This window comes from Yoonia sp. GPGPB17 (assembly GCF_037892195.1).
GTDB lineage: Bacteria > Pseudomonadota > Alphaproteobacteria > Rhodobacterales > Rhodobacteraceae > Yoonia.
The window spans coordinates 1,090,341-1,996,933 of record NZ_JATACI010000002.1 but is presented as its reverse complement, the minus strand read 5'-3'; the positions used below and the strand labels follow the sequence as shown (position 1 = coordinate 1,996,933).

The window sequence follows — 906,593 nt, the reverse complement described above, 5'->3', positions numbered from 1 at the left end:
TGCTGCGGGGGCCTATCTCGCATTCTGCAATCGCACAACCAAATGGGAAGTCGAGGGGCTGGATGACCTGTGCGCCGCCTTAGCCGAAGGACCCGTCTTGCTGGTCATGTGGCACAGCCGGTCCATTATGGGCGCGCTTCACTGGCCTGTGGCCGATGCCCCCCTTTCCAGTCTTTATGACAGGTCGCCCATTGGGCGCGTCTCTGGCGCATTGCAAAGACGTGCAGGCCTGCAACCCATGGAGATGTCGCGCAAGCTATCAAACCGGGCGGCGTCACGCACGGTACTGAAACGTGTCAAAGAAGGCGTCAGCATTGGCATGACCGGCGACGGGCCCTTGGGGCCTGCCCTGATCGTCAAGGACGCTCCACTGGACTGGGCGCGGGTGACGGGTGTGCCAATCTACTGTTACGCCTTTTCAACGAGCAAAGGGCGGCGCCTGCAATCATGGGATCAGATGCTGGTGCCAAAACCGTTTGGCAAGGGGGCCTATGTGTTCAAACGGTGCAACAGTGACGTGGTACGCAAACCAAACGCGGCCGAGATTACGGCCCTACGCACGGCACTGCAAGACACCTTAACCGAGGTTGCACATCGCGCCGATGCGCTTGTAGGCCTCCCTCCGGGGCCCTGACATTAGGCCGCAGCGGCCCGCATCAATGCACCAATATCCGCGCCAACGATGGCCGCTTCGTTTTCAAGGATGCGTTCAATATCCCAATCCCACCACGCAACCTCATTAAGCGCAGCAATTGTAGCATCATCAAACCGCATACGCTGCACCGTGGCCCGGTTGCCCGCCACGATTGCGTAGTCCGGCACGATGCCGCTCACCACGGCACCAGCACCAACAATCACGCCGTTCCCTATTTGGGCACCAGCCAAGATACGCGCGCCAGTCCCGATCCAGACATCATGCCCAATCCGAATATCGCGCCCCGGTCGCAACGTGGCGGCATAGGTCAGAAAGCGATCCAGGTCGTGAATAGCAAAGGGGAAGGTCGAAAAGCCTTCGCGTGCATGATTGGCACCATCGGTGATGAACTGAATACCGTGGGCAAACTGGCCAAACTTACCGATGATGATCCGATCTTGCGCGCTGGGAAACAGGTAAGGGGCCAGCCGCATGGCCCAGGCCTCGGGATCATCCGGCGGGTCAAAGTCATTGGCATATGTGTAGTCACCAATCTCCCAGTTTGAGTGCTTGATTGCAGCGTTCAGAAAGACGTTGGCCTTATGGACCGTGCCATCAGGTAGCGTGACGGGATGTAGCGTATTTGCGGATGGAAAAGGCATGGGCACTCCAGATTCTTCACGGTCCGAATACCTGCCCGCTGACAGGATCGCCACATCAATCGCAAGGTGAAACGATGTAAGCTTAGACCCGACTTCCCTCCAGCCCTTGGGATAATCCGTCGGTCAGTGTCTGGCCTCATGTGGCCTTGGTTTCCAGTGTCGATTTCATCGCAAATTCCTTCGGCGTGAGTTTGCCGAGCAATGAAGGAGATCAAAATCATGGGATGCGTTGGGCGGTGAACCGTATTGATGGTGGAGATCATACGGTGCTATCAATGATAAGGCAGGTCCGATCCGCTTAAGCAACCGGCATATGTTGGCTATGAGCCCTGACCCTAGTCAACTGAACGAAGGCTTAAGCATTGCCTGATTTCTGATGGGAGCTCTGTTTCCGCCTCCGCAACGACCAAGATCTGTCCGTCAGTCTCATAGTCCGCGACAACATCGTCGGCGACTGGTGGGGTCATCGGGGCAAGGCCAAGGACGTTGTAGCCCTGCAGTTGTTCGACTTGCGTAGAAATGACATTGCGAGACCTATCGACGTTTGGGTCAATGTCATGAAGCAAGACCGGCAGATGACTGTAGTACTTAATGGCAATTTCATCGGTCTTGCTGACCGCGCCGTAGTGGACGCCTGCGCCCATGTCCCACCAACGTATGTGTTCGCGCACTTTCAGCGTGCCCGTCATCTGGTGTGCGCTATCGGCTGGGAACCCCGCGAGGTAGAGCTCTGATATTGGCGGTATGCTTTCAAGCAGCAGCCTCACATACCGCAAGAAACTGATGTTGTCGTGTGTGAATGTTACGTTTCGATGCCACCCTAGCGCCGACATCAGATCTGCTCCCGCGTTCTCAGAGATAAGGATGACGTTTATGGGTTGGGGCAAATGTAGCCCTGTATGCCCCGGCTCAACGAGGAATGGGCCTGCCACAGCATCACAGATTGAACGAAATGTTATGCGCGGAATGTTTGGTACCTGATGACTATTCAGGACAAAGAAGTACAGCATGTTGGATGCCAGAAAGACAGACCCGGCCATGAGCATGGCCTGAAGCAGTTTGAACATCGCTCTCCGTTCGCTACGCTGCCACACCAGCAAAGCGGAAAGCAGCATACACAAAGTCAGTAGAATGAGAGCAAGATGATCCAGTATGAATGGAAGAAATGTCCCCGCAAGTTGTGCACCAATCGCGCCATAGATTAAGAATTGCCCGACACCAAGAATAACCCCTAAAGCCGCGGCTGGCAGGAAGGTTTTTCGCGGCATCTCAAGGGTTCCGGCAAGAAACGGTGTTACCCATGCGACAGGTCCAAGAAACCGAGAGAAAACGATAAAGAGTACACCGCGGCGGGTAATTTCGGCCTGTGCGCGTCGCCATGCGCTGCGACGTTTATGGCGTTTGAGAAAGCGCACCGAAAACCGCGCACCATATCGACGCCCGATTACGTAGCTGGTCACGTCACCTGCCCAAGCTGCGACTAGAACGATCAGGGCTTAAGCAGGGCGGCCCCGCTGGCTGAAAACGCGGCGCCAGCCGCGAGAAATGCCAGCTCTCCAAAGATAAAAAAGCCGACGCCAATCAGCGTGTCGCCAAAAGCAACTGCCCCGAGTACTAAAAGTCCGAAAACACTATCCAGTGAAGCAAAGAAATCTTGCAAGGGGCGCCTAATGATAGTGACCGAAACGGTACGTGATTTCCTGATTGCGCAACTCACCCCGTAGCGCCCTTAACAGGTTCGCTTTGAGGTATATCAAACCTGTGGCGAAGAAGCCGTCTTGCTCTAATCTTCGGGGGTCAAAGCAGAATTTCGGCTTTAAGATTAGCAAGTTGGCGTCCGGTGTATGGGAGGCCCGCAGCACATAGTCACAGTCTTCGCAGAGCTCGATCGTTTCGTCAAAGCCACAGATGGATCGGTGGACGTCAGGTGTTGAAAACAAACAGGCCCCGATGGCCGTTGGGAAAATGGGCTTGGTGAGCCGGATGCCAAGGTTGAATGCGCCAAAGCCAAGTCTGTAGAGCAATGGCAGTCCTTCGGCTGACATCAGCGCGATCCCAACATCGGCTGCTGTTGTATCGAGATCGCGCATGGCGCTTCGTAGGAAATCGGGCGGTAGCCGGGTGTCCGCGTCCAGAAAAAGAAGCCGTTGTCCTGTCGCCACAGCCGCCCCTGTGTTGCGGCCCAAACTGACCCCGCGCGTCGGCATTCTTATCACTTGGTACTCCGGAAACTGTGCCGCGTGCTGCTGAGATACCGCAATGGTGGCATCATCGCTGTCGCTATCAACATGGATGACCTCAAAGCCTTGCCAGCTTTGTGCTGCCAGATCATCAAGCAGCCTTGGCAAACGACGTTCTTCGTTCAGGGTGATGATGATGATTGAAAGTTGACAGGCACTCATGACGATCTCCGTTCCGCGTTGGTGACCAAAACTTACGGATCCTGTCTGCCCCGGGGGTCTCACCAGACTTACAGTTTTGTAAGTTTCGGAGCAGGCGTTTATAAGGATGCCAAGCACAGACGATTTTGGGTTTTTTTGAAGCTCCTTCGATTCCCAAAAAACCGGTCAAGTTGGAAATCCCACCACCGTTCTTTCTCGATCGTCACAGGCGATCTCTGATCTGCGATGACAATGCCCATTGGTCAACCGCCATTCGCTAAGCCGGGCAGACGGAGATGCACCACGATCCAGCGTCTGCACCTCGCCGTTCAATCTTTGCGCCGATGAAACACGCGGATCACAGCATGTCTATTTGTCCTGATCTTAAACTACTTTGTGTCATGGGCGTAGTCGCGGCAGACCCCCGCCTTGGCGTGAAAGCTATCCGTCGCTGTCGTGACGGCCGCGCTAGCGCCGTTGTCGTAGGTGAAGTGACGGTCAATCCAATCTGCCATTTTTGTGATTAGCGCGCCGCCGGATAAGTCTCCGAACTGCATGGGTACAAAGGTCAGGAATGCCTCCGGGTGACAATAGCGCGATGGCATCAAATAGGGTGTGACATGGGCTTACAGTGTAACAATCGGACTGGCTTGCCTTGAAGAAAGTACAAGGTCCGGTCGGTCAACACGCACGACGGCGGAGTAGGTGCAATCGAAGATACCCTCGACTTGGCCCCATCGCCGCTGTCCAACGTCGTCTTGTCCGGCAATAGAGTTCCATAAGACCGGGTGTGTGCAGCGCAGTTCGCTTGTTTCAACGAGTTGGCTGGCGTCCTGCATTGATTCAATCTGCAACAGCAAGCTGCATGGTGCAGCGGTCCGGTACTTTAAATGTGTCTGGATTGCTAAGCGCACGCGCTCCCCCCGAAATTAAGAGAACAACGCTCTCATCATCGGGCCAGCTTGTCGAGACACCTTGGAAAGGGAATGCAGTGCTTGAAAGAGTGGGCAACGCACGCTTGTCTTGTGAACAAACTCGAAAACACCCAAACTCCGCTGAGTGCAGGATTGATAAGCTAGGCAGAGCAATGAAAATTCTCATTGTTGAGGATGACACTGAAACAGCAAACTACCTGACGCGTGGTCTGCGCGAGGCGGGATGGGAAGTCACGTGGCACAATGCCCCGCAAGAGGCGATGCTGACGCTCGCCGGACGTAGCTTTGATGCTATTGTCCTTGACCGCATGTTGCCGGGTATGGACGGCGTAGACGCTTTGCGCTTAATGCGTGGTGCCAAGATCACGACCCCGATCTTGATGCTGACAGCCCGCTCCGGTCTAGAGGATCGGGTTGAGGGGTTGGAGGCCGGGGCCGATGACTATCTGGTGAAGCCCTTTGCGATGTCAGAGCTGGTTGCGCGCCTCCGAAGCCTTGCCCGCCGCCCACCAATGGCCGTCAAGGCGACAAACCTGCATCTGGGGGACCTGCATTTGGATCGTATTTCAAGGCAGGCGATGCGCGGTGGTGACAGGCTGGATTTGTCACCGCTAGAATACCGGTTGCTTGACTACTTGATCCAGCGCCCGGGTGAGGTGGTAACCCGCAGCATGCTGTTGGAACAGGTCTGGGGGTACCGCTTTGATCCAAAAACCAGCCTTGTCCAGACCCATATGAGCAGACTGCGCGCGAAGGTCGACAAACCCTATGCGCAGGAGATGATACGCACGATCAGGGGGGCAGGCTATGTCATCGACGCGCCATAGCATTCTGGGATCGTCGGTCTTCCAACGGGTGCTTGCGGCCGCGGGACTATTTGTTCTGATCTCGCTCGCGGCGCTTTGGATGCTGACCTGGGTGACAGTGGTAACAATCACGAACAATCAGGAGGACCGGATTGCCGAAACTTTAGCGTATGGAGAAGAGCTGTTCTACGGCGAGAGCGAGCAGGCACTGATTGATCGGATCGCCGTCGAGGACGGGGTGATTTGGCCGTCAGATGAGATTTACTGGATCCTTGAAGAAGAACAGCAAGTTTTCACCTTTCGCAATGCGCAAGGAGAGGTGCAAGCGGGCTATTCCGACCTGTGGGCGGACGCAGAAGTAGAGCGGTTTATCCTGCCACATCCCGAGATCGCGGAAGAGGTCCGCGCGCAAACAGTTCAGTTGCGCGGCGGTTCAACAATCACTGTAGCTGAGTTCATCCCGCAGAGGCACTACGAAGCGTTGAGTTTTGCAGCTTTTGGCACCTTCGCGATGATCATGATCGTGCTGCCGCTGGCGCTGATCACCGGGTTTTTTCTGAGCCGGGGGTCTTTAACCGGATTGAAGGTGTTTCACAAACGGCAGCGGCTGTGGCGCGGGGTGAAATGGCACGCCGCGCGCCTGTAACCGGGCGGTTTGATGAATTCGATCGGTTGTCGCTGGGGATCAACCAGATGCTGGATCGGGTGGATACGCTCAATAGCAATATCGAGGCCGTTTCTGGCGGGGTTGCCCATGACCTAAAAACACCCTTGGCCAATGTTGCCGGACGTCTGGAACTGATCCGCCGCGACATGCAAGACAGCGCGGCAGTCGCCGAACATGTCGAGGCGGCCGAAAACTACCTGTCTCAGGTGTTGCGGATTTTCAATGCGATCCTGCGTTTGGGCGAAGTTGAAGCAGGCGGACGCCGCGCCGCCTTTGTGGACGTCGATCTATCCCAACTGGTCCGTGATCTGGGCGAGGCTTACACGCCGGTGTTTGAGGATGCTGACAAAGCACTTACCGTTGATATCGCGCCCAAAGTGCATCTCCGTGGTGATCCAGAGTTGTTGCAGCAACTTTTGGCGAACCTTCTGGAAAACGCATTGGAGCATAGCCGCGATGCGGCCAAGGTGCATCTGCGATTGCGTCGCGACGATGATATCAGCCTGCATGTCCAGGATGATGGGCCGGGAATAGCGCTCCCGGATCAGGGCCGCGTCTTTGATCGCTTTTTCCGTGCCGATCGTAGCCGGACGTCACCGGGCAACGGTCTGGGACTGAGCCTTGTGAAAGCGATCGCTGATCTGCACGATGCGCAGGCGACAGTTGAGTCTGACGCCAAGGGTGCGCATTTTCGTATTATGTTTCAAAGACCTGATTGAACCATACAGGATCGTATGAAAACCGACCGGGACATGTAACACGTCAATTCCTTTTTAGGTGCTAGACACAACAAGCAACCTCGATTGGAGTATTGAAGATGAAGTGTTTGCCTGCTGCCCTAGCTGCATCAGCCATTGCCCTGTTTGCGGGCCCCGCTGCCGCAGGCCCCGCTGCAATGACGCCCGAGGAAGCACGGCACCTGATTGGCCGCACCGGCTTCGGCGCGTCGCCACAAGAGATCAAGGCGCTAACAGGCAAGTCTTACGCAGAGGGCGTTGCTGCCATCCTTGGCACGTTGTCGCCCGACCCGTCGATCCCCATGCCTGACTGGGTAAATGCACCTGACTACCCCGCCGAGTACATCTGGACGCTGGGTCAAACAGCGGATGAGCTGTTTTTCGCCAACCGCTGGATGGAAATCGAAGAGTTGAGCGGCTGGTGGATGTCAGAAATGGTCGCGACGCCAAGCCCGCTTACGGAACGCCTAACGCTTTTTTGGCATGACCATTTTGCCACCTCTTATGAGGGCGTGGAGAACCCGCAATGGATGGGCCGCCAGAACCAGTTCTTCCGTGCGAATGCTGCGGGGAACTTCTCGGACCTTGCTCATGGCATTCTCCAAGACCCCGCGATGCTGGTCTATCTATCCAACACCGAGAACTTTGCAGATAGTCCAAATGAAAACCTTGGCCGTGAGTTTCTGGAGTTGTTCACCCTTGGAGAGGGGCGCGGCTATACGCAGGCCGATGTCGAAGCGGCAGCACGCGCGCTGACTGGACATTCTATCGCTGAACTAAGCGCCCCGGTCTATGCGTTCTACCCGAACGACCATGATCCGGGTATGAAAACGCTCTTGGGTCAGACCGGCAGGTTGGGCGCGGCAGATGTCGCCAGGATTGCCTTGGCCCATCCCGAATTTGGCCCCTACATTGTCGAAAAGCTTTGGAAGACCTTCATCTCTGATCAACCCGACCCCGCAGAGGTAAGCCGCCTGAGCGCGATTTGGCGCGAAAACCATTTAGAGCTTGAGCCGCTTCTGCGCGAGATGTTCCTGTCTGGGGCGTTCTGGGCACCAGAGAATCGCGGGCGTCTGATCAAGTCCCCTGTGGAACTGATTGTGAGTACCCTGCGCAGTCTGGGAACGCCGGTTGAGAATTCAACAGGTCTCGCATGGTTGTCCCATGACATGGGGCAGGCGTTGTTTTTTCCACCAAATGTAGGCGGGTGGCCCCAAGGCGTGTCGTGGCTGAACGATGCCAGTGCGACGGCACGTGCCACCACGCTCAGCTATTTTGCCTTTGGCGATTTGGATGATGAGGCAGTTTCGGCTCCGATGATGACGTCTGGCAACAGTTTGGCTGGTCCTCTGGCTGCGACGACAGACGGTCTGCGGGTCGGCCAGGTCTTTGCCATCGAAGTGGAACAAAGTGCTGTTGGGACGGGCGGGTTGTTCATTCTGTATGATGTGTCCTTTGAGGGGCATACTTGGCGATCCCTTCCTGTTTGGATCGAGGTGAATACGGAAGAGGATTACGCTGGTTACGGCATCTTGAAGGCTGACTGCCGTCCCCGTTGCTTCCGCGAGATCGAAGGTGAGGACGGGTGGGTTTGGTACAGTCCATGGGAGGGTGCGCGGGAAGAGGATCTTACAGGCGCGTCCCGCGAAGATATCGCGCTTTTGCAAGCTATCGCCGCGCATCTACCCACGTTGATCGGGACCACGGCACAACAGGTCATCTGGCAGGCGGAGGCGGAAGAGGAAAGCTACACTATACCGTCCATTGATAAGGTGGTGGCAATAGCCGAAGATCTTGGCCGTGACAGTGAAACTGCGATTGGCCCAACGGATACCGAGCTGGTGCAGGGGTTGCGCGCACCGGGTATTTTGGGGCTGCAGGGCTATGCCGCAGTGCGCGACTTGGATGATATTGACAGCTATTTAGAGGCGGCCGAACAGGCCCGCATCAGGCCAGCGATCCCATCGGTCATCTATGAGGAGGCGGGCGCGTGGCTGGCTGATCTGCCAGCGGGTGGATTGGATAGTAAACGCGCGGCGGCGGCTTTGCTCTCTGTGCCACGCCAGAGCCGTGGCCAACGAGAAGAACTAATCGCCCAGGATGTTGATGCGCTGATCCGAGCGCTGATCTTATCGCCAGAGTATCAAGTCAACTAATGTACCCATGCCCAGGAGCCCGATCATGAACACTCTCTCACGTCGCCGTTTTCTTTCAGCGCTTGGCACCGGTCTTGGTAGCCTGCCATTGATCACAATACCTGAATTTGTGGCTGCGCAGCGGCGGACACTGCCACATGGTAAAACATTGGTGTTGATCGAGTTGGCCGGTGGCAATGATGGGTTGAACACTGTCATTCCAATCACGGATACCGCCTACCGCGGCCTTCGGCCCGAAATCGGGATCGCGACGGCAGATGGTCTACGTCTTGACGATGACACTGCACTGCATGGCGCGATGCGCGCTTGCGCGGATCTGTGGGAAGAGGGTGCGCTCAGGATTGTTGAGGGCGTGGGATATCCGAACCCGAACCGTTCGCACTTTCGTTCCATTGAAATCTGGAATGCGGGGCAGGGGGCCGATAGCTTGGCCCGTGACGGGTGGATCGCAAGTGCTTTCGCGGATGGACGCGCGCCGCAAAAAGCCGATGTTTCCGGTCTGGTGTTGGGAGGGGAGATGGGCCCGCTGTCAGGGGAGGGTCGTTTCTCGGCGATGCGTGATGAAGATGTTTTTCTGGAAACCATCGAGAACCTGCCCGGCATGCGCCACGCGATCAGACCCAATGAAGTCAAGTCACCGCTTGAGCATGTTTTGCGCACTTATGAAAGCGCGCAGGTTACTGGTGACCTGATTGTGCGCAAGTTGGAACGCTCCGCGGCCCGACGTTTTGATTTCCCGCGTAGTGAATTGGGAAGCCAACTTCGCACCGCAGCGCGTTTGCTTGATGCGGGGGTTGATGTCCCGGTGCTGAAGGTCGTGCAGGGCGGTTACGATACACATGACAACCAGCCTGATGAGCATGCTTTCTTGCTTGGTGACCTCAGCGCATCCCTGGGGGCCTTCGCAGATGCTTTGCGTCAGATCGGACTGTGGGATGATGTTACCATCGTCACCTATTCGGAGTTTGGCCGAACAGCCCGTGAAAACGGGTCCTATGGCACGGACCACGGTACCGCTGCGCCGGTCTTTGTGGCTGGTGGACATGTTGCTGGTGGCTTTGGTGGTCGCCGGGTCGCGTTGGACCGGCTTGTTGACGATGATCTTGTACATACCACTGACTATCGGCACCTCTATGCCGGGCTATTGCATGATTTATGGGGGATTTCCTCGCCTGAGGCCTCGCAGGCGATCAGATTGCACCGGGTAGATTGACCACAAAACGATACCATCTGATTTTTCTTTTGCGATATATCTCGCTCCCGCACTACAATAAGTTGTGTCTGCCTTGCACCTGGCGCAGGGTGTAGTGAGGGTGCGCGAGGAGATCAGGTGTTTGCCTGATACAGCGTCTCTCGGCAGATGGCGGCGAAAAGGAACATCCCCATGCTTAGCAAGATTTTTGTGCCTGTACGTGGTGATGGTATGATCGAGACGGTTATTGGTCACGCGGCCGCTCTCGCGATACGTCACACGGCGCATATCGCCGTCGCTCATTGCCGGGCCAGAACTGAGGACCTGATGCCTTACGGTGTGCAGCTTCCGGCATTTGCACGCGAAACGTTGGCCAAACAAGCCCGTGAATTGGCCGATCAGGAAGAACAAGGGGTGCGAGATCAGGTGCAGACATTGACCGTATCGCTCGGCCTGACCAAAGGGGATGGGATGCTGCACGATGTGGCCTCAATCGACTTTAAGGAAGAGAATGGGCTGATGGCGGATGTCATCAAACGCAATGGGCGGCTTGCCGATCTTGTCGTCGTGGCCAAGCCAGACAGAGATCGCAATCTGGGGGCCAATTCGCTTAAGTCGGCTTTGTTTCGCACCGGTCGTCCGGTCATGATGTGCCCGCAACGCCGTCATGTTCCAGCTGACTTCGGCCAACATATCGCGGTAGCGTGGAACGGATCACTTGAGGCGTCGCGCGCCGTAGCAATGACCTTGGATATGGCCCGATCAGCCGAGCTTGTGACCGTGCTTTGCGGTGGTTCGGCGGAAACCAAGGGCACCACCTCAGATGAGCTGGTGAGCTACTACCAGTTACATGGTATTGCGGCCCAGGTTCATCGTTTTGAAGGGCGAAACCCCGGTGAAGAGCTGCTGACAAAGACCGTTGAGCTTGGTGCCAGCCTGCTTGTTATGGGGGCTTACGGGCAGAATCACGAGCGGGAAACGCTGTTTGGCGGAAACACGCAAACCGTTGTAGATAAAGCAGAAATACCCGTTATCTTTGTACACTGAGGTGTACATTGCGGGTGCAGAAAAGTTTTACTTGAAATACACCTTCAACCAAGTAGTTTCTAAATCATTAAAGATGAATATTTTTTCCAAGTACAGTCTTCGGTTGTATGCAATTGCATCCGAATAAAAACACTCGCGTCCAAATTAGGGGGAAAACTCGATGAAATTGACGAAACGTACGTTTATGGGGATTGCCGGTGCAGCGCTTTTGGCCACGGCGCCAATTCAGGCTGCGGCCCAAGACTGGCAGCCGCGCAAACCGATTGACTTTGTGATCATGGCAGGCGCAGGTGGTGGCGCTGATCAGATCGCACGCTTTATTCAGGCGGTGGCCGAACAGGAAGATTTGACCACGCGGCCACTTGTACCCAACAATAAGGGTGGCGGTTCGGGTGCCGAGGCGCTGATCCACGTCAACACTGCAAGCGACCCTGATCACACGATCCTTGTCACACTGAATTCCTTCTTCACAACGCCGCTGCGGCAGCAGAACCTGGGTATCGATATCCAGACGTTCACACCCGTGGCCATGATGGGCGTCGATCCTTTTGTTTTGTGGGTGCACAAGGACAGCGGGATCACGACGTTTGAAGAATACGTTGCCAAAGTCCAGGAAATGGATGGTGAGTTCGTCATGGGCGGTACTGGAGCCGGTCAGGAAGACAGCATCGTGATCGCTTATATGTCCGGCGCCTATGACCTGGATATCAAGTACATTCCCTATGATGGCGGTGGTGCCGTCGCCAAGGATCTTGCAGGCCAGCAGATTATGGCAACTGTGAACAACCCAGCAGAAGCAAAAGGTTTTTATGAAGCGGGCGACTTCGTACCACTTCTGGCATTCTCGGACGAGCGGATGCCTACCTATCCTGATGTGCCAACCATCAAAGAGCAGGGTCATGATTTCTCGTACTACAACCAGCGGGCTATCGTTGGTGCGCCAGGCATGTCTGACGAAGCCGCAGCCTATTATCAGGCTCTGTTCACACAGATCTACGAAAGCGAGCAATGGCAGGGCTATCTGACCTCCGAAAGCCTGTCGCCACTTTGGATGGATGCCGCCGAGCAGCGTGACTATTGGGCGCTGCAGGTCGAAAACCACCAAGCTTTGCTGGCCGCTCTGGGCGAGTAACCCAAGCGAACACAGACTAAGGCCCCTTAAGGGGAGTTGAAGAACAAGGAGGGCCAGATGCGCGTCGGCGAACTTCTAACCGCGGGTTTTCTGGCCCTTCTTTCGTTGTACCTGATGTGGAAAAGCACCGAGCTGCCCATTGGCTACATCTCGGGTACGGGTCCGGGCGGTGGTGCCTGGCCATTCTGGCTCTCAGCAATCATGCTGGTGTGCTGCATCTGTATCGCCTTCAACTGGTGGCGCGGCACCAGCCCGCCCTCGCAATCAGAAGAACCGGTTCTCGATAGCCATGGCTGGCGGTCCCTGATCTTTGTCGGCGGCGGGATCATTGGCTTTGTCGCGTTGATCAGCATCATTTCGATGTATGGCGCCATCGCGGTGTTCTTGTTCTACTATGTCTGGTTTCTGGGGCGGCACGGGTTCATTCTGAGCTTGTCCATCTCGCTCATTACACCGATTGCGCTGTTCTTCTTTTTCGAAGGGGCCATGCAGATCACCATGCCCTCCGGGTTGCCGTTCACGGACCCGGTTTTCAACTTCTTGTATGAGATCATTTACTAAGGCAATGGCACGCCGCGAAGAAAGCTTCTGACCATGGACGTCCTACTTTTGCTTGGCGATGGCATGCTGTTGTCGCTTCAGCCCCTGAACCTGATGATGATCCTGATAGGGGTTACGCTGGGCCTGTTTATCGGTGCAATGCCGGGCCTTGGATCGGTCAATGGGGTGGCGATCTTGCTGCCTGTGACGTTTCTGGTGCCACCGGGCTCGGCGATTATCTTTCTCGCCGCCATCTACTATGGCGCTATGTATGGTGGTGCGGTCTCTTCGATCACATTGGGGATTCCGGGCGCATCAACGGCGGTGGCCACGACCTTTGACGGCCGACCGCTGGCCAAGCAGGGCCGCGCCAGCCTCGCGCTTGTCACAGCCGCCATCGCCTCTTTCATTGGCGGCACTGTGGCCAACGTTCTGTTCACACTCTTCGCGCCTTTGCTGGCGTCTGTCGCCCTATCCTTCGGACCGCCCGAGGTTTTTGCCCTGATGCTGCTGGCTTTCGCGACCTTTGTCGGCCTGGGCGGCGACGATATCCCGAAAACCGTTTTCTCGATCTGCTTTGGCCTCGTCCTTGGCGCGATTGGGTTTGACCAGATTTCAGGCGCACCACGCCTTGTGCTGTTCGACTACAACGGTTTCCTGCAAGGGATCGGTTTCCTTGTTCTTGCCATCGGCGTCTATGGCATCGGCGAGATGCTGTGGACCATTGACCAGACACGCGGTGATGTGACCGCAACAACACCGAAAATGACGGTCAAAGGCATGGCGTCTGATACAAAAGAAGCGGCCAAGCGTGGCTGGAAAGGGACGATGATCGGATCGTTCCTCGGCTTCTTCGTTGGCGTTTTGCCAGCAGCAGGCGCAACACCCGGCTCTCTGATGTCCTATGGCGTGGCCAAGATGGTGTCGCGGAAGCCCGAGGAGTTCGGCAAGGGCTCACCCGATGGTGTGGCCGCACCGGAAGCTGCCAACAACTCTGCCTCGACCGGGTCGATGCTGCCGATGCTGACACTGGGGATCCCCGGATCACCCACAACTGCGATTTTGCTGGGCGGCATGGTCATCTGGGGCTTGGTGCCCGGCCCCCGCCTGTTTGTGGATGAGCAGGAATTCGTCTGGGGTTTGATCGGGTCATTCTACATCTCGAACATGGCCGCCCTTTTGATCAACCTTGCCTTCATCCCAGTGTTCATACGGATGCTGCGGATGCCATTCACCATCCTTGCCCCGATGATTTTTGTCCTGTCGATTGCGGGCGGATATGCGGCAACGCGGGATATGTTCGATATCTGGCTGATTGTGCTCTTTGGCTTGGGGGCGTTCTTCATGCGCAAGTTCGACTATCCCCTCGCGCCAGCTGTGCTGGCGATCGTGCTGGGACCAATCGCTGAGCCGACGCTGCGGCAGTCACTGCTCTTGTCCTCGGGCGATCCATCGATCTTCTTTACGCGTCCGGTGGCCGGGCCAATCACGGTTATCGCGTTGATCCTGATCTTCATGCCCGCAATCAAGATGCTGCGCCGCATGCGCGACAAACACGAAAAGCCAGCGTCCTGACGCCGGCTTTTGTCATTGCATCGCAGTGGTAGACGGCTACCCGTAGAGGCCAGCCGTTTTGCCGCGTAGCTGAACGAGCGCGAGTACCGTATCGATCGTTGGCGTCGGTGTCCCGGTCACGCGGCCAAGTTCCTGCACAGACCCGACCAGCGCGTCGATCTCCATCGGGCGGTTCGCGTCAAGGTCTTGCAACATGGAGGTCCGGTGCGCACCGACATCTGCACCGCCCTGAATGCGACGATCCACATCAATGGGAAACTTGACGCCCAGCTTTTCAGCAATTGTCTGGGCCTCCAGCATCATATTGCGCGCAACCTCACGTGTGCCAGGTTCGGTGCAAAGCACATCCAGCGTGGCGTGAGTTAGCGCAGAGATCGGGTTGAACGACAGGTTACCCCAGAGTTTCACCCAAATCTCATCACGAATCTTGGGACGCACAGGGGCTTTCAACCCTGCCGCGCTAAGTGCCTTGGACAAACGCATGGCCCGCTCGGACTTTTCACCGGATGGTTCGCCGAGTGAAAAGCGATTGCCTTCGATGTGTTTGATCACGCCGGGTTCAATCACCTCTGCCGCAGGATACACCACGCAGCCCAGCACACTGTCCGGCCCAAAACCATCCCATTGCGCATTGCCGGGATCGACGCTGGCCAGACGTGTGCCTTCCAGCTCGGTCCCGATCTGATGGAAGTACCACCACGGGACACCATTGACGCCCGACACAATGGTCGTGCTTTCGCCAATCAGCGGTTGCATCTTTGGCACGACAGGCGGCACCGAATGCGCCTTGAGCGTGACAATGACATAGTCCTGCGGGCCAAGATCGGCCGGATCTTCCGACACGGTGACAGGCAGCGTTTTGCTGTCGCCCTCTTCGATCAAAGTCAGACCGTTTTCGCGCATCGCCGCCAAATGAGGGCCACGCGCCACAAGGCTGACATCAGCCCCCGCCTCGGCCAGTTTTGCGCCCATGTAGCCGCCGATGGCACCCGCTCCAAAAATGCAAATCTTCATGATGCGGTATCCACAAGACCCAGCTTTTCGGCCAAACCGATGCGCTGCAACTTGCCAGTGGCCCCTTTCGGTATCTCGTCAAGAATGATCACTTTGCGCGGCACCTTGAAGTCAGCCAGGCGTTCGGATGCAAAGTCGCGCACATCGCGTTCGCTGATGTCTTCGCCATCGCGCAAGACAACGGCGGCGGCCACTTCTTCGCCCAGTTTAGGTGCGGCAAAGCAAAGGTGACAACCTGCCCAATCGCGGGATGCGCGGACAACACGCCATCGACCTCCAGCGGGCTGACCTTTTCGCCGCCGCGGTTGATGATTTCCTTCAAACGACCTGTCAACGTCAGATAGCCATCTGCATCAAAGGTGCCTTGGTCGCCGGTGCGGAACCAGCGTTTGCCATCTGCATCAAAGAAGTTCTTTGCGTTGGCATCCGGGTTGTTTTCATAACCCGGTGTCACGTTGGGGCCAGAGATGACGACCTCGCCCACGCCACCGTCTGTCAGCGTCGGTTCAACTTCATGCGCAATCCTTACCTCGGGGCTTAGCGGGCACGCCAACCGCACCGGGTTTCTGCGCGCCGGGTGTCAGCGGGTTCGAGCACATCTGATGCGCGGCTTCGGTCATGCCGTAACCTTCGATGACAGGCGCGCCGAAGGTCTCGAACAGTTTTTCCATCACGGGACCGGGCAAGGATGCCGAAGACGACCGCAGGAACCGCAAGCGCGCGGCTTTGATGATATCGGCATTGCGCGGGGCACGTGACAAAATCGCCTGATGCATCGTCGGAACGGCCGTATACCATGTTGGGTCACAGTCACGCAGCCAGCCGAAAAAGCGCAGCGCATCAAAGCCCGGTGCGCACCAGACTTGACCACCGGTTGACAGTGTGGCCGACACGGCGGCCAGCAGCCCATGAATATGGAACAGCGGCATCACATTCATGCAGCGATCATCCGCCGTAAGCGCGAGCGAGGTCGCGATGTTCTGTGCGGAGGCCGCCACATTCGACTGTAGCAACGGTACGATTTTCGGGCGCGATGTGGTGCCAGAAGTATGCAGGATCAGCGCGACGTCATCCGCTGCGGGGGCTGTCGTATCACTGGTTCCAGTCACATCCGTTTGCAGGCTGAACGCACCTGCTGGCGCACCTTCTTCGACCGAAAGACGCAGGACCGCAACACCCAGTTTTTGGGCCGCCGCATAGGCAGGACCTTCATCATCAGCCATCAAAATAACGGCTTTGGCTTTCAGGTCGTCAATGTAAAAAGCAAACTCGTCTTCGCGGTACGCGGGGTTCAGCGGTGCCGTCACCGCTGCCTGAGCAACCGTGACAAAAGCGGCTGCCATTTCAGGGCCATTGGGCAGCACAATCGCCACACGATCCCCGCGTCCGATACCGGCTTGGTGCAGTGACCCTGCGACCGTATCTGCCAACGCACGCAGGCCACCATAGCTGAGCCAATCACGCTCTGGCGCGCCAATAGCAGGTGCATTTTCAGGATGGTGCGCGAGTAAGCTTTTTAGCGTATCTGACACTTCAATTCTCCGATTATCTGAATAACACAACCATAGCGCACATGCCGCACCTTGCAACCATTCCAGGCGCTTGAAAGCAGAGAAGAAATGCAATTGCGCATGTCCTCCGAGCTATTGCCCCGTGGGCAGTAAACTGGCCAAAACGCTGGCTTGAGAGGTCACACTTTTCAGTTGCCAAAAACAGTTCAATGATTTTGCGTCCCGCATCTGGCGAAGGGTGCCATTATCTGGCGCTACGCGGTATTTAACGGAAATGGCAACGGCTCGCGACGCGACCGGGACATTCAGATATCGCTTCTACTGACGCCTTGTGAACAGTAACGTGCTTGTTCGTGTTCTGGCCGCAGAGGCGATAACAATCACCATTTCCATTTTGCCAGCTTCGGTCAGGTGCATTGTCAGACGGGTTTCTTCCGCGCCCTGCTGACCCGATAACTGCAAACCGTTGTCTTCCAAGACACCTTCTAGCACGACAGGCCTGCGCAGACTGTTTGCGTTTTCCTGACGCGACATCAGGCGACCATCGGAGGTGCGCATGATGCTGAAATCCACATCTTCATTGCGGCGCGCACTTGCGCAGATCCCCACAACATCAGTCTTGGCATCAGTTGTGGTCACGCTGATCCGGCAGCGGACATCTTCTTCTATATTGCGGTCCAGATAGGTTCCCGCACCGGCCCAGTTGCCGGCAAGACCAAACAGAGCATCCTGCGCAAAGGTAGGGTGAGAAAGAACGCTGAAACCAAGCGTTAGTAGAAACCGCATTAAATCCACCCCTTTCGTAGCAAGACCAGCAATAGACTAGGGAAAATCAAGAGGTCCGCAAGAAGTGCAATGATGATCGCCATTGCTGTTAGCATCCCGAACAGGCTGACGGCAGGCAAGGCGCTGAAGGCCGTCATGGAGAACCCGACAATCAACAATATGCTGGTCGTCATCACTGGTGACACCAATGCGTCAAGCGCGTGTTCAATGACCTGTTGTGGCGCTGGGTTGTCCCGCTGCAACAACCGGACCCGATTGACGATATGGATCGTGTTATCAACCGCGATCCCGAAGGCTACCAAAAGTGCAACAGCACCTGTGATCGTGACAGTTTGACTGGTCAGGACCATCCAGGCCTCGATCCCAAGGATGGGCAAAAGATTGGGCACCAGCGTGACCAACGCGATAGGTAATGAACGCAGGATCAAGGCGATCAGCAGCGTCATTACAACAATCGCGATGTAAAAGGACAGGCGTAAACCGTCCACCAGAACGGGCATTTGCGTCGCGGCCAGAAAGGAATAGCCGGTGACGGTGGCAAAGTCGCCAACACCCGCTGCGTCCAAACGCGCCTTAATCTGCGACACCTCGGTGCGGATCGTATCCGGCCCGCTAAGCAATGAGGTGGGTACGGGCAGTGAAAAGCTGCTTGCACTGTCATCAACCAGTCGTCCGGTAACCCCTTGTGATGCAATCTCGGGCGCGAGGCTGATGGGTTTCCCCAATGCTGCTTGTGACGCCAGCTGAAGGCGCTGCGCATTCTGGGCGCTTTGGTCGGGCCCGTCGGTGACCCCTTCAATGATAACATTGTAGCGACCGCTGCCGGGTAAACCCGCCTCAAGGGCGGCGATATCGTCTGCGAAAGTGGACGATCTTGGGATGTGTTGGAGGGGGTCGTAGCCGGTAACAACATGGCGCTGGGCTGCGCCCAACAGCGCAATCAAGACGATCGAGGCAATGGCCAAGGGCTTTGCATAGGCCAGCATCGCGACCGACATTTGCGATACACGTCGGAATGTCGCCGTTGCCAATGTCGTTTCATGGGGGGTCAGCAGCAGGCGTGCCAAGACCGGCACCAGTGTTGCCACGACAAACAACATGATCAACATACCGGCAGACCCGACAAGTGACAGTTCGCGCAGCGCGGCGGAATCGATCAGCAGCATTGCCAGAAAAGCCAGAACTGTCGTCAGCGTTGTAGAGGCAATCGCAGGCAGAATATGCCTATGCGCAGTGGCGACAGCCGATGGAACATCTTCGGTGCGACCTTGCCTGCAAATCGCATAAAAGAAGTGAATACTGTCAGCAAAACCCAGCACCACAAGGATGATAGGGACCAGCGACAACATCGGGGACACCGGTATACCCAGCGCTGCCAATCCACCCAGGAACAGCGACATTGCCACGATGATGGGCGCACCGCAGATCAGCACGGCGCGCCATGATCGAAACACCAGCAGGATTAGTATAAGACCAAAGATGACAGCGATGGGCGTGATTGTTGTTTGGTCACGCACGAGGGCGGCATTGATCTCCATTTCCAGCCGTGGCGTGCCGACGCGGTTAAGCGCAAGTTCAGGGGGTGCCAGCGATAGCGGTTCGGCCAGCGTGGATGCGTATGCGCTTAGCTCCAAGCCCTCTTCAAAAAGCACCATGACAAGGGTGAGACGCCCATCAGATGAAATCAGATCGGCACCAAATGGGATGGTGTCCCGCATGAGCGCGAACTGTTCACGCGCAGGCCGATCTACGATGTCGGCGCTATTGAGAAAGCTCTCGCCAGAGCCATCGGATGCGGGCAGCGACAGAACGCTCAGGACGTCATCGACACCCGGGGTCAGTTGCAATTCGATTACCAGGTCCTCAAGCGAGGCCACCGACAAGACAGTTTCAGAGCGCACGGCGATCACGGCATCCCGCGTATCATCGCCAAATCTGTCACGGTGCTCGATGAAGGCGCTGTACGCCTCTGATGCGCTTTCGAACGTGGCAATCAGATCCGCATCTGTGGTGAGTTTTGCCCATGAGAGCGCAAGTGCGACGATCGCAGCCATTGCGAAAAGGGTAAGGGCAACAATGTCCCGGCGGAGCATCATCATACCGCCTGTATCTGTGACAGCGTGAAATGGGGCAACATGGTTTTTATCAACCCAGCGTGCGTGACAGGACAAGGGTTGCGCATTGCTCAGGCCTCGGTCAGCATAGCCGTCAGCGTGTTTGCGACGGTCTGTGACAAGTTGGACTGGGTCTTGCGCCCCGGTGCATGCGCCACGACCGTCACGTCAAATCCATCAGCCAGCCGGGTCGCGGTAAGCGCGATCAGGGGACGCCCCATGTTGGGTGCTGCGGCGTGCACCGCCGCCAGTGGCAGCCCGAACAATGGTTTGGGCAGCCGCGACACAGGCACAATGGTCATGATGATCCCGGGCTTCGAAAACTCAGCCTGAACCAGATGCCGCAGGATGGCGGTGGGCAGAATGCGCGCAAAAGCCATCCGCAGGGTTTCGTGCAAAGGGGCCTTGTGACGCGTGAACATTGCAGTCTCACTCAGTGACGCGGGGCGGGAAAGGTCTGTCTTGATCATCCGCGCGTGATTGCCCAACTGGCCAGCATTGTTCAGCGCAACAATTCTGGCGACCGTTGCGTGGTTCTTGCGCCGCGCGCTGGCGGAGCCAAACGCGGAACATCTATCCAGAACGGTGCGCGTCAGCCGCAGTAAGGCATCTCCATTGTTGGCAGCCTTTGGCATACGTGCGCGCAGTTGATCAAAAGGGATACGACACGTCGCAATCGGTGCAGATTGTTGGGATGGGTCACCCAACTCTTGAAGTTGATCAAACGATAGCACCGGCAAGTCATCAATGGCGGCCAGATCGTTCTCTTGCGGAAGCACTTTGGTGACGATCAGACGGGCCATGCGCGTCCCGTCAGCAATTGCATGATCAAAGTGTAATATCAGGCCGGACCACCCGGATCCGTCGGGGTTCACAAGAATCACCCGCCAGGGTGGGTGACCCTGTGGAAATGCCAGATGCCTTGCCAGATGCAGTATCTCTGCCGATTGCGTGATTGTCGGGTCCTGCACGATAGCGACATGCGCGGTCCAATCAATCTGGACCTTATCCGTGAACTCATTTCCGGCGATGCATCTTTGGAACCGCTCAGACGCCATAACCATGGATTTTACACCAAAGAAGGCGCGCTTTGGGTCAAACCCGCCGGGAGCGTGCAGAAGTGCCGTGATGTTGTTGGGGCCGGTGCGATGCAGGATTGCCTCTGCCGGGGTCAGTTTCAGGCACATCTATTCGGCTGCAGCGCGCATAGTTGCGTTGGTCACGGATGCGATTGCCTCGAGCAGATAACTGACATCCTGTTGGGTGTGATGTGTTGTCAGCGTCATGCGCAGCCCCACGTCGCGCAGGGCAACTGCTGGCGGGGCCACGGTTGCTACGAAGATGCCGCATGCGGTCTGTAGTGCGCTGGCGGCCATACCTGTCGCATGCAAGTCGCCGATACGGATATAGCGCATTGGCGTGACGGCATCGCTCGCCATGTCAAGTCCCAAGCGCAGCGCCCCTTCGTTGAATTGTGCAATACGGTCATGCAGCATCTGTTGGCGCGGTGCCAAATCTGGGCCGAGATGCAGCCTTGCTGATGCGATGATCGCCCCCAGCATCGGCGGCTGAACTGGCCCGGAGAATGTCATCGCTGGCCCGAAGGCACGAACAGCATCGGCTTGATCTGTGCTCGTCAGCACCAAGGCACCGCTTAAGCGCAGGCAAACCCTTTATTGAGCGACAAGGCCACAATCACCCGTGGATGATCGGGCCATTTTTCAAGCGCCAGCCCTTTGCCGTTTTGCCCCTGCCAACTGACAGCATGGGCGTCATCGACATAGAGCATCAAGCGCGGGTCTTTGCGCAACAGCGCGTCAAGGTCGTCAAATGGCGCGACGTCGCCGATCATGGAATAAACACCATCAATCAAAAGCCAGATGCGCGGCGCATCAGAGGCACGCATCTTACGGGCGATGTGTCGGGCATCGGAATGGCTGACGGTTTGAACGTTGCGACCTTTCCCTTTCAGCAACTCCGCGGCGACCCTCAGGCTGGCATGTGCTTGCACATCAATCAGGACCAGATCATTGGGGCCCACCAGCACGGGCAAAGCGGCTTGATGGCCCAACGATGTTGAAGGAACAAGCAACGTGGGCCTGCCGGTGATGTTCCCCAAAAGTGCCTCGGCGTGCCGGTAGGGTGGTGCCGAGACAAATGCGCGTGACGCGGAAAACTGCGTGCCAAAGGCCCGCGTGGCGGTAACCGCGCCCTCGATCAGGGCAGGTTCCATCTCAAGACCCAGATAACTGCAAGAGGCAAAGTTCAGCAGCTTGCGACCGCGTAGCGTGATCTCGCGCCCGGATAGTTGCGTATCTTCCGCGACTTGCTGCAACAAACCAAGGTCATGACCAACCTGAATTGTAGAAAGATCGTGTGACCTCATATTTCTCTTTGCCCATTGCATAACGGCTGTCTGGCTCAACAGCACCGTGATATCATGCAATGGCCAACTTTCTTTGTTATGATTGTGCCGTCTGTAGGATGTCTTACCTACATTACGCGCCAGGGCCGATTTCATTCACGGAAATATTCATTCGGCCAGCGCCGCTACGTGTTGTCATCGGTTTGGGTGGTGGGAAATCTGCATCTTGCAGCCCCGCTTGGATCTGTAGCCACGCGCGGTTGCCATCCGCACCGCCCGCCATTTCATTGACGGTGAAACGCGCCACACGCGGCGCGGCGACGCTCGTCCCATTCAAACGCACCATGGAACCGCTGCGCGAACCGGCGCTGATGACGCCTTGCATGACGACACTGTCGTCACCCCGCGCTGACGCATCTGGCCCTTCGCGATAGGCGACGGCCGCGCCGCGCGGCGGCGTGATCGGCCCGGCCGCGGAGTAATCTGACATCTTGCCATTGCTTTGTGTCAGCGCGCCAATCACCAGCGGTGAAGGCCCACAGGCAAAGCCGCTTAATGTGCCAGCCCGTCTGATCAGGCTGTTTGTGCCGGGGGGATCAACGGCAAGTGGCCCACCAAATCTGTTAAAGCGCTGGTAGTCCGCGTTGTTGAAATAGGACTGCCGACCGCCCGTTTTGAAGCCGGGCAGGGTATCGTCCCGTTCAATCCAGACCTGCACGCTTTCATCAGCGGCGATCTGATCTGGTGTGACTTCAATCTGCCAACGCCCCGCCGGAGCCAGAGGGGCCGGTTTTAGGTTCGCCGTTGGATTCAGGCTGAGTGTAATAACGCCGCGTGCCGTTGGCATCGGGGCGAAGGCAAAGGACAAACGGGCCACTTCGATGTTATCTTGATTGAGCAGCGATTGATATGATCCGGCCGCGATCTCTACCGGTCCGCTTTGCAAGCCATCGGGGGTTGTCGCGCGCACAGTGACAAAATTGGGCAGAGGGCTGGATGCGCTATATGGCATCCATAACTGCACTTCACTGACAGTGCGGTCATCGGGCATCGCCACAAAGTCTAGCACCTTGAGCGGTCTGCCGCTGCCCCCGCTGCCAAACTCCAGCATTGCATGGGTCCGTGACAGGTTGCCGTTGCCCGCCGGCAAGACAATCCGCAGTTCCTGATCAGCGTCACAATCCGGTCCGAAATAATCTTCGATCACGCGGGCAATGGGGCTGGTGCCGTCATGCGGGCCACCAAAGTTGCCATAGCTGAAGTTGAAAACAGCGGGTGGGCACGATCCATCCGCGCAGCGGAAACGTGCTGCTTGGCGCGTCAACCGGAGCAGTGCCAGAACAAGACTGGGCAAGATGCTGCCGCCCGACACATCTTCGGTCACGCGGGTTGGCAATATCGCAAAAAGGATCGGTCGGTCATTGGGGGCGGTATCCATGGGATAACCCGCTGCCAGGCCTGCGATATGCGTGCCGTGAGAACGCCGCAAAGAGGTTGGCGAAAAAGTCCCGTCCGCATAGTCGATCAGACCAGCTTGCTGATAAAACCGATCTTCATCCAGTAGCATCGACGATGTGTTTGCCACCAAAAGCGCATCAATCTGCGGCTTTTCTAACTCAACACCCACCGAAGCCAACCCGGGCGCCGTCCCCGGCATTGTTGGCAGAAGGGTCGCATACTGCACCCGGGTGGATGTCAACCCATCGCGGAAGACATCATTGGCAAAGGCAATCCCATCATCAATCACTGCCGTGATCACCGTCCCGTTCGGGACATTGATGATCGGCAAGGCTGCAATTTGACCTTGGGCTTTCAGGTTTATGAAATTCGGGTTGATAATGGCGCCAAGGATCACGGAAGCGACGTTGAGCTCTTTACCTGCCAGATTCAACGTGGCGAGCAGATCGGTGGTTGCAAAGACCACGACAAGCTTGTCTTCAAAAGTGACCTCTTGGTCTTCGGGCGTGTAATCCGTGGGGATGTGGATTTGGCGTCTCAGGTCTGCATCAAGGCGATTGACGAAGGCGGCAATGCTGGTGTCGCGCAGATCAAGCAGTGCTGACCACCAGATCGTTTCACGCTTGTTGCCCTTGTCGGGGTCTTGTGGCGCGACAAACCTTTCTTGCTGCCCAAGTCGAAAATCCAGAGCGCTGCTGGTAGCCCCTTTTTCGATCATGCCTTGCCATCTGAGACCGGGGGTGGGCGTTTTGCCACCCCTTTTTGGCATCTATTTGCATGGCAGGTCCTGCCATTCTGCAACGGCTTTGCCCCATAGCCATGCCAACGGGGCAGAGTGCACTTCGTTTTTCGATGGTTTGCGCGTGGTTGTAGCCCATGGATTTCCACTTGGTCCTGATTTCTTGGGCTGCAGATCGTCTTGCGCCACGTATAGTTGATGCCAATCAAAATCATCTGCCGCATCAAAGCGTGTCCCATAGAACGTTGCACTGGTGCTGTTTTGCGCCGCGGGGTCGCAATGCTCGTGAATGAATTCGGCCAACGTCAGGCCCAGCAAAGACCCGGCGACGCTGTCCATCGGGAAATGCACGCCTGCAACCGTGCGGTTGATGGCAATGCGGGACGCCAGCCGCATCATCATTTCGCCCCAGACGCCATCTTGCTGATACTGTGGCGTCCCCGATGCGCGCAGCAATTTCCAAAGCAGTCTTGCGGCGATAAAGCTTTCGGTCGCATGCCCACTAGGCAAAGTACCGTGGGTCGGCGTCTGGATCATCGGCTGGACCTGCGGCGAAAACTTCGATCGGGCGCTTAGCGGCCAACGTGTATTTGATCCGCATGTGGTTATAGTTGGCAAAGCGCAACGCCGCATTCAGCAATTCAATCGTAAAGGGGGTGCGGGCTGGATCAATAAAAGCGATTGACGCAAGGAACGGCACAGGTGTGGCCAACTGCTCCAGTATCTCAGGCCCGCGGTCCTGCCGGATGTCTGCATAGCCGGACAGATACCCCATCTGATCCTTGAACTGTTCGATCGTGGGCGCTGTCATTTCAACAAGAGGCCGCGCCTGCACTTTGGGTGGTTGGTTTGGTTTTGAATCCACGCGCCAGAGATATGCTGTCGCTGTTTCATCACAGCTTGCAGAATAGGTGACGCGTGTTCCCAACTCGAACATAAAGACACTTGCGCGGACCTCGGGCGAAAGACGTTTGAGGTTAGCGGGGTCTTCACAACAGCCCTGAACAATGTTTGGGTCCAGATTAAGTGGTGCGCCGACAATGCCGTCCCGTGTCGTCAGAAGGGATTCCGCACCCAATGGGCTTTGCGCCCCAGCCAAACCGGCAAGTCCTGCCAAACCAGCAAGTCCTGCCGACCCGCCCAGCCCTGCCAAACCAGCAAGCCCCGCCAGCCCGGCAAGTCCTGCCAAGCCTGCCTCTGGTCCACCACTATTTGTCATATGCAAAGTCCTTTTTTAGAATCACGTTTCACTAGTTCAGTCGGGCACTCCGGTTTCCCGCAGCGTCGCAGCAAAGTTGCGCCCCAGCTCGAAGCTAGCACTAGGTGAGTTCTTTAGCCAAGCACTGACACTTAGATTGGGTTGCAAACGTAGCAGCTCTTGTGTTGTCTTGCGTGCCGCTTCTTCCTCACCAAGCCGCATCTGTGCAACCGCCTTGACCCGGAGTGTGGATGTGTGTGTCCTGTTCAATCGGATCGAAGCTTTGGCCAGTTCAATTGCACGCTCGTACTCTTCTGCGGCAATGCTGGCCGTCGCCGCCAATGACAAAAAGAAAAACCGATGCGGATCAAGGGGGCCAGATGGAGGGCGCGTTCACAATCGCGCTTCGCCTCTTCGCCGCGGCCTTGGAAGGCGAACAAGGTACCGCGCAGCAACCTGCCGTTTGCGTCATTGGGATTGACGTCAAGGGCCGCATCATACCGATCTTCGGCTTCCTCAAGCTCATGCGACAGATTGGTCAGCACAAGACCTTCGCTAATCAGGGCCAACGCGTTCTCTGGGTCAATGTCCAAAGCCTTGCGCGAGAAGCCGAGTGCGAGTTGCGCTTCTTCTTGCGGATTGTCTGACCATCCCTGTTGCACGCGCAACACATGCCATCTGGCCATCCACGACAGCGCGGCTGGATGATTTGGGGCGCGTGCGATCAAGGTGCGCAGCATCTCACCTGCCATGTTAAAATCAACAGGAGCCAGGCGGTGCATCAACCCGACGGCCCCAATCAACAAGGTGTAGTTGCGCAGCGTCGATATGGGTTTTGATCGGGCCCGCTCAATTTCATTGAGCGCTATGGCCTTGCGAATTTTTGCGATGATTTCTTCGACCGCCTCCAACCCGTTCAGCATATCTGTCACTTCGATCTGAACGCGTTCGGCCCACAATACCTTGCTTGTGCTGATTTCGGATAGCTGAAGCATCATCCCGATCTTGGCATCATGGGTCAGGATAGTGCCGGACAAGACGAAATCAGCGCCGAGCGTGTCACCTATCTTGTCCAGGCTGGTGGTTTGGGTCCGAAAGGCGGTCGTAGAAAGGCGGGAGATGACGTTGATGTCAGCAGACCGGGATATTGTGGCAATCAAATCGTCTGCAACGATCTCGCCGATTACATCTGTATCGGGCGATGATATGCGCGCCCGCAGAGGCACGACTGCGATGGTTGGCAAAAGATCCTCTGCCGCGATATCGGGCATGATCCGCACGCCCCCGGTATTGGTATGAATCCGAAACGCGCGAACGTCTTCCTGCGTTGTTTTTAGCCTGTGTTGACCCAGATCCTCAAAATCAAAGTCGCGTTCAGCATAACACTGATCCTGAACCTCGACCGACACGACAACCTGTGCTTCCCCAGCGATGGCGGTTAGTCCCGAGACACGCAGATCGTCGGCACTGGCATGGTCCGGTTGGGCCAGATCAACGCCGATGCAGAAGTTGCTCCCATTTGGCGTCGTACTGAGCCAGAGCGCAAAGCGTACTGCGGCGGTGACAGCCGCAAACGAAAAAAGTGCGGTCCCGGCCGTCACTGGATCGCGGCTGTCGGCGCCCCTGCTGATAGCCTCTTGCTCTATGGTTTTTGCGTCCGGTTGATCCTGAGGGTTCGCGGTCTGAATGCACACCAGAGCCGGTACTTCATCCGAGGTTGTTTCTTGAATAGGGGTAGCGGTGATCTCGGGTTGATCCGTGTTCACCTGTGTCGGGCTAAGCATGTACCCGACCTTTGGTCGGGTCTTGAGAATGCGGCGATCCACGTCGCCCAACGCGCGTCTGATATCGGCAATACACTGCGTCAGGCTGTCGTCTGTCACACTGAGGTTTTGCCAAACAGCCGAAATCAGTTCTTCTTTTGTGACGGTCCGACCAAGGTTTTCAACCAATAGTGACAGAACCTGTGCGGACTGTGGCCGCAGGCTGACATGTTCGCCAGCCAGATCCAAAAGGCAATCTAACCCTTTGTCATACGTAAAAAGGCCCAAGCGCACCTTTACTTCACGTGTCACCGATATCTCCCAACAACGCGCTTCAGGCCGCAACTGAAGGCGAAGTACTTATTTCCCGCAGATAGCTTACCGTGGATCGTCCATCGTGCAAGCCAAATGGTTAATGTTTGCAGCCCAGAGCGCGTTGTATGCACACAGTAATTTTCAGAAAATTTCAGGAAAACCTTCAGGACTTTCATGTGCCACAAAAGTTAACGTTAGGTCACTGCTTCACGGCGTGGGCAATGATCTAGACGATGACCTCTTCCAGTCAAAATCGTCCTTAGCCCACAAGGTGAGCGCAATGATGAGAGGAGAGATCGCCATTATTATACGGTGAGTTGTTTAAGAGTGGTGGTCGAAACAGCCAAACGGCACCGTCACAATGCAGGTAAGCCGCAAGCATGCCTGTGTGGGGTTCGTGAGTGCACCTTTGGTGCGGTTTGGCAGGGTTTCGATATTCTTCGTAGGTCTGAACGGTCCCGGTTTGGTCCCAATCATCGGTATGAGATGCGGCTATTTGTTCGTTAGAGCATGCGTCTAGTGGTTAACGAGTGAAACAATAAATGAGCCTTTAAAGCGGCCCAGTTTATCGGGTCGTGGTCAAAGGGGAAGCGACAAGACATTTTAGAAAGTCATTTCAGTACCAAAGGGACTCGGCACAAGTTGTGTCGGGTCCATTTCTTTTTTGTATTGCCTGCCACAAGGCTTTCCGTGGCAGGGTAGCCGCGTTGATGGGCAGACCCTGACATTAAACCGGCAGCGAGCCGGTCATACTTTCCAGCACCCCATCACGACGCACGACTTTGTGCCACAGCGCGCCCGCAATATGCGCGAACAGCAATAGCGGCATGGCCGTCAGCACCGTTTCATGCGCTGCAATCATTGACGACAGAAAGAGACCACTCAGCACTGGCGTGGCGTAGCCTAACGCGATCAGCAAACCGGTTATCACGATACCGAACACACTGGCGTAAAGTCCGATGTGGACCATCCGCGAAGCAAAATGCTCCCACTTCGGTGCATCCTGTGGCAGCCGCGTTGGGCCGCCAAATTGCTGGGTCCACAATAACCTTACAAGGAACAGTGCCCCTAGTGCGATAGCGAAAGTCACTTCAAACTGCAGCAATGCTGGATCGGCCAATTGTGAGACGTTGTCCAAGCCCTTCAGATAGCCATAACCGATGAGCCCGGCTGACAGCCAATGAATGCTTTTTGTGACAAAGCCATGTGGTCGTGCGTTCTGATCCATATCCGGTTCTTCCATGTAAGTGCGTGACTTTAGGCTACTGCCGTCGCATGGGCGGTTTCGTTCATTTCATCGTTGGTGTGCCGTGACATCGCAACAAAAGGTGCTGTGAGGATCGCGATACCGATAGCGGCGAGAGCGAAGAGCGCGAGCACGCCGACTACAGCAAAGCCAAGACCCGCCATCACACAACCAAAGGCAAAGAGGACAACACCGGACAGGATAGATGTGGTTTTGTTGATCAGGTTTTTCATTTGGGTTTCTCCAGTTTCATCAATTTTTGATGACACTGATATGGGTATCCGCGCTTACAGACGCCTGACCCGAACCTTACAAATCTGCAAAGTTCAACATGACGCGTAGACCGCGCTTGTCGCCACCTGCGTTTTGTGGTGCCAGTGACAGATGCGCCAAGTGCCGATCAGCGACCGCCCGCACCAACCCAAGGCCAAGCCCGGTGCCTTCAGTGCTACGCGCGCTATCAAGGCGCACCATTGGTTTGATGATTTCGCCATATTCTGAGGGATCGACGCCGGGGCCGTTATCGGCAACGCCGATTGACCGCGACCGTCCAATGAGTGTGATTTCGTCCCCACCATGCACCAGTGCATTCTGGATCAGGTTCGCCATCGCCTGCACCAGCATCTGGCGGTCGCCCTGTACCGTTGCCGGAGCTGAGAGTGCGACCTTTAAAACTTTGCCGTCGTCTTCGACCACAGGTCCGAAGATTTCTTCCAATTCTGTGATCAAATCGCCTAGCGGCACCTCTGTAAAACCATCACGCCCCTGTCCGGCTTCGATACGGGCAACGCGCATGATCGTATCGAATACGCCCGACAAATGGCTTGCCTCTTCCAATGCTGCACTGCGCTCGTCGCCCTCTGGCAGCATTTCCAACCGCGACCGCAGCCGGGCCAAGGGTGTGCGCAGATCATGCGCAAGGCTGGCGCTCAGGTTGCGAGTCTGCGCGACTAGGCTTTCCAGTTCTGCCGCGGTTCGGTCCAGTTGGCGTGCAATGTCATCAAGATCATCGCGTGACCGTGCATGCCCAGTACGGGCCGTCAGATCGCCCGCGGCCAACTGCGTAAGCGTCTTATTGACCCGTGCGAGCCGCCGTTGCGCGAGAACGCCTGCAAACGAACCGATTGCCAAAGTAATTGCGATGACCAAACCTGCGGTGCTCCACAAGATACCGGCCAATAACTCCTGCGCCTGCTCGCTATCTTCTAAAGAAACGGCAACCATCACAGGTGTTCCTGCGCTATCCTCGGAAATCAGAACGCGCCATATGTCTGAACGCAGATAATTGCGTTCAAGCTCAATCGTACCGCCACCGCGCGCTGCGGCACGCTGAAAGGGGAGAGGAAGACCGGCTAGATCGTCGGTCCCTCGCAGGATCATCGAGGGACTTTCGCCTTTTGCGCTTTCTAGCAGGGCCGTGCTGGCCAAAGCCTCAAGTGTCGTGTCAACGCGTCGCTCGACCGCGTTTTGCCCCAAGGCCAGCGCAACAAAGATGGTTGCCGCCATGCCAAGCGCGAAAATCACCGAAAGCAGCAATGAAAGCCGCACCATCGATGACCGCCGCAACCAGGCAATCCTTTGGGTCAATCTATTGACCAAAGACATAGCCCTCACCCCGCCGTGTGCGCAGCAATGCGCCCTCAAAGGGTTTGTCTATCTTGGCGCGCAACCGGCTGATGTGAGTTTCCACAACGCTGGTCGTGGGGTCAAAGCTCATGTCCCACACCTGTTCAAGCAGCATCGTTCGGGTCACAAGGCGACCCGGACGGCGCATAAAATACTCCAGCAGTTTGAATTCTTTCGCCATCAATTCGATCGGCTGCCCCTGCCGTTCGCATCGGCGGGTCAACAAATCAAGGCTGAGGTCTGCATAGCGCAGAATGGTCGATGCGGCTTCACCGCTCTCGCTGGTTTCCCTGCGGCGTCCCAATGCGTTGACCCGGGCTGACAGTTCGACAAAGGCGAATGGTTTGGTCAAGTAGTCGTCGCCGCCTGCCTCAAACCCTTCGACACGGGCATCAACCTCGCCAAGAGCCGTCAGAAACAATGCAGGTGTCGTGTCTTTGGACGCGCGCAGGGATTTCAGAACCGCCAGACCGTCCAGACCAGGCACCATCCGGTCAAGGATCAGCAGATCGTAGTCCTGCCCCATTGCTGCGATCAATGCATCTTTGCCGTCATCAAAGTGATCAACAACATGGCCTTCCTCGCGCAGACCGCCAGCGATCCAAGGGCCAAGCTGATTGTCATCTTCCAAAAGCAGAATGCGCATCGACGACCTCAAACCGGGCAGGGGCGGCCGGGGCAGGCAGCGTCTTTGTCTGGAAGCACTGATTCTGGATCATGCCGCGTCGTCACCATCGTCTTCGTTACAGTCATGATCGTTACCTTCGGCCTCAGTCTCCAGAATGTCGCCTGTCTCTATGTTAATCTCAACCTTCATCTCTGCCCATCCTCTGGCATCATTGCGATTTCGATTAATTGTTGCTTGGTCAGGTTTGTTTGCATTTCAGCCGTTTGGACCGAGCGTAAGATACGATACGACCTGTCAAGACCAACCCGGACAATGGAGCAGCGTGCGCACCACGCCGCTGGCTACTCCACTCAGGGCAAGCCCGTCGAGATCTGAGCACAATACAGATCGCTGCGCCCGTCCATCAAGCGATGGAAGACGACGCTCGTGACCCGCATTCGCTATCTGATCTTGTCGGGTATCTGGTCATCGCCTAGACACTGGGCGGTCATGTAAGGATGCGACATGCCCGAGGTTTCCTGCCTGGGCTTCTCCATGGTGCGGATCAGTGATATCGCCTTGGCAAGCATGACCCGCGACGCGCCGACACTTTTTTCGACTGTTTCCAGCCAGTTCATCGCGGATTGGCTGGTCGCGTTGCGTTCTTTGTGTACGCAGAAACACTACCTCTCCTTACTTGAACGTTCTGATCTGCCAAGCGACCTGCATGAGAGACAGGTGCGCATCACGCTGGATCAGATTGTATGTCTCTACCAATTGGCTGCGGTCGAAACCGGCGATGAAATGATGGGTCTTTGGTCGCGCCCGGTTCGGCCACGCGCATTGCAACATCTCTTGACCTCGGTGCGCGAGGCAAGGTCGTTGACGTCAGCACTTTACCGGTTCTCAACGTTTTGGAACCTTATCCTTGATGACTACCAATTCGTATTGACTGAGGCAGAGAACGAGCTGGAACTAAGGTTGGTCCCACGACAAGAGGACGCCGTGCAGCGGTTCGGCCATATGTTGATCCTGAAGCTTGCACATGGGCTTTTGTCGTGGCTTGCGCGCCACGAAGTGCCGATAAACGGGGTGGATTTTGTATTCAGTCGCCCAGCTTTTGAAGAAGACTACACGTTGATCTTTCCTGCACCGATACGGTTTGACAGTGAAACAACAGCGATCCGTTTCGATGCAAAGGTATTGGGTCCAGTACAGGTGCGCAGTTCTGCTGATCTGGATAAGTTTCTCGAAAACGCCCCGCGCGATTGGATATTCACCCTGTCACAGCAACATACTCAGTCGCTTCGGGTGCGCGCCTATCTCAGCCAGATTGACTGGTGCGATGCGCATCTTGGCGGGGCGGCAGAGGCCCTGCATATGACGCCCCGCACCCTGATCCGGAAACTTGAGGCGGACGGGACGTCATTTCAGGCCATCAAAGATGCCCTGCGGCGTGACATCGCAATCCGTCGGCTGCAGGTCGGTGAGGCCAGTATCGAGGCGATTGCGCAGGATGTTGGATTCACTTCCGCCGCGAGTTTCCACAAGGCCTTCAAAAGGTGGACCGGGGTGACCCCCCGCGCTTATCGGCGCAAGTCGCCCTAGCGGGCTCAATATGTCACTTTCGGACAATCGACTGTCACCGTGTGAGATGGCGACCTGTCCGCTGTGGGTGATATATTCAGTAAAAATCAACTTCAATCAATGCGCTGTCCGTGCTGCTGTGGCATCTATTTGGCATGTCTGGCTGGCTGTGACAGTGCCTGCCTGGAAAAGGATCGCCAATATGTCTGAACAGCTGGATACAATCCTTGCCGCTGCCCGCGACCACGCAGCGACTGTGATCTCTCCGAATGTCGACGCATGGAATAAAGCAAAGACGTGGCCCCGTGATGCATCGAACAAGGCGGGAGCGGCCGGGCTGACAGGCCTGTACGCGCCAGAAGAATTCGGTGGCCAAGGCTTGCCACTATCCGAAGGTATCCAGGTTTATGAACAGCTGGGTCTGGGCGATGGGGCCTACGCCTTTGCGCTGTCGATGCATAACATCTGCACGTTCGCGGGCTGCGGCTATGGCACTGAAGCCTTCAAAGAGAAATGGGCTCGCGATTTGACATCTGGCCGCAAGCTTGCAAACTTTGCCCTGACGGAACCGCAGTCTGGCTCTGATCCGATGCAGATGTATACCCGTGCCACGATCAACGATGATGGCACTTGGACGATCAGCGGGTCCAAAGCGTGGGTCAGCTTAGCCACCGAGGCCGATATCTATTTCACCGTCGTCAAAACCAGCGACGCGCCGGGGCATAAAGACATGGCCATGATCGCGATCCCGGCTGACGCGCCTGGTATCAGCTTTGGCCCGCTTTATGAAACACCATCTTACAACTTCTTACCAATGTCCGAGATGTACCTCGATAAGGTGGTGGTCAGTGAGGACAACGTTATCCTGCCTATCGGTCAGGGCCTGCAAGGCTCGCTCATGGCGATTGATATCGCGCGCGTGTCTATCGCGTCGGGGTGCTGCGGGTTGATGCAAGCGGCGTTGGATACGGCCCTTTCTTACGCGAAGAACCGGAAGATGTTTGGTGGCAAGAACCTTGATCTGGATGGAATCCAGTGGATGCTGGGTGAGGTCGCGACAGATCTGGAAGCTTCAAAACTGCTTTATCGCAAAGCGGCCGAGGCACTTGGGACACCTGAAGGTCCACTGATGGCCGCTCACGCCAAACGTTTCGTGCCTGATGCCGCCGTCAAAGCCGCGAATACCTGCACACAGGTTCTGGGTGGTATGGGGCTTTTGCAGCCGTATGGCCTTGATCGCTTGTCGCGCTTGGCACAGATGCTGCGGATTGTTGATGGCACAACGGAAATCAGCAGGGTCGTGATCGGCCGTGCGCTGCAAAAGCGCGCAGCAGGCCTGCCTGACTTGCCAGTTCCCAAGGGGTTTGGGGAAGCAGATGAGCAGACGGCTCATGTCGCCGCTGAATAACTCTTGCGGTTACCGTGCAAAAGGTCAGATGGTGAAGAAATGCCCGCGTGCACCTGTCGCGTGGGCATACCACAATGACATGAAGAGGTTGCAATGGATGCCGTCACTTACACTGAACTGGGCCCAGCTAAACGAAGTTCTGAAGCTGCAAGAGTTGGACACCCAGACGCCAGATTCAGGTGAAGTGCGTGTTTCGCTGCATTTTTCTGGCGTAAACCCCTCTGACACCAAGTCTCGTGCGGGTCGTCCGGGTATGTCGCGCCCCGCCTTTGATCTGATAGTGCCCCACAGCGATGGATCGGGTGTCATTGATGCCGTCGGCGCGGGTGTCGATCCCGCGCGTGTTGGTGAACGTGTCTGGGTTTGGAATGCGCAATGGCAGCGGCCGTTTGGAACCGCGGCCAGCCATGTGACGCTGCCTGCTGCGATGGCGGTGCCCCTGCCTGCCGATGTCAGTTTTGAGACTGGCGCAATTCTCGGCATCCCGGGGCTGACAGCTGCCGAAGCGGTATTCGGCGGTGGCGATATCGATGGCCAGACAATCCTGATCCAAGGTGGCGCGGGCACGGTTGGTTTTCTGGCGGTGCAACTGGCCAAATGGGGTGGAGCGCGCGTGATTGCCACATGCAGCCCAAAGGACATGGCGCGGGTCAAGGCAGCGGGCGCAGAGACCGCTCTTGACTACCGCGCACCTGATTTGGCGGCGCAGGTCATCGCTGCAAACGACGGTTTGCAGGTGTCGCGGGTGATCGAAGTTGAGCTTGGTAAAAATATTGAGGTGGATGCGCAGGTCATTGCGCCCAACGGAACTTTGGCCGTATATGGGTCGGCCTTGGACATGACGCCGACGCTCCCCTTTATGCCTTTGTTATTTAAGGCGGTGACGATCGACATCATTCTGATCTATCTGCTGCCCAAAGCGCAGCGGGACGCGCGTATTGATCAGCTTCATCGTGCGCTGGTTGCAGGGGCGCTGACATGCCCTGTCGCGCAAATCTATCCGCTTCAAGGTGCTGCGTCTGCGCATGAAGCGGTTGAATCAGGTGGCCGACACGGCGCGATACTTCTCGATTGCAAATCAAGGGAAGACCAATGAGCGCCCCCATTATCCAGCACTGGGCGCTTCATGAACATCAGATAGCTACCGATAATTGCCTGCCTAGTCGAAGTATTGCTCACGATCCATCAGGTAGTGCCAAAGCTCAACCTTGTCGTAGAACCGTTCATATAGTTCGGGAAGCAAAGCCTTGGCTTCATGCCGGGCAGGGCTGTTCACACCGATTTCCATAGCGGCTTTGTCGGCATAGGTGATTGCCAGAATTAACGGGATGTTTGGTCCATCAGGGTCCTGGTCGATGCCATAGAGCACACGTACTTCTTCGGCGCAGGCAAACTTGCGCCAAAGCGGGGTGAGGTGTTCCGTCACCCACTCTCGCATTTCGTCCTCTTTGCCGTCTTTGACTTTGCCGCCAAATATCGCATAGCGCGTTATCATCTTAGCCACCTCTGTGTTTGAAACTGTCACGCCGGAACGAATACAGGGCATTGGGATCGACCGCGACATCGACAACTGCCGGTTTTCCGCAGGCCAAAGCCGCCTCGATCGCCGGTGCCACATCTGCGAGCGTATCAGCGCGATACCCCTGCGCTCTGTAGAGTGCTGCCAGTTCATCAAAACGCGGGCTTGAGACGTCAGCCCCAATGTAGCGTCCGTTGAAAAAGTCGCGCTGATAAGCCTTCTCGGCCCCCCAACATTGGTTGTTCATGACAACTGTCACGGTGTTGATGTTATGGTCTACTGCCGTCGACAGCTCGCTTACGGTCATGCCAAAGCCGCCATCGCCCATAAGGCTGACTACGGGACGGTCTGGTTGCGCGCATTTTACGCCCATCCCGCAGGCCATCGAGAACCCGACGAGGCCAAAATCAAGGGGCGTAAACAAACTTCCCGGTGTCCAATAGTTCAATGCATCCGTGGCCTGCAGGCACAGTGTACCCGCGTCCATTGTAATTGCAGCATCCTTTGGCAGCACACCACGTAGTGCTTTGAAAAGGCCCGATGGTTGGGTCGGGGATGTCTCTATGGAGTCTGCATCGCGCTGGGCTAAAAAGGCCTTTCGTTCTGCCATGAAACCTTCGGTCCATTGTTTTGCCAAAGCACGGTCACCGATCCCCTTTAGCGCGTCGGTCAGTTGCTGTGCGGTTGTTGGTGCATCGGCCCATATCCCCAGTTCTACGGGGAAAAACCGTCCGATGGCGGTAGGCTCCAATTCGACCTGGATGATCGCTGCATCGCGATTGATGTTGTCGTAAGTGTAGAAGGTGGCGTTGAACCCAAGACGTGTTCCGAGCGCCAAGATCACATCAGCTTCTTTTACAAGGCGCGATGCAACGGCATTGCCGCGTGGTCCCATTTGACCGGCATTCAGATGATGGCCAAAGGGTATTGCGTCGCCGTGCCCGGGTGAGGTGACGATAGGGCAGTTCAATGCCTCGGCCAACGCAAGTGCTGCATCATGTCCGCGCGTGTTTTTGATACCACCGCCTGCGATGATCACGGGCTGGACGGCCCCGGCAAGCATTTTTGCAGCTTTGGCAACATGATCAGGATGGCCAGCAGGCACCGACATGTTGCGGTATTTTTGCGGGTCCTGCATGGGGGGAAATCTGCCTGCGCCGATAGCACATCGCGCGGTAGGTTCAGTTGTACGGGTCCTTGGCGTGGCGAAAGGGCGGTGCGGAAAGCCTCACGAAACAGTTCGGGCACGCGATCAGCAGAGGGCGCCGTCCAGGTTTTCTTGGTTACTGGTGTAAAGAGCGATTGTTGGTCAACCTCTTGGAAAGCATCACGATAGATGTGTCCTTGGGCCAGCATGCCCGCGATGGAGACGACGGGCGAAAAGGCGGCTTTTGCCTGGCTTAGACCTGTTACAAGATTGGTGGCGCCCGGCCCGTTCTGACCCGCTAGGACGACACCGGCTTTGCCAGACGCGCGCGCAAAACCGTCTGCCATATGGGTCCCTGTGCGTTCGTCGTGAACGCCAATGAAATTGATGCTTTGGGCATCGTAGAGGGCGTCAAACATCTCCATTGTGGCCGAGCCGATTAGACCAAAAACATGGCTGGTTTTTTCGACTTTCAGAGCTTCGATTGCGGCTTGTCCGCCGCTCATTTGCATAGTCATTTCGTGTGCTTTTCCAGAAAATTCAAAATGGCGGTGGTAAAGGCGTCAGGATCTTCCATCAGCCCCAGATGTTGCAGATGCGGGACAATGACTGTTTCCGCGCTTAGCGATTTCAGACGCAATGTCGTGTGACATTTGTGGGGTTGAGCCGCTGTCGTTTTCGCAGGTGACGACAAGGGTGGGTGCGGTGATGTCTCCGTCGCGCCCGGTCAGCTCGCGCACACCATTGGCCAGCACCCAAGCCGTTTGCGCATAGCTTTCGGCATCGACCTGTTCGCGCCAGGACCGCACAAGTGCGGGACCTTTGCCTGTTTGAAGGTAGGACGGTGTGAACCAACGCTGAAGAGCGGCATCAAAGGTCGAAAATGCACCCTGATCACGCACTGATTGCGCACGTAGTTCTACTGCTTCCTGTGCCGCAGGACCGCGATCATGCGGAGAGTTAAGGATCACTAGCGACTTGACATAACTGCCATGATCCAGCGCAAACCGCCGGTTGATCATCCCACCGATTGAAAACCCCACGATATGGATCTCCGATAGCTCCAGATCATCGCAGATATCGACGAGTTGATCGGCAAAAACCTTAAGAGTTGCTGTGCCGTCAATAGCGTCGGATTGGCCATGGCCGAACAGGTCGTAGCGCAGAATACGGTATTCACAGAACGCAGGAAGCATCGCATCAAACACATGCTGACAAAGGCCCAAGCCATGAATGAACGCGACCACAGGTGCATCTGCTGGGCCAGTTAGCGAAAAGGCTGTGCCTTGGGCATTCTTTTCAGACACCTGCGGGGTTATCCACGTCATGCCCCATTTCCTTAAGGTCTTCATAGCGGTTGCCAATGCGGTGGTTTGGGTGACCGCCGATTGATGCGCCAAGTGCCACGATGATCTCGTCCTCGGCCGGGGCATCCGGAACAGAGGTGTGGATGGTTTGGTAGTGGCTCCGCAACCCGCCATCATGTTTATGCATCAATGGGATCATCAGTGATGTGCCCGCAGCACCACGTGTATTGGCAAAAACGAGGTAAGTCTTGGCATCAACCGCGTTGCGGAATTCATTGCCGAACCACAGGGTATGGGTCAGCGCCTGCGCATGCTCGGTCTCGCCGCCCATACCAACGACAGAGGCTTTTCCATAACCTTCAACATCGCCACCGGTTTCCTTGAGGATCATCTCGGTCAGCTTCTTTCCAAGGACGGGTCCATGCTCACGGATCTCCGGCCGCAGGTTTTCAACATAGCCACGTCCGGCCCAGGGGTTGCGGATGATCGCCATTGCCGCAACAAGCAGGGTCGGTGTTTCCACAGACCGGCCGCCTTCGACAAATGTGTGTTGGACGGTCGTCAATGTACGACGAATTTCGATTGTCATCAGGCAAACTCCGGCATGACTTTGTTGATAAACAGGTCCATGGAGCGTTTTTGCACAGCCATATCGAGACCCATTGAGGCATAGTAAATGAAGCTGTCGACACCCAATGCTTCATATGCTTTCAGCTTTTTTACCACCTCGGCAGGTGAGCCGAACATCAGGTTCTGCTCAAGCATCTTTGGGTCAACCCGCACATTGCCTTCGAGTTCTTCGAGTGGCACCGGATCAGGAAAGCCATTCACGACATCGCCTTTTTTCATCATCAGGTTGCCAAATTGGCCCAACACATTGCGGACAGCATCCATAGTGGCATTGCGATCATCTTCGTTGTCGTAAACGCTTGTGTGACGCATCATCGCGAAATTGCCCGCCCATGTGCCGCCTGCCTTTGCTTTGGCTTCTGCCAGAAGAGCCGCGTATTTCTCGGCTTCTTCCATGCCCATGGTCAAAGGCCAGGTCATCACGTTGCAGTCGTTTTCTACCGCGTAATCAAACGTGCCCGGAGACCGCGCCGCGACCCACATCGGCACTTTGTCTTGTATTGGTTTGGGACATGACGTGGCTTTGGGAAACTGCCATTTCGTTCCATTGTGCTCGACGTCGCCTTGCCAAAGAGCACGCACCAGTGGAAGCGCTTCTTGCATGTATTCGTGGCCTTCTTTCTGGCTCACGCCGGGTGCCATGCGGTCAAACTCGCGCTGGTAAGCACCTGACCCCATGCCCAACTCAAGTCTGCCGCCCGAGATCAGATCAACCATTGCAGCCTCACCGGCCAAATTGATCGGGTGCCAGTAGGTTGCATTCGCCACGCCGCAGCCAAGGCGGATATTCTTGGTATGGTCGGCCCACCATGTCAGGATTTGGAACGGGTTCGGGGCGATTGTCATCTCAAGTGCATGATGCTCTGCGGCCCAAGCCACCTCAAAACCAGCCTGATCAGCCATCTTGATCATCTCGATGGTGTGGTCCCGCACAGCTTTCATATCTGTGGCGTCGGACATCCGCTCAAGATTGATTGCGACGTGAAATCTCATGATAACCTCCGAGAATTAGCGTGGTTTAAAGGGGTTCGCGATGGGATCATCGCTCAGGTTCATCCAGACCGTCTTGGGGCGCGTGTAATTGTACACCGCCTGCAGACCCGCCTCGCGGCCATAGCCGCTGGATTTCATGCCGCCAAAAGCCGCGATAGGGCTGATCGCGCGGTACGTGTTGACCCAAATGATCCCGGCTTTGATGCGTTTGGACATGCGCAATGATCTGGCGGAATCGCGGGTGAAAATACCCGCTGCCAGACCATGTTTGGTGTCGTTGGCAAGCGCCACAACCTCATCCTCGGTCCGGAACCGATGAACGGCAAGAACGGGTCCAAAGAGTTCGGTATCTACAATCGTCATATCGTGGCGCGGACAATCAATGATGGTGGGCTCAAAGAACAGGTCGCCCGCCTCAGACCGCTGGCCACCTGTCAGTACCGTTCCGCCTTCCTGGACGGCCAACGCCACTTGCGCTTCGATGTGATCCATCTGGCCTTGGGTGCACAACGGGCCCATCTCGGTTTCATCTGCCTGTGGATCACCGATGCGGATATTCCTTGCGATGGCGATCATCTTTGCAAGGAACGCATCGGCGATATCTTCGTGTAGATATAAACGCGAGCCCGCCACACAGCTTTGTCCTGTGGCCGCAAAAATACCGGCGACGGAGCCGTTGACGGCACTTTCCAAATCGGCGTCGTCAAAGACGATAAAGGGTGATTTTCCGCCAAGCTCAAGTGAGACTTCAGCAAAGTTTTCGGCCGAATTGCGTACGATGTAGCGCGCCGCAGATGGGCCGCCCGTGAATGCTATTTTTGCGACAAGTGGATGTGTCGTCAGTGCCGTTCCGCAGGTCGGCCCACCTGTGACGATATTGATAACTCCATCGGGAATACCGGCCTCTGCAACCAGCCTTCCAAAGGCAAGAAGCGGGGCAGAGGCATGTTCAGATGCTTTCAGGACAATCGTATTGCCAGCCGCCAAGGCGGGGCCAATCTTGACCGCACTCAAAAACATCTGGCTGTTCCATGGGATGACTGCGGCGACAACACCAATGGGTTCGCGGTCGGTAAAGACAAACATGTCGGGCTTGTCGATTGGGAGCGTTTCGCCTTGGATTTTGTCGGCGGCACCCGCGTAGAAGTGCAGATACTCGGCAATGTAGGTGGCTTGCCAGGCGGTTTCCTTGAACATCTTTCCAGTGTCGGTTGTTTCAATCCGCCCAATTGCTTCAGAATTAGCCGCCAGAAGATCCGCCAGTTTTGCAAGGCATTTGCCGCGCGCGGTAGGGGTCATCTGACCCCATGGGCCAGACAAGGCCTGCTCTGCCGCACGCACCGCTTGGTCTACGTCTTGTGGTGTGGCCTCGGGTATTGTCGCCCAGACATCACCGGTTGCTGGGTTGAAGCTGTCAAACCGCTCCCCATCGGATGCATCGACCCATGCTCCATTGATCAGCATCTGATAGCGCTCAACACTCATCGACAAATCCTCCTCGGCAAAAGACTAGCGTGAAAGTTGAAAGCAAGATATTGAATAATATTGCACTTTCAATTCGAATATGTTAAATTTATTTATGAATCTTCATGCCCTTCGTACTTTTCTTGTGATTATTGACACCGGCAGCCTTGTGCGGGCTTCTGAAGTACTGAACGTCACCCAATCGACAGTCACCGCCCGTTTGAAGGCGTTGGAAGATGATCTTGGGCAGACCCTGCTGATCCGCAACAAGTCAGGTGCGACACTGACTGCGGCGGGGGTAAACCTGCAACGCTACGCCGATACGATTGTGAACCTGTGGCAGCAGGCACGGCAGCACACAGCCTTGCCTGATGGAATGTCCGGCATTTGCAATCTGGCCTGTGAATTCGACCTCTGGCCCGGACTGGGCGACAGATTCGCGCGTGATCTGATGGAGCAATTTCCCGACTTGGGTGTTTCCATCTGGCTTGGTAGCCAGATGGATGTGGCGAAATGGCTATCGGAAGGAAAATCAGATGTCGCCTTCACCTACCGCTCAGCCTACCCATCAGAACATGCGCAAATAGCTTTGCCAGATGATGAATTGGTTTTGGTTTCGACGGATCAGAAAAGCCCGATGCGCTTCGATCCCGGGTATGTCTACGTTGATGCAGGTCAGGCATTTGGCCGCGATCATGCAGTTTTTTATGCCGATGCGGACACAGCGCGGATCAGCTTTGGCAACGCGACCACCGCGTTGGATCACATTTTAGGACAGGGCGGCAGCGCCTATTTGCCGTGGCGGACCGTGGAGGACGCCGTCAAAGAAGGGAAACTCTTCAAGTTGCCGAAAGCACCCACTTTCAGCCGACCTGTGTTCATGACATTTAACAAGCGGCTGAAAGGCGAATCTGACTGGTTCCATAAGGCTCTGGGATGGTTGCATGACGGCAAGACCCGTTCCATTTAACGCTAAGAAAGCGACCAAGGGCACCGAAAACACTGAAATTACGATATGCAGAGAGCCGCAAAACCGTGGGCTGGCAATGCTGCGGTTTGGAAACTTAAACGTGACAGTTCTGCAAAGCCATCCCACCGTAACATGGGAAGCAATAACACCACTGTTCAATAGGCACTATTTTCCGGCTCCAAGAACCCAACCATGATCGCCGAAAGCGCGACCATGATCGCGGCGACACCGAGCATCATTGCCAGCCCGCCAACCTGATAGGTGAGGCCAGACAGGAGTGTTCCGGCCAACCGTCCGGCAGCATTCGCCATGTAGTAAAAGCCTACATCCATTGTAACGCGCTCTGCCTTGGTGAAGGCTAAAATCAAGTAGGAATGAAGCGATGAGTTCACGGCGAAAACAGCACCGAATGCCAGCAGCCCGACCACCAGTGCAATCGTCAACCACACGTGCGGCTCACCTGCTACGACAGCAATGGCTGTCAAAATAGCCGGTACGATGGCCAGAGCCCAAGCCCAACCGCGCGCCGCGGCGATCAACTCATGTTCCGGCCGCGTTTTTGCGCGCAATATATGTGGGGCATTGGCTTGCACCAAACCGTAAAGGATCACCCAGCCCGCCATGAATGTACCGATCAAAAAAAAGCGGTTCGATTGCCTTCGGTCGTGCCGTTCGACAGGACCGCATAAAAGTAGATGGGAATGCCGACAACAAACCAGACATCCCGTGCACCGAACAAAAATACCCTTGCAGCACTCAACCAGTTCACATTGGCCGATTTTGAGAACACCTCAGAAAACTTGGCGCCCTTGCGACCCTTTGGCAGGCTTAAGCGGGCATGGCGACCAATACGGCAAGTAGGATCGCGCCAAGAATAGCGGCCATACCCAGTACGGCCCAGACAAAGCCTAACGTGCCCAGTAGTGCTGCGCCCAGAAGAAAGCCCAGGCCCTTCACCATGTTTTTGGAACCGGTCAGAAGCGCGACCCAGCGGAACAGCCCTCCGTCGCCCGACGGCGCAAGCAACTTGACGGCGGATTTGGACGACATCTTGGCTAGGTCTTTGGCCACGCCGCTCGCACCTTGTACCAGCATGACATAGACAACCGACGCGCCGACCGCCCATGCAGGATCAAGTTGCGCCAAAGCCAGCAGCGCCAGCACTTGTAGCCCCAAACCGGCATAGAGTGTCGACGTTAATCCGAACCGCGCGGCGATCCAGCCCGCGCAGAGATTTGTCACGACACCGGCAATTTCATAGAGCACAAACAAATAGGCCAGTTGCACCGGCGAGAACCCAAGCGTGTGGAAATGCAGCAGCACCAGCATGCGCAACGCGCCATCGGTCAGCATAAAGGCCCAATAGGCCCCTGTGACGGCGATGTAGGCCGACAGGCCCTCAGGCCGCGCGTCGGTGTTGGTCACAGACCATCTCCGACCATAAAAGCCACATCAACCAACCGGTGGGCGTAGCCCATTTCATTGTCATACCAGGCATAGATTTTCACCTGCGTGCCGTTGATGACCATTGTGGACAGGGCGTCCACGATGCTGGAACGTTCATCGTTGGTGTAATCGGTCGAAACCAGTGGGCGTTCCTCATAGCCCAAGATGCCTTTCAGCGGGCCTTGTGCCGCTGCCTTGAACAGTGAATTGACCTCTTGCGCGGTCGTTTCACGCTCTACTTCGAAGACACAGTCCGTCAGGGACGCGTTCAGCAGCGGAACCCGTACCGCGTGGCCATTCAGGCGACCGGTCAGTTCGGGATAAATCAGCGTGATGGCGGTGGCACTGCCTGTTGTTGTCGGGATCAGTGAGTTCAGGGCGGACCGGGCGCGCCGCAGATCCTTGGCCGGACGATCCACAATGGTCTGGGTGTTCGTCACATCATGGATGGTAGTGATTGAACCATGTTTGATTTTCAGGTTTTCGTGGATCACTTTTACGACAGGGGCAAGGCAGTTAGTCGTGCAACTGGCTGCAGTGACGATGTTATGTCGATCAGGCGCGTAGATGTCATTGTTAACGCCATAGACGATGTTGGCCGCGTCCCCATCCTTGACAGGCGCAGACACGACCACTTTTTTTACGCCAGCCTCAAAATAAGGCGCGAGCTTGGCCTCCGTCTTGAAAACACCCGTGCAGTCGATGACCACATCGACACCGTCTAAGGGCAAATCCTTAATGTCGCGTGCGCCAATGAAGGGCAGGCGTACGCCATCGATTGTGACACTATCTGCATCATGGGAAAACTGCGCATCCCAGCGACCGTGAACTGTATCAAACTCGAACAAATGCGCGTGCATCTCTGGATCGCCGACGGCGTCGTTGATCCATGCGATTTTTGCGCCGCGCGCCAATAGCGGCTTAAGGGCAAGCTTGCCAATACGGCCAAGGCCATTGAGCGCATAGACGGTCATTCAACTATTCCTTCTTCTTTGGATTGGCCGATCTGATCGACCGCATTTTGCAGGGATATCCGGTCCAGAGAGGCAATGGGCAGATTGGTAAAACCAGTCATACGGTTGCGCAGCGCACCATAGGTCTGTTGAAAGGCGAGGCTCTTTTCAGCGTCTGATCCCTCAACCTTTACCGGATCCGGCATTCCCCAATGTGCCGATATCGTCTGTCCAGTCCAGGCGGGGCACTCTTCGTTGGCGGCCTGATTGCAGACCGTGAAAACAAAATCAAAGTCCGGGGCATCGGCGCTTTGGAATTCCGAGATGTGTTTGGAACGCAGGACTGCAATATCATGTCCTTTCTGCTTCAAAACCTCGAGCGCAAACGGGTTCAACTCTGACTGCGGTTTTGTGCCCGCGGAATAGGCCACAAAGCGATCCCCGGCGAGGTCACGCAGAATGGACTCTGCAAAGATCGAACGGGCAGAGTTTCCGGTGCAGATGAATAGAACATTGTACTTTCGGTCGGTCATTGGGCTGTCTCCGGCTGGTGCGGTATAGGTGTTTGGGGTGCAGATTTCGGGGCGACCTCTGCAGCAGTCGATCAGGAGGTAATCGACAGTCTGACGGGTCGCATCCATGTCAATGGCATAGCGTAAAGACGTCCCGACACGTTCCTGGCTGACCAACCCGGCCTGCATGAGCGCGTTGACATAGGTGGAAAGTGTGTTCGGCTTAAGCCCAAGCGCCTGCGCCAATTCGGTCGCGGGAATGCGATCCGGATAGCGGCGCATAAGGAGCCGAAACAGGGCCAGCCGTTGTGGATGGCCAAGTGTCGAGAGGCGGTTTGGAATCAATATTTCCATAATTCATGAATATGTGAATTAATGCATGATGCAAAGTGAAGTTTTTGTAACGGCCAGCTGCTGACTGCTGGCTGCGCGTCATTTTGGGGAACGTACCATTTGTGCATTGTTTGATCCCGGAGTTTGATGACACGATCTGTTTTTTGAATGGAAAGAACCCGCAGCTCATCTTCTGGCGGTGCTGGTGAATGATAGTGATCAGCCTGTCAGGTCGTAGCGCCGGATCAACTCAAACTGGCCGTCTTGTCGCTCGCCACACAGGGCAATTGCATCAATGATAAACGGTGCGGGCAGGGAGGGAAGGTGCTGTTGTACAATCTCTTTCCAGTGGTCGATGTCTGCCGCGTCCAGCGCCCCACTTAACGTCAGATGAAAACGGAACTCATCCATCACATATGGGTATCCCCAGGTTGTGAGCATAGCAAGTTGCCGAGGAGTCAGACCAACACTGCGCTTTTCGCGCTCGGCGCTGCTGGGTGATGCGCGAAATGCATCAAGCGTGATCACGCAGGTTTCGGCTAGCTTGCGCAAACCGGCGGTATCTCCAACGGGTGTCAAAGCCAGAAACTGGCCAAGCGTTGTCAGCGTCAAACCGGCGCATTGCGTCACGCCCTGGCTGGCCGCCATCGCTGTTACCGCCTTCTCGAGGTCTTGGGGTGTTTTGCCCTGGGCCAGCCGGAACGGCGCTTTGAGTGTACCGTGGAACCCGTATTTGCGTGGCTTTGTCGTTATGCCGCCAAGGCCAGGTACGTTAGGCTGGTTAGTCGCGCATCCCCGCACAACATCCCATCCCAGCCAACGGGCACCAAAGTCGGCCAATGCACCGTCCGGCGCAACATAGTAGATCGCATAGCGAGAATACGTCATGATGTCCCCAATCGTTTACCCTCTTTTGCAAATGCACATGACGGTTCTGTGTCAGGCCATCTGCGATTTGCCGATCCCGTCCAGCGTCATCATGACCGGGGCGGTTAGGAATGAAAAAGCGCGGGTCATCAATGCCGCGCACGGCGGTCTTACGTCATGCGTCACCGTTGCCCAAGTAGCTTACAATTGCTGCTTTAGGTGAAAGTCTGTGCAACTGGGCTGTGTTTGCTATGCGGCGTGGCATACAGCTTCGATGGCATCGCTGATTGGACGCGTGTTTTGCCCCAAAAGGCCCCATCAAGTGTTGATCTGTATGGATGTTCAATGTTGCCGCCTTCGGTCATCTATGGCATCACGAAGTAAACATACTGAACGAAAGAGTTTAGATCGTGACAGAATTTACCTCCCGCCGCACAATGATGGTAGATACGCAAGTGCGTCCGTCCGATGTGACCAAGTTTCCGATTATTGACGCTATGCTGGCTGTGCCACGTGAGGACTTTGTGCCGGATGCAAAGCGAGAAGCCGCTTACGTCGGTGAGAACCTGGATATCGGTGGCGGTCGGATAATGCTTGAGCCGCGGACATTGGCCAAGATGATTGATGCGCTTGAAATCGCGCCGGATCATGTCGTGTTGGATATTGCCTGTGGGCTTGGTTATTCAACGGCGGTGCTGACGCGTATGAGCGATTTTGTTGTCGCTGTCGAAGATGACGAAGCGCGCGCCCAAGAAGCGCAATCCATTCTTTCGCAACAGGGTGCTGACAATGCAGCCGTAATGACCGGTGCCTTGTCAGAAGGCGCGGCAAAGTCTGGTCCGTATGACATTATCATTTTGCAAGGCGGGGTCGAGCAAGTACCTGATGCCCTGCTTGATCAGCTTCGTGAAGGTGGCCGTATCGCGGCTGTCTTTTCGGAAGGTACGCTTGGTGTCGTACGTATCGGACACAAGATTGATGGGGCCGTAAATTGGCGGTTTTCGTTTAACGCCAGTGCGCCAGTTCTTGAAGGTTTTGAGAAAAACGCAGCTTTTGCGCTTTAGTGAATGATCGTTTGCGCGGGCTTTCGCGTATCAACAACAGAATATGCAAGGGTATCACATGATGAAACGTAAGGGATTGGCCGCAGTTGCTATTGTGTTGTCTATCATGGCCGCACCCGCACTGAAAGCAGACACACTCGCCGATGCTTTGTCTGCCGCTTACAATAATTCTGGTTTGCTCGAGCAGAACCGCGCGCTGTTGCGGGCTGCGGACGAAGGTGTGGCACAATCGGTGGCCGCAACGCTGCCGGTGATCAACTGGTCGATTTCGGCAGACAGAACGCGCGCTGCGTCGCCAGTGACGGGCGCTATGACGACGACGGACTCTGCACTGGCGCGGGTCACCGGTGATTTGACGCTTTATGATTTCGGCGTAAACCGATTGGGGATCGACGCGCAGAAGGAAGTGGTGCTTGGTACCCGCCAAGCCTTGCGCGGGGTCGAGCAGGATGTCCTCTTGCGGGCGGTGCAGGCCTATATGAACGTTCGCAGCGCAGGTGAATTTGTACAACTGCGCCAAAACAATGTCCGACTGATTATACAAGAATTCCGCGCAGCGCAGGACCGTTTCGAAGTGGGTGAGGTGACCCGCACCGATGTTGCCCTTGCCGAAGCGCGGCTTGCGGGCGCGCGCAGTGAATTGGCAGGCGCGCAGGGCGATCTTGCGCAGGCAATCGAAGAATACCTTGTAGCGGTTGGTCGCGCGCCTGGCGGGCCGCGCGCTGTGAGCCCGGCACCTGTGTCGCGCAGTATTGACGACGCCAAAGCATTTGCTGTTCGTAACCATCCCGCCATTCTGGAGGCGCAGCACAGTGTATCCGCAGCCGAGATCAACATCATGCGCGCCGAAGCGGCCACACGACCCCGAGTGTCTTTGAACGGTTTTGTGAGCACTGACAACGACTCGAATGAATCCGCACAAATCGGCGTGAGCATCGGTGGTCCCATCTATCAGGGTGGACTGATCCTCAGCCAGTTCCGTCAAGTTCAGGCCAATCGCGATTCAGCGCGCTCTGCCTTGCATCTTACAACGATTGCGATTGAACAGCAGGTGGGGAATGCATTTGCCTCGCTTCAGGTTGCGCAGGCATCGCGTCAGGCATCAGAGCAGCAAATTCGTGCCGCGCGCGTCGCCTTTGAAGGGGTGCGCGAAGAGGCCACATTGGGGTCGCGGACCACGCTTGATGTGCTGAATGCCGAACAAGAGTTACTGGACGCCGAGACAAACCGCATTGCCGCGCAATCCTCTGAGGTTATCGCCTCCTATTCCCTGCTTGCGGCGATGGGGCTTTTGACGGCTGATCACCTTAACTTGCCAGTGCAGCAATATGATCCGGCGGAGTACTACAACCTTGTGAAAGATGCGCCCTCTGTATTGTCTTCGCAGGGCGCAGCGCTTGATCGTGTTTTGGAAGCGATTGGAAAAGAATAACGACGCTGTTGTTCGGTTTCATCCTCTCCGCTAAAGTCTTGAGACTTGGTGGAAATCTGGGATGAACAGGATGTCGAAGATGGCGTCGACCGATGACATTGATGAACTTGTCTCGTCAGTGCGCGATTTCGTTTCTCACAAGGAACCGCCGCGCACGCGATCTCGTATTCTTTTGGATCGGCTTATCCTGACGCCTGAACAGCGCGTGCATGATGCCGAAATCGCCAAAACACCAATAAATGCTGCGTCTGCGAATTTGATGCCAGCGACGCCCGCAGCAACGATGCCAGCTGTAAAGAGGTTCGACAAAGCCGGACTGGAGGCCACCATTGCCGAGTTGGAAGCGGCTGTCACCGCGCAGTTCGACGACTGGGAGGCCGATGAAGGTGAAAGCTTTGGTAAAGGCGCGTGGGCCGCAAGCGCTTTCCCCGTTTCGGCGAACGATTCGGTGCAGACTGCGCAAACGCCCCAGTCATCAGCCGATTTGTCAGCGTCGGATGATGCAGATACGCCACAGTTACCTGGTGCGCAAAAAACCGCTGAACCTGCGGTTGCTTCAGCAACCAATAATCTATCCGGCCCTGATGAGCGCGCGCTGGCGGCATCCGTCATGTCCGGTTTTGACGACAAGGCTTTGCGCAGTCTTGTCGTGGAAATTGTACATGACGAGCTAGGCGGCGAACTGGGCGAACGGATCACCCGCAACGTACGCAAAATGGTCCGGCGCGAAATCAACCGTGTCCTGACCAGCCGCGAGATGGGCGAAGGCTAGCTTACCAGCGTGAGTAGCTGGTCGATATCCATATGTGTTTCAAGGTGATCGGCGAGCGTGTCCAGCGTGTCTTCCACGCTTTGGGCGTAGTCATAAGCGGTGACTTTTTTACCGATGCTTGCCAGAAATGCCGCGCGGAACGAATCTGCCGCAAACAGCCCGTGCAGATAGCAGCCCATGATCCGGCCATCGACCGATGCAGCGCCTTCGTTACGTCCATCAAGGGACAACCAAGCGCGGTCGCAATCGGGGCCCTCGGTAACGCCGATATGGATTTCATAGCCGCTGACTGTGTCGCCTGTCGCAAGATAGGTGGCGTTCGATAATGCCAATCGCTTTTGCGGCACCATTACTGTGCGAACATTCAGCAGGCCAAGACCGGGTACGCGCGACGGTGCGCCTTCGATCCCGTCCTCATCGATAATCTCGGTGCCCAGCATCTGATAACCACCGCAGACGCCCAATACATGCCCGCCGCGCCGGATGTGCGCGCTCAGGTCGAGATCCCAGCCCTGCGCTTTAAAATGCGCCAGATCAGCGATGGTCGATTTCGACCCGGGAATGATCACGAGATCTGCATCGCCGGGCAGTGGGCGACCGGCCTCGATGATTTCAACGGTCACATCGGGGGTCGCAGTGAGGGGGTCAAGATCATCGAAGTTGGCGATGCGGTTCAGGCGGGGCACCGCAATCTTGATCGCACCCCCCTTGCGGTTGGCAATATCCATCACGTCTTCTGCGGGCAGTTTCCATGCATCCGCAAACCAGGGGATGATGCCCAGCGGTGCCCAATCCGTACGATCCGCGATGATATCCATCCCTTCAGCAAAGAGCGTGGGATCGCCCCGAAATTTGTTGATGGCGAAACCTTTGATCAGGGCCCCATCTTCTGGTGGTAGAACGGCATGGGTTCCCACCATCTGAGCGATGACACCGCCGCGGTCGATATCGCCGATCAGCACGACAGGAACGTTGGCCGCTGCGGCAAAGCCCATGTTCGCAATGTCACCGGCGCGCAGGTTCACCTCTGCCGGGCTGCCCGCCCCTTCGACGATCACCATATCATGGCCTTCACCAATACGGCGAAAGCTCTCTAACACCGGTGGCATCAGCTTGGATTTCTGTTTTCCATAGTCGCGGGCTTTCATCGTGGCAAAGCGTTTGCCTTGCACGATGACCTGGGCGCCAATCTCAGATTCGGGCTTTAAAAGTACGGGGTTCATATCAACCAAAGGCTCCAACCCGCAGGCCAGCGCCTGCAATGCCTGCGCGCGCCCGATCTCGCCACCATCCGCAGTCACTGCAGCATTGTTGGACATATTTTGCGGTTTGAACGGCGCGACGGAAATGCCGCGCCGGACACAGGCGCGCGCGATCCCGGCGACCAGCATCGACTTGCCCACATTCGAGCCTGCACCCTGGATCATGATTGCTCTGGTCATTGCTGTCCCCTTCGTTAACTTCATAGGGGCGCAAAGGGCGCGGGGAAAGAGTATGAATACGCCAGCGCATCTGATTTTCGGGTTGACCGCATTTGGCAAAGCCGGGCGGCCTGCAGTGACGATGGCGGCCCTTGTCGGTGCTATGATCCCGGATGCGTCGTTGTATCTGATGGCAGGCTGGCATTTGCAGGTGCTGGGGACGTCGCCCGATGTTGTCTTTGGTCAGCTTTATTTTTCCGATGCCTGGCAAAGCATCTTTCGGATCGACAACTCTATCATCCTTTGGGGGATCTTGTTTGCGCTGGGCGCGATGCTGCGTTCACCCGTGTTGATTGCACTTTGTGGTGCCGCCCTATTACACCTGGGACTGGATTTCCTGCTGCATAACGATGACGGGCGCGCGCATTTCTGGCCCTATAGCAATTGGATATTCCAAAGCCCCGTTAGTTATTGGGATCCCGATCACTATGGCAATGTTGTGGGGGCGATTGAGGTCGCGTTGTCCTTGCTGTGTTGCGGGGTCCTGATCCGCCGGTTTAATGGTACCGGGATGCGCGTTCTGATTGTATCGCTGGGTCTGGCTGAGTTTGCCCCCTTCGTCATATTCGCGATCATGTTCTCGGGTGGGTAAAGAAAAAACGCGGCCCTCGGTGGGGCCGCGTTTTTTAGCGCAAAGCTCTTTGTTGTCTTACGCAGCGCGCGCTTCCTGCTCGGCCGCGTTCCGGCGTTCGCTTTCTTCGCGTGACAAAGCAACAGATGTACGCACACCTTTGCCGACGAACTCCATCAGTCCACCGACAACCCGCTCGTTCGGGTCGATACCAGCGCAAGACAACACTTCACGGCCATCGCGTGAGCGGGCCCAACGGGCAATCTGCTCAGGGCCGTTGCCGTATTTCTTGTCATCCGCAATTGCATCATCAAGTGCAGCCAATACGACCGCTGCAAAGAGTTTGCGGGCACGGTTACCTTGTTCATTGTTGAATGCAGTACCGTCGACGAAATCTCTCATCATACTTCCCTTTTTTGCTCTTGTAGTTCCCGCGTGAGGGCCTTTATGCCTGTTCTTATCCGATTCGGGGGTTCTCTTTTGGAATGGCAGCCATGCAAAAAATGCATACCTAGCGCACCAAAAAAGACGTCATTTTGTTAAACTTGCCAGACTCCCACCGCACAGATATAGGCGGCGGTTGAAACCATTCAACCTTTGTTAAGCATATGAGGCGCAGTGACACATGCCCAAAATAAACGGTAACGAAATCCGCCCCGGTAATACGTTGGAGCATGAGGGCGGCCTCTGGGCCGCTGTAAAAGTTGACCATGTGAAGCCCGGCAAGGGAGGCGCCTTTGCGCAGGTCGAGTTGAAGAACCTCCGCGACGGCCGTAAGTTGAACGAGCGTTTTCGTTCTGCCGACAAGGTTGAACGCGTTCGGTTGGATCAGAAAGATCAACAATTCCTGTTTGAAGACGGTGACATGTTGACCTTTATGGACAGTGAAACTTACGAACAAATTGCCCTGCCTGCCGATATTTTGGGCGATCGCCGTCCTTTTTTGCAGGACGGTATGATCGTCCAGATTGAATACTACGGCGAAGAAGCATTGAACGTCAGTTTGCCGCAAAAGGTCACTTGTAAAGTGGTCGAGACAGAACCGGTGGTGAAGGGTCAGACGGCGGCGAATAGCTTTAAGCCGGCGATGCTGGATAACGGAGTACGCGTCATGATCCCGCCGTTTGTGGGGCAGGACGAAGATATCGTCGTGAACACAGAAACGTTTGAATACGCCGAACGGGCCTAAGGCTATTTCAGTCGTTTGAGGGTTGCATTGCCTGCCTGCATTTCGCTGGACGCGCGATCAAAGCGCAGGAAGGCAAGGGCCTTGTCGCCGGACACGGTGTAAAGTGTGCTTAAGCGGGCTTGCCATCTGTCGTGATTGCGTCGCCGACTGCGGCGTCGCCATTGACCGCCACTTGCGCCAGTCCCTTCTTCAGCTTTGTCTTGTGTTTCATTCTGGCCACGATCTCTTGCCCGACAAAGCAGCCTTTCTTGAAATCCACCCCGTTCAGCGCCTCGAACCCGGCTTCAAGAACATAGGTATCCCCGGTCAACTCAACCCCGGTTTGTGGGATCAGGTGTGCAACGCGCAGGGCATCCCAATCAGTACCGTCGCTGATATCTGTTTCACCATATGCGCGCCATCCCATCGCATCATGCCGCGGATCGTCAAATGCGCCATCTGGTTTGGGTCCAGTCCCACGCGACACAATAAGGTCAGTCTGCGCGATTTCGACTGCGGCCCTTAGCCGGTACATCATCAGGCGTTGACCCAGCGTTTGTGCGTGTGAAGAAGCAACGTCAACCAACAAACGTTCCTCTTCGCCAATGACGAAGAAATCCGCGATGAACTTGCCTTGTGGCGTCAGCAAAGCGGTATAGACGATCGCCCCATCGGCCTTGGCCACATCATTGGTTACAAGCCCTTGCAGAAAGGCGATACGGTCATTGCCGCTGATCGAAAGAACGGTCCGTTCATGCATCACTCTGGCTTTCTGATTGTGAAAACTGGAGGCGGTGAAGATCAGCATAGATCCCACCACGTGCGATTAATGTATCATGATCCCCCTGATCGACAACGCGTCCCTGATCCATCACCACGATTGAATCTGCATTGCGTATCGTTGACAGGCGGTGTGCGATTACAAGGGTCGTGCGCCCAGTCGACAGCTTCTCTAGCGCTGACTGCACAATCGCCTCGGATTTGGTATCAAGTGCGCTGGTCGCTTCGTCGAGCAATAAAATGGGTGTGTCCCGCAGCAGCGCGCGCGCAATTGCCACACGCTGACGCTGACCACCCGATAGGTTCGATCCGCGCGGCCCAGCGGGGCTGTCCAGCCCATCCGGCAGCGAGGATAAAAAGTCGGTCACATGGGCCGCATCCAACACCGCCTTCAGATGGGCTTCATCAATGTCGTCACGCCCCAGCAGGATATTGTCACGCAACGTTTCGTCAAACAGGGCCGCGTCTTGTGTGACCACAGAGAACAAACTGCGCAGATCAGTGAGGTCAAAATCAGTGATCGCAGTGTCGTTGATCCGCACGCTGCCCTCATTTGGCTCAATCAACCGGGTCAGAACATTGAAGACTGTGCTTTTGCCTGCGCCAGATGCGCCGACAAGCGCCGTTGTCTTGCCCGCCTCCGCCACAAAAGAGGCCCCCCGCAAAACAGGCAGCTCACCATAGTTGAGGTGCGCGTTCTCAAGCACGACAGTTGGTGATCCTTCGGGCAAGGCTTTGGCCTGCGCTGGTGATAGAATGGTGGGGTGCAGGTTTAGAACATATTGCAGGCGCTCTACACTTGCCGCTGCCATCTGCCATTGCCCGCTCATCAGGCCGAGACGGCGCAGCGGATCGAAGGCCAGTGACATCGCTGTAAAGAAGGCCATAAACTCGCCATTGGTCTTTTCGCCTGAAATAATCTCGGACCCGCCATAGATCATAACACCAAGGAATCCGATACCTGTCATAATGTCGATCAGGGCTGGGACGGCGGCTTGGCCATAAGAGGTCCGCATGCTGGCTTTGACGCCTTGTTTGATCAACTTGTCGTAGCGCTGGGTCTGATAGGCCTCAAGTGCGTTGAGCTTGATGGGGTTGATGCCGTGAAACACTTCATCAAGGCGGGTTGAGACGCTCCCTGCGATCTCACGTGCACTGCGCGAACGGCGACGGATATACGCCTGCACAAGCAATGACGGCATGATCAACAAGGGAATGCCGATAATGGCAATAAGCGTCCACTGCCAGTCGATCCAAAGGGCAACGGCCAGCAGACCAATCAGGGACACCATATCGCGGGCAACAGCCGTCAGCAGGCTACTCCAGACGCCATTGATCACGTTCACATCGCCCTGTACGCGTTCAATCAACTGCCCTGGCGGATGGATTTGAAAAAACCACTGTCGAGGGACATCAAGTGCCGCAACATGTGCTTACGCATATCGGCAGCGGCAAGCTGTTTGATTAAGGCCATCAGGATGCGCTGCCCAGACGATGTGAGCGCCCGTACAAAGAAAATCCCCATGATAGCAAAGCCAACAAAATAAAGGGCGTTACGGTCCCCCGCCGCAAAGACGTCATCAAACATCGGCTGGATCATACGGCTGATCAGCGCGAGCATGGACCCTTCGATCATCATCAAAAGCGTCGCTGCTACCAACAGCCACTTGTATTGATGTAAGTAGTCGCGCCACAGCCATGCGAACAGCTTGAACGCTGATTGGTCTTTTTCAGAGCCGGGTTTGGGGATCGGAGGGGGCATCAATGGCCTTTTGCAATCTGTGCTCTGCTTCGTCTACGCGTAAATGGGGTGGCAGAGCAAGTTGAGCAAGGTTGACGTCAAAAAGCCCGGCATTAATGTCCGCTTCAAGACACACATTTGAAAGCCCCCGTTCATGTCACTCTCGCAAGGTCGCCCCTATCTGGCCATTCCTGGTCCGTCCGTTATGCCTGACGCTGTTTTGCAAGCAATGCACCGTGCGTCACCGAATATTTATGAGGGTGAGCTGCACGATCTGACCGACGGGCTTATCCCTGATCTCAAAGACATCGCGATGACAGATAGCAATGTCGCGATTTACATCGGCAATGGGCACGCCGCATGGGAGGCGGCGCTGGCAAACACCCTGTCGGCTGGTGATACGGTTCTGGTTCTGGCGACGGGACGGTTTTGTGTCGGTTGGGGCGAAATGGCCGAAGGGTTGGGGGCGAAGGTTGAAACCATTGATTATGGTGACGCCGCTCCAATTGACCTAGCGCGCGTCGAAGAGGTGCTGGCGGGCGACAAGGAAGGGCGCATAAAAGCTGTCTTGGTTGTGCACGTCGACACCTCTACCAGCGTAAAGAACGATATCGCCGGTGTCCGCGCCGTGATAGACCGTGTGGGACACCCGGCATTGCTCATGGCCGATTGCATTGCCTCCTTGGGGTGTGACCGGTTTGAGATGGACCCCTGGGGTGTCGATGTGATGGTCTCGGCCTGTCAAAAGGGGCTGATGACGCCAGCGGGCATCAGCTTTGTGTGGTTTAACGCAAAGGCAGATGCAGCGCGCGGTGACCGCGTGACGGCATATTGGGATTGGCGCCCGCGTGTGAACCCTGACTACTATTTCAAGTATTTCGATGGAACCGCGCCGACCCACCACCTGTATGGCTTGCGTACCGCCGTTGATCTGATCAAGGCGGAAGGGTTGGACAACGTGTTTGCCCGCCACGAAAACCTGGCTCAGATCATCTGGGCGGCCTTCGACCAGTGGTCAAAGCAAGGGCCGATGCATCTGAACATTGCTGATCCTGCGCATCGGTCACATGCGGTGACATCCGTTGGCATTGGCTCACCTAACGGGGATGCCTTGCGCAAATGGTGCGAGACAGAATGCGGTTTGACACTTGGTATTGGATTGGGGCGTGATCCTGCGGATGCCTATTTCCGGATTGGCCATATGGGGCATGTGAATGCGCATATGATCATGGGCGTTCTGGGTACGATTGATGCCTAGCCTGAAGGCTTTGGGTATCCCGCATGGTGAGGGCGCACTTGCCGCCGCGGCCGCGGCTCTTGCGGCGCGTACCTAGGCGTTCCGACGTTGACCGATCCATTTGAAAACATGGTTCAGGCTGTATGCGGTGACGACGACCCATAGATAGCCAAAGGCAGCGGCGATGACCCAAAAGCCCATGAAGAGGAAAACCCAGAGTGTCCCCAAAAAGGCATCTGTGTAGTCTTCGACGGCTTGAATCGGGCGGTGGTGCGACATCATGAATCCTTTGCTTGGGTAGAAGACTAGCCAGACAAGAACAAAAATCACCCTAATTTTTCGTGCGCCTGCGTGAGCGCGCCGGGAAGCGCCTGTGCGAAGGCGTCAATTTGCTGTTCCGTCCCGCAACTGACCCGGATGCAACGATCCTGCGGCGTCACAAAAGGCATCCGCACAAATATGCCGTCCGCAACAAGCGCCGACAACACAGCACGCGCAAAATCGCCGCCCTGGCCACAGTCAATCGCGACAAAGTTTGTGGCAGACGGCAGCGGCGTGAGCCCGTTCTGCGTTGCGATCATGCCAATGCGCTGACGGGCTTTGTCCACTTCACTTTGGATGTGCTTCAGCCATGCGGTGTCCCGCAAGGCTGCAAGCGCACCGGCTTGACTAATTCGGCACATGCCGAAGTGGTTGCGGATCTTATTGAAACCGCTGATCACCTCGGCCGAACCAAGCGCATATCCTACACGCGCGCCTGCCATCCCATACGCCTTCGAGAACGTGCGCATGCGGATTACGTTGGGGGTTTCGGGATCGATCTTGGGTGCGGTGCCGTCCGGGGCCAGATCGATGTAAGCCTCGTCAAGGACCAGCATGCAACCTGTGGGCAGCCGATCAATCATGTCCTGTATGACGTTAGCGCTGTGCGAACTGCCCATCGGGTTGTCGGGGTTGGCGATGTAGATCAGCTTGGCACCAACTTCGGCGGCTTTCACAATCAGTGCGTCCGGATCTTCATGGTCATCCTTATAGGGAACGGTGTGCAGGATGCTGCCAAATCCTGCCACATGGTAGTTGAAGGTCGGGTAGGCCCCGGCTGAGGTGACAACCGTATCTCCCTTGTCCACGTAGAGGCGCACCAGGAGACCGAGCAACGTATCGATACCTTCACCCACCATGACGTTTTCGGGCGCAACACTGTGGTGTGCCGCAAGTGCCTGACGCAGGTCGTGGCTTTCGGGATCGGCGTACATCCAGACCTCTGATGCGGCCCGCTGCATGGCCGCGATGGCTTTGGGCGAGGGGCCAAAGGCGCTTTCGTTTGCGCCAAGGCGCGCCGCAAAGGGACGGCCCATCTGGCGTTCTTGTGTCTCTGGTCCGACGAAGGGAACGGAGGCGGACAGCGATTGGGCGAGGGCGGTCAGGGCTGGTTTTGTCATGGCGCCAGATAACCGGGTGCTTGAATTCGGCGCAACCGTTCATATATGAGAATCTTTCGCAAAAAGGAGCGGCCCCGATGAAGATCAGTCGACGCGGATTTTTGGTGAGTACAGGGGCCGCCCTTGCGGTGCGATCCGTGCCGCAGGTGGCGGGCAAAACCGGCGGGCGGCGGATTTTGACCTTGGTCTATGACAAAGCGCTAGGGATGATGCGCGCTGTTGAGCGTGTCGTGCCCTGACGGGTGACGCGCGTCTGCGACGACGCCCCACCCGCCATCCCTTAGGTGGTTAGCCGATCTCAGCCAAGCGCGCGATGGCGGCCTTGAGTTGGGCCTCTTCGTTTTCGCGCAGCGCGAGATTGGCTTTGGCTTCCGCCACGACTTCATCCGGGGCGGAGGCCACGAATTTGGGGTTGTTTAGACGTCCGCGCAAACCACCAAGCTCCTTGCCCAGTTTTTGCATCGTCTTTTCAAGCCGTGCGATTTCTTCACCCACGTTGATTAGATCGGCCAATGGGATGCCAAAGGTGCCGCCTACCATTGGGATCGTGACGCAGCCCTTTGGGAAATCATCGATATGTGACAGGCTCTCGATCCGAGCCAACCGTTGGATCAGTACATGGTTGTTGTCCCAAGCGGATTGCCCTTTCGTGTCCAGCCCCGTGACCAGCAGCGGTACTTTCGCACCCGCTGGTACATGCACCTGCGCGCGGGCGGAACGGACGTTGTCGATCAGATCGATGACCCAGTTCATTTCGCGATCCGCATCGGCATCCACCAGCTCAGCCGCCGTGTAGGTCGGCCAATCGGCGTGGACGAGCATCTTTTCGCGGCTGTCCGCCTGCTGCCACAGTTCTTCTGTTATGAATGGCATGATCGGGTGTAGCAGGATCAGGCATTGGTCCAAGACCCAGCGCAGCGTCTGTACCGTCTCGGCCTTCGCGTCCGCATCATCGCCCTGCAGGATGGGTTTGGAGAACTCCAGGTACCAGTCGCAGACCTTGCCCCATGTGAAGGCATAGAGCGCGTCGGCGGCATCATTGAAACGGTAGGCTTCCATCGCCGCATCCACCGTTTCACGGACCTTGCCGGTCTCGCCGATGATCCATTTGTTCAGCGTCTGGGTTGCCTCCGGTCGCGCTGCATCACCGGGGTAGGCGATTTGGTAGTGGTCGGCAAAGCTGAAGGCGTTCCAGAGCTTGGTGCCGAAGTTGCGATAGCCCTTGATCCGGTCTTCGCTGATTTTCAGCACACCGCCCAAAGCCGCCATCTGCGCATTTGAAAAGCGCAGTGCGTCGGCGCCATAGGCGTCGATCATATCCAGCGGATCGATCACATTGCCCTTGGTCTTGGACATCTTCTCGCCCTTCGCGTCGCGGACAAGTTGGTGCAGGTATACGGTATGGAAGGGTTCCTGGCCCAAGATCGCCTCTGACATCATCATCATGCGGGCGACCCAGAAGAACAGGATGTCCTGCCCGGTGACGAGGACGTCGCCGGGGAAGTACTTCATCGCCTCATCCTCTGCGGGCCAGCCGAGGGTGCCGAACGGCCAGAGGCCGGAGGAGAACCATGTGTCGAGGACGTCGGGGTCGCGCCAAACGTAGATTCCAACTCCCCCAAGGGCAGCCGTTTCGATCAAGTCATCTAAGGCCGTTTGTGCATCGGCAACTTCATAGATTTTCTTTGGACCGTAGTATTCGCTGATCTGCCGTTCGATTCCGGCGAGCGAAGATCCGCAAAATGCCTTTGGCTTGTCAAAGTCTGTTGGAAACCCTTTCTCGTTCAGGCTCGGCCCATACCAAACCGGAATCTGATGCCCCCACCACAGCTGGCGCGAGATGCACCAAGGCTCGATGTTCTCCAGCCAGTGGTAATACACCTTCTCGCCGCTTTCCGGCATGATCTTGGTGCGGCCTTCCTTGACCGCATCCAGCGCAGGGCCGACGATTTTGGCGGTGTCTACGAACCATTGGTCGGTCAGCATCGGTTCGATAACGACTTTGGAGCGGTCGCCGAAGGGCTGCATGATCTTTTTCGCTTCGACGTACGGGACGGTTGTTTCAACCTCTTCGCCTTCATCGTTCTTGACCATCTGCGTGGTCATCACCGCGTTGCCCTCCGCCGTGATGTCGGCAACGACACGCTTGCGTGCCTCGAACCGGTCCAGCCCGCGGTATGCATCCGGCACGAGGTTCATTGCCGCGATCATCGCCTCGTCAAAATCCTGTTCGCCATTGGCGATGGTCTGGGCGACCGCGGCCTCCTCCGCGTAAGGTTTCCCGTCGGCCCGCATCGCGCCTTTGGTGTCCATCAGGTTGTACATCGGGATGTTGCCGCGCTTGGCGACTTCATAGTCGTTGAAGTCATGCGCGCCGGTGATCTTCACAGCACCGGAGCCGAAATCAGGGTCGGGGTAGGGGTCCGTGATGATCGGGATCAGGCGGCGGTGCTCGTTGGGGCCGACAGGGATTTCGCAGAGCTTGCCAACGATGGGGGCATAGCGCGGATCATCCTTGTGGACGGCAACCGCGCCGTCACCGAGCATGGTTTCGGGGCGGGTCGTCGCGATAGAAATGTAATCCCGCGTCTCGCGCAGGGTGACGTTGCCGTCTTCATCTTTTTCGACGTATTCATAGGTTTCGCCACCAGCCAGCGGGTATTTGAAGTGCCACATGTGGCCGTCGACTTCGATATTCTCGACTTCGAGGTCAGAAATGGCGGTTTCAAAGTGCGGGTCCCAGTTGACCAAGCGCTTGCCGCGATAGATCAGGCCCTTGTTGTACATCTCAACAAAAACTTTCAGCACAGCATCGTGGAAGTTGCCGGGCTTTTCGGTCGCAGGCGCACTTTCGGCACCCGACATCGTAAAGGCCGAGCGGGACCAATCCATGCTGTCGCCCAGACGACGGGCTTGCTGTTCGATGGTGCCGCCTTTGGCGGCTTTCCATTCCCAGACCTTCCCCAGAAACGTCTCGCGTCCCATTTCGGTGCGCTTGGGCTGCTGGGTTTCGGCCAAGTCCTTTTCGACCATCAGTTGGGTGGCAATCCCCGCATGGTCCAGCCCCGGTTGCCAGAGCGTGTCATAGCCCTGCATCCGTTTCCAGCGGGTCAGCATGTCCATGATGGTGTGGTTAAAGGCGTGGCCGACGTGCAGGTGCCCTGTCACATTGGGGGGCGGCAACATAATGCAAAAGGTTTCATCACGCGAGGCATTGGCCCCGGCTTTGAACGCACCGGCCTGTTCCCACATCTCATAGATGCGTGGTTCTGCTTCGGCGGCGTTGAATGTCTTTTCCATGGCCTTTGGTCCGTCTGGCTGAAGGTTCCTGTGGGCAACCGCCTAGCAAAGCGGCTGGTAAAGGAAAAGCACTGATTGTGCGGTAGGACACAGATGGTTGTTGGCGGAGCGTCGTATTCTACCGTGGCGTGAATTTTCAGGAGATCATATTATGCGTATGCAGATGTTTATTGCCGCTGCGGTTTCGCTGGTTAGCACAACCGCAGCCATGGCGCAGTCAGACCCCAATAGTTTGCAAAAGATGATGCTGTTCCGCAGCATGGTGCAGGATGATCCGGCCTGTGCCGTTGATGTGACGGACGGTGTTGCCTCAATTGCGGGCGGTCTGAGCACTTCCGGCGCATCAAGCTGTCCGGATGCTTTCGCATGGATGCAATTTGGTACGGCCATTCAGGGTGAGTTCTGGGACTGGGCGATTGATACAACGGTCTGGCGGGGGTCGCCCCTGCCTTTGTGTTCAGCGACCGTGACCAGTGATTGCTGTGATCTCAATGCCGCGCCCGACCCGGCGAACCCGTCAACCCAGTGTCCGATTTTCCGTGCCGACTACGACCCAATTCCCGCATTGCCTGCCGTGCCCAACGGCGCACCATCAGGTGCCGTCGTCAATCACCGTGGCATTTTGCCTGCTGACCAGTCCGATCCTGGCCGACTGTTGCGTGATCTGGAACTTGAACTGGTGTTTCGCAACCGGCCCATGTTTGACTACATCTATCACAATGATCTCTACTCCAAAGAGGGCTTAGGCGCCCGCAACCGTGCGCAGAACGCAGCAATTTCGGCGGGCGATATCGGTGCGGCGCAACGCTGGACGGTGCGCTTTCCGGTTGATGCGGTCATGGTGAAAGCCGATTTCATTCATCAGGATATCATGCTGGATCAGGGGCTCATTGAGCTGATCCCGGATAGTCCACCCAACAACCCGGAGTACCCTTATCTGACCGTCAATCTGGATGGTGACGGCAGCCAAGGTACCGTGCCGGGCATGTATTACATGGTGGCGATGACCAATGCCTCCAAAGATATTCCGATCTGGCATTGGTACGCGATGGAGCATGTCGCCAACCTGGGCCGGTGTGACTACATCGGGTGCAACGACAGCTTTGGCTACGCGGTCAATGGCTCTGCCCAGCCGGGTGCTGATTTTGGCAGCACGTTCATTCCGCCGCACATTGTGCTGAACGATGACAAGACATCGGGCAACGATCCGCTGTTTAACAACGGGTTGGTCTATGACCCGGCTGACACGGGCGAGACGATCACACCGGCCCTGGCGGCCATGCTGGATGCGATGGGTGTCGGCACTGCGGCCAGCGACCCCGATCCAAACCAGATCACTGTGGATGATCCCGCCTGGCGGAACTACCGCCTGAAAGGGACGCAGACGACATTTACCCATGCAACTGGTGTGCCAAGCGGGATGGGTGCTACTGTGACAGAGGGTGGGTTTGTGAACTCCGCCTCCTGCACAACGTGTCATGCGCAAGCATCGGTTGACCAATACGGCAATTCGGGCATTCAGGGTGTGGGTGCGACATGGCGGCCGAACCTGCAAGGCTATGGTCAGGTAGCGATGGGCAGCCCGGATGCAGACTGGTTCTACAACTTTGGCAACTCATCGGTGAACGCGACTCAGATCGATTTTATCTGGGGTATTCTGCTGGCAAACTGTCAGCAGAGCGGCACCAACGGGCAATGCGCAAGCTACCCTGACGCGCCAACGATTGTCGCTTACTAGTAAACGCTCCGGCCCTGTATCGCAGGGCCGGGATGTACAACTGTCAAAGGCCCGGATTGAAGGTGTCCCGTATCATTGGGAAAAGGGGGCACCGGACGCCGGGCCTGATCACGTCAGGATCATAGGGTTTGCGGGCAAATACCTCTTCCACGCGGCCCGCAAAATGGGGCAAGGGCAGGGTATCATAGTCAGGGTCGAAGGAACTCTGATCCCACCGTTCGCAAAATGCTGCACAATCGTCAAAATAGGGGTGCCCCTTATAGGCGTCGCGTTTAAGCGGGTCTGCGCCGACGTGTTCGCCGTAATAGACCAGTTGGAAATCACCGTGCTTTTCCACAACCCATGTGACCTGCTCGCGCACGAAGGGACGCAGGATCGTGGCGGCGTATTCGTCATGATTATAAGGGGCATAGATGTCACCGATATCATGAAGCAGCGCGCCAACGATCCAATCGGTATCGGCCCCATCACGTTCAGCGCGGGTGGCCGATTGCAAAGAGTGACCAAGCCGCGTGACCTGATAGCCTGAAAGCCCTTCATCAAGGCTGACCATCGCATCCAAAAGGCGTTTGGCGGTGCCTTTGGTATATGCGACTTCGTGCTTGGTCAGGAAATCATAGTCCTCTTTGTCGCCGTCTTTCATTGCGGTGAATTTGACCTGATCCATGGCTGCGCTCCTGTTTGTCGTCCGCCGTTCCGCAACGTTACAGAGGTTTTGGAATGTGTCACGTGTCGAAATTGCACGTTAACTTGATCTGGGTAGACTGGGGGACTGACGCGGTTAGGCTGAAGGCCATGCGAGCGAGAGACAAGATGATGATATGCGTTAGCTTACAATCTGTCACCGGGCGAGGTGGATTGAATGCCGCTGCGTGACTGGTTCTTTGGCCTTTTTGGACGGCGCGCCCGGACCGAAGAAAGTGGGGTGCGTGGGCGCGGACCTGCGACACATGTGGTCATTCTTGACGGAACAATGTCGTCGTTGGCGCCGGGATGCGAAACCAATGCAGGTTTGACGTTCAAACTTCTCAATGAAGTAAGCAACTCGGCCAATCTGACGGTGCACTATGAAGCGGGAATTCAATGGCGGGATTGGTCAGGCACATGGGATGTTATGACCGGGAAAGGTATCAATAGGCAGATTGAGCGGGCCTATGGTGTGGTGGCAACGCGGTATCGGGTTGGGGATCAGATCATTCTGATCGGCTATTCGCGCGGGGCCTATGCGGTGCGGTCTTTGGCCGGTGTCATTGATATGGTTGGATTGGTGAAATCCGACTGCGCGACCGTCAGGATGATCCGTCAGGCCTATCGCCATTACAGGGCTGGTGCGCGCAGTCCGACGGCGCAGGCGTTTCGCGATCACTATTGTCACCCCGGTGTAGAGGTCGAGGCCGTTGCCGTCTGGGATACCGTCAAGGCATTGGGGCTGCGCCTGCCGATCATCTGGCGCTGGGCGCAAGCGCAACATGACTTTCACAACCACGCTTTGGGTAGCCACATCCGCAATGGCTTTCATGCGGTTGCAATTGATGAACGGCGCGCGGCCTATGCCCCTGTCATGTGGCAATGCCCGGTCGGGTGGAAAGGGAATATGGAACAGGTGTGGTTTCGTGGCAATCACGGGGATGTCGGCGGGCAGGTTTGGCAGCACCCCGAGGCGCGGCCTTTGGCAAATATACCCTTGGTCTGGATGCTGGACCGCCTTTCTGCCTGCGGCGTGCCCTTGCCCGATGATTGGCGCAGCCGTTTTCCGCAGGATGTCACCGCACCCTCGATTGGGAACTGGCGGGGCTGGGCGAAAATCTTTCTGTCTCGCCGTAAGCGCGTTGTGGGTAAGTGCCGCTCGGAAAGCCTGCACGAAAGCATCGGCGGTGAGGTGCCCGAAACCTCAGTCGCCCCGCAGCTTCATAATCAGACAAGTGGCTGACCCAGTGGCATAAAGCTTGTTGGTCACCACATCACGTATCTCGCCCTGTGCCACGCCGGTGGTGCGGCCTGCATGATTGATCGTGCCGATGGCGCGAATTTCACACCCCAGCGGGATCGCGCCAACCATGTTCACCTTGTATTCAAGCGTCGTATAAACTGACCCTTTGGGCGTAACGGTCATAACGGCGCAGGACATACAGGAATCCAGCAAAGTGCCGTACCAGCCGCCATGCACGCCACCAGCCGGATTGGTGTGCTGAAATTCTGGTGTGCCGCGAAAGACGACTTCTCCTGCCTCCACCTTCTCAACACTGTAGTTCATCAGGGCCGATATTGGAGGGCGCGAGATTGTCCCGTCGCGCATCGCTTGCATGAACTCCAGACCCGACATCGAAAGCGTGGTTTCAAGGTCAGGCATTTGGTCGGGGGAGGTGGCTGTGAACATGAGGCCAAAGCTGGCCTCTTATGCCACGTTTTGCAACCGGACTTTCGGTGTGACGCCAAGGGCGTGACAGACATCGCGTGTCAGTTCGGGGCGGTTAAGTGTATAGAAATGCAACTGCTCGACCCCGCCTTGCAGCAGATCATCGCAAAGCTCGGTTGCGATCGCGGTGGCAAGCAGTTCGGTTGTGCCGTCACGCATTGCGTTTTCGAAGGCATCCTGCACCACCTGCGGAATGTGTGTGCCACATTGCTGCGCAAAGCGCTGCGTGCCGCCCCAGTTCTCAATCGGCAAAATGCCGGGAATAATGGGCGCATCAATGCCCTCTTTTATACAGGCATCGCGGAAGCGGAAGAATGTTTCAGCCTCAAAAAAGAACTGTGTGATGGCAGATGTGGCCCCAGCGTCAATCTTGCGCTTGAGATAGGCGATATCGGCGGCCTGATCTGTCGCTTCGGGGTGCTTTTCGGGGTAGGCACCTACGCGAATGTTGAACGCATCAAGGCTGGCCAACGCTTCGATCAAGGCCACTGAACTATCGAAGCCTTGGGGATGTGCGACAAATGCGTGGGACCCTTTGGGTGCATCGCCACGCAGCGCGACCACTTCGCTTACGCCAGCGTCGATGTAGCTTTGTGCGATCTCTAATGTCTCGGCTTTGGTTGCGTTCACGCAAGTCAGGTGTGCCGCGACATTCAATCCTGTGGCCTTGTGAAGGGTTGTCACGGCCTCATGGGTCAATTGCCGTGTTGTGCCGCCCGCGCCATAGGTGACGGATACAAAATTCGGATCCAGCGGGGCCAGTGTGTTGACACAATCCCACAGCCGAAATGAGCCCTCCAACGACTTGGGCGGAAAGAACTCGAATGAGACGGTCGGAATGGTCATCAGTGTACCTCTTGCTTGCGCCGTCCTTTTCACACGGCTATGAAGTTGAGGCAAATTCATAAACTTCACTATGGTAATGAAGCGCGCTCACATATGCATATTGAGTTTCGACATCTGCGCACGATCAAGGCGATCCACGACACCGGCGGGCTGGCCCGTGCCGCTGACCAGTTGCACATCACGCAATCGGCCCTGTCCCACCAGATCAAGGGCATCGAAGATCAAGCTGGGGTGGAACTGTTTGTTCGGCGCTCAAAACCGTTGAAATTGTCGGCGGCGGGGATGAAGATGCTGGCAGCGGCAGAGCGGATTTTGCCGCAGGTTGCGGCGCTTGAGGCGGAGTTTTCAGGATTGGTTGCCGGAAGCGCCGGACGTTTGCACATCGCGATCGAATGCCATGCCTGTTTCGAATGGCTTTTCCCGGTGTTGGAGCAGTTCCGCAAGGCATGGCCAGAGGTGGATGTCGATATCCGCCCCGGGTTGGCTTTCGATGCGCTACCGGCATTGCGCAAGGAAGAGGTCGATTTGGTCATATCGTCTGATCCGGAAGAACTGCCAGAGACAGATTTCACGCCGCTATTCGACTATGAACCCGTCTTTGTTGCTGCAGCGACCCATCCATTGGCGCAAAAGGCGGTCATCGAAGCAGAGGATTTTCGCGGAGAAACATTGATCACCTATCCCGTGGACCGTGCGCGCCTTGATATCTTTTCGCAACTGCTGACACCTGCAAAGGTGGAACCGGCCACGGTACGGCAGGTGGAATTGACGGCTGTGATCTTGCTTTTGGTGGCCTCAAATCGTGGTGTTGCCGTACTGCCTGACTGGGTGGTCCGACAAGTGCGTTACAATTCTGATTACGTGACACGGCCGCTGACGAAAGCAGGGATTACCCGCAGGCTCTTTGCGGCCACCCGCCAAGAAGACACTAGTCGCCCTTACATGGCGCATCTCATCCGTCTGGCCCGGCAGGAGGCGGTAAAGCTGCGACGCGCCGTGTAAGGCACACCTATATGTTTCTGTCTGCCGTGAAGCGCTGTCTTGCCCCTTGTGACGCGTACAACTTGGGCCTATACGCCGCGCTTAATCCCCAACCAAGGACCAAGCAGATGGCTGGCAGTGCAAACCTGAACGTAATGATGAAAACCGCCCGCAAGGCGGGGCGTGGTTTGCTGAAAGATTTTGGCGAGGTTGAAAACCTGCAAGTCAGCGCCAAGGGCCCCGGTGACTTTGTCAGCCGCGCCGACAAAACCGCCGAGGCGTTGATCAAAGAAGAACTGATGCATGCGCGCCCGACCTATGGGTTTCTTGGTGAAGAAGGAAAAGAGATTGAAGGCGACGATCCAACGCGCCGCTGGATCGTTGACCCGCTGGATGGGACGACGAATTTTTTGCACGGGCTACCCCATTGGGCCGTTTCAATCGCGCTGGAACATAAGGGTCAGATCGTCGCCGGCGTGATCTATGATCCGGTCAAGGATGAGATGTTCTACGCTGAAAAAGGCGCTGGCGCCTGGATGAACGAAAGCCGCATGCGTGTCTCCGGCCGCCACCGCATGATTGAAAGCATTTTCGCGACGGGGATGCCTTTTGGTGGGCGAGCTGATCTACCGGAATCGCTTCAGGATCTTGCCCGCTTGATGCCAACTTGCGCCGGTGTGCGCCGTTATGGCGCTGCCGCGCTTGACCTCGCCTATGTGGCCGCAGGCCGCTACGATGGCTTTTGGGAACGCAATCTGCATGCATGGGATATCGCAGCCGGTATCGTGATCGTCCGCGAAGCGGGCGGTATTATGGAGCCACTGCACCCTGACGGTGACATCCTTGCCGATGGTCATTTGATTTGCGCGAACGAACCGATCTTTGAGACCTTCGCCAAGGTCATTCGCCAATCCTAACGCCGCACGGTGGGAATGTTGCTGCGCCCGTAAGTCGCCTCTGGGTGCGGGGGGTGTCCGTGTGTTTGTCGCCAGAATAATCCACCACCCAGTTTGAACCAAAGCGGTAAGGTCAGGATCAATCCGATCACAAACCCACCTGCGTGCGCCCAATAGGCCACGCCGCCGCCCGAGGTATCAATGCTGACTCCGTTGAAAAGCTGCAATGCGAACCACAGGCCCAACATGACCCATGCAGGGATCGGAAAAATACGAAAGAACACGATGAAGAAGATGAAGATATCAACCCGCGCTTTGGGAAAAAGCAACAGATAGCCCCCCATGACACCGGCAATTGCGCCAGAGGCCCCCACGGTTGGGATGTTGGACAACGGATCGACCACGAATTGCGCCAATGACGCGCCGATCCCGCAGGCAAGATAGAAAATCAGGAAGGGGATATGCCCCATCTCGTCTTCCAGATTGTCGCCGAAAATCCACAAAAACAGCATATTGCCTGCCAGATGCATAAATCCGCCATGCAGAAATATCGATGTCACAAGTGATGCGTAATTTTCGCCATTCGACAGGCGGACCGGTAAAAGCGCGTAGTCGTAGTAGAGTTGTGACAAAGAGCGTTGGTCCTGAAACAGCACCAGCCCTGTTAGAAAGACCGCCACATTGATGGCGATCAAGGCGATTGTCACATAAGGGACGCGTTCAGACGGGTTGTGGTCGCGGATTGGAAACATGCCGCGACCGTCCCTGAACCTGCGCTGGCGGTCAAGTCAAAGCTGGACCTGCAACCTCTGCCAGCAATGCTGCGTTGCCACCTGCTGCCGTTGTGTCAATGCAGACATGGCGTTCATGCAGGACATTGGCGGTATCAGGCATGCCGGTGATCAATGCGGTGATTGGGCCAGCACGTTGGCTAAGCGCAAGTTCAATCGCGCGCCCGCTGTCGACATCGCCCCACCAGAACACACCCCCAAGCGGCCCCATTTCGATCAATTTATCAGGGTCAAGGTCTCCGGCGGTGCTGACCGCAATACCCCCCAGCGCTGTCACCGCCGTCATCTGATCTTGTGCCGCTTTCGCGCCGGGACCCATACACAAGATTGGACCGCGCGGGTGGGTGCTATGGCGGTTTGACTCTCCGGTCGGACCGGGCAGGTCGTTGGGCGTTGTGATGGTCGGTTCTGTGGCTTCGGCCAGTTGGGTTTTAAGCGATTTGAAATCTGCCGCTCCTGCCCAAAACCCATCCGCCTGCGGTGCGGGCCGGGCGGCAAAGCGGGGCAGGTAATGTGGGCCACCAGCCTTAGGCCCGGTCCCTGACAGACCTTCGCCGCCAAAGGGCTGGCTGCCAACGACCGCGCCAATCTGGTCGCGGTTGACGTAGATATTGCCTACCTGCACCTTTTCGATAATCGTCTGGACGCGGTCATCAATGCGGGTGTGTAGCCCGAATGTCAGGCCATATCCGGTTGCGTTGATGGTGTCGATCACATCGTCAAGATCGGAGGCTTTGAATGTCACGACATGTAGAACCGGGCCGAAGATCTCTTTTGTCATTTCGGCAATGCCGGAAACCCAAATGGCCGTGGGCGCAATGAAATTACCGGAGGATGGCGCGGCAATCTGATGGATGATCCGGCCTTCTGCCCGCGCGGTTTCAATGTGATCTGCGATGCCTTGATGCGCCGCGGCATCAATGACTGGTCCGACGTCCGTAGACAGATGCCAAGGATCACCCACATGCATCTCATCCATCGCTCCTTTGAGCATGGTCAACAGGCCGTCTGCGATGTCTTCTTGCACATAGAGGCAGCGCAGGGCTGAGCATCGTTGTCCTGCGGACCGGAACGCACCGTTGACGATATCCCGCACGGCGTGTTCAGGCAGGGCAGTACTGTCGACGATCATTGCGTTCAAGCCACCGGTTTCGGCGATCAATGGTGTGCCGGGTGCGCAATGGGGGGCCATGTTACTGCGGATTTTGAGGGCCGTTGCGGTGGACCCGGTAAAGGCCACCCCATTGATCCGAGGATCTGCCGTCAGTGAGGCACCAACATCGCCGCTACCTGGCAGTAATTGCAACGCGTTAGTCGGAACGCCTGCAGCGTGCAAGAGTGCGACCGCGCGTGTCGCGATCAAAGGCGTCTGTTCTGCTGGCTTGGCAAGGACCGCATTGCCCGCAGCCAGTGCAGCGGCGATCTGGCCCGTAAAAATAGCTAGGGGGAAATTCCAAGGGCTGATGCATGTCCAGATGCCGCGTGCTTGCGTGCCAGGATCTGCCTGCGATGCATAGTAACGTAGAAAATCCACAGCTTCACGCAGCTCAGCAACGGCATCGGGCAGACCCTTGCCTGCTTCGCGGGTCAAAATCGCAAACAGCTCAGCTGCGTGGGCCTCATAGGCGTCGGCAGCGGCATTGAGGACTGTACTTCGGGTTTTGACATCAGCTGCCCAGTGGGTGGCAGTATCGAGTGCAGTGGCTATGTCCTGTTCAGATGCATTTTGGACCATCCCAACCGTGTCGTCAGGTGTTGCCGGGTTGGTTACCGGCAGCGCGTCTTGCAACGGTTCGCGCGGATAGACGTGATCTGCGGATGTGAGCGGGTGCCCGACAAACGACGCCTGCAAGTACGGCGTGCGCCCCTTGTTGATTGCCGCCAATGTTGGCGCATGCGTCAGGTCCCATCCACGCGAGTTCACGCGCTCTGGCAGGAACAGGTTCGGGCCAGTTTGCAGATCTGGGCCTTGGCCGATGGCTTCGAATGGGCAGGCGGCCACGACGGTGGGTGGCACATCCTCGTCCACAATCTGATTGACGAAGCTGGAGTTCGCGCCGTTTTCCAACAACCTGCGTACCAGATAAGCGAGCAGGTCTTCATGCGCGCCGACGGGGGCGTAAATCCGGCAGCGTGTGTTCTGCGCTTGCAACACGATGGTATGCAACGTCTCGCCCATCCCATGCAGACGCTGAAATTCGTAGTCATCTGCGCCACGACCCATCTGATCAGCAATGTCGAGAACCGCAGCAACGGTATGTGCGTTGTGGGTGGCAAATTGTGGATAAATACGATCAGTCATCCCAAGCAGTTTGCGTGCATTACTGATATAGCTGATATCGGTGTGTTGCTTTGCGGTGAACACCGGGAAACCGTCAATGCCTTCAACTTGCGCGCGCTTGATTTCGGCATCCCAATAAGCGCCTTTCACAAGGCGGATCATGATCTTGCGATCCAGGCGGGTGGCCATGTCGTGCAAGCAATCAATGACCAGTGGTGCGCGCTGGCCATAGGCCTGTACAACCACGCCAAAGCCGTCCCATCCGGCAAGGGCGGGTTCGGATAGCACCGCGCCGATGACATCAAGAGAAAGCGAGAGGCGATCAGCCTCTTCTGCATCGATGTTGAACCCCATGCTTGCCGATTTGGCGAGCATTGCGAGCGCGCGAACACGCGGCACCAGTTCCTGCATCACCCGGGCCTCTTGTGCGACCTCATAGCGGGGATGCAGTGCGGATAGTTTGACAGATATACCGGGGTTTTCGGCCACGCTATCATGGGTGCAGTGTTCAGCAATCGCGCTGATCGCCCGAGAGTAGGCGAGGTGATACCCTTTGGCGTCAGCATCCGTGCGTGCCGCCTCACCCAGCATGTCGTAGCTGTAGGTGAAACCCTTGGCCTGCATTCCTTCGGCGCGCTTCATGGCCTTGCCGATATCTTCTCCCAATACAAACTGACGGCCCATTTCACGCATCGCGCGGGCCACGGCGGTGCGGATTACCGGCTCACCAAGCCGTTTCACTGCGCTGCGCAAATGGCCTGTCAGACCTTGTTGATCGTCATCCAATACGCGACCAGTCAGCATCAATGCCCATGTCGAGGCATTCACCAATGACGATGCAGAATGTCCCAGATGCTTGCCCCAATCAGATGGTGCGATCTTATCTTCGATCAATTCATCCATTGTCTCGGCATCTGGCACACGCAAGAGCGCCTCTGCCAGACACATCAGCGCAATGCCTTCATCTGTAGACAAGCCGTATTCAGCTAGAAAAACCTCCATCAGGCCAGGATCTGAGCTGTTGCGGATCTGCGTGACAAGGCTGGCCGCGCTGTGCAAGATGCGAGCCCGGTCCGCCTCTGTCAGCTTGGTTGAAACGACGAGGGCATCTACCGCATCGGCTTCGTCCATGTACATGAACTGATCAATCTGATGACGTAAATCTGGGCTATGATCACGGGGCATGGCGCGGTACTCCAATAACTCAGCCTATCATAGCTGAATTGAAGTAGGCAATTTTACTGCAGTTTGCTAGTTTAGAAGTCAAATGGACTTAAATTGGTGTTTGTAGGTGGTCGAAACGATTTCTGAACTTGATGCATTTGACCGAAAGATTCTTGATATCCTTACGGTAGAAGGGCGGGTGAGTGTGACGGAACTTGCCCGCCGGATCGGACTGTCAAAGTCGCCCACACAGGCGCGTTTGAAACGGCTCGAGGATCACGGTGTCATACGCGGCTACCGCGCGCTTTATGATCCGATCCGACTAGGGCGGGATCATGTCGCATTTGTTGAAGTCAAACTGACAGACACGCGCGAAAGCGCTTTGGCGGCATTCAATGATGCGGTCTTGCGGGTTCCCGAAATTGAGCAGTGTCATCTGATCGCCTAAGCGCGTTTGACTATCTACTGAAGGTACGCACGGCAGGCATGCCGGGATATCGTGCTGTTTTGGCAGAGAAAATTTCCACGTTGCCGCATGTGGCGAACACATCGACCTATGTGGCGATGCAGGCCGTTAAGGAAGAAGGAGTCTCTCCGGTCGCGCCGGGTACGGCGAGTTGACTTGACCCATGGGGTTTACGCCGCAAATATTCGTCAATGAAATGGATTTTACCTCTTTGCCTTTGTGCAGCCCCGGCCTTTGGCCAAACCTGCCCGCCGGTCACTGACAATAGCCAGCGTATTGCCGAAATCGTTGTTGCTCTTGGCGCTGCGCGTGGAGAAGGCGATGCACGCGTGCTCACGCAGGAATTGTGGGAAATGTGGACCGATGCGCCGGACGAAATCGCGCAAGCCATGCTGGATGAAGGCATGTCGCGACGAGCGAGCTTTGACTTTTTGGGCGCACGCGATGTGCTGGATCGCCTGATCGCGTACTGCCCGGAGTATGCGGAAGGGTATAATCAGCGCGCCTTCGCCAACTACCTGAGCCAGAATTTCGAGGCGGCTCTGGTTGACCTTGAACGCACGCTTGAGATTGTGCCGAACCACATCGCAGCTTTATCGGGCAAGGCGCTGACCCTCATGGGGCTGGGTCGCAACGATGAAGCGCAGTTGGTTTTACGCGAAGCAGTGAGGATGAACCCCTGGCTGCAAGAACGCGCACTTTTGATCGAACCGATTGGCACTGACCTCTGATCATCGCTTGCCCACCCGCCCCGGGCCGCATAGGAATGACACGTTTACACTTGGTGGATTGGTAGACACTTGATACTTATACGCTTGCGTCTACTTGGCATTCTCCATACGTAACAAGGCGTTATGGCGATGAGACTGCTTTCAGGTTCAAAAAATAGGCCCGATGGTGAAAATTGAAGACGGCGCCGGATGCGGGCGTGATGGAATGGTAGACATACCAGACTTAAAATCCTTGTGTCTGCGCCAAGTTGTGCATACGGAACAAGGCGTTGTGACGAAGAGACTGCTTTCAGGCCCAAAATAGGCCCGATGGCGAAAATTGAAGACAGCGCCGGATGCGGGCGTGATGGAATGGTAGACATACCAGACTTAAAATCTGAGGGGCGTATGCCCGTGTGGGTTCGAGTCCCACCGCCCGCACCATAACTGACCTTAGGGTCTAAAAATCCACCTATCTCACTGAATATAAACGCCTTTTCTGCGGTTCTAGCTCCCTCATTTCTGCAGTATGCGATGCGCTCGGTAAAGCAGAGCTTAAGTACGAGTCGCCGCGCTTCAATCTGGCCTTTTTCCCATATTTTCCATGGGTTTGAGAGGAATGTCAGGGCCGGTTCTAGTTTTTCCTCGAACGTGCCCGATGGTTCGACCTGATTTGCGATTTTCTCATTCAGTACCGCACGCTGTTTTTCGATATCAGAGAGCTTCGACTCGTAGGCATCAATCACAGCGGGATCACTTGCATCTAGAAGCCGGTTGATGAGCGCTTGCTTTTGCTTCTCGATGTCTTTGAGCTTGCGTTTTGAACGAACAGTAATCTGCTGTGCCTGGTCCTTTCTTATAGCCCATGCTTTGCGGAACATCTCCGTTGCCAGTTTAATCAGACCAGGTGTTGGTAGGAGGTCTCTGACTAAGTCACCAATCTCGCTTTCGATTTTGTCTCTTGCGATGGACTTCCCGTAATGCTCGCAGCCTTTGGTCTGGCAAAGATAGTAGGCGTAGCTCTTATGACGTCCCTTGGAATAGGAGGAGCGCAGCGGGACATGACATCCTGCACATTCGACCATACCGCGTATCTCCCGGCAGCTCATAGCGCGCGTGGTAGGCATAGCTGACACGGAACGGGCCAAAGGAGGCACTGTTGTCGGGCATGGTTTAGCTCCCTTCGATATAGGACCACTGTCCTGAGGCATATTGCGGGTAGTGGGCGAACACCTCCGGCACCGGTTCGGTGATAACTTTGCGCCAGCGCTGTCCCCAGCGGGTCTGTACACGGACCTTGTCATAGGGCTTGTGATAGGGGTTCGGGTGAAACCTGCCCGCCATGAAGCGCTGTTCCCAGTAGGGCGTGCGGGTACCGATCACACCGCCTGAAAGTCCGTCGGCAAACAGAAAAAGCTCATTCTCAGGGCCGTATCGCACCTCATCTGGCGTGCGAATAGGGCGGCGCACCAGATGCTGATGTGTGCTCTCATAGGAAGCCTGCGCCATCCTGCCAGCCGCTTCAAACGGATCAGCGCCTGAGAAGATAGAGCGAACACTCTCCAGCACCTCCCGCTCCGCCCGGTGCTGGACCAGCGGATCGTCATAGCGCAGAGTCTGATAGCCGAGCAGATTGGAGACCATCTTCGCAGTGACATCATCCCGCACGCCAAAGAAGATTTTGACGGCGGCGCTGGAGGAAATCAGTTGCGCACCGCCTTTCATTAATTGATCTGCCTGCAAAAAATCCTGCAGAACAATAAAGGGCCTCACCCCTATGCCAGCGCCATCGGTAAATAAGCGCACGATCTGGCTATAGCCAAACAGCCGTCCGGCCTCATCAATGAACCATGTCTGGCGCGGCGCATCAGGAGAGCGGCGCTTGAGTGTCTTCGCGCTGGCAAGGATGACCTTCACCATCGGAGCCCAGGGCTCAATCATGTCTTCCGGCACCATCAGGTAGACCTGGTAGGCTTGATCTCCCCGACAGAAGTCTTCCGGCGACGCATCAAACGGCCCGGACAGTGCCTCCCGCAGTCGGTCATCGGAGAGGCATCCGAGCGCCGCATCCAGTTCCCCGATGATACCTCGAAAGCCGCCGCTGGTATCGCTGCGTGCCTCATTGATTTCAGCTTCAACGCTGACACATTCCGGGATGCCGGAGCGATACATCTGGTAGGCAAAGTCCAGCCACGCCTCACCTCCGCTTTTGAGCAACAGCAGGGCGTCATAGAGATCAGGCATCGTAAGAGTGCCGTTGAGCTTAGTGAGGATTACGCACAGAGCTTCCGCAATCCGCGCGGCATTCAGTTCAAAATATTTGGCTTGCGACGTGCCGGATTGCGGTAGCAACCCTTCCAGCATCACCTTGATATCGGAGATCAGGGTCTCACTTGACCAGCGGATGTGAGGAACCGGGTTAAACTTATGCTGCGGCATGCCGTGCAGGGCGTGGGGATTGAGAAAGATGCAGAATTTTTCGTCAGGCGTCTGGTTCTGCGATGTGACCGCCAGCTCGCCCTTGATATCAAAGATCAGCAGGGTTTCGTTTGGCAGAACGCCGGAGCAGATATTCTGCATCAGGATATCGCGCAGTTTCCCTGTTCTAGCGCCCGCCGTCAGGACATAGCCGCCCGCGAAATCTGCCCAGATTCTGCGACCGTATGCTTTGCCGCAATAGATCGAGCCCTCCGTCCACTCGAACAGGCCCGCCGTTTCCATCTCCGCTTCGCTGGCAAGGCTTGCCGAGCCAAAGGGATTGACGGCATTGTCAAATGCAAGGGCATCATTGCCAAACGGGCAGGACATAGCTCCTCCGTCGCCGGAAACGGCCTCCGGCGTTTAATTCAACAGTCTTGGGATTGTTCAGATCGGCTAGGGCTTCGGTGCCGCAGACACGTCACAGAACAGCGGCTCTCCCCTGCACCCCATCGACTTGAGGGCGTTCCTGCCCCCAAGACCCCTGACCATTTCATGGAGACGATTTCATCGAGACCAAAGACGGGAGCACTTCTTAGCTGCCCTTCCTTGAAACCATCCCATCGACCAACCCGGCTTGGTATCTCTAGAAATATTTGGTTGACCGTTCACGCCCTAGCCGCTTCAAGCCTCTAGAGGATGATCATATATGTTGTGCACAGGTCACTGATCTGTCGTATAAATTGTATATGTACTCGTCGATTCAGATTCCCAGACCAACAGATGAGCAAGTGCTTGAGCGCGGGCCCGTCGAGCTGTTCAGAAAAATCCTCAACGATCCCAATGCCAACACCTATGGGACTCGCGGGAATGCACAGCAAGGCGTTGATATTGTCGGCAAACGCAATGGCGACCCTGACCACTATGTCGGAATTCAATGCAAGCTAAAGAAGGAAGACAAAAAGCTAACAAAGCGGATCTTGCGCGATGAAGTCAAGGAAGCGCTGGCGTTCAAGCCATCACTCAAAGAGTATTTTGTTATCACGACTGCGGCAGATAGCGCTGAAATTCAACAATATGCGCGTGAGCTTGAGCTGGAAATTAAGAAAGAGCATTCGCGCCTCGTCTCGGTTCAAGTTTGGGGTTGGGACACGCTTCAGCGTGAAATCCAAAAGTACCCTGATGTAACTAAGATTTTTTACCCTGACTTCACGCCACATTCAGAGGCGATCCAAAGGGGTGTTGGTGATATCTCATTGGGTCAGCAGGCTCTGGCGGAACAAGTATCCGACGGCTTTGAGCGTATTGAGTTTGCGCTAAGTGCAGAATCTCGCGGTGTTCCAAATGTTCTGGATCTCGACCGAATGCGCTAGCCCTCTTGAGCAACATATTGATCAAGAAATTGATAACTACCGCGAAATTGCAAACACGGGCAAACCTATCGATGCAATGGATTTACTGTCGTCGTTGAAAGATAGATTGCCCCAGAATGTGTCAGGTAGATTGCTTTTCCGTGTTAAGGCCAATATTTCCGCCTGCTTGTTTGCTCTTTCCAGAGACAAAGAGGGAATAGCCTTGCTGTTCGAAGCATGTGCGCATGCTCCGAGCGAACCAAAAGCTCAAGCAAATCTTGCAATGGCTTATTTGATGAATGGCGAGTGGGAACGGACAGTTGAAATCGGCCAAAATGGGTTAGAGTCCGATCCCAGCAACGAGGAACTGGCGGGTTACTTAGTCCAGGCTCTAAGATTTAGAGAAACCGAACATAGCCCTCTTGACGCCGTTCCAGAGGCCATTCGGTCGACGAAGCCTGTACAGATCGGTTACCTATTTTTTCTGAGGCAGCGAGAAGTTAGGCCGAATTGGTGGACATTTGCGCATGAACTGGCTGAACTCTACCCAGATGATGAGTTTGTCGTTCAAGCTTCCGCGGAAGCAACATTAGATCGCATACTAATTGATGAAAAGGTTGTCAGCCGCCACGGCGTACCTGCATCTGAAATTGATGAGTTGAATGCTGCAAAATCTGCTCTTTTGCGGCTGTGGAGAAAATTTGACGAAAGTCAACGGGAGTTGAAGTCCGAGTATTTTGGGTTGGCCACAAACTTAGTGCTGTGCTGCGATCTGTTGAGCGATGTTGAAACCGTCAAGAATTTGGTTGAAGGCAAACACGCTGCTCTTCTTCTTGACGATGCTTTCGCTATACGAGTTGCCCAAATGGCTTTCAATCTTGGGGAGCACGACCTCTTTGGGCGCTCCCTCGCTTCCGTCCAGTCGGAGAGGCCCAAATTTCATTTCACCTTCTACAACGCGCTCCAAAAGAAAGATTGGGAGCAAATCCTAGAACTAAAGCCCAAAATCAATGACTTGGCAGAGGATCACGAGAGGGAATTATTTTCATTCGCAGCCGAAATTGCCGAAGTTATGTCATTCAAAGGTGAGATTTCGGTTTCAAAATTTGTAACACTCAGCAACAACATCAAAGATGATGCTCGTTCCTTCATCCTGCTCCTCAATTCAATGGATGAGAAGGGATTTTTTGAAGAGGCTGAGCTCATATTTTTGAAGGCCAGAGAACGGATAGCAGCATCAGAAGAAGGTGCTGCACGAGCTATGTTCGCCCACTTCGCCTATAAAAAACGCGACTGGCATACCATAATTCAGATGCTCAGTGGTCACATCGATCAAGAACGAGACAACGACGAACTGCGCCTTCTAGCGACCGCATTTGTTAATGCCTCGCCAGCAACTCGTTCCGCCGTCGCATTCTTTAAGCGTCTTCCAGATGACATTTCTGAGACTAACTATTACGTCGAACGAGAGGCGGTCTTTCATTTCAATAGGGGTGCTTTGGCTCAGGCAGAGCGATGCTACAGAAACGCTATTAATCGGTCGGAAACGCCAGAATTAGGTTACTATCTACCCCTTCTATCAGTCTTATTGCGTGCGCAGAAACATAAGAAGATCGAAGAGACAATCGACGAAATGCTCAATCTTGAATTGCGGGGTGAAGCTCAAGACAAGGCAACATTCGCGCATGCATTGATGTCTCATGGACATCCAGAACGAGCCATGAGGCTTGCCTACGAAGCGCTATCAGAAAACGCCGGGTCACCAGAAGTTCATGCAGCATTTTGTACACTTGTGCTGATGAACACTAGAACCGGTAAAAACGAACTCGTTGTTCCGAGTGCCACCAAAGTTGGTTCTGATGTTTGGGTAATGCTAAGAAGTGATAGCGGCGATCACCTTGAATTTCTCGTCAGTGATAGTCCTGATCAAGAAGCTAAACACCTGTTTTCAAAAATATTTCCACACGATCACCTATTTACAAATGCGTGTCTTGAGCAAGGTTGCGGCCATACGTTTAAAGGGGCCAACGCGTTTGGAGGCCCAGATATTTCTTGGGAAATTGTCGAGGTGCAACATAAGTACGGCCGCGCGTGTCGGACGATTATGGATGAATTTTCAAGGCGTTTCCCAGGCTCAACCATCATGGGCAGCCTTCAGTCTGTCGGCGAGAATGTACAGCCCATTTTAGATTTCATAAGGGAACGTTCGGAGAGAATTCAGTCGCAAGCAGATTTCTACGTGAATCAAGGATTTCCAATTTCCGTTGTAGCATCAATGCTAAACAATACCGCTATCGAGTTTGCACATGGCGTCCGCAACGACGGTCACCCGATCAAAACTTGCAATGGAAACAATGCCGAACGACAGAATGCAATGCAACTCATTGATGAAAAACGCATGCATGGAGTTGTGATAGATGCCTATACGGCATGGACGATAGCCACATTGAAAGCTTTCGAAGTCGTGAAGAGTGTCTTTGGGCAAGTACATATTGCGCAAAGTTGTTTTGATGAAATTACAAAGATGCTCGTTGAAGCGGAAAACAATCAAGATGACAGCTTTGGAGTCCACTGGAAGGATGGGAATTTCTATAAAGAGGAGCGCACTGCCGAGGAAGCCTTGGGTCAGGCATGCTTCATTCGGGACGTACATGAGCAGGTAAACGAGAATTGTGAGATTCTTCCAGGGGAAGCGCCCGATGAAATTCCAGAAGTATCAAGAGAACTGATAGAGAGCTTTTCCCCAGACTTGCTAGACGCCGCATTCTGTGCATCTGATGATAAGTTGCTACTGACTGAAGATCTGGCATATCGCTTGTTGGCCAAGCAGGAGATCAACTGCGAAGGCGTTTGGCTCCAATCTGTTTTTATGTATGCTGCCGCTCACGGCATGTTGAATGCAAACGATTACTGTAAATTCACAGTTGGCCTAGCCTATCGCAATCACAGTCACTTGTCTGTGCAAGGGGCTGTACTTGCGCAAATCGCGATCAACCGAGCAGATTTTGAGCTAGCTGATTTTTCCGCCATAGCCAATTTCTTAGGAACAAAGGACGCGGATGTCTTTTCTCATTTTAGCGTTGCAAGCGACTGCATCGGTTTGATTTGGGCGGAAAGATCGCTTTCACTTCCGGAGAAGAAAAGCACTTGCAGTATTGTATTGCGCAATTTGATCCGGTTTAGGAAAGAAGACTGGCAAGATATTTTGGCCGTTATTTACATCAATGCGACCAGAAATCTGAGAGCATTCATTACTAATTGGGTCTCAGGCCACTTTCTTCCTGCTGAAAACTTTTCCGATGCTGTGTCGACGGCTTTGTCAATCCGTCACAATGAGAACTAGAGAGCTTGTTTGACGTGGCAGTCTTGCTTTGACGAGCCACTATTCCTTGGGGCTTCGCCCCGGCGCACTTCAGGCAAAACAGATCGAACAGATTATGATCGTTGTCGGCTCCCCCTGAAGGTCTCCCCCAACAACGACGATAATCTTTCGCCGATTTTACCTTCCGTTTGCACCCCCATTCTCGCCGAAGGGCAAGGTTGCATGAGCAACCCATACCCAAGAGAAAGGGGAAGAAAATGAAACAGTTTGAAGGAGATATCAGAGTCTATGTTGCCTGTCTGGCGGCATACAACAACGGCATCCTGCATGGATGCTGGATTGATGCGGAACAGGATGCCGATGTCATCTATGACGATGTGAAAGCCATGCTTGCGGCCTCACCAATGGAAGACGCCGAAGAATGGGCGATCCATGATTATGAGGGCTTTGAGGGTGTGCAACTGTCCGAGTGTGAGGGCTTTGCCGCGGTTTCAGAACTGGCGGCGTTCATCTCGGAACATGGTGAGATTGGTGGGCAGCTTATCAACCATCTGGGCAGTTTAGATGAGGCCAAGAAAGCCATCGAGGATGCCTATGCAGGGGAATACAAATCTTTGGCTGAGTTTGCTGAAGAGCTGACCGAGCAAAGCACCGAAATTCCTGAAAACTTGCGCTACTACATCGACTATGAAGCGATGGCGCGGGATATCGAAATCAATGATGTCTTCACCATCGATACATGCTCCCACAAAGTCCACGTGTTCTGGAGCCATTGATATGAGGGAAGAAACACACAGACTGACATGGCAGGGCATTGAGATTGAACTGACCTATAAGCCAGAGGACTTTGGCGGTCATATCGCCCATCTTGAGATCAAAAGCATCAATCCAGAGCGCGCGCCGCTACCGATCACAGAGTCGGGCTATCGTTCCCATTTTCACCCTGTGGGAACGGTCGAGGCCAATGAAGGCACGTTGGTCGATCAGGTCACGGCGTGGCTGGATGAAGAAGCCAGATCAAAGTCGTGGAAAAAGTACATCGAGGACAGCCGTCAGCTTTGCTTGTTTTGAGACATGTTAACGTCCATATTCTTGACTATTCTGGCTGTTTTAGCTATTATAGTGAGAAAGGAGATATGCCATGTCAGACGTTACAGTCAGCTCGACAGAGTTTCAGACCCGTGCAGGGCAGTACATTGATGAAGCGGGCAAAGCCCCTGTCTTCATCACCAAACATAATCGCCCGCTGCGCGTTCTGGTAGATGTTGATGAATATGAACGGCTTAAGTCCTTTGACACACGCCGCGCTTACTACCCCGACGAGTTGCCCGAGCATCTAAAGGCGGAACTCGAAAAAGGCTTTCAAGGCGAAGCAACACCAGACCTTGACCACTTGATGGAGTAACGCTTGGCACTTACTCCTAAGGCAGGGCTGGTTATCAGATACGATTTTCTCTGGAAAGACGAAGCAGACCAAGGACAGGAGCACGGGCGAAAAGATCGCCCTTGTGCCATCATCCTTGCGACTGCTGAAAACAAGGATGGCAGCCGCGAAGTCATCCTATGCCCAATCACCCATACGCCGCCCTCAAAAGAGAAACACGCCGTTGAGATGCCCGCAAAGGTCGCTGCTCATCTTGGCCTTGATCCAGATAAATGCTGGATTAAAACCCATGAGGTCAACACGCTGATTTGGGAGAAAGACCACATCCCGTTCGGCGTGACAGAGGCGCGCAAAGGGCATTGGTCATTTGGTATGCTACCACAGCAACTCACAAAACGTGCCTTTGAACAGGTCAGGTTTTACGGGCAACGCCGCATTCTCAAAACCGTCAAAAGAGACCAGGACGACCGAGGGCGCTGATTTTCAACGCAGCGGTTAACTTTACCGGGTTACTAATATCGATCTAAGCTACAAATCAAAGTCTATCTTCAACATATTTGTGCAGTTCCACAAAAGAAATCTTCGACTCATCGTATAGGAGCTTCGCGGACAGCAACTTTTTCTTTGTGGACGAAATATCCAATTCTCTAATACAAATGCGGAGGCTTTCTGCCCATGATTTCTGAAGAGTCAGGTCTATCTGTGATCCTGGGTATTTATCGAGCAATTTAATGAGCTTGGATCGATCTGAATTCCTTCTAGACCAGTATTCGCGTAGATATACAATTCCTAACCGACTAGCTGCGCCTAGGCAAAACCCACCAACCGCATAAACAACTTCAATCAAATTGGGTAACATGTGACTACCCTTGAATGTTAGCTAGAGAAGAACGAATGAAATCTAAACGTTTCTGAGAGCCAATTTGCTGGGATGCGATATCATCAATCATCGCATCTATCGGCTCTTTGAGGCTACTCACAATATCAGAAAACAAGAAAATCTTATCATACTTGATCGGGGTTAGGTGCTTATCTTTTATGGCTGTTTGATAGTTTTTGCGCTCTTCGGATTCGTGAAGTCTAATATATTTCAAGAATGCGGCCATATTGATAATCGCATTTGCTGCTATGTCCCTCTTATTTGATACATTCCCGGTAATTCTCAGGTGCTTGTTTACAAATCCTGGGCAAAGGCTTTTTACCGCAACGGTCTCCAAATAGACGCTATTGAACAAAACTTTATCCAATAAGTAGCGCCCATGGCGCTCGATCCTGAATGATGATGTTGAAAAGTCCGGGGCACCTATTCGATTGATTTTTACATATCGAGCTCTCGTTAAGACGGCCATTATTAATATGATATCTTCATCGGTAATTTTATAGCCAAGGTTGTTGAGGAAATCCGTAATTTCTGCCCCGGAGGAATCCCCTTGATCTTTAGAAACTGCGTCACTCTCAAAGGGATAAGCAGACAGCTCAACTTGTCTCCGTCTACGGCATTCGCAAATGGGTACTTTGGATTGAAGGGGTCATCCAAATAGTAGTTGAAAATATTGTCAAACCTACTAAGAAAATTCTCTATTTTCGTTAGATGGCGAACTTCATCAAGCCCACTTCCGTTTCGATACTTGTCAGCAATATCTTTGATATATTTGGAGGTATTTTCTTCGGGATTCGCCTTCGCGTATTAGTGCTTACCAAATTTTATACGGCCTACGAATAATCGATTTCCAAGTCCGATCAGAGAAGGCTTGCTTGATCAGGTTTTTAGTATTGAGGCCTTCGCCACCAAATGCTCTGAGACGTTCCTCTAGTGCTACGCAAAGCAGAATCCCAAAAAACCTTTTTGCCTTACGGGCGTTAAAGTTAAATGTGCTGAGAATGCTTGCGCTTTCTCCGAATTCAAGTTCCGTACTTAATTCGTCACTGTACCGCTGAAAGTTTTTCTGAAACCCTCGGCGCTCATCCTTGTTGAAGGCCTTGGTTGACTTCAAGAACCGGTCAAGGACACCACCAGCTAGAAAATTAAAGCTTGGTGGCGCGAGAAGTTGCAACCGTGGATTAATTTGATCGAAGCCACTTTGATTGAATTGCGCAAAATAAGCGCTGGTCGTATCCCGAAGAAACAGGACAAAATGCAATTGGATACCATTTAACGTATTTAGAGCAGCACTACCTGACGCGCTCCGGACAATGCCAGAACGTCTGTAAATTATTGCTGCAATGATATCGAAGAGCTCCTTTTGCTTGGATGGCTGATAGAAATCAATGCAATTTATGAGGTCAAATCCATCGAGTGAGACCAAGAACCGAAAACCGATCGAGTGAACCACAGACAGAATTTCCAGCTTTACTGGTTCGCTTAAATTACCAATGTCAAATGACAAGTTTTTATTGCAGAGCACCAGATCCTGCGAAGCATCTGCGAATGCTCTGGCATGGTCGTGAGCAACGGCTCGTAACTCGTGAAGGGCACCTGCCTTAGCTTCATCTTCAAACGCGAGGGCATCTATGGTCTTTCTGAAGGACTGGTCCACAATGTAGGACAAGGCAACATCACGCGTCAAACAAGTGACCACTCGCCCGTATGCATATCGTAGAGAACCCTGGGAGGAAATTTCATTGTCAATCTCTGAAAATGCAATTCTTGAGCAAATAATGTTCGATTTAAGGAAATATGACCTTCTACAAGAAAATAAGAAACGGCTGAAACAGGATTTTCCGCTACCTACCTTTCCTACTACAGACATCACCAACCGCTGATTAAGTGCGTCGCTTTCATTGACAGCATTTCTGACCAGCTTGGCTGATCTATCAATGGATTTTGGCCCGCTTGGCCTTCCGTTTTCCAGAACAGGGAAGTTTAGGAACCGAGATGCGGCTTCCTGTTCCTTTTCCAATTTGCCATTATATGGGTCGTTTACAATGTCGGCGTAAGAAGCGCGAATATCCTCAAATGTAGGCCAGATGTAATAGTCGAACCACTCGCGGTTCTTGGTTCCAAATCGAAGCTTTTGCTGTTGCTTAAGAATTGAGTTGAAGATTGGGCGCCTATCGGGAAAATCTTCGATAAGTCGTTCAATATAGGTTGGAGATGGAGTTGCCGATGCGGCTGGTATGCTTAAAAAACGTTCATCCCTGGTTACTAGCTTGAAATGTGAATTGCTGGCTCGCTGAAAATCTGAAAACAATATGCTCCTCCCATTTCAGGGGAGCGTACCGTAACGTTGGAAGCAGTCAACCGATTCAAAACAATATTCTCACAGCTGACGACACCTACTGGCAAGCGACAACTACAATTGTGCTTCAAGGGCCTCACGTGCGGATGAAATATCTTCGATAGTCACGCCGGAAATACCTTCTGGACCAACGAAGTTGCTTAAGTCACCGCCCTTAGCGGCCATAAGGGTTTCTCGTACCATGGACTCGGCTTCACCATGCTCAAGGTCTCTGGAGTTGTCGACGTCATCAATCAATTTTCTGAACTCTGAACTTACTGTACTCATAACACTACTTTCTTTAGAAATTTTAAAATAATATAATGAAAATATAGCCTTACGGCAAATTTTTGTGTGCGATTTCTATCGCTCTTAGTGAAGCATCCCCGGAAGATTGATCTTAAAGCGGCAAGCGCAAGCTAATCAGCGCACAAAACCTGGCCCATCGCGGGGGCGGGTACTTTTGTCATGGCGCAGTTCGTTGAAACGTTCTCGATCCTGCGCCAAATCTCTGGCTTGATCGTTGAGGGTTGACCGTTCGACCGACTGAGCACGTTTGAGATGGCGGCGTTCTTCAAGATCACGGAATATCGTCTCATCTTTGATCTTCTGATCGCGCAGATGGGCTTGCCATGCTTCTCTCTCATTTTGTTCTCTGATCTGCCGATGCTCGCCGCGAACACGATCCCACAGACCTTTGAGACCTGTGCGGAACCGCTCTTGCCGCTGTTTGGCTTCGAAGATGCGGCGCTGTTCTAGTTTCTTTTCCAGCTGGCTATGCGCCTGTCGCTGTTTTTCGACAAGCTGATTTCTTTGCTGTTCCTGCTTGACCTTGAGCGCACGTTTTCTCTCAGCCAGGTCCTTTTGCCAGCGAGATAAAGCATGCTGCATTTTCTGAGAGATGTGGTCTTTGGCTTCTTCAACCGAGCGCAACACCTTTGGATCGCCAAGCTTTTCTTTAACCTGTTTTGTCTTCAACCCTATCCATTTCGGTATTGCATAAACTTCGCCGTGAACATCTACAGCGACAAAGCCGCGTCGATCACCGCGCGCCAGCACATAGCCTTTTTCTTCAAGCGCATTGGCAAAGGCCTCCTTGGTGTCGGAGACAGCCCATGCTTCTCGGAATGTGCGCTTGATCTCTCTCGCATCTTTGCCCTGCCGCTTGGCTTGTTGCCACTCAGCAAGTGTGAAGTTGCGCGGATCACGTTGTTCCCGATCACGATACCCGTCAGGCAATCGCCAACCATGTTCGAGAAACAAGTCTTTTGAGACCTCGTTCAATCGGGTCTTATAGAACGGCAGGTTGATGGCTTTCATCTGATCAATGTCGATCCGTGACCAAACTACATGAGCATGACGGCGACCTTCTTTCTCATGAAAGACAATAGCGCGCGATTGCCCCGTCAGGCCGAGCCGATCTTCGGCTTGCGCAATGGCTTTCTCGAAATCTGCGGCAGAGACCTTCTCTGTTTCCGGCGGACTGAGACTCAAAGAGAATAGATACTTTTGGCATTTGGTGCCTTTGGCGATGGCATCCGCTTCCTGAAATGCACCGTGCAGATCATCTGCCGTAAACCCGCGCAACTCATGCACCTCGACGTGATCATTGTCGCGCATGTTCATCAGATGCGCTGCCAGCTTCAATGCCTTGTCGAATTCAGTGGTGTTCATGCGTCATCTCTCTCTGGTCCGGGGTAAATCGTCGCCAGCGGACGGATGTTGCGTGCTGTGCCGGGTACCGCCCTTAAGCCCAGACGCTTGGCCAGCGGCCGGGCGGAGTGCCAGGCCGCGGCCACGAGAGCGCCCGACCTGGCGTGTCCGGCGATGACGGGGCGCCGACCGTCGCCGACGCCCAACTCACGTTCCAGTCGTGCGGTCTCGCTGGACAGAAGTTCGAGTTGCTGGAAGGCGTCGTTTGCTGCCGCCAGTGCGGCGTCGTAGGAAAGTGCCGCCGTGTACTGCTTGGTCTTGATTGCGTTCAGTTCCTCGCGCGTCTGCGCCGCGCGCTGCGCGCGTAGGGCCTCCGCCTCCTCGGCCGCCTGACGCTCGCGCTCGTCGGCCTCCAGGGCGTCGAGTTCGGCGTCGATCTCGTCCCGTTCGTTCTTCCTGATCTCGTCGGCGAGCGCCTTTCGCGCCGCAGTCCTGTCACTTAGAACAAGCCGTCGGGCCTTCTCGAACATGCAACGCCTCCTTCTCGTGTTCATCGGTTCTCGCGCATGTTGCGAGAAAATGAGCCTCAAAGTAGACCAGCAAATGTGCGATTGCCGGTTTCGCGCTAATTAAACATGCATGGATGACTTGCACTGCAGCAATTTGAGATTGCGGCCGACGCCGTGTTCACCAATAGGTTTGCTCACTGCTCGATTTCCAAACGCTGGCGCGACCACAACACTTGCGCAGCTAGAGAATGGGTTGACTAAAATGCCTGAACAATGAAGCTAGCAAATAGTGTGGTGCGCTACGCTGCGGTGAATTTGGAGCAAAGAATATGATTGAGATTGGGCCTTTTAGGTTTATTTCAGATGAAATTAGCACCAGCAAGCTAGTTGAAATATGCCTTAAAAATATCAGTGCTCCAAGTGCTGCGGCCTTGGGCCTTTCTGAAAAGTCATCGCTGAGAACCGATGAATTGGTTCAGCGCTTCGAAAACTTGACCATCTCTGGAGAAACAAAGATTCAATTCAGTGATAGTTTGCGCGAAAGTACGCTTACCTTGATCGTCGACAACGACCTTACCTTTGAGCGCGGCGCAGTACTGGAAACAAATATCAATCTGAGAATTCGGGCGCAAAGAGTTATTGGAGAGCTCTTGGTCAAGTCTTTTGGCGCAAAGGCTGGCGACCATGGTAGGGACCGTGAGGGTAGAGCGGCTGACGGTCCACATGGGGAGAACGATGGAGCAAATGGTCTGCATGGGTCCGACAAGACTGGTTCAGATGGTGGGGACGCGGACGACGGAAAAGACGGTTTGCCAGGTCAAAATGGAAAGTCGGGTGGCAACGCGACGAATGGAGAAAGTGGTCGTTCAATCTCTATCTTTGCTGGATCATTCACGTTTGGGTCAAGCGCGGTTGTCGAGTCTAGTGGCGCGGACGGTGGGAACGGCGGCAATGGCCAACACGGTGGAAATGGCGGAAATGGGCGGAATGGTGGTCGCGGTGGAGATGGAGGGAAAGGCAATCTATTTCACAGAGCGGGTAACGCGGGTCGCGGCGGAGATGGGGGTGATGCTGGACGAGGTGGTCATGGTGGCTCCACAGGTCGAAACGGCAACGGTGGAGACGGTGGCGACGTTTCTATTTTAGTTGAGAGCTCAGCCGGTTTGCCTTGGATTGGAGACGCGATCAGCGAGCCAGGAATAGGCGGCAACAATCCCTTTGGATATGGGCGCCGCGGAAACCATGGAAAGGCCGGAAAAGGAGGGGGGCCGGGATATCCCGGTTCAAACACTGTTCCAGGTAGACGGCAAGGTAAAACCAATGATCCTGGAGAAGACGGTTTCGTACCTAAGACACCAGCAGAAAACGGCGCTGTTCGGAGACCTGGAAGAAACGGTTTGCAAGGTAAAGAAGATGGTCCAAGGGTGGCCACGCAATTTGATGTAGTTGAGTTCTTTGCGGAAGTAGTCGAGGGCACCGTGGATGTTTAAGATCGGACTACTTCCGTTAGGAGTGCCGCGAACGATCAACTTCGCACAGTATGGCCACAACATTGATTTGGGGAAATCTGTAGCCATCGGACGAACAGATACTCAACTCTTTGTCACAGGTGAGTATTCACTCCGTACGGCGACAATAGGTTCTGTTGGCACTGGACTATCGCTCTACCATGAGCAGTTTGAGTTTGGACTTAGTTTACCAGGTGAAAACTACACCGTCGCGCTGACAGTAAGCTCTTTGGTGCATGGTTCAGAAATCAGAATCTGCAAGTCAATTGACTATACCGACCTAGTGCAAGACGACTTTCCTAGTGTACTGAGAGTTCCGGAAGGCATAGACTACTATGATGTAGCGACCCCGGTAATCCCTTGCCGTCAAGGCAGGTACATCTTCTTTGAAAAGGGTGCCGGAGAAACTTTGATCCATGGTGTGTCGGTGCACTCGGCAATGGGGTAAAGACTCTACAAATGTGACTGCACTTAGTGATCCCTTCATACTGAAGGTTGCGAAGCTTTTTCTGCTACAAGACTGACCGCTAGGTTATCCTGGGTTGCTGCGAGCAAAGGCGTCTAGTCTATCAAGCCCCATTATCCGGCTGCTCAATTGCATTGCTAATCAATCACGTACCCAAATAGATCGACTACGTTTGGAACTTGGTGAGCTTGAAGTTGACCAGTTCTGTTACTTGCTGTCTCAAAGCCATCGGGCAAGTCGTCCCGTTCATAGTCTTCTGCTGGCACACCTATGCGCGTTCTCGCTTCGCCTGGCTGCGGGTGCTGTCACGCCTGGGCTGACCTAGCTCGCGCACGCGGCTACGCCGTCATCGTCGAGGAACTGACCGACCCCGATGCGCAGAAGTCAGAGCGTGGCATTCCGCTTGAGCTCGCCTCCTGTCACACCATTGAAGCGGATGGATATGTCTTCGAAGGGCATGTGCCATTCGAAGCACTGGAAGCCGTTTTGCAGGACCGTCCGGACATTACTGGGCTTGCTGTTCCGGGCATGCCGATGGGCTCTCCTGGCATGGGCGACGACCCGTCCGCCCGCTACGATGTCATCGCATTTGGTGGAGAGGCTGACACCGGCACGGTGTACTACCGCGCTGGCACCGCGCAGCCGTTCGACACCTGATGGTAAGTCGGAAAGCCGCTTTGCTAACCGGCGGGCTCGCGCTCGCCGGTTTGGCCGCCGCATTTGTTCTGGCGCAACCCTCCCAAGCGGTTGGTATTTTGAAGCCTGACGACGCCGAAGTGATCGCCGTGGGCCAAAGCATCTACACAGACCAATGTGCCGCTTGCCATGGTGCGCGTTTGGAGGGGCAGCCAAACTGGCGGATACGTGGCGAGGATGGATTGCTGCCAGCCCCGCCGCATGATGCCACTGGGCACACATGGCACCATGATGACGAAACGCTTTTCACCCTGACCAAGTACGGGCTTGCAGGTCTGATGGAGAACGCGCCACCGTCCGGCATGCCTGTCTATGGTGGCATGCTCAGCGATGACGAAATCATTGCAGTGCTCTCCTTCATCAAGTCAACTTGGCCCGACGACCTTCGTCAGTACCACTACGAACTGAACGCCCAGTCCGAATAGAGGAATACTCAGATGATCAAACAAACTCTTCTCGGCTTGGCCGTTGTAGTTGCTCCCGGTCTTGCCTTTGCCCATTCGAAGTCTGAGGCAACAACACCCGCCGACGGTGCGACAGTCACAGAAGTGCCGGAGCTTTCAATGCGGTTCGATGATCCGATGCGCATCATATCAGTCACGCTTACCTCTCCAGACGGAGATGTCGAAATCGAACGCGAGACAGGTATGGACCCCGCTACAGAGTTCCGGGCTTTGCCATCGGAAGAGCTTCCGCCCGGAAGCTATCGCTTCGATTGGCGCGGTATGGCGTCGGACGGTCATCCGATGCAGGGCAGCTTCTCCTTCACGGTCACTGAGTGACCGGACTGGCCCCCATCGATAGCCTTGCCGTTTTGGCCATCTTGGCCAAAGCAACTGGCTATGGCGCGGCACTCGTCGCGATGGGGGGCGTTCTGTTTTCCTTTGTCTTCGCAAAGCGTGCCGACGGGTCCGTCCTCCAGCTGGCACGGAAGCTCGCTGTTGGTGCGGCCCTTGTCGGTCTCGTCGTCCTAGCCGTCCGCTTCGGCATTCGTGCGGCACGGATATCCGGCATGGGCCTTGAGGGCGCGACCGACCCAATGATGCTCGGCTTTGTTTGGGAAAGTCCACTTGGGACCGCCGCGATTTGGCGCGGGATAGGCGAACTTGCGTTACTGGCGATCTTAGTCCCCCGTATAGGCCACTGGATCGCTTTGGTAGGGACCGTTGCCGTGGCGATATCCTTTGCTCAGGTAGGCCACGCTCTTGGGGAGCCCAAAGCAGGACTCGCAGTCCTGCTGGTGCTACATCTTCTAGCCGCTGCTTTCTGGGTTGGTGCGCTTGTGCCATTGCGTCGGGCGGCACTTGTCCCTGATGGTGCTGATCTGTTGCACCACTTTGGAAACCTCGCCGCTATCGGAGTGGCCGTCCTGATCATTGTAGGCACAACGCTGGCCTTCCTCCTTTCAGGCTCTGTGACTGCGCTATTTGGAACGGCCTACGGCTCGGCCCTTTTGGTCAAAGTCGCTATTGTCGCAGTCCTCCTGGGCTTTGCGGCTTGGAATAAGGTGAGGCTGGTCCCTGCCTTGCGTGCTGAGAAGCCCGGCGCAACCCATGCCCTGCGGCGTTGTATTTCAATGGAAATGCTGGCCGTCGTGATGATCCTGTTGGCAACGGCAACGATCACAAGTGTAACGACACCACCCGTAAATCTTTGACGACTTAGCCGCGCGCCTTGTCGAGCAGTTCTAGGAGTTCGGTGAACTTCGCCCGCTGGTCCTCACGATCACCCGAGGCAAGTGCATCCTCGATACAATGCGACGCATGATCATCGATCACGAGCTTTTCGACGCCTTTCAGCGCAGCGCGCACCGCCGCAATCTGCGTTAGGACGTCAACGCAATAGCGGTCCTCTTCGACCATCCGGGCGATCCCACGGACCTGTCCTTCCAAGCGTTTTAGACGTTTCAAAGTAGCTTCGCGGTTTTCGTGCATGGCTCTCTTTTCGCATGGTAGCAGACAAAAAGTCGAGTGCGTGCGGAACCAAAGCTCACACTCCTGATCATATACCCTATGGGGGTATATAGAATTGAGAAATGCCCACGCAAGTAGATCGTCGGAGAAGCCAATGCCCAAAGACACACGCGACGTTGCAGACATTGATACAAACCCGGCCGAAGTGGCGGTGGGCAAGATAGCTGTGCTGTACCGGATGGCTCTACCAGATCATCTGTGCCCATCCGGTCAAAAGGCGCGCTGGCTGCTGGAACGTCAGGGATATGATGTCGATGACCGGCTTTTTCGAACCCGTGCTGAAGTTAACGCTTTTAAGGCCGAGCACGACGTTAAGACGACGCCCCAAGCATGGATCGAAGGCGAACGCGTTGGCGGCTAGGAGCGGTTCGATGTGTGAGTTGTTCTTGCAAGGAGAGTTTGTTGCGTTGTAGGGCTGCGATTTTGTTTTCATAGGCTTGAATGGAGGTTGGATTCGCGGCGTCGATGATGCGGGTTAGGAGTGCTTCGACCTGTTTGTCGGCAGACCGGATTTGTTCCTTGAGCGTTGAGACGGCGTCACTGGCTTGAAGCCGGTCCAATTCGATCAGTGCATCTTTGGCAGAACGCCACGCACGGTCCAAGTCCCAAACGACCAAGGCATCCCCCGCGTTAAGACGTTTGCGTATGTGCGACAAGAAATCAGCCCCGTTAACGATTTATTCACAATTTTCTGCGATTATTGGGGTAGTGATATTGCTTCTTGCCTCGCGGCAAGAAGCGGCGTTGGCTACAGATCCGACAGCACAGCATGCAACATCAGCCTTTGAGCGCATGCCAAGCCACAGTACGGTGATAATCCCGAGCGCATTCAGATAGAGCCTCCTATTGGCCGCTGGCGTCCGCTTCAAAGCCTTGAGAGAAAAATCGCTATCAGACTGCGCAAACCCAACCTTATCTCACAAAAACAGGGAACAATTGATCTTTGTAAGATATTTCAAATTTTAGCCATAATCGGCTAATACCGAACTCACGCATAGGTGGTATGGATTCGGTTTATGATAGTGAGATGGTTGGCGCTGATCGCCGCTGGACTTCTTTTCACAACGTTCGCTTCAGCTCAAGGCGCAGTTGATGCTGATACTGCTTAAGCACTAACGCACCAACTGTGCTCTCAGAGGCTTTCGAGGATTGGCAGTATCGGTGCATCCTGACGCAAGAGTTAGGTGAACCCATTGGCTGTGAGTTGTCACAGTCTGTACTGGTCGAGCAGGATGGTCGGCAGGTCGAAGTATTGAATATTGCGTTGTCGCGTGCTGTTGATCAAGCAAGCGATGTTGACTGGGCGCTTGTCATTCTCACACCAAAAGATGTGCATCTGCCATCGGATTTTGGCCTTTCATTTGGTAGCGCAGAGCCGCAGCTCATACGTTACCGCAACTGTAACGAAGTTGGCTGTTGGGTCATTGTGCCTGGGAATGCTTCGCTTATCGACACCATGAAGCGACAAGTTGAGGGCACCGCATATCTCCGTTTGCTGGATGGCCAAGTTGTACGGATCGTATTTTCGCTACGCGGTTTTACGCGCGGCTTCGATGCGATGTCACAAGCAGAGTTGCCAGTTGACCAAAGAGGTGTCAGCGAATGAGGGCAACGGGGCTAGCCGCGACGTTTGTGGTTTGTGGTTCATCCGTGATCGCACAAACAGCAATCGATGATGCTGCTGCTCAGGCAGCGGCAATTGAGCGAGAGAGATCACAACAACAGGTTGAGAGCCCGCTGCGAGCGCCCTCGGGTGTACGTCCCCAACCGCCTGTGCCAGCACGCACCCTTGATGGGCAGACGTGCATAGATGTTGATACGGTAGATGTCCGCGACGTGACGCTTATCCCGTTGAACCGGATTGAAGAGCTGGTCGCTCCTTTTGAGGCCCAATGTCTGGGTTTGGCAGAAATCAACTCAGTACTTGAAGCTGTCACATTTGCCTACGTCGAAACAGGCTACGTAGCTGCACGCGCTTTCCTGCCCGAGCAAGACCTGTCTGATGGAACGCTCAAGGTTGTGGTCGTCGAAGGTAAGCTCGAAGCGATTGTCATGAACCGCGATGAACAAAGCCTTCGCGGGCAGCGCGCCACCGCCTTCCCAGCGATGATTGGGGAGCCAGTCAACCTTCGGGATATTGAGCAGGGATTGGATCAGCTAAGCCGATTGCGTTCGGTTGATGCGACAATGCAAATCGCGGCTGGCGCTGAACAAGGTGGGTCCATTTTGGCGGTGAGCCGTGAGGCAGGCCGCCCCTGGCATGGCTCACTCAGTTTCAATGATCTGGGCAGCGCCTCTACCGGCGAATTTCAGACGCGTTTGAGCTTAGGTTTTGATGATCTGCTAGGGCTCAATGATACGATTGCGTTCAGCTATCAAAGATCTATGGACGATCATCCGCTGGCATTTTCCAATGATCGGCCAAACGGTGACACGTGGACGGCAAAATTTGAGGTTCCTTATGGTTATTGGACTTTTGCAATTGATGGAGATCGCAACGCTTACCGGTCCGAGATTGAAGGTGCACTTGGGCCAATTGAAACATCGGGGAACTCAAGCACCGCTGGCCTGACGGCATCACGCGTGTTGCATCGCGACCAAATATCGAAAACCACCCTGACCGGAACACTGACCGCCAAAGAAACTGAAAGCTTTATCTTGGGCAGCCGGGTCGATGTCTCGAGCCGTCGATTGTCCATCTTTGACTTTGATATCTCCCATAGCCGACAAGTCTGGGGCGGCCAGGGCTCTGGTTCAATCAGTGTATCTCGTGGATTGGACATTTGGGGCGCTCTTGATGACGGTGAGGCAGCCGATGGCTCACCCCGCGCGCAGTTCACGAAGTACGATTTGTCTGTGGGGTATTCACGTGACTTCATGGCAGCGACGCAACCGGTCAACTATGATGCACGTTTGACCGCGCAATGGTCTGATGATTTGCTGTTTGGCTCTGAGCAGATCTCACTAGGTGGAGACAGCAGCGTGCGTGGATCAGAGTCATCGCTTATGTTTGGCAATCGCGGCGTGATGTTGCGCAATGAGTTTGCCGCACCACTCAATGCATTTTCTGATCCCGCTTACGCCCGCACATTTGGCCAGCTCGTCCCTTATTTTGCATTCGATCTGGGGCGGATTGCGCCACAACCGTCATTTGACATTGCTGGCGGAACTTTGAGCGGCGCTGCCTTTGGTCTGCGCTCACAGGGTGGCCGCCTCGCCTTTGACATTAGCTATGCCGACATCCTGAGCCAACCGACTGACCTGCCAGAAAATGGCCCCGAAACCGGTGTCTTTGCGGCATCGCTGACCATCACATTTTAAGAATGACCCGCCGAACCCCGTGGAGACTGAAATCATGACAAAGCGTTCCAAGACTTACACATACGGTTCGTACAGCCAGCCCACAGGGCTGACAAAATTGGCGCGCAATACCATGAGCGCATTCATGAGTTTGCTGGTGGCCGCGCAGCCGATCATGGCCCAAACAGCGAATATCGTCGCCGATAGTGGTGGCACAGTCGTTTACGAAGCAGGCAATGGTGTGACGACTGTCGATATCGCTACACCCAACGCCGCTGGATTGTCACAAAACACCTATGAGCAATTCAATGTTGGTCCTGGTGGGGCGATCCTCAACAACTCAGACCAGTCCCTGGCACAATCGCAGCTGGGGGGTTGCTGCAAGGAAACGGCAATCTTGCGACAAGTGGTCATGCCACAGTGATCCTCAATGAGGTCAGCGGTACGACACGTTCTGTCTTGGAAGGTGCATTGGAAGTTCACGGTGCGTCCGCAGATGTCATCGTGGCCAATCCAAACGGCATTACCTGTGATGGGTGCGGGTTCATCAATACGCCGCGCGTGACGCTCACGACTGGTTTGGCCGAGATTGGTGCGACAGGGGCGTTGTCCGGATTTGCGGTCACAGGCGGCGATGTCTTGATCGGCACCAACGGAGCTGATGCGCGTGCGACAACGATCTTCGATATCGTCTCCCGTCGCATCTCTCTGCAAGGCCCAGTCGCAGCCGGGGGCGACTTGAGCCTCATCGCGGGTCAGAACGACTTTGACTATGGCAGCCGGTCAGCGACGTCACGCGGCAGCGATGGCAATGCACCCGGGATTGCCATCGACAGTTCTTTGCTTGGCGGGATGTATGCGGGCCGGATCAGCATTCTGGCGACGGAAGCTGGTTCTGGTGTGAACATGCAAGGTCAAATGGCCGCGAATGCAGGTGAGATGACCCTCACGGCTGATGGCCGATTGGTGATGGGTCAGGTTCAGGCACGCGGGCCTCTACGCGCGACATCTCAGTCTTCAACCGTCCGCGCAGAGCGAACGATTTTTTCTGACGAAGCTATCACGCTTCAAGGCCTGACGGCAGTCGAGATTGCCGAAAATACCCTTGTCGCCTCGCAATCTGATGTCGCGCTCGTTGGAAGTAATATTAGCCTTGAGACTGGCGCAATCGTTGCTGCTGGTGTGACATCTTCCGGCGCGCAAACGACGTCCGGTTCTCTTACGCTTTCGGGGACAGCAATTGACGCCGGAGAAGGTACTTTGGTTGCAGGCGCGAGAATTGCGCTTGAAGCCGCAACGGTTGACCTTTCTCGTGAGAATGCAGCAACCGCAGACACCGTTCGATCTCTAGGTGATGTGGACATCACAACCGGTACGCTCACGGCGACAAATGGGCAAATCCGTGCTGGTGATGTGTTGACCATTTCCAATTCTGGCGATGTAGCAATCTCAGGGGGTGATTTTGCGTCAGTCAGTGGCCTTGATGTGACGGCAGACAGCATCTCAGCAAATGCCACCCTGAACACGCAAGGTACCGCCAATCTCCGCGCAACTGTCGGGTCGGTCGTCAATGAGGGACGCGTGGCCGGTGATGCGGGTGCTAATCTCACGGCAGAAACAAGCATCACCAACGCCGGTGATGTTCTATCTCAGACGGTGGCGTCCCTCACAGCGGGTATGACGATAACAAATGCGGCAACGGGTCAAGTCGTCAGCGCGGCATCCCAACTCAATGCAAATGCGGTCGACAATGCTGGTTTGGCTGCATCGCAAACAGGTGCACTCTCGATTGCTTCTGATCAATCTGTGACAAACACAGGAACGCTTGTTGGTGTTTCTGCATTAGATCTGACTGTGGGCGGCCCGGTGATCAATTCTGGCGACATGGTGGCGCAGGGTGCTATCACAATCACCGGTCTGAATAATGGTGCGTCTGGTGCAATCACGAACCAAGCGGATGGTTTGATCAATGGTGGCAGTGTCGTCAACTTAAATGGTGCTTCACTCAACAATGGCGGTGCCATTGGTGCCGCATCAGGCGCTCTCTCTGTTGATGTGACAGGAGACATCACAAACACTGGATTGCTCTACTCTGGCACGTCTTCGAACTATCGTTTGGACGGCAACTTCACGAACACCAACGCAGATGTTCTCGCAGAGGCTGACATTGCAATCGTAGGCCTGACGGGGCCACGCGCCGGAAGTGTGAACAATGTATCGGGCACAATCGAATCTGTCGCAGGCAATCTCACGATCACTGCTGCGGATATCACAAACGAAAGACCCGCTCCGACAATCACAACATCTTCCACATCAGTTGTAACCGGCTCAAATAATCCTCCGAACCCAGGCCGGGGTGACACGACCTCCGCGACGCAAACAACCACAACGACGACGGTTGAAGAAGCGGTCCACAGTAGCGCGCCTGCGCAAATGCTGGCAGGATCATCAATCACGCTTGATGCGACGACCGTCACGAACGATTACAGTCAAATCGCCGCAAACAGAAACGTCACAATTCTTGCTGGGACGGTCACAAATACTGGCCGGGATCTGATTGAAACGACCGATGTTCGGGCGACAACATATTATGAGCAGCGGTATTGCGACACGCGTATCTTCGGTTTCTGCATCGACTGGGATACACGTCGGTGGAACACGACGCAAACCAGCCAAACAACCGCAACAGTTGATGCTGAGTTTGCCACGATTGAAGCAGGCGGCGCGTTGACGGCGCTGATCAGCGGCTATCTTGATAACGACGCCGTACGTGATGGTGCCGATCAAATCGGACTGACGTCAGGTGACCGTGCTTTAGCGGCAGCAGATGTCACGGCATTGGGCGGCGATACACTTTCTGATCTGACGTTGAGCATTGATACTGTCCTGGATCGTGGTGCACTCTTCGATCCCGCATCCGATCCGAATGCGCCGTATCTTGTCGAAACGCGCGCAGAGTTCATCGACGCCAGTCAGTATCTTGGATCCGACTACTTTCTGTCTCAGGTTGGTGGATTTAACCCCGATGAAACAATGCGCCGGTTTGGCGATGCTTATGTCGAAACCCGGCTTATCCGGGAGCAAATCTTTGCGCTGACGGGCGGTCGCTACCTCGCGGGCTCGCTTGATGACCTTACTCAGATGCAGGCCCTCTACGATAATGCGATTGATGCGCAGCAAGCATTGAACCTGACGGTTGGTGTGGCGCTGACACCTAGCCAAATTGCGGCACTCACATCTGACATTGCTTGGCTCGAGACACAAATTGTACAGGGGCAAGAAGTCCTCGTGCCGCGTCTCTATCTGTCTCAGGCAACGCTCGCCAATGTGGACCTCAACAGTGCGCGCATTGTTGGCGGCCAAACCACAATATTGGCTGGCGCAATTGCGAACTCAGGGATTATCTCGAGCGCAACAAATCTGGACTTGACGACGACGACTGCCTTCTCCAACGAGGGTGGTAGCCTGTTTGCCAATGCAGACATCACAATTGATGTAGGTAGTCTTTTTGCAAATCAGTCAGGTCAGGTTGTTGGTGGTGGCAATGTCGCCATTGACGCAGAGAATGTTCTCAACAACACGCTGATCTCTCGTGATGATATGCCTTCCGGCTTTACGGATAGAGCGCAGCAAACAGCACGTATTGAAGCTGGCGGAAATCTGCAAATCAACGCCTCTGGTGTTGTTGGCGCAATCGGTGGCGACTTTGCATCGGGTGACAATCTGACGGTCACCGCGGGTGACGGGATCGAGATTGGCGCACTTGTGCTCGAAACCAATCGCGAAGACACCATCAACGGCGGATATGACAACGCCTATAGCCGCACAAATACGCTGGCCAACATTGCTGCCGGGGGTGACCTGAACATCGCGACGGGCGGCGATCTGACAATCGAAGGCGGCAATCTCAACGCCGGTGGGGATGCCACGCTCGTTGCCGACGGAGCCGTCAATGTTACATCCGTGCAAGATGTCGATCAGCGCGATCTCAAACTGAATATCGACAGTGGTGGTCTCTTTGGGGTGGAAACAAACATCCGGCAGCAGGAGGCTGAGGTCGAGACGCAGCGCACAGTGATCTCATCTGGTGGCGGCCTGACCATTACCGCGAACACCGGTGATCTCACCATAGCTGCTTCCACACTCGAAAGTGGCGATGAAACACGCCTGACTGCTGGTGGTGAAGCCCGGCTTCTCACGGAAACCGACAGCACGTTCTCGCAAGACTTCTTGCGTGAGGAAGACCTGTTCTGGTGGAATGAGGGCGATGAGGGCGAAAGCATCGAGACTATTGAGATGGTGGAGATCCATGCTGACGGCGGCTTCACCATCGATGCAGGTGCAGGCATCATCATCGAATACGAAGCGCACGCCAATCTAGATGAAGCTTTGACCACAATCTCATCCCAGCCTGGACTGGAATGGATGGGGGACATGCGCACCAATCCGGATGTGGATTGGAACGCTGTCCAAGCGACAGTCGAAGAATGGGACTATGAGCAGCAGGGTCTCACTGAAGCCGGTGCGCTGCTTGTCACAGCAATTGTAACCTACGCAACCGGCGGTGCGGGTGGGCTGGTCGATACGCTCGCAACACAAGTTGCATCTGGCCTCAACGTAGCTGCAACAAATGTTGCGATGAATGCCGCAATCAAAGCAGGCATCAGTAATCTTGTCACGCAGTCTTCGGTGGCGCTTGTAAACAACCAAGGTGATCTGGCCGCTACGCTGGAGCAATTGGGATCAAGCGATGGTCTGCGGAGTCTGGCGACCGCTATGGTCTCTGCTGGATTCACAGCACAGCTTACCAACGCCGCAGGTCTCGGTGACTTTGACCCCAAGACTGCGACTGCAATGGAGAACACAGTCTACAGGGCGCAAACCGGTCTCATCAGTGCATCAGTAAACGCAACGGTTTCGACCGCTATCAATGGTGGTGATATCGGCGACAACCTTACCGCTGGCTGGACCAATGCCATGGCGATGGCTGGCCTTGCTGGGGTGCAGCATAGCATCGGCGATTTTGGTGAAGCAAATGGCCTGCCCGAAGGTAGTCTGCCAAAGATGCTCGCACATGCTGTCGCAGGAGGTTTGGCTGCAGAAGCTGCAGGCGGTTCATTTGCTGACGGCGCGATGGCTGCCGCATTGGCAGAAGCGCTAGGACCCGTAGTGGGTGGCAGCGGTCTTAGCAGCGATCGGCAAATTGAACTCCAACGTCTGCTCGGGACTACCGCAATCTTGTTGGCAAACGACGGGGATGCAGAAGGCGCAGGAATCGCGGCTGGAATCGCCGCTTCGGCTCATGAGAACAATTATTTGAACCATGAGGAAACTGTGCTTAGGGCGCGTGCGAAACGTCAGCTCGAAGAGTGTCAAGCAGAGACGATTTCTTGCACCGACGAAGTTTTTCTCGAATTGCAAGGAACCATTGCTCTGATGGATCTGCTCGACCAGGCGAGAGATACTGAATACTTGACTGCGTGCGGTGGCATGGGACAACTCCAGTGTCTTGCCGCACGTAGTCGTTATATTGAAGCGCAAGCCACCTTCATGGAGGCGAATTCAACTCTTGGAAATGAAGGTTATCTCAGTGCGTTTGGCGATGTATTTGACGACGTACAGGTGGAGTTCCAATCTGGTTTAGCGGTTGATCGGCAAGCAATGATCAATGGCGTACAAAAGGGCGTCGATTTTACGCAAAGAAACCTAAACGCGTTGGGTGGAGGCGCGGCGGGCGGTGCTCTTCTTGCAACCGCATATTTTGGTGGTGCTGCTATCGCGCAATGCGCAGCTAATCCAATTTGTCGAACTGAGTTGTCTGTTGCAATTGGTGAGGCTGCAGCTGGCGATGCGCTTGCGGCATCGACTCTGATGCCTGTCGTCGCGGTCGCTGGAAAAACAGCTATCGTGGTGGGTGATGATGTTGTCGGGTTTATTGATGAAGCAACCGGTGCTTTTGCCCGTAGTATCGATGTTCCTTACGATGCTCGCGTGATACGCAATGCTCTCGAAGAGAGCTATGGCACCGACAACGTCTTGTCGACGACAATCCCTCCACTCAATAAACCGAATGTTAGATTGGCCAACTCGGCTGTTGAAACCAGTGCTGGAGTAAATATCACATTCAATTCCAGAGGGTTCCCAGTTTTTGATGATGTGGCATTGTTTGATACCAGGTTTACGGCGGCGGATTATCGAACTCTTTCTTCAACAGCCCAAATGAGGGCCGCTACACAGAGCTTAAACGCCCAGATCGTTCTCGATCAAGGGCTATCCAATCGCTTTACTTCTGAACAGCTGTCCGCCATTCGAGCAGGCAATGCGCGCATACCCGGTCTTACTTGGCATCACCATGAGGATACTGGACGGATGCAGCTTGTTGCTGCTGACATTCACGGAGAAATACGGCATATTGGGGGAGATGCTATGTGGGACGGACGATGAAAGGGCTTAGGCTAAGCAAAGCGGATAGTTTTGATATTGCTCTCGCATTAACCTGCTTGGGCAAAGCTATCACTTGGCATGAATTCAAGGAATGGTCAGAAAAAATCATTCTGGAAAATGATGTTGATGATTTACCTGAGTACTTCTTTGAAATTCCAAGTCTAGATGTAGCGTCAGGGCTTTGGAAGGAAGACAAGCGACTGGGTATCTTTGGGTTTATACCTAACCACGACCTCAATGACAGCGAGGTCACGGCGCTTTATGCAATAGGTTACGAACGTAGGCTTGCTAACTTGCTACAACCGGAGCAGGCGCTCAATATCCCTTCTGAGTCTGAGGCTATTGCAGCTTCAGAAAAAAACCCGCGATCAAGACTTGAGTTTGAAAGAGTCTTCGAATTCCTGATCGCCAAGTAGTGTCCAGTGGGAACCATCAACTGCCGCAAGGTCGGGTTGGTATCATAAAGTTCGGCTCCCACCTTAAACTATAAAAATTGCAATGCATTAAGAACCTATTGAAGATGGTGTGGGTAAGGTCACATCAGGACAGACGCAGAACGTTGTCGTGAACTTGGCCGACACGAGTGTGACCCCTGCTCAGGTAATACAGCAATTGACTGACTACCCGATCCCCGGATTACAGAACGTGATCATAATTGACAGGAACGGCGTGGTTCTGACACCATTGACTTTCGACTAAGGCTAAAAAATGAAAATGGATATTCAGATACACTCCAAGCTTTCTCCCGAAAATGTCACGGTGAAGTTATCAGACACACTTGTGAAACTAAAAGTTAGGTTTGGACAACGATTCTGGTGTTCTGACGTGGCGCCGACTGGAGATCTTACCAAGGAAATCGTAATGGATGACTTTGGATTCCACAGTGTAAGCAGCCTACTTGTAACAGACACCACCAAACAATTTGATGACTTCGACACAGTAACAAGGTTGCTGAGAAGCGCTATCGGTGAAGAAAACTCCATAGTAATCTACGCTGACACCGGGAGACTCTTTCCTGAAATAGACTATGACTAGCCACGTTAGCTCTTGCATTCTACAGAACGAGATTGACTATAACTAATACCACCAATGAAGTCTGTTGTTCATAAATCGAACTGATCCAACTGCAATCTGATTGCTTCTATTCGCTACCGATCAAAACCAATATTCTTTGCTTTGCGTCGCTTGTTTTCTGCCCGATTTACTTCGGATTGTAACATGTAAAGCCGTATGGTCTTCGCCATCTGCTTGCATTCCTGCTTATGCCTATTGCGGATAACATGCGCACGTTCCAGCAGCATCCCTCGCTCTTCCATCTGCGCCAAGATCAATTCGTCGCGCTGTTCTTGATCGCGATGCGCGCATGAAAGCGCTTCGCGTTCGTTCGATTGGATCATCTTGCGACGCGCACCCGTCATCCGGTCAAATAAGCCACGAAGGCCTTTGTTGAGGCGATCAGATCGTTGTTTGGTTTCTGTGATTGGGAACGCAGCTGCACTCGGCGACCTTGATCGTGCAACGCAGCTGATTGCACATACTGCACTTGGGTGCGCCACAGGGGAAATAGGGTCTGGCGATTGCTCATCAGGGGCAATTGGTGCCTTTGCGGGTGAGCTATCGGCACTCCTCTACACTGACGCCGCTTTGAACAATCCGGAACTGGTTGGCGACAGCATCGCGGATTGGGAAAGCCGTGGCATCTTGATCGCTGAGCTTTCGGGGGACTCCTTACCGCAGCAGCTGGCGGAAGCGCAGATGTCGGTGCCGGAACGGCAGTCAATGCAGCCGAGAACAATGCGTTCTGGATCCCGGTCATTATTCTCGCCACGTATTTGACCTACGAAGGCGAAGGAAACCCGGTCGATGGGCTCATTGCAGTTGGCCGGGGTGAGGACATCGCATCGCAACTGATCGGAGCAACGGCTGAGCAGGCGGTGACGCTCTCCTCAGAATACTTCCCCGAAGGAACGGCTGCGGTGCTCAACGCAGCAGCAGCTGCAGGTGAAACGGCGGGGCTGATTGTTACCTACGTGGATGACACGACTGGCAACCGTGTGAGCGCGGCTTGGGATAGCCATCATCTAGGCCCAAAACCGGATCGCCGCAGCGCCGCAAGTCTGCTTTGAGCCCAGAGTGACAAGTGCTGTGCTGAGCACAAGTGTCCGCTTTCACGACGCTCACAGATGGGAAACGGGGCAGGTGAGGGGCGAAGTCATGACGTGGTAGAAAGTGGTCGAGCGGGTGGTCCCCCGCGCCGGTCGTTATCCCGCAACTTGGATGGACCACGATATGTCCGGGCATCTTCTCGAGGGTCCTCACTGTAACACCTCAGTGTAACAACCCACAAAAATGCCCCATGATTTCATAAACTTACTGTACTCACTCTGTAATATGATGAATGGTGGAGCCTAGGGGAGTCGAACCCCTGACCTCTTGCATGCCATGCAAGCGCTCTCCCAACTGAGCTAAGGCCCCATCCTGACAACGTTTCGCTGTGCAACGGTTGTCTATGCAGCGCACCGGGCGAGATCAAGTGCAAATCGCGCCCGCGCGGTTTGTTTATTCGTCGTCGTTTGTCGCGACGTCTGCCAGTTCATCCAACGACACCGTGTCATCGTCGTCATCTTCCAGCACATCATCGCCCAGATCAACGTCATCGCTGTCGTCGTCATCGTCGAGTACCAGATCCTCTTCATCAGAGGCTTCTTTTGCTTTCGCTGTCTGTGCGTCTTCGGCATCCGCGACCATTGTGCGGGTCTTGGACGTATCCACAGTCACCTCATTGCCCGTGTAGGGGCTGATGATTGGCGTGGCGTTCAGGTCGTAAAAGCGTTTGCCGGTTTCGGGGCAAAGGCGCTTTGTGCCCCACTCTTCCTTAGGCATAGGCTATCCCTTCAAAAATGTCGTCTTCCCTTGCGGGTGATCGGTGCCAACTGCCATAAGCAGGGGGCGTGTCAAAGCCTTTGGCACAGGAATGATAAGAAGTTGGATATGGGCCGTCATACGCTTGAAGGCAACCCCCCGATCGATGTGATTATGCGCCATTCCGCACGGGCCAAGCGGTTGTCGCTGCGAATCTCGCGGCTCGATGGTCGTGTGACCCTGACGATGCCGCATAGCGCAGCGAAACGCGAGGGAATCGCCTTTTTGCGCGCAAAAGAGGCGTGGCTGCGCGGTCATTTGCAGGAGATGAAGCCCGCGGTCCCAGTTGCTGTAGGACAGTCAATTCCGGTGCGCGGCGTCCTGACACCCGTCGTTTTAGGGCAGGGCAGGAGTGCGCGGATCAACACCGATCATATCGCCGTATCCGCGTTTTCGCCCGTTGCACCGCAGGTCAAGGCGCTGATGCGCCACGCGGCGCGCGATGCACTGGCGGCTGCCTCTGACAGATATGCCGGTCAGCTGGACAGAACCTATCGGCGCCTGTCGATCCGCGACACCAGATCGCGCTGGGGATCTTGTTCAAGCGAGGGTGTCTTGATGTATTCTTGGCGCCTGATCATGGCCCCGCCTGCGGTGTTGGATTACGTGGCCGCACATGAGGTCGCGCATCTGGTTGAAATGAACCATCAGCCTGCATTCTGGGATATCGTGGCGCGGCTTTGCCCGGATTTTGAAATCCACCGGCGTTGGTTGCGTGCTGAAGGAGATATTCTGCACCGCGTTATCTTCGATGATTGACCAACCTGAAATTTGTGATCACAAATAGCCTATGATGATCCAGCCGCGCCCACAAGATAGTACTACCGCTGCACATGAGCGCGTTTACCGTGCACTGCGCACGCAGATCATGCACGGAGAAATCGCACCCGGAGAGGCGCTGACACTGCGTGGCATCGGCAAAACCTACGACGTGTCAATGACCCCGGCCCGCGAAGCCGTGCGCCGTTTGGTGGCGGAAGGTGCGCTTTTTCTGTCGTCATCTGGCCGGGTCTCGACCCCTGCATTGTCGAATGAGCGAATTGAGGAGTTGGCTACACTACGCGCGCTACTTGAACCAGAGTTGGCATCACGCGCCCTGCCACGTGCGCACTTTGCGCTGATTGATCGATTGGAAGCGATCAACCAAGGCGTCAATCAAGTTATCACACGGCATGACGCAACGGGATACATTCGCATGAACCTGGAGTTCCACCGCACGCTTTATCTGCGCGCGCAGGCACCGGCGATGCTGGCGATGGCTGAAACTGTTTGGCTGCAATTGGGGCCGACAATGCGGGCGCTGTATGGGCGCCTGAATAGGACAGAGCCACCTTATCACCACAAACTGATCCTATCGGCGCTTAAGGCCGGGGATGAGCCCGGGTTGCGCCTTGCTGTACGGGCAGATGCCACGCAAGGCCTGCGGATGCTCAAAGGGTAGGTTGATAGATATCAAGGTCTTCGAGGGAAAGGCTCATCACACGCCGGAAATCTTCACCTGGCATGCCAATGCCATGCGCTAGATTTGTCAGAAAGTCGTACTCTGGCGGGATGATCCGGCCGCTGGCCAGCCCCACAAAGAATGCACCGCGCATCATCGTATCTTTCTCTGCGTCTCGCAGGCCTTTGCCAAAATCAAGAAAATCCTGCGGTGTCAGATCCATATCGATATGATCTGATATGCGTACGACTTCGGTCGATTGGATGTTCTGGCGGGTTAGGCGACTGGCTGCTTTTGTGATCAGCGTAATCTCATTCGAGGCAACGATACCGTCACATTTCGCCATGTAGCACATGGCCGTCAAAATGCGTTGTGTCGCCTTTTTGCGCATCGGTGATGACGGGTCCAGACCCATCAGCGATTTTAACCGACGCAGAATGACAGCAAACAGGGCAAGGCCCAGCGCGACCCAGATGCCATAGTTCTGGATGGTGCGCTGCATACTATTACGCGCCTCTGATGGCAGGCTTGCATCAATCAGGTTCAGCGATTGTGCCGTTTCCATTTGTTGGGGGCTGAAAGGCCGCTCAGCTTCTCCGGCGCATTGATCGATAGCAAGCACATAACCAACAATGCTGCTCGACATGGTGTATCCCAGAATGCGCAGATCGCTTGTTTGATGGCATAGGGATAATGGTGCACCACTGGGGGCTGTGATCTCGGTATCCGCGACATATTCGAGGCTGGTGAACATACCTGAATTGGCCGTAAAGGCTTGGGCCGGGCCAGAGATCAGAACACTCATCAATAGGGCAACAATGAAACGCTTCATGCGGGTTTCTCGAACTTGGTTAATCAACGGTGCAGCCAAAAAAACGCATAATCGTGGCGCAACTATGGTTTTATCCGCGTCTGATCGTGAAAAAAGCAAGCTTTAGACAAGGCAATGTGTTGTTTTTGCTACGAGTGTTCCTTCGGTGCCGCAAAAACAGCAGTCAGCCCGTCACATGTGACAGGCTGTGCCGAACACGAGCCGAGCCGTGGTTATGCATGAATAGCCCCATCGCCACAGGCGAGTGCGGCTTCACGCACGGCCTCGGAATAGGTGGGGTGTGCGTGGCATGTGCGTGCAAGGTCTTCGGCTGCCGCCCCGAATTCCATCGCGACGCAAATCTCATGGATCAGGTCGCTTACCATGGGGCCAATGATATGCGCACCCAGCACACGGTCGGTCGTGGCATCGACGAGGATTTTGACGAAGCCGTCGCCAGCGAAATTCGCCTTGGCGCGTGCGTTGCCCATGAAGGGAAATTTGCCGACCTTATAGGCACGGCCTTGTTCTTTCAGGCTTTCTTCGGTCTCGCCGACATTGGCGACCTCGGGGTGCGTGTAGATCACACCGGGGATCACGCCGTAATTCACATGCGGATGTTGGCCAGCGATGCCTTCGGCAACGGCCATGCCTTCGTCTTCGGCTTTATGCGCCAGCATAGGCCCATCGATGGTGTCACCGATGGCGTAGATACCCGCAACATTGGTTGCGTATTTGGCATCCGTCTTGATCTGGCCACGCGCTGACATCTCAATGCCCAGCGCGTCGAGGCCAAGGCCGTCGGTGTAAGGTTTCCGGCCCGTGGCGACCAACACGGTATCAGCTTGCATGGTGTGTTCGCTGTCATCTTTGCGCAACTTGTAAGAGACGGTGGCCTTGTTGTTCTTCACGGATACGCCTTGGACAGCGGCACCAAGCGTGAACTTAAGCCCCTGTTTTTTCAATGTTCTTTGGAAAACCTTGGCAATCTCGGCATCCATACCGGGGGTGATGGCGTCGAGGAATTCGATCACCTCAACCTCTGCGCCAAGGCGGGCATAGACAGAACCCAGTTCTAGCCCGATCACGCCTGCGCCGATCACCACCATCTTCTTGGGCACCTTGCCCAGTTCCAGCGCGCCGGTGGATGTGACGACTGTCTTTTCGTCGACTTCGACGCCCGGCAGGGAAGACGCTTCTGAGCCGGAGGCGATGACGATATGCTTGGCGTCATGCACCTCGTCTCCGACCTTGACCTTGCTTGGCTTCGGGGATGGAGCCCCAACCTTTCAGCCAATCTACTTTGTTCTTTTTGAACAGGAATTCGATGCCACCGGTGTTCTGGGCAATTGTCTCTTCCTTGTAGGTCAGCATCTGCTTCCAGTCGACGGACGGTGCTTTGCCCTTCAGACCCATGGTTGCGAAGTTGTGTTCTGCTTCATGCAGCATATGCGTCGCGTGCAGCATCGCCTTGGACGGGATGCAGCCCACGTTCAGGCAGGTGCCGCCAAGCGTTTCCCGCCCTTCGACGCAAGCCACTTTCATACCCAGTTGGGCGCAGCGGATCGCGCAGACATAGCCGCCGGGGCTTAGCACCGATTACGATAACGTCATAGCTGGACATGAAGGTCTCCTTGGGTGGCACAGCCAGTGCATATGTTTGTCATATTATTGCTGACAGTATCATCAGCATGGTTGAGAGAAACCCCACAAACCAGATCAGCGAACGCCAGGGGGCGAGGCCGAGATAATAGGCGGGGATGTAGAGGATGCGGGCACCGAGATAGACCCAAGCACAAGCGGCACTAAACCCGGTGCCCTTGTCACCAAGTGTGATGACGACGACGGCGATGGTGAAAAGGATCAGTGCCTCGAAATGGTTGTTCATTGCGCGGATCAGGCGGCCGGTCTTGTCGCTGACCTGTTCGACCATGGGTTTACCCATGCGGCTGGTGTCGCGGGGTGAGAGGGTCTTGCCGGGGCCAAGTTCGATGTTAGCTGGGACGGCCATGAGGCAGAACTGGACGCCTTGGAGGAGGGCGGCTAGGCCTAAGACGGTGAGTTCGGGGGTCATGGGGTTTGCACGCTTTGACTTTTCATTGCGCAATACCAATTGCCGCAAGAATCTCTACTTTTGAGAAAACAAGAAAGATTGCTGCTAATATCAATAAAAACAGTTGACCCTTCTCATATCTATTTTGTTTCAAGCCAAGTTTGCTCTTCTCGTTCTCTAACATCGTCTTGAATTCTGCCTGAAACTCGGGCCGAGTTTGAGCAACCTTAGATGCGTCCTCTGCAATTGTCTTGCTCATAACCATCGCGGTGCCAACGCCATCAAGAAACTTCAACCCTAGTAAAAAACTGACTGACCAAAAGAGTAATGAAATGAGCAACAAACGAGTGTCCAAAGTGGTGATGTTTGGATCAATGGTCGCAAGGGCGTATCCAATTCCAGCGCCTGCAGAACTCATCAAAAAGTAGCAACGTCGCTCATTGGCTCGCCACATCTCGAATACGATTTCTTTTGATGTACTCATGAATTATGAACCCCGCCCGGCTTGCCGGGCAGCGCCCGCCCCGAGGTCCGGGCGCTGCCCTATGTTGCATTAGAGGTCCATCAACAACCGCCGTGGGTCCTCAAGCGCTTCTTTCACGCGCACAAGGAAGGTCACCGCCCCTTTGCCGTCCACGATCCGGTGGTCATAGGAGAGTGCGAGATACATCATCGGTCGGATCACGATTTGACCGCCAATCGCCATCGGACGGTCCTGGATTTTGTGCATCCCAAGGATGCCCGACTGTGGCGGGTTCAGGATGGGCGAGGACATGAGCGAGCCATAGACCCCACCGTTGGAGATGGTGAAGGTGCCGCCCTGCATTTCGGCCATGCTCAGCTTGCCATCACGCGCTTTGGCGCCTTTTTCGGCAATCGTTTTTTCAATCGCGGCAAAGGACATCTGATCAGCATCATTGATCACCGGCACCACAAGACCCGTGGGTGTGCCTGCGGCGATCCCCATGTTGACGTAGTTTTTGTAAACCACGTCGGTGCCGTCGATTTCGGCATTCACCTCTGGCACCTCGTTCAGGGCGTGCACGCAGGCCTTCGTAAAGAAGGACATGAAGCCGAGTTTGACGCCGTGCTTCTTAAGGAACAGGTCTTTGTATTCGTTCCGCAGCGCCATCACCTCGGTCATGTCGACCTCGTTGTAGGTGGTGAGCATCGCGGCGGTGTTCTGACTGTCTTTCAGACGCTTGGCGATGGTCTGGCGGAGGCGGGTCATTTTCACGCGTTCTTCGCGCTCCGCCTGTGACGCAGCGACCGGTGCGCGTGGGGCGGCAGCAGGCGCAGGGGCAGGGGAGGCCAGTGCGTTCAGCACATCCTCTTTCATCACGCGGCCATCTTTGCCCGTGCCTTTGACGTTGGATAGGTTGTTTTCGGCCATCAGTTTTTTGGCTGATGGGGCGTCTTCAACGTCTTTCGCGGCTACCGCGGGTGCAGGTGCTGCTTCTGCCTTGGGCTCTTCTTTCTTGGCTGCGGGTGCTGGCGCTGCATCGCCTTCGGCGATTTGGGCCAACAACGCGTCAACGCCGACGGTTTCGCCCTCGGCGGCCACAATCTCGGACAAGGTCCCGGCAACCGGGCTTGGTACTTCAACCGTCACCTTGTCGGTTTCCAGCTCGCAGAGCATTTCATCAACGGCCACGGCATCGCCGGGTTGTTTGAACCATGTGGCGACAGTGGCCTCTGTCACGGATTCGCCAAGGGTTGGGACGCGGACTTCGGTGCTCATTACTTTGTTCCTTTGATAGTCAGCGCATCATCGACGAGGGCTGTTTGTTGGGCTTTATGCTGGCTGGCCAGACCTGTGGCGGGCGAGGCGGCTGCCGCGCGCCCTGCATAGACGGGCCGTGTGTGTTTGGCTTTGATCCGGGTGAGGACCCATTCAATGTTGGGCTCCATGAAGGACCATGGGCCCTGATTCTTGGGTTCCTCCTGACACCAGACCATTTCGGCGTTCTTGAACCTTTGCAGCTCGTTGACGGCCGATTGTGCGGGGAACGGATAGAACTGTTCGAACCGCATGATGTAGACGTCTTTGATGCCGCGCGCGTCGCGTTCTTCCAGCAGGTCGTAGTAGACCTTGCCCGAACACATGACGACCCGTTTGATTTTGTCATCAGCGACCAGTTTGGTGTCCGAGTTGCCTTGCTGCGCATCATCCCAGAGAACACGGTGGAAGGAGGACCCAACGGTGAATTCTTCCCGCTTGGACACTGCCAGCTTGTGCCGCAGCAGTGACTTGGGCGTCATCAGGATCAGCGGTTTGCGGAAGGTCCGGTGTAGCTGACGGCGCAGCAGGTGGAAGTAGTTCGCTGGCGTCGTACAGTTCGCCACGATCCAGTTGTCGCCGCCGCACATGGTCAGGAACCGCTCCAGACGGGCGCTGGAGTGTTCGGGCCCTTGTCCTTCGTAGCCATGTGGCAGCAGACAGACGAGGCCAGACATGCGCAGCCATTTGCTTTCGCCCGAGCTGATGAACTGGTCGAACATGATCTGCGCGCCATTGGCGAAATCGCCGAACTGGGCTTCCCACAAGGTCAGCGCGTTGGGTTCTGCCAATGAATAGCCGTATTCGAAACCAAGGACCGCGTATTCGGACAGCATCGAGTCAATGACTTCGTACTGTGCCTGCCCGTCGCGGACGTGGTTCAGCGGATAGTACCGATCTTCGTTTTCCTGATTGATCAGGCCGGAGTGCCGGTGGCTGAACGTGCCGCGTGTACAGTCTTGGCCGGACAGCCTGACAGGGTAGCCTTCCGTCAGGAGAGAGCCGAACGCAAGCGCTTCGCCTGTTGCCCAGTCGATCCCTTCGCCGGTTTCGAACATCTTCGCTTTGCTGTCCAACAGGCGGCCAACGGTCTTATGCAAGGGGAAATTCTCGGGCGCTTTCGACAGCGCCTCACCGATGGCATTGAAGGTCGCGTCCTCAATTGCGGTCACGCCGCGCTGGTAGTCTTCGTCCTTGCGATCCAAGTGAGACCACTTGCCGTCCAGCCAATCGGCCTTGTTGGGTTTGAAGTTCTTGCTTAAGCTTTCGAATTCTTCATTCAGGTGCGCCTGGAACGCGGCCTTCATGTCTTCGATTTCGCCTTCGGGGATCAGCCCATCGCTGACCAGCCGTTCGGTGTAAAGCGTCAGCGTAGTCTTTTGCTTTTTGATCTTCTTGTACATCACCGGGTTGGTGAACATCGGCTCGTCGCCTTCGTTGTGACCAAAGCGGCGGTAGCAGATGATGTCCAGCACCACGTCTTTGTGGAACTTTTGACGGAATTCTGTGGCGACACGGGCTGCGTGCACCACCGCCTCTGGATCGTCACCATTCACGTGGAAGATCGGCGCTTCCACCATCAGCGCGATGTCGGTGGGGTAGGGGCTGGAGCGGCTGAAGTGCGGTGCCGTCGTAAAACCGATCTGGTTATTCACGACGATATGCATGGTGCCGCCGGTCTTGTGACCTTTCAGGCCGGAGAGACCAAAACCTTCGGCCACAACGCCCTGACCTGCAAAGGCCGCGTCTCCGTGCAGTAGGATGCCCATGACGCGGGTGCGGTCCGTATCTTTCTTTTGGTCTTGCTTGGCGCGGACCTTGCCAAGAACGACGGGGTTCACGGCCTCAAGGTGCGAGGGGTTCGCGGTCAGTGAAAGGTGCACGGTATTGTCATCAAAGCTGCGGTCTGAGGACGCACCAAGGTGGTATTTCACGTCACCCGACCCATCAACATCCTCAGGCTTGAACGACCCGCCCTGGAATTCGTTAAATATCGCGCGGTAAGGCTTTTCCATCACGTTTGCCAGTACCGACAAACGACCCCGGTGCGGCATGCCGATAATGATCTCATCAAGGCCCAGCTGGCCGCCGCGTTTGATGATCTGCTCCATCGCCGGGATCAGGCTTTCGCCGCCATCAAGGCCGAAACGCTTGGTGCCCATATATTTGACGTGCAGGAATTTCTCGAAACCTTCGGCCTCGACCAAGGAGTTCAGAATCGCCTTGCGCCCTTCCTTGGTGAAGGCGATTTCCTTGCCGTAGCCCTCAATCCGCTCTTTCAGCCAACCGGCCTCTTCGGGGTTGGAGATGTGCATGTATTGCAGGGCGAAGGTGCCGCAATAGGTGCGCTGCACGATGGCGATAATTTCGTTCATCGTTGCCATTTCGAGGCCAAGGACGTTGTCGATAAAGATCGGGCGGTCCATGTCTGCAGCAGCGAAGCCGTAGGACGCCGGGTCCAGCTCAGGGTGCGGTGTGTTTGCGCGCATGCCCAGAGGGTCGAGATTGGCAATCAGATGGCCCCTGATCCGGTAGGCACGGATAATCATCAGCGCGCGGATACTATCGAGCACGGCGGCGCGGACCTGCGCTTCGCTGAGTGCGACGCCTTTCTCGGCGGCTTTCTCCTTGATCTTTTTGCCAGCTGCTTCCGGCTCGGCGGGCCACTGACCATCGAGGGCGGCGGTCAGATCATCGGCAGGGGTAGGGGGCCAATCGGCGCGGGCCCAAGAGGGGCCAGCGGCCTCGGATTTCGCATCCGCTGGCGCATCGCCCAAGGACCGGAAGAACGCCTGCCAGCTTTCATCGACTGCACCGGGGTTATCGGCGTAGCGGGCGTAAAGTTGCTCCACATACTCCGCGTTATGGCCTTGCAGGAAAGAGGAGGCGTGGAAGACGTCGTTGGGGGAATGATCGTTCATGAGGGGACCTCATTGCAAGGAAAGTCGGTTGATGGGTACTCAGGGTTACTGATGGCAAAGTAAGCATTGGGGAGTAGATGTGGTTCTGCCGGGTCAAGCAGTTCTTCTTGCGAGGATGCGTCTGGCAAGACCAGTTCAACGAAAGTGGGTTTTTCGCCATCGCAAACGTGCCATGACAACAAAGGCCAATCAGGACCGTAGGTTGATCTTGCTGGGTGTTCTCCAAACCGCTGCTCAAAAGTTTTGACCAGTTCAGTCGGCGATTCCTCTCTGATAGCCGCGCTACAGCCTACGCCTAGCGCTTCAATACTGAAGTCTTTCATTACAGTAATGTGGCCACCAACAAACTGCCTTTTGAAATTGCCGCCAACTTCCTCAGTTGTCGCAACAATTTCAGTTCGGTAAAGCCGATAGCGTTCGGCGTAGGAACCTCGGTCAGGCAGTTGGGCATAATTGGTCATCACATTGCCTGGACTAAGAAACATGACAGTTGCAGCCGCCGAGAATAGAACTGCCGTCGCATTGGAGACAGGCGCTTCTATCCGCTCAAAAGAACCTTGTGCGTCAAGTGCCTCAAGAGTGAGACGCGTGTTCGTTGCACCCACGCAAGCATCAAGTAGGTCGGAAATTACCTGCTCTTGCTGGTTTGCGCTCGATGGCTTCGGAATGGGCGACAGGCACAGCGCGAGAACGCCAACTTTGCAAGTCGTCAAAAGCCCACCGAGCAAACGTGTGACGTCACAGTTTGATAACTGAAACGACGTCGCAAAACCGGTCTTGATGGCTGTCGCGGGTCCCATGTGTTTCTCCGTAGGGCGGGGGCTCCCCCGCCGTTGTTTGTGTGGGGCAGGCCCTGACCTACCCAATCGCTTCCAGCACAGCCTCGCCCAGTGTCGCCGGGCTGTCGGCCACCACGATCCCCGCGGACTTCATCGCTTCGATCTTGCTTTCCGCGTCGCCCTTGCCGCCAGCAACAATCGCCCCGGCGTGGCCCATGCGGCGGCCGGGAGGGGCTGTGCGCCCGGCGATGAAACCGGCAACCGGCTTCCAGCGCCCCTTTTTCTTTTGGGCGGTCAGGAATTCGGCGGCTTCTTCTTCGGCCGATCCGCCGATTTCGCCGATCATGATCATCGAATGCGTCTCGTCGTCATCCAAGAACATATCCAGCACGTCGATATGTTCGGTCCCTTTGATCGGGTCGCCGCCGATGCCAACGGCAGTGGACTGGCCCAAGCCGCTGTCAGAGGTCTGTTTCACTGCTTCATAGGTCAGCGTGCCGGAACGTGACACAACGCCAACCGATCCGCGTTTGTGGATGTGGCCGGGCATGATGCCGATTTTGCAAGCGTCGGGTGTGATGATGCCGGGGCAGTTGGGGCCGATCAGGCGCGAGGTGGAGCCTTCCAGCGCCTTCTTCACACGCATCATGTCCAAAACAGGGATGCCTTCAGTGATGCAGATGATCAGTTCCATTTCGGCATCGATGGCCTCAAGGATTGAGTCTGCTGCAAAGGGCGGGGGCACGTAGATGACAGAGGCATTGGCCTCGGTCACGGCTTTCGCCTCATGCACCGAGTTGAAGATCGGCAGGTCGAGGTGGGTCTGCCCACCTTTGCCGGGGGTCACGCCGCCGACCATTTTGGTGCCGTAAGCAATCGCCTGCTCAGAGTGGAATGTCCCCTGCGAACCGGTGAGGCCCTGGCAGATGACTTTGGTGTTTTCGTTTACGAGAATGGCCATGTTGTTTGGTCCTTGAATTTGCTTTCTTATGCCGCCGTTACTGGGGCTGGATTTAGGTCAGGGGCTTTTGCAGGCCCTCAATTGCGCTTCGGACGAATTGAGTGTGCGGCCGTAAATCTGTGTCAGGTCGTTGGCTAGCACGTGCATCACAATTACTTGCATATCAGCGTTAGGGAACGCTATCTGCCATTCGAATTGTACGGCATCACTGTTCCGCCGCAGCGGTGTGGGTGCTGGCAAATCCCAAAGATCGGCAAAGGCGTTAGTTAGGTCTGGTCCAAACTTATCTCCGGCGCCATAGACGCTGACCGAGAGAGCCGACTGCATTCTTCCGTTTCCAATCTCGTACGAACCGACCAGATACGAGGAACCGCTTCGATCGCCGTATTCGAATGATGTGTACCCTTCTCCCACCTCACCCTGTCCAGTTGGCAAAAGGTTGTACGCTGCCGCACTGGTCTCTGCGTTCTCTAGGCAAGGCATTTGAGATCGCACTTTTTCGAATAATTCCGCTGCTTCCTCTGGGCTAAGTGCCAACACAGAGGAACCTGACAACCCAACCATCAGAGCAGTTGCAAAGAGGAATTTCAACGATCTACCCCTTCACCGCCTTCACGATCTTCTGTGCGCCGTCTTTCAGGTCGTCCGCCGCGATCACGTCGACGTCGGAGTTGTTGATGATGTCCTTGCCCTGCTGCACGTTCGTCCCTTCGAGGCGGACGACTAGCGGCACTTGCAGGCCGACCTCTTTCACCGCTGCCACCACGCCCTCGGCGATCACGTCGCAGCGCATGATGCCGCCGAAGATGTTCACGAGGATGCCTTTGACGTTGGGGTCAGAGGTGATGATCTTGAACGCCTCGGTTACTTTCTCTTTGGTCGCACCGCCGCCGACGTCGAGGAAGTTGGCAGGTTCGGCACCGTAGAGTTTGATGATGTCCATTGTCGCCATGGCCAGGCCTGCACCGTTCACCATGCAGCCGATTTCGCCGTCGAGTGCGATGTAGTTGAGATCAAATTTGGACGCAGCGAGTTCTTTCGGGTCTTCTTCTGTCTCGTCCCGCAACGCGGCCACATCGGCGTGGCGGTAGACCGCGTTGCCGTCGAAGGCGACTTTGGCGTCGAGCACTTTCAGGTCACCACCGTCGGTCACGATCAGCGGGTTGATCTCCAGCATCTCCATGTCTTTCTCGACAAAGGCTGTGTAGAGCTGGCCCATCAGTTTCACGCATTGCTTGACCTGATTGCCCGACAGGCCGAGTGCGAAGGCCACGCGGCGGCCGTGGAACGGCTGGTAGCCCGTGGCGGGATCAACGGTGAAGTTAAGGATTTTTTCAGGGGTTGAGGCCGCGACCTCTTCAATATCCATCCCGCCTTCGGTGGAACACACAAAGCCGATGCGGCTGGTCGCGCGGTCCACAAGCAGGGCGAGATACATTTCTGTTTCAATGCCGGAGCCGTCTTCGATGTAGATACGGTTGACCTGCTTGCCTGCGGGGCCGGTCTGGTGCGTGACCAATGTGCGGCCCAGCATCTTTTTGGCTTCCTGCGCGGCTTCCTCGACCGATTTGGCCAGACGCACGCCACCGGCTTCCCCTGCGTCAGCCTCTTTAAACTTACCCTTGCCCCGGCCACCTGCGTGGATTTGCGCCTTCACGACCCAAAGCGGTCCGTCGAGTTCGCCAGCGGCGGTTTTGGCATCCTCTGCGCGGGTCACAGGGCGACCATCCGACACGGGCGCGCCATAGCTGCGCAAAAGAGCTTTGGCCTGGTATTCGTGAATGTTCATGGGGACAATTCCAATTTGGCTACAGTTGGTCGCAGCTAAACATGGAAAAATGCGCGGTTATAAGCGAAAAATGCCAAATCATCCGAAATTCGCACATTTGTGATCACACTAAAAATTGCTGTGATCACAAATTAGCATGTCGCTTGGTTTTTATTGGCTTTATTCAGTTTTTAAAGATTCGTGTTGATGGTAGCAAAGATGCTATGGCGAAAGACGACACAACTTGGGCCGTTGTCGCGACGGTGGATGAGCCGCCCGCATTGGTGCAGGCGTTTGTGGCGTGGCATCTGTCTTTGGGTGCCGCGCAAGTGTTCATCTATTGCGACCGCCCCGACGATCCTGTGCGGGATATGCTGGCGCATCTGACCGCGGTCACGGTGGTCCCTTGTGATGAGGCGCATTGGCTCAGGGTCGGCAGGAGCCGTCCGCGTCGGCATGAAGTACGGCAGGTCCGCAATGCGCGCGACGCCTATGCGCGCACCAAGGCGGATTGGATTTTGCACTGCGATGCGGATGAGTTTATCTGGGCCGGTCGTTCTGCCTCATCGGCGCTTGGAGACGTTTCAGAAGAGGTTGAATGTCTGGCCGTTCCGGTGGCAGAGCGCCTTGGAGTACCGGACGAGAGCATCTTTGACGGTGCATTTCGGCGTCCCTTTCGCGAACCGACCAAGACGGGGCGTCAGCTATTTGGTCCCGACTATGACCTGACCTATCGTGGCCTGACAGGCCATTCGCAGGGCAAGGGTTTTGTGCGCTGTGGCCGATCTTTGCAGATGTCGATCCATCGTCCACGCCCATTGCAGATTGATGGGGAGGTGGTGGTAGCACGTGCTGATGTGAACGCGCTTGAGCTGTTGCATTTCGAAGGTCTGACCCCGGTACAATGGACCTTTAAACTGTCTCGCATGGTGCATGCCTTGGCCGAGATGGATGGCATGCCGCCGTCAAAACACCGACGCCGTCAGGCAGATGCGTTGATCGCGGACCCAAATGACAGGTTGGGGCTGTATCAGCGCTTGAAATGCCCAGATGATGCGACCGTTGCGCTGTTGAAGCGATTTGATCTTTGGGCTGATCCTCCATTCGATCCCACCGCAGCCATTCAACACTACTTCCCGGATCAAGCCGTCGATCTGACGCCGCAGGCCATTGATGCATGGCTGCGACGCAAAAAGGCGCGGGTTTTGTCGTTTCTGCACAGCGACTGATAGCAGGAGCAAGGTGATCTAGTTGAAAACGATCATGTAGAGCCCCGCGTCGCCACCGAGCATCCGGCTGAACTGGTTGAGGCTTTGACCCGACATGCGTGTCCCTTCTTCCAGATAGGGCAGAACACCTTCGCCTTGGATGATTGCGATGATGTCGATCTCGGGTGGATTCTGCATAGCTTTGGCAAGATTGATGCCTGCACCGCTGCCCAATCGCCAGTGCGGGATCAGCAGGTCACCTTTCAGGACGGCCTCGGCCTCTGCCAGGACCATGCGCCATTGGCTGCCCACGTCAGCGGGAAACTCGAGCGGCAGGACACTGGTCTGGTTAGGGTTCGGGATCCATTCCAGCTTGTCGTCGGTTTCGGTTGCGACGCGCGACCAGAAGGTCTGGTTGTCGGCGATCATGGCAAGGAAGTGGGCATGCGCGTTGCGTGACCGTTCCACATCGGGCTGGCCTTCAATGGCGTGGATGAACATCGCCACGACGTCGACCCAATTGTCTTCATCCGGCATGAAGATCATTTGACGGCTACCATCGTTAAGGGCTTCCATGGCCGCGGCACTGTCGGTGACGCGTTGAATAGCGGTGGTGGGATCAAGGGCCAGAACCGTTTCGCTGACCCCGGACAGCAGGTGCGCATAGGCTGACAGCCATGCGGCGTCCGAGGTGTCAAAGCGCACGATGGGTGGCGTGGCTGTGCCATCCAGCCCGCGATTGAGCTGTGAGGCGGCCACTTCCAACATACCTTCGCCAGCTTCGCGCGTCCCATTGGCGTTGATATCGAACCATAGATCAGCGGTGTTGATTGTCACGCCAACATCGTCGGCATCGGTGATCGTGTCGAGCGCGGCGAGGCTGCCCGCAAGATCGTCAAGGGCGGTTGCGAATGTATCGGCGATAGCTTCCGGCTTGAAGGGGACGGCATCCGGGTTTGGTGGCAGGGGCAAGCGCAGAAAGGGCAGGTCGCTCATCTCAGCCATGTCGCGGTTGATTTGCGTGGCGTAAAGCGTTTGCAACGCGCCTTCAATGGCGCCTAAGAAGCGGACGCCGCCGAGTGCAAACTGGTCAGACGCGGTTTGGTTGGTGATTGCGGACAGGTTGGCCTCGGTCGCGGCGAGACCGTTTTGTGCGATCATCGCAGAATAGTCCGTTTCGGCATTGGCGGTCGTGGCAATGGTGATACTGGCCAAAGCGATGGCAGTTGGGAAACGCATGTGATTACTCCTTCTAGCTATTTGAACATAATTCATGAACATTGTTCAGTCAAGATGCAAAAAGAAGAGTGCTAGCGTAGCACCCTTCTTCGATCTGTTTTAAGACAGGCTGTCGTCGATGCCTTTGCAGGCCTCAACCAAACCCTTCACGGCGTCGACGGATTTATCGAACATCGCTTGTTCTTCTTTGTTCATCTTGATCTCGACCACGCGTTCGATGCCACCGGCACCGATGACGGTGGGCACGCCAACGTAAAACCCATCAAGGCCGTAAGCGCCATCAACATGAGCTGCACAAGGCAGCAGGCGCTTTTGATCTTTGAGGTAGGCTTCGGCCATTTCGATGCCGGATGTGGCAGGGGCGTAGAAAGCGGAGCCAGTTTTCAGCAAGCCAACAATTTCGGCACCGCCATCGCGTGTACGCTGCACAATCGCGTCGAGCTTTTCCTGTGTCGTCCAGCCCATGTCCACCAGATCTGGCAACGGGATGCCCGCCACTGTGGAATAGCGTGTCAGCGGGACCATCGTGTCCCCGTGGCCGCCCAGAACGAAGGCTGTGACGTCGCGCATGGAGACATCGAATTCTTCGGCAAGGAAGTGACGGAAGCGTGCGCTATCCAGAACACCGGCCATGCCGCAAACCATATGGTGGGGCAGGCCAGAGAATTCGCGCAGCGCCCAAACCATCGCGTCCAGCGGGTTCGTGATGCAGATAACGAAGGCGTTCGGCGCGTGGGCTGCGATGCCTTCGCCAACGGATTTCATGACTTTCAGGTTGATGCCCAGCAGATCATCGCGGGACATGCCCGGCTTACGGGCCACGCCAGCTGTGACGATGCAAACGTCTGCGCCAGCGATGTCTTCATAGCTGTTGGCACCTTTGAAGCTGCCGTCGAATTTGGCAGCCGGGCCGCTTTCGGCGATATCAAGCGCCTTACCTTGTGGGATGCCTTCTGCGATATCGAAGAGGACAACATCGCCGAGTTCTTTGACAGCTGCGAGGTGTGCAAGCGTGCCGCCGATTTGTCCGGCGCCGATAAGGGCTATCTTGGGTCTGGCCATTGAAACAGGTCCTTTGGTGATTTGGTTTCGGCAATTGGGGTAAGGGTTTGCGGCCCTGCGCGCAAGAGTGCCGCATCGCGGCATCGGCCAATGCCTGGTGGCCAAGCTGACGTCAAACCGCTAACGAGACGTGAATGAAGGACAAATCGGTGTGCTCAAGTGATTGACTTCGGATGGGAATTTTTTGTGGTCGGCATCCCAGCTATCATATTCGGCGGGATTTCGAAGGGTGGTTTTGGGTCAGGTGCGGCATTTGTCGCTGGCGCGATTCTAGCGCTTGTTGTGCCGCCGGGCGTCGCTTTGGGCATCGTTTTGCCACTGTTTATGCTGGTCGATGCGGCGACGCTGAAACCCTATTGGGGCAAATGGCACTGGCCATCTGCCAAGGGGCTAATGATTGGCGCGATACCAGGATGCATCATTGCCGCGTGGTTGTATGCGTCGGTGGATGCAGATGTATTCCGGGTGTTGATCGGGCTGATTTGCCTGGCCTTTGTCGCCTTTCAATGGTCGCGCGCATTGGGTTTGCTGACCGTCAAACAGATGCCGTTTTCGACACCTCTGGCTTGGTTTGCAGGTATGGTGAGCGGATTTACCAGCTTTGTCAGCCATGCGGGCGGGCCGCCCTCGGCGGTGTTTCTGCTCTCACAGGGTCTTAGTAAGACGGCATATCAGGCGACCACCGTTGTCGTCTTTTGGGCGATCAATTGGATGAAGGCGGTCCCCTATGTGTTTCTGGGCATCTTCAGTTGGGACACAATCATGGGCAGCTTGGTCTTGGCGCCCTTCGCACTGCTTGGGGCATGGATCGGCGTAAAGGCCCATCACCTTGTCCCCGAGCGTCTGTTCTTTGGTCTGACCTACGTGTTGTTGGTGCTAACCGGTGTCCGGCTTATCTGGATCGCATTGGCGTAAGCCGGACCGCCGACGTCAGCTTTGGCTGTCAAAGTTCGCCAAAGGTTCGTTCACATATTGATAGGCTTGCCCGGCGGCGACCAGACAGGTTGGCCCGCCCGGGCGCGTCACAGTGATCGTCCACGATCCGGTGTCCATCGAGGCAAAGACCTCAACCACCGCATTGTCGCTGCCCAAACCGATGGATTGCTTGCTTTCACCATAGCGTTCGCCCAGCCGTTCGACCACCGTCGCGTGGTCTGCACAATTGCCGGTTTGCGCCTGTGTCTGTTGTGCTGCGATAATCATCGCGCCAATCCCGAAGGACATCAGAAAGAGTGTGCGTCTCATTTGGTTTCCCTTTTGCGAAGTCGGTCACAGCGAAGTGCCGCGACCTTGCAAGTGGATCAAATTGTCCGGGCAACATGCGCTAAATTGGTTAACACACCGTAACGATGCATCCCGTCGCTGCGTTGCGGCATTTTTGCCTTGAATGATCCGCTCAAATCTGGCGTTCTCAGCGCAACTTTATTGCGAGGAAGATTCGATGCATAACCGCCCTTACCGTTCCGCACTTTACATCCCCGGGTCCAAGGATCGGGCGTTGGACAAAGCGCGCGGGCTGCCGGTTGATGTGATCCTCTTTGATCTGGAGGATGCGGTCGCGCCCGATGCCAAAGTTGCGGCACGCGATACGCTGTATGCCGCCTTGGCGGATGGCGAGTATGGTCAACGGTTGAAGGTTGTGCGGATCAACGGGCTTGATACTGAATGGGGTGCCGCTGATGCCGCCGCCGTTGCGGCGATGGAATGCGATGCGATATTGCTGCCGAAGGTAAATGGCCCCGCAGATGTGGACGCGCTGGCGGCCTTGGTCCCTGATCTGCCGATGTGGGCAATGATGGAAACGCCGCAAGGGATTTTGAACGCGCAAAGCATCGCGGCGCATCCACGGATTGCGGGGTTTGTGCTGGGGACGAATGATCTGGCGAAGGATTTGAATTCGCGGACCCGCGCCGCGCTGATGACATCCTTGCAGCTTTGCATGTTGGCCGCGAAGGCTGCGGGGATTGTGGCGCTTGATGGCGTCTATAATGCGTTCAAAGATGAAGATGGGTTGCGGGCTGAATGCGCCGAGGGTCGGAACATGGGCTTTGACGGTAAAACACTGATCCACCCGGCGCAGGTCGCGATTGCGAATGCCGCCTTTGGCCCGACCGAAGACGAGATTGATCTGGCCCGCCGCCAGATTGAAGCCTTCGAGGCCGCCGAAGCGGAAGGGCAGGGGGTTGCTGTGGTCGATGGTCGCATCGTTGAGAACTTGCATATTGTCACTGCGCGGGCGACGTTGGCGAAATCCGCAGCTATCGCCACGTTGGAGACTTCATGACACTTCTTGTTGCAGGCGTTGCCCTTTGGTGGGCGGCGCATTTGTTCAAACGACTTGCACCGGGGCCAAGGGCCAAGCTGGGTGAGCCCGGTAAAGGCCTGGTCGCCATTCTGATTGTGGTCAGCATCGTGCTGATGGTGCTGGGGTATCGCGCCGCTGATGGTGCGGTGTACTGGGGTCGTGATCCGATGTGGGTTGGGATCAATAACCTCCTGATGATCTTGGCCTTCTATTTCTATGCGGCCAGCGCGGCGCAGGGTGCGAAAATCTGGCTGGGGACGAAAGTACGTCACCCGCAACTCACGGGTTTTTCGATCTGGGCGATTTCGCATTTGCTCGTGAATGGTGACACACCGTCATTCGTTCTGTTTGGCGGTCTTCTGGCTTGGGCGGTCGTTGAAATCTTGTTGATCAATGCGCAGGACGGACCTTGGCAGCGGCCTGACCGTGCCCCGGCGAAGAAAGAGGTTGTGGCGATTGTTGTGACGGTCGTTGTGATGATCATTGTGATGGCCATTCACTATGCGCTGGGCGTGACACCTTGGGGATAAGCGAATGAAGATTTACAGATTGCTGACCGAGGACGATACCTCGGACTTCTGTCACAAAGTGTCTGAAGCGCTGTCCAAGGGTTGGGAACTTTATGGCGATCCGACTTATGCCTATGACCATGCCAATGGCGTGATGCGCTGTGGGCAGGCGGTGACCAAGGATGTCGACACACCGTATTCCAAAGACATGAAACTGGGGCAACAATGAGCAAGACAAATGCAGGCCGGTTTTTTGAAGACTATACCGTCGGCGATGTGATCACCCATGCCGTGCCGCGTACGATTTCGGGTGGAGAGCGGGCGATGTACCATGCGCTTTATCCGGCGCGCGGGGCGCTTTATTCGTCGGATGAGTTCGCCCGTGCCTGCGGCCTGCCTGCGTCGCCAGTGGATGATCTGGTCACCTTTCATATGGTGTTTGGCAAGACAGTACCGGACGTGTCGATCAATGCAGTTGCGAACCTGGGCTATGCGGAGGGGCGTTGGGTGCGCCCGGTTTATCCGGGCGATACGCTGACCTCGCAGTCTGAAGTGATTGGGGTGAAGCAGAACTCGAATGGCAAATCCGGCGTTGTCTGGGTCCGCACCACCGGGCGTAATCAGCACGACGAAGAGGTCCTGAGCTATGTGCGCTGGGTGATGGTACGTAAGCGCGGGGATGGCGATGCGCCTGAGACAGTTATTCCAAAACTAACAGATGCGGTTGCGGCAGCGGATATTGTTGTGCCGGAGGGGCTGACCTTTGCTGACTATGACTTCACGCTGGCGGGTGAGCCGCATCGCATGAGTGATTGTGCAGTGGGTGAAGTGATCGACCATGTCGATGGCGTCACCATCGAAGAGGCTGAACATATGTTGGCCACCCGCTTATGGCAGAACACTGCGAAGGTGCATTTTGATGCGACCAACCGGTCCGATGGGAAACGGCTGATCTACGGTGGTCATGTGATCTCGCTGGCGCGGGCCCTGTCCTTTAACGGGTTGGCCAATGCACAGATGATTGTTGCGCTGAACGGCGGTGCGCATGCGAACCCCTGTTTTGCGGGGGATACCGTACGCGCTTGGTCAGAGGTTTTGGATATGGCTGAAACTGATGCCCCGGGTGTAGGCGCAATCCGACTGCGGCTTGTTGCGACCAAAGGCGATGCGGATGTCTTGCGCGGCGATGATGGCAAGTACAACCCCGATGTACTGCTTGATCTGGATTATTGGGCACTAATGCCGATCTAGCCGATCAGTTGTGATTTGCGCGCAGCTCAACCGCCGCTAGGGTGACCCTATGCGTGCGATCCTTTGCGCCAGCCTGATGAATTTTGCCACGCCGGCGCCTGCCTGCGAGGTTGCTTTGATGTTGGCGGTGGATGTTTCGGGGTCGGTCGACCCGGACGAATACCGCATCCAGATGGACGGGCTGGCAGCGGGACTGCTTGATAGTTCGGTTTCTGCGGCGCTGGTTGGTGGACAATCGAAACTGGCGCTCATGCAATGGACTGGGACCAGCCGCCAAGAGGTTGTGATCGGTTGGTCCACCATGCATGACGATACAGATGTCTTGGCCTTCGCCAATCAGGTGGTTGTGACGCCCCGCATCTGGCGCAATTTCTCGACCGCGATTGGCGAGGCCTTAGTGTTGTCACTGCCCTACTTTGCGCAGGTCCCAGAGTGTGAACGTTATGTCGTCGACATCTCGGGCGATGGGCCGAGCAATGAAGGACGAGTTCCCAACGCGGTCTGGCCAGAGCTTAGGGCGGCTGGTGTGACGGTGAACGCGTTGGTGATCGAGGCAAGTGTGCCGGGGCTGACGAGGTATTTCGAAAGTGACGTGATCACAGGGCCCGCCGCGTTTGCAGTGACTGCGAATACCTTTGAGGACTATCCAGCGGAAATCAGGCGCAAGTTGTTGCGCGAACTCACCAAGCCATTGGCGGCGCTTGATCCTTAAGTTTTCAAAATTTGTGATCACGCTTTTCAAAAGTGTGATCACAAGCTCCAAAAACTCAACGTCTCGTGACCATTTTTCGCACGATTGCAGGCTTGCCGTGCGTGACTCTGCGGAAAGAATGGTGCAAAAAGAAATCAAAGGCGTCGTCTTGCCGGGCGGCACAAGCCAACGAAGGGAACTGTTATGGCTGACGTGAACCGGGGCAATCGCCCGCTGTCACCGCATTTGACGATCTACCGTCCGCAATGGACGTCCATGTCCTCAATTCTGGTGCGGATCACCGGGAATGCACTGATCGTTGCCGCATTGATGATTGTCTGGTGGTTCGTGGCTGCAGCGGCCGGACCAGATGCATTTGCGACAGCGAACGGGTTTGTCACCAGCTGGTTTGGCGATCTGGTCATGACGCTGTCTGTGTTGGGGCTCTGGTATCACTTGCTAGGTGGTTTACGCCATTTGGTCTGGGACAGTGGCCGTATGCTGGACGTCGACAAGTCTGAGATGGCGGCGCAGATGATGATGGTGCTGTCGATGCTGCTGACCATTTTCACGATCATCGTCGTATAAGGGGGCGCATCATGGCATTTTTGACTGACCGCAAGCGCGCTTCTGGCATGGGTTCTGCAAAAACCGGGACCGAACATCATTGGCAGATGATGGTGACCTCGGTCGCGCTGTTGATCCTGACGCCACTGTTTGTCTTCACCTTTGGGTCCATCCTCGGCTCTTCCTATGAAGAGGTGATCGCCTATTACCAACGTCCGTTCCCGGCGGTGGTTGCGATCCTGACCTTGCTGGTTGGCTTTTTTCACTACCGGTTGGGCGTGCAAACCCTGATCGAAGATTATGTCCACGGTTTCGCCCGCAAAGCGGCCATCATCGGCATGATCTGTGTGTCTTATGCAGCGGCGGCTTTTGCGATTTTCGCAATCATCCGCATCGCCTTTTAATTCTTTCGGAGCAACCTCAAGATGGCAGCCTACGAATACGAAACACATACCTATGACGCGATTGTTGTAGGGGCCGGTGGCGCTGGGCTACGGGCCACTTTGGGTCTGGCCGAGCAGGGGTTGCGCACCGCCTGTATCACTAAGGTCTTCCCGACCCGCTCGCACACTGTGGCGGCTCAGGGCGGGATTGCCGCATCGCTGGGCAACATGGGCCCGGATAGCTGGCAGTGGCATATGTATGACACGGTGAAGGGCTCTGACTGGTTGGGTGATACCGACGCGATGGAGTATCTGGCGCGTGAGGCACCCAAAGCGGTTTATGAGCTGGAGCATTATGGTGTGCCGTTTTCCCGCACCGAAGCGGGCAAGATTTACCAGCGTCCGTTTGGTGGTCACACGACCGAGTTTGGAGAAGGCCCTCCGGTACAACGCACCTGTGCGGCTGCTGACCGAACTGGCCACGCGATTTTGCACACCCTTTATGGCCAGTCGCTGAAGCAGCAGGCCGAATTCTATATCGAATACTTCGCCCTTGATCTGATCATGTCGGATGATGGCATCTGTCAGGGTGTGATCGCGTGGAAGCTGGACGATGGCACTATGCACGTCTTCAACGCCAAGACTGTTGTTCTGGCGACAGGTGGCTATGGCCGCGCGTATTTCTCTGCCACATCCGCCCACACCTGCACGGGTGATGGCGGCGGTATGGTCGCCCGTCAGAGTCTGCCTTTGCAGGATATGGAGTTTGTGCAATTCCACCCAACCGGCATCTATGGCGCTGGGTGCTTGATCACCGAAGGCGCACGTGGCGAGGGTGGTTATCTGACCAATTCCGAAGGCGAGCGGTTCATGGAACGCTACGCGCCCAATTATAAAGACCTCGCACCACGTGATTATGTCAGCCGTTGTATGACGATGGAAATCCGCGAAGGGCGCGGGGTTGGTGCCAATGGCGATCATATTAGCCTGAACCTGAACCACCTGCCGAAAGAGGCTTTGGCCGAACGTCTGCCCGGTATTTCAGAAAGCGCGCGTATCTTTGCGGGTGTGGACGTGACGAAAGAGGCGATCCCAGTGCTGCCGACGGTGCACTACAATATGGGCGGGATCCCCACGAATTATTATGGTGAGGTGCTGAGCCCTACCAAGAAAGATCCTAACCGCGTTGTGCCCGGCCTGATGGCAGTGGGTGAAGCGGGTTGTGCCTCTGTGCATGGTGCGAACCGTCTTGGTTCAAACAGCTTGATCGACCTTGTGGTGTTTGGCCGCGCGGCTGCGATCCGTGCCGGTGAAGTTGTCGACCGGGAAGCGCCAAATCCGACGCTGAACCAAGCGTCAGTGGATCAGTGCTTTGATCGCTTCGATGGGTTGCGCCATGCGAAAGGCACTGTCAGGACCGCCGAACTGCGTCTTGAAATGCAAAGGGCGATGCAGGCGGATGCGGCGGTTTTCCGCACTGACAAGACGCTTGGCGAAGGCGTCAAGAAGATGACAGCAATTGCGGAAAAGATGGATGATCTGACTGTCACCGACCGCAGTCTTGTCTGGAACAGCGACCTGATGGAAACGCTGGAACTGACAAACCTGATGCCAAACGCGCTGGCCACCATTGTGGGGGCTGAGGCGCGGAAAGAAAGCCGTGGCGCGCATGCGCATGAGGATTACGCGACGCGGGATGATGAAAAATGGCGGGTCCACACCATCAGCCATATTGAGGACGCGAAGGTAAAGCTGAGCTATCGCCCTGTCATCACCGCAGGGCTGACCACGGAAGCGGAAGGCGGCATTTCCGAAGCCAAGATTGCGCCGAAAGAGCGGACGTTCTGATGCGCTTGATGGCCGCCCTTGGTGCTGCTTCAATGATGCTGGCGGGTTGCATGCAAGACCTTGGCCCTGCGGGTGATGTGCTGGCACGCGACGCGGCAAAAGGTGTGGTCAACACAGCGGTGCAGGCGCGGTTCCCAGGTGTCGATGCGCGGCCTTTGACAGACTGCATCATCGACAACGCATCTTCTGCTGAGATTATCCAGATTGCTGAAGGTGCCATCGTCGGTGCCAATGCTGCGACAACAGACCTGATTGTCAGGATTGCGGAACGCCCCGATACAATCAGATGTACGGTGAACAATTCTCTTGGATTGAACGGGCTGACCCTATGATGCGCATTGCGATCGCTTTGAGTTTCGTGCTTGCCGCCGCATGCACACCGATGACACCAGAGCGGGCCGCAGACCGCTGCGAGGAACGGGCACGCGCCGCGCAGGGGCCCGAAGTGGGCGTGACGGTTGGCGCCAATAGCAACTCTGGCCCATTTGCAAGCGCCGGTATCAGCGTCAGTCTGGATGCGATCCGTGGGCTTGACCCGATTGCAGTCTATGAAAGCTGCGTTTTGAATTTGACCGGCGAGCCGCCTATCAGGCCGAAGCCCGCTTACGCGCGATATAAAGGTTGAGGCCCGCGCCTCAGACGGAAGGAATGACAAGATGGTACAACTGACACTTCCCAAGAACTCCCGCATGAAAGTGGGTAAGACCTGGCCCAAGCCGGACGGTGCCACGAATTTGCGCAAGGTCCAGATTTATCGCTGGAACCCTGATGACGGGAAAAATCCGCAGTTGGATACGTATTTTGTGGATATGGACACCTGCGGCCCGATGGTTCTGGATGCGCTGATCAAGATCAAAAACGAGATAGACCCGACGCTGACTTTCCGCCGGTCCTGCCGTGAGGGGATTTGCGGGTCTTGCGCGATGAATATTGACGGGATCAATACGCTGGCCTGTATCTATGGGATGGACGAGGTGAAGGGTGATGTGAAAATCTATCCACTACCTCATATGCCAGTGATCAAAGATTTGATCCCGGACCTGACCCATTTCTATGCGCAGCACGCGTCTGTCATGCCGTGGCTTGAGACCAAGACCAATCGTCCAGCCAAAGAGTGGAAGCAATCAATCGATGACCGCAAAAAGCTTGATGGCCTGTATGAATGCGTGATGTGCGCATGTTGTTCGACCTCCTGTCCATCATATTGGTGGAACGGTGATCGGTATCTGGGGCCAGCGGCACTACTTCATGCGTATCGGTGGATTATTGACAGTCGTGACGAAGCGACCGGCGAGCGTCTGGACGACCTTGAAGATCCATTCAAGCTCTACCGCTGCCATACGATCATGAACTGTGCCAAAACTTGCCCGAAGGGTCTGAACCCGGCAAAGGCGATTGCGCATATCAAAGGCATGATGGTCGAACGGGTGGTTTAAGGCACCTACCGCATTGCTGGATTCCGTCGAAAGGAGGGCTGTCGTCCGCTGCTGACGCTCCCCCGGAGGTTATGCGTATCGCATCACCATATATTTTTATATCTGAGAAGATGAAGAGGGTCGGTTTCTCGTATGATCGTCGGGGAAGCGCGCGGCGGATATCCGAATTTCTGTAGACGCCGCTACATGTGCGGCATTTTTTCTCCCCGCGCTGTGTAGTCAACGATTTGAGCAATCCGCTTGAGCCGCGTTGATTGTGTTTTGGCCAGTTTCAACCAACGTAACAAGTTACGCCTGTAAGACGGCGCGCTTTGATCGAAATTCTGCGCAGCAATCGACAAGCTATCAAGTGCTGTGCGCAAATCGTCGGGCACGATCAGTGCATCAACATCGGCCCAATAGTCCCACAGCCCATGTTCTTTTGACGCGGCAATTGATCGCAACCCTGCGTTGGTCATCCGTCCGTCCGCAATCAGCCGCGCTGCCCGGTCTTTGTAGCTTTTGGCCCAAGCTTGCGTGTAGCGTGGTCCGATAACTTGCATTGTCCGGTCGTGGTCCAACTTACGCCGAATACCGTCGATCCACCCAAATGAGATGATCTCATCCAAGATGTCCTGGGTTGATATGAATTTGTCAGGTACGCATCTCTTGAATGTCACCAGCCAGATGTTCTCAGCTTGGGTGTGATGAGTGATTAGCCAACAGCGCAGTTCCGCAACTGAACTCACGTGCACTTTTTCAAAGCGCTCCGTGGGGATACGGGCCACTACGCTACCGCCATCGCGAGAGCAGCGCGTTTGTCGATGCGGCGCTCTTTGCGGAGATAAGTATGATATAAAACCGGAACGCCGATCAGTGTCAGGATTGATGCAAAGCCCAAACCGCCCATAATCGTAACCGCCATTGCGGCGAAGAAACCGTCCGCCAGCAACGGGAGCATCCCGAGGATTGTGGTGCGCGCAGCCAAGACCACCGGACGCAGGCGGCTAACGCTAGCCACCACAATTGATCTATCCTGTGGCAGCCCTTCAGCCTTTTGGGCGTCAATCTCGTCAACGAGTACAATCGCGTTTTTGATCAACATACCCGATAGCGACAAAAGTCCCAGCATCGCTGTAAAACTGAACGCCAAGTTCGCATAAAGCAGCCCAACGGCGACACCATTGATTGCCATCGGCACGATTGTCCAGATCACCGCCGTTTGTCGGAGTTTACCAAATAGCAGCAGGGTGATCAGCAGCATGGTGCCAAAGGCCAGCGGCATTTGGCGACCCAGCGAGGCTTGTGCCTCGCCCGCACTTTCAAACTCACCACCCCATTCCAAACGGTAGCCTGTTGGCAGGTCAATCGCTTCGACCAGAGGGCGGATATCCGCAAAGACAGTTGGTGGTGTTAGCCCTTCAATGACATTTGCCTGCACTGTGATTGTCGGAACACGGTTCCGGCGCTCGATGACGGGATTCTGAGCCACTACAGCAAACCCGTCGATGACTTGGCTAAGGGGAAGGTATCCGCCAATGGCGTTGGAGTATACGATCTGATCCAAGAGTTGACCGTCACGTGCGGTCTCTTCACGCGGCGTGCGTACAATGATGTCAATTAAACGATCACGCTCTCGGTAGGTGCCAGCTGGAATGCCGTTGGTGGCCAAAGCGATGGCATTTGCAATGTCGCCACGGGCGATACCGGCTGCTTGCGCGCGGTCCTCGGCATAGATAGGGCGGGTTATGATCTCCTGTTCACGCCAGTCGCTGTGTTCACTATGCAGAAGTGGCGTCGCGTCACGCAGGATATCGGTCGCTTGTCCGGCAAGTTCGCGCAAAACCTCGGGGTCGGGGCCCGAAAAGCGCACCTCGATGTCGGAACCGACAGGCGGGCCATAGATGATCCGCTTGGTTTGAAGTTCTGCCCAGGGCAGCGCTTTGATTCCGAATTGATCCAGTTCTGCCCGCAGTTCTGGGATCGCTTCTGAGGCCGTCGCGTGGATCACCAATTGACCGTATGAGCTGTCGCGACGGGCCGGGTTATAGGTGAGTATGAAGCGAGTCAGACCTTGCCCGATGGTGGCTGTGACGGCTTCGACATCGTCGCGCGCCAATAGCCACTCCTCGATTACCGCCAAGTCATTGGACACTTCGTCAATTGCGGTGCCTTGGGCAGCTTTATACTCGAGATAAAACAAAGGGGTGTTGGCAGGCGGGAAGAACTGTTGCCTGACCTGTGCAAATGCAATGACGCAGGCGACAGTCGTCCCGATCAGCCCAAAAATTACGAGCCAGCGAAATTTCAAAGCCTGTCGCACCAGACCGCCGTAGGCGCGAAAAACGGCACCGTTGTAGCCAGTGTCATCCCCTATGAGATCACCAGTTCTGAACAGGTAGTGACCCAGAAGCGGGGTGACAGTCACTGCGACAAACCATGACAGCAGCAGAGAAATCGCAATCACGGCAAATAGAGAGAACATGAATTCGCCCGTCGCGTCAGGTGATAGGCCGATACCCGCAAAGGCCATGATGCCGATGATCGTCGCCCCCAGCAGTGGAACTTGGGTTTTCTTTGACGCAGTATCTGCAGCCTCGCGGGATGTGCGCCCTTTGCGCATTTCTTGCTGCATGCTTTCGGCGATCACGATACCGTTGTCGACTAACATGCCCATTGCAATGATCAGTGCACCAAGACTGATACGTTCGACTTTGACATCAAGCAGATACATAAAAAAGAAGGTGGATGTGACTGTCAGCAACAGCGATACACCAACTACAACTGCGGCGCGCCGTCCCATGAACAGTGCCAAAACCCCGATCACGACACTCACTGACATCGCTAGCGAAACAAGGAAGCTGCCGTTGGCATCGTCCACCACGCGATGTTGTTCGTAGATGGGTGTGACCGTAACGCCCACTGGCAACAGGTCTTCAAGGATATTTAGTTCAGCCTCAACGCGCTGACCGACGGCCACGATGTTCTCAGATAGCAATCCAGATACGCCAAGAGTAAACACCTCTTGCTCGTTGTGACGCACAATGTGTTCTGGATCATCGACACGACCCCGGCTGACTTGAGCGATATCGAGCAGGTTCAGAACCTCACCCTGAAACCCGAATGTGAGGCCGCTTATCTCGCTTACACTGTCCTCTGCCGAGGGGCCTTGAATCCGCAGATTTGCGCTTCCGTTGCTGACAAAGCCTGTTGGGTTTATTGCCGTTGACGCATTGATCACGCCAAAAATCAGCCCTGGATCAATGCCAAGAGATGACACGATCTGAGAGGATGGTTCGATAAAAATCGCCTCCTCCGGGAGCCCCTGAATTTCGACGTTTGCGACGCCTTCGACGGTCAGCAAATCCCGGCGCATGAAGGTGGCGATATCCCAGATTTCGGCATCTGAAAACCCAGGGGCCGACACGGCGTAAAGAATGCCAAACACATCGCCAAAGTCATCGTTGACGATGGTAGGCAGTGCATCAGAAGGTAAAGCCGCGCGCGCATCCGCGACCCGGTCACGCAGGTCGTCCCAGATTTGGGGCAATTCATCGCCGCCAAACTGGTCTTTGACTTCAACCTCGATCACCGAACTGCCCTGGGTGTTGCGCGATGTGACCGTCTTGATTTCGTCCATCTGCTGGATCTCAGCTTCCAGTACTTCCGAAATCTCCGTCGCGACCTCTTTCGCTGTCGCACCGGGATACGGCGTAATGACGAGCGCGGATTTTAGCGTAAACGTTGGATCTTCTAGTTTCCCGACTGACACATAGCCAACTACGCCACCGACCAGTGCGAATGCCATGAAGAGCCATGTGTAGATTGGATATTCAATCGAGAAACGCGCAATTTTCATGGCTTACTCCACGCTCATGCCTGTGAATGGAAGTACGGTTTCGCCATCGCGCAGCATTTGAACACCTGCGCCGACGATCCATTGATCCGGGCCAAGCCCGGTCACAGTAAGCGTTGTGCCATTGGCAGAGGTTACACTTACAGGCACCAGAGCAACCGTCCCGTCTTCATTGTCGGCATTGGGAACGTAAACCATGACCTGTGCGCCATCACTGGTAACCTGAACCGCTGACGGGGGTAGAGTGATCGCGGTAGTGTCGGTGTTGCGTAGCCGCGCGGTCACGGTCATTGACGCACCAGGAATAATGGCTTTGGGGACTTGGTTGGAAGGCAAGGCAAGGGTAACGCGGTAGCTTTGGCCGATGTTTTGAGTTTCTGCGTTGAATTCACGCAAGGCCAGAGGTACTTCACCATCAAATAAAGGAGATGTGCCAACAAAACTAAGGCTGGCGACATCGGTTAGGCTCTGGAATAGGCGCTCTTGCACGTCGATTTCAACACAGACCTCGGACATGTCGTGCAGGCGCACGATGGGTTGACCCGGCGTTACGTTGGCAAAGTTTGGCGTTAGGCGGGATGCCACGAGTGCGCGAAAAGGCGCATGAAGTGTGGCATCTTCAAGGGCATCTGTCGCTTCACGCCAAGACACAACGGCAAGATCACGGGCCGTCTCGGCGTTTTCTGCCTGTGTGGCCGATGCGACATTTGATTGTGCCAGTGTTTGTGCGCGTGTCAGGTCACGATTGGCTTTCGCAAGCTGCAGCGTTGCACGCTCTACCGCTCGTTCAAATGGTGCCAAATCCATCGCGGCAATTTGGGTGCCTTCGTCCAGAAACTGGCCTTCTTGGGCATCAAACATGATCAATCGCCCACCAACTTCAAACGACAGGTCAACCGTTTCGCGCGCCACGACCTGACCGAAAAAGACCCGTTCCAGCTGTGCTGCTCCGCCCCCAGCCTGGATCAATTTGACTGCCCGTATTGGCGCGGGATCGCCCGACGGTGTCAAAACCCGTGTGTCTTGGGCATGCAATGGAAAGGCCAAAGCAAGAGTGGCTACTGTTAAGATCGTGGGCTTCATCTGTCGGCTTTCTGTTGGGTACTGTACCGTACCTAGAGTGTGCCCGGGAGACGGCAAGGCAAAAGAGTACGATCCAGTACTTTCCATTTGCCATTTTACTGGTTAGGTACGTTTTATGAGCAAACGACCATCATATGACCGCATTCTATACACGGCACGCCTACTGTTTTTTGAACGCGGGTTTGAAAAAGTGTCGACTGATTTGCTCGCACGCGAAGCTGCGGTCTCCAAAGCGTCAATCTACCGGCATTTTGATAATATGGCAGATATCCTGCGATGTGTGACCGAAGCCGAGGCTGCGAAGTTCCGTGAACTGACGCCGCCCAAGACCGAAACGATTCCGGAACTGCGCGAGGCTTTGGTCCACTATGGCACTAAGCTTCTGACGTTTCTGAACGCTGCCGACACGATGGAATTCGCGCGTTTGATGCATGAAGAAGCGCGTGGCAATCCGCATATTGGGCAAACGTTCTTTGACGCAGCCTACGGTCAGACTCAAAGGGATTTTGCCCTGATGTTCCAGTTGGCACAAACGAACGGCGCTTTGTCGGATGCAACTCATCCAATGGACATCGCCGAAGACCTGATGGGCTTGCTTGAAGGCTTAGGCATGGTGCGTGTTCAATTGGGCGTCATAAAGGTACCGTATGTCGACATCCAAAAGCGTACAAAGCGCGCAGTAGCCACGATTTTAAGCATGCATGAAGTGATAAAGCAAACCGGCACCTGATAGAGGAAGGCGCCCTATAACTGTGATCTCACGCAAATCATTTAGTCTGATCGGCAAGCTTGTGCAGAACAGTAACAAGGAGTGGTCTGCTGCGCAAAACGGATATTGCAACCCACTGTTGAACTCGTCTTAGTGAGATGCTTGAGCAGTTATCAAATCGTTTGCTGGACAGCCCACTTCCCCTTGAAGAAAGTGTCCAGAGAATGTCGCGTATGACCCGCGACCTCCGGTTTCCAAAGACAAGAGCCGCTGTAAGACATCCGTTTTCGGGCTCTTCACGCAACGCGGGACAAGCTGAAATGGCGGGCATGGTCTATGTCGAATTGAACGCCATAAGCGGGTGGGATTGTAGGCTTCCGACAGCTCGTCTTGGCTTCATCAGACAGCGTACTATCGATGGACGGCAGTATTCCAATTGATGCTAAATGGGTTTGTGGGCACAGGAACAGGGCTTGCCGATATTGATTGTCTGACACAGATGCCTAAGAATTTAGCGAACATTACGACCGCCCCAATGCTGAAAACATCAAACGAAAGAGGTTTGTTGTAAGGGCCGACCCGGCACAGGGTAGGGAAAAGCCCCGCATGACATCTATGAAAATGCAGCCGTCAGTGCGATCTCGACCATATCCCCAAAGGACCTCTCGCGGTCTTTCGCTGGCAGTGCTTCATGTGTGATCAGGTGATCACTAACTGTCAGGACCGCCAAGGCACGTCGTTTGTGGCGCGCTGCGAGATTGTAGAGTTCAGCCGCTTCCATTTCGACACCGAGAATGCCGTGGCGGATCATTTGTTCGGTCAGGTCCGGGCGTTCATCATAGAACACATCCGAAGAATAGATGCCTCCGACATGAGTTGGTACGCCTTTCGCTTTTGCTGCTGCCTCTGCTGATGATAGCAACCCGTAGTCGGCGCAGGGGGCGAAGTTGAGTTCTTTGAAGATGCCGCGTGATGGTGTCGACAATGTCGATGCCGTCATCGCCAAGATCACATCCCGAATCCCGACATCATTCTGCATACCACCGCAGGAACCAATACGGATTAGTGTTTGGACATCATAATCTTTGATTAGCTCGTTGGCATAGATCGACAATGACGGCATGCCCATGCCTGACCCTTGTATCGTCACCGGATGCCCATTCCACATACCGGTAAAGCCCAGCATACCCCGAACTTCGTTGATGCAACGCGCGTCGGTCAAAAATGTTTCTGCCGCCCATTTCGCGCGGTAGGGATCGCCCGGCATCAGGACGGTTGGTGCAACGTCGCCTTTTTCAGCGCCGATATGGATTGTCATGGCTGGGCCTTTCTGTGTTTTGGCCCAGCCTAAGCGCAGTCGCGCAAAGGGGAAAGCTAGATTTCCATTGCGTCGGGCGATGTTCCTGCCTTGATGGCCGCCTTGAACCATTCAGGCTGACGCCCTTTACCTGTCCAGGTTTGGTTGGCATCAGCAGGGTTTTTGTATTTTGGTGCTGAAGCGGTCTTGAGGCCTGCTTTGCGCTTGCGGGTTGGTTTGGTAACTGCGCCATCTGTCAGTTCAGCCAAAGAAAACCCATGCGATGCAGCTGCTTTTTGCGCGGCAGCAAGTGCTGCTTTCTTATCTTTCTCAGCGAGTTTCACCAGCGCCTTTTCGATATTCACCTGAAGCTTTTCAAGCTCTTTACGCGTCATTGATTTCAGATCGGGTTTCATATTGACCACTCCTATTCATTTCAATGGTCAGTATACCCTGGCAAATAGGAGTTCACGCCCTATTCAAGTGCAACTATACAAAAGCGCAGGTTTTTGCCGCCTATTCGGCTGCGACTGACCGCGGGTCGACCAGTGTCACGATATCACTCATGATTTTATTCAACTCAAAATCTTTCGGCGTGTAAACCTGCGCGACACCCATGGCGCGCAATTCATTTGCGTCATCATCGGGAATAATGCCACCGGCAATTACGGGAATATGGGCAATACCCGCGGCGCGCAGTCTGTTCATTACATCCCGGACCAATGGGATGTGTGATCCTGACAGAATGGACAGGCCAATGACGTGGCAATCACCATTTTGGGCAGCCGTGACGATTTCTTCTGGCGTCAAACGAATACCTTCGTAATCGATATCCATGCCACAGTCGCGCGCCCGCGCCGCGATCTGTTCGGCCCCATTTGAATGACCGTCCAGCCCCGGCTTGCCGACCAGGAATTTCAATCGGCGGCCAAGTGCCGTGCTGACCAGATCGACCTGCTCGCGCAGGTCTTCAAGCCCCTCAGTCCGGTTGGACGGATTGCTGCTGACGCCCGTGGGTGCGCGATACTGGCCAAAGACGTTTCGGATCACGTCCGACCATTCACCCGTTGTCACACCCGCACGGGCACAGGCGATAGACGGCGGCATGATATTGCTGCCATCTTTTGCTGCCGCACGTAGCGCCGCGAGCGCTTCGTTGACAGCTGCACTGTCGCGGTCGGATTTCCATGCATTCAGGCGGTGCAATTGATCAGCCTCTGCCTCGGGATCAGAAACCATGATGGCATCATCGCCTGCGGTCAGTGGCGAAGGTTCCCCGGTCTGCCATTTGTTGACGCCAACGACGGTTGTGTCGCCCTTTTCAATGCCACCGATCCGGGCGGCATTGCTTTCAACCAATCGCGATTTCATATACGCAATCGCGCCGACCGCGCCACCCATCCCGTCGATTTGCGCCAATTCAGCGCGTGCACCGTCTTTGAGTTCATTTACTTTGCGATCAATTGCGGGATTGCCGTCAAAAAGGTCATCGAATTCCAGCAAATCCGTTTCATAGGCCAAAATCTGCTGCATGCGCAGGGACCATTGCTGGTCCCAAGGGCGGGGCAGGCCGAGCGCTTCATTCCATGCGGGCAATTGGACAGCACGGGCCCGCGAGTTCTTGGACAACGTGACGGCGAGTGTTTCCAGAAGAATGCGGTAAACGTTGTTTTCGGGTTGCTGCTCGGTCAGCCCAAGCGAATTGACCTGAACGCCATAGCGGAAACGGCGGTATTTGGCATCTTCAACGCCGTAGCGATTGGCGCAAATTTCGTCCCACAATTCAACGAAGGCCCGCATTTTGCAAAGCTCTGTGACAAAACGAATGCCGGCTGTTCACAAAGAATGAAATGCGCCCCACCATCGCTGGAAAGTCTTTGGCGGCAACTTTGCCTTTCAGGTTATCCAATACCGCTGTCGCTGTCGCCAACGCAAAGGCGAGTTCTTCTTCTGGCGTGGCCCCCGCTTCTTGCAGGTGATAGGAGCACACGTTCATCGGATTCCATTTGGGCAGATGTTCGCGGGTGTATGCCGCTACGTCGGTGATCATGCGGAGGGATGGCTCGGGCGGGCAGATGTAGGTGCCGCGCGACAGGTATTCCTTGATGATATCGTTTTGAACGGTGCCTTGCAGGGCGCGGATATCTGCACCCTGTTCTTCTGCAACCGCGATGTAGAGCGACAGGAGCCATGGGGCGGTCGCGTTGATCGTCATCGAGGTGTTCATCTGATCAAGCGGGATGTTATTGAACAGGGCGCGCATGTCACCCAAGTGGCTGACGGGGACGCCCACCTTGCCAACCTCACCTTTCGCCAAGATGTGATCGCTGTCGTAACCCGTCTGCGTTGGCAGATCAAAAGCGACGGAAAGACCGGTTTGCCCCTTGGCAAGGTTACCACGGTAGAGCGCGTTCGACGCCGCCGCGGTCGAGTGACCGGCATAGGTCCGGAACAACCAGGGGCGATCTTTCTGCGACTGCGACATTTGCGGCTCTCCTGAATCAGTATGCGCAATTTAATTACACGAGTTGCTGTTTATCGGACATTTTATGGCGCTGTCAATTCGCTGCGTTGCGGCATGATGGGATTTACCTATCCGGCGTTCCCTGTCACCCTCAAACTATGACGCAAACCGTTTCTTTGCCACTCTGGGCCTTCGTTCTTGTGGTCCTGTTCGCTGCCGTGACCTTTGCGTCGCATTTCTTGTTCCCGTCTGTGCGGTGGTTTTTTCGCAAACGGGCTGAACGGGTCATTGCCCAATTGAACGAGCGGCTCCAACGCCCCATCGAGCCGTTCAAGCTTGCGCGTCGCTATGACATGATCCAGCGCCTGATCTACGATCCGGAGGTAACGCAGGCCATTGTCGAACACGCGCGCAAAGAGCAGATCCCAGAGAATGTGGCTTTTGAGAAGGCACGCCGTTATGCGCGCGAAATCGTGCCGGGGTTTTCTGCGACGGCTTACTTCAGCATTGGCATCAGGTTGGCGCGTTGGCTATCCAAATCTCTCTATCGGATCAAGCTCGGTACGTTTGATCGGAAGCGTCTGGAAGAGATTGATCCTGATGCGGCTGTTATCTTTGTCATCAACCACCGCAGCAACATGGACTATGTTTTAGTGACGTATCTCGCGGCAAATGCGGGCGCATTGTCCTATGCTGTTGGTGAATGGGCCCGGGTGTGGCCGTTATCAGCGATTATTCGGGCAATGGGGGCTTACTTTATTCGGCGTAAGTCCCGAGGGGCCCTGTATCGCAAGGTTCTTGCCCGCTATGTGCAGATGGCCACACGCGGTGGCGTTAGTCAGGCCGTGTTTCCGGAGGGTGGGTTGAGCCTTGACGGGCTGCTGGCTAAGCCACGGATGGGTTTGCTGAACTATGTTGTCGAAGACTTTGATGCTGACGCCCGCGAGGTGATCTTTGTGCCTGTCGCGGTGAACTACGACCGTGTTTTGGAGGACACGATCCTGATCGCCGCCGACAGGTCGGGTACACGCAAGTTCAAACCGCCTTTTACGAATGTCTTTCGGCGTGTCATGCGGCACGTCGGTTTGCGGATCACGCGGCGATTCCGAGGGTTTGGCGTGGCCTCAGTGAGTTTTGGCGAACCACTTGAACTGTCAAAGTTCCATGCCGACGGCGTTCATGATCTCACTGAGCAGATTGCCAACGAGCTGATGAAGCGGATTGCAGAGGTCATGCCCGTTGTCGGCGTGCCACTGGTATCGCGCCATCTTCTACAGGCATCTCCGATGATGCGGTCTGATCTTGAGGCATCCGTCTCGCAGTCGCTGATATTTTTGAAGGAACACAAGCTGCCTGCCCCCAATCGGTCGGTGCAAGACGTTGTCGATGATGCGCTAAGCCGCCTTCTTGCCCGCAAGCTTATTGTTGAATCTGAGGCAGGGATAGCTGTGACTGAGCTGGGGCAAGACATCCTGAGCTTCTATGCGAACTCGATCGCGCATCATTTTGATGCAGGTGCAGCAAATTCAGGCACGGTTTCTGCGCTTGCAGAGTAATTAAATTACAAAATTATCCTTATAATGGTTGCAAAGTTACTTTACTGTCGCTTATTTAGGTTCCAACGCGACCGATTCTGCGGTGCGGCAACACTGGAACCTGAGTAATGGAGACTGAGATGGCCCTCGACCAAGCTGGATACACGGCACCAGAAAAAGACCTCTATGAAGTGGGCGAGATGCCACCGATGGGCCATGTGCCCGCACAGATGCATGCCTGGACCATCCGTCGCGGACGTCACGGCGAGCCTGATAAGGCGTTCCAGCTTGAGGTCGTAGATGTACCCAAGCCTGACAGCAATGAGGTTCTGGTCCTCGTGATGGCGGCCGCGTGAACTACAACGGTGTCTGGGCAGGACTGGGTATACCGATCAGCCCGTTTGATGTGCACAAGGCCGAATTCCATATTGCCGGGTCTGATGCGGCAGGCATCGTCTGGGCCGTAGGCGACAAGGTTAAGCGCTGGAAAGTGGGTGATGAAGTCGTCATTCACTGCAATCAGGATGACGGCGATGATGAGCACTGCAATGGCGGCGATCCGATGTATTCCGAAAGCCAGCGCATTTGGGGGTATGAGACGCCAGATGGGTCTTTCGCCCAGTTCACCTGCGTGCAGTCCCAGCAGTTGATGCATCGCCCACAGCACCTGACATGGGAAGAAAGCGCATGTTACACGCTGACGCTCGCCACTGCATATCGCATGCTGTTCGGCCATGAACCGCATGACTTGAAGCCGGGCCAGAACGTTTTGGTTTGGGGCGCGTCTGGTGGCCTGGGCTCTTATGCGATCCAGTTGATCAATACGGCAGGTGCAAACGCCATTGGCGTGATCAGTGACGAAAGCAAGCGTGAGTTTGTCATGTCGTTGGGTGCGAAGGGCGTGATCAACCGCAATGACCTTAACTGTTGGGGCCAGTTGCCCACGGTGAATACGCCCGAATACAACACATGGCTGAAAGAGGCCCGCAAGTTCGGCAAGGCGATCTGGGAAATCACTGGCAAAGGCGTGAACGTCGACATGGTGTTTGAACACCCTGGTGAAGCAACCTTCCCGGTGTCCTCATTGGTTTGCAAAAAAGGCGGTATGGTGGTGATTTGTGCAGGCACGACTGGTTTCAATTGTACCTTTGACGTGCGCTACATGTGGATGCACCAAAAGCGCCTGCAAGGCAGTCACTTTGCGCACCTCGCCCAAGCGAGTGCTGCCAACAAGCTAATGCTGGAGCAGCGCCTTGATCCGTGTATGTCAGAGTGTTTTGAGTGGGGTGCTATTCCCGCAGCCCATACCAAAATGCGTAAGAACGAACACAAGCCCGGCAATATGTCCGTGCTGGTGCAAGCACCAAAAATGGGCTTGCGCACGTTTGAAGATACTCTGGAGGCATCCCGAGACCGCTAAGAGCAACCTCAACCTCATTCCCAAGCTGGGCGCAGTGATCGTAACTGCGCCCTTTTTTATTGCTATATTTTCTCATTCATTGGATACACGTATAGGTTGTTAATACATCTTTAACGAATTGTGGGGACGGTGGCGCATGGGACGAGATTGGATCATTGATGTGTTGGCCGATCTGCGCAGCTTTGCGCGCGACAATGATATGCCCCTTCTATCTGCACAGTTGGAAGAGGCTGGGCTTGTTGCCCAAGTCGAGATCGCGTCAAAACCTGATAAGTCTTGTCCGAAAAAACATAGCGAGGTTGATGTCGCTCCAGGGATATCGGCCAAGGTTGGATTGGCCAGACGGACCTAAGGCGAAGCCACCTTGCGAATGCGCTAGCAGCACCTGAACTGTCCAGATACAGTCGCAGACATGAACGCGCCTTCCATCACATTCTCTGACGATCAGGCCGAAGCCTGGGACAATGTCACGGTTGCTTTGCGCCAGTCCGGTATTGATCTTGATGATAGCCTGCTGCAACCGCCGCGGTCTGACACCACATCGGTGATGGCTGTAATCGGCAAGGCCGGATCAGGCAAGACAATGCTGCTGGCCAAGCTCTATCACGCACTTGATGAGGCGGGTGTCGATGTCATTTCCGGTGACTGGGAGGGGCGCAAACGCAAGGACCGGCGGACCTTGGCGATCCTGGCGCCAACCAACAAAGCCGCAAGTGTGCTGCGCAACCATGGTGTCCCTGCGACGACAATCCACCGGATTCTTTACACGCCTGTTTATGACCCTGAATATGAAAAGGTCGCTGAATGGCTGGCCGGGCAGGGCGAAAAGCCAGAGATTGACGGGCTGACAGAGATTGCTCTGGACCGCGCCTTTGCCTCTTATCAGGCGAATAAATCGGTTCCCGCGGCGTTGGCGGCAGCAGGATTGCGCGGCAGCGATTTCATCACCGGATGGAAACGTCGCGAAGAACCGCTGGATATTGGCTTTGTCGACGAAAGCTCGATGTTGGATGAAAAGCAGTTTGAGGATCTGAAAGAGATTTTCCCGACACTTTTGCTTTTTGGAGACCCGGCGCAGTTGCCGCCTGTGCAGTCCAGTGGCGGCATGGTGTTCGAAACCTTGCCTGCGCCACGGGTCTTGACGCTCAACCGCATTCACCGGCAAGACGCAGACAACCCGATCCTTGATTTGGCTCATGCGCTGGCTGATCCGCAACTGGATTTCCACGGATTTGAGCGGATGGTCGAAGAGGCCGCAAAAGACGATGAGCGTGTTGTGATGGCCCAGCGTGTCGAGGCCGATCTGATGGCCCGCTCACCGTGTTTGGTCTGGCGTAACGCGACACGTATTCGTCTTATCCATGCTTTCCGCGCCGCCTTTGGCGCGCCGGGGGATGAGTTACTGGCGGGCGAGCCGCTGATTTGTGACGGGATCGAACTGCCGCTCAAGCACCGCAAGAAGCGTCTCGACCTCGAAGCGCGTGGCCTCATCAAAGGCGCGCAGGTCATCTACCTTGGGCCGGGGCGCAAGCCGGGGTTTTCGCGCTTGCACGTGATGGGGGCAGAGGACCCACAGGTCAGTGCCGCGAGTATCGTGAAGATTGAGCAGGAAGGCGATGAAGAGCCGTTCATACCCTTTGCTGCGCGGATGGGGGCGACCTTTCTGCACGGCGCTGCCGTGACGATCCATAAGGCGCAAGGGTCACAATGGGACACGGTGCAGGTCTTTGCGCCTGATATCTATGCCGCGTCGCGCATGGGGCGGGTTGAAGCGGGTCAACCGCTTTGGAAGCGCTTGGCCTATGTCGCGATTACGCGAGCGGAAACGCAGCTGCGCTGGGTTGTTAGAAACCGGTTGGCGCGTCCCCAAGGCGCGTTACGCGTTGATGATCTGGAGGTCCCTGCGGCCCCGCTGGAATTGAAGAGCGAAGAGATATGAAATCAATCATTATTACAGGGGCCAGTAGCGGAATTGGCCGGGTGACGGCAGAGCATTTTCTTGGTCAGGGATGGCGCGTTGGGTTGATTGCGCGGCGTGCCGATACGCTGGCGGAGGTGACCCATGAGAATGCGGTATCAATGCCTTGTGATGTGACCAGTGAAGGTGCGGTCGACGTGGCATTTGCTGAATTTGGGCATCTGGATGTGCTCTTCAATAACGCGGGCATGTTCGGCCCGCAGACGACAATTGATGAAGTCGCTCTGGATGACTGGACGCAAGTCGTTGAGGTGAATCTGACGGGCATGTTTCTGTGTGCCCGCGCGGCCTTTCGCCAAATGCGCGCGCAGACACCACAAGGGGGTCGGATCATTAACAACGGATCCATTTCAGCCTTCACGCCGAGGGAAGGTTCCGTTTGTTATACGACAACCAAACATGGCGTCAGCGGGTTGACCAAAACGCTATCTCTGGATGGCAGGGCGTTTGATATTGCCTGCGGTCAGATTGATATCGGCAATGCGCGCACGGACCTTGTGATTAACCTTGAAAAAACCCGCGCGGCACAAGGGCTGAACCCGTTGCCCAGCATGGCAGTTGAGGATGTCGCGCGATCAGTGTTTCACATGGCCACCTTGCCGCCAGAGGCGAATGTCCAGTCGATGATGGTGATGGCCACAAAGATGCCGCATATCGGCCGCGGCTAACGGCGGAGCAGGCTGAACGCTGCGGATGCGCCCCAACCGGCGGCAATGGCGATCGAAAGTGACATCAGGCCGTACAGAAATGGGTTGTCGTGCGCGAGGTTGTAGAGCCAGCGCTCGAGTCCGACCTTTTGAACAGGAATATCTGTGACATAGAAATCAACGATCTCACGCCCTCGGGTCAGGTAAATCTCTGCCTTGTAGTCGCCCTCTGTCAGGTTTGCAGGCAGCGGGATCAATGTGCGGAACAATGTCTCCTCTTCCACGGACACCCCGGTTGGCAAGGTCTGATAAAGCCCCTGACCCTCGCGAATGCGGATCAGCGCATCGGTAAAGCTTTGGGCGCTATCGACCGTTGCTCCAACCGAACGGATCGCCCGTTGCGTGCTGATGCGGGTATTGAGGTCTTCGGTGAATGTCAGGATCTCTTCCAGCGGACGGTTTGTCGCGACGGCGTAGAAGGTGGGGGCGACATCTACATCTACGGATTCGGTGTTCACCCAGATCCCAAGACGGCGGTCCTTCTTACGCACTGTGACGGGGCGGTCCGGTCCGGCAACCGTGACGATTACGCCTAGGTCGCCTTCGGCTTGCACCGGGCCCTCGCGTTTGATCGCGCCAAAGATCAAGATTTCGGACCCTTCAAAGGTTGCTGTAATCGAGACTTGATCACGGCTCAGACCAAGGACGATTTCCTCCGCTTTGGCAGGCATCGCCAGCAACACGAAGAGCGCAATGAGGCGGATCATGAGTGGCCTCCCGCGCCGAGCGAGTAGAGCTCTGTCGGCATGACCAGCAAGTCGAAGGCCAGCTTTCCGCAGACGGCAAGCACCATGATGGCCAGCCAGATGCGCAGTTCTTCGGCTTTCATTCTTACCCCGATACGTGTGCCGATCTGTGCCCCGATGACGCCGCCCACAAGCAGCAGGACCGCGAGAACCACATCAACCGTGAAGTTGGTGGTCGCGTGCAACATGGTGGTGAAGGCGGTCACGAAGATGATCTGGAAAAGCGACGTGCCAACAACAACTTTCGTTGGCATGCCCAACAGATAGATCATTGCAGGCACCATGATGAAACCGCCGCCGACACCCATGATTGCCGCCAGAACGCCAACAAGAATGCCGACCATCACTGGCGGGATGACCGAGATATAAAGACCAGAGACCCGGAACTTCATCTTGAAGGGTAGGTTATGCACCCAGTTGTGCTTGCGTCGTTCGGGCACCGCGCCGCCGGTTTTAGAGGCGTTACGGATCGCCTTGAGGCTCTCGACGAACATCAAAGAGCCGATCATACCAAGGAAAACCACATAACAAAGCTGAACCAGCAGTTCGACCTGTCCCAGTGATTTGAGATAGTTAAAGAGCAGGATACCAAGGCCCGAGCCGATCAGACCACCGATCAAAAGGACGGTGCCCATCCTCAGGTCCACGGTCTTTCGCTTCAGATGCGCCAGAACGCCAGAGAAGGACGACGCCACGATCTGGTTTGCTTCCGTTGCAACCGCGACTGCCGGGGGAATGCCAATAAAGAACAAAAGCGGTGTCATCAGAAAGCCGCCACCAACGCCGAACATCCCCGACAAAACGCCCACGATTCCGCCTAATCCCAACAAAAGGAAGATGTTCACCGAGACTTCGGCGATGGGAAGGTAAATCTGCATGAACTAAATCCGGGCGCTTGTGCCGTGTCGTGCACCAAAAACCTATCCGGCCTTCATGTCAAATGATGTGATGAAAATTATAATGCAAACGCAGCAATTCCGCCACGTGGACTTATCGGTGCGCGCAATTTGGACTTAATAAATCCCGCGCAGATATCCGCGCAATACTTTCTCAAGTTTGGCGGCCCCGATGGGCGCCATGGCTTTGGTGTGTTCATGGCTGATTGATTCAACGCTCATGCCCGCCGCCATGTTGGTGATGGTCGAGATTGCGGCAGTCTTGAGGCCGAGGAAACGGGCGACGATGACTTCGGGGACCGTGGACATGCCGACGGCATCCGCGCCCAGCATCGCGATAGCTTTGATCTCCGCCGGGGTTTCAAACGACGGACCGGAGTACCAAGCGTAGACGCCGTCTGCCATTTCAACCTTGGCAGCATCTGCGGCTGCGCGAAGCCCGGCGCGGACCTCCGGGTCGTATGCGTCTTTCATCGGCACAAAACGCGCATCTGTCGGCTCACCAATCAGAGGGTTCAGGCCTGAGAAGTTAATATGATCTGACAGACACATGATCGACCCGGTTGGCATATCGGTCCGCATGGACCCGGCCGCGTTGGTTGCGATCATTGTATCTGCGCCGAGTTCTTTGAGTACTTCGAGGGGGAGGCGCATCGCGTCGCCACGCCCGCTTTCATAGTAGTGCGCGCGGCCACCAAAGACGGCAACACGCACGCCTTCGAGATCACCAATGACGAGATTGGGGTTATGTCCCGATACACCCGCGTGCGGAAAACCGGGCAGATCACTGTATGGGATTGCCACACCATCAACCTCTTTGGCGATGTGCCCAAGGCCTGATCCAAGGATTAGACCGATTTGAACAGGTGCTTCGCCCGCTATCGCCTCAATCTGCGCGGCGAGCTCTTTAGCGTTCTTTGACATAAGGCTCGCCCCCGGCGCGTGGCGGGATCGCCTTGCCGACGAAACCAGCCAGAATAACGACTGTCAGGATATAGGGCAGTACGTCAAGGAACTGACCATTCACCTGGAAGCCAACGACACCTTCAATCACATCTGGACGCAGTGACATTGCCTGCAGAAAGCCAAAGAGCAGGCAGGCATAAAGCGCGTACCATGGCCGCCATTTGGCGAATATCAGGGCGGCGAGGGCGATAAAGCCGCGTCCTGCGCTCATGTCCTTGACGAAACCAGCTTGCAGGGCTGTCGCGAGGTAGGCCCCGGCGATGCCGCAAAGGATGCCGCAAATGCCCACGGCGGCAAAGCGCAGCCAAATGACCGACACGCCCGCCGTATCAACGGCAGCCGGGTTTTCACCGACCGCGCGCAGGCGCAGGCCAAAGCGGGTGCGGAACAGGATCCACCATGTCAGGGGCACCATCAAAAGGGCGACATAGACAAGGATCGTGTGCCCGGAAATGAGTTCGTAGTAGATTGGTCCAAGGATGGGCACATTTTGCAGCGCCTCAGCGAAGGGCAGATCAATCGGGTTGAAACGGGCGTCACCTGTCAATTGCGGTGTCCGCCCGCCTTGGGCGAACCAGCTTTGCGCGATGACAACGGTCAAACCTGCCGCCAAAAAGTTGATTGCCACACCCGAGATCAGCTGGTTACCCCGGAAAGTGATTGACGCCAGCCCATGCACTGCTGACAGCATCATCGACGCGCCAATACCCGCGAAAAGCCCGAGCCAAACGTTGCCGGAAACGGCGGCGACGGCTGCGGAAAGGAAGGCGGCTGCCAACATCTTGCCCTCTAGCCCGATATCAAAGATACCGGCCCGCTCGGAATACAGGCCTGCCAGACAAGCCAGAAGAAGCGGGGTCGCCAGACGCAGTGTTGCGTCCAGCATCTGCAAGAGGGTCGCGAAGTCCATTTAGGCGGCTTTCTCCATCAGGAATGGGAAGAGTGCAAAGAAGCGATCCGCAACCTCTGGATTGGCATTAAGGGCCGCTTCGGCCTCTTCCTGGGTGATATCCACAGCCTGCGTGCGATCATTGCGCAAGAAGAACTGCAAGCCCAGCATCGCGTCAAACCGCTCATCCGTGATGAATGGGTCATGGGGGACCCGGGACATCACGTTTTCGGCGGGCATCAGCACGCTCGTTGGTTTTTGCAGCGCCAAAAGCGCCACAAGATGCGGCGGTACTTCGGCTGTGGGGGTATGGTCGATCACATGGTGCACCCATTGGTGCAGTTCTTCCATCGTGATCATGCCTAGTGCGAGACAGCTGAGCACAAAGCCCAGATCTGCGCCGGTGTCATCTTCGACACCCACTTTAAACGGTCCTGCCATTTTTTGCTCTCCTCATTGATAGGAATAGCCGCTCGAGCGGCATGCGCACCATATTGTCCAGTGCGCCCGTGAAGAGGATTACCAATGCCTGTATTACGATAATCAGCTCACGGGGGATCGACGTCCATAGGGCGAGTTCTGCGCCGCCTTGATATAGAAAGCCGAAAAGAAGGGCGGCCAGCAACACTCCGAAAGGGTGGCTGCGCCCCATCAGTGCGACGGCGATGCCGATAAAGCCCGCCCCCTCCACTGCGTTCAGGACCAGCCGTTCGGCCTCGCCCTGTACGTTGTTGATGGCCATCATGCTTAAGCAAGAGCGCCTGAGATAAGCATGGCAACCATGATAATTTTTGTCGGGCTGATGCCCGCGTATTTTGCAGCCGATTCCGAATGCCCGAAGGACCGGATTTCATAGCCAAGACGTGTTTTCCAGATCAGGGCCCAGAGGAACACGCAAGCTGCGAGCGCGACGAAAAATGTGATGTTGGCGGGCGCACCACGAAAGAATGTGGTTTCGCCGAAATTGAACATATCCTGAAAGGACGGCAGGTGTGTCGCTTCGGGGAACTTCGCGGTCGCAGGCTCCATACCGGGCGCCTTCAACGCGCCGATCAGGAAGTAGTTGAGGACTGCCGCTGCGATGAAGTTGAACATAATCGTGGTGATCACGATGTGGCTGCCGCGCTTGGCTTGCAGGAATGCAGGGATCGCGGCCCATGCCGCACCAAAAATTGCGGCACCAATGGCTGCACCCAACAAGGCCAATGACCAATGCGGCCAAGGAATGAAGAGGCAGATGATTGCAACGCCAAGGCCACCGATCAGCGCCTGGCCTTCGCCACCGATGTTGAACAACCGTGCATGAAACGCGATGGAAACAGCGAGACCGGTGAAGATGAAGTTCGTTGCGTAATAGAGCGTATAGCCCCAGCCATAAGTGGACCCCAAAGCGCCACTGACCATCAGTTTGAGGGCTTCCCAAGGGTTTTCACCGATGGCAAGGATCACCAAGGCAGACAGGATTGCGGCCAGCAGGATCGAGATCAGAGGGATCAGGATGACATCCGCCCACTTTGGCATCACATCCATTACGCTGCCTCCCCGCTCATGCCCGCCATTAGCAGTCCGAGTTCTTTTTCATCTGTTTTATCAGGCATCCGCTCGCCCATCATTTTTCCGTCAAACATAACGGCGATGCGGTCCGAGAGCGATAAAATCTCTTCCAACTCGACAGAAACAAGCAAAATTGCCTTGCCCTGATCCCTAAGTGCAACAATTTGCTGGTGAATAAACTCGATCGCACCGATATCAACGCCGCGTGTCGGTTGACCAACCAGCAGCAAATCAGGGTTGCGTTCGATCTCGCGCGCCAGCACGATCTTCTGCTGGTTGCCGCCGGAAAAGCTCTTGGCGGCAAGGCTTGGATCAGGGGGGCGGACGTCAAAGCGCTCCATCTTTTCAGCCGTGTCCTGGCGGATCGCCGCGTTGTTCATCAGCAGCTTTGAGCGCTGGTAGCGGTTGTCATGATGATAGCCGAAGGCGGTGTTTTCCCACGCTTGGAAATCCATGATCAAACCTTCGCGCTGCCTGTCCTCTGGTACATGGCTGATCCCGCGTGCACGGCGGCTTTGGCCATCTGACTTTGCACCCGTCAGGTCGATCTCTTCGCCATTCAGTTTGACCGAGCCGGTGGCCTTTTCATAGCCGCCCAAGACTTCCAACAACTCTGATTGGCCATTGCCCGCCACCCCGGCAATGCCAAGAATTTCGCCAGCGTGGACGTCAAAACTGACGCCTTTCAGGCGATGCACGCCCTTACTGTCGGTGACGTTTAAGTCTTTGACTTCGAGAATTTTCTTGCCGATCTGGGCGGGGGCCTTATCGACACGCAATAGAACCTTACGCCCTACCATAAGCTCGGCCAGCTCGGCTGGACTGGTGTCTGATGTTTTCACCGTCGCAGTCATCTCGCCGCGGCGCATGACGCTGACCGTATCGGTGATTTCCATGATCTCGCGCAGTTTATGCGTGATCAGGATAATGGTTTTACCCTCGCGCTTGAGGTTCTCAAGAATGCGGAACAAGTGGTCAGCCTCGGCAGGTGTCAAAACGCCGGTGGGTTCGTCCAGAATCAGGATATCGGCTTTGCGGTAAAGCGCTTTGAGGATTTCGACACGCTGCTGCATCCCCACACCAACATCCTGGATCACCGCATCAGGATCCACGTTCAGCTCGTATTCCTCTGCAAGGCTTTTCAGCTCGCGGCGCGCACGTGCCAAAGAAGGGCGCAATAGACCGCTGTCTTCTGCGCCAAGAACGACGTTTTCGAGCACCGTGAAGTTCTCGACCAGCTTGAAGTGCTGAAACACCATGCCGATGCCTGCCGCAATGGCGGCCTGGCTATCTGGAATGACCGTTTTCTGACCCGAGATGAAGATTTCACCCGCGTCAGCCTTATAAAACCCGTACAAAATAGACATCAGTGTCGATTTGCTTACACCGTTCTCGCCAATGACCCCGTGGATTGTGCCGGGCATGACGCGAATGGAAATATCTTTGTTCGCTTGAACAGGGCCAAAGGCTTTGGATATTCCTTTCAACTCAATGGCGGGGGCTGTGTCGGGCATTGGGGCACCTGTTCCTTTGCATACAAAAGGCCGCGCGGATTTCTCAGCGCGGCCCTCTATCAGTTGGCCTAAGCGTCGCCTTAGAAGTCGAGCGCTGGGCAGGTTTCGTCAGATGTGTAGTCGTGGACCACCAAGCTGCCTGCGGCCATTTCAGCGGCCGCTGCGTCGACCGATGCTTTCATTTCGTCCGACACAAGCTCTGCGTTGAATTCGTCAAGCGCGTAGCCCACGCCTTCGTTTGCAACGCCCATGACGTTGAAACCAACTTCAAGATCTTCGCCCTGTGACATCGCCTCATACACCGCGTTGTCCACGCGCTTCATCATGGAGGTCAGAACCTCGCCGGGGTGCAGGTAGTTCTGGTTGGCGTCCACGCCGATGGACAGGATATCTTCGTCTGCTGCTGTTTGCAGAACACCAACGCCTGTGCCGCCAGCCGCAGCAAAGACCACGTCAGAACCCTGGCTGATCTGTGCCAGTGTCAGCTCAGAGCCCTTTACCGGGTCGTTCCAAGCAGCAGGTGTTGTGCCTGTCATGTTAGCGATGACAGTCGCATCGGGGCTCACGGCCTTAACGCCCTGCGCATAGCCACAGGCGAACTTGCGGATCAATGGGATATCCATACCGCCAACGAAGGATACGGTGTCGCTCTCAGATGCCATCGCGGCCATCATGCCGACGAGGTAGGATCCCTCATGCTCGTTGAAGACAACTGAGCGGACATTTGGCGCTTCGACAACCATGTCGATGATAGCGAATTTGGTGCCCGGGTAGTCAGCCGCTACTTCGGCCAATGGTGTCGCCCAGGAGAAACCAGCCATGACAATCGGGTTCGCGCCGGATTCAGCGAAGCGACGGATCGCTTGCTCGCGCTGTGCGTCGGACTGGATCTCAACTTCGGCGTAAGAGCCGCCAGTCTCAGAGGCCCAACGCTCGGCCCCGTTGTAGGCGCTTTCGTTGAAAGACTTGTCGAACTTGCCGCCAAGGTCGAACAGGATGGCGGGATCTGCAACAGCAGTACCGGCGGTCAAAGCCAGCGCAGCAGATGCGCCGAGGAATTTGTGCATAGGTGTCATTTTATTTCTCCCAGGTCGTTACGCGAGGTCTTTTACGGGCGCGACGCACCCCCTCAGTTAAAGGCTGAGCCGATCTGATGCCGGTCATCAATTGATAAGGCCTTGCCTCGCGGGGAAGATCAACTGCTTTTTGGGTATAAATAGCCGGATTTGATCCAAAACACAGTGTTATCCACAGGCGAACGCCGGGTTAGGTTGTGGTCAGTGGCTTGCGCAGGACCAATGCGGCGATAGGCGCCCCATCTTTGGGCAGATAGTAACCCGGCCGCCTGCCGATTTGGCCATATCCTGATGTGCTGTAAAGGCGAATTGCCGCCATATTGTCCTCTGCCACTTCAAGGAAAACGGCTTCCGCACCTTGCGACTTTGCCAGAGCTTCCGCATCATCCAGTCTCTTGCGTGCAAGACCCTGCCGTCGCTTCGCAGGGCGGGTCGCGACGGTTAGAATCTCGGCTTCATCCAGAACTGTGCGAACAAGGACAAAGCAATCCGCGTTGCCGACAGCCGTCGTTTGCCCGTGCGACAACAGATCAGCAAACTCTGCTGCTGACCAGGCGCGCGTTGCACTAAAGGCAGCGCCATGCAGCTCCGCCAATGCCTCGGGGGTCATGATAGCAGAACAGGTGCCGGGTCACGCGGGGGGGCTGCGTCGGCACTGCGGATGTAAAGCGGGGCAGGGCGCGGTACATCATCACCAAGGCGAGATGCAGCGATGCGCGCAACCGCCACAATCAAATCGGTTGCTGGCTTTTGCTGCCCGGCGGGTTCAGGCCGTTGCGTCGGATCGGATATGCCGTCTGCGCGAAACTCTTGAATGTAGGACTGATCACGCGGCGCGGGAATTGTCGCCGTAAATGGCAGCGCCTCACCAAAAGCGCGCACCTCAAACCCGTTTACACCGATCGCGGGCTTGTCCAGTCCAAGGGCCAAGCCACGCGCCGCTGACAAAGAAATCCGAATGCCGGTGAAATTGCCTGGGCCGACGCCAACGCCAATGCCGTCAAGGTCGGCCCATGTCAGGGTTTCGTTTGCCAGCATCGCTTCCAGCATTGGCATCAAGTGTTCGGCTTGGCCTTTGGCCATTTCATCTACCCGGGTCACAACCCTGTCGCCCAATAGCAAAGCGGCGGCGCAATGCGCCGCCGACGTATCAAATGCCAAGACGATTGGGCTAGGCTGCAACGGGCCGTACCTCGACCACCTCTGGGATGTAGTGGCGCAACAGGTTCTCGATCCCCATTTTCAAGGTCAGGGTCGAAGATGGGCACCCGGCACAGGCACCCTGCATGTGTAGATAAACGATACCACGCTCGAACCCGTGGAACGTGATGTCGCCACCGTCCTGGGCTACGGCCGGGCGAACACGTGTATCAAGCAGTTCTTTGATCTGGCCCACGATCTCGCCGTCTTCGCCAGTGTGTTCTGCGTGACCACTGGCCGGTTTATGGTCCTCTGCCATCACAGATTGACCGGATTGATAATGCTCCATGATCGCGCCAAGGATACCTGGCTTGATGTGGTCCCATTCGACATCATCGGCCTTTGTTACCGTGACAAAGTCGATACCGAAGAACACGCCGGTCACGCCGCCTGCACCAAAGATGCGCGTTGCAAGAGGCGAAACTTCAGCCGCTTCCACGTTTGGGAAATCTGCCGTACCAACCTCCAGAACGTTCTGACCGGGCAGAAACTTGAGCGTTGCAGGGTTTGGTGTTGATTCAGTCTGGATGAACATGGGGCAAACCTTTTTTGTCAGGCTTTAAATATGCGGTCTGGATAGGCGAGAGTCAAGGGTTTGGAATGATTCTAAACTAGTCGGTAGCAGCTATCACAGGTTGTGTGTCGCCAATTCAGTGAAGGCAACTAGATTAAGTGCAACATGACATATCGCGCCGAAACCGATGCTGCCAGTTTGCACGCGTGCCAATGTCCAGAGTGCGCCGCCAATTGCCGCACCACCCAAGACACCTGCGGCCCCACCCGTCACCACCACACCAGTCGCGAAGAGCAAGGCAACATGCCAACCGGTAAAGAGCCCAAGTTGGCCGATTTGTTGGGCTGGTGTGGCGTCATCAAGTAGGACGGTGCCGCGCCAGAACACCTCTTCCAGGGTGCCATTCATCAATGCGCCCAGCGCAATGACCCCACCGACCCAAAGCGGAATTGGGTGCGCCAGTAACGCAAAGAGGGCGGTGATTGCGACGCCTAAGCAATCATGCCAATGTTTAGAAACGTGAGCCATGATCTTGGCAGAACAGGCCGCAATTTCATATGCCGCCATGTGCCGCGCCACAAGATGAGCGGGATCAGGACACAGACCCAGTAAAACGCCAGCGCAGCACCGTACCCCCAGAATGGTGGCAACAGTCTTGTGAGAAGGTAAAACGCTGCGGCAAGAACGGGAACTGCGGCTGCAATCGCCATCGCTGCAGTGCGATCCATTAGGTGATCGCTTCGAGCCGTTCTTTGGACAAATCGCCCGGTACAATGGTGATCGGAATCGGCAGGCTGCCCGATTGCTTGCTGAGTTGTGTGACCAACGGGCCCGGTCCTTTGCTGTCATCGCCAGCGCCTAACACCAGCACACCAATTTCAGGGTCTTCATTCACATGGGCGATAATCTCATTCAGGGGTTCGCCTTCACGAATGATTAGCTCTGGATCGACGTTTTGCTTGTCGCGCATCCACTTGGCGAAAACCTCATAATGCACTTCGATCCGCTCGCGCGCCTCGGCGCGCATGATTTCACCTACGCCGATCCAGTGGTTAAACTCATCCGGCGGAATAATGGAAAGAACAGCAACGCCGCCACCTGTATGCGATGCCCGCATCGCAGCAAAGCGCATGGCATTCAGGCATTCGCGGCTATCATCCAAAACGACCATGAATTTACGCATATCGGTCTCCCCAATTTGGGTTAAGTGTGGCGTATCATCGGAACAGTGGCAACGACAGATTGTCGCGTTTGTTGGGTCCAGTGGTCAGGCGTTGCTTGCGGCCCAATCCCAATACAACTCGCGCGTCTGTCTTGTGACGGGGCCGACCTGATACTGGCGATCTTCAAAGGCTGTCACCGGCGTGACTTTGGACATATTGCCCGAAAGGAACACTTCATCTGCGTTGCGGAAATCATCGAACGTCAGAACTGTTTCATGGACGGTGACGCCCTCCGACCGGAGGTTGGTGATATGACGCGCACGGGTGATACCCGACAGGAATGTGCCGTTTGGAATTGGGGTGAATACCTCGCCGTCTTTGACCATAAACACGTTGGCAGTGGCAGTTTCGGCCACGTTTCCCATCGCGTCGGCGACCAATGCGTTTCCAAACCCGCGGCCGCGGACTTCCGCGAGCATCCGGGCGTTGTTGGGATACAGGCACCCTGCCTTGGCGTTTACGACGGCGTCATCAATCACAGGGCGGCGGAACTTTGTCAGAGCCAAGGTCGTCGACGCGGTTTCCGGTGCAAAGGGAATTTCTTCAAGGCAGATGGCAAAGCCAGTCTCTTCTACGCTGGGCACAATTGCGGTGGGGTCACCATGAATAGCCCAGTACATCGGGCGAATATAGACGGCGGCACCTTGGCTGTACTTCGCCAGACCGTCTTTGGTGATCGCTATCATGTCTTCGGTGCTGACGGTGGGTGTGATCATCAGCGCCTCGGCAGATCGGTTAACGCGGGCGCAGTGCAGGTCAAGATCCGGCATCAGCCCGTTCACAAACCGCGCACCATCAAACACGGTGGTTCCCAACCATGAGCCGTGGTCAGCCGCGCGCATAACGGGCACATCGCCTTGGTGCCAAGTGCCTTCAAAATATGTGCGGATGTTTGTGCCGGTGGCCATAATACGCCCTCCCTTTCGGGCTGACACTAGGCGCGACAATCGGCAAGGTAAAGCAGGAGTGGCGCCCGATGCCGGGGAACATCGGGCGCCGAAGTATGCCAAGGTGACGAGTGGGACGTGGACCACCTAGGCGGGCAGGCAGAGCGAATCTATGCCGCGCGCAACAATGATTCCATTTGCGGGATTCAGATTTGTGACGGTTCCTGGGCGAGGGCAAGCAGGGCCGCAATATCAAGGCGGTCATTGACCATTTGCAGCTTACCATCTTCACTGCGTGGCCAAGCGGTCATTGGTTTGTCGACGTAAAGCTCAACCCCGTTTTCATCCGGATCGCGTAGATAAACAGCTTCGCTCACACCATGGTCAGCAGCACCATCGAACGGGATACCGGCGGCAACGACGCGTGCCATGGCTTTCGCCAAGGACTGCCTGTCGGGATAAAGAAATGCGGAATGATAAAGCCCCGTGTGACCGGCGGGTGGCGGTGTAGCACCAAGGCTTTCCCATGTGTTCAGTCCGATGTGGTGATGGTAGTCACCAGCAGCCAGAAAGGCCGCGCTGGTGCCATAGCGTTGTGTGACCACGAACCCCAGAATGTCCGCATAGAATGCGATAGACTGGTCAAGATCGGACACGCGCAAATGGACATGGCCAACGCGTGGGGATGGTGTTGCGGACATGATCTAGCCTTTCACGATTGTGCCCTGAAGGTGGCAAATCAAAAAGGCGCACACAACACAGATCAGCGCATGGGCTGTGTGCAATAGTTCACATAAAGCTCAGGAGCGGAGCATGCCTACGATATCGTAAGTGTCGCGTAGGATAGGGTTCGCAATCGCTCGCGCTTTTTCAGCACCCTGACCCAAGATGCGGTCAATCTCTGCCGGGTCCGCCATGAAACGCGCCATCTCATCCGAGATAGGTGCAAGCTTGGCAACAGCCAGATCAGCCAAGGCCGGTTTGAATTTCCCCCACTGCGCGCCGGGGTACTCTGCGACTACTGCCTCGGGCGTCAAATCTGCCAAAGCGGCGTAGATATCGACAAGATTGCGCGCCTCGGGGCGGCCCGAAAGGCCGTCGATGGTTTCGGGCAGCGGTTCTGGGTCAGTCTTGGCCTTTTTGAACTTCTTGGCGATCTTGTCGGCATCATCGGTCATGTTGATGCGCTCCATGTCACTTTCGCCGGACTTGGACATCTTCTTTGTGCCGTCACGCAGGTTCATGATGCGCATCGCAGGGCCTTCGATGACTGGTTCAGTCAGCGGGAAGAAATCGGTCTTGAAGTCATGATTGAACTTTGCCGCAATATCGCGCGTCAGTTCTACATGCTGTTTCTGGTCGTCGCCCACAGGGACGTGCGTTGCGTGGTACAACAAAATATCAGCGGCCATCAGTGCAGGGTAAGCGTAAAGGCCCAGCGACACTTTCTCGGCGTTGCTACCTGCTTTGTCTTTGAACTGCGTCATCCGGTTCATCCAGCCGACACGCGCGACACAGTTGAAGATCCACCCAAGCTCGGCATGTGCCGCGACCTGACTTTGATTGAACAAGATCGACTGCGTTGGATCCAAACCCGCAGCCAGATATCCGGCGGCGACCTCGCGCGTCATATTGGCCAGCTCTTTTGGGTCCTGCCACACGGTGATCGCGTGCATATCAACGACGCAATAGACCGTCTCCATCTGACCCTGCATGCCGACAAAGCGCTTGATCGCGCCCAGATAGTTCCCAAGCGTCAGCCCACCCGAGGGTTTGATCCCGGAGAAAACGCGCGGAGTAAAAGATGTCTGGGTCATGGTGCAATGTCCGGGGTGGATTTCGGGGCAGGGGTCGCATACCCATGTCCGAGCGACCCGTCAACGTCAACTGCCCAGCGAGACCCAGATGAAGCCTGAAAGCCCGTTCAATGCTTTGCCCCCGGTGGTGATTATGTTGGCGCTTTTGATCGTTGGGATCGAAGCCGTCTTCCAATTGGCAAACTACGGGATCATTGGCGGGCCGCGCGGAGTTGGATGGCGCATCGCCGCAATCGAGCAATATGGCTACTCACCAGTTGTTCTGGATCGTGTGCTGGTCAACGCGGACTATTCATTTGATATGCTCAAGCGCTTTGTGACCTACACCTTCATCAATGGCCAGCTGACGCAGGTTGCCTTTTGCGCAGCGCTGGTTCTGGCACTGGGCAAATTCACTGCAGAGTACTACGGATCACTTAAAGTGGTGTTTCTTTACGTCGCAACCAGCGTTGCTGGTGCTGTTGTTTTTGGCCTGCTGATCGACAGCCGTTACCCTCTGATAGGTGCGTTCACGCCGGTTTACGGACTAATTGGTGCCTATACCTATGCGTTATGGCTGCGATTGGGTGAGGCGGGTGACAACCAGATTATGGCGTTTCGACTGATCGGGTTTTTGTTGATGTTGCAGCTGATTTTCGGACTGATTTTCGGCGGCAATAACCAGTGGATATCGGAGCTAACGGGATTCCTTACTGGTTTCCTGCTGGCCGTGATCCTGGCACCTGGCGGATGGAGTGGACTTGTTGCGCGGATGAGGCAGCGATCCTAACCACGCAAGTTGCGCCGAAATTCGGAGAGTTTAAAAGCGCCGATCAAATGGCCGATCCCAAAATAGCTGACGATGCCAATCGCGATCAATACGAGCAATGCCAGATAGCGCTGAATGCCAGGACCAAAGAACGGCGTCATCGTTGTTGAGGTCAGCACTAGGATGCACCCCATACTGCCCGAGGCGAGAACAATCCGGCCCAGACGGCGCTTGAACCGGCCATCGAACTTGCCCGCATCGCCCATGGTGCGTGTCCCACGTATCAAAAGTAGCACCATTGCCCAGCCTGTTAGCGAAGTTCCGATTGCCGCCGCTGCAAAGCCAATGACAGGGGCTAGACCAATCGCCAGAGCGGCGTTCAACACCATCGCAATCAGTGCGTAGTAAAAGGGGCGTTTTGTGTCCTCACGGGCAAAGAACAGCGGCTGGAGCGTCTTTTGCAGCACAAATGCAGGTAGGCCCAACCCATAGATAGCAACAGCCAACGCCGTAGCTGCTGTATCGTCGCTGGTAAAGGCACCCCGTTCGAACAGCACGCTGACCAGTGGCAGCGGGATTGTAAGCAGGGCGACCGAGGCCGGGACGGTCAGCGCAAGGCTGATCTCGGAAGCGCGATTGAACGCGTCCCTCCCGCCAGCGTCATCGCCCGCGCGTAAACGTCGCGACAGGTCAGGCAAGAGCACGACACCAATCGCAATACCCACAACACCCAAAGGCAATTGATAAAGCCTGTCCGCATAGCTTAACCAAGCGACAGCGCCATCAAAGAAACTGGCGACCTGCCTGCCCACCAACAAGTTGATCTGTACCACGCCACCTGCAAGGGCTGCGGGGGCTGCGATAATGGCGAGCCGTTTCAACTCAGGTGTCATCTTCGGCATGCCGACGCGCAAAGCATATCCGGCCCTATTTGCCGCGAACCAGACAACAGCCAATTGAGCGATACCTGCCAGCGGTACAGCAAATGCCAGCGATTGACCGATGATGTTCTGTCCTTCCGACCCGGTGCAGTCACAGGTCACGCCAAAAATCGCCAGCGTAGCAACAAAGACGACGTTCAAAAGGATCGGCGCTGCTGCTGCTGCCGTAAAGCGGCCGGTGGCATTTAACACGCCAGACAACAGTGCGGTTAGCGAAATGAACAAGATATAGGGGAAAGCGATGCGCCCATAATATACAGCCAGATCAAAACGCTCGGTTCCGAGAAAACCGCTGGCCATCAGCGTTACGAGGGCCTAGCATGAAGATGATGCCAAGCACGGTGAAAACGGTCAGGATGCCGCCAAGGCCGACGAAGGCATCTTGCGCAAAACGGTGTGGGTTATCGCCGCCTTCGACTTTCTTGGAAAACATAGGCACGAAAGCCATGTTGAATGCGCCTTCGGCAAAGAACCGTCGAAACAGGTTCGGCAGGGAAAAGGCGATCAGAAAGGCTTCGGCCACGGGTCCGGTGCCAAGAAACGCTGCAATCATGATATCGCGCACAAAGCCCATTATGCGGCTTAGCAGTGTCCAGATGCCGACCGTGAAGAAGCCTGCCATCAATCGGATGGGTTTCATGCGTTGCACCCCAGAGTTTTGGAAAACTCTGGCCCAATTTTTTTAAAAATTGCGGACCTTCATCCTGACACCGCGCGTTCTGCACCCTGTGCAATCGCTGCGCGCAGTTTGCGTTCTAGCCCGGCACGTTTGGCCTCGGAGTGATACTTCAATCCGACAATGTCTTTTACATAGAATGTATCGACGACCTGTTCCCCATAAGTCGCAATGACGGCTGAGGCGATGTAGACGTGATTATGTGCAAGTGTTCGTGTCAAATCGTAGAGAAGTCCGGGACGGTCGCGGGTATCGACCTCGATAATCGTATAGATTTCTGACCCTTCATTGTCGAAGCTGATATTTGTTGGAACCTTGAAGGCGCGTTCGCGTTTCTTGATCTTGTCTTTGTCTTTGAGTGCATCTTTCGCAACGACTTCGCCCCGCAAGGTCCGCTCAATCATTTGGCGCAGGCGCGGTAGGCGCGCAGCTTCATATGGGTTGCCGTCATTGTCCTGAACCCAGAATACGGCGGTAGCATAACCGTCGTTAGACGTATAAGTGCGCGCATCCACCACGTTTGCCCCCACCAATGCCAGTGCGCCCGTCATACGACTGAAAAGCCCCGGATGATCGACCATGGCGAAGCAGGCCCGCGTCGCATCGCGGTCTTCGTCCAACATCAGGTCGATTTTGATCTCGTCATCAGCAATATCGCGCAGAAGTGTTGCAAAGACCGTCTGCGCCGCCAGTGGAAGGCCTTGCCAATAAGGCCCATAGTGTCGCCCGATTTCGGCTTTCAGCGTCTTGTTGTCCCAATCGGATAGTGCCGTACGTAAGGCACGCTTGGCCTCGGCCTCGCGGGTTTCACGGTTGAGGTCTTCCAGACCGGTCTCCAACGCGGATTTTGTGGCCTTGTAGAGGTTGCGGATTAGGACCGCCTTCCAGTTGTTCCATGTCCCTGGCCCAACCCCGCGAATATCGCAGACGGTCAGCGCGGTCAGCAAATCCAACCGTTCGACAGATTTCACGGCCTTGGCAAAACCGCGCACGGTGCGGGGTTCAGAGATATCGCGCTTCTGGGCCACATCGGAGAGTAGCAGATGATAGCGGATCAGCCATTCTACCGTCTCGCACTCCTTCTTGTTCAGCCCCAGTCGTGGCGCAACCTTGCGCGCGATCTGTGCACCAAGGACAGAGTGATCTTCGTCGCGCCCTTTGCCAATGTCATGCAGCAGTAGCGCCACATAAAGGACCTTGCGATTCACGCCACGCTCCAGAATGCCAGACACGACTGGCAGTTCCTCAATCAACTCATTGCGCTCGATCTGGGCAAGCGTGCTGATGCATTGAATCGTATGTTCGTCCACTGTGAAGTGGTGGTACATATTGAATTGCATCATCGCGACAATCGGTGCGAATTCAGGAATGAACGCGGCTAAGACGCCCAGTTCATTCATCCGCCGCAAAGCCCGTTCGGGATTGCCGTGCTTGAGCAGCAGATCAAGGAAGATGCGGCGTGCCTCCTTGTCGTCGCGCATATCGGCATCAATCTGGTCGAGATTTGCCGAGATCAGGCGCATCGCGTCGGGGTGTAACAGCGTGCCAGTGCGCAGCGCCTCTTCAAACAGGCGAAGGATATTCAGTTTGTCAGCCAGAAACGCCTTTTCGTTTGCGACGGTGAGCCGGTTCTGTTTGATGGCGTAGGGCGGTTTGGCCTTCTTGCGCCGCTTCAGCAACCGCGCCAGCATAGGTTCTTGTTTGGTGTGGCTTGCTTCCAGTGCCGTCAGAAAAATACGTGTCAACTCTCCGACGTGAGTCGCCTGCCGGAAATAGGCCTGCATGAAATGCTCGACCCCGCGCCTGCCGCCGTGATCAAGATACCCCATCGCCGACGCCACTTCGACCTGCATATCGAACGTCAACTGGTCGGTCGGCTAACCAGCAATAAGATGCAAGTGACAGCGCACCGCCCAAAGGAAATCCTCGGCTGTGACAAAGGTTTCGAATTCTTCCGACGCAAAGACCCCGAGGTTGACCAGTTCAGCCGCATCTTTGACGCCATTGACGTATTTGCTGATCCAGAAAAGCGATTGCAGGTCGCGCAACCCGCCTTTGCCCTCTTTGACGTTGGGTTCAACCACATAACGCTGCCCGCCCTGTTTGCGGTGGCGGGTCGCGCGTTCTTCCAGTTTTGCTTCGATGAAATCGCTCGCGGTAGATTTGAACAGCTCTGACCAAAGCCGGTCACCCAGTTCTGTCGCGAGCGCGGCATCTCCCGCTAAATGCCGATACTCTACCAGCGAGGTGCGGATCGTATAATCTTCCCTGGCCAGCCGAAGGCAGTCTTTGACGGTACGGCTGGCGTGGCCAACCTTTAGCTTGAGGTCCCACAGCATGTAGAGCATCGACTCGATCACACTCTCAGCCCAGGGCGTGATCTTGTAGGGCGTCAGGAACAACAAATCGACGTCTGATTGCGGGGCCATTTCTCCGCGCCCGTAGCCGCCCACCGCAATCAGCGAAAGCCGCTCACTTTCAGTGGGGTTTGGTAGCGGGTGCAAGCGGTCGGTCGCAACTTTCAGAACCGTTTTGACGATTTGATCGGTCAGCCAGCTATACGCACGTGTTGTGGGGCGTGACGCAAATGGTTGCGCGCGGAAAGCCGTGGCGATCTGCAGCATGCCCGCGGAACGTGCGGCAGCGAGCGCACCCACGGTTGCCGCGCGAATGGCCTTTTCGGACGTTGCCTCTACAACGGCGGTATCGATCTGTGCGATCACCACGTCGGCATCAAAAATAGCAGACGCCGGACAGATCAAACCGTCCGGCGCACCGTCGTCTAGCGGTGAAGTCGGGTCAGAGGCCGGGGCCACCAAAGCTTCTTGGGGCTTGTTCAAGGATCACAACCTGATTGTTTTGAATGGTGGCAACAGCCAACCCGCGTTGGTTGAGGCCATTTGGCAGCAGGCGAAACACGCCCGATGTACCACGAAACCCCTGCGGTTGGGTGAGTGCGGATTTGGTCAGTGCTTCGGTGTTGCCTGCGGCAGCCAACGCGCCGATTGCCGCAATGCCATCATAGGCCAGTCCTGCCAGAGGATGCGGTGTATCCCCATATGTCGCAGCATAGCGATTGGCGAAAAGGGCGGCTGTCCCCGGATCAGGAAGGGCAAAGAGCCCACCTTCAAGCCCAGGCAGGGCGGCCAGTTGCGGTAGCGTATCCCAACGGGTCAGCCCGATGAAACGGCTGCGGTCGGTGTCCATACCGGCATCGGGCAGGGCTGTTGCGATGATCGGCAAATCCGCATTTGCCCCCGCCGTCGTGAAAACGGCCTGTGCCCCCGAACGGCGCACATTCGATACAATCCGGCGGGTGGATGTGAAGATGCCTTGCTGCGACAGCGGATAGCTTTCGACGCCTACAACCTCACCGCCATTACCCTGTACAGCCGTTGTAATAGCATCACGCCCAACACGCCCGGGCAGATCGTCACCATGCACAACCATGTAGCGGCTCACGCCCTGGCGCGTGCCAAATTGCACAAGGCGTGCGGCCGTATTGTCAAAAGTCGAGCCAAGGATAAAGATATTCCCGCCTGCAAATGCGCGATTGTTTGAGAATGCCAGCACATTCACATCTCGGCCTGCAATGGCCACGCCAGCGGCATTTGCGGCCTCACCGTAAAGCGGACCAATGATGATTTTTGCGCCTTCGTTGACGGCCTGTGTTGCCGCTATCGCTGCCTGTTCAGGATTTCCGCCTGCGGTGTTGTAGACGCGCAAGTCAACGGTTGCACCGTCGAGATCAGCAATTGCAAGGCGGGCTGCGTTCTCGAAGTTCTGAGCCAACTGATTGTCCGTTGACTGCGCAGAACCACCCGGAACCAGCAAAGCGACTTCAATGGGGTCGCCGGTATCAATCTGACGGCCCACATTGGCGTCGGGCGCAAGCGTGACGTCGCATGCAGCAAGCCAAAGCAGAGCGGTGAAAGCAAAAAAGCGAGCCATCGGCTTGCGGGCGTTGCTGAAACGAGCAAACATGCGCGGTATCCTTCCTGTTTCGCGGCAGTGATGGAAGACGTTGGTCAGACATCATCCGCGATGTTGGGGGCTATCATAAAGCAGGGGGCTGGCGGGTCCAGAGATGAATTTTGTAACCAAGCCACTCTCTGCCGGTCTTTATTTTGTGGCGACACCAATTGGATCGGCACGGGATATGACGCTGCGCGGTCTGGATATCCTTGCGTCAGCCGATCTGATTGCGGCAGAGGATACGCGAACAGCGCGCAAACTGATGGAAATTCATGGCGTGCCGCTGAATGGGCGCAGCGTGGTTGCGTTTCATGATCATAGCGGCGAGGGGGCCGTCGCTCGCCTGATTTCAGCAATGAAGTCTGGCAAGTCAGTGGCTTACGTATCGGAGGCCGGGACGCCGCTGGTCGCGGACCCGGGCTATGAGTTGGGGTGCGCGGCGATCAAGGAAGAGATCGCGGTAACCTCTGCCCCGGGCGCATCGGCTGTGTTGGCCGCACTGACGGTATCAGGCTTACCGACGGACCGTTTCGCCTTTGTGGGGTTCCTGCCAGCGGCAAAGGCCCAGCGCAGATCCGAGATTGCAGCATTGCGCGATGTGCCGTTCACGCTGGTATTTTATGAAAGCCCGAAACGTATTGGTGAAATGTTAGGTAATTTACGCGATGTCTTGGGGGATGAGCGGCAAGCCGTGGTTTGTCGTGAACTAACAAAGAAGTTTGAAGAGGTGACGCGCGGGTCATTGCAGGAACTGGCCACTAATTTTCAAGGACGATCTGTGAAGGGCGAAATCGTTGTTCTTGTCGGGCGCGCGGGTGCCGTTGATGTGGCTGATGATGACGTCGGCGCAGCCTTGCGCGAAGCGATGAAAACGATGCGCGTAAAAGACGCGGCCACGGTTGTTGCGGGTGCATTGGGTCTGCCCCGACGGCAGGTCTACCAGATGGCATTGCATATGAGAGATGACGAATGAGTGGCACAGTTGGATACCACGCAGGATTGGCAGCCGAAGATATTGTGGCAAATGATTACGCTAAACGCGACCATGTTGTCGCCGCACGTCGGTGGCGTGGACAGAGCGGTGAGATTGATCTGATTGCACGTGACGGTGAAACCGTTGTCTTTGTCGAAGTCAAAAAGAGCCGCAGTTTCGCAAATGCTGCGGCGCGTCTTGGACGCAGGCAGATGGAGCGGATCGTCGCGAGCGCGGCAGAGTTTTTGGCGGATGAACCGCGCGGTCAGTTGACAGATGTGCGCTTTGATCTGGCGATTGTAGATGGGGTTGGTGGCCTGAATGTGATTGAAAACGCCTTCATGGAAGTATGACTGCCCATTGCACATGATTTCATGCTGCGTCATTTAGTGGCGAGTTATTGCATGCAGGGGGCCCACCATGTCGCTCAAAATCGCTTTCCAGATGGACCCGATCGGGCCAATCGACATTGACGCCGATAGCACGTTCCGTATTGCCGAAGAGGCACAGTCGCGCGAGCACTCCCTGTTTTACTACACACCTGACATGCTTGCCTATGACCAGGGCCGGGTGATCGCCAAAGGGTGGCCTTTGACAGTGCAACGGGTGAAGGGCGATCATTTTCGCCTTGGTGAAGAACAAACTGTTGATTTGGCGGACTTTGATGTCCTGTGGCTGCGTCAGGATCCACCATTCGATATGGGCTACATTACAACGACCCATGTTTTGGACATGGTCCATCCGGATACACTGGTCGTGAATGACCCGTTTTGGGTGCGCAACTATCCTGAAAAACTCTTGGTGCTGAACTTTCCTGATCTGACACCTCCAACAATGATTGCGCGCGATCTGGATACGCTCAAGACCTTCCGCGCGCAGCACGGTGACGTGATCCTCAAGCCGCTCTATGGCAATGGCGGTGCGGGTGTTTTCAAGCTGAGGGAAGGTGACAGCAATCTCGCCTCACTGCATGAGCTCTTTACAGGCATCAATCGCGAGCCATTGATTATGCAGCAATTCCTGCCGGATGTCGCGAAAGGCGACAAGCGCGTGATCCTTGTGGATGGCGAACCAGTAGGTGCAATCAATCGCATTCCAGCCGCCGGTGAAACCCGCTCGAACATGCATGTAGGTGGCCGCCCCGAGAAGGTTGATCTGACGGACCGCGACCGTGAGATATGTGCGCGGATCGGTCCGCTTCTACGTGAAAAGGGTCAGATATTTGTCGGGATTGATGTGATCGGTGATTGGCTGACCGAGATTAATGTGACGTCGCCCACCGGCATTCAGGAGCTTGAACGATTTGATGGCGTAAACATCGCTGAAAAAATCTGGCACGCGATTGAGGTCAAGCGCTAGACCTCTTTCGCCATGGCGAGCCGATAACTGACGGCTTCCGCAACATGCGGTTGGCGCACCTCTGCTGCCCCCTCAAGGTCTGCGATTGTGCGCGCGACGCGCAACACCCGGTGGTAGCCGCGCGCCGACAGCCCGAACCGTTCGGCCACTTTCACCAGTAGCGCGCGCCCCTCTGTATCGGGCGTCGCGATTTCTTCCAGCAGGTGGCCTTCCATGTCCGCATTCACGCGGACTTCAGGGTGATCGGCAAAGCGCTTGGTTTGTGCTTTGCGGGCATGATGAACGCGCGCGGCAACCTCGGCCGAGCTTTCACCGGTTTCCGGCAAGTCAAGGTCCGTGAAGGCAACGGGGGGCACTTCGACACGCAAATCGAAACGGTCCATTAACGGGCCAGAGATCTTGCCCAAGTAATCCTCGCCACAGATTGGGACGCGGGCGCAAGCGCGCGCAGGATCGGCAAGGTAGCCACATTTGCATGGGTTTGCCGCTGCAACGAGCATGAATCGGCATGGGTAACGGACGTGTGCGTTGGCGCGGGCCACCACAACTTCGCCGGTCTCAATAGGTTGCCTGAGCGTCTCAAGGACCGTACGCGGAAACTCGGGGAACTCATCCATAAAAAGCACACCATTGTGCGCGAGGCTGATTTCACCCGGCTTGGCGTTGCGCCCACCGCCGACAATTGCGGCCATTGATGCGGTATGGTGTGGTTCACGGAACGGGCGTTCGCGGTTGATGCCCCCTTCGTCCAACAACCCTGATAGCGAGTGGATCATGGATGTCTCCAGCGCCTCTGCCGGTGTTAACTGTGGCAGGATACCCGGAATGCGCGCGGCCAGCATGGATTTGCCTGACCCGGGCGAGCCGACCAAGAACAAGTGGTGGCGCCCAGCGGCAGCGATTTCCAGGGCCCTTTTGGCCCGTTCCTGCCCTTTCACCTCTGATAGGTCGCGCGCCCCGGTTTGCCTCAGGACCTCACCCGGTTCCGCGGGTTGCAAGACCGATTGTCCGGTAAAGTGTCGGACCATGTCGGCCAATGTCCGAGGTGCGATGACGTTGGCCGCACCGACCCATGCGGCCTCGGCCCCGCAGGCCTGCGGGCATAGCAGCGTGCGGTCTTCTTGTGCAGCGGCCATTGCCGCAGGCAAGGCACCAACGACAGGCACCAGCGTGCCATCCAATGACAACTCGCCCAAGGCGACGGTCTGCGCGGCGTCGTCTTGTGGTATGATCTCAAGTGCGGCCAGAAGCGCCAGCGCGATGGGAAGGTCGAAATGTGACCCTTCTTTGGGCAGATCGGCGGGCGATAAGTTTACCGTGATTCGCTTGGACGGCAATGCAATGGCCATCGCCGTGAGGGCGGCCCGTACCCGTTCGCGCGCCTCGGACACCGCCTTATCTGGCAGCCCGACGATCGAGAATGCTGGAATGCCCGGTGTGACCGCGCATTGGACCTCGACCAAGCGCGCTTCAATCCCTTCAAATGCCACCGTATAGGCCAGCGCAACCATCGCGTTCCCCGTTTTCTTGGTTAACGCGTAGGCGGTGGGTCTTTAAGAAAGGTTAATTTGTATCACCGGGCCATGAGCTGCGTGCGAGCGGCAGTTCGTATGGGAATGGTTCATACACATCTTCCATTGCAGCTTTGCGCCAGGCCAAAAATGCAGGATCGCTGAGATGCGCGGAAACATAAGCCTGCGATTCATCACTGACAGACAGTTTGTAAGCCGTGATGCGCATCGCAACAGGTGCGTAGAATACATCCGCAAGTGAGTATTCACCAAAGAGCCAAGGCCCATTTGCCCCGTGGCGTGCCCGGGCGAGCGACCAGAGGTCTTCTATTCTCAGCAAGTCGTCTTGCACAGCCTGCGAAGCTTCGAAGCCTTCCCAACAAAAGCTAAGCATCATGGGGCAGGCTTCGCGCAAGGCTTGAAAACCGCTGTGCATCTCTGCGGTCATGGATCTGGCAAGCGCACGAGCGCCGGGCCCTGCTGGGTAAAGGCTAAGCCTGAGGGTGGTTTTCCACCAGCGTTTCGGCCATCGCAAGACTGTCGGTCAGGACATGACCATCGCTTGTCTGCATGACCGGAACTGTGCGGGCCGGTCTAAGATGAGCCAAATCAGCCTTCATGGTACCCGCATAAAGCCCGACCATATGCGTCTGATAGGGTAGTCCAAATTTTTCCAGCATCAGCCAGCCTCGCAAAGACCAACTGCTGAAAGTGCGATCACCAATATAGAGTTCATAAGCCATGGATTAACCCTAGCCGAGGAAAACCTCCTCGGGCCAACGATCATCTGTGACGCGCCCCATCACGGGTTGTGATTAATCTGTTCTGCCGTCCAGTTATCATCGCTTGTATCAATGACGGTCACAGACAGATTGTTGATGCGGTGGCTGAAGGCCTCATAGGCGCCGATGCCAAGTGCGCGCTGGACTTGTGTCAGAATGACGCCGAAGTGGGCGACGACAATCAAGTGTTTGTAATCACCAAGTAGATGCACGTCGATTGCGTCATCAACGCGTTTCCGTACAGCGTTCCAGCTCTCACCCTTGGGTGGGGCAATATGACCAGGCGTTTCCCAATATGCACGTATACGGTCAGGGTCTTCCGCCTCAACATCCCCGAATGTCCGCAGTTCCCAATCGCCGAAGTTGATTTCGCGTAGGCTCTGGTCATTCGGCAATCGGTGCTCGGGTCTGAGGGCATCCGCGGTGGCGGTGGCCCGGATCAGATCAGATGACACGACCGGCGCATCAGGCAAGAAGTCCCGTAGACGCGCGATAGCTGCGGTATCGGACAGATCAGCCGGGATGTCCGACCAGCCAACCATCGATTTCGCATGCGTGGGGCCGTGGCGTACCATCCATAGTTTTGTCACGGCAACTGACCTTTGAGTGCGAGAGGAAGACCCGCCATGACGGCCACAACCAGATCAGATTTAGTCGCGATTTCTTGGTTCAAACGTCCTTGCGCGTTTCGGAATGTCCGAGACAGCTTGTTTTCAGGAACAATGCCTTGGCCAACTTCGTTTGAGACGATCACAACTGGACCCTTGCATCGTTCGAGCGCGGCCATCAGTGCGACGCTTTGCGCCTCAGTGCCATGCTCACCCAAGATCACATTGGTCAGCCAGAGTGTCGCGCAGTCAATCAGGACCGGCTGGTTTGCATCTACCTTGGCGAGGGCATCAGCCAGATAGAGCGGTTCTTCTATCGTGCGCCATCCGGTGCCGCGCATTGCGCGGTGTTTTGCGACTTTTTCAGCCATCTCATTGTCAAAAACCTGTGCTGTCGCGATGTAGATTGGATCACCGTCCCCACCCTTTAAAACAAGGCTTTCCGCAAAAGATGATTTGCCCGAGGCGGCACCGCCTAGGATGAGAGTGAGTTTGGGCAATACCATAGCAGCAACTTTTAGTGATCCATCTCGTTCAATCCTGCGTAACCATTTTATACAACAAAGTTAATGCATCACGATGCTACTTGGGAGAAATACAATGGGTGTCACCGGTTTTTCTGATCAAACTTTGTCTCGGACGGCGATGAAGGCAGAACTGCTGGATGCCGAGACCGAGCTGGCGCTTGCATATGCCTGGCGCGACCACCGTGATGAAAAAGCTTTGCACCGTTTGATTACTGCCTACATGCGACTGGCCATTTCCATGGCGTCCAAATTCAAGCGCTATGGCGCGCCGATGAATGACCTTATTCAGGAAGCGTCTGTTGGCCTGATGAAAGCGGCAGATAAGTTCGACCCGGATCGGGGCGTTCGTTTTTCAACTTATGCCGTGTGGTGGATCAAGGCGTCCATTCAGGATTACGTGATGCGCAACTGGTCGATGGTGCGGACCGGTTCCACCTCGTCCCAAAAATCACTGTTCTTCAATATGCGCCGTGTTCAGGCCCGGTTGGAGCGCGAAGCGGCTGCCGAAGGTCGTGTGATGGATAAGCAGGAGATGCGTGAGTTGATTGCTATCGAAGTTGGCGTTCCACTGCATGATGTGGAGATGATGGAAGGGCGTCTATCTGGGTCCGACTTTTCGCTGAATGCCACCCAATCTGTCGAGGATGAAGGCCGCGAGTGGATTGATGCGCTGGAAGATGATGGTCCACAAGCCGCTGAAACCGTCGAGCATACCCATGACAACGATACTCTGCGCCAGTGGCTTTTGACGGCTCTGTCCAACCTCAATGATCGTGAGCAGTTCATCGTACGAGAGCGCAAGCTGCGCGATGACCCACGCACCTTAGAGAGCCTTGGGACCGAACTGGGTTTGTCGAAAGAGCGCGTACGCCAGCTTGAGGCGGCTGCCTTTGGCAAGATGCGCAAAAGTCTTGAGTCGCAAAGCTCTGAGGTTCATGCATTCTTTGCCTGAACCCGGACATTGTCTTTCCGGTCTGATCTGACCTAGTGTCGGGCAACCCCCGACCGGAGACCTCAGATGCTGGCCAATAAGCATATTCTCTTAATCGTAGGAGGCGGCATTGCCGCCTTCAAATCGTTAGACCTCGTGCGTCGTTTGCGCGAGCAGGGCGCGCAGGTCACGCCGGTGCTGACCAAAGCCGGATCAGAGTTTGTGACCCCGCTCAGTTTGGCGGCCCTATCCGCGTCCAAAATCTATCAGGATCTGTTCAATCTCACTGATGAAGCTGAGATGGGACATATCGAATTGTCCCGCGCGGCTGATCTGATTGTTGTCGCCCCAGCAACAGCGGACTTGATGGCGAAGATGGCAAATGGGCATGCAAACGATCTGGCATCAACGTTACTCTTGGCCACCGACAAACGTGTGCTGATTGCGCCCTCGATGAATGTGCGCATGTGGGATCATCCGGCGACTCAGCGCAATCTGGCGGCGTTGCTGGGTGACGGCATCTTGGTTGTCGGACCCAATGAAGGTGATATGGCGTGCGGCGAGTATGGGCCGGGGCGGATGGCAGAGGTGCCCGAGATCATTGCCGCCGTAGATGCGGCTTTGGCCGATGGGCCGCTAAAAGGGCGTCATGTTGTGGTAACCTCTGGTCCAACCCATGAACCGATTGATCCGGTGCGGTATATCGCAAACCGCTCATCCGGTGCGCAGGGCACGGCCATAGCGAAAGCTTTGGCCGCGCTGGGCGCTGATGTGACTTTTGTGACCGGTCCGGCAGATGTGCCGCCGCCGATGGATGTATCTGTTGTGAAAGTGCAGACAGCGCAGGAGATGCTGGATGCGGTGCAGGCAGCAGGGATGGCGGATGCCGCTGTTTTTGCTGCAGCCGTTGCAGATTGGCATGTGGTCAATGCGGGCGACAGCAAAATCAAGAAAGACGGGTTGGGCCTGCCGCAACTCGATTTTGCAGAGAACCCGGATATCCTTGCCACCGTGTCACAGATGACCACGGGGCGGCCAAAGCTCGTCGTTGGTTTTGCGGCTGAAACGGATGATGTGATCGCGAATGCGACCGCCAAGCGCCTGCGCAAACAGTGCGACTGGATCGTCGCGAATGATGTGTCCCCGGAAACCGGCATTATGGGGGGTCCGAGAATGCGGTGACGTTGATTTCAGCGCAAGGCGCGGACAGTTGGCCCCGCATGACAAAAGACGCGGTCGCGGCGACATTGGCTGCGCGTATTGCCGAGGCACTCGCGTGAGTGTGACGATCCAGTTTCAGTGGGAAGAGGGGGCGGATCAGAGCGTTGGCCTGCCCGCCTACGAGACCACAGGCGCGGCTGGCGCTGATCTGCGGGCGAATTTGCCTGATCGGCAGAGTGTCGTTCTGCTACCAGGCGCTCGGACGCTTGTGCCGACGGGTTTGCGCTTGGCGATTCCCGAGGGCTTCGAGGTTCAGGTCAGGCCGCGTTCGGGGCTGGCTTTAAAGCATGGTGTCACGCTGCTGAATACGCCGGGTACGATTGACAGCGACTATCGCGGGCCGCTTGGGGTGATCCTAGTGAATCTGGGAAATGACGATTTTGAGATCGCGCATGGCATGCGGATTGCGCAAATGATTGTTGCACCCGTCGTGCAGGCGCACTTCGAGGCGGTCACATTGCTCGGCGAAACAGCCCGCGGTACAGGCGGATTTGGGTCCACTGGCCAATGATTATGGTCGGCACCATGGCCATCACCCTTTGGGTGATTGGATGGGCGATGAAGGTGCCCTACGCGGTGCGCTGGAATATGATGGCGATCCTTTTGGTCGGCGTTATGACGATCCATGTGATCCTGCCCGATGGTCACCCGCTGCGGATGGCGACGGGCGGTGATGCCCGGCTTTGGGCGATATTCTTTGGTTTTGGCGTGTTGATTTGGGGGTACCGCAAGTTTCTGGGTGCGTTACGTGCGCGCGTCAAACAGCAACAGGCACCTGTGCCGCAGTCCGATAGCTTTTCACCGACTGAGTTGGATCGGTATGCCCGCCATATCATCCTGCGCGAGGTCGGTGGGCCGGGCCAGAAGGCGTTGCGCGATGCCAAGGTCTTGGTCGTTGGGGCCGAAGCGGTCTGGGCGCGCCCGCGCTGGAGTATTTGGCGGCGGCAGGTGTGGGAACGATTGGTGTGATCGATGATGATGTTGTCGAAAACGCCAATTTGCAGCGACAAGTCATCCACCTTGATCGCAACATCGGCATGCCCAAGGTGCACTCCGCGGCCGAGGCGATGACGGCGCAGAATCCCTTTGTGACCGTGCGGCCCTACCACCGCAGGCTGGATGCAAGTATCGCGGCTGAGCTTTTTGCGGATTATGATTTGATCCTCGACGGAACCGACAATTTTGAAACCCGCTATCTAGTCAATAAAACAGCCGTCGCGACGGAGAGGCCTTTGGTCGCTGCAGCCCTTACCCAATGGGAAGGGCAAATCAGCGTCTACGATCCAGCAAAAGGGACACCGTGCTACGCTTGTGTGTTCCCCGACGCGCCAGACCCTTCCTTGGTCCCTTCCTGCGCGGAGGCTGGGGTGATCGGACCATTGCCGGGCGTGATGGGCGCGATGATGGCCGTTGAGACCGTGAAACTGATCACCGGTGCGGGCGAGGGTCTTGGTGGTCGTTTGCTGATTTATGATGCGCTCTATGCCCAAACGCGCACCATTGCCGTGAAACCGCATGCGGATTGTAAGGTTTGCGGTGGTAAGGGGCTCGCGTTCACTTAGTTTGGCTATGGTGTTCTGTCACCGCGACACTATCTGTTCCTCAAAGGAGAACCCCCATGACGAATCCGCTGTTGCAAGACTGGACCACACCCTTTGGATTGCCGCCCTTTGATCTGATCACCGATGACGATTTCGCTCCTGCCGTTGATGCCGCTTTGGCAGAATCGCGCGCCAATGTCGCGGCCATAGCCGACAATGCGGACGCGCCAGATTTTGCGAATACGGTCGAGGCGTTGGAACGGGCAGATGAAATGCTGAGCCGCGTTTTGGGCGCGTTCTACAACGTTGCTGGCGCGGATAGTAACCCCAAGCGCGAAGCATTGCAGCGCGATTTCGCACCGCTCTTGAGCGCTTATGGGTCCGAGGTATCCGAGAATAAGGCGCTCTTTGCCCGTGTTGAGGCGGTTTGGGAACAACGTGCCGCATTGGACCTGACGGATGAACAACAGCGGGTGTTGATGCTGACCCGCCGTGGCTTTGTGCGCTCAGGCTCAAAGCTGGAGGGCAAAGCGGCTGAGGGCTTGCGCGCCGTGAAATCCCGTCTGTCGGTGCTGGGAACGGAGTTCACGCAGAACCTGCTGGCCGATGAGCGTGAATGGTTCATGACGCTGAGCAAAGACGATCTGATTGGTTTGCCGGATTTTGTGGTTGCGACCGCAAAGGCGGCTGGCGAAGAGAAAGAGGCAGGCGGACCTGTTGTCACTCTGTCCCGCTCGCTGATCGTGCCCTTCCTTCAATTCTCTGAACGACGCGATTTGCGCAAGAAAGCCTATGAAGCGTGGGGCGCGCGTGGTGCCAATGGCGGCAAGACAGATAACCGTGGCATCGCCGCTGAGACGCTGAAGTTGCGTGAAGAGCGTGCCAACCTGCTGGGCTATGATACCTTCGCTGACTTCAAGCTAGAGACGGAAATGGCTAAGCACGCCCAGCGCGGTGCGTGATCTTTTGATGAAAGTCTGGACGCCTAAGCAAAGGCAGCGGCGGAAGCTGATGCTACCGTCTTGGAACGTATGCTGCATGCAGATGGGTTTGACGGGCCGCTGGAACCTTGGGACTGGCGTTTCTATTCTGAAAAACGCCGCAAGGAGTTGCACGACCTCGATGAAGCCGAACTCAAGCCCTATTTGCAACTCGATCGCATGATTGAAGCTGCATTTGCCTGCGCCAATCGCCTGTTTGGTCTGGAGTTTGCGGCAATTGAGGGACCTATCTATCACCCGGATGTGCGGATGTGGGACGTCACCCGCGATGGTGAACATGTTGCGGTATTTATCGGTGACTATTTTGCCCGTGGGTCGAAGCGTTCCGGTGCGTGGTGTTCGGCGATGCGGTCTCAGCAGCGGCTGAGCGGCGACATTCGCCCTCATGTTGTCAATGTATGTAACTTCGCCAAGCCGGAAGAAGGTAAGCCTGCGTTGTTGTCATACGATGATGCGCGCACGCTGTTTCATGAGTTCGGTCATGCGCTGCATCAGATGCTGTCTGATGTGACCTACGAAAGCATTTCGGGCACATCAGTTGCACGTGATTTTGTCGAACTGCCAAGTCAGCTTTATGAACACTGGCTGGAAGTGCCGGAAGTGCTTGCTGAGTTCGCGACCCATGCTGAGACCGGTGATCCGATGCCAGAGGATCTGTTGAATCGGATGCTAGGTGCAGCCACCTATGACATGGGTTTCCAGACCGTGGAGTATGTGGCTTCGGCGCTTGTTGATTTGGGCTTTCACAATGGCCCGGCTCCGGCGGACCCAATGCAGCGTCAGGCGGAAATCCTGGAAGATATCGGAATGCCACATGCCATTCGGATGCGCCACGCGACGCCGCATTTTGCCCATGTCTTTGCGGGCGATGGCTATTCCAGTGGATACTACAGCTACATGTGGTCCGAGGTGATGGATGCAGATGCTTTTGCTGCATTTGAGGAAAATGGCGGCCCCTTTGACAAGGAGACGGCAAAACGATTGGAGAAGACAATTTTGTCTTCAGGCGGTTCAGTCGATGCGGCCGAGCTTTACAAGGCGTTCAGGGGGCGTTTGCCCGGGGTTGAGGCGCTGCTGAAAGGGCGGGGTCTCGACAAGGCGGCCTAGTCGCGGATTTCGGCGTCGGCCACGCCCCAAAGCGCCGCTTTGGGCGCCCATCCCCGATAGCCACCGGCGGTCAGTTGACACCATTCGGGATTGCAGTCGCCCAATCGGGCAACAACGCCGGGTTCCAGCATTGCATTCTCAAGTGCATCTGGTTCCGGCCGCGTCCGAAGCGCGGTTTCAGATACTTCAATCACCACGGTGCGTGCGCCTGACAACATCCTATAATGGACCCAGCCGCCCTGACCATCGCGGTCAATGACACGTCGCCAATGGCCGTATTCGGCAATGACTTGCAGTGGCATACTCTGTCGTTGAAAGACCCAGTCGATCCGGTGTGAAAGTGACGGACCACGGCGCACGTTGGCCTCGCTGGCGCGCAGCGACACGTAACGGGGAAGGGGCAGATTTGTTTCAGGGCCGATGGCCGGACCAGTGTCACTCTGCTGTGCGTGACCGGTACTCGTGCCAAGAAAGATCGCAAAGGCTGCGACCTGAAACACGCGGACCCAATGCGCGATTGCACCCATTGTTTACCCTTACTGCTCACTTTTGCGGCGCGCGGTTCTTGTGCTGCGCGTCCCTTTGGCGCAACCTGCCATGACAAGGCCGATTTGAAAACCCGTGGGAGGGCATTGCATGCCAGGTAAGCATCTAAGTGTTGTTGTGACGCGACGGTTGCCTGAGGTGGTAGAAACCCGACTGAAAGAGCTGTTCGACGTCGAGTTGCGCGAAGATGACACGCCGATGACTCAAGAAGAACTGGCGGATGCGATGGGTCGTGCTGATGTTCTGGTCTGCACAATCACGGATCAGATTGACGCAAAGCTGTTGGGACGTGCAGGTGAAAAGTTGAAACTCATTGCGAACTATGGTTCAGGCGTAGACCACATTGATGTGGCAACGGCCCGCCAGCGGGGCATCCATGTCTCGAATACACCCGGTGTTGTTACCGAAGACACCGCCGATATGGTCATGGCCCTAATTCTGGGGGTGACCCGCCGCATGGCCGAAGGATTTCGCGTGGCTCAGTCAGATAACTGGGGTGGATGGGCGCCAACGGCAATGCTTGGCGGACGGATCAAAGGGCGCCGTCTGGGTATTCTGGGCATGGGGCGGATTGGTCAGGCGGTGGCGCGGCGTGCGGCAGCGTTCGGGATGCAGGTCCATTATCATAATCGCAAGCGGTTGCGGCCCGAGATTGAAGAAGAACTGGACGCGACCTATTGGGAGAGCCTTGATCAGATGGTGGCCCGCGTTGATATCCTGTCAATCAACTGCCCGCACACACCATCGACCTTTCACCTGATGAACGCGCGGCGGCTAAAGTTGATGAAACCTGATGCGGTGATCGTGAATACGTCACGTGGAGAGGTGATTGACGAAAACGCCCTGACACGGATGTTGCGTGCGGGCGAGATTGCGGGTGCGGGTCTGGATGTGTTTGAGCGCGGGCACGAGATCAACCCACGTTTGCAAGCGCTGCCGAATGCGATCCTGCTGCCGCATATGGGGTCAGCGACCCTCGAAGGGCGGATCGAGATGGGTGAAAAGGTCATCGTGAACATCAAGACCTTTGCCGATGGGCACAGGCCGCCTGATCTGGTCGTGCCAGCGATGCTCTAGCCGCCCCACGTCTCGGGCAAGACTTTGAACTTGTCGTCTTCTGCGATGATGTTGATGTAGTGCCGCATTGAGTGGGCGAGGAAACTTTTGTGTTTGACTGACTCGAACAGCGTGGCCTTGCCCATGTGATGATAGGCGGATGGCACCTTCGGAACAGGATCATCGGTCCGGTTCACCAGCAGGCAACGCCCGTCTTGGACGACCCCGTGTTTGCTCCACTTCGGGCGTGGGGCGGCAAATCCGAGGGCTGGTGTGTTGTATGTCTTGGACAGGATTTGCGCCGCAGCCGCGCCCAGCGAATGACCGATGATGTAGTTGGGTGTCGCACCTTCACGTTTCAGCCATTCGAAGATTTCGATGGAATACCGCAAGAACCCCTGATGCCATCTGGTACCTGACGCCCCTTTTTCGCTGTTGGTCGCGTGCTTGAGCACCAAACGCTGGTTGCCCAATCGCAAGGGGCGCAAGTTGAACTTGACGTAATCCCTGACCGAGTTTGACCCCGGCAGCAGCAAGATATTCCCATCCAAAAGATGAGCTTGCACATCGTCATGATCCAAAGACTTGATCACACGCGGGCTGACAATACGGCCCGCTTTGTAACTGGCGTCGGCCAAGGTTGCGGCATCTTTCAATCTGTAAATCGTCATCGTCTTACCCCTAAATTGACGTAAGGGAACATGTTTGGCGCGTTCTGCCTAGTCGGGAAACCCTGATCCTTGTCGGTTTTGCGCCGTATCCGGTCGGCTGGTTCTATCGCCGCTGCCAGGTTTCGCGCAAGTTACCGCCAAAGATGCCAAGGAGTCGTCATCATGAAAACGCAAGTCAAAGCATTGGTTGTCGGTGGCGGTGCAGTTGGTACGTCAATCGCGTATCACCTGGCCAAAGCAGGCTGGGACGATGTGATGCTTTTGGAGCGCGATGAGCTGACGTCCGGCTCCACTTGGCACGCAGCGGGTCTCTTGCCTTTGTTCAACATGTCCTTCGCCACGACCCATATCCACAAATACTCAGTCGACTTCTACAAGTCGTTGGAAGAAGAAACCGGTCTGAACGCTGGTTTCGCAGTCGTGGGCAACCTGCGCATGGCGCAGACACAAGAGCGGATGGATGAGTATATGCTCTATGCGTCAACCGCCGAAACCTGTGATGTGCCTTACGTTTGGATGACGCCTGATGAAATCAAGGCGAAGTGGCCGTTGATCCGCACAGAGGATCTGAAAGGCGCGCTGTATCATCACACGGACGGCTATATTAACCCCGCCGATGTGACGCAGGCGATGGCCAAGGGCGCACGCCAGCGTGGCGTGATGATTGAACGCAAGTGGCAGGCCGATGCGTTTGCATGGAACGGTGACGCATGGGAGATCACCTGCACCAAGATGGTCGAGAAGGGCGGCAACCTTGTGCCCTCTGACGAGCAAATCGTGATCACGGCCGAACATGTTGTCACGGCTTCGGGCAACCACGCACAGACGACGGCCAAGAAACTGGGCATCAAGATCCCCGCAATCCCGGTCGAGCACCAGTTCATCGTCATGGACAAGGACCCCGCGCTTGAAGCGTTCCGTGCCGAGGGCAATGTCGAGCACCCGGTTATTCGCGATGCCGATGCGCAATCATACGTGCGTGAGGAGCGCGGCGGCTGGATTTTGGGTGTCTATGAAAAAGGCGCGCCAGCGGTCTTTGAATATGGCGTGCCGGATAGTTTCCGCGCTGATCTTTTCCCGCTCGATCTGGAGCGGATCGAAGAGCAGTATATGGCCATGATCCATCGCGTCCCATCTTGCGAGGAAAGCGGTCTGAAAGACGATTTCAACGGCCCGATTTGCTATACGCCTGATGGCAACCCGCTGGTCGGTCCGGCACCGGGTTTGCGCAATATGTGGCTGGCCGAAGGGTTTTCTTTCGGGATCACGGCCGCGGGTGGCACCGGGTACTACCTTGCGCAGATGATGGTTGATGGCGAGGCCGAGATTGATATGGCCTCGCTCGACCCCAAGCGCTACGGCGATTGGATGACGACCGAATTCGCGGCACGCAAGAACGAAGAATGCTATGATCACGTCTACATTCTTCATCACCCTGATGAAGAACGCCCGGCCTGCCGCCCGCTGCGCACGTCACCGGCCTATGATCGGCAGGCAGCGCGTGGCGCGCAGTTTGGCTTCGTGAATGGATGGGAGCGCCCGAACTATTTCGCGCCTGAAGGGTTCAATGACCATGATAGCCGGTCATTCCGTCGCGGTGGCTGGTGGCAATATGCTGTGGATGAAGCCAAAGCGATTCGTGATGGTGTGGGCTTGATTGATGCCACCGCGTTCACCAAACATATCGTCAAAGGCCCCGGCGCAACGGCGTTCCTTGACTGGTTCACCACGAACAAGCTGCCGCGTGTTGGTCGGATTAACCTGACTTATGCGCTGACCGATCACGGTACGACCCGGACCGAATATACCATCGTACGGTTGAAGGATGACGAGTATTATCTTGTCTCGGCTGGCGCATGGACGGACTATGACGCGGATTTCTTACGTAAAGCAGTCGAGGACAAAGAGGCGGAGTTTGGGCGCATTGACGTACAGAACGTCACGACCCAATGGGGTGTCTTCGCGATTGCCGGACCAAAGTCGCGCGATGTCCTGAACGCTGTGATCAAAGACGCTGATCCTGCAACGGCGCTGACCAACAAACGTTTCCCATGGCTGTCTGCCAAGCAGATCGAGCTGGGGATGTGTCCCGTCAATGCGATCCGTGTCGCTTACACGGGCGAGTTGGGTTGGGAACTGCATCACCCAATTGAGATGCAGAATTACCTGTTTGATCTGTTGGAAAAAGCAGGCGAACCGCATGGGATGAAACTGGTGGGTGCACGCGCGCAAAACTGGTTGCGGCAAGAGAAATCCTACCGTGCGTTTGGCACAGAGTTGGGCCGCGATGCGACGCCATTGGAGGCCGATCTGCCGCGCTTTGTGGACTTGTCGAAGGACTTCAACGGCAAGGCCGCGATGGAAGAGAAGGGTATTCGTGCCAAATGCGTCACGCTGCTGATTGACGGCCCAGAAGATGCTGATCCTTGGGGACGCGAGGCGCTTTATGCAATGGATGGCACGCGCGTTGGTCGTTTGACCTCGGGAGGATATTCAGTCGCCTTTGAGAAGTCGATTGGCATGGGATACGTAAAGCCGGAACTGGCAGACGTGGGTACAAAGCTAAAGGTCAAGATGCTTGATCAGTTGTGGGATGCCGAGATCGTTGAAGACAGTCCCTACGACCCCAAAAACACGACAATCCGTGTGGATGGTTGACAGGCGTAGCCTTGTAAGGTGGGTTTGAACCCACCTTACACTTTAGAAAGGTCCGCACATGTCAGAGAAGATTGCCGTTGAGAACATCAACACGCCCGGTCGCACCACCAATGTCGACAAGGCCAAATATGTGGCCATGAAACAGGCGATGCTGGCCACTCTGCCTAAATCAGCCCCAGGCATGACAGCCAATGAAGCCAAAGAGGCGGCCAAGCCGCTTCTGCCTGAGGATCTGTTCCCTGGCGGTGCTACTTCGGGCTGGTGGCAAAAATGCGTTCAACTGGATCTAGAGGCAAAAGGCGTTGTCGTCCGTGAAGATAGCAAACCCTTACGCTTTCATCAGATCTAGTTGTTGTCGGGGACCGTCGATCCTGCGGCCATCATCGCTTCCATAAAGCCAGAATTCTTGCTGGCTTCGATTTGCAATTCCATCATGCCGCATGCGCCGTTGATCTCTAACATGCGTTCGTCGGTGATACCGTCCGGTGTCATTGCGTCAAATACACCGTTATCGGTCGCCTCAGTCATTGTCATCGATGACAATGTTGGCAGCATAGCGTCCATTTCAGTCAGCATGTCGTCGACATCGCTTGCGCTGGTTTCGTCAATATAAGTGTCAAGAATGCACCCTGCGGCTGCGCGAATTTCATCGGTCCATGGCGGCACCATGCCATCAAGCGCGCGCAGGGCTGTCGCATCACCGCCTTGTTGTTCGATTTCATTGGCCATCATGTCGATCATCACGACATTCATTTTATCTGACAATGCCTCAAAACGCTCAAGCTGGGTTTCGGCGCTGACAGTGATGGGCAAAAGACAGATCGCTGTGGCGAGGGTCAAACGGGTCATCGGTATGCTTTCTTTTGTGACTGCAGGTGCCGTTAGTTTGAGGCATTTACGAAGGCTTACCAGTCTGGAAAACCTGCCTCTTGTATTAATCGGTCATCTTCATGCGTAGTGTAGTTTTTTGTTTGCCACTAGCATCAAAATTATTGGGGTCCAGCCATCTTGCGAACTCTGCCTCCAGCTGTGGCCAATCGCGATCAAGTACCGAAAACCACGCTGTATCCCTGTTGCGCCCCTTGTATACCAGCGCTTGTTTGAACAGCCCGTCATATTGAAATCCCAGCCTTGCGGCAGCGACCCGCGATGGCGCATTCAGTGCATCACATTTCCATTCGTACCGGCGGTAGCCCAATTCGCCCAGTGCGCGCTTCATCATCAGATACATGGCCTCTGTCGCCATGACCCTGCGTTGCAGGGCGGGGGCAAAGGTGATGTATCCCACCTCGACCACGCCATTCTCGGGCTGGATACGCAGAAAGCTGGCAACGCCAACTGGCTTACCAGTGGACATGTCGATGACTGCAAAAAAGAGAGGGTCTTTGCTGTGCACGGCTTGGGCCACCCAATCGGCGTAGTCCGCCTCTGATGAGAAGGGGCCATTGGGCATATAGGTCCAAAGCGTTCCGGTGGTATCTTGCGCAAAGGCTGTATGCAAATCAGCGCTGTGCTGGGTCGTTAGAGGGACCACTTCGCAGGTGCGCCCCTGCATCGCCGTGTGCGGGATTGTCGCGCATCCGGTCCAGTTTGGCACCAAGTCGCCGATGGGTTGCCCTTGGGCATTCAAACGTGCGGTCATGCAAACCTCTGGGGAGAGAGTGCTGTGACAGCGTCCACTGGCAGGTCCGATGCCGCCCCGCTGAGCAAATCAGCCAGCAACTGGCTGGCTGCGGGTGCTGATTGCATGCCGTATCCACCCTGTCCTGCGCACCAGATAAAGCTGGGTTCTTGTGGATCTGGCCCCAGAACAAGGTTCCGATCCGGTGCAAATGTGCGCAGCCCCGCCCAAGAGCTGAGCAGTCGTGTAACCGGCTCGGTCACGTTGGCCTCATACCGCGCCAGCCCTTCCGCCAAAACCATGTCATCAGCATAGGCGTCATGGGGCGTTGTCGGGTCTTCTTCTGCGGGCGAGACGATCAGCGCACCTGCGTCGGCCTTAGCATACCAATCTTCCCCGGGGCCAAACAGCATAGGCCATGTACTGACGTCATGACCTCCGGGCGCGGGAATACGGGCCATAGAGCGGCGCAGTGGTGTGAAACCCAATGTGGCGACACCTGCCAAACCCGCAACATGATCTGCCCAGGCCCCCGCTGCATTCACCAGATGACGCGCCTCAAAACTCAGCGGGCCTGCGCTGACAACCCAACCGGTGCCAGTGTGTTTGATATCGTCGACCTGCACCTTTGTACTGACGGTCGCGCCATTGTCGCGGGCCGTGCGTGCGAAGGTCTGGATCAGCTTGTCGGTATCAATGTCCCATGCTGCCGCGTGATAGGCGGCGCGATCCAACACATCCTCATTCAGGATAGGTACCATATCCTTGGCCTGTTGCATGCTGATCCGGTCAAGTTTCATCTGCCCTACATCTGCAGCGAAATGATCAGCCGTGCTTGCACTTCCAACCAACAGTAGCCCGCGTGGGCTAAGCACACCGGCAGCATCGTGAAAGGCACGGCTTGCCTTGTTCAGCGCGACCGTCGAGGGCTTACCGTAGTTCTGTTCAAACAGCGCGGCGGACCGGCCAGAGGTGTGATACGCCAGCGCATCTTCGCCTTCCAGCAGGGTGACGGTGCCCAATTCCGACAAGCGCGCCGCGGCGGAAACGCTTAAGCAATGCCGCCACCGATAACCAGAAAATCGATCATCCTTCTTCAAGCCGGTCGGTTGCTTACGGCGGTGTGATGCTAAGTGCGGTGATCTGATCATATAGCGCAGCACTCATCTTGAATGACATGGCATCAAGTGACGGTTGCAACTGTGCGGCAGATCTGGCCGAAACAATGGGCCTTGGTGCGACGCGATGCTCTGCGGCCCATGCTACCGCCAGAGTGGCGGCGGGCACGCCCATGTTGGCACCAAGCTCTGACAGTTTCCGAGCGGCATTATGCATCCAATCCTGATCATAACGGGCCTTGTAGCGGTCATCTTCGGTCAGGCGGCCGGTTGCGCCTTGCGCATACTTGCCCGTCAAAAGGCCCCCGCCCAAAGGCGAATAGGGAACAACCACGATATCTTGATCTGCCGCCATCGGAAAGATTTCGACCTCGCTTTGGCGCTTCACAAGGCTGTACATCGGCTGAACAACATCAATCTTTGTGTTCAGTGATTTTGCCACGGCCTGCGCCTTCATCACCTGCCATGCGGCATAGTTGGAAACACCGATATGGCGGATCAGGCCCTTCGATTGCAACTCTGCCAGGGTGCTGAACGTTTCTTCCAGCGGTGTGCGGTCGTCAAAGCGATGCATGTAAAGCAGATCGACCGCATCTTCGTTCAAGCGTTTGCGTGAAATGTCAAAGTGCTCAAGGATTTGGGCGCGCGAGGCGCCAGCGGTATATCCGGCCTTGGTGGCCAGATAGATATGCTCGCGCGCGGGTTTGATCAGCGGGCCAAGGATCGTCTCGGATGCACCTTCTGTATAGATATAGGCCGTATCAAAGTGGTTGATGCCGCTTTCTCGTGCGGCCTCAAACATGGCGTTGCTTTCGGCTTGGTCGGCTTTGCCGCCAAACTGCATTGTGCCGAAGGTGAGCTTGGAAAGCGGTGCACCGCTGCGCGTTGTCAAATCTATCATTTTTCGACTTTGGCATGCCTGTGATATGATGAAAAGATATCCTTACAAGAGTTGCGTTAAATGGGTCGCGAAGCCGTAGCTGTGTGTCATTGGAACGGGGAAACCGCCGAAGCAAAACTGCATCTGGATTCCGCATATTTGCAACTGCGCGGAGAGATGCGGGCTGACATTCCACGTGCGCATATCAGGGATGTTGTGCTTGTGGATGCCGGTGTGCGGGTTATCACCGATGGCCCGGAACTGACCATGGAATTTGGCGCGAGTGAAGCAGCACGCTGGCAAAAGGCATTGTTGAAAAAACCTCCGACTTTGGCGGAAAAGCTGGGTGTATCTGCGGATACACCCGCCTTCATCCTCGGCACCTTCGATGATGCACCGCTGAAGGACGCCTTATGCGGCGCGACTGTAACCGAGGCGCGGGATGCGGCCATTCTGCTTGCGATTCTCGTGGAGGAAGCAGATTTGCAGGCTGCTTCGGACATGGCCATGGCCCACCCTGACAAGCATATTTGGATGATCCATCGCAAAGGTAAGACGGCTATGGTGAATGACTCAATGATCCGCAGGCATATGCGGGGCCTAGGGTTTATTGATAGTAAAACCAGCGCTGTTTCGGATCAGCTGACGACGACACGGTATCGCATGCGTGCCAAATAGTGGCTGATGCATTGACAGTCTTGGCAATGGAATGGCTACTACGGCGCAAGTGAAATCAACCCGCGACCACAACATAAGAATGCTGTCTTTTCCTCTTAGATGCCGTAAGGCGCGCCTGTTATGAATGGCGGATGTCCTGTGGGGAAGCCCGGTCAGGTGATTGGCTTGCTGGGCGGGTCCTTTGATCCGCCGCACGCCGGGCATGTGCATATCTCGAAGGTCGCCTTGAAGCGTTTTGGTCTGGATCGGTTATGGTGGCTTGTGTCGCCCGGAAACCCTTTGAAAGAGAGTGGTCCGGCCCGTTTAGCGGACCGTATGCAGGCCGCGCGCGCCATGATGCAACACCCGCGCGTAACCGTCACGGATATCGAAGCCCGGATTGGCACCCGTTATACCGCGCAGACGTTGGTCGCACTGCGGCGGCGCTATCGAGGGGTCCGGTTTGTCTGGATCATGGGCGCGGACAATCTGGCACAGTTTCATCGTTGGCAGGACTGGCGCTGGATTATCGAAACAGTGCCTATTGGCGTGCTGGCGCGACCCGGTGACCGGATACCGGCCCGGATGTCAAAAGCGGCCAGGCTGTATGCGCGAGCGCGGCTTTCTGGGCGGGCAGCCCATATCCTCGGGCAGGCGGATACGCCCGCCTGGACATTTATCAATTTGCCTATGTCGGATCAATCATCGACTGCCATCCGCAAGCGGGGGGAGTGGTAATGCGTCTATCCCGAAGAGCCATGTTGGCAGGGGCTGCTTCCACGTTGGCTGCAACTGCGTTCGCGGATGCTCCGCTGACGTCGCCTCGTCCACGGGCACGCGCGCCTGTCAAGGATGCAATTGCCAGAATGGTCGCCGAAAAAGGGTTTTCTGGTGATTTTGGCGTTGTGGTCGCTGACCTGCAAACTGGCGAAATACTCGAAGATATCGGGGGCGAAAATGCGCAGCCGCCTGCGAGCGTTACCAAGGCTTTCACTGCACTCTATGCGATCGAGGCATTGGGCGAGGGACATACATTTGAGACCCGCATTTATGCCGATGGCGACATAGAAGACGGTGTTTTAAACGGAAATTTGATTCTGGCAGGGGGCGGCGATCCCAATCTGGTTACTGACCAGATCGCAGAATTGGCGCAGCGATTGAAGGACACCGGTCTGCGCGAAGTCAAAGGTGACTTTCTTGTCTGGGACAATGCGTTGATCAACCAGGATGAGATTGATGAGAGCCAGTTTGACTACCTTGGCTATAATCCAACAATCACCGGGCTGAACCTCAACTACAATCGCGTGCACTTCGAATGGAAGCTGGACGGCGAGGACTACGTCACAACCATGGATGCCCGCAGTGAGAACTACCGCCCAGCGGTAACGACGGCGCGCATCAGGGTGATTGACCGCGCATCACCTGTCTTCACCTACAGCGATGTAGGCGACGTCGACCAATGGACAGTGGCCGGATCGGCCTTAAACAAGGAAGGGTCACGGTGGTTGCCGGTGCGGCATCCCGCGCTTTATGCTGGTGAGGTGTTTGCGACGTTTGCGCGTAGCCATGGCATTGTGCTCAAAGCTCCCAAAGAAACGCAAGCGGTGCCGAATGGTACGCCCATAGCGCGTTTTCAAAGCGCGTCGTTGCGGGACATCATGCGGGGTATGCTACGGTTTTCAACGAACCTGACGGCAGAAGCTGCCGGCATGGCTGCGACAGCAGCGCGCGCTGGCATGCCCCGGGGTTTGCGTACCTCTGCTTTGGGAATGTCGCGCTGGGCCGATGCCCGCGCCGGTGGTATTGCGCCTTCCTTTGTCGATCACTCGGGTCTGGGCGATCAGTCGCGGGTGTCACCTGCCGATATGGTGCGGTTATTGGTTGCGCCCAATGTGATGCCGACCCTGCAACCGATTATGCGCGATATTCGTCTGGTCGGGAACGATGAGCAGGTGATCAATGATCCGAACGTTTCGGTGAAAGCCAAGACGGGAACATTAAACTTTGTGTCATCACTTGCTGGTTACGTGCGCACCAAAAACGGTCGTGATCTGGCGTTTGCCTTCTTTGCGTCCGATCTGGAGGCGCGCGAAGCTGGCAAGTTGACCGGAGCTGAAAGCCCACCAGGTGCGCGCGGCTGGAACAGACGGGCGCGGCGGTTACAGCAGGATATCCTCAAGCATCTGGCGTTCAGGCTGACCTGATCAGAGGGTCATGTGACGCGCACGAGACCCGCGCTCGATCGCTGCTGCGTGCAATCGGTCAAGGTCGAGTTCATAGCGAATCTCTTCCAGCATCCGCACTTCGGGGCCAACAACGCGGCCATCAGCCGCCGCGACATCGCATGAGAGCGCATATGCTGTCTCATACAGGTGTTCTGGCAAGGCATCGCGGATCAAGCCGAACAACGCCTCCAAGCCATCTTCCTGCTCGAAGAGATCGAACACCATTTTGGACATACGTGGCAGACGTTCGGCATCGTAGGCATCAAAAACCGGCAGGTTGTTGATTGCATTGCTTATTTTCACCAGCTCCGCCGTGCGGATGTTCTCATCTGATGCAGAGACAGCGATCATCAGGGCGGCAAGCGCATCTTGCGCGGTCATTGGGGCATCTTCGAGCATCATCATTTCCTTTGTTCTGCCTCACATTTATTGACGCCTTGCCTGTCTCGCAATAGGGAGTGCGCGTTGTGGCGGTCACAATGACGCCCTCAATTGAAGCGAGAGAACCATGAGCACGATGCGTGAAGCTGCGATGACGTCGAAGGCCTGGCCCTTTGTTGAGGCGCGCGCATTGCTCAAACGGTATGAAAACAAGGCGCCCGAGAAAGGGTATGTTTTGTTTGAGACCGGCTATGGTCCGTCAGGCCTGCCGCATATCGGGACGTTTGGAGAGGTGTTGCGCACGACAATGATCCGTCGCGCGTTTGAGGTGATTTCTGACATCCCGACCAAGCTGATCTGCTTTTCTGACGATTTGGACGGGATGCGGAAGGTCCCGGGCAATGTGCCGCAGCAAGATATGCTGGCGGAGCACATGCATAAGCCGCTGACGTCTGTGCCTGATCCGTTTGGGACGCATGAGAGCTTTGGTCATCATAACAATGCGATGTTGCGGCGCTTCCTCGATACGTTCGGGTTTGAGTATGAATTCTATTCGGCGCGCGAATTCTATCAGACGGGCCAGTTTGACGAGATCTTGTTGCGCGCTGCTGCCCGCTATGACGATATCATGGCCGTGATGCTGAAATCTTTGCGTGAGGAACGCCAAGGAACCTATTCGATCTTCTTGCCGATCCATCCCGAAACGGGCCGTGTCCTTTATGTGCCAATGAAGCATGTTGATGGTGAGAAAGGCGAGATCACCTTTGATGACCCGGACGGTCGCGAATGGACGCTGCCGGTCACTGGCGGCAATGTGAAACTGCAATGGAAGCCGGACTTTGGTGCGCGCTGGGCGGCGCTGGAAGTTGATTTTGAGATGTACGGCAAGGAGCACGCCACCAACACGGCGATCTACGACCGGATTTGCGAGATTTTGGGTGGCAAGAAACCAAACCATTTCTCTTATGAGTTGTTCCTCGATGAGAACGGGCAGAAGATTTCCAAGTCGTCCGGTAACGGTATCTCCATCGATGAATGGCTGACCTATGCGTCGACCGAGAGCTTGAGCTACTTTATGTACCTCAAGCCGAAAACGGCCAAACGGATGCATTTTGACGTGATCCCCAAGGCCGTGGATGAGTATCACCAGCAATTGCGCGCTTACGCTGATCAGGATGATGCGGGCCGGGCTAACAACCCGGTGTTCCACATTCACGGACACAATGTACCAGCGTCGGATATGGTCGTGCCATTCGCGATGTTGCTGAATCTCGCGTCGGTCTCTGGGGCCGAGGACAAGGACACGCTGTGGGGCTTCATCCAGCGCTACGCGCCAGAGGCGTCTGCCGAAAAGAACCCGCAGATGGATCAGGCTGCTGGCTTTGCAGTGCGTTACTACAATGATTTTGTGAAGCCCACGAAGGTTTATCGTGCACCAACTGATCGGGAGCGTGCTGCGTTGACCGACCTGGCTGACCGCTTGAAAGCCTGGGATGGTGGTTTGGACGCGGAAGAATTGCAAACGATGGTCTTTGCCGTCGGCAAAGAGCATGGCTTTGATCCGCTGCGGGCCTGGTTCACCGCACTTTACGAAGTGCTTTTGGGCGCATCACAGGGCCCGCGCTTTGGTGGCTTCATCGCACTTTACGGTGTTGAGGAGACAATTGCGCTGATCGAGCAGCAATTGGCCGGGTAACGGCTTTTGTGTTAGGTTGCGGCATGGACCGTGACGCTGTTCTTGAGATCTATGATCGTCTGATCGCCAAACACGATGGCCTTGCCCGGAAAGGCAAGGCAACCGCATACACGGCCGTAAATGGCAATATGTTCAGCTTTGTTGGCCCCGATGGTGAAATGTGTATCAGATTGCCAAAGGACGAAATTGTTGCTTTTGGCAAAGACTATGCCAACGACCCGGTGATCCGGCACAACAGCGTGATGGACGGCTATGTCGCTGTCCCAAAAGACCTGCTGCATAATTATGCAACGCTTACTGTTTGGTTTGCGAAGTCTGTCGCCTTCGCCAACGGCCTGAAATCCAAACCCACAAAGAAAAAGAACTGACCGCCGTTTTGGTGCGTATCTACTATGACCTTAGACAGGTGGAGGGTAACAGATGCGTTTGATTGGACTGATACTGGGGATCTGGATAACAGCGACTTCGGTGTTCGCTCAGGATGCGGATGCAATTGAAGATGTGATCGGCAACCAGTTGGATGCCTTCAATAACCGCGACGTTTCAGGGGCTTGGCAGTATGCCAGTCCAAATATCAAGCGCTTGTTTGGCAATCCCGGCAACTTCGGCATGATGGTGCAGCAGGGCTATCCGATGGTGTGGGACAACGCCGATGTGCGGTTTCTGGAGCTACGCGACATCCGTGGCAATCTTTGGCAAAAGGTGATGGTGCGCGATGCCCAAGGTGGTTTGCATATCCTTGACTACCAGATGATCGAAACCGCTGATGGTTGGCAGATCAACGGCGTGCAACTGCTGCCCGCGCCTGATGTGGGTGCCTAGAGCCGTTGCGTCGGTGACCGTCACGGTGCCGTCAGCCCCTCTTTAGATTGAGAAGATACCTCTGACACAGGTGGCCCAGCTGCGCGTTGGGCCTTTTGCATTTCTCAAGCTTCAGGGGCTCTTTCATGAACAAAGCTATCACCGACGGGATCGTTTTTGACCCATTGCCTTTTTCCGCTGGTCTTTCGCTGTGGTCGAGCGAGGATGGCACGCCGGGAACGAACACCTATGCGGGCAGCGGATCAGGTGTCTTTGTGGCCGCTGATCAGGATTTTGCGGGTTGTCTTGAGTTGTTAAAGAACGAGGCGACCCAGCGCGTTCGCTATAAGGGTGAGACGCCCATATTGCCGGGGTGCTATTTGCAAATCACAGCGCGGGTCAAGGCCGTTGCAGGTGCATTGCCTGCGGTGCGCATCGCCGGTTATGCCGGGTTGGGTGGCGGTGTTCAGCTGACGGGCGTGACCGAAGTGGGGCCGTCGGCACAGCTGACAACCTATGGCGAGGTAGTCGAGGTCACGGCCATCGTGGCGACAGCTGATCGCAGCGGTGTTGATCTGGTGTGGACCGGGGCCGCATACGGCCACTTTGGCATTGATCTGACCGGGCCGACGGGCGGTGTTGTGCGTCTGGATGATATCACGATCACGGATGTGTCCTCTGCCTTTCAAGGTGATCTGACAGGGCTGGTTGATGTGCGCGACTATGGCGCGAAGGGTGACGGTGCGACCGACGACAGTGCCGCCTTCAACGCGGCAGATGCGGCGGCGAACGGCCGGACGGTGATGGTGCCAGAGGGCGACTACCTGCTGGAAAGCAATGTGACGATGGACAATCCGGTCCGTTTTGTCGGGCGCATTTTGCAGGAGCCTGCGTTTCGCTTCATTCTGCAACAGGACTATGACTACGACAGCTATCTGGCTGCGTTTCACGACGAAGAGCTCGCGTTTAAAAAGGCCTATCAGGCGCTTATTAATTTTGCTGATCACGACAGTTTGGATCTTTGCGGGCGTCGTGTTCTGCTGACCGAACCTGTTGATATGCAGGCCGCAGACCCCAGCCGCACAAGGTTTGAAACCCGCCGCGTCATTCGTAATGGTCAGTTTCAACCCGCAGATGGTGCCGCGTGGGACACGGTCGAGGTGACATCACAGGCGACCTATGCGGCCAATGACGACAACCGGCTGACCAATGTGGCAAATGCGGCAAACATCGCCGTGGGATCATTGGTTCAGGGCAATGGTGTGGGCCGGGAGATCTATGTCACTGCGGTCAACGAAAGTGCACAAACGCTCGAGATCAGCCGCCCGCTGTATGATGCGGAAGGCACGCAAATCTTCACCTTCTCGCGCTTCCAGTACATGCTTGATTTCTCGGGCTACGACAAGCTGAGCCAGTTCATTCTGGATGATATTGAGTTTCAGGGCCGCGGGATTGCGAGCGGCATCATGATGGCCCCTGACGGGTTTACGTTCCACGTGCGTGATTGCTTTGTGAACAATCCCAAAGATCGCGGCATCACCTCCCCGGATTGGGTTGCCAAGGGATGATGCTGGACCGGTGCCAACTGATTTCAGATGAACAAAGCATACCTGCCCAAAATCGCGTAAGCATCGGGTTCAATGCCAACGCCAATGACGTCAAGATCAGAGACAACCGTGTCAGCCGGTTCAAGCATTTTTGTGTGTTGGCGGGATCGGGCAATCTGATCACCGGCAATCACTGGTTTCACGGCGACGATCAAACCAATGGGTTGCGTTTGGGTGGTGTGGTCATGACCCTTCCCAATCCCAAGAGCATCTTTACCGGCAACTATGTCGACAATAACTTTATTGAATGGACGAATGAGCATGATGCCACCCCAGCTCTGGGTGCGCAGTTTTCATTTGGTGGCCTGACCATTACGGGCAACATGTTTACGGTCAATGATGTGACCGATGCATTCAATTTCATTGTGATCAAACCGTTTGGCCCCAACCATTTTATCAATGGTTTCTCGGTGACCGGGAATGTGTTCCGTTCGCTCAATGGTCGTATTGACCGGGTTGAAAGCGTGGATACAACATTTGCGGATCTTGATTTTAGCCGGACCCGCGATTTCGAGTGTACTGCGAACACCTTCCACAACGTGAACGACCCGGTGTCCAACCCTGCATCACTGACACATGTGCAGGCGACAGAAGCGACAACATGGGTGATGCAGACAGGTGCTGTGCTGCCATTTGGCGGTCACGCGCTGAGTGTTGAGAGTATTATGCCGACTGGTGCGGTGACCAATACAGGTGGAACCACTGTGCATGACCTACCGTGGTCAGAGGGCGGGCAGGGCGCCGCACTGCGCAACGTAAACCTGAACTGGAGCCAGCCGGTCAAAGGGCAGGTCCGCTATGTGGTCAGGATGGACCGAACAGACTAGCCGCTATTGTGTGTGAGAATAAGAAGGCACCCTTCAAAGGGTGCCTTTTGCATTTGTAGGCCTGCCTTTTGCAACGAGTCCAAGGGCTTATGCTGCAATGCAGAAAAATGCTGCATCGGCAAAATAAATCCTCTATAATCATACCAGATTTCAATTCTATTTCAGGGGAACAGCATGACGCCCGCATTTACTTTATCACTCACTGCGCAAAGTTTGCAGGTTGCCAGCGCGGTCATAGGCCAGCAAATGCGGTTTGCTGATGCACTGATTGATCAGACATCTGTCGCGCAGCGCGCTCTTGTGTCCCCTTACTATGGCGCGCCCAAGACCAAGGCGAAGGTCGCACCTGTTGCAAAGAAAGCGCCGGTCAAGAAAGCAGTGGTTGCAAAAGCCAAACCAAAGGCAGAGCCGCCAAAAATTGCTGTCGTGGCGACACCTAAACCGGCACCGAAGGCGCCGGTTGTCGCTGAAGCAAGACCAGCGGTCGCTAAAAAAACGGTCGCTCCAAAACCCACGCCTAAAACTGAAACCGTGACGGCAGAAAAGCCTACTGCCAAGGCCACCAGACCAAAGCCAGCCTTAGATACTGCGAAGGCCGCGAAAGTGGCTGACGCCGCACCATTGGCAAAGGCAAAACCCGCTGCGAAAGCCAAAGCCGTACCTGCCCCCAAAGTGACGCCCGCTGCGGCAAAGGCACCTGCAAAGGCGAAAAAAACCACGCCGAAAGCCGCACCGGCCAAGAAGGCGGTTTCAAAAGCCAAACCTGTAGCCAAAGCGAAGGTGGCTTCAGGGCCAAAGCCACAAGCAGAGGCCAAGACGGTGAATGCCGCTGCCTCCAATGCGCCTAAGCGCGGCAAAACGATCACGGTTGCCGATGCGCCTTGGGACGGCAAAGCGCCGTCCTGATTGTCTGAAAAATGTGCCGCCGTGACGCGAAACTGAGCCCATCATGCACTATATGCATGGTGGGTTTGCAATTGTGTGTATTGTTGCGGAGCTTGCGCTGAATTACGTGTCCGGTGGGAGGACGAACATTTATATCTGCGAGGCTTAAGATGTCACTCCGTCCCGACAATACATTGATTTCCAACCGTGAAATGCTGCTTGAATTGCTGTCAGTGCCTTTCCGTGCGTTGGGATCGGCACTCCAAACTATCGCGTCAAACACAGCGCGTGCCCAAGCCTTGCGCGAATTGGCTATGATTTCCGATGAAGAACTGAAGGCTCGTGGCACGACTCGGGCGGAGGTCATCAGCATGACATTCCGTCACGACGGCTAGTCTTCAGATAGGCCGCAACGCCACGTTGCGGCCCTATCGCACCCTTCCCTTGACCAATGTCAAAGCACGAAACAACGGCGGCTCTATTAATTCTAGGGTTCGTGCCGTTGAAGGCTTGGATTCGGCTGTGTTTTCGCCATGATGCGGCCTGACGATAAAAGATCAGGGGGGAACCACCGTGAGCGACCAACCAGCCGGGACCTATGCGCCATCAGCCGACATGGCCTCAAACGCACATGCGGACAAAGCCAAGTACGAGGAAATGTATGCCGCATCCATCAATGATCCAGAGGCGTTCTGGGGCGAGCATGGTAAGCGGCTGGATTGGATCAAACCCTACACGCGGGTCAAGAACACCAGCTTTGCCCCGGGGAATGTCGATATCAAATGGTTCGAAGACGGCACGCTGAACGTCAGCGCCAACTGTATCGACCGCCATCTGGCAACCCGTGGCGACCAAACCGCCATTATCTGGGAACCGGACAGCCCTGATGATGACGCGCTGCATATCACCTACGCGATGTTGCACGAAAAGACGTCGCTGATGGCCAATGTGCTGAAAGAAATGGGTGTGGGAAAAGGTGACCGGGTTGTCCTCTACCTCCCCATGATCCCGGAAGCCGCCTATGCGATGCTGGCCTGCGCGCGGATTGGTGCGATCCACTCCATCGTTTTTGCAGGATTCTCTGCCGAGGCATTGGGTGCGCGGGTGAATGCATGTGATGCAAAGGTTGTCATTACATCAGATGGGGCACCGCGCGGTGGCCGCGTGACCAACCTCAAAGACAGTGTGAACCAAGCGCTGCTGAATGATTTTGATGAAGTGAAATGCCTTGTCGTCAAACGTACTGGCCAACAAATCGCATGGCGCGATGGGCTGGATTACTGGCTGCACGAAATGGAAGAAAAGGTCGATGCTGACTGTCCGCCCGAAGAGATGAACGCCGAAGACCCTCTATTTATCCTCTATACCTCTGGTTCCACTGGTCAGCCGAAGGGCGTTGTGCATTCCACGGGCGGTTATCTGGTCTATGCGGCGATGACGCAGCAGTACACGTTCGACTATCACGATGGTGATATTTTCTGGTGTACCGCAGACGTTGGCTGGGTCACCGGCCACAGCTATATCGTCTACGGGCCGCTTGCGAATGGGGCCACGACAATCATGTTTGAAGGTGTGCCCACATATCCTGACGCAGGCCGTTTCTGGGCCGTTTGCGAAAAGCACAAGGTCAATCAGTTCTACACCGCGCCGACAGCCATTCGGGCCCTGATGGCGCAGGGCAATACGTTTGTTGAGAAGTACGATCTTTCCGACATCAAGGTGCTGGGTACCGTGGGCGAGCCGATCAACCCCGAAGCGTGGAATTGGTACAATGATGTGGTCGGCAAGGGCAAAGCCCCCATCGTCGATACATGGTGGCAGACCGAGACGGGTGGTCACCTGCTGACGCCACTTCCCGGTGCGACCGCGACCAAACCAGGTTCGGCAACCTTGCCGTTCTTTGGCATTCAACCTGTTATTCTAGAGCCCACCTCTGGCGAAGAGATACATGATACAACCGCCGAAGGTGTCCTGTGCATCAAAGACAGCTGGCCTGCACAGATGCGCACGGTGTGGGGCAATCATGAACGGTTCGAGAAAACCTATTTCAGCGACTACAAGAACTATTACTTCACCGGCGACGGCTGTAAGCGTGACGAAGACGGCTATTACTGGATCACCGGTCGCGTTGACGATGTGATCAACGTCTCTGGTCACCGGATGGGCACCGCTGAGGTCGAAAGCGCCTTGGTCGCCCATGCCAAAGTCGCGGAGGCCGCGGTGGTCGGCTACCCGCATGACATCAAGGGTCAGGGCATCTACGCTTACGTCACGCTGATGAATGGGGAAGAGCCGTCCGATGAGCTGCGCAAAGAGCTGGAAGTATGGGTGCGCGCCGAGATTGGCCCGATTGCCAAGCCTGACTTGCTGCAATGGGCACCGGGCTTGCCGAAAACCCGGTCGGGCAAGATCATGCGCCGTATCCTGCGCAAGATTGCCGAGGATGATTTTGGTGCGCTCGGCGATACATCCACGCTGGCCGATCCGTCGGTCGTTGACGATCTGATCGAAAACCGGATGAATAGAGCCTGAAAATCGGCTAAGTCAAAATGGCCGCGCAGCGTTCTGCGCGGCCATTTTCATGTCTGACCGAACGGGTCAGCTGCGGCTGGTCAGCAATTTCAACCCGGCAAAGGCAAAGAACGTGCCAAGGATGCCTTGAATGACCCGCCGTGCCTTGCCGTACATCCGCACCATGAAGGGCGTCGAAAATGCAAGCGCATAGAGCAGGTGGCAAATAATAGACAAAATGAACGTCCCTCCAACAATTGCCGCTGCGACCCAGAGTGGCGCACCATCCTGTAGACCGAGTGAGATGATCGCGATCCATGACAAAGCGGCCTTGGGGTTGGTCATCTGGATGATGTAGCCACGTCGCAGATATCCGAACTGGCTGCGCTGGCCGCCCCTGAGCTCTTTTGCTTCGATATCATGTGGTGAAGCTGCGGACTTGAAAGCTTTATACGCAAGCCAAAGCAGGTAAGCCCCGCCAAACACTTTGATGATCAACAGCGCCGACGCGTAGGTTGCCAATAGCGCGGACAATCCAAAAGCCGTCAAAACGGCCCAGGTGAAGGACCCAATCGCGACCCCCATGGCCAATGCAATACCCGAGGCGCGGCCCACGCTCATCGATGTGCCCATCACGGCCAGTACATTCGGTCCTGGGCTGGCGATACCCAAAAGAAACGCGGAATACGCGAGGAGAATACCCGGAAGGTAGAGAGCAATATCTTGCATGGCTCGCCTTTCATTACAATCAATGTTCGCACTATGTTCTCAATGGCCAGATTTAGCAATTGATTTAATGCGGCGATGGTTTCTAAGCTTTCTGAGTATGATCTGTGGGCATGTCGGCCGAGTCACTGTCCAGCATTTTCACTTCCCTTTGCGGGAATGGAATGCTGATGCCGTGTTCTTTGAACGCGTCCCAAAGCGCCAGATAGACGTTGCCGCGAATGTTGGTCAGACCACCTGTCGGATCACGGATCCAGAACCGCAGCAGATAGTCCACGGAACTGTCGCCAAACCCTACGATATGGCATACCGTGTTGCGGTCACCGAGTACACGATCAACGCTTTGGGCCGCCTCAATCGCGATGCGCCGCACCTCATGCGGGTTGTCGTGATAGGCTGTGCCAAAGTTGATATCGAGGCGCACGAAATCGTTTGAATGCGACCAGTTCACCACTTGTCCGGTGATCAGGTCTTCATTCGGGATCAGGTATTCGCGCCCATCGCGGGTAACGACCGAGACATAGCGCGCACCCAGCGAATTGATCCAGCCAAAGGTATCGCCAAGGCTGATCACATCGCCGGGTTTGATTGACTTATCCAGCAGGATGATGACGCCAGACACAAGGTTGGACACCACCTTTTGCAAACCAAAGCCAAGGCCCACACCGATGGCACCGGACAGCACCGCAAGCCCGGTTAGATCAATCCCCAGCGCGCGCACGCCGACGAAAAATGCGGCCCCGTAAAACGCAATCTGCACGCCTTTGACAATCAACACCTGCATTGAAGGGCTGATGTCTTCGTTTGACTTGATCCGGCTTGCGGTTGTCGTTGTAAAGAAACGGGCCAGCGCGATCAGGACCCCCAGAATAACCAGACCCTGTATGAGCAGGAGCATGGAGAACCTGATTTCACCGATGCTGAACCCAATGCTGTCCAGCAGGCGTTCGGCCACGTCCAAGAGCCCGAGGATTTGCAAGGTCGCCCATGTCCATGCGCCATACCTGACAAATTTGCGCAGCGTCGGGCTTTTGATCAGGCGTGTGGCGAAAGCAATCAACAGCCATGCCAAGGCCAGCGTGCCGATCACACTGAGCAGGTAGCTGCGGCTTGGCCAGGTTGTTTCGCGCATCACGAAGATGACGGTCCACATCAGCACCACAAAGAATATGGCACGCAGACGTTGGTGAACGACCACAAGGATACGCATCCGCCATTTAGGCCAGTTTTCGCGCGACCCCATCCAGGCGCGAATGCGCGGGCCCATAACTGCGCGCAGCACATGCGCTGCGGCAAAGATGCCAATGGCAATAAAGAGTTGATACAGGTTCCACGTGCGAAACATGTTCTCGACAAACAGCTGTCCCTGCATCAACAGATCGCTGCCAATCTCAATCACCTCCTCAAGCGGCGCATCGGCCGGTGTGGGGTCGGTTGTTCCGTCGTGTGCGGCCATGGCCTTCCTGATCAAGTCATGTTGCCTGACAAGGTGGCACGCAGATGCCACGCAAGCAAGCAAGGCTTATGTGTGGGCAAATACACAGACGATTTGCGCGAACAGTTTGTATCCTTGTGAGCTTCGGATCGAACCGTTACGGTCTCAACAAATTGTTAACGGAAAGCTTCGAATATGGATATTACCCTACTCTTGCTGTTAGCGTCAGGCGCACTGTTGCTTCCACTTATCGGTGGCGGCGAAGATGGCGATGATGAGGATGAGATCCGTGGCACCCTTGGTGATGATGAGGACCTTCGGGGCACAGAAGGGAACGATCGCATCCTCGGATTTGACGGCAACGATATCATCAATGCTGGTGGTGGGCTTGATTTTGTCAATGCGGGCCTTGGCAACGACACTGTGAATGGTGGCGACGGTCGGGACGAGATCGAAGGCCGCGCGGGCGATGACACTCTGAATGGTGATGAAGGCGGCGACATCATCAGAGGTGGCGCGGGGAATGACACCATCAATGGCGGCTATGGCAACGATAAGGTTGAAGGCGGCGAGGGTAACGACGTCATCTTTGGTGGACCAGCCGCGCGCGCGATCGGCCCTGATGGCGAGTTGGTCAACGCGGCAGACCGGACCGACACCTTGCGTGGCCAAGGCGGTGAAGACACGATCTATATCTGGGGCGGTGACGGTCAGGCCTTTGGCGGCATCAACCGTGATGACCCCGGTATTCCCAGCGTTGATGAGAAAGATGAGCTCATTCTGGTAACTGGCGAAGCCCGCCTTGAAGATGGGCAGGGCACAACTGATTTTTATGCTCTGGCGAACATCGAGGATGCCGAAGAAACCTTTGCAACCATCGTCGAATTCGATGAATCAGAGCATCGGATGATCCTGACCGTTGATATTGATCTGGATGGTTCGGCGGTCACACCGCAGGTTGGGTTTGAGGCGACCGAGAGTACGATAGATGAAGACGGAGATACCGTTAACGGCTTTTTGATAACGGCAAAATTACTGAATCCAGAGGATTTTCCAGGTGTCGAATTCGAGGAATCATCTGCTTTCTTCCGTGGAGAAGCCAACCCGACAAGCGACGACCTGCAAACTTTCGTTGAAAATAACTACGACATTGAAGTTGTTTACACGGACGCGGCGACCAATGATTACTTTACTCCGCAAGATACAGTCGCAGCAATCAAAGATGTCATCCCCGCGAACCCGGCGATACCTGGCACTTAAGTTACTTGGCGACAGATCAAGCAACACGTGTTGCAAGGCCGTTCTTGGCTTTGTGCAGCGCTCTTGCGAGCTGTGCGTTGCGCGTGTATCTGTCAGTCCATGAAAAAGGTTTTCGACATGGACGATCGCGCGCGGCTGCCTTGGCGGTTCTTTGGTGCGCGCGGCACGATCCTAGCCCGCGGATAATCCAGCGACGTTTCCGCACGCCTGACGACCACTGACAATTTATGATGGGAGAGGACAATGTCCCCCAAAACGCTCTATGATAAAATCTGGGACGCGCATGTAGCCCATGAAGCTGAAGACGGCACTTGCCTGCTGTATATTGACCGCCACTTGGTGCACGAGGTGACCAGCCCGCAAGCCTTTGAAGGGCTGCGCATGGCGGGCCGCAAAGTGCGTGCACCGGAAAAAACGATCGCCGTGCCGGATCACAACGTCCCCACGACGCCGGGCCGTGATGACCCCAAGAACATGACCGAGGACAGCGCCATTCAGGTGGCGGCACTCGACAGCAATGCCAAGGAGTTTGGCATTCACTACTATCCTGTGTCGGATGTGCGTCAGGGCATTGTGCATATTGTTGGACCGGAGCAGGGCTGGACCTTGCCGGGTATGACCGTTGTCTGCGGTGACAGCCACACGGCGACCCACGGTGCCTTTGGCGCCCTGGCGCATGGTATCGGGACATCTGAGGTGGAGCATGTTCTGGCGACACAAACGCTGATCCAGAAGAAATCCAAAAACATGAAAGTCGAGATCACAGGCAAACTGCGCCCGGGCGTGACGGCAAAGGACATCACGCTGTCTGTCATCGGGGCCACAGGCACGGCAGGCGGCACGGGCTATGTGATCGAGTATTGTGGTGAAGCGATCCGTGATTTGTCGATGGAAGGCCGCATGACGGTCTGTAACATGGCCATTGAGGGCGGCGCACGCGCAGGTCTGATCGCCCCTGATGAGAAGACCTATGAATACTGCAAGGGCCGCCCGCATGCGCCGAAAGGGGCGGCTTGGGAGGCGGCCGAGACCTATTGGAGAACACTTTTCACCGATGAAGGCGCGCACTTCGATAAGGTGATCACGCTGAAAGGCGAAGATATCGCACCTGTTGTAACATGGGGGACATCACCTGAAGATGTCCTACCGATTACAGCAACCGTGCCTGCGGCTGATGATTTCGATGGCGGTAAAGTGGGTGCGGCGCAGCGCTCGCTTGACTACATGGATCTTACGCCGGGCACACCATTGTCTGATATTGCGATTGATACCGTGTTCATAGGGTCTTGTACCAACGGACGTATTGAAGACTTGCGGGCAGCGGCGGCCATCTTGAAGGGCAAGAAAAAGAAGGACGGGCTGCGCGCGATGGTCGTGCCGGGGTCCGGTCTTGTGCGTGCACAAGCCGAAGAAGAAGGGTTGGCACAGATTTTCATCGACGCTGGTTTTGAGTGGCGCCTTGCGGGTTGTTCCATGTGTCTGGCAATGAATCCTGACCAATTGGCACCGGGTGAACGTTGCGCGGCCACATCCAACCGGAATTTCGAAGGGCGACAAGGGCGGGGTGGACGCACCCACCTGATGTCGCCTCAGATGGCGGCGGCGGCGGCGATTACTGGCAAACTGACTGACGTACGCGAGATGATGTAAGCGGCGCGCTCATCAAGCCCTTGCGGGGCTTTCTTCGCGAAGAAGGCCCAAAGGGGCTGATGAGCAGCCCGAAAGGATAAAAGATGCAGAAATTCACAAAGCTCAGCGGCATCGCCGCGCCCTTGCCGCTGGTCAATATCGACACCGATATGATCATCCCCAAACAGTTCCTGAAAACGATCAAGCGTTCCGGTCTCGGTGTGAATCTCTTTGATGAGATGCGCTATGACAGCGACGGTCTGGAAATTCCTGATTTCGTCCTGAACAAACCCCAGTACCGTGAGGCGCAGATCATCGTCGCTGGCGATAACTTTGGTTGTGGTTCCTCGCGCGAACATGCCCCCTGGGCCATTGCGGATTTTGGGATCACTTGTGTCATTGCGCCGTCTTATGCGGACATCTTTTACAACAACTGCTTCAAGAACGGCATCTTGCCGATTGCTTTGCCGCAAGAACAGGTCGATGTGCTGATGAAGGACGCCGAGAAGGGGTCAAACGCGCGCATAGAAGTGGATCTGGAAGCGCAGACGGTCACGACATCTGATGGTGAAACATTCAGCTTTGAGGTTGACCCTTTCAAAAAGCACTGCCTGATGAACGGGCTTGATGACATCGGCCTGACTATGGAAAAGGCCGCGTCGATCGATACCTTTGAAGCTGAAGCAAGCGCGGCGCGTCCCTGGGTTTAGTGCAACAAACAATTGTTGTTGTTGGGGCTGCTTTCAAAAGGAGCAGTCCCCGTGCCGTGAGGTGTTGCCAATTTGTTGCGATTCGGTGGCATTCACGCATCACTTAGTCCCCAATGTTATGCATTTATCCTCTTTCCTGCCTGCATTGGTTGATGCAAGGGGCTGGATTTGTTCAGAATTATCTCAATAATAAAATAACCTGTTGTATAGTGCGGGCGACCAGAACCAATCGTGCAAGGCATGTGGTAGCCCAGTAGAGGAAAAGTGCAGTGCTCGCTCGATTGCCATCAGCATTGGTCAGAGCCGTGATGGTCGTGATATTGATCATCATGCCATATGCGCTGCTGCCCAATTCGGCGACGGACAATGCACAGATCATTGTTTTGGTGGCGATCTTTGGTGCGCTCTTCACCATCGTTGAATATAGCTCCAGCAGCCCCAGTCTAGTGGAGTTTCGTGATGCCCCCCGTTCAATCGGGTTCGGTTCTCGGCGCTGTTTGCGACGGTTTTCTGCCTGTCGATGATTTTTAAGGGCGTCGATTCGCCGTCGGCCATTTCCGAGTACTTTCAAAACAGCGGAAGCGTCATCGGTAAGACGATTGATTTTCCCTATTCGCCGGTCCGCCTGATGGTCATCATGATGCCCGATGGCACGGATCCCGTCGTGATCCAGCGTTTGCGCGATGCAGCGGGCCTGAGCTATCTCGTCTCAGTTTTCTCGGTCATCTGGTTTGTCGTCCTGTTGCGCCTTTACCGCTGGCCGCGTCGCGCGGGGGCCTTCAATGTCTGGATCAACCTGCCCACGTTCGACCCCACGGCCGGTGGTGATGTCGTTAAACGCCTGCAACGGGATGGGCGCGTTAACATTATATTAGGGTTCTTACTGCCCTTCTTGGTTCCAGCGGTTGTCAAATTGGTGGCGGCTTTGGGCACGCCGATTAACCTAGATAACCCGCAAACGTTGATTTGGACGGTCTCTGCATGGGCATTCCTGCCAGCCAGTATCCTAATGCGCGGAGTCGCCCTCAGCCGGGTGGCGCAGATGATCGAGGTGCAACGGCGCAAAGCTTACGACCGTACTGGGCCGACGCACAGTGCTACCTACTAGCCACCTTTTGTCTGGCTGGCGCGGCGCATGCAGACACATATCGCATTGCCACCTTCGCTGCGCCACTTAGCCGGGATGGTCCGGGCTTATTGCTGCGCGATTTACAGCGTGGGGAGGACCCACAGATCGCCGCGATCACGGGCGTGATTGCGCATATCAGTCCTGATGTCCTTGTTCTGACTGATTTTGATTTTGATCGGGACAGCATTGCGCTGGACCAGTTTGCCGATGGTTTTGGCGCGAGCTACCCGCATTACTTTGCACTGCACCCGAACGCTGGCATCGCGACCGGGCTTGATCTTGATGGCAATGGCCGCCTAGGCGATGCGCGCGATGCGCAGGGTTATGGTCGTTTCGCTGGTGATGGCGGCATGGCGATCCTGTCGCGCTTTCCTGTGGTTGACGACCAAGTCAGTGATCTGTCGATGACGCTTTGGCGTGATTTACCGGGTGCCACATTACCGCAGAAAGATGGTGCGCCGTTTCTGAGTGACAATGCGCAGGATATCTTACGCCTTTCGTCAACGGGGCATTGGATTGTCCCCATCGCATTGCCGGATGGCAAGCCGCTGTCTGTGATGGCCTTTTCGGCAACACCGCCTGTGTTTGACGGTCCAGAGGATATGAACGGTTTGCGCAATCGTGATGAGTTACGGTTGTGGGAGGTCGTACTTGATGGCGCGTACGGGGCCGTGCCGGATAGCTTTGCGATCACCGGAAACGCCAATCTGGATCCAAGGGATGGCGACGGCATTTCTGGCGCGATGGCCAGTTTCCTGCAACACCCCCGCTTGCAAGACCCGCTGCCCGGCCAAGACACCGTAGATTGGCCAGAGGACGGTCCTGGCGATCTGCGTGTCAGCTATGTCTTACCTTCTGTTGACTGGAGGGTGACCGATGCGGGCGTTTTTTGGCCCGCCTCGGATGACCCTGAACGAGCGCTAATTGGCGACGACGGCCTTACCGCCGGGCCGCATCGCCTTGTCTGGGTCGATATCAGCCGATAGCCCGGCCAGCATCACCTGTTCCAGATCAGTTGGTTCAAACTCTGGCACCAGCCGGTCAAATTTTGCCGATCCGATCCGGTGCGGCATCGCATAGAGATAGCGCATCTCACGCATCTCTCGGGCCAGCTCCCAAAACGGGCTAAGGATGGTCATCATCCACCACGGAAAGCGGTTGATCTTGATGCTCCGTTTCGTATGGTTTTCCACACAACGTTGCAGGTCTGTCGTTGTAAAGGCGTGCCCGGGAAATGGTACATCCTCGAACATTGCCAATTCCGCCCGCTTCTCGGCCAGTCTGACGGCCGCCCGCCCCCAATCAGGGACGTAGGCATAGGACTGCAGCGTATCTGGGTCAGCTGCCGCGGTGATCTTGCCTTTCTTGATATCGCGCATGATCAGCATGCTCATGATGTCGCCATTGCCGGCAGGATCAATGAAGTTGCCTGCCCGCAACACAATCGTCTGCACACCAGAAGCGCGATAGCTGTCTTCCATCTCTATACGCACACGGCCCTTCTTGGTATGCGCGTTCTGCGGCGTATTTTCGTCCAAAACCCCGGGCTGATCACCATAGATATAGACATTGCCTGGAACGATCACCGTCGCGCCGCTGGCTTTGGCCGCTGCGATCACCTGCGTTGTGATTTCGGGAATGGTCCGCTCCCACTGATGATAGGCAGGTGGGTTCAACCCGTTGACAATCACATCGACACCATCAGCAGCCGCCACCATATCACCTGTCTTGCGGTCATAGTGGCGGACCTCCCAACCAGCGTCCCAGAATGCGTCAGCCGAGCGGCTTCCGATCTTGCCGGAACCACCCAGAATAAGGACCGTCTGTTTCATCTCGTGTCTCCCACGTTAATGCTGATGGCAGGTTGCGCCATTCAAACGATGAAATGAATTGCCTGAATTCGCAGGTCATGTATTCAATAGTGAATGGATAAATCGCTCAATTCTCTCGATTGGTCGCTCGTTCAGGCGTTCCTGGCTGTCGCGGAAACGGGCAGTCTTTCGGCCGCTGCACGTCACCTGAGCACCAGTCAGCCCACCTTGGGGCGTCAGATCAAAGCAATCGAAGCACAACTGGGCGCCGAATTGTTTCGGCGGCAACCACGCGGCTTTGCACTAACGCAAACCGGTGCAGATTTGATCGGTCCGGCAAAGGCTATGCGTGATGCCGTCCAGCAGATCACCCTTACGGCGGCGGGACAACAGGCGCGATTGGAAGGAACGGTGCGGGTCACCGCCAGCGTTGCGACATCAGCGATGCACCTGCCGCCCATCATCGCAAACATCCGCAGGCTTGAACCCCAGATTGCGATTGAACTGGTTCCGAGCGACGATACTCGGAACTTGTACTACCGAGAGGCGGATATCGCGGTCCGTATGTATCGTCCCACCCAACTTGATCTGATCACACAGCACATTGGCGAGATTCCCTTGGGTGTGTATGCCGCGCATTCCTATCTTGCAGACCGGGGTACGCCCAAATCCTTGGGTGATCTACAAGAGCATGACTTTGTCGGCTACGACAGCAACACGTCCATCATCGAAGGGTTTGCCGAAACAGGGATCAAGGTGGATCGTGATTATTTCAAGACCCGCTGTGATGACAACATCGCTTACTGGGAGTTAGTGCGCGCTGGCTGTGGTATAGGTTTCGCGCAGTCGAATGTTGGTGACAACGATCCCGCCGTTGCAGAAATCGACCTTGGTATCTCTTTGCCCACACTTCCTATCTGGCTGACGGCCCATGAGGCCATGCGCCAGACCCCCCGTATTCGCAGGGTGTGGGAGCTATTGGCGGAAGGTCTGAAGCCCTTGGTATCTTGAACCCGGACGTCCTTCGCGCTAGGGCCTTTGCAACCTCTTCAAGCAAGGACCTGACCTATGGCAAACCCTTCCCTTTTGATCCTCGCCGGTGACGGCATCGGCCCCGAAGTTATGGACGAAGTGAAGCGGATTATCGGATGGTTTGGCGACAAACGCGATCTGACATTTGATGTGTCCGAGGACCTTGTCGGTGGTGCCGCCTATGATGCACATGGCGTCCCTTTGCACGACGACACCATGGCAAAGGCGCAAGAGGTGGATGCGGTTCTGCTGGGCGCAGTTGGCGGCCCGAAGTACGACGACCTAGATTTCAGCGTCAAGCCAGAGCGCGGGTTGCTGCGCTTGCGCAAGGAGATGGACCTATTCGCCAACCTGCGCCCCGCACAGTGTTTTGATGCGCTGGCCGATTTCTCATCGCTGAAGAAAGACGTGGTTGCGGGCCTCGATATCATGATCGTGCGCGAACTGACATCCGGGGTTTACTTTGGCGAACCGCGCGGCATTCACATCGAAGACAACATGCGTGTCGGCGTGAACACACAGCGCTATACCGAAGCCGAGATTGAGCGCGCCGCCCGTGCGGCCTTTGATTTGGCCAAGAAGCGGAATAACAAGGTTTGTTCCATGGAAAAAGCGAATGTCATGGAAAGCGGCATCCTATGGCGCGATGTGGTCACCGAAGTGCATCAGGCGGATTATGCCGATGTCGAGCTCAGCCATATGTACGCCGACAACGGTGCGATGCAGTTGGTGCGTGCGCCCAAACAGTTTGATGTGATCCTGACCGACAATCTCTTTGGCGATATCCTGTCGGATTGTGCGGCGATGCTCACAGGTTCGCTCGGCATGTTGCCGTCAGCGTCTCTTGGGTTGCCCATGGCAAATGGTCGTCCCAAGGCAATGTACGAGCCGGTTCACGGCTCTGCCCCGGACATCACAGGGCAGGGCAAGGCGAACCCGATCGCGTGTATTTTGTCCTTTGCGATGGCGTTGCGTTACTCTTTCGATGAAGGCGCAGAAGCGGACCGTCTGGAAGCCGCCATTGAGAAAGTGCTGGCCGATGGTGCACGCACGTGCGACCTGATGGGGCCAGAAGGCGGCACATCGCTGAGCACTACTGAAATGGGTGACGTGATACTAGCCGCACTGGATGCGTCGACATGAAAAAGCTGATCGCCATTATCTGTGCGGGAGCCGGGGTAGGGGCGTTTGCCCTCCTTGGCGGTTGGGACATCGTAAAGATTGGGGCAATGAACCTTATCGAGACGACCGAGTTCACCGTCGCGGGCGAGGCGCTCTATATGAGTGGTGAGATCAACAGCAAAACGGCTGCACAGTTCGCAGCGGTGATTGCGGCAAATCCGCAGATCGAGACAATTGTTGAATGCGATGTGCCGGGGTCGATCGACGATGATACGATGATTGCATTGTCTTATCAGATCCGTGAGTTGGGTCTGAACACGCATCTGACATCAACCAGCGTCATTGCATCGGGGGTGTTGATCTGTTTTTGTCGGGGGTCACAAGAACCATGGAAGATGGTGCGCAACTGGGCGTGCATTCATGGTCCGATGGCACCAACGAGGCAAAAGATTTTCCGCGTGATGCGCCCGAGCATGATGCGAACCGCACCTATATCGAAGACATGCTTGCCGACGATTCCTTTTATTGGTTTACGATTTATGCAGCACCGGCCGATGATATTTACTGGATGCAGCCAGATGAGATTGCGCAGTACGGAGTGCTGACCGCGCCGGTGATGTCAGAAAGCCCCTACAGTTGTCCGCAGGCCGGTTAGGTTCAATAAGGAAAAACCCATGTCCCCGAATGCCAAAGGTGCTCTCATCGCGTTACTGGCTTTTGGCATCTTCTCGACGCATGACGTGGTGGTGAAAATTCTGGGCGGGCTTTATTCGCCGATCCAGATCGTGTTTTTCAGTGTTTTGCTGAGTTTCCCCTTGGCCATGGTAATGTTGATGCGGGATGCGACACCCGGTACGTTGGTGCCGGTGCATCCATGGTGGCTGGCCTTGCGGACAGTGGCGGCCGTGGTTACGGGCGTTTCGGCCTTCTATGCGTTCTCTGTCCTGCCATTGGCACAAACCTACGCCATCCTTTTCGCGGCCCCTTTGTTGATTACGATTCTGGCCATTCCGGTTTTGGGTGAACGTGTGCGCTTGCGTCGCTGGATTGCGGTGCTGGTGGGCCTCGGCGGCGTAATGGTCGTGTTGCGCCCCGGTCAGACTGATCTGTCACTGGGTCATCTTGCGGCGCTTGCGGCAACCGTCGGCGGTTCACTTGCCTCGATTATTGTGCGCAAGATCGGATCAGAGGAACGGCCCGTTGTCATGCTGCTTTATCCGATGATGGTAAACTTTGTCGTCATGGCCTGCGCTTTGCCCTTCGTATACCAGCCCATGCCAATTGAGCATCTGGGCTTGCTCGCAGTTATTGCGACATTTGCATGGATCGCCAGCCGCCTTGTCATTGCCGCCTATCAGGCGGGCGAGGCCGCCATCATCGCACCCATGCAATACAGCCAGATCATCTGGGCCAGTCTTTTTGGCTACCTCTTTTTTCAGGAAACCATTGATCAGGCCACGGCCATTGGGGCGGGTATCATCATCGCCAGTGGACTTTACATCGTGCTGCGCGAAAGCAAGAGCGGCAATTCCGAGAACACGCCGGTTCTGCGCACAAGATCGCGTTCGGAAACTGGCACCACGCCGCGTGTTTCGCTCTTTATGCGCACGGCGGGCAAGACCCCGCCTCGCCCTGACGACCCTTAGGTCGCGGCCTCGGGCGGGGCAAAACTATGCGGATTGGCCCGCTTCCACCGTTCGCGGTAGATGGGATAGTCATCGCCATCATCAAGCAGGAAACCTTCGCGCATATAGGTGTAGACATCCGCAGCCTCAGTCATCTGCCCGTCGCCTTTGCGCGTCATAAAGTGGTAGGGCAGGAACCCGCAAGGATCTTCCAGACCTGCGGCACCCGCCATTTCGCCCAGAGCTTTCAGCGTATTGGCATGGAAGCGCGCGACGCGCTTGCTTTTATTGTCCACGTCTAACGCAGCTTGACGCAGCGGATCCTGCGTCGTCACACCTACCGGGCAGTGGTTGGTGTGACAGGCCTGCGCCTGAATACAACCGATCGCGAACATGTAGCCTCGTGCAGAGTTACACCAATCAGCACCGATAGACAGGGCCTTCGCAATGTCGAACGCGCTGACAACCTTGCCCGCGGCACCAATCTTGACCTGATCGCGAATGCCCGCACCACGCAACGTGTTGTGTACAAAAGTCAGCCCTTCAACCATTGGCATGCCGACGTGGTTGGCAAACTCCAAAGGTGCCGCACCTGTTCCACCTTCGGTGCCGTCGACCACAATGAAATCAGGAATAATCCCGGTTTCCAACATCGCTTTCACCATGCACATAAATTCACGCCGGTGACCGATGCAAAGCTTGAACCCGATTGGTTTGCCATCCGATAGTTCGCGCAGTTGACCGATAAACTGCATCAGCTCCATCGGGCCTTCAAACGCGCTGTGACCTGCGGGTGAAACGCAATCAACGCCCATAGGGATATCACGCGCTTCTGCAATCTCCGGCGTAATCTTGGCGGCGGGCAGCATGCCGCCGTGGCCCGGCTTGGCCCCCTGGCTGAGCTTGATTTCGATCATCTTGACCTGATCTTTTGCAGCCTGTTTGGCGAATTTTTCAGGATTGAATGTGCCGTCATCGTTGCGGCAGCCAAAATAGCCGGACCCAACTTCATAGATCAGGTCACCTCCACCGTCGCGATGATAGCGGCTGATACCACCTTCGCCAGTATCATGGGCAAACCCGCCCATCTTGGCCCCTTTGTTGAGGGCCGAGATCGCATTCGCGGACAAAGAGCCAAAACTCATCGCTGAGATGTTGTAAAGGGATGCATCATAAGGCTGTTTGCAGTTATCGCCGCCAACTTTGACGCGAAAATCGGTGTTGTCGAAATGCGTCGGTTGCACCGAATGTGTCAGCCATGAATACCCAGCCTCGTATACCCGTTCGTGGCTGCCGAAGGGGCGTTTGTCTTCAGCACCTTTGGAACGCTGATAAACGAGCGAGCGTTGTTCGCGGCTAAAGGGTTGTTCTTCCTGATCACCCTCAATCAGGTACTGGCGAATTTCTGGTCGGATCTTTTCAAATAGAAACCGGATATGGCCCAATACGGGATAGTTGCGCACAACGGCATGGCGGGTTTGTCTGACGTCATGAATACCCAACGCTGTAAGTGCTGCGAAGATAACGAAGGGAACAAAGACCCAAGTCGCCCAAAAGCCCGCGATAAAACAAACGACGGCCAAGACAGCCACTAACGCAAACGTTGCATAACGTTGCAACGAGATCAGTTCACGCACAACATGCCCTCCCTTTTGGAAAGTACACTAGGCCGCTGATGTCGTTAACGAAAGACTGATGTGATGAAGTTTTCATCACAAAACGAAAACGACTGGGTTAGAAATCTGCCGTGACACCGGGCAAGTCCAAAGCTTTGATCAATTCGCGCAACTCTTGTCGGGCGGCGACATTCGAAATATTCATCCCCTTCACCCCAATATCACGCAGATCCAGCAACGTCAGGCCGCGCGGAAAAAGCTCTCGGAATATGACCCGTTCGTGAAACCCGGGCGCCGTCCGAAACCCGATCCGCGACGCGAGTTTTGCAATCGCGCGTTCCATCTTGAGCTTGTTCAGCATAGCCTGTGAGCCCAACCGATTGCGGACCACAATCCAATCGATCGGCTTGAGCCCCGCTTGGCTGCGCAGCTGGCGGGCATTCCATACCATCTCGGAGTAGACCGAGGGGCCTGTGATATCCTCGCCGTCGCTGTCCACATGGGCCAGCAGATCGAAGTCGATAAAGCTATCATTTAAGGGCGTGATCAGCGTATCGGCCAGCGAATGAGCGACCTGGCTCAACCGTGTATGCGAGCCGGGGCAATCGATCAGGATGAAATCAGCATCAGCCTCCATCCGAGCGACGGCCATAGATAGTCTGTGATCAAAGGCATTCTCGCCGGGTTTCAGCAGTTCTTGGTCGATGTCCGGCAGTTCGTGATAGGATGGCGTCGCGAGATCCAGGCCCTTCTTTTTCAGGAAGTCCTGTCGGTTGAGGATGTAACGTCCCAGCGTTTTTTGCCGCAGATCCAGATCAAGTGTGCCTACTTTGTGCCCCATGCGGGCGAGCGCTGTCGCCACATGCATTGAGACCGTCGATTTGCCCGCACCGCCCTTTTCGTTGCCGACCACGATGATATGCGCCACTGACCGATTCCCCGTCTTTTCATGCTTTGCACCTCTATATGATGTGGCTGATATGAGGGGAAGCACATGCAACACCCCTAGCGACATTTTCAGCAGCCCTTGACAGATGCAGTGCAAAGGCGCATCTGCCACCCAACCGACGCAAGCTGCCGCGTGAGCAGAGCGAGACCTGAACGGTCTATCCGCAAGGCGTCGCTTAAACTTCAGGTTCCCACATCACGCAGGGGGTCCCGCGCCACATCGGCGCCCGGACAATGCGGTCTTGGCTGTCAGCATATTGGCGCAACCTTGCATCGGTTCATCGTATAAGGCGGTGGGCCAAATGATATGTGCGGGATAACTGCCCGCGAGAAATTAGGATATCCATTCATGGATTTTGACATGCTGGGCCTCGCGCCCCGATTGATTAACGTACTCAAAGAACAGGGGATCACCGATCCCACCCCGATCCAAACCCAAGCCATCCCGCATGCCATGAACGGCCGTGATGTCATGGGCCTTGCCCAGACAGGCAGTGGTAAGACCGCCGCCTTCGGTCTGCCGATGATCCACGCGCTAATGAAGGCGGGCGTAAAGCCGAACCCCAAAACAGCACGCGGCTTGATCCTTGCACCTACACGTGAGTTGGCCAAACAGATCGCTGACAACCTGACCGCCTATACCAAGGGCAGCCACCTGAAAGTGGCGCTCGTTGTGGGCGGGGCGGGGATCGTCGCCCAAACCAAACGCCTTGCTGGCGGTGTTGATCTTTTGGTTGCTACGCCGGGTCGTTTGATCGATTTGCTGGATCGTCGCGCGGTGCGTCTGGATGAGACGATCTATCTGGTCCTCGACGAGGCTGACCAGATGCTCGACATGGGTTTTATCCACGCCTTGCGCCGTATCGCGCCGCTTCTGGCCAAAGACCGCCAAACCATGATGTTCTCGGCGACAATGCCGAAGCTGATGGGGGAATTGGCGAACACTTATCTTACAGACGCGGTTCGGGTTCAGGTGAACCCGCCCGGACAGGCGGTTAAGAAGATCAACCAGTCGGTGCATTTCGTGGCACAAGCGGCCAAGACAGACCTGCTGATCGAACTTCTGGACAAGCACCGCGACGAGTTGGCGATTGTCTTTGGGCGGACCAAACACGGCTGTGAGAAGCTGTATAAGGTGCTTGAGAAAAAGGGCTTTGCTGCGGCGTCGATCCACGGCAATAAATCGCAAGGTCAACGGCAGCGGGCGTTGGAAGCGTTCAAGGCCGGTAAGACCCGTGTCTTGGTGGCCACGGATGTGGCCGCCCGCGGTCTCGACATTCCAGATGTGCGCTTTGTTTACAACTATGACCTGCCGAATGTGGCTGAAAACTATGTGCACCGCATCGGCCGGACCGCGCGTGCCGGGGCCGACGGAAGCGCCGTGGCATTGGTGGCACCCGATGAGATGATCGAACTGCAGGACATCGAAAAAGCGATGAAGGAAACCATCCCCGTCGCATCCGGGCGTCGGTGGGACATCCAGCCGGGTCAGAAGAAGCGGCCCAATGGCGGTGGCGGGCGTCGCGGCGGTGGTGGCAATCGCAGTGGTGGGCCACGCGCAGGCGGCAAGCCCGGCGGTCAGGGTAAACCCGGTGGGCGGCGGCGCGGTGGTGGAAGCCGATCACGCGGAAAATCCGCAGCTTAGGACACTAAGAGTTTTAAAAACTCTTGGCCAAAATCTTGCAAGATTTTGGGCCTAGCCGTATTTGCGAAACGCGTCCATCTCAATGGCAAGCTTTGTGTGCAGCTCAGACAGGCGCAACTGCTCGGCCTTACGGTCGGCTTCATCTGTCAGTGTTTTCAACCTGTCCTGCGCCTCGATGATCTGACGGCGCAGGACGACAACGGGTGATTTCGCATCCGCTGCCTGCATCATCCGGTTCAGCACTGCATTCTGTGGATCATCCAGATGTGCCAATGGTTTGCCCGCGCCTGGAAGGTCGTTAAACTCCCCGCGCTTTTCAGCATTCTGGACGATTTGGTCGATCAAGCCGCTGAGTGGATGGTGCATCGCTCTATCCTGTAAGGTGAATCTTGATCCACCTTACGTCCATCAAAGTCAAAACAAAACGCCGCCCCGAAGTCGGAGCGGCGTTTTGATTTTCATCAGTGCGAGGTATCTTAGAAACCAAGACCCGCATATTTGTTCTTAAACTTGGACACACGGCCGCCAGCGTCCATCAGACGGGTGGAGCCACCGTTCCATGCAGGGTGCACAGAGGGGTCAATATCCAGCGCCATTGTGTCGCCTTCCTTGCCCCATGTGGATTTCATCTGCACCACGGTGCCATCGGTCATTTTGACGTCGATGATGTGGTAGTCTGGATGCGTATCTTTTTTCATCGGTGTGATCCTTACGCTTCAGCGCCCTTGGGCGCTTTGTAGTTGGTGACCTCTGCGATACGTGCGGACTTACCACGACGTGACCGGAGATAGTACAGTTTGGCGCGACGCACGCGACCACGGCGAACCACGGTGATGCTGTCGATGTTAGTGGAGTGCAGCGGGAAAACACGCTCCACACCTTCGCCAAAGGAAATCTTGCGCACTGTGAAAGACCCGGCAATGCCTTTGCCGTTCTTGCGGGCGATGCACACGCCTTCGTAGTTCTGCACACGGCTGCGTGTGCCTTCGGTCACTTTGTAACCGATGCGGATGGTGTCACCCGCTTTAAAGTCGGGGATTTTCGCCCCAAGTGCGGCGACTTGTTCCGCTTCGAGTTCTGCGATCAGGTCCATCTGAAACGCTCCTTTTCATACTTGCGGTTGTCCGCAATGTTCATTTGCGTGGCCCAGAGCTCTGTGTCGTTACCGGGTCCAGTGTCCTGCCCGCCAGAGATGCGTCATCATTTCTTTGTTGTGGTTACCCGGCCTGACTGGTGAGGGGTGCACCAACGAAGGTACGCTCAATATCCAGACGGTTCCATAAACCAACACCCGGAATCAGCGAGGCTGGCCGGGAATGCTGCCGTATAAGCGGATGCCCCTAGCGGATCAAGGGTTTTTGGTCGCATAAGGGCGTTGGGGCTCTTATTTCTTGGCCAATTTTTCCCAAAGATCAGGACGTCGATCCCGTGTGATCTTTTCGGCCATCTCGCGGCGCCATTCCGCGATCTTGGCATGGTTGCCCGACAACAAGATCTCGGGGATGGGATGGCCCTGCCATGACGCTGGCTTGGTGAACTGCGGATGTTCCAATAGGCCTGATGAAAAGCTCTCTTCAACCGCGCTTTCTGCATTGCCCAACACCCCTGGCAATAGACGGACAGTCGCATCTATCATGGCTTGCGCGGCAATCTCGCCCCCGGTCATGACGAAATCACCCAGGCTGACTTCCTGAATGCCAAAGTGGTGCAGCACCCGCTCGTCGACACCCTCAAATCGGCCACAGAGCATCGTAACGCCATCCATCCGCGCCCAATCGCGCGCCATCGCCTGATCAAAGCGGCGCCCACGCGGGGACAGATAGACCAGCGGAGCAACCCCTTGGTGCCTTGGCGTGCATCCATGATCGCCTTTTCCAGCACGTCGGCACGTAGCACCATGCCCGCACCACCGCCTGCAGGGGTGTCGTCGACATTGCGATGTTTGCCGATGCCATAGTCGCGGAGATCATAGGTCTGCAGCTGCCAGAGACCGTCTTGCAGGGCTTTGCCAGTAAGGCTCTCGCCCAGCACCCCCGGAAAGGCCTGTGGAAACAGCGTAATGATCTGCGCGGTCCAGGACCCGGCGATATCGGGCGTATCTGTCAACAGTTCACGCGGTTTCAGCGTGGGTCGGACGGCAATGCGCCCAGCGGATTTTGGCGTCTTTTCAGCCATCGGAGACGAACAACCCGTCCGGTGGATCGGCGATGATCCGTTTCGCCGTCAGATCAACCGTTGGCACGGCGGCCCGCGTAAATGGCAAGAGCACCGTGTCAGATGCGCCGGGCACGATGATCTCAAGCAGATCCCCAGCCCCGTGATCCATGACAGTCTTGACCGTTCCCAAGGTGATACCACCGGTATCGACAACGGTCAGGCCAATCAGGTCGGCATAATAGTATTCGTCGTCCGGCAATGACGGCATCACATCGCGCGCGGCATAGAGGTTCACATTGCGCAGCGCGTCGGCGTCTTCCTTGGTGACAACCCCATCCATACGGGCTGTGAAACCATTCTTGAGTTGCCCGGTCAAAACGACCTGCGCAAAAGCGCGCCCATCCTCGGCATAAAGCGGGGTGTAGTCAGCAATCGCTTGGGGATCGGCACAATAGGACTTCAGGCGCACTTCGCCCTGAACGCCAAATGCGCCGCCAATGGCCCCCACAATGACACGATCGCTCATCAATCAAACTCCGGTCCAACGCAGATATTCTCGATCCATAGCCCGCCACCCTCTTCGCAGATGCTCTGGTTGCCCTGACGTTCAAACAACATGCCCGCCACAAAGGCAAACATCACCAAGATGATCGTGCGCAGCAAGCGGAACATATGGGGCGTCCCAAAGGGTAAGGGTGTTGCCCCGGCGCAAACCGGGGCAACGCTCAGAGGTCTTACTCTTCCGCAGCAGCAGCTTCTTCAACTGGCGCTTCTTCCACAGGGGCGTTTGCGGCTTCTTCAGCAGCGGCAACCTTAGCAGCTTTTTCTTCAGCGCGCGCCTGAGCAGCCTTGCCCGGTGTGCCCTTCTTGGGGTTGCTGCGGTCTTTCTTTGGCAGCTCGCCTGCGGCTTCCAACATGCGCGAGATACGGTCAGTCGGCTGTGCGCCTTCGCCCAACCAATACTTCACGCGTTCCATGTTCATTTTCACGCGCTCTTCGCTGTCTTTTGGCAGCATGGGGTTATATGTGCCCAGCTTTTCAATGAAGCGGCCATCGCGGGGCATGCGGCTGTCAGCGGCCACAATTGCGTAGAATGGACGTTTCTTTGAGCCGCCACGGGCCAAACGGATTTTCATAGCCATCAGAGTTTCTCCTTAAAGATGGGTGTGAGGGCTATTGCCCTCAGGATTGGTGTTGTTTGTGGTGTTGGATGACTTCCTCAATAATGAAGTTGAGGAATTTCTTGGCAAATTCCGGGTCAAGATCGGCCCGGGTTGCAAGGTCGGTGAGCCGTGCGATCTGGGTCTCTTCACGCGCGGGGTCAGATGGGGGCAGATCGTGTTCGGCTTTCAGCTTACCCACGGCCTGTGTGTGCTTGAACCGCTCGCCTAAGGTATAGACAAGGATGGCATCAAGCCGGTCGATGCTTTCGCGATGTCCTTTCAGGATCTCGGCGGCACGGGTTGTTGTGTCGGTCATTGGACATGTCCTTGTGCGGAGGGAATGCGTGTATGGCGCGCGATCATCCGAGCCCCTCCACTGATGTCGGGTGCCGCCAAATATGAAGGGTGCCATGAACCTCGTGTTGAAACGGGGCTTCCTGCGCACAGTCGAGGCGTTTGGCCAGCGCGACTGAGCGAGTATTGTTGGGATCTACTGCGCTGATCAATGTGGACCAAGCCAACGTGTCGTACGCATAAGCACGGGCGTCGAGCGCTGCTTCATATGCATAGCCGTGACCCTCTGCGGCATCAAATACAGACCATGCGAGTTCCGGCTCGGGCCAACCCTCCGGATAATACAGCCCCACGATGCCAACTGGCGCGTCTGTCTCACGATCCGCGACCATCCAACGACCATAGCCACGTAAGGCCCAGTGACCTAGAATGGCGCATAGCTGCGTGAATGCTTCACGGCGATCAAAAGGTCCGCCAACTGTTGCCGTGCGCGGCGAGGCCCGAAATGCAGCGTAAGCTTCAAAGTCGTCCCAACGTGGCGGACGGAGAGTTAGTCGATCAGTGTGCAACGTCGGGATCATGCGATGGCCCCCGCAGCCTGCGTGACGGCACGGCTGTCGTCATAGTTGAGGTGCCGGAAGATGATGCATTTCTCGCCATCAATGATATCGCGGCGCTCCTCGACAGCGCCCAGCCGGGTGGCCAGCGCGATAGAGCGGAGGTTCTGCGGTGCGATGAGAGATATTAGGGGTTCCAGCCCGAGCGTGCGACCGGCCCAGTCACGGACGGCGCACGCTGCCTCGAACGCAAAAGATCGCCCCTCATAGCCATCAAACATATGCCACGCCAATTCGGGCTGCGGCCAACCGGCATGGTTAATGATACCGACGCGACCCGTCGCAACGCCAGTCTCGCGTTCTGTAACAGTAAAAAAGCCGTAGCCGTGCCAGTGCCAATGCCCGACACCAGAGATGAAGCCGTACCAGGCTTCGCGTTCCGACCCCGATCCGCCCACAGCATCCATGCGCTCAGATCCGGTGACCCAAGCGGTGAAAGCCGCAAGGTCCCGTTTCTCTGGGCCGCGCAGGATAAGCCGCGCTGTTGTCAGGGTAGGGGCGGGGGTCATGGGTTACTTCTTCTTCCCAAAGCCAGAGAGGCCGGGTGGCAGTTGCATGCCGCCGCCGCCCAGACCGGGCAGGCCACCGGGGGGCATTTTGCCTTGCAGGGCTTTGGCGGCTTCCGCCATCGCCTTGGGGTCGTTCATGTCGGGCATGCCGCCTTCGGGGCCACCCTTGCCGAACATGCCTTTCATGGCCTGTTTCAGCATGCCGCCTTTGCCCATCTTCTTCATCATATCCGCCATCTGGCGGTGCTGTTTGACCAGTTTGTTCAGTTCAGACACTTCCATGCCTGCACCCTTGGCAATCCGTTTTTTGCGGGATGCCGCCAGCAAGTCCGGGTTGGCGCGCTCTTTCTTGGTCATTGAATTGATCAGCGCGATCTGACGTTTCAGGATACTGTCATCCATGCCCGCCGCAGCCATCTGTTTTCCCATTTTCGCGGCGCCGGGCATCATGCCCATCATGCCCTCCATACCGCCCATCTTCATCATCTGCTCAAGCTGCATCTTCAGGTCGTTCATGTTGAAGCGGCCCTTCTGGAAGCGCTTCATCATGCGTTCGGCTTGTTCCGCCTCGATCGTTTCCTGCGCTTTCTCGACCAGCGCGACAATGTCGCCCATGCCAAGGATACGGCCTGCGATCCGCTCTGGTTCGAACGTCTCAATCGCGTCCATCTTTTCGCCAAGACCGACAAAGCGGATTGGCTTACCGGTGATGGCTCGCATGGAAAGGGCGGCACCACCGCGCCCGTCACCGTCCATCCGGGTCAGGACCACGCCAGAGACGCCGATTTTGTCGTCGAATTCCTGGGCGACGTTCACTGCGTCCTGACCGGTCAGGCCGTCAACGACCAGCAACGTCTCGCGTGGGTTCGCCACGTCGCGGACGGCCGCGGCCTGCGCAATCAACTCCTGATCGATGTGCAGGCGGCCTGCGGTATCGAGCATATAGACGTCATAGCCGCCGAGGCTCGCTTGGGTCTTGGCGCGCTTTGCAATCGACACGGGGTCTTCGCCCTTCACGATGGGCAAAGTATCGACGCCAATCTGCCCGCCCAAAATCGCCAGCTGTTCCATCGCCGCTGGGCGGTTGGTGTCCAGCGAGGCCATCAGAACCCGCTTGCCTTCTTTTTCTTTCAGGCGTTTGGCGAGTTTCGCTGTTGTCGTGGTCTTACCGGAACCTTGCAAACCGACCATCAGGATCGGGGCAGGTGGGTTGTCGATTTTCAGCGCGCCGGGGTCTTCATCGCCGGTCAGCACATGTTGCAGCTCGTCATGGACGATTTTTACGACTTGCTGGCCGGGCGTGATCGATTTGGTCACGGCCTGACCTGTTGCCTTTTCCTGCACGGCCTTGATGAAATCGCGTGCGACGGGCAGCGAGACATCAGCCTCAAGCAGTGCCACACGTACTTCGCGGAGCGCTGTTTTGACGTCATCATCCGTCAGCGCACCTTGCTTGGTCAGCTTGTCAAAGACACCTGATAGGCGTTCGGATAGATTTTCAAACATTGGCCAAGGCCCTCGTCTCGTTTCGGTTGCCTGACGTATATAGGGACGCGCGGCGAAAAGCAGTAACGCCCCCGTGGGCGCAACGCGCTGACGGAGGGCGATCCCCTAAAAATGGGGACCGGAAAGCTGACGCTATCCGGGTGTTAGTGGGCGTCTACGCCGAGATGTTTTCTGAGTCAACGGTTCTCGACAGCCAAGCGTTGATGGCATTCGCTGTCTCAATGGTTGCGGTGTCGCTTTTGAGCCAGCCAGGAATTTTTTCGATGCGGGGTGAGTCTTCATCGGAAAAGATCAGTACTAGGCGTGATGGTGATCGACCCGCACGGTTAACTGCTGCGTAAAGAAGCGCACTTGGAGAAAGATCATCCCAGACGTTGGCCTCGATTAGGTCGGACAAGGTATAGGTGTTTTCTTGACTACTGAATGGGTCCGAATAACGGATCACAATACTATCTTGGCGCCGATCAAAGATAACGGTAACGAAATTAAGCCGCCAATTCACCAAAACGAATAGCCAAGAACATAAAAGAAGAAACGCAAACGATACATTCAGTCGCATTTCGCCGACCGAAAAGCCAAAGGATATGGTGAACACCATTGCAAAGAGGACAATGCAGACGCTGAAAACTATGGGCCATGGTGTTGCGCGAGCGATCAAACGTTCGGGTGTGATTGAAATAGTTTGCATCCAGCGAAGATAGAATGCGGGAACACCCGCTTCAACTGACTAGATTGATACCTTGAGCAAGCCAATCATTGATCGTCTTAACCCCACGTTTGGCACCGTTGCCGCCGGTGTAGACTGGTGTGACGGGATGTGTGCCTGCATCCATGCCGCCATTCAACACAAGCGCTATCCGATAGGTCGTGCCGCCTTTGCTGGTTCGGCTGCTCTGAACCATTGCTCGTTCGAGATGTTCCAACTTGTGTTGTATGCGCGTACGCCCTCGAAAGGTCGAATGACGCAGTTCGAGCAGGTTGCGGCTGCGATCAAGGAGCAGATCGTCACGACGTACAAAGACCGCCAGAAAGAGTGCAAGGAACAGCGGGATGGCAATAAGACCCCAGAATGTGTCTGTCATGTTGCCTTCGAACAGGGCGTTCAGGCCAAATGCGATGACGGCGAGAAAAGCCGCGCTGAGCGTGATTGCGATGAACCACGGGACAGATCGCAGCACCAATTGTTCTGGCGTGTTTCGGACAATTTTCATGTTTTTGGGTGTAGGCGGGCAGGCCTACGGGATCAAGCGCGTGATCTGGTCGCGATATCCCCATGTCACAGTCCCGGTGCCGACGATCAGCAGCAGCATGTGCCAGTAGGGTGGGCCAACCCATATCAGCAGCGCGCTGAGCCCGACGATCATGGTACCCAGCAGCAATAGCCCCGCACGCCCTTCCCAGCCCCGCACCCACAGCAGGCCCGCGCCGATCACCTCAATGGAGCCAGTAATATAGCGCGGAAACTGTCCGAACCCGATAGCTTCGTAGATCGCAACATCTGTGCTGAAACTGCCCAGTTTGCGCAAACCGAAATAGAGAAAGGCCAGTGTGAGTGCTGCCCGTAAAACCGTCATGAATGGAGATATCTTTGTCATACCCAGCGACATAGCGCGCCGGGTATGAAGTCCAGTTCATGCGGCGGCTTTGGCAACGATGTCTTTGGCCGTTAGCACAGTGATGTCTTCAATGCCGACAAAGCGCAGCACCTGTTCCATGTGCGGTGTGGCGAAATCCATAGGTGCGCCGACAGGAACACCACCTGAAGCTACGGCAACAATGGCTTTCTTGTTGGTGAGCAGGCCAACGGGTCCATTCTCGGTATAGCTAAATGTCACCTTGGGTCGGGCAATCAGGTCAATCCATGCTTTGAGGGCGGCGGGCATCCCGAAGTTATACATCGGCATCCCGATCAGGATGATATCAGCCGCCTTGATCTCTTCAATCAGAGTATCAGAGAGCGCCAGAACGTCACGGTCTGCTTGCGTTAATTCATCCTGTGGGATCAGGCGCGTGGTGATCCAGGTCTCGTCAATCTGCGGCAAGGGTGCCTCGGCCAGATCGCGGGTGATGACTTGGGTTGGCGATAACTCCTGCAACAGGGTATCGGTAGCGGCGCGGCTTACCGAACCTTCCTTGGTGCCCGAGGCGTTGATGTGAAGAACAGTGGTCATATGTGTGCTCCTGAATTGGCGTCGGGATGAAACTATGCCCTTGCATTGGCGAACGATATAGTCGAATTTCAACATGATATGTTTGTCAGCGCACAGGATTGCCAATGGATAACTGGGATGAAATCAGGACCGCTTTTCAGGTCGCCCGCAAAGGCACCGTCAGCGGCGCCGCCGATGAGTTGGGCGTGCACCATGCGACCGTCATCCGGCACATTGATGCATTAGAGCAGCGGTTGGGCGTCAAGCTATTCCAGCGCCATGCGCGGGGATATACGGCGACCGAGGCGGGGCAAGATTTGCTGCAGGTCGCCCAAGCGACTGACGATCAGTTCACGCAATTGGCTGGCCGGATCAAAGGGCAGGGCGAAGGGGTATCCGGTGATCTGGTCGTCACATCGCTGGGCATGGCATCGCGGATGCTGACGCCAATTTTGGTTGATTTTCAGGCGGAGCATCCAGAGGTCCGGGTCCGCTACCGCACCGGCGACCGGGTGTTTCGATTGGAGTATGGCGAGGCGCATGTTGCCATCCGGGCCGGGACCATGCCGGAAGAGCCGGACAATGTGGTACAGCCGTTTTTGCAGCAGCATATGGCTTTGGTGGCGTCAGATGCTTATGCGGCGCGCCATGGGATGCCAAAAGATGAAGACGATCTGAAGAACCACTACTTTGTCACGCATGATAGCGATAAGAGCCGCGCGCCCTTTACCCGCTGGCTGCGTGATATGGTCAGCGATGATCGTTTCATTTACCGCGCAACTGAGAACCGGAATATGCAGGATGCGATTGTCGCGGGCGCTGGCATTGGCTTTGTGCTGGCACAGGAATTGCGGGCGCATCCCGAACTGACCGAGGTGATCCCGCGGCGCGAGGAATGGTCAGCACCGCTTTGGATTGTGACCCATGTTGATTTGCACCGCACGACCAAGGTGCAATCCTTTCTGCGGTTCCTCAAAGATCGTATCAAAACGTTGGAGTGCTAATGTCCGCCTCTTACGCCGGGCATCTTGCGATGCTGGTGTTCTCGATGCTTGTGGCGGGCTCCTTTGCTTTGGGATCGCTGGCCGCCAATGAAATGTCGCCCAGTGCCCTGAATGCCATGCGGTTCTGGATAGCCACCTTGATCATTGGCGGTGTGGCCTTGGCGACAACCGGTGTCTCGCGCAGCGCTATGCGCGCGCCGTGGCGATATGCATTGCTTGCCTTGTTCTTCACGACCTACTTTGTCTTGATGTTTGAGGGGTTGAAAACGGCCCCTCCGGTCAGTGCCGCGGCCGTCTTTACCTTGACGCCAATCCTGACGGCGGGTTTTGGATGGCTCTTGCTGCGCCAGATGCTGACGTCGCGCATGGCGCTTGCATTGTTGATCGGAGCGGTGGGTGCGATCTGGGTGATTTTCCGGGCGGATGTGGCGGCGATCCTACGGTTTGAAGTCGGGCGTGGTGAGATCATCTATTTTTGGGGTTGCATGGCCCATGCGGTTTATACGCCGTTGGTGCGCAAGTTGAACCGGGGCGAAACGGCGGTGGTGTTTTCCTTTGGCGTGCTGCTGGCCGGGTCACTTTTGCTGACCGCTTGGGGTTGGAATGATCTTGTGAGCACCGATTGGGCGGCTTTGCCCGCGATTGTCTGGATTACGATCCTTTACACGGCGGTCTTTGCAAGTGCGGCAACATTTGTACTGTTGCAGTTTGCGGCCTTGCGCCTGCCAAGTTCGAAGGTCATGGCGTACACCTACCTCACCCCGTCATGGGTGATTGTGTGGGAGCTGGCTTTGGGTGGTGTGCCGCCGCCAGCCTTGGTTCTGCTAGGGTTGCTGCTGACGATTGCGGCCCTGGTTTTATTGCTTCGCGAGGAGTGACACAGGACGGACCATAAACCGCCTTACGTGTTCAACTCTTGCGCCAGAAAACTCTCAAACGCGTCCAGATCAATCGCATCCATCTGACCAAAGGCCTGCATCCAGACCGATGCCTCACGCAATGCGTCTGGCTCCAGCTTGCACCATTTGACGCGCCCCCGCTTCTCTTGCGAAATCAATCCGGCAGCCGTCAAAACTGTCAGATGCTTGGATATGGCGGCCAGTGACATCTTAAACGGTTCGGCCACATCCGTGACGGCCATATCATCCTCAAGCAGCATCGACAGGATCGCACGGCGGGTCGGGTCGGCCAGCGCCGCAAAAATCGTGTCGAGGTGTCGGGTCATGGCCGCAACTTCTAGCAACCAATGCAACATCAGGCCAGCGTTTCATAACAACGGGCGGTCCTTTGATTCCGAAGGCCAGACAAAGCGATGCCGCTCCAACTCCGCCTTTGTCATGCCAATATCCTGTGCCACATGGTCACTGATTGGTTTTGGCAGTTTCGTGGGGTCGCGCTGAACCCATTTGGCAAAGCGTAACCATATGCCTGCCAGAGCAGTCATTATTTTCATGGCTTTTCCTTACTTATACCTGAAGTGTTGCGTAGGATGATGCAGCAGGCCCTGCGCAATATCAAAGTCAATTCCTTGACATGGTGTGTGCAAAAAAGGCACGCTTTATACATGCCGCGCGCTTTACCTCCACTCAATGCCCTGCGTGCCTTTGAAGCCGCCGGTCGCCATCAAAGCTTCTCTGGTGCTGCGGAAGAGCTTGGGGTCAGTCATTCCGCCATCAGCCGACATGTGCGCGGGTTGGAAGACCGATTGGGTGCACGGCTGTTTCGTGATCTACCGCGCGGTGTGGCGCTGACCCAGGCGGGTGCGCGGTATTTGGCAGCGCTCAGCCCATCATTTGACCGGATTGCTGAGGCCTCGGAAGTGTTTGACCAGCGGCCTGCGGGCCAAGTAACTGTCGATGCCGAACCGCTTTTTGCAATGAAATGGCTAATCCCCAAACTGGGTGACTTTTATCAGCGCTACCCGAATATCGAGTTGCGGCTGCAGGCGAGTAGCACGATTGCAGATTTGGACCGATATGAAGCAGACCTTGCATTGCGGTTCTCAAAGGCCGGGCCCGAAGGTCACGATGCGCCGCTCTTAAGTGACGCGCCGCTTTTTCCCTTCGCTGCGCCCAGCCTTGTGTCGGGGTGTATACCGCCAGAGCAGATATTGTCACTGCCGCTGCTGCGCGATCGTCACGAAGATACCTGGCGGAAGTGGGCCGGGCTGGCGGGGTGCCCACCTCCTGCCAGTGCCCCATCCGATTGGCGAATGCGTGCGCGGTTGGCTTATGAGACGGCGTTGGCCGGTCATGGCGTCTTGCTGATCTCAAGTGAGATTGCCGAAATTGACGCGGCTGCGGGCCGGTTGATCCAGTGTTCTGATATCGGCTTCCGTATGGGAAGCTATCATCTTGTGTCTGCCGAAGGTGTGATGCGCCGCAGTGCGGTGCGCCTGTTTCGAGACTGGTTGCTGGATCAAAGTGCGGGGCTGCGATCCGTCAATCGTTAGTCAACCATTTGGTTGAACATTGCTTTGCGCGTTTTGCGCACTGCCGATCCCTAATTTTGCACGATTGGGAATATATAACATATTGTTTTTATTCCATAAATTATGCTCCATGCCGTACTTGACTCTAAGAGGGTCAGATCATAGACCCAACGCAACCTTGTGAAGGGTGCAAACCAATGTCCGATCCGGATGACGCTGATCGCCTGAGGGCACTTGAAGCGAAAATCGCGGCGCTCAAAGAGCTGCATGGAGGTCAAGCACCACTCAGAAGAACACTACTCTCAGGCGCAATTGGCTTGGCGGATGGTGATAGAGCTTGTGGCCGGTCTAGGGATTGGCTTTGGCATCGGATACGGGATCGACACCCTGTTGGGCACAACCCCGATTTTCCTGGTGCTGTTCATATTCTTTGGCCTCGCAGCCGGTGTTCTGACCATGATGCGATCCGCCAAAGAGGTGCAAAAAAGCAGCAAGAGGCTGCGAAAGAAGAGGGCGACGCACGTGGCTGAAGAAAAAGAAGGTGGTTTGGTTTTTCACCCGCTGGATCAGTTTATCGTCAAACCATTGTTTGGTGACGGCCCTGTGCACTGGTACACGCCAACGAACCTGACACTTTGGATGGCGATTGCGCTGTTGGCAATCGTTGCCGTCTTTGTTCTTGGCAGCCGCGGTCGTGCTGTTGTGCCGACGCGTTTGCAGTCTATCGGCGAGCTGATCTACGGCTTTATCTATAAGATGGTTGAGGGTGTCTGCGGCAAGGATGGTGTGAAGTACTTCCCTTACATCATGACGCTATTTTTGTTCATTCTGTTCTCGAACTACCTTGCGCTGATCCCGATGTCTTACTCGCCAACATCCATGATTGCGGTCACTGCGATCCTCGGGTTTGGTGTGTTCTTCGCGGTCACGATCCTCGGCTTTGTCAAGAACGGCCCGGCATTCCTTGGCCTGTTCTGGATGTCAGATGCCCCAGCGATCCTACGCCCGATCATTGCGGTGATTGAAGTTATTTCTTACTTCGTTCGCCCGGTCAGCCACTCTATTCGTCTGGCCGGTAACATCATGGCGGGTCACGCGGTTCTGAAAGTGTTTGCTGGCTTTGCGGCGCTCACACTGGTCAGCCCGGTTGCCATCTTCGGCATCGTCGCGATCTACGGTCTTGAGGTGCTGGTTTGTGGCATTCAGGCTTATGTTTTCACAATTCTGACGTGCGTTTATCTCAAGGACGCGCTTCACCCGGCACACTAACAACGGCGGGATCGCCCGTCATACTACTCAACTTCCAATCGTAAGGAGAATTCACATGGAAGGCGAACTCGCACACATCGGCGCTGGTCTGGCTGCAATCGGTTCCGGCGCTGCCGCAATCGGTGTTGGTACCGTTGCTGGTAACTATCTGGCAGGCGCACTGCGCAACCCATCTGCTGCTGCTGGTCAAACAGCAACACTGTTCATCGGTCTGGCATTCGCCGAAGCCCTGGGGATCTTTGCATTCCTCGTATCGCTTCTGCTGATGTTCGCTGTTTAAGAACACGACCCATATCCTTACGGCTGACTGACGCGTAACATCGCGTCAGTCGGTAAAACATCAAGGTATTCGGGGGCCATCATGGCAACAGAAACAACAGACGCCGCAGGAGTATGCGTTGATGCAGGGGGTTCTGCCCTTGGCATGCCGCAGCTTTGCGCCGATTGGATGCCCAACCAGATTTTCTGGCTGCTGGTCACGCTGATCGCACTTTACTTTGTGATGTCACGCATCGCCTTGCCACGCATCAGCGCGGTTCTGGCGGAACGCTCTGGCACGATTACAAACGATATTGCTGCAGCCGAAGAGCTGAAGAACAAAGCGGCGGAAGCTGAAGCTGCTTATGACCAAGCCCTTCTGGATGCCCGCGCCGAAGCCCACAAAATTGTGGCCGAAGCGAAAGCAGAAATTCAGGCAGAACTGGATGTCGAGCTACAGAAAGCTGACGCGCAGATTGCTGCCAAGACAGCCGAAAGCGAAGCAGCGATTGCCGAAATTCGCGCGGGTGCTGTAAAGAGCGTGACAGCCGTCGCCAAGGATACCGCCAAGGAATTGGTTGCGGCCATGGGTGGCTCTGCTGATGCAAAGACAATCACCGCTGCGGTGACCGCACGGATGAAGGGATAAGATCATGCGCGCATTGCTCACATCCCTATTTGCTATTGCCGCCAGCCCTGCGCTGGCTGCAGGTGACAAGCCGTTCTTCTCGCTCGCCAACACCGACTTTGTTGTCACGATCGCTTTCCTGATCTTCATCGGCATCTTGGTTTACTTCAAGGTCCCCGGCCTTGTCGGCGGCATGCTGGATAAGCGTGCCAACAGCATCAAAGCTGAGTTGGACGAAGCCAAGGCGCTGCGCGAAGAGGCACAGTCATTGCTGGCCACCTATGAGCGCAAGCAAAAGGAAGTGCAGGAGCAATCCGCACGGATCGTTGCTGCTGCCAAGGAAGAGGCAACCAATGCCGCGACTGCTGCAAAGGACGATATTGCCAAGTCCATCACCCGCCGTCTGGCCGCCGCTGAAGAGCAGATCGTCAGCGCTGAAGCGTCCGCGGTCAAAGAGGTGCGCGATCAGGCGATTGCAGTTGCCGTAGGTGCGGCAAAGGACGTGATTGCCAAGCAGATGGACGCGAAGTCTGCTGGTGCGTTGATCGACGACTCCATCGCAACGGTTGCTGAGAAGTTGCACTAAGCCTTCCTTTGGACCAGAATTGAAAGCCCGGTTACGTTCAGCGTGACCGGGCTTTTTTATTGCGGGGACCGAGCGGTCTTTGGCCGCGTAGCGTCGGCGGCCAAAACAATGGGTGCACGCCGTCTTGGCAATCGGTGGTCGTTGATCATCTGGCATTGGTTTTGGAACATCGCGGTGATCCGTGGACAAACCGCCGATGTTCTACACCTGCCTGCATAGGCAGGCATCGCCATTCAGGCTGCGGTGTCGACTTGGCTTGGGGCCGAACTGCGCGTAGGCCGCTAGCGGTTTAGCGCCCTACTTCGTGTTCTAGCCGCTTTTGCGCAAAGGCTTCATTCCGATCCGCCTTTTGTTGATCAGACAACGCACCTTCGACGAAATTCAAGTGCGTCTCGACGGCCTGACGTGCGCCGACCGGATCGCGGTTTTGTAGCGCATCGTTTATGACGCGATGTTGGTCGAGCAACGTGTCGCGTGTCATACGTTGTTTGAACATAACGGTACGGTTGTAGAACACCCCTTCGCGCAGCAGTTCATACATGGACCGCATCATATGCAGCATGATCACATTGTGGCTGGCCTCGATAATGGACAGGTGGAAATCAGCGTCCAGATGCGCTTCATCCGCTGGGTTTCGCTTTTGATGGGCCAGTTCCATCTTTTCATAGATCGCGTCGATGACTTTCAGGTCCGTATCACTTGCCAGGCGCGCGGCGCGCTCCGCCGCCAGCCCCTCCATATCGCGCCGAAAGCTGATGTAATCAAAGACGGCCTCATCATGCGTGGCAAAGAGGGTCACAAGTGCCGGGGCAAAGGCAGAGCCGAGCACGTCAGCGACATAGACCCCGGCGCCCGCCTTTGAGGTCAGAAGGCCGCGCCCCTGCAGGTCAGCCAGCGCTTCGCGTAAAGAGGGCCGCGAAACGCTCATGCGTTCGCTAAGCTCCCGCTCAGAAGGGAGCCGTTCACCAGGGCGCAGGATGCCGCGTAGGATCAAGCCTTCGATCTGGCGGATGACGCTTTGGGACAGTTTTTCTTGCTGGACGGGTTCGAATGGCATGAGGTAAATCGCTTTATATTGGTCAAATGATATGACCAAACCAGATGGTTCACAATAAAAAAGGGGCCGCACCGCTGCGCCCCCTTCATGCGATCGTTCGAGCGCCTTAGTTTGGCGTGATTACAATCTCGACCCGGCGGTTCATCTGGCGGCCAGAGGCGTTCAGGTTTGAGGCAATCGGATTGTTCTCGCCTGCGCCGATCGAGCGGATCCGGCGTGGTGATACGCCACCGCCGATCAAGACAGAAGATACAGCGGATGCACGGCGCTCTGACAGGCCTTGGTTGAAAGATGCATCACCGACGTTATCGGTGTGTCCGATCACATTGACGGTTGTGTCAGGGTACTGTTGCAAAGAGCTTGCCACGATCCGCAGTTCCCGTTGTGCTGTGCCAGAAAGACTTGTGCTATTGGTTGCGAAAAGCAGGTCTTCGCTGAGCACAACGCGCAGATCGCGACCGTTGTTGGATACGCCAACATCGTTACGCAACTGACGGCGCAGATCTTCAGCCTGACGATCAAGTGAGTTGCCAATGCCTGCACCGACGCCTGCACCGAGTGCGGCACCGATCAGTGCAGCTTGGTTGCGTTCGCGGACGGAGCCGTCGTTATTTGCAAGCGCGCCAACCAATGCACCTGCACCTGCGCCGAGCAACGCGCCTTGTTGGGTGTTTTGGAAGTCGTTCGGGCCTCCAGGTTCGCATGCGGCGACAAATGTCAGAGACGCAGCTGCAAGCACGAGGGGGAATTTCGTAAGTGTCATGGTCATGGTTCCATTTTGTATGAGCGCCTGAATTGCGCCTGTTTGATGGGTCAGCTTATGCCTATTTCCGCCATGATATCCAATAACGCCCCCGCGACCAGCAGGGTTTTGCCTACTTTATACTTGCTCAGGTCGCACGTCTGCCCTTGCGGACTCCCATGCCAGCATGGCCCGTTTGACCGGCAAACCCCAATGGTATCCGCCCAATCCACCGGATTTGCGCAAAGCACGGTGACAGGGGATCAACCAACTAACAGGGTTGCGTCCAACCGCCGTACCCACAGCGCGCACGGCCTTGGGGTTGCCGATAGATTGCGCAATCTCCGAGTATGTCGTGACGTGGCCCGAAGGGATCGTTAGCAACGCTTCCCAGACCTTTAGCTGAAAGGGCGCGCCGATCATATGCAGCCTGGTCTCGCCATTCATCCCCAGTGCGGCTTCGGCCCAAGGGCGTAGGAAGCTGGGGTCTTCGACAAAGTCCGCCTTGGGCCAGCGCGATTTGAGGTCGGCCATCGCGGGTTCTGGTCCTGCTTCTGCTGCGAAGGCCAGACCGCAAATCCCGCGATCCGTGCCCATGACCAACGCAGGGCCAAAGTGGCTTTCAAACCAGCCCCAATAGATCGTGAGGTCAGCACCATCGCGCGCAAAGTCGCCGGGGCTCATCGCTTCCCAACGCACAAAGAGGTCATGCAACCGTCCACTGCCGGACAGCCCGACGGCATGTGCGGTCTCTAAGGTAGTGAACCGGTCACGTAAGAGCGTTTTGGCATGTGCCAGCGTCAGATATTGCTGATACCGCTTGGGCGACACCCCAACCCAAGAGGAAAACAGCCGCTGGAAATGTGCAGAGCTCATGTTCATCTCTGCAGCCAGATCGGCCAGGGTTTGGGGGTGTCACCTGCGGCGTCTATTGCTTCAATCGCCCGACGCATGACTTGGTAGTGGTATGTTTGTGTCTGTTCCATACCATTCAAATTAAGGACAATGCCGCAACGATGCGACCCGGAAATTGCGCATCTGACGCTTGCCCCGCGGGGGCTTCGCGGCATACGGGATCGCATGGCAAAACAGCTCGACTATCATACCATACGCGAGATTTTCACGCGCTTTCAGACCGCCGAGGCAGAACCGAAGGGCGAGCTAGAGCACGTGAACGTCTATACATTGGTCGTGGCGGTCGCCTTGTCGGCGCAGGCGACAGATGCGGGCGTCAACAAAGCAACGCGCGCATTGTTCAAGATTGCCGATACACCCCAGAAGATGCTCGATCTCGGGATTGAAGGGCTGACCGAGCATATCAAGACAATCGGCCTGTTTCGTCAAAAGGCAAAGAACGTCATTAAAATGAGCCAGATCTTGGTCGATGATTACGGTGGTGAGGTCCCCAATTCCCGTGCGGCGCTGCAATCATTGCCCGGTGTCGGTCGCAAGACGGCCAATGTGGTGCTGAACATGTGGTGGGGCCAGCCAGCGCAGGCCGTCGATACCCATATCTTTCGGTTTGGCAATCGCAGTGGCGTTGCCCCCGGCAAGGATGTCGATGCGGTTGAACGCGCCATAGAGGACCATATCCCGGCAGATTTCCAACTCCATGCCCATCACTGGATGATCCTGCATGGTCGCTACACCTGCGTGGCACGAAAACCCAAATGCGCGGCCTGTTTGATCCGTGACTTATGTATGTTTGAGGACAAGAACCTATGAGTAATTATGACGTTATTGGCATCGGCAACGCGATTGTCGATGTGATCGGCCATGCCGCCGATACATTTCTGGATCACATGGGGATCGAAAAGGGCATCATGCAACTGGTCGAACGGGACCGGGCCGAGCTGCTTTATGGCGCGATGACGGACCGGACGGAAACGCCGGGGGGTCGGTGGCGAATACTGTTGCGGGTTTGGGCAGCTTGGGTCTGTCGACCGCTTTCATCGGCAAGGTCAAGGATGACGCGCTGGGCCGGTTCTATGCCAAAGGGATGCAAGAGGCAGGGACCGCCTTTCCAAACCCACCATCCCCTGTGGCTGAGGCCCCGACGTCCCGGTCGATGATCTTTGTCTCGCCAGATGGTGAGCGGTCGATGAACACCTATCTGGGCGCTGGCGCTGATTTGGGACAAAGCGACGTGGAAGAGGCGCTTTTCCAAGGCGGTAAGGTCCTGTTTCTCGAAGGATATCTCTTTGACAAAGACGATGGCAAAACCGCTTTTGCGGCTGCTGCGCAGTCTATGCGCGCCGCCGGAGGACGGTCTGGTATCACCTTGTCTGACCCGTTTTGTGCGGACCGGCATCGCGCCGACTTTCAGCGCCTGATCGCAGAAGACATGGATTTTGTTCTTGGCAATGCTGCCGAATGGACGACGCTTTATGAAACGACTGACCTGTCAGCGGCTTTGGCGCAGGCCCGCTCTGTGTGTGAAACAGTCGTTTGCACGTGTTCCGGTGATCCGGTGATCCTGCTTCAGGGCGACACAAAAGTGGAAGTCCCGGTGCACAAGGTCGTACCTGTCGATGCCACCGGGGCTTATGATCAGTTCGCGGCTGGTTTCCTTTACGGCTTCACCACCGGGCAATCGCTTGAAACCTGCGGGCGTATGGGTGTTGTGGCCGCGGCCGAGGTCATTGGCCATATCGGGCCGCGCCCGAAGGCTGACCTTAAGACCCTTTTTGCGGCGGAAGGGCTGATTTAAGCCAAAGCGCATCCAGCGCATCAATGGCGGCTGGATCAAAGCTTGCCTCTTCCTTCCAGTACTTGCCGGAAGGTACGAAGTAGTCGAGCCGGGCCTCTTCAGCCAATGCGGCGTCAACAGCGTCCTGATTCAGAGCAACAGGTTGTGTTTGCCCGACGGTGGCGCGTTCGGCACGTGGAAAGACAAGACGGCTTTCATCGGCAGACAAGTTCACCATCGCGCAGTTTTGGCGTGCCGCGATGGCCAACAGGCGCGCCGATTTCGCCTCAAGTGAGCGTAACGTGACATCCTCCCGTAGGGGATCGGCGGTTCCTGCGCCGTAGAAATGCGTTTTGCTGGCACCCGCATAGACCATATCGCACCCCAAAACCGCAATCACACTGGGCTTCAGCGCGGCCAATGCCCAATAGGATGCGGTGAACGCCATCGTGCCGCCAGCATAGACAAAGCCCCCCAATGTGTTTTGGCGCGGTACATAGTCTGCCGCCCGAATGATGCGCTGATGCGCAGCAATATCCACCGGCATCCGCTCGACGGGGAAATCATCGGGATGGATCAGATCATCCCAGTCAGGACGCACCGCCCACGCGTTGTTGATCGCCACGATCCGATCAAACGGATCGCGCGTCCAGTCGCGGCACCGGACAACATTTGGGCCACTGCCAAGTATAAGAACGACAGACAAACCGACAGCTCCTTGGTCTTTACGATCAGATACTTAGGGTGATCCATACCCGTGTCGACCACCAACTTCTCATGGTGCCGAAGGCGCAACGCCTAGCCGAGTTTCGCGTGCACCTCATCAAGGTCGATCTCGCCAATGGGCATTTTGTTGGCCGGGTTCTCAAAATCATACTTGAAGATGCGGAAATCGCGTTTGTAGATTTCGTAGACAATGTGCATCGACAGGTCGTCGAAGTAGTCTTCAACCGGATGCACGCGCTTGGGTCCGTGCCCCTCGCTTTCGTTGAACCGGGGTATCTGGGCCAGATCAACGGGATGCGCGGTTTCAATACCGTCCAGCACACGCTGCATGCCATCATTGAACCTTTCCGTCCAAAAGATGTTGTCATACCGCCCACCATTCACAATGAAAGTCGAAATATGGCCGGACATGGCCGACCAATGGATGTCCGGCTCCATCGGGCGGCGCCAACGAATTGTGTCGCGGGCAAACAGCAGGAAGCGACGGAAGCTTTTGATCTGGTCGAACTCAAAACCACTCTCAGGATCGCCAACTTCGATTCCATATTTCTGTATCAATAGAGGAACGAGGTTTCCCCTATAGTACTTCCCATTGCGCTGCACACCGCAGATTTTATCGAAGAACGATGACAGAATACGGGTGTAAGGATTGCGCACGCAAGTGAAGGCATGGCTTTGGTGTGCTTTGACGTTGGCCTCGATCAGCGCCTTGCTGTCATCAAGCGCCCATTTATGAATCCCCGTCTTGGCATCATGGATATCCCCGTCGAAGAACGCACCATGGTCGGAGAAATACATGATCTGACCAATAGAAGAACAGGCGCATTTCGGCACGACACGATAGACCACACTTTCGCTTTGGGTCATCCATGTTCCGGGAAAATTCGCCACACGTACTCTCCTGCTTGTTTTCAGTTCCTTTCAAAGCAAAGAAACCCTGTCACTTCAATGTCTGTTCGCGCTATGACAACGTCGAACGCAACTGAGGTCGCTTAAAAACACATGGCACGTGTCGCCTTTATCCTGCTTTGTCACAAAAACCCGGCTGTAATCATCCAGCAGGCCGAACAGTTGACGGCGGCGGGTGATTACATCGCGATCCATTTCGACGCTTCTGCGTCGGCGCAGGATTATCAGACCATTCAAGAGGCCCTAGGTGACAACACCAACGTCGCCTTCGCCAAACGCAGGGTCAAATGTGGTTGGGGCGAATGGAGCCTGGTGCAAGCCACATTGCATGCGGTCGAGGCCGCGGTTGCTGCATTCTCCCGTGCGACCCATTTCTACATGATTTCCGGCGATTGCATGCCCATCAAATCCGCTGGTTTTGCCCATCGGCTGCTGGATGAGAATGACGTGGACTATATCGAAAGCCACGATTTCTTTGACAGCAACTGGATCAAGACCGGTTTTCGCGAAGAACGCCTGATCTATCGTCATTTCTTCAACGAGCGCACGCAGAAACGACGCTTTTACACCGCGCTAGAGCTGCAAAAACGTTTCAAAATGACTCGTAAGATTCCCGAAGACTTGCAGATCATGATCGGCAGCCAATGGTGGTGCCTGCGCCGACAGACTGTTGAGGCGGTGTTGGAATTTGCTTACGCCCGCCGCGATGTGATGCGGTTTTTCCGCACCACGTGGATTCCGGACGAGACATTCTTTCAAACACTTGTGCGCCACCTTGTGCTTAGCCCGTGAAATCGAGAACCGGACGCTGACGTTCCTGATGTTCACTGACTACGGGATGCCAGTGACGTTCTACAACGACCACTATGATCTGCTTTTGGGGCAAGGATCACTTTTTGCCCGCAAGATCAGCGCAGAGGCGGCAGATTTGCGCGAGCGCCTGGGCGCGCTTTATGCCAGCGATCAGATGGATTTTGTGATCTCGGATGAGGGGCGCAACCTGTTTCAGTTTCTCACTGGGCGAGGCCGGATCGGTCGCCGTTTTGCGCCACGTTTCTGGGAAAACGAGACGACTTTGGGCCGCAGCCGTGAGTTGATGATCATTGCCTGTAAGAAATGGCATGTGGCCAAACGTCTGGTTGCCGCGATCCAGCATCATACGAATGTCCCTGCCATTGAGTATTTGTTTAACGAAGATGATACAGATTTACCGGACCTTGGCGGGATTGAGAGTTCGCTGCAAAAGCGTGGCCGCCACCGGCGCGCATTGATGCGCATGCTGTTTGATCATTATGACAGCGATCGGCTCGTGATCTGTCTTGATACATCAAGCCTCGATCTGATGGCTGATTTCTTTGCCGATCGCGCGACAGTGCGTCTGCTTGAGATCGAGTGCAGTTTCGATGACGACTATCTGGTTGGTCATGCCATGCGCGTTGGCCTTGCCGGACCACAGACCAGCGATGCAACATTAGAACGGCTCTTGCCAACAATCCGGCATGATATGATCTACGAGCGTGATGCGATACGGGATGCAAAATTCGCGCATACCAGCCGCATTAAGGAAACCGCCACGTCGGATGAAAACGCTCATGCGATTGCGCAATTCCTGAACGCGTCGCCAGAAGTGGCCCGCACACTTGCCGACACCCCCCATCTCTTTGTTGATTGAGGACCCTATGCAATACACCTACGACGACCAGAACATCTTTGCCAAAATTCTGCGGGGGGAAATCCCTAATAAGACGGTGTACGAGAATGACTATGCTTTGGCGTTTGAGGACATTGCCCCCCAAGCGCCAGTACATGTGCTGATCATTCCGAAAGGGGCCTACGTCAGCCTTGATCACTTTGCGCGCGATGCGTCACCGGAAGAGCAAGTGGGCTTTATGCAGGCCGTCGCCGAGGTCTGTCGGACAACAGATGTGAAAGAAGGGTTCCGCAGCATCGCGAATACGCGCGCCCATGGCGTGCAGGATGTGCCACATTATCATATGCATATTCTGGGCGGGCGTCCGTTGGGGCGCATGCTGCAAGGGTGATCCAAATTCTAAAATTTTGACGCTTTCGACGAATCTGACTGGACGACGAAAACGGGGGCTAGCGTGCTGATGTCAGTGAGAGAAACACGTCTTCGAGGTCAGCTTCTTCGGTTTTAACGTCTTTGATCGTGATCCCGGCATCGCGGACCAGCGATAGGATTTGATCGGCGGGCGTTGTGCCGCTTTGATAGGTGAAGGTCAGCGTGCCATTGGCTTGCTTGTGGCCCGTGATGTTGTCGGGCAGGGCTAAGCAAATCAGCATCGGTTTCGGGCGTGATCACCAGCGTTTTACTGTCCAGCCGCCCGAGTAGATTGGCCGTACTGTCTTTGATGATCACTTCACCATGATTGATAATGGCAATGTCGTCGCACATCTCTTCCGCCTCTTCGAGGTAGTGGGTCGTGAGAATGATCGTCATGCCCTGTGCATTCAGCTTGCGCACGTTTTGCCACAGCATGTTGCGTAACTCGATGTCGACGCCTGCGGTGGGCTCATCCAAGACGAGGATTTGTGGTGAATGCACCAGCGCCTTACCCAAAAGCAGCCTGCGCCGCATCCCGCCTGAAAGAGACCGCGCGTAAGCGTCTGCCTTATCCGTCAGTCCAATCAGCTCAAGGATTTCCGCCGTCTTGCGCTGGCCTTTGGGGACGCCATAGAGGCCTGCCTGCACATCGAGTGAGCCAGCGGGTGTGAAAAACGGGTCAAGATGCGGTTCTTGCGGCATAATCCCGATTGCAGCCCGCGATTGACGTGGGTTCTTGTCCTGATCAAATCCCCAGATTTTCACCGTGCCTGCGGATTTCACAACTAAACCCGCGAGGATGTTGATCAGCGTGGATTTCCCGGCACCATTTGGGCCCAAAAGGCCGAAGATCGACCCGCGCGGGATTGTCAGATCGATCCCTTTCAACGCCTCTTTCGCGGGGCTGCGACCGGTGGCGGCATAGGTCTTTTTCAGACCATGAATTTCTATCGCATTGTCGGTCATGCCGTCTTTCCCCTCGTCCGCGTCTGCGGTATGTCTGTGTGCAGACTTAAGGCGGGCTGCACCCCGCGGCAACCAGATGAGAGTGATCATGTCCACACCGGCACCTGAGACAAAGATTGTACATGATTGGCGTGTGGCCTGTGACGGTGGCGAAGGCGCGTTGGGGCATCCCCGCGTCTGGCTGCAAATCCCGCAAGAACATGGTTGGATCGAGTGTCCTTATTGCGACGCCAAACTGGTGCACAAAGATTTTGAAGGCAAAGTCTGACGGGTTCGCGCAGCGCCGCACAAAGCCTGTTCGCCGTTCTGCGTTTGCGTGATGGTTTGTGGGGGCTATCTGTCTTCTTAAGCAATTGAGGAGCATGCCATGACATTCCGCCCTGTGACCCAGACAACTCATGCCCAGCCCGCGATGGAAGGGGCAGGTGTGCACCTACACCGCGTTTTCGGTTTTGGTGATCCGGCCGAGAGCGATCCGTTTCTGCTGCTTGATGATTTTCGCAATGACGATCCTGCGCATTTTGAGCGCGGTTTTCCCTGGCATCCGCACCGCGGGATCGAGACGATCACTTATGTGCTGGAGGGTGAGGTGGAGCATGGCGACTCGCTGGGCAATCACGGTGTTTTGGGTGCCGGGTCTGTGCAGTGGATGACCTCTGGTTCCGGTATTCTGCACCAGGAGATGCCAAAGGGAAACGCCAAGGGCCAGATGCATGGGTTTCAACTGTGGGCGAACTTGCCTTCTTCGCTCAAGATGACGGCCCCGCGTTATCAGGATATCGCGGGTGATGATGTGCCCGAGATTATTGATGATGATGGCACGCGGGTGAAAATCATCACGGGCAAGTTTTGGGGCAAGGCTGGCCCTGTGGATGGGATCGCCGCCGACCCGCTTTATCTGGATGTCTCAATCCCGCCCAATACCCGCAAGAGCCTGCCGGTGGATACGCGCGCGAATGCTTTCGCCTATGTTTTTGCAGGCACGGGCCGCTTTGTCGACGCGGCTGATCCGGTCGGTGTGCGCGTTGAGAAAGAGGTCGCCGGGCAAGAGTTGAACATCCGCGATCTGACCGGCAATCGGACGCTGGTTCGCTTCGGCAATGGCGATGATGTCACCGTGCAAGCTGGCCCGGAAGGTGTCCGCTTCTTGTTGGTTGCGGGGCGCCCTATAGAGGAACCTGTGGCATGGCACGGTCCGATTGTGATGAACACGCAAGCGGAACTGCATCAGGCCATGAAAGACCTCCAAAACGGGACCTTCATTCAGGCCGCCCACTAGACCATGCGCGCCCCGCAAGATAGGTGTTGAAAACGCATCTGAGGGGGTCCGCTATGTCGTTTGGAAAAGGCTGTCATCTGCATCTGATTGATGGATCGGCGTTTATCTTCCGCGCCTATCACGCGCTTCCGCCACTGACGCGCAAGTCCGATGGCCTGCCGGTGGGCGCGGTCAGCGGGTTTGTAAACATGCTCCAACGCTATGTTGAGGCCAACAATGGCGCCGATGCCGCGACCCACGTGGCGGTGATCTTTGACAAAGGCAGCCATACGTTTCGCAACGACATGTATGATCAATACAAAGCGAACCGCGAGGCGATGCCCGAGGACCTGCGCCCGCAGATCCCGCTGACCCGTGTGGCCACCAAGGCGTTCAATATTGCCTGTGAAGAAATGGAAGGGTTTGAAGCGGACGACATCATCGCAACTTTGTCGCATCAGGCCCGCGATGCCGGGGGCCGTGTCACGATTGTGTCGTCTGATAAGGACCTGATGCAGCTGGTTGGGGACGGTGTCGAGATGCTGGACCCGATGAAGAACAAGCGCATCGACAGCGACGGCGTGGTCGAGAAATTTGGTGTCGGTCCAGAGCGGGTTGTTGATGTGCAGGCCCTCGCTGGGGACAGCGTAGATAATGTGCCGGGTGCGCCGGGGATCGGGATCAAGACAGCCGCTTTGTTGATCAACGAATACGGTGATCTGGAAAGCCTCTTGGACCGGGCAGGGGAAATTAAACAACCCAAGCGTCGTGAAACGCTGATTGCGCACCGCGCGCAGATCGAGCTGTCCAAGAAACTGGTGCAACTGGACTGTGACATGACGTTAGCGTTTGGGCTGGACGATCTGGAAGTGAAGGACCCTGACCCTGAGGTGCTGATGGGGTTCCTGGCCGAGATGGAGTTCCGCACGGTCACCAAACGGATTGCCGAAAAACTGGGTGTTGAAGCGCCAGTGATTGAGGCCGCGGCGCCAGCGGCAACCGAAGTAGCGACGCCGGAGGCTGTTGGCTTTGACCCCGAGGCCTATGAATGTGTGCGCGACGCGGCTGCCTTGCAGGTCTGGATCGACCGCATTCGTGAACGCGGTTACGTGGCCGTCGATACCGAGACGACAGGGTTGAACGAAATGATTGCCGAACTGGTTGGCATCTCGCTCTGCGTCGAGGCGGGGCAGGCGTGCTACATCCCGTTGACCCATAAATCGGCGGCCTCCGATGATTTGTTTGGCTCGGATGAGATGGCCGAAGGGCAGATGGACCTTGATGAATGCCTGGCCATGCTCAAACCGGTTTTGGAGGACCCTGCGGTCATCAAAATCGGCCAGAACATGAAGTATGACACCAAAATATTCGCCCGCTTGGATATCACTGTCGCACCAATTGATGACACGATGCTGATGTCCTATGCGATGAATGCGGGCAAGCATAATCATGGGATGGATACGCTGTCAGAGCGGTATTTGGGGCATACGCCTATTCCGATTAAGCCGCTGTTAGGCAGTGGAAAATCCGCGATCACCTTTGATCGCGTGCCTGTGGATGAGGCGGTGAAATACGCCGCTGAGGACGCCGATATCACCCTGCGCTTATGGCAGCAATTCAAGCCGCAACTGCATGTGAACCGGGTCACGACGGTTTACGAAACAATGGAACGTCCGCTGGTGCCGGTGCTGGCGCAGATGGAGCGGCATGGGATCAAGGTGGATCGCGATACACTCAGCCGGATGTCGAATGCCTTTGCGCAGAAGATGGCGGGACTGGAAGCAGATATTCAAGAAATGGCCGGGCGGCCTTTCAATGTCGGTTCGCCCAAGCAACTGGGCGAAATTCTGTTTGATGAGATGGGTTTGCCGGGCGGCAAAAAGGGCAAGACCGGAGCCTATGCGACGGGTGCCGATGTTTTGGAAGACCTCGCGACAGAGCATGAATTACCCGGCCGAGTGCTGGATTGGCGGCAACTCTCGAAACTGAAATCGACGTACACCGATGCTTTGCAAGAGCACATCAATGCAGACACGGGGCGTGTGCATACATCTTATTCCATTGCGGGTGCGAACACCGGGCGCTTGGCCTCGACCGATCCGAACTTGCAGAATATTCCAGTGCGTTCAGAAGAAGGGCGTCGTATTCGCGAAGCATTTGTCGCCGAAGAGGGCAAGGTGATTGTCAGCCTCGATTATTCCCAGATCGAGTTGCGGATTCTGGCGCATATCGCCGGGATTGATGCGCTGAAACAGGCATTCCTTGATGGCATCGATATTCACGCGATGACGGCGTCCGAGATGTTTGATGTGCCCCTGGATGAAATGACGCCGGACGTGCGCCGACAGGCCAAGGCCATCAACTTTGGTGTGATCTATGGCATCTCCGGCTTTGGTTTGGCCCGTAATCTGCGCATCCCACGGGGCGAGGCACAGGGGTTTATTGACCGCTACTTTGAGCGCTTCCCCGGTATTCGCAAATACATGGATGATACCGTCGCCTTTGCGAAAGAGCACAACTATGTGCAGACCCTCTTTGGGCGCAAGATCAATACGCCCGAGATCAATGCGAAGGGCCCTCACGCCGGCTTTGCCAAGCGCGCCGCGATCAATGCACCTATTCAAGGCACCGCGGCAGATGTAATCCGGCGCGCGATGATTCGGATGCCGAGCGGCGATAGAGGGGATGCCTGCGAAGATGCTGCTACAGGTCCATGATGAGTTGATCTTTGAGATCAATGAAGGCGCGGTTGATGATTTGATTGCGACGGCGCGCGGCGTGATGGAGAACGCCAGTGAGCCAGCGGTGAAGTTGGATGTGAAACTGGCGGTGGACGCAGGGCAGGGTGCGAACTGGGCGGAAGCGCACTAGGGAACGGAGCGGAGTACTGCTAGTGGCGGCTTTGCCGGTTGAAACTGCCGTTTGTTAACGGGGGTCCTTCGATTTGTGGTACACTCGAACACCTCAGAACGCTGTACAAAGCAGGATAGCCGCAACCGGCGCTTCTGTCGTTACCGACTGCGATCAAAGATATCCGCCAAAAGCCATTTTCTTAATTGATTTGTTGCGTTTGCTGTCCGATCTATTCGAACTTCAGTCGCCAGAACGACATGGCGCGCTGATCGACAAGTGCTTCGCCCCAAGGGGTATCATCCGGCGCGCTGCAACTGTCCCCGCCCGACGGCATACTATATGCAATGATCAGGACGTCTTCACCGGGCACTAGCGCTTCTTTGCGGTCATTCGAGAGGTCGATGATGCCCTGAACGGTGATTTGCGGATCGTCCGGATCAGCTACGTTATCGTCCTGCAAACCCACAAAGCCGACACTGCCCGAGGACGAAGAAGGTGCATCCAAAAAGAGCAGAGTAGCTGGCCCCTCTCCCAAGGCGTAGCGGCCCCCGCCACCGGTGAAGAATGGCCCCTCTATTCTAACCTGGCAGGGCTCGACCAGTGGCAGAAGGACATTTTCCCGACCGGCAGTCAGTTGAATGCCATTGCGAGCAAATTGTTCTGCGTCAAATTCGATGGTGAAAGGTGCGGCATTCAGCGAGACCTCGGCGATTGTCCCCGCTTGCTCAACGGCCGCAGGCTTGCCGTCCTGTACAAAACGCAGGTCCGGGCCGCTTGGGTCATCGCCTGAAAGAATACCGCACAGCAGGCAAAGGACCGGCGTAAGTGATGAAATGGTGAATGTTGGCATAGCTCTCTCGTGTTGTGGCTTCTGGTAGCGGGCTATTAGAATTTCAGGCGCCAGAATGACATGAGGCGCCCATCGATAAGGGGTTCGATGTCTGGCGTGCCTTCTGGCGGCGTGCATCTGTGCAGGTTGCGAGGCGCGTCATAGGCGATGACAAACACATCTTCCTCTGGAGCAATCAGGTTTTCGCCCGTCACCTCGTCGGTAATCCCAGTGATGCGAATTTGTGGGTTGGACGGATCCAATACGTTGTAGGAATCGGCGGCATACCACCACACATTGCCTGTTTCGTCGGCTGGTTCACTGCGGACCAAATGCCTGTCCAGCCCTACTTGATCGGGGTAGCGCGACAATGCGCCGAAGAAAGGACCCAGGATGGCAATGTCGCAGGGAATAAGCAGAGATGCCGCGAGTTCTTCGCGTAGAACGGTCAACTGCACACCCTCGGGCAAGTCAAAGTGGAACAACTCTGGATCAAAGGTCATGGTGAATGGGGCTGCTTGCAGGCTCACCTCGTTGATGTCGTCAATCAACTCCGCCGCGACAGGCTGTCCGTTTTGTGTGAAGATGATGCTGGGGCCGTCGACCTGTTCATCGGCAAAGACGTCGCAGAACAGGCATAGGACGGGCGAAAGCAAGGCCAGAGTCGAGATATACATAGGGATTTATCCTTGTCGGGTTTGATCGTAGTGGCTGACTTGCATCTGTGTAGGTTGCGAGGCGCGCTCATAGCGCGCGACATCGGGATCGGCATGGCTTTGTGTCACGTCTTTCTGCTTCGATGATCTAACGGCGGCGCACGCCCCTTTCTTCTTGGCTACGGCACTGTCCGGTCCCAGTTCAATGTTTCCGAACGCCATTCTGTCCGGCCCCGTTGGGACGGACGCAGGAAGGTGCAACATTGAGAGACTAGGTCAGATCGTTGGTACAGAAACCACCCGCCAAAGTGCGTTCGAGCCGATCGTGCTTTGGTGCAGAGCATAGGCTGATTTCGTCAAAAACTCTTTCTTGATCAAGGCACGAACTGCTGATTCAATTCTCTTGTTGAGCGGGAGAATTGGCGGTGATGGGACCCAAGCAGGAAGCGTTTCAAGGGCCTCTCCTACGAAATCGTCTCAAAGACATTATTCGGGCGCCATCTTCAAATGCACTAACAAAAGCGCCACCCAAGTGGGTGGCGCATTCGTTTTCTAGGATGCTGTTACTTAGTTCACCGATTTCGCCTCAACAAGGTTTGCATCAGTCTTTGCAGACGACGAAATCTCAATCCGGCGCGGTTTCAGCGCTTCTGGCACTTCGCGCATCAGGTCGATATGCAGCATGCCATTTTCGTGGGCCGCACCTGTCACACGTACATGATCGGCGAGGTGGAAGCGGCGCTCGAAGGCGCGTGTCGCGATGCCGCGGTGAAGGTAGTTACGCTCTGTCTCGTCTGCAGCTTTACGGCCGGTGATGTGTAGCGAGCGGTCCTTGACCTCAATCGCGAGGTCATTTTCGGAAAAACCGGCCACGGCGATCGAAATGCGCCATGCGTCATCATCGGTTTTTTCAATGTTGTATGGGGGGTAGCTGTTTTGGCCGACATCATTGGCAAGGGCGCGATCCATCAGATCAGCAACTTGGTCAAAACCAACGGTGGCACGGTAGAGGGGTGTCAGGTCAAACGCACGCATTTGGGTCATCCTTTTCTTAAGCGATAACAATATGATAGCCTTTCCAGCTGGGACAGGCCGGTTTGCAGGGACCCATCATTGGCATCCCCGTGCTTTCTATTTGGGAACGTCGTTCCGCGCTTTCAAGAGGTTTAGGGGCGGATGAACTTTGCGCCTGTGTCGTTGCGTTCATCCGCGTTGATCAGCCGCTGCGTGCCACCGGGGCGCGCGGGGCCCAGTGTGGCGAAGTGGCTGAGCAGGGCATTCAATGGCCCCTCCAGCGACGTGCCGAGCGATACCTTCTGTCCATTCACATGTGCCATTGCCGATACGACCGATGCAATGCGTGTTTCGCCATCATTCATCATGAAAACCGGTGATCCGCTGGAACCATATTCAACATCGCAGGTCATGACGATCACACCCGTCTGCCGCCCCAGAACGTTGCAGACTTGTTGCAGGCTTGCTGCATCCTCGCGCCCGCGTCCGTATGACACAACGCCAACCTGATCACCTGTGATGGGGCGTTCAGCAATGCGGTAGGGCCGCATGCGGGTGTTGCGAATAGGCCTGTCAAGTTCCAGCACGGCGATGTCAATGGCGACTGCGCGGGCGTTCGTGGCCTCACCGCTGTGGGTATAATCAGGGTGCGCGATCCCGCGGATAACTGATCGTGTCGTTTGTGCCAGCCCGTCGCGCAGCCCTGCCTGAAAAGAAAACCGACTGGGGTCGATCAAAGTGCCATCAATGTCATAAAGGCAGTGGGCTGCCGTCAAGATCAGGCGGTCGCGGATCAAAGCGGCCGTGCAGAACCCCTTGCCACGAATATCTAAACGCCCGACGGCTTCCCAACCCTGGCTTTCCTGACGGGTTTCAAGCGTCACTAATCCGCTGTCTTGCGCCTGCGCACCTAAGGTAGTTGCGATCACCAAAACCGCCGAACGTGCCAGTTGCCGTATCATCTGTGTCCGCTTCATCATGCTAGGTTCGCTGACAGTTGGGGCAGGATTATGACGTTAGCGCAAAATCGGGATTTGCGGCTCACGTTTTCCCGGTGCGGTCAGTGCCGGTGGCTGCGGACCGCCGGTCGCCCAATCCAGCAACTCGACCGTGTGCACGATAGGAACATCGGTGCCACCGCCGATCTGCATCATGCAGCCGATGTTGCTTAGCCGAGATGATGTCAGGCGTCAGTGCCTCAAGTGTTTGCACCTTGCGGTCCTTGAGTTGCTTTGAAATCTCGGGCTGCATCAGGTTGTAGGTGCCTGCAGAGCCACAGCACAGATGGCTGTCGGCGGGCTCCAGCACAGTGAAGCCTGCTTTTTTGAGCAAGTCCTTTGGGAAGGTCTTGATCTGCTGGCCATGCTGCAACGAACAGGCTGCATGATAGGCGACTTTGGTGTCCTTTTCTTCGCCTTCCGGCATGTCCAGCTTCATCAGAAGCTCAGAGACATCCATCGCGATGGCCGACACGCGTGCCGCATCGTCGGCCAGCGCGTCGCTGCGGAACATGTGCCCGTAGTCTTTGACGGTCGTGCCGCAGCCCGATGTGTTGATGACGATGGCATCGAGGCCTTCGCCGTCCATCTCCTTGGCCCAGGCGCGGATGCTTTTCGCCGCTGTCGCGTGGCTTTCCTTCTCTTTGCCCATATGGTGCGTAAGCGCGCCACAGCAGCTTCTACCCCTTCGGCGACAACAACCTCGGCACCCAGACGGGTGAGCAAGCGGATGGTCGCATCATTGATATCCGTGTTCAGCGCCTTTTGTGCGCAGCCTGTCATCAGGGCGACACGCATTTTCTTTTCTTTCGCAGGGAAGGTCTGCGGGTCGTCGTTGCGGCTGACCGGCGGGATCGTCTTTGGCGCCATTTCCAACATCGCGCGCAGGCGTGCATCCGGCATCAGACGCGCAAAGGGACGGCCGATTTTTGCGGCGAGCAAGGCTACGCGGAACCGCATAGGATAAGGCAGGATACGCGCCAAAATCCAGCGCAGCGCACGATCAGAGAACGGCCTGTCGTAGTTTTCTTCGATGTAGGCGCGCGCATGGTCGACGAGGTGCATGTAGTGCACACCCGATGGGCAGGTGGTCATACAGGCCAAACAAGACAGGCAGCGGTCGATATGTTTGACGGTCTTTTCGTCCGGTTTACGGTCGTTCTCAAGCATATCCTTAATCAGGTAGATACGCCCGCGGGGGCTGTCGAGCTCGTCGCCCAGCACCTGATAGGTGGGGCAAGTCGCGGTGCAAAAGCCGCAATGCACACAAGAGCGCAGAATGTCGTTAGAGCGCTGAGTTGCAGGATCGGTGAGTTGTTCAGGGGTAAAGGTCGTTTGCATCAGCTCATGATCCCAGAGTTAAGAATGCCGCGTGGATCGAATTTGGTGCGCAGGCCAGCGGTGATGGCAGCCAGAGCAGGAACCTCGGGTTGGAAGGTTGGCACATCAGCCTTGCCCCGGATCAGTGTTGCGTGACCATCGAAGTCACCCAGCGCAGTGCGCAGATCGCGGCCTTCATCGGTCAATGCCCAGATCAGGCCGCCGCCCCAATCGTATTGCACGGCTTTGGCGTCCATTCTCGCGGCCAGTTCAGCCGCATCAGACGGTTTGGCAGAGATGCGCCAGACATCACCGGTTTGGTCGGCGAAAGCCGTGGCATCACGTACCCATGCCCACCCCTCGGCAGAGCCCGGACCTTCCGTGGCACCGACTTGAATCTCTGCATCACCGTAGGATTTCAGCAGATCGCGCAGTTTTTCTGCACGGTAGGTTACCGAGGACTCAAACCCTTCGACGCGGATCATCGTCAATGGATCGCCGAACTTGCTCTTTGGGAAATGTGCAACACCAGTTGCCTCGAAGGGCGATCCGAGGGCGGCTGACATCGCTTCAATGGCTTTCGCGTCAGTTAGGCCGTGCAGCATCACAGTGCCAATGGTTTCCACATTCGGCAGCACCTTCAGCGATACTTCGGTTAGGACACCCAAAGTGCCATACGACCCCGTCATTAGTTTGACCAGATCATAGCCCGTGACATTTTTCATCACGCGGCCACCGTTTTTGATGATGTTGCCCTGCCCATCAACGAACCGCACACCCAGCATAAAGTCGCGGCAGGCCCCGACGGAAATCCGACGGGGGCCAGAGACGTTTGCGGCCGCCATACCGCCTAACGTCGGCTCTCCCGTTGTGCCAAGCAATGCCCGGTGATCCATCGGTTCAAAGGCCAGGCGCTGGTTCTCCGCCGCCAGCACTTTTTCGACCTCTGCAATCGGGGTGCCAGCGCCCGCAACAATCGTCAGTGCACCGGGTTCATAGAGACTGATCCCACTCATCGCAGAGGTGCTCAATGCATCACCGTCGCAACGCCCGATGGGCCGGGTGCCACCGCCTTTAATCCGCAAGGGACCATTGGCCCCGGCGATCATCTGGGCAAGCTCTTCTTCGGTTTTGGGCGTCATGACTGATCTTCTTACGTTCAAAAATAATACCTTGGGGGAGCCCCGGAATTCGGGGCTGGGGCAAAGCCCCTGACTAGGCGGCGCGTCTGGCCTGAGATGTCTCAAGGGGAAACACCTTGGCTGCGTTCAACAGCCAGGCGGGATCAAAGATATCCTTGATCGCCATCTGCGCTTCCAGATCAGCAGGATCGTACTGCACATTCATCAGGTCGCGCTTTTCAATGCCGACACCATGCTCGCCGGTCAGGCAACCTCCGACCTCCACGCAGAGTTTCAGGATTTCAGCGCCAAAGTCTTCGCAAAGCTCCAGATCGCCGGGCTTATTGGCATCAAACAGGATCAGCGGGTGCATGTTGCCATCACCGGCGTGGAACACGTTGCCCACATCAAGGCCGAATTCCTTTGACATCTCGCCAATCCGTTTCAGCACGAAGGGCAGAGAGGACACAGGGATCGTGCCATCAAGGCACATATAGTCGTTGATTTGCCCCATCGCGCCGAAGGCTGATTTGCGGCCCAGCCAGATGCGACCAGCCTCATCAGCGTCTTTCGCTTCGCGCAGCTCGACCGGGTTATGGCTGGCCGCGATCTCCATGATCAGCTTTAGTTGCGCGTCAATTTCAGCGTCAGAGCCTTCGACTTCGACGATCAACAAGGCCTCGCACATTGGATACCCGGCTTTAGCGAAGGCTTCAGTCGCCTCAATACAGGGACGGTCCATGAATTCGATTGCAACGGGCAAGATGCCAGCCTTGATGATATCGGTCACAACCTGTCCGGCCACTTCGGAACTGTCATAGCCCATCAGGACCGGGCGGGCGCCTTCTGGCTTGTGCAGGATGCGTAGCGTTGCTTCGGTCACAACGCCAAGCTGGCCTTCGGAGCCGCAAATCACGCCTAGGATGTCCAAACCGCCAGCATCCAGATGCGCGCCGCCAATCTCGACCACGGTGCCATCCATAAGGACCATGGTCACACCCATGAGGTTGTTGGTTGTCACACCGTACTTCAGGCAGTGTGCCCCGCCAGAGTTCATGGCGATATTACCTGCAATGGCGCAGGCCAATTGGCTGGATGGGTCCGGGGCATAAAAGAAGCCGTTTGTTTCGACGGCGCCAGTGACGGAAAGGTTTGTGCGTCCGGTCTGCACCCGCACATAACGGTCATCATAATTCGTTTCGATGACGTCGTTCATTTTCGCCACGCCAAGTATCACGCAATCGGCAGTAGGAAGCGCGCCACCAGCGAGGGACGTACCAGAACCGCGTGGCACAACGGGCACGCCCATTTCGTGACAGATGCGCAAAACATCCGACACTTCCTGTGTATTCGCAGGCAAAACCGCGCAAAGGGGTGGACATTTGTAAGCTGTCAGCGCGTCGCATTCATAGGCCCGTGTTTCGTGTTCATCCGAAATCACCGCGTCGCGCGGCAGGACTTCGTACAAGCGCGCTACGATCTGCGCTTTGCGCGAAAGAACGCTGGCATTTGGTGCTGGCATTTCCATCTGACGATTCCCCTGAATGGCTGATTGGTAAAAATATATTACCAATTTTGAGATATAGCAAGTCTCAACTGTTGGGGTTAAACAAGCGTTTATGCAAATACTTGATCATATGGCACTTTTAGGCCCGCTCGATTTAGCTGCGGCAGGCGCAATTCTGATCGCTTGGTTCGTCATCAGTTGGATGATCGAGCATGCGGGCGCAAAACGGCCTTCTGTCACCGTCCTGATGTCAGAGCGGCGGCGCGACTGGATGAAGGTTTTTGTGACCCGTGATCCGCGCATCTTTGACAGTCAGATTTTGGCCAGCCTGCGGCAGGGGACATCGTTTTTTGCCTCGACCTGTTTGTTAGCTGTCGGTGGGGTCTTGGCCCTGGTAAGCAATACCGAACCGCTGCGTGGTGTGGCAGCGGAGGTAACAGAGATGGCGGTACCGGTTGTGATCTTTCAACTAAAGCTCGCTTTCGTCGCAATTTTTCTGACCAATGCTTTTTTGAAATTCGTCTGGGCCAACAGGGTCTTTGGATATTGTGCTGTGATGATGGCTGCTGTGCCTAATGACCCACGGGACCCAATCGCCTACCCGCGTGCTGCACAAGCGGCAGAGTTGAATATACGTGCTGCGATTAACTTTAACCGCGGTCTGCGTGCGATGTACTTTGCCTTGGCAGCACTCGCGTGGCTTTTAGGGCCGATTGCCTTGATGATATCGACCGTTTTGGTGGTCTGGGTCGTCTGGTCACGGGAATTTGCATCGCTGCCACGCAGTATTCTGTTACAGGAGAAAGCATGAGACTTGCATTTGCTTTTGCCCTTCTTGCCGTGCCCGCTTTTGCGGATGGCCCTGTTATCGAAAACGTGACGGTTGACGGGGACCGCTTTAGTGTGACGCTGTCCCATCCTGATACCGGCTGGGACCACTACGCCGATGGGTGGGAGGTGCTGGATGCAGATGGCAATAGCCTTGGTATCCGCGAACTGTTGCATCCGCATGTGACCGAACAGCCGTTTACGCGATCATTGTCAGGTGTTGTGGTGCCAGAGGGCGCGACGGTCGTTTATGTCCGCGCGCGCTGCAATGTGGATGGCTGGTCCGACGATCTGTTCGAAGTTGTGCTTGATAACTAGCGGTCCGCGCCAAGCAGGTAGTCGGCAACAACCGGATAGTGGTCGGTCGGCCATTCGCCATCAAACTTTTGACGCAAAACGACAGGTTCATTAACCAGTTGAGCGGTTCCGGTGGTTGCAATGTGGTCAATTGCGCCAAACAGGTTGATGCCGCTATTGAAATGGAACGTTGATCCCTGCACGGGGGCAAAATCCAGGCCCATGTCAGCCAGAATATCGACAACGGTATCACCAATACGTCCGTTGAAATCTCCGATAACAAAGAGCGTTTCGTTTTCATTCATCCAAGGTTTGATGCGGTCTGCCACCAATTCAATCGATTGAATACGATTGGAACGGCTGCCGAAGTCCGTATGCAGATTGACCACGCGAAAGACTTCGCCGCTGCGGTCATCCCTGAACTGCGCCCAAGACGTGAAAGCCGGAAATGAACCGTTGAAGGTACGTGAGTAAATCACATCCGGGGTGTCCGAGAAAAAGAACCAACCCTGATCAAGCAAGGTCAGCCGCGCAGGGCGATAGAGTATTGGCTGGGTCGATGGGAAAGCAGAAGGATCCCCGACTGCGGCGGCCGCATAGTCGGGGTTGTTTTCCAGCAGCCAGTCAAGCGTCAGATTGATGCGACCCCCACTGCCACGCCCAAAGCTCTCCATCTCTTGAAACCCGATGACATCGGCGCCCACTGCTTTAAAGGCAAGATCGAGTGGCGTCTTGCGTCGTTCCCAATCACCCACAGACCAAGCGCCGGTATCGCGCTCAAGGATGATGTAGTGCACATTGTAGGTCGCAATGCGTAACGTTTCGGGTGACGGCGCAGCTAGTGGGATATTGCCCGAATTGCGGATGGTTTGGCACCCGACCAATGTGAGCAGAGCAAAAGTGATGACGCCCAGCACTTTCAGGATCGTAACGATCATTGGGCTATCGCCGCCCTTCACGAAGCCATGCGCCGACCATCAGAAGCGACGCAAGCAAAAGAAACGCCCATGCAGGCAGAAGTGGATTGATACTGATCTCGGCGGTGCGGAATGCGTTGCGTGGGGTGATCCCGATCCAGCCGCGTCCGGCGGCAGGGCGGCCTTCGCGCACGGTCCGTATGTTGATATCGCCTGCTGAGATCGGCAGGATCGCGCCGCGCGTGCTTTCCACGACGGGCGCCAATAGCCCACCATCCGCGATGGTTTGTTCGAACTCCCGCGGTGCGGCAGGGCCCAAAGCAATGACGGCGGTCTCTTCGCCATCGTCCAATCGGTAAAGGCCAATCTCCGGCGCTTCCCAGAGTGTTTCAAACCGCCCGGGCGACACTTCTTCCAATCGCAGTGTTGTTTCGGTCCCGTCGGGATGGGTCACAATGACATCGCCTGTTTCCAAAGAGAGCGTGCGCCGAATAATACGCATCGTCTGCCCGGCGGGTTCAACCCAAAGCGCCTCTTCCTCAAGCTCGGGTTCTTTCATCATCCAATGTGCAAGGCGGCGCAGCAATTCAAGCTGTGGCCCGCCACCCTCATAGCCCCGATCCCAAAGCCATGAATGATCCGATGCAATCAAAGCCACGCGCCCTTCACCAACGCGGTTCAGCGTTAGAAGCGGGCGATTATCGAGGCCGGACATCACGGTCATTGCATCTTGCGGTACAAGGACATCGACCAACCGGAACCAACGGCCCCAACCGGCACCTTCGCCCTCAGGGTTTGGGGATAGTGCGTCAAGCCCCTCTGTGACGGGATGACGTGCGCCAAGGTCGGTGATCTGTGGCACAAAGCCCTCTTCAAAAACCCGCGCTGTCGGCGCGCCGGGCAAGATTTGACCAAGAGGAGAGCGATAGATGCTTTCGGCTGAGCCGTACTCTGGTCCCGATGAAATCAGGACAGCACCACCCTGTTCAACATAGCTGCGGATGTTGTCGAGATAGACAGTGGGCAGGATGCCGCGACGGCGGTAGCGGTCAAAGATGATCAGGTCGAAATCATGGATCTTTTCCAAAAACAGCTCGCGCGTTGGAAAGGCGATCAGAGATAGCTCGTTGACGGGCACGCCATCTTGCTTTTCAGGCGGGCGCAGAATGGTGAAGTGCACCAGATCAACCGAAGAATCGGATTTCAGCAGGTTGCGCCACGTGCGCTCTCCGGGGTGTGGTTCACCTGACACAAGCAGAACCCGCAAACGGTCCCGCACGCCGTTGATCTGCACGACGGCGGCATTGTTGCGATTGGTCAGTTCGCCCTCGGCCTCTGGGATCGTGAATTGCAGGACGTTCATCCCCCCATGCGGCAGGGTGATGGGCAGCTGGACATCCTCACTCACGGGGACCGGCACGGTCAATGGCGCGTCGCCATCAATGGAAATCGACAGCGGCACCGAGGCCGCTTCGGGCGCGGCCCCTTGATCTTCGATCCGCAGTGTCAGGTTTACCTCTTCGCCCAAAATCGCAAAGGCCGGTGCGTTTTCGACGACAAGGCGGCGATCCCAGTCATCAGGTTGCCCTGTGAGCAACGTGTGTACAGGTGCGGGCAGGCCCGGAGTGCGTTCAATGTCGTGCAGCCGCCCGTCCGTCACAAGGATGATACCCGCTATCCGTGCTTGCGGCTCTTCGGCCAGCGCCGCAGAAAGGGCGGTCATCAAGGTCGTCCCAAGGTCGCCCTCGCCGTCGCCCAGCGTAACAGTGCGTAATTCCGTGTTTGACTGACGCGCGACTTCGGCCTCGATGTTCGCGATGGCTGCTGCATTCTGTGCAGGGCGATCGCCGATGCGCTGGCTGGCGCTTTCATCTACGACCATCATCACAATGTCGCTGAGCGGTTCGCGGTTTTCCTGCTGGATACTGGGGTTTGCAATGGCGGCCAGCAAAGCAAGCCCTGCCAGACCACGCAGCCACCACCCCGGCAAACGTCGCCAGACCGCCAGGATCAAGGCGAACAAAGCCAAGGTCGCGACGCCGTAGAGCAGTACGAGAGGGATCAGTGGATCAAGGATAAGCGTTCCTGTCATGTCACTGCCCCAACCGATCCAACAGGTCCGGCACATGGACCTGATCGGACTTATAGTTGCCCGTCAGCACATGCATGATCACATTCACGCCAAAACGTAGCGCGATTTCGCGTTGCCGCTCACCAGACATGCCGCGCCCTACGGGGAACATGCGTCGCCCGTTGCCATCAACAGCCCAGGCCCGCGCCCAGTCGTTGCCGCCGATGATCACCGGCGTGACTCCATCGTTGAGGTTGCGGAAGGGCATGCCTTCGACCTGCTGGGCGTTGATTGGGGCTGCTTCAACCCACACATCACGGCTGGCATAGCGACCCGGGAAGTCTTGGAGCAGATAGAACGTGCGGGTCAGCACATGATCAGGCGGGATAGGTTCGATCGCGGGAATATCAAGGGACCGGGCAATGGCTTGCAGGCGTTGCCCTTCTGGCGAGCCAGACCCAAAGCGGGCGGTGTCCGCGTCGCGGGTGTCAAACATAATCATCCCACCAGAGCGGAGATAGCGGTTCAGCTTGGTATAGGCCTCACGGCTGGGCAGTTGTTGATCGGCGGTGACGGGCCAATACAGGATAGGAAAGAAAGCCAGTTCATCCGTTTCGATGTTCACACCAATGGGGGCCGCAGGTTCGATGGACGTCCGCCGGAACAGCGTTTGCGACAGGCCAAGCAATCCTGCTTCGGCAGTCTCGTCGATCTCGGTATCGCCGGTCAGGACGTGGGCCAGAACAACCTCGGTCGTGGCGCGCAATGCAAAGTCTTCGGTCGGTTGAGCCTGTGCCTCCGACGCCCACAAAAATAATACTGCCAAGGCCGCGGCCACATCAGCGCGGGGCCCTTTCAGCCTGCCGCCGACGGCCAGCGACGCAATGACGTCAATAAGCAGCAAAAGTACGGCGGCACTGAGCAGCCAGCCTTTCAACGCAGTTTCACGCACCACATCCATCCCCTCGATCGCGATACGGGCGGGCCATTGAGCCACGTTCAACACGGTGTCTGCGCCGATGACATTGATGGCGAGTTGGCGGTCGTCGCCGACGTAAAGTCCGGGCAGAAGGTCGGGCCCGGGGACACCATCGACCAGAACCTCGCCTGCGACGCCGGGCAGTGCGCTTCCGTCTTCAAGCCGCCCATACGCATCGAGTACCTTGTTGGGTAGCCACGTTGTACCGGCTAGTTCCGCTTCATCCGGGTTTGCGGGGCGGGTTGAAACGGCAAGTCGTTCCAGCATTTGCACGAAAAGACCCGACAGTGGCAGGCTCGACCATTCAGCGTTGGCAGTGACATGCACCAGAACGATCTGGCCTTCGCCAGTGATGTTGCGGGTGACAAGCGGAGTGCCATCGGTGAGTTGCGCAATCACGCGGTCGGCCAATGTCGGGTCGGGCTGGGCCATGACCTGGCTGGTGACGGTGACGTCATCGGGAACGGGCAATCCAAAGAAGGGGCTGTCTTCGGCAAATGGCGCCAGCGTTTTGGGTTCACCCCAGCTCATCGCGCCACCAACAGAACGCCCGCCGGACCGCAGGCGGACGGGCAAAAGCGGATCAACCTCATTGCGCCCTTGATCTGATGCGGCAAGCCGAGGACCAGCAAAGCGCAGCAGCATGCCGCCGTTTTCCACCCATGCCAACACCGTCTCTGCTTCGCTGCCCGCAAGATTGGCGACATCAGCAAGGATCAGCACATCCGGGTTGGCCAGCAATAAATCATCAAGCGTGCCATCGATGATATCCGCGGTCGGTTCTAACGCTTCGCGAAGATAAAACAGCGGTGACAGCAGTTCGAGCCCCTCGCGATCATCGCGTCCGGCAATTAGCGCAACCTCGCGCCGTCTTAGCGCGTCATCAGTCAGGCTGACCGCACCGGCGGACCGGTTGCCAGTGATCTCAAACCGGGTGATCCGATTGCGTAGCTCCGGAGGCAGCACCATCGCGGTTTCTGCGATGGGGTCGCCGGGGGCAAAGCTGAGAGGCACCGAAGCCAACTGACGTTCCGCCCCGGCCGGGTCGAGGCCCACCGCAGTGACCGTGGTTTCGAGTGGATTGCCGATAGGTGAACGGGTGGCAGACACCAGAACTTCGCCGTTCTCAAAACGCGCGGGTCGCATGCCAATGGTCTGACGCGGGGTCTGGAAGACGGTCACATTGCCGCGGTTTTCCAGCGCGGCCAACAGCTCTTCGCGTCCGGCCCATTCCAATCCGTCGGAGATCCAATAGGTTTCGAAAGTCTCAGCGGTCTCTGCAAACCATCCGGCGGGATCTATCGGTTGCCAAGGTTGTGGCTGTATGCCCGGCAAACGGTTTTGCCATTCGGCTGGGGCCGCAAACGGAATGTCCCCGACCGGCAGTTCATTGAGGTTGATAACGGCTGTGCGTCGATCTGCAAGTGCGGCCTCGGACAACAACGTGTCGACACGATCGATGCGTGCTTGCCAGCTGGACGCACCGGCCCATGATCCATCCATCAGGATCACAAGATCACCTGAGCCTTCACGCGCATTTTGGCGGTTCAGCACAGGGCCAGCAAATCCGATGATGACAGCGGCGACGGCAAGAATGCGCAGCAGTAGCAGCCACCAGGGCGTGCGGTCGGTTTGGTTTTCGTCGTCGGTCAATCCCAACAACAGGGCGACACCCGGAAAACGGCGCCGGATCGGTGCTTAAGCGGGACAGCGCGTAGCAAGATCCACAGGATCGGCAAGGCGATCAGACCCAGCAAAAGCCAAGGGGCCGCGAAACCTATGGGGCCGATGGTCCACATCAGCGTTGATGCTCCAAAGCGCCATAGAGCCAGAGCAGCGCATTTGTTGCGCTTTCTCCGGTATGGTGGGTCTGGAATTGCCAACCTGTGATACGTGCAAGGCGTTGCAAGCGGTCTTTGCGTTCTGCGAGACGATCAAGGTAGCGGGATTTCAGGTCGCCGGCTTTTAGTGTTTCGTGTCGCAGCGCACCTAACATGCTCTCAAAAATGGTCCGCCCGTCAAAAGGGAACGCCTCTTCTTGCGGATCGAGCACTTGCAAAAGCGCCCCACCGACACCGCGATCCGCGGCGCGTAGCAGGGCCTCTTCAATGGGTTTGATATCGCCCAGAAAGTCGCTGATGAACAATGCGCGGGAATGCGGCAGCATCCCTTGCGCCTCTGGCGCCCCATAATCAGAGTCGTCTTGCTGCGACAAAAGCTGTGCCATTTGCATGAGCTGCGCTTCGCCACGGCGGGGGGCAAGCGCAGACCGGTCAACCCAACCCTTTCACCGCCGCGGATGAGCAGAATGGCGCAGGCAAGGCCAAGCGTGCGTGCCCGCTGGGCTTTGGTGGGCAAGTTGTCGTCTGAGCCAAAGGACATCGACGCCGCCCGATCCACCCAGAGAATGATCGATTGGGCGATCTGCCATTCTTTGTCTTGCACGAAGTTCGCATCCGATCGGGCAGACCGCCGCCAGTCAATACTGCGCGCCTCATCATGTGGCTGTGCGGGCCGGTACTGCCAGAACGTGTCACCTGTGCCCGCCCGTCTGCGCCCATGATCGCCCAAGAGAACCGCCGTCGCCAAATGCTCTGCTTCCGCCAGAAGCGGCGGCAGCGGGCGGCAAGCGCCTCGGCGTCGGATCTCAGGGCGAGGGGGTTGGTCATGCAGCGCTGGCCACAGTCGTGATCTGATCGGCGACGGTGTTGATGACATGATGGATGCTTTCGCCGCGTGCACGCGCCGCGAAAGACAGCGCCATGCGGTGTTCAAGGACGGGAACGGCCATCGCGCGGACATCTTCGGCAGAAGGTGCCAAGCGGCCTTCAAGCAGTGCTTGAGCGCGGACCGTCAACATCAACGCCTGCGCGGCACGCGGGCCGGGCCCCCAGCTGACGTTCTGGCGGATGATGTCTGGGGCGTTCTCGTCATCGGGGCGACAGGCCCGCACCAAATCAAGGATCATTTCCACGATGTTGTCGCCAACTGGCATGCGGCGCAACAGGGTTTGCGCGTCCAATAGGTCTTGCGCGCTGAACACGGCCTTGGACTCGGCTTCTTCGACACCGGTTGTCGCGATCAGAATGTCTTTCTCGGTATCGCGATCCGGGTAGGGGACATCAATTTGCACAAGGAAACGGTCAAGCTGCGCTTCGGGCAGCGGGTAGGTGCCTTCCTGTTCAATCGGGTTTTGCGTTGCAAGGACGTGGAATGGGACACCAAGGGGCCGGTGTTCGCCTGCGATGGTCACTTCCTTTTCCTGCATGGCCTGCAAGAGAGCCGACTGCGTGCGCGGCGAGGCGCGGTTAATCTCATCGGCCATCAGAAGTTGGCAGAACACCGGGCCTTCGATGAACCGGAAGCTGCGTGAGCCATCATTGGTTGTTTCAAGCACTTCGGAGCCAAGAATATCGGCGGGCATCAAGTCCGGCGTGAACTGAATGCGGTTGCCCTTGAGACCCATCACCGTGGACAGCGTATCAACAAGCCGCGTCTTGCCCAGACCCGGCAAACCGATCAGCACAGCGTGGCCGCCACAAATCAGCGCGGTCAATGTCAGGTCCACAACGCGTGGCTGGCCAATGAAACGGGCCGAGATACTGGTCCGCGCCTCTGCCAGCTTTGCGCCCAGATTTTCAATCTGAACGACGAGATCGGCATTGTGGGCCATGACTTTCCTCCGGTTGAACTATATTCTGCATCACAACAGATAATCCCATCACACCCAATGGCAAAAACAATGACCACACAAAAGATTGTGACACCAAGCGCCGAAAGCATCGCCAGCAGCGCCCGTGCGGCCCAAAAGGGCGGTTTACCACCGGTCCATCTATGGAATCCGCCGCATTGCGGGCATATCGACATGCGGATTGCCCGGGATGGGACATGGTTTTACATGGGCACGCCGATTGGACGGGCGGAACTGGTCAAGCTCTTTTCAACGATTCTCCGCAAAGATGGCGACGACTACGTGCTTGTGACCCCTGTCGAGAAGGTGGGGATCACTGTCGACGATGCGCCATTTGTCGCCGTGGATTTTAACCGCCGCGGTGATGGGTTGAAATTTGAGACCAATATTGGCGACCGGATGATCGCTGGCCCCGATCACCCTATTCGCGTTGAACGTGACCCTAAGACGGGTGAGCCATCGCCATACGTACTGGTCCGTGCCAATCTGGAGGCCTTGATTGACCGCAAATCATTTTATCGGTTGGTCGAGATCGGCGAACACGCCTCGCATGAGGGCTCACAGTGGTTTGGAGTGCGGTCAGAGGGTGTGTTTTTTCCGATTATTCCCTCGGCGGAACTGGAATAGCTTAGAGGGCACCGTCGCTCGCCCAGAAAAACAGGAACAGCCCCCATAAGACGCCAGCGGCGATCATCCCCAGGCCGATCCAGACCATGATATCCCAGTCGTTTGTGAGCCCCCATCCGGCAACCGTCCCACCGCCACCGATCAGAATAAGTGGCATTATCAGCGTGACAACAAAGGCAATCAGGCGTCTCATTTTGGTCTCCCCATCGTTCCGGCCCCGCTGATGAGATAGGCATTCTGGCCTTAACTTGCAAAAACTGATGGTTTTCAGTCTTGTGCAAGCAAACACACAACCCGCTTTCAAGGACCCCTCATGCCAAAATTCTGCGCTAACCTGACGTGGCTTTTTACCGAACTGCCTTTCCTGGAAAGGTTCGCGGCGGCGAAAGAGGCGGGCTTTGATGCGGTCGAGGTGCTGTTTCCTTACGACGTGAATGCGCAGGACATTGTCAATGAACTGAGTAAACATGAGTTGCAGATGGTTTTGATCAACTGTCCACCGCCGAATTACACGGGTGGCGAGCAGGGATTCGCCGCCGTGCCGGGCTTGGAACAGCGATTTCGAAAGGACTTTCTGCGTGCGCTGCGATATGCAAAAACGCTGGGTGCCCAACACCTGCACATTATGTCCGGCGTGGCAGAGGGCGCGGCTGCCAAAGAGGCATTCGTGACCAACTTGCGCTGGGCGTCCATTGAGGCGCCCGACCAAAGTCTGACAATCGAACCAATCAACAACGAAACCATGCCCGGCTACTTTCTGAATAGTTTCGATCTTGGTCGCGACATTGTCACGGCCGTTGATGCGCCAAATCTCAAACTCCAGTTTGATACCTTCCACGCAGCGAAGATCACCGGGGATGTCTTGGGCACATGGGAAGCGATGCGCGATGTGACCGCCCACATACAGGTCGCGCAGATCCCTGACCGGGGTGAACCTGATCAGGGTGAGGTCGACTATCCGGCGTTCTTTGAAAGCCTGGATGCACAGGGGTATCAGGGATGGGTCGCCGGGGAATACAAACCCCGGGCCGCGACAGCTGATGGATTGGGGTGGATTGCGGGTTGACGTGTTAGCCGCCGTGGATGTCTGTTTGGCGGCCCGCATCGGGTGTACGTCGCGCCATCTGTGTAGAGAGGTTTGATCAGATCATGAAGCTTTCCGATACCTCAGGTGACGCCGCAACATACGCTGATCGCGTGGAACGGCAGGTGCCGGGGCTGCGTGATATGCATCATATGGCGGGGCTCTTACTGGCCGAACACGTGCCCGAAGATGGCCGGGTTTTGGTGCTTGGCGCAGGCGGGGGGCTTGAACTGGACACCTTTGCGCGCCTGCATCCAACATGGCGTTTTGATGGCGTTGACCCATCGGCCAGCATGATTGAACAGGCGCGTGTCACGCTTGGCGACCGGGTGCAAAGGGTCACTTTTTACGAGAGCTATATTGATGATGCCCCAGATGGCCCATTTGATGGTGCCGCCTGTCTGTTGACCTTGCATTTTCTTGAGCGGGCAGCGCGCCTGCGTACATTGCGCGCGTTGCATAGCAGGCTGCGACGCTGCGCGCCATTCGTTGTTGCCCACCATAGTTTTGCGCAAAACGCGCCTGAGCGCGATCTATGGCTGCAACGCAATGATAATCTGCTTGTTTCATGGGGACTTGAGGCCGCGAAGGCGGAGAAAGGCATCGCGGCCATGAAGGAGCATCTGCCGGTCCTTTCGCCCAAAGAGGATGAAGCGCTTTTGATCGAAGCCGGATTCAAGGATGTTCAGCAGTTCTATGCAGGTTTCACATTCAAAGGGTGGGTCTGCTACGCGGCCTGAAGGTATGAACCTGATATAGGTCGAAGTGGTTTTTGACGCCGACTTACAAAACTGACAACTCCTGAAAACATGCTGACACAATGCTGTCAGTAGGGGTATGCTTAAAGATGTCCATCAACCTCAAACAAGGAGATGAGACATGACTGATCGTGCAATTATGGTCTGGGGCGAAATCCCGGTCACTGACATGGATAAATCCGTTGCATTCTACAACGCAGTCTTCGGCTATGATATGAAGATCGACAATTCTGGCCCCAACCCGATGGCTGTTTTGGGTAGCTTGGAAAACACCGCTGGGGCCCACCTCTATCCTGGCAAACCTGCCCCTGACAGCGGCAATACCATTCATCTTGGGCTGACCGATCGCCTTGAAGCCGGGATCGACCGCTGCTGGAAAGCAGGCGGGCAGGTGCTGAGCCCGCCAATTGATATCCCCGCAGGGCGTTTTGCTTATGCCAAGGACCTTGACGGCAACTCCATCGGTCTGTTTGAGGCGACAGCCTAGATGCGCCGCGCTGACCGCCTGTTTCAGATCTTGCAGTTTCTGCGGGGCGGTCGGCTGACCACAGCGGCACAACTGGCCGAAAAACTCGAAGTCACGCCGCGGACGATTTACCGCGACGTGGCCCATTTGATTGGGTCTGGTGTACCCATCGAAGGCGAAGCAGGCGTGGGGTATCTGATGCGGGATGGCTACGATCTGCCGCCGCTGATGTTCACCCATGATGAAATCGTCGCCTTGGTGTCGGGCGCGCGAATTTTGCAGACATGGGGTGGGACGAAGATGGCCGCTGCCGCCCAAGAGGCATTGGTCAAGATTGATGCGGTTCTACCTGATGACGCGCGCAGGCAAGCCGGTCAGGTGAATGTGCATGTGATGGAAGGGGCGGAACAGCGGGGCCATTGGCGCGACTATCTGGACCGGTTTGAATCCGCGTCCGAGGCGCATATCCGTTTGGAAATGAACTATGCTGACGAATCTGGGAACCAGACATCGCGCGTTGTGCGCCCCTTGGGGGTTTGGTTCTGGGGCAAGGTCTGGACGGCCGTGTGCTGGTGCGAGCTGCGGGAAGGGTTTCGGATGTTCCGGCTGGACCGGGTATCAGATTTGCGTGAACTGGACCGCTATCGCCCCATAAAGGGCCAGACTTTGCGCGAGTTTTATGAGACTGCTGCCTATCGCCACTGATCTCACGCAGTTTTTTGTGGTGTGCTTCTCCGTTTGATTTATCCTCTGCGTGATGTTTTTGTGAGCTGGATAGGTCAATGAAACGGCGTGGATTTCTTGCCGCAGGAGCGGCTACTCTTGCAACCCCGATGTTGGGGCAGACGGACATTTGGGCAAATGTTTCGGACCGGGCGCGTGGGTTTGATCAATGTCACGCGCTGATGATCCGGCAATCTGGGCAGACCGTACTGACCGAGCGGTATCGTGGGCCGCGGCTAAGTCGTGCGGTACCGATCAAATCGGTTTCAAAGACGATTGTTGCCGCTTTGACGGGGGCGTCACTGGATCGCGGGGAACTGCCCTCTTTGACAGCCACATTGGGCGAGGTGGCGCCGCGGTTGATCCCGGCCAGTGCAGACCGGCAAGTGGCACAGATCCGCGATCGAAAATCTGGTGACAATGCAGGCCGGACTCGAGCGAACGTCGGGTGCCAATTATGGTGGTTGGGTGAGTAGCGACAATTGGGTCGCAAATGCGTTAAGTCGCCCTTTCGTGGCAGAGCCGGGCGTGCGGATGCTATATTCGACGGGGTCGTTTCATATCCTGGGTGCCGTGTTGAGCGAAGTGACCGGGCAGTCATTGTTGTCACTGGTGCGCGCGCGATTGGGTGATCCTTTGGGCATAGAGATCCCCGCTTGGACCCGTGATCCGCAAGGCCGCTATATGGGCGGCAACGAAATGGCGCTGACATTGGATGCGATGGTGCGCTTTGGCGAAATGTATCGCTTGCGCGGTCAGTTTGGTGGCACTCAAGTGTTAAGTGCAGATTGGGTTGCGCGGTCTTTTGAGCGGCGCACGCAGTCGTTTTTCTCGGGATTGGACTATGGTTATGGTTGGTTCCTAGGGCGGGGCGGTGGTGTCAGATACGCCTTGGCGCGGGGTTATGGTGGACAGATTATTTGTGTCGCGCCGGAGATTGAGTTGACCCTGGCAATTACGTCCGACCCTACACTGCCAGCACGCAGTGGTGGATACTTTGGGGACTTGCAAAGACTGATCGAGCAGCAGGTTCTGCCCCTCGCAAAGTCGCAGATCAGTTGATCAGGTAAGGTGGATCAAGATCCACCTTACGCGCCACCTCTTACTGCGACAGACTTTGCGCCAGGCGCATCAGTTGCACCGCTTCGGTGCGATACCCAAATGCATCCTCACCACGGCTTGCATTGGCGAGCGCAATCGCGTCGTCATAGCCCCAATCCCCCAAATACTGTGGGTTGCGCAGCAACTGGCCAAATCCGGCGATTGCGGCGGCAAAACTGGCTTCGCTTCCGGGGATGCTGCTGCCAATGATCGGGGTCTCGATCAATTGGCTTACATCCGCGCCCGCCTCTTTGTAGCGCAGTTTCAGGAACCCCAATTCGTCGGAGGTTTCGGCCACAGTATTGGGCACATAGCGCAGCGGATCACTCAATTGCGCGGGGCTACCAACGGGCGTCACTTCGTAGATGGCCGTGACCGCATGGCCTGCGCCCAACTCGCCTGCATCCACCGCGTCATTGTTAAAATCTTCGCGATTCAGCGCGCGTGTTTCATACCCGATCAGCCGATACTCGGCGATCTGAGCGGGGTTGAACTCGACCTGTACTTTGACATCGCCCGCAATTGGGAAGAGCGCGCCTGATAGCTGATCAACCAGAACTTTCTGCGCCTCGGACAGCGTATCGATGTAGGCCGCCGTCCCGTTTCCGTTCTGGGCCAGCGCTTGCATCGTGGCATCATCAAGATTGCCGCGCCCAAAGCCAAGCACGCTAAGATAAGTGCCTGTGTCACGTTTGTCCGCGATGAAGTCCTTGAGCGCATTTGGATCGCTGAGACCCACATTGAAGTCACCGTCCGTCGCAAGGATCACGCGGTTGACCTCACCATTTTCACGCATGGTTTCAGCAACGCTATAGGCTTGTTCCAGCCCGCCTTGGCCATTTGTCGATCCACCTGCGCCAAGTGACTGGATCGCTTGCAGGATTGTTGTCCGCTCGGACGCATTGGTCGGTGCCAGCACTTGGCCTGCGCTGCCAGCGTATTCTACGATGGCCACCTGATCTTGCGGGCGTAACTGGTCCAACATCAGTCGGAACGATTGCTTGAGCAAAGGCAGCTTGGTGGGATCATCCATCGAACCCGAAGTATCGATCAGAAAGACAAGGTTCAGTGGCGGCCGTTCGGCAATCTCAGGCATCTGCCCTTGCAAGGCGATGTGCACCAGTTGGGTATCCGTATTCCATGGTGTCTGGAATGTCGTGACGGTTGGGCGGAAGGGGGCCGCGCCCGCATCGGGTGTTGGGTAGTCGTAAGGGAAATAGTTGACCATCTCTTCGATCCGCACGGCCTGTGCCGGGGGCAGTTGGCCACGCGACAGCGATGAGCGGACGACTGCGTAGGACGCAGTGTCAACGTCGATTGAGAAGGTTGAAACGGGGTCGTCTGTGGTGATCCTGAGTGGGTTCACCACGTCATTGGCGAAGCTTTCCGTGTCCGGGGCCGGGGCAATCACGACATCATCAGCGCTTGGTGGCGGCGCAACGATAAGGCGCTCTGCCGTTAGGCCGCCCGAAGCTGGGTTCGGTGGGGCTTGAGCGGGGCCGCGTTCAGCGCCTGACGGCGCTCAACGGTCGTGGCCTGAGGTTCTGGCATGCTCTGCGCAATCTCGGCCTCTTGCATTTGCGGGGCCATCGCGTCGTCTGCGATTTGTGGCAACTCTTTTGTTGCGGGACGCGACCGATCTGCGAAGTCGAGGTCTTGCGTTGGTGCCTCCAGAGGGCCCAACAACAACTCTCCTTCGGCACTTGCCGGTGCATCCTGAATGATCGCGTTTTCAGCCAGTTCCTCGGTAGTCAGTGGGCCGCTTTCGATTTGTGGCTGCGTAATGGTTCCATCAAACTCTGTCATTGTGATTTGTGGCGCGGATGGAGGGCGCAGAATGTCTTGTCCTTGTGGGGTCAGAAACAGAAATCCGCAGGCGACCAGTGCGGTTGTCGTGGTCAGCCCAGCTTTTGATGTTATTGTGTTCAGCATTGTCTTCACTCCTGTCCAAAGGCCCTTTGGCCCGGTTACAGCAGTGGGACGCGCAGCATCGCGCGATCCTTGGAGATCGGCAAAGTTTTTCTGTGCCAGCGCGATATTTTCCGCGCGTCGTGCGGCATCTGGACGCGGCGTTGCCCTATCCATCATGGCTTTGAGGTCATTCAGGTCGTCAGTCATACCATGTCCTCCTGTTCCTTCATCGCGCGGAGCGCCTTTTTCGCTTCTGAGACGCGCCAGCTGATGGTGCCCTCCGATACGCCCATCACCTCAGCGGCCTGCGCATGTGTCATGTCGTCCAACACAAGGGCGAGTGTGTCGCGCAGGTCTTCCGGCAGTTGGTTCATCGCAGCCGTCAGCCAATCCAGCTTTTCCAGCGTGTCTGCGTTGGCTGCTTTGCGGTTCACTTCCCAATCGCCCCAGCCATTGGTTGCCTTGGCATAGGTCGCCCTTTTTCGGCGGCGGTCGTGGGCGGCGTTCACAGCGACGCGGTAAAGCCATGTCGTGACCTTGGCACGCCGATGATAGCTGGCGAGTTTCGTAAGCAGCGCCGCGCAAATATCCTGTGTCAAGTCTTCGGCTTCGCTACGCAAGCCGGTGATCCGAAAGCAAAAGGCAAAGAGCCTGTCATAGTGCCGATCAAGCAGGCTTGCGAAAGCAGCGCCATCACCGGCAGCCGCTGCTGTTGCAAGGTCTTCATCGCTTGTCATCATGCGCATCACGGTGGTTTGACGTAGGCGCAAGGTCAATCCTTGGAATTATTCCGAACTTTTTTCAGATGTATCTGTTCAGCGCGCTAGATGGCTTTGAAATGCCACGGCAAGCCTGTCGCGATTGTTCAGTCCAACCATCCTGTCTGTCAGGTTCCCGGCTGAATCAAAAAACAGCAAGGTGCTGTGGGTCGCGCCAAATCGCGATGCGAAGGCGATGCCATTGGCGGTCTTGATGTCTGCGACCCGATACTCCAAACTCTCATCGACCTCCGCCAGCGCCGCGCGTACCTCGCGTTGCAGGGCGATGCAGGTCTGACATTGGGTGTCGTGGACCTGCACGATTGTGGGTGACCCTTGGCCAACAACGCTAAGGTCCCTTTCGGTGACCGCCGCTTGCACCGTGCGCACGCCCCAAAAACCGACGCCGCCCAAAACCAAAGCTGCCCCCGCAACGGTTCCCGCCAGAGACAGAAACGACCTGCGGCTTTTCTTGACTGGTTGTGCTGCGGTCGGTTGCTTGCGCTTGGATTTTGTGGGGCGCGGTTTGTTTTTGGACTTCTTCATGGACTGCACCTTGGGCTTTGCATTGCGACTATACATACACAACGCTTGGGCTTAGCTGCCTTCACATTGGCTTGAAAACCTCTTTTAGACGCTTGTGCAGATGTATTTCATTTCCAGATAGTCCTCGATCCCGTGGCTGGATCCCTCGCGGCCAAGCCCCGACTGTTTGACGCCGCCAAAGGGTGCGACCTCCGTCGAGATGATCCCGGTGTTCACACCGACGATCCCGTATTCCAGCGCTTCGGCGACTTTGGTCACACGGCTCAGGTCGTTGGCATAAAAATAGCAGGCCAGACCGAAGATCGTGTCGTTGGCCTGTGCGATCACATCGTCTGCGTCCTCAAATTTGAAGAGCGGGGCGAAGGGGCCAAAGGTTTCGTCGGTGCTGACCAGCATTTCTTTCGTGGCATTGGCGACGATTGTCGGTTCAAAAAACTGACCACCAAGGTCGTGGGGCTTACCGCCGGTGAGGATTTCAGCGCCTTTCCAGAGAGCGTCGTCCAAGTGGGACTGCACTTTGGTCACAGCCTTGGGCTCAATCAGTGGGCCCAAAGTGGTGCCCTCAGCCATGCCGTCGCCCACGCGCAGTGCCTCAACGGCCGTTTTGAACTTGGCGGCAAAGGCATCGTAGACCCCAGCCTGCACGTAGATCCGGTTCGCACAGACACAGGTTTGCCCGTTGTTGCGGAACTTGCAGGCGATGGCGCCTTCGACTGCGGCATCAAGATCGGCGTCGTCGAAGACGATAAAGGGCGCGTTGCCGCCCAGTTCCATCGAGCATTTGATCACCTGATCAGCAGCTTGCGCCAGCAGGATGCGGCCCACTTGGGTTGACCCTGTAAACGTTAGCTTACGGACGGCTGGGTTTTCGCAGAACGCCTTACCGACCGCAGGAGCATCTGACGATGTAACAACGGAAAACAGGCCATCAGGTACCCCGGCCTCTTGTGCCAGCTTTGCCATCGCAAGGGCGGAGAGCGGTGTCAGCTCCGACGGTTTGATGACAAACGCACAGCCAGCGGCAAGGGCCGGGGCGACTTTGCGTGCGATCATCGCGTTGGGGAAATTCCACGGCGTGATACCTACGGCCACACCGATAGGCTGTTTGATCACGGTGATCCGCTTGTCTGCCATATGCCCCGGGATGGTTTCGCCGTAGATGCGCTTTGCCTCTTCGGCGAACCATTCCACAAATGACGCGCCATAGGCGATCTCGCCGCGCGCTTCGGCCAGTGGTTTGCCTTGCTCAGCCGTCATGATGATAGCGAGGTCTTCCTGATTGGCCATCATCAGTTCAAACCACTTGCGCAGAATGTTTGCGCGCTCTTTTGCGGCACGGGCCGCCCAGGGCTTGCGAGCCGCGTCAGCGGCGGTGATGGCTTTTGCAACCTCATCAACCGACAGGTCAGGCACCTTTGCAATCACATCACCGCGTGCCGGGTTTGTGACATCGAATGTTTTGCCACTGGCCGCTTGCACCCAATGCCCGGCCAAAAGTGTATCTTCGCAAACCAGATCAGGACGCGACAGCATGGATTTGAGATTTGTGGTTTCGTCAAGCATAGTGGCCTCCCTAAGGTTTCGGCGCTATCTGACCCATGCAGGGCGGTGGCGTAAAGGGGGGACATGATGGAATTGGATGATGCCTATGCAAATGCGGCCTATATTCCGGGCGCAGATGCATATCCAGAAAAATGGGCGCAGGCGGCGGCGACGTTTCGCGCGCAAACGCTCTGCGAACTGGACCTGGCCTATGGTGAAAGTCCACGTCAGCGCTTTGACTTGTTCCACCCACCACGTTTGTCCAAGGGATTGGTTGTCTTTGTACATGGCGGATATTGGCTACGCTTTGACAAATCTTTTTGGTCGCATCTGGCTGCCGGGCCACTGGCCCACGGCTGGACTGTTGCTATGCCGTCGTATGATCTCTGCCCGGATGTGCGTATCGCAGATATCAGGCGTCAGATTGTGGCTGCTATTGTGTCGGTTTCACAGCGCGTCCCTGGGCCGATCCGTCTAGCGGGCCATTCGGCTGGGGGGCATCTGGTCGCAAGAGCCAGTGTTCCAACCACGGGTGCGCGTTGGCAGGACCGGCTTGTACAGACTGTCGCGATATCACCGGTTGCTGATCTTGCGCCGCTTTTGCGAACGTCGATGAACGCTGATCTGAATTTAGAGGCCGCAGAAGTTGCAGCGGAAAGCCCCATACATCAACCTCAGCCAAAAGTGCCTGTGACAGTTTGGGTGGGATCGGATGAGCGTCCTGCATTCTTGCAACAAGCCAGTGCACTGGAGACAGCATGGCAATGTCAAAAGGTTGTGGCGGCGAACAAGCACCACTTTGACGTGATCGAGGAACTGGCAGAACCGGATAGTGCGCTGACAAGCACCGTATTGGCCTAGTTGGTGCGTGGGTTGGTGGTAGACCTCAACCCAATCTCAACATATGGTGTTCAGACTGGGTAAAACGCGCGAATCGCGCATAAGTGGATGGTATCTAAGATGGGTATTGCACGAAGTGCCATGATTGTTCTGGCCGCTGGCGCGCTGGTTGCTTGCGAACGAACCGGCGATAACAACGATGTCACCGATGGCGGTGTCGATGGTGGTTTTCTGCGCGATGGTGTGGCGAATGTTTGGGTTGACCCGGATGGGTGTCAGCATTGGTACATTGATGACGGACTCGAGGGCTTTATGACCCCACGCCTGAACCGCGACGGCACGCCAAAGTGTCAGGACAGCCGTGGTGAAATCACTCTTAAGGATGGTAGTCGCGTTCCCGCGGAGGTGGAGCCGACAAATTCTTAACGGTCCAGACCTCAGTACCTGACGATCTGAAAAGGCATTGGTTTGCTGATGCCTTTGTCGTTTCCAGAATCATCGCATTGGATCGAATTGCGCGTTCGTCATTGTGCAATCGCGGATCACATCTTGCCCACAATCACGGAATTCCAGATCGCGGGTCAGGCAGATACGCGCCTCTTGAATATAACCGGATTTGCAGGTGATCGTGATCTGATCGGCCTCTAGGCTTGGGTTGTCTTCCAGAAATGCCTCTTCGATCAAGGACGCTGGAAGCGTCACCTCTGTCGTCAATGAGCGCAACACGGCGGGCCGCGTAATCCGGCCATAGGCTGCGCGCGACAGGGCGTAGTAATCGTCAGAAGATAGCCCCGAGCACACCCCATGCTTGCGCCATTGGTGCCATGCCAGCCCTGATGTACCCATGATGTCTGCCATAGCACTGGTATCGCTGCGGCTGGGTGGTCGTTTGCTTGTTGTACAGTTGGCGGGGTAACCACGTTCGTATTGCGGCCAGAGCCCATGCAATATCCAGCCGAATTCCGCTGAGGGGTCGCATTGGGGTGAATTGCGCGCGTCGCCTTCCAAAGCACACCAGTTGGCCGACCACGACAGTGACATGACGTAGTAGTCAAAGTCGCCTGCGCGATCCTGCGCCGAAAGCGGTGATGCCATTAGGCCCAACAGTGCAAACACACGATGCATTTTGATCTTTCCAAATTTCATATGCGTCACTATATACGCCCCAAGTTCCTCGACAATGCGAACCCGGCTGCCACCGCAGTCTGCCCAGTTCAAGGGCGCAGGAGAGGCTTGTCTGTTGATATGATGGAGATGAAAGATGTCCGATAAACCGATTATGGCCAAAGCCACCGCGGTCTGGCTTTGCGATAACACCACTTTGACCTTTAAGCAGATTGCCGATTTCTGCGGCTTTCACGAGCTGGAAGTACAGGGCATTGCCGATGGGGACGTTGCGACGGGCGTGAAGGGGTTTGATCCTATCGCCAACAACCAGTTGACCCAGGAAGAGATCGACAAGGCCGAGGCCAACCCGCTGCACAAGCTGAAGCTGAAATTCTATGCTGCTGCTGCTTACGAAGAAAAGCGCCGTGGTCCGCGGTATACGCCCCTGTCCAAGCGTCAGGATCGGCCCGCTTCGATCTATTGGTTGGTCAAGTTCCATCCGGAGCTGTCAGATGGTCAGATTTCCAAACTGGTCGGTACAACCAAACCGACCATTCAGGCGATCCGCGAGCGGACACACTGGAACATCAACAACATCGAACCGATTGATCCGGTGGCTTTGGGCCTGTGTAAGCAGTCTGAACTCGACGCCGCTGTGCAAAAAGCCAACGCCAAGAAAGAAAAAGAAGGCGCCGTCATGTCAGATGACGAGCGTCGCAAACTGGTCAGCACCGAACAGTCACTGGGCATGCCGGCTGAACCCAAAATGCCAAGTGCAATGGCCGGGCTTGAGACGTTCAGTTTGAACGATCCGCGTGATGAAGAAGGCGAAGAAGAAACCGATGATCGTGACGTTGCCGATGCGGACAGCTTTTTCAATCTGCCCGACGATGATGAGAGCAAGGACTAGGTCAGTCACTACGCTGTGAATAGGGCGTCCACTGAGGGCGCCCTCTTTCGTTTACCCGGGGCGCTGCGCAACGATAAAACGTGCTGATCTGTTCTTTCCAAAGTATCCGGTTTCGACGACCTCAAGCCCGGCATCGCGGAACGCATTTTCAAGTGTTGCCGCATCAAACAACAGAACATGCGGCGCTTTGCCAAAGACCTTCATGAGTTTGATCATGGGCGGAATGAACATATTCATGTCGTGTAGGCAGGCTGTTTTTGAGATGACGTAGCCGCCAGGTTTCAACTGGCTGTAGAGATGAGACAGCGTTGCTGGCAGATCATCGACCAAATGCAAAATACTGAAGGCGCAGATTGCGTCAAAAGGTGCATTGTTGAGGGGTTCGGTGATCTTGCATTGCTGAAAGCGGACGTTTGCTACACCCCTGTCTGCAAGCTTGCCCTTCGCAATTTCAAGCATTTTGCCCGACAAATCGGTCGCTGTAACCTGCCTTACCGCACCTGCTAGCGTCAGCGCTGTCGTGCCAGTGCCGCATCCGACCTCAAGCAAATGGTCAGTGCGCTCAAGGTAATGCCGCGTCCGACCCAGCGTCTCTTCATATGCTGCCATATCCTTGATGGGCGAAGCCGCATATTTCTTTGCGGCTTTGTCCCAGAACGATGGGTCAGCCATCATATCCTCCTCATGCGGGGCCATCGGCCTTAAGAATTTAAGTGGCGTTCATAAGTGACGCGACCAGATCGGCAAAGGCGGTGTCATCTAACTGTGCCGGATCCGCATATACTGTAAACTCTGCTGTAGCGGTGAGGCGTTGAGGGTTTGTCCCGGCGGGCAGTGCCTCAAGGTCGGTGATCCACAACTCTTGTAAGTCAAATGCCACAAGGGTCAGCACACAGTTTCCCAATTGCGCACGCAGCCTGTCACAAACCGATTGCGCGCGTTGCAACATGTCAGTGCGTGTTTGCGCATCATTCGGCGGGCGCAGGTCACCCTCAAACGGAAGCATGGCCTTCGTGCTGATCAACTGTCCGTTCGCAACAGTTTCCGGGGTGCCAAGGTCCGCAATGGGGATGTAGGCAAGATGGCCGTCCAGTACCCATTTCCCTTCACGGTTCTCGCGTGCCTCAGTACGGATCACATCGCATGAGGTGCCAATTGTTGCCAGGATATCCGCGCAATACTCAATCAATTGTGCGGGCGCACGGGCCGCGGCATAGAGTTCGCGCAAATTGTCGGCGGGCTGCGCCTCTCCGAACACCAGCAGTTCCTCGTGGCGGATGATCTTTTCGACACCGATGTAGCGCGCTGCCGTCAATTCATCCGGGATGAAAACCTCCCGCACAGCGGGCCTGTCGCTAAGCCATTGAAAAGGATCTTCCGGCGTTGGTTCGGCTGCGATTTCCTGCGCACTAGTTGGCGGTTGCGGGGTGAAAGCTGCGGTGCGCTCGCCCAACCACCCAAGAGTATTGGTTCCGCCAAAGTTCAGAGCGATCACTGGCCCGATTAGGATCACCAGAAAGACAACAAAGGAAAGATACCCCCGTTTCATCGGCTATTCCTTTCCATTGCGGGTGGGTCGAGGGCCGTGAGATCACCGCCAGCGGCCGCACGCAATAGCGTTTGTTGCAATTGGGTGACTGCGGCCGTGCGAGTCGTGAAATCACCCGTCATCAAATGATCTGTTTCTGCCATGCGAATGTCTTGCCCAGCCAAAGGGCTATAGTCAAAGGGCGCATCGGGTTTGGGCCCGAGCAACACATGTGCGGCATCGCGTGCTGTGATGGTGTTGGCGCTTGCGTTGACGCCAAGCGTTTGTGTGTACCAGCGGTCATAGGCTTCGTATCCTTTGGTGTAAGAATACATCAGGTTCTGATATCGCAGACTGCCAGCTTCGGATTTTCGTGACCCGATCCATTCGGGTTGTGGCCTGCGCCAGGGGCGGATCATGCAGTCACGCGGGATGTCATCCGCCCCATATTGATGGGGAGGCAGGAAATCGCTGACCAGCAGCGCTTCGGTTGTCGCAGTGCCGGGCAGATTGGCCACGCCGGAAAAATCTGACCCGATAAGGGCCACATGTGCGATCTCGACCCCAGGGCCAGCGTTTAGGTTCCAAACGATGCCCGGCCCTATATTTTGCAGCACAAGGTAAATCGGGGCGGATGTATCTGTGACAAACACATCAAGTACGGTCTTTTCGCCGCTAAGGGTCATGTCGGCAATGGGATCGGCGCCCTGCTGGGTCACAGCTGTGACATTTTCGAGTAACTGATCCACCAGCTGTTCATCGGAAAAGGCGTGCAGCGGTGCAGGTAACAGGGCGTTTTCAATGCGCACGCCCATGACCTTCTCACCAGCGGCCGGGTCGCGTAGATTACATTGGTCGTTGCGGCTGATGGGTACAATATCGCCGGTGGCCGTGTTTTCGGTCGGCAGGCTGACCTGCGTTACAATATCGCTCAAGACGAGCGGGTCGGCCCCACTATGCGCAATAGCGGGAGACGCGAATACTGGCCCCTCATCGGACATGGTGTCCGTCGCAATGATCTCTTCAGGGGGGAGCGTCGCATCATCCACTCCGTCGCCCGATATCAACGCCTTGAGATCTGGTGGCAGCGCTTGCCAGCCGTAAAAGCCGCCTGCGCCAAGGGCTGCGAGAGCAACAACCCAGATGATACCGTTGCGCACAGGGTGCGCTTCGCGCGGGACGTTGTAGTCAAAGTCTGAAACATCGCGCCCGGCTGGGTCCGGCTCTGCCCCTCCGCCGCGCTCTTTTGAGATACGGCTCAGCCGTTGTGCAAAGTCTTCTTGGCGTCGATCATTTGTCATTTCAGGTAAGACCCCTCGTTACAGTGTCCGCGTATTGGCTGATTGGGGCAAGCCCTGTGCGAAGATATGGCAACATCTTGATAACGGACCTGTGTGTCAAAGCGCTTTGCGCGCATTGAGAGCGGCAGTAATGGTGCCATCATCAAGGTAGTCCAACTCGCCCCCGATGGGCACGCCTTGTGCAAGCGATGTCACGCTGATGCCAGGCAGTTGGTCTGCGATGTAGTGGGCTGTGGTTTGGCCGTCAATTGTAGCACCCAGCGCAAGGATCACCTCGGTGACATTCTCAATCTTAATGCGATCAATCAGCTTGGGGATGCGCAGCTCATCCGGGCCGATCGCGTCAAGCGCCGACAGTGTGCCGCCAAGCACATGATAGCGTCCCTGAAAGACCTGCGCGCGTTCCATTGCCCAAAGATCGGCCACATCTTCAACCACGGCGATCTGGCCCGTGGCGCGCTTTTCCGCACTGCAGATATCACAGATATCGGTCGTACAGACATTGCCACAGTTCAGGCATTCGCGGACTGTTGCACCGACACGCTGCATTGCATCAGCCAGCGGCAGCAGAACCAGAGACCGTTTCTTGATCAGGTGCAGCACGGCGCGTCGTGCCGAACGCGGCCCCAGCCCCGGCAGTTTGGCCATCAGCGTGATCAGATTATCGAGGTCTTCGGTGCCGTTTGTCATTCTTTGCTGCTTAGAAGGGCAAGTTCATACCCGGAGGTAGGCCAAGCCCTTCGGTCATCTTGCTCATCTCTTCCTGCGCGCGTTCGGTCGCTTTGCTCTGCGCATCCTTGATCGCTGCCAAAATCAGGTCTTCGACCACTTCTTTGTCGTCACCGTTGAAGATGGATGGATCAATATCGAGGCCTTTGAGCTCGCCCTTAGCGGTCGCCGTCGCCTTGACCAGACCAGCGCCACTCACACCTTCGACCATGATGTTTTCAAGGTCTTCCTGCATCTGGGCCATCTTGCCCTGCATTTCCTGTGCTTGCTTCATCATCTTGGCCATATCACCAAGGCCGCCAAGTCCTTTGAGCATGTTACTGATCTCCTTATTTATTGTCCCGTTTCAATGGCGCAGTGTAAAGCACGACGCCGACACACACCAGTGCGGCAAAGACGATGAAGAGTGCGGAATTTCCGACGCATCCCTCGGCCATAGCTGCTGCTCTGATGTCGCCAAAGTCACCCCAGCCGGTCGCAAGAAATGTGGATAGGCTCCAGCCAACCACGACGGCCAATCCGCCCCATTCACTGCGGAACCGCACCGCCAAAGCCGTTGCAACAATAAGGAGCAGAACGACTGGCGTTTGCAACAGGTAGATCAGTTCACCAAAAGCAGTGACCGGATCGCCGGACCAGTTGGGACGTTCCTTGTCACAGACCTCGGCCCATGCCGGTGCAGGGGTAACAAGGAGCGCTGCCCAGATTAGTCTTCGTCGAACGGGTCCCATTCATCATCCACTTCGGGCAGCGCATCTGCCAATGCGTGCTGTTCTTTCTCGGCCTCTGTTCTGATTTCGGTGATCTTTGCCTTTGGGAAGGTGGCAATCACGGCTTTGACCAGTGGATGTTCCTGCGCCTCTTGCAGCAGTGCGTTTTCAGCAGCGTCCCGTGTTTCGGCAATTGTAGGCCCGCCGCCTTCGGCGACGCTGATTGCCCAACGATTGCCTGTCCAAGCTTGCAGCCGCGCCCCGAGCCGACCAACCAGATCGCGGGCCGCGTCCGGGGTCGGGTTCACTTCGATGCGGCCAGGTTGATAGCTGACAAGGCGCAGCCCGGTTTCGACCTCGACCAGCAGTTTCACATCGCGATGGGTGCGGATCAGTTCGACCACATCTTCGAAGCGGGCATAGTGTTGCAATGCATCGGTTTGCAGGGCCACCGCAGTTTGTGCGCCTGATGCGGAGGGTCCGGTCGGGCCAGAATGCGTCGGGGCAGGGGTGTTGCTCATCGCGGTTGTGCTGCCTGCTTGCGGCGCAGGTCTGCCGCCGGATGGCCCGCCGGGTGGTGGCGTGGCATCTTGCAGTTTGCGCACCAGTTCTTCGGGGCTTGGCAGGTCGGCGACATGGGTCAGCCGGATCACGGCCATTTCGGCGGCCATCATCGCGTTGGGGGCCATGGCAACTTCGTCCAGCGCTTTCAGCAGCATCTGCCACATCCGCGATAGTACGCGCATTTGCAGATCAGCGGCCATCGCCTGACCGCGCGTGCGTTCATCGGGGCTGATGGTGGGATCTTCAGCGGCCTCTGGTGTGATCTTGATCACGCTGATCCAGTGGCACACCTCTGCCAGATCACGCAGCACCGCCATGGGGTCGGCCCCATCAGCATATTGACCCGAAAGCTCAGTCAGAGCAGCAGCAGCTTCGCCCCGCAGGATCATATCAAAGAGGTCCAGCACACGACCACGATCCGCGAGGCCAAGCATGGCGCGGACCTGATCAGCGGTGGTCTCTCCTGCGCCATGGCTGATGGCCTGATCCAATAGTGATTGGGCATCGCGCGCAGAGCCTTCGGCAGCACGGGTGATCAGAGCAAGCGCCTCATCCGTGATCTCAGCGCCCTCTGCCGTGGCGATCTTGCGCAGCAGCGCAATCTGGGTTTCCGGCTCGATCCGACGCAAATCAAAGCGTTGGCACCGCGACAGGACGGTCACCGGTACTTGCCGAATCTCTGTTGTCGCAAAGATGAACTTCACATGCTCTGGTGGCTCTTCCAGCGTCTTCAACAGCGCGTTGAAAGCGTTCTTTGACAGCATGTGCACTTCATCGATGATGTAGATTTTGAACCGGGCCGAGGCCGCCCTGTAGTGCACAGAGTCAATAATCTCGCGAATATCGCCGACGCCGGTCCGAGAGGCGGCGTCCATTTCCATCACATCGACATGGCGGCCTTCCATGATGGCAACGCAATGTTCGCATTCACCACAAGGCTCTGTCGTAGGCCCACCTTTGCCATCTGGGCCAATGCAGTTCATGCCCTTGGCGATGATGCGTGCGGTTGTTGTTTTGCCGGTGCCACGGATGCCGGTCATGATAAAAGCCTGCGCGATCCGGTCTGCTTCGAACGCGTTCTTCAACGTCCGCACCATCGCGTCCTGGCCCACCATATCGGCAAAGGTTTCGGGCCGGTATTTGCGGGCAAGTACTTGGTATTGCGGCTGATCAGTCATGGGGGCCTTGGATTGGGATTCGGGCGTTGCGTCAGACTAGGGGCAGTGATGCCAGAGGTCTACCTTATCAAACCGTCCAACGCATGTTGAAAGCAAAGGTGGCGGGCAGGCGGTTGCGTAAGACGCGCCGCTTGGGTAATTTGAAGGCGCTGCGTTGGGCAGCATCCTGGTTCGCGGAAAGCGTGACGCACCCAATAGCGACCTTGAAGACCCACATCTGTGGTCTTTCTCATTTGCCTCCGTGAAGCGAACCAAGGGGCGTATCTGGTGAGGAAGCCAATGACACATCCTTTGGATGACCTGCGCAGGCAGGCAAAAACCCTTCAAAAATCTTACGAACGCGGAGAGCGCGCGGCGATTGAACGCATTGAACTGGTGCGGCTACGACGTACGGGGGCGCTCAAACGGGCCGATTTTCTGCATGTGATCGCAAGAGAGCATAGTTTTGCGAGTTGGCCCTCGCTGAAAACATCTGTCGAGTTGCGGGGCATGGACCGCGCTGCCAAGTTGCAACGGCTCAAGATCGCACTGGCCCATGGGCAGGCGCAAGTCGCCCGCCAGATCATTGCGGATAACTCTGATTTGGCCGATGGTGAATTCGGCTTGCAGGTTGCCCTCTATGATTTGCCAGCTGTGCAAGCTGCTTTGCGCCAGAACCCTGATGCGGCGACCCAAAGCTGGGGTGGCAAGACGCCGATCCTACATCTGACCTATTCGCCAATGCTGCGCGTTTGGCCTGATAAAGAGGATGATATGTGCGCCATTGCAGCGCTTTTGGTGGCCAATGGCGCGGACGTGAATGACGGCATGTCTGCCGAGCCGGGCAGCGATCACATGCTCTCTGCACTCTACGGAGCGATTGGCCATGTGGGGAACCTGCCTATGGCACAGTGGCTTCTGGATCAGGGGGCTGATCCGAATGACAATGAAAGCCTCTATCATGCGACAGAACTTGGGCATGCCAAGGGCGTCAGGATGCTGCTGGCTGCGGGCGCCAATCCGACGGGAACGAATGCACTTTTGCGGGCGATGGATGCTGATGATGCGGAGATGGTGAAGCTGCTTCTTGCTGCGGGCGCTGACCCCAATGAAGACAATGGCGGGATGACCGCCTTGCATCATGCGGCGATCAGGCTGTGCTCGGCTGAGGTCTGCGCACTTCTGCTGGAGCATGGCGCCGACCAAAGCATCGTTCGCGGTGGGGTCACACCCTATGCCTGTGCGCGGGTCTTTGGTCATGATGCTTTGGCGGGCATGTTGGCCTCAGAGCCTTTGACTGAAATTGAAGAGAAGTTGGCGCGGGCCGCCGTAGGTGATGTTGACTCAGGCGTATCGTTGGATGTATCGGCGCTGCCCAAACCATACGCAAACATCGTAAGAGACATCTTACACCTGCCGGGTAAACTGCCCCATGTGCAGGCGCTTGTCGCTTTAGGCATGCCGTGGAATATGCCGGATGAGATGGGTGTGACCCCGGTGCAAACCGCCGGGTGGGAGGGATTGCCAGAGGTGATGCGCTTTTTTCTGCACCTCAAACCTGATTTGGGGCATGTGAACGGCTATGGCGGGACCCTGCTGTCGACCGTCATTCACGGATCAGAGAACAATCCCAATCGTGCTGGGCGCGACTATCTGGGGTGTCTCGAACTTGCCTTGCAAGAAGGTGTCGCATTGCCCCGGCGCGCGATAGAATTGGCCGGAGAGCCTGAAGTCGCGGAGTTTCTGGCGGAGTGGGCGGCCCGCTATCCGGGTCAGTTCGTGGAACACGGTGTTGCTTGAATTTGTGATACACAGTCTGAAACTAGGGGGCGGGGAGATTGCGATCACCCCGATCCCCGGCAGGACGCGACACTACTACGCCGACTGGCTGCGGTTGATGGAATGGCGTCCTGATCTGGTATTGAGCATGACCTCGCAAGCGGAACTGGACCGCAAAGGTGCCGGGACGCTGGGCACGGATCTGGCAAATGAAGGGATCGGCTGGTTGCACCTGCCGGTTCCTGATTTTGGCGTACCCGACAATTTGGACTGGCCGATTGTGCGGGATCAAGCGCTGGAAGTGCTGGGGCAAGGTGGCCGCGTGCTGGTGCATTGTTTCGGTGGATGCGGCCGGTCAGGGATGATGGTCCTGCGGTTGATGATTGCCACCGGAGAAACCCATGATTTGGCTTTGGCAAGGCTGCAGGCCGTGCGTCCTTGTGCTGTGGAAACCGATGCGCAAATGCGCTGGGCGTGCGCAGGGTAAGGTGGATCATGATCCACCTTACACGCCGGGCTATCTGCCCTTTTTCTGGGTCGCCGAGCGATAGACCTTACCCAACTTGCGATAGCGGTCACGTGCCTGCGCAATTGTTTCCGTCGCATATTGGTTTTCGCGCTTCAGTTTTTTGAACCGTTTCAACCGGTCGGGATCAATGTCACCCGCTTCAATGGCTGCCTGAACAGCACAACCGGGTTCGGTTTCATGCTCACAGTCCCGGAATTTGCACTGTTCTGCCAACTCCGAGATTTCTGCAAAGGTTGCGTCAATCCCGTATGCAACTTCGGCAACCCCAAGCCCACGCATGCCCGGCGTGTCGATCAGCCAGCCACCGCTGTTCATTCGGTGAAGCGAGCGGCCCGTTGTGGTATGGCGCCCACGCGCGTCATCTTCGCGGATCGCTTGGGTTGCCGCATCGCCACCCGTCAAAGCATTGGCGATAGTGGTTTTGCCGACACCGGAAGACCCGGCCAATGCCACTGTCTGCCCCTTGCCGCACCACGGCGATAGCAATGCGGCGATGTCATCGGTTTTGGCATCCATGACGACAACCTCAAGATCGCGTCCGAGTACGCGCGCCTGATCGACATAGGTGTCTGGATTGTCGGTTTGATCCGCCTTTGTCAGCACAATCACAGGTGTGATCATTGCGTCATGGGCTAGCGCCAGATAGCGCTCCAAACGCGCTGGGTTGAAGTCGTTGTTGCATGATGATGTGATAAAAAGCGTATCCAGATTGGCGGCAATCAGTTGCTTTTCACCGGTGTGGTATTCGGTCCCGCGTGTCAGTTCGGTTTGCCGGTCCAATACCCGGACCAGCCGGTGCTGTTCCGGCGCACAAAGCACCCAATCACCGACGCCGACAGCGGCGGTCGTGATGCTTAGGCGTCAAGCGTCAATTCTAACGTGCCGATTTCTGAAAAGCCCACAACCCGGTCGCGGTGGACGGTGGCGATGCGGGCAGGGGTAAGGGTTTCCAACTCTTCGATTTCGAGTTGGGACATATAGTAGGGCGACCAGCCAAGGGCGGCGCGTGTCAGTTCTGTCAATGATCTGTCCTCGTCAAAGGTATTTGTGGCGCTGGCGGCCATGCGTCAGCGGGAACCGGACGAGGGGGCGGAAATAGCTTCAGCGCACCCGGACCGGGAGGGTGTTTCTTGCGACAATCATCAACATCCTCCTTTGCTGGATGCGGCGGTGAGGTCTTCAATTTGCTGTGCAAATCGAAGGTGAGAGGCTGGACATCGACCCAAGCGGGGCTCGTTGTGGCTGCTTCCTTCCGGACCTGACCAGGTTGGCGAGGCGCTCGCCCGCGCCAACCTCTCACCCGTGATATAAGCCGGTTGGCACGCCTTCGCAAGACGTCAGAAGCTGATCTGGTATGTCTCAAACCCATCAGGGCCCGGGCCGATGTGGCTGATCGGACCGAACATGTGTTGGCGCGCGGCGGGTGCGCTGGTGAATCGGGCAGCTGTCTGAGGTATCGGCGCAAAGGACCATGTCGCGTGGACCGGGGTTGCGATCGTCCCGGTTTGCGTGAGGTATTCGATCAAATGTGTGCGGACAGGATGCGCTGAGGTGAAAAGAACATCCTCAGACGCGATGGCAGGGAAACCCCCACCACCCTTGGCGCGAAAACTGTTGGCTGCGACCAGAAACACGTCCTCATCCGCAACGGTTTTCCCTTGGTATCTGATATCTTGAATACGGCAGGCGTCGGTATTGATTTCAACGCCATTGGCATTGAACCGGGCGGGCTGGGACAGGTCGATCTGATAAGATAGTCCGTAAATAGTATCGCAATTGTAACCTGCGCTGTGAGGGTTGATAAGCGGTTGATCCAGAATACCGGGGCGCACCTGATTGTAATGTGCTGACGCCCGTTCCAGCCAAAGCCGCAGTTGCTTTCCCGTACGCCTTACCGCGCAAAGTGCGTCGGCGAAGGGAAAAATTGCGGCCGCATCACGCAGTGTAATCGGCCCCGGTGGGATGTCGATGTAGTGGCCCAGCCCGCTGCGGCCCCCAAAACGGAACGATGATTTTGCTGCAAGCAAAGGCAGCGCGGCTTGTTCGGTGTCTTTCAGCGCCGTTGCCACGCTGTTTTGCATGGCCCGCGCCAACAGCTGCTGGCTCAGGTCGGGTTGGATGGTCGCAAAGTAGCTTGCGATAGGGATCTGCGTTTGTGCTATGGGCGCACGTAATTTGGAAACTGTTGCCCGATGTGGCACGCTGACAAGGTCACGCAATCGCTGACGCAAAGGGCTTTCTGCAGCCGTTCCCGCCGTATGTCTTAGTGAGGCCTTTTGGCCTACAATCCCCCATCCGTCCGCAACCCATTGCAGGTCCAGCTCGAGCACACCAAGTGATTTGCCGCAGAATGTCGCCATCACGGCCGGTTTGCCATAAAGACGCCCTGTCGCATAATCTGCATCGGTTGCAGACCGGCCTGCGGGGTCGGGAAAAGCTTCATGTGTGTGCCCCAGCAGAAGGGCATCAATGCCGCTCACCTTGGCCAGCGGCAGGGCCGCGTTCTCCATCTGTGGCAAGTATTTATCGTCACCGATCCCGGAATGGCAAAGGGCGATAATCACATCAGCCCCGGCTGCTTGCATCTGAGGAACGACTTCAGATGCAGTTGCGACAATGTCATCGACTTTCACACCGTTGTTGCCGAATGCATTGTCCCCATCTGAAATCTGAGGGGGGCAAAACCGGTGATTCCGATTTTGATCTCCCGTCGCTGCGCATCATCACAAAGGATTTCACGTTCCATAATAACAAAAGGGTTCGCCAGTGTGCCACCATCCAAGCAGCTGATATTTGCGCTGACAATCGGAAACGCGGCGTTGGCCAGCGTATCACGCAGGAACTTCAACCCATAATCAAATTCGTGATTGCCGAGCGTCATTGCGTCATATTGCAGCGTATTTAGGGCGGCGATCATCGGATGTGTTTCGCCCGGTTGGGCGTGGGCTGCGATGTGATCTGCCAGCGGGTTGCCTTGCAGCAGGTCGCCATTGTCAAACAAAAGCGTTGTTACACCCTTATCTTCACGCAGAGCCTTTATCTGATCGGCCAAACCAATCAATCCGATGCTGGGATCGGGTTTGTCTGCAAAATAGTCATAGTCAAGCAACTGCATATGCAAGTCGGTCGTCTCAAGCACCTGCAGTCGCCCAATCGGGTAGTCAGGCATAGGGGGAGACTTAGTCTGCATTCTGCAACCTTAACGAGCGCTTAGCGCATCTACCATGCCAAGATGACGGAAAAAATTGCACTTACGCAAGGTCCATGTCATGCGGGCGCGATGAAAATTGCAGAAACAGTGACATTCGGTGGATCTGGCCTTGATCGTGCAGCGGAAATGCGCGTGATGGCCGATGAGTTAAAAACACAAAACGGCGCGTGCGCGATGCTATTGTGGCGTGGTAAACCTATGATTTGTGGTGATGATTTGATGCGCGTGCCATTGGATCACCCCGTGATGGCAGATGCATCGGCGTCAACTATTTTTCTGGGGCGTGAAGCCGATACACCAGTTTTTTCAGCCGATCTTTCTGCATGGGAACCTGCGGACCTGGATACAGAAACGCTCAATAGCTTTCTCGACCCGTCCGAGCAGCGGCACCCGGCGGTCCCGAATGCTGTATTTGCGGAATTGCGCGCCGTTATGACCCGCCTGTCGCCGCGTGATGCAGAATTGGCAGCGACAGCTAAGGCGGTCACCGAATGGCACCGGACACATCGCTTTTGTGCGCGTTGTGGGACGGAAAGTGTGATGGCTATGGGCGGATGGCAACGTGACTGTCCAGCTTGTGGGGGCCATCACTTCCCGCGTACCGATCCGGTAGTCATCATGTTGATCACGCATGGCAACGCCGTGCTTGTGGGCCGTTCGCCGGGATGGCCGGATGGGATGTATTCGCTACTTGCTGGCTTTGTAGAGCCCGGTGAAACGATTGAAGCGGCGGTGCGCCGCGAGGTGTTCGAGGAGGCGGGCGTGCGGGTGGGTGCAGTATCCTATTTGTCCAGCCAGCCGTGGCCTTTCCCTGCATCTTTGATGTTCGGATGCGCGGGTGATGCCATCAACACGGATCTGACGATTGATCCCGAAGAAATTGAGGATGCGATATGGGTGACCCGCGAAGAAATGGTGGATGCCTTCGCGGGCAACCACCCCAAGCTTTTGCCGGCACGCAAGGGTGCGATTGCGCATTTCTTGCTTGAGGCCTGGCTGTCTGATCGGCTTGACTAGACGGTAGGTTAGGAATCAACACCCATGAAGTTCAGCACGCGCGAAGATATCGAAGCCCCGATCAGCTATGTTTACGGGCGGGTCACCGATTTCGCGAACTTCGAACGCCGGGCCATGCGTCAGGGAATCGATGTGAGTTGCCGCACAACAGGTGACGCGGCGATGGGGACGGTTTGGGACATCAGCTTTGAATTTCGGGGCCGTTTGCGCAAGGTCGCTGCAGAGCTCACCCGGCTTGAACCCGAACAGGCCGTGGAAATTGAAAGCCAATCGGATGGTCTGACCGCAATCACGCAGGTGGAACTTGTTGCATTATCCGCGACAAGGACCCGTGTTTTGGTCTCTTTTGACATGCGCGCCAAGACACTGACTGCGCGTTTGCTGTTGCAATCGCTCAAACTTGCAAAAACCAAGATGACCAAACGGTTTAAGGCACGGGTTCTGGAGTATAGTGAAACCGTCGAGGACGATTATCGGCGCGGACATTAGATCCGGCAAAGGTGTTGCAATCGTGATCAGGTGGCGCTTCCTGCTTTTTCGTGCCGCCGGGCCGCAGCCGGGTAGGTGCCCATCACATGCAAGAGGTCGGTAAAGTACCCCAGTTCTTCCATTGCCAATTTGACGGCGTGATCGTCTGGATGCCCTTCAATCTCGGCATAAAACTGTGTGGCTGTGAACTCACCGCCAACCATATAGCTTTCCAGCTTGGTCATGTTCACGCCATTGGTCGCAAACCCACCCATCGCTTTGTAGAGAGCTGCGGGAATGTTGCGCACCCGGAATACAAAGCTGGTCATCATGCCATGCGGGCCGCGGCGCGCATAGTCTGGCTCACGGGCCATGATCAGAAAACGCGTTGTGTTGCGTGCATTATCTTCGATGTTATGCGCCAGCACCTTGAGACCATAGATTTCGGCGGCCAGCTCTGACGCGAGTGCTGCGATACCGGGATCATCGCCAGACGCGACTTCGCGCGCGGCGCGGGCATTATCTGAACTGCTGCGGGGGGTGATCTTGTGGGTACGCAGGAATTCACCGCATTGTGGCAGAATGACGGGGTGACCACGGGCTTGCTTGATGTCCGATAGTACTGCGTCCACCTTGCCAAGCAGATTGATGTGCACCCGCACAAAAGTCTCATCCACGATATGTAAACCACTTTTGGGCAGAAGAGAGTGCACATCGGCCACGCGGCCATAGGTGGAGTTTTCGACGGCAATCATGCCCAGATCAGCAGAACCGCTGCGCACTGCTTCAATGGCATCCTCAAACGTCCCGCAGGGCAGGGGCGTGTATTCGGGGCGTGCGGTCACGCATGCTTCGTGCCCATATGCACCCAACTCGCCCTGAAATGCGATTTTTTGCGGCATCACTGTGACCTCCGTGTTGTCACCCAGAAAAAATGGGCGTTTGGTCGCGGCAGTACACCTTGCAACCGGGTGTGGGAAGCGGATAGATAGCGACGAAACTTGAACTGAATGGAACGCGACATGTTCGACACAATGACAATGACCAAATTGATCGGTGGTCTTTGCAGCACTTTCCTTGTCTTCTTGCTGGGTGCCTGGCTTGCCGAAGAGATTTACCACGCGGGCGGTCATGGCAAATATCACGAGCAAGCTTACGTCATTGAAGTCGAAGAAACTGACGTAGAAGACGAAGAGCCTGTCGAAGAAGTACCCTTCTCGGTCGTGTTTGCCTCTGCAAGTGCAGAGGACGGTGAAGGCCTGTGGCGTGGATGCCGGTCCTGCCACGCACTTGAATCGGGCGAGCATGGCACAGGACCTGCGCTCTACGGCGTCGTTGACCGCCCTGTAGAGTTCTACGAAGACTTCGGTTATTCCGGCGCTTTGATCGCAGCGGCGGATGTATGGACCCCGGAAAATCTGAACGCATTCCTTGAAAACCCGCGCGGATATGCGCCGGGCACAGCGATGAGCTATAACGGCATGCGCGATGTTGAAGACCGTGCGAACCTGATCGCCTATCTGGCGACAATCGGCGGATAAGCTTTCAGCGGGTTCAAAGACAAAAAGCCGTCCGATTGGGCGGCTTTTTTGTTGGAATGTTACAGTGAGATCACTGCCTGTTCACGCAAACTCAACTTGAATGTTTGCCAAACTGTCCATTTACTTCATTAATCAGGATAACATGACGTTCAACCCGGAGCCCCGAATGCCAAATCGACCGAATGCCCTAGCCATTGCAGCCAAGCGCGACGCAAAAGCAAGCTTGCTCAAACAATGGCTGCTGGGCTCGATTGTTGGCGTTGGTGCATTGTGGTTGGCATCGGAGGTATTTGCGGATGGTCACGAAGTGATCATAGAAAGCCACGGCTATACCAACTTTGGTGACTTGAAGTATGGGCCGAATGCTGTGCTTGACTACGTCAATCCCGACGCGCCAAAGGGCGGAGAGTTTTCCCAATGGGCGCAGGGGACTTTCGATAGTTTTAACCTGTCAACGCGCAAAGGGGTGCCAGCGGCCCTTTCTACGATCGGCTATGAGTCGATCCTGACATCGACGGCCGATGACCCGTATGGAGCATACTGCTACCTTTGTGAGACACTGGAATACCCAGAGAGCCGCGATTGGGTCATCTTCAACCTGCGCGATGATGTGAAGTTCTGGGATGGCTCCACGATGACGGCCAAGGATATCAAGTTCACTTTTGAATTATATCTTGAGCAAGGCATCACGGAATACCGCAATATCTATTCGCAGTTCATCGAGTCCGTTGAGGTCTTGGACACCTACAGTATCCGCTTCAACTTCACTGAAAGTGCCCCGCGCCGTGATGTTGTGACTTGGGTTGGTGGCACATCTGCTTTCTCGAAGGACTGGTTCGAAGAGACCGGTACCCGTCTTGATGAGTCATCGGATGAACCGTTTATGGCGACAGGCGCCTATCGCTTGGACGAAGTTGATATCGGACGCCAGATTATTTACCGCTATGACCCAAACTGGTGGGGCGCCGACGTGCCAATCAATCAGGGCCGCAATAATTTTGAGACAATCCGCATCGAGTATTTTGCCGATAGTGGTGCGGCTTTTGAAGGCTTTAAATCTGGTGTCTATGCATTTCGCAGCGAAAACAGCTCGATCCAGTGGGCGACGGGCTATGATTTTCCGGCGCGTGATCGGGGGTGGGTCAAAGTCGAAGAACTGCCCGATGGGTCGATCGGCTCGGGTCAGGGATTTGTCTTCAACCTGAATCAAGAAAAGTTCCAAGACCCCTTGGTGCGCCAGGCGATTACCTTGATGGTGAACTTCGAATGGATGAACGAGTCGCTGTTCTATGGGCTTTACGAACGCCCAGAGTCGTTCTGGGACAATTCTGATCTGAAAGCGGTTGGCCTGCCCTCCCCCGAAGAGATCGCTATATTGCAACCGTTGGTCGATGAGGGCCTGCTGGCTGCTTCCATCCTTACTGATGAAGCGACAATCCCACCGGCCTCTACCACCTCGGAACGCCCACTTGACCGCCGACAATTGCGTGCCGCCTCTGCCTTGCTGGATGAAGCAGGTTGGATTGCCGGAGATGATGGCATGCGCCGCAAGGATGGCGAATTGTTGGAAGTGACCTTCCTTGAGCGTTCGCCGCAATTTGACCGGATTATCAACCCCATCGTTGAAAACCTGAAGCGCCTTGGCATCGCGGCGGAATTGGAGCGTGTCGATACGGCCCAATACATCGAACGCCGCCGCGCTGGGGCTTTCGATATCGTGAATGCTTCTCTTGGGCAGGGGTATGAGCCGGGTCAGCAGTTGGCACAGTTCTTCGGATCGGAAGCCGCAGAGGATAGCTCGCGTAATCCAATGCGTTTGAAATTGCCAGCCGCAGATCGGCTGATTGATGAGATAGCGGCTGCTGAATCGCTGGAAGAATTAACTATCCGTACCCGCGCCCTTGATCGTGTCTTGCGCGCAGAACGTTTCTGGATCCCGCAATGGCAGAAGGGTGTTCACACGGTCGCCTATTATGACATGTACCGGTTCAAAGAAATCCCGCCACTGGCTTTGTCGCCGCTCGACAACTGGTGGTATGACGCCGAAGCAGCCGAGGCGCTCCGCGCCGCCGGTGCGTTCCAATAGGGCACTGACGTGGGAGCTTACATTCTTAGGCGTTTGCTGCTGGTGATCCCCACCCTTTTGGGGATCATGATCATCAACTTTGCGCTGACCCAGTTCGTTCCTGGCGGCCCTATCGAACAGATTCTCGCCGAGCTTGAGGGCGGTGGTGATGTGTTCGAAGGCATCTCTGGCGGCGGCAGTGAGTTGGTTGAGAGCGGCGACAGTGACTACATAGGCGGGCGTGGTTTGCCTGCGGATTTCATCGCAGACCTTGAACGCGAGTTCGGTTTTGACAAGCCGCCTTTGGAACGCTTTCTGAACATGATGTGGAACTACATGCGGTTCGACTTTGGCGAGAGCTATTTCCGTTCGATCAGCGTGTTTGATCTGGTGATGGAAAAGATGCCGGTGTCGATTACGCTGGGGCTGTGGTCGACCTTGATTGCCTATCTGATTTCGATCCCGCTGGGCATCAAGAAGGCCGTCAAAGATGGCACGCCCTTTGATACATGGACATCGGGGGCGATCATCGTCGGCTATGCGATCCCAGGCTTTCTTTTTGCGATCTTGTTGATTGTGCTTTTCGCTGGCGGATCGTACTTCCGTATTTTCCCGCTGCGTGGTCTGACGTCGGCTAATTTTGAAGACTTGTCACTGATAGGGAAGGTGCTTGATTATTTCTGGCACATCACGTTGCCTGTGCTGGCCTCGACCATCTCGGCTTTTGCAACGCTGACATTGCTGACCAAGAACAGCTTTCTTGATGAGATCAAGAAGCAATATGTGATGACAGCGCGTGCGAAAGGCCTGTCTGAAAGACGCGTGCTTTATGGCCATGTGTTCCGCAACGGGATGCTGATTGTGATTTCGGGCTTTCCTGCGCTGTTCATTGGCGTGTTTTTTGGTGGCTCGCTCATCATCGAGACTCTGTTCTCGCTGGATGGTCTTGGTAAGCTGGGGTTTGAGGCGGCAGTGGCGCGCGACTATCCGGTGGTTTTTGGCACGCTCTTTGCGTTTTCATTGATTGGTCTCGTTGTGGGGATCATCACGGATTTGACCTATGTGCTGATTGACCCGCGCATTGATTTTGAGGCGCGAAACTGATGGCCAAGCGTCCTTTCCTGTCCCCGCTGAACCAGCGCCGCCTGCGCAATTTTCGCCGCAACGGACGTGCATACTGGTCGCTGGTCATCTTCAGTGTCCTCTTTGGCCTGTCGATCTTTGCTGAGTTTATCGCCAACGATAAACCCATCGCAGTCAGCTATCGCGGCGAGATCAAGATGCCGATCTTCAGCTTTTATTCCGAGCGCGACTTTGGCGGTGATTTCCCGACCGAGGCGGGCTATGGTGAGCCTGAAGTGGATTGTCTGATCGTCACGGGCGGTTTGGAAGAGTGCTTTGACAACCCGGAAGAGTTGATTGCAGCCGTGGCCGATGGCCAAACGCTGGATGGTAATTTTCAGGCGGGCTGGATGCTTTGGCCCATCATTCCCTATTCATACAACACAATTGTCGATGTCTCGGGCGTGGCCCCCGCGCCCCCAAGTGCCGAGAACTGGTTAGGCACGGATGATACCAAACGAGACGTGACCGCACGCGTCATCTATGGCTTTCGATTATCGGTGACCTTTGCGCTGACGGTGACCATCGCTGCTTCGATCATCGGGATCATGGCTGGTGCTGTGCAGGGCTATTTTGGTGGTTGGACCGATCTGATCTTCCAGCGTTTCATTGAAATCTGGACCGGGATGCCGTCGCTTTACGTCATCATCATTGTCTTTGCGATATTGGGGCGAAGTTACTGGCTCCTTGTATTCCTGACAGTGCTGTTTGGCTGGCCCGCCCTTGTTGGGGTGGTTCGGGCCGAGTTCCTGCGCGCGCGCAATCTGGAGTACGTCCGCGCGGCCAAAGCGCTAGGCGTGCGCGATCGAACCATCATGTTTCGGCATATGTTGCCCAACGCGATGGTGGCGACATTGACGATGCTACCGTTCCTTGTGACCGGCGCGATTGGTGGTCTGGCGTCGCTTGACTTCCTTGGCTTTGGTTTGCCATCGTCCGCGCCGTCGCTGGGCGAGATGACGTTGCAGGCGAAACAAAACCTCCAGGCCCCATGGTTGGGTTTCACAGCGTTCTTTACCTTCGCGATTATGCTGTCGCTCTTGGTCTTTATTTTTGAAGGGGTGCGCGACGCCTTTGACCCGCGCAAAACCTTTGTCGCTGATGGCAATGTCATCACCGATGAGTCCGTGTTTGAAACCGCCCCAGAGGCGCAGGCGACAGGAACCGACGCCAGATGAAAAAAGCTGTCCTTGATGTGCAAAACCTACGCGTGGCGTTCAGGCAGGACGGTGATACGACCCATGCGGTTAAGGGTGTATCTTTCCAAGTGCATAAAGGTGAAACCGTCGCCATCGTGGGTGAAAGCGGGTCAGGTAAGTCAGTAACGGCCCTATCGACCGTGCAGTTATTGGGCGATAGCGCGGTGATGGCCGGATCTATCAGATATGATGGCGCAGAAATGGTTGGTGCGGACGAACCATCCCTGCGCCGTGTACGCGGCAATGACATCAGCTTCATCTTTCAAGAGCCGATGACCTCGCTGAACCCGCTGCACACGATTGAAAAACAGCTGGCAGAGAGTATTGAACTACATCAGGGCTTGCGCGGTGCCGCCGTACGAGTACGCATTGTAGAGCTGTTGGAACGTGTTGGCATTCGCGATGCCGAGAGCCGCCTTGGATCTTACCCGCATCAGCTATCTGGCGGTCAGCGACAGCGCGTCATGATCGCGATGGCGCTGGCGAATGGGCCGGAGTTGCTGATCGCGGATGAGCCAACAACAGCGTTGGATGTCACCATTCAGGCGCAGATTCTGGATCTGCTGGCCGACCTGAAACGCGATGAAGGTATGTCGATGCTGTTCATCACGCATGACTTGACAATCGTGCGCAAAATTGCGGATCGGGTTTGCGTCATGAAAGATGGGCTGATCGTCGAAACTGGCCCGACCGCTGAGTTGTTTGAGAACCCGCAGCATCCTTACACACAGATGCTGTTGGCCGCGGAATCAAGCGGTGTGCCGCTACCTGTGCAGCCCGATGCGCCTGTTGTGTTAGAGACAGACGCCGCGCGGATTTGGTTCCCGATCCAACGCGGCTTGCTGAAACGGACGGTGGGCCACATCAAAGCGGTCAATCAAGCAACCATAACGGTGCGGGCTGGCGAAACACTTGGTATTGTGGGCGAAAGCGGGTCCGGCAAAACCACACTTGCGCTTGCTGTCATGCGCCTGATCCGGTCCGAGGGGCGGATCGCCTTTCAAGGGGCGGATATTCACCACCTGAACCAGCGCCAGATGCGCCCTTTGCGCAGTGATATGCAGATTGTGTTTCAAGACCCCTACGGCTCGCTCAGTCCGCGTATGACGGTGGCCGAGATCGTCGCTGAGGGGCTGGGCGTACACGGGGTCGCGCCGGGTCGCGACCGGCGCGATATGGTGGCCGAGATCATGGGAGAGGTTGGTCTTGATCCATCCCTTATGGACCGCTACCCGCATGAGTTCTCAGGTGGGCAACGCCAGCGGATCGCGATTGCGCGGGCGATGATCCTGCGGCCCAAGTTGCTGATCCTAGATGAACCGACCTCGGCTCTTGATATGACCGTACAGGTTCAAATCGTGCAGTTACTACGCGAGTTGCAGCAGAAAAACCGGCTGGCCTATTTGTTCATCAGCCACGATCTCAAGGTTGTGCGGGCATTGTCCCACAAGGTGATGGTGATGAAGCAGGGTGATGTGGTTGAAGCTTGCGACGCCGACACCATTTTTGATGCACCCGAGACGGACTACACGCGCGCCCTGATGGCGGCTGCCTTTGAAGGTAAGGTTGCCTAAGGCGTCGACCCTATCTTAGCTGTCTGAACCGATCATGAAGCAGGTGGTGCCGCGTGCCTGTAGTCTGCGGCAGGCAAGATCTGCGCCTTCACGGGACAGGCCCATGAAGTTTGCATCAAACCCGCCAGAGCGCTGCACGACACGGCGCAAGGCACCGTCTAGTGTGCTCATCTCGTTCAGTGCGACGCGCAGCAAGACGCGTTCGGCATCGTAACGTGTGTTGTAGCGTCCGACGTTCACGCCCCAGTGTCGCCCGCCGGAGGTTGAAATGCGGGTCACGACCTCGGGTCCGGTGTCAGCGACGGTCGTTTGCGGGGCTAGTGCTGCGACCAATGTTTCGGTGGCAGGGCGGGGCGCAGGTGTCACGGTTGGTGGGATCGCTGTCGCAACCTGTGTCGGTGCAGGGTCTGCGACGCCCAAAGCTTCGGCGAGCGCTGCATTGACCGAGTCCGCAATTGCTGCGTTGATCGCATCGGTGTCGGCGTTTGCAACAAGCACCTCTTCTTGAACTGGCGCAGCCGTCGGCCGCGCCGATGGCCGTATGCTGCGGTTGATCAGGCCGCTGACCCGGACGATCTTGCCAGGGTTGACCTGACCACGGCTGTTCGAACTTGTCAACATGGCCGCGGGCGGGTTTGGTCGGCGGATGGTGGCGCGCGATGGCGCGCGATTAAAGCCCATATCCATCAGCTCAGTGATCCGTGCATTGCGGGCAGATGTGGATGAGCCGCCAAAGACGGTGGCGATCACACGTTCCTGCCCACGCTGGGCAGAGGCGACGAGGTTGAATCCGGCAGCGCGAGTATACCCTGTTTTGATGCCGTCACCACCTGCATAGCTGTCCAGCCAGCGGCGGTTCGTGTGACGCACGGTGGCGATGCCTGCATCAGCAGAACGACGGGAGAAGAGATTGTAGTATTGCGGGAAATCATAGATCACATGGCGCCCGAGTACGGACATATCCCGCGCTGTGGACAGGTGTCCGGATTGTGTGAGACCATGTGCATTGCGGAAATTGGTGTTACGCATGCCCATGGCGCGCGCGGTGCGGTTCATGCGTGTGGCAAATGCCTCTTCTGAGCCAGAAATCGCTTCGCCGATGGCAGTCGCCGCGTCATTGGCCGATTTGACGGCGGCGGCACGCAGCAGAAAACGCAGGCGGATGGTCTGGCCAGAGCGTAGCCCCAGCTTTGAGGGCGGCTCTGACGCGGCAAGACGGCTGATACGCACGGGCGTATCAAGCGTGATCTCACCACGCTCGATGGCCTGGAACGCCACATAGAGTGTCATCATTTTGGTCAGCGATGCAGGGTGCAACTGCGTGTCAGCATTGCGTGAATGCAAGACCTCGCCGGTGCGCGCATCCATCACCATCGCCGCATAGGGTGCAGCGGTCGACCGCATTGGCGCGACAAGCAAAGATACCAAAAATACACAAAGAAATAGCCCGTGGAGGGCCCACTGTCCCGTACGACTAGTCACGTCGCTTGCCTCTTTTTCTGCCTCAGTGACCCCGAATTTTTCCGGTGGCCTTATTCTTATGATGTGACGCTAGCACAAGTCATGTTCTCGGAAAATACCCTAAATTCAAAGACTTTCGGCGCGTTTATCGTGCGCTTTGTCAATATCTAGTGAGCTGGCTTAACGGGTGCGCTAGATGATTGATTTGCACCCCCTTCGTACTCATTTTCCGATTGTGATTTGATGGGGTTTTCATGTGGCACCTGTGCCTTATATATAACGCCAACCCAACAAGGCGTACCGAATGCTGGCAGAGTTTTACATGATGGCTGAGAAAGAAGGCGATGGCGACGGTGACGTCGGCGTCGCGCTTGAGACCAAGCCAAAAACAAAACGCCCGCCGATGTATAAGGTTTTGATCCTGAACGATGATTTCACGCCGATGGAATTCGTGGTGCATGTGTTGGAGCGCTTCTTTGGCCTGTCCCATGCGCAAGCCTTTGAGCTGATGCTGACCGTCCATAAGAAGGGCGTTGCTGTCGTAGGCGTCTTCAGCCACGAGATCGCTGAGACGAAAGTCGCCCAAGTGATGGATTTTGCGCAGCGCCATCAACATCCATTACAATGCACGATGGAGAAGGAATAGCGCGCCGCCGCTGTTCGCCTAAAGATGTCCCAATCCCGCCTTAGCACCGCTCTTTCAGACGGCTTGATTGCGTTGCCATCCGGCAACATTGCGGTGATGCGGCCGCCTGCGACCTATGATGTGTCGGCTTTGCCGCGCGGGCAAACGCAGATCGTACATGGGTTCTTTCCTGATGTGGCGGCTTGGCAATCGGGTGGGTATGCGGTCAATCAAGCTTTGCCAGAGGTTGCTGTGGCGATCGTCGTTGTTCCACGTGCCAAAGCATTGGCACGTGCGATGGTCGCCGAGGCATGCGCCAAAGCAGACTTCATCATCATCGACGGGCAAAAAACAGATGGTGTTGATAGCCTGTTCAAGGCATGTCGAAAAGCGTTGGGCGATCTGGCGTCGGTGACAAAGGGCCACGGGCGGATATTCTGGTTTGCGGCCACCGATGCTTTTGCGGAATGGGCCGCCCCTGCGTCAGAAAAAGGTCCGCACGGCTATTTTACGACAGCAGGTGTATTCTCTGACGGCGCGGTTGATGCGGGGTCAGCTTTGTTGGCCGAGTCACTGCCCGGCAAACTGCCAGCGCGTATGGCCGACTTGGGTGCTGGCTGGGGCTATCTTGCAGGCCCCATCCTCGCACGGGATGGCGTGAAGGCGTTGGACATGATTGAAGCAGAGGCCTTGTCGGTTGAATGCGCCAAGCGCAATGTCAGTGACGCGCGTGCGGTATGCCATTGGGCCGATGCCACCCGGTTTGAGGGGGAGGCTTACGACGGTATTGTCATGAACCCGCCGTTTCATACCAGCCGTGCTTCTGATCCTGGTCTGGGCCGGGCCTTCATTCAGGCTGCAGCCCGCCTGTTGGCCCCACATGGTAAGCTTTGGATGGTCGCGAACCGCCATTTGCCTTATGAGGCAACACTGACTGAATGTTTCCGCAATGTGGACATGATCGCCAGCAATGGTGCATTCAAAGTGTTCCATGCCAACCGGCCGCTCCGCTGAGCGGACCAAGGGAGAATTCTGATGTCGTTTTCGATTTCCGGAAAGACTGCGATTGTGACCGGTGCCGCCAATGGCGTTGGCCTGGCGGTTGGGCGCCACTTTGTGAAGATGGGCGCGAATGTGGTTTTCGCGGATATGGACGAAAAGGCCCTGTGCCATGAGATCGGTGAAGAGGCGGACAAGGAAGAGAACATCCGCGTTTTTGCGGGTGATCTGCGCAAGAAACTGACGATTGCGAATTTGCTGTCTGCGACCATTGATGCGTTTGAACGGGTGGATATTCTGGTCAACGCCTCACGCCAGGTGATGGCGACTGACCCGCTTGATCCCGATGACAACTCGGTTGAAGAGCTGTTGCAGCAAAACGCTATGACGGCCTTGCGGGTCAGCCAGGCTGTGGCGCGTCGCATGATCAAGCAGGCCGATGGTGCGACGGGTGAGCCGATTGGATCCATCGTTAACCTCAGTTCCATCGCAGCCCGCCGGACCCATCCTGATTTGCTGGCCTATTCGGTCAGTTCTGCGGCCTCTGATCAGATGACCCGATCATTGGCCGTCGCGCTTGCCCCGCATGGTATTCGGGTGAACGCCGTGGCCTTTGGCAGCGTGATGAGCGCGAGTTTGAAGGGATCATTGAAGGACCAAGACGACCTGCGCGAAGCCATCGTCAACAATACCCCGTTGCAGCGCATCGCCAACCCCGGCGAGGTGTCAGATGCGGTACAGTATCTGGCATCAGATGCCTCGGCCTTTGTCACCGGTCAGATCATCACGGTTGATGGCGGGCGTACCTTGCTTGATCCGGCTGCCGTTGCGGCCCACTGATCACTCAGGGTGCACCGCAATGCACTGTGCGACCGCTTGATTTGAGGCTGCTTGGGATTGTGCAAACCGCTCTTCGAGCGACGCCAGCTTTGCGCGTTCAGCATTTAGATCAATGGCCACGGGTGTGACGATTGTATCGGTCCGGGTTTCATCGCAGCGGAACCGGAAAGTATTTCCATCCGCATCTTCGCCCCGGCACGTCTTAGGGATCGTGCGCACTTGTTGTTGCCGGTCCAGCGCATAGCCGCGCGCCAGATTGCCCCGGACCTCGTTGATCAGGTTGCTCAGTACCTTTGTATCGCGGGTGACATTGCTGATGCATTGCTCGCGCGGCGTTGCGCAGGCCGCGACAAGAACAAGAGGAAGGACGATTAAAGCAGGGCGCATGGCTCTCTCCGGTTTTGAACTGGATCATCGTTGCACGATGTCTATGGTGTATAAAGGCAAGGGCAGTATGTTATTCAATATCAGGGGACACAGACCAGGAATGTCAGACGGGTTTGAGGCGGAAAAAAGTAAAGCATCATCATGGTTCCGCACGTTGCGCGACGAGATTGTCGCAGCATTTGAGGGGTTGGAAGACAGCTATCAAGGTGAAGGCGCGGCGGGGCGGTTTGAAGTCACCGAGACCAAGCGGACATCCGATGATGGATCAGACGCGGGCGGCGGTTTGATGTCCGTGATGCGTGGCGGCCGGGTCTTTGAAAAGGTCGGCGTGAATGTCTCGACCGTTTATGGCCAATTGGGTGCGTCGGCGCAAAAGGCGATGGCCGCGCGCGGTGTGCCGGGCATGGCGGATGATCCGCGCTTTTGGGCGTCGGGGATTTCATTGGTGGCGCACATGCAAAACCCGCATGCCCCGGCGGTTCATATGAACACGCGCATGTTCTGGACGCCTCATGCGTGGTGGTTTGGCGGTGGCTCAGATTTGAACCCCTGCATTGAGTATGAAGAGGACACGGCACATTTTCATGCGACCCAGAAAGCCCATCTCGACCCACATGGCGAAGCGCATTACCCAAAGCTGAAAGACTGGGCGGACGAGTATTTCTACATTCCCCACCGCAATCGGGCGCGCGGTGTTGGCGGTATCTTTATGGATGACTACTGCACTGGCGATTGGGCGGCTGATTTCACGCTGACCCAAGATATCGGCAAAGCATTTCTGCCCGCCTATGTTCCGCTTGTTGAAAAGCGCCGGGATACAGCTTGGACAGATGCCGATAAAGACACGCAATTGATCCATCGTGGTCTCTATGCCGAGTATAACCTCGTGTATGACCGCGGGACGAAGTTCGGGCTGGCGACCGGGCACGATGCCAATGCTGTGTTGATGAGCCTGCCGCCATTGGCAAAATGGGTCTGATCTAGTCGACTTTGATAAAGCGCGGACCTTCAATGTCCCGGTCACTTGAGGGGCGGATCTGGCATCAACGCGGGTGGATGCAGGAAGGACGTAGCCAGCGGCCATCTGTGTTATCGCGATGCGTATCATTAAAGGCGAGATGTCTTGTGGCAACCCAATAGCGACCAGCTCGTAGGCACGCGGCGGGGCGACGGCCACGATCACCTGTGCTGACCGCATTGCGCGCAAGCCAGCGGGATATGTTGTGCCCTGTCTGGCACCAAGGGCGGTCACCTCATCTGCTGAGGCCGGGATCAGGAAAATCCACGCCAATAGGAAAAGCAGGCCCGCACGCACGACAGCACGGAAACCATGGTAGGCCAATCGCAATGTGAGCGGTATTTTCAAGCCATATTCCTTATCTGTACAGCTTATCCTAACGCTCTATTGCGGCAAATGTGGGGTCAGGACTTGCGCACGGTGTCGATCATCAACTGCACATTTTCGGGGTCCGCATCCGGTGTGATCCCATGCCCCAGATTGAAGATATGCGGCCCACCAGAAAGAGCATCGCAAATGCGTCGTGTCTCGGACACCAGTGCATCGCCACCCGTGACCATATGCGATGACTTCAGATTGCCCTGCACGCAGCCATCCTTTTGCACATGCTCTGCGACCCAAGCGGCATCAACGCCATCATCCACAGCCACGCAATCGGCGCCGGTTGCGGCATGCACACCTGCATAGTTTGTGCCTGCACCGCGCGGGAACGCAATGACCGGAATGCCCGGGTGCTTTTCTTTCAACGCAGCCGTGATCTGCTGCATCGGCTTGATTGAGTAGTTCACGAAATCTTCGCCCTGCAGCGAGCCTGCCCAGCTATCGAAAAGCTTGACGCATTCGGCACCGGTCGCGATTTGCTTGGACAGATAGGCGATTGTGCCTTCTGTCAAGCGGTCAATAATGCCATCAAAAACGACGCGGTTTTCGGCCTTTAGGGCATGGGCTAAGCCCCTGATCAGGCGTGCCCTGGCCCGCGATCATATAGGTGGCCACAGTCCAGGGTGCCCCTGCAGATCCGATTAGTGTTGTCTCGTCCGGAAGCTCGCGCGATAGGATTTTCACGGTTTCATAAACCGGGTTCAGCGTCTCGTGTATGGCTTCGGTCGGTTTCAGCTTTGCCAGCTCATCGGGGGAGGTGATTGTAGACAGGCGCGGACCCTCGCCGGTTACAAACCACAGATCAGCACCCAGCGCTTGTGGAAGCAGCAAGATATCGGCAAAAAGGATTGCTGCATCAAAGCCATAGCGGCGGATGGGTTGTAGTGTGACTTCGGCCGCCAGTTCTGAATTATAGCATAGCGAAAGGAAGTCACCGGCCTGCGCCCGCGTGGCTTTGTACTCTGGCAGATAGCGCCCGGCCTGCCGCATCATCCAAATCGGGGGGTGGCAAGAGTTTCGCCCGCGAGGGCCCGAAGGATGGTCTTTTGCTGCGCCATGAGGTGTCCTTTTTTGTCGCCTCCGTGGTCCCAATTGCAGAAGATGATGTCAAGGCAGTTGTCAGGCTAGCTTGACACGTCTAACAATCCCAACATGACACGAAATTTGCCGACCGCCGCCTCACCCTTCAACATTGGAACCCGTGGTTCGCCCTTGGCGCTGGCCCAAGCGCACGAAACCCGGTCGCGGCTGATGGCGGCGTTTGATCTGCCCGAAGACGCCTTTGCGATTTGTGTGATCAAGGTAACGGGGGACGCCATTCAAGACCGCCCATTGAAAGAGATTGGCGGCAAGGGTCTGTTCACCCGCGAGATTGAAGAGGCGCTGTTGGATGGCTCTATCGATATCGCGGTGCATTCGATGAAAGACATGCCGGTTGAGCAGCCCGGTGGATTGTTGCTGGACACCTATCTGCCGCGTGAAGATGTGCGCGACGCTTTTGTGTCTTTGACTGCGAAGGGGCTGGATGATCTGGCCGAGGGTGCCACTGTTGGCACATCATCCTTGCGCCGTCGGTCACAACTGCTGGCGAAACGGCCCGACCTGAACATTGTCGAGTTTCGGGGCAATGTGCAGACCCGCCTGAAGAAGCTGTCGGATGGCGTGGCAGAGGCGACGTTTCTGGCGATGGTAAGCCTCAATCGTCTGGATATGCAGGACGTACCGCGCACGGCCCTCGCGCCAGAAGACATGCTGCCAGCCGTGGCGCAGGGTGCCATTGGGATTGAGCGCCGTGGTAACGACAGTCGCGCCGCCGAAATGCTTGAAGCGATACACCATGGCCCTACTGGTCAGCGCTTGGCCGCAGAACGTAGCTTTTTGGCGCATCTGGATGGATCATGCGAGACACCCATTGGTGGCCTGGCAGACCTTGATGGCGGATCAATTCGCCTGCGTGGAGAGATTTTGCGCACCGATGGCACCGAGGTCTATACCGATGATATGGACGGCGTGATCGAAGATGGGGCAGAGATGGGCCGTGCGATGGCGGCCAAGCTGCTGTCACAGGCGGGGCCAGATTTCTTCTGAAACGCGCCGGAATACCCGGCACTCTTTTGCTCTTTAAGCGCTTGGTATCACTTTGCCGGGGTTTAGAATGTTATGCGGATCCAATGCCGCCTTGATGGCCCGCATTGCATCCAGCGCAACCGGGTCTTTGCGCCGTTTCATCGTCTCCAGCTTGGAGACACCAATCCCGTGCTCTGCGCTGAATGAACCGCCAAGATCCTGCACGACGTCTTCAACCGCTTCGACCAGTGCATCCATCACGGCAGGATCATTGCGGCTGATATAGGTGGTGTGATGGATGTTACCGTCGCCAAGATGGGCGACGATCACCTCATCGGCATCTGGATCGATGGCTTTGATGCGTGGGGTCAGTGCCTTTTCGAAGGCCTCAACCCTATCAAGTGGCACAGCGACATCGGTGTTCACAAAAACGCCGCCGAAGAAAGCAACCTCGCCAGCGTCCTCTCGCCGCTTCCATATCTCGCGGCGTTGGCCGTCACTTTGCGCGATGACGGCATCCAGCACCAAGCCGTCTTCCAGCATCGCGCCAAGCGTATCCTCTACCATGCGCACCACGGGAAGGCTGCCATCTTCATTTGGAACGGCATCCTTGGTTTGCGTGGCGGCTACCTCGATCATGATGTTGACGTCATAGTTGGCGTCAAATGGTCTGGTCACGCCGGGAAACAACTGCATGTGTTTGTCGATGTAGCTGCGCGGCATGTACTCAAAGGCTTCAACACCACCACCGGTTTCGTCCTGCAACTGATGCAACAAGGTGAGCGCATCGGGCAAAGACGGCACCGCAACCATGGCCGTCGCATAGGCTTGCGGTTTGGGGCGCAGTTTCAAAACCGCTGCGGTGATGATCCCCAGCGTGCCTTCGGCCCCGATGATCAGGTTTCTCAGATCAAGCCCTGAGTTGTCCTTATGCAGGGCGCTCATCAGGTTCATGATCCGGCCATCCGCCATAACAACCTCCAGCCCGAGGCACAGACCCCGTGTGCTGCCGTAGCGGACGACGTTGGAACCGCCCGCATTGGTTGAAAGCAGCCCACCGATCATCGCTGACCCGCGTGCGCCAAGGGTGAGGGGAAAGATCAAATCATGCTCTTCCGCTGCATCATGCAGGTTGGACAGGATGACGCCTGCGCCAACAGTTGCCGTGCGACCGGCGACGTTGATTTCCGTGATCTCGTTCAATCGTTCGACCGAGAGCATCAGCGCGCCTTCCGCCAAGGTTGCCCCGGTGAGCCCAGTCCGCCCCGACGCCGGGACAACCGGGGTTTTCGTCTCATGCGCGATCTTCATGATGGCCGCGACTTCGGCCGTATTGGACGGGCGCAGAACGGCCAGGGGTGTCGATACATAGGCACCTGTCCAATCTTTGCCGTAGGCCACAGCATCTGCGCCAGTCAGGACATTGGGCTGTCCGATGGCATCAGCAAGTTTTGAGAGAAGTGTCATATAACCTCGAGCGATTGTTCGCCCTACGCTAGACGGAAAGTCCAGAAGCGAAAAGATGCAGCTTTGTTAAGTCGCATGATCTGACTTGTGCAACACGTAAGTCGTGCAAGGCTCGTTGTAGTGTGTCTCTATCCCGCGATAGGTCATGCCAACCCGCTGCATGACTTTGTGTGAGGCGACATTTTTGGGGGCCGCAACCGCAACAACATGATCCACACCGATGGCATCAAAGGCAAATGAGGCAGCGGCCTTACCAGCTTCGGTTGCATAGCCGCGGCCAGTGGCGCTTTTGGTCAGCCGCCAGCCGATCTCGATCTCTGCACCGACTTGATTGGCGACGTTTTGTGCGCAAGCCGCACCAATCACCGTATCGGTGGTGATATCCAAGATGGCCCACCAACTATAGCCAAGCCGATGCCAACGTTCACGGACGCGCGCCACAACTGCGTTGGTTTTTTCCATCGTTTCGGTCACGCCATCACTCAGAAACTCCATAACCTGAGGCTCATTATTGATGGCGTTGAGAGATGGTGCATGGATTGGCGCGAAGGGCTCCAGTCTGAGGCGCGGCGTTCTGATGATTGCGGCAGTGAAGATATCTGTCATGGAATGCAACTTTGCATGTCCAGTGACGGACGAAAAGAACGTGTTTACGTCTTAGAAAGTGGTGGTGGCGTGGGGGAGATTTGAACTCCCGACCTAACGATTATGAGTCGTTCGCTCTAACCAACTGAGCTACCGCGCCAATCCACGAGCGTCCGATTACGCAATGGGGGCTGGGGTGTCAAACCGATTCTGCGATTCCAGCGGGTTAAAACCCACCCGCCTTTAATCATACCGCAGCTCGGTGGCTTTGCCGCGGAAAATTGTATAGGATAGCACCGTGTAGCCCATGATTGTGGGCAGCACGACGCATGTCCCGATCAGGATGATAAACAGGCTTTCCGGCGCGCTGGCTGCATCGTAGATCGTGATTTGTTCGGGCACCACATAGGGGTAGAAACTATAGGCCATGCCCCCGAAAGCCATGATCCACAGCGCTGTGGCGGCCACAAAGGGCAGCCACGAGCGGCGGTCGTCTACAAATGGCATCTTGCGCAACATCGCCCACAGCCAAAAGACAAGCAGTGCTGAGAGGATCGGGAGCGGCGCCAGATAAAGCGCGTCGGGCCAGTTGAACCACTTCTCGAAGATACGCGTGCTGACAAATGGTGTCGCAACCGAGATCGCGCCAATCCCCAGAACAAGGCCCCAGATACCACCTTTGGCCCATTCAACAGCCTTGATTTGCAAGGCGTCAGAGGTTTTGTGGATGACCCATGTTGCGCCGATGAAACTATAACCGACGGTCAGAAAGACAGCCGTCAACAGTGCAAAGCCGACGTTAAGCCAAGTCCATTCCAGCCCCATGACGTACATGCCCAGCATGAAACCTTGGCTGAGTGATGTCATCAAAGAGCCAGTGAAGAACGCGTTGTTCCAAAGGCGCTTATGCGGGGCCGGCGCCTTGGCGCGGAACTCAAACGCGACGCCGCGCAGGATCAGCCCGATCAACATGATCGCGACCGGCAGATAGAGCGCGGTCAGAATGGCCCCATGTGCTGCTGGGAACGCCACCAGCAACAGACCCACCGCCAAAACCAACCAGGTTTCGTTGGCGTCCCAGAATGGCCCGATTGACGCAATCATACGGTCCTTTTCATCATCGGTCGCGAACGGAAACAGCACGCCGACGCCGAGGTCAAAACCGTCCAGCACAACATAGATCAGAATGGACACACCCATCAGTGCTGCGAAGACGAAGGGCAGCCAGATAGCGGGATCACCAAAATAATGCATCTTACTACTCCGCAGGCTGTGTTGTGGGGACCGTAGCTGGCGATGGTGCGATCGACGTGCCGATGCTTTCGCCGCGTGCGGTTTTACGTGCCAGATAGAAGATGACAAAGATGTAGGCCGCCAATAGCGCAGCATAGACCGCGAGGTAGGCAATTAGCGTGGACAGAACCATTGGCGCAGGCACATCGGCTACAGCCTCTTTCGTGGTCATCACGCCCTGAACCAGCCATGGCTGCCGCCCGATCTCGGTGGTGTACCACCCGGCGAGCGTCGCCAGCCATCCGCTGAAACTCATCGCGACAAGTCCATAGAGTACTGGCCTTGGCAGCCCTTCGATGCCGCGCTTACGTCTTAAGATCATATAGGCCGCCGTCCAACTGATGATCAGCATCAACAAACCCGTGCCCACCATGACGCGGAAAGACCAGAAGACCGGGGAAACGCGAGGATGCAGCACCTCACCATCTTCGGTCACAAACTCGTTGAGACCTTTTACCTCGCCGTTCCAGTCGTGGGTCAGAATGAAGGACGCAAGCTTTGGAATGCTGATCTCAAAGTGGTTTTCACGCGCCTCTTGGTCGGGAATCGCAAACAGGATCAGCGGCACGCCGCTATCGGTTTCCCAATTGCCTTCCATCGCGGCCACTTTGGCAGGTTGGAATTCTTTGGTGTTCAACCCGTGCATGTCGCCCACGAAAATCTGCACCGGAATCAGCAGGGCCGCAGCGATGATCGCGGTTTTCATCGCCACGCGCACGCCCTCGGTCCGCCCGCCGATCAGCCAGCGGAAGGCGCTGACACCGGCAATCAGGAAGCTGACGGTCAGGAAGCTTGCCAGCACCATATGGGAAAGACGGTACGGCATGGATGGGTTAAAGATGATCGCGGACCAGTCGGTTGCATGGGCGACACCATCAATCATCTCAAACCCTTGCGGCGTATGCATCCAAGAGTTCAGAACGATGATCCAGAAGGCCGACATCAACGTGCCGAATGCCACCAGAAAAGTGGCCAACGTATGCAACCAGTTCGGCACACGGCTAAAGCCGAACAGCATGATGCCGAGGAAAACGGCCTCAAGGAAGAAGGCGGTCAGCACCTCATATGCTAGCAAGGGTCCGGCAATGTTGCCCACGGTTTCCATGAAACCGGGCCAGTTGGTGCCGAACTGGAATGACATCGTGATGCCCGAGACAACGCCCATCGCAAAAGATAGGGCAAAGATTTTCACCCAGAAGCGATATGCCTCCATCCAGCGTTCTTCGCCGGTGCGGTTGTAGCGCAGTTTGAAGAAAAGCAGCACCCAGCCTAGCGCGATGGTGATGGTTGGGAACAGGATGTGGAAGGAAATGTTAGCCGCAAATTGGATGCGGGACAGAAGTAGTGTTTCAAGTTCCATCAAGAGCCTCAGTTTCCGGGCATTTGTGTCCTTGACCTTAATATAGCTGCACTGCAGCATTGAACATGGGGGTGCGACAGCAAGGCGCGGTGCGTCGGCTGTGGACCGCTTGTGGGCAGTGGCTGAAATGATGCCCAATCGGGCAGGACCGCGCAGTATTGGCTGAGAAGCGCGTTGCTAACGTCAGCGCGAGAACCGCCAGCTTGTGGTCTGGTGATAGGGTTGATCAGCCGTGACCGTGATTGATCCAAAGCCAAGGTGGTTTGGCGCATCGGGCCAGCCTTGTGGTTCGATCACGATCCCCTCGTAGCACGGCTTGCCCGGGCGGCGCGAAGTTGCAGCGTCATGGATTTGCAGACCAGCCTCTGTCGTGGCCAGTGTCATCGTGACACCCGACTGCCCGGTCAACCACAAAACATCGCGCAGCGCCTGCTTTCCATCAGATAGGCAGAAATTGTGATCAAGGGCAGGCGCGCCGATCTGCGGCTTGCTTGTTTCGCGGAAATCCATCTGTGTTCCGGCGACAGAGGCAATCTCGCCGGTTGGGCATGTCCGATCATCAATTGGCAGATAGCGATCTGCCGCGACTTTGAGCGCATGCCCGTCCCATGTTTCCGTCCCGTCGAGGTTCCAATAGATGTGGCTGGCAAAATTCATGCAGGTTGCAGTATCCGTGGTACCATCAATGGTCTTGGTCAGCATGGCGGGTGCGCTGACTTGATAGGTGACACGGATATCACGTTGCCCCGGCAGGCCTGCGATCCCGTCGTTCAGGGTGAGTGCGAGCGTCACGCTGTCGGGCGTTTGTGACGCGACCTGCCAGACCTTGCGGTGCACACCGTCCGCACCGGAATGCAGATGGACCGCATTGTTTTCATTGCGCTCCAGCTCATACATCATGCCGTCCAACCGCACCCGTGCATTACTGATCCGATTGGCGATAGGGCCGACGATGGTGCCAAAATACCCCATCGTTGTTTCATAGTCATGCAACGCATCCGACCCGAGTGAGAGTCCGTGTGCGACACCCGCCAGCCGGACATCCTGAACCATTGCGCCAAAGGTCAGGATGCTGACAGTCAGATCATCCGTCGAGATGGTGACTTTCTCAACGTCCTCGCCGGTTTGCGTTGTTCCAAAGTATGCCACTACAACACCTCCCAGTGCATGCCAGCTGCGGGGATGGTTATCCCTTGCCAATCCTGCGCATGATTGGCGTAGTTAAAGACAAAACGATGCGTCGCCGTATCGCGGATGCGCAAGCCTTCGGGAAGAGCCTCCGTTTTGATGTCCAAGGTGGCGCAGACGCCGCGGATGATCTGGTCGAAGGTCAGGTCATCAGGCCAACCTGCGAGATACCGCAGATTGCTTAGCGCCCATAATTGCGGGTTGGCCGTTGGCCGTCCGGGCAAGCACATCGGCGTTGCCTTCAAGATGTTCAAACCAGTGCACAAATTGGCCGCCATCCTGCAATGAAATGGCATCGTCGGGTGGCATGCTTTCGGTTAGGCTGACGCTGATATCGACGCTGGGCAGGTTTGGGCCAAGCGGTGTCGGGATGCTGAGCTCATCGGTTTTCGTGTCCGTGCGCGGGCCGATCAGGGCGATCCCTTTGAAAGCGGCCAGCGCATGCCGCAATGGATTAGATAGCGCCATGATCCCGGGGGCCATGACTAATTGATACGCCGACAGGTCGTTCGTATCTGGCGGCAAGATGTCGATGTTCAGACCGACCCGCCGCAGCACACGGTACGCAGCAAAGGCAAGCCGGAACATTTCAAAATCTGCGCCTTGCGGCTGCGCGTCCCACGCCCATGCGCTCTCATAATCGAAGATTAGTGCGGCTTGAGCAGGTGAAGCACCAACGTCGGCGAGCTGTTCGATTTCATCGGCCACTTGACGCGCTTCAGCCAATGCAGGCGCTGGCACACTGTCCGGGCGCAAAAGCCCTGCATGCATTTGTTCCTGCGCAAAGGGGGCCTGGCGCCAGCGGAAATAGCACACGGTTTCTGCCCCATGGGCAAAGGCCTCCCAAGCCCAAAGCCGCGCCATCCCGGGCAAGGGGGCTGGGTTGTAGGGTGCCCAGTTGACCGGGCCGGGTTGCTGTTCCATCACCCACAAGCGGCCCTTGCCGACCGCACGGTAGAGATCATGGTGGAAGGCCTGCATATCAGGGTGGCCTTGGCGCAAGAACGCATGTTTGAAGTCGGCGCTCCCTTCCAACCGATCAGACAGGAAGCCAATAGGGTAACTGTCCCAAGAGGCGATATCGAGGTCTGCGCCGACCTTCCAATGATCGAAGGCTGTGATCCGGCCCATGTAGTTGTGGATGAGCGGGGCATCCGAGTGCTTACGGAGTTCATCGGCCTGCGTTTTGTTGAAGGCGATAACCTGATCAGAACTGTAGCGCCGAAAGGCGAGCTGATGGGGGTGGTTTGGTTCTGTGACTGTGAGGTTTGGCAGGTCTATCTGGTCGAAGCTGTCGTATTCCATCGACCAGAATACATTGCCCCAAGCACGGTTCAGCGCGTCGGTGGATTGATACCGCTGCGCCAGCCAGTCCTGGAAGCCCTTGCGGGCGGCATCGGAATAGCTGAGCGTTGTCTCGTGGCAGTCATATTCATTGTCGATCTGCCACGCGGTGATATGCGGGTTCTTACCATAACGTTCGCCCATCAGCCGTGCGATCCGCCGGCATTCGTCGCGATAGCCCAGATGGCTGAAATCATAGTGACGGCGAGAGCCGAACTTGCGGGGTCGTCCCGCTGCGTCGACCGCCAGCATATCCGGGTGTTTGTCGACCATCCAGCGCGGTGGGGTTGCAGTAGGCGTGCTCAGGATGATTTTCAGTCCCGCCGCCCCTAAAACCGCAATCGCGCGATCCAGCCAGTCACATGTCATCGTGCCGGGTGTAGGTTCCATCCGGCTCCAGCCGAATTCACCGATCCGTACCCAAGTCAGGCCCGTGGCAACCATCTGGGCGGCATCATCGGCCCACTGATCCTCTGGCCAGTGTTCGGGGTAGTAACAAACGCCTAGTGTGCGTTTCATAAGCAGGACCTTTTGTTGAGTAGTGCGCCGAGAATGGCAGTGGATCAGAGAATAACCCGATGTTCTGCTTGGCCTATATAACGTGTCTGTGCGCTGAATGTCTTGCCCTGATCCGGCCCTTCAAGCCCGATCGCAGCACTGGTCGCAAACAGCGTATTCAGATCGTCTCCACCGAATGCCGGGCAAGAGGTTTGGCTGGCTGCAAAGCTGAAACTTTCTATGAACGCTCCCTTGGGGTCATAGCCTGCAATCCGTCCAGATCCCCATTGCGCATTCCATAGATTGCCTGCGGCATCAACAACGGCGCCATCGGGGCGAAACGTCGTGCCTTGCAAATCAATATGCAATGTCGGTTCATCGATGGGCCAACCGTCGCCGTCCAAGGGCACCCGCATGATTTGTTGGGTCGGTGTATCGGTGAAATAGGCTGTCTTGCCGTCCGGTGAGAAACAGATGGCGTTCGAAATTGTGATGTCGGTGTAGAGTTTGCGCAGATCGCCTTTGTAGAAACGATAGATCGCCCCCGCGTTCTCCTCGGCGTTGATCCCCATCGTGCCAATCCAAAAACCGCCCTGCGGATCAGCGCGACCGTCATTGGAGCGTGTGACGAGGTCATCGGCCTCAAGCGGTACGACCACATTGTGGTCGCCGGTCGTGATATCGAAATGGCGCAAGGCATTGCTTGTTGCGATCAGCAGCGTGGTTTCAGAGGTCCATCCGGCAGCGCTGACATAGTCGTCAAACTGCCACTGCTTGCCTTTGGTGTGCAAACGTTTGCCAAGAATATCAAACCAGAACAACTGCTTGCGCAAAGGATGCCAGAGCGGCCCTTCACCTAACTGGCATTGTGTTTCATCGAAAATCATGATGCGGCTGCGTCGTAGGCGGCCACCATATCGCGTGCGCGTGCCGCCACGTCAGCCACCGACAGTCCCGGTTTATAGAGCGCAGATCCAATGCCAAACCCATCGGCCGATGCAGCCATCCATTCGGCAAAGTTGTCTGCCCCTGCACCACCAACGGCATAGACTTGGGTGCCAGACGGTAGAATGGCGCGGATCGCTTTGATCCCTTCTGGACCCAGCAGATTGGCTGGAAATATCTTGAGCCCATCGGCGCTAAGCTTTTAGGGCGGTAAAACACTCGGTCGGGGTCATCACGCCGGGCCAGCTTTCCATGCCCGCCGCTTTGGTTGCGACAATCACGCGTTGATCGCAATTGGGCGACACGATCAGCCGCCCACCGACCTGCGCGACACGGCCGACGTCATCAGTCGACAGCACTGTTCCGGCACCAATCAGCGCATCTTTCTGATGTGCATCGACCATGGCCTTAATGCTGTCGAAAGGGTCGGGTGAGTTCAGCGGAACCTCGATCTTCGTGATGCCTGCGTCGATCAAGGCAGCGGCTATAGGAACCGCTTCATCGGGTGTGACACCGCGAAGAATGGCGATCAATGGACGGTCCATGGTTTATCCTTTCAGGCGTCGGCAAGCAGCGGTCAGGCCTGCCAGTGTGATCGTTGCAGCATTCACTTGCGTCGCTGGGGCCGCTTGGGTCGCAAGCGCATCGACATAGAGCTTTGACAGAGTGCTGTTGCCAATCACCGCGATTTGCTGGCCTAACCAGTAGGGCTTTGCGGCAGCCAGTTCTGCCCCGATCAGAAGACCTGACAGCTGCGCGCGGGCTGCGTTTCCTACCATATCGTTCAGCAAACCCTGCGCACGCAGTGCGAAGAGGCGTGCGGCAAGGCGTTCCGGGCGTGCGATCCCCAGATCGAGCCCCTCAGCAAAGGCGGCATCATCCCAGCCATCGGCGGCAATGGAGTGGCGCAAGACCGTGTGCTTTGCAATTGTATCGAACAGTTCGCCCGTCATGAAGGTCTGGAAGCTGACGACCTCATCGGCGCTGATATGCACCCATTTGGTGTGTGTGCCCGGCAGGCAAATCACGCCATCCCAGCCGGGGTTGCGGGCCAGAAAACCGCTGATCTGGGTTTCTTCGCCGCGCATGACGTCTGGTGGGTTTGTCTGTTTAATTCCGGGGATGACGTGAACGGTCAGCGCTGGATGTGTGGTCGGAGCCTGCACCAATCCTTCGGGCAAAGTGCCGGAGGGAACGGTTGCGTAAGGCGCTTCGACCCAGCCTTGCCGCGACCCAACCATGCCGCATGCGATGACCGTGGTTGGGCCTTGTATCCAATCCGCGATGACATCCAGCAGCGCAGGTTCAAAACCATCGCGCGTCAACTTCCCCATGCCCTGATCGGATGTGGCTTCGGCCAGCACAGTACCAGACGCCGACATCGCCCAAGCACGCATGTTGCTGGTGCCCCAATCCACCGCAATCCAATCTGCATTGATGTCTGTGTCTGTCATCCTGTCCCTACCACACCTGCGTCGATTGCCATGGTTTGCCCTGTCATCATAGCGGATGCAGAGGACGCCAAAAACAGGGTTCCTCCGACCATATCTTGAGGCTGCATGAACTCTTGAAGGCACTGTTTTTGCAGGAAGGCGGCTTTCGCCTCGGGCGTGGCCCACATTGTCTCCTGCTTTTCGGTGAGGACCCAACCAGGGGCAATGGCGTTGACGCGGATACCCTTTGGGCCCCATTCCCGGGCCAGCGCACGGGTTATGCCCATGATACCGGCATTTGCGCTGACGTAAGGTGCCATTCCGGCAGAGCCCATCATGTAAGTAATTGAAGAGTAGTTGATTATTGAGCCTTTGGGCGCCATCGCGGCTGCCGCTTTTTGGCAGGCAAAGAAGTACGCTTTGAAGTTGATTGCTTGTTGTGCATCCCAAATGTCTTCGGTGATCTCCATAGCATCATAGCGCATGTCGTTGGCCGCGTTGTTGACAAGCACATTGAGCGGGCCATGTGATGCAACGGCTCGGTCAATGGCAGCGTGCAAGGCCTTGGTGTCAGTGATGTCCCCTTGGATAAAGAGCGGGGCGTCGGTGTATTTCGCCTCCATTGCAGTGGTGAATGCTGTGGCGTCTGACCTATCGATGAAAGCAACCTTTGCACCCTGCGCCAGAAACCCTTCCGTCAGCGCGGCACCAATGCCACTACCGCCGCCAGTGATAAACACAGAGGCCTCTTTGAGATCATGGAAGGTAGCGTTCACAGCCTTGTCCCCTCCAGTACCCACATCCTTTCCGGGAAAGACCACGGCAAGGTCACGCCGTGGCGCATAAGATAGGCCCCCGAAAGCTCCAGTGCGCCTTCTTTCAATGCCGTTGTTCCGCGCGACAAACGATGCAGCGCGTTACGATTTGTCAGATTGACCCGATAGGTCGCGTCAGGTTCCAGCCCGGTCAGACGTAAGGGCCGGGGCGCGATTTGTGCGCTGGTGGTGGCCTTGCCAGCGAAGACAACAAAACGGTCTTTGTCGCGGGCCAGTTGCTGTTCGGCGATCACGGCGGGATCGGCGCTATCAAGACGCAGGATATCCGCAGTCTGCATCCAGTCGCGGTTGTGTTTCCACCAGCTTGTGACCTCTTTCAGCGTTGCGGCCTCGGTCTCATCCAGCTCGCGCGGGTCCATCTCGAACCCCATATGGCGCTGGGCCGCGACCCATGCGCGGAATGAAATATCAAGGTTGCGCCCTGAGGTATGGCAGTGGCGTGGGCCAACGTGGCTGCCGGTGACCGAAAGCGGCAGGAAAAGCGCTGCGTCGTGCTGGATGCGCAAGCGTTCCAACGCATCGTTGCTGTCTGACAGCCAAACCCGTTGCGTGCGTTCCAAAACACCAAAGTCGATACGTCCGCCACCAGAGGCACAGCTTTCGATTTCGACATCAGGAAACTCGGCACGCAGACGGTCAATCAACGCGTAAGAGCCGCGCGTTTGCGCGGCGTCGGGCATCGGCAGCACGCGGTTGTGGTCCCATTTAATGTAGTCGATATGATGGTCGCGCAGGATCGCTGACATGCGCTCATACAGAAAGTCGCGGACTTCCGGCAAGGCCATGTTTAACGCTTTTTGCTGACGTCCGAGCGTTTGATCCTCAGCGCCAAAAACCCAATGTGGGTTGGCGCGGTGAATGTCGCTGTCTTCATTGATCATCTCTGGCTCGAACCAGATGCCAAAGGTCATGCCTAACGCATGCACATGCTCAATCAACGGGTGCAGGCCATCAGGGTACTTGCGGGGGTCGACCGTCCAGTCTGACAGGCTACGTGTGTCGTCGTCGCGGTTGCCGAACCAGCCGTCATCAAGCACGAAACGCTCGGCCCCGAGTTCCGCAGCTTGATCTGCAATGTCTTTCAGGACGGGCAGCTTGTGATCGAAATAAACGGCTTCCCAGCAGTTGTAATGTACCGGACGCGGTGCATCAGGCTTGGGCCATGTCACAACGCGGTCGCGCAAGTGGCGCTGAAAGGCCACGGCGCAGCCGTTCAGCCCGGTATTTGAGTATGAGATGTAGAGCGGGGCTGTTTTGAATTGCGTCGCCGCTTCCGTCTCCATCCGCGCGGCATGGCCCCATTGAATCTGGCGACGCCCGTCTTGGAGTTCCTCGGCGATCATCTTGTGGCCGCCAGACCAGCCGTAGTGGAACGCATATGCTTCGCCTTCGGTGTTCGTTGCCCCGCGGCAGGGGACGATCAGTCCGGGGAAATGCTCGTGGCCGGTGCGCCCGGTGCGGTTCTCGCGATAGCGCATACCGGGTGCCCAAGCGGTCCGCGACAGCTGAAACTCGCCACACCAGCGGCCTGAGACATCAATCATCTCGTCCGAGTGTTGCGGCCCGGGTAGGACCGGCGCCGCAAGCCAGTGCAGGTGGACCGGTCGTGTGGCGTCCAATGTAGTCTGGCAGGTGATGATATGGGTATCGGGGTCGCTGATGAAGCTGACGGTGAGCGTCAGGCCATTGGTTTTGTCTGCGTAGGTGAGTTCCAGCGTGCCGTTCTGTTCGACCTTCTCAAAACAGAACTTGGGCAACAGCGGAGTGCCATCGCTGTCCCTCACGATCAGACCGGGCTGGCCCGGAAAGCTACGGGTGGCCTCGGGGCAGATCGAAAGATCCGGATTCTCGTCCAGCATCCCGCCGGTGACGTCGATCATATGGGCAGCATGCAGCGTGTCGAGGTTTTCCTCGGCAGGTAGGCGTGCGCCCCAATAGACGGCTTCGGGCAGGCGGTCGTTACGGGCCGCCAGAACAAGTGTCTGACGGCCATCGTCGATACGATAGGTTCGATTCATAATTGTTTACTTTACAGCTCCGAGGGTGAGGCCCGCGATAAAGTGTTTCTGCATCAAAAAGAACATGGCGACCGGCGGGAGTGCCGCGACGATCGATCCCGCGCTCATCAGGTGATAGGCGGCACGGAACTGCGAGTTAAACTCGGTAATCCCGGCGGTGACAGGTTGTGCGTCTGGTCCCTGGGTCAGCACGACGGCCCAGAAGTAATCGTTCCAGATGAAGGTAAAGATCAGCACGGCCAGGGCGGCCAGCGCAGGCTTCATCAATGGCAGGACGACATAAAGGAAGATCTTCCACTCGGCGATGCCTTCAACCCGCGCTGCTTCGATCAATGGGAAGGGCAGGGCGCGGATGAAGTTGCGCATGAACAGTGTGCAGAACCCGGTCTGGAAGGCGACGTGGAACAAGACAAGCCCGGTCTTGGTGTCATAGAGGTTCATGCTGACGGTCAGGTCGCGCACAGGCACCATGAGAATTTGGAAGGGGACAAAGTTACCGGCAATGAAGATGAAGAATATCAGCAAATTGCCTTTGAACTTGTACACACCCAGCGCAAAACCAGCCATGCAGGATAGGGCGACCGCACCGATTACGGTCGGAATAGTGATAAATAGCGAGTTCCACAAGTACCGCGGCATGTTCGATTCAAAGAAGACCTTGCCGTAGTTATTGAGTGCCTCAAAGCTGCTGGGGATGCCCCAGTAGTTGCCGTTCACGAAATCGGCCTCAGGCTTGATTGAGAAGTTGGCAACCGCGATCAGTGGCAAAAGCCAGACAATCAACATGATGGGCAGTAGCACCTGGTATGAAATCTGCCACTGGCGCGACGTTTTTGCGAGAGGGGTTGGAAACATCAGTGCGCTCCCTTTTCGTCACGGTACATGGAGTAAAGGAAGTAGGCGATGAACCCGAGCATGATAAAGAACAGGACAACAGCAATGGCGGCGCCAAATCCCATGCGGAACCCAAACTCAGACAGCGATTCCTCAAACATATAGAACGACAAAACACGGGTTGAGCCGAACGGGCCGCCGTTCGTCATCACGCTGATCAGGTCAAACGAGCGTAACGCGCCAATGATAGTGACGACGAACGCGATAAACGTTGCGGGTTTCAGCTGCGGGAGGATGACATACCACAGCATCTTATGCCCCTTGGCCCCGTCCAGGCGGGCGGCTTCGACCTGTTCGGGGTCAACGGCGTTCAGACCGGTGAGGTACAGGATCATGCAGTAGGCGGTCTGCGGCCATAGACCGGCCGCAATGATCCCGTAGGTGGCGAGTGTCGGATCGCCAAGGATGTTTACAGGGCCCGCGCCAAAGATGCCCAGCACAGCGTTCAGCAGCCCCTCGCGTGGCAGGTAGAACCAGCTGAAGACAAGGCCGACAACCACCTGGCTGATGACGAAGGGGAAAAAGAACATTGACTTGTAGAAACGAATGCCCGTCACCGTTTGGTTGAGGAACAACGCGATAAACAAACCTGCAGGGATCGCCAGTAAGTAAAGGACCAGCCATTTGAGGTTGTTCCAGAAGGACACCTGAAACTTGCGGTCCATGTTCTGGTCGCCCCAGCCCAACAGACGCTCATAGTTGGCAGTGCCAACCCATGTCTTTTCACCCAAACCGTCCCATTCGTGGAACGAAATCCAAAAGGACTGGCCGATGGGGATAATCACGTAGACCGCGAAAAAGAGCATCGCCGGTAGCAGGAACAGCCATGGCGTAATCGCAATCTCGTTGCGCTTATACCAGCCTCGATTTGATGCGGCGGTTGCCATGGATTTGTCTCCCCTGCGGACAGCACATGCGAAAAACCTCTGACGGGTCTTGCGGATGGTCTGAGTGGTGGGTTGCGCCCACCAATCACTGGGTGGGCGCGGTAGGGTGGGTTGAAACCCACCTTACATTTTAGTTGTAGATGCGCTGACGTGTCTCTTCGAGGCGGGCCAGGATGTCGTCCAGATTATCCGGGAACACCATGAATTCTTGCAGGCCTTCCATGCCGACAGATGCCATTTCCGCATCGAAGTCACGGTCGAAGAACTGCATGATACCGCCGCCTGCATTGTTTGACAGCATGTCGAAGCCTTGTGCCAGGAACTTGTCATCATCGATGGACGCGTTGGCATTCACTGGCAACTGACCAAGACCAGAACCGCTGTTGATCTCTGTCTGGACTTCAGCAGATGTGACAAAGCGCAAGAATTCTTTCGCTGCGTCCATGTTCTGCGCGCCGGATGCGATGTGGAATGTATCCGTTGGCGCGTCTTCTGCGAAATCGACATCTGCGTTGATGACGGGGAACTGATAGAAGTCCAATTGGTCGTCTGTCAGGCCACCATCACGCATCGCAGCAACCGCAAAGTTACCCATCAGATAAGATGCAGCTTCGCCGTTGACCATAAAGGGCAGGGCTTCCTGCCAGCTGTATGTCTGGTGGTCATCAATGAAGGCACCCATGTCGATCAGTTGACGCCAGTTAGCGAAGGTCTGACGGACGCGATCGTCTGTCCACTCAACTTCGCCACGGGCCAGAGCGATGTGGAAATCATAGCCGTTTGTGCGTGAGTTGATGTAGTCAAACCAGCCGCCAGCTGTCCAAAGGAACTTGGTGCCGATGGTGTAGCACTTTACGCCATTGTCCAGCAGGGTCTGGCAGTTTGCGACTTCTTCTTCCCAGTTGGATGGCTCGGACAGGCCGTACTGGTCGAAGATGTCTTTGCGGTAGTAAACGCCCCATTGGTAGTAGGTGTAAGGCACGCCCCACTGTGCGTCGTCCAATGTCATCGCGCCTTTGGTGGAGGCCAGCGCTTCGAACGCGGGCTCGGCCCAAAGGTCAGAGATGTCGGCAAAGAGACCGGCATCGACGTAGGGACGCATACGGTTGGCCGCGTACCAGTTCACAACGTCAGGTGGGTTTGCACCCAATGCGTTGCGGATCTGTGTCTTCCACGCTTCGCGGTCAACGATTGTCAGGTTGACCTCAAGGTTCGGGTGCATCTCGTCAAAATCGGCGGCAAGGCCTTCCATGACTGCGCGGGGCGCAGGGTTCGACATGTCGGAGATGATGTTCAATTCGCCTGATAGGTCTTGGGCGGTAGCGGTCGACGCAGTAACGCCAGCAGCAACAAACGCCGCAAGCGACGTCTTCAAAATGGAATGCATGGTTTCCTCCCAGTATGCTTCCGTGGTCAAACCGGTTTCATTATTTGAAACTTGGTTTTGGATGTTGATACTAAACCGCGACTCGGCTAGCCTTGTCAACATCTCAAAGCTGCACCGGGGAGGAGACCGGTGTCAAAAGCGCCATTGAGACAAGGGAGGACAGATGGGACGCGTGACCGGAGACGGCACAGTCGGCAAGGCACTGGAAGTGCTTGATCAGGTGGCAGCTTTCGGGCGGCCTGTGCGCTTTAGTGAACTGCTCTCTAAGTCCTCATTTCCCAAGCCGACCCTCTATCGCTTTGTCCAGACGCTGACCAACCAGCAAATGCTGGCCTATGATCCCGAGCGGCAAACATATAGCCCCGGTGTGCGTCTTGTGCGTCTGGCGCATGCTGCGTGGGAACAGTCTACGTTGGCTCCGGTGGCCCGGCCGCATATTGATACGCTAAGCAATGCAGTGGGTGAAACAGTGCACCTTGCGCAGTTGGATCACGCACAGGTGCTTTACATTGACAAACGCAATGCGGGCTTACCGGTCGAGATGTACAGTCAGGCTGGTAAGGTCGGTCCGGCCTATTGCACGGGCGTTGGTAAGGTGATGTTGGCGTTTCTTGATGACGACACCGCAAAGACGGTCATCGAACAGCAGTCATTTCATGTCTTTACCGAGCACACGCTTGATAGTGCCGATGCGCTGCGCGGTGAATTGGCAGACATTCGCCAGAACGGCTACGGTTTTGACCGCGAAGAGCATGAGCCAGGCATCATTTGTGTCGCTATGCCGATCCTAACGGACACTGGCCGCGTGTTGGGGGCCTTGTCGGTCACCAGCACCACCAGCCGCACGAACCTGGCCGGATTAGAGGCCTTTGTGCCGATCCTGAAAGAAACGGCAGATAAGATTACGCGGGACGCCCAGAACTGGAGCTTCCCCGACTACAACACAAAAGAAACAACGGGGATTTAAGCCATGTCAGGTGTCACGCTGAACAAGGTCATCAAGCGCTACGGTGAAGTGCAAGTCATTCATGGCGTCGATCTGGAGATCGCCGATGGTGAGTTTTGCGTCTTCGTCGGTCCATCAGGCTGCGGTAAGTCCACGCTCTTGCGCATGGTCGCCGGTCTCGAAGAAACGACCGAAGGATCGATGCATATCGGCGAGCGTGATGTGACCCGCATGGACCCGTCCGAACGTGGCGTGGCGATGGTATTCCAGACCTACGCTCTTTATCCGCACATGACGGTGAAGGACAACATGGGGTTCGGCCTGAAGATGAATGGCCACCCCAAGTCTGAGATTGATGAGAAAGTGGCTGAAGCCACCCGTATTCTGAAGCTTGAGCCGTATCTGGATCGCAAGCCAGCTGCGCTTTCTGGGGGCAGCGTCAGCGTGTATCCATTGGGCGTGCGATTGTGCGTGGGCCTGAGGTTTTCCTGTTCGACGAACCCCTTTCCAACCTTGACGCAGAATTGCGGGTTGAAATGCGGGTTGAGATCGCGCGTCTGCACAAGGAGATCGGTGCGACGATGATCTATGTAACTCACGATCAGGTCGAGGCGATGACGCTGGCCGACAAAATCGTTGTGCTGCGTCTTGGCGTGATTGAACAGGTCGGTGCCCCGATGGACCTCTACCGTGATCCAGATAACAAGTTTGTTGCGGGCTTCATCGGATCACCTGCGATGAATTTTGTGAACGGCAGCGTCAAGGGCGGAGCCGTCGTGGCGCCGGGCCTTGCCAAGACATATGACGGTATGATCAACGCAGCCTACGAGGGCAAAGCGCTCAGCGTAGGCGCACGCCCCGAACACATCATCATTGACCCGGCAGGCGATTCCCATACGGTCGAAATGACAGAGAGCCTTGGTGGTGTATCTTTCGCTTATCTGACCAGCGCCAGTGGCGAGCGGATCGTGGTTGAAGAGCGCGGCGATGTGCGCAGTGAAGAGGGCGCAAAGGTCGGGCTTGAGGTTGAAGCAAGCCGGATCTACCTGTTTGACGCCGAAACCGAGCAGCGCATTCGGACGTAAAGCCAACCAGGCATTCCAAATGAAAAGGCCCGCGAGATTGCGGGCCTTTCTTTGTTCATCGCTTGCCGTAGTAGAGGCCGACCACATGTTCAGCTTGCGCAAAGAACAGCCAGCGCAGCGTCAGCACCCCCGCAATATGGCTGAGTACGGCCAGCACAGCGAGCGTATGACTAAATGGCAATAATAGCAGCACGACAGGCAACACAAAGGCCAGTCCGATTGTAATGATCCGCAACTGATCGGCGTGTTTGCGCCCCACCTGATGGATGAACTCGCGCATCAGATAATTGGTACCGGTATGAGGTGGCTCAAACGCGCGGACCTTGCCGATGTGACCGAGGCCCGTTGCGCTTGCCATGTCGGTGCCAGAGGCTTGGAACCGCGTGTCGCCTGAACCCCACGCAAAGACTTGCAGAATACCACCGGCAATCAGCAAAATGGCGGCGATACCAATCTGCCCCGATAGCAAAGCGCCGCCGCCGACGGACAACAGAAGATACATGGCTTAGCGTCGTCCAATGCCGCCAGCGCGGCACCGTCTTCATTTGCGTGTATATCATTGATGTGGTGAAGACGACACCAAGGGAGGCGACACCGCCGATAATGCCAACCAGTGTCAGGCGCGTGCCCGCAAAAACCAGACCTGCCCCGTAGATCGCCATGACGATCAGCGCGAATACCGCACAGACGCCTTCACGGCTAAGCCAACTGGTTTTCCATTGGCTGAAGGCTTTGACCGCACGTTCAGGATGGCCAAGGTGGAAGGTCGAGGCGATCAAGCCACCAACGGCCAGCAGATAAGCGATGGTGAACCAGATGAACGCGCTCATGCCCGTTGGTACCAGCGCCCCAAGGCCCAGCCAGAACAGCAGGCCGAAACCGAGGCCGGAAAACGTATTGAAAATAATAACAGAAGCTGCGGGATGCATTACTTTGCTCCTCCGGGCAGGGATGAGAGGGCTTTATCGAGCCAGCCAACAAAGCCTTTGCCGTCGCTTGCAACGGGTTCAAGGTAAGGGGCCAGTACGTCGAATTCAGGCATTTCGTCCTTGGGGCGTGGTGGTAGATATTTGTTGACGGGCTTGGTGCCTTGTTCGGGCATCAGATCAAACCCGCCGCGTTCCGCGACCAGTTTGGAGACGTCGCTTTCTGCATCGCCCAAGTCACCAAAGTGCCGTGCGCCCGCTGGGCAGGTCCGCACGCAGGCGGGTTGGCGGTCTTCTTCGGGCAGGTTTTCATTGTAGATGCGGTCCACACAGAGGGTACATTTCTTCATCACACCTTCTTTAGCGTCCAATTCGCGCGCGCCATAAGGGCAAGCCCAAGCGCAAAGGCCGCATCCGATGCAGTCGCGTTCATTGACCAGGACGATGCCGTCTTCCGCCCGTTTATAGCTGGCTCCGGTGGGGCAGACGATCACGCAAGGCGCGTCTTCGCAATGCAGGCAGGATTTGGGGAAGTGGATGAGCTGCGCTTCGCCTTGGGCTTACTGCACCTCGTAGGAATGGACTCTGTTCAGGAAGGTGCCCGATGGGTTCGCCCCATAGGCCTGTTGGTCCGACAATGGCGCACCGTAGTTTTCGGTACTCCAGCCTTTGCAGGATACCACGCAGGCATGGCAGCCCACGCAGGTATCAAGGTCGATCACAAGGCCAAGTTTCTTGGCGGAGGGTGGGGGAGTTGGGTCATGCTGTGGCCCTTTCGATGAATGCTGGCGTTAGCTGGCCAATCGGTTCTTCTTTCTCGGCATCCCATGTGGCGATGAACCAAATGAAACTGCCAAGTGTGAGTGTGACAAAGGCTGCGATGAGCATCAGAACTTGCCGGTTGGTCATTGTGCGGGCTCCGCGTCGCTGCGTGTGGCAATCGCGATAGCGGCGGCGATGAGACCAAAGCCAGAGAGAATACTCAGCCATTTCTCGAATTTGGATCCCAGCGCCGCAACAAGCCGCGATGCAAAGGCGCCCATGGCAAGCAGGATGGCGCCGTCGATGATGAGATATGTAACCCCGAGGATCGCGACTTGCGGCAAAACCGAGATGGTTGGATCAATGAACTGCGGGAACAGGGCGGCAAAGAAAACAACCGCATAGGGGTTGGCCGCGGACGTCATGAAACCCCGGCGAAACAAGGCACGCCCCGATGGCGTGGGCTTTGCGCCCGCCGGGCGGGTTGCATCGCGGATCATGCGAATACCCATCCAGATCAGATAGGCGACACCGGCCCATTTGATCACCGTAAACGCGTTGGCTGACAGAGCGACAATGCTGGCAAGGCCAAAACCCGCGATGATGATCTGGATGGCATTGGCACTCAGGTCGCCTGCCATGATCGGCATCGCCCTCTTAAGCCCATGCTGCATGGAACTGCCGATAAACAGCAACTGGCTGGGACCAGGGGGATGCGCGAAGAAGATCAGAACCGTACCAAGGTAGATGAGGTATGTCTCGATGCTCATTTGCCCACCTTCCAGTCCAGCTCTATCGGCCCTTTGCCGACGGGCGATTTGACCGCAGGCATCGCAGGCTGGGCCTCGTTCGGCACATCCGATTTTTCAATCTTCACGCGCAGGTCGAACCACGCGGCTTGACCTGTGACCGGGTCGGAGTTCGCCCAACGCAGCCCGTCGCCTTTGGGTGGCAGCAACTCATGGATCAGATGGTTCAATAGGAAGCCCTTGGTCGCCTCAGTCGCACCTTCGTCCAGCGCCCACGCGCCTTTGCGTTTGCCGATGGCGTTCCATGTCCAAACCGTGTTGGCGTTTAGTGAGGCTTGATGCGCGACTGGCACAACGATGGAGCCATGAGTCGAGCTGACCTTGGCCCAGTCCCCATCCTCAAACCCATTCGCCTCCCAGATTTTGGTCGGGACGTAGAGCGGGTTGTGGCCATGAATCTGACGCAGCCATGCGTTCTGCGTCCCCCAAGAATGGTACATCGCCATGGGACGCTGGGTCAGCGCATGAACGGGGTACTCATCCAGATCAACGCCATCATCCTCCAAGGCGCCATACCAGATTGGCAGCGGGTCCATTGTCCGCTTCAGCCGTTCGCGCAGGTGTTCGGGTGGTTGCCGCTCACCAATGCCTTCGGCGGCCGCCTGAAACTTGCGCAGTGGTTCGACGTAAAGCTGGAAGATATAGGGCTGGACCGCGTCGTAAAAACCCATCTTCACGGCCCACTCTTGGTAATCCATACTGAAAGGTTTGTAATAGGCGGCGTTCTCGGGGACGTGTTCCAGCCAGAACCCACCGTTGTCGATGTAGTCTTGGATTTGGTTGGGGTTCACGTCACCTCGTCCGCCCTGCGGGCCGTTCTCGCCTTTGCGGAAACCAGCCAGAGGGCCGACGCCGGGGCGGCGGATGTGGTTGGTGATATAGTCGGCGTAGTCTTGGTATTTCTGGCTGCCATCCTCGTTCACAAAACCGGGCATGCCGAGGCGCGCGCCGAGATCACAAAGCACTGATTGGAAACCGCGGACATCACGGTCAGGCTCCACCACCGGCCAGCGGATCGCATCGGCCACGCCGTCCGCTTCGCAGATAGGGCGGTCGAGCAGTGAGATACAGTCGTGCCGCTCCAGATAGGTCGTGTCTGGCAGGACGAGGTCGGCGTAGGCCACCATCTCAGATGAATAGGCATCGGAATAGATAATGTTGGGGATCACATAGTCGCCGTTCTCGTCCTTGTCGGTCAGCATCTTGTGCACGCCACCGACATTCATGGACGAATTCCATGACATATTCGCCATATACATAAACAGCGTGTCGATCTTGTAGGGCACGCCTGCATGGGCGTTCGAGATCACCATATGCATCAGCCCATGGGCGGACATCGGGTTTTCCCAAGAATAGGCTTTGTCGATCCGTTTTGGGTTGCCCTCATCGTCCAGCAGCAGGTCTTCGGGGCCATGCGTATAGCCAAGGTGCGGGCCGTCGAGCGCTGCACCGGGCGTGACTTTGCCGTGTGGTTTGGGGTGGGCTGTCGCGGGCTTGGGGTAGGGCGGTTTGAACCGCATGCCACCCGGGACTTCCACGGAGCCGAGGATGATTTGCAGCGTGTGCAGCGCACGGCAGGTCTGGAAGCCGTTGGAGTGGGCCGAGATGCCGCGCATCGCGTGGAAGGACACGGGACGACCGACCATTTTGTCGTGTTTCTTGCCGCGGAAGTCGGTCCACGGGCGGTCCAGTTCAAACGCCTCATCGAAGGCAACACGCGCAAGATCGGCAGTAATGGCGCGGATACGATCGGCAGGGATGCCGCAGCGTTCGGCCACGGCCTCGGGCGCATAATCGTCTGAGAGGTAACGGTCGGCCATCTGATGGAATACCGGGCGATGAGTGACGCCTTTGGCGCGGTAGGTGGCCGACAGATCAGGTTCAACGCCTTGACCGTTCCATGGGGCCAGTTGCCCGGTGCGCCGGTCGATGACCTGTGGTTGACCGTCTTCGTCGCGCAGGAACAGGCCGAACTGCTCTGATTTTGGGTCTTCGTTAACGAGAACGGAGGCGTTGGTAAATCGCGCCAGATAATCCAGATCGACCTTCCCGGCTTTCATCAGGCAGTGCACCATTGCTAGGATGAATAGGCCATCTGTGCCGGGCGTGATCCCAACCCAATCGTCAGCCACAGCATTATAGCCCGTGCGGATCGGATTCACGCCGATCATGCGCGCGCCGCGCGCCTTCAGCTTGCCAATGCCCATCTTGATGGGGTTGCTGTCGTGGTCTTCGGCCACGCCGAAGAGCATGAACAGTTTGGTGCGTTCCCAATCGGGCTGACCAAATTCCCAGAACGCGCCGCCCATGGTGTAGATGCCGGCGGCGGCCATATTCACCGAACAGAATCCGCCGTGGGCCGCAAAGTTTGGCGTCCCGAACCCTTGCGCCCAGAAGCCCGTAAAGGATTGCGACTGGTCGCGCCCTGTAAAGAACGCCAGCTTTTCGGGGTGCTTTTCGCGGATGGGCTTCAGCAGATCCGTCGCCATGGTCAACGCTTCGTCCCATGAAATCTCTTCAAACTCGCCCGATCCGCGCGGGCCGACGCGCTTCAACGGCGCGCGCAGCCGCGATGGTGCGTTGTGCTGCATGATCCCCGCGCTGCCCTTGGCGCAAAGCACGCCTTGATTCACCGGGTGATCCTTATTGCCTTCAATATAGGCGACCTTGCCATCCTTCATATGTACGTTGATCCCGCAGCGGCAGGCACACATGTAACAGGTCGTTTTGCGGACCTCATCCGAGACCTTGGGCGACGTATCAAGCTGTGGCTGATCAAGTGACATTTGGCTTACCTTTCGGGCGGCTATTAGGTGAGGAAGTAAACCCCGGATAGGATGACGGTTGCAATGAAAATGGTCTGGACAATGATCAGCGCGATAGCTGAACCGCCCACGGCAAGAACCTGTTTGAGGTTGGTTTTCATACCAACGGCGGCGATCGCCGTCAGCAAGAGCCAGCGGGACGCGGTGGACATCAGATCGGCGACCACTGTGGGAATGAAGCCAAAGGAGTTGAGCGTCGCCAGCACCAGAAAGCCCACCACGAAGCTTGGAATGATAGGGGGGCGTTCGCCATCGGTGTCAGGTGTCGCAAAGCTGCGGATCACGAGGGCCGCGATGATTACAACAGGGGCCAGCATCGACACGCGGATGAGCTTGACCAATGTGGCGGTATCCCCAACGCTTTCAGAGATCGAAAACCCCGCGCCGACAACCTGCGCCACATCATGAATGGTCCCGCCCAAGAAGACACCGGCGGCGAGGTCCGACAGATCCAGCAAATTGACGATGACGGGATAGGCGATCATCGCGATGGTGGACAGAACGGTTACACCCATCACTGTGAAAAGCAGACGTTGCTCTGAGCGTTCATCCTTGGGCAGGATCGCGGCGATGGCCAAGGCGGCGGAGGCGCCACAAATAGCGACCGATCCAGCAGTCAGCAGTGAAAACCGCCATTTTGCGCCGAAAAACCGGCCAATCAAAAGACCAAAGCCAATCGTCGCGACGACAGCGCCTACGATGAGCAACACAATTGGCAGGCCCAATTGTGCGGTCAGTTCAAAGCTGATCCGTGCGCCCAACAATGCGATGCCAAGGCGCAGCAAGGTCCGTGCGGAAAAACCGATACCGGGGACGGTTTTGCCCTCTTCGCCTAAGAATGACAAAGCAATGCCGAGCAGCAACGCCAGCAGCATGGCAGGTGTCGCATAGTGTTCGGCAAGCCATTGTGCTGTGATCGCGGTCATGCCCGCGACAACAACGCCTGGGAACAGGTCTTTACTGCGATCTTTCAGGGCATCCATGTTCATGCCATCACCGTGCGTGTCATGCTTGCCATGGCCAAGATACACAAGAGCGTCAGGCAGACGGGTTTGTAGTACGGGGCGAAGGTGGGATTGAATAACCGTTGGCCCAGCATCACGCCAATCGTGGTCGGGATCGCCAACGCTAGGCCACGTGCCACTGCGGTGCTGTTCATCACGCCGAAGTACAGCAGCGTGATCATGGAGGTGAGCGAGCTGATAAACAGAAACAGGACCAATGCCGCCCTCATCTTGTTCGCTGAAGCGTTTTGTGACAGCACATAAATGGCAATCACCATCCCGCCCACACTGGCGATGCCGGTCGCGACACCGGCCGTAAAGCCCGACCCATAGAGCCCGAGCTTGGTGGCAAGAAATGGTAGCCTGATCTTGGCAAGTTGCGTGATCGCCAGTGCGATAATCAGGACCAAGGCGAGCAGCTTGCTGGTGTCGGGTGAAACCGCCGTTGTCAGCATCAGGCCAAAAGGCACGCCAATCGTCGATCCGATAACAAGGCCCCAGACAACCCCACGGTCTGCTTCCGCCCAACCGCCCCTGGCCATGAGTATCGATGCTGACATCTCAAGCCACCAGCAAATGGGGATCAGTTGCACAGGCGGCAAGATGATTACGGCGCTGGCCATGACGATAGCCGATAGTGCAAAGCCTGAAAAACCCCGGACAATACCGGCCAAGATCACGATCACAGTCAGGATTGAGAATTCTCGGGCGGTCAGATCCACAGCGGTGAGCAGGCTTTCCAGCATTCAACGCCCCTCTGCGATCAAGGCAAGGGCATCGCGGGCGATTTGTTTCTCCTCGTCGGCGGCGATGACATGCACCGGGACGTCGCCAAAACATGCGAGCAGTTCCATGATCCGATCGCGGATCGGGGCCGCATTCTCGCCAATGCCACCGGTAAAGGCGACGGCATCAAGGCCACCCATTGCAACAACGGCTGACCCCGCATGACGCGCGGCCCAGTAGCAGAAATGCTCTACTGCGAATTTGGCGTCGTCGTCGTTGCGTTCCAACAAGGTCTTCATATTGTTGTCGCCTAAACAAGCGCTTGCAGGCCGGAATTCTTGTTCAGCATCCGGTCCGTCTCATCCTCGCCCAGCGACTTGGACATGCGCAGCACAGCGGCACCGTCGATGTCACCGGAACGCGTGCCCATCGTCAGACCTGACAGCGGCGAATACCCCATCGACGTCGCGATGGATTTGCCATTGTGGATCGCGCAAAGGCTGGCGCCGTTGCCAAGGTGGAACGCAAGAAGGTGTTCCGGCAGCGCCTTGCCGAAATCAGCGACCATGTTGGCGTAAGACAACCCATGAAAACCGTACCGGCGGATGCCCGCATCATGATGCGTTTGCGGGATGGCGTAGCGCGTCGCAACCTCTGGATTGGTGGCGTGAAAGGCCGTCCCAAAGCTGCAATACTGTGGCAGATCTGGTGCCATATCCTTTAATGCGTACACACCTGCGAGGTTGTTGGGATTGTGTAGCGGTGCAAGGGGGATCACGCTTTCGATGGTGGCGATCACGGGCGGACGCAGCCGTGCAGGTTGGGTCATCACGGCCCCACCATGTACGATACGATGTGCAGCGGCGGCGAAAGACGACAGTGGGAAACCGGCGTCCGCCAAGGCTGCCAACATCAATTCGAGCGCATGGGCGTGGTCGCGGGTCTCGACCGGGGAGGTCGTGTCGCCCAGCTTCAGTTCCCCGGATGTCCCAAGGTTCGTCACGCGGCCCGAAATGACAGAGCCAAGCGCTTCGTCAAAAACCTCGATTTTCAGCGAGGAGGAGCCCGCGTTTAGCACCAGGATCATTTTGGCAAACCGCAACTGATGGCGGCAAGGGCCGCTGATGCGATCCGCGCTGCTGGTGGGTCGGCGCGTGAGGTGAGCAGGATCGGCACCTTCGCGCCGGTGACAACGCCAGCAGCACAGCCACCGGTCAGGTAGACAAAAGCTTTGAACAGCGCGTTGCCCGATACGATATCCGGCACAATGATCGCGTCTGCCTGACCCGCAACAGGATCGTCGCTTAATTTCTTTGTGGCGACAGCCTCGGGTGACATGATCAGATCAAGCGCCAATGGCCCTGAAACATCGCTGCTTACCACATTTTCGCGCGCCCAATCTGCAAGCGCGCGCCCATCAACAGAGCTTGGCACGGATGGGATGATGCTTTCAGTCGCTGATAGGATCGCAATCTTGGGGCGAGCGTTGCCTAATTTGTTCAGCAGTTTTTCCACCTCGATGATCGCAGACTGCCGGGTTGCAAGATCAGGGGAGACATTGACTGCGGCGTCAGAGATCAGGATCGGCTTGCCGCCGTCCGGGTGTGAAATGTGGAAGATATGCACAAACCGATTGCCGGTGCGCAGCCCTGCATCGCGGCTAACGGCGGATTTCATGAAGACGTCGGTGTGCAACTGCCCCTTCATCAGAACGTCAGCTTCGCCAGCGCCGCAAAGGGCCGCTGCTGTTTGGCCTGCTTCTTCCTCACCCGTTGTATCGTGCAGAGCGTAGCCTGAGATATCCCAATCCAGTTTGGCCGCCTCGGCGCGGATCATATCGGCTTCACCGACAAAGACAGGCACCATGATGCCTGCTTTCGTCGCATCTTCAGCCGCCTCCATGGGCAAGGGCGCGTAGGCGCGGGCAATCGCGACCCGTGGCGCGCCATAGGTCTGCGCACGGGCGATCAAATCTGCAGGCGCTTGCGCCGTGCGGGGAGAGAGGAAAGGTGAGGTCATATTACATCCTTAAAACGACGCGAAGCAGGCCCAGAACAGAGAGGGTTAGAAGCAGCATCACCGCAAACCGTCGGAATGTCGAAGGGGAAGCGGAGAGAAATTGTCGACTGCCGAGCCAAATCCCCAAGCCGAGGATCGGAAAGGCCATTGCCAGCGCTTTTACCGTGTCCCATGTCACCAAACCGCCTGCCCAAAGCCAGGGCAGTGTGATCAGGTCGAGCCCGGTCAGATAGACGATCATGGTCGCGCGAAAAACCGCGGCTTCCATCGGTTGTGCTGACATGAATGCGGCGACGGGCAACCCGCCGATTCCGGCGCTGTTGCAAGCCCCAGAAATGACGCCCACACCGCCGTGGCCAAGCGGGCCAATGCGGGTTTTGAGTGTCCAACCGGTCAGCAAGACCAGTGACAGAACAAGAATGATCGCTGAGATGGTGATCCGAGCCGTTTCCTCGCCCACTGAAAGGATCACACTGACCGAGAACGGCAGCGCGATGGCCGCCCCCAACAGCAGCCAAAGCACGCGACGCCAGTCCACATGACCGCGAATGCCGCGGGCTTGAAAGACTGTCATCAACACTTCGCATGCAAAGACCACCGGGATGAGAGGGAGTGGGTTTGTCACAAGGGCCGCGAAAGCGATGAAGATCGCCGAGAACCCAAAACCCGAATAGCCCCGGACATAGGCGGCCCCAAGCAAAGCAAATGCTAGGGCCGCCGCCGTGCCGGGGCCAAGGTCGAATAGCAAGCTTATTCAGCTGCCATGTCGGATGCGTCGATACCGGCCACTTCGACAGGTTTCTTCATCGCGTCACGGCGGAACGGCTCACCTAGTTCTTGGTTCAGGATAACTTCGATCAACGTGGTTTTGTTGTTCTCCATCTGATCCTTGATTGCTTGGTTCAGCACCTCGGTCAGCTCGTCCATGGAACGGGCTTCAACACCTTTCAGGCCACATGCATTGGCGATGCCAGCGTAGGACACCTGTGTGTCCAGCTCTGTCCCGACGAAGTTGTCGTTGAACCACAGCGTCGAGTTCCGCTTTTCAGCACCCCACTGGTAGTTGCGGAACACGATCTGTGTGATGGCGGGCCATTCACGGCGACCGATTGCCGTCAGCTCGTTTACAGAGATACCGAATGCGCCGTCACCTGCGAAACCAATTACAGGCACGTCGCGCTGACCGATCTTCGCACCGATAATCGCTGGCAGACCATAGCCACATGGACCAAAGAGGCCGGGTGCAAGGTACTTACGCCCGGTTGGGAAGCTTGGGTAAGCGTTACCAATCGCGCAGTTGTTGCCGATGTCGGAGGAGATGATCGCATCCTCAGGCATTGCAGCCTGAATAGCGCGCCATGCCATGCGCGGGGACATCCAGTCAGGGCGGGCGGCGCGTGCGCGTTCGTTCCATGTGGTGCCCGGATCATCCTGTTCGTGATCAAGCGAGGTCAGTTCCTGCGCCCAAGCCGATTTGGTTTGTGCGATTGTGTTCTTACGCTCTGCGCGGCCCGCGTCGCCTGCGGTATCCGCCAGTTGTGCGGTGATTCCAGTGGCAACCTTTGCCGCATCGCCCACGATACCCACAGTGACCTTCTTGGTCAGGCCAATACGGTCAGGGTTGATGTCGACTTGAATGATCTTGGCGTTTGTGGGCCAGTAATCAATGCCATAGCCGGGCAATGTGGAGAAGGGGTTCAAACGTGTGCCCAATGCCAGAACAACGTCAGCTTTGCTGATCAGCTCCATACCAGCCTTGGACCCGTTGTAGCCCAAAGGACCTGCAAACAGCGGGTGGTTGCCGGGGAATGCGTCGTTGTGCTGGTAGCCGACACAGACAGGTGCATCGAGCTTTTCAGCCAGAACGCGGGAGGCTTCGATGCCACCCTCGGCCAAAACAACGCCAGCGCCGTTCAGGATGACCGGGAATTTGGCGGTGGAGAGCATTTCAGCAGCCGCAGTGATGGAGTCTGTCCCACCGGGCGAGACCTCAAAATTGATCGGCGCTGGAATTTCGATATCGACCACTTGAGTCCAGAAATCGCGAGGGATGTTGATCTGGGCCGGGCCGGACAACCGGTGCGCCTTGGAAATCACGCGTGCCAGCACTTCGCAAATGCGTGTCGGGTCGCGGACTTCTTCCTGATAAGCCACACAGTCAGCGAACAGGTTCATCTGTTCCATTTCCTGGAAACCACCTTGGCCGATGGTCTTGTTGGCCGCTTGTGGCGTGACCAGCAAACAAGGTGTGTGGTTCCAGTACGCGGTCTTCACAGATGTGACGAAGTTCGTAATGCCAGGACCGTTTTGCGCGATCATCATCGACATTTCGCCAGTTGCACGCGTGTAGCCGTCGGCCATCATACCAGCGGTCATTTCGTGGGCGCAGTCCCAGAAGGTGATGCCAGCTTTTGGGAAAATGTCAGAGATTGGCATCATGGCAGAGCCGATGATCCCGAATGCGTTACGGATGCCGTGTGCTTGGAGCGTTTTGACGAAGGCTTCTTCGGTAGTCATCTTCATGGCGGTGGGTCCTTCCCTAAAATTCCATAGAAAACGGGGGCGCAGAATCCCCCCTTTTGCTGCGCTGACATTAAGTTCGGCAACCCATTGGCGTTAGGTCCAGTTGATCATCGTTCTTATTGCCAGTGACATTTTTTTTGAGACGCATGGTCTCAAAAATCAGTTATTCTGGATTGCGTTCGCAATCAAGCGAATTCCCTCAGAGATGCGCGAAGCCGGGATCGAAGAATAGGCCAGTCTGAGATAATTGTTTGGTGGGTCTTCACCTGCAAAAAACGGCGCCCCGGGTTCGACCAAGACGCTATCGCCCTGTAAACGTTCAGCAAGACGCCGTGTATCAACACCATCCGGTGCTTTGAGCCAGACCGAGGAACCACCGTATGTCCCCTGACCCGCAATGGTCAGCCCATGTTCGCCCAGTGCGTTGACCATGACCTGCCGCCGCTCATGATATGTTTTGCTCATGCGCCGGACGAGCGCGTCGTAATGTCCCAAGGATAGGTAGTAGCTGAGCGTGCGCTGAATATGGCCAGGTGAATGGCGCAGAACAGTCGCGCGCAGTGCGCGGGCCTCGCGGATGAACGGCGCTGGTCCGACCAGATAGCCAAGGCGCAAACCGGGGAACAAGGATTTGGAGAAGGAGCCAACGTAAATCACCCGGCCGTTCTTATCGAGCGATTTCAAAGACGGGGATGGGGATTTCAGAAATGACATCTCAAATTCATAATCATCTTCCACAATCACGAAATCCTCGGTTTCAGCTTTCTCTAAAAGGGCCTGGCGTCGCTCAAGTGGCATTGTTGCCGCCGTGGGGCATTGGTGGCTTGGCGTAGTGAAGACGACATCTGTTTGGTCCGGCAAATCGTGCGGCGGCAGCCCGTCATGATCCACGGGTATTACGCTGAGTTGGCAACGGGACTGTGTCAGGATGGTACGGAGTGCCGGATAGCAAGGATCCTCGATTGCGGCCCGACGTCGGCTGTTCAAAAGAACCTGTGCTGAAAGCCACAGCGCATTCTGCGCGCCCATTGTGATCAGAATCTCCTCGGGGTTGGCTAGGATACCCCGGCGCGGCAAGGTCTGACGAGCAATGAAATCGACCAATTGCGGATCATCGCCATCAAAATAGTCAGATGTGAGGGCGCTGAAGTCCCGCATCCCTAAAGCACGTAATGCGCATAGCCGCCAGTTGGCGCTGTCAAAGAGCGTCTTGTCGGCTTGGCCGTAAATAAACTGATAGCGGTGGTCGGCCCAATTCGCTGGTTTATTAAGGCTTAGTCCCGGCGTGAAACGTTGTCCGATGGTCCGCGCCCAGTCGACTGTGCCTGCATTAAAGCGCTGCGCGGGAAAGGCGGGGGGTTCGGGCGCGTTGTCCGATACAAAGTACCCCGATCTGCCGCGCGATGTCAGATAGTCATCCGCGACCAGCTCTGTATAGGCCAAAGTCACGGTGATCCTGCTCACACCCAGATGGGACGCCATCTTGCGCGATGATGGCAGCCGTTCGCCCGGACGGAACCGCCCCGCAAGAATACCCTGTGCAACCATCTGTTGGATACGCGCCTGCAGCGTACCTTCGGCAGAGGGATCGAGGAAGAATGTTTCAACTGAGATGGACATAGTCTGGCCCTATTTTGAGTGCCAGACTGGACCTAAGTCTCTGTGACTTCAAGCCATGCTGTCTTGTGGCAAGAATTATGTCCAGCAACGTGCAGATTCCCGCGACGGAAACATGGGTGTAGCCCGTTTCATAAGCATAGCTTGTCGGAGACGGATGATGAAACTGCTGCAGATCGCCTTTATCGCTGGGCTTGGTCTTACTTGCCTCGCAACTGTTGCCACGTCCAAGACGCTGCACGCGCCTTGCGAGGTGTCGGCGCAGGAACTGGTCGTCCCTGCGCCAACCCGTTTTTAGCCCAAGACGCGGGTGATCGCTTCGTCAACGGCAGCTGTGACCTGGTTGAGGTCATCTGCTGTCGCCACCAACGCGGGTGCGAACAACAAGGTATTGTTATAGCCGGGCAATGACCGGTTTGTCGCACCAATGACGATACCCTGCGCCATGCAGTCCGCCACGATGGCGCCGACGTGTTTTTCATCAACGGGTTCTTTTGTCTTGCGGTCCTTCACCAACTCAGCACCCGCAAACAGGCCCATGCCGCGCACGTCGCCGATCCACTTATGCTTTTCCATCAGCGCGTGCAGGTTGCCTTGCAGGTGCTCGCCCATCGCGACAGAGTTTCCGCGCAGATCTTCTTCCTCGATAATCTTCATGTTTTCGATCGCGGCAGCAGGGCCGCCGGTGCACCCACCGAAGGTCGAGATATCGCGGAAGTAGCCAAGGTGGTCCGTCTCATCCTTGAACATGTCAAAGACGCGATTTGTTGTGACGCAGCAGGAAATCGCCGCATAGCCTGAGGCCACGCCTTTCGCCATTGTCACGATGTCAGGCTGGACGCCGAATTGCTGATAACCAAACCATGTCCCGGTCCGTCCGATCCCGCAAACCACTTCATCGATATGCAGTAGAATATCATACTTCTTGCAAATCTCCTGAACACGCTCCCAGTACCCCTTTGGCGGGACGATGATGCCACCACCCGCAGTAATCGGCTCAAGGCACAACGCGCCGATGGTGTCGGCACCTTCTGCCAAAATCACGTCTTCAATCGCCTGAGCGGCCTTCGCGCCGTACTCTTCGCCAAGACTGCCGTCCTGTGAACGATACTCCATACAATGTGGCACACGCACAAAGCCCGGCGTGAAAGGCCCGTACTGCGCGTTGCGCTCGTCCTGACCGCCCGCAGACATTGTCGCGATGGTGGAGCCGTGGTAGTCACGTTCGCGGTAGAGGATTTTTTGTTTCTTTCCGCCATAGTGTTTGTGGCTGATCTGGCGGACCATCTTGAATGCCTTTTCATTCGCCTCTGAGCCAGAGTTGGCATAATAGACTCGGTCCAGACCGGGCATCTTGTCGATCAGCATCTCGGCAAATTGTGCGCCGGGGATTGTCGCTTAGCGGTGCCGCCGAAGAAGCACATCTTGGTGACGGCATCCGAGATGGCTTTGCCGATCCTTTCGCGGCCATAGCCGACGTTTACCGTCCAGACACCACCAGATACGGCGTCGATATGTTCTTTACCTTTGATATCCCAGACCCGCAGGCCTTTCCCCTCGACGATAATCCGGGGGTCTACTGTTTCATAAGGTTTATGCTGGCTCAGGTGGTGCCAGACATGTGCCCGGTCAGCTTCGATGACAGTCTCGGGATCGTTTGCGAATGTCTGCGTATCCATGTCCGATGCTCCATTTTTGTGCGGGAAAGGGTGTGCGAATCCAAAAACTGCTTTCACCCGGAACTGTCATAACTTGCCTGCAGCTATGGCGATCTCGATAGGGCCAATTCATTTGCAAAAGTATAGCCAGATAGCGCGCTGGAATCAATGAATACAGTGGTGCTGCTCTATTAAGGCGCTGAAAAATAAGATAATCATGCGAGTAGAAGAGTGTGACGCGACATTTTCAACGACGACGGCCCAAATATCCATGATTGACGTGGGCGCATGGATTTCCTTCGGTGGACCTCGACTTGCCGCTTGTCTGAGCATTCAGAAAAGCGCGAGCCCAATCGGACGCCCTTTCAAGGCGCCACATAGTCGGTTGCGCATGTTCGGACTTGGAGCCCAAGAAATTTCATGCTCAGCTATCATTGCAAGGCGGGCAAACCGTCAACACAGGTGGTCCTTAAACCAAGGGCCGCAACATGGGAGAAAAGAATGAATATCAAAAACGCACTTATGGGCGCTGCCGCTGGCGTTGCACTGATGACAGGCACCACCCAAGCTGTTGCCGATGGTCACGGCGAAATCACCGTTGCCTACTTCCTCGAATGGCCAATGCCGTTCCAGTTTGCCAAAGTAAATGGCACATACGACGAAGAGATGGGTGTGACTGTGAACTGGGTCAGCTTTGATTCTGGTACTGCAATGTCAGCCGCTATGGCATCCGGCGATGTACAGATTGCCGTCAGTCAGGGTGTACCACCCTTTGTTGTCGCCGCATCCGCCGGTCAAGACCTTCAGATCCTAGACGTGGCTGTATCTTACGCTGAGAACGACAACTGCGTTGTATCCTCAGGCCTTGAGATCGACAAAGACAGCGCAGACGAACTTGCTGGTAAGAAAGTCGCTGTCCCGCTTGGTACGGCCGCACACTATGGCTTCCTGCGCCAGATGGATCACTTCGGTGTCGATCTTGCGTCGCTTGACGTTGTGGATATGGCACCAGCGGAAGGCGCTGCTGCTTTGGCGCAGGGGCAGGTCGATATGTCTTGCGGCTGGGGTGGTGCGCTGCGCCGCATGAAAGAGCACGGCAACGTGCTTCTGACGGGCGCTGAGAAAGAAGCGCTGGGCATTCTGGTGTTTGATGTGACATCCGCACCTGCAGGTTTCGTTGCTGAAAACCCGGAGCTGGTTGCGAAGTTCCTTGAGGTGACAGCCGCAGCAAACGCGTCTTGGAACGATGGTTCGGGCGTTGCAGAGATGCTGCCCGTGATCGCAAACGACGCTGGTATGGATGAAGATGCAACTGCGGAAACAATGGCAACATTCGTGTTCCCTGATGTTCCAACGCAGTTGTCCGAAGCATGGCTTGGTGGTGCTGCACCGGCCTTCATGAAGGGTGTAGCCGACGTATTCGTCGAATCCGGCTCGATCGCATCATCGCTGGACAGCTATGAAGGCGCTGTGAACGCTGGCCCACTGCAGGCCGTCAACGACATGTAACTGCAAGTACTGGCGCGTAGGAAACTGCGCGCCAGTCCTCCATTCTTTATCGTGAAAATCCCTGACGATCCGCTAGGGATTTTCAGGGGAAACAATGGGATAAGCCATGTCAGGGTTACAAATAGATAAGCTATCGATGCGCTTTGACCTGCCAAATGGGTCGTCGGTGCAAGCGTTGAAGGACGTCTCTCTCGATCTTAAGGCAGGTGAGCTGCTGTCGGTCTTGGGGCCCTCGGGCTGCGGGAAGACAACGCTTTTGAATATCGTTGCGGGCTTTCTGGCCCCAACCGATGGGAACATCATTCTCAATGGGCACACGGTCACGGGACCTGACGCCGAACGCGGCATGGTGTTCCAGCAAGGCGCCTTGTTTGAGTGGATGAGCGTACGGGAAAACGTAGGCTTTGGACCATCAATGAAGGGCATGCCCAAGGCCGAAAAGGTCGAGATTGTAGACCACTTGCTGGATGTCGTGGGTTTGCAGGACTTCAAGGAAAAGGCCGTATACGAATTGTCGGGCGGTATGCAACAGCGCGTTGCCTTGGCCCGTTGCCTTGCAAATGAGCCTGATGTGATCTTGATGGACGAACCGCTGGGTGCGCTCGATGCGTTGACCCGCGAAAAAATGCAGGGTCTGGTCCTGAAGCTTTGGAAAGAGACAGGCAAGACGATCATTCTGATCACGCACTCAGTGGAAGAGGCCCTTCTTTTGGGCGAACGCTTGATTGTTATGGCACCGCGTCCTGGTCGTATTCATACAGAATACCGTCTGCCTTTTGCAGAGATGGGCGTCGGTCAGGATCTGCGCGAAGTCAAGAAGCATCCAAAATTCGGTGAAACACGCGAGGAAATCCTCGGGATGATCTGGGACATGGAAGAAGAAATCATGGGCCGGGCGGAGGACGCATAATGGAACTTTTGGGAAATCTCTGGTCCGAGCTCTGGGCCGTTTTGGTAACGCTCTTTGCAGCGGCACCTTATGTCATCGGTTACATTCTGATCATCCTGTTGATGATGGTGATCTGGAGTGGTGTGAAGCGCCTGCTGACGCCGAAACACGACTATGGATCGCTCAAAACGGTGACCTTTGGCGATGAAAGCGCGGTGACATCGAACACGGCTGCATCGGTTGTTTCGATTGTTTTGATCTTCGTTCTTTGGGGCGCGTTCACTGGTTCCAAGCTCTTGCCGGGCTTCATGCACGCGCCGGGCCCCTTCATCGGTGATGGTAGCTTTGAATACACCATCACGACGCCAGCGGGCGATAGCGACAATGCAACTGTTTCGGTTGTTGTGCACCCCACCGGCGAAGAGGTGGATGCGCCAGAAGTAGCTGACGGCGATGGCATTGCAAAGAATGATGCAGTGGCAATTCCTGTCTATCGTAGTGAGCTTCTACGTGTGGACCGCAATGACGAAATGGGCCGCGATGAAGAGACCTTTATCACAGCTGTTGATGGCCAGGCGATTGCGCCGGGTGGGTCTGTTGATATCGCATTCGGACGCGTGGCCATGTCTGACAAGGGGACACTGAACATCATCCCATCGACCGGCATTCAGATGGAGCCGATCTGGTTGCCAGCACCCGAAGCCGTATGGAGCCGACTGAGCGAAATCGCGACCGTGGGTTATCGTAACTCGACATTGGCCGAACACCTTGGCTACTCGTTGTTCCGCGTAATCGTGGGCTTCTTTCTGGGGGCGTTGGTCGGGATTCCGCTGGGTTATGCGATGGGCCTGTCCAACTGGTTCCGGGGGTGGTTTGACCCGATTGTGGAATTCATGCGTCCTGTACCGCCGCTTGCGCTGATCCCGCTCGTGATCATCTGGGCCGGTATTGGTGAGGTGGGCAAGATCATCCTGCTGTTCCTCGCAGCTCTTTGGATCATGGCGATTGCTGCCCGTTCTGGAGTGTCTGGCGTCCGGATTTCCAAGGTGCATGCCGCTTACAGTCTGGGGGCCTCAAAGTGGCAGATCATGCGCCATGTCATCATTCCCAACTCGTTGCCTGAAATCTTCACAGGCGCACGGGTTGCGATGGGTGTATGCTGGGGCACTGTGGTTGCCGCCGAACTTGTCGCGGCGGAAAAGGGTGCTGGCATGATGATCATGGTGGCTTCGAAATTCCAAAGCACAGATATCGTTCTGATGGGGATTGTCCTGATTGGCATCATCGGTTTCAGCATTGATATGCTGATGCGCCAGGCCGAAAAATGGCTGGTGCCTTGGAAGGGCAAGGGCTAAGCGCCCGCCCTCAAATCATCAGGCGACAAATGATACGCCTTCCCGAAGCCCCCGTTTAGGTGGGCTTCGGTTGTTTTGAGGCGGTACATCTGAAAATCGGCGAAATCGTAGTAGAGCTTTGCTTTGGGAATGGCGGTAAGCCATGCTGTTTTCAGCGTAGCCTTGTCTGTCATTTCTGCCTTGCAAATCAAGGTCATACGTGGATGGGTGAGGGGGTCGCCTTTACCCTCCGGTTCGCCGATCAAAGCGGCGCAAGCGGGGTCAGCGTGGATCGCCTGCGTGTGCAGTGAGAGGGTGGAAATAAGGCTGAGCATTACCCCCTCATGCCAGATCATCGCGACACGGGCGACATAGGGGGCACCCTGGTGGGTGACAGCCAACGCGCCATAGCGTGTCTGGGCCAGTAGGTCTTGCGCCAGCCTGCGTGCATCATCATCGGTGGGGTTGATGGGGTCACGTTTGGCCATCAGGCGAGGTTGTCCGCTGGGCAGTTGCGAAAGGCTGTTATCGCGGGGCCGATCCCGGTCAAATCGAATCCAAGCGTTGTTTCGCCCAGCATCGCATAGGCGCGGCTGTTGAACTCTAACCCGTTGAGGACATTGCCAAACCCGCGGTCTTTGACGGTGATGCTGCGGCCATCGGGGCTGATGATATGGCGGTCGGTCTGGATGCTGATGGGGCGGTCATCGGCGAAGGCCATGCCGAAGACAGGCTCGCCCGGCCAGCGGCCCTCGGGCAGGGTGACTGTGATGGTGTATTCGGTGATCGCGGGGTCGTAGGTGACCGTGATATCGCCGGTCGCGGACATGTCGGTCAGGGTGCAGATCGGGCTCGCCGAAAACTCCCACGCGGCGGCGGGGGAGGCGAGGATGAGGAAGGCGAGAGCAGTGCGCATGAGTGGGATGTAGGGGGATCGGCGCGGCGGGCAAGCAACGTGCTGTGGAGTGGTAACGCGGCGCGGGCAGGGCAGCCACAGAATCGCCCGTTAATCCTGGGGTTTGTTGGGATGAGCGGCGTATGCAATGCGTACACAAGCCGTACACAACCTGTATGTACGCGGTGTACGGTTTTGGGGGTTAAAGGGGCGTGCGGTGGATGTGTGAATGTGGCGTTAAGGTTTTTGGGGTGGCGTGGTGTGAGTGGAACCCGCCAATGCGTGCGGGTGTTGGTTTCGCCCACCCTACGGTTCCTAGACGAGCGGGAAACTAAAAAGGGTGCGAAGCATTGTCGAATAGCTATGTTTTGCGTCATCCAGCAATTCGGGAGTGTAAGCCTCTGAGTAGCAGCCCAGCTCCTTTGACGTTCTTACTTTGTCTGGATGCACCCAGCCGTTACGTTTGCGCCTAAGTGTGTGCAATTGGAACTGCAGGTCATCCTCCAGACCGGACGCGTCTATCAAATCTGCGAACGTCATTCTTTCGTGGCCAAGTTCAGACTGTAGATAGGTTTCACAGGTCGACGCTGCCAAAATTATTGTCGAAATATCTGCGCCAGAAGTGAAGCAAGTGTGCGCTTCGTAGGACATCAGCGTCGCCCACTCAGAAATTACGTAGCCGCCCAACAAAAGTCGTTCTTCTTCCTGGTTACACCACTCATACCTCTCAGCAGGCGTCACCTCTTCTTCCCACCATACCGCGACTTCCCGCCGCGCATGCCCCCACGCCCGCCGGTGCTCCGCCCAGATGCTTTCTGCGCGTCATCCACCACCCTGTCCACGGCCTGCTGTCGCGCCAGCGGGTCGTCTGCAACCGTCAGTTCCACAGTTTCCAGCCGTTTCACCTCGTCCCGTAGTCTTGCGGCCTCTTCGAATTCGAGGTTCTCGGCCGCTTTACGCATGTCGGTGCGTAGCCCGTCCAATACGGCCTGTAGGTTGGCCCCGGCCATGGGTTTGTCGACTTTCGCAGTAACCCGGTTCATGTCGACGTCGCCTTTGTAGAGGCTTAGCGAGGATATCCTCGACGTTCTTTTTGACCGTCTGTGGCGTGATCCCGTGTTCTTCGTTATAGGCCATCTGCTTGGCTCGGCGGCGGTTGGTCTCTTTGATTGCCCGCTCCATCGAACCGGTGATGCGGTCGGCGTACATGATCACGCGCCCTTCGGCGTTTCGCGCCGCACGACCGACGGTTTGCACCAGCGACGTCTCAGAACGCAGGAAGCCTTCCTTGTCGGCGTCGAGGATGGCCACCAGCCCACATTCGGGGATGTCGAGCCCCTCGCGCAGCAGGTTGATCCCTATGAGGACATCGAAAGCACCCAAGCGCAGGTCACGCAGGATTTCGATACGCTCAATCGTGTCGATGTCGGAGTGCATGTAGCGGACCTTGATGCCCTGTTCGTGCATGTATTCGGTCAGGTCTTCGGCCATGCGTTTGGTCAGGGTCGTGACCAGCGTGCGATAGCCGTCGGCGGCGACCTTGCGGACCTCATCCAGCAGGTCGTCAACTTGCATATCGACAGGGCGAATTTCGATCTCGGGGTCGATCAGGCCGGTGGGGCGGATGATTTGTTCGGTGAAGACACCGCCTGCCTGTTCCAGCTCCCACGCTGCTGGCGTGGCCGAGACGAAGACCGATTGCGGGCGCATGGCGTCCCATTCTTCGAATTTCAGGGGTCGGTTATCCATGCAGGACGGCAGGCGGAACCCGTGTTCGGCCAATGTGAACTTGCGCCGATAGTCGCCTTTGTACATGCCGCCGATTTGGGGGACGGAGACGTGGCTTTCGTCCGCGAAGACGATGGCATTGTCGGGGATGAATTCGAAAAGGGTAGGGGGCGGTTCGCCGGGTGCACGGCCCGTCAGGTAGCGCGAGTAGTTTTCGATGCCGTTGCAGACGCCGGTCGCCTCGAGCATTTCGAGGTCGAAGTTGCAGCGCTGTTCGAGGCGCTGCGCTTCCAGCAGTTTGCCTTCGCCCACCAATTGGTCGAGGCGGATGCGCAGTTCCTTTTTGATGCCAATGATGGCCTGCTGCATCGTGGGGCGCGGTGTGACGTAGTGGCTGTTGGCGTAGATGCGGACCTTTTCAAAGGTGTCGGTTTTATCGCCTGTCAGCGGGTCGAACTCGGTGATATTTTCCAGCTCTTCGCCAAAGAAAGACAGCTTCCATGCGCGATCATCCAGGTGAGCGGGCCAGATTTCCAAGCTATCGCCGCGCACCCGGAATGTGCCGCGTTGGAAGGCCTGGTCGTTGCGCCGGTATTGCTGGGCGATCAGGTCGGCCATGATCTTGCGCTGATCGTATTCGCGCCCGATGTGAAGGTCTTGCGTCATGGCGCCGTAGGTTTCGACCGAGCCGATGCCGTAGATGCAGGAGACTGAGGCGACGATGATCACGTCGTCGCGTTCGAGCAGTGCGCGGGTGGCCGAGTGGCGCATCCGGTCGATCTGTTCGTTGATCTGGCTCTCTTTCTCGATGTAAGTGTCGGAGCGCGCAACGTAGGCTTCGGGTTGGTAGTAGTCGTAGTAAGAGACAAAGTACTCGACGGCGTTGTCGGGGAAGAACCCTTTGAACTCGCCATAGAGCTGGGCCGCCAAGGTTTTGTTCGGGGCAAGAATGATCGCCGGGCGCTGCGTTTCCTCGATCATCTTCGCCATCGTGAAGGTTTTGCCAGTGCCGGTGGCACCCAGCAGCACCTGATCACGTTCGCCGTTCATGATGCCTTCGGAGAGCTCTTTGATCGCCTGTGGCTGGTCCCCTGCCGGTGCGAATTCGGTTTGCAGCACGAACTGCTTGCCACCCTCCAGCTTTTCGCGGGTTTTGACGTCAGGGGCGGGGTTGGACAGATAGTGGTGAGCGTCGGTAGCAGCGTCAGCCATGGCGAGGATCCTTTGGGGTACTGCTATATTTGACGCGTTTGGATGGGGGTTCAAGGGCGACTGCTGACAGGATGTGTCAGTAGGGTGTCGTCCGGTCAGACCTCGGCGAGATCAAGAAATGCGCCAAGATATGGGTCCGTGCGGTCTGTCTGATTGGTCATGAGAGATCGATGGAAATCTTGTTCGAATAGAGGACGGCACCCCAGCGTATCAGCCGCAGTGGATCAGCCTCGATTGCTGGGGCGTAGACTGCTGCGCGGCGCGTGATCCGTTGTTTGAATTCAGCTATCGCGGGGTCAGGCTGTGCGGCGCTGAAAGCTGCCGCGAACTCGGCCGCCGGGTCTGCCCGATACCCTTTGGGGTCGATGAAGCGGGGTCCTTGCGCTGTGTCGATGATGTTGCCAAAGTGCAAATCTCCATGGATCACAACCTCGGGCGGCATCGTATCAACCAAAACGTCAAACGCGGACTTGGCCCGCGCGAAATCGGCACTTTGCGCAGTGTTCTTGAGGCGTGGTGCAAAACCGTCAAATCGTTTCTGAACGCGCCAGTTCAAGCGCTGAATCAGGGCCATCCGTCTGAATTTAGCCTTGGAAAGAGAAGATGCGACCTGAGCTAGAAGTCTTTCAGCCCGTGCTTCGTTGCCTCGTGCAACCAGCATATCAAGGGTCGGCCCCTCTAACCATGACAGCAGCATGGCGCGGCGCAATGGGCTGACGCGCAAAAGCTTGACGCCAATCCCGTCAGGCAGCCCTCGCAAGAACGGGATTGACCCGCCCTCTGACCCAAATTTGCGGTTGAGCTTGAGAACGGCCAGCCCATCAGCGGCGTTCACTTTATATACCACCCGGTCAGCCGTGTGTTTGAGGGGTGAAGCGTCCAGTGTCAGCTGCCAACGCGCAGCGACCATTTCAGCCCGGTTGATCATGTCCTGTTTGGCTTGCTGCACGTTGCGCTCTCCCATGCTGACATGGGCGTTTTCTGCGAACGCCATGCTAAAGACAAGGGGTGCCGGAACGCCGGACATGGGCGAGGCGAAACAATAGCAGGTCATTTTCGGCTTACGGGCTGTTATCGCGAGAGATTGAATTTCATCTTGCCGTTTGATCGTGCTAGGTGTGCCAGAGTGACCGGGTTGGGCTTGTAGTTTCGCATGTATCGATGTGTTTTCGCAGTTGTTCTGACAATTTTTGGCAGCATCGCAGCAGCTGATGCGGATATCTCGTTTCAGTCCCCTTCCGGCAATATCCGTTGCGATATGTCGCGCGATGCGCCGCTGGCTGTCCGTTGTGACCTAGGCGTTGACCAGCAAACCTACACGCGTCGTCCTGCCACGTGTCAGGGGCGTTGGGGTACCTCATTCGGCCTGAATCAAACGGGCGTCGGCGGATTAATCTGTGTGACGGATACTAACGCCGCCCCAGAAGGGCGCCGCGTCCTGCCCTATGGACGACGCGCCATCCTTGATGGGATCACCTGTCGTTCAGAACGCACTGGGGTCACCTGCACCAATCTCGAAGGTGGCGGGTTTGAAGTGCGTCGCGCCGAACAGCGGGTGTTTTGACCCTACCCACCTGTTGACCTTTGCACGATGATGCCGCACGTCATATTGGACATCACCCAAAAAAGGCACACCCCATGTCCGACCATATTGACCCTGCCAAACTTGACCGTCTTGCCGAAGTGGCTGTGCGCACCGGTGTAAACCTGCAACCGGGGCAAGATTTGGTGATTACGGCACCGATGGCGGCCCTCGATCTCGTGCGCCTGATTGCCGTCCATGCCTATAAGGCTTAGCGCGGGCATTGTGACCCCCTTCTTCAATGATGATGCGATCACGCTGGCGCGCTATGAGCATGCGCCGGATGAAAGTTTTGATCGCGCCCCGGAATGGCTGTTTGAGGGGATGGCAGCGGCCTTCAAGGGCGGTGCGGCGCGGATGGCGATCACGGGCGACGACCCAATGCTCCTGGCTGCGCAAGACCCTGAAAAGGTTGCCCGATTGAGTAAGGCGACCTCGATTGCCGCAAAACCTGCAATGAACCCGATTGTGGGGTTTGAAGTTAATTGGAATATCGTGGCCTATCCTGGGGCGGCTTGGGCGGCCAAAGTGTACCCCGATCTGCCGGTGGACGAGGCGCAGGGCAAGTTGATGGATGCCATCTATGCAGCATCCCGTTTGGATGGCGATGATCCTGTGGCGAATTGGGCAACCCATACGGCTACGTTGAAAGAGCGGGTGAACTGGCTGAACGCGCAGGATTTTGCGGCATTGCACTACACCGGACCGGGCACAGACCTGCATTTGGGTTTGGCGGATGGCCATATCTGGAAGGGCGGGGCGTCGCCCGCGTTGAATGGTGTGACGTGTCAGCCGAATATCCCGACCGAAGAGGTTTTTACCTGCCCGCATGCCTATAAAGTGGATGGGACTGTTGCAGCGACCAAACCACTCGCCCATCAGGGCAATGTGATTGAGGACATAGCGGTGCGTTTTGAGGCGGGCCGCATCGTAGAGGCGACGGCGAGCAAGGGTGAGGATGTGTTGAACGCCTTGCTCAAAACCGATGATGGTGCGAGCCGGATTGGTGAGGTGGCGCTGGTGCCGCATTCCAGTCCGATCAGCCAGTCTGGGACGCTGTTTTACAACACGCTTTTTGATGAGAATGCGTCGTGCCATATCGCGTTGGGGCAATGCTATGCCGATACGATTGAAGGTGGGTCTGAGCTCTCGCCTGAACAGTTGAAGCAAAAGGGTGGCAATCAGAGTATCATCCATGTGGATTGGATGATGGGATCTGATGCGGTGGATATTGATGGGATCACAAAAACGGGTGAGCGTGTGCCTGTGATGCGGGGCGGTGAATGGGCGTGAGGGCGCCAGAGTTTTCAAAAACTCTGGGCCAAAATCTTGGAAGATTTTGCCGGTGACCCCCTCTCATGCTTGCGCAACCAACTCATTTTGCACATATAGAGTGCAGCCAAGGGAGATGCAGCCATGCGCGCAAGAATCTATAAGCCCGCCAAAACCGCCATGTCCTCTGGCACGGCTAAGACGAAGCATTGGGTGCTGGAACATGTGGCTGAGACCGCGCGCGAGGTTGACCCTTTGATGGGTTGGACATCGTCCTCGGATACCCAGGCACAGGTTAAGCTTGCGTTCGATACAAAGGAAGCGGCGCTTGAGTATGCCCGCGAGAATGGAATTGACGCGGTGGTGCGCGAACCCAAGTCACGCAAGGCCAATATCCGGCCCGGCGGCTATGGTGAAAATTTTGCCACAAACCGTCGTGGGGCGTGGACACACTGAGATGTTCTATTTTCCCTTGCCAAACCTAACACTTGCAAGCCATACACGCGCCCGTGCGGTCCGATAGCTCAACTGGATAGAGCAGCTGACTTCTAATCAGCAGGTTCAGGGTTCGAGTCCTTGTCGGATCGCCATATGAATAAGGGGATTTGCGAGCTGAGAGCGTTGTGTCAAATGCTTCTCAAGTGTTCCACAATTCACTCCTTTGGCAATGTGCCTGCTCCGCTCCCGGACATATCCCGAGGTCGTGTTGACATGCGCGTGAACCCCAAGGTCACGTAGGCCATCGCATCGGCTCCTTTGTTGCTGGCATCTCGAGAACTTGTGGAGCACCGCGTTCGTATGGTTCTGCTGTCAGCGGAGAACTCAGGCGGGCGCCTGCCAACGACCCAAGGTTAAGCCGAAATCAACACAGCTCACACTCGGGCAGCGCGCAGAACCGGTGACTTTGAACTCAAAGTCGCCCTTGGCCTATTGAATGCCAAAGCGGCCCGGCGTTCCCGCCGGGCCTTCGCATACTAGAGCGTTGGGTAGATTGGAAATCTATCGCAGAGCGCCTCGACTTCGGCGCGCACTTTGGCTTCGACGGCGCCGTTGTTGTCTTCGCCGTTGGCCGCCAGACCTTCGGTCACTTCCACGATCCAGTCGGCGATCTGGCGGAATTCAGGTTCGCCAAAGCCACGCGTGGTGCCCGCAGGCGAGCCGAGGCGGATGCCGGATGTGACCATCGGCTTTTCGGGATCGAACGGAATGCCGTTCTTATTGCAGGTGATATGCGCGCGACCCAAAGCCTTTTCGGTCGCGTTGCCCTTGACGCCTTTGGGGCGCAGATCAACCAGCATCACATGGGTGTCCGTGCCGCCGGTGACGATATCGAGACCACCTTTCATCAGCTGATCGGCCAGCGCTTGGGCGTTCTTCACGACCTGCTCCTGATAAGTCTTGAATTCGGGGCGCAGCGCTTCGCCAAAAGCCACAGCCTTGCCAGCGATCACATGCATCAATGGCCCGCCCTGAATACCAGGGAAGATGGCGGAGTTGCACTTCTTGGCAATCGCCTCGTCATTGGTGACGATCATGCCGCCACGTGGGCCGCGCAGGGTTTTGTGGGTCGTAGTCGTTGCCACATGTGCATGCGGGAAAGGCGAGGGGTAGAGGCCACAGGCGACCAGACCGGCAAAATGCGCCATGTCCACCAAGAGGTAAGCACCGACGCTGTCCGCAATTTCGCGCATTTTCGCAAAATCGATGATGCGTGGAATGGCAGAGCCGCCGGCAATAATCATCTTGGGCTGGTGTTCCGTGGCAAGGCGCTGCACTTCGTCATAGTCCAACATGCTATCCTGTTGGCGCACGCCGTATTGCACCGCATTGAACCATTTGCCGGATTGGTTCGGCTTAGCGCCGTGTGTCAGGTGACCACCGGCATCCAGCGACATGCCAAGGATCGTATCGCCGGGCTGAAGTAGCGCCTGAAACACGCCCTGGTTGGCCTGCGAGCCAGAGTTTGGCTGCACGTTGGCGAATTCACAATTGAACAGTTGTTTGGCGCGCGCGATGGCAAGGTTTTCGGCCACGTCCACATGTTCGCAGCCACCGTAATAGCGGCGGCCCGGATAGCCCTCGGCGTATTTGTTCGTCATCACGCCGCCTTGGGCTTCCATGACGGCGGCAGAGACGATGTTCTCGGACGCGATCAGCTCAATTTCTTTCCGCTGGCGTTTGAGTTCGGCTTGCATCGCTGCATGGATCGCCGGGTCGCGGGTTTCGAGTGTTTCGGTGAAAAAGCCGTCGTCGCGGACTGTGACGTTCATGGGTGCATTCCCCTTAAAAGGTGGCAGAAATTCAAACTTGCGCCCTCATAGCGCAGGAAAGCCGTTGTCAAAAGCATCAAAACGACCAAGACCTTTATGAGTCCGTCACATTCCGTTTCGTATCGGCGGCTTGCGTTTCGGGTGGGATCACCGCACAACTTGTCGGAACTGTTCAGGAACCTGCGCCTATGCCTCGCCCCAAGATCGCCTTTGTTGCCAGCCCTGTGCCGATTGCGCAGACGGCCCTGCGCGAACTGGCCGCAACGCATGGCGATGTGCCACAGGCCGAGGCGGATGTGATCGTGGCACTGGGTGGTGACGGGTTCATGTTACAGACGATGCATGCGACCCAGGGGCTGGATGTGCCGGTTTACGGGATGAACCGCGGGACTGTTGGTTTCTTGATGAACGAATATCACGCCAATGATCTGCAGGCCCGGCTGGATGAGGCCGAGGAAGAGGTGATCAACCCGCTGGCCATGACAGCGCTCTGTGTGGATGGAGCGATGCACGAAGCCTTGGCGATTAACGAGGTCAGCTTGCTGCGCGCGGGCCCGCAAGCGGCGAAGTTGCGGATCACCGTGGACGGGCGGCTGCGGATGAATGAGCTGGTCTGCGATGGCGCGCTTTTGGCAACACCTGCGGGGTCAACGGCTTACAACTACTCTGCACACGGGCCGATCTTGCCGATTGGGTCGGATGTGCTGGCGCTGACGGCGATGTCCGCGTTCCGGCCCCGCCGCTGGCGCGGCGCGTTGCTGCCAAAAAAGGCGGTGGTAAGGTTCGACGTGATTGACCCCGCCAAACGGCCGGTGATGGCGGATGCGGATGGCAAATCCGTGCGGGATGTGGTGAGCGTGGAAATCCACTCTGAGCCGTCTATCCGGCACCGGATACTGTTTGATCCGGGGCATGGGTTGGAAGAGCGGTTGATCAGAGAGCAGTTTGCTTGAGGTGGAGTTGAGATGCCAACCGATGATTGGCAACGCATTTACGAAGATGAGCGGCCATCTTTCGCCAAGCAATCGATCACATTCAGTTTAGTTGCGCAGACCTACGATGTAGTGATTGATCCCAGCAACCCGAATGCAATGGTCGTAAGATGGGCGTTCCATAAGTGGATTTGGCCAATCGAGCTTGTTGAGAGAAAGGATAAGCATCACCGGATTTCCGGGATGGCGGTGCCCAATGAACCCATTCTGAAAGACCATGCATGGTTTGAGCTGTGGCTCGATGCCAGCCCAAAGATCGTCTACTGGGGTGATCGTGTCGTTATTCGCACTGACTATCCAACAGATGCTTAATGCTAGTCTGTTGCAGCCCCGATCCAATCCACATCCAACAGGGCTTCATAGTCTATTCCATAAGCCACAATCCCAATACTGCGCAGATCGGTCGGTGCGAAGGCGGGCGCCAAGCTGCCACGTGCTCGAAACGCTGACCAAGGTAGTACAACTTCCTGCCAACCCGCCGTCGTCTCAAACGCGGCCTGATAGAACTGCCAGGGTCGCCGTGCGGCATCGGGGCGCAGGTGGACATAGTAGGTCGCCCTATTCCCCCGCACGCGGAGCGTGATCCCTGTGGCGTCCGCAGGCAGCCGCATTTCCAGATCATGCCGGATCTGAATGAAGCCACCGTTGTTGGCGGTGCTGACCGTGCCGCTGAGGCGTGCGTAGGTGATACCATCCTCGGACCCAAGCGCCGCGCCACCGTCTGATACACCACCCATCACCCGGTCACTGACGTAGCGCCATCGGGTTTCAGAACCTTCGGCAAAATTCTCGATCAGCATTGTTTCGGCCACAGCAGGAGCCCCTAACAATAGAAGTGTCAGGATAAGTCGCATAAGGCTGATATAGGGCGGTCAGGCGACCTTGCGAGAGACAAAATCGACTTCGCCATGTACCGATGAAACCCGGACGGGGCGCGTAGATCAGGCCTGTTTTGGTTCTGTCTTGCGCTCACCTGGTTTGCGGGTGATGCCAAGGGATTTGCGTGCTGTCACAAGGCGCAGGTCCTCTGGGTCCATCCCGATGCTCATGATCGTTTCACGGTCGTAGCGCGCCTTGGCGACCTCTTGGTCATAACGGGTGCCGAAAAGCCGGTCGATCCAACCCATGCCAAAGCTGACGTGATAAGTGGCGTCATGGTCCTGAAAATGATGCACAAGATGGCTGCGGGTCACCCGCTGCCCAAACCAGCCCTTGGGGACTTTCAGATGGGCGAGGGTGTGGCAGTATTCGTAGAAAGCAAAGGCGGTGATCGAGCCGACAAAAAGCGCCACAACCGCAAAGGCTGCCGCAGACCCAATGCCGATAAACGGCCAGAGAATGATTGTGTGAATGCAAAGGGAAATGGCGGCGAAACGCACCGGATACCAATGGTCGTCGCCGGTAAAGAACTCCGGATTCGTTGGAAACTCATGATGGCCGATATGCGAACGGTAGAGGGCGTTGAACGTCGGCTGGTCCTGAGGGGGTTCACGATGCAGCAGAAAGCGGTGCATCAGGTACTCAACGAAGAATTGCAGCACCATACCGTAAGCCACAGCAAGGATCATCCAATGGCTGTAGGCCAAAAATAGAGTCGCTATACCGACGATCCAAAGCGGGACCAGTCTTTGCAAGCTGCCCATTGCCAACAGCACACGTAAAGTAGCAATCATTGTCGCCTCCTTTTTATCAGAGGACGACAATCACTCGGACAGATCAATCATGACGCGGCGTCGCTTTGCTGCGCCAAAACCACGCATCAGTGGGCCAGACCCGTCAGCCTTGCGCATACCCCATGGGGATCAAGGCTTGCTTGATTTCATCGAGGATCGCCGGATCATCAATCGTGGCGGGCATTTTGAAGTCCTGCCCGTCAGCAATTTTGACCATGGTCCCGCGCAGGATTTTACCAGAACGTGTCTTAGGCAACCGGTCCACCACCGCGACCAGTTTGAAGGCGGCCACCGGCCCAATCGTCTGGCGTACCGATGTCACGACCTCCTTGGCGATTTCGTCGTGCGGGCGGTCACACCCTTTGTTCAGACAGACGAACCCCATGGGCAGTTGGCCTTTCAACTCATCCGTCACGCCGATGACGGCACATTCGCCCACATCAGGATGCCCGGCCAGAACTTCTTCCATCGCGCCGGTTGAAAGCCGGTGCCCGGCGACGTTAATCACGTCATCCGTGCGCGCCATGATGTAGAGATAGCCGTCTTCATCAATCATGCCTGCGTCACCCGTCTCGTAGTAGCCGGGGAAGGTATTGAGGTAGGATTTGATGAACCGGTCTTCGGCGTTCCAAAGCGTCGGCAAGGTGCCGGGGGGTAGGGGCAGTTTCACGGCGATGGCACCCAGTTCACCCGGTTTCATTTCATGGCCCGCCTCGTCCAGAATCTGTACGTCATAGCCGGGCATCGCCACGGTGGGCGATCCGATTTTCACCGGTAGCGCTTCAATCCCTGCGGGGTTGCTTAGGCGATGGTGTAGCCCGTTTCCGTCTGCCACCAGTGATCGTAGACTGGCACGCCCATGACGCGTTGCGCCCATTCGATAGTGTCGGGGTCCGCGCGTTCGCCCGCCAGATAAAGCGCCCGTAAACCGGAGACGTCGTAGTCCTTTATCATCTCGCCTTGCGGGTCCTCGCGTTTGATCGCGCGGAAGGCGGTGGGGGCGGTGAAGAATGATTTAACATCGTATTCCTCAATCACGCGCCAGAACGTCCCCGCATCGGGGGTGCCGATAGGCTTACCTTCGAAGACTACGGTGGTGTTGCCGTGGATCAGTGGGGCGTAACAGATGTATGAGTGTCCCACGACCCAACCAACATCAGAAGCCGCCCAGAAAACCTCACCGGGGTTAACATCGTAGATCGCCTTCATGGTCCAGTTCAGGGCAACAAGATGACCTGCAGTTGGACGGACAACACCCTTGGGCGCGCCGGTGGTGCCTGAAGTGTAGAGGATATAAGCGGGGTGGTCGCCTCTGACAGGCACACATTCAGCAGGTTCAACACCGGCTTGGAACCCATGCCAATCGTAGTCGCGACCGGGGATGAGGTCTGCGACCTCTTGTTCACGTTGGAAGATCACGGTGAAATCGGGTTTGTGCGTCGCCAGTTCAATGGCACCGTCAAGCAAGGGTTTGTAGTGCACCACGCGCCCCGGCTCGATCCCGCAGGACCCCGCGATGATCGCTTTGGGGGTCGCATCGTCAATGCGTACGGCCAATTCGTTGGCCGCAAAACCGCCAAACACGACAGAGTGGATGGCACCCAGGCGTGCGCAGGCCAGCATCGCCTCAAGCGCTTCGGGGATCATGGGCATATAGATGATAACGCGGTCACCTTTTTCGACGCCCTTGGCGCGGAGGGCACCAGCGAGCGAGGCGACCCGTGTCTGTAATTCCGCGTAGCTGATCTCGCGTTTGGTATGGGTGATCGGGCTGTCGTAGATGATCGCAGTTTGTGCGCCGCGCCCATTTTCGACGTGGCGGTCGACGGCGTTGTAGCAGGTGTTCACTTCGGCGTCGGTGAACCATCGGTAGAGTGGGGCATTGCTGTCGTCGAGCGCCTTGGTTGGTGGTGTGACCCAGTCGATAGCCTTGGCCTGATCCATCCAGAACCCTTCTGGATCGCCTTTCCAGCTGGCGTATACGTCGCGATACTTCATGTGTCCCTCCCTAATCTGGCAATTTGTTAAGCCGTTGCAGCCCATTCAGCAACACGGGATTACGTATCGGATTGACCCAAAGTAAACTTTTTTACTTACGCGCATGCGCCGTACGTGCAGGGATGCACAGCAAGTTACGCAAAGCGGACCATATGGGTCTAGTGTATTGTTATTACATCAAAAAAATCAGCATCACGTCCACCGCAAATTGCAGTGAGCAGTATGTGATTTGTGCAGATACCGTCCCCTGCCTAGCTTCGGCTTTGCATTCAATGACCAATTTATTTGATCCACCGGCCGGTATTGCGCGGCTTGAAAACACAAAGGAAATACAAGATGAAAAATGTACTGAAAACTGGTATCGCAGCGGTCGCACTTGTGGCCACCTTGGCCATGACGGCCTTCGCCGCCGACTTTGATGTCAACGTCACGAGCACGGATCTTGCTTTGCGCGGTGTTGATCCGGTGTCGTACTTCACCCAAGGCGAACCGCAACAAGGTGACGTGAATATCACCGCAGTGCACAATGGCGCGGTCTATCGTTTCACATCCGAGGAAACGAAAGCGCAATTTGAGGCTGATCCGGAAAAGTATGCACCCCAGTACGGTGGGTATTGCGCATTTGGTCTGGCCAATGGGTTCAAGTTCGATGGTGACCCAGATGTGTGGCGCATTGTTGATGACCGGCTCTACCTGAACCTGTCACCAGCTGTATCCGAAATCTGGCAACAGGATATACCCGGCTACATCGAAACCGCCGAGACCCTTTGGACCGAAGTGAAAGATGCTGATCCCGCAGATCTGAACCCCTAAGTCCAAGCTGCTGGCGGGGTTCTGTCCCAACCCCGCCAGCATTTACCCGTAGTGCGCCACCGGCGTACCCGCCACGGCAGACATATTCAGCAGACCACGCGCCGTGATAGACGGCGTCACGATATGACAGCGGTTGCCCATGCCCATCAGGATTGGCCCAACCTCCAGCCCGCCCCCCTTCATTTTCAGAATATTGCGCACCCCAGAGGCGGCATCGGTGTTCGCAAAGACCAACGTGTTCGCCGCACCATCCAGATGTGCGGCAGGGAAGACGCGGTTGCGCAACTCAACATCAAGGGCGGCGTCGACATGCATTTCGCCTTCATAGTCAAAATCCCGCGGGACGCTGTCGAGAATGTCCATGGCTTCGCGCATACGCCGCCCACTGTCACTGTCGAGGTTGCCAAACTGGCTGTGTGAGCAAAGCGCGATCTTGGGTTCTACGCCGAAACGCCGCACATGACGTGCCGCGCCAATGACCGTCTCAGAGATTTGTCGAGGCGTTGGCTCGGGGTGGACCTGCGTGTCAGCCACAAAGAGCGGCCCATCTTCAAGGATCATCAATGACATGCCCGCAATGGGGTGGAATTCCTTGGTGCCAAGAATCTCGCAGACGTATTTGAGGTGCCAGAGGTATTGGCCGAAGGTACCACAAATCAAGCTATCGGCCTCGCCACGTTGCACCATGACCGAGGCAATCGCGGTTGTATTGGTGCGCATGATCGCCTTGGCCAGATCAGGGGTGACGCCCTTGCGCGCCATCAGGTCGTGGTAGGTGCCCCAATAGTCACGATACCGCGGGTCATTTTCGGGGTTTACGATGCTAAAATCGACACCAGGACGGATTTTCAGACCCGCACGTTCACAGCGGCTTTCGATCACTTCGGGCCGCCCGATCAGGATGGGCGTATCTGTTGTTTCTTCCATGATGGCTTGCGAGGCGCGCAGTACACGCTCGTCCTCGCCTTCGGCAAAGACGATGCGGCGAGTAGCGGTTTGCGCGGCTTCGAAGACCGGGCGCATGATCATCGCGGATTTGAAGACCGAGCCATCGAGGTTGGCCTTATAAGCGGCCATGTCTGCGACAGGGCGTTTGGCAACACCGGTCTTGATCGCAGCCCCTGCAACAGCGCTGGCCACAACGCCCATTAGGCGCGGGTCGAAAGGCTTGGGGATCAGATAGTCGGCCCCGAACGTCAGTTGTTCGCCTTTATAGGCGGCAGCGGCCTCTGCGCTGGTTGTTGCGCGGGCAAGGGCGGCGATGCCCTCGACGCAAGCGATCTTCATCTCGTTGTTGATTTCGGTTGCGCCCACGTCAAGCGCACCGCGGAAGATAAATGGGAAGCAGAGGACGTTATTGACCTGATTGGGAAAATCGCTGCGACCTGTCGCGATGATCGCGTCCGGATTGGCGGCGCGCGCATCGTCAGGGCTGATTTCCGGATTGGGGTTGGCCAGCGCAAATATGATGGGGCGGTCGGCCATCTTCTTGACCATTGCGGGTTTCAGGATGTTCGGGCCAGAAAGGCCAAGGAAGAGATCCGCGCCAGCAATCACATCATCCAGTGTCGCGGCCTTGGTGCCTTGGGCATATTCAGCCTTTTGCGGCGTCATATCTTTCTCGCGGCCTTCGTAGACGAGGCCCTCAATATCGCAGAGGTAGACGTTTTCGCGCTTCACGCCCAGTTTCAGCAGCATGTTCAGGCAGGCGATACCCGCCGCGCCGCCGCCGGTACTGACAATCTTGATATCTTCGAATTTCTTGTTCGCGATACGCAGCGCATTTGTCGCGGCAGCACCAACCACAATGGCCGTGCCGTGCTGGTCGTCGTGGAACACCGGGATGTTCATCCGCTCATTGCACAGCTTCTCCACGATGAAGCAGTCCGGCGCTTTGATATCTTCTAGGTTGATGGCACCAAAGGTTGGCTCTAGCGCGCAGACGATATCGGCCAGTTTCTCAGGGTCGGGTTCGTTCAACTCAATGTCAAAGCAATCAATGTTGGCGAACTTCTTGAACAGAACCGCCTTGCCCTCCATCACCGGTTTGGAGGCGAGCGCGCCGATCTTGCCAAGGCCCAGAACAGCCGAGCCGTTGGTCACAACCGCCACAAGATTGCCGCGCGATGTGTAATCGCGGGCGGTGTCGGGGTCGGCTTTGATCTCGGTACAGGCCTCGGCCACACCGGGGGAATAGGCCCGCGCCAGATCGCGCCCGGTGGCCAATGGTTTAGTTGCGCGGATTTCCAGTTTTCCGGGTTTGGGGAACTTATGGTAGTGAAGTGCGGCCTCTCTCAGGCTATCTTTTGCATCATCTGACATCGCATCCTCCCAATATGGTTTAATATTAAACCATTTTCCTTGTCCCTACGGAAAGCAACCCGCAAGGTCAATCGCACTGCGCCTACTCTTGCAAATAATTTGCGGCAGGGACAGGGTGCAAAACATGACAAAGACACATGAAATACGGGCCGAGGTTTGCCTGAGCACAACGGACTTGCGCGCAGACCTTGGATTCTTTGGCGGCATCTTGGGCATGCGACTGGATATGATCTACCCCGCCGATGACCCCACTGTAGCGGTTTATTCCGGGCACGGATTGCGGGTGCGGTTGGATCAGGCTGCCGGGGCAAACCCCGGCCTGCGGATTTTAACCGATGATCCAGAGTTTGCGAGTGGGCAGACAAAAATGACCTCACCGGGTGGGACACGGGTTGAAGTGCACCCGCTCAACCCGCCGCTGGTATTGCCCGAAACGGATCATGCCTTTGTCGTCCGTCGCTTGGCTGATCAGGCGCCCTGGGTGATTGGCCGCGCGGGCATGCAATACCGCGATCTGATCCCCAGCCGTTTGGGTGGGTCGATCATCGCCAGCCACATCCGTATACCGGATGGTGGACCGGTGCCCGATATGGTGCATTTCCACAAAGTCGGATTTCAGCTGATCTTTTGTTATCGCGGCTGGGTTGATGTTGTGTACGAAGATCAAGGTCCACCCATCCGCCTGACCGCGGGTGATTGTTTCATTCAGCCGCCAGAGATCAGGCATCGCGTTCTGGAGGCATCCGACGGGATCGAGGTGATCGAAATTGGCGTCCCGGCTGAACATATCACAGAGATTGATCACGATATGGCACTGCCGACCCCGCATCTGCGCCCCGACCGCGAATGGCAGGGGCAGAAATTTGTCTTTAACGAAGGGGCCAAGGCCACATGGCTGCCTGCGCGTTTGCCCGGTTTCATCTCACGCGATACGACCATCGCGGCCAATACGAAGGGCGTTGCAGGCGTAAATGTGATCCGGAAAGGGCAGGGTGACACTGAATGGTCAAGCCACGATGCCGATATCCACTTCACCTTTGTGATGGAGGGGACAATAACCCTCGAAGGTGAGGGCAAAGATCCATACACGCTGGCCCCCGGTGATGCTTTCGTCATCCCACCGGGAATGCGGACGCGCTATGCCCAACCGTCAGATGATCTGGAGCTGCTTGAAGTCGTCTTGCCGGGCGTCTTCATCACGACCTAACCCCTTGCATCCGCCTGCGTCCCGTCACACTCTGACGGGATCAGATTTGGAGGCCCTATGTCATTGATCGACGACGCACGCGCCGTGCGGGAAAACGCCCATGCGCCCTATTCAAAGTTCAAGGTGGGGGCCGCGCTAAAGTCCACGTCGGGCACGGTCTATGTTGGCTGCAACGTGGAGAATGTCGCCTATCCCGAAGGGACCTGCGCCGAGGCTGGGGCCATCGCGGCGATGGTTGCGGGCGGTGAGACCGCGATAGCCGAGATTACTGTCATTGCTGATAGTCCAAAGCCTGTCAGCCCCTGTGGTGGGTGCCGTCAGAAGATCGCCGAATTTGCCAAAGGCGACGTCAAGGTGACGCTCGCAACGACCGATGGCGTCGTGCATGAAACAACGGTTGCGGCACTTTTGCCCGGCAGTTTTGATGCCGACTACATGAGCCGTGTCTGACATGGATGCCCGCGCCATCATCGCCAAAGTCAGGGGAAAACAGACCCCCAGTCAGGATGAACTGACATGGTTCGCCAGCGGTTTGGCCTCTGGTGCCGTCAGTGACGCGCAAGCGGGTGCCTTTGCAATGGCCGTTGTGCTCAATGGGTTAAGCGACGCGGGCCGTGTTGCCCTGACCCAAGGGATGCGCGACAGCGGCGATGTGATGAAATGGGATTTGCCCGGGCCGGTGATCGACAAGCATTCGACCGGCGGCGTGGGTGACTGCGTGTCATTGATCCTTGCGCCGGTGCTGGCGGCCTGTGGGGCCTATGTCCCTATGATCTCGGGGCGCGGGCTGGGGCATACGGGCGGTACGTTGGATAAGCTTGAGGCGATCCCGGGGCTGAACATCAATGTGACCGAGAAACAGTTGCGTCTTATCACGCGTGAGGTGGGCTGCGCCATCGTCAGCGCGACAGGCCAAATCGCCCCGGCTGATCGCCGCCTTTATGCGATCCGGGACGTCACAGCGACCGTTGAGAGTGTTGACCTGATCACCGCCTCAATCCTGTCTAAGAAGCTCGCGGCGGGGTTGGAAAGCCTGATCCTTGATGTCAAATGCGGCTCTGGCGCCTTTATGAAAACACCGGATGAGGCGCGCGCGCTGGCGCGGGCTTTGGTTGACGCGGCCAATGGGGCGGGGTGTAAAACGGCGGCCTTGATCAGTGATATGAACCAACCGCTGGCCCCCGCACTGGGCAATGCGGTGGAAGTGGCCGTCTGCATGGAGATTCTTGCAGGCGACACATCGGTTGCACCACGCCTTTATGACCTGACCGTGGGGCTTTGCGCGCAACTTTTGATGATGCAGGGCGAAGATACGGCCACAGCGGTATCACAGGTCAAGACGGCGATTGGCTCGGGCGGTGCGATGGAACGTTTTGCCCAGATGATTGCAGCCCTGGGAGGCCCACCCGACATGGCGCATGATTGGCACACGCACCTGCCCAAAGCACCCGTCGTAGGTGAGGTGACTGCGCCCGAGACCGGACATATCGCCGCGATTGATGGCGAAGCGCTGGGCCTTGCCGTTGTTGGGTTGGGCGGTGGACGCAATGTTGAAACGGACCGTGTGAACCCCGCAGTCGGCTTTACTGAAATGATAGGGTTGGGGGTTGCGGTGACCCGGGGCGATCCGCTTTGCGTCGTGCATGCCGCGGATGAAGACGCAGCGGTCGCCGCTGCATTGGCCGTGCAACGGGCGATCACAATCGGTGATCCAGTCACACCCGGACCATTGGTTATAGAAGGGATCACCTGATGCCACGTGCGTTCTTGATTGTGATTGATAGCGTCGGGATTGGCGGTGCACCGGATGCCGATCAGTTCTTCAATGGCGACCTGCCGGATACCGGTGCCAATACGGTCGCGCATATTGCCCGCGAAGCTGGTTTGAACGTACCAACATTGGATGCCCTAGGCTTGGGAGATGCGGTGAAGCTGGCTTCCGGAGACGAGGCGGCTGCTCTTGGTGGCGACCCGAAAGGCGCGTGGGGCGCTGCAACGGAAGTGTCGCGCGGGAAGGATACCCCCTCGGGTCATTGGGAACTGGCGGGCGTTCCTGTGCCGTGGGAGTGGCACACTTTCCCGGATGCTGATCCTGCGTTTCCCTCTGATCTGACCGCGTTGATCTGCGAAATGGCCGGAACTGAGGGGATTTTGGGCAATCGCCATGCCTCAGGCACGGCAATCATTGCGGAAGAGGGCGAGGCACATCTGACATCCGGCTGGCCGATTTGTTACACATCAGCCGACAGTGTGCTTCAGATTGCGGCCCACGAAGATGCCTTTGGGTTGGAGCGGCTTTTGCAGTTGTGCAAAGACCTTGCTCCGACGTTGCACGAGATGAAAGTTGGGCGTGTGATCGCGCGCCCTTTTGTGGGGGAGGTGGGCAGCTTTACCCGCACAGCCAACCGCAAGGATTTTGCCATCGCGCCACCAGCGCCGACGATCTGCGACTATGTGCATGACGCGGGTCGCATGGTTTATGCAGTAGGCAAAATCGGCGATATCTTTTCGATGCGCGGCATTGATGATCTGCGCAAGGGGCGCGATGTGGCGCTTATGGGGCATATCAATGATCTGGCTGAAGAGGCTGAAGATGGGTCCTTCGTCTTCGCTAATCTGGTCGAGTTTGACAGCGAATATGGGCATCGGCGCGACCCATCGGGCTATGCCAGGCACCTTGAATGGTTCGATGGCGCATTGGCTGATTTGTTGCCCAAATTACGTGTCGATGACCTGTTGATCGTCTCGGCGGATCATGGCAATGACCCCACATGGGCGGGCACAGATCACACGCGTGAACGCGTGCCGGTTCTGGTGCATGGACTGGGTCCCAAAGCGCTGGGCCAATTGGACTTTGTTGATGTTGCCGCTTCTGTCGCTGCCCATTTGAATGTGCCCTATGCGGGCCAAGGAAAGAGCTTTTTATGACCTTTCAGACGATGCCGAAAGTTGAACTGCATACACATCTGGAAGGGTCTGCGCCGCCGTCCTTTATCAAGCAGCTCGCACATGAAAAGCAGATCGACATTGGTGGGATATTCAACGCGGACGGCGGCTATGCCTTCCGCGATTTTGATCATTTCTTACAGGTTTATGAGGCGGCATGCACGACCCTGCAAAGTCCCGAGGATTTCCGCCGCCTGACGATGGCTGTGCTGGAAGAGACGGCGGCGCATGGTGTCGTCTACATGGAAACCTTTGTGTCACCTGATTTCTGTGGCGGTGGCGATCTGGCCGCGTGGAAAGACTATCTGGCAGCCATGGAAGATGCTGCGAAAGAAGCCGAGGACAAGCTGGGTATCACGCTGAAAGGGATCGTTACAGGCATTCGGCACTTTGGGCCTGAGGCCTGCAAACCTGCCGCCATGTGCGCCGTGGAGACCTTTGGCGATTTCATCACAGGCTATGGGATGGCCGGGGGTGAAATGGTGGGGCGACCCGGTGACTATGCCTACAGCTTTGACATGGCGCGCGAGGCGGGGCTGCCGCTGACCTGTCATGCGGGTGAATGGGGTGGTGCGCCGATGGTGGCCGAAACGATCCGGCATTTGAAAGTCGAACGGATCGGGCATGGGATCGGTGCGATTGATGACACCGCGCTTATGGACGAAATCATCGAAAAAGATATCGTACTTGAGGTGTGCCCCGGGTCCAACGTTGTGCTGAAGGCGGTTGAAGGCTGGGCAAACCATCCGATTGAAAAGCTGCGTGATGCCGGGGTTAAAGTGACCATTTCAACCGACGATCCCCCGTTTTTTCATACCACGATGACGGCAGAGTACGAGATGCTGCACCAGACCTTCGGCTGGGGTGAAGATGATTTCAAAGCGATGAACGACACGGCCCTCGCGGCCGCCTTCTGTGACGAAGACACAAAGGCCCGCGTGGCCAAAAGACTGGAGCCTGCGCAATGACAGATCACGTCACCCACGTCACCCATCCGCTGGTGCAACACAAGTTGACGCTGATGCGCCAGACCGATACGTCAACGGCCGTTTTCCGGCAGCTGCTACGCGAGATCAGCCAGTTACTGGCCTATGAGGTGACCCGTGGGCTACCGATGACGACCAAGCGGATCGACACACCGCTTGAACCCATGGACGCGCCTGTCATTGATGGCAAAAAGTTGGCGCTGGTGTCGATCTTGCGGGCGGGCAATGGATTGCTGGATGGTGTGTTGGAACTGATCCCATCGGCGCGGGTCGGTTTCGTGGGGCTTTATCGTGATGAAGAAACGCTGAAACCTGTCCAGTATTACTTTAAGGTGCCGACCGAGCTGGAAGACCGTTTGGTCATTGCTGTGGACCCGATGTTGGCGACAGGGAATTCTTCGGTTGCTGCGATTGATTTGCTGAAAGAGGCTGGCGCAAAAAACATCCGCTTCCTGTGTTTGCTGGCCGCGCCTGAAGGGATTGAGCGGATGCGCGAGGCACACCCAGATGTACCAATTGTGACAGCGGCCATCGACAGCCATTTGAACGAGAGTGGCTATATCGTGCCGGGTCTGGGTGACGCGGGTGACCGTATGTTCGGGACAAAGTAGCAGTCAGATATTGCAGATGTTCTGCAAGCTGACCCAGTCACTGTCATCCAGGATCAGCGGAATGTCCTGACCGGCCAAAGGGTCGGTCTCAAGGTTCGGCATGCTGCCTGTACGCGCGTCGACGGCTGCGAGATAGGGTGCTTGTGGAATGGTTGCTGACGCAAATGCCATGGTCAGATGCCCGGGATCGGGTGTTGCCTGCGCGGCCTCTACGACTTTGGACGCGCTGTTCTGTAAGATGGTATCAGGCACCTCGCCGGTGGTCAGAAGGCGGAAGGTGGTCCCCAGACCGGCCTCTTTCAGGATGGTTTCCAGCGGGTCGCGATCCATCGCAACCGTATGTGCGGCCAGCAGATATCCGGCCGCCACAGCCGGATCATCCGCTGCTTGCAGCATGCCATAATCAAGAACGAACAATCCGCCGGGCAGGGCAACCGCCCCTTGTTGCAATGTCGGGACCACGATGATGTGTGCCGATGTGTCCGGTCCAAAAACACGCTGTCCCAAACGTGTCGCCGCTGTACTTGCACGTGGTGACTGGCAGGCAGGGCCCGTTTGGTTCTGGACATAGCCCAAGACTTCCATACCGATTTCAACGCGTTTGGGTGCGGGGACAACGGCCAGAGTCTGACGCGTCAGCGCGCCGGGCAACCAAAAGATGGCGAGGGCCAAGGAGAGCGCAATCAGCCCACCTGTCAGCCAATGGCGCAGCTTTCCCGGGTGTGGACGTGATTTGGCAAGCGCTTTGCGCACCTCCTCAATTGCCTCAACCATCGTGGTATCTACGATTTCCAGCGTTTCGCTGGCGTCGTCATCGGGGGCATAGATCGCAGGTGCAGCATCAGGGTTTTGCCGGATCAAAGCAGGCAGTGACCAATGGGCCAAGGGGCGGCCTGTGGGATCCGCAATCACCAAAGTCGCATCACCAAACGATATGGTCACATCACGACGTTGCCCACCCGGTTCGTCACGCCATAGCGCCTCACTCTCTAGACGTACATATCGGTCGAGTGCCGTCATCTGCTCATTGCCCCTTTGGCAAAAGGGTAGCGCGAGCGGCGCAGATTGTCATGCCGGAAACCACCAGACCGCGGCATTGCCTGTCCAAGGCCCTGACCCTCTGCAGGCATTCCACAGTTTGCCTAGAACGCCTTCGCCTGCTTTCTCAGTTCAAACTTCTGAATCTTCCCGGTCGATGTTTTTGGCAGCTCCTGAAACACGACCTTCTTGGGGCACTTGAAACCCGCAAGCCGTTCGCGGGTGAAGGCGATAATCTCAGCCTCATCTGCGGTGGCGCCGTCCTTCAACTCCACAAAGGCGCAGGGCACTTCGCCCCATTTGTCGTCGGGTTTGGCCACCACCGCGCAGAGGTTGATGGCTGCGTGATGCATCAGCGCGCCTTCGACTTCGACCGAACTGATGTTTTCACCGCCCGAGATGATGATATCTTTGGCGCGGTCCGAGATTTGGATAGAGCCGCCCGGATGTTGGATGGCCAGGTCTTCGGAATGAAAGTAGCCGCCTGCAAAGGCCTTCTCGGTGGCCTCAGCATTCTTGAGATAGCCTTTCATCACAGCATTGCCGCGCATCACAATCTCGCCTTGTGTCGTCCCGTCACGCGGTACCTGACCCATGTTGTCATCGACTACCGTGACGTCTTCCATCATTGGAAAGGCCACGCCCTGCCGCGCCTTGATCGCGGCTTGCTCGTCCTCTGGCAGCGTATCCCAAGCGTCCTCCCAGATGCATTCGGTGACGTGCCCATACGTTTCAGTCAGACCGTAAACCTGTTTGACATTGAAACCCAGCTTTCCGATTGCGGCCAATGTCGCAGGGGCAGGGGGTGCGCCTGCGGTAAAGACTTCGACGGTATGATTAAAGCTGCGCCGCTCGTCTTCTTTCGCATTGACGATTAGGTTCAGCACGATGGGTGCGCCGCCAAAATGCGTGACCCCTTCGTCTCCAATCGCGTCATAGACCGCCTTGGCCGAGATATCGCGGCAGCACACAACCGTGCCGCCCAAAGACGGCATCATCCACGTGTGGTTCCAGCCGTTGCAGTGAAACAGCGGGACAATCTGCAGGTAACGCATGAACAGCGGCAGTTCCCAGCTGATCGGTGTGCCCATGGTCATCAGATACGCACCCCGATGATGGTACACCACGCCTTTCGGTCGCCCGGTCGTGCCAGAGGTGTAGTTCAATGCAAGGCTTTCCCATTCGTCTTCCGGCAAAACCCAGGTGAATTCAGGGTCTCCAGTCGCGAGAAAATCCTCGTAGTTCTGTTGCTCGGCTATTGCGTGTACGCCTGCGGCATCATCGGGAACTTCGATAATCAGCGGGGCGGGGCCATCCATCAGTTCAACGGCGGCCATCGCCATAGGTAGAAACTGACTATCGACCAAGGCGACCTTCGCCTCGCCGTGATCAAAGATATAGGCGACCGTGTCCACATCCAGCCGTGTGTTGATCGTGTTCAACACAGCACCGCAGGCTGGCACTCCGAATGCGGCTTCTGATTGGGCGGGCACATTGGGCAGGATGGTGGCAACCACATCGCCGGGCTTCACGCCGACTTTGGTCAGGGCAGAGGCCAACCGCGAGACGCGGCGGTAGTATTTGGCATAGGTCAACCGGGTCTGGCCATAGACTACAGCTTCCCGATCCGCAAAGATCAGTGCCGCACGTTGCAAATGCGACAGCGGTGTCAGCGGTACATAGTTTGCCGCCCGCTTGCCCAGACCGGTTTCATCACGCATCCAACCCATCGAAGCCTCCCTTTCAGTGTTCTGGCATAAGAGCGGAAAAATGTGTCGCATGACAAGTCTCAATTGTCAGACATTTACAATTTGATCCGGCCCTGTACTGATTTCAGGTATGATTATTTCGTTCAAGCGCCGGTATGTTTTTGTGCATATCCCCAAAACGGGGGGGACAAGCCTTGCGACAGCATTGGAAGAGCGCGCGGCGGCGGACGACATTTTGGTGGGCGATACACCCAAAGCGCAGCGGCGGCGCAAACGGCAACAGACCATCAACGCGCCTGGACGCCTTTGGAAGCACAGCACGTTGCGCGATGTAGCGGGGCTGTACCCCGATGATGCGTTTGTTTTTACGTTGGTCCGCAATCCTTGGGACCGAATGGTCAGCTACTATCATTGGCTGGGTGAGCAGGAGTTTGATCATCCTGCTGTTTGCGCGGCGAAGAGCGTATCTTTCGCGAAATTCCTGCGTGATAGATCTGTGCAGAAGGCACTCCGCCGGACCGGCTATGCAACCTACGTCACAGATGCTGCAGGTCGTGAGCGATGCGATCTGTTTGCCCGGTTGGAGCATTCGGACGATCTGGAGCCGCTTTGGCAACACTTAGGCTTTATGCTAAGTATTCCGCAGATCAATCGTTCAGAACGTAACCGAGACTGGCGTGTTTATTACGACGCGGAAAGTTTTGAAATTGTGCAGGAAATTGCAGCTGTTGATATCGAACGCTTCGGATATCAAACCACGCTGTAGTGTGGCGCACCCCCATGTGGGGATGCGCCCTAAGGCTTAGGCTGCTTTTGCGGCGGTGCCGAAACGCTTGTAGAAGTCCTGACCCTTGTTGGCCATTTCGCGCAGCAGGTCTGGTGTCTTGAAACGTTCGCCAAACTGTTCGGTCAACTGGTCACACCGTTCGGCGGCATAAGGCGCGCCGATGATGTCGAGCCAGCTGAACGGGCCACCGGACCAAGGGGCAAAGCCCCAGCCCAAGATCGCGCCGACGTCACCTTCGCGGATGTCTTCCAACACGCCCTCTTCCAGCGCGCGGACAGCTTCGAGCGTTTGTGCGAAGAGCAGGCGGTGCTGTACCGTGGTCAAGTCAGGCTGTTCGTCAGCGACCGGGTATTGGGCCGCCAGACCATCCCACAGGCCACCGCGCTTGCCCTTTTCATCGTAGCTATAGAAGCCCGCGTTAGACTTGCGGCCCAGACGTTCCTGATCGAACATCCAGAACAGCACCTCGTCGACTTCGCCGTCAGGGTAGGCATCGCCCATCGCGGCTTTGGTTGCCTTGGCAATCTTTACGCCAAGATCAACCGAGGTTTCATCGACCAACTGCAGCGGACCAAGTGGCATGCCCACCAGTTTGGCCGCGTTTTCGATCAGCGCAGGCTCCACCCCTTCTTTCACCATCCGAATGCCTTCGTTGATGTAAGGGATGATGCAGCGGTTGGCGTAGAAGAAGCGTTCGTCGTTGACGACAATCGGTGTCTTCTTGATCTGGCGGACGTAATCCAGCGCTTTGGCCACCGCCACATCTCCAGTCTCTTTGCCTTTGATGATTTCCACCAGCAGCATCTTGTCGACGGGGCTGAAGAAGTGGATACCGATGAACTTCTCGGCATCGTTTGACGCTTTTGCCAGTTCCGTGATGGGCAGGGTGGAGGTGTTGGTCGCAAAGATGCAATCCGGGCCGGTGACGGCCTGCACCTTGGCGGTGACGTCGGCTTTAACGCCCACATCTTCGAACACGGCCTCAACAATCAGACCGCAGCCTTTCAGCGCGTCATAGTCCGTGGTCGCGTTGATCAGGCCCAACACGGCGTCTTTCTTTTCCTGCGTGACCTTCTTGCGGGCCATGCCTTTGTCGAGATGCGCAGTGGTGTAGGATTTGCCTTTGTCCGCAGCTTCCTGCGTGCTGTCGATAAGGACGACTTCAATGCTTACCAGAGCAGAGACGAGCGAGATACCGGCGCCCATCATTCCTGCACCAATGACGCCAACCTTCTTGACCTTCTGGTCGGGGGCTTCGGGGCGGTTTGCGCCCTTCTCCAAAGCTTCCTTGTTGATGAACAGGCTGCGGATCATCGCAGAGGAGGACGGGTTCATCAGGACGTTGGTGAACCAGCGTGCCTCGATCTTGATGGCCGTGTCGAAAGGCACGAGTGCGCCCTCATAGACCGCAGAAAGCAACGCCTTGGCGGCAGGGTAGACACCTTGCGTTTTGCCGTTCACCATGGCTGAGGCCCCGACAAAGGTCATGAAACCTGCAGGGTGATAAGGTGCACCACCGGGCATTTTGTAGCCCTTTTCGTCCCATGGCTTGACGATGGATGGCTCAGACAGAATCCATGCTTTGGCTGCCGATAGGAGTTCATCCGCAGGGACAACCTCATCAACGACACCGGCCGCCTTGGCCTTCTTGGGATCGTTCAGCTTACCTTCCAGCAGCAACGGAGAAGCACCCATCGCACCCAGCTTGCGCGACAGGCGTGTCGTGCCACCGGCACCGGGGAAGATGCCGACCAGGATTTCAGGCAGGCCGATCTTGGCCTTTGGGTTGTCAGCGGCAAAAATGCGGTGACAGGCCAGTGGGATTTCCAGGCCGATGCCAAGCGCTGTGCCGGGCAGGGCGCAGGCAATCGGCTTACCACCTTTGTTGGTCTTGGGGTCCATGCCTGCGCGTTCGATCTTGCGCAGTACCGCGTGCATATCCATCACACCTTCGAACAGGCCCCGCGCGGGATCATCACCTGCGCTTTCCTTCATCTTGGCGATGATGTTGAGGTCCATACCGCCAGCAAAAGAACCTTCTTTGCCGGAGGTGATGATCACACCTTTGATCGCGTCATCGGCCAGCGCCTGATCCACCAGCGCGTCCAGATCGAGGAACCCCTGTTGGTTCATCACGTTCATGGATTTGCCAACCGTGTCCCAGACGATTGTGGCGACGCCGTCGGCGTCTGTGCTCATGGTAAAATCGGTCATGTCTTTCATTCCTTTTGTCAGGGGGATGGCGCGGGGTGCTGCACCTGTCCTACTCAATTTCAGTTTTCATTCGGGCGATGAGACGCGTCTGCTTTCTTGAGCGCCAAAGCCTGTCCGTTCATGGGGTCCAACGCATATTCACTGCCGGTGACTTTCCAGACCCCATCGATTTTTTGAAGCGTCGAGAAGACGGGGTAGGGTTCGTTGAGGCGTTTTCCGTTGCGCAGCAGCTCTGCTACATGGGTTGATTCAACCAATGCAGGCGATTTGTACTCGGCTGCGACGCAAGTACGGATCATTTCCGTCAGGCCAATTACCTTGAAATGCTGACACATCTCACGAAATGCGCGTTCCATGTCCTCGACAGTTTCCATGTGAATGGGTCCTGCCAATGTCGCCATTTTCTGGGGGACATGGAAAGCACTTTTGAATGCCTCAAAATCACCCGTCATCAACGCATTCCCTGTCACTTCCAACAGGGCCTGCGCTATATCTGACGCTGCGATTTGGGCTTCCTGACCCATACTACACCCGTTCGATGATTGTGGCTGCCCCCATGCCAGAGGCGATGCAAAGCGTTGCAAGGCCTGTCCCCTTGCCCGTGCGCTCCAATTCATCCAGCAATGTGCCGATAATGATCGCGCCGGTGGCGCCCAGCGGGTGGCCCATCGCGATGGAGCCGCCGTTTACGTTGACCATACTGTCGTCTACGTCGAATGCCTGCATGAAGCGTAGGACAACCGAAGCGAATGCTTCGTTGACTTCAAAGAGGTCGATGTCGCTGATGCTCATGCCGCTATCGGCCATGATTTTTTCGGTCACGGGCACGGGGCCGGTCAGCATGATGGTCGGGTCGGTGCCGATTTTGGCAGTTCCCTTGATCCGCGCCCGTGGTTTGATGCCATTGGCCTCGCCCCATTCTTTGGAAGCGATCAGCACGCCTGCCGCACCGTCCACGATGCCGGACGAGTTCCCGGCGTGGTGGATGTGGTTGATTTTTTCCAGATGCGGGTACTTCATCAGCGCGACTTTGTCGAAGCCCGGCATCACCTCGCCCATCGCCTGGAAGGCAGGGTTCAAGCCGCCCAAGGACTGCATATCAGTGCCAGGACGCATGTATTCGTCGTGATCCAGAATGGCGAGGCCGTTCACATCACGCACCGGCACGATAGACCTGTCGAAACGCTTGTCGTCCCAAGCCGCTTTCGCGCGCTTTTGGCTTTCCATGGCCAGTTGGTCGGCATCATCACGGCTAAAACCGTATTCGGTGGCGATAATGTCGGCAGAGATACCCTGCGGTACAAAGTAAGTGTCCATCGCGATGGACGGATCAACGGCAATCGCAGCCCCGTCAGACCCCATGGCCACGCGGCCCATCATCTCGACACCGCCAGCGATGTAGGCTTGACCAGCGCCGCCTTTGACTTGGTTGGCAGCAAGGTTCACCGCTTCCATGCCAGAGGCACAAAACCGGTTGATTGCAAGACCGGGGATGGACTGGTCGAGATCAGAGGCCAGCACGGCTGTCCGCGCTAGGCACCCGCCCTGTTCAGCCACTTGGGTCACGTTGCCCCAAATCACATCCTCAACGGCGTGGCCTTCAAGGTTGTTACGCTCTTTCAGCGCATTCAGCACGCCAGCGGATAGGCGCGCAGATGTCACCTCATGCAGGCTGCCGTCTTTGCGGCCTTTGCCTCGCGGGGTGCGGATGGCGTCATAGATATAGGCTTCGGTCATAGGGTCCTCCAGTTCGGTCGCGTCACCCAAGGGCGCGCGGCATCAGGTCATAAGGGTGTTTCCAACCGGGCTGATCGGCGATGGCCGTCAGCCAGCGGTCAATGTTCGGGTAATCGGCACGGTCGAAGGTGAAATCTTCGGTGTAAAACAGGTAACCAGCACAGGCGATGTCAGCGATGGTGATGTCATCCGCGGCGAGCCAGTTGCGGCCGTCCAAGTGCGTTTCCATCACTTTGAGTGCAGAGGCGAGGCGCATGGCCATGAAGCTGTTCACATCCGCATTGCGTTTGTCTTCGGGCAGGAAGTTCATGTTGAACCGCAGTGGGCCCGCAACGCCAGACACTTTGTGGTTATCAAAGAACATCCAGCGCAGGACTTCGCGGCGTTCCGCGGCTGATTTGCCGCCCAGTTTGCCTGTCTTGGAACTGATGTAGTCCTGAATGACACCAGACTGGGTCAGTACAAGATCGTCATCTTCCAAAACGGGAACTTCGCCCATGACGTTCAGCGCGCGAAATTCCGGGCTGCGGCTTGCGCCTTTGAAGAAATCTACGAAAACGGGCTCCCACTCGGCACCTGCCAGTGTCAGGGTGAGGGCTGCCTTGTAAGCGTTTCCGCTTTCGCCGAAGCAGTGTAATTTCATCATGTCGCGAAGGCCTCCCAACCCATTCAGAGGCTAGGGTTTCATCCCTAGCCAACAAAGGCGCGCCGAAATTGGCGCGCCTTTGTCTAGCTTAGAAGTTTGCGGCTTCTAACGCCATGATTGTATCGCCGCCGGTGTTGATGCGTGAAAGGTGCATCGCTGTCGCGGGCAGTTGGCGCGCCATGTAGTAGCGTCCCGTTGCGATCTTGGTCTCATAAAATTCGGTGTCAGATGCACCGTTTTCAAGGGCTTCCATCGCCGCTTTTGCCATACGCGCCCACATCAGGCCAAGGCAGACGTGGCCCATCATGTGCATGAAGTCATAAGAGCCAGAGAGCGCGTTGTTCGGCTTAGTCGCGTTTTGCATGAAGTACATGCCAGCGGCCTGCAGGTCTTTAGACGCGGCTTTCAGCGGTGTCAGGAACTCTGTGTTCAGCGCCTCATTACCTTCGTTTTCCTTGATGAAAGTCTTCACCATCTCAAAGAACGTCATCACGTGCTTACCGCCATCCTGCGCCAGCTTGCGGCCTACGAGGTCAAGCGCCTGAACGCCATTTGCGCCTTCGTAAATCATCGCAATGCGGGCATCACGGGCATATTGGGACATGCCCCATTCTTCGATATAGCCATGACCGCCATAGACCTGCTGCGCTGCCGTGGCGTATTCAAAGCCTTTGTCGGTCAGGAAACCTTTGATGACAGGCGTCATCAGAGAGATCAGACCGTCGGCGTCTTTGTCGTGGTTCTTATGGGCCCGGTCGATCAGCATCGCGCCCCAATAGGTGAACGCGCGTGCGCCTTCGACGAAGGATTTCTGATCCATCAGGTTGCGGCGAATGTCAGGGTGTACGATCAGCGGATCGGCAGGCCCGTCGGGGTTCTTCGCACCTGTCACGTCGCGCCCTTGCAGGCGGTCATTGGCGTAGGCGACAGCGTTCTGATAGGCACTTTCGGCCTGAGCATAGCCTTGCAGGCCTACACCCAGACGCGCCTCGTTCATCATGGTGAACATGGCGCGCATGCCCTTGTGCTCTTCGCCAATCAGGAAACCGGTCGCTTCGTCATAGTTCATCACGCAAGTCGAATTACCGTGGATGCCCATTTTTTCTTCAATCTTACCGCAAGCCACGCCATTGCGCGCACCAAGTGAGCCATCATCGTTGACCATGAACTTAGGTACGATGAACAGTGACACACCTTTGATGCCTTCGGGTCCGCCTTGGATCTTCGCCAGCACGAGGTGGATAATATTGTCGGCCATGTCGTGTTCACCGGCGGAGATGAAGATCTTCTGGCCAGAAATTTTGTAAGACCCATCGCCATTTGGCACAGCCTTGGTGCGCATCAGGCCCAGATCAGTACCGCAATGCGGCTCGGTCAGGTTCATCGTGCCGGTCCATTCGCAAGACACCATCTTGGGCAGATACTTCTGCTTCTGCTCGTCGGTCCCGTGTGCATAGATCGCGGAATAGGCGCCGTGGGTCAGGCCCTGATACATGTTGAATGCCATGTTCGCAGAGACAAACGGTTCCTGTGCTGCTGTGTGCATCACGTAAGGCAGGCCCTGACCGCCGTACTCCGGATCGCAATCCATCGCGGTCCAGCCGCCGTCTTTCATCTGCGCGAAGGCCTCTTTGAAACCTGTTGGCGTGCGCACGACGCCGTTTTCCATCACGCAGCCCTCGGTGTCACCGACCACGTTTAGCGGGTGCAACACTTCCGTGGCCACCTTGCCCGCTTCTTCGACAACAGCACTTGTAAAGTCACGGTCAAGGTCTTCGAACCCTGGGATGTCCTGCTCGCTGACCTTCAAAAGGTCGTGCAGAACGAACTGGATGTCTTTGTTTGGTGCGTTGTAGATCGGCATCTGGTGTCTCTCCGTTACGTGGTTTTGGGGGCGCCGTATTTAGGCAGCGACCGTTTTCTTCTTTGACAACTGGGCCAGCTTTTCGGCGCCCCAAGCCATCTGTTCTTTCAGTTCGCCAATCGCTTCTTCCAACTCGGCCTTCTGGGCCTCCATGTCGGCAAGGTGCTTTTCAGCGAGGACATATGTTTTCGACAACTGCGCCTCTTGGCCGTCATCCATGTGATAAAGATCAAGCAACTGTCGGATCTCTTCGAGGCTGAAACCAAAGCGTTTACCGCGGAGAATCAACTTCAATCGCGCGCGGTCGCGCTTTGTGAAAAGGCGCTTCTGGCCTTCACGGATCGGGAACAGCAGCTCTTTGGCTTCGTAAAAGCGAAGCGTGCGTGGCGTCACATCAAATGCGTCACACATCTGCCGAATGTTCAATGTTTCAGTCGTCATCTTCTCATTCCTTTCATGCGTGTTTCAATGGCACGCACTTGCGAAGGATAAGATGACTATACAAGCAAAGTTGACGTGCACGTAAACGTAACGTGGCGTCACGGCAGAGTTGACGAAAGGTCAGCAAAAATGACGCCCCGTCAGGCGCAACAAAAAAACGGGGAAAAAATTCAATTATTCCCCTCAAAGCGCTTTGGTATGGGGTTTTAGGGCTGATTTACCGGTGAGTCTTTGTGTCCTAAGCCATCATCTGCACAGTGCTTCTTGGGGAAGGCGGGGCCGCAATGACGGTATTGTGACACAACGGCGCGCATCAAATCCGGGGTTACCCTAGCGTTTCGGCGGTGGTGTCGCGCAGTGTCTGCAATTCAGCAATCGTCTCTTCGAGTTGTTGTTTCTGCTCTGCCAACTCGACCAACTGGCTGTCGGCCAATGCTACCCATTCGCGCATTTGCGCCTCGGTGCCTTCGTGCTCATAGATCAGGAGCCATTGCCGGATATCCTCAAGCGAGAACCCAAAACGCCTGCCACGTAGGATCAACGTCATACGGGCCAGCTCTCTATTGCCATAGAAGCGTGAACGCCCTTCTTTTTCAGGATGCAGTAGCTCGATGTATTCGTAGTAGCGTAACGTGCGTGGCGTTACGTCGAATTTCGCGCACATCTCTTTGAATGACAGGCGGGTGTCCGACATTTACTTCTCCCTTGATCCAATCGTAGCGACATCATCCAAACGGGGCAACCGCAGGATGTGGCCCGACAGATCAACAATGGTGGCCAATTGTGTCGAACGGGGATACCCAATAGATGCGCTGATCAGGAGAATGCATGTCTGACCAACAAAAGAACCGCCGCGATATGCTGGCGCGCCAATTCATTGAGGCGATTCCGTATTCAAAAGAGCTTGGGATGGAACTGACCGATATTGCAGATGGCAAGGCGGTCATTGCTATGGATTACGACGCCCGTATTGTGGGTGACCCGGAAACCGGGGTCATCCATGGCGGCGCTGTATCGGCGTTGATGGACACCTGTGCAGGTGCGGCGGTCATGTCGCATCCCGCAGCAGCCGTTGCAACAGCGACACTTGATTTGCGTATTGATTACATGCGTCCGGCCACCCCCGGCGACCGGATCACGGCTACAGCTGAATGCTATCATGTCACCCGCACCGTCGCCTTCATCCGCGCGACAGCAGTCGACGCAGATCCATCGCGGCCCGTTGCGACGGCGACGGGCGCTTTCACGATTGAGAGGCCCAAGTCATGAGCCGCCGTCCCGAACCCGTTCAGATCGTCAAACAACGACGCGACGCAACCTTACAAAAGCTGGTCGAAGGCGTGCCGTTTGTTCAGTTTCTAGGCATCCAGATTGATCGCAGGGGTGATGAGCTGACAGCGATCCTGCCTTACGCGGACAAGCTGATTGGCAACCCGATGCTGCCCGCCCTTCACGGTGGTGCCACAGCGGCTTTTCTGGAGGTCACTGCCATTTTTGAGCTCAGTTGGCAGATGATCTGGGAAGATATGGAATCGGGAAAATTCAATGACGATGCGCCACGTATTCCCTTGCCAAAGACAATTGACTTTACGGTCGACTACCTGCGGTCCGGACTGCCGCGCGATGCCTATGCGCGCGCGCGGGTCAATCGCTCTGGCCGCCGTTATGCGTCCGTGCATGTAGAAACTTGGCAAGATAATCGCAGCAGACTCTTTGCCTCTGCGACCGGGCACTTTCTGATGCCTCAACGCGATGGCTGACGCCCTAACCCATCGCAGGGTCCTGGCGATTGCCTTGCCGATTGTCTTGTCGAACGCCACGGTGCCGATTTTGGGCGTTGTCGACACGGCCGTCGTTGGCCAGCTGGGCGAAGCGGCACCGATTGGTGCTGTCGGCATCGGCGCAATCATTCTGTCATCAGTCTATTGGATTTTTGGCTTTCTGCGCATGGGCACAACTGGTCTGACCTCGCAGGCAGCCGGGGCCGGGGACGTGGACGAGGTTGACGCCTTGCTGTCGCGCGCCCTGCTGATCGGGATTTCAGCGGGCTTGGTTATGATCATAGCCCAACTGGCGATCTTCCAAGGGGCGTTCTGGGTTTCGCCCGCCAGTGCCGAGGTCGAGGCTTTGGCGCGTGACTACATGACAATCCGCATTTGGTCCGCCCCCGCGACCATTGCGCTCTACGGTATAACGGGTTGGCTGATTGCGCAGGAACGCACGCAGGCTGTCCTGGTTCTGCAGGTCGGCATGAATGGTGCCAACATCGCGTTAAGCTTCTATCTGGGGCTTGAGCTTGGATGGGGTATCGAAGGTGTCGCCTGGGCGACCTTTATGGCCGAATGGGGCGGTCTGGTGCTGGGGCTCTGGTTCTGCAAGGGGTGTGTTTCGCCGCGCTGCGTGGCGGTCGATGGCGCGCGTCTTTGATGTTGTGCGGCTTAGGCACATGGCGATGGTCAATTCGGATATCCTGATCCGCTCGGTCCTGTTGCAAGCGATCTTTGTCAGTTTTCTGTTTTTCGGATCTGATTTTGGCGACGTACAACTGGCCGCCAATCAGATCCTGATGCAGTTCCTGCAGGTTACCGCCTATGCGTTGGATGGGTTTGCGTTTTCAGCCGAGGCGCTGGTCGGTCAGGCGCTGGGCGCGCGGGCGCGGGCCGCTTTGCGGCGCAGCGCAGTTTTGAGCAGCCTTTGGGGCGGGATCGTCTGTGCGGTTTTGGCTGTTTCGTTTGCTGTGTTTGGCGGGGCGATCATAGACATCATGACCACCGCCCCCGATGTGCGGGAAACAGCGCGCGTCTATCTGCCGTATATGGTGGCCGCCCCGATTGTTGGTGTCGCAGCATGGATGTTGGACGGCATCTTTATCGGGGCGACGCGCACCAAAGACATGCGCAACATGATGCTGATCTCAGCGGCGATCTACTTTGCGACGGTGGTCCCCTTGATGGCGATGTTCCAGAACCATGGGCTATGGATCGGCCTGTTGCTGAATTTTGTTGTGCGCGGGGTGACGCTAGGATGGAAATATCCGGCGCTGGAGGCTGAAGCCGACAAACCCGCATCACGTCCAATCGCTGCGGCCTGATCCGACGGCGTCCGACACATTGGCAAAACCATCCCGCGCGAGCAAATCATCAAGGCCTTGCGCGATCTCAGCGGCCAGCGAGATGCCGCCGTAAACAAGTGCTGTATAGAGCTGGACGGCTGAGGCTCCGGCCCGGATTTTTTGATAGGCTTGATCCGCGTTGCCGACACCACCAACACCGATGATGGGCAAGCTGGTCAGGCCCGACAGCTGCGCCAACACACGTGTGGATTTTTCAAACAACGGCTGTCCAGACAGCCCGCCCATTTCGGCCTTGTGCGGCCCATGCAAACCATCGCGATCCAAGGTGGTATTTGTTGCGATAATCGCGTCGATGCCGGACTCATTTGCCACTTCGGCGACTTCGCTAATTTCATCGCTTGTCAGGTCTGGTGCGATTTTCAAAAACACAGGGATTGGGGTGGCAAGTGCTGCACGTGCCTCCATCACCCCGGCCAGCAAGGCCGCGAGGGCCGCCTTGCCTTGCAGGTCACGCAATTTTTCGGTGTTTGGCGAGGACACGTTTACCGTGGCAAAATCCACAACCGGACCGCAGCGTGTCAGAACCGTGGCAAAGTCGGCGGCCTTGTCAGCACTATCTTTGTTGGCGCCAAGGTTTAGTCCGATCACAGCACCGTTGGGGCGCCCGGCAAGACGCTCTGCGATTACGCCCATCCCGTCATTGTTGAAACCAAACCGGTTAATCGCCGCCTGATCCTGCGCCAACCGAAACAAGCGTGGTTTGGGGTTTCCGGGCTGCGGACGGGGGGTGGCCGCCCCAACTTCAAGAAATCCAAACCCGGTTTTGGACAAAGCGTGTAACGCGGTTGCGTTCTTATCAAATCCAGCGGCCAATCCAACGGGATTTGGCAACGCGATACCGGCAAGGGTGGATTTCAAGCGATCTGAAGTCACAGGGCCTGAACGTGGCCCCAGCCCGGTGTTCAGGGCTTTCAGTGCCAGGCCATGTGCGACCTCGGGATCGATCCGCCGCAGGGTGGCAAGGCCGATTTTTTCAAGCGCTTTCATGTCAGATCAGGAAACTGATGAACACCAGCGACGAGGGGCAGGGGTTTGGCCCAAACCACATCTTCCATCCGCATATCGCGGTAAAGGTGGGGAAACAGAACATCTTTGCGGGCGGGTTCCCATTTCAACGGCTCCAGGCCCTCGGTTTCCACAGCCAGAAGGACCAGACCTTGGGCATCCGCAAAATACTTGGCGGCAGTTTCGGCAACCGTCTCGGCAGTCGAGAAATGGATGTACCCGTCGGCGACATCGATTGGTGCGCCTGCCGTCGTTCCATCGGCCTGCAATGTGGCCCATTCATCGGCCCGGAATATTTTGTAGATCAGCATGTATGCCTCATGACCCTTGCACAAAAATTCGTCAAGCTTTCGGCGGTGCGTCGGGCAGATATGGTGCGCTGAAAGATTGACCCGGGATAATGTTTGACTCTCCTATGCCCCCTCGCCAAGCTTGACCTATTCCAACCTTGGGGGACCCAATCCAATGCTTTTACGTTTGATGACGACGACCTGTGCGCTGGCCATGACGGCAAGTGTGGCAACGGCGGACTATACCTTGCACATTATCCACACCAACGATCTGCACAGCCAGATCGAGCCAATCAACCGTTTCGATTCCACGTGTAACGCCGAAGACAACGCCGCAGGCGAATGCTTTGGCGGGATTGCGCGGGTGATCACCAAGATCAACGAACTGCGCGAAGAATTGTCTGGTGAGAACGTGGTTCTTCTCGATGCAGGCGACCAGTATCAGGGTAGCCTGATGTACACGACCTATAAGGGCGATGTTGAAGCTGAGTTCATGGAGCAGATCGGCTATGATGTCATGGCTGTCGGCAACCACGAATTTGATGACGGCGACGAAGGCCTGCGCAAGCTGACGGATGCGGTGTCCTTTCCGGTCATCTCTGGCAACATCGACGTGTCCAGTTCAAACATCCTCGCCGGTCAGGTCGAGAACCATGTTGTGCTTGAAGTCGGTGGCGAGCGTATTGGCATCATTTCGGCGCTGGCCGCAGATACGCCTGAAACCTCCAGCCCTTCTGACGCAGTGATCTTTACGGCAGAGAGTGAAAGCCTGGCTGCTGACGTTGCCGCACTTGAAGCAGAAGGCGTGACCAAGATTATCGCGCTGACACACATGGGTGTGACCAAGGATATGGCCGCTGCTGAAAGCGTTGCTTAAGCCTTGACGCAGTTGTTGGCGGGCACTCGCATACACTGTTTTCCAACACAGACGAAGATGCCATGGCCTATCCAACAGTGGTGAATGGAGTGCCAGTGGTGCAGGCCTATGCCTATTCCAAGTACATTGGGCACCTGACGTTGGTGTTTGATGATGCGGGCAATGTGACGTCCGCTACTGGTGATACGATCCTGCTGGATGCCAGCGTCGCCGAAGACGAAGGTGCTGTGGCGCGTGTAGCTGAACTTGCCGGTCCGATTGAAGAGATGAAAACCCGCGTTGTTGGTGATGCGGCTGAGGCCATCGAAGGCGATCGTTCTGTCTGCCGCGCGATGGAATGCCCGATGGGCAACCTTGTTGCAGACGCGATGTTGGATCGCGTTGCCGATCAAGGCGTACAGATCGCCATCCAAAATGGCGGTGGTTTGCGGGCGTCAATTGACGCTGGTGAAATCACCATGGGCGAAGTCCTGACAGTGCTGCCGTTCCAGAACACATTGTCCACGTTCCAAGTGACCGGTGATGCGATTGTCGCGGCTCTTGAAAATGGTGTTGGCCAGATCGAAGAAGGCGCAGGTCGCTTCCCGCAGGTGGCGGGCATGTCATTCAGCGTTGATGCAGCCGCTGCCCCGGGTTCACGGGTGTCTGACGTCATGGTCGGTGGTGCACCGATTGATCTGGCAGCGACGTATAGCCTTGTGTCCAACAACTACGTCCGCAACGGCGGCGATGGCTATGCCATGTTCGAAGACGCGATGAATGCTTATGACTATGGCCCCGATCTTGCAGATGTGACGGCCGAGTACATCGCAGCCAATGCACCTTACCAGCCCTACACCGATGGCCGCATTACGATGAAGTAAGGACTGACAGCTTATTCTATGGCGCGCTGCGGATACCGTGGCGCGCTTTTTTTTGTGTGTGGCGGTCGTTTTCACCCGCACTCGGATCGAAACTGCATTTGGTGCTGGCACGTTTGGCGCTCGTTTAAAAGTGGTTCAGCTTTTTGAGAACCGTTACATCAGAAATCACCAGACTCGACATGGCACTGCGCTATAAGACCTCCGTATCGGGCCATGGCATAGATGAAGCGCTGTCACATTTCCTCTATATTAAATAAATATATCAATAAGTTAACTATAATAGAGCTTTTCTACTAAAATTTTAGTTTGACAGATTGGGCGTTCCACGCTCACATTGGCGTGTCGGCAAAAACCGGCTCAAAACATCTCAAGGGAGGAGAAAAGATGCGCAAGTATCTGCTCTCCGCAGTCGCGGTTTCAGCCGTGGTTGCGGGGTCCAATAGTGCTTTGGCTGATGAAGCTGCCGCACAGCGTTGGATTGATCAAGAATTCCAGCCGTCCACATTGTCCAAGGACGAACAGATGGCTGAAATGCAGTGGTTCATTGAAGCCGCACAACCTTATGCCGGGATGGAGATCAACGTACTCTCCGAAGGCATTCCAACCCATTCTTACGAAAGCGAAGTCCTGACAAAGGCCTTTGAAGAAATCACAGGCATCAAGGTAAACCACCAGATTCTGGGCGAAGGTGAGGTCGTTCAGGCCGTGCAAACCCAGATGCAAACTGGCCGCAATCTATATGACGCCTATGTCAACGACAGCGACCTGATTGGCACGCATTCGCGTTTGCAGTTGGCGCGCAACCTGACCGATTTTATGGTAAGCGAAGGTGCGGCGGTGACGAACCCCAATCTGGATCTCGAAGACTTCATGGGCATTCAGTTCACAACCGGCCCTGATGGCGATCTTTATCAACTGCCCGATCAGCAGTTTGCGAACCTCTATTGGTTCCGCAAGGACTGGTTCGATGATGAAGAGAACAAAGCCGCGTTTGAGGCCAAGTACGGCTATGAACTGGGCGTGCCTGTGAACTGGTCCGCTTATGAGGACATCGCTGAGTTCTTCAGCAACGATGTGCAGGAAATCGATGGCGTTCGCATTTATGGTCACATGGACTACGGCAAACGCGCGCCTGACCTTGGGTGGCGTATGACGGACGCCTGGCTGTCGATGGCTGGTGCCGGTTCGGTGGGTGAACCGAATGGCGTGCCGATCGACGAATGGGGCATCCGCATGGAAGCGGGCACTTGCAACCCAGTTGGTGCATCCGTGACACGCGGTGGTGCTGCCAACGGCCCGGCTGCGGTCTATGCGATCCGCAAGTGGGATGAATGGTTGCGCGCCTACGCCCCGCCGGGTGCGGCAAGCTATGACTTCTATCAGTCCCTGCCTGCATTGGCACAAGGCAACGTGGCTCAGCAGATCTTCTGGTACACAGCCTTTACCGCCGACATGGTGGCCCCACAGTCTGCTTAAGCAACAACACGGTTGATGCCGATGGCAATCCACTATGGCGCATGGCGCCGTCCCCACACGGCCCTTACTGGGAAGAAGGCCAGAAGGTTGGCTATCAGGATGTGGGCTCATGGACGATCCTAAACTCCACGCCGCTGGATCGCGCACAGGCCGCATGGCTTTACTCGCAGTTTGTCGTGTCCAAAACGGTCGACGTGAAAAAGTCTCATGTGGGTCTGACTTTTATCCGCGATAGCACGGTCAACCACGAGTCCTTCAGCGAGCGCGCACCGCAACTGGGTGGCTTGGTGGAATTCTACCGCTCGCCTGACCGCGTGGCTTGGTCGCCAACCGGCATCAACGTGCCGGATTATCCAAAGCTGGCCCAGATCTGGTGGCAGCAGATTGGTGACGTGAACTCTGGCGCGTTTACCCCGCAAGAGGCGATGGACCGTCTGGCCGAGGAAATGGATATCACCATGTCCCGGATGCAGGCCGCTGATGAGGCCGCCAACGTCTATGGCGGTTGTGGTCCACGTCTGAACGAGGAACAGACGGCCGAATACTGGTTTGCAAACGGCGGCGCCAAGCCACCGCTTGAGAACGAGAAACCGCAGGGTGAGACCGTCAACTACGACGAGTTGGTTGCCCGCTGGGCATCTGAGTAGACCTCCCTGTCTGGCGCTTTACTGCGCCGACACCGACCGGGGCCTGTCATGGGCCTCGGTCACTCACTCTGACCCCTCGATAGGGCACTTATGACACTTCAAATTAAGAACATTACCAAGGTTGTTGCTGGCCAGGTCCACATCAAGCCGACCACGCTGATGCTGGAGACCGGCCACTTTAACGTCCTGCTGGGCCAGACCGGATCGGGCAAAACGTCGCTGATCAAGATGATGGCGGGATTGGACCCTATCGCTGATGGGCAGGTCCTGATGGATGGACAGGACGTCACGAAACTGAGCACGCAGAAGCGGAATATCTCTTTGGTGCACCAGTTTTTTGTCAACTATCCGCATATGAGCGTTTACGACAACATCGCCTCCCCACTCAAAGTGGCCGGGATGGCGAAGTCCGAAATTCAGGGCCGGGTCGAGGAAGCCGCCGACATCCTGCAACTGCGCCCCATGCTGAACCGCCGTCCACATGAGCTATCGGGTGGCCAACAGCAGCGCACCGCGCTGGCGCGGGCGATAGCCAAGGAAAGTCGCGCGGTGTTTCTGGATGAACCGTTGGCGAACCTTGACTACAAACTGCGTGAAGAACTGCGCGAACAACTGCCCGAGCTATTCGCCGGACGCGGGGCCGTGGTGGTCTATGCCACATCTGAACCCGAAGAGGCCTTGTTGTTGGGCGGCTACACGGGCCTGATGGATGATGGCAATGTCGTCCAGTTCGGGCGTACCGCAGACCTGTATCGCACACCAAGGTCGTTGACTGCGGCGGCTGTGTTTTCAGATCCACCTATCAATCAGGCCGCAGTCACCAAGGTCGGTGACCAAATCAAAATGGGCGATGCCACCTGGACCGCCAAAGGTCCGGCCAATGCCCTGTCTGACGGTGATTATGTTGTTGCCGTGCGCCCCCATCACGTCACCCCGACGCCTAGCAACACACACACAGTATCATTGTCCGGCCACGTGCTTGTGACAGAGTTGTCTGGCTCTGAAAGCTCGGCCCATTTCCGGCTGCCCGTCGGGGATTGGGTTTCGCTGTCGCATGGCGTTCATCCGTATGAGGTGGGCGCGGACCACCCGTTCTACCTCGATCCATCCGCTTGTTTTTACTTCGCACCTGACGGTGCCACCGTTGCAGGAGCCGCCATCTGATGGCCAAGATCACCCTGTCCAAACTGCGGCATAGCTATAAGCCGAACCCAACGTCCTCCGCGGATTATGCGCTCAAGGAGATTGACCTTGATTGGTCCGACGGCGGCGCCTACGCGTTGCTCGGCCCGTCCGGTTGCGGCAAGTCGACACTGCTGAACATCATTTCAGGGCTTTTGACGCCATCTGAAGGGCAAATCCTGTTTGACGACAAAGACGTGACAGGCTTGCCCCCGGACCGACGCAACATCGCGCAGGTCTTCCAGTTTCCGGTCATCTACGACACGATGACCGTTTTTGACAATCTGGCCTTCCCCCTGCGCAATCGCGGCGTGGATGAGCCGCGGGTTGCGGCTCGCGTGACCGAGATTGCGACGATGCTTGAGGTGACTGACCTGTTGGGCACCAAGGCAGCGGGCCTGTCCCCCGAAAACAAGCAAAAAATCTCAATGGGGCGTGGATTGGTCCGTGATGACGTGAATGTCGTGATGTTTGATGAACCGCTCACGGTCATTGACCCGCATCTAAAATGGAAGCTGCGTTCCAAGCTGAAAGAGCTGCACCAGAAGGTGCGCGCCACAATGATCTATGTGACGCATGATCAGACCGAGGCGCTGACCTTTGCTGATCAGGTGGTCGTCATGCAGGACGGCGAAATCGTACAGATCGGCACGCCGGTTGAATTGTTCGAACGCCCGGCCCACACCTTCGTCGGCCATTTCATTGGTTCGCCCGGCATGAATGTCCTTGCCGCCGAGATGCGTGACAACGGCGCTTTTCTGGGCGGTCACCATGTGGCGCTCGAAGGTGCCGTGACCACGCAAGAGGGGGCTGCACAGATTGGCATTCGCCCTGAGTTCGTGCGCATCGGCGATGAGGGCCTACCTGCTCGCGTGCGCAAAGTGTCCGACATCGGGCGGCATAGCGTGGTTGAGGCGATGGTCGGTGATACGTCTATCAAGGCGATCACAGAAGGCGCTGTGCCTGAACAAGGGGCGGCCATCCACCTGCAATTCCAACAAGACCAGACCCGGCTCTATCGCGATGGCTGGCTCGCGACCAAAGGGGGTGCGTCATGAAAACCCAAAATCATAAGGCGTGGTTCTTTGTCTTGCCGGTCTTGCTGTTGGTCGCGTTCAACGCGCTGATCCCGATGATGACGGTGGTCAACTATTCGGTGCAGGAGACCTTTGGCAATAACGTGTTTTTCTGGGAAGGGCTGCGCTGGTTTGAAGAGCTGCTGAATTCCGACAGGTTCCATGCAGCGCTGGGCCGACAGTTCCTGTTTACCGGATTGATCCTGCTGATCGAAGTGCCGCTTGGGATCATCATCGCGCTTTCCATGCCCCGCAAAGGGCCGTGGGTTCCGGTCTGTCTTGTCCTGATGGCGCTGCCGATGCTGATCCCATGGAACGTGGTGGGGGCGATGTGGAACATCTTTACCCTGCCTGACATTGGCCTTTTGGGCTATCTGATGAACACGACGCTCGGCATTGATTACGACATGACGCAAAGCCCGCTAGCCGCATGGGCGACCATCATTACGATGGATGTCTGGCACTGGACATCGCTGGTTGTACTGTTGTCTTATGCCGGGCTCGTCTCGATCCCTGACGCCTATTATCAAGCAGCTAAGATCGATGGGGCATCGCCTTTCAAAGTCTTCCGTTACATCCAGCTTCCCAAGATGAAACAGGTGCTGACTATCGCGATCCTGCTGCGGTTCATGGACAGCTTCAACATCTACACCGAAGTCTTCGTGCTGACAGGTGGTGGCCCTGGTAATTCTACGACCTTGCTGTCCATCGACTTGGTGAAAATCGCCCTTGGGCAGTTTGACCTTGGCCCCGCAGCGGCGATGTCACTGATCTATTTCGCCATCACTTTGCTGGTCAGCTGGCTGTTCTACACTCTTATGACGAAAGACGACGCGAAATGAAAAAGCGGTCCTTCATCCCGATCATCTACATCGCATTCCTGATGCTGCCGATCTACTGGCTGGTGGCGATGTCGTTCAAGACAACGAACGAAATCCTGGCAGGGTTCAGCCTGTTTCCGCAGAGCTTTACGCTGGAAAACTACGTCACGATCTTTACCGATCCGACGTGGTACTGGGGATACATCAACTCGATTATCTATGTATCGCTGAATACGGTCATCTCGCTCGCGGTTGCCTTGCCTGCCGCTTATGCCTTTAGCCGCTATCGCTTTTTAGGTGATAAGACGCTGTTCTTCTGGCTGCTGACAAACCGGATGGCGCCAGCGGCCGTTTTTGCGCTGCCGTTCTTTCAGCTCTACTCGGCGGTTGAGCTGTTCGACACACATATCGCCGTCGCCTTGGCGCATTGCCTGTTCAATATCCCGCTGGCGGTCTGGATTTTGGAAGGCTTCATGAGCGGGGTGCCCAAGGAACTGGATGAAACGGCTTATGTCGACGGCTATTCCTTCCCACGGTTCTTCACCACGATCTTTCTGCCCTCGATCAAGGCGGGCGTTGGGGTCGCGGCGTTCTTCTGTTTCATGTTCTCATGGGTCGAATTGCTGCTGGCCAAGACCCTCACAGCGGTTGACGCCAAACCTATCGCGGCGACGATGACCAAGACGGCCTCATCGGCAGGTTATGAACTGGGGCTGTTGGCCGCCGCCGGGACACTAACCATCATTCCCGGCGCCATCGTGATCTATTTCGTGCGCAACTACATTGCCAAGGGCTTTGCCCTAGGGAGGGTCTGATATGTTTGGCTGGATGGCATGGACATGGCCCACAGGGCTGTTTTTCATCGGATTGTTTACCGCAATGGGCATCATCACCTTCATCGAAATCCGCTACCCCGGCACGTCCGAACGCAAGGGTGTGCTGGGCCTGACGACGACGCGAGGCGACCGGCTGTTCCTGTCGCTGCTGGGTACAGCTTACATTTTTCTGGCCTGGATCTTCTTTTTCGGGATGCCGCTATGGGGGCCGCTGGCAATCAGCATTGCATGGGGGATTTTCTGTTTTTGGAAGGTCTGATGCGAAAATTCTTGGACATACGAAGGTCTTAGTATCTACTCCCCAATGGGGGAGCAGTTCAGATGTTGATGGGGCGCGGTATGCGGCAAAAGAAAAAAAGCGAATTCCTGACCGAGGTTGAGCTTGAGTTCATGACAGAGCTTTGGGCCTTGGGTGAGGGAAGCGTACGCGATGTGCTGGCCAACCTCGCGCCAGATCGCAACCTTGCCTATACATCGGCCGCGACAATCCTGCGGATCATGGAACAAAAGAACTTTGTGACCAGTGAAAAGCGTGGGAAAACCTTCGTTTATCGACCCTTGCTTGCCAAAGACGCATATCAATCAAAGACGCTGCGCGATCTGTCAGACAAACTGTTTGATGGCACGCTTAAGCATCAATGGTGGCGCGCTTGGTCGATGATCAAGGCATGTCTGAGGAAGCACTGACAGAGATACGGGCACTCTTGGATAGGAGGTTGAACGACAATGACAACTGAACACCTACTCAGCGCCTATATCGATGCCAACATTATCTTGGTCGCGGTGACGATCATCTGGTTTGCATCCAAACAGCTTTTTGCGCACACGTCGTTGCGTGGCGCATATCAGGTCCAGCTTCACCTGCTTTACGGCCTGATCGCGATGATCGTGTTTTCACCACTGCTCGCAGTCTGCGTAGAGACCTGTCAGCGATGGGGCCTGCTCTCAACGCACAGTGGCGTAAGGCTGTCGGATTTTCTGGTCTCACAGTATCTGGACGGAAACATCGCCCTTGCACCCACTGAATTCGAACGCCTGCTGATGTGGCGCACTGAGGTCACGCATCAGATCGCGTCATTGTCCACCTGGCTGGGTTACGCGGTTCTGGGCGGGTTGACCTGTGGGTTCTGCATCATTGTAGTGCGCAACGCACGTGATACGTTGTACCTGATGAAAATGATCCGCAGCAGCTATGTGCTGCGCCGGGTTGGTCGTGTTGACATTCGCTTCACCCATCAAACGCGCGTCCCGTTTTCAACCCGTGGTCTCTGGCGCTATTACGTTGTTTTGCCAACAGGTCTGCTGGCACAGGAAAATGACGTGCGGATCGCCGTAACACATGAGTTGCAGCACATCCGCCAGCATGATCTGACATGGGAGATCGCGCTTGAATTGATCCGGCCATTCTTCTTTTGGAACCCCGCATTTGCATCTTGCAAACGCGATGTCGAGCGGTTGCGCGAACTGACCTGTGACCAACAGGTCCTGAGCAAAAACAGGCATTTGGTCAAAGACTATTGCGAATGCCTTTTAAGGGTGTGCCGCACAAGTCTGACTGGGGATCGATCCAATCAAATCGTCACACCCAGCGTACCATTTGTCCAGATCGATCGCTAAGCTGTGTGCCAGCCACTCGGGTGGTTTTCTTAAGAAGCGGATCGTGTCTTTGCTGGATGGCAACGTCACCGTTGACAGACACCGTTTTGGCAATGCGATCATTGCATTCTCGCTTGGTTTGGCGCTGTTTATGACAGTTGCGTTGCAGCCAGCCAAGGATTGGAGCCATGACCGGCTGATGCTATCCACAATCGTCAATCTGGAGCGATTGAATACAAGATAGCCCTTGGTCACCTGACCCTAGGGTGCCGCAAATCCGCCCCCGCCGGGAGTTTTCATGATGAATGTGTCTCCAGCGGCCAGGCTCGTTTGGTCATTCCCTTTCAAAAGCCCTGTCGCACCATCCGCGCGATGCACCGCGTTCACACCAACCTTGCCCGGGGGCACCGCCGTCGCACACTTGGGGCGGGCATTCGCGGTGGGACGACAGCACGGTGACGGTCATGGGTTCAAGAAACCGCAAGCGACGCACAATTCCGCCGCCTGTATGCTTGCCCTTGCCACCTGACCCGCGCCTGATCGAGAATTCTTCAACCCGCACTGGAAACCGCGTTTCCAGCACTTCTGGGTCGGTCATACGCGTGTTAGTCATATGGCTGTGCGCCGCACTCGTCCCGTCAAAATCGGGGCCTGCCCCGGGGCCACCGCAGATCGTTTCATAGTTCTGGAAAACATCGTTGCCATAGACAAAGTTATTCATCGTTCCTTGATTGCCCGCGATCACACCCAGCGCGCCATAAAGCGTATCCGCGATGGCTTGGCTGACTTCGGTATTGCCTGATTTCACCGCTGCCGGGGCTGTCGGATTGATCATTGAGCCTTCAGGCACAATCAGGTTCAGCGGCCTTATACAACCCTCATTCATCGGAGTGTCACCGCCGACCAGTGTGCGAACGACATAAAGCACCATCGCCCGGCAAATCGCCAAAGGTGCATTGTTGTTCAACGGGGATTGTGGGGATGTGCCGGTGAAATTGATGGTTGCGGTTGGCACCGCTGGCATCCACAACAAGCTCGGACAGATGCTGAAACTGCTCGGCATATTGCAGTAAAATATCGCCGCGTTTGGTCAGATGCATGCCTGCACCAGATCTGTCAAACAACGCGGTCCCGATGCTGTTCTCCAGCGACCGGACGCGCGAGGTTACCGCAGGTTGTGTCAGACTTAGGGCTTCCGCAGCGCGGTTTACACTTTTGAAACGCGCAACGGTCAGGAATGTCTTAAGATGTTCAAGTTTAAGATTTGGCATAGCGCAACTCTTCTAAAGGAATAGGCGCTGATCGCCAAAACACGTCCAGTAGCACAGGCGTATCTTACCCGTAACGCGCTGCAAAACGCCGCAGGATTTCGCCAGGTGCTGTCACGTTGGCCGCATGGCATACCGCGATCAGCCGATCAGCATCTTCTGGCGGAAAATATCCGTGGTTGCGGTAGGCACGTATGCGGCGTTCAAAATCCGATGCGTCTGCTTCCGGGTGAAACTGGGTTGCGTAGACATTTTGACCATGGCGGATCATCTGGACTGGGCAGGGCGCAGAACTGAGCAAATGCACAGTGCCTGGTGGTGGGCTCTGGACGGCTTCTTTGTGACCAACAAACACCTCAAACTCAGATGCTAGACCTTCAAGCAGTGGATCTTTCTCTGCATCCGGCATGAGCCTGCACACCGAAGGACCAACCGGTTCGCCAAATTTTGCCTTGCTGACCTCACCACCCAGATGATGCGCCAGTATACCTAATCCATAGCAACACCCCATAAACGGGTGATCGCGGTACGTGATTTGCGGCATGAGCGCCAAGATCTGGCCTTCGGTCCGCGCATCTATCGCGCTTTTCTGATCCGCTGGGTCGCTGACACAGCCCGGCCCACCGCCGACAATCACCCCGGCGTAATCAGTTACATCCAGGTCGGACGGAATGTTTTCTTGATCTACACGTATGCGATGGGTTTGATCCGGTGTCAGCTGGCACTTGTCGAGAATGGATGCGTATTCGTCATCGGACGCGACCGTTTCAGGACGCAACTGCAAGATCAGAAATCGTTTCATGCTGACCGGGTAGCTTCAGATAGCCTGAAAAACAAGAAGGTTCAGAACGCGATCCGCGACTATGCAATCGCTTTGCCCGGGCGCCACACTTAAGTCGATCCATTCTCGCCATAGGCTTCGCGCAGGACGTTCTTTTGCACCTTGCCCATTGTGTTGCGGGGCAGGGCGTCGGTGATGATATACCGTCTTGGGTGTTTGAACCTTGCAAGGTTCGGTGCGACAAGAGCAGCGATTGTATCGATGGTAAGCGTGCGGTCTTCCAAGACGATGGCCGCCAAGACACTTTCTCCGAAATCCGGGTGCGCCACGCCGAAGACCGCACTTTCGCGCACGCCATCGATCTCGTTGATCACGTCTTCGATTTCCTTGGGGTAGATATTGTAACCGCCTGAGATAATCAGATCCTTTTGTCGCCCGACAATAGAGACACGCCCATCGTCAGACATCACGCCCAAATCCCCGGTCATAAAGAAACCGGTGTCGCGCAGTTCCTCTGCGGTCTTTTCGGGCATGTTCCAGTACCCTTGGAAGACGTTATCACCGCGCACTTCGATCATACCGATTTCGCCTGGGGCAACCGGTTTGCCGTTGTCGGTAATCACGACCTCTGTGCCGGGCAGGGCGTAGCCAACGGTGCCAGCCAATCGTTCGCCCTGATAGGGGTTTGACGTGATCATATTCGTCTCAGTCATCCCATAGCGTTCAAGGATGCGGTGGCCGGTCCGGTCCTCGAAAGCTGTATGGATTTCGGCCAGCAATGGCGCAGAGCCGGATATGAACAACCGCATGGTCTTGACCAGTTCCTTGTTCAGCCGTGGGTCGTCCAAAAGGCGGGTGTAGAAAGTGGGAACCCCCATGAGCAATGTTGATGAAGGGATCTCTGCGAAAAGCATGTCGATATCAAAGGCCGCCATGAACCGCACATGTGCTCCTGCCAAGAGAGCTGTGTTCAAAGCGACAAATAGTCCGTGGGTGTGAAAAATCGGAAGGGCGTGGATTAGACGATCTTGTTTGGCGATCTGCCATAGATCAACCAGGCTTTCGGCATTGGACAGCAGGTTCTTATGCGACATCATCGCGCCTTTGGAGCGGCCTGTTGTGCCTGACGTGTAAAGCAATGCGGCCAAATCATCCGGGCCACGGGCCGCGGTTGGAAAGCATCTGCTGCAAGCGTCCGCACTTGTTGACAGTGTCCCTGTGCCGTCCTTGGCAAGGGTCATGACCTTTGTGTTTTCGCCACAAATGGCAGCAATCGCTTTCTCATGTCGTGCATCGCACACAACCAAGATAGGGGCCGCATCGGTGATGAAATAGCTCAACTCGCTTTGTGTGTAGGCCGTGTTGAGCGGCAGATAGACCGCTCCCGTTTGGACGGCCGCGCCATACAGCGCGACGGCGTCCATCAGCTTTGGTGCCTGAACCACCACTCTGTCACCCGGTTTCACACCTGCGTCTTCCAGCACATGCGCCAGTTGGGCGACCCGTGACACAAAGCTTGCGTAGGTTACGTTTGTGCCGTCATCCAGCGTCAGGAAGACATCATCGTTTTCGACATGAGGTGCGATGAGTGCATCGTAAAGAGTATTGGTCACGATGAGGTGTCCCTTGGTTTAAAACAGCGCGTTGCGGCCGGAGTATCAAGCGCAGATTTTGCGTTAGAAATCATCACCTTTAAAGCGAAATCTCTTGCGGAAATCTTGTGTTGTTGCGCAATGCAATGGCGCGCGCTTGACATGCTCATGCAACTGCTCATTGGATCGCACCGTCAGCCATCGCTCGATACGCCGTTGTCGCTGATGGTTTCGGTTCTCAGCCGCGTTGGTGTCTTGACCTCAATTGAAAGGTCCAATACCTACGCGATTATAGACGCGGGCGTTGTGTAATGGTAAGACCTCAGCCTTCCAAGCTGATGATACGGGTTCGATTCCCGTCGCCCGCTCCACCCCTCGATCCAACCAAAATACCCCTGATGCGTTTGGTCGCCTTGTGAAACGCTCAGTTCAGTTTTATGTCCTGCTGACAGTTGCTAAGGACCACTGATGGCCGAGATCCAGAAAACAAAGCCCGAAGACAGACCTGTTGGCAAACGTGTGACCGCGTTACGGGCGTTGTGGCCGTTTATGAAACCCTATCGCTTCAACATGATCGGCGCGAGTTTCGCATTGGTGTTTACCGCGATGGTGTCGCTGAGCTTGCCGATTGCGGCCGGGCAGGTCGTTGATACCTTTGGTTTGGCGGGTGGGGAAATTGGTCAGCATTTCATCACGATGCTTGCGATTGCGGTGCTGCTCGCCTTTGGGACGGCGCTGCGATACTATCTTGTGACCCGTCTGGGCGAACGCGTTGTGGCCGATATTCGCAAGGCCGTGTTCAACCGCATGATCAGTATGAGCCCGGCGTTCTATGAAAAGATCATGACCGGCGAAGTTTTGAGCCGAATCACCACCGATACAACGCTGATCCTGTCTGTGATTGGGAGCTCCGTCTCAATTGCTTTGCGCAACATCCTGATCTTTGTTGGTGGTGTCATTTTGATGCTTCTGACCTCGGTTAAGATGAGCATCATGGTGCTGTGGCCGATCCCGGTTGTGCTGTTCCCGATCCTGTTTCTGGGCCGCCGTGTGCGCAGCCTGTCCAAAGAAAACCAGGACCTGATCGCGGAAAGCAGCGGGGACGCGTCCGAGCAGTTGTTATCTGCTCAAACGGTGCAAGCTTTCACGCATGAAGAACTGAGCCGCGCAAAGTTTGATGAAGTGACCGAGCAAAGCTATCGCTCGGCCCGCCGCCGGATCATGACGCGGGCGGCATTGACGGCCATTGTGATTTTCATGGTGTTTGCCGCCATCGTCCTGTTCTTGCAAATGGGGTCACAGGATGTCGTCGCGGGTGAGATTACAGAAGGCGGCCTTGTGCAATTCATGATTTATACCATCATGGTCGGTGGCGCTGTTGCCGCACTGTCGGAAGTATGGGGTGAATTGCAGCGCGCAGCCGGGGCAACAGAGCGTCTGGTTGAACTTCTGACCGCAGAAGACACGGTGCAGGACCCCTCCCAGCCGAACGTATTGCCGACGCCTGTCAAAGGCGCACTAAGCTTTGACCACGTGCAGTTTCATTACCCTTCACGCCCGCAGGTTTCGGCGTTGGATGGGATTGATCTTGAGATTACACCGGGCGAAACCGTCGCTCTTGTCGGTCCTTCTGGGGCGGGCAAAAGCACGATTATCCAGTTGGTACAGCGCTTTTATGATCCGCAGGATGGCGCGGTACGCATTGACGGCATAGACCTGCGCGACCTGGACCGCGCTGATTTCCGCAAGCACATCGCCCTTGTCCCCCAAGATCCTGTGATCTTTGCAGATACCGCGCGTGAGAATATTCGCTTTGGCTTACCCACGGCCACTGATGCCGAGGTTGAAGAAGCGGCAAGGGCCGCCGCGGCATACGATTTCCTGATCGCACTACCCGATGGTTTTGACAGCTATGTCGGGGAACGTGGCGTGATGTTGTCCGGTGGTCAAAAACAACGGATCGCAATTGCGCGCGCCATTTTGCGCGATGCACCGATCCTGCTGCTGGATGAGGCGACAAGCGCGCTGGATGCCGAAAGCGAGTACGCCGTGCAGCGTGCGGTCGAAGAACTGGCGCGCACACGCACCACACTGATCGTTGCGCACCGTCTGGCCACCGTCAAAAAGGCCGATAGGATAGTGGTTCTGGAGGATGGCCAGATCGCCGCGCAAGGCACGCATGACGCCCTTGTGGCGCAGGGCGGTCTTTACGCGCGGCTTGCCCGATTGCAGTTTACCGAAGGTGTCGCAGCGGAATAGCATCGCTTTTTCGTAGCGTCAGGCTTGTGGTTGTGGCCATTATTGCCCACCCTGCGATGTCAGGGAGGCCACACTCGACTGTGTGGTGACAAAAAACACGGGAGGAGACGGCATGGCTTTTGCAAGTGTCGCAGATCGAGACGCCATCGAAAATGAAAAGCCGTGGGCAGAGCGCAATACGCCAACCACGACCTACGAACTGCTCAGTCAAACGGCGTCCAAGCACGGGCCGCGCAAGGCGGTCAGTTTCAGCCTGCTCTCTGATCCGAATGCCAAATGTGAAACGCTTAGTTGGGATGAGTTGCGCGACAAGACCGGGCAGGCGGCGAATATGTTCCGCACCCTTGGCGTTGGCGAAAAGGACGTTGTCGCCTATCTGATGCCCAATGCCACCGAAACGGTTCTGACATATCTGGGTGGACAGGTGGCGGGGATTGTGAACCCCATTAACCCGCTGCTGGATGCCGAACAGATCGCCGCGATCCTGCGTGAGACGAACGCCAAAGTTCTGGTCACACTGAAGGCCTTTCCAAAAACAGATGTTGCCCAAAAGGCGGCCGAGGCCGTGCGTTTGGCACCAAACGTCACCCATGTGCTTGAGGTCGACTTGCACCGTTATCTGACGGGCCTCAAACGTCTGATCGTGCCCCTGATCCGGCCCAAGAACCCGGTGGCGCACAAGGCAACTGTGCTTGATTTCAACGCTGAGATGAACAAGCAACCCAAGGCGCTGAGCTTTGAAGACAGTAAAGTGGACCGTGTTGCGGCTTACTTTCATACCGGCGGCACCACAGGGATGCCGAAAGTGGTGCAACACCGCTATTCCGGCATCGTGTACAATGCGTGGCTGGGGGACCGGCTGCTCTTTACCGAAGAAGACGTGCAAATCTGCCCACTGCCATTGTTCCATGTTTTTGCGACCATCGTGTCGCTGGGTGCATCGCTGGGGTCGGGCGCGCAAATTGTCCTACCCACCCCGCAGGGATATCGCGGCGAAGGCGTTTTCGACAATTTCTGGAAGCTGATCGAAAAGCACAAAGTCACTTTCATGATCACGGTGCCAACGGCCATGTCGGCCCTGATGCAGCGCAAAGTGGATGCTGATATCTCGACCTTGCGTTTGGCGTTCTGCGGCTCTGCGCCTTTGCCGCTTGAGCTTTATCGACGCTTCGAAGAGGCCGCAGGTGTCACTATCTGCGAAGGCTATGGCCTGACCGAGGCGACCTGCCTTGTATCTATCAATCCGCCCTTGGGGGAAAAACGCGTCGGATCCATCGGGCTGCCTTTCCCTTACACGGACGTCAAAATCGTCAATGCGGCCGATGGTGAAATCATGGATGCCGATGAAATCGGCGAAATCTGCGTATCAAACCCTGGCGTCTTTGACGGTCAGACTTATACCGAGGCCGACAAGAACAAGGACCTGTTCTATCCCGGTGAACGGTCGCAACAGCAGTATCTGCGCACGGGCGATCTGGGGCGCGTTGATCCTGACGGCTATCTTTGGATCACGGGGCGTGCCAAGGATTTGATTATCCGTGGTGGCCACAACATCGACCCTGCCGAAATCGAAGAGGCGCTGGCCGGGCATGAGGCGGTGGCCTTTGCAGGCGCGATTGGCCAGCCCGATCAACACGCTGGCGAAGTACCCTGTGTCTATGTTGAACTGGTGGACGGTGCTGAGGTCGCCCATGAAGACCTGATGGCCTATGCCAAAGAGCATATTCACGAACGGGCGGCGCACCCTAAACATCTGGAAGTACTGGATGAGCTACCAAAGACAGCCGTTGGCAAGATCTTCAAACCCGATCTCCGAAAGCTTGCGATCACCCGCATCTACAATGCCGCATTGGCGGATACCGCAGCCGAAGTGCACGACGTGAGTGAAGACAAAAAGCGCGGGCTGGTGGCGCAGATTAGCAAGACCGGCGATACCTCTGATGACGACATCGGCAAGGCATTGAACGCTTACACTATCCCATGGGAAATGGCAGACTAAGTCCAAGCAAATCAATAAGGGACAGCTGCGATGACAAAACTAGCGTTTTTGGGCCTTGGGGTCATGGGGTATCCGATGGCGGGGCATCTGCAAGGGGCAGGCCATGACGTCACTGTTTACAATCGGACGACAGCAAAGGCCGAAAAATGGGTCAGTCAGCATGGTGGTGCGTCCGGCTCATCGCCCAGACTGGCGGCGGAAGGTGCAGAAATGGTCATGGCCTGCGTCGGCAATGACGACGACCTGCGCTCGGTTTGTTTGGGCGATGATGGGGCCTTTGCGGCGATGCCTGCGGGGTCCATCTTTGTTGACCATACCACTGTTTCGGCAGCGGTAACGCGCGAACTGCATGATATTGCTGAGGAAAAAGGGATCGCATTCGTTGACGCGCCAGTATCCGGTGGGCAGGCAGGGGCTGAAAACGGTGCGCTTTCTGTCATGTGCGGCGGGGCCGCAGAAAGCTATGCCAAAGCAGAGGCCGTGATCGCGGCCTATGCGAAACTCTGCCGCCGGATCGGTGAAAGCGGCGCAGGACAAATGACCAAGATGTGCAACCAGATTGCCATAGCCGGGCTGGTGCAAGGCCTGTCGGAGGCATTGCACTTCGCGCAGAAAGCGGGGCTTGATGGCGAGGCTGTGGTCGAAGTGATCAGCCAAGGTGCGGCAGGTAGCTGGCAAATGTCGAACCGCTACCAAACCATGTTGGCAGATCAGTGGGAACATGGGTTTGCGGTTGATTGGATGCGCAAAGACCTTGGCATATGCCTTGATACGGCAGACGAAAACGGCGCCAGTTTGCCGGTGACGGCCTTGGTGGACCAGTTCTACAAGGACGTGCAGAAATTGGGCGGCGGACGCTGGGATACCTCGTCACTGCTCAAGCGTTTGCAGGCGATCGGTTGATCCCGCATCCACAAGCTAGAACAGGGTGATGTCAGGCGGCGGCGGCACCTTTTTGGTTGGGATGATCTCTGGCCCGTCACCGGAAATCTGAAGTTGTCTTGCAGCACCGGTTGTGGGCGTGAATTGGACCCGGCGGGCTTGCTCGCCACCAAGGCTTTGCGAGATGCAAGGAATGCCTTCCTGTTTGAGGAATTCTTCCGCAAAGTTGGCGTTTGATGGGCCGATGTCGCGTGCATGGGTTGTCATGCGGGCGCCTCCGAACAGCTTTGCCCGCAGTTTGTGCCGCTCAGCTCCGGCGCGTAGAAGGCGATTGATCAACAACTCCATCGCATTGACCCCGTAACGCAGATCACGGCCGCGCTGCCCTCCTGTCCCGGCCAGAAGGAAATGATTCATTCCCCCAACACCAGCGTCCGGGTCATAAAGGCAGACTGCCACGCAAGAGCCCAAAACGGTGGACATGATCACATCCGGGTTGGTGGAAACCGCAAAGTCACCCTGAACAATTGTGATGACTGTTTCCCTGCTACTCATACGCGTTGTTTCACCTTGCAGGACTTGAGCAGGGCTGGGCCTATCTCTTGAATTGGGAGTTGTGCGCCAACGCCACCCATTTCCATCGCGACGCGCGGCATGCCATACACCACGCTCGTCTGTCGATCCTGACCGATGGTATGGGCGCCTGCATGCCGCAATTTTGTGAGCCCCGCTGCCCCGTCTTTTCCCATCCCGGTGAGCAGCGCAGCGCTGACTTTCGGTGCCTGCGGGATCGCGGAGTTAAACAACGCGTCCACCGAAGGTCGATGGCCGGAGATGGGTGCATTCTTTCGCAAAGCCAGATGGCGTTGCCGCCCCGCCGCAACAACAAGATGGGCTTGATCATCCGGGGCCAGATACATGTGCCCCGGCGACAAGGCCATATTATCTGCAGCTGCGATCACGTTGGCGGGTGATGCTGCATTCAACAACCTGATCAGGCTCGCCGCGAAACTTCCGCCCGTATGCTGCACGATCAAAACGGGTGGACAACGATGGTCAAAGCACTGCGTAACCATCAAAAGCGCATCTATTCCACCGGTAGATGCACCAAGCAAGATCAAGCGATTGTGGTCATAGTTTTCAGCAACTGTTGGGGATTTACCCGCAGGGTGTGTTTGATTTTGTGCAGGTTGTGAGAGCCTGGCTGTGCGTCTGATTGCATCTTCAAGGTCAAGTTCCGGAACCATCCGGATGCCCGGAAACAACGGATGGGCGCGGGGCGTCTGTTTACCCGTGGTCAGCACGATGCAGATGATGTTCATGATGCCAAACAACGATGCCAGAAGTTCGAATTCGGCCTGTTCGGCCAATTCCTGGGAAATTACAACACAGCTTGGCTCTGCGTGTTCGGCCAAGTTATAGGCATCAGTCAGTGTGGAGGATTCAATGATGTCGACATCACTGATCAGCGCCATGACCTGATATTTTATCCTTGCCAACCGCAGCAAGGACTGATGTGCGATAAGGTACTTCATGTATTGTCCATTGCCTGCGCTTTGCCAGAGCCTTCATGGCGCCAAGCATATGTTTTAAACCCTGCAAAAGGCCTAACGTCATCTGCACTTTGGTTTTGAACAAGCTGAAGATCGTTTTGCACACGGAAATGCGGTCTTTTTATCTGCCGCGCGGCGTTCGGATTAAACGCCAAAGCGCGATCAGTGCAGAAGTCAGCTGTCTGTCAAAAGAGTTCAATTTCCTTGTCTGAGACCCGATGCTGATATGCGCTGTCGGTATCACCAACGCCGCAAATCATGTCGCGCAACTCTTGCAGTTTCATCGGGCCAAGAATGCCGTCCTGATCGACAGTCATACTCTCAGGCAATGCGTCAGCCAGCCGATCCAAAAGTGAAGACAGATCATCGGCCATCTGTTTGAGAAGATCCATCGCCTGAAGGCTTTCCATCGCTTCATTGGTCTGAGGCTTGCTAGTGGCGCCGTCCAGCAACTGATGCTCAAGGTCCAACACGGCATGCCCCATCCGTGTCACACAACGCCCCGTTTGGCGCAGTGACCGGGCCAACCCCAACTGTTTTTGCGTGATGTCGTTTTGTGTGTCACTCACAATCGACCTACGACGCTTTCTATACACTTCCTCATACTGTCTGTCGTGAAGGGCTTTTTGATAATGTTGTTAAGACCCAACGCTTTGCCCTTACTTACCAGATCAGGTGTTGGGTTCCCTGTTACAAGTATGAAGCCAATGCGGGCGGTCGTCTTGTTCTGTCGTAAGGCTTGGAGCAGTTGCAAGCCGTCCATGCCCGGCATGTTGTAGTCTGACAAAACCAGATGCACCGGATCGTTCACCAGTTTTGAATAGGCTGCGCGCCCATCATTTTCGGCCTGATTTTTCCAGATACCCATTTCCTCGATGGCCTGTACCAATAGGCCACGGCTGACACCCATGTCGTCCACGATCATTACCCGCAGGGAGTCTCTTAAGCTCAATTTTCGTCTCCTTTATCGCGGTGCTTATTCTGCGTTTGTTTCTGGTATGTGGTAATGCCGACACTTCTGAATGCAGCCTCTGCCGGACCGCTCAGCCGTTCGGAGTGACCAATCATCAAATGTGCGCCATCGCCAAGCGCCTTTGCAAATCGTTGCCACAAGCGTGCTTGGGTTGTTTTGTCAAAGTAAATGGCGGCGTTTCGGCAAAAGATAACGTCAAAGCGGCGCTGCATCGGCCAGTCGGCAATGAGGTTCAGCTCTCCAAATGAAATCATCGATCTCAGCGCGTCATCCATCCTGATAACTTCTTTTTTTGGTGCTCGCTCCCCTCGCTAGACAGCGGCGCCACACCTCGGGAATTGCGGTGATCTGATCGACCGGATACCGCCCTTTCCGTGCTGTTTCGACCACTTTTGGGTCAATGTCTGTGGCGAGGATTTTCACATCGAGTTTCTGCAGCTCGGGTGCTGCTTCCAGCAATGTAGCTGCGATTGAATAGGCTTCCTGTCCGGTTGAACATGCCGCTGACCACAATCGTACTGGCGCACCACCCCTGGCCTTTGCCGCCAGCTTTGGGGCAACAGTGTCTTTGAGATAGGTAAAGTGATGCACTTCACGAAAGAAATGGGTCACATTCGTCGTAAGTGCGGAAAGGAGGTGCGTCTGTTCTGCGTCGCCTTCGACGCGATTGAGAAGGCCACAATACGCCTCAAAACTATCGAGATTGAGGGCGCGCAATCGCTTGGCAAGTCGCGAATGGACGAGCGCTTTCTTTGAGGGCTGCAAAAAAAGCCCATAGCGTTCATTTGCCAACGCCGAAATCATGCGAAAGTCGCGTTCCGAGAATGTGAACTCTTTTCGCGCATCTGACGGTGCATGCTGTGCCTCTTGTATCATGCGGCCGTGGCCACTGTTGATTGCAAAAGCGCGTCAAGGTTGATGATCTTGATCATATTGTCCCCAACTGGGATAATGCCTTCCACCGCGCGTGTTGCGGCGTCTTCCTCTGTCTTGGGTGTTTCACGGACCATATCTGTTTGGACGCCCAAAATCTCTGACACAGACTCTACCAAAAGCCCGACAATGCGTTCTTCAATTGCGGTGATAATGATAACGTGACGTTCGGTGGGCGCGATGGCACTAAAGCCCAGCTTGGCTGCGAGATCGAGAATTGGAATGACGGCACCGCGTAAATTGATCACCCCCAACACATAGGGGGGTGAATGGGGCAACAAGGTCACGGGCGACCATCGGCGGATCTCGCGAATTTGTGTGATCTCAATGCAGAAGCTCTGTCCGCCCGCGACGAGTGTCACAAATTCCATCTGTTTTTCGCCCTTTGGATCATCATGTTGCAGCATGCGACATCTCCTTGCGCGCTTTTATCTGCGCATTCCGTTCAGTGCTCTGGACTGCCGCGATTGCATCTGGATCTATTATGAGAGCAATCTTGCCGTCCCCTAGGATGGTGGCGCCGGAGATGCCTGAAATCTGACCGTAACTGCCCTGCATGCTTTTTACGACAACCTGGCGTTGGTCTACGATATCATCTACCGCTAAAGCACATTGGCTCACCGATTCAGTTTGCAAGAGTAGTAGAACCCTATCGGTCAGTGTGTGTGAGCTGGGTGCGATGCCCAAACGGCTGGCCAAATCAATGATCGGGACATAGTCGCCACGAATGCGCAACAGGTGGTTGCTGAGCCCGATCTCGGCCAGATCGGCGGGCGAAGGTCGGATCGACTCCAGAATGCTGGCGATTGGCACGACCATGGTTTGTCCACCGATATGGATGATCATGCCGTCCATAACAGCCAGAGTCAGTGGCAGGGTGATTGAAAACGTCGTGCCTTGTCCTGCGACGCTGCTGATTGCGATGCGACCCCCAAGGGCGGTGATGGCGGTTTTGACAACGTCCATGCCAACGCCCCGACCAGACAGATTGGTCACGACGGATGCCGTCGAAAAACCAGGCGCAAAGAGCAGGTGGTCGATCTCTTGTTCGCTGAGCGTTGCATCGGCAGCGATCAGCCCTTTACTCACCGCAATTTCTTTGATGCGCTTACGGTTCAGGCCTGCGCCATCATCAATGATTTCGATCACAATACTGCCTGAACGCTGACTTGCTGTCAGCCGCAGGGTTCCGGTTGGTGGTTTGTCAGTTGCGGCCCGATCTTCGGGGCTTTCAATGCCATGATCTACAGCATTCCGGATCATATGCGTTAGTGGATCAGCAAGGCGTTCAACGACAATTTTGTCGACTTCAGTCGCCTCACCTTCTGTGATCAGGTTGATATCTTTGCCTGTGGCGTCCGCTGCCTCGCGACCGATGCGCAGCATGCGTTGGAATAGCGGTTTGACCGGTTGCGCGCGGATGGCCATCACGCCTTCCTGGATTTCGCGCGCCAGCAATTTGTAGTCGTCCAGATCGCCATGAAGTTCAGCACTGTTTGGCAGTGCAGCTTCATCAATGCGCTGGGAAATCACGGATTGGTTGATAATCAACTCGCCCACGGCGTTAATCAACCGGTCCACCCGCTCAGGATCGACCCGCAAGGTGCTGGCGGCCCTTTTGATGGGTTTTTCAGTTTTTGTCGGGGTGTCTGGCGATACCCCGAGTTCCGGTGTCGGGTCATCAGCGGGTTCTAACGTGACAGGGGGCACCACATCAGGTAGCGCACTCTCTTCATCAGGTATCGCGCCCTCGACGTCTTCTTCCGAGATTTGAAGGTCACACAGGTCTTCTGCAAATTGAAAGACATCCCTGATTGCCAGATCGTTTTGCTGATCAGCAATAATCACCTGCCAAGTCAGATATCCGTCATTCCAGGTGAAGGCGTCGAATTCCGCGGGCAAATCGGCGCTAGTCACACTGGTTTCGCATGGTCCAAGTGCCTGAAGTGCCGCAATGAGGAGTGCAGGATCATTGCCCGTTGCGTAGAATTCTTGTCCGGGGCGGAAGCGCACGACAAAACGCGCAGCATTTCCGGTATCATCGAAAGACAAGCTCAGCGCTTCAAAAACAAACTCTTCTTCTACGGCGGCTTCTGAGCCCAGGAATGATTGCAACTCCTCAATGACGGGATCAACCTGGTCCCGGTCTGCTGGATTACTGTCGCGAGCTGCATCAACCAGATTGGCCAGGATATCGCCAGCGCGTTGGAGCACGCGCAAAAGCTCGTCATCTGTTTCCAATTTGTCGCTGCGCACGTCATCCAGTACGGTTTCAAAGGTATGCGCAAAACCTACAAGATCATCGAGCGAGAATGCACCAGCGGCACCTTTGATGGAATGCACAGCGCGGAACACGGCATTGACGGTCTCACTATCTGCGCGACCTTCGCGCATGTCTTCCAAACCGTCAGACAACGCGACTAACAGATCTTCGCATTCCTCAAAGAACGCATCAAGAATGGCTGTGTCCGTCATTCATTAGGTTCCTGTAAGACGGCGAATAACCGATACCAAGGCTTCGTCATCGAATGGTTTGACGATCCAGCCCGTTGCACCTGCTTTGCGCGCCCGCTCTTTCAGGGAGGTTCCGCTTTCGGTTGTCAGGACAAGGACAGGTACAGCGCGGTTCACATTGCCTTGGCGAATGTCGTCAATGACGCCAAAGCCATCTTTGTTGGGCATGTTGACATCTGTAATGACGAGATCGGCGGCTGCATCTTGAAACTTTTCCAGCCCATCCACCCCATCCACAGCAGTGGTTACTGCAAATCCGGCCCTTTCTAGCGTTGCGGTCAGCAATGTCCTGATGGTGCGCGAGTCGTCTATGGCAAGGATATGAGCGCTCATGCGGTCACCCGATCTGACCCTATCAAATCGGAAAGGCCCAGAAGCGCGACACCTTGCGCAAAACCTTCAGATGGGTCGGAGAACGTGAACTGCCGCTCATGCCGGTGCCAACTGCGCTGCGCGACGGCCAGCATCTGGGCCGTCAGCCCATTCAGGCGTTCGACCGCGCTGCATCCAATGTCTACATTCTGGTTTGTCGCACTCACAAGGAATGCATGCAGATGTTCGCAATCCTCAATTTTCATGATTGGCTGTAGTTCAAAACGTGCAGTGTCGTCGCTCATTCTTCGCTCACTCTCATTGTCAGACGAAACGCCATCATGCGGCCTGTCTGGTGGTATGAACCGCGCCACTTAATTTCAGGTAAATCACAGCCGATTTTTTTGAGTGAACAGAAGGCGGGTCTCGTCAATCTCCCCGCATACCGAAATCCGCGTAATTGTCTCGACAACGGCCCGACACCTTCGATAGGTTAGCCAAGAATTAAGGACCAGTTGCCCAACGGGTGGAAAGTACCACATGAAAAGAACTGCCCAGGGGATCGCCTACACTGCGTTGCTGACATCTAGCCTGGCATCGGGGCTGGCGGCCGAAGGGATTGGTGGCTTGTCGCAGGCCGTTGATACGCCCCGCGCCACAAGCGGTGTGGCAGACGACCTGACCATCATTTTTGACTATCGCAAGGATTATCGTGCGCTGTCATTTGGTTTCCAGCCCAGCGACCGTTTCGAGATCGGGATCAGTTTTCCAACGTATGATGAAGGCACGGGCAGTTCGAGTGGCAATGAGCTGAGCTTCGGTCTGCGTTTTCTGGACGAAAGTGCATATTTTCCGGCCCTTACTGTCGGTATTGTTGGTTTGGGCAGCGATGATCGTGGCGCGGGTGAGTATATTCTGGCGAGCAAATCCATCGGTCCGGTGCTGGTTTCCGGTGGTTTGGGATGGGGGCGATATGCCGACCAGACCGTCGTGGACCGTGGCGCAGATGGCGGCGTCTTTCGCACGGATCATCTGTTTGAAGGCGATACGGAATCATTCGCAAATATCGTTTGGGATACGGGCATCAATGGTCTGATCGCCTCTGCGGAATATAGTGGCGTGGCGGGTCCCGATGCTGACGATACTTTGGCAGCAAGCTTGTCATACGAGTTGATCGAAGGGCTGCGGGTAACGGGATTGGTTAACAATCAGGGCAATGCGGGTCTCCGGCTGGAATTCGCGGCTAATCCAAGACAACCCTTCGTGCAAACCAACATCGGACGGGGGCCGCATCCTTATGTTGAAAACAGACCCCTCCGGGCAGGGCAGGCACAACCGAACGAAGCACAAGTATTTGCGATCCTTACAGAGCGCCTTGAGAAAGAAAATATCGATATCACGCGCTTTAGCATGCGGGGCGATACGATTGATGTGACGGCGTCGTCAAACACCGATGTGGTTTTTGCCCGGATCGTTGGACGGGTGTCGCGTGTCTTGTCCGCGATCGCCCCACCAAACATCACAACATTCCGTGTGACGCAGAACACAGGTGCGTTTGACAGCAACGTCGTGGTTCTGGACAGGGCAGGTTTGGATCGCGCGGTTGGCAAACCCAACGCGGCAGAGCTGGCATGGGGCGCAACGTCATTCGCACCCAGCCCGCTGGCTCGGCTTACTGCACTGGGCGAGCGTGAATTTGAGCCGCGGTTCACCTATGGGTTCACGCCGACATTCAAGGCTGATTTTATCACATCTGACACGCTAGAGCTGACAGGTACGCTGAACGCAAACGCGCGCTATACGTTTTCGCCGCAAACCTTTGTGGCTGGGACCGTTGGATATCGCTTCCTTAACCAGTGGGATCAGCAAGATCCACCGGCAGAGCCAGGCATCCGGTCGGATTTCACATCCTATGAACCCGACATCGCGTTCCTGCAGTCACTGAGCGTGCGGCACCGGTTCCGGGTCGCACCAGAGGTTTATGGCCGGGTCTCAGCGGGATTGTTCGAGCGGGCCTATGGCGGCGTCAGTGGTGAAATGATCTGGCGCGACCCCGAACAGAACTTTGCACTGGGACTAGAGGCCACATACGTTCAAAAGCGCGCCTATGAGGGGTGGTTCGGGTTTGAGGATGCGGACGCAACAACCCTCATTGGCAGCGTCTATGCCAATGTTGGCACCAACGGCAACTTCGTGATTGTCGATGCAGGTCAACACCTTGCCGATGATTTTGCCGTTGGGCTGACGGTTGGCCGCAACTACCGCAATGGCTGGCGGATTGCAGCATCAACGGGTTGGAGCGAAGAACGCGATAGTGCGCTCAAATTCGGGGCGGAGATTTCAATTCCGCTGTCGTGGACATCGGCTGAAGGTGGCACTGGGACAACCAATCTGTCAATCGGTGGCCAATCAGGTGATTTTGGATCGCGCGTCAGCGGAACGGGCACGCTCTACGACGAGCTGCGCACCTCGGACAAACGACGCATCGAAGATGGCTTTGGGGAGTTTTGGAATTGATCAAAGGTATCCTCTCTGTCAGCGCGATTATGGCCCTTTCGGGTTGTCTGGGCACGCTCGGGCAAATGCGCGACGCGATCCTGAACCCCGACCCAGAGGTCGAGATGACGATCCCGCAGGTGAACCGGGCCGCGATTGAGCAGGCTGATCTTGCCGCCGTCCTGATGCTAAGCCCAACTGTGGGTGTCGCGACTGTTGGCATTGCGATCCAGATGCGAGAGGGGCGGATCAACTATAGCTCAAACGAAAACCGTGGCGTCACCCTTGAGGGTGGATTGGTCTATGCGACCCTTGGCCTTGGGACAAATCTGCAAGCGGTGACCGCACAGGACAACGATCCTCTGGTGACAGAAGCGCGGGCAGGCAGTTGGCCTGCGGAAGTGACGCGAACCTATCATCTGTCGCGGCGAGGGACCGCGTTTGAGCAGGTCACAATGACCTGCGGCAACCAGGTCGGCCGTAATCTGGTGATTGATGTGGCCAGCGCCAATCGCAACGTGGTGGAAGTGATCGAAACCTGCAAGACAGATGCAGGTGATACTGTGAACAATATACACTATCTGGACGCGGGCACCGGACGCATCTGGCGGACCAGCCAATGGACGGGCCCGGTGCAAGGCAACATTCAGGTTGATGTGATTGATCAGTTTGACCCGTAAAGGCTGGACGTTGACCTGATGGGGGCTGCACCGCGCGTGCCGTAAAGATAACAACTGCGGCTTTGGTCATGCACGGCGCGATCGAGATAGTCCGTTCGCGCAGTTAAAAAGGGCGGCACGGTACGCGCGCCGCCCCAAGGGCAGGGGTTTAGCCGCCTTTGCTAAAGCAATCCGAGCGGATGACGACACATAGCTGTGATGCGCGGCTGCGATCCATCGGTCCGACGGCAAGGCTGACGGTTCCGTTCTCGCGGGCAAAGCGTGGTTGCAACCCCGACAGATCAGATCCGTTTGTGGCCAGAAGGCCAGACCAATGGGCGCGCGCAGCCTCTTCGGTGCCAAAGGCGCCAAAGTAGGTGAAATGCGTGCCCGCTGCGGCCTGCTGCGGCGTTGCGACCGCCGTTTGGACCGCTGCCAGCACATCGCTTTGGATGGTGGCGTTACGCGACTGCACAGCCCGGCGCGATGCAATATCGGCAGAGTTCGCCGTCTGCATCGATGGTGTGTTGATCGTATTGCTGAGGGTCGCATCATCCATGCGGATGCTCGTCATACGTTCCCGCAGGTTCCGGGTGATCCGGCGCGTATCGACGTTGCTGTTGACGATACGCGGCGTAATCAGAACCAGCAGTTCTGTCTGGCTGTCTGTGCGGGATTGACGCCCGAACAAGCCACCCCAGATCGGTTGACGGGCCAGACCGGGCAAACCTGCGGTGCCTCTTGTGCTGCGCTGTTCGAAAAGCCCGCCCAATGCAATGGTTTCGCCGCTATCGACTGCAATTGCACTGGAAATGGTCCGCTGCGAGATGATCGGGTTCCCTGTGGAGCCATCGGTTTCACCGATAGTGCTGACTTCTTGCTGGATGTCCAGCACGACCGAGCCGGAAGAGTTGATACGCGGGGTCACTTCGAAGATCACACCCGTGTCGCGGAACTCTACAGTTGAAACGAAGACATCAGGGTTTTCGTTGGCATCCTGTGCGGTTTGCACCGAAATCGGAACCTGATCACCAACAACCAATCGAGCAGATCTGTTGTTGAGAATCATGAGGTTGGGGGAGGAGACAACATTGACGTTGGTCACATCCTCAAGCGCGTCGACGATGACCTCTGGCGTGGCCCCGCCAAAGACAGCGCTGAAGCCTGGCACGTCTGGTGCAATCTCAAGACCAGTGGTAGAGCGGGTCAAAGACGCCGTATCGCCGCCGTTCTCGAAGAAATACTGCACTCCATAGCGCAGCTCATCATTCAGGGAGACCTCGACGATGGTGGCCTCGACCAGCACCTGACGGGGTGGCACGTCCAACCTGTGCAACATGCCCAAAACGCGCTGATATTCATCGTTTGTGGCATGGATGAGCAGGGTATTTGTCGCCTCACTTGCGACAATGCGGGTCGCATTCTGATCACCGGTGAAGCTGGCGTTCACAAGCTCTGCGCTCTCGTTATCGGCCGTTTCGACCTGAACGCCAAGGATTTGTGCCAAAGTTGGCGCAATATCAGAGGCGCGGGCGTACTTCATGTCGTAGGAGTATACCTGTGCGTCATTTTGCCCTTCCTGCGTCAGGCGTCGTATCCATGTGGATACGTTTTGCAAGGCGCTTGGGGTCTTGGCCACCGCAAGGATGGAGTTGTTTTCCGGGATTACCTCGAAGACCACGATGGGTTCAAAGTTGGAGTCCGTTTCGACAACCAATTCCAGCCCATTCACAATCGACTGAGCGGAACGGCCACGGATCGGGAAGACCCCGACAGAGCGATTGGCCAACCAGTCGACATCAAAGCTGGTAACAGTTTCCTGCCATGCGCGCTGATCAGCAGATGTACCGGCAAGCACGATGATGTTGCGCTGGGCATCCACACCTACGATGTTCCCACCTGCAAAGGGTTGCAGAATGGTCGCCATTTCCTGCGCACCGATGTGGCGGAGTGGGATGACGCGCAAAGAATAACCAATTGGAACGTCTCGTGTAACGGAAGCACCGATGCTCAGCTCGCCCGACAGCGGTACGATGGCAAATGTATCGCCACGGCGCACCAAGGCTGCATTGTTTTGCTTCAGTGCCAGTTCAAAGACCTCAATCGCGGTGGTGCGACTGATTGGCTGGGTTGAGCGGATGTTGACGGTGCCCTGTACGGCGGGGTCAAGTACGTAGTTTTCCCGTAGCAACTCGCCAAGGATCGCGGCGGCGGCTTCGGCGATCGAGACATCAACAAGATTGAGTGAGACAGTACGCTCGCCTGAGCTATTCACAAAATCGCTGTCACGGAAGAGCGACTGGCGTCCGGGGTAGATCGTGCCATTGCCAGCTTCGACCACCTGTCCGCTGACAATCCGCCCTTCAGAGCGCGCAGCCGTGCGTCCGTCACCACCACCAAGGATGGTACTGGCGCGCCAGCTTTCGAGGGTATTTCGGTCACGGTCGGCAAGATCTGCACAGCCAGATAGGATCGCGGCAGACGCCACGCAAAGCATGAAGTTTTTCATTTTGTTTGCCTCAATAGTGTGCGCTCAGATCTTCGCCCAATGCGCGTTCTTGCGTATCGCTAGCACAAGGTCGTCGCGTAAGGGCCTAAAATAAAAGGAAAATGAAATAAGCCAACGAAAGGTGTGCTCCAAATGCAACGCCGTATCGTTGCCGTCCGCCCCGAAATCTGGCGATTGCGGCCCCTAGTAATCCGGTAACTGCCGCTAGGGTTAGGATGTAGAGAATCACCGGCACACCAGATAATGTGCCCAGCCCCGCCGTCAGCCAGATGTCGCCTGTCCCCAAAGCTTCGACACCGCGGATCAGCCGAAAATACAGCTGCAGGGCGAGGAGCGTGCCCGCTCCGACGGCCAGTCCGACAATGGCCACACTCAGGTGATCCTCAACTGCTGCCGCCAAGAGCCCCAAACCCAAAAGCGGTAAGGTCCATTCAAAGGGCAGCCACCGCCATGCCAAATCTATGCCCGCCAGTAGTGTGAGCAATATGAGAGCTGCTGCCGTAACCGCCGCTTTTGGCCCAAGCGCCGTCGCACAGACGAGCGTAGCGACCACAGCCCCTGATCCCAAACCAATTGCGACAGGTTTTTGCCAACGCTTGATGCCCCGAGGCGATAGGTGCTGCCGCAACCCGGCGCGAACAGCCAGCATCAAAGGGCCCGTAACGACGGCGAACCCGACAACCGCGACGGCAGCTAAGGACAGCAATGTCGCACCAGTGATCACCGAACGACGCTCATTGACAGGATATCGTATCGCATCAGACCGCCGCGAAATGATAGCCCACGTGACACGACCTGCGCGCGCAGCAATGCGCTGCCGCCGGTATTCAGTTCCGCCTCAGCTTCGATTGTATAGACGGGGCCGGGTTGTTCCACCAACCAGACAGCCGCACTGCCAAGGATTGGCATGGGCCGACCTGTTTCGCGCCGCGCTATGATGTCTTCCACGTCGCTTGCTCCAATACCCGGAATTGCGGTCAGGACCGGGCCGGGCGCGGTGCGGGGGTTCACAGTGGCACGAAAGTTCAGTGTCGTCAGATAGCGCCCGGCGGTCAGCGCTGTCTGATTGCTGAGCCCCGCATCCGTTAGCGCAGTATAGACGGAACGGACCTCACCCCCAGGTGCGCGCAGCAGGTCCGGTAATGTGTCAGCAAGGTTGATTGCATCAAAAGCGTCCAGCGCTTCGGCTTCGTTGATGGCAATCAGGGCAGGAGCCAGAATACGCGGTGGCATTTGCAGCACGTCCAGTTTGCCCGCCTCATCGTAAATCCGGTAGGTTACAGTTCCTTCGGCCATTTGCACTGTTGCCGGGGTGCCATCACGCAGGGTCGTGACCTGATCGCGACTTACGCGCCCCAGATCGGCCATCGCAATGTTCAACCCGCTGCGCGCCAGCGCCTGCGCGCGAACGGCTGTCACCTCAGCGCGCACGCTCAGCGCCTCTTGCCGGGTGGTGGCCATGAACGCCGATATGGCCAGCAACAACCCCAATCCGATCCACAAAACCGTGATCAGGATATAGCCCCGGCTGTATGTTGATCTTCGCAGGCTCATCGCAAATCACAGGTCTCGTCATCAACGCCGGGTAGGCCCAAACGGGCCAGACAGGATGCACTGCGGGTGGGATGGATCGGTGCAGTGATCACCCGCTGAGTACCGACCTCGATCCCAATCGCAAGCGGTAGACCATCCTCGCCCGCCCCAGTTTCGTAGCGCCAAACGCCACGTCCACCTGGCCCGCTGGGAATGAGGTATATCAGGCGCATCGGTAAACTGGTTGTCACGACCTCTGTTTCCAATGCACTGGTCGAGCTGACCCGCGCATCGCGCAGTCCAGGGTGTTGCGCGGCGATCAGAACAAAGCGATCTGTCCCGCGCGTCATCACCCGCAGTTCACCAACGTATGGACCTGCGGCGCTTAGCACCGCGTGTTTGTGCGACAACCATCCGTGCGGTCGATGCCGTGCCTATCAGGCTATTGAGGCTGTCCTCCGGGCCTTGCGCGGTCACACCGCCGCTGCCCAATTGCCAAGCGCCCGTCGTGCGGCGAGCCAATCTACGGCGCTGGTTTGCGTTGCAGCGGCACGCCGTTCTGCGGCGGCATTCAAGCCCCAGGTTGCGCTGGTCAGCAAGGCAATGGTCATTGCAGCCACGGTCAAGGCGACCAAAGCTTCGGCAAGCACAAAGCCGGTTGATGTACCTCTGCGTCGTGTCATAGCGGGGTCTGAGCATAGCGGATGGCACGCAGGACCACCGGGGCGGACACGCCCGTCGGGTCCATGACCGAGACGGAAACGAAAGTCAGTTCATTGTCATAGACCATGCCAAGCTGCATATCTGCAGCCTGCACATTTGATATGACCAACTGCCATGTGAGCCCGTCGGACTGACCGTTCCGATTGCCTGGGCGTAGGGGAACATCCACACCCACCTGATCCATGACAGTGGTTGCCACGAGTACCATCCGTGCCTGATCATCCGCGCGGCGCTCAAGCAGGGTCCCGGTTGACAAGGCGCTGTAAAACCCATTGATCACCACCGCCGCGATCGCCAGTGCCACCAGCGTTTCGATCAGCGTAAAGCCTTTGGCCCGGCGGCGCTTCATCTGATATCCACCCGTCCGGTCAGCCAATCCAGCGTCACCGTGCCGCTCTCATCGTCCTTCGTGATTGTTATGCTCAGGCCATCCGAAGCACCTATCGGCTGCAAAACAAGCCGTGCGTCGTCGGGGGTAAGTGTCACGCCGCGTGCCACCTGATGGTGTTGCCCGCCGGCATCGATGCGGCCTTCGCTGCCCGAGACGACAATCTGTACAGGCCGTCCCAGCTCGAGTGCCCGCATACGTGCCTGTTGCAGAAACAGGCTGATGTCCGCCGTCTCGCGCGCGACGACGCGGCGGTCGGTGCTGCCCAAGGTCAGCGTTGCGATGCTGCCGATCAGCACGATGATCGCAACAGCGACCAGCACCTCGACCGTAGCCAGCCCGCGGGCGTGGTGGCGTTTACCGGCCGATATCGGCATCATTGCCCGTTCCGCCCGCCTGCCCATCAGCACCCAGCGAGATGATACGCACTTGGCCGTTCTCAACAGCATACAGGAAAGGGCGGCTCCACCCGTCCATCGGCAAGGTGCCGTCGCGCAGATAAGGACCGTTCCAACCGGGGACTGCGTTGGCGTTGGTAACCAGCGCTTGCAGCCCTTCACCTTCTGATGGGATGCGGCCTGTGTCGATTGTAAAGATGTCGATTGCGGTGCGGATTTGTCCAATCTGTGCCTCGGTCGTATTGACCCGGGACGACTGCAACTGACGCATCGCTGCTGGCCCTACCAGGCCCACGATCAGACCAATGATGGCCACGGCGACCAGCATTTCGATCAATGAAAAACCGCCGCTTGCGGACCGTCGCCCTAGAAGGCGATCGCGTTGACAGAAACAATGGCTGAGAAAAGCGCATAAAGGCTGACCCCTACTAGAAGACCTACGAAGATAATCAACGCTGGCTGGAAAAGTGCAAGAAAACGTTCAAGATCGCGATCGGCGGCATCGCGCATTTCATCGGCGGCGCGGCCGATCATATCGGCCAGATCGCCGGTTTCCTCACCGATGCGGACCATTTCGATGGCGCCCGCTGACATGAAATCGGCACTGCGCAGTGCTCGTGACAAAGGCTGCCCCGTTTCAATGTCGCCGGTCACCTGTGCCAGGGCTGTTTTGATCCGCCCCTGCGGTGTGGATGACACGATGACCTGCAATGCGTCACTCAGCGTGACCTCCCTGCGCAAAAGCGCGCCAAGGCTGTGCAAGACGATCATCACTTGATTGCGCCAGATTACCTGATTGATGACCGGCAGGCGCGCTGCGATCCGTGCCATCAGCGGTACCGCCTTGCCCTGCCGGTGGAGCCACCACAATGCAATGGTCACCACAATCAACCCGGTCAGGATCACCGGCCATACTGCCGATAAACTGGCGGAGATGCCAAAGATCGCCCGCCCCAACACCGGCACCATCTCCATACGGCCCTCAACCAGCGGGCGGAATTGGGGGATCACGGCGATCATGATCAACCCGATTGAGATCAGCGCCACCAGTAGCAAAAGCCCAGGATAGAGCAGACCAACACCAATGCGCCTGACCAACATCAAACGTTGTTGCAAAATATCTGCTGCTGTACGGAGCGCCTGAGGCAGGTCGCCTGATACCTCGGCACCGCGCACCAAAGCCAGCGTTGCTGCATCTTTGATGCCCAGATGGGTGACAAGCCCATCGACAAGACCACCACCCTCGCGAATATGAACCCGTAACTTTGAGGCGGCCACAGGCAGCACGCCATCCTTACCTTCAGCGATGATCGACAACGCACGATCCAGCGTGATCTGGCTGCCGGTCAGCTTTGCAAGCCGGGCGATCAGATCAGCTTGTTGGCGCTGTGTCAGTTTACGCAGGTTTGTCACTGCTTTGGCTGTGTTGGCAGGCGTTTTTTGGGCCGCCTTGATGTCAATTGGATAGAGCCCCTCAAGGCGCAGCTTTTGGGTGGCATGCGCACTGTCGCGCGCGCTCACACGCCCTTTTTTGCGGTCTCCGCCTGCGGTGCGGGCGGTGTAGTCAAAGGACCGTTCGGTGCGCAATGCTGGCTCTGCCATCGGATCAGATCCAGAACGCGCCCGCGCCAAAGACGCGCACCAGCTCGTTCAGTGTTGTTTCACCACGGGCAAAATGCCCAACGCCTTCTAACCCCATGGTCCGTTGTTGTGCCCTGGATTGATCCGCAGGCGCCATGGCCTCTTCCGGGGTCAGCATCTCGAACAATGCCTTGCGACCGACATATCCGGTGTTGTTGCAAAGGCTGCATCCTACGGCCATTTTCGGCTGCCAACTGTCAGGGGGCCCAAGGGTCGGATCGGCATCATAAAAGCTCTGCGCCAAAGTCATGTATTTATCATTTTCATGCAGCGCGACAGGTTCCGCACAATTGCTGCAAAGCGTTCTGATCAAACGTTGTGCGCCCACAAGTCGCAGCACCGATTGCAACATATAGTCAGGCACGCCCATATCGCCCAGACGCAAGACCGCCTCGGATGCGCGGTTGGTGTGCAGTGTAGACAGGACCAGGTGCCCGGTCAGTGCGGCACGTACCGCCAGTTCTGCTGTTTCCGCATCACGGATTTCACCAACCATAAGCACATCAGGGTCATGACGCAGGACCGAGCGCAATGCGCTCGCAAAGGTCCATCCCAGATCTGGGTTCACGTCGATCTGAATCAATCCGGGTGTCTGAATTTCCACCGGGTTTTCAATAGTAATGATCTTGCGCCCGCTGTCGTTGATCTGCGCCAGCGACGCATGCAGCGTTGTGGTTTTCCCGCTACCCGTCGGCCCGGTTACAAGGATCAACCCATTAGGTTGGCTAAGCGCATCTTTCATGCGGCCAAAGGCAAGGTCCGGCATCGCAAGCCGATCAAGAGCAGCGAGGGTTTTGCTGTTGTCCAGCAAGCGCAGTACCAGCGTTTCGCCATGGACCGTCGGCATACTTGCCACCCGGATATCAATAGACCGCCCCGCGGTCTGCTGGCGAATGCGCCCGTCCTGCGGCAAGCGGCGTTCGCTGATGTCCATACCCGCGAGAATTTTCAGACGTGAGACGACACCATCATAAAGATGCCGTTCGATGGGGTTCGCGGGCACCAGAATACCGTCGATCCGTAAACGCACGCGGGGGGTTTTTTCAAGCATCTCCACATGAATATCGGTGGCCTTGCTTTCCACCGCTTTCGCCAGCAACCCGTCGATGTATCGCACAGTTGGCGCGTTGTTGGCTAACTCAAGCAGCCGGTCTGTATCGTCACCGTCCTCGGTGACAGTCAGCAAGGTTTCTGTTGCTGTTGCGGTCTTTTGCTCATCGTCGGCTGCGGCGGCACTGCGGGCCAATGCTGCGTCGATATCGCGATCAGTGGCGACGGCATAGTCAATCTCTGCACCGAAAGTCATCTTGAGTGCGCGCCGGACTTGCGCCGCCATGGGATTCGCAATCGCGACTTTTGGCGGTTCTGTTTCATCAACAGTCAGGAGTGCAATACTGTTTTGTTTCATGTAATCGAGCGAAAGGCGGCTATCTTGTGGCAATCTCAGCGGAAAATCGTCGAGCGACAGCAATGGCAGGTCGTGATCCTGAGCAACGGCTTCTGCCCAGGTGCTTTGGGGTACAATCCCCAGCCGATCAAGCACGACACGAACTGGCTGACCGGTAGTGCTGCTGACTTGCCGGACGCGCAACACATCGGCGTGACTCAATGTGCCATCATGGAGAAAACGTGCAGGAATTTCAATGTCATCCAGGTGGACAGTCATCACTCTTGCCATTGGGGACCCAGCACTTTCTTTCTTGAAATTCCGCAATTTCTACCAACACAGAGGCCATCAAACCAATGTCCGAAAACCAGTATAAAGTCTTTGCCTGTAAATGAGGCAAAAGCATGTTGTCGTTTAGAGATTTTCACAGTTTTCAGCCTAACCGATGCTTAAATACCTAAAAACAAGCAGATTCTCGCTTACTTCGGCAGTGCAGCATCTAGATTTTGCCACAATTGCTCAATAGCCAATATCTCAATGCAAAAACAAACGCACTGCTACCAAAAAAACCTACGGGGGACGTTGTGAACAATCTCAAAAATCTCAGCTGGCCATTGCTGGCTGCTATGACTGTCGGACTTGCCACGCCTGCCTTGGGTCAGGCCGAGACAACACCTTCGTCGGTATCTTTTACAGACCTGATCGCAGAAGCTGAACAGCCCCAAGAGATTTTGCGCAAACTCGTGTTGCAGACGTCCGGCATGTACACTTTCCGTGCGCCTGCCAACAGCGGCCTGCAACTGCGCATCAATGGTGACATGCTGATTGATGCGACCGGATCTCGGATTGATGATGTGGGTGAGGATATCACGGCCTTCGTCTCGCTTGAGGCAGGGGCCCATGCCCTTACAATTACGGGTGTTTCGGAAGAAAACATCAACATTGCGCATGTGACGTTGAACTTGGCAGGGCAGGCACCAGAACCGCTCTTTGCGCAGACAACCGAACTTGATGATCTTGAGGCGGCAGAGATATTGACAGCGCGCGCTGGTCTGCCTGCATCGGCTGTCGGCGGGTCCGGTTCTGCGCCTGCGATTGCCTCCAGCTCTGCGCCATTCACACCATTTGCGATTGGCGGCGGATCATCCGGTGGCGCCCGCAGCGCGGCAGCCGAAGCCGGGGAAAGCGTACAAATGGCTTCGGCCGAGATGGGCATGCAGTCTTCTGGTATGGCGATGGCGACACCTGCATCCATGAATGGTGCTTCGACAACGACCCAAAGCGGCGGTGGCTCGGTATCGGGTGGGTCTTCATCCGGTGGTCAGACCGTCAGCGTTCCATCTGTTCCCGGCGGAGGCAGTGGTGGCGGCGGCGGGGTAAACACGCCGACAACACCGACACCTCCGACGCCCACTGCACCAACGCCGACCCCTGTAGCGCCAGCTCCTCCGCCGATGACAGCAACGGTCACGCCGCTTACGCCGCCAGCGGTGGAGCCAACAGAGATTATTCAACTGACAGCGGCGGGCGACGCGGAGGGCTTGGTGCCAAACACAGGCACGACGCTTTTTGGTGCCGTTATGACAGATACTGTCTTTGATCAGGTAGCTGTGACATTTGATCCACCGCGCCCGACCGATACCACTGTCGCAGTAGGCGCAGAGACCGGGCAATTTGCGATCCGTATGTTCCCCGAAGATTTCAGCGGCGCATCCGAAGTGACAGTGACCCTGGTTGGGCAGCTTAGCTCAAACGCGGAGGTCGCCAGCGAACCGGTCAGCTACACTGTAACCGGCGTGCCGGTTCAGGATGGTGTGGGGCAGGCGTTGAGCCGCCTGACCTTCGGTCCAACGCCAGAGCTCTATGCAAGGGTCAGTGCGATAGGTTTTGAGAATTTCGTGCGCGAACAGTTGGATCCGGGATCAATCAACGACAGTGCATTCACCGCTACACAGCCCAACCAGTTGCTGGATTTCTCAGGCACCAACAATCTTATGAATTCACTCATGGACTATGATCTGGCCCATGCTGCGTTTAGTGAGCGTCAGTTGCAAGAAGTCATGGGCCGGTTCTGGGCCAATCACTTCCATGCGATCACCAAGGGCACGTCGATTGTCCGACAAAACCTGACAGACCGCGAATTCTTCCGCGCGAATGCGTTGGGCAATTTCGAAGATATGCTGATGTACAGTGCACGCAGCCCGCTGATGTCGCAATACCTGGACAATGATGCCAATCGCGTAAATGGTCTGAATGAAAACTATGCCCGCGAAGTACTTGAACTCTCTACGCTTGGCGTGGGCGGCGGGTATACCGAAGAAGACATCATTGAAGTCGCCAAGATTTTCACCGGTTGGCACTATCGTTGGGTCAATGAAGGGTCTGAGGATCTACGCATCTATGAGTTTGAGTTCCGCCCTGATCGTCATGATACAAGCGATAAGACACTTTCGGTAAACTTCCTGAACACGACGATTGTCGGTCGCGCCGGTGCCGATGGTGAGCAAGAAGGTGTGGAATTGATCGGGATGCTGGCGCAGCACCCAAGCACCCGCAACTATGTCTGCGGCAAAATTGTCCAGCTTCTTGTGGCCGATCAGGCGCCCGCCAATCTGGTCGCAGCATGTGCGGCTGCCTGGGAGACATCAGGCGGCGAGGTTGTTCCGATGCTGGAAGCGATCCTGCTGGACCCCAGCTATATTACGACGGTCGAGTATCAGCGCACCAAGGTGAAGAACCCGTTTGAATTTGCGGCTTCTTTCATCCGTGCTTTCGGTGCCCGCCCCGTTTCTGGTGAAGAGAACACATTCTACCGCCGGTTCCGTGAAATGTATGCGGATGCGGGCTATGTGCCGCTATTCTTCCCTGCGCCGACTGGGTTGCCCGAAGTCGGCTCTGCTTGGGTCAGTTCTGCTAAGATGGTCGCCACCTATGACCGCATGAGAACGATTGTTGAAAATCCTGACAGATACGGCATTGACTTGTTGCAGGATGCGCTGGATGCGGGCCTTGAAACCGCAGAAGAGGTCGCAGGTTACCTGCTGACAGTTTCGACTGGCGATCGTTTTACTCAGCAAGAGTTTGATAAGGTGGTTATGGTGCTCAATGGCACCGATGGTTTCCATCCACTGGATCAAGAAGGCGATGAAACACGCTCAGTCAGACGGGCGCTGGCCACAATTATGGCAACACCAAGTTTCCAACTTCAGTAACAGCTACGCAGACTACAAACGGAGCATTCAATATGGCGACGCGTCGAGACTTTATGAAATCACTTGCCTCCGCTGCGGCTGTTGCCGGGGTGGCGGGTGCACCGCAGTTTTCCTTCGCGCAGGATGGCAGTGGGCGGACCAAGACCTTCATCAAGGTCTTTCAGCGTGGCGGGGCCGATGGTTTGCATCTTTTCCCGCTGTACAATGATCCGGCCTATGAAGCTTATCGCCAAGATTTGTGGATCAGGCCTCCTGACGGGTCAATGGATGGTGATCGTGCACTCAGCCTGGGGTCAGCGGCGGCGGCTGATCGTCAAAGCACAGGTATCCGTGGCATGAACCCGAACCTCGCTGCATTGCAGGACATTTGGGACAGCGGCAATATGATGCTTGCGCCTTCCACGTCCTTTGAAGGCAGTGGTCGCTCGCACTTTGACAACCAGCGCTGGATTGGAACCGGCGCGCGCAACAACGTCATTGATGGCTATATGAACCGCTTTATGAAAGAGGTGCCGCGCGCGCAGCAGCATCCTTTGCGTGGTTTGGTCGCTGGTAAGACCTCAATCAGCACCGAAATTCGCGGGGAAATTAAGGTCCCCGCAATTGTCCAAAGCGGGGCATATGACATCTCCAACCGGGATCTTGATAACTTTGATTGCGGTGATGGGTGTGACGATTTCCGCATGACATCAATCATGGAAGAGATTGCATCGCATGATGTCGATTTGTCTGCGGCGGAAGGCAACATCAAGGACAACCAACTGGTGCTGTTGGAGTCTATTCAGGATGTCGCCGCGGCGGCTGACGCTTATAGCATGGATCCCAATGCGCCCGCATATTCGAACAGCTCGCTTGGTCGCGGCCTAAAGCTCTGCGCGCAGCTGGTTAAACATGATTTGCCGCTTGAGATGGCGGCTATCGACTGGAACATCGGTTGGGACACGCACCGCGATCAGATCGATATCGAGAATACGGTGAACCCGTTCACCGACCCCAATAAGCGCTACAACGCCCGCATGGCCGAAGGAGCCCGTGACCTCAAGATGTTCTGGGATGATCTGGGGCCTGAACTGCGGGGTGATGTCGTTGTTCTGGTTGGCAGTGAATTTGGCCGGACCAAGAAGCAAAACGGTAGCGTCGGTACCGATCACGGCATCGGCGGTGCTTGGTTTGCCTTTGGCGGACCCACACGACAGGTTGTTGCTGATGATGTCGCCACGATCGACGACAGTGCATTCACCGAGAACTACCTGCCACGTATCACCAGCTATCGGGATATCATTGGTGAAATCATGGTGCGACATATGTTGATGGATCCCGGTCTTGTATCAACTGTTTTCCCGGGCCATAGTTTTGATGATCTTGGGCTGTTCACCCGTAGCATGGCCTGATCGCCAATATTGACGGCAGGGTATGCGCAGACGTGAGTAAAGCTGACGACGCGCCTGCGGCGAACAAATCATCCGTTCCGCGCAGGCGCCGACTGAATAGACTAAGCAACCTTGCATTGCAGGGCACGGCAGAATTGTCTGGACCTGACGTGAACGCGCGTCCGATGTCAGAGCATTTTGTCGTCTTCAGCGAAGATGATGTGCAGCTGCGTCAGGGTGGCTCACGCGAAGCGACGGTTTTTGATGACGCAGCCCTTGCCCGGCTGGCACAAACAGCAGGCAACCTCACACTTGATCTGGTTTTTGCTGATGACAGTTGCATTGATCTGTCATTCAGCCTGCCGGACGCGCTTTTGCCTGAAATGCGGCGGATCATCGAGAATGAAATTCGCTACCGGGCGCCGTTTCAAGAAGATGCCTGTTTTTCTTTCTGGGTTGCGGAAGAACAAAAAGACGGGGCCTGGCGGGCACGCGCTGCTGTGATGCTACGTGCCCCGGTAATCAACGTCATAGAGAAACTGCGCAAACACGGATTATCCCCCGGCATCGTGCGGCGTGCAGCAAAAGGCGCGCCATATGCCGCAACACCTGACTGGGCGGGGCATGACGATGGCGATCGACCGGCCTATGGTACAAGACATCTCCCTTCGCCATTGAAAATGGGGCTGCTGGGCTCCGCTGCGTTCTGTGTTGCGGCCGTTGTTTTGCTGGTTTCACTGACCATGACAGCTGCACAATCGCGTGCTGATGCGAATGGCGCTCAGGCGGCTCTGGCGACGCAAGCTCAAGAGATGGCTGAAATACGTCGTCTTGATAACTCATTGGCGCAGGCCACAGATAAACTGGCAATGGTCGGCACGCTGAGCGCGCTTTTGCCCGATGGGGTCTGGCTGGATCAGATGATTGTTTCTGATGATACGGTGACATTGGTCGGCTTTGCCCCATCGGCAGCAGAGATCACGGCCGTTCTGGCCAGTCTGCCACAACTGACTGAAATTCGTTTCGGCTCGCCGGTGACGCGCGATAACAGTCAGGGGCTTGAACGGTTCCGTATCATCGCTGATCTGACAGGTGTGGCCGGATGAGCAGTTTTCGTTTTGTCCAGCCTGCATTGCCGCGGCGGATCGTGCTGGGGGTCGGGTGCGGGCTGATCGCGTTGCTGACGCTTTTGGGTTTTGGTTTGGTTGCGGCAGCGCAAAACCAAAGGGCACAGATCGCTGATCTCAATGCAACAATCGCGAGAGCCGAGGCGCTGGGCGCGGCCAGCACAGTGGGCCTGCCTGATACCGCGTTTTATACAGGTGACACGCCGCAACTGGCGCAGGCTGTTTTGCAATCTAACCTGCAATCTCTTGCGCAAGCGCATCGGATCAATATCGACGTGATGCGCGCTGACCAGATTGATCAGATTGACGGTTTCGTCCGATTGAACCTGACACTGAACGGTGTCGCACCTGAAACAGAGCTTGGGGCCTTTCTGCATGGCCTTTCGGTGCTGGAACCCATCATCGTGATCAATCAGATCTCGCTGCGCCGTGCTCGCGAAAGTCGGCGAAATGCGCAGCGCCGCGTTTCGTTTCAGATACAGCTTTATGGGTTGTCGCAGCGATGATGAGCAAATCACAAGATCGGATTCTCGGGCTGGCTGTTGCAGCGGTGTTTTGCGCATTGATCATCTGGATCTGGCTGCCGCAAACACCCGCCGCAACACCGGCCGCGTCCAGCCCGGCCCGCGATGTCACCGCCCGTTTGGCGGCCAGCCAAGAGCGCTTGGCCGATCTGATCGCGGTGACCAGTGAACGCCCCCTTTTCGACGCCACCCGGCGCCCTGTTGCCGCACCCGAGGTCGCGGCACCCGTTGCCGCACCCGAGCCCGTGTTGACGCTGGTGGGTATCCTTGGAATCGAAGATGAAAAGGTCGCACTGGTGCGGATTTCAACCAGCGCCCAGCTATATCAATTGAACGAAGGTGATACCCTTGGGGCATGGGATGTGCTGGATATTGCCGCTTACTCAATCACCGTCCGCAAAGATGGTGATGCCACGCAGGAGCTGTTCATTGACCGGTAAGTGCGGTGCAGCCAAGCAGTCAATTGCACGATGATATCTTGAAAATAGCCCGTCGAGCAGGGTGCCGCTAGGGCTTCAAAAATCCTAAACCGCATTCTGAAATTCCTTTCGTTGCCGTACAAAAGCTGCCATCCGTCCTACATGACGCTTCGCATGGCAAAACCTTCGGACGCACCGAGCATCGCGGCGATATCTATTGAGGTATGGGTGGGCACATACCTCAAAACGGGCGTGAATGCTCTCTTTGCGAATTATGCATTGGAAGAGTTCACGGTTCACAAGACGAGAACTCTCATAGATGATCCCGCGCAGTTCATTCTGGTTTCCCAGAATGAAGAAGGCATTGATGGCTTCATTCGTGTGTCATCTGGAAGCCCAGCCCCCGTAAGTGGTTGCTCTGATGTAGAAATTTCTACATTTTATGTTCAGCCAAGGCACCATGGGAAGGGGATCGGCAAACGCCTTTTGTCCGCGGCGATAGAGCATTGCGTTGATATGGGTGCCGCATCAGTTTGGTTTGCGACAAACGCCGAGAATGACCCCGCAATAGCCTTCTATCTTGCGCAGGGTTTCGAACAGGTTGGTGAAACCAATTTCTGCATTGATGACAAAGCCTATCTGAACAATGTCTATCGGCTCGCGCTTCACGGCTAGATGGGTTTGGCCAACGTTGTCCCTTCAGTCGGCAGAGAACGCTTTGGAACGCGCAGAGCCCGCTTGACGACCTAGGCGGGCGCAGACCTTTACCTTTTATGCACCCGCGCCGTTGCGCCATCCGATGAGGTTGAGCCCGGTAAACAGAATTGCCGCGACGCATACGATGGAGGGCCCCGCCGGGGTGTCGAAAACATAGGCCCCCTGCAGACCTGCAATGGCAGAGATGGCACCGATGATGGCCGCAATCCCGGCCATGGCTTCGGGTGTTCGGGCAAGCCCGCGCGCCGCCGCTGCTGGGATGATCAACATGGCCGCGATCAAAAGAACGCCGACAACTTTGATCGCGACAGCCACGGTGATGGCCAACGCGACCGTCAATATGAGCTGTTCGCGTTTGGGGTTCAGCCCGCTTGCATAGGCCAGTTCCTCATTCAGCGTTGAGGTGAGTAGGGCCGACCATCGCCATAGGATCAATGCAACGACCATCGCAGCCCCGCCCCAGATCACCACGAGGTCCGTGCGGGAAACAGCAAGGATATCACCAAACAGATATGCCATCAGATCAATCCGGACACCCGACAGAAATGAAACGGCAACAAGTCCGAAGGCCAGTGCCGAATGAGCCAGCACACCCAAAAGCGTGTCCATCGCATAGCCGCGACCGGACAAGTAAGTCACAGTGAGTGCCATCACCAGCGCCACAGCCGTGGCCCCCACAAAGATCGACAGTTCAAACGCAAGCGCAAATGCAATCCCAAGGATTGCCGCATGGGCCGTGGCATCCCCGAAGTAAGCCATGCGCCGCCAGACCACGAAACAGCCTAGTGGGGCTGCAGCAAAAGCAACGCCAACCCCCGCAAGCATTGCACGGGTCATGAAATCATCCAGCATTATTCAGCGGCCTCGTGACTGTGACTATGGTCGTGGCTGTGATCGTGGTCATGGCGGTAAAGTGCCAATGCGCCGCCAGTGCCCGTACCAAACAGTGCGCGGTATTCCGGCGCAGACGCGACAACTGCGGGCGTGCCTTCGCAACAGACATGGCCATTGAGGCAGATCACACGATCGGACGCGCTCATTACAACATGCAATTCGTGGCTGATCATCAAGACGGCACATCCGGTATCCTGGCGCACCTGTTCAATCTGTTGGTAGAACGCAGCAGAGCCGCGCTGATCAAGGCCCTGCGTCGCCTCATCCAAAAGCAGGACATCGGGCTGGTTGATCAGGGCGCGTGCAAGCATGACGCGCTGAAACTGACCACCCGAAAGCTGCGACATCTGCCGATGAAGCAGATCAGGTACGCCAGCGGTCTCGAGGGCTTGGCGGCAGGCCGTTCTAGACACTTTGCTATTCAAGCGCATGAAACGCGCAACAGTAATGGGAAGGGTGGGATCGATATGCAGCCGCTGTGGCACATAGCCGATCTTCAAACCGGGCCGCAGGTTGATTTCGCCGCGTATCGCCGTCGTGGCGCCAATGATCGCGCGCAGCAGGCTGGTTTTCCCAGAGCCATTGGGGCCAACGATCGTCACGATCTCACCGGGGTCAACATGCAGCGCGACGTTGCGCAACACAGTATTTGCGCCATAGGCGACTTGCAGGTCCGTCACGTCAATAAGGCTCATGCTTGGGCCTTATCCAAACAGGCGGGGCAAATCCCTTCTGCCTCGACCACGGTCTTTTCAATCTGAAAGCCGGCGGCCCGCGCGGCATCACCTAACGCACCTTTTGCCGGTGTTGAATGCGCTTCGGCTACAGCGTCACACAAACGGCAGATCATGAAGGCGGGCGAATGGTTCTGATTGGGGTGGGCGCATGCGACAAACGCGTTCAAGCGCTCGATCTTATGTACGAACCCGTGCTCTGCCAGAAAATCAAGCGCGCGATAGGCCACAGGGGGCTGCGAGCCAAAACCTGCCTCGCGCAGAAGGTCAAGAATAGCATAGGCACCAAGGGCGCGATGTTCTTGTGCCAAAAGCTCAAGCACTTTGCGTCGAACAGGCGTCAACCGCAGCCCTTCGGCGGCGCAACGGTCCTCCGCTGCTGCCAATGTCTGCGCTACACAGGCCTTGTGATCATGCTCTTCAAACCCAAGCGGTGTCACCTTTTGGCCAGGCATGCGCTGCGCCTCTCTTGTCATGTTATGTCATATCATTTATTGAGCCCGTAATGTTATAAAATCACAAGAGAGATACAATGTCCAGAAAGCACGCTTCACTCTCCTTAGTCGCCACTTTGATGGGTGGGACTGCCATGGCTGATGTGCCCAATGTGGCCGTCGATATTGCGCCGGTGCACTCATTGGTGGCCCGTGTCATGGAGGGTGTTGGTGAACCCAGCCTTATCCTACCACCTGGTGCGTCGCCGCATGAATACAGCCTGCGCCCATCCGAGGCAGCAGCCCTGCAAGAGGCCGATATCGTCGTCTGGATGGGCGAAGACCTGGCACCCTGGATGGAAGGTGCAATTGACACGCTTGCCGCTGACGCGGCTGTTATGACGCTGCTAGAGGCGGATGAAACGACGCTTCTTGATTTCCGCGAAACTGCGCTTTTTGAAGCGCATGATCATGACGGACATGGTGATGACCATGACGATCACGATGAAGACGCGCATGCGGAAGGCAAGCATGATCACGACGACCATGACCACGAAGCACATGATCACGAAGAACACGAAGCTCATGATCACGAAGAACACGAAGCTCATGATCACGAAGAAAAGGCAGAAGACGCGGCACACGATGGCCACGATGATCATGACCATGATGATCACGGGCACGACGATCATGATGACCACGGGCACGACGATCATGATGACCATGCAGATGGCCATGAAGGGCACGATCACGGCGAACATGACCCACATGCTTGGCTGTCTCCAACAAATGCAACAGCTTGGCTGAACCTGATCGCTGCTGAACTATCGTCCGCAGATCCCGACAATGCTTAAGCACTTACTTTGCCAACGCGGCTGCGGCGCAGGCCGAAATGTCTGCCCTTTCTGCCGAGGTGACAGAGGTTCTTGCCCCGGTTCGCGGTCAAAGCTTTGTCGTTTTCCACGATGCGTATCAGTATTTCGAAAACGACTTTGATTTCCCGGCATCCGGCGCGATTTCATTGGGCGATGCGACTGATCCAAGCCCGGCGCGGATCGCTGAAATTCAGGAGCGCGTGCGTGACGAAGGTATCGACTGCGTATTGGCAGAGCCGCAGTTCAATCCCGGATTGGTCGCGACAGTGCTTGACGGAACGACGGCGAAGACAAGCGTCATCGATCCGCTTGGTGTGGATTTGGAACCTGGCCCAACGCTTTATCCGCAACTGATCCGGAACATGGCAGCGACATTGGCTGAGTGCCTGTAGTACGAAAATCAGGCGCGGCCATGAGCGCACTCTCAAGGCCGCGCCAAAGTTCGGAAAGCAGGCACTGGCAGCTACAATGATGATATGATGTAGCCTGAGCAACCGCCCGCGCCAAAGACGAGTGATACCGCATGGGTGCAAAACACGAGATGCATCGCTCAACATCAGCTCAGGGCGGTCCTCTTATGTCGTGTTTTTTACGCCAGTTTTAGCGTATGCGTGCCATCAGTTGGTGCGCAGGTTGGGAACCCGTATTGCGGCCCAGGCGCGACGCAATCCCAGTATACGACGTCCCCTGGGTTAACCAATTTGGTTGCATAGCTTTCTCCAATAGAGCCCGAGTCATGTGGATTGGGATATCCGTTTATCGACCAGAACCAGAACGGTGCATGCGATGTAAGCTCTTGTGGGGGTGCCGTATATGTTGTGCCATGAATATCGAAAGATCCAATAATCCGTTTTGGCTCAAATTGATGATCATCTGCAAAAACCAACTGAAAATCAGGCCCTTGCGAAGAAAATGTACTAAGCTGATGATTGCTTTGAATTTGATCCATAATGTCCGAAATCAAAGTCGGGGCGCTCATTGGCGCGCTTTGCCAAACAGCGATGTTGTTGAAAGGTGACATCCCTGGATGTGTTGGATCTGGCCCCCAGCTTACAGCAATTGAGATCGCCCCTGCACAGGCCGAGGGGGATGTAAGCGCGCTGATGCTTTGTTGGCGCATCACGTTAAACAGCATCTTTGCGGCCTGACGATATCCGGACAACGGTCGTACAACGGAGTATCCGTTTGTGGATGCCGTACTGGCTTCCACCATGACACGGCGAAGAACCGACCATTGGGCCTTGCTCAGACCGGCGTCAGCACCGGTTTTAACTGGATCGGCAAGAAACCTTTTTAATGTCTCATCATCGCTCAACAGCTTCCTCAAAAACACACTAAATACATCGTTCATCTAACTTCTCCTGGATTTAAGTGCAGAATCGCACACGGATAGGTTGAATAAGTTTGGATAATTGTCAATTTAAAATGACATAAATTAATGTAATACAAAAATGACACATTCTGTTTGAGCTATGTTGCATTTGATAGGGTCATGACCTGTCGATTCCCTCTTTTTTGCTCGCTTCGCATTACGGCAAACCAGGGCGATTATGGGCGGGGTTATCTTCATAAATCGCAATGGCAAAAAGTTGCACGGCGCAACGACCGCCCGCGGCCCACCTTTTTGACAGCGATGGAGTGAAAAAGGAGATGGCGACGCCAGTTTGGTCGAACCAAAAACCGTATAAGGACCACGTTGCAAGCAATCTGAAGCAGCCATGGGCGTTTTCGCAATCTGTTCATCACATTGGCGTGGATCAGATTGCACCGGCGCGGCGGCATTGCGGAGTGGCTTGCCGAATGTCGATTGGCTGCTGTGGGGACATGGCGGCGCTTTGCGGCCATTAATACGACATTAATAGATATGCGTCAGAGTGGGCCACAGATGCGAACCTAAGGTAGGTTCGTTGCTTCTGGATCGCTTTTGGCTTTGTTACATTTTGACGAAAACACCTTCCAGCTCGAAAGGGCCAGTTTACGAAGCAATGACGCATCTTCCAAAGCAGTGCTGGTCCCTTTTTCAAAGCGCATGTTTGATGTTGCAATTGCGACGTTCTTGCTCCCTGTTTTAGTTGGTATTGCTCTCGCCCTGCTGGTGCTGAACCCCTTCTTCAATCGCGGTCCGCTAATGTACTATCAGTGCCGTATGGGGCATGGTGGTGCGCCTTTTCGGGCATTCAAGTTTCGCACGATGATACCGGCGACGGCCTCTGGGCGTGGCGCTTACGACGCGTTGGAGGAGGACCGCATTTCCAGAATGGGTCGCGTCATGCGAAAACTACGCATTGATGAGCTTCCACAGATTATCAATGTCTTGCGCCGCGAGATGAGCCTTATTGGGCCGCGTCCGGATTTGTATGATCACGCCCGCATTTATATGGAGTCCGTGCCCGGCTATGCCGCGAGACAACAGATGATGCCCGGTATCAGCGGTTATGCGCAAACCGAAGTTGGATACGTCGATGGCAAAGAAGGGATTAAACGCAAGGTTGCAGCGGACCTTTACTACTTGGTGCATGCTAGTTTCCGATTTGACCTTTGGATAGCGTGGCGCACGCTGTGCGTGATTGCCGGGCGCAAAGGCAGGTAGAGACAGGCCCGTGAGCGTCGTCATAAAGCTCGGGTGTTGCATCGTCCGACGTACTGTTGCAAAGGCGGTTGGTAAGGTCTGGCACTTAGGGATGAGGCATCGTTCTTAACTGGAGACCCAGAATGCCTGATCCCTTTGACACCGACTATGTGAACCTGACATCCCCCGCTGTGGCCCACTATGTCATTGCCCCATCTGATGCTACGGATCTCCCGGTCAGACCTCGGGCGATCTATGTGAATACCGCTGGTACCGCCGTCCTGCAGGACAATGATGGCGAGGCGGTGGCTTATGATCTGGCTGCTTAAGCAGCATATTGTCAATCCGGCCGACCCGCGTGATGGCAACGGGGACCACCGCGCAGCTGGTTGCGTGGTATTAAGCATGATCGGTTTTGAGCTCTCTCCGGGGGTTGGGGCTGGTCTTGTGCCCACGCCGCGCCCGCTGGCGTCTTTCTTTCAACATGGCGGCGGCAAGTCTGTGGCCGTCGCCTCTGGCGTGAATGGAGGCTTGACCGTCTGGACCGAAGTTGGCCCGCATCATGCCGCTCGTCTGCGGTTGGATCAACATGACAGCGGCACGCGCTTGTCCTGGCGCGAAACACAATTGGCCGAATTGCGCAATGTGTACCCGGTCGGTGCGATGAGCTTGAGCGGGAGTTGGTCGCAATTGCAAACTTCTGGGTCGGGTCGCGCGGCCAGCTATACCGGCAATCGCGCGATCAGTACGGGTTCGGCAGGTGCCGTTGCTACGGTGCAGGTCAGCCGCGATCGCCCCTATGATCTGTGGATCAACTATACGGGCCGCACCAGTGGCGGATACATCCGCGTCGATATTGATGGCGCACAGTCATTGGTCAATGAAATCACCGACCCTGCCGCTTTGGGGTTCAAGGCGTTCTCGAGCTATGCGCCGACGGATCTGACTCGCAGGCAAACCATCAAAGTGGCCAGTGGGTTGACCGGCCAACATGAGATCACCTTGCGCCTTGGCGGGGCCGCCAATCCCGGGGGCGGTGCGATCATGATCGAGGCCGTGACGATCAGTGGGTCTCTTGATGATCCGTATATCCTGCCGCCAACTTGGCAGCCTAACACGGCCTATCAGATGGGGGATGAGGTACAGTTTGAGGGCATGTATTATGCCGCACGGGCCAGTGCCACCAGCGGTGCCAACGGCCCCAGCCATATAAACGGGATTGGGTCGGATGGGGCGATGGATTGGCGCGCAGACAACCGCCCGACATACCCTGAGTTCACGATTATCGACTATGCGTCCGAACGTGAGTATGCGGCCCGACTTGATGTCGGTGGCGATGTGATTGAAGTGGGTGGCCAGACACACGGCCACGACGCTTTGGTTTCACAATTGATCGCCGTGGATGGGGTGCCTTGGGTGCCCGAAGCGGGCGACGATGGCCTGACAGTTGGTGCTCAGATTTCCATTGTAGAGGTGACGACATGGCAGACCGGCGGCAGTGGTCCCCTGGCCAATTGTCAGACCAGCCGCAGCATTACGCCAGGGAGCATTCACCACAGTATGCAGGTTGACGTGACTGCGGCCACGATGGAAGCAGAGTGGTTTTATGTTGGTATGTTGCCATTTGTCCGGTGGGAGGGTGAGACCGGATCAACCGTTGTCGATACGCTGACCTCTGAGGATGGCACTGTCGTGACATTGGCCGATTATACCGGGCAGGCAGATGATCAGGTTGATTTTCCAATGGCACAACGGCTTGGGTTGACCGCGCGCACACCGCTGGTCGACTTTGTCTACGGTCACGAGGCTGGTGCCTTGCCCGTGGACGGAAACCTGCTGGATCAGTTTGACGCGTTTGTTCTGCCCAATGTTGATGGCCGCACAGCAAGCGGCTCAACTGATTGGCCTGCCAAGGCCTACATCTGTGTCAGTCCGCAAGGCGGGTTGACGTTGCAAAGCGGCGATGCGGCACATTTCTACAACCGCCACGTCTTGTCTGTTGTGACTTGATATGAAGGGGCCGCGTATAGCGTCCCCTTCAAACGATTTGCGTCGAAAACATCCCCACATAAGGATCACTGGACAGTTTGCGCATCTTGCGCAGATGCACTTTTGACAAGATCAGCCCGGTTGCCGGGTGACCGATGTCTTCCAGCGTTTCCAAACCGCGTTGTACAACCTCTGTCGGCGTTTTGGACCAGCGGACAGCATAAAGAATAGTATCTGCGTGGCTGGCGAGCAGCCTTGCAAGGGGGCTGTGGAACACGGGCGGCCCATCTATGACGATATGATCATAGAGTTGTTTAAGGGTGCTCAGCCATTCGGTGAGGTTATCCGCGTTCGATGGTCCTATACCATCAGCAATAGTCGGAACCCGCAGAACATCGGTACCCAGCCTTGCGCTTTGCGCAGCCGGTTCTCCACTGTGCCAGGTTGTCAGGGCCGCGTCCATGACCTCGGCCTCGATGGTGGTGCCCAGCTGTTTATCGCGTTCGTCAGCACCAATGATCAAAACGCGTTTTCCAGACCGGGCCAGCGCATGCGCCAGCAGGAGCGCCGTTTCTGTTTTCCCCTCGGACTCAATGCTGGATGTGCATAGCATGACCTGTGCAGGCCGCGTCTGTGTGATCAGTGCCAGGGCTGTGTAAAGCCCGTAGGCGGCATGCGACAGTTCCGATTTTGGCGGTAGGGGGAATGCCCGCTGCCCTTTGCGCAATTGCCTGAGCGCGCTGGTTGAGAATTGTGCCAGCACGGGCAACCCGGTTGCATCACGCAGGTCACGGCCATCAACAACGCCCTTGCGCGTATTGTGTTGGATGGCTACGAGCATCACCCCGACCGCACCGCCCAGCATCGCTGCGATTGTCAGGATCAACATTTTGCGCGGTCCAACATAGCCTCCCTCGGTTGCGTGCGCGATCCGCTCTGTCCGCGGCGTGTCCAGCCCTTGTTGCATCTTGTTTTCGTGCAACTGCCCCAGAAACGTCTGGTAAAGTTGGCGTGTTGCGTCGGTTTGTAACTGCAACTGGTGTAGCTGTGCCAATCCAGCGGACTGCGCTGACAACTGGGCACTAAGCCGTTCCTTCAGCGCCGCGATATCACCGATTTTTTCACGTATCTGTGCAATTTCAGCTCTGTTGCGGGCCGAACCGCTGTTGGGCGCGATTTCCAGCACGGCCAGCGCATTGCGTGCGGCAGTCAAGTCTTGATCGGTAGCAAGGACCTGCGCGCTAAGCGTATCAAGCCCCCCATTTTGTTGGAGTTGTGCCGTTGCAATCAGTGCTGCGATTTGCATTTCTTGCGTTTCAAGCTGGCTGCGCAATGTGCTCACCCGCGATTGTAACCAGATTCCGGCCTCGACCTGTGTCTGGGCTTGCAGGGTTTGCATATGTGCCAAAAAACGTGCCGCGGTTGTATTCGCCAGCAAGACAGCTTTGTCGGGATCACCGCTGCGTGCCGTGATGTGCACGATGTAAGTATCTGGCTTTCGCGATACGGTCAGTTGTCCGCGCAGGTTCTGGATTGTTTTTTCCTGGACGGCGTCCTCATCTGGCGGGTGCGCATTTGTGCTTAAGCAAGAACATGGCGTGTCTGCGTGCGTATGCTGCGCAAGGACAGTGGTGACTGCGCCGACAGATATCGGTTCAGTTCCGGATCTGACAGAAGGTCCAGTTCAGCAATGACATCTGCCAATACCGCATTGGACGTCACCAATGCGACCTTGGTGTTCAGCGCGGCATCGTCCATTTCGGGCATTTGTTGCATGCCAACCATCGGATCGGCGGTCCCGTCCAATTGCAGCGTCGCGGTGGCCGTGTATTGCGGTGATGCGACGCGAAACCCATAGTACCCCGCGCAAGTGATCATCAGGGCTGTCACCCATAAGATCATCCATTTGCCATGCCACAAGGTGCGCAGCATCGCACCGATATCAAGCGGGGCGATGTACTCTGCCCCATCAATGAGGCTGTCATGCGGGCCCGGCCCAGCCCCTTTGTTGCGTTGCGTCATGTCAAACCGAGCCTTGGTTGTTCTAATCCGTCACCGTTAAGACACCACAAAGGAGTTAACCTTTAATTAATCACAATGAATGAGGACTAAAGCTGGCGTGCCTTTTGGTTAACGGCACGCGCGGATGGTTGTCGTGCGATGTTCAGATCAAGATTTGCAGTTTTGGCAAGACAAAGTGCCATAAGGACCCTTGGCCTGCGGGCGGGGGTTGTAGGGGTCAACTTTGTCGTCATGTTGGGGCTAGCAGCGCTGCTGGGTTTTGAGACCTTTGGCCGTCTTGCCGCGCTTTGGGGTGCGGCACTTGTCGCCGGAACCGTGTTGTCACTGGGTGGTCCGGTGATCCTGCTGCGTTTGTTGACAGATGGAAAGGGTATGCGCGGGCGCGATGTATGCAAGATCGCCTTTGTGTATCCCGGACTTCTGGCACTTGTATTCTACGGAGTAGCGAACACATTTGCGCCCACATGGTCCTGGGGTGCGATACTGGGTGCGGGGTTTGCGGCCAACACGTTGGGGTGCCTGGCCAGTGTGATGCGTGCCTTGGGCAATGTACAAGGGTCGATGGCGTTGCGTGATGCGGGACCGCAGATCGCATTGGGGCTGGCAGGTATCTTGGGCCAAAGCGCTTCCGCTGATATGATCGCGGCTAGCGCGGCGATGACAATGTCAGTTTTTGCGCTATGCGGTATTGTTTGGGTATGTCGCCATAAAAATTTTCCGGGTGTGCTTGCATCCGTCTGGCGACCGTATTGGAGCACATCACTCTGGGCCTCTTCGGTCTTGGGGATGGTGGTTGCGCAGATCGATCTGATTGTCGGCGGCGCGGTGATCTCGGCCGAACAGTTGGGCGTCTATGCTGTCTTGCGCCGGGTGGCGAATTTGGTGGCCTTGCCGGTGACGGTAGCCACATGGGTCAGCGCATTGCCGATATCGGCGGCCCATGGTGCCGGTGACGCAAAGGCGCTTGCGCGGGCCAGCGCGCAAAGCAGTCAGATTGCCATGCTGCCGGGGGTTCTGTTCTTTGCGGCTGGCTTGCTGGCGATACCGCTACTTACGTTTGCACTGCCGGAATACGCAAACCAAGGCATCGGCCTGACCTTTGGTATTTTGTTGTGCGGTGCGCTGGTGCAAGTCGTCTTTGCCGCCAGCTTTGGCGTAGCTAATCTATGTGGTGCGGCACGATATGCGATGATTGCGCGTTTTGGGATGGTCGTACTTTATCTTCTTTGGATTGCCTGGTGGGGACCAGAGCTGACGGTGACTACCAACGCGCTGGGCTATATCGGCGCGCTGACACTGGGGGGTGTCGGCCTGTGGCATGTTATCTGGCGTCAACTTGGCGTGGATACATCTGCCTTTGTCTTATTGAACTTGCGGAGGCGGACATGGAAAACCTCCTGATTGTGTCGCTGGCGTTGGTCTGTACCATCATTCCGTTCTGGATGGGTGGGCGGTACGGTATGCTGCGGCTTGTGTCACCCATGCATTTGCTGGGCTACTTCTGTGCCTTTGGCTTTCTAGTAAAGGTCGCAGTTTACGGTGCCAAGCCAGAATTCGCCTTCTACAGCCGCTACATCGACACCCCCGGGGCTATGCAGACGGGGGCGATTTATCTGGCGGGTTTCATTCTATTGATGTGTCTGGGCTATCGCTGCGCGGTGCGCCCATTTGATCGGGGGGCAGCGATCCAAGAGGCGCGGATCGTGGCAGGCGGCCTCGTACGTCAGGGTTGGCTTTTCGCGGGTGCTTTTGCCGTGGCCGGGCTCACTTTTGCGCTGCTCTTGCAGGCACGCGGCATATCACCGTTGTCGGCAGATTTACTTTTGGTGTTCAACCAAGACAAACAGATCAACGTGAACAGCGATGGTGTTGGCGCGACACTTGCGGGCATCAAAACATTGTTTGTCGTCCCCAAGTTTGCCTTTGTTCTTTTGCTGGCGCAGGGGGTGGTACAGCGCGCTTGGTGGCTGCTGGCCCAGGCTTTTGTTCTAGCGATCCTGCTGGTTTGCGTGGCTCTGATATCGGGTGACCGGTTCGAACTGTTTGAACTGCTGGTCTTTGGGAGTGCTACCTATCTGATGTTGGGTGGGCAGGTCGGACTGCGCGCCTTGGCAGGCATGTTGGCTGCGTCTGCTACGGTTTTGTTGCTGAGTGCCTATATGACGGCGTTGCGCGGTACAGATGCTGGACTGGTCTATCAGGTCGTTGGTTCGACGTATTTTCTGGATATCAACGCGTCCATCATGGTCACGGATCAGGTGAAACCAGAGTCGTATCTACTGGGTGAAACCTATGGTTGGTGGACATTCGGTTGGGTGCCGCGGGCTGTCTGGGTGGACAAGCCTGCGATCGATCTGGGTGTGTTCCTTAAACGGGATGTGATGCAGGTGACGACCGGCGGTGCCTTTAACGTGACCGGACCGGGTGAGGCTTTTATGAACTTCGGCTGGGCAGGCGCGCTGGTCGGTTTTGTGCTGGGTTGGGTCTATCGCCGTGCCGAAGTGTCGCTTTTGTCCGCCCGGGCGGGGCTGCGTTATGCAGGGTTCTATTTTTACCCACTGATCTTTTGTCCGTTTGTGCAAGCGACCCTGCATTCATCCTTCAGTGGCTTCATTGTCGGGGCTTCGGCCCAGGCGGTTTTGATCTTTGCGATGATTGCCGTCTTTGTGCCGCGCTACCAAATCCGAGCGGCGTTCCGTTTCCGGCAAAGGGAGGTCGCGCATGTTTAAGCTCTGGTTTTGGGGTTTACGCGGCATGGCAGCCTTGTACCGGCGCACCGGGATGTGGATTGCGACACGTCTGCACCGGGCGAGCCTTGCCCGTGTTGGCCCCGGCACACGGTTTCAGGCCGGTGTCCGCTTTGACTGCCCTCAACGGGTCGAAATCGGGGCCAACTGCTATTTCTGGCAGGGTGTCGGTGCGGCGGCCGAAGGGGAGCACGCATCGCTCAAAATCGGGGATCGGGTGCAGGTCAACCGCTTTGCGCTGCTGGACACTGTGGGTGGTTTGATGCTGGGTGATGATGTGATGATTTCGGAATTTGCGATTATCTCAACACATGATCACGGCCATGATCCGCACAGTCCTCCAAAACCTGCCCCCAAGACAATCGGGTCTGGTGCATGGATCGGGATGCGCGCAGTGATCTTGCCGTCCTGCCGTGATATCGGAGCTGGTGCCGTGATCGGGGCGGGCGCGGTCGTCACCCGCAATGTGCCCGCCGGTGCCATTGTAGCGGGCAACCCGGCCCGGGTGATCGGCCACCGCGACAAGAGGGAGGTTGCAGCATGAAAGTCTTGCATGTTGTCCCGACGTTTTACCCGGCCACGTATTGGGGTGGCCCGATCTGGTCGACCAAGGCGATTTGCGACGGAATTGCCAAGTTGGACGATGTCGATCTGCGCGTGCTCACATCAGACGCTGCCGGGCCAGCGATCAATGATCGGGTGACACCGACCAAGCTGCCTTATCCTGTGTATTATGCGCATCGCATGGCGGGCCATTGCATCGCGCCTCAGCTGTTGCTGCGCCTGCCACGCGCAATCCAATGGGCGGATGTTGTCCATGTGACCGGCACCTACAACATGCCGACGCTCCCGGTTTTTATCCTGGCACGTGCTTTGGGCAAGCCCGTTGTTTGGTCCCCGCGCGGGGCCTTGCAAGCAACTCAGGATTGGCCCGATGCGCCCAATCTCGCCATCAAGCGCGGGTTTGAGCATGTGGCAAACCTCTTGCGTCCGCGCAATGCGGTTTTGCATGTGACCGCCGCGCAAGAGGCAAGGCAAAGCTTGCGCAGGTTTGGCGGCATGGCGCATGCGATTATTCCGAATGCAGTTGATGTGCCCGCGCATGTCCCAAGGCGCGAGAGGCAGGGTCCAAAACGGCGTTTGATGTATCTTAGCCGCTTGCACCCCAAGAAGGGATTGGAAGCATTGTTCGACGCCTTGGCCCATTTGCCAGCGACGTTCACGCTGGACATTTACGGGACGGGTGATGCGTCCTATGTGCGGATGCTGGAGGCGCGCGCAAGGCTGTCGAATGGCCGTGTACGCATGCATGGGCATGTGGAAGGAGCGGCAAAGTCCGCAGCCTTTGCACAGGCGGACCTTTTTGTACTGCCCTCGCATTCTGAAAACTTTGGCATCGTAGTGGCTGAGGCTTTGGCTCATGCGGTACCCGTTCTGACGACACAAGCGACGCCATGGCAAGATTTGGATCGCCACGGCTGCGGGCGCTGTATTGATTTGCCGAACGTTGATCTGGCGGCCCAGATCGCGGCTCTCGCCACCTGTGATCTGGTCGATATGGGCCAACGCGGTCGCGCATGGATGCGTCGTGACTTTTCTACGGCCGCGATGGTGGATGGGTTCGAGGCGCTTTACCGGGGTCTGGTCATGCAAAAACGGCAAGAGGTGATCGCATGACGCAGTTGACCGTTATTATTTTGACCCGGGACGAGGCCAAGCATATCGCGCGGGCGATTGCCTCGGTACAAGATATTGCAACCCGTGTCTTGGTCGTTGATAGCGGCTCAACTGATGCTACTGTGTCCATCGCGCGCGATTTGGGGGCAGAGGTGTTGCACCACCCCTGGACCAACCATGCGACCCAGTTCAATTGGGCGTTAGACCAAATTGATGGCAATCCGGGCTGGGTATTGCGTCTGGATGCCGATGAGGTGGTCACATCCGCGCTCGATGCCGAAATAGCCGCGGGCCTGCCGGATGTAGACGGGTGTTATGTCGGGCGCGGCATCAAATTCATGGGGCAACTGGTGCGTTACGGCGGTGTCTTTCCTGTGCCAACGCTGCGTTTGTTTCGGAACGGTCGCGCCCGGTGCGAGGCACGCTGGATGGATGAGCATATTGTCGTTGATGGGCCGACCGCGCATCTGAGCGGGCGGATTATCGATGACAACCGCAACCCGCTGGACTGGTGGGTGGCCAAGCACAATGGTTACGCCAGCCGCGAAGTCGTGGACATGTTGAACCGCGAATACCGGTTTCTGCCGCTGGGGCAAGCATTGCCGGGGCGGGGTGGCCTTGCAATCAAGCGCTGGATCAAGCTGCATCTCTATCCACGCCTGCCTGCGGGTGCGCGCGCGGGGGGTATTTTCTTTACCGGTATATTCTGCGTGGCGGCTTTCGTGATGGCAAACAGGCACGTGCATTTCATGTGCTGCAAGGATTTTGGTACCGCTATCTGGTGGATGCGAAACTGGCAGAAGTGAAACGCCATATGGCGACGACCGGTGCCGCGCCAGAAGACGCAATCCGCGACGTACTGGGTATTGATGTCACCCCGCATAAACCTGTGACAAAGGGGATTGCCGCATGAAGATTTCAGTTGTGACAGCGGTGATGAATGGCCGCAAGACACTGCCTGCCATGATAGAAAGCCTGACCGCGCAAACTTACGGTGACATTGAACATGTGGTGCAGGATGGTGGCTCGACCGATGGTACACAAGACTATCTGAGCGCAGATGGGCATCCGCAGATGGTGTTACAATCCACCCCCGACAGCGGGATCTACGACGCGATCAATAAAGGTATCCAGCGCGCATCGGGTGATGTGATTGGCCTGCTGCATGCCGATGATACCCTGGCTGATCCAGATGTGTTGGCTTGGGTAGCAGAGGCGTTGCAGGACACCGCCATCGACGGTGTTTATGGAGACCTACAATATGTGGCCCGGGACGATCCTTCCCGGATTATTCGTCGCTGGCAAGCTGGCCCCTACTCTGTCGCCCATCTCAAACGCGGCTGGATGCCGCCGCATCCGACGCTGTATCTGCGGCGCGCGGTCTTTGCACGTTCGGGGTTGTATGACACCAGCTATCGCATAGCGGGTGACTATGAGGCGATGTTGCGGTTTCTGACTGCGGGACAGGTCCGGCTGGGCTATATCCCAAAGGTCATGGTGCGCATGAAAATGGGCGGTGTCAGCAACCGATCTTTCGCGCATCTGATCCGCAAAAGCCGCGAGGATTATCGTGCAATCCGGCGGCACCGGGTCGGGGGTGTTGGCACGTTGGTTGCCAAGAACCTGTCCAAACTGCCGCAGTTTATTGGCCGTGGTCAGGTGTAGAAATACTTGGACAGGTGATAAAAGATTGGTGCTGCGAAGATCACACTGTCGAGTTGATCAACAAAGCCGCCCTGACCGGGGATCAGGTGCGACCAGTCTTTCACGCCGCGATCGCGTTTGATCGAGGCAACCACCAGACTGCCAAACATGCCAACTAAGGATGCGGTGCCTGCCATCGCCATCGCGCCGATCATTCCGAATGGGGTGATCCAGTTTAACAGCGCGCCGATAATCATCGCTGAGCCAACGCCGCACAGCATCCCTTCCCATGTTTTGGGCGACAGGCCGGGTGCTATTTTGGTCTTACCAATGCGTCGGCCAAAGAAATACTCCAGCAGGTCGCCGAATTGTACGACCATGACCAGGAAAGCGACCAGCAGCAGCGACCGGTCGCCGTATCCCGCAATATCAAGGTTCATCAAGGCTTAAGCACATGGCTGACGCAGAATACTGCGATCATCAGTGCCCATTGTGTTTCGGCCACCCGCATGAGGAAGCGGTCGGGGTTGCCACGCAGGGCCGAGACGATGGGCAGTAGCAGGAAGGCGTAGACCGGGATGAAAATCGCATAAAGCCCGTCCCATCCAAGCCCGATAAAGACATACTGTAACGGCAGGACCACAAAGAACCCAAGAGCAAGCGCCAGGTGATCGGCCTGTGCTTTGGCGGTCAGCGTCAGGAATTCGCGCAAGGCGGCGAAAGACGCGAAAGCAAACAGGACCATCACCCCGATCCGGCCCATCAATAAAGCAAAGCCTACGAAGGCGACCATGCCCCACCAGCTTTGCACACGGGTCATATAGGTATCGAGAACCGGGTTCACGAAGCCTGGTTCTTCGCGTGCACGCAGGACTTCACCCAAGAAGGTCAGGGCAATCAGAATCCCGAAACTGCCGACGGCCAACAGCAGGATATCGGTCATCGTGTCGGTCATGGCCGCACCTCGGGGCGCTGGGCCAGCAGGGCGTCCGAGGCGCGTTTCAGGAAGTCATCCTTGCTTTCGCCTTCCTTTACATGGATCGGTTCGCCAAAAGTGACAGTACAAATCAGGGGCAGGGGGATGATTTCGCCCTTGGGCATGATCTCGGTCAGGTTGGCGACCCAAGTGGGGACCAGATCAACATCAGGCCGCGCGACGCCCATATTGTAAAGGCCCGCCTTGAACGGCAGCAGCGGGTCGTCTGTCATGTTGCGGTTGCCTTCGGGGAAGATGATTAGCGAGGATCCTTCGTCGAGGGCAGCGATGATCTTGTCCATTGGCTTGTCTTTGACTTCGGGGCGGCGATCAACAAGGACGCAGTTGAAGACTTCTGGGCCGACGAAGGCGCGCAGTTTGTTCTTCAGCCAGTAATCGGCCGCAGCAACCGGGCGCACCGTGCGCCGCATTGATGGCGGCAGGACCGACCAGATCATTGGCATATCGGCGTTGCTGGTGTGGTTGGCGAAGTAGACGCGCTGACGCGGAACCGGTTCGATCCCTTTCCAGTCGGCCCGCACGGCGGTGATGGCGCGGGCAAAGATACGGATGGATTGCCCAACGATCCGGGCGGCAAACTGACGTAAGAATTTCATAGCACCGACTTTGGCGAAGGGAGGGGCGTTTGAAAAGAAAAAAGCCCCACCCCCGGGGACAAGGGGGCGGGGCCATTATGTCAGGTGATCAGAGGGGTTCGCCGACATAATCCTCAAGCAGTTTTTCGTTCTTTGCGGCCTCAAGGCGCTGGATGCGGTCTTCTGACATACGCTCATCGAAGCGGTACTTGACGAAGTTCACCAGCGACAGCGTCAGCATCATGACCGAGATGGCCCAGAACCCTTTGGTCGAAAGCGGCACATCGGTGGACAGCCAGAGCGAGATACCAAGCATACCGTAGGCGACACCCACACCCAGCAGGTTGACGAACATGATCAGGCCGTTGTCGGATTTATTGTTAAACATTGGATTTTCCTTTCGGGAATTGGTGGTTCTATTGGGTTACTTTTTGTTTGATTGCAGGCGGGCCAGCACATCATCAGCTGTTGCGCGTGTGGCATTGCCAAAGCCTGCGTCGGCCATGCGATCGGTCAGGCTGTCGCCGTCCAGATCGCTGTTAATCTCGGCCAGAATTTCGGTCCGCTCGAAGGGGTCATCTTTGCCCAACACGCGTGAGATCAGTTCCTCGGCCTCTTCGACACTGCCGTTTTGCACGCCGGTTTTGACCATTTGCACCTGAATGTTCTGTTCACGGCGCACGGCACGGGCCTGAATGGCACCTTGTTTAAGGTCGATGATCCGGCGGTGACCGCTTTCGATGGACGTGCGCAGACGGATGACCTTTTGGTCCAACCGATCAAGGGTCTCGGTGCGCACTGTCAGCTCGTTTTCCATATTGGCGATGGCGCGGGCGGCCTCGGCGGCCATGTCTTCGCGATCATTGTCCAGCGCCTCTTTGGCGCGTTTCGTCAGGTCGCTGATGCGGGTCTTGAGGGCGGCATGTTGCTTTTCCTCGGACCGCTGACGCTGGATCAGGCTGGCAAGCGTGGCTTTGGCCGCGCGCAGGCTTTTCTCGCTTTCGCGAATTTTCTGGTCGATCAACTCGATTGCAAAGGCATCCCGCACGCGGTCTTCGGCGCGCGCATTCTGACCGTTGATCAGTGTGGCAAGTGTCTTGAACATCGTTGTCTCCGTTTCATTTCAGTGCGTGAACATTGTTCATTAATTAGAGATAGCGAATGCGATTTCATATTGCAAGAAAAAATTTGAACATTGTTCAAATTATTTTGGATTGCCCGCGAATTGCTTTAAAACAAGGGCAATCATCCGGTCGATATTCTCGGACGAGACACCGGCGCTCGCCTCATCCAGCCCCAAAAGCACAATGCCATGTACCGAAGAAAAGAGCGCACGGGTCAAAAGTGCCAGGTCTTCTGCGTCCCGATCAGGGAAAATCACCGCCAACGGATCAGAGATATAGACAAACAGCTGGCCCATTTCCTGCAAGTACCAATCTGGTGCGGCTTCACCGGGCGCGCGTTCCACGTCAAAGAGCGCGCGCCAGCTCAGATGATTTTCAGCCGCAAACCGGTGATAGGCCTGCGCCATCACAACCAGCTGTTCGACAGGGTCTTCTGGGGCGTCTGCCAATGCCTCGGCCACGTCAGCGCCAAGGCGATGGAAGGTACGTGCGTTCACCGCCAGTGCCAGATCAGTCAGATCGCCGAAGACATTGTAGATGGCCCCAACGGCGCAGCTAAGCTTCGCCCGCCAGATCACGCGCACGCAATGCGCCCAGACCTTTTTGGGCAATGGTCCGTTCGGCAATCACGATCAGCTTGTCGCGCAGTTCCTGTCGCCGGAGTTCGGTTTTCGTGGCCATCTGATCCTCACCTCAATGAACGAAGTTCAATGATAGGTGAGGGGCGTTCACTTGAAAAGGGGTTTGGTTCCCAGGTGGGAAAGATGCGGTTCGGGGTGTTTGCTGACTGATCTAGGTGATGTCACGCCTGAGGTAGACCAGATAAGGCTCCAGCTCCGGGCTGTTGGCGTTTTCGGGGTAGCGGGGAATGTAGGTGAACCCAAACTTCTCGTACATGGATAGCATTGGCGTATTGCCTTTGACGGTATCTGCGTACAAGGTTTTGCACCCCATGCGTTGCGCCTCTTTCACCCTGAGTTCGAAAAGCCGCCGCCCGATGCCGAGGCCACGCGCCTTGGGGCGCACATACATACGCTTGAACTCCGCCGCATCCGGACGGATTTTTCGGATGAACCCGCATCCGAGCAACGCCCCGTCCTCCGATGTCGCTAACAGTATGCCGCCCTTAGGGGGTGCCATGTCATCCAGATGCGCCATCGTGTCTGCGGTTAGATCATCGGCAGCGTAGCTTGGTGCGCCTGCGTCGGCCAATAGCTGGACCATGTGGTGCCAATACTCGCTAATCATGACCTGGAATGCTGCCCGACCAGGGATCGAAGATACAAATTCAAACTTGGGCTGCATCCGAATGCCAGCTCACATCTGCGGTCCACACACAACGGACCATTATTGCTTCACAGGTGCGCCACCGGCAAAGCTATTCACCGCGTGATACCCAATTGGGTCTTCTTGCATTTGCAGGTGCAATCCGTCGTCGGTGTAGGGATGTGCGCGCGCAAGGTCTTCGTCAAAATCAATCCCAAGGCCGGGGGCCGTTGGCACGGGGACATATCCGTCTTCGACCGTGATGCTGCCTTTGATCAGGTCATTGTGGAACGGTGTTTCGATGGTTTCGGCCATCAGGATGTTGGGGATCGACGCGGCGAGTTGGATGTTCGCGGCCCATTCCACCGGACCAGCATAGAGATGCGGGGCCATCTGCGCGTTATAGACCTCGGCCATCGCCGCGATTTTCTTGGTTTCCCAAATCCCGCCAGAGCGACCAAGCGCGGGCTGCAAGATCGTGGCCGCGCCCGACCGTAGCACGGGCGCGAACTCTGCTTTGGTTGTCAGGCGTTCGCCTGTTGCGACGGGAATGCTGACCGCCTGCGCAACCTTTGCCATTTCGTTGATGTTGTCCGGCGGAATTGGTTCTTCGTACCAAAGTGGGCTGTAAGGCTCTAACGCCTTGCCCAAACGGATGGCGCCCCCGGTGCTGAATTGGCCGTGTGTTCCGAACAACAGATCAGCACGGTCGCCAACGGTATCACGGATCGCTTTGCAGAAAGCCACCGACAACGAAATGTCATGCATCGACGGCATATGACCGCCACGGATGGTGTAGGGGCTTACGGGATCGAATTTGACGGCCGTATAGCCCTTTTCGACCATATCCAGCGCGACTTCCGCGGCCATATCCGGGCTGGCCCAAAAGTCAGGCAGCGGATGCGATGGACGCGGGTAGAGGTAGGTGTAAGCGCGGATACGGTCGTTCATGCGCCCGCCAATCAGGGCGTGCACGGGGCGGTCACGGTCCTTGCCGAGGATATCCCAGCAGGCCATCTCAAGCCCGGACCACGCGCCGATAACGGTCAGATCAGGGCGTTGGGTGAAGCCCGAAGAATAGACGCGCCGGAACATCAGTTCGACGTTTTCAGGATTCTCGCCAGCCATGTGGCGTGCGAACACGTCCTTGATAACCGCTTTCATCGCCTCGGGTCCGATGGACGAGGCGTAGCATTCGCCATAGCCCACAACGCCGGTGTCCGTGGTCACTTTAGGAATGATCCAATAGCGCCCACCCCATCCGGGGGCGGGCGGGGCCGTGACAATCACATCAAGATCGGCGAGTTTCATGCGTGGAATCTTTCGATAAGGGCAGTGTTATGGGCGAGACAATCACGCTTCGCAGGCTGGGTCCAGACCATCTGGATTTACTGTTGGCCGTCGAAGACGGGCTCTTTGATAATGCGATCAGGCCGGATCAGGCCGAGGCGTTTTTGAACGATCCCCTGCACGAATTGGTTTTGGCATTTGATGGCGACCGCGTTGTGGGAATGGCAAGTGGGCAGATCCTTTTGCACCCGGATAAACCACCCGCATTTTTTGTGGCTGAGGTCGGGGTACATGATGACTATCTGCGACAAGGTATTGGCAAACAGATGTGCGCAAAGCTGTGTGACATCGCCCGTGCACGCGGGTGCGAAGGAATCTGGCTGGCAACCGAAGAAGACAACGTGCCTGCCCGCGCGCTTTATCGGTCATTGGATGCACGCGAAACTAAAGGTATTGTCGTTTATGATTGGGACGGTGCGATGGATGCCTAGGGTCAGTCAAAGACGATCACGTTCCGCTTGGCAGACCCGGTCTTGGTATCTGCAATCGCCTCGTTGATCTGCTCAAGCGACCAACGCCCCGAGATCAACTCATCCAGCTTCAACCGCCCTTGTTCGTACAAGTCAACCATCCAAGGGATATCCCGCGCGATAACCACATCACCCATTTTTGACCCCACCATGCCCTGTCCCGTCGCGGCCAGCATCACAGGTTCATAGCTTGATTTTGCGCCGGAATGGGGCATGCCCACCATGATCACTTTGCCGCCGTTGGCCAGATACTGGGGGGCGGTATCATAAGCCGGGATGGCGCCAACGGTCACAAACACCGCATCGGCGCCGCGCCCTATTGCCTTTTTGGCCAGCCGCCATGGTTTGTCTTCGGTGGCCAGGACACCGTCTGTCGCACCAAATTCCTTCGCGATGGCCAGCTTTTCCTCGGACATATCCACGGCGATGATACGCCGCGCCCCCGCAATCCGTGCACCCTGGATCGCGTTCAGCCCAACGCCGCCTGCGCCGATCACGACGACATCCTGTCCGGCGCGCAAGCCAGCCGCGTTGACTACTGCGCCGACGCCCGTGATAACACCGCAAGCCAGCAGTGAAGCTGCTTCCATCTCGATCCCATCGGACAGTTTCACGATCTGGCTTTGATCTACCACGACGCGCTCCGCAAAGCCGCCGGTATTCATTGCCTGCTCCAACGCATTGCCCGCTGCATCTGAAATCGGTCCGCTGGCCATATCGCTTTCGCAGGCGACGGGGCTACCGCCTGCGCAAGACGGGCAGGTGCCGCAGGCGCGGATCAGGGTCACGACCACCGGATCGCCAACGGCTACACCGCGCACACCATTGCCAATGGCGCTAACATGCCCAGCGGCCTCATGCCCATAAACGGCGGGCAATGTGCCCCCCACGCGCCATCCATGTAAGAAATATCGGAATGGCATATGGCGCAGGCTTTCAGCGTTACCTCGACTTCGCCCATGTTGGGCGCGGCGAGGGTTACAGTCTCAATGGTCAGCGGTGCGCCGAATTCGCGGCAAACGGCGGCTTTGATCTGGGGCATGGGGCGTCCTTGGTTCATATTTCATATGCGAACCTGCGGTGGGCAGGCCTTGGGTGCAAGTCTGAAAACGGCGTTTCGCGTCGCGTTCCTAGGTCGAGCGGGCACGCTTGGGTCTTGGTGTTTGCATGAAAGCAACAATGCAACCAATGGTCAGCAAGGCCGACAACAAGAAGGGTGCGCCGGGCAAATAGAAAGGCGCATTGACTGAGGTAAAAAACCAGAACGTTTGTGTCACCATGAGTGGCGCAACAATAGTGGCGACGGCATTGATTGAGGTGACGGTCCCCTGCAGTTCGCCCTGCTGATCGTCGGACGCCGTACGCGACATAATGCCCTGTAGGGCCGGACCCGCGATCGACCCCATCGCGGTGAGTGGTGTCAGCGCCAAAGCTACCCATCCGTTGGTCACAAATCCGATTGCCACGAAGGCCAGTACATCAAATGACATTCCCAGGATCACCGCTTTGCGTTCCCCGATCCGCTTGAGGATGGGGCGGATCAGCAAACCTTGAAAAACGGCAATACCGATCCCGAAAAGGCCAAGCGACAGACCGATCATACCGGGGCCCCAGTCAAACCGCTCGGCCCCGAAATAGGCCCAGACACCTGGGTAGACAAAAAAGGCGATGGTGCGGACGAAGTTGATCGCAAGAAGTCGCTTTACATTTGGCAGCGCCCCGATGTTTTTGAACGCGCCCAGCGGGTTTGCGCGGCGCCATTCGAAAGGGCGGCGGATGCGATCTGTGACAGTCTCTGGCAGAACAAAATAGCCAAGGACCGCATTTGCCCCGGCAAGGCAGGCCGCAGCCCAGAACGGTGCACGCGTGCCATAGTCGGCAAGCACGCCTCCGATGATCGGACCAAGCACGAATCCAAGGCCAAAGGCCGCACCAATCAGGCCGAAATTGGCGGCCTTTTCTTCGGGTTCTGATATATCTGCCATGAAGGCCGCAGATGTGGATTGGGTTGCGGCAGTAATCCCGCCGATGATCCGCGCAATGATCAATAGCCAGATCGTATAGGCCAGCGCCATCAGCACGTAGTCAAAGGCCATAATGACGAGCGAAATAATCAGAATGGGCCTGCGCCCGTAGCGGTCAGAAAGGCTGCCCAATGTTGGTCCGAACAGAAACTGCATCGCCGCAAAGGTTGTTGCCAGAATGCCTCCCCAGACGGCGGCGGCACCGATACCTTGCCCTTCGACCTCTTGGATCAAATCGGGCATGACAGGCAGGATCAAACCAATCCCCATGCTATCAAGCATGACCGAGATCAGGATAAAAGTGACGGCAAGGCGTTTATTCATCCGCGCAGAATTAAACCGTTTGGTTTAGTTTGCAAGCACTGAGTATGTATGACGCAATTGACCCTCTTGTTTTAGATATGACCGATGCTTTGCAGAAAAGCTGTCAAATGTTTGGCATATGTTTTTGGATGTTCGACGCAGGGCAAATGTCCGGCCCGCCGCATCAGAGAAAATTGCGAACCCGGGATCAGGTCAACCGTTTCACGGACCAGATCGGGTGGCGTAGAACCGTCCTCTGATCCGGCAATCCCCAAGGTCGGAATGCGCAATGCGCCGGTAGGTGTGTAAAAGTCCGTTCCCGCAATCGCGGCACTGACACCTGTGTACCCGTCAACAGATGTCGCTTCGACCATGGCTTTCCAGGGAACCATCTGGGGTGTGCCGTAAAAATCGTTGCTAAACCATCGCTTCATGATTTCGTCCGACATCCCGGCGAGCCCCGTCGTGCGGACCGCATCGATACGATCTTGCCAGAGTTTTGGGTTGCCGATTTTCGCGGCTGTGTTCGACAAAACCAGCGCACGCACAATATCGGGGCGTTTCACGGCCAGACCTTGCCCGATCATCCCGCCGACAGAGAGCCCGACAAAGACGGCATCATGCACCTCTGCCGTGTCACATATGGCTGCGGCGTCGCTGATCAACTGCCCCATCGTATATGGTGCCTTTGGCACATCTGACTGGCCATGACCGCGCATGTCGTATCGCAAGATACGCAGATCGTCGGGCAGATAGGGCAGGATGGCATCCCACAGATGCAGCGTTGTGCCCAGCGAATTGGAGAAAACAACAGCAGGCCCATCCGCCGGGCCCTGTTGCTCAAAATAAAGTGTCACACCATCGCGTGTCACCTTAGCCATCAGGGTCACCCAGAACCATATGCGCCATGATCTGCCCGTGATCAGAGGCTAGTTTGTTATAGGGTGCTTCCGGATGCGACCCATCGGTCAGGTGGTCATTGAGCACGCTGAAATACTCCATCTCGCCGATCTTGCCCGCAAATTCGGGCAGGAAATGTCGCGACATCAGGATTTGGTCGATGCTTTCGAAGACGCCCCCGAAAGCCGAGGTATAGACCATATCGCGCAGCGACTTCTTCACGAACAGCTTTTCCGCAGAGTACAGACGCACTTTGCTGATCTTTTCCTGAATGATATCGTTCTCTGCGTCTGAATATCGGTCTCGTCGCGTTTGTGCATCATGCCTGCGCATCCATGCGTAGTTCTTGAAAGGGGCCTCACCGCTGATGATCTCGGACGATACCGCATGTTCGCTATCATTGAAGTCACCCAGAACCATCACCGGATTGCCTGCCTCCAGCTCTTTCAGTACGGCGCTGCGCAGCACCCATGCTTCGGCCATGCGCCGCAATGCAGAGCGGAGGGAACCCATCGCACGGGTTGCGGGATCGTAATTCACCAGGTCAGCAGCGGGCGGGAAGACGGCCCCTTCTGGTCGGGGCAGTTCACCTAGTTTGGACTTCAGGTGGCAGTTGAAGACGGTGACCGTTTCGCTGCCCAACGGAATACGCACTTTCAGGATCGGGCGGCTGAGCCGTTTGACCTGATAAGACCCACCATCGCTGCCATCCAGATCGCTGAATGGGACGGTCAGGGGTTCGGGCAAGTCCTGAATGATCTCGGGTGCGCCCACAAAGCCAAAGCGCGACAGCACAGCAACTCCGGGACGGCGTTGACCGGGACCACCATCAAAGCTGTTGGGGGCAAATGCGAGGCCCGCTTCGGTATAGGGTTCATAGGCCAGTTTGCGAAAGATCGCCTTGCGCGCGTAACGTTTGGACCGATCAGGGATGACCGCGTCGTTGGCGCTTTGCCCCAACTCATCCGTTTCGATGACAACATCGCGCAGGGCCGCTTCTGAAAAAATCTCCTGAAAGCACACCACATCGGCGTTCATCGTCAGCAACTGATCAGCCAGCCAGGCGCGTTTCCATGCGTATTCCTCTGGGGTGTATTCCTCGAAACGGTAATACTCCTCCTCGGCCTCGATCAGGTTTTTGACGTTGAAGCTAGCGATGGTAAAACGGGTCATTTAAAAGTCTCCAAGGCTTTTGCGAATACGTCAGGGTCGACATTTCCGCCTGTTGCCACTGCAATCACCACGTCACCCGTGAATTCATCGGGGTGGAAGAGAGCGGCTGCAAGTGCGGCAGCACCACCTGGTTCGACCACAATGCGCAACCTGTCAAAGGCCAGACCGACGGCGCGCATACATTCATCTTCGCTGACCACAACACCCGGCCCGCAGTGTTCCTTCATGATCGGGAAGGTGATGTCGCCCGGTTGCGGCGTGATAATCGCATCGCAAAGCGATCCATCGCGGCGGACATTGCTTTCGATCTTGCCGCTGGCCAGCGAGCGGGTCACATCGTCAAATTCCTCCGGTTCTGCCGGTCTGACCCGCAGCCCTGGCGCATCTGCTGCCAGCGCCAAAGCGATCCCCGAGGTCAGCCCGCCGCCACCGCAACAGACCATAACATCAGCATCGGTCACGCCCATCGCGTTCATATCTTCGGCAATCTCAAGACCGGTCGTGCCTTGACCGGCAATGACTTGCGGTTCGTCAAACGGCTTGATCAGGGTCAGGCCGCGTTCCTTTGACAGGCGTGCGCCGATCTCGTCCCGGTCCTGACTGCCGCGATCATAAAGCAGCACCTCGGCACCGAGTGCGCGGGTGTTCTCAATCTTGATTGCGGGTGCGTCGCTGGGCATCACAATGACGGCAGGCGCGCCAAAGTCGCGTGCGGCAAGAGCGACGCCTTGCGCATGGTTGCCGCTGGAAAAGGCGATCACACCGGTTTTGAGCGCATTATCGGTCAGAGCAGACACGGCAGCGCGTCCGCCACGGAATTTGAACGACCCGGTGTGTTGAAGGCATTCGGCTTTGACGAACACGCGGCGGCCCGCGATTTCATCCAGAAAGGGCGAGGTCAGGATCGGTGTCCGTCGTGCGTGCCCTTTGATGCGGTCGGCCGCCGCGCGGATCATGTCGATGTTCAATGTAGTTTCTCCAACCAAAGGTGCAGCGCGTTCAGCGCTTCGGGTTCGTCAAGGAAAGGCACGTGCCCGCGCCCTGCAACATCAGCACGGATCAAATCCGGGCGGCGGCGGGACATCTCATTAGCGGTCTTGATCGCTAAAAGGTCCGAATTCGCGCCCCGGATCAGCGCCAGCGGCAGCCCCGCCAATGCATCAAAAAGTGGCCAAAGATCAGGCGCAGGCTGCGCGCCTGCAGCAAGGACCGCATCGCGCAGTTTGGGGTCGTAGCGGATCACCAAACCATCGTCCGTTTCTTTGTAGTGGGCTTTCACTTCGGCCAGCCAACGTGTCATCGGCACGTCTGTGAAGTGCGTCCAGAGTTTCGCGCGCGCTTCTGCCGCCTCGGCGTAGGTTTTTTGGGCGGGATTGCGCCCGATATAGCCTTTGATCACGTCCAGCCCTTTGTCCGCAATAACCGGGCCAATGTCGTTCAATGCAACGCCTATCAGGCGGTCCTTGGCCGTCGCCGCCAACACCTTCGCAATCAACCCACCGCGCGAGGTGCCAAGGATCGCGGCCTTCTCAAGCTCCAGATGATCCATCAATGCAATCACATCTGACGCTTCTTGCGGGATCGTATAGGTGGTAGGATCAGCCCAGTCCGATTGTCCGCGCCCGCGATAATCGGGACGGATCAGGCGGACGGGCAGGTGGGGCGCGACATGGTCGAAGTCAGCCCCGTTGCGTGTGAGGCCAGCAAGGGCGATGACGGGGATACCAACGCCCTCATCGGTGTAGTGCAGGCGCAGCCCGTCGTTCGCCGTAAAGCTGGGCATCAGGTAAACTCCGGGATTGTTGTCAGATCGGACAAGACGTGGTGCGGTTTGGCATAGAGCCGGTCTACCGGTTCACCTACGCGGTTCACCCAAGCGGTTTGAAAACCGTAACCGGCGGCACCCGCCGCGTCCCAGCCGTTGGATGAGACGAAAAGCACCTCGTCCTTGGTGCAGCCAAAATGCGCACCAACCAGATCATAAACCCGCTCATGCGGTTTGAAGACGCCCACATCTTCGACGCTCAAAACGACATCAAGAACATCGCCAATCCCTGCGGAAGACACCGCGCCGTTCAGCATATCTGGTGAGCCGTTCGACAGGATCGCGGTTGCCTTGCCCTGCGTCTTAAGTGCTTGCAGCATGGCGGGTACCTCTGCATAGGCGGCCAGTTTCCAGTAAAGCTCTAACAGTCGCACGCGGGTCGCGGTAGCGGTCACGCCGTTTGCCTCCAGCGCCCAATCCAACCCATCCTTCGTTACCTTCCAGAAATCGCAATGTTGCCCAGCCACCGCGCGCAGCCAAGTGTACTGCAACTGTTTAAGCCGCCAATCGCGGGCTACGGCAGGCCAGACATCTGCCAAGTCCGGATGGGCGGGGTCTTTGGCCGCCTGCATTGCGGCGGCATTGACGTCGAACAACGTCCCATAAGCATCAAACACAACGGTCGTGATTGGCATCGTCTTCTCCCAAACTTGGGCGCATCGTGTCACGGCAAGGTCCTGTCGAAAAGAGGCAATGCGATTGCAAACCGCCCTCCCAGCGCCTAGCTTGCCTGCGACCAAGTCCTTAGCAGAAAGCAACACTTCTATGAGCCAGGCAAAAGCAGGCGATACCGTACGCATTACCTATATTGGAACGCTGACCAACGGTAAGATGTTCGACAGCTCCGAGGGGCGCGATCCGTTGGAATTTGTGGTCGGCTCCGGTCAAGTGATCAAGGGACTTGATAGTGCAATAACCGGTATGGCGGTTGGTGACAAAAAGGATATCGCAGTACCATGCGATCAGGCTTACGGTGCACATAACCCCGATGCCCGCCAAACGGTGCCGCGCACGCAGATACCAGCGGACATCCCGATAGAAACGGGCACAAAGCTGCAAATGCAAACACCGCAGGGCCAAGTATTGCCAATCATGGTGGCTGAGGTGACCGAGACTGAAGTGACGCTGGATGCCAACCACCCGCTCGCGGGCGAGGATCTCAACTTCGCGATTGAGATTGTGGGGATCGACGCGGCCTAAGCCTGGGATCCGGATATCGATTCCACCGCGCGCAGCACGGCATCCTTGGTCAATGCAAGGTCTGCCTCGGTCACGGCCAGCGACGGATACAGTTTGCCGGGTGATTTAAAGACGCCATGCGCGCGCAAGGTCGCGTTGTAGCGCAGGTTGCGGCTGGGATTGTCATGCTTTGCCGTGCGATAGTTACGACAGACCCTATCCGTGAAAAAGATATCAAAGAGTGTCTCATCGCCACAAATCTGGTGAGATATCCCAGCAGCGGTCAGGGCATCCGTTTGCATCCGTTGCAATTCGCGTCCGATATCTCTGAGCCGATCATAGCTTCCTTCGCGTCGTAACACCTCCATTGTTTTGAGGCCTGCGGCGGCAGCAACAGGATTGCCGGACAGCGTACCAAGCTGCATCAGCCAATGGCCGTCACTCACGGCTGACTTGTCGAAATGTTGCATGATCTCGGCCGAGGCCCCCAAGGCGGCCAGCGGGAAACCACCTCCGATGATTTTGCCCAAGGTGCAGATGTCTGAGGTCACGCCATAGCGTTCCTGCGCGCCACCATAAGCAAGACGGAACCCGGTGACGATTTCATCGAATATCAAAAGGACGCTGTATTTGTCACAAAGATCCCGCAAACCTTGTAGGAAGCCCGGCTCGGCCGGGATAATACGTTGCAGCGGTTCAGCGATAATGGCGGCTATGTCGTCATGCTCGGTCAGCAGGGCTTCAACGGCGGCAAGATCATTGAACGGTGCGATCAGCATCTGATCGGCAACGCTTTGGGGGATGCCAGCACTGTCGGGCACGGCTTGCGGAAAATTCACATGCTTGTCTGGCGCAAGGCTCATCTGTGCTTCTGCGCTCATCCCGTGATAGCCGCCTTCAAATTTCAGGATTTTGTCGCGGCCCGTATAGGCGCGCGCCAAGCGGATCGCATACATATCGGCCTCACCGCCGGATGCGACAAAGCGGACCTGCTCGCAGCATGGGACGGCCTGAACAATTTCTTCGGCGAGTGCGATGCCCTTTGCGTTGTTTGCAAAGAAGGTCATGCCCTTGGGCAATTGTTCCAGCACGGCGTCCATTACCTCTGGATGCCCATGCCCCAACAGCATAGGGCCAGAGCCGATCAGGTAATCGACATATTCGTTGCCATCCTCATCCCATACACGGCTGCCTTCGCCATGGGCGATGATAATCCCTGGGTCGAAGTTGCCGAATCCACCCGCAGGCAGCACCTCTTGCGCACGGGCGATCCATTCAGATTGAGAGGTCAGCTTTTGCATATGTCAGCGCAACTCCAATATCGGGGGTCCCAAGACATCACGGTCAGGAACAACACCAAGGCCCGGACCCGCGGGTGGTGCGATCCGCCCGTTCACGCGGACCGGCGCGTCGGGGCAAATGCGTGGTGCCACATAGCCGGACAGATCGCAGGTGTTCAGCAGAGATCCGTTTGGCGTTGAGGCAGCAAAGTGCAGTGACGCAGCGGTCACGATATCGGACCCCCAGGTGCATTCGGCGCAAATCTCGGCCCCCAGATGCACGGTCAGATCGCGGGCGCGGCGCATGGCAGACAGGCCGCCAAACTTTGACAGCTTCAGGGCGACAGCATCCATACAGCCCAAGTCACTGGCCTGCATCAAAGTGGCCAGATCATAGGCGCATTCATCGATCTTCATCGGCAGCCCTGTTGCTTTGCGGACATCGGCGCAATCCTCCAACGTTTTGCAGGGCTGTTCGAGCATGACATCAAGATGGGCCACGGCGCGGCCCGTCCGTGTGGCATGCAGCTTGGTCGCCCCGCAATTCCAATCGCCATAGACAATTGGTCCTGCGCCAACGGCTTCGCGCACCTTTATCAACCGCTCCGCATCCATTTGCCAATCGGCGTCCGCACCGAGCTTGACCTGAAACTGGCGAATGCCTGTGGCGTAGGTCTCTTTTGCGATCCGCGCCATCTCATCGGGAGCGACACATGTGATAGAGTGGTAGAGCGGCATGTCTGCCCGTGTACGCCCGCCGAGAAGAGCGTAGAGTGGCTGGCCGGTCGCCCTTCCAAATAAGTCCCACAGCGCCATGTCCACAATCGACTTCGCATGCGCATGCCCGGGTAGATAGCCATCCAACTTGCGCATCGGCGCATCGACCCCAAAGGGTGACATGCCGATGATCTGGGGTGCCATTTCAGTGATCGCGCTTGGTATACCATCGGCGAAAGCGGGCAGATAATGCGGGATGGGGCACACCTCGCCCCAACCTTCCAGTCCGGTGTCGGTCTCAAGACGCAAAACATGGGTCTTAACCGTGGCGCAGGCTTTGCCTTCGGCCATGTAGTAGGTTGCATGGCTTGTCAGATTGACGGACCAAATTGTAAGCCCGGTGACCTTCATCCATATATCTCCACCGGGTGGCTTTCCCCAATTGTGACAAACGTACTCCATGTCATGCGGGCACCTTTGCATCTGCCCGTGGCTTCAGGCTTTGTGGATCGTAGGCCGGTTCCCCGAGCACGCGCGCCGCACGGGGTGCACCATGGATCACGACCTGCAAGGCTGTGCCTGGCGCAGCAGCCTCTGGTTTGACATAAGCAAAGGCGAGCACCTTGCCGACGGTCGGCCCGTAGGCCACCGATGCGGTTGAACCCACGACCTCCTCATTCAGCATAACGGCTTCCCCGCCATGGCCATCTGCCACGCCATCGGGTTCAATCGTCAGGTAGGCGCAGACCCACCTCCGGTCCGCATGCAGGGTCCTGTCACGGCCAAGATAGTCTTTGTCTGTCCGGGCAAACCGCAGCACGTCAGCCTCGGCCAAAGTGACCTCGTTGGTCAACTCGCCTGCACCTTTAAAGCCTTTCTCCATGCGCATCGCGTTCATCGCAAATGAACCATAATTCGCAATGCCGTGGTCCTGACCGGCGGCCCACAGGGCGTTGTAGACGTCAAGGCAGGCGGTGTTGGGCATGTGAAATTCCCAGCCCAACTCACCCGCGTATGAAATCCGGAACGCCCATATGTTGTGACCTGCAACAGTGATCTGTTGCGCCGAAAGCCAGCGGAAACCGGCGTTGCTCAGATCGGTGTCTGTACATGCCTCCAAGACGTTGCGCGCGTTCGGCCCGTTCAGCGACAAGGCTGACCATTCGGCTGAAAGTGCAGAAATCGTGACATCTTCGCCTGCGCGCTTTTGCTCCAAATGATCCAGCAACCGCTGCTCAAAGAACGCCGCACAAACCAGATAAAACTGATCTTTGGCCATGCGCACAATCGTCGTTTCAAGTTCAATTCGGCCCGCCCGGTTCAGCATATGGGTCAGAGTAATCGATCCCACCTTCTGAGGCATCCGGTTTGCGGTCAAACGATCCAGCAGTGCGTATGCATCCGGCCCTTCCACCAAAACCTTGGTGAATGCGGTGACATCCATGATGCCGACCGTTTCGCGCACCGCTTTCACTTCTGCTGCAACGATGTCATCGACCACGGTACGGTTGAAGGAATAGTGATCCTCTTGCGCGACACCATTCTTTGCAAACCAGCGCGGACGCTCAAAACCATACACTTCTTCATGCACGGCACCCTTTGCTTTGAGTTGTTCATAAAGCGGAGACGGTTTGATGGGCCGCCCCGCCAGCCTGTTGAAATGCGGAAACGGGATTTCGTGGCGCAGGCAGTAATCCTCTTCTGCTTTTACAACCTGCCAATCCTTTGTGGCGTAGCTGCCAAACCGCCGCGGATCATAGTCGCGCATCGAGATGTCGGCCGCCCCATGTACCATCCAACGTGCCAGTTCGCGCGTCAGCCCCGGCCCCCAGCCAATGCCGATCTGGGTGCCGCAACAACACCAATAGTTCCGAACACCAGGTGCGGGACCAATCAACAGGGTTACCATCGGGCGGATGGCTGATGGCGCCATGCACCTCACGCTGAATGCCCAGTTCGGCAAAGATTGGCATGCGGTTCAGGCTTTCTTCCAGATACGGCATGATCCGGTCGTAGTCGGCGTCAAACAGCCAGTTTTCATAGTCCCATGGGCAATGGTCATGCCAGACAGAATTGGGGTTCTCTTTCTCGTAAATGCCGATCAGCCCGCGTTTTTGCTCCATCCTGATGTAGCCCGATACCTTTTTATCATCGCGGATGACTGGCAGCTCTGTCTCCAACGCTGCGAACTCCGGTACAGGTTCGGTGACAAAATAATGGTGTGTCATGGATGTCATGGGCAGTTGCAGGCCAGACCATTCGCCCATCTGCCGGGCGTAGGTGCCGCCCGCGTTGACGACATGCTCGCAGGTGACCGTGCCCTTGTCAGTTTCGATAACCCACTCACCTGAAGGTGCTTGCGTTATGTTTGTCGCGCGGCATTGGCGGATGATCTGCACACCCTTCTGGCGTGCGCCTGCTGCCATCGCCATAGTGACGTTCGTGGGATCGACGTGCCCATCGTCGGGCGTGTGCAACGCGCCCAATACGCCGTCCAGATTGTAGAAAGGGTGCAGTGCGCGGACGTTCTCAGGGCCAACCAGTTCAATGTTGAACCCCAAGGACCGCCCGACCGACAGGGTATGCCGCAGCCAATCCATCTCATCCTCGGTATAGGCCAATCGGAACGATCCACAGCCATGCCATGTGACGGGCTGTCCGGTCTCAGTCTCTAACCCTCCGGCATACAGACCAATGTTGTAGTCAACGCATTTACCCAGACTAAAGCTTGACGTGGAATGTGTGATCTGTCCGGCCGCGTGCCATGTGCTGCCAGAGGTCAGTTCTGCCTTCTCAAGCAAAACCGTATCCGCACCCCAACCTTCATGGGCAAGATGATAGGCCAAGCCAACACCCATAACGCCACCACCAACAATCACAACGCGGGCTTGGCTGGGAAAATCCTTGGACACGGGCAATCATCCTTTTGCGAGTCGTTTTTCTCTCGACACGCTAAGCGGACAAAAGTACCATCGTCAATCATGAATGGGACAAATGTATCAAATACGATTCTGGAGCGGCTGGCCGGGGAGCTTTCAGAGCTAACGCCAGAGGCGCGGAAGGCGGCCACCTATGTGTTGGAAAACCCGCGCGATGTGGGGGTGTCGACGGTGCGCGAGATTGCAGAGGCCGCCAATGTGAAACCCAATACAGTGGTGCGTATGGCACGGCAGGTTGGTTTTGAGGGCTACGAGGATTTCCGCGCGCCCTTCCGCGAGGCGATCCGGCGGGGTGCCGCAGATTTCCCTGATCGCGCACGGTGGTTGCAGGACATTCGCAAGTCTGACGATCTTGGTGGGCTTTATGCCGATATGGTGCAAGGTGCACTGCGCAACATTGAGGACACATTCGCTGGCATCACGGCGGATGATCTGAAAACAGCGGCTGAGGCAATATGGACTTCAGACAATGTCTTCACACTGGGTGTCGGGGTGAATAACTCCAGCGCCCGCAATTTCACATATCTGGCGTCCACGGGCATGGTGCGGTTCCATGCTATCCCTCGTGCCGGATCAAACGCCATCGACGATCTGGCGTGGGCGGACAAAGACGATGCGCTGGTTGCGATCACGTGCAAACCTTACCGTGCCGAGGTGGTCGAAGCGGTTGAGCGCGCCCGCGAACAGGGCATGCGGATTATCGCGATCTCTGACAGTCCCGCCAGCCCGATCATTCGCGCCGCCGATCATGGCTTTGTCATCTCTTGCGACACCCCGCAGTTCTTTCCATCGTCTGTGAGCACAATTGCCCTGCTAGAGACGTTGTTGTCCTTTGTGATTGCCGTTGCCAGCGATGAAATCGTTGAACGGGTCGAGACCTTTCACAGACGCCGCCATCAACTGGGGCTTTATTATGCGGAGGAGAAATGACCAAACCCATCCGATCCCTGGCTGCACGTTATTATACCGATCCACTCGTGTTTCGGCTCGAAAATGAGGGCTTGCTGGCGAAGACTTGGCAGTTTGGTTGCCATGCATCGGACATTGCGAACGCCGGTGATTACGCAACATTCGAAATTGCGGGGGAGAGCCTCTTTGCGATCCGTGGGCGTGACGACAAGATTCGGGTTTTCTACAATGTCTGTCAGCACCGCGCCCATCAATTGGTCAGCGGTACGGGCACGGCTCGTGTTGTTGTCTGTCCGTATCACGCCTGGACCTACGAATTAACCGGAGAGCTGCGTGCAGGCCCCAACATCAAAGCGGTCGAAGGCTTTGAGAAATCCAGCATTTGCCTGGAAGAGGTCCGCGCAGAAGAGTTCCTGGGTTTTGTGTTCGTCAACCTCGACCCGGACGCCGCACCAATGGAAGATTGGTTTCCCGGGGCGCGTGCCGAGTTGGAAGAATGGGTGCCGCATTGGGCGGACCTTAAGCCGCTGGAATGGGTCGAGATTGCTGAGAACTGCAATTGGAAAGTATCGGTCGAAAACTATTCTGAGTGCTATCACTGCTCACTAAACCATCCGACCTTCGCCAATGGGGTGGTTAGGCCGGAAACCTATGACATCCAGCCGCAGGGGAAATGCCTGCGTCACACGACGGAGTGTCAGTCGCTGGATCAGATGACCTATGATATCAACTCGGGCTTTGCCCATTCCCACGAATACTCCAGCTGGTTCCTCTGGCCGATGTTTTCGTTCCAGGTCTACCCAGGCAATGTGCTGAATACCTATCACTGGCGGGCAATCGACGCAGAACATGTGGTTGTGTGGCGTGGGTGGTATTCAGTGAACGGAGTGGATGACCCCAAGGTGCGGCAACTTGCGGTGCAGGACCGGGAAACGACGGTGGAGGAAGACATCCACTTGGTCGAATCTGTGCAGCGTGGCCTCGGATCACGCGGTTACCGTCCCGGTCCACTGGTGATTGACCCGAAAGGTGGAGTGAATTCCGAACATCCCGTCATGCACCTGCAACGCTGGATGCGCGAGGCGATAGATGGCTGAGATCAAGAGCTACTGGCGAAACTACATTGACGGTGCGTGGATGGATGGTGGCGGCGGAAGGATTGATGTGATCAATCCCGGTTCAGGTGAAAAGCTGGCAGAACATGCCCTTGCCGATGCCGCCGATGTAGATCGCGCCGTACAAGCTGCCCGTCGGGTCCACCTGTCTGGCGCGCTATCTGACCTGCGCCCGGTCGAGCGAGGCCGCATGGTGCAAGCCATGGGGCGCTACCTGTTGGCGCACATTGATGAGATAGCTGAAGTTCTGACACTGGAGCAGGGCAAACCGCTTTGGGAGGCTCGGATCGAAATCGAAGGGGCCGCACGGTACTTCGAATACTATGGCAATCAGGCCGAAACGGTCGAAGGGCGCTCCATTCCCTTGGGCAAAGGGTATTTTGACTTCACGACCTATGAACCCTTTGGGGTCTCCGCCCAGATTATCCCATGGAACTATCCGATTGAGATGACAGCACGTTCGCTTTCTGCGGCACTGGCCACCGGCAACGCCTGTATTATCAAAACACCAGAGCTGACCCCGCTTAGCAATGCATGGTTCGCCCATGCGGCCGAGGCAGTTGGTCTGCCAAATGGGGCGGTTAATATCCTGTGTGGTTTAGGGCAAGAGGCTGGCGCGGCCCTGTCGGCGCACCCTGATGTGAACCAGATTGTCTTTACCGGTTCGGTCCCGACGGGCATCGCCATTGCCTCTGCCGCCGCGCAGAATGTCGTGCCTTGCGTGCTGGAACTGGGTGGAAAATCGGCGGCCATTGTCCATGATGATGCCGACCTTGCCGCATTTGAAAACGATGTGCGTTGGGGCATTTACTTCAATGCGGGTCAGGTCTGTTCGGCGATGAGCCGTGTCATTGTTCATGACAGTGTGCACGACGCCTTGGTCGAACGCATGGTCGGTGTCGCGCAGTCATTGACGGTAAAACCGGGGATCGAACAGCCGGAGTTTGATGCAACCATGGGCGCGATGGTGTCAGAGTCGCAACGTGACCGGGCGGCCGATATGATCGCGGACGCCCAAAGAGAGGGCGCGACTATTGCCACAGGTGGACGCAAGCCCAACATCCCTGGGGCTTTTTTGGAGCCAACGATCCTGACAAACGTGACGCCGGACATGAAAATCGCGAATGAAGAGGTGTTTGGTCCGGTCCTTTCGGTTCTGAAGTTCGGCGCTGACGATGACGCCATCAGGCTCGCCAACGGAACGCCCTATGGGCTTGTTGGCGGTGTGTTCACCCGTGATCTGGACCGGGCAACCAGCGCAGCACGACAGCTGCGCGCCGGACAGGTCTTCGTCAACGAATGGTACGCTGGCGGCGTTGAAACTCCCTTTGGCGGCTATGGCAAATCCGGCTACGGTCGCGAAAAGGGGCGCGAGGCGCTTTGGAACTATGTGCAGACGAAAAACGTCGCCATCAAACTGAAAGGGTAGGCCATGAGTGCATTCGACGAGGATCTGTTTCTGAAAGGTCTGGAACAACGCAAGGCAACACTTGGTGCGGAGTATGTGGAAAAAAACCTCGCCGCTGCGGATGATTTCACACGGCCGTTTCAGGAAGCGATGACCGCATGGTGTTGGGGGTTCGGCTGGGGCGATGACGTGATTGATGCCAAGACACGTTCAATGATGAATCTGTCGATGATCGGGGCCTTAGGGAAAATGACAGAGTGGGAAATTCACTGCCGAGGCGCGATCAGAAACGGCGTTACACAGGATGAAATTCGGGCCATCATCCATGTGGTCGGAATTTACTGTGGTGTGCCACAGGCGCTGGAGTGCTTTCGGGTGGCGCGCAAAGTCATCGAAGAGGGTTAAGCATCCCGCCCGCAATGATCTGGTGGGCCTTTTGCTATCCTGCAATGTCGCGATAAATCAGTAACTGTTAAACCAGATTTTCCGGCTGCGGCATCCCCAATACGTGGAACCCACCATCCACACGGATAATCTCGCCCGTCGTGCATGCGCCAGCTTCGGATGCCAGATACACAGCTGTGCCGCCCACGGCCTCAAGCGTGGCATTGCTGCGCAGGGGCGCGTTTTGATCGGTGTGCTTATAGGTCTTGCGCGCGCCACCAATGGCCGCCCCGGCAAGGGTTTTCATCGGGCCGGGGCTGATCGCGTTGACGCGGATGCCCTGTGGGCCCAGATCGTTCGCCAGATAGCGTGTCGCTGATTCTAGCGCTGCTTTGGCCACGCCCATGACGTTATAGAACGGCGTGACGGTGTTTGATCCTTGGAAGGTCACTGTCAGCAATGTCCCACCCTCCGGCATCAGGTCAGCGGCACGTTTGGCGACGTCGATGAACGAATAGCAAGAGATCGTCAGCGAATTTTTGAAATTGGCGCGGCTTGTGTTGATGAACCGGCCTGTCAATTCGTTTTTGTCGGAAAAAGCGATGGCATGAACCACAAAGTCCAAGGTGCCCCATCGGTCTTTCAGCGTTTGAAACGCCAGGTCCATGCTGGCGTCATCATTCACATCCACATCAACCATGATGTCGGAGCCAACAGATTGGGCCAAAGGTTCAAGGCGTTTGCCGAACGCCTCGCCTTGGTACGTAAACGCCAACTCGGCGCCTGCCTCGGCCATCGCCTTGGCAATGCCCCAAGCAATCGACCGTTCATTGGCCACGCCCATGATCAGCCCGCGTTTGCCCTGCATCGAAATGGTCATCTGCTTACCCCTTGAATTTGGACAGAAGCATGGAGCCGTTGGTGCCGCCAAATCCGAATGAATTAGTCATCACGGTATCAAGGTCTGCATTCTCAACCAGCGATGTTGCGATCTCGGCTGGGTCCAGTGCTGGGTCCAGGTTTTCGACGTTGATGGATGGCGCGATAAAGTCGTTCTCCAGCATCAGCAGGCAATAGACGGCTTCCTGCGCGCCTGTGGCCCCCTGGCTGTGGCCTGTCATCGACTTGGTCGAGCTGATTGGCGGGGTATTGCCGTGGCCAAAGACGCGGCGCACCGCTTCGACTTCGCCGACATCACCAACCGGGGTCGACGTGCCGTGCGCGTTGATATAGCTGACTTTGCGATCATCTGGCAGCGTGTTAAGCGCGCCGCGCATGGCCCGCTCGCCCCCCTCACCGGACGGCGCGACCATATCGGCACCGTCGGATGTGGCCGAAAATCCGGTGACTTCGGCGTAGATTTTTGCGCCTCGTGCCTGCGCACTCTCAAGACTTTCCAGCACAACCATCGCGCCACCGCCCGCGATGACAAACCCGTCGCGGTCTGCGTCAAACGCGCGGCTCGCACGTTCGGGGGTATCATTGTATTTCGAGGACATCGCGCCCATCGCGTCGAAGAGGCAGGACAGTGTCCAGTCCAGCTCTTCGCCGCCGCCCGCGAACATGATGTCTTGATTGCCTAAGGCGACTTGTTGCGCGGCCATCCCGATACAATGCAGCGAGGTGGAGCAGGCGGAGGTGATCGAGAAATTCATGCCTTTGATCTGATAGGCCGTTGCAAGGTTCGCGCTGACAGTCGAAGACATCGCCTTTGGTACGGCAAATGGGCCGATCCGTTTTGTGGCCCCTGTGGTCTTCACAACCTCATGCGCGGCCAGAATCGCCGATGTGGATGGCCCGCCAGAGCCTGCAATCAGACCGGTCATGGGGTTCATAACCTGATCTTCGCCCAATCCCGCGTCTGCAATCGCCTTACCCATCGCGATGTGCGCGTAAGCCGCACCGGGGCCCATAAAGCGCAGGGTGCGCTTGTCGACATGCTCTTTGATGTCGATCTTGAGCGTACCTGCAATCTGGCTGCGAAAGCCGTGTTCGACCATTTCTGGTGAGGCTTCAATGCCAGATTTACCCGCTTTCAGCGCAGCAAGCACTTCATCGGCATTGTTCCCGATCGGCGATACGATCCCGAGACCTGTGACAACAACACGGCGCATGGGCACCTCTCCTTTTACACTTGGATTTGAGGGCTTAGCTCTCAGACAATGCGACTTTCATGTCGGTAACTTGATAAATGACCTCGCCGTCGGCCTCAACAATGCCGTTTGCGACACCCATGGTCAGGCGGCGCGTTTGGATCGCTTTTGTAAAATCGACCTTATAGGTCAGCATCTTACGGTCAGGGCGGACCATTCCCGTCAGCTTGACTTCGCCTACACCAAGCGCATAGCCGCGCCCCTGCCAGCCACGCCAACCAAGATTGAAGCCAGTTAGCTGCCACAGACCATCAAGGCCAAGGCAACCGGGCATGATCGGGTTATTTGGAAAATGGCAGTCAAAGAACCAAAGGTCCGGCGTGATATCAAACTCCGCCACAACATGGCCTTTGCCGTGTGCACCTGCATCGCCCGAGATGTCTGTAATGCGGTCCATCATCCGCATCGGCGGGGCCGGAAGCTGTGCATTCCCATCGCCAAACAGCTCGCCGCGCGCGCATTTCAGCAGGTCATCTTTGTCGAAATAGGTTGGGTAATCCGCCATCTAACTGGTCTCATTCTTCTTTACTGCGTCTTCTGACCTCTATCACTCTGCGGTTTAAGAGGGCAAGTGCGCGGGGTTTATGGCCGTTTTTATTTGATCCGAGGGACATTCTTCCCATATAGATGAGAATAGATGTCAAAAAGGACGATCATGTCAGACATAGCGATACAACGCAGCACAGATTGGCTGGCCGGAGCAGGACTTCGCCCAACCCGGCAACGTATGACGCTCGCATCCTTGCTGGTCGGCGATGGGCAGGATCGGCACGTGACAGCGGAAAGCCTGTTTGAGGCGGCGTCAAATGCGGATGAAAAAGTATCTCTCGCGACGGTGTACAATACGCTGCGGGCATTTTGTGATGCAGGTCTGATGCGTGAGATTACGGTCGATGGGTCAAAGAGCTACTTTGATACCAACATGACGGATCACCCGCATTTCTATTGGGAAGATACGGCTAAATTGACAGATGCCCCTGCTGACCAGTTGGAAATCTGTCATTTGCCCGATGCCCCCGATGGCGCGGAGATTGCGTCTGTGGATGTGGTAATCAGGTTGCGACGTATCTGACGGGGAGGGTGGATCAAGATCCACCTTACGGCTTGCACAGTTTTACACAAATTTAACTATGTTGCATCACGCTGCGGGGATGTCAGACTATCGCTGTCTTCGAGTGCCCGGTGGCACCTATTTCTTTACTATACGCTTGCAGGACTCGCGCTCTGATCTTTTGATTTCGCATATCGAACTTTTGCGGGATGCAACGCGACTCTGCCAGAAACGCTGGCCCTTTGTGATTGATGCGGCTGTGATACTGCCCAGCAAACTGCATATGATCTGGACCTTGCCGGAAGATGATGTCGATTTTTCCAAGCGCTGGCGGTTGATCAAATCAAGCTTCTCGCGGCATGCCCCAGTTCCCCTGCATGTTCCTGAAAGCCATCGCAGGCGTGGTGAAAAGGGCATCTGGCAGCGCAGATTTTGGGAGCATCTTATCCGCGACGAAGATGATCTGGCGCTGCATATGCATTTGATCCGATCGGCGCCTATTCACGAGGGTCTCGTTAAAAAACCAAGCGATTGGCCCTATTGCTCGCTCCACCACAATAGGCGCAAGGCTAGAACCACTGTCCCGGCTCCATCAATCCCAAATCCAACAACTGCTGCGATTGCCAGCTGAAACGCTCTGATTGTGGCCAATGGAACGTATTGATCACAGCCCGACTGCCGGGGTTGCGACGCAGCGCCTTGGCCGTGCGAAATGAGCCAACCGTGGCAGATAGGTTATTGTGCCACGGGCAAGAGTAGGTGTTGTACTCGGCCAAATTGAACGACCTGTCCGGCAGCATTTTCAGGCCGTGCTGCGCGCGAAAAAAGCAACCCGGTCCGTTCGTTGCCGGGCCTTGGCGATGTGTTCTTCAAACCGCCATCGCAGGCCACCGAAGATATTAACCTGCCGTTCAAGCGATGCGCCCTCGGCGTCCTCTCGGGCCAATGCGTAGTAACCTGATTTGTCGAAGTAAGCGCCTTCGCGATCAACGCCATTGGGGTGCGTGCTCAGGTCCTTGGCATAAAGATCGACAACGTAGCTCATCACGGTCCGTCGCCGCTCTTCTTCCATGAATGTCAGCATCTCGCCGACGCTGCGGTGTTCGCAGAACGGGTAAAACAGATACTCGGCATTGTAGCAAAAATACAGCCACTGACCGGGCAGTGCCTTGATCATCGTATTGGCAATCGTCTGCAACGCGTCTTCTGCGCTCACATCATAGTCCACCCGGTGCAGGGTGTCAGGCGCTTCGGCAGGCAATGCCCGCTCTTGTGCACAAAAGGCGATCAGATTTGTGAAACCGGCCTTTGCGTGATGGGCAATTGTGCTAGCGATCTCGACATCGTCTTCAATCAGGATCAGCGCGACAGGGCCCGTGGAGAGGGCCCGCTTGGCATCATTGGCTAACGCCGAAAGGGAGGGGTAGTGCATGCAGGCTCACATAATAGAACAACCCGTATAGAATCGGTGATATCCCGCCGCATTGCAAGCATCCCGCCAAGTCGCTAGAACGCCCGGGATATCCCATCACAAGAGCAGATCACATGTCCGCGCCAAAGAAGCTTTTTATCAAGACTTACGGCTGTCAGATGAACGTCTATGACAGCGAACGCATGGCCGAGGCGCTGGGCAGCAAGGGGTATATTGAGACGCAGACGCCTGATGACGCGGATATGATTCTGCTCAACACCTGCCACATTCGTGAGAAGGCCGCCGAGAAGGTTTATTCCGAACTGGGCCGGTTCAAGGGCCTGAAGGCTGAGAAACCCGATTTGAAGATTGGCGTGGCTGGGTGTGTGGCCCAGGCCGAGGGCGAAGAGATCATCAAGCGTCAGCCGATGGTGGATTTGGTTGTGGGACCGCAAAGCTATCACCGCCTGCCCGCGATGGACGATGCCGTTCAGACCGGGGCCAAAGCGCTTGATACGGATTTCCCGGATGACGATAAGTTTGAAACGCTTAAGACCCGCGCCAAGGCCAAGCGTGGTCCGACGGCGTTTTTGACCGTGCAGGAAGGCTGCGACAAGTTTTGTGCTTTTTGTGTGGTCCCCTACACCCGCGGGGCCGAAGTATCACGCCCGGCGGACCGGATTATTCGTGAGGCACAGGAATTGGTTGAGAATGGCGTGAAGGAAATCACGCTCTTGGGCCAGAACGTGAATGCCTATCACGGCCACGACGGTGGGCTGGCCGGGTTGATCTGGGCATTGGACAAGGTTGATGGGCTAGAGCGTATTCGTTTCACCACGTCGCACCCCAATGATATGGATGACGCGCTGATCGAGGCACACGGCACCTGTGACAAGCTGATGCCCTATCTGCATTTGCCGGTGCAGTCCGGCTCTGACCGTATTCTCAAGGCGATGAATCGCAAGCATACCGGTGAAAGCTATGTGCGGCTGATTGAGCGTATTCGCGCGGCGCGGCCGGATTTACTGCTGTCGGGCGATTTTATTGTCGGGTTTCCCGGTGAAACGGACCAAGACTTTGAAGACACGATGCAACTGGTGCGCGATGTGCACTACGGGCAGGCCTATTCGTTCAAATACTCCACACGTCCCGGAACCCCAGCGGCGGAGAAGCCGCAACTGCCAGAGGATATGATGAACGACCGTTTACGGCGCTTGCAGGCGTTGTTGCGTGAACAGCAACAGGCGACGCAGGCGTCCATGGTTGGGCGCGAGGTGAAGGTGCTGTTTGAAAAGGCAGGGCGAGAGGCCGGGCAGATGATTGGCAAATCTGAATACTTGCACGCGGTTTACGCCGATGCGCCAGCAAGTGTTGTGGGGCAAGTGCGCCGGGTCAAGGTTCTACAAGACAGCCCCAACTCACTGAAGGGCAAACTATTGTAGGGCGGATCATGATCCGCTTCAGATGACTGCACATGCAGCACCTCATAAATATTTCTGTATCAAACCCGTGACAATTGCGTGTCACACCTTGCGCGTAGCGCATCGACACGCCACGATAGCTATATATAGATGAAGAGGAGAGCTGATTGGCCACTGGTGCCCTGACCCCGCCCGCTGAAGCTGCGACAGAATCCCTGTTGGAATTCCCGGACAACTTTTTGCTGATCGATCTGTGCGGCGAATATGACCGCAACCTGACCACCATAGAAGATAAACTAGGCGTGCAAATCCTGCGTCGTGGCAACCAGTTGGCTGTCATCGGCGAAGATGATGTGCGCCATGAGGCGACACAGGTCTTGCAATCGCTGTATAGCCGGTTGGAGGCTGGGCGCACGCTGGAACCCGGCGATCTGGACCGCGAGTTGCGTATGGGTGCGGAGCCGATGTTTGATCCGGCCCGCGATGGCGATCAGATCGAGCTTTTCAAAGGTGAAACAGAACGGGTTGAGATTAAGACCCGCAAAAAGCTGATTGAGCCGCGCACAGATGCGCAGAAGGCCTATGTCAAATCACTCTTTGCCAATGAGCTGGCGTTCGGTATTGGCCCGGCGGGGACGGGCAAAACCTATCTGGCGGTGGCTGTTGGCGTGAACATGCTGATTTCCGGGCATGTGGACAAGATCATCCTGTCACGTCCTGCGGTTGAGGCGGGCGAAAAGCTGGGTTATCTGCCCGGTGATATGAAAGACAAGGTCGATCCTTACATGCAGCCGCTCTATGATGCGCTGAATGACTTTTTGCCGGGCAAGCAATCGGCCAAGATGATCGAGGAAAAGGTGATTGAGATCGCACCTTTGGCCTTTATGCGTGGCCGTACGCTGTCTAACGCCTTTGTCGTGCTGGATGAGGCGCAGAACGCGACCACGATGCAGATGAAGATGTTCCTGACCCGTCTGGGTGAAGGCAGCCGCATGGTGATCACGGGTGACCGCACGCAGATTGACTTGCCGCGCGGCGTCAATTCGGGCCTTTGGGATGCGGAGCGGTTGCTCAAGAGCATCGACAAGATCAGCTTCAACTACTTCACCGCCAAAGATGTGGTGCGTCATCCGTTGGTCGCGGCGATCATTGAGGCCTATGAGGCGGACGATCCCAAGTGACCGTCGACTGCATGGTTGAGGACAAACGCTGGGGCGACATTGACGCGCTTGCCCAGTTGGCGAGCGATGCGGTGCTGGACCGTTTGGGGTTGGAGCCGTCGGTGTTTGAGATTAGCTTGCTGGCCTGCAATGATGCGCGGATTGCCGCTTTGAACGAAGATTTCCGGGGAAACCCCGGCCGACGAATGTGCTGAGTTGGCCATCGGGGAGCGCGCGGCGGCGATTGGCGGCGAAATGCCGCCTGCGCCCCAACCCGGACCGGATAGTGAACTCGGTGACATCGCCATTGCTTATGAAACTTGCTACCGCGAGGCCAAAGAAGCAGGTAAATCAATGCATGATCACACAATCCATTTACTTGTGCATGGCACGCTCCATTTGTTGGGTTTCGATCATGAACGTGACCGCGACGCCACCCTGATGGAGGGGTTGGAGGCAGAGATACTTGGCAAATTGGGTATTGCTGACCCATATAGGGATGAAACGGGTCAATAGACCCACATAGGTAAGGACAAAATGGCCGACACAGGCGACGCACCGTCTAGCGCAGCGCAAAGCGCGCAGCCGGATCAGACACCACAACCGGGGCTTTTTGCGCGTTTGCGCAATGCGTTTCGCCCTCCGATAACACCTCAGGTGCTTGAAAGTGCACCTTCCGAAATTGCCAAACCGGCTGGCTCTGTGTTGGGTATGCTCAATCTGCGCCGCATGCGTGTGGAGGATGTATTGGTCCCCAAGCCCGATATTGTCGCAGTTCCGGTAACGATCTCTAAGGACGAACTGCTTGAGGTTTTTCGCGATAGCGGCCTGACGCGTGTCCCGGTCTATGATGGCACTTTGGACACGCCGATTGGCATTGCCAACCTCAAGGATTTTGCGCTGCGTCACGGTTTCAACGGCAAAACCCCCAAAATGGACCTGCGCGAGATGGTGCGCCCTTTGATCTTTGTGCCGCCCTCAATGCCGCTGGGTGTCCTGCTGCAAAAGATGCAGGCGGAGCGGATACACATGGCTTTGGTTGTTGATGAATACGGCGGCACAGACGGTCTTGTGACCATCGAAGACGTCATCGAACAGGTTGTGGGCGAGATCGAGGATGAACACGATATCGAAGAGGCCAAAAGCTGGGTGATGGAAAAGCCGGGATGTTATCTGGCCCAGGCCCGCACCGATCTGGATGACTTTGAGGCCGAGATCGGGATGACCCTGACCGACCCAGATGAGGTTGACGAGGAAGAGATCGACACCCTGGGCGGGTTGGTGACGATGCTGGCGGGCCATCTGCCTGCACGGGGCGAGGTCATTGTGCATCCAGATGGGCCAGAGTTTGAGGTTGTGGATGCTGATCCACGCCGGGTGAAACGCTTGCGGGTCCGCCTGTCTACAACCCGCAATGGCTGACAAGTTGGCGCAATTTGCGGCGCGGCCCGGCTGGGTGCAGCTGCTCTTGCTTGCCCTTTTGGGGGCCGCCGCCGGGTTGGGGCAAGCGCCATTTGATCTTTGGCCAGCATCCATTCTGGCGCTGGGCGCGTTGTTCCTCACCTATGCAAACAGTGCAACTGCACGGCAGGCTGCCTTGCGTGTCTGGGCTTTTGGCTTTGGTTATTTTGCTTTCAGTCTGCGTTGGATTGTCGAGCCCTTCTTAATCGATATCGCGCGACATGGATGGATGGCACCTTTCGCGCTGCTGTTGATGGGCGCTGGTGCGGCGCTATTTTGGGCGTTGGCCGCATGGGTGGCGTCGCGTGTTGCGCCGGGCCGCATCGGTATGTTTGGCCTGCTCTTGGTGGGGGCCGAGGTGCTGCGTTCGCTGATCCTGACGGGCTTTCCATGGGCGTTGCTTGGTCACATCTGGATCACGACCGGACTGGCGCAGGTGGCCGCATTTGGGGGGCCGCATGTGCTGACCCTTCTGACCGTGATCTGCGGTGTCTCTGTGGCCGCACTCTTCAGACGCGAACGGGTCATGGGCTTTGTCACGCTTGGGCTGGTTCTGGCGCTGTCCTTTGTTGCGCGTCCCGGCTCAGCACCAGAGCGCACCGCCGACCGACCCGTTGTCCGTCTTGTCCAACCGAATGCGCCGCAACATCAAAAATGGGATCCGGCCTATTCTGATATCTTTCTCAATCGTTTGCTGCAGCAGACCAGCGCGGGCGACATCCCTGATTTGGTCGTCTGGCCTGAGACTGCAATTGTCTATCTGTTGAACCATATTGATGACGATCTCAGCCTGCTGTCTGATGCGGCCCGTGGCGCGCCTTTGGTTTTTGGTATTCAGCGCCGTGATGCGCAAACCCGCGCTTACAACAGCCTTGTTGTGATGGGGCCGGGCGGTGAGGTGCAAAGCATCTATGACAAGCGACACCTTGTCCCCTTTGGTGAATACATCCCCGGTGCACGCTTTCTGGGGAAGATGGGTGCGACCGGTCTGGCGCGCAATCTGGGGGTTGGCTTTACGCCGGGAAGCACACCCGGGCCGATTAATCTGCCGGGCATCGGTGCTGCCGTCCCGCTGATTTGCTATGAGGGCATTTTTGCCGAAGAGATTGCCTATGGCAACACGCGGCCCCGGCTGCTTCTTCTGATTACCAATGACGCCTGGTTTGGTCAGGCGGCTGGCCCGCATCAGCATCTGGCGCAAGCCCGGTTGCGCGCCATTGAACAGGGGCTGCCGATGGTGCGTGTGGCCAACACCGGGATCAGCGCGATGATTGACGCCAAGGGGCGGATCATAACCTCACTGCCATTGGGCGTGGACGGGGCAATTGACGTGCCGCTGCCCGCGGCTTTGCCTGCGACGCCCTATAGCCGGTGGGGTGATGTTCCCGTGGTAGCGGTGCTGCTTTTGTTAACCTTTGGGGCTTACGTATCGGCAAAACGCGATAGCGATTGACGTTCATTCCGTCACAGCATATCCGGGTTCTCAAATCTGTCACAACGGCTTCCTGACGTGACAGCTACACCTACCGGAGCACATTTTCATGGCACGCAATAACTACATCTTCACTTCGGAATCTGTTTCCGAGGGGCACCCTGATAAGGTCTGTGACCGGATCTCGGATTCCATTCTGGACGCCTTCTTGACGGAGGAGCCTGAGGCGCGTGTTGCTTGTGAAACATTTGCCACAACAAACCGTGTTGTTATTGGCGGCGAGGTTGGATTGTCCGATCAATCCAAACTCAAGGATTACATGGGCCGGATCGAAGATATCGCCCGCGCCTGCATCAAAGATATCGGCTACGAGCAGGATGAGTTCCATCACGCGACCTGCGAAATCACAAACCTTTTGCACGGTCAGTCTGCCCATATTGCGCAGGGTGTGGATGCGGGTGAGAACAAGGATGAAGGTGCCGGCGATCAGGGCATCATGTTCGGCTATGCCACCACCGAAACGAAAGAGTTGATGCCCGCGCCGATCCAATATGCCCACGCGATCCTGCGACGGTTGGCTGAGGTGCGCAAGTCGGGCGAAGAACCCACATTGCGCCCTGACGCAAAAAGCCAGATTTCCCTGCGCTATGAAAATGCTGTGCCGGTTGAGGTAACGTCCATTGTATTGTCAACGCAGCATCGCGATGAAACACAGTCGAGTGCCGATATTCGCGACATCGTTGAGCCCTACATTCGCGAGGTGATGCCCGATGGTCTGATCACACCGCAGACTGAATGGTGGGTGAACCCAACAGGTACGTTTGTGATTGGTGGTCCTGATGGGGATGCCGGTCTGACAGGTCGCAAGATCATCGTGGATACCTATGGCGGCGCAGCACCGCATGGTGGTGGTGCGTTCTCTGGCAAAGACCCTACAAAGGTGGATCGTTCAGCAGCCTATGTGGCCCGCTATCTGGCCAAGAACGTGGTTGCGGCCGGAATGGCCGAGCGATGCACGATCCAGTTGAGCTATGCGATTGGTGTCGCAAAGCCCTTGTCGATTTATGCAGATACCCATGGCACGGGTGAAGTAGAACCCGCCGCGATTGAGCGTGCGATAGCCGATGTGATGGATCTGACGCCGCGCGGTATTCGGCAGCATCTTGGCCTGAATAAACCGATTTATGAACGCACTGCAGCTTACGGCCACTTTGGCCGTGCGCCAGACGCGGATGGTGGGTTCAGCTGGGAACGGACTGATTTGGTGGAGGCGCTGAAACGCGCGGTTTGATCAAGGGGCATGATCCAGACCCGCCTGATTGCACAGATGTCGCCTGCTTGTTAAAGCCCCGCCCATGAGCAAGACAAATCACCCCTCCGGCGCGCCCTGGCGCAATTTTTATGGTCGCTTCAAGGGCAAGACGATCCGCGCGTCCCAGCACGACTATCTGGAAAACGATCTGGCACCCTTGTCGCCGGGTGCGATCAGTTGGGATGAGAACCCGGAGCGCATGCCGCTTGATCTGACAGATGTCTTTGGCGACAGGGACATTTGGCTTGAGATCGGCTTCGGTGGTGGCGAGCATCTGATCCACATGGCCGAAACCTATCGTGCTGTGGGTTTGATCGGGTGCGAGCCGTTCATCAATGGCGTCGCCATGCTACTAGGTAAAATTCGCAAGGCGGATGTGGACAACCTGCGCGTCTACCCTGGCGATGTGCGTGATCTTTTTGATGTCTTGCCAGATGCGTCTCTGTCGAAAGTGTTTCTGAATTACCCCGATCCCTGGCCCAAAAAGCGCCACCACCGTAGGCGTTTTGTGACCCCAGAGCATTTGGTCCCGTTACACGGGGTGATGAAACCGGGCGCTGAACTGCGCGTCGCGACCGATATCAAAGACTATGTCCGCCAGACCTTGGAGCAGGTTCCGGCGCATGGGTTTGAATGGTTGGCGGAAGGGCCTGATGATTGGCGTAACCCGTGGGGCGACTGGCTTTCAACACGCTATGAGCAAAAGGCGCTGCGCGAGGGGCGCACGCCCCATTATCTGACGTTTCGCCGGACGTGAGCGCAGGACCCTCTGGGGAAGTTTTTTGTTAGCTGGATGGTGATGGGGGCGATGGACCCTGCCGGTGCCCTGCGTTATCAACCGCATGAATTGAGAAGGAAGTTTCCATGTCCGGCCACGGCACACCGATCCCTATGACCTCGCGCCCTTGCGGCCCGCTGACCGGTGAGGCGCATGTCCCCGGAGACAAGTCGATTTCGCACCGGTCGCTGATTTTGGGTGCGATGTGCGTGGGTGAAACCCATATTACCGGCTTGCTGGAAGGCGAGGACGTGCTGGATACTGGCAAAGCGATGGAAGCTCTTGGCGCGACAGTGACCAACCATGGTGGCGGTGAGTGGACGGTGACGGGCGTGGGTGTTGGGGGGGTTTGCAGAGCCTGATCAGGTCATCGACTGCGGAAACTCCGGCACGGGTGTCCGCTTGATTATGGGCGCAATGGCAACTTCGCCGATAACCGTGACCTTTACGGGCGATGCGTCCCTGAATGGCCGCCCGATGGGGCGGGTGACGGACCCACTGGCGCTTTTCGGCACACAGGCCGTTGGTCGTGCCGGTGGCCGTTTGCCAATGACATTGGTCGGGGTGGTTGATCCAGTACCCGTCCGCTACGTTGTGCCGATGCCCTCGGCACAGGTCAAATCCGCAGTGCTTTTGGCGGGTTTGAATGCGCCGGGTCAGACCGTCGTGATTGAGAAAGAAGCGACCCGCGATCACACGGAGCGGATGTTGAAAGGTTTCGGCGCGACTTTGACCGTCGAAGAAACGGGCGAGGGGCGCCTTATCACGCTGGATGGCCAGCCTGAATTGACACCGCAGACGATCGTCGTGCCGCGCGATCCGTCCTCGGCGGCATTCCCTGTTTGTGCGGCGATCATTACGCCGGGGTCGGATGTTCTGGTGCCGAACATTGGATTGAATCCAACCCGCGCAGGGTTGTTCACAACCTTGCAAGAGATGGGCGCCGACCTTGTTTTTGAAAACATGCGCGAAGAGGGGGGCGAGCCTGTTGCCGATTTACGGGCGAAGTTTTCGCCTGACCTGAAAGGCATTTCGGTCCCGCCAGCACGCGCGGCGAGTATGATTGATGAATATCCTGTCTTGTCTGTTGTCGCGTCCTTCGCTGAGGGGGTTACTAACATGCAGGGTGTCAAAGAACTGCGTGTGAAGGAAAGCGACCGGATTGATGCAATGGCCAAGGGTCTGCGCGCGGCTGGTGTCACCGTGGATGAAGGCCCGGATTGGTGGCAGGTCACAGGCTTGGGCCATGGCAATGTTCCAGGCGGTGTCACCGTTGCGAGTGAGTTGGATCACCGTATTGCGATGGCTTTCATGGTCATGGGCATGGCCACGCAAAAGCCAATGAGCGTCGATGATGGCAGCCCGATTGCAACTTCTTTCCCGATCTTTGAGGACTTGATGGGTGGTCTGGGCGCACAGCTGGTGCGCACCAACTGATGCGTTTCACGGTCGCCATTGACGGCCCTGCGGCTGCGGGCAAGGGCACGATTTCCAAGGCGGTGGCAGCGCATTTTGGGTTTGCCTACCTTGATACGGGGCTGTTGTATCGCGCCGTTGGCGCCAAGGTGCTGGCTGGTGCGGCCCCCATTGCGGCAGCGCAAACGCTCGATCCGGTTGATCTGGAAGATGACAGCCTGCGCACGCCGCAGGTGGCGCAAGCCGCCAGCGAGGTGGCTGCGATACCTGAAGTCCGCGAGGCGCTGATTGCGTTCCAGCAGAGTTTTGCAGCGCGTGAGGGTGGGGCTGTTTTGGACGGCCGCGATATCGGGACGGTGATTTGTCCCGGCGCGGATGTGAAACTCTTTGTGACGGCAAGCCCCGTATGCAGGGCAGAGCGCCGTTTCAAGGAACTGTCGGATAAAGGCATGGCTGTGACCTTTGACACCGTCTTGGCGGACGTCAAAGAACGTGATGCGCGGGATCGCAGTCGCGCTGCCGCCCCCCTTGTTCCGGCAGAGGATGCGGTTTTGCTGGATACGTCCGAGTTGACCGTTGAACAGGCCATCGCTGCCGCCGTGGGTGTCGTGACAAAGGCGCGTATCTAAGTTTCGTCATGTTGCAAAGGTTCACCAAAGCTTGCGTTGTTGGTGTATCATCTGCTGCACTAGTGTGAAGCAGAAGGAGTTGCCCACATGATCCGTATCCTCGCGCTAATAGCCTTTATCGTACCTGCCGCGGTCCGCGCCCAAGAGGCAGAGCCGCATATGACACTGCCGCGGATGGCTGAGATCGTGCTCGCATTGGATCCAGAGGCGCAATTGTCGGGTGCCGGATTTTCGCTTTCAATAGATGACATTCCGGTGCTGATCGTCACCGATGTGCGGGCCAACCGGATGCGTGCGATGGTGCCCATTCGGTCGGCTGAAACCATGACCGCGGAAGAAATGCAGCGGGTGATGCAAGCCAATTTCGACAGTGCTTTGGACGCCCGCTATGCTGTCGCTCAAGGCCAACTTTGGGGTGTATTCCTGCATCCGTTTAAAGAGCTGGAACGCGATCAGTTCATTTCTGGGGTGGCCCAGACGGTGAATGTGGCCAAGACCTACGGCTCGCTTTACAGCAGTGGTGCGGGCCAGTTTGGGGCAGGTGACAGCGGCAATCTGCAACAGGAGTTAATCGAAAGATTGCTGGAGAAGGGTCAAGAAATCTGACACCAGTGGTCTTATGACCTATCACATCGTTGACTTGGAAACCTGGCCGCGTGCGGCGCAGTTTCATTTCTTTCGCGGCTATCAGCAGCCGCACTATGCGACGACCACCCGATTGGATGTCACGCATCTGATGGCACGCAAGGCCGATGGCGTTTCGCCCTATCGTGCCTGTCTCTACGCCATCGGCGCGGGGCTGCATGCAGTGCCCGAGATGTGCATGCGGTTTCGCGGTGATGTGGTCGTGGCCCATGACATGATCACTTTGTCGATGACAGTGCCGACGGATGCAGGCAGCTTCGGCTACGCATATGTGCCGTTTGTCGCGAACTTCGATACCTTTGATACACAAGCGAAGGCACTGATTGATGAGGTCGCCAAAGGGGGCGTCTTGCAGGCGAATAGCGGTGAACGCGATGATCTGGCCTATCTGTCGTGCATGCCGTGGCTGGATTACACCTCAATCAACAATGCGTTGCCGGGTCCCGATGATTGTATCCCGCGCATCACATGGGGAAAGATTGTCGAACGCGAGGGCCGTCGTGACATGCCGATGACGCTGGAAGTACATCATGCGCTAGTGGATGGCGCACAGGTCGGTGCGTATTTTGCGGCTGTGCAGAAGGCTTTGCACGAGATTTGAGACTATACGTGTTGTGCTTCAGACACGCCAATGCCCTGAGGTAAGATATTTCTTCCACAGCGTCGTCCTTTCGACTACCGAATTGGTATGGCAAGCAAAAAGATAGACACACGAAGCTTGGGCCTGGACATTGGGTTGGCTTTTTCAAAATGGCTGACAGGGGCAGAAAACCTTCACTATGGCTATTGGGATGGCTTAGAGGTTTGTGCTGCGAATTTCGGGGCTGCACAGGTCGCGTATACGGACCTTGTGTTCGAGCGGCTGCCGGATGCTCCATGCCGCATTCTTGATGTTGGGGGCGGTGCGGGCGAAACCGCCCGCAAGCTGATCGCCTTAGGCCATCAAGTCGAGATTGTGATCCCGAGCGCCTTTCTTGCCAGCCGCTGCCGCGAGAACGCACCCGAGGCCGTCGTGCATGAGGCGACTTTTCAGGATGCGCAACTTGAGGGGCCGTTCGATGTGTGCCTCTTTTCAGAGAGTTTTCAATATATTCCGTTGGATCAGGGGATAGCGAAATGTCTGTCGCTTTTGGCATCGGGGGGACGGATCGTGATTGCTGATTGTTTTCGCAGCGAGACCTTCAATCCCGATGCTGTTCAAGCGACCGTCGGCGGCGGCCATCCGATCCGGAGGTTCCGCGATCTTGTGTTGTCTATGGGCCTATGTGTCAGTCAGGGGATTGATATCACTAAAGAAGTTGCCCCTTCGATTGATCTGGAACAGGGGTTGTTCAATGTGGTCGGCTACGCCGCTCAGAGGGTCGACCAACAAATGGCACTGCAGCGACCGCGGGCGCGCCGCATTGTGCACTGGGGGTGGCGTAGGTTGGTTGGCCCGCGTAAGCGGGCGCGGTTGTATCAGCGATTAAACCAGAAGACCCGGAATGCGGCGCATTTTGCGGCGAATAATACCTATCTGATGCTGGTGCTGACCCGCGCATAAGCCCCACGCGTGTAGCATGCTGCCCTATCGTCTTGAGGTAGGAAAAGTCCTTGCAAACATACCTCAACCCCCATATACGCCGCCCTGTCGAAGCGTCGAGACAGGCGCGGACGTGAGATGTGAGCGGGGTCGGTGTTAACCGGCCCTGTTGTTTTATGTTCCGCGGATGATGCCAGACCAAACCGAAACCCCAAAGACCGGCGGAGACAACCGCACGGCCCGTATAAAACCAAACGTTAGGAAAACGACGCCACATGGCTAACACAATGGAAGAGTTTGAAGCACTCCTGAACGAAAGCTTCGAAATGGACACACCCGCTGAAGGGTCAGTTGTCAAAGGCAAGGTTATCGCAATCGAAGCGGGCCAAGCCATCATCGACGTAGGCTACAAGATGGAAGGCCGCGTTGAGCTTAAAGAATTCGCAAATCCCGGTGAAGAGGCTGAACTGGCCGTTGGTGACACAGTTGAAGTGTTCCTTCGCCAAGTTGAAAACGCCCGCGGCGAAGCTGTTATCAGCCGTGAGATGGCGCGCCGTGAAGAAGCATGGGATCGTCTGGAGAAAGCATATGCTGACGAAGAGCGCGTCGATGGCGCAATCTTTGGCCGTGTCAAAGGCGGCTTTACTGTCGACCTTGGCGGCGCAGTTGCGTTCTTGCCGGGTTCGCAGGTTGACGTCCGCCCAGTGCGTGACGCGGGCCCATTGATGGGTCTGAAGCAGCCGTTCCAGATCCTGAAAATGGACCGTCGTCGTGGCAACATCGTTGTGTCGCGCCGTGCGATCCTTGAAGAGTCTCGCGCTGAACAGCGCGCCGAAGTCATTGGTAACCTGACTGAAGGTCAGGAAGTCGACGGCGTCGTCAAGAACATCACCGAATACGGTGCGTTTGTTGACTTGGGCGGTGTTGACGGTCTGCTGCACGTGACAGACATGGCATGGCGCCGTGTGAACCACCCCTCCGAAATCCTGACTATTGGCGAGACGATCAAGGTGCAGGTCATCAAGATCAACAAAGAAACCCACCGTATCAGCCTGGGCATGAAGCAGCTGCAGGACGATCCATGGGATGCGGTTGAAGCCAAGTTCTCACTCGGTTCTGTTCATCAGGGTCGCGTGACAAACATCACCGACTACGGTGCGTTTGTTGAGCTGGAAGCTGGCGTTGAAGGTCTGGTGCACGTGTCTGAAATGTCTTGGACAAAGAAGAACGTACACCCAGGCAAGATCGTCTCTACTTCGCAGGAAGTGGAAGTCATGGTTCTGGAAATCGACTCAGCCAAGCGTCGTGTTTCCCTTGGCCTTAAGCAGACACAGCGCAACCCATGGGAAGTCTTTGCTGAGCAGTTCCCTGAAGGCACTGAGGTCGAAGGCGAAGTTAAGAACATCACCGAGTTCGGTCTGTTTGTTGGTCTCGAAGGCGACATCGACGGTATGGTGCACTTGTCTGACCTGACATGGGAAGGCCGTGGCGAAGACGTGATCGGTGATTTCCGCAAAGGTGATGTTGTGCAAGCTAAGGTTGCTGAGGTTGATGTTGAGAAAGAGCGTATCTCGCTTTCCATCAAGGCGCTTGACGGTGACCCATTCGCAGAAGCCGTTGGCGGCGTGAAACGCGGTTCGGTCATCACTGTTGAAGTGACCAAGATCGAAGATGGCGGTATCGAAGTGGATTATGAAGGCGCGAAATCCTTCATCCGTCGCTCTGATCTGTCTCGTGACCGTGCAGAGCAACGCCCAGAGCGTTTCGGCGTTGGTGACAAGGTCGACGTGCGTGTGACCAACATCGACAGCAAGACCCGCAAGCTGGGTCTGTCGATCAAGGCGCGCGAAATTGCAGAAGAGAAGGAAGCGGTCGAGCAGTATGGTTCGAGCGATTCCGGTGCATCCTTGGGTGATATCCTTGGTGCAGCTCTGAAGGGCGACGACTAAACCTGATTTCACAGTCTGAATGAACTGGCCCCGTTGCAGGTGACTGCGGCGGGGCCTTTTCATGTGTGAGAGGGGTGCTTATGGAAACGACAATTTCGGGCCCGTGAGGTCACTATCCGTCAGGCGATTTGACGCCAGGATTGGTTGATAAGCTTTCAGGCTCGTGGCAACAGAACGTTGCTTGCAGATCGGGTCTTTTCCGAGGTCCCCATTGTCTGCAACCAATACTCAATCTTGCTGACAGTCTTTATGAATTGCGCGAAATTGTTCTCATGCTTGGCGGTTTTAGTGGGAAAACAGCGGAAACACGGTATTTCTTCGTGGGCACAAAATGCCTATAGTCATTTGATAAGCGGGGAGAAACCTGCTCGTGTGTGTGCGCTTACTGGTTGGGAGGCCAAAACATGATCCGTTCTGAACTGATCCAGAAACTCGCCGACGAGAACCCACATCTTTATCAGCGCGATGTCGAAAAGATCGTGAATACGATCTTTGAAGAGATCATCGAAGCGATGGCGCGCGGCGACCGCGTGGAACTTCGCGGATTTGGCGCATTCTCCGTCAAAAAACGCGACCAGCGCATCGGCCGCAATCCCCGTACAGGTGAAGCAGTTGAAGTTGATGAAAAGCATGTGCCTTTCTTTAAGACAGGCAAACTTTTGCGTGATCGGCTGAACGGCGGCTAGCGCCACAGTTGCACGTTATTTCTCTGTTCACCGCGTCTTGGAACTGCGGTATGCTGAATTCATGAAAACAATTCGCTATGCTTTTTGGGCTGTTATTGGCCTTTGTCTGATTCTGATTGGTCTTGCCAACCGTGACATGGTCACCGTGCGTGCTATGCCAGAGGCGCTGGGTGATCTTCTGGGTCTGTCCCCAGACATGCAACTGCCGCTTTTTGTTGTCATCTTCATCAGTGTTGGTGCCGGTCTGATGATCGGATTCCTGTGGGAATGGGTGCGCGAGCATCGCATCCGGTCCGATGCACGGGGCAAAGCCCGCGAGGTGGAAACACTGCGCCGCGAGGTTGATCAATTGCGCGGCGCTGCTGCAGGTGCCAAGAGCGAAGATGACGTTCTGGCGCTACTCGAAAAGACTGGCTGATGCCTGCGGGTACGCGGGTCAAGATTTGCGGGCTACGCGATGTGGTCGGCCTGAACGCGGCATTGGATGCCGGTGCGCAGTACATCGGTTTGGTGTTTTTTCCAAAATCTCCACGCCACGTCAGCATCACCGAAGCCGTTGCAATCGCGCGGGTCGCACCGCCGGGTGTAGCAAAGGTGGCGCTGGTTGTTGATGCAACGGATGCGCTGCTTGATGAAATCACTGGGGAACTCCCGCTCGATATCCTGCAATTGCACGGCAACGAAACTCCGGCGCGTGTGAGCGAGATACGTAACCGCTATCGCTTGCCAGTGATGAAGGCCGTGGGGGTTGCGGATGCGGGCGATCTTGACGCACTTGATACCTATGCCAAAGTAGCCGACCAGATATTGGTTGATGCGAAACCTCCTCAGAATGCAGCTCTGCCCGGCGGCAATGGACTGTCATTTGACTGGCGCCTGATCGCTGGCCGTCGCTGGCCCGTACCGTGGATGCTCGCTGGCGGTCTGACCCCGGACAATGTGGGCGAGGCGATCCGCCTCACAGGCGCCAAGCAGGTCGATGTATCGTCTGGGGTGGAACGTGCGCCGGGTGTCAAAAGCGCGGAGATGATTACAGCCTTTTGTGCGGCGGCCCGCATGGATTAACGCGGCGTTTACCGCGATATGCGACCGTTGCGTTATGACTGTGATTGCGTCCCATGTGTCACCTGAACGCTGGCTCAGGCAGATTTTTTCTTCACAGGCCGCCCGTGATGGTGGTGTTGTGCGGCGCAAATCCAGAGATATTGAACGGCTGATCGGGCGCGATGAATTTGAAGCTGAGTTGCGTCGCCGTGGATACCGCGCGGTGGAGAACGCCGGTCAGTACGTGATCTTCTGCAATTCCGAAGACATTCGGCAGGTGCGGTAAGCCAATTCCTTGAAAGGAATTGGGCAAGGCTTTTCCAAAAGCCTTGATCACCGCACCTGCGGCACCTTCAACGCTTTACGATCAATCACAGAATCGCTAGGTCTGGCGAGTGCGAAAAACAGCAGGTGTCCTATGGCCAACGATCTCTTTAACAGTTTCATGATGGGTCCCGACGAAAAGGGCCGCTTTGGCGACTTTGGCGGACGCTTTGTATCTGAAACCCTGATGCCGCTGATCCTTGAGTTGGAAGAGCAGTACGAGCATGCCAAAACAGATGCGGCTTTCTGGGCCGAAATGCACGATCTGTGGACCCATTATGTTGGGCGTCCTAGCCCGCTTTATCATGCTGAACGCCTGACCGAGCATCTGGGTGGTGCCAAGATTTATCTTAAGCGTGATGAGCTGAACCATACTGGGGCGCATAAGATCAACAATGTTCTGGGCCAGATCATCCTTGCGCGCCGCATGGGAAAGACCCGTATCATTGCTGAAACCGGTGCAGGTCAGCACGGTGTTGCGACAGCGACGGTCTGTGCCAAATTCGGCCTCAAATGCGTGGTCTACATGGGTGCGCATGATGTGGAACGGCAGGCGCCAAACGTTTTCCGCATGCGCCTTTTGGGAGCTGAAGTGGTCGCCGTAACATCCGGTCGGGGTACACTGAAAGATGCCATGAACGATGCACTACGTGACTGGGTGACCAACGTGCGCGATACATTCTACTGCATCGGTACGGTGGCTGGTCCGCACCCTTACCCGGCCATGGTGCGCGATTTCCAGGCCATCATCGGCAAGGAAACCAAAGAGCAGATGCAGGCCGCCGAAGGGCGTCTTCCCGACACACTGATTGCCGCCATTGGTGGCGGCTCGAACGCGATGGGCCTGTTCTACCCCTTTCTGGATGACAAAGAGGTCAACATCATCGGGGTAGAGGCAGGCGGCAAGGGCGTGAATGCCAAGATGGAGCATTGCGCCTCTCTCACCGGTGGGCGCCCCGGCGTGCTGCATGGCAATCGCACCTATCTGTTGCAAGATGACGTCGGGCAGATTCTTGAAGGGTTCAGCATTTCCGCCGGTTTGGATTATCCCGGTATTGGGCCAGAGCACGCCTGGCTGCACGACATCGGGCGGGCAAAATATGTCGCGATCACTGATGCAGAGGCTTTGGAGGCGTTTCAGTTGTGCTGCGCACAAGAAGGGATCATCCCGGCGTTGGAGCCTTCGCATGCACTGGCCCATGTGATGAAGATCGCGCCCGATCTACCCAAGGACCATCTGCTTGTCATGAACATGTGTGGACGTGGAGATAAGGATATTTTCACGGTTGCCCAGCACCTTGGCTTTGACATGAATACCTAACCAGACGCGTCTAAACTTTGGTTTAGACGCTTCTTTCTTGGGTTTACGCTATTCAGAATAAACGCATGGTGGATAGCGTCAGCATGTGGGGTTGGCTTTTGATCTGGACAGGCGGTGCACGCGGGGTGCGCTGCAATGTCCCGAGAGGAATGACCCATGAAAAAGATTTTGCTATCCACTACCGCCATGTTTGCATTGACCGCCGGTGCAGGGCACGCCCAGTCAGTTGCTGAACAAGTGATCTCGGCGCTACAGGCAGAAGGTTATGAGAGTATTGAAGTCACCAATGGCCCGACACAGGTCAAAGTCGAAGCCGTCCGTAACAATCGTAAGCTGGAAGCGGTTTATGACCGTGCAACCGGTGAAATCCTTGAACAGGAGGTAGAACCTGTTGATGATGACGACGATTTGGAACCTGGCGTGACGATCGAAGATGATGATGACGACTTCGTTGATCTGAACGATGACGATGACGATGACGATGACGACGATGACGATGACGATGACGATGACGACGATGACGACGATGACGATGACGACGATGACGACGATGACGATGACGACGATGACGATGACGATGACGACGACGGCGATGATGACGATGACGATGATGATGACGACGATGATGATGGCGACGATGACTAATTACGCATCCGCGGCCCGTTCATGCTGAAACGGGTCGCTATATGTCTTGTACTCGCTGGGGCGCCGCATTTTGCGGCGGCCCAGTCCGTGCAGGACCAGATTGTCAGCCAGTTGCAGGGACAGGGCTTCTCGGAAATCACGCTACAACGCACGTGGCTCGGGCGTATCCGCGTGACGGCTTTTCGTGATGATTTGCGCCGCGAGTTGGTTTTCAACCCCCAGACAGGAGAGATTCTGCGGGACTACTGGCGAACGATTGAGACAAATGACGACAATAACGATGACAATGATGGACCGCGCATCTTCAACCCCGGAAGTGGATCAGCCGGAGGTGACGATGACGACGATGACGACAACGATGCCGACGACGATGATGCCGACGACGATGATGATGATGACGACGATGATGACGACGACGATGATGATGACGACGACGACGATGGCGATGATGATGACGGCGGTGATGATGGGGACGATGATTGATCCGGTCTGACCAAAAGGGGGCCAGTCGTTGAAAGGTCAATGGACTGTCGTCTTGATCGTTGCGGTGCAGCTTTTATGCGCCGTCTTTTTTGTATCGCAGATCATCGCGTCAGTTTTAGGCGTCGCACCGATCAGTTGGCAGCTTCACGAACTGGTGGAAATCGGCGCGGCCCTGGGCCTGCTTCTGGGCGTGGGCTTCGGCTGGGTTGTATTGCGTCGAACCATGGCGCGCAATGTGGTCGTAGAAGATCAACTCAGGCTGGCCTCGGGCGCCTTTATGGATGTGCTGGAAGAACGTTTTGCCGCGTGGGAGCTGACACCGGCAGAACGCGATGTGGCCCTATTTGCGATCAAGGGCATGTCCACGCAGGAAATCGCCGCCCTGCGCGATGTCAGCGAAGGCACCATCAAGGCGCAGACAAATGCGATCTACCGCAAGGCGGATGTATCGGGGCGCACGCAGTTGCTTAGTCTTTTCATTGACGATCTTATGGATGCGTCTTCAACCGGCTGATGTGCCAATCGCATAGTCCCGCAGAATTTCAATCGAGACGATTTCCAAAGCCCGCACATGGGTTGCATGCAAGTTGACCTGCGGCGCGCAGCCTTCCTCATGCGCTTGCAGAAAGCGGCTGGCGCAGAGACACCACCCATCACCGGCCTTTAACCCCGGAAACCCATATTCCGGGCGTGGCGTGCTCAGGTCATTGCCCACGTATTTTGAGAAGGCGAGGAATTCATCAGTCATCACGGCGCAAACGGTATGGCTGCCTTGATCAGCTGCGCATGTGTCGCAGGCGCCATTGCGGAAGAAACCCGTCATCGGTGCAGTTGAACATGCGGTCAGTGTACTGCCGAGGACGTTGAATGAAGGGTCTTTTTCCATCAGGTTCGCATCTTTCTTTGTCTTCCTAGTAATGTAGGTTGGCGCACAAGAAATGCTATGCCTGCATCTGGCCTAGCCGGTGCTTTCGGTGCTCCATGCAACCCAGCGCCCGTGAAAATCCGCCCGTCCCAGCGCAAGTGTCACGTCGCCCGGCCAAAGCCGCAGGGTCAGGGCCGCGCCACGCCCACTGCCATCGTTTTCCATGCCGAACCATGCCAGCGGCGTATCACGGGATGCCGATGCCCCTGCGTCTTCGATCAGTGCTGTCCCTTCGGCCTGCTTGACCGCAGGAAAGTACTGCCATGCGACAGTGCTATAGATCAGATGTGTTTGCCCAACCACATGCGCCAATCGGGGCTTGAGCCAATCAATCGCATCACCTTGGTCCACTGGCGTCTTTGCGGCCGAAATTGCGGCACGGGTCAGTGCCATGCGTTCGGGTTGATCTGGCCAGAGATAGGCTTGCAGACGCAAGGCATCATCGGGGTTTGCCGGGTTCAGGGGGTTCAGGTCAGCTCCACCACGAGATGCAACCGTCACGGGCGTGTCTGGCGGGGCCGGGCCGGTCCAGTCAGGCGTCAGCGTCAGGGCAGGGTTGCTTGACCCTCGGCGAATATCACCCAACTTTAGCGCATATGTGTCCCAATGCAGGTTCAGGCCGCCGCTCGCCCCGAGTTCCGATGTCCGAAGCGGCAATCCAAAGTGTTCGGTCAGCAAATGCCCGACAGGGATCAACGTTGCTGAGCGTCGCACTTCGTTGGTTTGCGGTGCGCGATCAAGCCAGGCGTTGATGTGATCCGCATCCGCAACAAGCGCTGCACACACAGCCTTCCAAAGCGGCGCATCGTCCCCCTCGTTCGGTGGGTATACGTGCCCCAGCCCTGCATGCCCCCGCAAATGCAATGCATGCAGCGCACCGGCCAATCGCAACGGCACCGATTGGCCCGCAGGGCTGATATCACCCTGCCAGCTGAAGATACGGTCCGTTACGTCCCCCTCGGGCCAACTCATTGTACCGCAAAGCGCCATCAGACGCGCCATGAAGGGCGAGCCAAGGTTGGCGCAGGCTTTGGATTGATAAAGAAACGCCTCTTGAATTGCGGTAGGCGTCACCGAAACTTGTCCACAAGTTTTTGCATGGCTGACCGTGTGTCGGGAGCCGGTTCTGGCGCAGGTGCAACCGCTTTGGGTTTCGGGGCTGACTTTGAAGATCGCGGCGGTGCGACACGCAGTGCGATTGCATTCAAAAACTTGCCGCCATCGCCTGCGATCAATTCGGCAATGCCATCACTGACACCGCGCAATTCATCATCCAGCCACTCTGCATCCGCCTTGGGAAAGTCGCGCAACACATAGCCCGGCACCGCGTCCTTGTGCCCGGGATGTCCGACCCCCATGCGCACGCGGTCATAATCCGGTCCGATATGCCCGTGGATGGAGCGCAACCCATTGTGTCCCGCATGCCCACCACCTGTCTTCAGGCGGACCTTGCCGGGGGCCAGATCGATCTCGTCGTGGAACACAATCACATCCTCGGGCGCGAGTTTGAGATAGCGCATCGCCTCGCCCACCGACTGGCCGGAAAGGTTCATGAAAGTCTCTGGCTTCAGCAGTGTGACCTTTTCGGGGCCAAAGCGCCCGTCGCAGGTTTGCCCCTGAAACTTCGATCGCCAACCGCTGAACCCGTGGTCCGCTGCAATTCGGTCCATCGCCATAAAGCCGATGTTATGACGGTTCTGCGCGTATTTCGCGCCCGGGTTTCCAAGGCCGACAAGAAGCTTCATGGACGCAACCTATCTTACGCCGCAGTGCAGCGCCAGAGCTTCATTTGTGGTCCAGAATTTCGATTTTGGTAGATTTGTACTGTGCATTCATCGAAACAATAGGCATCCATACCCGTCAAAGGACAGCATCATGGCGCCGCATTTCAATCGGAAAGGGCTTAACCTCAAATGGCTTGAATTGTTCCAGATTTGTGCGCGAAAGGGGTCTGTCCAAGCTACGGCACAAGAAACGGGGCTGTCGATCAGTACGGTATCATATCACCTCAAAAGTCTTGAGGAGCATTTGGGCGTGAACCTGCTTGATCATGCGCGCAGGCCCGTTGTTTTGACACCCAAGGGGCAGGCGTTTCTGGCGAACATTGACGATGCGCTGCTTGCCATTCGCAAGGCACAGACCGAAGCGACCGCCGGTGATGTCGCAGAAGCACGGCACTTGCGTATCGGTTCCATAGAAGATCTAGACAGTGACATAGTGCCAGAGCTTGCGTCGCATCTTTCATCAAGGATGCCGGGGTGTGATTTTCTCTACCACACCGCGACTAGTCACGAAGTTATCGAGATGTTGCGCAACAGGCAGTTGGATATGGGGATCACGACAAGCCCCCCTGAACGCCATCGCGACCTGCAAGAGAGGCCGCTTTTACGTGACCCATTCGTCTTGGTGCTGCCACGCGATACAGATCAATCGCTGCCTGATATCGTGGGCGGCAGTAACAAACTGCCGTTCCTGCGGTTTTCCAGCGATCTGATCATTGCCCGGCAGATTGAAGCGCAACTTCGCCGTCTTGGGATAGCGCTGGCGCATCAGTTTGCCTGCAACAACAATCAAACGCTTATGGGCATGGTTGCCTCTGGCGCGGGCTGGACAATCACCACGCCTTTGTTGTTTTCACGTGCGCAACGCTTTCACCAGCAGGTGCAACTGCATCCCTTCCCAGGCAAGAGCTTCGCGCGTCGGCTGTCACTCTTGGCCACCCAGGATAGTGCCGAAACGGTCTTGGATCTGATTGATGAACGATTGCGTGCATCGCTTGAGGCGCATGTCATCATGCCGTCCCACAAGGCGACACCATGGTTGGTTGGTCAATTCACATTGATTGATCCCGACTAAATCAAAATATTGAACTTAGCTCTGATTTCAGCGTCTTGATCCGGTGTCAGATACGTCGGGTGGTGCTTGGCGAGGATGTCGCGCGCCCAGTCGCGGGCCATGTCCCACGCGTCTTTTCTGCCGTTCTCTTCCCAGGTGATGGGCTGTTCACGATCGGCGAGGGTTGGGTAGAAATAGTCATGCTCCATCGCGGCTAGCGTATGCGTGCCACCCAAGAAATGCCCTTCGCCCGTTACGGCCTCAATGATCGCCTCATAGCCAAGGTTGTCATCGGTCACCTCAATGCCGCGCAGGGCGCGATATGTGTGCGAATGCATTTCATCATCCAGAATGAATGCCTCGAAACTGGCACCCAAAAGCGATGCTGTCATGCCCGAGCTTTCATAGATCAGGTTCCCGCTAACCAAGGCAGCGGCAAGAGAGGTGAGCCCTTTTTCCATCCCGTATTGCGCGTCAATCGCCTTGGCGTCGGTCATGGAACAGGCCACCCCGGATGGCAGCCCCAACCAGTTCGAGACTTGTGCCGATGCTGCGTTCAAGACGGCACTTTCCCCGCTGCCACCCGAAAACGCGCCGGTGCGTAGATCAATCACCAAAGGCCAGTTCGAGAAGACCATAGGATGCCCCGGTTTAATGGCATGAACCATCACCAGACTGGCGAGCGTTTCGGCCAATGATTGGGCCAGAAACCCCGCTAAGGTGGCTGGCGCGGTCGCCCCGGCTTGCGCCGCAGTAATGCAAGAGATCGGGATGTTGTGTCTGATACATTCGTAGACAACATCTACGGCGTCTTCGCCATATCGCATTGGTGAAATGACCGGACTGATATGCGCCTTCATGAAGGGTCGCTTGAAAAACGCCCCTGTGCCGCCAGCCGCGATATCCATCATTTCGACAATTGGGGCCACATTTTCGGCCACTGTGAAAGAGGTCGCTGTCGGTTTTGTCGTGTTCTTGATCAACGCGTAGGCCGTGTTCACATCCAGATCAATGATGTCGTGTACATCCGTGGCGACACAACAGCGCGTGTACCAGCTGACGTTGGCAAGCGTGTCTTGTAGCCGCGTGAAATTGTGCAAATCTGCGAGCGTTGAAGGGCGATAGGCGCGACTATCGATGTCGAGGGTCTGAACAGCAGCACCACCTGTGCCAAAGTGCACCCGGTGCCCGCCAACTTCGATTGAGCGCGCATCGTCACGGCCATGGAGAATGAATGTTTTGGCGGCGCCAGCAACAGCGTCTTCCACCAGCATCCGTGGAAACAGGATGCGGCCTTCATCGCCGTCCATTGCGCCTGCATTGAGTAAGTCGGTGCGCAGCCGGTTCGGAACGTCGCCCAAGCCCAGATTAGCGAGCAGCCTCAGAGCCGTTTCATAGATGCGGGTAATCTCGGCGTTGGTTAGCAGGCGGTAGGTTCCACCGATCTGACCTGGCGGGCAGGGATCAAATACGGGTTTGGCGGCCCGCTTGGCCAATCGCCCCTTACGGCCACTTCCTTCAGCCCGCCTTGCGCACATTCCGCACTCCCTTGCCCGTAGCACGAGTGAACTTTGTTTCATGCCTTTGAGGCAATCGTCAGAAACCTCTTTCGTAAAAATCAAAATATAGTTTCTAATTTTTGGAATATTTACCTCAGCTAGTTGTCAGGGCCGCAAAAATACCGCCCTCTTCTGCCAGCGTCCGACAGGAGAAGACCCATGAAATCGCGTACCAAAGCTGTTGTCATCGGAGGTGGGATTGCCGGTTGCTCGACGCTCTACCACCTGACCCAGGAGGGCTGGACCGACGTGGTGCTGGTGGAGCGGAACGAGTTGACCTCGGGCACCACATGGCATTCGGCGGCACAGGTGACAAACTTTGGCATGAACCAGACGATGGTGGGGCTGAAGACCCACTCGATCAACCTTTACAAAGAACTGGCCGAGGATCCCGAGTATCCGATCAACTACCACCACGGCGATGGTGGCATCCGGCTTGCGAATACCGAGGCACAGATGCAGGGCTACCGGCACTTTGCGTCGATGGCGCGGGGGATGGATGTGGAATTTGAGGTCATCGACCCCGAAGAATGCGCGCGCCGTCATCCGTTGATTTCGACCGATAATCTGATTGGTGGTCTGTGGGACCCGATGGATGGTGATATTGATCCTGCACAATTGTGTCAGGCCTTGGCCCGCCGAGCACGCAAGGCAGGGGCCGAGGTCTATCGCAATACGCCCGTTACCGGGCTGAGCCAGCACAAGGATGATACGTGGACGGTCCACACCGAGCATGGCGATATTGACTGTGATGTGATCGTCAATGCAGGTGGTTACCGGGTGAATGAGGTCGGCGCGATGATGGGGGTACATCACCCCGTGGCGTCGATGGAACACCAATACTTTTTGACCGAGGAGATCGCGGCGATCAAAGAGGCAAGCCACCGCATGCCGCTGCTGCGCTGCCCAATCAGCGATTATTATTGCCGTCAGGAAAAGAACGGGTTGCTGGTGGGGTTCTATGAACAGGACTGTAAGCCTTGGGGCATGGACGGAATTGACCCCAACTTTGTCAATGCGCTTTGCCCGGATGACCTGGACCGTGTGACGGACGTTCTGGAAGGCGCCTTTGCGCGCATGCCCGCACTGATGGAAACGGGTATTCATACTGTCGTGAACGGGCCGATCACCTATACCATTGACGGCGCGCCTTTGGTGGGGCCGATCCCCGGTAAACGCAATGCGTTCTGCATCATCGGTCTGCGTGCAGGTTTGGGTGAGGGCGGCGGGCATGGTTGGCTACTCGCACAGCAAATCGTGCATGGTGAGGCCTGCTATGACACATGGTGCATTGATCCACGCCGTTTCACGGGACACGCGAATGTTGAGATAACATCGCTGAAGGCGATTGAAGACTACCAGAACGAATTCCGCTTCCATTTTCCGCACGAGCATCGTCCGGCGGGCCGTCCTGCGAAGACAACGCCACTGACGCCCATTCTGGCGGCTGAGGGTGCGGAGTTTAGCGTAGTGAACGGATGGGAGCGGGTAGATTACATAAAGCCTGCGCCGGAGGTCCACCATACGCTCGATTTTCATTTTGATGAGACCTTTGATCTGGTCGCATCAGAAGTTCGCAATGTTCAACAGAATGTGGGCCTGTGCGAAGTCAATGGCTTCAACCGGCTCGAGATCACGGGTGCTGATCGCCATCTGTTTCTTGATCGGATGTTCTGCGGCGCCGTGACGACCCGAGAGGGGCGTGTTGGCCTTGGCTATCTGCTCAACCATCAAGGTATGGTGAAGGGTGAGGCGACGGTCGCGAACCTGCCTGCATCCGACCGTGGGCCCGCGCGGGTCTGGTATGGGTCGGCTGCGGCGTCCGAGTATCACGACATGGACTGGCTGACGGCACATATCGCGGCAGATGAAGACGTGCGGATCACCAGCCTGACCAATGACCAAACGATCCTTGTGTTGGTAAGCCCAAGGTCGCGCGAGGTCTTGCAGGCGGTCAGCCGGGCTGATTGGTCGAAAGAAGCCTTTCCTTGGTTGTCCGTGCGCGAGTGCTTTATCGGGTTTGCGCCTGCCACGGTGATCGGTGTCAGTTTCAGCGGTGAGTTGGCCTATGAAATACACGTGCCGAATGCATCGCTTTATGCCGCCTATCTTGCTTTGCGTGAGGCAGGAAAGGCATACAATATGCGACTTTTCGGTGCCCGCGCGGTAGACTCGATGCGGATGGAAAAGGGTTTCCTGCATTGGAAAGCGGACCTCATCACCGAGTTCAATCCGTTAGAAACTGGCCTCGACCGTTTTGTGAAGGCCGAGAAGGGGGGATTTCGTCGGCAAGGCGGCCTTGATGACCCAAATGGCGCAAGGACCGCAGAAACAACTGGTCACGCTGAAGATTGATGCGATGCATACGCCTGCCTACGGTGGCGCGTCGCTTATGCTAGATGGCGTGGTCGTTGGGACGATCACCTCTGGTGAATGGGGACACCGGACGGGGATGAACCTTGCCTATGCCTTTGTGATACCGGAACTGGCCGCTGTCGGCAGCACGATGCAGTTAGACCTGCTGGGAGATATGGTTGATGCGGCGGTGATCGCGCCGTCGCCCTATGACCCCGGATTTGACCGTATGCGCGGCTGATTGATTGCACCAAGAAAAAAGGGCACCCCAATTCGGGATGCCCTTTCAAAATCAAAGCTGAAACGCTGATTACTCTTCAGCGGCCTCATCAGAAGCTGTCGGTACTTCGTCGGCGGCAACCTCTTCACCTTCTTCCTCGTCATCAGACAGAAGCGCACGTGGTGCGGCAACGTTCGCAATAACAAAGTCACGGTCGGTGATCGTCGGTGTTGCCCCTTCAGGCAATGTGACGTTGCTGATGGAAATGGTATCACCAATCTGCACGTCAGCGAGATCGATCTCGATGCTGTCAGGGATTTCACCCGCCAGAACGTTCAGTTCGACTTCGTTACGCACAACAGTCAGAACGCCGCCCTTTTTCACGCCGGGGCAAGTGTCTGCATTCAAGAACTCGACCGGGATAAAGATGTTCACACGGCTTGTGCGCTTCAGGCGCATCAGGTCGATGTGTGTTGGCAAGTCCTTGACCACGTCGCGCTGCACGCCACGGCAAATGACACGCACGTCTTCCTGACCCTCGATCTTGAGGTTGTGCAGCGTGGACATGAAGCCACCCTTGCGCAATTTTGTCAGAAGGTAGTTGAATGGGATGCTGATGGATTGCGGGTCTGTGCCGCCACCATAAACAATGCCAGGTACGTCGCCCTCACGGCGAGCTTGGCGGGCGGCCCCCTTGCCTGTCCCCGCGCGTACCTTGGCGTTCAGATCTGGGATCTTTCCAGCCATAGTATTTCTCCGATATGTAGGGGCCCGCCTCCAAGGGTGTCCGAGCCCGATGAAGCCCGCCGTATAGGGGGGATTCGGTGTTTTGGAAAGGGGGAATATGGGTGTAGCGGAATGCGCGCTATTGCGGGTCTTTGCGCAGCAGCAGCGCTTCTGCCGTATAGACAAGTATGGCGATGCCGATGGCCCCGATGATCGCCACACCAAGCAGGATGATCAGGTCAATAGGACCGCCCATATCGCGCAGGTTAGAATCCGTCACCCACATCACAAAACCCACCGCAGCCACGGCGCCAACAGGCATCGACAGTTGCGCCCAAAGGAACTTGCGCCAACTAACGGCCCGGTCTCTGATAAGCACAAAGAGATATGCTAGTGTTACGACGGCTGCCACGCCGACCATCAGCCAGAACAGTACCGGTCCAAAAACCTCTATCAAAACATACAGCAGTGTCTCGAAGCTGATTTCCTGCATGATGATCCCCCTTATGCGCGACCGCGCAACATTGCGTTATAGGTTGCCTTCAGTGCGACCTCTTTCATCAGCCAGCTGATCCACAGTTCTTCCAAAGGCGCGATGACGCCGGGAAAGCTGGGAACAAGGTCGTTGTTGTAGTCAAATTCAACCAACATGGCGCGCCCGACGCGCGTGATCAGCGGGCATGAGGTGTAACCATTATAGGCGGCGTCCGTGCGGCCGCCACTGATTTGGGCAACCAGATGTTGTTCGACGACTGGCACTTGCCATTTGACAGAGGCAGCGGTTTTTCCCTTTGGCACACCAGCGACATCACCCACAGCAAAAACTTCCGGGTATCGCAGATGACGCAGGTTGTATTGATCAACTTCAATCCACCCCTGATCCGTCCATTTGTCAGCCCAACTGAGGCCCGATTGACGGATCACATCGGGTGCGCGCTGGGGTGGGATCACATGGATATAGTCATAGTCCTGTTCCACATCACCGTCGGGCGTGGCAAAGGTTGCTCGTTTGGAACCTGGTTCAATTGCTTTCAGGACATGAGAGTAGGCCGAACCGATGCCCCGGTTATCAAACAACATGCGCACTTTCTCGGCCACGATGGGGACACCAAAAAGGCTGCTGTTGTTCGCGGCATAGCTCAGTTCCATTTGGGTGCGCGTGCCTGCGGTGCGCGCCAGATCATCCAACAAAAAAACGTGTTTCAGCGGGGCGCCTGCGCATTTCATTTCTGTTGCCGGACGGGTGAACAAACCGCGTCCACCCGTTTCAATGAACGCCGACGCGGCTTGCCAAGTCCGACGGGCATAGTCAGGCCCCGCATAGAGCGCGCCGATGCCATTGGTGCCCACCATATCAAGGTCAAACCCATCAATCGCGTCGTGATCCAGGATCAGCCCCGTCGCCACAATCAGATAATCATAGCGCAGCACCTCACCGCTTTGCAGCGTGACTGCTTTGGTTTCGGGGTCGATTTGAACTGCGAACTCTGTTTTCAGCGCGACATCTTGCGGCAACCAGTCCGTGGTCCGACTGACAGCGTAAGAGGCCGGTTTCAGACCTGTGGCAACCAGACTGAGTCCGGGTTGATACCAATGTTCGGCCCGACCATCGACAATCGTTATCTGCGCGCCATCCAACCGCCGTGACAAGCGGTTGGCCAAGGCTGTTCCAGCCGCCCCCGCGCCCAAGATTACAATCTGCGCGTTGGTTGCAACAGAAGACTGAGCTTGTGCCTGTTGCCCTGCGGTCATCAGCGCGCTGGCCCCCGCGCCCGCCGCCAGAGCAAGAGCACCACGCCGCGAAAGCGGTGTTTTCAGAAATGTCATGTATCCACTCCTCACTGGAAACGCGCCAAGTGTAAAAGCGGCGACGTTATTGCCATTGACAAAGATCAAAGGCTGAAACCGGCGGCTGCTGGCACCCATTTCATCGCAGGTCGGACCCCTGGCGCTTTGAACCTTGCTTTGGGTTAAAAACGGGGGCAGGCATGCGGATATGTCAGTTTTGAATGCCCTTTCCCTGTCGCGCCGCCCTGCCGCTGCCTTTGTCGTTGTCGGCATGTTTTGGGGTGTTTTGCCGCCTACGTCCCAGTGATCAAGGCGCAGTTGGGGGCGTCAGATGCATTGTTTGGTGCGCTGTTGCTGGGTTCGGCCACGGGGTTGGTTTCGGCGATGTGGCTGGCACCACGGGCGGACCGTCTGCTTGGCGCGCGGGGCATGCAGGCCGGGGCTCTATTGCTGGCGCTTGCGTGGTTGGTGCCCGGGCAGGTGACTTTGCCTTTGGTTTTTGCAGCATCCATGGCGGTGGTCGGGTTGGCCTCTGGTCTGTTGGATGTGGTGATGAACGCCCGCGTCAGCGAGTTGGAAGCAAAACACAGTCGCCCCTTAATGAACGCCAACCACGCGATGTTTTCAGTTGCATATGCTTGCGGGGCTTTATGTGTGGGGTTCACGCGCGAGGCCGGTTTGCCACCTACGCCTGTGTTTGCGGGCATCGGTTTGGTAACGTTGCTCATGCTGCCTTTGATGCGCATGGATGTGACTTTTGTTGCACCGGAGGACGGGTATGCCGGAAAGTATCCGCTAGGGCCGATCATTGTTTGTGGCGCAATCGTTCTTGTCGCCTTCATGTCAGAGGCTACGGTAGAGGCCTGGTCCGCCCTGCATGTAGAGCGCACTTTAGGTGGTGGAGCTGCCGAAGGGGCGCTGGGACCGGCGATGCTGGGGATCACCATGGCTGTCGGACGTTTCTCCGGCCAGGCGGTCGCAGAGCGCATTCGCCAAATCCCCCTTGTCATTGGGGCATCTGTGATTTCAGCAACGGGGGCTGTGATCGCAGCTTTAGCACCTTCTCCGCCATTGGCCTACCTTGGCTTTGGCATTCTGGGTTTGGGTGTGTCCGTGATCGGACCTATCGGGTTGGCGCTTGTTGGCCAACTGGTTCCGCCCCATTTGCGCACAGAAGCGATCAGCCGTACCGCTGTGATTGGCTTTTCAGGTTTCTTTTTTGCACCGATGTTGATGGGTTTGCTGTCCGAGGGATTTGGCCTGAGGGTCGCGTTTCTGGCAGTGGCTTTGTTGCTACTGAGTGCGCTGCCCTTGGCCGTTGTCGTCCGGCGCATGTCTCGGCCGTCATAGACCCGCCGTCGAAAAAGGGCAGCAACCACTGTGGTGCCGCCCTATTCATTGAATAATAAAAGTTCGTCTTATTCAGCTTCTAGGTGAAAACTTAGTTGTCAAGCGGGGTTGTGTCGAATTCCACTTCTTTCATACGTACGCGCACTGGCTCATCACCATCATCATCATCGTCGTCTTCATTCACTGCGGCAGCGATCAAAAGCGCCGCCAAGACGCCCAACACAATGTATGTCGGCTCAATCGAAGGGCCGGCTGCGGGTGCGACAGCTTCTTCCATCGGAGGCGTTTCGACAATTGCGTCTGCAAGTCCACCTGCAAAAGCGGATGTGGTGGATAGGGCAAGCACTGCGACGCATGCCATTGTTCTCGTAAACATATTCTGTTCCTCACTCGTTATGAATTTTCGTGAACGAGAACATTGCAAAGGGTTAACTTTGCGTCAACGGTTTGCCGCTCAAAGTATACGAAAAGAAAGGTATTCCATACCATTGGGCCGTCTAAGTGGCTGTTTTTGATACGTATCACGTTTCGGCGCGCATAATGCAGCCAAGTGCTATTTCAAAAAAAGAGCGGCACCATCATTGGCGCCGCCCAAAAGTTCATAAATTATGAAGTTGTCCTATCGGCGCACGTCAGTGATATCGCCAAGGCCATTATCCCCGCCATTATCACCATCACCATCACCATCATCGTCATCATCATTGACGGCCGCTGCGATCAAAAGAGCGGCGAGAATGCCAACAACGATGTACGTTGGTTCGATAGATGGACCGGCAGCTGGTGCGACTGCCTCTTCCATTGGGGGCGTCTCGACGATGGCGTCTGCAAGTCCACCTGCAAAGGCGGATGTTGTGGATAGGGCGATTGCGGCGGCGCATGCCATGGTTCTTGTGAACATCAGGTGTTTCCTCACTCATTACCTGTTTTAGATGACCGAGAGCATTGCAAAGCGTTAACTTTGCGTCAATGTTTTGCCGATCCGGTCACTCCCAAGTACGGGTATTCCATACCACCACGTTGCTTGAGGCACACATTTTATACATTTTTTGCTTCAAAATCGCCATGACCCTCACGATGCGCGGGCTTACAAATAATAAGGCGGCACCTTTGCCAGCACCGCCTCAAATTGTTCAAACAGGCAACTTTGATTTAACTTGGCAATGGATCATTGTCCTCGTCGTCATTGGCGGCGGCAGCAATCAAAAGCGCTGCCAAGATACCAACGACAATGTATGTGGGGTTTACGGATGAAGTCGCAGCGGGGGCCATTTCCGCCTCCATCACAGGCGCCTCGACAATTTCGTTAGCCAGGCCGCCAGCGAAAGCGGATGATGTGCAAAGGGCCAGAGCGGCGGCGTATGTGATCGTTTTGGTGAACATCGTTGTGTTTCCTTGCTCAATAGTACTTTTCGGTACTGGACTGTACTTTTCAAAGCGCCCCCACGCGCGGCACCGTCATCACCAAGCCGCGTCCAAACGTCAATACCTTACACCCTGTACAGCGGCTTAAGTAAGCAATTCCAGATATGTAGCGGTGTGCTGTCTGTGCGAAAACCGGAAACTAACCGCCGTATGTGGGATATGTTCCAAGTATTATCAACCCTGAATTGAATCTGAATTGCTTCGTCGCTGCGACCAGCGAATGCTACTGCCAGCGCCCCTCGAAATCCTCTGGCACAAGTAAGACATCGCGGTCCAGTTCGTTGACATCGCGCCGCCCGCAAAGTGCCATTGTGGTGTCCAGTTCCTTGTGGATAACCTCCAATGCGGTTTTCACACCTTTCTCGCCCATCGCGCCCAGCCCGTTGACGAAAGCGCGCCCGATATAGGTGCCCTTTGCCCCCATGGCGAGCGCCTTGAGCACATCCTGGCCGGATCTGATCCCACTATCCAAGTGCACCTCTACCTTGTCGCCGACCGCGTCCATGATGGCGGGCAATGCGCGGATCGACGATAAAGCCCCATCAAGCTGGCGACCGCCGTGGTTTGACACGATAATTGCATCCGCTCCGAGTTCGGCCGCTTTTTTTGCATCTTCGGCGTCCAGAATACCTTTCAGGATCACGGGACCGCCCCACATCTTCATCAATTCCGCGACGCGGTTCCAATCCAGGGCGTGGTCAAAGGCCTCAGCCGTCCAAGATGCAAGCGAGGAGGGGTCAGACACACCTTTGGCGTGGCCAACAATATTGCCAAAGAAACGGCGCGGCGTGCCCAACATCTCGAGGCCCCATGACCATTTGGTGGCGAGGTCTGCCATGCTGGCCAGTGTGAACTTTGGTGGGGCAGACAGACCGTTTTTGAGGTCTTTGTGCCGCTGACCCATGATTTGCAGATCAAGTGTGATCACCATGGCCGAACACCCGGCATCGCGTGCGCGATCAAACAGGCGCTTCATGAATTCGTCGTCTTTCAGGGTATAAACCTGAAACCAGAACGGTTTGTTTGTTCTTGCTGCCACATCCTCGATTGAACAAATGGACATGGTAGACAGGGTAAACGGCACGCCAAATTTTTCGGCGGCCCGCGCGGCCTTGATCTCACCGTCGGCACACTGCATACCTGTCAGCCCGACCGGGGCAAGAGCCACCGGCATGGATACTTCCTGCCCGATCATCTGGCTTGCCGTGGTCCGGTTGGTCATGTCGACAGCGATGCGCTGGCGTAGGCGGATCAGGTCGAAATCGGAAGTGTTTTCACGAAAGGTTTGTTCCGTCCAACTGCCGCTTTCGGCGTAATCATAAAACATCTTGGGCGTGCGACGTTTATGAAGCCGCTTCAGATCAGCGATCGTTGTAATAACGGGCATGGCGAAATCCTTGAATTGGTAACTATTTATTACCGATTTAGAGGTTTTTCGCAAGTCCCTGCTTTGATGTGAATCAAATCAGAACGAATGTGTCGATCAACCGCGGTGGGTGCCATCCGCAAGGGACTTCACGAATGTGAGCACATCATCAGCGCTTTCGCCCGCGCCAATCTTTTCCACAATGGCAGAGCCGACAACCGCACCATCGGCGATCTTCGCGATGGCCTCTGCGGCGCCTGGTGTCTTGATGCCAAAGCCAACGATCACAGGCAAATCCGTCTGCGCTTTGATACGCGCGACCTCCGGGCCGACATCGCCAGCCTGCGCCTCGGCGGAGCCGGTAATGCCGGTCACAGAGACGTAATAGACAAAGCCAGAGGTGTTTTTCAGAACGGCGGGCAGGCGTTTGTCATCCGTTGTCGGGGTCGCAAGGCGGATGAAGTTGATACCTGCGTTTTGGGCCGGGATGCAGAGTTCCTCATCCTCCTCAGGCGGCAGATCAACAATGATCAGACCATCAATGCCCGCGTCTTTGGCGTCTGCCAGAAACGTATCGACGCCGCGTGAGTAAATTGGATTGTAATAGCCCATCATCACAATTGGTGTGATGTCGTCTTCTTTGCGCAGCTCGCGTGCATATTGCAGCGTCTTTTCCAGGTCCTGCCCGGCTTCTAACGCGCGCTGCCCCGCAAGTTGAATGGTTGGTCCGTCCGCCATGGGATCGGTAAATGGCATGCCAAGCTCAATGATGTCGACGCCTGCCGCGGGTAAGCCTTTGACGATCTTTAGACCGGTGTCATAGTCAGGATCGCCAGCCATGACATAAGCTACAAAAGCTTTCTTTCCCTGCGCGCGCAACTGCGCAAATTTCGCGTCGATTCTGCTCATCTTGGTCCCCGGTCTGCAAACTTGATGTGGTTTGCTTGAAGGCGTGCGGAAAATCAATGGCAGAGTGCACACCCCATGCCGCTTGCGCCTGTGCCCGTCCGCCCCTAGAAGCGCGGGCAGGATCAAAGGAGAGCCGCGATGGGTTTCAAAATGGGTATTGTGGGTTTGCCGAATGTGGGCAAATCAACCTTGTTTAATGCGCTGACCAAGACGGCTGCCGCGCAAGCGGCCAACTTCCCGTTTTGCACGATTGAACCAAATGTGGGCGACGTGGCTGTCCCGGACGCGCGCTTGGACAAGCTGGCCGCAATCGCTTCTTCCAAACAGATCATCCCGACGCGTATGACCTTCGTTGATATTGCAGGCCTGGTGAAAGGCGCCAGCAAGGGTGAGGGTCTCGGAAACCAGTTCCTTGCCAATATTCGCGAATGTGATGCCATCGCCCATGTGCTGCGGTGTTTTGAAGATGATGATATCACCCATGTCGAGGGTCGTGTTGATCCGGTCGTAGACGCAGAAGTGATTGAAACCGAGCTGATGCTGGCGGATTTGGAGAGTATCGAAAAGCGTATGCAGAACCTCGTGCGCAAGGTGCGCGGTGGTGACAAGGAGGCGGTACAGCAGGTGAAGCTGCTCGAGATGGCGCAGGCGGCATTGGAAGACGGCAAACCCGCCCGCACCGTTGAAGTGGATTCCGACGACGCAAAAGCGTGGAAAATGCTGCAACTTTTGACCACCAAACCGGTGCTTTATGTCTGCAATGTTGAAGAGGACAGTGCAGGTTCGGGCAATAGCCAGTCGGCGCGGGTGGCCGAGATGGCGGCGGCGCAAGGGAACTCACACGTTGTGATCTCGGCACGCATTGAAGAAGAAATTAGCCAGCTTGAAGCCGACGAGGCCGAGATGTTTCTCGAAGAAATGGGGCTCGAAGAAGCTGGCCTCGATCGGTTGATCCGTGCCGGGTACGAGTTGCTGCATTTGCAGACCTATTTTACGGTTGGTCCTAAAGAGGCACGCGCCTGGACGATCAAAGAAGGCACGTCAGCGCCACAAGCGGCGGGCGTCATCCATGGTGACTTCGAGCGTGGCTTTATTCGGGCCGAGACGATTGCCTACGACGACTTCGTGACGTTGGGCGGTGAACAACCCGCCAAGGAAGCGGGTAAAATGCGGGCAGAGGGCAAAGCATACATCGTCAAAGACGGCGATGTGATGCACTTCTTGTTCAACACCTAGATAGATCCGCCATACGATCATTGCCTGATGTTTGAAAACTGAAGCAGTAGTCCTCGCTTCATTCATCGTCTTTTTCAGCCGACTTGCCCAACTGCTTGCGAATAGCAGCGGCGCGCTTTGGCGGCAGCGTCGGCACATTGTCCTGCATCTGCTGTACCTTCGCCTCGGCCCCCGCAATCAGGCCCTGAATATGCTGTGCCTCGGGCAAGTTTTTCCAATACTTCTTGGGCATCTCGGATGTCATTGCGCTCACCTTCAACCGCGCCGGATTGAAGATGTTGCAAAAGTACGTGCCCCATAACGCCTCTGTTGCGTCCTCGGGCAGGTCGGGTTTGGGCTGGCCGGGATGGAACGACAGGTTGCCATCCACAAACTGCGCCGTCACATCCGGCGTTGCGATCATCCAATCCATGTCGGCAAAGCGGCGGGCAAAGAAGGGGGCAGTTGGTTCAACTGTGTGATGCGTCGGCTCAAACCATGCCGCAAAGCTGCGCCGCGTGCCGCCCTGGCGCAAGTCGCGAAAGCGTACAAAGGCCTTCATCTTGTGTTTGCAGCGATGCACGCCCTTTTCCATCTGGCGCAGCTTGGCAAGATCTGGGTCCGCACGATCCTGCATCAGGCCGGGCTGATGGCGCAGCCGCCACAGCAGCGCATAAAGCCGGGCAAAGCGTTGCGGATCCTTGTGCCAGACCACCCAGTTTGCCATGTCCACAAAACTTTGCGGCGCTTTAATCCGCCGGGTGAGAGGCGGCAACGGTGTGGCTGTCGCAAAGAGTTCGCCCATTTCATTGTCGAAGTCCCAAAGGATATCTTCGGGTGATACGCCGACGCCAATCAGCCGTTTGGCCGCATCACGCCACGCGATGTCAGTGCCAATCCGGGGCAGGGGGACGGTGTACATCACAAAAGGCTCAACTGTTCAGGGGGTGGGGTAAACCGGGCGCGCAGGGTGGCACTATCTGTCAGGCCGCCGGGGGACCAATCCCGTGCCGTGATAAAGGCCTGCGCCTTCTTCAGCGACGCCCCCATGCGTAGCAGGTCGTCATAACGCAAGCGCCGGTGCCGTCGCGTCGAGAGGATGCGGCCGACGGTGCGGGTACCAAAACCGGGGATACGCAGCAGCATCTCCTTGCTGGCCCGGTTCACATCAACCGGGAATTGTGCGCGGTTTTGCAAGGCCCACGCCAGTTTTGGGTCAATATCCAGATCAAGGTTTCCATCGGGGCGTGCTGCTGTGATTTCAGCAACGCCGAAACCATAAAAACGTAGCAACCAATCCGCTTGATAAAGCCGGTGTTCACGCGCCAAGGGCGGCTTGATCAGGGGCAGTTTCGCTGTCGCATCCGGGATCGGTGAGAATGCCGAATAGTAAACCCGCTTGAGTTTGTAGTCACCGTAAAGCCGGGTTGATTGCCCAAGGATTGTGGCATCGGTGGACATATCGGCCCCTACAATCATCTGTGTCGATTGCCCCGCCGGAACAAACCGCTTGGCGCGTTTGCCCGTATAGCTGCGCTCACCTGCGACATCCGTGCGCGATTTCACATCGCCCATCGCCTTGCGGATCGTGGCGGGGTTCTTTTCGGGTGCATAGGCTTTGACGCTGTTGTCGGTCGGTAACTCGACGTTGATGGATAGCCGGTCTGCATAAAGACCGGCCTGCTCGATCAATTCCGGTGCAGCATCAGGAATCGTTTTGAGGTGGATGTAGCCGCGAAAATGCTCGACTTCACGCAGGCGTTTGGCGATGCGCAGCATATCTTCCATGGTTTTGTCGGGTGACTGGATGATGCCAGACGACAGAAACAGGCCTTCGATGTAATTGCGGCGATAGAACTCGATCGTCAACTGGACCACCTCATCGACAGAAAATCGGGCCCGCTGCACGTTTGAGGACACCCGGTTGATGCAATAGGCGCAGTCGTAGATGCAGAAATTCGTCATCAGAATCTTCAACAGGCTGATGCAGCGCCCGTCAGGGGCGTAGGCGTGACAAATCCCCGACCCTTCGGTTGATCCCAACCCTTTTCCATCCCGGCTGTCGCGGCGCGTTGTGCCGCTGGATGCACAGGACGCATCATAACGAGCGGCGTCGCTCAGGATCGCGAGTTTTTGAGAGAGGTCGAGCCGGGCCATATGTTCATGTTATGTTCTTGTATTGAGGCTGGCAAGATGCCTTCCCAGACATTCCGAACATTTGCATAGCGCATGGCTGCAGTTGTTATGAGCGGGCAGCGATATGGTCGTCGACCATCGCCTTGAAATCCAATGTTGCCGCTCGTACCAATCCCAGCATGTCCGGCTGAGCGACGGCATTTCTTATCTCGTTCTGCCAGTTTTTCGCCGTGGCGTAGTGAGGTGGCAGACGATAGCCGCCGAATTTGTTCGAAAACGGTAGGCAGAGCACCTTGCGTCCCATCAGGAGCCCCCAATAAACGCCGTGGTAGGAGTTTGAGATAACGATTTTACCACTGGCAATGAAAGCAAGTGCTTGCTGCAGTGAAGCGGCATGATTGTCGGTAACAGGTATATCATTCGGTATTGTAATTCCCATCTTTGATGTCTTACCGGCATGGGCGTAGAAAACGACGTTGTGTTCGGGTGCCGGTGGCGCGTCAAAAATCTGGGACATGCAGCTGGCGCAGGGCGCATATCTGAAACGCGTGTCGCCATAGTCGCGGGACCCAACGATAGACATCCGTCTACGGGCTTGCATGTACCGCATCGAGATCGGGAATGATTGTACCGTACTCACACCCCACGCGATGTTTAGCGCACTTTTGGGCTGCCTTACGCCAGCGTAGGTCGCCAAGCCGCGGAATATCTTGCCACCACCGTAAACACCGATGTCATAGGCGGGGGTATCATTGTCACGCAGGTCTGAAACGGTCGCATCGCCCCAATCGAAATAGTCATATGGCGAACAGGCTTGATCGCCAATGTTATCGGTGCGGCGCAGGTGTTGGAAATGTAACTTCATGACAATCCTTTGGATACGCTAGCCGGTAAAACGTGATCTAAGTTCGCTTGAGCTTTCGATCCCGTGCCGGGCTAGAAAATCGACGGCAGACGTATCCTGAACTGGTGCTTTTTCGATTAGCGCAGCTTTACGCATGATCGCTGCCGCACGTTGGTCGCGGGCTGACCCAGACACAGCTGGACCCGATAGCTTGGCCTGCATTTCTGCTTCTGACATCAGATAATAGTGATTTAACTGGATAACGTCTTGAGTGACGAATGCGTCAGACCGTTTGGTATTTGGTGCTTTGAACCCTAGAGTATTTGCACTCATGTTGCCATCCGAGGCCGTATGAAATTTGTGAGTGCTGACCTGCGTAACGTTACAGGGATCAACGATGCATTTGAAGTTGAGCAACGGCCCGGTCGCTGCTGCTGCACGATACTGAAACGCAAATGGGACGGCATCTTCTGATACGGTCCTGTGGCCGCTATGACCGAACATTGTCCACGGCAACGAGATGTTGGGACTATCCATGCCGGATAACGCCTCGGGCAGTGTCTTCGCCGCGCGCGGCACCAGATATTCGTCCGTGTCAATAAAACCCATCCGTTGATACGCGCCGCCAAACGTGCAGATGGCATGTGCGTAAGCAATGATCTGCCGAGGTAGGATCATGCCGCTTTTTGCCTCGGATGTATCCAGCCTCCAGGGTATGACCGTTACAGCGCAGCCGTTGAAAGCGCTTGCGATTTGTGCGGTCTCGTCGGTCGAGCCATTGTCGTAGAGATATACATGCGACACACCCGCAAGGGCGTGAAAGGTCAGCCAATCGCCAATGCGGCGCGCTTCATTTCGCGCAATAAGAACCAGAGCTAACGGTGCGCGCGAAGCTTCGGCAACCGGTGGTCGGATTGCTATGCGGCTCGCGCGGGCAGGCGCTGGTTTTCCAAATGGCCAGATCATGCCGTCACTGCGGGTAGTTGTGCAAGAAAACGAAAGGCACCTGTCTTTTCTAAGCGATCCCTGATGAGTTGGGGCGTGTGCGCATTGCCAGGTACATCGGCGGGATAGTAGATCTGATCGAGAAAACTCATGACAGCGTTGCGCGTTTCAGCGTCAAACGACCAATCGGCGGCGTTTGCCAGCGATCTGGTCAATGTCGTTTGGTCGGGTGCTGTATCAGCCATGCCCGGGATTGCCCAAAAGCACTGGCCGCAAGCCAAGACGGGTTTATCAAAGAACATGGCCTCCAAACCGACTGAGGAGTTGATGGTCAACACCCCACGGCTTGCAGCGACCTGTGCAAACGTGTCGGTCGTATTGTCGAGGTAAATGGCTGTTTGGGCTTCACGCAACCGGTCAGCCACAAAGGGTGGCGTGCTGGGGTGCTCTTTTAGTCGCAGATGCCAGCCATCCGGCAAGGCCTTAGCCGATCCGACCAAAGCTTCCACAAAGCTGTCGACGGTGCGGAAGTTACCGCCAAAGAGGCGTAGCTGACTATCACCTGGAACTTGTAGTGGGGCAAATATGAAGGGATCGGTCAATGGCGGTAAACTTGCTGTCGGTGCAGGTGGCTTGTTGGGAGTGCGTTGCTTGATCCTTGTTCCCAATGCGCGCCAATCATTTGGGTCAACCTTACTTTGCACAAGCCAGCTTTTGTAAGAGGCCGCCTCGCGGGGCAGGCTGTTGGCAAAATTGACGCCTGCCGTATCAACTGTAATCCGACCTGGAAATGGGCCCAGTTCGAAGAACAATGTCTTGGCACCAGCGTCCTTGGCGGCGTCCATAAAGACGCGTCGCGTGCCATTCAGGCCGTTCCACGCGACAGCGACATGGTTAGGGTGCTTTTCAAAGTAGCGCCGCGTTCCGTTGTACTGCATGCGCAGAATTCGATGCCAGATTTGGCGTTTTGGTCCCGGTGTGTGAACGCCCCGCCCGGCCATAAGCGCCGTTTCAGCGCGCTCTACAGCCTGTGATCGGTCTAGCAAGCTTAGTTTGGGTGTTTTTATCCAATTGATAGTGCCAAGCGGCGCAAGACACCTATCAATTCGCGCACGCTTTTGTTTGCGCGGATCAAGGCATACAAAGGTGAATGGCTCAGCCATCCAGATCTGTCCACTTCAACTGTGTGTTGTGTGTCACCGGACGGGTCAGCGTCTTACCGACCACCCTGTCAAAATCATACCCGGCAATCTCACCGGACCCCGGGCGGCGTGCCCAGATATCGGCCTCGGTGATCACGTGACCTGCAGGCAGATCGCGGTCCGCGACGACAGAGGCGCGTGCAAAGCGATAGACATCCTCTTCGGCGCTGGTGCGTTGCTTGGGGTTATGTAGCGCGGTGTGAATTTCTTTTGAACGGTCGATGATATGGCGCAATTCGGCCGGGTCCATGGAATTGATGATATCAGGACCCTTGCGATAGCGGGTGTCGGTGTAGTGGCGTTCCAGAATGCAAGCACCAAGGGCCACTGACGCCAGTGCCATGTCGGGACCGATGGAGTGATCCGAGAAACCCACAGCGGCGTTTGGGAAGGCCTGTTTCAGGTCAGTCACACCTTGCAAAGATACAATTTCGGGTGGTGATGGATAAAGATTGGTACACTCAAGCAAAGCATAGTCGATCCCAGCCTCATCAAGGATCGCGACCGAGGCGCGAATGCTCTCGATACTTTGCATGCCGGTTGACATGATCACCGGTTTACCCATCCGCGCAATGTGCCGGATCAGGGGCAGGTTATCGGTCTCACCTGACCCGATTTTGAAGGCAGGTACGTCCAGTTCATTCAGAAAATCAGCCGCTGCGCGCGAAAATGGCGTTGAGATCCAGATCATCCCAAGGCTTTCGGTATAGCGCTTTAGCTCTGCCTCATCCTCCAGCGACAGGGCGCATTCAGCCATGACGTCCCAGATTGACACATCGGCATTGGGTGGGAATATCTGTTTGGCCTCTTCGGTCATCTCGTCTTCGATGATGTGGGTCTGGTGTTTTATCATTTCGCAACCCGCTCCAGCGGCAAGGCGTACCATTTCCTTGGCGACGGCCAGATCGCCGCCGTGATTGATCCCGATTTCGGCAATCACCAGCGGTGGATGCTTTGGTCCTATCTTGCGGCCAGCGATATCCATGATTGTCTCCTGCATTTGCTATTGTCCCGTGTCTATGGGGTTTCAATCCAAGGAGCAATTGGGTCCGACCCATTGCAATGCGGCCTTTCTTGGGTCAAGTGACAGGCTGACGTCCTTGATTGAGCTGCCAATGATCCGCAAAATATTCAGCGCGCTGGAGCGCAAAGAACGTGAGTTGCGCCAATCATTCGGGCACGACATTACCGATCCAATCGAACGCAAGCGATCTTACCGGCATGTGCGCTGGCTGGATCATGGGATATTGCGCACCTTCTGGCACAACTTTGAAAAGGTCAGTGACGGTGTTTATCGCTCAAACCATCCCGATCACAAACGGTTTGAGGCCTATGCGGCCATGGGGATCAAAACCGTGCTGAACTTGCGCGGCGTGGCCAAGCAGCCGCATTACCTTTTCGAGGTCGAAAGTTGCGCGCAATTGGGTCTGACGCTTGTAACCGTGCACATGTCGGCACGGAACGCGCCCAAAACCGACCGGTTGATCCAGGTGATAGAGGCGTTCGATACAATGGAGCGCCCCTTCCTTCTGCATTGCAAATCAGGTGCAGATCGCACGGGTTTGGTTGCGGCGCTTTATCTGATCACCCAAGACGGCCAAACCGTCGCCGAGGCGCGCAAACAACTGAGCTTTCGTTACTTGCATATTCGCCGGTCAGCGACCGGGATACTGGACCACTTTCTGGACGTCTATGAGGCGCGCAACGCAGAAAGCCCGATAGGGATCAAGGATTGGATCAGGACGGAATATGATCCCGAGGCTTTGACCGCCAGCTTTGCCGCGAAGCAAGCGGCTTTGAAACCATGGCAGGGCTGGCGTTAGGCGGGGTTGCGTACACCGTCTGCGATTTGCTTACCAAGCAGGTATGCGATCACATCCCAGTCAAACGGGCTGTCGACATCAAGGCCACGTTCATTCGGTACAATTAGTGGAACTACATGGCCCTCAAACAGGCGGGACGCGGTGCGCAAGTAAGAGGGCTTGACCACATAGACCAGGCCGACATGGTCATAGACCATTGGTGCCTGTTGGCGCGCGACAACACCGTGGGGCAGGGGTTTTGAAACCTGCAACGCGCCATTGGCATCGGTTTCCAGCATGTTGAAGTACGGGTTTTTGCGGCTCTCGCAGCAGGACATGACCATGTCGGGTTGTTCTGCAGCGAACAGGTCGAGGCCCGCGTCAATGTCCTCTGGCAGCCGCAAAGGCGAGGTGCAATCGAGATCTAGGAAAGCATCGGCGGGCCCGGTCTGCTTTTCGACCTCGCCGAGGGCGTGCTGCCAGACATCCCATTTCGCTGCCGTATCCGTCGCCAAAGCCGCTTACCGCAATCCGATATCAAGGCATCCGCGCTTCAAACCATGTTCATACATCTCGGGCGAGTCCGTGGACACCACCACATGATCCACCCGGTCAGAGGCGATGAGTTGATCCAGTGACCAATCAATCAGGGGCTTGCCATGCAGCATGCGGAAGTTCTTGTTTGGCACGCCCTTGCTACCCGCGCGGGCGCCGATATGACCGATGATCATGGCTTTACTCCTCTGTGCCGCGCGTTCCAGCAAAACGGGTGGACCAGCCTTCGCGCTCTTCATCGGTGATCTTGCGGAACAGGTTTTCCGGCACGGCAAAGGCGTGGCCAGCCGGAAGTACTTCGACGGCAGCCGCCACATCGGTGGGCCAACTGTCATCACCGGTCTGCATCGCTGCGATCATCGTCTTGGACGCGTCGGGAATGAAGGCCGCTGACAGCACCGCATAGATGCGGATCAGATTGAGCGCGAGGCGCACCTGCATTGCGGCGGTCTCAGGATCGGTCTTGAAGGTCGTCCAGGGCGCGTTGGCTTGCAGATATTCATTGCCGAGCACCCAGATTGCGCGGAGTTCAGCGGCAGACTTACGCACCTCCATCGCGTCCATGTGGCCTTCATAGGTGCGAATGCGAGTGGTCAGGTCGACAATCAGTTGTTCTTCGGCGGGACCATAGGTGCCGCCCTCGGGCACCGCTTCGCTGAACTTGGAGCGGCAAAACTTAGTTATCCGGCTAACAAAATTGCCCAATACGTCAGCCAAGTCTTTGTTAACGTCTGTCTGGAAGTTTTCCCAGGTGAATTCCGCGTCCGATGACTCGGGCGCATGCGATAAAAGCCACCAACGCCAATAGTCTGCGGGCAAAAGCTCTAGCGCCTGATCCATGAATACGCCGCGCCCGCGCGAGGTGCTGAACTGGCCACCGTCGTAGTTGAGGTAGTTGAACGATTTGATGTAATCGACCAGTTTCCAAGGTTCTTGACTGCCCAGAATGGTTGCCGGGAATGACAGCGTGTGGAACGGCACGTTATCTTTGCCCATGAACTGGGTATAGGTCACGTTGTCTGCACCCTTGTCGGTGCGCCACCAGCGCGCCCAATCGGTGCCCTTACCCGCATCTTCCCATTCCTGCGCGCAGGCGATGTATTCGATGGGGGCATCAAACCAGACGTAGAAAACCTTGCCGTCCATACCGGGCCAGACATCGTCACCTTGCATAACTGGGATCCCCCAGTCCAGGTCGCGGGTGATGCCACGGTCCTGTAAGCCGTCACCATCGGTCAGCCACTTTTTGGCGATCGAGGTGGTCAGAATCGGCCAATCCTTTTTGCTGTCGATCCATGTCGCCAGATCGTCCTTTAGCTCGGATTGACGCAGATAGAGGTGTTTGGTTTCACGCACCTCCAACTCGGTTGAACCAGAGATCGTGGAACGTGGATTGATCAGATCCGTCGGGTCGAGCTGCTTTGTGCAGTTGTCGCACTGATCGCCACGCGCGCTTTCAAACCCGCAGTTAGGGCAGGTGCCTTCGATGTAGCGGTCTGGCAAGAAGCGGCCATCCGCGACCGAATAGACCTGCTCCTCAGTCACTTCCTTGATCAAGCCAAGGTCGGCGAGCCGTGTGGCAAAAGCCTGGGTCAGCTTGTGGTTCTGTGGACTGGAGGAGCGGCCAAAGTGATCAAAGGACAAGCGGAACCCATCTGCGATTTCGGACTGCACGGCGTGCATTTCGGCGCAGTATTCGGCCACTGGCTTACCTGCTTTGGCCGCGGCCAATTCAGCCGGCGTGCCGTGTTCATCTGTTGCGCAAAGGAACAAAACCTCATGCCCGCGCTGGCGCAGATAGCGGGCGTAAAGGTCCGCAGGCAACTGGCTACCTACCAGATTTCCCAGATGTTTGATCCCGTTGATATAGGGAATGGCGGATGTGATCAGATGGCGGGCCATAGCGATGTCCTTGCAGATTTGCAGCCTATCTAGCGGGGGTTGCTGCCAGATGCCAGATGTTGCGGACAGGCTGGCGTTCCGGGCAATGCAGGGGTACATCTGGCACAACGCCCCATGCATTGAGGAGATACCCCTATGAAACGCCTGATCCCTTTTGTTATCGCCGCGACACTTGGTTCTGCCGCATCTGCGCAAGAGGCCTACGTCGGAGCAGGGGTGGACTATCACTTCCCACATTCCGGCGATGCACAAACTGTCACCTCTGCGATTGCCGGACTGGGTTTTGATACCGGGCTTTTCGCGCTTGGCGCGGAAGCCGAGTATGGGCTGCGTATTGCTGGTGACAATGACTACGATACCGCCCGTGTGCGCGTTTGGGTGAGCCGCGATTGGGCTGACTATACTTTCCGTGTCGCGGGTGGCGTGACCGAATACTACTTTGAAGATGACAATACAGGTGGCTTCAATGCCGGGCTCGGTGCAGAGCGCGAGGTTTCGCCAAACCTGACCGTGCGGGGCGAGTTGATCCGTGATTTCATGGACAACACCTTTACCGAAGCTGTCACCACGACACGGATCGCGGTGCTTTACAGCTTCTAGTGCTCGCGGCTGCGTCCCAGCAATCGCCCAATGCCAAAGCTGGTCCGTGGGGCATAGATGTAGCGGGTCCGATCATCGGGCGCTTTGCGCACGCCCATACGCCACAGACCGAACAGCACCAAAAGCAGATGCCCGATTGAGATGAAGTAGAAGAGTGCGGCGGGGCCGAAGAACCCGATCAGCGTCGAGGTTGTGAAGGGTGCCGCGATGGCACCCAACGCAAAAAGAACATCAGTGCGGCCGAAAGCTCGACCCGCTGATCGGATGTCGCAAAGTCGTGGGCGTGTGCGGTGGCAACTGAATAGATTGGAAATGTCGTCAGGCCAAAAACGAAAGAGGCCGTCATGATCGCGCTTGTTCCGTTCCCCGCTGTGGTGACGGTAAAGCCGCAAGACAGGATCGCGGCAACAGACAGCCAGATCATCACCCAGCGGCGGTCATATTTGTCCGCCAGCCAGCCAACAGGGTACTGCGCAATTGCACCACCCGCAACGAAGGCAGCCAGAAACGAACCGATTTGATTGGCGGTCAGGCCGACTTCCTGACCATAAATCGGGCCAACCATACGGAACGACGCACTTGATAGAGCTGCAACCAGCACGGCGGCAACGGCCAGTGGTGAACAGGCCCAGGCAAGGGCGGGTCTGAGACGGGTTGCCTTGGGCGTTTCGGGCTGTGGTACCCGGGTCAGCGCGAGCGGCAGCAGCGACGCGCAGCACAGGATCGTCAGGATGTTGTATGCGATATAGGTTTCCAGATTGGCCAGGGCGCCAATCATGAACTGGGCAACAAAGGATGCGCTTGTGTCTGCAATCCGGTAGCTGGCCATGGCCCGTCCGCGTGTTTCATTGGTGACCTTGGCCTGCAACCAGGCCTCGATCACCGTATAGCACCCGGCAACGCAGATACCGGACCCGATCCGAAAGAGGGCCCACAGATACGGGTCTGTCGTGACCACATGTGCGGCTAGCCCAATCGCCCCCATTGCGGTGAAGGTTGCAAAGGCGCGGCTGTGTCCCACACCGCCCATCAGGCGAGGCGCCCACCAACAGCCAATGAAAAATCCTACAAAATGCGCCGACCCCAGAAAGCCGACCTGAGACTGCGAGAACCCCAACTTCAAACCGGTCAACGCGTCCAAAGGACCAACCCCGCCAGAGGAAAGTTGCAAAAGAGCGACCGACAAAAACAATGCCGCAAATGAAATGATCATGCGCATGATCCGACCTATGCGCCTGCCACGTCGGGGATGCTAGGCCATAATCGACAAATCGAATGTCGTCTTTGTGCCCTTGTCCTTGGGCGCTGGCATATTAGGGTCTGGCGCGAACAAAAATTTGAGGCAGATGAGATGAAGCAACTTCCCCTAGGCCGCACCGACATTACGGTCAGCGAATGGTGTTTGGGCACGATGACCTTTGGCAACCAGACACCAGAGGACGATGCCCACCGTCAGATTGATATGTCGCTGGATGCGGGCATCAACTTTCTTGATACCGCCGAGATGTACCCGGTGAACCCGATTCGGGCCGAAACCGTCGGGCTGTCCGAGCAGGTGATTGGCAATTGGATTTCGAAAACAGGGCGCCGGGACGAGATTGTGGTGGCCACCAAAGTGTCAGGCAACAACCCCGGTTGGGTCCGTGAAGGGCGCGGCTATGATGGGGCAGTGATCCGCGAGGCGGTAGAGACATCGCTGAAGCGGCTGCAAACGGATGTGATTGATCTCTACCAGATGCATTGGCCGATCCGGGGTTCTTACATGTTCCGCCAGAATTGGACCTATGACCCTTCGGGTCAGGACCGTCAGCAGACCATGGATCATATGATGGACGTGCTTGAGGCGCTGGGCGACATGGTCAAGGCCGGTAAGATCTGCGCCATTGGCATGTCGAACGAAAGCGCATGGGGCATGACCAAATGGATTGATCAGGCCGGGGCTGCTGGGTTGCCACGTATGGCCTCGGTACAGAACGAGTACTCGCTGTTGTGCCGCCTCTACGATACTGACATGGCAGAAATGGCGGTGAATGAGGATGTCACGCTGCTGTCGTTTTCGCCGCTTGCTTGTGGTCTGCTGACTGGCAAGTACCAGAACGGTCAGGTGCCCGAAGGCAGCCGCCTGTCGATCAACGGTGATCTGGGTGGGCGCGTGACGGATCGGCTTTGGCCTGCGGTGCAAGCCTACCTTGATCTGGCCGCAAAACACGGGCTGAATCCGGTACATATGGCGATGGCCTGGCAACGCACCCGGCCTTTCGACGTATCTGCGATCTTTGGTGCGACGACATCAGATCAATTGACACGGATATTGGCGGGCAAAGATGTGGTGCTGTCAGATGATGTGATCGCCGAGATCGATACGGTGCATAAGCAGAATCCAATGCCCTACTAGATAAGGTGGATTTCAATCCACCTTACATGCGGCGCCCAAGGTGATTTCAAACCGTGGCCCGGGCACTGTCGTAATCTCGTCCAGCCCCATCGCGCGATAGGCGGCAGCGGCCCCCGGATTGACGGGTGACGTGCCTATCACCAGCCGGTGGGCACCCTTTGCTTCTGCATAGGTCCGACATGCCATAAGCAATGCCTTGCCGACCCCTTTGCCGCGCATCTGCTCTGCGACAAAGAGATGGGCAATGTCAAAAAGGTCTCCGTTATGCATTGGCCGCCAATGCCATTCCAGCACGGCGTAGCCTATGGCCCGACCATCTTGGCGGGCGATCAAACCGGTCAGCGGACCGCCGATGAACTTTGCCTGTGTATCTGCCAGGCCCATCTGGCAGGTATCACCATGAAAGGCGCAAAGCTTTTGGATCATCCGCAGCAGGTCCGGGATATCCTTTGGGGTGACTTGTGTGATGTCTGGCATCGTTTTTGTCCTTGCGATTGGCCCGCAAGGACGCCCAGCAAACAGATCACCCTTGCGGGCGGCTGTTGTTTCAAGATGTCATCAAAAAAGCCCAGCCGCCGCTATATGGCGCTGGTAAAATAGACCGCATGAGAAAGTGGCGTTCTGTGCATAGGGACGGTGATGCCATTGTGCCCCAGAGCTTGTCAAGAATTCCGGCTTGTGTGGTGTCATGATATCGGCAAATGTCGCCGCAGACGCGAAGGGAGAACGCAAATGCCACTTGAGATGAACCGCGAGGTCTTTATCACTTGCGCTGTAACGGGATCTGGCTCAACCCAGGATCGCAGCCCGCATGTGCCCCGCTCGCCCCAGCAAATCGCCGAAAGCGCAATTGATGCCGCCAAGGTTTAAGCGCCGCAGTTGTCCATTGTCACGTACGGGACCCCGAGACCGGCGTGCCATCGCGTGATTTGGCGCTCTATCGTGAAGTCACGGACCGCATTCGCGATGCGGATGTCGATGTCGTGTTGAACCTGACAGCGGGCATGGGGGGCGACATCGTGTTTGGCGGCACCGAAGTACCGCTGCCCACTGTTGCTGGTACCGATATGGTTGGCGCAACAGAACGTGTCGCCCATGTCGCCGCATGTCTGCCCGAGATTTGCACGCTCGATTGCGGTACAATGAATTTTGCCGAGGCCGACTACGTCATGACCAACACCCCCGGCATGCTGATCGCGATGGGGCAGATGATGACTGACCTAGGGGTCAAGCCGGAGATTGAAGCCTTCGACACTGGCCATTTGTGGTATGCAAAGCAGCTTGTGAAAGATGGCGTGCTCGACAGCCCGGCACTGGTACAGCTTTGCATGGGCGTCCCTTGGGGCGCGCCGGATGATCTCAATACCTTCATGGCGATGGTGAATAACGTGCCGGATGATTGGACATTCTCGGCCTTTGGGCTGGGGCGCAGTCAGATGCCCTATGTTGCAGCTTCGGTGCTGGCAGGTGGCAATGTGCGCGTGGGTCTGGAAGATAACCTGATGCTGGATCGCGGCGTTCTGGCGACCAATGCACAACTGGTTGAGCGGGCCGCAGGGATCGTGGAAAACCTTGGTGCGAGGGTTATCGGCCCCGCCGAGGTGCGCGCAAAGCTGGGTCTGACAAAACGCGCGCCGGTGTCCAAGTGAGGGCACTGGCACTGATCGTCTTGCTTGCGGGCTGTGCGGCGCAGGATAGCGGCGGCCTGTTTTCCGTGTACCGGGACACGGACGCGCCAATCGCTTCAAAGGCGGTATTCGCGCCGGAACGCTATCTGGGCGTTTGGCATGAGGTATCGCGCTATCCAGTGCCATTTCAGGCGGGCTGCGTCGGTGTAACTGCAGAGTACGGATTGCGCGACGATGGGTTACTTTCTGTTCTGAACATCTGTCGGGATACCGCCGGACGAGAGACCTCACGGATCGCGGGCACCGCAGAAATCGTCGGGCCCGGGCGGCTCAAGGTCAGGTTCCCGTCTGTCCCGTTCGTTGCCGCCGATTATTGGGTATTGTGGACGGACGAAGATTACCGCACAGCGGTTGTCGGGGCCCCAAATGGACGGTCGGGGTGGATATTGAACCGCACGCCTGACATTCGTGCCGACCGTCTGGAAGCGGCGCGTGATGTTTTGGAGTTCAATGGCTATGATCTTAGCCGACTTGAGGAGTTTTGACGATGAGACGTTTGATTTTGGGCAGTGTTGTAGCGCTGGCTGCTTGCGAAGGTGGCGGGATGAACGCCGGTGGTGGTATGCGTGAATTCATGGTGATCGGCGGGCGCATGTCCTTTGAATCTTGCCGCGCGCGCGGTGGTTTGATCATCCGCGACAGCAACACCGCGATGGTCGCCTGCGATCCGACGATCCGCCGCGAACCTGTTCCAGCGGATGAATTTGACCACCCTGACGACAAACCAGCAGGTTAAGAGATGGCCAAACAAACAGCGGCCATTATCGGCGGTGGCGTGATTGGCGGCGGCTGGGCCGCGCGGTTCTTGCTGATGGGGTGGGATGTGCGGGTTTTTGACCCCGATCCAGAAGCCGCCCGCAAAATCTCTGAAGTTCTCGACAATGCGCGGCGGTCTTTGCCGGGCTTGTCGGATGTGGCGCTGCCAGCAGAAGGCCAGCTGAGCTTTCACGATACAATGTCTGCTGCCGTGGCGGATGTCGCATGGATTCAGGAAAGTGTCCCGGAACGTCTGGAACTGAAAAGAAAGGTTTATCAGACGCTGCAGGAACACTGTCCGCATGATGCTGTGATCGGGTCGTCGACAAGCGGTTTCAAACCCTCTGAACTCCACGGCTGTGCGACCCGCCCCGCGCAAATCGTTGTGACCCATCCGTTCAACCCGGTCTATCTGCTGCCGCTGGTGGAGCTGGTGCCGAGTGCCAAAACCGCACCTGCAATTATTGCGCGCGCCAAGGACATTCTGACCAGCATCGGCATGCACCCATTGCATGTGCGTGCCGAGATTGACGCCCATATTGCCGACCGTTTTTTGAAGCGGTTTGGCGCGAAGCGCTTTGGCTGATCAAGGATGGCATTGCCACAACCGAGGAAATCGACAATGCGATCCGCTATGGCTTTGGCCTGCGCTGGGCGCAGATGGGCCTGTTTGAGACCTACCGTATCGCCGGTGGGGAAGCAGGAATGCGTCATTTTATCGAACAATTCGGGCCTTGTCTTGAATGGCCGTGGACCAAACTGATGGATGTGCCTGAATTGACAGATGAATTGATTGACGCCGTAGCGGATCAATCTGATGCGCAATCCGGCCATCATAGCATCCGCGAACTGGAGCGCGCGCGAGACGACAACCTGGTTTCCATTCTGCGCGGGCTGAAAGCGCAGGATTGGGGGGCAGGCAAACTGCTTAACCAACAGGATCGCCGGGTTGAAGGGGCGGTCGGGTTACCCGCTGATCTGGGCCGTCCGATTGTGACTGTCGAACGCGCGGTGCCGTTGGATTGGACTGACTACAATGGGCACATGAACGAGGCGCGATATCTGCAAGCCTTCGGGGATGCCACTGATCGCATGATGCTGCTGGTGGGGTGTGACGCGGAATACATCGCGACAGGTGGCAGCTATTTCACGGCCGAGACACATATCCGCCACTTGGATGAAGTGCATGCAGGCGCGGTGATCCGCGTGGAAACGCAGGTATTGAACGGCGCAGGCAAGAAGATGCATCTTTTTCATCGCATGTTTGCAGGTGATCGCGAACTGGCGACGGGTGAGCACATGCTGATCCATGTCAGCCTAGAAACCCGGCGGGCATCTGAGCCTGCGCCACATCTGGCCGCTACACTGGCAAAAGTCGCCGAAGCGCACAAAGCGCTGCCGAGGCCCGAGGGGGCTGGCAAAGCCGTGGGCGTGCGGGGCTAGCCAATCTTTGCGATAAGGTCGTCAAAGTAGGCACCGATCTCGCGCTGGCTGACGCTGGCCGCACGAACGAGTTCGTCGAAATGCGCAGTAATGGCGGCGACCCGTTCGGTATCGCGAAAGACCAGATAATTTTGGCCAATGTAAATCACAGCAAGGAGTGGGCCAAATACGGTAACCGGAGCCGAGTAAAGCTTGCGTTGATCAAAGAGGTGCAGCCGCAGCGCGGGTAAAGCTGCGCATGCAAGTCGCGGAATTTCGCAAGCTGGGGCCTGCGCAGGGCTGGTGACAGATCGCGGTAGTAGCCGTCGCCACGCGCAAAGCTTTCAACCTCGGACAGTGGAATCGCGATTTCATAGTCGGACCGCGCGCTGCGCATCCATTCCAACCGGTCGTTGCTGGCCCCCATCGCCTGTTCAATCGTCTTGCCCAGCGACGGCGCGTATTCCCATCGCAAGATATCATCAGTCTTGAGCATATCAGGGAGCCCCGCAGGCACATGGCGGATTTTGTAACCTTCCGCCTCTTGATGCCATGCAAAGATCTTTTCATCGACCAGCGCACGCGGGGCTTGGGTCATCGAAATGGCGCTGGCAACAAGGTCTTCTGCTTGCTCTGGCCGATCTGATAGCCCCAAAAGCCAGTCGGCGCTGACACCAAGCACGGCAGCACATGCCGCAACCAGTTGCCCATTGGGCAGCCGCGCGCCATCATCCTTGATCAGTTGCGACAGAGTAGAGCGGTCAACCCCAGCTTGGCGCGCCAATGCGCTTTGCGTGATGCCCGTCTGTGCCATGCCAGCCTGAAGGCGTTGGCGGAAGATGTTCGCACGTTCACGTTTGTCCATAATTATCAACATGGAATTATTTAATCACGGAACGATGGTTTTGTGAACTACTCTCCAAATGGCTGGATAGCCGTTTGTCATTTAGTTTCGCCTTCATGGGACAGAAGAAAAAAGGCGCACCTGCGCAAGTCGAGTGGCCAACAATTGTACTGATTGTCGCGTGTTATGCTGTGTGGGGGCTGTCCCTGTGGGTTTTGCCGCTTTGGGCTGGTATTGCGGTAGCTGCTTTGACGATCGCATTGCATGCATCTTTGCAGCATGAGGTGATACATGGTCATCCGTTCAGGTGGGCGTGGTTGAATGATCTGATCATCTGGCCGCCGTTAGTGCTGTTCATCCCATATGTGCGATACAAGGCGACCCACCTCGCGCATCATCATGATGAGGTGATTACCGATCCTTTTGATGATCCTGAAAGCAACTATCTGGATGCGGGCCTGTGGGAACAGTTGCCACGTCCGGTGCAGGTGATTTTACAGATGAACAATACCGTGGCCGGGCGGCTGACCCTGGGGCCGTTGATAGGGACGATTGCCTTTTTGGTTTGCGAGTGGCGCCAACGTGATCGCGACGTTTTGCGCGGTTGGTTGATCCATCTGCCAGCAGTTGTGGTGGTGCTGGCCGTTGTGGCTGCGTCGCAAATGCCTGTTTGGGCTTACATGATCGCTGCGTATGCCGGGATGTCGATCCTCAAGCTGCGCACATTCCTAGAACATCAAGCCCATGAACGGGCCAGTGGGCGCAGTGTGATTGTGGAGAAGGGGGGCATTTTCGCCTTTCTCTTTCTCAACAATAATCTGCATGTCGTGCACCACATGCACCCCCGTGTGGCGTGGTATGATCTGCCCACGCTCTATCAAGCTCGGAAAGATCACTACTTGCGGCGGAACGGCGGCTATTACTTTACCTCTTATCGCGAAGTGATTGGCCGATATCTTTGGAAAGCCAAAGACCCGGTCGCACACCCGCTCTGGCGGCGCTAGCCGATTGCAGGCATAGGGGGCGGATGGAACTCTGGATCCCCATCACCATCGGCGCGGCGACGGCGCAGACATTGCGGTTCATGCTGCAAAAACGGCTGACAGGGATGGCGCTGTCGAGCGCTGGGGCAACATTCGCGCGCTTCATCTATTCTTCGCCATTGGTTGCTGTGATTGCGATTGCTTATGCAATGACAACGGGGCAGGGCGCGCCGGATATTCCGGCAGAGTTTTGGCCCTATGCGTTTGCTTAGCGGTACCTCTCAGATATTGGCGACCGTCTGTGTTGTGGCTCTCTTCAGCCATCGGAATTTTGCGGTTGGGATCACGTTCAAGAAAACCGAAGTATTGCTAAGTGCGTTCTTTGGCTTCCTGATCTTGGGTGATACGTTCACCGCGCTGACCATCGTGGCGATGCTAATCGGGCTGGCGGGTGTGCTGTTGTTGTCTGATCCCCCCGGGGGTGTCGGCCCTTGGCGCCGGCGCATCTTTAACCGCGCAACGGCATTGGGTCTTGGCGCAGGAATTCTGTTTGGTATTTCGGGCAACGGCTATCGTGGGGCCTCCCTATCAATAGCCGAAGGCGATGTGTTTTACCGGGCGATTGTCACCTTGGCATTGGTCACAGCCTTCCAGACGCTGGCCATGGCGCTCTGGCTGGCGTGGCGCGAACGCGGTGAGATTGGCCGGGTGTTGGCATCATGGCGTGTGGCGGGGTTGGTCGGGATCACCAGCATGATCGGGTCGATTTGCTGGTTCACGGCGTTTACCTTGCAGAATGCAGCCTACGTGAATGCCGTTGGCCAGATTGAACTGCTGTTTTCTTTGATGATCGGGGCTTTTGTTTTTGGCGAAAAGGTTTCGTTGCGCGAATGGCAAGGGTTGGTGCTGCTGACGGTCAGCATCGTTATGCTCGTGCTGTTGCTTTAAAGCGGGCTGCGTCCGCCCAGGCGGCTGACCAAATGCGCCTCATCATCATTGCGAAAGAACGGCACGCTTGCCGGTGGACCGCCGCTTTTGATATGGCTGACCAACTCGGCCAAGACGATTTGGGTGATAAACGGCAGATCGAACTGGCGTGCGTCCACCAAAGGCACCCATTGCAGATGCGCTAGTTCATCTTCGGCATTCGAGAAGTCATCCGGGTCGGTCTGCAACTGATCGACACCGGTCAAAAAGAACCGCGCGTCAAAACGGCGCGGGCGACCGGCAGGCGTGACGGCTCGGAAGAAAAATTGCAATGCGGCGGCATTCGGCACATGTCCGGTTGCCGAAAACCCACGCCAGCCTTTTGGGGCATCATCCCACGTGTCGGGAGAACCAAGGATCTGACCGGTTTCTTCCCACAATTCCCGGATTGCAGCGGCCGCAAGTGCGGCAGGAGGCAGCGTACTTTCGCTGGCAAGGCGCCGTTCATCCAATGCACTTAAAGCAGTCGTAGGTACAATGGCGTCATTGGCATCGACGGCGCCGCCAGGGAACACAAACTTACCCGGCATGAAGGCAGCACTTGCGCCCCTTTGCCCCATCAGGACTGCGGGTTGTGTCGCCCGATCGCGTAGCACGATGATGGTGGATGCGTCTCTGATCGCGGATTTGTCGATGGCTCAGCCCTCAGCCGTTGTGGCCGAACCCATGCATGCGGCGTGCCCATTGGATGCCAACAATCATACCTTTCATGCGTGGCAAAAGATAAAGCGAGAGCACGACAGCGCCCACAGCCAAGGATGTGGCCATTACCCAGGGTTCCGGTCGGAGGTAAACCCACATGAAATGGATCACAAAGCCAATGATATGTGCGACCAGAAGAATTGTCAGATAGGCGGGGCCGTCATCAGCGCGATGATGGAACAGTTCTTCGTCACAATGCGGGCAATTGTCCGCGACCTTGAGGTATTTTGTGAAAAGGTCCCCTTCGCCACAGTTGGGGCACTTACAGCGCAAACCACGTAACAAGGCGGGCTTTGTTGGGCGGTCATCAATCTGAAAATCTGTATCTGACATGCGGCAACTCCATCGACTACGTTCCACATGACCTATTGCTATGCATTTGAAAAGGGCGCGCGGTAAATAGCGGCTATGCGTTTTTTTTAGCAACCTGCGACGGAAGCGGTCGGCACTTGCGTTGAAGGAGGGTCAGCAGCGCAGAAACGCTGCCGTGAACAAAGCAAAAGGAAACGAAAATGAAAACCAAGATTTTGATGGCAGCTCTTCTTTCAGGCCTCGTAATGACCGCTGGCGCCGTGCAAGCCCAACAAGAACGCGAGCGTCCGGACTTTGAAACGCTTGATCTGAACGGCGATGGTGCCTTGACTATGGAAGAAATGCAGGCCCGTGGCGAAGCGCGTTTTGCCGAGCAGGACGCAAATGGTGATGGCGCATTGTCGGCGGATGAGTTGTCGGCGCGGGCCGCAGATCGTGCGACGGCCATGATCGAACGTTTTGATGAAAATGGTGATGGTTTGTTGCAGTTGGACGAAATGCCAACACGCGAAGAGCGGCGCGCGGCACGTATGTTTGACCGGGTTGATGCTGATGATGACGGCACAATCTCTGCCGAAGAGTTCGAGCAGGCCCAAGAGCGAATGGGTGAGCGTCGTGATGGACGCCGTGGCGACGGCCACAAAGGCCGCGGCTAAATCCCGCCTTTGGCAGGGGGCGCCTCATCCCCCTGCCAATTGCCTCTTGGGTTCGAATTGACTAGCAAACAAATAGATGAACGCATCGCCAGATCCTTTTGCGGGCGCACCCGATGAGGCGCTTTTGGTTGCATACGCCAATGGCGATGGGCAGGCCGCGCGGTTTTTGACGGCACGTCTTTTACCGCGGGTTCTGGCGCAGGCGACGCGGATGCTGGGCACCCAAACTGAGGCCGAGGATGTCGCACAAGACGCTATGATGCGGTTGTGGAAAATCGCACCCGATTGGCGGCAGGGCGAGGCGCAGGTTAGCACATGGCTTTATCGTGTTGTGGCGAATCTATGTACTGACCGGTTGCGCAAAAGGCGCAGCGTTTCGCTGGATCAGGTGGCAGAGCCGTTGGATGCCGCGCCTAGTGTGACAGCACAGATGCAAACACAGGCGCGCATGTCGGCCTTGTCGGACGCATTGGCGCAACTGCCCGAAAGGCAAGCGCAAGCCGTGTCGCTCAGGCATCTGGAGGGGTTGGCGAACCCAGAGATTGCGCAAATCATGGACATCAGCGTGCGGTCCGTGGAAAGTCTGACAGCACGCGGAAAACGGGCTCTTGCCGATATCATGGCTGGGCGGAAGGCAGAACTGGGGTATAACGATGACGAACCCGAATGATGATATGCTAGACGATCTTTTCGCGCAGGCCCGCAGGGCCACACCAGTGCCAGGTGATGATCTGATGACCCGTGTGCTGGCTGATGCGGATGCCGCGCAGCCCGTTTCCAGCGCGCAAGCCCTAAAGGTCGGTTTGTGGGCGCGCTTGCTGGATGGGATTGGCGGCTGGCCCGCTGTTGGTGGTTTGGCGGCTGCGACCGTTGCGGGCATCTGGGTTGGTGTCGCCCCGCCTTCCTCGGTCGAGGATATGACGGCTGACCTGATCGGCGACCAGGTTAGCGTCAGCCTGTTCCAGACTGATCTGTTGCTTGACGAAGGAGCGTTTTCCGATGGCTAAAGACAAATTGCCAACTGCGCGCCCGGGCCGCCTGTGGCGGATTGTGCTGGTACTGTCGCTTGCGCTCAATCTGGCTGTGGTCGGTATTGTTGCAGGTGCCATTGCGTCGGGGCGGGTGGGTGATGGGCCGCCGCGCAGTTTTGATCTTGGCGTCGGCCCAATTGCCCGCGCGCTTGAGCCAGATGAGCGGCGCGCCGTTGGGCGTAGCTTGCGACAGGACCGGAGTTTGCGCAGCCTCGATTTCCGCGGGCGGGTGAATGATATGGTCACCACGTTGCGCGCAGAACCGTTTGACGCGGATGCATTGCGTGCCCTGATGACGGAACAGGCGGCGGGCCTTTCAGATATTCAGGCTAAGGCGCAGGAAGCAACACTGGCGCAAATTATCGCGATGACACCCGAACGCAGGCGTGCCTTTGCGGATCAGGTCGCTGACGAATTGTCGCGGGACAAACCGCAACGCCGACACAATTCAGGCGGCTGATTTGCTCATCGCGACCTGATCCCGTCCAGCGGATTTTGCGGCATAAAGCGCCTGATCGGCTTGCGCGCAGATTTTGTTGATCGCAGCGGTTTCGGGGCGGATTTGGCCGCTGACAGCCACCCCAATGGAAACAGTGACCTTGATGGCGGGGCTAGCATCGCCCAAATCGAACGGCATGGTGTTCACCAACGCGCGCAAGCGATCCGCGGCCAGACGTGCATCTTTGACCGATGTACCGGGCATGGCGACCAGAAACTCTTCGCCTCCCATACGGGCCACCAGATCAATGGCGCGCAGGTTCTTGCGCAGGCGATCAGCCAATTCCACGAGCACCCGGTCGCCAGCGGCATGGCCGTGCGTGTCGTTTACGGACTTAAAGTGATCGATATCGATCATCATCACCGCCAGTTCCCGCTCCGATTTGCGCGATTGTTCGGCCAGCCGCGCCAGATGGGGCTCAACATATCGGCGATTGAACAGGCCCGTCAGCGGGTCCGTGACAGCCGCGTTCAGCCCATTGCGTAACGTATCACGCAGTTTGTCTTGCTTGTGTTTGCGGCCAATCAGGCGTTTTGCGCGCAGGGCGATTTCTGTTGTGCCTGCGGTACTTGGCACAACATCATCTGCACCCAGATCAAGAAACATTGCCGCAACTTCTGGCGTGTTCGCAGGCACGATAACGAGCTGCATGGCCAGCCGTGTCTGCGCGCGCGCGCGTAGGTCAGAGACCAGCCCAAAAAGCTTGCCTTGCACGGTTTCAGCATTGCTTGCGTCAATGACAAAGAGATCACGTATGCCCTGTGCATCTTCGGCCTGGAGTACATCGCTGGGGTGCAGACCATGCACAGCGCCGGGCAGTGACTTTTGCAATGCGACAGCAAGCTGCTCGCCGCTGGGCCCGTGCGCCGCCAGTACGGCAATGTTTGCGATGCCCTCGAAAGCTGTCTTTGGCTCTTCGAAACCGAGCGCGCGGCTTGTCCCTTCACGCAGTTGGAGTTCTTCGCTCGTGCTATGAACCCGCAACATGCTGCGAATACGGGCAAGCAATAAAGCGTCATTCACAGGATAGGGCAGAACGTCGTCTGCGCCAGCATCAAGAGCGGCGAAGCGTGCGCGGGACGTATCTGCCACGCCCACAGCGACGATCGAGATCGACGCAGTCTCAGGCGTGCGGCGCAAGTCGTGGCACAGGCTGCGTTGATCTTCGACAGCGTCAAAGAGATTCAACAAGATCAGGTCTGGCCGGTTTTCAGAAATGATCTTCATCGCCTCGGCCTTGCTGGCGCAAGCATCGACGGCGAATTGGGCGGCCAACATTTTTACTTTCAACACGATCCGATTTGTCGCAACAGTGTCTATAATCAGTATCCGCCCTGGCATTTCTTGCACCCATGTCTGAGCCATTGGCTCGTTTTTCTGCAAGCAACCTCAAGGATAATGGTTAAGAAACAGTTTCTGTCGTCGTAAGGAAGATGAATGCAACAAGAACAGGCCGAGGTCATTGCGCTTCAGGGACTGGCGTGGCTGGCCGCAAATGATGAGTTGTGTCCTATTTTCCTGGGTGCCTCTGGCGGGTCGGTTGATGACCTGCGTGCGCGTGCGACGGATGCTGCCTTTCAGGCTGCGGTGCTTGAGTTCATCACGATGGACGATGCTTGGGTCGTTGCGTTTTGTGACACGGTCGGTCTGGCCTATGACCAACCGCTGCTTGCACGCTATGCCTTGCCGGGCGCGGAAACCGTGCATTGGACCTAGAGGTCGATTTTGATCTTGCCACCCGGCGCTGCGGCGCGGCTTTGGCAGAGGATAATTTCGGTCTCGCGTTGCGCCTTTGAGAGCACGAAATCGCGATGCTCGACAGCCCCTTCCTGCAAGCCACATTTGCAGACACCGCAAAGACCGTCCGCACATTTCACATCGACATGAATGCCCGCAGCGTTCAGGGCATCAGTGGCCGTTTCATCAGCTGAAACCGCAATTTCGCGTCCATCATTCAAGATCAAAGTGAAGGGGTGGTTTTCATACTCTGGCTGATCCGGCACGGCGAAATATTCTAGGTGCCGCGCGTCTTCGGGGAAACCATTTGCCTCTGCGGCACCCATCACCGCGGCCATATAGGCGTCCGGTCCGCAGGTGTAGATATGTGCACCAGCCTCGTACCGGGTCAGTGCCGCAAGGTCGGCGCGGGCACCTTCCTCGGAGACATACAAATGCACTTTGTCCGCCCAAGGCATCTGTGCCAGATCGTCCAGGAACCCCGCATCAGACCTCCGACGCATGCTGTAATGCAGGGCGAAATTGGCCCCGAGTGCATTAAGCCGGTGTGCCATGGCGATCATGGGTGTGATCCCGATCCCGCCACCCATCAGCAGTGTCTTGCTGGTATTCTCAACTAGCGGAAAATGATTGATCGGAGGAGAGATAAAGACGCGCCTGCCTTCTTCAAAGATCCGGTGCATCAGCTTTGAACCTCCACGCCCGTCGTCTTCGCGCAGTACGGCAATCTGATACTTGCTTCGGTCGGCGGGATCACCGCTGAGCGAGTATTGGCGGAAGAACTCAGGTGCGACGACCACATCAATATGTGCGCCAGCGGAGGCCGGGGGAGATCGCTGCCATCCGGCATTGAAAACTCGTACTTCGTGACCGCGTCGGTCATCTTTTCGGCTTTGCTGATGATGACGAGGATCACGGGCGCATCGCCCTGATTTGGCATGTAGACATGCTCGGGCGGCTGGCCTGCTTTGCGTCGCTTGCGGTGCTCATCAGCCGGGATCATCGCCGCATAGGCCGCAATGCCTGCCTCGCGATCCATTGGTGCGGGCCATGGGTAGGGCGGTGGCGCAAGGGGTGCGGGGTAGACCGCAAGCGTTTGATCTGCGAACGTCAAATCAAGGTCCGTCTGCAAGTCGCGCGCATTCACCGGGTGGCGCGAGGGGCGGTAGGCGCCATCGTCCTCCATCTCCAAATCCCACCACCATTTCTTGACTGGGTTGATTGATCCCTTGCCCAGCCTGTCGTCCAGCGCAGCCAGTGATTTGGCGGCCTGCGGCACCGTCATCGCAAGTTTGCGGAAAGGCGCCTCTGAAAACAGCCCTTCAAGGTTCCACGGGCAGGTTTTCATGCAGCGCCCACACATCGCACCATTCTTCTGGCTGACGCGGTAGGTGGTGCATTTCTGGCTGTCGGATTTCCAGATCTCATAGCCGTTGAACATCAGTTTCGGCCCGGCGGTGATCGCACCCGACGGGCATTCACGCGCGCATTTGTTGCAGGCATCGCAGAACTTTTGCAGGCCAAAGTCGATAGGCCTGTCGTGGGTCATCGGCATATTGGTGGTGACAACGCCCGACTTCAGGCGGGGCCCAAGGAACGGGTTGAGGATGACCTCGCCAATACGGCTGACCTCGCCCAGCCCCGACAGCAGTAAGAGGGGCGGATGCAGCACCTCTTCATCCATCACCGAATGCACGCGGGCGGTGTAGCCAAGGTTGCGCAGGTGCTGAGCCAGAACCCCGCCCAGAAGCGAAAACCGCAGATAGGCGCGCATGGACTGGGCGCAGGCGATCCAGTCATCGCCCGACGCGCCTTCCATCGTCTCGTGCCCCTGATCGATGATCATCGAAATGGCGTTGTCGTGGTAAGGCGTGATCGGTGCGCCGGTGGTGTCATGGCTGTAGTAGGTCCAGTCAGGGCAGGCCGAGAGGCCGACAGCATCGACACCGAGGAAATAAAGTGCTGCCTTGATATTGGCGGCGTTATTTTCAGGAGTATCTGCGACGGGTTCACCTACCGCATCACCATCCTGCAAGAGAACGAAGGCTCCAAGTGAGGGTCGAAAGGCAAAGGCAGCCGCTGATTTGCGCACGTAGTTGCCGTTTTTTGTTGCCTCTTGGACGTGCTTGCCCATGTCGCCAAACAGGCCACGCACGAACATATTGGCGCGTTTCGGCACGCGCGCCACATTGGGACGGTCGATATAGGTTGTGGGCTCATCAACACACTTGAGCGTTTCAAATGGATGGGGCCCAAGAGTAAAATCACGTTTGGCAAACGGATCGCGTGTGCGTGCGGATTTCGCGTGATCGCCAAGCCCGGTACGATAACTGCTTGGTGGCTTCTGCCCCGGCGCAATCGGTTGGTCCGGTGCCATCTCTAGCGTGGTTGTCACGGCGGCAAGCCCATAGTGGTCGCCTGTGAAAGGATTGCTCAACGTGCCGTCTTCTAACGCGACAAGGCCCGATAGGGCCGCAAGAGCGCCCAAATGAACATCTGACGCGGCCATCGAGTGCGCGCGCGCATCGTAGCCCAATGTGCGGATGTAGCTGGCCAAGGTGACGGCTGTTTCCATCCCGCGCAAACAGGCACGCTGGGGCAGGGCGTCCTTGATCCAGTCGGCCCCCTGCTCGCCTTGTTTTGGCGCGCGGGGGTGATCGTAAAGAAACAACAGCGCATGGGTATGATGGCGGCAATCAACCGGTGGCAGCGCCATGCTTTCGCGCAGGCCTGCCATGATCACATCAATCCCAGCAGCCAGCGATTTGGGTTGGGTCATACGCAGTTTGTCGGCCAACCGGTCAACATCAGGGTTCGTAATGGGTGTGTGCAGCCAAGCAGCGTCCGGCACCTCGCAAACACCAACCATGCTCGCGTCACAGTAGTATCCAAAGGCCTTGAGATGATTGGCCCGCTCGGTCAGATCAGCGGGTATCTCGGCGATCTCGCGCTTGATCATCCCGTCACGGGTCGCATCCAGCATCGCCTGGTAATCCTGCATCGCATTCACGATGCTATGGGGGTCTTTTGGTCTGCGAAAAGACAGCCCCGTCATCGGCGGCAAAGCGGACAAATCCACCGTTTGTGTTCGGCGCAGGCTCTCTAGTGGAAAAGGGCCAAGGTGCATCGGGCGGGCGGCATAAGAGCGGAGTTTCAACATGTTGATTGACACCGTCTTGCGCGCAGGGTCGGGTGTCAATGCACGAACAACGGAGCATTCCATGATCAAGGGTATCATTTTCGACAAGGACGGCACCTTGTTTGATTTCAACGCCACATGGGGGGCCTGGACGCGCGGGATGTTGGCGGCAGAAACTGGGGGCGACCCGGTGTTGTTTGCGCGTCTGGCTGATGCTTTGGGCTACGACGTCGAAACAGCCACGTTCCGCCCGGAGAGCATGGTGATTGCATCGACGGCGGGCGAGTTGGCGGACAAGATCCGTACCGTTTTGCCTGATCTGGAAACGGATGCTCTGCTGGCGCGCATGAATGCAGCCGCCGCCGCAGTGACCCAGATCGAAGCTGTGCCCTTGCAAAGTTATTTCACGCAACTGCGGGGACTGGGCTTGTCACTTGGCATTGCAACCAACGACGCTGAGGCCCCGGCGCGCGCACATTTGGGCCGTGCGGGTATCATTGATCAGTTTGATTTCATCGCAGGCTATGACAGCGGGCATGGTGGTAAACCTGCGCCGGGGCAGTTGCATGCCTTTTGTGCGCAAACCGGATTGGATGTGGCGCATTGCCTGATGGTGGGCGACAGTACACATGACCTGCATGCCGGGCAGGCGGCAGGCATGCGGACAATTGGTGTGCTGACAGGCCCCGCGCCGCACGAAGAACTTGCGCCTTTTGCAGATGCTGTCTTGCCTGACATCGGCGGTATCCCTGACTGGCTGAAATCAGAAAACCTGCTTGCGCTCTGAATCCGACATCATTTGTCGGTTTCCCGTCATCGCTGTCCGCTGCCCTTTGCGATGCTGGCCCTTAAGTAGTGAGGGGTCGACGGATGGCAGACACAAGTAAACCAAGGCGGCGCGGCGGCGGGCGCGCTGGGGCTGCAAACCGGCGCGGGTCCGCCACCATTGAGCAGATGCCCTGGCGTCTTCCGGTCAATACGGACCACCCGACAGAACCGCTTGATACCGATGGTGTACAGGCCATTCACAATGGGGCGATGCGCATTCTGGAAGATATCGGAATCGAGTTCCTGAACGAAGAGGCGTTGGCGCTGTTCAAACAGGCGGGTTGTACCGTCGATGGGACCAACGTGCGTATGGGCCGCGATTGGGTGATGGAGATGCTGGGGCATGCCCCGGCCCAATTTGATATCACGCCCCGCAACCCCGACAAAAAGATCACGATAGGTGGCAAGCACATCCTTTTTGGCAATGTGTCCTCGCCACCCAATTACTTTGATCTTGAGATCGGCAAGAAAGTCTCGGGCAGCCGCGCACAATGCGCCAATCTGTTGCGCCTGACACAATACTTCAACTGCATCCACTTTGCGGGCGGCTATCCCGTGGAACCCGTCGATGTGCACGCCTCGGTCCGCCATCTCGATGTGGTCTATGACAAAATGACCCTGACCGACAAAGTCGCGCACGCTTACTCGCTGGGTAAAGAACGCGTCGAAGACGTGATGGAGATGGTCAAGATCGCGGGCAGCCTGAGCGAAGAAGAGTTCGTGTCCAAACCGCATATGTACACCAACATCAATTCAACCTCGCCGCTGAAACATGACGTGCCGATGATTGACGGTTGCCTGCGTTGTGTGCGGCGCGGACAGGCGGTTGTCGTCACGCCCTTTACGCTGGCCGGGGCGATGGCCCCTGTGACAATGACCGGCGCCGTCACGCTGTCGATTGCCGAGGCGATCAGCGCGATTGCGCTGTTTCAATATGTGCGTCCCGGCGCGGCCTGCGTGATTGGCACATTCACCAGCAATGTCGATATGAAATCCGGGGCCCCCGCCTTCGGCACACCCGAATACATGCGCGCCACGCAAATCACCGGACAGATGGCCCGGTTCTATGGGCTGCCCATGCGGGCCTCGGGTGTCTGTGCGGCGAATGTGCCCGATGGGCAAGCGATGTGGGAGACGTCGAATTCGCTTTGGTCCGCGGTGCAGTCAGGGACAAATGTGGTTTATCATGCCGCCGGTTGGCTGGAAGGCGGCTTGGTTGCCTCACCAGAGAAATTCGTCATGGATTGTGAAGTCATTCAGATGATTCAGCGCTACATGGAGCCGCAGATTGTGGCGACCACCCCGGACGACATTGCGATTGATGCGATCAAAGAGGTCGGGCCGAACGGCCACTTCTTTGGCATCGAACACACCCAAGAACGCTATGAAGAGGCGTTTTATCAACCCTTCGTCTCGGATTGGCGCAATTTTGAGGCGTGGGAAGCCGCAGGTGGTATCTGGACTGCGGAACGGGCGCATCGGACCTTCAAAGATATCATTGCGCAGTTTGAAGAACCGCCGATGGATGACGCGGTGAAAGAGGAACTGACGGCCTTTGTCGACCGACGCAAGGCGGAAGGTGGGGCACCGACGGATTTCTAAGGTCAGGTGGATCATCCCACATTTTGTGTGTTCTGCTTGTCGATTATCCACGTTACAAGAACAGTTTTCGCCTTCTGGGGTGGTTCGTCGCAAATTGATAGAACTCGGCATGTAATTGCCGCCGCGCTGCCCCCGGGTTGCCATAGCGTTGCCCTGATCATTTGCGAACCCTAGGTTGAACTTACTCACGACGGGACAGATCAATGAATCGCTTTGCAAGCTTGGTGGCCGTGATGGCCCTTTCCTTTGTTGGCACAACTGCGGCTGCCGCTAACTGTGTGGCACCGGCAAACGTCAATCAGCTCGCGACCGAAATCGCGGCCGGTTTGAACCAAAGCCGCCGCGCCAATGGCGAAGCGCCCCTGCGTTTCAACCGCAAGCTGGGGCAGGCCGCGATGGTTCACGCTTGTGACATGGGGTTGAACGATTTTTTTGATCACCGAGGAACAGATGGCTCGCGCCCCCAGACACGTGTCCAGCAGGCCGGATACAATGATTGCATCGTGGCCGAAAATCTGGCCTGGGGCTATCCGCGTTCTGAGCAGATCGTGAACGGCTGGCTGAATTCACCCGGTCACCGTCGCAACATGCTGCACCCACGTATTGAAGAATTCGGCATCGGCATCAGCCAAACCGCGAAAGGCCCTTACTGGGTCTTGGTTGTGGGCAAGCAGTGCTAGTGCGTTCAACCTAGCCTAAACGTCCATCCAAATGGTCACCGGTCCATCGTTTGTCAGGTTGACAGCCATGTCAGCGCCAAATGATCCGGTGGCCGTTTGGATGCCGAGCGCTGAAACATCCGCGATGAACTGTTCATAGAGCGCCCGACCAATATCCGGCTTGGCCGCTGCTGAAAACCCGGGGCGATTGCCACGTGACGTATCGGCAGCCAGTGTGAATTGGCTCACAATCAGGGCTGCGCCGCCGACGTCCACAAGTGACTTGTTCATTTTGCCTGCGTCGTCTGTAAAGATGCGCAGCTTGCTGATTTTGGCGGCTAGAGCTTTAGATTTCGCAGCATCGTCGCCCTCCATCGCACAGACTAGGATCAACAAGCCTCTGCCGACCTCCCCGAGCAGCTGACCATCGACCCGAACCGACGCCTCGGTCACGCGTTGGACAAGCGCCCTCACAGCTCGGAACTCCAGGGTGGGTTAGCCCCTGCACGGCTGACCGTGATCGCAGCGGCCTTGGCGCCAAAGGTTGCAGCAGCGCGCAAATCAGCCTCAGATGCGTGGCCAATACCGTCTTTGGTCAAATGCCCGCTCTTGTGTAGTTGGGCCATGAAACCGGCGCTAAAGGTGTCGCCCGCTCCAACGGTATCGACAACCTGCACCTTCTCGGCTGGCACGTCATAGGTGCCATTGGCCGTCACAATACTGACGCCATCACGACCACGCGTTAGTAGAACAACCCGCGCGCCAGTATTGGCCAGCAACGCGTTCGCATCCGTATCGCCAACAATCCATTCCAGGTCTTCGTCTGAGGTTTTGATAATGTCGGCTACGCCCATCATGCGGGTCAGACGCGCACGATATGCGGCTTCATCTGTAATGAAAGATGGGCGGATATTGGGGTCAATCATGGTCAGTCGCCGCGATGCATTGCGCAGCATCATGGTCTCATAGGCGGCACCACATGGTTCGACGACAAGGCTGATGCCGCCAAAGAACAGTGCATTGGCGTTCGTCTGTGGCAGATCATCGGCAGACAGCATGCGGCCTGCGGTGTTTTCGTCATAAAAGGCGTAAGATGCATGGCCATTCGTCAAGGTTACAAAAGCGAGTGTCGTTGGGCGGTCTGAGATTGCAGCAGGGCTGCTATCAACCTGCGATGCGGACAACTGGCCACGCAAAACGTCGCCGAATAGATCCGACGACAGGCCCGAGAAAAACTGCACCGGCGCACCCAGCCGTCCCAAGGCAACGGCCGTGTTAAACACTGACCCGCTTAAGCATGTGGCGCAAAGGCGCTTTCACCAGCCGCCGTTTGACGCGGCAACATATCAATCAGGGCTTCACCACAGCACAGGATCATTGGGGCACCTTCCAGTTTTTTATTGACTGTTAGCGATAACAAATCCGACGCCAAGCGCAAGGATTAGTCCAAGTGTCACTGCAAACGCGATTTTCCATGCGGAATAGGGACGCTCACCCTGCACCCGGCCCGTGCGTCCGTTCACAACAAAACGGTAGGTCTGCCCACGATACTTATAGGCGGCCAACCAGACGGGCAGCAGCACATGCTTAAATGTGACGTCCTGCACATCGGTATCCACTGAATGCACCCGCTGTGCATCGCCGCCGATGTCGTATTTTACATCGCGATGGATCATCCGGTCCATATAGGCGCGGGCTTCGGTAAAACCATCCGCCAGTTCGATCTGATAGCCTTCCGCCCGAAACCCGGCAAGGTATTCGGGGTTGTAAGGTTCCAGCGCGGAGAGGTCCCACGGCTCTAGGCCATCAGTGTATGTCTTGGGCAGTGAGCGTGAAGCGAGCACCAGAACATCGTCAAAGAACCGTGCCACCCGACCAGACGCGGGCCGCCAGCGGGTCTTGCGCACACGCACATTCTGGCGCTTGCCGTCACGCACGACCGTTTTGGTGACATAATAATGTGTGCCGCGCTGGCCCGTGTAATGGCTTTTGGTGTCCGCATCAAAGGTCCAATATGGCACATAGATACCATTCATCTTGCGCCCTTTGCGGGCGTAGTCGTTCAACCCGTTGGGGGCGAACCACAGACTGCCAAGCCATTCGGCCATCGCATCATGGGCCTGTCCTTCTTCCAGCCCAAAGGGCAACAATCCGCGCGGTTTAATATGGCGGTGCGTCCCGGTGTCTGTGACAACGGGGGTGGCGCAGAACGGGCATTCGGCGGCATGGATGTCCGGATCAAACTCGGTTTGTGCGCCGCAGTTGGGGCAGGCGTTCACACGTGTTTCTTCAATATCGGCCTCGGCAAGCCGGTTTTGGACTGCGCGTTGAAAGTCCAGCTCGACAATGCTGCCTGCCCAGGGGCCCGCACTCTCAATTGCCTGCACATTGCCGCAGTGATCGCAGGTCAGCTGATGATCACCGGGATCAAACCGCAGGTCTGACCCGCAGGCATCGCAGGGAAAGCGGTGTTCGTTCTCTGGTGTCTGTCCGTCAGCCATGCTCAAAGTATCTTATGCAGAAAGCGCGGCGTCATCACCCGCAAAGCCCCGTCAAACAGTACATTGTGCCGCCAGAAATGAAACAGCCCATGCATCGTGCCAACCGCCAGCAACACCAGAAGGGCCACCCATCCGGTATCGTGTGGCATCCAGCCGATAAGCGCCGCTGCATTTAGTGCCACAGTCATTGCCAGCATCGCATACATGCCCCGATGCATCCAAGGATAGGCGGTGCGCAGCGTGCCCGTCAGCTTCGGACCCGGTTTGCCCATCATGCCGCGGGTGAGTGCCATCCCGATCCATACCGCGCCGCCCACTACAAAGGTCCAGCGGACCCAAGCCGCAGACGTGCCGCCCTTGACCATGATCAGCACCAGCATCAGCGTTGACCAATGCAGCAGTATTGTAAGCCGCCGTCGCGTCATGCGCCGGGCGGTGGTGGTGGCATGATCGTAAACAGCTGGGCCAGCTCCATCACCTCACCCGCCGCCATCCAGCCGTCCTGACCTTGGGTCCAGACCATGCTGTCACGATCCAGTTTACCATCGGTTACCATTCGGCCCATAGCAGCCTTGGAAAACGGGCCGGTGACGTCGCCGCCTCTGGCGACATGCCAGACATGCTCAACAGGCGGGGGTGGTGGGGGAGGTGCCGCAGCTGGTTGTTGCTGCCCCCAAGGACCGGGGTTCATCATCATGTTGCCCATCGCCATGCCCATGCCTGCACCCAGACCGGCAGCCATGCCACCACCCGCAGGGTTATCGGCGGCAGAGGTCATCGCTTCGGCTGCGGAGTATTGCGTGAACTTGCCCAAGTCCCCGGCGAGGCCCATGGACGTGCGTTTGTCCAGCGCCTCTTCCACCGCAGGTGGCAGGCTGATGTTTTCGATGTAAAGCTCGGGGATCGTCAGTCCGTATTGCTTCATGGTGGGATCAATCGCGGAGGCAATCAGTTTGCCCAGATCAGCCGTATTCGCCGCCATATCCAGCACCGGAATGCCGGATTGCGCGATCACACGGCTAAACTCTTGCACAATGATGTTGCGGATTTGATAGCTGATTTCATCCATGGTGAATTCGCCATCGGTGCCGACGATCTCGCGCAGGAAAACGGCAGGGTCCGCGACCTTGACCGTATAGGTGCCAAAGGCCCGCAAGCGGGTGGGCCCGAACTCTGGATCGCGCACCATGATGGGGTTCTTCGTCCCCCATTTGAGGTTCGAGAAACGCGTCGTGTTGACGTAGTAAACCTCTGATTTGAAAGGACTTTTGAAACCATGATCCCAATGTTGCAGGGTTGTCATGATCGGCATGTTGTTGGTTTCCAACATGTACAGACCGGGGGTGAACACATCCGCCAGCTGGCCCTCGTGTACAAACACTGCCGCCTGACCTTCACGCACGGTCAGCTTTGCGCCGTACTTGATCTCATGGCCTTCGCGTTCAAACCGCCAGACCATCGTGTCGCGGGTCTTGTCGGTCCAATGGATGACGTCGATGAATTCACCGGTCAGAAAATCGAAAATGCCCATGATATGGCCTCCGTGGTTCAGTCAGTATGGATGCGAGGGGCATCCGGTTAGCTTTGTCCTGGCGTCAGGTAGTCACGTGCGATTTGGCGCGCAATCGGGGCGGCCACAGCCGGGTCCATGCCGGTTTGCAGGCGCGGGTCGTAAAGCATGCGCAGCAGCAACTCATCATGCCCCGTCAGCAGCGCGAATTCTTCGTCATCGTTGAAGATCGATGGGCGCGCGCCGGGGCTGTCGTTGGCAAGCCCCATGCCTTGGGCCAGTTCTTCGTGAATGCAGGCGCTGCGCATCAGGTTGGGATGTTCCGCGCGGATCATCGCAACGGCTTTGGTGTAGCTCGATTGCCCGGGCGCGAAGGTGCCGATGACAACGCAAAGCTGGTCGCGCGGCAGGTTCACAAAGGTGCGCACCGTTGCGTCCGAAATACTCGGGATGATTTCGCGCAGGCGCGGGCCGTAAGCGCGCCGGTCGTCTTCACCAAGGAACAGAACACGGAAGTTCGGGTTACGGTCTGTAATCCGGATCGGCACGCCCGAGGCGCGCGACAGCCTTGCAGCGTAAGCGCTGACGCTCGCCAAATCCAGATCGCGCTGGGCGAGGGGCACTGTATCGCCAAACTCGACCGACATGCGGATCGGTCCGGTCCAGCGGCGTAGTTTGGAGATTGTGGCCTGCGGGCGCTGAAAGTCACTGTCATCCCGGTACTCGTTGAATAATGCAATGCGTACAAAGTTCCGGGCAAGCTGGGTGTCAGTGAAAGGTGTATCAGGCCCGCCACCGTCACCGCGTAACAAACCTTGGCTCAGAAGGTCATTTTGCAGGCGCGTATAATAGGTCGTCAGATCTCGGCTGGCCTGACTAGGGGGCGTAACAACCGAGCTTAGCAGGCGGCTGCGGTTCTATAGTCGGCGGAGTCGTGGGGGGTGCAACAGGGGGCATCAGCAAATCACAGCCCATCAGCGCCGTCGCAAGGACGAGCATCAGGACGCGTTTTGTGTTGCCCCCAATCTCCATGTCTTATTCAGCACCAGCCGCCGTGCCGATGGTATCGCCAGTGCCCGTGCCGCGTGCCTTGGCGGCAGCAAGCGTCTCTTTCAACTCCTGCTCCATCTTCTGCAACTCGGTCTCAGCCTCGGCCCGCTTACGCTTGCCTTCATCGGCAATCTCAAGGCTTTCGTTGATCGTGGCGATCAGGTTGGCGTTCGCCTCTTTCACGGCGTTGATATCAAACACACCGCGTTCCATTTCCTCGCGGATGGTCTTGTTGGCAGAGCGCAGGTTTTCGGCGTTGGCTTTCAGCAACTCGTTGGTCAGGTCGTTGGCATCGCGTACAGCCTCTGCCGCTTCGGATGACCGTTGTATCGTTACGGCCTGCGCCAGTTGGGTTTCCCACAGCGGAACTGTGTTGACCAACGTTGAATTGATCTTTGTGACCAGTGACTTGTCGTTTTCCTGCACCAGACGGATTGACGGCAGCGATTGCATCGTCACCTGACGGGTTAGTTTCAGATCATGGACACGACGTTCCAGATCATCGCGGGCCGAGCGCAGATCGCGCAGTTCCTGCGCCTTCATCACGGCCTGATCTTCTGCGGCGGCCTGCACTTCGGCCTCTTTGGCGGGGATTGTTGTGGCGTCCAGATCAGCAATCTTGGCTTCACCGGCCGCAATGTAGAGGCCCAATTCGTCGTAGAATTGCAGCGTCTTATCATACAGCACATCAAGGCTTTCGATGTCCTTCAGCAACACATGTTCATGCTTCAGCAGATCGTCGGTGATGTGGTCAATCTGGCCTTGCACCTCTTCAAAACGTGCCGCGAATTTCGCCATCGGTGCAGCGCGGCCCAGCAGTCTTTCCCACCAGCTGCGTTCGCGGCGCACGTCCAATTCAGAGATCGAGAAACCGCGGATCGTGGTCACGATATTGCGCAGGCTGTCCCCCGCAGGGCCAACATCCTTGTTGCGTACACCTGCCAGCATGGACTGGCTGATTTCCTGCAATTCTGCTTGGGCTGAAGAGCCGAAAGATACGATAGAATTTGTGTCTTCGATGTTGATCTCAGCCACGCGTTTTTCGATCTCGGCGCTGGTCGGTGGATCAGCGACCTCTAGCGTGACCAGTTCCCCTTTGGGTTCCGGCAGCACAACTGCGGTGACTTTTTCGACTTCGGCAAGTGCTGCTTCGGCCTTCTGGCGGACAGTCTCTGACATTAATCGTTCCCTTTCGTTTTCAAGCTCACACCCTCGCGTTGGAGGCGGTCGCGGAGCACTTTGATTTCAATATCCACATCGCTGCGATCATCGAGCAGCATTTTGTCGGTGCGGGCGGCAAAGTTCTGTTCCAGATCGTCCAAAAGCGCCTCGTAATCCGCACGCACATCGGTGTCTTTCTTGCGCGTGTAGAGGTCGACAAACTTGATCGTCGCATCACGCGCGCCCATCAGGTAGACGCTCAGGAACTTCCGAGCGCCGCTCAGATCACGTGGGTCTTCCTCGACCGTCCGGATCATGCGGCGGGCGATGATCTGGAAATCCTCAATCCGCTCGGTCAGGCGGCGATCTGACACTGCTTCAATCTGGGATTTCATGACATCCAGATAAGCCTCTGCCTCGTCCACCACACGGGCGACGCGGTCCTGTTGAAAGGTATCGACACCTTCCATGCGTTTGTCGGACATTGGATCAATGCCGAAGGTTGCGGTGTGCAGGCCAGCCGCGGCGATGCCATAAAGAACCGAGCCAATCGTGCCACTGTCCCCAGTGTAAGCGGCAATCGCTACACCTACGCCTGTCAGAACCGTGGCCAGCATCTTGCGTGGTAGGGCAGGGCGGCGGGCGACTTTGCGAGCGTTGTAGGCGGCTTCGGCCTCCAGCCCCTCTTGTAGCAGCCATGCTGCAAGCGTCAGAATCGCAGCACCCACAAGCGCCGTCACTAGCGTCACCGGGCCTTCGTTCAGCGATGTGGCGGCCAAGACAATTGCAGGCACATAAAGTAGCTTGACCCGCCCGCTGGATACAGCGATTTTTTGATCACTTTCCACCGTGACGCGTTGGCCGGTTGATATCTGGCCGTCTGGGCTGAATTTGCCGCCAAAGCGCTTGGCCATCAGGTACCCCCAGCCAGCCGGAGGCAACACCAAACATCAGCACGACCAGCAAGACATAAGTAATCCGTCCGAATTTCGCAGGCATGTCGTCAGTATCCTTTCCAGCGCTGGTTTGGGTGACCGCCATCATTGTTCCCAGCACCGCAATGATTGCAATCGCAACCACGGCCACAAAGGCAACAACAAGGATCAATCGCACCATTTTCGTAGTCCTCCGCCAATATCATCATCGTTTCAGATAGGTTGGATGTGGTGAATTTACGAGTGTCTTTGCAACGCTGCACGCTCTGCGTTCAGTTTGCGCGTATAGCCGGATTGAATGATTTCCACCGCGACCAGAACAACCACCGAGAAGTAGAAAGTGGATTTCGACATCGGGATGATATCCTGACCAAAGACCATGATTTGCAAGCTGTCATCATGCATTGCGTGGGCGGCGGCAGGACCAGCTTCTCCAAGCAAGACAACACCGACGATGAGGAGGATGAAAAGACCAAGCACCTCGTACATGCGGTTCTTCTCTAGAAAACGGGTCACGCCGTCTGCCAGCAGCAGCATAGCAAGCCCGGACAGAATGATCGCAAACGCAAGGATCGGGAACACGTCGGTGATCGCAAGCGCTGACAGAACAGAGTCGAACGAAAAGATCAGGTTCATGACAACAATCAAGATCACCACCTGTACGGCCGATTTGGCTCCCTTGCCTTCGACGTCATGCCCCAGGTCTTCCATCGACAGCATATGCCCGATCTCTTTGACGGCCGTATACATGATGAACGCCCCACCAAAGACAAAAACGATGGTGGCAAAGTTCACGCCGCCTTCAAGCACACCTTCCCAGTCCATGATAAAGAACGGCTCGGAGAGCATATCAATCAGCTGAATCATCGTGAACAACAGCACCACGCGCAGGGCCACGGCGACGATGATGCCCCATGTGCGTACAGCCTTTTGCTGCGCAACGGGTGCGCGTTTACTCTCAATCGAGATGTAAAGCAGGTTGTCGAAACCCAGAACTGCCTGCAAAAAGCACAGCATGATCAGGTTGATAGCGTTTTCAAGCGTCAGCAAGTCGGCCAAAGCAAAGTCCCCCGGGAGATAATTTTTATTACCCCCACCATGCACACCATGTGTGACAGAACAAGGTTCAACTGGGCCGCTTTTTCCCCCTTGCGGGGCGATTCACGGGCTTTCGGACCCGTTTTGGGGTCGGTTTGCCGGAAATGCCGAGCTGATCACGCACAACGCGCTGTTTCAGCTCCTCAACTTCGCCCTGTTTGAGTGCTGCAAGCTGGAAAGGGCCATAGCTGACCCGGATCAATCTGTTCACGGTCACACCGATCGCCCCCATAGCGCGGCGAATTTCGCGGTTTTTGCCCTCGCGCAGGCTGACCGTCAGCCATGCGTTAGCGCCTTGTTGGCGATCAAAAGTCACGACCATCGGCTGATATTGGATGCCTTCGACCGTGATCCCGGCGCGCAGTTCATCAAGTTTGGCCTCACTGACAGACCCGTTGATGCGCACGCGGTAGCGGCGCAGCCAGCCGGTTGAGGGCAGCTCCAGCTTGCGTTTGACCTCCCCATCGTTGGTCAGCAGCAACAGACCTTCGGAATTCAGGTCAAGCCGTCCCACGGACATCACACGCGGCATGTTGTCGGGCAGCGACGCGAAAACCGTCGGCCGATCTTTCTCATCCCGTTCAGTCGTCACGAGACCCGCAGGCTTGTGATACAGCCAAATCCGCGGCGGATCGGGTTCGCCCACCTGCTTACCGTCCACCACAATCCGGTCGTCGGCCGTCACATTCAGCGCCGGACTGGTGATCGTCTTGCCGTTCACGCTCACGCGCCCGTCTTCGATCATCCGTTCCGCCTCACGACGGCTGGCGATGCCCGCCCGAGACAGGACTTTTGCGATACGGTCGCCGGGGGTGGGGTCACTGACATAGCTTCCCTTTAGTGCTGTGCTGCTTTTGCCGCAATCGGCTTTTTGCCGGAGACACTGCTGGCGCACCCAAAGAAATGCTGGCGGAGGTTCACGTCCAGCCCTTCTGCGCGCAACGCGTCTGCCATATGGCCGCAATTCTGAAAATTCCGGGTGTAGGTGCCGATCATACTGAAATCCTGTGCACCCTTGAGAAAAAAGCGTTCCACCCAAGGCAGTACCCCATCCAGATAAAACCGATAGAGCGGGCGCAGCCCCCAGTCTTTCGGGTCCGAGGCTTCAATCAGTGCAAATTGTCCACCGGGTTTGAGGATTCGCGCAATTTGACGCGCGAGGACGGCTTGTTGGTCGGGGCTGAAAGTCTTGAGCCCGAATGTGGAGACCAGCATATCCGCATGATCGGCTGGCAGATCAGTTTGCAGTGCGTTTGCTTCGATATGGGTGATCTGGTCTGCGCGGTCAGCGTGAAGGCGTGCGACCGCATGCAGATGCATCTGATGCGAGATATCGACGGCGATGATCTGGTTTACTTGTGGGAAGCGGGCCAGCAGATATGGCCAGACCTCTCCAGTGCCTGCCATCAAATCCACAATATCGGGTGCGTCAGAGGACCCCTTCTGCAGCAGGGCCACGCATTGTTTGCGCCACCGTCCGACAAAGCCGAAAGATGTCACTTCGCTCCACCAACGGTAGTTGCTCGAACAGCGGTCAAAAAGTTCCGCGACAAAAGCGGGATCATAGATGTCTTTGGTCATGCCCGCTCCGTTCCGGCTTAGGGCTTGTGTGACACAGCACAGCGCGCCATGAAAGCAGTATGGATTTTCGCACGTATATGAATGTTGCCTTGGACGAGGCGGGCGCGGCGGGCGCAAGGGGCGAGGTGCCTGTGGGGGCTGTGGTTGCCGGGCCCGAGGGTGTCATTGCCCAAGCAGGAAACCGAACCCGCGAATTGCATGATCCGACAGCCCATGCCGAAGTTCTCGCAATTCGGGCGGCCTGTGTCGCCTTGGGGCAGGAACGGCTGACGGGCTACGACCTCTACGTCACTCTGGAGCCTTGTCCGATGTGTGCGGCGGCCATCAGCAATGCCCGGATTGCGCGGCTTTATTATGGGGCGGCGGACCCCAAATCAGGTGGTGTTGCGCAAGGGCCGCGCGTGTTCAACCATCCACAGTGTCATCACGCGCCAGAGGTCTATGACGGGATTGATGCGCAGCGTTCCGAAACGCTGCTAAAAGCATTCTTTGCAAATCGCAGGTAAGTGAAGGCTGATGGACTGGTTCGAACAGGTTGACGGTTACTGCGAGCGGACGGATTTCACTTATTGGTCGGAGCCGCTGAATGCGGTCACCAACATTGCATTCATCATAGCGGCGGTGATCCTATGGCGACGCAGCGCAGGCGTGCCATTGGCCCGTGTGCTGACTGCGGTGCTTTTCATGATCGGTGTCGGCAGTTATCTGTTCCATACCCATGCGACGATCTGGGCATTGCTTTTGGACGTGGCACCGATCGGGGCTTTCATCCTGATCTACCTTTTCGCGGTCAATCGCGACATTGTCCGGATGCGCGGGTGGGTCGCATTCCTCGCCACACTCGGGTTTTTCCCCTATGCTGCCGCTGTTATCTGGATGACCGAGCAGGTGCTATTCCTGGCGATTTCCAACTTTTACTGGACCGTGCCTTTGTTGTTGATCATCTATGCCGTCCCCTTGCGTCGTCGGCCCGGTATCGCATCCGGTTTTATGATCGGTGCCGCGATATTGACCACGTCAATTACCCTTCGTTCGGTCGATGAAATGCTGTGCGAAACGATTACTTTTGGCACGCATTTCCTATGGCATGTCCTCAACGGCATCATGTTGGGCTGGATGATCCACGTTTACACGCGCCATATGCTTGCGACTGACCGCGCAGGGCGCTAAACGCAGCACACAGATTTACCGGAGAGTTTCCACATGTCGATTGACACCGAAACCGCCCGCCGCGTGGCCAAGCTGGCCCGCATCAAGGTGGAAGACGACGCCCTGCTTAAGCGCTGGCATCCGAGTTCAGCGCGATCCTTGGGTTTATCGAACAACTCAACGAGGTCGATGTCGAAGGGGTCGAGCCGATGACATCGGTAACTCCACAACGTCTCAAACGCCGTGAGGATGTGGTGACGGATGGCAACCAGCAAGAGGCCGTATTGAAGAATGCGCCTGATGCCCGGGAAGGCTTCTTTGCTGTGCCGAAGGTGGTGGAATAATGTCTGATCTGACCAAACTGACCATCGCCCAGGCCCGCGACGCGATGCGCAAGGGAGAAACATCCAGTGCCGAGATTACATCGGCTTGCCTGACCGCTATCGAAGGCGCCGACGCGCTGGGCGCTTTTGTCCACCATACGCCAGACATTGCAAATGCACAGGCTGCTGCTGCAGATACCCGCATCAAAGCCGGTGATGCACCGGATATGTGCGGCATCCCGCTGGGGATCAAAGACCTGTTCTGCACCAAAGGTGTCCCATCGCAGGCCGCCTCGCGCATTTTGGAAGGGTTCAAGCCAGAGTATGAAAGCACCATCACCAGCCAGCTTTTTGACGCGGGCGCGGTTATGCTGGGCAAGCTCAACATGGACGAATTCGCGATGGGCTCGTCAAATGAAACCTCTGTTTATGGCAACGCGGTCAACCCGTGGCGCCGCGGCAATGATGATGCCGCACTGACGCCGGGTGGGTCATCTGGTGGGTCGGCCAGCGCGGTGGCCGCAGACCTATGCCTTGCCGCGACCGGCACCGATACCGGCGGGTCGATCCGCCAGCCAGCCGCTTTTGTCGGTATCACGGGCCTGAAACCAACCTATGGCCGCGTGTCCCGATGGGGCATTGTCGCCTTTGCGTCGTCCCTCGATCAGGCCGGTCCCATGACCAAAGACGTGCGCGATGCGGCGATTATGTTGGGAGCGATGTCCGGGCATGATCCGCTGGATAGCACCAGCGCCGATATCCCCGTGCCCGATTTCGAAGCGGCCCTCACGGGCGACATTCGCGGCAAGACCATCGGTATTCCCAAGGAATACCGGATGGACGGTATGCCCGCCGAGATCGAACAGCTTTGGGCCGATGGGACGACCATGCTCAAGGACGCTGGCGCTAAGATTGTTGACATCACGCTGCCGCATACAAAATACGCTTTGCCCGCCTACTATGTGATCGCACCAGCCGAGGCCTCATCCAACCTTGCCCGTTATGACGGTGTGCGGTTTGGGCATCGCGCCAAGCTGGCACAGGGCGATGGGATCACCGAGATGTATGAAAAGACCCGCGCTGAAGGTTTTGGGCCAGAAGTACAGCGGCGGGTGATGGTAGGCACCTACGTGCTCTCCGCTGGGTTCTATGATGCTTACTATAACCGCGCGCGCCGGGTGCGGGCTTTGATCAAACAAGACTTTGACAAGGTTTTTGCCGACGGGGTTGATGCGATCCTGACGCCTGCAACGCCCTCTGCCGCATTCGGGCTAGGGGAAATGGCCGATGCTGATCCGATTCAGATGTACCTCAATGATGTCTTTACAGTGACTGTAAATCTTGCGGGCCTGCCGGGCATCGCTGTACCAACGGGACAAGACAAACAGGGCTTGCCGCTGGGTTTGCAGTTGATCGGTAGGCCATGGGAAGAGGACGCATTGCTGAATGTGGCTTATAGCCTTGAGCAATCTGCCGGATTTGTGGCCAAACCGGCGAAGTGGTGGTAATCTGCCGCAAAACAAAGTGCAGTGTGACAGGTCAGGCCTTATGAAACCACAAATTCTTATCTCAGTGATAGCGATCGGACTGGCGGCCTGTACGCCGCGTGTTGTGCCGACGGAACGTGGGATTGGGTTTGATGAGTTCTCGCGATTCGAATTGGAGCGCGCACGGCGTGAGGCACAGCTGTCGGCCCCGCGCGGCACAATTGTGCCGCTACCGCAGGTCAACACGATCCCGTCAGAGGATGCGGTTGATCAGGAGCAGGCCATTCCATCCAGCGCATTGGCCGAAGCTGGCATCGGGACGCAGGCGCCCACCACCGTACCTGTGGCACCAGACCCGCTACGTACCGAAGGTGTCCAAGCCTCGCCCAGCAATCCGGCTCCGGCCCTTGCAAATTCCAGTACTGGTCTGTCGGATGAACAGAACTTTGACGCTGTATCCGGGCGCGAGACGATTGAAAGCGACGCAGAGCGACGCGCGGCACAGGCGGCAGCCCGTGAACAGATTGCACCAACAGCGGTACCAGAGCGACCCGCGAATACCGGACCTAACATCGTTGAATATGCGCTGAATGCCCCAAACGTGAAAGGGCAGGAGTGGTACAGCCGGTCGCTATTGTCGACGGATGCGCGTTTCAGCCGCAATTGCGCGGTCTATGCGACGCCCGATGATGCGCAGCGCGACTTCTTGGCGCGTGGCGGCCCCGAGCGTGACCGGCGCGGCATTGACCCTGATGGTGATGGGTTTGCCTGTGGCTGGGACCCGGCGCCCTTTATTCAGGCCATGCGCAACTGAGACTGACCACACGACAATCTCCCAATTGCGGGCCGCGTCGCGACGGGGCGACACCCGATCTCGTGGTGATTCACTATACGGCAATGGCATCTGCGGTGGCGGCCGCAGACACCCTGTGCAATCCAGAGACTGAGGTTTCTGCGCACTACCTGATCGCCGAGGATGGTGAGGTGCTGTCGCTTGTCCCCGAAGCCATGCGGGCGTGGCATGCGGGCGCGGGCGCTTGGGGGCGGTCACAGACGTCAACAGCCACTCGATTGGCATAGAGTTGGCAAACACAGGTTTCACACCCTTTGCGGCCGCGCAAATGGATGCGCTGACAAATGTCTTGCATGGGATCAAAGCACGCTGGGATGTACGGCCTGAGCGGGTTATCGGACACTCTGACATGGCTCCTGGACGTAAGATTGACCCCGGCGTCCGGTTCGACTGGCGCAGATTGGCGCTGGAAGGGCTGGCAGTTTGGCCCTCATCAAGCGCTTGCGCGCATTCTTCGGAAGAGGGCCCGCAAGGGCCCGATGACGCCCGATTTGGTTCCTTGATGGCCGCTTTTGGATATACGGCATCACGTGACCCGGCTCTACTGCTTCAGTCCTTTCGATTACGCTTTCGCCCGGACCATGATGGTCCGCTTGATGCTACAGATCTTGCCACAATCACCGACCTTGCCCGGCGTTTCCCCGTTGACGTTAACGCTGCTGGGGCTTAACCGGACCCTTGCGCGGATGGCTGGATGACTGCGGCAGTGATGTCGAGGAAAGTCCGGACTCCAAAAAGCACGGTGCCGGGTAACGCCCGGCGGGGGCAACCCCAGGGAAAGCGCCACAGAGAACAGACGGCCTCGCATGCGGGGTCACGGTGAAACGGTGGGGTAAGAGCCCACCGCGCAAGCGGCAACGCAAGCGGCACGGCAAGCCCCACCGGGAGCAATGCCAAATAGGGACCTCGCGTCGCAAGACGGGGATGCTTGAGCCCCAGACGGTCCGGGTTGGCAGCGAGAGGGCGTCTGGTAACAGGCGCTTAAGATGAATGGTCATCCATCCGTGGGCAACTGCGGAGGACAGAATCCGGCTTACAGGCCATCCGCGCATATTGAATTGGGTGGTGGGAATGAGTGTTACACCGGACAAAGCCGACTGACCCTCTAAGTGCAAACGATCTCTTTCGACGTTTTCCGATGGTAAAAAAACCGCGGGGAGGGAAGCTGCCCTTCACTGCGGTCTGCACTGCCGCTTCGTGCCACTAATTAATGAACGCAAGAAGCAGCCTGCGATCCCCAAGTCTGTCGATGCGGCGGTCAAGCGCTCGAATATCACGCCGGATTTCGGCGCGTCTATCTTCATCTGTATCGGCGCGGTCGCGCTGATCCTGGAGCCGATCACGTTCAGCCTCAAGCCCCTTGATTTGCTCCGATAACCGGAGATCTTGGAGGCCGCTTTGATAAGGCTGCCGCATAAGAGACAATTTCTCTGGCATGCAGAAAGATGATAGTTCTTCTCCACGCTGACCTATCCTAAAGGCGTTGGTCGGCGTGCAATAGTTTTCTAGACCAACCCGATAGCCCTGAAGCGCCAGATCTTCCCGGGGTGGTGTCGCACTGGCCCTGCAAATGCCTGCCTCGCCTGTAATAACCGACGCAGGCTTTCCGTCCAGGCCGGTCTGGTATCCAAAGTTGTACCAGTTGATGTTGGCGCAATGCAGATCGGTTAACTCGGCGCAAGAGGTCAATGTTAAGATCAGGCTTGGAAAAAGCAGGAAGCGCAAGTGCATAGAAAACCTCTTTTTGAGCTAATGGTCCCTGTGCTTTTGTGAAAGCTTGGATAACACGACGCAAATACAGAGACCTCTTTCCCGAGTACATAGTGGCGCGCTTACCCTTCTACTAGATGCTCATGTACCATTCCTATGTCGACTTACTTGCTTGAGTGGATACTGACGGACCCGATCCGGACTACAGCAAGAATTGCGCCAAATTTTGCAAGACAACGCGGCGTCAGCAATAGTTGCGATTGCAAAAGTCCGGATTCTGCGCTGGTCAGTCTTACAGCGATTGTGAACCGACGCCCGCCTTGGGCTGTGTGCCGCCATTTGACCCGATCTCGACAAACGGTCGCTAAGGGCCACCTTTGCAAATGGCGATATCGGCTTTTTGGTGCTTTGCGAACATTCGTGTTGGGTGCAACATCGGTTAATCTGGAGTTTAAAGCTGACCTTCGTTCCACTTCTCGTCCTGATGAAACCTTCACTCCTCTGACGCGGAATGCACGATGTATCTTGCATGCGCCATATTCCCGCTTGGGCGTTGCTTTGCGGTTGACTCGGCTCCACCCACGGGTAAAAGGCAGCTTCAACGAGATTCACGCGATGTGCCGCGCGTCGGCCCGCAATCAGAGGATATGAGATATGGCGAAGCCTACCACCATCAAGATCCGCCTGAACTCCACTGCGGGGACCGGGCATTTCTACGTCACGAAAAAGAACGCACGGACAATGACCGAAAAGATGGTCATCAAAAAGTACGACCCCGTTGTGCGCAAGCACGTCGAGTATAAGGAAGGCAAGATCAAGTAGGTGATCTTCCTGTACTGAATTGATTAAGCCGCACTCCAAAGAGGGCGGCCTTTTTGTGGGGCCTAGCCAAGCGATGGGTGTGCCGGTTTGCCATCGAGCTTAGGATAACGGCCAAACGCATCTGTTGCCTTGGGCCGCTCAATCGGCACGGCGGATTTGCGGATAACAGGCATCAGGATATCAATGCCAACAGCAAGGCAACGAGCAAAATGATTTGTGCCAACAAGGTCAGAGCCATGCCAATCATCCTCAAACGCCAGTGTGTCCCATCGTGGGCAAAGTAAATGCCGTGCAGTGTACGCCCAACAATCAGGCATGCCGCACCTAATACCAGTAGGATCGTATTTCCACCCTGAAGCTCGGCCAGCCCCATCAGGATCAATGCAATCGGTACCTGCTCGGTCGCATTTGCATGTCCACGGATTGCCTTGGTCAGAGGACGGTTATCGTTGTCGCCAAGGACGACGCCGCCATTTCTGCGCAGCTGGATCACCTTTATCGTCAGCAAAAGAATGATAACACCGCTCAATAGGGCTGATATTGACGTGATGGGCGCGAAAATCATGGTGTGGCCTTTACGATGCAAAAAAATGACTGATCGTGACATCAGCCCCTAAAATCAAACGATCCGCAATGATTATTCGCAAACACCGAGCCGTTTGAACCGTTGGTCCACATTGCGCCACCTCAATCCGGAATTGAGTTGGCTACGCGAAGAACAAACTCGGCGCTGATTTGATCTGGTTCATGCAAATTGAGTTGCTTTTTCTGAGGTTTCTGCATCTTTGCGCTTAACTAAATGCTCTTAACCCATCCAAATTCAATCCAGGCGCCTTGTGAATTAAAGATGCTGGATAAGCTTTGTCGTTTATCAGACGGCTTACCGAAAAATCCGGTTCGAGGTCCTGGAGCAAAGATATCGCTTTTTCAGCGTCTCTTTTGAGTTCCATGTTTGCGTACAGTGCAACGAGATATCGAAGGGGTGGCCTGAAACTAGGGTTTTGGGCATGGCACTCTTTGGCAAATGCCAGTGCCAACTTCAGTTTCCCAGCGACCAAGGCTGACCCGAACAACTGATTGTCCCACCAGAACTTGTTTGGCAGCGTTGTCACGAGGCGGCTGGCCTGAATTGCATGTCTCAAAGAGGCGTCCGTATCGCCAATGTACACCGAAGAAGAACTGAGCGCCCACCATGCCATAGGGTTGCTGGGGTTAAGCTGCACGGCACGTTTGGCCAATCCATAGCTGCTCTCATGATTGCGGAACAATTGACCTTGTGTATTGGCTACGGTTGCAAGCACCATGGCGTTATTCGGTTCCAGTTCCAGCGCATGTGCGCACAAGGCCTCGGCTTGTTCTTTGAGCGCGTCTGAATTGGAAGAATAGCGCTCAGCCTTCATAATCGTCAGGCACTGAGCGCGCCAAGCAAGGTAAAGTCCTCTGGGGCTGGTGGCAAAAGCAGTTGCAAATAGTTCGTCAGCCTCTGCTGCAGCGCTTGGCTTCATTTTAAATAGCGAACGAATGGCCAAACGACAGTCGCGGTCAGCGCTTTGCTCACTGTCACCCCGGCTTAGCAACTCATCTCCGACCGCTTCGACGAGTTGATTGCACATCAGATAGACATGCGGATGCTCGGTTGGTGGCGATCCCTCAACCAAGATGGTCGCTTCGTTTGCCCATATACGTGTCTTTGACGCGGGGCATTCGAGAGCCATGCGCAGGCGGATGAACGCATTTTCAAATTTCTGGGTCGCGACGTGTATCTGCCAATGTGCATCAATATCTTCACCGTCGTCCCGTGATCTAACATCAATCGAAAACGACTCGTTGAGCAGGCGCGTTGCGACGTCAGCCACCGATTGCACAAACCACTCCATCATCGGTTCGTCTGGAGCGATTGTGACAATCGATACGATTTTCTTGCGCGGGTTCGTGGCCAATGTCGCAAGCGATTGAGCTTAAGACTTCGCGCGATGAGTTTGGCAACGCAAGACGCTCTTGGCGCAACCAAACGGCGAAGGCGTCATCGAAAATCGGCACGCCTTCAAGCAACTCGCCGCGCTCTGCGGATCGTATTTCAACCCGATCCAGGTCGATGGACACGTTATGACGGTCAGCGGCGATAACTTGTGCCGCGTCACCCAGTGATCGGCGGATTTGCAAAAGGCACTGGCGCAAACTTCCCGCTGCTTGGTCTCGGGCGCGGGTGCTCCAAAGCTTGGATTTCAACCATTCGCGGCTGCGCGTTCCATGAGGAGCAACCGCCAGCATAGCCAGAAGCGCCTGCGCCTTGGCGGATATTGGTGTCACATTTGAACCGTCCGGTAAATCAGCCCGAAAAGATCCACGCACGTGAATAGCCAATAACTGTTTCGCCGAAAGCGACATAAGACACATCTCAAATTGACCTGAAAATGCTAGCAGCCCGCCAAAAAGCGATCAAGAAGTTAAAAATCGTCAAAGCACCGTCAAAAATCGCAGGCTTTCACAATGAGGAGTTGCTTGACGCATCAAGTTGAATTGGAGTGGTGACGTAGGTGGGGAGATTTTAGAGAGGATCAAATGCCAAAGTATGGTGGAAACACAGGTGGCAATACAGGTGGTAATACCGGCGGCAACACGGGTGGGAATACCGGAGGAAATACCGGTGGCAATACTGGCGGCAATACCGGCACCCTGAATGCGTTTTCACGCGATCACGCGGATAGTCCAGCCTCGCCTTTGCTCAGCAACGCGTTGATTACGGCTCGGGACGGCGTGACGGGCTATTGGGATGGTGAACCAAACCCAGACATAGGAGATCTCGATAGGCTCAAGCTGCCGCATGACAACTCATATCTTGACCATGTGCGCCACCCCTATCAGGCGAAGATATTGCAGTCGCTTTTGATGCAATACATCCGCTTCGACGCGATCGAAGAAGACCCTTCAGACGCCATGTCAAAGGCTGGGGCTGCGATTTGGGTCGACGGCCATCCGATCACTGCACTGACCCGCCCCGCCCCGGTTTTCTTTGCAAAGCAACTCACGTGGTTGCGAGCCTACGCGGATTTGCGCGACGATCGGCTATCAGAAATCCACATGCAGCTTGATGACATGCTGTCGTTTTTCGGGGCCCAGGCCTATCTGGACACAGGACGACGCAAAAACAGTCTGATGCTGCTGGATGCCGTGCGTGATTTCGCGATCCACATTGAGACGCCACTTAAGTTTTACTGCCGCGCGCCGCGCCCGATTGATTTTGCAGAGCAAGTACAACCAATGATCCAGACACCGGATCATTCCAGCTTTCCATCCGGCCACAGTCTTGAAGCGTTCGCCATCGCAACGGTTCTTTACCGGCTTCAGACCGGAAAACCGCCCGAAGACGGTTACGGGGATGACAAGACTGTTCCGGCTCTGCCCTTCCGGTTGGCCCATCGCATTGCAACCAATCGAACGGTTGCTGGCGTGCATTTCCCTGTCGATTCGTTGGCGGGGGCTTTCATTGGGTGCCAGGTCGGCGAAATCCTCTATGCTATTGCTTCAGGCGGGATATTAGAGCCAATGGATGTGAATCTGGGCGAACCCGGCAGCGACTTTGTTCTTAGAGAAATGTCGGGAGAGAAGATAGGTGAGGCTTTCAAAGTAACCCAGAACTCCGTCGTCAAAGAGCTGTGGAACCGCGCCGCGCAAGAATGGCCCTGCGCACCGGCCAAGGTGTGAGGAGAGCGGCATGACACTTGCATGGAAAGCCGTCAAAGACGCGCGACCAAATGATTTGGGTGCTTATGCCCATTGGTGGCAGGACAAAGAGCGAGACTTCATCCCGCCGGGATTGCGCGATGCCAATAAGATCACGCTGGAGCTTCCTCACCACCACGCATGGAACAAGGGCGCCCGCTCTCGTGCGGCGGCAGGGGCATTTTATGCAAACGGTGCAGAGGTGCCACTGCCCGATGGCGCCGCGAACACTGACCAACCGACCGAATGGAGCATTGAAAGGACCGCAGTGAAATTGCCGGAAGTCCCAAACGATACCGTTCTTGTCGGTATCGTTGATACTGGCATCTCGCTCAGCAACTCTCGGTTTCGAATGGCGGATGGCACGACCCGTTTCGTCGCATCATGGCAGCAATCAGCGCCTTTCCAGAGTGAACAGGCCGACCTGCCATGCGGAAATGAAGTCTATGCGGATCAGATCAATGAACAACTGGATCGCCATGGTCCATCAAAAACACTTGGCTACGTCGATGAGGTGGCGTTCAATCGCGATCTTAACCTGACTGAACCCGTCAAACCGGGCGGACAGCGTGATCTTGAGATGGCCGCAGCTCACGGCACTCATGTGCTTGACCTGGCCGCAGGTCTGGATCCTGAGGGCGACCTGATCGGTGACCCAGCGCGGCTGCGCCTGCTGTCTGTCAACCTACCAGCCCAATATGCTCATGGTACAGCTGGCGGCTTTCTGGCCTATTTCGCGATCTATGCGTTAGAGCGCCTGATCCATTTGGCTGACGCGCTTTGGGTGCGCAACAACCCTTGTGGCAAGGCTGGTGGATATCCCTTGGTGATCAATTTTTCATACGGGATGACTGCAGGTCCAAAAGATGGCCGCCACATTTTCGAAGGTGCGATCCGTGACATTCTGGCCGACCGGAACAGGAATCAAGATAAAGCCAAAGTTCCCGTCCGTCTTATTATGCCCGCTGGCAATGATAACCTTGAACGGTGCGCGGCTTCAGCGGTTTTGGGTGGAAATGGCGCGCGACACCCGTCGACAAACTACAAAGCACAATCCAGCATTAAACTGCCATGGCGCATCCTGCCCGCAGACTCGACCGCTAATTTCGTTGAAATCTGGTTCGAGGCCCAGAATGCTGAGAACCTTAAGGATCTGAAGAAGCGCTTGCAGGTCTGGGTTACGCCGCCGGGTTCCCACAAACTGAAACTTCAGACGTTGCGCAACCGCAAGCATCAAGATCTTGGTGAATTCGCCCGTGTGTATGCTGACCTGCGCCCCGTCGAAGGCAAAACAAAACTGGCGCTTCTGGTCTGCGTTGCTCCGACAACGCTAGACGTTGCGCAAGCGCCGATTGCCCCAGCCGGTCTGTGGGAAATCCATCTTGAATATGATGGTGCCCCGGTTGATACCGCCTTTTACATCCAATCCGACCAATCTGCCGTTCGTACCAGTAAAACAGGTCGCAGGTCGTACCTCGATCATGAAAACTATAGGACCTATCTAGAAAACGGGGCGCTCGCAGATACGTATTCCTACGAACCGGATTTTGGCTACACCAAGGACAATGACAATTGGAGAGAGTTTGGGCCTGTCCAGCGCCGAGGCAGTCACAATGCGCTTGCCACCGCAAATGCCACAGAAAACAATGGTGAAATTGTCGTGGTCGGTGGATTTGACGACAGCACGGGCTACCCCGCCTCCTATTCCTCCAGCACGGATGGCAACCGTACCAAACCAGACGGGCGCGCGATCATCTCAGTCTCGTACCCGAGCGAAAACGGCGCTTCGCTCTTTGGGTTGCTCGCGGCGGGTGCACGTGATGGTTCGGTCACCGCCTACCGCGGGACCAGCATGGCCACGGCCCTCGCAACACGTGACGCCGCTTTTGCTTTCTTGAATGCACAGGGTGCAGGCAAACGCCTTGGGACTGAAAGGTGGTTCACAGACAGGGCGTCAACAGCTGAGAGCGAAGCCGTGTTGGGGTTTGTCACTGACCACTGGGGCCAATACCTCGGTTGGCCCAGAATCAAAGCTCTTAAAAGCGGTGTGGGGCGTATCGGTGCGCCCGTCAACGACCGCAGATGGAGGCGTTTGGGTGGCACGAACTAACCCTTAAAACTCTGATAAGTAAATTAAATTTTGAACCCACTCGATAATGCGCTCTTCCGCGCGACAAGACAGCTGTGCCTCGCGCAGCGCGAACAAGGAGACAGTAATGATTGAAACTCATCGCACGATACAGACCCATTGGGTCCCCCGAATGACCCAAAACTGGCGTCCTTCGCCTCTGATCAAAGCCCTTCCTCTTACCGCGACTTTGGCCGTGCTCAGCGCCTGCCAGATTTCGGATGGTGAGCTGAAGTCATTTGGCCAAACCGCCGGAGAGACAGTTGAGGTTGTGGGACTGGCCAGCAGTGTCACTGGCGATCTGATCGCGCAAAATGTTGTAACGCAAAACGCCTGCCGGTACATCAAGGGCGTCTCTTACACGCTTGCCGCTACACCAGATACGCAACTGTCACCGTTGCTGATCGACCAACAAAACATCGCGATTGCGCTAGATGCCTATGCCAAAGCCATTGCCGGTGCCCTTGATCCCGAAACACAAGGTAACATCGACACAGCAAGTGAAGACCTTGCTACCTCAATCGGTGCTTTCGGCGAACAAGTCGGTGCTGGCGCGCAGGTCGCACCAACGGTAGCACTTCTGTTTAACGCGATCGCGCGGATCGAAGAAACCCGGCGCGTCTCGGCTGTAAAGGCCGAAATGGAAAAGGTGTTCCCCTTCCTTTTAAGGCTGCGCGAACTGCTCGCAGCAGATCAAGCGCGTGCGCTCGCTGAAATGGATGAACAGATCGCCGCATGGGACCGTCACACCCGTTGCGTCCTGACCGCGACCCGCCAGAGAGCAAATGCCGAAGCCGCCTTCCGTGACGCTGATCAAGCTAGGCGCGACCTCATCAGCAAACGAAAGCAAGCCGCGCGTGCCGTTCTGGCCTTGGATGCCCTGATCGACGCACATGCCGCGATTGTTTTCGGAGATGGTGAATTCGAGGACGGGCTGAAGATTTTGGATGCGTTCGTCGAAGATCTTCAAGCCATCAAAGACGCAAAACAAGGAGACGAATGATGAGTATCACCAACACGCAAGCAAAACGAAAAATTGGTCACGCGATCTCTGATCTCCTCAAGGTTCGCGATGATTACGGCGGGCTCACTGCCCAAGAAAAGCAGAAAAACGAAGATGCGATCAAAGCGTTAAAGGCTGAATATCTGGCTTTGTCGGGTGCCATAAACTCCGCCAGTTATTCTGAAATTACCGCGGCTCTGACCGGGGCAAAAACGGAACTGGAAGAGATCAAAGACAAGCGAGACAGGTTTGAAAACGGGCTTGTGACGGCTGCAAAATTGCTAGGCAGCCTTACCGCGATCTTAAAGCTGATTTCGTGACCGATCACACGACATTGGCCCTTCATGGGGCTGATCGGACACGACTTATCCCTCATTCCAAAAAAGGAGACTGAAGACATGAGCCAACCCCCCAAAACCCGTAGTTTTGCGGCATGGATCAACCTTATGCCGGGGTCCCAACCCACGTTGATCGTCGCTGGTGAAGTTGAGACCAGCGCAAGCAACAACAAACCTGTCCTCAAGCGATCGTCTGGTGATGCACCGGCGGGAACACTTCAACTGGATCTGACGATCCGAAATACCGGTGGCATTGGCACGCAGGCGTTTCAATTCTGGCCCGTTCGGTATGACCAAGCGGCCTCGCGCGGTGCGTTTTCTGACGTTGTCATTCTTTGGGATGGCGAGGAGATCATGACGCTCCCGGTGAGTGAGGTTCAATGACGATCAAATAAAAAGGAGAAATTTAATGACAGATAATATTTCAAAAGTGTTGGGAAGCGCCAGCTATGAGGCGCACTGGGTACACAAAAGCCTTCTTGTAAAGCTTATTGCCCGCGGTGTTCTGCCTTGTTCAAATTACACAGCCCAGCTCGAACAGCGCCCCGAGCGGATCGAGCCGCCCGAATGGAACATGGTGTTTTTCGTGCCAGACACCTGTGAAAAGGGGCTGAGTTTCTTTGAAGAAACCGTGACAATGGCCAACACCAGCGGTGCCCCGACCATTGCCGTGCATGATGCTGCGGGTCGGCATGAAATCCCGATCAAGCAACAGTTTGAGGTAGAGGAAGAAGACGAGCAATTCATCGTCTACGGTAAGCTTCCCAAGCGCGAAAAGGGGCATAGTGGCTGCATTATTGTACCAGCAGATGGATTTGTAAGTGCAATTCACTACAGGGCTTTTGGGCTTAAGCATCCCGAGAAGATTGTGAAGTCTTTATGCAATCCAATTGCGCTGGTCCCGGCGACAAGATGCAGCTGGCAGGTGGCGAAATTCCTTGGCCAAGGATTGATTAAATCGCCACCTCAACCATTCAAATAAGGAGTAATACAATGAGCAACGATGCTGAACTAATGATGCGCACCCTGACCCGCCGCCTAGCAGGAACATCACTACAACCCGAGCAGATCGAACCTTTGCGAGACGCTTTGATGGCCTCTCCGTTCGAGGTCACAGGTATCGAGATCTGTGAAAAGGGCATTTGCATTGACCACCTGTGGAAAGGCGGTGTCGACACCCTGGACCTCACCTCGCTGATGGATGACCGCTTGGGTGATCTTCTCGGGTGCGAGGTATTTCCATTGGGCACAATCAAACCGGATCTCGCCCGCCTGCGCAGTCAACACGCATTTTGAGCTGTCTCGGAGGTATTTTTGGTTGCGCGGCGGGCCCAAAATAGCGTGGTCCGTTCGTGCCTAACCTGGATACGGCAAGCAGAAACACAACCACATGTACATGCAAAACACGACTTTGAGAAAGGGCCGTCCATGCTGACCAAAACGCCAGTTGTGCAGATACACCTGTCTCGCTTTTGCAACCTCAAATGTTTGCATTGCTATTCCTCATCCAGTCCGACCGAACGGCATGCGCTTCCGGTCGAGGACGTTCTGCGCACCACGGCGGCGCTGTCAAAGTCTGGGTATCGCCGTGTCTCCCTGTCCGGGGGTGAGCCTGTGCTTGCCCCCGGGTTCCGCGCGTTGGCCAATGGGCTTGCCGCGCAAGGTTTCGATGTCGCAGTTATTACGAACGGAACGCGACCGGGGCCCTTAATGAAAGCGATGGCCGAAGGAGCTGTGCATCATGCGTCTGTCAGTTTCGATGGACCAGAGCCCATACACGACATGATTAGAGGGCGAAACGGCTCATTCCGTACGGCGCTTAAAACGCTCCAAGAGCTGGCAAACTGCGGGTACTCATGTGGCGCGGTACTGTCTGTAACAAAGCACTCGTTTCCGCACCTGCCCGATGTGGTGGAACTTGTGAGGCAAACCGGGGCCGCTCATATTCAGTTGCATCCGATTGCGTTGTCCGGTCGGGCGCGGCGACAAGAAGAAACCGTTGGGCCGGAACTTTCGCCAGAAGCGTTGTTGCGCTTAGTGGCCGTCGGCCGTCTGCTTCAAAACATCTATCCCGATCTGCAGATACAGGCGGATGCTTTACTCGGAGAAGAGCTTCATCGCTTCAAGCATAGTGAAACCGACCTGATCTCGCCATTGGTGATCGCAGACGATGGGGCGCTGTTGCCATTTTGTTTTGACATTTCGCGCAAGTATTCGCTTGGACAACTAGGGGAGCCAGGTCTGGATTTTCGCTTGGGCGCGCGTCTGAAAAGTCTGCTTGATACCGTCACGAACCGACTTGCCGATGTTCCGGCAACGAATTTTTATCGCGAGTTGGTTGTTGGTTCTGCGTGCGATAACTTCAGCGGGACAACGGATGATTGCCTGGCCGAAACGGTTGAATGACGAGCTTGGCACCTCATTAACGCCTGTGATGTTGGACAGCGTTCAAACCATTTAGGTCAATTGCGATTTGAACGGTTATGGTCACGCCATGGCGGAACAGTTCGACATCTGCGGGGTAGGGGGCTAGCTTTGCAGATGTCCAAACCTGTGGATGTGCCCTACCTGTACCCGAATGACGACCATTATCAGGTGCCGCGTACCTCGGCGATTGACGTTTCACCCAGTCGCCGGACCAGGTTTTCTTCAATCTCCTCAAGAACACTTGAAACGCGTTCATGTAGCGCGTGTTCGACGGAACAGGACGATGCTTCGCTTGTGTCATCTGTCGCGACCATCCGTTCTTCTAAGGCAAGGTAGACATCCGCAAGGGTGATATCCTGCGGCGCGCGCGCCAACCGCCAACCACCGGCGTGGCCTTTTTCCGACGTAAGCAGGCCCGCTTCCCTCAACTTGCCCAGAACACGGCGCACGACGACAGGGTTGGTTCCTGCATGCTCTGCAATGTCAGAGGAGGTGCGCACACGATCAGGGCTCCCCGCCATATGACTGAGGGTGTGCAGGGCAAGAGAAAGACGAGAGTTCCGTTTCATTTACGATTTTTCTCCAAACAGATATCATATGTAACTTTTGTAGTTGCTTCGGTAGGGTAACTACGTAAGTTGCGTGAGATATGAGATATCAGATCAATTTTGGAGCATTATATGCCAGATGCCCGGTGTCCCGTCACGGTACCTTCAGGGTTTTCAGGTGCTGGAAAAACTACCCTACTGAAACGCGTGCACAATAACCGCGAAAAGCCCCATGTTGCAGAAATCGCCGACGGCATGTTCGAGGTGAACCGTGATGCTGGAGTTGTGCAGGTTGACGCCGAGCCGAACGGGACAGCTGAGACGTTTCTAGAGATGTCCAACGGTTGTATCTCGCGTGATGAACTGCGCACCGCTGTTGCGGTCGGCGTCACCATCGCGGATAAACCGGAAGACTTGAGCGCGCTCCTCAAGCCCGACTGCGCGGCGGCCATCTGGCGCAGACAACCCGTACTAGATTTCCAAAACTGGATTGATGGTCTAAGTCCGGCGATGTTGCCGAAAGGGCGCATGGTGCGGCGCCCCGGCGCCATAGGGGAGGCAGTAGCGGCGCTTTGCGATATTGCCGGTACCCCAACATGCCCCGAACGCGAACAGTTGATTGGCGACATTGCCGCACTTGCTGATCTCTTCACCAAGCTCGTCCAAACGCCTTATCTGCGTCTTCGTTTGCAGCCTGTGACGTCGAATGCCTGCCGCAGGTTCCATACCGACGTTGTCACGGCACGCCTTATTTGCACCTACCGCGGTCAGGGGACGCAATACGGGACTTCGTCCGGTGAGAGAGATCCAGCGCGTGTCTTTTCCGTAGCAACGGGCGCGCCGATCCTTTTGCGGGGCACATTATGGCCGGAAATACCGGCCTCTGGCCTGCTTCACCGTTCTCCACCCATTGAGGGTACGGGCCAGACACGGCTCGTCCTTGTACTGGATGCAGTCGACAATCGAGAAGATGAGATATGACCCGTAATCTTGGTGCGACGTCACTTCGTCGGAAACGTCGATCTGCCGATCCCATGCGCAGCTATGACGCGTTACCCTTACCCCTGCGCCGCTGGCTGGCGCAGGCGTCATTGCCATGGTCACCAAATTCTGCGCGTCGTTTGTGGAACCGCGCGTGCGCAAAGGGCCTCAGCCCTGACGAGGCATTATTGGTTCTGTCAAAGGCAGAGGCGCGCACGCTGGCACGTGACCGACATGCGGTTTGCAATCAATGGCCACCTAAGACCTGAACAGACACGCATTTCGTAATCAGTGATCTGCGACAGTAGCGAAACGGCGATGCAATTGGCTTAGGATCTAGAAACTTGGTTGGTTGGCCACGCCTGTTTATCCGGGCGGAAAAACCGGTTGTGGCGCGTCTCTGCGTCGCAATTCGTGCCAGATTTACAATTTTGTAAATTCCAGAACATGCGGTTGTGAAGATCGCGGGGCATATCAGCGAACATCGCCTGAAGGAGCCCTACATGCCCAGATCCATTGTATTCTGCGCCGCGACATTCGTCGTGTTCCATATCGGTTTTGTTGCCCCTTTTGTACCCATGGCCACCATTCTTCCTGCTGGTTTGGGCGCACTTTCGATGTCCTCAATGGCGCTATCGCTCATCCTGGCTGCCAGGTGGCGGCTCGTAGATCAGTTTATGGGCGGGCCTGACAAATCATATACGGCCCATCGCTGGCTTGGCTTTTTTGCGCTGAGTGGCGCGCTTGGGCACTGGGCTATGGCTTCGTCGGTAGGGGCAGGTGTCTTGCCCGTTCTGGCAGAAAGTGGCGAGGAGGTCGGGACAATCGCAGCACTTGGGCTGATTATGATGACCGCCGCGGCTATGGTGCGCGCCATTCCGTACCATCTGTGGAAACTCAGCCATATGCTGATGGGGCCGATCTTCCTTTTTGCGGCATATCACACGTTCTTTGTTGCAAGTCCGCTGGCCGTTGGTGCCGCCCCTTGGACTTTGATGGCATTTGTGTCCTTGGTTGGCATGATCGCATGGATGCAAACGCTTCTGCGCAAGCGGATGCCGACGCGGCTGGCGACAGTGACACGCGTGGCGGCCTTTGATGGTGGTGTCGATCTAACGCTGACCTCAGATGTTCCTTTGCCTCCCTATCGGCCTGGTCAGTTTGCAACTCTTGCCCATAATCGCGCCCGCGCAGAGGCGCACCCTTTTACAATCGCTGGCGGTGACGAATGGACCCGCCGCTTCGTGATCCGTTCCGCCGGGGATTGGACCGATGCGGTTGTTCAAACCGTTGCAAAGGGGGACACGTTCAGGATCGGCGGTGGTGTCGGTCGTTTCTTGCCGCAATTTCACGCAGGCAGAACCGAGCAGCTCTGGGTTGCTGGCGGCGTGGGCATTACCCCGTTCCTTGCTGCACTGGAACAGTTGCAACCCGACAGCAATGCCCGTGTCACATTGATCTATTGCATCCGTTCAAGAGACTCTGCCGGAGCAATCGCTACCGTTGAACAGCACGCAGTGCGACTGCCGCAGCTTGCCCTGACTGTCGTAAACGAAGCTGAAGGTGATGTTCCCATTGCAACCAGCCTGACCGAGATCATGCGCGGAATGGATGCACAGGCCGAAGCCTATCTTTGTGGTCCGGAAGGTTTGAAATTACTGGTTGAGGTTGCGTGGAAAACACTTGGTAAGAGCGGTGCCATTCACAGTGAACGCTTTGACTTTCGCGGCGCCTATAGCTTGTCCGACTTGATCTATATCGGAAAGCCAGCTTTGGACCGGGCCCGTATTTGGACAAAAACAAAAGTGAGTACGGCAAATGCGCCTGTTGGTTCTTGAAGATGACGTGTCGCTTGGGCCTTGGACTGCAAAGGGGTTACGCGAAGCGGGGCATGTGGTGGATTTGTTTGCCGATGGCAAGGACGCATTGGTCGCGGCAATGAGTCAAAGCTATGATGTGCTGGTGCTTGACCGAATGGTGCCTGGATTGGACGGTCTTTCGGTCCTTAAGTCTCTGCGGCAGGCAAAAGTGACCGCGCCAGCGATTTTTCTAACAGCCCTTGGTGAGGTTGATGATCGCGTGGCTGGCCTGCGCGCCGGTGGTGATGATTACCTTGTCAAACCCTTTGCGTTTAGCGAACTGATCGCACGCATAGAGGTGTTGGCGCGTAGGCCGGGCGCGTCAGAAGACCAGACTGCAATACTCAGCGCGGGCGATGTTACGATTGACCTGCACAAAAGAACCTGCCACCGGCAGGGCCAGATTATTGACCTCAATCCCAAAGAGTTCCTTTTACTAGAAGTGTTCTTGCGATCAAAAGGGCGCGTGCAGACGCGTACCATGCTTTTGGAACGGGTGTGGGACATGAGCTTTGATCCCACGACAAGTGTCGTTGAAACACATATCAGCCGGTTGCGCGGCAAGATCGAGAAACCTTTTGGCGACATTCTGATACGCAATATTCGCGGCACGGGCTATGTATTTGAGCCGATCTAGCGATCTAATGCGCCTGTCGGCAGTGCGACAAGCACTTTGGCTTCTGACGCTTTTCTGGATCATTTCGTTGTCGGCTTGGGGCGGAACTTACATTCTGGTAAAAAGTGAAATGACCAGAAGTGTTGATGCACGGCTGATCGAACGGATGGAAGCGGCCATCGCTGCGCTGGCGGCGGATCAACCCCTTCCGCCGCTTAACAACGGTGATACTGCTGATTTTGTAGACAGCGCACGCCGCGACGGATTTCAGACGCGTGACGCAGATGGCACGCAAACCGAGATGCGTTATTTGTTGCAAACAACATCGCAGGGTCGCTTGCGGTTGGGAGAGGACGTAGAGCTTCAGGAAGAGTTGCGAGACTTGCTCGCTGGCGGGATGATGGTCAGCCTTTTCGCCACCCTTATTGTGATGGCCGTCGTCGGACTTTGGATGGCACGGCGCAGCCAAGCACGGTTGAATAAGGTGAATGTGGGTCTTGCCGCTGTTGCACGGGGAGATCTGGCAACCCGGATCATGCTTGATGGCAATGACGACCTTAGCTTGCTAGCAGCCCGCATTGACGCAACGACTGCGCGACTTGAAAACGCAATGATGCAGATGCGTGTGCAATCCTCGAACATTGCACACGACCTGCGGACACCTCTGGCCCGCCTGCGCGCGCAACTTGAGAGCAGCATGACTGAGGCCATTGATTACGGTCGCCCTGTCACTCCGGAAACGTTGGAGGCTGCTCTAGGACAAATTGATCGGATAACGGGTACTTTTGAGGCACTTCTTCGCTTGGCACGGATTGAAAGTGGGGCTGGCCGCGACGCCTTCAATATTGTGCATTTGGATGCCCTTGTTGCGGAGGTCGCGGAAATCTTCGGTCCCGTCATTGAGGACGCCGCGCAATCGCTTGTCGTTGAGTGTGTGGACCCTTTGGCCGTTTGGGGCGATCATGACATGCTTGTGCAACTTTTGGCCAATCTGATCCAGAACGCCTTGCGTCATGGTGCGAGCCACCAAACCATCACCATAAGGGTGCATGGACCCCGCGTGATTGTCAGCGACGAAGGCCCGGGTATTCCCTTTGCGGAGCGAGAAAACGTCTTGCAGCCGCTTCATCAGGGCGAAACAACCCGTCAGGGCGAAGGTGTGGGTCTTGGACTATCGCTCGTGCGCGCCATAGCTGAACTTCACAGCGCTGATCTTGCGCTGTCTGATGGCCCCAATGGCCATGGAATGCGCGTCACAATACAGTTTCCGAAGTTGCACTAGTTCGTGCGTTCATAGCTGAAGGGTGGTCAATGACTGAGGCCATGCGATGGGGAAGTTTCCCTCAAATCACAGTAAGTTCGGCATCAACGCATGGATCTGCCAGCATGGAAAATCCTAAGTCACTTCATGTGCCAAGCGAAAGCAGCTTTGCACGGAGCCACACCATAAAGGCGCGCGGATCACTTTGGCGGGAATGATCCTGGGATTTGGGTATTGGCGGACCAATGACGGGCGCCTGACCGATCATAAGCCACGGGTGATGTTTTTGTGAGTTCCAGATTGTTTTCCATTGCCGTGCTGCATAACTGCGATCAGACACTGGTTTGTCTAGCCGACCGTGAATTGCCCCATCATCCCGCAGTCTTCATGCTCTAGAATGTGGCAGTGGTACATGTAAGGTGCTGCGTCCGGTGCATCATAGTCGAACCGGACAAGTACTTCAGACCAACCTTCTTCGACGTGAACCATGTCTTTCCAACCTTGTGCATAGGACGGAGGTGTCGCGCCGCTTTGACTGAGAATCCGGAAGGAACACCCGTGTATATGGAACGGATGCAGCATGTCATCGACAGAGATGCGCCAGATCTCGGTGTCTCCTTTGCGGACCGTCTCATCAATCCGGTCCATTTTCATCGGTTGGCCGTTGATCGCCATCGCGTTTGCGTTCCCGCAAAAATTATCCCAAGCCATTGCAAGCGCAGCAAGATCAGCGCCGACGTCCATTTGCAGTTCAAATGAACGCGTAACCGTTGCATCCGACCGATTTGGCGGGGACAGATTTGCCAATTGAGTCGGTATCGCACCGGTGAAACCCTGATCTGCGCTGCGGTTGAGTACAAGTGCGGTTGTGGTCGGATTTCCTCCAAAAAGGTTGGCAAAGAACCCCTCTGCGTCCTCGCCCCAATTGACGTTGAGCGCATTGGTTCCAACTATGCCCATGTCGATGAGGACTTCGTATCGTTCGCCCGGTGACATCAATATGCTCTCTGCCTCAACGGGTGATGACAGAAAGCCACCATCTGAGGCGATCACAGTTACAGGCCCCGTTTGCATTGAGAGTTCCAGAAACCGCGCGTTGCAGGCATTGAGGATGCGAAGTCGCACCAAACCGGTTGGAACCGACTGTGCCACTGGTGCAATGACCCCATTGACGACAATCGTGTCTCCCTGAAAGCCGTCCTCGAAAACTTCGGCTGACAGTGCGTAGGTCATGCGGCCAGTCGCATCGAACGTTTTGTCCTGCAGGATCAGCGTAAAGTCGTCCACGCCATAGGTCTTTGGCAAGTCAGCATCCAGACTTGAATCATCTTCCACAAGAAGGACTCCCGCCAGCCCATTATAGGTCTGTTGGGCGGTCTTTCCATGCATGTGAGAGTGAAACCAGTTCATCGACGCGCGCTGCACAACTGGAACGTCGGGAGACCAAACAGCGCCGTCTTCTATTTCCTGATGCGGACCACCATCGACATCGCCGGGAATATGCAACCCATGCCAATGGATCGTTGAGACATCACCGATATTGTTGGTGACGTTAAAGGGCAATGTCTGGCCCTGCTTCACGCGAAGTACCGGCCCGAGATAGCTATGGTTGATCCCAAATGTCTGGCTTGCAACGCTGGTTCCAAAGTCATGGGATGCGGTGTTCAGGGACAGGTTGATCCGTTCGTTGATGCCGCCGGTCAGATCGGTCATTGGGATCAAACGCAGTGGGCGCGTCGATGCCTGGGGAGATGCCATCGATCCGGCGAACGCGGCTGTTGCGGTGCTTCCGATCAAAAGTTGACGACGGTTCATGTTTAGTTTCCTCTTGAGGTAGGTTTGAGACAGTTTATCGTGGACCTGGCTCGAAGTTGTGCAAGGCGATGGAGCAGCCCTAAGTTTCGCGACCAAATCGATGGACGCATCGATCAATTCATCTCTAGGGCGTTCAAGGCGGCGCGAACGTCAGCTTCTTGCTGGGCCAAAAGGGCTGCAAATGCGCCACTGTCATGCCTGTGCTCAATCCAACCCTTGTCGGCTATAGCGGCTTGCCATTCTTCGGTTTCATACAACGCTGAAAAGGCGGCCTGGAATTCTGCGATCTGAGCAGGACCTGTCATTGGCGGTGCAAAAAAACCGTTCCAGGTCACAAATTCCATCGCGATGCCTTGCTCGTGGAGTGTCTGAACGCCAGCAGGTAGTGTGCTTTCTTTGCCAGCGGTAACGCCCAAGATGCGTATGTTCCCTTGTTGCGCAAGCGCCAGCGCCCGTGAAAAATCGGTCGCGATCGCCGTAATATCCCCCGACATCAATGCCGTAAACGCGGGGGCAGGTGCATCAAAGGTAACGTAATCGAAGGTTGGGTCGATACCGGCAGCTTGCATGGCCATCACGGAGACGAGGTGATCAATGCCACCGGTTTCGGAACCTCCACCAATTGCAAAACTGTCGTCTGCATGCCCATTTACCAGATCAGCCATCGATTGAAGGTCGCTTTCCGAATGGACAATGAAAGCAACGAACCCTCCAATTGGCGCAGCCACGGGGATCAGATCAGAAAAACTGTCCGAATAGGTGCCATTCAGCGAGCGCGCAACAATCTGATGGGTGTTCAGCATCAACGTGTTTTGTAGGTTCGCAGCATTCTCGACCATATAGGTCAGGCCGACGCCACCGTTGTTGCCATCCCGGTTTTCAAAAACCACGTCTTCAATGACACCAGATGAGGAAAACACCTGTCCAATCATCCGTGTCGCTGTGTCCCAACCGCCACCAGGAGAGCCCGGGATCAGAAAGGTTGCTGTGTCGAAAACCGCGGTATCTGCCCCGCTTGGGTCGTCTGAGGGGTCATCATCTGTCCAGATGTTTAAAATTGCCCCTGTTTGGGCATCAATCTTGAATTCGATCTCGTCGCCCGCCGCGTTTACGACTTCGACGTCATAGGCGGGTTTGCCTTCAAACTGGTCAAGCTCCGCTTCCTCGACTGTGCCGCGCTGGGCCGCAAGGGCAATGGCGATGGCGTCATCTTTAGTTATTGGGGACGGTCCGTCGGCTGTCTGCGCCAGTGCGGTACCGCTGAGTAGGCAAAGCGTTGCGGTCCAAGTTTTAAGACTGAATTGTGCCATTGGAGGTCCTATCCGAAAAATCATGTCCTTACGCTTCGGATATGAGGTGCAACTCTTGCCCCATTCTTTCGGCAGGCTTACAGTTTTGTAAGTCTAGAATGACGGATACTAGCGGCCTGACAGTTTCTTTTTGATCCTGCTGCTTAAGCGCAACAGCTGCATATGTTGGAAAGCGTTGCACTATTGGTCTGCACTGCACGACACCTATACGCAGCGCGACGGCCCGCATTGTCAAAGCGTAGTTGTTTTCTGTCGCTTTGGTCGCGAAGCCACCATGATCGGCACGCTTAGTTTGGCACTCCGATTGGTGACAGGTGACAGGCAGCTATCTTACTTCGTATCAGCGATGAACCACGTTACGCTACCAGACCAAGCCCCTGCAGGTAACTGAAGCCTCGGGGAATGTCAGCTTTGTTGCGTAGTTCTAGCACGAGATGAGGCGCGCTGTTGCAATCAGCGAGAGCCTCGAAAACGCTTCGCCAATGAATCTCGCCGTCGCCCGGCGCCCAATGTCGGTCGGCGTGGCCGTCCAGATCTTGCAGGTGGATGTGGCGCAAATGGTGGCCCGCGTCGCGCACAAAATAGTCAACGGGCGGCGCACCTGACATGCGGCGCGCCAAATGTGCGTGACCGGTGTCAATTGAGACGGCGATCGCTTTGGAGCAGAAGCTGCCTACCATTTCGCGGCGGCGGGATGGATCAACGTCTAGAATGTTCTCAATCACCAGCGTGATACCCAATTCCTCGGCCTTGTTCACCACCGGTTGCATGGTCATGTGGATGCGCGCCAACACCTTGTCGGCGTAGCCCGGATAGTTGTGGATGTTGTTTTCATACCAAAGGTCATAAGGCGAGTGCATTACCATCTGCCTTGCGCCAATTCGATCGGCGGCTTCCAATGCCTTGAGAAACCGCGCGGTGATCAGTGTGCGCAACTCAGGGTCCTTGTTGTCCATATCGAGCCCGTCAAAGGGGCCGTGCATGCCGACACGTCCTTTATGCCCTTTGAGAGCCTTGATGGTGGCGGCCACGCGATCCTCAAACTCCGAGGTCAGTGACGCATGACTGGAGAAACCCTGAATTTCGATGTCGCGTTCAGCGTCAAAGAGCCAATCACGATGCTGATCGATCTCAAGAGCCGTTAGGCAGGCACCGATCCTGAGTGGGGTCATTCTGTATCCACCTTGGGTCCGGGATCAGGGCATATGTTGCGATTGCAACAGACAAGCAAAGGGTCATGACAAAGAAACTCCACCAGCCGCCAAAGGCCTGCGTGAGCCATGCAAAAACAAATGGCGCTGAGGCATTCACGCCCATTGAAAGAAAGGAAATCCAACCCAGCCGCGCGCCATAGCCGCGTGACCCAAAAAGCGCGAGAGGCAACGTGCCGCGCGCGATGGTTTTGATCCCATCACCCATCCCATAGAGGGCGGCGGCCAGCATGATGCCGGGAATGGTAAATCCTATGACAAGCAGGGTCATGAAACCGGCCATCATCAGACTCATTGCCAGAATGTAGGTGACAAGTGGATACATGTTCCGCGCCAGTAACATCTCGAAGAACCGACCAACTGTCTTGAAGGGACCGATGACAGCACCCGCGATAGCGGCAAGCGCTGCGGAATGCCCCAGATCTTGCACGTTGGTCACCCAGAGTGTCATCACGGCTCCAATCAGGTAGCCGGAGAAGAGGAAGGAAATCACCATCCAGAGCATACCGCGCTTGCGTGCCGGACCTCTTAGTTCGGGCCAGTCGGACTGCGCTGCCTCTTTCGGCGCATCGAGGTCTCGCAATGGGCCGCGCAGCCCATAGAAGTGAAGGGATACTGAGATTATCAGGGTCGTAATGCCGAGAACGACCCATGATGCTTCCCACCCGTAGCGGGTGTAGAGCCACAGCGTGAGCGGCCAGAAAATTGTTGAGGCAATGCCCCCAAAAAGCGTGATGATAGAGATGGAACGTTGCGTCGGAACCGCCAGATCAAGCCGGGCGACGGCAGCGAAAGCCACATTGTAGAGGACACACATCGCGGCCACTTCGGCCAGTAGCAACGCGAAGAAGAGGCCATAAGGCCCAGTCACGAAAGACATCAGAACTAGTGCGACACCAGCGACTGTGGAACCGACGGTCATCACGGCCCGGCCGCCATACTGATCGGTCAACCATCCTGCCAGAGGTGCCATCGCACCCCCCAAAAAAAAGGCCGAGCGACAACACACCGAAAATTGCAGTCAGGCTGAGCCCGAGATCGTCGGCCATTTCCGGCAGCAGGATGGCGTAGGCGTAGTAGAGCGCACCATACCCCACGACCTGCGTAATCCCAAGCGCGATAGCTGGGCGGTAGTCGGGATTGAGCGGCCAGATGCTCACCCCAAGGGCGTTCCCTGATAGGCGCAGCGGCCCGCCACCCAAGTGCCTTGGACGGCCGGTGTGCCCCCCTCTGGCCAATCTACCAGCACAAGGTCCGCGCGCTTGCCAGTCACTAAATGACCCCGGTCTGTCAGCCCCATAGACCGGGCAGGGCCATCCGAGACGAGCGACCAAAGCGTGCTCCGATCCGCCCGCTTCTCTAGATCCATCTTCGCTACCGCGGCCAGCATAGAGGGATAAAAATAGTCAGAGGCCAGCGCATCACAGAGGCCAGCCTCAACCATGTCGCCTACCCCAAGCGAACCGATGTGGCTGCCGCCTCGCGCCCCGTTCGGCGCGCCAAAGATGATGGTGTCCCCATTGGCCCGTGCGGCCTCTGCGGCCTCGATCACCATTGGGAATTCGGCCGCCGTGGCGCCCAGACTGCGAAAATAAGCACGGGTCTCGGCACGGGTGTCATCGTGGCTCAGCATCGGAGCGCCAGCGGTTTTGCCCGCCTCTGCGACCTGCGCAATGGTGTCAGGCACGTCGCCGCGCCGGTCCCAAACCTTGCGCAAAAGGGCGAGGTAGCTGTCCTCATCCATGCCAGACCGCTTTGCATGCCCTGCTGTTCGTTGGCGCAGGCGATCATCATCGAGTGAGGCGGTTGTAAAGTCCGGACTATGTTCAAACGCACGATCTTGCATCGAGGTATCAAAGGCACGCATGGTCATGGATGTGTGGTCGTTGAACGCGATAGATGGCGTTAGCGGCGCTTGAAGCGCCCATTTGATCGTCTCGAACGCTTCATCGAAAGAGAACGTCTCCCACCGTAGTTGGACGCGGTTCTCCACAGTCAAGCGTGGCGCAAGGTCAATCAGTGCTTGGATCAGCGCACGGCCACGTTCCACCGCGCGTAATCCCGGCTCCCACCCTAAAGTGATCGCATGATAAGCTGTTGCAATGCCGTTGGCTGCAAGTTGCCTGTCGGTGTCCAGTACGGCCACATCCGTTGGGAAGTACGTATTAGGGCGCGGCATCAGCTGCCGTTCAAACGCATCGCCGTGGACGTCAACCAAGGCGGGCGCAAGGATCAGACCCGTAGCGTCGATCACCTCACCTTGCGTTTGTGCACCGATCTCAGCGATCTTACCGTCTGCCACTGTGACACTCGCCTCGGCGATTTGCCCGGGCAAATATACTGTCGCGCCTTCAAATGTGACTGTCATCAGAGCCGTTCCAGCGTCACGTGCCAGTGGTACGAACCGGGCTTGTCATGCTCCTGATCTTTCAGGTTTAACACTTCAAAGCCAGAAAAAAGCGTCAGCAACTCGACCGCGTTGCAAAAGAAATGCGGGTGGATCTTGTCAGTCCCTGGCGCATCAAAGACCCAAGAATTATTGCTGATCTCGCGCCCGCTGTGCTTGGCCTGCTCATGCGGCAAACGCCGTTTGGAGAGCATTGTTCCGAGGTAGGTTCCGCCGGGTTTAAGCACGCGTTTGATCTCGGAAATCGTGCGCGAGACGATTTCTTCATCACCGTGATAGATGACATTCCAGCTGACGATATGATCAAAGCTTGTATCATCGAAGGGCAGTTCATCCATGCGTCCCAGCTTGGTCGCGACGCTGTTGAACTTCTCAATCTCCGCGAGTCCCTCGGGTGCCGCGTCCAAAGCCGTGACGGTATGACCTTTCTCAGCCAACCACAGAGCATGCCGCCCGACGCCAGCGCCAAGGTCCAGTACCTCGGAACCGGGCGCGAAGGCCTCTGCCCAGTTGATAACGTCCTGTTCAGGTGTCAGCCATTTGCTGCCGGATGTGATATTCGCCCATTGTTCGCTCCAGTGGACGTCTGCGGTATCGGTCTTCAACGCTGTTCTCCGATAATCTTTGTGCGGACAAAGCCGCTAAGTTGCTCGATAATGATCACGACGACAGCAATCATCAGGATGACGGTCATGGCGGTGGGATAGTCGAAGAGGTCAAACCCAACCTTCAGTTCGATCCCGATCCCGCCTGCGCCCACAAGGCCCAGGATCGTGGAAGACCGCACGGCTTTCTCCAATGAAAAAAGAGATGTGGAAATGAACGCAGGCATTGCGGCGGGGATCGTGGCACAAGCGACCACGTCAATCTTGCGCGCGCCGGTTGCGGCCAGGCTCTCGGCGGGGCCTTTGTCTGTCCCTTCCATGTCGTCGGCGAAGAACCGTCCGCAGAAACCGATGGTGTCCACGGCGATGGCCAGCATCCCGGCAAAAGGGCCGAGACCGACAGCCACCACAAATACCAGCGCCCAAGCAATGTCGGGCACGGCTCGGATGAAACTCAGGATATTGCGGACAACCTGGTTCACCCAGACCCCCGCAACGAGCCCGCGCGCGGCAAGCAGTGCGATGGGGATCGCGAGAATAACACCGATCACCGCCCCAGCGACCGCTATCTGCAAGGTCTCCACCATTTTCCACCCAAGCCGGACGAGCGTTTGCGGGTCGATGTTGGGCGGGAAGGCGCGTTCAAGGAAATCGGCGAAACGAGGCGGGGCGGTCGCCATCCTCTCCAGCGAAAACCCGGCACCAGCCAGACACCACACAATGACTGTCAGGCCCAGCAAATAACCTATGAAAGCAAATGCAGAGGGCCGTTCGTAGCGCGCGGGTATGGTGAGATTAGTCATAAAGCCCCCTCAGATCTGAGGCGTTGAGCGATGCTGCGGTTGCGTCCAAACGCAACGCACCGTCCGCAATACCGAGCACACGGTCACCGTAGCGCAATGCGTGTTCAATGTTGTGCGAGGTAAAAACAACTGTGACGCCTTCCTCTCGCGCGAGTTGAAAGAAGAGCTCCATCACGTCTTCGCCCGCAGCCGGGTCGAGCGAGGCGCAGGGCTCATCTGCGATCAGAATTTCGGGGTTGCCCACAATCGCGCGAGCGATAGCGACGCGCTGGGATTGACCGCCAGACAAACGATCCGCACGACGCATTGCTAAGGCGCTCAAACCGACCTTCTCTAAAGCGGCCATGGCTGCATCACGCGAGGGTGCCGGGGCTAGAACATGGCTCCAGTGCCGGACACCCGGATAACGGCCCAAAAGACCGTGGCAAACATTTGACAACACATTCAGGCGCGGGACGAGGTTGTGCTTTTGCGAAACAAGGCCAATGCGTGCGCGCAAGGCACGGATCGCTTTGCCTTCAAGGCCGGTCGTGTCTTGTTCGAGCAGAACCACTTGGCCTGTTGTCACAGGGATCAGGCCCATCAGGCAGCGCAGCAAGGTCGATTTGCCCGTGCCATTGGCCCCAACGAGTGCAACTGCTTCACTCCGTGCAAGGCGAAAGCTGACATCAGCAAATATGGGCGTCTCACCAAAGGACTTCGCGATACCTTTCGCCTCAATGTCTACAGGTGCAACCGGGAGGAATGTCCCCCCGGTTGCGTGAGATCGCGCTTTGCGGCGTGATCGTTTTTTCGAGCGTATCAGTCACCGATGAAGTTGTCGAACTGAGGGTAGCCAGCGTTTGAGTACATGGACCGCACGTAGTCATAAGCGCTGTCCTCAATTGCGACGAGGTCCATGCCGACGTATTTGTCGTTTTCTTCATGCGCTGTGATGCCAGCGATGATCATGTCCTTGTTTTCAAGGATAGATGTTTGCACCAGAGCGGCGGCTTCCGCAGGCACATGGGCACCCACCATGATCATGTCGTTGGGCAGGTCGCCGGAACGGCCGATCATCTTGAAGAAGCCGTAAGGAAGATCAGTCTCAGCGTTGCGCACGTTCAGCCAGCTACCGGCGTTGGAGCCAATGGCATCGACGTCACCGTTTTTAAGTGCTTCATGTGCGATGTTGCGGCTTGTGTGGATCTTTTCGATGTCGCTGACAGGGTCAACGCCATGATCGGCCAGCACCTGCATCGGGCACAGCATGTTAGACGTGGAACCGATATCACCAAAAGCGACAGTTTTGCCCACCAGATCCTGCATCGTGTTGATGCCGCTGTCTGCGCGCGTGATGATCGCGCAGTGATAGTCCGGTCGGCCAAGGCCAATGAGCGGTGTCGCGTCTGTCAGCTTGTTGATGACGACATATTCAGCCGGGCCCGAGACCACGAAGTCAACGGTTTCGCCGCGCAGTGCCTCGGCGGCGGCCGTACGCGAATTCACAGCGAAGAACTCAAAAGTTTCGCCGGTTGCTTCTTCGAGCGCCTCTTTGAATGGTCCCCATTCGATTTGCAAACGTTCCATCCCTTCAACATCAGTGACGGCGATGGACCACGTATCGGCAAAGGATGCGGCCGCAGTGGCGGATGCAAGCCCGAGCCCAAGAACAACAGATTTGAATTTCATGACAGCCTCCATTGAAAATTCGTTCGAATGAATCATTTTAAGGTATGGCAGTTCCACAAAGCTTTCATGAAACATTTGTGACGTTTGCAGATGCACCGTGATTGACACAGCACTGTCACAGAGCAGCGGTAGATAAAATTCATCCGGATGAATCAAAATGAAACGAGATAAGTGGCGCGACATACGCGCGGAGATTGAGCGAGACATTATGGACGGTGTCATGCAGCCTGGGGTAAAACTGCCTACCGAGCCGGAGATGGTCGCCACCTATGGCGCTGGGCGGCATACGGTACGACGCGCGGTTGCAGAGCTAGCAAAGGACGGTTTCCTAAGCGTCGAACAGGGGCGAGGAACATTCGTCCAGCGGCATACCTTGCTGGAATACACCATCGGTGCGCGCACGCGTTTGCGCCAGAACCTTGGTGCTCAGGGCGTAGATGTCTCTGGCGAAAGCCTCGGCATTGAGCGGACGACGGCGTCCAAACGGGTCGCGGGTCATCTGAAGGTCGATGTCGGTGCGCCCGTTGTCGCGACAAGCCGGATAACCCGCGCGGATGGTGTGCCGGTTGCTTTCGGCACCATCTATCATAACGCGGCGCGCTTTCCTGACTTTCCCGAACGTCGACAAGCCTTGGGTTCAGTGAGTGCGGTATACCGCTCCTACGGGATCGAAGACTATTTGCGCGGTAGCACCCAGATCCATGCCCGCCCGGCGCGACCAAAAGAGGCGCAGCAACTGCGTCAGCATTCTGAGATGCCAGTAATTGTCGTGCGCGCTGTCGATACATTGCCCGATGGCGCGCCCATCGCTTTCAGCCAGGTCATCTGGTCTGCCGCCCGCGTCAAATTTACCATTCCAAACACCGAGGAAGACTGATGGCACCCCCACAAATGCTCGCCGATTTCCCGCACGAGGTTTTGCTTGATGTTCTGGCGAAAGCAGATACCGCGAGGTTGAAGGCGTTTGCGGAACCGTTGATTGCGCAACTGGACACGATTGGTGTGCTGGAAAACCGGACCGGTCTTGTGATGCTACCAATACAGGACACCGCTCAGGGCACGAATTTTCATCTGGGCGAAGTTCTGGTGAGTGAAGCGCGGATCACGGCCAGCGGTCAGGAGGGTTACGGCATGCGTCGTGGACGTGATCTTGAGGCTGCGATGGCCATGGCACTGGTGGACGTGGCGGTCGCCGCCGGTGTGGCGCATGCCGACTGTGCCACCTTCATCGCTTCCGAGCAACAAGCCCAGCAAGCGGCAGACCACGAAAGGCTACGCCGGGTTGAGGCAACGCGCGTTGATATGGAGACATTTTGATGACCCATTACCCAACGCCATCCGATTTTGAAGCGCAAACCAATGCGACGTATGAGGCGCTCATGTGGGCGCTCTCACGCCCGGGTAGGGCGCGCGGGTTACCGCAGGCTGGCCAAGCAGGGATCATATTGACGCTGATTGATCGGGAATGCGCGATCTATACGGACAGTGAAGAACTTCGCGCGGTTGCGGCCAGTACTGGTGCACATCCGGTCGCGGCCGAGTGCGCGGACCATCTGTTTCTTACGTCCGTTCCAAACGTCGCATTTCTGCGGCAACTGCGGCAAGGTTCTGACATGTACCCTGAAGAGGGTGCCACGCTTGTCTTGCCCGCCAGCTTTAAAGGCAACACGCGCCTACGTCTGACAGGGCCGGGCGTCGATGGCGAGATTACGATCAATCTCGATGCCCCACCCGTTATTTGGACGGCCCGAAAACAGATTATGCGCTACCCGATGGGGTTTGAGATTTTTCTTGTGGATGGCGATCAGGTGATCGGCTTGCCACGTACAACCGAGATAGAGGTGCTCTGATGGCCTATGTCGCAACCCGCGGTGGCGAGCGCGCCATCGAACAGTCGCAGCGGCTTTATCGCGAAGAGATGGGGGCGATTACGCCGGAGCGTGTCAACGAACTGCGCCAAGCAATGCCTTATCTGATCGACCGCGTTATGGGCGAAGCGTCGCTTTATGACGAAGACCTCGCAGCATTAGCACTCGCGCAGACCGGTGGCGAGCTATATGAGGCAACGCTGCTGTTGCGTGCATGGCGGACCACACAGCCACGATTGGCTGTTGCAGACCCTGTCACGCAAGATGGTCTTTTCACGCACCGTCGGATTTCGGCCGCTTTCAAGGACATTCCGGGCGGTCAGGTGCTTGGACCGACGCTGGACTACGCCCACCGTATATTGGCAACAGAAGTTTTGTCAGGTGAAACGCATGTCCCTGATCCAGTCACACCCGCCGCAAGGCCATCGCCAGCGCATCAGCCCTCTGTCGCTGCTTGGCAGGCGGAGAATGATTTGCTCACCGCGGCGAAACCCGACCAAACCACCGGCAATGACATACCTGATGTGACGCGCGAGCCGCTGCTTTTCCCGGCCAAGCGTGCGCATACACTCCAAAGCCTTGCCCGTGCAGAGACCGGCGGGGTTCTCGCGCTCGGCTACGCGGCACAGCGCGGCTATGGACAGGCACATCCCACAGTCAACGAACTGCGGCTGGCGGAGGCCGAAATCAAGGTGAAGCATCCACGTGGCACGACCTTCAGCGCGGGTCGTGTGAAGCTGAGCCAAGCAGAAGTCGTGAACAAGAAGGGCACACAGCTGGAGCTTGGTTTTGCGGCCACGATGGGCTGGAACGAAGTGAAAGTGATTGCCGCCGCGACGCTGGATGTGAACAGCGAAGGTGCGGCAAAGGGATCGGCCACGGAAGAAGAGTTCTTCCTCTATCACACCGAAGGCGTCGAAAGCTCTGGTTTCTGCATCCACTTCAAACTACCCCATTATGTCACCTTCCAATCGAGCCTTGATGCCATGCGCGATGCTAAGGCCAAAAAGGTCGCCAAGGACAAAGCACCGGAGCCTGCGGAATGAGCATCAAATCCCTGACAAAAGAATGGGAGCCGATGGCCTATGGCTTCCTTGATGCTTCGGCCAAACGTGAGATCCGTCGCAAAACACTGAAGGCCATCGCTGTGCCAGGTTGCCAAATGCCTTATGCCAGCCGCGAAGTGCCGATGGCGCGCGGCTGGGGGACAGGCGGTTTGCAAATCTCCTGCACGCTGATTAACCCGCAAACCACCGTGAAGGTCATTGACCAAGGAGCCGATGACAGCGTGAATGCCGCGTCTATCCGGCGCTTCCTGTCGCGCGTGTCGGGTGCGCCGACCACCATGGATACGCTCAAGGCTGACCTGATTCAGTCCCGTCACCGCATCCCCGAAGAAAAGCTGCGCGAGGATCAGGTGTTGGTTTTGCAGGTGCCGAACCCCGAGCCCCTCCGCCCCGTACAACCCAACATGTCCATCGCCCGGCAGATGCATGCGGATGCGGACTATGGCCGCATGTGGCTCCAGCTTTATGAGCAGATTGTGCGTTCGGGCCGTGTCATGCAGGGTGCGAGCTACCCCAGCCTTGTCCATGGACGCTTCGTGATGACACCGTCACCCATTCCACGCTGGGACGTGCCGAAAATGCATATGGCCAAGCACCTGACGATCCTGTCAGCCGGTCGTGAAAAGCGCCTTCACGCGGTGCCGCCCTTTGCCCGGGTCGAGCCGCTGGTCTTTGACGACGTGCCGTACCGTGTCGAGGATCACGGCGATCTGACCTGTACACGATCTGGCGCGAAAGGATACTTTATGAATGAGATCCCCCAGGATGACGGCTCCTCCACCTACGAAGTGTCGGACAGCGAACTCGGCGTCAAAACCATCCGCCAACGCGATGGCGAAGGCACGGCGATTGGCGCGACCTGGTATGAAGAGGGAAGGATGCCGCAATGATGGATGCACCCCGCATTGTCAAAACCCGCCCGCTCCTGATCGCACGCGATGTCAGCAAATCCTATGGTGATGTCACAGCTCTGCGCTCTGTGTCGGCCACCGTCTATCCCGGTGAGGTTCTGGGCATCGTTGGAGAAAGTGGCTCGGGCAAATCAACCTTCCTGCGCTGTCTCAACCTTGAAGAAGACCCCGATCAGGGTAGCTACACCCTTGATCTGCCGGATGTGCAGGGCAACCTCTTCGATCTCGACCGCTACGCCTGCCGGATGCTGTGTGCCACACGGATTGGCATCGTTTATCAGAACCCGCATCTGGGGTTGCTGATGAAGCATTCCTCCTCCGGCAACGTCGCGGAACGCTTGCTTGTCGCAGGCGAACGGCGATTTGCAGTGTTGCGCGAAAAAGCACGGGATGCGCTAGATGCCTCCGAGTTCCCGCTTGACCGGATGGATGCACCCCCCATTGAGCTTTCGGGTGGCATGCAGCAGCGCGTTCAGCTGGCGAAGGCTATAGCGCTGGAACCGGCCCTTTTGCTGCTGGACGAACCGACAACAGGTCTCGACGTCAGTGTTCAAGCACTGGTTCTGGATACGCTCAAACGGCTCCAGCAAGAGCGTCAGATCACGATGATTATTGTAAGCCACGACCTTGGCGTCATCCGTACGTTATCCGACCGGGTAATGGTCATGCGGCGCGGGGAGGTCGTTGAAGAGGGGCTTGCTGATCAGGTGTTCCAAGACCCACAACACGCCTACACGCAACAATTGGTGCATGCAAAGTTATGACAGTTCTAGATGTTCGCAGCTTGTCCAAAGGCTTCACAATGCATCACCTCGGTGCAGAGATGGGGGCTTTCTCTGACATCTCTTTCAGCCTGAGGGCGGGTGAGTTTCTGCTCCTGAAGGGGCGCAACGGCGCTAAGCAAGTCCACTCTTCTGCGAACACTTTATCGCAGCTATCTCGCCCAAGATGGGGAGATCCTGTTTTATTCCGACCATGGCGCTATCGATCTTGTGCGTGCGGCTGATGTAGACATCACGCATCTGCGGCGCACAGAGATCGGCTTTGTCACACAATTTCTGACGGCGCGCCCCCGCGTGAGTGCAGAGGCGCTGGTGGCAGAGCCGCTGCGCCTTGCTGGATATTCGGCAGAGGATGCGCTCAGACAGGCGCGGCACTGGCTGAGTGCCTTTGGTGTCAAAGAGGCGCTTTGGGCGGCATACCCCACAACATTCTCTGGAGGTGAGCAGCAGAAGGTCAATCTGGCTCGCGCACTGATCTTGCCGCAACGGCTCTTGCTGCTTGATGAGCCGACAGCGTCTCTTGATGTAGCCGCGCGGGCAGCACTTGTGCGGCGTCTCGCTGACCTCAAGGCGCAAGGCACAGCGATGATCGGCGTATTCCACCATCCGGGCGATGTCGCCGCCCTCATTGACCGCGAAATTGATCTCACCCCTGACGCTGCCCCGCAAGAGGATCGACACGATGTGGCTCTCTGATTTCACAGTCGTTCTGCCTGATCGGGTGGTTCCCGGCGGATCCGTTTTGGTCGAAGATGGGGTGATCACCGAGATCAAGGAACATGCCGTTGCTGGCGGCATTCAGGGGGACGGCAAACACCTCTTCCCTGGTTTCATCGACATGCACGGCGATATGATCGAGTTGGAGCTTGAGCCACGTGTACACGTGGACTTTCCAATGGATGTCGCACTCGGTCACCTTGATACGCGGCTTGCCGCGACGGGTGTCGTGACAGCCTATGCCGCCGTGTCCTTTTCACGCGGTGCGCGGGATGGTGAGCGCCGGTCTTTTGAACACACCTGCGGGGTCATCCGAGCACTCAAGACGGCAAAGCAGGCGATGCGGGTCGATCATAAGATCCACGCCCGCTTTGACATTACCTTTACCGAAGCCATCGATGCCTTGGGTGATTTGCTTGTCGATGGGCAAGTGGATCTGGTGTCTGTCATGGACCACACCCCCGGCCAGGGCCAGTATCGCAACCTTGAGCGTCATATTGAGCTGCGCGCGGCACACTATGGCGTTTCGGTGGAAGAGGCGCGCGCGAAGGTGCAGGCAAAAATGGATGAGGCAATGGGGTCGGAACAGATTTTGACCAACCTGCAACGGGTCTCCGCCCTCTGCAAAGAACATAGCGTCGCGATGGTCAGCCATGACGATGATACGGTCGAGAAATCTAACCTCATTGCGGATTTTGGCGCTGTAATCAGTGAATTTCCGGTGACGATGGAAGCCGCTGAAACGGTTGTTTCACGCGGACTCATGACTGCGATGGGTGCGCCCAATGCGATGCGTGGGCAAAGCTATTCGGGCAACCTTTCCGCACGCGATCTCCATGCGGCCGGGATGCTGCATATTCTTGCGGCCGACTATCATCCGGCTGCGATCCTGCCTGCGGTCCGGGTTTTGGCCAAGACCGATCCACGGGGTCTTGCTGGTGCGACGCGGCTCGCGACGGCAAATCCCGCAAAGGCACTTGGCCTTACAGATCGTGGTGAAATCGCGGTCGGAAAACGCGCCGATCTCTGCATTGTAGATGGGCGTGACCGGGTTGTTGAGACGTTGAAGGCCGCCCAAATCGTGCATTCGAACGGCGCTATGACATCCGCCGCGGCCGGACTGCGCACCGTCGCCTGAGACGTAACAAAACTGTCATGGAAAGGACTCTGGCCTGTTACGCAGCAGGCGCTAAATCAGGTCAGAAAATTCATTCGGATGAATCGATATGCCTGAACTTCTCAAGCTTTCAAATGTCACCCGTGTCTTTGGCGAAACTACCGCCGTAGATAATGTTTCGCTCGAAATTGAGCCGGGCCAGTTCGTCGGGGTGATCGGACGCTCCGGCGCGGGCAAGTCCACAATGCTCCGCCTGATCAACAGGCTCATTGACCCCACTTCGGGGTCGATTTCATTTCAGGGTACCGAAATTACGGCGCTCAAAGGCAAGCCCTTGCGGGGATGGCGGCGCGACTGCGCGATGATCTTTCAGCAGTTCAATCTTGTTGAACGTCTGGACGTCCTAACCAATGTCCTGATCGGGCGTTTGGCGGAGCATGGGTTCCTCTCATCCATGGCGATGAACTTCACCGATGAAGAGCGTGCTATGGCAGTTGAGGCGTTGGATCGGCTGGATTTGGTGCCGCAAGCCCTGCAACGCGCTGGCACCCTTTCGGGCGGACAGCAACAGCGCGTCGCTATAGCTAAGGCATTGGTGCAAAAACCAAAAATAATGCTCGCGGATGAGCCTATCGCCTCGCTTGATCCTGCAAATGCAACGCTTGTGATGGATGGTTTGAAACAGATCAACCGCGAAGATGGGATCACTGTGCTGGTCAATCTGCACACCCTTGATACTGCACGCGCCTACAGCGACCGCATCATCGCGATGCGGCAAGGACGGGTGTTCTTTGATGGGACAGCGCAACAGCTCACCGATGGCGTGGTGCGCGATATCTACGGGCTTGAGGGTCTCAAAGAGTTCAACGAAGCCGTGACCTCCACAGCCGTGCGAGAGATGGCCTGAAAAGCAAACGTAAATCAGGGAGATGAATGATGCGTTTTCTAACTAATACTGCGCTTTGCGCGCTGATTGCTGCCCCGGCTTTCGCGGAATGGCGTGACGACTATGCTGTTCTGAAGTTCGGTATTCTGTCGGGTGAGAACGAAAAAGACCGCCTGCTGCGCAACGAGCCGCTGCGCGTGTTCTTGGAAGAAAAACTGGGTGTTGAAGTCGAGATCTTCACTGCGGGCAACTACGATGGCGTCATTCAGGCGATGGCTGCTGACCAGATCGAAATTGGTCGCTTCGGTTCGTCGTCATACGCTGCTGCCTACACTGCGACCAATGGCGGTGTTGTCCCAACGCTCACGAATTTGCGCGAGAATGGTGCAACTGGCTACTACTCCATCGTTGTGACGCGTTGCGATAGCGGGATTGAGACACTGGCCGATGCCGAAGGCAAGGTACATGCCTTCGCGGACCCGGATTCCACGTCCGGCTACGCTGTTCCTTACTTCAATATGGTGAACGTCGATGGCATTGTTCCTGAAGAGTTTTTCGGCACAGTCACCTTCTCCGGTAGCCATGAGGCCGGTGTGAGCGGGGTGGTGAACGGGACATTCGACACTGCCGCCACCTGGTGGAACAACGAAGCCGACGGTGTCTTTCAGCGTATGATCTCAAAAGGTATGATCGAAGACGGACAGGTGTGCAAAATCTGGGAAAGCCCCGAAATCACATCGGGCCCATGGACTTTCCGCTCCAACCTGCCTGCCGATCTGATCAAGGATGTCACCGCCGCTATCGAGGCATTCCCGACAGAAGATGTCGAGGGCTTCCGTATCTATTCGGAATGGTCAGCAGACAACGACAACAACCAGGCGGGCTTTCAGCGCGTTGATCACGAACGCTATCAGTGGATCGTTGATATGCGCGAATGGATCCGTGAACAGCGCCGCGCGGGCTAAGGGTATCAGTATAGGGCAGGTCTTCGGGCCTGTCCTTGCTCGTTCTGGAGTGTTTTGATGACAGTCATCACCGATCCCGCTTTTGCGCCCTCAAACAGCGCAAAGATTGATGCGTTCGAGGTAGATTTCGCCGCGGCGCGTAAATCATCCCGCCGCGCGTGGCTCATCGGATCAGTGTTGTTTTTCATCGTATTTATGGTGACATCCTGGTTGGGCGACTTCTTTCGTGTGACGCAGTTGACGATGCCGGACGGGTCGCGCGAATGGCGATGGGTGCTCGCTGCTGGCATACCACGCCTCGGGGAATTCGTCTCGCAAATGATCCCAAACTTGCGCTGGGAAACGCTGGGCGCCGACTTGTCAGAGTGGTTCTGGCGCTGGCGCACGTGGCTGAAACTGCTGTTTGAAACCATCCTGATTGCCTATATGGCGACGGTGCTGGGCGTCATCGGCGGGTTTCTTCTGTCCTTTCCGGCCTCCCGTAACCTAGCACCCAACAAGTTGGTGCTGTGGATCACCCGCCGGTATCTGGAAATTGCGCGCACTGTGCCAGAGCTGGTTTGGGCCATCATCTTTGTTTTCTGTTTCTCGGTCGGTCCCATGGTAAGCGTTCTTGCTATCGGCCTGCACGCCACGGGCGCGCTGGGAAAACTCTACTCCGAGGTCAACGAAAACATAGACATGGGCCCGCTCGAAGGAGTGAAAGCGGCAGGTGGGACATGGTTTGATCAGATCCGCTATGGCGCCGTTCCGCAGGTCATGCCTAACATCATCAGCTACACGCTGCTGCGGTTTGAGATCAACGTGCGCGCTTCGTCCATCATCGGCTATGTGGGTGCCGGTGGCCTTGGGCAGGAGTTTCGTGTCGCGATGAGCTTTCAGGAATACACCGATCTTTCGGCGCTTTTCGTGATCATCTTCGTGACGGTCATGATCATCGACTATGGGTCTGAAAAGCTGCGCCATCGGATCATCGGCTTGGAAGGAATGCGCACATGACTCCCGACCAGATCGCCGCTGCCAAGACTCGCGTTCCGCGCGCCTTTCGCGATCCGCCGCTGGTGCGCGCCCGCAAGATCAGCCTGCGTGTCTTCATGATCGGGCTCTTTTGCTACTGCCTCTGGGCGTTTGATTTCAGCCCAGAGCGGATTTGGACAGGACTGGAACGGTTTGGCACCGTCGCAAGTTTCATGTTTCCGCCCTACATCTGGACAACATGGGAAGAGTTTTCCGAGATTTTGAACGGTCTCGGCGAGACGCTCGCGATCGCTTTCCTCGGGACAGTACTCGGTGCTGTGATCGCTTTTCCGCTATCGTTCCTCGGTGCTAAGAACATCAACCGGTTCACCTTCTGGCGCCAGACGGCGCGGCGTGGTTATGACGTGATCCGCGCGTTTGAGACGCTCATCCTCGCTCTCATCTTTATCCGTGCTTTTGGTCTTGGCCCGCTTGCGGGCATCCTCGCGATTACGGTGAGCGAAATCGGGACCTTTTCGAAGCTTTTCTCTGAGGCAATTGAGAATACCTCCGAACGTCCCATCGACGGTGTGAAAGCATCAGGTGGTTCGCGCCTGCAGCAAATCCGTTTTGGTATCATGCCGCAGGTGAACCCAGTGATCCTGTCGATCCTGCTTTACAACTTTGAGTCCAACGTCCGCTCGGGTACGATCCTTGGCATCGTGGGTGCAGGCGGCATTGGCTTCCTGCTGTCCGACCGGATCAGCGCATATCGGTGGGGCGAGGCATGGTCGATCATCTTCCTCATTATCGCAATGGTTTACGTGATCGACTGGCTGTCGGGGCTCGTCCGGCAGCGCCTGATCGGCAAAGCGGACCTCGCAAAGTGAGCGGGGCAGGATCAAAAAAGCGTTTGACAGACGCCCCCACCATCCATCCGAATGCGACAGTCGCTGATTGCGACCTCGGTGTCTGGACAGAGGTCGGCGACGGCACAGTGATGAAAGATGTTGAGATGGGGGACTATTCCTACATCACCCGCAACTGCCATGTCGTCTGGGCGGCGATCGGCAAGTTCTGTTCGATCGCGAATGACACCCGCATAAACCCTGGCAACCACCCTACCTGGCGCGCAACACAGCACCATTCTGTTTATCGAGCGGAGGCCTACGGACTTGGCGATGATGACCATGACTTCTTTCAATGGCGCAAAGAGCATTGGGTCACAATCGGTCACGATGTTTGGATAGGGCATGGTGTAACAGTCACTGCAGGTGTCACAATTGGTGATGGTGCGGTTGTTGGGGCTGGTGCCGTTGTGACGCGCGACGTTGCCCCCTACACCTTTGCGGGCGGTGTGCTTAAGCTAGGTTTATCAAGCGCCGCTTTTCGGAAGAGCAGGCCCAAGCGTTACAAGCGATTGCGCTTTGGAACTGGCCGCGCGACAAGTATCAGGCCGCGTTGCCTGACATTCGTACACTGGAGATTGACCGTTTCATTCAAAAATACGGCTGACCACTGCGCTGTATCAATGCCTACGCAGCGTCCGTTTGCAGCTACGGCATCGGCAATTGTGGTGGGCACTCATTGACGTCAGATCAGTCATTGGACTCCCTGTCGGTTTCAAATGTTGCGGCGAACGTTTGTCAGGCGGCGATTTGATCTTACGAAAACACAATACTATTGGCACAGATCCAATCGTTAGAACGCTGCGAGCGTATGTTCCAATCCCCCCTCGATATGGGATTGAAGCGATCTTGCCGCGCCATCAATGTCTCGGGCAAGCGCCGCGTCGAACATTTCCTTATGTTCCTGAACGGCGGCCTGACCACGATTTGTCAGGACAAGCACCTGGTAACGCAAATACTTGTCGAACAGAACAGCATGGAGCGACGGTAGATTTCGAGAGCCGCAGGCTTCGATCAATGCGAGATGGAATTCCCAGTCGTACCGCTTCCAGTCTTCCTTTTGGCTGTCGTCGCCGGTCAGCATCTTCTGTTCCATCAGGTGCAGTTTGTGATGCGCAGCGACGAGGTTTCCTTCCCAATCGGTGTTCTCAAAATCGGCCAATGTGAACTGGTTGAGTGCTGCAAGGGTATTTTTGTTCGGTGCACGGGATGTCTGGTTTGTTGTCGGCATTCCCATCTACTTTTATGCGGTCCTGTCGAACGGCACGACCGAAGGCAATCGAACCGCTTTTTTTTGATCGGTACATTCATGGCGGGCTGGGTGATCCTTTACGGTTTGGTGCAAGCCAATGCCCCACATATATTGCGCGCAAAAACGCGGCCGGAACATGAGTTGATCGCCGCGGCGCGCGGTTGGGCTTGGGCTCTGGCCATCGTACCGGCTATTTTGACAGCCATTGCTGTCGTAGCAGGTGAGCCGCACGTGTGGTTGACGATTGCACTGGTGGTCGGGCTGCTGGCATTCGGTGCTGTTTTCGCCGTGAACTCATCGCTTCATTCCTACTTGATTTTAGCCTTCACCAAGGCAGAGCGCGTTACAATGGATGTAGGCTTTTACTACATGGCGAATGCCGCGGGACGATTGGCCGGAACACTCCTGTCTGGCCTCACCTATCAGGTTGGCGGGCTGCCACCGATGTTGGGGATTGCGGCTGTCATGGTTGCGCTGTCTGCTGCGATGGTTGGATTTTTGAAGCCAGAACAAGCGTAGGGGGCGCAGTCCCGGCCAACTAGGCGTAGTTTTACAGAACTGTTGTGTTTTTGTTGCCAAACCGTCGCGTCCCGCGTGCACGGCTTTACAGGTTATTTCTAGGGGGAAAACATCCAATGACCTGTAAACTTGTTGCTATGACATCCGTCATTGCGATCTCGGCCGGTATGGCCAACGCTGACGCATTCAACCGCATTTCTAGCTTTCCGACATTTCTGAACAACGCTGACGCTGGCGAAGAAAGCTCTGCCGAAATTATCAGCGCCACCGCTGATGGCATGACTTTGGTCTATTCCGACAGCCCGCTAGGCGTGATCGGTCTGATCGACATCACTGATCCGGCGAATCCAACGCCAAAGGGCAACATCGCAGTAGGTGGAGAGCCGACAGCCGTCTCGATCATCGGGAACACCGCGTTTGTAGGGGTGAACACGTCCGAAAGCTTCACGAACCCGTCGGGCATGGTCAAAGCCTTTGATCTGGACAGCATGACCGAGATTGCGGCCTGCGATTTGGGCGGCCAACCAGATTCGACGGCAACCGCACCAGATGGGTCTTTCATCGCCGTTGCAATCGAAAATGAGCGGGATGAAGACCTGGGCGACGGACGCGTGGGCCAGACGCCGGGTGGCTTTCTTGTCACCGTCGATGTGGCCGATGGCACGCTGAATTGCGACTCGCTCAACGTGATTGATGTGTCCGGTTTGGCCGATGTAGCCCCGGAAGATCCCGAGCCCGAATTTGTCGACATCAACGCCGAAGGCGAGATTGTCGTCACCCTGCAGGAAAACAACCACATTGTCGTGGCGAACAAGGACGGCGTGATCAGCCATTTTTCTGCCGGGGCGGTCGATCTGGAAGGCATTGACGCAACGGATGAACGCGCTGCCTTAATCTTCAACGAAAGCCAGCCTGGTCGCTTACGCGAACCTGACGCGGTGCAGTGGATCGACAACACGCATTTCGCCATCGCCAACGAAGGCGACATGGATGGAGGATCGCGCGGCTGGTCGATCTTCAGCCAGGATGGCGCGTTGGTCTACGAGAACGGCACAGGTTTTGAGCATGCCATTGTAGAGGTCGGGCATTATCCGGATCGCCGCTCTGATGCGAAAGGGGTTGAGCCCGAAGGGATGGAGTTTGGCGTATTTGATAATACGCCGATGGCGTTCATTCTGGCCGAACGATCCTCAATCGTCGGCGTTTATGACCTGACCGATCCAACAGCACCCTTGCTTGCGCAGCTCCTGCCAAGTGGTGTCGGGCCTGAAGGCGCGGTCGCAATCCCTGCGCGCAACCTTTTTGTCACGGCGAATGAGGTTGACCTGATCGAAGATGGCGGCGTGCGCAGCCATGTCATGATTTATCAATTGCAGGATGCGGACCCCGCCTATCCGCAGCTGACATCGGCAGGTGCGGATGAGCTTATTGGCTGGGGCGCGATCTCTGGCATGGTGGCGGACGCGGATGGCATAGTCTGGGCCGTGAACGACAGCTTTTATGGCTTTCAGCCAACGATCTTCAAAATCGACACGACGACCACCCCTGCGACGATTGTTGACAGCATCCCGGTCACCCGACAGAACGGTGATCCGGCCCAGCAACTCGACATGGAAGGCATCACGCTGGATGGCGAAGGCGGTTTCTATATCGCCTCTGAGGGTCGCACCGACCGGGTGATCCCACACGCGATTTACCATGTGAACGCTGACGGAGAAATCCAATTTCGCGATGGAGAGATCGGTCTGCCGCCAGAGTTGATGGCAAATGAACGTCGATTTGGTTTTGAAGGGATCACCAAGGTTGGAGATGTCCTTTGGATGGCTGTCCAACGTGAATGGGCAGACGACCCCGCCAACCACGTTAAACTGGTTGCCTACAACCTCGAAACAGAAGAATGGGGCGCGGTGCATTATCCAAAAGCCGAACCTTCGACTGGTTGGGTCGGTTTGTCAGAAATCGTGGCGCACGGTGACTTTGTCTACGTCATCGAGCGCGACAACCAAATCGGCGGGGCCGCGGTGACCAAGAAAATCTATCGTATTCCAGCCGCCGAAATGGTGCCCGCACCATTGGGCGAAGCGCTGCCCGTGGTTAGCAAGGAGGAGGTCCGCAACCTAATCCCCGATTTGTTGACATTAAATGGTTACGCGGTCGACAAGGTCGAAGGTCTGGCCATTTTCCCAGATGGCACGGCGTGGATCAGCACTGATAACGACGGTGTGGACGATAGTTCTGGCGAGACATATTTCTGGTCGCCAGGTCAGTTTTAAGGAGCTGAAATATTTGAGTAGCTGGCGTCGGAGGGAGACCTCCGGCGCTATTTTTGTGCGGGTTGCGTCCGACATGCGCTCTGTCATCAACCAGATTCCAAAACGTCACGTTCGGTAGATACCAGCGTCACACAACGCGCCGATGTTGCAGGTCTCAATCATCTCATATGAGAAGGAGATTTCCGTGCGACATTCAGTTTCTCTTGTTCTTCCCATGGCACTGCTTTGGGCGACGGCAGCAGCTGCAAAAGATACTTCATACAACGCATCTGTTCATGTTGTTCCCAGCAGCACCGGTGCCGACATGGCGCGCGGCACTGTTTTTATCGATGCCAACCGCAACGGTATTTTGGATGATGCCGAAATAGGTATCGCGGGCGTTCTGGTGTCGAATGGTCGTGAAGTGGTCGCGACGGATGACGTCGGTTCATACGCGCTTCCCGTTTATGGTGACATGAACCTCTTCATAACCAAACCTGCGGGCTACACGACCCCGGTTGATGCGTTTTTGGTGCCGCAGTTTAGCTATATCCATAAGGAGGAAGGGTCTCCCGATCTCCGTTTTGGTGGGATCGAACCTACGGGACCCATGCCAGAGGCGGTCAACTTTCCGCTGATCGCGGATAACTCGGCGCGGGCTGAGTTTGAATGCCTCGTGTTTGGTGACGCACAGCCCTATTTCAACATGCAGGTGTCCTACGTGCGCGAAACCGTGGGCCGGATGCTGGCCGCGCGGAACAACAGCGATACAGAGTGCTTGTTGTTTGCTGGCGATATCATGGGCGATGACCTGTCGCTTTATCCACGTTTCAAGGAAATCATCACCGTTGGCGACACACCCCAATATTACGCAGGTGGTAATCATGACGTCGATTTTGACGCAGAAAGCGACCAGCATTCCTTCGACACATTCCGCCGAGAATGGGGACCGGAATACTATTCGTTTGATATCGGCAACGTGCATTTCGTGACACTTGATAACGTACGCTATCCCTGCAACGGCGTTGACGATCATCCGTTTTGTGATCCCTCAGAGCGCCAAACTTATAACGGCGTTGTCCATGATCGGCAGTTGGAATGGCTGGCCAATGACCTGTCTTTTGTGCCAGACGACAAACTGATTGTGATGATGGCGCATATACCGTTCCAGACTTTCACGGATAACACGGCTGCCAAGCACCAGACTGACAATCTGGATGCATTGGTCGAAATTCTAGGCGAACGACTTGTGCTTGGTCTCTCTGGCCATACGCACACGACCGAGAACATTCTGACAGGCGAATACTACGAAGGTTGGGAGGAAAACACAGGCGTTGGCCCGGCCCCTTTTCACCAAATTGTCACCGGTGCCTTGTCGGGTTCGTGGTGGTCGGGCAGCCTGAATGACGACGGGGTGCCCGGTGCGCCGCAGCGTCTGGGCAGCCCGCGCGGGTTCTATCAGCTTGCATTTGACGGGGCGGACTACCAGGAAAGCTACAAATCCTTTACCCATGATCATAGTGAACAGTTCCACGTTTCGTTCAACTCTCCCCGCTACCGTGAATGGGCCCAAAAGCTCGTGGATTACGTCAATGTCTATGGCGGCACGCGCAGTGAGGTGATCCCACCGGTATCACTGAATGATATGGGCGACGTGAACATGCTGACTCGCGCTGATCTTGAAGGGCAGACATGGGCGGTCGTAAATGTCTGGAATGGTAGCCGCGAAGACACGGTCATGCTGCAAATCAATGACGGGGCAGCGTTCGAGGCCACACGTACCCAGAAAGGCACCGGTGAAGCCAAGCTGCGATCAATCGAGGCATCCGACCCCTTTGCCATCTTCCGACAATTCAGCGATACACGCCGCGCCATGGCGTCAGCGTCCGGTAACAACGGGTACGAAATGTTCCAGGGCAGCATCTGGGAGGGGAATGCCGGACCGCTTGACAGCTGGCTGTGGACCAATTCATCGCCGCATCTCTGGACCGTTGATCTGCCCGCAGATCTTCCCGCAGGTATCCACAGTCTGACCGTCAAGGTCGAAGATCATCACGGGCGGACATACAGCGACACCATTGCGTTCGAAGTTGTCGAGGAAATCCCTGACATGACTTGGCAGGAAGTGTTCTGGGAGTAGCTCTCTTTGTTGAAGTCAGGAGGCGCTCACTACAAGTGGGCGCCTTTTGCATGCTCACAACTGAGACTGTTGTACCCGAAAGCGCCACAAGATGTGGTGTCAGTCACGCCGTTGTCACACAACAACTTTACCCCAACAGCAACCGGACCTGCGTGAGATCGCATATGCTGTTCAGAACTCTTTTCCTATCAGACATTCACCTTGGTACACGTGGATGCCGCGCCGATCTACTTGTGGCGTTTCTAAGAAAACACGACGCAGGTACCATCTATCTGGTCGGTGATATCTTCGATGGCTGGGCGCTTACCCGGCGAGGATGGCACTGGCCGCAAGAACATAACAATGTGGTTCAAACCTTGTTGGATAAGGCAAGGCGCGGCACCCGGATCATCTTTGTGCCCGGCAACCACGATGAAGTGATGCGCAACTATCTGGGCACCCATTTCGGTGGCATCGAGGTGGTGCAGACTGCCGATTTCACAGGCATGAATGGCAAGCACTATCTGGTCACGCATGGTGACCAGTTTGATGCCGTGGTTATGAATGCCAAATGGCTCGCCCATTTCGGGGACGCAGCCTATGATTTTCTGATCTGGCTGAATCCCAAGATTAATCGTATCAAGTCGCTTTGGGGAGGCCAATATTGGTCATTGTCCAAATGGGCCAAGCGGCAGGTCAAGACGGCAGTGAATTTTATCGGCCAATACGAGGATGTGCTGGCCGAAGAGGCACGGCGCGGTGGCTATGACGGCGTAATCTGCGGCCATATCCATCACGCCAACATCCGTCAAATCAAGGATATCGACTACATCAACACGGGCGATTGGGTCGAAAGCTGCACGGCAATTGCCGAACACCCCACCGGTGAAATCGAACTGATTGATTGGGAAGAGAAAGCGACGGCGGATCGCAAGCCGCCGCGCAAAACTGCAAAGCAACTCGCCCGAGCAGATACCTGAAGCAGGGAGAGACTAATGACATCTGTCACCGAACAACTGAGCGCGGCAGTGAACCAGAACGCGACCATGACGCGCGAGGGCCTACTGGAGCGCGCTTTTTCAAGGCTGTTTCATGGTCTGGTCTATGCGCAAATCTGGGAAGACCCGGTCGTTGATATGGAGGCGCTGCAAATCCAACCCGACGACAACCTCGTCTGTATCACCTCGGGCGGATGCAACGTGTTGTCCTACCTTGCCGCCAACCCGGCATCCATCACCGCTGTTGATCTCTCGCCTGCGCATGTGATGTTGAACAAGTTGAAACTGGCGACAGTGCAACATGCGCCAGACTACGCAACCCTTTTTGCCATGCTGGTTCGGGGCGATCAGCCCACCAATGTCTTGAACTTTGATACCTATGCCGCACCTTTTCTTGACGCGGAAACGCATAGGTTCTGGAACGCGCATACCCTGACAGGACCACGAAAAAGAATACTGGCGCGGGGGCTTTACCGTCACGGGCTGCTGGGCAGGTTCATTGGCGTCGTTCACGTCATCGCCAAACTGGCTCGCGTTGATTTTGCGCCTCTTCTGGCGGCCCAATCGCTGGCGGAGCAGCAAGCGTTCTACGAACAACAGATTGTTCCCCTTTATAACAGCCGCATTATCAAATTTCTGGCAAACCGCCGGGCGTCTCTTTTCGGTTTGGGCATTCCCCCGGCGCAATATGACAAGCTGGCGGCGGATGCAGGAGGTGATATCGTTGCGGTCTTGCAGGAACGAACACGCAAGCTGTTTTGTGACTTCCCGATCAAGGACAACTATTTTGCCTGGCAAGCCGCCTATCGGGGCTATGAGCCGGTCCCACGCCCCGCTGTGCCCCCTATTTAGCGCCCGAGAATTTCGCAGCAATACGTGCGGGTGCAGCACGGGTGACAGTGTTGAACAGATCCGTGACCGACGTATTGGCGCAACAACCGACGGCCTCGAAAGACTGTTACGTCCTGCTGGATGCGCAAGACTGGATGAACGATGATCAGTTAAACGCATTGTGGGATGAGATCTCCCGAACTGCTGCACCCGGCGCGCGGGTCATCTTCCGAACTGGCGGCAGGGAAGACATCTTACCGGGTCGCGTGAATCACGGGACGCTGTCACGCTGGTCTTATCAGGCCGATGCTTCGGCCCGAGGTTTCCGCAATGATCGGTCAGCGATTTACGGCGGATTTCATCTTTATCATTTCAAAGGCTAAAGCGCATGACCGAAACGCATAGCGCACTTATGGATCAAGTATATCGCAAGCAGCGATTTTTCTACGACGCGACCCGGAAATACTATCTCTTGGGTCGCGATTACACCTTGCGCCAACTGAAGCCTGATGCCGCTGCGCATATTCTGGAAATCGCGTGCGGCACCGGGCGCAATTTGGCGCAGGTTGATATGCGCTATCCAGGCAGATATCTTTATGGGCTTGATATCTCGTCGGAAATGCTCCGCTCGGCGCGCGCAAAGCTGGGGGATCGGGCCAAACTTGCACAAGGGGATGCTTGCGATTTTGATCCGTTGGACCTGTTTGGCCGCGCCAAGTTTGACCGCATCGTGATGTCCTACTGCGTCTCAATGATCCCACAATGGCAGTCGGCAATCGAGGAAGCTGTTGATCACCTTGCGCCCGATGGTGAGCTGCACATTGTGGATTTTGGCGATCAGTTGCGCATGCCGCAGTGGTTTAGCCGAAACCTGCGCAACTGGCTTGCACGTTTTCATGTCGTCCCTAGGGACGACCTGCACCGTATACTCAACGGCCTGCAAGAGGCACAGGTCACCCACAAACAACTGCTGCGCAGCTATGTCCAATATGCTTGCGTTCGAAAAGGCGATATCGCCGATCGACCCGAAGCTAAAGTTGAACAATACGGATAGACAAAGGGCTCGCGTATCCACGGGAAAACTGAAAACCCAATTGCAGAATCTCACCACCTAGATCTGCTACACTATTCAACACTTTCGTCTTAAACCGGGAAGCGCGCGCATCGTCCGAACCCCTGTGCTTAAACCGCCAAATGCAACCTCAGTTTTTACCTCTCTATCGTCTTGCACGCATGACAAACTCAATTGAATGTCAGGTACGCGCGACATTCTTCGTTTGACTGTCACCCGTTGCAAATGGCTGCGTCCTCCCTGTAGCGCCAAGCAGTGTTCGAGTAAGACTTATTCGTGCGAATTCGGCAAGCGGCACGTTTGTCGAGCGACCTGTGAATTCGCTTCCTGATTCATGCTGCGGTTCGCATGAATGGTCGTATCTTTTGCCGCGAGGCAGCACGGAAAGTCTCGTTCATGCCGCATTTCTTATGCTGCGAGCGCACGCAGCATAGTTCCAGGGCTTCCGTTGCGGACCTAAGAGGCGATGCAGCATCTATCCTGCGGTATACCCATGTCCCGGGCTATACGGCCCACAGCCGACCTCCGCAATGGGGTGGCAATGCTGCGGCGCGGCCCGGTGCAGGAGACATTCGCTGTGAGCGCAGAATTTTGAGGTTTTCGAATTGGCGGCCTAAGCGCAACAGGGCCGTCACGCGCTCGTGCGGTGCCCCACCACCTAAGCCACTAAACACGCCAAACTTGAGTTCTCGCAAGTTTCGAAATTCTCAAAGTGTTATTTGTAATTAATTCGGGGGTTAGGGCATCCACGTCCAAAAATTCGTTTGGAAGTTTGTACCCCTTGTCTATCAATATTTTCTTCTTTTCCTTGTATGGCTTCGTTCCTAGTTCTCCATTCGTCTTTGGGTCCACCAAGATCAAATTGCCGACTTGGCCGACGATACGCGCTTCTCGCTTTCTGCCGATCGCTATAGCTTAGAATCCGCATGCCTGCTCAGGATGGCAAAAGCCTGCAAAGTGGAAGTCCATCTGACGATCTCATTGTAATATCGAGATCTAACGCAATGATACTGAGCTGCGGACACAGAGGTTCGCGCCGCCCGCGTTATGGCTCAAAGTCTAGCGAGCAAACAAAATCATGGTTAGGAGCGGTCCGATGTCAGGCAATCTTTGATGTAAAGTCAGACTTTGCGCCAAGTAGCTGACAGACCTGTGTTTTTGCTCAATAAGTACATTTTACATGTTTGCTTTGTGAGGCTGTGAGCTCGAATAGAATTCCTAAGAATTTCTCGAGACAAAAAATAACCCCGCCTAACAAGTCGTTAGGCGGGGTCGTCAAAAACATCCAGTTGCGAGAACTTTACTCTCGGCTGCCGAAAAGCTGCAGGAGGAACATGAACATGTTGATGAAGTCCAGATACAGGTTCAGCGCACCCATAATTGCAGACTTTGCCAGCCATTCCTGATCGCCATGCGCGGCATGCGCGATGTAGTCGTTCTTGATCTTCTGTGTGTCATAGGCGGTCAGACCCGCAAAGATCAGCACACCCAGGATCGAAATCGCGAACATGATGGCAGGGGACTGCAGGAAGATGTTGACGATCATCGCTACGATCAGGCCAATCACACCCATGATCAGGAATGTACCCCAACCAGAGATATCTTTTTTCGTGGTGTACCCATAAAGGCTCAGACCCGCGAAAGCGATCGAGGTGATCAAGAAGACATTCGCAATGGACAAGCCGGTGAAGGCCACAAAAATCCACGCCATCGACAGACCCATAACGGATGCAAAGACATAGAAGAATGTCTGAGCGGCTGCCGCAGAGAACCGGTTAATCATCGCGCCAAACATAAAGATCATGCCCAGCGGTGCGAACATCACGATCCACCCAAGGATATTTGGGGACAGCGTGATCGGGTCGCGGAAGACTGAAAGCAGCGCAGGGGATGTACCTACCGCCCATGCGACCGCAAATGTCAGCAACATGCCTACGGACATGGTACCGTAGACCTTGTTCATGTGGGCGCGAAGACCCTCATCAATCTCAGCGGCGCGGACCCCTCCGACCGTCCGAATAAGTTGTTCTTGAGCCATGTTTGACCTCCAAAATAAACAGTAGCGCCGCAAAACGGCTTCCTTGCCCAAGATATTGGCAGGTGCCGGTGTTTTTTCAAGGCTATATTGGGCCGTTTTGCGGTTTTCTGATCATTTCGCGCGGGAATGTCGCAACTACCCCCAGAACAGACACTAACGGAGCCAATAACCGGGCGCATCCCAGGAAGACTTCAGGCTTTCTTGCACGGCTTCACTGCGGCTGATGCCGATATCATTCAGCATATGATCGTCGAGGTCCAAAAGGTGACGACGTTGGCGTCTAACCGTGAGCATTGCGTCCAGTTTCGCCCAGAAGGAGCGTGGCTTCATGCTGTGTTTTGCACAGATATTTGTTTGGCTGGTTGAGATGCTCATATCATTTCCTCTCGTGATGCTTTGTCTCTCTTATATTTCGATGCTTGATATATGGGCGATGGCGCGGCATAATGAAAATGAATACTTTTGAAATCAAACATCAGGATTTGTGATATGTTGCGAAACCTTGATCTCACAGCACTGCGGTCTTTTGTTGCTGTTTCGGATGCGGGCGGGGTGACACGTGCTGCGGGCACATTGAATCTGACGCAATCAGCCGTCTCGATGCAGCTCAAACGATTGGAAGACTCGCTGAACGTTTCTTTATTGGACCGTTCTTCGCGCACGATTGCCCTGACGCTGACCGGTGAACAACTGTTGGGCTATGCCCGGTCCATGTTGAAAATCAACGATGAGGCTTTGACCCGGCTGACCGCAACGGAATTCGAAGGTGAGCTGAGGCTTGGTGTGCCGCACGACATTATTTACCCCACAATTCCGGCGGTTCTAAAGCGTTTTGCTGCAGATTTTCCGCGGATGCAGGTCAAGCTGATCTCAGCGCCAACGCGCAAGCTGTTGAATATGTTTGGCCGAGGCGAAGTCGATCTTATTTTGACGACCGAGGAGACCTGTGGTCCGGGTGGTCAGGTCCTTGTTGAACTGCCGCTGCTGTGGATTGGTGCGCTGGATGGCGTTGCATGGCGCAAACAGCCACTGCCGGTGGCCTTCTGCAAGAACTGCATTTTCCGAAGCGGTGTCCTGCAAGCATTGAACGAAGATAACATCAATTGGATGATGGCGGTTGATTCTGAGTTAGATAACGCTGTTGAGGCCGCCGTCAGTGCAGATCTTGCTGTGCATGTTGCGCTGAAGGGGAACTTGCCGCCGCAGACCCAAGTGATCGAGCATGGCGGCTTACTGCCCAGTCTGAAGCCGCAAAACATCAACCTCTATGTGCTCAAGACCGAAGATGCCGCAAGTAAATCAATGGCCGAGATTATCCAGCAATGCTATGCGGCACCGCATCCAAAGCCGCAGCTTCTTACGGCGTAACGACAACCTTGCCAGTTGATTTGCGGGTGCGCATCAGTTCCAGCGCGTCTGCGGCCTGATCAAGGGGCAAGCTATGGCTGATGTGCGGTTTCAGCCTGCCGTCGGCGTGCCAAGCCATCAATGTCGCCAGACTGTCCGTCAGGGCTTGCGCATTGAAGGCCAGATAACCACCCCAATAGAATCCGATCACCGTGATGTTTTTGACCAGAATGATGTTTGCGGGAATTTGGGGGACCTCACCGCTGGCAAACCCGATCACGATCACCCTGGCCTCGCGGTTGCAAGCGCCCAACGCGGCCTTGAACGCGTCACCACCAACCGGATCGTAGACAACATCCGCCCCGCCCAATGCCTTGACCGCTGCTTTGATATCATCGGTGTCGCTGTCAATCAGGTGATCTGCGCCTGCCGCCTTGGCGACGGCCAGCTTCTCGGCCCCGCGTGCCACTGCAATCACGGTGGCCCCCATGGCCTTGGCGATCTCAACCGCCGTCAGGCCAACACCTCCCGCAGCGCCCAAAACCAGCAGCGTCTCACCCGGCTGCAATTTTGCACGCCGGTCCAATGCCAGATGTGATGTGCCATAGGCGACCATAAATCCCGCCGCGATCTCATCGGCCATCGTCTCTGGCACGGGCTTCTGCAAAGGGCGGCAGGGAACACACCTTTCTGGGCGAGCCCACCCTGACCACCAAAAACAGCCACACGGGTACCGATGGCTGGCGCTTGAACGTCTGGGCCATGGCCGACAACGGTGCCGCACACCTCCATACCTAACGTAAAGGGTGGCTGTGGTGTGTCCTGATAGGTGCCTTTTGCCATCAGTAAATCCGCAAAGTTCAGGCCGCATGCTGCAATCTCGAGCAATACTTCACCCGGTCCGGGCGCTGGATCGGGCAGGTCCGTCAGCTTCGGCTCTGCGCCAAAAGTGGTCACTTGAAATGCGTGCATCAGCATCGAATCCTTCGAATTGAGTCTCTCAAAACCCTTATCAGGAACAAGCAGCGATTTGTAAAATGACGGGTTTTTCGATCACTTTTTCTGGCAAATTGCGTGAACAGCCTATCCTTAAGTTAAGGTAACGGGCTGCAACCGTTGCGTGTTTTGTGCTAATGCTATTTGGCACTTCCTACAAACTGGCGACGTGACAAACATCACCGCCTGAAACGTATGAAAAGGAACCGCGGCAGAAGGTTGACTGCGTTCTTTGAGAGTGAGGTAAAAAGATGAAACATCCCGTTGACGTACATGTTGGCAAGCGTATCCGCCATAGACGTTGGATGAATGGCACGACACAACAGCAACTTGCCGAGGCTGTGGGCATCAAGTTTCAGCAGATCCAGAAGTATGAAACCGGTATGAACCGGGTCAGCGCCTCCCGTCTTTGGGATATCGCTAAGGTATTGGGGGTAGACGTTTCTTTCTTCTTCGAAGGCTTGGATGCTCAACCTGACATTGAGGCCAAGAATTCCGATATGCCAGGGGATATCCTGACCGACAAGGAAGCACTCGATCTGCTGCGGTCGTACTATTCTATCCCGGAGAACCAGCGCCGCCGTCTGTTCGACCTGGCCCGCGTTCTGAGTGAGGCTGCCTAGCCTGCGACTTGACCTGTCATGCTGCGCCGCGTTACCGCAAGGTGAATCCTGGCGCAGTTGAAGGACGACTTCCATGACAGTATCGCAGACAACCCAAACGGAACTGGTTCGGGTGGCACATGCACTTGCCGATACCGCCCGGCCTGTGACGCTGACACATTTCCGCACACCTGCGTTGGCCGCCGAAAACAAGCTAAGTGACGGGTTCGACCCTGTCACTGTGGCAGATCAGGGTGCTGAAAAAGCGATGCGTACGGTACTGGCCGAGATGCGCCCGGACGACGCCATCTTGGGCGAAGAATTTGGCCACAAAACCGGCACCACCGGCCTGACTTGGGTGCTTGATCCGATTGACGGGACGCGCGGCTATATCAGTGGGACACCAACCTGGGGAGTGTTGATCTCGGTCGCGGATGCGACAGGACCGCTTTTTGGTCTGATCGACCAGCCTTACATTGGTGAACGGTTCGCCGAGCGGATTCGGTGTATCAGAGCTGCATGGGCCCACTGGACAGTCTATCCTGCAATGCCGTGCGCCACGCGCCTTGGCACAAGCCACTGTACTGACAACCTTTCCCGAAGTGGGAACAGCTGCGGAAGGTGCCGCGTTCCATGCCGTTGCAGGCCGGGCGCAACTCACCCGCTATGGTATGGATTGCTATGGCTATGCTCTATTGGCAGCAGGCCAGGTTGATCTGGTGATCGAGGCGGGCCTGAACGCTTATGACATTCAGGCCCCTATTGCGGTTATACACGCTGCGGGTGGCATTGTGACCGATTGGGCCGGTGGCCCCGTGCATGACGGCGGGCGGGTCATCGCCGCTGCAAACTCTGAAATCCACGCGGAAGCTTTGGCAATTCTCAGGGATATGCCGGTTGACTAAGACCCTGATCAAAGGGGCTGATGTGATCATCACCATGGATGACGCGCGTCGCGAACTTACAGATGCGGATCTTTTGCTGCGTGATGGTGTCATTGCCGGGATTGGTGAAAACCTGTCGGCAGACGGCGCTCAGGTTTTTTCGGCCAAGGGCAAGATTGTCACCCCCGGTTTGGTCAACACGCACCACCACCTTTACCAGACTCTGACGCGTGCGGTGCCCGGAGCGCAAGATGCGCTACTTTTTGGCTGGTTGCAGCGGCTGTACCCCATTTGGGCACGTTTCGGCCCGGAAGAGATGTATGTCTCTGCCCAGGTCGGTCTGGCAGAACTGGCGCTGTCCGGCTGTACGCTGACCTCTGATCACCTCTACCTCTATCCCGGCGGAGCCCGGCTTGATGATACGATCGCGGCCGCACAGGATATCGGCCTGCGGTTTCATGCCACGCGCGGCGCGATGAGTATTGGCGAAAGCGATGGCGGCCTACCGCCTGATGCACTAGTCGAAGACGAGGGGGCTATCCTGGCAGATTGCGTTCGGGTGATTGATGCGTTTCATGACCCTAGTCCCGGCGCGATGGTTCGTGTGGGGGTTGCCCCCTGTAGCCCGTTTTCAGTGACCCGTGATTTGATGCGTGATGCCGCCCTATTGGCACGTGACAAGGGTGTGATGATGCACACGCATCTGGCAGAAAATGACGAAGATATCGCCTATTCGCTGGAGAAATTCGGCTGTCGTCCGGGGCAATATGCCGAAGACCTGGGCTGGACCGGCGACGATGTCTGGCATGCGCATTGCGTCAAGTTGGACGGCCAAGAGATAGACCTCTTTGCGCGCAGCCGGACGGGTGTTGCCCATTGCCCCTGCTCCAATTGCAGGCTTGGCTCGGGGATTGCACCGGTCAGGCAGATGCGCGATGCGGGCGTGCCAGTTGGTTTAGGCGTTGACGGGTCCGCCAGTAACGACATCGGCAACCTGGTGGGCGAGGCGCGTCAAGCGATGCTCTTGCAGCGGGTGAAAAACGGGGCTGACGCGATGTCGGCACGCGAAGCGTTGGAGATCGCCACACGGGGCGGGGCGGCGGTGCTGGGACGCGACGATTGCGGGCAGCTTGCGATTGGCAAACGCGCCGATCTTGCGATTTGGGACGCGACAGCAATTGAAAATGCCGGATCCTGGGATCCGGCAGCACTTCTTTTGGCGGGGCCGGTGAAGGTTGATGCCTTGTTCGTCGAGGGCCGCCAGATTGTGTCCGAAGGGCATCTCACATCGATCAACCTGCCCAATGTCATCGCAAGGCAAAATGCACTCGGGCGGTTCCTTGCTGATGTCCCGTAATTGACACAGTTTCGCCGCATTCCAGCGTGAACACTATCGTTCCGGTTTCCACTCCCACTCCAAAACAAGGGCAACCATGAAGCGACTACTCACCGTCTGCCTGCTGACAATTCTGGCCGCATGCACTGTCTCGCCCTCATCCACGACCACCCCCGCGCAGGTATCTTCCGCTCCGACAGGTGTGGTGACAGGCTTTACGGGCGATATTAATGCATTCCGTGCCAGTCAGGGTCTTGGGCCACTTCAACCCAATGCAACACTGACCCGCGCGGCACAAGCGCATGCCGAAGACATGACCCAACGTGGATATTTTTCGCATGATTCTGTGGGCGGCCCGAATGGCGACAACTTCAAGGCGCGCGCGCAGGCGGGTGGCTGCGCGATGCGTGCCGGTGCTGAGAATATAGCAACGGGTCAACGCAGCGAAGCCGCAGCATTTGAAGCCTGGAAGAATTCAACTGGCCATCGGCGCAATATGCTGGGACGTAGCTATACCCAGTATGGGCTTGGCCGGTCGGGCAACATCTGGGTGCTGAAACTTTCGGTGCAGTGCTAGCCGCGCTGCGGCTTTCCCGCTATCCAAACTTCCCTGATCGCGCGGTCGTCCCCCATCATGATGGTGGGGAATACCGCGTCCCAGATATCCTTTGCGCGGCCCGCGCGTTGCGCGATCGCCGGAGTGGAGTGCAAGTCCAATACCGTGATATCAGCCGCCGCACCCTGACCCAGACGCCCGATTTCACCTGACATCTTCAAAGCTTGTGCCGCGCCTTCGGTTGCCAGCCACATCAGCTGCGCCGGATGCAAGGCCACACCCCGCAACTGTCCGATTTCATAGGCGGCAGCCATTGTGCGCAACATCGAAAAGGATGACCCTCCGCCTGTGTCTGTTGCGAGCCCGATGGACAGTTGAGACCGCGCCAATCCCATCAGGTCAAACAACCCCGATCCAATAAAGGTATTTGAGGTGGGGCAATGCACAACTGCCGCGCCGACCTCTGCTAAACGTGCGATCTCACGCTCCTCCAGATGGATGGCATGTCCATAGAGGCCACGTTCGCCCAATAATCCGAACTTCTCGTAGGTATCGAGATAATCGCGCGCCTGTGGAAACAACTCTTTGACCCATGCGATCTCCGGCATTTGCTCGCTCAGATGCGTCTGCATCAGACACTCCGGGTGCTCGGCCCAAAGCGCGCCCAAGGCGGATAGTTGATCCGGTGTCGAGGTCGGTGAAAAGCGTGGTGTGATCGCATAGCTGGCGCGCCCAACGCCGTGCCATTTCTCCAATAGCGCTTTGCTGCGATCGTATGCGGATTGCGCGGTATCACGCAGCGTTTCCGGCGCGTTGCGATCCATACAGGTCTTACCAGCGATCACGGCCATATTGCGGGCGGATGCCGCCGAAAAGAAGGCATCCACGCTTTCGGGATGGATCGTGCAAAAACTGGTCAGCGTTGTGGTGCCATGCGCCACTGCCAAATCCAACGTGCGGGCGGCCACATCATCGGCATGTGCCTGATCGCCAAAGCGTGCTTCTTCGGGGAAGGTGTAGGTATTGAGCCAATCTATCAGCTGCTTGCCCCAACTCGCGATCATGCCCGTCTGGGGGTAGTGCATATGGGCATCAACGAAACCGGCACTGATCAGCCCGTCACCATAATCTGTGACCTGTGCGTCTGGATGCACAGCGCGCAACGCTTCACCGCTACCTGTCGCGATGATGCGTCCCGCCTCAATCAGCACGCCGCCCGCACTGTCAAAATCAACCGCTTCCGACCAGTCACCCAGCAGAGGATTGCCAGAGAACCCAAGGGTCTGCCCAAGAAGTAAGTGCTTTGTCATGAGATCAGCATATGTGTCTGCAACAATGGGGTAAATCGCAGAAATCCGCGTTGTGCCGCAGCACTGAACGATTATGCTGCCGACAGCGTGAAGGATGTCCTATGGCTGAACCCGAAACCACCGACGACGAAGCATTCGGCATTCCCGACCGTCTGGTCAGTGATGTGCTTGATGCCGTCGGGCGTGGCGACGGCGCTTTCTTAAGCGACGTACTTGATCCGATGCATGCCGCTGACGTTGCCCACCTGCTCGAGCAGGTGGACGCCCGCGACCGCCGCGCGCTTTTGGTCACATGGCCGGGTGGGCTGGAAGGCGATGTACTTTCCGAGCTCGATGAAGAACTGCGCGAAGAAGTCATTGAACAGCTTGCCCCGTCCGAGCTGGCCGAAGCGGTGCGCGAGCTGGAAAGCGACGATGTTGTTGACCTTGTCGAATACCTTGATGATGTCCAGCAAGAGGCGGTTCTGGATGCGCTGGATGCCAGCGACCGTGTCGTTGTCGAACAAGCGCTCACATACCCCGAAGAATCTGCGGGCCGCCATATGCAATCCGAGCTGGTACGCGCACCAGAGCATTGGACCGTTGGGGAGGCGATTGATTACCTGCGCTCTGACGTTGTCCTACCCGACCAGTTCTATCACATTATTTTGGTTGATCCGCGTCTCAAGGCGACGGGCTATGTCACCCTCGGGCGTATTCTCAGCCATCCGCGGGACATGCTGCTGCGCGATATCACCGAAGACACGTTCCGCACCTTCCATGTCACTCAAGACGTGGAAGAAGTGGCGCAAGCCATCAACCACTATCACATGATCACGGCACCTGTGGTGGACGATGACGACCGGATCGTCGGTGTCATCACAATCGACGACGCGATGGCTTTTCTGGAAGAAGAGGCCGAGGAAGACATCCTGCGTCTGGCCGGTATCAGCGAGGGTAGCTTGTCGGACCGTGTGATTGCCACCACCAGGCGGCGCTTTCCTTGGCTGGCTGTAAACCTTGTGACGGCCATTTTTGCCTCACTTGTGATTGCGCTCTTTGAGGAAACCATTGCCGGGCTGGTGGCCCTTGCGGTTTTGATGCCCATCGTCGCGTCAATGGGGGGCAACGCTTAAGACGCAATCGCTGACCGTGGCTGTGCGTGCTTTGGCCACGCGCGATCTGACCACGGCAAATGTCTGGCGTGTCATCAAACGTGAGGTGCTTGTCGGCCTGATCAACGGGTTGATCTTTGCGATTGTGATGGGTGTGGTTGGCGTTGTCTGGTTTGGCTCACCGATGCTGGGCGTTGTGATTGCCGTTGCGATGGTGATCAACATGGTGGTGGCGGGGCTGGCTGGCACGGTGATCCCTGTCTTGCTAGAAAAAATGGGTATCGACCCGGCCCTTGCGTCAGGGGCTTTTGTTACCACAGTCACCGATGTTGTCGGTTTCTTTGCCTTCCTCGGCCTTGCGGCCATGTGGTTGCTCTGATGGACAAATCCGCCGCCCGTACCGCGGCCTTTGCGCGCCGCAAAGCGGCTCATCGCCCCAATGCGGCGACCGCTGGCTACCTCAGCGAAGTGCTTGCCGGTCACCGCGGCGTGCCGTTGGGGGTTATATGGCGATGCGGACCGAGATCGATCCGACACCCGCGATGGCGGAGGCCGCAGCCCACGGCCCGGTGGGCGTGCCTGTCATTATCGGGGCAGGGCAACCGCTCAAGTTCCGCACATGGGAGCCTGATTGCGCGCTGGTGAAGGGTGAATTCGGCGCAATGATCCCGGAGGCAGGGGATTGGATGACCCCGCAAATCGTGATCGTGCCCTTGGTGGCCTTCGACCGTCGCGGCGGCCGCTTGGGCTACGGTGGGGGGTTCTATGACCGGACACTTGAAAAGCTGCGTGCCGCACAACCAACCATGGCTATTGGTTTCGCTTATACCGCGCAGGAAGATGAAGACTTGCCACTGGAACCAACAGATCAACCTCTTGATCTGATCGTGACAGAGCAAGGGGTGATCACCCCATGATCGAATGGTTGCAAAATCAGGTGCAAGCTTTGAATTTCCTCTGGCAGAACCCAGGCGTTCTGTTCATCGCTTTGCTGATCCTGATCCCGCTCTATTGGGTGCAGGGCAAGCTCGTCCGCCGTGTACTCACCACCTCGCAGCGCGCGCAATTTGGTGGGGTTGTTCAGCCCGCCGGTGAAGCCAAGCGCATCCATGACATCGGCATCGGGGTGCAGACCATCCTTGTTCTCAAACCGGTCAAAAGCGGGCTGTTTGGCATTGTTTTGGCGATGGGGTTCTTTGGGGCCTTGGCGGCCTTTATGTGGTGTGTCGTCTTACAGGAGGTCGAGGGACAAACACCCGAAAACTACTTTGCCTTTGCGGTTGGCATCGGTTTCGTTTTGTTGGGTGTCTGGACGTTGTTTGGTCTTTTAACCCGGATCGAGCTGGATGATTACCAAATCGTCCACAAGCGGTTTGGCTAAGCTTTAGACGCAAATTTCGCACATCGGATATTGCAGGTGTCGAAAAGCTGGGCAAGACACTGGGCGCAGGGGTCATTTTGACGTTCGAGGACGGACGAAAACTCAAATTGCCCGCAAGCTTCGCCGGTTATACCGAGGCGCTCAAGTTCTTATGGACAGCACACCCTGCCATTGCAGGTCACGCGCTACTGGCGGAAGCCACAGCAAGGCAGTACCGCCGCGCGATGAAGTCCTAGCTTTCCGCAAAAGCCGCCATTACCTCGTCCGAGGCTTCAAAGTTCGCTGTCACGCGCTGCACATCGTCGTCCTCTTCCAGCGTATCCAGCAGCTTCATCAGCTTGGTCAGCCCTTCGACATCCAACTCGGTTGTCATATTGGGTTTCCATATCAGCTTGGTCGATCCTGACTCGCCCAATTCTGCCTCTAGCGCGTTGGAGACGTCGTTCAGGTCTGTATCGGCGCAATAGATGACATGGTTGTCGTCATCGCTTTGCACATCTTCGGCACCGGCTTCAATCGCGGCCATCATCACGGTATCGGCGTCGGCAACGGATGCGGGATAAACCACCTCGCCCTTGCGGTCGAACATGAAGCCAACAGAACCGGTCTCGCCCAGGTTCCCGCCATTCTTGGAAAATGTTGAACGGACAGTTGATGCGGTGCGATTGCGGTTATCCGTCATCGCCTCGACAATCACCGCCACACCATTCGGGCCATAGCCCTCATAGCGAATTTCGTCATAGTTCTCGGCATCACCACCTTGGGATTTCTTGATCGCACGATCGATCACATCCTTGGGCACTGAGCTGGATTTGGCTTCTTTCACAGCCAGACGCAGGCGCGGGTTCTTATCGGGGTCCGGGTCGCCCATCTTGGCGGCAACTGTGATTTCCTTAGCCAGCTTGGAAAACAGCTTGGAGCGCAGTTTGTCCTGCCGTCCTTTGCGGTGCTGAATATTCGCCCATTTGGAGTGGCCAGCCATCAGAAAACCTCGTCTTGTATCGCGTTAATCTGCGTCTCTATACGGCATGGGGCCCGGCACCCGCAACCCCGGCTAGAGCGGCCAGACAAAGGGGATCACAAAGGAAACCAGCGGTGCCAGCGACAGGTTCAACGGGATACCAAACTTCAGAAAGTCAGAGAACCGATATCCACCCGGGCCATAGACCAGCGTATTCGTTTGATACCCAATCGGCGTTGCAAAACTCGCGCTCGCTGCAATCATAACGGCAACCACTAAGGGCCTTGGATCAACACCAAGCGCACTGGCCAGGCCAATCGCGATCGGTGTCATTACCACGGCCACGGCGTTGTTCGATACCAGCTCGGTCAGGATACTGGACAGCAGATAAACCGCCAGAACGACGAAGAAGGGCGGCAGCACCAGCATGACGGGCGAAAGTGTATCTGCAATGATCCCCACCGCGCCCGAGGATTGTAGCGCGGACCCGACACCCAGCATCGCGAAGATCAACGCGAGCAAGCGGCCGTCTACATATGAAAATGCCTCTTCCGCGTCGATGCACTTGGTCATCAGGACAACTGTCACGCCAATCATCGCGAGCATCAGGATCGGGGCGACGCCCAAGGCGGCCAGTGTGACAACGCCCAACAGCACGCCAATCGCGACTGGCGCATGCCCACGGCGGTAGGCGCGTTGCGAAGGTTCGGACACATCGCCAAGGTTCATGTCCTCGGCCAATCGCTGTATGTCTTCAGGTGCGCCTTCCAGCAGCAGCGTATCACCGACTTTCACGATGATATCGTCAATTTGCGCACTGATGTTTGCATCCCGCCGATGCACCGCCAGTGGATAGACGGCGTAGCGCCGACGCAACCGCATTGAGCCCAACCGCCTGCTGACCATCTTGCAATTCGGTGTAATCAGTACCTCAACAGTTGTCGTCTCAACCGCGGAAAGCTGGTCGACGCGGCGCAACTCCTTGTTGGTCTGCAAGGACAAAAGTTCTGTCATTTCCGTGCGTAACACGACACGGTCGCCAACCTGCAAAGTGACAGCCTTCAGATTGCGTCGTAGTGAGGTATCCCCGCGCACCACGTCGATCAGGCGCACGCCGTCGCGTTTGAACAGTTGAACAGTGATCACTTCGCGCCCAATCAGATTGCTGTCGGGCGGGATGACGGCCTCGGAAAAGAACTTCTTTTTGGAGCGATCCGACAGCATCGTTGCCATGCTTTGCCGATCCGGCAGCAGACGCGGGGCCATGAAATACAGGTATGTAAACGTCCAAAGCACGACCACAACGCCGATCGGAAAGATTTCCAGAATGCCGAAAGGCTCCAGCCCCGACGTCCGCGCGACCCCGTCGACCAAGAGGTTGGTCGAGGTGCCCAATAGCGTCATGGTGCCGCCGACAATGGCCGCATAGCTCAGCGGGATCAGCAGTTTGGACGCCGATGTGCCCAAGGTGCGCGCCAATTGCACAAAGACGGGGATCATGACGACGACCAAGGGCGTGTTGTTCATGATCGCGCTGGCAATGGCCACAAACAGCAAACCACCACCAATTGCCCGCGCCGGGCTGACCTTCGCCTGTCGCTCAGCAACTTGCGTCATGGCATTCAGTGCGCCGGTGCGGACCAAGGCACCGACGATGATGAACATCGCCGCGATCGTCCAAGGGGCAGGGTTCGCCAGTGCCATGACGGCGGCCTCATAGGGCAGAACACCTGTGATCAGCAGGATTGAAACGCCGATCATGGCCACGACTTCGGTTGGAAAGACCTCGCGCAGGAACATCAGGAACATGCCCAGCACGACGGCCATCGTGAGGATCGCGCTTTGTGTTTGTGTCAGCGGGAACAGATTATCCATGGGCGCGAGTGTCGCCCAAGGGTGCCGGATCGGCAACCCGCGGCTGCACAAGGCTAAGGCCCACGGCCATACACGCCAGTGCGGCCCAAATCCAAAGGCTGTAGGTTTCTCCCAGCAGGAGCATGGCCCAAAACACACCTGACCCGGTCACGACATAACTGACTTGGCCCGCAAAAACGGACCCCGCCCGGGCGATCAGCCAGACATAGCCAGAGTAAACAAGGACATGCACAATGGAGCTGAGCAGCATCGTGAAATCAGCAAGAATGAAGGGCGATTGCGGAACGAAGAACTGCCCTGAACCGACCGCCAGTGGCAGCGCGATCACCGTGCCGATGGCTGACGCACCAAAGAGCACCTGAAACGGATCAAGCCCGGCGGTGCCCCACCGCGCCACGATATTTCCCTCACAGGCGTAGCAAAACGGGGCCACAAGCGCCAATGGCAGAAAGGCGATCATCGCGCGTTCGGGCAAGCTGGCCTCGGGCAGGGCGATCAAGCCGACGCCGATCAGGCCCAGGCAGAGCCCGCCCAAGCGGCGCAAAGAAAAGCGATCATTACCCAAAGCCAAGGCAATCGGGAAGGCCATCATCGGGATTGTCGCGATCACAATGGACATGATGCCGGATGGCAAGTGAAAGGCTGCGCGAAAGCTGGTGTAGCCGGGGATCAGCGTGCCGATGGTTGCGATCATCAGCCAGACAGCCAGCGTTTTGACAGTGAAAGGCATCCGCCCCATTTGTCGCCATCGCAGCGTGCCTAGCAGCGCTGCACCAATCAACATCTGCCAGAAAACAATGCCAAAGGGCTGGTAGCCTGCGCTGACCGTGATCTTGATCAGCGGCTGTGTCAGCCCCCATCCGCATCCCAGCAGCAACAGGAATCCTGTCAGCTGCAGGCGGTCCGTCTTCATGCAGGCCCCGTTTGCGACAACCGCCCACCTTGGCGGACCATGGCGACTTTCACCGCTTTGCCGGTCAGATTGTCCGTCTCGACATAGAGGCCAGACAGTGTCGCCTCATCCGCCGCAGGGGTAAAGCGGGACTTTGGCATCCCGGTGATAAAGCGCCGCATCGGCTCGGCCTTCTCCATCCCGATGACAGAATTGTAGTCGCCGCACATGCCCGCATCGGTCATATAGGCCGTGCCACCGGGCAAGATCATCGCATCACCTGTGGGCACATGGGTGTGTGTGCCGACAACAATGCTCGCGCGCCCGTCGCAGAAATGGCCGGTGGCCATTTTCTCAGACGTCGCCTCACAATGGATATCAATCAGACTGGCTGCGACCTGACCGCCCATGGGGTATTGGCGCAGGACCGTATCAAGCGCTGAAAAGGGGTCGTCAAACGGGCGCTTCATAAAGACTTGACCCAAAACTTGCGCCACCAGCACCTTGCGCCCGCCCGGTGCGTTGAACACGCGCGCGCCAACGCCGGGGGCGGCTTTGGAATAGTTCATCGGACGGATGATCCGCTGTTCTTTTTCGATGAAAGTCAGCATGTCTTTCTGATCGAAGGCGTGATCACCAAGGGTGACAACATCGGCACCTGCATCCAGCAGTATATTGGCATGATCGCCTGACAAGCCCATGCCAGAGGTCGCGTTTTCGCCGTTCACGACGACAAAATCCAGCTTCCATGCGTCGCGCAAACGGGGCAGGTGGGTGGTAATCGCGGCACGCCCGGAGCGGCCCATGACATCGCCAAGAAAGAGTATCTTCATGTCTGTGTTGTTACGGGGAACGCAAGGCTTCATCCAGCGGTTTCTGTGTGCTTGCACTTGGGCGGTCTTGGTGCGACGGATGGTGCATGGAAACCCAATCGCAATCCCGACCGATCGTTGGCATCTTCTGGATGCTGTTCACCGGTTTGATGTTCGTCGCCGTCACGGCGGTGGTCAAACACGTCGGTGATGACGTGCCAGCGGCGCAGGCGGCGTTTTTGCGCTATGTTCTGGGGCTGGTGTTTCTGCTGCCGATGATCAAACCGATCATGGCCGCGCATCTGACGGGGCGACAGAAAAAACTCTTCTGGGCGCGGGGTCTGGTACATACGCTCGCCGTGATCCTGTGGTTCTTTGCCATGGCGCGCATCCCAATCGCGGAAGTCACAGCGATGAACTACCTCTCGCCGGTCTATGTGTCGCTTGGCGCCGCGCTGTTTCTTGGTGAGCGACTGCCGCCGCGTCGGTTGGCGGCGGTGATTATGGCCTTGGTCGGGGCGATGATCATCCTTCGCCCCGGCGTGAAGGAAGTGGAGATTGGCCATATTGCGATGCTCGCCACAGCCGTCTGCTTTGCCGCTGGGTACCTGATTGCCAAGCAACTGTCGGGCGAAGTCTCTGCTCCCGTTGTTGTCGGCATGTTGTCGATAACCGTGACTATTGGTTTGGCGCCGTTCGCCTTGGCGGTATGGGTGACACCCACGTTGCCGCAGCTGGGCTGGCTTTTCCTTGTGGCCTGTTTTGCCACCGCAGGACATTATTCCATGACACTGGCCTTTGCCGCTGCACCACTGACGGTGACGCAACCGGTCACATTCCTGCAATTGGTCTGGGCGGTTCTTTTAGGTGCGGTCGTCTTCGGAGAGGCGGTGGACGGATGGGTGATCTTGGGTGGCGCGGTGATCATGGCATCTGTCAGCTTTATCACATGGCGCGAGGCTGTCGCGCGGCGCAACGTAACCCCTGCGACGCATGCAACAAAAGTCTGACTAAGTGCAGAAATTTCAGCTCGGGCTGAGACGCGCCAAGAGCGACGCTTGGGTCACGACGCCAATGGTCTGGCCATCCTCACTCACCTGTAAACCGGCAGCATCGATGCCATGAATAATGTCTTGGACTGGCGTTTCTACGTCAATCGTCGGGCCATTCGAGGCGCCTTGCGTCATCACATCGCGTGCGGTCAGCACGCCAAGCGGGTTCATATGGGCCACGAAATCGGCTACATATTCATTGGCGGGATCAGTAAAGATATCGCGCGGCGTGCCGCATTGTACGATCCTGCCGCCCTCCATAATCGCGATGCGATTGCCGATCTTGAAAGCTTCATCAAGGTCATGGCTCACAAAGATAATCGTCCGTCCGCGTTCCTTTTGCAGCTCCAGCAGCTCGTCCTGCAGGCGTGTCCGGATCAAAGGATCGAGGGCTGAGAAGGGTTCGTCCATCAGCAGGATGGGCGCGTCGGTGGCAAAGGCGCGCGCAAGTCCCACGCGCTGTTGCATACCACCGGACAGCTCGCCCACCAACGCATCGGCGCGATCTGCCAAGCCAACCATTTCTAATTCCTGATCGACACGTTTGATCCGCGCCGTCTTCTCCATCCCGCCCAGTTCGAGACCAAGGCCGACGTTATCACGTACGGTGCGCCACGGCAGCAGGCCAAACTGCTGAAACACCATCGACACGCATTCGCGGCGCACCCGGCGCAGATCATTGGCGGAGCTGTTGCCGACACTGCAACTCCAATCGCCGTCGTGGATCGGACTTCGCCCCGGATCACCGGGTTCAGACCGTTCACGGCGCGCAGCAACGTCGATTTGCCAGAGCCGGACAGGCCCATCAGCACCAGGATTTCGCCGACCTCGACATCAAGCGAGCAGTTATGCACGCCCAAAATCTGGTCGGTCTTCTCGCGGATTTCCGGACGCTCCAACCCCTGATCCATCAAAGGCAGGGCGGTCTCGGGCTTGGCCCCAAACACGATCGAGACATTGTCAAATTCGACGGCATTCATTCCACACCCTCCATTCGTTCAAAGCGTAGGACACCGACAATGCCGTCTCGGCCGACATCCTTGGGATGGTTCTGACCGTCGTTCACGATGACCTCGGACAGGAAGGGCGTCTGCCCCTCAAGGCAGGCCAGATTGACACCGATTTCTGCGGTGTTCGAGCGGCGGTTGTGATGCGTGTATATCCCGCAGGTCTTGCAGAAATAATGTGCCGCGACCTTCGTATTGAATTGATAGCGCGTCAGGTTGTCTTGCCCGGCGGTATAGGTAATGTCCTCTTTGGCCGCCGAAACAGCAACGGCACCGCGCCGCGCGCAAAGCGAACAGTCACAACGCCGCGCCGTCGCTATGCCATCTGACAGTTTCACCGTGAACGTCACCGCGCCGCAATGGCAGCTTCCATTCATCACGGTCATTTCTGCTTCACCCGCAGCATACGGTCCAGCATGATCGCGACAACGACGATGACAAAGCCGCTCTCAAAGCCAAGCGATGTATTCACCGTGTTGAGCGCGCGGATCACCGGTACGCCCAGCCCGCTTGCACCAACAAGTGCCGCGATAACAACCATCGACAGCGACAGCATGATCGTTTGGTTCAAACCTGCCATGATCTGCGGCAGTGCTGAGGGCAGTTCGACTTTGAATAGGACTTGGCTCTTTGTGGCACCAAACGCCTGTGCGGCTTCCAGCAGGGGGTGGGCGTTGAAGACACGCCAAGGTACGTCAAGCGGATCGGGGCGGGCAGCACGAAGATCACTGTGGCGATCAATCCGGGCACCATGCCGATGCCAAAGAAAACAATTGCTGGGATCAGATAAACAAAGGTGGGGAGGGTTTGCATCAGGTCCAACACCGGCACCATCGCACGATAAAGGCGCGGTCTGTGTGCCGCTGCGATGCCAATGGGCACGCCAATGCCCATGCAAACCACGCAAGCGGATAAGACGAGCGTCAAAGACTGCATCGTCTCTTCCCAATAGTCCTGATTGAGGATGAAGAGAAAACCAATCACCACAAACAGCGGTGTTTTCCAGTTGCGTTGCAAAGCCCATGTCAGCCCTGCAAAAGCAGCAATCACAAAGAGCGGATGCGGTGTTTCCAGAACCCAAAGAATCCCGTCGATCAGTGCTTCCATCGCATCCGACAACCAATCAAAAAAGAACCCAAGGTTGGCGTTCATCCAATCAAAAACGGATTTCGCCCATTTCCCGATCGGGATTTTATTTTCCGTGAGCCAATCCATGCCGCACCTTCACCCTTCAACGGAAGCAGGCCCCAAAACCGGGGCCTGCTTCACTTTCTTACATGCCCAATGACGCTTTCACCGCAGCAACAGCATCGCCACCATCTTTGGTGGTCACGCCGTCAAGCCAGCCCATGAACGCATCCGGATTGGCAGACAGCCATGCGGTCGCGGCATCGGCAGGGTCTTCACCATCGTTGAGGATCGCGCCCATAATCTCGTTCTCCATCGCAAGAGAGAATTCGAGATTGTTCAGCAGTGCGCCAACGTTCGGGCAGCTTTCGACATAGCCAGCGGACGTGTTGGTAAAGACAGTCGCGCCACCAAGGTTTGGACCAAACCAATCATCGCCACCTTCAAGGTAGGACATGTCAAAGTTCGCGTTCATCGGGTGTGGCTCCCACCCAAGGAACACAATTGGCTCATCTCGGCCCGAGGCCCGATCAACCTGTGCCAGCATGCCTTGCTCAGAGCTTTCGACGACTTCAAACTCATCAAGTCCAAAAGCACCATCCGCGATCATATCCATGATCAGGCGGTTGCCGTCGTTGCCCGGCTCAATCCCAAAGATCTTGCTATCCAGCGCATCGGCATTCGCCGCGATATCCGCAAAGGTGGCGATCCCCATGTCGGCAGCGGCTTTGTTCACGGCCAGCGTATACTTCGCGCCTTCAAGGTTCGCGCGCACGGTATCGACGGTGCCTGCCTCGCGATACGGGGCGATGTCACCTTCCATTGTGGGCATCCAGTTGCCAAGGAAGATGTCCACATCACCTTCTGCCAGCGAGATGTAGGTCACGGGCACGGACAGCACCTTGATGTCGGTCTCATAGCCAAGCGCTTCCAGTACAACGGTTGTTGCTGCGGTTGTCGCTGTAATGTCAGTCCAGCCAACGTCTGAGAATGTGATGCTGTCGCAGTCAGCAAAAGCAGGTACGGCAGCAACTACGGCCAGTACGGATAGCGTCGATTTCAATTTCATGTCTTTCTCCCAGGTTTTTCTTGATTGACGAGTCAATAAAGAACGATTTATCTGCTCGGGTCCACCTATTTGAGGAAATCATGCCCAAGCTTGGAATGGAACCTATCCGCCGCGCCGCTTTAGTGAAAGCCACGATTGATGAAATCGGGGCGGTGGGCAATTTGGATGTGACAGTGAGCAATATTGCCAAGCGTGCTTAAGATGTCTTCGGCGCTTGCGCATCACTACTTTGGCGGGAAGGAACAGATTTTTCTGGCGGCGATGCGGCACACGCTGGCACTCTATGCGGCTGAGGTGCGCGGGGCGCTTGCCGGTGCCAATGGCCATATCGCGCGGCTGGAAGCGATCATTCGTGCTTACTTTGCCTCGTCAAATTTTCAACCCGAGGTGATCGCGGCATGGTTGAACTTCTACGTTCTTGCACAGACATCCGCGTCCGCGCATGACTTGCTGCGCATCTATCAGCGGCGGTTGCACAGCAATCTGATGTATGATCTGCGCCCTCTGCTAGGGGATCGTGCAGATGGTGCGGCGACAAGAATCGCAGGCTTAATCGACGGGCTTTATCTGCGTCAGGGGCTGTCGCGGGCCAAGACGGAAAAATCAGATGCCACCAAGCAGGCACTGGCACTGCTGAAAATCGAACTTGAGGGGCGGGCCCAATGACGAAACCAAACATCCTGATCATTATGGTCGATCAGTTGAATGGCACGTTCTTTCCCGATGGCCCGGCTGATTGGCTTCATGCGCCAAACCTGAAGGCACTTGCGGCACGTTCAACCCGCTTTGCCAATGCCTATACGGCCTCCCCGCTATGCGCGCCGGGGCGGGCCTCTTTCATGTCAGGGCTGCTGCCGTCCCGCACAGGCGTCTACGACAATGCGGCTGAATTTGCCTCTTCGATACCAACATATGCACACCATTTGCGGCGTGCTGGATATCAGACATGCCTATGCGGCAAGATGCACTTTGTTGGGCCCGACCAGTTGCACGGCTTTGAAGAGCGGTTGACCACAGACATCTATCCCCCCGATTTCGGCTGGACCCCGGACTATCGCAAACCCGGCGAGCGGATCGATTGGTGGTATCACAATATGGGCTCTGTCACCGGGGCAGGGGTAGCCGAGATTACCAATCAAATGGAGTACGATGACGAGGTTTGCTACAACGCGACCCGCAAGCTCTATGATCTCGCGCGCGGCCATGACGACCGGCCGTGGTGCCTGACCGTCAGCTTTACGCATCCGCATGACCCCTATGTGGCGCGCAAGAAGTACTGGGACCTCTATGAAGACTGCGATCATTTGCTGCCGGAGGTCGGGCCGATCCCCTATGAGGACCAAGACGCCCACTCTCAGCGCATCCTCGATGCCAACGACCGCGATAACTTCACCATCACCGAGGACCACATCAAACGCGCTCGCCGCGCGTACTTCGCGAATATCTCTTACCTCGATGACAAGATCGGGGAGGTGCTGCAAACGCTGGAAGACACGCGGCAAGAGGCAACAATCCTCTTTGTCTCAGACCACGGTGATATGCTGGGCGAGCGGGGGCTTTGGTTCAAAATGTCCTTCTATGAGGGATCGTCGCGGGTGCCCTTGATGATCGCAAGCGGCCAGATGGAGCCGGTGCTGAACACCACGCCCGTCAGCAACATCGACGTGGCCCCGACGCTCTGTGACCTGGCGGGCATCGACTTGTCCGAAGTGGAACCGTGGACCACCGGCGAGAGCTTGGTGCATCTTGGCCAAGGCGGCACCCGCGACACGCCTGTCGCGATGGAGTACGCGGCTGAGGGCAGCTATGCCCCACTCGTTTCACTCCGCTATGGCAAGTGGAAGTACAATCGCTGCGCACTCGATCCCGACCAGCTTTTTGATCTGGAAGCTGACCCGCTTGAGATGACGAACCTCGCTGCAGAACCCGCCCACCAAGGCACGCTCACCCAACTCCGCGCCAAATCGGAAGCGCGCTGGGATCTGACCCAATTCGACGCTGCCGTACGGCAGTCACAAGCCTGCCGCTGGGTGGTTTATGAAGCACTGCGCAACGGCAGCTATTTCCCATGGGATTACCAGCCGCTGCAAAAAGCGTCTGAACGCTACATGCGCAACCACATGGACCTCAACGTGCTGGAAGAAAACCAACGCTTCCCGCGTGGTGAATAGCCCCCTTAATCCCGAAGGTTACAAGCAACATGCAAGCTGATTACGTTATCGTCGGTGCAGGCTCGGCTTACTGTGCCATTGCCTACCGTTTGGCCGAGGCTGGCAAACAAGTACTGGTTATTGAGCACGGCGGTTCTGACGCGGGCCCCTTCATCCAGATGCCAGCGGCCTTGTCTTACCCGATGAACATGAAACGCTACGACTGGGGTATGAAATCTGAACCCGAACCGCATTTGGGTGGGCGCGAGCTGGTCACGCCACGTGGCAAAGTCATCGGCGGATCGTCCTCGATCAACGGCATGATTTATGTGCGCGGCCATGCCTGTGACTATGATTATTGGGCTGAAAGCGGCGCGCACGGCTGGTCTTACGCGGACGTTCTACCTTACTTCAAACGCATGGAGCACTGGCACGATGGTGGCCACGGCGGCAACCCGGACTGGCGCGGCAAGGACGGCCCGCTGCATGTCACCCGCGGGCCGCGCAAAAACCCACTGACCCGCGCTTTTGTCGAGGCCGGGCGGCAGGCGGGTTATCCGGTTACGGGCGACTATAATGGTGAACAGCAGGAAGGCTTTGGCCCGTTTGACGCCACGATCTACAAGGGCAAACGTTGGTCGGCGGCAACGGCCTATCTGCGACCGGCTTTGAAGCGGCCCAACTGCACTATCACCCGCGCACTGGCGCGCCGGATCATCATTGATAACGGTCGCGCAACCGGGGTCGAGGTGAGCCGTGGCAGCAAGATCGACGTGATCACCGCGAACAAAGAAGTCATTATTGCGGCCTCATCGCTAAACTCACCCAAGCTCTTGATGCTCTCTGGCATTGGTCCGGCAGCACATCTGCAAGAGCACGGCATAGATGTGGTGGCTGACCGCCCCGGCGTCGGCCAAAACCTACAGGACCACCTTGAGCTCTACATCCAGCAATCGGCCACCAAACCGGTCTCGCTGTTTTCCTATTGGAATATCCGCGGCAAGGCGAAGATCGGGTTGGAATGGCTGTTGTGGAAAACCGGGCTTGGCAGCTCCAACCAGTTTGAAAGTGCTGGCTTCATTCGCTCCAAGGCAGGCATCAAATACCCCGACATCCAATACCATTTCCTGCCGATTGCCGTCAGCTATGATGGTAAGATCATTCCTGATGGGCATGGCTATCAGGCGCACGTCGGGCCGATGCGATCCCAATCGCGCGGGCAAGTCACACTCCGTTCCGCCGATCCGAACGATCATCCGAAAATCGAGTTCAACTACATGTCTCATCCTCAGGATTGGGAGGATTTCCGCACCTGTATCCGCCTGACCCGGGAAATCTTTGCACAGCCCGCCTTTGACGAATTCCGCGGTCGCGAGATTCAGCCGGGCGATGCCGCCCAAAGCGATGACGAACTGGATGCCGTCATCCGTGAACACGCCGAAAGCGCTTATCACCCCTGCGGCACGTGTAAAATGGGCGATCCCAATGATCCGATGGCGGTGGTTGACCCCGAAACACGTGTCATTGGGGTCGAGGGGTTACGGGTCGCAGACAGTTCGATTTTCCCACGTGTGACCAATGGGAACACCAACGGGCCGTCAATTATGGTCGGTGAAAAAGCCGCAGATCATATCCTGCAGCGCAACCCGCTGTCACCTTCAAATGATCGCCCTTGGATTCACCCCGCGTGGGAAAGCGAACAGCGCTAACCGGCCTGTCACGGCGTTAACACATTTTTAACCTTTCTTAACGAACTGGCTTGAAGCGGCGCCGGATCACCCTCTACCTCAGGGTATGATCCGCGTATTTTCTGTCTTGCTGACACTTGTTTGTCTGCCCGCATTCGCCGCGCCCAACGGCATAATCCGTGTGATTGACGCGGATACCATCGACGTGGGTGGCACGCGGGTGCGGCTCTTTGGTATAGACGCACCCGAAATGGGCCAGCCCTGCCGTGCAGAAGGGCGCGAATGGGACTGCGGGGCATGGGCCCGCGATGCGGTGCGCAACCGGTTCGATGGTGCCTATGCGCGTTGCCAACAACGCGACACGGACCGTTACGGCCGGGTCGTTGCGCAGTGCAGCGTCAATGGGCAGGACATGGGCCAGTTGATTGTCTATTCGGGTTTGGCATGGGCCTTCCGGCGTTACTCTGAGACCTACGATCTGGATGAAAAGGCCGCCGCTATTGCGGAACGTGGGCTCTGGGCGGTCGAGGTCGCGATGCCGTCAGAGTACCGTGCTGCGCGCGCCGTCGATGACCTGGCACCGCAGCAGAACTGTGCCATCAAAGGCAATATCTCGTCCGGCGGGCGCATCTACCATATGCCCGGTCAAGAGCACTACGCACGCACCCGGATCAACCCCGCCAATGGGGAACGCTGGTTCTGTTCTCGGGCTGATGCGGAAGCGGCAGGCTGGCGCGCTGCGCGCAGATAATGGGCCCGTCTTGATCCGCATCAATGTGGGTCGGCATGTGTCGCGCTAGCCTGAGTGCGACCAACAACAAAGGACCCAATAAATGTCGCACACACCGCACGAACTGATGGAAGAGTTCCCTGATCAAGTTGACGTCATGCACGCGCTGAAAGAAAAAGACGCGCATTTCGCGCGGCTTTATGATGAGTATCACGAGATCAACCGCGCGATTCATCGGGCCGAGACGGATATCGAGCCAACCGACGATCTGCATATGAACGAAATGCGCAAGCAACGTATGCTGCTGAAAGATCAAATCGCGGCGGCCTTGCGCAGCTAGTCCAACTGATACGGCAAAATGCCCCGGCGGTCGGGATCGACCCGGAGTTGTCGCTCAAGCGGCGGCACCGACCGTTGGTGGCATTTGCGACGTTCGCAAATCCGGCATGAGATGCCGATTGGCGCATAGGCTTCTGCCGCACCAAGATCCATATGGTCTGCGTAAACGAGGGCGGGCGCGTGTTTCACCTCGCATCCCAGCCCGATTGCATAGCGCCGGGTCGGGACGTCGTATGCGCCGCCTGACTTGCTGACGTCGCGGGCGAGGCAGAAGTAGCGCGCGCCATCGGGTGTCTCTGCCAATTGGCGCAGGAACTGGCCGGGCAGCTCAAACGCCTGATGCACGTTCCATAGCGGGCAGGCCCCACCATAGCGCGCGAATTGCAGTGTCGTGGCGGAATGCCGTTTGGTGATCGTTCCCGCCTGATCGACGCGTACAAAAAAGAACGGAATGCCCTTGGCACCAGGGCGCTGCAAGGTCGAGAGCCGGTGCGCGACTTGTTCCAGTGATGCGCCAAAGCGTGCAGAAAGCACTTCGAGATCATGCCTTGTGGCCTGCGCAGCCGACAGGAATGCGACATAGGGCATCAGGGCCGCACCGGCGAAGTAATTTGCAAGACCCACCTTTGCGATACTGCGGGCCTCATCCGATTGAAATCTGGCAAGGTCGAGCGTCGCCTCCAGCAAGGGTTCCTGCGCAATCAGCGCCAGTTGCAATAAAAGCTGGAACGTCTGCGTCGCCCCATTGGCAAATTCCGAAATCGTCAGGGTTTTGGCGGCAGCATCATAATGACGTACATCAGCAATATCCCGGAACACCGTCTTGATACCGTGGCTGTCCAACATCCGAATGGCAGCATCCGCCATCGCCTCACCGGGGCTGGTCCGACTGGCAAACCGCTCAGCTGCGCGGTCGACAGCGTCGATGTAGTTGTCGCAGTAGTGAAAGAAATCGCGCACCTCTTCCCATGGGCTGGGTTGCAAACGGGCGTCTTCGCGGCCAAGGGCTTCGTCCAGTGATGCCAACCGCTCATGTGTCTGGCGATAGGCGGCGTGCAGGTCGAGGAATGCGCGCGCCAGGGCAGGGGCGTTCGCGGCGGCAAGGCGCATATCAGCGAGCGCGGGCGCAGGGCCGGTGAACACAGGGTCGGCCAGTGCTTCACGCATGTCACCGACCAATCGTGCCTCATCGCCGGATTGCAACTCGGTCACATCAAAGCCGAATTCCTGGGCAAGACCCAACACCACCGCCGTCGACACGGGGCGGTTGTTGTTCTCCATCTGGTTCAGATACGGCAAAGACACGCCCAGCTTTTCGGCAAACGCCTTTTGCGTCAGCTCTAACCGCCCACGCAATTCACGAAGCTTCGCGCCAGCATAGAGTTTTTGAACCGCCATATTGTACCTTTGCAGATTTGCTAGTTTACATTAGCTATTGCAAAGAGGGCGTCAAGCGATCCGCTTTTCCCGCCAGACAACAAACAGCACCGCAAATAGCCCAAGGACTGACGTGCCGAGCATGAGCAGTTGCAAGGGCATCGTTCCGGTTTCGACTGTCAGAATCCCGCCTGCGAATTGCGACAGAGCCGCGCCACCACCGATCATAATCGCACCACCCAACCCGCTTGCTGTGCTTACCAAGTGGGGACGTACGGAAATGGACCCCGCCATCACGTTAGGCAACATCACACCATTGCCAAGGCCAAGGAATGTGCAAAAGCCAAAGAAGTTCAGCGGATGGTTAACACCAGAAAGCGTCAGGATCGCAGAAAGCCCCAAGCCGACGATGGTAATCAGCGTGCCGATGATCGCCATGCGGTTGATGCCAAGCCTGACCGAGAAGCGCCCCGAGAAATAGTTCCCCAAAGCATAACCGATTGCCGGGGCGCCAAGGGCGATACCACTCCACAAGGGTGACAATCCAAAGATATCGCTGGCCACAAAAGATGTGCCGCCCAAGAGTGCGAAGAATGCGCCCGAGCCGAAGGCCGCGCAGAGAACATAGCCCCAGAAACGCGGCGAGCGGAACAATTCGGGATAGGTCCTGAGTTGATCGCGAAAACTCGTGCCTTCACCTTGCACCGTCTCGCCGAGGTCTAGATAAACCAGCGCCAGTGTCGCGAGCCCCGCTGCTGACAGGAACACAAACGTGGCCTGCCAGCCGAACGCCTGCTCCAGCCCGCCGCCAATCATCGGGCCGACCATCGGGACCAGGGCCATCCCCATGGTCACATATCCAATCATCGACGCAGCCTCGTCCTGGGGGACGATATCGCGGACAATGGCGCGCCCCAGCGCCATTGAGGTTGCAACCGCAGCTTGCATAATGCGGAAAAAGAGAAATACCTCGACCGTGGTCGCCAGCAACGCGCCGATGGTGGCCACGACAAAGATCACCAGCGCGCTCAAGACCACAATCCGTCTGCCAAAGCGGTCTGAGATCGGCCCAATAAAGACTTGCAGCACAGCCGTCGCCGCCAGATAGCCGGACAGCGCAATCTGCATGATCGCATAGTCGGTGTCGAAATAGGTTGTCATCGCAGACAGCGAAGGCAGGAAAATTGACATGTTGAGCGCAGCCATACCGGTGATCAACACGAGGGTCAGGATATGTGGTGGTGTGGTCCGATCCAAAAAACGGATCGTCGGGAGGGTGGTCATGCGACAGGTTTATGCCCCTGGCCGAGCCTTGTCCACCACTGCTTTATTTGCAGTTTTGCAAATTTTAGTTTGTGCTAACTCTATAGTTTGCAAATATTCCTATTGCCCCTTCTTTCTACCCGCGCTGCGCGTTAAGGATGTGCAGCAAAAGGCGAGGGTGTGATCCGATGGATGTATTGCAGGAACTGGAAACGCGGCGCGAAGCGGCCCGTATGGGCGGCGGCGAAAAGAGGATTGCCGCACAGCACAGCAAGGGCAAGCTGAGCGCACGCGAGCGGATTGAACTGCTGCTGGATGATGGCTCATTCGAAGAGTTCGATATGTTTGTGGCCCACCGCTGCACTGACTTCGGAATGGAAAAAGACCGCCCCGCGGGTGACGGTGTTGTGACCGGCTGGGGGACGATCAACGGTCGCCTTGTTTATGTGTTCAGTCAGGACTTCACCGTGATGGGTGGCTCGGTGTCTGAAACGCACGGCCAGAAAATCTGTAAGATCATGGATATGGCGGTGCAGAACGGCGCCCCGATCATCGGGATCAACGATTCAGGTGGTGCGCGCATTCAGGAAGGTGTGGCGAGCCTTGCGGCTTATGGTGAGGTCTTTCAGCGCAACATCACCGCCTCTGGCGTTGTGCCGCAGATCAGCCTGATCATGGGTCCAACAGCTGGTGGCGCGGTTTACTCACCTGCAATGACCGACTTTATCTTCATGGTCAAAGATAGCTCATACATGTTTGTCACCGGGCCGGATGTTGTGAAAACCGTCACTAACGAACAGGTCACGGCTGAGGAACTGGGTGGTGCAGGTACGCATACAAAGAAGTCTTCGGTCGCGGATGCCGCCTTTGAGAACGATGTCGAAGCGATCGCCGAGGTGCGCCGTCTGGTGGATTTCCTGCCGCTGCACAATCGTGAAAAGCCGCCGGTACGCCCGTTTTTTGATGACGTGAACCGGGCTGAGGAAAGCCTTGATACCCTGGTGCCTGACAACCCGAACATGCCCTACGACATGAAAGAGTTGATCACCAAGTTGGCGGATGAGGGTGATTTCTACGAGATCCAAGAGGAGTTCGCCAAGAACATCCTGACCGGTTTTATTCGTCTTGAGGGGTCTACCGTTGGTGTTGTGGCCAACCAACCGATGGTTTTGGCCGGATGTCTGGATATTGATGCCTCACGCAAGGCGGCCCGCTTTGTGCGTTTCTGTGATGCTTTTGACATTCCTTTGCTGACTTTGGTTGATGTGCCCGGTTTCCTGCCCGGTACGAGCCAGGAATACGGCGGCGTGATCAAACATGGCGCAAAGCTGCTTTATGCCTATGGCGAGGCGACGGTGCCAAAGGTGACGGTGATTACCCGTAAGGCCTATGGGGGCGCTTACGTCGTGATGGCGTCCAAGCATTTGAATGGTGACTTCAACTACGCCTGGCCGACATCCGAGATTGCGGTGATGGGTGCAAAGGGTGCGACCGAGATTATTCACCGCGCAGACCTGAACGATCCTGAAAAACTCGCCAAGCATACACAAGACTATGAAGACCGCTTTGCCAACCCGTTTGTTGCAGCCGAGAAGGGCGTGATTGATGAGGTGATCATGCCGCAGTCGACACGCAAACGGATATGCCGGGCTTTTGCATCATTGCGGACCAAGCAGGTGCATACGCCCTGGAAAAAGCACGACAATATCCCACTGTGATCCCGGCCCGTCATCATAAGCCTGCGCAAAGCAGATCTGCAGCTAAGCGCGGTGGCAAGAATATGCCGAGCGCACGCCGCTGGCCCGACACCATATCTGGAGCCGCTTTTGTGCGATGCCCGAAATATAGACCATGCGGCGCACGCCCGCCCAAAATCTGAGTCTTTGCTGCAACATCACGCGCAGTTCGCCTTGGAGGTCTTTGAGAACGCTGTCTTTTTGCCTATTGTGACCTCACGCGAAGTGGATATCGCGCTCTCGTGGGGCAAGGGTGGCGCAGATCGCCTAGAACCCTGCACAAACAGAGGCAGGCAAATACAATGGTACAAGGACTTATTGCTTTTTCGGTCGCAGCGCTCATGGCGCTTGTTGCCGTATCCGGCAGCCAAGACCGTGCGCCGCTGCAAGTCACATCGGATGCAGCTGCGCAACAGCAGGTCAATTACGACCAGTTGGTTTACTAACGCTCACTGTTTTGGGCGGGCTTTCGGGCCCGCCCAACCCGCGCGTTCCATGACAGGGCGCGCATATGGCTAACCTTCCCTACATGGACAAACATCGCGGTTTTCCCGGGCGCCTGCCGGGAACCGATTTTCAGTTCACGCTGCGCCGGGCAAACAAGGGTGGGGCGACAGCGCTGACCGAACGCATACGTTATCCCGATCGCCGTCCGCCCGACCGACGTGCGGATGCCGGTTTTATGCAAGCCCTGTGGGAGCACTTCGGCAAAGAGCCTTTTGTACGCGGCAATCTGGATGCCGGACGGCTGAGCTGGCTGTTTGGCCGTGAGGTCGTTCCGGCCGAAGACCCGTTTGATCCGGCGAGCTATGAAGCAATGCTACGCATCGACGTGGACGTTGCACGGCAGACATTCCCCGAAATCGTTGGGGATGGATGATGACGCGGTCGAAGATGAACATTGCATTAACGAAACAATCTAAGCGGGAATTCGCTCATTCCGGGTTTATCGCGCAACAATGCTATCCACATGCATCTTCTTTTGCCAAAGTAGAGACTGTAGCGGCACTCTCCAGTTTTTGTGCTGCTGCAAATTCTCTATACCGTTACCCTTCCCCTGATCGGCCTGCTTACTCACCAAGCAGGCCGATAACGGAAATCCGCTTGCGCAGGGCAAAAATCACGGATGATATTGGATATCACGGTGAAATTGCTATTCATCGTGGCGCAGACCGCACCAATTGTGGGGCGGCCGAAATAACAATGATAGGCTTAAGATTATGCAAAAGACATCAATCATCCTTGCGACAGTGGCAGTATTTGGTTTGGCAGGTTGCCTCGACAATGACGTGGAGCGCGGCGTTGCTGGTGCAGGCGCTGGCCTCGTGGCTGCAGAAGTGCTGGGCACAGATCGCACAGGTACAATGCTTGCTGGTGCAGCCGTCGGTGTGCTTTGCGACGACGCTGGCATCAACGCTTGTAACTAAGACAGACAATCGCGCCCTGACCGGGCGTGCAATGAATAGAGGCCGTCGTCGGGGTGATACCCCGGCGGCGGCTTTCTCGTTTTGGGGGACGTAAGACAATGTTCAAGAAAATTCTCATCGCCAACCGTGGTGAAATCGCCTGCCGGGTCATCAAGACCGCCCGAAAAATGGGGATCAAGACGGTGGCGATCTATTCAGACGCCGACCGCAACGCGCTGCATGTGAAAATGGCGGACGAAGCGGTGCACATTGGTCCGCCCCCGGCCAACCAATCCTACATTGTCATCGATAAGGTGATGGACGCGATCAAACAGACCGGAGCTGAAGCGGTGCACCCCGGCTATGGTTTCCTGTCTGAAAACCCCAAATTCGCGGACGCGCTTGAGGCCGCTGGCGTTGCTTTCATCGGCCCCCCAAAGGGCGCGATCGAGGCGATGGGTGACAAGATCACATCGAAGAAGATCGCCCAAGAAGCCGAGGTGTCTACCGTACCGGGTTATATGGGTTTGATTGAGGATGCTGAGGACGCCGTGAAGATCTCAAACGAGGTCGGTTACCCGGTGATGATCAAGGCCTCTGCCGGTGGTGGCGGCAAGGGTATGCGCATCGCGTGGAATGATGACGAGGCCCGCGAAGGTTTCCAGTCGTCAAAAAACGAAGCGGCCAACAGCTTTGGCGACGACCGTATCTTCATTGAAAAGTTTGTCACCCAGCCGCGCCATATTGAAATTCAGGTGCTTTGCGACGGGCACGGCAATGCGGTTTATCTGCATGAGCGTGAATGCTCGATCCAGCGCCGCAACCAAAAGGTCATTGAAGAGGCACCGAGTCCTTTCCTTGATGAAGCCACCCGCAAAGCGATGGGCGAACAGTCTGTCGCTTTGGCGCAAGCGGTGGGTTATACCAGTGCCGGTACGGTTGAGTTCATCGTTGATGGTGACCGCAACTTCTATTTCCTTGAAATGAACACACGTTTGCAGGTTGAACACCCTGTGACAGAGCTGATCACCGGCATCGACCTTGTCGAACAGATGATCCGCGTTGCTGCGGGGAAAAGCTGCCGTTCCGGCAGTCTGATCTGAAAATCAACGGCTGGGCGATGGAAAGCCGTCTCTATGCCGAAGACCCCTATCGCAACTTCCTGCCCTCCATCGGGCGTCTGACTCGCTATCGCCCACCGGCGGAGGAGGCGACCGAAACGCGTGCCGTGCGTAATGATACCGGCGTCTATGAAGGCGGCGAGATCAGCATGTATTATGATCCGATGATCGCGAAGTTGTGCACATGGGCGCCGGACAGGGCCACGGCGATTGAAGAAATGCGTCTTGCGTTGGATGGGTTCGAATTGGAAGGGATCGGGCATAACTTGCCGTTCTTGGCCGCCGTTTACGACCACCCTAAGTTTACTAGCGGGAACATGACGACCGCCTTCATCGAAGAGGAATACCCTGACGGGTTCGAAGGGGTCACCCTGGACGAGGATGCGTGCGAGCGCGTCGCTGCGGCTGCCGCCGCCATGCACCGTGTTGCAGAAATCCGACGTACCCGCATTTCAGGCCGGATGGATAACCACGAACGCCATGTCGGCGAGGATTGGGTGGTGAAACTACAAGGCGACGCGCATGAGGTGAAGATCAATGCCGACAAGACCGGGGCCGATGTTGCGATCAACGGCAAAACGCTGCGGGTGGAAAGCGATTGGACACCGGGCGATCCACTTGCGCGTCTGACCGTGGATGGCGCGCCGCTGGTGCTGAAGATTGGCAAAATCTCGGGCGGCTTCCGCGTGCGCTATCGCGGGGCGGACATCAAGGTGCATGTACGTACCCCGCGTCAGGCGGAACTGGCGGCATTGATGCCAGAGAAACTACCGCCCGACACATCCAAGTACCTGCTTTGCCCAATGCCCGGTTTGATCGTGAAGGTCGATGTGGCCGAAGGTGATCAGGTTCAGGAAGGTCAGGCGCTTTGCACCGTCGAGGCGATGAAGATGGAGAACATCCTACGCGCGGAAAAGAAGGGCACGGTGAAGAAGATAAATGCCGGTGCGGGCGACAGCCTCGCGGTCGATGAAGTGATCATGGAATTCGAATAGATGCGAGATTGGTTGCCATATACGGCGGCCTTTGGGTTGGCTCTGCTGTCCACCTTTGGCGGTTTCGCCTTGGGCGTTAGGACCGTGATGTCGGGATATGGCTATGATGTGCCTGCTTTTTTCGCGGTGGTTTTCTTGCTTCCCGTGATTGTGGGCTACGGGGTCTTTGTGATCAGCTATGCAGCTTTTTCAGACCGTTGGCTTGGTTGGGTGAATGCCACCGTTGGAGCTGTCTTGGTCGTCGCAGTCACAACCGGTTGCTTCCTTTTGATAAAAGAATTGGCTGAGCACCACGTCTTATATAGCACGTGGATCAACGTTTTTTTGATGTTGATCCTTGTTTGCCTGTTTGTCGGAGGGCGCTTGCTGCTCAAGCGCGCGTCACTTGTTTAGCCGCCGCTATTCGCCCAGCAACCGGCGATCTGAAATCTCTTGCTGTCGCAATGGCATCTTGTCGATGGACCGCGATAATTCACGCACGCTCCACGGCGATGGCTTGCGCAGGGCGACCCGCCCGTCTTTGGCGACCAAGGCCATCATGTATCCGCGCGGGCGCAGTTCGGTGCGCAGCGCTGTCTGTGCTGACCGATCTGTATCCGTAATGATGATCACATCGCGCTCTGCCAATTGGTCGATACCGGCGAGCAGCAGATCCATTTGCTGCTGGAAACGTGGGTCATTGGGTGTGTCCGCAAACACGACCAAGGGGCGCGCCACCCAGTTGAGTTCATCCAGGGTGATCTCAGCCCCGTCAAACACCTGGGTTCGGTCTTCTTCCCAGCGTTCCAGAACGGTTTTTTCTTCTGCCATTGCGGGCAGGGCGATCAGGGCGGCGAGGGCTATGTTCATCAATAACTTCATGAACTTCGATATAGAGGCGCTTGCGCCAAAAGCTAAGGGGCAAGTGCAATTTGGCACAAACAAATGCGTGTGTCCCATTCAAATGCACACCGGAGGTGTCAATGTCTGACAAGAAAACATGGGAAGAAATCGCCCGCAAAGAGCTGCGTGGCAAGCCTTTGGAAGCGCTGACATGGGATACGCTGGAAGGCATCCCGGTCCAGCCACTCTACACGGCCGATGATACAGAGGGATTGCCGCATATGGGTGGCATTCCGGGTGAGGCGCCATTTACGCGCGGGGTGAAAGCGACGATGTATGCGGGTCGCCCATGGACGATCCGGCAATATGCGGGGTTTTCAACGGCGGAAGAATCGAACGCATTCTATCGCAAGGCGCTGGCGGCGGGGCAGCAGGGTGTTTCGGTGGCCTTCGATCTGGCGACGCACCGGGGCTATGACAGTGATCACCCGCGTGTCGAGGGCGATGTTGGCAAGGCGGGTGTTGCGATTGACAGCGTTGAGGACATGAAAATCCTCTTTGATGGCATCCCGCTCGATAAGGTGTCGGTCTCGATGACTATGAATGGCGCGGTGATTCCGATCCTTGCCAACTTCATTGTGGCCGGGGAAGAGCAGGGGCATCCGCGTAATGTACTGTCCGGCACCATTCAGAATGACATTCTGAAAGAGTTTATGGTGCGCAACACCTATGTGTACCCGCCCGAGCCATCGATGCGGATCATCGCGGATATTATCGAATACACCACCAATGAGATGCCGAAATTCAATTCGATCTCGATTTCTGGCTACCACATGCAAGAGGCGGGAGCGAACCTGGTGCAAGAGCTGGCCTATACGCTGGCAGACGGTCGAGAGTATGTGCGCACAGCGATTGCACGCGGGATGGACGTAGACCAGTTTGCCGGGCGTTTGTCGTTCTTCTTTGCCATCGGCATGAACTTCTTTATGGAGGCCGCCAAACTGCGCGCCGCGCGTCTGCTGTGGTCGCGCATCATGGCGGAGTTTGAGCCTAAGAACCCCAAATCCTCGATGCTGCGCACCCATTGCCAGACCTCTGGTGTGTCGTTGCAGGAACAAGATCCCTATAACAACGTCATCCGCACAGCCTATGAGGCGATGAGCGCGGTGCTCGGCGGCACACAGTCGCTGCACACAAACGCACTGGACGAGGCGATTGCACTGCCGACTGAGTTCAGTGCGCGGATTGCGCGGAATACGCAGCTCATCTTGCAGGAAGAAACCGGCGTGACCAATGTGGTCGATCCGCTGGCGGGCTCTTACTATGTCGAGACCCTGACGCATGAGCTGGCCGAGGCCGCTTGGGCGCTCATCGAAGAAGTCGAGGAAATGGGCGGCATGACCAAAGCGGTCGCCTCTGGCATGCCCAAGCTGCGGATTGAAGAGACAGCAGCGAAACGGCAGGCCGGGATTGACCGGGGCACCGAAGTGGTCGTCGGCGTCAACAAGTACCGCAAGGACGAAGAAGAGCCGATTGATATTCTTGATATCGACAATGAGGCGGTGCGCCTCGCGCAAGTGGCGCGGATTGAGGCCACGAAGGCGGCCCGTGATGCGGCGGCGTGCGAGGCGGCGCTGAACGAACTCACCCGCCGCGCCAATGAAGGCGGCAATTTGCTGGAAGCGGCGGTCGAGGCCTCCCGCGCCCGCGCCACAGTCGGAGAGATTAGCATGGCAATGGAAAAAGCATTCGGACGGCACCGCGCCGAGGTGAAGACTTTGGCGGGCGTCTATGGCGCGGCCTATGAGGGCGACGAAGGGTTCGCCGCGATCCAGTCAAGCGTTGAGGCCTTTGCCGAGGAAGAGGGCCGCCGTCCACGCATGCTAGTCGTCAAGATGGGGCAGGACGGGCATGACCGCGGCGCGAAAGTGATTGCGACGGCCTTTGCCGACATCGGCTTTGATGTCGATGTGGGTCCTTTGTTTCAGACACCCGCCGAGGCCGCGCAGGATGCGATTGACAACGATGTGCATGTGATCGGGATCAGTTCTCAGGCGGCGGGGCATAAGACGCTTGCGCCGAAACTGGTCCAGGCGCTGAAGGAGGCTGGGGCCGAGGACATCATCGTGATCTGCGGCGGTGTTATTCCGCAGCAGGACTACCAGTTTCTCTATGACAGCGGCGTAAAGGCCATCTTTGGGCCGGGGACGAACATCCCGAAAGCGGCGCAAGACATTCTGGAGCTGATCCGCAAGGCGCGAAGCTAAGCTATGTTGAGGCTTGACCATCTCGCCGTTGCCTGTACCGATCTTGCCGAAGGCACGGCGTGGGTCGAAGACCAGCTTGGCGTGAAGCTCCAACCCGGTGGGCAGCACGCGCGATATGGCACACATAATACGCTGCTTGGACTGGCCGATGGCCTGTACCTGGAGGTCATTGCGAAGGACCCCGCTGCCACACCTGAGGCGGGGCACGCATGGTTTTGTCTGGATGATTTTACTGGTCCACCACGGCTGGCCAATTGGATTTGTCAGGCCGATGATCTGACAAACGAACTCGCAAGGGCGCCAGCGGTGGTTGGCACGCCACGCGCCCTCACTCGCGCTGATCTGGAGTGGCATATCACCGTTCCGGACGATGGCAGTTTGCCGTATCAAGGGGCATTTCCAACCCTGATAGAATGGGCGGAAGGTACATATCATCCGTCAGACCGGTTACCCCAAAGTGGCGTGAAACTGTTAACGTTTGACGTTAGCCACCCCGATGCCGACAGTATCAAGCAGATGATGGACCTAAGTGATGATCGGGTCACCTTGAAGGCTGGATCACTCGGTATGCGTGCCACTTTTGAGACGCCCAATGGGGTGAGAACGCTGGGATGATCCGTGCCGCGACCCCCGCTGATGCCGCTCAGATCGCGGCAATCTGGAACGACGCGATCCGCGAGACGACAATCACCTTCAACCCCGTTGAGAAAACCGAGGATGACGTAGCGACGCTCTGCGCGCAGCGTTGTTTCGTTTGGGACGAGGACGGGCAGATACTTGGCTTTGCCCGCTACTTTCCGTTCCGCAGCGGTGAAGGGTATCGCTTCACCGTCGAGCATACGATCATGCTTCACACCGATGGCCACGGAAGGGGCGGTGGCAAACGGTTGATGGAGGCCCTTTGCGCCCATGCCAAAGCGGCTGGTATGCATAGTATGTTCGCCGGTTGCAGTGTGGAAAACGCAGGTGCTGTCGCGTTTCATGCAAAGCTTGGCTTTCAAAAGGTTGCAACGCTGCCCGAAGTGGGGTTCAAGTTTGGGCGTTGGATTGACCTCGTTTTAATGCAGAAACGCCTCTAAAGGACAGATTTCATGTCGATTTGGTCACGCATGGCCGAAGCAATCGCCGCCCTGGCAAAGGGTGAGGGGCTGTCGGCTGTCTTTGACAAACTGCGCGCTTCGCCTGATCGGACAGTGGCCTTTGCCATCGCTGTGATCGCACTTGGCGCAAAGATGGCCAAGGCCGATGGTTTGGTGACCAAAGACGAGGTTGTGGCCTTTCGCGAGGTTTTCCTGATCCCGCCGGACGAGGAGGCTAATGCCGCTCGCGTCTTTAACCTCGCGCGGCAAGATGTTGCGGGCTACGACATCTACGCCCGCCGGATCAAGGCGATGTATGGCGACGACGACCGACCGCTCTGCGACCTTTTGGAGGGGTTGTTCCACATCGCGATGGCCGACGGGGTTTATCACCCGAAAGAAGACGACTTTCTGCACGAGGTTGCCAAGATATTCGGCTTTGATGAACGCCGGTTCAGGGGTATTCGCGGCCAATTCGTCGCCGAGGCTGATCGTGACCCTTATGATGTGCTTGGCGTTGATCCGACTGCCCCGATGGACGAAGTACGTGCGTCATGGCGCAAGCTGGTGCGCGAAACGCATCCTGACCAGATGCTTGCCCGTGGTGTGCCTGAAGAAGCCGTCAAACTGGCAGAACGCCGCATGGTTGCGATCAACCGCGCCTGGGAAGAAATCCAAGGCGTGCGTGCGTGAGGATTGCCACATATAACGTCGAATGGTTCAACAGCCTTTTTGACAATAAAGGCGCGCTGATCGACGATGGCACTTGGTCGTCCCGGTGGGATGTCACCAAGGCCCAGCAAACCGCTGGATTGGGTGTTGTCTTTGCGGCGATGGACGCCGATGCTATCATGATTATCGAGGCCCCCGACACCAGCCCTCACCGGGACGCACGCAAAGCGCTTGAACATTTTGCCGCACGTTTTGGGCTGCGGGCACGAGAGGCCGTGACGGGGTTTACCAATGATACGCAGCAGGAAATTGCGCTGCTTTACGACCCTGATGTGGTGGACGCCAGACATGACCCCCAAAGCGGTGCAGAGGCCCCGCAGTTTGACGGCCAGTTCCAGATGGATGTCGACGTCGATGCGCATCCTGATCCGATTGTCTGGTCAAAGCCACCGCTTGAGGCCGCGTTGACAACCGGTAGTGGCCCGGTGCGACTGATTGGTGTGCATGCCAAATCGAAAGCTCCTCATGGCGCGCGCAACGACGCCGAGGCAACCCGCATCTCGATTCAGAACCGCCGCAAGCAATTGGCGCAATGTGTCTGGCTGCGCAAGCGGGTCGAACAGCATCTGGCGGCGGGCGAAGATCTGATCGTGCTGGGTGACTTCAACGATGGTCCGGGGCTGGATGAGTATGAGAAGCTGTTTGGCCGCTCTGGGGTCGAAATTGTTCTGGGCGAGGGCCTGCAAGAGCGGCTCTTTGATCCGCACGCCCAAATGGTTCTGTCGCGCAGGTTCGGTGCCACCCCCGCAACGGCGCGGTTCAAGCGCAAGGGCGAACCATATCTGCAAGCGTTGCTAGACTACATTATGGTGTCGCCGGGGTTGCGCCAGAAAGCGCCGAAATGGCAGATTTGGCATCCTTTTGATCACCCAGCATGCTATATGAATGTCGCCTTGCGAGAGGGGCTCTTGGCCGCTTCAGATCACTTCCCGGTCGTGCTGGACATCGATTTGTGATTTGAAATTGTGCCGCAATGTTCCTACCTTTGGGGGCATGAGACGGATCATCGCACTGACACTTGTCGCAAATCTTTCGTGGACGTCGGCGATGGCGCAAGACAGCACTGACACGCCGTCAAATGAAGGTTTCGATCTGATGGAAGAGGGCGCGCGCATGCTGATGCGGGGCCTGATGGATGAGATGGAGCCAACGATCGATGCGCTGCGCGACAGCTTTGAAGAGATGGGTCCGGCCTTTGCGGAATTTGCGCAATCTGTGGGTCCGGCTTTTGCTGAACTGTTGGAACAGGTTGATGACTTGCGCCACTATGAAGCGCCAGAGTTCTTGCCCAACGGCGATATCATCATGCGCCGCCGCCCTGAAGCACCCGTTTGGGAACCCGAGTTCGAAGGGACGGAAATCGAGCTTTAAGGTCTAGAAATCGACTTTAAGGTCTAATCGTTCGATGAGCGTTGCCGATGATACCAACTGTCATTGCCTTGAGAGCGTATGTCTTCGGCGGGGTCTGTGTCTTCTCTGGGTGCCACTGCGGGCTTGTCAAAGCCCAGTGCTTGTGACGTCACCAGACGGATGATGCGCTTGGTCGGGATGTCGATGGGTTCGGCAGCCTCATCCGGTTCGTCTACGGCGGCAGGCTGGTCTTCATCCTGCGCCTCGGTCGGAAGGCTGCGTCCAAGATCGGCGCGCAACTGCACAAGAACGGGTGCCGTATCGGCTGGGTCGGACACGGTAACTTCCTGACGTACACCAAGTTTGATGACGCTGAAGGCAGTGTTGTCCTGCTCGGGGTCATCAAGATCACTGATCGCAGATAACAAGGCTTCGGTGATATCCGCGCTGCGTGCATCCTTTGTTTCTTGCAGGATCTTTGCGATGGCATCATTCGACAGAAATTGGAGACCATCACTTGCGACGAGGATGATATCACCGGGCAAAACGGCCGTCGGCTCGTCAGGGCAATCAATCTTGTCGATCTCCGCACCAGCAATGGCGGATGTCAGCGTATTGCGATCAGGGTGATTGCGCCCGACCTCAGGATCCATGGCACCCACTTTGACCATCATGTCGATCTGCGGGGCCATTGAATGATCTTGGTTTAGCTGGCGCAATTCGCCGTCGCGGAACAAGAAAAGGGGCGAGTCGCCCACGGACACCCAATAAAGATCATCACCGCGAATGACACAGGCCAGCAGTGTCGCGCCCATGCCATAGGTGTCAGGCTTTTCTGCGATATGCTGGGTCACGCATGTGTTGGCCGCCATTGCCGTATTATACAGCAATGCCGAGATGTCGGTGATCCGTTTGTCCAGTAACATCTCTTTGCGTTTGATCTGGCTGAACACTTCAGACATCACAAGCGCGCTCGCAACATCCCCGGACAGATGCCCGCCCATGCCATCGGCCAAAACCGCAAAACCCGTTTCTTGTCCCTGAGGGAAATTGGCGATCAGACTGTCTTCCTGATAGTCACGTCCACCTTTGATTGCCGCTGTTGCGACATCGAATCTGACTGCTTTTTCCAACACATTCACCATTCAAACTTAACTGTTGTCCCCCGAGGGGCGAACATCACTCTCACAAATACAAAAGCTTACAAAACACAATCTGTCTCGAACTCTTACAAAAAGCGAGCCAAATGAGGCAAAAATCAGACTTTAGGGTGTCAAAAGTATATTTGTTCACTTTAGGTTCATATAACTGCCGATTTTTCTGCGTATTTACGAAACAGTGATCCAAACTATATTGTACTGTTGATTATTCGATCCGCCAAATGAGGCCGAAATGAGCCCTTGTGCCACTTTGCCCTGAGAATCACCATTCGGTGGCGGGCGCTTTCGACGTTACTTTTTGAATTTTACCGTTCCGGTTGCATCCATCGCAGCAACCAGCCCATCAAAGCGCGATTTAGCGACTTCGCCAAAAAGCGGGCGTGCATGTTCCGTCAACCATAGGGTGAGCTCACGTTTCTGCGGTTTCCAGTGTAGGGTGCCGGGCTCTTCATCGGCTGTCAGCCACAGCATTGCACCCAGCCGCATCGCTTTGCCAAGGACTTCGGCTTCCTTTGTTTGCACGTCATCGAGCATATCAAACAGCGCATCAAAGCGGGCATTCGCGTTTTTGCTGGTGTAGCGGTTCATCAGTGCCAGACCCAACAGAACACGTTCATAGTGTTTGAGCCCGCCAAGGTTTGCCCGTGTCGCATTGTCGAATGTCACTTCGGCGCGGTAGTCGGGATGCGCGCGCCAGCTGACATCATGCAGCAGACAGGCCGCTTTGATAATCCGTTTGCGCTGCCAATTGGCGCGGGGAAACAGCGGCTTGATGAAGTCATATAGTACGCGGCCAAACCCCGGTAGACGCGCATCCTTGGCTTCGGCAAAGCGACAGGCTTCGATCAGCGGATCGCGTTCGCGCAATGCGCGCGGCATCTGTTCATAAAGCATACCTTCACGGATACCGTAGGATGAGATTGCCACATCCTTTGGCTTGAAAGTGCGCATGAGTTCTTTCAGCACAATCGATGCCAGTGGCACCAGCGACATGCGACTATCGGATATGTTGCAGCGGCTGCGCAGGTCTTGCAGGTCTGCTTTTCGGATGTATTCGGCGGTCTTGCTAATCTGGCGCGAACTCATACGGTATTCATGTAACACCGTCAGCGGGTAGGATCGCCGTTCCATATCCACCCGTGCGATGGCCCGCCACGATCCCCCTACCAAAAACAAGCGCATGCCGATGACATTGCCCATCTCATCATGAAGCCGTTCCATCGTTTCACGCACGTAGGCCTTAACTGCTTTGCGCCCTCCCTTGATTTCGCGCAGTTTCAGCGGCCCCAATGCAGAGGTCACGCGCCGCCCAACGCGCCCATCGGCCAGATCAGCCAGCTCCATCGATGAGCCGCCGATATCGCACACCAGCCCGTAGCTACCGGGCCAACCAAGCAAAACACCTTGAGCAGACAGGCGGGCCTCTTCCTTGCCGTCAATGATCCACAGTTTGATCCCCGCTTCGCGTAAAACCTCGGCCTGAAAATCAGCGCCGTCCTTGGCTTCGCGCACCGCCGCAGTTGCGACAGCGGTCAGCGGGGGATACCCATCCCCTCAGCCAATGCTGCAAATCGTCTGATGGCCGAGATCGCGCGTACACGCCCCTCGGGATTCAAGTGTCCCGTCTGTGATAGACCTGCGCCTAAGGCGCACATGATCTTTTCGTTATAAAAATACGCAGGTGACCGCGCTGCACCGTCGAACACGACCAGACGGACGGAGTTTGAACCCACGTCGATAACCCCAACGCGACTGAGCCTTTTGGCGGCGGCATCTTCAAAAAGCGGACGTCCAAACGGCCCCCAGTCAATCGTGTCCTTTGCAGGCGCCTTTGTCATTGAAACCCTCTGTCCCCGTCCACCGGAACCTATCAGCCAAACCCCGGTATGCGTCAACCATCTGACCCATGCAGACCAAAATTGCCATTGTCCCCTTCAATACAATAGAAGTGCCATTGAAGTCCGGAGAATAGTGGGGAAGCAATGCGCTCAGCCCTTAAGAAGTATGATGATCTCACGATCGTATCCGGCGACCTGTCAGATCCGTCCGGGTTCACATTGTCAGCACTTGTGCACAATGAAATGCACTTCCTGCCCCCGTTTCTACAGCACTATCGAAAGCTTGGCGTTAAACGCTTTGTATTTGTGGACGATAGGTCCACCCATGCAACCGCCGCGTTTCTTGCTGCGCAGCGCGATGTCATCGTCTTAAGAAGCAATAACAAATACGGTGACAAGATAGACTCGGAAGATGCGGTAGCGTCGGGCCTGCCGCATCAGCGGTCGTTGTAGCGCGAGTGCATCATTTGAGTTTGACGATAGCCAAGCATTTGCATCGGCCAAATCAGTCAGCACCACCGGCATGGCCTTAGGGTGAACCTTCGCAACCTCCGCATTGGCTTCCGTTGTCAGGAACCCGAACAGATTGTCGGTGGTCTCTCCGTCCTTCAGCTTCCTCACGGATGTCCACTGCGTCCAGATACCTGCGAAGAAGCCGATAGGCTCATCCTCGCCCACCGCGAACCAGACGTTCTCTGAGGGCATGCCTTGCCTATTCCACGGCTCCGCAAAGGACGTGAACGGGACCACGCAACGATGCTCTACACCGAGCCAGCGCCGCCAGTGCGGGGACTGCGTGTTGCGGACATTGGTGACGCCGCGGTCGGTCTTCTTGCCTTTCAGCGCAAAAGCCGGGGAGGGCATGCCCCAACCGACGAGCAGTGCTTTGCCGCAAAATGGGTCTGTTAACTCGATAGCTCAAATCCAGTTTAGCTCCAAATGATGCAAGACTTACCGCTTGTGCTTACTCAAGATTAATCGGCGAGGGCACCTCTCAACCAAACTATTGCTATCAGCTAGAGGCTTAAACGCTAGGCTTTGCGTATCCGTGCCAGCAATCATTGGTCAATAACGTTGGTCAGCGATGGTCAATGAATAGCTATAAGTGTTTGAAAACAAATATTTTATACTTGATGGCGGAGCGGAGATTTTTTCTCGAACGCGTCTCTGCATGCGGGGTGCAGGGATGAGGTATGTGATATTGGTTATATATTTCATGAGTTTATGGTTTCGCGGTTATTTCCGCGCTCCTTCCTAGGCCCATTTTTGTGGCGCGCTATGCGGGATTTGATTGCTGCTTTGGGGTCGTTTTCGGTCACCTTGTTGCGGTTTTGAGAGCGTATTGTGTACTGTGGTTGTCGTTTTGCGGGATGGCAGTGTCGATAAGTGGGATTGGATTGTCGTTTGCTGGGGAGACTGTGGCATCTTCTGGGATGCCGGTGTCGATATGTATAATTGATGTTTGGCTTTAATTTGCCAGGCACCTGATTGTGTAGCGCCACCTACGCCGATGCAGCCATTGGTTTCCCGACAAGAGCTGGTCGGGCTGCGATCGCATAGTCGCACCGACATAACGTGGTCCATGACAGCAGTCACATCTCCGCGCATCTCGGCATTGCATTTGGGCGTTAACTTCGCAGTCCTGAGACTGTTCAGGACGCAGATCATAGCGTGATTGTTGCATTCATCCGAGGTTTTACCCCGCAAACCCTTGCGTGTATTTTGCGCGGTTCAGACAGATTAGTTCATTGATCACGAGGTAACTTCCATCATGAACAAAGGTCTCGACTATGGCTTCAACAGCAGCAAATCCCAACCATCCATGCGACCAAACCCACAAACATGACGCACTGCGCTATGTGCACCCTTCTTCATTGACGCCCTATGCCAATAATGCGCGCACGCATTCTGACGCGCAGGTCACGCAAATTGCGGACAGTATTCAGCGGTTTGGATTTACCAATCCGGTTTTGGTCTCCGATAATGGCGAGATCATCGCAGGCCACGGTCGGGTCCGTGCGGCGCTTACGCTAGGACTATCTGAGGTACCGACGCTGGCATTATCGCATCTCACCGAGGCCGAATGCCGTGCCTATGTGATCGCGGACAACAAGCTGGCCGAGAATGCTGGTTGGGATGCTGACATTCTATCCATCGAACTGCAGGCGCTGGCCGAGATTGACTTTGATCTTGAGCTGACTGGCTTCTCGCTGGGAGAGATCGAAGTGGTCTTGGATGGGGCAGGGCAGGCGCAGCCGGACCCAGCCTTGAACACGATTGAGGATCTCCGGCCGGGACCGGCGGTAACACAGCGTGGTGATCTTTGGTATCTGGGTGCACATCGTTTGCTTTGTGGAGATGCCACTGTCGCGACCGACATTACACGGCTGATGGGGGACGACCGGGCTGAAGTCATCTTCACCGATCCTCCATACAACGTGAGGATTGACGGCAATGTCACTGGTCTGGGGCGGCAGAAGCACCGGGAGTTTGCCGTCGCATCCGGCGAGATGAGCCGGGAGGCATTCACCGCATTCCTGACCACCACGTTGTCGCACATGGCATCCGTCGCTGTTGACGGGGCTATTGCCTATGTCTGCATGGACTGGCGTCATATGCAGGAACTGCTTGCTGCGGGCGAGACCGCCTTTGCGGAGTTAAAGAACCTCTGTGTCTGGAACAAGACGAATGCCGGTATGGGCACGTTTTACCGGTCCAAACATGAACTGGTCTTTGTCTTCAAGATAGGCACGGCCGCCCATATCAACAGTTTTGGCCTCGGAGAGAGCGGCCGCTATCGTACCAATGTCTGGGATTATGCGGGCGCCAATGTGCTAGGGCAGGCGCTTGACGAGGCGCTTGCGATGCATCCCACGGTCAAACCCGTTGAACTGATTGTTGATGCCCTGAAGGATTGCAGCCGCCGCGGCAGCATCGTGCTGGATGGCTTTGGTGGCGCTGGGAGTACATTGATCGCGGCAGACAGCTGCGGCCGCAAAGCCAGACTTCTCGAGATCGATCCGCATTACTGCGACACGATCATCCGCCGATACATCGCGCTGACCGGTGATCGTGATGTCCGCAACGCAGATGGTGAACGCTTTAGCGACCGCGCCGCAAGCGCTCAGAGCGAGGTTACAATGCCATGACAAAGAAGATTACAAAGATCACCGTTGATGACGATGGTGGCATGAACGACTTCTGGGAACAGGTTGACGCAGTAGGGCGCACCAAGATCACGATCCAAAAGGATGGTCGTCCCACCGCGCTCTCTATTGAGGAAGCCGTTCTGCAAAAGCTGGCCGCATCGGCGCTGAGCGGGAGTATACAAAGCATCCGGCAGTTCAATGAACTGCAGCGCCTGGCTGCGGAACACAAGCAGCGCGAGATCAACAGATCTGTGACGACATGGCGCGCCATCAGAGAGGCGCAGCGCAAGAGATACGTAGCGCACCGCAGGGAACACGGGACTGAGCCGCGAAGCTTCCCGCATCCCGATGATATCATGATTGATGAGCGCACCGGTGTTCAGATCATCGGCCCAATTGATGAAGACGAGTACAACGACATGCGGCGCACCAAGCGCGTCATTGATGTGTGCTTATGGCAGGATGCGCTTGAGCGACCGATCAGGGATGACGACTCGCCAACCGGGGGCCTCCTGCTGGCGATGCTTCTCAATGAGTGCTTGCCGCGCAGGGAACGGCTGAGCGACGCTGATATGATGCGCAAGGTAATGCGGCGAGAGGTCATGTCGAAACGGCAAGTTCTCAAAGAGGCCCGTCAGGCCTGGCTCGATGCAGGCCACGTTGTCAAACGTGGTGCCACATTTTGGTCAGCGGATACCATCGTAAGCCTGATCAAGATGCTTCCGGACGCCGCGCGCATTTGCGGCTCGGATAAGCTCGACGAAGACGCGCAATTGCAAGCGCTGCAAAACATGATCCGCCAAAGAGTGATGTGCGCCGACGACTGAGCCGCGGAGCTAGGTTCAACCTCATGCGCAAGATGGTTAGAAGTGATGTGCAAGCTCAGGAACGCATGAGGGCTGCTTGACTAATCAGTTAATCAAACAGCACTACTGAAGTATTCGCATTCAGAGCGACATATCGTCAGTTGGCTTGAGGCAGAAGAAAACTGTCCTCAAAGAGCAATTGTCGGCGCTGACTTGGTTGACGATGTGACACTGATTGAGATCGCGGCTATCGCTGTGCAGCCTGAAAGATGGTGTATCGCGGCGGCTGCGATTTCGAATGCTGTGATTGGATTGCAGCCCCTTCATTTATGTTGATGTGATCGGGGTCATCCTGGCCTTGAGCATCAAGGAAGGAATGGCGATATGACGTATTTTGTGGGTTTGGATGTCTCGGTGCGAGAGACAGCAGTGTGCGTTGTTGATGAAGTCGGCAAGGTAATTTGCGAGAGCAAAGTTCCAACTGAGCCGGGTGACATAGTCGCACTGCTGAGCACAATCGGTGGCGATTATGTCCGGGTTGGGATTGAGGCGGGCCCATTGTCGCAATGGCTGGTGAACGGGCTGACCGAGGCGGACCTTCCTGTGATATGCGTCGAGACCCGGCACATGAAGGCGCTGCTTAAGGCACAGCAGATCAACAAGAGTGACCGCAACGACGCCCGTGGGGTCGCCCAGATGATGCGCGTAGGCCTGTTCAAAACGGTACATGTCAAGACACTGGTGGCTCAGGAACAACGCATGCTGCTGACAAGCCGCAAGCTGCTCCAGCGCAAACTGCTCGACATCGAGAGTGACATGCGTGGAACACTGCGCAACTTCGGCCTGAAGGTCGGTGCTGTGAGCGCGCGGAACTACGAAGCACGGATCCGCGAACTGGTTGAGGGCTTTCCCAGACTTGTAGCAATCGTCGAACCGTTGCTGACAGTTCGGGCGGTGATGCATCGGCAACTGGCGACGCTTCACAAGATGCTTCTTAGCATCGTGCGTGACGACCCGGTATGCCGACGGCTCATGACAATGCCTGGGGTTGGACCGGTCGTTGCTCTGACTTACCGCACATCGGTCGATCAGCCGCACCGCTTTGTTCATTCCCGAGATGTTGGTGCGCATGCCGGTCTAACGCCTAAGCGATACCAATCAGGCGAGATCGACTATGACGGCGGCATCTCCAAGTGTGGGGACGCCATGCTGCGGACCATGCTCTATGAGGCGGCCCAATCAACGCTCACCCATTCCAAGAAGTGGTCATGGCTCAAAGCGTGGGCGATGCGGGTTGCACAACGACGCGGTTTGCGGCGCGCGACCGTCGCACTCGCCAGGCGTATTGCCGTCATTCTCCACCGCATGTGGATCGATGGCACTGACTTCCGCTTCAACAATAGCGCTGCAAAGGCAGCCTGACAAAACAGGTTCTGATCCCGAGATCTGCCCCGGAAGAATGATGTCCTCACGGGGACGACGGGTGACGTGAGTTCGCAATGTCGGCAGATCCTGCTGCGCTTGCAGCAAGGGCGCTCGAAAGATTGAACCACGTCATTCTTCTTACCCCATCATGAGGCGGCCACCCGCCGACCTCGAAGAGAAGCACGAGCTCCGTGACGGCACATCTGCGAGACAGATCAATAAATGAAGGAACATAATATGACCCAATGAACCGCTCTTGACATGGGCCGCGATAGAGAAGCCGACATTCGTTCAAGGCGCAGTACCCGTCACATCGAGTTCATTCGGCGTCCCAATGATGAGACTTCGAGGAACCAAAGGCGCATATGAGCAGTTCCAACCAGCAGCAACCGCCCAGAACCTCCGCAAACTCACAAAACTGGTGCCAGAACCGCAACCAACAGGCTGAGAGTAGCATCACACCTGCTTCGGGCTTCTCCCATCGACAGCGCCAACAGCGACTTCTTCAACGCTATCCGGACAAAACTGACCTTGGATTTTGACACTTCGCTGACGCAGCATCCCTTCGCGGTTACGGCAGGCCTACCGCTGCCGCGCAGCAAGTGTCAAGGAACCGGACGTTCGCGGGCGTCAGGGCGGCGTGAACCGAAACCGTAAATTCGCCGCAGATCCATCGGACAACTCAGATGCGGGACAAACCTGTCATTCAACTATGGAAATCAATGTCCGCTACCCCTTTAGGCTTTGAAACATCGCAATCTTGGACATGAAATCGACATATGGCTCAGCTCATCACCCAGCATTCGATCTCATTGTGTTTTCGGAAATTTGCTAAAGTAGCGACGGTCTCTTACAGTCCCTTACATTCTCTTACATTGATCATTCATTGCATTCATTGCATTCATTTCGAGCATAGTTCTGCTTGGTTCACCTGAAATTTAAGAGGTTAATTGTTTATTGAGGTGAACGGCTATGCGGAAATTTCAGACTTGGATCCTAGAGCTTCTTTCAACATGCGTGACGTTGCCGCAGAAGGGCCGGAGCGAGTTAGCGTCACAGGTTACCAGCGACATTTCTGTTGGCGGCACTACACAATTTACTAGTTGTAACGGACCCATAGTAACTCTAAACGTCGATGCGCCGAGCGTGCCGAAGATTGTTGTGATCCCTATGAATTGGGGAATGACAGCTATGGTCCAGCATTTTTTGAAGTTCTCGGTGGTAGCTTCACTAATGACTGTTTTGACGCCAAATGATGCAGCGGCCCAACAAGTTGATGTATTTGGCTATACCGGTGCAGATCAGACATTTACGGTCCCGCAAGGTGTCAGGACTATTGACGTCAAAGTCTGGGGGGCTGGAGGAGGTGGGTCGCGAGAAGGACAACCTTTCTCAACCGGGGGCGCAGGCGCATTTGTTTCGGGAACAATTCCGGTCACGGCGGGTGATCAACTCACAATCGTTGTAGGCCAAGGTGGCCGGAGCGATGGCGCGGCTCTCACGTCTGGTACACCATATGGGTTTGGCGGGGTGTATAGCGGACCGAGTAGCGGCTCTGGCTCTGATGGTGGTGGCCTTTCCGGTATTTTTACAGGTGCAACAGCAGTAACTGCCACAGATCAAAGTCGCGCGCTTTTGATCGCTGGCGGTGGTGGCGCCGGTGAAAGAGCGGGCAGCTCAGCATCTAGCGGCGGTCAAGGTGGTGACCTGGTTCTTGCGGGCGGGCAGACTGGAACAATGCAGGGTCAATCTTTTGGAGGTGGGTTTGGCGGCGGCGGTGGCGGCGGTTTCGAGGGTGGTAGTGCAGGTAGCCTCCGCTTGAGCCAAAATCCCTCCCTTACTCATGGTGAAGGCGGCACGAGTTTTGTCGCGGGCGCAATCACCAGTCCAGTCCTGCTTGCGACACCCGACCTTGGGTTTGCGGCGGCATTTTCAACCTTCCAGAACCTGCCTCCAAATACGAGCGACGCCGACTACCAGGCGGGCGTCGGCGTTGGCACAAGCACAACCTTTTCGCGCGGCGGAAGTGGATTGGTCGTTATTAGTTATTCACCTTATCCAGAGATTGGTTCATCGAAGTCTGTGAGCGTGGGTGCGGTCCAGTCCGATGGGACATTCGATGCGACATATACGATTCTGGTGCAGAACACTGGTGATGTGACGCTTGATACGTTGACATTGGTTGATGACCTGACCGCGACGGCTCAGCTGGGTACTGCATTCAACGGTGTGATCACGCAGCCTACTGTGACAGCTGTGACGATCAGCGCTGGCTCGACGTTGCCAGCCCAAGTCACCACCTATGATGGCACGAACAGCCTGGTTGGCACCGGTGGTGTTTTGATCCCGGGTGACAGCTATCAGGTTGTGTTCACAGTGAACATCGATCCGAATGCAGCCGGTGCGCCAGCCTCCCTGGGTAACATCGCAACAGCCGGTGGCGACGCTCCTGACGATACAACTGTGACCGACCTGTCCGACAATGGTACCGATCCGACGGATAACCCCGGCGATCCAACGGGAGATCCAACGCCGACACCCGTGCCTGCGGCTGACCCGGGTCTCTCGGTTGTTAAGACAGGTGTCGCCACCATCGCAGGCGGACAGAACTCTGAAGTCACCGATCCCGGCGACACGATTGCCTACAACCTTGTGGTTACCAACACCGGAGATGTGACTCTAACGGGTGTCCAGATTGCCTCTGATATCCTGAGCTTGGGTCTTGACGCGTCTGGTGCCCAAACAGATCTGACCAGCCAAGTGAGCTTTGTCGCCAATAGCGGCGTGACGCCAGCCTCACCTGCTTAAGCACGTTGGCCCCCGGTGAGACTGCGACCTATACGTTTGACTATCTGATCCCTGACGAGGCGGCGGAAGCTGGCGGTGTCAGCAACTCTGCCAGAGCATCTGGTGTTGCACCCGACTCGACCGTTGTCAGTGATGACACAGACACACCTGCCGTGACCGCAGTTTCACCCTCCGTGAATATTGAAATCGTCGAAGAGATTCTATCCGATGATCTGTTGCGGACGGTCACGATCCTGTCGAACAATGCCTCGCGTATCTCGCGGGATGCGGCCGACCGGTTGCGGTTCAACCGTGGTCGCGCCTGCGGTCAGGAGATCAACGAGCTGCTGCAACAGACACCTGTACGCTTTGCAAATGACAGCTTCTTCATTGATGCCTCCAACAACGCTTTGCTGGATGAAATTGCGCGTATCTTGAATACCTGCGAGACGTCGGATTTCTGGATTGACGGGCACACGTCCTCGCCGGGGAGTGATGCCTACAACGTTGTCTTGAGCAGCAACCGTGTGAATGCGGTTAAGGCAGCACTTGTCCAGCGTGGCATCGCGACAGAGCGGTTGCAGACACGTGGTTTCGACGAAAGCCGTCCCATCGCAACAAATGCGACCCCTGAGGGTCAGGCGCTGAACCGTCGCGTTGAGTTCACATACATTGGTGAAGAGGATCCGCGTGACTACCGCTGTGATAACGATACTGCACCGCAACGTCGCCTGAACGGAACTGGCAATGACAACGGCGCGGCGCTTAGCGGAACTTATGCATCCCAGAACTACAACTGCCTTTCCAGCACCTACTCCGAGACATGGAGCGAGCTGAACGTAACCCATAACGATGATCAGGGGACAATGGGGCTCTGGAGCCTTGGCACTCTGCGTGAACGTCAGGCGGACGGCAGCTTGTTTGGCCGCTTTCTCGAGGGGTATGTCTCGCGCTACGACATCGAACACCCTGACGCATCAGGTACAATCACCGGTGTTGGTTTGCATGCTGGTCTATATGGCGCGCATGGTGCGCTCAATGGCTTGATCCTGAGCTACTACGGCAGTGCCGCCATCGGTCAGCATAACTTCGAGCTGAACGCTGGTGCAGATGTTGATGGCAACTACCAATACTACGGCGTCTTCGCCGGTGGTGCGCTTGGTGGCAAATACACGACTGAAAATGGCAAAATCCGCCCACGTGTTGGCATTGACGTCGGCTACGGTGAAGCCTTTGGATCAGAAATCTCGGTGTCCAATGTCGAGCTCGAGATTGATCCGGCGACCTATGCACGCGGCTTCGCCGAGATTGGCCTGGCGCGCACCATGGAAACACGAACATTGACGTTTATCCCACGTGTGTTCTGTGTGACGAACAGCGACGAAGACCAAGAAGATGCCTGCGGTGCGGGTGGTTCTATTGGATATGAGACGCTGGCTGAAGCAGAAACCCATGCGCAATGGGACATGAGCTTTGACTACGAAGTCATCGATGAGCGTCAAACAGCCTCCGTTGCGGTCGCGCGCTCCAGCGAGATCTTTGATGGAGCAGGCGTGAGCCGATCAAGCTTCGGTGCATTGGCCTCTGGAAGCATTGAGGTTGCGCAAACACTCGAGTTCAATTGGTAAACTAAACGCACTCCCACTCACAATCCCAAGGGGCGCCAATAGTGCGCCCCTTATGAGCAGAAACTGAACGTAGTCCAACGAACGACAGCAAATTCCCGCGACTTGATCCTTGCCGCCTAAATCTTCGCTGCAACACGATTGAATGGCAGGTATCTCCGCCGCTATGCAGCGCCACGAACCGAGCAGGTGCGGCGATTTTCATGCTGCGAGCGCGCGCAGCATAGCTTGAAGACTTCCGCTATGGGCTCATAACGGTTATCTGACGGATTTGCTCGGATGACCGGTGCCAGCCAAAGCAGACATGATCTGAACGCATCCCAGGACTGATGCTCTCCGCCTACCGGATGGGAAATCTGCATTCGCTGTGCTGCAGCGTAAATCAGGATGTGCCGCGATTCTGTTGAAGAACTCGACCAAATTGACCGGGAGATTATCGCTGGAGCGCCTGCGCGAGTGGTTTGTGCCGGAAGCGGATCCGGTCGAGGCCCTGTTGGGCTGATTTGGCCGGTCAGATCATGCCATAGCCTCCGTTTGGACGTTCTTGGGCCTGAGCTTGGCAAGCTTTCTGAGGTTCTGTGCGATTGCCGCGAGAAGGAACTCATCCTTGGCCCCGTTTGGGCCTCGTAGTCGCAATCTGGTCAGGTTCAGGATGCGCTTCAGATGCGCGAAGAGCATCTCCACTTTCTTCCTTTTGTCACGGCTGACCTTGTAGGCTTTTGTCTTTCGGCTGGATCGAGCGAAGTCCCGGGCGTCCTCGTGTTCTTCCCGGCTGATCGATCTGCAGATCGCGTTGGGACAGCACTTCTCTTTCGATGGGCACCCCTGACAATCGGATTTGAGTGCGCGGTACTTTCGTGTGCCGCGGATGTTTTTGCCGCGATTGGGATCAGAGTAATTCCGGCGGAACTGCTTGAGTGCGAAGCCTTTGGGGCAGATATATTGATCATTGACCTCGTCATATTCAAACTCAAAACGGCTCCATGCGCCGTCTTTGCGGTTCGAATGATCGATCACCGGAATGAAGGGGATGATCCCGCGTTTCTTGACCAGCCACCCCAAGTTGTCGCTGGACCCGTATGCCGTATCTGCGGCGAGCCAATCCGGTCTGATACCAAATCGTTTCTCGGTGCGGTCCAGCATTGTTTGAGAGGCACCCACCTCAGCCTGACGGATCGCCCGCGTGGCTTCAACATCCATGATGACTGAGCTCTTGGTGTCGATCAGATAGTTCGTGGCGTAAGCAAAATAGGGACGGCTTTCCTCAGCACGTGTCCATTGAGCTGCCGGATCAGACTTGGCGACGAACTTTGGCTGGACTGGCGAGGCCGCGCCAAAAGCTGCGTCATCCAGAGTTTCCAGATACTCATTGGCGGCGCGATTGCCCGCAGCCCGAGCGACGTCCTCGCTCCAGTCCTTGGCTGCAATGGAACGGGCTTTGTTGGCATCTGCCGGTATCAGGCTTGCGTCGACGGTAAAGCCTTCGCCGGACACGAGGTCCTCCTTTAAGCAGCGCTCTACCGTTGCCTCGAAGATATGACGCAGCATGTCGCTGTCTCGGAACTTGCCATGGCGGTACCGCGAGAACGACGAGTGGTCAGGCACCTTGTCATCCAAACCAAGCCGACAGAACCAACGGTATGCAAGGTTGAAATGCACCTCCTGGCACAGGCGACGCTCAGACCGGATGCCCATCACATAACCAATCACCAGCATCCGGACGATGAGCTCGGGATCAATCGAAGGGCGGCCCGTGTGGCTGTAAAAGGGCCGCAGCCTCTCCCGCATGTCGCCCATGTCGAGGAAACGATCGATCTCTCTCAGTACGTGATTGGGCGGGACATGTGCATCCAAATCGAACTCATAGAATAGCTGCGCTTCCGTCTTTTGAATGCCCATCATCGCTCGATCCCCCCATCTCGATAAATCGAGTGAATCAAACGATTTGCCGCACTGCAACACAGAGTTTTTCAACAGCATCGCCGCGAAAGCAGACATCAAACACGCCCCATGTCCTCGTTGGGGTATGCATGGCCTTGTTTGTGCAACAAAGCTCTATGAAGGCCGAAGTTACTACATCCGTTATGCACCATCTGGCACGCCATACTGCTACGACTACTCCACCTCTACAGTAACCAACAGTGGCCGAGTCATCGAAGGCGTATTTTGTCGATAAGACCCCACCGTTTCGGAAGCAGCCATTCACTGCGTTGCAGATCATAGTCGGAATGCCCCGAAGCAGCCATCTGACTGATTTGGTCAGACGGCGGGAGCAGCCCGAAGCCGTCATTGGATCGGGATGCTCGAGCGGGCGAGTCGCGGACAAACCGGCCACTACGGCTCACCTGATCAATGTCTGCTTTTGGTTTGAGCGTCCAACACCGCCTTGGCCCATGCTTCTGGGCGTTCTTGAGGCAAATTGTGACCCGCGCCCGCAAAAACACGGTAGTCGTAGCCGCCGGTGAACCGTGGTTCGTGGTGGGCCGTTTGCTCTGATACGCCATTGGCGTCTCCGTCAATGCAAATTGTCGTAACCCGAATGTTAGGCTGAGCAGCTAACCTCTTTTCGATGTCTACGTACGTCGGATCACCAGGCACAAGGCCAAACCTATGTCGGTACGAGTGAATGACGACGTCGACAAAATCGGGATTATCCAACGAGGGCATAGTCGCATCAAAATCCGCATCGTTAAAGAGCCAGGTAGGTGACCACATTTGCCAAAGCTTGCGGGCAAAGCCCTTCCTGTTCTCCTCTAGACCGCGACGACCGCGTTCAGAATGGAAGAAATACTGATACCAAAATGCTGCTTCCATGTCGGGCGATGACGGGGTCATGGCATTTGCGATATCTTGAATGTTGTAGGAGTTTCCGCTGACTAAAGCGGTCACTCGTTCGGGCCACAAAGCAGCAACAACACAAGCCGCCCGTCCACCCCAATCGTATCCTCCGAGGACAGCCTGTTCTATTTCTAGGCTGTCCATCGGTGCAAGCAAGTCAGCCCCCAACGCGGCTTGTTCGCCTGAGCGTGGGTTGTCCGCAGCGAGGAAGGTTGTAGGCCCAAATCCACGTAGATATGGCGCAATTACGCGCGCACCTTGTTCTACCACTATCTTTGTGGATTCCGAATAGGCCAAGGGATCATACGGAAATCCATGCAAGAGGATGCAGGGCCAACCGTCAGTTGGTCCAGATTCAACATAACCGACGTTTAGTACACCAGAATTCACTGACTTGATTTGCATAAAGAGCTTCCCGTTCATTGATCCTATTGCACCACTGCTCTTTGTACTGCACTTTCGTCCCAGCTGATCCCAAGCCCTGGCCCTTTTGGTGTCAACGCGCCATTTTCAACCAAATACGGCTCTTCTAGCAACGACCCTGCCACATCCAGAAATTCAAGCAGGTGTGCATTGGGTGTAACGCAAAGAACGTGAGCGCTCACTTCGATAAATAAGTGACTTGAGACCGGAAGCGATGCCGCATGTGCGTAAGATGCGGCGCGTTGCCATCCTGTTATGCCGCCAATCTTCATGATATCGAGCATTGCATGGTCGCTGACACTCGCCTGAATTGCGCGAGCCGCATCGTCTGGCATCCACCAGTTCTCGCCTGTTTGAATGGGGGTATCTACGGCAAAACGAACCGCGTTGTGGCCCACAAAGTCTTCTGCGGTGACGGGTTCTTCAACCCAATCAAGTTGGAACCCTTCCTCCTCAAATCGCTTGATCCGCCTGATGGCCTCTGGAACAGTCAATGATTGATTGTAGTCGATCATTAGCCGGATTTCCGGGCCGATCTCGCTTCTGATGGCATGTAGCGTCTCAACATCATGCGCGAGACTTCCAACACCCACCTTGACCTTGATAGCTTTGAACCCATCAGCCAATGACTGCGCAAGCAGAGGTTCATCCCGACCAATCTCAAACACGCCTAGGCTATTGTAGCAAGGAACCGGGATTGGTGACGCACCCAACATCTGCGCTACTGAAAAATCCTGCGCTTTTGCAAGCGCGTCCCATAGCGCCATGTCCAAACCGGCCAACGCCATCGCAATAAGACCCTGCCGCCCCAAGAGCCTGAATGATTGCTCCATTTCGGCCATGCGGCTGACAGGATGAACCGATTTTCCTATCAAGCCAGAGCCTATATCTTCGATGAGACGCACCATTGGAGCGAGCGCGACCGTTGTGTATGTGAAGACATAGCTATGACCAACGATACCTTTATCGGTCATGATGTCGACGAGAACTAAAGGTGCTTTGGGAATGGAAACTGTCGCCGTCGTAATAGGCTGTTTAAGCGGTGCAAGGACCGGGCGCGCTGTGATTTTTGTGATCTTGGGTGATGGCATCTGAGGCGCCTATCATTGCGATGGACTGCCTTTACGTCGATTTTGCCGTGACGTTTATACACTACTGAGTATACATTCCGCGGATGCCGCGATCGTCAGAAAAAACTTTGTCCGCTATCCTTGATGCTGGATTCCGCTTGTTCTTCAAGAGAGGGTTCGCCCGTGTCAGCATGGATGATATCGCGGTCGCGGCGGGTGTGACCAAGCGCACTTTGTACTATCACTATACGAGCAAAGATGCCTTGGTCGGAGCTGTATTGGACAAGCAAAATGAGCAGTCGGTTGCTGCGTTTCGAAATTGGACCGCGCCAAGCACTCCTAAACCGGAGGTATTTATAGCAGGTCTTTTTGCGCAGCTGGCAGAATGGTCAACGCAGCCTGGCTGGACAGGGTCTGGGTTCACGCGACTGGGTATGGAACTCGCTGATCTTCCCGGTCATCCAGTTCGCAAAGCCTCGCAGCGGCACAAGTCGGCCCTCATTTTTTGGCTTTCTGATGAGTTAAGCCGTCGCGGCATCAGCGCCCCAAAGAGAATTGCAGAACAAATTGTCGTTGCGATGGAGGGAGCAGTTGCTCTCACCGTGATCCACGGCGATCCAGAATACTTCGCGATCGGAAGCAACTTAGCAAGCAAAGCTCTGTCGGGGGAATTGGAGTAATGGCTGCGTTTCAGCACCTGAAATGCAGCCATTCTCTTCAATGAGCCCGAATTCGAACAAGGCGGGACTTTGCGGGCTTTCGCTGCGGTTGCGCGAAGGTCAGTTTTCACTGTCACTCAATCGCGTAAGTCTTGTTTAGTCTTTGTCTTTCTCGGCACGCCTTTCGGCCTTCAAAGCTCGGCTGGGTGGACAGACCTCTTGCATGAACTTTGCAAGGGTGCCGCCCAAGTTGTCCGCCTTCATTCCGTAGTTCACAAACTGGCCTTCCCGCTTTTTCCAGATCAAATCCGCGGACTCCAAGATTGACAAATGCTTGGAAATAGCCGGTTGCGACATATCAAACCGCTCGGCAACGGCTCCAGCCGATAACGGGCCTTCGGACAGGTACGCTAGTATCCTTCTACGCGTTGTAGAAGCCAAAGCTTCGAATACCTTGTCGGGGCTTGACATGAGTTCACCTTTTAACTTATTAGTTATATATCTAATACTGTAAATGTTTTGACTGGAGTATTCAAGATGCGCCTGCACTCAACAGAACGTGTACATCCCAAAAGTCATACCGACGCGACACAAGGCACCATTCGCTGGGATGCGATAAAGTCGATATGGTTCCTTTTTATGCTCATGGGAGGTGTCCTCGCGATCATCTGGACACCGAGTTGGAGCGGGTGTCTTGTATTTCTGACAACAACGGCAATCACTGTTTGCGCCGGACATTCCGTGGGCATGCACAGGCTCCTCATTCATAGGTCATTCGAAACGCCTAAGTGGCTGGAATACATGCTCGTCTGGCTTGGTACGCTGGTCGGTATGGCGGGACCGTTCGGTATGATCCGAGCACATGACATGCGGGACTGGCATCAACGCCAAACTGTCTGTCCTCCTCATCCAAGCCATGGCGCGGGTTTTTGGCAGGACGCATGGTGGCAAATGCATTGCCGGTTCGATCTGGACCATCCACCAAAATTTGAAATCGAACCAGAGATTGCAAATGACCGCGTATATCAGTGGATTGAACGGCATTGGATGGCACAACAAATTGTCGTGGCCGTCCCACTATTTCTGATCGGTGGTGTTGAGTTTGTGTTGTGGGGAGTTTGCTTGCGCGTAGCAGTTTCTTTGAGCGGACACTGGTTGGTTGGACATTTTGCGCATAGAGGCGGACATCAAGGATGGACCGTCGAAGGCCTGCCAGTTCAGGGGTACAACCTACCTGGTCTCGGATTACTCACCTTCGGCGAAAACTGGCACTCCAATCACCACGCATTCCCGCACTCAGCCAGACTTGGCATCGAAAAGGGGCAACTGGACCCAGGCTATTGGTTCATAAGGTCGCTCGCGGCTATTGGTTTGGCGCACAGAATCCGCGAACCAGAAGACTTACCCGAACGCGACGGCCTCAAAAGGTTAGAGCCCGAAAACATGGGAGTTCCGCAGACATCCTAAGATCGAAAGCACGCCTGATCCGATGTTGCCCAGAGGCAAAGCGGACTTTGGTACACTGTGCAGCATCGGTAAGTCTGGGCTCAAAGCGGACTTGCGGCTGTGTAGCGGATAAAGATCAGCGATTTAGTCGGTGCCTATGACAGCTGTGCGGACAAAGCCGTACTTGCGCTCCGCGCTGCCAATGTCCACTTTTTAAATGCTGCATTCGCAGTCTTTGCACCTTAGTATGGCCGAGCGAGCCCCATTCTAACAAGGTCCCGCGCCAGTCCATCAAGAAGTTCAGGCCCGATGTATTCCGCGTAGCCATGCCAGACCCAAAGCTGCGGTTGCCGTTCTAGCGCAACAGACATCGCCTGACTGATTAGTGCATCAGGCACGACTTGAAACGTCGCCCGCATGGTATCGATATCCAAATCAGGGTTTGCCGCCAAAAACCTCTCGAACTCGGCTGACTGGGCCGAAAAACCCGCGATCGTTAGGTAGTCAATGACGATTTCTCTAACGATCTCTATCCGGTCCGGCAGGTCAACCAAACCGGTGCTGCTATCTGTGCCTTTTGCCCTGTTGGCGATCTCGAGCAGAGCCCGCGACCTGTCATCCAGAAACCCAAGCGAGATATTCTCTGTCGCGCCAGACCTGACGAATTCATGGTTTTTCAAATCGTCGGCAGGAATGGTTCCACGACCGGGGCAAGTCCCGCTGGTCGCGTCACATTGCGTCAGGGTGAACATTGGGGTGTCATCGACATCGAATACACACGGATCAATCCTTGCCAGCTCACTGGTCACCGCGTTTTCGTCCAAACCATACAACTGGCGACAACTCGTAAGGAAATTGGTCTCTGGTTGACGAAAATCCAGCGTGTAATCCATATCAAACGCCATGAATGGCGGAACCGCTAGAAACGTCCCGTTGTAAAAGCTGGAAAGGTTCAAATCCGTAGGGTTGAAGACATTTTGGTCAAGCACGGGTCCGCCGGTGATCGCAAGACGCGTCTTGGATGGCGGGAACCCTTCGGTCACTCTTGCAAAACCATCGCGCCAAATCTCTGGTCGGGGAAACCGCAGACCCGTCAGCAGCACACCCTGATCGTTCTCCCTGATCGCCAGCAGAGGCCGGTCGACCAGCAGTCGCGAAATAAAATTCGGCGCTTCGATTATGTGCACAAAATAGGCAGAGCTTTGCAGCATGATGCTGCACTCTTCACGCCGATGATTGCACCTGAACCGGTGGCCTGGCCGATCCCGGTCGTTCAATTGCAATTCCGGCAGCGCCAGAAAAACTGTTGGAACGGGCAGACGGATCGCACCACGCGCAGCTTCGCGGCTTTCGCCAGCATGTTCTGCGTCAATGGCGCGTTGAATCATGCGGCGCATCGGAATGTGATTTGCGTCTTCGTCATCGTAGTCATTCAGCGCCAAGGACCCTGTCAGGCGGCGAACGGCTGATGACGGCACGATTTCGGTTTGTGTGATCCGCGTGCCAGCCGCGATCCGGTACCAGAACGGGCTGCCGATGGCGTGGGTCAAAATGATGGACAACGCCAACATCGTCAGGAACCAACGCCGCACGGAATATCCGCGTATCCGTATTGATAAGATCCGTCTTAGCATCCGACGATCACCATCGCACGTCTCACTTCAATCGCCATAGGTCATAACGCCCAAACCATCAGCAAGAAGTATCCGCCGAGCAAGAACCACCACCGAAGATAAAAAGGAACCTTCGGGTCGCGTAACAAATCCGCTTTGCGCCGCGCCCTTTGGATTTGCTTTTCGGTCAATGGTGGGCGGTAGATATCGTTCAGATACGACCATGTCTTAAAATGCTCGGGGTGTTTGCGCTGAAACACCAACCCATGCGAAAACCAATCAAATCGCTTGTCCAACAGCTCTAGCCAAGGGCGTTTGATCACGTGGCTTGGCCGCACACCATCAGGACACAGATGGGTGTCAAAACCACGCAGCAGTTCTTTCTCGTAAAGACGCGTCTGGTTGAAATCCAGATCAACCAGGCCATTGAAAATCGGGCGCCACTTTTCTGGTCGCAGATCACCTTGCTTAAGTAAATCCTTGGTTTCGGAAACCAAGGTCACCAAAGCGTCAGGGCGCGGTTTGGTCTCATACTCAGGTGCGGGGGGAACCAACGGGGGTTGCGGGCTCGCCTTTTGTTCATGCGGCTGTTTTGGCGGGGCCTGAACCGGCGGCGCAGGTGGTGGGGTCTCAACCTTTGGCCGTTCTGGCGCCAGAACAGCCGGTGTTTCAGGCAAAACGGCCGTGACGCTTGCACTGCTTTGCACCCTTTGCAGCGCCTGTTCATAGGCCGTGCGCAAGTCCTGAAACCCCTGAGCGTCTTCTTGTGGATCAACCAGCTTTAGCTTTTTGGCATAAGCCCGTTTGACGCCGCGCTTGTCCGCGTCTTTGGGATCAATATCCAGAACTGACCAAGGCCAGCCCCTATTAACGGACATAGAATCCGCGCATGGCCTCGATCGCCTCTTGCGTCTGCTTTTGGGCCTTTGCGATGGTTTTTTCGTCTTGGCTGTCAAGAGAAGTCAAAAAGCCCGCCAAAAGACCGGCGACGTGCTCTCTGTCGGCACCCAGATGCATCGCGAAGAGCTCGTTCAATGCCTCGATGATTTCTTGGTTCTTGCGGCTTTCACTCGGATGATGCTTTAGCTTCGACAGCCGTTTCAAACTGGCCGCCCTGTCAGCGGGGTTCAGGGTCTTGGCACCACCCTCGATAATGATGGACTTGGTATTCTGGGTCGAAAGAACCGTCACATCGACCTCAAGCAGACCGTTCACATCGTAGGAAAACCGGACGGATATGTTTTCCTTACCAGCCGCAGCACGCGGGACTTCGATGCGCAGGCTGCCCAGCCGGATGTTGTCTTGGGCCAAGGGGGCCTCGCCCTGAAAAACCTCAACCAAAATCTCGGTTTGATTGTCGCGGGTGGTGTTGAAATAGTTCACGCGGCTTGTGGGGATCGTCGTGTTGCGCTCGATGATGGGCGAAAACGCACCGTTGATGACACCATGCATGGTTTCATTGCGCGACAAGATTCCCATGGAAAATGGCGACACATCGGTCATGACAACGTCATCAAGGGCCGCATTTTTCTGAACAAGTCCGGCTTGAACAGCAGCACCCATCGCGACAACCTCGTCAGGGTCTAGGCCGCGTTCGGGCAGTTTCTGGAACAGCTTTGACGCCATACTGCGTACCAGCGGCATGCGGGTTGATCCGCCCACCAAAAGAACCCGGTCAATTTCATCGACCGAAAGTTTTGCATCATACAAGCAGCGTTCGATCGGTAGAGCGCAATCGGGCGGTCAGATCGCCGCAGACGTCCTCGAACTGCGCGCGGGTGATTGTGATATCAAAGGTCGACTTTCCAATTTCCAGGCTGGCGGTTGCATCCGCCTGTGACGACAGGGATTGCTTGATCTGTTCTGCCGCACTCAGGATTTTTTCCTGCTCAAGCGCTTTCAGCTTTTGGAATCTCAGGTCATGCTCTTCCGCGATATGCAAGGCAATCGCAAGGGTGAAATCCTCGCCACCCAAAAAGGCATCACCCGACGAGGCACGCACCTCCATCACACCATCGAACATTTCCAGAATTGAAACGTCAAACGTGCCACCACCCAAATCCAGAACCACAAATGTGCTTTCCGCATCCCTGTCTTGCAAACCATAGGCCAGTGCCGCTGCCGTCGGCTCATTGATAAGGCGGGACACCGATAATCCTGCCAGATCCGCGGCCGCCAGCGTTTGTTCGCGCTGGATTGAGTTGAAATAGGCCGGAACAGTGATCACAAGGCTTTCGATCGGGGCATCAAATTGCGCTTTGATAAGCTCTTGCAGTTCTTGCAAGACCAAGGCGGACAGATCGATGGCGCTATAGCCGGTACGTCCAAGCTTGAATTCCTTCGTCGTGCCGATCGCTCGCTTAAAGGCTGCCGCAGATCTATCCGGTGCAAGAACAAGGCGGCTTTTTGCGCCACGCCCAACCAGTAGTTCATTGTTATCTGTCAAAGAGACAACTGAGGGCGTTAGAACCTCGTCGTTGTGGTTTTTGACAAGAAGGATCTCTCCACTGTCACTGTAAACCGCAGCCAGCGAATTCGTAGTTCCGAGATCGATTCCCACAGCTAGGCCCGTCATCGTCAAAAGAACTCCTATTGCCGGTTTTTACTGAAGTGATGGCGCCAATTGGCGCGTATGTATTCGGTTATGAAGGCGTGTAATGACGACTTCAAGCTCCATGCTATGACTGTTGAGCAACTGGTGCGATCAATGAAAGCTGAACCGCATCAAGCGGGCTGCAATCGTAGCATGGCAAGACACCGTCAATGTCGGTCATGGACAGCCATTTGAGAGGCAATTTTGTCTGAAGCCCGAAAGCGGGCCTAAGTGCATGGTGCAGCATCAAGCACTTGGGGCTCTTCGCTCCCCTTAGCCGCGCCGGGCTCCAGCATGCAACTTACCATTGAGACACATAAAGGACCAATAGAAATCCGAAGCGGAGACCAATACCTAGACTTTGCAAAGTCCGCTTCGTGCGCATCGCGACGTTGGTGCACGTTGAAGCAATCTACCGCCCGCCTCTCTTTCCTCTCGACTTCTGGTACATAGGAAGCGGTAGTGTGGTTGTCCTGCGTCGCAGGGGTGGCCCGGCTTGCGGGCTTTGCGTGGTGCGGGGGCGCAGATGCCCCGCGAGACGCAAAGGAGAACACCATGTCAACGAGAACACCCAAGCCGCAGGATGATGCATGTGAAGGCGCGAGTGCAGCGTTCGGACAGTGCGAGGCTGGCGCAACGGCGAAGGGCACACGATCTGGACGTAGGGCGACGCGACGATCGCCAGGGGCGAAGACCATCAAGGAACAGTTGCTCGCATCCGCACCGCCGTTCGAGCTAATGCCTGACAAACCCAAACGGACCTCGCGTCGGGAAGCCCTGATCAAGGCCCTGCAGCGCAAACGCCCGCAGTCGGCGGATCAACTTGGCAAGCGCCTTGGCTTACTGCCGCATTCCGTGCGCGCGGCGATCAGTGGCTTGCGGAAAGCGGGGATGACCGTCGTCACCACAAAGACCGCCGGGGGAACACGGTATCGGCTTGTTGCGCTGGATGCCGTGGGTGTGGATCAAGACGCAGCTGCGTCGAACGGGAAGGCCACTGCCGCTAAGGCGGCGTCATCATGACAAGGCCCCCGCACGTGCGGACGTTGGGTCAACGTTGGAACAGATTGCGTCAGCATCTCGCACCGAGCTCCTGCGTCTGTGGAAGGAAGTACACAAAACGCCGCCACCGAAGAGCCTGTCGGTGCCATTCCTGCGGGCTGCACTCAGCTACACGGTTCAGTGTCAGGCCCTTGGTGGACCGCGCCCGCAGGTGCTCCGGGACCTCAAACGTCTCACCGCCGCAAAAGCATCAGCGCCCGTGCTGCAGCCTGGGTTGACCCCCGGCACCCAGCTTGTCCGGGAATGGAACGGGCATCTCTACCGGGTCAGTGTCACTGATGCGGGCTTTGAGATGGAAGGGCGGAGATGGGCATCGCTCTCGGCGCTGGCCCGTCACATCACCGGTGCACATTGGTCAGGCCCGCGGTTCTTTGGATTGCAGAGCCGTCGCACAGTCGACAGATCGGTCACGAGCAACGCTGCCGAAGCCGATCAGGAGGCGGCAGCATGACGCGAACAAAGCCATCAGCCTGCGCGACGCCGCAACCCCGCCGTCGTATCCGCTGCGCGATCTATACCCGCAAATCAACCGAAGAGGGCCTTGATCAGGACTTCAACTCGCTGGATGCCCAGTATGAGGCCTGTGCGGCCTTCATCGCCAGCCAGAAAGCCGAAGGGTGGGAACTGGTACCAGATCGCTTTGATGACGGCGGGCTGTCAGGAGGAACCCTGGAGCGCCCGGCGTTGCAACGGCTGCTGGCCTTGATTGATGCGCGCCAGATTGATCAGATCATTGTCTATAAGATTGACCGGCTCACGCGCGCCTTGTCGGACTTCTCAAAGATTGTCGACAGGCTGGACAAAGTTGCGGCCAGCTTCGTCTCTGTCACACAGTCCTTCAATACCGCAACCAGCATGGGACGGCTCACACTCAACATGCTGCTGAGCTTTGCGCAGTTCGAGCGTGAGGTGACCGCTGAGCGGATCCGCGACAAGATCGCGGCCTCCAAGAAGAAGGGGCTCTGGATGGGAGGGACGGTGCCCCTTGGCTATCAGCCACAGGGCAGAAGCCTTGTCGTTGATCCTCAGACAGCACCAACGATCAGCAAGCTCTATGATCTCTACGAGAGGCAAGGGACGCTCTCTGCTGTCGCTGATGCCGCGAGCAAGGAGGGGCTTGGCAAGTCGCCGCGGCGGTCGATTGCTGATATGGACTGTTCCGGACCGGATGCTTCGACCACTGCACATGAACAAGGTGCAGCTTGCACCCCCTTCACCCGCAGTCATATCCACCAGATCCTGACCAACCCGATCTATGCCGGGCGGATCCGGCACTATGATGTGGTCTATCCTGGTCAGCATGCGGCGATCATTGATCCGGCGCGCTGGGAGGACATCCAGACCCGGCTTGCAAAGGAGGCCGCTCGCCCCCGCGGCAGTCGCAATACCCCTGCGCCCAGTTCGCTCAAGGGCAAACTCTTTGATGCAAAGGGCATCGCGCTGACACCGACACATAGCCAGAAGAAGGGGAGGCGGCATCGCTACTACATCTCCCGGGCTCTGGTGAGCGGGCGTGCAAAGGACCATCCGGATGCCTGGCGGCTCCCTGCTATAACCATCGAAGGGCAGGTCGCCGCCGCGTTGCGCAGTTATCTTGGCACGCCCACAAACTTGCTCGCCCTGCAAGCTGCGCCAGATACCAGCAATCTCGCAGCGCTACCGACGCTGGCCAAGCGCTTTGCTGACCTGTCGCAAGCCGATCTGCTTGCCTGCGTTGAAAGCGTGACACTGACTGACGGTAAGGCCGTGGTGCGGCTGGCCCCAAAAGCCATTGCACAATGCCTCGGCAGGGAGGTCGGTCATCTGAATGTGGATGCGCTTGCCTTTGATGCTCCACTCAACCTGCGTCGCCGCGGCGTGGAAACCAGGCTGGTGATCGGGGATGCCCAAGCAGAGATCGACATGACGCTCCTGCGCAACATCGCATTGGCCCGTGACTGGTATGCCCACATCACCGGTGGCAAGACACTGGGTACGGTCGCAGAGGAGACAGGCACGGACCGCCACCGCATCACGCAGATGATCCCGCTGGCCTTTCTGGCACCCGATGTCCTCGCGCAGGTTGTTGCGGGCAAGCAACCTACCGGCTTCACATCCGAATGGGTGAAGTCCAACACGCTGCCCATGGCGTGGGGCGCCCAGCGAGACCTGATCGCCGGGCTTTAAACGGGCTGTTCAAAGGCGCTTCAAAGGGACATTGAACACCATCAAATCGACCCTTCGCCGCGCCTGAGTTTGGATTTAGCCGCGCGCTCCACCGTTAAGATTCTCCAAAGATCACCTCCCTGCGGCGCATATCCAGCGGCGTGGAAAAAAGGGAACCGGTGCACCCCAGTACCTGAGACTGAGCAGTCAATCTGGCCCGCAACGCACCGCAAAAGCGTCTCCAGGCAAGACCCGGTGTGGGTAAGCTCATGAAATCGAAAGAGAAATCAGAGGGAAAAGCCAAACAGCATTGAGAAATGGAGTGTCTGGCGGAGGAGGTGGGATTCGAACCCACGGTAGACTTTCACCTACGTCGGTTTTCAAGACCGGTGCATTCAACCACTCTGCCACTCCTCCGACTTGGCCCTGTTAGCGGTTCGTTTCTGATTCGAAAAGCAGGTTCATCGTTTGGGGAAATCCGCCGACAAAATCCCTCAGAGCCTTTCAAATTACCCAATCGAGCGCTATCATTTTGTCAAAGATCGTACTGGACTTCATTTGGGACGCACGATCACACCCGAAAAACGGGTAGAGAGCGGGAATAGACACGGCTGTGTGACAGTGGATACTTGCACGAGGGTGCGTGCAAAAGAGGGGCAAAAGATGACGGGCTTTTTGATTTTGAACACCAGACGGTGGCCACTTTCACTGGCATTGATTGGTGCAATGGGGCTGGCCGCTTGTGATGAAAGCGGAGGTCTTGCATTTCCGACATCGCAAGGTGCAACTGCGCAAACACCACTGCCTGCCAATGCGCTCAACCAACGTCCGCAGCGCAATGTCGACATCGAGCGCCCCGACATTTTTGCCATCACTGACAATGGTTTATGGGATGGCCGCCCCTCGCTTGGCGGTGTCTGGGTGGCCCATCCCGAGGTGACTGATCCCGAGCGTGTCGTGATCCGCAACTCCGAAAGTGGACAAGAGATTATTGGCGCCTTGTTCCGGCGCGAGCGTGAAAATCCGGGCCCGTTGTTGCAAGTGTCGTCTGATGCAGCTGAAGCTTTGGGGCTTTTGCCCGGTTCGCCCACACGGCTGGAGGTTGTCGTTTTGCGCCGCGAAGAGGTTGAGGTCGAAGAACCCGAGAACCCTGTTGTCGCGAGTTTGGAAACGCCAGTCGCTGTTGAGGAAGAACCGTTGGAGCCTGCCGCTGAGAGCGCCGATGATCCAAGCGCTGCGGCGGCGGCAGCCGTGGTGTTGCCAGCCGCTGTCGAAGCCGCCACTGCGGCCGTCGAAGAAACAGCCGCGGCCTCGGCAGAAGCTGCCGATACGGTCGATGTATCGTCCGTCCTTGCGGCCACGTCGCCACTGCCTGAAGGCGCTAATGCGCAGATCGGGATCTATAGTGTGGAGGCGAATGCCAATGCGGCGGTCGGCACGATTACAGCTGCAGGCATTGATGCAGCCGCCACCCCGCAAGAACTGGGCGGTCGCACCGTTTGGCGTGTGACGGCTGGCCCGCTGTCTGATGCCGCTGACATTGCCCGCCTCAAAGAATTGGGTTTTGTCGATACCTTCTTGATTGAAGACGCTGAATAGCCCGGCGAAAAAGGAGAGCCTTCATGCTGCGATTTGGACCAATGCGCCGTTTTGCCTTGATGGCCGCGCTCGCCGTTGCTCCGGCGTGGGGCGCGGCGTTCGAAACGAACGCAACAGCCGCTTATATCTATGATCAAAGTACTGGCACCGTGCTTTTGTCAAAGAACGCGGATACGCCTTTGCCGCCAGCCTCCATGTCCAAGTTAATGACTATCTACATGGCATTCGAGGCCGTGGCCGACGGCCGTCTGGACATCAACGAAGAACTGGCAGTGTCATCGCATGCCGCGAGCTTTGGCGGATCATCCATGTTTCTTGACACCACGGATCGGGTGCGCGTCGAAGACTTGTTACGCGGCGTGATCGTTGTGTCGGGCAATGACGCCAGCGTGGTTTTGGCCGAGGCTTTGTCACCAGATGGTACAGAGGGCGGTTTCGCCCGGATGATGACGGATCGCGCGCGTCAGATGGGTATGATGAACTCGACCTTTGTCAATTCAAGCGGGTGGCCTGCCGCAGGTCACCGTATGTCGATGGAGGATCTGGGCATTCTGGCGAACCGCCTTATCACTGATTTCCCAACGTTTTATCCTCTCTTTGCTGAAACGGAATTTCCTTTTGATGGCCGGGTGCCGTCCAATTCGCGTAACCGCAATCCGGTCTTGTCGATGGGCATTGGTGCCGATGGTCTGAAAACCGGTCATACCCAAGAGGCAGGCTTTGGCCTTGTTGGATCGGCCAAGCAGGGTGATCGGCGTGTGATCTTTGTCGTGACCGGATTGGAGACGCGGCAAGAGAGGGCCGAAGAGTCGTCGAGAATTATCAACTGGGCCTTCCGCCAGTTTGCCGAAAAGGAAGTGGCCGAGGCGGGAACACGTATCGCATCTGCTGATGTCTGGATGGGGGAATTGCCCAGTGTCGGCCTAACTGTGGCCGAAGATTTTTCCTTGCTGGTTCCGGTCTTGAACCAAGGCGAGATCGAGGCGCAGGTTGTCTATGATGGTCCGATTGAAGCCCCGATCACCGCAGGTCAGCAAGTGGGCGAACTTGTGATCACGCTTGATGAACTGCCGGAAAAGCGCATCCCATTGGTTGCCGAGGCAGATGTGGCACGCGGCGGTTTTGCGACGCGCATGCGCACCGCCGCCTTGGTGCTTTGGCAGAAATTTGGCCCCGGTAGCGGGGATGAGGTGCCGGAAGAGGTATGAGCAAGCCCCGCTTTATTACCTTTGAGGGCATCGACGGGTCCGGTAAATCCACGCAGTCTCGCCGCTTTGCGGATCACCTGCGCGCGCGCGGAGACGATGTTGTGCTGACCCGCGAACCGGGCGGCAGCCCCGGTGCCGAGGAAATTCGCCAGTTGGTCCTGACCGGCGATCCGGACCGGTGGTCGCCTGAAACCGAAATCCTGCTGTTTACGGCTTCACGGCGGGACCATCTGGAAAAGACGATTGAACCTGCTTTGGCAGCGGGCAAGACCGTGATTTCCGACCGTTTCGCAGATAGCACCCGTGTCTACCAAGGGGCGACCCGTGGTGATCTGCGTGGCATGGTCGACAGCCTGCACACGCTGATGATCGGGCGTGAGCCAGACTTAACTTTCATCATAGACATGGACCCGGCGACGGCGTTGGAGCGCGGTTTGGCGCGTAAGTCTGGCGAAGATCGATTTGAGGATTTTGGTCTGGGCTTTCAGGAAACCCTGCGCCACGGTTTTCTGGCTTTGGCACATGCCCACCCAAACCGGTGTATTTTGATTGATGGGAATCGCACGCCCGATCAGATCGCCAGTGAAATCGCAGCCTACGCATGAGCGATGACGTTATCCCAGAGCCTGACCGGATTGCTGGTGCGCCGCATCCGCGCGAAACCAACGTACTTTATGGGCAAGCCAAGGCAGAGGCCGATTTTCTGGAGGCCTTCGGGGCAGGGCGCCTGCATTCAGGTTGGCTGATCACCGGGCCGCGCGGCGTGGGCAAGGCCACGCTGGCATGGAAGATTGCGACCTTTTTGTTGTCCGATCCAGAGGTGGGCCTTTTTGGTGATCCGACGCTTGCTGTCGATCCCGATCATCCGGATGCGCGGCTGATCCAAGCGGGTGCCCATCCGCGTTTGTCTTTGATCCGCAGACCATGGGACGAAAAAACCAAGAAACTGAAATCCGAGATTACCGTTGATGCTGTTCGCAGTCTGAAAAGCTTTTTTCAGATGTCGGCAGCGGATGGTGGACGGCGTGTGGTGATTGTGGATGCGGCGGATGAGCTGAACCGGAACGCGGCAAATGCCATTCTGAAAGAGCTGGAAGAACCACCCGCAAACTGCACAATTCTATTGATTGCGCATCAGCCGTCGCGCCTTTTGCCGACGATCCGGTCGCGCTGCCGCGAATTGCGCTGCGCCCGTTTGAATGCTGATGATTTGCAACGGGCACTGGCGCAGGCGGGTCACCCTTCAGAGCAATCCGAAAGTCTTGCCGCTCTTGCTAATGGCTCTGCTTACGACGCGATCCGGCTTTTGAACCACGATGGGCTGGCGCTTTATGCCGAGTTAATCAAGACTTTGGACAAACTGCCGCGCATTGATCGCCCTTCAGCGCTGCGTTTGGCCGATGCCTGTGTGGGCAAAGCAGCAGAAGTGCGCTTTGGCATGACGCTGGACCTGATTGATCTGTTTTTGTCGCGTGCGGCCCGTGCCGGATTGTTGGGCGAGCCGTCGGCCCAAGGTGCCCCGGGGGAGGCGCGGTTGCTGGCACGCATTGCACCGCATGACCGCGCTGCGCGGAACTGGGCCCAACTGCAACAGGATCTGACCGACCGATCACGTCATGGGCGCGCGGTGAACCTTGACCCTGCGGCGCTGATCCTTGATATGATTTTCAAGATTGAAGAGACGGCACAAGGGACCGCCGTAGCCTGAAAGCCGCGAAATGACCCAAGCGAGTATCGTTGACAGCCACTGCCACCTTGATTTCCCAGATTTTGATGGTGAACGGGACGCCCTTATCGCGCGCGCGGTCGCGGCAGGTGTGACGCGGATGGTGACGATCTGCACAAAGCTGCGGTTGGAACCGCAGGTGCGGGCGATTGCCGAAACCTACGCTCCGGTTTTTTATGCGGCAGGGACACATCCCATGAGTGCGGCGGATGAGCCGCTCGCCACTGTTGATGAACTGATCGCGATGGCGGATCACCCCAAGTTTATCGGCATTGGCGAGACGGGTCTTGACTATCATTACACCGCCGAAAGCGCTGATATTCAAAAACAATCCTTACGCGTGCATATTGCGGCGGCGCGGGAAACCAAGCTGCCTTTGATCATCCATGCCCGTGCCGCTGATGATGACATGGCCAGCATCTTGCGCGAGGAATTCGACAAAGGTGCCTATACCTGCGTGATGCACTGCTTCTCAAGCGGTGCAGCCCTTGCCAAAGCGGCCCTTGAGATGGATTTCTACCTGTCCATGTCCGGTATTGCGGCCTTCCCCAAAAGTCAGGAATTGCGCGATATCTTTGCTGCGGCCCCGGTTGACCGCGTTTTGGTCGAAACCGACAGCCCGTACCTTGCACCGCCGCCCTTCCGGGGGAAGCGGAATGAGCCTGCCTATACAGCACATACCGCCAAGGTCGGCGCCGAGGTATTCGGGATATCTTATGACGATTTCGCCACGCAAACGACAGCTAACTTCGACCGATTGTTCTGGAAGGCTGCTGCATGACCGACCAGCTGCATTTTCGTATTCTGGGCTGCGGTTCTTCTGGTGGCGTGCCGCGCCTTGGTGGGCTTTGGGGCGCTTGCGATCCGAGTAATCCCAAAAATATCCGTCAACGCTGTTCGCTGCTGGTCACCCGCACCAGCGGCGACAAGATCACCCGGGTCTTGATCGATACGACGCCTGACATGCGCGCCCAGCTTTTGGACGCAGAGGTCGGTACGTTAGATGCTGTTGTCTACACCCATAGTCACGCCGATCACGTGCATGGGATCGACGACTTGCGTATGGTTGTCTTTAATAGACGCGAGCGTCTGCAAGTCTGGGCTGATGGCGATACCAGCAACGATCTGTTGGGGCGGTTTGGCTATGCGTTTGTGCAGCCCAAGGGGTCGTCCTATCCGCCCATCCTTGAGCTGAATACGATCAAGGGTGATATCACGATCAGCGGCGAAGGAGGCGATATCGTCCTACGCCCGTTTGAAGTGGAACACGGGAACATCGAAGCACTCGGGTTCCGTATTGGCGATGTGGCTTATCTGCCCGATGTCTCAACAATCCCGGATGATGTCTGGCCGGTTCTTGACGGCCTGGAATACTGGATCGTTGACGCGCTGCGCCGCGACCCGCATCCGACACATTCGCATCTGGCCAACACGCTGCAATGGATCGAACGGGTGGCCCCCAAACGTGCGATCCTAACGAATATGCACAATGACCTCGACTATGCGACCGTGGCCGCAGAGACCCCGGATTATGTTGACCCTGCCTATGACGGAATGACCATCTCGGTGCCCGCAGCCTAAGAAGGAGCCGCAATGGCCGCGCTGATTGATGTTATTCTGCCGGTCTTTCTGGTCATCGGCTTTGGCTATGTCGCTGTCTGGAAAGGCTATTTCAGCGACGCGGGTGTGGACGGGTTGATGAAATTCACCCAAGGGTTCGCCATTCCCTGCTTGTTGTTTCGGGCGATCTCGACCCTTGATCTGGAACAGAACTTTGATTTGGCATTATTGGGCAGCTACTACGCGGCCGCTTTCGCCTGCTTTGGTGTTGGGTTATTGGGCGCGCGTTACATCTTTGGCCGGGATTGGGAGGACAGCATTGCCATCGGCTTTTGCTGCCTCTTTGCCAATTCGCTCTTGTTGGGTTTGCCGATCACGGAACGGGCTTACGGCATCAGCGCGCTTGAGGCGAACTATGCCATCATTGCGATCCATTCGCCGTTTTGCTATGCGGTGGGCATCACGGCGATGGAGATCGTGCGCAATCGCGGTGGCAATATCGCAACCCTGCCGGGCAAAGTGCTGAATGCGATGTTCCGTAATGCGTTGATTCTGGGGATCAGCCTTGGCTTTGTGGTCAATCTGGGGGGCATTCCACTGCCCGCTGTTTTTACAGATGCGGTTGACTTGATGGTAAGGGCCGCCTTGCCAGCCGCCTTGTTCGGTTTGGGCGGCGTGCTCTATCGGTATCGGCCAGAGGGCGACATGCGCACAATCCTGTTTGTCGTTGGCGTCTCGTTGATCCTGCAACCTTTGCTCGTCTGGGGGCTGGCAAAGGCCAATGATCTATCGGACGCCGCCTTACGCTCGGCGATCCTGACCGCGGCAATGGCCCCGGGTATCAACGCATATGTCTTTGCAAATATGTATGGCAAAGCGCGCCGGGTCGCGGCATCGTCGGTCTTGATGGCGACCGGACTGTCGATCTTGACTGTTTGGCTGTGGCTGGCCGTGCTGCCCTAAACACCTTCGACCACCACGATCATGCTTGTCGCATTGTCCCGGCGGATTTGGGCAACCTCCTGATAGGCTGGATCATCATACAGCGCCTTTGCCTGCGCGTAGCTGTCAAATTCGAACACGACGTGGCGTTCGAACTGCGGACCTTCCGGGTTTTCCGAGGCCCCACCGCGTACCAAGGGACGGCCACCATAGCTTGCAATGATTGGGGTGTTGCGTGTGACATAGGCTTTGTAAGCCTCCGCATTTTGCAAGGTGACATGGCCGATGATGTAGCCTTTGGACATGTTGTTTTCCTTTGATTTGGTGCTGTGACGCGAAGGGTCGTTTGTGGTGCGGCAAATGGCAAGAGGCATTCATGAGGCCCAATAACGGGGCGGTCGTGCGGGCACCTTTTTCTTTCAGCTTCGACCCAGAGATCTAGCATTGACTTCACCGGTGTCACACTACCTTACGGCGAGACATGAGCGGAGTTGATCAATGCGTTTTCTGGCCGTTACAGCACTTGTTTTGTACATTACGACGCCCATCCTGCATGCGCAGGTCGCGCTGCGGGCGTTGGTGTGCAGGCCGTTGAAATGCGCGCCTTGGCAGAAACCGTACCTGTCTTCGCTGAAGTCACGACGGCGCGCGATGGCGATGTCGCCGGACGTGTTGCTGGTAATGTTGAAGCGGTGGCCGTTCTGGCCGGATCAAGCGTTGCGGAAGGCGATCTGCTTGTCGAATTGAACGATGACTTGCTCAAAATTCAGGTGGCGCAATCTGAAGCACAATTGGCCGAGGCTGAGGCCGGGATTGAAACGGCGCGCGCCCGCGTGGATCGCACCCGTATCTCGCTGGACCGGATCGAGGCGCTGCGCGGTGGATCAGCCTTCAGTCAGGGCCGTTTCGACGATGCACAGGCCGATGTTCTGGAGGCTGAGGCGCAACTGGTAGAGGCGGAGGCCCGCGAGAAAAGCGCGCAATCGCGTTTGGCCGAGACACGTTATCAGCTTGAACGCAGCAGGATTTTAGCGCCATTCTCCGGCGTTGTTTTGGAAGTGAACACGATCCCCGGCGCCTTCATTCAGGCAGGCACACCCGTCGTGCGCCTTTTGGATACCGATGCTTTTGAGGTGCAGGCCAATGTGCCGTCTCGCTACACCGCATTCTTATCACCCGGCCAATCCGTGATCGCCCGGACCGAATTTGGCACCGAACTGACCTTGCAGCTTCGTGCGGTGCTGCCGATTGAAAACCCATCGACACGGACACGCGCTGTTTTGTTTTCTGCACCAGATCTGTCTGATCTTGGCGACGCTGCGGTCGGGCAATCCCTGACCGTCGAAATCCCAGTCGGTGATGCGCGTGAGGTGCTGTCCGTTCCCAAAGACGCGTTGGTGCAGGGGCAGGGCGGGTGGACTGTCTTTGTCGCCGCTGATGATCAGGCGCAACCGCGTTCTGTGACGCTTGGTGTGCCATTGGGCGATCGTTATGAGGTCCTGAGCGGCCTCGCACCCGGTGATCTGGTCGTGGTGCGCGGCAATGAACGCTTGCGCCCGGGTCAGGCCATCACCGCAAATGTGCTGGAGACCAACTGATGGATTTCATCCGATGTTCCATCGAACGTCCCGTCGCTGTGATTGCCGCCGTGTTGATGGCGGTCCTCTTTGGTATACTGGCGCTGACACAGATCCCGATCCAACTGGCCCCTGATGTGCGCAAGCCCATCGTTGTTATTTCAACCAACTGGCCCGGCGCTGCACCCACCGAAATTGAGCGTGAGATCGTGAACCCGCAAGAAGAAACGCTGCGCGGCCTTGATGGTCTGGAAATCATGACATCGCGCGCCCGCACCGGCGAGGCCGAGGTGACGTTGGAGTTCGCCATCGGCACAGATATGAGTCAGTCGCTCTTGCTGGTGTCGAATCGCCTGGACCGTGTAGGCGGGTATCCGGCAGAGGCCAATGAGCCGACGCTGAACACCTCGGGCGCAGATGACAGCCCAATCGCGTGGGTGTTGATTACAGCAGAAGAAGGGAACACCCGATCAATTCCATCCTATGGTGATTTCCTTGAAGATATCGTCAAGGACCGGGTGGAGCGTATTCCCGGTGTGGCGGCGGTCAACGTCTTTGGCGGGGTCACACGTGAACTGCAGGTGGTGGTTGATCCGCAAGGGTTATCCCGTTTTGGCCTGACGGTGCCCGAAGTCGTGCAGCGGTTGCGTGCCGAGAACATCTCCATCTCGGCAGGTGATGTTGACGAAGGCAAGCGCCGTTACGTGGTGCGCACCGAAAGCAACCTGAATACCGAAGAGGCAGTGCGAAATGTGGTACTGCGCTCTGACGCAACGAATGGCGGCACCGGGCGGGTGAGGGTCAGCGATGTGGCTGATGTGTCCTTTGAATTCAAGGAATCAACCGCGCGGCTAAGGTTCAAAGGTGAGCCGGGACTGGCCTTTAACGTGGTCCGCGAATCGGGTGCGAACGTCATCACTGTCATGGACGAAATCCGAACCGTCCTTGCCGCATTGCAGGCCGGGCCCGTGGCCGAGCAGGGCCTGATCATGAATCAGGTTTATGATGAGACGATCTATATTGAAGGCGCCATCGACCTTGTGACCCAGAACATCTATATCGGTGGCGCCCTGGCGGCGTTGGTCCTTCTGCTGTTTTTGCGATCACCACGCGCGGTTGTGATTATCTCCCTGTCGATCCCGGTGTCTGTTGTCGCAACCTTCGTTGTTATGGCCGCCACCGGGCGCACGCTGAATGTGATCTCGCTTGCAGGTATCGCGTTTGCCGTGGGCATGATTGTGGATGCCGCGATTGTTGTGCTCGAAAACATCTACCGGCTGCGTGAAAGGGGGTATTCGCGCCGCGAGGCCGCCTACCTTGGTGCCAAGCAGGTCTGGGGGCCATTCTGGTTTCCGCGCTAACAACGGTTCTGGTGTTTGTGCCGATCCTGATCATGCAGCTTGAGGCAGGGCAGCTGTTCCGCGACATTGCCGTCGCCATTTCTGTTTCGGTCCTGTTGTCGCTTGTTGTTGCCGTGACCGTGATCCCGGCCCTGGCAAGCCGCCTGTTGCGCCGTGATGATCAGAACGCAATTGGGATTTGGGGGCTTGACCATCTTGCGCGTGGCTTTCGCGGGTTGGTGATGGCCTATGTGCGTGTAACGGTGCGGTTTCGGACAATCGGCGTGATCATGGTGGCTGTCATTGCGGGGGTGCGGCCGTTGCCAGTTGGACGTTCTTACCGCGCCTTGAATACCTGCCAGAGGGGAACCGCAATCTGGTCTTTGGCCTGATTATCCCGCCGCCCGGCTATAACCTTGACACGACCGAGACGATTGCCCAGCGGATCGAAAATGTCGCGGCACCGCTGTGGGAGGCGGCCCCCGCGCCGCAGACCGAAGATGGTACACCGACGATCGACAGTTTTTTCTTCGTAGCCACCCCTGGCAATTCCTTTGTGGGGGCAGGGGCAGTTGATACGCGCCGCGCAGGTGATCTGATCCCGGTGCTCAGCCGTCCGATCTTTGCCGAGCCCGGCACCTTTGGGTTCATGACCCAACCGTCGCTCTTTGGCCGTGGCGTGGGCGGGGGCCGCACGATTGAGCTGAATGTCTCAGGCCAGGAACTCGAAGATATCCTTGCGGTTGCGGGTCGTGCCGCTGGCATCGTTTCGGGCCTCTTGCCCCGCTCTGAAGGTCACCAGTTTCGTCCTATTCCGGGGCTGGAGCTTGGCGCACCCGAGGTGCGTTTGATCCCCGACCCCTTGCGCCTGGCCGATGCCGGGCTGGATAGTTCCGGTCTGGCCGCCACCGTAGATGCTTTCAATGACGGTTTGCGGGTGGCCGAGATCACCGTTGGGTCCGAACGGGTCGATCTGGTTTTGAAGGGTGATCCGTCCATAAACGAGGCGGCGCGCACACAGGATGTGGGCAACTACCCTGTGGTGACGCCAAGTGGGCACATCGTGCCGGTATCAGCCTTGGCTGATGTGGTGCTGACCGCTGGTCCAACGGAAATCCGGCATCGCGAACGTCTGCGGACGGTGACACTCGAAGTGCGCCCAGCGGATAATCTGCCCTTGGAGGAAGCCGTTGAACTGCTCGAAAACGAAGTCGTCGCGGTCTTGCAACAGCAGGGCATTCCCGATGATATCCGCCTCGGCGTATCGGGTACGGCGGATCAACTGAGCCAAACGTGGTCAGCCATTCAAATCAATCTCATCGTGGCGCTGATCATTGTGTTCCTGGTAATGGCGATCCTGTTTGAAAGCTTCGTTCTGCCGCTTGTCATCATGATCGCGGTGCCGGTTGCTGCCGCCGGTGGGGTCGGGGGCTTGGCGGTTCTCAATCTCTATCAGACGCAACCGATGGATATGCTGACGCTGCTTGGATTCGTGATTCTTGTGGGAATCGTGGTGAACAACGCGATCCTGATTGTGCACCAGACGTTGTTCCATTTACGAGAGGATAGGATGGACCCGGTTGCCGCGATAGAGGAGGCCACGCGCAACCGCATTCGTCCGATCTTTATGTCGACGCTGACAAGTGTGATGGGCATGCTGCCATTGGTGATTTTCCCCGGCGAAGGGTCCGAGCTTTATCGTGGCCTGGGCGCGGTTGTTTTGGGCGGCCTGTCCATGTCGGCCTTCCTGACGTTGTTGACGGTGCCACCCTTGCTGCGGCTCGTGCTGCGTAAACCAGAACCGCAGGCCGAAAAGCTTGGCGCTGTGGCAGCTGCGGAATAAGCTTTGTCGCTGCGACCAACAGGTGCTTGAGCCGATAAAGATCACTTAATATCAAGGCGCTGCAATTAATTGAGAATAGTTCTCATTTGCATTTACAATTGCGAATAAGTCGCATAAGCAGGTTTTTAATTGACACCCTGCTCTTGAAAGGACACTTGAATGCACATGATGAAATGTATCGCCACCGCCGTTTGCGCTGCGGCCCTGTCCACTACCGCGATGGCTGACGAAGACCGCTTTAAAGCGGTGACAACCTTTACCGTGATCGCCGATATGGCGCAGAACGTGGCCGGTGACGCGGCAATCGTGGAAAGCATCACCAAGGCCGGGGCAGAGATCCACGGCTATCAGCCGACCCCCGGCGATATCATCCGCGCGCAGGATGCTGATTTGATCCTGTGGAACGGGCTGAACCTTGAATTGTGGTTCGAACAGTTCTTCAGCAACCTGTCTGACGTGCCTAGTGCCACGCTCAGCGATGGCATCGCCCCGATGAGTATTTCGTCGGGTGAATATGACGGCAAACCCAATCCGCACGCCTGGATGAGCCTGGAAAGTGCGCTGATCTACGTGGACAACATCCGTGATGCCTTTGTTGAGCATGACCCTGAAAATGCCGCGACCTATGAGGCGAATGCCGAAGCGTACAAGGCTGAGATTACGGCGGCTTTGGCACCTCTGCGCGAACAAATCCTTGCCGTGCCCGCCGACCAGCGCTGGCTGGTCAGCTGCGAAGGGGCCTTCAGCTATCTGGCCCGTGATTTTGAGATGCAGGAGCTTTATCTTTGGCCGATCAACGCCGACAGCCAAGGTACACCCCAACAGGTGCGTCGGGTGATTGATACAGTGCGCGAGAACGACATCCCCGCCGTCTTCTGTGAAAGCACCGTCAGCCAGGCACCGGCTGAACAGGTCGCCCGCGAGACGGATGCGGAATACGCTGGCGTGCTTTACGTTGACAGCCTGACCGAGGCGGATGGGGCCGTGCCGACGTACCTCGATCTGCTGCGTGTCACGACCGAAACCATTGCGGCGGGCCTGACGGAATGAGCGAAACCCCCGGCATCCTCTCGCACGATGTGACGGTGACCTACCGCAATGGTCATACCGCATTGCACAACGCGAGCTTTGAGATACCCACGGGGACCATTACGGCCCTTGTGGGTGTCAACGGTGCCGGGAAGTCCACACTGTTCAAAGCGATTATGGGTTTCGTGCCCGCAGCAAAGGGCGAGATTTCGGTGCTGGGCATGCCGGTCAGCGCAGCGCTGCGCAAAAACATTGTCGCCTACGTCCCCCAGTCCGAGGAGGTCGACTGGACCTTCCCGGTGCTGGTCGAAGATGTGGTGATGATGGGCCGCTATGGGCACATGGGGTTCTTCCGCCGCCCGAAGCAGGCAGATCATGATGCGGTGACGGATGCTTTGGCGCGCGTGAATATGTCAGAGTTTCGATATCGCCAGATTGGCGAACTCTCGGGCGGCCAGCGGAAACGCGTCTTCCTCGCCCGTGCCTTGGCGCAAGAGGGACAGGTGATCTTGCTGGACGAGCCGTTCACGGGCGTTGATGTGCAGACCGAAGACGCCATCGTGGCCCTGCTGCGCGATTTGCGGGATGAAGGGCGCGTTATCTTGGTCTCAACCCATAACCTCGGCTCCGTGCCCGAATTCTGCGACCGCACCGTTTTGGTCAAAGGCACCGTATTGGCCTATGGTCTGACGCCGGAGGTCTTCACGCGCGACAACCTTGAACTCGCCTTTGGCGGCGTGCTGCGCCACTTCGTTCTGGGCGGTGCTGACCTGCATGACGATGACGACAGCCGCCAGATTCAGGTCATTACCGACGACGAGCGCCCATTCATTGTCTACGGCGACGACCACCAGACCGCCAAAGACGAGACGAAAGAGCCAACGTGATGGGATGGCTGTTGGAACCGTTCAGCTATGCCTACATGTTCAACGCCATGTGGGTCAGCGCCCTGGTCGGCGGCGTCTGTGCCTTCCTGTCGGCCTATCTGATGTTGAAAGGTTGGTCGCTGATCGGTGATGCGCTCAGCCATTCCATCGTGCCGGGTGTGGCCGGGGCCTATATGCTGGGACTGCCTTTTGCCTTAGGGGCATTCGCAGCCGGTGGTTTGGCGGCGGGGGCGATGCTGTTCCTCAACCAACGCTCAGGATTAAAAGAAGATACGATCATCGGTTTGATCTTCACGTCGTTCTTCGGACTTGGCCTTTTCATGGTGTCGTTGTCGCCCACATCGGTCAGCGTACAGACGATCACTTTGGGCAATATCTTGGCTATTACACCATCTGACACGCTGCAACTTGCGATCATCGGGTTTGTGACCTTGGCGGTGCTGTTGGCCAAATGGAAAGACCTCATGGTCACGTTCTTTGATGAAAACCATGCGCGATCTATCGGGTTGCGTCCTGATATCCTGCGTATCGTGTTTTTCACCTTGCTGTCGGCGTCCTGTGTTGCGGCACTACAAACAGTCGGCGCCTTCCTTGTGATCGCGATGGTCGTCACCCCGGGGGCGACGGCCTATCTGTTGACCGATCGCTTTCCAAAACTGCTGGTCCTGAGCGTCAACATCGGGGCAGGAACCAGCTTTGTCGGGGCCTACTTGAGTTACTTTGCAGACGGCGCGACAGGCGGCATCATCGTCTCGCTACAAACGCTGATATTCCTCGCTGCATTCTTCTTTGCGCCCAAACATGGCTATCTGGCCGCCCGCCGCGCGCGCGGCCGCGGTGTTGGAGGCAGGTTGATGGAAACGCTGCTGTTCCCGTTCCAGTTTGCCTTTATGAACAACGCCTTTTTGATGATGGCGATCATCGCGGTGCCCACCAGCCTGCTGTCCTGCTATCTGGTGCTGAAAGGCTGGTCCTTGATGGGCGATGCGATCAGCCATGCGGTGTTGCCGGGGATTGTGATTGCTTTCCTGCTGAATATCCCACTGATCATCGGGGCCTTTGTGGCGGGCATGTTCTGTGCCATCAGCACCGGGTTCTTGTCGGCCAACAGTCGGGTGAAACAGGACACGATCATGGGGATCGTGTTTTCGGGCATGTTCGGCTTTGGGCTGGTGCTGTACACCAAGATCACGACCGATGTGCACCTCGATCATATCTTGTTTGGGAACATGCTGGGCGTGCAATCCGAAGATATCTGGACCGCTGGTGGCATTGCGCTGCTTGTTGCCGTTGTCATTGTTGCAAAACGCCGCGAGTTCATGCTGCACGCCTTTGATCCTGTGCAGGCACAGGCCGTTGGACTGCGGGTTGGTTGGCTGCACTACGGGCTGCTGGCGCTGATTTCTCTGACAATCGTGGCCACGCTGGCGGCCGTCGGGATCATCCTGGCCATTGGTTTGCTCATTGCGCCCGGCGCGATTGCCTTTCTGGTGACCAAACGTTTTGCCCTGATGCTGCCAATTGCCGTAGGGGTGACGATGGTGTCAGGCGTTGCGGGCGTTTATGCCAGTTTTTTTATAGACAGCGCCCCCGCGCCAACCATCATTCTGGTTCTGACGGTGATCTTCATCGCCGCCTTCGTGCGCGCCAACCTCAGAATGCGTCAAACCACAGGTACTGTCGCGAAACCCTAACGTCCCAGCGTCGCGGCGATCTGCTCGGCCAGTTTCAACAAAGCCGCAGACTGCGCCGCCGCAATGGTGCCAACGCTGGCATCTGCCATCGGCTCGGTAATTTCAAAGCTGTGGGTGCTGTCGCGGAACGGGGTGGCCTCGCTTGCGACAAAGAACTGCCCGTTCAATTCAAACGTCCCGTCAATACCCCCCAGCATCCGTTCGACCCGCACGTCCACGGATACATCGGGCAGGCCAACAAAGGGCCATGGGTCGGGGCCGACATCAGCGTTCAATATGTCGCTGAGCGTGCGTGTCAGGATCAATGTGACGGCGCGTTCAGGCTCATCCGCCCACAAGACATCTTCACGGATCACGATGCGGCCTTCAGTGGTCTCGACGGCAATCTCTTCGGATGCAGCATAAAGCGGCAAAGACACAGTGCGCACCATCGCGCTGCCCACCAAGGGGCGCAGGTCAAGTGAGGATGGGACCGGTGTCAATGCGACCCGATCAGCAAGCGGTGAACAGGCGGCGAATGCGGCGATTGCCAGAAACATGAGGCGTGAAAACATGACTTACCGTCCGATCAACAAGGAATTGGGGTTGCGTTCAATCGTCCGCGCCAGAGATGAAATCGCATCAGACGCTTCTTGAATATCACGCAATGTGGCCAGCGTTTCGGCGCTAAAGCGCGAACGTTCGCCATAGCTGTTCACGACCGCCTCTGTTTGATTGACCAACTCGCTGGCGCGGGCGGCAAGCGCGGGCAGGGTGCTGACGGCGTTTTCAACGGCCTTTGCGGCCTCATTGGCGGACGCAAGTGCGGCGTTCACATTTTCAACAGCGCCGCCTTCGCGCACATCATCCAGCAAGGCGCGCATGGTCGACAGGGCGGCATTGGCCTCGGCGGGGAAGGCCACGGCATCATCGGTGCCAATAAATGCGTCGATAGCATTCAGCGATGCGGTGGCCGATGCCACCAACGCCTCTAGCTCTAATGCGTTGGCGCGTGCGGTCAGCGCTTCGATGTCTGCCGTGATCTGAGGCAGGTTCTGTGTGGCCAGTTCGATATTGGTGGCCACTTGGGTCGCCGTTGCGACAGCGGCATCAAGATCCGTGATCAACCCGACCTCGACCGCTTCTGCAATCAGGCTATCAAGATCACCGACCACATTGCGGATGTCGCCGGGGATGGATTGCACGTCTTCTGAATTGATCAGCTCACGGGATTCGTCCAGCAGTGCAACCAGGGCTGCAGGTGTTGCACGGGTGTATTCATCGTTTGCCAAACGCTCAATGCTGTCCATCAGATTGATTGCACCATCCATCAGTTCTTCGACGGGCAAGGCGTTGATACGCGCCAAAGGCCTTCCGCCGTGGCGGCCACGTCAGAGATGTCGGACTCGGTGGTTGGAATGACCGGAAAATCACCCGAGGTCAGGTTCATGATGGCGGGTAGCGCGTCTTCGACCTCAATCAATTCAACAAACAGCGTGCTTAGCCAGAATATTGCCGGTCACCATACGGGCGCGCAGCCCGCGTGTCACAAAATCTGACAGCAATGCCAGCGCATCTTCGACGGTCGCATCGGGGCCCATACCAAGACGAGACGGTTCAATCGCCAGCACCGCTTGCAGCCGCACCCGCGCATCGGTTGTTTCTCCAACGACAATGGCGTTCAGATCGCGCACCTCACCGATGCGGATACCCTGAAAACGCACCTCAGAGCCGACGGCCAAGCCGCTGACCGATTGTTCAAACAGAACGGCGACTTCGAGAACCTCGGCATTGGGATCAGTAAACAGACTGTCGCGGGCGGCCTGTTCGGTCGGGAAGATGTCAAAGCGGTGTCCTTCGTTGATTGGCTGACCACCGGACACGACCGTGTCAAAGGCGATGCCGCCTTCAATGACTGAGGCCAAGGAGCTGACATCAAGCGAGACACCACCGGCCCCAAATGACACGCTAAAGCCTGACGTATCCCAAAACCGCGTGCTGCTGGTAATACGCCTGTCATAGGGGCTTTCGATAAAGGCATCCACGACGACCTGACGGCCGTTAAATGACAGCTCCGGTTTCTCCAGATAGCCGACCTCGATCCCCTTATGCAGGATCGGCGCACCTGCGGCGATGCTGCCCCCATCATCTGCCCGCAATACAACACGCGTGCCGCGCTGTCCGGCGCGGATCAAATTGGGTTGTTCAAGACCGGTAAACTGGGTTTGGGCAACATCAGCTTCGGTGTCCCAATTGCCCTCGATAAAGACGCCGGACAGAACCGTTTCCAATCCGGTGATTCCACGCACGGACACGTCCGGGCGCACGACCCAGAATTGAGCATCATCATCCAGAAAGGGGGCAACGGTCTGATCAACCCGCGCATGCACAAGAACCACGGCAAGCCCCTCGGAGAACTCGACGTCTTCCACTTCGCCGATGGTGACGTCACGATATTTGATCGTGGTCTCGCCAGCGGTGATGCCTGCGGCGTTCTCAAAGCTGATCGTGATCAGTGTCCCGCGATCCGCATAGCTTTGCCAGGCTGCCCAAAGTGAAATCCCCAAGGCAAATAGGGGCACCAGCCAGACAAGCGACAAACGCTGCCAGATCCGTCGTTTGACGGGCCTTACATCAAACGGCGCGGGGCCGGTGTCGTTCGGGTCACTCATTCTCGGGTCCTGGCTACGTCCCAAATCAAACGGGAGTCAAAGGCTTGCGCCGATAGCATGGTAAAGATCACCGACAAAGCAAAGCTGACAGCCGCAATGCCGGGGTTAACTGTTGCAATTGTATCGAGTTGCACCAGCGCCGACAGGATTGCAACGACAAACACGTCAATCATCGACCAACGGCCAATGAATTCAACCACCTCATAGGCCCTGTGACGCTCATGCTGATTGGCCTTGGAATGGCGCTGCACGCTGATGGCCAGATAGATAATGGCCACGAATTTGCCCACCGGGATCATGACAGATGCGACAAAAACGATAAGCGCGATCCCCCAGGAGCCATGTTCAAACAGTTCGACCACGCCCCCGATAATGGTACTTTCCGAGCGCTCGACCAGCGTCGAGGTCAGTAGCATCGGATAGATATTGGCCGGGATGTAGGCAATCATCCCGGCAATGAGCCACGCCCAGACCTTTTGTAGGCTTTCCGTGTCACGGCTTTGCAGCCGCCCTTCGCAGCGCTTGCAGACATCCGTGCCCAACGGGTGCACCTGCCCGCATTGCTGACAGGCCACCAATCCGGCGTCACGCGCCGTAATCAACCCGTCGCGTTGTCCAGCGCTTCCCAAATCGAATACCTGCAAATCAATTGATCTTTGAGAACAGTAATCACAACCACCCCCGCAAAGGCCCAAAACGCGGGGCCAATCGTGACGGCGGCCAGACCCGCCACCTTAATCAGGGCGACCGTCACCCCGACAATGAAAATCTCGGCCATACTCCAGGGCCGCAAGCGCTCAGCCAGTGCAAAGGCCTTGCGGGCACCCTGTCGCGGCTTTTGTTCCCGCACCAGCGGGCCAAGGGCATAGATCAGCGCACTCAGCCGCATCAGCGGGATGACCACAATGAAAAAGGCGACTGCGATCGCAAGCGGGAAAGCGTAGCCGTCGTTAAACGCCAAGACAGCATCAATGACCGAGGTGGCATTGTGCAATCCGCCAGCGTCCAACGTCAGAAACGGGAAACTGACCGCTGCGATCATCATAATGAAGGCGGTCAGTGCCAAGCTTAGAATCCGCGCCATCGCTGCTTACTGCGATGTCATCAACACGATCCCGCATTGCTGGCAGTGCGCGCGCGCATTGTCAGGCAGTGCGCTGGCGCGATGCAGCGTGTCGCATTGCGGACAGGCGACCAGATCATCCATTGGTGTGTCGTGCATGCTCACGCGGTTTCAGGCTCCTGCCAGTCAATGGGACTTGCCCCAAAGGTTTCGCGAGGTTATCGCGTTGCCATCAGATATGCTATGCCCCCGTCCGCTTCAACGCAACGTGCAGAGAGTGCTATGAAAGACACAGTTTTCCCGCCCCGCCCAACGCCCGCTATCCCTGTAAAGGGGCGCGCAGGTTTTCCGGTAGGGCGCATTTTTTGCGTGGGCCGCAACTATGCCGATCACGCCGCCGAAATGGGGTACGCGGTGGATCGCGAAGCACCGTTCTATTTCACCAAATCCGCCCATGCCGTTCTGTTATCTGGTCAAGACATGTCGTACCCGCCGCGCACCGCCGACCTGCATCATGAGATGGAACTGGTGGTCGCCATCGGACGCACAGCCAAGGATATTGCCGAAGTTGACGCCATGGATATGGTCTATGGTTATGGATGCGGTCTGGATATGACCCGCCGCGATCTGCAGGCGGCGGCAAAGGAAAAACGCCGTCCATGGGATACGGGCAAAGACTTTGACAATGCCGCGATCATCGCGCCGCTGACGCCAAAAGCAGACGACGCAGAGATCGGTGATCTGGTGATCAGACTCGACGTCAACGGAGAAACGCGCCAGCAGGCGACACTCTCTGACATGGTCTGGTCGATCCCTGAAATCATCGCAGATCTGTCAACGCTTTACACCCTGCACCCCGGTGATCTGATTATGACCGGTACGCCCGCTGGGGTAGGGCCCGTTGTCAAAGGTGACGTATTACGCGGCACAATTGGCGATTTCGACCCAGTTGAGACCACGATCATCTGATTGAATGCGCCTTGCGACCTTCTGAAGGGTCGCAACAATACCGCTTACGTTTTCTGCCTGATGGAGGAACATCATGACATTCACCCGCCGCACGCTATTGGGGGCCTTGGCCGCTGCTTGCCTTTCTACCAGTGCCGCCGCACAAGAGGTCACATTGCGCCTGCACCAGTTCCTGCCCGCACAGGCGAACGTACCAGCGCATATCCTTGACGTCTGGGCGGATAACGTCGAAGCGGACAGCAATGGCCGGATCAAGATCGACCGTTTCCCTTCGATGCAGTTGGGCGGCACGCCACCGCAGTTGATTGATCAGGCAATTGATGGTGTGGCTGATATTGTCTGGACGGTCGCTGGGTATACACCGGGTCGCTTCCCGCAGTTGGAAGTGTTCGAGCTGCCATTCATCTCACCCGACGCCGAAGCCACTTCGCGCGCGTTTTGGAAACTGGCCGAAGCTCGGATGATGGATACTGATTTTGCGGACTTCAAACCTTTGGGCCTCTGGGTGCATGGGCCGGGTGTCATCCACACTAATCGTCCGATCACCGATGTCGCTGATCTGCGGGGTTTGAAGTTGCGCGCACCGTCACGGACAACAACGACGATGTTTACCGAACTCGGCGCAACATCAGTGGGTATGCCCGTACCTGCTGTCCCTGAATCGCTTTCGCGCGGCGTTATCGATGGTGCGGTGATCCCGTGGGAAGTTGTTCCGGCGCTTAAAGTGCAAGAACTGGTCAGCTATCACACCGAATTCCCTGGTGATGCGCTTTATACACTGGCTTTTATCATGGCGATGAACCAAGACGTTTATGACGCGTTGCCTGCTGATTTGCAGGCGGTTATCGACGCCAATTCCGGACTGGAGTTTTCAGCCTTTGCCGGGCGCACCCAGCAAAATGATGACGCTCCCGGTCGCGCTTTGGCCGAAGAGCTTGGGAACACCATCATCACATTGGACGCGGCGCAAGTTGCCGCATGGCGCGAAGCCAGCCAGCCTACAATCGACAATTGGATTGCCGAGGCAACGGCGGCAGGTCTCGATGGGCAGGGCATCTATGACGATGCCGTGGCGCTGATCGCAGAACACAACACGGGCAACTAAGGCAGGTTTGTGCTGCAAGCTGCGATCCAGAAACTGGCCCAATTCATGGCACTGCTCGGTGGGGTGGTGCTCTGTCTTTTGGTGATCATGGTCTGCGTCAGCGTCAGTGGGCGCGAACTCAGCGATTTGGCGTATTCAGGGTTGTTGCGCGGTATCGGTGATTGGCTGATTGACCTGGGCATCGGCCCGATTCTGGGCGATTTCGAACTGGTCGAAGCAGGCGTTGCTTTTGCTATTTTCGCATTCTTGCCGCTGACCCAACTCACCGGCGCCCATGCCAAGGTCGATGTCTTTTCCAAGGGTATGGGCGCCAAGGCGGATCGCGCTTTGGGCACGTTTTGGAGCGTTGTGATGGCGGTGGTCATCGTGCTGATCACATTGCGGCTGTTCGTCGGCATGCAAGACAAGATGCGCTATGGTGAAACGACTTATCTGATCCAATTCCCTATTTGGTGGGCCTATGCGGCCAGTCTGGTTGCCGCACTCACCGCCAGCGTCGTCAGTATCTATTGCGCCGCCATGCGCCTGACGGGTCAGCGCATCCTATGACCGACCTCGCGCTGGGCTATCTGTCCTTTCCCTTTCTGCTGTTGCTGATCTTCCTGCGCGCACCCATCGGACTTGCGATGCTTTTGTGCGGGATCGGCGGGCTTTGGCTGGCGACAGACGGGACAACGGTTTTCATGGCGCGGCTGAAATCCGAGGTGTTTTCGACCTTCTCCAGCTACAACCTGTCGATTATCCCCATGTTCCTGCTGATGGGACAATTCGCCACCTATTCCGGCATGTCACGTTCCCTGTTCAAAGCGGCAGAGGCATGGTTGGGCCACCGTAAAGGCGGCATGGCGATGGCTTCGGTCGGGGCCTGCGCAGGGTTTGGTGCGATCTGCGGGTCGTCGCTGGCAACCGCTGCGACGATGAGCAAGGTCGCCCTGCCGGAACTGCGCAAATACGGCTATTCGGGCGGGTTTTCGACCGCAACGCTGGCTGCGGGGGGAACGTTGGGCATCCTGATCCCACCTTCGGTCATCCTCGTGATCTATGCGATCCTGACCGAGCAAAACATCGCGAAACTCTTCGCGGCTGCGTTTATCCCCGGCATCTTGGCTGCTCTGGGTTACATGCTCACCATCGCAATCTACGTCCGGCTCTACCCTGATCAGGCAGGCACGCGCACACGTATCCCATATGCAGCGCGCTTCAAAGCGCTTGGCGCCGTTTGGCCTGTTCTGATCGTCTTTGGTCTGGTGGTCGGTGGCATCTATCAGGGTTGGTTCACCCCGACAGAGGGGGCCGCTGTCGGGGCAATGGGCACTGGCCTCATCGCGCTGTTCTCTGGCGCGCTCAATTGGCAGGTGTTCAGGCAAAGCATCACGGAAACTGCAACGGGCACCGGTATGATCTTTTTCATCGTGCTGGGGGCCGGGTTCTACAACGGGTTTCTTGCGCTGACGCAAGTGCCGCAAGAACTGTCCGCGTGGGTTGCACTACAAGGGTTCAGCCCGTGGATGGTGATGGTACTGATCCTTGTCTTCTACCTAGTCCTTGGCTGCCTGATGGACAGCCTATCCATGATCCTGCTGACTGTTCCGATCTTCTGGCCGGTCATTTCCGGCCTCGATTTCGGGATGACCACGGAAGAACTGGCAATCTGGTTCGGTATCATGGTCCTGATCGTGGTTGAGGTGGGTTTGATCACGCCACCTGTGGGCATGAACCTCTTTATTATCAACAGTATGGACCGGGAAACGCCGATGACGGCAACCTATCGGTCGGTGCTATTCTTTGTCGGCTCCGATGTGGTGCGGGTGTTCATCCTCTTGATGTTCCCGGCAATCACCTTGGTATTTGTTTAGCGCGCTTATCTGTTCGGGTTCGGCTCACCGTTCAAATCAATGTCGCACGGCAAGGCGCGGTCGATCACGCGCTGGGCGTTAGGAATGTCATTGCCTTCGGCACGGCGCGTGGCGACGGCGGAGGAGTAATTCAGGCTGAGCCAACGATGGATCAGACGCGCACGCAGTTCTGGCATGGGGACGTTGACGCGCACAGACAGATCCCAAAGACCTGCAAGTGCGGACCAAGGGGCCTCATCAAACATCAGGTAATTGCCTTCAACAATCACCACTTTGGCTGCAGCAGGCACCGCGACAGAGCTTATGCGATGGCCAGATCGCGGGTGCGATCAAAGGAGGGCGCGAACACCTCATCCCCGGTTTTCAGCGCATGGATCAGGCGCAAGAAACCCGGCGCATCGAACGTCTCGGGCGCACCCTTGCGCGGGCGCAGGCCACGGGCCTCCAATATGTTGTTATCAAGGTGAAACCCGTCCATCGGCACCACAATCGCCTTGCGCCCTTGGGCGTTCAGACGGCGGGCCAATTCGCTGGACAGAGTTGACTTGCCACAGCCCGGCGCGCCGGTGATGGCGACCAACTGGCGATCACTCTCTTTGTCCAACACACGCTCTGCCAGCGTGTTGGTATGTGCGGTCAGTGTATTCACTGCATCTGCCTCTGATGTCAGGGTTTGCCCTGTTTTGCAGAATCCTAGCGCGTGTTGCCCTGCGACGCGACATATTTTTGTTACCAAGCGGTCAAATGCCGAAGACGTGGGCCGTCATATGCGGAGAAAAGTGGCGATTGCGGTTTCTTTGCCTTAGGTTAAAGCGCAGAAGGCAAAACGATCGGACAGTCAAAAGCGTGGCGACAATTCTCAAGATATGGCGTGTCTTGGTCGCGGTGTGGACGACAGCGGGTGAAAAGCACCTTGGCCTGATCGCGGCAGGTGTGGCGTTTTTTGGCATGTTTGGGATTTTCCCAGGCATTGCGGCGGTCATTGCGATTTTTGGATTGATTGCTGATCCGGTGGTCATCGCCGAGCAGCTGGCACTGATGGAAGATATCATTCCGCCGGATGCCTATAACCTCATCGCAAGTCAGGTGTTTCGTTTGGTCGCCGCACCGTCAGGTGCTTTGGGCTGGGCCACAGGTGTCTCAATTGCCTTGGCGCTTTGGTCCTGTCGGGCAGGGGTCGCGGCCTTGATCGGGGGTCTTAATGCGATTGCGGGGCAGCGCATGCGGAACGGGATTTGGCAGATGGTTGTCGCGCTGATGCTGACAGTGGCTTTGGTCAGTCTGGCGATTGTCGCGTTAATCGTTGTCGTAATCGTGCCAATTGGTCTGGCGTTCATCCCGGTGGCCAGTTCAACCGCGTGGCTGTTGGAAGGCATCCGGTGGTTGGTCGCCTTGGGCGTCCTGATGATCGGTTTGAGCCTGCTGTACCGTTTTGGACCCGCCCGGATCGGCAGTCGTGGGCGCTGGGTCACGGTGGGTGCCTTTGTCGTTGTCGTGCTTTGGGTCGCAGCCTCGGCGGGGCTGTCCTACTACCTGACCAACTTTGCCAGTTATAATGAGGTGTATGGCTCGATCGGCGCTGTTATCGGCCTGCTGCTGTGGCTTTATGTCAGCGCATATCTGATCTTGCTCGGTGCGGCGTTGAATGTCGAAGTACATGGCTATGACGCGCCACCTGAAGCCGAGGACACAACCTATATCTAGGTCACCTGCGCGACCTGTTTATATGCCGGATCATCCCAGAGCTTGTCTGCCATCACATCGGCAATGACATCAATCGCGGCGTCCACGTCACCTGCATCAATGAACAGCGGACAGAACCCAAAACGCATGATATCGGGCGCGCGGAAGTCACCGACGACATTGCGTGCGATACAAGCCTGCATGGCGGCATAGCCATGTGCGAAGGAAAATGACACTTGGCTGCCGCGCTGATAGGGATCGCGTGGGCTGGCGAGGGTCAGTTGCGGGCACCTGGCCTCAACGCCTGCGATGAAGCGCTCGGTCAGAGTGATAGAGGCTGCGCGCAGCGCACCCATATCCACCTGATCCCAGATATCCAGCGACGCATCGAGCGCCGCCATCTGCAACACGGGTGGCGTGCCCACCCGCATACGCTCAATCCCTGATCCCGGGCGATAGTCGAGATCAAAGGCAAAGGGGGCTTCATGGCCCAACCAACCCGACAGTGCAGGCTGGCATTGGTTGATGCGCCGGGGAGAGATGTAAATGAACGCAGGCGCACCGGGACCGGCGTTGAGGTATTTATAGGTGCAACCGACGGCGAAATCCGCATTGCACCCTTGCAGGTCTACTGCCATCGCGCCTGCGGTATGCGCCAGATCCCAAGAGGCGATGGCACCGACCGCATGCGCCTTTTCGGTCAAAGTCTTCATGTCATGCAGCCGTCCGGTGCGGTAATCGACCTGCGTCAGCATCAGAACAGCAAGATCATTGTCGATGTGATTTTCCACTTCTTCAGGTGCGACAACACGCAGCTCATGTCCCCGCCCCAGTGATTTGATCAACCCCTCGGCCATGTAAATGTCAGACGGGAAATTGCCGCTGTCCGTCAGGATCACCTTGCGATCCGGCACCAGATCAATGGCCGCTGCAAGTGCCTGATAGACCTTGATCGACAGCGTGTCGCCCAACACCACATGCCCGGGTTCTGCGCCGATCAAACGCCCAATCCGGTCACCCAGCGCTGTCGGTTGCGCCATCCACCCTGCGCGGTTCCAACCGGTGATGACCTTTTCACCCCATTCAGCCGTCACCGCACGTTCCACGCGCGCGGCGGTGGCTTTGGGCAGCGGCCCAAGGGAGTTGCCATCGAGATAGATCATCCCCTCAGGCAGGTGGAACATGGCCTTTGTCGCGGCAAAATCAGTCATCAAGAGGCCTATTAGAAATTCAAACCAAGCGCGATCAGCGCCAGGGTTGCGGGAACGGTTTGGGCAAACAATGCCGCCCTGATCCCGCAGAAAGCAGCGTAGAGGCCTGCGACGATGACGCAGAGCAATAGAAAGATCACCATTTGTCCGCCCGCTACACCCAGCACAAGGCCGTAAAGCAAGCCTGCCGCCAAGAACCCGTTATACAGCCCTTGGTTGGCCGCCATCACTTTGCTTTCTGCTGCAAACTCTGGTGTCGCCCCAAAAACCTTGCGCGTGCGTGGTGCCTCCCACCGAAACATCTCAAGCACCAGAAAATACGCGTGGATCAGGGCGACAAGCACAACCAGAACAGGCCCCACCATCAGACCTGCCCCCTGAAATCTGGATGGTCTGGCCGTTGATGCTGCGTGCACCATCCGAGCAGAGCCACATTGCGGCAGACGTCGTTTCATCCACCTCCAGCAGTTTGCGGTGGCGATTGCCCTTTGCTATTGCGTCAATCGCGCCCTGTTCATCGACGCCAAAGCGCTGCATCAGACCGGGGATCTGATTGCGCACGATGTCGGTATCGACATAACCGGGACACAGCGCGTTAAAGGTGATCGGACGGCGCATGAATTCTTCTGACAGGCCGCGGATCAACCCAATGACGCCATGTTTGGTCACCGTGTAGGGGATCGCGTTTTTCAGGCCACGCACACCTGCGATGGAACTGACGACAATCATCCGGGCCGGGGTCGCTTTTTCCAGCGTCTCCATTGCCGCCTGAAATGTCAGGAACACACCATCGAGGTTTGTGACCATGGTCTTGCGCCAATGCGCCAGCGTGGTTTTCTCAAACGGGCCACCTTCGGCAATGCCTGCATTCGCAACACAAATCTGGATAGGACCGCGCGCTTTGGCAGCGGCGGCGATGCCATCACGCACCGATGCTTCATCATCCACATCCATTCCCAAGGCATGCAGGCGATCTGAGGTCGCTGCAACTTCGGCCAGCTTATCGGCGCGACGCCCAGTGATTGTGACCTCTGCGCCAGCCGCGGCCAGTGCAATAGCGATGCCTGCGCCAATGCCCGTACCACCGCCCGTCACAAGCGCATGCTTTCCTGCGTGTTCCATGATGCCTCCTTGATTGGCGCCCATGCTAACGCCATGCGGGGCATGGACAAGGGCAAAGCGCTGCGGCAGAAACAGCTTCATGAAATGGATCGACATACCGCCCGTCTGGCTGCTACTTGCCCTCGTGCTGACATGGTGGATTGCGCAGTTGCAGCCGATGTCCTGGGCCATCGGTGGGCCGGTCACAGAACTGTTCGGCGGGCTTTTGGTCGGTGGCGGGATTGTGCTGATTTTGCTGGCGGCGGCTGAGATGCGCAAGCAACGCACCACAATAGTCCCACATAGGGAGGCGGACCGGCTGGTATCGTCCGGCATTTTCAAACGCAGCCGTAATCCAATCTATCTGGGGGACACGCTGGTGCTGGCGGGGCTGGCCCTGCGCTGGGAAGCCCCGATTGCCCTGTTACTGGTTCCGCTTTTCATATTCACGATTACGCAGCGTTTCATCGTCCCCGAAGAAAACCGCTTGCGGGTCAAATTCCGCGCCGAATTCGCACGTTACTGTCAGAAGACGCGACGTTGGGTGTGACTGTTAGCGCATGACACTTAATGTCATGGGTGCCTGTCTCTTGTGAAATATTCTTTCGCGCTATAATGCATCCTCACTGCGAGAATTGAAATGGGGGATGGTCCGTGAAGATCGGCACACCAAAAGAGACATTTGAAGGCGAAGATCGGGTCGCAATGACACCCGCTTCCGCCAAGGATCTGCAAAAGCTCGGCTATGATTGCGTGATTGAAACCGGGGCCGGTGCAGGTGCCGGGTTTTCCGACGCGGCCTATCAGGATGCTGGTGTCGAGGTGGTAAAAACGGCCGCCGCCCTTTTCAAAGTCGCCGATATTGTCGCAAAAGTGCGCCCCCCATCGGATGCCGAAACCAAACGCCTGCGCGAAGGCCAAACCCTGATCTCTTTCTTCTATCCTGCGCAGAATGAAAAGCTGATGGAGGCCGCCAATAAGAAAGGCGCCACAGTCATCGCGATGGACATGGTGCCGCGTATCTCGCGCGCGCAAAAGATGGACGCGCTGTCATCCATGGCCAATATCGCAGGTTATCGCGCCGTCATTGAAGCGGGTAACAACTTTGGTCGTTTCTTCACCGGTCAGGTGACCGCTGCGGGTAAAGTACCTCCCGCGAAAGTTCTCGTGGTGGGTGCAGGCGTGGCCGGTTTGGCCGCCATCGGGACCGCCACGTCGCTCGGGGCAATCACTTACGCCTTTGACGTCCGCCCTGAAGTGGCCGAGCAAGTTGAATCCATGGGGGCCGAATTCGTTTTCCTCGACTTCGAAGAAGAACAGCAGGATGGTGCCGCGACGGGTGGTTACGCTGCCGTGTCCAGTCCCGAGTTCGCCGCGGCCCAACTGGCCAAATTCCGCGAAATCGCACCCGACATCGATATCGTGATCACCACAGCGCTGATCCCCGGTCGCGACGCGCCCGAACTTTGGACCAAGGATATGGTCGAAAGCATGAAACCCGGTTCGGTCATCGTGGACCTTGCAGCCGAGCGCGGCGGCAACTGCAAACTGACCGTCATGGACGAAAAGATCGTCACCGATAACGGTGTCACGATCATCGGCTACACCGACTTCCCCAGCCGGATGGCCGCGCAGTCTTCGACGCTCTATGCAACAAACATCCGTCACATGATGACGGACCTAACGCCAGAGAAAGACGGCACCCCAAATCACGATATGGAAGATGACGTGATCCGGGGTGCGACGGCCACGCATGCAGGTGAAATCACCTTCCCGCCACCGCCGCCCAAGGTAGCCGCGATTGCGGCCCAGCCTAAGAAAGAGGCCCCAAAAGAGCTGACAGCGGAAGAGAAGCGCGCACAAGAAGTGGCCGCCTTCCAGAAAGAGACCAAGACGCAAGTGGGCCTGCTGGCCATTGGTGCGGCGTTGATCCTCGGCATCGGGTTGATCCCCGGTATGCCCGCCAGCTTCATGCAGCACTTCATCGTGTTCGTTTTGTCGGTCTTCATCGGCTTCCAGGTGATCTGGAACGTCGCGCATTCGCTGCACACGCCGCTGATGGCTGTGACCAACGCGATTTCGTCGATCATCATTCTGGGTGCGCTCATACAAATCGGGTCTACCAGCGTGTTGATCACGATCTTGGCAGCACTGGGTATCTTCATGGCCGCCGTGAACATCTTCGGTGGCTTCCTCGTGACACGGCGGATGCTCGCCATGTTCCAAAAGTCTTAAAGGGGCAGGGCAATGGATAACGCATTTACAATCGCGGCCTATGTGGTCGCTGGTGTTCTTTTCATCCTTTCACTGGGTGGCCTGTCTGGGCAGGAAAGCGCAAAGCGGGCTGTGTGGTATGGGATCGCAGGCATGGCGCTGGCGGTTCTGGCTACGCTCGTGGGTCCCGGTGCCGGGCTTGGCCTGCTTTCCATCATCCTGATCGGGTTGGGCGGCATGGTTGGCTATCAACTGGCCACCAAGGTTGAGATGACTCAGATGCCTGAGCTGGTCGCGATCATGCACTCCATGGTGGGTCTGGCTGCGGTCTTTGTGGGCTTCAACGCTGATATCATGATCAACAACATGAGCGCGCTTTACGCGGCCAATGGTCAGGTGCTCGGCGCTGTCGGGCCGGATGGCATTACTGCAATTGGTTTGCCGAAAGAGGCTTATGAGGGTCTCAGTGCCTTTGGTCAGTTGATCGCCAAGAAATCCAGCGTTGAGATCAGCATCCTGCGGGTTGAACTGGTGTTGGGCATCTGGATTGGTGCCGTGACATTCACTGGCTCCGTCATCGCCTATGCGAAGCTTGCTGGCAATTCGAGCAAGCTGCCTTTCAAGGTGGATACGGGCGCCAACAAACTGCCCGGTGGTCACCTGTTGAATGCGGCTGCGGCGGCGCTCTCGGTTATTCTGCTGTTTGTTTACATGAGCGGCGGTGGCTCTTGGGCGCTGGTACTGCTGACGCTGGCGGGCCTTTTCATCGGGTATCACCTGATCATGGGCATTGGCGGCGCGGATATGCCCGTCGTTGTGTCCATGCTGAACAGCTACTCTGGCTGGGCCGCAGCGGCGATTGGTTTCAGCCTCGGCAATGACCTGTTGATCGTGGTCGGTGCGCTGGTCGGCTCCTCTGGTGCGATCCTGTCCTACATCATGTGTAAGGCGATGAACCGGTCGTTTGTTTCGGTCATATTGGGTGGTTTCGGCGGCCCTGCAGGTGAGCAGATGGCCGTTGAGGGAGAACAGGTCGCGATTGATGCTGACGGCGTTGCCGTCGCGCTGAGTGAGGCGGATAGCGTCATCATCATCCCCGGGTATGGGATGGCGGTTGCACAGGCGCAGCAGGCTGTCTCCGAACTGGTCCGCAAACTGCGTGCGCAGGGCAAGAACGTGCGCTTCGCGATCCACCCGGTTGCGGGGCGTCTGCCGGGGCACATGAACGTGCTGCTGGCTGAGGCCAAGGTTCCATATGACATCGTGATGGAAATGGATGAGATCAACGATGACTTCCCGGATACGGATGTGGCTATCGTAATCGGGTCCAATGATATCGTGAACCCGGCGGCACAGGATGATCCGAACAGCCCGATTGCGGGTATGCCGGTATTGGAATGCTGGAAAGCCAAGCAGGTGTTCGTGTCCAAGCGTGGGCAGGGGACTGGCTATTCCGGCATCGAGAACCCGCTGTTCTTCAAGGACAACACGCGGATGTTCTATGGCGATGCGAAGAAATCTTTGGACGAATTGTTGCCAAAGATCGACTGATGATCATGTAAGATGGATCATGATCCATCTTACGCAAAAGCCCCGCAGCAAATGCTGCGGGGCTTTTGCGTGCAGTTCAGCACATCAAAGTGAAACAAAGTCTGCGAATGTTAGTTGTGAGCGCAAAAGTCGCCGATGCTGCCTCCTGTACGATTGTCCGGTATGCTAAATTGTTTATCAACGGGGATTTTGGGACGGGTCGCGACTTGATTTCAAAGCGGCCTAGGTAACCCTTTGGTCTTAAGCCAAAGCCAGCCTTTGAAGCCAGCTACCATCAAGACAGAACAGATCAACGGCACAATCCAACTTGTAACAATCTGAACGCCGCCAATCCGCTCGATCCCAACATCCATCAACGCGACGTAACCTGAAAGTGCGCTGAGGATGAGAAATGCAGCGAACAACACAACCACTGATGGTATCCACCCCGATTTCTCAGCACGGATGCGAAAAGCAATAGCAATAAGGGGCAATGAAATTGCCGCGCACGACGTGGCGAGGGTCAAGTCTGGTGACTGTTGAGAGAGTGCAATCAGTGCCGTCAGAGCCGCATTGCCTCCCATAAGCAATACGGGGAGTCCAGCCATCTTAACAGCTTCCTTCGCGCTCTCCTCATCGACACATGATATCCAATATCCAAAGATTTTTGTTTTTGATGCCATCTTGCTCACCTGCTCAAGAACCCAAAATGCCACCGTTGGCTAGCGGTTATTTTCCAGCTCAATCTAACGTGCAAGCTAGTCTTAAGCTATTTCAATCGGACGGAGCGTGGAAAAGCAGACTTCGGTGCAACCGCGCGAAGGAGCGCTTAATCCGCAAAGCTGACTTAGGTCAACCTACTGATGTTCTTCCCTACAGCCCTCTGATCCGTGGATCCAACGCGTCGCGCAGACCATCACCGATATAGTTCACCGCCAGAACGGTTAGCGAAATCGCCAGGCCGGGCCACAGCACCCGTTCGGGAAAGGCTGTCATGCGGTCGACGCTATCGAAAAGGATCTTGCCCCATGTGGGGAAGTCAGACGGAAAGCCCAAGCCAAGGAAGGACAGCGCGCTTTCGGTGATAATTGCCGTCGCCAGACCCAAAGTGGCCGACACCATAATCGGCGACAGGACATTGGGCAGAATATGCCGCGTGATCATACGGCGCGGCGGCGTGCCGATCGAGCGTGCGGCAAGAACGAACTCACGTTCCTTCAGTGCCATGACGTCACCGCGTACAATCCGTGCCGTCTGCATCCATGACGTAATCCCGATCCCGACTACAATCAGCAGGAAAATTCCGTTCTCTGGCCCAAAGGCGGCCCTTAGCGGATCGCGGAACAACAGCATCATGACCAACAGAAGTGGAAGCAGCGGTAGTGACAGCACCAGATCGGTAAAGCGCATCAGCCCCCAATCCAACCGCTTGAAATAGCCAGCAAGCACGCCAACAAACGTCCCAATCAAGATGGCGAGGATCATTGCGGTCCAGCCAACGGCAAGTGAAATGCGCCCGCCCTGCATAATGTTCGCCATGATATCGCGGCCAAGATGATCGGTACCCATTGGCCGCGCCCAGCTTGTCTTAGCGTCGCCATCCCAGATCGCCACATAGATGGGCCTTACATCCTTGTTGCGGATATCTAACTTTCCGGGATCGACGTCCCATACAATCGGTCCAAGTGCACAGAAAACCGTAATAAATATCAAGAAGATCAGACCGGCCATCGCGCCTTTGTGTGATCGAAACTGATCCCATACGTCCAGCCACTGATTGCGGGCCTTCTCTTCCGGTTCGAACGGTGCGTTCGGGTCGACCTGATCGACGGGTTGTACTTGATTTGAGATATCAGTCATAGCGGATCCTCGGATCAAGGATGCCGTAAAGAATATCGGCAATCAGGTTCATCATCACAATCAACACGGCCAGCAGGAAGGTAATCGTCATGACCATCGGAATATCGGAGCCCTGCAAGGCAATGATCAATAGTTGGCCCAGACCATTCACTTTGAAGACCTGTTCGGTAATGATCGCGCCGCCAAAAATCGATGGGATACCAAGGGCAATCACGGTGACAACAGGGATCATGGAGTTGCGCAGAACGTGGCGCATGACAACGATGCTTTCCGACATGCCCTTTGCCCGGGCGGTGCGTACATAGTCTTGCCCTAGGTTATCGAGCATTGAGGCACGCATATAGCGGCTGACCTGTGCTGTTGTTTGCAATGCCAAAACCATGACTGGCATGATCATCTGTTGCAGTTGGAATTTGAAAGTCTCCCAATCAACGACCTCATGTGTGGTGTCGTAAATTGATGGCAACCAGCCCAGCTGGACCGAAAAGATTACGATCACCAGAACCCCCGAAAAGAAAGGCGGGACCGAAAAACCGATCATGCTGATGAATGTTCCGGCCTGATCAAAAACCGAATACTGCTTGTAGGCACTGATGATACCGATAGGCAGGGCGATGGCCACGCCAACGACGTAAGACATGCCAACCACCCACAGCGTTTGCGGCATGCGTTCGGCGATGGTGTCAAAAACCGGGCTGCGGGACTGGAAGCTGATAATGCGCTGCGCCCCGTCGGCGAAGTTGGTGCCGAATGCGCCATCGATCCAATACTGCGGCTCGACGACAAAGAACTGATAAAGCCAGAGGTAAAAGCGCGTGTACCAAGGTTCGCCCAAACCCAGGGCTTCGCGCATGCGTTGTTTGACGTCATCGGGGATCGTTAGGGGCATCTGGCCCATGGGGTCGCCGGGCGCAAGTTCCAGCAGCAGGAAGATGACCAAAGCAATAAACAAAAGCGTCGGGATCGACAGGACCAATCTACGGATCGTGTAGTTGAGCATGAATAGGCGCCTTGGTTTATAGTTTTGAGAAGGGATTGTTGGGCGCGGCGCACCACGCCCAACAAAGCTTTGATTTAGCGGTTGTCGCCAGTCCGGTACCAGTCAGCAATGTTCCACAGCTCACTGTCCCAAACGTTCAGGTCGATGCCACCAAGGCTGTTGGCATGCGCAGACAGACGACCACGGTGAACAAGTGGGATCATGCCGCCGTTTTCAACCATCAGGTCGTTCAGCTGACGGGCAATTGCCGCACGCTCAGACGCGTCTGCCGTTGTGGTCAACTGTGCGTGCAACGCGTCATACTCTTCGTTGCAGAAGCGGCTGATGTTCTCACCCTGCCACTGAGAGGCCGGGCTTGGTGCCTTGTCGCACAGACCGTTGGCCAGGTAAGCCTGCGGATCAGTGCCGTTGAAGGTGTTGGCGTACATTTCAACATCAGCATAGAACTTCTGGAAGGTGTCAGGCGAACCCGGGTCCCCACCAAAGAACACAGACGCATCAATGTTACGCAGTTCGGCGTCGATACCGATCTCGGACCACCACTCTTTGATCAGCGCCTGGAAATCCTGACGCACAGCGTTCGTGGATGTCTGATACAGGATCGCCATCGGTACGCCATTTGCTTCACGTACACCGTCGCCGTCGGTGTCGAGATAGCCGGCTGCATCCAGCATCGCATTCGCACCAGCGATATCCTGCACGTCACAAGTAAACGTCTCAGAGTTCACCGCAGCCGGTGCAGGCACCCAGTTACAGGTCACCTTACCAGCTTGGCCGTAACCAACCTCAACCAGCAATGGACGATCTATGGCCATGGACATGGCTTTATAGACCGCCGGATCACCCAGGAATGGGTGCGGACGTACAACAGAGCGTTCATCTGGGCCAAGTGCCGGATCTGGGTTTGTGTTGTTCAGCATGATACGCTCAACCAGCGGGCCAAAGCCTGCGACAGGTGTGCCAAGACCGCCTGCTTCCATGCTGGCGATCACATCAGGTGCCAGTTGCAAGTTCCACGCGTAGTCAAATTCACCTGTTTCCATGACCGCACGTCCGGCCGCCGTTGCGTCGCCGCCACCTTTGAAGGTTACGGACGCAAAGGCCGGTTTGTTCGGATCACGATAGTTTTCATTCGCGACCAGCTGGATGACGTCATTGGTACGGAACTCGGTGACAACAAAAGGACCGGTGCCGATTGGGCCAAAATTTTCGTCGGTGCATTCAGGTGCCTTGGCGCCCATGCAATCAGCAAACTGTGCGGCTTGCAAAATGGGGCTCTCACCGCCGACAAAGGGGCCGTAAGGGAACGGCGTCGGGCCGTCAAAGTTTACAACAACGGTCAGATCGTCTGGCGTGTCGACCGACGAGACGCCTTCGAACTTGGTCAGCTGCGCACAGCCGGACTCCGGGTCGGTGCAATATTCATATGTGAATTTCACATCTGCAGATGTGAATGGTGTGCCATCAGACCACAAAATGCCTTCGGTGATTTTCCACGTGATGGATGTCAAATCCTCGGACACGCCGCCGTTTGACACTGTTGGCACTTCTTCGACCAACCAAGGTGTCAATGCGCCAGAGCTGTCGTAACGGGCCAGCGGCTCGATGACGAGCGAGGCGGATTCGATATCCTTGGTGCCACCGGACAGGAAGGGGTTCAGGATGGATGGGGCTTGCCAATAGATGATTTTGACTTCGCCATCACGGCCACGTTCACCTTCATGCGCATCAGCATAAGCCAATGGCGCAACGCAAACGGTCGCAACAGCGCCCATCAGGGCTGTTTTGAGTTTCATGTTGTCTTCTCCTTGTTGGTGTTCTGCCAGTGAATTTTTTCGTCTGACTTATCTGACAGTGCGCTGGGGTACTCAAACGATCCGACAAGAGCAGAACAGAAAGAGACCCCAACAAACATGCTGCAATACAAGCGCTGAACCAATTGGATTGCAAGCCTTGTCATTACGTTGTCGTACAGAGTCACCTTGGGTCGATGAAAGCTTGGGCATTGTGCATTTGACACGGGACGCGATGCTTGCGAGCGTTGCACAACAAAAAGGACTCGCTCATGCTTGATACAAAGCCCATCGCAGATATCCGCAATCTGAAGGTCGAATTTTCGACAAAAGGCGGTACGGTCAAGGCCGTTAAGGATGTTTCGATCAGTATCAATCCGGGTGAAACCGTCTGCATCGTCGGGGAAAGCGGATCAGGCAAGTCTGTCACGTCCCTGTCTTTGATGCGACTTGTCGAGTATGGCGGCGGCAGAATTGTCAATGGCGCCCTGAACTTTGAGCATAAAGACGGTGAGTTGGAAGATCTTGCAGAAAGATCTGGGACCGCAATGCAGGACATCCGCGGGAACGAAATCGGTATGATTTTTCAGGAGCCTATGACGTCGCTGAACCCGGTCTTTACACTTGGTATGCAGCTGACCGAAGGCTTGATCCGGCACAAGGGAATGTCCAAGCAGGAAGCCAGAAAAGCGGCGGTGGAACTGTTAAGGCAGGTTCGTATTCCAGAGCCTGAACGCAGGCTTAACCAGTATCCGCATGAGTTATCTGGTGGTATGCGCCAAAGGGTTGTGATTGCAATTGCGCTGGCCTGCGAACCACGGCTTCTGATCGCAGATGAACCGACAACCGCGCTTGACGTGACGATTCAGGCTGAAATCCTTGCACTCATTGACCGGCTCAAGCGCGAAACGGGGACGGCTGTGTTGTTCATTACACATGACATGGCGGTCGTTGCGCAAATCGCCGACCGGGTCGTTGTGATGTTCCGGGGCGAGAAAGTCGAAGAGGGGACCGTCACTGATATCTTTGAGCGGCCCCAGCATCCATATACAAAATCGCTCTTGTCTGCTGTGCCACGCCTGGGTGAAATGTCTGGAACAGACTATCCCAGCCCGTTGCGCCTGATGGATGGAAGCGATGCTTCGGCAGAGCCGATCAAAGGTGAAGAGGAAACCATGCTTGAGGTCTCCGGGCTGACGACGCGTTTCGCGGTCAAAGGAGGGTTGTTCAGGCGCACGGTTGCTCAGGTTCATGCTGTGGAAGACGTCTCCTTCAAGATCAACAAGGGGCAAACGTTATCGCTGGTGGGCGAGTCTGGATGTGGTAAGTCGACGTGCGGCAGGTCCGTTCTGCGGTTGGTTGAACCGACCGCCGGTGAAATCAGAATAGATGGCAAAGACATTCGCGCGCTGGGGACGAAAGAACTCCGAGAGGCACGGCGAAATATGCAGATGGTATTTCAAGATCCATTTGCCTCGCTTAACCCGCAAATGACCTTACAAGATCAGGTTGCGGAGCCTTTGATCAATTATCAGATCACCTCTGGCGCGGATCTGGAAGAACGGGTCGCAAGACTGTTCGACAGAGTGGAACTGCCACGCAGTTTCCTGCTGCGTTACCCACACGAACTGTCTGGTGGCCAGCGCCAGCGTGTGGCCATTGCAAGGGCTCTCGCGCTTAATCCAAAGCTGATTATTGCCGATGAAGCCGTCAGCGCGCTTGATGTAAGTGTTCAGGCACAGGTGCTTAATCTTATGATGGAATTGCAAGCAGAGCTGGGTATCTCTTTCCTGTTTATCAGCCATGACATGGCAATCGTTGAACGTGTCAGCCACACCGTTGGGGTGATGTATTTGGGACGGATTGTTGAAATAGGGCCGCGAAAGGCGATCTTTGAAAATCCACAACATGACTACACAAGGCGGCTTCTATCTGCCGTGCCGATTGCCAATCCGCGTGAGCGTAAGTTAACGGGTGATCTTGATTTCTCTCCCATCCCATCGCCGATTCACCCTATGGACTATGCGCTTAAGCACCTTCAGAATATACAGAGGTCGGACCTGAGCACTTTGTGATGAAAGACCTAAAGGTTTGACAAAAATGCAAGCACGAGAGCTATTGGACCGGCTGGTGGGTTTTCCCACGGTGAGTCGCGACAGTAATCTGGATCTTATTGATTTTGTTGAGGAATACCTCGACGGGTTCGGTGTTGCATCCACACGAGTACCGAATGACGATGGCACCAAGGCGGCGCTGTATGCGCATGTCGGACCGGCGGTAGATGGCGGGGTCGTTTTGTCGGGTCACACTGACGTTGTGCCCGTAGACGGGCAGGCGTGGGACACCGATCCGTTTACGGTGACGGAACGCAACGGCAAACTGTATGGTCGTGGTACCTGCGACATGAAGGGGTTTGATGCGCTGGCACTCTCGGCTGTACCGCTTGCACTGGAACGGGGTATCAAGCGCCCGCTGCAAATCGCACTTAGCTATGATGAAGAGGTTGGTTGCACCGGCGCGCCACCGATGATCGACCACATGGTTAGCATGGGATTGCCGCGTGCCGATACCGTATTGGTAGGCGAACCTTCGATGATGAAGGTTGTCACAGGTCATAAGGGCGGTATCGGCTACAAGATGCATTTCAAAGGGTTCGAGGTGCATTCATCGCTGGCCCCAACCGGTGTCAGCGCCATCATGATGGCGGCCAAACTGATCAACTGGGCCAATGAAGTGAATGCCGAAAACGCGGCAAAAATCCCCAGCAATCTGGCCGCAGATTTTGTACCACCCTACACCACGCTACATGTCGGCACGATCAGCGGCGGCACAGCCCATAATATCACCGCAAAGGACTGCCACTTCGGTTTCGATTTCCGCATTGTACCGGGCGAAGACATTGGCGATTGGCAAGCGCGGTTCCTTGCGAAAGTGGCTGAACTTGAGGCTGAAATGAAGGCCGTGCGACCTGAAGCGGGCATCAGTGCCGAACAATATTTTCATGTCCCCGGTCTTGTGCCTGAACCTGCAGGCAAGGCCGAGGCCATGGTGCGCCAACTGACCGGCGAGAACGCCAGCAATGTAGTCAGCTATGGCACGGAGGCCGGGCAGTTTCAGGAGCGCGGCTACTCGGCCGTGATTTGCGGGCCGGGCGATATCGCACAGGCGCACCAGCCCAATGAATTTATCTCTGTTGATCAGTTCCAGCAGGGCGAGGCTTTTATTGGCTTAGCTGGTGGACATGCTGGCAAAGTAACACATGTTAAACAGTGCACCCACGACAATAGAAAACCGCGCATTGGAGACGTGAAAGATGCCTGTTAAAAACCGATTTTCCGAGTTGTTGCCTGAGATTACGGCGTGGAGGCGTGATCTTCACGCGCATCCTGAAATCCTGTTCGAGACGCATCGCACCTCTGCAATCGTTGCAGACAAGCTCAAGGAATTTGGTTGTGACGAAATCGCCACCGGAATCGGGCGGACTGGCGTCGTTGCCGTGATTGAAGGCAAGGCAAACACGTCGGGAAAGGTGATCGGGCTGCGCGCGGATATGGATGCGCTGCCGATCCATGAACAGACGGGGCTGCCCTACAAATCCACGATCGATGGGGCGATGCACGCTTGCGGGCATGACGGGCACACCGCGATGCTGTTGGGAGCTGCGAAGTACCTTGCCGAGACACGCAACTTTGATGGCACTGTTGTGGTCATCTTCCAACCTGCCGAAGAAGGCGGCGGTGGTGGAAAGGAGATGTGCGACGATGGCCTGATGGAGCGTTGGGGCATTCAGGAAGTCTACGGCATGCACAACTGGCCCGGCAAACCAGTGGGCAGTTTTGCGATCCGGCCGGGCGCGTTTTTTGCCGCTGCAGATCAGTTTGAAATGGTGATCGAAGGCAAGGGCGGTCATGCCGCCAAACCGCATGAGACGATTGATACAACCGTGGTTGCCAGTCAGATCGTGATTGCTTTGCAAACCATTGCATCACGCAATGCTGACCCGGTCGAGCAGGTTGTCGTTTCGGTGACCAGCTTTGAGACATCTTCAAAGACACATAATGTCATTCCACAAAGGGTACACCTGCGCGGCACGGTGCGCACGCTCTCCGCTGCGACCCGCGATCTGGCGGAAAAGCGTCTGAGCGAGATCGCACAGGGGATTGCCAGTACATTTGGCGCGACTGCAGACATTGATTATGTACGTGGCTATCCGGTGATGGTGAACAGCGAAGATCAGACAGCATTTGCTGCTGAAGTGGCGAAGTCAGTCTCGGGTGACTGCGAAACCGCACCCTTGGTGATGGGCGGCGAAGATTTCGCTTTCATGTTGGAGGAACGGCCGGGCGCCTACATTTTGGTGGGCAATGGCGACACTGCGTCGGTACATCACCCCGAATACAACTTTGATGATGATGCGATCCCGGCAGGTTGTTCCTGGTGGTCCGAAATTGTGGAACAGCGAATGCCAGCCGCCTAAGTGTGGTTTAGGCAAGGTGGATCAAGATCCACCTTACGCTACCCACCCGTGTGCGACATATGTCGGCTCACTTGCCCATCGACCTGCTGGCGCGAATAGTCAAAATCATGGCCCTTGGGCTTCAGCGCAATCGCCGCCCGGATCGCGTTTTCCAGATCAATATCAGCTTCTGATGCGCGCAAGGGTGCACGTAAGTCCGAGTGTCCCTCTTGCCCCAAGCAGGTATAAATCTCACCCGTGCACGTGATCCGCACCCGGTTGCAGCTTTCGCAGAAATTATGGCTCAGTGGCGTGATAAACCCAATCTTCTGTCCCGTATTCTCACCCCGCACATAACGGGCAGGGCCGCCGGTTTTCTCGGGCAAATCTGTCAATTCGGAACGCGCAGCCAATCGCGCGCGCAGGTCCTTGAGTGACCAGTATTGTCCAAAACGATCTTCATTGCCCAAGTCACCCATCGGCATGACCTCGATGAAGGTCAGATCCATATCGCGTGACGCGCACCAATCGGTCAGTGTTTCAAGCTCTTCTTCGTTAAAGCCCTTCAAAGCCACAGTATTGATCTTCACCCGCAGTCCGGCCTTTTGGGCGGCATCAATCCCGCGCATCACCTGGGGCAACCGGCCCCAGCGGGTGATCGCGGCAAATTTTGCCTCATCCAGTGTATCAAGCGAGATATTCACCCGCCGCACACCTGCGGCAAACAGATCGTCTGCGTATTTCTCAAGCTGGCTGCCGTTGGTCGTCAGCGTCAATTCATGCAACGCCCCGCTTTCCAGATGCCGCGACATGCCTTGAAAAAACGTCATGATCCCGCGACGTACCAAGGGTTCGCCCCCGGTGATCCGCAACTTGCGGACGCCAAGACGGACGAAGGCCGAACACATGCGGTCCAGCTCCTCCAGCGTCAGCAACTCTTTCTTGGGCAGGAACGTCATGTTCTCTGACATGCAATAGACACAGCGGAAATCGCAGCGGTCTGTCACCGATACCCGCAGGTATTCGATGGTGCGGGCGAAGGGGTCGATCAACGGCATTGTCATGCCAACCAACCTAGGCGTGGGCAAGCCCCTGCGCAAGCGACAAGCAGGCCGTTGCACGGCGCTACACTGCAGCATAGAGTCGCGGTATGAGACTGATCCTGATCCTGCCTGTCGTGGCCCTTGCTGGCTGTTCCACACCCTCTTTTCAAGGCCTCTTTGGTCCGTCGCCGCAGCCAACTGTCGCTGCACCGGCACCAACACTGAACCCGACACCACCGCCACCACCCCCGGCAAACGCGGTCACCGCCGAACAGTTTGACACCACCAGTCAGGAAGAACGCGCCGCCGCAGTCGTGTCAGAGACACCCAGTACAGCAGAGCCGTTGGGCACAACAATCGCCGCCCTCGGGCCACCGGCAGAACCCGGGATCTGGCTGAAAACGCCACTTGTTACGGCGCTGACTCCGGGCCGTGTGACTTATCAGGACAAGGCAATTAACATCGAACTGCGGCCATCCGGCGGGGCCGCCGGATCGGGTAGCCAGATCAGCCTTGCCGCGATGCGCCTGATCGAAGCGCCACTGACGTCATTGCCCGAACTGACGGTGTTCGCGGCGCCCTAATCAGGCAGTTTGCGCCTAGCTTCTTTGACCGCAAAGGGTTTCATATCAGCCGCATGGGCATCCAGAAAGGCGCGTACGCGGTCTGGGTCGTGTTTTGATAGCTCGCGCAGCCACCACGCAATCGCCTTTTGGATAAACCAGTCGTGGTCCGTGACATAGCCAGCGGCCCACCCCAACACCCGATCACGGATCGCCAGATCATCTGGCTTGGGGTTGTTCTGCTTGGTCCATGGCAGGGTCATCACAAGGGCGGCGCGTCGTGTCCAAATATGGCCGGATTGCGTCCAGGCTTCCACCTCGTCTAAACGCGACGGGTCGGCGACCAGACGTTTTTGCCCGGCAATACTGGCGTGATCTGCCACAGCCCAGGCGTCAAACTCAGGCACCCATGATGCTATCAACGCCCAGGCCCCCGCATCATCTGGTCTGATCCGCGCCTGCGTTAGCAGTTTGGCCGCAGCGACGCGCCCTTCATGGGTGTTGCCTTTCCAAAGGCCTTTGGCCAGTGCCAGCCGCGTCTCCAGATCAATCTCTGCGCGCCATGCTTTCACATGTGCATCAATCACCGGATTGGACACACCCAGATAGGGGCGATCCACTTTGTGATATTTGTGCATTTCTGCGGCTTTGGGCGGATCACCCAAAGCACGCAGTTCGGCAATCGCCGCCTTGGGTGTCATGGCAGAATATCCGTTGGCAGACCGTCCAGTGTCGTCTGATTGCGTTCTTCCCAATAGCGCGCAACGCCGACGTCACCCTTGTCAGCAGTCCATTTTAGCAGTGTGTCCCGGTCGCCCTTCTGCTCCATGAATGGAACAGCATATCCACAGGATGTCTGCACCATTTCAATGGTTTGCACATAAATCTGCCGCGCGCCGGGCAGGGCGGGCAGTTGGGCGGCCATCGCATCCCATTCCGCATTACGTGGGTGCAAGGTGCGGGCCGTGCCATAGGTGCGCAGGATCTGGGGTTTGATATCAAAGCTACACCACATCAGTGTCATGCGCGGATGATCCAGCAGATGTCCCGCCGTCTCATTCCCGCTGCCGGTGACGTTAATATAGGCAATCGTATTGGCATCCAGCACGCGCAAACTGTCCATGCCTTTGGGCGAGATATTGACCTTGCCATCGCGCGCTGCCGTGCCGGTAAAGAACATCGGTTGCGCGGCGATAAACGCCATATGCGCTTCGCTGAGCTGATCAAATTGCTTACCCATTCATTCCACCGTGACTGATTTTGCGAGGTTGCGGGGTTGGTCGACATCCGTCCCCTTGGCCACTGCCGTATGATAGGCGAGCAGTTGCGCCGGGATCGCATAGAGGATCGGGGCGAGGAAAGGGTCAATCTCGGGCATGATGATCGTGTCCCAGACACCGTCGCCAGCCTCATCTGCGCCTTTTTGATCCGTAATCAACAGCACCTTGCCACCGCGCGCCATGACCTCTTGCATATTGGACACGGTCTTGTCGAACAGGCTGTCGCGCGGGGCCATGACGATGACAGGAACGTGTTTATCAACCAGCGCGATGGGCCCGTGTTTTAACTCGCCAGACGCATAAGCTTCGGCATGTATATAGCTGATTTCTTTCAGTTTTAATGCACCTTCAAGTGCGAGAGGATACATCGCACCGCGCCCCAGAAACAGGATATCCCGTGCTTCGGACAGCTTGCGCGAGATGTCCTTGGATTTCTCCTCAATTCCCAGCGCATGGTTCAGCAGCCCTGGCAAAGCCCGCAGGCTTGTCAGTTTGTCGGCGAGGTCCGAGTCGCTTAGCGTGCCGCGCATCTGGGCGGCGCGCAGCGCGAGGATAGCCAGAGTGGTCAGCTGGCAGGTAAACGCCTTGGTTGACGCTACACCAATCTCTGTTCCGGCCAGGATCGGCAAGGGCAGGTCGCTTTCCCGCGCGATTGAGCTTTCAGGCACGTTCACGACCGACATGATCTTGTCGGCCTTGCCCTCCATATAACGCAGTGCGGCGAGCGTGTCGGCAGTCTCACCCGATTGGCTGACAAACAGTGCTACGGTGCCAGAGGTCACAGGCGGTTCGCGGTAGCGGAATTCGGAAGCCACATCGACCTCGACAGGGATGCCCGCGATCTGTTCGAACCAGTATTTGGCGACCAAGCAAGCATAGAAGGCTGTGCCGCAGGCCACCATGGTCATACGTTCGACCTTCGCGAAATCAATCTCAGGCTCCGGCATCGTCACAGCCGTGCCGTCGACACTGATGTAGTGCGACAGCGCGCCTTGCAGCACCACAGGTTGCTCGGCGATTTCCTTCGCCATGAAATGCTTGAAACCGGCCTTGTCCACGCGCGCGGTATCGATCTGGATCGTTTTGACAGCGCGGTTGGCGATGGCACCGTTTGCATCACGGATTTCAACGCTACTGCGTGTGATCACCGCCCAGTCACCCTCTTCCAGATAGCTGATCCGGTCGGTCATGGGGGCCAGTGCGATGGCATCGGAGCCGACAAACATCTCGCCTTCGCCATAACCAATCGCCAGCGGCGAGCCTTTGCGCGCGGCGATCAGCAGATCGTCTTCGCCATCGAACAGGAAACACAGGGCATAAGCCCCTTCAAGTCGCGCAATCGTCTGTTCAGCCGCATCGCGGGGGCTAAGGCCTTGACCGCGATAGTAATTCGCCAGAAGGGCCACGGTTTCCGTATCTGTGTCCGTCTCAAAACCGACACCTTGATCAGCCAGCAAGGCGCGCAATTCGCGGAAGTTTTCGACAATACCGTTATGGACCACAGCAACACCGCCCGCGCGATGTGGATGCGCGTTTCCTGCGTTTGGTGCACCATGCGTGGCCCAGCGGGTGTGACCGATGCCAGCTTTGCCGGGCAGCGGGTCATGCACAAGCACATCCGAGAGATTCACCAGCTTACCAACCGCGCGCCGCCGGTCTAACCGCAAATCATTGATTGTGGCGATCCCGGCACTGTCATAGCCGCGATATTCCAGCCGCTTGAGCGCCTCAACCAAAAGGGGCGCGGCCTCGTGATCGCCCAATACACCGACAATGCCACACATGGTTTAAGACCCTTTTGCTTTTCTGGCTTTGAGTTTTTCGAACAGGCGCACCGCAAAGCCTGCTTTGTTTTCCTGTTTTGCACGGGCGACGGCCAAATCACCGGGTGGCACGTCCTTAGTCACGACCGATCCGCTGCCGGTCATGGCCCCATCTCCGACGGTCACAGGGGCGACGAGCATCGTGTTCGAACCGATAAAGACATCTTCGCCAATTGTGGTCTTGTGCTTGAACACGCCGTCGTAGTTACAAGTGATCGTGCCTGCGCCGATATTACTGCGCGCGCCCACGGCGGCGTCGCCGATATAGGATAGGTGGTTCACCTTCGCGCCCTCGGCCACTTGGGCATTTTTGACTTCTACAAAATTGCCGATTTTCACGTTTTCCGCCAATTCCGCGCCCGGGCGCAGGCGGGCGTAGGGGCCAATGACAGCGCCGCGCGAGACATGACAGCCCTCAAGATGGCTGAACGCACGTATCGTGGCACCTGACTCGATCGTCACACCGGGGCCGAAGACAACATTGGGTTCGATCACGGTATCGCGCCCTACAACCGTATCATGGGCAAAGAAAACGGTGTTCGGTGCTGTCAGCGTCACACCATCTGATTGCGCATCTGAGCGGGCCCGCGCTTGGAAAAGCGCTTCGGCCTCGGCCAGCTCACCCCGCGAGTTGATGCCAAGGGTTTCGGCCTCATCACAGCGCACGACAGTTGCGGTCAACCGGCGGTGCCGTGCAATGCCAATGATATCTGTGAGATAGTATTCGCCTGCGGCATTGTCATTGCTCACGGCGTCAATCAGTTCAAAGAGTGTTTTGCTCTGCGCAGCGATAACGCCGCTGTTGCAAAGGGTTACGGCGCGCTCCTCATCTGATGCATCCTTAAACTCAACAATCCGGTCCAGTTGATCATCCTTCATGATTAAACGGCCATAGCGGCCCGGATCAGCCGCCTCAAACCCTAGCACCACGACATCATGGGTCACGCGTGCGGCACTCATCGCCGCCAGCGTTTCCGGGCGGATGAAGGGGGTGTCGCCATAAAGGACAAGCACGTCACCCGCAAACCCGTCCAAGGCATCACGCGCTTGGCTTACCGCATGGGCTGTCCCCAATTGCTCGGATTGAATGGCAAGGACGAGGTCGGGGTCGAAGGCTTTGGCGGCCTTCTCGACCTGCGCGGCCCCATGGCCCGCAACAATCACCGTCCGTTTAGGATCAAGCGCCGCCCCGGATTTCATTGCGTGCACCAGCATCGGCGCGCAGGCGATTTCGTGCAGCACCTTGGGCATGTCCGAATTCATGCGCGTGCCCATGCCTGCGCCCAGTATGATCAATGCGGTTGCCATTGCTGCCTCAAACCTTGTTGTTGTCCCGACTTCTACTGCCCTTTTTGATTATCACAAGGGGATGGGGGTTCACATCAGTTTACATGGCGTTACAGAGTGTTTGGCAACCAAAGGGCAGGCTGATGACAAAACGCACAGTGATATTCGATCTTGATGGGACATTGGCCGACACCAGCGGCGATCTGATCGCTGCGGCGAATACATGTTTTCGGGGGTTGGGTTTGGGTGATCTGCTTGATCCGGCGCAAGATGCGGCAACAGCATTGCGTGGTGGGCGCGCGATGCTGACTTTGGGCTTTTCGCGCATCGAGGGCTATGGGCAGGCGGACGTTGACGCGCAATACCCCGTGCTGCTGGCGGCCTACGCCGCAGATATCGACACGCACACGGTGATGTATCCGGGTGCGATGGACGCTGTCGAACGCCTGCTGTCGGCGGATTACGCAGTTGGTATTGCCACGAACAAGCCCGAAGTGCTGGCCGAAACCCTGATGACCAGCTTGGGCGTGCGCGATGCATTTGCCTCATTGATCGGGGCCGACACTTTACCGGTCCGTAAACCGGACCCTGAACACCACTTTGAGGCCGTGCGCCGTGCGGGGGCGATACGGCGCGTTCGGTATTGGTGGGCGACACGGCAACCGACCGCGATACATCACGCAACGCGGGGGTGCCATCCATTTTGGTCACCTTCGGGCCGGGGCGTGATGATGTGCTGGCGCTTGATCCGGAAGCGACAATTGACCGCTACGACCAACTGGACGAGGTGGTCGCCCGCCTGATCGGCTAAGGTGGCCTTAACGTCCGCGCCAAAGTGGCCATTTGACGTGGCCGAAAACCCCGTAAAGAATGACGCCATGACAGAGATATTCACAGGCAGCTTCACCCAACAGGAACCGATCCCCGCAGAGGGGATCGCCGCCGCCAATGCGGTAATGCAGTCGGGGCGGCTGCACCGCTATAACACCAGTGGGGATGAAATCGCCGAAGCGGCCCTTTTGGAAGAAGAATTCGCGGCGTCGGTCGGGGCGAAATACTGCCTCGCGGTGGCATCAGGCGGCTACGCGATGACGACGGCCTTGCGCGCGGCAGGCGTGCAGCATGGCGACAAGGTGTTGACCAATGCCTTTACATTGGCCCCGGTGCCGGGTGCCATTGCCGCGGTGGGCGGCGTGCCCGTCTTCGTTGGCGTGACCGAGGACCTTGTGATCGATCTTGATGATCTGGCAGCCAAGCTTGATCAAGCCAAAGTCCTTCTTCTCAGCCATATGCGCGGGCATATCTGTGACATGGACCGGCTGATGAAACTGTGCGACGGTGCGGGCGTCACGGTGATTGAGGATTGTGCCCACACGATGGGGGCGGCGTGGAACGGTACTGCCAGCGGGCGCTGGGGGCGGTTTGGATGTTATTCAACACAGACCTACAAACACATCAACTCGGGCGAAGGCGGTTTTTTGATCTGCGACGATGCCGAAGATATGGCCCGCGCGATCATGTTGTCTGGCAGCTATATGCTGTTTGAAAAGCACCGTGCCGCACCGCCGACTGAGACCTTCGCCAAGATCAAATATGAAACGCCCAATATCTCGGGCCGCATGGACAACCTGCGTGCCGCCATTCTGCGCCCACAGCTACGCCAACTGGCCGACCAAGCCGCGCGTTGGAACGCGCGCTACCGTGTCTTGGAAGAGGGTTTGACTGAGACACCCGGTCTGCGCCTGATCCCACGACCTGAAAAAGAGCAATTCGTTGCTTCGTCTTTTCAGTTCCTGCTATTGGACTGGACCCCGGTCGCCGTAGATACTGCATTGGCACGGTGTGCCGCACGCGGTGTCGAATTGAAGTGGTTCGGCGGCGCCGAGCCGAAGGGGTTCACTTCGCGCTATGACAGTTGGCGTTATGCACCGTCCGCGCCGATGCCCGCATCCGACCGCGTGCTGGTCGCGTGATCGACATGCGCCTGCCGCTGACATTCAGCTTGGATGATTGCGCCACGCTGGCCCGGATCATCCGTGCGGAGGTTTCTGCGGCTTACCAAGGGCAGGCCGCCGCGGAATAGCTTGCGCGATTGGCACCGCAGGCTAGTTTAGTCTGCATGACAGATCGCCCTGACATCGCAGATTGCCCAGACGCGGCGACCTTCCGCACATGGTATTATCTGAAAGAAGAGCTTGTCAGCTTCGCCCGATCCAATGGGATCAAGAGCACAGGTGGTAAGTTCGACGTTGCTGACCGGATTGCGCATTTCTTGGACCACGGTGTGCCACCGGCTGAGAAACCGCGGACCCAACGCGCGACATCCAATTTTGACTGGCACGCGGCCACATTGACGCCCGAGACGATCATTACGGATAGCTACAAGAACACCCAAAATATGCGGCGTTTCATGCATGCCGCGATTCCCGGTTTCAAGTTTTCGATCCCTTTTATGGCGTGGATGAAAGCCAACGCAGGGCTGACATTGGCCGACGCCGTGCAAGAGGCCAAACGGATAGACCGCGACAAGAAGGCGGGCAAAAAACAGCCCGATCAGCCGCATAACCAGTACAACGCCTACACAAGGGCGTATTTTGCGCATGTGTCCGACGGCAGCCAGCAAGAGCTACGCGCGCTTTGGGCGTTGCGCCGCGAAAGGCCCGGACCTTATGTATTTGCCCCCAAAGATTTGGAGCTGCTGAAAGAGAAATGACTCGACAGGGTGTCGCTTCGCACCCTATTAATGAACAAGCGTTCAATTAATCTGGAGCTAGCATATGTTTCACGCCTCAATGACTTTCGATCTGGGCGAAGACGTCAATGCCCTGCGCGATATGGTCCATGACTGGGCGCAGACCCGGGTAAAGCCGATGGCGGCTGAGATTGATCAGTCGAATGCATTTCCCCCGGTGCTATGGACAGAAATGGGCGAGTTGGGGCTCTTGGGTGTCACGGTGGATGAGGAATACGGCGGGGCAGGTATGTCCTATCTTGCACACACCGTTGCGATTGAAGAAGTGGCCCGCGCAAGCGCCTCGGTCAGCCTGTCCTACGGCGCGCATTCCAACCTCTGTGTCAATCAGATCAAGCTAAATGGCAACGACGGACAGAGGGCAAAATACCTGCCGCGTCTGATCTCAGGTGAACATGTCGGTGCGCTGGCCATGTCCGAAGCGGGGGCAGGGTCTGACGTGGTGTCGATGTCGCTGCGCGCTGAAAAACGCAACGATCACTACCGCCTGAACGGCAACAAATACTGGATCACCAATGGGCCGGATGCGGATACGTTGGTTGTTTATGCCAAGACGGACCCCGATGCTGGGTCCAAGGGGATCACGGCCTTTCTGATCGAAAAGGAAATGACCGGGTTTTCCACCTCACCCCATTTCGACAAGCTGGGGATGCGCGGGTCAAACACGGCTGAGCTGATCTTTGATGACGTGCATGTGCCGTTTGAAAACGTATTGGGCGAAGAGGGCCGGGGCGTGCGCGTCCTGATGTCGGGCCTTGACTATGAACGGGTGGTGCTGGCGGGGATCGGCCTTGGCATCATGGCCGCCTGTCTGGACGAGGTGATGCCCTATATCAGCACCCGCAAACAGTTTGGTGAACCGATTGGCAACTTCCAACTGATGCAGGGGAAGATCGCCGATATGTACACGGCGATGAACTCCGCGCGGGCCTATGTTTATGAGGTCGCGCGCGCCTGTGATCGCGGGACGGTCACACGTCAGGACGCAGCGGCCTGCTGCCTATACGCCTCTGAAGAGGCGATGAAGCAGGCACATCAGGCCGTGCAGGCGATGGGCGGTGCCGGGTTCCTGAACGATGCACCGGTTGCACGCATCTTCCGTGATGCCAAACTGATGGAAATCGGGGCGGGTACGTCAGAGATCAGACGCATGCTCGTGGGGCGTGAGTTGATGGGGGCAATGCTGTGAAGGCACTTCTGCTTGGTTTGATGTTGCCCGGGGTTGCCTTTGCGCAGTCCTTCGGCGCACCACCGGCGGCTGAGATCAATGACGTGTCGCTGCAAGCCGTGGAAACAGATGCTTGCATCAATGAACAGGTAAGCAAAGGGCCGGGCGGTATTGTGACACGCGCAGCACGCAGCTGTATCGGGCGCTCCGCGGACCTGTGCAACGCTGACCCGATGACTTGTTCCAAACTTGAGCAATCCTATTGGGACTGGCGCATCGCGCAGAACTACGCAGGCCTGCAAGCTTGGATCGCTGATCGGCCGGAGGCCGGAAACGATGACTTGCGCGCCTCGGTCGCAAATCCGGCGGCAGCCACGGCGAATGTTGCTTTGGAATGCGCCTTACGGATTGAGCAGAATGGTCCGGTTGATACAGCAGATCAGGACATCGCCGCCTGTGAAATGCGTGAAACAGCGCTGATTGCGTTAGAGCTAGAGTTCACCGTGCGGCAGGCCTGCGCAAGCGCCAGCAGCGGCAGCTTTGCGGTCTTCTGCGGGAAGGGCGCGGAATGATCAGGGGCCATATTGCAATCATTTTGTTGTTCGCGGCACCCGCCTTTGCGGATGATGATTGGCTATATGCTCCCATGGTCGACGCCTGTTCAGCCCGCGCTGATCAAGCGGGAGGTCCGCAAAGCTGTATCGGCGAAGCTGCGGCTGCCTGTATGCAGGGTGAGCCGGATGGCGAAACGACCGTGGGCATGATGTTCTGCCTGTTGGATGAGCGTGACGCCTGGGACGCGATCCTGAATGATGAGTACCAGCAGACCCGCGATTTCGCGCGCGCCATGGATGCCGAAGACCAAGAGCTCTTTCCCGAATATGCCGTGCGAGCCGAACAGGTGCTTGAAGCCCAACGCGCCTGGATCACCTTTCGCGACGCCAATTGCACAATGGAATATGGCGTCTGGGGGGCGGGTTCGATGCGGCAGATCGCCGGTGCGGACTGTCATCTGCAAATGACGGCAGATCGGGCACTGGCGCTCCGCGCGTATCGGGACATAATCCGATGAAGCGGGCCTACTTCTTTCTCCCCCTCGCGGCGCTTGTGGCCTTTGCAGGCTACCTCGGCCTGCAATCCGGCAAAGCCCCGTCTGAAACCGAGATCATCAGCCGCTATGCGGCCGCCTACATGGAAACTGCACCAAGCGGGGCAAGCCCGACCGATTGTGCCGCCAGCCCACACCCGGATCCTGCCATTCGCATGGTGATCAACTGCACGCACCCCTTCGGCGTCACGACGACCTATTTTGTCGGACCCCGGGGCGAGGCGCTACCCGAACCACAAGGACCAGAGGCATGACCGATCGCAGCCTACATGAAGCGGCCTTGGCCGAAGTGGCCGATGCGGCCCATGCCGCAGCTCTCGGTGGCGGTGAGAAGTCACGCGCGCGCCATCTTTCGCGGGGCAAGATGCTACCACGTGACCGTGTGGCGGGCCTGCTGGACCCCGGCAGCCCGTTTTTGGAAGTCGGGGCGACCGCAGCCCATGGCCTTTATGACGGGGCGGCCCCTTGTGCGGGCGTGATCGCAGGCGTGGGCCGTGTGAATGGCCATGATGTGATGGTCGTCTGCAATGATGCAACCGTCAAAGGCGGCACCTATTACCCGATGACCGTGAAGAAACATCTACGGGCGCAAGAAATCGCAGAGGCCTGCCATTTGCCATGCGTCTATCTGGTCGACAGCGGCGGGGCGAACTTGCCCAATCAGGATGAGGTCTTCCCGGACCGCGACCACTTTGGCCGCATCTTTTATAATCAGGCGCAAATGTCGGCCAAGTGCATCCCGCAGATTGCCGTGGTGATGGGGTCGTGTACGGCGGGCGGCGCTTACGTGCCAGCGATGGCAGATGTTTCGATCATCGTGCGTGACCAAGGCACAATCTTTCTTGCCGGGCCACCGCTGGTGAAGGCCGCAACGGGCGAAGTGGTTTCGGCTGAGGACCTGGGCGGTGGCGATGTGCACACGCGCCTTTCCGGCGTAGCGGATTATCTGGCAGAGGATGATGCGCACGCGCTGGCTCTCGCACGACAGGCGGTGGCATCGTGTAATCTTGATAAGTCGTTGCAAGGCAAGCGGTTACCGTCTGAACCTCCGGCGCTGGACCCCGGTACGCTCTTTGACGTGGTGCCTGCCGATCTGCGCACCCCCTACGACATTCGCGAGGTGATCAAGCGGATCGTGGATGGCTCGCGCTTTGATGAATTCAAAGCACGCTTCGGCGAAACGCTCGTCTGCGGCTTTGCGCATATCGACGGCTGGCCTTGCGGGATTATCGCGAACAACGGCGTCCTGTTTTCGGAAAGCGCACAGAAAGGCGCGCATTTTGTCGAATTGTGCAGCCAGCGCAAAATCCCACTGGTGTTCCTGCAAAACATCACGGGTTTTATGGTGGGCAAAAAATACGAAAACGAAGGGATCGCGCGGCATGGCGCCAAGATGGTCACGGCGGTGGCGACAACGAAGGTGCCCAAGATCACGATGGTCGTGGGTGGGTCTTTTGGAGCCGGAAATTATGGTATGTCTGGAAGGGCTTACAGTTCTAACTTTATGTGGTCATGGCCGACATCGCGCATATCCGTAATGGGGGGCGAACAAGCTGCTGGCGTACTTGCGACAGTCAAACGGGATGCGATTGAACGCGCAGGTGAAAGTTGGTCGGCAGAGGACGAAGCAGCTTTCAAACAGCCCACGATTGATATGTTCACCGAACAATCGCATCCGCTTTATGCCAGTGCACGGCTGTGGGATGACGGTATCATCGACCCACGCAAAAGCCGCGAGGTGCTGGCGCTTTCGCTTGCGGCATCGATGAATGCCCCGATTGAGGAGACACGCTTTGGCGTGTTCCGGATGTGATGGCGATGTTTCGCGGGCAGATTGAAGACTGGTTCAACATTCCTAAACCGAGATTTGGCCTCATGCTGACCCGGATAGAAGGAATGCCCAAAGTTGGAATGCGTGTACAGATCGAAGGTTGCTTTGGAACAATTTTGGAACTGGGCAGAAACTCTACCGATGGCCAGCCGGTGTCATATCGTGACTGTGTGTCCGGAATGCCTTGCGCAGCTTACGGATCAATTCTTGTAGAATTGAGCGAATACCAGCCGGAGCGCGGTCAATGGGTCGAAGAGGTAGCTGCAACGTAATGTTCACCAAAATCTTGATAGCCAACCGCGGCGAAATCGCTTGTCGCGTGATCCAGACAGCCCGGTCAATGGGGGTCCGCACGGTAGCGGTTTATTCCGATGCCGATGCGCAGGCGCTGCACGTTACTCAGGCGGATGAGGCCGTGCGCCTTGGCCCGGCACCCGTAGCCGATAGTTATTTGCGTGGTGAGCTGATCATTCAGGCGGCCTTGGACACAGGGGCAGAGGCCATTCATCCGGGTTATGGCTTTCTATCCGAGAACCCTGACTTCGTTGATGCCGTCACGGCTGCGGGTCTGATATTCATTGGCCCTTCGGCCGATGCGATCCGCGCTATGGGTCTGAAGGACGCGGCCAAGGCGCTGATGGTCAAGGCCGGTGTGCCGGTGGTGCCAGGGTATCATGGTGATAGGCAAGAACCGGATTTTCTGGCCGACCAAGCGGCCAAGATCGGTTATCCCGTGCTGATCAAAGCCGTGGCCGGTGGTGGCGGCAAGGGCATGCGTTTGGTCGAAAAGGCCGCAGACTTCGCCGAAAACCTGGCCTCTGCGCAGGCCGAGGCGCAAACCGCCTTTGGCAACCCAGATGTGCTGATCGAGAAATACATCACCGCGCCCCGCCATATCGAAGTACAGGTCTTTGGGGATGGGACCGATGCTGTGCATCTGTTTGAGCGAGACTGTTCGTTGCAACGCCGCCACCAAAAGGTCATCGAAGAAGCCCCCGCACCGGGCATGACGTGTGCGGTGCGCAAGGCGATGGGCGATGCGGCTGTCAAAGCCGCCAAGGCCATCGGCTATGCCGGGGCGGGCACAGTTGAGTTTATCGTTGATGGCAGCGACGGGCTGCGCACGGATGGTTTTTGGTTCATGGAAATGAACACGCGGTTACAGGTGGAACACCCGGTGACCGAGGCGATCACAGGCGTTGATTTGGTGGAATGGCAATTGCGTGTTGCGGCGGGTGACGCCTTGCCCTCGCAGCAAGACGAGCTGTCAATCACGGGTCATGCCTTTGAGGCGCGGCTTTATGCCGAGGATGTGCCTGCCGGGTTCTTGCCTGCGACCGGCGTGATTGATCACCTTTCCTTTCCAACGCATGCCCGTATCGACAGCGGTGTCACAGCGGGTGATGAAATCTCGCCATGGTACGACCCGATGATTGCAAAGGTCACGGTGCATGGCCCCGACAGGGCGCGTGCCTTGCAATCGTTGTCGGCAGCTTTGGATGCCATACAGGTGGCAGGCACCGTGACGAACCTTGGCTTCTTGCGCCACCTGGCACGCGCGCCGGACTTCGTGTCAGGTGATGTGGATACCGGGCTGATCGAACGGCACAGTGACACGCTTTGCGCCAAACCTTCGCCGACGCCGCGCGATTTGGCGGTTGCTGCCGCGACGGCCGCTGAGATTGCAGAAGGACCGCTAACGGGCTTCACGCTCTGGCAACCACCGCAACGGCTGATTGTCTTGAAAGAGGCGGAAGAAGAGACAATCGCCCAGCTGACCGTTGAGAGCGCCAATACATGCACGGTGCAGATCGGCGAGACGGAGGTGCGCCTGCTGCGCCGGGCCGGACATTGGGGTTCGCCTGCCATCCTGCACAATGGGCGCGTGACCGTTTTTGGCACCGAGAGTTTCACCTTTGAGATCGTGAACCCCTTGGCGCGCAGTGAGGAGGCCATGGGGGGTGACACCGTGCTCGCCCCGATGCCGGGGCTTGTCCGTGCTGTGGCGGTTGACGTCGGGCAAACGGTGGAAGAAGGGGACCGTCTGGTGGTTCTGGAGGCCATGAAAATGGAGCATGTCCTGCGCGCCCCGCGGGCGGGCGTCATCGCGGACGTTGCCGTTGCAACCGGGGATCAGGTGACCGCCGGTGCGCTGATGATCCGTTTGGAGGACGAGACATGATCCGATTGCACCATTGCCCGCAAACCCGTTCGATGCGCAGTCTTTGGCTGTTGCACGAACTGGGTATCGACTTTGACGTTGTAGAATACCCTTTCGACAAAACCCTGCGGGAAGAACCCTATCGGTCGCTCAACCCGACCGGGCGGGTGCCGACCCTCGAAATTAACGATGTGGTCCTGACCGAGAGCGGGGCTATCGCGGAATACCTGTGCGAGCGTTTTCCGCAAGCGGGCTTGGGTCGAGACCCAAGTCACGCAGAGCGCCCGATGTGGCTCAATTGGATCCATTTCGCCGAAACAATCTCGCAGCATACCGCCGCCCTGACTCAACAGCATGTCGCACTCTACGAAGACCATATGCGTTCGCCCATCATTATGCAGTTGGAGGCCAAGCGATTGGCCAAGACGCTGCGCACAGTGGAGCAGCAGTTGCTGGGCGACTATCTGTTGTCTGACTTCTCTGCCGCTGATATTGGGGTGGGGCAGGCGGTCTATATGGCGCGGCACTTTGTGAAACTGGATGATCTGCCGCGTGTAGCGGCTTGGTTCGCCCGGCTTGAAGGGCGGCCTGCCTACCAGAAGGCCTTGCCGGATGGGGCGGGGCTTTATGCGCGCGACTTTTATCCGCCTTGGGAGGCAAAGGCGTGAGTTGGTCAGCCTTGCAGGGGGCGCTGCCCCCGCCCCATTGGGGCACCCCCGAGGTATTTTCGAACATGAGAAGTGATATGTGATGGCGGACTATGTGCGCATTCATGAGGTCGGCCCACGCGACGGGTTGCAGAATGAACCGGGGGTGATTTCTGTGGCCCGCAAGGTGGCGCTGATTGATTTGCTCAGCCGGTCCGGCTTGCGTGACATTGAAGTGGGCAGTTTCGTCAGCCCCAAGTGGGTGCCGCAGATGGCCGATACCGATCAGGTGCTGGCCCAGCTGACGCCCGTTACTGGCGTGCGCTATGCGGTTCTGGTGCCGAATATGCGCGGGTGGGAGGGATATCTTGCCGCACGCCTACCTGATGTCTTGCCCGACATTGCCGTGTTTATTTCTGCCTCGGAAGGGTTTTCACAAAGCAACCTGAACTGTTCCGTCGCCGAGTCTGTCGACCGCCTGCGCCCCGTTGTCGCCGCTGCTGCTGGGGCAGGCGTCGCGGTGCGCGGCTATGTGTCTTGTGTAACCGATTGTCCATTTGACGGGCCGACAATGCCTGCGCAGGTGGCCGATGCCGTGGGCATGTTGCGCGCGGTGGCACCAATGCCTGTTTCATTGGGCGATACGATTGGCAAAGGTACACCGGACCGTGTTGGCGTCATGTTGGAGACGGTGCTGGATGTAGTGCCAGCCGCAGAACTCGCCGGTCATTTTCACGACACCGGTGGACTGGCGCTGGCCAATATCGAGGTCTCGCTTGATCTTGGGTTGCGCGCCTTTGACACAGCGGTGGGTGGTTTGGGGGCTGTCCTTATGCGCCCGGCGCGCCCGGCAATGTCGCGACTGAGGCGGTTTTGGAACTTTTGGACCGCCTTGGATATGAAACCGGTGTTGACCGCGCAGTGATTGCGCAGGCTGCAGAGATGGCAAGAGGCATGCGATGATTGATTTGAGTGTAGATGACCACGGTGTGGCCACTTTGGCGTTGGCCCGACCAGAGAAGCACAATGCACTATCGCAGGCCTTGATAGATGCGTTACATGCTGCCGCCACGCAGATTGCCGCGGATGAATCCATCCGCGTCGTCATTTTGACCGGGCAGGGGCCATCGTTTTGTGCGGGCGGTGATTTGGGTTGGATGCAGGATCAGATGGCCGGTGACGCTGCGATGAAGCGGGCAGCAGCACAATCCATTGCGCAGATGCTGGGGGCGATCAACACATTGCCGCAGCCGGTGATTGGGCGTTTACAGGGGAATGCCTTTGGCGGTGGCATCGGAATGGCCTGTGTTTGCGACGTCGCGATTGCCGTTGATACGGCCCGGTTTGGCCTGACTGAAACCAAACTGGGTTTGATCCCGGCGACCATCGGCCCCTATGTGCTGGCCCGCATGGGCGAGGCGCATGCCCGACGGGTATTTATGTCGGGGCGCTTGTTTGATGCGGCTGAGGCCGTTGCATTGGGGGTTGTGGCAAAGGCAGTCCCCGAAGATGCGCTTGACGCGGCAGTTGCCGCAGAGGTCGCGCCTTACCTGCAATGCGCACCCGATGCGGTGGCGGCCGCCAAGGCCTTTGCCCGCAGTCTGGGTCCGACTATCGACGAATCGGTGATCGCCCGTTCGATCGATGCCCTGATCGCCCAATGGGAAGGCCGTTCAGCGAAAGAAGGCATTTCTGCCTTTTTTGAGCGCAGAAAGCCGGATTGGGCCGTCACACGCGCGCCTTAATCGTCAGAATTGTGTCTCACTTCTGACCGATTTCACAGGGCATCCTGTCGCTGGAACAGGAGAAACCCATGCCCTTCATATGGCCGACAAGTGAACAAATCGTTTACCGTGTTATGCGTTTGCGCCGTCTAATCGCGCTTGCGGTCATGGTGCCTGTTGTTGTCATGCTGGGTGTCGCCTTGATCGATCCCTCCGTTTTATCACCTGAGCGGGCGACGTTGGCGTCAGTGGCCGTTGCGCTTTTGGTCGTTGGCCATGTTGTATTGTTCCCGAATGTCACGCTTGAGACGATCAGCCTGTCACTTTCGGTGACAGCTTTGGTGGTTGCGATGCCGGTGATCAAGATTGTCGCCGGGTGGGCCCCGGCGGAACATCAGTCGGCGGCGCTTGTTCTGCTGGTGACCTTTTCTGTCGCGGCGACGGGGTTTCTGATGGCGGTGCTTCAGATTGTTTTAAACGCGCTGGCTTATAGCGGGCCGCTGCTTGGCTTGCGCTTGAAAACACGTGCAGAGTTACCATGTTCGCCAACCGTTGCGCGTCGGCAATGTGCGCTGCAACCACAAACCCGGCGTGGTCGGGTTTTGACCGGCGACGCCGACGAGAACGGGTTTTTCAATGTTGCGGTCGCATCCCATCACGTGGAAGATCCTGAAAACCCGGGGCAGCCACTGGTCGTCAAGGTTGATGCGAAGGTGCTGAACACGACCGACGTGCAACATGATGTGATGATTGTCCTGCCAAACGGCTCTGTTACGGTCACGTCACAGCGGTTCGTTCCGACGCCTCAGGGCTGCCGCGTCGAGGTGACTGATATGCCCGGCGATTTCACCGTTGGTATGCATGCGTTGTTCTGGCTGACCGACCAGCAGGCGGACAACCTGACCGAGGTATCAGACGTTATCTTGGGCGAGGATGCCCGCGCGAATGGGTTGGCCCATGGCGTATCACTTTTGTCTGTCGCGGGTGCGCTTTTGTCGCCGCGCCAGCCGCTCGCTAAAAACGCCGATTAAAACCTTTCAAATTCGTCATCTGTGACATTCCGCTTGGTTGACCCTTGGGGGTGGCAAAGGTATGCATCTGGCAGCCAACAGACGGCGCGCCACCGTGCGGGCCGAGCCGAAAGGAACACCCCTTGCAGGAAATGCTTTCTGAATACCTGCCGATCATGATCTTTTTGGGGCTTGCGATTGCGCTGGGCCTGATCCTGATCCTCGCCGCTGCCGTCGTCGCGGTGCGCAACCCGGACCCTGAAAAAGTATCCGCCTACGAATGCGGATTTAACGCGTTTGATGACGCGCGGATGAAATTTGATGTGCGCTTCTATCTAGTAGCGATCCTTTTCATCATCTTTGACCTCGAAGTCGCGTTCCTGTTCCCTTGGGCGGTTGCGTTCCAAGATGTCAGCATGGTGGGCTTCTGGTCGATGATGGTGTTCCTTGGTGTGCTGACCATCGGCTTTGCCTACGAATGGAAGAAAGGGGCACTCGAATGGGAGTGATGACCGGAACTGCAGTGGGCGCTGACAAAGAGCATGGCGCACAGCTGATTAATTCAGAATTGCAGGACAAGGGTTTTCTTGTCACCTCAACCGCTGACATCGTGAACTGGGCCCGCACCGGGTCGCTTCATTGGATGACCTTTGGTCTGGCCTGCTGCGCTGTCGAGATGATGCATACCTCCATGCCGCGTTATGACCTTGAGCGGTTTGGCACCGCGCCACGTGCGTCCCCACGCCAGTCTGACCTGATGATCGTGGCGGGTACGCTGACCAACAAAATGGCCCCCGCGCTGCGCAAGGTTTACGACCAGATGCCAGAACCGCGTTACGTGATCTCGATGGGGTCCTGTGCGAACGGTGGTGGCTATTATCACTACAGCTATTCTGTTGTACGCGGCTGTGACCGGATCGTGCCGGTAGATGTCTACGTGCCGGGTTGCCCGCCAACGGCTGAGGCGCTGCTGTATGGCATCCTACAATTGCAGCGCAAGATGCGCCGGACCGGGACAATCGTCCGCTGATTGCGGCGAAAGGATTTAGATATGACTGAAGCCCTGCAAGAACTCGGCACCCATCTGGAGCTGAAGCGGACCGATTGCGTGCTGTCCTGGGAAGTCGCCCATGACGAGCTGACCGTGACGGTGGCCCCATCTTCGCTGGTAAGCTTTGTTGAGTTCCTCAAGAACGATGCAACCTGCAATTTCTCATCGCTCATCGACATCACCGCGGTCGACTACCCTAGCCGGGCCAAGCGTTTTGATGTCGTCTACCACTTCTTGAGCATGTATCAGAACCACCGCATTCGCCTGCGGGTTCAGATCCGCGAAGAAGACATGCTGCCCTCCATCATGTCTGTGCACCCATCGGCCAATTGGTTTGAGCGCGAGGTGTTTGATATGTTCGGCATCCTGTTCTCCGGCCACCCCGATTTGCGCCGAATCTTGACGGACTACGGTTTCCGCGGGCACCCGCTGCGCAAGGATTTCCCGACAACAGGCTATACCGAAGTGCGCTATGACGAAGTGCAAAAGCGCGTCGTCTACGAACCCGTCAGCCTGGTACAGGAATACCGCCAGTTTGATTTCATGTCCCCATGGGAGGGTGCGGAGTACATTCTGCCCGGTGACGAGAAGACAGAAGAGAAAGCCGGCTGATGGCGCCGCCCACTCTTCTTTACTGCGTTGGTGCGACAAAGGCGGGGACAACCTGGCTTTATCGTTACCTGCATGATCATCCTGAATGTGCGATGCCTGCGGTGAAAGAAGCGCACTATTGGGATACCTTTGACGCGGACAAGCGCGAAAAACAGCTTGTTGCCTACCGTGTCCGCCTGCGCGAGATGCGCGAAGCTAAGGCCGACGCTACAGAAGCGGGCCGCGACTGGCAGGTTGGAAACATGGACCGTCGCATCAATGAGATGAAAGCGCTGATCGCTGCGCTTGAAAGTGATCGTGCCGATGACAGCGCCTACGCTGCTTGGCTGATGGACGGGCGCGACGGCGCGAAAGTTGTTGCAGACATCACGCCAAACTACGCCACCCTGTCCGATGATGATCTCGCCCGTATGCGCGATCTCTCGCCCGCGACAAAGTTTCTTTATCTCATCCGCGATCCGCTGGACCGGCTCTGGTCGCATATCCGCATGCAGGCGCGTCGGCAGCGGCAACCGCATGAGCAGTATGAAAAGAAATCCAACAACATCCTCTACCGTATCCTGAACCGGGGTCAGGAGACACATATCCTTGAGCGGGGTGACTATCCCAAGATCATTCGCAAGCTGCGTCGGGTGATTCCGCAGGAACGCCTGTTGATCCAGTTTGCTGAAGATCTATTCACACCCGAAGGGCTGGCGCGGGTCTGCGCTTTTCTGGGCATAGCACCGGTCAAGCCTGAGGTCGCACGGGCGGCCAATGAAGGACCAGAGGTTGTGATGCTGGACAAACTGCGCCCGCGAGCCTTGGGACTATTGAACGCACACTACGAATGGGTGGCCCGCAATGTCGGCCCCCTGCCACAGCGGTGGCAAGACAATTTAGCGAGGGCTTGAGCCATGATGGACGGCGATATTCGTACAAATATCTATGATGATGGGTCATCTGATGCGGCCACAGACGAGCAGCAGATCAGAAATTTCAACATCAACTTCGGCCCGCAACACCCGGCAGCCCACGGCGTTTTGCGTCTGGTGCTGGAGCTGGACGGTGAAATCGTAGAACGCTGTGACCCACATATCGGCCTGCTGCACCGTGGCACCGAAAAGCTGATGGAAAGCCGCACGTATCTGCAGAACCTGCCGTATTTCGACCGGCTGGATTATGTCGCCCCGATGAACCAGGAACACGCGTGGTGTCTGGCCATCGAAAAGCTGACAGGCACCGAAGTGCCGCGCCGTGCATCCTTGATCCGGGTACTTTATTCCGAGATTGGCCGGGTGCTGAACCACCTGCTGAACGTGACAACGCAGGCGATGGACGTCGGCGCGCTGACACCACCGCTCTGGGGTTTTGAAGAGCGTGAAAAGCTGATGGTATTCTATGAGCGTGCCTGCGGAGCCCGTCTGCATGCGGCTTATTTCCGTCCCGGCGGCGTGCATCAGGACCTGCCGGATGAACTGGTCGAAGATATCGACACTTGGGCAATTGAGTTCCCCAAGGTTCTTGAAGATATCGACGGCTTGCTGACCGAGAACCGCATCTTCAAGCAGCGCAACGCGGATATCGGCATCGTGACCGAGGAAGATATCCAGAACTGGAGCTTCTCTGGCGTGATGGTGCGTGGTTCCGGCCTTGCATGGGACCTGCGGCGTGCACAGCCCTACGAATGTTACGATGAGTTCGAGTTCCAGATCCCCGTGGGCAAGAACGGCGATTGCTACGACCGCTATCTGGTCCGCATGGAAGAGATGCGCCAATCCGTCCACATCATCCGTCAGGCCTGTGAAAAGCTGCGCCACGAGAAGGGTGATATTATAGCACGCGGCAAGATGACGCCGCCGACACGGGGCGAGATGAAGACCTCGATGGAAGCGCTGATCCACCACTTCAAGCTTTATACCGAAGGGTTCCACGTGCCCGCGGGCGAGGTTTATGCGGCCGTTGAGGCGCCGAAGGGCGAATTCGGCGTTTATCTGGTGGCCGACGGCACAAACCAGCCGTATCGCGCCAAGCTGCGCGCGCCGGGCTATCTTCACCTGCAAGCGATGGACTATATCTGCAAAGGCCACCAATTGGCTGATGTGAGTGCGATTATCGGAACGATGGACGTCGTTTTCGGTGAGATCGACAGATGACACTGGGCGATCTGATCCTTGGGCTGCTTGTCGCCTTGGGATTTTTCGTCTCGGCGATCGTGTCGCGGATGTTTCGGGGCCGGATGGCTGGTATATTTGTCGGTGGTGTGAGTGGGCTGGCCGTTTCGGTGTTCATACTGGTTTATGGTCTGACGGATGTGTTCAGCATAGCGCCACCTGCGGCTGAAAATTGAGAAGGAAGCTTGAAATGATCCGTTCCATGACCGTTGTTGCCTGCCTTGCACTCTCTGCCTGTGCTGTGCCGATCGTTGTCCCGCTGCCCGGGCCCACAATACCAGACCCTGAACCGATCGAAGCGCCTCTGTCCGCCAAAGAACGCTTTGTGACCAGTGTGGCCGCCAACGGCTGTTCGTTGACGAGCGCCAATACCGACGTCGTTATGGCCGACGCCGTGCTGTCGCGCGAAGATCTTGCGCGCGTCATGACCGAATTGCGCGCCGAAGGACGCGGTGAGATCGATGGCGAAGCCTTTCGCGTGACCTCTGGTGTCTGCGCCTGACGACAAATCCCTTGCCCGGCGTGGCCGGTATGTTAGGGGAGAGATGAAAATTCGGTGAACCTCGGTTCGCCTTAACGATGTGACCGGAAAGACTTGATGCTACGCCGCCTGTACCACGACCAGCCAGAGACATTTGCTTTTACGCCTGATAATCAAAAATGGGCAGAAGCGCAGATAAAGAAGTTTCCCGAAGGGCGTCAGGCCTCGGCAATCATCCCGATCCTGTGGCGCGCGCAAGAGCAGGAAGGTTGGCTGTCCCGCCCGGCGATTGAACACGTCGCGGCCATGTTGGACCTTGCCTACATTCGTGCGCTGGAAGTGGCATCGTTCTACTTCATGTTCCAATTGCAACCTGTTGGCTCTGTTGCGCATATTCAGGTTTGTGGCACGCTGTCCTGCATGATTTGTGGTGCAGAAGATCTTATCGGAGTCTGCAAAGACAAGATCGCGGACAAACCGCATGCGCTGTCGGCGGATGGAAAGTTTTCTTGGGAAGAGGTCGAGTGCCTCGGGTCCTGTGCAAACGCACCCATGGCGCAGATTGGCAAAGACTACTACGAGGATCTCACGACCGAGCGTTTGAGCGAGATCATTGATGAACTGGCCGCCGGTCGCGTGCCCACACCCGGCCCACAGAACGGGCGCTATGCGGCGGAGCCACTCAAAGGGCTGACCAGCCTGAAAGACTATGACAGTGGCAAGACCCAGTATAACGCCAGCGCGCAATTGGCCACAGATATTGGCGATACGGTCAAGCGCATTGATGGCACCGAAGTGCCCTTGCTGACCCCTTGGGTGAAGGACGCCAAAGCGGCGTCGTCGCCGAAGTCAAAACCCGCAAAACCGACACCTAAGGCCGCCACACACAAGCCAGCGAAAGCGGCGCCAAAGCCTGCGCCGTCTGCCGTGGAAACCCCGCCTGAAACGCTGTCTGCACCACGCGATGGCAGTGCCGATGACCTCAAAAAGATCAGCGGTGTCGGACCAAAGCTGGAAGCCGTGTTGAACGAACTGGGCTTCTGGCACTTTGACCAGATCGCCAAATGGACCGCGGATGAAGTCGCATGGGTCGACAGCCGTTTGAAGTTCAAGGGGCGCATTGAGCGCGACGATTGGATGGCACAAGCGGCAGAGCTTGCAAAGGCCAGATGACGCGTATTCCTTGCGCGGTTCATAGTGATCCACCTGCGTGCATGTAGTTGTTTTGCGGTATTTCTTTACCCAGCGGCAAAGTTTCGGGTAGAGATGTGGGGGGAGCGCGCATTTGGGTCGAAATGCCCCAGGCAGAGCGCGTGATATCTGCAAGGCCGCACCGCGGCCACCTGAGGGAGAAAAGATACGATGAAAGATACAGCACCGATCAGCCTAGGCATCCTCGCCGTCGCGGCCTTATTTGCCATTATTGCAGCCGGAGTTGCACTCGTTCTTTATGATTTCTCGCTGTTTGCGTCCGTATGCATTGGCGGTCTTGTTGGCGTAATCGCGGCGATTGTCCTTGCGATCGGCTGGCGTGACCCCGCACCGGGCCCCAATACGGTTGAGGCGCCCGTCGCAAAAGCCCCCGCCGCCGCGCCTGCACCAACAGCCGCGCCTGCTGCGCCGGCGCCCGCAGCTGCGGCAGAACCGACCCCCGCGCCCGAACCGACCCCCGCGCCCGAACCGGCACCAGCACCCGAACCAACACCAGTTGCCGAGGCCCCGGCTGCGTCTGACGATGGCACACCAGAGTTCCTCAGCGCCGCACGCGAAGGCGGCCCGGATGACCTTAAGCAGATCAAGGGCGTTGGCCCCAAGCTCGAAAAAACCCTGCACGGCATGGGCATTTACCACTTCGATCAGATCTCGACCTGGGGCCCGAAAGAACAGGCCTGGATTGACGACAATTTGGAGGGCTTCAAAGGCCGCGCGACCCGTGACAACTGGGTGGAGCAGGCCAAGGTGCTTGCCGCTGGCGGCACAACCGAGTTCTCCAAGAAGGTCGACAAGGGCGACGTTTACTAGAGCGAACCAACGGCCATGACCCAGCACGGAAACACCAATCAGGGGAAGGCCGGACAACGCGTCGCGTTGATTGTTGCCGGAACGGGTGTTTTCTGGGTCTTGGCGATCATGCTTGGAGCAGAATATAACTGGTCCAACCGCACACGCGCGCTTTTTGACCTTGCAGCGCTCGCCGGTTTCGGGTTTGCCCTGTGGCAGACCTACCAACTCTGGCGCGCGCGCCAAAACGACAAGGGCGATGACTGATGCTCAAAGATGAGAACCGGATTTTCACCAACCTGTACGGGATGCATGACCGCACGCTAAAAGGCGCGCAGGCGCGGGGCCACTGGGATGGCACCGCCGACATCATCAAAAAGGGGCGTGACTGGATCATCAATGAAATGAAAGCCTCTGGCCTGCGCGGCCGGGGTGGGGCGGGTTTCCCGACCGGTCTGAAGTGGTCATTCATGCCCAAGGAAAGCGATGGGCGTCCGGCCTATCTGGTCGTCAATGCTGACGAGTCCGAACCGGGTACATGCAAAGACCGCGAAATCATGCGCCACGATCCGCATACACTGATCGAAGGCTGCCTGATTGCCAGCTTCGCGATGAATGCGAATGCCTGCTATATCTACATCCGCGGCGAGTACATCCGCGAGAAAGAGGCGCTGCAAGCGGCCATCGATGAATGCTACGAGGCTGGGTTGGTTGGTCCGAATGCAGCAAAATCTGGCTGGCCGTTCGACATCTACCTGACCCATGGGGCCGGGGCCTATATCTGTGGTGAGGAAACCGCGCTGCTGGAAAGCCTGGAAGGCAAAAAGGGCATGCCGCGGATGAAGCCGCCATTCCCTGCAGGTGCCGGTCTATATGGTTGCCCAACCACAGTGAACAACGTGGAATCAATTGCTGTCGTGCCAACAATTCTGCGCCGTGGTGGGGAATGGTTCGCATCCATGGGCCGTCCGAACAATGCAGGCACCAAGCTGTTTGCGATTTCTGGCCATGTGAACAACCCATGTGTCGTCGAAGAGGAAATGTCGATTTCCTTTGAGGAGCTGATCGAAAAGCACTGTGGTGGCATTCGTGGCGGCTGGGACAACCTCAAAGCGGTGATCCCCGGCGGGTCTTCGGTGCCCTGCGTGCGCGGCGAAAATATGCGCGATGCGGTGATGGATTTTGATGCGCTGAAGGAAAAGGGATCATCACTTGGCACTGCAGCGGTCATCGTGATGGACAATTCGACCGACATGATCAAAGCGATCTGGCGCCTGTCGAAATTCTACAAGCACGAAAGCTGCGGGCAATGTACGCCATGCCGTGAAGGCACCGGTTGGATGATGCGCGTGATGGCGCGCTTGGTCGAAGGCAACGCGAGCGTCGAAGAAATCGACATGCTGCTCGACGTGACAAAACAGGTTGAAGGACATACGATTTGTGCGCTGGGCGATGCGGCCGCATGGCCGATCCAGGGCTTGATCAAGAACTTCCGGGACGAGATTGAGGACCGGATCAAGGACAAACGCATGGCAGGGATGGCAGCAGAATGATGACACGTGGATTGATGCTTGGCGCGGCTTTGACACTGGCCGCTTGTGCAACAGGTGGGCGTAGTATCGATGATCCAGCGGCGCAGAAGCTGTTCAATATGTCGACGCCACAGTATTATGCGAACCTGACGATCGCGAACCAGATCGCGCAGAACTGCGCGCGCTATAGCTATGATGCCGGGCTCGATGCCGCGTTGAACGCTGCACGCAACGAAGTTGGGCGCGGATCACTTGCATCCAACAGCCAACGGGCTGGTATTGAGTTGGAGACAGACGTCAGCAAGCGCAGCTTCGAAGTGAAGCACGGTGTCGAACTCAGTTCCGACGATCTTTGTCCGGCTGGTGATGCTGAGCTACTGGAAGGGTCAGGGTTAAGCGCGTTGCTGATCCCGGCCTAAGTCGGCAATGGCGTTTCGCAATATTCTGGATGGGGCCGCAAGTTTTGGTGCGGCCCTTGTCACATCTGCCATCTGCGGGTTGCCTGCTTGGTTTACGGTCGCCGCGGTCCGGGCGGGGGTTGCGCCGATCTGGGCCTATGCCACCGCCGCTGGACTGGGCGTGATCGGTGTCATTCTGACGCTGGCTTTTGTGCGCAAAGGTCTGGCGGGCGTAGCGCCGACACGTCAACGACGTCGTTGAGGTGAAAGGACCCCAGATGCATCTTACAGAATTGAACATCGGCCGTTTGCTGGCCCCCACCGATGATCCGCGCGTGGCCGAATTTATGGATAACCTCGACCGGATCAACGGTCTTGGCAAACGGATGCCGGGCTTTGTCTGGATGATGGAAGGATCAGGTGAACCGGGCCGGGGCAACACCGAAGCCTGTATTGATGGTGACCCACAGTTCGTGGCCAATCTGTCGGTCTGGGAAACACCCGCGCAACTGCAAACCTTTGTGTTCGATACGCTGCACACCAAATTCATGGACCGTGGCAAAGAATGGTTCGAAACTCTCGTCCAGATGCACTTTGTGATGTGGTGGGTGCCGGAAGGAACAGAACCCACGCTGGATGAGGCTTTGGCGAAACTGCGCTATCGTGAAGAACACGGGGACAGTGCAGAGGCCTTTGGCTGGGATTGGCTACGCGTCCATGCGGTGCAATGACCGTTTATCTGGCCGAATTCAACTTTGGCACGCTGCGCTACCCTTGGGGTGATCAGCGTATCGCGGGGTTTGAGGATGCGGTTGATCAGGTCAATGCCATCGGCGCGCGCAGCCCCGGGGTTTGTCTAGCGTCTGGCAGACGATGATATGGAATACGCTCAGGAAGACCCTAACGGTGCACTTTATGACCGCCCTAACACCGCTTCCACCTTGTCAGTTTGGGAGGATGCGGGCGCGCGCTATCGTTTCGTGACCAAAACACTGCATGCGCGGTTCATGAAGGGTGCATCGGATTGGTTTGTCCCGGGTGACAGCGGGGATTCGGTCTGCCGGTGGGTGCCACCGGGGTATCGGCCGAATGTGGCCGAGGGCATGGAAAAGTGGAGCATCTAGCAGGCGCAGGGTGAAAGCCAAAATATATTTGGGGCCAATGGGTTAAAGGCGCGTGCCTTGGGGCAGGTGGCGTAACGCCACCGATTTCAAACCACTGATATTGAATAACGTCGCTGAAAGCGCGATCTCATATCCAACAAAGCGGCACAAAACTTGCCGTACAGGAGATTGCAGATGAAAAAGCTTGCCCTTGCCGCAGTTGTGGCCTTCGCCACCGTATTTTCCGCCGGTCATATCTCGGCACAAACCGCGCTGAAAGACGTCGCCACCGTCCGCGACGGTATCATCTATGTCGGCATGGCCTATGAAATCTCAGAGCAATGTGACGGTATCAACGCACGCCTGTTCCGCGGGCTGAATTACCTGCAATCCCTGCGCAGACACGCCAGTGATTTAGGTTACTCCGACGCAGAGATCGATGCCTACATCAATGATGATGCCGAGAAAGACCGGCTGGAAGGTATCGCCCGCGCGCAATTGGCCAGTTTGGGTGTCGTACCGGACCAAAAGGCCAGTTATTGCACCGTTGGCCGTGCTCAAATTGATGCAAATACCCGCGTTGGCTGGCTGTTACGCTAAGACGCTGACACGGACGCGAAAATTGCACGTTTTTTTGTCGATCTGACTGGCATCACGGGGTCTCACGCGTTAGAACGCGGGGCAACGCGCGTGGTCCCCTGCGATCTATAGCGCGATAGGGAACACATAGGACACGCCATGTCTGATCTGCGCAAAGTCGTCATTGATGGAAATGAGGTCGAAGTTGACGGGGCAATGACCCTGATCCAGGCCTGCGAAGAGGCGGGGATCGAGATTCCCCGTTTCTGCTATCACGAACGGCTTTCCATCGCTGGCAACTGCCGCATGTGTCTGGTTGAGGTTGTCGGCGGCCCACCCAAGTAAGCTGCGTCTTGTGCCATGCAGGTCCGCGATTTGCGCCCCGGCCCGGAAGGCCAGCCCCCTGTTGTGAAAACCAATTCGCCCATGGTCAAAAAGGCCCGTGAAGGCGTGATGGAGTTCCTGCTGATCAACCACCCGCTTGATTGCCCGATCTGCGATCAGGGTGGCGAGTGTGATTTGCAAGATCAGGCGATGGCGTATGGCGTCGATTTCAGCCGTTTCCGCGAACCCAAGCGCGCCACCGAAGATCTGGATCTTGGCCCGCTTGTTGAAACCCACATGACCCGCTGTATTTCCTGCACCCGCTGCGTGCGGTTTACGACTGAGGTCGCTGGCATTCACCAGATGGGTCAGACGGGTCGTGGTGAGGATGCGGAAATCACCAGCTATCTGGGTGAAACCCTCGATCTCGAATATGCAGGGCAACATCATTGATCTATGCCCGGTGGGTGCGTTGGTCTCCAAGCCTTACGCCTTTACCGCCCGCCCGTGGGAGCTGACCAAGACGGAATCGATTGATGTGATGGATGCCCTTGGGTCCAACATCCGCGTCGATACCAAAGGCCGTGAAGTCATGCGCTTCTTGCCGCGCAACCATGACGGCGTGAACGAAGAGTGGATTTCCGACAAAACCCGTTTTGTCTGGGACGGGCTGCGCAAGCAACGCCTTGATACACCTTACATCCGCGAAAACGGCAAGCTGCGTAAAGCCAGCTGGCCCGAAGCGCTTTCTGCCGCTGCGATGGCCATGAAGGGCAAGAAGGTCGCTGGCCTTGTCGGTGATCTGGCCCCGGTTGAAGCAGCCTTCGCGCTCAAGCAGTTGATCGAAGGGCAGGGCGGCAACGTCGAGTGCCGGACCGATGGGGCCAAGTTACCCATGGGTAACCGCTCTGGTTATGTCGGCACTGCGACCATCGAAGATATTGATGCGGCTGATCATATCCTGCTGATCGGCACTGACCCACGGGTCGAAGCGCCGGTTCTGCATGCGCGCATCCGCAAAGCGTGGCTGCGTGGTGCAAAGGTGGCCCGTATCGGGGCGCAAACTGATCTGACATTTGACGCGCAGGAAATCGGCACCGGGCGCGATGCGCTTGTTGCGCTGGCGGCCATGGACCATTCCATGCATCACGATGTGAACGGCATCATTATTGTTGGGACCGGCGCATTGAATGAGGCCGATGGTGAGGCCGTGCTGGGTACGATCATGACCATGGCCGATGCGGCGCAATCAAAAATGATGGTGTTGCACACCGCCGCAGGTCGTGTTGGCGCGATGGATGTTGGTGCAGCGACCGACGGCGGCATGGATGCAGCCTTGGATGGGGCGGAGGTGATCTATAACCTAGGTGCCGACGAGGTTGAAGTGAAGCCGGGTGCATTTGTGATTTACCAGGGTTCCCACGGTGACCGGGGTGCGCATCGTGCAGATATCATTCTGCCATCCGCCGCCTATACCGAGGAAAACGGCCTGTTCGTGAACACGGAAGGCCGCCCTCAGCTGGCACTGCGCGCCAGCTTTCCGCCGGGTGAGGCGAAGGAAAACTGGGCGATCCTGCGGGCATTGTCCGCCGAACTGGACGCAACGCTGCAGTTTGACAGCATGGCGCAACTGCGTCAGGCGCTGGTCGCAGCACACCCGCATCTGGGTGACATCGACGAGGTGGCCGAGAATGCTTGGCAGCCGATACCGGCCAAAAAGCCCGGCAAAGCGGACTTCCGCAATGCCATCACCGATTTCTATCTGACGAACCCAATTGCACGCGCCTCCAGCCTGATGGCGGAACTCAGCGCAAATGCGAAGGCGCGTAAATCCGCACCGATGGCTGCGGAATAAGGACGACGACAATGGTTGAATTCTTTACCAACACCAACCTTGGCATCGTGCTGGTGATTTTGTTCCAGTGTCTGCTGGTTTTGGTGCCGCTCCTGGTGGCGCTCGCCTTCCTGATGTATGCGGACCGTAAAGTCTGGGCTGCGGTGCAGATGCGCAAAGGCCCTAATATTGTTGGTGCCTTTGGTTTGCTGCAATCCTTTGCGGATTTCATCAAATACATTGTGAAAGAAATCGTCGTGCCTGCGGGGGCCGACAAGTTCGTGTTCTTCCTGGCGCCAATGATCGCTTTCGTTCTGGCGGTGATTTCGTGGTCTGTCATCCCCTTCAACGACGGCTGGGTGCTGGCGGATATCAACGTCGCCATCCTCTATATCTTCGCCATCGGCTCGCTTGAGGTCTACGGCGTGATCATGGGGGGCTGGGCGTCCAACTCCAAATACCCGTTCCTTGGCTCGCTGCGCTCTGCGGCGCAGATGATTTCCTACGAAGTCTCCATCGGGCTGATCATCATTGGTGTGATCATCTCGGCTGGGTCCATGAACCTCAGCGCCATTGTGCATGCCCAGGACGGTAATGCGGGCCTGTTCAACTGGTTCTGGGTCGCGCATTTCCCGATGCTGTTCCTGTTCTTTATCAGCGCCTTGGCCGAAACCAACCGCCCGCCGTTCGACCTGCCAGAGGCCGAGTCAGAGCTGGTGGCGGGGTACCAGGTGGAATACTCATCCACCCCCTTCCTGCTGTTCATGATCGGCGAATTGATGGCGGTTGTGCTGATGTGCGCGCTGGTCTCGCTCTTGTTCTTCGGCGGTTGGCTGTCCCCGATCCCGGGCCTGCCCGACGGCATCCTGTGGATGGTCCTGAAGATGGCGCTGGTGTTCTTCATGTTCTCGATGGTCAAGGCGATCACACCGCGCTACCGCTATGACCAGTTGATGCGGATCGGTTGGAAGGTGTTCTTGCCCATGTCGCTGGCTTGGGTGGTGATTGTCTCGTTCTTAGCAAAATACGAAGTACTCGGCGGCTTTTGGGCACGCTGGGCAGTAGGAGCTTAATCAATGACACAGATCGACTATAACCGCGCCGCAAAGTACTTTCTGCTTCAGGACTTCTGGAAAGGGTTCAGCCTTGGGATGAAGTACTTCTTCTCGCCCAAGGCCACGCTGAACTACCCCCATGAAAAGGGGCCGCTGTCCCCACGTTTCCGGGGTGAACACGCCCTGCGCCGCTATCCCAATGGTGAAGAACGCTGTATCGCTTGCAAATTGTGTGAGGCCGTCTGCCCCGCCCAAGCCATCACCATCGACGCCGAACCGCGCGATGACGGCAGCCGCCGCACGACCCGCTATGACATCGACATGACCAAATGCATCTACTGCGGTTTCTGCCAAGAGGCTTGTCCGGTGGATGCGATTGTTGAGGGCCCGAACTTTGAGTTCAGCACCGAGACCCGGGAAGAACTGTACTACGACAAGGAAAAACTGCTTGAAAACGGTGACCGTTGGGAATCCGAGATTGCGCGCAATCTCGAACTGGATGCGCCGTACCGATGACCGAGCAGAACCCCTTTGAAGCCATGATAAAGATGGGTCAGGACTGGGCCAAGTCGATGAATGTCGACATGGATGCCTTTACGCCCAAGGGGTTTGAGAATCTTTGGCCTACCATGCCCGCCGAGACGATGGAGATGTTTTTTGGCAAGGGCATCAATCCTGATGGATTGGATGCCAAAACCCGCCTGATGCTGACCCTTGCCGGTCTGACCGTGTTGGGTGCGCAGGCCGAAGCACAGATACGGCTGACCGTCCGCCATTTGGTGGAGGCAGGGGCCACAAAACAGGAAATCGCCGAAGTGATCGCCCAGATGGGCATGTTCGCTGGCGTGCCCGCCATGACCAAAGCGATGGAATTGGCCACAGACGTTTTAGATAAGGACGAAAGCGCATGACCGTCTTCGCGTTCACATTTTACCTTTTCGCCGTGACGACCGTCGCCGGGGGCCTCATGACTGTGATCGCCCGCAACCCGGTGCATTCGGTCCTCTGGCTGATCCTGGCGTTCCTATCCTCTGCGGGGTTGTTTGTGACCTTGGGGGCGGAATTCGTCGCCATGCTGCTGATCATTGTCTATGTCGGTGCGGTGGCGGTGCTGTTCCTGTTCGTTGTGATGATGTTGGACGTCGATTTCGCCGAGTTGAAGGCGGAAATGACGAAATACTTACCTCTCGCCTTGCTGATTGGTGTGGTTATTCTGATGCAACTGGCGCTGGCACTGGGCGTTTGGGGCTTTGCCGATGGTGTGGAGGGTCGCATCGCGGCCCCAGCGGGTGATCTGGATAACACGCGCGCGCTGGGTCTGCTGATCTACGACAAATACATCCTGTTGTTCCAGCTTTCTGGCCTGATCCTGCTGGTCGCCATGATCGGGGCCATTGTGCTGACGCTGCGCCACCGCGTGGATATCAAGCGCCAGAACGTTCTGGCGCAGATGTATCGTGATCCTGCGACCGCGATGGAGCTTAAGGATGTGAAACCGGGGCAGGGGCTGTAGCAACTGATGCGTGGTATTTACCTCATAGCACTTGCAGTTGGTTTCTGTTTTTTCGCCACCTTCGGCGTGGCATGTGAACTTGCCTACGATGAGCGCTCATCTTACAGAATCCGGGCAGAAAGTAAGCCAGTTGAAGTCGACGATCAGTGCCGCACCAGTAACATTAACGTTGATGACGTTGAGAGTCTTGGAGCGGCTCAGGATCTTGGTGCCGGTCGTGTCCTTCAATCTGTGTCAAAAACGGATTCCACCGCGCTTCTGGCAGATTGCAATACTCGAGAACTTGTGGTTTTGGTCGGACCTTCAACGATAGTAGGAGAGACATCCTGCGGCCCTCGTGCGGTGTTCTCGCCAATCCTTGGCCCCGCTGCAGTCTTTGACTTGAGCCGAGGCGAAGATTTGCATCAACTGGTCTCCCTAGCAGAGGTTGCAGGTTTAGGGGCATTCGATCCCAACAAGCGGTTTTTCGAGTTTTACAACGGCTTATTCAATTCGAACTTGAATGAAGTGGGTGGGCGTGACCGTTTCGACTTGCTCTGCGGTTGCAAAGTGTACTACCCCACTTCCCCGGGTGCTAAGCCATGAAAAGTCTTGTCGCAATAGTTGCATCTTTGGTGGCCACCCAAGCCCATGCCCTGACCCTTGCCGACTGTAAACGCACGACCCATCCCAGCCATGGTGGCGAAATCCGTCATATGGATTTGGGTGAAGGCCGTGTGATGTGGCTGGACTGGTGGTCATTGGAAGGCTCGGCCAAGGGCTTCTCCATCGTGGAATGCGGCAGTGGAGAGACACTGCGGTTCCGCACCGCAGAGGAGAATATGGGTCGCCGCAGTACCTTTGACCGCACCGATGAGGCAATCGAAGTATTGGAGCGCCACCAATCGGGGGCACGTGTTTTTGCGACGTTTGAACGGATCGCCGCTGACCTGGAATTCATCGCGCGTGACATCGCGATCACCAATGAGACTGAAGAAACATGCGCCTGTGCTGCGGCTTACCCCGCACTGCGCGGCGAGAAGACGGAATTTATGCTCGCGGGCTAGGCCACGTGGCAACAGACAAGAAGATCGGGGCGCAGTGCCTCGGAGGGACGAATGAATGATCGGACTTGAACATTATCTCACGGTGGCAGCGGCCTTGTTTGTCATCGGCATCTTCGGGCTGTTCCTGAACCGCAAGAATGTGATCATCCTTTTGATGAGCATCGAATTGATGCTGCTGGCGGTGAACATCAACCTTGTGGCCTTCTCCAGCTATCTGGGTGATCTGGTGGGGCAGGTTTTTACGCTCTTCGTCCTGACCGTTGCCGCCGCCGAGGCCGCGATTGGCCTTGCGATCCTTGTGTGTTTCTTCCGCAACCGCGGAACCATCGACGTTGAAGACGTCAACGTGATGAAGGGCTAAGATAATGGAAACCATCATCCTCTTCGCCCCGTTGGTTGGCGCGATCATTTGCGGATTTGGCTGGAAACTGATTGGCGAGACTGCAGCGCAGTGGACGGCAACAAGCCTGTTGTTTCTCTCTGCCATCCTGTCCTGGATCATCTTCCTGACGTTTGATCCGTCAGCCCACCCGAACGGCAGCTATACCGTGACCATTCTGCGCTGGATCGAAAGCGGCACGTTGAGCACCGATTGGGCGATTAAGATGGACCGCTTGACCGCGATCATGCTGATCGTGATCAATACCGTCTCGGCCCTCGTGCACCTCTATTCATTCGGCTACATGGCCCATGACGAGAACTTCAAAGAAGGCGAGAGCTATCGCCCGCGTTTCTTTGCCTATCTGTCGTTCTTCACCTTTGCGATGTTGATGCTGGTGACAGCGGACAACCTCGTCCAGATGTTCTTTGGCTGGGAAGGTGTGGGTGTCGCCTCCTACCTGCTGATTGGCTTCTACTATCGCAAGCCGTCTGCTGGTGCCGCGGCGATCAAGGCGTTCGTGGTCAACCGCGTTGGTGATTTTGGCTTCGCGCTGGGTATCTTTGCGCTCTATCTGGTGACCGACAGCATCAAGTTTGATGACATTTTTGCTGCGATCCCGGACTTGCAGGACCACACGCTGACATTCCTGTGGCGCGACTGGAACACGCTGAACCTGATTGCCTTCCTGCTGTTCATCGGCGCGATGGGGAAATCGGCGCAACTGTTCCTGCACACATGGCTGCCCGACGCGATGGAAGGCCCGACACCGGTGTCGGCCCTGATCCACGCCGCGACCATGGTCACGGCGGGTGTTTTCCTTGTCTGCCGCATGGCACCGCTGATGGAATATGCCGAGGCCACCACGGCATTCATCGTGTTCCTTGGTGCAACCACAGCCTTCTTTGCTGCGACTGTTGGTCTGGTGCAGAATGACATCAAACGTGTCATTGCTTATTCGACCTGTTCGCAACTGGGCTATATGTTCGTGGCCGCTGGTCTGGGTGTGTACTCGGTCGCGATGTTCCACCTGCTGACACACGCGTTCTTTAAGGCGATGTTGTTCCTTGGGGCCGGTTCGGTGATCCACGCGATGCATCACGAGCAGGACATGCGGAACTATGGCGGGCTGCGCCATAAGATTCCCAAGACGTTCTGGATGATGATGATCGGTACGCTGGCGATCACCGGTGTTGGTATCCCGCTGCTTTACGTGGGCTTCCCGATTGGCTTTGCTGGATTCGTATCCAAGGATGCCATCATCGAAAGCGCCTACGCAGGCACCGCGGGCGGCTATGCCTTCTGGATGCTGGTTGTCGCTGCGTTGATGACAAGCTTCTACAGCTGGCGTCTGATGTTCATGACCTTCTATGGCACTCCACGTGGCGATGCGCATACCCATGAACACGCGCATGAGGCGCCGAATACGATGCTGGTTCCACTTTATGTCCTTGCGCTTGGCGCGGTGTTCTCTGGCATGATTTGGTACGGGTCATTCTTCGGGTCCAACGACAAGGTCGGTAAGTTCTTTGGCGTGCCTTACGCGGAGGCGTCCGAGCATGGTGAGGCGAAAGCTGATGATCATGGTGATGACCATGCGTCAGAAGGCGGCCACGGCAAAGCGCACTACAACCTTGTTGGCGCACCGGGCGAGGGGGCTATTCATAACAGCCCCGATAACCACGTCCTGAACGACGCGCATGAGGTTGCTGTCTGGGTCAAGCTGGCCCCGTTCTTTGCAATGCTGGCAGGTCTTGGTCTGGCTTATCAGATGTACATTCGCCGCCCTGATTGGCCGCGCAAGCTGGCCGAGCAACAAGCGCCGCTTTATCAGTTCCTACTGAACAAATGGTACTTTGATGAAATCTACGATTTCCTCTTCGTGCGCCCAGCCTTTGCCTTGGGTCGGATCCTGTGGAAACAGGGCGACACCAAGACAATTGACGGCGGGATTAACGGTGTTGCTATGGGGATCGTGCCGTTCCTGACGCGCCTCGCGGGCCGCGCGCAATCGGGCTACATCTTTAGCTATGTCTTTGCGATGGTCATTGGCATTGCGATCCTACTCACCTGGATGACGCTGTTTGGGGGAGCGAACTGATGGGCAATATTCTCTCACTCACGACGTTCCTGCCGCTGCTTGGGGCTGTCATCCTGGCGCTGTTCCTGCGCGGTGATGATGCAGCGGCACAGCGCAATGCCAAATGGGTGGCACTGGTCACGACCGTCGTGACATTCATTTGCTCGCTGTTTATTCTGACCAACTCTAATCCGGCGGATACGGGTTTTCAGATGGTGGAAACCCGTGAGTGGCTATTGGGCCTGCAGTATAAGATGGGTGTCGATGGTATCTCGATCCTGTTTGTCATGCTGACCACATTCCTGATGCCGCTGGTCATTGCAGCCTGTTGGGATGTGAAAAGCCGCGTCAAGGAATACATGATCGCCTTCCTGATCCTTGAGACCTTGATGCTGGGCGTGTTCCTCGCGCTTGATCTGGTGCTGTTCTACCTGTTCTTCGAAGCGGGGCTGATCCCGATGTTCCTGATCATCGGCATCTGGGGCGGCAAGAACCGGATTTATGCTTCCTTCAAGTTCTTCCTTTACACCTTCCTCGGCTCGGTCCTGATGCTGGTGGCGATGGTCGCAATGTTTGCGGATGCAGGCACGACCGACATTCCAACGCTGATGACCCACACCTTTGGCACGGAAAACTTCAGCGTGCTGGGCGTGCAGATCGTTGGCGGGATGCAGACGTTGCTGTGGCTTGCTTTCTTTGCCAGCTTCGCTGTGAAAATGCCCATGTGGCCGGTCCACACGTGGTTGCCGGATGCGCACGTGCAGGCGCCAACTGCGGGGTCCGTGGTACTGGCGGCGATCCTGTTGAAGATGGGTGGCTATGGCTTCCTGCGCTTCAGCCTGCCGATGTTCCCGGTCGGGTCCGAAGTGATGGGGCCGTTGGTCCTGACCCTGTCAGCCATTGCGATTGTCTACACCTCGCTGGTCGCACTGGTGCAGGAAGATATGAAAAAGCTGATCGCCTATTCGTCCGTCGCCCACATGGGCTACGTCACGATGGGGATCTTTGCGGTGAACCAGCAGGGCATCGACGGTGCCATCTTCCAGATGATCAGCCACGGCTTTATCTCTGGCGCGCTGTTCCTGTGTGTCGGTGTGATTTACGACCGCATGCATACGCGCGAGATTGATGCCTATGGTGGCCTCGTGAACCGTATGCCTGCCTATGCGCTGATCTTCATGTTCTTCACAATGGCCAATGTCGGTCTGCCGGGCACATCCGGTTTCATTGGCGAATTCCTTGTGCTGATGGGTATTTTCCAGGTGAACACATGGATCGCCCTCTTCGCGACCTCTGGCGTGATCCTGTCGGCGGCTTATGCGCTGTGGCTGTACCGCCGCGTCGTCTTTGGTGACCTGATCAAGGAAAGCCTGAAGACGATCACAGATATGGGCACGCGCGAGCGGGTGATCTTTGCGCCGCTCGTCGCAATGACACTGCTCTTGGGCGTCTATCCCGCCCTTGTCCTCGACATTATCGGCCCAAGCGTGTCCGCACTGGTCGGCAACTATGAAACCGCGCTGGCGACCTTTGAGGCCGCCACGCAGTTTGCTTCGAATTAAGGAACGCTGAAATGATTGGCGCTGATATCCAAATCCTGATGCCCGAGATTGTGCTGGCGGTTTACGCCATGGGCGCATTGATGGCGGCGGTCTATACCACCAAAGACGGCATGGCGCCGTTGCTCACTTGGGCGACGTCGGGTTTGTTTGTGCTGCTGGCGGTCTGGATCGGGATTAACGGGCAGGGAACGAATATCGCCTTTGGTGGGATGTTCGTGGATGATGGTTTCGCGCGATTTGCCAAGATCACGATCTTGATCTCTGCGGCAGCCGTCTTGCTGATGTCGGAAAGCTATATGCAGCAGCGAGGGTTGTTGCGGTTCGAGTATCCGATCCTTGTGGCGCTCGCCGTGGTCGGCATGATGGTGATGGTCTCCGCAGGCGATTTGATGGCGCTCTATATGGGCCTCGAACTGCAGTCTCTGTCGCTCTATGTGGTTGCATCCTTGCGCCGCGATAGCGTAAAATCGACTGAGGCGGGCTTGAAGTACTTCGTGCTTGGCGCGCTTTCTTCGGGTCTGTTGTTGTACGGCGCATCGCTGACATACGGCTTTGCTGGCACCACACTCTTTGCTGGCATCATTGAGGCAACCGCAAACGATCCGTCGTTTGGTTTGCTCTTTGGCCTTGTGTTCCTGATCGCAGGCTTTGCGTTCAAAGTTTCTGCCGCCCCGTTCCACATGTGGACACCGGACGTCTACGAAGGCTCGCCCACACCCGTCACAGCCTTCTTCGCGACAGCGCCCAAAGTGGCCGCGATGGCGCTATTTGCACGCGTTGTGCATGACGCTTTTGGCGGGATCGTCGGCGACTGGCAGCAGATCGTGGCCTTCCTCGCCGTGGTCTCGATGTTTTTGGGCGCCATTGCCGCAATCGGGCAGCGCAACATCAAGCGTCTGATGGCGTATTCCTCCATCGCGCATATGGGCTTTGCCCTGATGGGGCTGGCCGCCGCACCGCTTTCGGCGTGCAGGCAATGCTGATCTACATGGCGATCTATGTGACGATGAATATCGGCACCTTTGCGTTCATCCTGTCGATGGAGCGGGACGGGCGGCCTGTCACTGATATCGACAGCCTGCGGATGTATTCCAAGCGCCAACCGCTGCGCGCGCTGGCCATGCTGGTGCTGCTGTTCAGCCTTGCGGGCGTACCGCCAATGGTTGGCTTCTTTGGCAAGTTCTACGTGCTGCGCGCCGCCTACGATGGCGGGTTGGCATGGCTGGCTGTGGCCGGTGTGATCGCCTCCGTTATTGGTGCCTTCTACTACCTGCGCATCGTTTACTTCATGTACTTCGGGGAAGAGGGCGAACAACTCGACAGCAAGATGAACCCTGTCCTTTGGACCTTCCTGATGGGATCTGCGGCGGTGATGCTGTTTGGCGTTGTGAACCTCTTTGGTATTGAACCAATCGCGGCGGCCGCGGCGGCGACGCTTGTCAACTGACGGTTCAGGACATGGGCCGTGGCCGGAAGGCTACGCCCGGATCGTGCTGGACACAGTAGACAGCACCATGGCCGAGGCCGCGCGGCGTGCGCCTGATATTGAACGGCCTACATGGATCATGGCTAAAACTCAGACCGCGGCGCGCGGACGGCGCGGGCGCAAATGGGTGGTGCCCGCGGGCAACCTGAACGCCACGCTGATCTTCCGGCCCGAGGCGACGGCGGCGGAAGCCTCCAAGCGCTCTTTCCTTGCAGCCAATGCGCTGTTTCAGGCGCTGGCGATTTACGTACCAGCCGAGAAACTGTCGCTGAAATGGCCGAATGATGTGCTGCTTTCTGGCGGCAAGGTTGCGGGCATTCTGTTGGAAAGCAGCGGGCAGGGGCCTTTCGTCGATTGGCTGTCGATCGGGATTGGTGTGAATCTGCGGCACACGCCAGAAGGCGTGACAGGCGCGAGCTTTGCGCCGATCAGCCTGGCCGACGCGGGTGGCGAGGACGTCACGCCCAAAGACTTTCTTTCAACCCTCGCTGATGCCTATGCCACGCAAGAGGCCAAGCTGATGCGCCTGGGCTTTGACCGCATCCGTGATGACTGGATGGCAAATGCGGCGCGTTTGGGTGAGGTCATCACTGCCAATACCGGCCGCGAGGATATCACCGGCATCTTCGACAGTATCGACAGCGACGGCAATCTGGTGCTGATCACGGGCACCGGCCCACGCGCGATCCCGGCAGCGGACGTATTTTTCTAAAGAAGGAGGCGACACATGCTTCTCGCCATCGATTGCGGTAACACCAATACCGTGTTTTCTATCTGGGACGGCAAAGAGTTTGTCGCCACATGGCGTACCAGCACCGAGTGGCAGCGCACAGCAGATCAGTACTATGTCTGGTTGTCGACATTGATGCGGTTTCAAAAGCTGGATGTGGTCATTACCGAAGTCATCGTCAGTTCCACGGTGCCGCGTGTGGTATTCAACCTGCGTGTTTTTGCGGACCGCTATTACAACTGCCGCCCGATGGTGGTGGGCAAACCCGACTGTCGCCTGCCAGCCGAGCCCCGCGTTGACGAAGGCACGCAAGTAGGCCCGGACCGGTTGGTGAACACGGCTGGGGCCTTTGACCGGCATGGCGGCAACCTGATCGTCGTCGATTTCGGGACCGCCACCACCTTTGATGTTGTGGCCGACGACGGCGCCTATGTCGGTGGTGTCATCGCACCGGGCGTGAACCTGTCGTTAGAGGCGTTGCACAGCGCCGCCGCCGCTCTGCCACATGTCGATATCACCAAGCCACAGGCTGTTGTGGGCACCAATACGGTGGCCTGTATGCAGTCAGGCGTCTTTTGGGGTTACATCGGATTGGTGCGTGAGATATGCGCGCGGATCAAAGCAGAGCGGGGCGTGCCCATGCAGGTCATCTCGACCGGTGGTCTGGCGCCTTTGTTCCAACAGTCTGAACCGCTGTTTGATGCTTTTGAAGATGATCTGACGATGCACGGTCTGACCGTCATCCACCAATACAACAAGGACACCGCATGAGCGACCGCCTGATCTATCTGCCTCTTGGAGGTGCCGGTGAAATCGGCATGAATGCCTATGTCTATGGATACGGCAAACCGGGCAAAGAGCGGCTGATTGTTGTCGATCTGGGCGTGACCTTCCCTGACATGGACGGCACACCGGGGGTTGATTTGATCCTGCCCGATATCGCATGGCTGCGCGAGCGTAAGGCACAGATTGACGGCATCTTTATCACGCATGCGCATGAAGACCATGTTGGGGCCATCGGGCATTACTGGGAACAACTGGGCGCACCCGTCTACGCCCGCCCCTTCACAGCGAATATCGCGCGCCGCAAGCTGGACGAGCATGGACACCCCGAAAGCGTCGTGAAGGTCGTGCAACCGTACCCTGAGATGATCGCATGTGGGCCGATGACAGTGTCTTACCTGCCGATCAGCCATTCCATTCCCGAAAGCGCGGGTTTGTTGATCGACACGCCTGAGGGGCGCGTGCTGCACTCTGGCGACTTCAAGATCGACGAAACCCCGGTGGTGGGTGATCCGTGGAATGAGACGCTCTGGGAAGAAGTGTCAAAGGATGGCGTCAAGGCGCTGGTGTGCGACAGCACCAACGTGTTTTCGCGCGATCCGGGGCGGTCCGAAGCCTCGATCGGTGATGCGATTGCCGAGATGATGAAAGAGGCAAAGGGCATGGTCGTGGCGACCACATTTGCATCCAACATCGCGCGGTTGAAGACACTGGCGATTGCGGCGCAAAAGGCCGAGCGCTCGGTCGTACTCTTGGGTCGTGCGATGCGCCGGATGGTTGAAGCGGCAACCGACGTAGGTATTCTCAAAGGGTTTCCATCCGTGGTCTCGCCCGAAGACGCGCTACAAATGCCGCGCGAAAACGTGATGCTGCTGGTCACCGGGTCACAGGGCGAACGCCGCGCCGCCTCGGCGCAACTGGCGCAGGGCAACTATATGGGGATCAAGTTGACTGACGGGGACACGTTCCTGTTTTCGTCGAAAACCATTCCCGGCAATGAACGCGGTGTGATCCGTATCATGAACCAGCTCTCTGAGCTGGGCGTTGATGTGGTCGATGACGCGGGCGGCAAGTATCACGTATCCGGCCATGCCAACCGGCCCGATCTGGAGCGGCTTCACCAGATCGTCAAACCACAAGTCCTGATCCCGATGCATGGCGAACACCGGCACCTGCGCGAGCATGTGAAGCTGGGCGAGGCATCCGGTCTGTCCGGGATATTGGCGATCAATGGCATGATGATCGACCTGTCTCGCAACCAACCAACGGTGACAGAGTATATCGAGACCGGGCGAACCTACCTTGATGGCTCGGTGCAGGTCGGTGCGCTGGATGGCGTGGTGCGAAACCGCATCCGCATGGCGCTGAACGGGCATCTGATTGTGACTCTGATCATTGATGAAAATGATGAGCCACTTGGCGATCCGTGGGTTGAGACGAATGGACTGGCCGAGACCGGGCGCAACAACGCAGCGCTTGTTGATGTTGTCGAAGAAGACCTGAGCCAGTTTGTGAACCGTGCCGATGCCAAGACACTGCGCGATGATGTAAAGCTGGAAAAAGAGTTGAAGTCGATTGCACGACGGTCGGCACAAGCTGAGATCGGGAAGAAGCCCGAGGTGACGGTGATTGTGTCACGGCTGGGTTAGGGCAAAGACCCTAGACATCCTATCGTCACAGTTTTGCCGGTTTGCTTTGTCTATCATCATGGCAGCAATGAAATGACCAAGGTGAATGATGATGATCTGCAAATCTATTCCATCAGTATTGGCCGCTATGGCTCTGTCTGGCTGCATGATGACTGATCCTTCCCAGAACCTTGTGGGAACGCAGGGCGGCAACAACGTTTATGAATTTAGTGTTACGCACTATGCAGATCCCGTTGGCACCAGGTCCTACGCCCCGCAACGCGATAGTTTTGCCCGCCGATTGTGTCCGCAAGGGTATCGCATCATTGACGAGCGCAAAGGTGTGAAGATCACACAGGCAGGGGTGCGTTTGCTGTCAGAGAACGTTATTCGGATTTCCTGCCCGACTTAATGTCTGCAGGTATCTGCCGGACGCGGATACAGGGATAACGACAGGGTGCCTGATAGGCGGTAACTACCCCTTCGCCCGCTCGGCAAAACTCATCGCGATGAAAGCAGGTGGCTCATCACCCATGCCGACAACCTTGGGTCCATTGTCGCGCCGATCTTTGACGCGCCCGCTGCGGGATCGCTCCTGACGTGGCTTTTCATCGGCCTTTGCCTCAGGCTTTGTCTTGTCTGCGTCATCGGTTCGCGGGCTATCCGTTTTCGCTTCAGGCGCATCATCCTTTTTGCGTCGGCTGCGGGTCCGCTTGGGTTTGTCTTCGGTCTTTTCGGTCGCTGCTTTGGCAGGGTCCGCTTCGCCACCCGGCACCTCTAAACGCGGGATCGTTTCCTTGACCAGACGTTCAACGTCTTCGAGGTTCTTTTCGTCCCGTGGCACGCAGATCATGATCGCCGTACCCGTGCGTCCAGCGCGACCTGTGCGCCCGATGCGGTGTACGTAATCTTCGGCATGGCTGGGCACGTCGAAGTTAAAGACGTGTGTTACCGCCGGAATGTCCAGACCGCGCGCCGCCACGTCAGAGGCCACAAGAAACCGCAGCTTGTCATCGCGGAAGCTTTCCAGCGTGCGCGTCCGGTGGGATTGGTCCAGATCGCCATGGATCGGGGCGGCGTTATATCCGTATTTGTTCAGGGATTTGGCGACGATATCGACGTCCGACTTGCGGTTGCAGAAGATGATCGCGTTGGTGCAGGCCTCGCCTTCAGCATCAATTAGTTTGCGCAGCAGCGCGCGCTTTTCTGATGGTTCTTTGGGTTTGGATGATCCTTTGAACTGGACAACACCTTGCTTGATGTTGGTGTTTGTCGTCGCGGCACGGGCCACTTCGATCTTGGCCGGGTTGGAGAGGAACGTGTTGGTGATCCGCTCAATCTCTGGTGCCATGGTTGCCGAGAAGAACAGGGTTTGGCGGGTAAATGGCGTGCGTTTGAAGATTTCCTCGATATCGGGGATGAATCCCATATCAAGCATGCGGTCGGCCTCATCCACCACCATGATTTTTACATCTGTCAGGATCAGCTTGCCGCGCTCCAGATGGTCCAGCAGACGACCTGGCGTGGCGATTAGCACGTCGACGCCCTTGTCGATGATCATGTCCTGATCCTTGAAGCTGGTCCCGCCAATCAGCAGGGCACGCGACAGTTTCGTGTATTTGGCGTAGGCGTCAAAATTCTCGGCCACTTGAGCGGCCAGTTCCCGCGTTGGGGCCAGTACCAGCGAACGCGGCATCCGTGCCCGTGCCCGGCCACGGCCCAAAAGCGTGATCATCGGCAAGGTGAAGGCGGCAGTTTTGCCGGTGCCCGTCTGTGCGATGCCTAAAACATCGCGGCCTTCCAGCGCTGGGGCAATTGCACCTGCCTGAATGGGTGTGGGGGTATCATAGCCTGTTTCGGCTACAGCTTTGAGAACCTTGGGCGCAAGGTTCAGGTCGGTAAACTTGGTCATATACGTCCTATGAATGCGGTTTCGGTCCGCATGTTGTGAAAGGACGCATTGTTCCGAGCGTCCCGCGTCGTGGGCCTTTGCAAGCCGTGATTGCCGATACCGGATATGGGGTCATGCGTCAAGTTGAGCGCTGTTTTGCGGCACGGGCGCGCATAATCGCAAAGCGGCGAAAGACGGTGCCGTCGTCAGCGTTCATAGTGGTGAGCAGGTGGCGGGTCAGGTTCCCGATACCCGGTGCGGTTTCAGCATCAAGCCAGAGAGGGGCCAGCAGATGCGCTTCCAGATCGCCTTGCAGGACCGAAAAATCCTTCATCCCCATCGGCAGTGGGGATTTGTTGCGGTCTTGGGTGCGGAAGGGCTCTTGCGCGGGTTTGCCAGAGAAACAACGCTCGGCCTCGTAGATTTTCATCAGTGAAAACAGCATGTTCATGCGCGCCGCGAGGTTGCGGTCTGCTTCGGTTTGCCCGTGGTCCGCAAAGGTAATCACGGCCGAGATCAACCAGCGCGTCGGCAGGTTATCCAGCAACCATGCCTCTTCTTCTGACCAGAGACGCAGAAATAGTACCGGTGCACCATCGGGGTAGGTGTGTTTGCGCAGATGTGAAATCAGCATGCCATGCAGCATCGCCAGTTCGCTGTGGCCAGCCAGTTCGCCCAAGAGCATATGCCGTTTCTTGTCTGTCCTGCTCAGTCCTTCAGGCCGTGGCAATACCTGAGCGGGCAGGGGGATCGCGGCCAGCACTTTGAAATCCACGTCTGCTGGCGGCACATCATCCCCCGTCAAAAGCGCCCGGCGCTTTTGGTACTGCGGCAGTAAAGATGCGATGCCATTGGGATAGGTGTCTGTCAGGTCGGTCAAGGTTGTGCTGCCCTGTTGCGCTGCCAGCAGTATTGAGGTGCGAAGGCTGGCTGGCAACCCTGCCAAGGTCTATTCGGCAGATCCAAGGACCGCGGCAAAGAGCGACGGCGGTACTGTCGCCTCATATCGCCCGCGCCGTCCCTGTACCCGCAACGGCATGCCAGTCTGGCTGGCGATGCGAAATGCGGCCTCTGTCATATGAATGGCCCCCAACTCCGTTCGCCGACAGCGGTCCACGCAGTGTGTCAAGGGCCGGTCGTGTCGATGATAGTCCAATTGGGTGTCGCCGCTATACATATGGCGAATGATGGGCCCGTTGGGGACAAGGCGCCGCAGGCTGGTCAATACAGCAAACCCGCGCTGCCCATCGCGGGTGATCATAATGCCGCGCGCGGTCATGATGGCTGTGTTGTTTCGCAGAATCTCATACTCGGCAGTCATCACATGTGTAAAGCCGGTCCAGTCATCGATGCCTTTGGTAACCGGTGGCTTTGTGCTACAGGATGAGAGGATAAGACAGGCAATGACAAGATAAAGACGCATGCTCTGGTCATGCGCAAAGTTAGTTAACCAATCGTTACCATGGGCGGGTTGCCCATGCTGCTAAACCATCATCTCTTTCGTCGCCGTCAGCGTCACATCCGGGTAGTCACGACCCACCCGGTCGATATCCCATTGCAGACGCGTCAGGAATACGGTGTCCCCGTCGTTGTCGGTTGCGATGTGTTGTTTGTTGGCGTCGGCGAATTTATCTACCGCGTCCTTGTCGCCTGCGACCCAGCGGGCCGAGGTGAACTGGGAGGCTTCAAACCGCACCGGCAGCCCATATTCCATCTCAATCCGGCTGGCGAGCACCTCGAATTGCAAGCCCCCCACGACGCCGACGATAAAGCCTGAGCCGAAGGTAGGTTTGAACACTTTCGCCGCCCCTTCCTCGGCGAATTGCATCAGTGCTTTTTCGAGGTGCTTGGCCTTCAATGGATCACCCGCACGGCAGGTTTGCAGCAGTTCCGGTGCGAATGAGGGGATGCCGGAGACACGCAATGCCTCGCCTTCGGTCAGCGTGTCGCCGATGCGCAATTGGCCGTGATTTGGTATGCCGATGATGTCGCCGCCCAGGCTTCCTCGGCCAATTCGCGGTCGGCGGCGAGAAAGAGGACTGGATTGGTGATCGCCATCTGTTTCTTGGAACGCACATGGGTCAGCTTCATCCCGCGTTCGAAATGGCCCGAGGCAAGACGTAGGAACGCCACACGGTCGCGGTGCTTGGGGTCCATGTTGGCCTGCACCTTGAAGACGAAGCCCGCAACCTTCTTTTCTTCGGGCGCGATGTTGCGCGGTTGGGCCGTCTGGACCTGTGGTTCAGGGCCGTAGGTTGCCAGCCCATCCATTAGTTCTTTAACCCCGAAAGAGTTCATCGCAGAGCCGAACCAGATCGGCGTCATCGAGCCGTTCAGGAGTGCATCAGGATCGAGCGTCGGGAGCAACTCCTTGGCCATCTCGATCTCTTCGAGGAATTTTTCCAGCAGATGTGCGGGCACATGCTCTGCCAGTTTCGGATCATCAAGGCCTGAAATCTGAATGCTTTCGGCCACCTTGTTCCGGTCCGCCCGGTCCATCAGTTCCAGTTTGTCGCGCAGGATGTCATAGCAACCGATGAATTCGCGACCCACGCCGATAGGCCATGAGGCAGGGGTCACATCAATGGCGAGGTTTTCCTGAATTTCGTCAATGATCTCAAACGTATCACGGCTTTCGCGATCCATCTTGTTGCAGAATGTCAGGATCGGCAGGTCGCGCAGGCGGCAGACCTCAAACAGCTTTTGCGTCTGGCTTTCTACGCCCTTGGCACCGTCAATCACCATGACAGCAGCATCAACAGCGGTCAGTGTGCGATAGGTGTCTTCGGAAAAATCCGAGTGGCCGGGGGTATCGACCAGATTGAAGCGATAGGTTTCAAAATCAAACGACATGGCCGAGGCCGAGACGGAAATGCCCCGGTCTTTTTCCATCTGCATGAAGTCAGAGCGCGTACGTCGCGCCTCGCCCTTGGCGCGCACCTGTCCGGCCATCTGAATAGCGCCACCGTAAAGCAGAAACTTTTCGGTCAGCGTCGTCTTACCAGCGTCGGGGTGCGAGATGATCGCAAAGGTCCGGCGGCGGGCGATTTCAGGGGGAAGTTCAGGGCGATTTGTCATGAGGGACGCTTTATGCCGTTGGGGCGCAAAGGGCAATCGTCGCCATGCGCTTAACCAAAGATTTGGGAGTTGTTGTTAAAACACCCCTCGCGGAGGGCTATGATGAAACGGCTGATGATGTGCGGTGGTCTGCTGTTGTCCTTAGCGGCCTGCGGCGGCGGAGGCGGTGGCGGCGGCGGAAGCGGGATTGACCCCCGGCTGGCACGTCTTGATGTGTACGAAGCGCAAAAACTGCGTGTGCTGGGTGATCCGGGGGCAGGGGTGATGGGCATGCCGGTGACCACTGCAGAGGATGTACCGGTGGGTGGCGCGATGACATTTGCAGGGTCTGGCACCATGCGGGTTGAGACCGGTGCGGAGCCGGTCGTGATTTTCGGTGATGCACGGTTGAGCGTGGATTTTGACAATGGCGATGCTGCGGGTGCCATTGAAAACACTTTTGGCACCAATGCCAATGGTGATGTGATGGACTATAATGGCACGATTGCTCTGCAAAGTGATGGGCCAGGGCAGAACATGGCTTTGGACTATCAAGGCACGCTTAACAGCAGCGGGCGCGCCTTGACCTTTGATGGCACAATGCGTGGGGTGTTCTTGGGCAATCCGGTTAGGGCCCTGACGGCGGGCGATCTAGAGGCAGGTATTGACGATAATGGTGTGATGCGCAGCGGGACACTGATTGTAACGATGGAGGTGGAGGAAACACAAAACCCCTAAGCCATGGTATTGCTACCGGGCAGAGGCATTGCGCAGCAGTGATGCGGCCTGCGCAGTGGGGATCAGGCTTGTCTTGACTTCATAATCCAGATGCGGCCGGTGGGCATGGTCTGGTGACGTCTCGCCTGCGGAAAAGGCATGGCGGGTGTGCGGACCGATCAGATGGGACTCGGCGCCAATGCCTTCCGCATAGATGATGTGATGATCATCGAAGATCAGCTGAAAGTAGTCCACAAATCCGCCGTGGCGGCGCAGGACGGTCGTGTGGTCCACCAGATGCCGCGCCTTGATCAGCACTTCGGCACGGCCCGCGCCCAAGTGATCTTCACGCTGGTAAATGAACAGCCGATGGTCCGGACGCACGACCAGATCACGGTCGTTGTGCAGTGCGCCTTTGGTGATCACAACGGGGGCAAAGCGACCTGAGGCCCGCAACGTAGCCAGCCCGATATGGCGAATAGGTTGCCTGCCCGCATCACGCGTCAGGACCATATCGCCTGCGGCGAGGGTTTCGATTGGGCGCATTTGCCCATCGCCCATAGTAATGCGGGTGCCGCGCGCAAATGACCCGCTGGCGGCTTCGGCAAAACGGCGAGTGGCCGTGTGCCGTTCAATCCCGACCAACCGATAGTCAACAGACGGGAGCAACTCGCCCAGCGGCAGCAAAAAGATATCTGCGACGCCATGATCCTCGATTTCAACAAGGATTAAGGCTTCGTGCGTGCTGCCATCGGGGGCCATCATTGTCAGGCAGCTATCCAGATGCACGGTGTTCCGGTTGCCTGTGGCCTGCTTTAGCCCCGTTTCATCGGCAATCAAATCAAGTGCGACTGTTGAGGCGCTAAGCGGCTATCTCAAACATATCATCCAGCACAAGCTCATCGGCAAAAGACAAAGGTTCACCCTTCATGACGCCGCCGCTGACGGTGACATGGTTTGCGCGCAGCACATCGATGGTGATGAGGCTTTGTGACATGGCTAAAGGGGTTACACCGGGGGTGCCGGAAGGCCAAGCAAGAACACGAAATCGCTAGGATGGGTTTGCCCAATGCAGGGTCCAGTGCTAGGTCCAGAGCAACCGCAACGAAAGGGATGCTATCATGGATTTAGGGATCAAAGGAAAACGTGCGCTGGTCTGTGCGTCATCAAAGGGTTTGGGCCGTGGCTGTGCCGAAGCGCTGGCGGCTGCAGGGGTGAATTTGGTCTTGAACGGGCGCGGTACGGACGCGCTTGAGGCGACTGCGACACATACTCGCAGCACTTACGGTGTAGATGTTGTTGCTGTGGCGGCCGATGTTGCGACCGAAGCCGGACGCGCTTCATTGCTGGACGCGGCGTCGGATGTCGATATCCTGGTGAACAACGCAGGTGGTCCGCCTCCGGGTCTTTGGTCTGATTGGGATCGGGACGATTTCATAGCTGCATTGGACGCCAATATGCTGGCACCGATTGCACTGATGAAGGCGCTGATGCCCGGGATGATCGACAAAGGCTGGGGGCGGGTTGTGAATATCACGTCCGGGTCTGTGAAAGCACCTATTCCGCAGTTGGGCCTGTCGAATTCTGCCCGTGCCGGTCTGACGGGCTATGCCGCAGGCACCGCGCGCCAGGTGGCGCAATTTGGTGTGAACGTGAACAACATGCTGCCGGGCATTCATGCCACCGACCGCGCCGTCAGCCTTGATACCGGCGTGTCCAAGGCGCAAGGCATTGATATTGCGGAGGCCACGGCGCAGCGTCAGGCCACAATCCCTGCACGTCGCTATGGCACCAAGGAAGAGTTTGGCGCGATGTGCGCGTTCCTGTGTTCGCAGCATGCTGGCTTTATCGTTGGCCAGAACATTGTGCTGGATGGTGGCGCAATCAACGCAACGATCTGATGGCTCAAAACTTTAGCCTCAACGATCAGCTGTTTAACCCCACGACAGTGGGGCAGTTAGGGCAGCACTTTGAAGAGGCGGGCGTTTTTGCGTCCGCCCCTTTTGTGAAAGACGTTCTTTCGCAGATGGGGCCACTGGCGTTGAAAGAGCGGATCAATCTGATCGCCGCGGTTTTGGCCACCTATCTGCCAGACGACTTTCCAAGTGCTTGCGATGCGATCCTGACAGCCTTACCGCCGCCTCTAGATCCGAGCCTCAGCGACGATGATTTTGGTCATTTCATCTACGCGCCCCTCGGCGTCTATGTCGAAACCCATGGGCTGGAAGCGCATTTGCAACTGTCGCTGGATATGCTCACCGCGATCACACAACGCTTTTCGATGGAGTTCTCGATCCGGGCGTTCCTGAACCGCTGGCCAGATGAGACCTTGGCGCGGATGCAAGATGAATGGCTCGGCCACGACAACTATCATGTGCGCCGGTTGGTCAGTGAAGGGACGCGGCCGAAACTGCCGTGGGGGCAGGCCATTGGGTTGACGCCCGCGCAAACCCTTCCACTTCTTGATCAATTGCATGCGGACCCAACGCGGTTCGTGACCCGGTCAGTCGCCAATCATCTGAACGATATCACAAAAATTGAGCCAGAAGTGGTTATTGACCGGTTGTCGGCTTGGCAGACGGCAGGAACACAGGATGGCAAAGAACTCGCGTGGATGCGCAAACATGCCCTGCGCGGTTTGATCAAAGCCGGACATCCGGGGGCGATGGCGCATCTGGGGTATGACCACAATGTAAACGTCAACCTGACGGATTTCGCGATCACGCCAGATACCGTTGCCCGGGGCGATGCCGCAGACATTCATATGACGATCACACCAGCAAAAGATGCGCCATTGATCGTGGACTATGTGATTGATTTCATGAAGGCCAATGGCGCGCTGGCGCCCAAGGTCTTTAAGCTAAAGGTGGTGAACGCCTAGGCTGGGGTGCCGCTAATTCTGACCAAGCGCCATGTGTTCAAAGACAACGCGACGACATTTCGGCTCTATCCCGGCCCGCATCAACTCCATGCGCAGGTCAATGGGCGGGTCGTGGCGAGCCTGCCTTTTGTATTGACCTGACTTGCCCCGCCGTCCAACTGTTGTTAGGTGCGCTATGCCCAATAGTTTTTGTCAGGGATAAAGCCCGCCCCCATGCAAGCCCCCCGCCTTGAGATTAAGAACATCGTCAAAGACTTTGGCGGCCGCCGCGTGGTGGATGATGTGAGCCTGACGGTCATGCCGGGGCAGGTTACCTGCCTTTTGGGGCCATCGGGCTGCGGTAAATCGACGACCTTGCGCATTATTGCCGGGGTGGAAGGTCAGGACCGCGGGTCTATCCACGTTGATGGCAAGCTGGTCTGCGATGCCCGCATGACGCTACCGCCCGAACAACGCAATATCGGACTGATGTTCCAGGACTTTGCCTTGTTCCCGCATTTGACAGTCGCGCAGAACGTGGCCTTCGGCCTTGCCGGACGTAAAGTGACGGATCGGGTGCATGCGTTGCTCAAGAAGGTCGGCATGTCTAGCCATATTGACGACTATCCGCATCAGCTGTCAGGCGGTGAGCAACAGCGGGTTGCCCTTGCCCGGGCGCTTGCCCCACGCCCGCAGATCATGCTGATGGACGAGCCGTTTTCGGGCCTTGATGATCGCTTGCGCGATGATATCCGCGACGAAACGCTGGAGGTTCTCAAGAGCGAAGGCACCGCTGTGTTGCTGGTCACGCATGAGCCGGGCGAGGCAATGCGTATGGCCGATGAGATTGCACTGATGCGTGACGGTAAAATCGTGCAGCAGGGCGCGCCCTATAACATCTACAATGCGCCAATCGACATTCAGGCGGCGGCCTTTTTTAGTGATATCAACGTGATCCGTGGTAAAGTTGAAGGGGCTTTGACGGATACCCCCTTTGGCCAGTTCCTTGCGCCTGGTGTCCCTGATGGCACCGATGTCGATATCGTGATCCGCCCCCAGCACCTGAAGATCGAGTTTGATCGCGCAGGTCGGGGCCCCAGCCCGACCCCGGTGGAAGGGACGGCTGCGCGCGGCGTTGTCGAACGGGCGCGGTTCATGGGGGCGTCCAGTCTGGTCGAGTTCCGCATGGATTTCGATGGCGCGATCCTGAAGGCCGTTGTCCCTTCGGTTTTTCTGCCCAAACCAGGCGTGCCGCTCTGGCTGATGATCCGCCGTGACCGGTGCTTTGTGTTTGCGCGTTGATGAAGTCGCGCGAAGCGAACCACTGCTAAGAGCCCGTCGTGAACTATGCTGCGCACTGTCCAAATGTCCGATCCGTCATGCCATCAGTTGAAAACGATACAACACAGAGTTTGGCGACCAGTATGGCGGAACTGCTCCAGCGTCCAGTTCACCACCCAGGCGTTCAGCTAGGCCTCGCGACGCAGAATTCTCGCGATGCACAAGCGCAGTTATGCTCGAGAGCCCAAGCTCCTGTTTTGCTCTGGAAGGGGCCACAGTGTCAGATGCGGTAAACTCCAAGAAGGGCACCGAAGGAAATGGGACGTCAGAATTACTACGTCCGATCCCAAAAGCCTTCTGCATCCATATACGCAACATGGACATCGAACAGCGATACAAGATCGCTTGGGTACTTCAGACCCTCCTCATTCATGATCCGCGTACTTAAACGACAATCATACTCTTGAATATTGTTCGCCGAACTCAACATTTTCTGTTCGGCATCTGGCCTGAGATAGAGAGGCGCGAGCCGTGAAATGGGATTCGACGGATCAAGCTTTGCAATGCGCTCCTGCCATTGCGCGAAAGGCACAAGGTCAATTGGGGAAAGCATCGCAGAAAGCCGCACGATCATCTCACGCCACGTGAGGTAACCCGTATTGTTAAACACGTTAAGAGCAGGCCACCGTCATGCGTAAAACGTTCAAGAGCCATAATGTTGCCCGCAACTGGGGCCGGAGTTAAGTTAAACACCCGGTCGAGATCGGGGGCACACCCCATCATCAATACGCCCCGCAGCAGCAGGAAAAGCTGGTTGTCCTGAAACAGGCATCTTCCAGTTTCAGCCGACCCGACAATTCGGCCCAATCTGAAGATATTCGCTTTCCCGCCACTCAAGTGGAACTGTGATAACAATCGCTCGGATGCCCACTTTGTCTGAAAATATCCCATATCGGAACTGATCGGGGTCCCGTCTGGAAAGTCCTCGTTCAACCGACCGTCAATACCCCTTCGCACAGCGGCCCCCAGTGTGGAAACAAAGTTGATTACCTTAGGTCGCTTTGGTTTTGAGAGCTGCAGCAGTTCCAATGTGCTTTCGACGTTTGCACATTTGAGAGTATCGTAGCTATGCAAGTGATTGACCTGCGCGGCAACATGAAAAACGGTGTCAATCTCTGCCTCTAACTTGGCGCGGCCAGCGTCGGAAAGCCCTAATCCAGGAGCCGCAATGTCGGCCTCCATCACGTCGTACCTCAGGCCGTTAAGACTCTTTAGTTGGTAGGTTTCTTCTGCTGCCGTCAGTCGTTCTTCAAATCGCTCTATATCACGGGCCAAAAACACGAAACGCGCGTTTGGATGGAGTCGAGCAAGGCTGTCCACCAGATGTGAGCCGACAAAACCAGTACCCCCAGTAACAAGCAGGGCCGCTTCCTGAGCTGCATCTTTCATTTTGATTGCTCCTTGACCAAATTTGATCGTGTCTGAGGGGCAGGCAGCATTCTGCGAAGGACAGAATTTAAGAGGCCACCTTCCCGAAAGTAGCTTTTCTCACGGCTTGTGCTGATCGCGACGGGGGCGTCGAACCTCACAAGACGTTCGGCATCGCGACGTTCCACTTTTGCAAGCCACTGGGGTTGAGTCAGATCAATCCGAACAGACACGATCTCATTCCCGTTTAATCCGTAGCTTTGATGGCTCTCACCTTCGGGGAAAAGTAGGGGCAACACACCCATCCCAACCAGATTGGCACGATGAATGCGTTCAAAACTTCGCGCTAGGATTGCTCGGATCCCAAGCATATGAGGACCCTTTGCCGCCCAATCGCGGGACGAGCCTGCGCCATAGTCATGTCCGGCAATCACGACCATGGGCGTTCCATCGTCACGATAGCGGCAAGCAGCTCCAAAGACGGTCATCTCTTCGGCTGTCGGAACATGTCGCGTTATGCCACCGGCGGCGCCGGGCGTCATAAGATTGGACAACCTCTTGTTGGCAAAGATACAACGTACTGACACGGAGTGGCTACCGCGGCGCGTACCATAGGAATTCAGCAAATGCGGGCGTTCGCCGTTTCTTAGGAGATATTGACCGGCGGGGCTGCTTGCGGGAATTTGACCGGCTGGCGCAATATGGTCCGTGTTTATGGAGTCGCCTAACATCGCCAGCACATGTGCACCTTCGATCAATACGTTATCTTCAATGAGTTGGCGTTCGGTCGAGATGTAAGGTGAGCGTTCAATGTAGCCGGACTGTGCCCGCCAGGGAAACCGATCAGATGAGTCGACGGCAAGCGTGTTCCAATTCGCGTCACCTTCCAAAGCGTTGGCGTATGTTGCTGAAAAATGCTCTTGCCGGACCGATCGAAGTACTTCGGCTTCCACTTCATCTCGGCTTGGCCAGAGGTCAAAGAGATGAATCGGTTCGCCGGCTTCACCATAACCCAGCGGCTCTTCGACCAAATCTCGACCGATATGACCAGCGATTGCATAAGCAACTACAAGGGCAGGTGATGCCAGGAAGTTCATCTTTACGTCATCATGAATGCGACCTTCAAAGTTGCGATTGCCCGAAAGAACTGCTGCGGCTGTAAGGTTTTGCTCGGAAATTCTGTCACTGATCCCTGGCAAAAGTGGTCCTGAATTGCCAATGCAGGTCGTGCAGCCGAAGCCAACCAGGTTAAATCCAACTTGAGCCAGCGCATCCTTCAGCCCTGCGTCATCAAGATAGCGCGATACAGCTTGGGAACCCGGAGCAAGTGACATCTTCACCCAAGGTTTCCCGCGCAGGCCACGCAGCGCCGCGTTTCGCGCAAGAATCCCTGCGGTGATCATACCATGCGGATTTGATGTATTGGTGCAAGACGTGATCGCAGCTATCACTATCGCGCCATCACCGAAGGCATCAGCTTTGGCGGCTTCTGCAAAGCACTCCGAGACAGCTTCAGTTTCAGCAACATGTGCTACATCTTTTAGGGCGATGCTGTCTTGGGGTCGACGTGGTCCTGCCATTGTCAGTCCGATGTCGGATAGATCAATCTCTACCATTTGCCGAAAATCTGGTTCTGGCGCATCCGGCGCCGAGAAGAGCCCCATACGCCTTGTCAAAGCCTTTAGTCGCGCGACATTCGCTGCGCCTCGACCAGTGAGTATGAAGTATTGTAGTGTCGTCTCGTCCACGGGAAACAGACTTGTGGTTGAACCAAATTCCGGGGTCATGTTTGCGATTGTACATCGGTCTGCGGCAGAAAGATGCGAAACACCTGGCCCAGTAAACTCAAGGAACCGACCAACAACCCCAACTTTTCGCAATCGCTCGACAATGCGCAACACAAGGTCGGTGGCACCAATTTCGGAACTTGGGCGACCAATCAACCGAACACCTAATGTGTCAGGAAACGGAATAGACATAGGTTCGCCTAGCATCGCAGCCTCGGCCTCAATCCCTCCGACCCCCCACCCGAGAACCCCCAGACCATTGACCATGGGCGTGTGAGAGTCCGTACCAAGTACTGTGTCAGGATAGACGAGTGCTGGACCCGAACGATCATGTTCTTCCATCACAAGATGGCTGAGGAATTCCAGATTTATCTGGTGCACAATGCCATTGCCCGGAGGAATGAGGCGCAAGTTATCAAAGGCGACTTGGCACCACTTAAGGAATGAATAGCGCTCGGCATTGCGCTCGAATTCCATTTCCATGTTGTGCCCAACGATGTCGCGACCACTCGCGCGGTCAACTTGGATTGAGTGATCAATCACCAAATCAACCGGAACTTTTGGGTTTACCTGCCTTGGGTCTCCACCGCGTTCGGCCAGTTCGTCACGCATTGTCGCCAGATCAACCAGCGCAGCTGTCCCTAGAAAGTCTTGCAATAGTACACGAGCCGGTCGAAAATCGATGTCCTGTGATACCGTGTCACTGTTGCGCCAATTGAGCAATGCGGAGACCTGTTTCTCATAGTCTTCAACCTCGTCACGGTTTCTGAAGACATTCTCTAAGACAATCCGTTGGGTGTATGGCATAAGTTTGAGATCAGCCCCCAACTGATGAATATCCACCGCTGTCAGCAATTTGTCGGAAGAGTGGTCATCATTTATGTGGAATGTTTGGAAGGCATTGGTCATTGTCGCACTCCTTGCGAAGGGAACGGAAAAGATTGGTCCAAGATGTGAATTCCCGTGTGTTTCACGGACGCCGGGCGCGTTTCGATTGCTGTGTCAACCTCCAAACAATCAGGATTCAGCTGGTACAAGCGCAGCGTGGGCATCTGTTCGTCGTGCAGGCAAACGGACAACGCGTGACCCAGCATGCGAAAGGTGCGCACTGTCAATCCTGTGGTTTCAGAGTACCAAAGGTCTTGCGTGGAACGACCACTAGGAAAAAACTCTACTTTGTCGGGCGGAAACGCGAGCCCTACGCCAAGTGCCTTTAGGAATGCCTCTTTTCGCGACCATGCTTCTACGAAAAACCATGATCGGTCATGAGAGGTCCTCTTGCTGGCAAGGTTTTGGTACTCCGACGCCGACATGAATGCTGTCGCAACATCTTTCAGATTTCCGGATGGATGAAGAGGTTCAATGTCAACGCCGCACTGATGGCCACGCGCCACCACAACGGCGACGGCCTTGCGGCTGTTTGAAAGGTTAAAGTGCACGTCGCAGTCTGGAAGGTAGGGTTTCTGAAGAAAGGACCGCCTAAGCCGATTGCATGGATCAAAACCTACGACCTGTCTTAGGATTGACCGAACCATCAGTCTCCCGGCAAGCACGACGCGGCGGACCGTCGGGTCGTGTTGTCTGTCAGCACATTCGATGTCGGAAGTTGTGCTGACAGACCGCAGGAAACGCTCACAGAGGAGGCGATTTTCCAGGAGGAACACGCCGGGGAGAGCCAATTCAGTCATTGCATAAGGCTTCGGACAAGTTGCAGCCGCGACGCTTCGTGGACAAAATAAAAATGCCCGCCCGGGATCATGTCCATATCCAGCGCGCGGTTTGTACACTCCTGCCAGCCTAAGACATCTTTCGGAGTCACCTGTGTGTCCCGAGTACCAACGTAGCAGTGAAGCTCTGTACCGAGCCGGATCGGTCTGCCTGCGTTGTGATCTTCGATGATTTGAAGATCACTGCGGATTGTTTGCTCAAGCAGTTCAAAAATCTGTGTGTCAGGCACCTCAGCGCCATCAGCCCGCGCAAGCGTGGTGACGTGATTTCGCAGTGCCTCTTGCGACAGTTGGTGAAGATATGGTGCAGGATAACCCTTTGAAGGTGAACGGCTGGCAGACAGATGCATGACTCGCGGCAATAGTTCGCCGCAGCGTGCGAGGCGCTGCGCGGCTTCATGCGCGATCCAGCCACCCATACTATGGCCAAAAAAGGCGAACTCATCTCCCCCAAGTGAAAGAATCTTCGCAGTTAGGTCGTCGGCAAATATGTCGTCCATGCGCTGCAAAGGAGGTTCAGACAACCGAGCACCGCGCCCAGGAAGCGAGAGACAAAAGAGTCGCGTGTCAGGCAGCGCTGCGCACAACCAACGATAGGCATTGGGACTGCTACCAGCATGTGGAAAGACAAAGAGAGTACGCCGCGGTGCGGCTATGCCGTTCAAAGGTTCAAAACATGCATTCACCACCTTGCTCCTTTTGATCTACAAGCTTGTAATTCCTACATAAATAAGCCGTACTGCAGTGATCCCTGCGGCAATTCGGATAATTGTCTTGAAAACATTGGTATTGATCATCCCGATCACCATGTAGCCAACGACAGCGCCGAGAATGATTACCGGCAAGAACAATAGGTTTAGGGCGAATGTTTCGGGCGTGATTAGGCCAAGGCTGATCGAAAACGGCACTTTGAACAGGTTCAGCACCAGGAAGTACCAGCTGCGTGTGCCGATGAATTCTCTTTTGCTAAGTCCAAGCTGGAGGAAGTAGATCCCAAGAAGCGGTCCAGCTGCGTTCGCCATCATAGAGGCGATACCAACAAGAATACCCACAATCCAACGATAGATCAGACCCTGCCGCGCTTTTAGTTCTTTGCCCTCTATAAGATAACCCGCAACCAGCATCACGGTGATGATGACGCCAAGTACTATGCTGAAGATGTCGGGATTGATCAGATCTAGCAGAAAGTAGCCAATCAATATGCCGATGGCAGTTATCGGAAAGAACTTCAGGATAATCGACCAGTCACAGGATCGGCGGTAGTAGATCACCGCCATGATGTCGCCGAAAACCATGATCGGCAACAGAATGCCGATTGAGTCTTTGGCGGGAAATCCTATCGCAACCAACGGTACGGCAAGTATCACCATGCCGCCCACCGAGGTTTTCGAGAAGCCGACAAGAAGCGAAGCAGCGAAAAGGGCCAGATAGGCAGTGAGACTGTAATCAAACATGAGGGCGTGTCATCTATTCATTCAATTGGCACGGACCCAATGAAGGGCCCGCGTATTTCATGGACTATCGTTCAGTATGAACTTCGGAAGCACGGGTCATTAGGGCGTCAACATCAGCAAGAAAAGCGGTCGCTTTAGGAGCTATTTGTTGGCCCGCGGTATGGGTGCTGTCCAGACGTTCAGTAAGGCACTGGATTAGGTCACCAAACTCTGGAACTTGATAGAGCTCAGCCAGAGTCAGCTTTAGGTTTAGCCTGCGACCAAGCGCCTGCTGCAATCGGACAAGCAGCATAGAGTCGCCACCCAAGGCAAAAAAGTTGTCTGCTTCACCGATGACATCGCAGCCAATTAGGCTTTGCCAAATCTCGGTGACTGCCGCGTGCAGTTCGTTGGGCGCTATCTGCTTGGGTGTCTGCTTGGGCGTCGGAACAGAGGTGCTGTTCTCTACATTATTCTCTATCGATCCAAGCCACGCTTGTTCCCGGCAGAACGGATAGCCGGGGAGTGCGACCCGGCGAGGTGCACGTCCCGCAAAGTATGCTGCCCAATCGAACGTTACACCTGCCGTCCAGGTCGCGGCAACAGCACCGGCAAGTCCTGCGTCATCGCTGGCTTCAGGTTCAGGTTGCGTTGCGGACAATACAACTCTGTCGGGGTCAATTCCGGAAGCAATCGCGAGATGCGACAGAACACCGCCCGGTCCCAGTTCCAAGAACAGCGCTTCGTCGGTGTCCTCAAAATGGGCGAGGCAGGACATGAAACGAACAGTACTCCGGAGGTGTAGCGCCCAATACTTTGGATCGGATGCCATCTCAGGGGTCAACGGCTGACCAGTAACATTTGATACTATCGGGACTTTCGGCGCTCTGAGACGTCGCAATTTAAGTTCAGCTTCTAATGGCGCCAAAGCGCCGTCCATCAACCTCGAGTGAAACCCGTGCTTCGCATTGACGACTCGGCTCTTGATACCCGATACCGCAAACTCTGCGGCGACTGCCTCTATCGCTTTATCGTCCCCGGCCAGGACTGTGTGCTCGGGCCCGTTTGCGGCGGCAATGCAGACGCCATGGCGTTCAGCGACTTCTTGCATCGATTGCTCTGACGCCCGGACGCCCAGCATTACACCTGGCGAAGCTGATTGCATTAGTGCTGCGCGTTTCGCAATTGCAGCCAACGCATCTTCGAGGCTCATCACTTCAGCAATGCATGCGGCAACATATTCACCGAGACTGTGACCTACCATCGCGTCGGGTCGCACCCCCAGCTTAGCCACAGTTGCGCCAAGGCATACTCGAACGTGAAGAGCACGGGCTGGGTGAACTGTGTTTCGGCCAGCCTGTCATTCTTTTTCGCAATTTCATCGCTGCCGTCATCCAAACTGGAAAACACGAGTGAGCGCAAATCAACACCGAGAATAGGCAGTAAAGTCTGGCTGCAACGGTCGACTACGCCGCGAAAAACTTCGTAGCGGTCATAGATTTCACGAAACATATCAACTGACTGTGCGCCTTGCCCGGGAAACATCCATATAAGTTTAGGTTGCTTCGCTTTGATTTGGGTGATCTCTGTCGCCCGCTCACGAAGTGACGCGACCAATTCCACTGCGGAATTGCCAGAAACTGCAGCACGAAAAGGCAGCACATTCCGTCCAGCGGCCATACTGAAGGCAATGTCTTCTAGTGAGTCGTTTTGGGTTTCTAGATGCATGGCCAGTCTGGTTAGTCGCGCGGCCAATGCTGCTGGAGACGCACCCGATACCGTCAGCGCTACATTGCGTGGCGGTGCCGCCGCCGATCGGAATGATGGCGTCGGCACGGATCGTAGCACCAAATGCACGTTTGTACCGCCAAGCCCAAAAGAGCTGACGCCTGCCGTCCTAGGCCGCAGATGTTTTGGCCAAGGCAAAGTCTTGGCTGCCACTCTGAGCTTTGAATCGGGGAAGTCTATCCTGCTGTTTGGTGTAGAGAAATTTGCCGAAGCTGGAATGTTTGAGTTGCTTAAGGACAGCGCCGTCTTGATCACACTTACAACACCTGCCGCAGTGCTGAGATGACCGAAGTTGCCCTTCACCGAGCCGACCATGCAAGGCAGTGTTTCGGTACGGGTTGCCAAAACCTCTGCAAGCGCAGCTGCCTCGATTGGGTCGCCAAGTTTGGTGCCAGTTCCATGGGCCTCAATGTAGTCGATATCGTCAGCATTGATTTCGGCTTGTCGCCAGGCAACGTCGATGGCCTTGACTTGGCCCTGTATCGAAGGCGCGCTGAACCCTGCTCGAAAGTTTGCATCATTTGCCGCCCCAGAGCCGCTGATCACAGCGTAAATGTGGTCGCCATCTTCCAAAGCTTGGTCGACAGGTTTCAGGAGAATGGCTCCGCCGCCACTGCCAAACACTGTGCCGCTGGCATCATCATCAAAGGGTCTACATACACCGTCGATCGCCTCTACGCCGATTTCTCCCCCCAAATAACCAACACCGTGCGGCAGAAGCACTCTCGCTCCGCTAAAGCAAGGGCCATCTGGCACTCACCAGTTCTGAGACTTTGGCACGCCATATGGATAGCGGCGGCTGAGCCAGAACAGGCTGAATCGACATGGAGTGCGGGACCCGACAATCCTAGCCGATAGGAGATATAGGTCGCCGCATAGGTACGGTCATTATACAGCAGCGCGCGTGGAATGCCCACATCCTCAAGAATACTGTTGTTCGGTCTGATGTTCTGTTCAAAATATGCGTTCTTGCCAACGCTCATGAATACACCGACATCGGCACCGACTTGATCGGGCGTATAAGCTGCGTCTTCCAACGCGTTGACTGAGCACTCGAGCGCCAGACGGTGTTGCGGATCCATGAGCCGCGCTTCGGCCTTAGAGATACGAAAGTACTCAGTGTCGAATCCTTCAGCTTGGTCGATGATGGAGGAAACCGGGACGTAACGTGGATCTTTTAGGTCTTGCGGTCGAACACCACGGGAGAGGAGCTGGTCACGGGATTGCGTTTGCAGCGCGACATCGCCTTCAACAAGCATTTCCCAGAAGTCATTAATCGTGTCTGCGCCAGGTAACCGTACTGCCATGCCAATGATCGCGATGCCATCCGTTTGCGTGTTTGGCTCATCCTGCGACACCGGATCAGTCAATACAGAAGCTTTTGCGGGTTAGTGCCCTGTCTTGGCTGCTAGCAATGACAGCAGAGAGCTTTGGCGCGCGACAGTGGCGTGCTGAAACAGGTCCGTCAGCTTTAACTTGTCGGGCCAACTGTTCGACAGCAGCCGGTAGAGCTCTACGATTTTTAAGGAGTCGCCGCCAATGTCAAAAAAATTGCGATCTTCCGGAACATCAGCGACCCCAAGAACTTGGCTCCATGCCGTTTTCACAATCGAACTGCACGACTGCGTTGCTGGAACGTTAACATCAGTCAGAGCCAGAAAATCTGGTTTTGGCAGCCGCTTTCGATCCTTCTTGCCATTCGAGGTGAGCGGTATCCGATCTATGGGTATCATTAACGCGGGAATCATATAGCTCGGTAGCTTTTCCGAAAGCGCATCCCGCATCCCTGAAATCGACCCGCCAAGTTCCTGCAGATAAGCAGCCAGAACCGTCTGCCTGTTCTGGTCTTCGACGGGCGTTACAACCACATCACTTACGAGCCCACTTTTTAAAATGGCCTGTTCGACCTCCATTGTATCAACGCGGTTGCCACGAATCTTGACCTGAAAGTCCTTGCGCCCCGCATGAATGAAGTCGCCATCTGGCGTCCGTCTCCCCAGATCGCCCGTGTGAAATGACCTCATCCCGTCTTCATGTTCGATGAACTTCCCTGCCGAAAGCTCTTCGCCACGCCAATAGCCGCTCGAAATATAGCGACTACGAACAACGATTTCGCCGACTTCCCCTTCTGGCACCGGCTGGCCAGCCTCGTCTAGCAGTCTGATGTCCGTTTCACTGACCGTCGCGCCGAGGCGCGCGCGATTGATGTTGCGCTTCTGCGACATCAACAAAGTACTGACTGACGGCACCCGTTTCAGTCATCGCCAAGCCGCACGACAACTTGCAGCCTGGCACGAACATACGACTGAAGTTTTCAATGTCGTTGGCATAGACTACCTCTCCCCCAAGTTTGACGATGCGTACGCTGGGATAGGTTACGCCCTGCGACATACAACGCACGAGATGACGGAAGACAGTGGTGACCGAGCAGTAGATTGTGATCTGGTTGTTTGCGATCCACTCCGGCAGGCTCGCGAGTTCCTCGCCTGTGACGGTTAAGATGTGAAGGCATGCACCGTTCAATAGCGCGTTGTAAGTGTCGCGAAGACCGCCATAAACATTGATCCGGTAAAGCAGGCTCTGACGGTCTTCAGCGGTGATGCCGAAGCCTTCCGTATGAACAAATGTATTGTGAAGCACATGCCCATGATCTTGCAGCACGCCCTTGGGTTCTCCTGTCGAACCAGACGTGTAGAGAACGTAAGCAGGGCGGGTCATATCGTTCCGCTTCAACTGCGCAATGTCGCCCACTGGTCTGTCGACAGATGCCGACTCAAAGCAAATTACTGTTTGTGCATCGCCGCAGAGCGGCTGCACGAGGGCGCTGTTCGCAAGATCAGTAAGTATGACCTGCGCGCCTGAGGCCGCGATGATACGTGCGTTCCGCTCCGCCGGAGCATCGATATCGAGAGGTAGGAAGAAGCCTCCGATTTTCAGAACACCCAACATCGACGAAATGGCGCGCGCGCCTTGCGGGAGAAATACGACAATCGGCGTATCCTGAATCGACTTCCGGTCAAGAAGTGCTGCAACTCGATTTGCGTCACGATTGAGTTCAGCATAACTTGATATGTCGCCGTTGTGGTGAACCGCAGGGCGGTCGGGATAGGTGGATACGATACGTTCGAATGCTGTAATGATGCTTTGATCTGCGAAAAGCGGACTTGTCTCAAATGAATTTTGGTAGCTCATATTGACTTTCCTTCCGTATTAACGGGTTGGCTCTCGTCAAAGCAGGAGGTAACCGCCTTAGGAATGATCACGCTTCTCCTGCACATGCCAAAACGTTAAGAGAGAAAAGGGATTTTCTATAATGTGATTATTTTGCGCTGCAGCAAAAATTTTGCGCTGCAGCATTTCTTGTGTGTTTAGGGCCGACCTAAGCAAGATTGCGCCAATCGGCGGTGGCTTTTTGCCGATCTTGGAGTGTCAATAAGCGCTTCGCCCAATCAATGAGTGCTATGCCCAATGGGTTTTCGGAGAGAGTTGTAGTCACCTAGTCTTTCTTTGATTATTGGTGTTTTTCTCGGTAGACGTGTCAGTCTAGTTTTTGAGGATGGCTACGTCATGGTAGAAACAACTAAGAATCAACTCAACTACAGGGGGTGATTTTGTTATGCGTGTATCACAACTGCCGTCATTGAGTGCTTTGCGGGTACTCGAATCTGTATCTCGGCATGGCAGCTTTGCGGCCGCAGCATCAGAACTGGGCATGACCCAAAGCGCGATTAGCTACCAAGTTCGCAATCTTGAATCCAGTTGGGACGTCAAGCTATTTGATCGAACCCGCCGTGGCGTAACGCTGACGCAAGACGGCATTTTGGTGCGCAATCTTGCGCAGGTAACGCTGCAAAACATTGTTCAGACTTTTGGTAAAGTTCGCCAAGATTCACATTCTGACAGTATTAGGGTTTGTGCCCCGCCTTCTCTGGCAGCCCTATGGTTGGTACCGCGGTTGGAAGGCTTCCTGGCGGCGCATCCCGGCATTGAGATCGTGCTGAAAACAGCGTCTCCTGGCAACACGGGAGGTGATGGAAGCTTTGACCTCATGCTGTCAATTCACCCCGAGGCGCCATGTGGCGAAGACTGCCGCGAAGTTTTGACCGATATTTGTTTCCCTGTTGCCAGCACAGCTTTATTGCGTGAACAGGAAGCACCTTTAGATTCGCTAGAGGGTCTGCGTCGCGTGTGCCTGTTAGACCGCACGCTGCCCAATTCTGGCGCGCTGACTTGGGATTCATGGTTTGAGCAATTTGGTATCGACGTATCACACAGGGCGAACAACAAATCGAATGGCATTCGCTTCGGCAACTCAAACCTGCAAATCATCGCCGCCGAAGCGGGCATGGGAGTAGCGCTAAGTCGAGGTCTGCTGGTACTTGATCGGCTCAAAAGCGGTGCGCTGAACAAAGTCGGGAATGCATGGCTGCCGTTTCCCAACAAACTCTTTGCGTCTTTGGATACAAAGAGGACCCCGCAAGTAGAGATGTTATTTGATTGGATCATGGAGGAGGCAGGCCGATCCGAAAGCGAGTTGTGCGGGCTTATCTAGACGCAATCGCTGGCAAATCAGTTTGCTTTCGCCGTATGTCTCACCTTCAGACATACCCGACTTGGCGTTTCTTTCAACTGCCAGCTATCAACTACATTTGAGGCTCATACCCGTTTTCGCATTTCGTTTAACTAGTCGAACGGTAAACGGCACTGCTGTGGGCTCGCACGGTAGTGGAAGTCTGTTCTGTGGAAGGGCACCATTGCCTTGGCGCAGCTGCAGCAAATTGGCGCTTTGTCCGCAACGTTGCAGTGATGTATGCTGGCTATTTCAGACGGGCTGCGCGCCCACCGCGCCGTTTGGTGATCAGGCCCGCCCGCGATGGCAGTTCTTCCATAACCGCCTTGCGGGCATCTGCTGACATGCCTGACCAGGCCCCGATCTCGTCAATGGATCGCAAACACCCTGTGCACAGGCGGCTTTTGGGTTCTATCACGCAGACCTTGACGCAGGGGCTGTCGATTTCGGCCCGTTTCCAGATGTCGTCTGTGTTTTCAGGTATATTCACGAGTCTGCCCTCAAATGCGCCATGCGGTCCAGCATGCCTTGCAAGATATAACCCGCCGCCACGTGGTCAATAACCTCTGCGCGACGTTTGCGTGACGTATCCGCCTCAAGCAGCGCGCGTTCCGCAGCGACGGTGGACAGGCGTTCGTCCCAAAAGGTAATCGGCAGGGGGGTGAGCTTCTCCAGATTGCGCGCAAAGGCACGGGTCGCCTGGCAGCGCGGCCCTTCGGAGCCGTCCATATTCATCGGCAGACCCAGCACGAGGCCGGTGATCATCCGATGCGTGGTCAGTTCCAGCAGCTTTGTTGCATCAATCCCGAATTTCTTACGCTTGATCGTCTCAAGCGGGGTCGCGACCGAGCGCATTACATCCGAAACAGCAACGCCAATCGTCGCTGTGCCGAGGTCCAATCCGGCCAGCGCGCCCATATCAGGGATTGCGGCGATAAACGCCTCGGGCGTGTCGCAGATCATTCCTCCAACACGCCTGCATCGCGGGCGGCATTGGTCAGAATTTCCATGCCGCGCATGCTGCTGACAAAGACTTGCTGTGCTTCGGTCCAGACGGTGCGTGCGGCCTCCTGATCGCCCAATACGCCGTAAGCGCGGATCAGGCGTGCCCAGTCCTGCGCCGGGCCGCCTTCGTTCGCAAGGCGGCTCGCAAGCCCGGATACCATGCCGCCGATCATGGCTTGGCGGTCCTCGGGCGACATTTCTGCAGCTGCATCCATATCAGCAAATGACGGGCCACGTGCCTCTGGCACGGCGTATTCGACACCAGCGCGGAAGGCCGCATCGCTGACCTGCGACCTTGCGCTGGCAATGTGGAAGTTATTTGGATCGCCGGTCTCGATGATGTCGCGCCATAGGCGCAGCGCCAGATCGGGGCGGTCAGTCTGGTTGTAGAGCGCACCCAAATAATAACGGGCCGCCGTATTCTGATCGTCCCGTTCAAAGATTTGCTGGATGACCTCTTCGGCCTCGGGCGACACAAAACCGCCAGCGGCAACGACCTTGAGGTCGAGTAAGCGCTGGAGATCGGCCGTTTCAATCGCGTCGCCTTTGATCTGGTTCACCTGTGCTTGCGCGTCGGCGGCACCGGCGTAGTTGCGCAACTCGACCTCGTGAAAGGCCAGACGGCTCCAGGCTTCAAGGTCGTCGGGGCGGGTGGGGGCGATAACACGTAGCTGGTCTATCGCGTTGCGATAATCATCAGGCACCTCAACTGGCGGTGGCGCGGGCGCTGCGGCCTCAAGCGCGTCTTGTGACGGGCGGTTGAGCCGCATTTCTTCACTGGCTGCAAGACGCGCTTGCAGCGGCAGGTCAGGATACCCCGGTGCGCCGAGCGTCCAGTACGTACCAAAACCCAGCGCCAGCATGATCGCAACAATCGCAGCAGACAGCCAACGGGTGGGTGTTGCGACACCCGTGGGCGTTGTCGCGGCCTTGTCAGCTGCCAGCAGGCGGCGCGCAACTTCGGTCCGGGCCCGCTCGGCCTCGTCAGGGGCCAGCAGATCACGCTCCAGATCGCGGTCAATCTCGGCCAACTGCGCGCGATACACGGCGATGTCCGGGTTGTCGTCACCAATCTCTTTTGGCTGCAAAAGCGGTTTCACGATCAACGCGGTTACAACGAGCGTCATCACTGCGCATACAAGCCAGAAAATCATCAGTTTTGGGTCCTTTACCTTGGGCTGACATAAACGCCCGATGTCTTCATGAAAAGGGCCTGCGACGCCATGACAATTCACGACACCGCCAGCATGTCGTAAAATGCAAACTATACGCCGCTGAGAGTATCCTCTTGGGTCCATGCAGGGTCCAGATAAGGTGCCAAGGCATCGCCCGCCTGCCACAAGGATTCTGGACTCTGATGAAACGCTATTCTGCCTTTGCCATCGCCAAAGAAGCCATGCGCCAACACACCGGCTGGGACCGGGCGTGGGCGAAACGTGAACCCAAGAAGAAGTACGATGTGATCATCGTAGGTGCAGGCGGACACGGGCTGGCGACGGCGTATTTTCTGGGCAAGAATTTCGGGATTACCAATGTCGCAATTCTTGAAAAGGGTTGGCTGGGTGGCGGCAATACCGGGCGCAATACGACAATCATTCGCTCGAACTATCTACAAGATCCTTCGGCTGCGATCTATGAAAAGTCGCGCTCGCTTTATGAGACGATGTCGCAGGACCTGAACTACAACGTCATGTTCAGCCCGCGTGGTGTGATCATGCTGGCCCAAACCCAACACGAAGTGCGCGGCTATAAGCGCACCGCCCATGCGAATGCCTTGCAAGGGGTGCAGACCGAGTGGATTGAGCCCGCGCGCGTGAAAGAACTCTGCCCGATCATGAATATCGACGGGCCACGGTACCCGGTCCTTGGTGGCCTCTGGCAGGCCCGTGGCGGCACCGCGCGTCACGATGCGGTTGCTTGGGGCTATGCGCGTGCCTGTTCGGACATGGGCATGGATGTGGTCCAGCAATGCGAAGTGCAGGGTGTGCGGCAAGAGGGTAGCAAGGTTGTTGGCGTGGATACGTCGAAAGGGCCAATTGACTGCGACAAACTGGGCGTGGTCGTGGCCGGGCATTCTGGCGTTTTGGCGCAGATGGCTGGGTTCCGGCTGCCGATTGAAAGTGTTGCTTTGCAGGCACTGGTGTCAGAGCCGATCAAACCGGCCATGGATATTGTCGTTATGGCCAACACCGTGCACGGCTATCTGTCGCAATCCGACAAGGGCGAAATGGTGATCGGCGGTGGCACCGACGGGTACAACAACTACACCCAGCGTGGATCGTTCCACCATATCGAGGAAACGGTACGCGCTTTGGTCGAAACCTTCCCGATGCTGGCGCGCCTGAAGATGCTGCGGCAATGGGGCGGAATCGTGGATGTGACGGGTGACCGCTCACCCATTCTGTCAAAAACACCAGTTGAAGGTGTCTTTGTAAACTGTGGCTGGGGTACAGGCGGGTTCAAAGCGATCCCTGGGTCTGGCTGGGCCATGGCCGAGTTGATGGCCAAAGGACACTCACCACTGACCGAAGAGTTCAGCATGTTCCGCTTCCGCGAAGGCAAGTTCATTGATGAAAGCGTGGCCGCAGGGGTGGCACACTGATGCTATTCAACCCCATCCTCATCATCGTCGGACGGTTTGCTGCAAACCCCGTCTATCACCACAAAGATGATAGCGGTCGAAAGGATGCCGCCGATGACAATAAGTACAAGTTCCATGTCACAAACGTAACACCTGGCTGCTTGCCTGCGACCCCGGCGGCGGTTGGCCGAGTGCAATCGGCGGAAATGGCCGCGGTTTGCCTAAACCAGCCGGGGATTTCCGCTTATGTTCCTTATGCTAAGGGTTTGGCGATGATGGGTCTGTCTCAGAAGGAGGACGCACCATGGATGAATTCAGCCACACCAAAACAAATACCTCCAGCGGGAGCGGCATCGGTTTCCTTGTCGCTGCTGTTATCGTCGTTCTGGTCCTGCTCTATGCGCTGTTTGCAGGCGGTGGTACCAGCACAACCGTTGATCCAGCGACATTGGGTACAACGGACCAAGGCGCCCCTGTTCTTGAAGAAACTGCACCAGCACAACCGGTCGCCCCAGCTGTGGGCGAATAATACTACCACTACCACTACCACTCACCACTCAACGGCCAAAGGCGGGCGCAGCAATGCGCGCGCCTTTGGTGCGTTTGTTGCAGCTGTGCGCCGTTTCGACATTCCCAACACCCTCTACATCAAAGGTGCCCCATGCTGATCCTGCATTGCCCCTGTTGCGGCGTTGATGCCGACGAAACTGATCTGCACGCTGGCGGTCAGGCCCATCTGAAACGCGAAGGGCCGGGGTCATCTGACGATGATTTTGAGGATTACCTGTTCATGCGCGAGAACCCCAAGGGCGTGCATTTTGAACGCTGGCGGCACGTCTATGGCTGCGGCAAATGGTTTCACGTGGCCCGTTGCACCAACACACTCGAGGTTTTTGGCACCTATCCGGCCCAAACGCTTGAACCACCACAAGAGATCAAAGACAAAATTTCGGCCAAACGCCCGGGTTGGTCTTGGGGGGATTTCAAATGAGCACCCGTTTGGCAAACCTTGGCCGTCTGATCAACAAGGACAAGGCCGTCTCTTTTACCTTTAATGGCAAGCACTTGCGTGGGTTTGAGGGTGACACACTCGCCTCAGCCCTGCTGGCCAATGATCAGATGCTGGTCGGTCGGTCGTTCAAGTATCACCGGCCGCGCGGCGTTGTTGCCTCTGGTGCCGAAGAACCAAATGGTTTGGTGAACTTAGGCAAAGGCGCGCAGTTCGAACCCAACGCCCGTGTGACCACAACTGAATTGTTTGAAGGGCTGACCGCGCAATCGCAAAACCACTGGCCGACGCTTGAGTTTGATGTGGGTGCAATCAACACGCACCTGTCGCGGTTCCTGCCTGCGGGTTTTTACTACAAAATGTTCATGTATCCGCGGTCCTTCTGGAAACACGTTTATGAACCCGTGATCCGCAAATCTGCGGGCCTTGGCAAAGCGCCCAAGGACCGTGATCAGGGCACCTATGAGCATTTCCACTGTCACGTTGATGTTCTGATCGTAGGTGGCGGTATCTCAGGTCTTGCCGCGGCAAAGGCTGCGGGTGAGCGCGGTGCGCGTGTTCTGCTGATGGAACAAACAGCAGATTGGGGTGGTCGGGCCGTCGTAGATACGCCGAAAATTGACGATATGCTTAAGCGCAAGAGTGGATTAACACCACTTTGGAAGCACTTGAAAAAATGGCGAATGTTGATCTACGCCTGCGTTGCATGGGCGCGGGTGTTTATGATCACGGCTATACACTGGCCTATGAACGCCTGACCGATCATGCGCCCGACAATGATGGCCCACGGCACCGCTTGTGGCGTATTCGTGCCAAGCAGATCGTCACGGCGACGGGCGCGATTGAGCGACCCTTGTCTTTCGCGGCAAACGATCTGCCCGGTGTCCTGCTGGCCTCTGCCGTGCGCGACTATGCGGTGAATTTTGGTGTCTCCATTGGTGACCGTACCGTTGTAGTGACAAACAACGACGATGCATACCGCACGGCGATTGTCCTTAAGGAAGCGGGCCTTGAGGTGCCTGTGATCATTGATGCCCGCACGAAAGCAGACGGCGCACTGATAGACCGTGCCCGCGCGTTGGGTATCCGTATTGAGATGGGGAAGGGCATTGCCAAGGCCAAAGGGGGCAAGCGCGTGACAGGCGTAGCCCTCTGTGCACAGGCTGGCGAAGGCGCTGTGCTGGAAGAGATCGCATGCGATTGCATTGCTATGTCAGGCGGCTGGTCCCCTGTCGTGCACCTGTGGTCGCACTGCGGCGGCAAGCTGAACTGGGACCCCGCGCAAGTGATGTTCCGCCCAGATCCAGAGCGTGCGCCAACAGCCGCGGATGGCGAAGGATTTGTCATCACCGCTGGCATCGCCAACGGACATTTGTTCACAGCAGAGGCCGTGAGTGACGGTTGGGCCGCTGGCCGTGCTGCGGCCAAGGCCGCAGGCCACACCAAGCGCGGTGCACAAGCGCCGATGGGGGAAGATGCGGTGGAAGGCCCGATTTCCCCAGTTTGGTTGATGCCGCAGGGGGCAAGCCATGCCTTGCGCTCAAAGGCGTGGCTGGATTTCCAGAACGATGTGAAGGTCAGCGATGTGCAACTGGCCGCCCAAGAGGGGTTCGAGAGCGTTGAACATACCAAGCGCTACACGACGTTGGGCATGGCGACGGATCAGGGGAAGCTAAGCAACATCAACGGCTTGGCGATCCTTTCGCAATCGCTGAATGCAGATATCCCGAACGTTGGCACAACGACTTTCCGCCCGCCATATACGCCCATCTCGCTGTCTTCGATCGCAGGTGTTGCCAGAGATGAATTGTTCCAACCCGTGCGTATGACGCCCATTTCGGAATGGTCGAACGCAAATGGTGCTGACAACGAACCTGTCGGCCAATGGCGCAGGCCTTTCGCCTATGTACGGCCTGGTGAGAGCGTGCATGACGCCGTCAATCGCGAGGTCAAGAACACACGCGAGAACCTTGGTTTGCTGGATGCATCCACCCTTGGCAAGTTGATGGTCAAAGGCCCGGATGCGGGCAAGTTCCTCGATATGATGTACACCAACATGATGTCCACGCTGCCCGTCGGCAAATGCCGCTATGGTCTGATGTGTTCTGAAAACGGGTTTCTGATGGATGATGGCGTTGTCGTGCGGATGTCCGAGGATACATGGCTATGTCACACCACCACCGGCGGGGCCGAGCATATCCACGGCCATATGGAAGACTGGCTGCAATGCGAATGGTGGGACTGGAAGGTCTATGTCGCCAATGTGACCGAGCAATATGCGCAGATCGCCGTTGTCGGCCCGAACGCGCGCAAGTTACTGCGCAAGCTGGGTGGCATGGATGTCTCCGCCGAGGCATTACCATTTATGCAGTGGGCCGAAGGCAAGATCGGGGACTTCGATGCGCGCGTATTCCGCATCTCATTCTCGGGCGAGCTGTCCTATGAAATTGCTGTGCCAGCGGGGCAGGGTGCGGCCTTTTGGGCGGCGCTGATGGAAGCCGGCGAAGAGTTCGGGATCATGCCCTATGGCACCGAGACCTTGCATATCCTGCGGGCCGAGAAGGGCTTTATCATGATCGGGGATGAGACCGATGGTACGGTGATCCCTCAGGACCTGAACCTGCAATGGGCGCTGTCGAAGAAGAAAACAGACTATCTGGGCAAGCGTGCGCATGAACGATCCCACATGGCCGATCCGAACCGTTGGAAACTGGTGGGGCTGGAGACCGAGGACGGCTCGGTTCTGCCGGATGGGTCATATGCAATTGCCTCTGGAGAAAATGCCAATGGGCAAAGCAACACGCAGGGCCGTGTGACCTCGACATATTACTCCGCCAATCTTGAACGCGGTATCGCGATGGGGCTGGTTCACAAGGGGCCGGAGCGGATGGGAGAGGTGATCGAATTCAACAAGGTCGATGGCACGACAGTGCGGACCAAGATCGTTGACCCAGTGTTCTATGACAAAGAAGGGGAGAAGCAGAATGTCTAATGCTGTCAGCGCATTGCACGGCAAAGTGGCCCCCGGTGAAGTCACCATCCGCGAGGCGGGCCTGCGCGGGATGATCATCCTGCGCGGTGATCTGGGCGACAAAAAACTGCGCAAGGTTTGCACTGATCTGACCGGGGTGAAGTTTCCGGAGGGCGGGCAAGCCAATGCCGAAGGTGACAAGGGCCTCTGCTGGATGTCGCCTGATGAACTGTTGGTGCTTGTGCCCTATGCGAAAACTGGCCAAGCGGCGGCACAGATTGATGCGGCATTGAGCGGGACCCATTATTTGGCCGAAAATGTCTCAGACGCGCGTGCGGTCATCTACGTTGAGGGCGCGTTCGCCCGTGAAGTGATCGCCAAGCTTGCGCCGGTTGATCTGCACCCTGACACGTTCAAGGCTGGCGATTTCCGGCGGACGCGCCTTGGGCAGGTCGCAGCGGCTTTCTGGATGCGGGATGAGGATACGTTTATGGTGATCTGCTTTCGCTCGGTGGGGCAGTACACGTTTGATCTGTTGGCGGCATCAGCGAAAGCAGGGTCGGTCGGGCATCTGGGGTGAGGATTGTGCGGGTGCAAGCGGCAGGTGAATGGCCGCTTTGAGCGCATTGGCACTGCCTGAGACACTTGTAAACTAGTGATCAAGGCCCCGTTCTTGCACGATCATGACAGCCGCAAACATGTCACAGATGGTCTATGTCTCTGATCACGCCGGCTTATCAGCTATGTCTGTTAAAGCCCCCGCACAGCGCCGGTTTCAGTGAGCCAGGCCAATGTCGCCTCATTCACACCGGGGATCGGTTCGGCAGTGGCCGACTCTCTCAGATCGGCAAGACTCGTCTCTGCCAGCACCCGCCGCCACGCCGCGTCTGCCTTATACATGATCCGTGCGATATTGCAGGGCGCGCGGTAGTGCTTCGGCGCGGCCGAACATGGACCTTTCTGGCGGATTTCGGTGCAGCGAAAGAACGTACTGTTCTCCTCCAGTGCCATCACAATCTGCAGCAGTGATACCTCTTCCGCTGGTTTTGCCATCGCCAGCCCCCCGGAACGCCCCTCAATGGCTTCAACGACACCTGCTGCGACAAGCTTCTGCATCGCTTTTGAAAAATAGCTGGGTTTGACCCCGTGGTATTCTGCCAATGCGCGTGAAGGGATGCGTGCTCCCTGTGGCATCATTGCAAGTGCGAGACAGGCGTGAAGTCCCCACTCGACAGTTTCTGAAAGCTGCATTATTAACTCCGACAATAGATATCTTAGTTTATATCAATAGCGTTGGAAGGAAAGCGAAATGAAGCAACAACGTAACGAGGACGGTTTTGTTGTCGTTGGTCTATCGGCAAAGGTGCGGAACGATGACCCAGCGGCAATAGGTGCCCTATGGGGGGCCTTTCGCGCAGATGCCGTGCGATCAAAGCTCGGGCCGGATGCCTCCGAAGACGTCTATTGCGTTTATCACGATTATGATGGCGGTTTCATGGATCCTTACCGCATGACGATCGGACATCGCATGCCAAAGTCGGCGTCCGTTCCGATTGGCTTGCACTGCGCAGAGGTTCCGCCTCAAAAAATAGCGATCTACGAAGCAACCGGTCCGCAGCCGGATACGTTGATCGCCCAGTGGCAAGCGATTTGGGATGGTGATCTCAACCGATCATATATCGCTGACTACGATATCTACGATAAAAATAACCCAGATTTGGTAACAGTCGCAGTCGGTATAGAGGCGGCCTAGGTTTCGCAGCAAATCCAGCAGAAGTTGGCGTCTTTTGGAGAGCAACAGAAGGGGCCAATTTCGTGGACTTTGCCGAAAGGGGCCATTGGCGCACTCATGGCGAGAGTCCGGTTTGCCATGCGAGGCTGCCTTAACGGCAGCGAAAGGCCAAGCAGTACCGGACCACCCCTTGACCTTCGCCCTGCATGTGACATCTATCACCATATCCCTGTCCTCAATTCAGAAAGATACCTGATATGGCTTTTTCGCTTCCCGATCTTCCTTATGCCCACGACGCGCTTGCGTCCAAAGGCATGTCTGCTGAAACCCTCGAGTTTCACCATGATCTGCACCACAACGCCTATGTCACGAACGGCAACGCGGCGATTGCGGGGACCGAGTGGGAAAACAAGTCCCTTGAAGAGATCATCGTTGGCACATACGACAAGTCCGCTGTTGCGCAGAACGGTATCTTCAACAACATCAGCCAACTTTGGAACCACAACCAGTTCTGGGAAATGATGGGGCCTGACGGCAATGCGATGCCGGGCGAATTGGAGAAGGCGCTGATTGAGAGCTTTGGCTCGGTTGACGACTTCAAATCGCAGTTCAGCGCGGCGGGTGCTTACCAGTTTGGGTCCGGCTGGTGCTGGTTGGTCAAAAATGCGGATGGGTCCTTGGCTGTGACCAAGACCGAAAACGGCGTGAACCCGCTGTGCTTTGGTCAGACTGCGCTCTTGGGCTGTGATGTGTGGGAACACTCCTACTACATCGATTTCCGCAACAAGCGTCCGGTCTATCTGACCAACTTCCTTGATAACCTTGTGAACTGGGAAAACGTCGCCTCGCGCATGTGACCCGTTCATTCTGGACAATCTGCAAGGCCCGTGGGACATCTTCCCGCGGGCCTTTTTCTTGGGAGAAGATGATGATCGGACTGACGCTAGATGAGATCATTGCCGCCAAGGCAGAGGTACAGGCAAACCTGATCGAAACGCCGGTTCTGCCGCTCACATCGGCGCGTTGGGATGGTGTTCTGCCGGATTGCGCAGGTGTTACCGTGAAGCTGGAGTTGTTCCAGCAAACCGGGTCGTTCAAAGCGCGTGGGGCATTGCTGGGCATTCAACGCCTGAACGCGGCACAACGCGCCGCAGGTGTTGTCGCGGCAAGTGGCGGCAATCATGCCTTGGGTGTTTCGTGGGCAGCGAAGGCCGCTGGCGTGGACGCGCTGATTACGATGCCGCGGGCCACCGATCCGGCGCGGATTGCGGGGTGTGAGGCATTGGGGGCCACTGTCACGCTTCACGATGACATGGCGGCCGCCTTTGCTGCGATGAATGACGCCGCTGACGCGGGCCGCGCGCTGATGCATCCGTTTGAGGCAGCGCATATGATCCTTGGCGCGGCCACCTGCGGCCACGAATATGCGATGCAGGCTCCGCAGATCGACACTTATGTTATCCCGATCGGCGGGGGTGGGATGATCAGCGGGATGGCCTGTGCCATCAAGCAAGTGAATCCCGATGCGCAGGTGATCGGTGTCGAACCTTTTGGGGCAGACAGCATGTCACAAAGCTTTGCCGCTGGTGAACCGGTGCGGATCGAGAAGGTCGCGACCATCGCAGACAGCCTCGGCGCGCCGCTGGCGATGCCGCTGACCTATGGTGTCGCGCGGGCCAATGTGGAGCGGATTGTCCAGATCGCCGACCGCGAGATGCTTGCAGCGATGGATATCTATCAGCAAAACCTGCGCATTACGGCGGAGCCTGCCTGTGCGGCCTCGCTTGCGGCGGTTCTGGGCCCGCTGAAGGATGATCTGGCCGGGCGTCAGGTGGGCATCATCGCCTGCGGGTCCAATATCTCACTGACGCGCTATGCTGAGCTGATGGAGGGGCTATAGCGCGGCTTTCAGCAGCGCTTCAAGCTCTTCCACATCTTCGGCCACTTGCACAAAAGCCAGAATGTCATCGCCTGCAAAGCCGTTATCGACGACATGTTGCAGAAGGTCGCACAGCGGATCCCAAAACCCATCAATATTCAGTAGAATCAGCGGTTTGTTGTGCAGCTTGAGCTGTCGCCATGTCAGCGCCTCAAAAAACTCGTCCAAAGACCCGGCACCGCCGGGCAACACAACGACCGCATCGGCGTTCATGAACATGACCTTTTTGCGCTCATGCATCGTTTCGGTGATCACAAAGTGATCGAGGTCGCGTTTGCCCACTTCCCAATCCAACAGATGGGTTGGGATCACGCCAAAGGTTGCGCCGCCTGCCTCTTGTACCGCATTGGCCACGCGGCCCATCAGACCCACATCGCCCGCCCCATAAACCAGCCGCCATCCGTTTGCGGCCAGCATCTGCCCGGTTTCGCTGGCGGCCTGCGCATACTCCGGCGCAGCCCCGTCCCGAGAGCCACAGTAGACGCAAATCGACTTTTGATATCCGGACATTGTGATCCCCCTGAACGAGCTTCGCTTTGACCGGTCATAGCCGCGTTGTTAAGGTGGCTCAACCACCGGGGATGGGGCGGCCATGGATTGGCACTGCAAAAGGGACAAAACGTGACAGATGACGCAAAACCGGGCGCGAAGCCCGTCGTGCTGGGCGGTATTGCTGCGGCAGTCATTGGTCTGGCTATATTCGCGCTGATGCCCCAGCCTGATATTGCCGAGGCTCCGGCAAGTGAGGTTGAAACCCCCGCTCCCGCCGCCGCTGAGGATGTGGTTGCGGCGCCCGAGGCACCGGAGGTTGTCGTCGATGCACCCGAACCACAGCAATCACCTCAGGTGCCTGCCTTTGATACGTTCCGGGTCGAACCTGATGGCAGCATGGTGATCGCCGGGCGTGCCGCACCCGGACAAACTGTGGATGTGATGCTGTCCGGTGCCGCGATTGACCGGGTCGAGGCAGATGGTTCCGGCAGCTTTGTATCATTCACAGTCGTGGACCCGTCCGACCAGCCCCGCCGTCTGTCACTTTTGGCCGACCCTGAGGGCGAGGCGGTCGCCTCGACAACCAGCTACATCGTCGCGCCCATTGCGGCACCTGTTGTCGTGGCCGTTGCGCCCGCGACCGAACCGGGCATTCAGGACGAAGCTGCCGCCTCTGAGACACCAGACGCGCCGGTGGCCCCTGTCGTTGATACCCCGGCTATCGTGGCACCGGCACCGCCAACTGTCTTGCAGGCTGATGCGAGCGGGGTGCGTGTCGTACAGGGGACACCAACGTTGGATGATCCGGAAGTGGACCCAAATGTCGCACTTGATGCCATTACCTATGATCCTGAGGGAGAGGTTCAACTTTCGGGGCGTGCTACGGGTGATGGTGCAGTGCAGGTCTATATCAACAATGAACCAGTGACCGGATCACCCGTAACGGAAGGTGGCGATTGGCGCATTGATCTGCCAGATATCGACACCGGTGTGTATACACTGCGCATTGATGAGGTTGATGAGGCTGGCGATGTGGTATCGCGTCTCGAAACGCCGTTTAAACGTGAAGAACCCGAGGAGGTCGCCGCGGTGCTGGCCGAAGAAACATCGGTCGATGGGTTTGAGGTCGCCGTGCGCACGGTGCAGCCTGGTGCGACGCTCTGGGCGATTGCAGAAGAGAGCCTTGGTAACGGTATCTTTTACGTCGAGGTTTTTGAGGCCAACAGTGATCTGATCCGCGACCCTGATCTGATTTACCCCGGTCAGATCTTTCGCATGCCCGAAATCACGCAATAGGCGGCGTGCCTCTGGTGTTCCGGCTTAGGGAACCTTAGGTAGGACTTTCGCTGTCGTTGGAGTTTTCATGCGTGGTCTAGCCAAAACTGATGCCAATCTGAATGACGCACAAATCCAGGGGTGGAGCGTGATCCGCCGCGTGGCACCCTATTTGTGGCCAGACGCGCATCCTTGGGTCAAACGCCGGGTTGTGATCGCCCTGGCGGTTCTTGTCATTTCGAAACTGATCGCCGTGACGACCCCGCTGTTTTATCGCGAAGCCGTTGATGCCCTGGCACCTGACGGGATGGATGCTGCAACAATGTTGGGGTTGGGTGCAGTTGGTTTGACCATCGCCTATGGGATGGCGCGCTTGATGACAGTTGGGTTCCAACAGCTGCGCGATGTGGTCTTTACCAAAGTAGGCCAACGCGCCTTGCGCCAGTTGGCGCTAGAGACTTTCACCCATATTCACCGCCTGTCTATGCGCTATCACATCACCCGTAAAACCGGTGGCCTGTCACGGATTATCGAGCGGGGTGTGAAAGGTGTCGATTTCCTGCTGCGCTTCTTGTTGTTCTCGATCGGACCGCTGGTTCTGGAACTATTGATGATCGGTGTGATTCTCTTTTTCCTGTTTGATGTCTGGTATTTGGCGGTCGTTGTTGTGACGATTGCGCTCTATGTCTGGTTCACCTTCAAAGTGACCGAATGGCGCGTGAAAATTCGTAAAGAGATGAACGACCAGGATACCGACGCCAACCAAAAAGCCATCGACAGTCTGCTGAATTTCGAAACTGTGAAGTACTTTGGCGCGGAACGCTGGGAAGCGGACCGCTATGATGTGGCGATGGAGAACTACGAGGGTGCTGCGATCCGCACCAACTATTCGCTGGCGTTTCTGAATTTCGGCCAGTCGCTTTTGATTACCGGCGGCCTTGTTGCAGTCATGGTGATGGCGGCGATTGGTGTGCAGCGCGGCGACCTGACGGTTGGCGATTTCGTGATGGTTAACGCCTATATGATCCAGATTACAATGCCGCTGAATTTCCTTGGCACGGTCTATCGCGAAATCCGGCAGGCGCTGATTGATATGGGCGACATGTTTGACCTGCTTGAACAGCCCGCCGAGGTTCAGGACAAGCCGGACGCGAAAGCGTTGCAGGTGAATGGCGGGCGCGTAGCCTTGCAGGATGTTACCTTTGGTTATGACGATGCCCGCCCGATCCTGAAGGGGGTCAGTCTGGAGGCAGCACCGGGTCAGACCGTTGCGATTGTGGGGTCATCCGGGTCGGGAAAGTCGACCATCGGACGCCTGTTGTTCCGGTTCTATGATGTCGGCGGCGGCGCGTTGCTGATTGATGGTCAGGATGTTCGCGATGTGACCCAGGAAAGCCTGCATGCGCAGATCGGCGTCGTGCCGCAGGATACCGTGCTTTTTAACGACACCGTGCACTACAACATTGCTTACGGCCGTCCGAGCGCATCTGAGGATGAAATTATCGCCGCGGCGAAGGCCGCTAAAATCCATGATTTTATCGAGAGCTTGCCCGATGGGTATGACACGACGGTGGGCGAGCGGGGATTGAAGCTCTCTGGTGGGGAAAAGCAGCGTGTCGGGATTGCGCGTACGCTCCTCAAAAACCCGCCGATCCTGTTATTGGATGAGGCAACTTCTGCCTTGGACACTGAAACCGAAATGGAGATTCAGGCTGAGTTGAAGGAGATGGGTGAGGGCCGCACGGTGATCACGATCGCGCACCGCCTGTCCACGATTGCCGATGCGGACCGGATCGTGGTTCTGGAGGATGGTGTGATCGTCGAGGAAGGGCGCCACGATGACCTGTTGGCGGCAGACGGGCGCTATGCGCATCTGTGGAACAGGCAGTCCGAAGAGGAAGATGTAGTTTGAGTTAAGTGGTCCAATGAGTATGGTCCACTGGGTGCGCTAGCCGGAGCTGACCCTCACATTTTCAACCCCGTTCAGCGCTTGAATTATCCCATCCAAGGTGGTGACAAACGGGTCGTCCAACGGGGCGTGGACCTTTTTCTTATAGTTGATCAGTCCAAACAACTTGCGCGATTCGGTGCGCCACACCTGAATAAGCGCCTCAAATGTTGCATTGGCATCAACGACCTCATCGGCATCTTGATAGACGATTGCGCCGATCAAATAGGGCATTTCCGCAACAAGTTCTGTGTACCATCCCCAGTCTTCTTGATCGACTGCGCTTGGGGCATACCCATGGTTTGCTAGGCTGTCGTGGATCGCTGTCAGTAAGCTGCGACCTGCTAACCTGTTTATATGCTCTTGCAGTGTCGCCGGGTCATCATTGTGTTTGCTTGTAGTGAACTCAAAGATCATGGGGTGCACTTTGCTGGCTCTATCTAATAACACCAGACTAACCCGTTTCTTTGTTCAAAAGAAAACCATAAATGCTTCATCCACAGGCTGCGGGTTTGGTGGCAAGCTCTCACAGCTTTGCTCTAGATGCCGTTCAGCCCCGACCGTTTGCAAACGCCACCAGCTTATCCAGTGCCTGGTTCCAGCCGCCTTCACCAGCGGTGCCTGCGGGGACGCCAACATGCACCATGGTCATGTGGGTTTTTCCACCTTCTTCGCTAAGTTCCACAATCACTTCTGTGATATCCGGGCTGCCCTCTGGCATCCCCATGCTTTGTGGCGGAATTAACGTGCCATCGGGTTGGCACATGCTTTCGGTGTAAACCAACCTATGTGGCGCGTTCAGTTCCTTATACACCCCGATGAACCACATGCTCATCTCGCGCTCGGGCGTTTTCATCGTCATGTTGATCTTGCGTGTGCCACCCACGGCGACATCCATTTCGGCGGTTGGGACGCTCATGCCCATGGGGCCGTACCACTGTTTGAAGAGCTCAGGGTCGGTCCACATGCTCCAAACGACATCGATTGGGGCATCAAATTCGCGGTGCAGTCTTACCCAATTTGGCTGGTCAGTCATTGCTAGCGTCCTTCATGTTACTGAGTATGCGATCCATGGCATCAAACCGTGCGTCCCAGATATGACGGTATTGATCCGTCCAATGGGCGATAGCCTCAAGCGGCTGAGTCTCAAGCGTGCAGGGGCGAAACTGCGCGTCGCGCCCCCGTTTGATCAGCCCCGCATTTTCCAAGACGCGGATGTGTTTTGAGATCGCAGGCAAGCTCATTTCAAACGGTTCTGCCAGGGTGTTCACTGTTGCTTTGCCCTTAGCCAAACGCGCCAGGATGGCGCGCCGGGTCGGATGGGCAAGGGCAGAGAACGTGGCGTCGAGTTGATCAGAGCTGTCCATAGGTTTATTAATAAACCAAATCGTTAATTAATCAACTGGTAAACTAATGACATGGTTCGCAACGCTGCTTGTCGTCCCTGAAGTAAGTCATGCGTTTGCGTTCAGTAAGCACGCTTCAAACCCACGCACGAATGGGCGGGCGGGATGCCGTAACGGGTGATCACGCGCTGCAAGTTCGGGGAAAAGCGAGACCAGCTCGTCATATGTCGCCTTGTCGGCATCTGCTTGATACTCGCCCAAAAAGAAGCTCTCGGCAGGGGCACCATTGGCATAGACGATCTGATGCTGGTCGAACATGAGGTGGTAGTAGCTGATGCGCTGGACGGGCTTGCGATAGATCTTGTCGCCATCACACAGGTGGATGGCAGCGCAAAGGGCGTCAGATTCCTGCAAAAACAGCTCGCAACGCCAACCGGTGATGAACATACGATGCTGGGCAGAGACATAGAGCGGGGCATAGTTGCCGATTGCGCCCGTATCGAAACAGATCGGTGCAAACTTTCCGTGGCCCGGTACGGACTGCGCACCAACCCAGCGCAAAGGTTGTGGCCCATCGTCCATGGTATCGACCAATTGCCCTGCGACCAGATCCTCAACCTTTTTGTCGCCTGAAGGTGTGCGCACCAACGTGCCTTGGGCAAAGCAGGCGACCGAGATGTTTTCCTCTGCCACACTGATATAGGTGATTGTTCTGCCATCGGGCAGAGTGATGCTGCCGCTCAAAGACCCTGGACTGAAAGGCGCGAACGTCGATCCCGCTGGCAGGATCATGAAATCACTCCCATTGCTTTAAGCATCGACGAAGTCGGTGTTCTCCCCGACAAAGATTGTGTCCGCGCCGCCGCCGCCGATCAGGTTGCCTGAACTGTCACCCGCGATCAGGGTATCCTGACCACCGCCGCCCTCAAGAATATCGTTGCCGCCACCGCCGATCAGGATGTCGCTGCCGCCACCGCCGCGTATCTGGTTATCGCCAGTCCCGCCCGTCAGGATGTCATCGCCGCCGCGACCGCGGATCGTGCCGCCATCCGCACCGCTATCCGTGAGCGTGTCATCGCCGCTGCCGCCACGATAGCCAAAGCTGTCCAACCCAACCGATCCGCTGATATCGGCGTCAGCATCATTGGCGCGAAAGGCTACGAAGTTACTGAATGATCCGCCGCCCAGGTCAGCATCGGTGAAGGTTGTCACCATGCCGCTGCCCGTATCGGTGATTGTGATGCTTGACCCGGTTATCGTGATCTCAAGCGCATCGTCCACATTGCGGGCATCAAACGTACTGTTGTCGTCGACAAGCAACCCCGCCCAGAAAGCGGGGTCAGTGATGTCAGCGGTTGATGGTACGATAAAGACGGGCATGGGTGGGCTATCCTTTGCCCAAGCTTATCTTAGGATAGCCTTTTCAGGCAAACACAACCTGTGGTGGCCGTTCAAAGGACCGGAACTGGCCGTTTCAAACCTCGAAAATGACAGGCCCACTTAGAAGAAGGCTTGTCATTGTTTACTCAGCGGCCTGCATAGAGGTCTTGAGTTCAAGCGGCGGCAGTTTTGATGGTTCGTCCTCGTCCCAGATAAACTCTGGCGCCTTGATCCGTTTTGCCTGCCGCGCAAGTGCCCAGTCGCGCGCCGCTTTGCTGCTGCGGCCCATGGAAAGCTTGGCCAACAGTTGTGCAAACCACTGCACGTAGGTCACGAACCAGACGCGCACCGCCAGCATAGAGGGTGTAAACACCAAGGTTAGCATCGTGGCGATGCCCAGGCCAAAGACCACCGCGGTCGCCAGTTGCTTCCACCACAGGGCCGTTGGGCTGTCTATTGAGTAGCCACCATTCATGAAATCCAAGCTGAGGCCGAACATCATCGGCGCCAGACCCGCCATGGTCGTGATCGTGGTCAGCAAGACGGGGCGGATACGGGCCTCCGCTGTCCGCGTGATCGCTTCGGTGCGGGGCATGTATTTGCTGTATTCCTGATAGGTATCGATCAGGATGATGTTGTTGTTCACAACGATCCCGGCCAAGGCCACGATGCCGGTCCCCGTCATGATGATCGAGAAGGGTTGATCCATCACCAGCATCCCCACCAGCGAACCAGCGGTGGACATGACCACAGCCATTAGCACAAGGATGGAGTTATAGATGCTGTTGAACTGCGCCAGCAGGATGATGAACATCAGGCCCAGGGCACCCGCAAAGGCAACTTGCAAGAAGGCGCCGGATTCGGCCTGTTCTTCCTGATCACCTGTCCATTCCCAGTCGATAGAGGCGGGCAGGGGATTGGTGTCGAGCCATTCGGTCAATACGGCAATCCGCTCGTTCGCGTTCAGGGGTGTTTCGGATGTCTCATCATTGTTGACGGCTTCGGTCAGGCTGGCAAAGGTCGTATCGCCCAAAAGCGTTACAACCTCATAGCGATCCATGCCGATGGTGTCTTCGCTGACGATGCGCACCACCGCAATGGCCTCGCCGTCAAGGGTGAGGTTGGTCAGCCCGGCTTCAACCCCGGCCTTCACATCGAAGTACCGCTTCTGCTCAATCCGGTCGATCTGGGCGAGCTTTTGCACTGGCGTGCGAGTGATGAAGTTCGAGAGCGGGATCAAACCCTGATCGGTGCGTACCTTCAGGTTATCAAGCGTCGACAAGACACGGTCCTCTTCGGGCAAACGTACGCGGATCTCAATTTCCTCGTCCGAGGTATCAACCCGCATGGTATCCAGCAGAATACCCCGCGTGACCATCTGGACCATGGCGCCCACAGTCGCGACGTCTGCGCCATAGCGGCCCGCCTTTTCAACATCCACGTCGATCTGCCAGTCGATGCCGGGCAATGGCAGTGAGTCTTCGATGGTGATCAACCCCGGTGTCTGGTCAAACTGCGCGCGGGCGATGTTTGTTGCTTCGCGCAGTTCCGCAAAGTTGTCGCTCTTGAGTCGCAGGTGCACGGGCTTACCGGATGCGGGCCCGCGGGACTGCGCAAGGATTTCGGTCTCAATGCCCGGGATGGTGTTCAGCTCTTGTTGCAGCTCGGCCAGCACGACATCGCCATCTAGCTCAGCAATGCCTGCGCGATCTTCCCACGGGATGGTTTCCAGCTGGACCTGACCCACCGTATCGCTGGGCGTGCTTGCGCCGCTTGCATCGGTGTTCAAGCCGCCGTCACCAGCAAAAGAAAACGCGGTGATGACGCCGGGGTGGGCCAGTACGATTTCTTCGGCTTGACGCACCAGATCGTCCTTTTCTTCCAAAGACAGGTTCCCACGTGCGCGGACATAGACGATGGCTTGCTCGGGCTCGGATTCGACGAAGAATTCGACACCGTTGTTGTTGGCGCCATAGTAGCCAAAGATCGAAAAGACGGTGAAGGCAACGGCCCCAACCGTGACCAAAGGCATCACTGGGTTGCCCGCAATGAAATGCATGAAATGCCCGAAAGGGGAACGGCGATAACCTGCTTTGATTGTCTTGGCTTCCCGCTCAATCTTGGCCGCCCCGATGGTGATGGACAACAGGAATGCGCCCACAAGGAACAGCAGCATACCCGGAAGCGAGTCGCTCAGACCACTGGTTTGCACGGCTTCACCTGTCAGATAGCCGGGGTTCAGTGTCAGCATCGCGCCGGTAAACACGACCATGATGGCTGGCAACACCAGTATTGCGCGCAGGACCCATGGCAGCCGCGCGCGCAGGGCGTCAGATGCGTTGCCAAACAGCTTACTCATCCGCCCTGTGACGCCGCCCATCACCGGCAGATAAACCAGCGCGACGACCAATGAGGCGGAGAGAACGAAGATCAGTGTGACTGGCAACATGCCCATGAACTGTCCCGGCACGCCCGGCCAGAACAACATGGGCAGGAAGGCGCAGAGCGTGGTCGCAGTGGATGAGATAATGGGCCAGAACATCCGCTTTGCTGCCTCAACATAGGCGTGCATGGGGCCCGTGCCCTCTTTGATCCGTTTGTCAGCGTATTCGACCACAACGATGGCCCCATCCACCAGCATACCGACGGCCAAGATCAGACCGAACATGACGATGTTCGAGATCGTGATTTCCATCACGGCGAGCAGGGCGAAACATAGCAGGAATGAGGTTGGGATCGCGAAGCCCACCAACAGCGCGGGACGGGTGCCCAATGTGGCCAAAACCACGATCATCACCAGCGCAATGGCGGTCAGGACCGACCCTTCCAACTGGCTGACCATCGAGGCCACGTTGCGGGACTGGTCATTCGAGGTCCCAACCTGAATCGCCGATTGCAGCTCGGGGGACCAGCTGGCGCGCTCTTCTTCGACAACCTCTTTCACAAGGGCTGCGGTGTCGATCAGGTTGAACCCTTTGCGTTTGACCACCTGCAAGGCCACCGTGTTCACGCCGTTGAAGCGGGCGGTGCCAAGCCGGTCTTCGAACGTCAGGCGGATCGTAGCAAGGTCACCCAAGGTGATCACCCGATCGCCATTGGTTTTGACGGGTAGATTGTAGACATCCTGGGGTTCATCAAAGGATGACGGGATTTTTACTGCAAATGTCCCTTGGGCCGTTTCGACTTCACCGGCCGCAATCAGTAGATTGTTGTTGGTGACAACGCCGATCAGTTCACCTGCGGTGACGTTGTAAGCTTCCAGGCGCAGCGGGTCGATCACCACCTCAAGCATTTCATCACGTTGGCCCGCAAGTCCCGCTTCAAGGACCGCATCAAGCCCTTCAATGTGATCCTGTAAATCCTTCGCAACGCGCAGCAGCGTCCGTTCAGGCACTTGGCCGGTCAGATTCACGATCACGATGGGGAACTCAGAGAAATTGATCTCGTTGATCGAGTACTGGTCCGCCCCGCTTGGGAACTGCGCTTCGGCGTTATTCATGGCCGAGCGGATATCGGCGAGGATTTTGGTCTTGTCCCAGCCGAATTCAAATTCAAGCGCAACGCCCGCATAGCCCTCGGCGGCTGTCGCAGACATGGTTTTCAGGCCGTCGAGATCTGAAAGCTCAGTCTCCATCGGTTTGACGAGCAGTGTTTCACTGTCTTCGGCAGAGATACCGGGGAAGGGGACCGAGACGAAGATCGCCGGGATTTCGATGTCAGGCTCACCTTCCTTGGGCAGACCGACATAAGCCATGCCCCCCGCCAGCAGCGAGAGGGCGATAAAGGCCAGAACCATCCGGGCGCGTGAGGCGGCCCAGTCAACCAGTCCAGTCATCCTTTGACCTCCGTAAATGTCGGCGCGACTTGGACACCATCCACGACAAATTCTTGGCCGATTGTAATGATGTCGACGGTTTCGGGCAAATCGGTGACCCAAACACCTTCGGCTGTGTCGCGCAGCAAGGTCACAGGCATGAACTGGGCGATGTTCCCATCTGAAACGGTGCGCACGCCCAAGACGCCTTCGTCATCCAGCGTCAATGATGATTGCGCAATCAGGTGTGCGGTGCGCCCGTCCGAAGCGATCAGAATTTCGGCGGTTTGGCCATCACTGATGGCCAGATCATCGTTATCTACGGTCACCTCAACGCGGAAGGTGCGGGTCAGCTCATCTGCGCTGCGCGACAGGAATGTCACGCGGCCCTGCACCTGCTCACCGCTGGTCAGGCGGGCACCCGCCGTGGCACCAACGTTGACTTTCGAAACATCAGTCTCTGGCACAAAGCCGACCAGCTTGATTTCGTTCAGCTGGATGATCGTCGCACAGGGTGTACCGGGCTGCATCAGCGCGCCAAGTTCGGCCGTGTCGGTTTCCAATAGGCCAGAGAAAGGGGCCGTGATCGTCAGCTTGTCGATTTCACGTGCCGCCGATGCGACAGCGGCCTGTGCGGACTCGATACCAGCCTGAGCAGAGGCCACAGCAGAATTTGCGCGCTGTACGCCAGCGGTGGCCGCCTCCATGGCGGCTTCGGCACTGACAAGGCGCGTCTCGGAAGCAAAGCCATCTTCGGACAGGCGCTGGGCGGCGTTCAGATTGATCTCGGCCTCGCGCACGCGGGCGCTTGCCTCGATCACGCCGGCTTCGGCCTCGGGAACGCGACCTTCGGCTTCTGCCAGGCGGGCGCGGGCTTCGGCCAGTGATGCCTCGCGCGTGCCGGGGTCAAGCCGGCAGAGCATCTCGCCCTCGACAATGGACGCACCCTTGCGGCGCGGTTCCGAGATCACAAGGCCGGATGTTTCGGATGCGACGGTCACCTGCCGCGCAGCCTCGGTCCGGCCGCGCAGGATGACTGCGCTATCGATTGTTTGGGCGACCGAATGCATGGCCACGACACCAACAAGAGATTCGTCACTGGGCGTGGCTTCGTCCTGTGTTTCCATGTCCGCCGCAAGGGGGGTGTCTTCCGCAGCAGTGCTTTGCGCAAATCCGACAAGCATTTCACGCTCGAACACAACCATGTAGAGGCCAGCCAGCACCAAAAGTGCGGTAATCACCGGAATGATTTTCATTTCGTCGTCCCCTTTGGCTACCGTTTTTGCGGGCAGCCTTTGTTTCGATCTGGATTTTACGCGTTATTTCGCAGTACGGATCATATTATTGTACTAAACCATTCAGTTCAAAATATACGGAAGATGCCCCAACGGCAAGCGCACTTTTGCGTGTGGATTGCTGGAATAGGGCGCGCATTTGCCACTGACCTCTTGTTCATTGTGCGGGCTTCACGATATGTACCCGCAAAGACGTCATAAAACCGACCAGTAATTGGGGGCCGAGGTGAGCGACACCGACAGTTTTATCAACGAAGTGACAGAAGAAGTCCGCCGCGAGAAGCTGTATGGGTATCTGCGCCGCTATGGCTGGATTGCAGTTGCGTTGGTTCTTGCGTTGGTTGGTGGTGCCGCATGGAACGAGTATAGCAATGCGCAATCGCGCAATGCCGCAGAAGCGACCGGTGATGCGTTGATGGCTGCTCTTGAAGTCAACGAACCAGCAGCGCGTGCCGCGGCCATGGCCCAGGTTGAAGGCGAGGGGGCCGCAGCCGCAGTGACCATGCTGTTGCGCGCGGCGACGCAACAGGAGGCCGGTGATATCGCGGGCGCGGCCCAAACGTTGGGCGACGTCGTTACAAACCCTGATTTGCCGGAAATGTACCGCGATGTGGCTGCGCTGAAAGCGGCGATGCTGCCATCATACGACACCGCGACCCGCCGCGCCAGCCTTGACGCTTTGTCCGAGCCCGGCCAACCGTTTCGCCTGCTGGCCCTTGAACAAATGGCTTACATGACCCTTGCCGAAGGTGACGCGGACGGTGCGATCGTCATCATGCGCCAGATTGAAGAAGACGCAGGTGTGACGCGTGGCTTGCGCGAGAGGGTGCAGACCCTCATGGTAGCCTTGGGCGAGCCGTTGCCCGACCCTGTGACCCAGTAAGCGCAGATTGGATCTGACCCGTGATTTTAAGAGTTAGCATTGCCGCCGCCCTTAGCCTTGTTGTCCTTGCGGCTTGTGGCGATGATGACGTGATCTTGCCGGGCGAACGGTTTGACATTCGCGCGCAGACGGCGTTTGAAAATCAGGCGTTGCCACTGAACCTGCCTGCCGCACGTGCCAATAGCGATTGGGGCCATCGGAACGGAACCCCAAGCCACAGCATCACACATCCCGCACTTGGCGCAACGCTGAGCCCCATATTTGTTGCCGATATTGGCGAAGGCGATGGCAAGGGTGCGCGGATTACATCTCATCCCGTTGTTGCAAATGGTGTCATCTACACAGTTGATGCGCGCGCGCGTGTGACGGCCACCTCCGTAAACGGTGACAACCTGTGGACCCGCAGTCTGACGCCGACCCGCGACAATCCGGGCGATGCGTCTGGTGGTGGGATCTCTGTCGGGGATGGGCAGGTGTACGTCACCACCGGATTCGGCGAGATTACGGCGCTTGATGCGGCAACCGGCGCGGAGATCTGGACGCAGGATTTGGATGCACCCGCCGGTGCTGCGCCGACCTTGCGCGGAGATTTGGTCTATGTTGTTGCGCGTGACAGCACCGCATGGGCCCTGGATACCGGCAACGGCCGTATCCGCTGGCAGCGGTCTGGTGCACCATCGACGGCGAATTTCGCGGGCGGGGCATCGCCTGCGGTCAGCGGCGAATTTGTAGTGTTTCCGTTCTCATCTGGCGAAGTACTGTCAACCTATCCACAAGGTGGTTTGACCCGCTGGTCGACGTTCGTTTCAGGTGACCGCGTGGGCAACGCTGCCGGTGTGATCAACGATATCTCGGGTGACCCGGTTATCGTGGGTGACCGCGTTTACATCGGCAACTTTGGCGGCCGGACAGCTGCGGTTAATCTGGATGATGGCACCCGTCTTTGGACGGCAACCGACGGGTCAGTCAGCCCTGTCTGGCCTGTCGCCAATGCTGTTTTCCTGATCAACGATCTGAATGAACTGGTCCGACTTGATGCGGCAAATGGCAATCCTGTTTGGCGCACGGCCTTGCCTATATTCGAAGACGAAGAACGTACCCGCTTAAGCAGAAACGCGTCTTTGCTCATTATGGTCCCGTTTTGGCTGGCGGTCGTCTGATTGTGACCTCTTCGGATGGGCTGATCCGGCAGTTCGACCCGACCTCTGGTGCCCTGATCGGCCAGATCGACCTGCCGGGTGGCGCCGCGTCAGGCCCTGTTATCGCTGGAGAGGCCCTTTACGTCCTGAGCAAAAACGGGCAATTGCACGCTTTCCGTTAAGTCTGAAGTGGTGTAGCTGCGCAGGCGAACGCCGTCAGGAGCCATAAGATGAGCTTTACCCTTGCAATTGTGGGTCGTCCGAATGTGGGCAAATCCACTTTGTTCAACCGTTTGGTGGGCAAGAAACTGGCATTGGTCGATGACCAGCCGGGGGTAACGCGTGACCTGCGCGAAGGCGAAGGGCGGTTGGCCGATCTGCGTTTTACCGTGATTGACAGCGCGGGATTGGAAGAGGCGACAGATGACAGTCTGCAAGGCCGCATGCGTCGTTTGACGGAACGCGCGGTTGAGATGGCCGATGTCTGCCTGTTTATGATCGACGCGCGGGCCGGGGTGTTGCCAGCGGATGAGGTCTTTGCCGATATCCTGCGCAAGAAGAACGCCAATGTCATTCTAGCTGCCAACAAAGGTGAAGGCAAAGCGGCTGACGCGTCGATCCTCGAGGCTTATGCGCTGGGTCTGGGTGAACCAATCCGCATGTCGGCCGAACATGGTGAGGGCATGGGCGAGCTGATGGATATGCTGCGCCCCATCGCGGATGCACACGCAGAACAGGTAGCCGCTGATGCGCCTGAGGTCGATGTGGATGTCGGCGATGATGATGAGGACGCGGCGCGTGTTCCGACACGTGCCAAGCCTTTGCAGATTGCCGTTGTGGGGCGACCGAATGCGGGTAAATCTACGCTGATCAACAAGATCATCGGTGAAGAGCGTTTGTTGACCGGGCCCGAGGCCGGGATCACCCGCGATGCCATTTCGGTCCAGCAGGACTGGGGCGGGGTGCCGATGCGCATCTTTGATACCGCGGGCATGCGCAAGAAGGCCAAAGTGCAGGAAAAGCTTGAGAAGCTTTCGGTTTCCGATGGCCTACGGGCGGTAAAGTTTGCAGAGGTTGTCGTTGTGTTGCTCGACGTGGAAATCCCGTTTGAGCAGCAGGATCTGCGCATAGCCGATTTGGCCGAGCGTGAGGGGCGTGCAGTTGTCGTTGCGGTCAACAAGTGGGACGTCGAAGACGAAAAGCAGAGCAAGCTCAAAGAGTTGCGCGAAAGCTTTGAGCGTCTTTTGCCGCAGCTGCGGGGCGCACCTTTGGTCACGGTTTCTGCCAAGACGGGCAAGGGGCTCGACCGTTTGCAGCAGGCCATCATGCGGGCCCATGATGTTTGGAACCGCCGCGTATCCACTGCAAACCTGAACCGTTGGCTGACAGGGATGCTGGAACAGCACCCGCCACCTGCGCCGGGCGGCAAGCGGATCAAGATGCGCTATATGACACAAGTCAAAACGCGTCCGCCAGCGTTTGTTGTGATGACATCGCACCCCGATCAAATGCCGGAAAGCTATAAGCGTTATCTTGTTAATGGTTTACGTGTCGATTTTGATATGCCCGGCACGCCAATCCGGCTGTTCCTGCGTGATCAGGGGGATAAGAACCCTTACAAAGACAAGAAGTCCTCGCAACCGTCGCGCCTGTCAAAGCATCTCAAGAAGGGATCGAGCGAGCGTTAGCGCGTGTGGCCACCATCAGACTCAGCAAGATCAGGATGCCAATGCCAGCGAGCGCAGAGACCGTCCACAAGGTCAGACCATTGGCCACGATGATCCCGACAAGTGCCCATATCACCGTCAACCCATAAGGGACAGCATTGCAGCGCATCAGGACGCCAGCGGCGACAATCAACGCGCCGCTGATGCCGATATAGGCCCAGCCCATCGCACCCGTCAGCACACCATATCCTGCGGCTGTGCTGCCGAGCGAGACGAAGGACGCAGCCGTCAGCCAGCCTGCGTAAATGCCAACGGGTGCTTTGAACATCCAATAGTCATTGGCGGACGCACGCAGCAGCGCGGCAATTGCCGTGATCGCCATGAGGAAAATCAAGATTGTGGCCCAGACAGCGCTGACATTGGCCACCGAAAGCCACGTGGTGCCGATGGCCAGGCTGATGATAAGCGGCTTGCGCGCAGCGTCCCACATTGCATTCTCGGCCCGTTTCACGCTGCCGTAGAGTGCCGAAACCACGAGCCAGCCATAAATCAACCCCCAGATGGCAAAAGCATAGCCTTCGGGCTGGATTGGCGGGTCAATCTGCGGGATCGGCAGTTGATCCGCGCGGAAGCCGCTGAAGGGCGCGGTCAGAAATGGCGCGATCGCAAAGGTCGCAGTAAAGATGAGGGTCAGGATCGCGTAAATCTGCTTCATCCTGCTGATATAGGGCTATTTGATCCGGTTCCATCGACAGGTCGGGAAAAGCCGACTTGCCCGCAACCTGACCTTGCGTCAGCATCCGGGCATTGTAACAAGGATATTGGTATGAAACGGATTGCGATTTTTTGCGATGGAACGTGGAACCGCCATGATGCCGTGAATCCCACGAATGTGGTGCGCTTGGCGCAAGCAGTGAAGCACACGGCAGATGACGGGCGAAAGCAGCAGGTGTTTTATGTGTTGGGTGTGGGGGCAGGGCGCGGATCAAACGCCGTGGCCCGCACATTGGACCGGATCGCTGGTGGTGCCTTGGGTTGGGGCCTGATCGAGAATATCGAGGACGCCTATCGCGCCTTGGTGTTTTGTTATGAGCCCGGGGACGAAATCTTCATCTTTGGGTTTTCGCGGGGGGCCTATACGGCGCGCTCACTGGCTGGCCTGATGCGATCCTGCGGTATCCCGCCGCGCGAGAATGTGGGCCGGATTGGTGAAGCCATCAAACGCTATCGGTCCCGCGCTAGCGACACCAAACCTGATGATCCGGCAAGTTTCGCATGGCGGCGCGACTTTGCTCCCTACACAGCTACAAGTGAGTTGGAGTGGAACTGGCGGCAAAAGACAAACCCGGGTCTTTGCGTAAATCTGACGATCAAGTACCTTGGCGTCTGGGATACGGTGGGCGCACTGGGCGTGCCGGGGTATTGGGCGGCAGCCCCCTTTTTAACAAAAAGCACCAGTTTCATGATGCGGACCTGTCACGCACCGTCTTGTCCGCACGCCATGCCGTTGCGATTGACGAGCGCCGCAAGACGTTTCCACCGGCGATGTGGTCGGACAAACTGGACGACATGAACCGTCGCGCGATGGGGTTGGATGAGGATACTACTCTGCATCCCGACACCCGAAAGGACTGGCCCTATCGACAAGAATGGTTCCCCGGCGACCACGGCTCTGTTGGCGGTGGGGGCGACCGTCAGGGGTTGTCGTCTTTCAGCTTTGAGTGGATCGCAGAGGGTGCCAGAAAGGCGGACCTGAACATGGATGCGACGGTACTGGATACTGTGCAGAATGGCCGCAATATCCGAGAGGCCTTGGTCAATAAGTCAGATGTTGGCCTGATGACACGATTGATGCGACTGAGCGCGAAAGACCGCAATGGGCCGTTTCGCGTCGTAGATGTCAGTCAGACAGCGCTGGATCGTGTGGCATGTGATCCGTCCTATCAGCCGAAGACGCTCGAACAAGTGCTGAAAAAGCTGCAAGAGGCCATCACCAAAGACGACCTCTTGCCGCCAAATTAGACCATTTGGCCGTCGGCGTTGATCCGCGTTTTGCCGCGCAGGTAGGGATGCAGCGCTGATGGCAAATCAACCGAGCCGTCTGCCTGTTGACCGTTTTCCACCACAGCGATCAGTGTACGGCCAACGGCGAGGCCCGATCCGTTCAGCGTATGGACGAACTGCGGTTTGCCGCCGCCTTCGGGCTTGAACCGCGCATTCATCCGACGTGCCTGATAATCGCCAGCCACGGAAACCGAGCTGATCTCGCGATAGGTGTTCTGGCCCGGCAGCCAGACTTCGATATCATGCGTCTTGGTCATGCCAAAGCCCAGGTCGCCGGTGCAAAGCACCACCGTGCGATAGGGCAGCTCCAGTTTTTCAAGGATCGCTTGGGCGCAACCGGTCATGCGCGCGTGTTCGGCTGCGCTGTCTTCGGGCTTGGTCACGCTGACCATTTCCACCTTTTCAAACTGATGTTGGCGCAGCATGCCGGATGTGTCACGCCCGGCCGATCCGGCCTCGGACCGGAAACACTGCGTGTGGGCGACATAGCGGCGGGGCAAATAGCTTTCCTCGACCGTGAGCCCATTGACGATATTGGTCAAAGTGACCTCGGCCGTCGGGATCAGCCACCAGCCATTTGTGGTCTGATAGCTGTCTTCGCCAAATTTGGGCAGTTGTCCGGTGCCATACATCATTTCTTCGCGCACCAGCACCGGCGTGATGGTTTCGGTCAGCCCATGCTCTTCCACATGCACATCCAGCATAAACTGCGCGAGGGCGCGATGTAGGCGGGCGACGGCACCAGACAGCAGCACAAAGCGGCTGCCAGACAGTTTGGCGGCGGTTTCAAAGTCCATGCCGGGCCGGATGGCGGGGATATCGAAATGCTCAACCGGATCAAAGGTGAGGTTGCTGGGCGTGGCGTGGCGATGAATTTCGACGTTGTCGTCCTCGTTGGCGCCATCGGGAATGCTGTCGTCGGGCAGGTTGGGAATACCCATCAGCAAATCTGTGAGGGCCGCATCCTCGGCCTTGGCCTCATCGTTCAAGGCTGCAATTTGTGCTTTCTTTTCACCGACCAAAGCGCGCAGACGTTCAAATTCAGCCTCATCCCCGCGGCCCTTAGCGGCGCCGACCTCTTTGGCGGCTTTGTTCGCGTCGGCTTGTGCCGTTTCTGCAGCGAGGATCTTGGCGCGACGCGCTTCGTCCAGTGCAAGGATTTCGGACGATACAGGTGCAATCCCACGACGAGACAGAGCTGCATCAAAAGCAGCGGGGTTGTCACGGATGGTGCGAATATCATGCATAGCATCGGTCCTTATTTGGTATTTCCGTGCGGGTCATATGCCTGATTGCGGGGGCAAGTGAAGCAAAGAAAACACGGTCTCTTCCATGCGGATTGGGCGACAATCATATGGAGATACGTTCTTTGACGTGTTAGAATGACATGGCAGGAATACGCTATTGACTTGCGACAAAATAGCGCTTGAAGCGTCTGGAAAATGGACCTAATTCAGCCTTGCGAAAGACGACAGAATCTTGCGATAGCAAGTAAATGAAACACGAGTTTATGATAGGAAAACAAATGATTATGAAAGCCTTAACGGCCACCGCGCTTGGTGTTTTGGCCGCTCCTGCATTTGCACAGGAACTGACATATGGTTCTTTCAGCTTGGACTATATCAACATTACGCCAGAGGGCGATGGTGAAGAGTTGACAAGCTTTGATCTGCAGGGTGAAGGCGAATTCACTGTGAACCAGTTCGTCCTTGGCGCCGTTGGCTCGAATGATGTTTTTGAATTTGGCGATGGACCAGAAGTCACTGTTCGCAAACTCGGTGTCTATGCAGGCTACGAGATTACCCCGGAAGCGCTTGTCGGTGCTGGCTTTACCTCACTCAATGTTGATGATGAATTCTCCGACGAGGATCTGAACGGATTTGATATCTTCGGACAGTACCAGACCGGAGCATTTGGCATTGCGGTCAATTATTCGCGCCCCGACCAAGACATCGATGATTTCGATATTACAACGCTCTTTGTCGAGGCCGAAGTGTCCCCAGGGTTCACAGTCGGTGGCATTGTCGAGTCATTCTCTGAAGTAGATGAAAACGCATATTTTCTGTCAGCAAGCTATGATGCCGGTCAAATCTTTGGGCGGGCATATTATACCAGTATCCAAGACGCCGATTTTGCGATTTATGGCGCACGTGGGGAGTATTGGTTTACCGATGCCATTGCGCTTACCGGTGGGTTTGAGACCATCTCTGGCGATGATTTCGGCATAGATTACACGGCTCTTTCGATCGGTGGTGAATATGAATTTGCGCCCGGTATTGCCGCAAGCGCAAGTTACACCAATATTGATAGCGACGGCGACGACGCGGATGCCCTATCCATCGGTCTGACATATGAGGTTGGTTCACGTAAGCGTCTTGATCGCAACATGACAGAAGACGCATTTGAAGATCTTGAACATGGGATTTTTGGTACTCAACCCAATCTGGGTTTCGGTATCTTTGCCGGTAGTTTTAGCTTTATTTGATCTGCCACAGATTTTCACAAAAGGCCCGCATATTGCTGCGGGCCTTTTCGTTTGCCACCTCCGAAAAGAGGCACTTTGGCAGATGTGTTTTTTGGCGAAAGTGATCCGTTGAGATTGCTTTCCGCAAGTGGTCAACCCATATGCCACGCAACCTTATCTGAATGAAGCCAATCGCGGTTGCCAATCAGGGGTGGCGGACATAATGTGCCGCGAGTTTCAAGGGCGCGAACGCCGCATGACCAAAAGGGATGGATTATGAGACCTGCCGACCTGATTATGTTGCTACTGATCTTTGCGATCATGTATTTCTTGTTGATCCGTCCGCAACAGAAAAAGATGAAAGAGCATGCAGCCATGCTTGCCGGACTGCGCCGCGGCGATCAGGTGATCACCCAAGGTGGGCTTGTCGGTAAGATCGTGAAGGTCAAAGAGGACGACAGCAACGAAGTTGAGGTTGAAATTGCTAAGGATGTCAAAGTCCGCGTGGTCAAATCCACCATCGCCACGGTGATGAACAAAACCGAACCGGCGAAGTCCTGATAACTGGTAACGAGGCGCGCTTTATGCTGAATATTTCGTTTCCCAAGCTTGTGATGATCTGGCTAACGGTCATCGTTGGTTTGACCTTTGCGATGCCAAACGGCTTTTATGGCCGGGTTGAGACCCACAATGATGCGATGGCGATCATCGAGACCGGCCAGACCAATGCGGAGCTTGAGGCCGATGCGGCGCAGTGGCCGAGCTTTCTGCCCTCCAATCTTGTGAACCTAGGGCTTGATTTGCGCGGCGGCGCGCATTTGCTGGTCGAGGTGCAGGTGGAAGATGTGCACGCCTCTTTCCTCGAAGGGTTCTGGCCCACGGTGCGCGATGCGCTGGCGGCAGAGCGGGATACAGTGGGTTTCGTCACACGCGAAGACAGCCCCCCGACGGAATTGCGTATTCGTATTTCGCAAGCTGATGGCGCGACCCGCGCCTTTGAAATTGCGCGTGGGCTGGCCTCTCCCGTCGCGTCATTCACCGGTGCTGCGGCGACAAATATTGATGTGCGTATCAATGGTCCGCTTCTGACGATCACATTGAGCGAGGCAGAGATCGCCGCGATGGACGAACGCACGATCCTGCAAACGCTCGAAATCATCCGCCGCCGTATTGACGAGGTGGGGACACGTGAACCTACGATCCAGCGGCAAGGGTCTGAACGGATATTGGTGCAGGTTCCTGGCGTTGGGTCTGCAAACGAGATCATTGAACTCTTGGGGACAACAGCGCAGCTGACGTTCAACCCTGTTGTGGCGCCGACGTCCGACCCCGATGCAAATGCGGGAACAGGCAACGTGATATTGCCCTCGCTCGATATCCCAGGTCAGTTCTACATTGTCCAACGGCGCCCCGTTGTAACGGGTGAAGACCTCGAGAACGCGCAGCTTGACTTTGATCAGAACGGGCGGCCTGCCGTTGCCTTCCGCTTCAATACCTCAGCCGCGCGCGAGTTTGGTGACTATACACTGGAAAACATCGGAAGGCCCTTCGCGATTGTGCTGGATGATGAGGTAATCTCGGCCCCCACGATTCAAAGCCACATTCCAGGTGGCTCAGGCCAGATTACAGGCGGAAACTTCACGGTTGATAGCGCCACCAACCTTGCAGTTTTGCTCCGTGCAGGTGCGTTGCCCGCTGAACTGACTTTCCTTGAGGAGCGGACCATCGGCCCTGAATTGGGGGCGGATAGTATCGCCGCAGGGCAGATTGCCTGCATCGTCGCGGGTATCGCGATACTTTTTTATATGATCTTGAGCTATGGCTTGTTTGGCGTGTTCGCCAACATCGCATTGGTCATCAACGTGGGGCTCATTTTTGGCTTGCTGAGTATTGTCGGCGCAACCCTCACACTGCCCGGCATTGCAGGCATTGTGTTGACAATCGGTATGGCGGTGGACGCGAACGTGATTGTCTTTGAGCGCATCCGCGAGGAGCTCAAGACGGCCAAAGGGCTTGACGCGCGCAATAGAGCTGGGCTACGAAAAGGCGCTGTCCTCAATCATCGACGCCAACATCACAACATTCATTACAGCTGTGATCCTCTTCACCATGGGCTCCGGCCCCGTCAGCGGCTTTGCGGTGACCTTGGGCTTTGGTATTATCACGTCTGTTTTCACCGCGATCTTCGTCACACGCTCTCTGATCGTGATCTGGTTCGCGCGCACCCGCCCCAAGACAATCGAGGTTTAGTCATGCGTCTGAGACTGGTTCGTGAAAACACATCGATTGATTTCTTTAGCCGGGCCCGGATTTGGCTGGGGATCTCCATGGTTGCCATGGTGCTGGCCTTTGCATCCTTCCTGATCCAGGGGCTGAACTTCGGGATCGATTTTCAGGGGGGACAAGTATCCGCACGGATAGTTCTGTTCCTGTAGACGTCGCAGAGTATCGAGCAGCGCTTGAGGTGTTGGATCTTGGCGACATCTCGATCGCTGAGGTGGACGACCCGCTGTTTGATGAGGATCAGCATGTTGCGTTGGTCCGGGTCCAAGCGCAGGAAGGCGACGAACGGATCGCATCTGAGACGATTGAGGCCATTCAATCTGCCTTGCGCACCATTGACCCGAATATGACTTTCCCCTCGGTCGAATCCGTTGGCCCCAAGGTTTCAGGTGAGTTGATCCAGACGGCGATCATTGCGGTTGCCTTGGCCGTTGTCGCGATCCTGCTTTATATCTGGCTGCGATTTGAGTGGCAGTTTGCCATTGGCGCCGTGTTGGCGCTGAGCCACGACGTGATCCTGACAATCGGTATCTTTTCGGAGCTTCAGATCAAATTTGACCTCGCGATCATCGCGGCCTTGCTGACCATTGTGGGTTATTCGATCAACGATACGGTGATCGTGTTTGACCGCGTGCGGGAAAACCTGCGCAAGTATAAGAAGAAAGACCTGAAAGACGTCCTCAACATCTCGATCAACGAAACGCTCAGCCGGACCTTGATGACCTCGGTGACGACCATGCTGGCGCTTCTGGCGCTGTTCACCCTTGGCGGTGACGTGATCCGGGGCTTTGTCTTCGCAATGATGTGGGGCGTGCTGATTGGGACCTATTCGTCGATCTTTGTGGCCTCTGCTATTCTGCTGGTGCTGGGGGTTAAGCGCGACTGGTCGAAGAAAGACCCAAGTGCAGGCACCAAATACGGTCATATCGACACCTGAAGGGGGCATCATGCGCCTGAACGAGATCAGCTATAACGACGCGGTGCCGATTGACGGCTACGGCCCCGGTTTTTTCCGGGTGGGCGGCCAGAAACACGATGGAGCGGTGCTGGTGCTGCCTACCGGTGTCAGCGTCTGGGGCGGCTTTGAAGATACCGCGGCTGTGTTGGAACACATCTCGGACATCGACGTGCTGTTCGTCGGTACCGGGGCCGAGATTGCGCATCCCCCCAAAGATTTCCGCACAACGCTGGAAGAGGCCGGGATCGGTGTTGAGACGATGGCCTCGCCCGCTGCCTGTCGTACCTACAACGTTTTGTTGTCAGAGGGGCGGCGCGTGGCTGTGGCCCTGTTGCCCGTCTAATGCTGACCGTTCAAAACCTGACCTGCGCGCGCGGCGGTGTGCCGGTGCTGACGGATGTCAGCTTTGCGGTTGAAGCAGGGACTGTATTGATCCTGCGGGGCCCAAATGGGATCGGCAAAACGACGTTGTTGCGCAGTTTGGCGGGGTTGCAGCCCGTCATTTCGGGGGAGGTCACTTTTCCTGAGGATGAGGGGGCCTATGCCAGCCACGCTGATGGCATAAAGACGGCACTGACGGTCACCGAAAACCTGAAGTTCTGGGCTGATGTGCATGGTGCGCCTTTGCCTGACGATATTCTTGAAACCTTCGATTTGGCCGATTTGCGTGATCGCCTCGGCGGTGCGCTCTCAGCCGGGCAAAAGCGCCGTCTTGGTCTGGCGCGGCTGGGCGTGATCGGGCGCAAGGTCTTATTTTTGGATGAGCCGACCGTGTCGCTGGATGGTTTTTCGGTCAGGCTCTTTGCCGATTGGCTGCAGAATACGCATTTGGCGGCAGGCGGAGTCGCAGTGATCGCCACACATATTGATCTGGGGTTGGACGCGCCGGAACTGGACCTGACCCCTTTTAAAGCGGCCGATGACACAGGTGGCGGATCAGACGAGGCGTTCTTGTGATTGCGCTGTTACTGCGTGATTTGCGTTTGGCCATTCGGGCAGGGGGCGGTTTTGGGCTGGGTTTGGCGTTTTTTCTGATCGTCGTTGTGCTGGTGCCTTTTGGTGTGGGGCCAGAAACGGAACTGCTGTCGCGCATTGCGCCTGGGATACTCTGGGTGGCCTCGCTTTTGGCGGCACTGCTGTCACTCGACCGGATTTTCGCGCTGGATTATGAGGATGGCTCGCTCGCGCTCTTGGCGACATCGCCTTTGCCTTTGGAAGGGGCCGCGATGGTCAAGGCGCTGGCACATTGGATCACGACCGGGCTGCCGCTGACACTGGCAGCACCTGCTTTGGGGTTCTTGCTGAGCCTTGCGCCCGAGGCCTACGCCTATCTGTTTGTTTCTCTTTTGATCGGAACACCTGCGCTGTCGATGATCGGCACCTTCGGTGCGGCGCTTACGATTGGCCTGCGGCGCGGCGGGCTCTTGTTGTCGCTGCTGGTCCTGCCGCTCTATGTCCCCACCCTAATCTTCGGGGCTGAGGCCGTCCGACGGGGTGCTGATGGGTTGGACCCGACGGGCGCATTGATGCTGATGGCGGGGATCACGGCAGGGTCATTCGCGCTCTTGCCGTTCGCGACTGCGGCTGTCTTACGCATCAATCTGCGGTGATCGGGGATTGAGGGCGCTAGGGATGAAGGATAGATAACCGCCATGTCGATGTGGGAATATGCCAATCCAAAGCTGTTCATGAGCTGGACCAGACCGGTCCTGCCTTGGACGTTTGCGCTGGCTGGGGTTTGCCTGGTGGTTGGTCTGGTATGGGGCTTCTTCTTTACGCCTGATGATTTCCGTCAGGGGTCGACGGTCAAGATTATCTATCTGCATGTGCCATCGGCATTGATGGCGATCAACGCGTGGATCATGATGCTGGTCGCCTCGCTGATCTGGGTGGTACGGCGGCACCACGTTTCTGCCTTGGCGGCGCGCGCGGCCGCGCCTGTCGGCGTTGTCTTTACGCTCATTGCGCTTTTTACCGGCGGTATCTGGGGCCAGCCCATGTGGGGAACCTATTGGGCGTGGGATCCGCGTCTGACGTCTTTCCTGATCCTGTTTCTATTTTACCTTGGCTACATCGCCCTGTGGGAGGCCATTGAGGACCCTGACACAGCCGCAGACCTAACGTCTGTTCTGTGTCTGGTGGGGTCAGTCTTTGCGATCCTGTCACGCTATGCGGTGCTGTTCTGGAACCAGGGGCTGCACCAAGGGGCGACGCTGTCGCTGGATAAGGAAGAGAATATCTCGGATGTGTTCTGGTTTCCGCTTTTAGTCTGTATCGCGGGGTTTGTACTGTTGTTTATCGCCTTGGTGCTGTTGCGCACCCGCACCGAAATCCGCGCACGCCGTATCCGCGCCTTGGAAGCGAGGGCGCGCCGTGCCTGATTTGGGTGACTATAGAATGGAGGTCTTGTCGGCCTACGCGGTCAGCATTGTGTTACTGGCGGCGCTCGTCTGGCTGAGCTGGCGACGTTACGCAAAGGTACGTGCCGCCTTGGCGGAGGTTGAGAAGAATGGCTAAAGTCTCGCCCCTGATGATCATGCCGCCGGTCATCTTTGCGGCCTTTGCAGGTTTGGCGCTGGCCGGGATGTTACGGGATAACCCCGACGAACTGCCATCCACCTTTGTGGGCAATCAGGCACCCGCGATTCCGACAGAAGCGGTGCAGGGAACGGTACAGCTAACGGACGCAGATCTGCGCACGGGCGATATCACATTGGTGAATTTTTGGGCCAGCTGGTGCCCGCCGTGCCGTGCCGAGCATCCGAACCTGTTGGACTTGGAAGCGCAAGGCTACCGCGTTGCTGGCATCAACTTTCGCGATCAACAGTCGATGGCCGCCGAATACCTGACCAACTATGATGATCCGTTCTTCGCGACGGCCTTTGACTTGCGGGGGCGGACGGCGATTGACTGGGGGGTGACCGCACCGCCGGAGACCTTCATCGTGGATGGGGACGGGACGGTGCTCTACCGGTTCGTTGGGCCGCTGGTGGGGTCAGACTATGAGCAGCGGTTTTTGCCGGAGTTGGCCAAGGCGGTGGAGTGAGTTTTCGGGGTTAACCCCGACCTACGAAACGAAAAAGCCCAGTCCGATGACTGGGCTTTGTTATTCTCATTGATCAGCGCTTAAGCAGCCTTCGCCAAATTCCGCAGCACGTAGTGCAAAACACCACCGTTCTCGATGTATTCGATCTCAACGGCTGTATCGATGCGGCATTTCACGGTGATCTCTTTCACTGTTCCGTCGCCCATCGTGATCTTGGCCGTCATGTCCTGCAGGGGCTTCACGCTATCCAGACCTTCGATGGTCACCGTTTCTTCACCCGTCAGACCCAGTGATGTGCGGCTATCACCACCGGTGAACTCAAACGGCACAACGCCCATACCAACGAGGTTCGAGCGGTGGATACGCTCAAAGCTTTCGGCGATCACGGCCTTGACGCCCAGCAAGGACGTGCCCTTGGCCGCCCAGTCGCGCGAGGATCCGGCACCGTATTGTTCGCCTGCGAAGATAACCAATGGTGTGCCGTTTTCCTGATGCGCCATCGCAGCATCAAAGATTGAGGTTTGCGCGCCGTCGGGTCCTGTGGTGTAGCCACCTTCGACACCATCCAGCATTTCGTTCTTGATGCGGATGTTGGCGAAGGTCCCGCGCATCATGACCTCGTGGTTGCCGCGGCGTGACCCGTAGGAGTTGAATTCGCGCACAGGCACCTGACGTTCCAGCAGGTACTGGTAGACCGGCGTGGTGTCTTTGAACGACCCGGCGGGGCTGATGTGGTCGGTTGTAACCATGTCGCCAAGCATCGCGAGTACTTTGGCGCTTTCGACGTTTTGGATCGTGCCCGCATCCTTGGACATGCCTTGGAAATAGGGTGGGTTCTGGACATATGTCGATGTCGAGGGCCAGTCGTAGGTCAGTGAGTCGGTTGTTTCAACCGATTGCCACTTTTCGTCGCCTTTGAAGACGTCAGCGTATTTGCTGATAAACGCCTCGCGCGTCACGGTTTTTTCGACCAGCGCGTTAATCTCGGCTGAGGTCGGCCAGATATCTTTCAAGAACACATCATTGCCGTCCTGATCTTGGCCAAGCGGGTCGTTTGCGAGGTCAATGTCCATTGTGCCCGCAAGCGCATAGGCCACGACCAGCGGCGGAGAGGCCAGATAGTTCGCGCGCACGTCGGGCGAAATTCGCCCTTCGAAGTTCCGGTTTCCAGACAGCACGGATGTTGCCACCAGATCGCCTTCGGCAATCGCGTCAGACAGTTCTTTCTGGATCGGGCCAGAATTACCGATGCAGGTGGTACAGCCGTAGCCGACCAAGTTGAACCCGATTTTGTCGAGGTCTTCTTGCAGGCCCGCAGCCTCCAGATACTCCGATACAACCTGTGATCCGGGGGCGAGCGATGTCTTGACCCAAGGTTTCCGGTCCAGACCCAAAGCGGCCGCTTTGCGCGCGACCAAACCCGCGCCGATCATGACATAGGGGTTGGATGTGTTGGTGCAGGAGGTGATCGAGGCGATCACGACCTTCCCGCTTTCCATGGTGTAGTCTTCGCCAGCGACCGCGACTTCTTTGCCCATCGGCCGCTTGAACATCTCTGCCATTTCCTTGGTGAAGGCGGACTTGGCGTCGGTCAATGCCACGTAATCCTGTGGGCGCTTGGGGCCGGAGATCGCAGGCACGATGGTGCCCATGTCGAGATGTAGGGTATCTGTGTAGATTGGCGCGTAATCCGCGCCACGCCAGAACCCGTTTTCCTTGGCGTAGGCCTCGACCAGCGCGATCCGGTCTTCGTCGCGGCCCGTATTGCGCAGATAGCGCAGGGTTTCACCGTCAATGGGGAAGAAGCCGCAGGTTGCGCCGTATTCTGGTGCCATGTTGGCGATAGTCGCGCGGTCGGCCAGTGGCAGGACATCCAAACCTGAGCCGTAGAATTCAACGAATTTCCCGACGACGCCGAGTTCGCGCAGCATTTCAACAACTTTCAGCACAAGGTCGGTACCCGTCGTGCCTTCCATCATTTCGCCGGTCAGCTCAAACCCGACAACTTCGGGGATCAGCATCGATACAGGCTGGCCGAGCATCGCGGCTTCGGCTTCAATCCCGCCGACGCCCCAACCCAGAACGGCCAGGCCATTGACCATCGTCGTGTGGCTGTCTGTGCCGACAAGCGTGTCAGGGTAAGCAACCTCTTCCCCATTCTGGTCCTTGTCTGTCCAGACGGTTTGGGCAAGGTATTCAAGGTTCACCTGATGGCAGATGCCTGTGCCGGGAGGGACAACACGGAAGTTGTTGAAGGCAGATTGGCCCCATTTAAGGAAGGTGTACCGCTCCATGTTGCGTTCATATTCCCGGTCCACGTTCATCTGGAACGCACGAGGGTTGCCGAACTCATCAATCATGACAGAGTGGTCGATGACCAGATCAACAGGGTTCAGCGGGTTGATCTGCTGGGCATCACCACCAAGGGCGACAATGCCATCGCGCATCGCGGCAAGATCGACCACGGCAGGGACGCCGGTGAAGTCTTGCATCAGCACGCGGGCAGGGCGGTAGGCGATTTCGCGGGGGTTCTTGCCGCCGTTGTCCGCCCATGCCGAGAATGCCTTGATGTCGTCCACGGACACTGAAAACCCGTCGTCTTCAAAGCGCAGCAGGTTTTCAAGTACCACCTTTAGCGCCGCGGGTAGTTTGGAAAAATCGCCCAGACCCGCATCTTGTGCAGCCGGGATCGAATAGAAAGCAACCGACTTGTCGCCGACTGTCAGGGTCTTGCGGGTTTTTGAGGTGTCTTTGCCGACTGTAATCGTCATGGCGCTCCCTTTCATGGCTTATGCGTGAGCAAGGCTGTGGTGTAGGTAATGCACCGTGCATGGTCGTCATACAATGCGGCGCTTTCACCATTTGTATACTATTGCACACAATTAAAATCAACAGCGTTTGCAACTGAAACATTGCTAACGCCTCACTCGCAATTGGTTGATTGGTTATTTCAGCCGAAGCTGACTACACCGGGTGGACAAATACAAACTCCCGGGGTCTGCTCATGCGTTCCATCTTAGCACTTTTGTCCTTTGTTGGCTTGTTCAATGCAACATATGCCACAGCCGAGAACGGACCTGTGGTGATCGAGCTTTATACGTCGCAGGGATGCTCGTCTTGCCCGCCTGCGGATGCGATGCTGCATGATCTTGCCAAACGCGATGATGTCATCGCTCTGGCGCTGCACGTTGATTATTGGGACTACATCGGCTGGAAAGACAGCTTTGCCAGTGCCGAGTATACACAGCGTCAGCATGCCTATGCACGGGCGGCAAATGCAACCACGGTCTACACCCCACAGATGGTGATTGGCGGAGTTGATCATGTGATTGGGTCGCGCCCAATGCAGGTGATGGATGTTGTACAGGCGCATAGTCGTCAAGGAAACCCGGTCGATGTGGAACTGACCCGGCGGGGTAGCAATGTCTTTGTCAGTGCCGCAGCGGGCCGCGGCGGTGACTATGTTGTGCAACTGGTCCGTTATACGCCGGAAGAGACTGTTGCGATCCGTCGTGGGGAAAATGCGGGCCGTAATCTGACTTATGCCAATATCGTTACATCCTGGGATGTGATCGGGCGCTGGGACGGGCGAACAGCTCTCGCGCTCGAGGCTGATGCTCCAGGTGACAGCCCTGTTGTTATCATTGTGCAACAGGCGACAAACGGGCCGATTGTCGGCGCCGCTGAATTGCGCTGAAAGCTATTTCCAGCGACGATGCACCCAGAACCATTGCGCGGGGTTACGGGCGATCTGCGCTTCCAGCCGGGCATTCATCTCTAGGAGCATCTGTTCCGGCGTTGCGGGTGCGATTGGGCTTTCGACCTCGATCTGAAATGACAGCCCGTCTGCCTGTCTGATCCCGAAATAGGGGATGACAAGCGCGTCAATTTTCAGGGCGATCTCTGCGGCCGATAATGAAGTGCGCGCCGGATGCCCCAGAAATGGCAATCGCGCGCCGGGTGCAGACACATCGTATAGCAGCGTACCCAGTCCCCCCCCGCGCAGATGTCTGACAAAGCCCATGGTGCCGCGGCGCCCCTGTGCAAAGACAGGTCCACCCCAGGATGTCATGGTCTTGGCGTAGTGATCGTTGAAATATGCGTTTTGCATCGGACGGTAGAGCCCGCCGATGGTATGGCCCATTCTCGTCAAAACATGGCGCGGGGCCTCGTGATTGCCAAAATGGGCGGTGACAAAGATGACGGGTCTTTCTGCTTTGGTGACCTCGGCGAGGGCATCAAGCCCATCGCCCGTTGCTTGGGTCTGGTCCAGCCGCTGGCCAAACTCTTTCCAGGAATAGTTTTCGATGATGGTGCGCCCGAAATTGTCGCAGCATTGCCCGGCCAGTTGCTTTAGCGATCAATCATGCCCATATCGGGATAGATGAGGGCAAGGTTTTCCTCGGCCCGTTTGCGATAACCAGTCAGCGGGCCAATCGCGCGGCGCAGTGCGCTGCCCATCATGACGACACGCTTTTCATATGGCAAACGCATCAATGTGTTGATGAGCCCGCGCAACGCACGGTCCGCCAGCCAATCGGCTCTGGTTCCTGAGGGGGCCGTTTCTGCTGTCACGCAGCGTCTGGCGATTTGGGCAAGCCGGTGCCGATCATGCTGTCGCGGGTAACCAGCTTGGCCAGGTCATCAGCGCTCCAACCTTCGGTATCGGCGGGCCGTGCAGGGATCACGACATACCGCATATCAGCGGTGCTGTCATGGACGCGCACCGTGGTGGTTTCGGGTAGCGTGACGCCGAACTCAGCAAGCACTTTGCGTGGTTCTTTGACGGTGCGGGATCTATAGGCCCGGGATTTGTACCAATCGGGGGGCAAGCCCAGAAGGTTGCGGGGATAGCAAGAACATAGGGTGCAGACGACGACATTGTGTTCTGTGTCAGTGTTTTCCAGCGCGATCAGGCGCATTGGCCCGATGTCAAAACCCATCTCGCGGGTGGCAGCACTGGCGTCCGCGCGCAAAGCATCGCGGAACACTGGGTCGGTCCAGGCGCGCGCCACGACAGCCGCGCCGTTTGCCGGGCTACGCGCATCCATCGCGTCGATCTGTGCTGCAATCTCCTGTGCCGTTGTTACACCTTTTTCGATCAGCAACTCGCGAACGGCGATTTCCATTTGTTGCCAATAGGTCAGCGGGTGATCGTCATCTGGTCGGTAGGGGTGACCCGAGGGTGATAAATGGTCGTGATGATCATGTGGCATGTGGGGCCTCTGCCGGTTCGAGCCAGTGGCTATAAATTTCTGCATCGATCGTGTCGTTAGAGGTCTGAGATGTGTCACCCCAGACTTCTGCCATGGAAAACCGAACCCGCATCAGCGGGAGCGGATCGGCCTTGTTGCCATAGGCGAGTTGTTCCGGGTTGGGGAAGGGACCAAGGGTCCGCTCGACCCAACCGACCTTGCCGCGCAGGTAGTTCGGTGTACGTACATGGCCCGGCGGCATGTCTGCCCGAACCCGCATATACTGGCGCTCACTCACTTGCCGCCTCGCCATAAGTGGCGCCACGTGCGGCCACGTCGGTCATGCGTTTCGCAAGCTCGGCGGTGGTGTAAACCCCAGCTTCAATCAGGTTCTGGTTCACCGATGCGATCCAACGCTCATAGTAAGTCATCGTCTCAAAAGCCTCTTCACCCATATCTTCGAGTACACGGCGCAGGCCATCGACGGTGAAGTGCCCTTTTCCAGAGGTGATAATCATCAGCGCATCAACACGCTTCTCCCAAAGTGAAAAATCATGCTGGTCAGTGGGCACCGGGCCAGCGGCGCTGCCCCCCATATCATGCCAGCGGCGTCCATCGAATGCGGTGTCTTCAGTCATGGGCCAAAGTGTAAACCATTCCTTTGGGAACGTGAATCACTATTCGCCCTGGTCGCTGTCGTCCTCGTCCACCTCGTCCGGGTCAATCAGGGTAATGACGCCAGAATCAACCATTTCGCGGATGGCCGTGGTGATCGCTGACATCGCCTTTTCTGCATCGGCTTTTTTAACATGGCCACGTTCTTCGGCGTCTTCGCGTAACTGCGTTGCCATACGCTGAGATATGCTTCCGAGGATGAACTCTGTCGATGCCACCAGCGTATCGTCGCCTTTCAACCCGGCTGCGATCGCTGTGATCAACACATCGCTATCCACATTGCGGATTGCATTGGGGATGTCGGTGGGTTTGACGCGTGGGGCGATATCTTTGTAGGTGAAAATCGCCTTGCGGACATTTGTGGCAAAATCAGCGTCCTCTTGGCTCAGGCCATCAAGAACGTCTTCACGTGTGTCGGTGACTGTGGAGTTAAGGATAGCTCCCAAACGCTGCACCGGTGCTTTGTCAAAGGCAACATCAGCCGGATGACCGTATTCCTTTGCCAAGGCGGCCCCTATGCGGCGGACCGCATCAGGTGGGATGTTTTCGGTTTGCGACATTGCGTATGTGATTCGGCGCGCACGTTCCCCGGGTGTCCGTGACAAGACCTCTGCCGCCTTTGAAACCGGCAGTTTTGATAGGGCAACCGCACAGATTGCGGTGCTTTCGGCCATCATAATGGCAAGAATCCGCTCAATACTCAGATCAACCACGATGGGCCAGTGATCGCCATTGCGTACGCTTTCCAGCTGGTTGCGCAGGTTGTTAGCGATGCCGGGGCTGAGATGGTCAGCAAGTGCGGTGATCGCCCCCTCGCGGGTACCAGGGGCGGTGAGGCCAACAGCCTCCAACTCGGCTGTGAATTCTTCGGCGACGGCAGAAACAGTGGCTTTGTCCACCAGCCTGAGCGTGCCCAATTCGTCAGTGAGCTGGAGTTGCAGTGATTCAGGCAGCTGACCAAGAGCGAGGGTGTTTCCATCCTCCAGCAACATCTGAATAATCATGGCGGCCTTTCGGCGCCGCGTCAGTGGCTGTTCAGACAAAGGCGATACGTGCATATTCATGAAACACGTATAGCCTGCTGACCGTAAAAGTTTGGTTAGTACAGGGCGTCAGGAACCCGGATGCGTAACCATAACTGACATTTTTTTAAGTTGTTCGACCGTGCCTTCATCAAGCTGAGCGGTATCTGCGGTGTTGTCATGGATACTGATGACCATCGCTTCTATCTGTGCCGTCTCTTCGTCCGTGAATTCGCGGTCAGGATGGGCGAACCCGCCAATACTGCGGCTGTCATCCGATGCGACGGCGATCACAACACCATACTTCATGCCATAGTCTGCGGCTTTCTGCATGACGCCAGCGGGATCTTCCAAATCTGACCATTTCTGGCTGCCGGTAAACTCAAAACCCCAGGCGACCATTGGGTCGCTCATGATCAATCCGTTGCTGGAGTAGTAGTCTAGCCAAGCCTTTGGGTACGTCTGAAAGACGAATTTAGGGGTGGTATATTCCACATGAAAGCCCAATGCGTACCCTGCTGGTGCGATCTCGTGCAGCTTGCCTAGTGTTTCGCTAATCTCAAATTGCGTAGAACTCATTTAACTCAACTCGCTTTCCAGTTGCCAAGCCGTACAATAACGAAATAATGTCCCGCTGATCGTGGTCTTGATAGTTTAGGGCTAACACGGTCATATGAACAAGAGCTTTTCGTGAGGAAGGTTCTACCGGGGTAGCTGAATGTCGAAACTTCTTGGTCTGGATGAGATTGGGCAACTCGCCCCGTCCGGCCATTATATTGCGTTGCGGATCGGCTTCGCCTTCCCGATGGAAGAAGTGAATGAGCTGCCGAAAGACTGGGTGGCTCATTACACGAAACAACGATTTGCCTTGTTTGATCCTGTACTTAGGTGGGCCTACAGCAACATTGGTGCCGTCCGTTGGAGCGAGTTTCCCGTTGATGATCCCAAGCGGATCATCGCGCAGGCGCAGACCTTTGGCATGCGGTATGGCGTGACCGTTTCTGTGTTCGACAGCAGTGCTGATGCGCAGCGATCCTTTGCATCTTTTACGCGATCTGACCGCGAATATACCGATCTTGAGATCAAGCTTTTGCAGGCGTATCTGTCGCGCCGCCACAATGAAACGGCGCCTCCGACGAATTTGACCAAAGCTGAACTAGAGGCCTTGGGCATGGTCAAAGACGGCAAGCGCCTCAAGGAAATCGCGTTTGAGTTGAGCGTGAGTGAGGGTGCGGTCAAGCAACGGCTCAAAAACGCCAAACTTAAACTGGGTGCAAAAACAAGTACGCAAGCTGCGGCCTTGGCTAACCAGTACGGGCTGGTCTGAAAAGCACATATCCCTTTTTTTCTACTTTCTGAACAATTAGACCTAAATTGTTAACGTCTTGGTGACATTAACATCGGCGGTGGTGGGGGCCGTCGCCACATTGGCTACAACCAGAGGGAAGATTATGGAGAATATCACTTTTAACCTGACAGAGCTGCACAAGTACGGATCTGCGTTCTTTGAGTTCCTGGCGCTGCGCAAACAGTTTTTTGTGGATCAGCTGGGCTGGGACATCCCGCATGACGATGATGTGGAGATGGATCAATACGACAACCCAAAGGCGTACTATTCGCTTGTTTTGAAGGACGGTAAGGTTGTTGGCGGGATGCGCACAATGGCAACAACCGCGCAATGGGGATCGCATACTTATATGTTACGTGATGCCGTTGATGGTAAACTGATCGGCATCCCAGAGGACATCCTGCCTGAGGCAGAAGTCACGCCCACAATCTGGGAAGCAACGCGCATCGTGATTTCGGAAGACATCAAGACACACGCGGAACGCTCTGAATGCTTGGCGATGCTGCTTGACGGTGTTGTTGCACAAGCGCACGAACATGGCGGAACCGAGATTATGGCGCTTTGCCCACCGGTGTTTGCCCGCACAATGCGCCAGTTGGGATACCCGGTTTATCCGATCGGCGAACCCTACATCAATGCGCATGACAATCGGAAGTATGTTGCAATGAAAGGTAAGATCGCTGGGATCAGGCCAAGAGCTTCGCGTGAGGCGGACGTGACACCGACACAGCCTATCGGTCTTAAGCAATCGACCCATGCCTTGCCGCAAAGTGCGGTACACGCGCCATCCAAGATCTAGGTACGCCGCCATAAAGACCTGAACGCCGCTGGTTGGGCTGTCAGGTCGCTGACCCTCTAGTGTGTCTCAAAGACGCGCGCAAAAATCGTATCAACGTTTTTCATGTGATACCCGAGATCGAATTTCTCTTCGATCTCCGCCGGAGAGAGTGCGGCCAAAACGTCTGCATCGGCGAGGAGTTCGGTTTTGAAATCGGCCCCATGTTCCCACACTTTCATGGCGTTTCGCTGCACCAGTTTGTACGCGTCTTCGCGGCTGACGCCCGCTTGCGTCAGGGCCAGAAGAACCCGCTGCGACATAATCAGGCCGCGGAATTTATTCATGTTGGTCAGCATGTTGTCGGGGTAAATCACCAGCTTTTCGACGACGCCAAGCAAGACGGTTCAGGGCGAAGTCGAGGGTGACCGTTGTGTCTGGTCCGATCGCGCGCTCCACCGACGAGTGGCTGATGTCACGCTCATGCCAAAGCGCCACGTTTTCCATCGCAGGCACGACGGACATGCGCACCAGGCGGGCCAGACCGGTCAGGTTTTCGGTCAGCACGGGGTTGCGTTTATGTGGCATCGCGGAAGATCCTTTCTGGCCTTTCGAGAAGAACTCTTCGGCTTCAAGCACCTCGGTCCGCTGCATGTGTCGGATCTCGGTGGCGATGTTTTCGATGCTGGACGCAATCACACCGAGCGTCGCAAAGAACATCGCGTGGCGGTCGCGCGGAATGACCTGGGTGCTGATTGGTTCGGGCTTGAGGCCCAGCTGCGCACAGACGTGTTCTTCGACTGATGAGTCGATGTTGGCAAAAGTACCGACAGCGCCCGAGATGGCACCGGTGGCGATCTCCGCGCGGGCGTTCACAAGGCGCGCACGACCGCGATCCATTTCCGCATAGAAGCGGGCAAAGGTCAGGCCCATGGTGGTTGGCTCGGCATGAATGCCGTGGCTGCGCCCGATGCGGACAGTATCTTTATGCTCATAGGCGCGAGTTTTCAGGGCGGTTAGAACGCGGTCCATATCGGCAATCAGCAGATCGGCGGCGCGGACCAGTTGGACGTTTAGTGTGGTGTCCAGCACGTCTGATGACGTCATGCCCTGGTGCACGAACCGGGCATCGTCTGATCCGATGTGTTCGGCCAGATGGGTGAGGAAGGCGATGACATCATGTTTGGTGACCGCCTCGATTTCGTCAATGCGTGCCACATCGAATTCGACATCTTTGGCTTTCCAGACTGCTTCGGCGTTCTCCTTGGGGATCACACCCAGCGCTGCTTGTGCGTCACAGGCGTGGGCCTCGATCTCGTACCAGATGCGGAATTTCGTGGCTGGTTCCCAAATGGCGGTCATTTCCGGGCGAGAATAACGAGGGATCATGGATAACACCTTCTTGATGTAGGGTGGGCAGAGGATTCCTGACGCGTCATAAGGGGCGGGGCCAGAACCCTCAAGGGAGAGATATGAATGGTGCGGGTGTTAATGGTGCTGCTCTTGTTGCCGGGCAGTGTGTTTGCCGACGACTGGAAGTCCATGGATGGGGCCGAGATTGCCGAAGTGCTGACGGATCAGACGGTGATCTATGAAAACGCGACACAGCGTTTTTATGCGTCGGGGCGTACGCTTTATAGTGCGGGACAGGATAGCTGGGGCTATTGGGTCGTGCGCGATGATCAATATTGCAGCCAGTGGCCACCGGGCGATCAGTGGGATTGTTATGATATCGCCAAAATGGAGGGGATGATCCGGTTTATCGGTATCGACGGCAGTGTAACTGACGGGATGTTTGCCCCGTGACACGTACGCCGGAGGATTTCGTTGGCAGATGGTCTTTACAACGCACCATCCGTGACCAGTTGAACGGGCAGCATGGGGCGCTAGCGGGCAACGCGACCTTTACTCAGGTCGATGCGACCCGCCTGACATACGATGAGACCGGCACCTTGACGCTAGAGAATGGTGTGCATTTGGAAGCCACCCGGCAATATCTTTGGACGTTTTCACCTGATCTGGTGACAGTGACTTTTTCTGATGGCGGCTTGTTCCATCAATTCGTACCATCTGATCACGCCATAGGCACAGATCATCCTTGTGGTGGTGATTTTTACAAGGTGCGCTATGACTTTACCACCTGGCCGCGATGGACTGCCGTTTGGACCGTGACCGGGCCGCGCAAGAACTATGTCTCGACCTCGATCTACGCGCCAATGCCGTCACCGCCGTGATCCAAGATATCGGAAAGACCCATGTTAGCGCCATCTGACTTGCGCTGCGTCGCGGCATGGGCAATAAAACCGTGACGAAACAAATAATAGGGGAGAGCGGCACATGGCCCTCGCACTCAATGACAAAGTTCTGACAGAGGCCTTTGGTCCATCTGAAGGCACGGCACTGCGCGTCAAACAGGCTGTGATGGTGGTTCTTGGTATCTTGGCGCTGGCAATACTGGCCAAGGTCAAAGTACCCGTGCCCGGTAGCCCGGTCGAGCTGAGCATGGGCACATTTGCCGTTTTGACAATCGGTGCTGCATATGGCCCGCGTTTGGGCCTGACCACAATCATCGGCTACATGATTATTGGTATGCTTGGGTTTGATATCTTCCAAAACTCCACGGCGGAACTCAACGGGCTGACCTACATGATGGGCAGCACCGGTGGCTATCTGGTCGGTTATGTGCTGGCTACTTTGGCACTTGGTATTGCAGCCCGTGCTGGCTGGGATCGTTCGGTGTTGTTGATGGTCGTCGCGCTGCTGGTAGCGAACGCGCTGATCTATGTGCCTGGTGTTGCTTGGCTGACGGTGCTTTATGAAGGCAAAGGTCTGGCTTGGGCCATTGAAGTTGGCCTGACACCTTTTGTGATTGGTGATGCGCTTAAACTTGGTCTTGCAGCGCTGCTGATACCTGGCTTGTGGAAGCTGTTTGGTAACGCGCGGTCGTAAGCACTTACCGAGAGAATAAAACAAGGCGCAGCGAACCGCTGCGCCTTTTTTCATGCCAGATGTGTCGAGACCGTTGAGGCCCGTTCCAGTGTGCGATGCACGGGGCATTTGTCTGCGATCTCAAGAAGTCGCGCGCGTTGTTCATCATCAAGATTGCCTTCAAGCCTGATCGCGCGATCAAAGTGATCGACTTTAGCGCCGGGGTCCGCCGCATCGGCTGCATGCTCTTTAGCATGGGTGATGTCGACGTTGACGCCAGTCAAAGGCCAGCCCTTGCGCCGCGCGTACATGCGGATGGTCATTGAAGTACATGCCCCCAGACCCGCTGACACCAGCCCATAGGGGGTGAGCCCTTTGTTGGTGCCGCCGAACTTAGCGGGCTCATCAGCCAGCATGTGGTGGGGGCCGGATTGGATGTCTTGCAGAAAGCCGTTCGCATCGGCTTCGGTGACCCGCATGATCCCCTCTGGGACGGTCGTCAGCGGTTTGGGCTCTTCCAGTTTGAGATAGCGCTTGGACCATGCCGCGATCACGTCTGCCGCATATTCAGCGTCAGCGGGCCGTGTGATCAGGTGGTCGGCATCGTCCAGAGTCACAAAGCTTTTGGGATGTTTGGCTGCAAGGAAGATGTCAGAGGCATTCTCGACGCCCACCGTTGCATCGCGGGGGGCGTGCAGCACCAGAAGGGCCGCGCCCAGTTTCGCGATGGAGGATTTCAGATTGGCTTTGCTGACGTCTTCGACGAAGTTTTTTCCGATGCGGAAAGGGCGGCCGCCGAGTGAGACCTCGGCGACACCCTGGTCAACAATCTCTGGAATCGAGTCCGAAAAGTTATGGGTTACATGCTCGGGGTCGTAGGGTGCGCCGATGGTCACGACAGCTTTGATGCTTTCCATCGTTGGGGCCGCTTTCAGTACTGCTGCACCGCCCAGCGAATGCCCGATGATCAGCGAAGGCGACATGCCTCGGGCGTCCAGCGCTTCGCAAGCTGCGATCAGATCATCGACGTTGGAGGTGAAGCTGGTGTTTTCGAACTCACCCTCTGAATGGCCCAGCCCGGTGAAATCAAACCGCAAGACGGCGATCCCCATCGACGACAGGCGCGCGGCGATGCGGCGGGCCGATGTGATGTCTTTTGAGCATGTGAAGCAATGCGCAAAGAGGGCTGTCGCCAGATGTGGGCCATTGGGCAGATCAAGGCGCGCGGCAAGCGTGTTGCTTGCATGCCCGGTGAAAGTGAGCTTTTCGGTTGGCATCTTAGGACCTTTCTTTTGCGGTCTGCATAAATTCTGCGCAAGACATGGGTGTCAAATGCGTATGCGGCAACGCTTATTGGCGGAAATCGCGGCAAGGTGAGAGATGTTACGACAATGAGATTCTTGGTTCTAATGACGCAGGCAGGGGCATTCTGCCTGATCCTGGCTGTACTTTTGGGCTTTGCGGGTGCTTTGCATCCTGCATTTGACAGCCTATCTTTACTGCGACTTCCGCTTGCCATTTTGTGTCTTTTAGTGCTGGTCTTTCCAATGCGCGTGCGCCTGCGTTTGATGCTTGCTGGGACTGCTTTGCTGGGGGCAGCGACGACGGTGCCGATGTTCTTTGCCGCGCCAGCCGCGGGAGAGTTGCGGATTTACTCCAAGAACATGTGGTACGGAAACCCCGAGGGCGACGCACTTGCCGCTGACATTCGCGCGAGCGAAGCAGATGTTGTGGCCTTGCAAGAAGTCTCGCTCCGGAATGGTGCGATGCTGGCCGGGTTGCAAGACGTTTACCCGTACCAACATATGTGCACCTTCAATGGGTGGAACGGTATCGCCGTCCTTTCCCGGACGCCGATGCGCCAGCAGACGTGTACGGAGCGGCGGGCGGTCGCAGCGGCAATGATCGAGCATCGTGATGGGCAGGTTTGGGTGGCCTCTATGCATCTGAGTTGGCCTTTCCCTTATGCGAACGCCACCTCGGCGCAAGCCGCGACCGAGGTGCTGTCTGAAATGGAAGGACCGGTGGTGATAGCGGGAGACTTCAACATCTTTCCCTGGGCAAATAGCGTTAGATCATTGCAAAAGATTGCAGACCTGCAAGTAGCACAGCCAGTGCGCTCAACACTGGACTTGCGTGGCGTGCCCCTGATGCTCGATCATGTCCATGCACCGGGCGGCGGCAGAGTACAGTATCGCGCTCTGCTGGGCTCCGATCACCTGGGTGTGCTGGCAGATGTCTCTTTGACCCGTTAGTGCCCCATCAAGGCCGGGTCGTGCGGGTAATTCGTCAGGTTCTCATAGCCGTCTTCGGTGATCAGTACCTGATCTTCCAGTTTGATGGAAAAGTCGCCGCCCCCGGGGCTGATCAGGGCCTCGACACATAGAGTCATACCGGGCTGCAATTCATAGTCGAAGGCACCTGGGACCATCTTGTCGGGGTAGGCCACCAGAGGCCATTCATCGCACAGACCTACGCCATGCATCAGGCAGCCGTATTTAAGTTTCTGGTACTTGTCGGGCAGCACATGGGTGTTCCGGCTGAGGTCCTCGATGTTCACGCCGGGTTTCAGCATATCCATGTTGTACCGGATGTGTTCGACGCCGATTTGCATCGCCTCAATCATATCGGGACGCGGTTTTTGGTCGCCGATCCACCATGTGCGGCTGATGTCAACGCAGATGCCGTAGGCACCCACTAGGTCCGTATCAAAGGCCACGATTTCGTTGTTTTGCACGATCCGCCCGCCGCATTCCTGAAACCACGGGTTCGTGCGGGGGCCAGAGGTTAACAGCCGCGTTTCGATCCATTCGCCACCGCGTTTGATGTTTTCGGCATGTAGGACCGCCCAGATGTCATCTTCTGACATATTGCCTCGGGGCACACCGGCACGCGCGGCGTCTTCCATTGCATAGCAGGCGGCTTCGCAGGCGTAGCTGGCGCAGCGCATGGCGAGGATTTCGTCAGGGCCTTTGATGCTGCGCGCCTTCTCGGTTAGCTCCTCGCCGGGGTGGACGGTGAAACCGACCGCCTCTAGCGCGCGGAGGCCGTGCAGCATGGGTTTGTCGACGCCAAGTGCCATGTTGCCGCCGCCGTGCTCCACGATAAGATCGCGGACTTCATTGGCGAAATTGTCTGCCGCAGGTTCGAGTTTGTCACCACGGTCGAAGTAGAACAGGTCCGCGCCAGTGCGCTGTTCGTTCACGAGTGGATTGAATTTGCTCAGGAACATCCCGTTCTTATAGTCCCACATCACCATGTAACCGTCCGCGCAAACGATGCAGGCGCGGAACGGGTTATGGCTGTTCCAAAGCTGCATATTGGTGCTGTCGGTCGCGTAGCGGATGTTGAGCGGGTCGAACATCAAGATACCGCCGTAGTCTCGCGCGTTCACCGCATCGGTCAATCGCTTGTGACGCCAGGCGCGCATCGCGGGCAGATTGGGCAGTTGCAGTCCTGCGGCGGCCCATTCGCTGAAGGCCAGTTGGGTGGGGCCAATCTCGACCCGGTCCTGATCGTTGGGGGTGCCATCGCCCAGCGTTGCGCCGCGGGTCGGGTCGATTTTGCGGGTATCGCGGTAGTGGGTATTCATCGTAGTGATCCTTGGCCTTGCGGGGCCAAGTATGCGCGCGCGTCGTGTCAGATCATGTCCGTTTTCGACATTTCCCGGTTTTATAGTCCGGGATCCAATGCCCCTTCGGCAACCAATGCGTCGTAGTTTTCACGGTCAAACCACCAGAACTCCATGTTGCGGAAGAAATCATATGGGGCGGGTTCCTCGGGGATGCCGAAGATGTCCCAGACCGCGACGCGGTGATCTTTGCTTGTCCAGCCGGGCACCCAGAGGTGTTTCGACCGCAATACCCGATCGAGCGCGCGCACGGCGGTGTTAAGTTCGTCCCGACTTTCGGCCACGACAACCCGTTCGATCAATGCATCCACTACCGGATCGGCAAGGCCGGTCAGGTTATTGCTGCCTTCAGCATCGGCCGCCGCTGATCCATAGAACGCCCGCAGTTCGGAACTGGGTGTGGTCAGCACAGACCACGCGGTATGCGACAGATCAAAATCAAAGGCCTGCCTGCGCTGCGTCCATGAACTGGGGTCAATCACATCGTATTCGATGTCAATGCCTAGGGCCTTCAGGTTTTCGGTGTAGGGGATCATGATCCGCTCGAGGCTGCGGCTGCTGTCGGGGAAGTCGAGGCGCATCGGCTCTCCGGCAGCATTGCGGCGAACGCCATCATCGCCCACAACCCAGCCGCATGCGGCATCAAGCAGCTCGCCAGCGCGGCGCAGTGCAGCCCGGTCGCGCGGACGGTCACCGCTGGTGTTGGGGACAAAGGCGGGTTCGGTGAAAATCTCTGACGGGAGCTGATCGCGAAACTCCTCTAACAAAGCCAGTTCAGCACCTTCGGGCAGGCCGCTGGCCTGCATGTCCGTGTTTTCAAAAAAGCTGTCAGTCCGCCCATAGGCATCATAGAAGATCGTCGCGTTGGTCCATTCGAAGTTGAAGGCGTAACCAAGGGCTTGGCGGACGCGGATGTCTTGCAGCACAGGACTGCGCATATTCAACCACGTGCCCTGTGCCCTTCCTGGGCGACCATCGGGGATAAGTATTTTTTTGACATGTCCCGCTTGCGCTGCGGGGAAGTCATAGCCGGTCGCCCACGAAGACGAGCGGTTTTCCACCCGCAGGTGGTATTCACCGGCGGCAAAGGCTTCTAGCCCCACGGTATCATCGGCAAAGTATTCGTAGTTGAAGCAGTCAAAATTGTTGCGGCCGACGTTCACAGGCAAGCTGGCGGCCCAGTAATCTTCGTGCTTACAAAAGGTCAGCGTACGGGGGGCATCAACGTTTGTTAACTCATACGGTCCAGACCCAAGAGGAATATCCATCCAGCTATCAGCAAACGGGACTGTATCGTAGAAATGTTCAGGCAAAACCGGAAGCTCTGCAATTGCACCCAGAAGTCCGCTGCCTGCGCCTTCGGCCAGATCAAAGCGGACACGCAGGTCCGTCTCGGCTTCGACGTTCAGAATGTCTGCAAAACGGTTGCGGTAGAAAGGGTGCCCGTCCGTTTTCAGCGCGTTGATGGTGAACACGACATCCTGCGCTGAAATGAGTGCGCCGTCATGAAACCTTGCTTCGGGGCGCATGTTAAAAGTGACATAAGACAGATCATCCGGGTACTCGATCGTTGCTGCGACCAGACCATAGAGCGCATCGGGCTCATCATTGGCGCGTACCATGAGGCTGTCATAGATGTGCACCTGAACCTCGGGCGCGCCGTCGCCCTTAATGATAAAGGCGTTGAGGCTGTCAAATGTTGGGGTGCCGTAGAGCTGTCGCTGGCTCATGGTGCCACCTTGGGGCGCATCGGGGTTGGCGTAGTCAAAATGCGTGAAATCAGGCCCGTATTTGAGATCGCCGAAGGTGGAATAGCCGTGGCTGATCGTAACATCGGCATAGGCGATAGGTGCGAAAGCAATCAGGGACAGCGTCGCGCAGAGTTTGGGTCTCATGAAAATACCTCTAGCCAGGGTTCTGGCTTACAAACAAGCATGAATGACGCGTTAGTCAAGGTACCGCAGGGCGATGGCTTGTACATCAACAATTCCGCTATAGGTATTTGCAATGACAGTGGTTCTTATCCTGATTACGGGTCTTCTGGCCATCTTTGGCTATCGCGCCTGGCAAAAGCGGACGCGCATCCAAACATTGTTAGCAAGTGCGCTGGGCGATGATCAACGCAGAGTGATTGCTCAAGAGGTACCGATCAGTCGCAGGCTCCCACAGGTGTTGCGGCCGGGGTTTGAGGGCAAGATCAACCGTTTCCTCGATCAGGTCACATTCATTGGTTGCGATGGGCTGGACGTGACTGAGGAAATGCGGCTGTCCATTGCAGCACAAGCCTGTCTGATCATCGCCAACAGCGATGCGTGGTACAAGAACCTGCGGACAATCCTGATCTATCCGGGGGCATTCAAGTCCACCACACAGGTGCACGACGGCTATGTTGTGCGCGAAGAAGAAGTCGTGCGTTTGGGCGAAAGCTGGTCTCTAGGCCCGGTGATTTTGTCTTGGTATCATAGCCAGCAAGGGGCCGCGAACGAGGAGGACGGCAAAAACGTCGTTCTGCACGAATTTGCCCACCAGTTGGATGATCTGTCGGGCCAGACCAATGGTGTTCCGGTGTTTGGAAAAGGCCAGACCTTTGCAGAGTGGGAACGGGTGTTCCTAGACGCCTTTGCACGCCATGAGCAGACGGTAGAACGTGGCAAACCTGCGGTTTTGGACCCTTACGCGGCCACGAACCATCAAGAGTTCTTTGCCGTAGCGATTGAGACGTTTTTTGAGAGGCCGGATCAGCTGAAGCGCGATGAACCGCAGATCTACGCGCAATTATCAACTTTGCTGAGACTGGATCCGACGACATGGGGTTGAGCATCGCTGATCAACCCGTTGCATACAAAAGAGAAAGCCCCGTCAGATTGCTCTGACGGGGCTTTCGTTCAGCTTTAGGAAATCAGCAGCTGTAGTACAGCTTGTATTCCATTGGGTGTGGTGTGTGCTCGTAGGCATAAACCTCTTCCCACTTCAGTTCCATGTAGCCTTCCAACTGGTCTTTGGTGAAGACGTCGCTTACTGTCAGGAAGTCGTGATCGGCTTCCAAAGCTTCCAGCGCTTCACGCAGTGAGCCACAGACCGTTGGGATCGCTGCCAGCTCTTCTGGTGGCAGATCGTAAAGGTCTTTGTCGGACGATGGGCCCGGGTCGATCTTGTTCTTGATGCCGTCAAGGCCAGCCATCAGCAGCGCTGCAAAGCACAGGTATGGGTTAGCTGCGGGATCAGGGAAACGGGCCTCGACGCGCTTGGCTTTGGGGCTTTCGGCCCACGGGATACGGACACAACCCGACCGGTTACGCGCAGAGTAGGCGCGCAGAACGGGCGCTTCAAAGCCTGGGATCAGGCGTTTGTAGCTGTTTGTGGACGGGTTGGTGATCGCGTTCAGCGCTTTGGCGTGCTTAAGGATACCACCGATGAAGTACAGCGCTTCCTGTGACAGATCAGCGTATTTGTCGCCCGCAAACAGTGGCTTTCCATCTTTCCAGATCGACATGTTCACGTGCATGCCGGTGCCGTTGTCGCCTGCGATGGGCTTAGGCATGAATGTCGCGGATTTGCCATAGGCTTGGGCGACGTTGTGGATCACGTATTTGTATTTTTGCAGCTCATCCGCCTGATGCGTCAGCGACCCGAAGATCAAGCCCAGCTCATGCTGGCAAGACGCCACTTCGTGGTGGTGCTTGTCGACCTTCATGCCCATACGCTTCATGGTCGACAGCATCTCAGAGCGCATTTCCTGTGCATCGTCGATGGGGTTTACGGGGAAGTAGCCACCTTTGACGCCAGGACGATGGCCAGTGTTGCCCATCTCATACTCTGTGTCTGTGTTCCATGCGCCGTCCATAGCGTCGACTTCGTAGGACACTTTGTTCATGGAGACGCTGAAGCGCACATCGTCAAAGACGAAGAATTCAGCTTCGGGACCGAAGTAGGCGACATCGCCGATGCCCGAAGACTTCAGGTACTCCTCCGCCTTAACGGCAGTACCACGTGGGTCGCGGCTGTAAGCTTCCATCGTGTCGGGTTCAACGATATTGCAGTTAATGCAAACCGTCTTTTCAGCGTAGAACGGATCAACATAGGCGCTTTCGGCCTGTGGCATCAGTTTCATGTCGGATTGGTCAATCGATTTCCAACCCGCGATGGAAGACCCGTCAAACATGAAGCCTTCTTCGAGGAAGTCTTCGTCGACCAGATCAGCCACAACGGTGACGTGTTGCAGCTTGCCGCGTGGATCGGTGAAGCGGATGTCGACGTAGTCGGCTTCCTCATCTTTGATCAGTTTCAGAACAGCTTTGTTGTCCATCTATACAGGTCCCTTTTTCGTATCGTTTAGATTAAAGTGCGTCGTCGCCGGTTTCACCGGTACGAATGCGGATAGCTTGTTCGACAGGCGAGACAAAGATCTTGCCGTCGCCGATTTTGTCTGTTTTTGCGGCCCCTATGATCGCCTCGATGGCACCATCAACTTGATCCTCGGCCAGGACTACTTCGATTTTCACCTTAGGCAGGAAATCAACAACATATTCAGCGCCCCGGTACAGCTCTGTATGACCTTTTTGGCGGCCAAATCCCTTGACCTCGACAACGGACAAGCCCTGAACGCCCACCTCTTGCAAGGCTTCCTTCACTTCGTCGAGTTTGAATGGCTTAATGATCGCTTCGATCTTTTTCATCGGCTCGCGACTCCCCTTTGGTGTTTCGTCAGTGGTCAGACCATTTCTCTTGCATAGGGACAATTCGTAGCGGAACCTACGGGCAAGCTGGTCAGGCGAAAGACTACGTGTTGATTAAATTTTGTGCAACTTGTCTGTTTTGCGGGCGATCTGAAAACTTTGGGTGCTGAAACCATGACCGAACTGCTAACTGCTGCGCAAATGAGGGCCATCGAAGAGGCAGCGATCGCGTCTGGCGAAGTGACCGGGCTGGAGTTGATGGAGCGCGCAGGCAGGGGCGTTGTGGAGGCTATTTTTGAAGAGTGGCTAAGCGCTGAAGGAAGGTGCGCACCGGGCAGTGGTGCTATGCGGGCCGGGGAACAACGGCGGGGATGGGTTTGTTGTTGCGCGGCTGTTGAAAGAGGCCGGGTGGGATCTGGAGGTGTTTCTTTACGGGGATGCTGCGAAGCTGCCGCCAGACGCGAAGGTGAGTTGTGAGCGTTGGTCGGAGATGGGAGAGGTTTTACCGTTCGCGCCACAAGCACCGCCAGAGTTAGCGCACCGGCACATCGTGATTGATGCGTTGTTTGGAACGGGCTTGACGCGGCCTTTGTCAGGGCTGGGTCCCTTCCTTAGAGACATCTGTGACTGCGTCGATGCAGGAGGCTCCCTATTGCTTAAGGAACGTTGGCCTTTTTCGCCACCGGTCGTCGCAATTGATATTCCCTCTGGTATATGTGCCGATAGCGGTCGACCAATCTTTGACGAAGCTGTTGTTGAGAGAATTAGACGAGGTTCCAGTGCCCTTTGTGCGGCAGCTGACCTGACGGTTAGTTTTCACACTCGAAAACTTGGTCATGCACTCGCATCGGGTGGGTTTTGGTGTGGCAAGGTTGTCTGTGCGGACATTGGAATTTCAAGCTCAGCTTCGCGGACGTTGCCACGGTCTGAACTAGTTAGAATGGCCAATGAAAGCGGATCGCGTTTCAAACGAAATGGCCACAAGTACTCTCACGGCCATGCCCTGATCCTTTCTGGTGGTGTCGGCAGAGGCGGTGCGGCCCGCCTTGCAGCGCGCGGTGCGTTGCGGGTTGGGGCAGGGGCTGTTACCCTTGGTTGCCCGACAGCTGCGTTGATCGAGAATGCCGCACAGTTGAATGCTGTGATGCTCTCCAAGATCAAGGATGCGGATGCATTGGACCATGTTCTGGACGACAACCGCATCAATGCTCTCTGCATGGGCCCGGGGATGGGGGTGAGCGATGAGAGCCGCGGCCTGATCGAGGCAGGCTTGAAGAGCGGGCGGGCGATGGTGCTGGACGCGGATGCTTTGACGCTCATCGGGCGCGATGCGCCTCTTTTCGCTTTGTTGCACGACAAATGCGTTTTGACGCCGCATGGCGGCGAGTTTGCGCGGGTATTTCCAGATATCGCCGCGAAGTTGGATGCACCTGCCACTAAAGGCCCGGCCTATTCCAAGGTGGATGCGACGCGGGAGGCTGCCAAGCGGGCAGGGTGTGTTGTGTTGTTCAAGGGGCCGGATACGGTAATCGCTGATCCGTCAGGCCGGTGCAGTATCAACGCCTCCGTGTATGAGCGCAGCGCACCTTGGCTCGCAACGGCCGGGTCTGGTGACGTTTTGGCGGGCTTTATTACCGGCCTTCTGGCGCGGGGTTTCGCTCCGATGCAGGCGGCAGAAACGGGAGCTTGGCTGCATACCGAATGCGCCCTTTCTTTCGGTCCGGGTCTGATTGCCGAGGACTTGCCCGAAGAACTCCCCAAGGTCTTTCGTACATTGGGCATTTAAGGCGATTTTTCCTCTCGCATCCCTCGCAGACCTTTGCTAGACAGCGCGCAACCATGGGGCAGGCCCAAAAACCTGCCCCTTTTGATCATGCGGGTGTGGCGGAATTGGTAGACGCACCAGATTTAGGTTCTGGCGCCGCAAGGCGTGGGGGTTCAAGTCCCTTCACCCGCACCAAAGTTTGAAAGAAGGACAGCATATGAAGGTCACTGAGACCCTGAACGAAGGCCTCAAGCGCGGTTATGCGATCACCGTCACGGCGGCTGAACTGGATGCCAAGGTTGAAGAAAAGCTGAAAGAAGCGCAGCCGACCGTTGAAATGAAGGGCTTTCGTAAGGGCAAAGTGCCAATGGCATTGTTGCGCAAGCAGTTTGGTCAGCGCCTGATGGGCGAAACCATGCAGGAAAGCATCGATGGTGCGCTGTCTTCCCATCTGGAAGAAACGGGTGATCGTCCCGCGGCCCAGCCTGAGATGAAAATGACAAACGAAGACTGGAAAGAGGGCGACGACGTCCAGATTGACGTGTCTTACGAAAAGCTGCCTGAGATTGATGATGTTGACTTCAGCAAGATCAAGCTGGAGCGCATGGTCGTGAAGGCAGACAAGGACGCTGTCAAAGAAGCCCTCGATAACCTGGCCGAGAGCCCACAGGCCGTTGACTACCAGCCCAAGAAAACCCAAGCCAAGGATGGCGATCAGGTTGTTTTGGACTTTATCGGCAAGGTCGATGGCGAGCCATTTGAAGGTGGCGCTGCAGAGGATTATCCGCTTGTGCTGGGGTCCAACTCATTCATTCCCGGTTTTGAAGATGGTCTGCTGAAGGTCAAGGCGGGTGATGAAAAAGACGTTGAGGTGACCTTCCCTGAGGACTACCAGGCCGAGAACCTTGCCGGTAAGCAGGCCGTGTTCTCTTGCACGATCAAGGAAGTCAAAGGCCCCAAGAAGCCAAAATTGGATGATGAGCTGGCCAAGAAGTTCGGTGCTGAGGATCTGGATGCTTTGAAGGCGCAGATCACTGAGCGTTTGGAGGCTGAGTATACCGGCGCCTCACGTGCCGTTGCCAAGCGTGGCCTGCTGGATGCACTGGACAAGAAGGTCAAGTTTGACCTGCCAGCTTCGCTTGTTGCAGCAGAGGCGAGCCAGATTGCGCACCAGTTGTGGCACGAAGAAAACCCTGAGGTCGAAGGGCATGATCATCCAGAGGTTCAGCCTACAGACGAGCACAACAAATTGGCCGAGCGCCGCGTAAAGCTGGGTCTGTTGCTTGCTGATATTGGGCAGAAGGCTGATGTAAAGGTCTCTGATCAGGAAATGACGCAGGCGATCATGAATCAGGCGCGCCAATACCCGGGCCAAGAGCGTCAGTTCTTTGAGTTTGTGCAGCAGAATGCGCAGTTCCGTCAGCAGTTGCAGGCGCCGATGTTTGAAGACAAGGTCGTTGACCACATTTTTGAGCAGGCCGCGATGAAAGACAAAGAAGTGTCCAAGGAAGACCTTCAGAAGGCTGTTGAGAAGCTCGAAGAAGAATAGGTTCTTTCTGATCCATTTTGAAAAAGGGCGTCCAAATGGGGCGCCCTTTTTGCGTTGCATTGGTCCATGCGGTCATCAAAATGGCGTCTGGCTGCCCAAAAATCCACGTTCTTTGTTGTTTTGCTTTGATCTATAGTGGGGCAATGAAGTGAAGGAACAACACGATGTTAAGATCAATTCTGTTAACGATTTGCGCGGTTGTCGGCTTTTCGACAACGGCGATTGCTTGCCCGGACTACAACGTATCACCACAGGCATCCTATCAGGCGTCAGGCAAACAGCTTTATTCCCTACGCACATTTGACGTCGTCGCCGGAGGCGAAAACTATATCTGGGATTGCCCGAACGTGCGGCCTGGCACCGACACTGGCGCGGGGTACTTTCCAACGGCGCCCGACTTTTCATTCCAGCTATCAAACATGAATCCCTATCAGCTGGTTGTGAGCGTTGTCAGTGAGTGTGATGCAGCGCTTTTGATCAACACGGCGTCGGCCAACTGGTACTATGATGACGATGATCGCGGAAACTATGACCCGCGTATTGTGCTGACGCGCCCGGCGAACGGACGGATTGATATCTGGATCGGCACCTATGATGGCGAATACTGCAATGCCCGTCTTGAGATGGAGACGTTTGATCGGTGACGGATGATTGCGCCGACCCCGGAGAGAGCTAGCGCCATCCTGATTACATCTCGATACGGAACAGCGCGAAACCGCTGTCGCTGGTGCCCGCGGGTGTGATGGTCATGCCTGTCACGCTGTCCGCGTAGGCGGCGCCTGCCGGGCCAGTCTCGAACATCAACGACGTGCCGGGCAGGGGTGCAAAGGACCAGTTGGCGTCTGCCTTGGGGTCCACCGTCCCCTGATCGACGATGTAGCGCACGATGACATCGCGGTTTGTGTCCGGCCCTTCGAAGACAATTGTATCGCCCAACGCGCCCGGGAAGCTGCCACCGCCTGATGCGCGATAGTTATTGGTCGCGATGATAAACTCCTGTTCTGGATCAACGGGTTGTCCATCGAACTGCAAGTCCACAATGCGGTTGGCCTCGGCATTAATAACGGCCCCTTCACGATCGAACTTTGACGGTTGAGTCAGGTCGATCTGGTAGGTCACCCCATCCATCACATCGAAGTTGTAGCTGGGGAAATCCGGGTTCAGCAGGATGGCGTCTGTCGCCCCCGCCTCAACCTGATTGAACATACCGGCCGAGCGTTCCAGCCAGTCTTTGACCTCTGCCCCGGTAACTTTCACAGCGCGGACTGTGTTTGGGTAGAGGTAAAGGTCAGCGACGTTTTTGATGGCTACATCGCCGACGGGAACGTCTGTGAAATACTCGGGCCCACCACGACCACCCGCTTTGAAGGGGGCTGCAGCCGACAGGATCGGCAGCCCTTCGAACTCTGTGCCAATGAGCTGGTCTGCGATGTACCAGCGTTGGGCGTTTGAGACGATTTGCACCGATGGGTCGTCGGCGACCAGCGCGAAGTAGCTGTGCAGCGGTGCGGCCGTCTTGCCCACAGCGGTGCGCACATAGGTCAATGTTTCTTCATGGACGTCCTGGATTGACGCCAAGACTGGTTGGAAATCCGCGACCAGCGGTGTGATGCTGCGGTCTTCTTCGCGGCGCGAAATGGGCCGTGCTTCTGAAGTGTGCGAGAGGACGCGCCAGCTGGCCCCGTCGCGTTCGATCAGCAGATCGATGAGGCCCATATGACTGCCCCAGAAGCCACCCATCACACCGGGTTTGCCCCCGATGGTGCCTGCCGCAGTATCGACGCCCGCCCAGTCATCGTAGTTGGACGATGGGAAAACAAGGTGGCTGTGGCCAGTCAGGATCGCATCGATTCCATCAATGGCAGCCAATGGGATGGCTGCATTTTCCATGCCGTCTTCTGCGTTCGCGCCGCCGATGCCCGAATGGGCGAGGGCGACGATGATGTCTGCCCCTTCCTCTTTCATTTGTGGGACATAGGCCCGGGCGCTTTCGATGATATCGCGCGCCTGCACGTTGCCTTCCAAATGCTTGCGGTCCCAGTTCATGATTTGTGGAGGGACGAACCCAATGAGGCCGATCTTGATCGGGGCAGCGGTCCCGCCGCCGTCGATGATCTCGCGTTCTAGAATGGTGTATGGCGGTAGCAAAGTGGTATCCGCGGTGGGGGATGCGCCCATGTCCTTGACGACATTTGCGGACACGATCGGGAAGGCCGCGCTTACCACGGATTTCATCAGGAACGAAATGCCGTAGTTGAATTCGTGATTGCCCAATGTCGAGGCATCAAACCCAAGCGTATTCATCGCGGTGATGACCGGATGCATATCGCCTTCGTTCATGCCGCGCTCATAGGCGATGTAGTCGCCCATTGGGTTTCCTTGCAGGAAATCACCGTTATCGAGCAGCAGTGAGTTGGTGGATTCGGCGCGGACTTCTTCAATAATTCTGGCGGTGCGTGACAGACCGACGGTATCGACCGGCCGATCCGCATAGTAATCGTATGGAAAGACGTGTACGTGCAGGTCAGTGGTTTCCATCAGCCGCAAATGTGCTTGCCCTGTCGCAGCGTTGACCGAGAATGGATGCAATGCGACCAGTCCGGCAGACCCCGCGATAAAATGACGACGATTTAAGCGTAGTGACATTTGAACCCCCAATTTTTGATTAATGCTGTCACTAAACCTGTGGGTTGCCGATGTGACAAGGGTATGTCACGCCATTGTCGATGGGTCGGCGAAGACCCTCCGGTTTGCCTGTTTAGACGGCGGATGGGGTAAGTTGCGATTATCTGTGGCCAACAAATATGATGCGGCTCTTACTCATCATAGAGCCTGTTTGTGTCGTTGTGTTGGAGTCGTGTTTCAATCTCTTCCCGGGTCAATCCGCTTTTGGATTGGGCAAAAAGTGCTTCGCCGTAGGTTGGCAGCCCGTCAACAGGTGCGGCTTGATCGGGTGCCCAGAGCTTGGAACGGATAATCGCCTTGCCGCAGTGGTAGAAGGCCTCTTCAACATGCACCACGATGGCAAAGTCAGGAACGCGCCCCTTGATGGCCATGATTTTACGTAGTGCTGCGTCGCGGGTGATTTGCGCACTGCCGTTGACGCGGACAACTTCATTTCGGTTCGGCACCATGAACACCAAACCGATACGCCCGGTTTGCAGGATGTTCTGAAAGCTGTCGAAACGATGGTTTCCGGGCCGATCGGGGATGGCGAGGGTTTTGCGATCAACGACCTTCACAAAACCAGCGGGGTCGCCCTTGGGTGATGCGTCAAGGTTGCCCTGTGCATCAACCGTCGACATCACCAAGAAGGGGCTGCGTTCAATCCAGACGCGGCAATGGGTGTCGATGTGATCGAGAACCTTGAGCTTTTGAGCCTCATGAATGCCATCGATCACTGACCTGACTTCGTCGATTGTCGTTAGAACAGTTTGTGGTTTGTAAGACATGCTGCGCCCCCGATGCTTTCGTCGGAAAACATTGGTGAACAGCACGCCCTATAGTCAAGAGTACCGCCGTCAAGACGTCGCCTACATCAGGGCGTTGAGATTGATACCAACCGTTAAAGCGCCGATCGCGACACCAGTATCATTGTTGACGATGGTCATGGACACCTGTGCCTGCGCCTGCTTTGTGGATTCGTCGAGTTCGACCTCACCAAAGTGGACAGCAGTTTCGCCAACCATATAGGTTTGCTGGAACTTCGCTTCATCCCCTTGCCAGTAATCGGATGTCGGCATAGAGGCGGCAACGTTCAGACCCCGGGCGTCCATTATAAAGGCTTCGGTGATGGCAACGTCCGATTTATCGACTTGCGTGCGCAGAAAGTCAGCCGCGGGCGTGTTGATCACATCCGCGATGATTTCGGCGTCGTCGAAGCCATAGAAACCGCGCCAAAGTTGATCAAGTTCATCAATCTTTGCCTGATCGAAGCCAGCGGTTTCGGTATTCTGCGCTTCAATCGCGGCGATCAGCGTAGGATCAGATGCCCAATTGATGATGTTTTCTGTCAGAAACGATTGCATCGCTTGCTGTGTTTCATCGGCGTAGAGAGGTTGCGTGGTTGCGATTGCGATCGCAAGACCGGACATAAGCTGTTTCATCGTGACTCTTATTTCGTGTTGCGCGCGCAACCATTGCGCGTGCGAGCTAAGAAATCGTGAACTTTGCCGGGGCGATCTTTTGCGGCTTGATCGCAATGAAAAAGGCCGCCCCCAAAAGGAGCGGCCCCATACTTTGCAAGAGTGTCTGAAGATTTACTCTTCTTCGGCCTCTTGTGCAGACGCGTCTTCTGCAACTTCGACGCCCGCTGTTTCGGCGAGATCTTCGTCGTCCGATGCAGCAGCGCCGATATCGTCAAAGAGTTCCTGAATTTCGAATTCAGCCGCAGCTTCTTCTTCCGCGGCCAGCTCGGCGATGGATTTGCTTAAGCTTTTCTTGCAGCTCAGCCTCTTCCACGGAACGTGCAACGTTCAGCGTGATCGTGGCTTCGACTTCAGGGTGGAGCTTGATGGAAACGTCGTGCAGGCCCAGCTCTTTGATGGCGCCAAGCAGAACAACCTGCTTTTTGTCGACTGAGAAGCCAGCATCGGTCGCGGCTTCTGCGGCGTCACGGGTGGTGACAGAACCGTAAAGCGAACCAGCGTCCGAGGCAGAGCGGATCACGATGAACTTTTGACCGTCAAGCTTTTCAGCCAAAGCATCGGCTTCTTTCTTGGTCTCTAGGTTACGTGCCTCCATCTGCGCTTTTTCAGCTTCGAAACGCGCAAGGTTCGCTGCGTTTACGCGCAGTGCTTTGCCTTGTGGCAGCAGGAAGTTACGTGCGTAGCCTTCCTTTACGGAAACGACTTCGCCCATCTGGCCCAGCTTTGCGACGCGCTCAAGTAGGATGATATCCATGGGATGGTGTCCTTATTTTACAGCGTATGGCAGCAGGGCAAGGAAACGGGCACGCTTGATCGCACGGGCGAGGGCGCGCTGGTTCTTTGCACCAACAGCAGTGATACGGGCGGGAACGATTTTGCCGCGCTCTGAGATGTAGCGCTGCAAAAGGCGGGTGTCTTTGTAGTCGATCTTGGGGGCGTTATCGCCCTCAAACGGATCGGACTTACGACGGCGGAAAAATGGTTTAGTTGCCATGATTGATTATCCTATCTGCGATCAACGACTAGCGGCGCTCGCGGCGTTCGCCACGTTCTTCGCGTTTCTGCATTTGCACGGAAGGGCCTTCTTCATGTGCGTCGACCTTGATGGTCAGCACGCGCATCACGTCTTCGTGCAGGCGCATCAGGCGTTCCATTTCCTGCACGGCAGGGGCGGGCGCGTCTGTGCGCATAAAGGCATAATGCCCTTTGCGGTTCTTGTTGATCTTATAGGCCATCGTCTTGACGCCCCAGTATTCGTTCTCCAGCAACTTGCCGCCGTTGTCGGCAAGAACCGTTCCGAAATGTTCGATGAGGCTTTCTGCTTGCGTGTTGGACAGGTCCTGACGCGCAATCATGACATGCTCGTATAGCGGCATGCTTACTCCAGTTCATATATCGGCGCATTTCAAAGGATGGGCGGTTGACCTTGCATGCGTCCCATCCACGAGAGGCTGCGCAGTTCATACGTGTTGCAGCAAGGATGGCGTCTTATACAGCCCATTTGGTATGATGCAAGCCGTCAAACACAAGTAAAAGCTGCGTTTTAGCAACATTTTCAGATTTCTTAACCTCGCCTTGAGCTTGCCCTTTATTGCCAGCTTTAAGCTGGATTCTAGTGCCAAGAAAAAATGGAGTGGGCAGATGACAGATATGAACGCAACCGCCGCAGATTTTTCGACCAAGATAGCACGGACATCCCCGTTTGAAGTTGAGGATGTGTTTTGGGGCTACAAAGTGAAATCGGGTAAAGGCGCGCCTTTTGCAGTGATGTTTGGCCAGGCGGTTTGTTTTTTCTTTGGCGTTTGCCTGATGACAGCGACCTTTGGTGTCCTGGTGCTGCCGACCCTTTTCTTTGATGGTGATTTGGGGATTATGCGTGTTGGCGCGGCAACGTTGATGGGGGCCGCAGCTTTTTATCTGTTGTGGTTTGCAAGCCGGGGCACATTGCCCCAGATTCATTTCGATACCCGCCAGAACGAAGTTCGGGAAGTTGTCTGTAACCGCTCTGGCAAGCCGACAACCGTGGCCACTTACACCTTTGATGAGATAGGTGGCATCTTCCTGGAGCCGGACACGGATACCGGCCAAAGCCATCTATTGTTGGGCTACCTTGATACCACCCAGACAATTGCAGTTGCGTCAGGCACCACCGCGCAGTTGTTGCCTTTACGGGACCGTTTGGCGCGGGACCTGTTAGGTACAGACGCCGTTCCGGGAGACGAGGCTGTCTGACCCACTGGCGGTTCATCGCGCATCGTGCTGCGTATGGATGAACAAGTTGTGTTCATTTTTGAAGCTATGCAAAGATTTGTGATGAGCTAGTTACTCCACATGAACACTCATTTGTCTTGGAGAACGAAAAAATGAAAAAGTTTATCGCCGCTGCCGCTCTTGCTGCTGCTCTGACACCCCCGCTTTCGCTGCATCCGGCGACTATGTCTTGGATGCCAGCCACAGTCAGATCGTGTTTACGTATGATCACTTGGGTTATTCGACGACCTACGGCATGTTCTCGGGTTTCGAGGGCCAAATCTCATTCAACGAAGAAGATCCAGCGGCGTCCTCCGTTAGTGTTTCTTTCCCGGTCCGCACCATGCTGACAGGCTGGGAGGCGCGTTTTGACCATTTCATGAGTGGTGATTTCTTTGATGCAGCCGCCGATGAAATGGTGACTTTCACATCAACAGCCATTGAAGTAACCGGCGAAGATACGGCCCTGATCACAGGCGACCTGACGTTGAACGGTATCACCAAGCCCGTGGTATTGGATGCCAAGTTGAACCAGACCGGCATGCACCCGATGGCTGAAAAGCCCTGGGCTGGCTTTGACGCCACAACGACAGTACTGCGCTCTGACTTTGAAGTTGGCAATTTCGCGCCCTTCGTCAGCGATGAAGTTGAAATCATGATTTCAATCGAAGCAATGCAGGCCGGATAACCCACACCAAAGTCGCTCACGGTTTAGGCCGCTTCCCGGGACGGAAGCGGCCTTTTTGTTGTCTAGCGTGTTGCGGTAACGGCGATATCGACGGTTACGGCAAAGGCAAGGTTGCTTTCGTCACTCATGCTTTGCCCGATGCTGAATGTCCGGCGATCAATCTCGACAGAGCCGGACATCTGCGCTGTGTTTCCGTCAATGACCAGCGTGAATGGCAGGCTGAGAGGTGCTGTGATGTCTTTGATTGTCAATGTCCCTTCGGCAACATAGCCCGCGTCCCCGTCAGACCGGATGTCCGCTGCGAACACAGCAGTCGGGAAGCTGCCAACATTGAAGAAATCGGTGCCCAAGGCGTTATCTGTGACCGACCCGATCTGGAGCGAACCTATCGCGATTGTCGTTTCGACGTTTCCCAAGATACCTGTGGCCGTTTCGTCGAAGGTAATGGCAGAGGTCCATTCATCGAATGCCCCCGCCACCGGGCTGCCTAATTGGGTCACGGTCAGTGCAATTTCACCGTCGCTGACCGTCCACTCGGAGGACACTTCGGCGAGGTCTGCTGCCGCAACGTCGGATTTGGCGGTGTAGAGACCGCTTACAGCACCCGCTGCGGTAGCGGCGATATAGATGATGACAGCGGCGATCGGGGCTGTAAGACTGCTTTGATGGGTGCCTATTGTTGCGTCTGTTGTCCCAAACCACATGCGCCGGAGCGTCGTATCCTTGTCGATGATCTGGTGTTTCAGCGCGCCTGCGATATGTAGCAGAATGGCGGCGACCATGATCTTGCTCCACACCCAGTGCAATCCGGCAAAGAGCTTGGCGACGCCTTCGTCGTTGGGCACAAAGGGCAGGTCCTGGCTGATGGGCAGCATAAGGGGTGCAAAGCCTTCGGTTGCGGCATGATGAATCCAGCCGGTGAGCGGGACCGCGACGAGAGAGATGTAAAGCAACCAATGGACCAACTCCGCCAGCATCGTCTCGACTTTGCGTTCAGGATGGAGCGCGGCAGGCTTTGTCTGGGTGAGTGCCCATATGATCCGTGCGAGGGCAATAGCAAAGATGATCACCCCCAGCGTCTTGTGGAATGAGAAAAGCTGCGCTTTGAAAGCGAGTTGTTCGTTGGTCTCATAGGGAAGCCGATTTGCGACTGCCCCTAGCGGAATGACCGTCAGGATGAAGAGGGCCGTCAACCAATGGAATATCTTTGTAACGGTGCCGTAGGTGGTAGCGGTCTGTGTGCCGGACATGGCGAACTCCGATGCTGTGTCTGCCGCCATAGTTACCATGTCTGTGATCTGAGCAAAGGTCAGGCTTTGTGCATAGGCGCGTTGGCACTGTGCAGCGGCGATCCTGACGGTGTGTGATCGCTTGTGTGCGGGGGCTTGGCGCGGTAAGCCTCAAACAACAAAAAACAATGACGAGGGGGCGTTCCATGCGCGCATTTGTATTTCCGGGGCAGGGTGCTCAGACCATCGGGATGGGCAAGGCACTGGCAGATGCCTATCCGGCGGCGAAAGCCGTTTTTGAAGAGGTGAATGAATCGCTGGGAGAAGACCTGTCGGGTTTGATTTGGGGTGGCGATATTGAAGAGCTTACCCTGACCGCCAATGCCCAGCCCGCGCTGATGGCAACCTCGATGGCGGTAATGCGTGCTTTGGAGGCTGAGGGCGTCACCATTGAAGCTGCGTCTTTTGTGGCCGGGCATTCATTGGGAGAGTATTCGGCGCTTGCTGCGGCTGGCGCGATTACGTTGGCAGATACGGCCCGTTTGTTGCGGGCCCGCGGGCTTGCGATGCAGGACGCTGTTCCTGTTGGTGTCGGTGCAATGGCGGCTATCTTGGGGCTGGATCTGGCGGCTGTGAAGCAGGTGGCCGCCGAGGCCGCACAGGCAGAGGTCTGTCAGGCGGCAAATGACAATGACCCAGCCCAAGTTGTTGTGTCAGGACATAAGGCCGCTGTCGAACGTGCCGTCGAGATTGCCAAAGCCAAAGGCGCAAAACGCGCTTTGTTGCTGCCGGTCAGTGCGCCTTTCCATTGCAGCCTGATGCAGCCTGCCGCCGATGCCATGGCCCGCGCCCTTGCTGATGTAAAGATTACAGACCCAAAGGTGCCCGTTGTGGCCAACGTTCTGGCGCAGGCTGAGGCGGATGGCGCACAGATCAGGGGCCTGCTGGAGCAGCAAATCACCGGGGCCGTGCGGTGGCGTGAAAGCGTGATGTATATGGCAGCACAAGGCGTCACAGACGTGTATGAGATCGGCGCAGGCAAGGCGTTGTCTGGCATGGTCAAGCGCATTGATCGCGGTCTGACGACGACCGCTGTCGGGACGCCGGAGAGTGTTGTGGCGGTTGCAGCCGCGATGAATAAATGACATAAAGAAGGGATTTTAAATGTTTGATTTGAATGGAAAGAATGCGCTGATAACAGGCGCTTCCGGTGGCATTGGTGGCGCGATTGCAAAGTCCCTTTATGATGCCGGTGCGACCGTGGCGCTGTCAGGCACCCGGGTTGCACCACTTGAGGAACTGGCCGCATCATTGGGCGACCGCGCCCATGTTCTGCCGTGTAATCTGAGTGATGCAGAGGCGGTGACAGCCCTGCCCAAACAGGCCATTGACGTGATGGGGTCGGTGGACGTGTTGGTGAACAATGCGGGTATCACACGCGACAATATCTTTATGCGCATGTCAGATGACGAATGGGCATCGGTGCTGGAGATCAACCTGACCTCGACCATGCGCCTGTGTAAGGGCGTGATCCGGGGGATGATGAAAGCCCGCTGGGGCCGCATCGTGAACATCTCATCTGTTGTTGGGGCAACCGGTAATCCGGGACAGGCAAACTATGCAGCCTCTAAGGCCGGGATGGTCGGGATGTCGAAGTCGATTGCCTATGAGGTGGCCAGCCGCGGGATTACTGTCAACTGTGTTGCACCCGGTTTTATCACCACTGCGATGACCGATAAACTGACGGATGAGCAAAAGTCCGGTATTTTGACACAGGTGCCTGCAGGTCGCATGGGAGACGCCGATGAAATCGGTGCTGCAGTGCTGTATCTTTCCAGCCCCGAAGCCGCTTATGTCACGGGTACGACCTTGCATGTGAACGGCGGCATGGCCATGTTCTAGCAAGTCGTCACTTTCGGCGACCGAAAGCGTTTGCCATTGCGGATTTCTCTGTTATAGGCCACGCAGATTTGCTGAAAGGCACATGTGACCCTACGTCAAATGTTGTGCGACGCAGATAAGGACCGCGACCTGCAAAGGCGCAAAAGAATGGGCGAAAGCCCGAGGAACAACGGGCGCAAGCCCCTAGAAACGTAAGGATTTGATATGAGCGACGTTGCAGACCGTGTACGCAAGATTGTTGTAGAGCATCTTGGTGTTGAAGAAGACAAAGTGACGGAAGCTGCGTCCTTTATTGATGATCTGGGCGCTGACAGCCTCGACACTGTTGAGCTGGTCATGGCTTTTGAAGAAGAGTTCGGCATTGAAATTCCTGATGACGCTGCTGAAACCATTCAGACATTTGGTGATGCGGTAAAGTTCATCGACGGCGCACAGTAAGCGTTACGACAGATTTGCTAGGCGGCGCCCGTTTGGGCGTCGTTTTGCTTTTTAGTGGTTGTTTCGGCCTCGCAGATCGTTTGCACGTCTGACAAGGTGATGGCCTTGCGGAACAACACGCCGCTATAGTGGGTATTGCTCCACATCACGGTGCCATCCACCCAGTTATCACAAATTGAGATATTGACGGTCGTGCCTAAGGGGATCGGGTTGTCACCTTCATGCCGTAGCTTTGTGCCGTGACAGTTGATGTCAATCAACATGCCGTTGGTTTGGCTGCTGTTAAAGATGTAGTCTGTTGTGTAGGTGGTATTGTGCCGTTTCGCGCGTCTTTTGCGTAGATGCGCTTGATGCCGTATTATTGGCAAAACCAAAGATATGGCGATCGCCACCAGTAAAATGATCAGTAGTGTGCGGGGCCGAAAAACCTCTTCCGCGAGACGAGTGAGCGTCTCTGCTACCTGGGCAAGGTCTTCTGCGTCGCTGTTGCCACCAGAGCCACGTTCTGCTGTCTGTGCCGTGTCGATCGCGATTTGTATGTCGTTGCAGCGCAGGTTTGTCAGATGTGCGCCGATCTGTGACAGGTTTTCCCTTGTTCGGCTATCGAAATGTGGGCGCACCGATTGCGGATCGTCAAGGCTTGCGCGTTGCAGCAATGCCCTTGTGTTTTGCAAGAACCGCACCACATCTGCCCCATGTCCGGTAAAACTGTTTCCGTCCACGGCGCTGACCGCATCTCTGTCGCTGATCCCGGCGCTTGCGATGCGGATCTGGCGAATGTCTGTCGCAAAGAGGATCGTATCGGGATCGCGGGCAAGCCGTGACTGGATGATGTGCAGTTTGTCGAGCCTGTCGATCAGGTCGCAGTTCGCTTGCACAGATGTACCTGTGCTGAGCGTTCCAATGACGAGGCTGATGGCCAATCCCAGGCGCCGCATTCCGTTGTTACCCTTCCGTGGTTGTGCAAGAGGTATCATCAATGCCTTAAGCCATGATGAAACGCTCAGGTCTGATCCTTGCCGATCTTGATTGCTGCCCTTGCCCCTCGGTCCCCCGCTGGGCTATCAGTGAGCGAAATACGCCAAGAGGTGAGGGCATCATATGCGTCGAGTTGTTGTGACAGGTCTGGGGTTGGTCACACCCCTGGCAGACGGTGTGGAAAAATCCTGGGAACGGATTTTAGACGGGCATTCGGGTGCGGGCACGATCACAGGATTTGATCCCAGCCGATTGACGACGCAATACGCCTGCGAGGTGCCTTTGGGTGATGGATCTGATGGTACCTTTAACGCGGATCATTATCTTGATCCCAAAGAACAGCGTAAGGTGGATACCTTTATCATCTTTGGCATGGCCGCTGCACAGCAAGCGATAGAGGATGCTGGCTGGGCCCCAGAGGATCGCGAAGATTTGGAGCGCACCGGCGTCATGATTGGATCGGGCATTGGCGGTTTGAATTCCATCGCCAACACCGCTGTTATGATGGCCGAGAAAGGCCCGCGACGTGTGTCACCCTTCTTTGTGCCCGGCGCGCTGATCAACCTGATCTCGGGTCAGGTTTCGATCAAATATGGTTTCCGCGGGCCGAACCATGCCGTTGTCACGGCCTGTTCGACAGGGGCGCATGCGATTGGCGATGCCTCTCGTTTGATTCAGCATGGCGATGCCGATGTCATGATAGCGGGTGGTGCTGAGGCTGCGATTTGCGAGATAGGAATGGCTGGGTTTAACGCCTGTAAAGCCTTGAGCACAAAGCACAATGATGATCCCACCAAGGCAAGCCGCCCTTGGGATGCCGACCGTGACGGCTTTGTCATGGGCGAAGGTGCAGGTATTGTTGTGCTTGAGGAATATGAGCATGCCAAAGCCCGTGGTGCCAAGATCTATGCTGAGGTTTTGGGATATGGGTTGAGTGGTGATGCGCATCACATTACCGCCCCGCCGCCTGACCATGAGGGTGCCGAGCGTGCAATGCGTGCGGCGTGCCGCAATGCGGGGATCAAGCCAGGTCAGATCGACTATGTGAACGCGCATGGTACATCCACCATGGCGGATACGATTGAGCTGGGTGCTGTGGAGCGTTTGGTTGGGGACGCGGCATCGACACTGAAGATGTCGTCGACAAAATCAGCGACCGGGCATTTGCTCGGTGCCGCAGGTGCGATTGAAGCGATCTTCTCGATTCTGGCGATCCGGGATCAGGTGGCGCCGCCGACGATCAACCTTGATACCGTTGATTGCGAGACCGTTGTGGATCTCTGCGCCAATGAAAAACGCCCTGCAAAAATTGATATTGCGCTGTCGAACTCCTTTGGATTTGGCGGGACCAATGCCAGTGTTGTCTTCGGGAAAGTGGACTGATGTGGCGCCACATCGCGTCGAATGCTTTTACGTTTCTGATCGTTGGTCTGTTTTTGCTGGCGGGCATCGTGGCGTGGGGCGCGCGCACCTATCAGGCTGCGGGGCCACTCGAGGTGGCAATTTGTCTTGAAGTGCCCAGAGGTGGCACCTTTGACGGGGTGGGTGCTGACCTGGTCGAGAAGGGGGCTATTTCATCTGCGTTCATCTTTGAGGTCGGTGCTGACTATGCAGATAAGTCCAGCCAGCTAAAGCAAGGCCGGTTTCGGGTGCCAGAACAAGCATCAATGGAAGAGATCGTTGATATTGTCACACGTGGCGGCCGCAATACTTGCGGGGCTGAGGTGATTTATCGCGTAGGGATCAATCGCACCATCGTGGATGTGCGTGAGCTGGATCCCGAGACCAATCAGTTTGTCGAACTGGCCACCTTTGTCGTGTCTGATGAAGAACCGCTTAAGCACCTTACCAAGATGTGAAGGCCGATGGCAGCGCCACCTTCCGCCTTGTTATTGCCGAAGGGGCAACCAGTTGGCAGATCATGAATGCATTGGGTGACTTAGACATCCTACAGGATGATGTGACAGAGCCACCTGCAGAGGGGTCTTTGGCCCCGCGTAACTATGATGTGTCTGAGGGCGAAACGGTGTCATCGGTGTTGAACAGGATGCGCGAAACACAAGAGACGATCCTGATGGAGGCCTGGCAGAACCGGGTGACGGGCTTGCCGTTGGAGACACCGGAAGAGGCATTGATTCTTGCCAGCATTATCGAAAAAGAAACCAGTGTCCCTGACGAGCGCCGTCAAGTCTCAAGCGTTTTTGTGAACCGTCTGAACCGTGGCATGCGTCTGCAGACAGACCCGACGGTGATTTATGGCATCACACGCGGTGAAGGTGTGTTGGGACGTGGACTGCGGCAAAGTGAACTGCGCGGAGCAACGCCCTGGAATACCTATGTTATTGAGGGCTTACCACCCACTCCGATTGCGAACCCCGGACAGGCCGCGATAGAAGCGGCCCTCGATCCTGACACGACCGAGTACATCTTCTTTGTGGCGGACGGTACAGGTGGTCACGCTTTTGCGACCAATCTGGATGATCACAACCGTAATGTTGCGGTCTGGCGTCAGATTGAGGCGGAACGCGCAAACGACGGGTAAGTATCTGTTTTTGTTAATCAATGATTAATGTCGCGACCGCCCGCCGTGTCAAGTTCGATTGACATTTGACCTGTCAATAAGGTAGTTAACACCTGCTAGAAGACCGGGTGGGCGTGTGTCGCTTTCCCTGCCGCTCGACCGTAACGGAAGCCCCCTTACAGGTCTGAATTACGATGTATGAAGAGAATAATGAAAGGTCGGATGACCTTAGATCAGCCGCCGACAGGGCAGCCGAGATAGACAAGTTATCCCGCGATATTCGGGCACGATTGGAAGAGATGGCGGCGGACCTGAAGGAAGTCACGTCGCCCAATCTTAAAGCAATATGCACAAAACTAGACCTTTTGCATGCGGCGCACCTGAAAGTGCTGGCCGCTGAGGACGCATTTCATGCCAAACTCGGAATCGACCCAGACGCAGACGCCATCGACTACGATGCAGTCAGAGATCAAGTTGGGTGCCGACTTAATCGCCTCCGCGAGAGCCTCTTGGCAGAAGGATTTCCTTGCGATCCTGACACCAGAGCAAATTGTAACGCTGCCCTATCTGTTCGACTTTTGGGCGATGCCGCATCAGATCGCACCAAGCGGTAACTGGCGGACCTGGGTGATCCTGGGTGGGCGTGGGGCGGGGAAAACCCGTGCTTACTCCGAATGGGTGCGCAAGATGGTTGAGGGGGCGTTGCCCCACGCGCCGGGAGCTGCCCGGCGTGTTGCCCTGGTCGGAGAAACGATGGACCAAGCACGCGAGGTGATGGTGTTTGGGGACAGCGGTCTTTTGTCCGTCTGCCCGCCGGACCGTCGCCCTGATTGGATTGCAGGCCGCCGCATGCTGGTTTGGCCGAATGGGGCGGAGGCACAGGTGTTTTCGGCCCATGATCCTGATAGTTTACGGGGCCCGCAGTTTGATGCGGTTTGGGCGGATGAGCTGGCCAAATGGCGTCGGGCCGGTGAAGCATGGGACATGTTGCAGTTTGCTTTGCGCCTTGGCGATAGCCCACGGGCCTGTGTGACGACGACCCCACGCAATTCGCAGATGCTGCGTGATTTGCTGGATCTGGATACGACGGTCGTCACTCATGCAGCAACACAGGCCAACCGGGCCAATTTGGCGGCGAGTTTCCTGAAGGAGATTGAGGGGCGCTATGGCGGTACGTCGTTGGGCCGTCAGGAGATGGATGGCGTGATGCTGACCGAGGTTGAGGGCGCGCTTTGGACTTCGGATGATCTGGCGGGGTGTCAGGTCGATGCATTGCCAGCGCTGGACCGCATCGTTGTGGCGATTGATCCACCAGGGACGTCGCATGCGGGCTCTGATGAATGCGGGATCGTTGTGGCGGGTGTTTCCATGAAAGGTGATGTGCATGACTGGCGTGCAGTCGTGCTTGAGGATGCGAGCCTTTCGGCGGCGCGCCCGACAGTTTGGGCAGAGGCTGCAATAGCGGCGATGCGCAGGCATGGTGCGGATCGACTGGTGGCTGAGGTCAATCAAGGTGGCGATATGGTGGAGGCCGTGGTGCGCGGCGTTGATGCGTTGGTGCCCTACCGGTCTGTCCATGCTTCGCGCGGAAAGGTGGCAAGGGCGGAACCCATTGCAGCGCTTTATGAACAGGGCCGGGTGTCTCACCTGCGGGGGCTGTCCGACTTGGAAGATCAGATGGCGCAGATGACGACGCGTGGATATGAAGGCAAGGGATCGCCGGATCGTGTCGATGCGTTGGTGTGGGCGCTGTATGATTTGATGATTGAGCCTGCCGCAAAGTGGCGCAACCCCAGTATTCGTGGGCTTTGAGGGTGTTGCGCACTGTCCAGAACGGTGCTGTCGCGATTTCCTAAATCCTTTCAGCGAAATTGTTTTTCGTGAACTGCAGATGGTCACCACCGGCTTAAGCACGAGGAGTTTTTAATGTTTGAATTTTTAAACCGTACCAAGCCAGATGCGGCGCTGGTTGAGGCGAAGGCCTCGGCCACGGGGCGCGTGATGGCGATGTCTGGTGCCGGTCGCGTTGCGTGGACGCCACGGGATGTCGTGTCGCTGACAAAAGCGGGTTTTTCGAGCAATCCGATTGGGTTTCGTGCGGTGAAACTGATTGCCGAGGCGGCGGCGGCTTTGCCCGTTGTTTTGCAGGACGCAGACCGGCGTTACGAGACGCATCCGGTGCAGGCTTTGTTGGCGCGCCCGAATGCAGGGCAGGGCCGCGCGGAACTTCTGGAGGCGTTGTTCGGCCAACTGTTGTTGACGGGCAATGGCTATCTGGAGGCTGTGGCCCATGACGCGCTGCCGGTTGAGATGCATGTGCTGCGCTCTGACCGGATGTCTGTGGTGCCGGGTGCCGATGGCTGGCCTGTGGGTTATGAATACATGGTCAATGGCCGTAAACACCGGTTTGCCGTGACCGAGGGGCTGAGCCCGATTTGTCATATCAAGAGCTTTCACCCGCAGGATGATCACTATGGGTTTTCGGCTTTGCAAGCCGCAGCTTCGGCCATTGATGTGCATAACGCGGCCTCGCGCTGGTCGAAGGCGTTGTTGGATAATGCGGCGCGCCCATCCGGCGCGATTGTGTACCGCGGGGCGGATGGGCAATCTGCACTGACAGCTGATCAGTATGATCGGTTGTTGGGCGAGATGGAGACGCAGCACCAGGGCGCGCGCAATGCAGGCAGACCGATGCTGCTGGAAGGCGGGCTGGACTGGAAGCCGATGGGCTTTTCGCCATCGGATATGGAGTTTCAGAAAACCAAAGAGGCCGCTGCGCGCGAGATTGCGATTGCTTATGGGGTGCCGCCGATGCTGTTGGGTATTCCGGGCGATGCGACCTATGCGAATTACCAGGAGGCGAACCGGGCGTTTTATCGGTTGACGGTCTTGCCGCTGGCGACACGGGTGCTGAGTACGATTGCGGCCTGGCTGTCGGATTACACAGACGAGGATGTCGCTATACGGCCCGATCTGGATCAGATCCCCGCCTTGTCAGCGGAACGTGATGCGCAATGGCGCAGGGTCAGCGAAGCTGCATTCTTAACCGATACCGAAAAACGGTCGCTTTTGGGTTTGCCAGCACTGGAGGTTAGTGATGGCGCGTAATGTTGTGGAGATGGATGGCAAGCCGCTGAGGGATGCCCCGCCTCCGGTGTCGGATTTCTGGTTTGCGCAGGTGGACGTCCGGTTGGGCCGGATCGAGTTCATGGTGTCCCGGCTGGAATGGCAAATCTGGATGATTGTTTGCGGCTGTGCCGGGTTGTTGGTTTTTGAAATTGTAAAAGCGCTGAGTGGAGCTCCATCATGAATTTGGAACACAAGTTTTGTGCACTTGGCACAGAAGTGATAGTGACGGACGGGACGATCATCAGCGGGTATGCGTCGCTGTTTGGCAAGCCCGATCAGGGTGGCGATACGGTGGAGAAGGGTGCCTACGGCACATCTCTGGCCAAAGGGCGCGGTGTGAAGATGCTTTGGCAGCACGACCCGGCCCAACCAATTGGTGTGTGGGATGAGGTCCGCGAGGATCCCACCGGACTTTGGGTCAAAGGCCGTTTGTTGACCGATGTGGCCAAGGGCCGCGAGGCGGCATCGTTGATTGCGGCCAAGGCGATTGATGGTCTGTCCATCGGCTATCGCACTGTGAAGGCCCGCAAGGATGACAAGGGCGGACGCCTTTTGTCAGAGTTGGAGCTTTGGGAGGTGTCGTTGGTGACGTTCCCGATGCTTCCTGATGCGCGTGTGGGGGCCAAGGGGGACGACCCGGCGGAGACCGCACTGCGCGAGATGGCTGCGGCATTCGAGGGTGCGCGCCAAATGATGGCGCGGGACTAAGCCCGCCCGAGCAACGATCAAAGGATTGATTGATGAGTAAGACTGAGACCACGTCTCGGGCCGGGGAAGATGTGTCTCCTGCCCAAGCACTGAACGCCGCGATTGCCGGGTTCATGAGCGATTTCAAAGACTTTTCCCACGGCGTGAATGCCAAACTTCAAAAACAGGATGACCGGATGAATAAGCTGGACCGAAAGACGATGATCAATGCCCGTACCGCGCGCAGCGCTGCGGCATCCGAGGATGCACCACACCAGAAGGCTTTTGCTGCCTACCTGCGTTCTGGCGATGATGATGCGCTGCGCGGCCTTGAATTAGAAGGCAAGGCGCTGGGCACGGCTGTCGCGGCTGATGGCGGTTATCTGGTTGATCCGCAAACTTCTGACACTATTCAGAATACGCTGTCAGCGACCGCTTCGATCCGGTCGATTGCGAGTGTCGTGAACGTGGATGCGACGTCTTATGATGTGTTGGTTGATCATTCCGAGATGGGCGCTGGCTGGGCGACTGAGGCGAGTGCCGTTTCCGAGACAGATACGCCGAAGATTGAACGGATATCTATTCCGCTGCATGAATTGTCTGCCTTGCCAAAGGCATCGCAGCGTTTGCTGGATGACAGCGCCTTTGACATCGAAGGTTGGTTGGCTGGTCGTATTGCTGACAAATTTGCCCGTGCTGAGGCGAATGCTTTCATAGAAGGTGATGGTATCGACAAGCCAACGGGTTTGCTGACCTATCCCACAGTCGAAAACGATAGCTGGACCTGGGGCAATCTGGGCTATGTCCCTTCCGAGACGGCTGGTGGCATCACCCGCGCCGATCCGATCATTGATCTGGTCTATGCGTTGGGTGCTGAATATCGCGCCAATGCGACCTTTGTGATGAACTCCAAGACCGCGGGCCACATTCGCAAGCTTAAGGATAATGACGGTCGTTTCGTCTGGGTCGATGGCATTGCCGAGGGCGAGCCTGCACGCCTTATGGGATACCGCGTGCTGATCGCAGAAGATATGCCGGACATTGATGACAACGCCATGTCGGTCGCCTTTGGTGATTTCTCGGCTGGTTACACCGTGGCAGAGCGCCCTGATCTGCGTGTGTTGCGTGATCCGTTCTCTGCCAAGCCGCATGTTCTGTTCTATGCCACCAAACGTGTTGGCGGTGCGGTGAGCGATTTCGCGGCAATCAAGCTGCTGAAGTTCGCGGTCAGCTAAGGCTGAGCCGTGAAGCGGGTGCCGCCTTAAATAGCGGCATCCATCCCGGGCGCACATTCAGACAATCCTCGCATTGTCTAGCAGTTCCCTTCCGTCCGAGCAATGCGGGGGCGGGTGCGCCCGGGTTCTGTCGCCCCTCGGGTATCCAGTATTTTCGGAGTAATTCCATGATGTTAGTCGAAGAGACCACCGTGCCCGTATCGGCGCTTCCGGTCGCTCAATTCAAAGACCATTTGCGCCTGGGATCGGGGTTTTCCGACGATGGAATTCAGGATGCGATGCTGGAAAGCTACCTGCGCGCCAGCATGGCTGCGATCGAGGCGCGAACCGGTAAGATCCTGATTGAGCGCGAGTTTAGCTGGACTTTGACGTCCTGGCGTGATGCGCGGCGGCAACCGCTGCCCATAGCCCCGGTGAATGCGATTGATTGCGTGACGTTGTTGGACATGCAGGGGCAGGAGACAGCGGTGGAAGGCTGGTATCTGGAACCGGACACCCAGCGGCCAAGCCTGCAGCCAGCAGGGACCTATTTGCCTGCGCTGCCAAACGGCGGGTCCGTCCGGATTGGCATGCTTGCGGGTTTTGGCCCCGAGTGGAGCGACCTGCCCGCCGATCTGGCGCAGGCGGTGATGCTGCTGGCCGCGCATTTCTACGAGTATCGCCATGATGTCTCTCGTGCGACACCAGCCATGCCGATGGGCGTATTGGCGTTGATCGAAAGCTACCGGACCGTCCGGCTGTTCATGGGTGGCCGGGTATGAGTATGCCGCAGTTGAACCGGTCGCTGGTGCTGGAGGCCCCGTTGAAAGTGGCCGATGGTGCAGGCGGCTATACCCGCGATTGGGAGCCTTTGGGCGTACTTTGGGCTGAGTTGAAGGCAGGCGCAGGGCGTGAGCGCGCAGAAACAGCTGCAACGCTGAGTCGTGTGCCTTATCGCATTACCGTCCGCGCTGCCCCCATGGTGCGCCATCGCGCCCGGTGGCGGGCCAACGATTTCGAGATGGCGCGCGGATTTTTCAGATTTTGGCAGTGGCAGAGTGGGGCGTGCATGCGGCCTATCTGACCTGCCATGCGCAAGAGGAGGTTGCCCCATGAGTTACGGTGTCGCCGCCGCTCTTCAATCTGCCGTGTATCGGAGGTTGAGCGAAGATGGCGCGTTGGCCGCATTGGTCGGCACGGACATTTACGACGCTTTGCCAACGGGAGCTTTGCCGCCGCTGTATGTGGTGCTTGGGGCCGAGGATGTGCGCGATGCATCTGACAAAACCGGGGCCGGGGCATGGCATCAGTTCACGGTCACTGTTGTGACCCAGAGTGCCGGGTTTGCGACGGCAAAGGCTGCCGCATCCGCCGTCAGTGATGCTTTGGTCAATGCGTCTTTGGCATTGGACCGTGGCATGTTGACGTCCCTGAATTTCCACAAGGCGAAAGCGGCTCGCATTGGTACTGGCGCTGTTCGCCAGATCAACCTGACTTTTCGTGCCCGCGTGGCGGATGACACGTCACCCAATTGATATGTGAGGAGTATGCCAGATGGCTGCACAAAATGGTAAGGATCTGTTGGTCAAAATCGATATGACCGGCGGAGGCATGTTTGAAACCGCCGCAGGGTTGCGCGCGACGCGGATCAGTTTGAACGCTGAAACGGTAGATGTAACCAGTCTGGAAAGCACGGGCGGTTGGCGCGAGTTGCTGGGCGGAGCGGGCGTGAAGACCGCCGCGATTTCCGGCTCGGGTGTATTCAAAGATGAAGCGACGGATGAGCGTGCGCGTCAGATATTCTTTGACGGTGAGACACCCGTTTTTCAGGTCATTGTACCGGGGTTTGGCACGCTGGAAGGGCCATTTCAGATTACGTCGATTGAATATGCAGGCTCGCACAATGGCGAGGCAACCTATGAATTGTCACTGGCCTCAGCGGGTGCGCTGACCTTTGTGGCGCTCATCTGATGGCGAACCCCTGGACCGGCGAAGTGGCGATTGTGATTGATGGCGTCAGCCATGACTGCAAGCTTACGCTTGGGGCGCTTGCCGAGTTGGAAGGCGCTTTGGCCGAAGGATCACTCGTTGAACTGATCCGCCGGTTTGAGGGAGCTGCTTTTTCAGGTGCGGACGTGATGGCGGTTGTTGTTGCCGGTCTGCGCGGCGGCGGTTGGACCGGTACTGCGGCAGATCTGATGACAGCTGAGATTGCGGGTGGTCCCGTGGGGGCCGCAAAGGCTGCGGCCGTGATGCTAGCGCGCGCGTTCGCGGTGCCAGAGTAGCCGATGGATTGGGCTGGGCTGATGCGTGCCGGGTTGCACCAGTTGCGGCTGAACCCTGCGGTGTTCTGGGCGCTGACCCCGGCAGAGCTGCAAATCATGCTGGGTGCATCTGGCGCCGGTGCACCGATGGGCTTAGCTACAGTTTGATGCGTTGCAGCGCGATTTTCCTGATGACGTGAAGGACGAGGATGATGGATGACATTGATGCGCTGGAAAGCGATGTAAGTGCGTTGGAGAACGCGCTTGGCGATGCTTCGGCCATGACGGTGGCTTTTGAGGATCAGTTGCGTTCTGTCCAGGGGGCGCTGACACATACGACGCGTGATCTGGGCAATCTTGAGCGCGGGTTTAGCCAAGGGCTGCGGACCGCGTTCGACGGGTTGGTTCTGGATGGTCGCAGCCTCACGGATGTTCTGGGCGGGCTGGCTGAGAAGATGGTCAACACCGCTTATTCCGCGGCGGTAAATCCGGTGACAGGCCACTTTGGCGGCGTGTTGGCGGATGGGTTGAACGCCGCCGTATCCGGGCTGATGCCCTTTGCCGATGGCGGCACCTTTACCCAGGGACGGGTGATGCCCTTTGCCAGGGGCGGTGTCGTCAGCAGCCCAACCAGCTTTCCGATGCGCGGTGGTGTGGGGCTGATGGGCGAGGCAGGCCCGGAGGCGATTATGCCGCTGGCACGTGGCCCCGATGGCCGTTTGGGTGTGCGCGGTGCGGGCGGCGGCGCAGTGACCGTGAACATGAATATCGCGACCCCTGATGTGCAGGGTTTCCAGCGCAGTAGCAGCCAGATTGCCGCGCAAATGTCCCGCGTTTTGGGTCGCAGTGAACGCCATAGGTAGGATCCGATATGACTTTCCACGATGTAAGATTTCCCGCCTCCTTGAGCTTTGGCGCGCTGGGCGGACCCGAGCGCCGGACCGAAATTGTGACGCTGGCCAACGGGTTTGAAGAGCGGAACAGCCCATGGGCCCATGCACGCCGCCGCTATGACGCGGGGTTGGGCCTGCGGTCGCTGGATGATGTTGAGACGCTCATCGCTTTTTTTGAGGCGCGGCAAGGCCAGTTGATCGGGTTCCGCTGGAAGGATTGGAGCGACTACCTGTCATGCAAACCATCTTGTGCGGTCGAGGCGTCTGACCAGTTGATTGCGGTGGGCGATGAGGTGACGCGCAGTTTTCAGCTGACCAAATCTTACCGGTCAGGTGATGTGACCTATCAACGTCCGATCAAGAAACCCGTTGATGGTTCTGTGCGCGTGCAAGTTGGCGGGGATTATGCCCAACAGGGTGTGGATTTCGAGGTGGACTACAACAGTGGGCTGTTGACCTTTGCCAGCGCCCCGGATGAAGGGGCCGAAGTGCGTGCAGGGTTTGAGTTTGATGTGCCGGTGCGCTTTGACACAGATGTCATTATGACGTCGGTTTCCAGCTTTCAGGCGGGTGAGGTGCCGAACGTGCCAGTGGTTGAGGTGCGGCTATGAGTGAAGACGCGCTATACGCCCACCTGCGCCGGGGTGTGACCCATACCTGTCATTGCTGGTTGATCCGCAGAAGTGATGGTGTGGATCTTGGATTCACCGATCACGACGCCAGTCTGCACTTCGCAGGTGTCACCTTTGCTCCGCAAAGCGGGCTAAGCGCACGGGCCATCGCGAATACGACAGGGTTATCAGTAAACAACACCGAAGCTTTTGGTGTACTTTCTGATGATGCCATTGCAGAGGCGGACATTCTGGCAGGGCGCTATGACGGGGCCACCGTCCAAGTCTGGCTGGTGTGTTGGGATGATGTAAGTGCGCGCAAGACCTTGTTTAGCGGCTCCTTGGGGGAAATCACACGCGGTGCCTAAGCGGGTTTGAGGCCGAGTTGCACGGACTGACTGAGGCGCTGAACCAGATGCAAGGCCGCTCTTATCTCAAGACCTGCAGCGCCGTGTTGGGCGATAACCGTTGCCGGTTTGCGACCGATCATGCGTCGTACAGGTTGGAATATACGCTGGATGCGGCAAGCGAGGGTCAGGTGTTTACGCTGACCGGGGTTGAAAATTTCAATGACGGCTGGTTTGAACATGGTGTGCTTGAGGTGATGACGGGGGATGCGGCTGGCCTGAAGGGTTTGATCAAGTCAGACGTCGGTGAAGCGGAGCGTGTCATTACCCTATGGTCACCGTTGAATGCGCGGGTTGGGGCCGGTGATGTCCTGCATGTGACAGCCGGATGCGATAAGCGCCCGGTGACCTGCCGCGAAAAGTTCGGCAATTTCCTGAACTTTCAAGGGTTCCCAGATATGCCGGGGGATGACTGGTTGGTCAGTGTACCACGTTCGGACCAGTCTCACAGTGGCGGAAGCCTGTTCCGATGAACGCGCAAGTGGTTGCGATTGCGCGGGACTGGTTGGGCACGGCTTATTTGCATCAGGCTTCTGTAAAGGGTGTTGGCTGCGACTGTCTGGGATTGCTGCGCGGGATTTGGCGCGAGATCTACAGTACTGAGCCGGAGGTGATCCCGGCTTACACGCCCGATTGGTCGGAACCACAGGGGGCCGAGCGTTTAATGGCGGCGGCGGGTCGCCACTTGCGCGATGTTGCGGACGCGCCCTTAACCAGGGGTCAGGTGATCCTGTTCCGGATGCGACAGGGGGCTGTGGCCAAACACCTAGGTATCGTCTCTGAGACGGCTGAGATGCCAAAATTCATCCATGCCTATCAAGGCCATGGTGTGGTTGAAAGCCCGCTGTCGGCCCCTTGGCGCAAGCGGGTCGCTGCGCGGTTTGAATTCATCGAAAGGTAAGACTGATGGCAACGATTGCACTTTCCGCTGCCGGACTGGCGCTGGGCGGCTCTATTGGCGGCTCTGTCCTTGGTTTGTCGATGGCGACGATCGGGCGCGCGGCCGGTGCGGCGATTGGCCGTCGGATTGACCAGCAGCTACTGGGTGCTGGCAGCGGATCGGTCGAGACCGGACGGATTGACCGCTTTCGGGTGACTGGGGCTGCCGAAGGCGCTGATATTCAGCAAATCTATGGCCGTATGCGTGTTGCGGGGCAGGTGATCTGGGCCTCGCAGTTTCTGGAGTCCTCCACGACCTCAGGTGGCGGTAAGGGCGGCACACCGCAACCCAAGACGACCAGCTATTCCTATACGGTCAGCCTGGCGGTGGCTTTATGCGAGGGAGAAATCAGCCGGATCGGGCGTATCTGGGCCGATGGGACCGAGATTTCGCCGGATACGCTCAACATGCGTCTTTATGTGGGCACCGACGATCAACTGCCTGATCCCAAGATCGCTGCTATTGAGGGGGCCGAAAATACGCCCGCCTACCGTGGGACAGCTTACATCGTCTTCGAGGATCTTGCGCTGGGCCTGTTTGGCAATCGTATCCCGCAGTTGACGTTCGAGGTCATGAGTCCGGGTCAGGGTGCAGCGACTGATCTTGCGGATCTGGTACAAGGTGTCGCGCTGATGCCGGGGGCGGGCGAATACGCACTGGCGACATCGCCAGTCTATGCCTCGTCCGGATTTGGTGCGCAGACCGCCGTGAACCGGAATTCCCCACTTGGCGGGAGTGACTTCGCCGTTTCGATGAATGCGCTTGAGGCAGAGTTACCCGCTTGCAGGTCTGTCATGCTGCCGCTGACATGGTTTGCCGATGATCTGCGCTGTGGTGTCTGCGAGATTGCACCGAAGGTGTTGCAAGGGCAGGCAGACGCGGGTGCGATGCCTTGGGTTGTGAGCGGCCAAAAGCGGTCAGGGGCAGGGAAAGTCCCAGAGGTTGATGGCGTACCCATTGCCGGTGGCACCCCTGCCGATCAAGCCGTTGTTGAGGCGATTGTCGATCTTAAGGCGCGCGGGTTGGATGTTGTTGTCAGCCCGACGCTGATGATGGAACAGCTTGAGGGCAATAGCTTGCCCGACCCGATCACGGGGGGCACAGGACAAGTCGCTTTGCCGTGGGTTGGTGATATGACGACGTCACTGGCACCTGGCGTTGCCGGGTCACCCGATGGCACGGCTGCGGCGGCGGCCGAAGTGACAGCCTTTATGGGGCAGGCGGGGGTTGCCGATTTTACCGTGTCCGGGACGCGCGTGACCTACACAGGTCCCGCTGAGAACAGCTATCGCCGGTTTGTACTGCATTATGCGCATCTTTGCGCTGAAGCGGGCGGCGTGTCGGCCTTTTGCATCGGCACGGAACTGTCCGGCCTGACCCGCATACGTGGGGCAAGTGGGTTTCCGATGGTCAATGCACTGCGCGATCTGGCCGCAGATGTGCGCCAGATCTTAGGCACGACTTGCAAGATCAGCTATAGCGCCGACTGGACCGAGTATTACGGGATGCAGCCTGTGGGGACGGACGACAAACTCTTCCACCTTGATCCGCTTTGGGCAGACCCAAACATTGATTTCATTGGTATCTCTGCCGCGTTTCCGTTGGCGGATTGGCGCGACGGGACAGATCACCGCGACACGAATGCCGGCACGATCTACAATCTGCCTTACCTGCAATCGAATGTTGCAGGCGGAGAGCATTACGACTGGCACTACCCAACGCCAGAGGCGCGTGCCGCGCAGCGCCGGGTGCCGATTGAAGATGCTGATGGCGAGCCATGGATTTGGCGCGCGAAGGATTTTCAGGGTTGGTGGTCCCATCAACACCACGACCGGATCGGAGGTATCCCGCAGATCCCGGCGACCGACTGGGTGCCGCAAAGCAAGCCGATCTGGCTGACCTCGGTCGGGTGCCCTGCTGTGGATAAGGGGGCCAATGGTCCCTGTCGTGTGTTATGTGGTAACCCGGCACTGCCTTATGGCTCGAACGGTAGCCGTGATGAGTTGATGCAGATGCAGTATCTACAGGCCATTGGAAGCTACTTTGCCGAACCCGATAAAAACCCGGTTTCGGCGGTTTACAGCGGGCGCATGATCGACACGGCCCGTACCCATGTTTGGGGCTGGGATCCGCGCCCTTATCCCTATTGGCCAGGGAATACCGCCGCGTGGTCCGATGGCGCGGCCTATGGGACGGGGTCGTGGCTCAATGGCCGCTCGACCCATCGGTCTTTGGCCTCTGTAGTGTCCGAGATCTGTCTGCGCTCTGGTTTGGCGAGTTATGATGTCAGTGAACTCTTCGGTGTCGTGCGCGGCTATACGGTGGGTGAGATAGGCACGGGCCGCGCCGCGCTTCAGCCATTGATGCTGGCCTATGGGTTTGATGCCTTGGAGCGTGACGGCGTGCTGGTGTTCCGCAATCGCGATGGACAGGTCCATCATAATCTGACCGAGGCAGATATTGCGCTTGATCCTGAAACCGACCGGAGCCTGTCCCTGACGCGCGCCGCCGCTGCCGAGATTGCAGGGCGTGTACAGTTTGCCCATATCGCCGCCGACGGCGACTATGATGCCATTGCAGCTGAAGTTGTTTTGCCTGACGATCAGACCCAAACGGTAACGCGCAGTGAAGCATCGGTTGTGCTGACCCGGGCCGAAGGCAAAGAGGTGGTCGCGCGCTGGCTGCAAGAGGCACGGATTGGGCGCGAGAGCCTGCGTTTCGCCCTGCCGCCTGCACAACTGGACGTGGGTGCCGGTGACACGGTTTCATTGGATACCCCAACCCACAGCGGTACCTACCGCATTGACCGCATTGAAGAGGCGGGCCTGCGCCTGATCGAAGCGACCCGGGTAGAGCCCGAAGTTTACCGCAGACACGCTGTTGCGGAAGAAAGCGTGCAATTGCAACCTTACATCGGGCCGGTCCCGGCAGAGCTGCTGTTCCTCGATTTGCCTCTTTTGACGGGTGACGAATTGCCCCATGCACCCTATGTTGCCGCCGCAGGGCGGCCTTGGCCGGGAAGCATCGCGCTTTATGGCGCGCCACAGGACAGTGACTATGCTCTGCAGCAGGTGCTGAACGAGCCAGCCACAGTTGGTTTGACACAAACCGCGCTTGCGGCAGGTCCGGTAGGGATATGGGATCGTCAGAGCGGGCTTGAGGTGTCTTTGATCAACGGCACACTCAGCTCTGCCTTGCCAGAGGCGATCCTCGCAGGGGCCAACATGCTGGCGATTGGCGATGGATCGGGCGGTAACTGGGAATTAATCCAGTTTCGGACGGCAACGCCGCTGTCGGAACGCGGGTATCGGCTTTCTGGGTTGTTGCGCGGGCAGGCGGGCAGCCGGGGGCTGATGCCCGATACATGGCCTGTGGGGTCTCGCGTGGTGTTGTTAAATGCTTTGCCCAAACAGATTGCCATTCCCACAGCGTCACGTGGCACGGAACGCCACTATCGCTTTGGCCCATCCAAGCAACCGATGAGCGATCCAAGCTTTCGCTATGAAACGCATGCCTTTGCGGGCAATGGGCTGCGGCCCTATCCGGTGGCCCATGCGCGTGCGCAGTCCAACGGTGCGAATGTTCACGTTTCGTGGATCAGATGCAGCCGGATTGACGGTGATATCTGGGCGGATGGGGATATCCCGCTGGGCGAAGAGACAGAGGCCTACCGGGTGCGCGTACTGAAAGCAGGGGACGTGGTGCGCGAAGAGGGGGTGACGATACCTGCCTGGACCTATGACGGGGCCGATTTAGCAGCCGATATCGGCTATGGATTCTATACGATTGAAATCGCGCAGGTATCAGAGCGGTTTGGCGCTGGGTTGACCGTCGAAATCCTGAAGTATTTATGAGACCAGTACAGCTTGCCGACGTTGAAATGGCTGCACGCGTCCTGATGCTGTCTCCGCCCGAAGCGCGGGCTGTTGTCATGCGCAATCTGATTGCTGAAACGGTGCAAGCCGAAGCCTACAGGCAGTTGCACGGTATCCCGCACCCTCAATTTGGTGTGGGTTCATTGCTCTCGCGCGCCATGCGTTTCCAAGCGGCACCACGTCCGGCGGCCTTCGATGCGGATACGCTGCATGCCTATGGTGCTGTTTTTGCGGCCCTTTCGGCCTATCAATCATTGTGACGCGGGCCATCACAGCTTTGTTCTTGGCTTGATAGTGTTATCTGATCTATGAAAGAGGTCTGATAGACGCGAGAGGTGAACGCTATGGCGCAACCACAAGCAACATTGAGCGAGATTGATCCTGTCTGGCACCGTATCTGTGAAGAGGCGGAGGCGGCGATAGCGGATGAGCCTTTGATGGGCGGTCTGATCCACGCGGGTGTGCTGCACCATAAGTCATTCGAGGGCGCGCTCGCCTACCGGATTTCGATGAAACTCGCCTCGCCAGAGATGTCAGAGCAGATTTTGCGCGAAATTGCCGATCAGGCCTATGTCGCGGCGCCACAGTTGGTTGCAGCGGCACGTGCTGATTTGGTCGCGATCTATGACCGCGATCCCGCCTGCCACCGGTTTATGCAGCCTTTGATATTCTTCAAAGGGTTTCAGGCCGTGCAGGCGTATCGTCTGGCGCATTGGCTTTTGCAGAGTGATCGTCACGATCTGGCCTATTTTATCCAGATGCGCACCAGCGAGATGTTTGGCGTTGATATCCACCCGGCCGCCAAGATCGGGCAGGGGATCATGATTGACCATGCGCATTCCATCGTTGTGGGGGAAACGGCTGTGGTGGGCGACAATGTGTCCATGCTGCACTCAGTTACCTTGGGCGGCACCGGCAAGGAAGATGATGACCGTCATCCTAAGATTGGCGATGGCGTGTTGATCGGTGCTGGCGCGAAAGTGCTTGGCAACATCAAAGTCGGCCATTGCAGCCGGATTGCAGCTGGTTCTGTCGTGCTGGAAGAAGTGCCACCTATGAAAACCGTCGCAGGCGTGCCAGCCAAGATCGTGGGCGAAGCCGGGTGTTCGCAACCGTCGATCTCAATGGATCAGATTTTGAAGTCATCTAAATAGCAAAACGGCGATCCATCGCTGGGCCGCCGTTTTTCTTTGACTGAATGATCGCCTAGGCGAGCATCGTCATCGGGTTTTCAAGATTGTCCTTGATCGCATTGAGCAGGTTCGCACCCAAAGCGCCATCAATGACACGGTGATCGACAGACAATGTGGTGGACATCACCGTACCCACTGTCAGCTCTCCATCTTCACCGACGATTGGCTTCTTCGTACCGGCACCGACGGCAAGAATGGCCGCATGCGGTGGGTTGATGATCGCATCAAAGTTGTCGATGCCGAACATGCCAAGATTTGAGATTGCAAAGCTGCCGCCTACATATTCATGCGGGGCCAGTTTGCGGTCGCGCGCACGCGTGGCGAGGTCTTTCATCTCGGCTGAGAGGGCAGAGAGCGACTTCATTTCGGCGTCTTTGAGGACCGGTGTAAAGAGACCGCCTTCGATGGCCACGGCCACAGCGACGTCCGATTTTTCAAACTTCAGCGTGCGATCACCGGCCCAAACAGCATTGGCTTCGGGCTCTTGCTGCAGCGCAAGCGCACAGGCTTTGATGATAAAGTCATTGACGGACAGTTTCACGCCACGCGGCTCCAGCTGCTTATTGAGCTGGCTGCGGAACTTCAGCAGCGCATCCAATTGGATGTCGCGGCGCAGATAGAAATGCGGCACAGATTGCTTGGCCTCTGTCAGGCGGGCGGCAATTGTTTTGCGCATCCCATCCAACTGGACTTCTTCGAATGGACGATCTGCATACGTCTTGAGCACAACGTCCGTATCCGGACCTGCCGCCATCGCCGCAGGTGCAGGCGCGGCCTTGCTTGCAGGGGCTGCGGCCTTCGGTGTAGCAGTTGCATTCTCGACATCTGCTTTGACAATGCGACCGTGCGGGCCGGAACCCGCGATTGCTGTCAAATCAAGCCCCTTGTCCGCCGCAATCCGGCGCGCCAATGGCGTCGCAAAGATGCGTTCACCGTCCTTGGCTGGCGCGGCAGGTGCTGCGACAGGCTTATCGGCCGCTGGTGCGGCGGTCTGCGCGGGCTCTGCTGAAGACGGCGCGGCAGCGGCGGATGAACCGCTGGAAACAGCACCAATGTCATCCGCACTCTCACCATCCTCAAGCAAGACGGCGATCACATCATTGACCTTCACACCTTCGGTGCCTTCGGGCACGACAATCTTACCCATCACACCTTCATTGACGGCTTCGAATTCCATCGTGGCCTTATCCGTCTCAATCTCGGCCATGATGTCGCCAGAGGAGACCGTGTCGCCTTCTTTCACGTGCCATTTGGCCAATGTACCCTCTTCCATCGTGGGCGACAGGGCCTAAGCATCAGAATTTCTGTTGGCATTGCGCTGGCTCCTTAACGGTAGGTGACTTGTTTGCAGGCCGCGACGACTTCGTCGGCGGTCAGCAACGCATGTTTTTCAAGGTTGGCGGCATAGGGCATCGGCACATCTTTCCCTGTGCAGGTGATGACCGGCGCATCGAGGTAGTCAAACGCCTCCTGCATGATCACGCTGCTGATATAGCCACCGACGCTGCCTTGCGGCCATCCTTCTTCGACCGTCACACAGCGGTTCGTCTTGCGGACCGAGTTCAGGATCGTCGCCGTATCCATCGGACGCAAGGTCCGCAGGTTGATGACCTCGGCGTTGATTCCTTCTTCGGCAAGTTTCTCAGCCGCTTCCAATGCATAGGTCATGCCGATCCCAAAGCTGACGATGGTCACATCGTCGCCCGACCGCTCAATCTTGGCCTTCCCGAATGGAATGGTGAAATCATCCATGACCGGCACGTCGAATGATTTACCGTACATGATTTCGTTCTCAAGGAAGATCACCGGGTTGGGGTCGCGGATAGCGGTTTTCAGCAGGCCTTTGGCGTCAGCAGCCGAGTAGGGCATCGCAACCTTCAGGCCGGGGATTTGCATATACCACGCAGCATAATCCTGACTGTGCTGGGCACCCACACGTGCAGCGGCCCCGTTGGGACCACGGAACACCATAGGGGCACCCATCTGGCCACCGGACATATAGAGTGTCTTAGCGGCAGAGTTGATAATTTGATCAATGGCTTGCATGGCGAAGTTAAACGTCATGAATTCGACGATAGGCTTCAACCCACCAAAGGCCGCACCAACACCGATCCCGGCAAATCCGTGCTCTGTGATCGGCGTATCAATCACGCGCTTGGCGCCGAATTCGTCCAGCAAGCCTTGCGAGATTTTGTAGGCACCTTGGTACTCGGCGACTTCCTCACCCATGAGGAAAACATCCTCATCGCGGCGCATCTCTTCGGCCATCGCATCGCGCAGCGCTTCGCGCACAGTGGTTTGCTTAACCTCAACATCGGCGTCCCAATCCGGGGTTGCGTCGGCAACTCGGGCAGCAGGTGCGGCAGCTGCGGGCGCGGCAGCCGGGGCAGGTGCCTCTTCTACGGCGGCAGGGGCTGCGGCGGGTGCTGCACCAGCCTCTGGTACGTCTTCACCTTCTTCAACAAGGATCGCGATGACGTCGTTCACTTTCACACCTTCGGTGCCTTCAGCGATGACAATCTTGCCAACGATGCCTTCATCGACGGCTTCAAACTCCATCGTGGCTTTGTCGGTCTCAATCTCGGCCATGATGTCGCCGGATGAAACGGTGTCACCCTCTTTGACAAGCCATTTGGCCAAAGTGCCTTCTTCCATCGTGGGCGATAGGGCGGGCATCAGAATTTCGGTTGCCATGGCTTACGCCTCCACTTCTGCGTAAATATCTGTCCAAAGCTCGTCCAAAGCGGGCTCCGGGCTCTCTTTCGAGAACTCTGCCGCTTCATTCACGATGGCTTTGATTTCTTTGTCGATGGCCTTGAGGTCATCGTCCGTAGCATGTTTGCCCGTCAACAGCATATCGCGGATCTGTTCTATCGGGTCACGTTCATCGCGCATCTTCTGCACTTCTTCGCGGGTGCGATACTTGGCCGGGTCGGACATGGAATGGCCGCGGTAACGGTATGTTTTTACTTCCAGAATGTAGGGGCCTTTGCCTGCACGGCAATGCGCCACAGCGCGCTCGCCAAGCCTCTTTGACGGCCAACACGTTCATCCCATCGACTTCTTCACCCGGGATGCCATAGGCTGCGCCACGCTCCCAGAGGGACGGCGACTTGGTTGATCGTTTAACTGATGTCCCCATGGCGTATTGGTTGTTTTCAATCACGAATACGACGGGCAAGTCCCAAAGTTCAGCCATGTTGTAGGTCTCGTAAACCTGACCTTGGTTGGCAGCACCGTCACCAAAGTAGGTAAAGGTCACCCGATCGTTGCCTTTGTATTTGTCCGCAAAAGCCAGACCTGCACCCAACGGTACCTGCGCCGCCACAATCCCGTGACCCCCATAGAAATGCTTCTCTTTCGAGAACATATGCATGGAGCCGCCTTTGCCTTTGGAAAAGCCACCCTCGCGGCCCGTCAACTCGGCCATGATGCCCTTGGGGTCCATGCCGCAGGCCAACATGTGCCCATGGTCGCGGTAGGATGTGACGCGCTTGTCGCCTTCATCCGCTGCGGCTTCAAGGCCCACAACAACCGCTTCTTGTCCGATGTAAAGGTGGCAGAAACCACCAATCAGGCCCATGCCGTACAATTGGCCTGCCTTTTCTTCAAATCGCCGGATCAGCAGCATTTCACGGTAATGTCCCAGCAGTTCCTCGGCTGAGACGTTGGGTTTCGCGGCGGCCTTTTTGGGCGGCATATGCACTCCTCCAGCGTATTCGTATATAGTTTAGTATTAAACTATCTTCTAAACCATGCGCGCAAGAATTGCGAGAGTCAAAGTGACCCATCGTCAAGCTGAACCGGAATAGCTGCGTTGCGTGAGGCGACTAACAGGAGATGATCAACGGATGACGATTTCGTCTGCGCGGATCATGCCCAGGACATCGCGCGCCTGCTGATCAAGCAAGTCCAGATCAAGGAAGTTATCCGACAGGCGCGTGGTCAGATTTTCCATCCGCGCAACCTCTGTCTGCAAGGCAGCAAGCTCAATGGACAGCGCATCGCCTTCGGCTTTCACTTCGATCCGTTTGAATAGACCATAGTCCCCCTGCACCGCGGCGAACGTGAAATAGAGCCCCAGCATAATCATGCCAAGGAAATAGAACAAAGCGCCAAGCTGTGGACGGTTGCGTCTGATCATAGGTCTGCCTCAAGCGCCGCCTCTGACGGGCGACTGGAAAACAGAGTCGCACATCTGATTCGCAAAGGAATCCCCTAAATGCAATAAACCGGTCTGGTCTCGGCGATTTGCTAAACCGTCGTATCGCCACGCTGAATCGAGGTTTGGATACGGCTGGCCTTGCGCAAACGGTGCCGCCGCGCATAGACGAATCGACAGAAGCAGGCGGTCAGAAACGTCATCAGACCGGCATCAAGAACAATTGTGTCCCGCCAAAGGCATCCATCTTTCGTCGGTTGTACACTTAGGGTGTGATCCCAGCGTTTGATCCCTTTGTTATGCTCGCGGCTTTGAATAATGCGCGCGGCGTGATCAAGGCGTTCGACATGCATACAATGATCGCGGGTTTTCAGGACTTTGAACATCGTGACATCGACATAAAGCGTATCACCTTGCTGAACGGGGCGGTCGGGCAGACCTTCGTAGACGGCGAGCCCCTTCATCGCATCCTGCATCTCTGAAAAATCCAGCGCGTCATTGAACACGCTGTCAGCGTCGGCCGGATAGGCCGCTTCTACAGTAATGGTTTAGATCATTTCAGAAGGCTCTTATTTGATATGGGGTGGGCGCTATTGCACCCCCCGCTACGCCTTCCCGCGATAAATCTCAACCAGTTTGCCCAACATCGCCAGCGCATCCTCTCGATCACGCTGGAACGAGTTGCGCCCGATGATTGACCCGTTGCCGCCGCCATCACGGATCGCGCGGGCGTCGTCATAGACGGCATCGGCCCCTTTGGCTGCACCGCCCGAGAAAACCATCAAGCGACGCCCGTCAAAAGCGCTTTGCACACAGTGGCGCACGCGGGCGGCCTGGTCGGCGATGTCGATCCCTTGGGCCTCATAGACCTTTTTTGCCTCGGGCAGGCTCAGGTGATCGGTGCTTAGTTTGATCTTGATGATATGCGCACCCAGCAGCGCCGCGATCTGCGCGGCATAGGCCCCGATATCAATGGCAGTCTCGCCGTCCTTGTCGAGTGCTTCGCCGCGGGGGTAAGACCAGATGACGGTCGCGATACCTTTCGCAGCGGCCTCTTTGCGCATTTCTGCGATATCACCGAACATGTTTAGCGCTGCGGATGACCCTGGGTAGACGGTAAACCCAATCGCTGAACATCCAAGGCGCAGGGCGTCGTCCACCGATGCTGTGATGGCTTGGGTCTTGGGGGCGTCATTGGGGATCAGCGAATTGGCCGAATTGACCTTGAGGATTGTGGGAATCTGACCTGCAAAAGTGTCCGCGCCCGCTTCGATCATGCCAAGAGGGGCCGCATAGGCGTTCAATCCTGCATCAATCGCCAACAGATAGTGATAGTGCGGGTCGTATCCGGCAGGGTTAGGAGCGAATGAACGCGCGGGTCCATGTTCAAACCCTTGATCCACTGGCAGGATGATCATCTTGCCGGTTCCACCTAGTTTACCGTTCATCAGGATGCGCGCCAAGTTAGCCTTTACGCCTGGATTTTCGCCCTCATAGTTGGCAAGGATTTTCTGAACGATGCGGGTGGTTTTCATGATCTGGTCCCTTTTGGCTGAGCAGCGTAACGCGACCGATAGGGTGCGCCGCACCGGGTTGCAAATATGTTAGCGCAACCGGGCGGGATGTTATCGCAAACAACTAGCCAAGGGCGGCAACGCCTGGCAGTTCCTTGCCTTCCATCCACTCAAGAAAAGCGCCACCGGCGGTCGAGATGTAGGTGAAATCATCCGCCGCCCCTGCTTGATTGAGTGCCGCGACCGTATCACCACCACCGGCGACGGAAACGAGTTTGCCCGCTTTTGACAAAGCCGCCGCCTGTGTTGCCGCAGCGTTCGTTGCGGCATCGAAAGGTTCAATTTCGAACGCGCCCAGCGGACCGTTCCAAACCAACGTTTTGGCGTTTTCCAGTACACCACTGATGTAGGCCACCGTCGCAGGTCCGGCATCAAGGATCATGGCATCCGCCGGGCAGGCGTCGGGTGCAACGGTTTCATTTGCCGCCCCTGCTTTGAATTCACGCGCCACAACGATGTCACGGGGCAGGATAACCTCGCATCCCGCGGCCTCGGCCTTGCCCAAAATCTCACGGGCGGTATCGGCTAAATCATGCTCGCAAAGCGATTTGCCCACGTCGATACCTTGTGCGGCCAGAAATGTGTTTGCCATGCCGCCGCCAATGATCAGGTGATCAACCTTGCCCACGAGATTGCCCAGCAAATCCAGCTTGGTCGACACCTTGGCCCCGCCGACAACCGCAACAACCGGGCGCTCAGGCGTTCCCAGCGCTTTCTCAAGCGCGCCCAGTTCCTCTGCCATCAGCCGTCCCGCACAGGCGGGCAGCAGGCGGGCAATTGCCTCGGTGCTGGCGTGCGCGCGATGCGCGGCAGAGAAGGCGTCATTCACATAGATATCACCCAGGCCAGTCAGTCGTTTGGCGAAACCTTCATCGTTCTTTTCTTCACCGGGATTGAAGCGCAGGTTTTCGAGCAGCAATACCTCGTCGCCCTCCATTTCAGCGACAGCATCGCCATAGTCTGCATTCACCCAGGTCACTGGCAAACCCAACACATCGGCCACAGCCGGTGCAATATGCTCCAGCGACATCTCTGGCACAACCTGACCCTTTGGGCGACCAAAATGCGCCATCAGGATGACCTTGCCGCCTTTCTCTTGAATATCGTCGACGGTGGGAATAATCCGCTCAATTCGCGTGGTGTCGGTGACCATGCCATCCTCGACAGGCACGTTGATGTCCACCCGCACCAAGGCGCGTTTGCCTGCAAAATCCATATCGTCGAGTGTTTTCCAAGCCATCGGTCTGCTCCCATTGGTGTGAATTCAGGAGGGTGTTGCGGCAATCCGGCGCCCGCGTCAACCAGACTGGCTTGGCAATTGCGCCAATGGGCCATATGTCAGGTGCAAACACAGACACAAGGAGTGCCCCATGGCCGACATCAAAGACCCCGAAAACACCATCATCATGACGCTCAAAGATGGCGACGTCACCATCGAGCTGCTGCCCGACGTGGCCCCCGCGCATGTGGCACGCATGAAAGAGCTGGCGCGCGCAGGCAAATACGACAACGTTTGTTTTCACCGGGTGATTGACGGTTTCATGGCGCAGACGGGTGATGTGGCCAACGGCAATATGGAAGAGAATTTCAACCTTGGTAGCGCGGGCACAGGCGGGTCCGATATGCCGGATCTGCCAGCAGAATTCTCAAAGATCCCCCACGCGCGTGGCTCTATTGGTGCCGCACGCTCGCAGAACCCGAACTCGGCCAACAGCCAGTTCTTTATCAACTTCAAGGACAATGACTTTCTGAACGGGCAATACACCGTCTATGGTCAGGTCGTATCCGGCATGGAGCATGTCGACGCGATCATGCGTGGCGAGCCGCCAATGAACCCTGACCGTATGATCAGTGTGAAAGTCGCCGCAGATGTATAAGGCCGCTGCAATTCTGGCTGTCTTGGCCACCCCTGCACTGAGTGACGGGCTTGAGATTGATCTTGCCGGTGAGGCCAATGGCACCATCGTCATTGATCTTTTCGAAGAGACCGCCCCCCTGCACACAGCCCAAATCACAGCCATCGCTGCGGCGGGCAGCTATGATGGCGTTGTCTTTCACCGTGTGATCGATGGCTTCATGGCCCAGACCGGCGATGTGCAAAACGGCCTGATGGGCATGGATTTGTCCCGCGCCTACACTGGCGGGTCAGAGTTTGCGGACATCCCCGCCGAATTCTCGGACATCCCATTCGAGCGTGGTGTTGTCGGCATGGCGCGTGCGCAAAGCCCGGATTCGGCCAATAGCCAATTCTTTATTATGTTTGAGCCCGGATACTTCCTGAACGGCCAATATACGGTTGTGGGTGAAGTCACCGAAGGCATGGAATTGGTCGACCAGATCAAACGGGGCACCGGCGCCAACGGGGCCGTCATCGGTCAGCCTGACATGATGGCGGCGGTCCGCGTTACCGAATAACAGAATACGCTTAAGCCCCCTCACATATGCGCGAGGGGGCTAGGCGGATGCTGCGTGATCGGACACTCTCTTGCGAAATATCAAGGAGAGACCGATGCGCCTGATCCCTACAATCGCTGCCTTTTGCACAGCCGCCAGCATGTCTGTGGCGGGGCCGGAATTCTGGTCCTTCGAATGGCCGAACACCGATTTTGAAACAACAACGGTGGACAACTGGGTCGAGATTATGTCCGGCGGGCCGCCCAAGGATGGCATTCCGGCCATTGATGGCCCAACTTTTGTGCCCGTTGCTGACAAACCCAACTTGGAAGCACGCGAACCCGTCATCACGCTTGAAATCGCAGGTGAAGTACCGCGCGCCTATCCCATCCGCTATCTGACGTGGCATGAGATCGTGAATGATGAGGTGGGGGGCATTCCTGTCGCTGTGACGTTCTGTCCGCTCTGCAATTCGGGCATCACTTTTGACCGGCGCGTGGCACAGGGCACTCTGAGTTTCGGGGTCTCAGGCAAGTTGCGCAATTCTGACATGATCATGTATGACCGCGAAACCGAAAGCTGGTGGCAGCAGGCGATCGGCGAGGCGATTGTCGGTGAGCTGACCGGCACCGAGCTGGTCAGCCTGCCCAGTTGGATGGAAAGCTGGGAGGCGTTCTCAACCCGCAATCCGGACGGCTTGGTGATGGAACAACCTGCATTCCGGCGCAACTACGGGTCCAACCCCTATGTGCGCTATGACAGCTCCAACCGTCCATTTCTTTACTCTGGTGAAATGCCACCGCATGACATCCCCGCCTTGGCGCGGGTTGTGCGTGTGGGTGATCGGGCGTGGCCATTGACCCGATTGTCCGAAGAAGAGCTGTTGACCGAAGCCGGGGTGAGTTTCACATGGACAGAAGGGCAGGCTTCGGCACTGGATTCCGCGAATATCGGGGCTGGCAAAGAGGTCGGCAATGTCCGGGTGCGCGATGCCGATGGCAACGATCTACCCCATGATGTGATGTTTGCGTTCGCTTTTCATGCATTCTGGCCAGACGGCGAATGGATGATTGGCAAGTGAGCTTTCACGCTTACGGTAACTCTCACCTGTCTGCGGGAATCTGACGTGAAAAACGCGGGGGTTTCGCTTGACACTGTGACCGGGTCAGCATGATCTGCACGAATGGAAAAGAAGTCTCAGATTGATCTGTTTGGCGCCGTGGCGCTGACCGGTTTCGCGCTTTTGCTCGCCTTTAATCAAGTCGTTATCAAAGTCACCAATGGTGGTTTACAGCCGGTGTTCTTTGCCGGGCTGCGTTCGGCCGGTGCCATCCTTTGTATTTGGCTTTGGCTGCGCTGGCGCGGCATTCCGTTGCGGTTTGAGAAAGGGACCCGGCTGGCAGGCTTCGCCATGGGCGGGATTTTTGCGTTTGAATTTCTGTGCCTCTTCGTGGCGCTTGATTTGACGGCGGTCAGCCGGGCGAGTGTGATCTTTTATTCCATGCCCGTGTGGCTGGCGATTATGGCGCACTTTGTGATGCCTGATGACCGGGTGACACCGATCAAGGCATTGGGGCTCGGGTTGGCATTGACGGGTGTCGCCCTCGCGATCTTGACGCGTGATGACGGGGAGGGCAGTCTCTGGGGCGATTTGGCGGCCCTTGGTGCTGCTGTGGGCTGGGCGCTTACGGCGCTGTTGGCGAAGGCATCATCGCTTGCGCGGGTCCGTCCGGAAATTCAGTTGATGTGGCAGGTGGGCGTATCGGCGCCCATTCTGCTGATTGCAGCCTTGTTTTTTGGGCCGCTGATACGTGATCTTGCACCGATCCATGTGGCCGGGCTACTATTTCAGATCGTTGTGGTCGTCAGTGCCGGTTTCATCTTTTGGCTGTGGCTGTTGTCGATCTATCCGGCCTCTGGCGTAGCCTCGTTCAGCTTTTTGTCGCCGGTTCTGGCGGTTGGTCTGGGATGGCTTCTGCTGGGCGAAGAGATCGGTCCCAGCCTGATTGCCGCGCTGGTCCTTGTGGCCCTTGGCATTTTGTTGATCAATCGACCGCTTAAGTCCCGCAAAACGTCCGCGTGACCTGTTCGTCTTTGCTGGGTGCGCGGGCGAATGGGGCGGTTGCATCTGTCAGCGGGGCGTAGGGCTGCGTTACGGCGTCCAGCAAGGCCTGAAACGGCGCATAGTCGCCATTGCGCCCGGCGCTGATCACCTCTTCGACGCGATGATTGCGGGGAATGATCTGGGGGTTGGCCCGTGCCATGATTATGGCGGCCTCATCTGATTTGCGCAGATGCCAGCGCGCAGCCCATGCATCAAATGCATCGCGATTGAGGAATTGGTCGCGCGCAGCTGGCGTATTCAGATTGGCGAAGGTGTTGGTGAAATCCGCGCCATCCTTTGTCATCAGATCTAAGAGATCAGTAATCAGCGCGCGATCATCGTCACTTGGGTTCGCAAGTCCAAGCTTCGCACCAAAGACCTTGAGCCACTCCCTCTCATAAATTCCAGGCATGCGATGCACAGCGGCGGTGAAATCTTCAATTGCAGCGTCACGGTCGGGCATCAGCGGGACCAATGCTGTGGCGAATTGCGCCATATTCCACGCCCCGATCCCGGGTTGGTTGGAATAGGCGTAGCGCCCAAACTGGTCGATGGCGCTGAACACGCTGTCAGGATGGAACCCGTCGATGAATGCACACGGCCCATAGTCGATGGTCTCACCCGCGATAGACACATTGTCCGTGTTCATCACCCCATGAATAAAGCCCAGTCCCATCCATTTCGCGATCAGTGCGGCGTAGCGTGCGATCACCAGATCAAGCAGTTCGGCTGGGCCGTTCGCCCCGGGATAGTGGCGCGCAATGACGTGGTCGGTTAAGGCGTGCAGCGCTGTCATATCACCACGGCTGGCAAAGAACTGGAAGGTGCCCACACGGATATGGCTTTGCGCAACGCGCGCGATAACAGCACCTGGTAGCACCTCTTCGCGATGGACATCCTCACCGGTTGTCACAGCCGCTAGTGCGCGAGTTGTCGGCACGCCCATCGCGTGCATCGCCTCGCTGACCAGATACTCGCGCATCACCGGACCCAGCCATGCGCGGCCATCGCCACGTCGGGAGTATGGGGTCGGGCCAGAGCCCTTGAGTTGGATATCCCGGCGGATACCGTCCGTGCCGATCACCTCACCCAGGAGGACGGCGCGGCCGTCACCCAATTGCGGGTTCCAGTTGCCGAACTGATGGCCCGCATAGACCTGCGACAGAGGGGCGGCTCCATCTGGGATGTGATTGCCCGCAAAGACCTGTGCCGCCTCTGACGTTTCCAACGCGGCCGGATCAATCCCAAGGATCGCCGCCAGATCCGCATTCGCCGCAATCATCTGCGGCGTTTTCACGGGCGTTGGCAGCTGCGCTGTGTACATCTGCGCCAAGCAGTTGCGCATAGGTGTTGTCGAAGGGGATCTGCATCTTAGAGCCGCGCCAATCGTGCCGCCAGCAGCGCATAAAAGCCTGAGGCGTCGATGTCCTTCATGAACATCGCATTGGCCGGACGGTCAGTGACGCGCCACCAGTCGGCGACGGTCATGCCAAGGGTCAGTTCCGCCTCTGTTTCGATTTCGACGTTGATGTGGCGGCCTTCAAACAGTTGTGGTTCGATCAGATATGCAATGGTGCAGGGGTCGTGCAGGGGTGCGCCTTCAGAGCCGTATTTTTCCATATCGAAGCGTTCAAAGAAGTCGGTCCAAGCGGCAACCATATCGCCCACCTTCGTGTGCATCGAACGGAAGGCATCAATTCGGTTGCGTGTGGTCAGTGCCTTATGTGTGACATCCAGCGGCATGACGACCAAGGGTGCACCTGCGCCGAAGACTATCTTGGCGGCTTCGGGGTCGACATAGATGTTGAACTCTGCCGTTGGGGTGATGTTGCCGACCTCAAAATAGGCACCACCCATCAGGACGATTTCTTGGATGCGTTCAATGATGTCAGGGGCGCGTTCAAAGGCGACCGCGATATTGGTCAGCGGGCCGATGGGGCAAAGGGTGACCGTACCCTTTGGCTCATTGCGCAGCGTCTCAATGATGAAATCCACTGCGTGCTGTTCTTGCAGTGGCATCGTCGGATCGGCCATCTGCGGGCCATCCAGCCCGGTTTTGCCGTGCACATGTTCGGCTGTCACCAGCTTGCGCTGCATCGGTGCGTCGCAACCTGCGAAGACCCTTGTTTCCGGCTTGCTAACCAGTTCACACACAATGCGCGCGTTCTTTTCCGTCAGCGGCAGCGGTACATTGCCTGCAACGGCCGTAATCCCCAGCACATCAATATCCTCGGGTGAGGCGAGGGCGAGCAGGATCGCGACCGCGTCGTCCTGGCCGGGGTCTGTGTCGATGATGATCTTGCGGGGGTCCATGCTGTCGTCCTGTATTTGCTTAACCCTAAGTTGGGCCGAAGGACGGGCAGGGGCAAGGGGTCAGACGCGCCCTTCTGCTTTCAAGCGCAGATAAAGACGCTCCGAGGCGGGGTCACCCACCTCAAGCGCAAAGATGTATGCATGGGTGAGATAGAAACAGGCAGCATCCACATCGTCCGTCCAATCGGCGGCCTCGGTATAAAGTGCGACAAGGCCATGCCTGTCGTCACGCGCATGTGCATCCAGTAGCCGGTCTTGGAGTGATCTCATGGTGCGTTGAGATGTGTCGCGATCTTGCCTGCCACCCAGTCGTGAAAGCAATGGGTGGGGCCATCCATCGCCGGGCTGAAACGACCACCGTCGAAGTTGGGGGCGTAGCGGCCTTTTTGCATGCCTTCGACAACAAAGACGTCCTCTTCGAAAATGCCGCGCCATTGCACCGTGTTCTTGGTGCGCAGCGCATCATCTGTCTGTGGGGCAGCATAGTAGAGGTGCACATGTTCGCGGGTTTGATCAAGGCTGACAGGCTCAAGCACAATCACAAAGGTATGGTCGCGCTGCACACCCAGCAGGACGTTGGGGTAGACGGTGAGGTATTCGCCACCTTCGGTCCATTTGTCATCAAGGTCTGCGAAATCAGGAAAGATCGCGCCATCGTCTCCGGTTAACTGGCGATAGACCAAGGTGCCCTGACCCGAAAATTTGTCTTTCTCGTCGATGTTATAGTGGTCTTCCAGCCGAGAATAGCTGTTCAGCCCCGGGTGAATCCACGGCAGGTGATAGCTTTCGCAGTAGTTTTCGACCGCAAGTTTCCAGTTGGTTTTCACATCCAATATGAATGTGCTGTCGGCACCGCCGTGATACATCGGTTGGTCAAAATCAGCCCAACGGGCCATCAGATCGGCATTCACCTCTTCGAAGGGGGCGGCGTTGCCGTCAATGTTGATGAACACCGTATCAAACCAGATATGGCTGCGCACCTCGATCAGACCCAGCAGGGATTTGTCGATCGCGTCATGGGTGTTGTGACCGGGGCCGCCGACATGGGGCGTGCTGACCAGCTTGCCTTCGGTGGAATAGCACCATGAGTGATAAGGGCAGCGGATCGCGCCCTCGATCTTTTTGGGCTCTGAGACAAGGATCATGCCGCGATGACGGCAGATGTTCTGAAAGACGCGGACCTGCCCCTGACGGTCACGCACCAGCAGCAAGGGCATGCCAAGGAACTCGATCGGTTTGGCATCGCCCGGTTCGGGCACATCTGAGGCCACAGCCAGCCCAGCCCAATTGGCGCAAAGCACAGCTTGTTTTTCAACGGCGAACACATTCGGGTCAATGTAGTGCGCATTGGACAATCCGTTGGCCGTTTCAATCGGCTGACGCACTGCATCAAGGGTCTGGGGGGCAATGTCTTTGGCCATGATCTGGATCCTTTCGCTGATCAAATCATAGCATATGCGCGTATTGCCATTGCGGCCCGCCCGCGACGGCGGCTTTTCTCACAGCGACATCAAAAACGGGCGATGGGCCATTGTTTGCCACTTGAACAGCGGGGGCTCGGCCCACATTTGCCAGTCAGGGCAAAGGCCCGATTTCTCAGCGTGCTTTTGCGCATCATATTCAAAGAATTTGGCGCAAGAACGCCGCAATTATTCTCTTTTGGGTGATGGTATGGAAAGGTTGGGAAAGGGCGTCCAATTGTTTCGGCGAAGGCAACAATGTCTTCTTCATGTCCTAATAGGAGAAAGAAAATGACAGGTACACTTAAGCTGATCGCACCAATTGCTGTACTCACCGCGCTGGCTGTTCCCAGCTTTGCTCAAGACGCCGCGATCGATATCAACGGCGATGGCATGTACAGCTATCCTGAGGTTCAGGCCGTAATGCCCGAAATGACGGAAGAGGATTTCACCGTCCTTGATACATCTGGCGATGGCCTGTTGGATGCGGACGAGATCGCTGTTGCGACAGAAGCTGGCCTGCTGCCAGCCTAGTAAGTGGCGCGTGGCCCGGACCAGCCTCTGATCAGGGCCACCCACTGCGTCCCTCGCGTCACGCCCCAATCGGGCGCGGGGGATTGCGTAAAGGTACGCCCGGAACCTCCCCCGGACGTGCCTTTTGAGGATCAGGCGACAGCACCGCGCGACAGGGCCGCAACGCCGGTGCGCGCAATCTCTTCCAAACCCAAGGGCTGCATGAGTTCTGCGAAAGCGTCAATTTTTTCAGGCGTGCCTGTAATCTCAAAGACAAATGATTCCAAGGTGCTATCGACCACACTTGCCCTAAAAATATCGGCCAGACGGATCGCCTCGATCCGGTCGTTTCCTGTGCCAGTGACTTTGAACAGCGCCAGTTCGCGTTCCACCGATGGCCCTTCGACGGTCAAATCATTGACCTTATGCACATCAACGATCCGGCCCAGTTGTGCCTTGATCTGAACGATGATCTGGGGTGTGCCCGAGGTCACGATGGTGATGCGGCTGCGATGACCGAGGTGGTCAACCTCAGCCACGGTCAGGCTGTCGATGTTATAACCACGGCCAGCAAACAGGCCGATCACACGGGATAGAACGCCGGGTTCGTTTTCGACGAGAACGGCAAGCGTGTGGCGTTCTTCTTTGTCTGAAAACGTTGGCCTTAGGTCATAGGCAGAGTGGCTGGTCGCGCCTTTTTTGATTTTGAGCGGTGACATGTGATGTCCTCTTGGTATTTAGCGTCCGGCTTGTTGCTAAAGCCTTGATCGCGTGTTGTTTTGCTTAACTGAATGGGTCCTCTTGCACCGTTTCCTGTCGTTGAAACACAAGTAGGAATACTAGTACCAGCAAGACGACAGGCCCGTTCAGGAACAAGTAGAAATAGAAGGGGTGGCCTAAAACGTACTCAATCTCCCAACCATCTGGGGTGATGCCGTCCAGCGCCGCAGCAGCCAAAAGAGCAATGGCAGCTGCGATGGCACGGCGCTTTGACATGGTTTCAACTACTTTTGACATCGAGAATGCAAAGAGCAGTTGAAAGACCAACGTCCGTATTGTGGCCAAGATGATGAATTGCGTGAGCACTTACACCATCACCGCGCCGTCAGATTTGATCGCATTCGCCGTGTCCGCGTTTTCGCCCAACAGCATCTCATTGTGCGGTTTGCCGGAGGGGATCATCGGGAAACAGTTTTCGTGCTTTTCCACCAGACAATCGAACAGCACCGGACCGTCGTGGTTGATCATCTCCATGATCGCATCGTCCAGATCATCGGGATTGTCGCAGATGATGCCCTTTGCCCCGAACGCCTCGGCCAGTTTCACGAAGTCAGGCAGCGATTCCGACCAGCTGGATGAATACCGCTCGCCATGCAGCAGTTCTTGCCATTGGCGCACCATGCCCAGCCGTTCGTTGTTCAGGATGAACTGTTTGACCGGCAGGCCGTATTGCATCGCCGTGCCCATTTCCTGCATGTTCATCAGCCATGAGGCCTCACCGGCCACGTTGATCACCAACGCCTCCGGATGGCCCATCTGCACACCGATTGAGGCGGGGAAGCCATAACCCATCGTGCCCAGACCACCGGAGGTCATCCAGCGGTTGGGGTCTTCAAAGCCTAGGTATTGCGCGGCCCACATCTGGTGCTGGCCGACCTCGGTGCAGATGTAGCGGTCGTGCTTCTTGGTCAGCTCTTCCAGCCGGGCCAATGCGTACTGCGGTTTGATCACTTTGCCCTTCTGTTCAAACGCCAGACAATCGACCTTTTTCCAGTCATTGATCTGGTGCCACCACTTCTGCACATTCTCTTTATCGGTCTTGCGTCCACGTGATTTCCAGACCTTTAACAGGTCTTCCAAAACATGGGCCACGTCACCCAGGATCGGAATATCAACCTTGATCACCTTGTTGATCGAGGACGCGTCGATATCGATATGTGCCTTGGTCGATCCGGGGCTGAAGGCGTCCAAACGGCCCGTGATCCGGTCGTCAAAGCGCGCGCCGATGTTGATCATCAGATCGCAGTCATGCATCGCCATGTTCGCCTCATAGAGGCCATGCATACCCAACATGCCGATCCAATTGTCGCCGGACGCGGGGTAGCAGCCCAGGCCCATCAGCGTGGATGTGATCGGGAAACCAGTGGCTGCAACCAGTTCGCGCAGCAGCTGCGATGCTGCGGGACCAGAGTTGATGACGCCGCCGCCTGTGTAGAAGAGGGGCCGCTTGGCCGTTTCCATGGCCGCCGCCAGTTCGGTGATCATCTCCATGTCACCTTTGACTTGCGGGTTGTAGTGGGTCTCAACTTGCCGCGCCTCGGTGTAGATGCCGGTGGCGAATTGCACATCCTTGGGAATATCGATCACAACGGGGCCGGGGCGGCCAGATGTGGCGATATGGAACGCCTCATGTAGGGTAGGGGCCAGACGATCCGTCTCTTTCACCAGCCAGTTGTGCTTGGTACAGGGGCGGGTGATGCCAACGGTGTCGCATTCCTGAAACGCGTCAGAGCCGATCATGAAGGTCGGCACCTGTCCGGTCAGCACAACAATCGGAATGCTGTCCATCAAGGCATCGGTTAAACCTGTCACGGCGTTCGTGGCACCGGGGCCAGAGGTGACCAAAGCGACACCGGGTTTGCCGGTGGAGCGCGCATAGCCTTCAGCAGCGTGCACCGCCCCTTGTTCGTGACGCACCAGCACGTGCTTGATGCTGTTTTGCTGAAAAATCTCGTCATAAATCGGAAGGACAGCACCACCGGGGTATCCAAAGACTGTGTCCACGCCCTGATCTATCAGAGCCTGAACCACCATTTTTGCGCCCGTCATGGCTTTTGTCATCTGTCTCGCGTCCTTCGCGTATCTGGTTTCATCAGTCACAAAAAAACCCCCGAGACTGTCGGGGGCGCATGGGATCGTTATGGTCTTACCGTTACCGGCCCATGCGCGTGTTTCTCACAATTAGTACGACCTGTGTCATGTTGGTTCCTTTGCTTGGCGCGACATTAATGTGGCGGGAAAGGGGGGTCAACAGTGATCGCGGAGAAAATGTCGTCATTGGGCGATTTTTGGTAACTTTCTTTCGGCGAGTTTGTCGGCGCCTAAACAAAGATGCGCCGAAATCGTTGTGACACGTGTTCTAAGCTATTGAATTCATTTGCCATCGCCAATCTTATCCCATGTCTGTGTGTCAAAATCCTCTGCGTCATGACGTTCGCGCAATTGCGACGCCGGGTCACCCCAAGCGCGGTTCACCATTCTGCCGCGTTGGTAGGCCGGGCGGTTCATGACGGCATCGGTCCAGCGATTGACATGTTCGTAGGACGCAACATCAAGGAATTCGGCCGCTTCATAGACCTGACCTTTGACCAAAGCCCCGTACCAGGGCGCGACCGCCATATCTGCGATTGAGTACGCATCTCCACCCAGATATTCGCTGTCTTCCAATCGCTGGTTCAGCACATCCAACTGGCGCTTCGCTTCCATCGCAAAGCGGTTGATGGCATATTCGAATTTCTCTGGCGCATAGGCGTAGAAATGGCCGAAGCCGCCACCAAGATAGGGTGCGGACCCTTGCAGCCAGAACAGCCAGTTGAGTGTCTCAGTCCGCTCTGGGGTGCCTTTGGGCAGGAAGGCGCCATATTTTTCGGCCAGATAGAGCAGGATCGCGCCGCTCTCAAAAACCCGCACACCGGTATCCTTGTCAAAAAGAGCGGGGATCTTGGAGTTTGGGTTTACATCGACAAAGCCGCTGCTGAATTGATCACCCTCTTGAATGTTGATCAACCACGCATCGTATTCGGCCGCGTGGCCTGCGGCTAACAACTCTTCCAGCATAACCGTGACCTTGACGCCATTTGGGGTGGCCAGAGAATGCAATTGAAGCGGGTGTTTCCCGACTGGCAGGTCTTTGTCATGGGTGGGCCCCGCGATAGGGCGATTGATGTTGCCGAATTTGCCACCACTTTCGGTGTCCCAAGTCCAGACTTTTGGGGGGTGTAGGCGGGTGTATCAGACATTGTTCTTCCGGTTTTCTAGTGTGCGTTGCAAATCAATGTGGGGCGGAATGTCGCAGGAGCAAGGCTGCATCCCGTAACGGAAACAAAAACGGCGCGCCAGAAGGGCCCGGCGCGCCATTTTTGTTTGTTGGGAAGGCGTTAGCCCTGTGTCATCGCCCGGAACTCGGTCAGGTGGCGGCGGACAATCTCAAACCACTCGCCGGTGTCCTTGATGGCCTGCAGGCCCGAGTTGAATTCCGCCAGCATTTCTTTGCCCTGCGGGTTGTTCTTGGCGATCACGCCGTGGATCGTCAGAACCTGTGCCAAACCCTCATTCAGACGGATCTGATCGGTTGTCCCTGTTGCGACCATCGCACCGTCGGCTGCATCAACGGCCAGTGCAACCACGTCGACGTCTCCAGCGACAAGCGATGTAAAGCACTCACCCGGATCGGAAGGGCGGATCAAAGTGATGTTTGGTTCTTTCAGGTCATTCTCTTCAAGTTGGAATGTGGCATAACCGGAAGGGCGGCAAACCACCTTGCCCAACAACTGTTCATAGGCAGTGACTTCTGGTTCGGACGCACGGGTATAATAGCCAAACACCTGCTCAAACATCGGCTCGGTCCAGTCGAAGTTGTTACAGCGGAACTGGCTGTCTTCGCCCAAGCGTTCGATCTGGTCGCAGTTCGGCTTGAACCAGCTGAGGCTGAAGTCATAGGCGTGGTCCGTCACCAGAGGTGTCAGGTGCGCACCCCAATCGTTGATAAAGTCGATCTTGTAAGGTGTCCCCCCGGCAGAGTTGCCCAATGCGACATTGGCAATCTCGGTGATCATGCCGCCCTGTGCTTGCTCCTCATTGGCGAATGGCGCCCAGTTTGATCCCTGCGCCACACGGATCTGACGGGTGTCGGGGAACGGCAGACGTTCAACGCCGACCTCTTCGGTCAATGCCGCTGCTGTGGAGGCTACGGTGTCGCCCAGGCAAGGCACCTCAAGGCGCATGCCGACAGAGATCACGCCGGGGTTCGGGCCAACGGTGTCCGCATTCGCGCTATAGATAATCTGGAAAGCGGATGCATCGTCATATGCGGCGGCGGCGATCTTGGATAGCGAGTCACCGGCAGCGACAGTGTATGTTGCACCGCACTGAATGCTTTGCGCGGCAGCGGATGTACTGATGCTCATGAATGCTGCGGCCAATGCAGCGGTACCTGTTGTGGCTGAAAGTATCGTTGAAATTTTCATATGTAAGTCCTCGGAGTTGGGAGAGAGAGCAATCGTGACGGCATACTGTTTACGAAATCGCATTAATGAATGCAGTCTGTTCAGTATTGTGTGGCGGCTTTGCGGCGAGTGTATGAAAATTTGCGGAAATAATTCACTGATGCGTCGCCTTAGCATAGTGTTTATGGCGATTTCCATTTTTTCAGAGGCCAGACGTGAAAAAATGCTGTGTTTTTATTAACCGCGATTATGTCAACATTTCGCCTTTTTTGATAGGATAGATGCGTAAAACGAAACCTTAATGAGCGAGAACTCTCCATGCCCACACACAACCTTGACCAGAGCTTGACCAAGCGCGTCTTTCTGACATCAACAAGTCTTGCCGCCGTTGCTGCCATGACAGCAGGTCTTGCGCTGATGTCACCGCAGCAGGTGGCCGCGCAGGAACAATGCTCGACCTATACCGTTGTGCGCGGTGATACGCTGAGCGTGATCGCATCGACCGCGGAGGTCGTCGGTGGTTTCCAAACGCTCTTTGATGCCAATACAAATGTCCTTGAAAGTCCCAATCTGCTGGAAGTGGGCCAGGTTCTGACCATTCCTTGTGCCGACGGTTCTTTGCCAACGACTGCGGCGCGTGCAGCGCCGGCATCAACCGCGCCTGCACCCGTCACGGCACAGCCTGACCGTACGCTTCGGATTGCGACGGCGTCGGGATATGCACCATTCACGGATGAAGATGCCCCGGGCGGCGGTCTGATCACACAGATGGTCAACCGTTCAATGGAGTTGGGTAACGCCGATCAGGCCTATGATCTGATCTTTATCAATGACTGGGGCTCGCATCTTGAAACACTCTTGCCAACGGGCGCTGTTGATATGGTGTTCCCATGGTTCAAGCCAGATTGTGACCGGGTGGAAAACCTGTCACCGTCCAGTGCCTACCGGTGCACAGATTTCAACCATTCCGAACCTTTCTATGAGGCGCTTGTCGGCTATTACACGCTGGCGGGCAGCCAGTATGAAAACGTCACAACCTATCCCGAGCTATTCGGCGCCCGTCTGTGCCGCCCGGAAGCATGGTTCACATTCGACCTTGAAGCGCAGGAACTGATGCCGCCAAATGTTGAGCTCAAGACTACTGTGCCTCAAAATGGCTGCTGGCAGCTGCTTTTGGATGGCGAGGTGGACGTCATCACGCTGGATGCACTGCCCGCAGAAGAAGACTATCGCAATCTGGGCCTGGACGGGCAGATCGCAAAGCTGGAGCCGCTGACCTCGGCTGTGACGATGCATGTCTTCGTCTCAAAGAATAACCAGTTCGCCAATGACGCGCTGCCGATCATCAACGCCGGTCTGGAAGAGCTGCGCCTGTCGGGTGAGTGGTTCAATATTGTCCGCGAAGGCGTCAAGGATACCGTCGAAAACTAAGCTGTTATCGACAAAAAGAAGGCCCCGCGTATCCCAAGGCGCGGGGCCATTTTATGTGGATGACTGTCAACAGTGATTGCATTGTTCGCCAAACCGCCGCATGGCGATTTTGTGCCCAAACGGCGCGATGCCGCCATCTGAACCGATCTCAGAGCGATTTCAGGTAACTTTGCGGCAAAGTGTGCAGCTTCTATTCACCTTGTGATCACGAGACGTAGCGTTGCAAATCGTGCCTATTTCACTTGCTGGGAGCGGTTTCTCCAATTTCCATAGTTATGGGTTCCCGCAAGAGTTCTCTCACAAGTTCTGTTGATAACGGAGATTGGCCAAGCGAGAGCATTCCCATTGGTCCGTTGACTTGAGCCGCATTGGCACCAAGGTTCACGTTTTTAATCTCCCAAAACGCGCGAGGCACCGTAAGAACGTACCGAATGGACAGCTCCCATCAGGCCGCTTGAACAGATGGAATGTCCCAAACCTCGGCAACCTTGCCTTCGATGACACGCCACACCAGAACGACATCGAACTCGATCGCCGTTGCCCCATCGCCAAGCCGATTGCGAGTCTGAACAACGACCAGTTCATCGCCAACGGCCCATGCCCCCCGTGGATTTACCTGAAAAGAGCCATTGCCGTAGCTACGAACCTTGCGAAAGAAGTCGGCAATTCCCGTCAAGCCATTGTAAGAGCCTGCCAACTCGGGGGCATTCGGGTTGAAGAAGTGCCAGATCACGTCAGGGTGAAAACGGTCTGTATCCGCGGCCATGTCAGTGATGTTGATTGTAGAGATGAGATCGATGTTGGCGTGCTCGGTTTTCATTGAATGCCTCTTGTTTTGACTTGATTGTTTTGGATGGAAGTGAATCCAGATGGTCGCGGTTGCTCGGAAATTCTAGCACCGATAACCTGGGCAGCACGATCAGGTGTATTGCACCGATAATCTGGTAATCATTGCACAATAAGATGCAGTGAAAGGGATGACATCGCCCCGCTAGGGGCTGTCGTGGGTACCTGCGTGAAATCGGTCACTTTTTGCTTCTCTTATGTTTGCTCGTAGCTGGTCTAGCGGGAAGGCCCCAAAGTCCTAAACCTATACACATACGCACCCTAGGCCTCTGGTTTCTGTGCCCGAACGCCTGACGTGACAGAACCGCAGGTCCCGGTGCTGTCAGCAAACCAAAGCGGTCGCGCAATTGAGAATTTTCTCAATTTCGAACTGCTGTCAAGCTGAGTTCTGGATATCCACAGGATAGATACATTCGCGCTTGTTTATGGCGCCTCGGGGTGGAGTGGCTTTGCCACTTTATGAACAGTGCGCATTGCAGCTTCCATTCTAGTTTGGCGTTGTCTGAGGGATCGGAGAAAGATGTTTAAGCAGCGCTTTTTGGTTACCCATCTGCTCAATCCTGCAGATGAAAAGCGTACCAGTCCGTTAGCTTACTTAAGAAACCAGCCGCTCGGAGTGTTCATTTCATCTGCGATCAGTTCCGGAAGTCAGTAAAGGGCAGCGATGTGCGCGCACCCGACCATGACGGGATCATGTGATAAAGTCCGTTATACCGCCTCGTTGATAGCATTTGGAGACGAGCGGGAAATGTATACCGCAATGGGCCTGTCTTCTCTCTGCATCGACATGCGCAAGGCATCGCATCGGCGCATGCGGGTGTGTTTCACGGATGACGGCCCATTTGAAACACGTCACCTCAACGGATCGTTAAATCCCTGTGCCCTGCAAAACCCCATGTTCTAGCGCATAACGTGTTAGGCCCGCGGTCGAACTGATCCCCAGTTTGCGTTTGATGTTCTTGCGATGCGTCTCGACCGTGCGGACCGAGATGTTCAAGGTGTTGGCGACATCTTTGTTTGATTGTCCTTGCGCCAGTTCCAGAAGGATCGTTTGCTCGCGGCTGGTCAGCGTTTCGCGCCCGTCACTGATTTTGGGTTGCAGTGACCCTTTCGCCCCTGTGCACAGATATTCACCACCTGCCATCACCGTTTCAATGGCCGTATGGATTTCCTCGGTCGGCACGTCTTTCAGAATGTATCCGCGTGCGCCATGGCTCAGCGCGGTTGAGATGTATTCGGGGCTGTCATGCATCGACAGGATCACAATCCGGGTATCGGGCTGCTTCTCTAAAATCATCTCGGTCGCGTTCAGCCCGGACAGGCCGGGCATGTTCAGGTCCATCAAGATCACATCGGGGGCCAGCGTGACGGCCTGATCAACAGCTTCCTGCCCATTGCCCAAGGTGCCAACGATTTCCAGATCGTCATAGCTTTCCAACAAAGACCGGATGCCTTCGGCGACCATCGGGTGATCATCTACGATAAGAACGCGGGTCGTCATGCGCTTTCCTTTGTTGTGTTTTGTGGGCGCAGCATATGGCTCAGCGGCACCTGTGCTTCAATGACGGTGCCGGTTTTTCCGGTGCGTGCTGACAGGATCCGCAGCGTCCCACCCAATTGCTCAATACGCTCTTGCATGTTGCGCAGGCCCAATCCGGCGCTGGGGCGGCGTTCCTGTTGTGGCCATGTCATACCAACGCCATCGTCCACAACCCGCAGGAATGCCCCCTTGCGGTTTCCTTTCAGGCTGACCTGTACGGTTTCAGCCTCTGCGTGGCGTTCGATATTGGTCAGCGCCTCTTGGGCGATCCGGTAAAGCGCAATGCGTGCCTCCTGGTCCAGGCGGTTGCGGAACACGACAGTCTCGAACTCCACGGCAATGCCCGTCCGGGTCGAAAAATCATCGGTCAGGGCCTGAAGGGCAGGGCCGAGGCCCAGATCATCCAGCACGCCGGGGCGCAGGTCGCGGCTGATACGGCGCACCTCTTGGATTGTGGACCCCAGACCGTCGATGCCCTTGTTCAGGCTGTCGCGGATGCCCGGATCATCACCGACCTTGCGACGCGTCAACTCCAGCGCGTAACGCACCCCCACCAGCATCTGGCTGATCCCGTCATGCAGTTCGCGGGCCACGCGTCCGCGTTCTTCTTCTTGGGTGTCAAAGATGCGTTGGGTTAGTTGTTTCAGCTTGGCATCGGCCAGGCGCCGTTCACGCAGGTTCAGGAACATGCCGGTCATGAAAACGGCGATCAAAGCGGTAATGGCAATACCGACGATGTAGTAACTTGTCGTTGTGATGCGGGTTTCCACATCAGCACGCGCGGCGGCGACGTTTTCCAGGACATCATCAATGAAAACGCCGGTACCGATCGCCCACCGCCAGTCTTGCAGGCCGTTGACATAAACGATCATGCGCTCGGTCGCCCCGGTCGAGGGTTTGGGCCAGTCAAAGCTGTGATAGCCGCCGCCGGTCCGGGCAATGCGGATCAACTCATCCGTGATAGGAGTGCCGTTGAGGTCTTCCAGCCCAGTCCAGTTCCTGCCGATCAGATAGGTCTGGCGGGGGGCGACAAGGTTGTTACCGTCATAATCGAACACAAAGAAGTACCCATCCTGCCCATAGAGCATGGCGGCCAATTCACGGCTGACGGCCAGTTTTGCCTCTGCATCATCGGGGGCCGCGCGGCCATAGGTGTTCACTACTGCAGTGCGCGCGATCGACAGGTAGTTTTTCAGCTCAGCGCGTTTGGTTTCGATCAGCTGCGCTTCCAACGCTTGGATTTCACGTTCAGCCAACTGTCGTGATTGTGCACCAACAACCAACGTAATGAGAAAGACAGCCGCGATCAGGGGCAGAGTGGCCAGAAGGAAAACTTTCTGTCCGTAGCTGATATTGATCATGTCACGCAAACGCGAAAAAAGGCCCGTCATAGGGTGATCGTTAGCCAAGAATCACCGGCGAATCAAATGCCAAGAATCACTGAATGACGTCCGAGTCGCTTCTGTTAGCGCCCAAACAATCAGCAGAATTGGTTAGAAAAAGTGACAAAAGTGGCGATTATACGCAGTACTACGTATTTCACCTCAAATGGCGTCGCGCTAGTGTCCCGGCACGAAATCCATCTGTGGGCACACTATGCGTCGCCCGCAAAGATGAAACACCCGGGAGGTAACTTTATGGATCGTCGTTCATTTCTAAAGAATTCAGCACTTGGTGGCTCTGCGGCAGCAGCAACGGCGCTGGCCGCACCAGCATATGCGCAGGGCAACCGCACGCTGACACTGGTCACAACATGGGGCCGTGGCCTTGCTGGTGTGCATGACGCAGCCCAGCGTGCCGCTGACACCATCACAGCCATGTCCGGTGGCTCGCTCACCATCGACCTGAAAGCCGCTGGCGAACTGGTTGGCGCGTTTGAAGTGTTTGACGCGGTCACATCCGGTCAGGCTGATATGTACCACGGCGCAGACTACTACTTTGTGGGTCAGCACCCAGGCTACGCGTTCTTCACATCCGTGCCATTCGGCATGACACCGCAGGAAATCTCGAACTGGTACTACCACGGTGAAGGTCAGGCCTTCCACGACGAGCTGGGCTCGATCTTTGGTCTGAAATCATTCCTCGCTGGTAACACAGGCCCACAGGCTGGTGGCTGGTTTGCGAAAGAAATCGCAGGTCCAGAAGACTTCCAAGGCCTGAAGTTCCGTATGCCGGGCCTTGGTGGTCAGGCGCTGGGTCGCATGGGTGCATCTGTTCAGAACCTGCCAGGTGCGGAAGTGTACCAAGCGCTGGCTTCCGGTGCGATTGACGGCACCGAGTGGATCGGCCCATGGGCAGACGAGAAGGCTGGTTTCCAGGAAATCACCAAGTTCTACTACACAGCCTAAGCATGCACGAGCCGGGCGCAGCCCTGTCTTTGGCCACAAACCTTGATGTGTTTGAAAGCCTGAGCCCAGAGCACCAGAAGATCATCGAGATCGCATCTGGCGAAGCACACCAGTGGAACCTTGCGCAGTTCATGAATAACAACGGTGCAGCGTTGCAGCGTCTGCAGGCCGGTGGTGTTCAGGTTCTGGAGTTCCCAGATTCAGTTTGGGATGCAATGGGGACTGCCGCACGCGAGACAATGGACCAGTACAATGGCGACGACATCTATGATCGTCTGCGCGCCAGCTACAACGCGTCCATGGCGGCGTCTTCCGGCTGGATCACACAGTCCGAAGGTGCCTACCGCCAGCAGCGTGACCGCGTGATGGGCTAAGCCCACATGGCGGATCATGTTTTCATGATCTAGATCATCGTGAAGGCCCGATGCCACGCGGCATCAGGGCCTTCACACCAAGCGGTGCCGGGGCGGCATCCAATTCAGCTTCCACGAAGGGGAATTCTCATGGGCCTTGGCGATGCATGGGGTGGAAACGCGATAGGGTGGTTCTTTGGCAACCTGCTCGACGCATTCTATAACTTCTTTTACGCACTGTTTAATCCGGGGTCATGGCTGTCATGGCTGCCGTCGATTAACGGCCCGATGGAGACCGAGCAGAAAGAAGCGCTGATGCGCTTTATCTACTACGGTGCCTCGGTCGAGTTATTTTTCGTCGTGTTTGTGATATTCCTGATTGTTACGATCATTGGTCTGATCAACAACCGTTTTATGTGGGGCTGCGTGCGCGGCCTTGAGGGCTTTGCCAATATCGTCGGTCGGACGGCGGCATGGGCTGGTTTGTTGATGGTGCTGCAGCAGATCGTGATCATCTTCATGCAGCGTGTTTTTGCGGTATCGGAAATCAGCATCGGTTTTGGGATCACCGTGACGCATGACGTTAGCTGGTGGTCAGAACAGTTGAAGTTCTACAACGCGATGATTGTCACGCTTTGCGCGTCTTATACATTCGTTCAAGGTGGCCACGTCCGTGTTGACCTTGTCTATTCCGCGATCAGCTACCGTGCCAAGCGGGTGATCGACATGTTCGGGTCCATGGTGCTGATGGTGCCTGCGGCGATCCTGACATGGCTCTATGGCTGGTTCTTCTTGTGGCGGCACCTGGTCGTGCCCAACCCCTCGGCGTCCAGTTCTTTGGACCGGTTGTTGACGCAATCCCGCGCACTGCGCTGGAATGTAGAAACCATTGGTTTCTCGCCCAACGGCTTTAACGCCTATTTCCTCTTCAAGGTTCTGCTCGTGGTGTTCACAGCCATGATCCTGCTGCAAGCTGTGGCATTCTTCTATCGCTCTTATCTGGAGTGGAAAGAAGGGCCCGAAAGCGAAGGCAAGAACCTCGACAAAGACAAGATGGGCGATGAAACCGCCGAACTTGTCGCAGACATTCACTAAAGTAAGGCGGTAGACCCATGCTTTTCGGATTAGATGGCATCGAAGTCGGTATCATTATCGTCTTTCTCACACTGTTCGCAGGGATCCTGTCAGGCTTCCCGGTTGCGTTCGCAATCTCAGGCTCTGCGGTGATTTCCTTTGCGATTATCGCAGCCCTCGACAGCTCTGGCCTGCTTATCCATGCAGCTGTTGATACCAACTCGGCCGAATATGCAGCGTTGATCGCCGAAGGGGTGCGGCCGGATGCGATCTCGGTTTTCCGATACCCTGAGCTACCGCGCTACGAGGATGTCTTGTTCCCACAAGGCTGGGAAGTTGCCCTAGACCGCAATGTTGGCTTCATGGTCAACCGGATGAATGAACGCGTCTTGGCGGGGCAGTCGATTGAGACGCTGCTGGCCGTGCTGATGTTCGTCATGATGGGGATTGTGCTGGAACGATCACGTATCGCCGATGAGCTGCTGACGACAATGGCCAAGGTGTTTGGCCCGTTGCCCGGTGGTCTCGCTGTCTCCATCGTGATCGTGGGCGCGTTCCTTGCCGCTTCAACAGGTATCGTTGGTGCGACCGTTGTGACCATGGGGCTATTGGCGCTGCCGACGATGCTCAAGAACGGGTATTCGCCGCAACTCTCTACAGGTGTCATTGCAGCATCGGGTACGTTGGGCCAGATCATTCCGCCGTCCATTGTTATTGTTCTTCTGGGTACGTTGGCAGGTGATCTGTATTCCGCCGCTCAGGAAGAGCGCGCGCAGCTGGCCGGGTGTTCTGACGCGTTGACCTTCCTGGGTGAGCCAGCGGTTGTCTCTGTCGGCACATTGTTCCAGGCGGCCTTGTTGCCGGGGATCATGCTCGCCGGGCTTTATGCCGGTTACGCCTTCATCTTTGCCCTGATCAACCCATCCAAAGCGCCGCCGGTCCAGTTCGCCGATAGTGAAGGTGGCGAGGTGATTACCCGCAACGATAGCTTCACATGGTTCCTCGCGGTGCCTGTGGGGATTATCGGTCTGGCGATTGGTATGGGGCAGACGAACCTTGTTGGGTCGCAATCCGTGATCGTCGATAGCTTCACGGCTTCGGGCCAAACCGCATCCTTGCGGACCCGCGTGAGCGAGGAGTGTGCGGCCTCCATGCAGGAGCTGCATGGTGAGGAAGCATGGCAAACCGCACTGGCAGAGCAGGCTGCGATTGATGAGGCTGGCGGGGTTGAACAAGCGCGCGAATTGTCACCCGAAGAACGTGCCGAGCGTGTGATGCAAAAGGTCGAGGCAGCCGCACCCATCGGGTCGGGCATCGCGATCTTTGCGGTCTTGATGGGCCTGATGCTGGCTATAGCACGCGGCGTGGCGCCAAGCGCCGATGCGCGTCCGCTGATTGTTGGAGCGGTCGGGGTCGGATTGGTTCTGTTGACCGACATCCTCATCATCTCACCGCTGACAACGCCAGGGCAAACAACGCTCTTGCTGGCCATTCCAACAATAATTGCCTTTTATGGCCTGCGTGTTGCAGCGAAGCTGTTGGCTGGCAATGAAATCCTGCGCGTGGTGTTCCCACCGCTTGTGCTGATCGTGGCTGTGCTGGGGTCCATCCTGGGCGGTATCACAAATCCAACCCCGGCTGCGGCTTTGGGTGCAGGTGGTGCGATCTTGCTGGCGGCGTATCGCAAGCTGCAAGACCAAGGGCGGTCCGGCCGCATGGTATTGCTGACCGCGACGGCCATCGTAGTGATGCTTTTGGTCGGGGTGAACTTTGATATGCGTCTGGGGCAGGAAGTGGTTCTGTTTGAAAACCGGGTGGCCTATCTGGTGGCCTTCGGCAGCTTCCTCTTTGCACTCTTTGGTCTGCTCTGGTCTTGCTGGGTTCTGATCGCAGGTGGCGTCTTGGCGCCCGTTGTGCGCGAGACGGCGAAAGTGACCTCCATGGTCTTCACCATCCTGATCGGCTCGCAGCTGCTGAACCTTGTGCTGATCTCATTCGGAGGCGAGCATTACATCCAACAGTTCCTGCGCTCGTTCGACAATGAATGGACCGTGTTCCTGCTGGTGATGCTGGTGCTGTTCATGCTGGGCTTCGTGCTCGACTTTTTGGAGATCATTTACATCGTCATCCCCATTGTGGGGCCGGTTATCTATGGCGGGACGTTTGATCCCAAATGGGTCACAATCATGATCGCGGTGAACCTGCAAACGTCCTTCCTGACGCCACCCTTCGGCTTTGCACTGTTCTACCTACGGGGGTCGCGCCCAAATCGATTACCACGGGGCAGATTTATAAGGGCGTGATGCCGTTCATTGGCATTCAGGTCTTTGGGTTGCTGCTGTTGGCGTTCTTCCCGGCGGTCGTCACGATTGTGCCGAACCTGCTAAACTAGGGCGCATACCGCCCGACCATCGCGATTGGTCTTAGCGCGCAGCGGAAGCTGCGCGCTTTTTTGTTTTTTGCGGTCTGCCGAGAATAAAAAAGCTTCACGTACGTAAACAATGCGGCGGCAGTCAAATCTGAACCGCCGGTTTGTAAAAATTTGCGGGATGACAGTATGAAAAACTCCAATTCTCTTCGACAGATGCAAGCTGTCTGCCTCATTGCTCTTGCTGTGGGGCTGGCCAGCTATCAGCCCGCTTTCGGTCAAGAGGCGGTCGTTATTCAAGACGGTCAGATCGTCATTGAGAGTGTGGCATTGGATGAAGATGGGGACAGCCTCACTATCGAAACTGGCGGCGCAATTGATGTTGCAGACGACGACGGTGTGGTGATCAGCGCTGAAGAAGCAACCGTCATAAACGACGGTACGATCAATACGACGGGGTTTGACGCGGGCGGTATTTTTTCAGGCGGTGTGGGTGCGGCGAGCATCAACAACGGTACGATCACAACTCTGGGAGAGCAGGGTGACGGCATTGTTTCTAATCGGGCGGATGCAACAAATACGAACAACGGTCGGATCAGCACAGATGGGTTTGATGCAGACGGTATTTTGACCTTTGAAGCGAATGCTGTGAACACCAACACCGGTTCGATTAGCACTTTGGGTGGTCAATCCGGTGGCATTTTTTCGCGCGGACGGGTCTCGCAAAACATCAACAGCGGAAGCATCGTGACCCAAGGTGACCTGTCTGATGGCCTTTTGTCCACTGGCTTTGCCTCCACAAACACCAACAGCGGTGACGTGCGGACAAGTGGTTTTGACGCCGACGGCATACTGTCTTTTGGCTCCAGCACCGCGAACACGAATTTGGGAAACATCGTGACGACCGGCGATTCATCGTCCGGGATTTTCTCACAAGGTCGCAATACAACGAACATCAACAGCGGGAAAATCATGACCCGCGGCGTGGACTCCGATGGGGTGGTTCTTCTCGGTAGCGGATCGACACTGACCAATATGGGTCTTATCCACGTGACGGGTGAAGACAGCCAGGCCGTGCGGGGCGGATCCGGGATGCAAACTGTGAATCTTGGCGCGGGGTCCTTGATTATTGGTGGTTTTGATCTGGGTGGTTCCTATGATGTCGTAAACTACGACAATGCAGGGTCTGGGGTATCAGCTGTCCTCACGCTTGAGAACGTTGAAGAACTGAATATCACCGGCAATGACCGCCCCCTGTTTGTTGTGGATGACGTGATCACCACGGTCGATACAACGGGGTTTTCTGTGATGAACGATGCGACCGGGCTTTTGGCAAACACGGCGCAGCGCACCGTGGGGCAGCGGGTCGGCACGGATGGCGCCTGGGCCAGCGTACTTGGCCCATCGCGCGCGCGTGGTGATGACGGGCTGACCTTGGCCTACCGGACCAGCCTGGCGGGTGCCATGGCCGGTTATGAGACGGATATGGGGAGCAATCGCGTGGGCTTTGTTGGCGGTGTCTCAGCGGGTAAGACGGAAACGGATGACGACTCTGTCGACATCAAGACACAGAGCATCTTTGGCGGGGCCTACATTGGCACATCTCTTGGTGGTATCGACCTGACGTCCAGCTTGCTGGCCGGGTTCGAGAGCCACGACGGTGACCGGATCGTTGCCGACAACCTTGCTGGCTTTGAGACAGCGAATGCAACGATCGACGGTCGCTTCGTGACCGCCGGTCTGCAAGCCAGAGGGGCCGGGTTTGATCTTGGTGGGGCGCGGTTCACACCGTCGTTCAGCGCCAATTATACCTTCGCGTCCTATGATGGGTACTCTGAGACAGGCACCACAAACGCCAATCTGGATGTCGACAGCCGAACAGCACAGAATCTGCATGCGCGCGCGCAGCTCGAGACGTTCTCAACAATCGGCGCGTTCGAAACAGCGTTTCGGTTCGGCATTGATGGGCGCGCAACAGATGCCGAGGACGCGACAATCTCGCTGGGTGAGGACAGCCAGAGCTTTGCCGAAACGGACAGCGATACGGGTTTGGGCGGCTTCTTTGGCGCGCAGGCTCTGCTTTCTGAAACAGACAGCTTGCAGGTTGTGGGCGATTTTGAGTTCGGTTTTGCAGATGGTGGCGAGCGGGCTGTGTCAGCCACTTAAATATGAATTTCTCGTTCTAAAGATTTGTATGCGGGGCGGTTCGTGCTGCTCCGCAAGCCTAGCTGCGCCCGTCTGGCAAGTCGATCCGCGCCACCTGCTCGGCAATCGGGTCGGTCGATAGCGGATGTACATCGGCACTGTAGGCTGTGGGGTCTGTTACTTGGGTCCAGGTCCCATCACGGTACACCTCGAGCCCTTTGAACTTGGCCTTATAGTCCATCTTAGGGCTGCCGGGGACCCAATAGCCCAGATACACGTAAGGTAGACCCAGTTCCCGCGCGATGGCGATGTGATCTAGGATGACATAGGTGCCAAGCGAAAGCTTGTCATTGGCCGGGTCAAAGAAGGAATAGACCATCGACAACCCATCATCGAGGATATCAGTCAGACAGACAGCGGTCAGGTCTTTATTGTCGGTGTATTCGATCAGGCGCGAGCGGATCGGTGTCTCTTCGACCATTGCGGCGAATTCAAACATATCCATATCAGCCATCCCGCCTGTGGCGTGGCGGCCATCAAGGTATTCGCGGAACAAGGCATATTGCTCTTCTGTGGCCCAGGGTGAGGTTGCCCGGCGGTGCAGGTGTGCCGCACGTTTGGCAACACGACGCTGGCTGCGGCTGGGCGCAAATTTAGACACATCAATACGGGCGGACATGCAGGCCGAACATTCGGCGCAAGAGGGACGATAGAGGACGTTTTGCGACCGGCGGAAGCCTTGCTTGGACAGGCTGTCGTTCAATTTGGTCGCCATATCGCCCTGCAAAGCGGTGAACAGCTTACGCTCCATCCTGCCCTCAAGATAAGGGCAGGGCTGTGGAGCAGTCACATAGAACTGCGGAGCAATGGGGAGCGTGTGGCGCATGCAATTTCCGGTTGGCTTCGCGAAAGCTTAACAATCTGTTTACCTAACGCCAAGCCCTTCGTATGTCGCATGCTTAACGGGTGGAATTGATCGCCTCTGTACCAAGCACGAGGTCCGTCAGACCCTGACCGCGCCGGGTCAGCAGCATCATGATGATCGAGATCAGTTGAAGCGGCGCCACCGTGATGCTGACTGTATAGCCAAGCGTGTGTGCAAAGGCCAAACCAGAGCTGAGCGGCGCGCCATAGAGATCACGAAATCGGATACCCATCAGGCGCATACCCCATGTCGACGATCCACCTGCCAAGGTGAACCAACGATAGATGAAGCCAACAAAAAGCATCAGTGCAGGAAAGAAGAAGATACCCGTAAAGGCCGTAAAGGGCAGAACAAGTGCGCAAAGCATCGCGATCATGACGACGTCAAAGACCCAGGCAATGCCTCGCTTGATGATCACGCCGTCGTAAAGGCGGGGGTCAATGCCATCGGCTTGGATGTAGTCTGCGGTCATTGTCATCTTTGGTCTCTTTGAAAGAAATGAATAGGAATAGCGGTGGCCCGCCGGGACTGCGGGCCACCTGTGGTTCGGTCAGCGCTTATGCAGGCGCAGGACCGGTGTTTTCGTCGTCGACGTCGGTCATCTTCTTGGCGCGATCGTCCATGAACTGGTCGAACTCGGCCTTGTCTTTGGCTTCGCGCAGACGCTCGAGGAAGGCTTCAAAGTTGTCTTGCTCTTCTTCCAACCGACGCAGGGTTTCGGCCTTATAGGCGTCAAATGCGCTGTTCCCGGATGACTTGCCCATGTGGCGGGCGCGGCTGCGGGTCATGGATTTGCAGGAAGAATTGGACATGCGTTTGCTCCAGATCATATAGGCGAGAATGGCAAGGCCGATGGGCCAGACGAAGATAAAGCCGAGAACCATGGCGGCGATCCAAGCGCCTGTGCCACGCTCATCGAGCCAAGCTTCGGCACGGGCGAAAACTCCCGTGACGCGGCCCATAGCCATTGGGGACTGGGATGTGGCGGTGTTCATGGTGGGGCTCCTTAGCTGTCTATTTGCGGTTGATGTGAATGCTTTTCACATGACAGATATCGGAGGTGGGAAGGGTTCATTCAACCCTCAATGTAAATGTTTTTTACATTTACTCATATTATGTCGTAAAATCAGTAAGTTGGGCGTTCGAAATCTTTTGCAATTTTGCCGGATCAATCGGAAAAATATGCTTTGGCGTGCCTGCGGCGGCGTAAATCTTGGGAAAATCTGTCAGTCTGGGATCGAAAAACGCGTCTATCGGGTTCAGATGCCCAATGGGGGCGACACCGCCAATGGCAAAACCGGTCTGCGCTCGGATCAGGGCGGCATCTGCCTTGCCCAATGTTTCACCGGCCACAGCACTTGCTTTGTCGGGATCGACTTGATTGCCGCCCGCAGTCACAAACAAGATCGCCTTGCCGCAGGTCTGGCCTGCAAGGATCACCGACTTGGCAATCTGGTCCAACGCGCAACTTGCCGCATCCGCTGCCTGCTGTGCAGTCCGTGTTTCGGGGCCCAGTTCCAGCGGGGTGATATCAAGGCCAGCATCAGCAAGCGCCGCCATCACGCGTTTAAGACTTTTGCTCATGTTCATCCTGTCTATTTTTGGCCAGTCTAGTCATGCGATCTGCATTGACCAGCGCGGATGTGCGCCGCAGTGTGCCCCTATGTCGTTTGCATCCCGTATCATCCGCACGCCGCACCCTTATGACGCCGAACGGGGGGCTGATGCACGGTCGTTATTTCCATCCATTGATGCCAAAACGGCGACATTGATTGAAGGTGCAGCAGGGTGCAGCCCCTATCTGTCTGATCTGCTGCAACGCGAGACCGCGTGGATTATCCCTGCACTTGAGGACCCAGAGTCGGCGATCGCGGCGTTGCTTGCTGATACGCGTGTCGTCGGGTTGAGTGATCTGCCCGCAGAGCTGCGCCAAGCCAAGCGTCGGGTGGCGCTGCTGGCAGGATTGGCCGATCTGGGTGGTGTCTGGGCGCTGGAAACGGTCACGCAGGTTCTGACAGACTTCGCCGATGCGGCAGTACAGGCCACGGTCACCCAACTGGTTGCCGCCGAGGTGGCGCGCGGCAAACTGCCCGCCGGTGACGACCCGGCGGATGCGGGCGGTATGGTCGTGCTTGCCATGGGCAAGATGGGGGCGGGCGAGTTGAATTATTCGTCCGACATCGACCTGATCTGCCTCTTTGATGAAACCCGTTTTGACCCCGATGACTATCATGAGGTGCGCAGCGCCTTCATCCGGGTGACCCGCAAGATGACGGCGATACTGTCGGACGTGCGGGGTGGGGGCTATGTGTTCCGTACCGATTTGCGCCTGCGCCCGGATGCGTCGGTGACACCGGTTTGCCTGTCGATGGAAACGGCAGAGCGGTACTATGAAAGCGTCGGGCGCACCTGGGAACGCGCGGCCTTTATCAAAGCACGTGTTTGCGGGGGTGACAGAACCGCTTAGCGCACGGTTCCTTGAAACACTGCGCCCCTTCGTCTGGCGCAAGCATCTGGATTTTGCTGCCATTCAGGACGCCCACGACATGCGCTTGAAAATCCGAGATCATAAGGGGCTGCATGGGCCGCTTGTGCTGGAGGGGCACAATATGAAGCTGGGCCGCGGCGGCATCCGTGAAATTGAATTCTTCACCCAGACCCGGCAGTTAATCGCAGGTGGACGTGACCCTTCTCTGCGGGCGAGCAGTACACGCGGGGGACTGGAGGCCCTCGCAGCGGCGGGGTGGTTTCCCGACCAGGCCGCCACGCGTCTTTATGATCACTACCGGTTTCATCGCGAGGTCGAACATCGCCTGCAAATGATCAATGACGCGCAAACGCAAACGTTACCCACAGATGACGCCGGGTTCGTGCGATTGGCCGCTTTCATGGGGGTGAGCGTGGCCGCGTTGCGCGACACCCTGCGCGACCGATTGGAGGATGTGCACGAGTTGACCGAAGGGTTTTTTGCGCCCGGTGCACCTGATGACAACGTTCAGGTGCCGGATTGGGGGCATGATGTCGTGTCGCGCTGGCACAGCTACCCTGCATTGCGCACGGCCCGCGCGACCGAGATATTTGCGCGGATCACGCCCGAAATTATGACACGCCTGCAAAGGGCCGCCAAACCGAATGAGGCTCTGGCCCAATTTGATGGCTTTTTGGCAGGGTTGCCCGCTGGCGTGCAGTTGTTCTCGCTTTTTGAGGCGAACCCGCAGTTGACCCAACTGATTGTCGACATCTGCGCGACAGCGCCCGCGCTGGCACAGCATCTATCGCGCAACTCTGGTGTGCTGGATGCCGTGATTGGCGGGGCGTTTTTTTCTGAATGGCCGGGTACGGTGGCGCTGGCCGCAGAGCTCAAAGGGCTGTTGGTTGCGGCTGACGACTATGAAACGCAGCTTCTGACCGCACGCCGCTGGGCGAAGGAATGGCATTTCCGCATTGGTGTGCATTTTTTGCGGGATCTGATTGATGCCGCGCAATGCGGCGCACAATACGCCGATCTGGCCGAAGCAGTGGTTGCGGCAGTCTGGCCCGCGGTCACGCAAGAGTTTGCGCGCAAACACGGGCCAGCGCCGGGTCGGGGTGGGGCAGTCATCGCCATGGGATCGCTCGGGGCAGGGCGCTTGACCGCCACCTCTGATCTGGATCTCATCATGATTTACGATGCGCAGGGTCAAGAGACCTCGGATGGGCGCAGGCCGCTTGCCACACGCACCTATTTTGCGCGCCTCACGCAGGCCCTGATCACCGCGCTCAGTGCGCAGATGGCCGAGGGGCGGCTTTATGAAGTCGATATGCGCTTGCGTCCATCGGGGCGGCAAGGGCCGGTGGCGACATCACTGACCGCATTTGAGGACTATCAGAAGAATGAAGCCTGGACTTGGGAACATCTTGCCCTGACCCGCGCGCGTGCAATTGCGGGCGACCCTGACCTATGCGCCGAGATCGAGCGCTTTCGCAGGTCACTGTTGGTGTCAAAGGCGGACTGCCCTAATATCTTGGCCGATGTCCGGGATATGCGGTCGCGTATTGCCACGCAGAAAGCGCAAGCTGCGGGGTGGGATGCAAAAGTCGGCCCGGGCCGCATGCAGGATATCGAGCTTTTTGCCCAAACCGTTGCGTTGAAAACGGGCAATGGTGCAATCGATACACATGGACAGTTGCAGGCCGGTGTCGTGGATGGGTGGCTTGGTGCCGCAGACGAGGCTGCGTTGCGTGGTGCTTTTGATCTTTTTTGGCAATTGCAAGCTGCCTTGCGCTTTCTGGCCGGGGCGGATGTGGCATATGATCGTCTGTCAGAGGGGGCGCGGCGTTTGATTTTGCGGGAAACCGGATCTCAGGATATGGCGGCGGTGTTGGCGCGCCTGCAAGAGGCGCAGGGTCAAACGGCGTCAATTATCACGCGTTATTTGGAGGGATCATGACCGAAGGCGAGCTGTATGACCCGAAAGGATTGATTAAAGATGCCTTCGCCATCGAAGGGATTGCGCCGCCTGAGTGCCGCAGCATCTTTCTTGATTGGGCGTTGGGGGTCCCACCCGGTCGTGATGTACGCCAAGATGTCCGACATTTGATTGCGCATTACGCGCCGCTGGCACCAGCCAATCACCCCATGCTGGACACTTTGCGCGCTGCCTTGCCGGACGCCACGCCGCCGCGCCGTCGGGGTGGGCGCAGTGGGCGGCAATAGCAAAGGACGCTCTTCATCTCATTCAGTCAGTCCGGCCGCGCCAGTTTGCACGACATCTGCAGTCAGAAATCTTCCCAATTAGGTTGCGCAGATCCGGAAGATGCAGCTGCTTTCTGCAAAGGCGGCGGTGCAGATGGCCGGTCGATGTGGGTTTTGGCGATCGCTGCGCTCAATGCGTCGGGCGCTTCTGTAACGGGTGCTGGTTTGGCCGCGTCGCGCGATACTTTGAAATGGTGGATCAGCGTGCTTAGCCTGTCCGTTGCCGAAGCAAGCACTTCTCCTCGGCTGATCGATTCCTGAACCATCGCGGCATTTTGCTGTGTTGCCTGATCCAGCTGGTTGACGCCCATATTAATCTCGGACAGGCCGATAGCTTGTTCTTCCGCGCTTGTGGCGATTTGCGATGTCATAGATGAGATATCGTTCACCTGCGTGATAATCTCCGAAAGTGCTTCGCCCGCATTGCCAACCAGTTGTGTGCCTTGCGAGACATGGCGCGAACTGTTCTCGATCAAGCCCGATATCTCTTTGGCGGCATCTGCCGAACGTTGCGCCAAAGCGCGCACTTCGGATGCCACCACGGCAAAACCTTTGCCGGACTCGCCAGCGCGGGCAGCCTCAACACCTGCATTCAATGCCAGTAAATTGGTTTGAAACGCGATGTCGTCGATGACGCCGATGACCTGGGTGATCTGCTTGGATGATTCTTCGATCTCGCCCATCGCACTGACGGCACTTGCAACAATTTCGCCGTTCTTTTTGCCTCCGCACGTGCCCTCGCGACAGAGCTGTCGACCGACTTTGCATGGTCTGCAGCGGATTTGACACTGGCTGTCAGTTGATCAAGGGCTGCCGCCGTCTCTTCCAGTGTTGCGGCCTGGTTTTCGGTGCGGTGCGACAGATCATTGGTCGCACTGTTACTTTCGATTGTGGTTGAGCCAATGCCCTGGGCCGTTTCTGACACCCGTGAGATTGCAGATTGCAGCGCACTGACCGCTTCATTGAAGTTATGCCTTAAATCCTCGTATTCATCGGCAAATGGGCCTTCAATCTGGGCTGTCAGATCGCCTGCGGCCAATTGCGCCAATTCGGATTTCATGGTGCCGACGACATTGTCTTGTTGTTCGCGCAGCTTTTCACGCTCGGCCGAGGCCTCTTTGCGTTCAATTTGTGCGTCACGGAAGACCAAAAGGGCACGTGCCATGCGGCTCAGATCGTGTTTATGCTCGGTACCGGTCACTTCGATGTCGTCTTCGTAAGCTGCTAACCGCTCTGTTGTATCGACGAGGCGTGATACCGTTCCGGTAATCCAACGGCCAATGAATAGCGAAGCTAAGATGGCCACAATCACCGCGGCTACGCCAACCGTCGGAATGATCGTCTGTAGCTGGGCCACGATGGTAGCACCACGTGGCCCCAACTGATCCTGTCGCATGCGCAGTTCATCCGCTATACGATCAAAGCTTGCGTCGACTTCGGGGCCGATCTGGCCGATAACAGTGTTTTGCAGTTGTAGTGACGCCTCTTTCGCTTGTGAGAATTGCATCATCTTATCTGCAAACCCGTCTCGTGCATTGGTCAGTTCCGCGAGCTGTGCGCCGACAGGTCCCGACGGCGCGATAGCCCGCAATTGCCTGATGGCGCGTTCCAATGTGGCGTCTTCTGCAACGAAGGTGTCTAGATCGGCGGATATTGATGACAACTTATATTGCTTGCTTTGCAGTGTAGTTCTCATTGTGGCCTGCAAAACCCGGCCTGCGGCGGTGACAACCGGCGGATTGCCATTCTGAACAGCAGTAGAGAAGACGCTACTGGCGCTATCAATCATCATCGCCGATTGCAGATCAAGGTCTGCCTGCAGCGTGCGCTCATCGACCAGTTGACCGGCCAGTGAGAGAAAACGATCCCTATACAGGGCCGTCAGTTCGATCAGTCTGTTGAGTTCGACGCCATGGTCAGACGCAGGATCAAATTCCTTGGTCAAACCCGGGTTGTTGATCACCTCATCAAGGTTTCCGATGACTGCGTCACGCACATCGGAAACCGGTTTCTCGACGTAAGACAAAGTGGCAATCTTCGCTTCAAACAGGTCCTCCATTGCTTCTCGTACATATACCCCTTGCAAAGCTGTGGCGCGATAGTCGGAGTATCCGTTCCCCAGCGCCCCGACGGATCGATGCGAAAAAAGCGCTAAACCAACAAGCATCAGAGTGAGAATGGTAAACCCACTCCCGATCCGTCTTGAGATTGACCATGATTCCAGCATTCCAAACTCCATCCGTTGTCTTGCAAACGGTTAGAGGCAAAATCCTAATAGCAGGTGAAATATTCTAAGATCGCGCCTTAAACTGAGCCAAGTTTTGCGGCTTGGGCTGCCAATGCGGTGATCCCATTCCAGTCGCCAGCTGCCACTTTGTCTTTGGGTGCAACCCACGATCCGCCCACGCAGAGCGTGTTGCTAAGGCTAAGATAGTCCGGCGCATTTTTTAGATTGACGCCGCCGGTTGGGCAGAATTTGACCTGCGGGATTGGCGCCCCGATCGCCTTCAGAGCGGGGACTCCACCATTTGCTTCGGCGGGAAAGAACTTTTGCACGGTGTAGCCCCGTTCGAGCAGACGCATCGCCTCGGATGCGGTTGCGGTGCCAGGCAGCAGTGGCAGATCGTTGGCTTCGCAGGCATCCAGTAGAATGTCGGTCGCACCGGGTGAGACGCCAAAGGTTGCGCCAGCCTCTTTTGGCATTTTCCACATCCTGCGGTGTCAGCAAGGTGCCCGCGCCAACCACACCACCGGGCACGGTTGCCATTTCACGGATCGCATCGAGGGCCGCGGGCGTGCGCAATGTCACTTCCAAGGCGGGCAGGCCACCTGCGACGAGGGCTTCGGCCAAAGCCGCAGCAATGCTTGCGTCATCGACGACCAGCACAGGAACAACAGGGGCCAGAGCAAATACTTTGGCAGCGGCGATGGAGGCGTCTTGGGGGGTCATCTTATGATCCTTAAATACAGTGCGCGAGGACGGACGTTTGATAGGAGGAAGAGCAATACAGCGTCAGACAACGACACCTGCGCCATTTGCAGCAAGGCCGACATTCTGGCGGAACACTTCAAACAGCTCGCGTCCAACGCCGGTGCCGTTGCCTGTAAGGTCTGCGGTCGCAGGTACCCGCTTTGACAGATCAACGTCTTTGACGTCGATTGTGCCGGTTGTTGCGTCCAGTCGGATAACATCGCCATCACGCACCAATGCGATGGGCCCGTGGTCAGCGGCTTCGGGGCAGACGTGAATGGCCGATGGAACCTTGCCTGAGGCGCCGGACATGCGCCCGTCAGTGACAAGTGCGACTTTGAGGCCGCGGTCCTGCAGGACAGCCAGTGTTGGGGTCAACCCATGCAACTCTGGCATGCCGTTTGATTTTGGGCCCTGAAAGCGCACGACGATGATCGTGTCCTCAGTGAATTCGCCCGCCTTGAAGGCCTCTTTTACGGCATCCTGTGTGTGAAAGACGCGGGCAGGTGCCTCAACAATATGTCGTTCTGGCGCAACGGCGGAGGTCTTGATCACACCACGTCCGAGGTTGCCGGACAGTTGCACCAGCCCGCCTTGGGGTTGGAACGGATCTGTAGCAGGGCGCAGGATCTTTTCGTTCAGCGATGTGCCAGCGCCGGGGGCATAGCTGATACGCCCATCAACGAGCTTGGGTTCTTGAGAGTAGCGTTCCAGCCCCTGACCTGCGACAGTCATTGTATCATCGTGCAGCAGACCGGCATTCAGCAACTCACCAATCATGTACCCCAGACCGCCAGCGGCGTGGAAATGGTTCACATCAGCCAGACCATTTGGATAGACCTTGGCCATCAGTGGGGTCACTTCGGACAGATCACTGAAGTCTTCCAGATCAAGGATGACCCCCGCGGCTTTCGCCATTGCTGGCAGGTGAATGACGAGGTTTGTGGACCCACCGGTGGCCATCAGGCCGACGATACCGTTCACAAAAGCCCTTTCGTCAAGGATATCGCAAACGGGTGTATAATCATTGCCGAGTGCCGTGATTTCGAGTGCGCGTTCGGTGCCCGCAGTCGTCAGCGCGTCGCGTAATGGTGTGCCGGGGTTCACGAAAGAGGCACCAGGCAGATGCAACCCCATGAACTCCATCAACATCTGGTTGGAATTCGCCGTGCCATAGAATGTGCAGGTGCCGGGCCCATGGTAAGAGGCCATTTCGGCCTTCATCAGCTCTTCACGGCCTACCTTGCCTTTGGCGAATTCCTGACGGACGCGGGCCTTTTCGTCATTGGGCATTCCAGAGACCATGGGACCGGCAGGCATGAAGAGACCGGGGATGTAGCCAAAGGTTGCAGCCGCCATCACAAGGCCGGGCACGATCTTGTCACAGACACCCAGATAGACAGCGGAATCGAAGACGTTGTGCGACAGGCCGACTCCCGCGGCCAAAGCAATGACGTCGCGTGAGAAGAGCGACAGTTCCATACCTGTCTGGCCCTGAGTCACACCATCGCACATCGCAGGGACCCCGCCTGCAACCTGCGCCGTACCGCCAGCGGCGCGGGCCGCCGCGCGGATCAGATCAGGATAGGTCTCGAACGGTTGATGGGCGGACAGCATGTCGTTGTAGGCAGTGATGATCCCGATGTTGGGGGTGCGTCCGTCGGTCAGCTTATCTTTGTCGTCAGCCATTGCCGCATAAGCATGCGCCTGATTTCCACAGGTCAGGTGCGACCGGCGTGGGCCTTCGGCAGCGGCCCGGGCCATTGTGTCCATATAGGTTTGACGTGGCCCTTCGGAACGGGCGCGAATACGGTCGGTGACTTCGGCAATTTTGGGGTGCAGCGGCATGGCGTCCTCGGCTGTTTCGCTTTCGCCGTCTCGTAACATATCGTGTTAGCGCTAACAAGAGGGTGAAAGAGAGTGACATTGCCGCAGGGATGGCGATCTTTGAACACAATTGAAGGTTTTACACTGTCAAAATCGCTGTGCTAGGACAGCAGCGTCATCAAAGAGTTTAGTATACATGTATCGTAGAACATTCATCGCATCGCTTTCCATGTTCGGTCTGACGGGTTGTGGCGCCGGGATTGGCATGCAAAGTGCTCCACGCCCACAAATGGAACGTTCTTACGCCTTGCGCGGGTTCAATTTTTCCGCGCAGGCAGGTTTGGTCGCGTCAGAAAGCGCGTCCTATTATCCAAATGCAGATATTGTCTGGCGTGGTGACCCTATCGGGCCGCGCATTCCGCAAATCGAAGCCATGTTTCAGGATGCTGCATCACGTAATCGTCTTGTGCTGGAGGATGGCTTTCCGATTGCGGTCGATGTGACCCTTGTGCGGTTTCATGGGGTGACGAACCGCACCCGCTACACCGTGGGCGGGGTCTATAATGTCATTTTTGATATGACCGTGCGGAGCGCTGAAACAGGAGAGGTGATTGAACCCACGCGCCGTGTTGTCGGCAACCTTGATGCACCCGGTGGTGAACGGGCTGTACGTCTTGAGCAGTCAGGTCAAACCGAGAAGGTGCGCGTGACCGACTTTCTGACAAGCCTGCTGCGCGCGCAACTGATATAGGTTTTCACCACACACATCTTTCCAGCCGCAGCAAGAGCGGGTAGGAGGCGGGCATGACAAATCACACAGCCCCCACCATGCCCGTTGTCCGCCTGATCCCAAAGGCCGAAGCCCGCGCCATTCGTCATGGGTTTCCATGGGTTTATGCAAATGAGTTGGTCACCGACCGGCGCACCCGCAACCTGACACCCGGCACGATTGCGCGGCTGGAGGATGCCAACCGTGTGCCCATGGGCGTGGTGACGGTCAACCCGGCCTCCAAGATCATCTGCCGGATGCTGGATCAGGACCCAGAGGTCGTGATTGATCAGGCATGGTTCGCCGCGCGGCTGACCCGTGCGCTGGCGCATCGGGTGCGGCTATATCCAGAACCGTTCTACCGTTTGGTGCATGCCGAGGCCGATGGCTTGCCCGGCGTCATTATTGATCGTTTTGGTGATCTGGCCGTGGTGCAGCCGAATGCGGCCTGGGCGGATGTGCTGATCAGTGATCTGGTTGCTGCTTTGCAGGACGTCACCGGTGTGACGACCGTGATCATGAACGGGACGGGTCGTGCGCGCACCTTGGAAGGGCTGGAGGAAAAGACGGATGTGCTTGTCGGCGCTGCGCCTGCCGGTCCCGTACCTGTGCCGATGAATGGGGCCACCTATATGGCGGATGTTATGGGTGGTCAGAAAACCGGGCTGTTCTTTGATCAGCGCCCCAACCATGCATTTGTCGCTGGCCTGTCAAAGGGTGCGCGGGTGTTGGATGTGTTTAGCCATGTGGGTGGATTTGGTCTGGCAGCATTGGCCGCAGACGCCTCATCTGTGTTGGCGGTTGATGGCTCTGCGCCCGCACTGGAACTGGCCGCGCAAGGGGCTGCTGAGATGAGTGTTTCTGACAGGTTCACGACCCGTAAGGGTGATGCCTTTGATGGGCTGGCAGCATTGGCTGAGGAAGGGGAAACTTTTGACGTTGTGATCTGTGATCCACCGGCTTTTGCGCCCTCCAAGCCTGCCTTGGATGCAGGTCTGCGCGCCTATGAACGCATCGCACGGCTTGCTGCACCATTGGTGGCTGACGGGGGATATCTGACCTTATGTTCCTGTTCGCATGCCGCTGATCTGACGAAGTTCCGCAATGCGTCTGCCCGCGGGATCGGGCGGGGGGGACGGCGCGGTCAGATCATCCATACAGGCTTTGCCGGACCGGACCATCCACTGTTGCCGCATCTGGCAGAGAGTGGGTATCTCAAGGCGCTGACCTTCCGCCTATGAGGGTGATGATCGACGCTTGCGTGCTGTACCCAACTGTAATGCGCGAAGTTATCTTGGGTTGCGCCAAAGCGGGCCTGTTTGAAGCGCGCTGGTCTGCCCGCATTCTGGAAGAATGGGCGCGGGCGGCGGCCAAGCTAGGACCGGATCAAGAGGTTTGGGCACGCGGTGAGATTGCGGCGCTGGCGGCCGCTTTTCCGCACGCCGTGGTAACATATGACGCAGCGCAAGAGCGGCAGTTTTGGTTGCCGGATCCGGCGGATGTCCATGTGCTGGCGGCGGCTGTGGTTGGCTCATGCGACGGCATTCTGACGATGAATGCCAAGGATTTTCCAAAGAACATCCTTGGCGATGAAGCTTTGTTGCGGTGGGACCCGGATGGGTTTGCGCTGTTGTTGCTGAATGGCGCGCCCGAGCAGGTGAGAACTGTCGCTCAGGGCATTCTGCAAGAGGCGAACCGACTGTCAGAGGTGCGTTGGACGATGCGCGCGTTGATGAAGAAGGCGCGGATGCCGCGATTTGGGAAGGCGCTGGAGGCCTAGCGCTCAGCCAGCGTTCCACTTCGCTTCGTTGGCTTCAATCGCGGCGATGCGTTGTGGGGTCTTTGGATGGCTCAACACCCACGCAGGTGTGGCCGCCCCGCGTGCACCGGTCAGCGTTTCGAGCTTTCTGAAAAGTGACTTCTGTGGTTCAGTCCCAATCCCGGCTTTCACCAACAGGGCAGAGGCATAGGCGTCTGCCTCAAACTCATCACTGCGCGACAGCCGTGCGGCAAGTAGGCTCATCAATCCGCTGGCAATCCAGGGGCCAACACCCGGAATGAAACGGCCCAGGATCATGGCAAGGGCTGTGCGCATCGCATTCTGGCTTGAAAAATCAATCATGCGGCGGCGGGAATGGCCCAAAGCGACATGCCCCATTTCATGCGCGATCACGGTCGCCATCTCTTCGGAGGTAACTTCACCCGCCCGGTATTTATTGAAAAAGCCGCGGGTGATGAAGATACGCCCATCCGGAGCGGCAAGCCCGTTGACAGGCTCGATCTCATAGATGTTCACTTTGATCCGCTCGATATCGAGCGCTTTGGCCATCCGATCCATCAGGACTTTCAGGATCGGGTCCGCAAGCTCGGTGGATTTAGCGTCAAGCTCTTGCTTGGTGCGCCAGACCGAAAAGCGGTACATGGCCAGCCCGTAGAGGACAGCAAGCAGGATGGGTAAAAGTTTGATCATGATTTGGATATGGGGGTGGATTGCCGGAAGACAACGGGTGAATTGCCGCAGCAGGGCCTAACGTCCCAGCGTTTTCATTCCTGTCTCAATGCTTACCAATGTCATCGGCACCATGCGGTCGGCCCCGAAAATCTCTTGTATCATCTGGATGGACTGGGTGTATGGCCAATAACGTTCGTCCAGCGGGTTGATCCACAGGTGGTTGGGCCATTGCTCGCGGGCGCGTTCCAGCCAAACGTGCCCGGATTCTTCGTTCCAGTGCTCATTTGCGCCGCCTTTGAAGGCGATTTCGTAAGGTGACATGCTGGCATCACCCACAAAGATGCATTTGTAGTCGGGGCCATAGGTGCGCAGGACGTCCCAGGTGGGCGTTTGTGCGTTCCAGCGGCGGCGGTTGTCTTTCCACACACCTTCGTAAAGACAGTTGTGAAAATAGAAATGTTCGAAGTGTTTGAATTCTGACTTCGCGGCGCTGAACAGTTCCTCAACCACCTTGATATGCGGGTCCATCGAACCGCCGATATCAAGAAAAGCAGTACTTTCACGGCGTTGCGCCGCTCTGGTCGCGTCTGTACATCCAGATAGCCGTGTTCGGCGGTGGCCCGGATTGTGCCGTTCAGGTCCAGCTCTTCATGGGCGCCGTCGCGCGCCCAACGGCGCAGACGTTTGAGTGCAACCTTGATGTTGCGCGTGCCTAGTTCAACTGTGTCATCTAAGTTCTTGAATTCACGCTTGTCCCAGACCTTGACCGCCCTTTGGTGACGGCTCTCTTTTTGGCCGATCCGCACGCCTTCTGGGTTATAGCCGTAGGCACCGAAAGGCGACGTACCCGCAGTGCCGACCCATTTTGAACCGCCTTGGTGGCGGCCTTTCTGTTCTTCCAGTCGTTTCTTGAGCGTTTCCATCAGCTTGTCGAAGCCACCTAATGCTTCAATCTCGGCCTTCTCTGCATCACTCAGGTGCTTTTCGGCCAGTTTTTCCAGCCAGTCGGCGGGGATGTCGACGGCGTTCAGCACGGCGTCATCCGGGATACTGTCGAGCCCTTCAAAGGTCGCGGCAAAGGCGCGGTCGAATTTATCGAGGTGGCGTTCGTCTTTGACCATGATGGTGCGGGCGAGAAAATAGAACGCCTCGACGTCATAGGTGGCCAGACCGGCCTTCATCCCTTCGAGAAACGACAAGAACTCGCGCAACGAAACAGGCACCCCGTTGCTGCGCAGATTGTCGAAGAAGGGCAGGAACATCGTGTCAGGTCAGGCTGCGTTGCAAGAAAATCAGGATGAACATGCCGATGACGCCAAAGATGATCGCAAAGACAGCCCCCCATTGCAGCATATCCTTGCCCTTGCCGCCGCGTGCCTTGGCCCGTAGCGCGCCGAAAACGGCGCCGATAAACATACCAATGAGAGGGATCATAGAAGCGGGCCTTTGTTAGCTGGGCGGTATTTGTGGCACGAGGGATGCAATCTCATTGAGCCTGTCAATCACCTCATCCCTGTCGCCAAAGCCATAAAGCGCCCATCCCAGACTGTCCAGACGCAGGGCCATGCCGTCCTCTGTATTGCCCTGCAGATCAAGGGCTTCGGCCTTAAACATCATCAAAAGCGACATGAGCGCCGCGTTTTGATGGCGCTCGGCCACGGCTATGGCGGGTGTTGTGATGGCAATTGTTGCCTCGGCATCGCGTGAGATCAGGGTAAAAGCAGCCAGTTGCAATGCGATATGGGCAGAGTGAATATCTGTGATGTCACTTTGCCCATAGGCCCGACGCGCCGCGTTGAAGGCACCCAGCGCCAGTGCTGCGTCATTGCCGATCTGCAAGCGTCCGTAAGCATAGTTGGCAAATCCCTCGCGCGGGCCAGTCCAGCCCAGGGCCTGCCCAATGGCAATGGCGCGTGCGGCTGCTTGGCGGCGGCGGGGCTCCGATATCCGATCGCCAAGTGCATCGGTCATCGCTGTGATCCAGGCGCGCGAGGTGGCCGATGGGATGTTCCCCCCTGTCTTTGCCCGCGCGGGTTCAGGCGCGAAAAGATACCAGGCAGGCGGTCGGCCACCTGCTGTTCAGACATCCCGCTGCGCAGTTCGGGCGCATAGTAGGCGCGCAATACAAGCATATCAAACCCGGTCAGCACTGCATGGATGTTGTCATCGTTAAAGACAGAGTCAGGCAGGCGGTAGAGATCATTCAGCGGCCCCAAGGCTTGTGCCAGCTCTTCGTGCAGGCAATCGCGGACCTCTTGTGGCGTGACATCAGAAGGGATGAAAACACCCGCCTTTTCACGGGTTTGCAAAGTGGCCCAGTTCAGCGTCGGCGTGTCGCGTGCGCCGCGTAATTCAGCCCAACTTTGCACGCGTGGGACGACAAAACAGGCGGCATTGGGGGCGATGCGTTGCAGCGTGCGGTTGGGTACGGTTTCGATGACGATATTGGCCTCAGTATCGTTTGTCAGGCGAATATCGATGCGGGCCTCGCCACGCAGCCGTTCCAGCAAGTCGGTCAGGTCTTCGCGGTTTTCCGGGCGTAGGTTGCCTGCGACACGCACGGTGATCGGACCTTCAAACCGGGTAAAGACAGGCAAAGGGCGCCCGCTTTCCATGCGAAAGGCCAGATCAATGAAATCCAACGCCATTTCAGAGTTTGGGCGCGTCGCTGGCCCCGGGCTAGTCCCGGCAAAGCGCTGCACTTCGGGGAAGGTCAGGCGTATCGGGTCCGGGTCTGCAGGCATTTCTGCACAGGCGGCCACAAAAGCAAGCGCTAGGGCGGCAAGGCGTTTCATGCTGGTCTCTGATATTTGATGAAGTTTGTCACTTGGCCGACGCGATCATAAAGCCGTAACCGACCTGGTTATCCTCTTGCGTGAGCCAATAGACCGATGGCGCACCTGCTGCGTCAGCGGCATTATAGACAGCCTCGATCAGCTTGCGCCCGATCCCGGTGCCACGTACGGCTGGGTCCGCATAGAGGTCTTGCAGGTAACAAACGTTCTCTACCCGCCAGCAGTGGCGGTGAAACACATAGTGGACAAGGCCCACGACCTCACCATCTTGTTCTGCGACCAGCCCGTGAAAGTCCTGCGGATCATCGCCCAGCAATCGTGCAAAGGTACTGGCGTACACAGCCTCGGGTACGCTGGCATGGTAGAATGTCAGATAGCCGGTCCACAACCTGCGCCACGCCGCTTCATCGCGGGCCTGCAGGGGGCGGATGGTAAGGTTTGACGGTACTGTCATCGGGGCGGCTCGTTCATTGTCTTTGGTGGACAATAGAGGGGTTTGTGCGCAGGACCAGTCACTTGACCGTGGGGTCTTGGACGAGGCGTTGATTTAAACACGCCTAACGCTGTCCGCGCGCCATGAAGGCCAACCGCTCGAAAAGATGCACATCCTGCTCGTTCTTGAGCAAAGCCCCGTGCAGCTTGGGTAGCGCATTCGCCCCATCGCGTTTGAGATCGGCTGCGGTCAAATCCTCGGCCAGCAACAGTTTCAACCAATCGAGCACTTCGGAGGTCGAGGGTTTCTTCTTCAAACCGGCTGTTTCACGCAATTCATAGAATTGGGTGAGGGCGGCGGTCAGCAACTGATCCTTGATATCCGGATGATGCACCTCAACGATCTGGCGCATGGTGTCGATATCGGGAAAACGGATGTAGTGAAAAAAGCAACGGCGCAGGAAGGCGTCGGGCAGTTCTTTTTCATTGTTGGATGTGATGATGACGATAGGGCGGTGCACGGCCCTGACGGTCTCGCCGGTCTCGTAGACGTGGAACTCCATCCGGTCGAGTTCTTGCAGCAGGTCGTTAGGGAATTCGATGTCGGCTTTGTCGATCTCATCAATCAAAAGCACGACCTTGCCATCCGCACCAAAGGCCTGCCAAAGCTTGCCCTGTTTGATGTAATTGGCCACGTCGTGCACGCGGGCGTCGCCCAGTTGGCTGTCGCGCAGGCGACTTACGGCATCATATTCGTACAGACCCTGTTGCGCCTTGGTCGTGGACTTGATGTGCCATTCGATCATCGGCAGGCCCAGCGACGCACTGACTTGTCTTGCAAGCTCTGTCTTGCCAGTGCCGGGTTCACCTTTGACCAACAAAGGGCGCTCCAGCGTCACGGCGGCATTCACTGCCATTGTCAGGTCTTCGGTCGCGACGTAACTGTCTGTGCCGGTGAATTGCATGATCTCGCACCCTTCTGATTTCGCAGGCAACCTAGCAGGTCATTCGGGATCATCAACACCTTGCGAAAGAGGCAAAAAGAGGGGGTGACAGTATGCATTGAAGGGAGTAAACCCGCCTCAAAATCGGGTGGAGGCAACCGCGGTGAGAGCGAAGCGGTGACCTAAGTGAAAGGGATTTATGATGAAGGCTGAAGTGTTTCTTGCAGACGACTATCGCCCCGCAGATGACGAACCATTCATGAACGACAAGCAGACCGAGTACTTTCGCAGGAAATTGCTGAACTGGAAGTCCGAGCTGCTTGAAGATAGCCGCGATACCGTTGCGGGCATGAAAGATCAGACCCGTAATATCCCCGACGTGGCCGACCGTGCCTCCGAAGAAACCGACCGTTCACTTGAGCTGCGCACCCGTGACCGTCAGCGCAAGCTGGTCACCAAAATCGACGCCGCACTGCGCCGGATTGATGAAGGCGAATACGGCTATTGCGAAAAAACGGGCGAGCCGATTTCGCTCAAGCGTCTGGATGCCCGCCCCATTGCGACCATGAGCCTTGAGGCGCAAGAGCGTCATGAGCGTCGCGAGAAAGTCCACCGGGACGACTGATATGACCCACAACCAAGGCCGCGACATTGCTGTGATCGGCGGCGGCATTGGGGGATTGACCGCCGCACTGGCCTTTGCGCGCCGGGGGCAAAAGTTACCGTTTACGAACAGGCACCGGCATTGACCGAGGTCGGGGCAGGGTTGCAGATCACCCCAAATGGTGCGCGCGCCCTGAATGATCTGGGCATTGATCGGGCTTTGGCTGCGACCGGGGTAACCGCAGAGGCAGTTGTCCCCATGGACGCCATGGCAAGCCGCGAAATCACCCGGTTTGACCTATCGTCCCAAACTCCCCCATACCGTTTTTACCATCGGGCCGCTTTGGTCGATATCTTGGCACGCGGTTGTGATGCCGCCGATGTCACAATCAAACTCGGGGCGCAGATTTCAACCGTGAACTCTGATGGAAGCTTCGCACTGGACGGGGCGCTTGTCCGACCCGCATTGACCATAGGTGCAGATGGTTTGCATTCTGTCGTGCGCGGGCTGGTCAACACACCAACCAAGCCGTTCTTTACAGGTCAGGTCGCGTGGCGCGCGATGATCAAGACGGACAAACATGACCCAGTGGCGCGCATCTGGATGGCACCCGGGCGACATATGGTCACCTACCCGCTGCCCGATAACCGTTTGAACATCGTTGCGGTGCAGCAGCGCAGCCAGTGGGCTGACGAAGGGTGGCACCACAGCGATGACCCCGGCAACCTGCGCATGGCCTTTGCCGATTGCGGCTGGGAGGTCAAAAGCATCCTCGGTGAGGTTGAAACAGTGAACCTTTGGGGCCTGTTCCGCCATCCTGTCGCGGTGAAGTGGCATGCGGGATCAATCGCGATCCTTGGGGACGCCGCACATCCGACACTGCCATTTCTGGCACAGGGGGCGAACCTCGCAATTGAAGATGCCTATGTCTTGGCACTTTGTTGTGATGAGGCGGTCACATTGGATGAAGGGCTGCGAAGCTACCAAAACAAACGGCGCGCGCGGGTTGTGCGTGCGATTGAGGCGGCCAATAAGAACGCGCGGAACTACCATCTTCACGGGGCAAAACGTTTGGTCGCGCATGCAGGGTTAAAGGCGATGGGAAAGGCGGTACCTACGGCTTTCCTTAGTAGGCTCGGCTGGCTTTATGATCACGATGTAACGGCTTGAATTCAGGCCCCGGTCCCTTTCAGGACCTCGATCAGACGTTGACGTAAGTCAAAGCGAAGTAAGTCCGCTCAGACATCAAGTGTGTCGCGGAAAACGGCCCTTATGATATCATCGCGATGCAGACCCATCACAGCTAGATCTTCATCCGATTTTGCGCGCAACACTTCAGCTTTGCGAATCCGGGCATTGGCCGCGCCCTGAGATATCAACATCTTGTTGAGCCTCTTAGACGCTGCAAGAACGGAACCAACAATTCTCGAGAAAGGTCCGCCGGATTGAACTGTTTTCTTTGCAATGTCGGCCATTTGCGTGCTCCGTAACCTTTGATGTACTCACTAAAAAACCAGAAAGGCCGCACGAAGAGAGCGCCACCTGCTCTCCTATACCCGACCCTTAGTTGCTGCCCGCAGCTTGGAGACGTCCACGGGCTAACAACAACTTTCGCTAATTTTTAAAGGATAATTGGGAAGAAGCTTCGACGAATCTAAGGTATCATTGTGGCGCGGCCTTGTTGCTTAACCATGACAGCCAAGCAGCGGTTTACCAGTATGACGGGTTTACCAGTTGCGGCTGGCCAAATGTGTCACGCGTTCCAGAACTTTGTGACTGCGCCAATCCACTCGGTAAATGTCGTCCTCGATGCGGAAGTAGACCCAGCCGTCGCTAACGGTGGGCAGGCCGTAGTAGCGGGCGTTCATCAGCATCGAATACTGGCCGCGCTCTAGGACCGCGCCAATCTCAACCGGGCCCGGGGCGGGGGTTAGCGGCTGCGGGATGGTCACGCAGTTGGTACCGGCGACCGCGATACGGCATTGCGCGTGCGCGATTGCAGGCAAGGTCGCCACGACAACGGCGGCAGAGACTGTGAAACGGAGCATGGCGGCGTCCTCGAAAACAAGGGTCTACCTTAGCTGATTCCCTGCTCAGGCGGCAAGATCGACCCAGACCGGCACGTGATCAGAGGGTTTTTCGCGTCCGCGCACCTCGCTTTCAATCCAGCAATTTTTCAGCAGATCAGCGCATTGCGGGGTCAGCAGGAAGTGGTCAATGCGGATCCCATCGTTCTTGTCCCAGGCTCCGGCCTGATAATCCCAGAATGAATAATGACCGGCACCGGCCTCGCGTGCGCGGAAGGCCTCGGTGAAACCAAGGTTCAGGATCCGGCGAAATGCGTCACGGCTTTCTTGGCGAAACAAGGCATCGTCGCGCCATGCATCGGGGCGCGCGGCATCCTCTGCTTGCGGAATAATGTTGTAATCCCCGCACATTAGGGCCATTTCTTCATGTATGATGAGTTCTTGCGCGCGCGCATGCAATCGGTCCATCCAGCCCAGCTTGTAGTCGTACTTGGGCCCCGGTGCAGGGTTGCCGTTGGGCAAATAGAGGCCACAGATACGCACTGCCTTTTCGCCGACAACAGTCGCCTCGATATAGCGCGCCTCGATGTCGTCGACGCCGTCGCGCCCCGCACCTTCGGCGCCCGGAAGGCCACGGGTGACATCCTCCAAAGGCAGTTTGGATAGCAAAGCCACGCCGTTAAACCCTTTTTGACCATGGGTTTCGACATTGTATCCTTTGTCTTCGAAAATCTCGCGCGGGAAGTTCTCGTCCACCGATTTGATCTCTTGCAAGACCGCCACATCCGGCTGCGCCTCATCAATCCAGTCGGTGAGCGCCCCGATCCGGGCTTTGACACCGTTAATATTGAATGTCGCGATTTTCATACGGGCCCCCTTGGTTGGCTATGGTTTTGGCCAAGCTTGCGGATAAAGGCAAGGTGTTGGTGCTTTTGAAGGCGGAGAGAACGGTGCGGCATCCTTTCGCTCTTGACGGAAGGCGTTTGCGCCAGCGTAGGCTGCGACAGCCCGGGAGAGGAAAGAGATATCTGATGGTTGCGATTAAGAGTAACGCGTTCGAAACGCTTGAGGCACGTGCGTTTGCGCCAAACCTTGGGGCAGAGATTTATGGCGTGGATCTGAGTAACCTGTCTCGGACGGGCAGTTCGCGGAAATAAAAGAAGCCTTTCACCAATATCAGGTGCTGTTCTTCAAAGAACAAAAGGAAATCCCGCCAGACCAACACGTGGCTTTTGGCAAACGCTTTGGCCCGTTGCATGCCCATCCCGCCGCCCCCACGATGGAAGGGTTTCCAGGGATATTTGAAATTCATGCGACCAAGAATTCGAAAGTCGCCAATGGCGAGTTCTGGCATTCTGACGTTTCTTGTGATGAGACGCCGCCGCTGGGAACGATGTTGCAAATTCACATTTTGCCGCTGTGCGGGGGCGACACGATGTTTAGTGATATGTATGCCGCCTATGATGATTTGTCAGAGCCGCTGAAAGGGATGCTTGGTGGGCTATCCGCGCTACACAGTTCGGAACACATCTATAAAGGTCGCTACAGTGACCGGGTTTCAGAAGGATACAGATATTGATTGCCCGCAGGCGATGCATCCGATTGTGCGGACCCATCCCGAAACGGGACGCAAGGCGCTCTTTGTGAACCGCACTTGTACCACCAAGATCATCGGACTGTCCGATAGCGAAAGCACCGCCATTCTGGAGATGCTGTTTCAACACGCCGAACATATCAACTATCAGATCCGTTTCCGCTGGTCGCTGAACGACATGGCGTTTTGGGATAACCGCTGCTGCATGCATCGGGCGATCTGGGATTATTGGCCAGAAGAGCGTAAGGGCAGACGCGTGACGGTGAAGGGCGACAAGCCTGTCTAGCACCCAGACTTGGTGGGTTGCCTAGGTTTTCCTTCTGATCAAACCGGCCATTGAGTTGTCGCGTGACACAAGTAAGCTTGTGATCATGTTTGTGGGGAAACGGCTGCTACTACGAAACTGGGCTGCGAAAGATCGCATATGTTTGGACGCCATACTTGGTGACCCCGAAGTGATGCAGTTCAGTGATACGGGGGCTCTCGGCAAACCAGATCAACTGGCCTGGCTTCACAATCAGCTGTCGCATGTGTCGTCATATGGGCTGCCTGGCAACCTTGCTGTTGAACTCAAAGAAACGGGACATGTTATAGGCTATGTGAGCCTTTCCAGAGATCTGGCGCGGGTCAGTCGTCAGGATGCGGAGATCGGGATCCGTCTCGCGCGGTCGTCATGGGGACATGGTTATGCCGCTGAAGCGATACGAACACTCATTGATGCGGTAAGACCCACGGACAGAATTGTCGCAATCGTCGACCCCCACAATCATCGCTCCTTGAAGCTCTTAAGAAGCGTCGGTCTGATCTACGACAGCGAAATCATGTTTGCTGGCTGCGACTATGCGGATCATCTCTATACACTGGGTTAGTGCTCCTCATCAGGAGATGAAGCAGCCGTCACCCGCACTTGCCCAACGATGGCTTCACATCGAAAACGATGTCCCGCACCCGCAAGATGACGTCGCATTGGGGTTGTTGATCACAAAGCGCGCGCCAATCAGCTCTTCGCTAAAATCAATCACAGCATCCGCCAAAAACGGCAAGGACACGCTGTCAATCACGACGGTTTCACCCTGTTCCGACAATAAAAGATCATCATCCTTGGCTTCATCAAGGTCGATTTCATACTGAAAGCCTGAACATCCGCCACCCTCCACGGCGATCCGCAGAGCCTTGCCCTGAGCAGAGGCCCCGATCTCGGCCAGTCTTTCAAACGCGCGGGGTGTGACTTTCGGTGGGACAGTGAACATCAGCAGGCCTATCGGTTCTGTTACAGTTCCAATATAGGACGTGTAGGCAAACGCGACAAGACAGGCAATGACAATGGCAGCGTCCTATGCGACCGATCCCGCGAACCCGCGCGGGCGGCTTTACCCTGAGGAAGAAAGCACCTTCCGCTCGCCTTTTCAGCGCGACCGGGACCGGATTATTCACGCATCGGCCTTTCGGCGGCTCAAGCATAAAACACAAGTGTTTATCGAGCATGAGGGCGATTATTTCCGCACCCGCCTGACCCATTCGATTGAGGTGGCGCAGGTCGCGCGCACGGTGGCGGCGGCACTGGATCTGAACGTAGAGCTGACAGAGGCTGTCGCCTTGGCTCACGATCTTGGCCACACGCCCTTTGGGCATACAGGCGAAGAGGCGCTGGACGCGCTGATGCAACCTTATGGCGGGTTCGATCATAACGCGCAGGCCTTGCATATCGTGACCAATCTAGAGCGGCACTATGCCGAATGGGACGGGCTGAACCTGACGTGGGAGAGCCTTGAGGGGATTGCCAAACACAACGGTCCAGTGACCGGCGATATTCCTTATGCGCTCGCCGCTTACAACGCGCGCCACGATCTGGAACTACACACGCATGCGAGTGCCGAGGCGCAGGCCGCTGCCTTGGCGGACGACATCGCCTACAACAATCATGACCTGCATGATGGTCTGCGGGCCGAGCTGTTCAGCACCGACGAGCTGGCCGAGCTGCCGATCCTGCATGACTGCTTTGCGCGTGTTGATACAAAATACCCTGGGCTCAACTATTACCGTCGCCGGCATGAGGCCCTGCGTCGCTTCTTTGGTGTGCTGGTCGAGAACGTGATCACCGTCAGCCGCCGCAACCTGACTGAGCTGGCCCCAGCCACGGTACATGACATCCGCCATGCGGGGCGCATGATGGTGCAGTTTTCGCCGGAATTGTGGAGCGATCTGAAAGTCATCCGTCAATTCCTGTTCACCCGCATGTACCGTGCACCGGCGGTGATCGACATGCGGGTAGTTGTGACCAAGATGATCGACGATTTGTTTCCGTTCTTCATGGAAAACACGGATGAATTGCCCAAGCAGTGGCGCAAGGATGTGGCGGATGCGCCGGATAAAACCGCGTTGGCGCGGATTGTTGCGGATTACATCGCCGGGATGACCGACCGCTTTGCCATTCAAGAACATAAGCGCCTCATAGGCGGTGAAGATATCCCGGCAGGCGTCATTGATGGGAACTAAGCTGACACAAACGTAACTTGCTTGATGCGTTTTTGTAGGTAACCGTGTCTGCCATGAAGCATATCGTTCTTGTAGTATCAGCCCTCGCGCTTTTTGCGTGCAACGATGAGAACTCCCCAGAGGCAGATATCCTCGCCATCGGTGACAGTATTATCTGGTGGAACATCGACGCGGAGCAATCGGTGGCGGATGTTATTGCGGGTGAGCGCGATCTCGATGTGATAAATGCTGCCATTCCCGGCGCGGAATTTCTGGCAGATCAGGACAGCATTCCCCAGCAGTATCAGCCTGGCCGCTGGGAATGGGTTGTGATGGATGGCGGCGCGAACGATCTGGGCGATGTTTGCGGCACCCCGCGCGCACAGCCAGTTCTGGACCAACTTATTGACGCTGACCTGCAAGGCGGTGCGATGCCGAGGTTCTTTGACAGCGTCCGCAGTGATGGCCCGCAGATCATCGTGATGGGCTACTACATGGCCCCCATCGTTGGGGGCGAATTCGCAGGATGCGAGGCCGATTTCACGACACTGAATGACCGGCTCGCGGCCTATGCCGCGCGGACAACCGGCGTCTACTATGCCCCTGCCGATGCCGTCATCGATCCCACCAACAATGGTCACTATGACCCTGACCTCATCCACCCATCGCCCCTTGGCAGCCGCCTGATCGGCTTGCAGATGGCCGATATCATCCGATCTGCGACGGACGGCTAGAGACGCGATGCCCACTTGCGACCCTGCCTCAGGGTGGTAAACCACCCCGGACACGCAAATCTGGATGACCGATGAACCTTTTCGCCGATATTCGCGCCCTTGTGCTGGACTGTCTTGACCAATTGGTCACCGCGGGCACCTTGCCAGAGGGCCTTGCAACCGCTGCCGTCTCGGTTGAGCCGCCGCGCGATGCGTCGCACGGGGATATGGCGACGAATGCAGCGATGGTGCTGGCCAAGCCTGCAAAGATGAATCCACGGGCGATTGCCGAGGCGCTGGCGGCCAATCTGCAGGATGATCCGCGGGTGGCTATGGCCGAGGTCGCTGGGCCGGGGTTTTTGAATATGCGGTTGGTGCCTGAGGTGTGGCAGGGCGTTGTGAAGGCTGCCCTGTCTGATCCAACTTATGGCCAGTCCACTTTGGGGCAGGGCCAAAAGATGATGGTCGAATATGTTTCGGCCAATCCAACCGGTCCGCTGCATGTGGGCCATACCCGGGGTGCTGTCTTTGGTGACGCGCTGGCGCGGTTGCTGGATTACGCAGGCTTTGACGTCACCAAGGAATACTACATCAACGATGGTGGCGCGCAGGTCGATGTGCTCGCACGGTCGGTGTATCTGCGGTATCTGGAGGCCCATGGGCAGGAAGTTGCGTTCCCGGACGGGACTTATCCGGGCGACTATCTGAAGCCTGTCGGCGCAGCGCTGAAGGCCAAGGTTGGCGATGCCTACATCGACAAAGGCGAACAGTTTTGGCTGGACGATATCCGTGAATTCGCGACCGAAGCGATGATGGATCTGATCCGCGAAGATCTCGCCCAGCTTGGCGTCACCATGGATAACTTCTTTAGCGAAAAGTCGCTCTATGGGACGGGTTTGATCGAAAAAGCGATTGCTGAGCTTGATGAGAAAGGTCTGATATATCGGGGGGTTTTGGAACCGCCCAAGGGCAAAATGCCCGAGGATTGGGAGCCGCGCGAACAGACGTTGTTCAAATCCACCGCGCATGGTGACGATGTGGATCGGCCTGTGCAGAAATCCGACGGATCATGGACCTATTTCGCGCCCGACATTGCCTACCACTATGACAAGGTGCAGCGCGGCTTTGATCAGTTGATCGACGTCTTTGGCGCGGATCACGGCGGTTATGTCAAACGGATGAAGGCGGCTGTATCCGCGCTCTCTGACGGCCAGGTGCCGCTGGATGTGAAGCTGACGCAACTGGTGAAGCTCTACAAAAACGGTGAACCGTTCAAGATGTCCAAGCGGGCAGGGACCTTTGTCACCCTGCGCGATGTGGTCGATCAGGTTGGTGCCAACGTGACGCGATTTCACATGCTGACGCGGAAGAACGACGCGCCGCTGGATTTTGACTTCGACAAGGTGTTGGAGCAGTCCAAAGATAACCCGGTCTTCTATGTGAACTACGCCTATGCGCGGGTAAATTCTGCTGTGAGCAAGGCGGGGGCATTTGCGGATGTGTCAGACACGGCGCTGGCCGGTATTGACCTCTCTGGTCTCACCCATGACGCTGAACTCACGCTGATCAAAAAGCTTGCTGAATGGCCGCGTTTGGTCGAGATCGCCGCACGGGGGCATGAGCCGCACCGGATTGCATTTTACCTTTATGATTTGGCGTCCGACTTTCACGCGCTTTACCACCAAGGCAACGCGGATGAGGCGTTGCGCTTTGTGCAAGAGGGTGACTCAGAAACCACACAAGCGAAAATTGCCCTCATTCGGGCCGTAGCGATTGTTATTTTGCACGGTTTGGGTATTCTTGGTGTCACTCCGGCGGAAGAGATGCGCTAACGCACAAGACTGCCGGATAGAGCTCAAATGACCCCGCAAAGCCATAAGGCATGGGGCGTGTAAGAGGCGAAGATGGCAGTATACGATGAGGGGTTCGCCCCGGCGGCAGGTGTGCCGCGTGTTACCAATTTAGTGAATTTTGCAGGGGCTGCGCTGTCGCTGGCCTTGATCCTTGGCATTGGGTTCTGGGGGTATAAGCTGATCGTGCGTGACGTCAGCGGCATTCCCGTGGTCCGTGCGATGGAAGGCGATATGCGGGTGCTGCCCGACAATCCCGGTGGCGGCGTTGCCGCACACACGGGGCTTGCTGTGAACGAAGTGGCTGCGATTGGCGAGGCGGGAGGTCCAGAGGATCGGCTGGTGCTCGCTCCGCGCACGTCCGGTCTTGCCCCTGAAGATCTTGAGGCACAACCGATTGCCGAGGCTGTGGCAAGCGTCGTTGCTGAGGAAGAACCCGTTGTCGAAGCGCCAATAGCCCAAGATGACGTCAGCGCGCTTGCCGCGCAATTGGCTGGACTTGCCGCCGCGCCACAAGAAACCACCGATAACGCTGTTGCGGTTATCCCAGCCAGCGTGCCCGGTGTTGCGACCTCATTGCGTCCTGTCCTGCGCCCGGCAAACGCGCGCATTCCTGCAGCCACAGCCACGCCAGCTACGGCCAATACCGAAGTCGCCGTGACGACCACAACCTTCCCCGCAGGCACCAATCTGGTGCAACTGGGCGCGTTCCCGAACCCTGCTTTGGCGGCAGAGGAATGGGACCGCCTGCAAGCCCGCTTTGGCCAGTTGATAAGTGATCGCGGCCGCGTCATTCAGGTCAGCAATCAAAGCAGCGCGACGTGGTATCGCCTACGCGCCAGCGGTTTTGCTGACCGGGCCGAGGCGCGTCGTCTTTGCGCCGCATTGCAGGCAGAAGGCGCGGAATGCATCGCTTTGGTGGTCAACTAAGTGCCTATGAATGCGACGATTTTTGGCCCCGAAGGGCTGGAAATCACTGATTGGGAACGCGTCTTTTTCCGCGAAGTGCAGCCGCTTGGATTTATCCTTTTCGCCCGCAACATCGACAACCCTGATCAACTACGCCGCCTGACGCATAGCCTGCGAGAGGCCGTACAGCGCGACGCGCCAATCCTGATTGATCAGGAAGGGGGCAGAGTGCAACGGATGCGCGCGCCGCATTGGCGCGAATACCCGCCAGCCTTGGATCAAATGGCCCGGGCCAGTGACCCGCTGCGCGCGCATTGGGTGCGTAACCGCCTGATTGCGGCGGAACTGCATGATGTGGGCATTGATGCCAACTGCGCCCCTTTGGCCGACATCGCCGAAGAGGCAACGCATCCGGTGCTCAAGAACCGCCTCTATGGCTATGACGTTGAAACAGTGGTTGCAGCAGCCAAGGTTTGCGCTGATGCGCATCTTGCAGGGGGCGTCCTACCGATCCTGAAACACATCCCGGGCTATGGTCGGGCTGCGGTAGACAGCCACAAGGATTTGCCCCGCGTGGATGCACCCGGCGCCGAGTTGGATGCATGGGACTTTGCCCCATTTGCCGCTCTCACGGACATTCCGATGGGCATGACCGCCCATATCGTTTTTTCTGACATCGACGCCTCAGCACCAGCCACAACATCCGCCAGAATGATGGAAGTGATCCGTAGCGACATTGGTTTTGATGGTCTTTTGATGACCGACGATCTGTCGATGGCGGCGCTGTCTGGCACGGTTGCCGAGCGTGCGGCTGCGAGTATTGGCGCTGGCTGCGATATCGTCTTGCACTGCAACGGGGACGCAGGCGAAATGCGGGCAGTGGCCGCTGCCTCTGGCGACATGACCCCAGCCGCAGTAATCCGCGCAAATCGCGCTTTGGCGATGCGAAAAAACCCAGTAAATATTGACATCCCCGCGCTGGAAGCGGAACTTGCACGCCACTTAGGCTGAGGTCAGATGCAGGGCGACGATTTTCAAGAAGACGCGGTAAGTGTCAGCGAGCGTGTGGCCGCTGAAGCCTTGATCGTGGATGTGGGGGCCTATGAGGGGCCACTGGACCTGTTGCTGACCTTGTCACGCACACAGAAGGTCGATCTGCGTCAGATTTCGATCCTTGCCTTGGCGGAACAATACCTGGCCTTTGTTGAGCAGGCCAAACGCCTAAGGTTGGAACTCGCCGCGGACTATCTGGTGATGGCCGCATGGCTGGCCTTCCTCAAATCGCGCCTTCTCCTGCCACCCGATCCTTCGGAAGAGGGGCCATCGGGTGAGGAACTCGCCGCTCACCTTGCTTTCCAACTCGAACGGCTGGAGGCGATGCGTAATGCCGCCGCCAAGCTGATGGCGCGTGACCAATTGGGCCGCGATTTCTTTGCCCGTGGCATCACCGAAGATGTCCAGCGTGTGCGCCGCGTGACCTATACCGCGACGCTGCTTGACCTAATGCAAGGCTATGCCCGTATCCGCACCCGCGACGACTTCCGCCCCTTTGTGATGGACCGGCAGCACGTGATGACCATGGAGCAGGCGTTGGAACGCATGCGCGGGCTGATTGGCTTTGCCGGTGAGTGGACCGAGTTCGCTAACTATTTACCCGATGGTTGGGACGCTGACCCGCAGCGCCGCCGCTCGACCACGGCGGCGACCTTTGCCGCCTCGCTGGAGCTCGCCAAAGAAGGTAAAATCGAAATTCGGCAGGGTGAAACCTTTGCCCCTATCCAAATCCGCAAGAAAGTGCCCGGTGATGACTAAGACAGAGACGCCCGCTAACGACAGCCTGTTTGAAGCGCCACCGATGGGCGAGCAGGAACGCATGGTCGAGGCGATTCTTTTTGCCACCGCCGATCCCGTTTCTGTGACCGAACTGACAGGCCGTATGCCCCACGGCTGTGACCCGGCCGAGGCGATTGCAAACCTGCGCAAACGCTATGAAGGGCGTGGTGTGAATATCGTGAAAGTCGGCGATGCCTGGGCGATCCGCACGGCTGGCGATCTTGGTTTCCTGATGCAAAAGGAAACCGTCGAGACCCGTAAACTCAGCCGGGCCGCGATCGAGACTTTGGCGATTGTGGCCTATCACCAGCCTGTGACCCGCGCTGAGATTGAGGAGATCCGCGGCGTGAGTGTGAGCCGCGGCACGGTAGATCAGCTGATTGAGCTGGAATGGATCCGCTTTGGTCGGCGCAAGATGACGCCGGGGCGGCCCGTGACCTTTGTGGTCACCCAAGGATTCTTGGATCACTTTGGGCTTGAGAACGCACGCGACCTGCCCGGGCTGAAAGAACTGCGCTCTGCCGGGTTGCTTGAAAACCGTCCGCCACCTGGCGCGACCGCCTTGGGCGAGGCGGAAGACGCCGATGAGGATGAAAACCAGTCCGAGTTGTTTGAAGATTAACGTGTGCGCCTTACCTTAGAGGCAACCGCGAGGGAGATTGAGATGAACATGAACCGACTGATCAATATGGCCGTTCGGATGTTGATGCGCAAAGGTATCAATAAGGGCGTCGCACTGGCCTCAACGAGGGGCAAGCGCGCGGAAGATCTAACACCTGAAGAACGGGCACAGGCGAAAAATGCGCAACAAACGGCGCAGAAAGCACAAAAAGGCATGCGCGCGGCACGGCGATTTATGCGCTAGGCGGGTAA

Annotated in this window: 848 protein-coding genes, 7 tRNA genes, 2 other RNA genes, 104 pseudogenes and 1 riboswitch (1 of these 962 only partly in view); of the genes and pseudogenes, 495 read left to right on the top strand and 466 right to left on the bottom strand. The window is 56.5% G+C overall.

Translation table 11 applies throughout. The annotated features are described in order from the left end of the window. Window positions 1–634, top strand: the 3' portion of a protein-coding gene (locus QTO30_RS10720; RefSeq protein WP_340424133.1) for a lysophospholipid acyltransferase family protein. The gene continues 56 nt to the left of window position 1, outside the view; only the last 634 of its 690 coding nucleotides appear in the window; its start codon lies off the left edge, out of view; the stop codon is at window positions 632–634. Between the two features lie 2 nt (window positions 635–636). Here QTO30_RS10720 and QTO30_RS10715 read toward each other — a convergent pair whose 3' ends face one another. The 5 genes from QTO30_RS10715 to QTO30_RS10695 form a co-directional block, all read right to left on the bottom strand. Further along, window positions 637–1,296 (bottom strand): CatB-related O-acetyltransferase, encoded by a 660-nt coding sequence (locus tag QTO30_RS10715; RefSeq protein WP_340424132.1) that lies wholly within the window; start codon window positions 1,294–1,296, stop codon window positions 637–639. A 335-nt stretch (window positions 1,297–1,631) separates the two neighbouring features. Beyond that, complete coding sequence (locus QTO30_RS10710) at window positions 1,632–2,756, bottom strand: LssY C-terminal domain-containing protein (RefSeq protein WP_340424131.1); 1,125 nt, start codon at window positions 2,754–2,756, stop codon at window positions 1,632–1,634. 29 nt (window positions 2,757–2,785) lie between these two features. Next, window positions 2,786–2,956, bottom strand: coding sequence for a hypothetical protein (locus QTO30_RS10705; RefSeq protein ID WP_340424130.1), 171 nt, complete (start codon window positions 2,954–2,956; stop codon window positions 2,786–2,788). 7 nt (window positions 2,957–2,963) lie between these two features. After that, window positions 2,964–3,698, bottom strand: coding sequence for a glycosyltransferase (locus QTO30_RS10700; protein WP_340424129.1), 735 nt, complete (start codon window positions 3,696–3,698; stop codon window positions 2,964–2,966). A gap of 368 nt (window positions 3,699–4,066) precedes the next feature. Beyond that, window positions 4,067–4,282 carry a hypothetical protein gene (locus tag QTO30_RS10695; protein WP_340424128.1) on the bottom strand — a complete coding sequence of 72 codons (216 nt, stop codon included), beginning with the start codon at window positions 4,280–4,282 and terminating at the stop codon, window positions 4,067–4,069. Between the two features lie 482 nt (window positions 4,283–4,764). On the opposite strand from QTO30_RS10695, the gene QTO30_RS10690 reads away from it, so the two are divergent. The 9 genes from QTO30_RS10690 (at window position 4,765) to QTO30_RS10650 (ending at window position 14,464) form a co-directional block, all read left to right on the top strand. Next, a complete protein-coding gene (locus QTO30_RS10690; protein ID WP_340424127.1) occupies window positions 4,765–5,439 on the top strand; it encodes a response regulator transcription factor in 675 nt (224 codons plus the stop codon). Further along, complete coding sequence (locus QTO30_RS10685; RefSeq protein WP_340424126.1) at window positions 5,420–6,064, top strand: hypothetical protein; 645 nt, start codon at window positions 5,420–5,422, stop codon at window positions 6,062–6,064. Before QTO30_RS10690 ends, QTO30_RS10685 begins: the two co-directional genes overlap by 20 nt. After that, entirely contained in the window at window positions 6,028–6,804 is a 777-nt protein-coding gene (locus QTO30_RS10680; RefSeq protein ID WP_340424125.1) for a sensor histidine kinase, read from the top strand. The genes QTO30_RS10685 and QTO30_RS10680 overlap by 37 nt, the downstream gene beginning before the upstream one ends. Before the next feature lie 98 nt (window positions 6,805–6,902). After that, window positions 6,903–8,978 (top strand): DUF1800 domain-containing protein, encoded by a 2,076-nt coding sequence (locus QTO30_RS10675; protein WP_340424124.1) that lies wholly within the window; start codon window positions 6,903–6,905, stop codon window positions 8,976–8,978. 25 nt (window positions 8,979–9,003) lie between these two features. After that, window positions 9,004–10,191, top strand: coding sequence for a DUF1501 domain-containing protein (locus tag QTO30_RS10670; protein WP_340424123.1), 1,188 nt, complete (start codon window positions 9,004–9,006; stop codon window positions 10,189–10,191). Window positions 10,192–10,362: 171 nt separating this feature from the next. Then, the gene (locus QTO30_RS10665) at window positions 10,363–11,217 is read left to right on the top strand and encodes a universal stress protein (protein WP_340424122.1); all 855 of its coding nucleotides are present in this window, start codon (window positions 10,363–10,365) and stop codon (window positions 11,215–11,217) included. A 160-nt stretch (window positions 11,218–11,377) separates the two neighbouring features. Then, window positions 11,378–12,349, top strand: coding sequence for a Bug family tripartite tricarboxylate transporter substrate binding protein (locus QTO30_RS10660; RefSeq protein ID WP_340424121.1), 972 nt, complete (start codon window positions 11,378–11,380; stop codon window positions 12,347–12,349). A 57-nt stretch (window positions 12,350–12,406) separates the two neighbouring features. Beyond that, window positions 12,407–12,910, top strand: a complete 504-nt coding sequence (locus tag QTO30_RS10655; RefSeq protein WP_340424120.1) for a tripartite tricarboxylate transporter TctB family protein — start codon at window positions 12,407–12,409, stop codon at window positions 12,908–12,910. A gap of 33 nt (window positions 12,911–12,943) precedes the next feature. Continuing rightward, window positions 12,944–14,464, top strand: a complete 1,521-nt coding sequence (locus tag QTO30_RS10650) for a tripartite tricarboxylate transporter permease (RefSeq protein ID WP_340424119.1) — start codon at window positions 12,944–12,946, stop codon at window positions 14,462–14,464. 36 nt (window positions 14,465–14,500) lie between these two features. On the opposite strand, the gene QTO30_RS10645 is transcribed toward QTO30_RS10650, so the two are convergent. The 18 genes from QTO30_RS10645 to QTO30_RS10560 form a co-directional block, all read right to left on the bottom strand. Then, window positions 14,501–15,478: a 2-dehydropantoate 2-reductase gene (locus QTO30_RS10645; RefSeq protein WP_340424118.1), complete on the bottom strand. Its 978-nt coding sequence runs from the start codon at window positions 15,476–15,478 to the stop codon at window positions 14,501–14,503. After that, a complete protein-coding gene (locus tag QTO30_RS10640; RefSeq protein WP_340425918.1) occupies window positions 15,475–15,636 on the bottom strand; it encodes an AMP-binding enzyme in 162 nt (53 codons plus the stop codon). The genes QTO30_RS10645 and QTO30_RS10640 overlap by 4 nt, the downstream gene beginning before the upstream one ends. After that, entirely contained in the window at window positions 15,567–16,037 is a 471-nt protein-coding gene (locus QTO30_RS10635; RefSeq protein ID WP_340425989.1) for a hypothetical protein, read from the bottom strand. Before QTO30_RS10635 ends, QTO30_RS10640 begins: the two co-directional genes overlap by 70 nt. Then, window positions 15,991–17,010, bottom strand: a complete 1,020-nt coding sequence (locus QTO30_RS10630) for an AMP-binding protein (protein WP_340424117.1) — start codon at window positions 17,008–17,010, stop codon at window positions 15,991–15,993. The genes QTO30_RS10635 and QTO30_RS10630 overlap by 47 nt, the downstream gene beginning before the upstream one ends. A gap of 297 nt (window positions 17,011–17,307) precedes the next feature. Then, a complete protein-coding gene (locus tag QTO30_RS10625) occupies window positions 17,308–17,775 on the bottom strand; it encodes a hypothetical protein (RefSeq protein ID WP_340424116.1) in 468 nt (155 codons plus the stop codon). Beyond that, window positions 17,775–19,874: an efflux RND transporter permease subunit gene (locus QTO30_RS10620; RefSeq protein WP_340424115.1), complete on the bottom strand. Its 2,100-nt coding sequence runs from the start codon at window positions 19,872–19,874 to the stop codon at window positions 17,775–17,777. The genes QTO30_RS10625 and QTO30_RS10620 overlap by 1 nt, the downstream gene beginning before the upstream one ends. A gap of 86 nt (window positions 19,875–19,960) precedes the next feature. After that, window positions 19,961–21,076 carry a hypothetical protein gene (locus QTO30_RS10615; RefSeq protein ID WP_340424114.1) on the bottom strand — a complete coding sequence of 372 codons (1,116 nt, stop codon included), beginning with the start codon at window positions 21,074–21,076 and terminating at the stop codon, window positions 19,961–19,963. After that, window positions 21,077–21,532 (bottom strand): hypothetical protein, encoded by a 456-nt coding sequence (locus QTO30_RS10610; RefSeq protein ID WP_340424113.1) that lies wholly within the window; start codon window positions 21,530–21,532, stop codon window positions 21,077–21,079. It abuts the gene before it with no gap. Window positions 21,533–21,543: 11 nt separating this feature from the next. Continuing rightward, window positions 21,544–22,275: an aminotransferase class I/II-fold pyridoxal phosphate-dependent enzyme gene (locus QTO30_RS10605; protein ID WP_340424112.1), complete on the bottom strand. Its 732-nt coding sequence runs from the start codon at window positions 22,273–22,275 to the stop codon at window positions 21,544–21,546. Between the two features lie 112 nt (window positions 22,276–22,387). Then, entirely contained in the window at window positions 22,388–24,430 is a 2,043-nt protein-coding gene (locus tag QTO30_RS10600; protein ID WP_340424111.1) for a S8 family serine peptidase, read from the bottom strand. A 51-nt stretch (window positions 24,431–24,481) separates the two neighbouring features. Next, window positions 24,482–24,988: a phosphatase PAP2 family protein gene (locus QTO30_RS10595; protein ID WP_340424110.1), complete on the bottom strand. Its 507-nt coding sequence runs from the start codon at window positions 24,986–24,988 to the stop codon at window positions 24,482–24,484. Next, window positions 24,954–25,670, bottom strand: coding sequence for a hypothetical protein (locus QTO30_RS10590; RefSeq protein ID WP_340424109.1), 717 nt, complete (start codon window positions 25,668–25,670; stop codon window positions 24,954–24,956). Before QTO30_RS10590 ends, QTO30_RS10595 begins: the two co-directional genes overlap by 35 nt. A gap of 36 nt (window positions 25,671–25,706) precedes the next feature. Then, on the bottom strand, window positions 25,707–25,871 hold the full coding sequence (locus QTO30_RS10585; protein WP_340424108.1) for a hypothetical protein: 165 nt from the start codon (window positions 25,869–25,871) through the stop codon (window positions 25,707–25,709). A 44-nt stretch (window positions 25,872–25,915) separates the two neighbouring features. Next, window positions 25,916–27,724, bottom strand: a complete 1,809-nt coding sequence (locus QTO30_RS10580) for a winged helix-turn-helix domain-containing protein (protein ID WP_340424107.1) — start codon at window positions 27,722–27,724, stop codon at window positions 25,916–25,918. Window positions 27,725–28,454: 730 nt separating this feature from the next. Then, window positions 28,455–28,955, bottom strand: a complete 501-nt coding sequence (locus tag QTO30_RS10575; protein WP_340424106.1) for a cytochrome b — start codon at window positions 28,953–28,955, stop codon at window positions 28,455–28,457. 29 nt (window positions 28,956–28,984) lie between these two features. Then, window positions 28,985–29,206, bottom strand: a complete 222-nt coding sequence (locus QTO30_RS10570; protein ID WP_340424105.1) for a hypothetical protein — start codon at window positions 29,204–29,206, stop codon at window positions 28,985–28,987. 76 nt (window positions 29,207–29,282) lie between these two features. Further along, entirely contained in the window at window positions 29,283–30,539 is a 1,257-nt protein-coding gene (locus tag QTO30_RS10565) for a sensor histidine kinase (protein WP_340424104.1), read from the bottom strand. A 22-nt stretch (window positions 30,540–30,561) separates the two neighbouring features. Further along, the gene (locus QTO30_RS10560; RefSeq protein WP_340424103.1) at window positions 30,562–31,245 is read right to left on the bottom strand and encodes a response regulator transcription factor; all 684 of its coding nucleotides are present in this window, start codon (window positions 31,243–31,245) and stop codon (window positions 30,562–30,564) included. Window positions 31,246–31,794: 549 nt separating this feature from the next. Here QTO30_RS10560 and QTO30_RS10555 point away from each other — a divergent pair. The 3 genes from QTO30_RS10555 to QTO30_RS10545 all read left to right on the top strand — a co-directional run bounded on the left by QTO30_RS10555 (window position 31,795) and on the right by QTO30_RS10545 (window position 35,297). After that, a complete protein-coding gene (locus tag QTO30_RS10555; protein WP_340425917.1) occupies window positions 31,795–32,814 on the top strand; it encodes an AraC family transcriptional regulator in 1,020 nt (339 codons plus the stop codon). Between the two features lie 181 nt (window positions 32,815–32,995). Further along, window positions 32,996–34,201, top strand: coding sequence for an acyl-CoA dehydrogenase family protein (locus QTO30_RS10550; RefSeq protein WP_340424102.1), 1,206 nt, complete (start codon window positions 32,996–32,998; stop codon window positions 34,199–34,201). 97 nt (window positions 34,202–34,298) lie between these two features. Beyond that, window positions 34,299–35,297: an NADPH:quinone reductase gene (locus QTO30_RS10545; protein ID WP_340424101.1), complete on the top strand. Its 999-nt coding sequence runs from the start codon at window positions 34,299–34,301 to the stop codon at window positions 35,295–35,297. A 63-nt stretch (window positions 35,298–35,360) separates the two neighbouring features. Here QTO30_RS10545 and QTO30_RS10540 read toward each other — a convergent pair whose 3' ends face one another. From QTO30_RS10540 to QTO30_RS10510, 7 genes are read right to left on the bottom strand one after another with little or no spacing between them, the layout of a single operon-like run. After that, the gene (locus tag QTO30_RS10540) at window positions 35,361–35,696 is read right to left on the bottom strand and encodes a hypothetical protein (RefSeq protein ID WP_340424100.1); all 336 of its coding nucleotides are present in this window, start codon (window positions 35,694–35,696) and stop codon (window positions 35,361–35,363) included. A gap of 1 nt (window position 35,697) precedes the next feature. Continuing rightward, window positions 35,698–36,858, bottom strand: a complete 1,161-nt coding sequence (locus QTO30_RS10535; protein ID WP_340424099.1) for a thiamine pyrophosphate-binding protein — start codon at window positions 36,856–36,858, stop codon at window positions 35,698–35,700. Further along, window positions 36,756–37,373 (bottom strand): thiamine pyrophosphate-binding protein, encoded by a 618-nt coding sequence (locus QTO30_RS10530; protein ID WP_340424098.1) that lies wholly within the window; start codon window positions 37,371–37,373, stop codon window positions 36,756–36,758. Before QTO30_RS10530 ends, QTO30_RS10535 begins: the two co-directional genes overlap by 103 nt. Window positions 37,374–37,430: 57 nt before the next feature. Further along, the gene (locus tag QTO30_RS10525; RefSeq protein WP_340424097.1) at window positions 37,431–38,195 is read right to left on the bottom strand and encodes an alpha/beta fold hydrolase; all 765 of its coding nucleotides are present in this window, start codon (window positions 38,193–38,195) and stop codon (window positions 37,431–37,433) included. Further along, entirely contained in the window at window positions 38,167–38,763 is a 597-nt protein-coding gene (locus QTO30_RS10520; RefSeq protein ID WP_340424096.1) for an amino acid synthesis family protein, read from the bottom strand. Before QTO30_RS10520 ends, QTO30_RS10525 begins: the two co-directional genes overlap by 29 nt. Continuing rightward, on the bottom strand, window positions 38,763–39,797 hold the full coding sequence (locus tag QTO30_RS10515) for an LLM class flavin-dependent oxidoreductase (RefSeq protein ID WP_340424095.1): 1,035 nt from the start codon (window positions 39,795–39,797) through the stop codon (window positions 38,763–38,765). The genes QTO30_RS10520 and QTO30_RS10515 overlap by 1 nt, the downstream gene beginning before the upstream one ends. A 15-nt stretch (window positions 39,798–39,812) precedes the next feature. Then, window positions 39,813–41,282: an aldehyde dehydrogenase gene (locus tag QTO30_RS10510; RefSeq protein ID WP_340424094.1), complete on the bottom strand. Its 1,470-nt coding sequence runs from the start codon at window positions 41,280–41,282 to the stop codon at window positions 39,813–39,815. Between the two features lie 79 nt (window positions 41,283–41,361). Here QTO30_RS10510 and QTO30_RS10505 point away from each other — a divergent pair, with 79 nt between their 5' ends. Next, the gene (locus tag QTO30_RS10505; protein ID WP_340424093.1) at window positions 41,362–42,231 is read left to right on the top strand and encodes a LysR family transcriptional regulator; all 870 of its coding nucleotides are present in this window, start codon (window positions 41,362–41,364) and stop codon (window positions 42,229–42,231) included. 155 nt (window positions 42,232–42,386) lie between these two features. Here QTO30_RS10505 and arsJ read toward each other — a convergent pair. The 4 genes and pseudogenes from arsJ to QTO30_RS10485 form a co-directional block, all read right to left on the bottom strand. Next, a pseudogene (arsJ, locus tag QTO30_RS10500) lies at window positions 42,387–43,584 on the bottom strand (organoarsenical effux MFS transporter ArsJ). A gap of 68 nt (window positions 43,585–43,652) precedes the next feature. Next, entirely contained in the window at window positions 43,653–44,651 is a 999-nt protein-coding gene (locus QTO30_RS10495) for an ArsJ-associated glyceraldehyde-3-phosphate dehydrogenase (protein ID WP_340424092.1), read from the bottom strand. Continuing rightward, window positions 44,648–45,496: an arsenate reductase/protein-tyrosine-phosphatase family protein gene (locus QTO30_RS10490; RefSeq protein ID WP_340424091.1), complete on the bottom strand. Its 849-nt coding sequence runs from the start codon at window positions 45,494–45,496 to the stop codon at window positions 44,648–44,650. Before QTO30_RS10490 ends, QTO30_RS10495 begins: the two co-directional genes overlap by 4 nt. 198 nt (window positions 45,497–45,694) lie before the next feature. Beyond that, the gene (locus QTO30_RS10485) at window positions 45,695–46,363 is read right to left on the bottom strand and encodes a DUF1045 domain-containing protein (RefSeq protein ID WP_340424090.1); all 669 of its coding nucleotides are present in this window, start codon (window positions 46,361–46,363) and stop codon (window positions 45,695–45,697) included. A gap of 416 nt (window positions 46,364–46,779) precedes the next feature. On the opposite strand from QTO30_RS10485, the gene QTO30_RS10480 reads away from it, so the two are divergent. From QTO30_RS10480 to QTO30_RS10470, 3 genes are all read left to right on the top strand, one after another. Next, on the top strand, window positions 46,780–47,406 hold the full coding sequence (locus QTO30_RS10480) for a protein-L-isoaspartate O-methyltransferase family protein (RefSeq protein ID WP_445327187.1): 627 nt from the start codon (window positions 46,780–46,782) through the stop codon (window positions 47,404–47,406). Window positions 47,407–47,464: 58 nt separating this feature from the next. Next, window positions 47,465–48,838 (top strand): TolC family outer membrane protein, encoded by a 1,374-nt coding sequence (locus QTO30_RS10475; protein WP_340424088.1) that lies wholly within the window; start codon window positions 47,465–47,467, stop codon window positions 48,836–48,838. 79 nt (window positions 48,839–48,917) lie between these two features. After that, window positions 48,918–49,610 carry a hypothetical protein gene (locus QTO30_RS10470; RefSeq protein WP_340424087.1) on the top strand — a complete coding sequence of 231 codons (693 nt, stop codon included), beginning with the start codon at window positions 48,918–48,920 and terminating at the stop codon, window positions 49,608–49,610. Here the strand turns inward: QTO30_RS10470 and QTO30_RS10465 are convergent. Then, window positions 49,607–51,052 (bottom strand): cobyric acid synthase, encoded by a 1,446-nt coding sequence (locus tag QTO30_RS10465; protein WP_340424086.1) that lies wholly within the window; start codon window positions 51,050–51,052, stop codon window positions 49,607–49,609. The genes QTO30_RS10470 and QTO30_RS10465 overlap by 4 nt on opposite strands. A gap of 52 nt (window positions 51,053–51,104) precedes the next feature. Between QTO30_RS10465 and QTO30_RS10460 the strand changes: the two genes are divergently transcribed. Next, window positions 51,105–51,683: a cobalamin biosynthesis protein CobQ gene (locus tag QTO30_RS10460; protein WP_340424085.1), complete on the top strand. Its 579-nt coding sequence runs from the start codon at window positions 51,105–51,107 to the stop codon at window positions 51,681–51,683. Window positions 51,684–51,740: 57 nt separating this feature from the next. Here QTO30_RS10460 and QTO30_RS10455 read toward each other — a convergent pair whose 3' ends face one another. Continuing rightward, window positions 51,741–52,064 carry a DUF6280 family protein gene (locus QTO30_RS10455; protein ID WP_008230719.1) on the bottom strand — a complete coding sequence of 108 codons (324 nt, stop codon included), beginning with the start codon at window positions 52,062–52,064 and terminating at the stop codon, window positions 51,741–51,743. Between the two features lie 223 nt (window positions 52,065–52,287). Between QTO30_RS10455 and efp the strand changes: the two genes are divergently transcribed. After that, window positions 52,288–52,851 carry an elongation factor P gene (efp, locus tag QTO30_RS10450; protein ID WP_340424084.1) on the top strand — a complete coding sequence of 188 codons (564 nt, stop codon included), beginning with the start codon at window positions 52,288–52,290 and terminating at the stop codon, window positions 52,849–52,851. Between the two features lie 2 nt (window positions 52,852–52,853). Here efp and ygfZ read toward each other — a convergent pair. Together ygfZ and QTO30_RS10440 are read right to left on the bottom strand one after the other, a co-directional pair. After that, window positions 52,854–53,590: pseudogene (gene ygfZ / locus QTO30_RS10445) on the bottom strand (CAF17-like 4Fe-4S cluster assembly/insertion protein YgfZ). Continuing rightward, window positions 53,583–55,372 (bottom strand): annotated as a pseudogene (locus tag QTO30_RS10440) (ABC transporter ATP-binding protein). Before QTO30_RS10440 ends, ygfZ begins: the two co-directional pseudogenes overlap by 8 nt. A gap of 133 nt (window positions 55,373–55,505) precedes the next feature. Between QTO30_RS10440 and QTO30_RS10435 the strand changes: the two are divergent. Beyond that, window positions 55,506–56,685: pseudogene (locus QTO30_RS10435) on the top strand (pyridoxal-phosphate-dependent aminotransferase family protein). On the opposite strand, the gene QTO30_RS10430 reads toward QTO30_RS10435, so the two are convergent. Beyond that, complete coding sequence (locus QTO30_RS10430) at window positions 56,682–56,870, bottom strand: hypothetical protein (RefSeq protein ID WP_340424083.1); 189 nt, start codon at window positions 56,868–56,870, stop codon at window positions 56,682–56,684. The pseudogene QTO30_RS10435 and the gene QTO30_RS10430 overlap by 4 nt on opposite strands. 44 nt (window positions 56,871–56,914) lie before the next feature. After that, window positions 56,915–58,030, bottom strand: a complete 1,116-nt coding sequence (locus tag QTO30_RS10425; protein WP_340424082.1) for a pyridoxal phosphate-dependent aminotransferase — start codon at window positions 58,028–58,030, stop codon at window positions 56,915–56,917. Window positions 58,031–58,107: 77 nt separating this feature from the next. On the opposite strand from QTO30_RS10425, the gene QTO30_RS10420 reads away from it, so the two are divergent. Next, on the top strand, window positions 58,108–58,269 hold the full coding sequence (locus tag QTO30_RS10420; RefSeq protein WP_340424081.1) for a Tat pathway signal protein: 162 nt from the start codon (window positions 58,108–58,110) through the stop codon (window positions 58,267–58,269). Window positions 58,270–58,318: 49 nt separating this feature from the next. On the opposite strand, the gene QTO30_RS10415 is transcribed toward QTO30_RS10420, so the two are convergent. Then, the gene (locus QTO30_RS10415; RefSeq protein ID WP_340424080.1) at window positions 58,319–61,330 is read right to left on the bottom strand and encodes a valine--tRNA ligase; all 3,012 of its coding nucleotides are present in this window, start codon (window positions 61,328–61,330) and stop codon (window positions 58,319–58,321) included. A gap of 151 nt (window positions 61,331–61,481) precedes the next feature. Between QTO30_RS10415 and QTO30_RS10410 the strand changes: the two genes are divergently transcribed. Then, window positions 61,482–63,068: a hypothetical protein gene (locus QTO30_RS10410; protein WP_340424079.1), complete on the top strand. Its 1,587-nt coding sequence runs from the start codon at window positions 61,482–61,484 to the stop codon at window positions 63,066–63,068. A 43-nt stretch (window positions 63,069–63,111) separates the two neighbouring features. Here the strand turns inward: QTO30_RS10410 and QTO30_RS10405 are convergent, their stop codons facing one another. Continuing rightward, on the bottom strand, window positions 63,112–63,735 hold the full coding sequence (locus tag QTO30_RS10405) for an HD domain-containing protein (RefSeq protein WP_340424078.1): 624 nt from the start codon (window positions 63,733–63,735) through the stop codon (window positions 63,112–63,114). Between the two features lie 195 nt (window positions 63,736–63,930). On the opposite strand from QTO30_RS10405, the gene QTO30_RS10400 reads away from it, so the two are divergent. Next, window positions 63,931–64,998, top strand: coding sequence for a DUF2235 domain-containing protein (locus tag QTO30_RS10400; RefSeq protein WP_340424077.1), 1,068 nt, complete (start codon window positions 63,931–63,933; stop codon window positions 64,996–64,998). On the opposite strand, the gene QTO30_RS10395 is transcribed toward QTO30_RS10400, so the two are convergent. After that, the gene (locus QTO30_RS10395; RefSeq protein ID WP_340424076.1) at window positions 64,960–65,445 is read right to left on the bottom strand and encodes a PaaI family thioesterase; all 486 of its coding nucleotides are present in this window, start codon (window positions 65,443–65,445) and stop codon (window positions 64,960–64,962) included. The genes QTO30_RS10400 and QTO30_RS10395 overlap by 39 nt on opposite strands. An 18-nt stretch (window positions 65,446–65,463) precedes the next feature. Beyond that, window positions 65,464–66,330, bottom strand: coding sequence for a methylenetetrahydrofolate reductase [NAD(P)H] (metF, locus tag QTO30_RS10390; protein WP_340424075.1), 867 nt, complete (start codon window positions 66,328–66,330; stop codon window positions 65,464–65,466). A 93-nt stretch (window positions 66,331–66,423) separates the two neighbouring features. On the opposite strand from metF, the gene QTO30_RS10385 reads away from it, so the two are divergent. Both QTO30_RS10385 and QTO30_RS10380 read left to right on the top strand, forming a co-directional pair. Continuing rightward, on the top strand, window positions 66,424–67,332 hold the full coding sequence (locus QTO30_RS10385) for a LysR family transcriptional regulator (RefSeq protein WP_340424074.1): 909 nt from the start codon (window positions 66,424–66,426) through the stop codon (window positions 67,330–67,332). A gap of 107 nt (window positions 67,333–67,439) precedes the next feature. Further along, window positions 67,440–68,228, top strand: coding sequence for an inositol monophosphatase family protein (locus tag QTO30_RS10380; protein WP_340424073.1), 789 nt, complete (start codon window positions 67,440–67,442; stop codon window positions 68,226–68,228). Here QTO30_RS10380 and QTO30_RS10375 read toward each other — a convergent pair. Continuing rightward, window positions 68,225–68,959 carry a rhomboid family intramembrane serine protease gene (locus QTO30_RS10375; RefSeq protein WP_340424072.1) on the bottom strand — a complete coding sequence of 245 codons (735 nt, stop codon included), beginning with the start codon at window positions 68,957–68,959 and terminating at the stop codon, window positions 68,225–68,227. The two genes, QTO30_RS10380 and QTO30_RS10375, sit on opposite strands and share 4 nt — an antisense overlap. 31 nt (window positions 68,960–68,990) lie before the next feature. Then, the gene (gene putA, locus QTO30_RS10370) at window positions 68,991–72,464 is read right to left on the bottom strand and encodes a bifunctional proline dehydrogenase/L-glutamate gamma-semialdehyde dehydrogenase PutA (RefSeq protein ID WP_340424071.1); all 3,474 of its coding nucleotides are present in this window, start codon (window positions 72,462–72,464) and stop codon (window positions 68,991–68,993) included. Between the two features lie 106 nt (window positions 72,465–72,570). Between putA and QTO30_RS10365 the strand changes: the two are divergent. From QTO30_RS10365 to QTO30_RS10355, 3 genes and pseudogenes are all read left to right on the top strand, one after another. Further along, window positions 72,571–73,064, top strand: a pseudogene (locus QTO30_RS10365) (Lrp/AsnC family transcriptional regulator). Between the two features lie 36 nt (window positions 73,065–73,100). Beyond that, entirely contained in the window at window positions 73,101–73,640 is a 540-nt protein-coding gene (locus QTO30_RS10360) for a tetratricopeptide repeat protein (RefSeq protein WP_340424070.1), read from the top strand. A 337-nt stretch (window positions 73,641–73,977) separates the two neighbouring features. Further along, window positions 73,978–74,063 (top strand) — tRNA-Leu (locus QTO30_RS10355). 729 nt (window positions 74,064–74,792) lie between these two features. Here QTO30_RS10355 and QTO30_RS10350 read toward each other — a convergent pair. Continuing rightward, on the bottom strand, window positions 74,793–76,427 hold the full coding sequence (locus QTO30_RS10350; protein WP_340424069.1) for a type IV secretory system conjugative DNA transfer family protein: 1,635 nt from the start codon (window positions 76,425–76,427) through the stop codon (window positions 74,793–74,795). Between the two features lie 401 nt (window positions 76,428–76,828). Between QTO30_RS10350 and QTO30_RS10345 the strand changes: the two genes are divergently transcribed. The 6 genes from QTO30_RS10345 (at window position 76,829) to QTO30_RS10320 (ending at window position 82,575) form a co-directional block, all read left to right on the top strand. Beyond that, a complete protein-coding gene (locus QTO30_RS10345) occupies window positions 76,829–77,410 on the top strand; it encodes a restriction endonuclease (RefSeq protein WP_340424068.1) in 582 nt (193 codons plus the stop codon). Further along, entirely contained in the window at window positions 77,382–80,732 is a 3,351-nt protein-coding gene (locus tag QTO30_RS10340; protein WP_340424067.1) for a PIN domain-containing protein, read from the top strand. The genes QTO30_RS10345 and QTO30_RS10340 overlap by 29 nt, the downstream gene beginning before the upstream one ends. A 236-nt stretch (window positions 80,733–80,968) precedes the next feature. Next, entirely contained in the window at window positions 80,969–81,487 is a 519-nt protein-coding gene (locus QTO30_RS10335) for an antirestriction protein ArdA (RefSeq protein ID WP_340424066.1), read from the top strand. 1 nt (window position 81,488) lies between these two features. Continuing rightward, the gene (locus QTO30_RS10330; RefSeq protein ID WP_340424065.1) at window positions 81,489–81,782 is read left to right on the top strand and encodes a hypothetical protein; all 294 of its coding nucleotides are present in this window, start codon (window positions 81,489–81,491) and stop codon (window positions 81,780–81,782) included. A gap of 70 nt (window positions 81,783–81,852) precedes the next feature. After that, on the top strand, window positions 81,853–82,116 hold the full coding sequence (locus tag QTO30_RS10325) for a type II toxin-antitoxin system Phd/YefM family antitoxin (RefSeq protein ID WP_340424064.1): 264 nt from the start codon (window positions 81,853–81,855) through the stop codon (window positions 82,114–82,116). 3 nt (window positions 82,117–82,119) lie between these two features. Further along, window positions 82,120–82,575, top strand: a complete 456-nt coding sequence (locus QTO30_RS10320) for a type II toxin-antitoxin system PemK/MazF family toxin (protein ID WP_340424063.1) — start codon at window positions 82,120–82,122, stop codon at window positions 82,573–82,575. A 383-nt stretch (window positions 82,576–82,958) separates the two neighbouring features. Here QTO30_RS10320 and QTO30_RS10315 read toward each other — a convergent pair whose 3' ends face one another. The 5 genes from QTO30_RS10315 to QTO30_RS10295 form a co-directional block, all read right to left on the bottom strand. Next, the gene (locus tag QTO30_RS10315) at window positions 82,959–83,444 is read right to left on the bottom strand and encodes a hypothetical protein (RefSeq protein WP_340424062.1); all 486 of its coding nucleotides are present in this window, start codon (window positions 83,442–83,444) and stop codon (window positions 82,959–82,961) included. A gap of 345 nt (window positions 83,445–83,789) precedes the next feature. Beyond that, window positions 83,790–85,286 carry a hypothetical protein gene (locus QTO30_RS10310; protein ID WP_340424061.1) on the bottom strand — a complete coding sequence of 499 codons (1,497 nt, stop codon included), beginning with the start codon at window positions 85,284–85,286 and terminating at the stop codon, window positions 83,790–83,792. 102 nt (window positions 85,287–85,388) lie between these two features. Then, window positions 85,389–85,601: a hypothetical protein gene (locus tag QTO30_RS10305; RefSeq protein ID WP_340424060.1), complete on the bottom strand. Its 213-nt coding sequence runs from the start codon at window positions 85,599–85,601 to the stop codon at window positions 85,389–85,391. 135 nt (window positions 85,602–85,736) lie between these two features. Then, on the bottom strand, window positions 85,737–86,933 hold the full coding sequence (locus tag QTO30_RS10300; protein WP_445327186.1) for a relaxase/mobilization nuclease domain-containing protein: 1,197 nt from the start codon (window positions 86,931–86,933) through the stop codon (window positions 85,737–85,739). Window positions 86,934–86,983: 50 nt separating this feature from the next. Further along, window positions 86,984–87,496: a hypothetical protein gene (locus QTO30_RS10295; RefSeq protein ID WP_340424058.1), complete on the bottom strand. Its 513-nt coding sequence runs from the start codon at window positions 87,494–87,496 to the stop codon at window positions 86,984–86,986. Between the two features lie 308 nt (window positions 87,497–87,804). Between QTO30_RS10295 and QTO30_RS10290 the strand changes: the two genes are divergently transcribed. The 6 genes from QTO30_RS10290 (at window position 87,805) to QTO30_RS10265 (ending at window position 91,802) form a co-directional block, all read left to right on the top strand. Further along, the gene (locus QTO30_RS10290; protein WP_340424057.1) at window positions 87,805–88,965 is read left to right on the top strand and encodes a hypothetical protein; all 1,161 of its coding nucleotides are present in this window, start codon (window positions 87,805–87,807) and stop codon (window positions 88,963–88,965) included. Further along, window positions 88,958–89,431, top strand: a complete 474-nt coding sequence (locus tag QTO30_RS10285; RefSeq protein WP_340424056.1) for a hypothetical protein — start codon at window positions 88,958–88,960, stop codon at window positions 89,429–89,431. Before QTO30_RS10290 ends, QTO30_RS10285 begins: the two co-directional genes overlap by 8 nt. Window positions 89,432–89,719: 288 nt before the next feature. After that, window positions 89,720–90,106 carry a DUF411 domain-containing protein gene (locus tag QTO30_RS10280; RefSeq protein WP_340424055.1) on the top strand — a complete coding sequence of 129 codons (387 nt, stop codon included), beginning with the start codon at window positions 89,720–89,722 and terminating at the stop codon, window positions 90,104–90,106. Beyond that, window positions 90,106–90,570: a c-type cytochrome gene (locus QTO30_RS10275; RefSeq protein WP_340424054.1), complete on the top strand. Its 465-nt coding sequence runs from the start codon at window positions 90,106–90,108 to the stop codon at window positions 90,568–90,570. Before QTO30_RS10280 ends, QTO30_RS10275 begins: the two co-directional genes overlap by 1 nt. Before the next feature lie 12 nt (window positions 90,571–90,582). Then, entirely contained in the window at window positions 90,583–90,927 is a 345-nt protein-coding gene (locus QTO30_RS10270; RefSeq protein WP_340424053.1) for a copper resistance CopC family protein, read from the top strand. Continuing rightward, a complete protein-coding gene (locus tag QTO30_RS10265) occupies window positions 90,924–91,802 on the top strand; it encodes a CopD family protein (RefSeq protein ID WP_340424052.1) in 879 nt (292 codons plus the stop codon). The genes QTO30_RS10270 and QTO30_RS10265 overlap by 4 nt, the downstream gene beginning before the upstream one ends. A gap of 4 nt (window positions 91,803–91,806) precedes the next feature. On the opposite strand, the gene QTO30_RS10260 is transcribed toward QTO30_RS10265, so the two are convergent. Continuing rightward, window positions 91,807–92,079 carry a metal-sensitive transcriptional regulator gene (locus QTO30_RS10260; RefSeq protein ID WP_220750648.1) on the bottom strand — a complete coding sequence of 91 codons (273 nt, stop codon included), beginning with the start codon at window positions 92,077–92,079 and terminating at the stop codon, window positions 91,807–91,809. A gap of 133 nt (window positions 92,080–92,212) precedes the next feature. On the opposite strand from QTO30_RS10260, the gene QTO30_RS10255 reads away from it, so the two are divergent. The 8 genes from QTO30_RS10255 to QTO30_RS10225 all read left to right on the top strand — a co-directional run bounded on the left by QTO30_RS10255 (window position 92,213) and on the right by QTO30_RS10225 (window position 102,897). Continuing rightward, the gene (locus QTO30_RS10255) at window positions 92,213–92,479 is read left to right on the top strand and encodes a hypothetical protein (RefSeq protein ID WP_340424051.1); all 267 of its coding nucleotides are present in this window, start codon (window positions 92,213–92,215) and stop codon (window positions 92,477–92,479) included. A 765-nt stretch (window positions 92,480–93,244) separates the two neighbouring features. Further along, window positions 93,245–93,724, top strand: coding sequence for an invasion associated locus B family protein (locus tag QTO30_RS10250; protein ID WP_340424050.1), 480 nt, complete (start codon window positions 93,245–93,247; stop codon window positions 93,722–93,724). Continuing rightward, window positions 93,721–95,439 (top strand): ShlB/FhaC/HecB family hemolysin secretion/activation protein, encoded by a 1,719-nt coding sequence (locus QTO30_RS10245; RefSeq protein ID WP_340424049.1) that lies wholly within the window; start codon window positions 93,721–93,723, stop codon window positions 95,437–95,439. The genes QTO30_RS10250 and QTO30_RS10245 overlap by 4 nt, the downstream gene beginning before the upstream one ends. Before the next feature lie 34 nt (window positions 95,440–95,473). Next, window positions 95,474–95,842, top strand: a complete 369-nt coding sequence (locus QTO30_RS10240; protein WP_340424048.1) for a two-partner secretion domain-containing protein — start codon at window positions 95,474–95,476, stop codon at window positions 95,840–95,842. Continuing rightward, window positions 95,794–101,862, top strand: a complete 6,069-nt coding sequence (locus QTO30_RS10235) for a two-partner secretion domain-containing protein (RefSeq protein WP_340424047.1) — start codon at window positions 95,794–95,796, stop codon at window positions 101,860–101,862. The genes QTO30_RS10240 and QTO30_RS10235 overlap by 49 nt, the downstream gene beginning before the upstream one ends. Further along, window positions 101,847–102,278 carry a hypothetical protein gene (locus QTO30_RS10230; protein WP_340424046.1) on the top strand — a complete coding sequence of 144 codons (432 nt, stop codon included), beginning with the start codon at window positions 101,847–101,849 and terminating at the stop codon, window positions 102,276–102,278. Before QTO30_RS10235 ends, QTO30_RS10230 begins: the two co-directional genes overlap by 16 nt. 109 nt (window positions 102,279–102,387) lie before the next feature. Then, window positions 102,388–102,561, top strand: coding sequence for a CdiA C-terminal domain-containing protein (locus QTO30_RS22070; RefSeq protein ID WP_445327142.1), 174 nt, complete (start codon window positions 102,388–102,390; stop codon window positions 102,559–102,561). A gap of 9 nt (window positions 102,562–102,570) precedes the next feature. Beyond that, entirely contained in the window at window positions 102,571–102,897 is a 327-nt protein-coding gene (locus tag QTO30_RS10225) for a hypothetical protein (RefSeq protein WP_340424045.1), read from the top strand. A 113-nt stretch (window positions 102,898–103,010) separates the two neighbouring features. Here the strand turns inward: QTO30_RS10225 and QTO30_RS10220 are convergent, their stop codons facing one another. After that, a complete protein-coding gene (locus QTO30_RS10220) occupies window positions 103,011–103,280 on the bottom strand; it encodes a hypothetical protein (protein ID WP_340424044.1) in 270 nt (89 codons plus the stop codon). A gap of 58 nt (window positions 103,281–103,338) precedes the next feature. Between QTO30_RS10220 and QTO30_RS10215 the strand changes: the two genes are divergently transcribed. Further along, entirely contained in the window at window positions 103,339–103,698 is a 360-nt protein-coding gene (locus QTO30_RS10215) for a hypothetical protein (protein ID WP_340424043.1), read from the top strand. Beyond that, on the top strand, window positions 103,695–103,988 hold the full coding sequence (locus QTO30_RS10210) for a hypothetical protein (protein ID WP_340424042.1): 294 nt from the start codon (window positions 103,695–103,697) through the stop codon (window positions 103,986–103,988). The genes QTO30_RS10215 and QTO30_RS10210 overlap by 4 nt, the downstream gene beginning before the upstream one ends. Before the next feature lie 273 nt (window positions 103,989–104,261). On the opposite strand, the gene QTO30_RS10205 is transcribed toward QTO30_RS10210, so the two are convergent. Together QTO30_RS10205 and QTO30_RS10200 are read right to left on the bottom strand one after the other, a co-directional pair. Further along, window positions 104,262–104,337: transfer RNA gene (locus QTO30_RS10205), tRNA-Ala, on the bottom strand. An 84-nt stretch (window positions 104,338–104,421) separates the two neighbouring features. Then, window positions 104,422–104,745, bottom strand: a complete 324-nt coding sequence (locus tag QTO30_RS10200) for a TIGR02300 family protein (protein ID WP_340424041.1) — start codon at window positions 104,743–104,745, stop codon at window positions 104,422–104,424. A 108-nt stretch (window positions 104,746–104,853) separates the two neighbouring features. Between QTO30_RS10200 and QTO30_RS10195 the strand changes: the two genes are divergently transcribed. Next, window positions 104,854–105,543, top strand: coding sequence for a M48 family metallopeptidase (locus QTO30_RS10195; RefSeq protein ID WP_340424040.1), 690 nt, complete (start codon window positions 104,854–104,856; stop codon window positions 105,541–105,543). A gap of 31 nt (window positions 105,544–105,574) precedes the next feature. Beyond that, on the top strand, window positions 105,575–106,225 hold the full coding sequence (locus QTO30_RS10190) for a GntR family transcriptional regulator (RefSeq protein WP_340424039.1): 651 nt from the start codon (window positions 105,575–105,577) through the stop codon (window positions 106,223–106,225). Here QTO30_RS10190 and QTO30_RS10185 read toward each other — a convergent pair. The 10 genes and pseudogenes from QTO30_RS10185 to sucC all read right to left on the bottom strand — a co-directional run bounded on the left by QTO30_RS10185 (window position 106,215) and on the right by sucC (window position 117,319). Further along, the gene (locus QTO30_RS10185) at window positions 106,215–107,057 is read right to left on the bottom strand and encodes a tellurite resistance TerB family protein (RefSeq protein ID WP_340424038.1); all 843 of its coding nucleotides are present in this window, start codon (window positions 107,055–107,057) and stop codon (window positions 106,215–106,217) included. The genes QTO30_RS10190 and QTO30_RS10185 overlap by 11 nt on opposite strands. Before the next feature lie 212 nt (window positions 107,058–107,269). Next, window positions 107,270–108,660 (bottom strand): annotated as a pseudogene (gene lpdA, locus QTO30_RS10180) (dihydrolipoyl dehydrogenase). 39 nt (window positions 108,661–108,699) lie between these two features. Beyond that, window positions 108,700–109,110 carry an MAPEG family protein gene (locus QTO30_RS10175; RefSeq protein ID WP_340424037.1) on the bottom strand — a complete coding sequence of 137 codons (411 nt, stop codon included), beginning with the start codon at window positions 109,108–109,110 and terminating at the stop codon, window positions 108,700–108,702. A gap of 22 nt (window positions 109,111–109,132) precedes the next feature. Beyond that, complete coding sequence (locus tag QTO30_RS10170; RefSeq protein WP_340424036.1) at window positions 109,133–109,573, bottom strand: hypothetical protein; 441 nt, start codon at window positions 109,571–109,573, stop codon at window positions 109,133–109,135. 69 nt (window positions 109,574–109,642) lie between these two features. Continuing rightward, window positions 109,643–110,830, bottom strand: a complete 1,188-nt coding sequence (gene odhB / locus QTO30_RS10165; RefSeq protein WP_340424035.1) for a 2-oxoglutarate dehydrogenase complex dihydrolipoyllysine-residue succinyltransferase — start codon at window positions 110,828–110,830, stop codon at window positions 109,643–109,645. Beyond that, window positions 110,830–113,790: a 2-oxoglutarate dehydrogenase E1 component gene (locus QTO30_RS10160; RefSeq protein ID WP_340424034.1), complete on the bottom strand. Its 2,961-nt coding sequence runs from the start codon at window positions 113,788–113,790 to the stop codon at window positions 110,830–110,832. Before QTO30_RS10160 ends, odhB begins: the two co-directional genes overlap by 1 nt. Continuing rightward, window positions 113,787–114,590 (bottom strand): hypothetical protein, encoded by an 804-nt coding sequence (locus QTO30_RS10155; RefSeq protein WP_340424033.1) that lies wholly within the window; start codon window positions 114,588–114,590, stop codon window positions 113,787–113,789. Before QTO30_RS10155 ends, QTO30_RS10160 begins: the two co-directional genes overlap by 4 nt. Window positions 114,591–114,648: 58 nt before the next feature. After that, entirely contained in the window at window positions 114,649–115,530 is an 882-nt protein-coding gene (gene sucD / locus QTO30_RS10150) for a succinate--CoA ligase subunit alpha (protein WP_340424032.1), read from the bottom strand. Between the two features lie 57 nt (window positions 115,531–115,587). Continuing rightward, a complete protein-coding gene (locus tag QTO30_RS10145) occupies window positions 115,588–116,121 on the bottom strand; it encodes a hypothetical protein (protein WP_340424031.1) in 534 nt (177 codons plus the stop codon). Window positions 116,122–116,125: 4 nt separating this feature from the next. Next, window positions 116,126–117,319 carry an ADP-forming succinate--CoA ligase subunit beta gene (gene sucC, locus QTO30_RS10140; protein WP_340424030.1) on the bottom strand — a complete coding sequence of 398 codons (1,194 nt, stop codon included), beginning with the start codon at window positions 117,317–117,319 and terminating at the stop codon, window positions 116,126–116,128. A 203-nt stretch (window positions 117,320–117,522) separates the two neighbouring features. Here sucC and QTO30_RS10135 point away from each other — a divergent pair, with 203 nt between their 5' ends. Next, on the top strand, window positions 117,523–118,527 hold the full coding sequence (locus QTO30_RS10135) for a glycosyltransferase family 2 protein (protein ID WP_340424029.1): 1,005 nt from the start codon (window positions 117,523–117,525) through the stop codon (window positions 118,525–118,527). A gap of 18 nt (window positions 118,528–118,545) precedes the next feature. Here the strand turns inward: QTO30_RS10135 and QTO30_RS10130 are convergent, their stop codons facing one another. Both QTO30_RS10130 and mdh read right to left on the bottom strand, forming a co-directional pair. Further along, the gene (locus QTO30_RS10130) at window positions 118,546–119,745 is read right to left on the bottom strand and encodes a hypothetical protein (protein WP_340424028.1); all 1,200 of its coding nucleotides are present in this window, start codon (window positions 119,743–119,745) and stop codon (window positions 118,546–118,548) included. A gap of 99 nt (window positions 119,746–119,844) precedes the next feature. After that, on the bottom strand, window positions 119,845–120,807 hold the full coding sequence (gene mdh / locus QTO30_RS10125; protein ID WP_340424027.1) for a malate dehydrogenase: 963 nt from the start codon (window positions 120,805–120,807) through the stop codon (window positions 119,845–119,847). A gap of 159 nt (window positions 120,808–120,966) precedes the next feature. On the opposite strand from mdh, the gene QTO30_RS10120 reads away from it, so the two are divergent. Continuing rightward, complete coding sequence (locus QTO30_RS10120; RefSeq protein ID WP_340424026.1) at window positions 120,967–121,722, top strand: sulfite exporter TauE/SafE family protein; 756 nt, start codon at window positions 120,967–120,969, stop codon at window positions 121,720–121,722. Between the two features lie 15 nt (window positions 121,723–121,737). Here the strand turns inward: QTO30_RS10120 and QTO30_RS10115 are convergent, their stop codons facing one another. Continuing rightward, complete coding sequence (locus tag QTO30_RS10115) at window positions 121,738–122,052, bottom strand: hypothetical protein (RefSeq protein ID WP_340424025.1); 315 nt, start codon at window positions 122,050–122,052, stop codon at window positions 121,738–121,740. Window positions 122,053–122,248: 196 nt separating this feature from the next. Between QTO30_RS10115 and QTO30_RS10110 the strand changes: the two genes are divergently transcribed. The 11 genes from QTO30_RS10110 to QTO30_RS10060 all read left to right on the top strand — a co-directional run bounded on the left by QTO30_RS10110 (window position 122,249) and on the right by QTO30_RS10060 (window position 129,797). Further along, a complete protein-coding gene (locus QTO30_RS10110; protein WP_340424024.1) occupies window positions 122,249–123,091 on the top strand; it encodes an HpcH/HpaI aldolase/citrate lyase family protein in 843 nt (280 codons plus the stop codon). Next, window positions 123,088–123,642 carry an NnrU family protein gene (locus QTO30_RS10105; protein WP_340424023.1) on the top strand — a complete coding sequence of 185 codons (555 nt, stop codon included), beginning with the start codon at window positions 123,088–123,090 and terminating at the stop codon, window positions 123,640–123,642. Before QTO30_RS10110 ends, QTO30_RS10105 begins: the two co-directional genes overlap by 4 nt. Window positions 123,643–123,646: 4 nt before the next feature. Next, complete coding sequence (locus tag QTO30_RS10100; RefSeq protein ID WP_340424022.1) at window positions 123,647–123,850, top strand: DUF1737 domain-containing protein; 204 nt, start codon at window positions 123,647–123,649, stop codon at window positions 123,848–123,850. Then, a complete protein-coding gene (locus QTO30_RS10095) occupies window positions 123,847–124,872 on the top strand; it encodes a MaoC family dehydratase (RefSeq protein WP_340424021.1) in 1,026 nt (341 codons plus the stop codon). The genes QTO30_RS10100 and QTO30_RS10095 overlap by 4 nt, the downstream gene beginning before the upstream one ends. A gap of 49 nt (window positions 124,873–124,921) precedes the next feature. After that, window positions 124,922–125,584, top strand: a complete 663-nt coding sequence (locus tag QTO30_RS10090) for a DUF1194 domain-containing protein (RefSeq protein WP_340424020.1) — start codon at window positions 124,922–124,924, stop codon at window positions 125,582–125,584. A 183-nt stretch (window positions 125,585–125,767) separates the two neighbouring features. Further along, window positions 125,768–126,151 carry a succinate dehydrogenase, cytochrome b556 subunit gene (sdhC, locus tag QTO30_RS10085; RefSeq protein ID WP_340424019.1) on the top strand — a complete coding sequence of 128 codons (384 nt, stop codon included), beginning with the start codon at window positions 125,768–125,770 and terminating at the stop codon, window positions 126,149–126,151. Window positions 126,152–126,162: 11 nt separating this feature from the next. Beyond that, entirely contained in the window at window positions 126,163–126,534 is a 372-nt protein-coding gene (sdhD, locus tag QTO30_RS10080) for a succinate dehydrogenase, hydrophobic membrane anchor protein (protein WP_340424018.1), read from the top strand. Between the two features lie 21 nt (window positions 126,535–126,555). Then, complete coding sequence (gene sdhA / locus QTO30_RS10075; protein ID WP_340424017.1) at window positions 126,556–128,361, top strand: succinate dehydrogenase flavoprotein subunit; 1,806 nt, start codon at window positions 126,556–126,558, stop codon at window positions 128,359–128,361. Then, window positions 128,361–128,693 (top strand): succinate dehydrogenase, encoded by a 333-nt coding sequence (locus tag QTO30_RS10070; RefSeq protein ID WP_340424016.1) that lies wholly within the window; start codon window positions 128,361–128,363, stop codon window positions 128,691–128,693. The genes sdhA and QTO30_RS10070 overlap by 1 nt, the downstream gene beginning before the upstream one ends. Then, window positions 128,690–128,986: a hypothetical protein gene (locus QTO30_RS10065; protein ID WP_340424015.1), complete on the top strand. Its 297-nt coding sequence runs from the start codon at window positions 128,690–128,692 to the stop codon at window positions 128,984–128,986. Before QTO30_RS10070 ends, QTO30_RS10065 begins: the two co-directional genes overlap by 4 nt. Before the next feature lie 31 nt (window positions 128,987–129,017). Next, the gene (locus QTO30_RS10060; protein ID WP_340424014.1) at window positions 129,018–129,797 is read left to right on the top strand and encodes a succinate dehydrogenase iron-sulfur subunit; all 780 of its coding nucleotides are present in this window, start codon (window positions 129,018–129,020) and stop codon (window positions 129,795–129,797) included. A 182-nt stretch (window positions 129,798–129,979) separates the two neighbouring features. Here QTO30_RS10060 and QTO30_RS10055 read toward each other — a convergent pair whose 3' ends face one another. From QTO30_RS10055 to QTO30_RS10045, 3 genes are all read right to left on the bottom strand, one after another. Then, a complete protein-coding gene (locus QTO30_RS10055) occupies window positions 129,980–130,405 on the bottom strand; it encodes a YdeI/OmpD-associated family protein (RefSeq protein ID WP_340424013.1) in 426 nt (141 codons plus the stop codon). A gap of 158 nt (window positions 130,406–130,563) precedes the next feature. Next, on the bottom strand, window positions 130,564–133,635 hold the full coding sequence (locus QTO30_RS10050; protein WP_340424012.1) for an efflux RND transporter permease subunit: 3,072 nt from the start codon (window positions 133,633–133,635) through the stop codon (window positions 130,564–130,566). 3 nt (window positions 133,636–133,638) lie between these two features. Next, window positions 133,639–134,715 carry an efflux RND transporter periplasmic adaptor subunit gene (locus tag QTO30_RS10045; RefSeq protein ID WP_340424011.1) on the bottom strand — a complete coding sequence of 359 codons (1,077 nt, stop codon included), beginning with the start codon at window positions 134,713–134,715 and terminating at the stop codon, window positions 133,639–133,641. Window positions 134,716–134,830: 115 nt separating this feature from the next. Between QTO30_RS10045 and QTO30_RS10040 the strand changes: the two genes are divergently transcribed. Beyond that, on the top strand, window positions 134,831–135,445 hold the full coding sequence (locus tag QTO30_RS10040; protein ID WP_340424010.1) for a TetR/AcrR family transcriptional regulator: 615 nt from the start codon (window positions 134,831–134,833) through the stop codon (window positions 135,443–135,445). A 592-nt stretch (window positions 135,446–136,037) separates the two neighbouring features. Here QTO30_RS10040 and deoD read toward each other — a convergent pair. The 3 genes and pseudogenes from deoD to QTO30_RS10025 form a co-directional block, all read right to left on the bottom strand. Continuing rightward, window positions 136,038–136,742 carry a purine-nucleoside phosphorylase gene (gene deoD / locus QTO30_RS10035; RefSeq protein ID WP_340424009.1) on the bottom strand — a complete coding sequence of 235 codons (705 nt, stop codon included), beginning with the start codon at window positions 136,740–136,742 and terminating at the stop codon, window positions 136,038–136,040. A gap of 56 nt (window positions 136,743–136,798) precedes the next feature. Continuing rightward, window positions 136,799–137,137, bottom strand: coding sequence for an H-NS histone family protein (locus QTO30_RS10030; protein WP_340424008.1), 339 nt, complete (start codon window positions 137,135–137,137; stop codon window positions 136,799–136,801). 100 nt (window positions 137,138–137,237) lie between these two features. Then, window positions 137,238–139,206, bottom strand: a pseudogene (locus tag QTO30_RS10025) (methylmalonyl-CoA mutase family protein). 137 nt (window positions 139,207–139,343) lie between these two features. On the opposite strand from QTO30_RS10025, the gene QTO30_RS10020 reads away from it, so the two are divergent. The 5 genes and pseudogenes from QTO30_RS10020 to QTO30_RS10000 all read left to right on the top strand — a co-directional run bounded on the left by QTO30_RS10020 (window position 139,344) and on the right by QTO30_RS10000 (window position 144,786). Beyond that, window positions 139,344–140,741: a 1-acyl-sn-glycerol-3-phosphate acyltransferase gene (locus tag QTO30_RS10020; RefSeq protein ID WP_340424007.1), complete on the top strand. Its 1,398-nt coding sequence runs from the start codon at window positions 139,344–139,346 to the stop codon at window positions 140,739–140,741. Window positions 140,742–140,860: 119 nt separating this feature from the next. Continuing rightward, window positions 140,861–142,140, top strand: a pseudogene (gene ccrA, locus QTO30_RS10015) (crotonyl-CoA carboxylase/reductase). Window positions 142,141–142,276: 136 nt separating this feature from the next. Next, window positions 142,277–142,492, top strand: coding sequence for a hypothetical protein (locus QTO30_RS10010; RefSeq protein ID WP_340424006.1), 216 nt, complete (start codon window positions 142,277–142,279; stop codon window positions 142,490–142,492). Window positions 142,493–142,552: 60 nt separating this feature from the next. Next, on the top strand, window positions 142,553–144,079 hold the full coding sequence (locus QTO30_RS10005) for an ATP-dependent DNA helicase (RefSeq protein ID WP_340424005.1): 1,527 nt from the start codon (window positions 142,553–142,555) through the stop codon (window positions 144,077–144,079). Further along, the gene (locus QTO30_RS10000) at window positions 144,076–144,786 is read left to right on the top strand and encodes an SDR family oxidoreductase (protein ID WP_340424004.1); all 711 of its coding nucleotides are present in this window, start codon (window positions 144,076–144,078) and stop codon (window positions 144,784–144,786) included. The genes QTO30_RS10005 and QTO30_RS10000 overlap by 4 nt, the downstream gene beginning before the upstream one ends. On the opposite strand, the gene QTO30_RS09995 is transcribed toward QTO30_RS10000, so the two are convergent. The 16 genes and pseudogenes from QTO30_RS09995 to trpS all read right to left on the bottom strand — a co-directional run bounded on the left by QTO30_RS09995 (window position 144,783) and on the right by trpS (window position 158,107). Next, window positions 144,783–145,532 carry a TIGR02186 family protein gene (locus tag QTO30_RS09995; RefSeq protein WP_340424003.1) on the bottom strand — a complete coding sequence of 250 codons (750 nt, stop codon included), beginning with the start codon at window positions 145,530–145,532 and terminating at the stop codon, window positions 144,783–144,785. The two genes, QTO30_RS10000 and QTO30_RS09995, sit on opposite strands and share 4 nt — an antisense overlap. Next, a complete protein-coding gene (locus QTO30_RS09990) occupies window positions 145,529–146,449 on the bottom strand; it encodes a sulfite exporter TauE/SafE family protein (RefSeq protein WP_340424002.1) in 921 nt (306 codons plus the stop codon). Before QTO30_RS09990 ends, QTO30_RS09995 begins: the two co-directional genes overlap by 4 nt. Before the next feature lie 135 nt (window positions 146,450–146,584). After that, window positions 146,585–147,391, bottom strand: coding sequence for a purine-nucleoside phosphorylase (locus tag QTO30_RS09985; RefSeq protein WP_340424001.1), 807 nt, complete (start codon window positions 147,389–147,391; stop codon window positions 146,585–146,587). Further along, entirely contained in the window at window positions 147,375–148,343 is a 969-nt protein-coding gene (locus QTO30_RS09980) for an ABC transporter permease (RefSeq protein ID WP_340424000.1), read from the bottom strand. Before QTO30_RS09980 ends, QTO30_RS09985 begins: the two co-directional genes overlap by 17 nt. Further along, window positions 148,344–148,763 (bottom strand): hypothetical protein, encoded by a 420-nt coding sequence (locus QTO30_RS09975; protein ID WP_340423999.1) that lies wholly within the window; start codon window positions 148,761–148,763, stop codon window positions 148,344–148,346. Beyond that, window positions 148,747–149,852 (bottom strand): annotated as a pseudogene (locus tag QTO30_RS09970) (ABC transporter permease). Before QTO30_RS09970 ends, QTO30_RS09975 begins: the two are co-directional and overlap by 17 nt. Then, on the bottom strand, window positions 149,852–151,390 hold the full coding sequence (locus QTO30_RS09965) for an ABC transporter ATP-binding protein (RefSeq protein WP_340423998.1): 1,539 nt from the start codon (window positions 151,388–151,390) through the stop codon (window positions 149,852–149,854). The pseudogene QTO30_RS09970 and the gene QTO30_RS09965 overlap by 1 nt, the downstream one beginning before the upstream one ends. Before the next feature lie 80 nt (window positions 151,391–151,470). Then, the gene (locus QTO30_RS09960; RefSeq protein ID WP_340423997.1) at window positions 151,471–152,466 is read right to left on the bottom strand and encodes a BMP family lipoprotein; all 996 of its coding nucleotides are present in this window, start codon (window positions 152,464–152,466) and stop codon (window positions 151,471–151,473) included. Between the two features lie 190 nt (window positions 152,467–152,656). After that, a complete protein-coding gene (locus QTO30_RS09955; RefSeq protein WP_340423996.1) occupies window positions 152,657–153,076 on the bottom strand; it encodes a GNAT family N-acetyltransferase in 420 nt (139 codons plus the stop codon). Next, window positions 153,073–153,648, bottom strand: coding sequence for a tRNA (adenosine(37)-N6)-threonylcarbamoyltransferase complex dimerization subunit type 1 TsaB (gene tsaB, locus QTO30_RS09950; RefSeq protein WP_340423995.1), 576 nt, complete (start codon window positions 153,646–153,648; stop codon window positions 153,073–153,075). The genes QTO30_RS09955 and tsaB overlap by 4 nt, the downstream gene beginning before the upstream one ends. Further along, on the bottom strand, window positions 153,638–154,201 hold the full coding sequence (locus tag QTO30_RS09945) for a NifU family protein (RefSeq protein ID WP_340423994.1): 564 nt from the start codon (window positions 154,199–154,201) through the stop codon (window positions 153,638–153,640). Before QTO30_RS09945 ends, tsaB begins: the two co-directional genes overlap by 11 nt. Window positions 154,202–154,294: 93 nt before the next feature. After that, window positions 154,295–154,747: a CPBP family glutamic-type intramembrane protease gene (locus QTO30_RS09940; protein WP_340423993.1), complete on the bottom strand. Its 453-nt coding sequence runs from the start codon at window positions 154,745–154,747 to the stop codon at window positions 154,295–154,297. A 160-nt stretch (window positions 154,748–154,907) separates the two neighbouring features. Next, on the bottom strand, window positions 154,908–155,363 hold the full coding sequence (locus tag QTO30_RS09935; protein WP_340423992.1) for a universal stress protein: 456 nt from the start codon (window positions 155,361–155,363) through the stop codon (window positions 154,908–154,910). A gap of 84 nt (window positions 155,364–155,447) precedes the next feature. Continuing rightward, window positions 155,448–156,311, bottom strand: a complete 864-nt coding sequence (locus QTO30_RS09930) for a branched-chain amino acid aminotransferase (protein ID WP_340423991.1) — start codon at window positions 156,309–156,311, stop codon at window positions 155,448–155,450. Between the two features lie 185 nt (window positions 156,312–156,496). Next, a complete protein-coding gene (locus QTO30_RS09925; RefSeq protein ID WP_340423990.1) occupies window positions 156,497–156,991 on the bottom strand; it encodes a VOC family protein in 495 nt (164 codons plus the stop codon). Between the two features lie 99 nt (window positions 156,992–157,090). Further along, a complete protein-coding gene (trpS, locus tag QTO30_RS09920) occupies window positions 157,091–158,107 on the bottom strand; it encodes a tryptophan--tRNA ligase (protein ID WP_340423989.1) in 1,017 nt (338 codons plus the stop codon). An 88-nt stretch (window positions 158,108–158,195) separates the two neighbouring features. Between trpS and QTO30_RS09915 the strand changes: the two genes are divergently transcribed. Further along, window positions 158,196–158,876: a rhomboid family intramembrane serine protease gene (locus tag QTO30_RS09915; RefSeq protein WP_340423988.1), complete on the top strand. Its 681-nt coding sequence runs from the start codon at window positions 158,196–158,198 to the stop codon at window positions 158,874–158,876. On the opposite strand, the pseudogene murJ reads toward QTO30_RS09915, so the two are convergent. The 3 genes and pseudogenes from murJ to QTO30_RS09900 all read right to left on the bottom strand — a co-directional run bounded on the left by murJ (window position 158,873) and on the right by QTO30_RS09900 (window position 164,456). Further along, window positions 158,873–160,436 (bottom strand): annotated as a pseudogene (gene murJ / locus QTO30_RS09910) (murein biosynthesis integral membrane protein MurJ). The gene QTO30_RS09915 and the pseudogene murJ sit on opposite strands and share 4 nt — an antisense overlap. Window positions 160,437–160,495: 59 nt before the next feature. After that, window positions 160,496–163,291 (bottom strand): annotated as a pseudogene (locus QTO30_RS09905) ([protein-PII] uridylyltransferase). Beyond that, complete coding sequence (locus QTO30_RS09900) at window positions 163,272–164,456, bottom strand: penicillin-binding protein activator (RefSeq protein WP_340423987.1); 1,185 nt, start codon at window positions 164,454–164,456, stop codon at window positions 163,272–163,274. Before QTO30_RS09900 ends, QTO30_RS09905 begins: the two are co-directional and overlap by 20 nt. Window positions 164,457–164,559: 103 nt before the next feature. Between QTO30_RS09900 and rsmI the strand changes: the two genes are divergently transcribed. The 3 genes from rsmI (at window position 164,560) to gshB (ending at window position 166,779) form a co-directional block, all read left to right on the top strand. After that, window positions 164,560–165,420, top strand: a complete 861-nt coding sequence (gene rsmI, locus QTO30_RS09895) for a 16S rRNA (cytidine(1402)-2'-O)-methyltransferase (protein WP_340423986.1) — start codon at window positions 164,560–164,562, stop codon at window positions 165,418–165,420. After that, a complete protein-coding gene (locus tag QTO30_RS09890; protein ID WP_340423985.1) occupies window positions 165,417–165,773 on the top strand; it encodes a YraN family protein in 357 nt (118 codons plus the stop codon). The genes rsmI and QTO30_RS09890 overlap by 4 nt, the downstream gene beginning before the upstream one ends. Window positions 165,774–165,840: 67 nt before the next feature. After that, the gene (gene gshB, locus QTO30_RS09885) at window positions 165,841–166,779 is read left to right on the top strand and encodes a glutathione synthase (protein ID WP_340423984.1); all 939 of its coding nucleotides are present in this window, start codon (window positions 165,841–165,843) and stop codon (window positions 166,777–166,779) included. On the opposite strand, the gene QTO30_RS09880 is transcribed toward gshB, so the two are convergent. The 5 genes from QTO30_RS09880 to cobU are packed head-to-tail and all read right to left on the bottom strand — an operon-like array spanning window position 166,776 to window position 170,186. After that, on the bottom strand, window positions 166,776–168,290 hold the full coding sequence (locus QTO30_RS09880) for a YifB family Mg chelatase-like AAA ATPase (protein ID WP_340423983.1): 1,515 nt from the start codon (window positions 168,288–168,290) through the stop codon (window positions 166,776–166,778). The genes gshB and QTO30_RS09880 overlap by 4 nt on opposite strands. A gap of 52 nt (window positions 168,291–168,342) precedes the next feature. Then, window positions 168,343–168,726, bottom strand: coding sequence for a hypothetical protein (locus QTO30_RS09875; RefSeq protein WP_340423982.1), 384 nt, complete (start codon window positions 168,724–168,726; stop codon window positions 168,343–168,345). 55 nt (window positions 168,727–168,781) lie between these two features. Continuing rightward, the gene (locus tag QTO30_RS09870; protein ID WP_340423981.1) at window positions 168,782–169,033 is read right to left on the bottom strand and encodes a glutathione S-transferase N-terminal domain-containing protein; all 252 of its coding nucleotides are present in this window, start codon (window positions 169,031–169,033) and stop codon (window positions 168,782–168,784) included. A 59-nt stretch (window positions 169,034–169,092) separates the two neighbouring features. Next, the gene (locus tag QTO30_RS09865; protein ID WP_340423980.1) at window positions 169,093–169,662 is read right to left on the bottom strand and encodes a histidine phosphatase family protein; all 570 of its coding nucleotides are present in this window, start codon (window positions 169,660–169,662) and stop codon (window positions 169,093–169,095) included. Then, on the bottom strand, window positions 169,659–170,186 hold the full coding sequence (gene cobU, locus QTO30_RS09860; protein WP_340423978.1) for a bifunctional adenosylcobinamide kinase/adenosylcobinamide-phosphate guanylyltransferase: 528 nt from the start codon (window positions 170,184–170,186) through the stop codon (window positions 169,659–169,661). Before cobU ends, QTO30_RS09865 begins: the two co-directional genes overlap by 4 nt. Window positions 170,187–170,280: 94 nt before the next feature. Here cobU and QTO30_RS09855 point away from each other — a divergent pair, with 94 nt between their 5' ends. The 5 genes and pseudogenes from QTO30_RS09855 to QTO30_RS09835 all read left to right on the top strand — a co-directional run bounded on the left by QTO30_RS09855 (window position 170,281) and on the right by QTO30_RS09835 (window position 176,008). After that, a complete protein-coding gene (locus QTO30_RS09855) occupies window positions 170,281–171,159 on the top strand; it encodes an RNA polymerase factor sigma-32 (RefSeq protein WP_340423977.1) in 879 nt (292 codons plus the stop codon). A gap of 66 nt (window positions 171,160–171,225) precedes the next feature. Then, window positions 171,226–172,418 (top strand): annotated as a pseudogene (coaBC, locus tag QTO30_RS09850) (bifunctional phosphopantothenoylcysteine decarboxylase/phosphopantothenate--cysteine ligase CoaBC). Then, window positions 172,415–172,870 carry a dUTP diphosphatase gene (dut, locus tag QTO30_RS09845; RefSeq protein ID WP_340423975.1) on the top strand — a complete coding sequence of 152 codons (456 nt, stop codon included), beginning with the start codon at window positions 172,415–172,417 and terminating at the stop codon, window positions 172,868–172,870. The pseudogene coaBC and the gene dut overlap by 4 nt, the downstream one beginning before the upstream one ends. Then, window positions 172,867–173,921: pseudogene (locus QTO30_RS09840) on the top strand (HesA/MoeB/ThiF family protein). The gene dut and the pseudogene QTO30_RS09840 overlap by 4 nt, the downstream one beginning before the upstream one ends. A gap of 56 nt (window positions 173,922–173,977) precedes the next feature. After that, window positions 173,978–176,008, top strand: a pseudogene (locus QTO30_RS09835) (M3 family metallopeptidase). Here QTO30_RS09835 and QTO30_RS09830 read toward each other — a convergent pair. Beyond that, window positions 176,005–176,535 (bottom strand): SH3 domain-containing protein, encoded by a 531-nt coding sequence (locus QTO30_RS09830; protein WP_340423974.1) that lies wholly within the window; start codon window positions 176,533–176,535, stop codon window positions 176,005–176,007. The pseudogene QTO30_RS09835 and the gene QTO30_RS09830 sit on opposite strands and share 4 nt — an antisense overlap. Before the next feature lie 109 nt (window positions 176,536–176,644). Between QTO30_RS09830 and QTO30_RS09825 the strand changes: the two genes are divergently transcribed. Then, window positions 176,645–177,631: a 2-hydroxyacid dehydrogenase gene (locus tag QTO30_RS09825; protein ID WP_340423973.1), complete on the top strand. Its 987-nt coding sequence runs from the start codon at window positions 176,645–176,647 to the stop codon at window positions 177,629–177,631. Here the strand turns inward: QTO30_RS09825 and QTO30_RS09820 are convergent. Beyond that, window positions 177,628–178,281, bottom strand: coding sequence for a hypothetical protein (locus QTO30_RS09820; protein WP_340423972.1), 654 nt, complete (start codon window positions 178,279–178,281; stop codon window positions 177,628–177,630). The two genes, QTO30_RS09825 and QTO30_RS09820, sit on opposite strands and share 4 nt — an antisense overlap. 162 nt (window positions 178,282–178,443) lie before the next feature. Between QTO30_RS09820 and QTO30_RS09815 the strand changes: the two genes are divergently transcribed. Both QTO30_RS09815 and QTO30_RS09810 read left to right on the top strand, forming a co-directional pair. Beyond that, window positions 178,444–180,939 (top strand): GcvT family protein, encoded by a 2,496-nt coding sequence (locus tag QTO30_RS09815; protein WP_340423971.1) that lies wholly within the window; start codon window positions 178,444–178,446, stop codon window positions 180,937–180,939. Window positions 180,940–180,997: 58 nt separating this feature from the next. Continuing rightward, complete coding sequence (locus QTO30_RS09810; RefSeq protein WP_340423970.1) at window positions 180,998–181,288, top strand: DUF6958 family protein; 291 nt, start codon at window positions 180,998–181,000, stop codon at window positions 181,286–181,288. Here the strand turns inward: QTO30_RS09810 and QTO30_RS09805 are convergent. The 4 genes and pseudogenes from QTO30_RS09805 to QTO30_RS09790 all read right to left on the bottom strand — a co-directional run bounded on the left by QTO30_RS09805 (window position 181,285) and on the right by QTO30_RS09790 (window position 184,579). Beyond that, window positions 181,285–181,788 carry a hypothetical protein gene (locus QTO30_RS09805; protein WP_340423969.1) on the bottom strand — a complete coding sequence of 168 codons (504 nt, stop codon included), beginning with the start codon at window positions 181,786–181,788 and terminating at the stop codon, window positions 181,285–181,287. The genes QTO30_RS09810 and QTO30_RS09805 overlap by 4 nt on opposite strands. An 85-nt stretch (window positions 181,789–181,873) precedes the next feature. Next, complete coding sequence (locus tag QTO30_RS09800; RefSeq protein WP_340423967.1) at window positions 181,874–182,581, bottom strand: GNAT family N-acetyltransferase; 708 nt, start codon at window positions 182,579–182,581, stop codon at window positions 181,874–181,876. Next, a pseudogene (locus QTO30_RS09795) lies at window positions 182,578–183,650 on the bottom strand (NAD(P)/FAD-dependent oxidoreductase). The gene QTO30_RS09800 and the pseudogene QTO30_RS09795 overlap by 4 nt, the downstream one beginning before the upstream one ends. 23 nt (window positions 183,651–183,673) lie before the next feature. Continuing rightward, window positions 183,674–184,579, bottom strand: a complete 906-nt coding sequence (locus QTO30_RS09790; protein ID WP_340423966.1) for an aldo/keto reductase — start codon at window positions 184,577–184,579, stop codon at window positions 183,674–183,676. Between the two features lie 60 nt (window positions 184,580–184,639). On the opposite strand from QTO30_RS09790, the gene QTO30_RS09785 reads away from it, so the two are divergent. From QTO30_RS09785 to dacB, 3 genes are all read left to right on the top strand, one after another. After that, window positions 184,640–185,236 (top strand): hypothetical protein, encoded by a 597-nt coding sequence (locus tag QTO30_RS09785; RefSeq protein ID WP_340423965.1) that lies wholly within the window; start codon window positions 184,640–184,642, stop codon window positions 185,234–185,236. Window positions 185,237–185,356: 120 nt separating this feature from the next. Then, window positions 185,357–185,953: a nicotinate-nucleotide adenylyltransferase gene (locus QTO30_RS09780; RefSeq protein WP_340423963.1), complete on the top strand. Its 597-nt coding sequence runs from the start codon at window positions 185,357–185,359 to the stop codon at window positions 185,951–185,953. 128 nt (window positions 185,954–186,081) lie between these two features. Further along, entirely contained in the window at window positions 186,082–187,419 is a 1,338-nt protein-coding gene (gene dacB / locus QTO30_RS09775; protein WP_340423962.1) for a D-alanyl-D-alanine carboxypeptidase/D-alanyl-D-alanine endopeptidase, read from the top strand. Here dacB and QTO30_RS09770 read toward each other — a convergent pair whose 3' ends face one another. Continuing rightward, the gene (locus QTO30_RS09770) at window positions 187,420–187,845 is read right to left on the bottom strand and encodes a tellurite resistance TerB family protein (RefSeq protein WP_445327141.1); all 426 of its coding nucleotides are present in this window, start codon (window positions 187,843–187,845) and stop codon (window positions 187,420–187,422) included. Between the two features lie 103 nt (window positions 187,846–187,948). On the opposite strand from QTO30_RS09770, the gene QTO30_RS09765 reads away from it, so the two are divergent. The 4 genes and pseudogenes from QTO30_RS09765 (at window position 187,949) to QTO30_RS09750 (ending at window position 192,752) form a co-directional block, all read left to right on the top strand. Next, window positions 187,949–189,517 (top strand): lysine--tRNA ligase, encoded by a 1,569-nt coding sequence (locus QTO30_RS09765; protein ID WP_340423961.1) that lies wholly within the window; start codon window positions 187,949–187,951, stop codon window positions 189,515–189,517. Between the two features lie 23 nt (window positions 189,518–189,540). Further along, entirely contained in the window at window positions 189,541–189,885 is a 345-nt protein-coding gene (locus tag QTO30_RS09760; RefSeq protein ID WP_340423960.1) for a hypothetical protein, read from the top strand. Window positions 189,886–189,937: 52 nt separating this feature from the next. Then, window positions 189,938–190,339, top strand: a complete 402-nt coding sequence (locus QTO30_RS09755; protein WP_340423958.1) for a DUF4864 domain-containing protein — start codon at window positions 189,938–189,940, stop codon at window positions 190,337–190,339. Between the two features lie 125 nt (window positions 190,340–190,464). Further along, window positions 190,465–192,752, top strand: a pseudogene (locus QTO30_RS09750) (glycosyl hydrolase family 28-related protein). A gap of 311 nt (window positions 192,753–193,063) precedes the next feature. Here the strand turns inward: QTO30_RS09750 and QTO30_RS09745 are convergent. Further along, a complete protein-coding gene (locus QTO30_RS09745; protein ID WP_340423957.1) occupies window positions 193,064–193,645 on the bottom strand; it encodes a hypothetical protein in 582 nt (193 codons plus the stop codon). Between the two features lie 162 nt (window positions 193,646–193,807). Here QTO30_RS09745 and QTO30_RS09740 point away from each other — a divergent pair, with 162 nt between their 5' ends. Next, entirely contained in the window at window positions 193,808–194,032 is a 225-nt protein-coding gene (locus QTO30_RS09740) for a DUF1127 domain-containing protein (RefSeq protein ID WP_340423956.1), read from the top strand. Between the two features lie 178 nt (window positions 194,033–194,210). Then, window positions 194,211–196,169 carry an acetate--CoA ligase gene (acs, locus tag QTO30_RS09735; protein ID WP_340423955.1) on the top strand — a complete coding sequence of 653 codons (1,959 nt, stop codon included), beginning with the start codon at window positions 194,211–194,213 and terminating at the stop codon, window positions 196,167–196,169. A 66-nt stretch (window positions 196,170–196,235) separates the two neighbouring features. Here the strand turns inward: acs and QTO30_RS09730 are convergent, their stop codons facing one another. Next, complete coding sequence (locus QTO30_RS09730) at window positions 196,236–196,877, bottom strand: LysE family translocator (protein WP_340423954.1); 642 nt, start codon at window positions 196,875–196,877, stop codon at window positions 196,236–196,238. An 82-nt stretch (window positions 196,878–196,959) separates the two neighbouring features. Next, entirely contained in the window at window positions 196,960–198,330 is a 1,371-nt protein-coding gene (locus tag QTO30_RS09725) for a mechanosensitive ion channel family protein (RefSeq protein ID WP_445327140.1), read from the bottom strand. Between the two features lie 174 nt (window positions 198,331–198,504). Between QTO30_RS09725 and QTO30_RS09720 the strand changes: the two genes are divergently transcribed. From QTO30_RS09720 to QTO30_RS09700, 5 genes are all read left to right on the top strand, one after another. Then, window positions 198,505–199,569 (top strand): calcium-binding protein, encoded by a 1,065-nt coding sequence (locus tag QTO30_RS09720; RefSeq protein ID WP_340423953.1) that lies wholly within the window; start codon window positions 198,505–198,507, stop codon window positions 199,567–199,569. Window positions 199,570–199,812: 243 nt separating this feature from the next. Continuing rightward, on the top strand, window positions 199,813–201,219 hold the full coding sequence (gene leuC, locus QTO30_RS09715; RefSeq protein WP_340423952.1) for a 3-isopropylmalate dehydratase large subunit: 1,407 nt from the start codon (window positions 199,813–199,815) through the stop codon (window positions 201,217–201,219). An 83-nt stretch (window positions 201,220–201,302) separates the two neighbouring features. Then, window positions 201,303–201,908 (top strand): 3-isopropylmalate dehydratase small subunit, encoded by a 606-nt coding sequence (leuD, locus tag QTO30_RS09710; RefSeq protein ID WP_340423951.1) that lies wholly within the window; start codon window positions 201,303–201,305, stop codon window positions 201,906–201,908. A 520-nt stretch (window positions 201,909–202,428) separates the two neighbouring features. Beyond that, window positions 202,429–203,016, top strand: coding sequence for a hypothetical protein (locus QTO30_RS09705; RefSeq protein ID WP_340423950.1), 588 nt, complete (start codon window positions 202,429–202,431; stop codon window positions 203,014–203,016). A gap of 89 nt (window positions 203,017–203,105) precedes the next feature. Beyond that, on the top strand, window positions 203,106–204,023 hold the full coding sequence (locus QTO30_RS09700) for an endonuclease/exonuclease/phosphatase family protein (RefSeq protein WP_340423949.1): 918 nt from the start codon (window positions 203,106–203,108) through the stop codon (window positions 204,021–204,023). Here the strand turns inward: QTO30_RS09700 and QTO30_RS09695 are convergent. Further along, window positions 203,958–204,869 (bottom strand): NAD-dependent epimerase/dehydratase family protein, encoded by a 912-nt coding sequence (locus QTO30_RS09695; protein ID WP_340423948.1) that lies wholly within the window; start codon window positions 204,867–204,869, stop codon window positions 203,958–203,960. The two genes, QTO30_RS09700 and QTO30_RS09695, sit on opposite strands and share 66 nt — an antisense overlap. 93 nt (window positions 204,870–204,962) lie before the next feature. Here QTO30_RS09695 and QTO30_RS09690 point away from each other — a divergent pair, with 93 nt between their 5' ends. From QTO30_RS09690 to QTO30_RS09675, 4 genes are all read left to right on the top strand, one after another. After that, window positions 204,963–205,859: a LysR family transcriptional regulator gene (locus QTO30_RS09690; protein WP_340423947.1), complete on the top strand. Its 897-nt coding sequence runs from the start codon at window positions 204,963–204,965 to the stop codon at window positions 205,857–205,859. A 57-nt stretch (window positions 205,860–205,916) separates the two neighbouring features. Beyond that, window positions 205,917–207,023 carry a 3-isopropylmalate dehydrogenase gene (leuB, locus tag QTO30_RS09685; RefSeq protein ID WP_340423946.1) on the top strand — a complete coding sequence of 369 codons (1,107 nt, stop codon included), beginning with the start codon at window positions 205,917–205,919 and terminating at the stop codon, window positions 207,021–207,023. Between the two features lie 367 nt (window positions 207,024–207,390). Next, window positions 207,391–207,657, top strand: a complete 267-nt coding sequence (locus QTO30_RS09680) for a hypothetical protein (RefSeq protein ID WP_340423945.1) — start codon at window positions 207,391–207,393, stop codon at window positions 207,655–207,657. Window positions 207,658–207,676: 19 nt separating this feature from the next. Further along, window positions 207,677–208,648 carry a DMT family transporter gene (locus tag QTO30_RS09675; RefSeq protein WP_340423944.1) on the top strand — a complete coding sequence of 324 codons (972 nt, stop codon included), beginning with the start codon at window positions 207,677–207,679 and terminating at the stop codon, window positions 208,646–208,648. Here QTO30_RS09675 and QTO30_RS09670 read toward each other — a convergent pair. Beyond that, the gene (locus QTO30_RS09670; protein ID WP_340423943.1) at window positions 208,645–210,264 is read right to left on the bottom strand and encodes an FMN-binding glutamate synthase family protein; all 1,620 of its coding nucleotides are present in this window, start codon (window positions 210,262–210,264) and stop codon (window positions 208,645–208,647) included. The genes QTO30_RS09675 and QTO30_RS09670 overlap by 4 nt on opposite strands. A 97-nt stretch (window positions 210,265–210,361) precedes the next feature. Then, the gene (locus QTO30_RS09665; protein WP_340423942.1) at window positions 210,362–211,171 is read right to left on the bottom strand and encodes a division plane positioning ATPase MipZ; all 810 of its coding nucleotides are present in this window, start codon (window positions 211,169–211,171) and stop codon (window positions 210,362–210,364) included. Window positions 211,172–211,540: 369 nt separating this feature from the next. Here QTO30_RS09665 and QTO30_RS09660 point away from each other — a divergent pair, with 369 nt between their 5' ends. Then, a complete protein-coding gene (locus QTO30_RS09660) occupies window positions 211,541–212,836 on the top strand; it encodes a DEAD/DEAH box helicase (RefSeq protein ID WP_340423941.1) in 1,296 nt (431 codons plus the stop codon). A gap of 51 nt (window positions 212,837–212,887) precedes the next feature. Here QTO30_RS09660 and QTO30_RS09655 read toward each other — a convergent pair whose 3' ends face one another. The 15 genes and pseudogenes from QTO30_RS09655 to QTO30_RS09585 form a co-directional block, all read right to left on the bottom strand. Beyond that, complete coding sequence (locus QTO30_RS09655; protein ID WP_340423940.1) at window positions 212,888–213,202, bottom strand: DnaJ family domain-containing protein; 315 nt, start codon at window positions 213,200–213,202, stop codon at window positions 212,888–212,890. 110 nt (window positions 213,203–213,312) lie between these two features. Then, window positions 213,313–213,534, bottom strand: coding sequence for a 50S ribosomal protein L31 (rpmE, locus tag QTO30_RS09650; protein WP_100369192.1), 222 nt, complete (start codon window positions 213,532–213,534; stop codon window positions 213,313–213,315). A gap of 11 nt (window positions 213,535–213,545) precedes the next feature. Further along, window positions 213,546–213,929 (bottom strand): 50S ribosomal protein L19, encoded by a 384-nt coding sequence (gene rplS, locus QTO30_RS09645; RefSeq protein ID WP_340423939.1) that lies wholly within the window; start codon window positions 213,927–213,929, stop codon window positions 213,546–213,548. A 291-nt stretch (window positions 213,930–214,220) separates the two neighbouring features. Further along, window positions 214,221–215,011, bottom strand: a pseudogene (gene trmD / locus QTO30_RS09640) (tRNA (guanosine(37)-N1)-methyltransferase TrmD). Further along, a complete protein-coding gene (gene rimM, locus QTO30_RS09635) occupies window positions 215,004–215,519 on the bottom strand; it encodes a ribosome maturation factor RimM (protein WP_340423938.1) in 516 nt (171 codons plus the stop codon). Before rimM ends, trmD begins: the two are co-directional and overlap by 8 nt. Then, window positions 215,519–215,665: a hypothetical protein gene (locus tag QTO30_RS09630; RefSeq protein WP_340423937.1), complete on the bottom strand. Its 147-nt coding sequence runs from the start codon at window positions 215,663–215,665 to the stop codon at window positions 215,519–215,521. The genes rimM and QTO30_RS09630 overlap by 1 nt, the downstream gene beginning before the upstream one ends. Window positions 215,666–215,727: 62 nt before the next feature. After that, entirely contained in the window at window positions 215,728–216,135 is a 408-nt protein-coding gene (gene rpsP / locus QTO30_RS09625) for a 30S ribosomal protein S16 (RefSeq protein WP_340423936.1), read from the bottom strand. A 40-nt stretch (window positions 216,136–216,175) separates the two neighbouring features. Next, window positions 216,176–216,472 carry a chorismate mutase gene (locus tag QTO30_RS09620; protein WP_340423935.1) on the bottom strand — a complete coding sequence of 99 codons (297 nt, stop codon included), beginning with the start codon at window positions 216,470–216,472 and terminating at the stop codon, window positions 216,176–216,178. A gap of 43 nt (window positions 216,473–216,515) precedes the next feature. After that, entirely contained in the window at window positions 216,516–217,031 is a 516-nt protein-coding gene (locus tag QTO30_RS09615) for a GNAT family N-acetyltransferase (protein WP_340423934.1), read from the bottom strand. Further along, window positions 217,028–217,576, bottom strand: a complete 549-nt coding sequence (locus QTO30_RS09610; RefSeq protein WP_340423933.1) for a GNAT family N-acetyltransferase — start codon at window positions 217,574–217,576, stop codon at window positions 217,028–217,030. The genes QTO30_RS09615 and QTO30_RS09610 overlap by 4 nt, the downstream gene beginning before the upstream one ends. A gap of 3 nt (window positions 217,577–217,579) precedes the next feature. Next, window positions 217,580–219,082, bottom strand: coding sequence for a signal recognition particle protein (gene ffh, locus QTO30_RS09605; protein ID WP_340423932.1), 1,503 nt, complete (start codon window positions 219,080–219,082; stop codon window positions 217,580–217,582). A gap of 154 nt (window positions 219,083–219,236) precedes the next feature. Then, window positions 219,237–219,770 (bottom strand): hypothetical protein, encoded by a 534-nt coding sequence (locus QTO30_RS09600; protein ID WP_340423930.1) that lies wholly within the window; start codon window positions 219,768–219,770, stop codon window positions 219,237–219,239. A gap of 31 nt (window positions 219,771–219,801) precedes the next feature. Next, window positions 219,802–220,293 carry a hypothetical protein gene (locus tag QTO30_RS09595; RefSeq protein WP_340423929.1) on the bottom strand — a complete coding sequence of 164 codons (492 nt, stop codon included), beginning with the start codon at window positions 220,291–220,293 and terminating at the stop codon, window positions 219,802–219,804. A gap of 24 nt (window positions 220,294–220,317) precedes the next feature. Then, complete coding sequence (locus QTO30_RS09590; RefSeq protein WP_340423927.1) at window positions 220,318–220,677, bottom strand: hypothetical protein; 360 nt, start codon at window positions 220,675–220,677, stop codon at window positions 220,318–220,320. A 36-nt stretch (window positions 220,678–220,713) separates the two neighbouring features. Beyond that, entirely contained in the window at window positions 220,714–221,253 is a 540-nt protein-coding gene (locus tag QTO30_RS09585) for an FMN-dependent NADH-azoreductase (protein ID WP_340423925.1), read from the bottom strand. A gap of 104 nt (window positions 221,254–221,357) precedes the next feature. On the opposite strand from QTO30_RS09585, the gene QTO30_RS09580 reads away from it, so the two are divergent. Continuing rightward, window positions 221,358–222,236, top strand: a complete 879-nt coding sequence (locus tag QTO30_RS09580) for a LysR family transcriptional regulator (protein ID WP_340423924.1) — start codon at window positions 221,358–221,360, stop codon at window positions 222,234–222,236. Next, entirely contained in the window at window positions 222,236–223,114 is an 879-nt protein-coding gene (locus QTO30_RS09575; RefSeq protein ID WP_340423923.1) for a DMT family transporter, read from the top strand. The genes QTO30_RS09580 and QTO30_RS09575 overlap by 1 nt, the downstream gene beginning before the upstream one ends. Before the next feature lie 23 nt (window positions 223,115–223,137). On the opposite strand, the gene QTO30_RS09570 is transcribed toward QTO30_RS09575, so the two are convergent. Together QTO30_RS09570 and QTO30_RS09565 are read right to left on the bottom strand one after the other, a co-directional pair. Next, window positions 223,138–223,461, bottom strand: coding sequence for an ArsR/SmtB family transcription factor (locus tag QTO30_RS09570; RefSeq protein ID WP_340423922.1), 324 nt, complete (start codon window positions 223,459–223,461; stop codon window positions 223,138–223,140). A gap of 42 nt (window positions 223,462–223,503) precedes the next feature. Further along, complete coding sequence (locus QTO30_RS09565) at window positions 223,504–223,689, bottom strand: hypothetical protein (RefSeq protein ID WP_340423921.1); 186 nt, start codon at window positions 223,687–223,689, stop codon at window positions 223,504–223,506. 111 nt (window positions 223,690–223,800) lie between these two features. Between QTO30_RS09565 and QTO30_RS09560 the strand changes: the two genes are divergently transcribed. The 6 genes and pseudogenes from QTO30_RS09560 (at window position 223,801) to QTO30_RS09535 (ending at window position 227,408) form a co-directional block, all read left to right on the top strand. Next, window positions 223,801–224,688, top strand: a complete 888-nt coding sequence (locus QTO30_RS09560) for a LysR substrate-binding domain-containing protein (RefSeq protein ID WP_340423920.1) — start codon at window positions 223,801–223,803, stop codon at window positions 224,686–224,688. Window positions 224,689–224,934: 246 nt separating this feature from the next. Further along, window positions 224,935–225,072: pseudogene (locus tag QTO30_RS09555) on the top strand (AtpZ/AtpI family protein); the annotation flags it as partial. Window positions 225,073–225,189: 117 nt separating this feature from the next. Next, window positions 225,190–225,936 carry a F0F1 ATP synthase subunit A gene (locus tag QTO30_RS09550; protein WP_340425914.1) on the top strand — a complete coding sequence of 249 codons (747 nt, stop codon included), beginning with the start codon at window positions 225,190–225,192 and terminating at the stop codon, window positions 225,934–225,936. 55 nt (window positions 225,937–225,991) lie between these two features. Further along, a complete protein-coding gene (locus QTO30_RS09545; protein WP_008233394.1) occupies window positions 225,992–226,216 on the top strand; it encodes a F0F1 ATP synthase subunit C in 225 nt (74 codons plus the stop codon). A gap of 81 nt (window positions 226,217–226,297) precedes the next feature. Next, entirely contained in the window at window positions 226,298–226,843 is a 546-nt protein-coding gene (locus QTO30_RS09540; RefSeq protein ID WP_340423919.1) for a F0F1 ATP synthase subunit B', read from the top strand. A 4-nt stretch (window positions 226,844–226,847) separates the two neighbouring features. After that, entirely contained in the window at window positions 226,848–227,408 is a 561-nt protein-coding gene (locus QTO30_RS09535) for a F0F1 ATP synthase subunit B (RefSeq protein WP_340423918.1), read from the top strand. Between the two features lie 289 nt (window positions 227,409–227,697). Here QTO30_RS09535 and QTO30_RS09530 read toward each other — a convergent pair whose 3' ends face one another. From QTO30_RS09530 to QTO30_RS09520, 3 genes and pseudogenes are all read right to left on the bottom strand, one after another. Then, the gene (locus QTO30_RS09530) at window positions 227,698–228,465 is read right to left on the bottom strand and encodes a FadR/GntR family transcriptional regulator (protein ID WP_340423917.1); all 768 of its coding nucleotides are present in this window, start codon (window positions 228,463–228,465) and stop codon (window positions 227,698–227,700) included. 106 nt (window positions 228,466–228,571) lie between these two features. Continuing rightward, window positions 228,572–229,228, bottom strand: a complete 657-nt coding sequence (locus tag QTO30_RS09525) for an OmpA family protein (RefSeq protein WP_340423916.1) — start codon at window positions 229,226–229,228, stop codon at window positions 228,572–228,574. Window positions 229,229–229,345: 117 nt separating this feature from the next. Further along, window positions 229,346–230,193, bottom strand: a pseudogene (locus tag QTO30_RS09520) (bifunctional helix-turn-helix domain-containing protein/methylated-DNA--[protein]-cysteine S-methyltransferase). A gap of 94 nt (window positions 230,194–230,287) precedes the next feature. On the opposite strand from QTO30_RS09520, the gene nth reads away from it, so the two are divergent. Further along, the gene (nth, locus tag QTO30_RS09515) at window positions 230,288–230,932 is read left to right on the top strand and encodes an endonuclease III (protein ID WP_340423914.1); all 645 of its coding nucleotides are present in this window, start codon (window positions 230,288–230,290) and stop codon (window positions 230,930–230,932) included. Continuing rightward, window positions 230,929–231,917, top strand: a pseudogene (locus QTO30_RS09510) (adenosine kinase). Before nth ends, QTO30_RS09510 begins: the two are co-directional and overlap by 4 nt. On the opposite strand, the gene QTO30_RS09505 reads toward QTO30_RS09510, so the two are convergent. After that, window positions 231,883–232,602, bottom strand: coding sequence for a hypothetical protein (locus QTO30_RS09505; RefSeq protein ID WP_340423913.1), 720 nt, complete (start codon window positions 232,600–232,602; stop codon window positions 231,883–231,885). The pseudogene QTO30_RS09510 and the gene QTO30_RS09505 sit on opposite strands and share 35 nt — an antisense overlap. Window positions 232,603–232,694: 92 nt before the next feature. Then, window positions 232,695–233,489, bottom strand: a complete 795-nt coding sequence (locus tag QTO30_RS09500; protein WP_340425913.1) for a sulfotransferase family protein — start codon at window positions 233,487–233,489, stop codon at window positions 232,695–232,697. A gap of 135 nt (window positions 233,490–233,624) precedes the next feature. Between QTO30_RS09500 and QTO30_RS09495 the strand changes: the two are divergent. Both QTO30_RS09495 and QTO30_RS09490 read left to right on the top strand, forming a co-directional pair. After that, window positions 233,625–235,203 (top strand): annotated as a pseudogene (locus QTO30_RS09495) (DUF5928 domain-containing protein). A 7-nt stretch (window positions 235,204–235,210) separates the two neighbouring features. After that, window positions 235,211–235,573: an HIT domain-containing protein gene (locus QTO30_RS09490; RefSeq protein WP_340423912.1), complete on the top strand. Its 363-nt coding sequence runs from the start codon at window positions 235,211–235,213 to the stop codon at window positions 235,571–235,573. A 113-nt stretch (window positions 235,574–235,686) separates the two neighbouring features. Here the strand turns inward: QTO30_RS09490 and QTO30_RS09485 are convergent, their stop codons facing one another. Further along, window positions 235,687–236,562, bottom strand: coding sequence for an ABC transporter ATP-binding protein (locus QTO30_RS09485; RefSeq protein ID WP_445327185.1), 876 nt, complete (start codon window positions 236,560–236,562; stop codon window positions 235,687–235,689). An 88-nt stretch (window positions 236,563–236,650) separates the two neighbouring features. Between QTO30_RS09485 and QTO30_RS09480 the strand changes: the two genes are divergently transcribed. From QTO30_RS09480 to polA, 3 genes and pseudogenes are all read left to right on the top strand, one after another. Continuing rightward, window positions 236,651–236,830 carry a zinc-finger domain-containing protein gene (locus QTO30_RS09480; protein ID WP_100369161.1) on the top strand — a complete coding sequence of 60 codons (180 nt, stop codon included), beginning with the start codon at window positions 236,651–236,653 and terminating at the stop codon, window positions 236,828–236,830. A 99-nt stretch (window positions 236,831–236,929) separates the two neighbouring features. Then, entirely contained in the window at window positions 236,930–237,841 is a 912-nt protein-coding gene (locus QTO30_RS09475; RefSeq protein WP_340423911.1) for a pirin family protein, read from the top strand. A gap of 53 nt (window positions 237,842–237,894) precedes the next feature. After that, window positions 237,895–240,691 (top strand): annotated as a pseudogene (polA, locus tag QTO30_RS09470) (DNA polymerase I). 211 nt (window positions 240,692–240,902) lie between these two features. On the opposite strand, the gene QTO30_RS09465 reads toward polA, so the two are convergent. From QTO30_RS09465 to QTO30_RS09430, 8 genes and pseudogenes are all read right to left on the bottom strand, one after another. Further along, window positions 240,903–241,523 (bottom strand): hypothetical protein, encoded by a 621-nt coding sequence (locus QTO30_RS09465; protein WP_340423910.1) that lies wholly within the window; start codon window positions 241,521–241,523, stop codon window positions 240,903–240,905. Window positions 241,524–241,558: 35 nt separating this feature from the next. After that, window positions 241,559–242,179 (bottom strand): hypothetical protein, encoded by a 621-nt coding sequence (locus tag QTO30_RS09460; protein WP_340423909.1) that lies wholly within the window; start codon window positions 242,177–242,179, stop codon window positions 241,559–241,561. 6 nt (window positions 242,180–242,185) lie between these two features. After that, complete coding sequence (locus QTO30_RS09455; protein ID WP_340423908.1) at window positions 242,186–242,380, bottom strand: hypothetical protein; 195 nt, start codon at window positions 242,378–242,380, stop codon at window positions 242,186–242,188. Between the two features lie 345 nt (window positions 242,381–242,725). Continuing rightward, window positions 242,726–243,193: an Hsp20 family protein gene (locus QTO30_RS09450; protein ID WP_340423907.1), complete on the bottom strand. Its 468-nt coding sequence runs from the start codon at window positions 243,191–243,193 to the stop codon at window positions 242,726–242,728. Between the two features lie 131 nt (window positions 243,194–243,324). Next, window positions 243,325–244,134 (bottom strand): trypsin-like serine peptidase, encoded by an 810-nt coding sequence (locus QTO30_RS09445; RefSeq protein WP_340423906.1) that lies wholly within the window; start codon window positions 244,132–244,134, stop codon window positions 243,325–243,327. Window positions 244,135–244,188: 54 nt separating this feature from the next. After that, window positions 244,189–245,511, bottom strand: a pseudogene (gene glcF, locus QTO30_RS09440) (glycolate oxidase subunit GlcF). Beyond that, window positions 245,511–246,632 carry an FAD-binding protein gene (locus QTO30_RS09435; protein WP_340423905.1) on the bottom strand — a complete coding sequence of 374 codons (1,122 nt, stop codon included), beginning with the start codon at window positions 246,630–246,632 and terminating at the stop codon, window positions 245,511–245,513. The pseudogene glcF and the gene QTO30_RS09435 overlap by 1 nt, the downstream one beginning before the upstream one ends. 73 nt (window positions 246,633–246,705) lie before the next feature. Then, the gene (locus tag QTO30_RS09430; protein ID WP_340423904.1) at window positions 246,706–248,139 is read right to left on the bottom strand and encodes an FAD-linked oxidase C-terminal domain-containing protein; all 1,434 of its coding nucleotides are present in this window, start codon (window positions 248,137–248,139) and stop codon (window positions 246,706–246,708) included. Between the two features lie 91 nt (window positions 248,140–248,230). Between QTO30_RS09430 and QTO30_RS09425 the strand changes: the two genes are divergently transcribed. Both QTO30_RS09425 and QTO30_RS09420 read left to right on the top strand, forming a co-directional pair. Further along, the gene (locus QTO30_RS09425; protein ID WP_340423903.1) at window positions 248,231–248,929 is read left to right on the top strand and encodes a DUF599 domain-containing protein; all 699 of its coding nucleotides are present in this window, start codon (window positions 248,231–248,233) and stop codon (window positions 248,927–248,929) included. Then, window positions 248,926–249,264, top strand: a complete 339-nt coding sequence (locus QTO30_RS09420; protein ID WP_340423902.1) for a hypothetical protein — start codon at window positions 248,926–248,928, stop codon at window positions 249,262–249,264. Before QTO30_RS09425 ends, QTO30_RS09420 begins: the two co-directional genes overlap by 4 nt. Here the strand turns inward: QTO30_RS09420 and QTO30_RS09415 are convergent. The 5 genes and pseudogenes from QTO30_RS09415 to QTO30_RS09395 all read right to left on the bottom strand — a co-directional run bounded on the left by QTO30_RS09415 (window position 249,261) and on the right by QTO30_RS09395 (window position 256,883). Then, on the bottom strand, window positions 249,261–250,181 hold the full coding sequence (locus QTO30_RS09415) for an endonuclease (protein WP_340423901.1): 921 nt from the start codon (window positions 250,179–250,181) through the stop codon (window positions 249,261–249,263). The genes QTO30_RS09420 and QTO30_RS09415 overlap by 4 nt on opposite strands. Window positions 250,182–250,185: 4 nt before the next feature. Beyond that, window positions 250,186–252,252, bottom strand: a complete 2,067-nt coding sequence (locus QTO30_RS09410; protein WP_340423900.1) for a hypothetical protein — start codon at window positions 252,250–252,252, stop codon at window positions 250,186–250,188. Between the two features lies 1 nt (window position 252,253). After that, window positions 252,254–255,009 (bottom strand): annotated as a pseudogene (locus QTO30_RS09405) (DUF4159 domain-containing protein). Continuing rightward, a pseudogene (locus QTO30_RS09400) lies at window positions 255,009–255,879 on the bottom strand (DUF58 domain-containing protein). Before QTO30_RS09400 ends, QTO30_RS09405 begins: the two co-directional pseudogenes overlap by 1 nt. Then, the gene (locus QTO30_RS09395) at window positions 255,876–256,883 is read right to left on the bottom strand and encodes an AAA family ATPase (RefSeq protein WP_340423899.1); all 1,008 of its coding nucleotides are present in this window, start codon (window positions 256,881–256,883) and stop codon (window positions 255,876–255,878) included. Before QTO30_RS09395 ends, QTO30_RS09400 begins: the two are co-directional and overlap by 4 nt. A gap of 69 nt (window positions 256,884–256,952) precedes the next feature. Here QTO30_RS09395 and QTO30_RS09390 point away from each other — a divergent pair, with 69 nt between their 5' ends. Beyond that, on the top strand, window positions 256,953–257,528 hold the full coding sequence (locus tag QTO30_RS09390; RefSeq protein ID WP_340423898.1) for a DUF1285 domain-containing protein: 576 nt from the start codon (window positions 256,953–256,955) through the stop codon (window positions 257,526–257,528). Window position 257,529: 1 nt separating this feature from the next. On the opposite strand, the gene QTO30_RS09385 is transcribed toward QTO30_RS09390, so the two are convergent. Further along, window positions 257,530–257,721 (bottom strand): hypothetical protein, encoded by a 192-nt coding sequence (locus QTO30_RS09385; protein ID WP_340423897.1) that lies wholly within the window; start codon window positions 257,719–257,721, stop codon window positions 257,530–257,532. 120 nt (window positions 257,722–257,841) lie between these two features. On the opposite strand from QTO30_RS09385, the gene QTO30_RS09380 reads away from it, so the two are divergent. From QTO30_RS09380 to QTO30_RS09360, 5 genes and pseudogenes are all read left to right on the top strand, one after another. Continuing rightward, complete coding sequence (locus QTO30_RS09380; protein ID WP_340423896.1) at window positions 257,842–258,594, top strand: hydroxypyruvate isomerase family protein; 753 nt, start codon at window positions 257,842–257,844, stop codon at window positions 258,592–258,594. Between the two features lie 83 nt (window positions 258,595–258,677). After that, complete coding sequence (locus QTO30_RS09375; RefSeq protein ID WP_340423895.1) at window positions 258,678–259,352, top strand: class I SAM-dependent methyltransferase; 675 nt, start codon at window positions 258,678–258,680, stop codon at window positions 259,350–259,352. A gap of 139 nt (window positions 259,353–259,491) precedes the next feature. Then, a complete protein-coding gene (locus QTO30_RS09370) occupies window positions 259,492–259,857 on the top strand; it encodes a VOC family protein (protein ID WP_340423894.1) in 366 nt (121 codons plus the stop codon). Then, window positions 259,858–260,541, top strand: coding sequence for a helix-turn-helix transcriptional regulator (locus QTO30_RS09365; protein ID WP_340423893.1), 684 nt, complete (start codon window positions 259,858–259,860; stop codon window positions 260,539–260,541). A gap of 77 nt (window positions 260,542–260,618) precedes the next feature. After that, window positions 260,619–261,621: pseudogene (locus tag QTO30_RS09360) on the top strand (serine hydrolase domain-containing protein). Window positions 261,622–261,661: 40 nt separating this feature from the next. On the opposite strand, the pseudogene QTO30_RS09355 reads toward QTO30_RS09360, so the two are convergent. The 4 genes and pseudogenes from QTO30_RS09355 to QTO30_RS09335 form a co-directional block, all read right to left on the bottom strand. Further along, window positions 261,662–263,778: pseudogene (locus QTO30_RS09355) on the bottom strand (YfbK domain-containing protein). After that, window positions 263,775–264,311 (bottom strand): RNA polymerase sigma factor, encoded by a 537-nt coding sequence (locus tag QTO30_RS09345; RefSeq protein ID WP_340425912.1) that lies wholly within the window; start codon window positions 264,309–264,311, stop codon window positions 263,775–263,777. The pseudogene QTO30_RS09355 and the gene QTO30_RS09345 overlap by 4 nt, the downstream one beginning before the upstream one ends. 75 nt (window positions 264,312–264,386) lie before the next feature. Then, window positions 264,387–264,875: a hypothetical protein gene (locus tag QTO30_RS09340; RefSeq protein ID WP_340423891.1), complete on the bottom strand. Its 489-nt coding sequence runs from the start codon at window positions 264,873–264,875 to the stop codon at window positions 264,387–264,389. A gap of 84 nt (window positions 264,876–264,959) precedes the next feature. Then, a complete protein-coding gene (locus QTO30_RS09335; RefSeq protein WP_340423890.1) occupies window positions 264,960–266,438 on the bottom strand; it encodes an NAD-dependent succinate-semialdehyde dehydrogenase in 1,479 nt (492 codons plus the stop codon). 66 nt (window positions 266,439–266,504) lie between these two features. Between QTO30_RS09335 and QTO30_RS09330 the strand changes: the two genes are divergently transcribed. Both QTO30_RS09330 and QTO30_RS09325 read left to right on the top strand, forming a co-directional pair. Further along, window positions 266,505–267,278, top strand: coding sequence for an alpha/beta hydrolase (locus QTO30_RS09330; RefSeq protein WP_340425911.1), 774 nt, complete (start codon window positions 266,505–266,507; stop codon window positions 267,276–267,278). A gap of 99 nt (window positions 267,279–267,377) precedes the next feature. After that, a complete protein-coding gene (locus tag QTO30_RS09325) occupies window positions 267,378–267,683 on the top strand; it encodes a hypothetical protein (RefSeq protein ID WP_340423889.1) in 306 nt (101 codons plus the stop codon). 69 nt (window positions 267,684–267,752) lie between these two features. Here QTO30_RS09325 and QTO30_RS09320 read toward each other — a convergent pair whose 3' ends face one another. Continuing rightward, window positions 267,753–268,403, bottom strand: coding sequence for a ribonuclease T2 family protein (locus tag QTO30_RS09320; protein WP_445327139.1), 651 nt, complete (start codon window positions 268,401–268,403; stop codon window positions 267,753–267,755). Window positions 268,404–268,518: 115 nt separating this feature from the next. Here QTO30_RS09320 and QTO30_RS09315 point away from each other — a divergent pair, with 115 nt between their 5' ends. Continuing rightward, the gene (locus QTO30_RS09315; RefSeq protein ID WP_340423888.1) at window positions 268,519–269,274 is read left to right on the top strand and encodes a DUF1013 domain-containing protein; all 756 of its coding nucleotides are present in this window, start codon (window positions 268,519–268,521) and stop codon (window positions 269,272–269,274) included. A gap of 51 nt (window positions 269,275–269,325) precedes the next feature. Here QTO30_RS09315 and QTO30_RS09310 read toward each other — a convergent pair whose 3' ends face one another. The 7 genes and pseudogenes from QTO30_RS09310 to QTO30_RS09280 all read right to left on the bottom strand — a co-directional run. Beyond that, on the bottom strand, window positions 269,326–269,949 hold the full coding sequence (locus QTO30_RS09310) for a class I SAM-dependent methyltransferase (RefSeq protein WP_340423887.1): 624 nt from the start codon (window positions 269,947–269,949) through the stop codon (window positions 269,326–269,328). Between the two features lie 34 nt (window positions 269,950–269,983). After that, window positions 269,984–270,823, bottom strand: a complete 840-nt coding sequence (locus QTO30_RS09305) for a hypothetical protein (protein ID WP_340423886.1) — start codon at window positions 270,821–270,823, stop codon at window positions 269,984–269,986. Then, the gene (locus QTO30_RS09300) at window positions 270,820–272,103 is read right to left on the bottom strand and encodes a hypothetical protein (protein WP_340423885.1); all 1,284 of its coding nucleotides are present in this window, start codon (window positions 272,101–272,103) and stop codon (window positions 270,820–270,822) included. The genes QTO30_RS09305 and QTO30_RS09300 overlap by 4 nt, the downstream gene beginning before the upstream one ends. A gap of 96 nt (window positions 272,104–272,199) precedes the next feature. Further along, window positions 272,200–272,793 carry a recombination mediator RecR gene (gene recR / locus QTO30_RS09295; protein WP_340423884.1) on the bottom strand — a complete coding sequence of 198 codons (594 nt, stop codon included), beginning with the start codon at window positions 272,791–272,793 and terminating at the stop codon, window positions 272,200–272,202. 10 nt (window positions 272,794–272,803) lie between these two features. Next, window positions 272,804–273,148: a YbaB/EbfC family nucleoid-associated protein gene (locus QTO30_RS09290; RefSeq protein ID WP_340423883.1), complete on the bottom strand. Its 345-nt coding sequence runs from the start codon at window positions 273,146–273,148 to the stop codon at window positions 272,804–272,806. Between the two features lie 13 nt (window positions 273,149–273,161). Beyond that, window positions 273,162–273,563, bottom strand: a complete 402-nt coding sequence (locus tag QTO30_RS09285; RefSeq protein ID WP_340423882.1) for a hypothetical protein — start codon at window positions 273,561–273,563, stop codon at window positions 273,162–273,164. Beyond that, window positions 273,539–275,320: pseudogene (locus QTO30_RS09280) on the bottom strand (DNA polymerase III subunit gamma/tau); the annotation flags it as partial. The gene QTO30_RS09285 and the pseudogene QTO30_RS09280, both read right to left, overlap by 25 nt. Before the next feature lie 243 nt (window positions 275,321–275,563). Here QTO30_RS09280 and QTO30_RS09275 point away from each other — a divergent pair. Next, a complete protein-coding gene (locus tag QTO30_RS09275) occupies window positions 275,564–277,063 on the top strand; it encodes an ankyrin repeat domain-containing protein (RefSeq protein WP_340423881.1) in 1,500 nt (499 codons plus the stop codon). Further along, window positions 277,056–277,529: a protein-tyrosine phosphatase family protein gene (locus QTO30_RS09270; protein WP_340423880.1), complete on the top strand. Its 474-nt coding sequence runs from the start codon at window positions 277,056–277,058 to the stop codon at window positions 277,527–277,529. The genes QTO30_RS09275 and QTO30_RS09270 overlap by 8 nt, the downstream gene beginning before the upstream one ends. 30 nt (window positions 277,530–277,559) lie before the next feature. On the opposite strand, the gene rsgA is transcribed toward QTO30_RS09270, so the two are convergent. The 5 genes from rsgA to QTO30_RS09245 form a co-directional block, all read right to left on the bottom strand. Beyond that, window positions 277,560–278,390 (bottom strand): ribosome small subunit-dependent GTPase A, encoded by an 831-nt coding sequence (rsgA, locus tag QTO30_RS09265; RefSeq protein WP_340423879.1) that lies wholly within the window; start codon window positions 278,388–278,390, stop codon window positions 277,560–277,562. 35 nt (window positions 278,391–278,425) lie between these two features. Continuing rightward, window positions 278,426–278,593: a hypothetical protein gene (locus tag QTO30_RS09260; RefSeq protein WP_340423878.1), complete on the bottom strand. Its 168-nt coding sequence runs from the start codon at window positions 278,591–278,593 to the stop codon at window positions 278,426–278,428. 178 nt (window positions 278,594–278,771) lie between these two features. Continuing rightward, an RNA gene (gene ffs, locus QTO30_RS09255) (signal recognition particle sRNA small type) lies at window positions 278,772–278,870 on the bottom strand. A gap of 38 nt (window positions 278,871–278,908) precedes the next feature. After that, entirely contained in the window at window positions 278,909–280,204 is a 1,296-nt protein-coding gene (locus QTO30_RS09250) for a 5'-nucleotidase C-terminal domain-containing protein (RefSeq protein WP_340423877.1), read from the bottom strand. Beyond that, complete coding sequence (locus QTO30_RS09245; RefSeq protein WP_340423876.1) at window positions 280,201–280,761, bottom strand: metallophosphoesterase; 561 nt, start codon at window positions 280,759–280,761, stop codon at window positions 280,201–280,203. The genes QTO30_RS09250 and QTO30_RS09245 overlap by 4 nt, the downstream gene beginning before the upstream one ends. Window positions 280,762–280,851: 90 nt before the next feature. Here QTO30_RS09245 and nudC point away from each other — a divergent pair, with 90 nt between their 5' ends. Further along, the gene (nudC, locus tag QTO30_RS09240) at window positions 280,852–281,799 is read left to right on the top strand and encodes an NAD(+) diphosphatase (protein ID WP_340423875.1); all 948 of its coding nucleotides are present in this window, start codon (window positions 280,852–280,854) and stop codon (window positions 281,797–281,799) included. A 24-nt stretch (window positions 281,800–281,823) separates the two neighbouring features. Next, a complete protein-coding gene (locus QTO30_RS09235; RefSeq protein ID WP_340423874.1) occupies window positions 281,824–282,288 on the top strand; it encodes an SRPBCC family protein in 465 nt (154 codons plus the stop codon). Window positions 282,289–282,314: 26 nt separating this feature from the next. Here the strand turns inward: QTO30_RS09235 and QTO30_RS09230 are convergent, their stop codons facing one another. Then, complete coding sequence (locus QTO30_RS09230; RefSeq protein WP_340423873.1) at window positions 282,315–283,169, bottom strand: prephenate dehydratase; 855 nt, start codon at window positions 283,167–283,169, stop codon at window positions 282,315–282,317. Between the two features lie 120 nt (window positions 283,170–283,289). On the opposite strand from QTO30_RS09230, the gene QTO30_RS09225 reads away from it, so the two are divergent. The 5 genes from QTO30_RS09225 to QTO30_RS09205 all read left to right on the top strand — a co-directional run bounded on the left by QTO30_RS09225 (window position 283,290) and on the right by QTO30_RS09205 (window position 289,768). Further along, the gene (locus QTO30_RS09225; RefSeq protein WP_340423872.1) at window positions 283,290–283,808 is read left to right on the top strand and encodes a c-type cytochrome; all 519 of its coding nucleotides are present in this window, start codon (window positions 283,290–283,292) and stop codon (window positions 283,806–283,808) included. Between the two features lie 166 nt (window positions 283,809–283,974). Next, window positions 283,975–285,894, top strand: a complete 1,920-nt coding sequence (locus QTO30_RS09220) for an extracellular solute-binding protein (protein WP_340423870.1) — start codon at window positions 283,975–283,977, stop codon at window positions 285,892–285,894. Window positions 285,895–285,903: 9 nt separating this feature from the next. Further along, window positions 285,904–286,977, top strand: coding sequence for a microcin C ABC transporter permease YejB (locus QTO30_RS09215; RefSeq protein ID WP_340423869.1), 1,074 nt, complete (start codon window positions 285,904–285,906; stop codon window positions 286,975–286,977). Next, window positions 286,977–288,173: an ABC transporter permease gene (locus tag QTO30_RS09210; RefSeq protein WP_340423868.1), complete on the top strand. Its 1,197-nt coding sequence runs from the start codon at window positions 286,977–286,979 to the stop codon at window positions 288,171–288,173. The genes QTO30_RS09215 and QTO30_RS09210 overlap by 1 nt, the downstream gene beginning before the upstream one ends. Next, window positions 288,170–289,768, top strand: coding sequence for an ABC transporter ATP-binding protein (locus QTO30_RS09205; RefSeq protein ID WP_340423867.1), 1,599 nt, complete (start codon window positions 288,170–288,172; stop codon window positions 289,766–289,768). The genes QTO30_RS09210 and QTO30_RS09205 overlap by 4 nt, the downstream gene beginning before the upstream one ends. Window positions 289,769–289,783: 15 nt before the next feature. Here QTO30_RS09205 and QTO30_RS09200 read toward each other — a convergent pair whose 3' ends face one another. Next, window positions 289,784–291,172: a serine hydrolase gene (locus tag QTO30_RS09200; RefSeq protein ID WP_340423865.1), complete on the bottom strand. Its 1,389-nt coding sequence runs from the start codon at window positions 291,170–291,172 to the stop codon at window positions 289,784–289,786. 361 nt (window positions 291,173–291,533) lie between these two features. On the opposite strand from QTO30_RS09200, the gene clpS reads away from it, so the two are divergent. The 3 genes from clpS to QTO30_RS09185 are packed head-to-tail and all read left to right on the top strand — an operon-like array spanning window position 291,534 to window position 293,693. Continuing rightward, window positions 291,534–291,875 carry an ATP-dependent Clp protease adapter ClpS gene (gene clpS / locus QTO30_RS09195; protein WP_340423864.1) on the top strand — a complete coding sequence of 114 codons (342 nt, stop codon included), beginning with the start codon at window positions 291,534–291,536 and terminating at the stop codon, window positions 291,873–291,875. Window positions 291,876–291,899: 24 nt separating this feature from the next. Then, on the top strand, window positions 291,900–292,868 hold the full coding sequence (locus QTO30_RS09190; protein ID WP_340423863.1) for a class I SAM-dependent methyltransferase: 969 nt from the start codon (window positions 291,900–291,902) through the stop codon (window positions 292,866–292,868). Window positions 292,869–292,889: 21 nt separating this feature from the next. Next, complete coding sequence (locus QTO30_RS09185) at window positions 292,890–293,693, top strand: SDR family NAD(P)-dependent oxidoreductase (protein WP_340423862.1); 804 nt, start codon at window positions 292,890–292,892, stop codon at window positions 293,691–293,693. Here QTO30_RS09185 and QTO30_RS09180 read toward each other — a convergent pair whose 3' ends face one another. Then, window positions 293,694–294,080: a hypothetical protein gene (locus QTO30_RS09180; RefSeq protein ID WP_340423861.1), complete on the bottom strand. Its 387-nt coding sequence runs from the start codon at window positions 294,078–294,080 to the stop codon at window positions 293,694–293,696. 100 nt (window positions 294,081–294,180) lie between these two features. On the opposite strand from QTO30_RS09180, the gene hemF reads away from it, so the two are divergent. Next, window positions 294,181–295,059, top strand: coding sequence for an oxygen-dependent coproporphyrinogen oxidase (hemF, locus tag QTO30_RS09175; RefSeq protein ID WP_340423859.1), 879 nt, complete (start codon window positions 294,181–294,183; stop codon window positions 295,057–295,059). A gap of 443 nt (window positions 295,060–295,502) precedes the next feature. On the opposite strand, the pseudogene hemE reads toward hemF, so the two are convergent. Then, a pseudogene (hemE, locus tag QTO30_RS09170) lies at window positions 295,503–296,537 on the bottom strand (uroporphyrinogen decarboxylase). A gap of 94 nt (window positions 296,538–296,631) precedes the next feature. Here hemE and hemC point away from each other — a divergent pair. Then, the gene (gene hemC, locus QTO30_RS09165; protein WP_340423857.1) at window positions 296,632–297,567 is read left to right on the top strand and encodes a hydroxymethylbilane synthase; all 936 of its coding nucleotides are present in this window, start codon (window positions 296,632–296,634) and stop codon (window positions 297,565–297,567) included. Window positions 297,568–297,600: 33 nt separating this feature from the next. Here hemC and QTO30_RS09160 read toward each other — a convergent pair whose 3' ends face one another. From QTO30_RS09160 to QTO30_RS09090, 15 genes and pseudogenes are all read right to left on the bottom strand, one after another. Further along, window positions 297,601–299,013, bottom strand: a complete 1,413-nt coding sequence (locus QTO30_RS09160; protein ID WP_340423856.1) for an FAD-binding oxidoreductase — start codon at window positions 299,011–299,013, stop codon at window positions 297,601–297,603. 66 nt (window positions 299,014–299,079) lie between these two features. Beyond that, window positions 299,080–299,619: a GNAT family N-acetyltransferase gene (locus QTO30_RS09155; RefSeq protein WP_340423855.1), complete on the bottom strand. Its 540-nt coding sequence runs from the start codon at window positions 299,617–299,619 to the stop codon at window positions 299,080–299,082. Window positions 299,620–299,681: 62 nt separating this feature from the next. Further along, window positions 299,682–299,758 (bottom strand) — tRNA-Met (locus tag QTO30_RS09150). 83 nt (window positions 299,759–299,841) lie between these two features. Further along, window positions 299,842–300,852 carry a cytochrome d ubiquinol oxidase subunit II gene (locus tag QTO30_RS09145; RefSeq protein ID WP_340423854.1) on the bottom strand — a complete coding sequence of 337 codons (1,011 nt, stop codon included), beginning with the start codon at window positions 300,850–300,852 and terminating at the stop codon, window positions 299,842–299,844. 4 nt (window positions 300,853–300,856) lie between these two features. After that, complete coding sequence (locus QTO30_RS09140) at window positions 300,857–302,251, bottom strand: cytochrome ubiquinol oxidase subunit I (protein WP_340423853.1); 1,395 nt, start codon at window positions 302,249–302,251, stop codon at window positions 300,857–300,859. 183 nt (window positions 302,252–302,434) lie between these two features. Further along, window positions 302,435–303,400 (bottom strand): aldose epimerase family protein, encoded by a 966-nt coding sequence (locus QTO30_RS09135; protein ID WP_340423852.1) that lies wholly within the window; start codon window positions 303,398–303,400, stop codon window positions 302,435–302,437. After that, window positions 303,400–305,302: pseudogene (locus QTO30_RS09130) on the bottom strand (beta-galactosidase). Before QTO30_RS09130 ends, QTO30_RS09135 begins: the two are co-directional and overlap by 1 nt. A 44-nt stretch (window positions 305,303–305,346) precedes the next feature. Next, window positions 305,347–306,168 carry an SMP-30/gluconolactonase/LRE family protein gene (locus QTO30_RS09125; RefSeq protein ID WP_340423851.1) on the bottom strand — a complete coding sequence of 274 codons (822 nt, stop codon included), beginning with the start codon at window positions 306,166–306,168 and terminating at the stop codon, window positions 305,347–305,349. Continuing rightward, window positions 306,165–306,771 (bottom strand): annotated as a pseudogene (locus tag QTO30_RS09120) (2-dehydro-3-deoxy-6-phosphogalactonate aldolase). Before QTO30_RS09120 ends, QTO30_RS09125 begins: the two are co-directional and overlap by 4 nt. 3 nt (window positions 306,772–306,774) lie before the next feature. Then, window positions 306,775–307,680, bottom strand: a complete 906-nt coding sequence (locus QTO30_RS09115; protein ID WP_340423850.1) for a 2-dehydro-3-deoxygalactonokinase — start codon at window positions 307,678–307,680, stop codon at window positions 306,775–306,777. Next, window positions 307,677–308,435 (bottom strand): SDR family NAD(P)-dependent oxidoreductase, encoded by a 759-nt coding sequence (locus QTO30_RS09110; protein WP_340423849.1) that lies wholly within the window; start codon window positions 308,433–308,435, stop codon window positions 307,677–307,679. Before QTO30_RS09110 ends, QTO30_RS09115 begins: the two co-directional genes overlap by 4 nt. Continuing rightward, window positions 308,432–310,513 (bottom strand): alpha-galactosidase, encoded by a 2,082-nt coding sequence (locus tag QTO30_RS09105; RefSeq protein WP_340423848.1) that lies wholly within the window; start codon window positions 310,511–310,513, stop codon window positions 308,432–308,434. Before QTO30_RS09105 ends, QTO30_RS09110 begins: the two co-directional genes overlap by 4 nt. Before the next feature lie 6 nt (window positions 310,514–310,519). Further along, a complete protein-coding gene (locus QTO30_RS09100) occupies window positions 310,520–311,368 on the bottom strand; it encodes a carbohydrate ABC transporter permease (RefSeq protein ID WP_340423847.1) in 849 nt (282 codons plus the stop codon). After that, a complete protein-coding gene (locus QTO30_RS09095; RefSeq protein ID WP_340423846.1) occupies window positions 311,368–312,294 on the bottom strand; it encodes a carbohydrate ABC transporter permease in 927 nt (308 codons plus the stop codon). Before QTO30_RS09095 ends, QTO30_RS09100 begins: the two co-directional genes overlap by 1 nt. Window positions 312,295–312,424: 130 nt before the next feature. Beyond that, window positions 312,425–313,681: an ABC transporter substrate-binding protein gene (locus QTO30_RS09090; protein ID WP_340425909.1), complete on the bottom strand. Its 1,257-nt coding sequence runs from the start codon at window positions 313,679–313,681 to the stop codon at window positions 312,425–312,427. A 163-nt stretch (window positions 313,682–313,844) separates the two neighbouring features. Between QTO30_RS09090 and QTO30_RS09085 the strand changes: the two genes are divergently transcribed. Both QTO30_RS09085 and QTO30_RS09080 read left to right on the top strand, forming a co-directional pair. After that, window positions 313,845–314,648, top strand: a complete 804-nt coding sequence (locus QTO30_RS09085) for an IclR family transcriptional regulator (RefSeq protein ID WP_340423845.1) — start codon at window positions 313,845–313,847, stop codon at window positions 314,646–314,648. A gap of 3 nt (window positions 314,649–314,651) precedes the next feature. Beyond that, window positions 314,652–315,712: pseudogene (locus QTO30_RS09080) on the top strand (ABC transporter ATP-binding protein). 55 nt (window positions 315,713–315,767) lie between these two features. Here QTO30_RS09080 and QTO30_RS09075 read toward each other — a convergent pair. The 13 genes and pseudogenes from QTO30_RS09075 to pdxR form a co-directional block, all read right to left on the bottom strand. Further along, window positions 315,768–316,641: pseudogene (locus QTO30_RS09075) on the bottom strand (dimethyl sulfoxide reductase anchor subunit family protein). Next, a pseudogene (locus tag QTO30_RS09070) lies at window positions 316,641–317,339 on the bottom strand (4Fe-4S dicluster domain-containing protein). The pseudogenes QTO30_RS09075 and QTO30_RS09070 overlap by 1 nt, the downstream one beginning before the upstream one ends. Before the next feature lie 58 nt (window positions 317,340–317,397). After that, window positions 317,398–317,547 (bottom strand): hypothetical protein, encoded by a 150-nt coding sequence (locus tag QTO30_RS09065; protein WP_340423844.1) that lies wholly within the window; start codon window positions 317,545–317,547, stop codon window positions 317,398–317,400. Next, window positions 317,544–318,170, bottom strand: coding sequence for a LysE family translocator (locus tag QTO30_RS09060; protein WP_340423843.1), 627 nt, complete (start codon window positions 318,168–318,170; stop codon window positions 317,544–317,546). The genes QTO30_RS09065 and QTO30_RS09060 overlap by 4 nt, the downstream gene beginning before the upstream one ends. Then, window positions 318,167–320,995, bottom strand: coding sequence for a molybdopterin oxidoreductase family protein (locus QTO30_RS09055; protein ID WP_340423842.1), 2,829 nt, complete (start codon window positions 320,993–320,995; stop codon window positions 318,167–318,169). The genes QTO30_RS09060 and QTO30_RS09055 overlap by 4 nt, the downstream gene beginning before the upstream one ends. Window positions 320,996–321,018: 23 nt before the next feature. Further along, window positions 321,019–322,023 carry a YeiH family protein gene (locus QTO30_RS09050; RefSeq protein WP_340423841.1) on the bottom strand — a complete coding sequence of 335 codons (1,005 nt, stop codon included), beginning with the start codon at window positions 322,021–322,023 and terminating at the stop codon, window positions 321,019–321,021. Further along, a complete protein-coding gene (locus tag QTO30_RS09045) occupies window positions 322,020–322,784 on the bottom strand; it encodes a sulfite exporter TauE/SafE family protein (RefSeq protein WP_340423840.1) in 765 nt (254 codons plus the stop codon). The genes QTO30_RS09050 and QTO30_RS09045 overlap by 4 nt, the downstream gene beginning before the upstream one ends. Next, window positions 322,785–323,063, bottom strand: coding sequence for a hypothetical protein (locus QTO30_RS09040; RefSeq protein WP_340423839.1), 279 nt, complete (start codon window positions 323,061–323,063; stop codon window positions 322,785–322,787). It abuts the gene before it with no gap. A gap of 11 nt (window positions 323,064–323,074) precedes the next feature. Further along, window positions 323,075–323,851, bottom strand: coding sequence for an acetate kinase (locus QTO30_RS09035; RefSeq protein ID WP_340423838.1), 777 nt, complete (start codon window positions 323,849–323,851; stop codon window positions 323,075–323,077). Then, window positions 323,848–324,783 carry a phosphate acyltransferase gene (locus tag QTO30_RS09030; protein WP_340423837.1) on the bottom strand — a complete coding sequence of 312 codons (936 nt, stop codon included), beginning with the start codon at window positions 324,781–324,783 and terminating at the stop codon, window positions 323,848–323,850. Before QTO30_RS09030 ends, QTO30_RS09035 begins: the two co-directional genes overlap by 4 nt. 1 nt (window position 324,784) lies before the next feature. After that, window positions 324,785–325,537: a sulfite exporter TauE/SafE family protein gene (locus tag QTO30_RS09025; RefSeq protein WP_340425907.1), complete on the bottom strand. Its 753-nt coding sequence runs from the start codon at window positions 325,535–325,537 to the stop codon at window positions 324,785–324,787. Beyond that, the gene (gene xsc, locus QTO30_RS09020) at window positions 325,534–327,306 is read right to left on the bottom strand and encodes a sulfoacetaldehyde acetyltransferase (RefSeq protein WP_340423836.1); all 1,773 of its coding nucleotides are present in this window, start codon (window positions 327,304–327,306) and stop codon (window positions 325,534–325,536) included. The genes QTO30_RS09025 and xsc overlap by 4 nt, the downstream gene beginning before the upstream one ends. A 159-nt stretch (window positions 327,307–327,465) precedes the next feature. After that, window positions 327,466–328,926 (bottom strand): MocR-like pyridoxine biosynthesis transcription factor PdxR, encoded by a 1,461-nt coding sequence (pdxR, locus tag QTO30_RS09015; RefSeq protein ID WP_340423835.1) that lies wholly within the window; start codon window positions 328,924–328,926, stop codon window positions 327,466–327,468. 154 nt (window positions 328,927–329,080) lie between these two features. Here pdxR and QTO30_RS09010 point away from each other — a divergent pair, with 154 nt between their 5' ends. Continuing rightward, window positions 329,081–329,221 carry a hypothetical protein gene (locus QTO30_RS09010; RefSeq protein ID WP_340423834.1) on the top strand — a complete coding sequence of 47 codons (141 nt, stop codon included), beginning with the start codon at window positions 329,081–329,083 and terminating at the stop codon, window positions 329,219–329,221. Here the strand turns inward: QTO30_RS09010 and QTO30_RS09005 are convergent. Further along, a pseudogene (locus tag QTO30_RS09005) lies at window positions 329,218–330,602 on the bottom strand (aminotransferase family protein). The gene QTO30_RS09010 and the pseudogene QTO30_RS09005 sit on opposite strands and share 4 nt — an antisense overlap. 480 nt (window positions 330,603–331,082) lie before the next feature. Between QTO30_RS09005 and QTO30_RS09000 the strand changes: the two are divergent. The 3 genes from QTO30_RS09000 (at window position 331,083) to QTO30_RS08990 (ending at window position 334,334) form a co-directional block, all read left to right on the top strand. Then, a complete protein-coding gene (locus tag QTO30_RS09000; RefSeq protein ID WP_340423833.1) occupies window positions 331,083–332,090 on the top strand; it encodes a taurine ABC transporter substrate-binding protein in 1,008 nt (335 codons plus the stop codon). Window positions 332,091–332,196: 106 nt separating this feature from the next. Continuing rightward, window positions 332,197–333,000: a taurine ABC transporter ATP-binding protein gene (locus tag QTO30_RS08995; protein ID WP_340423832.1), complete on the top strand. Its 804-nt coding sequence runs from the start codon at window positions 332,197–332,199 to the stop codon at window positions 332,998–333,000. Further along, window positions 333,000–334,334, top strand: a complete 1,335-nt coding sequence (locus QTO30_RS08990; RefSeq protein ID WP_445327138.1) for an ABC transporter permease — start codon at window positions 333,000–333,002, stop codon at window positions 334,332–334,334. Before QTO30_RS08995 ends, QTO30_RS08990 begins: the two co-directional genes overlap by 1 nt. Here QTO30_RS08990 and QTO30_RS08985 read toward each other — a convergent pair. From QTO30_RS08985 to QTO30_RS08965, 5 genes and pseudogenes are all read right to left on the bottom strand, one after another. Beyond that, window positions 334,331–334,801 carry a HugZ family pyridoxamine 5'-phosphate oxidase gene (locus tag QTO30_RS08985; protein ID WP_340423831.1) on the bottom strand — a complete coding sequence of 157 codons (471 nt, stop codon included), beginning with the start codon at window positions 334,799–334,801 and terminating at the stop codon, window positions 334,331–334,333. The two genes, QTO30_RS08990 and QTO30_RS08985, sit on opposite strands and share 4 nt — an antisense overlap. Further along, window positions 334,801–335,229, bottom strand: coding sequence for an excinuclease ABC subunit B (locus tag QTO30_RS08980; RefSeq protein WP_340423830.1), 429 nt, complete (start codon window positions 335,227–335,229; stop codon window positions 334,801–334,803). Before QTO30_RS08980 ends, QTO30_RS08985 begins: the two co-directional genes overlap by 1 nt. Window positions 335,230–335,523: 294 nt before the next feature. Further along, window positions 335,524–335,949, bottom strand: coding sequence for a hypothetical protein (locus QTO30_RS08975; protein WP_340423829.1), 426 nt, complete (start codon window positions 335,947–335,949; stop codon window positions 335,524–335,526). After that, window positions 335,946–338,148 (bottom strand): annotated as a pseudogene (gene uvrB / locus QTO30_RS08970) (excinuclease ABC subunit UvrB). Before uvrB ends, QTO30_RS08975 begins: the two are co-directional and overlap by 4 nt. A gap of 157 nt (window positions 338,149–338,305) precedes the next feature. Then, a complete protein-coding gene (locus tag QTO30_RS08965) occupies window positions 338,306–339,142 on the bottom strand; it encodes an aminoglycoside phosphotransferase family protein (RefSeq protein ID WP_340423828.1) in 837 nt (278 codons plus the stop codon). A 159-nt stretch (window positions 339,143–339,301) separates the two neighbouring features. Between QTO30_RS08965 and QTO30_RS08960 the strand changes: the two genes are divergently transcribed. From QTO30_RS08960 to QTO30_RS08945, 4 genes and pseudogenes are all read left to right on the top strand, one after another. Further along, window positions 339,302–339,712 (top strand): DUF6636 domain-containing protein, encoded by a 411-nt coding sequence (locus tag QTO30_RS08960; RefSeq protein WP_340423827.1) that lies wholly within the window; start codon window positions 339,302–339,304, stop codon window positions 339,710–339,712. Between the two features lie 74 nt (window positions 339,713–339,786). Then, window positions 339,787–341,023, top strand: a pseudogene (locus tag QTO30_RS08955) (aminopeptidase). A gap of 123 nt (window positions 341,024–341,146) precedes the next feature. Continuing rightward, complete coding sequence (locus QTO30_RS08950; RefSeq protein WP_340423826.1) at window positions 341,147–341,458, top strand: ETC complex I subunit; 312 nt, start codon at window positions 341,147–341,149, stop codon at window positions 341,456–341,458. Between the two features lie 57 nt (window positions 341,459–341,515). Beyond that, window positions 341,516–341,592, top strand: a tRNA-Arg gene (locus tag QTO30_RS08945). 384 nt (window positions 341,593–341,976) lie between these two features. Here QTO30_RS08945 and glyA read toward each other — a convergent pair. Further along, window positions 341,977–343,272, bottom strand: a complete 1,296-nt coding sequence (gene glyA / locus QTO30_RS08940; protein WP_340423825.1) for a serine hydroxymethyltransferase — start codon at window positions 343,270–343,272, stop codon at window positions 341,977–341,979. A gap of 188 nt (window positions 343,273–343,460) precedes the next feature. Here glyA and QTO30_RS08935 point away from each other — a divergent pair, with 188 nt between their 5' ends. Both QTO30_RS08935 and QTO30_RS08930 read left to right on the top strand, forming a co-directional pair. Next, on the top strand, window positions 343,461–344,225 hold the full coding sequence (locus QTO30_RS08935) for an NAD kinase (RefSeq protein WP_340423824.1): 765 nt from the start codon (window positions 343,461–343,463) through the stop codon (window positions 344,223–344,225). A 12-nt stretch (window positions 344,226–344,237) separates the two neighbouring features. After that, window positions 344,238–344,576, top strand: a complete 339-nt coding sequence (locus QTO30_RS08930; protein WP_340423823.1) for a hypothetical protein — start codon at window positions 344,238–344,240, stop codon at window positions 344,574–344,576. Window positions 344,577–344,578: 2 nt separating this feature from the next. On the opposite strand, the gene QTO30_RS08925 is transcribed toward QTO30_RS08930, so the two are convergent. The 3 genes and pseudogenes from QTO30_RS08925 to prpE all read right to left on the bottom strand — a co-directional run bounded on the left by QTO30_RS08925 (window position 344,579) and on the right by prpE (window position 347,935). Next, entirely contained in the window at window positions 344,579–345,076 is a 498-nt protein-coding gene (locus QTO30_RS08925) for a CIA30 family protein (protein ID WP_340423822.1), read from the bottom strand. A gap of 129 nt (window positions 345,077–345,205) precedes the next feature. Continuing rightward, complete coding sequence (locus QTO30_RS08920) at window positions 345,206–345,937, bottom strand: sterol desaturase family protein (protein ID WP_340423821.1); 732 nt, start codon at window positions 345,935–345,937, stop codon at window positions 345,206–345,208. 103 nt (window positions 345,938–346,040) lie between these two features. Then, a pseudogene (gene prpE / locus QTO30_RS08915) lies at window positions 346,041–347,935 on the bottom strand (propionate-CoA ligase PrpE). A gap of 336 nt (window positions 347,936–348,271) precedes the next feature. Here prpE and QTO30_RS08910 point away from each other — a divergent pair. Further along, window positions 348,272–348,748, top strand: coding sequence for a YHS domain-containing (seleno)protein (locus QTO30_RS08910; protein WP_340423820.1), 477 nt, complete (start codon window positions 348,272–348,274; stop codon window positions 348,746–348,748). Window positions 348,749–348,790: 42 nt separating this feature from the next. Here the strand turns inward: QTO30_RS08910 and QTO30_RS08905 are convergent, their stop codons facing one another. Next, window positions 348,791–351,070, bottom strand: coding sequence for an NADP-dependent malic enzyme (locus tag QTO30_RS08905; RefSeq protein WP_340423819.1), 2,280 nt, complete (start codon window positions 351,068–351,070; stop codon window positions 348,791–348,793). Between the two features lie 124 nt (window positions 351,071–351,194). On the opposite strand from QTO30_RS08905, the gene QTO30_RS08900 reads away from it, so the two are divergent. Genes QTO30_RS08900 through upp form a run of 6 tightly spaced genes read left to right on the top strand, consistent with a single transcriptional unit; the run spans window position 351,195 to window position 356,820 of the window. After that, window positions 351,195–352,277, top strand: coding sequence for a cupin domain-containing protein (locus QTO30_RS08900; RefSeq protein ID WP_340423818.1), 1,083 nt, complete (start codon window positions 351,195–351,197; stop codon window positions 352,275–352,277). A 57-nt stretch (window positions 352,278–352,334) separates the two neighbouring features. After that, entirely contained in the window at window positions 352,335–352,727 is a 393-nt protein-coding gene (locus QTO30_RS08895; protein ID WP_340423817.1) for a cytidine deaminase, read from the top strand. Between the two features lies 1 nt (window position 352,728). Further along, a complete protein-coding gene (locus QTO30_RS08890) occupies window positions 352,729–354,030 on the top strand; it encodes a thymidine phosphorylase (RefSeq protein ID WP_340423816.1) in 1,302 nt (433 codons plus the stop codon). Further along, window positions 354,030–355,205: a phosphopentomutase gene (locus QTO30_RS08885; protein ID WP_340423814.1), complete on the top strand. Its 1,176-nt coding sequence runs from the start codon at window positions 354,030–354,032 to the stop codon at window positions 355,203–355,205. Before QTO30_RS08890 ends, QTO30_RS08885 begins: the two co-directional genes overlap by 1 nt. Beyond that, window positions 355,202–356,191, top strand: coding sequence for an adenosine deaminase (locus QTO30_RS08880; protein WP_340423813.1), 990 nt, complete (start codon window positions 355,202–355,204; stop codon window positions 356,189–356,191). The genes QTO30_RS08885 and QTO30_RS08880 overlap by 4 nt, the downstream gene beginning before the upstream one ends. Further along, the gene (upp, locus tag QTO30_RS08875; protein WP_340423812.1) at window positions 356,188–356,820 is read left to right on the top strand and encodes a uracil phosphoribosyltransferase; all 633 of its coding nucleotides are present in this window, start codon (window positions 356,188–356,190) and stop codon (window positions 356,818–356,820) included. The genes QTO30_RS08880 and upp overlap by 4 nt, the downstream gene beginning before the upstream one ends. A gap of 3 nt (window positions 356,821–356,823) precedes the next feature. Here upp and QTO30_RS08870 read toward each other — a convergent pair whose 3' ends face one another. Beyond that, a complete protein-coding gene (locus tag QTO30_RS08870) occupies window positions 356,824–357,840 on the bottom strand; it encodes a hypothetical protein (protein ID WP_340423811.1) in 1,017 nt (338 codons plus the stop codon). Window positions 357,841–357,962: 122 nt separating this feature from the next. After that, window positions 357,963–359,588 (bottom strand): AMP-binding protein, encoded by a 1,626-nt coding sequence (locus tag QTO30_RS08865; protein WP_340423810.1) that lies wholly within the window; start codon window positions 359,586–359,588, stop codon window positions 357,963–357,965. Window positions 359,589–359,697: 109 nt separating this feature from the next. Here QTO30_RS08865 and QTO30_RS08860 point away from each other — a divergent pair, with 109 nt between their 5' ends. Next, the gene (locus QTO30_RS08860) at window positions 359,698–360,333 is read left to right on the top strand and encodes a sulfotransferase family 2 domain-containing protein (protein WP_340423809.1); all 636 of its coding nucleotides are present in this window, start codon (window positions 359,698–359,700) and stop codon (window positions 360,331–360,333) included. A 36-nt stretch (window positions 360,334–360,369) separates the two neighbouring features. Here QTO30_RS08860 and QTO30_RS08855 read toward each other — a convergent pair whose 3' ends face one another. The 7 genes from QTO30_RS08855 to QTO30_RS08825 all read right to left on the bottom strand — a co-directional run bounded on the left by QTO30_RS08855 (window position 360,370) and on the right by QTO30_RS08825 (window position 367,950). Further along, window positions 360,370–362,568: a 3-hydroxyacyl-CoA dehydrogenase NAD-binding domain-containing protein gene (locus QTO30_RS08855; RefSeq protein WP_340423808.1), complete on the bottom strand. Its 2,199-nt coding sequence runs from the start codon at window positions 362,566–362,568 to the stop codon at window positions 360,370–360,372. Window positions 362,569–362,627: 59 nt separating this feature from the next. Continuing rightward, window positions 362,628–363,092, bottom strand: a complete 465-nt coding sequence (locus tag QTO30_RS08850) for a hypothetical protein (RefSeq protein WP_340423807.1) — start codon at window positions 363,090–363,092, stop codon at window positions 362,628–362,630. 1 nt (window position 363,093) lies between these two features. Beyond that, on the bottom strand, window positions 363,094–364,305 hold the full coding sequence (locus QTO30_RS08845) for an acetyl-CoA C-acetyltransferase (RefSeq protein WP_340423806.1): 1,212 nt from the start codon (window positions 364,303–364,305) through the stop codon (window positions 363,094–363,096). A gap of 22 nt (window positions 364,306–364,327) precedes the next feature. Continuing rightward, entirely contained in the window at window positions 364,328–364,948 is a 621-nt protein-coding gene (locus QTO30_RS08840) for a glutathione S-transferase family protein (protein WP_340425903.1), read from the bottom strand. A gap of 91 nt (window positions 364,949–365,039) precedes the next feature. After that, window positions 365,040–366,815, bottom strand: coding sequence for an acyl-CoA dehydrogenase C-terminal domain-containing protein (locus QTO30_RS08835; RefSeq protein WP_340423805.1), 1,776 nt, complete (start codon window positions 366,813–366,815; stop codon window positions 365,040–365,042). Window positions 366,816–366,854: 39 nt separating this feature from the next. Then, window positions 366,855–367,256, bottom strand: a complete 402-nt coding sequence (locus tag QTO30_RS08830; RefSeq protein WP_340423804.1) for a MerR family transcriptional regulator — start codon at window positions 367,254–367,256, stop codon at window positions 366,855–366,857. Between the two features lie 325 nt (window positions 367,257–367,581). Next, on the bottom strand, window positions 367,582–367,950 hold the full coding sequence (locus tag QTO30_RS08825; RefSeq protein WP_340423803.1) for a MerR family transcriptional regulator: 369 nt from the start codon (window positions 367,948–367,950) through the stop codon (window positions 367,582–367,584). Between the two features lie 134 nt (window positions 367,951–368,084). Between QTO30_RS08825 and QTO30_RS08820 the strand changes: the two genes are divergently transcribed. The 3 genes and pseudogenes from QTO30_RS08820 to QTO30_RS08810 all read left to right on the top strand — a co-directional run bounded on the left by QTO30_RS08820 (window position 368,085) and on the right by QTO30_RS08810 (window position 370,347). Further along, the gene (locus QTO30_RS08820; protein WP_340423802.1) at window positions 368,085–368,525 is read left to right on the top strand and encodes a PaaI family thioesterase; all 441 of its coding nucleotides are present in this window, start codon (window positions 368,085–368,087) and stop codon (window positions 368,523–368,525) included. Then, window positions 368,522–369,016 carry a PaaI family thioesterase gene (locus QTO30_RS08815; protein WP_340423801.1) on the top strand — a complete coding sequence of 165 codons (495 nt, stop codon included), beginning with the start codon at window positions 368,522–368,524 and terminating at the stop codon, window positions 369,014–369,016. The genes QTO30_RS08820 and QTO30_RS08815 overlap by 4 nt, the downstream gene beginning before the upstream one ends. Further along, a pseudogene (locus QTO30_RS08810) lies at window positions 369,009–370,347 on the top strand (MATE family efflux transporter). The gene QTO30_RS08815 and the pseudogene QTO30_RS08810 overlap by 8 nt, the downstream one beginning before the upstream one ends. Here the strand turns inward: QTO30_RS08810 and QTO30_RS08805 are convergent. Together QTO30_RS08805 and QTO30_RS08800 are read right to left on the bottom strand one after the other, a co-directional pair. After that, window positions 370,324–371,376 carry a quinone-dependent dihydroorotate dehydrogenase gene (locus tag QTO30_RS08805; RefSeq protein ID WP_340423800.1) on the bottom strand — a complete coding sequence of 351 codons (1,053 nt, stop codon included), beginning with the start codon at window positions 371,374–371,376 and terminating at the stop codon, window positions 370,324–370,326. The pseudogene QTO30_RS08810 and the gene QTO30_RS08805 sit on opposite strands and share 24 nt — an antisense overlap. Further along, window positions 371,373–371,705 carry a DUF952 domain-containing protein gene (locus QTO30_RS08800; RefSeq protein ID WP_340423799.1) on the bottom strand — a complete coding sequence of 111 codons (333 nt, stop codon included), beginning with the start codon at window positions 371,703–371,705 and terminating at the stop codon, window positions 371,373–371,375. The genes QTO30_RS08805 and QTO30_RS08800 overlap by 4 nt, the downstream gene beginning before the upstream one ends. Window positions 371,706–371,859: 154 nt before the next feature. Between QTO30_RS08800 and QTO30_RS08795 the strand changes: the two are divergent. The 10 genes and pseudogenes from QTO30_RS08795 (at window position 371,860) to QTO30_RS08750 (ending at window position 381,302) form a co-directional block, all read left to right on the top strand. Next, a pseudogene (locus QTO30_RS08795) lies at window positions 371,860–373,424 on the top strand (bifunctional metallophosphatase/5'-nucleotidase). Between the two features lie 384 nt (window positions 373,425–373,808). Further along, window positions 373,809–375,547, top strand: a pseudogene (locus QTO30_RS08790) (ABC transporter substrate-binding protein). A gap of 90 nt (window positions 375,548–375,637) precedes the next feature. Beyond that, a complete protein-coding gene (locus QTO30_RS08785; protein ID WP_340423798.1) occupies window positions 375,638–376,711 on the top strand; it encodes an ABC transporter ATP-binding protein in 1,074 nt (357 codons plus the stop codon). Beyond that, window positions 376,711–377,787 carry an ABC transporter ATP-binding protein gene (locus QTO30_RS08780; protein ID WP_340423797.1) on the top strand — a complete coding sequence of 359 codons (1,077 nt, stop codon included), beginning with the start codon at window positions 376,711–376,713 and terminating at the stop codon, window positions 377,785–377,787. Before QTO30_RS08785 ends, QTO30_RS08780 begins: the two co-directional genes overlap by 1 nt. Beyond that, window positions 377,784–378,647, top strand: a complete 864-nt coding sequence (locus QTO30_RS08775; protein WP_340423796.1) for a carbohydrate ABC transporter permease — start codon at window positions 377,784–377,786, stop codon at window positions 378,645–378,647. Before QTO30_RS08780 ends, QTO30_RS08775 begins: the two co-directional genes overlap by 4 nt. Next, window positions 378,644–379,441 carry a carbohydrate ABC transporter permease gene (locus tag QTO30_RS08770; protein WP_340423795.1) on the top strand — a complete coding sequence of 266 codons (798 nt, stop codon included), beginning with the start codon at window positions 378,644–378,646 and terminating at the stop codon, window positions 379,439–379,441. Before QTO30_RS08775 ends, QTO30_RS08770 begins: the two co-directional genes overlap by 4 nt. A gap of 1 nt (window position 379,442) precedes the next feature. Then, window positions 379,443–379,721 carry a DUF2160 domain-containing protein gene (locus QTO30_RS08765; RefSeq protein WP_340423794.1) on the top strand — a complete coding sequence of 93 codons (279 nt, stop codon included), beginning with the start codon at window positions 379,443–379,445 and terminating at the stop codon, window positions 379,719–379,721. A gap of 80 nt (window positions 379,722–379,801) precedes the next feature. Further along, window positions 379,802–380,199 (top strand): annotated as a pseudogene (locus QTO30_RS08760) (BlaI/MecI/CopY family transcriptional regulator). Continuing rightward, window positions 380,189–381,079: a M56 family metallopeptidase gene (locus QTO30_RS08755; protein ID WP_340423793.1), complete on the top strand. Its 891-nt coding sequence runs from the start codon at window positions 380,189–380,191 to the stop codon at window positions 381,077–381,079. Before QTO30_RS08760 ends, QTO30_RS08755 begins: the two are co-directional and overlap by 11 nt. A gap of 43 nt (window positions 381,080–381,122) precedes the next feature. Next, window positions 381,123–381,302, top strand: coding sequence for a hypothetical protein (locus tag QTO30_RS08750; RefSeq protein ID WP_340423792.1), 180 nt, complete (start codon window positions 381,123–381,125; stop codon window positions 381,300–381,302). Window positions 381,303–381,319: 17 nt separating this feature from the next. On the opposite strand, the pseudogene QTO30_RS08745 reads toward QTO30_RS08750, so the two are convergent. The 4 genes and pseudogenes from QTO30_RS08745 to QTO30_RS08730 all read right to left on the bottom strand — a co-directional run. Further along, window positions 381,320–382,067 (bottom strand): annotated as a pseudogene (locus QTO30_RS08745) (hydantoinase B/oxoprolinase family protein); the annotation flags it as partial. Continuing rightward, on the bottom strand, window positions 381,952–382,329 hold the full coding sequence (locus QTO30_RS08740) for a LysR family transcriptional regulator (protein ID WP_340423791.1): 378 nt from the start codon (window positions 382,327–382,329) through the stop codon (window positions 381,952–381,954). The pseudogene QTO30_RS08745 and the gene QTO30_RS08740, both read right to left, overlap by 116 nt. A gap of 64 nt (window positions 382,330–382,393) precedes the next feature. Beyond that, window positions 382,394–383,128: a glutamine amidotransferase gene (locus tag QTO30_RS08735; protein ID WP_340423790.1), complete on the bottom strand. Its 735-nt coding sequence runs from the start codon at window positions 383,126–383,128 to the stop codon at window positions 382,394–382,396. Between the two features lie 89 nt (window positions 383,129–383,217). Beyond that, the gene (locus QTO30_RS08730; protein WP_340423789.1) at window positions 383,218–384,720 is read right to left on the bottom strand and encodes an AMP-binding protein; all 1,503 of its coding nucleotides are present in this window, start codon (window positions 384,718–384,720) and stop codon (window positions 383,218–383,220) included. A gap of 147 nt (window positions 384,721–384,867) precedes the next feature. Between QTO30_RS08730 and QTO30_RS08725 the strand changes: the two genes are divergently transcribed. The 5 genes from QTO30_RS08725 to QTO30_RS08705 all read left to right on the top strand — a co-directional run bounded on the left by QTO30_RS08725 (window position 384,868) and on the right by QTO30_RS08705 (window position 389,860). Further along, a complete protein-coding gene (locus QTO30_RS08725; RefSeq protein ID WP_340423788.1) occupies window positions 384,868–385,011 on the top strand; it encodes a hypothetical protein in 144 nt (47 codons plus the stop codon). Continuing rightward, a tRNA-Gly gene (locus QTO30_RS08720) sits at window positions 384,997–385,070 on the top strand. Before QTO30_RS08725 ends, QTO30_RS08720 begins: the two co-directional genes overlap by 15 nt. A gap of 97 nt (window positions 385,071–385,167) precedes the next feature. Next, window positions 385,168–386,958 (top strand): ABC transporter transmembrane domain-containing protein, encoded by a 1,791-nt coding sequence (locus QTO30_RS08715; RefSeq protein ID WP_340423787.1) that lies wholly within the window; start codon window positions 385,168–385,170, stop codon window positions 386,956–386,958. A 112-nt stretch (window positions 386,959–387,070) separates the two neighbouring features. Beyond that, window positions 387,071–388,957 (top strand): acyl-CoA synthetase, encoded by a 1,887-nt coding sequence (locus QTO30_RS08710; protein WP_340423786.1) that lies wholly within the window; start codon window positions 387,071–387,073, stop codon window positions 388,955–388,957. A gap of 30 nt (window positions 388,958–388,987) precedes the next feature. Further along, window positions 388,988–389,860 (top strand): NAD(P)-dependent oxidoreductase, encoded by an 873-nt coding sequence (locus tag QTO30_RS08705; RefSeq protein WP_340423785.1) that lies wholly within the window; start codon window positions 388,988–388,990, stop codon window positions 389,858–389,860. 15 nt (window positions 389,861–389,875) lie between these two features. Here QTO30_RS08705 and QTO30_RS08700 read toward each other — a convergent pair whose 3' ends face one another. From QTO30_RS08700 to QTO30_RS08655, 10 genes are all read right to left on the bottom strand, one after another. Then, window positions 389,876–390,394, bottom strand: coding sequence for a chemotaxis protein CheD (locus QTO30_RS08700; protein ID WP_340423784.1), 519 nt, complete (start codon window positions 390,392–390,394; stop codon window positions 389,876–389,878). Further along, complete coding sequence (locus tag QTO30_RS08695; RefSeq protein ID WP_340423783.1) at window positions 390,391–391,374, bottom strand: CheB methylesterase domain-containing protein; 984 nt, start codon at window positions 391,372–391,374, stop codon at window positions 390,391–390,393. Before QTO30_RS08695 ends, QTO30_RS08700 begins: the two co-directional genes overlap by 4 nt. A 203-nt stretch (window positions 391,375–391,577) precedes the next feature. Further along, the gene (locus QTO30_RS08690) at window positions 391,578–391,961 is read right to left on the bottom strand and encodes a hypothetical protein (protein ID WP_340423782.1); all 384 of its coding nucleotides are present in this window, start codon (window positions 391,959–391,961) and stop codon (window positions 391,578–391,580) included. Then, the gene (locus QTO30_RS08685; RefSeq protein WP_340423781.1) at window positions 391,958–392,344 is read right to left on the bottom strand and encodes a response regulator; all 387 of its coding nucleotides are present in this window, start codon (window positions 392,342–392,344) and stop codon (window positions 391,958–391,960) included. Before QTO30_RS08685 ends, QTO30_RS08690 begins: the two co-directional genes overlap by 4 nt. Then, on the bottom strand, window positions 392,341–392,640 hold the full coding sequence (locus QTO30_RS08680; RefSeq protein ID WP_340423780.1) for a CheR family methyltransferase: 300 nt from the start codon (window positions 392,638–392,640) through the stop codon (window positions 392,341–392,343). Before QTO30_RS08680 ends, QTO30_RS08685 begins: the two co-directional genes overlap by 4 nt. Beyond that, window positions 392,633–393,241, bottom strand: a complete 609-nt coding sequence (locus QTO30_RS08675) for a CheR family methyltransferase (protein ID WP_340423779.1) — start codon at window positions 393,239–393,241, stop codon at window positions 392,633–392,635. Before QTO30_RS08675 ends, QTO30_RS08680 begins: the two co-directional genes overlap by 8 nt. Further along, window positions 393,238–393,705, bottom strand: a complete 468-nt coding sequence (locus tag QTO30_RS08670; RefSeq protein WP_340423778.1) for a chemotaxis protein CheW — start codon at window positions 393,703–393,705, stop codon at window positions 393,238–393,240. Before QTO30_RS08670 ends, QTO30_RS08675 begins: the two co-directional genes overlap by 4 nt. Next, window positions 393,692–395,773, bottom strand: a complete 2,082-nt coding sequence (locus QTO30_RS08665) for a chemotaxis protein CheA (protein WP_340423777.1) — start codon at window positions 395,771–395,773, stop codon at window positions 393,692–393,694. The genes QTO30_RS08670 and QTO30_RS08665 overlap by 14 nt, the downstream gene beginning before the upstream one ends. Before the next feature lie 3 nt (window positions 395,774–395,776). Then, on the bottom strand, window positions 395,777–396,145 hold the full coding sequence (locus QTO30_RS08660) for a response regulator (protein WP_340423776.1): 369 nt from the start codon (window positions 396,143–396,145) through the stop codon (window positions 395,777–395,779). After that, a complete protein-coding gene (locus QTO30_RS08655) occupies window positions 396,142–396,429 on the bottom strand; it encodes an STAS domain-containing protein (protein ID WP_340423775.1) in 288 nt (95 codons plus the stop codon). Before QTO30_RS08655 ends, QTO30_RS08660 begins: the two co-directional genes overlap by 4 nt. A gap of 235 nt (window positions 396,430–396,664) precedes the next feature. On the opposite strand from QTO30_RS08655, the gene QTO30_RS08650 reads away from it, so the two are divergent. Then, window positions 396,665–398,641 (top strand): YjbH domain-containing protein, encoded by a 1,977-nt coding sequence (locus QTO30_RS08650; protein ID WP_340423774.1) that lies wholly within the window; start codon window positions 396,665–396,667, stop codon window positions 398,639–398,641. Beyond that, entirely contained in the window at window positions 398,638–399,300 is a 663-nt protein-coding gene (locus QTO30_RS08645; protein ID WP_340423773.1) for a YjbF family lipoprotein, read from the top strand. The genes QTO30_RS08650 and QTO30_RS08645 overlap by 4 nt, the downstream gene beginning before the upstream one ends. Window positions 399,301–399,448: 148 nt before the next feature. Here the strand turns inward: QTO30_RS08645 and gspD are convergent, their stop codons facing one another. The 11 genes and pseudogenes from gspD to QTO30_RS08590 form a co-directional block, all read right to left on the bottom strand. Next, on the bottom strand, window positions 399,449–401,788 hold the full coding sequence (gene gspD, locus QTO30_RS08640; RefSeq protein WP_340423772.1) for a type II secretion system secretin GspD: 2,340 nt from the start codon (window positions 401,786–401,788) through the stop codon (window positions 399,449–399,451). An 85-nt stretch (window positions 401,789–401,873) separates the two neighbouring features. Then, entirely contained in the window at window positions 401,874–402,512 is a 639-nt protein-coding gene (locus QTO30_RS08635; RefSeq protein WP_340423771.1) for a prepilin peptidase, read from the bottom strand. Continuing rightward, window positions 402,509–403,342 (bottom strand): hypothetical protein, encoded by an 834-nt coding sequence (locus QTO30_RS08630; RefSeq protein ID WP_340423770.1) that lies wholly within the window; start codon window positions 403,340–403,342, stop codon window positions 402,509–402,511. Before QTO30_RS08630 ends, QTO30_RS08635 begins: the two co-directional genes overlap by 4 nt. Further along, window positions 403,339–403,731, bottom strand: coding sequence for a hypothetical protein (locus tag QTO30_RS08625; protein WP_340423769.1), 393 nt, complete (start codon window positions 403,729–403,731; stop codon window positions 403,339–403,341). Before QTO30_RS08625 ends, QTO30_RS08630 begins: the two co-directional genes overlap by 4 nt. Window positions 403,732–403,794: 63 nt before the next feature. After that, window positions 403,795–404,004, bottom strand: a complete 210-nt coding sequence (locus QTO30_RS08620) for a hypothetical protein (RefSeq protein WP_340423768.1) — start codon at window positions 404,002–404,004, stop codon at window positions 403,795–403,797. Further along, window positions 404,001–404,393: a PulJ/GspJ family protein gene (locus QTO30_RS08615; RefSeq protein WP_340423767.1), complete on the bottom strand. Its 393-nt coding sequence runs from the start codon at window positions 404,391–404,393 to the stop codon at window positions 404,001–404,003. The genes QTO30_RS08620 and QTO30_RS08615 overlap by 4 nt, the downstream gene beginning before the upstream one ends. Then, a complete protein-coding gene (locus QTO30_RS08610; RefSeq protein ID WP_340423766.1) occupies window positions 404,390–404,812 on the bottom strand; it encodes a pilus assembly FimT family protein in 423 nt (140 codons plus the stop codon). Before QTO30_RS08610 ends, QTO30_RS08615 begins: the two co-directional genes overlap by 4 nt. Further along, a complete protein-coding gene (gene gspG, locus QTO30_RS08605) occupies window positions 404,790–405,125 on the bottom strand; it encodes a type II secretion system major pseudopilin GspG (RefSeq protein WP_340425902.1) in 336 nt (111 codons plus the stop codon). The genes QTO30_RS08610 and gspG overlap by 23 nt, the downstream gene beginning before the upstream one ends. Beyond that, window positions 405,117–405,179: pseudogene (locus QTO30_RS08600) on the bottom strand (prepilin-type N-terminal cleavage/methylation domain-containing protein); the annotation flags it as partial. The pseudogene QTO30_RS08600 and the gene gspG, both read right to left, overlap by 9 nt. 17 nt (window positions 405,180–405,196) lie before the next feature. Beyond that, window positions 405,197–406,432, bottom strand: coding sequence for a type II secretion system F family protein (locus QTO30_RS08595; protein ID WP_340423765.1), 1,236 nt, complete (start codon window positions 406,430–406,432; stop codon window positions 405,197–405,199). A gap of 4 nt (window positions 406,433–406,436) precedes the next feature. Beyond that, window positions 406,437–408,137: a GspE/PulE family protein gene (locus QTO30_RS08590; protein WP_340423764.1), complete on the bottom strand. Its 1,701-nt coding sequence runs from the start codon at window positions 408,135–408,137 to the stop codon at window positions 406,437–406,439. Window positions 408,138–408,442: 305 nt separating this feature from the next. Here QTO30_RS08590 and QTO30_RS08585 point away from each other — a divergent pair, with 305 nt between their 5' ends. The 6 genes from QTO30_RS08585 (at window position 408,443) to QTO30_RS08560 (ending at window position 415,185) form a co-directional block, all read left to right on the top strand. Next, window positions 408,443–411,070 carry a DUF1800 domain-containing protein gene (locus QTO30_RS08585; protein ID WP_340423763.1) on the top strand — a complete coding sequence of 876 codons (2,628 nt, stop codon included), beginning with the start codon at window positions 408,443–408,445 and terminating at the stop codon, window positions 411,068–411,070. Between the two features lie 32 nt (window positions 411,071–411,102). Then, window positions 411,103–412,461, top strand: coding sequence for a DUF1501 domain-containing protein (locus QTO30_RS08580; protein ID WP_340423762.1), 1,359 nt, complete (start codon window positions 411,103–411,105; stop codon window positions 412,459–412,461). Window positions 412,462–412,493: 32 nt separating this feature from the next. Next, window positions 412,494–413,546 carry a PilN domain-containing protein gene (locus tag QTO30_RS08575; RefSeq protein WP_340423761.1) on the top strand — a complete coding sequence of 351 codons (1,053 nt, stop codon included), beginning with the start codon at window positions 412,494–412,496 and terminating at the stop codon, window positions 413,544–413,546. After that, the gene (locus tag QTO30_RS08570) at window positions 413,543–414,073 is read left to right on the top strand and encodes a GspMb/PilO family protein (RefSeq protein ID WP_340423760.1); all 531 of its coding nucleotides are present in this window, start codon (window positions 413,543–413,545) and stop codon (window positions 414,071–414,073) included. Before QTO30_RS08575 ends, QTO30_RS08570 begins: the two co-directional genes overlap by 4 nt. Continuing rightward, complete coding sequence (locus QTO30_RS08565) at window positions 414,070–414,531, top strand: type II secretion system protein N (RefSeq protein ID WP_340423759.1); 462 nt, start codon at window positions 414,070–414,072, stop codon at window positions 414,529–414,531. The genes QTO30_RS08570 and QTO30_RS08565 overlap by 4 nt, the downstream gene beginning before the upstream one ends. Window positions 414,532–414,684: 153 nt before the next feature. Beyond that, the gene (locus QTO30_RS08560; RefSeq protein ID WP_340423758.1) at window positions 414,685–415,185 is read left to right on the top strand and encodes a GNAT family N-acetyltransferase; all 501 of its coding nucleotides are present in this window, start codon (window positions 414,685–414,687) and stop codon (window positions 415,183–415,185) included. A 96-nt stretch (window positions 415,186–415,281) separates the two neighbouring features. On the opposite strand, the gene QTO30_RS08555 is transcribed toward QTO30_RS08560, so the two are convergent. Genes QTO30_RS08555 through QTO30_RS08545 form a run of 3 tightly spaced genes read right to left on the bottom strand, consistent with a single transcriptional unit; the run spans window position 415,282 to window position 417,310 of the window. Continuing rightward, window positions 415,282–416,079: a metal ABC transporter permease gene (locus QTO30_RS08555; RefSeq protein WP_340423757.1), complete on the bottom strand. Its 798-nt coding sequence runs from the start codon at window positions 416,077–416,079 to the stop codon at window positions 415,282–415,284. Further along, on the bottom strand, window positions 416,079–416,816 hold the full coding sequence (locus tag QTO30_RS08550) for a metal ABC transporter ATP-binding protein (RefSeq protein ID WP_340423756.1): 738 nt from the start codon (window positions 416,814–416,816) through the stop codon (window positions 416,079–416,081). The genes QTO30_RS08555 and QTO30_RS08550 overlap by 1 nt, the downstream gene beginning before the upstream one ends. After that, window positions 416,813–417,310: a transcriptional repressor gene (locus tag QTO30_RS08545; protein WP_340423755.1), complete on the bottom strand. Its 498-nt coding sequence runs from the start codon at window positions 417,308–417,310 to the stop codon at window positions 416,813–416,815. Before QTO30_RS08545 ends, QTO30_RS08550 begins: the two co-directional genes overlap by 4 nt. Before the next feature lie 77 nt (window positions 417,311–417,387). On the opposite strand from QTO30_RS08545, the pseudogene QTO30_RS08540 reads away from it, so the two are divergent. Then, window positions 417,388–418,556 (top strand): annotated as a pseudogene (locus tag QTO30_RS08540) (zinc ABC transporter substrate-binding protein). A 197-nt stretch (window positions 418,557–418,753) separates the two neighbouring features. Here the strand turns inward: QTO30_RS08540 and QTO30_RS08535 are convergent. After that, entirely contained in the window at window positions 418,754–419,515 is a 762-nt protein-coding gene (locus QTO30_RS08535; protein WP_340423754.1) for a hypothetical protein, read from the bottom strand. A gap of 678 nt (window positions 419,516–420,193) precedes the next feature. On the opposite strand from QTO30_RS08535, the gene QTO30_RS08530 reads away from it, so the two are divergent. The 3 genes from QTO30_RS08530 to QTO30_RS08520 all read left to right on the top strand — a co-directional run bounded on the left by QTO30_RS08530 (window position 420,194) and on the right by QTO30_RS08520 (window position 422,743). Then, window positions 420,194–420,754, top strand: a complete 561-nt coding sequence (locus QTO30_RS08530) for a sugar transferase (protein WP_340423753.1) — start codon at window positions 420,194–420,196, stop codon at window positions 420,752–420,754. A gap of 122 nt (window positions 420,755–420,876) precedes the next feature. Then, entirely contained in the window at window positions 420,877–421,062 is a 186-nt protein-coding gene (locus QTO30_RS08525) for a spike base protein, RCAP_Rcc01079 family (RefSeq protein WP_340423752.1), read from the top strand. Then, complete coding sequence (locus QTO30_RS08520; RefSeq protein ID WP_340423751.1) at window positions 421,046–422,743, top strand: hypothetical protein; 1,698 nt, start codon at window positions 421,046–421,048, stop codon at window positions 422,741–422,743. Before QTO30_RS08525 ends, QTO30_RS08520 begins: the two co-directional genes overlap by 17 nt. A 28-nt stretch (window positions 422,744–422,771) precedes the next feature. Here QTO30_RS08520 and QTO30_RS08515 read toward each other — a convergent pair whose 3' ends face one another. Continuing rightward, window positions 422,772–424,202: a division plane positioning ATPase MipZ gene (locus tag QTO30_RS08515; RefSeq protein ID WP_340423750.1), complete on the bottom strand. Its 1,431-nt coding sequence runs from the start codon at window positions 424,200–424,202 to the stop codon at window positions 422,772–422,774. 101 nt (window positions 424,203–424,303) lie between these two features. Next, a complete protein-coding gene (locus tag QTO30_RS08510; protein WP_340423749.1) occupies window positions 424,304–424,744 on the bottom strand; it encodes a Wzz/FepE/Etk N-terminal domain-containing protein in 441 nt (146 codons plus the stop codon). A 231-nt stretch (window positions 424,745–424,975) separates the two neighbouring features. Here QTO30_RS08510 and QTO30_RS08505 point away from each other — a divergent pair, with 231 nt between their 5' ends. The 6 genes from QTO30_RS08505 to QTO30_RS08480 all read left to right on the top strand — a co-directional run bounded on the left by QTO30_RS08505 (window position 424,976) and on the right by QTO30_RS08480 (window position 430,833). Continuing rightward, entirely contained in the window at window positions 424,976–426,145 is a 1,170-nt protein-coding gene (locus tag QTO30_RS08505; protein WP_340423748.1) for a lipopolysaccharide biosynthesis protein, read from the top strand. Further along, window positions 426,130–427,473: an oligosaccharide repeat unit polymerase gene (locus tag QTO30_RS08500; RefSeq protein ID WP_340423747.1), complete on the top strand. Its 1,344-nt coding sequence runs from the start codon at window positions 426,130–426,132 to the stop codon at window positions 427,471–427,473. The genes QTO30_RS08505 and QTO30_RS08500 overlap by 16 nt, the downstream gene beginning before the upstream one ends. Beyond that, window positions 427,466–428,035: an acyltransferase gene (locus QTO30_RS08495; protein ID WP_340423746.1), complete on the top strand. Its 570-nt coding sequence runs from the start codon at window positions 427,466–427,468 to the stop codon at window positions 428,033–428,035. Before QTO30_RS08500 ends, QTO30_RS08495 begins: the two co-directional genes overlap by 8 nt. Then, window positions 428,032–429,168: a glycosyltransferase gene (locus QTO30_RS08490; protein WP_340423745.1), complete on the top strand. Its 1,137-nt coding sequence runs from the start codon at window positions 428,032–428,034 to the stop codon at window positions 429,166–429,168. Before QTO30_RS08495 ends, QTO30_RS08490 begins: the two co-directional genes overlap by 4 nt. After that, window positions 429,165–429,974 (top strand): glycosyltransferase family 2 protein, encoded by an 810-nt coding sequence (locus tag QTO30_RS08485; RefSeq protein WP_340423744.1) that lies wholly within the window; start codon window positions 429,165–429,167, stop codon window positions 429,972–429,974. The genes QTO30_RS08490 and QTO30_RS08485 overlap by 4 nt, the downstream gene beginning before the upstream one ends. Before the next feature lie 103 nt (window positions 429,975–430,077). Then, on the top strand, window positions 430,078–430,833 hold the full coding sequence (locus QTO30_RS08480) for a glycosyltransferase family 2 protein (RefSeq protein ID WP_340423743.1): 756 nt from the start codon (window positions 430,078–430,080) through the stop codon (window positions 430,831–430,833). Here QTO30_RS08480 and QTO30_RS22065 read toward each other — a convergent pair. The 7 genes and pseudogenes from QTO30_RS22065 to QTO30_RS08440 form a co-directional block, all read right to left on the bottom strand. Then, window positions 430,824–431,767: pseudogene (locus QTO30_RS22065) on the bottom strand (phosphatidate cytidylyltransferase). The gene QTO30_RS08480 and the pseudogene QTO30_RS22065 sit on opposite strands and share 10 nt — an antisense overlap. Continuing rightward, complete coding sequence (locus QTO30_RS08465) at window positions 431,764–432,405, bottom strand: lysophospholipid acyltransferase family protein (protein WP_340423740.1); 642 nt, start codon at window positions 432,403–432,405, stop codon at window positions 431,764–431,766. The pseudogene QTO30_RS22065 and the gene QTO30_RS08465 overlap by 4 nt, the downstream one beginning before the upstream one ends. A gap of 88 nt (window positions 432,406–432,493) precedes the next feature. Then, a complete protein-coding gene (locus QTO30_RS08460) occupies window positions 432,494–432,772 on the bottom strand; it encodes a hypothetical protein (protein WP_340423739.1) in 279 nt (92 codons plus the stop codon). A gap of 36 nt (window positions 432,773–432,808) precedes the next feature. Then, entirely contained in the window at window positions 432,809–433,489 is a 681-nt protein-coding gene (locus tag QTO30_RS08455; RefSeq protein ID WP_340423738.1) for a PspA/IM30 family protein, read from the bottom strand. Between the two features lie 99 nt (window positions 433,490–433,588). Continuing rightward, window positions 433,589–434,189: pseudogene (locus tag QTO30_RS08450) on the bottom strand (TetR/AcrR family transcriptional regulator). 111 nt (window positions 434,190–434,300) lie between these two features. After that, window positions 434,301–434,756, bottom strand: coding sequence for a GNAT family N-acetyltransferase (locus tag QTO30_RS08445; RefSeq protein WP_340423737.1), 456 nt, complete (start codon window positions 434,754–434,756; stop codon window positions 434,301–434,303). A gap of 99 nt (window positions 434,757–434,855) precedes the next feature. Beyond that, window positions 434,856–436,085: a mandelate racemase/muconate lactonizing enzyme family protein gene (locus QTO30_RS08440; RefSeq protein WP_340423736.1), complete on the bottom strand. Its 1,230-nt coding sequence runs from the start codon at window positions 436,083–436,085 to the stop codon at window positions 434,856–434,858. Between the two features lie 29 nt (window positions 436,086–436,114). Here QTO30_RS08440 and QTO30_RS08435 point away from each other — a divergent pair, with 29 nt between their 5' ends. Beyond that, a complete protein-coding gene (locus QTO30_RS08435; RefSeq protein ID WP_340423735.1) occupies window positions 436,115–436,555 on the top strand; it encodes a GNAT family N-acetyltransferase in 441 nt (146 codons plus the stop codon). Between the two features lie 2 nt (window positions 436,556–436,557). On the opposite strand, the pseudogene QTO30_RS08430 reads toward QTO30_RS08435, so the two are convergent. The 7 genes and pseudogenes from QTO30_RS08430 to QTO30_RS08395 all read right to left on the bottom strand — a co-directional run bounded on the left by QTO30_RS08430 (window position 436,558) and on the right by QTO30_RS08395 (window position 443,454). After that, a pseudogene (locus QTO30_RS08430) lies at window positions 436,558–437,636 on the bottom strand (zinc-binding dehydrogenase). 88 nt (window positions 437,637–437,724) lie between these two features. Beyond that, window positions 437,725–438,942 carry a TCR/Tet family MFS transporter gene (locus tag QTO30_RS08420; RefSeq protein ID WP_340423733.1) on the bottom strand — a complete coding sequence of 406 codons (1,218 nt, stop codon included), beginning with the start codon at window positions 438,940–438,942 and terminating at the stop codon, window positions 437,725–437,727. 71 nt (window positions 438,943–439,013) lie between these two features. Continuing rightward, the gene (gene pcaD / locus QTO30_RS08415; protein WP_340423732.1) at window positions 439,014–439,802 is read right to left on the bottom strand and encodes a 3-oxoadipate enol-lactonase; all 789 of its coding nucleotides are present in this window, start codon (window positions 439,800–439,802) and stop codon (window positions 439,014–439,016) included. Continuing rightward, window positions 439,795–440,994, bottom strand: a complete 1,200-nt coding sequence (locus QTO30_RS08410) for an endonuclease/exonuclease/phosphatase family protein (RefSeq protein WP_340423731.1) — start codon at window positions 440,992–440,994, stop codon at window positions 439,795–439,797. The genes pcaD and QTO30_RS08410 overlap by 8 nt, the downstream gene beginning before the upstream one ends. Further along, window positions 440,991–441,962: a threonine ammonia-lyase gene (locus QTO30_RS08405; RefSeq protein ID WP_340423730.1), complete on the bottom strand. Its 972-nt coding sequence runs from the start codon at window positions 441,960–441,962 to the stop codon at window positions 440,991–440,993. The genes QTO30_RS08410 and QTO30_RS08405 overlap by 4 nt, the downstream gene beginning before the upstream one ends. Further along, the gene (locus QTO30_RS08400; protein ID WP_340423729.1) at window positions 441,959–442,777 is read right to left on the bottom strand and encodes an alpha/beta fold hydrolase; all 819 of its coding nucleotides are present in this window, start codon (window positions 442,775–442,777) and stop codon (window positions 441,959–441,961) included. Before QTO30_RS08400 ends, QTO30_RS08405 begins: the two co-directional genes overlap by 4 nt. After that, window positions 442,777–443,454 (bottom strand): haloacid dehalogenase type II, encoded by a 678-nt coding sequence (locus tag QTO30_RS08395; RefSeq protein WP_340423728.1) that lies wholly within the window; start codon window positions 443,452–443,454, stop codon window positions 442,777–442,779. Before QTO30_RS08395 ends, QTO30_RS08400 begins: the two co-directional genes overlap by 1 nt. A 130-nt stretch (window positions 443,455–443,584) precedes the next feature. Here QTO30_RS08395 and QTO30_RS08390 point away from each other — a divergent pair, with 130 nt between their 5' ends. Further along, on the top strand, window positions 443,585–444,019 hold the full coding sequence (locus tag QTO30_RS08390; RefSeq protein WP_340423727.1) for an FKBP-type peptidyl-prolyl cis-trans isomerase: 435 nt from the start codon (window positions 443,585–443,587) through the stop codon (window positions 444,017–444,019). Here the strand turns inward: QTO30_RS08390 and QTO30_RS08385 are convergent. From QTO30_RS08385 to QTO30_RS08375, 3 genes and pseudogenes are all read right to left on the bottom strand, one after another. Further along, window positions 444,016–445,299 (bottom strand): aspartate aminotransferase family protein, encoded by a 1,284-nt coding sequence (locus QTO30_RS08385; protein ID WP_340423726.1) that lies wholly within the window; start codon window positions 445,297–445,299, stop codon window positions 444,016–444,018. The two genes, QTO30_RS08390 and QTO30_RS08385, sit on opposite strands and share 4 nt — an antisense overlap. A 3-nt stretch (window positions 445,300–445,302) precedes the next feature. Further along, window positions 445,303–446,406: a mandelate racemase/muconate lactonizing enzyme family protein gene (locus QTO30_RS08380; protein ID WP_340423725.1), complete on the bottom strand. Its 1,104-nt coding sequence runs from the start codon at window positions 446,404–446,406 to the stop codon at window positions 445,303–445,305. Between the two features lie 52 nt (window positions 446,407–446,458). Continuing rightward, window positions 446,459–448,853: pseudogene (locus QTO30_RS08375) on the bottom strand (FAD-dependent oxidoreductase). 123 nt (window positions 448,854–448,976) lie between these two features. Between QTO30_RS08375 and QTO30_RS08370 the strand changes: the two are divergent. Genes QTO30_RS08370 through QTO30_RS08355 form a run of 4 tightly spaced genes read left to right on the top strand, consistent with a single transcriptional unit; the run spans window position 448,977 to window position 452,771 of the window. Continuing rightward, window positions 448,977–449,864: a MurR/RpiR family transcriptional regulator gene (locus tag QTO30_RS08370; RefSeq protein ID WP_340423724.1), complete on the top strand. Its 888-nt coding sequence runs from the start codon at window positions 448,977–448,979 to the stop codon at window positions 449,862–449,864. After that, entirely contained in the window at window positions 449,861–450,940 is a 1,080-nt protein-coding gene (locus QTO30_RS08365) for an aromatic ring-hydroxylating oxygenase subunit alpha (protein ID WP_340423723.1), read from the top strand. Before QTO30_RS08370 ends, QTO30_RS08365 begins: the two co-directional genes overlap by 4 nt. Then, window positions 450,933–452,387, top strand: a complete 1,455-nt coding sequence (locus tag QTO30_RS08360) for an aldehyde dehydrogenase family protein (protein ID WP_340423722.1) — start codon at window positions 450,933–450,935, stop codon at window positions 452,385–452,387. Before QTO30_RS08365 ends, QTO30_RS08360 begins: the two co-directional genes overlap by 8 nt. Window positions 452,388–452,390: 3 nt before the next feature. Further along, a complete protein-coding gene (locus QTO30_RS08355; RefSeq protein ID WP_340423721.1) occupies window positions 452,391–452,771 on the top strand; it encodes a carboxymuconolactone decarboxylase family protein in 381 nt (126 codons plus the stop codon). A 67-nt stretch (window positions 452,772–452,838) separates the two neighbouring features. Here the strand turns inward: QTO30_RS08355 and QTO30_RS08350 are convergent, their stop codons facing one another. Genes QTO30_RS08350 through fabA form a run of 3 tightly spaced genes read right to left on the bottom strand, consistent with a single transcriptional unit; the run spans window position 452,839 to window position 455,408 of the window. Next, window positions 452,839–453,630, bottom strand: a complete 792-nt coding sequence (locus QTO30_RS08350; protein ID WP_340423720.1) for an enoyl-ACP reductase FabI — start codon at window positions 453,628–453,630, stop codon at window positions 452,839–452,841. A 4-nt stretch (window positions 453,631–453,634) separates the two neighbouring features. Continuing rightward, on the bottom strand, window positions 453,635–454,864 hold the full coding sequence (gene fabB, locus QTO30_RS08345; protein ID WP_340423719.1) for a beta-ketoacyl-ACP synthase I: 1,230 nt from the start codon (window positions 454,862–454,864) through the stop codon (window positions 453,635–453,637). Between the two features lie 34 nt (window positions 454,865–454,898). Next, complete coding sequence (gene fabA / locus QTO30_RS08340; RefSeq protein ID WP_340423718.1) at window positions 454,899–455,408, bottom strand: bifunctional 3-hydroxydecanoyl-ACP dehydratase/trans-2-decenoyl-ACP isomerase; 510 nt, start codon at window positions 455,406–455,408, stop codon at window positions 454,899–454,901. Window positions 455,409–455,558: 150 nt separating this feature from the next. Between fabA and irrA the strand changes: the two genes are divergently transcribed. After that, the gene (gene irrA / locus QTO30_RS08335; RefSeq protein WP_340423717.1) at window positions 455,559–455,975 is read left to right on the top strand and encodes an iron response transcriptional regulator IrrA; all 417 of its coding nucleotides are present in this window, start codon (window positions 455,559–455,561) and stop codon (window positions 455,973–455,975) included. 79 nt (window positions 455,976–456,054) lie between these two features. Beyond that, complete coding sequence (locus QTO30_RS08330) at window positions 456,055–456,585, top strand: REP-associated tyrosine transposase (RefSeq protein ID WP_340423716.1); 531 nt, start codon at window positions 456,055–456,057, stop codon at window positions 456,583–456,585. A gap of 171 nt (window positions 456,586–456,756) precedes the next feature. Here the strand turns inward: QTO30_RS08330 and QTO30_RS08325 are convergent, their stop codons facing one another. Continuing rightward, window positions 456,757–457,386 carry a glycosyltransferase family 2 protein gene (locus tag QTO30_RS08325; protein ID WP_340423715.1) on the bottom strand — a complete coding sequence of 210 codons (630 nt, stop codon included), beginning with the start codon at window positions 457,384–457,386 and terminating at the stop codon, window positions 456,757–456,759. Window positions 457,387–457,499: 113 nt separating this feature from the next. On the opposite strand from QTO30_RS08325, the gene miaB reads away from it, so the two are divergent. From miaB to QTO30_RS08245, 16 genes and pseudogenes are all read left to right on the top strand, one after another. Beyond that, on the top strand, window positions 457,500–458,807 hold the full coding sequence (gene miaB / locus QTO30_RS08320) for a tRNA (N6-isopentenyl adenosine(37)-C2)-methylthiotransferase MiaB (protein WP_340423714.1): 1,308 nt from the start codon (window positions 457,500–457,502) through the stop codon (window positions 458,805–458,807). Window positions 458,808–458,953: 146 nt separating this feature from the next. Continuing rightward, window positions 458,954–459,967 carry a PhoH family protein gene (locus QTO30_RS08315; protein ID WP_340423713.1) on the top strand — a complete coding sequence of 338 codons (1,014 nt, stop codon included), beginning with the start codon at window positions 458,954–458,956 and terminating at the stop codon, window positions 459,965–459,967. Then, window positions 459,964–460,462 (top strand): annotated as a pseudogene (gene ybeY, locus QTO30_RS08310) (rRNA maturation RNase YbeY). The gene QTO30_RS08315 and the pseudogene ybeY overlap by 4 nt, the downstream one beginning before the upstream one ends. A gap of 21 nt (window positions 460,463–460,483) precedes the next feature. After that, window positions 460,484–461,368, top strand: coding sequence for a transporter associated domain-containing protein (locus tag QTO30_RS08305; RefSeq protein WP_340423712.1), 885 nt, complete (start codon window positions 460,484–460,486; stop codon window positions 461,366–461,368). Then, entirely contained in the window at window positions 461,361–462,860 is a 1,500-nt protein-coding gene (lnt, locus tag QTO30_RS08300; RefSeq protein WP_340423711.1) for an apolipoprotein N-acyltransferase, read from the top strand. The genes QTO30_RS08305 and lnt overlap by 8 nt, the downstream gene beginning before the upstream one ends. Before the next feature lie 33 nt (window positions 462,861–462,893). Continuing rightward, a riboswitch (SAM-SAH riboswitch) is annotated at window positions 462,894–462,941 on the top strand. 7 nt (window positions 462,942–462,948) lie between these two features. After that, window positions 462,949–464,130, top strand: coding sequence for a methionine adenosyltransferase (gene metK, locus QTO30_RS08295; RefSeq protein WP_340423710.1), 1,182 nt, complete (start codon window positions 462,949–462,951; stop codon window positions 464,128–464,130). A 64-nt stretch (window positions 464,131–464,194) separates the two neighbouring features. Next, entirely contained in the window at window positions 464,195–464,908 is a 714-nt protein-coding gene (gene trmB, locus QTO30_RS08290) for a tRNA (guanosine(46)-N7)-methyltransferase TrmB (RefSeq protein WP_340423709.1), read from the top strand. 107 nt (window positions 464,909–465,015) lie between these two features. Next, window positions 465,016–466,366: pseudogene (gene aroA / locus QTO30_RS08285) on the top strand (3-phosphoshikimate 1-carboxyvinyltransferase). After that, window positions 466,366–466,974: a (d)CMP kinase gene (gene cmk, locus QTO30_RS08280; RefSeq protein ID WP_340423708.1), complete on the top strand. Its 609-nt coding sequence runs from the start codon at window positions 466,366–466,368 to the stop codon at window positions 466,972–466,974. Before aroA ends, cmk begins: the two are co-directional and overlap by 1 nt. An 87-nt stretch (window positions 466,975–467,061) precedes the next feature. Further along, window positions 467,062–467,580: a hypothetical protein gene (locus QTO30_RS08275; protein WP_340423707.1), complete on the top strand. Its 519-nt coding sequence runs from the start codon at window positions 467,062–467,064 to the stop codon at window positions 467,578–467,580. A gap of 13 nt (window positions 467,581–467,593) precedes the next feature. After that, complete coding sequence (locus tag QTO30_RS08270; RefSeq protein WP_340423706.1) at window positions 467,594–468,220, top strand: chloramphenicol acetyltransferase; 627 nt, start codon at window positions 467,594–467,596, stop codon at window positions 468,218–468,220. Between the two features lie 135 nt (window positions 468,221–468,355). After that, entirely contained in the window at window positions 468,356–469,162 is an 807-nt protein-coding gene (locus tag QTO30_RS08265; RefSeq protein WP_340423705.1) for a class I SAM-dependent methyltransferase, read from the top strand. 254 nt (window positions 469,163–469,416) lie between these two features. Further along, window positions 469,417–471,090, top strand: coding sequence for a 30S ribosomal protein S1 (gene rpsA / locus QTO30_RS08260; RefSeq protein WP_340423704.1), 1,674 nt, complete (start codon window positions 469,417–469,419; stop codon window positions 471,088–471,090). A 404-nt stretch (window positions 471,091–471,494) separates the two neighbouring features. Then, on the top strand, window positions 471,495–471,776 hold the full coding sequence (gene ihfB / locus QTO30_RS08255) for an integration host factor subunit beta (RefSeq protein ID WP_340423703.1): 282 nt from the start codon (window positions 471,495–471,497) through the stop codon (window positions 471,774–471,776). Window positions 471,777–471,837: 61 nt separating this feature from the next. After that, window positions 471,838–472,194 (top strand): LapA family protein, encoded by a 357-nt coding sequence (locus tag QTO30_RS08250; protein WP_340423702.1) that lies wholly within the window; start codon window positions 471,838–471,840, stop codon window positions 472,192–472,194. After that, the gene (locus QTO30_RS08245; protein ID WP_340423701.1) at window positions 472,194–472,841 is read left to right on the top strand and encodes a phosphoribosylanthranilate isomerase; all 648 of its coding nucleotides are present in this window, start codon (window positions 472,194–472,196) and stop codon (window positions 472,839–472,841) included. The genes QTO30_RS08250 and QTO30_RS08245 overlap by 1 nt, the downstream gene beginning before the upstream one ends. 91 nt (window positions 472,842–472,932) lie before the next feature. Here QTO30_RS08245 and QTO30_RS08240 read toward each other — a convergent pair whose 3' ends face one another. Further along, the gene (locus QTO30_RS08240) at window positions 472,933–473,157 is read right to left on the bottom strand and encodes a hypothetical protein (RefSeq protein ID WP_340423700.1); all 225 of its coding nucleotides are present in this window, start codon (window positions 473,155–473,157) and stop codon (window positions 472,933–472,935) included. An 81-nt stretch (window positions 473,158–473,238) separates the two neighbouring features. On the opposite strand from QTO30_RS08240, the gene trpB reads away from it, so the two are divergent. From trpB to QTO30_RS08220, 4 genes are all read left to right on the top strand, one after another. Beyond that, window positions 473,239–474,465 carry a tryptophan synthase subunit beta gene (trpB, locus tag QTO30_RS08235; protein WP_340423699.1) on the top strand — a complete coding sequence of 409 codons (1,227 nt, stop codon included), beginning with the start codon at window positions 473,239–473,241 and terminating at the stop codon, window positions 474,463–474,465. Window positions 474,466–474,621: 156 nt separating this feature from the next. Then, entirely contained in the window at window positions 474,622–475,110 is a 489-nt protein-coding gene (locus QTO30_RS08230) for a PepSY domain-containing protein (RefSeq protein WP_340423698.1), read from the top strand. Window positions 475,111–475,131: 21 nt separating this feature from the next. Beyond that, window positions 475,132–475,593, top strand: a complete 462-nt coding sequence (locus tag QTO30_RS08225) for a PepSY domain-containing protein (protein ID WP_340423697.1) — start codon at window positions 475,132–475,134, stop codon at window positions 475,591–475,593. Between the two features lie 28 nt (window positions 475,594–475,621). Continuing rightward, window positions 475,622–476,107: a helix-turn-helix transcriptional regulator gene (locus QTO30_RS08220; protein WP_340423696.1), complete on the top strand. Its 486-nt coding sequence runs from the start codon at window positions 475,622–475,624 to the stop codon at window positions 476,105–476,107. Here QTO30_RS08220 and QTO30_RS08215 read toward each other — a convergent pair. From QTO30_RS08215 to pth, 3 genes are all read right to left on the bottom strand, one after another. Next, window positions 476,096–476,479: a DUF2237 family protein gene (locus QTO30_RS08215; protein ID WP_340423695.1), complete on the bottom strand. Its 384-nt coding sequence runs from the start codon at window positions 476,477–476,479 to the stop codon at window positions 476,096–476,098. The two genes, QTO30_RS08220 and QTO30_RS08215, sit on opposite strands and share 12 nt — an antisense overlap. A 72-nt stretch (window positions 476,480–476,551) precedes the next feature. Then, window positions 476,552–477,592 (bottom strand): DUF2332 domain-containing protein, encoded by a 1,041-nt coding sequence (locus tag QTO30_RS08210; protein ID WP_340423694.1) that lies wholly within the window; start codon window positions 477,590–477,592, stop codon window positions 476,552–476,554. After that, window positions 477,589–478,263, bottom strand: a complete 675-nt coding sequence (pth, locus tag QTO30_RS08205; protein ID WP_340423693.1) for an aminoacyl-tRNA hydrolase — start codon at window positions 478,261–478,263, stop codon at window positions 477,589–477,591. The genes QTO30_RS08210 and pth overlap by 4 nt, the downstream gene beginning before the upstream one ends. Before the next feature lie 130 nt (window positions 478,264–478,393). Between pth and QTO30_RS08200 the strand changes: the two genes are divergently transcribed. After that, window positions 478,394–479,374 (top strand): LysR family transcriptional regulator, encoded by a 981-nt coding sequence (locus QTO30_RS08200; RefSeq protein WP_340423692.1) that lies wholly within the window; start codon window positions 478,394–478,396, stop codon window positions 479,372–479,374. On the opposite strand, the gene QTO30_RS08195 is transcribed toward QTO30_RS08200, so the two are convergent. Further along, window positions 479,371–480,891 carry a trimethylamine methyltransferase family protein gene (locus tag QTO30_RS08195; RefSeq protein ID WP_340423691.1) on the bottom strand — a complete coding sequence of 507 codons (1,521 nt, stop codon included), beginning with the start codon at window positions 480,889–480,891 and terminating at the stop codon, window positions 479,371–479,373. The genes QTO30_RS08200 and QTO30_RS08195 overlap by 4 nt on opposite strands. 180 nt (window positions 480,892–481,071) lie before the next feature. On the opposite strand from QTO30_RS08195, the pseudogene QTO30_RS08190 reads away from it, so the two are divergent. Then, window positions 481,072–483,508, top strand: a pseudogene (locus QTO30_RS08190) (GcvT family protein). A gap of 69 nt (window positions 483,509–483,577) precedes the next feature. Here the strand turns inward: QTO30_RS08190 and QTO30_RS08185 are convergent. From QTO30_RS08185 to QTO30_RS08175, 3 genes are all read right to left on the bottom strand, one after another. Further along, the gene (locus tag QTO30_RS08185; protein WP_340423690.1) at window positions 483,578–484,234 is read right to left on the bottom strand and encodes a 50S ribosomal protein L25/general stress protein Ctc; all 657 of its coding nucleotides are present in this window, start codon (window positions 484,232–484,234) and stop codon (window positions 483,578–483,580) included. Window positions 484,235–484,352: 118 nt separating this feature from the next. Next, the gene (locus QTO30_RS08180) at window positions 484,353–484,706 is read right to left on the bottom strand and encodes a DUF5368 domain-containing protein (protein WP_340423689.1); all 354 of its coding nucleotides are present in this window, start codon (window positions 484,704–484,706) and stop codon (window positions 484,353–484,355) included. 11 nt (window positions 484,707–484,717) lie between these two features. After that, window positions 484,718–486,040 carry an NAD(P)/FAD-dependent oxidoreductase gene (locus QTO30_RS08175; protein ID WP_340423688.1) on the bottom strand — a complete coding sequence of 441 codons (1,323 nt, stop codon included), beginning with the start codon at window positions 486,038–486,040 and terminating at the stop codon, window positions 484,718–484,720. Between the two features lie 279 nt (window positions 486,041–486,319). Here QTO30_RS08175 and QTO30_RS08170 point away from each other — a divergent pair, with 279 nt between their 5' ends. Further along, window positions 486,320–487,351, top strand: a complete 1,032-nt coding sequence (locus tag QTO30_RS08170; RefSeq protein WP_340423687.1) for an MFS transporter — start codon at window positions 486,320–486,322, stop codon at window positions 487,349–487,351. Between the two features lie 91 nt (window positions 487,352–487,442). On the opposite strand, the gene QTO30_RS08165 is transcribed toward QTO30_RS08170, so the two are convergent. The 5 genes from QTO30_RS08165 to trpA all read right to left on the bottom strand — a co-directional run bounded on the left by QTO30_RS08165 (window position 487,443) and on the right by trpA (window position 491,048). Continuing rightward, the gene (locus tag QTO30_RS08165; protein WP_340423686.1) at window positions 487,443–487,727 is read right to left on the bottom strand and encodes a hypothetical protein; all 285 of its coding nucleotides are present in this window, start codon (window positions 487,725–487,727) and stop codon (window positions 487,443–487,445) included. A 243-nt stretch (window positions 487,728–487,970) separates the two neighbouring features. Then, window positions 487,971–488,249, bottom strand: coding sequence for a hypothetical protein (locus tag QTO30_RS08160; RefSeq protein ID WP_340423685.1), 279 nt, complete (start codon window positions 488,247–488,249; stop codon window positions 487,971–487,973). Window positions 488,250–488,500: 251 nt separating this feature from the next. After that, the gene (locus QTO30_RS08155; protein ID WP_340423684.1) at window positions 488,501–488,731 is read right to left on the bottom strand and encodes a hypothetical protein; all 231 of its coding nucleotides are present in this window, start codon (window positions 488,729–488,731) and stop codon (window positions 488,501–488,503) included. A gap of 265 nt (window positions 488,732–488,996) precedes the next feature. Continuing rightward, a complete protein-coding gene (locus QTO30_RS08150; protein ID WP_340423683.1) occupies window positions 488,997–490,160 on the bottom strand; it encodes an alpha-hydroxy acid oxidase in 1,164 nt (387 codons plus the stop codon). Between the two features lie 96 nt (window positions 490,161–490,256). Next, the gene (gene trpA, locus QTO30_RS08145) at window positions 490,257–491,048 is read right to left on the bottom strand and encodes a tryptophan synthase subunit alpha (protein ID WP_340423682.1); all 792 of its coding nucleotides are present in this window, start codon (window positions 491,046–491,048) and stop codon (window positions 490,257–490,259) included. 138 nt (window positions 491,049–491,186) lie between these two features. Here trpA and ychF point away from each other — a divergent pair, with 138 nt between their 5' ends. Further along, entirely contained in the window at window positions 491,187–492,284 is a 1,098-nt protein-coding gene (ychF, locus tag QTO30_RS08140; protein ID WP_340423681.1) for a redox-regulated ATPase YchF, read from the top strand. Window positions 492,285–492,342: 58 nt separating this feature from the next. On the opposite strand, the gene QTO30_RS08135 is transcribed toward ychF, so the two are convergent. The 6 genes from QTO30_RS08135 to QTO30_RS08110 all read right to left on the bottom strand — a co-directional run bounded on the left by QTO30_RS08135 (window position 492,343) and on the right by QTO30_RS08110 (window position 498,375). Further along, window positions 492,343–493,185 carry a TIGR03915 family putative DNA repair protein gene (locus tag QTO30_RS08135; protein WP_340423680.1) on the bottom strand — a complete coding sequence of 281 codons (843 nt, stop codon included), beginning with the start codon at window positions 493,183–493,185 and terminating at the stop codon, window positions 492,343–492,345. Then, window positions 493,185–494,420: a putative DNA modification/repair radical SAM protein gene (locus QTO30_RS08130; protein WP_340423679.1), complete on the bottom strand. Its 1,236-nt coding sequence runs from the start codon at window positions 494,418–494,420 to the stop codon at window positions 493,185–493,187. The genes QTO30_RS08135 and QTO30_RS08130 overlap by 1 nt, the downstream gene beginning before the upstream one ends. Before the next feature lie 85 nt (window positions 494,421–494,505). Further along, entirely contained in the window at window positions 494,506–495,264 is a 759-nt protein-coding gene (locus tag QTO30_RS08125) for a hypothetical protein (protein ID WP_340423678.1), read from the bottom strand. A gap of 18 nt (window positions 495,265–495,282) precedes the next feature. Next, window positions 495,283–496,209, bottom strand: a complete 927-nt coding sequence (locus QTO30_RS08120; protein ID WP_340423677.1) for a glycosyltransferase family 92 protein — start codon at window positions 496,207–496,209, stop codon at window positions 495,283–495,285. Beyond that, window positions 496,206–497,126 (bottom strand): capsular polysaccharide export protein, LipB/KpsS family, encoded by a 921-nt coding sequence (locus QTO30_RS08115; RefSeq protein ID WP_340423676.1) that lies wholly within the window; start codon window positions 497,124–497,126, stop codon window positions 496,206–496,208. Before QTO30_RS08115 ends, QTO30_RS08120 begins: the two co-directional genes overlap by 4 nt. Before the next feature lie 217 nt (window positions 497,127–497,343). Beyond that, window positions 497,344–498,375: an N-acetylneuraminate synthase family protein gene (locus tag QTO30_RS08110; protein ID WP_340423675.1), complete on the bottom strand. Its 1,032-nt coding sequence runs from the start codon at window positions 498,373–498,375 to the stop codon at window positions 497,344–497,346. 130 nt (window positions 498,376–498,505) lie between these two features. Between QTO30_RS08110 and QTO30_RS08105 the strand changes: the two genes are divergently transcribed. Further along, window positions 498,506–499,213: a phosphatase domain-containing putative toxin gene (locus QTO30_RS08105; RefSeq protein WP_340423674.1), complete on the top strand. Its 708-nt coding sequence runs from the start codon at window positions 498,506–498,508 to the stop codon at window positions 499,211–499,213. Here the strand turns inward: QTO30_RS08105 and QTO30_RS08100 are convergent. The 3 genes from QTO30_RS08100 to metG are packed head-to-tail and all read right to left on the bottom strand — an operon-like array spanning window position 499,210 to window position 501,649. After that, window positions 499,210–499,707, bottom strand: a complete 498-nt coding sequence (locus QTO30_RS08100; protein WP_340423673.1) for an acylneuraminate cytidylyltransferase family protein — start codon at window positions 499,705–499,707, stop codon at window positions 499,210–499,212. The two genes, QTO30_RS08105 and QTO30_RS08100, sit on opposite strands and share 4 nt — an antisense overlap. 6 nt (window positions 499,708–499,713) lie before the next feature. Beyond that, the gene (locus QTO30_RS08095; protein ID WP_340423672.1) at window positions 499,714–499,923 is read right to left on the bottom strand and encodes a cytidylyltransferase domain-containing protein; all 210 of its coding nucleotides are present in this window, start codon (window positions 499,921–499,923) and stop codon (window positions 499,714–499,716) included. A gap of 4 nt (window positions 499,924–499,927) precedes the next feature. After that, window positions 499,928–501,649 (bottom strand): methionine--tRNA ligase, encoded by a 1,722-nt coding sequence (metG, locus tag QTO30_RS08090; protein WP_340423671.1) that lies wholly within the window; start codon window positions 501,647–501,649, stop codon window positions 499,928–499,930. Window positions 501,650–501,784: 135 nt separating this feature from the next. On the opposite strand from metG, the gene QTO30_RS08085 reads away from it, so the two are divergent. Then, window positions 501,785–502,249, top strand: coding sequence for an outer membrane protein (locus QTO30_RS08085; RefSeq protein WP_340423670.1), 465 nt, complete (start codon window positions 501,785–501,787; stop codon window positions 502,247–502,249). Here the strand turns inward: QTO30_RS08085 and QTO30_RS08080 are convergent. Beyond that, window positions 502,246–503,468: pseudogene (locus QTO30_RS08080) on the bottom strand (MFS transporter). The gene QTO30_RS08085 and the pseudogene QTO30_RS08080 sit on opposite strands and share 4 nt — an antisense overlap. Before the next feature lie 132 nt (window positions 503,469–503,600). Here QTO30_RS08080 and QTO30_RS08075 point away from each other — a divergent pair. Continuing rightward, window positions 503,601–504,644: an aldo/keto reductase gene (locus QTO30_RS08075; protein ID WP_340423669.1), complete on the top strand. Its 1,044-nt coding sequence runs from the start codon at window positions 503,601–503,603 to the stop codon at window positions 504,642–504,644. 12 nt (window positions 504,645–504,656) lie between these two features. Here QTO30_RS08075 and QTO30_RS08070 read toward each other — a convergent pair whose 3' ends face one another. Continuing rightward, window positions 504,657–505,121, bottom strand: coding sequence for a GNAT family N-acetyltransferase (locus QTO30_RS08070; RefSeq protein ID WP_340423668.1), 465 nt, complete (start codon window positions 505,119–505,121; stop codon window positions 504,657–504,659). A gap of 255 nt (window positions 505,122–505,376) precedes the next feature. On the opposite strand from QTO30_RS08070, the pseudogene QTO30_RS08065 reads away from it, so the two are divergent. From QTO30_RS08065 to QTO30_RS08050, 4 genes and pseudogenes are all read left to right on the top strand, one after another. After that, window positions 505,377–506,293 (top strand): annotated as a pseudogene (locus tag QTO30_RS08065) (3-keto-5-aminohexanoate cleavage protein). After that, window positions 506,290–506,817 carry a lipocalin family protein gene (locus QTO30_RS08060; protein ID WP_340423667.1) on the top strand — a complete coding sequence of 176 codons (528 nt, stop codon included), beginning with the start codon at window positions 506,290–506,292 and terminating at the stop codon, window positions 506,815–506,817. The pseudogene QTO30_RS08065 and the gene QTO30_RS08060 overlap by 4 nt, the downstream one beginning before the upstream one ends. Before the next feature lie 2 nt (window positions 506,818–506,819). After that, window positions 506,820–507,068, top strand: a complete 249-nt coding sequence (locus QTO30_RS08055; RefSeq protein ID WP_340423666.1) for a hypothetical protein — start codon at window positions 506,820–506,822, stop codon at window positions 507,066–507,068. Between the two features lie 3 nt (window positions 507,069–507,071). Next, window positions 507,072–508,531 (top strand): annotated as a pseudogene (locus QTO30_RS08050) (carnitine 3-dehydrogenase). Here QTO30_RS08050 and QTO30_RS08045 read toward each other — a convergent pair. Continuing rightward, window positions 508,528–509,387 (bottom strand): annotated as a pseudogene (locus tag QTO30_RS08045) (helix-turn-helix domain-containing protein). The pseudogenes QTO30_RS08050 and QTO30_RS08045 sit on opposite strands and share 4 nt — an antisense overlap. Before the next feature lie 83 nt (window positions 509,388–509,470). Here QTO30_RS08045 and QTO30_RS08040 point away from each other — a divergent pair. Both QTO30_RS08040 and QTO30_RS08035 read left to right on the top strand, forming a co-directional pair. Beyond that, entirely contained in the window at window positions 509,471–510,358 is an 888-nt protein-coding gene (locus QTO30_RS08040) for a fatty acid desaturase (RefSeq protein ID WP_340423665.1), read from the top strand. A gap of 23 nt (window positions 510,359–510,381) precedes the next feature. Beyond that, window positions 510,382–511,285 (top strand): annotated as a pseudogene (locus tag QTO30_RS08035) (DMT family transporter). On the opposite strand, the gene QTO30_RS08030 reads toward QTO30_RS08035, so the two are convergent. Then, window positions 511,282–511,854 (bottom strand): NUDIX hydrolase, encoded by a 573-nt coding sequence (locus tag QTO30_RS08030; protein WP_340423664.1) that lies wholly within the window; start codon window positions 511,852–511,854, stop codon window positions 511,282–511,284. The pseudogene QTO30_RS08035 and the gene QTO30_RS08030 sit on opposite strands and share 4 nt — an antisense overlap. 115 nt (window positions 511,855–511,969) lie before the next feature. After that, entirely contained in the window at window positions 511,970–512,359 is a 390-nt protein-coding gene (locus QTO30_RS08025) for a DUF983 domain-containing protein (protein WP_340423663.1), read from the bottom strand. A gap of 179 nt (window positions 512,360–512,538) precedes the next feature. Here QTO30_RS08025 and QTO30_RS08020 point away from each other — a divergent pair, with 179 nt between their 5' ends. The 4 genes from QTO30_RS08020 to QTO30_RS08005 all read left to right on the top strand — a co-directional run bounded on the left by QTO30_RS08020 (window position 512,539) and on the right by QTO30_RS08005 (window position 514,485). Continuing rightward, complete coding sequence (locus QTO30_RS08020; RefSeq protein ID WP_340423662.1) at window positions 512,539–512,994, top strand: EF-hand domain-containing protein; 456 nt, start codon at window positions 512,539–512,541, stop codon at window positions 512,992–512,994. A gap of 76 nt (window positions 512,995–513,070) precedes the next feature. Then, window positions 513,071–513,664, top strand: a complete 594-nt coding sequence (locus QTO30_RS08015; protein WP_340423661.1) for an RNA polymerase sigma factor — start codon at window positions 513,071–513,073, stop codon at window positions 513,662–513,664. Then, window positions 513,648–514,001: a hypothetical protein gene (locus QTO30_RS08010; protein ID WP_340423660.1), complete on the top strand. Its 354-nt coding sequence runs from the start codon at window positions 513,648–513,650 to the stop codon at window positions 513,999–514,001. Before QTO30_RS08015 ends, QTO30_RS08010 begins: the two co-directional genes overlap by 17 nt. Beyond that, window positions 513,994–514,485 (top strand): periplasmic heavy metal sensor, encoded by a 492-nt coding sequence (locus QTO30_RS08005; RefSeq protein ID WP_340423659.1) that lies wholly within the window; start codon window positions 513,994–513,996, stop codon window positions 514,483–514,485. Before QTO30_RS08010 ends, QTO30_RS08005 begins: the two co-directional genes overlap by 8 nt. Here the strand turns inward: QTO30_RS08005 and QTO30_RS08000 are convergent. Further along, on the bottom strand, window positions 514,474–515,889 hold the full coding sequence (locus tag QTO30_RS08000) for a diguanylate cyclase (RefSeq protein ID WP_340423658.1): 1,416 nt from the start codon (window positions 515,887–515,889) through the stop codon (window positions 514,474–514,476). The genes QTO30_RS08005 and QTO30_RS08000 overlap by 12 nt on opposite strands. 72 nt (window positions 515,890–515,961) lie before the next feature. On the opposite strand from QTO30_RS08000, the gene QTO30_RS07995 reads away from it, so the two are divergent. Beyond that, the gene (locus QTO30_RS07995; protein ID WP_340423657.1) at window positions 515,962–516,240 is read left to right on the top strand and encodes a DUF3572 domain-containing protein; all 279 of its coding nucleotides are present in this window, start codon (window positions 515,962–515,964) and stop codon (window positions 516,238–516,240) included. Here QTO30_RS07995 and QTO30_RS07990 read toward each other — a convergent pair. Then, window positions 516,237–519,421 (bottom strand): annotated as a pseudogene (locus tag QTO30_RS07990) (2Fe-2S iron-sulfur cluster-binding protein). The gene QTO30_RS07995 and the pseudogene QTO30_RS07990 sit on opposite strands and share 4 nt — an antisense overlap. A 61-nt stretch (window positions 519,422–519,482) precedes the next feature. Here QTO30_RS07990 and QTO30_RS07985 point away from each other — a divergent pair. From QTO30_RS07985 to QTO30_RS07975, 3 genes are all read left to right on the top strand, one after another. Then, a complete protein-coding gene (locus QTO30_RS07985) occupies window positions 519,483–520,187 on the top strand; it encodes an HAD family hydrolase (RefSeq protein WP_340423656.1) in 705 nt (234 codons plus the stop codon). 83 nt (window positions 520,188–520,270) lie between these two features. After that, on the top strand, window positions 520,271–521,830 hold the full coding sequence (locus QTO30_RS07980) for a trimethylamine methyltransferase family protein (protein ID WP_340423655.1): 1,560 nt from the start codon (window positions 520,271–520,273) through the stop codon (window positions 521,828–521,830). A gap of 203 nt (window positions 521,831–522,033) precedes the next feature. Continuing rightward, window positions 522,034–522,510 carry a CAP domain-containing protein gene (locus QTO30_RS07975; protein WP_340423654.1) on the top strand — a complete coding sequence of 159 codons (477 nt, stop codon included), beginning with the start codon at window positions 522,034–522,036 and terminating at the stop codon, window positions 522,508–522,510. 15 nt (window positions 522,511–522,525) lie between these two features. Here QTO30_RS07975 and dtd read toward each other — a convergent pair whose 3' ends face one another. The 12 genes and pseudogenes from dtd to QTO30_RS07915 form a co-directional block, all read right to left on the bottom strand. After that, window positions 522,526–522,963, bottom strand: coding sequence for a D-aminoacyl-tRNA deacylase (gene dtd / locus QTO30_RS07970; protein WP_340423653.1), 438 nt, complete (start codon window positions 522,961–522,963; stop codon window positions 522,526–522,528). Then, window positions 522,960–523,867, bottom strand: a pseudogene (locus QTO30_RS07965) (carbohydrate kinase family protein). The gene dtd and the pseudogene QTO30_RS07965 overlap by 4 nt, the downstream one beginning before the upstream one ends. 19 nt (window positions 523,868–523,886) lie before the next feature. Continuing rightward, the gene (locus QTO30_RS07960) at window positions 523,887–524,990 is read right to left on the bottom strand and encodes a TFIIB-type zinc finger domain-containing protein (RefSeq protein WP_340423652.1); all 1,104 of its coding nucleotides are present in this window, start codon (window positions 524,988–524,990) and stop codon (window positions 523,887–523,889) included. Between the two features lie 2 nt (window positions 524,991–524,992). After that, a complete protein-coding gene (locus QTO30_RS07955; RefSeq protein ID WP_340423651.1) occupies window positions 524,993–525,370 on the bottom strand; it encodes a hypothetical protein in 378 nt (125 codons plus the stop codon). Between the two features lie 41 nt (window positions 525,371–525,411). Next, window positions 525,412–526,521 carry an SPFH domain-containing protein gene (locus QTO30_RS07950; protein ID WP_340423650.1) on the bottom strand — a complete coding sequence of 370 codons (1,110 nt, stop codon included), beginning with the start codon at window positions 526,519–526,521 and terminating at the stop codon, window positions 525,412–525,414. A gap of 47 nt (window positions 526,522–526,568) precedes the next feature. Further along, a complete protein-coding gene (locus QTO30_RS07945) occupies window positions 526,569–527,312 on the bottom strand; it encodes a DUF2927 domain-containing protein (protein WP_340423649.1) in 744 nt (247 codons plus the stop codon). Between the two features lie 223 nt (window positions 527,313–527,535). Then, window positions 527,536–528,729, bottom strand: a complete 1,194-nt coding sequence (locus QTO30_RS07940; protein WP_340423648.1) for a toxic anion resistance protein — start codon at window positions 528,727–528,729, stop codon at window positions 527,536–527,538. Beyond that, a complete protein-coding gene (locus tag QTO30_RS07935; RefSeq protein ID WP_340423647.1) occupies window positions 528,729–529,625 on the bottom strand; it encodes a 5-bromo-4-chloroindolyl phosphate hydrolysis family protein in 897 nt (298 codons plus the stop codon). The genes QTO30_RS07940 and QTO30_RS07935 overlap by 1 nt, the downstream gene beginning before the upstream one ends. Further along, window positions 529,549–529,827: a hypothetical protein gene (locus tag QTO30_RS07930; RefSeq protein WP_340423646.1), complete on the bottom strand. Its 279-nt coding sequence runs from the start codon at window positions 529,825–529,827 to the stop codon at window positions 529,549–529,551. Before QTO30_RS07930 ends, QTO30_RS07935 begins: the two co-directional genes overlap by 77 nt. 56 nt (window positions 529,828–529,883) lie before the next feature. Beyond that, window positions 529,884–530,705, bottom strand: coding sequence for a TerC family protein (locus tag QTO30_RS07925; protein ID WP_340423645.1), 822 nt, complete (start codon window positions 530,703–530,705; stop codon window positions 529,884–529,886). Window positions 530,706–530,772: 67 nt separating this feature from the next. Beyond that, window positions 530,773–531,543: a pseudouridine synthase gene (locus QTO30_RS07920; RefSeq protein ID WP_340425901.1), complete on the bottom strand. Its 771-nt coding sequence runs from the start codon at window positions 531,541–531,543 to the stop codon at window positions 530,773–530,775. Window positions 531,544–531,581: 38 nt separating this feature from the next. Next, window positions 531,582–532,325 carry a class I SAM-dependent methyltransferase gene (locus tag QTO30_RS07915; protein ID WP_340423644.1) on the bottom strand — a complete coding sequence of 248 codons (744 nt, stop codon included), beginning with the start codon at window positions 532,323–532,325 and terminating at the stop codon, window positions 531,582–531,584. A gap of 59 nt (window positions 532,326–532,384) precedes the next feature. Between QTO30_RS07915 and QTO30_RS07910 the strand changes: the two genes are divergently transcribed. The 7 genes and pseudogenes from QTO30_RS07910 to rnpB all read left to right on the top strand — a co-directional run bounded on the left by QTO30_RS07910 (window position 532,385) and on the right by rnpB (window position 537,189). Then, on the top strand, window positions 532,385–532,831 hold the full coding sequence (locus QTO30_RS07910; RefSeq protein WP_340423643.1) for a nucleoside deaminase: 447 nt from the start codon (window positions 532,385–532,387) through the stop codon (window positions 532,829–532,831). Between the two features lie 10 nt (window positions 532,832–532,841). Beyond that, window positions 532,842–533,495, top strand: a complete 654-nt coding sequence (locus QTO30_RS07905) for a ceramidase domain-containing protein (protein ID WP_340423642.1) — start codon at window positions 532,842–532,844, stop codon at window positions 533,493–533,495. A 33-nt stretch (window positions 533,496–533,528) separates the two neighbouring features. Beyond that, window positions 533,529–533,818 (top strand): annotated as a pseudogene (gene gatC, locus QTO30_RS07900) (Asp-tRNA(Asn)/Glu-tRNA(Gln) amidotransferase subunit GatC). Continuing rightward, complete coding sequence (gene gatA, locus QTO30_RS07895) at window positions 533,818–535,305, top strand: Asp-tRNA(Asn)/Glu-tRNA(Gln) amidotransferase subunit GatA (RefSeq protein WP_340423641.1); 1,488 nt, start codon at window positions 533,818–533,820, stop codon at window positions 535,303–535,305. The pseudogene gatC and the gene gatA overlap by 1 nt, the downstream one beginning before the upstream one ends. Window positions 535,306–535,345: 40 nt before the next feature. Then, complete coding sequence (locus tag QTO30_RS07890) at window positions 535,346–536,098, top strand: hypothetical protein (protein ID WP_340423640.1); 753 nt, start codon at window positions 535,346–535,348, stop codon at window positions 536,096–536,098. Between the two features lie 83 nt (window positions 536,099–536,181). Continuing rightward, window positions 536,182–536,807: pseudogene (locus QTO30_RS07885) on the top strand (N-acetylmuramoyl-L-alanine amidase). Window positions 536,808–536,819: 12 nt separating this feature from the next. Further along, window positions 536,820–537,189, top strand: an RNA gene (gene rnpB, locus QTO30_RS07880) — RNase P RNA component class A. A gap of 151 nt (window positions 537,190–537,340) precedes the next feature. Here the strand turns inward: rnpB and QTO30_RS07875 are convergent. Next, window positions 537,341–537,862, bottom strand: coding sequence for a DUF2799 domain-containing protein (locus QTO30_RS07875; RefSeq protein WP_340423639.1), 522 nt, complete (start codon window positions 537,860–537,862; stop codon window positions 537,341–537,343). Window positions 537,863–538,501: 639 nt separating this feature from the next. Between QTO30_RS07875 and rpmG the strand changes: the two genes are divergently transcribed. After that, a complete protein-coding gene (gene rpmG / locus QTO30_RS07870; RefSeq protein ID WP_008233681.1) occupies window positions 538,502–538,669 on the top strand; it encodes a 50S ribosomal protein L33 in 168 nt (55 codons plus the stop codon). A gap of 172 nt (window positions 538,670–538,841) precedes the next feature. Here rpmG and QTO30_RS07865 read toward each other — a convergent pair whose 3' ends face one another. The 3 genes from QTO30_RS07865 to QTO30_RS07855 form a co-directional block, all read right to left on the bottom strand. Beyond that, a complete protein-coding gene (locus QTO30_RS07865) occupies window positions 538,842–539,234 on the bottom strand; it encodes an MAPEG family protein (protein WP_340423638.1) in 393 nt (130 codons plus the stop codon). Between the two features lie 226 nt (window positions 539,235–539,460). Continuing rightward, a complete protein-coding gene (locus tag QTO30_RS07860) occupies window positions 539,461–540,549 on the bottom strand; it encodes a hypothetical protein (protein ID WP_340423637.1) in 1,089 nt (362 codons plus the stop codon). Further along, complete coding sequence (locus tag QTO30_RS07855; protein ID WP_340423636.1) at window positions 540,518–540,979, bottom strand: AfsR/SARP family transcriptional regulator; 462 nt, start codon at window positions 540,977–540,979, stop codon at window positions 540,518–540,520. The genes QTO30_RS07860 and QTO30_RS07855 overlap by 32 nt, the downstream gene beginning before the upstream one ends. A 252-nt stretch (window positions 540,980–541,231) precedes the next feature. On the opposite strand from QTO30_RS07855, the gene QTO30_RS07850 reads away from it, so the two are divergent. The 8 genes from QTO30_RS07850 (at window position 541,232) to QTO30_RS07815 (ending at window position 548,267) form a co-directional block, all read left to right on the top strand. Further along, window positions 541,232–542,374 (top strand): phosphatase PAP2 family protein, encoded by a 1,143-nt coding sequence (locus tag QTO30_RS07850; RefSeq protein ID WP_340423635.1) that lies wholly within the window; start codon window positions 541,232–541,234, stop codon window positions 542,372–542,374. A gap of 10 nt (window positions 542,375–542,384) precedes the next feature. Then, window positions 542,385–544,502: a hypothetical protein gene (locus tag QTO30_RS07845; protein ID WP_340423634.1), complete on the top strand. Its 2,118-nt coding sequence runs from the start codon at window positions 542,385–542,387 to the stop codon at window positions 544,500–544,502. A 106-nt stretch (window positions 544,503–544,608) separates the two neighbouring features. Continuing rightward, window positions 544,609–545,523 (top strand): hypothetical protein, encoded by a 915-nt coding sequence (locus QTO30_RS07840; protein ID WP_340423633.1) that lies wholly within the window; start codon window positions 544,609–544,611, stop codon window positions 545,521–545,523. Beyond that, window positions 545,520–545,843, top strand: a complete 324-nt coding sequence (locus QTO30_RS07835; protein WP_340423632.1) for a hypothetical protein — start codon at window positions 545,520–545,522, stop codon at window positions 545,841–545,843. Before QTO30_RS07840 ends, QTO30_RS07835 begins: the two co-directional genes overlap by 4 nt. Window positions 545,844–545,921: 78 nt before the next feature. Beyond that, window positions 545,922–546,245 carry a hypothetical protein gene (locus tag QTO30_RS07830; RefSeq protein ID WP_340423631.1) on the top strand — a complete coding sequence of 108 codons (324 nt, stop codon included), beginning with the start codon at window positions 545,922–545,924 and terminating at the stop codon, window positions 546,243–546,245. Window positions 546,246–546,270: 25 nt separating this feature from the next. After that, entirely contained in the window at window positions 546,271–546,843 is a 573-nt protein-coding gene (locus QTO30_RS07825; protein WP_340423630.1) for a hypothetical protein, read from the top strand. Between the two features lie 11 nt (window positions 546,844–546,854). Continuing rightward, window positions 546,855–547,157: a hypothetical protein gene (locus QTO30_RS07820; RefSeq protein ID WP_340423629.1), complete on the top strand. Its 303-nt coding sequence runs from the start codon at window positions 546,855–546,857 to the stop codon at window positions 547,155–547,157. A 132-nt stretch (window positions 547,158–547,289) separates the two neighbouring features. Beyond that, window positions 547,290–548,267, top strand: coding sequence for a radical SAM protein (locus QTO30_RS07815; RefSeq protein ID WP_340423628.1), 978 nt, complete (start codon window positions 547,290–547,292; stop codon window positions 548,265–548,267). 185 nt (window positions 548,268–548,452) lie between these two features. On the opposite strand, the gene QTO30_RS07810 is transcribed toward QTO30_RS07815, so the two are convergent. Beyond that, window positions 548,453–548,857 carry an RrF2 family transcriptional regulator gene (locus QTO30_RS07810; RefSeq protein WP_340423627.1) on the bottom strand — a complete coding sequence of 135 codons (405 nt, stop codon included), beginning with the start codon at window positions 548,855–548,857 and terminating at the stop codon, window positions 548,453–548,455. A gap of 111 nt (window positions 548,858–548,968) precedes the next feature. Between QTO30_RS07810 and QTO30_RS07805 the strand changes: the two genes are divergently transcribed. The 5 genes from QTO30_RS07805 to QTO30_RS07785 all read left to right on the top strand — a co-directional run bounded on the left by QTO30_RS07805 (window position 548,969) and on the right by QTO30_RS07785 (window position 553,574). Then, window positions 548,969–549,817: a DUF1826 domain-containing protein gene (locus QTO30_RS07805; RefSeq protein ID WP_340423626.1), complete on the top strand. Its 849-nt coding sequence runs from the start codon at window positions 548,969–548,971 to the stop codon at window positions 549,815–549,817. After that, entirely contained in the window at window positions 549,814–550,086 is a 273-nt protein-coding gene (locus QTO30_RS07800; protein ID WP_340423625.1) for a DUF6525 family protein, read from the top strand. The genes QTO30_RS07805 and QTO30_RS07800 overlap by 4 nt, the downstream gene beginning before the upstream one ends. 234 nt (window positions 550,087–550,320) lie before the next feature. Further along, window positions 550,321–551,655, top strand: coding sequence for a ferredoxin reductase family protein (locus tag QTO30_RS07795; protein ID WP_340423624.1), 1,335 nt, complete (start codon window positions 550,321–550,323; stop codon window positions 551,653–551,655). Further along, window positions 551,636–552,313 (top strand): response regulator transcription factor, encoded by a 678-nt coding sequence (locus QTO30_RS07790; RefSeq protein ID WP_340423623.1) that lies wholly within the window; start codon window positions 551,636–551,638, stop codon window positions 552,311–552,313. The genes QTO30_RS07795 and QTO30_RS07790 overlap by 20 nt, the downstream gene beginning before the upstream one ends. Before the next feature lie 109 nt (window positions 552,314–552,422). Continuing rightward, window positions 552,423–553,574 carry a sensor histidine kinase gene (locus QTO30_RS07785; protein WP_340423621.1) on the top strand — a complete coding sequence of 384 codons (1,152 nt, stop codon included), beginning with the start codon at window positions 552,423–552,425 and terminating at the stop codon, window positions 553,572–553,574. Window positions 553,575–553,901: 327 nt separating this feature from the next. On the opposite strand, the gene QTO30_RS07780 is transcribed toward QTO30_RS07785, so the two are convergent. From QTO30_RS07780 to QTO30_RS07740, 9 genes are all read right to left on the bottom strand, one after another. Next, window positions 553,902–555,368 (bottom strand): multicopper oxidase domain-containing protein, encoded by a 1,467-nt coding sequence (locus QTO30_RS07780; RefSeq protein ID WP_340423620.1) that lies wholly within the window; start codon window positions 555,366–555,368, stop codon window positions 553,902–553,904. Between the two features lie 113 nt (window positions 555,369–555,481). Continuing rightward, a complete protein-coding gene (locus QTO30_RS07775; protein WP_340423618.1) occupies window positions 555,482–556,678 on the bottom strand; it encodes a tripartite tricarboxylate transporter substrate-binding protein in 1,197 nt (398 codons plus the stop codon). Window positions 556,679–557,034: 356 nt separating this feature from the next. Continuing rightward, on the bottom strand, window positions 557,035–557,850 hold the full coding sequence (locus QTO30_RS07770; protein WP_340423614.1) for a sugar phosphate isomerase/epimerase family protein: 816 nt from the start codon (window positions 557,848–557,850) through the stop codon (window positions 557,035–557,037). Beyond that, entirely contained in the window at window positions 557,810–558,898 is a 1,089-nt protein-coding gene (locus QTO30_RS07765; protein ID WP_340423612.1) for an MFS transporter, read from the bottom strand. Before QTO30_RS07765 ends, QTO30_RS07770 begins: the two co-directional genes overlap by 41 nt. A 147-nt stretch (window positions 558,899–559,045) precedes the next feature. Then, window positions 559,046–560,257, bottom strand: coding sequence for an alpha-D-ribose 1-methylphosphonate 5-triphosphate diphosphatase (locus QTO30_RS07760; RefSeq protein WP_340423610.1), 1,212 nt, complete (start codon window positions 560,255–560,257; stop codon window positions 559,046–559,048). Then, window positions 560,257–560,901, bottom strand: a complete 645-nt coding sequence (locus tag QTO30_RS07755; protein ID WP_340423608.1) for a class I SAM-dependent methyltransferase — start codon at window positions 560,899–560,901, stop codon at window positions 560,257–560,259. Before QTO30_RS07755 ends, QTO30_RS07760 begins: the two co-directional genes overlap by 1 nt. Further along, on the bottom strand, window positions 560,898–561,704 hold the full coding sequence (phnE, locus tag QTO30_RS07750; RefSeq protein ID WP_340423607.1) for a phosphonate ABC transporter, permease protein PhnE: 807 nt from the start codon (window positions 561,702–561,704) through the stop codon (window positions 560,898–560,900). The genes QTO30_RS07755 and phnE (QTO30_RS07750) overlap by 4 nt, the downstream gene beginning before the upstream one ends. After that, a complete protein-coding gene (locus QTO30_RS07745) occupies window positions 561,697–562,383 on the bottom strand; it encodes a phosphonate ABC transporter ATP-binding protein (protein ID WP_340425899.1) in 687 nt (228 codons plus the stop codon). Before QTO30_RS07745 ends, phnE (QTO30_RS07750) begins: the two co-directional genes overlap by 8 nt. Before the next feature lie 122 nt (window positions 562,384–562,505). Continuing rightward, window positions 562,506–563,375, bottom strand: coding sequence for a PhnD/SsuA/transferrin family substrate-binding protein (locus tag QTO30_RS07740; protein WP_340423606.1), 870 nt, complete (start codon window positions 563,373–563,375; stop codon window positions 562,506–562,508). Between the two features lie 157 nt (window positions 563,376–563,532). Here QTO30_RS07740 and phnF point away from each other — a divergent pair, with 157 nt between their 5' ends. The 13 genes from phnF to QTO30_RS07675 all read left to right on the top strand — a co-directional run bounded on the left by phnF (window position 563,533) and on the right by QTO30_RS07675 (window position 574,236). Beyond that, the gene (phnF, locus tag QTO30_RS07735; protein ID WP_340423604.1) at window positions 563,533–564,252 is read left to right on the top strand and encodes a phosphonate metabolism transcriptional regulator PhnF; all 720 of its coding nucleotides are present in this window, start codon (window positions 563,533–563,535) and stop codon (window positions 564,250–564,252) included. Beyond that, window positions 564,252–564,692, top strand: a complete 441-nt coding sequence (locus tag QTO30_RS07730) for a phosphonate C-P lyase system protein PhnG (RefSeq protein ID WP_340423602.1) — start codon at window positions 564,252–564,254, stop codon at window positions 564,690–564,692. Before phnF ends, QTO30_RS07730 begins: the two co-directional genes overlap by 1 nt. Beyond that, a complete protein-coding gene (gene phnH / locus QTO30_RS07725) occupies window positions 564,692–565,225 on the top strand; it encodes a phosphonate C-P lyase system protein PhnH (protein WP_340423600.1) in 534 nt (177 codons plus the stop codon). Before QTO30_RS07730 ends, phnH begins: the two co-directional genes overlap by 1 nt. Further along, window positions 565,225–566,289: a carbon-phosphorus lyase complex subunit PhnI gene (locus QTO30_RS07720; protein ID WP_340423598.1), complete on the top strand. Its 1,065-nt coding sequence runs from the start codon at window positions 565,225–565,227 to the stop codon at window positions 566,287–566,289. Before phnH ends, QTO30_RS07720 begins: the two co-directional genes overlap by 1 nt. After that, window positions 566,286–567,200 (top strand): alpha-D-ribose 1-methylphosphonate 5-phosphate C-P-lyase PhnJ, encoded by a 915-nt coding sequence (locus tag QTO30_RS07715; protein ID WP_340423596.1) that lies wholly within the window; start codon window positions 566,286–566,288, stop codon window positions 567,198–567,200. Before QTO30_RS07720 ends, QTO30_RS07715 begins: the two co-directional genes overlap by 4 nt. Then, window positions 567,197–567,985 carry an ATP-binding cassette domain-containing protein gene (locus tag QTO30_RS07710; protein ID WP_340423594.1) on the top strand — a complete coding sequence of 263 codons (789 nt, stop codon included), beginning with the start codon at window positions 567,197–567,199 and terminating at the stop codon, window positions 567,983–567,985. Before QTO30_RS07715 ends, QTO30_RS07710 begins: the two co-directional genes overlap by 4 nt. Before the next feature lie 150 nt (window positions 567,986–568,135). Beyond that, window positions 568,136–568,699: an ATP-binding cassette domain-containing protein gene (locus QTO30_RS07705; RefSeq protein WP_340425897.1), complete on the top strand. Its 564-nt coding sequence runs from the start codon at window positions 568,136–568,138 to the stop codon at window positions 568,697–568,699. After that, window positions 568,686–569,858: an alpha-D-ribose 1-methylphosphonate 5-triphosphate diphosphatase gene (locus QTO30_RS07700; RefSeq protein ID WP_340423592.1), complete on the top strand. Its 1,173-nt coding sequence runs from the start codon at window positions 568,686–568,688 to the stop codon at window positions 569,856–569,858. The genes QTO30_RS07705 and QTO30_RS07700 overlap by 14 nt, the downstream gene beginning before the upstream one ends. Before the next feature lie 88 nt (window positions 569,859–569,946). Then, window positions 569,947–570,744 (top strand): phosphonate ABC transporter ATP-binding protein, encoded by a 798-nt coding sequence (gene phnC / locus QTO30_RS07695; RefSeq protein ID WP_340423590.1) that lies wholly within the window; start codon window positions 569,947–569,949, stop codon window positions 570,742–570,744. A 26-nt stretch (window positions 570,745–570,770) separates the two neighbouring features. Beyond that, entirely contained in the window at window positions 570,771–571,688 is a 918-nt protein-coding gene (phnD, locus tag QTO30_RS07690; protein ID WP_340423589.1) for a phosphate/phosphite/phosphonate ABC transporter substrate-binding protein, read from the top strand. 57 nt (window positions 571,689–571,745) lie between these two features. Further along, entirely contained in the window at window positions 571,746–572,687 is a 942-nt protein-coding gene (gene phnE / locus QTO30_RS07685) for a phosphonate ABC transporter, permease protein PhnE (RefSeq protein WP_340423588.1), read from the top strand. Further along, complete coding sequence (gene phnE, locus QTO30_RS07680) at window positions 572,684–573,535, top strand: phosphonate ABC transporter, permease protein PhnE (RefSeq protein WP_340423586.1); 852 nt, start codon at window positions 572,684–572,686, stop codon at window positions 573,533–573,535. Before phnE (QTO30_RS07685) ends, phnE (QTO30_RS07680) begins: the two co-directional genes overlap by 4 nt. Window positions 573,536–573,558: 23 nt before the next feature. Continuing rightward, window positions 573,559–574,236 carry a DapH/DapD/GlmU-related protein gene (locus QTO30_RS07675; RefSeq protein ID WP_340423585.1) on the top strand — a complete coding sequence of 226 codons (678 nt, stop codon included), beginning with the start codon at window positions 573,559–573,561 and terminating at the stop codon, window positions 574,234–574,236. 110 nt (window positions 574,237–574,346) lie between these two features. Here QTO30_RS07675 and QTO30_RS07670 read toward each other — a convergent pair whose 3' ends face one another. Beyond that, a complete protein-coding gene (locus tag QTO30_RS07670) occupies window positions 574,347–574,637 on the bottom strand; it encodes an FCD domain-containing protein (protein WP_445327184.1) in 291 nt (96 codons plus the stop codon). Between the two features lie 58 nt (window positions 574,638–574,695). Here QTO30_RS07670 and QTO30_RS07665 point away from each other — a divergent pair. The 7 genes and pseudogenes from QTO30_RS07665 to QTO30_RS07635 all read left to right on the top strand — a co-directional run. Next, window positions 574,696–575,324, top strand: a pseudogene (locus QTO30_RS07665) (organoarsenical effux MFS transporter ArsJ); the annotation flags it as partial. A 116-nt stretch (window positions 575,325–575,440) separates the two neighbouring features. Then, on the top strand, window positions 575,441–577,597 hold the full coding sequence (locus QTO30_RS07660) for an esterase-like activity of phytase family protein (RefSeq protein WP_340423584.1): 2,157 nt from the start codon (window positions 575,441–575,443) through the stop codon (window positions 577,595–577,597). Between the two features lie 184 nt (window positions 577,598–577,781). Beyond that, entirely contained in the window at window positions 577,782–579,716 is a 1,935-nt protein-coding gene (locus QTO30_RS07655) for a calcineurin-like phosphoesterase family protein (RefSeq protein ID WP_340423583.1), read from the top strand. A 164-nt stretch (window positions 579,717–579,880) separates the two neighbouring features. Next, complete coding sequence (locus QTO30_RS07650; RefSeq protein ID WP_340423581.1) at window positions 579,881–580,675, top strand: UDP-2,3-diacylglucosamine diphosphatase; 795 nt, start codon at window positions 579,881–579,883, stop codon at window positions 580,673–580,675. A gap of 15 nt (window positions 580,676–580,690) precedes the next feature. After that, window positions 580,691–581,545, top strand: a complete 855-nt coding sequence (locus tag QTO30_RS07645; RefSeq protein WP_340423579.1) for a BtaA family protein — start codon at window positions 580,691–580,693, stop codon at window positions 581,543–581,545. A 41-nt stretch (window positions 581,546–581,586) separates the two neighbouring features. Further along, entirely contained in the window at window positions 581,587–581,907 is a 321-nt protein-coding gene (locus QTO30_RS07640) for a DUF3419 family protein (protein ID WP_340423578.1), read from the top strand. Window positions 581,908–581,912: 5 nt separating this feature from the next. Continuing rightward, window positions 581,913–582,578 carry a class I SAM-dependent methyltransferase gene (locus QTO30_RS07635; protein WP_340423577.1) on the top strand — a complete coding sequence of 222 codons (666 nt, stop codon included), beginning with the start codon at window positions 581,913–581,915 and terminating at the stop codon, window positions 582,576–582,578. Window positions 582,579–583,262: 684 nt separating this feature from the next. Here the strand turns inward: QTO30_RS07635 and QTO30_RS22060 are convergent. From QTO30_RS22060 to QTO30_RS07625, 3 genes are all read right to left on the bottom strand, one after another. Beyond that, window positions 583,263–583,478, bottom strand: a complete 216-nt coding sequence (locus QTO30_RS22060) for a GmrSD restriction endonuclease domain-containing protein (RefSeq protein WP_445327183.1) — start codon at window positions 583,476–583,478, stop codon at window positions 583,263–583,265. A 418-nt stretch (window positions 583,479–583,896) separates the two neighbouring features. Next, window positions 583,897–584,634 carry a Bax inhibitor-1/YccA family protein gene (locus tag QTO30_RS07630; protein WP_340423576.1) on the bottom strand — a complete coding sequence of 246 codons (738 nt, stop codon included), beginning with the start codon at window positions 584,632–584,634 and terminating at the stop codon, window positions 583,897–583,899. 153 nt (window positions 584,635–584,787) lie between these two features. Beyond that, window positions 584,788–585,009: a DUF1127 domain-containing protein gene (locus QTO30_RS07625; protein WP_340423574.1), complete on the bottom strand. Its 222-nt coding sequence runs from the start codon at window positions 585,007–585,009 to the stop codon at window positions 584,788–584,790. A 114-nt stretch (window positions 585,010–585,123) separates the two neighbouring features. Here QTO30_RS07625 and QTO30_RS07620 point away from each other — a divergent pair, with 114 nt between their 5' ends. After that, a complete protein-coding gene (locus tag QTO30_RS07620; protein ID WP_340423573.1) occupies window positions 585,124–586,002 on the top strand; it encodes a LysR family transcriptional regulator in 879 nt (292 codons plus the stop codon). On the opposite strand, the pseudogene QTO30_RS07615 reads toward QTO30_RS07620, so the two are convergent. Beyond that, window positions 585,992–586,953 (bottom strand): annotated as a pseudogene (locus tag QTO30_RS07615) (NADPH:quinone oxidoreductase family protein). The gene QTO30_RS07620 and the pseudogene QTO30_RS07615 overlap by 11 nt on opposite strands. Window positions 586,954–587,228: 275 nt before the next feature. On the opposite strand from QTO30_RS07615, the gene QTO30_RS07610 reads away from it, so the two are divergent. The 4 genes and pseudogenes from QTO30_RS07610 to QTO30_RS07595 all read left to right on the top strand — a co-directional run bounded on the left by QTO30_RS07610 (window position 587,229) and on the right by QTO30_RS07595 (window position 590,376). Then, window positions 587,229–587,600, top strand: a complete 372-nt coding sequence (locus QTO30_RS07610; RefSeq protein WP_340423572.1) for a helix-turn-helix domain-containing protein — start codon at window positions 587,229–587,231, stop codon at window positions 587,598–587,600. 73 nt (window positions 587,601–587,673) lie between these two features. Then, window positions 587,674–588,484 (top strand): annotated as a pseudogene (locus tag QTO30_RS07605) (inositol monophosphatase family protein). Next, complete coding sequence (locus QTO30_RS07600) at window positions 588,477–589,820, top strand: 8-oxoguanine deaminase (RefSeq protein ID WP_340423570.1); 1,344 nt, start codon at window positions 588,477–588,479, stop codon at window positions 589,818–589,820. The pseudogene QTO30_RS07605 and the gene QTO30_RS07600 overlap by 8 nt, the downstream one beginning before the upstream one ends. Before the next feature lie 76 nt (window positions 589,821–589,896). Further along, on the top strand, window positions 589,897–590,376 hold the full coding sequence (locus QTO30_RS07595) for a CAP domain-containing protein (protein WP_340423569.1): 480 nt from the start codon (window positions 589,897–589,899) through the stop codon (window positions 590,374–590,376). Here QTO30_RS07595 and guaD read toward each other — a convergent pair. After that, on the bottom strand, window positions 590,373–591,665 hold the full coding sequence (gene guaD, locus QTO30_RS07590; RefSeq protein WP_340423568.1) for a guanine deaminase: 1,293 nt from the start codon (window positions 591,663–591,665) through the stop codon (window positions 590,373–590,375). The genes QTO30_RS07595 and guaD overlap by 4 nt on opposite strands. A gap of 101 nt (window positions 591,666–591,766) precedes the next feature. On the opposite strand from guaD, the pseudogene mgtE reads away from it, so the two are divergent. From mgtE to QTO30_RS07570, 4 genes and pseudogenes are all read left to right on the top strand, one after another. Beyond that, a pseudogene (mgtE, locus tag QTO30_RS07585) lies at window positions 591,767–593,138 on the top strand (magnesium transporter). Further along, a pseudogene (locus QTO30_RS07580) lies at window positions 593,138–593,676 on the top strand (5-formyltetrahydrofolate cyclo-ligase). The pseudogenes mgtE and QTO30_RS07580 overlap by 1 nt, the downstream one beginning before the upstream one ends. After that, window positions 593,673–594,140, top strand: a complete 468-nt coding sequence (locus tag QTO30_RS07575; protein WP_340423567.1) for a hypothetical protein — start codon at window positions 593,673–593,675, stop codon at window positions 594,138–594,140. Before QTO30_RS07580 ends, QTO30_RS07575 begins: the two are co-directional and overlap by 4 nt. A 77-nt stretch (window positions 594,141–594,217) precedes the next feature. Next, window positions 594,218–594,376 (top strand): hypothetical protein, encoded by a 159-nt coding sequence (locus QTO30_RS07570; protein ID WP_340423565.1) that lies wholly within the window; start codon window positions 594,218–594,220, stop codon window positions 594,374–594,376. Here the strand turns inward: QTO30_RS07570 and QTO30_RS07565 are convergent. The 4 genes from QTO30_RS07565 to QTO30_RS07550 all read right to left on the bottom strand — a co-directional run bounded on the left by QTO30_RS07565 (window position 594,373) and on the right by QTO30_RS07550 (window position 598,701). Beyond that, window positions 594,373–595,122: a YebC/PmpR family DNA-binding transcriptional regulator gene (locus QTO30_RS07565; protein WP_340423563.1), complete on the bottom strand. Its 750-nt coding sequence runs from the start codon at window positions 595,120–595,122 to the stop codon at window positions 594,373–594,375. The two genes, QTO30_RS07570 and QTO30_RS07565, sit on opposite strands and share 4 nt — an antisense overlap. Before the next feature lie 72 nt (window positions 595,123–595,194). Beyond that, the gene (locus QTO30_RS07560; RefSeq protein ID WP_340423561.1) at window positions 595,195–596,976 is read right to left on the bottom strand and encodes an SLC13 family permease; all 1,782 of its coding nucleotides are present in this window, start codon (window positions 596,974–596,976) and stop codon (window positions 595,195–595,197) included. Continuing rightward, window positions 596,969–597,889 carry a DMT family transporter gene (locus tag QTO30_RS07555; RefSeq protein ID WP_340423559.1) on the bottom strand — a complete coding sequence of 307 codons (921 nt, stop codon included), beginning with the start codon at window positions 597,887–597,889 and terminating at the stop codon, window positions 596,969–596,971. Before QTO30_RS07555 ends, QTO30_RS07560 begins: the two co-directional genes overlap by 8 nt. Beyond that, entirely contained in the window at window positions 597,886–598,701 is an 816-nt protein-coding gene (locus QTO30_RS07550; RefSeq protein WP_340423558.1) for a TIGR00282 family metallophosphoesterase, read from the bottom strand. The genes QTO30_RS07555 and QTO30_RS07550 overlap by 4 nt, the downstream gene beginning before the upstream one ends. A gap of 86 nt (window positions 598,702–598,787) precedes the next feature. Between QTO30_RS07550 and QTO30_RS07545 the strand changes: the two genes are divergently transcribed. Beyond that, entirely contained in the window at window positions 598,788–599,690 is a 903-nt protein-coding gene (locus QTO30_RS07545; protein ID WP_340423555.1) for a DMT family transporter, read from the top strand. A 15-nt stretch (window positions 599,691–599,705) separates the two neighbouring features. On the opposite strand, the pseudogene choV reads toward QTO30_RS07545, so the two are convergent. From choV to choX, 4 genes and pseudogenes are all read right to left on the bottom strand, one after another. Further along, a pseudogene (gene choV / locus QTO30_RS07540) lies at window positions 599,706–600,712 on the bottom strand (choline ABC transporter ATP-binding protein). Next, the gene (locus QTO30_RS07535) at window positions 600,709–601,116 is read right to left on the bottom strand and encodes a GFA family protein (protein ID WP_445327182.1); all 408 of its coding nucleotides are present in this window, start codon (window positions 601,114–601,116) and stop codon (window positions 600,709–600,711) included. Before QTO30_RS07535 ends, choV begins: the two are co-directional and overlap by 4 nt. Before the next feature lie 5 nt (window positions 601,117–601,121). Beyond that, window positions 601,122–601,954 (bottom strand): annotated as a pseudogene (gene choW / locus QTO30_RS07530) (choline ABC transporter permease subunit). Window positions 601,955–602,012: 58 nt separating this feature from the next. Further along, on the bottom strand, window positions 602,013–602,936 hold the full coding sequence (gene choX / locus QTO30_RS07525) for a choline ABC transporter substrate-binding protein (RefSeq protein WP_340423552.1): 924 nt from the start codon (window positions 602,934–602,936) through the stop codon (window positions 602,013–602,015). Window positions 602,937–603,016: 80 nt separating this feature from the next. Between choX and betI the strand changes: the two are divergent. From betI to QTO30_RS07500, 5 genes and pseudogenes are all read left to right on the top strand, one after another. Beyond that, a pseudogene (gene betI, locus QTO30_RS07520) lies at window positions 603,017–603,602 on the top strand (choline-binding transcriptional repressor BetI). Then, window positions 603,599–605,107, top strand: coding sequence for a choline-sulfatase (gene betC / locus QTO30_RS07515; RefSeq protein WP_340423550.1), 1,509 nt, complete (start codon window positions 603,599–603,601; stop codon window positions 605,105–605,107). The pseudogene betI and the gene betC overlap by 4 nt, the downstream one beginning before the upstream one ends. A gap of 29 nt (window positions 605,108–605,136) precedes the next feature. Then, entirely contained in the window at window positions 605,137–606,795 is a 1,659-nt protein-coding gene (gene betA / locus QTO30_RS07510) for a choline dehydrogenase (protein ID WP_340423549.1), read from the top strand. Window positions 606,796–606,880: 85 nt separating this feature from the next. Beyond that, window positions 606,881–607,525: a thermonuclease family protein gene (locus tag QTO30_RS07505; protein WP_340423547.1), complete on the top strand. Its 645-nt coding sequence runs from the start codon at window positions 606,881–606,883 to the stop codon at window positions 607,523–607,525. A gap of 82 nt (window positions 607,526–607,607) precedes the next feature. Continuing rightward, on the top strand, window positions 607,608–607,844 hold the full coding sequence (locus tag QTO30_RS07500) for a YdcH family protein (RefSeq protein WP_340423546.1): 237 nt from the start codon (window positions 607,608–607,610) through the stop codon (window positions 607,842–607,844). On the opposite strand, the gene QTO30_RS07495 is transcribed toward QTO30_RS07500, so the two are convergent. Next, a complete protein-coding gene (locus QTO30_RS07495) occupies window positions 607,841–609,241 on the bottom strand; it encodes a helix-turn-helix domain-containing protein (RefSeq protein ID WP_340423544.1) in 1,401 nt (466 codons plus the stop codon). The two genes, QTO30_RS07500 and QTO30_RS07495, sit on opposite strands and share 4 nt — an antisense overlap. Before the next feature lie 51 nt (window positions 609,242–609,292). Further along, complete coding sequence (locus QTO30_RS07490; RefSeq protein WP_340423543.1) at window positions 609,293–610,504, bottom strand: multidrug effflux MFS transporter; 1,212 nt, start codon at window positions 610,502–610,504, stop codon at window positions 609,293–609,295. 167 nt (window positions 610,505–610,671) lie between these two features. On the opposite strand from QTO30_RS07490, the gene QTO30_RS07485 reads away from it, so the two are divergent. The 6 genes and pseudogenes from QTO30_RS07485 to QTO30_RS07460 all read left to right on the top strand — a co-directional run bounded on the left by QTO30_RS07485 (window position 610,672) and on the right by QTO30_RS07460 (window position 616,134). After that, entirely contained in the window at window positions 610,672–612,201 is a 1,530-nt protein-coding gene (locus QTO30_RS07485) for an acyl-CoA carboxylase subunit beta (RefSeq protein WP_340423541.1), read from the top strand. Window positions 612,202–612,521: 320 nt separating this feature from the next. Next, window positions 612,522–612,665 carry a hypothetical protein gene (locus QTO30_RS07480; protein WP_340423540.1) on the top strand — a complete coding sequence of 48 codons (144 nt, stop codon included), beginning with the start codon at window positions 612,522–612,524 and terminating at the stop codon, window positions 612,663–612,665. Between the two features lie 83 nt (window positions 612,666–612,748). After that, window positions 612,749–613,099: a hypothetical protein gene (locus tag QTO30_RS07475; RefSeq protein WP_445327181.1), complete on the top strand. Its 351-nt coding sequence runs from the start codon at window positions 612,749–612,751 to the stop codon at window positions 613,097–613,099. 340 nt (window positions 613,100–613,439) lie between these two features. After that, window positions 613,440–613,646 (top strand): hypothetical protein, encoded by a 207-nt coding sequence (locus QTO30_RS07470; RefSeq protein WP_340423537.1) that lies wholly within the window; start codon window positions 613,440–613,442, stop codon window positions 613,644–613,646. Window positions 613,647–613,744: 98 nt separating this feature from the next. Then, window positions 613,745–615,741: pseudogene (locus QTO30_RS07465) on the top strand (acetyl-CoA carboxylase biotin carboxylase subunit). Continuing rightward, complete coding sequence (locus tag QTO30_RS07460; RefSeq protein ID WP_340423536.1) at window positions 615,742–616,134, top strand: hypothetical protein; 393 nt, start codon at window positions 615,742–615,744, stop codon at window positions 616,132–616,134. It abuts the pseudogene before it with no gap. A gap of 6 nt (window positions 616,135–616,140) precedes the next feature. Here QTO30_RS07460 and QTO30_RS07455 read toward each other — a convergent pair whose 3' ends face one another. Next, the gene (locus QTO30_RS07455; RefSeq protein WP_340423535.1) at window positions 616,141–616,590 is read right to left on the bottom strand and encodes a DUF4174 domain-containing protein; all 450 of its coding nucleotides are present in this window, start codon (window positions 616,588–616,590) and stop codon (window positions 616,141–616,143) included. Window positions 616,591–616,703: 113 nt separating this feature from the next. Between QTO30_RS07455 and scpA the strand changes: the two genes are divergently transcribed. The 6 genes from scpA to QTO30_RS07425 are packed head-to-tail and all read left to right on the top strand — an operon-like array spanning window position 616,704 to window position 622,012. Beyond that, window positions 616,704–618,830, top strand: coding sequence for a methylmalonyl-CoA mutase (gene scpA, locus QTO30_RS07450; protein WP_340423534.1), 2,127 nt, complete (start codon window positions 616,704–616,706; stop codon window positions 618,828–618,830). A gap of 3 nt (window positions 618,831–618,833) precedes the next feature. Next, window positions 618,834–619,445 (top strand): VOC family protein, encoded by a 612-nt coding sequence (locus QTO30_RS07445; RefSeq protein WP_340423533.1) that lies wholly within the window; start codon window positions 618,834–618,836, stop codon window positions 619,443–619,445. Next, on the top strand, window positions 619,442–619,909 hold the full coding sequence (locus tag QTO30_RS07440; protein ID WP_340423531.1) for a GNAT family N-acetyltransferase: 468 nt from the start codon (window positions 619,442–619,444) through the stop codon (window positions 619,907–619,909). Before QTO30_RS07445 ends, QTO30_RS07440 begins: the two co-directional genes overlap by 4 nt. 12 nt (window positions 619,910–619,921) lie before the next feature. Then, entirely contained in the window at window positions 619,922–620,602 is a 681-nt protein-coding gene (locus tag QTO30_RS07435; protein ID WP_340423529.1) for a molecular chaperone DjiA, read from the top strand. Beyond that, the gene (locus QTO30_RS07430) at window positions 620,599–621,597 is read left to right on the top strand and encodes an endonuclease/exonuclease/phosphatase family protein (protein ID WP_340423528.1); all 999 of its coding nucleotides are present in this window, start codon (window positions 620,599–620,601) and stop codon (window positions 621,595–621,597) included. Before QTO30_RS07435 ends, QTO30_RS07430 begins: the two co-directional genes overlap by 4 nt. A 37-nt stretch (window positions 621,598–621,634) precedes the next feature. Further along, the gene (locus QTO30_RS07425) at window positions 621,635–622,012 is read left to right on the top strand and encodes an AAA+ family ATPase (RefSeq protein ID WP_340423527.1); all 378 of its coding nucleotides are present in this window, start codon (window positions 621,635–621,637) and stop codon (window positions 622,010–622,012) included. A gap of 23 nt (window positions 622,013–622,035) precedes the next feature. Here the strand turns inward: QTO30_RS07425 and QTO30_RS07420 are convergent, their stop codons facing one another. Further along, a complete protein-coding gene (locus QTO30_RS07420; RefSeq protein WP_340423526.1) occupies window positions 622,036–623,127 on the bottom strand; it encodes a PP2C family protein-serine/threonine phosphatase in 1,092 nt (363 codons plus the stop codon). 315 nt (window positions 623,128–623,442) lie between these two features. Next, window positions 623,443–624,989: pseudogene (locus tag QTO30_RS07415) on the bottom strand (Ppx/GppA family phosphatase). A 144-nt stretch (window positions 624,990–625,133) separates the two neighbouring features. Between QTO30_RS07415 and QTO30_RS07410 the strand changes: the two are divergent. After that, window positions 625,134–625,442: a glycosyltransferase family 2 protein gene (locus QTO30_RS07410; protein ID WP_340423525.1), complete on the top strand. Its 309-nt coding sequence runs from the start codon at window positions 625,134–625,136 to the stop codon at window positions 625,440–625,442. Here QTO30_RS07410 and QTO30_RS07405 read toward each other — a convergent pair. Then, entirely contained in the window at window positions 625,359–625,853 is a 495-nt protein-coding gene (locus QTO30_RS07405; RefSeq protein WP_340423524.1) for an SOS response-associated peptidase family protein, read from the bottom strand. The two genes, QTO30_RS07410 and QTO30_RS07405, sit on opposite strands and share 84 nt — an antisense overlap. Window positions 625,854–626,779: 926 nt before the next feature. Here QTO30_RS07405 and QTO30_RS07400 point away from each other — a divergent pair. The 5 genes from QTO30_RS07400 to QTO30_RS07380 all read left to right on the top strand — a co-directional run bounded on the left by QTO30_RS07400 (window position 626,780) and on the right by QTO30_RS07380 (window position 634,784). After that, entirely contained in the window at window positions 626,780–628,138 is a 1,359-nt protein-coding gene (locus QTO30_RS07400) for a site-specific DNA-methyltransferase (protein WP_340423522.1), read from the top strand. Beyond that, window positions 628,135–628,965 carry a hypothetical protein gene (locus tag QTO30_RS07395; protein ID WP_340423521.1) on the top strand — a complete coding sequence of 277 codons (831 nt, stop codon included), beginning with the start codon at window positions 628,135–628,137 and terminating at the stop codon, window positions 628,963–628,965. Before QTO30_RS07400 ends, QTO30_RS07395 begins: the two co-directional genes overlap by 4 nt. A 363-nt stretch (window positions 628,966–629,328) precedes the next feature. Beyond that, entirely contained in the window at window positions 629,329–630,366 is a 1,038-nt protein-coding gene (locus QTO30_RS07390; protein ID WP_340423519.1) for an IS110 family transposase, read from the top strand. Between the two features lie 1,185 nt (window positions 630,367–631,551). Beyond that, window positions 631,552–633,177: a DUF7507 domain-containing protein gene (locus QTO30_RS07385; RefSeq protein WP_340423517.1), complete on the top strand. Its 1,626-nt coding sequence runs from the start codon at window positions 631,552–631,554 to the stop codon at window positions 633,175–633,177. 5 nt (window positions 633,178–633,182) lie between these two features. Next, complete coding sequence (locus QTO30_RS07380; RefSeq protein ID WP_340423516.1) at window positions 633,183–634,784, top strand: OmpA family protein; 1,602 nt, start codon at window positions 633,183–633,185, stop codon at window positions 634,782–634,784. Window positions 634,785–635,297: 513 nt separating this feature from the next. On the opposite strand, the gene QTO30_RS07375 is transcribed toward QTO30_RS07380, so the two are convergent. The 3 genes from QTO30_RS07375 to QTO30_RS07365 all read right to left on the bottom strand — a co-directional run bounded on the left by QTO30_RS07375 (window position 635,298) and on the right by QTO30_RS07365 (window position 639,133). Next, a complete protein-coding gene (locus tag QTO30_RS07375; RefSeq protein WP_340423514.1) occupies window positions 635,298–636,683 on the bottom strand; it encodes an IS1182 family transposase in 1,386 nt (461 codons plus the stop codon). 447 nt (window positions 636,684–637,130) lie between these two features. After that, a complete protein-coding gene (locus QTO30_RS07370; RefSeq protein WP_340423511.1) occupies window positions 637,131–638,024 on the bottom strand; it encodes an alpha/beta fold hydrolase in 894 nt (297 codons plus the stop codon). A gap of 23 nt (window positions 638,025–638,047) precedes the next feature. Then, entirely contained in the window at window positions 638,048–639,133 is a 1,086-nt protein-coding gene (locus QTO30_RS07365; RefSeq protein ID WP_340423509.1) for an enolase C-terminal domain-like protein, read from the bottom strand. An 83-nt stretch (window positions 639,134–639,216) separates the two neighbouring features. Here QTO30_RS07365 and QTO30_RS07360 point away from each other — a divergent pair, with 83 nt between their 5' ends. After that, entirely contained in the window at window positions 639,217–639,792 is a 576-nt protein-coding gene (locus tag QTO30_RS07360) for a TetR/AcrR family transcriptional regulator (protein ID WP_340423507.1), read from the top strand. Window positions 639,793–639,927: 135 nt separating this feature from the next. On the opposite strand, the gene QTO30_RS07355 is transcribed toward QTO30_RS07360, so the two are convergent. Continuing rightward, entirely contained in the window at window positions 639,928–640,242 is a 315-nt protein-coding gene (locus tag QTO30_RS07355; RefSeq protein ID WP_340422939.1) for a metalloregulator ArsR/SmtB family transcription factor, read from the bottom strand. A 168-nt stretch (window positions 640,243–640,410) separates the two neighbouring features. Between QTO30_RS07355 and QTO30_RS07350 the strand changes: the two genes are divergently transcribed. Beyond that, window positions 640,411–641,238: an acyl-CoA desaturase gene (locus QTO30_RS07350; protein WP_340422937.1), complete on the top strand. Its 828-nt coding sequence runs from the start codon at window positions 640,411–640,413 to the stop codon at window positions 641,236–641,238. Window positions 641,239–641,459: 221 nt separating this feature from the next. Here the strand turns inward: QTO30_RS07350 and QTO30_RS07345 are convergent, their stop codons facing one another. The 4 genes from QTO30_RS07345 to QTO30_RS07330 all read right to left on the bottom strand — a co-directional run bounded on the left by QTO30_RS07345 (window position 641,460) and on the right by QTO30_RS07330 (window position 645,390). Further along, a complete protein-coding gene (locus QTO30_RS07345; RefSeq protein ID WP_340423505.1) occupies window positions 641,460–642,809 on the bottom strand; it encodes a hypothetical protein in 1,350 nt (449 codons plus the stop codon). An 83-nt stretch (window positions 642,810–642,892) separates the two neighbouring features. Further along, window positions 642,893–643,708 carry a hypothetical protein gene (locus tag QTO30_RS07340; RefSeq protein WP_340423502.1) on the bottom strand — a complete coding sequence of 272 codons (816 nt, stop codon included), beginning with the start codon at window positions 643,706–643,708 and terminating at the stop codon, window positions 642,893–642,895. Then, window positions 643,698–644,540: an Hsp70 family protein gene (locus QTO30_RS07335; protein ID WP_340423499.1), complete on the bottom strand. Its 843-nt coding sequence runs from the start codon at window positions 644,538–644,540 to the stop codon at window positions 643,698–643,700. The genes QTO30_RS07340 and QTO30_RS07335 overlap by 11 nt, the downstream gene beginning before the upstream one ends. Continuing rightward, on the bottom strand, window positions 644,533–645,390 hold the full coding sequence (locus QTO30_RS07330) for an Hsp70 family protein (RefSeq protein WP_340423496.1): 858 nt from the start codon (window positions 645,388–645,390) through the stop codon (window positions 644,533–644,535). Before QTO30_RS07330 ends, QTO30_RS07335 begins: the two co-directional genes overlap by 8 nt. Window positions 645,391–645,978: 588 nt before the next feature. Here QTO30_RS07330 and QTO30_RS07325 point away from each other — a divergent pair. The 3 genes from QTO30_RS07325 to QTO30_RS07315 are packed head-to-tail and all read left to right on the top strand — an operon-like array spanning window position 645,979 to window position 648,651. Beyond that, window positions 645,979–646,446 carry a DUF3489 domain-containing protein gene (locus tag QTO30_RS07325; protein ID WP_340423494.1) on the top strand — a complete coding sequence of 156 codons (468 nt, stop codon included), beginning with the start codon at window positions 645,979–645,981 and terminating at the stop codon, window positions 646,444–646,446. Then, window positions 646,373–646,936, top strand: a complete 564-nt coding sequence (locus QTO30_RS07320; protein WP_340425892.1) for a DUF2924 domain-containing protein — start codon at window positions 646,373–646,375, stop codon at window positions 646,934–646,936. The genes QTO30_RS07325 and QTO30_RS07320 overlap by 74 nt, the downstream gene beginning before the upstream one ends. Next, window positions 646,933–648,651 carry a recombinase family protein gene (locus tag QTO30_RS07315; protein WP_340423492.1) on the top strand — a complete coding sequence of 573 codons (1,719 nt, stop codon included), beginning with the start codon at window positions 646,933–646,935 and terminating at the stop codon, window positions 648,649–648,651. Before QTO30_RS07320 ends, QTO30_RS07315 begins: the two co-directional genes overlap by 4 nt. A 306-nt stretch (window positions 648,652–648,957) precedes the next feature. Here the strand turns inward: QTO30_RS07315 and QTO30_RS07310 are convergent. Then, a tRNA-Ser gene (locus tag QTO30_RS07310) sits at window positions 648,958–649,047 on the bottom strand. Between the two features lie 246 nt (window positions 649,048–649,293). On the opposite strand from QTO30_RS07310, the gene QTO30_RS07305 reads away from it, so the two are divergent. Genes QTO30_RS07305 through QTO30_RS07275 form a run of 7 tightly spaced genes read left to right on the top strand, consistent with a single transcriptional unit; the run spans window position 649,294 to window position 655,686 of the window. Next, complete coding sequence (locus QTO30_RS07305; RefSeq protein WP_340423489.1) at window positions 649,294–650,229, top strand: SPOR domain-containing protein; 936 nt, start codon at window positions 649,294–649,296, stop codon at window positions 650,227–650,229. Between the two features lie 41 nt (window positions 650,230–650,270). After that, complete coding sequence (locus tag QTO30_RS07300; protein WP_445327180.1) at window positions 650,271–651,437, top strand: D-alanyl-D-alanine carboxypeptidase family protein; 1,167 nt, start codon at window positions 650,271–650,273, stop codon at window positions 651,435–651,437. Beyond that, window positions 651,434–652,042 (top strand): dTMP kinase, encoded by a 609-nt coding sequence (gene tmk / locus QTO30_RS07295; protein WP_340423487.1) that lies wholly within the window; start codon window positions 651,434–651,436, stop codon window positions 652,040–652,042. Before QTO30_RS07300 ends, tmk begins: the two co-directional genes overlap by 4 nt. Next, entirely contained in the window at window positions 652,039–653,145 is a 1,107-nt protein-coding gene (locus QTO30_RS07290; RefSeq protein WP_340423486.1) for a DNA polymerase III subunit delta', read from the top strand. The genes tmk and QTO30_RS07290 overlap by 4 nt, the downstream gene beginning before the upstream one ends. Before the next feature lie 10 nt (window positions 653,146–653,155). Continuing rightward, window positions 653,156–653,944, top strand: coding sequence for a TatD family hydrolase (locus QTO30_RS07285; RefSeq protein WP_340423484.1), 789 nt, complete (start codon window positions 653,156–653,158; stop codon window positions 653,942–653,944). After that, window positions 653,941–654,744 carry an MBL fold metallo-hydrolase gene (locus tag QTO30_RS07280; protein ID WP_340423483.1) on the top strand — a complete coding sequence of 268 codons (804 nt, stop codon included), beginning with the start codon at window positions 653,941–653,943 and terminating at the stop codon, window positions 654,742–654,744. The genes QTO30_RS07285 and QTO30_RS07280 overlap by 4 nt, the downstream gene beginning before the upstream one ends. 12 nt (window positions 654,745–654,756) lie before the next feature. After that, window positions 654,757–655,686, top strand: coding sequence for an AEC family transporter (locus QTO30_RS07275; RefSeq protein ID WP_340423482.1), 930 nt, complete (start codon window positions 654,757–654,759; stop codon window positions 655,684–655,686). Here the strand turns inward: QTO30_RS07275 and QTO30_RS07270 are convergent. Continuing rightward, window positions 655,683–655,970: a DUF1330 domain-containing protein gene (locus QTO30_RS07270; protein WP_340423481.1), complete on the bottom strand. Its 288-nt coding sequence runs from the start codon at window positions 655,968–655,970 to the stop codon at window positions 655,683–655,685. The genes QTO30_RS07275 and QTO30_RS07270 overlap by 4 nt on opposite strands. A gap of 186 nt (window positions 655,971–656,156) precedes the next feature. Here QTO30_RS07270 and QTO30_RS07265 point away from each other — a divergent pair, with 186 nt between their 5' ends. The 7 genes and pseudogenes from QTO30_RS07265 (at window position 656,157) to QTO30_RS07230 (ending at window position 664,035) form a co-directional block, all read left to right on the top strand. Beyond that, entirely contained in the window at window positions 656,157–657,263 is a 1,107-nt protein-coding gene (locus QTO30_RS07265) for an efflux RND transporter periplasmic adaptor subunit (RefSeq protein ID WP_340423479.1), read from the top strand. After that, a pseudogene (locus tag QTO30_RS07260) lies at window positions 657,263–658,974 on the top strand (efflux RND transporter permease subunit). Before QTO30_RS07265 ends, QTO30_RS07260 begins: the two are co-directional and overlap by 1 nt. Continuing rightward, the gene (locus tag QTO30_RS07250) at window positions 658,938–660,425 is read left to right on the top strand and encodes an efflux RND transporter permease subunit (RefSeq protein ID WP_340425889.1); all 1,488 of its coding nucleotides are present in this window, start codon (window positions 658,938–658,940) and stop codon (window positions 660,423–660,425) included. Before QTO30_RS07260 ends, QTO30_RS07250 begins: the two are co-directional and overlap by 37 nt. A 159-nt stretch (window positions 660,426–660,584) precedes the next feature. Then, window positions 660,585–661,475: a metal ABC transporter substrate-binding protein gene (locus QTO30_RS07245; protein WP_340423474.1), complete on the top strand. Its 891-nt coding sequence runs from the start codon at window positions 660,585–660,587 to the stop codon at window positions 661,473–661,475. Continuing rightward, entirely contained in the window at window positions 661,472–662,341 is an 870-nt protein-coding gene (locus tag QTO30_RS07240) for a manganese/iron ABC transporter ATP-binding protein (RefSeq protein WP_340423473.1), read from the top strand. Before QTO30_RS07245 ends, QTO30_RS07240 begins: the two co-directional genes overlap by 4 nt. Next, a pseudogene (locus QTO30_RS07235) lies at window positions 662,341–663,165 on the top strand (metal ABC transporter permease); the annotation flags it as partial. The gene QTO30_RS07240 and the pseudogene QTO30_RS07235, both read left to right, overlap by 1 nt. 30 nt (window positions 663,166–663,195) lie before the next feature. Continuing rightward, complete coding sequence (locus QTO30_RS07230; protein WP_340425888.1) at window positions 663,196–664,035, top strand: metal ABC transporter permease; 840 nt, start codon at window positions 663,196–663,198, stop codon at window positions 664,033–664,035. On the opposite strand, the gene QTO30_RS07225 is transcribed toward QTO30_RS07230, so the two are convergent. From QTO30_RS07225 to QTO30_RS07200, 6 genes are all read right to left on the bottom strand, one after another. Further along, entirely contained in the window at window positions 664,032–664,589 is a 558-nt protein-coding gene (locus QTO30_RS07225) for a PqiC family protein (protein ID WP_340423472.1), read from the bottom strand. The two genes, QTO30_RS07230 and QTO30_RS07225, sit on opposite strands and share 4 nt — an antisense overlap. A gap of 3 nt (window positions 664,590–664,592) precedes the next feature. Further along, window positions 664,593–665,381 carry a hypothetical protein gene (locus tag QTO30_RS07220; protein WP_340423471.1) on the bottom strand — a complete coding sequence of 263 codons (789 nt, stop codon included), beginning with the start codon at window positions 665,379–665,381 and terminating at the stop codon, window positions 664,593–664,595. Window positions 665,382–665,498: 117 nt separating this feature from the next. Then, window positions 665,499–666,686, bottom strand: a complete 1,188-nt coding sequence (locus QTO30_RS07215; protein ID WP_340423469.1) for a PqiB family protein — start codon at window positions 666,684–666,686, stop codon at window positions 665,499–665,501. After that, window positions 666,683–667,315, bottom strand: coding sequence for a paraquat-inducible protein A (locus QTO30_RS07210; RefSeq protein ID WP_445327179.1), 633 nt, complete (start codon window positions 667,313–667,315; stop codon window positions 666,683–666,685). The genes QTO30_RS07215 and QTO30_RS07210 overlap by 4 nt, the downstream gene beginning before the upstream one ends. Continuing rightward, on the bottom strand, window positions 667,285–667,770 hold the full coding sequence (locus tag QTO30_RS07205) for a paraquat-inducible protein A (RefSeq protein ID WP_340423467.1): 486 nt from the start codon (window positions 667,768–667,770) through the stop codon (window positions 667,285–667,287). The genes QTO30_RS07210 and QTO30_RS07205 overlap by 31 nt, the downstream gene beginning before the upstream one ends. A 6-nt stretch (window positions 667,771–667,776) precedes the next feature. Next, complete coding sequence (locus tag QTO30_RS07200) at window positions 667,777–667,914, bottom strand: hypothetical protein (RefSeq protein WP_340423465.1); 138 nt, start codon at window positions 667,912–667,914, stop codon at window positions 667,777–667,779. Window positions 667,915–668,031: 117 nt separating this feature from the next. On the opposite strand from QTO30_RS07200, the gene QTO30_RS07195 reads away from it, so the two are divergent. The 4 genes from QTO30_RS07195 (at window position 668,032) to QTO30_RS07180 (ending at window position 671,679) form a co-directional block, all read left to right on the top strand. Further along, a complete protein-coding gene (locus QTO30_RS07195) occupies window positions 668,032–668,718 on the top strand; it encodes a fumarylacetoacetate hydrolase family protein (RefSeq protein ID WP_340423464.1) in 687 nt (228 codons plus the stop codon). 73 nt (window positions 668,719–668,791) lie between these two features. Next, window positions 668,792–669,823 (top strand): TRAP transporter substrate-binding protein, encoded by a 1,032-nt coding sequence (locus QTO30_RS07190; protein ID WP_340423462.1) that lies wholly within the window; start codon window positions 668,792–668,794, stop codon window positions 669,821–669,823. Window positions 669,824–669,832: 9 nt separating this feature from the next. Beyond that, on the top strand, window positions 669,833–670,372 hold the full coding sequence (locus QTO30_RS07185; protein ID WP_340423460.1) for a TRAP transporter small permease: 540 nt from the start codon (window positions 669,833–669,835) through the stop codon (window positions 670,370–670,372). Further along, the gene (locus tag QTO30_RS07180; protein ID WP_340423459.1) at window positions 670,369–671,679 is read left to right on the top strand and encodes a TRAP transporter large permease; all 1,311 of its coding nucleotides are present in this window, start codon (window positions 670,369–670,371) and stop codon (window positions 671,677–671,679) included. Before QTO30_RS07185 ends, QTO30_RS07180 begins: the two co-directional genes overlap by 4 nt. Window positions 671,680–671,684: 5 nt before the next feature. On the opposite strand, the pseudogene QTO30_RS07175 reads toward QTO30_RS07180, so the two are convergent. After that, window positions 671,685–672,328 (bottom strand): annotated as a pseudogene (locus tag QTO30_RS07175) (nucleoside/nucleotide kinase family protein). 197 nt (window positions 672,329–672,525) lie between these two features. On the opposite strand from QTO30_RS07175, the gene QTO30_RS07170 reads away from it, so the two are divergent. Beyond that, window positions 672,526–673,383 (top strand): YihY/virulence factor BrkB family protein, encoded by an 858-nt coding sequence (locus QTO30_RS07170; protein WP_340423457.1) that lies wholly within the window; start codon window positions 672,526–672,528, stop codon window positions 673,381–673,383. Here the strand turns inward: QTO30_RS07170 and kynU are convergent. From kynU to QTO30_RS07155, 3 genes are read right to left on the bottom strand one after another with little or no spacing between them, the layout of a single operon-like run. Further along, window positions 673,380–674,573: a kynureninase gene (gene kynU / locus QTO30_RS07165; RefSeq protein ID WP_340423455.1), complete on the bottom strand. Its 1,194-nt coding sequence runs from the start codon at window positions 674,571–674,573 to the stop codon at window positions 673,380–673,382. The genes QTO30_RS07170 and kynU overlap by 4 nt on opposite strands. 11 nt (window positions 674,574–674,584) lie before the next feature. After that, window positions 674,585–674,938 (bottom strand): DUF1304 domain-containing protein, encoded by a 354-nt coding sequence (locus QTO30_RS07160; protein ID WP_340423454.1) that lies wholly within the window; start codon window positions 674,936–674,938, stop codon window positions 674,585–674,587. Then, complete coding sequence (locus tag QTO30_RS07155) at window positions 674,877–675,695, bottom strand: SDR family NAD(P)-dependent oxidoreductase (RefSeq protein ID WP_340423451.1); 819 nt, start codon at window positions 675,693–675,695, stop codon at window positions 674,877–674,879. The genes QTO30_RS07160 and QTO30_RS07155 overlap by 62 nt, the downstream gene beginning before the upstream one ends. 79 nt (window positions 675,696–675,774) lie before the next feature. Between QTO30_RS07155 and QTO30_RS07150 the strand changes: the two genes are divergently transcribed. From QTO30_RS07150 to QTO30_RS07140, 3 genes are all read left to right on the top strand, one after another. Then, window positions 675,775–676,224, top strand: a complete 450-nt coding sequence (locus QTO30_RS07150) for a methyltransferase family protein (protein ID WP_340423449.1) — start codon at window positions 675,775–675,777, stop codon at window positions 676,222–676,224. A gap of 104 nt (window positions 676,225–676,328) precedes the next feature. Further along, window positions 676,329–677,909 (top strand): Re/Si-specific NAD(P)(+) transhydrogenase subunit alpha, encoded by a 1,581-nt coding sequence (locus QTO30_RS07145; protein WP_340423447.1) that lies wholly within the window; start codon window positions 676,329–676,331, stop codon window positions 677,907–677,909. A 12-nt stretch (window positions 677,910–677,921) separates the two neighbouring features. Next, on the top strand, window positions 677,922–679,439 hold the full coding sequence (locus QTO30_RS07140; RefSeq protein ID WP_340423445.1) for an NAD(P)(+) transhydrogenase (Re/Si-specific) subunit beta: 1,518 nt from the start codon (window positions 677,922–677,924) through the stop codon (window positions 679,437–679,439). 212 nt (window positions 679,440–679,651) lie between these two features. Here QTO30_RS07140 and QTO30_RS07135 read toward each other — a convergent pair whose 3' ends face one another. The 4 genes from QTO30_RS07135 to QTO30_RS07120 form a co-directional block, all read right to left on the bottom strand. Then, a complete protein-coding gene (locus tag QTO30_RS07135) occupies window positions 679,652–680,101 on the bottom strand; it encodes a hypothetical protein (RefSeq protein WP_340423444.1) in 450 nt (149 codons plus the stop codon). A gap of 190 nt (window positions 680,102–680,291) precedes the next feature. Continuing rightward, the gene (locus tag QTO30_RS07130; protein WP_340423443.1) at window positions 680,292–681,278 is read right to left on the bottom strand and encodes an ABC transporter permease; all 987 of its coding nucleotides are present in this window, start codon (window positions 681,276–681,278) and stop codon (window positions 680,292–680,294) included. Then, complete coding sequence (locus QTO30_RS07125) at window positions 681,271–682,278, bottom strand: ABC transporter permease (RefSeq protein ID WP_340423442.1); 1,008 nt, start codon at window positions 682,276–682,278, stop codon at window positions 681,271–681,273. Before QTO30_RS07125 ends, QTO30_RS07130 begins: the two co-directional genes overlap by 8 nt. 74 nt (window positions 682,279–682,352) lie before the next feature. Further along, window positions 682,353–684,074 carry a peptide ABC transporter substrate-binding protein gene (locus QTO30_RS07120; RefSeq protein ID WP_340423441.1) on the bottom strand — a complete coding sequence of 574 codons (1,722 nt, stop codon included), beginning with the start codon at window positions 684,072–684,074 and terminating at the stop codon, window positions 682,353–682,355. Between the two features lie 269 nt (window positions 684,075–684,343). Between QTO30_RS07120 and QTO30_RS07115 the strand changes: the two are divergent. The 3 genes and pseudogenes from QTO30_RS07115 to QTO30_RS07105 all read left to right on the top strand — a co-directional run bounded on the left by QTO30_RS07115 (window position 684,344) and on the right by QTO30_RS07105 (window position 688,548). Continuing rightward, window positions 684,344–686,166: pseudogene (locus tag QTO30_RS07115) on the top strand (ABC transporter ATP-binding protein). 5 nt (window positions 686,167–686,171) lie between these two features. Next, complete coding sequence (gene argE / locus QTO30_RS07110; RefSeq protein ID WP_340425887.1) at window positions 686,172–687,395, top strand: acetylornithine deacetylase; 1,224 nt, start codon at window positions 686,172–686,174, stop codon at window positions 687,393–687,395. Beyond that, window positions 687,385–688,548, top strand: coding sequence for a M20 aminoacylase family protein (locus QTO30_RS07105; RefSeq protein WP_340423440.1), 1,164 nt, complete (start codon window positions 687,385–687,387; stop codon window positions 688,546–688,548). Before argE ends, QTO30_RS07105 begins: the two co-directional genes overlap by 11 nt. Window positions 688,549–688,586: 38 nt before the next feature. Here QTO30_RS07105 and moaA read toward each other — a convergent pair whose 3' ends face one another. Beyond that, window positions 688,587–689,591, bottom strand: coding sequence for a GTP 3',8-cyclase MoaA (gene moaA / locus QTO30_RS07100; RefSeq protein WP_340423438.1), 1,005 nt, complete (start codon window positions 689,589–689,591; stop codon window positions 688,587–688,589). An 86-nt stretch (window positions 689,592–689,677) separates the two neighbouring features. Here moaA and QTO30_RS07095 point away from each other — a divergent pair, with 86 nt between their 5' ends. Next, entirely contained in the window at window positions 689,678–690,154 is a 477-nt protein-coding gene (locus tag QTO30_RS07095) for a D-galactarate dehydratase (RefSeq protein ID WP_340423436.1), read from the top strand. On the opposite strand, the gene QTO30_RS07090 is transcribed toward QTO30_RS07095, so the two are convergent. Genes QTO30_RS07090 through glmU form a run of 4 tightly spaced genes read right to left on the bottom strand, consistent with a single transcriptional unit; the run spans window position 690,151 to window position 694,544 of the window. Beyond that, the gene (locus tag QTO30_RS07090; protein WP_340423435.1) at window positions 690,151–690,834 is read right to left on the bottom strand and encodes a DNA alkylation repair protein; all 684 of its coding nucleotides are present in this window, start codon (window positions 690,832–690,834) and stop codon (window positions 690,151–690,153) included. The genes QTO30_RS07095 and QTO30_RS07090 overlap by 4 nt on opposite strands. After that, window positions 690,831–691,373 (bottom strand): pyridoxamine 5'-phosphate oxidase family protein, encoded by a 543-nt coding sequence (locus QTO30_RS07085; protein WP_340423432.1) that lies wholly within the window; start codon window positions 691,371–691,373, stop codon window positions 690,831–690,833. The genes QTO30_RS07090 and QTO30_RS07085 overlap by 4 nt, the downstream gene beginning before the upstream one ends. Continuing rightward, entirely contained in the window at window positions 691,374–693,197 is a 1,824-nt protein-coding gene (glmS, locus tag QTO30_RS07080) for a glutamine--fructose-6-phosphate transaminase (isomerizing) (protein ID WP_340423429.1), read from the bottom strand. A 3-nt stretch (window positions 693,198–693,200) separates the two neighbouring features. Continuing rightward, a complete protein-coding gene (glmU, locus tag QTO30_RS07075; RefSeq protein WP_340423428.1) occupies window positions 693,201–694,544 on the bottom strand; it encodes a bifunctional UDP-N-acetylglucosamine diphosphorylase/glucosamine-1-phosphate N-acetyltransferase GlmU in 1,344 nt (447 codons plus the stop codon). 122 nt (window positions 694,545–694,666) lie between these two features. Between glmU and QTO30_RS07070 the strand changes: the two are divergent. The 46 genes and pseudogenes from QTO30_RS07070 to QTO30_RS06845 all read left to right on the top strand — a co-directional run bounded on the left by QTO30_RS07070 (window position 694,667) and on the right by QTO30_RS06845 (window position 731,666). Then, window positions 694,667–695,334, top strand: a pseudogene (locus tag QTO30_RS07070) (HAD hydrolase-like protein). A 67-nt stretch (window positions 695,335–695,401) separates the two neighbouring features. Then, a pseudogene (locus QTO30_RS07065) lies at window positions 695,402–696,606 on the top strand (DegT/DnrJ/EryC1/StrS family aminotransferase). Window positions 696,607–696,642: 36 nt separating this feature from the next. After that, window positions 696,643–697,236, top strand: coding sequence for a DUF6434 domain-containing protein (locus QTO30_RS07060; RefSeq protein WP_340423426.1), 594 nt, complete (start codon window positions 696,643–696,645; stop codon window positions 697,234–697,236). A 64-nt stretch (window positions 697,237–697,300) separates the two neighbouring features. Then, the gene (locus tag QTO30_RS07055; RefSeq protein WP_340423425.1) at window positions 697,301–698,464 is read left to right on the top strand and encodes an isovaleryl-CoA dehydrogenase; all 1,164 of its coding nucleotides are present in this window, start codon (window positions 697,301–697,303) and stop codon (window positions 698,462–698,464) included. Next, window positions 698,461–699,015: a hypothetical protein gene (locus tag QTO30_RS07050; RefSeq protein ID WP_340423423.1), complete on the top strand. Its 555-nt coding sequence runs from the start codon at window positions 698,461–698,463 to the stop codon at window positions 699,013–699,015. Before QTO30_RS07055 ends, QTO30_RS07050 begins: the two co-directional genes overlap by 4 nt. Next, window positions 699,012–699,515 carry a lysozyme inhibitor LprI family protein gene (locus tag QTO30_RS07045; protein ID WP_340423421.1) on the top strand — a complete coding sequence of 168 codons (504 nt, stop codon included), beginning with the start codon at window positions 699,012–699,014 and terminating at the stop codon, window positions 699,513–699,515. The genes QTO30_RS07050 and QTO30_RS07045 overlap by 4 nt, the downstream gene beginning before the upstream one ends. After that, a complete protein-coding gene (locus QTO30_RS07040; protein WP_340423418.1) occupies window positions 699,512–699,805 on the top strand; it encodes a hypothetical protein in 294 nt (97 codons plus the stop codon). The genes QTO30_RS07045 and QTO30_RS07040 overlap by 4 nt, the downstream gene beginning before the upstream one ends. Next, window positions 699,802–701,364, top strand: a complete 1,563-nt coding sequence (locus QTO30_RS07035) for a carboxyl transferase domain-containing protein (protein ID WP_340423417.1) — start codon at window positions 699,802–699,804, stop codon at window positions 701,362–701,364. The genes QTO30_RS07040 and QTO30_RS07035 overlap by 4 nt, the downstream gene beginning before the upstream one ends. Then, window positions 701,364–701,654 carry a hypothetical protein gene (locus QTO30_RS07030; RefSeq protein WP_340423416.1) on the top strand — a complete coding sequence of 97 codons (291 nt, stop codon included), beginning with the start codon at window positions 701,364–701,366 and terminating at the stop codon, window positions 701,652–701,654. Before QTO30_RS07035 ends, QTO30_RS07030 begins: the two co-directional genes overlap by 1 nt. After that, window positions 701,654–703,564 (top strand): acetyl/propionyl/methylcrotonyl-CoA carboxylase subunit alpha, encoded by a 1,911-nt coding sequence (locus QTO30_RS07025; RefSeq protein ID WP_340423414.1) that lies wholly within the window; start codon window positions 701,654–701,656, stop codon window positions 703,562–703,564. Before QTO30_RS07030 ends, QTO30_RS07025 begins: the two co-directional genes overlap by 1 nt. Further along, entirely contained in the window at window positions 703,561–704,211 is a 651-nt protein-coding gene (locus QTO30_RS07020; RefSeq protein WP_340423413.1) for a glutathione S-transferase family protein, read from the top strand. The genes QTO30_RS07025 and QTO30_RS07020 overlap by 4 nt, the downstream gene beginning before the upstream one ends. A gap of 82 nt (window positions 704,212–704,293) precedes the next feature. Next, a pseudogene (locus QTO30_RS07015) lies at window positions 704,294–705,153 on the top strand (hydroxymethylglutaryl-CoA lyase). Beyond that, on the top strand, window positions 705,150–705,935 hold the full coding sequence (locus QTO30_RS07010) for a crotonase/enoyl-CoA hydratase family protein (RefSeq protein ID WP_340423411.1): 786 nt from the start codon (window positions 705,150–705,152) through the stop codon (window positions 705,933–705,935). The pseudogene QTO30_RS07015 and the gene QTO30_RS07010 overlap by 4 nt, the downstream one beginning before the upstream one ends. 68 nt (window positions 705,936–706,003) lie before the next feature. Continuing rightward, the gene (locus QTO30_RS07005; RefSeq protein ID WP_340423409.1) at window positions 706,004–706,945 is read left to right on the top strand and encodes a hypothetical protein; all 942 of its coding nucleotides are present in this window, start codon (window positions 706,004–706,006) and stop codon (window positions 706,943–706,945) included. 122 nt (window positions 706,946–707,067) lie between these two features. After that, the gene (locus QTO30_RS07000) at window positions 707,068–707,433 is read left to right on the top strand and encodes an NADH-quinone oxidoreductase subunit A (RefSeq protein WP_247226035.1); all 366 of its coding nucleotides are present in this window, start codon (window positions 707,068–707,070) and stop codon (window positions 707,431–707,433) included. After that, window positions 707,424–707,954 carry a NuoB/complex I 20 kDa subunit family protein gene (locus QTO30_RS06995; protein ID WP_339952444.1) on the top strand — a complete coding sequence of 177 codons (531 nt, stop codon included), beginning with the start codon at window positions 707,424–707,426 and terminating at the stop codon, window positions 707,952–707,954. The genes QTO30_RS07000 and QTO30_RS06995 overlap by 10 nt, the downstream gene beginning before the upstream one ends. A 21-nt stretch (window positions 707,955–707,975) precedes the next feature. Beyond that, on the top strand, window positions 707,976–708,587 hold the full coding sequence (locus tag QTO30_RS06990; protein WP_340423408.1) for an NADH-quinone oxidoreductase subunit C: 612 nt from the start codon (window positions 707,976–707,978) through the stop codon (window positions 708,585–708,587). Further along, a complete protein-coding gene (locus QTO30_RS06985; RefSeq protein ID WP_340423407.1) occupies window positions 708,587–709,480 on the top strand; it encodes a sulfotransferase in 894 nt (297 codons plus the stop codon). Before QTO30_RS06990 ends, QTO30_RS06985 begins: the two co-directional genes overlap by 1 nt. A 3-nt stretch (window positions 709,481–709,483) precedes the next feature. After that, complete coding sequence (locus tag QTO30_RS06980; RefSeq protein ID WP_445327137.1) at window positions 709,484–710,722, top strand: NADH-quinone oxidoreductase subunit D; 1,239 nt, start codon at window positions 709,484–709,486, stop codon at window positions 710,720–710,722. Next, a complete protein-coding gene (locus QTO30_RS06975) occupies window positions 710,719–710,916 on the top strand; it encodes a hypothetical protein (RefSeq protein ID WP_340423405.1) in 198 nt (65 codons plus the stop codon). Before QTO30_RS06980 ends, QTO30_RS06975 begins: the two co-directional genes overlap by 4 nt. Before the next feature lie 14 nt (window positions 710,917–710,930). Beyond that, window positions 710,931–711,242, top strand: a complete 312-nt coding sequence (locus tag QTO30_RS06970) for a hypothetical protein (RefSeq protein ID WP_340423404.1) — start codon at window positions 710,931–710,933, stop codon at window positions 711,240–711,242. A 96-nt stretch (window positions 711,243–711,338) separates the two neighbouring features. Next, the gene (gene nuoE / locus QTO30_RS06965; protein ID WP_340423403.1) at window positions 711,339–712,394 is read left to right on the top strand and encodes an NADH-quinone oxidoreductase subunit NuoE; all 1,056 of its coding nucleotides are present in this window, start codon (window positions 711,339–711,341) and stop codon (window positions 712,392–712,394) included. A gap of 189 nt (window positions 712,395–712,583) precedes the next feature. Further along, window positions 712,584–713,243, top strand: coding sequence for an NADH:ubiquinone oxidoreductase (locus QTO30_RS06960; RefSeq protein WP_340423402.1), 660 nt, complete (start codon window positions 712,584–712,586; stop codon window positions 713,241–713,243). Window positions 713,244–713,258: 15 nt separating this feature from the next. Beyond that, complete coding sequence (locus QTO30_RS06955) at window positions 713,259–713,489, top strand: DUF5337 domain-containing protein (protein WP_340423401.1); 231 nt, start codon at window positions 713,259–713,261, stop codon at window positions 713,487–713,489. Beyond that, window positions 713,489–714,775, top strand: a complete 1,287-nt coding sequence (nuoF, locus tag QTO30_RS06950; protein WP_340423400.1) for an NADH-quinone oxidoreductase subunit NuoF — start codon at window positions 713,489–713,491, stop codon at window positions 714,773–714,775. Before QTO30_RS06955 ends, nuoF begins: the two co-directional genes overlap by 1 nt. Continuing rightward, window positions 714,772–715,173, top strand: a complete 402-nt coding sequence (locus tag QTO30_RS06945; protein WP_340423399.1) for a hypothetical protein — start codon at window positions 714,772–714,774, stop codon at window positions 715,171–715,173. Before nuoF ends, QTO30_RS06945 begins: the two co-directional genes overlap by 4 nt. 7 nt (window positions 715,174–715,180) lie before the next feature. Next, window positions 715,181–715,414, top strand: coding sequence for a hypothetical protein (locus QTO30_RS06940; protein ID WP_340423398.1), 234 nt, complete (start codon window positions 715,181–715,183; stop codon window positions 715,412–715,414). A 16-nt stretch (window positions 715,415–715,430) separates the two neighbouring features. Beyond that, on the top strand, window positions 715,431–715,883 hold the full coding sequence (locus QTO30_RS06935) for a DUF3291 domain-containing protein (RefSeq protein ID WP_340423397.1): 453 nt from the start codon (window positions 715,431–715,433) through the stop codon (window positions 715,881–715,883). Continuing rightward, a complete protein-coding gene (locus QTO30_RS06930; RefSeq protein ID WP_340423396.1) occupies window positions 715,880–716,029 on the top strand; it encodes a DUF3291 domain-containing protein in 150 nt (49 codons plus the stop codon). The genes QTO30_RS06935 and QTO30_RS06930 overlap by 4 nt, the downstream gene beginning before the upstream one ends. 1 nt (window position 716,030) lies before the next feature. Then, window positions 716,031–716,276, top strand: a complete 246-nt coding sequence (locus tag QTO30_RS06925; RefSeq protein ID WP_340423395.1) for a DUF3291 domain-containing protein — start codon at window positions 716,031–716,033, stop codon at window positions 716,274–716,276. A 174-nt stretch (window positions 716,277–716,450) separates the two neighbouring features. Continuing rightward, window positions 716,451–716,855 (top strand): DUF5333 domain-containing protein, encoded by a 405-nt coding sequence (locus QTO30_RS06920; protein WP_340423394.1) that lies wholly within the window; start codon window positions 716,451–716,453, stop codon window positions 716,853–716,855. Window positions 716,856–716,993: 138 nt separating this feature from the next. Continuing rightward, window positions 716,994–719,013, top strand: a pseudogene (nuoG, locus tag QTO30_RS06915) (NADH-quinone oxidoreductase subunit NuoG). 11 nt (window positions 719,014–719,024) lie between these two features. Further along, window positions 719,025–720,065, top strand: coding sequence for an NADH-quinone oxidoreductase subunit NuoH (nuoH, locus tag QTO30_RS06910; RefSeq protein WP_340423393.1), 1,041 nt, complete (start codon window positions 719,025–719,027; stop codon window positions 720,063–720,065). Between the two features lie 3 nt (window positions 720,066–720,068). After that, window positions 720,069–720,563, top strand: coding sequence for an NADH-quinone oxidoreductase subunit NuoI (gene nuoI / locus QTO30_RS06905; RefSeq protein ID WP_340423392.1), 495 nt, complete (start codon window positions 720,069–720,071; stop codon window positions 720,561–720,563). Then, the gene (locus tag QTO30_RS06900; RefSeq protein WP_340423391.1) at window positions 720,560–720,958 is read left to right on the top strand and encodes a carboxymuconolactone decarboxylase family protein; all 399 of its coding nucleotides are present in this window, start codon (window positions 720,560–720,562) and stop codon (window positions 720,956–720,958) included. Before nuoI ends, QTO30_RS06900 begins: the two co-directional genes overlap by 4 nt. Continuing rightward, window positions 720,955–721,560, top strand: coding sequence for an NADH-quinone oxidoreductase subunit J (locus tag QTO30_RS06895; RefSeq protein ID WP_340423390.1), 606 nt, complete (start codon window positions 720,955–720,957; stop codon window positions 721,558–721,560). Before QTO30_RS06900 ends, QTO30_RS06895 begins: the two co-directional genes overlap by 4 nt. Window positions 721,561–721,566: 6 nt before the next feature. Continuing rightward, window positions 721,567–722,145 (top strand): hypothetical protein, encoded by a 579-nt coding sequence (locus QTO30_RS06890; RefSeq protein WP_340423389.1) that lies wholly within the window; start codon window positions 721,567–721,569, stop codon window positions 722,143–722,145. Then, on the top strand, window positions 722,142–722,606 hold the full coding sequence (locus QTO30_RS06885; protein WP_340423388.1) for a hypothetical protein: 465 nt from the start codon (window positions 722,142–722,144) through the stop codon (window positions 722,604–722,606). The genes QTO30_RS06890 and QTO30_RS06885 overlap by 4 nt, the downstream gene beginning before the upstream one ends. 55 nt (window positions 722,607–722,661) lie before the next feature. After that, window positions 722,662–722,967 carry an NADH-quinone oxidoreductase subunit NuoK gene (gene nuoK, locus QTO30_RS06880; protein WP_008235370.1) on the top strand — a complete coding sequence of 102 codons (306 nt, stop codon included), beginning with the start codon at window positions 722,662–722,664 and terminating at the stop codon, window positions 722,965–722,967. Window positions 722,968–722,971: 4 nt separating this feature from the next. After that, window positions 722,972–725,086, top strand: a complete 2,115-nt coding sequence (gene nuoL, locus QTO30_RS06875) for an NADH-quinone oxidoreductase subunit L (RefSeq protein WP_340423387.1) — start codon at window positions 722,972–722,974, stop codon at window positions 725,084–725,086. Beyond that, on the top strand, window positions 725,086–726,627 hold the full coding sequence (locus QTO30_RS06870) for an NADH-quinone oxidoreductase subunit M (RefSeq protein ID WP_340423386.1): 1,542 nt from the start codon (window positions 725,086–725,088) through the stop codon (window positions 726,625–726,627). Before nuoL ends, QTO30_RS06870 begins: the two co-directional genes overlap by 1 nt. 11 nt (window positions 726,628–726,638) lie before the next feature. Next, window positions 726,639–728,074: pseudogene (nuoN, locus tag QTO30_RS06865) on the top strand (NADH-quinone oxidoreductase subunit NuoN). Then, a complete protein-coding gene (locus tag QTO30_RS06860) occupies window positions 728,064–728,825 on the top strand; it encodes a biotin--[acetyl-CoA-carboxylase] ligase (RefSeq protein ID WP_340423385.1) in 762 nt (253 codons plus the stop codon). Before nuoN ends, QTO30_RS06860 begins: the two are co-directional and overlap by 11 nt. 15 nt (window positions 728,826–728,840) lie before the next feature. Beyond that, entirely contained in the window at window positions 728,841–729,614 is a 774-nt protein-coding gene (locus QTO30_RS06855; RefSeq protein WP_340423384.1) for a type III pantothenate kinase, read from the top strand. After that, entirely contained in the window at window positions 729,611–731,275 is a 1,665-nt protein-coding gene (locus QTO30_RS06850; RefSeq protein WP_340423383.1) for a ribonuclease J, read from the top strand. Before QTO30_RS06855 ends, QTO30_RS06850 begins: the two co-directional genes overlap by 4 nt. A gap of 85 nt (window positions 731,276–731,360) precedes the next feature. Then, window positions 731,361–731,666: a hypothetical protein gene (locus QTO30_RS06845; RefSeq protein WP_340423382.1), complete on the top strand. Its 306-nt coding sequence runs from the start codon at window positions 731,361–731,363 to the stop codon at window positions 731,664–731,666. A gap of 63 nt (window positions 731,667–731,729) precedes the next feature. On the opposite strand, the gene QTO30_RS06840 is transcribed toward QTO30_RS06845, so the two are convergent. From QTO30_RS06840 to QTO30_RS06825, 4 genes and pseudogenes are all read right to left on the bottom strand, one after another. Beyond that, window positions 731,730–733,166, bottom strand: a complete 1,437-nt coding sequence (locus QTO30_RS06840; RefSeq protein WP_340423381.1) for a DEAD/DEAH box helicase — start codon at window positions 733,164–733,166, stop codon at window positions 731,730–731,732. Between the two features lie 118 nt (window positions 733,167–733,284). Continuing rightward, window positions 733,285–734,025 (bottom strand): hypothetical protein, encoded by a 741-nt coding sequence (locus tag QTO30_RS06835; protein ID WP_340423380.1) that lies wholly within the window; start codon window positions 734,023–734,025, stop codon window positions 733,285–733,287. A gap of 69 nt (window positions 734,026–734,094) precedes the next feature. Then, window positions 734,095–734,568 carry a hypothetical protein gene (locus QTO30_RS06830; protein ID WP_340423379.1) on the bottom strand — a complete coding sequence of 158 codons (474 nt, stop codon included), beginning with the start codon at window positions 734,566–734,568 and terminating at the stop codon, window positions 734,095–734,097. A 60-nt stretch (window positions 734,569–734,628) separates the two neighbouring features. Next, window positions 734,629–736,223, bottom strand: a pseudogene (locus QTO30_RS06825) (peptide chain release factor 3). 99 nt (window positions 736,224–736,322) lie between these two features. Here QTO30_RS06825 and QTO30_RS06820 point away from each other — a divergent pair. Beyond that, complete coding sequence (locus QTO30_RS06820; RefSeq protein ID WP_340423378.1) at window positions 736,323–736,940, top strand: hypothetical protein; 618 nt, start codon at window positions 736,323–736,325, stop codon at window positions 736,938–736,940. A 12-nt stretch (window positions 736,941–736,952) separates the two neighbouring features. On the opposite strand, the gene QTO30_RS06815 is transcribed toward QTO30_RS06820, so the two are convergent. Further along, on the bottom strand, window positions 736,953–737,759 hold the full coding sequence (locus QTO30_RS06815; RefSeq protein WP_340423377.1) for a Hint domain-containing protein: 807 nt from the start codon (window positions 737,757–737,759) through the stop codon (window positions 736,953–736,955). Between the two features lie 22 nt (window positions 737,760–737,781). Then, complete coding sequence (locus tag QTO30_RS06810) at window positions 737,782–737,916, bottom strand: hypothetical protein (protein ID WP_340423376.1); 135 nt, start codon at window positions 737,914–737,916, stop codon at window positions 737,782–737,784. A 124-nt stretch (window positions 737,917–738,040) separates the two neighbouring features. On the opposite strand from QTO30_RS06810, the gene QTO30_RS06805 reads away from it, so the two are divergent. From QTO30_RS06805 to QTO30_RS06795, 3 genes are all read left to right on the top strand, one after another. Further along, a complete protein-coding gene (locus QTO30_RS06805) occupies window positions 738,041–738,820 on the top strand; it encodes an SDR family oxidoreductase (protein WP_340423374.1) in 780 nt (259 codons plus the stop codon). Then, the gene (locus QTO30_RS06800) at window positions 738,820–739,800 is read left to right on the top strand and encodes a hypothetical protein (RefSeq protein ID WP_340423373.1); all 981 of its coding nucleotides are present in this window, start codon (window positions 738,820–738,822) and stop codon (window positions 739,798–739,800) included. The genes QTO30_RS06805 and QTO30_RS06800 overlap by 1 nt, the downstream gene beginning before the upstream one ends. A gap of 213 nt (window positions 739,801–740,013) precedes the next feature. Further along, on the top strand, window positions 740,014–741,081 hold the full coding sequence (locus QTO30_RS06795) for an ABC transporter ATP-binding protein (RefSeq protein WP_340423371.1): 1,068 nt from the start codon (window positions 740,014–740,016) through the stop codon (window positions 741,079–741,081). Between the two features lie 313 nt (window positions 741,082–741,394). Here QTO30_RS06795 and QTO30_RS06790 read toward each other — a convergent pair whose 3' ends face one another. The 10 genes and pseudogenes from QTO30_RS06790 to QTO30_RS06750 all read right to left on the bottom strand — a co-directional run. Continuing rightward, a complete protein-coding gene (locus QTO30_RS06790; RefSeq protein ID WP_340423370.1) occupies window positions 741,395–741,694 on the bottom strand; it encodes a hypothetical protein in 300 nt (99 codons plus the stop codon). Beyond that, entirely contained in the window at window positions 741,691–742,509 is an 819-nt protein-coding gene (locus QTO30_RS06785; protein ID WP_340423368.1) for an SDR family oxidoreductase, read from the bottom strand. Before QTO30_RS06785 ends, QTO30_RS06790 begins: the two co-directional genes overlap by 4 nt. Beyond that, window positions 742,506–745,184, bottom strand: a complete 2,679-nt coding sequence (gene acnA, locus QTO30_RS06780; RefSeq protein WP_340423367.1) for an aconitate hydratase AcnA — start codon at window positions 745,182–745,184, stop codon at window positions 742,506–742,508. Before acnA (QTO30_RS06780) ends, QTO30_RS06785 begins: the two co-directional genes overlap by 4 nt. After that, window positions 745,181–745,810, bottom strand: coding sequence for a 4'-phosphopantetheinyl transferase family protein (locus QTO30_RS22055; protein ID WP_445327178.1), 630 nt, complete (start codon window positions 745,808–745,810; stop codon window positions 745,181–745,183). Before QTO30_RS22055 ends, acnA (QTO30_RS06780) begins: the two co-directional genes overlap by 4 nt. A 149-nt stretch (window positions 745,811–745,959) precedes the next feature. Beyond that, window positions 745,960–746,688, bottom strand: a complete 729-nt coding sequence (locus tag QTO30_RS06775) for a thioesterase II family protein (protein ID WP_340423366.1) — start codon at window positions 746,686–746,688, stop codon at window positions 745,960–745,962. 18 nt (window positions 746,689–746,706) lie between these two features. Then, a complete protein-coding gene (locus QTO30_RS06770; protein ID WP_340423364.1) occupies window positions 746,707–747,456 on the bottom strand; it encodes a sulfite exporter TauE/SafE family protein in 750 nt (249 codons plus the stop codon). A gap of 67 nt (window positions 747,457–747,523) precedes the next feature. Then, window positions 747,524–749,892 (bottom strand): annotated as a pseudogene (locus tag QTO30_RS06765) (ketoacyl-synthetase C-terminal extension domain-containing protein); the annotation flags it as partial. A 5-nt stretch (window positions 749,893–749,897) separates the two neighbouring features. Further along, window positions 749,898–750,593 carry a beta-ketoacyl [acyl carrier protein] synthase domain-containing protein gene (locus QTO30_RS06760; protein ID WP_340423362.1) on the bottom strand — a complete coding sequence of 232 codons (696 nt, stop codon included), beginning with the start codon at window positions 750,591–750,593 and terminating at the stop codon, window positions 749,898–749,900. A gap of 18 nt (window positions 750,594–750,611) precedes the next feature. Further along, a complete protein-coding gene (locus QTO30_RS22050) occupies window positions 750,612–751,136 on the bottom strand; it encodes a phosphopantetheine-binding protein (RefSeq protein ID WP_445327177.1) in 525 nt (174 codons plus the stop codon). Between the two features lie 219 nt (window positions 751,137–751,355). After that, window positions 751,356–752,415: pseudogene (locus QTO30_RS06750) on the bottom strand (AMP-binding protein); the annotation flags it as partial. 424 nt (window positions 752,416–752,839) lie between these two features. Here QTO30_RS06750 and QTO30_RS06745 point away from each other — a divergent pair. Beyond that, on the top strand, window positions 752,840–753,775 hold the full coding sequence (locus QTO30_RS06745; protein ID WP_340423358.1) for a LysR family transcriptional regulator: 936 nt from the start codon (window positions 752,840–752,842) through the stop codon (window positions 753,773–753,775). Window positions 753,776–754,040: 265 nt separating this feature from the next. On the opposite strand, the gene QTO30_RS06740 is transcribed toward QTO30_RS06745, so the two are convergent. From QTO30_RS06740 to ccmI, 3 genes are read right to left on the bottom strand one after another with little or no spacing between them, the layout of a single operon-like run. After that, window positions 754,041–754,283, bottom strand: coding sequence for a DUF1289 domain-containing protein (locus tag QTO30_RS06740; protein WP_340423357.1), 243 nt, complete (start codon window positions 754,281–754,283; stop codon window positions 754,041–754,043). Next, window positions 754,280–754,756, bottom strand: a complete 477-nt coding sequence (gene ruvX / locus QTO30_RS06735; protein WP_340423356.1) for a Holliday junction resolvase RuvX — start codon at window positions 754,754–754,756, stop codon at window positions 754,280–754,282. Before ruvX ends, QTO30_RS06740 begins: the two co-directional genes overlap by 4 nt. Then, a complete protein-coding gene (gene ccmI, locus QTO30_RS06730; RefSeq protein WP_340423355.1) occupies window positions 754,753–755,952 on the bottom strand; it encodes a c-type cytochrome biogenesis protein CcmI in 1,200 nt (399 codons plus the stop codon). The genes ruvX and ccmI overlap by 4 nt, the downstream gene beginning before the upstream one ends. Before the next feature lie 203 nt (window positions 755,953–756,155). Between ccmI and QTO30_RS06725 the strand changes: the two genes are divergently transcribed. From QTO30_RS06725 to QTO30_RS06705, 5 genes and pseudogenes are all read left to right on the top strand, one after another. Further along, a complete protein-coding gene (locus tag QTO30_RS06725; RefSeq protein ID WP_340423353.1) occupies window positions 756,156–757,400 on the top strand; it encodes a sarcosine oxidase subunit beta family protein in 1,245 nt (414 codons plus the stop codon). A 283-nt stretch (window positions 757,401–757,683) separates the two neighbouring features. Continuing rightward, entirely contained in the window at window positions 757,684–757,908 is a 225-nt protein-coding gene (locus QTO30_RS06720) for a hypothetical protein (RefSeq protein ID WP_340423352.1), read from the top strand. A 132-nt stretch (window positions 757,909–758,040) separates the two neighbouring features. Next, complete coding sequence (locus tag QTO30_RS06715) at window positions 758,041–758,370, top strand: sarcosine oxidase subunit delta (protein WP_340423351.1); 330 nt, start codon at window positions 758,041–758,043, stop codon at window positions 758,368–758,370. Beyond that, window positions 758,367–761,380: pseudogene (locus tag QTO30_RS06710) on the top strand (sarcosine oxidase subunit alpha family protein). Before QTO30_RS06715 ends, QTO30_RS06710 begins: the two are co-directional and overlap by 4 nt. Further along, window positions 761,373–761,939, top strand: coding sequence for a sarcosine oxidase subunit gamma (locus QTO30_RS06705; protein ID WP_340423350.1), 567 nt, complete (start codon window positions 761,373–761,375; stop codon window positions 761,937–761,939). The pseudogene QTO30_RS06710 and the gene QTO30_RS06705 overlap by 8 nt, the downstream one beginning before the upstream one ends. Window positions 761,940–762,109: 170 nt before the next feature. Here the strand turns inward: QTO30_RS06705 and QTO30_RS06700 are convergent, their stop codons facing one another. Continuing rightward, window positions 762,110–762,610 (bottom strand): RrF2 family transcriptional regulator, encoded by a 501-nt coding sequence (locus QTO30_RS06700; protein ID WP_340423348.1) that lies wholly within the window; start codon window positions 762,608–762,610, stop codon window positions 762,110–762,112. Window positions 762,611–762,668: 58 nt separating this feature from the next. Between QTO30_RS06700 and QTO30_RS06695 the strand changes: the two genes are divergently transcribed. From QTO30_RS06695 to QTO30_RS06685, 3 genes are all read left to right on the top strand, one after another. Further along, window positions 762,669–763,112 (top strand): GyrI-like domain-containing protein, encoded by a 444-nt coding sequence (locus tag QTO30_RS06695; protein ID WP_340423346.1) that lies wholly within the window; start codon window positions 762,669–762,671, stop codon window positions 763,110–763,112. 236 nt (window positions 763,113–763,348) lie between these two features. Next, the gene (locus tag QTO30_RS06690; RefSeq protein WP_340423344.1) at window positions 763,349–763,948 is read left to right on the top strand and encodes a superoxide dismutase; all 600 of its coding nucleotides are present in this window, start codon (window positions 763,349–763,351) and stop codon (window positions 763,946–763,948) included. Window positions 763,949–764,016: 68 nt separating this feature from the next. Continuing rightward, the gene (locus tag QTO30_RS06685; protein WP_340423342.1) at window positions 764,017–764,991 is read left to right on the top strand and encodes a threonine ammonia-lyase; all 975 of its coding nucleotides are present in this window, start codon (window positions 764,017–764,019) and stop codon (window positions 764,989–764,991) included. Here the strand turns inward: QTO30_RS06685 and QTO30_RS06680 are convergent. After that, window positions 764,986–765,540 carry an LOG family protein gene (locus tag QTO30_RS06680; RefSeq protein WP_340423341.1) on the bottom strand — a complete coding sequence of 185 codons (555 nt, stop codon included), beginning with the start codon at window positions 765,538–765,540 and terminating at the stop codon, window positions 764,986–764,988. The two genes, QTO30_RS06685 and QTO30_RS06680, sit on opposite strands and share 6 nt — an antisense overlap. Window positions 765,541–765,651: 111 nt before the next feature. Here QTO30_RS06680 and QTO30_RS06675 point away from each other — a divergent pair, with 111 nt between their 5' ends. Both QTO30_RS06675 and QTO30_RS06670 read left to right on the top strand, forming a co-directional pair. Further along, the gene (locus QTO30_RS06675) at window positions 765,652–766,818 is read left to right on the top strand and encodes a peptidoglycan-binding protein (protein WP_340423340.1); all 1,167 of its coding nucleotides are present in this window, start codon (window positions 765,652–765,654) and stop codon (window positions 766,816–766,818) included. A gap of 67 nt (window positions 766,819–766,885) precedes the next feature. Next, window positions 766,886–768,709, top strand: a complete 1,824-nt coding sequence (locus QTO30_RS06670; RefSeq protein ID WP_340423339.1) for an ABCB family ABC transporter ATP-binding protein/permease — start codon at window positions 766,886–766,888, stop codon at window positions 768,707–768,709. Between the two features lie 36 nt (window positions 768,710–768,745). Here QTO30_RS06670 and QTO30_RS06665 read toward each other — a convergent pair whose 3' ends face one another. The 7 genes from QTO30_RS06665 to QTO30_RS06635 all read right to left on the bottom strand — a co-directional run bounded on the left by QTO30_RS06665 (window position 768,746) and on the right by QTO30_RS06635 (window position 776,541). Beyond that, window positions 768,746–769,162: a hypothetical protein gene (locus QTO30_RS06665; protein ID WP_340423338.1), complete on the bottom strand. Its 417-nt coding sequence runs from the start codon at window positions 769,160–769,162 to the stop codon at window positions 768,746–768,748. A gap of 133 nt (window positions 769,163–769,295) precedes the next feature. Next, the gene (locus QTO30_RS06660) at window positions 769,296–769,781 is read right to left on the bottom strand and encodes an SRPBCC family protein (RefSeq protein WP_340423336.1); all 486 of its coding nucleotides are present in this window, start codon (window positions 769,779–769,781) and stop codon (window positions 769,296–769,298) included. After that, window positions 769,774–770,112, bottom strand: coding sequence for an ArsR/SmtB family transcription factor (locus QTO30_RS06655; RefSeq protein ID WP_340423335.1), 339 nt, complete (start codon window positions 770,110–770,112; stop codon window positions 769,774–769,776). Before QTO30_RS06655 ends, QTO30_RS06660 begins: the two co-directional genes overlap by 8 nt. 87 nt (window positions 770,113–770,199) lie before the next feature. Continuing rightward, complete coding sequence (locus QTO30_RS06650; protein ID WP_340423334.1) at window positions 770,200–770,883, bottom strand: Hint domain-containing protein; 684 nt, start codon at window positions 770,881–770,883, stop codon at window positions 770,200–770,202. An 18-nt stretch (window positions 770,884–770,901) separates the two neighbouring features. Beyond that, a complete protein-coding gene (locus tag QTO30_RS06645; RefSeq protein ID WP_340423333.1) occupies window positions 770,902–771,471 on the bottom strand; it encodes a calcium-binding protein in 570 nt (189 codons plus the stop codon). 142 nt (window positions 771,472–771,613) lie between these two features. After that, window positions 771,614–775,306, bottom strand: a complete 3,693-nt coding sequence (locus QTO30_RS06640) for an efflux RND transporter permease subunit (protein WP_340423331.1) — start codon at window positions 775,304–775,306, stop codon at window positions 771,614–771,616. Further along, window positions 775,303–776,541: an efflux RND transporter periplasmic adaptor subunit gene (locus QTO30_RS06635; RefSeq protein ID WP_340423329.1), complete on the bottom strand. Its 1,239-nt coding sequence runs from the start codon at window positions 776,539–776,541 to the stop codon at window positions 775,303–775,305. Before QTO30_RS06635 ends, QTO30_RS06640 begins: the two co-directional genes overlap by 4 nt. Before the next feature lie 265 nt (window positions 776,542–776,806). Here QTO30_RS06635 and QTO30_RS06630 point away from each other — a divergent pair, with 265 nt between their 5' ends. The 4 genes from QTO30_RS06630 to der are packed head-to-tail and all read left to right on the top strand — an operon-like array spanning window position 776,807 to window position 780,290. After that, window positions 776,807–777,463: a tetratricopeptide repeat protein gene (locus QTO30_RS06630; protein WP_340423327.1), complete on the top strand. Its 657-nt coding sequence runs from the start codon at window positions 776,807–776,809 to the stop codon at window positions 777,461–777,463. A gap of 20 nt (window positions 777,464–777,483) precedes the next feature. Next, window positions 777,484–778,623, top strand: a complete 1,140-nt coding sequence (locus tag QTO30_RS06625; RefSeq protein ID WP_340423325.1) for a PQQ-binding-like beta-propeller repeat protein — start codon at window positions 777,484–777,486, stop codon at window positions 778,621–778,623. Further along, a complete protein-coding gene (locus QTO30_RS06620) occupies window positions 778,605–778,784 on the top strand; it encodes a PQQ-binding-like beta-propeller repeat protein (protein WP_340423323.1) in 180 nt (59 codons plus the stop codon). The genes QTO30_RS06625 and QTO30_RS06620 overlap by 19 nt, the downstream gene beginning before the upstream one ends. 48 nt (window positions 778,785–778,832) lie before the next feature. Next, window positions 778,833–780,290, top strand: a complete 1,458-nt coding sequence (gene der, locus QTO30_RS06615) for a ribosome biogenesis GTPase Der (RefSeq protein ID WP_340423321.1) — start codon at window positions 778,833–778,835, stop codon at window positions 780,288–780,290. Here der and QTO30_RS06610 read toward each other — a convergent pair. Beyond that, complete coding sequence (locus QTO30_RS06610) at window positions 780,265–780,984, bottom strand: hypothetical protein (RefSeq protein ID WP_340423320.1); 720 nt, start codon at window positions 780,982–780,984, stop codon at window positions 780,265–780,267. The genes der and QTO30_RS06610 overlap by 26 nt on opposite strands. 111 nt (window positions 780,985–781,095) lie before the next feature. Here QTO30_RS06610 and QTO30_RS22045 point away from each other — a divergent pair. Further along, window positions 781,096–782,291: pseudogene (locus tag QTO30_RS22045) on the top strand (DUF2235 domain-containing protein). Here QTO30_RS22045 and serS read toward each other — a convergent pair. Continuing rightward, window positions 782,288–783,580, bottom strand: coding sequence for a serine--tRNA ligase (gene serS, locus QTO30_RS06595; protein ID WP_340423315.1), 1,293 nt, complete (start codon window positions 783,578–783,580; stop codon window positions 782,288–782,290). The pseudogene QTO30_RS22045 and the gene serS sit on opposite strands and share 4 nt — an antisense overlap. A gap of 278 nt (window positions 783,581–783,858) precedes the next feature. Here serS and QTO30_RS06590 point away from each other — a divergent pair, with 278 nt between their 5' ends. The 10 genes and pseudogenes from QTO30_RS06590 to QTO30_RS06545 all read left to right on the top strand — a co-directional run bounded on the left by QTO30_RS06590 (window position 783,859) and on the right by QTO30_RS06545 (window position 791,084). Continuing rightward, window positions 783,859–784,818 (top strand): porin, encoded by a 960-nt coding sequence (locus tag QTO30_RS06590; protein ID WP_340423314.1) that lies wholly within the window; start codon window positions 783,859–783,861, stop codon window positions 784,816–784,818. Between the two features lie 255 nt (window positions 784,819–785,073). After that, complete coding sequence (yajC, locus tag QTO30_RS06585; protein WP_340423312.1) at window positions 785,074–785,358, top strand: preprotein translocase subunit YajC; 285 nt, start codon at window positions 785,074–785,076, stop codon at window positions 785,356–785,358. Between the two features lie 23 nt (window positions 785,359–785,381). Further along, window positions 785,382–787,047, top strand: a pseudogene (gene secD / locus QTO30_RS06580) (protein translocase subunit SecD). A 2-nt stretch (window positions 787,048–787,049) separates the two neighbouring features. Further along, window positions 787,050–788,017 (top strand): annotated as a pseudogene (gene secF / locus QTO30_RS06575) (protein translocase subunit SecF). Window positions 788,018–788,027: 10 nt separating this feature from the next. Further along, window positions 788,028–788,381 (top strand): Mth938-like domain-containing protein, encoded by a 354-nt coding sequence (locus tag QTO30_RS06570; protein WP_340423311.1) that lies wholly within the window; start codon window positions 788,028–788,030, stop codon window positions 788,379–788,381. Next, a complete protein-coding gene (ccmA, locus tag QTO30_RS06565; RefSeq protein ID WP_340423310.1) occupies window positions 788,381–788,995 on the top strand; it encodes a heme ABC exporter ATP-binding protein CcmA in 615 nt (204 codons plus the stop codon). The genes QTO30_RS06570 and ccmA overlap by 1 nt, the downstream gene beginning before the upstream one ends. Beyond that, a complete protein-coding gene (gene ccmB / locus QTO30_RS06560; protein WP_340423308.1) occupies window positions 788,992–789,648 on the top strand; it encodes a heme exporter protein CcmB in 657 nt (218 codons plus the stop codon). Before ccmA ends, ccmB begins: the two co-directional genes overlap by 4 nt. Before the next feature lie 42 nt (window positions 789,649–789,690). Beyond that, a complete protein-coding gene (locus tag QTO30_RS06555; protein ID WP_340423307.1) occupies window positions 789,691–790,419 on the top strand; it encodes a heme ABC transporter permease in 729 nt (242 codons plus the stop codon). Continuing rightward, the gene (ccmD, locus tag QTO30_RS06550) at window positions 790,412–790,555 is read left to right on the top strand and encodes a heme exporter protein CcmD (RefSeq protein WP_340423306.1); all 144 of its coding nucleotides are present in this window, start codon (window positions 790,412–790,414) and stop codon (window positions 790,553–790,555) included. Before QTO30_RS06555 ends, ccmD begins: the two co-directional genes overlap by 8 nt. After that, window positions 790,548–791,084: a DsbE family thiol:disulfide interchange protein gene (locus tag QTO30_RS06545; protein WP_340423304.1), complete on the top strand. Its 537-nt coding sequence runs from the start codon at window positions 790,548–790,550 to the stop codon at window positions 791,082–791,084. The genes ccmD and QTO30_RS06545 overlap by 8 nt, the downstream gene beginning before the upstream one ends. Window positions 791,085–791,164: 80 nt before the next feature. On the opposite strand, the gene acnA (QTO30_RS06540) is transcribed toward QTO30_RS06545, so the two are convergent. Continuing rightward, window positions 791,165–793,855 (bottom strand): aconitate hydratase AcnA, encoded by a 2,691-nt coding sequence (gene acnA, locus QTO30_RS06540; RefSeq protein WP_340423302.1) that lies wholly within the window; start codon window positions 793,853–793,855, stop codon window positions 791,165–791,167. A gap of 233 nt (window positions 793,856–794,088) precedes the next feature. Between acnA (QTO30_RS06540) and QTO30_RS06535 the strand changes: the two genes are divergently transcribed. Further along, on the top strand, window positions 794,089–794,781 hold the full coding sequence (locus tag QTO30_RS06535; RefSeq protein WP_340423300.1) for a DUF1223 domain-containing protein: 693 nt from the start codon (window positions 794,089–794,091) through the stop codon (window positions 794,779–794,781). 3 nt (window positions 794,782–794,784) lie between these two features. Here QTO30_RS06535 and QTO30_RS06530 read toward each other — a convergent pair whose 3' ends face one another. The 7 genes from QTO30_RS06530 to QTO30_RS06500 are packed head-to-tail and all read right to left on the bottom strand — an operon-like array spanning window position 794,785 to window position 798,555. Beyond that, entirely contained in the window at window positions 794,785–795,393 is a 609-nt protein-coding gene (locus QTO30_RS06530) for a lysophospholipid acyltransferase family protein (RefSeq protein WP_340425885.1), read from the bottom strand. 44 nt (window positions 795,394–795,437) lie between these two features. After that, complete coding sequence (locus tag QTO30_RS06525; protein ID WP_340423299.1) at window positions 795,438–795,659, bottom strand: hypothetical protein; 222 nt, start codon at window positions 795,657–795,659, stop codon at window positions 795,438–795,440. Beyond that, window positions 795,656–796,300 carry a nitrile hydratase subunit alpha gene (nthA, locus tag QTO30_RS06520; protein ID WP_340423298.1) on the bottom strand — a complete coding sequence of 215 codons (645 nt, stop codon included), beginning with the start codon at window positions 796,298–796,300 and terminating at the stop codon, window positions 795,656–795,658. The genes QTO30_RS06525 and nthA overlap by 4 nt, the downstream gene beginning before the upstream one ends. After that, window positions 796,290–796,592 (bottom strand): SH3-like domain-containing protein, encoded by a 303-nt coding sequence (locus tag QTO30_RS06515; protein ID WP_340423297.1) that lies wholly within the window; start codon window positions 796,590–796,592, stop codon window positions 796,290–796,292. Before QTO30_RS06515 ends, nthA begins: the two co-directional genes overlap by 11 nt. Beyond that, window positions 796,570–796,917, bottom strand: a complete 348-nt coding sequence (locus QTO30_RS06510; RefSeq protein WP_340423295.1) for a ScnB-like protein — start codon at window positions 796,915–796,917, stop codon at window positions 796,570–796,572. The genes QTO30_RS06515 and QTO30_RS06510 overlap by 23 nt, the downstream gene beginning before the upstream one ends. A 39-nt stretch (window positions 796,918–796,956) precedes the next feature. Beyond that, window positions 796,957–798,018 carry a FliG C-terminal domain-containing protein gene (locus QTO30_RS06505; RefSeq protein WP_340423293.1) on the bottom strand — a complete coding sequence of 354 codons (1,062 nt, stop codon included), beginning with the start codon at window positions 798,016–798,018 and terminating at the stop codon, window positions 796,957–796,959. Between the two features lie 48 nt (window positions 798,019–798,066). Next, window positions 798,067–798,555, bottom strand: coding sequence for an autoinducer binding domain-containing protein (locus tag QTO30_RS06500; RefSeq protein WP_340423291.1), 489 nt, complete (start codon window positions 798,553–798,555; stop codon window positions 798,067–798,069). A 139-nt stretch (window positions 798,556–798,694) separates the two neighbouring features. Between QTO30_RS06500 and QTO30_RS06495 the strand changes: the two genes are divergently transcribed. Then, complete coding sequence (locus QTO30_RS06495) at window positions 798,695–799,303, top strand: autoinducer binding domain-containing protein (protein ID WP_340423290.1); 609 nt, start codon at window positions 798,695–798,697, stop codon at window positions 799,301–799,303. Window positions 799,304–799,427: 124 nt separating this feature from the next. Further along, window positions 799,428–800,123, top strand: coding sequence for an acyl-homoserine-lactone synthase (locus QTO30_RS06490; protein WP_340423289.1), 696 nt, complete (start codon window positions 799,428–799,430; stop codon window positions 800,121–800,123). 56 nt (window positions 800,124–800,179) lie between these two features. On the opposite strand, the pseudogene purB reads toward QTO30_RS06490, so the two are convergent. Next, window positions 800,180–801,488: pseudogene (purB, locus tag QTO30_RS06485) on the bottom strand (adenylosuccinate lyase). Window positions 801,489–801,575: 87 nt separating this feature from the next. Between purB and QTO30_RS06480 the strand changes: the two are divergent. The 3 genes from QTO30_RS06480 (at window position 801,576) to QTO30_RS06470 (ending at window position 803,048) form a co-directional block, all read left to right on the top strand. Continuing rightward, window positions 801,576–801,905 carry a hypothetical protein gene (locus QTO30_RS06480; protein ID WP_340423287.1) on the top strand — a complete coding sequence of 110 codons (330 nt, stop codon included), beginning with the start codon at window positions 801,576–801,578 and terminating at the stop codon, window positions 801,903–801,905. Then, on the top strand, window positions 801,902–802,333 hold the full coding sequence (locus QTO30_RS06475) for a DUF6314 family protein (RefSeq protein WP_340423285.1): 432 nt from the start codon (window positions 801,902–801,904) through the stop codon (window positions 802,331–802,333). The genes QTO30_RS06480 and QTO30_RS06475 overlap by 4 nt, the downstream gene beginning before the upstream one ends. Window positions 802,334–802,436: 103 nt before the next feature. Further along, window positions 802,437–803,048: a biotin transporter BioY gene (locus tag QTO30_RS06470; protein ID WP_340423284.1), complete on the top strand. Its 612-nt coding sequence runs from the start codon at window positions 802,437–802,439 to the stop codon at window positions 803,046–803,048. Window positions 803,049–803,098: 50 nt separating this feature from the next. Here QTO30_RS06470 and QTO30_RS06465 read toward each other — a convergent pair whose 3' ends face one another. Further along, window positions 803,099–804,304 carry a bifunctional alpha/beta hydrolase/OsmC family protein gene (locus QTO30_RS06465; protein ID WP_340423283.1) on the bottom strand — a complete coding sequence of 402 codons (1,206 nt, stop codon included), beginning with the start codon at window positions 804,302–804,304 and terminating at the stop codon, window positions 803,099–803,101. Window positions 804,305–804,418: 114 nt separating this feature from the next. Here QTO30_RS06465 and QTO30_RS06460 point away from each other — a divergent pair, with 114 nt between their 5' ends. Beyond that, window positions 804,419–805,282 carry an endonuclease/exonuclease/phosphatase family protein gene (locus QTO30_RS06460; RefSeq protein WP_340423282.1) on the top strand — a complete coding sequence of 288 codons (864 nt, stop codon included), beginning with the start codon at window positions 804,419–804,421 and terminating at the stop codon, window positions 805,280–805,282. On the opposite strand, the gene dddP is transcribed toward QTO30_RS06460, so the two are convergent. Both dddP and QTO30_RS06450 read right to left on the bottom strand, forming a co-directional pair. Next, window positions 805,279–806,619: a dimethylsulfonioproprionate lyase DddP gene (gene dddP / locus QTO30_RS06455; protein ID WP_340423281.1), complete on the bottom strand. Its 1,341-nt coding sequence runs from the start codon at window positions 806,617–806,619 to the stop codon at window positions 805,279–805,281. The genes QTO30_RS06460 and dddP overlap by 4 nt on opposite strands. Before the next feature lie 80 nt (window positions 806,620–806,699). Continuing rightward, window positions 806,700–808,553, bottom strand: coding sequence for an extracellular solute-binding protein (locus tag QTO30_RS06450; RefSeq protein ID WP_340423280.1), 1,854 nt, complete (start codon window positions 808,551–808,553; stop codon window positions 806,700–806,702). Between the two features lie 112 nt (window positions 808,554–808,665). On the opposite strand from QTO30_RS06450, the gene QTO30_RS06445 reads away from it, so the two are divergent. Continuing rightward, the gene (locus tag QTO30_RS06445) at window positions 808,666–809,475 is read left to right on the top strand and encodes a M90 family metallopeptidase (protein ID WP_340423278.1); all 810 of its coding nucleotides are present in this window, start codon (window positions 808,666–808,668) and stop codon (window positions 809,473–809,475) included. Window positions 809,476–809,557: 82 nt separating this feature from the next. Here the strand turns inward: QTO30_RS06445 and glnA are convergent, their stop codons facing one another. Together glnA and QTO30_RS06435 are read right to left on the bottom strand one after the other, a co-directional pair. Next, on the bottom strand, window positions 809,558–810,964 hold the full coding sequence (gene glnA / locus QTO30_RS06440) for a type I glutamate--ammonia ligase (RefSeq protein ID WP_340423276.1): 1,407 nt from the start codon (window positions 810,962–810,964) through the stop codon (window positions 809,558–809,560). Between the two features lie 31 nt (window positions 810,965–810,995). After that, window positions 810,996–811,334 carry a P-II family nitrogen regulator gene (locus QTO30_RS06435; protein ID WP_008235227.1) on the bottom strand — a complete coding sequence of 113 codons (339 nt, stop codon included), beginning with the start codon at window positions 811,332–811,334 and terminating at the stop codon, window positions 810,996–810,998. A 174-nt stretch (window positions 811,335–811,508) separates the two neighbouring features. On the opposite strand from QTO30_RS06435, the pseudogene QTO30_RS06430 reads away from it, so the two are divergent. The 4 genes and pseudogenes from QTO30_RS06430 (at window position 811,509) to QTO30_RS06415 (ending at window position 815,292) form a co-directional block, all read left to right on the top strand. Next, window positions 811,509–813,120, top strand: a pseudogene (locus tag QTO30_RS06430) (NAD(P)H-hydrate dehydratase). A gap of 89 nt (window positions 813,121–813,209) precedes the next feature. Then, window positions 813,210–813,294: transfer RNA gene (locus QTO30_RS06425), tRNA-Leu, on the top strand. A gap of 22 nt (window positions 813,295–813,316) precedes the next feature. Next, the gene (gene tig, locus QTO30_RS06420; RefSeq protein ID WP_340423273.1) at window positions 813,317–814,648 is read left to right on the top strand and encodes a trigger factor; all 1,332 of its coding nucleotides are present in this window, start codon (window positions 813,317–813,319) and stop codon (window positions 814,646–814,648) included. A gap of 164 nt (window positions 814,649–814,812) precedes the next feature. Next, complete coding sequence (locus tag QTO30_RS06415) at window positions 814,813–815,292, top strand: hypothetical protein (RefSeq protein ID WP_340423272.1); 480 nt, start codon at window positions 814,813–814,815, stop codon at window positions 815,290–815,292. A gap of 43 nt (window positions 815,293–815,335) precedes the next feature. Here the strand turns inward: QTO30_RS06415 and QTO30_RS06410 are convergent, their stop codons facing one another. The 6 genes and pseudogenes from QTO30_RS06410 to rpsF all read right to left on the bottom strand — a co-directional run bounded on the left by QTO30_RS06410 (window position 815,336) and on the right by rpsF (window position 820,172). Beyond that, complete coding sequence (locus QTO30_RS06410; RefSeq protein ID WP_340423270.1) at window positions 815,336–817,294, bottom strand: bifunctional 2',3'-cyclic-nucleotide 2'-phosphodiesterase/3'-nucleotidase; 1,959 nt, start codon at window positions 817,292–817,294, stop codon at window positions 815,336–815,338. A gap of 170 nt (window positions 817,295–817,464) precedes the next feature. Further along, entirely contained in the window at window positions 817,465–818,100 is a 636-nt protein-coding gene (locus QTO30_RS06405) for a pyridoxamine 5'-phosphate oxidase family protein (RefSeq protein ID WP_340423268.1), read from the bottom strand. An 81-nt stretch (window positions 818,101–818,181) separates the two neighbouring features. Continuing rightward, window positions 818,182–818,754: a hypothetical protein gene (locus QTO30_RS06400; protein ID WP_340423267.1), complete on the bottom strand. Its 573-nt coding sequence runs from the start codon at window positions 818,752–818,754 to the stop codon at window positions 818,182–818,184. A gap of 153 nt (window positions 818,755–818,907) precedes the next feature. Next, a pseudogene (rplI, locus tag QTO30_RS06395) lies at window positions 818,908–819,550 on the bottom strand (50S ribosomal protein L9). A 12-nt stretch (window positions 819,551–819,562) separates the two neighbouring features. Further along, window positions 819,563–819,790: a 30S ribosomal protein S18 gene (gene rpsR / locus QTO30_RS06390; RefSeq protein ID WP_008235217.1), complete on the bottom strand. Its 228-nt coding sequence runs from the start codon at window positions 819,788–819,790 to the stop codon at window positions 819,563–819,565. A gap of 28 nt (window positions 819,791–819,818) precedes the next feature. Then, window positions 819,819–820,172 (bottom strand): 30S ribosomal protein S6, encoded by a 354-nt coding sequence (gene rpsF, locus QTO30_RS06385; protein ID WP_340423266.1) that lies wholly within the window; start codon window positions 820,170–820,172, stop codon window positions 819,819–819,821. A gap of 265 nt (window positions 820,173–820,437) precedes the next feature. Between rpsF and QTO30_RS06380 the strand changes: the two genes are divergently transcribed. Then, window positions 820,438–821,028, top strand: a complete 591-nt coding sequence (locus QTO30_RS06380; RefSeq protein ID WP_340423265.1) for a hypothetical protein — start codon at window positions 820,438–820,440, stop codon at window positions 821,026–821,028. A 131-nt stretch (window positions 821,029–821,159) separates the two neighbouring features. Further along, window positions 821,160–821,734, top strand: a pseudogene (locus tag QTO30_RS06375) (YceI family protein). Between the two features lie 62 nt (window positions 821,735–821,796). On the opposite strand, the gene QTO30_RS06370 reads toward QTO30_RS06375, so the two are convergent. After that, window positions 821,797–822,984 (bottom strand): cytochrome b/b6 domain-containing protein, encoded by a 1,188-nt coding sequence (locus QTO30_RS06370; protein WP_340423264.1) that lies wholly within the window; start codon window positions 822,982–822,984, stop codon window positions 821,797–821,799. 185 nt (window positions 822,985–823,169) lie between these two features. Here QTO30_RS06370 and fabD point away from each other — a divergent pair, with 185 nt between their 5' ends. From fabD to QTO30_RS06355, 3 genes are all read left to right on the top strand, one after another. Beyond that, complete coding sequence (fabD, locus tag QTO30_RS06365) at window positions 823,170–824,108, top strand: ACP S-malonyltransferase (protein ID WP_340423263.1); 939 nt, start codon at window positions 823,170–823,172, stop codon at window positions 824,106–824,108. 19 nt (window positions 824,109–824,127) lie between these two features. Beyond that, window positions 824,128–824,865, top strand: a complete 738-nt coding sequence (gene fabG, locus QTO30_RS06360) for a 3-oxoacyl-[acyl-carrier-protein] reductase (RefSeq protein WP_340423262.1) — start codon at window positions 824,128–824,130, stop codon at window positions 824,863–824,865. Window positions 824,866–825,069: 204 nt separating this feature from the next. Then, complete coding sequence (locus QTO30_RS06355) at window positions 825,070–825,303, top strand: acyl carrier protein (RefSeq protein ID WP_272146625.1); 234 nt, start codon at window positions 825,070–825,072, stop codon at window positions 825,301–825,303. 17 nt (window positions 825,304–825,320) lie between these two features. On the opposite strand, the gene QTO30_RS06350 is transcribed toward QTO30_RS06355, so the two are convergent. Beyond that, on the bottom strand, window positions 825,321–826,241 hold the full coding sequence (locus QTO30_RS06350; RefSeq protein WP_340423258.1) for a hypothetical protein: 921 nt from the start codon (window positions 826,239–826,241) through the stop codon (window positions 825,321–825,323). A gap of 163 nt (window positions 826,242–826,404) precedes the next feature. Here QTO30_RS06350 and fabF point away from each other — a divergent pair, with 163 nt between their 5' ends. The 20 genes and pseudogenes from fabF to cysE all read left to right on the top strand — a co-directional run bounded on the left by fabF (window position 826,405) and on the right by cysE (window position 843,976). Next, complete coding sequence (gene fabF / locus QTO30_RS06345) at window positions 826,405–827,664, top strand: beta-ketoacyl-ACP synthase II (RefSeq protein ID WP_340423257.1); 1,260 nt, start codon at window positions 826,405–826,407, stop codon at window positions 827,662–827,664. Next, window positions 827,664–828,823: pseudogene (mltG, locus tag QTO30_RS06340) on the top strand (endolytic transglycosylase MltG). The gene fabF and the pseudogene mltG overlap by 1 nt, the downstream one beginning before the upstream one ends. 390 nt (window positions 828,824–829,213) lie before the next feature. Beyond that, on the top strand, window positions 829,214–830,614 hold the full coding sequence (locus QTO30_RS06335; RefSeq protein ID WP_340423255.1) for a DNA-packaging protein: 1,401 nt from the start codon (window positions 829,214–829,216) through the stop codon (window positions 830,612–830,614). A gap of 114 nt (window positions 830,615–830,728) precedes the next feature. Then, window positions 830,729–831,910 carry a phage portal protein gene (locus QTO30_RS06330; protein WP_340423254.1) on the top strand — a complete coding sequence of 394 codons (1,182 nt, stop codon included), beginning with the start codon at window positions 830,729–830,731 and terminating at the stop codon, window positions 831,908–831,910. Further along, window positions 831,900–832,112 carry a hypothetical protein gene (locus QTO30_RS06325; RefSeq protein WP_340423253.1) on the top strand — a complete coding sequence of 71 codons (213 nt, stop codon included), beginning with the start codon at window positions 831,900–831,902 and terminating at the stop codon, window positions 832,110–832,112. Before QTO30_RS06330 ends, QTO30_RS06325 begins: the two co-directional genes overlap by 11 nt. Continuing rightward, window positions 832,109–832,639: an HK97 family phage prohead protease gene (locus QTO30_RS06320; RefSeq protein WP_340423252.1), complete on the top strand. Its 531-nt coding sequence runs from the start codon at window positions 832,109–832,111 to the stop codon at window positions 832,637–832,639. The genes QTO30_RS06325 and QTO30_RS06320 overlap by 4 nt, the downstream gene beginning before the upstream one ends. 32 nt (window positions 832,640–832,671) lie before the next feature. After that, window positions 832,672–833,853 carry a phage major capsid protein gene (locus tag QTO30_RS06315; RefSeq protein ID WP_340423250.1) on the top strand — a complete coding sequence of 394 codons (1,182 nt, stop codon included), beginning with the start codon at window positions 832,672–832,674 and terminating at the stop codon, window positions 833,851–833,853. A 167-nt stretch (window positions 833,854–834,020) separates the two neighbouring features. After that, window positions 834,021–834,614 (top strand): head-tail connector protein, encoded by a 594-nt coding sequence (locus tag QTO30_RS06310; protein ID WP_340423249.1) that lies wholly within the window; start codon window positions 834,021–834,023, stop codon window positions 834,612–834,614. After that, window positions 834,611–834,948 (top strand): annotated as a pseudogene (locus QTO30_RS06305) (head-tail adaptor protein). Before QTO30_RS06310 ends, QTO30_RS06305 begins: the two are co-directional and overlap by 4 nt. After that, on the top strand, window positions 834,945–835,367 hold the full coding sequence (locus tag QTO30_RS06300; RefSeq protein WP_340423248.1) for a DUF3168 domain-containing protein: 423 nt from the start codon (window positions 834,945–834,947) through the stop codon (window positions 835,365–835,367). Before QTO30_RS06305 ends, QTO30_RS06300 begins: the two are co-directional and overlap by 4 nt. 19 nt (window positions 835,368–835,386) lie before the next feature. Continuing rightward, window positions 835,387–835,803, top strand: coding sequence for a phage major tail protein, TP901-1 family (locus QTO30_RS06295; protein ID WP_340423247.1), 417 nt, complete (start codon window positions 835,387–835,389; stop codon window positions 835,801–835,803). After that, a complete protein-coding gene (locus QTO30_RS06290) occupies window positions 835,803–836,117 on the top strand; it encodes a gene transfer agent family protein (RefSeq protein WP_340423245.1) in 315 nt (104 codons plus the stop codon). Before QTO30_RS06295 ends, QTO30_RS06290 begins: the two co-directional genes overlap by 1 nt. 3 nt (window positions 836,118–836,120) lie before the next feature. Beyond that, a complete protein-coding gene (locus tag QTO30_RS06285; RefSeq protein WP_340423243.1) occupies window positions 836,121–836,264 on the top strand; it encodes a phage tail assembly chaperone in 144 nt (47 codons plus the stop codon). Window positions 836,265–836,305: 41 nt separating this feature from the next. Next, a complete protein-coding gene (locus QTO30_RS06280; RefSeq protein WP_445327136.1) occupies window positions 836,306–836,959 on the top strand; it encodes a phage tail tape measure protein in 654 nt (217 codons plus the stop codon). 8 nt (window positions 836,960–836,967) lie between these two features. Then, window positions 836,968–837,600 (top strand): DUF2460 domain-containing protein, encoded by a 633-nt coding sequence (locus QTO30_RS06275; RefSeq protein ID WP_340423242.1) that lies wholly within the window; start codon window positions 836,968–836,970, stop codon window positions 837,598–837,600. Beyond that, window positions 837,597–838,480 (top strand): annotated as a pseudogene (locus tag QTO30_RS22040) (DUF2163 domain-containing protein). Before QTO30_RS06275 ends, QTO30_RS22040 begins: the two are co-directional and overlap by 4 nt. Further along, window positions 838,477–838,908, top strand: coding sequence for a peptidase (locus QTO30_RS06260; protein ID WP_340423236.1), 432 nt, complete (start codon window positions 838,477–838,479; stop codon window positions 838,906–838,908). Before QTO30_RS22040 ends, QTO30_RS06260 begins: the two are co-directional and overlap by 4 nt. A 5-nt stretch (window positions 838,909–838,913) precedes the next feature. Continuing rightward, a complete protein-coding gene (locus tag QTO30_RS06255) occupies window positions 838,914–842,801 on the top strand; it encodes a baseplate multidomain protein megatron (protein WP_340423235.1) in 3,888 nt (1,295 codons plus the stop codon). Beyond that, the gene (locus tag QTO30_RS06250; protein ID WP_340423233.1) at window positions 842,798–843,082 is read left to right on the top strand and encodes a DUF7742 family protein; all 285 of its coding nucleotides are present in this window, start codon (window positions 842,798–842,800) and stop codon (window positions 843,080–843,082) included. Before QTO30_RS06255 ends, QTO30_RS06250 begins: the two co-directional genes overlap by 4 nt. Before the next feature lie 84 nt (window positions 843,083–843,166). Further along, window positions 843,167–843,976: a serine O-acetyltransferase gene (cysE, locus tag QTO30_RS06245; RefSeq protein WP_340423232.1), complete on the top strand. Its 810-nt coding sequence runs from the start codon at window positions 843,167–843,169 to the stop codon at window positions 843,974–843,976. A gap of 52 nt (window positions 843,977–844,028) precedes the next feature. Here the strand turns inward: cysE and QTO30_RS06240 are convergent. From QTO30_RS06240 to QTO30_RS06210, 7 genes and pseudogenes are all read right to left on the bottom strand, one after another. Then, window positions 844,029–845,329 (bottom strand): annotated as a pseudogene (locus QTO30_RS06240) (pyruvate dehydrogenase complex dihydrolipoamide acetyltransferase). A 12-nt stretch (window positions 845,330–845,341) separates the two neighbouring features. Then, entirely contained in the window at window positions 845,342–846,709 is a 1,368-nt protein-coding gene (locus tag QTO30_RS06235; RefSeq protein ID WP_340423230.1) for a pyruvate dehydrogenase complex E1 component subunit beta, read from the bottom strand. A 3-nt stretch (window positions 846,710–846,712) separates the two neighbouring features. Further along, a pseudogene (gene pdhA / locus QTO30_RS06230) lies at window positions 846,713–847,715 on the bottom strand (pyruvate dehydrogenase (acetyl-transferring) E1 component subunit alpha). Window positions 847,716–847,859: 144 nt separating this feature from the next. After that, window positions 847,860–848,159, bottom strand: a complete 300-nt coding sequence (locus QTO30_RS06225) for an FtsB family cell division protein (protein ID WP_340423229.1) — start codon at window positions 848,157–848,159, stop codon at window positions 847,860–847,862. 110 nt (window positions 848,160–848,269) lie between these two features. Next, window positions 848,270–848,683, bottom strand: a complete 414-nt coding sequence (locus QTO30_RS06220) for a hypothetical protein (RefSeq protein ID WP_340423228.1) — start codon at window positions 848,681–848,683, stop codon at window positions 848,270–848,272. Between the two features lie 99 nt (window positions 848,684–848,782). Continuing rightward, a complete protein-coding gene (locus QTO30_RS06215) occupies window positions 848,783–849,712 on the bottom strand; it encodes a class I fructose-bisphosphate aldolase (protein WP_340423226.1) in 930 nt (309 codons plus the stop codon). A gap of 103 nt (window positions 849,713–849,815) precedes the next feature. Further along, on the bottom strand, window positions 849,816–850,991 hold the full coding sequence (locus tag QTO30_RS06210) for a phosphoglycerate kinase (RefSeq protein ID WP_340423225.1): 1,176 nt from the start codon (window positions 850,989–850,991) through the stop codon (window positions 849,816–849,818). A gap of 130 nt (window positions 850,992–851,121) precedes the next feature. On the opposite strand from QTO30_RS06210, the gene QTO30_RS06205 reads away from it, so the two are divergent. The 4 genes from QTO30_RS06205 (at window position 851,122) to QTO30_RS06190 (ending at window position 854,228) form a co-directional block, all read left to right on the top strand. Continuing rightward, window positions 851,122–851,628 carry a peptidylprolyl isomerase gene (locus QTO30_RS06205; protein ID WP_340423224.1) on the top strand — a complete coding sequence of 169 codons (507 nt, stop codon included), beginning with the start codon at window positions 851,122–851,124 and terminating at the stop codon, window positions 851,626–851,628. Next, entirely contained in the window at window positions 851,621–852,166 is a 546-nt protein-coding gene (locus tag QTO30_RS06200; protein ID WP_340423223.1) for a peptidylprolyl isomerase, read from the top strand. The genes QTO30_RS06205 and QTO30_RS06200 overlap by 8 nt, the downstream gene beginning before the upstream one ends. Window positions 852,167–852,260: 94 nt before the next feature. Continuing rightward, on the top strand, window positions 852,261–853,226 hold the full coding sequence (locus QTO30_RS06195) for a DUF3179 domain-containing protein (RefSeq protein ID WP_340423222.1): 966 nt from the start codon (window positions 852,261–852,263) through the stop codon (window positions 853,224–853,226). Between the two features lie 102 nt (window positions 853,227–853,328). Next, the gene (locus QTO30_RS06190; protein WP_340423220.1) at window positions 853,329–854,228 is read left to right on the top strand and encodes a DMT family transporter; all 900 of its coding nucleotides are present in this window, start codon (window positions 853,329–853,331) and stop codon (window positions 854,226–854,228) included. Here QTO30_RS06190 and QTO30_RS06185 read toward each other — a convergent pair. The 4 genes and pseudogenes from QTO30_RS06185 to QTO30_RS06170 form a co-directional block, all read right to left on the bottom strand. Beyond that, window positions 854,203–855,619: pseudogene (locus tag QTO30_RS06185) on the bottom strand (protein adenylyltransferase SelO). The gene QTO30_RS06190 and the pseudogene QTO30_RS06185 sit on opposite strands and share 26 nt — an antisense overlap. A gap of 1 nt (window position 855,620) precedes the next feature. Next, the gene (locus tag QTO30_RS06180) at window positions 855,621–856,562 is read right to left on the bottom strand and encodes a nucleoside hydrolase (RefSeq protein ID WP_340423219.1); all 942 of its coding nucleotides are present in this window, start codon (window positions 856,560–856,562) and stop codon (window positions 855,621–855,623) included. Between the two features lie 60 nt (window positions 856,563–856,622). Further along, window positions 856,623–856,832, bottom strand: a complete 210-nt coding sequence (locus tag QTO30_RS06175) for a hypothetical protein (RefSeq protein ID WP_340423218.1) — start codon at window positions 856,830–856,832, stop codon at window positions 856,623–856,625. Then, entirely contained in the window at window positions 856,829–857,983 is a 1,155-nt protein-coding gene (locus tag QTO30_RS06170; protein WP_340423217.1) for an aromatic ring-hydroxylating oxygenase subunit alpha, read from the bottom strand. Before QTO30_RS06170 ends, QTO30_RS06175 begins: the two co-directional genes overlap by 4 nt. A gap of 330 nt (window positions 857,984–858,313) precedes the next feature. Between QTO30_RS06170 and QTO30_RS06165 the strand changes: the two genes are divergently transcribed. Then, window positions 858,314–858,556, top strand: coding sequence for a hypothetical protein (locus QTO30_RS06165; protein WP_340423216.1), 243 nt, complete (start codon window positions 858,314–858,316; stop codon window positions 858,554–858,556). 131 nt (window positions 858,557–858,687) lie between these two features. Here the strand turns inward: QTO30_RS06165 and ilvN are convergent, their stop codons facing one another. From ilvN to QTO30_RS06140, 5 genes and pseudogenes are all read right to left on the bottom strand, one after another. Next, entirely contained in the window at window positions 858,688–859,254 is a 567-nt protein-coding gene (ilvN, locus tag QTO30_RS06160; RefSeq protein ID WP_340423214.1) for an acetolactate synthase small subunit, read from the bottom strand. A gap of 64 nt (window positions 859,255–859,318) precedes the next feature. Further along, window positions 859,319–859,531, bottom strand: a complete 213-nt coding sequence (locus QTO30_RS06155; protein WP_340423212.1) for a hypothetical protein — start codon at window positions 859,529–859,531, stop codon at window positions 859,319–859,321. A 90-nt stretch (window positions 859,532–859,621) separates the two neighbouring features. Then, window positions 859,622–861,376, bottom strand: coding sequence for an acetolactate synthase 3 large subunit (locus tag QTO30_RS06150; protein ID WP_340423211.1), 1,755 nt, complete (start codon window positions 861,374–861,376; stop codon window positions 859,622–859,624). A 312-nt stretch (window positions 861,377–861,688) separates the two neighbouring features. After that, window positions 861,689–862,531, bottom strand: a pseudogene (gene yghU / locus QTO30_RS06145) (glutathione-dependent disulfide-bond oxidoreductase); the annotation flags it as partial. A 161-nt stretch (window positions 862,532–862,692) separates the two neighbouring features. Continuing rightward, window positions 862,693–863,781, bottom strand: coding sequence for a LysM peptidoglycan-binding domain-containing protein (locus QTO30_RS06140; protein ID WP_340423210.1), 1,089 nt, complete (start codon window positions 863,779–863,781; stop codon window positions 862,693–862,695). A 297-nt stretch (window positions 863,782–864,078) separates the two neighbouring features. Here QTO30_RS06140 and QTO30_RS06135 point away from each other — a divergent pair, with 297 nt between their 5' ends. Further along, the gene (locus tag QTO30_RS06135) at window positions 864,079–865,191 is read left to right on the top strand and encodes a LysM peptidoglycan-binding domain-containing protein (protein WP_340423209.1); all 1,113 of its coding nucleotides are present in this window, start codon (window positions 864,079–864,081) and stop codon (window positions 865,189–865,191) included. Window positions 865,192–865,636: 445 nt separating this feature from the next. Here QTO30_RS06135 and QTO30_RS06130 read toward each other — a convergent pair whose 3' ends face one another. From QTO30_RS06130 to QTO30_RS06120, 3 genes are all read right to left on the bottom strand, one after another. Then, window positions 865,637–866,011 (bottom strand): nuclear transport factor 2 family protein, encoded by a 375-nt coding sequence (locus QTO30_RS06130; RefSeq protein ID WP_340423208.1) that lies wholly within the window; start codon window positions 866,009–866,011, stop codon window positions 865,637–865,639. Between the two features lie 894 nt (window positions 866,012–866,905). Continuing rightward, on the bottom strand, window positions 866,906–867,538 hold the full coding sequence (locus tag QTO30_RS06125) for a response regulator transcription factor (protein WP_340423207.1): 633 nt from the start codon (window positions 867,536–867,538) through the stop codon (window positions 866,906–866,908). Continuing rightward, window positions 867,535–868,968, bottom strand: coding sequence for a cache domain-containing protein (locus QTO30_RS06120; protein WP_340423206.1), 1,434 nt, complete (start codon window positions 868,966–868,968; stop codon window positions 867,535–867,537). Before QTO30_RS06120 ends, QTO30_RS06125 begins: the two co-directional genes overlap by 4 nt. 246 nt (window positions 868,969–869,214) lie before the next feature. On the opposite strand from QTO30_RS06120, the pseudogene QTO30_RS06115 reads away from it, so the two are divergent. The 4 genes and pseudogenes from QTO30_RS06115 (at window position 869,215) to QTO30_RS06100 (ending at window position 875,886) form a co-directional block, all read left to right on the top strand. Next, window positions 869,215–870,299, top strand: a pseudogene (locus QTO30_RS06115) (TRAP transporter substrate-binding protein). A 129-nt stretch (window positions 870,300–870,428) separates the two neighbouring features. Further along, window positions 870,429–871,373: a TRAP transporter small permease subunit gene (locus QTO30_RS06110; RefSeq protein ID WP_340423204.1), complete on the top strand. Its 945-nt coding sequence runs from the start codon at window positions 870,429–870,431 to the stop codon at window positions 871,371–871,373. A gap of 17 nt (window positions 871,374–871,390) precedes the next feature. Further along, a pseudogene (locus QTO30_RS06105) lies at window positions 871,391–873,744 on the top strand (TRAP transporter large permease). A gap of 165 nt (window positions 873,745–873,909) precedes the next feature. Beyond that, window positions 873,910–875,886, top strand: coding sequence for an autotransporter outer membrane beta-barrel domain-containing protein (locus tag QTO30_RS06100; RefSeq protein WP_340423203.1), 1,977 nt, complete (start codon window positions 873,910–873,912; stop codon window positions 875,884–875,886). Window positions 875,887–875,944: 58 nt separating this feature from the next. On the opposite strand, the gene QTO30_RS06095 is transcribed toward QTO30_RS06100, so the two are convergent. The 4 genes from QTO30_RS06095 to QTO30_RS06080 all read right to left on the bottom strand — a co-directional run bounded on the left by QTO30_RS06095 (window position 875,945) and on the right by QTO30_RS06080 (window position 878,374). Further along, window positions 875,945–876,751 (bottom strand): arginyltransferase, encoded by an 807-nt coding sequence (locus QTO30_RS06095; protein ID WP_340423201.1) that lies wholly within the window; start codon window positions 876,749–876,751, stop codon window positions 875,945–875,947. Window positions 876,752–876,824: 73 nt separating this feature from the next. Further along, the gene (locus QTO30_RS06090) at window positions 876,825–877,268 is read right to left on the bottom strand and encodes an RDD family protein (protein ID WP_445327135.1); all 444 of its coding nucleotides are present in this window, start codon (window positions 877,266–877,268) and stop codon (window positions 876,825–876,827) included. 79 nt (window positions 877,269–877,347) lie between these two features. Beyond that, a complete protein-coding gene (locus tag QTO30_RS06085; RefSeq protein WP_340423200.1) occupies window positions 877,348–877,785 on the bottom strand; it encodes a DUF2852 domain-containing protein in 438 nt (145 codons plus the stop codon). 118 nt (window positions 877,786–877,903) lie between these two features. After that, complete coding sequence (locus QTO30_RS06080; RefSeq protein ID WP_340423198.1) at window positions 877,904–878,374, bottom strand: YbaK/EbsC family protein; 471 nt, start codon at window positions 878,372–878,374, stop codon at window positions 877,904–877,906. A 79-nt stretch (window positions 878,375–878,453) separates the two neighbouring features. Between QTO30_RS06080 and QTO30_RS06075 the strand changes: the two are divergent. Next, window positions 878,454–881,220, top strand: a pseudogene (locus QTO30_RS06075) (glutamine-synthetase adenylyltransferase). Then, the gene (locus QTO30_RS06070) at window positions 881,217–881,486 is read left to right on the top strand and encodes a hypothetical protein (RefSeq protein WP_340423196.1); all 270 of its coding nucleotides are present in this window, start codon (window positions 881,217–881,219) and stop codon (window positions 881,484–881,486) included. The pseudogene QTO30_RS06075 and the gene QTO30_RS06070 overlap by 4 nt, the downstream one beginning before the upstream one ends. 62 nt (window positions 881,487–881,548) lie before the next feature. Here the strand turns inward: QTO30_RS06070 and QTO30_RS06065 are convergent, their stop codons facing one another. The 4 genes and pseudogenes from QTO30_RS06065 to edd all read right to left on the bottom strand — a co-directional run bounded on the left by QTO30_RS06065 (window position 881,549) and on the right by edd (window position 886,344). Continuing rightward, window positions 881,549–882,208, bottom strand: coding sequence for a methyl-accepting chemotaxis protein (locus QTO30_RS06065; RefSeq protein ID WP_340423194.1), 660 nt, complete (start codon window positions 882,206–882,208; stop codon window positions 881,549–881,551). Further along, a complete protein-coding gene (locus QTO30_RS06060; protein ID WP_340423192.1) occupies window positions 882,118–883,752 on the bottom strand; it encodes a methyl-accepting chemotaxis protein in 1,635 nt (544 codons plus the stop codon). The genes QTO30_RS06065 and QTO30_RS06060 overlap by 91 nt, the downstream gene beginning before the upstream one ends. A gap of 77 nt (window positions 883,753–883,829) precedes the next feature. After that, window positions 883,830–884,475 (bottom strand): annotated as a pseudogene (gene eda / locus QTO30_RS06055) (bifunctional 4-hydroxy-2-oxoglutarate aldolase/2-dehydro-3-deoxy-phosphogluconate aldolase). A 63-nt stretch (window positions 884,476–884,538) separates the two neighbouring features. Continuing rightward, window positions 884,539–886,344, bottom strand: a complete 1,806-nt coding sequence (gene edd, locus QTO30_RS06050; protein WP_340425881.1) for a phosphogluconate dehydratase — start codon at window positions 886,342–886,344, stop codon at window positions 884,539–884,541. Between the two features lie 175 nt (window positions 886,345–886,519). On the opposite strand from edd, the gene QTO30_RS06045 reads away from it, so the two are divergent. From QTO30_RS06045 to QTO30_RS06035, 3 genes are read left to right on the top strand one after another with little or no spacing between them, the layout of a single operon-like run. Further along, entirely contained in the window at window positions 886,520–887,074 is a 555-nt protein-coding gene (locus QTO30_RS06045) for a DUF6778 family protein (RefSeq protein ID WP_340423191.1), read from the top strand. Window positions 887,075–887,127: 53 nt separating this feature from the next. Next, window positions 887,128–888,333, top strand: coding sequence for an RSP_2647 family RNA methyltransferase (locus tag QTO30_RS06040; RefSeq protein WP_340423190.1), 1,206 nt, complete (start codon window positions 887,128–887,130; stop codon window positions 888,331–888,333). After that, complete coding sequence (locus QTO30_RS06035; protein ID WP_340423188.1) at window positions 888,330–888,872, top strand: RSP_2648 family PIN domain-containing protein; 543 nt, start codon at window positions 888,330–888,332, stop codon at window positions 888,870–888,872. The genes QTO30_RS06040 and QTO30_RS06035 overlap by 4 nt, the downstream gene beginning before the upstream one ends. 3 nt (window positions 888,873–888,875) lie before the next feature. Here QTO30_RS06035 and QTO30_RS06030 read toward each other — a convergent pair whose 3' ends face one another. The 7 genes and pseudogenes from QTO30_RS06030 to QTO30_RS06000 form a co-directional block, all read right to left on the bottom strand. After that, window positions 888,876–889,562, bottom strand: coding sequence for a M48 family metallopeptidase (locus QTO30_RS06030; protein WP_340423187.1), 687 nt, complete (start codon window positions 889,560–889,562; stop codon window positions 888,876–888,878). A gap of 57 nt (window positions 889,563–889,619) precedes the next feature. Continuing rightward, a pseudogene (locus QTO30_RS06025) lies at window positions 889,620–890,806 on the bottom strand (vWA domain-containing protein). Window positions 890,807–890,810: 4 nt separating this feature from the next. Then, complete coding sequence (locus QTO30_RS06020) at window positions 890,811–890,978, bottom strand: hypothetical protein (RefSeq protein WP_340423186.1); 168 nt, start codon at window positions 890,976–890,978, stop codon at window positions 890,811–890,813. Between the two features lie 15 nt (window positions 890,979–890,993). Next, on the bottom strand, window positions 890,994–891,515 hold the full coding sequence (locus QTO30_RS06015) for a hypothetical protein (protein WP_340423184.1): 522 nt from the start codon (window positions 891,513–891,515) through the stop codon (window positions 890,994–890,996). Further along, window positions 891,512–892,339 (bottom strand): DUF2927 domain-containing protein, encoded by an 828-nt coding sequence (locus QTO30_RS06010; protein ID WP_340423182.1) that lies wholly within the window; start codon window positions 892,337–892,339, stop codon window positions 891,512–891,514. The genes QTO30_RS06015 and QTO30_RS06010 overlap by 4 nt, the downstream gene beginning before the upstream one ends. Next, a pseudogene (locus tag QTO30_RS06005) lies at window positions 892,336–892,793 on the bottom strand (GNAT family N-acetyltransferase). Before QTO30_RS06005 ends, QTO30_RS06010 begins: the two are co-directional and overlap by 4 nt. Window positions 892,794–892,896: 103 nt before the next feature. After that, entirely contained in the window at window positions 892,897–893,736 is an 840-nt protein-coding gene (locus QTO30_RS06000; RefSeq protein WP_340423179.1) for an AAA family ATPase, read from the bottom strand. 181 nt (window positions 893,737–893,917) lie between these two features. On the opposite strand from QTO30_RS06000, the gene dksA reads away from it, so the two are divergent. The 3 genes from dksA to QTO30_RS05985 are packed head-to-tail and all read left to right on the top strand — an operon-like array spanning window position 893,918 to window position 895,489. After that, complete coding sequence (gene dksA, locus QTO30_RS05995) at window positions 893,918–894,340, top strand: RNA polymerase-binding protein DksA (protein WP_340425880.1); 423 nt, start codon at window positions 893,918–893,920, stop codon at window positions 894,338–894,340. Between the two features lies 1 nt (window position 894,341). Beyond that, window positions 894,342–894,464 (top strand): FAD-binding protein, encoded by a 123-nt coding sequence (locus QTO30_RS05990; protein WP_340423177.1) that lies wholly within the window; start codon window positions 894,342–894,344, stop codon window positions 894,462–894,464. Further along, window positions 894,461–895,489 (top strand): FAD-dependent monooxygenase, encoded by a 1,029-nt coding sequence (locus tag QTO30_RS05985; RefSeq protein WP_340423175.1) that lies wholly within the window; start codon window positions 894,461–894,463, stop codon window positions 895,487–895,489. Before QTO30_RS05990 ends, QTO30_RS05985 begins: the two co-directional genes overlap by 4 nt. Window positions 895,490–895,557: 68 nt before the next feature. Here the strand turns inward: QTO30_RS05985 and QTO30_RS05980 are convergent, their stop codons facing one another. The 3 genes from QTO30_RS05980 to xth form a co-directional block, all read right to left on the bottom strand. After that, window positions 895,558–895,794 carry a hypothetical protein gene (locus tag QTO30_RS05980; RefSeq protein WP_340423173.1) on the bottom strand — a complete coding sequence of 79 codons (237 nt, stop codon included), beginning with the start codon at window positions 895,792–895,794 and terminating at the stop codon, window positions 895,558–895,560. Window positions 895,795–896,046: 252 nt separating this feature from the next. Continuing rightward, on the bottom strand, window positions 896,047–896,367 hold the full coding sequence (locus QTO30_RS05975; RefSeq protein WP_340423171.1) for a hypothetical protein: 321 nt from the start codon (window positions 896,365–896,367) through the stop codon (window positions 896,047–896,049). A 45-nt stretch (window positions 896,368–896,412) separates the two neighbouring features. Further along, window positions 896,413–897,213 carry an exodeoxyribonuclease III gene (gene xth / locus QTO30_RS05970; protein ID WP_340423169.1) on the bottom strand — a complete coding sequence of 267 codons (801 nt, stop codon included), beginning with the start codon at window positions 897,211–897,213 and terminating at the stop codon, window positions 896,413–896,415. A gap of 164 nt (window positions 897,214–897,377) precedes the next feature. Between xth and QTO30_RS05965 the strand changes: the two genes are divergently transcribed. From QTO30_RS05965 to QTO30_RS05950, 4 genes are all read left to right on the top strand, one after another. Continuing rightward, window positions 897,378–897,503, top strand: a complete 126-nt coding sequence (locus QTO30_RS05965; protein ID WP_340423168.1) for a hypothetical protein — start codon at window positions 897,378–897,380, stop codon at window positions 897,501–897,503. A 23-nt stretch (window positions 897,504–897,526) separates the two neighbouring features. Continuing rightward, window positions 897,527–897,925 (top strand): TauD/TfdA dioxygenase family protein, encoded by a 399-nt coding sequence (locus QTO30_RS05960; RefSeq protein WP_340423167.1) that lies wholly within the window; start codon window positions 897,527–897,529, stop codon window positions 897,923–897,925. Next, on the top strand, window positions 897,894–898,226 hold the full coding sequence (locus QTO30_RS05955) for a TauD/TfdA dioxygenase family protein (protein WP_340423166.1): 333 nt from the start codon (window positions 897,894–897,896) through the stop codon (window positions 898,224–898,226). Before QTO30_RS05960 ends, QTO30_RS05955 begins: the two co-directional genes overlap by 32 nt. An 85-nt stretch (window positions 898,227–898,311) precedes the next feature. After that, on the top strand, window positions 898,312–898,809 hold the full coding sequence (locus QTO30_RS05950; protein ID WP_340423164.1) for a GNAT family N-acetyltransferase: 498 nt from the start codon (window positions 898,312–898,314) through the stop codon (window positions 898,807–898,809). A 54-nt stretch (window positions 898,810–898,863) separates the two neighbouring features. Here QTO30_RS05950 and QTO30_RS05945 read toward each other — a convergent pair whose 3' ends face one another. Further along, the gene (locus tag QTO30_RS05945) at window positions 898,864–899,190 is read right to left on the bottom strand and encodes a HesB/IscA family protein (RefSeq protein WP_340423162.1); all 327 of its coding nucleotides are present in this window, start codon (window positions 899,188–899,190) and stop codon (window positions 898,864–898,866) included. A gap of 73 nt (window positions 899,191–899,263) precedes the next feature. Between QTO30_RS05945 and QTO30_RS05940 the strand changes: the two genes are divergently transcribed. The 8 genes from QTO30_RS05940 (at window position 899,264) to QTO30_RS05905 (ending at window position 906,585) form a co-directional block, all read left to right on the top strand. Next, a complete protein-coding gene (locus QTO30_RS05940) occupies window positions 899,264–900,436 on the top strand; it encodes a deoxyguanosinetriphosphate triphosphohydrolase (RefSeq protein ID WP_340425879.1) in 1,173 nt (390 codons plus the stop codon). 53 nt (window positions 900,437–900,489) lie between these two features. Further along, on the top strand, window positions 900,490–901,149 hold the full coding sequence (locus tag QTO30_RS05935) for an SGNH/GDSL hydrolase family protein (RefSeq protein WP_340423160.1): 660 nt from the start codon (window positions 900,490–900,492) through the stop codon (window positions 901,147–901,149). Window positions 901,150–901,220: 71 nt separating this feature from the next. Then, window positions 901,221–902,960: an arginine--tRNA ligase gene (gene argS, locus QTO30_RS05930; RefSeq protein ID WP_340423158.1), complete on the top strand. Its 1,740-nt coding sequence runs from the start codon at window positions 901,221–901,223 to the stop codon at window positions 902,958–902,960. A gap of 72 nt (window positions 902,961–903,032) precedes the next feature. Continuing rightward, the gene (locus QTO30_RS05925) at window positions 903,033–903,908 is read left to right on the top strand and encodes an SPOR domain-containing protein (protein ID WP_340423156.1); all 876 of its coding nucleotides are present in this window, start codon (window positions 903,033–903,035) and stop codon (window positions 903,906–903,908) included. Window positions 903,909–903,914: 6 nt separating this feature from the next. Then, complete coding sequence (locus QTO30_RS05920; protein WP_340423154.1) at window positions 903,915–904,898, top strand: glycoside hydrolase family 3 N-terminal domain-containing protein; 984 nt, start codon at window positions 903,915–903,917, stop codon at window positions 904,896–904,898. Window positions 904,899–904,904: 6 nt separating this feature from the next. Continuing rightward, the gene (locus QTO30_RS05915) at window positions 904,905–905,699 is read left to right on the top strand and encodes a segregation and condensation protein A (protein ID WP_340423152.1); all 795 of its coding nucleotides are present in this window, start codon (window positions 904,905–904,907) and stop codon (window positions 905,697–905,699) included. After that, window positions 905,692–906,342 carry an SMC-Scp complex subunit ScpB gene (gene scpB / locus QTO30_RS05910; RefSeq protein WP_340423150.1) on the top strand — a complete coding sequence of 217 codons (651 nt, stop codon included), beginning with the start codon at window positions 905,692–905,694 and terminating at the stop codon, window positions 906,340–906,342. Before QTO30_RS05915 ends, scpB begins: the two co-directional genes overlap by 8 nt. Before the next feature lie 42 nt (window positions 906,343–906,384). Then, on the top strand, window positions 906,385–906,585 hold the full coding sequence (locus QTO30_RS05905; RefSeq protein ID WP_340423148.1) for a hypothetical protein: 201 nt from the start codon (window positions 906,385–906,387) through the stop codon (window positions 906,583–906,585). Window positions 906,586–906,593 lie beyond the last annotated feature (8 nt).

What these genes read in the sequence shown, in the direction of transcription:
- QTO30_RS06925 (WP_340423395.1), top strand. Translation starts at nt 716,031, where the DNA reads ATGGAATACGCTCAGGAAGACCCTAACGGTGCACTTTATGACCGCCCT.
- QTO30_RS08365 (WP_340423723.1), top strand. Translation starts at nt 449,861, where the DNA reads ATGACCAAACCCATCCGATCCCTGGCTGCACGTTATTATACCGATCCA.
- QTO30_RS09925 (WP_340423990.1), bottom strand. Translation starts at nt 156,991, where the DNA reads ATGTCCGCAACACCATCCCCACGCGTTGGCCATGTCCATTTGCGCGTG.
- trpS (WP_340423989.1), bottom strand. Translation starts at nt 158,107, where the DNA reads ATGACCCAGACATCTTTTACTCCGCGCGTTTTCTCCGGGATCAAACCC.
- QTO30_RS10160 (WP_340424034.1), bottom strand. Translation starts at nt 113,790, where the DNA reads ATGAACGATCATTCCCCCAACGACGTCTTCCACGCCTCCTCTTTCCTG.
- QTO30_RS09620 (WP_340423935.1), bottom strand. Translation starts at nt 216,472, where the DNA reads ATGACCGACACAACAACCCGTGCCGCCGAGATCCTGAAAGGACATCGC.
- QTO30_RS09095 (WP_340423846.1), bottom strand. Translation starts at nt 312,294, where the DNA reads ATGGCAACCGCCGCATCAAATCGAGGCTGGTATAAGCGCAACGAGATT.
- QTO30_RS08465 (WP_340423740.1), bottom strand. Translation starts at nt 432,405, where the DNA reads ATGAAATTCTTACGTCAGTTTGCCGCCCGGATCGTTGGGCAATCCATC.
- QTO30_RS09800 (WP_340423967.1), bottom strand. Translation starts at nt 182,581, where the DNA reads ATGACCGCACGTTTGAATGCCCAAGGGCAACCCATCGGCGACTTGGTG.
- leuD (WP_340423951.1), top strand. Translation starts at nt 201,303, where the DNA reads ATGCAGAAATTCACAAAGCTCAGCGGCATCGCCGCGCCCTTGCCGCTG.
- QTO30_RS09765 (WP_340423961.1), top strand. Translation starts at nt 187,949, where the DNA reads ATGAGCACGATGCGTGAAGCTGCGATGACGTCGAAGGCCTGGCCCTTT.
- QTO30_RS10555 (WP_340425917.1), top strand. Translation starts at nt 31,795, where the DNA reads ATGACCCGCGACGCGCCGACACTTTTTTCGACTGTTTCCAGCCAGTTC.
- hemF (WP_340423859.1), top strand. Translation starts at nt 294,181, where the DNA reads ATGTCAGACGGGTTTGAGGCGGAAAAAAGTAAAGCATCATCATGGTTC.
- QTO30_RS07480 (WP_340423540.1), top strand. Translation starts at nt 612,522, where the DNA reads ATGGTACAAGGACTTATTGCTTTTTCGGTCGCAGCGCTCATGGCGCTT.
- QTO30_RS08015 (WP_340423661.1), top strand. Translation starts at nt 513,071, where the DNA reads ATGAACGCATCGCCAGATCCTTTTGCGGGCGCACCCGATGAGGCGCTT.
- QTO30_RS06840 (WP_340423381.1), bottom strand. Translation starts at nt 733,166, where the DNA reads ATGACCAAGTTTACCGACCTGAACCTTGCGCCCAAGGTTCTCAAAGCT.
- QTO30_RS10485 (WP_340424090.1), bottom strand. Translation starts at nt 46,363, where the DNA reads ATGACGTATTCTCGCTATGCGATCTACTATGTTGCGCCGGACGGTGCA.
- QTO30_RS06030 (WP_340423187.1), bottom strand. Translation starts at nt 889,562, where the DNA reads ATGATCAAACTTTTACCCATCCTGCTTGCTGTCCTCTACGGGCTGGCC.
- QTO30_RS10605 (WP_340424112.1), bottom strand. Translation starts at nt 22,275, where the DNA reads ATGAGGTCACACGATCTTTCTACAATTCAGGTTGGTCATGACCTTGGT.
- QTO30_RS07010 (WP_340423411.1), top strand. Translation starts at nt 705,150, where the DNA reads ATGATTGATTTGAGTGTAGATGACCACGGTGTGGCCACTTTGGCGTTG.
- QTO30_RS08085 (WP_340423670.1), top strand. Translation starts at nt 501,785, where the DNA reads ATGAAACGCCTGATCCCTTTTGTTATCGCCGCGACACTTGGTTCTGCC.
- QTO30_RS10090 (WP_340424020.1), top strand. Translation starts at nt 124,922, where the DNA reads ATGCGTGCGATCCTTTGCGCCAGCCTGATGAATTTTGCCACGCCGGCG.
- QTO30_RS22055 (WP_445327178.1), bottom strand. Translation starts at nt 745,810, where the DNA reads ATGGTTCGGTCAATCCTAAGACAGGTCGTAGGTTTTGATCCATGCAAT.
- QTO30_RS08520 (WP_340423751.1), top strand. Translation starts at nt 421,046, where the DNA reads ATGATCTGGCTGCTTAAGCAGCATATTGTCAATCCGGCCGACCCGCGT.
- QTO30_RS07770 (WP_340423614.1), bottom strand. Translation starts at nt 557,850, where the DNA reads ATGACCCCACTCAGGATCGGTGCCTGCCTAACGGCTCTTGAGATCGAT.
- QTO30_RS08545 (WP_340423755.1), bottom strand. Translation starts at nt 417,310, where the DNA reads ATGCCTGGCCAAAAGGTGACACCGCTTGGGTTTGAAGAGCATGATCAC.
- QTO30_RS08965 (WP_340423828.1), bottom strand. Translation starts at nt 339,142, where the DNA reads ATGGCGTTCGCAGAAAACGCCCATGTCAGCATGGGAGAGCGCAACGTG.
- nuoL (WP_340423387.1), top strand. Translation starts at nt 722,972, where the DNA reads ATGGAAACCATCATCCTCTTCGCCCCGTTGGTTGGCGCGATCATTTGC.
- QTO30_RS07025 (WP_340423414.1), top strand. Translation starts at nt 701,654, where the DNA reads ATGTTCACCAAAATCTTGATAGCCAACCGCGGCGAAATCGCTTGTCGC.
- trpB (WP_340423699.1), top strand. Translation starts at nt 473,239, where the DNA reads ATGGCCAACGATCTCTTTAACAGTTTCATGATGGGTCCCGACGAAAAG.
- QTO30_RS09345 (WP_340425912.1), bottom strand. Translation starts at nt 264,311, where the DNA reads ATGATGACAAGCGATGAAGACCTTGCAACAGCAGCGGCTGCCGGTGAT.
- QTO30_RS10005 (WP_340424005.1), top strand. Translation starts at nt 142,553, where the DNA reads ATGAACGCGCCTTCCATCACATTCTCTGACGATCAGGCCGAAGCCTGG.
- choX (WP_340423552.1), bottom strand. Translation starts at nt 602,936, where the DNA reads ATGAAATTGAAATCGACGCTATCCGTACTGGCCGTAGTTGCTGCCGTA.
- QTO30_RS05975 (WP_340423171.1), bottom strand. Translation starts at nt 896,367, where the DNA reads ATGCTCCGTTTCACAGTCTCTGCCGCCGTTGTCGTGGCGACCTTGCCT.
- QTO30_RS09055 (WP_340423842.1), bottom strand. Translation starts at nt 320,995, where the DNA reads ATGTCACTTGATCAGCCACAGCTTGATACGTCGCCCAAGGTCTCGGAT.
- QTO30_RS07495 (WP_340423544.1), bottom strand. Translation starts at nt 609,241, where the DNA reads ATGGCGGTTCAAAAACTCTATGCTGGCGCGAAGCTTCGTGAATTGCGT.
- QTO30_RS09760 (WP_340423960.1), top strand. Translation starts at nt 189,541, where the DNA reads ATGGACCGTGACGCTGTTCTTGAGATCTATGATCGTCTGATCGCCAAA.
- QTO30_RS07555 (WP_340423559.1), bottom strand. Translation starts at nt 597,889, where the DNA reads ATGAAGACGGACCGCCTGCAGCTGACAGGATTCCTGTTGCTGCTGGGA.
- QTO30_RS06680 (WP_340423341.1), bottom strand. Translation starts at nt 765,540, where the DNA reads ATGTCCGGATATCAAAAGTCGATTTGCGTCTACTGTGGCTCTCGGGAC.
- QTO30_RS06685 (WP_340423342.1), top strand. Translation starts at nt 764,017, where the DNA reads ATGATGATCGGACTGACGCTAGATGAGATCATTGCCGCCAAGGCAGAG.
- upp (WP_340423812.1), top strand. Translation starts at nt 356,188, where the DNA reads ATGACAGATCACGTCACCCACGTCACCCATCCGCTGGTGCAACACAAG.
- QTO30_RS08930 (WP_340423823.1), top strand. Translation starts at nt 344,238, where the DNA reads ATGCCAACCGATGATTGGCAACGCATTTACGAAGATGAGCGGCCATCT.
- lnt (WP_340423711.1), top strand. Translation starts at nt 461,361, where the DNA reads ATGGCTGACAAGTTGGCGCAATTTGCGGCGCGGCCCGGCTGGGTGCAG.
- QTO30_RS09725 (WP_445327140.1), bottom strand. Translation starts at nt 198,330, where the DNA reads ATGGCCGCACACGACGGAACAACCGACCCCACACCGGCCGATGCGCCG.
- acnA (WP_340423302.1), bottom strand. Translation starts at nt 793,855, where the DNA reads ATGACGATTACAGTCGGCAAAGACACCTCAAAAACCCGCAAGACCCTG.
- QTO30_RS09125 (WP_340423851.1), bottom strand. Translation starts at nt 306,168, where the DNA reads ATGATTTTCGATGAAACACAATGCCAGTTAGGTGAAGGGCCGCTCTGG.
- QTO30_RS06035 (WP_340423188.1), top strand. Translation starts at nt 888,330, where the DNA reads ATGAGGGTGATGATCGACGCTTGCGTGCTGTACCCAACTGTAATGCGC.
- QTO30_RS10685 (WP_340424126.1), top strand. Translation starts at nt 5,420, where the DNA reads ATGTCATCGACGCGCCATAGCATTCTGGGATCGTCGGTCTTCCAACGG.
- QTO30_RS08960 (WP_340423827.1), top strand. Translation starts at nt 339,302, where the DNA reads ATGTATCGATGTGTTTTCGCAGTTGTTCTGACAATTTTTGGCAGCATC.
- clpS (WP_340423864.1), top strand. Translation starts at nt 291,534, where the DNA reads ATGCTGGCAGAGTTTTACATGATGGCTGAGAAAGAAGGCGATGGCGAC.
- QTO30_RS09780 (WP_340423963.1), top strand. Translation starts at nt 185,357, where the DNA reads ATGAATGGCGGATGTCCTGTGGGGAAGCCCGGTCAGGTGATTGGCTTG.
- QTO30_RS10155 (WP_340424033.1), bottom strand. Translation starts at nt 114,590, where the DNA reads ATGGGACCCGCGACAGCCATCAAGACCGGTTTTGCGACGTCGTTTCAG.
- QTO30_RS08165 (WP_340423686.1), bottom strand. Translation starts at nt 487,727, where the DNA reads ATGTTTACGAGAACAATGGCATGCGTCGCAGTGCTTGCCCTATCCACC.
- QTO30_RS06120 (WP_340423206.1), bottom strand. Translation starts at nt 868,968, where the DNA reads ATGACGGGCCTTTTTTCGCGTTTGCGTGACATGATCAATATCAGCTAC.
- QTO30_RS07845 (WP_340423634.1), top strand. Translation starts at nt 542,385, where the DNA reads ATGACACTTGCATGGAAAGCCGTCAAAGACGCGCGACCAAATGATTTG.
- QTO30_RS08900 (WP_340423818.1), top strand. Translation starts at nt 351,195, where the DNA reads ATGACAAAGACACATGAAATACGGGCCGAGGTTTGCCTGAGCACAACG.
- ffh (WP_340423932.1), bottom strand. Translation starts at nt 219,082, where the DNA reads ATGTTTGAAAATCTATCCGAACGCCTATCAGGTGTCTTTGACAAGCTG.
- QTO30_RS07270 (WP_340423481.1), bottom strand. Translation starts at nt 655,970, where the DNA reads ATGTCCAAAGGCTACATCATCGGCCATGTCACCTTGCAAAATGCGGAG.
- QTO30_RS06635 (WP_340423329.1), bottom strand. Translation starts at nt 776,541, where the DNA reads ATGAAAATCATTCCGGTGATTACCGCACTTTTGGTGCTGGCTGGCCTC.
- QTO30_RS06045 (WP_340423191.1), top strand. Translation starts at nt 886,520, where the DNA reads ATGTATCGTAGAACATTCATCGCATCGCTTTCCATGTTCGGTCTGACG.
- QTO30_RS10190 (WP_340424039.1), top strand. Translation starts at nt 105,575, where the DNA reads ATGATGATCCAGCCGCGCCCACAAGATAGTACTACCGCTGCACATGAG.
- QTO30_RS10575 (WP_340424106.1), bottom strand. Translation starts at nt 28,955, where the DNA reads ATGGATCAGAACGCACGACCACATGGCTTTGTCACAAAAAGCATTCAT.
- QTO30_RS09395 (WP_340423899.1), bottom strand. Translation starts at nt 256,883, where the DNA reads ATGGCCCACAATGCCGATCTCGTCGTTCAGATTGAAAATCTGGGCGCA.
- QTO30_RS10515 (WP_340424095.1), bottom strand. Translation starts at nt 39,797, where the DNA reads ATGAGATTTCACGTCGCAATCAATCTTGAGCGGATGTCCGACGCCACA.
- QTO30_RS07405 (WP_340423524.1), bottom strand. Translation starts at nt 625,853, where the DNA reads ATGCCCTCCCCGGCTTTTGCGCTGAAAGGCAAGAAGACCGACCGCGGC.
- QTO30_RS10600 (WP_340424111.1), bottom strand. Translation starts at nt 24,430, where the DNA reads ATGATCGAAAAAGGGGCTACCAGCAGCGCTCTGGATTTTCGACTTGGG.
- QTO30_RS06505 (WP_340423293.1), bottom strand. Translation starts at nt 798,018, where the DNA reads ATGAATATGCACGTATCGCCTTTGTCTGAACAGCCACTGACGCGGCGC.
- QTO30_RS10380 (WP_340424073.1), top strand. Translation starts at nt 67,440, where the DNA reads ATGGCTGGCAGTGCAAACCTGAACGTAATGATGAAAACCGCCCGCAAG.
- QTO30_RS07105 (WP_340423440.1), top strand. Translation starts at nt 687,385, where the DNA reads ATGCCTGTTAAAAACCGATTTTCCGAGTTGTTGCCTGAGATTACGGCG.
- QTO30_RS06555 (WP_340423307.1), top strand. Translation starts at nt 789,691, where the DNA reads ATGTCGATGTGGGAATATGCCAATCCAAAGCTGTTCATGAGCTGGACC.
- QTO30_RS07020 (WP_340423413.1), top strand. Translation starts at nt 703,561, where the DNA reads ATGATCCGATTGCACCATTGCCCGCAAACCCGTTCGATGCGCAGTCTT.
- QTO30_RS08135 (WP_340423680.1), bottom strand. Translation starts at nt 493,185, where the DNA reads ATGTACACCGTCCCCCTGCCCCGGATTGGCACTGACATCGCGTGGCGT.
- QTO30_RS10455 (WP_008230719.1), bottom strand. Translation starts at nt 52,064, where the DNA reads ATGAGAGATTTCGTCGACGGTACTGCATTCAACAATGAACAAGGTAAC.
- QTO30_RS06715 (WP_340423351.1), top strand. Translation starts at nt 758,041, where the DNA reads ATGCTGATCCTGCATTGCCCCTGTTGCGGCGTTGATGCCGACGAAACT.
- QTO30_RS09990 (WP_340424002.1), bottom strand. Translation starts at nt 146,449, where the DNA reads ATGCAGATTTACCTTCCCATCGCCGAAGTCTCGGTGAACATCTTCCTT.
- QTO30_RS06725 (WP_340423353.1), top strand. Translation starts at nt 756,156, where the DNA reads ATGAAACGCTATTCTGCCTTTGCCATCGCCAAAGAAGCCATGCGCCAA.
- QTO30_RS08110 (WP_340423675.1), bottom strand. Translation starts at nt 498,375, where the DNA reads ATGGATATCGCTGGCCGCAAGATAGGACCAAAGCATCCACCGCTGGTG.
- QTO30_RS09035 (WP_340423838.1), bottom strand. Translation starts at nt 323,851, where the DNA reads ATGATCCTGGTGCTAAACGCGGGCTCCTCCTCGCTGAAAATCGAGGTT.
- QTO30_RS07435 (WP_340423529.1), top strand. Translation starts at nt 619,922, where the DNA reads ATGTCGATTTGGTCACGCATGGCCGAAGCAATCGCCGCCCTGGCAAAG.
- QTO30_RS06210 (WP_340423225.1), bottom strand. Translation starts at nt 850,991, where the DNA reads ATGGCTTGGAAAACACTCGACGATATGGATTTTGCAGGCAAACGCGCC.
- QTO30_RS06805 (WP_340423374.1), top strand. Translation starts at nt 738,041, where the DNA reads ATGGATTTAGGGATCAAAGGAAAACGTGCGCTGGTCTGTGCGTCATCA.
- QTO30_RS10030 (WP_340424008.1), bottom strand. Translation starts at nt 137,137, where the DNA reads ATGAAACCCGATCTGAAATCAATGACGCGTAAAGAGCTTGAAAAGCTT.
- nuoI (WP_340423392.1), top strand. Translation starts at nt 720,069, where the DNA reads ATGACACAGATCGACTATAACCGCGCCGCAAAGTACTTTCTGCTTCAG.
- QTO30_RS06985 (WP_340423407.1), top strand. Translation starts at nt 708,587, where the DNA reads ATGGCGCCGCCCACTCTTCTTTACTGCGTTGGTGCGACAAAGGCGGGG.
- QTO30_RS09300 (WP_340423885.1), bottom strand. Translation starts at nt 272,103, where the DNA reads ATGACAAATGATCGACGCCAAGAAGACTTTGCACAACGGCTGAGCCGT.
- QTO30_RS08500 (WP_340423747.1), top strand. Translation starts at nt 426,130, where the DNA reads ATGGAAAACCTCCTGATTGTGTCGCTGGCGTTGGTCTGTACCATCATT.
- QTO30_RS07950 (WP_340423650.1), bottom strand. Translation starts at nt 526,521, where the DNA reads ATGGGCATTTTCGATTTTCTGACCGGTGAATTCATCGACGTCATCCAT.
- QTO30_RS07285 (WP_340423484.1), top strand. Translation starts at nt 653,156, where the DNA reads ATGACCCAAGCGAGTATCGTTGACAGCCACTGCCACCTTGATTTCCCA.
- QTO30_RS09815 (WP_340423971.1), top strand. Translation starts at nt 178,444, where the DNA reads ATGAAAACGCAAGTCAAAGCATTGGTTGTCGGTGGCGGTGCAGTTGGT.
- QTO30_RS06890 (WP_340423389.1), top strand. Translation starts at nt 721,567, where the DNA reads ATGCGTGGTATTTACCTCATAGCACTTGCAGTTGGTTTCTGTTTTTTC.
- QTO30_RS10240 (WP_340424048.1), top strand. Translation starts at nt 95,474, where the DNA reads ATGACAAAGCGTTCCAAGACTTACACATACGGTTCGTACAGCCAGCCC.
- QTO30_RS10110 (WP_340424024.1), top strand. Translation starts at nt 122,249, where the DNA reads ATGCATAACCGCCCTTACCGTTCCGCACTTTACATCCCCGGGTCCAAG.
- QTO30_RS09740 (WP_340423956.1), top strand. Translation starts at nt 193,808, where the DNA reads ATGTCACTCCGTCCCGACAATACATTGATTTCCAACCGTGAAATGCTG.
- QTO30_RS08200 (WP_340423692.1), top strand. Translation starts at nt 478,394, where the DNA reads ATGGCGCCGCATTTCAATCGGAAAGGGCTTAACCTCAAATGGCTTGAA.
- QTO30_RS09320 (WP_445327139.1), bottom strand. Translation starts at nt 268,403, where the DNA reads ATGAAATTTGGAAAGATCAAAATGCATCGTGTGTTTGCACTGTTGGGC.
- QTO30_RS07315 (WP_340423492.1), top strand. Translation starts at nt 646,933, where the DNA reads ATGACGCGAACAAAGCCATCAGCCTGCGCGACGCCGCAACCCCGCCGT.
- recR (WP_340423884.1), bottom strand. Translation starts at nt 272,793, where the DNA reads ATGACAAACGGCACCGAAGACCTCGATAATCTGATCACGCTGATGGCC.
- QTO30_RS06870 (WP_340423386.1), top strand. Translation starts at nt 725,086, where the DNA reads ATGGGCAATATTCTCTCACTCACGACGTTCCTGCCGCTGCTTGGGGCT.
- QTO30_RS06895 (WP_340423390.1), top strand. Translation starts at nt 720,955, where the DNA reads ATGACCGTCTTCGCGTTCACATTTTACCTTTTCGCCGTGACGACCGTC.
- QTO30_RS07790 (WP_340423623.1), top strand. Translation starts at nt 551,636, where the DNA reads ATGCGCCTGTTGGTTCTTGAAGATGACGTGTCGCTTGGGCCTTGGACT.
- QTO30_RS07660 (WP_340423584.1), top strand. Translation starts at nt 575,441, where the DNA reads ATGACCTGTAAACTTGTTGCTATGACATCCGTCATTGCGATCTCGGCC.
- QTO30_RS06205 (WP_340423224.1), top strand. Translation starts at nt 851,122, where the DNA reads ATGGCCGACATCAAAGACCCCGAAAACACCATCATCATGACGCTCAAA.
- QTO30_RS06470 (WP_340423284.1), top strand. Translation starts at nt 802,437, where the DNA reads ATGGCCCTCGCACTCAATGACAAAGTTCTGACAGAGGCCTTTGGTCCA.
- metF (WP_340424075.1), bottom strand. Translation starts at nt 66,330, where the DNA reads ATGACCATTCCGACCGTCTCATTCGAGTTCTTTCCGCCCAAGTCGTTG.
- QTO30_RS08550 (WP_340423756.1), bottom strand. Translation starts at nt 416,816, where the DNA reads ATGAGCCTTATTGACGTGACGGACCTGCAAGTCGCCTATGGCGCAAAT.
- QTO30_RS09975 (WP_340423999.1), bottom strand. Translation starts at nt 148,763, where the DNA reads ATGGCAGGACCGTTTAAAGTGGGTGTCGAAGATGACACCGGCGCAGAT.
- QTO30_RS10585 (WP_340424108.1), bottom strand. Translation starts at nt 25,871, where the DNA reads ATGCGGCTTGGTGAGGAAGAAGCGGCACGCAAGACAACACAAGAGCTG.
- QTO30_RS10095 (WP_340424021.1), top strand. Translation starts at nt 123,847, where the DNA reads ATGAGCAAGACAAATGCAGGCCGGTTTTTTGAAGACTATACCGTCGGC.
- QTO30_RS10505 (WP_340424093.1), top strand. Translation starts at nt 41,362, where the DNA reads ATGTTAAATTTATTTATGAATCTTCATGCCCTTCGTACTTTTCTTGTG.
- QTO30_RS06850 (WP_340423383.1), top strand. Translation starts at nt 729,611, where the DNA reads ATGAGCGACCGCCTGATCTATCTGCCTCTTGGAGGTGCCGGTGAAATC.
- QTO30_RS05980 (WP_340423173.1), bottom strand. Translation starts at nt 895,794, where the DNA reads ATGGCCGACATTGCAAAGAAAACAGTTCAATCCGGCGGACCTTTCTCG.
- QTO30_RS09880 (WP_340423983.1), bottom strand. Translation starts at nt 168,290, where the DNA reads ATGGTTGCGCTGGCCTATACGGTGGCATTTGAAGGGATTGAAGCGCGC.
- QTO30_RS09730 (WP_340423954.1), bottom strand. Translation starts at nt 196,877, where the DNA reads ATGCAAGATATTGCTCTCTACCTTCCGGGTATTCTCCTCGCGTATTCC.
- QTO30_RS10495 (WP_340424092.1), bottom strand. Translation starts at nt 44,651, where the DNA reads ATGACCGTCTATGCGCTCAATGGCCTTGGCCGTATTGGCAAGCTTGCC.
- QTO30_RS06010 (WP_340423182.1), bottom strand. Translation starts at nt 892,339, where the DNA reads ATGAAACGCCTTGCCGCCCTAGCGCTTGCTTTTGTGGCCGCCTGTGCA.
- QTO30_RS08505 (WP_340423748.1), top strand. Translation starts at nt 424,976, where the DNA reads ATGTTGGGGCTAGCAGCGCTGCTGGGTTTTGAGACCTTTGGCCGTCTT.
- rpmE (WP_100369192.1), bottom strand. Translation starts at nt 213,534, where the DNA reads ATGAAAAAAGATACGCATCCAGACTACCACATCATCGACGTCAAAATG.
- phnC (WP_340423590.1), top strand. Translation starts at nt 569,947, where the DNA reads ATGCCTGAACTTCTCAAGCTTTCAAATGTCACCCGTGTCTTTGGCGAA.
- QTO30_RS07040 (WP_340423418.1), top strand. Translation starts at nt 699,512, where the DNA reads ATGAAGCGGGCCTACTTCTTTCTCCCCCTCGCGGCGCTTGTGGCCTTT.
- QTO30_RS06165 (WP_340423216.1), top strand. Translation starts at nt 858,314, where the DNA reads ATGACAGGTACACTTAAGCTGATCGCACCAATTGCTGTACTCACCGCG.
- leuC (WP_340423952.1), top strand. Translation starts at nt 199,813, where the DNA reads ATGTCCCCCAAAACGCTCTATGATAAAATCTGGGACGCGCATGTAGCC.
- QTO30_RS06955 (WP_340423401.1), top strand. Translation starts at nt 713,259, where the DNA reads ATGACCCAGCACGGAAACACCAATCAGGGGAAGGCCGGACAACGCGTC.
- QTO30_RS08005 (WP_340423659.1), top strand. Translation starts at nt 513,994, where the DNA reads ATGGCTAAAGACAAATTGCCAACTGCGCGCCCGGGCCGCCTGTGGCGG.
- QTO30_RS07595 (WP_340423569.1), top strand. Translation starts at nt 589,897, where the DNA reads ATGAAGCGACTACTCACCGTCTGCCTGCTGACAATTCTGGCCGCATGC.
- QTO30_RS09675 (WP_340423944.1), top strand. Translation starts at nt 207,677, where the DNA reads ATGTCCCCGAATGCCAAAGGTGCTCTCATCGCGTTACTGGCTTTTGGC.
- QTO30_RS08380 (WP_340423725.1), bottom strand. Translation starts at nt 446,406, where the DNA reads ATGAAGGTCACCGGGCTTACAATTTGGTCCGTCAATCTGACAAGCCAT.
- QTO30_RS09140 (WP_340423853.1), bottom strand. Translation starts at nt 302,251, where the DNA reads ATGGAACTTGAAACACTACTTCTGTCCCGCATCCAATTTGCGGCTAAC.
- acnA (WP_340423367.1), bottom strand. Translation starts at nt 745,184, where the DNA reads ATGACCAATGCCTTCCAAACATTCCACATAAATGATGACCACTCTTCC.
- QTO30_RS10275 (WP_340424054.1), top strand. Translation starts at nt 90,106, where the DNA reads ATGGTAAGTCGGAAAGCCGCTTTGCTAACCGGCGGGCTCGCGCTCGCC.
- QTO30_RS06975 (WP_340423405.1), top strand. Translation starts at nt 710,719, where the DNA reads ATGACACTGGGCGATCTGATCCTTGGGCTGCTTGTCGCCTTGGGATTT.
- QTO30_RS09690 (WP_340423947.1), top strand. Translation starts at nt 204,963, where the DNA reads ATGGATAAATCGCTCAATTCTCTCGATTGGTCGCTCGTTCAGGCGTTC.
- QTO30_RS07095 (WP_340423436.1), top strand. Translation starts at nt 689,678, where the DNA reads ATGAGACTGATCCTGATCCTGCCTGTCGTGGCCCTTGCTGGCTGTTCC.
- QTO30_RS09995 (WP_340424003.1), bottom strand. Translation starts at nt 145,532, where the DNA reads ATGATCCGCCTCATTGCGCTCTTCGTGTTGCTGGCGATGCCTGCCAAA.
- QTO30_RS08700 (WP_340423784.1), bottom strand. Translation starts at nt 390,394, where the DNA reads ATGAGTAGCAGGGAAACAGTCATCACAATTGTTCAGGGTGACTTTGCG.
- QTO30_RS07620 (WP_340423573.1), top strand. Translation starts at nt 585,124, where the DNA reads ATGTTGCGAAACCTTGATCTCACAGCACTGCGGTCTTTTGTTGCTGTT.
- fabB (WP_340423719.1), bottom strand. Translation starts at nt 454,864, where the DNA reads ATGCGCCGTGTTGTTGTCACAGGTCTCGGGATCGTATCGCCGATCGGG.
- sdhD (WP_340424018.1), top strand. Translation starts at nt 126,163, where the DNA reads ATGGCATTTTTGACTGACCGCAAGCGCGCTTCTGGCATGGGTTCTGCA.
- QTO30_RS10460 (WP_340424085.1), top strand. Translation starts at nt 51,105, where the DNA reads ATGAATACGCCAGCGCATCTGATTTTCGGGTTGACCGCATTTGGCAAA.
- ruvX (WP_340423356.1), bottom strand. Translation starts at nt 754,756, where the DNA reads ATGATCTGCGACACGCCCGAGGCGTTTATCGCCGCAATCCCTGATATG.
- QTO30_RS06410 (WP_340423270.1), bottom strand. Translation starts at nt 817,294, where the DNA reads ATGTCACTACGCTTAAATCGTCGTCATTTTATCGCGGGGTCTGCCGGA.
- QTO30_RS08850 (WP_340423807.1), bottom strand. Translation starts at nt 363,092, where the DNA reads ATGGGTCAGGAAGCCCAAATCGCAGCGTCAGATATAGCGCAGGCCCTG.
- QTO30_RS07575 (WP_340423567.1), top strand. Translation starts at nt 593,673, where the DNA reads ATGATCGAATGGTTGCAAAATCAGGTGCAAGCTTTGAATTTCCTCTGG.
- glmS (WP_340423429.1), bottom strand. Translation starts at nt 693,197, where the DNA reads ATGTGTGGCATTGTCGGTGTATTGGGCGATCACGAGGCCGCGCCCCTT.
- QTO30_RS08800 (WP_340423799.1), bottom strand. Translation starts at nt 371,705, where the DNA reads ATGCTGATCTACAAAATATTCCGGGCCGATGAATGGGCCACATTGCAG.
- QTO30_RS08350 (WP_340423720.1), bottom strand. Translation starts at nt 453,630, where the DNA reads ATGACCATTTCGATGCAGGGCAAACGCGGGCTGATCATGGGCGTGGCC.
- QTO30_RS06095 (WP_340423201.1), bottom strand. Translation starts at nt 876,751, where the DNA reads ATGCGCCACACGCTCCCCATTGCTCCGCAGTTCTATGTGACTGCTCCA.
- QTO30_RS06300 (WP_340423248.1), top strand. Translation starts at nt 834,945, where the DNA reads ATGAGTTACGGTGTCGCCGCCGCTCTTCAATCTGCCGTGTATCGGAGG.
- QTO30_RS09000 (WP_340423833.1), top strand. Translation starts at nt 331,083, where the DNA reads ATGAATATCAAAAACGCACTTATGGGCGCTGCCGCTGGCGTTGCACTG.
- QTO30_RS07985 (WP_340423656.1), top strand. Translation starts at nt 519,483, where the DNA reads ATGATCAAGGGTATCATTTTCGACAAGGACGGCACCTTGTTTGATTTC.
- QTO30_RS09115 (WP_340423850.1), bottom strand. Translation starts at nt 307,680, where the DNA reads ATGACAGACACAGACATCAATGCAGATTGGATTGCGGTGGATTGGGGC.
- QTO30_RS08865 (WP_340423810.1), bottom strand. Translation starts at nt 359,588, where the DNA reads ATGGGTTGGATGCGTGATGAAACCGGTCTGGGCAAGCGGGCGGCAAAC.
- QTO30_RS08360 (WP_340423722.1), top strand. Translation starts at nt 450,933, where the DNA reads ATGGCTGAGATCAAGAGCTACTGGCGAAACTACATTGACGGTGCGTGG.
- QTO30_RS08480 (WP_340423743.1), top strand. Translation starts at nt 430,078, where the DNA reads ATGAAGATTTCAGTTGTGACAGCGGTGATGAATGGCCGCAAGACACTG.
- QTO30_RS10465 (WP_340424086.1), bottom strand. Translation starts at nt 51,052, where the DNA reads ATGACCAGAGCAATCATGATCCAGGGTGCAGGCTCGAATGTGGGCAAG.
- QTO30_RS10425 (WP_340424082.1), bottom strand. Translation starts at nt 58,030, where the DNA reads ATGACAAAACCAGCCCTGACCGCCCTCGCCCAATCGCTGTCCGCCTCC.
- rpsR (WP_008235217.1), bottom strand. Translation starts at nt 819,790, where the DNA reads ATGGCAACTAAACCATTTTTCCGCCGTCGTAAGTCCGATCCGTTTGAG.
- QTO30_RS09535 (WP_340423918.1), top strand. Translation starts at nt 226,848, where the DNA reads ATGCGCGCATTGCTCACATCCCTATTTGCTATTGCCGCCAGCCCTGCG.
- phnD (WP_340423589.1), top strand. Translation starts at nt 570,771, where the DNA reads ATGATGCGTTTTCTAACTAATACTGCGCTTTGCGCGCTGATTGCTGCC.
- ilvN (WP_340423214.1), bottom strand. Translation starts at nt 859,254, where the DNA reads ATGTCACCGCTCAAAATCAAAAAAGGCGCGACCAGCCACTCTGCCTAT.
- QTO30_RS07840 (WP_340423633.1), top strand. Translation starts at nt 544,609, where the DNA reads ATGATTGAAACTCATCGCACGATACAGACCCATTGGGTCCCCCGAATG.
- QTO30_RS08680 (WP_340423780.1), bottom strand. Translation starts at nt 392,640, where the DNA reads ATGGATGACGCGCTGAGATCGATGATTTCATTTGGAGAGCTGAACCTC.
- QTO30_RS10040 (WP_340424010.1), top strand. Translation starts at nt 134,831, where the DNA reads ATGAGCAAACGACCATCATATGACCGCATTCTATACACGGCACGCCTA.
- QTO30_RS06610 (WP_340423320.1), bottom strand. Translation starts at nt 780,984, where the DNA reads ATGAAGCAGATTTACGCGATCCTGACCCTCATCTTTACTGCGACCTTT.
- QTO30_RS08105 (WP_340423674.1), top strand. Translation starts at nt 498,506, where the DNA reads ATGATCCGCAAAATATTCAGCGCGCTGGAGCGCAAAGAACGTGAGTTG.
- QTO30_RS08565 (WP_340423759.1), top strand. Translation starts at nt 414,070, where the DNA reads ATGATGAGCAAATCACAAGATCGGATTCTCGGGCTGGCTGTTGCAGCG.
- QTO30_RS07135 (WP_340423444.1), bottom strand. Translation starts at nt 680,101, where the DNA reads ATGGCATCAAAAACAAAAATCTTTGGATATTGGATATCATGTGTCGAT.
- QTO30_RS06100 (WP_340423203.1), top strand. Translation starts at nt 873,910, where the DNA reads ATGAAAAACTCCAATTCTCTTCGACAGATGCAAGCTGTCTGCCTCATT.
- QTO30_RS07385 (WP_340423517.1), top strand. Translation starts at nt 631,552, where the DNA reads ATGACAGCTATGGTCCAGCATTTTTTGAAGTTCTCGGTGGTAGCTTCA.
- leuB (WP_340423946.1), top strand. Translation starts at nt 205,917, where the DNA reads ATGGCAAACCCTTCCCTTTTGATCCTCGCCGGTGACGGCATCGGCCCC.
- QTO30_RS06335 (WP_340423255.1), top strand. Translation starts at nt 829,214, where the DNA reads ATGCCAAACTCGGAATCGACCCAGACGCAGACGCCATCGACTACGATG.
- QTO30_RS08150 (WP_340423683.1), bottom strand. Translation starts at nt 490,160, where the DNA reads ATGCCCGTTATTACAACGATCGCTGATCTGAAGCGGCTTCATAAACGT.
- miaB (WP_340423714.1), top strand. Translation starts at nt 457,500, where the DNA reads ATGTCCGCGCCAAAGAAGCTTTTTATCAAGACTTACGGCTGTCAGATG.
- QTO30_RS06785 (WP_340423368.1), bottom strand. Translation starts at nt 742,509, where the DNA reads ATGAAAGATGCAGCTCAGGAAGCGGCCCTGCTTGTTACTGGGGGTACT.
- QTO30_RS07995 (WP_340423657.1), top strand. Translation starts at nt 515,962, where the DNA reads ATGCAACAAGAACAGGCCGAGGTCATTGCGCTTCAGGGACTGGCGTGG.
- QTO30_RS06175 (WP_340423218.1), bottom strand. Translation starts at nt 856,832, where the DNA reads ATGAGATCACTCCAAGACCGGCTACTGGATGCACATGCGCGTGACGAC.
- rpsA (WP_340423704.1), top strand. Translation starts at nt 469,417, where the DNA reads ATGGCTAACACAATGGAAGAGTTTGAAGCACTCCTGAACGAAAGCTTC.
- QTO30_RS10510 (WP_340424094.1), bottom strand. Translation starts at nt 41,282, where the DNA reads ATGAGTGTTGAGCGCTATCAGATGCTGATCAATGGAGCATGGGTCGAT.
- QTO30_RS07390 (WP_340423519.1), top strand. Translation starts at nt 629,329, where the DNA reads ATGACGTATTTTGTGGGTTTGGATGTCTCGGTGCGAGAGACAGCAGTG.
- QTO30_RS08120 (WP_340423677.1), bottom strand. Translation starts at nt 496,209, where the DNA reads ATGATCTGGCCATTTGGAAAACCAGCGCCTGCCCGCGCGAGCCGCATA.
- QTO30_RS06960 (WP_340423402.1), top strand. Translation starts at nt 712,584, where the DNA reads ATGAAAGATACAGCACCGATCAGCCTAGGCATCCTCGCCGTCGCGGCC.
- QTO30_RS08160 (WP_340423685.1), bottom strand. Translation starts at nt 488,249, where the DNA reads ATGTTCACAAGAACCATGGCATGCGCCGCCGCAATCGCCCTATCCACA.
- QTO30_RS06180 (WP_340423219.1), bottom strand. Translation starts at nt 856,562, where the DNA reads ATGGACCCCCGCAAGATCATCATCGACACAGACCCCGGCCAGGACGAC.
- QTO30_RS07230 (WP_340425888.1), top strand. Translation starts at nt 663,196, where the DNA reads ATGGAAACGCTGCTGTTCCCGTTCCAGTTTGCCTTTATGAACAACGCC.
- QTO30_RS06080 (WP_340423198.1), bottom strand. Translation starts at nt 878,374, where the DNA reads ATGAGCAAAAGTCTTAAACGCGTGATGGCGGCGCTTGCTGATGCTGGC.
- QTO30_RS07940 (WP_340423648.1), bottom strand. Translation starts at nt 528,729, where the DNA reads ATGTCAGAGACTGTCCGCCAGAAGGCCGAAGCAGCACTTGCCGAAGTC.
- cysE (WP_340423232.1), top strand. Translation starts at nt 843,167, where the DNA reads ATGGCGCAACCACAAGCAACATTGAGCGAGATTGATCCTGTCTGGCAC.
- QTO30_RS06770 (WP_340423364.1), bottom strand. Translation starts at nt 747,456, where the DNA reads ATGTTTGATTACAGTCTCACTGCCTATCTGGCCCTTTTCGCTGCTTCG.
- QTO30_RS08895 (WP_340423817.1), top strand. Translation starts at nt 352,335, where the DNA reads ATGTCATTGATCGACGACGCACGCGCCGTGCGGGAAAACGCCCATGCG.
- QTO30_RS07960 (WP_340423652.1), bottom strand. Translation starts at nt 524,990, where the DNA reads ATGGCTGACGGACAGACACCAGAGAACGAACACCGCTTTCCCTGCGAT.
- nuoE (WP_340423403.1), top strand. Translation starts at nt 711,339, where the DNA reads ATGCTACGCCGCCTGTACCACGACCAGCCAGAGACATTTGCTTTTACG.
- QTO30_RS06380 (WP_340423265.1), top strand. Translation starts at nt 820,438, where the DNA reads ATGACAGATATGAACGCAACCGCCGCAGATTTTTCGACCAAGATAGCA.
- QTO30_RS09285 (WP_340423882.1), bottom strand. Translation starts at nt 273,563, where the DNA reads ATGGGACCCGTTCGACGAAGACTAATCTGGGCAGCGCTCCTTGTTACC.
- QTO30_RS08870 (WP_340423811.1), bottom strand. Translation starts at nt 357,840, where the DNA reads ATGACGGCACTCGACCGATATGTACGTCTAGAGAGTGAGGCGCTATGG.
- QTO30_RS09500 (WP_340425913.1), bottom strand. Translation starts at nt 233,489, where the DNA reads ATGACCCAAAGCGAAAGTGTGGTCTATCGTGTCGTGCCGAAATGCGCC.
- QTO30_RS08935 (WP_340423824.1), top strand. Translation starts at nt 343,461, where the DNA reads ATGCCTCGCCCCAAGATCGCCTTTGTTGCCAGCCCTGTGCCGATTGCG.
- QTO30_RS08305 (WP_340423712.1), top strand. Translation starts at nt 460,484, where the DNA reads ATGGCCGACACAGGCGACGCACCGTCTAGCGCAGCGCAAAGCGCGCAG.
- QTO30_RS10200 (WP_340424041.1), bottom strand. Translation starts at nt 104,745, where the DNA reads ATGCCTAAGGAAGAGTGGGGCACAAAGCGCCTTTGCCCCGAAACCGGC.
- QTO30_RS06090 (WP_445327135.1), bottom strand. Translation starts at nt 877,268, where the DNA reads ATGACAATGACCGCAGACTACATCCAAGCCGATGGCATTGACCCCCGC.
- QTO30_RS07760 (WP_340423610.1), bottom strand. Translation starts at nt 560,257, where the DNA reads ATGACAGTCACATTTGAAGGCGCGACAGTATATTTGCCCGGGCAAATC.
- QTO30_RS08010 (WP_340423660.1), top strand. Translation starts at nt 513,648, where the DNA reads ATGACGAACCCGAATGATGATATGCTAGACGATCTTTTCGCGCAGGCC.
- pcaD (WP_340423732.1), bottom strand. Translation starts at nt 439,802, where the DNA reads ATGGCTAAGGTGACACGCGATGGTGTGACACTTTATTTTGAGCAACAG.
- QTO30_RS08040 (WP_340423665.1), top strand. Translation starts at nt 509,471, where the DNA reads ATGGGACAGAAGAAAAAAGGCGCACCTGCGCAAGTCGAGTGGCCAACA.
- QTO30_RS09010 (WP_340423834.1), top strand. Translation starts at nt 329,081, where the DNA reads ATGATGAAACTGCTGCAGATCGCCTTTATCGCTGGGCTTGGTCTTACT.
- QTO30_RS08070 (WP_340423668.1), bottom strand. Translation starts at nt 505,121, where the DNA reads ATGCCAGACATCACACAAGTCACCCCAAAGGATATCCCGGACCTGCTG.
- QTO30_RS10255 (WP_340424051.1), top strand. Translation starts at nt 92,213, where the DNA reads ATGCCCAAAGACACACGCGACGTTGCAGACATTGATACAAACCCGGCC.
- QTO30_RS09945 (WP_340423994.1), bottom strand. Translation starts at nt 154,201, where the DNA reads ATGTTCATCCAGACTGAATCAACACCAAACCCTGCAACGCTCAAGTTT.
- efp (WP_340424084.1), top strand. Translation starts at nt 52,288, where the DNA reads ATGCCCAAAATAAACGGTAACGAAATCCGCCCCGGTAATACGTTGGAG.
- QTO30_RS07215 (WP_340423469.1), bottom strand. Translation starts at nt 666,686, where the DNA reads ATGAGTGACCCGAACGACACCGGCCCCGCGCCGTTTGATGTAAGGCCC.
- QTO30_RS10135 (WP_340424029.1), top strand. Translation starts at nt 117,523, where the DNA reads ATGGCGAAAGACGACACAACTTGGGCCGTTGTCGCGACGGTGGATGAG.
- QTO30_RS05950 (WP_340423164.1), top strand. Translation starts at nt 898,312, where the DNA reads ATGTTTGTGGGGAAACGGCTGCTACTACGAAACTGGGCTGCGAAAGAT.
- QTO30_RS09490 (WP_340423912.1), top strand. Translation starts at nt 235,211, where the DNA reads ATGCAATACACCTACGACGACCAGAACATCTTTGCCAAAATTCTGCGG.
- QTO30_RS08445 (WP_340423737.1), bottom strand. Translation starts at nt 434,756, where the DNA reads ATGATTAGCGAGTATTGGCACCACATGGTCCAGCTATTGGCCGACGCA.
- QTO30_RS06400 (WP_340423267.1), bottom strand. Translation starts at nt 818,754, where the DNA reads ATGAAACAGCTTATGTCCGGTCTTGCGATCGCAATCGCAACCACGCAA.
- QTO30_RS09235 (WP_340423874.1), top strand. Translation starts at nt 281,824, where the DNA reads ATGAAGTTCAGCACGCGCGAAGATATCGAAGCCCCGATCAGCTATGTT.
- QTO30_RS09590 (WP_340423927.1), bottom strand. Translation starts at nt 220,677, where the DNA reads ATGACAAAGATATCTCCATTCATGACGGTTTTACGGGCAGCACTCACA.
- QTO30_RS08675 (WP_340423779.1), bottom strand. Translation starts at nt 393,241, where the DNA reads ATGATACAAGAGGCACAGCATGCACCGTCAGATGCGCGAAAAGAGTTC.
- QTO30_RS10195 (WP_340424040.1), top strand. Translation starts at nt 104,854, where the DNA reads ATGGGCCGTCATACGCTTGAAGGCAACCCCCCGATCGATGTGATTATG.
- QTO30_RS09085 (WP_340423845.1), top strand. Translation starts at nt 313,845, where the DNA reads ATGGGACGCGTGACCGGAGACGGCACAGTCGGCAAGGCACTGGAAGTG.
- QTO30_RS09160 (WP_340423856.1), bottom strand. Translation starts at nt 299,013, where the DNA reads ATGACACTTCTCTCAAAACTTGCTGATGCCATCGGACAGCCCAATGTC.
- QTO30_RS09030 (WP_340423837.1), bottom strand. Translation starts at nt 324,783, where the DNA reads ATGACCTCACCTTTCCTCTCTCCCCGCACGGCGCAAGCGCCTGCAGAT.
- QTO30_RS07650 (WP_340423581.1), top strand. Translation starts at nt 579,881, where the DNA reads ATGCTGTTCAGAACTCTTTTCCTATCAGACATTCACCTTGGTACACGT.
- QTO30_RS06170 (WP_340423217.1), bottom strand. Translation starts at nt 857,983, where the DNA reads ATGGCCAAAGACATTGCCCCCCAGACCCTTGATGCAGTGCGTCAGCCG.
- QTO30_RS09210 (WP_340423868.1), top strand. Translation starts at nt 286,977, where the DNA reads ATGGCCAAGCGTCCTTTCCTGTCCCCGCTGAACCAGCGCCGCCTGCGC.
- QTO30_RS09785 (WP_340423965.1), top strand. Translation starts at nt 184,640, where the DNA reads ATGGGTCGCGAAGCCGTAGCTGTGTGTCATTGGAACGGGGAAACCGCC.
- QTO30_RS08905 (WP_340423819.1), bottom strand. Translation starts at nt 351,070, where the DNA reads ATGTCAGATGATGCAAAAGATAGCCTGAGAGAGGCCGCACTTCACTAC.
- QTO30_RS07610 (WP_340423572.1), top strand. Translation starts at nt 587,229, where the DNA reads ATGAAACATCCCGTTGACGTACATGTTGGCAAGCGTATCCGCCATAGA.
- QTO30_RS08385 (WP_340423726.1), bottom strand. Translation starts at nt 445,299, where the DNA reads ATGCAAAAGCTGACCTCTCAATCTGAATGGATCGCCCGTGCGCAAGAG.
- QTO30_RS07565 (WP_340423563.1), bottom strand. Translation starts at nt 595,122, where the DNA reads ATGGCTGGCCACTCCAAATGGGCGAATATTCAGCACCGCAAAGGACGG.
- QTO30_RS08655 (WP_340423775.1), bottom strand. Translation starts at nt 396,429, where the DNA reads ATGAGCGACGACACTGCACGTTTTGAACTACAGCCAATCATGAAAATT.
- QTO30_RS08885 (WP_340423814.1), top strand. Translation starts at nt 354,030, where the DNA reads ATGCCACGTGCGTTCTTGATTGTGATTGATAGCGTCGGGATTGGCGGT.
- QTO30_RS06350 (WP_340423258.1), bottom strand. Translation starts at nt 826,241, where the DNA reads ATGCGGCGCCTGGGATTGGCCATCAGCCTCGTCATTGGAACGCTCAGC.
- QTO30_RS08830 (WP_340423804.1), bottom strand. Translation starts at nt 367,256, where the DNA reads ATGACGACTGAAACATTGAACATTCGGCAGATGTGTGACGCATTTGAT.
- QTO30_RS09855 (WP_340423977.1), top strand. Translation starts at nt 170,281, where the DNA reads ATGGGTGTCACCGGTTTTTCTGATCAAACTTTGTCTCGGACGGCGATG.
- QTO30_RS09315 (WP_340423888.1), top strand. Translation starts at nt 268,519, where the DNA reads ATGTCCGATAAACCGATTATGGCCAAAGCCACCGCGGTCTGGCTTTGC.
- QTO30_RS09330 (WP_340425911.1), top strand. Translation starts at nt 266,505, where the DNA reads ATGGAATTGGATGATGCCTATGCAAATGCGGCCTATATTCCGGGCGCA.
- argS (WP_340423158.1), top strand. Translation starts at nt 901,221, where the DNA reads ATGAACCTTTTCGCCGATATTCGCGCCCTTGTGCTGGACTGTCTTGAC.
- scpA (WP_340423534.1), top strand. Translation starts at nt 616,704, where the DNA reads ATGTCTGACAAGAAAACATGGGAAGAAATCGCCCGCAAAGAGCTGCGT.
- QTO30_RS08610 (WP_340423766.1), bottom strand. Translation starts at nt 404,812, where the DNA reads ATGATGCCGATATCGGCCGGTAAACGCCACCACGCCCGCGGGCTGGCT.
- nthA (WP_340423298.1), bottom strand. Translation starts at nt 796,300, where the DNA reads ATGCCACATGATCATCACGACCATTTATCACCCTCGGGTCACCCCTAC.
- QTO30_RS08890 (WP_340423816.1), top strand. Translation starts at nt 352,729, where the DNA reads ATGGATGCCCGCGCCATCATCGCCAAAGTCAGGGGAAAACAGACCCCC.
- QTO30_RS07720 (WP_340423598.1), top strand. Translation starts at nt 565,225, where the DNA reads ATGGCCTATGTCGCAACCCGCGGTGGCGAGCGCGCCATCGAACAGTCG.
- cmk (WP_340423708.1), top strand. Translation starts at nt 466,366, where the DNA reads ATGCGTTTCACGGTCGCCATTGACGGCCCTGCGGCTGCGGGCAAGGGC.
- QTO30_RS10280 (WP_340424055.1), top strand. Translation starts at nt 89,720, where the DNA reads ATGCGCGTTCTCGCTTCGCCTGGCTGCGGGTGCTGTCACGCCTGGGCT.
- QTO30_RS10595 (WP_340424110.1), bottom strand. Translation starts at nt 24,988, where the DNA reads ATGATCCAGACGCCGACCCACGGTACTTTGCCTAGTGGGCATGCGACC.
- sucC (WP_340424030.1), bottom strand. Translation starts at nt 117,319, where the DNA reads ATGAACATTCACGAATACCAGGCCAAAGCTCTTTTGCGCAGCTATGGC.
- QTO30_RS08155 (WP_340423684.1), bottom strand. Translation starts at nt 488,731, where the DNA reads ATGTTCACCAAAACGATCACATACGCCGCCGCTCTGGCCCTTTGCACA.
- QTO30_RS09060 (WP_340423843.1), bottom strand. Translation starts at nt 318,170, where the DNA reads ATGAGCATCGAGACATACCTCATCTACCTTGGTACGGTTCTGATCTTC.
- QTO30_RS09220 (WP_340423870.1), top strand. Translation starts at nt 283,975, where the DNA reads ATGCCAAATCGACCGAATGCCCTAGCCATTGCAGCCAAGCGCGACGCA.
- ccmI (WP_340423355.1), bottom strand. Translation starts at nt 755,952, where the DNA reads ATGATTTTCTGGCTTGTATGCGCAGTGATGACGCTCGTTGTAACCGCG.
- QTO30_RS08455 (WP_340423738.1), bottom strand. Translation starts at nt 433,489, where the DNA reads ATGTTCAAGACACTTGCCACACTGATCAACGGTCAGAATGCGCGCGCC.
- QTO30_RS08180 (WP_340423689.1), bottom strand. Translation starts at nt 484,706, where the DNA reads ATGCAGGAAATCAGCTTCGAGACACTGCTGTATGTTTTGATAGAGGTT.
- QTO30_RS05935 (WP_340423160.1), top strand. Translation starts at nt 900,490, where the DNA reads ATGAAGCATATCGTTCTTGTAGTATCAGCCCTCGCGCTTTTTGCGTGC.
- QTO30_RS08695 (WP_340423783.1), bottom strand. Translation starts at nt 391,374, where the DNA reads ATGAAGTACCTTATCGCACATCAGTCCTTGCTGCGGTTGGCAAGGATA.
- sdhA (WP_340424017.1), top strand. Translation starts at nt 126,556, where the DNA reads ATGGCAGCCTACGAATACGAAACACATACCTATGACGCGATTGTTGTA.
- QTO30_RS06570 (WP_340423311.1), top strand. Translation starts at nt 788,028, where the DNA reads ATGCGCCTGAACGAGATCAGCTATAACGACGCGGTGCCGATTGACGGC.
- nth (WP_340423914.1), top strand. Translation starts at nt 230,288, where the DNA reads ATGGCAAAACAGCTCGACTATCATACCATACGCGAGATTTTCACGCGC.
- QTO30_RS09930 (WP_340423991.1), bottom strand. Translation starts at nt 156,311, where the DNA reads ATGGCCACCGGCACAAACATCCGCACATATTTTGAAGGCACTTGGCAC.
- QTO30_RS07195 (WP_340423464.1), top strand. Translation starts at nt 668,032, where the DNA reads ATGAAAGACACAGTTTTCCCGCCCCGCCCAACGCCCGCTATCCCTGTA.
- QTO30_RS10065 (WP_340424015.1), top strand. Translation starts at nt 128,690, where the DNA reads ATGATGCGCATTGCGATCGCTTTGAGTTTCGTGCTTGCCGCCGCATGC.
- QTO30_RS10105 (WP_340424023.1), top strand. Translation starts at nt 123,088, where the DNA reads ATGACACTTCTTGTTGCAGGCGTTGCCCTTTGGTGGGCGGCGCATTTG.
- guaD (WP_340423568.1), bottom strand. Translation starts at nt 591,665, where the DNA reads ATGACAAAGCACTTACTTCTTGGGCAGACCCTTGGGTTCTCTGGCAAT.
- QTO30_RS08710 (WP_340423786.1), top strand. Translation starts at nt 387,071, where the DNA reads ATGGCTTTTGCAAGTGTCGCAGATCGAGACGCCATCGAAAATGAAAAG.
- QTO30_RS09935 (WP_340423992.1), bottom strand. Translation starts at nt 155,363, where the DNA reads ATGCGTAAATTCATGGTCGTTTTGGATGATAGCCGCGAATGCCTGAAT.
- QTO30_RS08525 (WP_340423752.1), top strand. Translation starts at nt 420,877, where the DNA reads ATGCCTGATCCCTTTGACACCGACTATGTGAACCTGACATCCCCCGCT.
- QTO30_RS06070 (WP_340423196.1), top strand. Translation starts at nt 881,217, where the DNA reads ATGACCGAAGGCGAGCTGTATGACCCGAAAGGATTGATTAAAGATGCC.
- QTO30_RS07780 (WP_340423620.1), bottom strand. Translation starts at nt 555,368, where the DNA reads ATGAACCGTCGTCAACTTTTGATCGGAAGCACCGCAACAGCCGCGTTC.
- QTO30_RS09960 (WP_340423997.1), bottom strand. Translation starts at nt 152,466, where the DNA reads ATGACACCTATGCACAAATTCCTCGGCGCATCTGCTGCGCTGGCTTTG.
- hemC (WP_340423857.1), top strand. Translation starts at nt 296,632, where the DNA reads ATGACACGAAATTTGCCGACCGCCGCCTCACCCTTCAACATTGGAACC.
- QTO30_RS07280 (WP_340423483.1), top strand. Translation starts at nt 653,941, where the DNA reads ATGACCGACCAGCTGCATTTTCGTATTCTGGGCTGCGGTTCTTCTGGT.
- QTO30_RS09575 (WP_340423923.1), top strand. Translation starts at nt 222,236, where the DNA reads ATGTCCGCCTCTTACGCCGGGCATCTTGCGATGCTGGTGTTCTCGATG.
- QTO30_RS07635 (WP_340423577.1), top strand. Translation starts at nt 581,913, where the DNA reads ATGACCGAAACGCATAGCGCACTTATGGATCAAGTATATCGCAAGCAG.
- QTO30_RS08270 (WP_340423706.1), top strand. Translation starts at nt 467,594, where the DNA reads ATGACCTATCACATCGTTGACTTGGAAACCTGGCCGCGTGCGGCGCAG.
- QTO30_RS07850 (WP_340423635.1), top strand. Translation starts at nt 541,232, where the DNA reads ATGCCAAAGTATGGTGGAAACACAGGTGGCAATACAGGTGGTAATACC.
- QTO30_RS07460 (WP_340423536.1), top strand. Translation starts at nt 615,742, where the DNA reads ATGCGAGATTGGTTGCCATATACGGCGGCCTTTGGGTTGGCTCTGCTG.
- QTO30_RS06260 (WP_340423236.1), top strand. Translation starts at nt 838,477, where the DNA reads ATGAACGCGCAAGTGGTTGCGATTGCGCGGGACTGGTTGGGCACGGCT.
- QTO30_RS07860 (WP_340423637.1), bottom strand. Translation starts at nt 540,549, where the DNA reads ATGATGGAGTGGTTTGTGCAATCGGTGGCTGACGTCGCAACGCGCCTG.
- QTO30_RS06720 (WP_340423352.1), top strand. Translation starts at nt 757,684, where the DNA reads ATGGATGAATTCAGCCACACCAAAACAAATACCTCCAGCGGGAGCGGC.
- QTO30_RS08855 (WP_340423808.1), bottom strand. Translation starts at nt 362,568, where the DNA reads ATGACCGATTTTACCATGAGCACAGACGCCGACGGCGTCGCCACAATC.
- QTO30_RS10395 (WP_340424076.1), bottom strand. Translation starts at nt 65,445, where the DNA reads ATGTTCACAGCCACCTCCCCCGACCAAATGCCTGACCTTGAAACCACG.
- phnE (WP_340423588.1), top strand. Translation starts at nt 571,746, where the DNA reads ATGACAGTCATCACCGATCCCGCTTTTGCGCCCTCAAACAGCGCAAAG.
- QTO30_RS08490 (WP_340423745.1), top strand. Translation starts at nt 428,032, where the DNA reads ATGAAAGTCTTGCATGTTGTCCCGACGTTTTACCCGGCCACGTATTGG.
- betC (WP_340423550.1), top strand. Translation starts at nt 603,599, where the DNA reads ATGACGAAACCAAACATCCTGATCATTATGGTCGATCAGTTGAATGGC.
- QTO30_RS07410 (WP_340423525.1), top strand. Translation starts at nt 625,134, where the DNA reads ATGCGCTCAGCCCTTAAGAAGTATGATGATCTCACGATCGTATCCGGC.
- QTO30_RS09660 (WP_340423941.1), top strand. Translation starts at nt 211,541, where the DNA reads ATGGATTTTGACATGCTGGGCCTCGCGCCCCGATTGATTAACGTACTC.
- QTO30_RS10270 (WP_340424053.1), top strand. Translation starts at nt 90,583, where the DNA reads ATGATCAAACAAACTCTTCTCGGCTTGGCCGTTGTAGTTGCTCCCGGT.
- QTO30_RS06330 (WP_340423254.1), top strand. Translation starts at nt 830,729, where the DNA reads ATGTTTGAATTTTTAAACCGTACCAAGCCAGATGCGGCGCTGGTTGAG.
- pdxR (WP_340423835.1), bottom strand. Translation starts at nt 328,926, where the DNA reads ATGTCCATCTCAGTTGAAACATTCTTCCTCGATCCCTCTGCCGAAGGT.
- betA (WP_340423549.1), top strand. Translation starts at nt 605,137, where the DNA reads ATGCAAGCTGATTACGTTATCGTCGGTGCAGGCTCGGCTTACTGTGCC.
- QTO30_RS05915 (WP_340423152.1), top strand. Translation starts at nt 904,905, where the DNA reads ATGCAGGGCGACGATTTTCAAGAAGACGCGGTAAGTGTCAGCGAGCGT.
- QTO30_RS08590 (WP_340423764.1), bottom strand. Translation starts at nt 408,137, where the DNA reads ATGACTGTCCACCTGGATGACATTGAAATTCCTGCACGTTTTCTCCAT.
- QTO30_RS06690 (WP_340423344.1), top strand. Translation starts at nt 763,349, where the DNA reads ATGGCTTTTTCGCTTCCCGATCTTCCTTATGCCCACGACGCGCTTGCG.
- QTO30_RS06215 (WP_340423226.1), bottom strand. Translation starts at nt 849,712, where the DNA reads ATGAAAACCACCCGCATCGTTCAGAAAATCCTTGCCAACTATGAGGGC.
- QTO30_RS10655 (WP_340424120.1), top strand. Translation starts at nt 12,407, where the DNA reads ATGCGCGTCGGCGAACTTCTAACCGCGGGTTTTCTGGCCCTTCTTTCG.
- QTO30_RS10545 (WP_340424101.1), top strand. Translation starts at nt 34,299, where the DNA reads ATGCCGTCACTTACACTGAACTGGGCCCAGCTAAACGAAGTTCTGAAG.
- QTO30_RS08660 (WP_340423776.1), bottom strand. Translation starts at nt 396,145, where the DNA reads ATGAGCGCTCATATCCTTGCCATAGACGACTCGCGCACCATCAGGACA.
- QTO30_RS06140 (WP_340423210.1), bottom strand. Translation starts at nt 863,781, where the DNA reads ATGAAAATTTCAACGATACTTTCAGCCACAACAGGTACCGCTGCATTG.
- QTO30_RS09580 (WP_340423924.1), top strand. Translation starts at nt 221,358, where the DNA reads ATGGATAACTGGGATGAAATCAGGACCGCTTTTCAGGTCGCCCGCAAA.
- QTO30_RS09450 (WP_340423907.1), bottom strand. Translation starts at nt 243,193, where the DNA reads ATGCGTGCGTTTGACCTGACACCCCTCTACCGTGCCACCGTTGGTTTT.
- QTO30_RS07535 (WP_445327182.1), bottom strand. Translation starts at nt 601,116, where the DNA reads ATGAATGGAAGCTGCCATTGCGGCGCGGTGACGTTCACGGTGAAACTG.
- QTO30_RS10560 (WP_340424103.1), bottom strand. Translation starts at nt 31,245, where the DNA reads ATGCGCATTCTGCTTTTGGAAGATGACAATCAGCTTGGCCCTTGGATC.
- QTO30_RS06000 (WP_340423179.1), bottom strand. Translation starts at nt 893,736, where the DNA reads ATGCAATTCACCGGCACAGACAGTTACGTCGCGACCGAAGACCTGACA.
- fabA (WP_340423718.1), bottom strand. Translation starts at nt 455,408, where the DNA reads ATGGCGGATTACCCAACCTATTTCGACAAAGATGACCTGCTGAAATGC.
- QTO30_RS08395 (WP_340423728.1), bottom strand. Translation starts at nt 443,454, where the DNA reads ATGCCAATCACGACCGTTGTGTTTGATGCTTATGGGACGTTGTTCGAC.
- QTO30_RS06660 (WP_340423336.1), bottom strand. Translation starts at nt 769,781, where the DNA reads ATGACTGACCAGCCAAATTGGGTAAGACTGCACCGCGAATTTGATGCC.
- QTO30_RS06015 (WP_340423184.1), bottom strand. Translation starts at nt 891,515, where the DNA reads ATGACCGATGCACTTGGCGATCGGATATCGGAGCCCCGCCGCCGCCAA.
- QTO30_RS09955 (WP_340423996.1), bottom strand. Translation starts at nt 153,076, where the DNA reads ATGACCCCCGAGGCATTGGCGGAGCTGCATGGCGCTGCCTTTAGTGCA.
- sdhC (WP_340424019.1), top strand. Translation starts at nt 125,768, where the DNA reads ATGGCTGACGTGAACCGGGGCAATCGCCCGCTGTCACCGCATTTGACG.
- QTO30_RS08440 (WP_340423736.1), bottom strand. Translation starts at nt 436,085, where the DNA reads ATGAAACTCGCCGATCTTGATGTGATTGTCACGGCCCCGCCCGCCCCC.
- QTO30_RS08820 (WP_340423802.1), top strand. Translation starts at nt 368,085, where the DNA reads ATGTCTGACCAACAAAAGAACCGCCGCGATATGCTGGCGCGCCAATTC.
- dksA (WP_340425880.1), top strand. Translation starts at nt 893,918, where the DNA reads ATGAAGGCTGAAGTGTTTCTTGCAGACGACTATCGCCCCGCAGATGAC.
- QTO30_RS09380 (WP_340423896.1), top strand. Translation starts at nt 257,842, where the DNA reads ATGCCAAAATTCTGCGCTAACCTGACGTGGCTTTTTACCGAACTGCCT.
- QTO30_RS09190 (WP_340423863.1), top strand. Translation starts at nt 291,900, where the DNA reads ATGTCCCAATCCCGCCTTAGCACCGCTCTTTCAGACGGCTTGATTGCG.
- QTO30_RS09420 (WP_340423902.1), top strand. Translation starts at nt 248,926, where the DNA reads ATGAGACTTGCATTTGCTTTTGCCCTTCTTGCCGTGCCCGCTTTTGCG.
- QTO30_RS09875 (WP_340423982.1), bottom strand. Translation starts at nt 168,726, where the DNA reads ATGCACAGCGGTTTTCAAGCCTTGCGCGAAGCCTGCCCCATGATGCTT.
- glnA (WP_340423276.1), bottom strand. Translation starts at nt 810,964, where the DNA reads ATGGACAACAAAGCTGTTCTGAAACTGATCAAAGATGAGGAAGCCGAC.
- QTO30_RS06845 (WP_340423382.1), top strand. Translation starts at nt 731,361, where the DNA reads ATGATGATGATCTGCAAATCTATTCCATCAGTATTGGCCGCTATGGCT.
- QTO30_RS09390 (WP_340423898.1), top strand. Translation starts at nt 256,953, where the DNA reads ATGACCACACAAAAGATTGTGACACCAAGCGCCGAAAGCATCGCCAGC.
- phnF (WP_340423604.1), top strand. Translation starts at nt 563,533, where the DNA reads ATGAAACGAGATAAGTGGCGCGACATACGCGCGGAGATTGAGCGAGAC.
- QTO30_RS06590 (WP_340423314.1), top strand. Translation starts at nt 783,859, where the DNA reads ATGATTATGAAAGCCTTAACGGCCACCGCGCTTGGTGTTTTGGCCGCT.
- QTO30_RS08805 (WP_340423800.1), bottom strand. Translation starts at nt 371,376, where the DNA reads ATGAAAGCGCTTGAAAAAATCGGCCTTGCCACCCTGCGGCGGATCGAT.
- QTO30_RS09900 (WP_340423987.1), bottom strand. Translation starts at nt 164,456, where the DNA reads ATGTTTGCTCGTTTCAGCAACGCCCGCAAGCCGATGGCTCGCTTTTTT.
- QTO30_RS07340 (WP_340423502.1), bottom strand. Translation starts at nt 643,708, where the DNA reads ATGTCCGTTAATAGGGGCTGGCCTTGGTCAGTTCTGGATATTGATCCC.
- QTO30_RS08560 (WP_340423758.1), top strand. Translation starts at nt 414,685, where the DNA reads ATGGCAAAACCTTCGGACGCACCGAGCATCGCGGCGATATCTATTGAG.
- QTO30_RS06225 (WP_340423229.1), bottom strand. Translation starts at nt 848,159, where the DNA reads ATGATCAGACGCAACCGTCCACAGCTTGGCGCTTTGTTCTATTTCCTT.
- QTO30_RS09310 (WP_340423887.1), bottom strand. Translation starts at nt 269,949, where the DNA reads ATGATGGCTGACCCATCGTTCTGGGACAAAGCCGCAAAGAAATATGCG.
- trmB (WP_340423709.1), top strand. Translation starts at nt 464,195, where the DNA reads ATGAGCAAGACAAATCACCCCTCCGGCGCGCCCTGGCGCAATTTTTAT.
- QTO30_RS09480 (WP_100369161.1), top strand. Translation starts at nt 236,651, where the DNA reads ATGTCCACACCGGCACCTGAGACAAAGATTGTACATGATTGGCGTGTG.
- QTO30_RS06790 (WP_340423370.1), bottom strand. Translation starts at nt 741,694, where the DNA reads ATGATCGTGCGGCTTTCTGCGATGCTTTCCCCAATTGACCTTGTGCCT.
- QTO30_RS10520 (WP_340424096.1), bottom strand. Translation starts at nt 38,763, where the DNA reads ATGACAATCGAAATTCGTCGTACATTGACGACCGTCCAACACACATTT.
- QTO30_RS10220 (WP_340424044.1), bottom strand. Translation starts at nt 103,280, where the DNA reads ATGACGGGTGCGCGTCGCAAGATGATCCAATCGAACGAACGCGAAGCG.
- QTO30_RS09305 (WP_340423886.1), bottom strand. Translation starts at nt 270,823, where the DNA reads ATGAAACGGGGGTATCTTTCCTTTGTTGTCTTTCTGGTGATCCTAATC.
- QTO30_RS10490 (WP_340424091.1), bottom strand. Translation starts at nt 45,496, where the DNA reads ATGGAAATATTGATTCCAAACCGCCTCTCGACACTTGGCCATCCACAA.
- nuoF (WP_340423400.1), top strand. Translation starts at nt 713,489, where the DNA reads ATGCTCAAAGATGAGAACCGGATTTTCACCAACCTGTACGGGATGCAT.
- QTO30_RS07190 (WP_340423462.1), top strand. Translation starts at nt 668,792, where the DNA reads ATGACATTCACCCGCCGCACGCTATTGGGGGCCTTGGCCGCTGCTTGC.
- QTO30_RS10335 (WP_340424066.1), top strand. Translation starts at nt 80,969, where the DNA reads ATGAAACAGTTTGAAGGAGATATCAGAGTCTATGTTGCCTGTCTGGCG.
- glyA (WP_340423825.1), bottom strand. Translation starts at nt 343,272, where the DNA reads ATGAACGTCACAGTCCGCGACGACGGCTTTTTCACCGAAACACTCGAA.
- QTO30_RS08460 (WP_340423739.1), bottom strand. Translation starts at nt 432,772, where the DNA reads ATGTTTAACAATAAATCCGACAACGGCCTGATCATGTTCGTCAACCTG.
- ccmA (WP_340423310.1), top strand. Translation starts at nt 788,381, where the DNA reads ATGCTGACCGTTCAAAACCTGACCTGCGCGCGCGGCGGTGTGCCGGTG.
- QTO30_RS09570 (WP_340423922.1), bottom strand. Translation starts at nt 223,461, where the DNA reads ATGACCCGACACCTCGACACGATTTTTGCGGCGCTGGCCGACCCGACC.
- QTO30_RS09200 (WP_340423865.1), bottom strand. Translation starts at nt 291,172, where the DNA reads ATGCGGTCGACCGCTGCACCCTATGCGGCGATGGTGATGGATGCGCGC.
- QTO30_RS06125 (WP_340423207.1), bottom strand. Translation starts at nt 867,538, where the DNA reads ATGACGACCCGCGTTCTTATCGTAGATGATCACCCGATGGTCGCCGAA.
- QTO30_RS08740 (WP_340423791.1), bottom strand. Translation starts at nt 382,329, where the DNA reads ATGCCAAATCTTAAACTTGAACATCTTAAGACATTCCTGACCGTTGCG.
- QTO30_RS07030 (WP_340423416.1), top strand. Translation starts at nt 701,364, where the DNA reads ATGGCGATGTTTCGCGGGCAGATTGAAGACTGGTTCAACATTCCTAAA.
- QTO30_RS08530 (WP_340423753.1), top strand. Translation starts at nt 420,194, where the DNA reads ATGTTTGATGTTGCAATTGCGACGTTCTTGCTCCCTGTTTTAGTTGGT.
- QTO30_RS10330 (WP_340424065.1), top strand. Translation starts at nt 81,489, where the DNA reads ATGAGGGAAGAAACACACAGACTGACATGGCAGGGCATTGAGATTGAA.
- QTO30_RS07205 (WP_340423467.1), bottom strand. Translation starts at nt 667,770, where the DNA reads ATGGCGCGGATTCTAAGCTTGGCACTGACCGCCTTCATTATGATGATC.
- QTO30_RS09100 (WP_340423847.1), bottom strand. Translation starts at nt 311,368, where the DNA reads ATGTTTCCAACCCCTCTCGCAAAAACGTCGCGCCAGTGGCAGATTTCA.
- putA (WP_340424071.1), bottom strand. Translation starts at nt 72,464, where the DNA reads ATGCCCCGTGATCATAGCCCAGATTTACGTCATCAGATTGATCAGTTC.
- QTO30_RS10295 (WP_340424058.1), bottom strand. Translation starts at nt 87,496, where the DNA reads ATGTTCGAGAAGGCCCGACGGCTTGTTCTAAGTGACAGGACTGCGGCG.
- argE (WP_340425887.1), top strand. Translation starts at nt 686,172, where the DNA reads ATGCAAGCACGAGAGCTATTGGACCGGCTGGTGGGTTTTCCCACGGTG.
- QTO30_RS07325 (WP_340423494.1), top strand. Translation starts at nt 645,979, where the DNA reads ATGTCAACGAGAACACCCAAGCCGCAGGATGATGCATGTGAAGGCGCG.
- QTO30_RS06640 (WP_340423331.1), bottom strand. Translation starts at nt 775,306, where the DNA reads ATGACTGGACTGGTTGACTGGGCCGCCTCACGCGCCCGGATGGTTCTG.
- QTO30_RS06235 (WP_340423230.1), bottom strand. Translation starts at nt 846,709, where the DNA reads ATGGCAACCGAAATTCTGATGCCCGCCCTATCGCCCACGATGGAAGAA.
- QTO30_RS10060 (WP_340424014.1), top strand. Translation starts at nt 129,018, where the DNA reads ATGGTACAACTGACACTTCCCAAGAACTCCCGCATGAAAGTGGGTAAG.
- QTO30_RS08325 (WP_340423715.1), bottom strand. Translation starts at nt 457,386, where the DNA reads ATGCACTACCCCTCCCTTTCGGCGTTAGCCAATGATGCCAAGCGGGCC.
- edd (WP_340425881.1), bottom strand. Translation starts at nt 886,344, where the DNA reads ATGCCGCTGCACCCCAAAATTGCCGAAGTCACCGACCGTATTCGCGCC.
- QTO30_RS06435 (WP_008235227.1), bottom strand. Translation starts at nt 811,334, where the DNA reads ATGAAAAAGATCGAAGCGATCATTAAGCCATTCAAACTCGACGAAGTG.
- QTO30_RS07350 (WP_340422937.1), top strand. Translation starts at nt 640,411, where the DNA reads ATGCTCATGGGAGGTGTCCTCGCGATCATCTGGACACCGAGTTGGAGC.
- QTO30_RS07670 (WP_445327184.1), bottom strand. Translation starts at nt 574,637, where the DNA reads ATGCTGACCGGCGACGACAGCCAAAAGGAAGACTGGAAGCGGTACGAC.
- gshB (WP_340423984.1), top strand. Translation starts at nt 165,841, where the DNA reads ATGTCGCTCAAAATCGCTTTCCAGATGGACCCGATCGGGCCAATCGAC.
- QTO30_RS10245 (WP_340424049.1), top strand. Translation starts at nt 93,721, where the DNA reads ATGAGGGCAACGGGGCTAGCCGCGACGTTTGTGGTTTGTGGTTCATCC.
- QTO30_RS09565 (WP_340423921.1), bottom strand. Translation starts at nt 223,689, where the DNA reads ATGAAAATAATGACTGCTCTGGCAGGCATATGGTTACGCTTTGCCAAA.
- QTO30_RS06200 (WP_340423223.1), top strand. Translation starts at nt 851,621, where the DNA reads ATGTATAAGGCCGCTGCAATTCTGGCTGTCTTGGCCACCCCTGCACTG.
- QTO30_RS10045 (WP_340424011.1), bottom strand. Translation starts at nt 134,715, where the DNA reads ATGAAGCCCACGATCTTAACAGTAGCCACTCTTGCTTTGGCCTTTCCA.
- QTO30_RS07360 (WP_340423507.1), top strand. Translation starts at nt 639,217, where the DNA reads ATGCCGCGATCGTCAGAAAAAACTTTGTCCGCTATCCTTGATGCTGGA.
- QTO30_RS06130 (WP_340423208.1), bottom strand. Translation starts at nt 866,011, where the DNA reads ATGAAAACCGAGCACGCCAACATCGATCTCATCTCTACAATCAACATC.
- QTO30_RS06705 (WP_340423350.1), top strand. Translation starts at nt 761,373, where the DNA reads ATGTCTAATGCTGTCAGCGCATTGCACGGCAAAGTGGCCCCCGGTGAA.
- QTO30_RS08880 (WP_340423813.1), top strand. Translation starts at nt 355,202, where the DNA reads ATGACCTTTCAGACGATGCCGAAAGTTGAACTGCATACACATCTGGAA.
- QTO30_RS08620 (WP_340423768.1), bottom strand. Translation starts at nt 404,004, where the DNA reads ATGACACGACGCAGAGGTACATCAACCGGCTTTGTGCTTGCCGAAGCT.
- QTO30_RS06255 (WP_340423235.1), top strand. Translation starts at nt 838,914, where the DNA reads ATGGCAACGATTGCACTTTCCGCTGCCGGACTGGCGCTGGGCGGCTCT.
- QTO30_RS09695 (WP_340423948.1), bottom strand. Translation starts at nt 204,869, where the DNA reads ATGAAACAGACGGTCCTTATTCTGGGTGGTTCCGGCAAGATCGGAAGC.
- QTO30_RS10360 (WP_340424070.1), top strand. Translation starts at nt 73,101, where the DNA reads ATGAAATGGATTTTACCTCTTTGCCTTTGTGCAGCCCCGGCCTTTGGC.
- QTO30_RS10660 (WP_340424121.1), top strand. Translation starts at nt 11,378, where the DNA reads ATGAAATTGACGAAACGTACGTTTATGGGGATTGCCGGTGCAGCGCTT.
- QTO30_RS07730 (WP_340423602.1), top strand. Translation starts at nt 564,252, where the DNA reads ATGGCACCCCCACAAATGCTCGCCGATTTCCCGCACGAGGTTTTGCTT.
- QTO30_RS06405 (WP_340423268.1), bottom strand. Translation starts at nt 818,100, where the DNA reads ATGTCTTACAAACCACAAACTGTTCTAACGACAATCGACGAAGTCAGG.
- QTO30_RS05940 (WP_340425879.1), top strand. Translation starts at nt 899,264, where the DNA reads ATGGCAGCGTCCTATGCGACCGATCCCGCGAACCCGCGCGGGCGGCTT.
- irrA (WP_340423717.1), top strand. Translation starts at nt 455,559, where the DNA reads ATGTCAGACATAGCGATACAACGCAGCACAGATTGGCTGGCCGGAGCA.
- QTO30_RS07130 (WP_340423443.1), bottom strand. Translation starts at nt 681,278, where the DNA reads ATGACTGATATCTCAAATCAAGTACAACCCGTCGATCAGGTCGACCCG.
- QTO30_RS08835 (WP_340423805.1), bottom strand. Translation starts at nt 366,815, where the DNA reads ATGCCGATCTACAACGCACCAAACAAAGACATCCAGTTCGTTCTGCAC.
- QTO30_RS09325 (WP_340423889.1), top strand. Translation starts at nt 267,378, where the DNA reads ATGGGTATTGCACGAAGTGCCATGATTGTTCTGGCCGCTGGCGCGCTG.
- QTO30_RS06885 (WP_340423388.1), top strand. Translation starts at nt 722,142, where the DNA reads ATGAAAAGTCTTGTCGCAATAGTTGCATCTTTGGTGGCCACCCAAGCC.
- QTO30_RS08095 (WP_340423672.1), bottom strand. Translation starts at nt 499,923, where the DNA reads ATGATCATCGGTCATATCGGCGCCCGCGCGGGTAGCAAGGGCGTGCCA.
- QTO30_RS07800 (WP_340423625.1), top strand. Translation starts at nt 549,814, where the DNA reads ATGACCCGTAATCTTGGTGCGACGTCACTTCGTCGGAAACGTCGATCT.
- QTO30_RS07375 (WP_340423514.1), bottom strand. Translation starts at nt 636,683, where the DNA reads ATGATGGGCATTCAAAAGACGGAAGCGCAGCTATTCTATGAGTTCGAT.
- QTO30_RS07820 (WP_340423629.1), top strand. Translation starts at nt 546,855, where the DNA reads ATGAGCAACGATGCTGAACTAATGATGCGCACCCTGACCCGCCGCCTA.
- QTO30_RS06150 (WP_340423211.1), bottom strand. Translation starts at nt 861,376, where the DNA reads ATGACAAAAGCCATGACGGGCGCAAAAATGGTGGTTCAGGCTCTGATA.
- QTO30_RS09045 (WP_340423840.1), bottom strand. Translation starts at nt 322,784, where the DNA reads ATGCTGGAAAGCCTGCTCACCGCTGTGGATCTGACCGCCCGAGAATTC.
- QTO30_RS10535 (WP_340424099.1), bottom strand. Translation starts at nt 36,858, where the DNA reads ATGCAGGACCCGCAAAAATACCGCAACATGTCGGTGCCTGCTGGCCAT.
- QTO30_RS08400 (WP_340423729.1), bottom strand. Translation starts at nt 442,777, where the DNA reads ATGCCCAGCTTTACGGCGAACGACGGGCTGCGCCTGCACTACACCGAT.
- QTO30_RS10305 (WP_340424060.1), bottom strand. Translation starts at nt 85,601, where the DNA reads ATGAGTACAGTAAGTTCAGAGTTCAGAAAATTGATTGATGACGTCGAC.
- QTO30_RS09145 (WP_340423854.1), bottom strand. Translation starts at nt 300,852, where the DNA reads ATGCATTATTTTGGTGATCCCGCTATCTGGCTGCCCTTCGTCTTCGCA.
- QTO30_RS07550 (WP_340423558.1), bottom strand. Translation starts at nt 598,701, where the DNA reads ATGAAGATACTCTTTCTTGGCGATGTCATGGGCCGCTCCGGGCGTGCC.
- QTO30_RS10350 (WP_340424069.1), bottom strand. Translation starts at nt 76,427, where the DNA reads ATGTCCTGCCCGTTTGGCAATGATGCCCTTGCATTTGACAATGCCGTC.
- QTO30_RS08770 (WP_340423795.1), top strand. Translation starts at nt 378,644, where the DNA reads ATGAAAAAGCGGTCCTTCATCCCGATCATCTACATCGCATTCCTGATG.
- QTO30_RS09915 (WP_340423988.1), top strand. Translation starts at nt 158,196, where the DNA reads ATGAAGCCTGAAAGCCCGTTCAATGCTTTGCCCCCGGTGGTGATTATG.
- QTO30_RS10115 (WP_340424025.1), bottom strand. Translation starts at nt 122,052, where the DNA reads ATGAGACGCACACTCTTTCTGATGTCCTTCGGGATTGGCGCGATGATT.
- QTO30_RS08815 (WP_340423801.1), top strand. Translation starts at nt 368,522, where the DNA reads ATGAGCCGCCGTCCCGAACCCGTTCAGATCGTCAAACAACGACGCGAC.
- QTO30_RS07245 (WP_340423474.1), top strand. Translation starts at nt 660,585, where the DNA reads ATGCACATGATGAAATGTATCGCCACCGCCGTTTGCGCTGCGGCCCTG.
- QTO30_RS09485 (WP_445327185.1), bottom strand. Translation starts at nt 236,562, where the DNA reads ATGACCGACAATGCGATAGAAATTCATGGTCTGAAAAAGACCTATGCC.
- QTO30_RS07300 (WP_445327180.1), top strand. Translation starts at nt 650,271, where the DNA reads ATGCGCCGTTTTGCCTTGATGGCCGCGCTCGCCGTTGCTCCGGCGTGG.
- gatA (WP_340423641.1), top strand. Translation starts at nt 533,818, where the DNA reads ATGTCTGATCTGACCAAACTGACCATCGCCCAGGCCCGCGACGCGATG.
- QTO30_RS10645 (WP_340424118.1), bottom strand. Translation starts at nt 15,478, where the DNA reads ATGAAGATTTGCATTTTTGGAGCGGGTGCCATCGGCGGCTACATGGGC.
- QTO30_RS05990 (WP_340423177.1), top strand. Translation starts at nt 894,342, where the DNA reads ATGACCCACAACCAAGGCCGCGACATTGCTGTGATCGGCGGCGGCATT.
- QTO30_RS08725 (WP_340423788.1), top strand. Translation starts at nt 384,868, where the DNA reads ATGCAACTGCTCATTGGATCGCACCGTCAGCCATCGCTCGATACGCCG.
- QTO30_RS09205 (WP_340423867.1), top strand. Translation starts at nt 288,170, where the DNA reads ATGAAAAAAGCTGTCCTTGATGTGCAAAACCTACGCGTGGCGTTCAGG.
- QTO30_RS07150 (WP_340423449.1), top strand. Translation starts at nt 675,775, where the DNA reads ATGAAATGGATCGACATACCGCCCGTCTGGCTGCTACTTGCCCTCGTG.
- QTO30_RS06990 (WP_340423408.1), top strand. Translation starts at nt 707,976, where the DNA reads ATGACTGAAGCCCTGCAAGAACTCGGCACCCATCTGGAGCTGAAGCGG.
- QTO30_RS10410 (WP_340424079.1), top strand. Translation starts at nt 61,482, where the DNA reads ATGCGTATGCAGATGTTTATTGCCGCTGCGGTTTCGCTGGTTAGCACA.
- QTO30_RS07490 (WP_340423543.1), bottom strand. Translation starts at nt 610,504, where the DNA reads ATGACCACCCTCCCGACGATCCGTTTTTTGGATCGGACCACACCACCA.
- QTO30_RS09705 (WP_340423950.1), top strand. Translation starts at nt 202,429, where the DNA reads ATGATTTTTAAGGGCGTCGATTCGCCGTCGGCCATTTCCGAGTACTTT.
- serS (WP_340423315.1), bottom strand. Translation starts at nt 783,580, where the DNA reads ATGCATGATATTCGCACCATCCGTGACAACCCCGCTGCTTTTGATGCA.
- QTO30_RS09830 (WP_340423974.1), bottom strand. Translation starts at nt 176,535, where the DNA reads ATGGGTGCAATCGCGCATTGGGTCCGCGTGTTTCAGGTCGCAGCCTTT.
- QTO30_RS08920 (WP_340423821.1), bottom strand. Translation starts at nt 345,937, where the DNA reads ATGATTGCTACTTTACGTGTGCTGTTGGCAATGGGCAGCTTGCAAAGA.
- QTO30_RS08630 (WP_340423770.1), bottom strand. Translation starts at nt 403,342, where the DNA reads ATGAGCCTGCGAAGATCAACATACAGCCGGGGCTATATCCTGATCACG.
- QTO30_RS10130 (WP_340424028.1), bottom strand. Translation starts at nt 119,745, where the DNA reads ATGCGTTTCCCAACTGCCATCGCTTTGGCCAGTATCACCATTGCCACG.
- QTO30_RS08615 (WP_340423767.1), bottom strand. Translation starts at nt 404,393, where the DNA reads ATGAAGCGCCGCCGGGCCAAAGGCTTTACGCTGATCGAAACGCTGGTG.
- QTO30_RS09425 (WP_340423903.1), top strand. Translation starts at nt 248,231, where the DNA reads ATGCAAATACTTGATCATATGGCACTTTTAGGCCCGCTCGATTTAGCT.
- QTO30_RS06810 (WP_340423376.1), bottom strand. Translation starts at nt 737,916, where the DNA reads ATGTCACAAAGCCTCATCACCATCGATGTGCTGCGCGCAAACCATGTC.
- QTO30_RS06135 (WP_340423209.1), top strand. Translation starts at nt 864,079, where the DNA reads ATGCCCACACACAACCTTGACCAGAGCTTGACCAAGCGCGTCTTTCTG.
- QTO30_RS10590 (WP_340424109.1), bottom strand. Translation starts at nt 25,670, where the DNA reads ATGACAAATAGTGGTGGACCAGAGGCAGGCTTGGCAGGACTTGCCGGG.
- fabD (WP_340423263.1), top strand. Translation starts at nt 823,170, where the DNA reads ATGCGCGCATTTGTATTTCCGGGGCAGGGTGCTCAGACCATCGGGATG.
- QTO30_RS08705 (WP_340423785.1), top strand. Translation starts at nt 388,988, where the DNA reads ATGACAAAACTAGCGTTTTTGGGCCTTGGGGTCATGGGGTATCCGATG.
- QTO30_RS07835 (WP_340423632.1), top strand. Translation starts at nt 545,520, where the DNA reads ATGATGAGTATCACCAACACGCAAGCAAAACGAAAAATTGGTCACGCG.
- QTO30_RS08535 (WP_340423754.1), bottom strand. Translation starts at nt 419,515, where the DNA reads ATGAACGATGTATTTAGTGTGTTTTTGAGGAAGCTGTTGAGCGATGAT.
- QTO30_RS07425 (WP_340423527.1), top strand. Translation starts at nt 621,635, where the DNA reads ATGAGACGGATCATCGCACTGACACTTGTCGCAAATCTTTCGTGGACG.
- QTO30_RS06155 (WP_340423212.1), bottom strand. Translation starts at nt 859,531, where the DNA reads ATGTCAAAGCGCCGTGCCATCGCAGCTGCCATTGCTCTTTTGGCTGCT.
- QTO30_RS06480 (WP_340423287.1), top strand. Translation starts at nt 801,576, where the DNA reads ATGGTGCGGGTGTTAATGGTGCTGCTCTTGTTGCCGGGCAGTGTGTTT.
- QTO30_RS09870 (WP_340423981.1), bottom strand. Translation starts at nt 169,033, where the DNA reads ATGGCTTATGAACTCTATATTGGTGATCGCACTTTCAGCAGTTGGTCT.
- QTO30_RS10420 (WP_340424081.1), top strand. Translation starts at nt 58,108, where the DNA reads ATGAAGATCAGTCGACGCGGATTTTTGGTGAGTACAGGGGCCGCCCTT.
- QTO30_RS08185 (WP_340423690.1), bottom strand. Translation starts at nt 484,234, where the DNA reads ATGGCTGGAAAGATCCCAGATCTGAACGCCAAGGTACGCGCGGGGACA.
- QTO30_RS09680 (WP_340423945.1), top strand. Translation starts at nt 207,391, where the DNA reads ATGGAAGATGGTGCGCAACTGGGCGTGCATTCATGGTCCGATGGCACC.
- QTO30_RS08775 (WP_340423796.1), top strand. Translation starts at nt 377,784, where the DNA reads ATGAAAACCCAAAATCATAAGGCGTGGTTCTTTGTCTTGCCGGTCTTG.
- QTO30_RS06370 (WP_340423264.1), bottom strand. Translation starts at nt 822,984, where the DNA reads ATGTCCGGCACACAGACCGCTACCACCTACGGCACCGTTACAAAGATA.
- QTO30_RS07445 (WP_340423533.1), top strand. Translation starts at nt 618,834, where the DNA reads ATGTTGAGGCTTGACCATCTCGCCGTTGCCTGTACCGATCTTGCCGAA.
- QTO30_RS10405 (WP_340424078.1), bottom strand. Translation starts at nt 63,735, where the DNA reads ATGGATCAGGTCAAATTCACCGCAATGAAAGACGGCGACAAAGAGGAC.
- QTO30_RS07785 (WP_340423621.1), top strand. Translation starts at nt 552,423, where the DNA reads ATGACCAGAAGTGTTGATGCACGGCTGATCGAACGGATGGAAGCGGCC.
- QTO30_RS09335 (WP_340423890.1), bottom strand. Translation starts at nt 266,438, where the DNA reads ATGCTTGACGAAACCACAAATCTCAAATCCATGCTGTCGCGTCCTGAT.
- QTO30_RS09600 (WP_340423930.1), bottom strand. Translation starts at nt 219,770, where the DNA reads ATGCAAACTATTTCAATCACACCCGAACGTTTGATCGCTCGCGCAACA.
- QTO30_RS08275 (WP_340423707.1), top strand. Translation starts at nt 467,062, where the DNA reads ATGATCCGTATCCTCGCGCTAATAGCCTTTATCGTACCTGCCGCGGTC.
- QTO30_RS07865 (WP_340423638.1), bottom strand. Translation starts at nt 539,234, where the DNA reads ATGATTTTCGCGCCCATCACGTCAATATCAGCCCTATTGAGCGGTGTT.
- QTO30_RS09770 (WP_445327141.1), bottom strand. Translation starts at nt 187,845, where the DNA reads ATGATGATGCTCGAAGATGCCCCAATGACCGCGCAAGATGCGCTTGCC.
- QTO30_RS07045 (WP_340423421.1), top strand. Translation starts at nt 699,012, where the DNA reads ATGATCAGGGGCCATATTGCAATCATTTTGTTGTTCGCGGCACCCGCC.
- QTO30_RS06445 (WP_340423278.1), top strand. Translation starts at nt 808,666, where the DNA reads ATGACAGTGGTTCTTATCCTGATTACGGGTCTTCTGGCCATCTTTGGC.
- QTO30_RS06920 (WP_340423394.1), top strand. Translation starts at nt 716,451, where the DNA reads ATGAAAAAGCTTGCCCTTGCCGCAGTTGTGGCCTTCGCCACCGTATTT.
- QTO30_RS07370 (WP_340423511.1), bottom strand. Translation starts at nt 638,024, where the DNA reads ATGCAAATCAAGTCAGTGAATTCTGGTGTACTAAACGTCGGTTATGTT.
- QTO30_RS06900 (WP_340423391.1), top strand. Translation starts at nt 720,560, where the DNA reads ATGACCGAGCAGAACCCCTTTGAAGCCATGATAAAGATGGGTCAGGAC.
- QTO30_RS07740 (WP_340423606.1), bottom strand. Translation starts at nt 563,375, where the DNA reads ATGAAATTCAAATCTGTTGTTCTTGGGCTCGGGCTTGCATCCGCCACT.
- QTO30_RS09540 (WP_340423919.1), top strand. Translation starts at nt 226,298, where the DNA reads ATGGCAACAGAAACAACAGACGCCGCAGGAGTATGCGTTGATGCAGGG.
- QTO30_RS08755 (WP_340423793.1), top strand. Translation starts at nt 380,189, where the DNA reads ATGACAACTGAACACCTACTCAGCGCCTATATCGATGCCAACATTATC.
- QTO30_RS06415 (WP_340423272.1), top strand. Translation starts at nt 814,813, where the DNA reads ATGTTAAGATCAATTCTGTTAACGATTTGCGCGGTTGTCGGCTTTTCG.
- QTO30_RS07625 (WP_340423574.1), bottom strand. Translation starts at nt 585,009, where the DNA reads ATGAGCATCTCAACCAGCCAAACAAATATCTGTGCAAAACACAGCATG.
- QTO30_RS08840 (WP_340425903.1), bottom strand. Translation starts at nt 364,948, where the DNA reads ATGAAATTACACTGCTTCGGCGAAAGCGGAAACGCTTACAAGGCAGCC.
- QTO30_RS09090 (WP_340425909.1), bottom strand. Translation starts at nt 313,681, where the DNA reads ATGCATTCCATTTTGAAGACGTCGCTTGCGGCGTTTGTTGCTGCTGGC.
- QTO30_RS07400 (WP_340423522.1), top strand. Translation starts at nt 626,780, where the DNA reads ATGGCTTCAACAGCAGCAAATCCCAACCATCCATGCGACCAAACCCAC.
- QTO30_RS06700 (WP_340423348.1), bottom strand. Translation starts at nt 762,610, where the DNA reads ATGCAGCTTTCAGAAACTGTCGAGTGGGGACTTCACGCCTGTCTCGCA.
- QTO30_RS08570 (WP_340423760.1), top strand. Translation starts at nt 413,543, where the DNA reads ATGAGCAGTTTTCGTTTTGTCCAGCCTGCATTGCCGCGGCGGATCGTG.
- QTO30_RS10175 (WP_340424037.1), bottom strand. Translation starts at nt 109,110, where the DNA reads ATGACCCCCGAACTCACCGTCTTAGGCCTAGCCGCCCTCCTCCAAGGC.
- QTO30_RS07395 (WP_340423521.1), top strand. Translation starts at nt 628,135, where the DNA reads ATGACAAAGAAGATTACAAAGATCACCGTTGATGACGATGGTGGCATG.
- QTO30_RS06020 (WP_340423186.1), bottom strand. Translation starts at nt 890,978, where the DNA reads ATGATCCCTCTCATTGGTATGTTTATCGGCGCCGTTTTCGGCGCGCTA.
- QTO30_RS07225 (WP_340423472.1), bottom strand. Translation starts at nt 664,589, where the DNA reads ATGTTTTCACGCCTCATGTTTCTGGCAATCGCCGCATTCGCCGCCTGT.
- nuoH (WP_340423393.1), top strand. Translation starts at nt 719,025, where the DNA reads ATGGTTGAATTCTTTACCAACACCAACCTTGGCATCGTGCTGGTGATT.
- QTO30_RS07715 (WP_340423596.1), top strand. Translation starts at nt 566,286, where the DNA reads ATGAGCATCAAATCCCTGACAAAAGAATGGGAGCCGATGGCCTATGGC.
- QTO30_RS08485 (WP_340423744.1), top strand. Translation starts at nt 429,165, where the DNA reads ATGACGCAGTTGACCGTTATTATTTTGACCCGGGACGAGGCCAAGCAT.
- QTO30_RS10650 (WP_340424119.1), top strand. Translation starts at nt 12,944, where the DNA reads ATGGACGTCCTACTTTTGCTTGGCGATGGCATGCTGTTGTCGCTTCAG.
- QTO30_RS08555 (WP_340423757.1), bottom strand. Translation starts at nt 416,079, where the DNA reads ATGCTGGATGATTTCATGACCCGTGCAATGCTTGCGGGGGTTGGCGTT.
- QTO30_RS06800 (WP_340423373.1), top strand. Translation starts at nt 738,820, where the DNA reads ATGGCTCAAAACTTTAGCCTCAACGATCAGCTGTTTAACCCCACGACA.
- QTO30_RS10285 (WP_340424056.1), top strand. Translation starts at nt 88,958, where the DNA reads ATGTTTAAGATCGGACTACTTCCGTTAGGAGTGCCGCGAACGATCAAC.
- QTO30_RS06320 (WP_340423252.1), top strand. Translation starts at nt 832,109, where the DNA reads ATGAATTTGGAACACAAGTTTTGTGCACTTGGCACAGAAGTGATAGTG.
- nuoK (WP_008235370.1), top strand. Translation starts at nt 722,662, where the DNA reads ATGATCGGACTTGAACATTATCTCACGGTGGCAGCGGCCTTGTTTGTC.
- QTO30_RS08860 (WP_340423809.1), top strand. Translation starts at nt 359,698, where the DNA reads ATGATTATTTCGTTCAAGCGCCGGTATGTTTTTGTGCATATCCCCAAA.
- QTO30_RS06855 (WP_340423384.1), top strand. Translation starts at nt 728,841, where the DNA reads ATGCTTCTCGCCATCGATTGCGGTAACACCAATACCGTGTTTTCTATC.
- QTO30_RS07140 (WP_340423445.1), top strand. Translation starts at nt 677,922, where the DNA reads ATGGATAACGCATTTACAATCGCGGCCTATGTGGTCGCTGGTGTTCTT.
- QTO30_RS09530 (WP_340423917.1), bottom strand. Translation starts at nt 228,465, where the DNA reads ATGCCATTCGAACCCGTCCAGCAAGAAAAACTGTCCCAAAGCGTCATC.
- QTO30_RS07275 (WP_340423482.1), top strand. Translation starts at nt 654,757, where the DNA reads ATGGCCGCGCTGATTGATGTTATTCTGCCGGTCTTTCTGGTCATCGGC.
- QTO30_RS06645 (WP_340423333.1), bottom strand. Translation starts at nt 771,471, where the DNA reads ATGCCCGTCTTTATCGTACCATCAACCGCTGACATCACTGACCCCGCT.
- QTO30_RS07560 (WP_340423561.1), bottom strand. Translation starts at nt 596,976, where the DNA reads ATGGATAATCTGTTCCCGCTGACACAAACACAAAGCGCGATCCTCACG.
- rpsF (WP_340423266.1), bottom strand. Translation starts at nt 820,172, where the DNA reads ATGCCGCTATACGAGCATGTCATGATTGCGCGTCAGGACCTGTCCAAC.
- QTO30_RS10185 (WP_340424038.1), bottom strand. Translation starts at nt 107,057, where the DNA reads ATGAAGCGTTTCATTGTTGCCCTATTGATGAGTGTTCTGATCTCTGGC.
- QTO30_RS08765 (WP_340423794.1), top strand. Translation starts at nt 379,443, where the DNA reads ATGTTTGGCTGGATGGCATGGACATGGCCCACAGGGCTGTTTTTCATC.
- QTO30_RS06510 (WP_340423295.1), bottom strand. Translation starts at nt 796,917, where the DNA reads ATGACTGAAGACACCGCATTCGATGGACGCCGCTGGCATGATATGGGG.
- QTO30_RS10225 (WP_340424045.1), top strand. Translation starts at nt 102,571, where the DNA reads ATGAAAATGGATATTCAGATACACTCCAAGCTTTCTCCCGAAAATGTC.
- moaA (WP_340423438.1), bottom strand. Translation starts at nt 689,591, where the DNA reads ATGACAATGCCGTTGATCGACCCCTTCGCCCGCACCATCGAATACCTG.
- QTO30_RS06490 (WP_340423289.1), top strand. Translation starts at nt 799,428, where the DNA reads ATGGAGAATATCACTTTTAACCTGACAGAGCTGCACAAGTACGGATCT.
- QTO30_RS06315 (WP_340423250.1), top strand. Translation starts at nt 832,672, where the DNA reads ATGAGTAAGACTGAGACCACGTCTCGGGCCGGGGAAGATGTGTCTCCT.
- QTO30_RS07485 (WP_340423541.1), top strand. Translation starts at nt 610,672, where the DNA reads ATGGATGTATTGCAGGAACTGGAAACGCGGCGCGAAGCGGCCCGTATG.
- QTO30_RS07710 (WP_340423594.1), top strand. Translation starts at nt 567,197, where the DNA reads ATGATGGATGCACCCCGCATTGTCAAAACCCGCCCGCTCCTGATCGCA.
- QTO30_RS06670 (WP_340423339.1), top strand. Translation starts at nt 766,886, where the DNA reads ATGCGTGGTCTAGCCAAAACTGATGCCAATCTGAATGACGCACAAATC.
- ychF (WP_340423681.1), top strand. Translation starts at nt 491,187, where the DNA reads ATGGGTTTCAAAATGGGTATTGTGGGTTTGCCGAATGTGGGCAAATCA.
- QTO30_RS10620 (WP_340424115.1), bottom strand. Translation starts at nt 19,874, where the DNA reads ATGATGATGCTCCGCCGGGACATTGTTGCCCTTACCCTTTTCGCAATG.
- QTO30_RS09610 (WP_340423933.1), bottom strand. Translation starts at nt 217,576, where the DNA reads ATGACCCCCGCCCCTACCCTGACAACAGCGCGGCTTATCCTGCGCGGC.
- QTO30_RS10670 (WP_340424123.1), top strand. Translation starts at nt 9,004, where the DNA reads ATGAACACTCTCTCACGTCGCCGTTTTCTTTCAGCGCTTGGCACCGGT.
- QTO30_RS06665 (WP_340423338.1), bottom strand. Translation starts at nt 769,162, where the DNA reads ATGATCTTTGAGTTCACTACAAGCAAACACAATGATGACCCGGCGACA.
- QTO30_RS09755 (WP_340423958.1), top strand. Translation starts at nt 189,938, where the DNA reads ATGCGTTTGATTGGACTGATACTGGGGATCTGGATAACAGCGACTTCG.
- QTO30_RS09225 (WP_340423872.1), top strand. Translation starts at nt 283,290, where the DNA reads ATGTTCGACACAATGACAATGACCAAATTGATCGGTGGTCTTTGCAGC.
- QTO30_RS06310 (WP_340423249.1), top strand. Translation starts at nt 834,021, where the DNA reads ATGATGTTAGTCGAAGAGACCACCGTGCCCGTATCGGCGCTTCCGGTC.
- QTO30_RS06940 (WP_340423398.1), top strand. Translation starts at nt 715,181, where the DNA reads ATGGCGTTTCGCAATATTCTGGATGGGGCCGCAAGTTTTGGTGCGGCC.
- QTO30_RS07180 (WP_340423459.1), top strand. Translation starts at nt 670,369, where the DNA reads ATGACCGACCTCGCGCTGGGCTATCTGTCCTTTCCCTTTCTGCTGTTG.
- QTO30_RS06970 (WP_340423404.1), top strand. Translation starts at nt 710,931, where the DNA reads ATGATCCGTTCCATGACCGTTGTTGCCTGCCTTGCACTCTCTGCCTGT.
- QTO30_RS08665 (WP_340423777.1), bottom strand. Translation starts at nt 395,773, where the DNA reads ATGACGGACACAGCCATTCTTGATGCGTTCTTTGAGGAATGCGAAGAT.
- QTO30_RS06465 (WP_340423283.1), bottom strand. Translation starts at nt 804,304, where the DNA reads ATGCCAACCGAAAAGCTCACTTTCACCGGGCATGCAAGCAACACGCTT.
- rpmG (WP_008233681.1), top strand. Translation starts at nt 538,502, where the DNA reads ATGGCGAAGCCTACCACCATCAAGATCCGCCTGAACTCCACTGCGGGG.
- QTO30_RS08825 (WP_340423803.1), bottom strand. Translation starts at nt 367,950, where the DNA reads ATGTCGGACACCCGCCTGTCATTCAAAGAGATGTGCGCGAAATTCGAC.
- QTO30_RS06515 (WP_340423297.1), bottom strand. Translation starts at nt 796,592, where the DNA reads ATGGCGAGGCGGCAAGTGAGTGAGCGCCAGTATATGCGGGTTCGGGCA.
- QTO30_RS08225 (WP_340423697.1), top strand. Translation starts at nt 475,132, where the DNA reads ATGCTGAAACGGGTCGCTATATGTCTTGTACTCGCTGGGGCGCCGCAT.
- QTO30_RS06280 (WP_445327136.1), top strand. Translation starts at nt 836,306, where the DNA reads ATGATGGATGACATTGATGCGCTGGAAAGCGATGTAAGTGCGTTGGAG.
- QTO30_RS09465 (WP_340423910.1), bottom strand. Translation starts at nt 241,523, where the DNA reads ATGCCAACATTCACCATTTCATCACTTACGCCGGTCCTTTGCCTGCTG.
- QTO30_RS08785 (WP_340423798.1), top strand. Translation starts at nt 375,638, where the DNA reads ATGACACTTCAAATTAAGAACATTACCAAGGTTGTTGCTGGCCAGGTC.
- QTO30_RS08980 (WP_340423830.1), bottom strand. Translation starts at nt 335,229, where the DNA reads ATGCGCACTGCTCTCGCCTTCCTCATCCTCGCCTCCCCCGCCGCCGCG.
- QTO30_RS09585 (WP_340423925.1), bottom strand. Translation starts at nt 221,253, where the DNA reads ATGACCACTGTTCTTCACATCAACGCCTCGGGCACCAAGGAAGGTTCG.
- QTO30_RS06995 (WP_339952444.1), top strand. Translation starts at nt 707,424, where the DNA reads ATGGGAGTGATGACCGGAACTGCAGTGGGCGCTGACAAAGAGCATGGC.
- QTO30_RS09630 (WP_340423937.1), bottom strand. Translation starts at nt 215,665, where the DNA reads ATGTTCCGCTTGCTGCGCACGATCATCTTGGTGATGTTTGCCTTTGTG.
- phnE (WP_340423586.1), top strand. Translation starts at nt 572,684, where the DNA reads ATGACTCCCGACCAGATCGCCGCTGCCAAGACTCGCGTTCCGCGCGCC.
- QTO30_RS06285 (WP_340423243.1), top strand. Translation starts at nt 836,121, where the DNA reads ATGGATTGGGCTGGGCTGATGCGTGCCGGGTTGCACCAGTTGCGGCTG.
- QTO30_RS09810 (WP_340423970.1), top strand. Translation starts at nt 180,998, where the DNA reads ATGTCAGAGAAGATTGCCGTTGAGAACATCAACACGCCCGGTCGCACC.
- QTO30_RS10400 (WP_340424077.1), top strand. Translation starts at nt 63,931, where the DNA reads ATGCCGCTGCGTGACTGGTTCTTTGGCCTTTTTGGACGGCGCGCCCGG.
- QTO30_RS07810 (WP_340423627.1), bottom strand. Translation starts at nt 548,857, where the DNA reads ATGAAACGGAACTCTCGTCTTTCTCTTGCCCTGCACACCCTCAGTCAT.
- QTO30_RS07505 (WP_340423547.1), top strand. Translation starts at nt 606,881, where the DNA reads ATGATCCGCGTATTTTCTGTCTTGCTGACACTTGTTTGTCTGCCCGCA.
- scpB (WP_340423150.1), top strand. Translation starts at nt 905,692, where the DNA reads ATGACTAAGACAGAGACGCCCGCTAACGACAGCCTGTTTGAAGCGCCA.
- QTO30_RS10290 (WP_340424057.1), top strand. Translation starts at nt 87,805, where the DNA reads ATGATTGAGATTGGGCCTTTTAGGTTTATTTCAGATGAAATTAGCACC.
- QTO30_RS07125 (WP_340423442.1), bottom strand. Translation starts at nt 682,278, where the DNA reads ATGCTCAACTACACGATCCGTAGATTGGTCCTGTCGATCCCGACGCTT.
- QTO30_RS08580 (WP_340423762.1), top strand. Translation starts at nt 411,103, where the DNA reads ATGGCGACGCGTCGAGACTTTATGAAATCACTTGCCTCCGCTGCGGCT.
- QTO30_RS06355 (WP_272146625.1), top strand. Translation starts at nt 825,070, where the DNA reads ATGAGCGACGTTGCAGACCGTGTACGCAAGATTGTTGTAGAGCATCTT.
- QTO30_RS06065 (WP_340423194.1), bottom strand. Translation starts at nt 882,208, where the DNA reads ATGGGCGAGATCGAAGAATCATCCAAGCAGATCACCCAGGTCATCGGC.
- QTO30_RS08410 (WP_340423731.1), bottom strand. Translation starts at nt 440,994, where the DNA reads ATGACCCGTTTTACCATCGCTAGCTTCAACGTCAAAAACCTGATCGAG.
- QTO30_RS10675 (WP_340424124.1), top strand. Translation starts at nt 6,903, where the DNA reads ATGAAGTGTTTGCCTGCTGCCCTAGCTGCATCAGCCATTGCCCTGTTT.
- rpsP (WP_340423936.1), bottom strand. Translation starts at nt 216,135, where the DNA reads ATGGCTATGAAAATCCGTTTGGCCCGTGGCGGCTCAAAGAAACGTCCA.
- QTO30_RS07035 (WP_340423417.1), top strand. Translation starts at nt 699,802, where the DNA reads ATGACCGATCGCAGCCTACATGAAGCGGCCTTGGCCGAAGTGGCCGAT.
- QTO30_RS08845 (WP_340423806.1), bottom strand. Translation starts at nt 364,305, where the DNA reads ATGACCGAAGCCTATATCTATGACGCCATCCGCACCCCGCGAGGCAAA.
- sucD (WP_340424032.1), bottom strand. Translation starts at nt 115,530, where the DNA reads ATGGCCATTCTCGTAAACGAAAACACCAAAGTCATCTGCCAGGGCCTC.
- QTO30_RS08950 (WP_340423826.1), top strand. Translation starts at nt 341,147, where the DNA reads ATGCGCGCAAGAATCTATAAGCCCGCCAAAACCGCCATGTCCTCTGGC.
- QTO30_RS07090 (WP_340423435.1), bottom strand. Translation starts at nt 690,834, where the DNA reads ATGACACCCAAGGCGGCGATTGCCGAACTGCGTGCTTTGGGTGATCCG.
- QTO30_RS08025 (WP_340423663.1), bottom strand. Translation starts at nt 512,359, where the DNA reads ATGTCAGATACAGATTTTCAGATTGATGACCGCCCAACAAAGCCCGCC.
- QTO30_RS06250 (WP_340423233.1), top strand. Translation starts at nt 842,798, where the DNA reads ATGAGACCAGTACAGCTTGCCGACGTTGAAATGGCTGCACGCGTCCTG.
- QTO30_RS09365 (WP_340423893.1), top strand. Translation starts at nt 259,858, where the DNA reads ATGCGCCGCGCTGACCGCCTGTTTCAGATCTTGCAGTTTCTGCGGGGC.
- QTO30_RS09475 (WP_340423911.1), top strand. Translation starts at nt 236,930, where the DNA reads ATGACATTCCGCCCTGTGACCCAGACAACTCATGCCCAGCCCGCGATG.
- QTO30_RS06450 (WP_340423280.1), bottom strand. Translation starts at nt 808,553, where the DNA reads ATGAGACCCAAACTCTGCGCGACGCTGTCCCTGATTGCTTTCGCACCT.
- QTO30_RS08670 (WP_340423778.1), bottom strand. Translation starts at nt 393,705, where the DNA reads ATGCTGCAACATGATGATCCAAAGGGCGAAAAACAGATGGAATTTGTG.
- QTO30_RS09460 (WP_340423909.1), bottom strand. Translation starts at nt 242,179, where the DNA reads ATGTATATCTCGACTCTGGCCTTGCTTTCGCCCGTCCTATGCCTGTTC.
- QTO30_RS09370 (WP_340423894.1), top strand. Translation starts at nt 259,492, where the DNA reads ATGACTGATCGTGCAATTATGGTCTGGGGCGAAATCCCGGTCACTGAC.
- QTO30_RS07890 (WP_340423640.1), top strand. Translation starts at nt 535,346, where the DNA reads ATGAAACCACAAATTCTTATCTCAGTGATAGCGATCGGACTGGCGGCC.
- QTO30_RS10625 (WP_340424116.1), bottom strand. Translation starts at nt 17,775, where the DNA reads ATGCGGTTTCTACTAACGCTTGGTTTCAGCGTTCTTTCTCACCCTACC.
- dddP (WP_340423281.1), bottom strand. Translation starts at nt 806,619, where the DNA reads ATGAATACCCACTACCGCGATACCCGCAAAATCGACCCGACCCGCGGC.
- QTO30_RS10615 (WP_340424114.1), bottom strand. Translation starts at nt 21,076, where the DNA reads ATGTGCCTGAAACTGACCCCGGCAGAGGCAATCCTGCATCGCACCGGC.
- nudC (WP_340423875.1), top strand. Translation starts at nt 280,852, where the DNA reads ATGAAAATTGCAGAAACAGTGACATTCGGTGGATCTGGCCTTGATCGT.
- QTO30_RS09820 (WP_340423972.1), bottom strand. Translation starts at nt 178,281, where the DNA reads ATGACGATTTACAGATTGAAAGATGCCGCAACCTTGGCCGACGCCAGT.
- gspD (WP_340423772.1), bottom strand. Translation starts at nt 401,788, where the DNA reads ATGAAAAACTTCATGCTTTGCGTGGCGTCTGCCGCGATCCTATCTGGC.
- QTO30_RS08075 (WP_340423669.1), top strand. Translation starts at nt 503,601, where the DNA reads ATGAAGCAACTTCCCCTAGGCCGCACCGACATTACGGTCAGCGAATGG.
- QTO30_RS07975 (WP_340423654.1), top strand. Translation starts at nt 522,034, where the DNA reads ATGAATCGCTTTGCAAGCTTGGTGGCCGTGATGGCCCTTTCCTTTGTT.
- QTO30_RS10700 (WP_340424129.1), bottom strand. Translation starts at nt 3,698, where the DNA reads ATGAGTGCCTGTCAACTTTCAATCATCATCATCACCCTGAACGAAGAA.
- QTO30_RS08370 (WP_340423724.1), top strand. Translation starts at nt 448,977, where the DNA reads ATGAATGGGACAAATGTATCAAATACGATTCTGGAGCGGCTGGCCGGG.
- rimM (WP_340423938.1), bottom strand. Translation starts at nt 215,519, where the DNA reads ATGAGCGATCGTGTCATTGTGGGGGCCATTGGCGGCGCATTTGGCGTT.
- QTO30_RS08910 (WP_340423820.1), top strand. Translation starts at nt 348,272, where the DNA reads ATGAAAAATGTACTGAAAACTGGTATCGCAGCGGTCGCACTTGTGGCC.
- metK (WP_340423710.1), top strand. Translation starts at nt 462,949, where the DNA reads ATGGCACGCAATAACTACATCTTCACTTCGGAATCTGTTTCCGAGGGG.
- QTO30_RS06060 (WP_340423192.1), bottom strand. Translation starts at nt 883,752, where the DNA reads ATGCTGGAATCATGGTCAATCTCAAGACGGATCGGGAGTGGGTTTACC.
- QTO30_RS10100 (WP_340424022.1), top strand. Translation starts at nt 123,647, where the DNA reads ATGAAGATTTACAGATTGCTGACCGAGGACGATACCTCGGACTTCTGT.
- QTO30_RS08055 (WP_340423666.1), top strand. Translation starts at nt 506,820, where the DNA reads ATGAGACGTTTGATTTTGGGCAGTGTTGTAGCGCTGGCTGCTTGCGAA.
- QTO30_RS06695 (WP_340423346.1), top strand. Translation starts at nt 762,669, where the DNA reads ATGAAGCAACAACGTAACGAGGACGGTTTTGTTGTCGTTGGTCTATCG.
- QTO30_RS08990 (WP_445327138.1), top strand. Translation starts at nt 333,000, where the DNA reads ATGGAACTTTTGGGAAATCTCTGGTCCGAGCTCTGGGCCGTTTTGGTA.
- QTO30_RS10300 (WP_445327186.1), bottom strand. Translation starts at nt 86,933, where the DNA reads ATGCGCGACAATGATCACGTCGAGGTGCATGAGTTGCGCGGGTTTACG.
- QTO30_RS10570 (WP_340424105.1), bottom strand. Translation starts at nt 29,206, where the DNA reads ATGAAAAACCTGATCAACAAAACCACATCTATCCTGTCCGGTGTTGTC.
- QTO30_RS07915 (WP_340423644.1), bottom strand. Translation starts at nt 532,325, where the DNA reads ATGACCAAAGACATCTATGATCCCGCTTTTGTCGCGGAACTTTTTGAC.
- QTO30_RS07470 (WP_340423537.1), top strand. Translation starts at nt 613,440, where the DNA reads ATGCAAAAGACATCAATCATCCTTGCGACAGTGGCAGTATTTGGTTTG.
- QTO30_RS10170 (WP_340424036.1), bottom strand. Translation starts at nt 109,573, where the DNA reads ATGAGTACATCAAAAGAAATCGTATTCGAGATGTGGCGAGCCAATGAG.
- QTO30_RS08650 (WP_340423774.1), top strand. Translation starts at nt 396,665, where the DNA reads ATGAAAAGAACTGCCCAGGGGATCGCCTACACTGCGTTGCTGACATCT.
- QTO30_RS07005 (WP_340423409.1), top strand. Translation starts at nt 706,004, where the DNA reads ATGCCCTTCATATGGCCGACAAGTGAACAAATCGTTTACCGTGTTATG.
- QTO30_RS08355 (WP_340423721.1), top strand. Translation starts at nt 452,391, where the DNA reads ATGAGTGCATTCGACGAGGATCTGTTTCTGAAAGGTCTGGAACAACGC.
- odhB (WP_340424035.1), bottom strand. Translation starts at nt 110,830, where the DNA reads ATGAGCACCGAAGTCCGCGTCCCAACCCTTGGCGAATCCGTGACAGAG.
- QTO30_RS08245 (WP_340423701.1), top strand. Translation starts at nt 472,194, where the DNA reads ATGCCTGCGGGTACGCGGGTCAAGATTTGCGGGCTACGCGATGTGGTC.
- QTO30_RS06040 (WP_340423190.1), top strand. Translation starts at nt 887,128, where the DNA reads ATGACAAATCACACAGCCCCCACCATGCCCGTTGTCCGCCTGATCCCA.
- QTO30_RS07160 (WP_340423454.1), bottom strand. Translation starts at nt 674,938, where the DNA reads ATGGTGGGGCCTGTTCTGGTTGTGCTTGTCGCCCTGATCCACGCGTAT.
- QTO30_RS09525 (WP_340423916.1), bottom strand. Translation starts at nt 229,228, where the DNA reads ATGACACTTACGAAATTCCCCCTCGTGCTTGCAGCTGCGTCTCTGACA.
- QTO30_RS07500 (WP_340423546.1), top strand. Translation starts at nt 607,608, where the DNA reads ATGTCGCACACACCGCACGAACTGATGGAAGAGTTCCCTGATCAAGTT.
- rsmI (WP_340423986.1), top strand. Translation starts at nt 164,560, where the DNA reads ATGAATTTTGTAACCAAGCCACTCTCTGCCGGTCTTTATTTTGTGGCG.
- QTO30_RS07085 (WP_340423432.1), bottom strand. Translation starts at nt 691,373, where the DNA reads ATGGGTAAGCAATTTGATCAGCTCAGCGAAGCGCATATGGCGTTTATC.
- QTO30_RS10070 (WP_340424016.1), top strand. Translation starts at nt 128,361, where the DNA reads ATGCGCTTGATGGCCGCCCTTGGTGCTGCTTCAATGATGCTGGCGGGT.
- metG (WP_340423671.1), bottom strand. Translation starts at nt 501,649, where the DNA reads ATGGCCCGCCATCTGATCACATCCGCCATTCCCTATATCAACGGGATC.
- QTO30_RS09825 (WP_340423973.1), top strand. Translation starts at nt 176,645, where the DNA reads ATGCCAGGTAAGCATCTAAGTGTTGTTGTGACGCGACGGTTGCCTGAG.
- QTO30_RS09980 (WP_340424000.1), bottom strand. Translation starts at nt 148,343, where the DNA reads ATGGACTTCGCGACCCTCTTGCAGATGCTGGACGCAACACTGCGTCTG.
- QTO30_RS10325 (WP_340424064.1), top strand. Translation starts at nt 81,853, where the DNA reads ATGTCAGACGTTACAGTCAGCTCGACAGAGTTTCAGACCCGTGCAGGG.
- QTO30_RS10475 (WP_340424088.1), top strand. Translation starts at nt 47,465, where the DNA reads ATGATGAAACGTAAGGGATTGGCCGCAGTTGCTATTGTGTTGTCTATC.
- QTO30_RS08390 (WP_340423727.1), top strand. Translation starts at nt 443,585, where the DNA reads ATGAGCCAGGCAAAAGCAGGCGATACCGTACGCATTACCTATATTGGA.
- phnH (WP_340423600.1), top strand. Translation starts at nt 564,692, where the DNA reads ATGACCCATTACCCAACGCCATCCGATTTTGAAGCGCAAACCAATGCG.
- QTO30_RS10530 (WP_340424098.1), bottom strand. Translation starts at nt 37,373, where the DNA reads ATGAGCGGCGGACAAGCCGCAATCGAAGCTCTGAAAGTCGAAAAAACC.
- QTO30_RS09410 (WP_340423900.1), bottom strand. Translation starts at nt 252,252, where the DNA reads ATGACAGGAACGCTTATCCTTGATCCACTGATCCCTCTCGTACTGCTC.
- QTO30_RS10695 (WP_340424128.1), bottom strand. Translation starts at nt 4,282, where the DNA reads ATGCCATCGCGCTATTGTCACCCGGAGGCATTCCTGACCTTTGTACCC.
- QTO30_RS08125 (WP_340423678.1), bottom strand. Translation starts at nt 495,264, where the DNA reads ATGAAGTTACATTTCCAACACCTGCGCCGCACCGATAACATTGGCGAT.
- QTO30_RS07355 (WP_340422939.1), bottom strand. Translation starts at nt 640,242, where the DNA reads ATGTCAAGCCCCGACAAGGTATTCGAAGCTTTGGCTTCTACAACGCGT.
- QTO30_RS09375 (WP_340423895.1), top strand. Translation starts at nt 258,678, where the DNA reads ATGAAGCTTTCCGATACCTCAGGTGACGCCGCAACATACGCTGATCGC.
- QTO30_RS09105 (WP_340423848.1), bottom strand. Translation starts at nt 310,513, where the DNA reads ATGAATCGAACCTATCGTATCGACGATGGCCGTCAGACACTTGTTCTG.
- QTO30_RS07545 (WP_340423555.1), top strand. Translation starts at nt 598,788, where the DNA reads ATGGAAACCCAATCGCAATCCCGACCGATCGTTGGCATCTTCTGGATG.
- QTO30_RS10665 (WP_340424122.1), top strand. Translation starts at nt 10,363, where the DNA reads ATGCTTAGCAAGATTTTTGTGCCTGTACGTGGTGATGGTATGATCGAG.
- QTO30_RS10315 (WP_340424062.1), bottom strand. Translation starts at nt 83,444, where the DNA reads ATGGCCGTCTTAACGAGAGCTCGATATGTAAAAATCAATCGAATAGGT.
- QTO30_RS10550 (WP_340424102.1), top strand. Translation starts at nt 32,996, where the DNA reads ATGTCTGAACAGCTGGATACAATCCTTGCCGCTGCCCGCGACCACGCA.
- QTO30_RS09560 (WP_340423920.1), top strand. Translation starts at nt 223,801, where the DNA reads ATGCCGCGCGCTTTACCTCCACTCAATGCCCTGCGTGCCTTTGAAGCC.
- QTO30_RS10000 (WP_340424004.1), top strand. Translation starts at nt 144,076, where the DNA reads ATGAAATCAATCATTATTACAGGGGCCAGTAGCGGAATTGGCCGGGTG.
- QTO30_RS05945 (WP_340423162.1), bottom strand. Translation starts at nt 899,190, where the DNA reads ATGTTCACTGTCCCACCGAAAGTCACACCCCGCGCGTTTGAAAGACTG.
- fabG (WP_340423262.1), top strand. Translation starts at nt 824,128, where the DNA reads ATGTTTGATTTGAATGGAAAGAATGCGCTGATAACAGGCGCTTCCGGT.
- QTO30_RS09155 (WP_340423855.1), bottom strand. Translation starts at nt 299,619, where the DNA reads ATGACAGATATCTTCACTGCCGCAATCATCAGAACGCCGCGCCTCAGA.
- QTO30_RS07630 (WP_340423576.1), bottom strand. Translation starts at nt 584,634, where the DNA reads ATGGCTCAAGAACAACTTATTCGGACGGTCGGAGGGGTCCGCGCCGCT.
- QTO30_RS08020 (WP_340423662.1), top strand. Translation starts at nt 512,539, where the DNA reads ATGAAAACCAAGATTTTGATGGCAGCTCTTCTTTCAGGCCTCGTAATG.
- QTO30_RS10385 (WP_340424074.1), top strand. Translation starts at nt 66,424, where the DNA reads ATGCATATTGAGTTTCGACATCTGCGCACGATCAAGGCGATCCACGAC.
- QTO30_RS06495 (WP_340423290.1), top strand. Translation starts at nt 798,695, where the DNA reads ATGTCGAAACTTCTTGGTCTGGATGAGATTGGGCAACTCGCCCCGTCC.
- QTO30_RS07980 (WP_340423655.1), top strand. Translation starts at nt 520,271, where the DNA reads ATGGCAGACACAAGTAAACCAAGGCGGCGCGGCGGCGGGCGCGCTGGG.
- QTO30_RS07290 (WP_340423486.1), top strand. Translation starts at nt 652,039, where the DNA reads ATGAGCGATGACGTTATCCCAGAGCCTGACCGGATTGCTGGTGCGCCG.
- QTO30_RS09435 (WP_340423905.1), bottom strand. Translation starts at nt 246,632, where the DNA reads ATGACGCCCAAAACCGAAGAAGAGCTTGCCCAGATGATCGCCGGGGCC.
- QTO30_RS09245 (WP_340423876.1), bottom strand. Translation starts at nt 280,761, where the DNA reads ATGCAGACTAAGTCTCCCCCTATGCCTGACTACCCGATTGGGCGACTG.
- QTO30_RS08780 (WP_340423797.1), top strand. Translation starts at nt 376,711, where the DNA reads ATGGCCAAGATCACCCTGTCCAAACTGCGGCATAGCTATAAGCCGAAC.
- QTO30_RS06795 (WP_340423371.1), top strand. Translation starts at nt 740,014, where the DNA reads ATGCAAGCCCCCCGCCTTGAGATTAAGAACATCGTCAAAGACTTTGGC.
- QTO30_RS08420 (WP_340423733.1), bottom strand. Translation starts at nt 438,942, where the DNA reads ATGAATAAACGCCTTGCCGTCACTTTTATCCTGATCTCGGTCATGCTT.
- QTO30_RS06745 (WP_340423358.1), top strand. Translation starts at nt 752,840, where the DNA reads ATGCGTGTATCACAACTGCCGTCATTGAGTGCTTTGCGGGTACTCGAA.
- QTO30_RS09340 (WP_340423891.1), bottom strand. Translation starts at nt 264,875, where the DNA reads ATGAAGAAGTCCAAAAACAAACCGCGCCCCACAAAATCCAAGCGCAAG.
- QTO30_RS08030 (WP_340423664.1), bottom strand. Translation starts at nt 511,854, where the DNA reads ATGCCGGGTAAGTTTGTGTTCCCTGGCGGCGCCGTCGATGCCAATGAC.
- QTO30_RS10430 (WP_340424083.1), bottom strand. Translation starts at nt 56,870, where the DNA reads ATGATGTCGCACCACCGCCCGATTCAAGCCGTCGAAGACTACACAGAT.
- QTO30_RS10470 (WP_340424087.1), top strand. Translation starts at nt 48,918, where the DNA reads ATGGCGTCGACCGATGACATTGATGAACTTGTCTCGTCAGTGCGCGAT.
- QTO30_RS06930 (WP_340423396.1), top strand. Translation starts at nt 715,880, where the DNA reads ATGACCGTTTATCTGGCCGAATTCAACTTTGGCACGCTGCGCTACCCT.
- QTO30_RS09615 (WP_340423934.1), bottom strand. Translation starts at nt 217,031, where the DNA reads ATGATCCCGACGTTGCACACTGATCGACTAACTCTCCGTCCGCCACGT.
- glmU (WP_340423428.1), bottom strand. Translation starts at nt 694,544, where the DNA reads ATGGCAACCGCATTGATCATACTGGGCGCAGGCATGGGCACGCGCATG.
- QTO30_RS08510 (WP_340423749.1), bottom strand. Translation starts at nt 424,744, where the DNA reads ATGACGCAACGCAACAAAGGGGCTGGGCCGGGCCCGCATGACAGCCTC.
- QTO30_RS09430 (WP_340423904.1), bottom strand. Translation starts at nt 248,139, where the DNA reads ATGGAAATGCCAGCACCAAATGCCAGCGTTCTTTCGCGCAAAGCGCAG.
- QTO30_RS09790 (WP_340423966.1), bottom strand. Translation starts at nt 184,579, where the DNA reads ATGATAGATTTGACAACGCGCAGCGGTGCACCGCTTTCCAAGCTCACC.
- QTO30_RS09275 (WP_340423881.1), top strand. Translation starts at nt 275,564, where the DNA reads ATGACACATCCTTTGGATGACCTGCGCAGGCAGGCAAAAACCCTTCAA.
- QTO30_RS08130 (WP_340423679.1), bottom strand. Translation starts at nt 494,420, where the DNA reads ATGGCCCGGCTCGACCTCTCTCAAAAACTCGCGATCCTGAGCGACGCC.
- QTO30_RS09445 (WP_340423906.1), bottom strand. Translation starts at nt 244,134, where the DNA reads ATGATACGGCAACTGGCACGTTCGGCGGTTTTGGTGATCGCAACTACC.
- QTO30_RS09050 (WP_340423841.1), bottom strand. Translation starts at nt 322,023, where the DNA reads ATGAACATGGATGCCCTGAAAGATCGCAGTAAAGACCTGTTCCCAGGC.
- QTO30_RS06275 (WP_340423242.1), top strand. Translation starts at nt 836,968, where the DNA reads ATGACTTTCCACGATGTAAGATTTCCCGCCTCCTTGAGCTTTGGCGCG.
- QTO30_RS05965 (WP_340423168.1), top strand. Translation starts at nt 897,378, where the DNA reads ATGGTTGCGATTAAGAGTAACGCGTTCGAAACGCTTGAGGCACGTGCG.
- QTO30_RS22050 (WP_445327177.1), bottom strand. Translation starts at nt 751,136, where the DNA reads ATGGAGGTCGAACAGGCCATTTTAAAAAGTGGGCTCGTAAGTGATGTG.
- QTO30_RS10010 (WP_340424006.1), top strand. Translation starts at nt 142,277, where the DNA reads ATGGGACGAGATTGGATCATTGATGTGTTGGCCGATCTGCGCAGCTTT.
- QTO30_RS09545 (WP_008233394.1), top strand. Translation starts at nt 225,992, where the DNA reads ATGGAAGGCGAACTCGCACACATCGGCGCTGGTCTGGCTGCAATCGGT.
- der (WP_340423321.1), top strand. Translation starts at nt 778,833, where the DNA reads ATGAGCTTTACCCTTGCAATTGTGGGTCGTCCGAATGTGGGCAAATCC.
- QTO30_RS09720 (WP_340423953.1), top strand. Translation starts at nt 198,505, where the DNA reads ATGGATATTACCCTACTCTTGCTGTTAGCGTCAGGCGCACTGTTGCTT.
- tmk (WP_340423487.1), top strand. Translation starts at nt 651,434, where the DNA reads ATGAGCAAGCCCCGCTTTATTACCTTTGAGGGCATCGACGGGTCCGGT.
- QTO30_RS08595 (WP_340423765.1), bottom strand. Translation starts at nt 406,432, where the DNA reads ATGGCAGAGCCAGCATTGCGCACCGAACGGTCCTTTGACTACACCGCC.
- QTO30_RS06085 (WP_340423200.1), bottom strand. Translation starts at nt 877,785, where the DNA reads ATGAACACCGCCACATCCCAGTCCCCAATGGCTATGGGCCGCGTCACG.
- QTO30_RS08250 (WP_340423702.1), top strand. Translation starts at nt 471,838, where the DNA reads ATGAAAACAATTCGCTATGCTTTTTGGGCTGTTATTGGCCTTTGTCTG.
- QTO30_RS07365 (WP_340423509.1), bottom strand. Translation starts at nt 639,133, where the DNA reads ATGCCATCACCCAAGATCACAAAAATCACAGCGCGCCCGGTCCTTGCA.
- QTO30_RS07645 (WP_340423579.1), top strand. Translation starts at nt 580,691, where the DNA reads ATGACATCTGTCACCGAACAACTGAGCGCGGCAGTGAACCAGAACGCG.
- QTO30_RS10690 (WP_340424127.1), top strand. Translation starts at nt 4,765, where the DNA reads ATGAAAATTCTCATTGTTGAGGATGACACTGAAACAGCAAACTACCTG.
- QTO30_RS09415 (WP_340423901.1), bottom strand. Translation starts at nt 250,181, where the DNA reads ATGATCGTTACGATCCTGAAAGTGCTGGGCGTCATCACTTTTGCTCTG.
- QTO30_RS10050 (WP_340424012.1), bottom strand. Translation starts at nt 133,635, where the DNA reads ATGAAAATTGCGCGTTTCTCGATTGAATATCCAATCTACACATGGCTC.
- QTO30_RS09385 (WP_340423897.1), bottom strand. Translation starts at nt 257,721, where the DNA reads ATGAGACGCCTGATTGCCTTTGTTGTCACGCTGATAATGCCACTTATT.
- ihfB (WP_340423703.1), top strand. Translation starts at nt 471,495, where the DNA reads ATGATCCGTTCTGAACTGATCCAGAAACTCGCCGACGAGAACCCACAT.
- QTO30_RS07305 (WP_340423489.1), top strand. Translation starts at nt 649,294, where the DNA reads ATGACGGGCTTTTTGATTTTGAACACCAGACGGTGGCCACTTTCACTG.
- QTO30_RS08995 (WP_340423832.1), top strand. Translation starts at nt 332,197, where the DNA reads ATGTCAGGGTTACAAATAGATAAGCTATCGATGCGCTTTGACCTGCCA.
- yajC (WP_340423312.1), top strand. Translation starts at nt 785,074, where the DNA reads ATGAGACCTGCCGACCTGATTATGTTGCTACTGATCTTTGCGATCATG.
- fabF (WP_340423257.1), top strand. Translation starts at nt 826,405, where the DNA reads ATGCGTCGAGTTGTTGTGACAGGTCTGGGGTTGGTCACACCCCTGGCA.
- QTO30_RS07930 (WP_340423646.1), bottom strand. Translation starts at nt 529,827, where the DNA reads ATGGTGCGATTGATCCTTGTTGTTGCCTTTGTGGCCGTGGTTGCGATT.
- QTO30_RS07825 (WP_340423630.1), top strand. Translation starts at nt 546,271, where the DNA reads ATGACAGATAATATTTCAAAAGTGTTGGGAAGCGCCAGCTATGAGGCG.
- QTO30_RS06460 (WP_340423282.1), top strand. Translation starts at nt 804,419, where the DNA reads ATGAGATTCTTGGTTCTAATGACGCAGGCAGGGGCATTCTGCCTGATC.
- QTO30_RS07905 (WP_340423642.1), top strand. Translation starts at nt 532,842, where the DNA reads ATGGACTGGTTCGAACAGGTTGACGGTTACTGCGAGCGGACGGATTTC.
- QTO30_RS06655 (WP_340423335.1), bottom strand. Translation starts at nt 770,112, where the DNA reads ATGGACAGCTCTGATCAACTCGACGCCACGTTCTCTGCCCTTGCCCAT.
- QTO30_RS07700 (WP_340423592.1), top strand. Translation starts at nt 568,686, where the DNA reads ATGTGGCTCTCTGATTTCACAGTCGTTCTGCCTGATCGGGTGGTTCCC.
- QTO30_RS06820 (WP_340423378.1), top strand. Translation starts at nt 736,323, where the DNA reads ATGATGAAACGGCTGATGATGTGCGGTGGTCTGCTGTTGTCCTTAGCG.
- QTO30_RS05920 (WP_340423154.1), top strand. Translation starts at nt 903,915, where the DNA reads ATGAATGCGACGATTTTTGGCCCCGAAGGGCTGGAAATCACTGATTGG.
- QTO30_RS08985 (WP_340423831.1), bottom strand. Translation starts at nt 334,801, where the DNA reads ATGGCCAAACGTGACCCCATCAACCCCACCGATGATGATGCACGCAGG.
- QTO30_RS06190 (WP_340423220.1), top strand. Translation starts at nt 853,329, where the DNA reads ATGGAAAAGAAGTCTCAGATTGATCTGTTTGGCGCCGTGGCGCTGACC.
- QTO30_RS06295 (WP_340423247.1), top strand. Translation starts at nt 835,387, where the DNA reads ATGGCTGCACAAAATGGTAAGGATCTGTTGGTCAAAATCGATATGACC.
- QTO30_RS08435 (WP_340423735.1), top strand. Translation starts at nt 436,115, where the DNA reads ATGGGCGAGACAATCACGCTTCGCAGGCTGGGTCCAGACCATCTGGAT.
- QTO30_RS08230 (WP_340423698.1), top strand. Translation starts at nt 474,622, where the DNA reads ATGAAAAAGATTTTGCTATCCACTACCGCCATGTTTGCATTGACCGCC.
- QTO30_RS07060 (WP_340423426.1), top strand. Translation starts at nt 696,643, where the DNA reads ATGACAGATCGCCCTGACATCGCAGATTGCCCAGACGCGGCGACCTTC.
- mdh (WP_340424027.1), bottom strand. Translation starts at nt 120,807, where the DNA reads ATGGCCAGACCCAAGATAGCCCTTATCGGCGCCGGACAAATCGGCGGC.
- QTO30_RS07120 (WP_340423441.1), bottom strand. Translation starts at nt 684,074, where the DNA reads ATGAAACTCAAAACAGCCCTGATGGGCGCTGTTGCGACCGTTTGCGTT.
- QTO30_RS10340 (WP_340424067.1), top strand. Translation starts at nt 77,382, where the DNA reads ATGTTCTGGATCTCGACCGAATGCGCTAGCCCTCTTGAGCAACATATT.
- QTO30_RS09805 (WP_340423969.1), bottom strand. Translation starts at nt 181,788, where the DNA reads ATGACCCGTTTGACCCTCGCCACAGCGATCTGTCTTTTGCCCATCACT.
- QTO30_RS09180 (WP_340423861.1), bottom strand. Translation starts at nt 294,080, where the DNA reads ATGCGCCCTGCTTTAATCGTCCTTCCTCTTGTTCTTGTCGCGGCCTGC.
- QTO30_RS07795 (WP_340423624.1), top strand. Translation starts at nt 550,321, where the DNA reads ATGCCCAGATCCATTGTATTCTGCGCCGCGACATTCGTCGTGTTCCAT.
- QTO30_RS08000 (WP_340423658.1), bottom strand. Translation starts at nt 515,889, where the DNA reads ATGGCTCAGACATGGGTGCAAGAAATGCCAGGGCGGATACTGATTATA.
- QTO30_RS08175 (WP_340423688.1), bottom strand. Translation starts at nt 486,040, where the DNA reads ATGACATTTCTGAAAACACCGCTTTCGCGGCGTGGTGCTCTTGCTCTG.
- phnE (WP_340423607.1), bottom strand. Translation starts at nt 561,704, where the DNA reads ATGACTAATCTCACCATACCCGCGCGCTACGAACGGCCCTCTGCATTT.
- xth (WP_340423169.1), bottom strand. Translation starts at nt 897,213, where the DNA reads ATGAAAATCGCGACATTCAATATTAACGGTGTCAAAGCCCGGATCGGG.
- QTO30_RS09965 (WP_340423998.1), bottom strand. Translation starts at nt 151,390, where the DNA reads ATGCCCGACACAGCCCCCGCCATTGAGTTGAAAGGAATATCCAAAGCC.
- QTO30_RS06650 (WP_340423334.1), bottom strand. Translation starts at nt 770,883, where the DNA reads ATGATCCTGCCAGCGGGATCGACGTTCGCGCCTTTCAGTCCAGGGTCT.
- kynU (WP_340423455.1), bottom strand. Translation starts at nt 674,573, where the DNA reads ATGACTGATTTTGCCGCGACAAAGGCCATGTTCCACCTGCCTGAGGGG.
- rplS (WP_340423939.1), bottom strand. Translation starts at nt 213,929, where the DNA reads ATGGACCTGATCGCAGAACTCGAAGCGGAACAAGTCGCCGCACTTGGG.
- QTO30_RS07240 (WP_340423473.1), top strand. Translation starts at nt 661,472, where the DNA reads ATGAGCGAAACCCCCGGCATCCTCTCGCACGATGTGACGGTGACCTAC.
- QTO30_RS06945 (WP_340423399.1), top strand. Translation starts at nt 714,772, where the DNA reads ATGATGACACGTGGATTGATGCTTGGCGCGGCTTTGACACTGGCCGCT.
- dacB (WP_340423962.1), top strand. Translation starts at nt 186,082, where the DNA reads ATGGTCGCCGAAAAAGGGTTTTCTGGTGATTTTGGCGTTGTGGTCGCT.
- QTO30_RS07910 (WP_340423643.1), top strand. Translation starts at nt 532,385, where the DNA reads ATGGATTTTCGCACGTATATGAATGTTGCCTTGGACGAGGCGGGCGCG.
- QTO30_RS10715 (WP_340424132.1), bottom strand. Translation starts at nt 1,296, where the DNA reads ATGCCTTTTCCATCCGCAAATACGCTACATCCCGTCACGCTACCTGAT.
- QTO30_RS09595 (WP_340423929.1), bottom strand. Translation starts at nt 220,293, where the DNA reads ATGAAAATTGTCCGAAACACGCCAGAACAATTGGTGCTGCGATCTGTC.
- QTO30_RS06830 (WP_340423379.1), bottom strand. Translation starts at nt 734,568, where the DNA reads ATGCGTCTTTATCTTGTCATTGCCTGTCTTATCCTCTCATCCTGTAGC.
- deoD (WP_340424009.1), bottom strand. Translation starts at nt 136,742, where the DNA reads ATGACAATCCATATCGGCGCTGAAAAAGGCGACGTTGCACCAACCGTC.
- QTO30_RS08215 (WP_340423695.1), bottom strand. Translation starts at nt 476,479, where the DNA reads ATGGAAAAAGACCCTTCATTCAACGTCCTCGGCAGTACACTGACCGCA.
- QTO30_RS07955 (WP_340423651.1), bottom strand. Translation starts at nt 525,370, where the DNA reads ATGCTGGTGCTGATCATGGTCAAGGGCGGCACGTCTGCGGCTTGGGTC.
- QTO30_RS09455 (WP_340423908.1), bottom strand. Translation starts at nt 242,380, where the DNA reads ATGGCGTTCGGAAACATTGAACTGGGACCGGACAGTGCCGTAGCCAAG.
- QTO30_RS06195 (WP_340423222.1), top strand. Translation starts at nt 852,261, where the DNA reads ATGCGCCTGATCCCTACAATCGCTGCCTTTTGCACAGCCGCCAGCATG.
- QTO30_RS08735 (WP_340423790.1), bottom strand. Translation starts at nt 383,128, where the DNA reads ATGAAACGATTTCTGATCTTGCAGTTGCGTCCTGAAACGGTCGCGTCC.
- QTO30_RS10260 (WP_220750648.1), bottom strand. Translation starts at nt 92,079, where the DNA reads ATGCACGAAAACCGCGAAGCTACTTTGAAACGTCTAAAACGCTTGGAA.
- QTO30_RS10415 (WP_340424080.1), bottom strand. Translation starts at nt 61,330, where the DNA reads ATGGAAAAGACATTCAACGCCGCCGAAGCAGAACCACGCATCTATGAG.
- tig (WP_340423273.1), top strand. Translation starts at nt 813,317, where the DNA reads ATGAAGGTCACTGAGACCCTGAACGAAGGCCTCAAGCGCGGTTATGCG.
- QTO30_RS06500 (WP_340423291.1), bottom strand. Translation starts at nt 798,555, where the DNA reads ATGAGTTCTACGCAATTTGAGATTAGCGAAACACTAGGCAAGCTGCAC.
- QTO30_RS10375 (WP_340424072.1), bottom strand. Translation starts at nt 68,959, where the DNA reads ATGTTTCCAATCCGCGACCACAACCCGTCTGAACGCGTCCCTTATGTG.
- QTO30_RS09890 (WP_340423985.1), top strand. Translation starts at nt 165,417, where the DNA reads ATGAGTGGCACAGTTGGATACCACGCAGGATTGGCAGCCGAAGATATT.
- xsc (WP_340423836.1), bottom strand. Translation starts at nt 327,306, where the DNA reads ATGAAGATGACTACCGAAGAAGCCTTCGTCAAAACGCTCCAAGCACAC.
- pth (WP_340423693.1), bottom strand. Translation starts at nt 478,263, where the DNA reads ATGAAGCTTCTTGTCGGCCTTGGAAACCCGGGCGCGAAATACGCGCAG.
- QTO30_RS05925 (WP_340423156.1), top strand. Translation starts at nt 903,033, where the DNA reads ATGGCAGTATACGATGAGGGGTTCGCCCCGGCGGCAGGTGTGCCGCGT.
- QTO30_RS10540 (WP_340424100.1), bottom strand. Translation starts at nt 35,696, where the DNA reads ATGATAACGCGCTATGCGATATTTGGCGGCAAAGTCAAAGACGGCAAA.
- cobU (WP_340423978.1), bottom strand. Translation starts at nt 170,186, where the DNA reads ATGGTATTGCCCAAACTCACTCTCATCCTAGGCGGTGCCGCCTCGGGC.
- QTO30_RS07805 (WP_340423626.1), top strand. Translation starts at nt 548,969, where the DNA reads ATGCCAGATGCCCGGTGTCCCGTCACGGTACCTTCAGGGTTTTCAGGT.
- QTO30_RS08330 (WP_340423716.1), top strand. Translation starts at nt 456,055, where the DNA reads ATGTCAGACTATCGCTGTCTTCGAGTGCCCGGTGGCACCTATTTCTTT.
- QTO30_RS06935 (WP_340423397.1), top strand. Translation starts at nt 715,431, where the DNA reads ATGCATCTTACAGAATTGAACATCGGCCGTTTGCTGGCCCCCACCGAT.
- QTO30_RS09290 (WP_340423883.1), bottom strand. Translation starts at nt 273,148, where the DNA reads ATGCTCAAAGGACTTGGCGGCCTTGGTGATATGGCCAAGATGATGAAG.
- QTO30_RS06325 (WP_340423253.1), top strand. Translation starts at nt 831,900, where the DNA reads ATGGCGCGTAATGTTGTGGAGATGGATGGCAAGCCGCTGAGGGATGCC.
- QTO30_RS09065 (WP_340423844.1), bottom strand. Translation starts at nt 317,547, where the DNA reads ATGACCAACCGGCAAGTTCTGATGCTCATCGCAGCCTTTGTCACACTC.
- QTO30_RS06290 (WP_340423245.1), top strand. Translation starts at nt 835,803, where the DNA reads ATGGCGAACCCCTGGACCGGCGAAGTGGCGATTGTGATTGATGGCGTC.
- QTO30_RS06545 (WP_340423304.1), top strand. Translation starts at nt 790,548, where the DNA reads ATGGCTAAAGTCTCGCCCCTGATGATCATGCCGCCGGTCATCTTTGCG.
- QTO30_RS06980 (WP_445327137.1), top strand. Translation starts at nt 709,484, where the DNA reads ATGATGGACGGCGATATTCGTACAAATATCTATGATGATGGGTCATCT.
- QTO30_RS10020 (WP_340424007.1), top strand. Translation starts at nt 139,344, where the DNA reads ATGACGCAAACCGTTTCTTTGCCACTCTGGGCCTTCGTTCTTGTGGTC.
- QTO30_RS08715 (WP_340423787.1), top strand. Translation starts at nt 385,168, where the DNA reads ATGGCCGAGATCCAGAAAACAAAGCCCGAAGACAGACCTGTTGGCAAA.
- QTO30_RS07775 (WP_340423618.1), bottom strand. Translation starts at nt 556,678, where the DNA reads ATGGCACAATTCAGTCTTAAAACTTGGACCGCAACGCTTTGCCTACTC.
- QTO30_RS08195 (WP_340423691.1), bottom strand. Translation starts at nt 480,891, where the DNA reads ATGTGCGCAAGGCGGGCTGAAGGAAGTGGCCGTAAGGGGCGATTGGCC.
- QTO30_RS09040 (WP_340423839.1), bottom strand. Translation starts at nt 323,063, where the DNA reads ATGAAGACCTTGTTGGAACGCAACGACGACGACGCCAAATTCGCAGTA.
- QTO30_RS07155 (WP_340423451.1), bottom strand. Translation starts at nt 675,695, where the DNA reads ATGGAACACGCAGGAAAGCATGCGCTTGTGACGGGCGGTGGTACGGGC.
- QTO30_RS07935 (WP_340423647.1), bottom strand. Translation starts at nt 529,625, where the DNA reads ATGGCCAAGCGCTTTGGCGGCAAATTCAGCCCAGACGGCCAGATATCA.
- QTO30_RS09940 (WP_340423993.1), bottom strand. Translation starts at nt 154,747, where the DNA reads ATGGCGGCATATGAAATTGCGGCCTGTTCTGCCAAGATCATGGCTCAC.
- QTO30_RS07320 (WP_340425892.1), top strand. Translation starts at nt 646,373, where the DNA reads ATGCCGTGGGTGTGGATCAAGACGCAGCTGCGTCGAACGGGAAGGCCA.
- QTO30_RS06535 (WP_340423300.1), top strand. Translation starts at nt 794,089, where the DNA reads ATGCGTTCCATCTTAGCACTTTTGTCCTTTGTTGGCTTGTTCAATGCA.
- QTO30_RS07055 (WP_340423425.1), top strand. Translation starts at nt 697,301, where the DNA reads ATGTTTCACGCCTCAATGACTTTCGATCTGGGCGAAGACGTCAATGCC.
- QTO30_RS07815 (WP_340423628.1), top strand. Translation starts at nt 547,290, where the DNA reads ATGCTGACCAAAACGCCAGTTGTGCAGATACACCTGTCTCGCTTTTGC.
- QTO30_RS05905 (WP_340423148.1), top strand. Translation starts at nt 906,385, where the DNA reads ATGAACATGAACCGACTGATCAATATGGCCGTTCGGATGTTGATGCGC.
- trpA (WP_340423682.1), bottom strand. Translation starts at nt 491,048, where the DNA reads ATGAGCAGAATCGACGCGAAATTTGCGCAGTTGCGCGCGCAGGGAAAG.
- QTO30_RS07830 (WP_340423631.1), top strand. Translation starts at nt 545,922, where the DNA reads ATGAGCCAACCCCCCAAAACCCGTAGTTTTGCGGCATGGATCAACCTT.
- QTO30_RS09230 (WP_340423873.1), bottom strand. Translation starts at nt 283,169, where the DNA reads ATGCCGCAAAAAATCGCATTTCAGGGCGAGTTGGGTGCATATGGGCAC.
- QTO30_RS07455 (WP_340423535.1), bottom strand. Translation starts at nt 616,590, where the DNA reads ATGAACATAGCCCTCGCCGCCCTGATCGCCCTGCCCGCAATGGCAGAA.
- QTO30_RS07475 (WP_445327181.1), top strand. Translation starts at nt 612,749, where the DNA reads ATGGACAAACATCGCGGTTTTCCCGGGCGCCTGCCGGGAACCGATTTT.
- QTO30_RS09985 (WP_340424001.1), bottom strand. Translation starts at nt 147,391, where the DNA reads ATGTCAAAGAACGCTAAAGAGCTCGCCGCGCAGATTGAGGCGATAGCG.
- QTO30_RS10480 (WP_445327187.1), top strand. Translation starts at nt 46,780, where the DNA reads ATGATGGTAGATACGCAAGTGCGTCCGTCCGATGTGACCAAGTTTCCG.
- QTO30_RS08495 (WP_340423746.1), top strand. Translation starts at nt 427,466, where the DNA reads ATGTTTAAGCTCTGGTTTTGGGGTTTACGCGGCATGGCAGCCTTGTAC.
- QTO30_RS10525 (WP_340424097.1), bottom strand. Translation starts at nt 38,195, where the DNA reads ATGACGTGGATAACCCCGCAGGTGTCTGAAAAGAATGCCCAAGGCACA.
- QTO30_RS06110 (WP_340423204.1), top strand. Translation starts at nt 870,429, where the DNA reads ATGGGCCTTGGCGATGCATGGGGTGGAAACGCGATAGGGTGGTTCTTT.
- QTO30_RS08115 (WP_340423676.1), bottom strand. Translation starts at nt 497,126, where the DNA reads ATGCAGTACAACGGAACGCGGCGCTACTTTGAAAAGCACCCTAACCAT.
- QTO30_RS09655 (WP_340423940.1), bottom strand. Translation starts at nt 213,202, where the DNA reads ATGCACCATCCACTCAGCGGCTTGATCGACCAAATCGTCCAGAATGCT.
- QTO30_RS07440 (WP_340423531.1), top strand. Translation starts at nt 619,442, where the DNA reads ATGATCCGTGCCGCGACCCCCGCTGATGCCGCTCAGATCGCGGCAATC.
- QTO30_RS09185 (WP_340423862.1), top strand. Translation starts at nt 292,890, where the DNA reads ATGTCGTTTTCGATTTCCGGAAAGACTGCGATTGTGACCGGTGCCGCC.